The organism is Pseudogulbenkiania sp. AW2-16 (assembly GCF_056824575.1).
This window is the reverse complement of the sequence record NZ_CP157668.1, coordinates 2862178-3685000: the sequence shown is the minus strand read 5'-3', so window position 1 is coordinate 3685000 and position 822823 is coordinate 2862178. Positions and strand designations below refer to the sequence as shown.

735 protein-coding genes, 4 tRNA genes, 2 rRNA genes, 2 other RNA genes, 26 pseudogenes and 3 riboswitches (1 of these 772 cut by a window edge) are annotated in these 822823 nt (G+C 62.3%); of the genes and pseudogenes, 379 read left to right on the top strand and 390 right to left on the bottom strand.

Annotation, left to right across the window (positions count from 1 at the left end; translation table 11 throughout):
* The first annotated feature begins 251 nt into the window (after positions 1-251).
* The 3 genes from ABKF58_RS17830 to fhuF all read left to right on the top strand — a co-directional run bounded on the left by ABKF58_RS17830 (position 252) and on the right by fhuF (position 4384).
* Positions 252-3142: ribosomal RNA gene (locus tag ABKF58_RS17830) — 23S ribosomal RNA — on the top strand.
* 118 nt (positions 3143-3260) lie between these two features.
* Positions 3261-3374: ribosomal RNA gene (rrf, locus tag ABKF58_RS17825) — 5S ribosomal RNA — on the top strand.
* 212 nt (positions 3375-3586) lie between these two features.
* Positions 3587-4384 (top strand): siderophore-iron reductase FhuF, encoded by a 798-nt coding sequence (fhuF, locus tag ABKF58_RS17820; protein ID WP_482582444.1) that lies wholly within the window; start codon positions 3587-3589, stop codon positions 4382-4384.
* 159 nt (positions 4385-4543) lie between these two features.
* On the opposite strand, the gene chrA is transcribed toward fhuF, so the two are convergent.
* From chrA to xsc (ABKF58_RS17735), 17 genes are all read right to left on the bottom strand, one after another.
* Positions 4544-5905 carry a chromate efflux transporter gene (gene chrA, locus ABKF58_RS17815; protein ID WP_482582442.1) on the bottom strand — a complete coding sequence of 454 codons (1362 nt, stop codon included), beginning with the start codon at positions 5903-5905 and terminating at the stop codon, positions 4544-4546.
* 548 nt (positions 5906-6453) lie between these two features.
* Positions 6454-7431 (bottom strand): YncE family protein, encoded by a 978-nt coding sequence (locus ABKF58_RS17810; RefSeq protein WP_482582440.1) that lies wholly within the window; start codon positions 7429-7431, stop codon positions 6454-6456.
* Between the two features lie 37 nt (positions 7432-7468).
* Positions 7469-7843 carry a COG4315 family predicted lipoprotein gene (locus tag ABKF58_RS17805; RefSeq protein WP_041702887.1) on the bottom strand — a complete coding sequence of 125 codons (375 nt, stop codon included), beginning with the start codon at positions 7841-7843 and terminating at the stop codon, positions 7469-7471.
* 93 nt (positions 7844-7936) lie between these two features.
* Positions 7937-8863 carry an ABC transporter permease subunit gene (locus ABKF58_RS17800; RefSeq protein ID WP_014086795.1) on the bottom strand — a complete coding sequence of 309 codons (927 nt, stop codon included), beginning with the start codon at positions 8861-8863 and terminating at the stop codon, positions 7937-7939.
* Complete coding sequence (locus ABKF58_RS17795) at positions 8856-9668, bottom strand: taurine ABC transporter ATP-binding protein (protein ID WP_014086796.1); 813 nt, start codon at positions 9666-9668, stop codon at positions 8856-8858. The genes ABKF58_RS17800 and ABKF58_RS17795 overlap by 8 nt, the downstream gene beginning before the upstream one ends.
* Before the next feature lie 68 nt (positions 9669-9736).
* Positions 9737-10765: a taurine ABC transporter substrate-binding protein gene (gene tauA / locus ABKF58_RS17790; RefSeq protein WP_482582438.1), complete on the bottom strand. Its 1029-nt coding sequence runs from the start codon at positions 10763-10765 to the stop codon at positions 9737-9739.
* 227 nt (positions 10766-10992) lie between these two features.
* The gene (locus tag ABKF58_RS17785) at positions 10993-12033 is read right to left on the bottom strand and encodes an NAD(P)/FAD-dependent oxidoreductase (protein WP_482584399.1); all 1041 of its coding nucleotides are present in this window, start codon (positions 12031-12033) and stop codon (positions 10993-10995) included.
* A complete protein-coding gene (locus ABKF58_RS17780; protein WP_482582436.1) occupies positions 11963-12430 on the bottom strand; it encodes an FAD-dependent oxidoreductase in 468 nt (155 codons plus the stop codon). Before ABKF58_RS17780 ends, ABKF58_RS17785 begins: the two co-directional genes overlap by 71 nt.
* Positions 12431-12469: 39 nt before the next feature.
* Positions 12470-12868 carry a nuclear transport factor 2 family protein gene (locus tag ABKF58_RS17775; RefSeq protein ID WP_482582434.1) on the bottom strand — a complete coding sequence of 133 codons (399 nt, stop codon included), beginning with the start codon at positions 12866-12868 and terminating at the stop codon, positions 12470-12472.
* A 281-nt stretch (positions 12869-13149) separates the two neighbouring features.
* Positions 13150-14658, bottom strand: a complete 1509-nt coding sequence (gene pdxR, locus ABKF58_RS17770) for a MocR-like pyridoxine biosynthesis transcription factor PdxR (RefSeq protein ID WP_482582432.1) — start codon at positions 14656-14658, stop codon at positions 13150-13152.
* Between the two features lie 39 nt (positions 14659-14697).
* Entirely contained in the window at positions 14698-15489 is a 792-nt protein-coding gene (thiE, locus tag ABKF58_RS17765; protein ID WP_482582431.1) for a thiamine phosphate synthase, read from the bottom strand.
* Between the two features lie 14 nt (positions 15490-15503).
* Positions 15504-16301, bottom strand: coding sequence for a thiazole synthase (locus ABKF58_RS17760; protein ID WP_482582429.1), 798 nt, complete (start codon positions 16299-16301; stop codon positions 15504-15506).
* Positions 16302-16349: 48 nt separating this feature from the next.
* Positions 16350-16553 (bottom strand): sulfur carrier protein ThiS, encoded by a 204-nt coding sequence (gene thiS / locus ABKF58_RS17755; protein WP_008955939.1) that lies wholly within the window; start codon positions 16551-16553, stop codon positions 16350-16352.
* 87 nt (positions 16554-16640) lie between these two features.
* Positions 16641-18551 carry a phosphomethylpyrimidine synthase ThiC gene (gene thiC / locus ABKF58_RS17750; protein WP_482582427.1) on the bottom strand — a complete coding sequence of 637 codons (1911 nt, stop codon included), beginning with the start codon at positions 18549-18551 and terminating at the stop codon, positions 16641-16643.
* A gap of 27 nt (positions 18552-18578) precedes the next feature.
* Positions 18579-19616, bottom strand: coding sequence for a YeiH family protein (locus tag ABKF58_RS17745; RefSeq protein WP_014086804.1), 1038 nt, complete (start codon positions 19614-19616; stop codon positions 18579-18581).
* 288 nt (positions 19617-19904) lie between these two features.
* On the bottom strand, positions 19905-21275 hold the full coding sequence (locus ABKF58_RS17740) for an amino acid permease (RefSeq protein WP_482582425.1): 1371 nt from the start codon (positions 21273-21275) through the stop codon (positions 19905-19907).
* Between the two features lie 350 nt (positions 21276-21625).
* Positions 21626-23437: a sulfoacetaldehyde acetyltransferase gene (gene xsc, locus ABKF58_RS17735; protein WP_482582407.1), complete on the bottom strand. Its 1812-nt coding sequence runs from the start codon at positions 23435-23437 to the stop codon at positions 21626-21628.
* A 164-nt stretch (positions 23438-23601) separates the two neighbouring features.
* On the opposite strand from xsc (ABKF58_RS17735), the gene ABKF58_RS17730 reads away from it, so the two are divergent.
* The 6 genes from ABKF58_RS17730 to ABKF58_RS17705 all read left to right on the top strand — a co-directional run bounded on the left by ABKF58_RS17730 (position 23602) and on the right by ABKF58_RS17705 (position 28438).
* On the top strand, positions 23602-24423 hold the full coding sequence (locus ABKF58_RS17730) for an IclR family transcriptional regulator (RefSeq protein WP_482582423.1): 822 nt from the start codon (positions 23602-23604) through the stop codon (positions 24421-24423).
* Between the two features lie 160 nt (positions 24424-24583).
* Positions 24584-25564 carry an AAA family ATPase gene (locus ABKF58_RS17725; RefSeq protein WP_482582421.1) on the top strand — a complete coding sequence of 327 codons (981 nt, stop codon included), beginning with the start codon at positions 24584-24586 and terminating at the stop codon, positions 25562-25564.
* 234 nt (positions 25565-25798) lie between these two features.
* Positions 25799-27292, top strand: coding sequence for a cobaltochelatase CobT-related protein (locus ABKF58_RS17720; protein ID WP_482582419.1), 1494 nt, complete (start codon positions 25799-25801; stop codon positions 27290-27292).
* Between the two features lie 41 nt (positions 27293-27333).
* Positions 27334-27702 carry a cupin domain-containing protein gene (locus ABKF58_RS17715; RefSeq protein WP_482582417.1) on the top strand — a complete coding sequence of 123 codons (369 nt, stop codon included), beginning with the start codon at positions 27334-27336 and terminating at the stop codon, positions 27700-27702.
* A gap of 22 nt (positions 27703-27724) precedes the next feature.
* A complete protein-coding gene (locus ABKF58_RS17710; protein ID WP_482582416.1) occupies positions 27725-28018 on the top strand; it encodes a Lin0512 family protein in 294 nt (97 codons plus the stop codon).
* A gap of 51 nt (positions 28019-28069) precedes the next feature.
* Positions 28070-28438 (top strand): Lin0512 family protein, encoded by a 369-nt coding sequence (locus ABKF58_RS17705; protein ID WP_482582414.1) that lies wholly within the window; start codon positions 28070-28072, stop codon positions 28436-28438.
* 293 nt (positions 28439-28731) lie between these two features.
* On the opposite strand, the gene ABKF58_RS17700 is transcribed toward ABKF58_RS17705, so the two are convergent.
* The 4 genes from ABKF58_RS17700 to xsc (ABKF58_RS17685) form a co-directional block, all read right to left on the bottom strand.
* On the bottom strand, positions 28732-30609 hold the full coding sequence (locus tag ABKF58_RS17700) for a methyl-accepting chemotaxis protein (RefSeq protein ID WP_482582412.1): 1878 nt from the start codon (positions 30607-30609) through the stop codon (positions 28732-28734).
* Between the two features lie 61 nt (positions 30610-30670).
* A complete protein-coding gene (locus tag ABKF58_RS17695; protein WP_482582410.1) occupies positions 30671-31444 on the bottom strand; it encodes a TSUP family transporter in 774 nt (257 codons plus the stop codon).
* A 31-nt stretch (positions 31445-31475) separates the two neighbouring features.
* Positions 31476-32495, bottom strand: coding sequence for a phosphate acetyltransferase (gene pta / locus ABKF58_RS17690; RefSeq protein WP_482582408.1), 1020 nt, complete (start codon positions 32493-32495; stop codon positions 31476-31478).
* A gap of 180 nt (positions 32496-32675) precedes the next feature.
* Entirely contained in the window at positions 32676-34487 is a 1812-nt protein-coding gene (gene xsc, locus ABKF58_RS17685; protein ID WP_482582407.1) for a sulfoacetaldehyde acetyltransferase, read from the bottom strand.
* 164 nt (positions 34488-34651) lie between these two features.
* Between xsc (ABKF58_RS17685) and ABKF58_RS17680 the strand changes: the two genes are divergently transcribed.
* Positions 34652-35497, top strand: a complete 846-nt coding sequence (locus tag ABKF58_RS17680) for an IclR family transcriptional regulator (protein ID WP_008953886.1) — start codon at positions 34652-34654, stop codon at positions 35495-35497.
* A 15-nt stretch (positions 35498-35512) separates the two neighbouring features.
* The gene (locus ABKF58_RS17675) at positions 35513-36757 is read left to right on the top strand and encodes a D-amino acid dehydrogenase (protein ID WP_482582405.1); all 1245 of its coding nucleotides are present in this window, start codon (positions 35513-35515) and stop codon (positions 36755-36757) included.
* 36 nt (positions 36758-36793) lie between these two features.
* On the opposite strand, the gene ABKF58_RS17670 is transcribed toward ABKF58_RS17675, so the two are convergent.
* The 7 genes from ABKF58_RS17670 to ilvA all read right to left on the bottom strand — a co-directional run bounded on the left by ABKF58_RS17670 (position 36794) and on the right by ilvA (position 42708).
* Entirely contained in the window at positions 36794-37579 is a 786-nt protein-coding gene (locus ABKF58_RS17670; protein ID WP_482582403.1) for a substrate-binding periplasmic protein, read from the bottom strand.
* A 298-nt stretch (positions 37580-37877) separates the two neighbouring features.
* The gene (locus tag ABKF58_RS17665; RefSeq protein ID WP_008953889.1) at positions 37878-38087 is read right to left on the bottom strand and encodes a hypothetical protein; all 210 of its coding nucleotides are present in this window, start codon (positions 38085-38087) and stop codon (positions 37878-37880) included.
* A 247-nt stretch (positions 38088-38334) separates the two neighbouring features.
* Positions 38335-38793 carry a hypothetical protein gene (locus ABKF58_RS17660; RefSeq protein ID WP_482582401.1) on the bottom strand — a complete coding sequence of 153 codons (459 nt, stop codon included), beginning with the start codon at positions 38791-38793 and terminating at the stop codon, positions 38335-38337.
* 545 nt (positions 38794-39338) lie between these two features.
* Positions 39339-39551 carry a hypothetical protein gene (locus ABKF58_RS17655; RefSeq protein ID WP_482582400.1) on the bottom strand — a complete coding sequence of 71 codons (213 nt, stop codon included), beginning with the start codon at positions 39549-39551 and terminating at the stop codon, positions 39339-39341.
* A gap of 495 nt (positions 39552-40046) precedes the next feature.
* Positions 40047-40410: a transfer-messenger RNA gene (gene ssrA / locus ABKF58_RS17650) on the bottom strand.
* 57 nt (positions 40411-40467) lie between these two features.
* Positions 40468-41115, bottom strand: a complete 648-nt coding sequence (locus tag ABKF58_RS17645) for an HAD family hydrolase (protein WP_482582398.1) — start codon at positions 41113-41115, stop codon at positions 40468-40470.
* 63 nt (positions 41116-41178) lie between these two features.
* Positions 41179-42708, bottom strand: coding sequence for a threonine ammonia-lyase, biosynthetic (gene ilvA, locus ABKF58_RS17640; RefSeq protein ID WP_482582397.1), 1530 nt, complete (start codon positions 42706-42708; stop codon positions 41179-41181).
* Positions 42709-42939: 231 nt separating this feature from the next.
* On the opposite strand from ilvA, the gene ABKF58_RS17635 reads away from it, so the two are divergent.
* The 5 genes from ABKF58_RS17635 to ABKF58_RS17615 all read left to right on the top strand — a co-directional run bounded on the left by ABKF58_RS17635 (position 42940) and on the right by ABKF58_RS17615 (position 46649).
* Complete coding sequence (locus ABKF58_RS17635) at positions 42940-44082, top strand: D-alanyl-D-alanine carboxypeptidase family protein (RefSeq protein WP_482582395.1); 1143 nt, start codon at positions 42940-42942, stop codon at positions 44080-44082.
* A gap of 69 nt (positions 44083-44151) precedes the next feature.
* Positions 44152-44421 (top strand): HP0495 family protein, encoded by a 270-nt coding sequence (locus tag ABKF58_RS17630; RefSeq protein WP_482582393.1) that lies wholly within the window; start codon positions 44152-44154, stop codon positions 44419-44421.
* A gap of 2 nt (positions 44422-44423) precedes the next feature.
* Entirely contained in the window at positions 44424-45047 is a 624-nt protein-coding gene (lipB, locus tag ABKF58_RS17625) for a lipoyl(octanoyl) transferase LipB (protein ID WP_008953895.1), read from the top strand.
* Positions 45044-45991: a lipoyl synthase gene (gene lipA, locus ABKF58_RS17620; protein WP_008953896.1), complete on the top strand. Its 948-nt coding sequence runs from the start codon at positions 45044-45046 to the stop codon at positions 45989-45991. Before lipB ends, lipA (ABKF58_RS17620) begins: the two co-directional genes overlap by 4 nt.
* A gap of 4 nt (positions 45992-45995) precedes the next feature.
* Positions 45996-46649 carry a cytochrome b/b6 domain-containing protein gene (locus ABKF58_RS17615; RefSeq protein WP_482582392.1) on the top strand — a complete coding sequence of 218 codons (654 nt, stop codon included), beginning with the start codon at positions 45996-45998 and terminating at the stop codon, positions 46647-46649.
* Between the two features lie 65 nt (positions 46650-46714).
* Here ABKF58_RS17615 and ABKF58_RS17610 read toward each other — a convergent pair whose 3' ends face one another.
* On the bottom strand, positions 46715-47155 hold the full coding sequence (locus ABKF58_RS17610; protein ID WP_008953898.1) for a c-type cytochrome: 441 nt from the start codon (positions 47153-47155) through the stop codon (positions 46715-46717).
* A gap of 106 nt (positions 47156-47261) precedes the next feature.
* The gene (locus ABKF58_RS17605) at positions 47262-47552 is read right to left on the bottom strand and encodes a hypothetical protein (protein ID WP_482582390.1); all 291 of its coding nucleotides are present in this window, start codon (positions 47550-47552) and stop codon (positions 47262-47264) included.
* A gap of 147 nt (positions 47553-47699) precedes the next feature.
* Here ABKF58_RS17605 and ABKF58_RS17600 point away from each other — a divergent pair, with 147 nt between their 5' ends.
* From ABKF58_RS17600 to ABKF58_RS17575, 6 genes are read left to right on the top strand one after another with little or no spacing between them, the layout of a single operon-like run.
* Positions 47700-48134: a Fur family transcriptional regulator gene (locus ABKF58_RS17600; protein WP_008953900.1), complete on the top strand. Its 435-nt coding sequence runs from the start codon at positions 47700-47702 to the stop codon at positions 48132-48134.
* Positions 48122-49054 (top strand): CobW family GTP-binding protein, encoded by a 933-nt coding sequence (locus ABKF58_RS17595; protein WP_482582388.1) that lies wholly within the window; start codon positions 48122-48124, stop codon positions 49052-49054. The genes ABKF58_RS17600 and ABKF58_RS17595 overlap by 13 nt, the downstream gene beginning before the upstream one ends.
* A gap of 11 nt (positions 49055-49065) precedes the next feature.
* Complete coding sequence (locus tag ABKF58_RS17590) at positions 49066-49221, top strand: hypothetical protein (protein ID WP_158453617.1); 156 nt, start codon at positions 49066-49068, stop codon at positions 49219-49221.
* Complete coding sequence (locus tag ABKF58_RS17585; protein ID WP_482582386.1) at positions 49218-49961, top strand: metal ABC transporter ATP-binding protein; 744 nt, start codon at positions 49218-49220, stop codon at positions 49959-49961. Before ABKF58_RS17590 ends, ABKF58_RS17585 begins: the two co-directional genes overlap by 4 nt.
* On the top strand, positions 49961-50836 hold the full coding sequence (locus ABKF58_RS17580) for a metal ABC transporter permease (RefSeq protein ID WP_008953904.1): 876 nt from the start codon (positions 49961-49963) through the stop codon (positions 50834-50836). The genes ABKF58_RS17585 and ABKF58_RS17580 overlap by 1 nt, the downstream gene beginning before the upstream one ends.
* Before the next feature lie 9 nt (positions 50837-50845).
* Complete coding sequence (locus ABKF58_RS17575; RefSeq protein ID WP_482582384.1) at positions 50846-51736, top strand: metal ABC transporter substrate-binding protein; 891 nt, start codon at positions 50846-50848, stop codon at positions 51734-51736.
* On the opposite strand, the gene ABKF58_RS17570 is transcribed toward ABKF58_RS17575, so the two are convergent.
* Positions 51737-52417, bottom strand: a complete 681-nt coding sequence (locus ABKF58_RS17570) for a sulfite exporter TauE/SafE family protein (protein WP_482582382.1) — start codon at positions 52415-52417, stop codon at positions 51737-51739.
* Positions 52418-52700: 283 nt separating this feature from the next.
* On the opposite strand from ABKF58_RS17570, the gene ABKF58_RS17565 reads away from it, so the two are divergent.
* Complete coding sequence (locus ABKF58_RS17565) at positions 52701-53480, top strand: enoyl-CoA hydratase (protein ID WP_008953907.1); 780 nt, start codon at positions 52701-52703, stop codon at positions 53478-53480.
* Between the two features lie 68 nt (positions 53481-53548).
* On the opposite strand, the gene ABKF58_RS17560 is transcribed toward ABKF58_RS17565, so the two are convergent.
* From ABKF58_RS17560 to ABKF58_RS17530, 7 genes and pseudogenes are all read right to left on the bottom strand, one after another.
* Positions 53549-54325, bottom strand: a complete 777-nt coding sequence (locus tag ABKF58_RS17560) for a peptidylprolyl isomerase (protein ID WP_008953908.1) — start codon at positions 54323-54325, stop codon at positions 53549-53551.
* 29 nt (positions 54326-54354) lie between these two features.
* Positions 54355-55149 (bottom strand): peptidylprolyl isomerase, encoded by a 795-nt coding sequence (locus ABKF58_RS17555; RefSeq protein WP_482582380.1) that lies wholly within the window; start codon positions 55147-55149, stop codon positions 54355-54357.
* Between the two features lie 22 nt (positions 55150-55171).
* On the bottom strand, positions 55172-55438 hold the full coding sequence (locus ABKF58_RS17550) for a BolA family protein (RefSeq protein ID WP_482582378.1): 267 nt from the start codon (positions 55436-55438) through the stop codon (positions 55172-55174).
* The gene (locus ABKF58_RS17545) at positions 55435-55737 is read right to left on the bottom strand and encodes a YciI family protein (RefSeq protein ID WP_014086886.1); all 303 of its coding nucleotides are present in this window, start codon (positions 55735-55737) and stop codon (positions 55435-55437) included. Before ABKF58_RS17545 ends, ABKF58_RS17550 begins: the two co-directional genes overlap by 4 nt.
* Positions 55738-55741: 4 nt before the next feature.
* Positions 55742-56269: pseudogene (locus tag ABKF58_RS17540) on the bottom strand (septation protein A); the annotation flags it as partial.
* A 55-nt stretch (positions 56270-56324) separates the two neighbouring features.
* Complete coding sequence (locus tag ABKF58_RS17535; RefSeq protein WP_008953913.1) at positions 56325-57266, bottom strand: SPFH domain-containing protein; 942 nt, start codon at positions 57264-57266, stop codon at positions 56325-56327.
* Positions 57266-57697, bottom strand: a complete 432-nt coding sequence (locus ABKF58_RS17530; RefSeq protein ID WP_482582376.1) for an NfeD family protein — start codon at positions 57695-57697, stop codon at positions 57266-57268. Before ABKF58_RS17530 ends, ABKF58_RS17535 begins: the two co-directional genes overlap by 1 nt.
* Before the next feature lie 260 nt (positions 57698-57957).
* Between ABKF58_RS17530 and ABKF58_RS17525 the strand changes: the two genes are divergently transcribed.
* Complete coding sequence (locus ABKF58_RS17525; protein ID WP_482582374.1) at positions 57958-58560, top strand: IMPACT family protein; 603 nt, start codon at positions 57958-57960, stop codon at positions 58558-58560.
* Between the two features lie 51 nt (positions 58561-58611).
* On the opposite strand, the gene ABKF58_RS17520 is transcribed toward ABKF58_RS17525, so the two are convergent.
* Positions 58612-59271 (bottom strand): HAD family hydrolase, encoded by a 660-nt coding sequence (locus tag ABKF58_RS17520; RefSeq protein WP_482582372.1) that lies wholly within the window; start codon positions 59269-59271, stop codon positions 58612-58614.
* Between the two features lie 104 nt (positions 59272-59375).
* On the opposite strand from ABKF58_RS17520, the gene ABKF58_RS17515 reads away from it, so the two are divergent.
* Entirely contained in the window at positions 59376-60029 is a 654-nt protein-coding gene (locus ABKF58_RS17515; protein ID WP_482582370.1) for a nucleotide-binding protein, read from the top strand.
* A gap of 334 nt (positions 60030-60363) precedes the next feature.
* Positions 60364-61965 (top strand): methyl-accepting chemotaxis protein, encoded by a 1602-nt coding sequence (locus ABKF58_RS17510; protein ID WP_482582368.1) that lies wholly within the window; start codon positions 60364-60366, stop codon positions 61963-61965.
* Between the two features lie 131 nt (positions 61966-62096).
* Here the strand turns inward: ABKF58_RS17510 and ABKF58_RS17505 are convergent, their stop codons facing one another.
* Genes ABKF58_RS17505 through lptF form a run of 4 tightly spaced genes read right to left on the bottom strand, consistent with a single transcriptional unit; the run spans position 62097 to position 67316 of the window.
* The gene (locus tag ABKF58_RS17505; protein WP_482582366.1) at positions 62097-62549 is read right to left on the bottom strand and encodes a MaoC family dehydratase; all 453 of its coding nucleotides are present in this window, start codon (positions 62547-62549) and stop codon (positions 62097-62099) included.
* Between the two features lie 14 nt (positions 62550-62563).
* Positions 62564-65134, bottom strand: coding sequence for a [protein-PII] uridylyltransferase (locus tag ABKF58_RS17500; protein WP_482582364.1), 2571 nt, complete (start codon positions 65132-65134; stop codon positions 62564-62566).
* A 1-nt stretch (position 65135) separates the two neighbouring features.
* Entirely contained in the window at positions 65136-66212 is a 1077-nt protein-coding gene (lptG, locus tag ABKF58_RS17495; RefSeq protein WP_014086893.1) for an LPS export ABC transporter permease LptG, read from the bottom strand.
* 3 nt (positions 66213-66215) lie between these two features.
* Positions 66216-67316: an LPS export ABC transporter permease LptF gene (gene lptF / locus ABKF58_RS17490; protein ID WP_014086894.1), complete on the bottom strand. Its 1101-nt coding sequence runs from the start codon at positions 67314-67316 to the stop codon at positions 66216-66218.
* A 191-nt stretch (positions 67317-67507) separates the two neighbouring features.
* On the opposite strand from lptF, the gene ABKF58_RS17485 reads away from it, so the two are divergent.
* The 5 genes from ABKF58_RS17485 (at position 67508) to ABKF58_RS17465 (ending at position 72487) form a co-directional block, all read left to right on the top strand.
* On the top strand, positions 67508-69070 hold the full coding sequence (locus ABKF58_RS17485; RefSeq protein WP_482582363.1) for a leucyl aminopeptidase: 1563 nt from the start codon (positions 67508-67510) through the stop codon (positions 69068-69070).
* Positions 69057-69479, top strand: a complete 423-nt coding sequence (locus ABKF58_RS17480; RefSeq protein WP_482584397.1) for a DNA polymerase III subunit chi — start codon at positions 69057-69059, stop codon at positions 69477-69479. The genes ABKF58_RS17485 and ABKF58_RS17480 overlap by 14 nt, the downstream gene beginning before the upstream one ends.
* A 1-nt stretch (position 69480) precedes the next feature.
* Positions 69481-71298, top strand: a complete 1818-nt coding sequence (locus ABKF58_RS17475; RefSeq protein WP_482582361.1) for a hypothetical protein — start codon at positions 69481-69483, stop codon at positions 71296-71298.
* A complete protein-coding gene (locus tag ABKF58_RS17470; protein ID WP_482582359.1) occupies positions 71298-71858 on the top strand; it encodes a cob(I)yrinic acid a,c-diamide adenosyltransferase in 561 nt (186 codons plus the stop codon). Before ABKF58_RS17475 ends, ABKF58_RS17470 begins: the two co-directional genes overlap by 1 nt.
* A gap of 62 nt (positions 71859-71920) precedes the next feature.
* Positions 71921-72487, top strand: coding sequence for a thermonuclease family protein (locus ABKF58_RS17465; RefSeq protein WP_294863947.1), 567 nt, complete (start codon positions 71921-71923; stop codon positions 72485-72487).
* A 40-nt stretch (positions 72488-72527) separates the two neighbouring features.
* On the opposite strand, the gene ABKF58_RS17460 is transcribed toward ABKF58_RS17465, so the two are convergent.
* The 5 genes from ABKF58_RS17460 to trxB all read right to left on the bottom strand — a co-directional run bounded on the left by ABKF58_RS17460 (position 72528) and on the right by trxB (position 76909).
* Positions 72528-73340, bottom strand: a complete 813-nt coding sequence (locus ABKF58_RS17460; RefSeq protein WP_482582357.1) for an alpha/beta hydrolase — start codon at positions 73338-73340, stop codon at positions 72528-72530.
* Positions 73337-74740, bottom strand: coding sequence for a PhoH family protein (locus tag ABKF58_RS17455; protein WP_008953929.1), 1404 nt, complete (start codon positions 74738-74740; stop codon positions 73337-73339). The genes ABKF58_RS17460 and ABKF58_RS17455 overlap by 4 nt, the downstream gene beginning before the upstream one ends.
* Positions 74741-74795: 55 nt before the next feature.
* Positions 74796-75248 (bottom strand): peroxiredoxin, encoded by a 453-nt coding sequence (locus tag ABKF58_RS17450; RefSeq protein ID WP_482582355.1) that lies wholly within the window; start codon positions 75246-75248, stop codon positions 74796-74798.
* Between the two features lie 85 nt (positions 75249-75333).
* Positions 75334-75750, bottom strand: a complete 417-nt coding sequence (locus ABKF58_RS17445) for a Smr/MutS family protein (protein ID WP_482582353.1) — start codon at positions 75748-75750, stop codon at positions 75334-75336.
* Positions 75751-75955: 205 nt separating this feature from the next.
* Entirely contained in the window at positions 75956-76909 is a 954-nt protein-coding gene (gene trxB / locus ABKF58_RS17440) for a thioredoxin-disulfide reductase (RefSeq protein WP_014086904.1), read from the bottom strand.
* Between the two features lie 113 nt (positions 76910-77022).
* Here trxB and ABKF58_RS17435 point away from each other — a divergent pair, with 113 nt between their 5' ends.
* On the top strand, positions 77023-77211 hold the full coding sequence (locus ABKF58_RS17435; protein ID WP_008953933.1) for a hypothetical protein: 189 nt from the start codon (positions 77023-77025) through the stop codon (positions 77209-77211).
* 44 nt (positions 77212-77255) lie between these two features.
* Positions 77256-77888 carry a tetratricopeptide repeat protein gene (locus ABKF58_RS17430; RefSeq protein WP_482582350.1) on the top strand — a complete coding sequence of 211 codons (633 nt, stop codon included), beginning with the start codon at positions 77256-77258 and terminating at the stop codon, positions 77886-77888.
* Between the two features lie 85 nt (positions 77889-77973).
* On the opposite strand, the gene ABKF58_RS17425 is transcribed toward ABKF58_RS17430, so the two are convergent.
* The 6 genes and pseudogenes from ABKF58_RS17425 to glnE all read right to left on the bottom strand — a co-directional run bounded on the left by ABKF58_RS17425 (position 77974) and on the right by glnE (position 84223).
* Positions 77974-78438, bottom strand: coding sequence for a flagellar hook-length control protein (locus ABKF58_RS17425; protein WP_482582349.1), 465 nt, complete (start codon positions 78436-78438; stop codon positions 77974-77976).
* Between the two features lie 114 nt (positions 78439-78552).
* A complete protein-coding gene (locus tag ABKF58_RS17420) occupies positions 78553-79152 on the bottom strand; it encodes a TetR/AcrR family transcriptional regulator (RefSeq protein WP_008953936.1) in 600 nt (199 codons plus the stop codon).
* An 18-nt stretch (positions 79153-79170) separates the two neighbouring features.
* The gene (waaF, locus tag ABKF58_RS17415) at positions 79171-80211 is read right to left on the bottom strand and encodes a lipopolysaccharide heptosyltransferase II (RefSeq protein ID WP_008953937.1); all 1041 of its coding nucleotides are present in this window, start codon (positions 80209-80211) and stop codon (positions 79171-79173) included.
* Positions 80212-80271: 60 nt separating this feature from the next.
* Positions 80272-80475 carry a zinc-finger domain-containing protein gene (locus ABKF58_RS17410; protein ID WP_008953938.1) on the bottom strand — a complete coding sequence of 68 codons (204 nt, stop codon included), beginning with the start codon at positions 80473-80475 and terminating at the stop codon, positions 80272-80274.
* Between the two features lie 46 nt (positions 80476-80521).
* Entirely contained in the window at positions 80522-81448 is a 927-nt protein-coding gene (locus ABKF58_RS17405; protein WP_008953939.1) for a branched-chain amino acid transaminase, read from the bottom strand.
* A 101-nt stretch (positions 81449-81549) separates the two neighbouring features.
* Positions 81550-84223 (bottom strand): annotated as a pseudogene (glnE, locus tag ABKF58_RS17400) (bifunctional [glutamate--ammonia ligase]-adenylyl-L-tyrosine phosphorylase/[glutamate--ammonia-ligase] adenylyltransferase).
* Positions 84224-84321: 98 nt separating this feature from the next.
* Here glnE and ABKF58_RS17395 point away from each other — a divergent pair.
* The 4 genes and pseudogenes from ABKF58_RS17395 to tldD form a co-directional block, all read left to right on the top strand.
* Positions 84322-86007 (top strand): annotated as a pseudogene (locus ABKF58_RS17395) (YhdP family phospholipid transporter); the annotation flags it as partial.
* Between the two features lie 28 nt (positions 86008-86035).
* Complete coding sequence (locus tag ABKF58_RS17390) at positions 86036-88126, top strand: YhdP family protein (protein WP_482582346.1); 2091 nt, start codon at positions 86036-86038, stop codon at positions 88124-88126.
* A 2-nt stretch (positions 88127-88128) separates the two neighbouring features.
* Positions 88129-88938 (top strand): carbon-nitrogen hydrolase family protein, encoded by an 810-nt coding sequence (locus ABKF58_RS17385; RefSeq protein WP_482582344.1) that lies wholly within the window; start codon positions 88129-88131, stop codon positions 88936-88938.
* 11 nt (positions 88939-88949) lie between these two features.
* Positions 88950-90392: a metalloprotease TldD gene (gene tldD / locus ABKF58_RS17380; protein ID WP_482582342.1), complete on the top strand. Its 1443-nt coding sequence runs from the start codon at positions 88950-88952 to the stop codon at positions 90390-90392.
* A gap of 142 nt (positions 90393-90534) precedes the next feature.
* On the opposite strand, the gene ABKF58_RS17375 is transcribed toward tldD, so the two are convergent.
* Positions 90535-91446, bottom strand: a complete 912-nt coding sequence (locus ABKF58_RS17375) for a LysR family transcriptional regulator (RefSeq protein WP_482582340.1) — start codon at positions 91444-91446, stop codon at positions 90535-90537.
* A 111-nt stretch (positions 91447-91557) separates the two neighbouring features.
* On the opposite strand from ABKF58_RS17375, the gene ABKF58_RS17370 reads away from it, so the two are divergent.
* The 9 genes from ABKF58_RS17370 (at position 91558) to ABKF58_RS17330 (ending at position 100303) form a co-directional block, all read left to right on the top strand.
* Positions 91558-92667: a muconate/chloromuconate family cycloisomerase gene (locus tag ABKF58_RS17370; protein ID WP_482582338.1), complete on the top strand. Its 1110-nt coding sequence runs from the start codon at positions 91558-91560 to the stop codon at positions 92665-92667.
* 48 nt (positions 92668-92715) lie between these two features.
* Positions 92716-93006, top strand: a complete 291-nt coding sequence (gene catC, locus ABKF58_RS17365) for a muconolactone Delta-isomerase (protein WP_008955679.1) — start codon at positions 92716-92718, stop codon at positions 93004-93006.
* Between the two features lie 110 nt (positions 93007-93116).
* On the top strand, positions 93117-94037 hold the full coding sequence (gene catA, locus ABKF58_RS17360; RefSeq protein ID WP_008953947.1) for a catechol 1,2-dioxygenase: 921 nt from the start codon (positions 93117-93119) through the stop codon (positions 94035-94037).
* Positions 94038-94112: 75 nt separating this feature from the next.
* Positions 94113-95480 (top strand): benzoate 1,2-dioxygenase large subunit, encoded by a 1368-nt coding sequence (gene benA / locus ABKF58_RS17355; RefSeq protein ID WP_482582337.1) that lies wholly within the window; start codon positions 94113-94115, stop codon positions 95478-95480.
* Positions 95477-95968 (top strand): benzoate 1,2-dioxygenase small subunit, encoded by a 492-nt coding sequence (gene benB / locus ABKF58_RS17350; RefSeq protein WP_482582335.1) that lies wholly within the window; start codon positions 95477-95479, stop codon positions 95966-95968. Before benA ends, benB begins: the two co-directional genes overlap by 4 nt.
* 118 nt (positions 95969-96086) lie before the next feature.
* Positions 96087-97106: a benzoate 1,2-dioxygenase electron transfer component BenC gene (gene benC / locus ABKF58_RS17345; RefSeq protein ID WP_482582334.1), complete on the top strand. Its 1020-nt coding sequence runs from the start codon at positions 96087-96089 to the stop codon at positions 97104-97106.
* A gap of 3 nt (positions 97107-97109) precedes the next feature.
* On the top strand, positions 97110-97889 hold the full coding sequence (locus ABKF58_RS17340; protein ID WP_482582332.1) for a 1,6-dihydroxycyclohexa-2,4-diene-1-carboxylate dehydrogenase: 780 nt from the start codon (positions 97110-97112) through the stop codon (positions 97887-97889).
* Positions 97890-97976: 87 nt separating this feature from the next.
* Positions 97977-99215, top strand: coding sequence for a benzoate/H(+) symporter BenE family transporter (locus ABKF58_RS17335; protein WP_482582331.1), 1239 nt, complete (start codon positions 97977-97979; stop codon positions 99213-99215).
* 149 nt (positions 99216-99364) lie between these two features.
* Positions 99365-100303, top strand: a complete 939-nt coding sequence (locus tag ABKF58_RS17330; RefSeq protein ID WP_482582329.1) for a LysR family transcriptional regulator — start codon at positions 99365-99367, stop codon at positions 100301-100303.
* On the opposite strand, the gene ABKF58_RS17325 is transcribed toward ABKF58_RS17330, so the two are convergent.
* From ABKF58_RS17325 to ABKF58_RS17310, 4 genes are all read right to left on the bottom strand, one after another.
* The gene (locus ABKF58_RS17325) at positions 100293-100556 is read right to left on the bottom strand and encodes a helix-turn-helix domain-containing protein (RefSeq protein WP_008953954.1); all 264 of its coding nucleotides are present in this window, start codon (positions 100554-100556) and stop codon (positions 100293-100295) included. The genes ABKF58_RS17330 and ABKF58_RS17325 overlap by 11 nt on opposite strands.
* Positions 100557-100786: 230 nt before the next feature.
* Positions 100787-102169, bottom strand: coding sequence for an MFS transporter (locus tag ABKF58_RS17320; RefSeq protein ID WP_482582327.1), 1383 nt, complete (start codon positions 102167-102169; stop codon positions 100787-100789).
* A 366-nt stretch (positions 102170-102535) separates the two neighbouring features.
* Positions 102536-103282 (bottom strand): alpha/beta hydrolase, encoded by a 747-nt coding sequence (locus ABKF58_RS17315; protein WP_008953956.1) that lies wholly within the window; start codon positions 103280-103282, stop codon positions 102536-102538.
* 248 nt (positions 103283-103530) lie between these two features.
* Complete coding sequence (locus tag ABKF58_RS17310; RefSeq protein ID WP_482582326.1) at positions 103531-104130, bottom strand: MarC family protein; 600 nt, start codon at positions 104128-104130, stop codon at positions 103531-103533.
* A 225-nt stretch (positions 104131-104355) separates the two neighbouring features.
* On the opposite strand from ABKF58_RS17310, the gene ABKF58_RS17305 reads away from it, so the two are divergent.
* From ABKF58_RS17305 to ABKF58_RS17275, 7 genes are all read left to right on the top strand, one after another.
* On the top strand, positions 104356-105108 hold the full coding sequence (locus tag ABKF58_RS17305; protein WP_008953958.1) for a FadR/GntR family transcriptional regulator: 753 nt from the start codon (positions 104356-104358) through the stop codon (positions 105106-105108).
* Between the two features lie 141 nt (positions 105109-105249).
* Positions 105250-106161, top strand: a complete 912-nt coding sequence (gene kdgD, locus ABKF58_RS17300; RefSeq protein ID WP_482582324.1) for a 5-dehydro-4-deoxyglucarate dehydratase — start codon at positions 105250-105252, stop codon at positions 106159-106161.
* A gap of 126 nt (positions 106162-106287) precedes the next feature.
* Positions 106288-107631 carry an MFS transporter gene (locus tag ABKF58_RS17295; protein WP_482582322.1) on the top strand — a complete coding sequence of 448 codons (1344 nt, stop codon included), beginning with the start codon at positions 106288-106290 and terminating at the stop codon, positions 107629-107631.
* Between the two features lie 25 nt (positions 107632-107656).
* A complete protein-coding gene (gene garD, locus ABKF58_RS17290) occupies positions 107657-109204 on the top strand; it encodes a galactarate dehydratase (RefSeq protein WP_482582320.1) in 1548 nt (515 codons plus the stop codon).
* Positions 109205-109277: 73 nt separating this feature from the next.
* Positions 109278-110612: an enolase C-terminal domain-like protein gene (locus ABKF58_RS17285; protein WP_482582319.1), complete on the top strand. Its 1335-nt coding sequence runs from the start codon at positions 109278-109280 to the stop codon at positions 110610-110612.
* 18 nt (positions 110613-110630) lie between these two features.
* On the top strand, positions 110631-111968 hold the full coding sequence (gudD, locus tag ABKF58_RS17280; protein ID WP_482582318.1) for a glucarate dehydratase: 1338 nt from the start codon (positions 110631-110633) through the stop codon (positions 111966-111968).
* Positions 111969-111982: 14 nt separating this feature from the next.
* Positions 111983-113392 carry an aldehyde dehydrogenase (NADP(+)) gene (locus tag ABKF58_RS17275; RefSeq protein WP_482582316.1) on the top strand — a complete coding sequence of 470 codons (1410 nt, stop codon included), beginning with the start codon at positions 111983-111985 and terminating at the stop codon, positions 113390-113392.
* Positions 113393-113501: 109 nt separating this feature from the next.
* On the opposite strand, the gene ABKF58_RS17270 is transcribed toward ABKF58_RS17275, so the two are convergent.
* Together ABKF58_RS17270 and ABKF58_RS17265 are read right to left on the bottom strand one after the other, a co-directional pair.
* Positions 113502-114062, bottom strand: coding sequence for a frataxin-like domain containing protein (locus tag ABKF58_RS17270; RefSeq protein WP_482582315.1), 561 nt, complete (start codon positions 114060-114062; stop codon positions 113502-113504).
* Positions 114063-114153: 91 nt separating this feature from the next.
* Positions 114154-115116, bottom strand: a complete 963-nt coding sequence (locus ABKF58_RS17265) for a LysR family transcriptional regulator (RefSeq protein ID WP_482582314.1) — start codon at positions 115114-115116, stop codon at positions 114154-114156.
* Positions 115117-115282: 166 nt separating this feature from the next.
* Here ABKF58_RS17265 and ABKF58_RS17260 point away from each other — a divergent pair, with 166 nt between their 5' ends.
* The 28 genes and pseudogenes from ABKF58_RS17260 (at position 115283) to ABKF58_RS17125 (ending at position 148971) form a co-directional block, all read left to right on the top strand.
* Positions 115283-116986, top strand: coding sequence for an AMP-binding protein (locus tag ABKF58_RS17260; RefSeq protein WP_482582313.1), 1704 nt, complete (start codon positions 115283-115285; stop codon positions 116984-116986).
* A 96-nt stretch (positions 116987-117082) separates the two neighbouring features.
* A pseudogene (locus ABKF58_RS17255) lies at positions 117083-118590 on the top strand (CoA-acylating methylmalonate-semialdehyde dehydrogenase).
* A 184-nt stretch (positions 118591-118774) separates the two neighbouring features.
* Positions 118775-119941 carry an acyl-CoA dehydrogenase family protein gene (locus ABKF58_RS17250; protein WP_482582311.1) on the top strand — a complete coding sequence of 389 codons (1167 nt, stop codon included), beginning with the start codon at positions 118775-118777 and terminating at the stop codon, positions 119939-119941.
* Positions 119942-119976: 35 nt separating this feature from the next.
* The gene (locus tag ABKF58_RS17245; protein WP_482582309.1) at positions 119977-121098 is read left to right on the top strand and encodes an enoyl-CoA hydratase/isomerase family protein; all 1122 of its coding nucleotides are present in this window, start codon (positions 119977-119979) and stop codon (positions 121096-121098) included.
* Positions 121099-121121: 23 nt separating this feature from the next.
* Positions 121122-122018, top strand: coding sequence for a 3-hydroxyisobutyrate dehydrogenase (mmsB, locus tag ABKF58_RS17240; protein WP_482582307.1), 897 nt, complete (start codon positions 121122-121124; stop codon positions 122016-122018).
* Between the two features lie 615 nt (positions 122019-122633).
* Positions 122634-123626: a hypothetical protein gene (locus ABKF58_RS17235; protein WP_482582305.1), complete on the top strand. Its 993-nt coding sequence runs from the start codon at positions 122634-122636 to the stop codon at positions 123624-123626.
* Positions 123620-124579, top strand: coding sequence for a phage tail sheath subtilisin-like domain-containing protein (locus ABKF58_RS17230; protein ID WP_482582303.1), 960 nt, complete (start codon positions 123620-123622; stop codon positions 124577-124579). Before ABKF58_RS17235 ends, ABKF58_RS17230 begins: the two co-directional genes overlap by 7 nt.
* Entirely contained in the window at positions 124543-124920 is a 378-nt protein-coding gene (locus ABKF58_RS17225; RefSeq protein ID WP_482582301.1) for a phage tail sheath C-terminal domain-containing protein, read from the top strand. The genes ABKF58_RS17230 and ABKF58_RS17225 overlap by 37 nt, the downstream gene beginning before the upstream one ends.
* Before the next feature lie 64 nt (positions 124921-124984).
* Positions 124985-125508 (top strand): annotated as a pseudogene (locus ABKF58_RS17220) (phage tail protein).
* Positions 125509-125576: 68 nt separating this feature from the next.
* Positions 125577-126287, top strand: coding sequence for a T4 family baseplate hub assembly chaperone (locus tag ABKF58_RS17215; RefSeq protein WP_482582299.1), 711 nt, complete (start codon positions 125577-125579; stop codon positions 126285-126287).
* Between the two features lie 449 nt (positions 126288-126736).
* Entirely contained in the window at positions 126737-127063 is a 327-nt protein-coding gene (locus ABKF58_RS17210) for a hypothetical protein (RefSeq protein ID WP_482582298.1), read from the top strand.
* Positions 127060-128394, top strand: coding sequence for a Pvc16 family protein (locus ABKF58_RS17205; RefSeq protein ID WP_482582296.1), 1335 nt, complete (start codon positions 127060-127062; stop codon positions 128392-128394). Before ABKF58_RS17210 ends, ABKF58_RS17205 begins: the two co-directional genes overlap by 4 nt.
* Positions 128391-130283 carry an ATP-binding protein gene (locus tag ABKF58_RS17200; protein ID WP_482582294.1) on the top strand — a complete coding sequence of 631 codons (1893 nt, stop codon included), beginning with the start codon at positions 128391-128393 and terminating at the stop codon, positions 130281-130283. Before ABKF58_RS17205 ends, ABKF58_RS17200 begins: the two co-directional genes overlap by 4 nt.
* The gene (locus tag ABKF58_RS17195) at positions 130280-130549 is read left to right on the top strand and encodes a hypothetical protein (RefSeq protein WP_482582293.1); all 270 of its coding nucleotides are present in this window, start codon (positions 130280-130282) and stop codon (positions 130547-130549) included. Before ABKF58_RS17200 ends, ABKF58_RS17195 begins: the two co-directional genes overlap by 4 nt.
* A 5-nt stretch (positions 130550-130554) precedes the next feature.
* Complete coding sequence (locus ABKF58_RS17190; protein ID WP_482582292.1) at positions 130555-132576, top strand: eCIS core domain-containing protein; 2022 nt, start codon at positions 130555-130557, stop codon at positions 132574-132576.
* A gap of 405 nt (positions 132577-132981) precedes the next feature.
* Positions 132982-133974 (top strand): hypothetical protein, encoded by a 993-nt coding sequence (locus ABKF58_RS17185; RefSeq protein ID WP_482582290.1) that lies wholly within the window; start codon positions 132982-132984, stop codon positions 133972-133974.
* Between the two features lie 101 nt (positions 133975-134075).
* Positions 134076-134651 (top strand): hypothetical protein, encoded by a 576-nt coding sequence (locus ABKF58_RS17180; protein ID WP_482582288.1) that lies wholly within the window; start codon positions 134076-134078, stop codon positions 134649-134651.
* 118 nt (positions 134652-134769) lie between these two features.
* Positions 134770-135087 (top strand): hypothetical protein, encoded by a 318-nt coding sequence (locus ABKF58_RS17175; protein WP_008953981.1) that lies wholly within the window; start codon positions 134770-134772, stop codon positions 135085-135087.
* The gene (locus ABKF58_RS17170) at positions 135080-136204 is read left to right on the top strand and encodes a hypothetical protein (RefSeq protein WP_294863906.1); all 1125 of its coding nucleotides are present in this window, start codon (positions 135080-135082) and stop codon (positions 136202-136204) included. The genes ABKF58_RS17175 and ABKF58_RS17170 overlap by 8 nt, the downstream gene beginning before the upstream one ends.
* Entirely contained in the window at positions 136201-136713 is a 513-nt protein-coding gene (locus ABKF58_RS17165; protein WP_008953983.1) for a phage baseplate assembly protein V, read from the top strand. Before ABKF58_RS17170 ends, ABKF58_RS17165 begins: the two co-directional genes overlap by 4 nt.
* A gap of 143 nt (positions 136714-136856) precedes the next feature.
* Complete coding sequence (locus ABKF58_RS17160; protein WP_482582285.1) at positions 136857-137180, top strand: hypothetical protein; 324 nt, start codon at positions 136857-136859, stop codon at positions 137178-137180.
* Position 137181: 1 nt separating this feature from the next.
* Positions 137182-137541: a GPW/gp25 family protein gene (locus ABKF58_RS17155; RefSeq protein WP_014086944.1), complete on the top strand. Its 360-nt coding sequence runs from the start codon at positions 137182-137184 to the stop codon at positions 137539-137541.
* Positions 137538-139967 (top strand): putative baseplate assembly protein, encoded by a 2430-nt coding sequence (locus ABKF58_RS17150; protein WP_482582284.1) that lies wholly within the window; start codon positions 137538-137540, stop codon positions 139965-139967. The genes ABKF58_RS17155 and ABKF58_RS17150 overlap by 4 nt, the downstream gene beginning before the upstream one ends.
* Positions 139964-141910: a PA14 domain-containing protein gene (locus ABKF58_RS17145; RefSeq protein ID WP_482582282.1), complete on the top strand. Its 1947-nt coding sequence runs from the start codon at positions 139964-139966 to the stop codon at positions 141908-141910. The genes ABKF58_RS17150 and ABKF58_RS17145 overlap by 4 nt, the downstream gene beginning before the upstream one ends.
* Positions 141858-143087, top strand: coding sequence for a putative baseplate assembly protein (locus tag ABKF58_RS17140; RefSeq protein ID WP_482582280.1), 1230 nt, complete (start codon positions 141858-141860; stop codon positions 143085-143087). Before ABKF58_RS17145 ends, ABKF58_RS17140 begins: the two co-directional genes overlap by 53 nt.
* Positions 143084-145222, top strand: a complete 2139-nt coding sequence (locus ABKF58_RS17135; protein ID WP_482582279.1) for a hypothetical protein — start codon at positions 143084-143086, stop codon at positions 145220-145222. The genes ABKF58_RS17140 and ABKF58_RS17135 overlap by 4 nt, the downstream gene beginning before the upstream one ends.
* A 32-nt stretch (positions 145223-145254) precedes the next feature.
* Positions 145255-148347, top strand: a complete 3093-nt coding sequence (locus ABKF58_RS17130) for a DUF6519 domain-containing protein (RefSeq protein WP_482582277.1) — start codon at positions 145255-145257, stop codon at positions 148345-148347.
* 372 nt (positions 148348-148719) lie between these two features.
* Complete coding sequence (locus ABKF58_RS17125) at positions 148720-148971, top strand: hypothetical protein (protein ID WP_482582275.1); 252 nt, start codon at positions 148720-148722, stop codon at positions 148969-148971.
* A gap of 411 nt (positions 148972-149382) precedes the next feature.
* Here the strand turns inward: ABKF58_RS17125 and ABKF58_RS17120 are convergent.
* The 11 genes and pseudogenes from ABKF58_RS17120 to ABKF58_RS17070 form a co-directional block, all read right to left on the bottom strand.
* Positions 149383-149472: transfer RNA gene (locus ABKF58_RS17120), tRNA-Ser, on the bottom strand.
* Positions 149473-149525: 53 nt separating this feature from the next.
* Positions 149526-151187, bottom strand: a complete 1662-nt coding sequence (gene recN / locus ABKF58_RS17115) for a DNA repair protein RecN (RefSeq protein ID WP_482582273.1) — start codon at positions 151185-151187, stop codon at positions 149526-149528.
* Between the two features lie 22 nt (positions 151188-151209).
* A complete protein-coding gene (locus ABKF58_RS17110) occupies positions 151210-152085 on the bottom strand; it encodes an NAD kinase (protein WP_008953993.1) in 876 nt (291 codons plus the stop codon).
* Between the two features lie 37 nt (positions 152086-152122).
* Complete coding sequence (locus ABKF58_RS17105) at positions 152123-152776, bottom strand: response regulator transcription factor (RefSeq protein WP_008953994.1); 654 nt, start codon at positions 152774-152776, stop codon at positions 152123-152125.
* Between the two features lie 105 nt (positions 152777-152881).
* The gene (locus tag ABKF58_RS17100; RefSeq protein ID WP_482582271.1) at positions 152882-153406 is read right to left on the bottom strand and encodes a potassium channel family protein; all 525 of its coding nucleotides are present in this window, start codon (positions 153404-153406) and stop codon (positions 152882-152884) included.
* A gap of 31 nt (positions 153407-153437) precedes the next feature.
* A pseudogene (locus ABKF58_RS17095) lies at positions 153438-153776 on the bottom strand (potassium channel family protein); the annotation flags it as partial.
* 123 nt (positions 153777-153899) lie between these two features.
* Positions 153900-154445, bottom strand: coding sequence for a peptide-methionine (S)-S-oxide reductase MsrA (gene msrA, locus ABKF58_RS17090; RefSeq protein ID WP_482582269.1), 546 nt, complete (start codon positions 154443-154445; stop codon positions 153900-153902).
* Positions 154442-155380 carry a histone deacetylase family protein gene (locus ABKF58_RS17085; RefSeq protein WP_482582267.1) on the bottom strand — a complete coding sequence of 313 codons (939 nt, stop codon included), beginning with the start codon at positions 155378-155380 and terminating at the stop codon, positions 154442-154444. Before ABKF58_RS17085 ends, msrA begins: the two co-directional genes overlap by 4 nt.
* Positions 155381-155387: 7 nt before the next feature.
* Positions 155388-155603, bottom strand: a complete 216-nt coding sequence (locus ABKF58_RS17080; protein WP_294863872.1) for a DUF1653 domain-containing protein — start codon at positions 155601-155603, stop codon at positions 155388-155390.
* Entirely contained in the window at positions 155600-156664 is a 1065-nt protein-coding gene (locus ABKF58_RS17075; protein ID WP_482582265.1) for an HD-GYP domain-containing protein, read from the bottom strand. The genes ABKF58_RS17080 and ABKF58_RS17075 overlap by 4 nt, the downstream gene beginning before the upstream one ends.
* 116 nt (positions 156665-156780) lie before the next feature.
* Positions 156781-157725: a nucleoside hydrolase gene (locus tag ABKF58_RS17070; RefSeq protein ID WP_482582263.1), complete on the bottom strand. Its 945-nt coding sequence runs from the start codon at positions 157723-157725 to the stop codon at positions 156781-156783.
* Between the two features lie 231 nt (positions 157726-157956).
* On the opposite strand from ABKF58_RS17070, the gene ABKF58_RS17065 reads away from it, so the two are divergent.
* Entirely contained in the window at positions 157957-158889 is a 933-nt protein-coding gene (locus ABKF58_RS17065) for a tRNA dihydrouridine synthase (RefSeq protein ID WP_482582261.1), read from the top strand.
* Positions 158890-159165: 276 nt separating this feature from the next.
* Here ABKF58_RS17065 and ABKF58_RS17060 read toward each other — a convergent pair whose 3' ends face one another.
* Both ABKF58_RS17060 and ABKF58_RS17055 read right to left on the bottom strand, forming a co-directional pair.
* Positions 159166-159309 carry a hypothetical protein gene (locus ABKF58_RS17060; RefSeq protein WP_008954002.1) on the bottom strand — a complete coding sequence of 48 codons (144 nt, stop codon included), beginning with the start codon at positions 159307-159309 and terminating at the stop codon, positions 159166-159168.
* A 12-nt stretch (positions 159310-159321) separates the two neighbouring features.
* Positions 159322-159900: a LexA family protein gene (locus ABKF58_RS17055; RefSeq protein ID WP_008954003.1), complete on the bottom strand. Its 579-nt coding sequence runs from the start codon at positions 159898-159900 to the stop codon at positions 159322-159324.
* A gap of 331 nt (positions 159901-160231) precedes the next feature.
* On the opposite strand from ABKF58_RS17055, the gene dbpA reads away from it, so the two are divergent.
* Positions 160232-161614, top strand: coding sequence for an ATP-dependent RNA helicase DbpA (gene dbpA, locus ABKF58_RS17050; RefSeq protein ID WP_482582260.1), 1383 nt, complete (start codon positions 160232-160234; stop codon positions 161612-161614).
* Between the two features lie 75 nt (positions 161615-161689).
* On the opposite strand, the gene ABKF58_RS17045 is transcribed toward dbpA, so the two are convergent.
* Entirely contained in the window at positions 161690-161890 is a 201-nt protein-coding gene (locus ABKF58_RS17045; protein WP_008954005.1) for a hypothetical protein, read from the bottom strand.
* Between the two features lie 112 nt (positions 161891-162002).
* A complete protein-coding gene (locus ABKF58_RS17040) occupies positions 162003-162632 on the bottom strand; it encodes a transporter substrate-binding domain-containing protein (protein ID WP_041702897.1) in 630 nt (209 codons plus the stop codon).
* 224 nt (positions 162633-162856) lie between these two features.
* Between ABKF58_RS17040 and ABKF58_RS17035 the strand changes: the two genes are divergently transcribed.
* Positions 162857-163543, top strand: a complete 687-nt coding sequence (locus tag ABKF58_RS17035) for a hypothetical protein (RefSeq protein WP_482582258.1) — start codon at positions 162857-162859, stop codon at positions 163541-163543.
* A gap of 55 nt (positions 163544-163598) precedes the next feature.
* On the opposite strand, the gene ABKF58_RS17030 is transcribed toward ABKF58_RS17035, so the two are convergent.
* A complete protein-coding gene (locus tag ABKF58_RS17030) occupies positions 163599-165518 on the bottom strand; it encodes a PHA/PHB synthase family protein (RefSeq protein WP_482582256.1) in 1920 nt (639 codons plus the stop codon).
* A 234-nt stretch (positions 165519-165752) separates the two neighbouring features.
* Between ABKF58_RS17030 and ABKF58_RS17025 the strand changes: the two genes are divergently transcribed.
* Complete coding sequence (locus ABKF58_RS17025) at positions 165753-166007, top strand: hypothetical protein (RefSeq protein ID WP_008954009.1); 255 nt, start codon at positions 165753-165755, stop codon at positions 166005-166007.
* 12 nt (positions 166008-166019) lie between these two features.
* On the opposite strand, the gene ABKF58_RS17020 is transcribed toward ABKF58_RS17025, so the two are convergent.
* The gene (locus tag ABKF58_RS17020; RefSeq protein WP_008954010.1) at positions 166020-166607 is read right to left on the bottom strand and encodes a DUF1003 domain-containing protein; all 588 of its coding nucleotides are present in this window, start codon (positions 166605-166607) and stop codon (positions 166020-166022) included.
* Positions 166608-166830: 223 nt separating this feature from the next.
* Here ABKF58_RS17020 and ppnP point away from each other — a divergent pair, with 223 nt between their 5' ends.
* Both ppnP and fucP read left to right on the top strand, forming a co-directional pair.
* Positions 166831-167217, top strand: coding sequence for a pyrimidine/purine nucleoside phosphorylase (gene ppnP / locus ABKF58_RS17015; RefSeq protein WP_482582254.1), 387 nt, complete (start codon positions 166831-166833; stop codon positions 167215-167217).
* Positions 167218-167550: 333 nt separating this feature from the next.
* Positions 167551-168858, top strand: coding sequence for an L-fucose:H+ symporter permease (gene fucP / locus ABKF58_RS17010; RefSeq protein WP_482582252.1), 1308 nt, complete (start codon positions 167551-167553; stop codon positions 168856-168858).
* 233 nt (positions 168859-169091) lie between these two features.
* Here the strand turns inward: fucP and ABKF58_RS17005 are convergent, their stop codons facing one another.
* On the bottom strand, positions 169092-170171 hold the full coding sequence (locus ABKF58_RS17005) for a tartrate dehydrogenase (protein ID WP_482582250.1): 1080 nt from the start codon (positions 170169-170171) through the stop codon (positions 169092-169094).
* A 120-nt stretch (positions 170172-170291) separates the two neighbouring features.
* Between ABKF58_RS17005 and ABKF58_RS17000 the strand changes: the two genes are divergently transcribed.
* Positions 170292-171167, top strand: a complete 876-nt coding sequence (locus ABKF58_RS17000; RefSeq protein WP_482582249.1) for a LysR substrate-binding domain-containing protein — start codon at positions 170292-170294, stop codon at positions 171165-171167.
* A gap of 223 nt (positions 171168-171390) precedes the next feature.
* Here the strand turns inward: ABKF58_RS17000 and ABKF58_RS16995 are convergent, their stop codons facing one another.
* A complete protein-coding gene (locus tag ABKF58_RS16995; RefSeq protein ID WP_482582247.1) occupies positions 171391-172011 on the bottom strand; it encodes a hypothetical protein in 621 nt (206 codons plus the stop codon).
* A gap of 153 nt (positions 172012-172164) precedes the next feature.
* On the opposite strand from ABKF58_RS16995, the gene ABKF58_RS16990 reads away from it, so the two are divergent.
* The 3 genes from ABKF58_RS16990 to ABKF58_RS16980 all read left to right on the top strand — a co-directional run bounded on the left by ABKF58_RS16990 (position 172165) and on the right by ABKF58_RS16980 (position 173436).
* Positions 172165-172374 (top strand): HTH domain-containing protein, encoded by a 210-nt coding sequence (locus tag ABKF58_RS16990; RefSeq protein ID WP_482582245.1) that lies wholly within the window; start codon positions 172165-172167, stop codon positions 172372-172374.
* The gene (locus tag ABKF58_RS16985) at positions 172368-172790 is read left to right on the top strand and encodes a helix-turn-helix transcriptional regulator (protein ID WP_482582244.1); all 423 of its coding nucleotides are present in this window, start codon (positions 172368-172370) and stop codon (positions 172788-172790) included. The genes ABKF58_RS16990 and ABKF58_RS16985 overlap by 7 nt, the downstream gene beginning before the upstream one ends.
* Positions 172791-173070: 280 nt before the next feature.
* The gene (locus tag ABKF58_RS16980; protein WP_008954017.1) at positions 173071-173436 is read left to right on the top strand and encodes a PA2779 family protein; all 366 of its coding nucleotides are present in this window, start codon (positions 173071-173073) and stop codon (positions 173434-173436) included.
* Between the two features lie 42 nt (positions 173437-173478).
* On the opposite strand, the gene ABKF58_RS16975 is transcribed toward ABKF58_RS16980, so the two are convergent.
* Positions 173479-174384, bottom strand: coding sequence for a DMT family transporter (locus tag ABKF58_RS16975; protein WP_482582242.1), 906 nt, complete (start codon positions 174382-174384; stop codon positions 173479-173481).
* Positions 174385-174528: 144 nt separating this feature from the next.
* Between ABKF58_RS16975 and ABKF58_RS16970 the strand changes: the two genes are divergently transcribed.
* Both ABKF58_RS16970 and ABKF58_RS16965 read left to right on the top strand, forming a co-directional pair.
* A complete protein-coding gene (locus ABKF58_RS16970; protein WP_482582240.1) occupies positions 174529-175401 on the top strand; it encodes a helix-turn-helix domain-containing protein in 873 nt (290 codons plus the stop codon).
* A gap of 466 nt (positions 175402-175867) precedes the next feature.
* On the top strand, positions 175868-176083 hold the full coding sequence (locus ABKF58_RS16965) for a hypothetical protein (RefSeq protein ID WP_482582238.1): 216 nt from the start codon (positions 175868-175870) through the stop codon (positions 176081-176083).
* 297 nt (positions 176084-176380) lie between these two features.
* On the opposite strand, the gene ABKF58_RS16960 is transcribed toward ABKF58_RS16965, so the two are convergent.
* The 18 genes from ABKF58_RS16960 to ABKF58_RS16875 all read right to left on the bottom strand — a co-directional run bounded on the left by ABKF58_RS16960 (position 176381) and on the right by ABKF58_RS16875 (position 187688).
* Positions 176381-176899 (bottom strand): isochorismatase family protein, encoded by a 519-nt coding sequence (locus tag ABKF58_RS16960; RefSeq protein ID WP_482582236.1) that lies wholly within the window; start codon positions 176897-176899, stop codon positions 176381-176383.
* Positions 176900-177564: 665 nt separating this feature from the next.
* The gene (locus ABKF58_RS16955) at positions 177565-177870 is read right to left on the bottom strand and encodes a hypothetical protein (RefSeq protein ID WP_482582234.1); all 306 of its coding nucleotides are present in this window, start codon (positions 177868-177870) and stop codon (positions 177565-177567) included.
* A gap of 192 nt (positions 177871-178062) precedes the next feature.
* The gene (locus tag ABKF58_RS16950) at positions 178063-178242 is read right to left on the bottom strand and encodes a hypothetical protein (protein WP_482582232.1); all 180 of its coding nucleotides are present in this window, start codon (positions 178240-178242) and stop codon (positions 178063-178065) included.
* 48 nt (positions 178243-178290) lie between these two features.
* Positions 178291-178878 (bottom strand): hypothetical protein, encoded by a 588-nt coding sequence (locus tag ABKF58_RS16945; protein ID WP_482582230.1) that lies wholly within the window; start codon positions 178876-178878, stop codon positions 178291-178293.
* On the bottom strand, positions 178871-179110 hold the full coding sequence (locus tag ABKF58_RS16940) for a hypothetical protein (RefSeq protein ID WP_482582228.1): 240 nt from the start codon (positions 179108-179110) through the stop codon (positions 178871-178873). The genes ABKF58_RS16945 and ABKF58_RS16940 overlap by 8 nt, the downstream gene beginning before the upstream one ends.
* A 2-nt stretch (positions 179111-179112) precedes the next feature.
* The gene (locus tag ABKF58_RS16935) at positions 179113-179595 is read right to left on the bottom strand and encodes a hypothetical protein (RefSeq protein ID WP_482582226.1); all 483 of its coding nucleotides are present in this window, start codon (positions 179593-179595) and stop codon (positions 179113-179115) included.
* Entirely contained in the window at positions 179592-179897 is a 306-nt protein-coding gene (locus tag ABKF58_RS16930) for a hypothetical protein (RefSeq protein WP_482582225.1), read from the bottom strand. The genes ABKF58_RS16935 and ABKF58_RS16930 overlap by 4 nt, the downstream gene beginning before the upstream one ends.
* A 5-nt stretch (positions 179898-179902) precedes the next feature.
* Complete coding sequence (locus ABKF58_RS16925; protein WP_482582223.1) at positions 179903-180847, bottom strand: hypothetical protein; 945 nt, start codon at positions 180845-180847, stop codon at positions 179903-179905.
* A complete protein-coding gene (locus ABKF58_RS16920; protein ID WP_482582221.1) occupies positions 180844-181101 on the bottom strand; it encodes a hypothetical protein in 258 nt (85 codons plus the stop codon). Before ABKF58_RS16920 ends, ABKF58_RS16925 begins: the two co-directional genes overlap by 4 nt.
* Complete coding sequence (locus tag ABKF58_RS16915; protein ID WP_482582219.1) at positions 181098-181571, bottom strand: hypothetical protein; 474 nt, start codon at positions 181569-181571, stop codon at positions 181098-181100. Before ABKF58_RS16915 ends, ABKF58_RS16920 begins: the two co-directional genes overlap by 4 nt.
* A 5-nt stretch (positions 181572-181576) precedes the next feature.
* Positions 181577-182044 carry a hypothetical protein gene (locus ABKF58_RS16910; RefSeq protein WP_482582217.1) on the bottom strand — a complete coding sequence of 156 codons (468 nt, stop codon included), beginning with the start codon at positions 182042-182044 and terminating at the stop codon, positions 181577-181579.
* A gap of 46 nt (positions 182045-182090) precedes the next feature.
* Positions 182091-182534 (bottom strand): hypothetical protein, encoded by a 444-nt coding sequence (locus ABKF58_RS16905; protein ID WP_482582215.1) that lies wholly within the window; start codon positions 182532-182534, stop codon positions 182091-182093.
* Positions 182531-182875 (bottom strand): hypothetical protein, encoded by a 345-nt coding sequence (locus ABKF58_RS16900; protein WP_482582213.1) that lies wholly within the window; start codon positions 182873-182875, stop codon positions 182531-182533. Before ABKF58_RS16900 ends, ABKF58_RS16905 begins: the two co-directional genes overlap by 4 nt.
* A 205-nt stretch (positions 182876-183080) precedes the next feature.
* Positions 183081-183371 (bottom strand): hypothetical protein, encoded by a 291-nt coding sequence (locus ABKF58_RS16895; RefSeq protein ID WP_482582212.1) that lies wholly within the window; start codon positions 183369-183371, stop codon positions 183081-183083.
* A gap of 276 nt (positions 183372-183647) precedes the next feature.
* Positions 183648-185897: a DUF3987 domain-containing protein gene (locus ABKF58_RS16890; RefSeq protein WP_482582210.1), complete on the bottom strand. Its 2250-nt coding sequence runs from the start codon at positions 185895-185897 to the stop codon at positions 183648-183650.
* Positions 185898-185925: 28 nt separating this feature from the next.
* Positions 185926-186150, bottom strand: a complete 225-nt coding sequence (locus ABKF58_RS16885; RefSeq protein WP_482582209.1) for a helix-turn-helix domain-containing protein — start codon at positions 186148-186150, stop codon at positions 185926-185928.
* Between the two features lie 222 nt (positions 186151-186372).
* Complete coding sequence (locus tag ABKF58_RS16880) at positions 186373-187167, bottom strand: tyrosine-type recombinase/integrase (RefSeq protein ID WP_482582208.1); 795 nt, start codon at positions 187165-187167, stop codon at positions 186373-186375.
* Positions 187095-187688, bottom strand: a complete 594-nt coding sequence (locus ABKF58_RS16875) for an Arm DNA-binding domain-containing protein (protein ID WP_482582207.1) — start codon at positions 187686-187688, stop codon at positions 187095-187097. The genes ABKF58_RS16880 and ABKF58_RS16875 overlap by 73 nt, the downstream gene beginning before the upstream one ends.
* A gap of 137 nt (positions 187689-187825) precedes the next feature.
* On the opposite strand from ABKF58_RS16875, the gene ABKF58_RS16870 reads away from it, so the two are divergent.
* Positions 187826-188422, top strand: a complete 597-nt coding sequence (locus ABKF58_RS16870) for a cysteine hydrolase family protein (protein ID WP_482582205.1) — start codon at positions 187826-187828, stop codon at positions 188420-188422.
* 71 nt (positions 188423-188493) lie between these two features.
* On the opposite strand, the gene ABKF58_RS16865 is transcribed toward ABKF58_RS16870, so the two are convergent.
* Positions 188494-189357 carry a patatin-like phospholipase family protein gene (locus ABKF58_RS16865; RefSeq protein ID WP_482582203.1) on the bottom strand — a complete coding sequence of 288 codons (864 nt, stop codon included), beginning with the start codon at positions 189355-189357 and terminating at the stop codon, positions 188494-188496.
* 98 nt (positions 189358-189455) lie between these two features.
* Positions 189456-190178 carry a ferredoxin--NADP reductase gene (locus tag ABKF58_RS16860; RefSeq protein ID WP_482582202.1) on the bottom strand — a complete coding sequence of 241 codons (723 nt, stop codon included), beginning with the start codon at positions 190176-190178 and terminating at the stop codon, positions 189456-189458.
* Between the two features lie 153 nt (positions 190179-190331).
* Between ABKF58_RS16860 and ABKF58_RS16855 the strand changes: the two genes are divergently transcribed.
* Together ABKF58_RS16855 and ABKF58_RS16850 are read left to right on the top strand one after the other, a co-directional pair.
* Complete coding sequence (locus ABKF58_RS16855) at positions 190332-190496, top strand: MFS transporter (protein ID WP_482582200.1); 165 nt, start codon at positions 190332-190334, stop codon at positions 190494-190496.
* 217 nt (positions 190497-190713) lie between these two features.
* A complete protein-coding gene (locus tag ABKF58_RS16850) occupies positions 190714-191403 on the top strand; it encodes a ceramidase domain-containing protein (RefSeq protein WP_482582198.1) in 690 nt (229 codons plus the stop codon).
* Here ABKF58_RS16850 and ABKF58_RS16845 read toward each other — a convergent pair.
* The 3 genes from ABKF58_RS16845 to ABKF58_RS16835 form a co-directional block, all read right to left on the bottom strand.
* Positions 191400-191813, bottom strand: a complete 414-nt coding sequence (locus ABKF58_RS16845; RefSeq protein WP_482582197.1) for a PaaI family thioesterase — start codon at positions 191811-191813, stop codon at positions 191400-191402. The genes ABKF58_RS16850 and ABKF58_RS16845 overlap by 4 nt on opposite strands.
* 194 nt (positions 191814-192007) lie before the next feature.
* Positions 192008-192472, bottom strand: a complete 465-nt coding sequence (locus ABKF58_RS16840) for a hypothetical protein (RefSeq protein ID WP_482582195.1) — start codon at positions 192470-192472, stop codon at positions 192008-192010.
* A 122-nt stretch (positions 192473-192594) separates the two neighbouring features.
* Complete coding sequence (locus ABKF58_RS16835; protein WP_482582193.1) at positions 192595-193392, bottom strand: helix-turn-helix transcriptional regulator; 798 nt, start codon at positions 193390-193392, stop codon at positions 192595-192597.
* Positions 193393-193564: 172 nt separating this feature from the next.
* Between ABKF58_RS16835 and ABKF58_RS16830 the strand changes: the two genes are divergently transcribed.
* Both ABKF58_RS16830 and ABKF58_RS16825 read left to right on the top strand, forming a co-directional pair.
* On the top strand, positions 193565-194389 hold the full coding sequence (locus ABKF58_RS16830; protein WP_482582192.1) for a carbon-nitrogen hydrolase family protein: 825 nt from the start codon (positions 193565-193567) through the stop codon (positions 194387-194389).
* 58 nt (positions 194390-194447) lie between these two features.
* Positions 194448-195779, top strand: a complete 1332-nt coding sequence (locus ABKF58_RS16825; protein WP_014086983.1) for an APC family permease — start codon at positions 194448-194450, stop codon at positions 195777-195779.
* A 134-nt stretch (positions 195780-195913) separates the two neighbouring features.
* Here the strand turns inward: ABKF58_RS16825 and bluB are convergent, their stop codons facing one another.
* The 18 genes from bluB to cbiB all read right to left on the bottom strand — a co-directional run bounded on the left by bluB (position 195914) and on the right by cbiB (position 218639).
* On the bottom strand, positions 195914-196567 hold the full coding sequence (gene bluB / locus ABKF58_RS16820) for a 5,6-dimethylbenzimidazole synthase (RefSeq protein WP_482582190.1): 654 nt from the start codon (positions 196565-196567) through the stop codon (positions 195914-195916).
* A gap of 168 nt (positions 196568-196735) precedes the next feature.
* Entirely contained in the window at positions 196736-198046 is a 1311-nt protein-coding gene (locus ABKF58_RS16815) for a cobyrinic acid a,c-diamide synthase CobB (RefSeq protein WP_482582189.1), read from the bottom strand.
* 3 nt (positions 198047-198049) lie between these two features.
* Positions 198050-198652 carry a cob(I)yrinic acid a,c-diamide adenosyltransferase gene (cobO, locus tag ABKF58_RS16810; RefSeq protein WP_482582187.1) on the bottom strand — a complete coding sequence of 201 codons (603 nt, stop codon included), beginning with the start codon at positions 198650-198652 and terminating at the stop codon, positions 198050-198052.
* A 339-nt stretch (positions 198653-198991) separates the two neighbouring features.
* Positions 198992-200101, bottom strand: a complete 1110-nt coding sequence (locus tag ABKF58_RS16805) for a CobW family GTP-binding protein (RefSeq protein WP_482582185.1) — start codon at positions 200099-200101, stop codon at positions 198992-198994.
* Complete coding sequence (cobJ, locus tag ABKF58_RS16800; RefSeq protein ID WP_482582181.1) at positions 200098-201645, bottom strand: precorrin-3B C(17)-methyltransferase; 1548 nt, start codon at positions 201643-201645, stop codon at positions 200098-200100. The genes ABKF58_RS16805 and cobJ overlap by 4 nt, the downstream gene beginning before the upstream one ends.
* Positions 201646-201686: 41 nt before the next feature.
* Positions 201687-202445 (bottom strand): cobalamin biosynthesis protein, encoded by a 759-nt coding sequence (locus ABKF58_RS16795; RefSeq protein WP_482582176.1) that lies wholly within the window; start codon positions 202443-202445, stop codon positions 201687-201689.
* The gene (gene cobM, locus ABKF58_RS16790; protein WP_482582174.1) at positions 202442-203248 is read right to left on the bottom strand and encodes a precorrin-4 C(11)-methyltransferase; all 807 of its coding nucleotides are present in this window, start codon (positions 203246-203248) and stop codon (positions 202442-202444) included. Before cobM ends, ABKF58_RS16795 begins: the two co-directional genes overlap by 4 nt.
* A complete protein-coding gene (gene cobI, locus ABKF58_RS16785; protein ID WP_482582173.1) occupies positions 203245-203976 on the bottom strand; it encodes a precorrin-2 C(20)-methyltransferase in 732 nt (243 codons plus the stop codon). Before cobI ends, cobM begins: the two co-directional genes overlap by 4 nt.
* Positions 203973-205127: a cobalt-precorrin-5B (C(1))-methyltransferase CbiD gene (gene cbiD / locus ABKF58_RS16780; RefSeq protein ID WP_482582171.1), complete on the bottom strand. Its 1155-nt coding sequence runs from the start codon at positions 205125-205127 to the stop codon at positions 203973-203975. The genes cobI and cbiD overlap by 4 nt, the downstream gene beginning before the upstream one ends.
* A complete protein-coding gene (locus tag ABKF58_RS16775) occupies positions 205124-206701 on the bottom strand; it encodes a precorrin-8X methylmutase (protein WP_482582169.1) in 1578 nt (525 codons plus the stop codon). The genes cbiD and ABKF58_RS16775 overlap by 4 nt, the downstream gene beginning before the upstream one ends.
* On the bottom strand, positions 206698-207399 hold the full coding sequence (locus tag ABKF58_RS16770; RefSeq protein WP_014086994.1) for a cobalt-precorrin-7 (C(5))-methyltransferase: 702 nt from the start codon (positions 207397-207399) through the stop codon (positions 206698-206700). Before ABKF58_RS16770 ends, ABKF58_RS16775 begins: the two co-directional genes overlap by 4 nt.
* A gap of 76 nt (positions 207400-207475) precedes the next feature.
* Entirely contained in the window at positions 207476-209437 is a 1962-nt protein-coding gene (locus ABKF58_RS16765; protein ID WP_482582167.1) for a putative cobaltochelatase, read from the bottom strand.
* A complete protein-coding gene (locus ABKF58_RS16760) occupies positions 209434-213717 on the bottom strand; it encodes a cobaltochelatase subunit CobN (protein WP_482582165.1) in 4284 nt (1427 codons plus the stop codon). The genes ABKF58_RS16765 and ABKF58_RS16760 overlap by 4 nt, the downstream gene beginning before the upstream one ends.
* A complete protein-coding gene (locus ABKF58_RS16755; RefSeq protein WP_008954039.1) occupies positions 213714-214043 on the bottom strand; it encodes a (2Fe-2S) ferredoxin domain-containing protein in 330 nt (109 codons plus the stop codon). The genes ABKF58_RS16760 and ABKF58_RS16755 overlap by 4 nt, the downstream gene beginning before the upstream one ends.
* A complete protein-coding gene (locus tag ABKF58_RS16750) occupies positions 214040-215092 on the bottom strand; it encodes a HoxN/HupN/NixA family nickel/cobalt transporter (RefSeq protein ID WP_482582163.1) in 1053 nt (350 codons plus the stop codon). Before ABKF58_RS16750 ends, ABKF58_RS16755 begins: the two co-directional genes overlap by 4 nt.
* Before the next feature lie 103 nt (positions 215093-215195).
* A riboswitch (cobalamin riboswitch) is annotated at positions 215196-215359 on the bottom strand.
* A 77-nt stretch (positions 215360-215436) separates the two neighbouring features.
* Positions 215437-216702, bottom strand: a complete 1266-nt coding sequence (locus tag ABKF58_RS16745) for an MFS transporter (RefSeq protein WP_482582161.1) — start codon at positions 216700-216702, stop codon at positions 215437-215439.
* Positions 216680-217708: a threonine-phosphate decarboxylase CobD gene (gene cobD / locus ABKF58_RS16740; protein ID WP_482582159.1), complete on the bottom strand. Its 1029-nt coding sequence runs from the start codon at positions 217706-217708 to the stop codon at positions 216680-216682. Before cobD ends, ABKF58_RS16745 begins: the two co-directional genes overlap by 23 nt.
* Positions 217701-218639 (bottom strand): adenosylcobinamide-phosphate synthase CbiB, encoded by a 939-nt coding sequence (gene cbiB / locus ABKF58_RS16735; RefSeq protein ID WP_008954043.1) that lies wholly within the window; start codon positions 218637-218639, stop codon positions 217701-217703. The genes cobD and cbiB overlap by 8 nt, the downstream gene beginning before the upstream one ends.
* Positions 218640-218773: 134 nt before the next feature.
* Between cbiB and ABKF58_RS16730 the strand changes: the two genes are divergently transcribed.
* Entirely contained in the window at positions 218774-220243 is a 1470-nt protein-coding gene (locus tag ABKF58_RS16730) for a cobyric acid synthase (RefSeq protein WP_482582157.1), read from the top strand.
* A gap of 92 nt (positions 220244-220335) precedes the next feature.
* Here the strand turns inward: ABKF58_RS16730 and ABKF58_RS16725 are convergent, their stop codons facing one another.
* The gene (locus tag ABKF58_RS16725) at positions 220336-220860 is read right to left on the bottom strand and encodes a hypothetical protein (RefSeq protein ID WP_294863829.1); all 525 of its coding nucleotides are present in this window, start codon (positions 220858-220860) and stop codon (positions 220336-220338) included.
* 244 nt (positions 220861-221104) lie between these two features.
* Between ABKF58_RS16725 and ABKF58_RS16720 the strand changes: the two genes are divergently transcribed.
* Positions 221105-221317, top strand: coding sequence for a DUF3460 family protein (locus ABKF58_RS16720; protein ID WP_008954046.1), 213 nt, complete (start codon positions 221105-221107; stop codon positions 221315-221317).
* Positions 221318-221445: 128 nt separating this feature from the next.
* Here the strand turns inward: ABKF58_RS16720 and ABKF58_RS16715 are convergent, their stop codons facing one another.
* Positions 221446-222177 (bottom strand): SDR family NAD(P)-dependent oxidoreductase, encoded by a 732-nt coding sequence (locus ABKF58_RS16715; protein ID WP_482582155.1) that lies wholly within the window; start codon positions 222175-222177, stop codon positions 221446-221448.
* Between the two features lie 400 nt (positions 222178-222577).
* Between ABKF58_RS16715 and ABKF58_RS16710 the strand changes: the two genes are divergently transcribed.
* Positions 222578-224236, top strand: coding sequence for a thiamine pyrophosphate-binding protein (locus tag ABKF58_RS16710; RefSeq protein ID WP_482582153.1), 1659 nt, complete (start codon positions 222578-222580; stop codon positions 224234-224236).
* Positions 224237-224454: 218 nt separating this feature from the next.
* Here the strand turns inward: ABKF58_RS16710 and ABKF58_RS16705 are convergent, their stop codons facing one another.
* The 4 genes and pseudogenes from ABKF58_RS16705 to ABKF58_RS16690 form a co-directional block, all read right to left on the bottom strand.
* Entirely contained in the window at positions 224455-224574 is a 120-nt protein-coding gene (locus tag ABKF58_RS16705) for a 3-alpha domain-containing protein (protein WP_482584396.1), read from the bottom strand.
* A 138-nt stretch (positions 224575-224712) separates the two neighbouring features.
* Positions 224713-224936, bottom strand: a pseudogene (locus tag ABKF58_RS16700) (MOSC domain-containing protein); the annotation flags it as partial.
* Positions 224937-225127: 191 nt separating this feature from the next.
* On the bottom strand, positions 225128-225835 hold the full coding sequence (locus ABKF58_RS16695; RefSeq protein ID WP_482582151.1) for a glutamine amidotransferase: 708 nt from the start codon (positions 225833-225835) through the stop codon (positions 225128-225130).
* A gap of 378 nt (positions 225836-226213) precedes the next feature.
* Positions 226214-226298 (bottom strand) — tRNA-Tyr (locus ABKF58_RS16690).
* A 473-nt stretch (positions 226299-226771) separates the two neighbouring features.
* On the opposite strand from ABKF58_RS16690, the gene ABKF58_RS16685 reads away from it, so the two are divergent.
* The 5 genes from ABKF58_RS16685 (at position 226772) to ABKF58_RS16665 (ending at position 231243) form a co-directional block, all read left to right on the top strand.
* The gene (locus ABKF58_RS16685; RefSeq protein ID WP_008954051.1) at positions 226772-227365 is read left to right on the top strand and encodes a BPSL1445 family SYLF domain-containing lipoprotein; all 594 of its coding nucleotides are present in this window, start codon (positions 226772-226774) and stop codon (positions 227363-227365) included.
* A 275-nt stretch (positions 227366-227640) separates the two neighbouring features.
* Entirely contained in the window at positions 227641-228273 is a 633-nt protein-coding gene (locus ABKF58_RS16680) for a LemA family protein (protein WP_482582149.1), read from the top strand.
* Positions 228273-229142 carry a TPM domain-containing protein gene (locus ABKF58_RS16675; protein ID WP_482582148.1) on the top strand — a complete coding sequence of 290 codons (870 nt, stop codon included), beginning with the start codon at positions 228273-228275 and terminating at the stop codon, positions 229140-229142. The genes ABKF58_RS16680 and ABKF58_RS16675 overlap by 1 nt, the downstream gene beginning before the upstream one ends.
* A gap of 2 nt (positions 229143-229144) precedes the next feature.
* Positions 229145-229642 (top strand): TPM domain-containing protein, encoded by a 498-nt coding sequence (locus ABKF58_RS16670; RefSeq protein ID WP_482582146.1) that lies wholly within the window; start codon positions 229145-229147, stop codon positions 229640-229642.
* Between the two features lie 212 nt (positions 229643-229854).
* Positions 229855-231243, top strand: coding sequence for a sodium-dependent transporter (locus tag ABKF58_RS16665; RefSeq protein WP_482582144.1), 1389 nt, complete (start codon positions 229855-229857; stop codon positions 231241-231243).
* 110 nt (positions 231244-231353) lie between these two features.
* On the opposite strand, the gene ABKF58_RS16660 is transcribed toward ABKF58_RS16665, so the two are convergent.
* Positions 231354-232400 (bottom strand): L,D-transpeptidase family protein, encoded by a 1047-nt coding sequence (locus ABKF58_RS16660; RefSeq protein ID WP_482582142.1) that lies wholly within the window; start codon positions 232398-232400, stop codon positions 231354-231356.
* Here ABKF58_RS16660 and ABKF58_RS16655 point away from each other — a divergent pair, their 5' ends adjacent.
* Positions 232401-232952, top strand: coding sequence for a L,D-transpeptidase family protein (locus ABKF58_RS16655; protein WP_482582140.1), 552 nt, complete (start codon positions 232401-232403; stop codon positions 232950-232952).
* A 28-nt stretch (positions 232953-232980) separates the two neighbouring features.
* Here the strand turns inward: ABKF58_RS16655 and ABKF58_RS16650 are convergent, their stop codons facing one another.
* Complete coding sequence (locus tag ABKF58_RS16650) at positions 232981-233298, bottom strand: Lpp/OprI family alanine-zipper lipoprotein (RefSeq protein WP_482582138.1); 318 nt, start codon at positions 233296-233298, stop codon at positions 232981-232983.
* Between the two features lie 421 nt (positions 233299-233719).
* Complete coding sequence (locus ABKF58_RS16645; RefSeq protein WP_482582136.1) at positions 233720-235387, bottom strand: alkaline phosphatase D family protein; 1668 nt, start codon at positions 235385-235387, stop codon at positions 233720-233722.
* A gap of 463 nt (positions 235388-235850) precedes the next feature.
* Between ABKF58_RS16645 and ABKF58_RS16640 the strand changes: the two genes are divergently transcribed.
* On the top strand, positions 235851-237602 hold the full coding sequence (locus ABKF58_RS16640; protein ID WP_482582134.1) for a methyl-accepting chemotaxis protein: 1752 nt from the start codon (positions 235851-235853) through the stop codon (positions 237600-237602).
* 25 nt (positions 237603-237627) lie between these two features.
* Here ABKF58_RS16640 and polX read toward each other — a convergent pair whose 3' ends face one another.
* The 7 genes from polX to ABKF58_RS16605 all read right to left on the bottom strand — a co-directional run bounded on the left by polX (position 237628) and on the right by ABKF58_RS16605 (position 243999).
* Complete coding sequence (gene polX / locus ABKF58_RS16635; protein ID WP_482582132.1) at positions 237628-239349, bottom strand: DNA polymerase/3'-5' exonuclease PolX; 1722 nt, start codon at positions 239347-239349, stop codon at positions 237628-237630.
* A 14-nt stretch (positions 239350-239363) separates the two neighbouring features.
* On the bottom strand, positions 239364-239909 hold the full coding sequence (locus ABKF58_RS16630) for an HPF/RaiA family ribosome-associated protein (RefSeq protein WP_482582130.1): 546 nt from the start codon (positions 239907-239909) through the stop codon (positions 239364-239366).
* A 46-nt stretch (positions 239910-239955) separates the two neighbouring features.
* Positions 239956-240495, bottom strand: a complete 540-nt coding sequence (locus ABKF58_RS16625) for a hypothetical protein (protein ID WP_482582128.1) — start codon at positions 240493-240495, stop codon at positions 239956-239958.
* A 190-nt stretch (positions 240496-240685) separates the two neighbouring features.
* On the bottom strand, positions 240686-241846 hold the full coding sequence (locus ABKF58_RS16620) for a sensor histidine kinase (RefSeq protein WP_482582126.1): 1161 nt from the start codon (positions 241844-241846) through the stop codon (positions 240686-240688).
* Positions 241836-243122, bottom strand: a complete 1287-nt coding sequence (nosP, locus tag ABKF58_RS16615) for a nitric oxide-sensing protein NosP (protein WP_482582125.1) — start codon at positions 243120-243122, stop codon at positions 241836-241838. The genes ABKF58_RS16620 and nosP overlap by 11 nt, the downstream gene beginning before the upstream one ends.
* The gene (locus ABKF58_RS16610) at positions 243119-243364 is read right to left on the bottom strand and encodes a hypothetical protein (protein ID WP_482582123.1); all 246 of its coding nucleotides are present in this window, start codon (positions 243362-243364) and stop codon (positions 243119-243121) included. Before ABKF58_RS16610 ends, nosP begins: the two co-directional genes overlap by 4 nt.
* On the bottom strand, positions 243361-243999 hold the full coding sequence (locus ABKF58_RS16605) for a substrate-binding periplasmic protein (RefSeq protein WP_482582121.1): 639 nt from the start codon (positions 243997-243999) through the stop codon (positions 243361-243363). The genes ABKF58_RS16610 and ABKF58_RS16605 overlap by 4 nt, the downstream gene beginning before the upstream one ends.
* Positions 244000-244188: 189 nt before the next feature.
* Here ABKF58_RS16605 and ABKF58_RS16600 point away from each other — a divergent pair, with 189 nt between their 5' ends.
* Positions 244189-244962 carry a DUF5602 domain-containing protein gene (locus tag ABKF58_RS16600; protein ID WP_482582112.1) on the top strand — a complete coding sequence of 258 codons (774 nt, stop codon included), beginning with the start codon at positions 244189-244191 and terminating at the stop codon, positions 244960-244962.
* Between the two features lie 97 nt (positions 244963-245059).
* Here the strand turns inward: ABKF58_RS16600 and ABKF58_RS16595 are convergent, their stop codons facing one another.
* Together ABKF58_RS16595 and ABKF58_RS16590 are read right to left on the bottom strand one after the other, a co-directional pair.
* Entirely contained in the window at positions 245060-245611 is a 552-nt protein-coding gene (locus tag ABKF58_RS16595; RefSeq protein WP_482582110.1) for a cytochrome b, read from the bottom strand.
* Positions 245612-245659: 48 nt separating this feature from the next.
* A complete protein-coding gene (locus tag ABKF58_RS16590) occupies positions 245660-246046 on the bottom strand; it encodes a cytochrome b562 (RefSeq protein ID WP_482582108.1) in 387 nt (128 codons plus the stop codon).
* A gap of 222 nt (positions 246047-246268) precedes the next feature.
* Between ABKF58_RS16590 and sbcD (ABKF58_RS16585) the strand changes: the two genes are divergently transcribed.
* Together sbcD (ABKF58_RS16585) and ABKF58_RS16580 are read left to right on the top strand one after the other, a co-directional pair.
* A complete protein-coding gene (sbcD, locus tag ABKF58_RS16585; RefSeq protein ID WP_482582106.1) occupies positions 246269-247489 on the top strand; it encodes an exonuclease subunit SbcD in 1221 nt (406 codons plus the stop codon).
* Entirely contained in the window at positions 247486-250908 is a 3423-nt protein-coding gene (locus ABKF58_RS16580) for an AAA family ATPase (RefSeq protein WP_482582104.1), read from the top strand. Before sbcD (ABKF58_RS16585) ends, ABKF58_RS16580 begins: the two co-directional genes overlap by 4 nt.
* Before the next feature lie 108 nt (positions 250909-251016).
* On the opposite strand, the gene ABKF58_RS16575 is transcribed toward ABKF58_RS16580, so the two are convergent.
* The gene (locus ABKF58_RS16575; RefSeq protein WP_482582102.1) at positions 251017-252081 is read right to left on the bottom strand and encodes an RNA methyltransferase; all 1065 of its coding nucleotides are present in this window, start codon (positions 252079-252081) and stop codon (positions 251017-251019) included.
* 23 nt (positions 252082-252104) lie between these two features.
* Positions 252105-252440, bottom strand: a complete 336-nt coding sequence (locus ABKF58_RS16570; RefSeq protein ID WP_294863804.1) for a hypothetical protein — start codon at positions 252438-252440, stop codon at positions 252105-252107.
* Between the two features lie 294 nt (positions 252441-252734).
* Here ABKF58_RS16570 and ABKF58_RS16565 point away from each other — a divergent pair, with 294 nt between their 5' ends.
* On the top strand, positions 252735-253175 hold the full coding sequence (locus ABKF58_RS16565; RefSeq protein WP_008954074.1) for a DUF2846 domain-containing protein: 441 nt from the start codon (positions 252735-252737) through the stop codon (positions 253173-253175).
* A 295-nt stretch (positions 253176-253470) separates the two neighbouring features.
* Here ABKF58_RS16565 and ABKF58_RS16560 read toward each other — a convergent pair whose 3' ends face one another.
* The 4 genes from ABKF58_RS16560 to ABKF58_RS16545 all read right to left on the bottom strand — a co-directional run bounded on the left by ABKF58_RS16560 (position 253471) and on the right by ABKF58_RS16545 (position 256920).
* On the bottom strand, positions 253471-253989 hold the full coding sequence (locus ABKF58_RS16560) for a hypothetical protein (protein ID WP_482582100.1): 519 nt from the start codon (positions 253987-253989) through the stop codon (positions 253471-253473).
* Between the two features lie 47 nt (positions 253990-254036).
* Entirely contained in the window at positions 254037-254867 is an 831-nt protein-coding gene (locus tag ABKF58_RS16555; protein ID WP_482582098.1) for a DUF7946 domain-containing protein, read from the bottom strand.
* 394 nt (positions 254868-255261) lie between these two features.
* The gene (locus ABKF58_RS16550; RefSeq protein ID WP_482582096.1) at positions 255262-255669 is read right to left on the bottom strand and encodes a hypothetical protein; all 408 of its coding nucleotides are present in this window, start codon (positions 255667-255669) and stop codon (positions 255262-255264) included.
* Between the two features lie 126 nt (positions 255670-255795).
* Positions 255796-256920: a hypothetical protein gene (locus tag ABKF58_RS16545; RefSeq protein ID WP_482582094.1), complete on the bottom strand. Its 1125-nt coding sequence runs from the start codon at positions 256918-256920 to the stop codon at positions 255796-255798.
* Here ABKF58_RS16545 and ABKF58_RS16540 point away from each other — a divergent pair.
* Positions 256919-257158, top strand: a complete 240-nt coding sequence (locus ABKF58_RS16540) for a helix-turn-helix domain-containing protein (protein WP_482582092.1) — start codon at positions 256919-256921, stop codon at positions 257156-257158. The genes ABKF58_RS16545 and ABKF58_RS16540 overlap by 2 nt on opposite strands.
* Before the next feature lies 1 nt (position 257159).
* On the opposite strand, the gene ABKF58_RS16535 is transcribed toward ABKF58_RS16540, so the two are convergent.
* The 5 genes from ABKF58_RS16535 to ABKF58_RS16515 all read right to left on the bottom strand — a co-directional run bounded on the left by ABKF58_RS16535 (position 257160) and on the right by ABKF58_RS16515 (position 263548).
* On the bottom strand, positions 257160-257681 hold the full coding sequence (locus ABKF58_RS16535) for a hypothetical protein (protein WP_482582090.1): 522 nt from the start codon (positions 257679-257681) through the stop codon (positions 257160-257162).
* 72 nt (positions 257682-257753) lie between these two features.
* On the bottom strand, positions 257754-259934 hold the full coding sequence (locus tag ABKF58_RS16530) for a TniQ family protein (protein WP_482582088.1): 2181 nt from the start codon (positions 259932-259934) through the stop codon (positions 257754-257756).
* Between the two features lie 67 nt (positions 259935-260001).
* On the bottom strand, positions 260002-260937 hold the full coding sequence (locus ABKF58_RS16525) for a TniB family NTP-binding protein (protein WP_482582086.1): 936 nt from the start codon (positions 260935-260937) through the stop codon (positions 260002-260004).
* Positions 260934-262901 (bottom strand): Mu transposase C-terminal domain-containing protein, encoded by a 1968-nt coding sequence (locus ABKF58_RS16520; protein ID WP_482582084.1) that lies wholly within the window; start codon positions 262899-262901, stop codon positions 260934-260936. The genes ABKF58_RS16525 and ABKF58_RS16520 overlap by 4 nt, the downstream gene beginning before the upstream one ends.
* Complete coding sequence (locus ABKF58_RS16515) at positions 262898-263548, bottom strand: TnsA endonuclease N-terminal domain-containing protein (protein WP_482582083.1); 651 nt, start codon at positions 263546-263548, stop codon at positions 262898-262900. The genes ABKF58_RS16520 and ABKF58_RS16515 overlap by 4 nt, the downstream gene beginning before the upstream one ends.
* A 684-nt stretch (positions 263549-264232) precedes the next feature.
* On the opposite strand from ABKF58_RS16515, the gene ABKF58_RS16510 reads away from it, so the two are divergent.
* The 3 genes from ABKF58_RS16510 (at position 264233) to ABKF58_RS16500 (ending at position 269141) form a co-directional block, all read left to right on the top strand.
* Complete coding sequence (locus ABKF58_RS16510) at positions 264233-265927, top strand: RNA-directed DNA polymerase (protein ID WP_347372099.1); 1695 nt, start codon at positions 264233-264235, stop codon at positions 265925-265927.
* A gap of 157 nt (positions 265928-266084) precedes the next feature.
* Entirely contained in the window at positions 266085-266642 is a 558-nt protein-coding gene (locus ABKF58_RS16505) for a hypothetical protein (RefSeq protein WP_347372100.1), read from the top strand.
* A 420-nt stretch (positions 266643-267062) separates the two neighbouring features.
* A complete protein-coding gene (locus tag ABKF58_RS16500) occupies positions 267063-269141 on the top strand; it encodes a nuclease-related domain-containing protein (RefSeq protein ID WP_482582080.1) in 2079 nt (692 codons plus the stop codon).
* A gap of 252 nt (positions 269142-269393) precedes the next feature.
* Here ABKF58_RS16500 and ABKF58_RS16495 read toward each other — a convergent pair whose 3' ends face one another.
* From ABKF58_RS16495 to ABKF58_RS16480, 4 genes are all read right to left on the bottom strand, one after another.
* The gene (locus ABKF58_RS16495; protein WP_482582078.1) at positions 269394-270860 is read right to left on the bottom strand and encodes a hypothetical protein; all 1467 of its coding nucleotides are present in this window, start codon (positions 270858-270860) and stop codon (positions 269394-269396) included.
* On the bottom strand, positions 270857-275572 hold the full coding sequence (locus tag ABKF58_RS16490; protein WP_482582077.1) for an NACHT domain-containing protein: 4716 nt from the start codon (positions 275570-275572) through the stop codon (positions 270857-270859). The genes ABKF58_RS16495 and ABKF58_RS16490 overlap by 4 nt, the downstream gene beginning before the upstream one ends.
* A 321-nt stretch (positions 275573-275893) precedes the next feature.
* Entirely contained in the window at positions 275894-277153 is a 1260-nt protein-coding gene (locus ABKF58_RS16485) for an IS4 family transposase (RefSeq protein ID WP_482582076.1), read from the bottom strand.
* 269 nt (positions 277154-277422) lie between these two features.
* Entirely contained in the window at positions 277423-277602 is a 180-nt protein-coding gene (locus ABKF58_RS16480) for a helix-turn-helix domain-containing protein (protein WP_482584395.1), read from the bottom strand.
* Between ABKF58_RS16480 and ABKF58_RS16475 the strand changes: the two genes are divergently transcribed.
* Together ABKF58_RS16475 and ABKF58_RS16470 are read left to right on the top strand one after the other, a co-directional pair.
* A complete protein-coding gene (locus tag ABKF58_RS16475; protein WP_347372106.1) occupies positions 277523-277699 on the top strand; it encodes a hypothetical protein in 177 nt (58 codons plus the stop codon). The two genes, ABKF58_RS16480 and ABKF58_RS16475, sit on opposite strands and share 80 nt — an antisense overlap.
* 3 nt (positions 277700-277702) lie before the next feature.
* Complete coding sequence (locus ABKF58_RS16470) at positions 277703-278677, top strand: hypothetical protein (RefSeq protein WP_482582075.1); 975 nt, start codon at positions 277703-277705, stop codon at positions 278675-278677.
* A gap of 440 nt (positions 278678-279117) precedes the next feature.
* On the opposite strand, the gene ABKF58_RS16465 is transcribed toward ABKF58_RS16470, so the two are convergent.
* Complete coding sequence (locus tag ABKF58_RS16465) at positions 279118-279372, bottom strand: DNA-binding protein (protein ID WP_482582074.1); 255 nt, start codon at positions 279370-279372, stop codon at positions 279118-279120.
* 233 nt (positions 279373-279605) lie between these two features.
* Entirely contained in the window at positions 279606-280481 is an 876-nt protein-coding gene (locus ABKF58_RS16460; protein WP_482582073.1) for a hypothetical protein, read from the bottom strand.
* Positions 280482-280576: 95 nt separating this feature from the next.
* On the opposite strand from ABKF58_RS16460, the gene ABKF58_RS16455 reads away from it, so the two are divergent.
* The 8 genes from ABKF58_RS16455 (at position 280577) to ABKF58_RS16420 (ending at position 300879) form a co-directional block, all read left to right on the top strand.
* Positions 280577-281608: a hypothetical protein gene (locus tag ABKF58_RS16455; protein ID WP_482582071.1), complete on the top strand. Its 1032-nt coding sequence runs from the start codon at positions 280577-280579 to the stop codon at positions 281606-281608.
* A gap of 356 nt (positions 281609-281964) precedes the next feature.
* Positions 281965-288528, top strand: a complete 6564-nt coding sequence (locus tag ABKF58_RS16450) for a hypothetical protein (RefSeq protein ID WP_482582069.1) — start codon at positions 281965-281967, stop codon at positions 288526-288528.
* Between the two features lie 5 nt (positions 288529-288533).
* Positions 288534-291320 carry a DISARM anti-phage system protein DrmE domain-containing protein gene (locus ABKF58_RS16445; protein WP_482582067.1) on the top strand — a complete coding sequence of 929 codons (2787 nt, stop codon included), beginning with the start codon at positions 288534-288536 and terminating at the stop codon, positions 291318-291320.
* A 14-nt stretch (positions 291321-291334) separates the two neighbouring features.
* The gene (locus tag ABKF58_RS16440; RefSeq protein WP_482582065.1) at positions 291335-294865 is read left to right on the top strand and encodes a C-terminal helicase domain-containing protein; all 3531 of its coding nucleotides are present in this window, start codon (positions 291335-291337) and stop codon (positions 294863-294865) included.
* An 11-nt stretch (positions 294866-294876) separates the two neighbouring features.
* Entirely contained in the window at positions 294877-296892 is a 2016-nt protein-coding gene (locus tag ABKF58_RS16435) for a hypothetical protein (RefSeq protein WP_482582063.1), read from the top strand.
* 363 nt (positions 296893-297255) lie between these two features.
* Positions 297256-298443, top strand: coding sequence for an ABC-three component system protein (locus ABKF58_RS16430; RefSeq protein ID WP_482582062.1), 1188 nt, complete (start codon positions 297256-297258; stop codon positions 298441-298443).
* Positions 298440-298991, top strand: a complete 552-nt coding sequence (locus ABKF58_RS16425) for a hypothetical protein (protein ID WP_482582060.1) — start codon at positions 298440-298442, stop codon at positions 298989-298991. Before ABKF58_RS16430 ends, ABKF58_RS16425 begins: the two co-directional genes overlap by 4 nt.
* On the top strand, positions 298927-300879 hold the full coding sequence (locus ABKF58_RS16420) for an AAA family ATPase (protein ID WP_482582058.1): 1953 nt from the start codon (positions 298927-298929) through the stop codon (positions 300877-300879). The genes ABKF58_RS16425 and ABKF58_RS16420 overlap by 65 nt, the downstream gene beginning before the upstream one ends.
* A 294-nt stretch (positions 300880-301173) precedes the next feature.
* Here ABKF58_RS16420 and ABKF58_RS16415 read toward each other — a convergent pair whose 3' ends face one another.
* From ABKF58_RS16415 to ABKF58_RS16395, 5 genes are read right to left on the bottom strand one after another with little or no spacing between them, the layout of a single operon-like run.
* Positions 301174-302385 (bottom strand): Wadjet anti-phage system protein JetD domain-containing protein, encoded by a 1212-nt coding sequence (locus ABKF58_RS16415; RefSeq protein WP_482582056.1) that lies wholly within the window; start codon positions 302383-302385, stop codon positions 301174-301176.
* Positions 302382-305813, bottom strand: a complete 3432-nt coding sequence (locus ABKF58_RS16410; RefSeq protein ID WP_482582054.1) for an SbcC/MukB-like Walker B domain-containing protein — start codon at positions 305811-305813, stop codon at positions 302382-302384. The genes ABKF58_RS16415 and ABKF58_RS16410 overlap by 4 nt, the downstream gene beginning before the upstream one ends.
* The gene (locus tag ABKF58_RS16405) at positions 305800-306024 is read right to left on the bottom strand and encodes a hypothetical protein (protein ID WP_482582052.1); all 225 of its coding nucleotides are present in this window, start codon (positions 306022-306024) and stop codon (positions 305800-305802) included. Before ABKF58_RS16405 ends, ABKF58_RS16410 begins: the two co-directional genes overlap by 14 nt.
* Positions 306021-306464 carry a DUF4194 domain-containing protein gene (locus ABKF58_RS16400; RefSeq protein WP_482582050.1) on the bottom strand — a complete coding sequence of 148 codons (444 nt, stop codon included), beginning with the start codon at positions 306462-306464 and terminating at the stop codon, positions 306021-306023. Before ABKF58_RS16400 ends, ABKF58_RS16405 begins: the two co-directional genes overlap by 4 nt.
* Positions 306454-307896, bottom strand: coding sequence for a Wadjet anti-phage system protein JetA family protein (locus ABKF58_RS16395; RefSeq protein WP_482582049.1), 1443 nt, complete (start codon positions 307894-307896; stop codon positions 306454-306456). The genes ABKF58_RS16400 and ABKF58_RS16395 overlap by 11 nt, the downstream gene beginning before the upstream one ends.
* 294 nt (positions 307897-308190) lie before the next feature.
* On the opposite strand from ABKF58_RS16395, the gene ABKF58_RS16390 reads away from it, so the two are divergent.
* From ABKF58_RS16390 to ABKF58_RS16370, 5 genes are all read left to right on the top strand, one after another.
* Positions 308191-308814, top strand: a complete 624-nt coding sequence (locus ABKF58_RS16390; protein WP_482582047.1) for a WYL domain-containing protein — start codon at positions 308191-308193, stop codon at positions 308812-308814.
* Entirely contained in the window at positions 308718-309008 is a 291-nt protein-coding gene (locus ABKF58_RS16385) for a BrxR family transcriptional regulator (RefSeq protein WP_482582045.1), read from the top strand. Before ABKF58_RS16390 ends, ABKF58_RS16385 begins: the two co-directional genes overlap by 97 nt.
* Positions 309009-309057: 49 nt before the next feature.
* Positions 309058-309825 (top strand): hypothetical protein, encoded by a 768-nt coding sequence (locus ABKF58_RS16380; RefSeq protein ID WP_482582043.1) that lies wholly within the window; start codon positions 309058-309060, stop codon positions 309823-309825.
* Positions 309801-310097 carry a hypothetical protein gene (locus tag ABKF58_RS16375; RefSeq protein WP_482582041.1) on the top strand — a complete coding sequence of 99 codons (297 nt, stop codon included), beginning with the start codon at positions 309801-309803 and terminating at the stop codon, positions 310095-310097. Before ABKF58_RS16380 ends, ABKF58_RS16375 begins: the two co-directional genes overlap by 25 nt.
* 123 nt (positions 310098-310220) lie before the next feature.
* Positions 310221-310715 (top strand): hypothetical protein, encoded by a 495-nt coding sequence (locus tag ABKF58_RS16370; RefSeq protein ID WP_482582040.1) that lies wholly within the window; start codon positions 310221-310223, stop codon positions 310713-310715.
* A gap of 293 nt (positions 310716-311008) precedes the next feature.
* Here ABKF58_RS16370 and ABKF58_RS16365 read toward each other — a convergent pair whose 3' ends face one another.
* The 7 genes from ABKF58_RS16365 to ABKF58_RS16335 form a co-directional block, all read right to left on the bottom strand.
* On the bottom strand, positions 311009-311260 hold the full coding sequence (locus ABKF58_RS16365) for a helix-turn-helix domain-containing protein (protein ID WP_482582038.1): 252 nt from the start codon (positions 311258-311260) through the stop codon (positions 311009-311011).
* Positions 311261-311265: 5 nt separating this feature from the next.
* Complete coding sequence (locus ABKF58_RS16360; protein ID WP_482582036.1) at positions 311266-313194, bottom strand: TniQ family protein; 1929 nt, start codon at positions 313192-313194, stop codon at positions 311266-311268.
* Positions 313191-314120, bottom strand: a complete 930-nt coding sequence (locus ABKF58_RS16355; RefSeq protein ID WP_482582034.1) for a TniB family NTP-binding protein — start codon at positions 314118-314120, stop codon at positions 313191-313193. Before ABKF58_RS16355 ends, ABKF58_RS16360 begins: the two co-directional genes overlap by 4 nt.
* Entirely contained in the window at positions 314117-316078 is a 1962-nt protein-coding gene (locus ABKF58_RS16350) for a Mu transposase C-terminal domain-containing protein (RefSeq protein ID WP_482582033.1), read from the bottom strand. The genes ABKF58_RS16355 and ABKF58_RS16350 overlap by 4 nt, the downstream gene beginning before the upstream one ends.
* Positions 316078-316725: a TnsA endonuclease N-terminal domain-containing protein gene (locus ABKF58_RS16345; RefSeq protein ID WP_482582032.1), complete on the bottom strand. Its 648-nt coding sequence runs from the start codon at positions 316723-316725 to the stop codon at positions 316078-316080. Before ABKF58_RS16345 ends, ABKF58_RS16350 begins: the two co-directional genes overlap by 1 nt.
* 606 nt (positions 316726-317331) lie before the next feature.
* A complete protein-coding gene (locus ABKF58_RS16340; RefSeq protein ID WP_482582030.1) occupies positions 317332-317601 on the bottom strand; it encodes a DNA-binding protein in 270 nt (89 codons plus the stop codon).
* A gap of 328 nt (positions 317602-317929) precedes the next feature.
* Positions 317930-318505, bottom strand: coding sequence for a tyrosine-type recombinase/integrase (locus ABKF58_RS16335; RefSeq protein ID WP_482582028.1), 576 nt, complete (start codon positions 318503-318505; stop codon positions 317930-317932).
* Between the two features lie 528 nt (positions 318506-319033).
* Between ABKF58_RS16335 and ABKF58_RS16330 the strand changes: the two genes are divergently transcribed.
* From ABKF58_RS16330 to ABKF58_RS16305, 6 genes are all read left to right on the top strand, one after another.
* On the top strand, positions 319034-320200 hold the full coding sequence (locus ABKF58_RS16330) for a nucleoid-associated protein (RefSeq protein WP_482582027.1): 1167 nt from the start codon (positions 319034-319036) through the stop codon (positions 320198-320200).
* Positions 320201-320222: 22 nt separating this feature from the next.
* Positions 320223-321506: a hypothetical protein gene (locus tag ABKF58_RS16325; RefSeq protein WP_482582026.1), complete on the top strand. Its 1284-nt coding sequence runs from the start codon at positions 320223-320225 to the stop codon at positions 321504-321506.
* Positions 321507-321621: 115 nt separating this feature from the next.
* A complete protein-coding gene (locus tag ABKF58_RS16320) occupies positions 321622-322257 on the top strand; it encodes a DUF2971 domain-containing protein (RefSeq protein WP_482582024.1) in 636 nt (211 codons plus the stop codon).
* Between the two features lie 307 nt (positions 322258-322564).
* On the top strand, positions 322565-323050 hold the full coding sequence (locus tag ABKF58_RS16315) for a hypothetical protein (RefSeq protein ID WP_482582022.1): 486 nt from the start codon (positions 322565-322567) through the stop codon (positions 323048-323050).
* Positions 323051-323115: 65 nt separating this feature from the next.
* On the top strand, positions 323116-324984 hold the full coding sequence (locus ABKF58_RS16310) for an AAA family ATPase (protein ID WP_482582021.1): 1869 nt from the start codon (positions 323116-323118) through the stop codon (positions 324982-324984).
* A 1815-nt stretch (positions 324985-326799) separates the two neighbouring features.
* A complete protein-coding gene (locus ABKF58_RS16305; RefSeq protein ID WP_482582019.1) occupies positions 326800-329361 on the top strand; it encodes an AAA family ATPase in 2562 nt (853 codons plus the stop codon).
* 402 nt (positions 329362-329763) lie between these two features.
* On the opposite strand, the gene ABKF58_RS16300 is transcribed toward ABKF58_RS16305, so the two are convergent.
* From ABKF58_RS16300 to ABKF58_RS16270, 7 genes are all read right to left on the bottom strand, one after another.
* The gene (locus ABKF58_RS16300) at positions 329764-330816 is read right to left on the bottom strand and encodes a competence protein CoiA family protein (protein ID WP_482582017.1); all 1053 of its coding nucleotides are present in this window, start codon (positions 330814-330816) and stop codon (positions 329764-329766) included.
* Positions 330817-331174: 358 nt separating this feature from the next.
* Positions 331175-332167, bottom strand: a complete 993-nt coding sequence (locus ABKF58_RS16295; protein WP_482582015.1) for a hypothetical protein — start codon at positions 332165-332167, stop codon at positions 331175-331177.
* Positions 332168-332222: 55 nt separating this feature from the next.
* Entirely contained in the window at positions 332223-334325 is a 2103-nt protein-coding gene (locus ABKF58_RS16290) for a TniQ family protein (protein ID WP_482582014.1), read from the bottom strand.
* The gene (locus ABKF58_RS16285; RefSeq protein WP_482582013.1) at positions 334325-335299 is read right to left on the bottom strand and encodes a TniB family NTP-binding protein; all 975 of its coding nucleotides are present in this window, start codon (positions 335297-335299) and stop codon (positions 334325-334327) included. Before ABKF58_RS16285 ends, ABKF58_RS16290 begins: the two co-directional genes overlap by 1 nt.
* Positions 335296-337275, bottom strand: coding sequence for a Mu transposase C-terminal domain-containing protein (locus ABKF58_RS16280; protein WP_482582011.1), 1980 nt, complete (start codon positions 337273-337275; stop codon positions 335296-335298). Before ABKF58_RS16280 ends, ABKF58_RS16285 begins: the two co-directional genes overlap by 4 nt.
* Positions 337272-337988 carry a hypothetical protein gene (locus tag ABKF58_RS16275; protein WP_482582009.1) on the bottom strand — a complete coding sequence of 239 codons (717 nt, stop codon included), beginning with the start codon at positions 337986-337988 and terminating at the stop codon, positions 337272-337274. The genes ABKF58_RS16280 and ABKF58_RS16275 overlap by 4 nt, the downstream gene beginning before the upstream one ends.
* A gap of 245 nt (positions 337989-338233) precedes the next feature.
* A complete protein-coding gene (locus ABKF58_RS16270; RefSeq protein WP_482582008.1) occupies positions 338234-338659 on the bottom strand; it encodes a helix-turn-helix domain-containing protein in 426 nt (141 codons plus the stop codon).
* Between the two features lie 319 nt (positions 338660-338978).
* Between ABKF58_RS16270 and sbcD (ABKF58_RS16265) the strand changes: the two genes are divergently transcribed.
* The 3 genes from sbcD (ABKF58_RS16265) to ABKF58_RS16255 all read left to right on the top strand — a co-directional run bounded on the left by sbcD (ABKF58_RS16265) (position 338979) and on the right by ABKF58_RS16255 (position 345492).
* Positions 338979-340199, top strand: coding sequence for an exonuclease subunit SbcD (gene sbcD / locus ABKF58_RS16265; protein WP_482582006.1), 1221 nt, complete (start codon positions 338979-338981; stop codon positions 340197-340199).
* On the top strand, positions 340196-343618 hold the full coding sequence (locus ABKF58_RS16260) for an AAA family ATPase (RefSeq protein ID WP_482582004.1): 3423 nt from the start codon (positions 340196-340198) through the stop codon (positions 343616-343618). Before sbcD (ABKF58_RS16265) ends, ABKF58_RS16260 begins: the two co-directional genes overlap by 4 nt.
* A gap of 62 nt (positions 343619-343680) precedes the next feature.
* The gene (locus ABKF58_RS16255; RefSeq protein WP_482582002.1) at positions 343681-345492 is read left to right on the top strand and encodes an AAA family ATPase; all 1812 of its coding nucleotides are present in this window, start codon (positions 343681-343683) and stop codon (positions 345490-345492) included.
* 116 nt (positions 345493-345608) lie between these two features.
* Here ABKF58_RS16255 and ABKF58_RS16250 read toward each other — a convergent pair whose 3' ends face one another.
* From ABKF58_RS16250 to rluD, 6 genes and pseudogenes are all read right to left on the bottom strand, one after another.
* Complete coding sequence (locus ABKF58_RS16250; protein WP_482582000.1) at positions 345609-345824, bottom strand: KTSC domain-containing protein; 216 nt, start codon at positions 345822-345824, stop codon at positions 345609-345611.
* 202 nt (positions 345825-346026) lie between these two features.
* Positions 346027-347109 carry a ribonucleotide-diphosphate reductase subunit beta gene (locus tag ABKF58_RS16245; RefSeq protein ID WP_008954077.1) on the bottom strand — a complete coding sequence of 361 codons (1083 nt, stop codon included), beginning with the start codon at positions 347107-347109 and terminating at the stop codon, positions 346027-346029.
* A 217-nt stretch (positions 347110-347326) separates the two neighbouring features.
* Entirely contained in the window at positions 347327-347902 is a 576-nt protein-coding gene (locus ABKF58_RS16240; protein WP_482581999.1) for a hypothetical protein, read from the bottom strand.
* A gap of 323 nt (positions 347903-348225) precedes the next feature.
* Positions 348226-351075, bottom strand: a complete 2850-nt coding sequence (locus tag ABKF58_RS16235) for a ribonucleoside-diphosphate reductase subunit alpha (protein WP_482581998.1) — start codon at positions 351073-351075, stop codon at positions 348226-348228.
* A gap of 400 nt (positions 351076-351475) precedes the next feature.
* Positions 351476-352219, bottom strand: coding sequence for a peptidoglycan editing factor PgeF (gene pgeF, locus ABKF58_RS16230; protein ID WP_482581996.1), 744 nt, complete (start codon positions 352217-352219; stop codon positions 351476-351478).
* Positions 352206-353295 (bottom strand): annotated as a pseudogene (rluD, locus tag ABKF58_RS16225) (23S rRNA pseudouridine(1911/1915/1917) synthase RluD). Before rluD ends, pgeF begins: the two are co-directional and overlap by 14 nt.
* Between rluD and ABKF58_RS16220 the strand changes: the two are divergent.
* A complete protein-coding gene (locus ABKF58_RS16220; RefSeq protein WP_294863765.1) occupies positions 353294-354085 on the top strand; it encodes an outer membrane protein assembly factor BamD in 792 nt (263 codons plus the stop codon). The pseudogene rluD and the gene ABKF58_RS16220 overlap by 2 nt on opposite strands.
* Positions 354086-354329: 244 nt before the next feature.
* Here ABKF58_RS16220 and pgaD read toward each other — a convergent pair whose 3' ends face one another.
* The 4 genes from pgaD to ABKF58_RS16200 all read right to left on the bottom strand — a co-directional run bounded on the left by pgaD (position 354330) and on the right by ABKF58_RS16200 (position 358665).
* Complete coding sequence (gene pgaD, locus ABKF58_RS16215; protein ID WP_482581994.1) at positions 354330-354701, bottom strand: poly-beta-1,6-N-acetyl-D-glucosamine biosynthesis protein PgaD; 372 nt, start codon at positions 354699-354701, stop codon at positions 354330-354332.
* A gap of 87 nt (positions 354702-354788) precedes the next feature.
* Positions 354789-356009: a poly-beta-1,6-N-acetyl-D-glucosamine synthase gene (gene pgaC / locus ABKF58_RS16210; protein WP_482581992.1), complete on the bottom strand. Its 1221-nt coding sequence runs from the start codon at positions 356007-356009 to the stop codon at positions 354789-354791.
* Positions 356010-356065: 56 nt separating this feature from the next.
* Positions 356066-358033, bottom strand: a complete 1968-nt coding sequence (gene pgaB / locus ABKF58_RS16205; protein WP_482581990.1) for a poly-beta-1,6-N-acetyl-D-glucosamine N-deacetylase PgaB — start codon at positions 358031-358033, stop codon at positions 356066-356068.
* 293 nt (positions 358034-358326) lie between these two features.
* Entirely contained in the window at positions 358327-358665 is a 339-nt protein-coding gene (locus ABKF58_RS16200) for a P-II family nitrogen regulator (RefSeq protein WP_008954086.1), read from the bottom strand.
* A gap of 143 nt (positions 358666-358808) precedes the next feature.
* Between ABKF58_RS16200 and purL the strand changes: the two are divergent.
* Positions 358809-362766: pseudogene (gene purL / locus ABKF58_RS16195) on the top strand (phosphoribosylformylglycinamidine synthase).
* A 111-nt stretch (positions 362767-362877) separates the two neighbouring features.
* Here purL and ABKF58_RS16190 read toward each other — a convergent pair.
* Complete coding sequence (locus tag ABKF58_RS16190; RefSeq protein WP_482581987.1) at positions 362878-363789, bottom strand: LysR family transcriptional regulator ArgP; 912 nt, start codon at positions 363787-363789, stop codon at positions 362878-362880.
* Positions 363790-363961: 172 nt separating this feature from the next.
* Between ABKF58_RS16190 and ABKF58_RS16185 the strand changes: the two genes are divergently transcribed.
* Both ABKF58_RS16185 and ABKF58_RS16180 read left to right on the top strand, forming a co-directional pair.
* Positions 363962-366340 carry an EAL domain-containing protein gene (locus tag ABKF58_RS16185; protein WP_482581985.1) on the top strand — a complete coding sequence of 793 codons (2379 nt, stop codon included), beginning with the start codon at positions 363962-363964 and terminating at the stop codon, positions 366338-366340.
* Positions 366341-366410: 70 nt separating this feature from the next.
* Complete coding sequence (locus tag ABKF58_RS16180) at positions 366411-367037, top strand: LysE/ArgO family amino acid transporter (protein ID WP_008954090.1); 627 nt, start codon at positions 366411-366413, stop codon at positions 367035-367037.
* Between the two features lie 159 nt (positions 367038-367196).
* Here ABKF58_RS16180 and prmB read toward each other — a convergent pair whose 3' ends face one another.
* From prmB to ABKF58_RS16160, 4 genes are all read right to left on the bottom strand, one after another.
* Entirely contained in the window at positions 367197-368099 is a 903-nt protein-coding gene (prmB, locus tag ABKF58_RS16175; RefSeq protein WP_482581982.1) for a 50S ribosomal protein L3 N(5)-glutamine methyltransferase, read from the bottom strand.
* Positions 368100-368176: 77 nt separating this feature from the next.
* Positions 368177-369553, bottom strand: a complete 1377-nt coding sequence (locus ABKF58_RS16170; RefSeq protein WP_482581980.1) for a phosphomannomutase/phosphoglucomutase — start codon at positions 369551-369553, stop codon at positions 368177-368179.
* 65 nt (positions 369554-369618) lie between these two features.
* The gene (trpD, locus tag ABKF58_RS16165; RefSeq protein ID WP_482581978.1) at positions 369619-370647 is read right to left on the bottom strand and encodes an anthranilate phosphoribosyltransferase; all 1029 of its coding nucleotides are present in this window, start codon (positions 370645-370647) and stop codon (positions 369619-369621) included.
* Positions 370647-371216: an aminodeoxychorismate/anthranilate synthase component II gene (locus tag ABKF58_RS16160; RefSeq protein ID WP_294865350.1), complete on the bottom strand. Its 570-nt coding sequence runs from the start codon at positions 371214-371216 to the stop codon at positions 370647-370649. The genes trpD and ABKF58_RS16160 overlap by 1 nt, the downstream gene beginning before the upstream one ends.
* A 1817-nt stretch (positions 371217-373033) precedes the next feature.
* Here ABKF58_RS16160 and ABKF58_RS16155 point away from each other — a divergent pair.
* The 3 genes and pseudogenes from ABKF58_RS16155 to ABKF58_RS16145 all read left to right on the top strand — a co-directional run.
* Positions 373034-373213, top strand: a pseudogene (locus ABKF58_RS16155) (hypothetical protein); the annotation flags it as partial.
* 94 nt (positions 373214-373307) lie between these two features.
* Positions 373308-374912 (top strand): DEAD/DEAH box helicase, encoded by a 1605-nt coding sequence (locus tag ABKF58_RS16150; RefSeq protein ID WP_482581975.1) that lies wholly within the window; start codon positions 373308-373310, stop codon positions 374910-374912.
* Complete coding sequence (locus ABKF58_RS16145) at positions 374824-375192, top strand: tyrosine-type recombinase/integrase (RefSeq protein ID WP_482581973.1); 369 nt, start codon at positions 374824-374826, stop codon at positions 375190-375192. Before ABKF58_RS16150 ends, ABKF58_RS16145 begins: the two co-directional genes overlap by 89 nt.
* A gap of 386 nt (positions 375193-375578) precedes the next feature.
* Here the strand turns inward: ABKF58_RS16145 and ABKF58_RS16140 are convergent, their stop codons facing one another.
* Complete coding sequence (locus tag ABKF58_RS16140; RefSeq protein WP_482581311.1) at positions 375579-376619, bottom strand: IS110 family RNA-guided transposase; 1041 nt, start codon at positions 376617-376619, stop codon at positions 375579-375581.
* 177 nt (positions 376620-376796) lie between these two features.
* Positions 376797-377282: a winged helix-turn-helix transcriptional regulator gene (locus ABKF58_RS16135; protein WP_482581971.1), complete on the bottom strand. Its 486-nt coding sequence runs from the start codon at positions 377280-377282 to the stop codon at positions 376797-376799.
* A 259-nt stretch (positions 377283-377541) separates the two neighbouring features.
* Here ABKF58_RS16135 and ABKF58_RS16130 point away from each other — a divergent pair, with 259 nt between their 5' ends.
* The 5 genes from ABKF58_RS16130 to ABKF58_RS16110 all read left to right on the top strand — a co-directional run bounded on the left by ABKF58_RS16130 (position 377542) and on the right by ABKF58_RS16110 (position 381218).
* Complete coding sequence (locus ABKF58_RS16130) at positions 377542-378525, top strand: MBL fold metallo-hydrolase (RefSeq protein ID WP_482581969.1); 984 nt, start codon at positions 377542-377544, stop codon at positions 378523-378525.
* Between the two features lie 8 nt (positions 378526-378533).
* Positions 378534-379427, top strand: coding sequence for an alpha/beta hydrolase (locus tag ABKF58_RS16125; protein WP_482581967.1), 894 nt, complete (start codon positions 378534-378536; stop codon positions 379425-379427).
* 61 nt (positions 379428-379488) lie between these two features.
* Complete coding sequence (locus ABKF58_RS16120) at positions 379489-379899, top strand: hypothetical protein (RefSeq protein WP_482581965.1); 411 nt, start codon at positions 379489-379491, stop codon at positions 379897-379899.
* A 54-nt stretch (positions 379900-379953) separates the two neighbouring features.
* Positions 379954-380367 carry a tautomerase family protein gene (locus ABKF58_RS16115; protein ID WP_482581963.1) on the top strand — a complete coding sequence of 138 codons (414 nt, stop codon included), beginning with the start codon at positions 379954-379956 and terminating at the stop codon, positions 380365-380367.
* A gap of 230 nt (positions 380368-380597) precedes the next feature.
* Positions 380598-381218, top strand: coding sequence for a flavin reductase family protein (locus ABKF58_RS16110; RefSeq protein WP_482581961.1), 621 nt, complete (start codon positions 380598-380600; stop codon positions 381216-381218).
* A gap of 489 nt (positions 381219-381707) precedes the next feature.
* Here ABKF58_RS16110 and ABKF58_RS16105 read toward each other — a convergent pair whose 3' ends face one another.
* Entirely contained in the window at positions 381708-382001 is a 294-nt protein-coding gene (locus ABKF58_RS16105) for a hypothetical protein (protein ID WP_482581960.1), read from the bottom strand.
* Between the two features lie 660 nt (positions 382002-382661).
* Here ABKF58_RS16105 and ABKF58_RS16100 point away from each other — a divergent pair.
* The 3 genes from ABKF58_RS16100 (at position 382662) to ABKF58_RS16090 (ending at position 389975) form a co-directional block, all read left to right on the top strand.
* Positions 382662-387794: a RecQ family ATP-dependent DNA helicase gene (locus ABKF58_RS16100; protein ID WP_482581958.1), complete on the top strand. Its 5133-nt coding sequence runs from the start codon at positions 382662-382664 to the stop codon at positions 387792-387794.
* A 1132-nt stretch (positions 387795-388926) separates the two neighbouring features.
* Entirely contained in the window at positions 388927-389352 is a 426-nt protein-coding gene (locus ABKF58_RS16095) for a phage integrase N-terminal domain-containing protein (RefSeq protein WP_482581956.1), read from the top strand.
* Positions 389292-389975: an integrase domain-containing protein gene (locus tag ABKF58_RS16090; protein ID WP_482581954.1), complete on the top strand. Its 684-nt coding sequence runs from the start codon at positions 389292-389294 to the stop codon at positions 389973-389975. Before ABKF58_RS16095 ends, ABKF58_RS16090 begins: the two co-directional genes overlap by 61 nt.
* A gap of 674 nt (positions 389976-390649) precedes the next feature.
* Here ABKF58_RS16090 and ABKF58_RS16085 read toward each other — a convergent pair.
* Positions 390650-391009 carry an isocitrate/isopropylmalate family dehydrogenase gene (locus ABKF58_RS16085; protein ID WP_482581953.1) on the bottom strand — a complete coding sequence of 120 codons (360 nt, stop codon included), beginning with the start codon at positions 391007-391009 and terminating at the stop codon, positions 390650-390652.
* A 450-nt stretch (positions 391010-391459) separates the two neighbouring features.
* Between ABKF58_RS16085 and ABKF58_RS16080 the strand changes: the two genes are divergently transcribed.
* The gene (locus tag ABKF58_RS16080) at positions 391460-392065 is read left to right on the top strand and encodes a LysR substrate-binding domain-containing protein (RefSeq protein WP_482581951.1); all 606 of its coding nucleotides are present in this window, start codon (positions 391460-391462) and stop codon (positions 392063-392065) included.
* Positions 392066-392166: 101 nt separating this feature from the next.
* Here ABKF58_RS16080 and ABKF58_RS16075 read toward each other — a convergent pair whose 3' ends face one another.
* Positions 392167-392925, bottom strand: a complete 759-nt coding sequence (locus tag ABKF58_RS16075; RefSeq protein ID WP_482581949.1) for a YiiX/YebB-like N1pC/P60 family cysteine hydrolase — start codon at positions 392923-392925, stop codon at positions 392167-392169.
* A gap of 706 nt (positions 392926-393631) precedes the next feature.
* On the opposite strand from ABKF58_RS16075, the gene ABKF58_RS16070 reads away from it, so the two are divergent.
* A complete protein-coding gene (locus tag ABKF58_RS16070) occupies positions 393632-395224 on the top strand; it encodes a phospholipase D family protein (protein ID WP_482581947.1) in 1593 nt (530 codons plus the stop codon).
* Positions 395225-395391: 167 nt separating this feature from the next.
* The gene (locus ABKF58_RS16065) at positions 395392-395592 is read left to right on the top strand and encodes a DUF5329 family protein (protein WP_482581945.1); all 201 of its coding nucleotides are present in this window, start codon (positions 395392-395394) and stop codon (positions 395590-395592) included.
* Positions 395593-395622: 30 nt separating this feature from the next.
* Here ABKF58_RS16065 and ABKF58_RS16060 read toward each other — a convergent pair whose 3' ends face one another.
* The 3 genes from ABKF58_RS16060 to ABKF58_RS16050 form a co-directional block, all read right to left on the bottom strand.
* Complete coding sequence (locus tag ABKF58_RS16060; protein WP_482581943.1) at positions 395623-395805, bottom strand: hypothetical protein; 183 nt, start codon at positions 395803-395805, stop codon at positions 395623-395625.
* A gap of 263 nt (positions 395806-396068) precedes the next feature.
* Entirely contained in the window at positions 396069-396656 is a 588-nt protein-coding gene (locus ABKF58_RS16055; protein WP_482581941.1) for a DUF4360 domain-containing protein, read from the bottom strand.
* A 58-nt stretch (positions 396657-396714) separates the two neighbouring features.
* The gene (locus tag ABKF58_RS16050; RefSeq protein ID WP_482581939.1) at positions 396715-397305 is read right to left on the bottom strand and encodes a DUF4360 domain-containing protein; all 591 of its coding nucleotides are present in this window, start codon (positions 397303-397305) and stop codon (positions 396715-396717) included.
* 314 nt (positions 397306-397619) lie between these two features.
* On the opposite strand from ABKF58_RS16050, the pseudogene ABKF58_RS16045 reads away from it, so the two are divergent.
* Together ABKF58_RS16045 and ABKF58_RS16040 are read left to right on the top strand one after the other, a co-directional pair.
* Positions 397620-398613: pseudogene (locus ABKF58_RS16045) on the top strand (IS30 family transposase).
* 1014 nt (positions 398614-399627) lie between these two features.
* A complete protein-coding gene (locus tag ABKF58_RS16040) occupies positions 399628-400086 on the top strand; it encodes a hypothetical protein (protein WP_482581937.1) in 459 nt (152 codons plus the stop codon).
* A gap of 274 nt (positions 400087-400360) precedes the next feature.
* Here the strand turns inward: ABKF58_RS16040 and ABKF58_RS16035 are convergent, their stop codons facing one another.
* Complete coding sequence (locus ABKF58_RS16035) at positions 400361-401557, bottom strand: DUF2252 family protein (protein ID WP_482581935.1); 1197 nt, start codon at positions 401555-401557, stop codon at positions 400361-400363.
* A gap of 440 nt (positions 401558-401997) precedes the next feature.
* Between ABKF58_RS16035 and ABKF58_RS16030 the strand changes: the two genes are divergently transcribed.
* Positions 401998-402153, top strand: a complete 156-nt coding sequence (locus ABKF58_RS16030) for a DUF3096 domain-containing protein (RefSeq protein ID WP_482581934.1) — start codon at positions 401998-402000, stop codon at positions 402151-402153.
* Between the two features lie 123 nt (positions 402154-402276).
* Here ABKF58_RS16030 and ABKF58_RS16025 read toward each other — a convergent pair whose 3' ends face one another.
* The 6 genes from ABKF58_RS16025 to ABKF58_RS16000 form a co-directional block, all read right to left on the bottom strand.
* Complete coding sequence (locus ABKF58_RS16025) at positions 402277-402615, bottom strand: DUF1840 domain-containing protein (RefSeq protein WP_482581932.1); 339 nt, start codon at positions 402613-402615, stop codon at positions 402277-402279.
* A gap of 135 nt (positions 402616-402750) precedes the next feature.
* Entirely contained in the window at positions 402751-403038 is a 288-nt protein-coding gene (locus ABKF58_RS16020) for a sll1863 family stress response protein (protein ID WP_482581930.1), read from the bottom strand.
* 176 nt (positions 403039-403214) lie between these two features.
* Positions 403215-403811 carry a BPSL1445 family SYLF domain-containing lipoprotein gene (locus ABKF58_RS16015; protein ID WP_482581928.1) on the bottom strand — a complete coding sequence of 199 codons (597 nt, stop codon included), beginning with the start codon at positions 403809-403811 and terminating at the stop codon, positions 403215-403217.
* A 231-nt stretch (positions 403812-404042) separates the two neighbouring features.
* Positions 404043-404201, bottom strand: coding sequence for a DUF3309 family protein (locus ABKF58_RS16010; RefSeq protein WP_008952645.1), 159 nt, complete (start codon positions 404199-404201; stop codon positions 404043-404045).
* Positions 404198-404440: a DesA/ISL3 alpha bundle tail domain-containing protein gene (locus ABKF58_RS16005; protein WP_482581926.1), complete on the bottom strand. Its 243-nt coding sequence runs from the start codon at positions 404438-404440 to the stop codon at positions 404198-404200. Before ABKF58_RS16005 ends, ABKF58_RS16010 begins: the two co-directional genes overlap by 4 nt.
* A gap of 5 nt (positions 404441-404445) precedes the next feature.
* Positions 404446-405390: a DesA family fatty acid desaturase gene (locus tag ABKF58_RS16000; protein ID WP_482581924.1), complete on the bottom strand. Its 945-nt coding sequence runs from the start codon at positions 405388-405390 to the stop codon at positions 404446-404448.
* Between the two features lie 1198 nt (positions 405391-406588).
* Here ABKF58_RS16000 and ABKF58_RS15995 point away from each other — a divergent pair.
* Positions 406589-406813 carry a CsbD family protein gene (locus tag ABKF58_RS15995; RefSeq protein ID WP_482581922.1) on the top strand — a complete coding sequence of 75 codons (225 nt, stop codon included), beginning with the start codon at positions 406589-406591 and terminating at the stop codon, positions 406811-406813.
* A 1317-nt stretch (positions 406814-408130) separates the two neighbouring features.
* On the opposite strand, the gene ABKF58_RS15990 is transcribed toward ABKF58_RS15995, so the two are convergent.
* A complete protein-coding gene (locus ABKF58_RS15990) occupies positions 408131-408766 on the bottom strand; it encodes a hypothetical protein (protein WP_482581920.1) in 636 nt (211 codons plus the stop codon).
* Between the two features lie 229 nt (positions 408767-408995).
* On the opposite strand from ABKF58_RS15990, the gene ABKF58_RS15985 reads away from it, so the two are divergent.
* Positions 408996-409139: a lmo0937 family membrane protein gene (locus tag ABKF58_RS15985; RefSeq protein WP_008952650.1), complete on the top strand. Its 144-nt coding sequence runs from the start codon at positions 408996-408998 to the stop codon at positions 409137-409139.
* Positions 409140-409325: 186 nt separating this feature from the next.
* Entirely contained in the window at positions 409326-410378 is a 1053-nt protein-coding gene (locus ABKF58_RS15980; protein WP_482581918.1) for an AI-2E family transporter, read from the top strand.
* A 182-nt stretch (positions 410379-410560) separates the two neighbouring features.
* On the opposite strand, the gene ABKF58_RS15975 is transcribed toward ABKF58_RS15980, so the two are convergent.
* The 4 genes and pseudogenes from ABKF58_RS15975 to ABKF58_RS15960 form a co-directional block, all read right to left on the bottom strand.
* On the bottom strand, positions 410561-410917 hold the full coding sequence (locus tag ABKF58_RS15975; RefSeq protein WP_482581916.1) for a DUF2141 domain-containing protein: 357 nt from the start codon (positions 410915-410917) through the stop codon (positions 410561-410563).
* Between the two features lie 158 nt (positions 410918-411075).
* A complete protein-coding gene (locus ABKF58_RS15970) occupies positions 411076-411825 on the bottom strand; it encodes a Crp/Fnr family transcriptional regulator (RefSeq protein WP_482581914.1) in 750 nt (249 codons plus the stop codon).
* A 674-nt stretch (positions 411826-412499) separates the two neighbouring features.
* Positions 412500-413549, bottom strand: a complete 1050-nt coding sequence (locus tag ABKF58_RS15965) for a DMT family transporter (RefSeq protein ID WP_482581913.1) — start codon at positions 413547-413549, stop codon at positions 412500-412502.
* A gap of 64 nt (positions 413550-413613) precedes the next feature.
* Positions 413614-413804 (bottom strand): annotated as a pseudogene (locus ABKF58_RS15960) (metal-sensing transcriptional repressor).
* Positions 413805-414076: 272 nt separating this feature from the next.
* Between ABKF58_RS15960 and ABKF58_RS15955 the strand changes: the two are divergent.
* The 5 genes from ABKF58_RS15955 to ABKF58_RS15935 all read left to right on the top strand — a co-directional run bounded on the left by ABKF58_RS15955 (position 414077) and on the right by ABKF58_RS15935 (position 417652).
* Positions 414077-415030, top strand: a complete 954-nt coding sequence (locus ABKF58_RS15955; protein WP_482581912.1) for a chromate resistance protein ChrB domain-containing protein — start codon at positions 414077-414079, stop codon at positions 415028-415030.
* Positions 415031-415066: 36 nt separating this feature from the next.
* Positions 415067-416257, top strand: coding sequence for a chromate transporter (locus ABKF58_RS15950; RefSeq protein WP_482581910.1), 1191 nt, complete (start codon positions 415067-415069; stop codon positions 416255-416257).
* A 125-nt stretch (positions 416258-416382) separates the two neighbouring features.
* Positions 416383-416880 carry a superoxide dismutase gene (locus tag ABKF58_RS15945; RefSeq protein ID WP_482581909.1) on the top strand — a complete coding sequence of 166 codons (498 nt, stop codon included), beginning with the start codon at positions 416383-416385 and terminating at the stop codon, positions 416878-416880.
* A gap of 29 nt (positions 416881-416909) precedes the next feature.
* A complete protein-coding gene (locus ABKF58_RS15940) occupies positions 416910-417251 on the top strand; it encodes a hypothetical protein (RefSeq protein ID WP_482581907.1) in 342 nt (113 codons plus the stop codon).
* Between the two features lie 5 nt (positions 417252-417256).
* Positions 417257-417652: a chromate resistance protein ChrB domain-containing protein gene (locus tag ABKF58_RS15935; protein WP_482581905.1), complete on the top strand. Its 396-nt coding sequence runs from the start codon at positions 417257-417259 to the stop codon at positions 417650-417652.
* Positions 417653-418054: 402 nt separating this feature from the next.
* Here ABKF58_RS15935 and ABKF58_RS15930 read toward each other — a convergent pair whose 3' ends face one another.
* Entirely contained in the window at positions 418055-419095 is a 1041-nt protein-coding gene (locus ABKF58_RS15930; RefSeq protein ID WP_482581311.1) for an IS110 family RNA-guided transposase, read from the bottom strand.
* 469 nt (positions 419096-419564) lie between these two features.
* Between ABKF58_RS15930 and ABKF58_RS15925 the strand changes: the two genes are divergently transcribed.
* Entirely contained in the window at positions 419565-419771 is a 207-nt protein-coding gene (locus tag ABKF58_RS15925) for a helix-turn-helix transcriptional regulator (protein WP_482581903.1), read from the top strand.
* A 143-nt stretch (positions 419772-419914) separates the two neighbouring features.
* Here the strand turns inward: ABKF58_RS15925 and ABKF58_RS15920 are convergent, their stop codons facing one another.
* The 8 genes from ABKF58_RS15920 to ABKF58_RS15885 all read right to left on the bottom strand — a co-directional run bounded on the left by ABKF58_RS15920 (position 419915) and on the right by ABKF58_RS15885 (position 428978).
* A complete protein-coding gene (locus ABKF58_RS15920; protein WP_482581901.1) occupies positions 419915-421105 on the bottom strand; it encodes a tyrosine-type recombinase/integrase in 1191 nt (396 codons plus the stop codon).
* Positions 421106-421641: 536 nt separating this feature from the next.
* Positions 421642-422622: a sugar phosphate isomerase/epimerase family protein gene (locus ABKF58_RS15915; RefSeq protein ID WP_482581900.1), complete on the bottom strand. Its 981-nt coding sequence runs from the start codon at positions 422620-422622 to the stop codon at positions 421642-421644.
* A 28-nt stretch (positions 422623-422650) separates the two neighbouring features.
* Positions 422651-424276, bottom strand: a complete 1626-nt coding sequence (locus tag ABKF58_RS15910; protein ID WP_482581898.1) for a Na/Pi cotransporter family protein — start codon at positions 424274-424276, stop codon at positions 422651-422653.
* Positions 424277-424334: 58 nt separating this feature from the next.
* The gene (locus ABKF58_RS15905) at positions 424335-425003 is read right to left on the bottom strand and encodes an HAD family hydrolase (protein ID WP_482581896.1); all 669 of its coding nucleotides are present in this window, start codon (positions 425001-425003) and stop codon (positions 424335-424337) included.
* A 1-nt stretch (position 425004) separates the two neighbouring features.
* The gene (locus ABKF58_RS15900; protein ID WP_482581894.1) at positions 425005-426021 is read right to left on the bottom strand and encodes an ABC transporter ATP-binding protein; all 1017 of its coding nucleotides are present in this window, start codon (positions 426019-426021) and stop codon (positions 425005-425007) included.
* Between the two features lie 11 nt (positions 426022-426032).
* Entirely contained in the window at positions 426033-426803 is a 771-nt protein-coding gene (locus tag ABKF58_RS15895; RefSeq protein WP_482581893.1) for an ABC transporter permease, read from the bottom strand.
* Complete coding sequence (locus ABKF58_RS15890) at positions 426793-427683, bottom strand: ABC transporter permease (protein WP_482581891.1); 891 nt, start codon at positions 427681-427683, stop codon at positions 426793-426795. Before ABKF58_RS15890 ends, ABKF58_RS15895 begins: the two co-directional genes overlap by 11 nt.
* Positions 427684-427928: 245 nt before the next feature.
* Complete coding sequence (locus ABKF58_RS15885; RefSeq protein WP_482581889.1) at positions 427929-428978, bottom strand: ABC transporter substrate-binding protein; 1050 nt, start codon at positions 428976-428978, stop codon at positions 427929-427931.
* Between the two features lie 285 nt (positions 428979-429263).
* Here ABKF58_RS15885 and ABKF58_RS15880 point away from each other — a divergent pair, with 285 nt between their 5' ends.
* Positions 429264-430016, top strand: a complete 753-nt coding sequence (locus ABKF58_RS15880; RefSeq protein ID WP_008954147.1) for a UTRA domain-containing protein — start codon at positions 429264-429266, stop codon at positions 430014-430016.
* Positions 430017-430184: 168 nt separating this feature from the next.
* Here ABKF58_RS15880 and ABKF58_RS15875 read toward each other — a convergent pair whose 3' ends face one another.
* From ABKF58_RS15875 to ABKF58_RS15830, 10 genes and pseudogenes are all read right to left on the bottom strand, one after another.
* Positions 430185-432167 carry an acetoacetate--CoA ligase gene (locus ABKF58_RS15875; protein ID WP_482581887.1) on the bottom strand — a complete coding sequence of 661 codons (1983 nt, stop codon included), beginning with the start codon at positions 432165-432167 and terminating at the stop codon, positions 430185-430187.
* Positions 432168-432248: 81 nt separating this feature from the next.
* The gene (locus ABKF58_RS15870; protein ID WP_482581885.1) at positions 432249-432917 is read right to left on the bottom strand and encodes a DsbA family oxidoreductase; all 669 of its coding nucleotides are present in this window, start codon (positions 432915-432917) and stop codon (positions 432249-432251) included.
* 60 nt (positions 432918-432977) lie between these two features.
* Positions 432978-433571: an RBBP9/YdeN family alpha/beta hydrolase gene (locus tag ABKF58_RS15865; RefSeq protein ID WP_482581883.1), complete on the bottom strand. Its 594-nt coding sequence runs from the start codon at positions 433569-433571 to the stop codon at positions 432978-432980.
* A 27-nt stretch (positions 433572-433598) separates the two neighbouring features.
* On the bottom strand, positions 433599-434012 hold the full coding sequence (locus tag ABKF58_RS15860; protein ID WP_482581881.1) for a hypothetical protein: 414 nt from the start codon (positions 434010-434012) through the stop codon (positions 433599-433601).
* A gap of 46 nt (positions 434013-434058) precedes the next feature.
* Positions 434059-434787: pseudogene (locus tag ABKF58_RS15855) on the bottom strand (MFS transporter); the annotation flags it as partial.
* A gap of 245 nt (positions 434788-435032) precedes the next feature.
* Positions 435033-436091: a beta-keto acid cleavage family enzyme gene (locus tag ABKF58_RS15850; protein ID WP_482581879.1), complete on the bottom strand. Its 1059-nt coding sequence runs from the start codon at positions 436089-436091 to the stop codon at positions 435033-435035.
* A gap of 53 nt (positions 436092-436144) precedes the next feature.
* A complete protein-coding gene (locus ABKF58_RS15845) occupies positions 436145-437002 on the bottom strand; it encodes a TauD/TfdA dioxygenase family protein (RefSeq protein ID WP_014087147.1) in 858 nt (285 codons plus the stop codon).
* Between the two features lie 14 nt (positions 437003-437016).
* Positions 437017-437997 (bottom strand): quinone oxidoreductase family protein, encoded by a 981-nt coding sequence (locus ABKF58_RS15840; RefSeq protein ID WP_482581876.1) that lies wholly within the window; start codon positions 437995-437997, stop codon positions 437017-437019.
* Positions 437998-438035: 38 nt separating this feature from the next.
* Positions 438036-439082: a universal stress protein gene (locus ABKF58_RS15835; RefSeq protein ID WP_482581874.1), complete on the bottom strand. Its 1047-nt coding sequence runs from the start codon at positions 439080-439082 to the stop codon at positions 438036-438038.
* Between the two features lie 36 nt (positions 439083-439118).
* Entirely contained in the window at positions 439119-439427 is a 309-nt protein-coding gene (locus ABKF58_RS15830) for a Rieske (2Fe-2S) protein (RefSeq protein ID WP_294865133.1), read from the bottom strand.
* Positions 439428-439758: 331 nt separating this feature from the next.
* Between ABKF58_RS15830 and ABKF58_RS15825 the strand changes: the two genes are divergently transcribed.
* The 12 genes from ABKF58_RS15825 to ABKF58_RS15770 all read left to right on the top strand — a co-directional run bounded on the left by ABKF58_RS15825 (position 439759) and on the right by ABKF58_RS15770 (position 459248).
* The gene (locus ABKF58_RS15825) at positions 439759-441381 is read left to right on the top strand and encodes a winged helix-turn-helix domain-containing protein (RefSeq protein ID WP_482581872.1); all 1623 of its coding nucleotides are present in this window, start codon (positions 439759-439761) and stop codon (positions 441379-441381) included.
* Between the two features lies 1 nt (position 441382).
* The gene (locus ABKF58_RS15820) at positions 441383-442384 is read left to right on the top strand and encodes a LuxR C-terminal-related transcriptional regulator (RefSeq protein WP_482581870.1); all 1002 of its coding nucleotides are present in this window, start codon (positions 441383-441385) and stop codon (positions 442382-442384) included.
* 800 nt (positions 442385-443184) lie between these two features.
* A complete protein-coding gene (locus ABKF58_RS15815; protein WP_482581868.1) occupies positions 443185-444345 on the top strand; it encodes a Re/Si-specific NAD(P)(+) transhydrogenase subunit alpha in 1161 nt (386 codons plus the stop codon).
* 17 nt (positions 444346-444362) lie between these two features.
* Positions 444363-444659: a proton-translocating transhydrogenase family protein gene (locus tag ABKF58_RS15810; protein WP_014087153.1), complete on the top strand. Its 297-nt coding sequence runs from the start codon at positions 444363-444365 to the stop codon at positions 444657-444659.
* A gap of 9 nt (positions 444660-444668) precedes the next feature.
* Positions 444669-446039, top strand: coding sequence for an NAD(P)(+) transhydrogenase (Re/Si-specific) subunit beta (locus tag ABKF58_RS15805; protein ID WP_482581865.1), 1371 nt, complete (start codon positions 444669-444671; stop codon positions 446037-446039).
* Between the two features lie 421 nt (positions 446040-446460).
* A complete protein-coding gene (locus ABKF58_RS15800; protein ID WP_482581864.1) occupies positions 446461-447645 on the top strand; it encodes an acetyl-CoA C-acyltransferase family protein in 1185 nt (394 codons plus the stop codon).
* Between the two features lie 97 nt (positions 447646-447742).
* Positions 447743-449386: a fatty acid--CoA ligase gene (locus tag ABKF58_RS15795; protein ID WP_482581862.1), complete on the top strand. Its 1644-nt coding sequence runs from the start codon at positions 447743-447745 to the stop codon at positions 449384-449386.
* A 194-nt stretch (positions 449387-449580) separates the two neighbouring features.
* On the top strand, positions 449581-451365 hold the full coding sequence (locus tag ABKF58_RS15790) for an acyl-CoA dehydrogenase (protein ID WP_482581860.1): 1785 nt from the start codon (positions 449581-449583) through the stop codon (positions 451363-451365).
* A gap of 138 nt (positions 451366-451503) precedes the next feature.
* On the top strand, positions 451504-453888 hold the full coding sequence (locus tag ABKF58_RS15785; protein WP_482581859.1) for a 3-hydroxyacyl-CoA dehydrogenase/enoyl-CoA hydratase family protein: 2385 nt from the start codon (positions 451504-451506) through the stop codon (positions 453886-453888).
* Between the two features lie 257 nt (positions 453889-454145).
* A complete protein-coding gene (locus ABKF58_RS15780) occupies positions 454146-455726 on the top strand; it encodes a methyl-accepting chemotaxis protein (protein ID WP_482581857.1) in 1581 nt (526 codons plus the stop codon).
* 191 nt (positions 455727-455917) lie between these two features.
* Positions 455918-457588 (top strand): DUF1302 domain-containing protein, encoded by a 1671-nt coding sequence (locus tag ABKF58_RS15775; RefSeq protein WP_482581855.1) that lies wholly within the window; start codon positions 455918-455920, stop codon positions 457586-457588.
* 22 nt (positions 457589-457610) lie between these two features.
* Positions 457611-459248, top strand: a complete 1638-nt coding sequence (locus ABKF58_RS15770) for an electron transfer flavoprotein-ubiquinone oxidoreductase (RefSeq protein ID WP_482581854.1) — start codon at positions 457611-457613, stop codon at positions 459246-459248.
* A gap of 132 nt (positions 459249-459380) precedes the next feature.
* On the opposite strand, the gene ABKF58_RS15765 is transcribed toward ABKF58_RS15770, so the two are convergent.
* The gene (locus ABKF58_RS15765) at positions 459381-459785 is read right to left on the bottom strand and encodes a hypothetical protein (RefSeq protein ID WP_482581852.1); all 405 of its coding nucleotides are present in this window, start codon (positions 459783-459785) and stop codon (positions 459381-459383) included.
* A gap of 645 nt (positions 459786-460430) precedes the next feature.
* Here ABKF58_RS15765 and ABKF58_RS15760 point away from each other — a divergent pair.
* Complete coding sequence (locus ABKF58_RS15760; RefSeq protein ID WP_482581850.1) at positions 460431-460946, top strand: lipocalin-like domain-containing protein; 516 nt, start codon at positions 460431-460433, stop codon at positions 460944-460946.
* Between the two features lie 117 nt (positions 460947-461063).
* Here ABKF58_RS15760 and ABKF58_RS15755 read toward each other — a convergent pair whose 3' ends face one another.
* Positions 461064-461408 (bottom strand): cupin domain-containing protein, encoded by a 345-nt coding sequence (locus tag ABKF58_RS15755; protein ID WP_008954152.1) that lies wholly within the window; start codon positions 461406-461408, stop codon positions 461064-461066.
* Between the two features lie 280 nt (positions 461409-461688).
* Positions 461689-462228, bottom strand: coding sequence for a hypothetical protein (locus ABKF58_RS15750; protein WP_482581849.1), 540 nt, complete (start codon positions 462226-462228; stop codon positions 461689-461691).
* Between the two features lie 164 nt (positions 462229-462392).
* Positions 462393-462505, top strand: a riboswitch (yybP-ykoY riboswitch).
* Between the two features lie 93 nt (positions 462506-462598).
* Here ABKF58_RS15750 and ABKF58_RS15745 point away from each other — a divergent pair.
* Positions 462599-463603, top strand: a complete 1005-nt coding sequence (locus ABKF58_RS15745; protein WP_482581847.1) for a sodium:calcium antiporter — start codon at positions 462599-462601, stop codon at positions 463601-463603.
* A gap of 55 nt (positions 463604-463658) precedes the next feature.
* Here ABKF58_RS15745 and ABKF58_RS15740 read toward each other — a convergent pair whose 3' ends face one another.
* Positions 463659-463931 (bottom strand): metal/formaldehyde-sensitive transcriptional repressor, encoded by a 273-nt coding sequence (locus ABKF58_RS15740; protein WP_294865845.1) that lies wholly within the window; start codon positions 463929-463931, stop codon positions 463659-463661.
* Positions 463932-464033: 102 nt separating this feature from the next.
* On the opposite strand from ABKF58_RS15740, the gene ABKF58_RS15735 reads away from it, so the two are divergent.
* Entirely contained in the window at positions 464034-465134 is a 1101-nt protein-coding gene (locus tag ABKF58_RS15735) for a nickel/cobalt efflux protein RcnA (protein ID WP_482581845.1), read from the top strand.
* 78 nt (positions 465135-465212) lie between these two features.
* Here ABKF58_RS15735 and ABKF58_RS15730 read toward each other — a convergent pair whose 3' ends face one another.
* The 13 genes from ABKF58_RS15730 to ehuR form a co-directional block, all read right to left on the bottom strand.
* On the bottom strand, positions 465213-466706 hold the full coding sequence (locus tag ABKF58_RS15730) for a DUF3300 domain-containing protein (RefSeq protein ID WP_482581843.1): 1494 nt from the start codon (positions 466704-466706) through the stop codon (positions 465213-465215).
* A gap of 91 nt (positions 466707-466797) precedes the next feature.
* A complete protein-coding gene (locus ABKF58_RS15725; protein ID WP_014087169.1) occupies positions 466798-467289 on the bottom strand; it encodes an SRPBCC family protein in 492 nt (163 codons plus the stop codon).
* A gap of 29 nt (positions 467290-467318) precedes the next feature.
* Entirely contained in the window at positions 467319-467597 is a 279-nt protein-coding gene (locus ABKF58_RS15720) for a hypothetical protein (RefSeq protein WP_482581841.1), read from the bottom strand.
* 352 nt (positions 467598-467949) lie between these two features.
* The gene (locus tag ABKF58_RS15715) at positions 467950-468369 is read right to left on the bottom strand and encodes a quinol oxidase (RefSeq protein WP_008954161.1); all 420 of its coding nucleotides are present in this window, start codon (positions 468367-468369) and stop codon (positions 467950-467952) included.
* A 64-nt stretch (positions 468370-468433) separates the two neighbouring features.
* Positions 468434-468589 carry a hypothetical protein gene (locus tag ABKF58_RS15710; protein ID WP_014087172.1) on the bottom strand — a complete coding sequence of 52 codons (156 nt, stop codon included), beginning with the start codon at positions 468587-468589 and terminating at the stop codon, positions 468434-468436.
* 45 nt (positions 468590-468634) lie between these two features.
* Entirely contained in the window at positions 468635-469420 is a 786-nt protein-coding gene (locus ABKF58_RS15705) for an anti-sigma factor family protein (RefSeq protein ID WP_482581839.1), read from the bottom strand.
* Positions 469417-469944, bottom strand: a complete 528-nt coding sequence (locus ABKF58_RS15700; RefSeq protein WP_482581837.1) for a sigma-70 family RNA polymerase sigma factor — start codon at positions 469942-469944, stop codon at positions 469417-469419. The genes ABKF58_RS15705 and ABKF58_RS15700 overlap by 4 nt, the downstream gene beginning before the upstream one ends.
* A gap of 12 nt (positions 469945-469956) precedes the next feature.
* On the bottom strand, positions 469957-470316 hold the full coding sequence (locus tag ABKF58_RS15695; RefSeq protein ID WP_482581835.1) for a COG4315 family predicted lipoprotein: 360 nt from the start codon (positions 470314-470316) through the stop codon (positions 469957-469959).
* Between the two features lie 454 nt (positions 470317-470770).
* Positions 470771-471766, bottom strand: coding sequence for a N(2)-acetyl-L-2,4-diaminobutanoate deacetylase DoeB (gene doeB, locus ABKF58_RS15690; protein ID WP_482581833.1), 996 nt, complete (start codon positions 471764-471766; stop codon positions 470771-470773).
* A gap of 3 nt (positions 471767-471769) precedes the next feature.
* The gene (doeA, locus tag ABKF58_RS15685; protein WP_482581832.1) at positions 471770-472957 is read right to left on the bottom strand and encodes an ectoine hydrolase DoeA; all 1188 of its coding nucleotides are present in this window, start codon (positions 472955-472957) and stop codon (positions 471770-471772) included.
* A gap of 19 nt (positions 472958-472976) precedes the next feature.
* The gene (locus tag ABKF58_RS15680; RefSeq protein ID WP_482581830.1) at positions 472977-473966 is read right to left on the bottom strand and encodes a cyclodeaminase; all 990 of its coding nucleotides are present in this window, start codon (positions 473964-473966) and stop codon (positions 472977-472979) included.
* 19 nt (positions 473967-473985) lie between these two features.
* Positions 473986-474960 (bottom strand): hydroxyectoine utilization dehydratase EutB, encoded by a 975-nt coding sequence (eutB, locus tag ABKF58_RS15675; RefSeq protein ID WP_482581828.1) that lies wholly within the window; start codon positions 474958-474960, stop codon positions 473986-473988.
* 292 nt (positions 474961-475252) lie between these two features.
* Positions 475253-476644 carry a MocR-like ectoine utilization transcription factor EhuR gene (ehuR, locus tag ABKF58_RS15670; protein ID WP_482581826.1) on the bottom strand — a complete coding sequence of 464 codons (1392 nt, stop codon included), beginning with the start codon at positions 476642-476644 and terminating at the stop codon, positions 475253-475255.
* Between the two features lie 414 nt (positions 476645-477058).
* On the opposite strand from ehuR, the gene ehuB reads away from it, so the two are divergent.
* The 4 genes from ehuB to ehuA all read left to right on the top strand — a co-directional run bounded on the left by ehuB (position 477059) and on the right by ehuA (position 480146).
* Positions 477059-477922 carry an ectoine/hydroxyectoine ABC transporter substrate-binding protein EhuB gene (gene ehuB / locus ABKF58_RS15665; protein WP_482581824.1) on the top strand — a complete coding sequence of 288 codons (864 nt, stop codon included), beginning with the start codon at positions 477059-477061 and terminating at the stop codon, positions 477920-477922.
* A gap of 71 nt (positions 477923-477993) precedes the next feature.
* Positions 477994-478653, top strand: a complete 660-nt coding sequence (gene ehuC, locus ABKF58_RS15660) for an ectoine/hydroxyectoine ABC transporter permease subunit EhuC (RefSeq protein WP_482581822.1) — start codon at positions 477994-477996, stop codon at positions 478651-478653.
* Positions 478654-478770: 117 nt separating this feature from the next.
* Positions 478771-479310, top strand: a complete 540-nt coding sequence (gene ehuD, locus ABKF58_RS15655) for an ectoine/hydroxyectoine ABC transporter permease subunit EhuD (RefSeq protein ID WP_482581820.1) — start codon at positions 478771-478773, stop codon at positions 479308-479310.
* A gap of 71 nt (positions 479311-479381) precedes the next feature.
* On the top strand, positions 479382-480146 hold the full coding sequence (ehuA, locus tag ABKF58_RS15650) for an ectoine/hydroxyectoine ABC transporter ATP-binding protein EhuA (protein ID WP_482584394.1): 765 nt from the start codon (positions 479382-479384) through the stop codon (positions 480144-480146).
* A gap of 66 nt (positions 480147-480212) precedes the next feature.
* On the opposite strand, the gene ABKF58_RS15645 is transcribed toward ehuA, so the two are convergent.
* Entirely contained in the window at positions 480213-480686 is a 474-nt protein-coding gene (locus ABKF58_RS15645) for an Lrp/AsnC family transcriptional regulator (protein ID WP_482581818.1), read from the bottom strand.
* A 138-nt stretch (positions 480687-480824) separates the two neighbouring features.
* Between ABKF58_RS15645 and ABKF58_RS15640 the strand changes: the two genes are divergently transcribed.
* Positions 480825-482297, top strand: coding sequence for an NAD-dependent succinate-semialdehyde dehydrogenase (locus tag ABKF58_RS15640; RefSeq protein WP_482581817.1), 1473 nt, complete (start codon positions 480825-480827; stop codon positions 482295-482297).
* Between the two features lie 26 nt (positions 482298-482323).
* Complete coding sequence (locus ABKF58_RS15635; protein WP_482581815.1) at positions 482324-483727, top strand: aminotransferase; 1404 nt, start codon at positions 482324-482326, stop codon at positions 483725-483727.
* A gap of 122 nt (positions 483728-483849) precedes the next feature.
* On the opposite strand, the gene ABKF58_RS15630 is transcribed toward ABKF58_RS15635, so the two are convergent.
* On the bottom strand, positions 483850-485235 hold the full coding sequence (locus tag ABKF58_RS15630; protein WP_482581813.1) for an MASE4 domain-containing protein: 1386 nt from the start codon (positions 485233-485235) through the stop codon (positions 483850-483852).
* A gap of 328 nt (positions 485236-485563) precedes the next feature.
* Between ABKF58_RS15630 and ABKF58_RS15625 the strand changes: the two genes are divergently transcribed.
* The 11 genes from ABKF58_RS15625 to ABKF58_RS15575 all read left to right on the top strand — a co-directional run bounded on the left by ABKF58_RS15625 (position 485564) and on the right by ABKF58_RS15575 (position 493952).
* Complete coding sequence (locus ABKF58_RS15625; protein WP_482581811.1) at positions 485564-486424, top strand: urease accessory protein UreD; 861 nt, start codon at positions 485564-485566, stop codon at positions 486422-486424.
* Positions 486425-486445: 21 nt separating this feature from the next.
* Complete coding sequence (gene ureA / locus ABKF58_RS15620; RefSeq protein ID WP_008954169.1) at positions 486446-486748, top strand: urease subunit gamma; 303 nt, start codon at positions 486446-486448, stop codon at positions 486746-486748.
* Positions 486749-486903: 155 nt separating this feature from the next.
* Positions 486904-487209 carry an urease subunit beta gene (locus ABKF58_RS15615; RefSeq protein ID WP_008954170.1) on the top strand — a complete coding sequence of 102 codons (306 nt, stop codon included), beginning with the start codon at positions 486904-486906 and terminating at the stop codon, positions 487207-487209.
* Positions 487206-488906 carry an urease subunit alpha gene (ureC, locus tag ABKF58_RS15610; RefSeq protein WP_482581809.1) on the top strand — a complete coding sequence of 567 codons (1701 nt, stop codon included), beginning with the start codon at positions 487206-487208 and terminating at the stop codon, positions 488904-488906. Before ABKF58_RS15615 ends, ureC begins: the two co-directional genes overlap by 4 nt.
* An 80-nt stretch (positions 488907-488986) precedes the next feature.
* Positions 488987-489484 (top strand): urease accessory protein UreE, encoded by a 498-nt coding sequence (gene ureE, locus ABKF58_RS15605; protein WP_482581808.1) that lies wholly within the window; start codon positions 488987-488989, stop codon positions 489482-489484.
* Positions 489481-490164, top strand: coding sequence for an urease accessory protein UreF (locus ABKF58_RS15600; protein WP_482581807.1), 684 nt, complete (start codon positions 489481-489483; stop codon positions 490162-490164). The genes ureE and ABKF58_RS15600 overlap by 4 nt, the downstream gene beginning before the upstream one ends.
* An 18-nt stretch (positions 490165-490182) precedes the next feature.
* Positions 490183-490818, top strand: a complete 636-nt coding sequence (gene ureG / locus ABKF58_RS15595) for an urease accessory protein UreG (RefSeq protein ID WP_482581805.1) — start codon at positions 490183-490185, stop codon at positions 490816-490818.
* Positions 490811-491371 (top strand): HupE/UreJ family protein, encoded by a 561-nt coding sequence (locus ABKF58_RS15590; RefSeq protein WP_482581803.1) that lies wholly within the window; start codon positions 490811-490813, stop codon positions 491369-491371. The genes ureG and ABKF58_RS15590 overlap by 8 nt, the downstream gene beginning before the upstream one ends.
* A gap of 264 nt (positions 491372-491635) precedes the next feature.
* Entirely contained in the window at positions 491636-491926 is a 291-nt protein-coding gene (locus ABKF58_RS15585; RefSeq protein ID WP_008954176.1) for a helix-turn-helix domain-containing protein, read from the top strand.
* Complete coding sequence (locus ABKF58_RS15580) at positions 491923-493227, top strand: type II toxin-antitoxin system HipA family toxin (protein ID WP_482581800.1); 1305 nt, start codon at positions 491923-491925, stop codon at positions 493225-493227. The genes ABKF58_RS15585 and ABKF58_RS15580 overlap by 4 nt, the downstream gene beginning before the upstream one ends.
* Before the next feature lie 206 nt (positions 493228-493433).
* Positions 493434-493952: a GFA family protein gene (locus ABKF58_RS15575; RefSeq protein WP_482581798.1), complete on the top strand. Its 519-nt coding sequence runs from the start codon at positions 493434-493436 to the stop codon at positions 493950-493952.
* Between the two features lie 182 nt (positions 493953-494134).
* Here the strand turns inward: ABKF58_RS15575 and ABKF58_RS15570 are convergent, their stop codons facing one another.
* The 5 genes from ABKF58_RS15570 to ABKF58_RS15550 all read right to left on the bottom strand — a co-directional run bounded on the left by ABKF58_RS15570 (position 494135) and on the right by ABKF58_RS15550 (position 499266).
* Positions 494135-495490 (bottom strand): MFS transporter, encoded by a 1356-nt coding sequence (locus ABKF58_RS15570; protein ID WP_482581796.1) that lies wholly within the window; start codon positions 495488-495490, stop codon positions 494135-494137.
* Positions 495491-495574: 84 nt separating this feature from the next.
* Entirely contained in the window at positions 495575-496279 is a 705-nt protein-coding gene (locus ABKF58_RS15565) for a fumarylacetoacetate hydrolase family protein (protein WP_482581794.1), read from the bottom strand.
* Between the two features lie 39 nt (positions 496280-496318).
* Positions 496319-496975 (bottom strand): maleylacetoacetate isomerase, encoded by a 657-nt coding sequence (maiA, locus tag ABKF58_RS15560; protein ID WP_482581792.1) that lies wholly within the window; start codon positions 496973-496975, stop codon positions 496319-496321.
* 10 nt (positions 496976-496985) lie between these two features.
* Positions 496986-498179, bottom strand: coding sequence for a 3-hydroxybenzoate 6-monooxygenase (locus ABKF58_RS15555; protein ID WP_008954183.1), 1194 nt, complete (start codon positions 498177-498179; stop codon positions 496986-496988).
* Positions 498180-498222: 43 nt separating this feature from the next.
* Positions 498223-499266, bottom strand: coding sequence for a cupin domain-containing protein (locus tag ABKF58_RS15550; RefSeq protein ID WP_482581790.1), 1044 nt, complete (start codon positions 499264-499266; stop codon positions 498223-498225).
* 174 nt (positions 499267-499440) lie between these two features.
* On the opposite strand from ABKF58_RS15550, the gene ABKF58_RS15545 reads away from it, so the two are divergent.
* Complete coding sequence (locus tag ABKF58_RS15545; RefSeq protein ID WP_294865919.1) at positions 499441-500352, top strand: LysR family transcriptional regulator; 912 nt, start codon at positions 499441-499443, stop codon at positions 500350-500352.
* Here the strand turns inward: ABKF58_RS15545 and ABKF58_RS15540 are convergent.
* On the bottom strand, positions 500349-501251 hold the full coding sequence (locus ABKF58_RS15540) for a LysR family transcriptional regulator (protein ID WP_482581789.1): 903 nt from the start codon (positions 501249-501251) through the stop codon (positions 500349-500351). The two genes, ABKF58_RS15545 and ABKF58_RS15540, sit on opposite strands and share 4 nt — an antisense overlap.
* Before the next feature lie 107 nt (positions 501252-501358).
* Between ABKF58_RS15540 and ABKF58_RS15535 the strand changes: the two genes are divergently transcribed.
* Positions 501359-502054 carry a DsbA family protein gene (locus ABKF58_RS15535; RefSeq protein ID WP_482581787.1) on the top strand — a complete coding sequence of 232 codons (696 nt, stop codon included), beginning with the start codon at positions 501359-501361 and terminating at the stop codon, positions 502052-502054.
* Positions 502055-502200: 146 nt separating this feature from the next.
* Positions 502201-502812 (top strand): NAD(P)-dependent oxidoreductase, encoded by a 612-nt coding sequence (locus ABKF58_RS15530; RefSeq protein WP_482581785.1) that lies wholly within the window; start codon positions 502201-502203, stop codon positions 502810-502812.
* A 137-nt stretch (positions 502813-502949) separates the two neighbouring features.
* On the opposite strand, the gene ABKF58_RS15525 is transcribed toward ABKF58_RS15530, so the two are convergent.
* On the bottom strand, positions 502950-504800 hold the full coding sequence (locus ABKF58_RS15525) for a ClcB-like voltage-gated chloride channel protein (RefSeq protein WP_482581784.1): 1851 nt from the start codon (positions 504798-504800) through the stop codon (positions 502950-502952).
* Between the two features lie 28 nt (positions 504801-504828).
* Here ABKF58_RS15525 and ABKF58_RS15520 point away from each other — a divergent pair, with 28 nt between their 5' ends.
* Positions 504829-505362 carry an aspartate carbamoyltransferase gene (locus ABKF58_RS15520; protein WP_482581782.1) on the top strand — a complete coding sequence of 178 codons (534 nt, stop codon included), beginning with the start codon at positions 504829-504831 and terminating at the stop codon, positions 505360-505362.
* 103 nt (positions 505363-505465) lie between these two features.
* Here the strand turns inward: ABKF58_RS15520 and cadR are convergent, their stop codons facing one another.
* Complete coding sequence (gene cadR / locus ABKF58_RS15515; protein ID WP_482581781.1) at positions 505466-505960, bottom strand: Cd(II)/Pb(II)-responsive transcriptional regulator; 495 nt, start codon at positions 505958-505960, stop codon at positions 505466-505468.
* Between the two features lie 185 nt (positions 505961-506145).
* Here cadR and ABKF58_RS15510 point away from each other — a divergent pair, with 185 nt between their 5' ends.
* Positions 506146-508350 (top strand): heavy metal translocating P-type ATPase, encoded by a 2205-nt coding sequence (locus ABKF58_RS15510; RefSeq protein ID WP_482581779.1) that lies wholly within the window; start codon positions 506146-506148, stop codon positions 508348-508350.
* Positions 508351-508366: 16 nt separating this feature from the next.
* On the opposite strand, the gene ABKF58_RS15505 is transcribed toward ABKF58_RS15510, so the two are convergent.
* Complete coding sequence (locus ABKF58_RS15505) at positions 508367-508885, bottom strand: Lrp/AsnC family transcriptional regulator (RefSeq protein WP_482581778.1); 519 nt, start codon at positions 508883-508885, stop codon at positions 508367-508369.
* A 125-nt stretch (positions 508886-509010) separates the two neighbouring features.
* Between ABKF58_RS15505 and ABKF58_RS15500 the strand changes: the two genes are divergently transcribed.
* The 4 genes from ABKF58_RS15500 to ABKF58_RS15485 all read left to right on the top strand — a co-directional run bounded on the left by ABKF58_RS15500 (position 509011) and on the right by ABKF58_RS15485 (position 513322).
* Complete coding sequence (locus tag ABKF58_RS15500) at positions 509011-510042, top strand: histone deacetylase family protein (RefSeq protein ID WP_482581776.1); 1032 nt, start codon at positions 509011-509013, stop codon at positions 510040-510042.
* Between the two features lie 69 nt (positions 510043-510111).
* Positions 510112-511161 carry an ornithine cyclodeaminase gene (locus ABKF58_RS15495; protein ID WP_482581774.1) on the top strand — a complete coding sequence of 350 codons (1050 nt, stop codon included), beginning with the start codon at positions 510112-510114 and terminating at the stop codon, positions 511159-511161.
* Between the two features lie 251 nt (positions 511162-511412).
* Complete coding sequence (locus ABKF58_RS15490) at positions 511413-512600, top strand: branched-chain amino acid ABC transporter substrate-binding protein (RefSeq protein ID WP_482581772.1); 1188 nt, start codon at positions 511413-511415, stop codon at positions 512598-512600.
* Between the two features lie 239 nt (positions 512601-512839).
* Positions 512840-513322 (top strand): GNAT family N-acetyltransferase, encoded by a 483-nt coding sequence (locus ABKF58_RS15485; protein ID WP_482581771.1) that lies wholly within the window; start codon positions 512840-512842, stop codon positions 513320-513322.
* Positions 513323-513503: 181 nt separating this feature from the next.
* Here the strand turns inward: ABKF58_RS15485 and ABKF58_RS15480 are convergent, their stop codons facing one another.
* Entirely contained in the window at positions 513504-515177 is a 1674-nt protein-coding gene (locus ABKF58_RS15480; protein WP_482581769.1) for a methyl-accepting chemotaxis protein, read from the bottom strand.
* A 132-nt stretch (positions 515178-515309) separates the two neighbouring features.
* Positions 515310-516440, bottom strand: coding sequence for a patatin-like phospholipase family protein (locus tag ABKF58_RS15475; RefSeq protein WP_482581767.1), 1131 nt, complete (start codon positions 516438-516440; stop codon positions 515310-515312).
* A 366-nt stretch (positions 516441-516806) separates the two neighbouring features.
* Here ABKF58_RS15475 and ABKF58_RS15470 point away from each other — a divergent pair, with 366 nt between their 5' ends.
* Together ABKF58_RS15470 and murI are read left to right on the top strand one after the other, a co-directional pair.
* Positions 516807-517841, top strand: a complete 1035-nt coding sequence (locus tag ABKF58_RS15470; RefSeq protein ID WP_482581765.1) for a Glu/Leu/Phe/Val family dehydrogenase — start codon at positions 516807-516809, stop codon at positions 517839-517841.
* A gap of 177 nt (positions 517842-518018) precedes the next feature.
* Positions 518019-518576, top strand: coding sequence for a glutamate racemase (murI, locus tag ABKF58_RS15465; protein WP_482581764.1), 558 nt, complete (start codon positions 518019-518021; stop codon positions 518574-518576).
* A gap of 239 nt (positions 518577-518815) precedes the next feature.
* Here murI and ABKF58_RS15460 read toward each other — a convergent pair whose 3' ends face one another.
* From ABKF58_RS15460 to betC, 3 genes are read right to left on the bottom strand one after another with little or no spacing between them, the layout of a single operon-like run.
* A complete protein-coding gene (locus tag ABKF58_RS15460) occupies positions 518816-520480 on the bottom strand; it encodes a ClcB-like voltage-gated chloride channel protein (RefSeq protein WP_482581763.1) in 1665 nt (554 codons plus the stop codon).
* A 7-nt stretch (positions 520481-520487) separates the two neighbouring features.
* On the bottom strand, positions 520488-521438 hold the full coding sequence (gene choX, locus ABKF58_RS15455; RefSeq protein WP_482581761.1) for a choline ABC transporter substrate-binding protein: 951 nt from the start codon (positions 521436-521438) through the stop codon (positions 520488-520490).
* A gap of 31 nt (positions 521439-521469) precedes the next feature.
* A complete protein-coding gene (gene betC, locus ABKF58_RS15450) occupies positions 521470-522999 on the bottom strand; it encodes a choline-sulfatase (protein WP_482581760.1) in 1530 nt (509 codons plus the stop codon).
* Positions 523000-523104: 105 nt separating this feature from the next.
* Between betC and ABKF58_RS15445 the strand changes: the two genes are divergently transcribed.
* On the top strand, positions 523105-524049 hold the full coding sequence (locus tag ABKF58_RS15445; RefSeq protein ID WP_482581758.1) for a choline sulfate utilization transcriptional regulator: 945 nt from the start codon (positions 523105-523107) through the stop codon (positions 524047-524049).
* Between the two features lie 138 nt (positions 524050-524187).
* Here ABKF58_RS15445 and ABKF58_RS15440 read toward each other — a convergent pair whose 3' ends face one another.
* The 5 genes from ABKF58_RS15440 to ABKF58_RS15420 are packed head-to-tail and all read right to left on the bottom strand — an operon-like array spanning position 524188 to position 530153.
* Positions 524188-524412, bottom strand: coding sequence for a formate dehydrogenase subunit delta (locus ABKF58_RS15440; protein ID WP_008954204.1), 225 nt, complete (start codon positions 524410-524412; stop codon positions 524188-524190).
* 15 nt (positions 524413-524427) lie between these two features.
* The gene (fdhD, locus tag ABKF58_RS15435; protein WP_482581755.1) at positions 524428-525273 is read right to left on the bottom strand and encodes a formate dehydrogenase accessory sulfurtransferase FdhD; all 846 of its coding nucleotides are present in this window, start codon (positions 525271-525273) and stop codon (positions 524428-524430) included.
* Positions 525270-528122 (bottom strand): formate dehydrogenase subunit alpha, encoded by a 2853-nt coding sequence (gene fdhF / locus ABKF58_RS15430; RefSeq protein WP_482581753.1) that lies wholly within the window; start codon positions 528120-528122, stop codon positions 525270-525272. The genes fdhD and fdhF overlap by 4 nt, the downstream gene beginning before the upstream one ends.
* 10 nt (positions 528123-528132) lie before the next feature.
* Entirely contained in the window at positions 528133-529677 is a 1545-nt protein-coding gene (locus tag ABKF58_RS15425; protein WP_482581750.1) for a formate dehydrogenase beta subunit, read from the bottom strand.
* Entirely contained in the window at positions 529674-530153 is a 480-nt protein-coding gene (locus ABKF58_RS15420) for a formate dehydrogenase subunit gamma (RefSeq protein WP_482581748.1), read from the bottom strand. The genes ABKF58_RS15425 and ABKF58_RS15420 overlap by 4 nt, the downstream gene beginning before the upstream one ends.
* A gap of 310 nt (positions 530154-530463) precedes the next feature.
* Here ABKF58_RS15420 and ABKF58_RS15415 point away from each other — a divergent pair, with 310 nt between their 5' ends.
* Positions 530464-531570 (top strand): substrate-binding domain-containing protein, encoded by a 1107-nt coding sequence (locus ABKF58_RS15415; RefSeq protein ID WP_482581746.1) that lies wholly within the window; start codon positions 530464-530466, stop codon positions 531568-531570.
* 58 nt (positions 531571-531628) lie between these two features.
* Here ABKF58_RS15415 and ABKF58_RS15410 read toward each other — a convergent pair whose 3' ends face one another.
* The 7 genes from ABKF58_RS15410 to ABKF58_RS15380 form a co-directional block, all read right to left on the bottom strand.
* Positions 531629-532351, bottom strand: coding sequence for an aquaporin (locus ABKF58_RS15410; protein WP_482581745.1), 723 nt, complete (start codon positions 532349-532351; stop codon positions 531629-531631).
* Between the two features lie 87 nt (positions 532352-532438).
* Positions 532439-534193, bottom strand: a complete 1755-nt coding sequence (gene arsA / locus ABKF58_RS15405) for an arsenical pump-driving ATPase (RefSeq protein ID WP_482581744.1) — start codon at positions 534191-534193, stop codon at positions 532439-532441.
* Between the two features lie 20 nt (positions 534194-534213).
* Positions 534214-534576: an arsenite efflux transporter metallochaperone ArsD gene (arsD, locus tag ABKF58_RS15400; protein WP_482581742.1), complete on the bottom strand. Its 363-nt coding sequence runs from the start codon at positions 534574-534576 to the stop codon at positions 534214-534216.
* Positions 534577-534589: 13 nt separating this feature from the next.
* Entirely contained in the window at positions 534590-534907 is a 318-nt protein-coding gene (locus ABKF58_RS15395) for a low molecular weight phosphatase family protein (protein WP_482584392.1), read from the bottom strand.
* Positions 534870-535070 (bottom strand): arsenate reductase/protein-tyrosine-phosphatase family protein, encoded by a 201-nt coding sequence (locus ABKF58_RS15390; protein ID WP_482581741.1) that lies wholly within the window; start codon positions 535068-535070, stop codon positions 534870-534872. Before ABKF58_RS15390 ends, ABKF58_RS15395 begins: the two co-directional genes overlap by 38 nt.
* Before the next feature lie 5 nt (positions 535071-535075).
* Positions 535076-535447 carry an ArsR/SmtB family transcription factor gene (locus tag ABKF58_RS15385; RefSeq protein WP_482581739.1) on the bottom strand — a complete coding sequence of 124 codons (372 nt, stop codon included), beginning with the start codon at positions 535445-535447 and terminating at the stop codon, positions 535076-535078.
* A 210-nt stretch (positions 535448-535657) separates the two neighbouring features.
* The gene (locus tag ABKF58_RS15380) at positions 535658-536911 is read right to left on the bottom strand and encodes an Hsp70 family protein (protein WP_482581737.1); all 1254 of its coding nucleotides are present in this window, start codon (positions 536909-536911) and stop codon (positions 535658-535660) included.
* A 434-nt stretch (positions 536912-537345) separates the two neighbouring features.
* Between ABKF58_RS15380 and ABKF58_RS15375 the strand changes: the two genes are divergently transcribed.
* The 10 genes from ABKF58_RS15375 to ABKF58_RS15330 all read left to right on the top strand — a co-directional run bounded on the left by ABKF58_RS15375 (position 537346) and on the right by ABKF58_RS15330 (position 547294).
* Positions 537346-538116 carry an ABC transporter substrate-binding protein gene (locus ABKF58_RS15375; protein ID WP_482581736.1) on the top strand — a complete coding sequence of 257 codons (771 nt, stop codon included), beginning with the start codon at positions 537346-537348 and terminating at the stop codon, positions 538114-538116.
* Positions 538117-538294: 178 nt separating this feature from the next.
* The gene (locus tag ABKF58_RS15370; protein WP_482581734.1) at positions 538295-538984 is read left to right on the top strand and encodes an ABC transporter permease; all 690 of its coding nucleotides are present in this window, start codon (positions 538295-538297) and stop codon (positions 538982-538984) included.
* Positions 538981-539694 (top strand): ABC transporter permease, encoded by a 714-nt coding sequence (locus ABKF58_RS15365; protein ID WP_008955450.1) that lies wholly within the window; start codon positions 538981-538983, stop codon positions 539692-539694. The genes ABKF58_RS15370 and ABKF58_RS15365 overlap by 4 nt, the downstream gene beginning before the upstream one ends.
* A gap of 24 nt (positions 539695-539718) precedes the next feature.
* A complete protein-coding gene (locus tag ABKF58_RS15360; RefSeq protein ID WP_482581732.1) occupies positions 539719-540486 on the top strand; it encodes an ABC transporter ATP-binding protein in 768 nt (255 codons plus the stop codon).
* A 31-nt stretch (positions 540487-540517) separates the two neighbouring features.
* Positions 540518-541489 carry a GlxA family transcriptional regulator gene (locus tag ABKF58_RS15355; protein ID WP_014087231.1) on the top strand — a complete coding sequence of 324 codons (972 nt, stop codon included), beginning with the start codon at positions 540518-540520 and terminating at the stop codon, positions 541487-541489.
* Between the two features lie 123 nt (positions 541490-541612).
* Positions 541613-542854, top strand: coding sequence for an aspartate aminotransferase family protein (locus tag ABKF58_RS15350; protein WP_482581730.1), 1242 nt, complete (start codon positions 541613-541615; stop codon positions 542852-542854).
* Positions 542855-542970: 116 nt separating this feature from the next.
* Positions 542971-544014, top strand: coding sequence for an arginine N-succinyltransferase (locus ABKF58_RS15345; RefSeq protein WP_482581728.1), 1044 nt, complete (start codon positions 542971-542973; stop codon positions 544012-544014).
* Entirely contained in the window at positions 544011-545051 is a 1041-nt protein-coding gene (gene astA, locus ABKF58_RS15340) for an arginine N-succinyltransferase (RefSeq protein ID WP_482581727.1), read from the top strand. Before ABKF58_RS15345 ends, astA begins: the two co-directional genes overlap by 4 nt.
* Before the next feature lie 57 nt (positions 545052-545108).
* On the top strand, positions 545109-546572 hold the full coding sequence (astD, locus tag ABKF58_RS15335) for a succinylglutamate-semialdehyde dehydrogenase (protein ID WP_482581725.1): 1464 nt from the start codon (positions 545109-545111) through the stop codon (positions 546570-546572).
* A 374-nt stretch (positions 546573-546946) separates the two neighbouring features.
* Positions 546947-547294 carry a hypothetical protein gene (locus ABKF58_RS15330; RefSeq protein ID WP_482581723.1) on the top strand — a complete coding sequence of 116 codons (348 nt, stop codon included), beginning with the start codon at positions 546947-546949 and terminating at the stop codon, positions 547292-547294.
* Between the two features lie 383 nt (positions 547295-547677).
* Here ABKF58_RS15330 and ABKF58_RS15325 read toward each other — a convergent pair whose 3' ends face one another.
* From ABKF58_RS15325 to ABKF58_RS15310, 4 genes and pseudogenes are all read right to left on the bottom strand, one after another.
* On the bottom strand, positions 547678-548232 hold the full coding sequence (locus ABKF58_RS15325; protein ID WP_482581722.1) for a PaaI family thioesterase: 555 nt from the start codon (positions 548230-548232) through the stop codon (positions 547678-547680).
* 17 nt (positions 548233-548249) lie between these two features.
* The gene (locus ABKF58_RS15320) at positions 548250-548564 is read right to left on the bottom strand and encodes a hypothetical protein (RefSeq protein ID WP_482581720.1); all 315 of its coding nucleotides are present in this window, start codon (positions 548562-548564) and stop codon (positions 548250-548252) included.
* Positions 548565-548815: 251 nt separating this feature from the next.
* Complete coding sequence (locus tag ABKF58_RS15315) at positions 548816-549229, bottom strand: TolC family protein (protein ID WP_482584391.1); 414 nt, start codon at positions 549227-549229, stop codon at positions 548816-548818.
* A gap of 97 nt (positions 549230-549326) precedes the next feature.
* A pseudogene (locus ABKF58_RS15310) lies at positions 549327-550307 on the bottom strand (efflux transporter outer membrane subunit); the annotation flags it as partial.
* A gap of 93 nt (positions 550308-550400) precedes the next feature.
* Here ABKF58_RS15310 and ABKF58_RS15305 point away from each other — a divergent pair.
* The 3 genes from ABKF58_RS15305 to ABKF58_RS15295 are packed head-to-tail and all read left to right on the top strand — an operon-like array spanning position 550401 to position 555320.
* The gene (locus ABKF58_RS15305) at positions 550401-551018 is read left to right on the top strand and encodes a TetR/AcrR family transcriptional regulator (RefSeq protein WP_294867946.1); all 618 of its coding nucleotides are present in this window, start codon (positions 550401-550403) and stop codon (positions 551016-551018) included.
* A gap of 52 nt (positions 551019-551070) precedes the next feature.
* Positions 551071-552222 carry an efflux RND transporter periplasmic adaptor subunit gene (locus ABKF58_RS15300; RefSeq protein ID WP_482581718.1) on the top strand — a complete coding sequence of 384 codons (1152 nt, stop codon included), beginning with the start codon at positions 551071-551073 and terminating at the stop codon, positions 552220-552222.
* Positions 552219-555320: an efflux RND transporter permease subunit gene (locus ABKF58_RS15295; protein ID WP_482581716.1), complete on the top strand. Its 3102-nt coding sequence runs from the start codon at positions 552219-552221 to the stop codon at positions 555318-555320. Before ABKF58_RS15300 ends, ABKF58_RS15295 begins: the two co-directional genes overlap by 4 nt.
* Positions 555321-555472: 152 nt before the next feature.
* On the opposite strand, the gene ABKF58_RS15290 is transcribed toward ABKF58_RS15295, so the two are convergent.
* Positions 555473-556042: a LysR substrate-binding domain-containing protein gene (locus tag ABKF58_RS15290; RefSeq protein ID WP_482581714.1), complete on the bottom strand. Its 570-nt coding sequence runs from the start codon at positions 556040-556042 to the stop codon at positions 555473-555475.
* A gap of 61 nt (positions 556043-556103) precedes the next feature.
* Positions 556104-556412: pseudogene (locus tag ABKF58_RS15285) on the bottom strand (LysR family transcriptional regulator); the annotation flags it as partial.
* Positions 556413-556587: 175 nt separating this feature from the next.
* Between ABKF58_RS15285 and ABKF58_RS15280 the strand changes: the two are divergent.
* On the top strand, positions 556588-557640 hold the full coding sequence (locus tag ABKF58_RS15280; RefSeq protein WP_482581712.1) for a 2-oxoadipate dioxygenase/decarboxylase family protein: 1053 nt from the start codon (positions 556588-556590) through the stop codon (positions 557638-557640).
* Between the two features lie 557 nt (positions 557641-558197).
* Here ABKF58_RS15280 and ABKF58_RS15275 read toward each other — a convergent pair.
* The 3 genes from ABKF58_RS15275 to htpX all read right to left on the bottom strand — a co-directional run bounded on the left by ABKF58_RS15275 (position 558198) and on the right by htpX (position 560542).
* On the bottom strand, positions 558198-558512 hold the full coding sequence (locus tag ABKF58_RS15275) for a hypothetical protein (protein ID WP_008954236.1): 315 nt from the start codon (positions 558510-558512) through the stop codon (positions 558198-558200).
* A 136-nt stretch (positions 558513-558648) separates the two neighbouring features.
* Positions 558649-559638, bottom strand: coding sequence for a TerC family protein (locus ABKF58_RS15270; RefSeq protein ID WP_482581710.1), 990 nt, complete (start codon positions 559636-559638; stop codon positions 558649-558651).
* Positions 559639-559654: 16 nt separating this feature from the next.
* A complete protein-coding gene (gene htpX, locus ABKF58_RS15265; RefSeq protein ID WP_482581708.1) occupies positions 559655-560542 on the bottom strand; it encodes a protease HtpX in 888 nt (295 codons plus the stop codon).
* Between the two features lie 105 nt (positions 560543-560647).
* Between htpX and nhaR the strand changes: the two genes are divergently transcribed.
* Positions 560648-561550, top strand: a complete 903-nt coding sequence (gene nhaR, locus ABKF58_RS15260; protein ID WP_008954239.1) for a transcriptional activator NhaR — start codon at positions 560648-560650, stop codon at positions 561548-561550.
* Positions 561551-561602: 52 nt separating this feature from the next.
* Here nhaR and ABKF58_RS15255 read toward each other — a convergent pair whose 3' ends face one another.
* The 5 genes from ABKF58_RS15255 to ABKF58_RS15235 form a co-directional block, all read right to left on the bottom strand.
* Complete coding sequence (locus ABKF58_RS15255) at positions 561603-564224, bottom strand: DUF2339 domain-containing protein (protein WP_482581706.1); 2622 nt, start codon at positions 564222-564224, stop codon at positions 561603-561605.
* A gap of 9 nt (positions 564225-564233) precedes the next feature.
* On the bottom strand, positions 564234-566114 hold the full coding sequence (locus ABKF58_RS15250; RefSeq protein ID WP_482581705.1) for an MFS transporter: 1881 nt from the start codon (positions 566112-566114) through the stop codon (positions 564234-564236).
* Entirely contained in the window at positions 566114-566380 is a 267-nt protein-coding gene (locus ABKF58_RS15245; RefSeq protein ID WP_232503446.1) for an ArsR/SmtB family transcription factor, read from the bottom strand. Before ABKF58_RS15245 ends, ABKF58_RS15250 begins: the two co-directional genes overlap by 1 nt.
* Before the next feature lie 190 nt (positions 566381-566570).
* Positions 566571-567320: a response regulator transcription factor gene (locus ABKF58_RS15240; protein WP_482581703.1), complete on the bottom strand. Its 750-nt coding sequence runs from the start codon at positions 567318-567320 to the stop codon at positions 566571-566573.
* A complete protein-coding gene (locus ABKF58_RS15235) occupies positions 567317-569365 on the bottom strand; it encodes a PAS-domain containing protein (protein ID WP_482581701.1) in 2049 nt (682 codons plus the stop codon). Before ABKF58_RS15235 ends, ABKF58_RS15240 begins: the two co-directional genes overlap by 4 nt.
* A 275-nt stretch (positions 569366-569640) precedes the next feature.
* Here ABKF58_RS15235 and ABKF58_RS15230 point away from each other — a divergent pair, with 275 nt between their 5' ends.
* The 9 genes and pseudogenes from ABKF58_RS15230 to ABKF58_RS15190 all read left to right on the top strand — a co-directional run bounded on the left by ABKF58_RS15230 (position 569641) and on the right by ABKF58_RS15190 (position 579090).
* Positions 569641-571281 (top strand): acyl-CoA synthetase, encoded by a 1641-nt coding sequence (locus tag ABKF58_RS15230; RefSeq protein ID WP_482581700.1) that lies wholly within the window; start codon positions 569641-569643, stop codon positions 571279-571281.
* 24 nt (positions 571282-571305) lie between these two features.
* Positions 571306-572055, top strand: a complete 750-nt coding sequence (locus ABKF58_RS15225) for an electron transfer flavoprotein subunit beta/FixA family protein (RefSeq protein WP_014087254.1) — start codon at positions 571306-571308, stop codon at positions 572053-572055.
* Entirely contained in the window at positions 572056-572988 is a 933-nt protein-coding gene (locus tag ABKF58_RS15220) for an electron transfer flavoprotein subunit alpha/FixB family protein (RefSeq protein ID WP_482581698.1), read from the top strand.
* A gap of 96 nt (positions 572989-573084) precedes the next feature.
* Complete coding sequence (locus ABKF58_RS15215; protein WP_482581696.1) at positions 573085-574869, top strand: acyl-CoA dehydrogenase; 1785 nt, start codon at positions 573085-573087, stop codon at positions 574867-574869.
* Positions 574870-574878: 9 nt separating this feature from the next.
* On the top strand, positions 574879-576516 hold the full coding sequence (locus ABKF58_RS15210; RefSeq protein ID WP_482581694.1) for an electron transfer flavoprotein-ubiquinone oxidoreductase: 1638 nt from the start codon (positions 574879-574881) through the stop codon (positions 576514-576516).
* A 101-nt stretch (positions 576517-576617) separates the two neighbouring features.
* A pseudogene (locus tag ABKF58_RS15205) lies at positions 576618-577058 on the top strand (3-hydroxyacyl-CoA dehydrogenase NAD-binding domain-containing protein); the annotation flags it as partial.
* A 94-nt stretch (positions 577059-577152) separates the two neighbouring features.
* The gene (locus tag ABKF58_RS15200) at positions 577153-577479 is read left to right on the top strand and encodes a 3-hydroxyacyl-CoA dehydrogenase family protein (protein WP_482581692.1); all 327 of its coding nucleotides are present in this window, start codon (positions 577153-577155) and stop codon (positions 577477-577479) included.
* Positions 577480-577557: 78 nt separating this feature from the next.
* A complete protein-coding gene (locus tag ABKF58_RS15195; RefSeq protein WP_482581691.1) occupies positions 577558-578346 on the top strand; it encodes an enoyl-CoA hydratase-related protein in 789 nt (262 codons plus the stop codon).
* A gap of 111 nt (positions 578347-578457) precedes the next feature.
* Entirely contained in the window at positions 578458-579090 is a 633-nt protein-coding gene (locus ABKF58_RS15190; RefSeq protein ID WP_014087260.1) for an acetate uptake transporter, read from the top strand.
* Positions 579091-579232: 142 nt separating this feature from the next.
* Here the strand turns inward: ABKF58_RS15190 and ABKF58_RS15185 are convergent, their stop codons facing one another.
* The 13 genes and pseudogenes from ABKF58_RS15185 to ABKF58_RS15125 all read right to left on the bottom strand — a co-directional run bounded on the left by ABKF58_RS15185 (position 579233) and on the right by ABKF58_RS15125 (position 589021).
* A complete protein-coding gene (locus ABKF58_RS15185) occupies positions 579233-579949 on the bottom strand; it encodes an ABC transporter ATP-binding protein (protein ID WP_482581689.1) in 717 nt (238 codons plus the stop codon).
* Positions 579946-581037 (bottom strand): ABC transporter permease, encoded by a 1092-nt coding sequence (locus ABKF58_RS15180; protein WP_482581687.1) that lies wholly within the window; start codon positions 581035-581037, stop codon positions 579946-579948. The genes ABKF58_RS15185 and ABKF58_RS15180 overlap by 4 nt, the downstream gene beginning before the upstream one ends.
* On the bottom strand, positions 580973-581191 hold the full coding sequence (locus ABKF58_RS15175) for a hypothetical protein (RefSeq protein ID WP_482581685.1): 219 nt from the start codon (positions 581189-581191) through the stop codon (positions 580973-580975). The genes ABKF58_RS15180 and ABKF58_RS15175 overlap by 65 nt, the downstream gene beginning before the upstream one ends.
* A complete protein-coding gene (locus ABKF58_RS15170; RefSeq protein WP_482581683.1) occupies positions 581188-582255 on the bottom strand; it encodes an efflux RND transporter periplasmic adaptor subunit in 1068 nt (355 codons plus the stop codon). The genes ABKF58_RS15175 and ABKF58_RS15170 overlap by 4 nt, the downstream gene beginning before the upstream one ends.
* Before the next feature lie 338 nt (positions 582256-582593).
* Complete coding sequence (locus ABKF58_RS15165) at positions 582594-582914, bottom strand: non-heme iron oxygenase ferredoxin subunit (protein ID WP_482581681.1); 321 nt, start codon at positions 582912-582914, stop codon at positions 582594-582596.
* The gene (locus ABKF58_RS15160) at positions 582914-583273 is read right to left on the bottom strand and encodes an SUF system Fe-S cluster assembly protein (protein ID WP_008952585.1); all 360 of its coding nucleotides are present in this window, start codon (positions 583271-583273) and stop codon (positions 582914-582916) included. Before ABKF58_RS15160 ends, ABKF58_RS15165 begins: the two co-directional genes overlap by 1 nt.
* 5 nt (positions 583274-583278) lie before the next feature.
* A complete protein-coding gene (gene sufU, locus ABKF58_RS15155) occupies positions 583279-583728 on the bottom strand; it encodes a Fe-S cluster assembly sulfur transfer protein SufU (RefSeq protein ID WP_482581678.1) in 450 nt (149 codons plus the stop codon).
* Positions 583728-584990, bottom strand: coding sequence for a SufS family cysteine desulfurase (locus ABKF58_RS15150; RefSeq protein ID WP_482584390.1), 1263 nt, complete (start codon positions 584988-584990; stop codon positions 583728-583730). Before ABKF58_RS15150 ends, sufU begins: the two co-directional genes overlap by 1 nt.
* Entirely contained in the window at positions 584987-585574 is a 588-nt protein-coding gene (locus ABKF58_RS15145; RefSeq protein ID WP_482584389.1) for a SufB/SufD family protein, read from the bottom strand. The genes ABKF58_RS15150 and ABKF58_RS15145 overlap by 4 nt, the downstream gene beginning before the upstream one ends.
* Positions 585575-585584: 10 nt before the next feature.
* Positions 585585-586112: pseudogene (locus tag ABKF58_RS15140) on the bottom strand (SufD family Fe-S cluster assembly protein); the annotation flags it as partial.
* 188 nt (positions 586113-586300) lie between these two features.
* Complete coding sequence (sufC, locus tag ABKF58_RS15135; protein WP_482581677.1) at positions 586301-587065, bottom strand: Fe-S cluster assembly ATPase SufC; 765 nt, start codon at positions 587063-587065, stop codon at positions 586301-586303.
* Positions 586999-588528: a Fe-S cluster assembly protein SufB gene (sufB, locus tag ABKF58_RS15130; protein WP_482581676.1), complete on the bottom strand. Its 1530-nt coding sequence runs from the start codon at positions 588526-588528 to the stop codon at positions 586999-587001. The genes sufC and sufB overlap by 67 nt, the downstream gene beginning before the upstream one ends.
* Before the next feature lie 22 nt (positions 588529-588550).
* Positions 588551-589021 carry an SUF system Fe-S cluster assembly regulator gene (locus ABKF58_RS15125; RefSeq protein WP_482581675.1) on the bottom strand — a complete coding sequence of 157 codons (471 nt, stop codon included), beginning with the start codon at positions 589019-589021 and terminating at the stop codon, positions 588551-588553.
* Positions 589022-589158: 137 nt separating this feature from the next.
* On the opposite strand from ABKF58_RS15125, the gene ABKF58_RS15120 reads away from it, so the two are divergent.
* Entirely contained in the window at positions 589159-589479 is a 321-nt protein-coding gene (locus ABKF58_RS15120) for an antibiotic biosynthesis monooxygenase family protein (RefSeq protein ID WP_482581674.1), read from the top strand.
* 107 nt (positions 589480-589586) lie between these two features.
* Here ABKF58_RS15120 and ABKF58_RS15115 read toward each other — a convergent pair whose 3' ends face one another.
* Positions 589587-590528 carry a LysR family transcriptional regulator gene (locus ABKF58_RS15115; protein ID WP_482581672.1) on the bottom strand — a complete coding sequence of 314 codons (942 nt, stop codon included), beginning with the start codon at positions 590526-590528 and terminating at the stop codon, positions 589587-589589.
* Between the two features lie 165 nt (positions 590529-590693).
* On the opposite strand from ABKF58_RS15115, the gene ABKF58_RS15110 reads away from it, so the two are divergent.
* The 9 genes from ABKF58_RS15110 to qhpG all read left to right on the top strand — a co-directional run bounded on the left by ABKF58_RS15110 (position 590694) and on the right by qhpG (position 601846).
* Positions 590694-591167 (top strand): VCBS domain-containing protein, encoded by a 474-nt coding sequence (locus ABKF58_RS15110; protein ID WP_482581671.1) that lies wholly within the window; start codon positions 590694-590696, stop codon positions 591165-591167.
* A gap of 209 nt (positions 591168-591376) precedes the next feature.
* The gene (locus ABKF58_RS15105) at positions 591377-593437 is read left to right on the top strand and encodes an FUSC family protein (protein ID WP_482581669.1); all 2061 of its coding nucleotides are present in this window, start codon (positions 591377-591379) and stop codon (positions 593435-593437) included.
* Positions 593434-593643 (top strand): DUF1656 domain-containing protein, encoded by a 210-nt coding sequence (locus tag ABKF58_RS15100; RefSeq protein ID WP_008952596.1) that lies wholly within the window; start codon positions 593434-593436, stop codon positions 593641-593643. The genes ABKF58_RS15105 and ABKF58_RS15100 overlap by 4 nt, the downstream gene beginning before the upstream one ends.
* Positions 593640-594551 carry an efflux RND transporter periplasmic adaptor subunit gene (locus tag ABKF58_RS15095; RefSeq protein WP_482581667.1) on the top strand — a complete coding sequence of 304 codons (912 nt, stop codon included), beginning with the start codon at positions 593640-593642 and terminating at the stop codon, positions 594549-594551. Before ABKF58_RS15100 ends, ABKF58_RS15095 begins: the two co-directional genes overlap by 4 nt.
* Positions 594548-595978: an efflux transporter outer membrane subunit gene (locus ABKF58_RS15090; RefSeq protein ID WP_482581665.1), complete on the top strand. Its 1431-nt coding sequence runs from the start codon at positions 594548-594550 to the stop codon at positions 595976-595978. The genes ABKF58_RS15095 and ABKF58_RS15090 overlap by 4 nt, the downstream gene beginning before the upstream one ends.
* Before the next feature lie 185 nt (positions 595979-596163).
* Entirely contained in the window at positions 596164-598071 is a 1908-nt protein-coding gene (locus tag ABKF58_RS15085) for a sigma-54-dependent Fis family transcriptional regulator (protein ID WP_482581663.1), read from the top strand.
* A gap of 64 nt (positions 598072-598135) precedes the next feature.
* Complete coding sequence (locus ABKF58_RS15080) at positions 598136-599869, top strand: ABC transporter ATP-binding protein (protein ID WP_482581661.1); 1734 nt, start codon at positions 598136-598138, stop codon at positions 599867-599869.
* A complete protein-coding gene (gene qhpE, locus ABKF58_RS15075) occupies positions 599859-600539 on the top strand; it encodes a subtilisin-like serine protease QhpE (protein ID WP_482581660.1) in 681 nt (226 codons plus the stop codon). Before ABKF58_RS15080 ends, qhpE begins: the two co-directional genes overlap by 11 nt.
* A complete protein-coding gene (qhpG, locus tag ABKF58_RS15070) occupies positions 600536-601846 on the top strand; it encodes a flavin-dependent monooxygenase QhpG (protein ID WP_482581658.1) in 1311 nt (436 codons plus the stop codon). The genes qhpE and qhpG overlap by 4 nt, the downstream gene beginning before the upstream one ends.
* A gap of 36 nt (positions 601847-601882) precedes the next feature.
* Here the strand turns inward: qhpG and ABKF58_RS15065 are convergent, their stop codons facing one another.
* Entirely contained in the window at positions 601883-603376 is a 1494-nt protein-coding gene (locus tag ABKF58_RS15065) for an aldehyde dehydrogenase family protein (protein ID WP_482581657.1), read from the bottom strand.
* A gap of 419 nt (positions 603377-603795) precedes the next feature.
* On the opposite strand from ABKF58_RS15065, the gene peaA reads away from it, so the two are divergent.
* The 5 genes from peaA to ABKF58_RS15040 all read left to right on the top strand — a co-directional run bounded on the left by peaA (position 603796) and on the right by ABKF58_RS15040 (position 610278).
* Positions 603796-605379 (top strand): quinohemoprotein amine dehydrogenase subunit alpha, encoded by a 1584-nt coding sequence (gene peaA / locus ABKF58_RS15060; protein WP_482581655.1) that lies wholly within the window; start codon positions 603796-603798, stop codon positions 605377-605379.
* Positions 605380-605451: 72 nt separating this feature from the next.
* Positions 605452-606882, top strand: a complete 1431-nt coding sequence (peaB, locus tag ABKF58_RS15055) for a quinohemoprotein amine dehydrogenase maturation protein (RefSeq protein ID WP_482581654.1) — start codon at positions 605452-605454, stop codon at positions 606880-606882.
* A 1-nt stretch (position 606883) separates the two neighbouring features.
* The gene (gene qhpC / locus ABKF58_RS15050) at positions 606884-607207 is read left to right on the top strand and encodes a quinohemoprotein amine dehydrogenase subunit gamma (protein ID WP_014087284.1); all 324 of its coding nucleotides are present in this window, start codon (positions 606884-606886) and stop codon (positions 607205-607207) included.
* Positions 607208-607275: 68 nt separating this feature from the next.
* Entirely contained in the window at positions 607276-608358 is a 1083-nt protein-coding gene (gene peaD / locus ABKF58_RS15045; protein ID WP_482581652.1) for a quinohemoprotein amine dehydrogenase subunit beta, read from the top strand.
* Between the two features lie 264 nt (positions 608359-608622).
* Positions 608623-610278: an AMP-binding protein gene (locus ABKF58_RS15040; RefSeq protein WP_482581651.1), complete on the top strand. Its 1656-nt coding sequence runs from the start codon at positions 608623-608625 to the stop codon at positions 610276-610278.
* A gap of 69 nt (positions 610279-610347) precedes the next feature.
* Here ABKF58_RS15040 and ABKF58_RS15035 read toward each other — a convergent pair whose 3' ends face one another.
* Positions 610348-611253 (bottom strand): LysR family transcriptional regulator, encoded by a 906-nt coding sequence (locus ABKF58_RS15035; RefSeq protein WP_482581650.1) that lies wholly within the window; start codon positions 611251-611253, stop codon positions 610348-610350.
* A 153-nt stretch (positions 611254-611406) separates the two neighbouring features.
* Between ABKF58_RS15035 and speB the strand changes: the two genes are divergently transcribed.
* The 4 genes from speB (at position 611407) to betA (ending at position 617350) form a co-directional block, all read left to right on the top strand.
* Positions 611407-612381, top strand: coding sequence for an agmatinase (gene speB, locus ABKF58_RS15030; RefSeq protein WP_482581648.1), 975 nt, complete (start codon positions 611407-611409; stop codon positions 612379-612381).
* 68 nt (positions 612382-612449) lie between these two features.
* Positions 612450-613958, top strand: a complete 1509-nt coding sequence (locus ABKF58_RS15025) for an aldehyde dehydrogenase family protein (RefSeq protein WP_482581646.1) — start codon at positions 612450-612452, stop codon at positions 613956-613958.
* Between the two features lie 163 nt (positions 613959-614121).
* Positions 614122-615627 carry a purine-cytosine permease family protein gene (locus tag ABKF58_RS15020; RefSeq protein WP_482581644.1) on the top strand — a complete coding sequence of 502 codons (1506 nt, stop codon included), beginning with the start codon at positions 614122-614124 and terminating at the stop codon, positions 615625-615627.
* Positions 615628-615664: 37 nt separating this feature from the next.
* Positions 615665-617350 carry a choline dehydrogenase gene (gene betA / locus ABKF58_RS15015; RefSeq protein ID WP_482581642.1) on the top strand — a complete coding sequence of 562 codons (1686 nt, stop codon included), beginning with the start codon at positions 615665-615667 and terminating at the stop codon, positions 617348-617350.
* Between the two features lie 303 nt (positions 617351-617653).
* Here betA and ABKF58_RS15010 read toward each other — a convergent pair.
* From ABKF58_RS15010 to fdnG, 8 genes and pseudogenes are all read right to left on the bottom strand, one after another.
* Positions 617654-617745 (bottom strand) — tRNA-Sec (locus ABKF58_RS15010).
* Positions 617746-617839: 94 nt separating this feature from the next.
* Positions 617840-619735 carry a selenocysteine-specific translation elongation factor gene (gene selB, locus ABKF58_RS15005; RefSeq protein ID WP_482581640.1) on the bottom strand — a complete coding sequence of 632 codons (1896 nt, stop codon included), beginning with the start codon at positions 619733-619735 and terminating at the stop codon, positions 617840-617842.
* A complete protein-coding gene (gene selA / locus ABKF58_RS15000; RefSeq protein WP_482581638.1) occupies positions 619732-621066 on the bottom strand; it encodes an L-seryl-tRNA(Sec) selenium transferase in 1335 nt (444 codons plus the stop codon). The genes selB and selA overlap by 4 nt, the downstream gene beginning before the upstream one ends.
* A gap of 13 nt (positions 621067-621079) precedes the next feature.
* A pseudogene (locus tag ABKF58_RS14995) lies at positions 621080-621157 on the bottom strand (hypothetical protein); the annotation flags it as partial.
* A 94-nt stretch (positions 621158-621251) separates the two neighbouring features.
* Complete coding sequence (gene fdhE / locus ABKF58_RS14990) at positions 621252-622175, bottom strand: formate dehydrogenase accessory protein FdhE (protein ID WP_482581636.1); 924 nt, start codon at positions 622173-622175, stop codon at positions 621252-621254.
* A complete protein-coding gene (locus ABKF58_RS14985; RefSeq protein ID WP_482581635.1) occupies positions 622172-622810 on the bottom strand; it encodes a formate dehydrogenase subunit gamma in 639 nt (212 codons plus the stop codon). Before ABKF58_RS14985 ends, fdhE begins: the two co-directional genes overlap by 4 nt.
* The gene (gene fdxH / locus ABKF58_RS14980; RefSeq protein WP_482581634.1) at positions 622807-623682 is read right to left on the bottom strand and encodes a formate dehydrogenase subunit beta; all 876 of its coding nucleotides are present in this window, start codon (positions 623680-623682) and stop codon (positions 622807-622809) included. The genes ABKF58_RS14985 and fdxH overlap by 4 nt, the downstream gene beginning before the upstream one ends.
* 9 nt (positions 623683-623691) lie before the next feature.
* On the bottom strand, positions 623692-626745 hold the full coding sequence (fdnG, locus tag ABKF58_RS14975; RefSeq protein WP_482581632.1) for a formate dehydrogenase-N subunit alpha: 3054 nt from the start codon (positions 626743-626745) through the stop codon (positions 623692-623694).
* 360 nt (positions 626746-627105) lie between these two features.
* On the opposite strand from fdnG, the gene ABKF58_RS14970 reads away from it, so the two are divergent.
* Complete coding sequence (locus ABKF58_RS14970; protein ID WP_482581631.1) at positions 627106-627600, top strand: NUDIX hydrolase; 495 nt, start codon at positions 627106-627108, stop codon at positions 627598-627600.
* Between the two features lie 11 nt (positions 627601-627611).
* Here the strand turns inward: ABKF58_RS14970 and ABKF58_RS14965 are convergent, their stop codons facing one another.
* From ABKF58_RS14965 to ABKF58_RS14950, 4 genes are all read right to left on the bottom strand, one after another.
* On the bottom strand, positions 627612-629165 hold the full coding sequence (locus ABKF58_RS14965) for a DHA2 family efflux MFS transporter permease subunit (RefSeq protein ID WP_482581629.1): 1554 nt from the start codon (positions 629163-629165) through the stop codon (positions 627612-627614).
* Between the two features lie 247 nt (positions 629166-629412).
* Complete coding sequence (locus tag ABKF58_RS14960; protein ID WP_008952624.1) at positions 629413-629907, bottom strand: MarR family transcriptional regulator; 495 nt, start codon at positions 629905-629907, stop codon at positions 629413-629415.
* 309 nt (positions 629908-630216) lie between these two features.
* The gene (locus ABKF58_RS14955; RefSeq protein WP_482581627.1) at positions 630217-630987 is read right to left on the bottom strand and encodes an ABC transporter substrate-binding protein; all 771 of its coding nucleotides are present in this window, start codon (positions 630985-630987) and stop codon (positions 630217-630219) included.
* 104 nt (positions 630988-631091) lie between these two features.
* Positions 631092-632300 (bottom strand): M20 aminoacylase family protein, encoded by a 1209-nt coding sequence (locus ABKF58_RS14950; RefSeq protein WP_482581625.1) that lies wholly within the window; start codon positions 632298-632300, stop codon positions 631092-631094.
* 163 nt (positions 632301-632463) lie between these two features.
* On the opposite strand from ABKF58_RS14950, the gene ABKF58_RS14945 reads away from it, so the two are divergent.
* The gene (locus ABKF58_RS14945) at positions 632464-633360 is read left to right on the top strand and encodes a LysR family transcriptional regulator (RefSeq protein WP_482581623.1); all 897 of its coding nucleotides are present in this window, start codon (positions 632464-632466) and stop codon (positions 633358-633360) included.
* Positions 633361-633571: 211 nt separating this feature from the next.
* Here the strand turns inward: ABKF58_RS14945 and ABKF58_RS14940 are convergent, their stop codons facing one another.
* The 7 genes and pseudogenes from ABKF58_RS14940 to gcvH all read right to left on the bottom strand — a co-directional run bounded on the left by ABKF58_RS14940 (position 633572) and on the right by gcvH (position 644882).
* Positions 633572-637009, bottom strand: a complete 3438-nt coding sequence (locus ABKF58_RS14940) for a pyruvate carboxylase (protein WP_482581622.1) — start codon at positions 637007-637009, stop codon at positions 633572-633574.
* A gap of 81 nt (positions 637010-637090) precedes the next feature.
* Positions 637091-637954 carry a methylenetetrahydrofolate reductase gene (locus ABKF58_RS14935; RefSeq protein ID WP_482581620.1) on the bottom strand — a complete coding sequence of 288 codons (864 nt, stop codon included), beginning with the start codon at positions 637952-637954 and terminating at the stop codon, positions 637091-637093.
* Positions 637955-638054: 100 nt separating this feature from the next.
* Positions 638055-639029: a lipoyl synthase gene (lipA, locus tag ABKF58_RS14930; protein WP_482581618.1), complete on the bottom strand. Its 975-nt coding sequence runs from the start codon at positions 639027-639029 to the stop codon at positions 638055-638057.
* Positions 639030-639032: 3 nt separating this feature from the next.
* Positions 639033-640157, bottom strand: a complete 1125-nt coding sequence (gene gcvT / locus ABKF58_RS14925) for a glycine cleavage system aminomethyltransferase GcvT (protein ID WP_482581616.1) — start codon at positions 640155-640157, stop codon at positions 639033-639035.
* Positions 640158-640317: 160 nt separating this feature from the next.
* Positions 640318-641574 (bottom strand): serine hydroxymethyltransferase, encoded by a 1257-nt coding sequence (gene glyA, locus ABKF58_RS14920; RefSeq protein WP_482581611.1) that lies wholly within the window; start codon positions 641572-641574, stop codon positions 640318-640320.
* Positions 641575-641630: 56 nt separating this feature from the next.
* Positions 641631-644496, bottom strand: a pseudogene (gcvP, locus tag ABKF58_RS14915) (aminomethyl-transferring glycine dehydrogenase).
* A gap of 11 nt (positions 644497-644507) precedes the next feature.
* Positions 644508-644882, bottom strand: coding sequence for a glycine cleavage system protein GcvH (gene gcvH / locus ABKF58_RS14910; RefSeq protein ID WP_294863260.1), 375 nt, complete (start codon positions 644880-644882; stop codon positions 644508-644510).
* 226 nt (positions 644883-645108) lie between these two features.
* Positions 645109-645195, bottom strand: a riboswitch (glycine riboswitch).
* Between the two features lie 476 nt (positions 645196-645671).
* On the opposite strand from gcvH, the gene ABKF58_RS14905 reads away from it, so the two are divergent.
* Positions 645672-645830 carry a DUF7230 family protein gene (locus ABKF58_RS14905; RefSeq protein WP_482581609.1) on the top strand — a complete coding sequence of 53 codons (159 nt, stop codon included), beginning with the start codon at positions 645672-645674 and terminating at the stop codon, positions 645828-645830.
* 163 nt (positions 645831-645993) lie between these two features.
* Here the strand turns inward: ABKF58_RS14905 and ABKF58_RS14900 are convergent, their stop codons facing one another.
* The 6 genes from ABKF58_RS14900 to ABKF58_RS14875 all read right to left on the bottom strand — a co-directional run bounded on the left by ABKF58_RS14900 (position 645994) and on the right by ABKF58_RS14875 (position 651929).
* Positions 645994-646293 (bottom strand): helix-turn-helix domain-containing protein, encoded by a 300-nt coding sequence (locus ABKF58_RS14900; protein WP_294863262.1) that lies wholly within the window; start codon positions 646291-646293, stop codon positions 645994-645996.
* Positions 646294-646706: 413 nt separating this feature from the next.
* Complete coding sequence (locus ABKF58_RS14895; RefSeq protein ID WP_482581607.1) at positions 646707-649784, bottom strand: EAL domain-containing protein; 3078 nt, start codon at positions 649782-649784, stop codon at positions 646707-646709.
* Positions 649781-650083 (bottom strand): hypothetical protein, encoded by a 303-nt coding sequence (locus ABKF58_RS14890; protein ID WP_482581605.1) that lies wholly within the window; start codon positions 650081-650083, stop codon positions 649781-649783. Before ABKF58_RS14890 ends, ABKF58_RS14895 begins: the two co-directional genes overlap by 4 nt.
* Before the next feature lie 351 nt (positions 650084-650434).
* On the bottom strand, positions 650435-651106 hold the full coding sequence (locus tag ABKF58_RS14885; RefSeq protein WP_482581603.1) for an SOS response-associated peptidase: 672 nt from the start codon (positions 651104-651106) through the stop codon (positions 650435-650437).
* 169 nt (positions 651107-651275) lie between these two features.
* Positions 651276-651351 (bottom strand) — tRNA-Thr (locus tag ABKF58_RS14880).
* 53 nt (positions 651352-651404) lie between these two features.
* Positions 651405-651929, bottom strand: coding sequence for a hypothetical protein (locus ABKF58_RS14875; protein ID WP_482581601.1), 525 nt, complete (start codon positions 651927-651929; stop codon positions 651405-651407).
* A 134-nt stretch (positions 651930-652063) separates the two neighbouring features.
* Here ABKF58_RS14875 and ABKF58_RS14870 point away from each other — a divergent pair, with 134 nt between their 5' ends.
* The 13 genes and pseudogenes from ABKF58_RS14870 (at position 652064) to ABKF58_RS14810 (ending at position 664471) form a co-directional block, all read left to right on the top strand.
* Complete coding sequence (locus ABKF58_RS14870; RefSeq protein WP_482581599.1) at positions 652064-652882, top strand: basic amino acid ABC transporter substrate-binding protein; 819 nt, start codon at positions 652064-652066, stop codon at positions 652880-652882.
* Positions 652883-652943: 61 nt separating this feature from the next.
* Positions 652944-653687: an amino acid ABC transporter permease gene (locus ABKF58_RS14865; RefSeq protein WP_008952716.1), complete on the top strand. Its 744-nt coding sequence runs from the start codon at positions 652944-652946 to the stop codon at positions 653685-653687.
* Between the two features lie 141 nt (positions 653688-653828).
* Positions 653829-656414, top strand: coding sequence for a DNA gyrase subunit A (gyrA, locus tag ABKF58_RS14860; RefSeq protein ID WP_482581597.1), 2586 nt, complete (start codon positions 653829-653831; stop codon positions 656412-656414).
* Positions 656411-656878: a PaaI family thioesterase gene (locus ABKF58_RS14855; RefSeq protein ID WP_014087314.1), complete on the top strand. Its 468-nt coding sequence runs from the start codon at positions 656411-656413 to the stop codon at positions 656876-656878. The genes gyrA and ABKF58_RS14855 overlap by 4 nt, the downstream gene beginning before the upstream one ends.
* A complete protein-coding gene (locus tag ABKF58_RS14850; protein ID WP_014087315.1) occupies positions 656875-657321 on the top strand; it encodes a PaaI family thioesterase in 447 nt (148 codons plus the stop codon). Before ABKF58_RS14855 ends, ABKF58_RS14850 begins: the two co-directional genes overlap by 4 nt.
* A gap of 23 nt (positions 657322-657344) precedes the next feature.
* Positions 657345-658431, top strand: a pseudogene (serC, locus tag ABKF58_RS14845) (3-phosphoserine/phosphohydroxythreonine transaminase).
* A gap of 112 nt (positions 658432-658543) precedes the next feature.
* Positions 658544-659752, top strand: coding sequence for an MFS transporter (locus tag ABKF58_RS14840; protein WP_482581594.1), 1209 nt, complete (start codon positions 658544-658546; stop codon positions 659750-659752).
* A 146-nt stretch (positions 659753-659898) separates the two neighbouring features.
* Complete coding sequence (locus tag ABKF58_RS14835; protein WP_482581592.1) at positions 659899-660471, top strand: O-methyltransferase; 573 nt, start codon at positions 659899-659901, stop codon at positions 660469-660471.
* Between the two features lie 2 nt (positions 660472-660473).
* Positions 660474-661547, top strand: a complete 1074-nt coding sequence (gene pheA, locus ABKF58_RS14830) for a prephenate dehydratase (RefSeq protein WP_014087318.1) — start codon at positions 660474-660476, stop codon at positions 661545-661547.
* A gap of 43 nt (positions 661548-661590) precedes the next feature.
* A complete protein-coding gene (locus ABKF58_RS14825; RefSeq protein WP_482581590.1) occupies positions 661591-662178 on the top strand; it encodes an LOG family protein in 588 nt (195 codons plus the stop codon).
* 88 nt (positions 662179-662266) lie between these two features.
* A complete protein-coding gene (gene elbB, locus ABKF58_RS14820; protein WP_482581588.1) occupies positions 662267-662947 on the top strand; it encodes an isoprenoid biosynthesis glyoxalase ElbB in 681 nt (226 codons plus the stop codon).
* A 38-nt stretch (positions 662948-662985) separates the two neighbouring features.
* Entirely contained in the window at positions 662986-664002 is a 1017-nt protein-coding gene (gene aroF / locus ABKF58_RS14815; RefSeq protein ID WP_482581586.1) for a 3-deoxy-7-phosphoheptulonate synthase, read from the top strand.
* 22 nt (positions 664003-664024) lie between these two features.
* Entirely contained in the window at positions 664025-664471 is a 447-nt protein-coding gene (locus ABKF58_RS14810) for an OsmC family protein (RefSeq protein ID WP_482581585.1), read from the top strand.
* A 52-nt stretch (positions 664472-664523) separates the two neighbouring features.
* Here ABKF58_RS14810 and ABKF58_RS14805 read toward each other — a convergent pair whose 3' ends face one another.
* Genes ABKF58_RS14805 through dapF form a run of 3 tightly spaced genes read right to left on the bottom strand, consistent with a single transcriptional unit; the run spans position 664524 to position 666600 of the window.
* On the bottom strand, positions 664524-665096 hold the full coding sequence (locus ABKF58_RS14805) for a hypothetical protein (RefSeq protein ID WP_482581584.1): 573 nt from the start codon (positions 665094-665096) through the stop codon (positions 664524-664526).
* Positions 665093-665737: a DUF484 family protein gene (locus ABKF58_RS14800; RefSeq protein ID WP_482581582.1), complete on the bottom strand. Its 645-nt coding sequence runs from the start codon at positions 665735-665737 to the stop codon at positions 665093-665095. Before ABKF58_RS14800 ends, ABKF58_RS14805 begins: the two co-directional genes overlap by 4 nt.
* Positions 665738-665769: 32 nt before the next feature.
* The gene (dapF, locus tag ABKF58_RS14795; RefSeq protein WP_482581581.1) at positions 665770-666600 is read right to left on the bottom strand and encodes a diaminopimelate epimerase; all 831 of its coding nucleotides are present in this window, start codon (positions 666598-666600) and stop codon (positions 665770-665772) included.
* A 114-nt stretch (positions 666601-666714) separates the two neighbouring features.
* Here dapF and ABKF58_RS14790 point away from each other — a divergent pair, with 114 nt between their 5' ends.
* From ABKF58_RS14790 to ABKF58_RS14780, 3 genes are read left to right on the top strand one after another with little or no spacing between them, the layout of a single operon-like run.
* Positions 666715-667299 carry a TetR/AcrR family transcriptional regulator gene (locus ABKF58_RS14790; protein WP_482581579.1) on the top strand — a complete coding sequence of 195 codons (585 nt, stop codon included), beginning with the start codon at positions 666715-666717 and terminating at the stop codon, positions 667297-667299.
* 54 nt (positions 667300-667353) lie between these two features.
* Entirely contained in the window at positions 667354-667830 is a 477-nt protein-coding gene (locus tag ABKF58_RS14785) for a DUF4442 domain-containing protein (RefSeq protein ID WP_232503447.1), read from the top strand.
* Positions 667831-667841: 11 nt separating this feature from the next.
* Positions 667842-668654, top strand: coding sequence for a crotonase/enoyl-CoA hydratase family protein (locus ABKF58_RS14780; RefSeq protein WP_482581577.1), 813 nt, complete (start codon positions 667842-667844; stop codon positions 668652-668654).
* Positions 668655-668724: 70 nt separating this feature from the next.
* Here the strand turns inward: ABKF58_RS14780 and ABKF58_RS14775 are convergent, their stop codons facing one another.
* The 5 genes and pseudogenes from ABKF58_RS14775 to ABKF58_RS14755 all read right to left on the bottom strand — a co-directional run bounded on the left by ABKF58_RS14775 (position 668725) and on the right by ABKF58_RS14755 (position 676170).
* The gene (locus ABKF58_RS14775) at positions 668725-669957 is read right to left on the bottom strand and encodes a branched-chain amino acid ABC transporter substrate-binding protein (protein ID WP_014087329.1); all 1233 of its coding nucleotides are present in this window, start codon (positions 669955-669957) and stop codon (positions 668725-668727) included.
* A 169-nt stretch (positions 669958-670126) separates the two neighbouring features.
* Positions 670127-671215, bottom strand: a complete 1089-nt coding sequence (hemH, locus tag ABKF58_RS14770; RefSeq protein ID WP_482581576.1) for a ferrochelatase — start codon at positions 671213-671215, stop codon at positions 670127-670129.
* A 90-nt stretch (positions 671216-671305) separates the two neighbouring features.
* The gene (locus tag ABKF58_RS14765; RefSeq protein ID WP_482581574.1) at positions 671306-673606 is read right to left on the bottom strand and encodes a DNA translocase FtsK; all 2301 of its coding nucleotides are present in this window, start codon (positions 673604-673606) and stop codon (positions 671306-671308) included.
* Positions 673607-673859: 253 nt separating this feature from the next.
* Positions 673860-674956: pseudogene (locus ABKF58_RS14760) on the bottom strand (anhydro-N-acetylmuramic acid kinase).
* Complete coding sequence (locus tag ABKF58_RS14755) at positions 674956-676170, bottom strand: peptidoglycan DD-metalloendopeptidase family protein (protein WP_482581573.1); 1215 nt, start codon at positions 676168-676170, stop codon at positions 674956-674958. Before ABKF58_RS14755 ends, ABKF58_RS14760 begins: the two are co-directional and overlap by 1 nt.
* Positions 676171-676537: 367 nt before the next feature.
* On the opposite strand from ABKF58_RS14755, the gene tyrS reads away from it, so the two are divergent.
* The 4 genes from tyrS to ABKF58_RS14735 all read left to right on the top strand — a co-directional run bounded on the left by tyrS (position 676538) and on the right by ABKF58_RS14735 (position 682480).
* Entirely contained in the window at positions 676538-677758 is a 1221-nt protein-coding gene (tyrS, locus tag ABKF58_RS14750) for a tyrosine--tRNA ligase (RefSeq protein WP_482581571.1), read from the top strand.
* A gap of 100 nt (positions 677759-677858) precedes the next feature.
* The gene (locus ABKF58_RS14745; RefSeq protein ID WP_482581569.1) at positions 677859-678881 is read left to right on the top strand and encodes a hypothetical protein; all 1023 of its coding nucleotides are present in this window, start codon (positions 677859-677861) and stop codon (positions 678879-678881) included.
* Positions 678878-680593, top strand: coding sequence for a single-stranded-DNA-specific exonuclease RecJ (gene recJ / locus ABKF58_RS14740; protein ID WP_482581567.1), 1716 nt, complete (start codon positions 678878-678880; stop codon positions 680591-680593). Before ABKF58_RS14745 ends, recJ begins: the two co-directional genes overlap by 4 nt.
* A gap of 291 nt (positions 680594-680884) precedes the next feature.
* On the top strand, positions 680885-682480 hold the full coding sequence (locus ABKF58_RS14735) for a DNA recombination protein RmuC (protein WP_482581565.1): 1596 nt from the start codon (positions 680885-680887) through the stop codon (positions 682478-682480).
* Positions 682481-682487: 7 nt separating this feature from the next.
* Here the strand turns inward: ABKF58_RS14735 and ABKF58_RS14730 are convergent, their stop codons facing one another.
* Entirely contained in the window at positions 682488-683231 is a 744-nt protein-coding gene (locus ABKF58_RS14730) for an EAL domain-containing protein (protein WP_482581563.1), read from the bottom strand.
* Between the two features lie 241 nt (positions 683232-683472).
* On the opposite strand from ABKF58_RS14730, the gene ABKF58_RS14725 reads away from it, so the two are divergent.
* From ABKF58_RS14725 to ABKF58_RS14685, 9 genes are read left to right on the top strand one after another with little or no spacing between them, the layout of a single operon-like run.
* Positions 683473-684852, top strand: coding sequence for an NfeD family protein (locus tag ABKF58_RS14725; protein ID WP_482581562.1), 1380 nt, complete (start codon positions 683473-683475; stop codon positions 684850-684852).
* A gap of 2 nt (positions 684853-684854) precedes the next feature.
* A complete protein-coding gene (locus ABKF58_RS14720) occupies positions 684855-685628 on the top strand; it encodes a slipin family protein (protein ID WP_482581560.1) in 774 nt (257 codons plus the stop codon).
* A 12-nt stretch (positions 685629-685640) separates the two neighbouring features.
* Entirely contained in the window at positions 685641-687419 is a 1779-nt protein-coding gene (gene acsA, locus ABKF58_RS14715; protein ID WP_482581558.1) for an acetate--CoA ligase, read from the top strand.
* Positions 687416-688618: a pyruvate dehydrogenase (acetyl-transferring) E1 component subunit alpha gene (pdhA, locus tag ABKF58_RS14710; protein ID WP_482581556.1), complete on the top strand. Its 1203-nt coding sequence runs from the start codon at positions 687416-687418 to the stop codon at positions 688616-688618. Before acsA ends, pdhA begins: the two co-directional genes overlap by 4 nt.
* Positions 688506-689429, top strand: coding sequence for an alpha-ketoacid dehydrogenase subunit beta (locus ABKF58_RS14705; protein WP_482584388.1), 924 nt, complete (start codon positions 688506-688508; stop codon positions 689427-689429). The genes pdhA and ABKF58_RS14705 overlap by 113 nt, the downstream gene beginning before the upstream one ends.
* 13 nt (positions 689430-689442) lie before the next feature.
* Positions 689443-689895, top strand: a complete 453-nt coding sequence (locus ABKF58_RS14700) for a pyridoxamine 5'-phosphate oxidase family protein (RefSeq protein ID WP_482581554.1) — start codon at positions 689443-689445, stop codon at positions 689893-689895.
* 49 nt (positions 689896-689944) lie between these two features.
* Positions 689945-691036: a dihydrolipoamide acetyltransferase family protein gene (locus tag ABKF58_RS14695; protein WP_482581553.1), complete on the top strand. Its 1092-nt coding sequence runs from the start codon at positions 689945-689947 to the stop codon at positions 691034-691036.
* 27 nt (positions 691037-691063) lie between these two features.
* Positions 691064-691348: an acyl carrier protein gene (locus tag ABKF58_RS14690; protein ID WP_482581550.1), complete on the top strand. Its 285-nt coding sequence runs from the start codon at positions 691064-691066 to the stop codon at positions 691346-691348.
* The gene (locus tag ABKF58_RS14685) at positions 691332-694136 is read left to right on the top strand and encodes an AMP-binding protein (RefSeq protein ID WP_482581548.1); all 2805 of its coding nucleotides are present in this window, start codon (positions 691332-691334) and stop codon (positions 694134-694136) included. The genes ABKF58_RS14690 and ABKF58_RS14685 overlap by 17 nt, the downstream gene beginning before the upstream one ends.
* 56 nt (positions 694137-694192) lie before the next feature.
* Here ABKF58_RS14685 and ABKF58_RS14680 read toward each other — a convergent pair whose 3' ends face one another.
* A complete protein-coding gene (locus tag ABKF58_RS14680; RefSeq protein ID WP_482581547.1) occupies positions 694193-695056 on the bottom strand; it encodes a LysR family transcriptional regulator in 864 nt (287 codons plus the stop codon).
* Positions 695057-695202: 146 nt separating this feature from the next.
* On the opposite strand from ABKF58_RS14680, the gene ABKF58_RS14675 reads away from it, so the two are divergent.
* From ABKF58_RS14675 to ABKF58_RS14660, 4 genes are all read left to right on the top strand, one after another.
* Positions 695203-696297: an MFS transporter gene (locus ABKF58_RS14675; RefSeq protein WP_482581545.1), complete on the top strand. Its 1095-nt coding sequence runs from the start codon at positions 695203-695205 to the stop codon at positions 696295-696297.
* Positions 696281-696415 carry a hypothetical protein gene (locus ABKF58_RS14670; RefSeq protein WP_482581543.1) on the top strand — a complete coding sequence of 45 codons (135 nt, stop codon included), beginning with the start codon at positions 696281-696283 and terminating at the stop codon, positions 696413-696415. Before ABKF58_RS14675 ends, ABKF58_RS14670 begins: the two co-directional genes overlap by 17 nt.
* A gap of 128 nt (positions 696416-696543) precedes the next feature.
* Entirely contained in the window at positions 696544-697311 is a 768-nt protein-coding gene (locus ABKF58_RS14665; RefSeq protein WP_008952758.1) for an ABC transporter substrate-binding protein, read from the top strand.
* A 108-nt stretch (positions 697312-697419) separates the two neighbouring features.
* Positions 697420-698619 (top strand): amidohydrolase family protein, encoded by a 1200-nt coding sequence (locus tag ABKF58_RS14660; RefSeq protein WP_482581542.1) that lies wholly within the window; start codon positions 697420-697422, stop codon positions 698617-698619.
* 25 nt (positions 698620-698644) lie between these two features.
* On the opposite strand, the gene ABKF58_RS14655 is transcribed toward ABKF58_RS14660, so the two are convergent.
* Positions 698645-698980, bottom strand: coding sequence for a c-type cytochrome (locus ABKF58_RS14655; protein ID WP_040652348.1), 336 nt, complete (start codon positions 698978-698980; stop codon positions 698645-698647).
* A gap of 215 nt (positions 698981-699195) precedes the next feature.
* Positions 699196-699648, bottom strand: a complete 453-nt coding sequence (locus ABKF58_RS14650; RefSeq protein WP_482581540.1) for a helix-turn-helix domain-containing protein — start codon at positions 699646-699648, stop codon at positions 699196-699198.
* A 122-nt stretch (positions 699649-699770) separates the two neighbouring features.
* Between ABKF58_RS14650 and ABKF58_RS14645 the strand changes: the two genes are divergently transcribed.
* From ABKF58_RS14645 to ABKF58_RS14550, 20 genes are all read left to right on the top strand, one after another.
* Positions 699771-700160: a hypothetical protein gene (locus ABKF58_RS14645; protein WP_482581538.1), complete on the top strand. Its 390-nt coding sequence runs from the start codon at positions 699771-699773 to the stop codon at positions 700158-700160.
* 20 nt (positions 700161-700180) lie between these two features.
* Positions 700181-700378, top strand: coding sequence for a hypothetical protein (locus tag ABKF58_RS14640; protein WP_482581536.1), 198 nt, complete (start codon positions 700181-700183; stop codon positions 700376-700378).
* Positions 700379-702670, top strand: coding sequence for a replication endonuclease (locus tag ABKF58_RS14635; RefSeq protein WP_482581535.1), 2292 nt, complete (start codon positions 700379-700381; stop codon positions 702668-702670).
* Positions 702652-702918: a hypothetical protein gene (locus tag ABKF58_RS14630; protein WP_482581533.1), complete on the top strand. Its 267-nt coding sequence runs from the start codon at positions 702652-702654 to the stop codon at positions 702916-702918. Before ABKF58_RS14635 ends, ABKF58_RS14630 begins: the two co-directional genes overlap by 19 nt.
* Entirely contained in the window at positions 702915-703451 is a 537-nt protein-coding gene (locus tag ABKF58_RS14625) for a hypothetical protein (protein WP_482581531.1), read from the top strand. Before ABKF58_RS14630 ends, ABKF58_RS14625 begins: the two co-directional genes overlap by 4 nt.
* Positions 703432-704064 (top strand): hypothetical protein, encoded by a 633-nt coding sequence (locus tag ABKF58_RS14620; protein WP_482581530.1) that lies wholly within the window; start codon positions 703432-703434, stop codon positions 704062-704064. The genes ABKF58_RS14625 and ABKF58_RS14620 overlap by 20 nt, the downstream gene beginning before the upstream one ends.
* A 274-nt stretch (positions 704065-704338) precedes the next feature.
* A complete protein-coding gene (locus ABKF58_RS14615) occupies positions 704339-705169 on the top strand; it encodes a major capsid protein P2 (protein ID WP_482581528.1) in 831 nt (276 codons plus the stop codon).
* A 9-nt stretch (positions 705170-705178) separates the two neighbouring features.
* On the top strand, positions 705179-705493 hold the full coding sequence (locus tag ABKF58_RS14610) for a hypothetical protein (RefSeq protein ID WP_482581527.1): 315 nt from the start codon (positions 705179-705181) through the stop codon (positions 705491-705493).
* 21 nt (positions 705494-705514) lie between these two features.
* Positions 705515-705724, top strand: a complete 210-nt coding sequence (locus ABKF58_RS14605) for a hypothetical protein (RefSeq protein WP_482581525.1) — start codon at positions 705515-705517, stop codon at positions 705722-705724.
* A gap of 133 nt (positions 705725-705857) precedes the next feature.
* Positions 705858-706100: a hypothetical protein gene (locus ABKF58_RS14600; protein WP_482581523.1), complete on the top strand. Its 243-nt coding sequence runs from the start codon at positions 705858-705860 to the stop codon at positions 706098-706100.
* On the top strand, positions 706093-706512 hold the full coding sequence (locus ABKF58_RS14595) for a hypothetical protein (RefSeq protein ID WP_482581521.1): 420 nt from the start codon (positions 706093-706095) through the stop codon (positions 706510-706512). Before ABKF58_RS14600 ends, ABKF58_RS14595 begins: the two co-directional genes overlap by 8 nt.
* The gene (locus ABKF58_RS14590) at positions 706512-707078 is read left to right on the top strand and encodes a hypothetical protein (RefSeq protein ID WP_482581519.1); all 567 of its coding nucleotides are present in this window, start codon (positions 706512-706514) and stop codon (positions 707076-707078) included. Before ABKF58_RS14595 ends, ABKF58_RS14590 begins: the two co-directional genes overlap by 1 nt.
* Positions 707075-707566 carry a phage tail protein gene (locus tag ABKF58_RS14585; protein ID WP_482581517.1) on the top strand — a complete coding sequence of 164 codons (492 nt, stop codon included), beginning with the start codon at positions 707075-707077 and terminating at the stop codon, positions 707564-707566. The genes ABKF58_RS14590 and ABKF58_RS14585 overlap by 4 nt, the downstream gene beginning before the upstream one ends.
* A 21-nt stretch (positions 707567-707587) precedes the next feature.
* A complete protein-coding gene (locus ABKF58_RS14580; protein ID WP_482581515.1) occupies positions 707588-707830 on the top strand; it encodes a hypothetical protein in 243 nt (80 codons plus the stop codon).
* A complete protein-coding gene (locus ABKF58_RS14575) occupies positions 707831-708394 on the top strand; it encodes a lytic transglycosylase domain-containing protein (protein WP_482581513.1) in 564 nt (187 codons plus the stop codon). It begins immediately after the preceding gene.
* 29 nt (positions 708395-708423) lie between these two features.
* Complete coding sequence (locus tag ABKF58_RS14570) at positions 708424-708783, top strand: hypothetical protein (RefSeq protein ID WP_482581511.1); 360 nt, start codon at positions 708424-708426, stop codon at positions 708781-708783.
* Positions 708780-708941, top strand: a complete 162-nt coding sequence (locus ABKF58_RS14565) for a hypothetical protein (protein ID WP_482581509.1) — start codon at positions 708780-708782, stop codon at positions 708939-708941. Before ABKF58_RS14570 ends, ABKF58_RS14565 begins: the two co-directional genes overlap by 4 nt.
* Positions 708938-709414 (top strand): hypothetical protein, encoded by a 477-nt coding sequence (locus ABKF58_RS14560; RefSeq protein WP_482581507.1) that lies wholly within the window; start codon positions 708938-708940, stop codon positions 709412-709414. The genes ABKF58_RS14565 and ABKF58_RS14560 overlap by 4 nt, the downstream gene beginning before the upstream one ends.
* Complete coding sequence (locus ABKF58_RS14555) at positions 709411-709587, top strand: hypothetical protein (protein WP_482581505.1); 177 nt, start codon at positions 709411-709413, stop codon at positions 709585-709587. Before ABKF58_RS14560 ends, ABKF58_RS14555 begins: the two co-directional genes overlap by 4 nt.
* A gap of 13 nt (positions 709588-709600) precedes the next feature.
* Positions 709601-709771: a hypothetical protein gene (locus ABKF58_RS14550; protein WP_482581503.1), complete on the top strand. Its 171-nt coding sequence runs from the start codon at positions 709601-709603 to the stop codon at positions 709769-709771.
* Between the two features lie 424 nt (positions 709772-710195).
* Here ABKF58_RS14550 and ABKF58_RS14545 read toward each other — a convergent pair whose 3' ends face one another.
* Both ABKF58_RS14545 and ABKF58_RS14540 read right to left on the bottom strand, forming a co-directional pair.
* Positions 710196-710774 carry a hypothetical protein gene (locus ABKF58_RS14545; RefSeq protein ID WP_482581501.1) on the bottom strand — a complete coding sequence of 193 codons (579 nt, stop codon included), beginning with the start codon at positions 710772-710774 and terminating at the stop codon, positions 710196-710198.
* Positions 710775-711079: 305 nt separating this feature from the next.
* Positions 711080-711646 carry a hypothetical protein gene (locus ABKF58_RS14540; protein ID WP_482581499.1) on the bottom strand — a complete coding sequence of 189 codons (567 nt, stop codon included), beginning with the start codon at positions 711644-711646 and terminating at the stop codon, positions 711080-711082.
* 143 nt (positions 711647-711789) lie between these two features.
* On the opposite strand from ABKF58_RS14540, the gene ABKF58_RS14535 reads away from it, so the two are divergent.
* On the top strand, positions 711790-712251 hold the full coding sequence (locus ABKF58_RS14535; protein ID WP_482581497.1) for a translation initiation factor Sui1: 462 nt from the start codon (positions 711790-711792) through the stop codon (positions 712249-712251).
* A gap of 82 nt (positions 712252-712333) precedes the next feature.
* Here ABKF58_RS14535 and typA read toward each other — a convergent pair whose 3' ends face one another.
* On the bottom strand, positions 712334-714142 hold the full coding sequence (gene typA / locus ABKF58_RS14530) for a translational GTPase TypA (protein WP_008952763.1): 1809 nt from the start codon (positions 714140-714142) through the stop codon (positions 712334-712336).
* 127 nt (positions 714143-714269) lie between these two features.
* Between typA and ABKF58_RS14525 the strand changes: the two genes are divergently transcribed.
* Complete coding sequence (locus ABKF58_RS14525; protein ID WP_482581495.1) at positions 714270-715154, top strand: hypothetical protein; 885 nt, start codon at positions 714270-714272, stop codon at positions 715152-715154.
* 97 nt (positions 715155-715251) lie between these two features.
* On the opposite strand, the gene ABKF58_RS14520 is transcribed toward ABKF58_RS14525, so the two are convergent.
* Entirely contained in the window at positions 715252-716247 is a 996-nt protein-coding gene (locus ABKF58_RS14520; RefSeq protein WP_482581493.1) for an NAD(P)H-quinone oxidoreductase, read from the bottom strand.
* A 70-nt stretch (positions 716248-716317) separates the two neighbouring features.
* Here ABKF58_RS14520 and ABKF58_RS14515 point away from each other — a divergent pair, with 70 nt between their 5' ends.
* The 5 genes and pseudogenes from ABKF58_RS14515 (at position 716318) to ABKF58_RS14495 (ending at position 723293) form a co-directional block, all read left to right on the top strand.
* The gene (locus ABKF58_RS14515) at positions 716318-718816 is read left to right on the top strand and encodes a heavy metal translocating P-type ATPase (RefSeq protein ID WP_482581491.1); all 2499 of its coding nucleotides are present in this window, start codon (positions 716318-716320) and stop codon (positions 718814-718816) included.
* Positions 718817-718843: 27 nt separating this feature from the next.
* A complete protein-coding gene (gene ccoS, locus ABKF58_RS14510; RefSeq protein WP_008952767.1) occupies positions 718844-719035 on the top strand; it encodes a cbb3-type cytochrome oxidase assembly protein CcoS in 192 nt (63 codons plus the stop codon).
* Between the two features lie 212 nt (positions 719036-719247).
* Positions 719248-720750: pseudogene (locus ABKF58_RS14505) on the top strand (cation-translocating P-type ATPase); the annotation flags it as partial.
* A gap of 2 nt (positions 720751-720752) precedes the next feature.
* Positions 720753-721952: an HAD-IC family P-type ATPase gene (locus ABKF58_RS14500; protein ID WP_482584387.1), complete on the top strand. Its 1200-nt coding sequence runs from the start codon at positions 720753-720755 to the stop codon at positions 721950-721952.
* A 33-nt stretch (positions 721953-721985) separates the two neighbouring features.
* Positions 721986-723293 (top strand): MFS transporter, encoded by a 1308-nt coding sequence (locus tag ABKF58_RS14495; RefSeq protein WP_482581490.1) that lies wholly within the window; start codon positions 721986-721988, stop codon positions 723291-723293.
* A gap of 27 nt (positions 723294-723320) precedes the next feature.
* Here ABKF58_RS14495 and ABKF58_RS14490 read toward each other — a convergent pair whose 3' ends face one another.
* Entirely contained in the window at positions 723321-725045 is a 1725-nt protein-coding gene (locus tag ABKF58_RS14490) for a HAMP domain-containing protein (protein WP_482581488.1), read from the bottom strand.
* A 2-nt stretch (positions 725046-725047) separates the two neighbouring features.
* The gene (locus ABKF58_RS14485) at positions 725048-726082 is read right to left on the bottom strand and encodes an extracellular solute-binding protein (protein ID WP_482581486.1); all 1035 of its coding nucleotides are present in this window, start codon (positions 726080-726082) and stop codon (positions 725048-725050) included.
* A gap of 514 nt (positions 726083-726596) precedes the next feature.
* Here ABKF58_RS14485 and ABKF58_RS14480 point away from each other — a divergent pair.
* On the top strand, positions 726597-726911 hold the full coding sequence (locus tag ABKF58_RS14480; protein WP_482581484.1) for a hypothetical protein: 315 nt from the start codon (positions 726597-726599) through the stop codon (positions 726909-726911).
* Positions 726908-728182, top strand: coding sequence for a GGDEF domain-containing protein (locus ABKF58_RS14475; protein WP_482581482.1), 1275 nt, complete (start codon positions 726908-726910; stop codon positions 728180-728182). The genes ABKF58_RS14480 and ABKF58_RS14475 overlap by 4 nt, the downstream gene beginning before the upstream one ends.
* A gap of 65 nt (positions 728183-728247) precedes the next feature.
* On the opposite strand, the gene ABKF58_RS14470 is transcribed toward ABKF58_RS14475, so the two are convergent.
* Both ABKF58_RS14470 and ABKF58_RS14465 read right to left on the bottom strand, forming a co-directional pair.
* Complete coding sequence (locus ABKF58_RS14470; protein ID WP_482581481.1) at positions 728248-729639, bottom strand: dihydrolipoyl dehydrogenase; 1392 nt, start codon at positions 729637-729639, stop codon at positions 728248-728250.
* A 179-nt stretch (positions 729640-729818) separates the two neighbouring features.
* Positions 729819-730550 carry a glutathione peroxidase gene (locus ABKF58_RS14465; RefSeq protein ID WP_482581479.1) on the bottom strand — a complete coding sequence of 244 codons (732 nt, stop codon included), beginning with the start codon at positions 730548-730550 and terminating at the stop codon, positions 729819-729821.
* 241 nt (positions 730551-730791) lie between these two features.
* Between ABKF58_RS14465 and gloA2 the strand changes: the two genes are divergently transcribed.
* From gloA2 to ABKF58_RS14435, 6 genes and pseudogenes are all read left to right on the top strand, one after another.
* The gene (gene gloA2, locus ABKF58_RS14460; RefSeq protein WP_482581478.1) at positions 730792-731184 is read left to right on the top strand and encodes an SMU1112c/YaeR family gloxylase I-like metalloprotein; all 393 of its coding nucleotides are present in this window, start codon (positions 730792-730794) and stop codon (positions 731182-731184) included.
* Positions 731185-731344: 160 nt separating this feature from the next.
* A complete protein-coding gene (locus ABKF58_RS14455; RefSeq protein WP_482581477.1) occupies positions 731345-731818 on the top strand; it encodes a hypothetical protein in 474 nt (157 codons plus the stop codon).
* Positions 731800-733221, top strand: a complete 1422-nt coding sequence (locus ABKF58_RS14450; protein ID WP_482581475.1) for a lytic transglycosylase domain-containing protein — start codon at positions 731800-731802, stop codon at positions 733219-733221. The genes ABKF58_RS14455 and ABKF58_RS14450 overlap by 19 nt, the downstream gene beginning before the upstream one ends.
* Positions 733222-733263: 42 nt before the next feature.
* A complete protein-coding gene (locus tag ABKF58_RS14445) occupies positions 733264-734211 on the top strand; it encodes a complex I NDUFA9 subunit family protein (protein ID WP_482581473.1) in 948 nt (315 codons plus the stop codon).
* 1 nt (position 734212) lies between these two features.
* Positions 734213-735438, top strand: a pseudogene (locus ABKF58_RS14440) (multifunctional CCA addition/repair protein).
* Positions 735435-736551: pseudogene (locus ABKF58_RS14435) on the top strand (PrpF domain-containing protein). The pseudogenes ABKF58_RS14440 and ABKF58_RS14435 overlap by 4 nt, the downstream one beginning before the upstream one ends.
* A gap of 68 nt (positions 736552-736619) precedes the next feature.
* Here ABKF58_RS14435 and ABKF58_RS14430 read toward each other — a convergent pair.
* Complete coding sequence (locus ABKF58_RS14430; RefSeq protein WP_482581472.1) at positions 736620-737597, bottom strand: SGNH/GDSL hydrolase family protein; 978 nt, start codon at positions 737595-737597, stop codon at positions 736620-736622.
* A gap of 389 nt (positions 737598-737986) precedes the next feature.
* Between ABKF58_RS14430 and ftsH the strand changes: the two genes are divergently transcribed.
* Positions 737987-739903 (top strand): ATP-dependent zinc metalloprotease FtsH, encoded by a 1917-nt coding sequence (gene ftsH, locus ABKF58_RS14425; protein WP_482581471.1) that lies wholly within the window; start codon positions 737987-737989, stop codon positions 739901-739903.
* A 45-nt stretch (positions 739904-739948) separates the two neighbouring features.
* On the opposite strand, the gene ABKF58_RS14420 is transcribed toward ftsH, so the two are convergent.
* From ABKF58_RS14420 to ABKF58_RS14390, 7 genes are all read right to left on the bottom strand, one after another.
* Positions 739949-740743: a TrmH family RNA methyltransferase gene (locus ABKF58_RS14420; RefSeq protein ID WP_482581469.1), complete on the bottom strand. Its 795-nt coding sequence runs from the start codon at positions 740741-740743 to the stop codon at positions 739949-739951.
* 16 nt (positions 740744-740759) lie between these two features.
* On the bottom strand, positions 740760-742088 hold the full coding sequence (locus tag ABKF58_RS14415; protein WP_482581467.1) for an HDOD domain-containing protein: 1329 nt from the start codon (positions 742086-742088) through the stop codon (positions 740760-740762).
* Positions 742075-742833: an SAM-dependent methyltransferase gene (locus ABKF58_RS14410; RefSeq protein ID WP_482581465.1), complete on the bottom strand. Its 759-nt coding sequence runs from the start codon at positions 742831-742833 to the stop codon at positions 742075-742077. The genes ABKF58_RS14415 and ABKF58_RS14410 overlap by 14 nt, the downstream gene beginning before the upstream one ends.
* A complete protein-coding gene (gene motB / locus ABKF58_RS14405; protein ID WP_482581463.1) occupies positions 742830-743729 on the bottom strand; it encodes a flagellar motor protein MotB in 900 nt (299 codons plus the stop codon). Before motB ends, ABKF58_RS14410 begins: the two co-directional genes overlap by 4 nt.
* A gap of 20 nt (positions 743730-743749) precedes the next feature.
* Complete coding sequence (motA, locus tag ABKF58_RS14400; protein WP_008952786.1) at positions 743750-744610, bottom strand: flagellar motor stator protein MotA; 861 nt, start codon at positions 744608-744610, stop codon at positions 743750-743752.
* 620 nt (positions 744611-745230) lie between these two features.
* Complete coding sequence (locus ABKF58_RS14395) at positions 745231-745494, bottom strand: hypothetical protein (RefSeq protein ID WP_482581461.1); 264 nt, start codon at positions 745492-745494, stop codon at positions 745231-745233.
* 30 nt (positions 745495-745524) lie between these two features.
* Complete coding sequence (locus ABKF58_RS14390; RefSeq protein ID WP_482581459.1) at positions 745525-745875, bottom strand: hypothetical protein; 351 nt, start codon at positions 745873-745875, stop codon at positions 745525-745527.
* 78 nt (positions 745876-745953) lie between these two features.
* Between ABKF58_RS14390 and ABKF58_RS14385 the strand changes: the two are divergent.
* Positions 745954-746262 (top strand): annotated as a pseudogene (locus tag ABKF58_RS14385) (HDOD domain-containing protein); the annotation flags it as partial.
* Between the two features lie 471 nt (positions 746263-746733).
* Here the strand turns inward: ABKF58_RS14385 and ABKF58_RS14380 are convergent.
* The 4 genes from ABKF58_RS14380 to ald all read right to left on the bottom strand — a co-directional run bounded on the left by ABKF58_RS14380 (position 746734) and on the right by ald (position 751497).
* A complete protein-coding gene (locus ABKF58_RS14380; RefSeq protein WP_482581458.1) occupies positions 746734-748113 on the bottom strand; it encodes an aspartate aminotransferase family protein in 1380 nt (459 codons plus the stop codon).
* 81 nt (positions 748114-748194) lie between these two features.
* The gene (locus ABKF58_RS14375; protein WP_008952789.1) at positions 748195-749529 is read right to left on the bottom strand and encodes a glutamine synthetase family protein; all 1335 of its coding nucleotides are present in this window, start codon (positions 749527-749529) and stop codon (positions 748195-748197) included.
* Between the two features lie 69 nt (positions 749530-749598).
* Positions 749599-750357 carry a gamma-glutamyl-gamma-aminobutyrate hydrolase family protein gene (locus ABKF58_RS14370; protein WP_014087390.1) on the bottom strand — a complete coding sequence of 253 codons (759 nt, stop codon included), beginning with the start codon at positions 750355-750357 and terminating at the stop codon, positions 749599-749601.
* Positions 750358-750372: 15 nt separating this feature from the next.
* Positions 750373-751497 carry an alanine dehydrogenase gene (gene ald, locus ABKF58_RS14365; RefSeq protein WP_008952791.1) on the bottom strand — a complete coding sequence of 375 codons (1125 nt, stop codon included), beginning with the start codon at positions 751495-751497 and terminating at the stop codon, positions 750373-750375.
* Between the two features lie 217 nt (positions 751498-751714).
* Here ald and ABKF58_RS14360 point away from each other — a divergent pair, with 217 nt between their 5' ends.
* Both ABKF58_RS14360 and ABKF58_RS14355 read left to right on the top strand, forming a co-directional pair.
* Positions 751715-752257: a cupin domain-containing protein gene (locus ABKF58_RS14360; RefSeq protein ID WP_014087391.1), complete on the top strand. Its 543-nt coding sequence runs from the start codon at positions 751715-751717 to the stop codon at positions 752255-752257.
* Between the two features lie 55 nt (positions 752258-752312).
* Complete coding sequence (locus ABKF58_RS14355; protein WP_482581455.1) at positions 752313-753803, top strand: aldehyde dehydrogenase; 1491 nt, start codon at positions 752313-752315, stop codon at positions 753801-753803.
* A gap of 63 nt (positions 753804-753866) precedes the next feature.
* Here the strand turns inward: ABKF58_RS14355 and ABKF58_RS14350 are convergent, their stop codons facing one another.
* A complete protein-coding gene (locus tag ABKF58_RS14350; RefSeq protein ID WP_008952794.1) occupies positions 753867-754352 on the bottom strand; it encodes a YajQ family cyclic di-GMP-binding protein in 486 nt (161 codons plus the stop codon).
* 152 nt (positions 754353-754504) lie between these two features.
* Here ABKF58_RS14350 and ABKF58_RS14345 point away from each other — a divergent pair, with 152 nt between their 5' ends.
* The 7 genes from ABKF58_RS14345 to ABKF58_RS14315 all read left to right on the top strand — a co-directional run bounded on the left by ABKF58_RS14345 (position 754505) and on the right by ABKF58_RS14315 (position 762904).
* Entirely contained in the window at positions 754505-755146 is a 642-nt protein-coding gene (locus ABKF58_RS14345) for a LysE family translocator (RefSeq protein WP_482581453.1), read from the top strand.
* Between the two features lie 93 nt (positions 755147-755239).
* Complete coding sequence (locus ABKF58_RS14340) at positions 755240-755467, top strand: hypothetical protein (protein WP_482581451.1); 228 nt, start codon at positions 755240-755242, stop codon at positions 755465-755467.
* 204 nt (positions 755468-755671) lie between these two features.
* Positions 755672-760222, top strand: coding sequence for an AAA domain-containing protein (locus ABKF58_RS14335; protein WP_482581450.1), 4551 nt, complete (start codon positions 755672-755674; stop codon positions 760220-760222).
* A 179-nt stretch (positions 760223-760401) separates the two neighbouring features.
* Positions 760402-761010 carry an HD domain-containing protein gene (locus ABKF58_RS14330; protein WP_482581448.1) on the top strand — a complete coding sequence of 203 codons (609 nt, stop codon included), beginning with the start codon at positions 760402-760404 and terminating at the stop codon, positions 761008-761010.
* A gap of 99 nt (positions 761011-761109) precedes the next feature.
* Entirely contained in the window at positions 761110-761424 is a 315-nt protein-coding gene (locus ABKF58_RS14325) for a metal-sulfur cluster assembly factor (protein WP_008952800.1), read from the top strand.
* A gap of 2 nt (positions 761425-761426) precedes the next feature.
* Positions 761427-762512, top strand: coding sequence for a hypothetical protein (locus ABKF58_RS14320; RefSeq protein WP_482584386.1), 1086 nt, complete (start codon positions 761427-761429; stop codon positions 762510-762512).
* Positions 762509-762904: a hemerythrin domain-containing protein gene (locus tag ABKF58_RS14315; RefSeq protein ID WP_482581446.1), complete on the top strand. Its 396-nt coding sequence runs from the start codon at positions 762509-762511 to the stop codon at positions 762902-762904. The genes ABKF58_RS14320 and ABKF58_RS14315 overlap by 4 nt, the downstream gene beginning before the upstream one ends.
* Here ABKF58_RS14315 and bamE read toward each other — a convergent pair.
* On the bottom strand, positions 762901-763188 hold the full coding sequence (gene bamE / locus ABKF58_RS14310; RefSeq protein ID WP_008952803.1) for an outer membrane protein assembly factor BamE domain-containing protein: 288 nt from the start codon (positions 763186-763188) through the stop codon (positions 762901-762903). The two genes, ABKF58_RS14315 and bamE, sit on opposite strands and share 4 nt — an antisense overlap.
* Before the next feature lie 286 nt (positions 763189-763474).
* Here bamE and ABKF58_RS14305 point away from each other — a divergent pair, with 286 nt between their 5' ends.
* From ABKF58_RS14305 to ABKF58_RS14295, 3 genes are all read left to right on the top strand, one after another.
* On the top strand, positions 763475-763678 hold the full coding sequence (locus tag ABKF58_RS14305; RefSeq protein ID WP_008952804.1) for a cold-shock protein: 204 nt from the start codon (positions 763475-763477) through the stop codon (positions 763676-763678).
* Positions 763679-763787: 109 nt separating this feature from the next.
* Complete coding sequence (locus ABKF58_RS14300; protein ID WP_482581445.1) at positions 763788-764360, top strand: DUF1415 domain-containing protein; 573 nt, start codon at positions 763788-763790, stop codon at positions 764358-764360.
* A gap of 95 nt (positions 764361-764455) precedes the next feature.
* Positions 764456-765220 (top strand): hypothetical protein, encoded by a 765-nt coding sequence (locus ABKF58_RS14295; protein ID WP_482581443.1) that lies wholly within the window; start codon positions 764456-764458, stop codon positions 765218-765220.
* A gap of 76 nt (positions 765221-765296) precedes the next feature.
* On the opposite strand, the gene ABKF58_RS14290 is transcribed toward ABKF58_RS14295, so the two are convergent.
* Complete coding sequence (locus tag ABKF58_RS14290) at positions 765297-765566, bottom strand: hypothetical protein (protein WP_008952807.1); 270 nt, start codon at positions 765564-765566, stop codon at positions 765297-765299.
* Positions 765567-765782: 216 nt separating this feature from the next.
* Between ABKF58_RS14290 and ABKF58_RS14285 the strand changes: the two genes are divergently transcribed.
* The 3 genes from ABKF58_RS14285 (at position 765783) to ABKF58_RS14275 (ending at position 767419) form a co-directional block, all read left to right on the top strand.
* Positions 765783-766646 carry a dienelactone hydrolase family protein gene (locus ABKF58_RS14285; RefSeq protein WP_482581441.1) on the top strand — a complete coding sequence of 288 codons (864 nt, stop codon included), beginning with the start codon at positions 765783-765785 and terminating at the stop codon, positions 766644-766646.
* Positions 766647-766747: 101 nt separating this feature from the next.
* Positions 766748-766846, top strand: an RNA gene (gene ffs, locus ABKF58_RS14280) — signal recognition particle sRNA small type.
* 243 nt (positions 766847-767089) lie between these two features.
* Positions 767090-767419 carry a helix-turn-helix domain-containing protein gene (locus ABKF58_RS14275; protein WP_008952809.1) on the top strand — a complete coding sequence of 110 codons (330 nt, stop codon included), beginning with the start codon at positions 767090-767092 and terminating at the stop codon, positions 767417-767419.
* 84 nt (positions 767420-767503) lie between these two features.
* Here ABKF58_RS14275 and ABKF58_RS14270 read toward each other — a convergent pair whose 3' ends face one another.
* Together ABKF58_RS14270 and ABKF58_RS14265 are read right to left on the bottom strand one after the other, a co-directional pair.
* Positions 767504-767818 (bottom strand): universal stress protein, encoded by a 315-nt coding sequence (locus ABKF58_RS14270; protein WP_482581439.1) that lies wholly within the window; start codon positions 767816-767818, stop codon positions 767504-767506.
* A 32-nt stretch (positions 767819-767850) separates the two neighbouring features.
* Positions 767851-767952: pseudogene (locus tag ABKF58_RS14265) on the bottom strand (universal stress protein); the annotation flags it as partial.
* Positions 767953-768070: 118 nt separating this feature from the next.
* Between ABKF58_RS14265 and ABKF58_RS14260 the strand changes: the two are divergent.
* From ABKF58_RS14260 to xerC, 3 genes are all read left to right on the top strand, one after another.
* The gene (locus ABKF58_RS14260; protein WP_482581437.1) at positions 768071-768517 is read left to right on the top strand and encodes a thioesterase family protein; all 447 of its coding nucleotides are present in this window, start codon (positions 768071-768073) and stop codon (positions 768515-768517) included.
* A gap of 49 nt (positions 768518-768566) precedes the next feature.
* Positions 768567-768935, top strand: a complete 369-nt coding sequence (locus ABKF58_RS14255) for a hypothetical protein (RefSeq protein ID WP_482581435.1) — start codon at positions 768567-768569, stop codon at positions 768933-768935.
* 84 nt (positions 768936-769019) lie between these two features.
* Complete coding sequence (gene xerC / locus ABKF58_RS14250; protein ID WP_482581433.1) at positions 769020-769994, top strand: tyrosine recombinase XerC; 975 nt, start codon at positions 769020-769022, stop codon at positions 769992-769994.
* Positions 769995-770037: 43 nt separating this feature from the next.
* Here the strand turns inward: xerC and ABKF58_RS14245 are convergent, their stop codons facing one another.
* The 3 genes from ABKF58_RS14245 to orn form a co-directional block, all read right to left on the bottom strand.
* Positions 770038-770538 carry a CinA family protein gene (locus ABKF58_RS14245; protein WP_482581431.1) on the bottom strand — a complete coding sequence of 167 codons (501 nt, stop codon included), beginning with the start codon at positions 770536-770538 and terminating at the stop codon, positions 770038-770040.
* Positions 770528-772177 (bottom strand): glucose-6-phosphate isomerase, encoded by a 1650-nt coding sequence (gene pgi, locus ABKF58_RS14240; protein WP_482581429.1) that lies wholly within the window; start codon positions 772175-772177, stop codon positions 770528-770530. Before pgi ends, ABKF58_RS14245 begins: the two co-directional genes overlap by 11 nt.
* 194 nt (positions 772178-772371) lie before the next feature.
* A complete protein-coding gene (orn, locus tag ABKF58_RS14235) occupies positions 772372-772917 on the bottom strand; it encodes an oligoribonuclease (RefSeq protein ID WP_008952816.1) in 546 nt (181 codons plus the stop codon).
* Between the two features lie 74 nt (positions 772918-772991).
* Here orn and ABKF58_RS14230 point away from each other — a divergent pair, with 74 nt between their 5' ends.
* The 5 genes from ABKF58_RS14230 to ABKF58_RS14210 all read left to right on the top strand — a co-directional run bounded on the left by ABKF58_RS14230 (position 772992) and on the right by ABKF58_RS14210 (position 776920).
* Positions 772992-774239, top strand: a complete 1248-nt coding sequence (locus tag ABKF58_RS14230; RefSeq protein ID WP_482581427.1) for a M48 family metallopeptidase — start codon at positions 772992-772994, stop codon at positions 774237-774239.
* Positions 774236-774565, top strand: coding sequence for a 4a-hydroxytetrahydrobiopterin dehydratase (locus ABKF58_RS14225; protein ID WP_482581426.1), 330 nt, complete (start codon positions 774236-774238; stop codon positions 774563-774565). Before ABKF58_RS14230 ends, ABKF58_RS14225 begins: the two co-directional genes overlap by 4 nt.
* A complete protein-coding gene (rsgA, locus tag ABKF58_RS14220; protein ID WP_014087409.1) occupies positions 774562-775434 on the top strand; it encodes a ribosome small subunit-dependent GTPase A in 873 nt (290 codons plus the stop codon). The genes ABKF58_RS14225 and rsgA overlap by 4 nt, the downstream gene beginning before the upstream one ends.
* A gap of 112 nt (positions 775435-775546) precedes the next feature.
* The gene (phbB, locus tag ABKF58_RS14215; protein WP_294863432.1) at positions 775547-776284 is read left to right on the top strand and encodes a beta-ketoacyl-ACP reductase; all 738 of its coding nucleotides are present in this window, start codon (positions 775547-775549) and stop codon (positions 776282-776284) included.
* A gap of 126 nt (positions 776285-776410) precedes the next feature.
* Positions 776411-776920: a GAF domain-containing protein gene (locus tag ABKF58_RS14210; RefSeq protein WP_482581424.1), complete on the top strand. Its 510-nt coding sequence runs from the start codon at positions 776411-776413 to the stop codon at positions 776918-776920.
* Here the strand turns inward: ABKF58_RS14210 and ABKF58_RS14205 are convergent.
* The 5 genes from ABKF58_RS14205 to ABKF58_RS14185 form a co-directional block, all read right to left on the bottom strand.
* A complete protein-coding gene (locus ABKF58_RS14205; protein ID WP_482581422.1) occupies positions 776904-777959 on the bottom strand; it encodes a DNA-binding protein in 1056 nt (351 codons plus the stop codon). The genes ABKF58_RS14210 and ABKF58_RS14205 overlap by 17 nt on opposite strands.
* 96 nt (positions 777960-778055) lie before the next feature.
* Positions 778056-779237 (bottom strand): tyrosine-type recombinase/integrase, encoded by a 1182-nt coding sequence (locus ABKF58_RS14200; protein WP_482581420.1) that lies wholly within the window; start codon positions 779235-779237, stop codon positions 778056-778058.
* 444 nt (positions 779238-779681) lie between these two features.
* Positions 779682-781127, bottom strand: a complete 1446-nt coding sequence (locus tag ABKF58_RS14195) for a DHA2 family efflux MFS transporter permease subunit (RefSeq protein ID WP_482581418.1) — start codon at positions 781125-781127, stop codon at positions 779682-779684.
* Between the two features lie 105 nt (positions 781128-781232).
* Positions 781233-782372 carry an EmrA/EmrK family multidrug efflux transporter periplasmic adaptor subunit gene (locus ABKF58_RS14190; protein WP_482581417.1) on the bottom strand — a complete coding sequence of 380 codons (1140 nt, stop codon included), beginning with the start codon at positions 782370-782372 and terminating at the stop codon, positions 781233-781235.
* A 36-nt stretch (positions 782373-782408) separates the two neighbouring features.
* Positions 782409-783800 (bottom strand): efflux transporter outer membrane subunit, encoded by a 1392-nt coding sequence (locus ABKF58_RS14185; RefSeq protein ID WP_482581416.1) that lies wholly within the window; start codon positions 783798-783800, stop codon positions 782409-782411.
* Between ABKF58_RS14185 and ABKF58_RS14180 the strand changes: the two genes are divergently transcribed.
* Positions 783784-784551, top strand: coding sequence for a TetR/AcrR family transcriptional regulator (locus tag ABKF58_RS14180; protein ID WP_482581414.1), 768 nt, complete (start codon positions 783784-783786; stop codon positions 784549-784551). The genes ABKF58_RS14185 and ABKF58_RS14180 overlap by 17 nt on opposite strands.
* Positions 784552-784597: 46 nt before the next feature.
* Here ABKF58_RS14180 and ABKF58_RS14175 read toward each other — a convergent pair whose 3' ends face one another.
* On the bottom strand, positions 784598-785236 hold the full coding sequence (locus tag ABKF58_RS14175; RefSeq protein WP_482581412.1) for a TetR family transcriptional regulator: 639 nt from the start codon (positions 785234-785236) through the stop codon (positions 784598-784600).
* A gap of 373 nt (positions 785237-785609) precedes the next feature.
* Here ABKF58_RS14175 and ABKF58_RS14170 point away from each other — a divergent pair, with 373 nt between their 5' ends.
* The 3 genes from ABKF58_RS14170 to adeC are packed head-to-tail and all read left to right on the top strand — an operon-like array spanning position 785610 to position 791478.
* The gene (locus ABKF58_RS14170; protein WP_482581410.1) at positions 785610-786794 is read left to right on the top strand and encodes an efflux RND transporter periplasmic adaptor subunit; all 1185 of its coding nucleotides are present in this window, start codon (positions 785610-785612) and stop codon (positions 786792-786794) included.
* Between the two features lie 15 nt (positions 786795-786809).
* The gene (locus tag ABKF58_RS14165; protein ID WP_482581409.1) at positions 786810-790019 is read left to right on the top strand and encodes an efflux RND transporter permease subunit; all 3210 of its coding nucleotides are present in this window, start codon (positions 786810-786812) and stop codon (positions 790017-790019) included.
* Positions 790012-791478, top strand: a complete 1467-nt coding sequence (gene adeC / locus ABKF58_RS14160; protein WP_482581407.1) for an AdeC/AdeK/OprM family multidrug efflux complex outer membrane factor — start codon at positions 790012-790014, stop codon at positions 791476-791478. Before ABKF58_RS14165 ends, adeC begins: the two co-directional genes overlap by 8 nt.
* A 121-nt stretch (positions 791479-791599) precedes the next feature.
* Here the strand turns inward: adeC and ABKF58_RS14155 are convergent, their stop codons facing one another.
* From ABKF58_RS14155 to ABKF58_RS14125, 7 genes are all read right to left on the bottom strand, one after another.
* Positions 791600-792043: a methyltransferase family protein gene (locus ABKF58_RS14155; RefSeq protein WP_482581405.1), complete on the bottom strand. Its 444-nt coding sequence runs from the start codon at positions 792041-792043 to the stop codon at positions 791600-791602.
* Entirely contained in the window at positions 791995-792219 is a 225-nt protein-coding gene (locus tag ABKF58_RS14150; protein WP_482581403.1) for a hypothetical protein, read from the bottom strand. The genes ABKF58_RS14155 and ABKF58_RS14150 overlap by 49 nt, the downstream gene beginning before the upstream one ends.
* A gap of 111 nt (positions 792220-792330) precedes the next feature.
* Positions 792331-794205, bottom strand: a complete 1875-nt coding sequence (gene asnB, locus ABKF58_RS14145; RefSeq protein WP_482581402.1) for an asparagine synthase (glutamine-hydrolyzing) — start codon at positions 794203-794205, stop codon at positions 792331-792333.
* A 4-nt stretch (positions 794206-794209) separates the two neighbouring features.
* Positions 794210-795169, bottom strand: a complete 960-nt coding sequence (locus ABKF58_RS14140; RefSeq protein ID WP_008952834.1) for a glycosyltransferase family 2 protein — start codon at positions 795167-795169, stop codon at positions 794210-794212.
* A gap of 50 nt (positions 795170-795219) precedes the next feature.
* Positions 795220-795558, bottom strand: a complete 339-nt coding sequence (locus tag ABKF58_RS14135) for an EamA family transporter (RefSeq protein ID WP_008952835.1) — start codon at positions 795556-795558, stop codon at positions 795220-795222.
* Positions 795555-796499, bottom strand: coding sequence for a class I SAM-dependent methyltransferase (locus tag ABKF58_RS14130; protein ID WP_482581400.1), 945 nt, complete (start codon positions 796497-796499; stop codon positions 795555-795557). Before ABKF58_RS14130 ends, ABKF58_RS14135 begins: the two co-directional genes overlap by 4 nt.
* Positions 796500-796544: 45 nt before the next feature.
* Positions 796545-798128, bottom strand: a complete 1584-nt coding sequence (locus ABKF58_RS14125; RefSeq protein ID WP_482581399.1) for a hypothetical protein — start codon at positions 798126-798128, stop codon at positions 796545-796547.
* Between the two features lie 247 nt (positions 798129-798375).
* Here ABKF58_RS14125 and ABKF58_RS14120 point away from each other — a divergent pair, with 247 nt between their 5' ends.
* The 16 genes from ABKF58_RS14120 (at position 798376) to ABKF58_RS14045 (ending at position 813794) form a co-directional block, all read left to right on the top strand.
* Entirely contained in the window at positions 798376-798585 is a 210-nt protein-coding gene (locus ABKF58_RS14120; RefSeq protein WP_482581398.1) for a Flp family type IVb pilin, read from the top strand.
* Between the two features lie 498 nt (positions 798586-799083).
* Positions 799084-799266: a Flp family type IVb pilin gene (locus ABKF58_RS14115; RefSeq protein WP_482581396.1), complete on the top strand. Its 183-nt coding sequence runs from the start codon at positions 799084-799086 to the stop codon at positions 799264-799266.
* 51 nt (positions 799267-799317) lie between these two features.
* Positions 799318-799869 (top strand): A24 family peptidase, encoded by a 552-nt coding sequence (locus ABKF58_RS14110; protein ID WP_482581395.1) that lies wholly within the window; start codon positions 799318-799320, stop codon positions 799867-799869.
* A gap of 204 nt (positions 799870-800073) precedes the next feature.
* Entirely contained in the window at positions 800074-801384 is a 1311-nt protein-coding gene (locus ABKF58_RS14105) for an ATP-binding protein (protein WP_482581393.1), read from the top strand.
* A 76-nt stretch (positions 801385-801460) separates the two neighbouring features.
* On the top strand, positions 801461-802096 hold the full coding sequence (gene cpaB, locus ABKF58_RS14100) for a Flp pilus assembly protein CpaB (RefSeq protein WP_482581392.1): 636 nt from the start codon (positions 801461-801463) through the stop codon (positions 802094-802096).
* A gap of 260 nt (positions 802097-802356) precedes the next feature.
* A complete protein-coding gene (locus tag ABKF58_RS14095) occupies positions 802357-803919 on the top strand; it encodes a type II and III secretion system protein family protein (RefSeq protein WP_482581390.1) in 1563 nt (520 codons plus the stop codon).
* 12 nt (positions 803920-803931) lie between these two features.
* Entirely contained in the window at positions 803932-804246 is a 315-nt protein-coding gene (locus ABKF58_RS14090) for a hypothetical protein (RefSeq protein ID WP_482581389.1), read from the top strand.
* Positions 804247-804268: 22 nt separating this feature from the next.
* Complete coding sequence (locus ABKF58_RS14085; RefSeq protein WP_482581388.1) at positions 804269-805555, top strand: TadE/TadG family type IV pilus assembly protein; 1287 nt, start codon at positions 804269-804271, stop codon at positions 805553-805555.
* A gap of 9 nt (positions 805556-805564) precedes the next feature.
* Positions 805565-806035, top strand: coding sequence for a TadE/TadG family type IV pilus assembly protein (locus ABKF58_RS14080; RefSeq protein ID WP_008952846.1), 471 nt, complete (start codon positions 805565-805567; stop codon positions 806033-806035).
* Positions 806032-806505 (top strand): TadE/TadG family type IV pilus assembly protein, encoded by a 474-nt coding sequence (locus tag ABKF58_RS14075; RefSeq protein WP_482581386.1) that lies wholly within the window; start codon positions 806032-806034, stop codon positions 806503-806505. Before ABKF58_RS14080 ends, ABKF58_RS14075 begins: the two co-directional genes overlap by 4 nt.
* A gap of 47 nt (positions 806506-806552) precedes the next feature.
* Positions 806553-807791, top strand: coding sequence for a CpaE/TadZ family protein (locus tag ABKF58_RS14070; RefSeq protein WP_482581384.1), 1239 nt, complete (start codon positions 806553-806555; stop codon positions 807789-807791).
* Positions 807792-807913: 122 nt separating this feature from the next.
* The gene (locus ABKF58_RS14065; protein WP_482581383.1) at positions 807914-809272 is read left to right on the top strand and encodes a TadA family conjugal transfer-associated ATPase; all 1359 of its coding nucleotides are present in this window, start codon (positions 807914-807916) and stop codon (positions 809270-809272) included.
* An 8-nt stretch (positions 809273-809280) separates the two neighbouring features.
* Positions 809281-810255 (top strand): type II secretion system F family protein, encoded by a 975-nt coding sequence (locus tag ABKF58_RS14060; protein ID WP_482581381.1) that lies wholly within the window; start codon positions 809281-809283, stop codon positions 810253-810255.
* Positions 810256-810290: 35 nt separating this feature from the next.
* Positions 810291-811235, top strand: coding sequence for a type II secretion system F family protein (locus tag ABKF58_RS14055; RefSeq protein WP_482581379.1), 945 nt, complete (start codon positions 810291-810293; stop codon positions 811233-811235).
* A 31-nt stretch (positions 811236-811266) separates the two neighbouring features.
* On the top strand, positions 811267-812418 hold the full coding sequence (locus ABKF58_RS14050) for a LytR C-terminal domain-containing protein (RefSeq protein WP_482581377.1): 1152 nt from the start codon (positions 811267-811269) through the stop codon (positions 812416-812418).
* Positions 812419-812747: 329 nt separating this feature from the next.
* On the top strand, positions 812748-813794 hold the full coding sequence (locus ABKF58_RS14045) for a calcium:cation antiporter (protein WP_482581376.1): 1047 nt from the start codon (positions 812748-812750) through the stop codon (positions 813792-813794).
* Between the two features lie 206 nt (positions 813795-814000).
* Here the strand turns inward: ABKF58_RS14045 and ABKF58_RS14040 are convergent, their stop codons facing one another.
* From ABKF58_RS14040 to ABKF58_RS14010, 7 genes are all read right to left on the bottom strand, one after another.
* Positions 814001-814354, bottom strand: a complete 354-nt coding sequence (locus ABKF58_RS14040; protein WP_008952853.1) for a hypothetical protein — start codon at positions 814352-814354, stop codon at positions 814001-814003.
* A 115-nt stretch (positions 814355-814469) separates the two neighbouring features.
* Positions 814470-814967: a phosphatidylglycerophosphatase A family protein gene (locus ABKF58_RS14035; protein ID WP_482581373.1), complete on the bottom strand. Its 498-nt coding sequence runs from the start codon at positions 814965-814967 to the stop codon at positions 814470-814472.
* Positions 814951-815901, bottom strand: a complete 951-nt coding sequence (gene thiL / locus ABKF58_RS14030) for a thiamine-phosphate kinase (RefSeq protein WP_482581371.1) — start codon at positions 815899-815901, stop codon at positions 814951-814953. The genes ABKF58_RS14035 and thiL overlap by 17 nt, the downstream gene beginning before the upstream one ends.
* Positions 815902-815961: 60 nt before the next feature.
* Positions 815962-816408 (bottom strand): transcription antitermination factor NusB, encoded by a 447-nt coding sequence (gene nusB, locus ABKF58_RS14025; RefSeq protein ID WP_008952856.1) that lies wholly within the window; start codon positions 816406-816408, stop codon positions 815962-815964.
* 65 nt (positions 816409-816473) lie between these two features.
* Complete coding sequence (gene ribH / locus ABKF58_RS14020; protein WP_294863485.1) at positions 816474-816941, bottom strand: 6,7-dimethyl-8-ribityllumazine synthase; 468 nt, start codon at positions 816939-816941, stop codon at positions 816474-816476.
* Between the two features lie 41 nt (positions 816942-816982).
* Positions 816983-818089 (bottom strand): bifunctional 3,4-dihydroxy-2-butanone-4-phosphate synthase/GTP cyclohydrolase II, encoded by a 1107-nt coding sequence (ribBA, locus tag ABKF58_RS14015; RefSeq protein WP_482581369.1) that lies wholly within the window; start codon positions 818087-818089, stop codon positions 816983-816985.
* A gap of 99 nt (positions 818090-818188) precedes the next feature.
* Positions 818189-818800 carry a riboflavin synthase subunit alpha gene (locus ABKF58_RS14010; protein WP_482581368.1) on the bottom strand — a complete coding sequence of 204 codons (612 nt, stop codon included), beginning with the start codon at positions 818798-818800 and terminating at the stop codon, positions 818189-818191.
* 170 nt (positions 818801-818970) lie between these two features.
* On the opposite strand from ABKF58_RS14010, the gene ABKF58_RS14005 reads away from it, so the two are divergent.
* From ABKF58_RS14005 to ABKF58_RS13990, 4 genes are all read left to right on the top strand, one after another.
* A complete protein-coding gene (locus tag ABKF58_RS14005) occupies positions 818971-820581 on the top strand; it encodes a peptide chain release factor 3 (RefSeq protein ID WP_482581366.1) in 1611 nt (536 codons plus the stop codon).
* Between the two features lie 6 nt (positions 820582-820587).
* On the top strand, positions 820588-821439 hold the full coding sequence (locus ABKF58_RS14000) for a mechanosensitive ion channel domain-containing protein (RefSeq protein WP_008952861.1): 852 nt from the start codon (positions 820588-820590) through the stop codon (positions 821437-821439).
* A 49-nt stretch (positions 821440-821488) separates the two neighbouring features.
* Entirely contained in the window at positions 821489-822133 is a 645-nt protein-coding gene (locus tag ABKF58_RS13995; RefSeq protein WP_008952862.1) for a TetR/AcrR family transcriptional regulator, read from the top strand.
* Positions 822134-822262: 129 nt separating this feature from the next.
* Positions 822263-822823, top strand: the start of a protein-coding gene (locus tag ABKF58_RS13990; protein ID WP_482581363.1) for a PqiA/YebS family transporter subunit. Its footprint extends 711 nt past the window's final position; 561 of the gene's 1272 nt are visible here — the first part of the coding sequence; the start codon lies at positions 822263-822265; its stop codon lies off the right edge, out of view.

Sequence of the window (822823 nt, the reverse complement as noted above, 5' to 3'; positions counted from 1 at the left end):
TCGCGTGCCGCGCAAGCGGCTCAGCAAAAACGCCCGATCTTTAACAAACTGAAGAAGCCGAATTAACAAGACGGCGAGAAGAAAGAAGCAGTTAAGTCTGCTTTGGACGGATCGTCGACTTTGGGTAATTTGATTGTATCTGTGCCATGTCGCCATATCAAAAGGGGCGGTGTGGTACGTCGCACAAACATTCACTGTCGTGGACGTGCTTGAGAGACCCGCAAGGGACTCCCAGGTCACTGAAATGATAGGGTCAAGCGACTAAGTGCATCTGGTGGATGCCTTGGCGATCACAGGCGATGAAGGACGTGTAAGCCTGCGAAAAGCTTCGGGGAGCTGGCAATAGAGCGATGATCCGGAGATATCCGAATGGGGAAACCCACCTAGCAATAGGTACTCCTTGCTGAACACATAGGCAAGGTAGAGCGAACGCGGAGAACTGAAACATCTAAGTACCCGCAGGAATAGAAATCAACCGAGATTCCGTCAGTAGTGGCGAGCGAACGCGGAACAGCCTGTACGTGTTATGGATTGTGTTAGTGGAAGGCCCTGGAAATGGCCGCCATAGTGGGTGATAGCCCCGTACACGAAAACGCATTCCAAGGACTAGGCGTACGAGAAGTAGGGCGGGACACGCGAAATCCTGTCTGAAGATGGGGGGACCATCCTCCAAGGCTAAATACTCGTGATCGACCGATAGTGAACCAGTACCGTGAGGGAAAGGCGAAAAGAACCCCGGGAGGGGAGTGAAATAGAACCTGAAACCGGATGCATACAAACAGTGGGAGCCTCGCAAGGGGTGACTGCGTACCTTTTGTATAATGGGTCAGCGACTTACGTTCAGTAGCGAGCTTAACCGAATAGGGGAGGCGTAGGGAAACCGAGTCCGAATAGGGCGCTTTAGTTGCTGGGCGTAGACCCGAAACCGAGTGATCTATCCATGGCCAGGATGAAGGTGCGGTAACACGCACTGGAGGTCCGAACCCACTAGTGTTGCAAAACTAGGGGATGAGCTGTGGATAGGGGTGAAAGGCTAAACAAACTCGGAGATAGCTGGTTCTCCCCGAAAACTATTTAGGTAGTGCCTCATGTATCACTTCCGGGGGTAAAGCACTGTTATGGCTAGGGGGTCATTGCGATTTACCAAACCATGGCAAACTCTGAATACCGGAAAGTGCGAGCATGGGAGACAGACGGTGGGTGCTAACGTCCATCGTCAAGAGGGAAACAACCCAGACCGCCGGCTAAGGTCCCAAATGATCAGTTAAGTGGTAAACGAAGTGGGAAGGCCTAGACAGCCAGGATGTTGGCTTAGAAGCAGCCATCATTTAAAGAAAGCGTAATAGCTCACTGGTCGAGTCGTCCTGCGCGGAAGATGTAACGGGGCTCAAACTGATAACCGAAGCCGCGGATTTGCACGTAGGTGCAGATGGTAGGGGAGCGTTCTGTAGGTCTGTGAAGGTGTGTCGTAAGGCATGCTGGAGATATCAGAAGTGCGAATGCTGACATGAGTAGCGATAAAGCGGGTGAAAAGCCCGCTCGCCGAAAGCCCAAGGTTTCCTACGCAACGTTCATCGGCGTAGGGTGAGTCGGCCCCTAAGGCGAGGCTGAAAAGCGTAGTCGATGGGAAACGGGTCAATATTCCCGTACTTTCGTATAGTGCGATGTGGGGACGGAGAAGGTTAGGTCAGCCAGGTGTTGGATGCCCTGGTTCAAGCCGGTAGGTGGAAGGAGTAGGCAAATCCGCTCCTTTGTTAACACCGAGACGTGATAACGAGGTTCTACGGAACCGAAGTGACTGATACCACGCTTCCAGGAAAAGCCACTAAGCTTCAGCTATACGAGAACCGTACCGCAAACCGACACAGGTGGGCAGGATGAAAATTCTAAGGCGCTTGAGAGAACTCAGGAGAAGGAACTCGGCAAATTGATACCGTAACTTCGGGAGAAGGTATGCCTCTTAAGGTGTAGGACCTCGCGTTCGAAGCCTCGAGAGGTCGCAGAGAATCGGTGGCTGCGACTGTTTATCAAAAACACAGCACTGTGCCAACACGAAAGTGGACGTATACGGTGTGACGCCTGCCCGGTGCCGGAAGGTTAAGTGATGGGGTGCAAGCTCTTGATCGAAGCCCCGGTAAACGGCGGCCGTAACTATAACGGTCCTAAGGTAGCGAAATTCCTTGTCGGGTAAGTTCCGACCCGCACGAATGGCGTAACGATGGCCACACTGTCTCCTCCTGAGACTCAGCGAAGTTGAAATGTTTGTGAAGATGCAATCTCCCCGCTGCTAGACGGAAAGACCCCGTGAACCTTTACTGTAGCTTTGCATTGGACTTTGAACAGACTTGTGTAGGATAGGTGGGAGGCTATGAAACCAGGACGCTAGTTCTGGTGGAGCCGTCCTTGAAATACCACCCTGGTGTGTTTGAGGTTCTAACCTTGGTCCGTGATCCGGATCGGGGACAGTGCATGGTAGGCAGTTTGACTGGGGCGGTCTCCTCCCAAAGTGTAACGGAGGAGTTCGAAGGTCACCTAGGTACGGTCGGAAATCGTGCTGATAGTGCAATGGCATAAGGTGGCTTAACTGCGAGACCGACAAGTCGAGCAGGTGCGAAAGCAGGACATAGTGATCCGGTGGTTCTGAATGGAAGGGCCATCGCTCAACGGATAAAAGGTACTCCGGGGATAACAGGCTGATTCCGCCCAAGAGTTCACATCGACGGCGGAGTTTGGCACCTCGATGTCGGCTCATCACATCCTGGGGCTGTAGCCGGTCCCAAGGGTATGGCTGTTCGCCATTTAAAGTGGTACGTGAGCTGGGTTCAAAACGTCGTGAGACAGTTTGGTCCCTATCTGCAGTGGGCGTTGGAAGTTTGACGGGGGCTGCTCCTAGTACGAGAGGACCGGAGTGGACGAACCTCTGGTGTACCGGTTGTCACGCCAGTGGCATTGCCGGGTAGCTAAGTTCGGAAGAGATAACCGCTGAAAGCATCTAAGCGGGAAACTCGCCTGAAGATGAGACTTCCCTGAGGGCTTGACCCTCCTGAAGAGTCGTTCGAGACCAGGACGTTGATAGGTCGGGTGTGGAAGCGCTGTGAGGCGTGAAGCTAACCGATACTAATTGCTCGTGAGGCTTGATCCTATCATTTGAGTGGCTTGGGCCACGCGGTGAATAGAGTGTGCGACGTACAATCGATTACCCAATTCGAAATGGAAGCTGAGAGGCTTCCAGGCTTCTTCCAGTTTGTTGACAGTTTATGTCTGGCGGCCTTAGCGAGGTGGTCCCACCCCTTCCCATCCCGAACAGGACCGTGAAACGCCTTAGCGCCGATGATAGTGCGGCATTGCCGTGTGAAAGTAGGACACCGCCAGACTCCCCTCAAGAAAGCCCAGCTCATCCGAGCTGGGCTTTTTGTATTGGGGCGAGCAAATCATGCTGGGGTGCCGTACCTTTGCGGTGTCCTAAATGGGGGCTGGATTGTCCTGCCGAACCAATGCTGGAGTGGCACTGAGGGTAAGCGCGCTGCGCCCCAAGCGGACTGTGGTGCGGTCATGATTCTGTTGGGGCGGTGGCTGGGGAGAGTGGATGAATAGCACAGAGAAACCGTTATCTTGCTGCTTTGCCGAGTTGGTGCCGCCTGCGTATGCGCTGTATTGCCGGCATCTGCACCTGGGGTTGCCTGAGGACGTGGGCGGGATCGCTGTTCGGGCGTCAAGGTTGGCCGAACACCGAGATGTGTTGCTGAACGCGCTGCGCCGGCACCACGGTGGGGGGAGCGACCAGGCCTTGTTGTCGCAGTGGTGCGGGCGCTATCTAAACCTGTTGTTGCCCCCGGCGCTGGTCGCCGCGCGGGTGTTGCGCCGACCTCTCCGGATGGCGCTGGCCGATTGCACCCTGCAGATGCATCAAGGCCTGCCCCAGGCCCTGTGGCTGCCTTGCGAGGCGTTGGGGGCCGAGACCGATGCTCCGGCGGAGCGTTATCGCTCCTTGTGCGTCGATCATCTGCTGCCATTCATCGACATGATGGCGGCCTCAGTCAGTCTGTCGCCGCGTGTGCTGTGGAGCACGGTAGGCAATAGTCTCGAATATGCACTTTCGACCGGGTTTGCGGGCGAGGAGGCACGGGCCGACGTCGACTACCTGTTCGGTCAACGGTCGTTTTTCGATACCGGTTTGGCCAACCCGCTGTATCGCACGGTGCACTACCTCGCGTCTCCTCCTGCACCCTTGTCTTCGCCATTGCGGGTTCGCCGTCTCTGCTGCCTGCGTGACGGCCTGCCGGGGGAGCGCGTGCTGTGCTCGAGCTGCCCCAAGCTGCTGCAACTTGATGAAGGCGCACTGGTGGAACAGCTGTTGCTGAGGAAGACCGCCTTCGAGGCGTAGCTTGCTCCCGCCCTGGGGTGCGGCATTGTCTCAAGGGAGAATCGGGGGGCTGTTGCCGCTTCGTTTTTGCGTGGCGGGCAGGCCTGGCCGAGCCAGCACCTACGTCAAATCATTCGGCGGCCCCATCGCGCGGCGCTGCCGGCGTGGGATGGGGGCAAGTTAGAGGAATAGGGTCTTTGCCAGCAGGCCGACCACTGCACAGGCGGCGATGACCTGGATGACATTGCGCTTGAAGCGGAACAGGGCGATGCTCGCCGCCAGGGCGATCAAGGCGGATGGCCAGTCGAAATGACCGGAAAAACCTGTCGGCCACAGGACGTGATAGCCGAAGAACAGCGCCAGGTTGAAGATGACGCCGACCACCGCGGCGGTGATGGCGGTCAGCGGTGCGGTGAACTTGATGTCGCCGTGCGTCGATTCGATCAGTGGGCCGCCGGCGAGAATGAACACGAACGACGGCAGGAAGGTGAACCAGGTCACCAAGGTCGCGGCGAAGGCGCCGGCGAGGAACGGCAACTCGGGCCCGGTTAGCGCCTTGAGGTAGGCTCCGACGAAACCGACGAAAGTCACCACCATGATCAACGGGCCGGGGGTGGTTTCGCCAAGCGCCAGACCGTCGATCATCTGCGTTGCGGTGAGCCAGCCGTAATGGTCGACCGCGCCCTGGTAGACGTAGGGCAGTACAGCATAGGCACCGCCGAAGGTCAGCAGCGCGGCCTTCGAGAAAAACCAGCCCATCTGGGTGAACACGCCCTGCCAACCGAATGTCACCGTGAGTAGGGCGAGCGGAACCAGCCACAGTGCCAAGCCGATCGCGCCGATGCGCGTCAACTGCGACCAGCGGAAGCGGGCGTGTGCGGGCGTCGGGGTGTCGTCGTCGATCAAGGCCGGACCGTAGCCGTCCTTGATCTTGCCATGCCCCCCGCCGACCTTGAAGGTGGCCGGTGCCACGCGTCCACCGACATAGCCAAGCAGGGCTGCCCCCAGGACAATCAGCGGAAACGGCGCGTTGAGCGCGAAGATGGCGATGAACGAAGCGGCGGCAATCGCCCACAGAACGTTGTTCTTGAGTGCGCGCGAGCCGATACGATGCGCCGCCTGCACCACGATGGCGGTGACGGCGGGCTTGATGTCGTAGAACAGTCCGGCCACCAGCGGAACGTTGCCGAAGGCCACATACAGCCAGGACAGCCCAATCAGCACGAACAGCGAGGGCAGCACGAACAGCGCGCCGGCGACGATACCGCCCCAACTGCGGTGCATCAGCCAGCCGATATAGGTTGCCAACTGTTGCGCCTCCGGGCCGGGCAGCACCATGCAGTAATTGAGGGCGTGCAGAAAACGTTTTTCGCTGATCCAGCGGCGGCGTTCGACCAGTTCGCTGTGCATGATCGCAATCTGGCCGGCCGGGCCGCCGAAGCTGATGAAGCCGAGTTTGAGCCAGAAGCGGAAGGCTTCCCAGAAGCCGACGGGCGGTGGCGCCAAGGTGGGGGACGGCGTGTCAGGGGGGCGGCGGGTCATGGTGTTCTTTCTGTAGGGCGGCCGAGCTGCCGGCGAGATTCCCGCTCGCGAAGGCCACGCTCGGGGCCCGCATGAGGGGCTGGTGGCGGCGCGGTGTTTGGGGGCGGCGGCCATCGACATGGATGCTAACGCGCTTGGCTTGTTCTGGCCAGAAAGCATCGCGCCGCCTTCGCCTTACTTGCCGGGGGTGTTTCGGGGTGGGCGGTAGTGTTCTTCGGCCAACCTTTTCAAACCCGGGCGGGCTGACTGAGGGGGAACCGTGCGCCGTCGTCCCCGGCGCGGCGATGTTCCGGGTCCGGGTGTGCCAGCGGTATGTCGACCGTAACAAGAAGATCGTGGCCGGGAGCCGGGCGGATGAGGGCGGCAGTGTCACCGAGCGCAAGCGTGCTGGATCGGTGTGAATGCATGCCTCCGATGCCGGAACCGCCCCCGGGGGAGTGCGGGTGGGGGTGGAGCGGGCGCGGCCAGCGGGTGTCGGCTACGCTATCGCCCCACCCTGGTAGGGCGGAGGCAAGCGGGGCCTGCACTCGCAGTGCCCCGCTTGCCGCTCAGCTGCCGGGGGTCAATGTACGGGTGATCCGCCGCGCAGTCAGATCGACTTCGGCAATGCTGACATCCTCGTTGAGCACCCAGGCCTTGCGGCTGTCGTGGCTGAACGTGATCGCCTGACGGGGACCGTGCAGCCCGCCGATTTCCCCGGTGACCTTGAAGTCCGGCAGGGAAACGATCGTCATGGAGTTGCCCTTGAGGTTGCCGCTATACAGAAAACGTCCATCCGGCCTCAAGGCGGCACCGTAAGGGTCGCTGCCGACCTTGACGCTGCGCCGCACGTAGCGTCCCTCGACATCCACCTCGGCCAGCGTGTCGCTGCCGCTGTTGGCGGCATACAGCGTCTTGCCGTCGTGGGAGATGGCGATGGCGCGGATCTTGTTGAATCCGCCGATCTCGGCCAGGGGCTTGAAGCCGCTGGGGTCGACCACGGTGATCTTGTCGCCCAGGAAGTTGGTGACGAACAGCGCCTTGTCGTCCGCCGAGAGCTTGATGCCCTGCCGGGGCTGGGCAAAGCCCGTCATCACGGCGAGCGGTTGCAGCGTGGCGGGATCGAAGGCGGTGACCGTGCTCGTGGCCTGGTTGTTGACGAACAGCCGCGAGCCGTCGCGGCTCAGCGTGGTGCCGAAGGCGCCGGGGCCGACGGCCATGGAGGCGGAACGCGTCAGCGAGGCGCTGTCCCATTTTTCGATGGTGCCCTTGGTGCTGTCCGAGATGTAGAAGGACTGGCCATCCGGCGAGAACAGGATGTTGCGGGGCGAGATGAAGCCTTCCAGCGCCTGCCGCATTTCGCCGGAGCGCAGGTCGTAGACGTAGACCTTGTCGCTGTCGCTCTTGGCGGCCAGGGCGAGGGTTTCGGCCGGGTTGACGGCCAGGGTGTTGTTGCGGATCTGGCCGTCGAAAGCCGGCGCGGCGTGCGCCAGCCCGGTCAGCAAAAGGGCGGCCACTACGGCGTAAGGTTTTTTTTCTTGGAGCATGAGGATCGTCTCTTCGCGGGTGGGGGGCTGGAGCGGATTATTCCCGGATCAGGTGCCAGACGTTCTTGACCTTGTCTCCCAGGGTGTCGCCCGCCGCCTGGTCTTTCGCGAAGTAATACAGGGGCTTGCCCTTGTACGCCCATTGCTTGCTGCCGTCGTCGCGGGTGATGACGGACAACTCGCCTGCCGGAGTGGCGCCGCTGTCAGCGTGCAATGGAGGCCAGATGGCGGGGCATTCGCCGTTGCAGGCGCTCTTGCCGCTGCCGGCCACGTCCTTGTCGAAGGTGTAGAGCGTCATGCCGCGCGTGTCGGTTAGCACGCCCTGGGTCTTGGCGACCGGAGCGTCGCCGGCCCAGGCCATGCCTGTGATCAGAAAAACCAGACTGCTTGCTGCCAGATTCCAACGTTTCATCGTGTTCCCGTGGGGTTGAGGGTGGTTGGGGAAGGAGCGTGGCCGCCCGGGGAGGATGGCCACGCCTGGTTGTGCACTATAGCGGGTTTCCCGTCAGACCTTGCCTTTCCAGGGCACCAGCACGCGTTCCAGGTAGCGCATCAGCAGGTCGAAGGTGAAGGCGAACAGACCGATCACGATCACGCCCATGATCACCACGTCGCTGGCGAGAAACTCGGCGGCGTTGAGCACCATGAAGCCGAGGCCGCGGGTCGAGGCCACCATTTCGCCGGCGACCAGCGTGGTCCAGCCCACCCCGATGCCGATGCGCATGCCGGTGAAGATCTCCGGCAGCGCCGACTTGAGGATGACGTGGCGGATCACCTGCATGCGCGTCGCGCCCATCGAGTAGGCGGCGTGGATCTGCTCGATCGAGACCGAGCGTACGCCCGAACGCGCCGAGATGGCCATCGGGGCGAAGATGGCGAGGAAGATCAGGTAGACCTTGGAGAACTCGCCGATGCCGAACCAGATGATCACCATCGGCAGGTAGGCGAGCGGCGGCAGCGGGCGGTAGAACTCGATCGGCGGATCGAACACCCCGCGTGCCACGCGGCTCACCCCCATCAGCACGCCGATCGGGATGGCGGTGACGCAGGCCAGGGCAAAGGCGCCGAACACGCGGTACAGGCTGGTCTCGGTATGCTCGAGCAGGGTGGCGTTGGCGAAGCCCTCGGTCGATACCAGGATGAACTTGTCGTACACCGCCTGCGGCGATGGCAGGAACAGCGGCGACACCCAGCCGGTGGCGGTCACCAGCACCCACAGCGAAAACAGCAGGGCGACGGTGACGAAGCTGATGAGACCGCTGCTGCCCTGACCGGGCGCGCCGAATTGTTCGCCGGGGCGAACCGATTTCTTGCTGAACAGTTGCGATAGCATGCCTGGGCCGCCGTGGGGTTTGGCCGGGTGACTGCTCAGCGAGATCGAACCGCGCTGGCGGCCGAGAGAGACTTCCGGGTCGTGTTTCAGGTTAGACATGGGACACCTCTTTCGCTTCGGCGGCGCGCTCGTCGCCATAAATGATGCCAAGCACGGTTTCACGCATCTTGATGAAGTCGGGGCTGGACTTGATCGTCCTGGCGTCGCGGCATTCCAGGAAGCGGCGGTTGAAGTCGAGCTCGTAGGTGTGGGTGATGCGGCCCGGGCGCGGCGACATGACGATCAGCCGGCTGGCGAGGAACAGGGCTTCTTCGACGCTGTGCGTGATGAAGAAGAACATCTTCTGCGTTTCCTGCCAGACGTCGAGCAGCAACTCCTGGATGGTTTCGCGGGTGAGGGCGTCGAGCGCCGCCATCGGTTCGTCCATCAGCAGCATGGCCGGGTTGCAGGTGAGTGCCCGGGCGATGCCCACGCGCTGCTGCATGCCGCCGGAGAGCTGGTAGATCATGTGGCTGTGAAAGTCCTGCAGGCCGACCAGTGCCAGGTTCTTGGCGGCCAGCGCGCGCCGTTTTTCCTTGCTCACGCCTTGCAGCTTGAGGCCGAATTCGGTGTTTTCCATGACGTTGAGCCAGGGCAGCAGGGCGTGTTTCTGGAACACGACGCCGCGGTCGGAGCCCGGGCCCATGACCTTGTTGCCGCCCAGCGTGATGTTGCCTTCGGTGGGGGAGATGAAGCCCGCCATCAGGCTCAGCAAGGTAGTCTTGCCGCAACCGGACGCGCCCAGTGCCACTACGAAGTCGCCGCTCTTGATGGAGAGGTTGATGTTGTCGAGCGCATGGACCTGCTCGCCCGGGCGCCGGCCCGGGTAGCGCACGCTGACATTGCTGACGTTAAGCTCTTGCATGAGAGTTCTCCTCAGATCTGGTTCGGTCCTTTGGGACGCCCGGCGGGGCGTCCCATGCCGGGCGCTTATTATTTTTGCTTGAGTGCAGCTTCGGCGTACTTCGACGTGACGAAGGCGCTGTAGTCCGGGGCCAGCGCGTCGATGCGCTTCTGCTCCTTGAGGAATTCAGCCGTCGCCTTGAGCGCCTTGGCGGCACCGCCGGTCTTGCCGCCACCCAGCCAGGCGGGGGAGATTTGTTGTTGGAGCGTCGGATAGGCGTAGAGCTTGACCGCGTCGGCGGCATCCTTTGACGTGCCGCCCAGCATCTTGGCCATGGTCTTGGCCTGGGCGGAGTCGGCGCCCCAGGCTTGCGGATTGGCGCGGAAGGCGGCGTCGGCGTTGGCGATGGCCTTGGTGAAGCTCGCCATGAAGGCGGGGTTGGCGTCGGCCCAGGTGCGGTTCACCGCCACGCCGTCGAAGGTGGCCTTGCCTTTTTTGGACAGCTCACCCGAGGTGATCAGCACCTTGCCGTTCTGTTTGATGCGCGCCAGTGCCGGGTCCCAGACGTAGGCCGCGTCGATGTCGCCGCGCTCCCACGCCGCGGCGATCTGGTTGGGCTGCATGTTGAGGATTTCCAGTTCGCTCGGTTTGATGCCCCAGAGGTTGAGCGCGAACATGGTGTGGAAGTGGGTGGTGGAGACAAAGGGAACGCCGAGTTTCTTGCCCTTGAGGTCGGCCGGCTTGTTGATGCCGGAACCGTTGCGCACCACCATGGCTTCGGCTTCGTTGATGTCGTCGAGAATCCAGAACAGTTGCAGCGGCAGGCCACGGCTGACGGCAGCGGCGAGCGGGCTGGAGCCAATCACGCCGATCTGCACGTCACCCGAAGCCATGGCGGTACCGACCTTGGCACCCGATTCGAACTGGCGCCAGTTGATCTTGTAGCCGGTGGCCTTTTCGGCTGAGCCATCGGCGATCACGGTCAGCAACGGACCGGCGATCTGCTGATAGGCGATGGTGACTTCCTTCTGCTCGGCGTGTGCCATGCCGCCGGCGCCGAGCGCCAGCAGGGTTGCCGACAACGTGAGAACCTTCTTGAAACTGCGTGCTCCGTACATGTCTTTCTCCATCGTAATAAGAATTTATTATATTTACCGGCATTTATATGCCATATGGATTGCAGCAGGGCGATTCAGTAAGGCCGATCTGACAGTGTTTATCGGGCATCGATACGGCTCGATGCCGCCATGGGGCGTGCTCCTTTCTTGGTGGGCGGCACGTCTCGCGTGAGACATGCGCGGCGGTCAGGCGCCCGGCCGGGAGCCGGGCGATCGGCGAATGGCGCCTAGATGACTTCGTCCTTGAGGTGATACCAGCGGTACAGCCACCACTGGCCGAAGCGGCGGAAGGGGGCGAACAGCTCCGATTCCACCACCTCGCGCACGTTCGGGAACGGCAGCTTGGAGCGGAAGATCGGCAGGTCCGGGGTGCCCTTGCCGGCGATGCTGGCGGCCAGGCGGCGACCGGCCTGTGCCGAGTACATGACGCCGTTGCCGCCGTAGCCGAGGGCGTAGTAGATCGTCTGCTTCGGGTCCGGCTGGTAGATGCGCGGCATCATGTCGTGGCTGACGTCGACCCAGCCCCACCAGGAGTAATCGATCTGGATGCCTTCCAGCGCGGGAAACTTGCGGTGCAGGTCACGGATCAGGAACTGCTTGTACTTGTCCTCGGGCGCATCGTGGCCGGTGATGGCGCTGCGGCTGCCGATCTGTACCCGGCCATCCGGCATCAGGCGATAGTAGTGGCGCAGGATGCGGGTGTCGGTGATGACCTGCGTGGTGCGGAAGTTGCAGGCATCGATCTCGGCTTGCGTCAGCGGACGGGTGACGATCGAGTTCGACAGGATCGGCAGCAGGCGGTTTTTCAACTGCGAGTGCAGCCCCTGCGAGGTGTAGCCGCCGGTGGCGATGCCGACAGCGCGGGCCCGCACGATACCGCCCGGCGTCTTGAGGTAGTGCACGCCGTTGCGGGTCTCCCAGCCCATGACCGGGCTCGAGGGGTGAACCTTGGCGCCGAGCGCACGTGCCTTCTTCAGGTAGCCGAAGGCGAGCTTGCCGGCGTGGATGCCGATCCCTTCCGGCTCGTGCATGGCGCCGGCAGCTTCCTTGTCGTCGACGTAGTCGCGCTTGACGGTGTCGGCGTCGAGGATGCGGGCGTCGTAGTTGAACACCTCGCGCAGGACCTTGGCTTCCTTCTCCAGCGCCGGCATGGCCTTGGGCCGGTGGGCAATGTAGAGGTGGCCGCCCGGCTGCGGGTCACAGTCGATGTCCTTGATCAGGTTCTTGAAGGTTTCCATGCCGGCGCAGACTTCTTCGTGCATGCGCAGCGCGGTGTCGAGACCGTAGCGGGCGATCCATTGCGAGCGCTTCAGGCGCCCCGAGGCGCACTGGGCCTCGGCCGCCGTTGCGGGTGCTGCAGCCCCAGCTGACGCGGTTGGCCTCGAGCACGGTGGCCTTGATGCCGTATTCCTGGGCGAGGAAGATCGCGGTGGTGAGCCCGGTGAAGCCGGAGCCGATGATCGCGACGTCGACGTCGATGTCGTGGGTGATCGGGCCGTCATCGGGCGGCGGGTCGCCGGCGGTGCCGATCCAGTAGGTCGGAGCGTAATCGCGGCCCTGGCCCGGGGAGCTGGCGACCAGCGGGTCGTAGGCCGGGTCGTAGGGGGTGGACGGGCCGGTGGCACGGCCCGTGTTCACCGCGCGCTTTTGGGTAAGGGTATCCATGCTCGGACTCCTCGATGTTGAAGCGATGTGAGTCCGGACTCAGTTGCCGGCGTGGGCGACCGGCGGGCGGTCTTTGCGGTAGGCGTTTTTCACCGCAATCTTGCCGTCACGGAAGGTGAAGACGTCGACCATGCGTGCCTCGATGCGCGTGCCGTCGGCCTTGGTGCCGCTGAAGGTGGATTCGCTGACGCCGCGATCGCCGTGAACGAAGTGATCGCCGTCGAGCCAGGCGGCGTCGGGGAAGGTCTGCCAGGCGAGCTGGAAGCCTTCGCGCACCGCTTCGCGACCGTGGAACGTCCGGCCGAGCAGGTCGGGGCCGGCAACGGCGTGGAATTCGCAATCGTCGGCCATGAAGCCCATCAGGGCGTCGATATCGTGGCGGTTCCAGGCGTCGCTGAAGGCCTGCAGAAATTCGGCGGTCACTGGGGTATTGGACATCGTGTTCTCCTAAGCAGTTCTGATGTTGTGGGTGGTCCGTGTTGTGGCGGCGGCGGGCGCCGTGCGGGAGGACCACTGCATTTGACGACTTCAGATTAGTGAGCTGGAGGGCGATGCAGTAGGGCCAGTTCGGTTAAATCGTTTGGGCCAGTTTGGGCCAGAAGGAGCGGGGTGGAGGGCGGGCGGGAAGGCGGCGCTGTCAGGAGGGAATAGGGTATGCCTTAGCCCCGGCGGCGACGGGGGCGCAGCTGGGGCGGAGAGAGTGGGGCGGGGCGCCCGGTTCAGCGCGGGCGGGTCGGTTTCAGGTGGCGCAGGACCTCGGCCAGGGCGCGGACGCCGGGTTCGATCTTCTCGATCGGGATCGACGAGAAGCCCAAGCGGAAGCAGTTGCGCGGCATGGCGGTCTTCATGAAAAAGACGTTGCCGGGCTCGATCAGCACGCCGTTTTCTTCGGCGCGTTGGGCCAGTTCCTCGGCGTCGAGCCAGTCCGGTCCGACGATCCAGCACGAGGCCCCGCCCGAGATCGGCACCGGGTGGACTTCGGGCAGATGGCGCGCCAGTGCGTCCGAGAGCACCTGGGCCCGTTCCCGGTACGCCGCGGACAGCCGACGGTGGTGCGAATCGTAATGTCCGAGCGAGAGGAACAGGGCGAAGGCGCGCTGGATGTAGGCCGAGGGGTGGCGCAGCATCAGCCGGCGGATGCCGCGCAATTCGGCGATCAGCTCGGCGGGGCCGACGATGTAGCCGATGCGCAGTCCCGGCGCGAGGTTCTTGGACAGGCTGCCGACGTAGATGACGCGGTTGTTGCGGTCGAGGCTTTTCAGCGTCGGGGTGAGGTCGCCCTGGAAGCGGCTCTCACTTTCGTAATCGTCCTCGATCAGCACGAAGTCCGCTTCTTCGGCCATCTGCAGCAAGGCCTGGCGCCGGGCCAGCGGCATGGTCACCGTGGTCGGGCACTGGTGGCCGGGGGTGACGTAGACGTAGTCGCAGTTGTGCAGCGCCCCGCTGACCATGAGGCCTTCTTCGTCGATCGGCAGCGGCAGCAGGTGGCCGGTGCGACTGCCGAAGATGTTGCGCGCGTCCGGGTAGCCCGGGTCTTCCACGCCGACCGGGGTGTCGGTGCTCATCAGCAGGTCGGCGAGCAGGTAGAGCGCCTGTTGCGCGCCGACGGTGATGACGATCTCGTCGGCCGAGGCCCACACCCCGCGCCGTGGCAGCACCCGGGTGCGGATCTGCTGCACCAGCAAATCGTCATCGCGCAGGATCATGTCCTGCGCCCATTCGTGGATGTCGAGCACGCTGAGCGCCTTCAGGCTGCACTCGCGCCAGTCGGCGGTGGGGAACAGGATGGGGTCGTACTGGCCGTAGATGAACGGGTAGGGGTAGTCCTGCCAGTTGGCGCGCTTGACGATGTTGCGCTGTTGGGTGGGGCGGAACACGAAGCGCCGCCCCCAGTCGGGACCGTCGGCCGGAGGGCGGTCGTGTGGGGTGGTCTGGGCGGGGAGGCGTCCGGCGAGGATGTCGGCGTTGACAAAATAGCCGCTGCGCTCGCGCGACACCAGGTAGCCTTCGTCGACCAGCTGCTGATAGGCCAGCACCACGGTATTGCGCGCCACGCCGAGCTGGGCCGACAACTCGCGGCCGGACGGCAGGGGAATGCCGACCGGCAGCTGGCCGTCGAGGATGGCCGAGACCAGCATCTGGCGAATATTGCCTTGCAGGCTCATGCCGCTCTTCGCGTGTTGCTGGAAGAGCTGGTTCCACATGGTGCCGGTCAACTTGGTGCTCATCGTTCCTTCTCTGTGACGGTGCCGTTTCAACATAACACGCTACTTGTAGACTAAGTGATTGTCTGTCGTTTGGCGATGGCCGCCCCGCGGGGCCGGAAGGGCGCCTGTTGCTGGTGAGAATGTGCGGCTGTCGTGGCGCCGCCGTCGCAGGTCGGGCAAGGGTATGTGGCGGCTCCTAGCATGACCCGTCAGCGCGCGGCGAGGATGGCGCGGGCCGCTTCGTCCGGCGCCGGGGCATCGAACAGTCCACCGATGACGGCCAGCATGTCGACCCCGGTTTGCCAGTGCGAGCGCGGCGTTGGCCGGGGTGATGCCGCCGATCGCCACGCACGGTACCTCCAGCGGTGGCAGCGCGGCAAACAGCGTGAGCGGGGCGGAGACCGTCTCCGGCTTGCTGCGCGAGGGAAACAGCGCGCCGAAGGCGACGTAGCTGGCGCCGTTGCCGACCGCCTGCACCGCCAGCGCCGGCTGGTCGTGGCAGGTGGCGCCGATGATGGCGTGCGGCCCGAGGCGCTGGCGTGCCGCGCAGAGGCTGGTGTCGCCCCGCCCGAGGTGGACGCCGTCGGCACCGAGTTCTTCGGCCAACCCCACGTCGTCGTTGACGATGAACCAGGCGCCATGCTGCCGGCACAGCGCCTGGATGGCCAAGGCCTGCACCCGGCGCAACGCGGTATCGCGGGATTTGTTGCGGTACTGCACCAGGCTGGCGCCGCCCGCCAGTACGGCGGCGACGCGCGGTAGCAGCCAGGCGCTGTCGCTGGTGTCGGGGGTGACGGCGTAGAGCCCGTCCAGCCAGACCGGGCGGGTGGGCCGTTGCGTGACGTTATTCACCGTGGCGTTCTCCCTTATCCGCCGCGCGCCGGGGCGATCATGCCGCTGGTGGGCGAGCTGGGTTCGGCGCTGTAGAGCTTGCGCGGCATGCGCCCGGCCAGGTAGGCCTCGCGCCCGGCCAGCACGGCGCGCTTCATCGCGCTTGCCATCAGCACCGGCTGACGGGCGTGGGCAATCGCCGAGTTCATCAGCACCGCGTCGCAGCCCAGCTCCATGGCGATGGCGGCGTCCGAGGCGGTGCCGACCCCGGCGTCGACCAGCACCGGCACCTTGGCGTTGTCGATGATGAGGCGCAGGTTCCACGGGTTGAGGAGGCCCATGCCGGAGCCGATGATCGAGGCCAAGGGCATCACCGCGACGCAGCCGATCTCCTCCAGGCGCTTGGCCTGGATCGGGTCGTCCGAGCAGTAGACCATGACGTCGAAGCCTTCCTTCACCAGCGTCTCCGCCGCCTTGAGGGTCTCCGGCATATTGGGGTAGAGGTTGCTCGGGTCGCCCAGCACTTCGAGCTTAACCAGCGTGTGGCCGTCGAGCAGCTCGCGCGCCAGGCGCAGCGTGCGCACCGCGTCCTCGGCGGTGTAGCAGCCGGCGGTGTTGGGCAGCAGGGTGTACTGCGACGGCGGCAGCGCGTCGAGCAGGCTTTCCTCGCCGGGGTGCTGGCCGATGTTGGTGCGGCGGATCGCCACGGTGACGATCTCGGCGCCGGCTGCGTCCACCGCCTCGCGGGTTTCGGCGAAATCCTTGTACTTGCCGGTGCCGACCAGGAGGCGCGAGGAATAGGTCTTGCCGGCGATGATGAGCGGGTCGTTCATGTCGAGTTCCTTCGGTAACGGACGGACGTCAGGCAGTGTGTGGCGGGATCAGCCGCCCCCCACCGCGATGATGATTTCGAAACGGTCGCCCTCGGCGAGGCGGGTGTCGTCGTAGCGGCTGCGCGGCAGGATGTCGCCGTTGCGCTCGATGGCGACGCGCCGCCCTTGCAGCTCAAGCCGTTCGAGCAGCTGGCGCACCGTGAGCGGGGTGGCGAGCTCGGTGGGCTCGCCGTTCACCAGGACGGTAGGCATGTCGGGTATCTCCTGTGAGGTGGGGATGGGGCGTGGGCGTGCCGGTTGGCGAAGCCGGGCTTCGGCCAACCTTGGCGGCGTCCGCGCTCAGATCTTGTCGTACAGCTTGGCGCCGCCCTTGACGAACTCGATCGACTTCACCTCCATGCCCTTGGCCAGCGCCTCCTCTTCGGCCAACCCTTGCTGCGCGGCGAAGTCGCGCACGTCCTGGGTGATCTTCATCGAGCAGAAGTGCGGGCCGCACATCGAGCAGAAGTGCGCCACCTTGGCGGAATCCTTCGGCAGCGTCTCGTCGTGGAAGCTGCGCGCGCGGTCCGGGTCGAGCCCGAGGTTGAACTGGTCTTCCCAGCGGAACTCGAAGCGCGCCTTACTGAGCGCGTTGTCGCGGATCTGCGCACCCGGGTGGCCCTTGGCCAGGTCGGCGGCGTGCGCGGCCAGCTTGTAGGTGATGATGCCTTCCTTGACGTCGTCCTTGTTCGGCAGGCCGAGGTGCTCCTTCGGCGTGACGTAGCACAGCATCGCGGTGCCGTACCAGCCGATCTGCGCCGCGCCGATGGCCGAGGTGATGTGGTCGTAGCCGGGGGCGATGTCGGTGGTCAAGGGGCCGAGGGTATAGAACGGCGCTTCGTGGCACCACTCCAGTTCCTTGTCCATGTTCTCCTTGATCAGCTGCATCGGCACGTGGCCCGGGCCTTCGATCATCACCTGCACGTCGTGCTGCCAGGCGATCTGGGTCAGTTCGCCCAGGGTCTTCAGTTCGCCCAGCTGCGCGTCGTCGTTGGCGTCCCACACCGAACCCGGACGCAGGCCGTCGCCGAGGCTGAAGGCCACGTCGTAGGCCTTCATGATGTCGCAGATTTCTTCGAAGTGCGTGTAGAGGAAGTTTTCCTTGTGATGCGCCAGGCACCACTTGGCCATGATCGAACCGCCGCGGCTGACGATGCCGGTCATGCGGTTGGCGGTCATCGGCACGTAGCGCAGCAGCACGCCGGCGTGGATGGTGAAGTAGTCCACCCCCTGCTCGGCCTGCTCGATCAGCGTGTCCTTGAAGATGTCCCAGGTCAGGTCTTCGGCCTTGCCGTTGACCTTTTCCAGCGCCTGGTAGATCGGGACCGTGCCAATGGGAACCGGGCTGTTGCGCAGGATCCACTCGCGCGTCTCGTGGATGTTCTTGCCGGTGGACAGGTCCATGATGGTGTCGGCGCCCCAGCGGATACCCCAGGTCATCTTGTCGACTTCCTCGCTGATCGACGAGGTGACGGCGGAGTTGCCGATGTTGCCGTTGATCTTCACCAGGAAATTGCGGCCGATGATCATCGGCTCGGATTCCGGGTGGTTGATGTTGTTCGGGATGATGGCGCGGCCGGCGGCCACTTCCTGGCGCACGAATTCCGGGGTGATGGTGTCGACCATGCCGGCACCATAGTTCTGGCCCGGGTGCTGGCGCGTCATCAGCTCGACGAGGCGCGCGTCCTTGCCGCCGGCTGTCTTGAGCGACTCGATGTAGGCGGCGCGGTTCTGGTTCTCGCGGATGGCGATGTATTCCATCTCCGGCGTGATGATGCCCTGGCGCGCGTAGTGCATCTGGGTGACGTTCTTGCCCGGCAGCGCGCGGCGCGGCTGGCGCGTCAGGTTGAAGCGCAGCTCGTCGAGCTTGGCGTCGGCCTCGCGGGCGCGGCCGTACTCGGAGGACAGACCGGCCAGCTGCTCGGTGTCGCCGCGCTCCTCGATCCAGGCGGCGCGGATCGGCGCCAGGCCGGAACGGATGTCGATCTGGGCGGCCGGGTCGGTGTAGGGGCCGGAACAGTCGTAGACGTAGATCGGCGGGTTCTGCTCGCCGCCGAACTGGGTCGGGGTGTCGGCCTGGCTGATCTCGCGCATCGGCACGCGGATGTCGGGGCGGGAGCCTTCGACGTAGATCTTGCGGGAGTTGGGCAGCGGCTGGATGGCGGCTTGGTCCACCACCATTTCGGTATTCAGGTTGGTCGGCGCGTTCATGGTCATCCTCGTTTATTCATCTCGTCATCAGGCGCCGAAGACGCGGCCCAGGTACACCACCAGCAGCATGTAGCCGGCAATGAAAATGGCCTCGCTGCTCATCAGCACGATCGGCTTCCAGCCCAGTTCCGCCAGCTTTTCCAGCGAGGTCTTGACGCCGAGGGCGGCGATCGAGGTCACAAGGCACCAGCGCGATACGGTCGAGCTCGCTTCCACCACTTGATGCGACAGCAGCCCCAGGCTGTTGAGCGCGGCTAGCCCGGCAAACACCACCAGGAACATCGGCAGGATCGGGGTCTTGCTGCCGGCCGTGGCGGTTTTCTTGCGCTCAGCGTGGAAGGTCAGCGCCAGGATCACCACCACCGGCATCAGCATGGCGACGCGGAACATCTTGGCCAGCGTGGCGGCGTCGCCCACTTCCGGCGAGATGATCAGGCCGGCGCCCACCACCTGCGCCACGTCGTGGATCGAACCGCCCAGGAACAGGCCGGCTTCCGCGGTGGAGAGCCCGGCATGCTTGACGATCAGCGGGTACAGCACCATGGCCAGCGTGGAGAAGATGGCGATGCCGATGGCGGTGAGCAGGGTGTAGCGCTCGTTCTCCCGCGTCGCAGGCAGGGTGGAAGAGATCGCCAGCGTGGCGGAAATGCCGCAAATGCCGGTGCCGCCGCCGGAGAGCAGACCCAGCATCGAGGGCAGGCCGAGCAGGCGCGCCATCAGGATGCCGAAGCCGATGGTCAGGCCCACCGCGCCGATCAGCGCGCCGACCCCGGTCAGGCCCAGGTCGCTGACGTCGCTGGCGACGATGCGGGCGCCGAGCAGGGCGACGCCGAAGCGCACCAGCTTCTTGGCCGAGAGTTCGATGCCGGGCTGGCATTTCTCCGAATCGGCCAGGAAGTGGAAGGCAATGCCCATCAGCAAGGCATAGAGAAACTGCGGGCCGCCGTAATGCTCGGACACGAAGGTCGCGGCGATGGCGATGACGCCGCAGAGCATGATGCCGGGAAGAAGCGCCCGGGTCTGCGCGAACATCACGGGTTGGGCGAGACTGCTGGGAGGGATCATCGTGTGGGTCTCCGGTGATGGACATCGTTCCCGCCCCGCCTCGAGCCCCGACGAGACGGGGGGAGGGGGCGGATTGGGGCTGGGCCGGTGTGGCCAGTACTCAAACAAATAACAAAAAACGGTACAAATAATTCCGTTAATTTGTTTTTTGAAAACTATAAGTCGGGCACCAGGGGAATGCAATAGTGAATTTCAAATATCGATACAAAACGTACTGATATTTTGTTTTTTAGAAAAAGACAGCGGGCCGCCGAGGAGGTGTCGGCGGCCCGCTGGAAGGGGAAGGGTTTACAGCTTGGTGTAGTCGGTGGAAGGCTCAGCCAAGGCGGCGGCCGGTGCACCCTTGCGGAAAACCCGGCGTACCCCGTAGCCCAGCAGCAGGATGCCCAGGCTGGCCACGCCCAGCAGCAGCGGCGAGCGCTGGTCCGGGATGAACGCCATGGCCACCACGATGCCGATCATGCCGGCGATGGCGAGGTAGGTCAGGTAGGGGTAGGCCCACATCTTGACGCGCAGCCGTTCCGGCGCCTCGCGCTCCAGGCGGGCACGCAGGCGCAGCTGCGAGATGGCGATCAGGATGTAGACGAAAATCGCCACCGTGCCGTAGGAATCGACCAGGAAGGCGAACACCTTGTCCGGCGAAATGTAGGACATCACCACCGCCGCGTAGCCGAACAGCGTGGCAAACAGGATGGCGCGCACCGGCACGCCGTTGCGGGTCAGCTTGGCCAGCGATTTGGGCGCGTCACCGCGCTTGGTCAGGGCGAACAGCATGCGCGACGACGCGTACAGGCCGGAGTTGAGGGCCGACAGCACGGCGGTCAGCACCACGGCGTTCATGATCTGCGCCGCAGCCGGGATGCCCATCGCGTTGAGCGCGCTGACGTACGGGGTGGCGATGCCGGGCGAACTCCACGGCACCAGGCAGACCACCAGCAGCACCGAGCCGACGTAGAAAACCAGCACCCGGGTGATCACCGAGTTGGTGGCCTTGGCGATGGCTTTTTGCGGTTCGGCGGTTTCTGCGGCGGCGATGGTGACGATCTCGGCACCGAAATAGAAACCGGTCGCCGCCACCGCCCCGGTCAGCACCGGCACCCAGCCATGCGGGGCAAAGCCGCCGTGCGCGGTCAGGTTGCTGACGTTGAGGCTCGCTCCCGGCCACATGCCGAGCACGTACAGGCTCGCCAGGAACAGGAACACGACGATGGCGCCGACCTTGATCGAGGAGAACCAGAACTCGAACTCACCGAACGACTTCACCGAGATCAGATTGGTCAGTGTGAGCGTCACCAGCAAGGTCAGGCTGATGATCCAGGTGGGCATGTCGGGTAGCCAGTAACGCACCAGGTTGGCCCCGGCGACCGCTTCGAGCGCCACCACGATGACCCAGAAGTACCAGTACATCCAGCCGGTGAGGAAACCGGCCAGTTCGCCCACGGCCGGGCGGTCGTGCCAGGCTTCGCGGGCGTATTCGTAGAAAGAGCCGCCGGTGGGCAGGGCGACGGCCATTTCCCCCAGCATGCGCATGACCAAGACCACGAGCAGGCCGGTGATGAGGAAGGAGAGAATGGCGGCGGGGCCGGTGGCCTTGATCACCACGCCGCTGCCGACAAACAGACCCGCGCCAATCACACCACCGAGTGCAATCATGGTCATGTGGCGCTGCTTCAGGCTGTGCTGGAGCCCGTTTGAATGCTGCTGGTTGCCTATCACTTTGATATATCTCCGTATTTCTCTATTGTAGGACGCCACGGTTTGTTGAGTTGTAGGGGAATGGCAACGCGTGTGCGCTGCCCTCCGGTCCGTGGTCGTTCAGGGTCGTGTGACTGTCCGTGCTGCCGGTTAGTGGAGGTATCCGGGCAGCCAGGATGGGTTATCTCAGTTTCGGTTCACCTTTCAGATACGATGAGGTCGCCGTGGCGGTGAGGCGGAGCGGACCGTGAGGCGTACACTGCCTGCGACACGGCCCGCTTGTCTTCACTTTTTCGCGTCAGCGCGGTGGTTGATCAAACGTAATCCTTGTACTTGTCGAGGAATCGGACCGGCTTGGACAGGGCATCGCGGCGGAAGGGGTCGCCCAGCTCGCGGGTGCACATGATCTCGATGATGCAGGTCTTGCCATGGTTCATCTGCAGGTCGATGGCCTTCTTCAGGGCCGGGCCGACGTCCTCGAGACGGTCCACGGTGATGCCTTCGGCACCCATGGCGCGGGCGATCTCGGCGAAGCTCTGGTTGTCCAGTTCGCCGGCGACGAAGCGGCGGTTGTAGAAATCGACCTGGTTCTTCTTCTCCGCGCCCCACTGGCGGTTGTGGAACACCACCGCGGTCACCGGGATGTTGTGACGCACGCAGGTCATGGTCTCCATCAGGCTCATGCCCCAGGCGCCGTCACCGGCGTAGGACACCGCCGGGCGATGCGGCGCCGCCACCTTGGCACCGATGATGGTCGGGAAGGCGTAGCCGCAATTGCCGAAACTCATCGCGGCGAAGAAACTGCGCGGCTTCTCGAAGCGCAGGTAACTGTTGGCCACCGAATTGATGTTGCCGATATCGGTCGATACCATCACATCCTCCGGCATCGCCTTCTCCAGCTCGCGCAACACCTGGCGCGGATGCAGATAGTGGCCGCCGTTGAAGGTGCGCTCCCCGGCGTTCTGCTCGATCATGTCGAGGCTGAAGGCATCGCGCTCGTGCGTCCACTCGTCCAGCTCCTTCTCCCAGGCCGCCTTCTCGGTCGCGATCTTGTCGCCGCGCTCGGCGCGGGTCGCATCGCAGGCCAGGGTCCGGTTCGCCAGGCGCTGGGTCAGCGCCACCGCTGCTGCCTTGGCATCGCCGCAAATGCCCACCGAAATCTTCTTCACCAGACCCAGCATCTTGTTGTCGGCGTCGATCTGGATGATCTTCGCGTTCTTCGGCCAGTAATCCATGCCATGCTGCGGCAGCGTGCCGAACGGCCCCAGGCGCGACCCCAGCGCCACCACCACGTCGGCCTGCGCCATCAGCTTCATCGCCGCCTTCGAGCCCTGATAGCCCAGCGGACCGCACCACAGCGGATGGCTGGCCGGGAACGAATCGTTGTGCAGGTAGCTGTTCACCACCGGCGCCCCCAAGCGCTCCGCCAAGGCCTTACACTCCTCGACGGCATCGCCCATCACCACGCCGCCGCCGGAAATGATCACCGGGAACTTCGCCTGCGCCAGCAACTCCGCCGCCTCGTTCAGGCTCTGCTCGCCACCGGCACCGCGATCCAGACGCGCCGGCTTCGGAATCTCGGCGGTGATCTCGCCGTAGAAATAATCGCGCGGGATATTGAGCTGGGTCGGGCCCATCTCGCTCATGGCGCGGTCGAAGCAACGGCCGGTGTACTCCGCCATGCGGGCCGGGTGCGTGACATGTCCCTGGTACTTGGTGAATTCCTGGAACATCGGCAACTGGTTACACTCCTGGAATCCGCCCAGACCCATGGTCATGGTGCCGGTCTCCGGGGTCACGATCACCACCGGACTGTGCGCCCAGTACGCGGCGGCGATGGCGGTGACGCAGTTGCTGATGCCCGGGCCGTTCTGGCCGATCACCACGCCGTGGCGGCCGGACACGCGGGAAAAGCCATCCGCCATGTGGGCGGCGCCCTGCTCGTGGACCACCGGGATCAAACGGATGCCGGCGGGGGCGAAGATATCCATGGCATCCATGAAGGCCGACCCCATGATGCCGAACATATCGGTCACGCCATTGGCCACCATGGTTTCGACGAAGGCTTCGGAAGGGGTCATCTTGGTGGGGCCGACGGGCACCGTACGGTTGGCTTGCTCGCTCATGCTGACTAGTCTCCTGTGGGTATTATCTCAAAACCGGTACGAAAGATTCCGATATGTGAGACACGACTCAACTCTAGGAGGGCTTATGCGGCAAGTCAACAAGAAATTACGTAAAACGATACTTGTTGTATCAAAAACAGAAACTGAACTATGATGGAAACGCCATGAACGACACAGCACAGACCCCGAAGAGCGAACCGGGCCGGCTCGACGGCGACACGCCGACGCTGCGGCTGTTCGCGCTGTTGGAAGTGATCGCCGAAAAGGACCAGTTCTTCAGCCTGCAAGGACTGGTGGAAGAAACCGGGCTGCCCAAGCCGACGCTGCACCGCATGCTGCAGCAACTGGAAAGCGCCGGGATGTTGCAACGCGACGGCGACGGGCGGCACTACAGCACCGGGGTGCGGCTGCGGCGCATGGCCGAGAACCTGCTGCTCAACAACACCGTGCACGGCGCACGCCACGCGGTGCTGCGCCAGCTGGTGGAAGAAGTGGGGGAAAGCTGCAACATCACCGCGCTGTCGGGCAGCGAAGTGCTGTACCTGGACCGGGTGGAAACCCCGGCGCCGCTGCGCTTCTACCTGCACCCCGGCTCGCGGGTGCCGGCGCACTGCTCGGCCAGCGGCAAGCTGTTCCTGGCGCAGATGAGCCCGAGCCAGCGGCGTCGGCTGTTGGAGCACGTGCCGCTGGAGCGCTACACCGCGAAAACGCTGACCGACCTGGCGGCGCTGGAGCGGGAGATCGAGCGAGTGAAGCGTGACGGCTACGCCTGCGACGACGAGGAATTCCTGCCGGGGCTGTTCTGCCCGGCGGTGCTGGTGCCGACGCCGGGGGGCAAGTCCAACACCGGGATTGCGATTCAGGCGCCGGTGCTGCGGGTGACGCCGGACAAGGCGCTGCAGTTGCTGCCGGCGTTGCAGCGTGCGGCGGCGGCCCTGGCCAAGATCGAGGCCGAGGCCATGCCCGAGGCGCGGGAGGACGAATGATGCTGCGTCCTCCTGCCGGCCGGGGGTATCCCGGCGCGAATGCTCTGGCCCCGCCGCAGGGCGAGACCGGCTGACGCCGGGCCTGCAAGGGGGCGCCAGAGGTTGACGACTATTTGACCCACGCCGCGCAGCATGCCGCGGCAACCACTGGAGAGCTCCCGTGACAGACATCAGCCAGATTCAGCCCGACCGCATGGTCTCGGTGCGCGAGGTGTTCGGCATCGATTCCGACCTGAAAGTGCCCGCCTTCAGCGAGCGCGACGACCACGTGCCCGAGGTCGACGAGGCCTATCGCTTCAACCCGGACGTGACGCTGGCGATCCTCGCCGGCTTTACCCGCGACCGCCGCGTGATGGTGCAGGGGCTGCACGGCACCGGCAAGTCCACCCATATCGAGCAGGTCGCCGCGCGCCTCAACTGGCCGTGCGTACGCGTCAACCTGGACGGCCACATCAGCCGCCTCGATCTGGTTGGCCGCGACACCATCGTGTTGCGCGACGGCCTGCAGGTCACCGAATTCCAGGAGGGTATCGTGCCCTGGGCTCTGCAGCGTCCGGTGGCGCTGATCTTCGACGAGTACGATGCCGGCCGCCCCGACGTGATGTTCGTGATCCAGCGCATCCTCGAGCGCGACGGCAAGTTCACCCTGCTCGACCAGAGCCGGGTGATCCGGCCGCACCCGTATTTCCGCCTGTTCGCCACCTCCAACACGGTGGGGCTCGGCAACCTGTCCGGCCTGTACCATGGCACCCAGGTGCTGAACCATGCCCAGATTGACCGCTGGAACATCGTCGCCACGCTCAACTACCTGTCGCGCGACGAGGAGATGGCGATCGTGCTGGCGCGCGTGCCCGCCAAGGACCACGAGCAGGGGCGCCAGCTGGTGGCGTCGATGGTGGCGGTGGCGGAATTGACGCGCAAGGGCTTTGCCGCCGGCGACCTGTCGACGCTGATGTCGCCGCGCACCATCATCAGCTGGGCGGAAAACTGCGAGATCTTCCGCAACCCGGCGCTGGCCTTCCGCCTGTCCTTCCTCAACAAGTGCGACGAGGCAGAGCGTCCCATCGTCGCCGAGTACTACCAGCGCTGCTTCGGCGTCGAACTGGACGAATCCTGGATGCTCACGGCGGGGGCGCAGTAATGGCCAGCCCGCAGCAGAATGCCCAGCGGCAGCAGCAGGTCGAGGAGCTGTGCGCGGCGGCGCTCCGCGCGCTGACCGGCGATGCGGCGCTGCACTACCGCGGCGGCCGGCTGCATCGCGCGACGCGGGCGCTGCCGGTGCACGCGCCCCACCTGCGCGTCGACCCCGGCGCCGACGACTTCGTGGCCTGCCGGGCAGCGGCCGACGGCATGGCGCTGCGCCTACAGTATTCCGATGCCGCGCTGCACCGCAGCCTGTGCCCGGAGGAGCCGGTCGATCGCCTCGGTTTTCGAGCTGCTGGAACAGCTGCGCGTCGAGACCCTGGTGCCGGCCGACATGCCGGGCATGGCTGGCAACCTGCGTCAGCGCTTCGAGGACTGGTCGCGCGCGTTCTACCGCTCCGGGCTGACCGAGGGCGAGGTCGGCATCCTGCTCTACACCGTGGCGCAGATGTGTTGGTCGCGCCTCAACGCGCTGCCGGTATTGCACGAGACCGAGGATTACATCGAGAGCACCCGCTGGTCCCTGGTGTCGGCGCTGGGCAGTGCGCTGGCCGGTATCCGCCGCCAGCGCCACGACCAGGCCGCGTTTGCCCCGCACGCGCTGGAGATCGCCCGCATCGTCGGCGACAAGGTGCGCGCCAAGCGCGCCCAGCCGGGGGAGGACGAGGCCGGTGAGGCGGCCGAGGGCGACGCCCGTGCCGCTTTCGCGCTGCTGCTCGACTTTGACCAGGACGAGGGGGGCGACGGCATCGCCGCCGCCGTCAGTGGCGCCAGCAAGGTGTTTGTCGAGGCGGAGCAGGCCTACCGCGTCTACACCACCCGCTACGATGTCGAGCTGGCCGCCGGCATGCAGGTGCGCAAGGCGCTGCTGGAGGAGTACCGCGAGCGGCTCGACCGGCGCATCGCCGCCCAGGGCGTCAATGTTCCGCGCCTGGCGCGCCTGCTCGGCGCCGTGCTCGCCGAGCCGCGCCGCGACGGCTGGCGCTTCGGCGAGGAGGAAGGGCAGGTGGATGGCCGCCGCCTGTCCCAGCTGATCACCTCGCCGGCCGAGCGCCGCCTGTTCCGCCGCGAACAGTTCAAGCCGACGGCGGACTGCCAGGTGAGCGTGCTGGTGGATTGCTCGGGCTCGATGAAGACGCACGTCGAATCGGTGGCGACCCTGGTGGACATCCTGTTGCGCGCGCTCGAGATGGCCGGCGTCAGCACCGAGCTGCTCGGTTTCACCACCGCCGCCTGGAACGGCGGCCGTCCCTACCGCGAGTGGATGAGCCGCGGGCGGCCACGCCATCCGGGGCGGCTCAACGAAGTTTGCCACCTGGTATTCAAGGACGCTGAGCGCAGCTGGCGGCGCGCGCGCCGTGACATCGCGGCGTTGCTCAAGGCCGACCTGTTCCGCGAGGGAATCGACGGCGAGGCGGTCGACTGGGCCTGCAACCGACTGCTGGCGCGCAGCGCGGAACGGCGCATCCTGATCGTGATTTCCGACGGCAGTCCCGCCGACAGCGCCACCGGGCTTGCCAACGATGCCTTCTATCTCGACAACCATCTCAAGGACGTCGTCGCCCGGCGCGAACAGCAGGGGCAGGTGGAGATACTCGGCCTTGGCGTTGGCCTAGACCTGAGCCCGTTCTACCGCCGCTGCCTCGCCACCGACATGAGCCAGGCGCTCGACAACGCGCTGTTCTTCGAGATCGTGCAGCTCATCGGCGGGCGGCACCGGCGCTGAGTGGCGTTTCCCCGATTCTTCAACCTGACCAGACACTAACCATGACTATCAAGGTAATCGATTTTGACAAGGACGGCGGCCAGCGCTCCGAGCAGCGCCTGGCGGATCTTCCCGACCGCGTGGTCGAGGGCGACCCGCATCATCAGACCGTGTTGCAGTTCGAGAGCGTGGACGGCGAGGTGATTGCCGGCACCTGGCGCAGCACGCCCGGCAAATGGCACGCGTTCACCGACCGCGACGAGTTCTGCTACATCGTGTCCGGGCACGTGCGCCTGATCGCGGCGGACGGCAGCGCCCAGACGTTCAAGACCGGCGACGCGTTCCTGATCCCGAACGGCTTTCGCGGCTACTGGGAAGTGCTCGAGCCGACCACCAAACACTTCATGATCCGCCGTTACGCGGCGCAGTGAGCAGAAACGGAACAGGTGAACCATGGCAAAAACCAGAATGGTGGTGGAGTTCGGCATGGGGACGTCGATCCGCAGCCGCAACTACACCGAGGCCGCGGCGCGCGCGATCCGCGATGCGCTGTGGCGCAATTCGCTGAACGTGGCCGAGTTTTTCGGCTTTCCCAAAACGGCGATGCTCATCGATGTCGAGATCGGCATCCAGCGGCCGGAGGAGGTCGACTGCGAGGCGCTGGTCGGGCTGTTCCCCTACGGCACGCCGTCGATCACCGTGGTGAAGGGGGGCTGGACGTGCCCAAGCACGGCAGCGATGGCCTGAGCGTGATCGCTCACGCCGCGATCATCGTGTCCTTTGATATGGAGCCGGCACATGGCTGAGAAGCGCATCATCCTGGAAATGGGGTCGGGCAACGACCTCTACGGTGGCGACTACACCAAGGCCGCCTGCCGCGCGGTACAGGACGCGCTGCATCATTCGTCGATCATCCTGTTCCGCTCGCTGGGCTACGACCACCGCACCATGCGGGTGCAGGTCACCATCGGCGTGCAGGAGCCGGACAAGGTCGACACCGCCGCTGTCGCCGCCACCTTGCCGCGCGGGCGGGCCGAGGTCACGGCGGTGTTCGGCGGCCTCAACGTGCATGACCCGGAGCAGGGTACCACCCATATCATCGCCACCGCTGCGGTAGAGGCGTTCTTGCCCGCCGACAGCGACTGGCGTCTGAGCGAGCCGGTCTGAGCGGTTGCCCGGCTGCCGACGGCGACCGGGCGCGTTTCCCCCTTAGAGCCTGTTTACGATCTGCTGCGCGTCGGCGATACCGCGTTAAAAACGTCTTCGGAATGCTCATTTACCACGTGTAAACTCCGCTTCCTCAGCCGTTTTTGCCTTGCCTCGCTCTAGCTCGCGAGAGCGTAAACAGGCTCTTATTCCTGTCAGGCGGGCGGGCCGGGTCACCAGCCTGATGTCAGACGGCACCCGGCCCCTCGGCCTGTTCGCGGCAACGCCCGCCGCCCGCTGCCGGTCGCGGGAAATCAGACCTTGAAGCGTTCCAGCAACGCGTCCTGCTGCCCCACCTGCTCCACCATCACCTGGCAGTGATCCAGCTGCGTCGCCGCCCCCTGCGCCACGGCGTGGCTGATGTCGCGGATGCCGTCGGTGCGCCGGCTCAGTTCGCGCGTCGCCACGCTTTGCTCCTTGGCGGCTTTGGCGATGTGCAGGTTCATGTCGTTGATGCGCGTGATGGCGTCACGGATGCGGCCCAGGATGTCGTTGGCGCTGGCGGCGTCGTCGACGGTCTGCTTGGCGGTGTGGCTGCATTGCAGCATGCTGTTCTCGGCGCGTTTCACGCCGTTTTGCAGCTGCTCGATGATGTCGCGGATCTCGGCGGTCGAGCTCTGGGTCAGCGACGCCAGTGTACGCACCTCGTCGGCGACCACGGCGAAGCCGCGCCCGGCCTCGCCCGCCCGCGCCGCCTCGATGGCGGCGTTGAGCGCCAGCAGATTGGTCTGGTCGGCGATGCCGGCGATCTTGCTCAGGATCGACTCGATGTGGCGGCTGAGCAGCACCAGCTCGTTGATGGAGAGCCCGGTCTCGCCCAGTTTGTCGGCCAGCAGCTGGATCGTGCTGGTGGTGCGCGACACCACCGCCACGCCGTGCTCGGTCTCCACGTTGGCGGTTTCGACGGCGCGCGCCGCCACCTCGGCGTGTTCCGCTACGGCCTCGGCGGTGCCGTTCATGTCGTTCATGGTGTGGGCCAGTTGATCGAGCTCCTGCAGTTGCCGGTACAGCCGCTCGGAGGCGGATTGCGCCTGGCTGGAGGTGGCCGTGCTGGTCTGGCGCACCTGCGCGGCGCTGTTCATGACGTTGCCGATCAGGGTTTGCAGGTGCTGCACGAAGCCGTTGAATTCGGCCGAAAGCAGCGCGACTTCGTCCTTGCCAGTGGCCGGCAGGCGGCGTGTCAGGTCGCCTTCGCCACGGTTGATGTCCTGTAGGGTGTGGTGCAGCCGCTGCAAGGGTGACAGCAGCCGCCCCATCAGGACACCGAGCACCAGCAGGCTGAGCGCCACGCCAATGACCGCGCCCACCAGCGCGCGCTGGCTGGCGGCATCGGCCTCGCGCATCAGCGCGGCTTCGTCGAGCACCACGCCCAAGTACCAGTGCACGCCGTGCAGGCCGCTGAGCGGCACGAAGGAGACCAGTTGCCGCCGCGCGCCGTTGACCGCGGTCAGTGCCGGCGTCAGTGCAGGGCGTTGTCCGTCGAACAGCTGAGTGTAGGACTGGCCGTTCAGTTTGGCGTCGGGGTGCGAGATGATCTTGCCGTTCCCCGCCAGCAGGAAGGCGTAGCCGGCGCCGTTGAAGTCGAGCGCGTTGACCGCGGCGGCGATGTTCTGCAGGCTCAGGTCGCCGCCGAACGCGCCCATGAAGCGGCCGTGATCGCTGAGTTTCGCCACCGCGGAGATCAGGATCTCGCCGGTGGCGGCGTCGGCGTAGGGCTCGGTGAGCACCGCGCGCGGCGCCTGGCGTGCCACCGAATACCAAGGCCGCTGGCGCGCGTCCCAGCCGGGCGGGTTCCATTTCGGGTCGTTGGTGAGGCGCTTGCCGTCGCTGTCCAGGCCGCCGAAGACCAGCAGGAACTGTTCTTTCAGCAAAGGTTGGCCGAAGACCTGCTGAATCCGCTCGGGGCGGAAGTCGGCGTCGATGCTCTGCGCCATCAGGTCGATCAGCTGCAGCTTGGCGTTGAGACCGTTTTCGATCTGGCGCGCCAACGCATTGCCGGACTGGGCGATGCTGGATTCGGCCTGCGAGCGCAGGCTGCTGCGCAGCTGGTTCACCTGCACCAGCGACAGCAGGCTGACGGTGAGAAACAGCACGGCGGCGCCGGCGAGGCCGGCCTTGTGTGAGATCTTCATGTCGAGAGCTTCTTGTTGGTTTGGTTGGGGAATGAGGTCACGGCCGGCGGGGGTGGACGGTTCAGGCGCCTCCTCGGCCAAGCAGCGCGGGCAGGACGCTCAACATCAGGCTCACGCCGATCAGCAGCAGGATGCAGAAGGCGATGCGGCGCATCGTCGCCGGGGCGACCGGCGGCGGGTGGCGGCGTCCGAACAGGGTGACGAAGGTGGCCAGCAGCATCGACAACCCGGTCAGCAGCCAGACCGATGGCGACAGCTCGCCCTGGCTCGCCACGAACAGGGTGCGCGTGCCCGAGGTGAAGGCGAACACCAGGAGCAGCATGCTGCGCACCGCGGCCAACTCCATTGGCTGGCGATAGAAGTGAAAGATCACCGGCGGCCCGGCCATGCCGAACAAGCCGCCGAACAGCCCGGAAAACAGCCCGCTGACGAAGAAACTGCGGTCGGGCGAACGCTCGGCCAGCTGCGCCGGACGCAGCGCGAACACGATGCCGCTGTAGGTGATGGCGCCGCCCAGCAGGAACTCCAGCAGCAGCGAGGCCGTGCTGCTCAGGTAGTTGAGCAGCACCACGCCGGCGATGATCGACGGCAGCACCCCCAGCAGCACGGCGCGCGCCGCACGCCAGTCGATCAGGTGCCACTTGCCGCGCAGCGCCACCGCGCTGTTGACCAGCGTCACCATGCTGACCACGGCCGCCGCGACCGGCACCGGAGCCAAGGCGAAGCCGCTGGTGGCCCCCATCACGATCATGCCCAGCCCGAAGCCGGTGACGGTCTGGAAATAGGTGCCGACGGCGATGGTGGCGAGCAGGGCGAGGAGGGTGTCGAGGCTCATGGGCGTGTCCTGGCGGCGGGGCGGAGGGCGCTTAGCCCGCGGTGGCGGTCTCGCGGGCGGCGTGCGCCTGCACCACCGTCACCGCGATGACGTGGAACACGTCGTCGGCACTGCAGCCGCGCGACAGGTCGTTGGCCGGTTTGGCCAGCCCCTGCAGCAGCGGCCCGATGGCCACCGCGCCGCCCACTCTTTCGGCCAACTTGTAGCCGATGTTGCCCGCTTCCAGGTTGGGGAAGATCAGCACGTTGGCCTTGCCCTTGACCTGCGAATCCGGCAGCTTGCGGTTGGCGATCTCCGCCACGATCGCGGCGTCGAGCTGCACGTCACCGTCGATGGCGAGCTCCGGGCGCTGCGCCTTGACCTGGGCGGCGGCCTGCGCCACCTTGTCCACCGCCGCGTGCTTGGCGCTGCCGTTGGTGGAGAACGACAGCATGGCCACGCGCGGCTCCTCCATCAGCAGCTGGCGCGCGCTGTCGGCCGCGGCCAGGGCGATGTCGGCCAGTTCGCTGGCGTTCGGGTCCACCACCAGGCCGCAATCGGAAAAAATCAGCCCGCCCTTGAGCGAGTGGAACGGCTCGCACAGCATCATCAGGAAAAAGCTGGAAACCAGCTTGAAGGATGGCTGCACGCCGATGACCTGGATCGCGGTGCGCACCACGTCGGCGGTGGTGCGTACCGCGCCGGAGACCGTGCCGTCGGCGCGCCCGGTCTTCACCAGCAGGTTGGCGCTGACCAGCGGGTCGCGCGCGGCGCTGGCGGCCTGTTCTTGCGTCATGCCCTTGTGCCGGCGCAGTTCGAACAGCGCTTCGGCCAGCTCCGCCTGCAACGGGGCGTCGGCGGGGTCGTGAAAATCGATGCCGCTCAGGTCGAGGCCGCGTTGCCGCGCCTGTGCCTCGATAGCGGCGCGGTCGCCGACCAGCACGATGTGCGCGATGCCCTCGCGCGTGGCCCGGACTGCGGCGTCGAGCACGCGTGGGTCCTCTCCCTCGGAAAGGGCGATGCGGGCGGGGGCGTGGCGGGCCTGCTCGATGATGCGGGTGAGTGCTCTCATGGTGGGACTCCTGGTAAAACCATTTCCGACAAGGAAAAAAAGGGCCGGAACCCGGTGCGAGGGATGCCCGGGCCCCGGCTAACACTCAACATGGATTGAGTAGGAGGATGAAAGGGTCGAAGTCATTGCCTCGGGATGTACCCCTGCTGATCAGGTCGGGGTGCGTCCCGTCTTACTTGCTCACACGTAATCCTTGTACTTGTCGAGGAATCGGACCGGCTTGGACAGGGCATCGCGGCGGAAGGGGTCGCCCAGCTCGCGGGTGCACATGATCTCGATGATGCAGGTCTTGCCATGGTTCATCTGCAGGTCGATGGCCTTCTTCAGGGCCGGGCCGACGTCCTCGAGACGGTCCACGGTGATGCCTTCGGCACCCATGGCGCGGGCGATCTCGGCGAAGCTCTGGTTGTCCAGTTCGCCGGCGACGAAGCGGCGGTTGTAGAAATCGACCTGGTTCTTCTTCTCCGCGCCCCACTGGCGGTTGTGGAACACCACCGCGGTCACCGGGATGTTGTGACGCACGCAGGTCATGGTCTCCATCAGGCTCATGCCCCAGGCGCCGTCACCGGCGTAGGACACCGCCGGGCGATGCGGCGCCGCCACCTTGGCACCGATGATGGTCGGGAAGGCGTAGCCGCAATTGCCGAAACTCATCGCGGCGAAGAAACTGCGCGGCTTCTCGAAGCGCAGGTAACTGTTGGCCACCGAATTGATGTTGCCGATATCGGTCGATACCATCACATCCTCCGGCATCGCCTTCTCCAGCTCGCGCAACACCTGGCGCGGATGCAGATAGTGGCCGCCGTTGAAGGTGCGCTCCCCGGCGTTCTGCTCGATCATGTCGAGGCTGAAGGCATCGCGCTCGTGCGTCCACTCGTCCAGCTCCTTCTCCCAGGCCGCCTTCTCGGTCGCGATCTTGTCGCCGCGCTCGGCGCGGGTCGCATCGCAGGCCAGGGTCCGGTTCGCCAGGCGCTGGGTCAGCGCCACCGCTGCTGCCTTGGCATCGCCGCAAATGCCCACCGAAATCTTCTTCACCAGACCCAGCATCTTGTTGTCGGCGTCGATCTGGATGATCTTCGCGTTCTTCGGCCAGTAATCCATGCCATGCTGCGGCAGCGTGCCGAACGGCCCCAGGCGCGACCCCAGCGCCACCACCACGTCGGCCTGCGCCATCAGCTTCATCGCCGCCTTCGAGCCCTGATAGCCCAGCGGACCGCACCACAGCGGATGGCTGGCCGGGAACGAATCGTTGTGCAGGTAGCTGTTCACCACCGGCGCCCCCAAGCGCTCCGCCAAGGCCTTACACTCCTCGACGGCATCGCCCATCACCACGCCGCCGCCGGAAATGATCACCGGGAACTTCGCCTGCGCCAGCAACTCCGCCGCCTCGTTCAGGCTCTGCTCGCCACCGGCACCGCGATCCAGACGCGCCGGCTTCGGAATCTCGGCGGTGATCTCGCCGTAGAAATAATCGCGCGGGATATTGAGCTGGGTCGGGCCCATCTCGCTCATGGCGCGGTCGAAGCAACGGCCGGTGTACTCCGCCATGCGGGCCGGGTGCGTGACATGTCCCTGGTACTTGGTGAATTCCTGGAACATCGGCAACTGGTTACACTCCTGGAATCCGCCCAGACCCATGGTCATGGTGCCGGTCTCCGGGGTCACGATCACCACCGGACTGTGCGCCCAGTACGCGGCGGCGATGGCGGTGACGCAGTTGCTGATGCCCGGGCCGTTCTGGCCGATCACCACGCCGTGGCGGCCGGACACGCGGGAAAAGCCATCCGCCATGTGGGCGGCGCCCTGCTCGTGGACCACCGGGATCAAACGGATGCCGGCGGGGGCGAAGATATCCATGGCATCCATGAAGGCCGACCCCATGATGCCGAACATATCGGTCACGCCATTGGCCACCATGGTTTCGACGAAGGCTTCGGAAGGGGTCATCTTGGTGGGGCCGACGGGCACCGTACGGTTGGCTTGCTCGCTCATGCTGACTAGTCTCCTGTGGGTATTATCTCAAAACCGGTACGAAAGATTCCGATATGTGAGACACGACTCAACTCTAGGAGGGCTTATGCGGCAAGTCAACAAGAAATTACGTAAAACGATACTTGTTGTATCAAAAACAGAAACTGAACTATGATGGAAACGCCATGAACGACACAGCACAGACCCCGAAGAGCGAACCGGGCCGGCTCGACGGCGACACGCCGACGCTGCGGCTGTTCGCGCTGTTGGAAGTGATCGCCGAAAAGGACCAGTTCTTCAGCCTGCAAGGACTGGTGGAAGAAACCGGGCTGCCCAAGCCGACGCTGCACCGCATGCTGCAGCAACTGGAAAGCGCCGGGATGTTGCAACGCGACGGCGACGGGCGGCACTACAGCACCGGGGTGCGGCTGCGGCGCATGGCCGAGAACCTGCTGCTCAACAACACCGTGCACGGCGCACGCCACGCGGTGCTGCGCCAGCTGGTGGAAGAAGTGGGGGAAAGCTGCAACATCACCGCGCTGTCGGGCAGCGAAGTGCTGTACCTGGACCGGGTGGAAACCCCGGCGCCGCTGCGCTTCTACCTGCACCCCGGCTCGCGGGTGCCGGCGCACTGCTCGGCCAGCGGCAAGCTGTTCCTGGCGCAGATGAGCCCGAGCCAGCGGCGTCGGCTGTTGGAGCACGTGCCGCTGGAGCGCTACACCGCGAAAACGCTGACCGACCTGGCGGCGCTGGAGCGGGAGATCGAGCGAGTGAAGCGTGACGGCTACGCCTGCGACGACGAGGAATTCCTGCCGGGGCTGTTCTGCCTGGCGGTGCTGGTGCCGACGCCGGGGGGCAAGTCCAACACCGGGATTGCGATTCAGGCGCCGGTGCTGCGGGTGACGCCGGACAAGGCGCTGCAGTTGCTGCCGGCGTTGCAGCGTGCGGCGGCGGCCCTGGCCAAGATCGAGGCCGAGGCTCAGGCCGGGGTCGGACGCGCGGAGGGGCCGGCACTGTCGGACCCGGATTGATATAAGGAGCGGGTCATGAAAATTATCGTCCTGGGGGCCGGCGTCGTCGGGGTCACGTCGGCCTGGTACCTGTCCCGGCAGGGCCATGACGTCACCGTGATCGAGCGCCAGCCCGAGCCGGCGTTGGAAACCAGCTTTGCCAACGGCGGCCAGATATCGGTCTCGCACGCCGAGCCATGGGCCAATCCCCATGCCCCGCTGAAAGCGCTGCGCTGGCTGGGAAAAGAGGATGCGCCGCTGTTGTTCCGCTTGCGCGCCGACCCGGCCTTGCTGGGCTGGACGCTGCGTTTCCTGCGCGAGTGCCGTGCCGACCGCTACAAGCAGAATATGCGGCACGTCGTCGCGCTGGCGCTCTACAGCCGGCAATGCCTGAAACAGCTGGGCAGCGAGCTGACCGGACTCCAGTACGACCGGCTGGAGCGGGGCATCCTGCACGTCTACACCGACCACGCCGAATACGCCAAAGGGATCCAGGCCGCCGTGCTGCTCGGCGAATTCGGCTGCGAACGCCGCCCGGTCTCCGCCGCGCAATGCCTCGAGCTCGAACCGGCGCTGGCCCCCCTTGGCGATCGGCTGGTGGGAGGCGATTTCGCCGCCGACGACGAGTCGGGCGACGCCCGCCAGTTTACCCGGCAGCTCGCGGAGCACTGCCGGCGCGCCGGGGTGCAGTTTGCCTTCGGCCAACCTCTTGCCCGCCTCGAAACGGAGCAAGGGAGGATCGCGGCGGTGGTGACCGCCGACGGGCAGCGCCACGTCGCCGACGCCTACGTCGTGGCGCTGGGGAGCTACGGCCCGGCGCTGCTGCGCCCGCTGGGCATTTCCCTGCCGGTTTACCCGGTCAAGGGCTACTCGGCCACCTTTGCCCTGTCGGAATCGAGTGTTGCCCCCACGGTCAGCCTGATCGACGATGAATACAAGATCGTCTTCTCCCGGCTGGGAAACCGCTTGAGGGTGGCGGGCACCGCCGAGATCGCCGGTTTCAATCACGACCCGAACCCCATCCGTTGCGACCTGCTGGTGCGCCGCACCCGGGAGCTGTTCCCGAAACTCAACGATCAAGGTAATCCCGAATTCTGGAGCGGCCTGCGCCCTGTCACGCCGTCCGCGGTCCCCTTCATCGGCCGCTTGCGCTATCCCAACCTCTGGGTCAACACCGGTCACGGCACCCTGGGCTGGACCATGGCGTGCGGCTCGGCCGCCGCGCTCAGCAGCCTCATGGGCGGGCGGCAGCCGCCAGTCGATTTTCCGTTTCTGGGGTGAGCGGGTGGTTCAGTGGGGGGCAAGGCCGTTATCGGGCTAAAACCCGTAGCGGGCGAGAATCCGGTCGACTTCGCCTTGCTGCTGCAACCCCTGCAAGGTGGCGTCGAGCCGCTTGATGAAATCGGCCTTGAACGGCGGGGAGGCGCGGCGGCTGAAGCCCACGTAGGCTTCTTCCCCCGACAGTTCCGCCACCTCATGCAGCGTGAGTGCATCCAGCTCCGGAAAGTGGGGGGTATCGTTCTTCATGCGCCTCAGCGTGTAACGGATCGACAGGCTGTCGTTGGCGTAGCAGCCGATGCGGTTCAGGGCGAGCTTGCGCAGGTTCACCGCGTTGCCGTTCGCCTCGTCGATCCGCACGGTGTGGTTCTGGCGGGCGGCCACCAGCACCCCGGAGAGGGCGAAGCCGGCGTTGACGCCGATGGTGACGTCGCCGAAATCGCGCGGGAAGCGCTGGCGAGGCTTGCTCATGGTCCTGTCGTTGCACACCACCACCACGCGCTCGCGGTAGAGCGGGATCGAGTAGACGTCGATAAACGTCCGCTCCGCGCGACGATATGGCGGAAACAGCGCGAACGCCTCACCGCTCTCCAGCATCGACAGCCCCCGCCGCCACGGCGTCGGCACCAGTTCCAGCTGGTAGCGCTCCGCCATCCTGCTGGCGGCCGCCTGCAGCAGCTCGACATAGACGCCTTTGAACTGGCCATCCTCAAGGTAGGCATACGGAGGGTAGGAGTCGTCCCCGTACAGCACCACCTTCTCGCCGGCATCGCAGGACAGCGTCACCAGCAGGGCCGCCAAGGCGGGGCAGGCGCAAGACTTCACGATGGGCCTCCCTGAACCGATTCGCTGACGCGTTGAGTATAGGTGTGGCGGTCCGTCACGGCCGGACAAGAGCAAGCCGGCAACCTGGCGGAAATCCGTCCCGGCGCCTCTGCCCGTAATGGCGGTGGCCGGTCACGGGGTATGCCAGTAGAAATGGCCGTCAATGGGGGGGTTTCTTCGGGCGGATGCGCGCAGGGCAGACCCGCCTGTCATTTCATGGGCATCGAAAACCGGATTGATGGCGGGAGTCCATCGTGGATAACGGGACGGTGGCGTCAGCGGTCATCCATTGCCCACCTTATAGCCGGGCCTTCGGAATCTTGAATACCCTCTCGACGGGGTATCCGGGGCGGTCGTAATGGATCACCGCCATTTTGTGATGTTCGCACTCGGTGGGGTCGTGCAGGTAGATGAACGCTTTTAACCCCCCATGTTTACCGCGCTGGACGGCCCAGGCGCGAATGAAATCATCACTGTCAAATACGGTCGGCAGGTTGTTTGCAGGCATGGTGGCATATCCACGGTCTTGTTGATTGTTTTTTAACTATAGGTAACAGCGATTGATACCGAATCGGCCGGGCTTGATGTAACTCAAACTCGCGACAATTAGGTGGATTGCCGCTCGGCGGCCACCGCCCGGACAAGGGCGGTGTCGGCCGGCATACGTGATGTGGCAGGCGTACTGGCACAGGGCCATAGCGATGGGATGGGCCGGGATGAACTGGGCGGGCGGGGTCGGGCGGGCTGCGGCACTGTTAAACGTTGAGCGATAAGCCACAACCGGCCTGTTCCAGCATCACCAGATTGATTCTCTGGGTTTGTGAATCATCCGCTTCGGTAGGCAGGATCAGCCGTCCTTCCGGTGAGCCTTTCAAGGGTTTGGCGGTCACGGCGAAGGGATGGAAGCCCACGTACCAGCCCAAACTATTTTTGGCATTGACCCAGCCGCATAGCGAATCGCCATACTGCTCATGGTCAATGGACCATTGCAAATCCCTGAACTGGGCGGAGTCGGGGTCTTTTAGCGAGTCTCGTACAACCTGCAAGTAGGCGGCCTGCTTTTGCTCTCTCTTTTTGTCTTGTTCAGCCTTCTGCCGGGCCAGTTCGGCAACTTTCCGTTCTTGGAGTTGTGAGGACGCATCGGGTGGAGAGTCGCCACAGGCGGCAAGCGAGATCAAGGTCAGGATAACGAGAAATGACGGTGGGGTCTTCACGTCGAATTCCTTATTACATGCGGTGGGCAAAAGCGGCACCGCCTGGACTTGTTCAGGCCGGTCATGACCGCCTGAGCTCTGCTGTATAACCTCACGATAGCTAAAAAAATCCTGCTCTCAAGCAGGCAAATGACAGAACCTGGCCCATCTTCCCCGTCAACTCGGGCAGGAGGCTGCTACACGATGATGTCATGGCCATGGGCCATTTCAGAACGACCTCCGGGTCACGTCCGAACTGTCAGGTGCAGTCTCGCTGTCCGGCGGGGACTGCTTGCCAATCCGTCGCGGTTGGCCACCTTTTATCCAGTGAGCAATAACGTCACCCACTACAACACCACGGTCACGGGTATTGCCAGCGCCGCCATCACGGCGACAGCAAGGAGTGGACCAGAGTCCAAGGTGGGACCTGCGCAACCGAGCTTATGGTGGTCGTGATGGCAGCGGCCGGAACTTCGTCCACGCTGGATGACTGATTTATGCCGTCTCTTCCAGAAACAACAACGGCCCACTGTGTAGTGGACCGTTTGTTCACATTCGAAAATGTCTTAGTGGATAACCGACAGGAGGTGCTTCGGCAGCCAGTCGGCACCACCGCGCGGCCAGGCAACCAGCACGCCGCGGGCATGGTCACATGCGACGACCGTGCCATCACACTTCTCAACATGGCCATACGGCGCATAATTCACACGCAAACCAGGCTGTGGTTGAACATCGTTACTTTGGAAAAGGGACAGAAGGCTAGAGATGATGTGTTTCATATTCGAGATTGGACTTGCTGTGGTTTCTAGATTACTAAGTAAATTATAGGTGCTAATTGTGCGATGCAACATAAGAATTGCGACAAATATATTCGTAATTGAGTTGTGTTGTGTAACATTTCGAACATGTTGCGTTTGTGGAGAGGTTGGTTGGATAGTGGCCGTGGGGTGGTTGTGGTGTGGCGGGAGAGCCTCCCGATTGCAGCCGGCGGTCAGCATGGGGGGCATCACAACGACGGTTCCCATCCTGGGGCTGCAGGCTCGGAGGATGGCGCCATTTGGTAAGGAGGCTCACGCGGCCGGTGAGTGACCTCGCAGAACGTGTGTCGGGAGTGCCATTTAGCGCGCTAATTGGCACAAACCAGCGAGACGACGCTGTGACAAAAGCAGCGCAAAAGAGTGCCAAAACTCGCGCAACGTTACAGTGACAGTAGGCAAGAAAAAAGCCAGCAAGTCGGCGGAAACCCGCGTCGTTACTGGCTTTTGTCCGGATGATGGTGGAGGCGGCGGGAATCGAACCCGCGTCCGGAAATCCTCTACAGTGAGTTCTACATACTTAGCCGTGTCATTTGGATTTAACTCCGGGTCACGCCGACGGGCAGGCTGGACTGGAGCGAGTCACCTATTGTTTCGCGCTGAATCAAGTGACCCGGTACAGCGCTAGCTGATGTAGAGTGACACTGCAGCGGTTTGACCCACCCGACCCATCAGCGAATCGTTGCAGTGTCTAGCGCGATTAAGCGGCTAGAGCGTAAGTTTCGTCGTTTGCGACTAAATAAATTCAGTGTTTTACGGGGTGACTGAAATCCCGGTATGCCCTCATCTGCTTCGCAACCCCCGTCGAAACCAGGTCGCCCCCAGATAAAGTGTTGTGATTGTACAGACAAAGTGGGGTGTCTGCTAGTTCCGCGGTCGATTAAAGATAATTCAACAATTGGAGCGGGTGGTCGATGGCGAGGTCGGCACCCCAGGCGTGCGGGGTGTCGAGATCCGAGATGTAACCCCAATTGGCCAGCACCGTTTTCATGCCTACGGCGTGGCCGGCCTGGATGTCGCGCTCGGCGTCACCGACATAGATGCAGCAGCTTGGGTCGGCACCGATCAGTTCGGCTGCATGCAGCATCGGCTTGGGGTCGGGCTTGGCAACGCCGACGGTGTCGCCGCTGACGACCACTGCAGGGGGCGTGGCGAAAGGGAGGGCGGGCACCAGGCGGTCGGTGAAGCGCATCGGCTTGTTGGTGACGATGCCCCAGCGCAGATCGCGTGCGGCAAGCTGCAGGATCAGCTCGTTGATGCCGTCGAACAGGCAGGTCTGGTCGGCGAAACTGGCCTCGTAATGATCGAGGAAGCGGGCGCGCAGCGTATTGAAGTCGGGATGGCCCAGGTCGATGCCGAACCCCAGGCGGATCAGGCCGCGGGCGCCGTGTGAGGCGATGGGGCGGATGGCGTCAAAGGGCTGCGCTGGCAGGCCTTCTTCCGCCAGTAGCCGGTTCAGCGCGGCGCCGAGGTCGCGTGCGGTATCGGCCAGGGTTCCGTCAAGGTCGAACAGTACGGCTTTGATCATGGTGTGTGATGCGGGTCAGGCTTCGGCCAACCTTTTGCACGGGCGCAAGGTTGGCCGTAGGGGTTACAGGGCGGTCTTGCCCAGGAATAGCTTGTACGCCGGGTTGTCGGTCTCTTCGACGTAAGGGTAGCCCAGGCTGTCGAGGAAGCTCTGGAAAGCCTCGTTGTCGTAGCCGGGCACCTGGATGCCGACCAGCACCCGGCCGTAGTCGGCGCCGTGGTTGCGGTAGTGGAACAGGCTGATGTTCCAGTCGGTACGCATGGCGTCGAGGAAGCGCATCAGTGCGCCCGGACGTTCCGGGAACTCGAAGCGCAAGATGCGTTCGTCGCGCAGTGCCGGGGCGTGGCCGCCGACCAGGTGGCGAATGTGCAGCTTGGCCAGCTCGTTGTCGGTCAGGTCGAGGCCGTCCAGCTCGTTGCTCTTGAGGTCGTCGATGATGCGGGTGACGTCGTCCTTGCTGCGGATCTGCACCCCGACGAAGACGTGGGCGGTCTTGTCGTCGGCGTAGCGGTAGTTGAATTCGGTGATGTTGCGGTTGCCGACCACGCTGCAGAACTTCTTGAAGCTGCCCGGTTTTTCCGGAATGGTGACCGCGATCACCGCCTCGCGCCGCTCGCCCAGCTCGGAGCGCTCCGACACGTGGCGCAGTCGGTCGAAGTTCATGTTGGCGCCACAGTTGATGGCAACGAAGGTCTTGCCCTGACAGCCTTCCCGTTCGACATAGGCCTTGACCGCGGCCACTGCCAGTGCGCCGGCCGGCTCGGTGATCGAGCGGGTGTCTTCAAAGATGTCCTTGATGGCTGCGCAGATGGCGTCGGTATCGACCAGGATGATCTCATCAAGCAACTCCCGGCAGATCCGGAAGGTCTCTTCGCCCACCAGTTTCACCGCCACGCCATCGGCGAACAAGCCCACGTCCTTCAGCTCGACACGCTCGCCCTTGTCGATGGACTGCTTCATGGCGTCGGAATCGACCGGCTGCACGCCGATGATCTTGATTTCCGGCTTCAGGCGCTTGATGTAGGAAGCCACCCCCGCCGCCAAGCCGCCGCCGCCGATGGCGACGAACACGGCGTCGATCGGTCCAGGATGCTGGCGCAGGATTTCCATGCCGATGGTGCCCTGGCCGGCGATGACGTCAGGGTCGTCAAACGGCGGGATGTAGGTCTTGCCGGTTTCCGCCACCAGTTTCATGGCGTGCAGGTAGGCATCGCTGAACGACTCGCCGGACAGCACGACCTTGCCGCCGCGACGGGTGACGCCGTCGATCTTGACCTGAGGGGTGGTGACTGGCATCACGATGATCGCTTCACAGCCGATTTTCTGGGCAGACAGCGCCACGCCCTGGGCATGGTTGCCGGCGGAGGCGGTAATCACGCCTTTTTCCAGCTGCTCGGCGGTGAGCTTGGCCATCTTGTTGTAGGCGCCGCGCAGCTTGAAGGAAAAGACCGGCTGCAGGTCTTCGCGCTTCAGCAAAATGGTGTTGTTGAAACGGCGGGACAGGTTGGGGGCCGGTTCTAGCGGCGTCTCGATTGCCACGTCATAAACGCGCGAGGTCAGAATACGTTCCAGATAATCTTGTGGGTGGTGCATGGTGATGCCGATTGTCCTGATGTTTTCTTTGTGAACTGTCAGAGTATCAGGAACTCCAAGCTCTCGGGAAGCCGGCAGCTCCTGCATCGGGCGCCACGATGGATCGCCAGGGTAATTTTTGGCGGAAGAGGGCGGATTCGGGTGTGTTTTTGGCCGCATCGGTCCGAAGCAGGGGTATAATTGCTGGCCATATCGTTCACACCCATCATCGTGAAGTGCCGTTCCACGCTAATGAAAAAACTGACTAGCCTGCTTGTGGCAGCCGCTGTTGCTCTGCCGTCCGTTTCCTTCGCCAATGCCCCGTTCGTTCCTCCCGTTCCGGAAATCGCCGGCAAGGCTTATTACCTGGTCGATTTCTATAGTGGCCGGGTCGTTGCCTCGAACGATCCGGACAAGCGGATCGCCCCGGCTTCGCTGACCAAACTGATGACCGGTTACCTGACCTACAAGGCCATCAAGGAAAAGCGCCTGACCCTCGATCAGAAACTGACCGTGTCCCATAAGGGCTGGACCACGGGCGGTTCGCGCATGTTCCTCGATCCCAAGATTCCGGTCAGTGTCGACGACCTGATCAAGGGCATGGACGTGCAGTCGGGTAACGACGCCTGCGTGACCTTGGCAGAAGCCATCGCCGGCAGCGAAGAGGCGTTCGGCCAGATGATGACGGCCGAAGCGCGCCGGCTGGGGATGAATAACACCCAGTTCCGCAACGCCACCGGTCTGCCGAACCCGGAACACTACACCACGGTACACGATCTCGGCATCCTGGCCAGCGCGATCATTCGCGAGTACCCCGAGTTCTACAAGACCTACTCGCTCAAGTCGTTTACCTATAACGGCATCTCCCAGCCCAACCGCAACCTGCTGCTGTACCGCGACCCCAACGTTGACGGTATGAAGACCGGCTTCACTGACGATGCCGGCTACAACATGGTGGCGTCCAGCCGCCGCGATGGCCGTCGGGTGATTTCCGTGGTGGTGGGTACCGCCAGTCCGGAAGCCCGCGCGGTGGAAAGTTCCAAGCTGCTGAACTATGGCTTGCAATTCTTCGATACGCCCAAACTCTATGCGGCGAGCAAGCCGGTTTCGGAAATTCCGGTGTACAAGGGCGATGCCAGGAAACTGCCGATCGGTTTCGCTAGCGATGTCTACACCACGGTGCTGAAGGGGCAGTCTGCCCAGCTCAAAGCCGACCTGACCACCAGTCAGCCGGTCATCGCGCCGATCAAGGCGGGCCAGGTTGTGGGCAAGCTGGTCGTCAGCCTGGATGGCAAGAAGGTGTTGGAACGCCCCGTGGTGGCGCTGAAGGCGATCGAACAGGGTAATTTCTTCAGCCGCTTGTGGGACAGCATCAAGCTGATGCTGGGCTGGTAAGCGCATGCGGTTGGCCGGCTGCCCACGAGGGCTTCGGCCAACCTTTGTCTGTTTTCAGGATGTGGTGTCATGAGTAACGATCTCAAGGATTTGCTGGATTTCCCCTGCCGCTTCCCCATCAAGGTGATGGGCGAGCACCATCCGGAATTCCACACCATCATTTACGAGGTGGTGCGGGTGCACGCGCCGGATCTCGAGATGGTGGACATCGTGGCGCGTGACAGTTCCAGCGGCAAGTACATCTCGCTGACGGTCAACGTCATGGCCGTGTCGCGCGAGCAGCTGGACAGCATTTACATGGCGCTGACCGCCCACGCCATGGTCAAGGTGGCGCTGTAACCATGGGTCGTATCGTCAAGCATCTCGGGCTGGTCGACTACTCGCCCACCTGGCGGGCCATGCAGGCCTTTACCGATAATCGTACCGCCGATACGCCGGACGAGCTGTGGTGCCTGGAGCATCCGCCGGTGTACACGCTGGGTCTGGCCGGCAAGCCAGAGCACCTGATCATGCCGAGCCAGATCGAGGTCGTGAAGTGCGACCGTGGCGGCCAGGTGACCTACCACGGCCCCGGTCAGCTGGTGGTGTACTTGCTGATCGACTTCAAGCGCATGGGCATCGGCGTGCGCGAACTGGTGCGGCGCATCGAACAATCGGTCATCGATCTCTTGGCCGAACTGGGTATCGAAGCCAACGGCGACGTCAATGCGCCGGGGGTATACGTGCGGGGCGAGAAGATCGCCTCGCTGGGACTGCGCATCAAGAACGGCGCGGTGTATCACGGTCTGAGCCTGAACGTGGACATGGACCTGACACCGTTCAGCTGGATCAACCCTTGCGGCTACGCCGGCCTCAAGGTCACGCAGATCAAAGACCAAGGCGCTTCGCTGACGGTAGCTGAAACGGCTGAACGCCTGCTGCCGCACCTGGAGCGACACCTGACGGTGAAGAAGGAGACCGCATGAAACTGGACAACCAGACTGGCGTGAAGCACAAGGGCGCCGAAAAGACCGCACGCATCCCGATCAAGATCGTGCCGCTCGACGAAAAACTGAAGAAGCCCGAGTGGATTCGCGCCAAGCTGCCCAACGGCCAGCGTTTCAACGAGATCAAGCAGATCCTGCGCGAGCAGAAGCTGCATACCGTCTGTGAAGAAGCCACTTGCCCGAACATCGGCGAGTGTTTCAGCAACGGCACCGCCACCTTCATGATCATGGGCGACATTTGCACCCGGCGCTGCCCGTTCTGCGACGTCGGCCATGGTCGTCCCAACCCGCTCGATCCGAACGAGCCCAAGCACCTGGCCGAAACCGTGGCCGCGCTCCGGCTCAAGTACGTGGTGATCACCTCGGTCGACCGCGACGACCTGCGTGACGGCGGCGCCCAGCACTTTGCCGACTGCATCAGCGAAATCCGCAAGTTGTCGCCGAGCACCCAGATCGAAGTGCTGGTGCCGGACTTCCGCGGTCGTCTCGACATTGCGCTGGACATCCTGACGCAAACGCCTCCGGACGTAATGAACCACAACCTGGAGACCGCGCCGCGTCTCTACAAGCAGGCTCGTCCGGGTGCCGATTACCAGCACTCGCTCACCCTGCTCAAGGAATTCAAGGCGCGCAACCCGAACGTGTCGACCAAGTCCGGCATCATGGTCGGCCTCGGCGAGACCGACGAGGAAGTGTACGAAGTGATGGCCGACATGCGCGCCCACGACATCGACATGATCACCATCGGCCAGTATCTGCAGCCGACCGACGGCCACCTGCCGGTGCTGCGCTACGTCCATCCGACCGTGTTCAAGCAATTCGAGGACAAGGCTTACGAAGCCGGCTTCAAGCATGCGGCGGTTGGCGCCATGGTGCGTTCCAGCTACCACGCCGACCAGCAGGCGCATGGCGCCGGGGTGTAATAGCGTGAAGCGGCGGGTGCTGGTGTGGGATCTGCCGCTTCGCCTGTTTCACTGGGGTATGGCCGGGCTGTTTGGCGCCATGTGGTTTACCGGCAAACAGGGCGGCGACTGGCTGCATTACCATCAGTTGGCGGGTTTTACGCTGGCCACGCTCTTGCAGTTTCGCTTGGTATGGGGCGTGTTCGGCAGCGAGACGGCGCGCTTTGGCCGTTTCGTGGCCGGGCCGCGCACGGTGGTACGCTACCTGCGCGGCGAATTGAGCGAGGTAGAGCAGCCGGGGCATAACCCGCTGGGGGGCTGGATGGTGCTGGCCCTGCTTTGCACCTTGTCGCTGCAGGTGCTCTCCGGGCTGTTTGCCGCCGACGTCGACAGCTATCTGTACGATGGCCCGCTGGCGGTCCGTGTCGCCGGCGAAGTGGCCGAGCGCATTACGGCCTGGCACAAGGCCTCGTTCGATGCGTTGCTGGTGTTGGTGTCGCTGCACCTGCTGGCCATTCTGGTGTATCGCGTGGTCAAGCGCAAAAACCTGGTGCTGCCGATGATTACCGGTTACAAGGCGATCGATGGGCAGGTCCGCTCGCTGCATTTTGCTCCGGCGGGCTTGGCACTGCTCGCGCTGGGCGGTTCGGCGGGGGTGTTCTACGCGCTATTGCACTAGCCTCCAGATACACAGCCATAAAAAAAGCTGGCCTATGCCAGCTTTTTTTATGGCTGTCGTGCGGCTCACTTTTCCGGGCCGCGGAAACTGTCGTGACAGGATTTGCAGCTTTGTGCCACCACGCCATAACTGCGCTTGATGTTGGCGATGTCGCCCGTTTTGGCCGCGGCATCGAGGTCGTTCACCGCCGTCAGAAACTTCTGCTGTGCGGCCTTGAATTTTTCCGGCTGGCTCCAGATTTCGGGCTTGGCTCGGCTTTTCGCGTCGATGCTGTTCGGCGTGAACAAGGTGAAGGGGGTCGCGGCGATCTGCTTCAGTGTATCCGCCTGCTTGATGAATTCATCCTTGCGGTACGGTGCGCGATCGCGTGCCACCAGCCCCATCGGCTCGAACGTTCGCAGGATTTTCTTGAAGGACTGCTGGCGCTCTTCCCCGGACGAGGCCAAGACCGGGAGCGACAGAACTAACAGGGCGAGGGCGGGGGCAAGGTTTTTCGGGAGTGTCATTGGCGTCGAACTCGGGTTGAACAAGCCGGTAAGAGTGAGCGCTTCAGCTTAAGTTAAGCTGAAGCGCTCGGGTAAAACGCGAGGGAGCGGTGACGGACGGTTGGTCTCAACTCAGCTCGCCGGCCTGCTTCGAGCGACGTGCCGTGTAATGACTGGCTTTACCAGCCTGGCTAGGGGTGTCGAGTTGCAGGGTTTGCTCGGCGAGCATGTCCAGATGAGCGGCCAGTTTGGCCTGTTCGTCGCGCGTCAGATTGTTTTTGCCCGGCGCTGATTGCGCGGTCCGCTGCGCCGCTTGCTGGCACTGCGCGAAGGCGTCGGAACGAGGGGTGATCAGGCCTGCGGCAAGCGCGCTGGTTACCAAGAGGCAGCCAGCCAGACACGATAGCATCCGCTTCATATGTTCTTCTCCGGTCGTTGATTGGCGTGAAGCCAGTCTAACACCATGAGAAATCCATCATACATGCCAAGAGTGTTAATAGTTGTGAAGGGAAGTGTTATATAATAACATAATGACTTCACTCCAAAATCGTTGACCTTTCCCGTGATGAACAAGCAAAGCTATTTGGCCGCTGCCGAGCAGCATTGCCTGCACCGAGGCTGCAAGCTCACTGCCTTGCGCCGGCATATCCTCGAGCTGGTGCTCGAATATGATGGCGTGGTCAAGGCTTACCAGGTGTTGGCCGATCTGCAGCGCGAGCGCGGTGTGGCCGCGCCGCCAACCGTCTACCGGGCACTCGACTTTCTGGTCGAGCAGGGGTTATTGCATAAGGTGGATGCCTTGAACGGCTTCGTCGTATGCAGTCATTTCGAATGCAATCACCATGGTTTGATCCTGGTGTGCGAGCAGTGCGGGCGGGTCGAGGAAATCGATGCCAGCCAGTTTTTGGGGGCGCTGAAGGAAGTGACCGAGGCGGTGGGTTTTGAAAGTCGTGAGCAGAACTTGCTGCTCACCGGGTTATGCAAGGCATGTCACGCATGAAGAAAACGATTGTCAATCTGTTCACCGGGTTTCTCGGGGTGGGCAAAACCACAGCTTTGCGCCATCTGATCGCCAACCGGCCGGCACATGAGCGCTGGGCTGTTATCGTCAATGAATTTGGCGAGGTGGGTATCGACGGCGCGGCTCTGAGCAGCGACGAACTACCGGTGGCTGAAATCGCCGGTGGCTGCATGTGCTGCGTGGCCGGTCCGCAAATGACGGTCACCGTGGCCAACCTGCTGCGCCGAGAGCGGCCTGACCGGCTTCTGATCGAAGCCAGCGGACTGGCCCATGCCGCGGGCGTGATCGACGAATTGCGCGAACCGCCGCTGGGCGATGCGCTGACGCTGGGAGCGGTACTGACCGTGGTTGACCCACGCCAGTTCACCAATCCCGATTACTTCCGCCAGCCGCTTTATCGCGACCAGGTCTCACTGGCCGACGTGTTGGTCGCCAACAAGGTCGACCTGGCCGACGTCGACATGCTGGACGCCTTCCGGCGCCAGGCGGCCAGTCTGTTTCCGCCAAAATCGCTGGTGTCTGAGGTGCGGCAGGGGGCGCTGGATCCGGCCTGGCTCGACCTCGCGGTGGTGCCCAAATCGCGTTATCGCCCGGCAGTGCCGCCTCAGGCCGCCATGGACTGGCGCTCGCAGGGCTGGCTCTTCTCCCCGGATACGGACTTCAACGGCGAGGCGCTGACGGATTTCTTCGACACCCTGCCGCAACGTGTGCCGGGGCTGGTGCGTGCCAAGGGGGTATTCCGGGTGCTGGGTTCGTGGGTCTGGCTCAACTGGGCGGAAGGGCAGTGGGGGGCGAGCCAGGTTGCCTGGCGTCGTGACAGCCGCTTCGAATTGATCGCGCCCGAGTTGGATGCGGAAGAGATCGAGGCCGCCTTGCGCGCCTGTATCGAACAACAGTGAATGGCATCATCATGAATAATGATCATCATCACCATCATCAGGAACCCACTCCGCAGCTTGGCGTCAGCCTGATGGGAATGTCGGTGGCCGAGCGGCTGGGCGGCGTGCTGGTCCTGCTGGCCCTGTTGTGGAGCATCGTCGGCTGGGCAATGGGGGGCGGGGAATGAGTGTTCGCGTCGAGAACCTGACGGTCTCCTACCTGCGTCACCCGGCGGTGCATCACGTCAGCGGATCGTTTGCCGAAGCCGAGGCGACCGCCATCTTCGGGCCCAACGGCGCCGGCAAGAGCACGCTGCTCAAGACCATGATCGGCGCACTGAAGCCGGACTCCGGTCATGTCAACCTGGGGCCGTTTCAGCGCAAGGACATTGCCTATCTGCCGCAACAGTCGGAGATAGACCGTACCCTGCCGGTTTCGGTCCACGACCCGGTGGCCACGGGGCTGTGGCACCAGACCGGGGTGTTCGGCAAGGTTGGCCGAAAGCAGCGGGGGAAGATCCAGGAGGCGCTGCAGGCAGTGGGGCTGGTCGACTTCGCCGAGCGTCCGATCTCGGCCCTGTCGACCGGGCAGTTCCAGCGCGTCTTGTTTGCCCGCATCCTGCTGCAGGATGCGCCGCTGATCCTGCTGGACGAGCCGTTCAACGCCGTCGATGCCAAGACCACTTACGATCTGCTCGAGCTGGTGCGCCGCTGGCGCGATGAAGGACGCACGGTGATCGCGGTGCTGCACGATTATGAACAGGTACGGGCCTACTTCCCGTACACGTTGCTGCTGGCGCGCGAAGTCGTGGCCTGGGGCAAGACTGAACTGGTGTTGACCGACCTCAACCTGCGCCGGGCGGCGGAAACGGCAGCGCACTGGCACGAACGTGCTCCGGTTTGCCGTGTGGACGAGGAGGCGGTGTAATGACGCACTTGTACGACCTGCTCATCTCGCCCTTCGTCGAGTTCGCCTTCATGCGCCGTGCCTTGGCGGGCTGCCTGGCGCTGGCGCTGGGTAGCGGCCCCGTCGGCCTGTTCCTGGTGATGCGACGCATGAGCCTGATGGGCGATGCGATGAGCCACGCCGTACTGCCCGGGGCGGCGGTCGGTTTCATGGTGGCCGGATTGAGCTTGCCGGCAATGAGCCTGGGAGGCTTTGTCGCCGGGGTGCTGGTGGCGTTGCTGGCTGGCCTCGCCACCCGTTTCACCACCGTCAAGGAAGACGCCAGCTTCGCTGCCTTCTACCTGCTGTCGCTGGCCGTAGGGGTATTGCTGGTGTCGCGCAATGGCAGCAACGTCGACCTGATCCACATCCTGTTCGGTTCGGTGCTGGCGGTGGACGATGCCGCCTTGCTGCTGGTGTCCGGCGTAGCGTCGTTCAGCCTAGTGGTGCTGGCGATCATCTATCGCCCGCTGGTACTGGAGAGCCTCGACCCCGTGTTCCTGCGTGCGGTCGGCGGCAAAGGCGGTATCTGGCATCTGGCATTCCTGATGCTGGTCGTGCTGAATCTGGTGGCCGGCTTCCAGGCGCTGGGCACGCTGATGGCGGTGGGTTTGATGATGCTGCCTGCCATCACGGCCCGGCTGTGGGTGCCGAGCATCGGCCGCATGCTGGCCTTCTCGGTCGGGTTGGCGTTTGTCTGCGGCATCGGCGGGCTGCTGCTGTCCTATCATTTTGAACTTCCATCCGGGCCGGCGATCATCCTGCTGGCCGGGCTGTTCTATCTGCTGTCCCTGTTCGTGGCGCCGCTGGGTGGGGCCTTGCCCCGTTATATCCGTGCCCGCCATTTCGAGTCGTAAGGTAAAGAAATGAAGAAAACTTTGTTGGGTGTTGCCCTCTTGAGCCTGCCTTTGTGGGCGTGGGCCAAGCTGCCGGTTATAGCCAGTTTCAGTATCGTGGCGGACATGACCCGTGAAATCGGCGGCGACCGCGTCGAAGTGGTGTCGCTGGTCGGTCCTAACCAAGATGCCCACGTGTTTCAGCCGGCGCCGGCGGACGTGAAACGCCTGGCCGCGGCCAAGGTGTTCGTCGTCAACGGCCTGGGCTTCGAGGGGTGGATGGGGCGTCTTACCCGTTCCGCCGGGTTCAAGGGAACGCTGATCGAAGCCAGCAAGGGTATCCAGCCGTTGATGGTGGAGGAGCATGGGGTGGAAGAGCACGGCCACCAGCATGGTGGTGTCGACCCGCACGCCTGGCAAGACCCCGAGCGGGTGCAGACTTACATCAAGAACATTGCGGAAGGGTTGAGCAAGGCGGATCCAGAGGGACAAGCCGTCTACCGGCAGCGCGCGGCCGACTACGGACGCAGGGTGAGCGAGATGGATCAATGGGCGGCCAAGGCCTTTGCCGCCGTGCCGGCCGTGCAGCGCAAGGTACTGACCTCGCACGACGCTTTTGCTTACCTGGGTAAGCGCTATGGCATCCAGTTGCTGTCGCCGCAGGGGGTGAGCACCGATACCGAGGCGTCAGCCAAGGCCGTGGCGATGCTGGTACGGCAGGTAAAAAAGGAAAAGGTCAAGGCCATCTTCTTTGAGAACATGAGCGACAAGCGCCTGCTCGAGCAATTGGCAAGGGAGGCCAATGTGAAGGCTGGCGCGGCACTGTACGCCGATGCCCTGTCGGCGCCCAACGGCCCGGCCAATAGTTACCTGGCGCTGTTCCGTTACAACGTGGACACCATTCTCAAATCGTTCCGTTGATCAAAAGTGGGGGTGTTGCGGCAGCAGATGGCTGAGTAATTGATACACACCCATTCCCACCACGGCCAGTCCGGCAATCAGCCGCACTGGCCGTTTTTGCAGCCAGCGTTTCAAGGTGTTGGCGAACAAACCCATGGCGAGCAGATTGGGCAGCGTTCCCAGAGCAAACGCCAGCATGACCAGCGCGCCACGAGCGGCCGACCCCGAGGCCAGGGCGGTGAGGCTGGCACTATAGACCAATCCGCACGGCAACCATCCCCACAGCGCGCCTGCCAGCAGCGCCTGACCTGGATGGCGTATCGGCAGCAGAGGAGCCAACAGTGGCTGCAAGCGCCGCCACACGGGCTTCCCGATCACTTCGATGCGGGTGATGGCGGGCGATAACCCTGCCAGGTATAACCCCACGCCGATGATCATCACGTTGGCCAGCAGGTAGAGGCCAATTTGCAGCGGGCGTACTTGCAGCAAGGAGAGCCCTGCCTGCGCCAGACCGCCGAGTAAGGCGCCAATCAGTACGTAGCTGGCCATGCGCCCGATATTGTAGGAAAGCAGGATGAAACCGCGTCGTTGCTCGGGCAGATTGAGGGACAGCGCGGTAACTATGCCGCCACACATGCCGATACAGTGCCCACCGCCGAGGAGCCCGGCCAGGAACAAAACAAGAAAACTGGTTTCAATCATCAACGGCACCACTACGGAAAGCCTGATTTTACCAAAGAGGCAGTGGCTCTACCTGCATGTCGCTTTTCTTGCCTTTGGAATAATTGAAAAGGCACCGATTTTATTTTGGCATTCACCAAGCAAAGAGCTAAAAATCAATAAGTAAGAAACAGTTGTTGTACTGGTAAATATCTGTGTCAACAATGGCTGGGCGCACCCTGCGCTGCCCTGAGAGGCTGCTGTGAGGTGCCTGCCGCCATGAACGTTCACAACCATAACAAACGAGAGCGTAGTGAGGAGCATCATGGCGAACAGTGTGACTGTCGAGAAACTCGGGCAATCGGCCATTCTGACCATCAACAACCCTCCGGCCAACCTGTGGACGTTGGCGAGTCTGCGTGAATTGGGGGCGGTGATGGAGGAAATCGAACAAGACGATTTGATCCGTTCCGTGGTGCTAACTGGAGAAGGCGATGCCTTCTTCTCGGCCGGTGCCGACCTTAATCAGTTTGCCGGCGGAGACCGGCAGTTGGCTGCCGAGGTCATCGATGCCTTTGCGCTGGCATTCGGTGCGATCCGCGGTTTTCATGGAGTAACTGTGGCCGCGATTAATGGCTATGCCTTGGGGGGAGGGCTGGAGTGCGCCCTGGCTTGCGATTACATGGTGGCAGAAGTCGGCGCGCAGCTTGGTCTCCCGGAGACCAAGGTAGGGCTGCTGCCTTGCGCTGGTGGCACCAAGGCGTTGACTGACAAGGTCGGTGTGTCCTGGGCGAAGCGGATCATTCTTGGCGGTGAGATTCTCACGGCGGCCAAGGCCTTGTCCATTGGCCTGGTGGAAGAGGTGGTTGACCCCGGCCTGTCCAAGATTGTTGCCGTCAGTCTGGCGAATAAAGTCGCGCGCCAGGCTCCGCGAGCCATCCAGGAGGTACGCAAGCTGATCGTGGGCAGTGCATACCATGACATGGAGGAACATCTGGCTTTGGAGAAGCAAGCCATGCTGCGGCTGGTCGGGGGGGAAGAGCAGCTGGAGGGGGTGGCCGCCTTCATGGGCAAGCGAACCCCGAAGTGGTGCGACGACGAGTGAGTGCGGGTGTGGCAATGAAAAAAAACGGGGCGGTTATCCGCCCCGTTTTTTCATGACTAGCATCCCGATTACTGGATACTGGCCTTGGCCTTCAGATCACTGATGAACTTCTCGATGCGGCCGGACATGATGCGCTGTTCCAGCTGCGGGCGGATCTGTTCCACCGGCGGGGCCGCTTCGGTGCGCACGTCGTCAAGCTTGATCACGTGCCAGCCAAATTCGGTCTTGACCGGTTCCGAGGTGACCTGGCCCTTGGCCAGCTTGGTCATGGCTTCGGAGAACGGGGCTACAAAGTTGCTGGCTTCGCTCCAGCCGAGATCACCGCCGTTGTTCTTGCTGCCCGGATCGATCGACTTTTCCTTGGCCAGCTGGTCAAACGCCTTGCCCTTCCGCAACGCATCGATCACGGCCTTGGCTTCCGCTTCGGTCGGAACCAGGATGTGGCGAGCATGATAGCTCTTCTTCTCCGGGAACTGCGACTTGATCTTGTCGTATTCGGCGCGCAGCTGTGCATCGCTCACCGGGTTGCTGCGCTGGAAGTCCTTGATCAGACGGCTGGCCAGTGCCATGGTCTGCATGTTCTCCAGCTCGGCGCGGTATTCGGGCGACTTGTCGAGACCTTTCTTCACCGCTGCCTGACGCAGGATTTCGGCGGTAATCAGTTGGTCACGCGCCGCGGCCTGCAGGTCCGGCGACGACTGCTGGCCTTGGGCTTCCATCATGCGGACGACGGCGTCGATACGGGACTGGGAAATGGCGGTCCCGTTGACGACCGGAGGCGCCGCCAAGACGGCGGTCGACAGCACGGCGGCGGTCAGGGTGCTAAGCAGCAGAGTTTTGCGCATGTTGGATAATATCCTTTGTCGTTCTTGATTTACTGGATTTTGGCCTTGGAGCGAAGTTCACCGACGGCCTTGGCTACGTCTTCTTGCTGAATCTGGCGAGCGATCTGGGCTTTCACTTCGTTCAGCGGCGGCAACTTGGCGTCGCGGATGTCTTCAATCTTGAATACGTGCCAGCCCAGCCCGGATTTGAACGGCTGGCTGCTGCTCTGGCCCTTGCCCAGACCTTTCAGTGCTTCAGCCAGCTTGGGCTCCATCTGGCTCAGGTTGCCCCAGCCCATGTCGCCGCCAGATTGTTTGGCGGCCGGGTCTTTGGAAAGCGTCTTGGCCAGGTCTTCGAATTTCTTGCCCTTCTTCAGGTCGGCGATCACCTTGGTGGCTTCCGCCTCGCTGGCCACCATGATCTGGCGGGCGTGCACTTCCTTGCTACCGGCCTGCTGGGAGGCGAGCTGGTCATAGCGGGCCTTGATCTTGGCGTCGGTAACCGGGCTCTGTTTCACGATCTCGGCAAACAGCGCATCGCGCAGCATCTCTTCACGAACGTTCTGCAGGCGCTCGACGAAATCCGGCTGTTTTTCCAGGCCACGGCGCGTGGCTTCCTGCAGGATCAGCTGCTTGTTGATCAGGTTTTCCTTGATCTGCTCGCGCAGTGCCGGGCTGTCCTGGACTTTGCCATTGCTATTCTTGCTCAGCATGGTGACGGCTTCGTCGACGTCTTTTTTGTCGATGGCGACACCGTTGACGGTGGCAACGGCTTGCGCAGCAGCGAGGCCGGGGATGCCGATGGCGGCAACGAACAGCAGGGCGGCGAGACGGGAATGTCGCATGGGGGAATCCTTATTGGTGATATCAGATTTCGTTCGGGGCGAAAGCCTTGATGGCCAGGGCATGGATGCCGGTTTTCATGAGATCGCCCAGCGCCTCGTATACCATTTGGTGGCGCTTGACACGACTCAGACCCGCGAAGCAGGGGCTGACAATGGTCAGGTTATAGTGTCCACCACCCGATCGGGCGCCGGCATGGCCGGCATGGGCGGCGCTATCGTCCTCGATGTCGAGGTGTTCGGGTTGCAGGCTGAACAGGCGTTCTTGCATCCGTTGCAGGATGTCGCTCATGCCGGAAAAACCTTGCGGAACGGTTTGATTTCGACCTGCGCGTAAACGCCGGCAGCGACGTAGGGGTCGGCATCGGCCCAGTCGCGCGCCTCGTCGAGTGAAGCGAATTCGGCCACGATCAGGCTGCCGCTGAATCCGGCAGGACCCGGATCAGGCGAGTCGATGGCCGGAAACGGCCCGGCGACGAGCAAGCGGCCCTGCTCTTGCAAAGCCTGCAAGCGCGCCAGGTGAGCCGGGCGGGCGGCCAGACGGTTTTCCAGAGAGCCTGGCTGGTCCTGGCCGATAATGGCGTACAGCATTACTTTTTTCCTCTAGATACTTGGAGAGAAACAGGCTTTGGGCGATGACGAAGGCGAACATCAGGCCCAATCCACCAAACAGCTTGAAATTGACCCAGATGTCTTCACTGAAGCGGTAGGCAACGAACAGGTTAAGCGCACCCATTAGGGCAAAGAATGCCACCCATGCGTAATTGAGCTTGCGCCATACGGCTGCGGGGAGCTCCATTTGCTGTCCAACCAAGGCTCTGATGCCGTTCTTGCCGGCAAGTTCCCCGATCAGCAGCCCAGCGCCCATGATCCAGTACAGTACGGTCGGCTTCCACATGATGAAATGCTTGTCATGCAGCAGCAAGGTGGCACCGCCCAGCACCACGATCAGCCCGAGGCTGACCCATTGCATGGTTTCGACCTTGCGGTGGCGCAGCCAAGCACTGGCCACTTGCAATGTGGTGGCGGCAATGGCGACGGCGGTGGCGATAAACATGTCTCTGCTGAACCAGTAGGCACCGAAGAACAGCAGGACGGGAAAGAGGTCGGACAGGAATTTCATGCAAACGATTATGGGGGCAGGCCGGCCGCAATACAAGCTGCGGCCGTAGGCTGTCTTAACGTTGAACCTGCTTGACGATGCTCATGGCGCTGGCAACCAGGCCGCCGATATCGGCGACGTTGCCGGGCAGGATCAGGGTATTGTTCTCTTTGGCGAGCTTGCCGAACGCGTCGACATATTGCTCGGCCACCCTGAGGTTCACCGCTTCGATGCCGCCCTCAGTCTTGATCGCCCCGGCCACGCGCTGGATGGCTTCGGCCGTGGCGGTGGCAACCAGGCGCAGGGCTTCCGCTTCGCCAAGGGCCTTGTTGATGGCAGCCTGCTTTGCCCCTTCCGACTGGTTGATGGTGGCCTGCATTTCACCCTGTGACTGCTGGATGGCTGCTTCACGCGTGCCGGAGGCGATGTTGATCTGTTCCATCTTGCGGCCTTCCGACGAGGCGATCAGGGCGCGCTTTTCCCTCTCGGCCGTGATCTGTGCCTGCATGGCGTGCAGGATGTCCTGCGGAGGCACCAGGTCCTTGATCTCATAGCGCAGCACCTTGACCCCCCAGGAGAAGGCGGCTTCGTCGAGTGCCGCCACGACCGCGCGATTGATCTCGTCACGCTCCTCGAAGGTCTTGTCGAGTTCCATCTTGCCGATAACCGAACGCAGCGTGGTCTGGGCCAGTTGGGTGATGGCCAGTATGTAGTCGCTGGAGCCATAGGAGGCGCGCTGCGGGTCGGTGACCTGAAAGTACAGGATACCGTCGACCTTGAGCTGGGTGTTGTCGCGCGTGATACAAATCTGGCTGGGAACGTCGAGCGGAATCTCCTTGAGGATGTGCTTGTAGGCGACGCGATCGACGAAAGGTACGACGATGCTGAGTCCGGGCTGCAGCGTGCCGTGGTAGCGTCCGAGCCGCTCGATCACGTAGGCATGCTGTTGCGGTACGACTTTGATCGACTTGAGGACGAAGATCACTACGGCCAGAAAGAGGATGAGCGCCAGTTCCATTAGTGTTGTCCTGGTGGTGTTGAGGAAATCTTGAGCCGGCCGCCATCGCTGCCGGTGATGTAACCGGTCTGGCCGCGAGAGAGGGTGGGGTCGAGCAGCTCGGCGTCCCATTCGGTGCCACGGTAATGGACGCGGGCCTGACCATTGCCGCCAATGCTGACGATGCGTACGGGTTGGCCGAAGTCAGGTTCGCGGCGAGGCTGGCGCGGGTTGGCGTGGCGCTGCTTCCAGCGGGTGACGAGCCACAGTCCGATCACGCCGGTCAGGCTGGCAGCGGTCAGCTCGGCGGCGGTTCCCAAGCCGCTTAGTGCCGCCAGCCCACCCCCGGCCAGGGCTAGCGCTACCACCAAAAGGTAGAAGGTGCCGGTGACGAACTCGGCGATTAGGGCAACCACGGCGCAGGCGAACCATAGGGTAGGGGTGATCGGCATTGTTACCTTTCCGGCCATGATGAATGGGTTATTGTCCGTCCCGGCTGGGTTGGTGACAAGCATGAGAGACGTGTTGGCCTGGCCGGGCTCATCGGCAATTGCTTTGCTTCATCTCAGTCTAGGTGGGGCTTCGGGTAAGATGGGGGCTTTGCGTGTGCTAACAAAACTCGGGTAGCAGGGTGTGCTGCCGCGCGCCCGCGAATCGATCCAGGTAGGCACAGTGTGATTTATTCATGGCTTCAGTTTGAGGGAAGGCAGCAATGTTGCAACTGGCGGCACCGGTAACGGCCGAGATCGAGATCAAGAAAAGCCGCTTTATCGCCGTACTCTATCCGGTGACCAGCCGGGCCGAGGCCATGGACCGCTTGGCCGAGGTGTGTCAGCGCTGGAAGGATGCCCGGCATTACTGCTCGGTCCTGCTGACGGAAGGGGATTCGGGACTCGACGACGATGGTGAGCCTTCCGGCACGGCGGCCAAGCCGATGTATGCGGTGCTGACGCACAAGGACGTGGGCAACGTGCTGGCGGTAGTGGTGCGCTATTTCGGGGGGATCAAACTGGGAGCAGGCGGCTTGGTGCGAGCCTATGCCCAGGCAGTGAGTACCGCGTTGCAGCAGGCCCAGCTACTGCCGACCGTCAAGCTGGCTCGCTACAGGGTCAGTACCGGCTTTGCCGAGGAGTCGCGATTGCGGCGCTTTTGTTCGGATCATGGGGTGGTCGTACTGGAGGCCGCTTACGGCGATCGGGTGCAGCTGACTCTGGAAGCGCCGGCGGAGCAGGGCGGGCAGTTGCTGGCCCAGCTGACCGATTATCTGTACGGGGCGTTGACGGTTCTTGAAGACCAGTGCCAAGGCGCCAACTGACGGAAAGGCCCGGGGATAGGTTAGCCGAGGTGTTCGGCCAACCTGTCGATGTCACAGTGACTTGAGGAGGTTCAGGGCGTCGTGCAGGGTGTCGCACGTGGCGAGGGCCTTGGCGTTGTCTTCCGGGCTCGGCTTGATCAGGTCTGGCACCAGGATGACACGCATGCCTGCGGTGTGTCCCGCCAGGAGCCCGTACGGAGAGTCCTCAAGCACAATGCAGCGCTCAGGTGCGATGTCGAGCCCGGCGGCGGCGGCCAGGTAAACATCGGGGGCCGGTTTGGTATGCGGGACCTCGTCACCGGCAACGCTGATGTCGAAATAACGCGCCAAACCGGTGCGTTGCAGTTTGAGGTCGCACATCAGCCGCTGTGTCGACGTCGCCACGGCGCGCGGAATGTCCTGTTCGCTCAGCCAATCCAGCACTGCTTCGATACCACTCTTGAGGGGAATGTCATCCTCGGCGAGCTGGCGCCGGTAGTGATGACGGCAGGCTTCGCTCAAGGCTTGGCCGAGGGTGCGGTCGCCGTAGTGCTCGATGACCCTCTCCAGGCTCCGGCTGACCGACAGGCCGACCATGCTGTGAATCAGCTCCTCGGGGATCTGGATGTCGAGCGATTCGCCCGCCAGGCGCCAGCTCGAAGCGCTCACCGATTCGGTATCTATCATCAGGCCGTCCATATCGAACAAGACGGCGTCAAAGCTGCGTATCATGGTTGTTTCCCTGTATCCAGCGGCAAGCTGAACAGAATTTCCGAAAACAGGCAAGGGCGATGGCTTTGGTAGAGTCATCGCGCCGTGATGCAATGGAGACGAGCATGGTGCTTTCGGTGCTGGTTGCCAACCCCAAGGGTGGGAGTGGCAAATCGACCCTGGCGACAAATCTGGCCGGATATTTTGCCAACAGCGGTGACAAGGTCATGCTCGGCGATGTCGATCGGCAGCAGTCTTCCCTTCGCTGGCTGGCACAACGCCCGCCGGCACTGCCGAGCATTCACGGCTGGCAGGTCGAGCCCGGCGAGCCGGCAAAGCCGCCGAAGGGCACCAGCGTCGTGGTGCTGGATAGCCCTGCCGGGCTGCATGGCAAGCGACTCAACAGCCTGATCTCCCGGGTCGACCGTATCTTGATCCCGATTCAGCCTTCCCCGTTCGACATGTGGGCGAGCGAGGAATTCTTCCATCGGCTGCTGGAAGAAAAGGCGATCAGGAAAAACAAGGTATTCATGGCGGTGGTCGGCATGCGTGTCGACCCGCGCACCCGCTCGGCGCGCGAGCTGGAGTCCTTTCTGCAGCGCCACGACGTGGCAGTGCTGAGCTGGCTGCGGGATACCCAGTTGTATGTGCAGGCCGCGGCGCAAGGCCTGACCTTGTTCGATCTGCCTGCCAGCAAGGTGGCTAGGGATCGTGCCGCGTGGCAGACCATTGTCGAGTGGTTGCGTCCTCCGGCCAGGGAGGGCTGGTGCGATAAGTAGAATAGAGCGGGGATGCGAGCCCTGCCGTGGTGGCCGGGATACGCGATTTGCCCGCAGAACCCCGCTTTCCACGCTCTTTGCCTCCCCTTGGCCAGATTCAACAACGTCACCTGAACCCGGTTAGCACTAGCGACCACCATGGGTGGTTTCCCGGTCAACCGCCTGCCCCATCCTTCCGCCGATCCCCGCCATGGACCACCCGACCATCTCGCGCCGGTTTTGATCGGCTTGATGTCGCTCAAGGCAAAGTGAGCGACGATTGCTTTGCTTTGTTCCGGGCAATTATTTATTATAAATAATAATTATAAAATATCGTTATTTCTGAGATCGTTTCGTGAAAATCAACCTGCCGGTTACCGACCAGGAACATCTGGTCGACCCATCCAACCCTATCGTCAGCAAGACCGATGCCAAGGGCAGCATCACCTATGTGAACCGTGCCTTTGTCGATATCAGCGGCTTCAGCGAAGCGGAATTGGTCGGCCGCAATCACAACATCGTGCGCCATCCGGATATGCCGCCCGAGGCCTTTGCCGACCTGTGGGAGACCATCAAGACGGGGCGGCCGTGGCGGGGCTTGGTCAAAAATCGCTGCAAGAATGGTGATTTTTACTGGGTGGAGGCGTATGTCACGCCGATTACCGAGCATGGCAAGATTACCGGTTACATGTCGGTGCGATCGGCGCCTCGGCGCGAGGAAATTGCGGCGGCCACTGTGTTGTACCAGGCTGTCCGCAACAAGCAGGCGGTGGTGCCGTCCACCCTCAAGGCCTTGCGGCGTTGCATCGACGTGCTGCGCTGGGCCCCTTTGCTGGCGGGGAGCGGGGTCGTGTTGTTGTTGGCCGGCAGTCTAGTGCCGCCAGGAGCGGGCGGGGCAGCGCTTGCCACGGCCGGCGCTGTGCTGGCGGTGAGTGGCGGGGCTTGGGGATGGTGGCGGGTCAACAAGGTGTTGGGCCTGTTGCGGCAGGGATTCGGTGATCTCGCGGAGGGGCGGCTCGGCCGCAACCTCCAGGTCCGTGATGGCGGGCTGCTGGGCGAGGTGATCGGCGGTCTGGAGTCGTTGCGCATCCATTATCGCGCCGTGGTGGCGGATGTGATCGGTGCGGGTTCGCGGACCTCCGGCCAGGCTGACCAGTTGCGCGACGAGATGCATTCGCTGGCGGCGCGCTCGGTGCAGCAGGGCGAAGGCCTGATGCAGATCAGTCGCAACATGGAAACCATGAGCGCGGCGATCAAAGATGTGGCGGAACTGGCGGAGCAGAATCTGAACGGGGCCGAATCGACGAAATCGGTTGCCGAAGCCGGCAAGGACACGATGCAGGCGGCGACGCGGGCTGCCGAGCGCACGGTGTCGGTGGTTGGAACCTCACGCGCAGCGATCTCCGAAATGGATCACTCGATGCAGCGTATCCGCACCATGACCGACATGATCCACGAGATCGCCGAGCAGACTAACCTGCTGGCACTCAACGCAGCCATCGAGGCGGCGCGCGCCGGCGAGGCGGGACGCGGCTTTTCCGTGGTGGCCGACGAGGTGCGCAAACTTGCGGAACGGACCAGTTCGGCAACCGGCTCGATTACCGAAGTGGTTCAGCAAATTGGCGAGATCACGCGCCAGGCCGTCTCCAGCATGGATGCCACGGTCGAAGAGGTGGAAGAGGTCAGCGGGCATATCCGCCAATCTTCGGCCAACCTCGAGAGCCTGATGCAGGTGGCCGAGCAGGCGCGGCGTCAAGCCAACGATCTCGCCATGGGCATGGAGGAGAACTCGCAGTCGGTGCACGAGGTGGCGGCCTCGCTGGAGCAGCTCAACGCCATCGCCGAGCAGAATCTGCATACCACGCGTGCCATCGAGCAGAGCTCGAACCATCTGGCCGAAACGGCCGGCGACCTCTCCAAGCTGACAGCCGATTTCCACAAGTGGAATACCCGCTGAAGACCTGCTCAGTGGGGCAGCCGTGCTGGTGCCCAGAGTCTGCTTTTTTCTGTTCGGGGTATGCCGCTGCTGTTGTGGCACGCCCTGCTTAACCCTCAAACGATCATGTCGGGCGGGCCGGCTCTATCGGCTCAGTCCGCTTCACCGCGCGCCTGGACCCAGATGCGGTTTTCCAGTTGCATGGCGATTTCCTGCCGTTGATTGGTGGTGGTCCAGCGTACGGTGACGATGCCGAAGCCGGGCTGGCTGTTGGAGCGACGGTTTTCCAGCACCTCGACACACACGGTGAGGATGTCCCCGGCGCGGGTGGGGCGTGGCCATCGCATCGAAATGATGTCCATGCCGACCAGCCCGTTCGCCACCGTGCCCAGCTCGGACAGGGCGACCAGGCGCATGCTGAGGCTGCTGGTGTGCCAGCCGCTGGCGGCAAGGCCATCGAACACGCTGTTCTTGGCCGCTTCGTGGTCGGTATGGAAAAACTGCGGGTCGAACTGGTGCGCGAAGGCCAGCAACTCTTCCTCGGTGAGGGTATGGCTACCGGTCTCGAAGCGTCGGCCGGGGGTCAGGTCTTCTAGGAACAGCATGCTTTTCTCCTTCGTTACAGGCGCAGCGTTTCGAGCAGTTCTCCCTCCAGCGCCAGCACGCTCTTGCCGTCTTTCAACGCCGAGCCGGTGACCAGGAAGGAGTCCTCGACGCGGCTGCCCAGCGTCATGATCTTGGCCGAGTGGACGTTGAGCCGGTAGCCGGTCAGCACCTTGGCGATCCGCGCCAGAAGGCCGGGCCGGTCGCCCGCAACGATCGTCAGCACGAAGAAGTTGTCGCGGTCGTCGGGGCGGATCATGACCTGGGGGCTGACCGGGAAGTGCTTGAGATGGCGGCTGATACGGCCCGCGGGAGGCAGAGCGATCGGTGCCGCTTTTTTCAGGCAGTCCGCCAGTTCGAATTCGATGAAGTTGATCATATCCCGGTAGTCGCCATCATGGTGCTCCGGGATAAAGACGTGGAACGTGTCCAGCGCGTAGCCGTGCCGCGTGGTATGAATCTTGGCGTCGGCAATGCTGTAATTGCTGCGACCGAAGAAGGCGCAGATGCGGGCGAACAGCTCCGGCTGGTCCGGGGTATAGACCAGAACCTGGATGCCTTCGCGGTCGTCCGACAGTCGCGTCTTGACCATCGGTTCGGTGACGTGGGTGAAACGGTTCAGCACCCGGGTGTGCCAGGCGATCTCGCGTGCTTCGTGGCGCAGGAAATAGACCGTGTCCAGCTCATCCCAGAAACGCTGAATGGCGTCGTCGGGTACTGCGAACAGGCGTAATTGGGTGAGGGCCTCCTGCTTGCGGTCATTCAGCTCGGAGGCCACGTCCAGTGCACCGCCGCTCATCAGTACCTTGAGTGTGGCGTGATAGAGGTCTTCCAGCAGCTTGGCTTTCCAGGCGTTCCACACCTTGGGACTGGTGCCGCGAATGTCGGCCACGGTGAGCATGTACAGTGCAGCGAGGCGGCGCGGGGTTTGCACCATGTCGGCGAAGCGCAGCACGGTATCCGGATCGTAGATGTCCTGCTTTTGGGCGACGCTCGACATCGTCAGGTGTTCGCCGACCAGCCACACCACCAGCTCGGTATCTTCGGCCGACAGGCCGTGGCTTTCGCAGAACTGGCGCGCGTCGTCCTTACCGAGCTCCGAGTGGTCGCCGCCCCGGCCCTTGGCGATGTCGTGGAACAGCCCGGCCGCGTACAGCGCTTCCGGCCGGACAAAATCGTTCATCAGCCTAGAGAGCAGTGGGTATTCGTGGCTGAAAGCACTGATGGCGAAGCGGCGCAGGTTGCGCACCACCATCAAAATGTGTTCGTCCACAGTGTAAACGTGGAACAGATCGTGTTGCATCTGACCGACGATGCGGCCGAAGTTGGCCAGGTACTTGCCCAGTACGCCGTACAGATTCATGCGTCGCAGCGTTCGGGTCAGACCGGGTTCGCGCAGAATCTGCATGAATAGCGCCCGATTGGTCGGGTCGCGGCGGAATTTCTCGTTGATGCGGCTGCGCGCGTGCCATAGGGCGCGCAGCATGCGCGGCGCAAAGCCGGTCAATTCCGGGTTTCTCTGCAGGATCAGGAAGGCCTCCAGAATCGCCGACGGTTCTTTCTCAAACACGTCCGGGCGACGAATCCCCAGCATGCCGTTGACGCTATAGAAGCGGGCGTTGAGATTCTGTGTGACGCGCGGCACCTGCGAATAAATCCGTGCCCGCAGGTTGGGGAGCAGAATGCCGTTCAGCTGGCCGACCGTCTTGGCGGCACGGTAATACAACTGCATTACCTGTTCACTGGCGCGCTTGGCCGGGGTGTCCTTGAGCCCCCAAGCCAGGCCCATTTGCTGTTGCAGGTCGAAGATCAGACGATCTTCGCGCCGGCGCGCCAGCAGGTGCAGGTCGATGCGCAGTTTCTGCAGCTGGCTCTCGCTATGCTTGATCAGGCGGGCTTCGGCCAAGGTCAGGATGCCGCGCCGCACCAGCGCATCCCAGTTGTCGCCCAGATCGATGGCCTTGCTGATCCACAGGATGGTTTGCAGGTCTCGCAAGCCGCCCAGGCTTTCCTTGACGTTCGGCTCGAGGTTGTTGGTGACACCGAAGTAGCGGTTATGACGCTGCTGCTGTTCGAGAATCTTGCCTTCGAAAAAGGCCAATGGGTCGCGCTGCTGGGCGAGCGCGGTACAGACTTCCTGGTGTAGCTGGGCGTCTCCGGCAAGGAAACGATTTTCCAGCAGCGTGGTCTCGATCGTAATGTCGTTGGCGGCTTCTTCCAGGCACTCCGCGAGGGTGCGCACGCTGTGGCCGACCTCCAGTCCGCTATCCCACATCAGGCCGATCAGGCGGGTGATCGCATCGTTCAGCTCGGTTTCGGTGGCCGATGGCAGCAGGAACAGCAGGTCGATGTCGGAGTGCGGGAACAATTGCCCGCGCCCGTAGCCGCCGACCGCGACCAGCGCCGCCTGCTGGCCGAGCTCCAGTGCTCCCCACATGTCCTGCAGGATGCCATCGACAACCTGGCTGTATTGCTTGAGGAAGCGCTCCGGATCACGCTTCTTCAAGTAGGCCTCAGCCAGCCGCTGACGACCGTCGTTGAGTGTCCGGCGCCAGGCTTTGCAGCGTTCGAGCATCGGATCGGTCATGTCAGCGCCTTTCTTGTCGCACGGTGATGGTAATGCCCGCCAGCAGGAACAACAGGGTGGGGAGCGTGGCCGCAAACATGGCATTCCAGTCGTAGAGCAGGCCCAGGTGCGCAAACAGCCGGTTGACGAAGTGGAAGGCGACCCCCAGGCAGATGCCGACGAACAGCCTTATCCCCAGTTGGGCATGACGGCGTTGGCGCGGCGTGAAGGCGAGAGCCACCAGGGCCATGGAGATGCAGGCCAGCGGATAGAAAAATTTGCTCCACAAGGCAATTTCGTAGCGTTGGGTTTTCTGCTCATTGCTGCGCAAGTGTTCGATGTAGGTCGTCAGGTCCATGGCCGACATCTGCTCGGGGACCACCAGCAGCACGTCGAGGATCGACGGTTCGATCACCGAATGCCAATCCAGGGTGTTGAGTTGGCGTGTTGTAGTCGCCTTGTCGCCCAGCGTGGTTTCCTTGACCTTTTCGAGTCGCCACACGTGCTGTGGCCGCTGATAGGTACCGCGCTCGGCAAAACGGGTTTGCACCAGGCGGTAGTCCTTGTCGTAGGTGTAGATACGAACCCCGAGCAGGGTGTTGTCCGGCAGCATTTCGCCCACGTTGATGAAATTCTGGTCATCCTTGACCCAGATGCCCGAGTGGAACTCCTGAGTGACCATCGACTTGGTCGCCGATAGTTTCATGCGCTCCGCCTGCTTTTCAGAGAACGGGGCGCCGAATTCGCCCAGCAGGCCGGTGATCACGGCAAAGCCGATGCCGAAACGCAACAGCACGCCCGCGACCTGGGCGAGGGTGACGCCACTGGTGCGGATGATGGTGTATTCGCTGCTGGTGGCGAGCTGGGTCATGGCGACCATGCCGCCGATCAGCACCACGAGGGGCATCAGCTCGTAGGCGTGCCCCGGCATCAAGAGCGCAATGTAGAGCAGCATCTGCGGCACGCCATAGCTGCCGTGTCCCAAGTCGGGGACTTCTTTGATGACGTCGAAGAAGGCGTACAGTGCGAGCAGGGCTGCCAGTGCATACAGCGTGGCCACGGTCAGCTGGGTGGTGATGTAGCGGTAAATCAGTTTCATGGATCAGGATTTCCGGATGAGCTGGCCCAGGAAGCGACCCGGTGAACTGGCCGGGCGGTTGCGGTACGTCAGCATGCCGAGTGCTACCAGCAACATCAGCATATGGGGGGCCAGCATCGCATAGGCGCTCAGGCGATCTTGCAGCACCCAGTTACGGCATAGGGTTAGGGCATTTTGGTAAACGAAGTAAGCCAGCAGGGCCAGCAGAAGGTTGTAGGTGTGGCCGCTGCGCGGATTGAAATAAGACAAGGGAATGGCGAGTAGCGCCAGGACGACCGTGCTGATGGGCATGGACAGCCGCCAGCCGAGTTCGGCCTTGTCGCCGGCCTTGTCGCTCAGGGCCAGCGCGGCGGAGGTCATGGTCTGGCGCGAGTTGCCTGAGGGAATAAACTGGGGTTGGTCATTGATGACCACGCTGTAGCGGGCAAATTCGGCGACTTCATAGTCCGCCTCGCCCGGATTGCCGACATAGCGCCGGCCGTTTTCCAGCACCAGAAGCCGCTCGCCCTGCTCGTTGGTCACGATTCGGCCGGATTTGGCGAAAATACTGGCCACCTTACCCTTGCTCATGTCCTGCATGAAGATGTTGGCGGCCGAGCCGTTCTTTCCGGAGAAATTCTCGACGAAATAGACGCGACGGGAGGAGTGGGACTCCTTGAAAATGCCGGGGGATATGGCCGAAACATCTTCGTGTTGTTTGAGGATTTCGGCGTATTCGTGGCTGCGCTGCTCAGCCCAGGGTCCAATCAGTAGCGATGAGATGCCGACCAGAATGGCCAAGGGAACGGCAAAACGCAGCACCGGCTTGACCCAGTCCTTGAGCGACACACCCGAGGCCAGCCAGACGGCCATTTCATGATCCCGCCAGAGTCGGGTCAACACCACCAGGACACTGATGAATACGGTGAGAATCAACAGCAGGGGAAACAAGCCGAGTGTCCAGAACCCGATCAGGGCCGCTACCGCCTCGTTGGCGATGCGCCCCTCGGCGGCACGGCCGAGCAGATTGATGGTCTGGGTAGTGACCAGAATGGCCAACAGGACCACGAACACGCTGACCGCAGTAAAAGTCAATTCACGGGTCAGGCTTTTTTGAAAAACCATTGAGCAGGGCCTTTTTGACTTTTTATGTTAAGCGTAGAGATAATTTGAATGAATTTTCAGAGGTGCCTGTTTGGCAGATTCTGGAGTGGGAGACTATCTGTTTGCGGTCAATGCCTCTATTCTTGGGCGTAACCGGCTGACACACGGTTGGAACAGGCATAATTGACGCACATAATCCATGAGAGTTCACGATGGAATTTAACATAAAAAGCGGTAGCCCGGAAAAACAGCGCGTCGCCTGCGTTATCGTCGGCGTGTTCGAGTCGCGCAAGCTGACCTTCGCTGCGGACCTGCTCGATCGCATTTCCAACGGTTTCATCAGCGATGTGATCCGCCGCGGAGACATGGAGGGGAAGTTGGGCTCCACCCTCATCCTGCATGCGGTGCCGCATACCCTGTGCGACCGGGTGATGCTGGTCGGCTTGGGCAAGGAGCGTGATTTCCGCGCCAAGGAGTATCGCGAGGCGATCCGCAGCTCGGTTCGGGCCCTGACGCAGACGTCGGCCAATGAGGCTGTGAGCTATCTGACCGAACTGACGGTCAAGAAGCATGATGCGGAGTGGATGATCGAACAGGCGACCGTAGTAACGCTCGACGCCCTGTATCGTTTCGACCGCTTCAAGACCAAGTCCGAAGACGGTCCGCGCGAGCCGCGCAAGCTCACCCTCGCGGTGCCGCGTCGCAGCGACCTGGCCGACGGCGAAAAAGGTCTGCAGCGCGGCCTGGCCATCGGCAACGGGATGAATTTCGCCAAGGACCTGGGCAACCTGCCGGGTAACGTATGCACGCCGGATTATCTCGCCCGGCAGGCGGAGGACATGGCCCGCCAGTTCTCGGTCAAGGCCGATATCTACGCTCCCGACGCCATCGAGGCGCTAGGCCTGACCTCCTTCCTGTCGGTGGCCAAGGGCAGCGAAGAAGAGGCTCGTCTGATCGTACTGTCCTACCAGGGCGGCAAGACGGACGATAAGCCGATTGTGCTGGTCGGCAAGGGCATTACATTCGATTCCGGCGGCATTTCGCTCAAGCAAAGCGAAGGCATGGACGAGATGAAGTACGACATGTGCGGCGCGGCGACCGTGCTGGGCGCATTCCGCTCCGCTGTCGAAATGCAGCTGCCGCTGAACCTGATCGCCATCGTTCCCACCTGCGAAAACATGCCGTCGGGCAAGGCCAACAAACCGGGTGACATCGTGACGACCATGTCCGGTCAGACCGTCGAGATTCTCAATACCGACGCCGAAGGCCGACTGATCCTGTGCGATGCCCTGACTTTTGCCGAACGCTTCAATCCGGCATTGGTCATCGACGTCGCCACGCTGACCGGCGCCTGCATCATCGCCTTGGGCAACGTCGCCAGTGGCCTCTACAGCAACCAGGATTCCCTGGCGCGCGAACTGCTGGCGGCGGGCGAAGAAGTCGGCGATCGTGCCTGGCACTTGCCGCTGTGGGACGAGTATCAGGAGGCGATCAAGAGCCCGTTCGCCGACATGGTCAATACCGGTGGGCGCCCGGCCGGCAGCATTACCGCGGCATGTTTCCTGTCTCGTTTTGCCAAGTCCTTCGATTGGGCCCACATGGATATTGCCGGAACCGCATGGAAGAGCGGCAAGGACAAGGGGGCTACCGGCCGTCCCGTGCCGCTGTTGGTTCAGTTCCTGCAGGACCGAGCCGATATCGCCGTCGGTAACGTGGTGCGTCGCGGCCGGCCACGGCGCGAATCTCACGATTTGGTTGACGATGCCGCGGATTGACTTTTACACCAACGTCGCCGACCCCCAGGCTTTTGCTTGCCGGCTTGCCCAAACGGTATTCCGCAAGGGCGAGCGTTTGCTGGTGTGGTTGGCCGACGAAGGGCAATTGGCCGGTTTCACCGCCCGCTTGTGGAGCATCGCGGATACCCAGTTCGTGCCGCATTGTGAGCTGGAGGCTGGCGAAGCGCCGGAAACGCCGATCTGGCTCACGACGCGCTTGCCACCCGAGTTGGAGCACCCGGTTCTGTTGAATCTGGGGCCGGAGTTGCCGGCACACCCCGAGCACTTTGCCCGTATTCTGGAAATTGTCGGTTGCGACGAGGCGTCGTTGGCGACAGCGCGCGAGCGCTTTCGGTTCTACCGCGCGGCAGCCTACGAGATCGAACATCACGATATGAGTCACCTCTGAGATGAATCCCTCGCAAAACGCATCGCTTCCTGCTGGTCTGGAACTCCCGGTGTTGACCGACGTAGTCGAAGAAGCTGCGCCGCCCGTCCTGGCGGAAGAGCCTCCCTTCGAGCTGCCAGACTTCGACTTCTCCGGCGAACTGGATGCGATGGTGACGGCCATGCCGGATGCCGCCGCCATCGAGCTGGAGATTCCTGAGTTACCCCTCGACGATGTGCTGGATGTGGGTCCGATGCCCGCGAGTAACGAGCCGGTAGTGGATTTTTCGAACCTGCCGTCGCTGGATCTCGACGTGGCTGCCTTGGACGAGCTGGCGCTGGGCGAGGTCCTGCCCGAGTTGCAGAAGGCTGTGCCGGTGCCGCCGGAGAATGAAGCAGCCCCGGCGGGCGATCTGGGTGCGGGCGTCTTTGATTTTGTGCTGACACCGGCGACGACGTCGGCCGAGCCTGCACCATTACCGGACAGTGCGTTGGATATCCCCGAGCTGACCATGGAATGGTCGGAGCCGGTGGCAGCTCCGGAGGTGCAATCCGAGAGCGCTACCGTGGCCTCCGTGCCGGATTCGGTCGGTTTGGCGCGCCCGGTTTCGATTCCGTGGCCGACAGAAGACGCCCCGGAAGCCGCTGTCGCCATCGTGCCAACGGCAGATCAAGACCAGGGCAGGGTGCCAGATGGCGTGTCTGGTGACGGGCAAGTTGAACCGGACGTTGCCGCCGCCGAGCCGGTGGTGGATCGGTTCGCGTCCTGGGCTGAAAATGTCGAGGTGGATCCGACCCCTCTCATGGATGTGGCTACCGAGCCGGTTTTGGCTCAGCAGCGTATCGATATCGACAGCTTGCCGTCTGGCGTGCTGGGTGGTGGGGTCGGTCCCGAGCCATCTTCTTCGTGGGCTGTGACGTACGCTCCGTCCGGGGAGAGAGACGAATTGGCCGGCGTTCCGGCCTTGCCCGAGCTGGATGTCTCGTTCGTGGAAACCACCGAGGTGCACAACCTCCCGGCAGAAGAGCCTCCCTCGCCGTCGGCCGGCGTTGCCGAGTCGCCTACGGAAGTTGATGGCAATGCGTGGCTCGAGCAATTCGTCAACGGCGAATTGACCGAGCTTTCGGCGGCGGCAAACGAGACCGAGGAAGCTCAGCCTTCGGTTCACAGGGAAGCCGCGCTGGATCTGCCGCATGGGATTGCCTTGGAGGAAGCGGTGGCCGGGCTGGACGGTGCGGCTGTTGATTTGCCTGTGTTGGGAGAGGAAGAACCGCCAATCCTTGCGTCGGAGCTTGACGAGCTGCTGCCGGGAGCGAGCGGTTCGTCTGAGCTGGGGACATCCGCCATGTCGCCCGACCGGGCCACCATGTCGGATCATGTTGTTCCTGCCGCTGAGGGCTTGAAGGACGTTGCTGCCGGCGTTAGGACGGTTGAGGTTGAAGCCTCCTTCATGCCTGAGAGCAGCGCGGTAGCTGTGTCGTCACCCGTGCCGCAGCCGGGTCCGGAGGCGATGCCCGACGCGGTGGCGCCGTTGCTGGAGCGGCCCGAACCGGTTGTTGGTGCGGATACAGTGATGGCGAAGGCCCCTGAACCATCCTGCGCCGTGGTGGATGAGCAGGCCTTGATCGATTCACTGACGCAGAAGATTCTGCCGCGGATGAAAGTCGAGTTGTCGCTGTGGTTGCAGGACGCATTGGAAATGCAGGCGCGGCAGATGCTGGCCGGCGTCATGCACCAGTTGAAAGAGGACTACGAGATGCTGTTCAACGAAACGCTGCGTGAGAGCCTGCGTCAGGCCATTAGCGAAATTGGCCGTGACGAACGGGACGGTAAGTCGTGATGGGGCATCGGCTGTCACGTATCGTCACCCGCACCGGTGACGATGGAACCACCGGTCTGGGTGACGGTAGCCGGGTTGACAAGGATGCTACTCGCATTGCCGCCATGGGCGATGTCGACGAGTTGAACAGTGTGATCGGCGTACTGTTGGCCGAAGCGCTGCCATCTGAGGTGGTGCTCTGGCTAAGCGAGGTGCAGCACGTACTGTTCGACCTCGGCTCGGAATTGGCCGTGCCCGGCTACAAGGCGCTGCAGCCGGCCCAGGTGCTGGCGCTGGAGGGCAAGGTGACAGAGATGAACGCCGAGTTGCCGATGCTCAAGGAGTTCATCCTTCCTGGCGGTTCGCGTTCTGCCGCGCTGGCTCACCAGGCCCGCTCAGTCTGCCGTCGCGCGGAACGGACGGTGGTGGCGCTGGCTCGTGAGGAGGAGGTCTCGAAAACGGCCCGGCAGTATCTCAATCGCTTGTCTGACGCCCTGTTCGTGCTGGCGCGGCATCTCAACCGTGTGGAGGGCCGTGCTGACGTGTTGTGGCAGCCACGCCGGCATGAGAGCGATCGTTGATTGTCGATATGGAGTGGAACGGCCGCAAGGCCGTTTTTGTTTTGTGAAGGGTGCATGTGCAGATGAAAGTGAATCAGCGGCAACTCGGTGCCGTCATGACGCTGTTCTCCGGGGCCTCCACGGCTAAAAAGCTGATCGCAGGCGTCACGCTGCTCTTGGCTGTTGGTGCCTATTTCGCCCAGGCGGATAACGGGGAAATCAGCGGAGTTGTCGTTGGGGTGGCCGATGGTGACACCATCACCGTGCTGGATGCGGCGCAACAGCAGCATAAGATCCGGTTTGCCTTCATCGATGCACCCGAGAAGGCTCAGCCGTATGGGCAGCGTGCCAAGCAGATACTGGCTGCCCGCGTTTATCGCCAGGTGGTGAAGGTGGACGTGGTGGAAAAAGACCGTTATGGCCGGATCGTGGGGCGTGTCTGGCAAGGGGCAACCGACGTCAATCTGGCCCAGCTCAAAGAGGGTTACGCCTGGCATTATCGCTTTTATGCCAGCAAGAACCAGTCTGCCGAGGATTTCTCCCGCTACGAGGCGGCTGAACGGCAGGCGCGCGGCCAACGCCTGGGGCTGTGGGAAGGGAGCGCCCCACAAGCGCCATGGGAGTTCCGGCGCAGTAAACGTGGCAACTGAGGCCGCTTCGGCCAACCTTGTTGTCAATTGGGGGGCAGGTTTAGGCTTTAGGTTGTGGCCAGTGCTGGTCGAGCCATTCCAGTATGCGATTGGCAACCTGGGGCCAGTGGGCGTCCAGCATCATCATGTGGCCGATGCTTGGCAGAATCTCGGCGGTGCAGTTGAGCCGGGAGGCGGTGGCGACCACGTCGGCAGCCGAGATCAGCCTGTCGTCGGCGGTGCCCAGCACCAGCGTCGGCACCGGCGGCAACGGGCGAATGAACAGCGGGCTGACCAGAGCCATGTCCATGATGGCGCGTTGGCTTTCCTGCTGGGCTTGCCTGGCCATCAGGGCGATGACCTCGTTGCTGGCGGCAGGAGAAAACAACATGTCCCGCAACTCGCGCCAGTCCGGTTGGTTCATGCCGTTCTGATACAGATTCAACGCAAGGAACTGCGATGGCGCTTGGCTCAGCAAACGGAGGCTGGAGCCGGCGAGCCCGTGTGGAGGAACCGACGCCAGGAAGACGGCGCCAGGCAGGGCGTGCAGGGCAAGGTATTGCTGCAGTACGAAGCCCCCCATCGAGTGGCCGATAACGATCGGGGTGTGGCCGATCTGGCGAATCACCGCCGACAGATTGCGCACATAGTCGTCGATGCTGATGCCGGACAGGTAGTTGCGTCCGCTGCTGCCGCCGTGTCCCTCCAGGCTGGGTGCCCAGCAATCGTAGCCTTGCTCGGCGAACCATGGCAGGAAATGCTCCTGCCAGCACCAGGCGGCGGAAAAGGCGCCATGCAGGAACAAAAGGGGCGGCGCGTTTCGCGCCACCCCTTTTGCCGCCTCGTGCATGACTTCGAGACGGGGGTGCGTCATAGCACTTCGGCAGCGAAATCGGCCAGTCTCGAACGCTCGCCACGCTGCAGCGTGATATGGCCCGAGTGTACCCACCCCTTGAAGCGGTCGACGACGTAGGTCAGCCCGGAACTGCCTTCGGTCAGGTAGGGTGTATCGATCTGCGAGATATTGCCGAGGCAGACCACCTTGGTGCCGGGGCCGGCGCGGGTGATCAGCGTTTTCATCTGCTTGGGCGTGAGGTTCTGCGCCTCGTCGATGATCAGGTACTTGTTGAGGAAGGTGCGACCGCGCATGAAATTGAGGCTCTTCACCTTGATGCGCGAGCGGATCAGGTCGCGAGTGGCGGCACGGCCCCAGTCTCCGCCGTCGTCGTCGCTCTTGTTGAGGACGTCGAGGTTGTCTTCCAGCGCCCCCATCCACGGTGTCATCTTTTCTTCCTCAGTGCCGGGCAGGAAGCCGATGTCCTCGCCAACCGGCACCGTCACCCGGGTCATGATGATTTCCGAGTAGAGTTTCTGTTCCAGCGTCATGGCAAGTCCCGCCGCCAGCGTCAAAAGGGTCTTGCCGGTGCCCGCCTGGCCCAGCAGGGTGATGAAGTCGATATCCGGGTTCATCAGCAGGTTGAGGGCGAAGTTCTGCTCACGGTTACGCGCCACGATGCCCCAGACGTTGTTCTTCTGATGACTGAAGTCCTTGAGCGTCTCGAGGAAGGCGGTCTTGCCCTCGATCTTGGTGACCATGGCCAGTAACGGCTGCTCGCCGGATTGCCAGAGCAACTGGTTGACGTGCATGTCGGGCACGTCCGGCCCCTTGATCTGGTAGTAGCGTCGGTCATGCTCCTGCCACGAGCGCAGGTCTTCGCTGTTGCGATCCCAGAAACTGGCATCGATCTCGCGCGATCCGGTGTACAGCAGGTCGGTGTCTTCCAGCACCTTGTCATTGAAGTAGTCTTCCGCGTCCAGTGCCAGCGCACGTGCCTTGATGCGCATGTTGATGTCTTTAGACACCAGGATGACGGGGCGTTCAGGATGCAGTTCCTTGAGCGCCATGACGATGCCGAGGATCTGGTTGTCGGCTTTGCCGACCGGCAGCGAGGTGGGCAACACGCTGTAAATGGCCTGGGTCTGCAGGATCAGCTTGCCGGAGGCGGCATCCTTGCTGGGCCCGGCCAGCGAGATACCGGCGTCGATGCGGGCGTCGGTGCTGCTGACGATCTCGTTCAGGAAGCGGCTGGCCTGGCGGGCGTTGCGCGCCACTTCGGACATGCCGGTCTTGTGATTGTCGAGCTCTTCGAGGGTGATGATGGGGATGAAAATATCATGCTCTTCGAAGCGGAAGAGGCAGGTCGGGTCGTGCAGCAGTACATTCGTGTCCAGCACAAACAGCTTGGCGATTCTGCTTTTCCTGTGGCTTGTCATGATGAGTCCCCTTGTCTGCGCAGTGCCCGGCCGGGGATGCCGGGCAGGGCTGCGCTCAAAGCGTCTTGACGAACGCCAGCACTTCTTCGGCGTGGCCTGGCACCTTCACGCCACGCCATTCCCGCGCCACGTTACCCTGCGCGTCGACGACGAAAGTGCTGCGCTCGATCCCCCTTACTTGTTTGCCATACATGTTCTTCATCTTGATGACAGCGAAACGGTTGCAGACGACTTCTTCCTGGTCGGTCAGCAATTCGAAGGGTAGTTCGAGTTTGGTCTTGAAGTTTTCGTGGGACTTGAGGCTGTCACGCGAGATGCCGACCACCTCGGCACCGGCTGCGCTGAATTCCGTGTAGAGGTCGCGGAAGGCCATCGATTCGTTGGTGCAGCCAGGGGTGTTGTCCTTGGGGTAGAAGTAGATGACCAGCGGTTTGCCGGCTTCGGCCAACGTGAACGTTTTGCCGGAAGTGGCCGGCAGGGTGAAGTCGGGGCAGCGTTCGCCTTGCATGCGTAGCTCCTGGGTAGGGTGGTAATGACATGGGCCCGCCCTTTTCTTGAAGACTAGCGGAAACCCATGACGCTGGGAAGAGGGGTTATTTGTTCGGTGAGGAAGGGCGGCGCAACAGCACCATCAAGGCGCCGCTGCCACCCTGGCGTTCGTCCGCCTCGCAGAAGGCCAGTACCTCGGGGTGGTGTTTGAGCCAGTTGCGTACCATGCGCTTGAGCACCGGTTCGCCTTGCGAGCCGAAGCCCTTGCCGTGGATGATGCGCACGCATTGCCCGCGTGAGCCGGCGCGGTGCAGGAACAGCGTCAGGGTGTCCTGGGCCTGGTAGCGGTCGAGTCCGTGCAGGTCGAGTTCGGCGACAACGGGCCAGTGTCCCGCGCGCAGGCGTTTGAGCGTGGCCGCGGGCATGCCGTTCTGGGCGAAGTTGCGCTCGAGTTCGGCCGGCTCGAACCAGCCGACGGCATGCGCCAGCAGCGCCGCTTCCAACTCCGGGGAGCTGGCCATATCGATCCGGCTGACGCGGGCGCGGGCTGGGTTTGGGGCTGTACGGCGGGACACGGTTACCGTCCTTCACCGGGTGGACGTCACTGAACAGCGAGCGAAAGTCCGGCTCCGGCTCGGGAGGCTTGACCGGAGTCAAAACAGGCAAGGCGGCTTGCCTTGCCTGTTTGCGAAACCCCTTCAGCTGTTCCTTGAAGGGCTTCAAGGCTTACTTGCCGTCCAGGAAGCGCTCGGCATCGAGGGCCGCCTGGCACCCCGAGGCAGCGCTGGTGACGGCCTGGCGGTAGATGTGGTCCTGCACGTCGCCTGCGGCGAATACGCCCGGCACGCTGGTGGCGGTGGCATTGCCTTCACGGCCGCCCTTGGTGATGATGTAGCCGGTGCTGTCCATTTCCAGCTGGCCCTTGAAGATATCGGTATTCGGCTTGTGGCCGATAGCGATAAAGACCCCGGTCAGGGCGATGTCACGGGTCGAGCCATCGGTGGTGCTCTTCAGGCGTGCGCCGGTCACGCCGGAGTCGTCGCCCAGCACCTCGTCCAGTGTCTGGTTCAGGGCCAGCGTGATCTTGCCTTCCTCGACTTTGTGCATGAGGTGGTCAACCAGGATTTTCTCGGCACGGAAGCTGTCGCGACGGTGCACCAGGGTCACGTGCTTGGCGATATTGGCGAGGTACAGGGCCTCTTCCACGGCGGTGTTGCCGCCACCGATCACCGCCACATCCTGATTGCGGTAGAAGAAACCGTCGCAGGTGGCGCAAGCCGACACACCTTTGCCCATGAAGGCCTCTTCCGAGGCCAGGCCCAGGTACTGGGCGGACGCGCCGGTGGCGATGATCAGGGCGTCGCACGTATATTCGCCGGCGTCACCGACCAGGCGGATCGGCTTTTCCTGCAGGTGGGTGGTGTGGATATGGTCGAAGATCATCTCGGTGCCGAAACGCTCCGCGTGCTGCTGGAAGCGCACCATCAGCTCGGGGCCCTGCACGCCGTCGGCATCCGCCGGCCAGTTGTCCACGTCGGTGGTGGTCATCAGCTGGCCGCCCTGTGCCAGGCCGGTAATCATCACCGGCTTGAGGTTGGCGCGCGCGGCATAGACTGCAGCGGTGTAGCCGGCCGGGCCAGAACCAAGGATGAGAAGAGGGCTGTGGCGAGTCGTGCTCATGGAGATGTTCCTGTTCTTGGGGTGTAGATCAGTATTTTAACAAGTTATGACTGACAGAACCGCTGCTGGAGGTTACAGTCAAAATAGTAGCAAGCAATGTGGGAGATGTGGGCATGGACCCGATTAGTCAAGCTGGTTCGGTGGACGTTGCTACGACGCTGCAAGTGTACTCCTTGAACAAGGCCAGAGAGGTGGTGTCGGATACCGTGCTCTCCTTGGTCGAGGGCGCGGTGACCGCTTCCGAGCAGGTGGCATCGGTCAATCCTCCTCATCTGGGTCAGAATGTCGATGTCACCGCCTGAGCGGCCAGCGGCGGCTGTAACTTCTTCCGATGAAGGAGGATGCCGTGCGTTACCTGATGCTGACGTGTTTGTTCGGCCTGAGTCTCTTCGCGCTGGCAGAAGAAAAGCCGGCGATACCGGGTTGGTCCTCCTATCAGGGAGGGGATTATTCTACCGCTCGGAAGCTGTTCGAGGAGGGGGCTCGCGCAGGTGAGCCGGTGGCTGAGTTCAATCTCGCCATGATGTACTGGCACGGGCAGGGGGTTTCGGCCAACCGTGACAAGTCGCTTGAGCTGCTGCGTAAATCTGCCGGCCATGGTTTGTCGCGAGCGCAGTACGCGATGGGGCTGTTGTACGAGAACGGCGATGGTGTGCCGCGCTCCCAGCCGGAAGCAACCCGCTGGTTCGACCTGGCGGCGCGACAAGGCTACCGTGATGCCCAGGTCAGCCTGGGCACCCAGTATTACCTGGGGCGCGGCGTGACGCAGGATTACCTGCAGGCGGCCAAGTGGTACAAGGCGGCCGCCGAGCAAGGCGATGTCGGCGCGCAGTATCTGCTGGCCAGCCTGTACGAGCACGGCGACGGAGTGGCGCAGAACTTGCGCGAGGCGATTCGCTGGTATGTGGCGGCGGCGCGGCAAGGGGATGTGGCCGCTTCGCTCAAGGCGCGTGAACTGGCGCGGCGCTTGGCAGAGTGAATGGCGCGGCGAGGGAATGAATACGACGAAGGCCCGGCACGGAGGATGTGCCGGGCCTTCGCCTTTTTGTGGCGCTGCCGCGCGGTCAGGCGGAAAGGGAAATCCGGCGCGGGCTGGAATCATTGCCCGTGTCGAGCAGCGCCTGGTGCGCCTGATACTGGGTGACGGCTAGTTGAGCCGTGGCGTTCAATTGTCCGGCGGTGTCCGTCTGGGTTGGCCGGGAAGGTGGTGCCGACTCGGGGTTGTCGGCGTAGGCTGTTGCTGCGGCCGATGCCTTTCTGGTACTCGTCGCCGTGGCGTCGGGCGCGGCGCTGTCGGCCTCGGTGCCGGTGGCCTGGCTCACCGTCAGCTGGCGGCTGAGTTCGCTCTCGACCTGGGCGATGCTCTCGCTGCGGCGCGGCACGGTGATGCCGGCCGCCGACGCGAGGGGGCTGGAATCGACCGAGGTGTCGGGTGTCGACTCGGGAAGCGGGTCGCGATCAGTGCGGTAAACCGCGCTTGGCGCAACGGCGGTGTAGCCAATGCTGGCTGTGCTGCCTGTGATATTCATGTGCGGACCTGCTGCCGAAAGGCGCGATGCTGATATTCTAGCCCAGCTTGCGAATCATGCTGCAGTAATGATCGCCTGCCTGGGTGGAAAAACGACATGGCCCGTGTAATCCGGTTATTTCGATTGTTCGATCAAGACCAGATCCAGCATACGGTCAGCAAGCTTGTCCACGGACAGTTCGCCATCCTTGCGGTACCACTGGACGGACCAGTGCAGGCTGCCTAGCAGGGTGCGGCGCAGCAGGCGCGTATCCGGCTTGATCAGTCCTGCCGCCGCTGCCTCGTCCAGCACGGCTTGCCACAACGCCTCGTAACGGTCGCGCAGCAGGATCAACCCCGGCTTGGCGGCCTCGGAGACGCTGCGCCACTCGTACAGCATGACTTCCAGCGCCGCCTGATTGTCGCCGAGCAGCGAGTTCAGGTGAACGTGGAACAGAGCGGACAATTTCTCGCGCGTCGATCCGGCCTTGGCGATGGCCCGCTCCAGTTGCTCGGTGGTGCTGCTGATGCCCAGTGCCATTACGGCAACCAGGATTTCTTCCTTGGTGCGAAAGTGGTAGAACAAGCTGCCCGATTGCAAGCCAACCGCGTTGCCGAGGTCGCGCACCGTGGTGCGCTCGTAACCCTGGTCGCGGAACAATTTGGCGGCGGCCCGTACCAGTTCCATCCGGCGGCTGTTTTCTTCCAGTGGCGTATTCTTTTCCAGCGTGGTCATGTCTTGGTCAGTGTCCGGTTACGTTTCATCGGCCTTGTCCGTCAGCGGCGGCACAAACTGGACAACGGCTTTCCAGGGAATGTCGGGGACGAGTTTCTCGAGGCAGTCGGTATGCCCGTAGGGGCATTGGCGCTCGAAACAGGGGCTGCATTCCAGATTCAGCGTGGCGATGGCCGAGCGTGATGTCAACGGCGGTGTGAAATCCGGGCTGGAGGAGCCATACAGGGCGACCAGCGGTACGTCCAGCGCGGCCGCAACGTGCATCAGGCCGGAGTCGTTGCAGACGGCGACACTGGCCAGGCTGAGCAGGTCGATCGCCTCGTCGAGGCCCGTCTTGCCGCAGAGGTTGATGGCCGTATGTCCCGACAGGGCGGCAATCTCGTCGCCGATCTCCTTGTCCTTGGGGGAGCCGAACAGCCACACCTGGTAGCCGGCCCGGGTGAAGCGCTGGGCCAGTTCGGCAAAGTGCCGGCTCGGCCAGCGCTTGGCCGGGCCATATTCCGCCCCGGGGCAGAAGGCGGCAACCGGTTTTTGGGTGTCGAGTTGCAGGCGGGCGAGGGCGGTTTGTCTGCCGGTTGCGCTGCTGGCGAGCCGGGGGTGCGGGATCGGGCGCACCACCGGTTGGTCTTTGTCTTCGGCCAGGGCGCAAAAGCGCTCGACCATCATCGGCAGCGCCGTTTCGTCCAGCTCGCGCGCGTCGTTGAGCAGCCAGTAGCGCGACTCGCCGAGGAAGCCGGTGCGGCGCGGGATGCCGGCAAACATCGGCACCAGCGCCGATTTGATCGAGTTGGGCAGGACGATGGCCTGGTCGAAACGCTCGCGGGCGAGCATGCGGCCCACTTGCCAGCGGTCGCGCAGGCGCAGCTGGCCATGGCCGAACGGATTGAGGTGGGCCTTGTGGACCTCGGGCATGCGCGCCAGCAAGGGGAGCGTCCAGCTGGGGGCGAAGACGTGCAGTTCCAGGTCCGGATGGCGTTCGTGCAGGCGCCGGTACAGTGGCTGGGCCATGACGCCGTCGCCCACCCAGGACGGGGCGATCACCAGGATTTTTTTCATCATCGATACAAAGCAAAAAGGTGCGGCAGCGAGCCGCACCTTCTGTCGTGTCCTCGCGGCGGATTAGTGGTGGTGCCCGCTCACCGGGCCAACCAGCTTGTAGCGGGTGCCGCAATACGGGCACAGCGCTTCACCGGTCTTGTGCACCGGCAGGAAGACACGCGGGTGGGCATTCCACTTCACCATGTCCGGCATCGGGCAGTGCAGCGGCAGGTCCTTCTCGGTGACTTCGATCACGCGTTGGGTATTTTCTTTCAGTGCGGTCATGCTTGCTTCCTTGCAGGCCGGCCACGGCAAAGGCCGGCCGGGACGTTCATTGTTCGATGTAGGTCAGCCATTCTTCGTGCGCCGGGTCGAGGCCCTTGACGCAGTCGAAGTAGCGCTTCTGGATTTCCGTGGTGATCGGGCCGCGCGTGCCGCTGCCGATGGCGCGGTTGTCCAGCTCGCGGATCGGCGTCACTTCGGCGGCGGTACCGGTAAAGAAGGCTTCGTCGGCGCTGTAGACTTCGTCGCGGGTGATGCGCTTCTCGACCAGCTCCAGGCCCATCTCGCCGGCGATCTGCACCACGGTGTCGCGGGTGATGCCTTCCAGCGCCGAGGTCAGGTCCGGAGTGTACAGCTTGCCCTTGCGCACGATGAAGATGTTTTCACCGGAGCCCTCGGCCACGTAGCCTTCGACGTCGAGCAGCAGCGCCTCGTCGTAACCGTCGCGGGTGGCTTCGGTGTTGGCGAGGATGGAGTTCATGTAGTTGCCGTTGGCCTTGGCCTTGCACATCGTGATGTTGACGTGGTGGCGGGTGAAGGACGAGGTCTTGACGCGAATGCCGCGCTCCAGGCCTTCTTCGCCGAGGTAGGCGCCCCACGGCCAGGCGGCCACGATCACGTGCACGTCGCCTACCGGCGGCGCCACGCCCAGCTTGCCGGAGCCGTAGAAGGCCATCGGGCGGAAGTAGCAGGATTTGAGGCGGTTGGCGCGCACCACTTCAACGTGGGCGGCGTTGATCTCTTCCTTGGTGAACGGCAGCTTGATGTCGAGGATGTGGGCCGAGCGGAACAGACGGTCGGTGTGGTCCTGCAGACGGAAGATGGCCGGGCCTTTCGGGGTTTCATAGGCACGCACGCCTTCGAACACGCCCATGCCGTAGTGCAGGGTGTGAGTCAGTACGTGGGTGGTGGCATCACGCCAGTCGACCAGTTTGCCGTCGTACCAGATGAAGCCGTCGCGGTCAGCCATGGACATCGTGTTTCTCCGTCTGAAAAGTATTGTGCGGCAGATTATACCGTCGTCGCCCCGCTTGTGAACCGGCCGGGACGAAAAACAGCCCCGGGCCGGTTTCCGGGCTAGCCGCCCAGCACGGCTTGCCACAAGGCTTGGGCCTGGTGGTAGAAATGCCGCAACTTGTCGTTTACCTCGATCCTGTTGCCGTCGTTGAGGCGGGCGGCGTGCTGCAGGCGACGATAGTGGCGGTAGGCTTCGCGCGCGGCGGCGGCCAGTCCTGCATCGATCAAGCCGGCATCGGCCGCCACGCCCAGGAGCGCGATGTTGCCGGCGTTGCGGGTCAGGGTCGGCAGTTCGTGGGCATGGGCCAGGATCAGGTATTGCACCAGGAACTCGATGTCGATGATGCCGCCGCGGGCGTGCTTGACGTCGTCTTCCCGCGCCGGGTGCGATTCGAGCATGCGCTGGCGCATGGCCAGCACGTCCTCGCGCAGCACGGCAGGATCGCGGTGCAGGGTGAGGACGTCGTGACGGATGACCTCGAAGCGTTCGCCGATGGCGGCATCGCCGGCGACGAAGCGGGCCCGGGTCATGGCACTGGTGCTCCCACACCCAGGCGTCGTGGTGCTGGTATTTCTCGAAGGCTTCCAGCGAGCTGACCAAGAGGCCGCTGGAGCCGTTCGGGCGCAGGCGCAGGTCGATGTCGTACAGGATGCCGGCCGAGGTGACGCTGGTGAGCGAGGTCGACATCTTGCGCGTCAGGCGCGAGTAGAGGTCGGCGGCGTCGGGGTGGGGGTCGTCGTGCAGGAAGATGATGTCGAGGTCCGAGGCATAGCCCAGCTCTTTGCCGCCCAGTTTGCCGTAGCCGATGATGGCAAAGCGCGGGACGTCGCGGTGTCGTGTCGGCATTTCCAGCCAGGCGTGGCGCAGGGTCGCCTCGAGTACGGTATCGGCCAGCCGGGAGAGCTCGTCGGACAGGGCCTCGACCGTCCACATGCCGGCCAGATCCTGTGCCACCAGGCGGAAGGTCTGGGTGTGCTTGAAGTGGCGCAGCGCGTCCATCTTGCCCTCGGTGTCGCCAGGGTTGGCCGAAAGCTGCTCTTCCAGCTGCGCGGCCAGTTGCGGCCAGTCCGGGGTGGCGTAGAGCACGCGGGCGTCCAGTAGTTCATCGAGCAGGATGGGATGGCGGGTCAGGTAGTTCGACACCCAGGAGCTGCTGGCGTAGAGCGAGGCCAGGCGCTGCAGCGTCTGCGGGTATTCGGTCAGGAGCGCCAGATAGGAGGCACGGCGGCTGATTGTTTCCAGCAGGGTGATGATGCGGGCGAGCGTGACGTCGGGGTGCGGCAGTGCTGCCGCGACCTCGATCAGCGGCGGGATCAGCGCGTCGAATTTCTTGCGGTTGGCGAGCGGCATCTGCTGGTAGCGTTGGCTCGCTGCCGGGCTCTTCAGCTGCTGGGCGACGCTGTTGCCGTCCTGGTACCCCAGGCGGGCGAGTTGTTCCGGGATGCTGTCGTCGTCGCCGATGTCGCACCACAGCGGCGTCAGCGGGTGGGCGACGGCGTTTTCGGTCGGCAGGAAGAAGACCTGTTCGAAGTGGCGGGTGATGTGGCGGCGATGGATGTTGAGGGCGTCCATGAACGCCTGCCAGTCGGCAAAGCCCATGCTGCCGGCGATCTTGGCGCGATTTTCCGCCGAGGAGGGCAGCGTCTGGGTTTGCTGGTCGTCCAGGTATTGCAGGCGGTGTTCGAGGTTGCGCAGGAACACGTAGCCTTCCATGATCTCGTGCACCGCGTCGGGCTCGAGCAGGCGCATCTCGGCCAGGCGGGCGAGGGTTTCACGGGTGCTCTTGAGCTGCAGGCCCTTCTCCCGGCCGCCGCGGATCAGTTGGAACACCTGGGCGATGAACTCGGCTTCGCGGATGCCGCCCGGCCCGAGCTTGATGTTGTCGGCCATGTCGCGCCGTGCCACTTCTCGGCGGATCTGCACGTGCAGTTCGCGCATCGCGCCGTAGGCGTTGTAGTCGAGGTACTTGCGGTAGACGAAGGGGCGCACCAGTTCGGCCAGACCGTCGGTATCACCGGTGAGCGCCTTGGCCTTGATCCACGCGTAGCGTTCCCATTCGCGCCCTTGCGACAGCAGGTAGTTTTCCAGGGCGGCAAAGCTCATCGCCAGCGGGCCGGAGTCGCCGTAGGGACGCAGGCGCATGTCGACGCGGAACACCTGGCCATCGGGGGTCTGATCGTTGATGAAGCGGATGATCTGTTTGCCGAGCTGGGTGAAGTACTCGATGTTGCTGATGCGGCGCCCGCCGTTGGTCTCGCCGTTTTCCGGATAGATGAAGATCAGGTCGATGTCCGAGGAGACATTGAGCTCCCCGCCGCCCAGCTTGCCCATGCCGATGACGATCAGCTCCTGGACCTGGCCGCTTTCCTCGCCGATCGGTTGGCCATAATGGGAGAGCGCGGCGTGGGCGACGACCAGCGAGCGCTGCACGGCGAATTCGGCCAGCTCGCTGATGGTGCCGACCACTTCGTCGAGCCCGGCCAGCCCGCCCAGGTCGCGGCTGATCAGGCGCGCCATGACGGCCTGGCGCAGCTGCCGCAACCGTGACATGAAGAGCTCGGGAGCCAGGGATGTGGCCCAGTCGGTAAACTCCTCCATTTCCTGCCGGTCAAACGGCATATGCAGCCGGGCGGTGAGGCGCTCGCGCTGCTCGGGGTGCGCATCGAGCAGGCGACGCAGGTAAAGCGAAAAGTTGCAGCTGCTGTCGATGGTAGGGACGGGGTTTGCTGGCATAATGGCTCCGCTTCTGATCGTTCGGTCCGGTCATTTTTCTCATTGTGTAATGGTTCTCTTTCTTGGAAAAGCGTCGATTGTCTTTTCGCCGGCTGCCGGTGGTCGCGTCCCTCAAATTTGTGCTGCGCTGGGGCGGGGTGCTGCTGGCCGGCGGTAGCGTAGTGCTGGCGGCAGCCTTCGCCGCGTTCACTTTCTGGTTTTTGCCTAACCTCGAGCAATATCGCGCCGAACTGGCGTCGCTGCTGTCCCGCCAGACCGGGCGGGTGGTGACGATCCGGCAACTGCAAGGGCAGTGGGCCGGCGTGGCCCCGCAGCTCGACCTCTACGGCGTCACCATGGCCAATCCGCGCGATGGTGCGGCGCTCAGCTTCGAACGCGTCAGCCTGACGCCGGCATGGCGTAGCCTGCTGGTGTGGTCTCCCCGCTTTGCGCATATCGTGGTCGACGGACCGGTGGTCGACCTGTCGCGTGGGCGTGACGGCGTGATCTACCTGAACGGTTTCGATATCTCTTCCGGTGGCGCGGGGCGGGCCGGCGACGGCAGCGCCGCCAACTGGTGGCTCAACCAGCCTTCGCTGGTGATCAACAACGCGCGGTTGTCGTGGCAGGACGACCTGCTTGGCCTGCCGCGCTTCCGGCTCGACAAGGGGCAGGCCGAATTCAGCAGCGGCTTGTTCGGCCACGGCTTGAAAATCACCGGCCAGCCTTCGGCCGCGCTCGGGCGAGCCATCGCGCTGTCGGCACAGTGGCGCGGTGACGACGTGCGCACATGGAAGGAATGGCAGGGCGAGCTGAGGGTCGACTGGCAGGGGGTCAAGGTGAGCCCCTGGTCGCGCTACCTGAAGCAGTGGGGCGGGGTGCGTTCCGGCGAGGGCGACGGCGTGTTCCAGGTGGCGTTCAGCCAGGGCCGCATCGACCGGCTCAAGGCCAATGTCGCCCTCAAGAACGCGGCCTACGCGCCGACCGATGCCGGCGAGCTCAACGTTCCCAAGCTGGGCGGCCAGCTGGAGGTGGTGCGGGATGGCGGCAAGTACCAGATCGAGGCACGTGATCTGACCCTGGCCAGCGCGACGGGGCTGGCTTTCGATCACTCGCGCGTCTCGGGGTTCTGGGCCGAGGATGGCGGCGACTTGAAACTGGACAACGCGTCGCTGACGCATCTGACGCCGCTGATCCACGCCGTGGGTGCGGACAAATCGCCCTTGTTTGGCAAATTCACGCCCTCCGGCCAGTTGCACGATGTCAGCGTCAGTTGGCAGGGCCGACTCGAGGCGCCGGTCAAGTACAGCGTGGCGAGCGGATTCCAGCAGCTGGCCTGGGCCGAGACCGGGCCCGTTCCCGGGGTGGCCGGGGTGACCGGCCAGATTCGCTTTGATCAGGCCGGCGGCCGCCTGCAACTGGATGCCGGGGCGTCGTCACTGCAGCTGTCGCGGGTGTTTCCGCAGCCGATCGGTTTCGAGCATCTGAAAGCCGATGTGGAATGGGCACGGGTGGCCGGCGGTGTCGACGTCACCTTCCGGCAGCTGAATTTCGGCAACCGCGACCTGCAAGGTTGGCTGTCCGGGCTGTACCGCTATACCGGCCACGGGGCGGGGCAGATCGATCTCAAGGCCGGTATCGACCGGGTGCGGGCCGTACGTGTGCCCGACTACCTGCCGTATGCCGCCGGGGCCGACACCATCCGCTGGCTGCGTGCCGCGCTCAAGGACGGCGAGGCGCGCAAGGTGACGCTGCAGCTCAAGGGCAATCTGGACGATTTCCCCTTCAAGGGCGGGCGCAACGGCGAGTTCCTGGTGGAAGCCCAGGTCGAGCATGGCCAGCTCGAGTACCAGCCGAGGTTGGCCGAAGCTCGACGACATCGAGGCCTTGCTGCGCTTCCACAACGAAAAGATGGAGATCGTGTCGCCGCGCGCCACGACGCTGGGCGTGCCGCTGCGCGACGTGACGGTCGGCATCGCCGATCTCGGCGCCGTCGCACCGCTGCTCGACATCAAGGGCCGGGCGCAGGGCGAGCTCGCCAAGCTGCTGGCGTTCACCACGCACAGCCCGGTCGACGGCTGGCTGGGTGGTTTTACCGGGCAGATCCAGGCGGCCGGGCCGGCACGGCTCGACCTCACCATTGCGGTGCCCCTGTCTGCCGCGCAGACGAGCCGGGTGACCGGGGACCTGTCGTTCGTCGACAACCGGCTGGCCTTCACGCACTGGCCGATTCCCGTCGCCGACGGTGTGCGCGGCGTGCTGCGCTTTACCGAGAAGGGCGTGTCGAGTAACGGCCTCAGGATGACCGCGCTGGGCGGCCCGTTCACCCTGCGGGCGGCGACCGATCCCGGTGGCCGGATGACGTTCCGCATGGATGGGGAGGCCGACTCGGGGCAGGTGTTGCAGGGGTACGTGCCGTTCCTGGCACCGTACGCCGCCGGCCGTTCCCGCTACAGCGTCAATTTCCAGGTGGGCAAGGGGCTGGAAGGCCTGAACGTGCGCTCGGACCTGGCCGGCACCGCCATCACTGCGCCGGCCCCGGCCAGCAAGGCGGCGGGCGAGGCGTGGCCGCTGGCGGTGGAGGTGCTGCCTGCCAAGGCGCCGGCGAGCGGCTGGCAGGTTGGGTTCAGCGTTGACAGCAAACGCGCTGGCGGTCGGCTGCGCCTGACCGAGGACGGTGCCCTCAGTGCGGCCTTGGTGGCGGTGGGGCGTCCGGTGGCCGACCCGCCGGCCCCAGGCCTGACGCTGCGTGTGGCGCAGCCGGTGATCGCGCTGAAACCATGGCAAACCCTGCTCAAGAGCCGGGGTGTCGGCTCGGGTGGCGGGGCGGTCGACTGGCCGTGGCGGATCGAGCTCGATACCGGGCGGCTCGAGGTGGGGGCACGTCAGTTCTCCGGGGTCTCGGCGCGCCTCGCGCGCCAGCAGGGGCAGGCCTTCTGGCACATGAATTTCGGCTCGGACCAGTTGGTTACCGAGGCCGATTATTACCCGCAGGGGCAGGGCCGGCTCAAGGCCAGGATCGCCCGTCTGGCCTTGCCGCTGCCGGCCAGCGCCTCGCAGGTGCTGGCGCCGGCGGCTCAGGGCGAAGACGAGAGCTTGCCCGAGCTGGACGTCGAGGTGGGCAATCTGCTCTATAGTGGCAGAAGCGTCGGCAAGCTCGAGCTGCATGCGGTGCAGTCCGGCAAGGATTGGCTCCTCGACCGCTTCGTGCTGCGTTCCGACAGCGGTCTGCTGCAGGGGGCGGCGCGTGCCAGCGACGGTGCCACGCCGCGGGTGGACGTCGACTTCAAGCTGGAATCCGCCAACCTGGGCGAATTGCTGGGGCGCTTCGGTTACGGCGACACCTTCCGCAAGGGCGAGGGGACGCTGGGCGGCAAGCTGCATTGGCCTGGCGGGCTGACCGATTACGAATTGCCGCGTGTGTCCGGCGAGATGACGGTCGACTTCCGCAACGGGCGCTTTGCCAAGGTGAATCCGGGGGCGGCGCGCCTGCTCGGCGTGATCAGTCTGCAATCGTTGCCGCGCCGCATCCGCCTCGACTTCACCGACATGTTCAGCGACGGCTTTGCCTTTGATTCGCTGACCGGGCGGGCCGCCATCAGCAACGGCGTGTTCACGTCCGACAACGTGGCGATGAGCGGCCCGTCCGCCGCCGTCGGCATCAAGGGGCGTGTCGACCTGAACAACGAAACCCAGGATATCCGGGTGCGGGTCGAGCCGCGCTTGTCGGAGAGCGTGGCGCTGGCGACCGGCGCGGCCTTGCTGAACCCGCTGGCCGGGGTGGCGGCGCTGGCGGCGCAAAAACTGCTGCAGGACCCCGTGGGCAAGATTTTCTCGGTAGACTACGAGGTAAAGGGGTCGCTCGCCGACCCGGTGGTCAACAAGGTCGGTACGGTAAGGGCCGATCAGGAAAAGACAAAATAGCCATGAAGCAAAAATTTACCGCCGCCGCCGTGCAGATGGTGTCGGGGACCGATGTTTCGGCCAACCTGGAGGCGGCGGCGCGTCTGGTTGCCGAGGCGGTCGGGCAGGGAGCCCGGCTGGTGGTGCTGCCCGAGTACTTCTGCCTGATGGGCGAGCAGGACAGCGACAAGGTGGCGCAGCGCGAAGCGTTCGGCGCCGGCCCGATCCAGGCTGCGCTCGCCGCTATGGCGCGCCGTCACGGCATCTGGCTGGTGGGCGGTACCGTGCCGCTGGAGTGCCCGGAGCCTGACCGGGTGTTCAACAGCACCCTGACCTACAACCCGCAGGGCGAGGTGGTGGCGCGTTATGACAAGATCCACCTGTTCGGATTTACCGGTACCGGTGAGAGCTACTGCGAATCCAACACCATTCGTCCCGGCGCCGAGCCGGTCAAGGTGGCCACGCCGCTGGCCGACATCGCCTACAGTATCTGCTACGACCTGCGCTTCCCCGAGCTTTACCGCGGCCTGTCGCCGGTCGACGTGATCGTGCTGCCGGCCGCCTTCACCGCCACCACCGGCGAGGCGCACTGGGAGCCCCTGATCCGCTCGCGCGCCATCGAGAACCAGTGCTACCTGATCGCCTCGGCGCAGGGCGGCACCCACCAGAACGGCCGCAAGACGCACGGCCAGTCGATGATCGTCGACCCCTGGGGCCGCATTCTGGCCCAGCAAGACAAGGGCGAGGGTGTGGTGCTCGCCGAGATCGACCCTTCCGTTATCCAGTCGGTACGCAGCCGCCTTCCGGCGCTGGCGCACCGCGTACTGCCGTGAAAGATTCCATCATGCAAGACGTCTCCTCTATCGCCCGAGAACTGCTGTTGGCCCCTTCCGGCCTTGATGAGCGTGATCTCGAGCGCACCCTGGCGCGCATGACCGAGCACCAGGTCGACTATGCCGATCTCTATTTCCAGTACACCCGCCACGAGGGTTGGAGTCTGGAGGAGGGCATCGTCAAGTCGGGCAGCTTCAATATCGACCAAGGTGTCGGGGTGCGCGCCGTGGCGGGAGAAAAGACCGCCTTCGCCTATTCCGACGAGATCAACACCGAAGCGCTGATGCGTGCCGCCGACGCGGTGCGCGAGATCGGTCGCAGCGGTGGCAGCGGTTCGGTGGGTTCGGTTTCTCCGCGCAGCAGTCGAGCGCTGTACCCGGCGCTCGATCCCTGCGCCAGCCTGGAGGCGGCGGCCAAGGTGGCGCTGCTGGAAAAGGTCGAGAAGCTGGCGCGCGCCATGGACCCGAGCATCATCCAGGTGATGGCGGGCCTGGCCTCCGAGTACGACGTGATCTACCTGGCGCGCCACGACGGCGTGCGCGCGGCCGATGTGCGCCCGCTGGTGCGCATGTCGGTGTACGTGATCGCCGAGCAGGACGGCCGGCGCGAGTCCGGCAGCAGCGGTGGCGGCGGCCGGGTCGATCTGTCGCATTTCACCGATGAAGTGGTCGAGCGCTACGTGCGCCAGGCGGTCGAGCAGGCCAAAGTGAACCTGCAGGCGCGTCCGGCGCCGGCCGGGCAGATGACCGTGGTGCTCGGCCCGGGCTGGCCGGGGGTGTTGCTGCACGAGGCGATCGGCCACGGACTGGAGGGGGACTTCAACCGCAAGGGCACCTCGGCGTTCAGCGGCCGCATCGGCCAGCGCGTGGCGTCGCCCGGCGTCACCGTGGTGGACGACGGCACCCTGGCGTCGCGGCGCGGCTCGCTTGCCATCGACGACGAGGGCAACCAGACCGAGTGCACCATGCTGATCGAGGACGGCATTCTCAAGGGCTATATGCAGGACGAGATGAATGCCCGACTGATGGGGGTGGCACCGACCGGCAACGGCCGGCGTGAGTCTTACGCCCACATTCCGATGCCGCGCATGACCAATACCTACATGTTGGCCGGCCAGCACGATCCGCAGGAGATTATCGCCTCGGTGAAGGACGGCCTGTACGCGGTGAATTTCGGCGGCGGTCAGGTGGACATCACCAGCGGCAAGTTCGTGTTCTCGGCGTCGGAGGCGTGGCGCATCGAGGACGGCAAGCTGAGCTACCCGGTCAAGGGTGCCACGCTGATCGGCAATGGTCCCGACGTGCTGCACTACGTGTCGATGATCGGCAACGATCTGCAACTCGACGCCGGGGTCGGCGTGTGCGGCAAGGAAGGGCAAAGCGTGCCGGTGGGCGTGGGTCAGCCGACGCTGCGCATCGACGGCGGACTCACGGTGGGCGGTACCGGCGGCTGAAGCGTTGAATCGCCGGAGTGAACGAGAAGGGGGCATCGTGCGATGTCCCCTTTTTTCATTAGGGCGGGGTGGCCGGTGGGGCGCTCAAGCCGGAGCACCGCGGTTGCTTCTTCACTGGTGCCGGCAAGGCCGGGTGCTCCGGCTAATTGCCCGGGTAGAACTCGATATTCTGTTCCCGGTACAGATCGTAAATCATCTCCAGCAATGCCTTGATGTCGTCCGATTCATCCAGCAGGCGAGTGCTCAGGATGATCGGCGACACCAATTGCGGGTCGTCCAGCTCAATGTAGCTGACATCTTCCCGCTTCAACCCCTTCACGCTGCTGGGCACGATGGATACGCCCTCGCCGGCCGCGACCAATCCCAGGGCGATCTGCAGTTCGCGCACCTCGTAAATCGATTTCGGTTCAATCGCCCTGTCGTGAAAGGCCGCCAGCACCTGGTCGGCGAAGCTCGGACGCGGGCTCTTGGGGAAAATGATCACCGTTTCCATCGCCACATCCTTCAGCGATAACACCGGTTTGGCCAACAGCAGGGGATGCCCTGACGGCAGCGCCACCATCAGGCGCTCATCGCGCAGCAGGATGCGGCGCACGTTGGGGTCCTCGTGGCGGATGCGGCCGAACCCGACGTCGATGCGTCCCTCCTTGAGCGCCTGGATCTGCTCCATGGTGGTCATGTCGTGCAGGCTCAGTTCGATCTCGGGAAACCGCGTTCTGAAGCGCCGGATCACCTTGGGCAGCATGCCGTACAGCGTCGATGCGACGAAGCCGATCGACATCTTCCGCTCGATTTTTCCCACGCGCTGGGTCATGGCCGCGAGCTCGGCGGTTTGCGCCAGCAGCTGCTGGGCGTGCGCATAGAAGAAGCGCCCCGCCTCGGTGAGCTTCAGCGGCCGGGCATTCCGCTCGAATAACTGCACCCCCAGATCCTCCTCCAGCTGCTGGATTTGCCGGCTTAGCGGCGGCTGGGCGATGTGCAGGCGTTCGGCGGCCCGGGTGAAGTTCAGTTCCTCCGCCACGGCGATGAAATAGCGTAAATGGCGCAGCTCCAAAACCATACCTCCCAGGTATAAAAGTGATACTAAATCAGTGTTGGACGGTGTGAAATCAACTACTTATGCTTCGTACCAGGTCAAACAGATTTACTTCCATATCCTAAAGACATGATCAGATCAATCGAAACCATTCTAGTCGATGTGCCCACCATCCGCCCGCACAAGTTGTCGGTGGCCACCATGAACACCCAGACCCTGGTGCTGGTGCGCGTGCAGTGCGAAGACGGGATCAAGGGCTGGGGTGAGGCGACCACCATCGGCGGCCTGAACTACGGCGACGAGAGTCCCGAGAGCGTCAAGGTCAACATCGACACGCACATCGCCCCGCTGCTGATCGGTCAGGAGGCGCGCAACGTCGCCGCGACGATGGCGCGGGTGCGCAAGGTCATCCAGGGCAACCGCTTCGCCAAGTGCGCGCTGGAAACCGCGCTGCTGGACGCCCAGGCGCGCCGCCTCGGCATCCCGCTCTCCGAACTCTTGGGCGGCCGCCTGCGCGACGCGCTGCCGGTGGCCTGGACCCTGGCCAGCGGCGACACCGCCCGCGACATCGCCGAAGCCGAGAGCATGCTCGAGCAGCGCCGCCACCGCATCTTCAAGCTCAAGATCGGCCTGCGCCCGGTGGCCGACGACGTCAAGCACGTGCTCGCCATCAAGAAGGCGCTCGGCGACGCGGTGAGCGTACGCGTCGACGTCAACCAGGCCTGGAGCGAGCTCGACGCCGTCAACGGCATCGCCGCGCTGCAGGACGGCGGCGTCGACCTGATCGAACAGCCGGTGCGCGCCGAGAACCGCGCCGGGCTGGCCCGCCTGGCGCGCCAGTTCGCCGTGCCGGTGATGGCCGACGAGGCGCTGCACGGCCCGCTCAGCGCCTTCGAGTTCGCCAAGGACGCCGACGCCGACGTGTTCGCGGTCAAGATCGCCCAGTCTGGCGGCCTGATCCCGGCCAAGCAGGTGGCCGATATCGCCCAGCTCGCCGGCATCGGCCTGTACGGCGGCACCATGCTGGAAGGCGCGGTCGGCACCGCCGCCTCGGCCCACGTCTTCGCCACCTTCGGCGAGCTCGCCTTCGGCACCGAACTGTTCGGCCCGCTGCTCTTGACCGAGGAAATCCTCGTCGAGCCGCTGCAGTACCGGGATTTCATGCTGCAGGTGCCGACCGGACCGGGCCTGGGCATCCAGATCGACCGGGACAAGCTGGCCTTCTTGCGCCGGAAATAAATGACCCGCCGGGTTTCACCAAAAGATCAACTGGAAAGGATGGACGAGATGCTGTTCCACGTACGCATGGAAGTGAATCTGCCGCCCGCGATGCCGGCCGCCGAGGCCGCCGCGCTGAAGCAAGTCGAGAAGGAACAGGCGCAGGCGCTGCAGCGCGCCGGCAAGTGGCGCCACCTGTGGCGCGTCGCCGGGCAGTACGCCAACGTCAGCCTGTTCGACGTCGAGAGCGTCGACGAACTGCACCAGCTGGTGTCGACCCTGCCGCTGTTCCCGTACATGACGATCGAGGTCACGCCGCTGTGCCGCCACCCCTCGTCGATCCGGGACGACGACCGCTAAGCCCCGAACCCCCACCCATTCAGCCCGAGACAAGGCCGTGAAATGCGTTCGGCCGGTTGAACGGAATGCCACAACGCATTGGCACGACGATATAAATGAGGAGTAGAGACATGACACACGCAGAAATCGACGCCCTGGTAAAAAGCTTCCTGGTCGACACCGCCACCGGCGAAGTCAACCCGCGCGTGCAGCAGATCGCGGTGCGCCTGACCAGCGACCTGTTCAAGGCCATCGAAGACCTCGACCTCAGCCCGAGCGAAGTCTGGAAAGGCCTGGAGTACTTCGCCGAAGCCGGCGCCACCCACGAACTGGGGCTGCTGGCCGCCGGCCTGGGTCTGGAACGCTTCGTCGACATCCGCATGGACGAAGCCGAAGCGAAAGCCGGTCTCACCGGCGGCACCCCGCGCACCATCGAAGGCCCGCTCTACGTCGCCGGCGCGCCGAAGTCGGAAGGCTTCGCCCGCATGGACGACGGCAGCGAGGTGGAGCAGGGCGAAGTGCTGTTCATGCAGGGCACCGTGTACGACGCCGACGGCAAGCCGCTGCCGGGCGCCCAGGTCGAAGCGTGGCATGCCAACCTGATGGGCAACTACTCGTTCTTCGACAAGAGCCAGTCGGACTTCAACCTGCGCCGCACCATCGTCACCGACGCCAACGGCCGCTACCAGTTCCGCAGCATCATGCCGATGGGCTACGGCTGTCCGCCGCAAGGCACCACCCAGCGCCTGTTGAACCTGCTCGGCCGCCACGGCCGCCGTCCGGCGCACATCCACTTCTTCGTGACCGCCGCCGGCCACCGCAAGCTGACCACGCAGATCAACATCGACGGTGACGACTACCTGTGGGACGACTTCGCCTTCGCCAGCCGCGAGGGTCTGGTGCCGGCGGTGAACCGCATCACCGACGCGGCCGAGATCGACAGGAAGGGCCTGCAGAAGCCGTTCGCCTCGATCGACTTCGACTTCCGCCTCAACGGCGAAACCGCGGCCGCGCCGACCACCGAAGTCGAACGCAAACGCGCCAGCGCCTGATCGATACCGAGCATAGAGCAACAGGGACGGGCCCTGCCCGGCAGGGTCCACTTGTCCCGATAGAGGAGAACGGCAATGATCCCCATCCATCCCGATGCCACCCCGAAGCTGAAGAAGCTGGACGATTACCTGATCGAGAACCCGCAGACCGGCGACTACCGCGTGCACCGCAGTGTTTTCACCGACGAAGCGCTGTTCGAACTCGAAATGAAGTACATCTTCGAGGGCAACTGGATCTACCTCGCGCACGAGAGCCAGATCCCGAACGTCAACGATTACTACACCACCACCATGGGCCGGCAGCCGGTATTCATCGCCCGCAATCGCCAGGGTGAGCTGAACGCCTTCATCAACGCGTGTACCCACCGTGGCGCCACGCTGTGCCGTCACAAGCGCGGCAACAAGGCGACCTACACCTGCCCGTTCCACGGCTGGACCTTCAACAACAGCGGCAAACTGTTGAAGGTGAAGGACCCGGAAGACGCCGGTTACCCGGATTGCTTCAACAAGGAAGGCTCGCACGACCTGAAGAAGGTGGCACGCTTCGAGAACTACCGCGGTTTCCTGTTCGGCAGCCTGAACGAAAACGTCAAGCCGCTGACCGAATTCCTCGGTGAAGCGGCCAAGATCATCGACATGATCGTCGACCAGTCGGCCGAAGGGCTGGAAGTGCTGCGTGGCTCGTCGACCTACACCTTCGACGGCAACTGGAAGCTGACCGCCGAAAATGGCGCCGACGGCTACCACGTCTCCGCCGTGCACTGGAACTACGCCGCCACCACCAGCCACCGCAAGGAACAGAGCGAGCGCGTCGATACCACCCGCGCCATGGACGCCGGCAAGTGGGGCAAGCAGGGCGGGGGCTTCTACGCCTTCGAGCACGGCCACATGCTGCTGTGGACGCAATGGGCCAACCCGGAAGACCGCCCCAACTTCGCACGCCGCGACGAGTACGCCGAAAAGCTCGGCCCCGAGATGGCGGACTGGATGGTGCGCAACTCCCGCAACCTGTGCCTGTACCCGAACGTGTACCTGATGGACCAATTCGGCTCGCAGATTCGCGTGGTGCGCCCGCTGTCGGTGAACAAGTCCGAAGTCACCATCTACTGCATCGCGCCCAAGGGCGAGTCGGACGAGGCGCGCGCGCGCCGCATCCGCCAGTACGAGGACTTCTTCAACGCCAGCGGCATGGCCACGCCGGACGATCTGGAAGAATTCCGCGCCTGCCAGCAGGGTTACTCCGGCATCGCGCTGGAATGGAACGACATGTGCCGCGGTTCCACACACTGGATCGAAGGCGCCGACGAGGCGGCGAAGAAGATCGGCCTCAAGCCGGTACTGAGCGGGGTCAAGACCGAGGACGAGGGCCTGTACACGGTGCAGCACCGCTACTGGCTGGACGTGATGAAGCACGCCGTGCGCGAGGAAGGAGAACAGGCATGAGCAACGTCAACATGGAGCAGATCCGCAGCTTTCTCTACCGCGAAAGCCGCCTGCTGGACGACGAGCAGTGGGACGAGTGGCTCGAGTGCTACCACCCGGACGCCGAGTTCTGGATGCCGTCGTGGGACGATGACGACAAGCTCGTCACCGACCCGCAGCGCGAAATCTCGCTGATCTACTACGCCAACCGCCAGGGCCTGGAAGATCGCGTGTTCCGCATCAAGACCGAGCGCTCCAGCGCCACCATGCCGGACACCCGCACCAGCCACAACATCAGCAACGTGGAGCTGGAAAAGCAGGAGGGCGACCTGGTCACGGTGCGCTTCAACTGGCACACGCTGAGCCACCGTTACAAGACCAACTACAGCCATTTCGGCATGGCGCGTTACGTGATCGACTTTTCCGGCGCGAGCCCGAAGATCCGCAACAAGTATGTGGTGCTGAAGAACGATTACATCCACCAGGTAATCGACGTCTACCACATTTAAGCAAGCATCGAGAGCCGCCGGCCCTCCCGGCGCAGCGCGCCCGCCGTCTTGTATTGGACAGGACGGCGCGGCGACGCGGGACGGGGAGGCGCGGCTCGGTACGGCAGGAGTAGGAATCATGAGCTACAACATCGCACTTCAATTCGAGGACGGCGTCACCCGTTTCATCAGCTGCAACGAAAACGAAAAGCTGTCCGACGCGGCGTATCGCCAGAAGGTCAATCTTCCGCTGGATTGCCGCGACGGCGCCTGCGGTACCTGCCGCTGCTTGTGCGAGTCGGGCGAGTACGACCTGCCGGAATCGAGCTACATCGAAGACGCCCTGGCCCCGGATGATGCCGAGCAGGGCTACATCCTGACGTGCCAGACCCGCCCCAAGTCGGACTGCGTGATCAAGATCCCGGCTTCGTCGGTGGCGTGCAAGACCGGCGTGTCGAGCTTCGGCGGCACCATCGCGGCGGTGCGGCCGCTGTCCGACTCCACCATCGGCTTCTCGATCAAGCTCGATGATCCGGCGAGTCTTTCCTTCCTGCCGGGCCAGTACGTCAACGTCGGCATTCCCGGCACTGAACTGACCCGCGCGTATTCGTTCAGCTCGGCACCCGGCGCCAGCGAGGCCGCGTTCGTGGTGCGCAACGTGCCGAACGGTCGCATGAGCCACTTCCTGAGCCATGACGCCAAAGTGGGCGAGCGCATGACGTTTGCCGGCCCGTACGGCAGCTTCTACCTGCGCGAAGTGGCGCGGCCGGTGCTGTTCCTGGCCGGCGGTACCGGCATCGCGCCGTTCCTGTCGATGCTCGACGTGTTGGCCGAAAGCGGCAGCACGCAGCCGATCCGCATGGTGTTTGGCGTGACCAACGACGTCGACCTGGTGGCGCTGGAGCAATTGGATACCATCAAGGCCCGGCTGCCGCAGTTCGACTACCGTACCTGTGTGGTGGCGGCCGAGAGCGCCCATCCGCGCAAGGGTTACGTCACGCAGCACATCGAGCCGGAATGGCTCAACGCCGGCGACGTGGACGTCTATCTGTGCGGCCCGGTGGCGATGGTGGAGGCGGTGCGCGGCTGGCTGCAGCAGTCGGGCGTGACCCCGGCGAGCTTCCTGTATGAAAAATTCTCCGCCAGCAGCGAGGCCTGAACCATGAGCACACGTTTCAAGGACAAGGTGGTCATCGTCACTGGCGCGGCCCAGGGTATCGGGCGCGGCGTCGCTCTGAGTGTGGCGGAAGAGGGCGGGCTAGTTGTGCTGGCCGACCGTTCCGAGCTGGTGCACGAGGTGGCTGGCGAGATCAAGGCCGGGGGTGGCCAGGCCACGGTGGTGACGGCGGACCTGGAAACCTACAACGGCGCCCAGCTCGTGGTGGAAGCCGCCGAGGAGGCCTACGGCCGCGTCGACGTGCTGATCAACAACGTCGGCGGCACCATCTGGGCCAAGCCCTATCAGGAATACGAGGAGGCGCAGATCGAGGCCGAAATCCGCCGCTCGCTGTTCCCCACGCTGTGGTGCTGCCGCGCCGTGCTGCCGGGCATGGTCGAGCGCCAGCAGGGGGTGATCGTCAACGTGTCGTCGATCGCCACGCGTGGTATCTACCGTATTCCGTATTCCGCCGCCAAGGGCGGGGTGAACGCGCTCACCGCGAGCCTCGCCTTCGAGCACGCCGAGGACGGCATCCGTGTCAACGCCGTGGCCACCGGCGGCACCGAGGCGCCGCCGCGCAAGGTGCCGCGCAATAGCGCGCCTATGAGCGAACAGGAAAAAGTCTGGTACCAGGGCATCGTCGACCAGACCCTTTCCAGCAGCCTGATGCACCGTTACGGCACCATCGACGAGCAGGTGCGCGCGATCCTGTTCCTGGCGTCGGACGAGGCGTCCTATATTACCGGCACGGTGTTACCGGTCGGCGGCGGCGATCTGGGCTAGGCGCCACCCACGAGTCCCTCTTGCATCATCGCGTTCGGACCTCTCATCCTGATGGGTGAGAGGTCATTTTTTGATGAGGCATACTCAATGAACAATTCATCCCAAGACCGTTCTTTGGCGTCCCCGGCACCCGATGCGAGCGGTTCGCTGCGCCAGGACTGGTCGCTCTCCGCCATCACCGCCGGCTTCCTCGCGGTGCTGATTTCCTATTCTGGTCCGCTGGTGATCTTTTTCCAGGCCGCCAAGGTGGCCAACATGCCCAACGAGATGATCTCGTCCTGGGTCTGGGCCATCTCGATGGGCGCGGCGGTGTCCGGCATCGTGCTGAGCTGGCGCCTCAAGGTGCCGGTGGTGACCGCCTGGTCCGCGCCCGGCACCGCCTTGCTGGTGACGCTGTTTCCCGGCGTCACGCTGAACCAGGCGGTGGGAGCCTATCTCACCGCCGCCGTGGTGCTGTTGCTGATCGGCGCGTCGGGCTCGTTCGACCGCCTCATGCGCCACATTCCCAAGGGTATCGCCGCCGGGATGATGGCGGGCATCCTGTTCCAGTTCGGCGCCAGCGCCTTCAAGTCGGTCGGCTCGATGCCGGTGCTGGCGTTCGGCATGGTCGGCGCCTACCTGCTGTTCAAGCGGCTGTTGCCGCGTTACTGCATCGTGCTGGTGCTGCTCTGCGGCGCCGCGCTGGCCGTGCTGCTGGGGCAGACCCACCTGGGCGATGTGCGGCTCAGTCTGGCCACGCCGCAGTTCATCCGCCCGGAGTGGACGCTGGGCACCACGCTGAGCCTGGCGCTGCCGTTGGTGATGGTGAGCCTGACCGGACAGCATCTGCCCGGCATGGCGGTGCTGCGCGTGTCGGGTTACGACACCCCGGCCAAGCCGATCATCACCGTCACCAGCCTGGCCTCGCTGGTGGTGGCGTTCTTCGGCGGCATCACCATCGTCATCGCTGCCATCACCGCCGCGCTGTGCACCGGCAAGGACGCGCACGACGACCCGTCGCGGCGTTACGTCGCGGGCATCGCCAACGGGGCGTTCTACCTGATCGGCGGGATGTTCGGCAGCACCATCGTGCTGCTGTTCACCGCCTTGCCCAAGGAATTCGTCGCCGTGCTGGCGGGGCTGGCGCTGATCGGGGCGATTTCGGCCAACGTGCTGGGCGCGGTGGAGGAAGCCGATCACCGCGAGGCGTCGATGATCACCTTTCTCGCCACCGCCTCCGGCATGAGTTTTCTCGGCCTGGGTTCGGCCTTCTGGGGCGTGGTGATCGGCTGCATCGCCTACCTGGTGCTGAACAAGCCGCACCAGCGGCAGGCCAAGGGTACTTAGCGGGGCCACGTCCCCGCGGCGTCCGTCCCTCATCCGGCGCCGACCCGGCCGCCTGCTGCGGGCGCCTATCGACACTCTTTCTGATACGACACTCCCGCCGCGTGGCTTTCGGCCAACGGTGCGGGGTCGTGATGCCCTGGAGGTTTGCTATGGAACTGCGCCACCTGCGTTACTTCGTTGCCGTCGCCGAAGAAGGCAACATCACGCGCGCGGCCGAGCGGCTGCATATCGCCCAGCCGCCATTGAGTCGCCAGATTCAACAATTGGAAGACGATCTCGGGGTGGTGCTGATCGAGCGCGGCTCGCGCCCGCTCAAGCTGACTGAGGCCGGGCAGTTCTTCTATGGCCATGCCTTACAGTTGCTGTCGCAGACGCGCGAGCTCAGGGCGATGACCCAGCGCATCGGGATCATCGACAGCAAGATGTCGATCGGTTTTGTCGGCTCGACGCTGTACGGCATGTTGCCCAAGATCATTCGGCGCTTCCGCGACGCGCACAAGACCATCGAACTGAGCCTGCACGAAATGACCACGATGGAACAGATCGGCGCGCTCAAGGAGGGCCGCATCGACGTCGGGTTCGGCCGCATCCGTCACGAAGATCCCAATGTGCGCCGCATCGTGTTGCGCGAGGAGCGCCTGATGGCGGCCTTGCCCAGCGAGCACCCGCTGGCGACCAAGCCCGCACTGTCGCTGCAGGATATCGCCATGGAGACGCTGATCGTGTTCCCGAAATCGCCGCGCCCGAGTTTTGCCGATCAGGTGCTGGCGGCGTTTCATGACCGGGCGCTGGAGCCAAGAAGCATCTACGAGGCGCGCGAGCTGCAGATCGCGATAGGGTTGGTGGCGGCCGGGGTCGGCATCGCGATCGTTCCCTCCAGCGTGCAGGGTCTGAAGCGCGAGGATGTCAGCTATCGGGAGCTGGATGTGCCCAATATGGTGTCGCCGATCATTCTCAGCACCCGCCTACTCGACGAATCCAACGATGTCAAACTGCTCATCAAGATGATCATCGACATTTACGAGGCGGAATCGATGGCGCATGCCGTTTCCGCACACGACTTGAACGGCGTGCTGCTCAAAACCTGATCGGTGCTGGCCGATCCAGGGCCTTGCGGTATGCCTGGCTCAGGGCCAGCACTTTTGCCGTCACGCTGAAATAGCCTTTTGCCTCGCGCTGGACGAAGCCCATTTTGTTCAGCGTGTACAGGCAGCGATAAACCGCCGCATAGGGAATGCCGGTTTGCGCACTCACCTCGGTCACGGAAAGGGTCGGGTTGTCGGCGGAGAAAGCCTGCAGTACGGCGAGGCCGCGTTCAAACGGGGTGTGGGAGGCATTCATCGTCAATCCCTCGGGAAAATAAGCGGCTGACTCAGGGTGAATCAGCAGGGGTAAAGACGGGGAAATAAACAGTTTGGCGACGGCTGGAAAATAATCGGCACGACATTTGAGGTAACGCGGCCGGGCAGTAATCGGGCGTATCGCGCCATCCGCTCCGGATCGAGCCGGGCTGATATCCAGCCCGGCTCTGCTACGCGGTTTTTGTTTTCCCGCCCGTCAATTCGCCGGGTTTATTCCGCCGGTTTCAGCGAGGGCAGGGCGCCAGCCGCTGCCGTATCACGCCCGGTCTTCACCGACAGGGTCCAGAGGGCCAGCATGGCGATGCCGGCGGGGAGGGTGAGCAGGGTCAGGGTCTGGCTGAACGGCAGTTGCATCCCCTGCAAGACCCCGCCCAGCAGGGCACCGGCGATGCCACCGAAGCGACCGATGCCGAGCATCCAGGCGATGCCCGTGGCACGCCCCTGGGTCGGGTAGATCGGCGCGGCCAGCGCCGGCAGGGAGGCCTGGGCGCCCGTTACCATGACCCCGGCGAGGAAGATCAGCACGGCGAACAGCGAAACGTTGTCCATGCTCTGGCCCACCGCGACCAGGAACAGCGCGGCCAGCACGTAGACCAGGCTCAGCACGCGGCCGGGGTTGTACTTGTCCATCAACAGCCCGCTCACCAGGGTGCCGATGCCGCCGCCCAGCGGGAACAGCGCGGTCAGCAGGGCCGCCTTTTGCGTGCTGAAGCCGGCGTCTTTCATCATCAGCGGCATCCAGTTGGTCAGCAGATAGAAAATCAGCAGGCCCATGAAGTAAGTGACCCACAGCATCAGCGTCGGTACCAGGAGCGGCCTGGACAGAATCAGGCTCAGGGCCGATTTCTCCGCCTTGCCCTTGCCTGCCGCTTCACCGATGACGCATTGCTTGACGTGGCTAAGGTCCTGACGGCAAATCCGCTCCAGCACCGCTTTGATTTTCTCGATCGGGTACTGTTTGGCGGCCATGTAGGACACCGACTCGGGCAGGTGGCGGATCATGAACGGCAGCAGGGCCAGCGGCAGGATGCCGCCCAGGATGAAGACGCCTTGCCAGCCATAGTGCGGAATCAGCCCGGCCGAGACGAACCCGCCCGCGGCGGCGCCCAGCGGAAAGCCGACGTAGACGGCATTGACCACGAAGGAGCGACGTTTGGCCGGGGCGAGTTCGGCGATCAGGGTGACCGCGTTGGGCATCGCCGCTCCCAGGCCGAGGCCGGTCAGGAAGCGCAGCGCCGACAGGCTCGGGACGCTGCTGGCGTAGGCCGTCAAACCGCTGAAGACGGCAAACACGATGGTCGAGGCGATCAGCACGTTCTTCCGGCCAAAGCGGTCGGCACTGGGGCCCGCCGCCATGGCGCCAAAGGCCAGACCGAACAAGGCGGCGCTCAAGACCGGCGCCAGCGAGGGGCGGCTGATGCCCCATTCGGTGACAAGGGCGGGTGCGACGTAGCCGATGGCCGCGGTGTCAAACCCGTCCAGCGCCAGAATGGAAAAGCAGAAAAACAAGACCAGCCAGTGATATTTCGTAAAATCCTGCTCGTTGATTAATGCCGTCACATCGACGACTTCCTTGCTATATTCTCGACTCATTTTTCCTCCGTAAACTGATCGACTTGCCTGCTGGCGCCGGGTTTTTAGGGCGGCGCTGCATGGTTTTATTTTGTTTGAATGGGAGTGCCGAAATGAAAGCGCCGTTTTAATGAACGGCCCATTCAAGGCAGTCGTATCCTGGGGATAAAGAAATCGACCGTCTAATACTGTTTCAGTATCCGACGATACTCGGCCAGTATTGAGCAGGGCGGAGGCCCATTCCCGCTGGAACGCGGGCTGGTAAAAAGCGCGGGGAGCCGGAAAAAAAGCCCGCCTCTCGATGAAAGGCGGGCTTGGGGGCTGGTATGGTCTGATGTGCCTGAGCGACGCCTGGAGGGGCGCGGCGGCGGCCGGAGGCTTTACTCGTTATGCCAGGCAGCGTGCCGTCAGCCAGGCGACAAAGTCGTGGGCCATCTCGGAGGTCAACTGATGGCCCACCGGGTAGAGGTGCAACTGGTGGGGTACGCCCAATTCACGGAGCCAGTTGCCGGCTTTTTCCGCCCAGCTCAATGGCAGCTTGTCGTCGAATTCACCGTGCGAGACGAAGCCCTCCAGCCGTGCCAGCGCGTCGGGCGCACCGAGATGCGGGGCGATTTCCGGCAGGATGCGCCCCGACAGCAGGCCGAAACCGCCCACCTGCTGCGGTTCGGTCAGAGCCAGGCCGGCGCTCATGATGCCGCCCTGGCTGAAGCCCGCCACGACGGTGTGCGCGGGATCGATGCCGCTGGCCGATTGCAGACTGGCGACCAGCTGCTGCAACTGCTGCCGGCTGCGTTCGGCTTGGTCCGGATTGATTGACGGGCCTTGCGGACCGAAGCTCACCTGGAACCAGCCGAACTGTCCCGGTCCGAACTCCAGCGGACCGCGCACCAGCGCCACCTTGATGCGGGCGTCGAGCAGCGGTGCGAGTCCGGCCAACTGCATCTCGTTGCCGCCCACGCCGTGCAGCAGCAACAGCAGGGCCTGCGGGCGGGGCGCCGACGCCGCGGCTGGCAGGACCAGCGTGCGGTAGGTCAGCCCCGAAGCGGCGTCGTACTGCGGGGGCGAAAGCTGTGCGCTGGACAGGGTGAGCGGCTGCGGCGAGGTCGGGTCACGGTCTTGCGGCGGGGTCATCGGGTATCCTTAGCAGGAAATGCGGCAACAGGGGTGAGCATGGCGTCCATTCTGAGGCGTCCCCAGGAACCGATAAACCCGGGTTCAGGAAAATGACTGTCTCCCGACAGGAAACAATCATCCGGTGCTCCCGTGCTCATGCTCCGTCGCCCAGCACGCCCGGGTCCAGGGTGTGCGAGCAGCCGATTCGCAATGTGCAATCGCGGTGGTCGCGCAGGAGGTATTCCAAACGTGCGGGGAGACACGTCCTAGCCCAGCTTCTTGAGGTAGGCCGCCACCCCGCCCATCAGCATCTCGATCGAAATCGCGGTCAGCACCAGCCCCATCAGCCGTTCCAGCGCCGCGATCACCGGCTCCCCGAGCAGCTTTTGCAGCCGCCCGGAGGCCAGGAACACAGTGGTGCTGACCAGCATGGTGATTGTCAGCGCGCCGGTCCACTCCAGCATGCGTGCCGGTTCGCGCGTCGACAGCAGCAGCACGGTGGCCATGGCCGAGGGCCCGGCGATGAGCGGAATCGCAATCGGCACGATGAAGGGTTCGCCCTGGGATTTGCCGGAAAAGGCGCTTTCCTCGCCGGGAAAGATCATCTTGAGTGCGATCAGGAACAGGATGACGCCGCCCGCGACGCGCAGCGACTCGTCCGAGAGCTGCATCAGTTCCAGGAAATGGCGCCCGAAGAACAGGAAGATGAGCAGCACCGCGAACGCGATCAGGCACTCGCGCAGCACCACGCGCCGTCGTCGCTCGGGCTTGACCTGCTTGAGCGCGGTGATGAAGAGCGGAATATTGCCCAGCGGATCGGTGATCAGGATCAAGAGCACGGTGGCCGACCAGAACGACGTTTCCATGTTTCCCCCGGAGTCAGCGCGGCATCAGGCCGCTGGCGGCGACAAAAAGGCGTCCGCCCGTTTTACCCAGTATGTCGCAGCGGTCATCCGTGTGCTGTCGTTGACGTCATGCCCCGGATTGTTGGCCCTGCCGCTGCCCGTGAGGTTGTACGATATCGTGATCACGTTTGCTGAATCAGCCCGTTGGAATCATAATAGATTCCATGAATATGAATGCAGGAAGTCATGAGTACTATTGATGTGCAAGTCCCTGGCGGGCGCTCGCGCCGACGTTCGCGCAGCCTAAGCCAGGAGGTGGTCGACGAACTGTCGCGTCGTATCGGCGATGGCCTGCTCAAGCCGGGCGACAAGTTGCCGACCGAGGCCGCGATCATGCGCGAGCTGGATGTGAGCCGCACCGTGGTGCGCGAGGCGATTTCGCGTCTGCAGGCTGCCGGCCTGGTGGAAACGCGCCATGGCATCGGCACGTTCGTGCTCGAGCCGTCGGGCGAGGGCGCATTCCGCATCGATCCCGCCACGGTGACCACGATTCAGGACGTGCTGGCCTTGCTCGAACTGCGCATCAGCCTGGAAACCGAAGCGGCCGGCCTGGCGGCGGCGCGCCGCAGCGACGAGCAGTTGCAGCTGATGCGCCAGGCGCTCGACGCCTTCCTTGCCGCGCTGGAGCAGGGGCGCGAGACGATCGAGGCCGACTTCCAGTTCCACTTGAACATCGCCGGCGCCACCGGCAACCGCTATTTCGTCGATTTCATGAGCTACCTCGGCATGACGGTGATCCCGCGCGCGCGTCTCAACACCGCGCAGTTGTCGCGCGATCGCCAGGCCGACTACCTGCAGCGCGTGCACCGCGAGCATGAGGACATTCTCAGCGCCATCGCGCTGCGGGACGCGGATGCCGCGCGTGCTGCGATGCGCACCCATCTGACCAACAGCCGTGAGCGCTTGCGCCGCGCCCACGAAGCGATCGAAGCCCGATAAGCCCTGATTCCGGCAAGCTCTGAAAAAAGCTTGTCGCTTTTTTATTTTATGTTGTACGATGACTGACATCGTAACAGACTGATGTTGTCACCAGTCTGTTGCCGCACGACGAAACCGTCCGTTTACATTGGAGACGCACCCATGCACGCACAAGAACTCAAGCACGCCATCTCGTCCGGTCTGTTGTCCTTCCCGGTTACCGACTTCGACGCCGAAGGCAACTTCCGCCCCGATACCTACGCCGAGCGCCTGGAATGGCTGGCGCCGTACGGTGCCAGCGCGCTGTTCGCAGCCGGCGGCACGGGCGAGTTCTTTTCGCTGACCCCGCAGGAATACGGCCCGATCATCCATACCGCGGTGGAGACCTGCCGCGGCAAGGTGCCGATCATCGCCGGCGCCGGCGGCGCCACCCGCAGCGCCATTGCCTACGCGCAGGAAGCCGAACGGCTGGGGGCGCAGGGTGTGCTGCTGCTGCCGCACTACCTGACCGAAGCCAGCCAGGAAGGGCTGGCCGCCCACATCGAGGCGGTGTGCCGCTCGGTATCGTTCGGGGTGATCGTCTACAACCGCGGGGTGTGCCGCCTCAACGCCGAAACGCTGCTGAAACTGGCCGACCGTTGCCCGAACCTGATCGGCTTCAAGGATGGCATCGGCGACATCGACCTGATGACCACCATCCGCCGCAAGCTGGGCGACCGCTTCAGCTACCTGGGCGGGCTGCCCACCGCCGAGTTGTTCGCCGCGCCGTACAAGGCGATGGGGGTGCCGGTGTACTCGTCGGCGGTGTTCAACTTCATTCCGAAAACCGCGATGGAGTTCTATCGCGCCGTGGCGGCTGACGACCAGGCCACCATCGGCCGTCTGCTCGACGACTTCTTCCTGCCGTATCTGGAAATCCGCAATCGCAAGCAGGGCTACGCGGTCAGCATCATCAAGGCCGGGGCGCGCCTGGTGGGGCACGATGCCGGCCCGGTGCGCGCTCCGCTGAGCGAACTCACGGAAGAGGAGTGCGCGAAGCTGGATCAGCTGATCAAGAAGATGGGAGCTCAATAATCGATCCGGCCGTCTCTTGACCGGGTTTCGGGGCGTCGTGGGGATCGCGACGTCACGGCCGGGGAGAGGGCGGCCAACACAGAGTTGGCAGCAGGCATCATTATTATTAAAGAGGAGAACTTCACGATGCAGAGCTACAGCACCGCCGTGGTACAGGCGCAAAGCAGCCGTGCCCGCTATTTCATTGTCGCCATGCTGTTTCTGGTGACGGCACTCAATTACGGCGACCGCGCCACCTTGTCGATGGTCGGTTCCCCCATGTCCAAGCAACTGGGGCTCGACATGGTGGACATGGGCTACGTGTTTTCGGCCTTTTCCTGGGCCTACGTGATCGGTCAGATTCCGGGCGGCTGGCTGCTCGACCGCTTCGGTTCCAAACGGGTCTATTTCTGGAGCATCCTCACCTGGTCGAGCTTTACCCTGTTGCAAGGGTTTGTCGGCCTGCTCAGTGATACGGCCACCATCATCATCATGCTGTTCGTATTGCGATTCCTGGTGGGCCTGGCCGAATCGCCGTCCTTTCCCGGCAACAGCCGCATCGTGGCGGCGTGGTTCCCGGCCCAGGAGCGCGGCACCGCTTCCGCCATCTTCAACTCGGCACAGTATTTCGCCACCGTGATCTTTGCGCCGCTGATGGGCTGGCTGATTCATGTTTTCAGCTGGCAGTCGGTGTTCTTCTTCATGGGCGGGCTCGGCATCCTGATGGCCCTGGTCTGGCAGAAGACCATCTATAGCCCGAAAGATCACCCTTCGATCAACCCGGCCGAACTCGACTACATCGAGCAGGGCGGGGCGCTGGTGAACATGGATCAGCCGCAATCGGCCAAATCCGAGGAAAAGAACCCACGGCTCGGCTGGCCCGCCGTGAAGCAGCTGCTGGCCTCGCGCATGATGATGGGGGTGTACCTCGGCCAGTACTGCATCAACGCGCTGACCTACTTCTTCATTACCTGGTTCCCGGTCTATCTGGTGCAGGAACGTCATATGTCGATTCTCAAGGCGGGTGTCGTCGCCTCGATCCCGGCGGTCTGCGGTTTCCTCGGCGGCGTGCTGGGCGGGGTGCTGTCCGACCGTCTGCTCAAGCAAAGCGGCTCGCTGACCTTGGCACGCAAGACGCCGATCGTGCTGGGCATGCTGATGTCGATGGTCATGGTGGGCTGCAACTACGTGCAGGCCGAATGGCTGGTGATCGGCTTCATGTCGCTGGCCTTCCTCGGCAAGGGGATCGGCGCGCTGGGCTGGGCGGTGATGTCTGACACTGCGCCCAAGGAGATCAGCGGTCTTTCCGGCGGCCTGTTCAATATGTTCGGCAACCTGTCCGGCATCGTGACCCCGATCGCCATCGGCTACATCCTCAAGAGCTCGGGATCGTTCAACGGTGCCCTGGTGTTCGTCGGCGCGCATGCTTTGCTCGCGGTGATCAGCTACCTGGTGATCGTGGGCCCGATCAAGCGCTTCGAGCTGCGTTGAGTCTGACAGGAAAGGTTGATTCGTGATGAGTAATTCCATGGCACCGCTGACCATCAAGGTGCATCCGAACGATAACGTCGCCATTGTCGCCAACGACGGCGGGCTGCCGGCCGGGACCACGTTTCCCGACGGGCTGGTGCTGCGCGAGCGGGTGCCGCAGGGCCACAAGGTGGCGCTGCTGGACCTGGCCGAAGGCGCCCCGATCATCCGTTACGACGTGGTGATCGGCTACGCCGCCCGCGCCATCTCCCGGGGCAGCTGGATCGAAGAGTCGCTGGTGCGCATGCCGTCGGCGCCGCGGCTGGATGATCTGCCGGTCGCCACGCGCCAAGCGCCAGCCTTGATCCCGCTCGAAGGGTATACCTTCGAGGGCTACCGCAACCCGGACGGCTCGGTCGGCACGCGCAACATCCTGGCCATCAGCACCACGGTGCAGTGCGTGACCGGCGTGGTCGAGCATGCTCTCCAGCGCATCAAGGCCGAGCTGCTGCCCAGGTATCCGCACGTGGACGACGTGGTGGCGATCGAGCACGCCTACGGGTGCGGCGTGGCGATCGACGCCCCGGATGCCATCGTGCCGATCCGCACCCTGCGCAACATCGCGCTCAGCCCCAATTTCGGCGGCCAGGTGCTGCTGGTGAGCCTGGGCTGCGAGAAGCTGCAGCCCGAGCGCCTGCTACCGGAGGGGACGATTCCGGTGCAGAACGCCGTGCCGGCGCAGGTGTGCCTGCAGGACGAGCAGCACGTCGGTTTCGGTGCCATGATCGCTGCGATCATGGCCATGGCCGACGAGCGGCTGGCGGAGCTGAACCAGCGCCGGCGCGAGACCTGCCCGGCCTCGGAGCTGGTGGTGGGCGTGCAGTGCGGCGGCAGCGACGCGTTCTCCGGCGTCACCGCCAACCCGGCGGTCGGCTTCGCCGTCGACCTGCTGGTGCGAGCCGGCGCCACCGCCATGTTCTCCGAGGTGACCGAGGTGCGTGACGGCATCGACCAGCTCACGGCGCGCGCCGCCAGCCCGGACGTGGCGGCGGCGATGATCCGCGAGATGGCGTGGTACGACGCCTACCTCAAGCGCGGCGGCGCCGATCGCAGCGCCAACACCACGCCCGGCAACAAGAAGGGTGGGCTCGCCAATATCGTCGAGAAGGCGATGGGGTCGATCGTGAAATCCGGCTCCAGCCCGATCGTCGGGGTGCTGTCCCCGGGCGAGAAGGCGCGGCAGAAGGGCCTGCTCTACGCCGCCACGCCGGCCAGCGATTTCATCTGCGGCACCTTGCAGCTGGCATCCGGCATGAACCTGCACGTGTTCACCACCGGCCGCGGTACGCCGTACGGCCTGGCGGCGGTGCCGGTGATCAAGGTGGCCACGCGCACTGCGCTGGCCGAGCGCTGGCACGATTTGATGGACATCAACGCCGGGCGCATCGCCACCGGCGACGCCACCATCGAGGAGGTGGGCTGGGAGCTGTTCCACTTCATGCTCGACGTCGCCAGCGGCCGCAAACAGACCTGGGCCGAGCACTGGAAACTGCACAACGCCCTGGTACTGTTCAACCCGGCTCCGGCTACCTGAAATCCCAACCCGATGCGCACCGACTCGTTTCCCCCGCGCGGGGGAGGGACGGTGCGCGGCCAGAGGAATGCCAATGTCAAAGCAAAGCACGCCCATCATCACCGAGATGCGGGTGATCCCGGTGGCGGGGCACGACAGCATGCTGCTCAATATCGGCGGCGCCCACGGCGCCTACTTCACACGCAACCTGGTGGTGCTCAAGGACAGCGCCGGCCATACCGGAGTAGGCGAGGCGCCCGGCGGCGAAGTGATCCGTCAAACGTTGGCCGAAGCCATCCCCCTGGTGGTCGGCCAGTCGGTTGGCGCCCTCAACCGCATCGTGCATTGCCTGCATGCCGGCCAGCAGTCGTCCGACTTCGACAGTTTCGGCAAGGGTGCCTGGACCTTCGAGCTGCGCGTCAACGCCGTGGCGGCGCTGGAGGCGGCGCTGCTCGACCTCATGGGCCAGTTGCTCGGCGTGCCGGTGGCCGACCTGCTCGGGCCGGGCAAGCAGCGTGACGAGGTCACGGTACTGGGCTACCTGTTCTTCCTCGGCGACCGCGAGCGCACCGACCTGCCTTACCTCGCCGGTGAAACCGGCGGCCACGACTGGTACCGCCTGCGCCACCAGGAAGCGCTCACCACCGAGGCCGTGCTGCGGCTGGCGGAGGCCGCGCAGGATCGCTACGGCTTCCAGGATTTCAAGCTCAAGGGCGGGGTGTTGCCGGGCGAGGACGAGATCGAAACCGTCACCGCGCTGGCTCGCCGCTTCCCCGATGCGCGCATCACGCTCGACCCCAACGGTGCCTGGTCGCTCAAGGAGGCAATCGCCCTGTGCAAGGGCATGCAGGACGTGCTGGCTTACGCCGAGGACCCGTGCGGCGCCGAACAGGGCCTCTCCGGACGCGAGGTGATGGCCGAATTCAAGCGTGCCACCGGGCTGCCGGTGGCCACCAACATGATCGCCACCAACTGGCGTGAGATGAATCACGCGGTGATGCTGCAATCGGTCGACATTCCGCTCGCCGACCCGCATTTCTGGACGCTGTCCGGCGCCGTGCGCGTGGCGCAACTGTGCAACGACTGGGGGCTGACCTGGGGTTGCCATTCCAATAACCACTTCGACGTCTCGCTGGCGATGTTCACCCACGTCGGCGCTGCCGTACCGGGCAAGCCGACCGCCATCGACACGCACTGGATCTGGCAGGAAGGCCAGCGGTTGACCCGCGAGCCGCTCGAGATCAAGGGCGGCAAGATCGCCGTGCCGGACAAGCCCGGCCTCGGCATCGAGCTCGACTGGGGCGAGGTCGAGCGTGCCCACAAGCTGCATCAAAGCCTGCCGTGGAGCGGGCGCAACGATGCCGCCGCGATGCAATACCTGATTCCAGGCTGGACCTTCGATCGCAAGCGTCCCTGCCTGGTCCGTTGATACTGAAAGAGCCGAATCATGAGCCAATTCCCAACTCCCATCGTGACCGAACTGCGCGTGGTGCCGGTAGCCGGCCACGACAGCATGCTGATGAACCTGAGCGGTGCGCACGGCCCGTACTTCACGCGCAACATCGTGATCCTCAAGGACAGTGCCGGTAACACCGGCGTCGGTGAAGTGCCGGGCGGCGAGAAGATTCGCCAGACGCTGGAAGACTCCGCCGTGCTGGTGGTGGGCCAGCCGATCGGCCACTACAAGCAGATTCTCAAGACGGTGCAGACGTCGTTTGCGGATAGAGATGCCGGTGGCCGCGGCCTGCAGACCTTCGACCTGCGCACCACTATCCACACCGTGACCGCGCTGGAGGCGGCGCTGCTCGACCTCTTGGGCCAGTTCCTCGGCGTGCCGGTAGCGGCCTTGCTTGGCGACGGCCAGCAGCGCGAGCGCGTCGAAATGCTGGGCTACCTGTTCTACGTCGGCGACCGCAGCAAGACCGACCTGCCGTATCTGGCTGAGCCGGAGGCCGACAGCGCCTGGCACCGTCTGCGCCGTGACGTGGCGCTGACGCCGGAGGCGGTGGTGCGCCTGGCCGAAGCGGCCTACGAGCGCTACGGCTTCAACGACTTCAAGCTCAAGGGCGGCGTGCTGCGCGGTGACGAGGAGATCGAAGCAGTTACCGCGCTGGCCGAGCGCTTCCCGAATGCGCGCGTCACGCTCGACCCGAACGGCGCCTGGTCGCTCAAGGAGGCGATCCGCCTGTGCCGCGACCAGCATCACGTGCTGGCCTATGCCGAAGACCCGTGCGGTGCCGAGCAGGGTTTTTCCGGGCGCGAGGTGATGGCCGAGTTCCGCCGCGCCACTGGCCTGCCCACCGCCACCAACATGATCGCCACCGACTGGCGCCAGATGGCGCACTCGATCCAGCTGCAGTCGGTCGACATTCCGCTGGCTGACCCGCACTTCTGGACCATGGAAGGCTCGGTGCGTGTGGCGCAGCTGTGCGAGATGTTTGGCCTGACCTGGGGCTCGCACTCCAACAACCACTTCGACATCTCGCTGGCGATGTTCACCCACGTCGGTGCCGCTGCGCCGGGCAAGGTCACCGCCATCGACACCCACTGGATCTGGCAGGAGGGCACCGACCGCCTCACCAAGGAACCGCTCAAGATCGAAGGCGGTTTCGTCGAGGTGCCGCAGAAGCCGGGCCTGGGCGTGGAGCTCGACTGGGACGCGCTGGAACGGGCGCACCAGCTCTACCTGCAGAAGGGCCTCGGCGCGCGCGACGACGCCGCGGCGATGCAATACCTGATTCCGGGCTGGAGCTTCGACAACAAGAAGCCCTGCCTGGTGCGTTAACAAGGAAGCCAACCATGACTGCAAGCAATCCCGATTTCGCCGTGATCGACCGTGCCGTGACGGCGGCCAAGGCCGCGGCCCCCACGTTGGCCGAAGCCACGCCGTCCCGGCGCGCACGCCTGCTGCGCGGCCTCGCCGAGGCGCTGGAATCACAGCAGGCCGAACTGGTGGCCATCGCCGACCAGGAAACCGGCCTGGGTCCCGCTCGCCTCAACGGCGAGGTGGCGCGCACCGCCTTCCAGTTGCGCGGTTTCGCCGACGAAGTGGAGCAGGGCGTGCCGTACCGCCGAGTGGACGATGGCGCGGTGGCCGGGGCCCCGCCGGCCGCCCGCCCGCACCTGACGCGCGTGCAGGTGCCGTTGGGCCCGGTGGCGATGTTCTCCGCCAGCAACTTCCCGTTCGCGTTCTCGGTACTCGGCGGCGACACCGCCTCGGCGCTCGCCGCCGGCTGCCCGGTGGTGGTGAAGACGCACTCGGGCCATCCGCAGCTGTCGCGCGCCGTGTACGAACTGGCGCGTGGCGTACTGGCCGAGCAGGGCTGGCCGGCCGGCGTGCTGGGCCTGGTGGAAAGCCGTTCGCGGGCCGGCGGCAGCTATCTCGTCCAGCACCCGGACATCGCCGCGGTGGCGTTCACCGGCTCCTACCAGGGCGGCGTCGCCTTGTGGAAGGCCGTCAACGAACGCGCCCGGCCGATCCCGTTCTACGGCGAACTGGGCTCGATCAATCCGCTGGTCGTGCTGCCGCAGGTACTGGAGCGTGACGGCGAGGCTTTGACGCAAACGCTGGCGGGCTCGATCACGCTGGGTTGCGGCCAGTTCTGCACCAGTCCCGGCGTGATCGTGCTGTTCGACCACCCGGCGAGCGAGCGCTTCGTCGCCGCGCTGGGCGATGCCCTCCGCCCGATCCCCACGCACCGCATGCTGACCGACAACATGCGCCGCGGCTTCGACGACGGCGTGGCGCGCATCGCCGGCCATCCCGACGTGCGCAGCCTGTTCGAGCCAGCAGCCGACGGTGCCGGCCCTGCGCCGCGCCTGTTCGAAACCAGCGCCACCGCGTTCATCGCCGACGCGCATCTGCGCGAGGAGATGTTCGGTCCGGCTGCCGTGGTGGTGAAGGTGAAATCCACCGCCGAAGCGGTCGAGGTGCTCGAGGCCATCGGCGGCACGCTTACCGCGACCCTGTGGGGCGTGGAGGACGACACGGCCGACAACCGCGCCCTGGTGCGCGCGGCAGAGCACATCGCCGGGCGCGTGCTGTTTGGCGGCGTGCCGACCGGCGTGGCGGTGTGCCATGCCCAGCAGCACGGCGGGCCGTGGCCGTCGTCGACCCAGCCGCAGAGCACCTCGGTGGGCTTTGCCGCGCTGGAGCGCTTCCTGCGTCCGGTGGCACTGCAGGACGCCCCGGCCTGGCGGCTGGCCTAGTCCGACAGCACGCCATCGTTTTCGAGACAAGTACCCCAGTCTGTCTCTTCCTTTTGGCGCCTCCGGGCGCCTTTTTTCATCCTGTCAGGGCATTGCGTCCGGCCTGCATCTAGAAGCAGCTGAATCCGGTCACGAGGGCGAGACGGTCCACGCGAGAGATCGGTCCGAAGATCTGCTCGAGCTCCTTCACCGTCATGGGGAAACCGACGGGGTGAGTGCCCTGCGCCGTCCTGAAGATCTCCTTGAAGGCCGAGCCGCACGCGCCCAGGGTCAGGGAGTCCACCTTGCCGTCTTGCGTTATGTCGAAGGAAAAGTATTGATGTCGGCCCACCACCGATGCCCACAGCGGCAAATCGGGGTGCCAGATGGCCTGGGTGAGCGTGCCGTCCTGATCGATGTGGATGCCGTGTTCGCTCAGGGTCTGCCGGGTGATCTGCCGGGAGTCGACCCACGCGCCATCGGGAAAACGAAACTGGAAGGGGGCCGCCTTGTCCAGCTTGATCCAGAGATCGTCGATCGGATTCTGCTCGTTGCCGGCGTAGCGGAAACCACGCACCACCGGGCTGCCCCGCAGCTCGATGAAATAGTTCTCGCCGTACTGCGGCCGGGCGCAGCCGGAACAGGTCAGCAGCGCCAGCAGCATTACCCCGACCAGCCAATGGGTCTTCATGAACGTACTTCCGGGCGTTGCTTCGCCGCCCTGGCCGAGTCGGGAGCGGCAGGCGATGCCGCCGTGGCGATAGTTTCGCCAGAGCCTCGTTTCATGCCGCTTCCTCCGCTTCCAGGTAGCTCATCCGGGGCGCCTCGCCGAGCAGGAAATCCTGATTGAGCTGGGCGCAGGTACGCAGGTAGTCCGCCGCCAGCGTGATGCGCTTGAGCTTGCGCAGGTCTTCACTGTAGTACATCCAGAATTGCCGTGTGACGGCCACCTGCTCCGGCAGCACCCGGGCCAGCCGCGGGTCGTCGCCGACCAGAAAGCAGGGCAGGATCGCCAGGGCGCGGCCTTGCAGCGCGGCCTGGTACTGGGCGATCACGCTGGTGCTGCGCAGCGGGCTTCTGGCGCCGGGCAGCACGTCGTCCATGTACAGCAGCTTGGGGCTGAAGGCCAGGTCATCGACGTAGGTGATGAAGCGGTGTCCGGCCAAGTCTTCCCGCTGCCGGATCGGCGGGTGGCGTGCCAGGTAGTCCGGGGTGGCGTACAAGAGCAGGCGATAGTCGCACAGCTTGGAGCACACGTAGGGACCGCGCTCGGGGCGCTCCAGCGTGATCGCGATGTCCGCCTCGCGCCGCGACAGATTGATGAAGTGCGGCACCGGCAGGATATCGACGGTGATGTCGGGGTAGCGGTCCTGAAAGCGGCTGATCTGCGGGGTGACGAAGCCGGAGCCGAAACCCTCGGTGCACCCGATGCGCACGTGGCCGGACAAGGCGAAGCCGGTCCCCGATACCTCTTCACAGGCGGCCTGCAAGGCGCTTTCCATCGTCTCGGCATAACGCAGCAACTGTTGCCCGTCCACGGTAAGGACGAAACCGGCCGAGCGTGACTTCTCGAACAGCAAGGCGCCCAGCGCCTGCTCCAGCGCGCGGATGCGGCGCGACACCGTGGTGTAGTCGACGCCGAGGCGCTTTGCCGCGCTGCTGGCGGTGTGGGTGCGGGCGACCTCGAGAAAGAACTTGATGTCGTCCCAGTTCAGCCGGTCGACGGGTATGGGGCTTTTTTGCATATCGCTCCGGTGTTTTTGTCTATTCCTGGTGGAATTTCTCCTATCTATACTCGTTTTCAACCACCCAGACCAGCGGCTTCGGCGGGTTGAAGCACAACAAAAAAACGAACCGGGCCGGCACAGGGCGAGACGTGCCGGAGGTGTTCCATCCAGGAGAGAGACGTCAATGAATGCACGTTGCCAGGCCTTCGTGGCCGCGCGGGATTTTCTGCTGACTCACCGCACCGACTACGCCACGGCGTATCGAGACTTCCGCTGGCCTCAGCTCACCGAATTCAACTGGGCGCTGGACTACTTCGACGAACTGGCGCGCGGCAACCAGGCACCGGCGCTGTGGATCGTCAACGAGGACGGCAGCGAGGAGCGTTACAGCTTCGACGAACTGGCGCGGCGTTCCAACCGCGTCGCCAACCATCTGCGTGCCCAGGGGGTGAAGCGCGGCGAGTGCATCCTGCTGATGCTGGGCAACGAAGTGGCGTTGTGGGAAACCATGCTGGCGGCGATCAAGCTGGGGGCAGTGGTGATTCCCGCCACCGCCTTGCTCACCCCGGAAGACCTGTGCGACCGCCTCGACCGCGGCCGCGTCAGCCACGTGGTGGTGGGTCATGCCCATCTCGACAAGTTCGCCGCCGTCGCCGGCGGCTACACCCGCATCGCGGTCGGTCCGGCCACGGCGGGCTGGATCGAACACGCCGGCGCCGCAAGCTACCCGGACCGTTTCGAGCCGGACGGCACGACGCTGGCGACCGACCCCTTGCTGCTCTATTTCACTTCCGGCACTACCTCCAAGCCCAAGATGGTGTTGCACAGCCATCAGAGCTACCCGGTCGGCCATCTCTCCACGCTGTACTGGATCGGCCTGCAGCCGGGCGACGTGCACTTGAACATCTCGTCGCCGGGCTGGGCCAAGCACGCCTGGAGCTCGTTCTTCGCGCCGTGGAACGCCGGTGCCTGCGTGTTCATCCATAACGTGGCGCGTTTCAGCGCCCCGGCCTTGCTCGGCGTGCTGGAGCGCTGCCGCATCACCAGCCTGTGCGCGCCGGCCACGGTGTGGCGCATGCTGATCCAGGAAAATCTGGCGGCCTACCGCGGGCGGCTCAAGCTGCGCGAGCTGGTGGGCGCCGGCGAGCCGCTCAACCCGGAAATCATCGAGCAGATCCAGGCGGCCTGGGGCCTGACGCTGCGCGACGGCTACGGCCAGTCCGAGACCACCGCGCAGATCGGCAATACCCCCGGGCAGCCGCTCAAGGCGGGGTCGATGGGGCGGCCATTGCCGGGCTACCGCGTGGCGCTGATGGGGCCCGACGGCGAACTGGCGAGCGAAGGCGAAGTGGTACTGCCGTTCGAACCGCGCCCGCTCGGGCTGATGCTGGGCTACGCCGACAGCCCGGAGAAAACCGCCGAAGCGATGGCCGACGGCTACTACCGTACCGGCGACACCGCGATGATCGACGACGAGGGCTACATCACCTTCGTCGGCCGCGCCGACGACGTGTTCAAGGCGTCGGACTATCGCATCAGCCCGTTCGAGCTGGAGAGCGCGCTGATCGAGCATCCGGCGGTGATGGAGGTGGCGGTGGTGCCAAGCCCCGACCCGGTGCGCCCGGCGGTGCCCAAGGCCTTCATCATCCTGGCTCCCGAGCAGGTGGCGGATCGCGAGTTGGCCGAAACCATCTTCCGCTTTGCGCGCGAACGGCTGGCGGCCTACAAGCGCGTGCGTCGCATCGAGTTCGTCAGCGAGATGCCCAAGACCCTGTCGAGCAAGATCCGCCGCGTCGAATTGCGCAAGCTGGAGGCGCAGCGCCGCGAGGAGAACGCGCGCGGACCACAGGAATACTTCGAAGACGATTTCCCGGCGCTCAAGGGCTGACCGGCCCATACCGCTCTCATTTCCCCGTTAACGACACATCCCCTCGGCCCTGGCGCCGAGGGGGCTGGCCCACTTCGTCCATAAGGCAGGCTCATCATGACTCTTTCCACCACCGTTCCCACCGTCAAGCTCCTGATCAACGGCGAGTTCGTCGAATCGCAGACCAGCGTCTGGCGCGACGTCGTCAACCCGGCCACGCAGGAGGTGCTGGCGCGCGTGCCGATGGCCACCCCGGCCGAGGTCGACGCCGCCGTGGCCGCCGCCAAGACGGCCTTCAAGAGCTGGAAGAAAACCTCGATCGGCAGCCGCGCGCGCATCTTCCTCAAGTACCAGCAGCTGATCCGCGAACACATGAAGGATCTGGCGGCCATCCTCACCGCCGAGCAGGGCAAGACCCTGGCCGACGCCGAGGGCGACGTGTTTCGCGGCCTGGAAGTGGTCGAGCACGCCGCCAGCATCGGCAACCTGCAACTGGGCGAGTACGCCGAAAACGTGGCCAGCGGCGTCGATACCTACTCGGTGCTGCAGCCGCTCGGCGTGTGCGCCGGCATCACCCCGTTCAACTTCCCGGCGATGATCCCGCTGTGGATGTTCCCGATGGCGATCGCCACCGGCAACACCTTTGTGCTCAAGCCGTCCGAGCAGGACCCGATGGTGACCATGCGCCTGGTCGAGCTGGCGCTGCAGGCGGGTATTCCGGCCGGCGTGCTCAACGTGGTGCACGGCGGTCCGGACGTGGTCAACGCCATCTGCGACCACGCCGACATCAAGGCGATCTCGTTCGTCGGATCGAGCAAGGTCGGCACCCACGTCTACAACCGGGCGAGCCTTGCCGGCAAGCGCGTGCAGTGCATGATGGGCGCCAAGAACCACGCCATCGTGCTGCCCGACGCCAACAAGGAGCAGGCGCTCAACCAGCTCACCGGCGCGGCCTTCGGTGCGGCCGGCCAGCGCTGCATGGCGCTGTCCGTGGCGGTGCTGGTGGGCGAGGCGAAAAACTGGATTCCGGAACTGGTGGCCAAGGCCAAGGCGCTGCGTGTCGGCCCCGGCAAGGACAACCCGGACGTGGGGCCGCTGGTGTCGTGCACCGCGCGCGACCGCGTCGAATCGCTGATCGCCCGGGGGTGGAGCAGGGCGCCCGGCTGGAGCTGGACGGGCGCGGTATCAAGGTGCCCGGCTTTGACCAGGGCAATTTCGTCGGCCCGACCATCTTCAGCGGCGTGAAGCCCGGCATGGCGATCTACGACCAGGAAATCTTCGGGCCGGTGCTGTGCCTCTCGGCGGCCGACACCCTGGATCAGGCCATCGAACTCATCAACGCCAACCCCAACGGCAACGGCACCGCCATCTTCACCCAGAGCGGCGCGGCGGCACGCAAGTTCCAGGAGGAGATCGACGTCGGCCAGGTCGGCATCAACGTGCCGATCCCGGTGCCGGTGCCGCTGTTCTCGTTCACCGGTTCGCGCGCCTCCAAGCTCGGCGACCTGGGGCCGTACGGCAAGCAGGTGGTCCTGTTCTACACCCAGACCAAGACCGTCACCAGCCGCTGGTTCGACGATGCGGCCAGCAGCGGCAAGGTGAATACCACCATCTCGCTGAACTGATCGCCCGTCCCATTAGGCGGCTGCGCCTGCGCATCGCGAAGTCGGGCGGAGCTCTGCGCGTGCGAATTTCTAATTCGCTCAGCCATGATCCTCATGGACCACATGTCCACTGCGGTTCCTGCGCTCCGTCCTTCCTCAACCTGCTTGGGTTCGCTCGCCTACTGGAACAAGCTTGAGAAAAGGTATGACTATGGATTTCGCACTCAACGAAGAGCAGATCGCGTTCCAGGACAGCGCGCGCGAGTTCGCCCGCCACGAGCTGGCGCCCTACGCCGCGCACTGGGACGAGGAGGAAGTCTTTCCCAAGGACACCCTGCGCCGTGCCGGCGAGATGGGCTTCTGCGGGCTGTACACGCCGCAGCAGTACGGCGGGCTGGGGCTGACGCGGCTCGACGCCGCCATCGTGTTCGAGGAACTGGCCGCCGGCTGCACCTCCGCCGCCGCCTACCTCACCATCCACAACATGGTGAGCTGGATGATCGGCAGCTTTGCCCGACCGGAAGTGGCCGAGCAGTGGGGGCCGGCGCTGGCGAGCGGCGCCAAGCTGGGCAGCTATTGCCTCACCGAGCCCGGCGCCGGTTCGGACGCCGCCAACCTGCGTACCCGCGCCGAGCGCGACGGCGACGTCTACCGCCTCAACGGCAGCAAGGCCTTCATTTCCGGCGCCGGCAGCACCGACGTACTGGTGGTGATGGCGCGCACCGGCGGCCCCGGTGCCAAGGGCATCTCTGCCTTCGTGGTGCCGGCCGATCTGCCCGGCATCAGCTACGGCAAGAAGGAAAGGAAGATGGGCTGGAATTCACAGCCCACCCGCACCATCACCTTCGACAACGTGGCCGTGCCTTCGGCCAACCTGTTGGGCGAGGAGGGCCAGGGCTTCACCTTCGCCATGAAGGGGCTGGACGGCGGGCGCATCAACATCGCCACCTGCTCGGTGGGGACCGCCCAGGCCGCGCTGGAAGCCGCCACCCGCTACGTGCAGGAACGCCAGCAGTTCGGCCAGGCGCTGGCCGAGTTCCAGACCGTGCAGTTCCGCCTCGCCGACATGGCCACGGAACTGGTCGCGGCGCGCCAGATGGTGCGCCTCGCTGCCTGGAAGCTCGACAGCGGCAGCCCGGACGCCACGGCCTATTGCGCCATGGCCAAGCGCTTCGTCACCGATGCCGGCTTCAAGGTGGTGAACGAGGCGCTGCAGCTGTTCGGCGGCTACGGCTACATCAAGGAATACCCGCTCGAGCGTCACCTGCGCGACAGCCGCGTGCACCAGATCCTGGAAGGCACCAACGAGATCATGCGCGTCATCGTCGCGCGCCGGCTGCTGCAGGACGGCGCGCTGGAGACGCTGCGCTGATCGCCACGCACAACAGGCTATTGAGGGACTCCGCAATGCAAGACATCGTCCTGTTCGAAGAACGCGCCACCGCCAGCGGCCATCGCCTCGGCATCGCCACGTTGAACGTGGGAAAAACGCTCAACGCGCTGACGCTGGACATGATCCGTCTGCTCCAGCAGCGGCTGAGCGCCTGGGAAGCCGACCCTGGCCTGGTTGCCGTGGTGTTGCGCGGCGCCGGCGACAAGGCCTTCTGTGCCGGCGGCGACGTGCGCTCGCTGCGCCGGGCGCTGCTGGACGACAGCCGCACCCCCAACCCCGACGCCGTGGCGTTCTTCAGCGAGGAATACCGGCTCGATTACCACCTCCACCGCTACCGCAAGCCCTTGATCGTGTGGGGCGGCGGCATCGTCATGGGCGGCGGGCTCGGGCTGATGGCCGGGGCCAGTCACCGCGTGGCCACGCCCTCCACCCGCATCGCCATGCCGGAAATCACCATCGGCCTCTACCCGGACGTGGCCGGCAGCTGGTTCCTGCAACGCATGCCGGCCGTGCTCGGCCTGTTCCTCGGCCTCACCGGCGCGCCGCTCAACGCCCACGATGCCGTGCTGTGCAACCTGGCCGACCACATGTTGGCCGAAGACGGCCAAGAGGCCCTGCTGCGGGAGCTGGAACGGGCCGACTGGTCCCGGCCGGCGGTGCGGCACCACGGCATGGTGAGCGCACTGTTGAGTGCGCTGGCAGCGTCGCATCATGAGTCGATGCCGGACGCGAACTGCGCGCGCAACCTGCTCACGGTGCAGCGCCTGATGAGCCTGGGCAGCCTCGACGCCGTGGCGGCGGCGCTCGCCGGCACCGCGTTCGAAGACCCCTGGCTTGCCGCGGCGGCCAGGAGCTTTGCCCAGGGCTGCCCGAGCTCGGCTGCCGTCACCTGGGAAATCTTCCGGCGCGCCCGCCACCTGTCGCTGGCCGAAGCGCTGCGCATGGAGCTGACGTTGTCGGTCAACTTCTGCGCCCGGCCGGATTTTCGCGAAGGGGTGCGCGCCTTGCTGGTCGACAAGGACCGCGCGCCGCACTGGCACTACCCGACCCTGGCCGCCATCCCGGACGGCTGGGTGGAAAGCCACTTCATCAGCCCATGGCCGGCCACGGAGCATCCGCTGGCCGACCTCAAATAACACGCCATCAGAGGAGAAACACCATGCAACACGTCGCTTTCATCGGGCTGGGCAATATGGGCGGCCCCATGGCCCTCAATCTGCAGAACAAGGGCTTCGCCGTGAGCGCCTTCGATCTCTCGGCCGAGGCGCTCGCCGTGCTGCAGGCCGCCGGCGCCCGTGCCGCCAGCAGCGCGGCCGATGCCGTGGCAGGGGCCGAGGTGGTGATCTCGATGCTGCCCGCCGGCAAGCACGTCGAAGGACTGTACCTGGGTGAGGACGGCCTGTTCGCCCGCCTGCCCAAAGGCACGCTGGTGATCGACTGCAGCACCATCGCCGCCGCCAGCGCGCGCAAGGTGGCCGAGGCGGCCCGGGTCGCCGGTCTCTGCATGCTCGATGCCCCGGTCTCCGGCGGTACCGCCGGCGCCACCGCCGGCACGCTCACCTTCATCGTCGGCGGCGAATCAGCCGATCTGGAACGCGCCCGTCCGCTGCTGGAAGCCATGGGCAAGAACATCTTCCACGCCGGCGCCAGCGGCGCGGGCCAGACCGCCAAGATCTGCAACAACATGCTGCTCGGCATCCTGATGACCGGCACCGCCGAGGCGCTGGCGCTGGGCGTCAGGAACGGCCTCGACCCCAAGGTGCTGTCCGACATCATCGCCAAGAGTTCGGGGCGCAACTGGGCGCTGGAGGTCTACAACCCCTGGCCCGGGGTCATGGAGAATGCCCCGGCGAGCCGCGGCTACAAGGGCGGCTTCGGCACCGATCTCATGCTCAAGGACCTGGGCCTCGCCAACGAAGCCGCGCGCGAAATCGAGTTGCCGCTGGCGCTGGGCGCGCTGGCTGAGCAGTGCTACCGGCGTTTCAGCGCGGACGGTCACGGCGGGCTCGATTTCTCCGCCATCATCCAGAGCTACGTTGCCGAGTTGTCGGCCTGAGCCACGCCCCAGACCTTGCCAGGGCGGCAGGTTGGGGGGGAGGCACGCATGACAGTGATGCGCCTCCCGCCCCACGTCGTTGTGTGGGCGGCGCAAAGCACTCCCGTGCCTCCCGCCGCCATCGCTCGGCTCTCCTCTTGCCCGGTCGTCATTGCCGCCGCGGCGGTGGCCGGGCGGCGGTTTTTGGCCCCGCTTGCCACCGGGTATGGTTGTGGTGGAGCAGGGCGAGGCCCTTGTTTCCCGCACTGTCATGCTCAAACCCAGCAGGTCTCCGCTGGCCCGAGCTAAGGCTGCTCGGTGCCTTGCGCTCGATCCCGCTGCGGCCGTGTGAAAGCGTTCTAAATAGGGCGCTTTCAAGTCTGTAAATCATTATGTTGATGTCACAAAAAATCTATTTGTAGTGCGCAAAAAGGGTATCTATAGATAACTCACTGCCAAATAGTTTCGCGCACGGAAGAGGCAAAAACGGACCCGCTCGAGGTGCCTTATTGTCCCATCCGGATTGGGGGTGGTCGTGGTTGGGCTACGCGTGAGGCGAGCGGCAATGGCATTTTCTCAAGAAGAATCATGACATTGTTCGGCTGCACTTCGCTTTCACGTTAAGGAGTCGCCCCCATGACTGCTCAACTCAGCTACCCCGGCGTTTATCTCGAAGAACTGCCGAGTGGCGTGCGCACCATTACCGGGGTCGCCACGTCAGTGGCCGCCTTTGCCGGTTCCGCCCCGCGCGGTCCCATCAACAAGGCCGTGCACCTGTTCAGCTTTGCCGATTACGAGCGCCGCTTCGGTGGCCTGGCGCTGGATTCGGAGATGGGCTACGCCGTGCGCCAGTTCTTCCAGAACGGCGGCACCGAGGCGTACGCGGTACGCATCGTCAAGGATGCCAGCGCCGCGGAAAAAATCCTGCTCAACGCCAGCGCCGCCAATGTGCTGAAGGCCACCGCGCTCGATGCCGGTTCTTCCGGCAACGGCATCGAGGTGCGCGTCGATTACCTCACCAGCAATCCGGGCAGCACCTTCAACCTCACCTTCGTCCGCGCCTCGGACGGCCGTGTCGAACGCTACGAAAACCTCTCGATGAACTCCGCAGATGCCCGCTACGCTCTCGATCAGGTCAATGGTGTCTCGCAACTGGTGAAGCTGACCCGGCTCGTCAACCAGGCGACGCTGGACGGGCTGGCCGCCGGTACCTCCAGCAGCGCCACCCTCGCCGACGTGGCGACGCTGCTCGATGCCAATCACAATGAATTCCGCGTCAGCGTCAACGGCCTGCCGCCGGTCAAGGTGGTGATTGCGCTGCCGGCCGACATCGGCGGCGGTACGCCGACCCAGCGGCTCGACGCGCTGTGCGCCGCCATCCAGGCCAAGGTCCAGGCCCAGGCCAACAGCCAGCTGGCTTACCAGAGCTTTGCCTGTGCCCGTCCCGCCGGTACCCAGACCATCCAGATGAAGTCCGGCGTCGGCGGCGAATTCTCCAGCGTGCGCGTGCTGCCGGGGCAGAAGAACAATGCCAGTGCGGTGCTCGGCCTGGGCAGCGAGGCGGGGGGACAGAAATCGATGCGGTGGCGGCCATCCGCCCGGTTCCGGTGCCCGATCCGGCCATGCTGAAGAGCGATACCTTCGGCGCCACGGATCTGGATGCCTTGCCGGATGCAACGCATACCAGCTTCCGCCTGAGCCTGGACGGCAACGGCCCGGATGTCGTCAACATCGGCGATACGGCCGCCGCAGGCGCCAACCTGGCGGCCAAACTGGCCGACGTGGCGACACGCATCCAGTCCGCCGTCCGGGCACTCAAGCCGAGCAACCCGGCGTACAAGTACTTCACCTGCAGCGTGGATGGCGGCACCAAGCTGGTACTGGCCACCGGCACCCAAGGGGCCGGCGCGAGCATTGCCGTGACGGCAGCGCCACTCAACGGCATTGCCGACCAACTTCACCTGCTGGCCGGTTCGACGACCGTGCTGCCCGTGAACGTCACCCTGCAGGGCGGTAACGAAACGCCCTATGGCGCGGCCGACGTCTACCCGGCCTTCATCGCCGATCGTGCCGCCCGCAAGGGAATCTACGCGCTGGAAGAGGTGGACCTGTTCAACATCCTCTGTCTGCCCGGGGTCACCGATACCGGCGTGTTGATGGACGCGGCGGCCTACTGCGAGGAGCGCCGAGCCTTCTTCGTCATCGACGCGCCCCCGTCCGCGGCCGCGCCCGAGGACATGGTGGCGGCCGTGTCCGGAACCGCCTTGCCCAAGTCCGATCACGCCGCGGTCTACTACCCGTGGGTGTACATTGCCGACCCGCTCAAGAACGGCAAGCTGCGGCTGACCCCGCCGTCCGGCACCATCGCCGGACTCTACGCCCGCACCGACGGCGACCGTGGGGTGTGGAAGGCCCCGGCCGGCACCGATGCCACCCTGGTTGGCGTTCAGGCCGTCAACTACCCACTGACCGATCGCGAAAACGGCAGCCTCAACCCGCTCGGCGTGAACTGCCTGCGCACCTTTCCGGTATACGGTGCGGTGTCGTGGGGGCGCGCACCCTGCGCGGCGCCGATCAGATGACATCGGAGTACAAGTACATACCGGTGCGCCGGCTCGCCTTGTTCCTCGAAGAAAGTCTCTATCGCGGCACGCAGTGGGTGGTGTTCGAACCCAACGACGAGCCCTTGTGGGCGCAGATACGCCTCAACCTCGGCGCCTTCATGAACAGCCTGTTCCGCCAGGGAGCTTTCCAGGGCAAGACCGCCCGCGAGGCCTATCTGGTCAAATGCGACCGCGAGACCACCACCCAGGACGACATCAACCGAGGGGTGGTGAACATCCTGGTGGCTTTCGCTCCGCTCAAGCCGGCGGAATTCGTGGTGATCAAGATCCAGCAGTTGGCTGGCCAGATCCAAGTCTGACCGAGGGGAGTGCGCGCTCACTCCGGGCGCGTGACTCCGTTCCGGTTCATCAGGGAGAACACCCATGGCCCAATTCACCGTCAACGCGCAGCGCTTCGATCCGTACAAAAACTTCAAATTCCGCGTCAAGTGGGATGGACGCTACGTGGCCGGCATCAGCAAGGTCTCCGCGCTCAAGCGCACCACCGAAGTGGTGAAACACCGTGAGGAGGGGACCCCAGCAGCAGCCGCAAGTCCCCCGGCCGCACCGAGTTCGAGGCCATTACCCTCGAGCGCGGCGTCACCCACGACCCGGAGTTCGAAAAATGGGCCAACAAGGTGTGGAACTTCGGTTCCGGCCTGGGTGCGGAAGTGTCCCTCAAGGATTTTCGCAAGGACCTCATCATCGAGCTGTACAACGAGGCCGGCCAGTTGGCGGTGGCCTACAAGGTGTACCGCTGCTGGGTCAGCGAGTTCCAGTCATTACCTGATCTGGATGCCAACGCCAACGCCGTGGCCATCGCCCGCCTCAAGCTCGAGAACGAGGGTTGGGAGCGTGATTACGAAGTGGCCGAGCCCAGCGAGCCCAGCTTCACCGAACCGAGCTGACAACGACGTACTGACGCGTGGCGCGGGCTGAACGCGGTACTCGCCACGGCTACGGATGGAGGTCAACCTTGCGCGCACTCACTGCCGATGATTGGCTGCGGGCCTGGGAACACAGCCAGACCCTGCCGCCGCCCCTGCGCCCCTGTGCCTTGCTCGCGCCCATCATGGAGGACGGCCAGGCGGCCGCTGAACGACTGCCGCTAGGCCGGCGCGACAGTCAGTTGCTGGCACTGCACGGTGCCCTGTTCGGCTCCCGCCTCGACGCCACCACCCACTGCCCATCCTGCGGCGAACGCCTGGAACTGAGCCTGGATTGTCACGCCCTGCGGCTGGACGCCCCGGCGCTGGACGAGTCGGCGCTGAGCGTGGAGTGGCGAGGCCGGTCGTTTCGCTACCGCTTGCCGGACAGCCGCGATCTGACCGCACTGATGCAGGCCGGCGATGTCGAGCAGGCGCGCACCTTGCTGCTGCGCCGCTGTGTCGACGATGAGATGCCCGAGGCACTGCCGGCGGAACTGCATGCCCTGTTGGCCCAGGCCATGGCCGAGGCCGATCCCCAGGCCGCGACCGAGCTGAGCCTCGATTGCCCCGCCTGCACCCGGCAATGGGACGAACTGTTCGATATCGGCGTCTACCTCGACGAAGTGCTCGGACACTGGGCGGAGCGTCTGCTGGATCAGGTTCATCTGCTGGCGCAGGCCTATGGCTGGAGCGAGGCGCACATCCTCGCCCTGAGCCCGGCGCGACGCGCCCGCTACTTGGCACGGGTGCTGGCATGAGCGATCACCTGTCCACGCTGGCCCGCCGCGCCTTGCAAGCCCCGCGCATTCATCCCCGCGCACCGTCGCGCTTCGAAGGGGAGTCGGCCGCGGTCACTTTTTCCGAAACGGTGGCCGATGTGCCCAGCGCTCCGGTCGACACCCCGCCCCCTCGTAGCGTGCCGCCTTTACGGCCCGAAGCTTCCGCCCCGCTGAGGCCCGAGACGGAACCGGTTCTGGATATGGAAACGCCGTCACCAGGCGAGCCCCGCGAAGGGCGGAACCCTCTGCCTCCTGCGGTGCCACGGTGGCCGATCGAGACAGTCTCTGCGCGAGTCGAGGAGGCACCACCGCTCACGCAGCCAGTAGCGCTCCCATCCGAGCCGGCGCTGCCTGGCGTTGTGGTGGCGCCACGACTGGAACCTCTGGCGAGCGAGCCGGTGGAGCACCGGGTGCATGAGCGACTCGACGTGCACCACGAGAGAATCGAGCACCGGGACACGGTGGAACACACGCTCGAACAGCGGGTGGAGCGCCTGACTTTGGTAGAGCCGCACGGCTACCCGCCGGTGGCGCCATCGGCCGCTCCGTCGCGGTCTGAGCATGCTGCCGTGCCCGCGCCGCAGCTGGGGGCACCTCGAGTGGAAATCAACATTGGCCGTATCGAGGTGCTGCCGGCGGAGCCAGCCGCTGTACCGCGTCATGACAATGCGCCGCGGCAGCCGGTGGTGCAGTCCCTCGAGGCGTATCTGCAGGAGCGCAACAACGCCGGGCGTGGCCGGGGAGGGCGAGAATGAGCAACGCGCTCGGGGTCGCCGCCACTGCCGCCGTATTGCAGCAGGTGCTGCAGAGCGGTTTCGCTGCGCTCAAGCTGGACGATGTTCTGGGGGCCAATGCCGTCCCCGTCACCTGCATCCCGCCCGAACGCATCGCGTCGGACAGCGGCTCCAGCCAGCTCAACATTTTCTTGTACAACCAGACGCGCAATCCCGGCTGGGCCAACCTCGATCTGCCAAGCCGCGACGGACGCGGCGAACGCATCGCCAACCCGGCCCTGGCACTCGACCTGCACTTTCTGCTCTCGGCTTACGGGGTGGCCGACTTCCACGCCGAAATCATGCTGGGGGCCGCCATGCAAATCCTGCACGATACCCCCGCCCTGGGCCGCGCGGCGATCCGCGATGCGCTCAAGCCGGCGGCCAGCAAGCCCAACCTGCCGCAGGAGCTGGAACTGGCCGGGCTGGCCGACCAGCTGGAACAGCTGCGCATCACGCCACTGAATCACACCACGGATGAGATTTCGCGCATCTGGGCGGCCTTGCAGACGCCGGCACGGCCGAGTGCCGCCTACCTCGTCAGCGTGGTGCTGATGCAGTCGCCGCAGAGCGTGCGTCGCCCGCTGCCGGTTCTGGCCCGCAACCTCTACGTGGTGCCGTTGCGGGCGCCTCGTCTCGATCGGGTCGAATCCAGCGCCGGAGCCTCTATGCCTATCGTGCCCAGCGGCATGGTGCGGATCGGCGGCGTCAACCTTGCCGTGCCGTCGCTCAGCCTGCTGCTCAATGGTCAGGAATTTGCCGGGGGCGTGCAGAGCCTGGGAGCGGATGAACTGGCGTTTGGCTTTCTGTTGCCCGATCCGCCCAACCCTCCCGCCATTCCGGATATGCTGCGCGCCGGGGTCTGCACCGTGCAACTGATCCACCCGCAGTGGATGGGGCAGCCGCCACAGGTGCACGGCGGGCAGGAATCCAATCTGGCCGCCTTCGTCCTCAATCCCGAGGCGAGCTTCGCCGTCCAGCCCGGTGCTACCAGCACGGTCGTGGACGGCGTCACCTACCGCAGCGGCACGATCAAGATCGGCTGTGTGCCGCGTATCGGCAGCCGTCAGCGCGTCCGCCTGCTGCTCAACGAGAAGAGCCCGCCGCTCAACCGGCCGGCACGCGCCTACAGCTTTGCCGCGCGCGAGGGAAACGGCATCGTTGCGCCCGCCGAGAGCACGGCCGAGGTCACTGTCGATTACCGCAACGTGGCCCAGGGCAGTTACCTTGCCCGGGTCCAGGTGGATGCGGGAACCAGCCCGCTGGTGCTGGGGCCGGACGGGCGCTTCAGCGGGCCGGAGGTGCTGCCATGAGCTCGCGTCGTGATCTGGCAACTAATCGGCGCCGGCTCGCCTCCGCGCTGGACGCCTTTGCCGACTACCTGGCGCGTGCGCTTTCCGGTCAGCCCACCCCGTACGGCACCTACCTCGAAACGCCGCCGGCGCTGGCCAGTTTGTCCCAGCGCCTGGAACTGAACCGTTTCGAGCAGGACGTCCTGCTGCTGGCTGTGGCTACCGAGCTCGATGTGCGCTTTCGCACCCTGCTGGCCCAGGCGCAGGGCGACGAGAACAAACCCTGGCTGAGTTTCGAGCTGGCGCTGGCTCTGCTGCCCAAACCGGATTGGGCGGCCGCCACGCCGGTCGGTCGTCTGCGGCGCTGGCGCCTGCTGGAACTGGCCGGCAGTGGCGGGCCGTTGCAGGCAAGACTGGTGGTGGACGAGTCGATCCTGCATCAGGTGGTGGGGCTGAGCTACCCGGACCCACGGCTGGAGCCCTGGTTCCGGCCTGTTGAGGCGAGCGCGGACACCCGCTTCGACCCCGAGATCGCCCGGCTTGCCGAACACTGGCAGGGCGCCCCGAGTCTGGCGACGACTGTGGTCGCCCGTTTCGAAGAGTGTGACGGAGAGACTTTCGCCAAGTCACTGGCGGCGCAACTCAAGCTGCGGCTGTACCGTCTGCAGGCGCGCGAGTTGCCTGCCGCGCAACAGGAGCGCGAGCTGCTGGCGCGCCTCTGGGAGCGCGAAGCCTTGCTGCACAACGCCTTGCTCTGGGTCGAACTGGAGCGGCCCGAGCCTGCTCAGGCGCAGCGGCTGGGGGACTTCATCGAGGGACTGCAGGGGCTGATCCTGGTCAGCGGCGACGGCAACCTGACGTTGCGCCGCCCTCAATGGCGCGTCGACTGGCACGGCGGTGATACGGCCAGCCGCCTCGCGGTCTGGCAGCAGGCGCTGGGGGAGAGAGGCGAGGGGCTGAACGGTCGTCTCGGCCACATCGCCGAGCAGTTCCATCTTTCGGCCAACGTCATCGTGCGTATCGCCTCAAATTGGGAGGGCGCGCCAGAGCTGGGGGGCGAGCAGCTGTGGGATGCCTGTCGCAGAGAGGCACGTCACGACCTTGAGCAGCTGGCGACACGCGTCGAGTCGCAGGCGGGGTGGGACGATCTGGTGCTGCCGGAGTCGGCCATCACCATGTTGCGCACCCTCGCCGCTCAGGTGCGCCAGCGCACCCGCGTGTACCGCGAGTGGGGCTTCGCCGAGTGCAGCACGCGCGGGCTTGGCATCAGCGCATTGTTTGTCGGCGGCAGCGGTACCGGCAAGACCCTGGCCGCCGAAGTGCTCGCCAACGAATTGCGGCTCGATCTGTTCCGCATCGACCTGGCGGCGCTGGTCAGCAAGTACATCGGCGAGACGGAGAAGAACCTGGCGCGGGTGTTTTCCGTCGCCGAGCGCAGCGGCGCCATCCTGCTCTTCGACGAAGCCGATGCGCTGTTCGGCAAGCGCAGCGAAGTCCGCGACAGCCATGACCGCTACGCCAACCTGGAAGTGAGCTACCTGCTGCAACGCATCGAGACCTACCACGGCCTGGCGATTCTCACCAGCAACCTCAAGCAAGCCATCGACACCGCGTTCCAGCGGCGCATGCGGTTCATCGTGCCATTTCCGTTCCCGGACGCCGCTGCCCGCAGCGCCATCTGGGCGCGGGTGTTTCCGTCGAACACGCCGGTGGCCGACCTCGATCTGGGCAAACTGGCACGGCTGTCCCTGTCCGGAGGGCATATCCGCAACCTGGCGTTGAATGCGGCCTTCCTTGCCGCCGACGAGGACACCGCCATCGCCATGCGTCACTTGCGTACCGCTGCCGAAAGCGAATTCGCCAAGCTCGAGAAACCGCTGTCGGCTGCCGAGGTGGGGGATTGGCTATGAAAGGCGCAACGAAGCCAGTCGCGCCGGCGATCAACCTGCACATCGGCAGCCTGGCCTTGCCGGGGTATTCCTTGCGCGATGGCACCCGGCTGGCCGAGGCCCTCAAGCGCGAACTGGGCCGCCTGCTGGCGGCGCAACCGCTGGCGGCGCAGGGGTTCCAGGCCGATCGGCTGCAGATTGCGCGTTTTCGTCGCCACGCTGGCGAGCGACCGGAACTCACCGGGCGGCGGCTGGCACGGCTGATAGCCCAGCAGTTGGGAGACTGACCGCCATGGCCGAACACGTACTGACGCCGCAAGCCGAGCGCGAGCCGCCCGCCAGCAAGGCGCCGGCGCGTGGCCTGCTGCAGCGCAAGTGCGCCTGCGGTGCCAATGCCGGCGGCAGTGGCGAATGCGAAACCTGCGCGGCCCAGCATCAGCTGCAGCGCCATGCCAGTCGCCCGGTGACGCCGCAGACGGGGCTGCCGGCTTCGGTCGGGACCACCCTGGAGCGCACGGGGCGGCCGCTGGATGCCGATACCCGGCACTTCATGGAAGACCGTTTCGGCAGCGACTTTGGCTCTGTGCGTATCCACGACGACAGCGCCGCCGCCGCTTCCGCGCGCGATGTCGACGCCCACGCCTACACCGTGGGGCAAAACATCGTCTTCGCCGATGGGCAGTACCAGCCCCACAGCGAGAGCGGCCGCCATCTGCTGGCTCACGAGCTGGCGCACACCGTGCAGCAGCAGGGCCTGCAGCGCGCCGGCATCAGCAACCTGGCCGACCAGGGACCTGATTACCAACGCCTGGAACGCGAGGCCGATTTTGCGGCCGACCGGGTGATGAGCGGGCAGCCGCTGCCCAATGGCGTACTCAGCCAGGGTGGTCCGCGCCTGTCGCGCAAGCCGGCCACGCCGACTGTCACGCCGACTGTCACGCCGACTGTCACGCCGCCGGCGCCGGCCGCCACGCCGGCAGGGGCCACTCCCGCCGCCGAAGAAAAGGACCCGGCACCGGGCTTCACCGCCGAGTACGAAACCTCCACCTACAACCGCAGCTTCAGCCTCACCAGCAGCGAGGTGCCGGTACAGGTGTCGGGCTCGGTGAGCAAGACCCAGGCCGACTACGAGGTCGAGAAGCTGGTGCTGCCGGCGCAGAAGGGCCCGTACGCGCTGGCCTTATGCAACAAGCCGTACCGGCCGTTGACGGCGGTGTTCGAGTGGGCCGGCGGCGTCCCCAAACCGTACAAGAATATCCCGCGCGACCCCACGGATACCCTGCAGCGCACCTGGTTGTCGAAGTATGGCTACAAGCTGGGCAAGGAGGCCCACAAGCGCTGGAAGGAGGTCGGGGGCGAGTCGACGTTCCCCAAAATCCCCAATGGTCCGACCTGCGAAATCGACCACATCCAGGAACTGCAGGTCGGCGGAGACAACAACGCTGACAACCTGCAGGTGCTGGACAAGGTGGACAACGGCTCCAGCGGCAACCTGATACAACAGCAATTGCGCTACCTGGCCAGCGCCGCTTTCGATGACGCCAAGACTGCGCTGGGCAACAAGCGGCCCAAGCGGGTGTCGCTGTCCTTCAAGGGCGCGGTGATGCAGGGCAGCCCGAAGTGCTCGCTGTGCTGCCAATTGGGACAACGCTTCAACGACCCCTCGATCACGGCGGCCAGTGGTGCCGTGGTGGTGGACTACGACCTGATCATCCTGGGCAACCCGGTGAAGCTCAAGTTGCCGGCGGACAAGAGCAAGTCGATCCCGCTGGCGGGCTCGCCCTATGCCGAAAACAAGTCGGCCGCCGGCAGCATCAAGGGTCTGACCCTGGTCAGTTTCGAGCGCGATGGCAAGGGCAAGGGGCGGGACAAGATCCGCGCCAGCATCGATGGCGAAATCATGCATCTCAAGCCCAATACCAAGGGCGGGGACCTGCTGCTCGGCATCGGTCCGGACGGCGCGCTGTTGCTGCCGAAGGGCAAGCCGAGCGCGCCGATCAAGTTCGAATACACCAAGTTGAGCCCCGGCCAGTTCACCAGCCTGACCGTCGATTCCACCGGCATCAGCGCCGAGGGCACCATCAAGCCGAGCATCCCGCTCTTGCCGACGCTCAACGTGGCGATGGACGCCAACAGTTTCCGTGTCACCAAGGGCATCGACAAGGACAAGATCAAGCCGCCGTTCCCTGGCGTGAAGGTTACCGAGGCGAGCATCGCCCTTGAATTGGCGCCGGTGTTCAAGCCGGTGGGCACGCTGGCGCTGGAGTTCGGCGCGGGAAAAACTGGCCGATCTCAAGCTCACCGCCTCGGCTGACGACGCCGGCCTGGTGCTCAAGGGCGATTTGCTGGTCTACCTGCCCGGAATCGATCGGGCCAAGGGCGAGGTCAAGTACCAGGGGGGCGAGTGGAGCGGCGGGGCGCACATCGAATCCGGCCAAATGGCCGGCAAGATACCCTACGTGAAGAGCGGCTCGGTCGACGTCTGGTTCAAGGCCGGCAAGATCGACGCCAGCGGCAAGGTCAACCTGGAACTCCCGGGCAACAACGAGGCCACCCTGGAGCTGAACTACACCGCGAGCAAATGGGTGTTCCAGGGGCGGGGCCGGATCAAGGTCAAGAATCCCTACCTGAAACCGATCCAGGCCAGCCTCTGGTACGACGGGGAGCTGTTCATCGCCAAGGGCCGGCCGGCTTCGCCTTCTCCGGCCTCGACGGCACGGTGGATGCCACCTACGAGAACAAGGGTGGCAAGGAAAAGGTGTACGGCAAGGGCGACATCAAGATCGACAAGGGCAAGGCCAAGGGCAATATCGTCGTCGAGCTGCACCCCAACGAGAAGATCAGCGGCAAGGGCCGGCTCTCCTACGAGATCAAGAAGGATCTGGTGGCGACCGCCGGCATCACCATCGACGAGCACCAGAAGATCACCTTCGATGGTGAACTGAGTTTTCCGGACATCAAGCTCTTTGGACGTTTCCCCGAGAAGCAGGAAGACCACACTATCTTCCAGGCCTCCGGCAGCATCCCCATTCCCGGCGCCTCGATCGGCAACATCGGCCTCAAGGTCAAGCTCTGGGGCAGCCTCGGGTACTACTACTACGTCGGCCCCGGTGTCCTTACCGGGGTCAAGGCAACGGTCAAGTTCAGCCCGTTCGAGGACAACCCCGACTTCAGCTTCACTCTACAGGCCAAGGCCAGCATCCCGGCGGGCGGTGGTATCACCGGCAGGATCGGTGCCGACGTGGTCATCGACGCCTATATCGCGGAAGTCGGCGGCGGCCTCAACGTCTCCGCCAAGGCCGGTCTGGAGGGAAAGGCGGAGCTGTCGAGCGAGATTGCCTACAGCAAGGACAAGTTCAGCGTCGATGCCAGCGCCTATATCGGTGGCAACGTGGTCTTGGCGGCCGCGCTTTGCGCCCGGGTATATGCCGAGGCCGGCGTATGGCGCTTCAAGGTGCGTACCGAAAAGAGCTGGGAGTTGTTGGGCGGCAAGTTTGACACCGGCCTGGGGCTCGGGGTGCGCCTGCCTCTGCATTACGACAGCGTCGAAGGCTTCCGGATGCCGCGCCTCTCCGACATCAAGCCGGAGCCGTCGGAACTGAAGCTTGATCCATCCAGGATGTTGTCCAGCCTGTTTGGCGACGCCAACAAGAGCGACGAGCGCGAGGCCGGTTCGAAAGAAACCGGCTTGTGCTCGGTCAAGGGCGATTAGGCGCGCGATGAGGACCACGCCATGACCGGATTAACGAATTCACCGAAGTTGCTCAAGGGGGGCTGATCCTGATCGACCCGTCCAGCGGCACGGTGCAGCGGGTGATCGCGCTGCAGTACAACCCCGACCTGCTGACCCGCAGCCTGCAGCCGCAGAGCACGGGCGGCAGCGCGGCACACAGCGAGCCGCTGCGGCTCAAAGGACCGCCGGTGGAAACCATCAAGCTGGACGCCGAGATCGATGCCACCGACCAACTGGAGTTTCCCGACCAGCATCGCACCGTGGTCGAGGTGGGCATCCACCCGCAACTGGCAGCGCTGGAAACCATCGTCTACCCGGAGAGCGGTGCCCTGATCCGCAACAACCAGATGGCCAACGCGGGCACGCTGGAAATCATCCCGGTGCAGGCACCGCTGCCGCTGTTCGTGTGGAGCAAGGAGCGCGTGGTGCCCGTGCGCATCACCGACTTTGCCATCGTCGAAGAGGCGTTCGACACCCAGCTCAACCCGATCCGCGCCCGCATCACGCTCGGCATGCGTGTGCTCAATGTCAACGACCTCGGTTTCGGTGACAAGGGCGGGCACTTGTACATGGTCTACCACCAGAGCCGGGAGCGGCTGGCGGCCAAGGCATCCAGCTCAACGCTGGCGAGCCTGGGCCTGAACAGCCTGTTCTGAGGCGGGCAGGGCATGCAGGTGATACGGCGATGCAGACAGATTAGAGGCGCGAGCCGCTCCCCACAAGGGGCGGACGGCGCAGCACAGCGTGCAGGACTTGGCATGGAGGTGTTCGCGAATGAGTGACCGGTTCCCACCCAACAGCCGTTATTACGGCTGCGATACCGCCGAACTGTACGACGCCGACGGCCGCAAGCGGGTCTACCTGCGGCGGCGCTTCGTGCCCGATCCGGCGCGCTTTGTGACGCTGCAGGAGTACCGCGTGGTCGAGGGTGACCGTATCGACCTCATGGCGGCGACCGTGCTCGGCGATCCCGAGCAGTTCTGGCGCCTGCCAGACGCCAACGGCAGCCTGCATCCGCGCGAGCTGGAGGAATTGGGGCGGCGCATACGCCTGACCCTGCCGGAAGGCATGCCGGGGATGAACGATGCTTAAGGGCATCCATCTCTCCCTGCTGGCGGGCCCGGCGGTTCCGCTACCGGTGCCGAAACCGGTGATGGACGCCCTGGCGAGCGTCCAGGTGACGTCGGCGGCCGGCTCGCGCAGCGGTTTCCAGATCAGTTTCGTGCTGGAGAACAACTCGCCGCTGCATACCCTGCTGGTGCTGACCGGGGGCCGGGTGCCCTGGTTGCGGGTCCTCATCGTGGCCACCCTGAACAGCCTGCCGCTGGTGATGATGGACGGGCTGATCACCAAGCAGGAGGTCAGCGGCTCCAACGAGCCGGGGCAGAGCACCCTGACCGTTACCGGGGAGGACCTTTCGGTGGCGATGGATCAGCAGGAGTTCAACGGCATTCCCTACCCGGCCATGCCGGCCGAGGCACGGGTGGCGCTGGTGGTCGCCAAGTATGCGATGTTCGGCATGGTGCCGCTGGTCATCCCGCAGATCTTCAGCGACGTGCCCATCCCTGTGGACAAGATTCCCACCCACGAAGGCACCGACCTGGCCTATGTGCAGAAGCTGGCCAAGGATGCCGGCTACGTGTTCTATGTCGACCCCGGGCCGTTGCCGGGCATGAACACCGCCTACTGGGGGCCGGAGATCAAGCTGGGCGTGCCGCAACCGGCGCTCAATCTGGGCATGGACGCCCACAGCAACGTCGAATCGCTGTCCTTCGCCGTGGACAACACCAAGGCCTCGTTGCCGATCGTGTTCATCCAGAACGCCTTGACCAAGTTTCCCATTCCGCTGCCGATTCCCGACATCAGCCTGGCCAACCCGCCGCTGGGGCTGCTGCCGCCGCTGCCGAAGTCGATCAACCTGATGAAGGAAACCGCCAAGCTGTCGCCCATGGCGGCCTTGTCCAAGGGGCTGGCGGCAGCGGCCGGCTCCGCCGACGTGGTCACCGCCACCGGCACCCTCGACGTCCTGCGCTACGGCAACGTGCTCAAGGCACGCCAACTCGTCGGGGTGCGGGGCGCCGGCCCGGCATTCGACGGTTTGTACTACGTGAAGAACGTCAGCAGCACCTTCAAGGCGGGCGAGTTCAAGCAGAGCTTCACGCTGACCCGCAACGGCCTGATTTCCACACTTCCGAGGGTTCCGGTATGAGCGAAGGCAAGTTCTACGGCAAGTATCGCGGCGTGGTGCTGAACAACATCGACCCCATGCAGATGGGCCGTGTCCAGGTGCAGGTGCCCGATGTGCTGGGTGTCGGCCTGTCGAGCTGGGCGATGCCCTGCGTGCCCTTTGCCGGCAAGCAAAGCGGGGTGTTCGTGTTGCCGCAGATCGGCGCCGGGGTGTGGGTGGAGTTCGAACAGGGCGACCAGGACTACCCGATCTGGGTTGGCGGCTTCTGGGGCAGTGCGGCCGAGGTGCCGGCACTGGCGCTGGCGGGCCTGCCGGTGTCGCCGAGCCTCGTCTTGCAAAGCGGCAATCAGAACACGCTGATGCTGTCCGATCTGCCCGGCCCGACGGGCGGCATTCTGCTGAAGAGCACCACGGGAGCGCTGATTTCCATCAACGAGGTTGGCATCACCATCAGCAACGGCCAGGGGGCGACCATCATGCTCAATGGCCCGACGGTGAACATCAACCAGGGTGCCCTGACGGTGATCTGAAATGCGCCGTTTGAGCACGCGCCAGCGTCCTGGCCGGAGCCCTCCGGGGACGGCACCGACGTATCCGCGCCGCATCGTGCCGGGCGAGGGCTGGCCGGCTCGTGCCGATCGACTGGGTTTGCCACGTCAGGGGGGAGGCAGTGATGCCGGGTTTTCTCTTGCACCTTGGGGCCACGGTGATGTGCGCCCACGGCGGGCAGGCGACGCCGACCGCGCCGTTTCCGCGCGTGCTGGTGTCCGGTCAGCCGGTCACCACGCTCACCGCGCCCTACATCGTCGCCGGCTGCAGCATGCCGCCGCCCAGCGCCGGCAACGGCCCCTGCATTACCGGGCAATGGCTGGTGGGGGCTACCCGGGTGTTCGCCGGCGGGCAGCCGGTATTGCTGCAGTCGAGCACCTCGATCTGCACGCCGACCGGTACGCCGATGATGGTCACGGTGACGCAGCTCAGGGTTTCGGGGGTGTGACATGGCACTGGCTTTTCCATTCGGCATCGATTCTCGCGGGCGCAGCCGCGAGGTGTATGACGATGCCCATATCCGCGACATGATCGAACAGGTGCTGTTCACGGTGCCGGGCGAGAGGGTCAACCGCCCGGACTTCGGTTGCGGCCTGCTGCAGCTCGCCTTCGCCCCCAACAACGACGCCCTGGCCGCCGCCGTGCAGATGACGGTGCAGGGTTCGCTGCAGCAGTGGCTGGGCGAGTTGATCGAAGTGGAGGCGGTGCAGGTCGAGAGCCTGGACGCGCGTCTGAGCGTGACGGTGCAGTACATTGTGCGCCGTGATCGCGAGCGGCAGCTGGCCCGGTTCAGCAGGGGGCTGGCATGAAACGGCAATTCCGCACCGACAACCCGCGCCGCCTGCAGTTGCTGCGCGATCTCGATCCGCCGACCCTGAACGGCATCGACTACCTGGAAATCGCCAGCAAGAATCAGCTGACGCTGCAGGTGGTGTTTGTGCACCCGCTGGCGGGCCTGACCCTGGCCAACTGCCGGATCGAAGGCGGGGTGCGGGTACGCGACGTGCGCATCGTCGGGCTGAATGTGAACGGCAACGTGCTCGAGCTGAAGGTCGACCAGCCGGGAGATTTCTCCTGGTACCTGTTCAGCCTGGTGAATCCGGCCTCGCCGGACGACGTGCCGTCCGGGTTCGACCCGGTGCTGTCGAGCATCCGCTTCACTTTCAAGGCCCAATGCCCCTCGGAATTCGATTGTGCCGACGGGCATGTCTGTTCCCCACCGCTGCCGCCGGAGCCGCTGCTGGACTACCTGGCCAAGGACTACGCCAGCTTCCGCAGGCTGATGCTCGACCGCATGGGACAACTGATTCCCGGTTTCCATGAGCGCAACCCGGCCGATTTTTCGGTGGCGCTGGTGGAAATGCTCGCCCATGTCGGCGACCAGCTCAGCTACTACCAGGATGCCGTGGCGACCGAAGCCTATTTGGGAACCGCGCGTCGGCGCGTGTCGCTGCGGCGCCATGCCCGCCTGCTGGATTACCCCATCCATGACGGTTGCAACAGCCGCGTCTACCTGGCCCTGAGCGTCAAGACCGGGGCCGATGGCCAGGAGCTGCCAGCGCGTAGCCCCATGCTCACCCGTGGCCAGGACCCCGCGCCGGTGGTGCCGTCGTCGATTCTCGACACCCTGCCTGACGGCGACACCCAGGTGTTCGAAACCCTGCATGCGCTGCGGCTGCAGGCCGCGCACAGCGAGATGGCCATCCACAACTGGGGTGACCCGAATTTCTGTCTCACCAAAGGGAGTACCGAGGCGGCGCTGGTCGACCAGCCCAAGCTGGCGTTGCAAAAGGGGATGGTGCTGATTCTGGAAGAGGTGCTGAGCCCCACCACCGGACGGACTGCCGATGCCGATACCGGCCATCGTCATGCCGTACGCCTGGTGGCCGTGGAGCCCGGGCAAGATCCGCTGACCAACACCGCGCTGCAACTGGTGCGCTGGCACGAGGAGGACGCCTTGCCATTTGCGCTGTGCGTCAGCGCCGAGATCATCCAGGGTGGGGCCAGCGAGGTGCATCCGGTCGCCGTGGCACGTGGCAACGTGGTGTTGGCCGACCATGGCCTGACGCGAGGCTGGGAACCCTTGCTGCCGGAGCGGGTGCCGGGGCAGGGGCGCTACCGGCCGCGTCTGCGCGAACCCGGCCTGGCGTATGCCGAACCGTATGCCCACGACGAGGTACTCAAGGCCGGCTGGTCCGCGCAGCGCGCACTGCGTCAGGAGCCGCGCCAGGCCCTGCCTGCCGACATGGAACTGCGTGCCGACGATAACGCCCTGTATGGCACCCAGCCGCTGCCCGACGCCACCCCGTGGCGACCGCAGCGCGACCTGCTGGGCAGCGACCGCTTTGCCCAGGAGTTCGTGGTGGAGAACGAGGCAGACGGCACCGCCAGCCTGCGCTTCGGCGACGGCCGCTACGGCCAGCGCCCGGAAGCCGGCATGCGTCTGCTGGCCCGCTATCGTCAGGGCGGCGGGGTGTACGGCAATGTCGGGGCGGAAAGCGTCACCCGCCTGGTGTGCGACGACGTCGCCATCGCGCCGTTCGTCGAGCGCGTGCGCAACCCATTGCCGGCCGAGGGCGGGGCCGAGCCGGAAAGCGGCGATGCGATCAAGCTGTACGCCCCCGAGGCGTTCCGCACCCAGGAACGCGCGGTCACCGAGAGCGACTATGCCCGCGCCGCCGAACGCCATCCCCAGGTCCAGCGCGCCGCCGCTCGCCTGCGTTGGACCGGCAGCTGGTACACCATGTTCGTCAGTGTCGACCGCAAGGACGGGCTGCCGCTGGACGAGGCGTTCCGGAACGACATGTTGCAGCACCTGGATCGCTTCCGTCTGGCTGGTTATGACCTCGACCTCAGCGAGCCGGTGTACGTGCCGCTGGATATCGAGCTGACGGTCTGCGTGCTGCCCGGCTACTTCGCCGCGGCGGTCAAGCTGGCGTTGCTCAAGCGTCTTGGCCGCGGCCAGGACGAGCAGGGCCGGCAAGGTTTCTTCCATCCCGATTTCTTCAGCTTCGGCGAGGGGCTGGCGCTGTCCCGGCTGATCGAAGCGGTGCAGGGGGTGGCCGGCGTGGCGTCGGTCGACGTGCCGCGCTTCCAGCGTTGGGGCAAGGCCGCCGGCAATGAGCGCGAGGAGGGCCTGATCGCGCTTGCACCGTTGGAGGTGCTGCGACTCGACAACGACCCCAACTTCCCCGAAAACGGGCGGCTGCGCTTGAACATGCGAGGTGGGCTATGAGCGACGGCGAACGGTGTGGCTGCTGCAGCGGGCTTGAAGCGCAGACCCCGGTGGACGAACTCAATCCCCCCGGGCAGCCGGAATTGCGCTATCGGGTCGGTACCCACGGCCGATTTCGTGCCAGCCAATTGACCCGGCTGAGCGCCCATCCCGTGCTGCAGGAACTGGGCACGCGTGCGGCCGATGATCCTGCCCTGGCGTTGCTGGACGCCTGGTCCGCGGTGCTGGACGTGCTCAGCTTCTATCAGGAGCGCATCGTCAACGAGGGCTTCCTGCGCACCGCCACCGAACGGCGCTCGGTGCTGGAGCTGGGGCGGGCCATCGGCTACGAGTTGCGGCCAGGCGTCGCCGCCTCCACCTTCCTCGCCTTTACCCTGGAAACCGCGCCCGGCGCCCCGGCCGAAGCGCGCATCGATGCCGGCTGCAAGACGCAGAGCGTGCCCGAGCAGGATCAGCAGGCGCAGGTGTTCGAAACGCTCGAGCCGCTGCAGGCGCGGGCGGCGTGGAATGCGCTGGAGGTGCTGAACCAAGAGGCAGTGCTGCCGTACTGGGGCGGACGGACGCTCTATCTGAAAGGGCAGAATACCGGCCTGCAGCCGGGCGACGCCGTGCTGGTGGTGGGGGACGAGCGGCAGAACGATCCCGGTAACGAGAACTGGGATTTCCGCCATGTTGCGCGCCTGCAGGTGGTGCCGCCCAGTGAGCCCAGCGCCGACGCCCTGGCGGGCTATACCGTGGTCACCCTCGACAAGCCGTTCGGCTCGGTCGTTCCGCATGTGGAGCCGGCCAAGACGAATCCGCGCTGCTACGCGCTGCGCACCAAGGCCGCGTTGTTCGGCCGGGCGGCCCCGGACTGGAAGGCCATGCCGCGCAGTCTGCGGGCCAGTTACCGGGGGTCGGATTCGCCGGAGTCGACCTCGATCGACCAGCATCCGCAATGGCCGGGGTTCACCCTGGCGGACATCTCCGACCCGCCCGACGGTCTCGCCAGCGGCACTGGCCTGTACGGCGAGTATTTCGAGGGCAAGGGGTTTGCCAGCCGCAAGCTGAGCCGTACCGATGCCTCCATCGATTTCAACTGGGGAACGGGCAGTCCCGACCCGGCCATCACCAGCGATACCTTTTCGGCGCGCTGGACCGGCTGGCTGCAGATTCCCGCCAGCGGCAGCTACACCTTTTACGTCACCGCCGATGACGGCGTCAGGCTCTGGGTGGATGGCCACCTGCTGGTGGACCAGTGGAACGACCATGCTGCCACCGAGTACAGCGCCACGCTCGGCGACCTTGAGGGCGGGCGCAAGGTCGACATCCGCCTGGAATTTTACGAGAACACCGGCGCGGCCGTGGTCGCCCTGCGCTGGTCCGGCCCTGGCATTGCCAAGCAGATCGTTCCGCAGACCAGCCTCTATCCGCGCGACGTGCATACGGTGCATCTGGACGCCAGCTACCCCAGGCTGGTGAGCGGCAGCTGGCTGGTGCTGGCGATTCCCGAGTATCAGGAGCTCTATCAGGTGCTGGACAACCGCGAGGATGCCCGTAACGCCTTCACCCTGAGTGGCAAGAGCACTCGTCTGAGTCTGCGCGGCGAACGCCTGCGCGAGCTGTTCAACGAACGCCTGCGCGATACCAGCGTGTTCGGCGAAGCGGTGGCGTTGCCCTGGGCGACGCGGCCCATCTCCGGCTTCATCGAGGGCCATCTGGTCACCCTGGCTACTCTCCAGCCCGAGCTCGAAGCCGGGCGCTGGCTGGCCTTTGCCGGCCACACTCTGAGCGACTGGAACGGCAATGCCCGTGCGCGCCAGCGCCTGCTGGACGGTGCCGCGTTGGCGGCGCTGGAACTGGCGCAGGATGGGGTCAGCGCCACGCTCAGCTTTGCCGACGGAGAACGCTGTGCCGTGCGCACTGGTCGCGGTGTCGGAAGTGCGGTGCCTGCGCCGCAATGACACGATCGCCGGCCGCTCGCGGCTTGAGCTGGAGGCCGACCTGCAGCATGGCTATCTACCGCTGACCCTGCGCATCAATGCCAATGTCGTTCCGGCCAGCCATGGCGATAGCAAGCAGATGGCGATCCAGCCCGAGATCCTCGGCAGCGGCGATGGCAGCAGCGCCTTCCAGCGCTTCACCTTGCGCCAGAAGCCGCTGACCTACATCAGCGCGCCGACCCCGAGCGGTATCGCCAGCAGCCTGGAGGTGCGGGTGGACGGCGTGCGCTGGCGCGAGGCGCCGCGCATCGGTGAGCTGCTGCGCGACGATCGCGCCTATCTGGTGCGGCACGGCGACGACGGCAGCGTGACCCTGCAGTTTGGCGATGGCGCTCACGGCAGCCGTCTGCCCAGCGGCCAGATGAACGTGGCGGCGCGTTACCGTGTCGGCATCGGCGTCGCCGGCAATCTCAAGGCAGGGCAGATCAGCCTGCTGCTCAACCGTCCGCCGGGCGTCAAGGCCGTGATCAACCCGGCGCCCGCCAGCGGCGGCACCGATCCGGAGAGCGGCGAGCGCGCCCGGCGCAACGCGCCGCTGACGGTGCTGACGCTCGAGCGCATCGTGTCGCTGCGCGACTTCGAGGACTTTGCCGCCGCCTTCGCCGGCATCGGCAAGGCCCAGGCCGTCTGGCTCTGGAATGGCGAGCAGCGGCTGGTGCATCTGACGGTGATCGGCAGCGACGGCGCGGACATCGCTCCGGATTCGGCGCTGTATCGCCATCTGGCCGATGCGATTGACGCCGTGCGCCCGGCCTACCAGCCGCTGCGTCTGGAGCCGGGAGTGATGCTGAGCTTCGGCCTCAGTGCCAAGCTGCGCCTCGCTGCGGACCAGGACAGCGCGCGCGTGCTGGCGGCGGTGCGGACGGCGCTGGGCGATGCCTTCGGTTTCGCCGCCCGCGGTTACGGCCAGTCGCTCAGCGGCAGCGAAGTCATCGCGACGATGCAGCGGGTGACAGGGGTGGAGCGGGTCGATCTGGACAGTCTGCGGCGGCACGACGGCAGCGGCAGCGTGAGCGTGGCCGGCCCGGACGGCCGCCTGGAGGCGCGTGGCGCACGCTGGCAGGACGGGCAGATACGGCCGGCGCAACTGCTGTTGGTCGATCTGGACGACGTCATTCTCACGGAGCTGAGCGCATGAGCATCGATGCCGAATTTCTCCTGTCGCGCCTGCCGGCCTTTTATCGCGAACGTGACGCCGAGCAGGGCGGACCGTTGCGCGCCTTGCTGGACATCATCGCGGAGCAGGGCAACCTGCTCGAGCAGGACATCGCGACCCTGTACGACAACTGGTTCATCGAGACCTGCGACGACTGGCTGATCCCCTACATCGGCGACCTGCTCGGCGTGCGGGGGCTGTACGCGGTGGGGGGGACCCAGTCCTTCGGCCAACGTGGCTTGGTGGCCAACACCCTGCGCCTGCGCCGGCGCAAGGGAACCGTGCCGGTGCTGGAGCAACTGGCCTTCGACTGCACCGGCTGGCGCGCGCGCGCGGTGGAGTTCTTCGAGCTGCTGGGCACGACCCAGTATCTCAACCATCGCCGCCTGCACAATCAGCGCACACCGGACATCCGCGATGCCATCGCCATGGAGCGTGTAGACGGGCCGTTCGACCGCAGTGCCCACAGTGCCGAGGTCAGGCCGCTATCGGCCGGCCGCTACAACATTCCCAACGTCGGCCTTTACCTCTGGCGCCTGCAGGCCTACGCCTTGCAGCGGACCACCGCGCGCGCGGCCGGCGGCGAGGCCGGGCGTTACTACTTCGATGCCCTGGGCCGCAGCGTAGCGGACGATGCCGGCACCGCCGACGGCGTGCTCTACAACCGGCCCCGCACCGAAAGCGAGATCACCCAGCTGGCGCAGCCGATCCACGTGCCGGAACCGCTGTCACGCCGCGTGCTGCACGCCGAGCTGACCGCACTGCGCCAGGCCATCGCCGACGGTGAAACGCCGTCGCCGCGCTACTTTGCCGAGGACGAGGGTGGCCCGGTACTGCGGATCTGGCTGAACGGCAGCGAAGTGCCGCCCGAGCATCTGGTGGTGTGCAACCTGGCCTTGCTGGCCAAGGTCAATCCCGGCGACCCGGACGACTGGCGCCGCCCGCCTGCGCAACTGGCCGTGCTGCCCCGTGGCGGCGGCCCCGCGCGCACGTTCCCCGATGCGCCGGGGCGTTACCTGGTCGGTTTCGACCCGGTGCTCGGACGCATCGCGCTGCCCGCCGGCAAGACGGTCGGCACGGTCGAGGTGGCCTACGCCTACGGTTTTCCGGGAGATGTCGGCGGCGGCCCCTACGACCGGCGGCCGCTGCGCCGCGAGGACGATGAAAGCGAGGGCCTGCTGGACCCGGCCGAGTTCGAGGTGATCTGGCGCGTGCCGGGCGATCATCCCAGCCTGGCCGCGGCGCTCGCCGCGCTCGCGCCCGGCAGCCGCACGCTGATCCGTCTGCTGGGAGACGCCAGTGAAAGCCTGACGCCGGTGCTGAACCTGCCGGATACTCACCTCGCCATCGAGGCGGAGAACCGGCATCGTCCGGTGCTGCGGGGCGACTGGAGCCTGCAAGGCAACGCCAGCACCCGCCTGACCTTGTCAGGCCTGTTGCTCGACGGCGCCTTGACGCTGTCCGGTCCGCTCGCCGTCGTGACGCTGCGTCATTGCAGCCTGAGTCCCGACAAGGGGGGCATGCGTCATGCCGGTAGCGGCAGCGGCCTGCTCATCCGGCTGAGCCATTGCCTGTGCGGCGCGCTGCAGGTCAGCCAGGCCATTGCCGGCGTCAGCGCGCGTTATAGCGTGTTCGACAACGGCGACGCGCTGGTTTTCGACCTCCCCGATACCCTGCTCGAGCTGGAACGGTGCACCGTGCTGGGCAGCACCAAGGCGGGGGGGCTGACCGCGAGCAACAGCCTGTTCAGCCAACCTCTGGCCATCGTGCGCAAGCAACAAGGCTGCGTGCGCTTCTGCTACGTCCCCCCGGGGTCGCAGACGCCGCGGCGCTACCGCTGCCAGCCGGACCTGGTGATCCAGGGGCTGAGCCCGGCGCTGGCGCAGCAGGAAAGCGTGCGCGTCACGCCGGCTTTCACCTCGACCCGCTTCGGTCACCCGGCCTACGTCCAGTTGCGTCTGAGCACCGCCCCGGAAATCCGCAAGGGCGCGGAAGACGGCGCCGAGATGGGCGTGTGGAACCTGCTCCAGCAGCCGCAGCGCGAGGCCAATCTGCACCAGGCGCTGGACGAGTACCTGCGCTTTGGGCTGGAGGCCGGGATTATTTATGTCAATTGAGTCGCACCCTCTAACCAACCAGGACGACGACCATGAAAGCCGATCTCACTCGCTCGACCGACCGACCGGATAAGCATTACCGCAGCGTCCGCATGCAGCAGGGGCGGGTGCAGCTGGATGCCGACTGGAACGAACAGCAGGACATCCTGAACCGGCGCATCGAACTGGAAACCGTGGACGTCATCGGCCACACCGGCGCGCCCCTTGCCGCTCCCGGTTTCAAGCTCTCAGGCAACGGCCAGAACATCGACATCAGCGCCGGTCACTTCTATGTGGAAGGCCTGCTGTGTGACAACCCGGCGCCCGCCTCGCTGATCGCACAGCCGTCGCTGAAGAACACGGTCTCGCCGATCCTGCCGGCCGGTTTCACGCAGTTGCCGCTGCCGCCGGCGAATGCGGCTCCGCTTGCCGGGATCATGCTGTACGACGGCAGCGGCAACGCGGTAACGCCGCCGGACGGCATCTACCTGGGCTACCTGGAGGCCTGGCTGCGCCATGTCACCGCGCTGGAAGACCCGCTGATCCGCGAGGTGGCGCTGGGCGGGCCCGACAGCGCCACGCGCGACCAGCTGATCTGGCAGGTGAAACTGATGCGGGTGGCCGACCCCGGCACCGATATCGCGTGCACCAGCGCCTTCACCGCCTGGGATGCCCTGGTCGACGCCCCGGACGGTAAGATGGGCGCCCGTGCCGAGCCGAGCAAACAGCCGAAAGACCCCTGCCTACTTGCCCCGGAAGCGGGCTTCCGCCGCCTCGAGAATCTGCTCTACCGCGTGGAAATCCATGAGGATGGCAGCGCCGGCGGCAAGCTGCGCTACAAGTGGTCGCGCGACAACGGCAGTATCGTCAGCCGGGTGGTGCGCTGGCTTAACGACCCGGCGGCCGATGAGTTCGAGGTGGCCAGCATTGGCCGGGATGCCTATCTCTCGATCACGGCGGGCTGCTGGCTGGAATTCTTCGACGACACCCATGAGCTGCTCGGCCGCGCCGGTACGCTGGTGAAGGTGCTGAAGACCGAGGGCAACGTGGTCACCCTCGACCTGTCCAGCGCCACCGGGACACTCGACAAGGCCCTGTTTGGCGACAATCCGCGCGTGCGCCGCTGGGACGGCTGGGACGACATGGCGCCGCTCGCCGCCAACAGCCCCTATGACACCGGCTGGGTCGAGCTGGAGGATGGCGTCGAGATCAAGTTTCTCACCGGCAACTACCGTGTCGGTGACTACTGGACCATGCCCGCGCGCACCGCCACCGCCGACATCGAATGGCCGCAGGCGAGCGGCAAGGCGCAGTTCCGCGCGCCCGAGGGCACGCTGCGCGCCTTTGCCCGGCTTGCCCTGCTGAGCAGCCAGAGCGGCAACTGGACCACCTTGTCGGACTGCCGCCCGCTGTTCCCCGCGCTTACCGAGCTGACCAACCTCTACTACGTCGGAGGCGATGGCCAGGAGGCCAAGCCCAATCCGATCGCCCCGCAGAACGTCAAGCTGGATCATCCGCTGGAAGTTGCGGTGTTCAACGGCGAGTTCCCGGTGGCCGGGGTGCCGGTGCGTTTTACCGCCGGCAGCGGCTCGCTGAACGGGACCGGCCTGTCGGTCACGGTGAATACACAGAGTAACGGCGTCGCGGCGGTCGAGTGGAGCCTGGCGCCTACCGGCGTCAGCCAGAGCTGCAAGGCGGAACTGCTGGAAGCCGGCCAGCCGGCCGTGGGCAAGTACAACCAGATCGATTTTGGCGCCCGCCTGTCGCTGGCCACCCAAGTGGCCTACGACCCGAGCCAATGCCCGGATCTCCAGGCCCAGGGCATCAGCGACGTCCAGGGCGCCATCGACGCGCTGTGCCACAGGAGCCACAGTGGAGGCTGCTGCATCGGCGTCGGCAAGGGAGGGGAATTCTCCACCCTGGACGAGGCCCTCAAGAAGCTGATCGGCAGCGACCAAAAGGATATCTGCCTGTGCCTGCTGGCGGGCGAGCATCAGTTGGAGGGCGACATCGAGCTGGGCGGCAAGGGGGTGAATCTCTTCATCCACGGCGCCGGTCCGGCCAGCCGCCTGATCCTGCGCGACCAAGCGCTGCAACTGTTCGACTTCGCCTCGCTCACCCTGCAGGATTTCGACCTCATCGCCTTGGCAGCCAACCCCTCGCTATCCTTCGACGGTTGCGAGGAGCTGCGCATCCAGCGCATGCACCTGTCGGGTCTGACCGAGCCCGGCAACAGCCTGGTGCGTGTCGAGGGGGCGCAGCGTATCGATCTGGGCGGATGCGTCATCAATGCCTACCAGCCCGCCTCCGTGCAGCGAGCCCGCGCGCTGATCGACCACCTGGTCGCGCTCGCCCCCATGGCCGCCGCGCTGGAAACGGGCAAGGGCGAGCTGTTTGCGTCGGTGCCGCTGACGTTGGCCGAAGCTTTCGCCAACTGGAGCGGGGCGGAGCGTGAAGCGTTCGGCCAACAGGTGGATACGCTGCTGCGCTCCACCGCGCTGCCGCTCGCCGACGGCGAATCTGAGGCGCTGCTGGCTCTGCGAGCCGATATCGTCGCGGGTGCCGGTGCACGCCGGCTGGTGTCGGGGCTGAACCGTCTGCGCGGCGAATGGTTGCTCAACCCCGGCTGCGCCCTGACGCTGGCCGACGCCGAGGCGGACACCCTGCTGGCCGACAATCATATCAACGGCCGCGTAACCTTGTATGGCGACGCCACCAAGGAAGAGCGGCTGAACCAGGACATCATGGAAAAACTCGGCCAGGGCTTTAGTCAGGGGAAAATTCGGTGGCTACGCGGTCGGGGCAAATTGCGCCTGCGCAACAACCGCCTGCGCGAGCTGCGCCTGGGTGACGCCATGCTGCAGCGTCTGCAGGAACTGGCACTGGATGGTGGCACGCTCGCGGACGTCTATCGCAGCCTGATTGCCGACGCCAATGTCCTGGCCGGGCTGGAAAGCGAATTATTGGGGTTCGACCTGGCGCTGGGCCAGAACGTGCTCGATCCGAGCGGCTCGGACGTCGGTATCGCCATTGCCAGCCAGGGCAAGTATCTGGGGAACTTTGCGCACAACGATTTCCGTCTCTTCACACTGGGACATGTCCCCGAAAAATTTGGCAATGGCGGGCTGAATATCGTCCAGATCTAGGCGGGCGGCATCGCGCCGCCAGTCTGGCCTGTGCCGGGTCGCGATGAAGCCGCGGGCCGCGCCAGGCGAGGGTGGTCGCCGTAGGCACGGGTGCGGCCAAAGGTTGGCCGAAGACCGCCTTCCCGCGTGTGGCTTGCATGCATCTTGATCCTGCCCGCGCCTTTCCCCTTGGCTGCCCCGATACCCCTACCTCCTTGCCTGCATGTCACTTGGGGTGGCGAAGGTCTATCGTGATGAGTACCGGTGGTGCAATAAAGCCCACGGGTCTTGGCCGCTGGATGGGGTGCCGACGAATGCGTCATTCGGCATGGCCGTCCCAGGGTGGCCGGTACCAACGGTGCGGATAGGCTATGCCACAAACGGAGGGCGGGTATGGGTAGGGAAAAACGCCAGGTGCAGGCGCTGCGCCCCGAGCAAGAGGTCATGACGCGCCAGCGTTTGCCGTATTTCGTCGGCATTTCGGGGCAAACCGTCGGGGCGGAAGGGCTCTCCATGCATCTGGTGGTCATCCCGCCGGGCGCCCGCGCCGAGCCGCACGTCCACATCGGCTACGAAACAGGCATTTACGTTCTCGAAGGACGCGTCCTTACCCGCTGGGGGAGCGGCTTGAACACGAAGTGGTGAGCGAGGCAGGAGAGTTCCTGTTCATCCCGCCCGGTGTTCCGCACGAGGCCGTCAATCTCAGCACGACTGACGCTGCCCGGGCCGTCGTCGCCCGGAACGACCCGGCGGAACAAGACAAGGTGCAGCCCTATCACGTTCCGCCAAGCGAAAAGCCGGCCGTCTAGGTTGGCCGCCCCTGCCTGGAGCGTCCGATTCCGCTTCCATGCCTTCTGGCCAGGGTGGCGTCTTGTCTGAAACGGCAATCGCACATTTTCGGGTTGGCGGGAGGTGCGGGGAGTCGGCTCGCCTGGGGCAACGAGGGGCAGGCTGGACAAACTTCGCCGCGAGCGACAGGAAAAGCAAAACCCGCCTGTAACCCGTGCCAGTTCTTCAGCCCAGGACTGGTTGGCTCGGATCAAGACGGGTTGAATCTGGCGGAAGCGGTGAGATTCGAACTCACGGAAGGCTCACACCTTCGGCGGTTTTCAAGACCGCTGCCTTAAACCACTCGGCCACGCTTCCGTATCGGAATGAGCACGGGATATTACCGTCAGTTTGCGTTTTTGGCTAGGGCCTCAGGTGTGGAGCGCGAGCATTTCTGCCGCATGGCGACGGGTGGTGTCGGTGATGTCGACGCCACCCAGCATGCGGGCGATTTCCATGATGCGTTCTTCGGCATCGAGCGGGCGGATCTGGCTGAGGACCTTGCCCTGGCGCTCCGCCTTGCTGACCTGCCAGTGCGTGGCGGCGCACGACGCGACTTGGGGCAGGTGGGTGATGCACAGCACCTGGTAGCGTTCGCCCAGCTGGCGCAGCAGCTTGCCGATGACCTCGGCGACGCGGCCGCCGATGCCGACGTCCACTTCGTCGAAGATCAGCGTCGGCACGCTGGCGACCTGGCTGATCACCACCTGCATGGCCAGACTGATGCGTGACAGCTCGCCGCCGGAGGCGACCTTGGCCAGCGAGCGCAGGCTGGTGCCGGCGTTGGCGGCGACTAGGTATTCGACCGATTCCAAGCCGTAGGCGGTGGGGTCGCCCAGTGGCGCAAGTTCGATGGCGAAACGGGCGCCGCCCATCGCCAGATTCTGCATTTCGCCCGAAATGCGCTCGGACAGTTCCGCCGCGGCCTGTCGGCGTTTGCCGGACAGCGCTTCGGCCAAGGTGCGGTAGCGTGCCGGGCAGCTCGATTCGGCGACGGCGAGCGCCTCGATATCGGTCGACGCCTCCAGTTCGGCCAACTGGCGCTGCCAGTCGGCCAGCTTTTCCGGCAGATCCTGCGGTTGCACCCGGTACTTGCGGGCGGCGCTCATCAGGGTATCGATGCGGCGCTCCATGTCGGCGAGCTGGGCCGGGTCTTCGTCGATGCTGGAGGCGTAATCGCGCAGGCCATAGACCACCTCGCGCAACTCCGCGTCGACCGAGTCGAGCAGCGACAGGCTGTCGGTGAGGCGAGGGTCGAGATGGGACAGCTTGCTCAGCCGGCTCTGCACCTGTGCCAGCACGGACAGGCAGTTGCCGTCCATCTCGGAGAGCGCGTCCACCGCCAGCTGGGCGCTTTGCGCCAGTTCGGCCGCGTTGGCGGAGCGCGAGTGGGCCTGGTTCAGACCGGTCCACTCGTCGGGCTGGAGCTGGAGTTCACTCAGCTCGTTGATCTGCCAGGACAGGCGCTCGCGTTCGACTTCGAATTCGCGCGACTTCTTTTCGGCCTCTTCACGGGCGCGACGCGCCTTGTGCAGTCCCTGCCAGGCTTCTTCCACGTCGCGCGCCAGCGCCAGCGAGCCGGCGTAGGCGTCGAGCAGGTGGCGTTGGGTTTCGGGCCGGGTCAGCGACTGGTGTGCGTGCTGGCCGTGGATGTCGACCAGAAAGTCTCCGACCTGTTTGAGCTGGGCCAGCGTTGCCGGCTGGCCGTTGATGAAGCCCTTGGAGCGGCCGCTGCGGTCGACCAGGCGGCGCAGCAGCAGCTCGTCCTCGTCCGAGTCCAGCGCGTTGTCGTGCAGCCAGGCGCGCAGCTCGGGCAGATAGGTCAGTGCGAACTGGGCGGAGATTTCGGCCCGGTCGGTGCCTTCCCGTACCATGGTGCCGTCGGCCCGGTCGCCCAGCAGCAGGCCGAGCGCGTCGAGAATGATGGATTTGCCGGCGCCGGTTTCCCCGGTCAGTACGGTGAAGCCGTCGGAAAAGTCCAGCGCCAGTTGGTCGACGATGACGAAATCTTTGACGTTGAGCGTGAGCAGCATAGATAGGCGAGTTTGGTCAGGGTCAGAGCAGGCGTTCGCCCCAGTGCAGCTTGTGCCGGAGCATGTCGTAGTAGTTGTAGCCGAGCGGGTGCAGGATGCGCAGGTGGTTGCGGTGGCGGCGGATCAGCACGCGGTCCATTTCCATCAGGTCGCAGTGCGACTGGCCATCGAAGTGCACGCGCGCATCCAGCCCGCGCGTCAGCATGAATTCGACCTCGCACGAGTCGTTGACCGCGATCGGCCGGTTGCTCAGCGACTGCGGGCAGATCGGCACCAGTGCGATGGCCTGCAGCGTCGGGTGCAGGATCGGGCCGCCGGAGGCCAGCGAATAGGCGGTGGAGCCGGTCGGCGTCGAGACGATCAGGCCGTCCGAGCGTTGGCTGTAGACGAACTGGTTGTCGACGAATATCTCGAACTCGATCATCGAGCCCACCGCGCCGCGGCTGAAGACCACGTCGTTGAAGGCCAGCGCGTTCATCACCTCGGCGTCTTCGCGCATTACCGTGGCCTGCAGCAGGATGCGGTCTTCCGGAACGAACTGGCCGGCGAGAATGGCGTCCACCGAACTCAGCATCTCGTGCAGCGGGATGTCGGTCATGAAGCCCAGCCGGCCCTGGTTGATGCCGACCATCGGCACGCGGTAGGGGGCGAGCAGGCGGGCGATGGACAACATGGTGCCGTCGCCGCCCAATACGATGACGATGTCGGCGAGCTTGCCCAGATCGAGCCGGTCGATCAGGGTGTAGGGCCCCGCTTCTGCGGGCGTGACGCTGTCACGGTCGATCAGCACCGACACGCCCGAGGCCGCCAGATGGTCGGCCAGTTGCCGCAGCGAGGCGACAATGGAGGATTTGCTGTGGCGGGCCACCAGGCCCACGTTCTTGAAGAGACGATCCATGGCGTTATTTTACCGGGCTATGGCCGGTCGTTCTCGTTTATTCGTGGCTGGAGCGCTTCATGCCGGTGGTTTCCAGCGCCTTGAGATAAAAGCGTATCAGATCGGCCAGCGAATCGACGCCCAGTTTGCTGAACAGGTTGGCGCGATGGGCTTCGACGGTGCGCGGCGAGAGCTCCATGGCGCGGGCGATTTCCTTGCTGGACAGGCCGTCGGCCACCATCTCCAGCACCTCGCGTTCGCGTCCGCTGATGCGTGACAGCCGCTGCATCACTTCCAGCGTCTCGGTTTCGTGCTTGTGCTGCTGAATGCTGAGGCGAATGCCGCGGCGCAGGCTGTCGATCAGACGGCTGGTGTCGATCGGCTTGGTCAGGAAATCGATGGCGCCGGCGCGGAAGGCGCGGCTGCATTGCTCGATATCGCCATGGCCGGTGATGAAGACGATGGGGATGGTGATCTCGCGCTGGATCAGCAGTTCTTGCAGCGCCATGCCGCTCATCTGCGGCATGCGGATGTCGAGGATCATGCAGCCGATATCGCCTTCGCGATAGTCGCGTACAAATTCCTGCGCGTTGGCAAAAGTGACCGCGCGCATCCCCTGCGCCATGATCAGCATGGCCAGCGACTCCCTGACGGCGGGATCATCGTCCACGATGAACACGCTGGGGGTCATGGTGTTGGTGCTACTGTCCATTCCGGGCTGTTTCCGATTGTTGTTGTGCCTTGGCTTGGTGTTTTACCACGAATCGGGGGGATTCGGTTGATTTGCGGTCGGGCCGACGGCGGGCAACCCGTAGGGTCAGGCAGGATGGTGGTAGTTGATGATGGCCATGACCGAGCTGCCGGACTTGAGCGTGGTTTCGGGCGAGGGGTTGAATTCCACTTCGCCACCGGGGTGCTCCAGGGCGATCACCATCACGTTCTGGGGCTGGGTCGGCTCGAATTCCCCCAGCCGCCGGCCGTCGCTTTCCGGGCCGACGCTGAACAGCCGGGCATGAAAGGCCTTGGGAAAGCGCTGCTGCAATTGCTCGAACAGGTGCAGCGTTTCCGGCCGGGCCACCATGTTGGCCATGTTGACGCCTCCCAGGTGCGACGGGATCACCACCCGGTCCGCGCCGACGGTGAGCAGTTTGCGGCGCGAGGTTTCGGTTTCGGCCTTGGATACCGCCTTGATGGAGGGGTTGAGGTTTTTCGCCGTCACCACGACAAAGGCGTTTTCGGCGTCGGACGTCAGGCAGGTGACCAGCGCGCGTGCCTTGGCCAGCGCCTGCGGCGACCAGGTGTTCGTCCGCCGTGGCGTCGCCGACGATATAGGGCACGTCACGGCTGTCGAGTTGCTGAGCCAGCGCTTCGTTCTTTTCGATGACGACCACGTCGTGGCCGGCGCTGATCAACTCTTCCAGCGTGTAGAGGCCGGTGCGGCTGAGGCCGCAAATGATGATGTGCTGATCGAGGCGTGCGATGCGTTTTTCCATTTTCCGGCGCTTGAGCAAGAGGGGCAGGTCACCCTGGAACAGCATCAGGGTGAGCGACGAGATGCCGTAGCCCAGCACCCCGGTGCCGAACACGATCAGGCTGATGGTGAACAACCGGCCGCCGTCGGTGAGCGGGTGGGTTTCGCCATAGCCGATGGTGGCCAGCGTGATGACGGTCATGTAAATGCTGTCGAAGAGCGACCAACCTTCGATCAGCATGTAGCCGGCTGTCCCGGTGCACACGGTCGCCAGGATCAGGCCGGATAAAAACAGCAGTTTACGGGTGAAGCTGGATTCCATGACTACCTGTTGAGGACGGAGCGGGTGGGCTGGCGGCCCGGATTATACGTCGGGAGTGTGGCGTCGCAGTAGGGCCGAAAACAGGTGCTGCAACTTGGCCAGCTTGGGGGCGATGACCGCCTGACAATACGGCGCTTCCCGGTTCTGGTCGTAATATTCCTGGTGGTAGGCCTCGGCCGGATAAAACGTGCCCGCGGCGACCAGCTCGGTGACGATCGGCGCATCGAACACGCGCTGACGTTCCAGCTCGGCGATGAAAGCGGTGGCTTCCTGTCGCTGAGTGTCGTCATGGTAGAAGATGGCCGAGCGGTATTGCGTGCCGACATCGTACCCCTGGCGGTTTGGCGTAGTGGGGTCGTGGATGGTGAAAAACACGGCCAGCAGGTCGCGGTAGGAGAGGGTGGCCGGGTCGTAGGTGATTTCGACGGCTTCGGCGTGCCCCGTGGTGCCATCGCATACCGCCCGATAGCTGGGGTCGGGAGCATGGCCGCCGGTATAGCCGGACACCACTGCGTGGACGCCGTCGAGGCGTCTGAAGGCCGATTCGGTGCACCAGAAACAGCCGCCGGCCAAGGTTGCCTTGTTCATTGCATGTACTCCTGTGTTTCGTCTATCGGCGGGCGCGGGCCGGTCCGGTCGAACCGCCGTACCGTTTCCCTCACCGTGGCGGTCTGGATGGCCACGGTGTCGGCGATGGGGACGGCATAGCCGCCGGCCATGGCGATGGCGACGCCGACCTCGTGCCGCTGGCACGCATCCAGCACCATCCGGTCGCGCCGCAGCAGACCGTCTGCCGTCAGCTTGAGCTTGCCCAGCCGGTCGCCTTCATACGGATCGGCACCGGCCAGGTAAAACACCAGATCGGGCCGGGCCAGCCGGAACAGTTCCTCCAGGTTGGCCGAAAGCAGGGCCAGGTAAGTCTCGTCCGACGTGCCGTCCGGCAACTCGACGTCGCGGTCGCCGGCCACCTTGCGGAACGGGAAGTTGTTCTGGCCGTGCATCGAGAAGGTGAACACCCGTGCTTCATCGCGGAACAGGGCGGCGGTGCCGTTGCCCTGATGCACGTCGAGATCGATCACCAGGGCTCGCCGGATATGGCCTTCGTCCAGCAGCAGGCGCGCCGCCACCGCCACGTCGTTGAACACGCAAAAGCCGCTGCCCTTGTCGGCCTGGGCGTGGTGGGTGCCGCCGGCCAGATTGACACCGCAGCCCTGCAGCAGCGCGACGCGTGCGGCGGCAATGGTGGCGCCAACCGAATGGCAGGCGCGCGCCACCAGCTGTGGCGACCACGGCAGGCCGATCTCCCGCTGTGCGCGTTCCGGCAGGCTGCCCTCGAGGAGGGCGTGGACGTAGGCGGCATCGTGCACGCGGCACAGTTCGGCCGGCGTCACCGCCGGTGCCGGCTCCAGCAGGTGGGGGGCGAAGCCCGCCACTGCCTCGGCCAGGAGGCGGTATTTCTCGGCCGGGAAACGATGGCCGGGCGGCAAGGGCAGGGCCAGGTGATCGGTACGGAAAATGCGCATGGGGCGCTCAGAACGCCTTGACCAGGGCAAAGCGTGGCTGGGGCACGCCGTCGTGGGTGACACTCTCCTCGAACATGGCCACCGGGCGCACCCACAGGCCGTACTCGCCATAGAGTGCGCGGTAGACGACCAGCGGTTCTTCGGTTTCCGAGTGCTGCGCGCAGCCGATGACTTCGTACAACGGTCCCTTGTAGTGGCGGTAGATGCCGGGGGGGATGCTCATGTCGGACTCCAGAGACGGTAGAACAGCGGCAGATAGCGCTCTTCCACCTGGATATTCAGCGATTTGACGATGCGGAAGCACTCCTGCGCCGTGTCGATGCGTTCGGCCGGGTGCGATTGGGGGGCGACGCGCGGGGTCGCGGCATTGGCGGTGATGTTGACCACAATCGCCCGGTTGCCGTCGGCCAGTTCGACGAAGCTGCCTGGCGGGTAGATGCCGATGATCTTTACCAGGTGGGATACCAGCTCCGGGTCGATTTCTCCCATCTTGCCGGCATAGAGCTCGCCCAGGGCCTGCTTGGGCTTCATGCGCGCGCGGTAGGTGCGCGGCATCATCTTGGCGGTCACCAGGTCCAGTGCGTGCAGCAAATGGGCCAATGGCTCAACGTCTTCACCGGCCAGGCTGAACGGATAGCCGCGGCCGTTCTTCTTTTCATGGTGCAACAGCACGATGGTGTGCCATAGCACATCGTCGACCCCGGCTTCGCGCAGCAGGGCGGAGCTTAACAGCGGGTGAGCATGCAGAGTCTGGCGCTGGGCGGTGGAGGGCTCGGCCTGCTGCGAGGCCATGCTGTCCTGCAGGCTGGCCGAGGAGACGTTCATCGTCAGGGCCGCGCACACCAGTTGCTCGGCATCGGCCGACGGCAGCCCGTAGCTCTGCCCGACCCGGGCAGCCAAGAGGGCGCAGTTGATGGCGTGATGGGCTGCATAGTGGCGAAACGGGCACAGCATGATGGCAGCGATGACGCCGTCGGGCTGGCTGCCGGCCATCTCGATCAGCAGATCGGCTAGCTCCATCAGGCGTTCGCGGTAGTCGCTGAAAACCAGCACGCGCTGGTTCAGGGCGCGCAGATAATCGGCCAGGTTGGGCACCGCCTGCACCGGGCTAATGCTGGTCGGGGGCAGGGCGGGGATCGGTCCGGTGGGGGAGTCTTCAATCAGCGATTGCTTGAATTTGTCCGTCAGCCGGAAGTGCTGCTCGGGTTCCTGCGCGCCATGCCTGACGTTGACCTCAACCAGGCGGTTATGGATATAAAGTGAATCTGGCAGGCTAAAACGCAATTTGTATGCTCCATGGCGATTCTTGTACGTTTGGTACAAGTATACCGCGCCGAAGGGAATTGCGGCGTGGCTCCCCCTGCAACGGGCATCCTCGGATTTCAGATCTGACCGCGGTTTCAGGGAAGCCTGGCCAGGCAGTCTGTCAGCAGCGCATACACGCCGTCGGCGTCGGCCTCGGTGAGATATAGGACATTCGCCGGTCGGCCGCTCACGCCCCACCAGTCCACCACCGTGGCACCCAGCGTCAGCGGGCTTGCCGTTTCCACCTCGACATTGACCCGGCGTCCCTTGAACAGGTCCGGCTGCAGCAGATAGGCCACCACGCAAGGGTCGTGCAAGGGTGCGCCGTTGGCGCCGAAGCGCTGCACATCGTGGCGCTCATGGCTGATCAGGATATCGGCCGCGAGGGGGCCGCAGCGATTGACCAGGGCGTGCAGGCGGGCGATGCGTGCTGAGCTGGCGCCCACCTGGTGGGTCACGTCCAGCGGCAGCATCACGATCGGCACGCCCGAGCGCAGCACGATGGCGGCCGCTTCCGGATCGACGAAAACATTGAACTCGGCGGCCGGCGAGATGTTGCCACCGGCAAAATAGCTGCCGCCCATCAAGACGATTTCCTTGATGCGTGGCGCGATGTCCGGTGCTTTGGCCAGGGCGAGGGCGATGTTGGTCAGCGGTCCGACGGGGCAGAGTGTGATGGTGCCGGCCGGTGCCTCGCGCAAGGTGTCGACGATAAAGTCGACGGCATGCTTGTCTTGCAGCGGCATCTCCGGTTGGTGAAGGGGGGCGCCGTCGAGCCCGCTCCTGCCATGGACATGTTCGGAGGTGACCAGCGGGCGCAACAGCGGGCGTTCACAGCCTGCGTAAACCGGGATATCGGGGCGTTGTGCCCATTCGCAAACGATGCGGGCGTTGCGCGAGGTCAGGTCCACGCCCACATTGCCGGCCACCGTGGTCAGCGCGAGCAGGTCGATCTGTTCGCCAGCTCCCAACAAGGCGAGGATGGCCACGGCATCGTCCAGGCCAGGGTCGGTATCGAAAATGATGGTGGGACGCGTCATGTTGGGCGCCTATGGAGAGGTGGGGGCGGCGTCACGCCGGTAAGGTATCTCGTGGGTATCGGGAAGACGGGTTCTCCCATACCCCATTTTAAACATACGTTCTGTTTTCCCGTCCTGCCAATACACGAGTGTTGCCCAGCCCGGAAAGCTGATGGGCGATGCAGGTTGGCCGAAAGACAGGGCAGGCGGACTTGGCTAGAATACCGCCTCCTGAATCCGAGGTATTCCCGAATGAAGCTGGTACTCGCCCCGATGGAGGGCTTGGTCGACGACATCATGCGCGATGTGCTGACCCGCATCGGCGGCATCGATTGGTGCGTGACCGAGTTCGTGCGCGTTACCAGCACACTGCTGCCACCCAAGATGTTCTACCGGCTGGCACCCGAATTGCACCGGGCCGCACGTACGCGAGCGGGTACCAGCGTGCGTGTGCAATTGCTGGGATCGGATCCGGTGTGCCTGGCGGATAATGCGGTACGCGCGGTCGAGCTGGGCGCTCCGGCGGTCGACCTCAACTTCGGTTGCCCGGCCCCCACCGTCAACCGCCATCGCGGCGGGGCGGTATTGCTCACCGAGCCGGAGCTCTTGTTCCAGATCGTCGCGGCCGTGCGTGCCAGCGTCCCCAAAGAAGTGCCGGTCACGGCCAAGATGCGGTTGGGTTATGAGGACAAGAGCCTGGCGCTGGAATGCGCGCAGGCGATTGAGCGGGCGGGAGCGGATGAATTGGTGGTGCATGGCCGCACCAAGGTCGAGGGCTATCGGCCGCCCGCCCACTGGGACTGGATTGCCCGCATCCGCGAGAGTGTCAATCTGCCGGTCATCGCCAACGGCGAGGTGTGGACGGTGGAGGATTACCACGCCATTCGCCGCGAGAGCGGTTGCGACACCGTGATGATCGGGCGTGGGCTGATCGCCGCACCGGATCTGGCGCGACGCATCAAGGCCGGGCCGGGGGTCGAACCGATGCCGTGGGACGAGATGATGATCTGGCTGCGCGATTTCTTCGAGCAGTGCCGTGAGCGGGCGGAAGAATCGGCCTACCCGGCATCACGGCTGAAGCAGTGGCTGGGGCAGCTCAAGCGTAGCTACCCCGAGGCGGGCGAATTGTTCGAACAGGTGCGACGTGAGAAGCAGTCGGCAGTGATTGCCCAGATACTTGCTTGACATACGTAATTGTACGGATAGTACGAAGTTATCATGTCGCCTACAGTTCAAGGGCAGCCGGTTGTTTGCTTCGTTGCCGGCAGCGGTAGCATCGGTGCCTCTCAGTTCCGGTTGTTACATTCCCCCCAAGCAAATTGATACGCCCTTCATGCGAAGGGCGTCTTCTTTGGCGCTGCCGGTTCACAGGCGATGCCGCCAGGGAGGTTGATCCTCGGTGTGGGCGTGGGTTTCGTATAAGTCCAGCGGGCAATGCGCAGCCCGGTTCTGGGGTGGGGGTCAGACGAACTCGACCGGCACGAAGTAGCTGCGGCCGGTGCGCGAGACCAGAACCTGCGGCTGACCTTGTACGACCGAGCGGAAGGCGCGCGGCAGACGGCGCCAGTCGAGGAACTTCATCTTGATTTGTTGGTTGTTGCTCATGGTGCATCCTCCTCAATCGACCTTGTGAATCACGTTGGTGACCACGCCCCAGATGAAGAACGAGGCCTCTTCCGGCACCTCTATAGGGGCAAAATCCGGATTTTCCGGTAGCAGGCGCAGGCCCGTCGCCGTTTTCTCCAGCCGTTTTACCGTCAGCTCGCCATTGATCACCGCTACCACCACTTTGCCGTGACGAGCCTCCAGCGATTTGTCTACTACCAGCATGTCCCCATCGTGGATGCCGGCATTGATCATCGAGTCGCCCTTGACCGTGACCAGGAAACTGGAGGCGGGGCGTCTGACCAGGTGGGTGTTCAGGTCGACGTCGGCTTCTTTCAGGTCGTCGGCGGCGACGGGTGCGCCGGCAGGAACGCGGCTGGCGAACAGGGGTAACGATACGTCGGACAATTCGCTGGTGAGCGAGCGGAATTCGTCCACGTGCAGTTCACGTACCGCCCGTATGGCGCGATACTCTTGCAGCCAGGCTTCCAGTACCGGCTTGAGTGGTTCCGGTACACGCATGGCGACCGTCTTGTCACCGCCAAAAGCGGACTTCCTGCCGGCGCCTTGGCGCTTGCCTCCCTGGGTCATGCTGCTTTGCTCTGTGTCCTGACGATGATTTGATTCTGTACAAAATCAAATAGACTGGCAACCTGAATTTGCGGTCGAGCGTGGAAGCGATGGCGACAATACAACAGGGCGGGTGAGTCCGTGCCCGGTTCAGGCGGCGGACTGCATGAGAGGAGCGGTGCCGGGGATGCGCCTCTCGCCAAGGTTGGCCGAAGCGGCCTTTCCCGGTTTGTCAGCCCGCCGTGCCCGTGTACTCATGTGGCTTGCGTGGCGGCATCGATACCGCATGGCGCTGGTCGGCGACGGCGTAGCCTGATAGACTGTGCGCCTTTTGCCAACGCGCCAAGTCATTGTGAACAAAACGGATTTTTCCTCGCTTCCCCTCTCGCCCGCCCTGGTCGACAACCTGGCCAACCTTGGCTATACCCGCATGACCCCGATCCAGGCGCAGAGCCTCCCGGTCATCCTCAACCGCCAGGACCTGATCGCCCAGGCCAAGACCGGTAGCGGCAAGACGGCTGCCTTCGGCCTGGGATTGCTCGACAAGATCAATCCGCGCTGGTTTGCCGTGCAGGCGCTGGTGTTGTGCCCGACGCGCGAGCTGGCCGATCAGGTGGCCAAGGAAATCCGCCGGCTGGCGCGTAGTGTCGACAACATCAAGGTGGTGACGCTGTGCGGTGGCACACCGATGGGGCCGCAGATCGGCTCGCTGGAGCACGGCGCGCACGTGGTGGTGGGCACGCCGGGCCGGTTGCACGATCACCTGAGCCGCAACACGCTGGACCTGTCCACCGTCGAAACCCTGGTGCTGGACGAGGCCGACCGCATGGTGGACATGGGCTTCTACGAGGAGATCGTTGGCATCGTCGCCGCCTGTCCGCGCAAGCGTCAGACGCTGCTGTTCTCCGCCACTTATCCGGACACTATCCGCAAGCAGAGCGCACGCTTTCTGAAGAACCCGGTCGAGGTCAAAGTGGAGTCGCTGCATGATGCGGGCCACATCGAGCAGCACTTTTACAAGATTCAGCCGGAACGGCGCGTGGCGACGGTGGCGGCGTTGCTCGGCCATTTCCGTCCGGTCTCGACCATCGCCTTCTGCAATACCAAGCAGCAGGTGCGCGAATTGGCGAATGAGCTGCAACAGCAGGGCTTCTCGGCGCTGGCGTTGTACGGCGAGCTGGAGCAGCGCGAGCGCGACGAAATCCTGGTGCAGTTTGCCAACCGCAGCTGTTCGGTGCTCGTGGCCACCGACGTGGCGGCGCGCGGCCTCGACATCAGCACGCTGGAAGCGGTGATCAACGTCGACCTGTCGCACGATCCGGAAATTCACATCCACCGTATCGGCCGTACCGGGCGTGGTGGCGAGAAGGGGCTGGCGCTGAGCCTGGTCGGCCCGAACGACAGTAAGCGACTGGCGCTGATCGAGGATTACCAGCAGGCCAAGCCGAACTGGGTGGATCCGGCCGAGCTGACGAGCAGTGGTAGCCCGCTGGTGCCGCCAATGGTGACGCTGTGCATTGCGGCTGGCCGCAAGGACAAGGTGCGCCCGGGCGACATCCTGGGCGCGCTCACCGGTGAGGCGGGCATTGCCGGTCAGCAGGTAGGCAAGATATCGGTGTTCGAATTTTCCAGCTACGTGGCGCTGGATCGCCATATCGCCCAGCAGGCCTTCAGCCGCCTGGCCGAGGGGCGGATCAAGGGGCGCAGCTTCAAGATGCGCTTCGTCGGTGCTTAAGCCCGGACCAACCCTGGCGCATGAAAACCAAAGCGGCCCTCGACGGGCCGCTTTTTTGCGTCATCAGTGATGCCCTCAGTGGGCATGGGTATGATCGTGGCGGTGTTTCCAGTTGTCGAACAACCAGGATATCCCCTGGATCACCCCCACCACGGCGAGCGCCGCCAAGAGGGCCAACGGAATCCATGGTGCGGAAACGAACAGCACAACGACCATGATGATGCTGATCATCAATAGGCCGGTGTACCAACCGCCCTGTTTGCCTTGCGATTTCATCTCGGTACTCCCCACCTCCAACCAGCACGTGCCTATCACATTCAGTCTAGTTCATGGCGTCGGTGATGGCAGGGGATGGTGAGTTGTCGAGGTGCGGCAGGGTTTGGCAGGGTCAGGGATCGGGCTGCCAGTTGGCGTAGCGTTGTTCGATCTTGGCGGTGGTGCCGTCGTTGACCATGCTGGCCAAGGCCTGGCGCAAGCTGGTGATGGTGGCATCCGGCGTTGCCAGGCTGCAGGCCAGGCCGCCGGTAACGCGGAAGAAGGTGTGTACCGGCACCACTTGCTTGGTCAGGCCGGCTTTGCGCAGAAGATCGGCGGCGACCAGGCGGTTGGCGGCCCACAGGTCGATACGCTGGGCGACCAGCTTGCGCGGATTGGCACTTTCCTCGATGGCGGTGTCGACGATAAAGCCGCGTTCTTTCAGATAGCTGTCACGGATGTCGCCGTTGTAGGTGCCGATGACGTAGCGTCGGGCGTCTTCGAGGTTGTCGATGTCGAATTTCCGGCTGGCCAGGCCAAACAGCGTCCAGTCGGCGTAGGTTGTCGGCTCGACCCACTTGAACAACTTGTCACGGTCCGGCGTGTGAGCCGTATTGAACACGCAGTAATTGGCCTGGGTCTGCGCCAACGAGTAGGCCCGAAGCCAAGGCAGCACCACGATGCGATAGTCGATATGGGTGCGGGCCATCATTTCGCGCACCTTGTCGGTAACGACTCCGGCGAGCTGCCCGTTGATCATCATCTGATTTGGCGGATACGACTCGGTGGTCAGCGTCAGGGGCGGTAGCGCTTCAGCCCTCAGCATGGGCGATAAAAGAAGTGAAGCCGCCAGCGCGATGGCTGCTCCCCAGCGCCCGACAGGGCCGGCAGGGCCAATCCATTTGCCTATTGTCAGCCGTTGAGTCATGTTTTCGTCATTGTGGTTGTGTGCTTCGGTCCGCAAAGGGTAAACAGGCTTGTCTCCGCGTGCAACCCGATTCCTGCTTTTCCACGCTTGATAAAGAGGGTCTTTGGGGTGCGTCGCCAGCACGGCTTCAGTACTGGTATCAACCTTCCCGGTGCGTGCTGGTCCGTTTCATGAATTGTCTTCAGGGTGTACTCCGGGCGGCTTGGTTGATGGCCGGGCCGCGGGATGGCCGGTCGGCGGTGGCGGCGTTGAGGGCATCGAGTAGGCTGCCTTTGGGAGAGGTTTTGCGGCTGTCATTTTTTGATGAGGAAAACTATCATCAAATCAACATGATGCCGGGCACGCCAAGGGTGCCCGTATTACAGAATTCGCCGCTTGGCAGAAAGCATATGAACGCCATGAACAGCCGTCCTTTTGCCTTCGTGCGCACGCCGCTCCCACCCGAGCAGCTCAAATTGCAGGTCGAGGCCATGCGCTGGCTGCTGGATTTGCCTGCCCCGGTACGTCCATTGAAGCTGTCGCGGCAGTATGCCCGTATCGTCAATCGACTGGCCCAGCTGTGGCCCGAGGAGAGCTCATGCCGCCGCTATCTCGATAGCCTGATGCTGGATGAGCGCGGCGGACGACAGGGGTTTCAACTGGAAATCGTCATGGAGCTGGGCAACCTGCTCAATTATTACGACGAACTGCATCCGGTGAGGTCGGCTCCCGTCTGGGAGTGGGGCGGCAATACGCTCGGCCATTGAGGCTTTTACCTTTGGCCGCATGCCATGGTGTTGCCAGCGACTGGCAGACGGCGGCTCAGCGTTGCAGCACGTAGCTACCGGGGGCGTGGCCAAGCGGCGGGTAGCCTTGCTCGGCGGCGCCCATTGGCGGCGGCTCCCGGAGGCCGTCGGAGTGGCTTCGCAGCCAGTCCGACCAGGCCGGCCACCATGAGCCTTCGTGAGGGGTGGTGGAGGCAAACCAGGTTTCCGGGTCGATGTAGGGGTGGTCGCTGGGGCGGTGCGAGAGCCGGTAGTGTCTGCCGTCGTGGCCCGGTTCGCTGACAATGCCGGCGTTGTGGCCGCCGCTGGTGAGCAGGAAGCTGATGTCGGCATCGGCGGCAAGGTGGATTTTATACACCGATCGCCAGGGCGCGACATGGTCGGTTTCCGTGGCCACGACGAACATCGGCACGCGGATGTCGCTCAGCACCACGGGGCGGCCGCCGATGCGGTAGCGGCCTTCGGCCAGGTCGTTGTTGAGGAAGAAACGGCGCAGGTACTCGCTATGCATGCGGTAGGGCATGCGCGTGGCGTCGGCATTCCAGGCCATCATGTCGTTCAACGGCTCGCGCCGTCCCATCAGGTATTCGTGCACCAGGCGCGACCAGATCAGGTCGTTGGAACGAAGTAGCTGAAAGGCGCCTGCCATCTGCTTGGTGTCGAGGTAACCCTGGTCCCACATGATGTCTTCGAGGTAGCTCAACTGGCTGTGGTCGATGAACAGCATCAGCTCGCCGGCTTCGGTAAAGTCGGTCTGCGCCGCCAACAGGGTGACCGAGGCCAGGATCGGATCGGTTTCGCGTGCCAGATAGGCCGCCGCGATCGACAGCAAGGTGCCGCCCAGGCAATAGCCGACGCTGTGGACCGGGGCGTCGGGGACGATGGTGCGGATGGCATCGAGCGCATCCAGGACGCCCAGCCGCAGGTAGTCTTCCAGGCCGATGTCGCGGTCGTCGCTGTGCGGGTTGTGCCAGGAGATCATGAACACGGTGTGGCCCTGTCCGACCAGGTAGTTGACCAGCGAGTTACCGGGGGAGAGGTCGAGAATGTAGTACTTCATGATCCAGGCCGGCACGATCAGGACCGGTTCGGCATGAACCTGCCCGGTTTGCGGTGTGTACTGGATCAGTTCGATCAGCCGGTTTCGGTAGACCACCTGGCCGGGCGTGATGGCGACTTCATGTCCCGGACGGTAGGCTTCGGCCCCCAGCGGCGGCTTGCCGCCGATGGCGCGCTCCCAGTCGGCCTGGAAGTGGCGTAGGCCGCGTATCAGGTTCTGCCCCTGTTCCTGGAGGGTGGTTTGCAGTACCTCGGGGTTGGTGGCGACGAAATTGATCGGCGACATCATGTCGAGCAATTGGCGTGCGGTGAAGGACACGACCTGCTCATGGTGACGCGAGACGCCGCTAATGCCGGTGGTGGCGTTGTGCCACCATTGCTGGTTGAGCAGGAAGGCCTGCGAAATCAGATTGAACGGCCAGTTCTGCCAGGCGGGACTGCTGAAGCGGCGGTCCTGCGGCAGCGGTTGGATGCAGGCCGGGCAGCCCGCATTGGCGGGCGCCCTGACGGCGTAATTGCCGAGCCGGACCGACTTGCGTACGCCCTTTTCCACTAGCTGCTGCCATTTGCCCGGGGAGACGGCGAGATGCACCGCCCAGTCGAAATAAGCCAGGGCCAGGCTGGCCGGCGATATGCCGAGAGTGGCTCGGCCCAGATTGGCGCGCAGCAGCCGGTCGAGGCTGGTGGGGCCGTCGTCGGCGTCGCTGGAGCCGGGCTCGGACACGGACGGGGGTGTGGGTGGTTCGCCATCGAACAGGCCGGAGAGTCGAGCCCAGTGGCCGCTCCACTGGCGGAGCCCCTCGTACCAGCCGAGCACCGGCCAGGTGTTCTGCGGTACGGTCGGGAGAATGGGGGCGGTGGAGCGTGTCTGCGGGTCGGTTGCCTTGTTCACTGTCATCACCTTTGCCGTTTCTTGTCATGATAACGGTTTGTGCCAGGCGTAGCAGGGAAGACGGAACGGCTACCCTTGGCGGTATGGGTTTCACTGTGTCATGCGGGGCGACCCCGGACCTTGATGAAGGTTAAATCCGGATGTGTGATGTGGTCTTTTCCCGGCGGTGCGCGAACGGGGCGGTCATTGTGCAAATCGCCGCGATGCCCTAGTCTCGCTGCCATTTGGGAGAAACGGCGTATGTTGATGCTGCTGGCGGCGAGAATCGACCGCAACAATCAGATTCTGATCAATGCCCGGCTGGATGGTTACCCGGCGCATTTTCACGTGGAGCCGGAGGCGGTCGATGCCTGGCTCCAGCTGCCGCCATTGGGTACGGAGAATTCGCTGACCCTGCTGCAGGGCAACTGGAGCCGCTTTGCGGCGCCGCTGGAAAGGCTGGTGCGGCGCCACGGTAACGATTTTGTGGTGACGGCGGAGATGCTCAAGCCGTGAGCGAGGGCTGAATTACACCGTCCCGTCCGGATTTTTTCGGGTTCCCGGCGGCGGGGTGTCGTCCGGGTGGGGCGGGAGGGTCCGCTGCAGGCGCTTGAGCTGGTCGAGGTCCGACAGGATCTGCCAAGTCAGATGGTCGATGCGCTTGTGCAGGCCATCGATCGACGCTTCGGACTTGAGGTTGACCTCGAAGTCGCGAATCATCGTCATGCGGTCGCGTGCGGCCTGGCGGTTCTGCGACATCATGATGATCGGCGCCTGGATCGCTGCCAACATCGACAGGATCAGGTTGAGGAACACGTAGGGGTAGGGATCGAAGGCCCGGGTGCCCAGGATGCCGGTGTTGATAATGGTCCAGCTGATGAGCACGGCGGTGAAAATGCCGATGAACGTCCAGGAGCCACCGAATTCGGCGACTCGGTCGGCCAGCCGCTCGCCGAGGGTGACGCCGTCGTCAGGCAGGCTGGTGTCGGTACGTGTGGCCTGCAGCCGTTTGGAGATGCGCATCAGGGCGTGGCGCTCGCGTTCGCCGAGGCCGCCTACGCCGGTGTGCAGCAAGTGTTCTGCCAGGTAGCGGATGTCGCGGTTGTCCTGTTGCATGATGGAGTCCCCCGAGTTGATGGTGGGTGGGTTGGGACCACGTGCGGTCGCACCCCTTCTATTGTGACGGCGCGATTGTGCCACAAGCTGACGGTGGAGCGTGTAAGCATTCGTAACGGGGCTTCGGCCAACCTTTGAGGCCGGCCGGCCTTGCGGGGAGTGTTCTCCGGCGATCGTGCGGGTTACACTTTTGCCCTTTCACCAGAACAAATAAGGACAGAGCATGGAACAGTTCGATAACGTCAGCGTGGTCAAAAAGGCCAATGTTTACTTCGACGGTAAATGCGTCAGCCACAACATCATCCTGGCCGATGGCACCAAGAAATCGGTGGGCGTCATTCTGCCGGCCAAACTGACGTTCAACACGGGCGCACCGGAAATCATGGAAGTGCTGGCCGGCGAGTGCCGCGTCACCCTGAGTGGCGAGAGCGAGTCGCGGACCTACAGGGGGGCGAGTCGTTCAAGGTGCCCGGCAACAGCGCGTTCGATATCGAAGTGGTCGATACCCTGCACTACGTTTGCCATTTCGGCTGATTTCGACAGCGGTACCCCAGATAAAAGGCGACTTCGGTCGCCTTTTTTGTTTTTGGGCCGGAGGAGGGGTTGCTGATTTACAAGCGATACGGTTGGCGCGTAGTATTGCTACGTTTTTTCGCGACCAGAGTCCATCACAGGGTCAGGAAACGGCCTGACGTGGACGTCGAAATACGGCGGGCAAACAGGGTTAATGCTTGTTTTGTATTGATATATTGAATGGCGTTGCCTTTTATTGCCGGTCGGTATGTGACGACCTGTCCTAGATGGATGGCGTGCTCTATAACAAAATATCTGTAGCAATGCTACATATCTGGCGCAACAAACCGCCGGCTTGCCATGCGGACGCTCACTGCATCGGGCCGGCTGACCGTAAACAGCAGAAAATAGTATGGATGGAACGACAGACATGTCCTCTCAGCTTGGCAAGACCAATTACTCGCGCGCCCTGACGGTGCTCACCTCCCTGTTTTTCATGTGGGGGTTGATCACGTCGCTCAACGACATCCTCATCCCGCACCTGAAGGCGATCTTCACCCTGAGTTACCTGCAGGCGGCACTGATCCAGTTCAGTTTCTTCACCGCTTACTTCGTGATGTCGTTTCCGTCGGGCTACCTGGTGGAAAAGCTCGGCTACAAGCGCGGCATCATGATCGGCCTGGCAACGGCGGGTCTCGGCTGTCTGCTGTTCTACCCGGCGGCCGGCGCCAAGTCCTACCCGTTCTTCCTCGGCGCGCTGTTCATTCTGGCCTCCGGCATCACCCTGCTGCAGGTGGCGGCCAACCCCTACGTCACCTTGCTGGGGAAGCCCGAGACCGCGTCCAGCCGCCTCAACCTGACCCAGGCGTTCAACTCGCTGGGGACGGCCATCGGGCCGTTGGTGGGGTCGGTGCTGATTTTGGCGGTGGCGGTGAAACCGGCGCAGGAGCTGAGCGGCCTGTCGCCGGAACAGCTGGCGGCCTACAGCGCCGCCGAGGCCGGTTCGGTGCAGACGCCGTACCTGATTCTGGCCGCGCTGCTGTTTGCCCTGGCCGTGATCATCGGCCTGTTCAAGCTGCCGAAGGTGACGGAGGGCGATACCCCGGCCGATGCGCCGAAAGGCAACGCCGAGTACCATGCGCATGACAGCGTCTGGGGCTACCGCCACCTGGTGCTGGGCGCGGTGGGCATCTTCACCTATGTGGGGGCCGAAGTGTCGATCGGCAGTTTCCTGGTGAGCCTGATGGGGCAGCCGCAGATTGCCGGTCTGTCCGAGGCGGTGGCCGGCAAGTATCTGGCCCTGTACTGGACCGGTGCCATGGTGGGTCGTTTCATCGGTGGCGTGGTGATGCGCAAGATCAAACCGGGCCACGTGCTGGCCTTCAACGCGTTGGTCAACGCGCTGCTGATCGCGGTAGCGATGAGCGCCGGCGGCAAGGCGGCGATGTGGGGCCTGATCGCGATCGGCCTGTTCAACTCGATCATGTTCCCGACCATCTTCTCGCTGGCCATCGAAGGGCTGGGCAAGTTCACCGGGGAAGGCTCGGGCGTGCTGTGCATGGCGATTGTCGGCGGTGCCGTCGTGCCGCTGATCCAGGCGTTCTTCGCCGACCGCATTGGCATCCTGTATTCCTTCGTGGTGCCGCTGGTGTGCTACGCCTACATCGTGTTCTATGGCTTGAAGGGGCACTATGCCGACTTCACCGCGACACGCAAGGTGGCGGCGGTAAAGCGCTGAGAACCTGTTCACGATCAGTCGCGAGCAGTCCTCAGTGGGGTGAAGAGCAGCGCAGGAACCGGAATGTACTGGAGTACATGAGGATTCCGAGCAGCACATGAGTCCCGATCAGGGATGCGCAGCAAGATCGTGAACTGGTTCTGAGTGTTATGGCCCCCAGGGGCTGACAGCATGAGCAACGCCCGTTCCCGCATAAGCGCGAGGCCGGGCGTTGTCGTGTCAGGGGGCGCTGATCACAAGGCCTCCACCACCGCCGCGCCGACCTCGCTGGTATCGGCCATCCCCCCCATGTCCGGCGTACGCGGCCCCTCGACCAGCACGGTTTCGATCGCCCGCATGATCCCGTCGTGCGCGTGTCGGTAGCGCGGATCGCCGTCGCCGAGGAAATCGAGCATCATCGCGCCGGACCAGATCATCGCGATCGGGTTGGCGATGTTCTGGTCGTAGATGTCGGGGGCGGAGCCATGCACCGGCTCGAACAGCGAGGGGAAGGTCCGTTCCGGGTTGAGGTTGGCCGAAGGCGCGATGCCGATGGTGCCGGAGCAGGCCGGCCCGAGGTCGGACAGGATGTCGCCGAACAGATTCGAGGCGACGACCACGTCGAAACGATCCGGCTGCAGCACGAAGCGGGCGGAGAGGATGTCGATATGCTGCTTGTCCCAGGCGACCTCGGGGTAGGCCTGCGCCATCGCCGCCACGCGCTCGTCCCAGTACGGCATGCTGACCGCGATGCCGTTGGATTTGGTGGCGGCGGTCAGCTTCTTGCGCGGCCGGCGCTGGGCGAGTTCGAAGCCATATTTGAGGATGCGATCCACGCCGTGGCGGGTGAACACCGCCTCCTGCAGCACCAGCTCACGCTCGGTACCCTCGAACATCTTGCCGCCGACCGACGAGTATTCGCCCTCGGTGTTCTCGCGCACCACATAAAAATCGATGTCGCCCGGCTTACGGTGGGCGAGCGGGCAGGGCACGCCATCAAACAGGCGCACCGGACGCAGGTTGACGTATTGGTCGAACTCGCGGCGGAACTTGATCAGCGAGCCCCACAGCGAGATGTGGTCGGGCACCTTGTCCGGCCAGCCAACCGCGCCGAAGTAGATGGCGTCGAAACGCTGCAATGTCTCGAACCAGTCGTCCGGCATCATCTTGCCGTGCTGGAGGTAATAGTCGCAGTTGGCCCAATCGAAGTGAACGAATTCGAGGGTGAGGTCGAACTTGGCCGCGGCGGCTTCCAGCACGCGGATGCCTTGAGGCAGCACCTCTTTGCCGATGCCGTCACCGGCAATCGCGGCAATTCTGAATGTCTTGTTCATGCAATGTCTTCCTGTTGTCCGGCCGTCAGTCGTGGCGCGTCAGTTGATCCGATATCCCTAGCATGCCGCAAAACATTCATTTAATAATTGCCTCATTTGTGCATTCATAAAACACGAATCATGAATAATGAACCGCAACTGGAAGACCTGCGTGTGTTCTGCCTGGTTGCCCGCAAATCGGGCTTCGCCAGCGCTGCCGAGGAGCTGGGGGCGTCCCCGGCTTACGTCAGTAAGCGGATACGGCTGCTGGAAGAGAGCTTGGGCGTGAAGTTGCTGTATCGCAGCACACGGCGGGTCGCGGTGACCGAGGACGGCGAACGGGTCTATCGCTGGGCACAGAAGATTCTCGATGACGTCGATCACATGGTGGACGAGGTGTCGGCGACCGGGCTGGCTCCGCGTGGCCTGATCCGTATCAGCAGCAGCCTGGGGTTCGGCCGTGTCCACGTCGCGCCGGCGCTGGCGGCCTTGGCCGAGCGTTATCCCCAGCTCGAAATCCGCTTCGATGTGACGGACCGGCTGGTCGATCTGGAGAGCGAAGGGATCGATCTCGACCTCCGGGTCGGCAACGAGATCGCGCCGCAGCTGATCGCCAAGAAGCTGGTTGCCAACCAGCGCATCCTGTGCGCTTCGCCGTCCTACCTCGAGCGGCATGGAATGCCGAAGAGCCTCGGCGAGCTGAGTGGCCACGATTGCCTGGCGATCAAGGAGCGCGGCCACCCATTCGGGGTCTGGCGGCTCGCCGGCCCCGGCGGCGAGACGGTGATACGCATCACCGGCCCCTTGTCAGCCAACCACGGCGAGATCGTGCATCAGTGGGCGCTGGCGGGGCGCGGCATCATGCTGCGGTCCCTGTGGGACGTGCGCGCTGCACTTGCCGCCGGGCGTCTGGTGCGGGTGTTGCCCGACTACAGCCAGCCGGCTGACATCTGGGCGGTTTCTCCCATGCGGTTGTCGAGCTCGGCCAAGCTCAAGGTGTGTGTCGATTTCATCTAACAGTACTTCCGGACGCAGGGTGCCGGATGATGACCCCTGGCAAGGGGCTTTAGCCGGGCAAGCCGGTCTGCCGGCGCCTACGGTCTGGGCCCTGAACCAGCTCGCCCATTGAGTTGTCCCAGCAACGGAGCGGGCGGTCTGACTTGGCCTGCCAGGCACCGCCCGGGTTTGCCGGCCGGTGCCGGTCCTGTGCGAGACAGAACCGGCAGACCGGCTGATGCGCTCAGAAGCGCTCGGGGAACTGCTTGGCCAGGGCGCCACCCAGTGCATCGGCGATCACGTTCATGTGCTGTTTCATGGCGTCCCAGGTGTGGGCCTCCTGGCGGTAGTCCTTGTCCTTGAGCTCCTGAATCTGCTGGACGTGATGGCCGCCATGGGCCAGCAGCAGGCCTTGCAGCGTTTCTTTCGGCAGGTAGGGGTTGGCGCTGGACAGGAAGGCGGCGATCTCGTCCACGTTGGCGGCCATGGCTTTGTTGGCGCTGTCCTGCCCGCTCTTGCTGCCTTTCTCCGTGGCGATCAGATACTGCTTGACCGCGCCGTAATGGCCGGCGAGCAGGGTGAACAACTTGTCCGAGGCGGCCTGCCCGTAGAAGGGCTGGATCGACGCGGCAATCTGTTTGGCGTTGGCGACCACCTCTTGCTCCGCGGCGGCCGCGCCGGACTTGTCGTGCGCCAGCGTTTCCAGTGCGACGTTACGCACCCAGAAAATGTGGCCGCTCCAGAGATCGCGCAGTGCCACTTGCGTTTGTGAAATCTTGGGGCTGTTGCTCAGCTCGGCATGGGCGAGCGGGGACAAGAAGGCCGCGATAAGCGACGCCGCCAGGGTTTTTTGCCAGGTTTTCATGAGAAATCTCCTTCGTGCTCAAGCTTCTTTGGGAGCTGTATTGTAGCCTATTTTGTCACTTAAACAATATAAATGTGTTTTAACTTATCAAAGTGATTTTTGCGCCATGAAGGATATAATCAAACTGAACGGGCAAATTGAAGGTGTAGCGACATGTTGGAAGCAATGGGTGAGCGTCAGCAGCAACTGTTACGACTGCTGCAACGGCAGTCTGCCGGGCTGACGGTGGAGCAACTGGCACAGGAGTTGGCCGTTACCCGTACCGCGGTCAGGCAACATCTGACGGTGCTGGAACGGGATGGTCTGGTGGAACGCGGGATGACGCAGCCGACGGGGGGCGGCCTGAGCAGCTTTTCGTGCTGACCCCGAAGGGGCAGGAGGTGTTTCCCCGCCGCTATTCCTGGTTTGCCGAGCTGCTGCTGAAGATGCTGGAAGCCAAGCTTGGTCAGGACGAGCTTGCCAAACAATTGGCCGAGATCGGCACCAGTCTGGCCGCTACCTTGCCGCCGGCGCGGGCGAACGATCCGGAAGCGCGCATCCGGGCGCTGGCCGACATCATGCTGGAACTCGGCTACGATGCCCGGCCGCAAGATGCCGGCCCCGGCCTGCCGGGCATCGTGGCCACCAATTGCATCTTTCATCATCTGGCGGCACGTTTCCCGGAAGTGTGCCAACTGGACCTAGCGCTGATGTCGAGCTATGTGGGAGAGCCCGTGACACACGAAGAATGCATGGTGCGGGGTGGGACTTGCTGCCGCTTCCGGTTCGCCAAGCCGTGAGCCGTGTCTGTGCCGGGCTGAGGCGCTCCGTCATGCCACGCACTGCAAGAGGGTATTCATCCCCGTCAGGGGCTGGTGCGACATCTCCACTAGCCAGGAAAGCGTGGGCTGGGCCGGCCACCGTGCCTGGTTGAAGGGAAGGTTGGCCGAAGATCCAGAGGACATGCCTTGGGCATTTAAAAGGAATTGGCGGATTGTCATTGCGCTGCCATGTGCCACACTGAAACAAGCGGAAAGGGGGCTCGCTGACGGGTTTCAACTCTTGTTCAGGAGGTGTGAAATGTCTGTTTCCATTGCCAAATACCTTGGTACCGCGCTGTTGGCGTCATGCTTGGCCGTGCAGGCCCCGCTGGCCCGTGCCGGTATGGTTTCGACCGAGCAGGCGGCTGCCGCGCAGCAGGCCCAGCAAGCCCAGGCCGATCGGGAAAAAGTGAGGACCTTTCTTGATCGGGCAGAAGTCCGTGACAAGCTGCAGGCCCTTGGCGTGCAGGCCGCCTTCGCCAAGGATCGCGTCGATTCAATGACCGATGAAGAAGTCACCACGCTGGCTCAACGCATCGATACGCTCTCGGCCGGTGGCCGGCTCAGCAATTACGACCTGATCGTGATTTTGCTGATCGTGCTGATCATCGCCGTCATCGTGTAGTTTTTCCCGGTTTCGTTTGGGGTAACGCCAGCATGGGGCGGCTCAGGCTGCCCGGCTGGTGACGGGGGCCGCTGTGCGCCGGGTAGGCTGACGGAATACCAGCACGTTGCCGGCCAGCACCAGGATCAGCCCCGCCAGCGCGAGCGGCGTCCAGTGATAGCCCTCCAGCCACACCGACACGTTCAGCGCCACCACCGGGAACAGGACGGTGCAGTAGGCCGCGCGCTCCGGGCCGAGCCGGCCGACCAGCATCAGGTAGGCGGTGAAGCCGATCACTGAGCCGGGAATGGCGAGGTAGAAGAGGGCGCCCAGGTAGTGCGGCGAGGTGTCGAGGGTGAGCGGCAGGCCGGCGGCGAGACTGCCCGCGAGCAGGATCAGTGCACCGGTCAGCATGGCCCAGGCATTGGTCTGCAACGGCGTGTGGCCGAGCGCCTGCAGCCGTGCCGACAGCAGGTTGCCGGCGGAGAAGCACAGGGTGCCCAGGACCGATAGCCCCAACCCGAGCAGGGTGCCGCCGTCGGTGCTGTGGCCGGCCAATTGCGGCCAGAACAGGGTGGCGATCCCGGCCAGCCCCAGCGCGCCGCCCGCCATCACCTGCGGGGCAATGCGGCGCTTGAGGATCAGGCGCGCATTCAGTGCGTTCCACAGCGTGGCGGTGGAGAACACCACGGCCACCAAACCGCTCGGCAGATAGTGGCTGGCGTAGTAAAAGCACAGGAAATTGAAGCAGAACAGCGTCAGCCCCTGCGCGGCGATCAGGCCGAGGGCTGTGCCGTGCGGGCGACGCAGCTGGCCACGCCAGGCCAGGATGGCGAACAGCGCCGCGGCGGCGAGGAAAAAGCGGTAGGCGATCGAGAGCGGAATCGGAACCGGCCCCAACTGCACCTTGATGGCGATCCAGGTGGTGCCCCAGATCAGCACGGTGGAGAGGTAAAGCAGGGCGTTCATGGCGATGGCTCCGGGGGAGGGACAATGGCGCTAGTTTCACCGAACCCGGCGGAACGGGATTGCACATTCCTGCGCTTTTTTGGCGCCGAGCGATGCCGTATAGGCCGTCAGGCCGTACACTAACGGCATCGAGAAAGCCACATCATGCCCCGCGCCACCCTACCCGTTTACGACACCCTGACCCAGACCCGCGCCGAACTGGAGCGCAGCAGCATGCTCGGCGACGGCCTGTCGGCCGCGCTGTGGCAGCGCAACCAGCTCGAAGACACCGTCTACAGCCGTCCCGGCCACCATACCTTGTCGCTCTACCTCGAAGGCGGTTTCGACATTCGGCGCCGCGACCAGCCCGGCCGGCGTGGGGCGCCGGACAAGCTGTGCATCCTGCCCGCCGAACACGAATCGGATTGGCGCGTCAGCGGCCCGATCCGCTTTCTGCACCTGTACTTTGCCCCAGATCGCTTCGACGCCCTGGCCCTGACCCTGCTCGATCGCGAGGCGCGCGACCAGCAGCTCTACGACCGCACCTACATGGACGACCCGTGGCTTGCCGCGGTGTGCCGTCGACTGGCCGGACTCGATTGGGACGATCCGCATGGCCGGCTGGCCGGCAACGCGCTCGGCCATGAGGTGCTGGCGCACCTGATGCTGACGCAGACCGGCCGGTGCCGGACGGTGACGGTGAGAGGAGGGCTCGCCCCGGCGCAGCGCCGCCGCGTGCAGGAGCTGATCGAAGCCCGGCTCGACAGCGTGTTGACGGTGGGCGAACTGGCGGCCGAGCTGGCGCTGTCGGAGTACCACTTCGCGCGCATGTTCCGCGCCTCGTTCGGCCAACCTCCACATGCCTGGATCTTGCAGCGTCGCCTGCTGCGCGCCCGGGAGGCGCTGGCGGGAGGGGATCAGGCGCTGGTCGATATCGCCGCGAGCTGCGGCTTCGCCAGTGCCAGCCACCTGGCCAACCGTTTCCGTGCCGCGCTCGGCGTGACGCCCGGCGAGTACCGGCGCTGGGCGGGGAGATAGGCTCTCGCCCGGCCTGTTGATCGCCCTGTAGCGCGCTTGGCGATACACACGAGGTGTCGCCTCTGATCGCCCTGGCTCCATTGCGTGGTGTCGGGGCTTCCGTCTGCACGGCAAGAATGATCGCCATGGCCGCGACATCGCCTGTCCGGCCTGTCTTTGTTGACCAGGAGAGAGACATGACCGCTTCCATGAAACGCGCGTTGATCGTCATCGATGTGCAAAACGAATACGTCACGGGCCACTTGAGGATCGAATACCCATGGGTCAGAAAAGGATAGGTAGCCTGAACGCCTTATCTAGCAAGGCGTTCAGACTTATTTGATGGGAGAGTCTGGCGAGTTTGGTTACGCCGGTATTACAAGATAAGGTGGCGGGTGCCGACCGTGGGGAATTTACTACACTGAAGTACCAGCGCCGATTTGCTCTTTGCGGGCGCTTAACAAGTTCATGCTAAGGAACCCAAGCCATGGATACCGTCATTCCTGAACAGCTAGACCTGTTCGTCCCCATGCAGCTCGACCTGTTCAACGATGAAAAAAGCCCAGCTGATCAGCTGGGCTTGTCTAGCCTAGACCATCCCGTTGCCGTGACCGTAGCCGTCGCGCTTGCGGCTCCCCGGCCACGCCAGCAGATCCGCCCAAGCGAAAGCCCCGAGCGGCGGAGGCTGGCCGAACGGGGCTGAGGGGTCAGGGTACAGCAATTTACAGTGTAGGTTGCCGCCGACAAATTGAAAGCTTCCAGTGCGACGAGCAGATAGCAAAGAGCTACCTAACAGGCAGGGGCATGGGGCCGAGGAGGAGTGGCAACAAAAAGGGTTCCATGCCACGGCAAGGAACCCTCTGAAAAGGAGTATTCACTATGTTTCAATCATAGACACGGCTCCGGGGAATTGACAGCCCCAAAGGTATCCTCCGAGCGCTGGGTTCCATTCGCTCCTCTGCTGCCCGCATGACTTCAGATCGACCCGCCGACTTCTATGTCAATGAAGTTCGAGCAGATATTGCAGCGATGTGATCGGGTGAACACCTTGCTGACGCAGACGTTTCAATGCCAGTTGATGCGCTTCTTCGGAGGTGTCTCCACAGGCATCGGCGATGACGTACACCAAAATGCCCCGATCCAGCGCCGACAATGCCGAGTCGGCGATTGAAACCGAGGTTCGCAGGCCAGCCAAGACGACTATTGGCGTCTCGGCTGACGTGACCCACTGGACAATCCATTCGTTCAGCTGAGGTTTCGAGTTCGAGCGGTCGCTCACCGTATGGTCGGGCCACCTTGATGGTTGGACGACGCATTCCTTGTCTGGCTGGTCGGCTATCGCTGTCACGAGGATCGGCACATGACATGCCTTGGCCGCCTTGGTCACCATAAAGACATTGTTGCGGAGCGGGTCCGCATAGGCAGGTTGCGCAGCTACGCCTATTCTCGGCTGGTGGTCGATCAGGATGACCGAGTGGTTCTCATGATCAAGCAAAGTTTGGTCTTTAGCGACAAGCATGTTCATCCCCCTGATGAAGTGCCGATCAAAAAGAGGGGCCTGCCTGGGGCAGAGTCAGGCAAGCCCGTTCCACCTTTTACCAACAGAGACAGTTCAAACGTAGTCAGGGTGACTGGCGAGGGCAAGGAGATATTTTCAATTGGCATTCAGGTCAGCAAAAGGCTACGCCATCAACAAGTTGGGGGGACATGTGTCCAAGGTGAGGCTGCTGTGGTTGCACATCCCCCCGTAAGGACATGGAGAAGCGAGCCGCCGCAGACGATCAAGCTCTAGCGGAAGGTGATATTTCTTGCCTATGATTATTGGATATTTGGTGCTGAATTGAACTGTTAGCGGAAGGAGTCACATGATGGAAAAGTTCATGTTCAAATGTGATGTATGCGGGCAACCCTATCAGCATGGGCCTCATCGATATGAGGGGCATATACTTGAACTGTATGGCGATATTTTCGTCTGTGATCCATGTTGGAACGGCAATCATGATGGCTGGGCTCCCCGCTACGAGCCAGTTCTTCTTGAACATCTGAAAAGACGTGGCCTATCGGTTCCCCCGAGAAATAGCAAGGGATGGCTTCCTCGCAGTTAATGGCCTGAGATGGAAACCCTTGCTGCTAATTCCGTTGGCGGTGCCGCCCTGTTAGCGGAAAATTAGAAGCTGTGGGGAGCTACGGATATGTAAGTTTCCTCTGCATTTCATCAGAAAAACATACAGCATCGTGAAATGGCAATTCGAATCGGCTGATCGCACCCCATGGCCCAACCTCAACGATCAAAAGATCGCCCTCCTCATCATTTTTTACTCGCCAGCAGGTTGCAATCTTCTGAATCGAATCGTCCTCGACGGTGGTTACATGAATCTTGCGCTTTTCGTTCGGATCAACTTTCCGTGCCCTTTTGAGTTGCGCAATGGCGGTGCGGGTGTGAGGAGAGGCGTATTTCAGGATGTAAGTCAGCTCAGCGGGAGTTTTCATGAAGGTCACCTGTGCTTTTGTGTAATTTCAGGCTACTGCCTTCAGAATCAGGGATCAACAAGAAAGTCTTGGCCAATAGAGTTTCACCTATCTTTTTAGATAAAACACTATATACGCCCCTGTTGTTTATTTGGTCTTTTCCACCATAGGGGACAGTTTTTCCTATATCAAATTGCGCCGCTTCGAGATTGCCTAGCCGCCGAACCGTTCCTTTTCGACGCCAAGAAGCGTCTTGAACCGGGGCATGGCGGGCGCCGCCATGTTCCACGCATCCGTTAAGGGCGGCTGGGGCGTTGGCACGGCGGAATGAATCGCGGCGGCGGCGAGGACGACGGCGGGCATGTTGGTCGAAGCGGTGGTGAGGGGAGTCATTTGATTCTCACGGATAGTTGACCCCGGCCTATATTGGCCAGGGTTTTTCTATAACAGGTCACGACGTTTACCGCCTTGCTCACGGCTTGATCCGGCGTAAGTGTCGATGGTCTGTTCGATGGTGTTCGCCACCAACTCACGCGCCGCTGCCTGTCGGGCCTGTTCTTCCAAGCTGTCCGTGGATACGTCGATAGGCGCGGCGGCTTCGGGGCTGTAGGGCTTGGCCGGTTCAGGCACCGGCTTGGCCGGCTGGTGGTCGATGGTCCGCGCTGGCAACGGGCTGTCCTGCGCCTGCACCGCTGAATTCAGCAAGAACGCCACGAGCTTGGCCTGTTCGAGCATGGGAAGGCTGTGGACGTTGACATTCACCGAAGGCGCAAGGCTTTCTTCCGGCTTGGCGAACGCTGGCGCAATGCGCGGCAGAATCTGGCTCACGAAGATGGCGGGGTTGTCCTTGCAGAATTGGAAGAGCCAGTCTTGACCACCCAGCCGCTGATACACCGCGAGACAATCCAGCCGGACGGCTTCCCGCATCTCCGCCGTTGCCATCGGCTTGACGTTCTTGGTGCCAGCCTTCTTCCCGCTGTTTGGATGCTTGGGCGCGACTCCGCGAGGACGACCAACGGGATTAGCCATTTTCTTTCTCCCCGCACGAAATTGCCACCCCGTCCGGTCGCCATTCGAAGCGCACGATGAATATTTTATCGGCGATGGTTTGTTCGACTTCAGTGGTGCCGACTTCACAGGGGGTAGCCAATGTTTCGGCGATGGCGGGCTTCTTCAACAAATAAGACCAAACCGCCGCTTCGGCCAATAGCTGCTGTAACTTGGCCAGTTCGTCAAATGATCCAGAAAACAGTCGGTCCATGATCATGTCCTTGTCGGCGGCGTCATCACCAAACCGGCGACATGGCCGAACGCATCGCGCCTAGTGATTCGGACACCACAGCCATCTTCATTGCTCGCCATCAGAATCCGACCGTTTGCATCGCGCGTGATCTGAAACTCATGACTGCCCAAGCTGAACGACACCACCCGGCCTAGATCGTTTTGCCGCATGGTGATCGGGATTTCCCGGCTGGGAATCGGCCAGACTGGCGGGCGCGGTGCGACGGCGGCGAGTTCCTTGTGAGCCGTTGCTGCTGGCACAGGCGTGGGGCTGGGAAGGCGTTCGGTGCCCGGTGCAGGGGAATGTATCTGGCGCAGCAAAGCCTGCACACGCGGACTGCGCGGGGCTGCTGGTGGCGCTTCGGGTGCTGTTGGCGCGTGGCCGGCGACAGCGGCGGCGATCCGTTTGATGTCGTCGTCGGACAGCGCAGACTTGCGGCTGAGGCGGGACAGGGCGGACATCATGAACTCCCTGCACCCACGGTCGCGTGGATCGCGGAATGCCAGCCGGTACTCGCCGAGATCGACGTGACCCGGTGCCACGTCACGGCGTTCGACACCGTGTTCACGTTCATCACGATGTCCTTTGGCGACATCCCGATGCTCGCTGTCGATTGTGACCCGTACCCGCAACCGGCGAAGAAGTTGGCAGCCGTGATGTCGGTGGAAGCATGCGAACTTTCATAAAGAAACATGTTTCCGCCCGATGTTGAACAGAATCCGACATCCAGAATTTTACGGGCCGGGTTGGTTGAACTGTAAGCCATGATATTTAGCCTCCGTCTCTAAATTCGTAAAGCTGGCGCAGTCTGGCCTGTAACCGCTCGTCGGCCAGATAAGCCTTGCGGTTGGTCCGCATCAGATTCTCGATCTGCGCTATCTCGGCGGCAATAGCCGGACCATTTTGCGGAAAACTATTTACACCGATAGCGGATTTATACAAGGCCAGCACCATTTCCGGCGTGTTGCCCGAGAGAACGCCACCCTTGCAAACCGTTTGCGTCAGCTTGTCACGTTGTTCGATTGGCAACGTCGCCAAATAGTTTTTTACCAACCGAAGATTGGCTGCGAATTGGTTGTTGCCCCAATGATTTCTGAGGACGGCTTCGCAAGCCGCCTGATCGGCAGGGGCGCGTTTTTCAATGTAGGCGAATTCGGCGTCTGACAATTGATCGGCGGTGACGCCCATTAGCCCGGATGCGGATTGCTGTTGTGGCTGTTGAGATTGTTCAGCCGCCTTGGACAGCCAATAGCTAACCGCCATGATGAAACGCTGTGGAGCCGCCCGCTGGTCCATATAATTCAAAAAGCTTACCCACGCATTCCGGTCTTGCTTTGGCACCGTCACCCCCGGCAAATTGTATCGGTGCGTCGCTTGGATTTGGTAAGTCGGTTGCGGCAAAAACGCATTCGACTTGTACCAATGAATCGCGGCATCCACCAGCGCCGAATCCTGTTTTAGATGCCTGACCATATCGTTTCTGAAAACTTCGGCTGCCTGATCCACTACCTGATGGGCTTGCGGCATTGACGTACCGGGCGGCAATGGGGTGCCGAAGATTTCGGGCGGCGCAGCGGTGTAAGGCTGGGAGTAATCCACCAGTTCATCAGGAACCGGGGCCGACCATTCGAAATCGGTCGACACCAAAGGCGTGTCGGGTTGGTACTGCTGCAATTCGCCGAAGCCGTCATTCGGCACCAAATCAAAATCGCTCATTTAGTCACCCCATTTTGAAATAGGCTAAACCGGATTTCGCCACCACTCGCATGGAAATCGACGCCACGTCGTTTCAGGATGTTGGCCGTCTCAAGCGTCTGTAATTCATCTTTGAGCCACTGGCGGTAACTAGCTGAGATTTTGGTTTTGCCGACAATTAAATCCATCAAAGCGTCCACAGTACCGGTCCATGGGCCTTTCTCAGCGGTTTGCTTGATCAGGTCGAGTGCGGACCAAAAAGACAAGTTTTTCATGTGGTGTCCTCCCGTTCAGCGAGTGCACGCATGGCCAACCAAGGGCGTTGACAAGCCTTGTGCAAATAGCGGGAGGGCACCGGCTCTCGCTTTAAATCCAATTCAGGCACTAGTTCCAAGTTGGCGCGACCGCCTTCATCGACATGGCAAAAAGAGCACTGATTTGTTGATTGTGGAAACCTTGATAAACGTCGCTTGGCAATTTCCGGGTCAAGGGGGTGCGCGAGACAAACTAGCCGGAACGTTTTGTCGGTCGCGCGCCAGAGTGCTGTTTCGTATCGGCCTTCCAACGTGCGTTGGGTCGATTCCTTTCGGAGAAAGTTATCGATCAAGTATGGCTCTGGCGCTTTGTCCCCCATGGAGTACGCGACAAAAACAATCAGGCTTTCAAGGCTGCCGCGCCAAGCGATGAATTGCCGCGCCACTGCCTGCACGTGCGCGTAGATAAGCAGTTCGGTTTCGGGCGACATGGCTATCACCGAAGCGTGGCGTGCTCAGTTAAAAAGAGCAGCGCTTCTTCACGGCTGGTGAAGCCTTTGCCCAAGATAATGCCGTCACTGCACCGCCGTACCGCATACAGGTCGTCAGGCCCAAGGTGCACGATTTCGTGATTCGGCGGCAGGCCGGCTTGTGTCACTACCAACGGAGCGAGGGCATGAAATTCGAGTTCTTCCAGCTGGGCATAACCTCTGCCGGCGTTGACCACCAGCAGCCGGGCATAAAAGGCGCGACCTTCATCGATGACTGCGATCTCGTCGAAGGGCTGGAACATATCGGCCACTACCGACCAGAAATCAGAGTCCAGCAAGCGCTCGCGGGGTGTTCCTCGCGGCGCGATGGCGCGGAAAGTCTGGTTGCAGAACTCGCGTAGCTTGAGGTTGTTTCGCGGCAAGGCCGGGGTCTTGGCGTGCGTGGTGGTAGCGGTGGCGGGGACGCTGCTCATAGTCGTAGCTCCAAGGGGTTATGGAGCTTCGACCATGCGTGTTTAACTATTTGCGCGATGCCGGTTCTGGCGTCGCCGGTTTCTCTAAAATTTCGTCTATCACCGAACCGATGGTTTCCTTGTCCGGTATGGACTCAAGGCCGAAATGGCTGGGGCCAAATCTCATGAAGACGTTTCGTACAGCAGCGACACGTTTGTGCTTTGGTACATCGTGCAGGCTTACCAGCGACACCGCCATGGCCACCTTGTCGCGGAAGGCGCGGGACTCTTTCTTGTTGCGCTCGGCTGTTCTCTTGCTCTTTCTGGCCTTGGCTCGGCGTGCTTTCCACTGTGCATCCAAGCCGGCTAGGGCTTCGGCGCGAAGCCCGGCTGGTGCATTGGCAAGTTCCTGTTCAAGCGCTGTCCGCTCGGCCCATTCCACCACGGCGAGCAGGGCGGCTTGGTCGCCTTGCCGGGCCTGCTCGATCAGGCGGTGCAGGTCAGCAGTCATGATGTCCTCCGGTGTTCCATACCTCTGTTTGCCTCAGAATCGCCCGCTGGCGCGATCTGCCGTGAGGTACGTGTGGTGGCCTCACCCACAGGGCGGCGGGGGCGTGGTGGGGCTAGCTTAGGCTCTGGCGACAGCAGGATGGGCGCGACCCCGAGTAAGGCTGTGGCTTCGGCCAGAACAGCGCCGAGCTTGAGCCTGTAGTCGGCTTGTTCGGCAAAGGTCAGGCGCGGGCCGGGCGGTTGCCAGACCAAGGTCATGGTGGCCAGCGCCGGATTGATGGTGCGGGACGGGATGGTGGCGGTGCAGCGGTAATTGCCGACATCAAACGCAATTGATTTCATGGTCGAAAACCCCCTTGCTTGTAGCACTGGCGTAGCCAAACAGCCCATACCACCCGCCAAGCCCAATGAATTCAAGGCTTCCAGCTGTTTACCACCGGATACACCATCCGGCGCGAGTGGTGGCCTGACTGCTGTTCCGCTGTGCGGGCCGTTCTAGTTTCGCTGTGCGGAATATGAAACCTGTATGCCTGATACAAGATTGTCATCACAATAGGTGCAGTATCTTGACCATTCTGGCAAACAGTTCGGCATTGGTTTCACCCGGCAGCTTCAGTGCCATCAATGCCGCGAACGTGTCAGCCGGCAGGTAAGCGGTCACACGTTTCTGGCCGGCTTCTTTCCGCTTCCGCCGCACCTTGCGTTGTTTCAGCGCACCTGTGCTTACGGCCTGCGTGTCAGTCCACACGCGCCAGCCGGCAGCCAGCAGCCGCTCGGCCTCCTGCGTGGTCATCACCGTCCGGAAGTGCGACGGGTGCGCCAGCTTGATTTCTTTCATTCCGCACCTCTCATTCCACCCCACCCGGGGTGACTGTCAGTTGTCAGTGCCTACACACCAATACACACATAAAAAAAACCAAAAAACTATTTTTCACCCGGGAAAATCAGTTTTTTAATCAATATTCTCTCTCTCTCTCTGACAGACTGACAAATGCCTTCTAGCCCTTATCCAGCAAGGGCGTCAGCTGTCAGTAAATTTTTTACTGACAGTCAGTTGACGTAGCCCGGGTGAAAGGGACCAGCGTCCGTTTCATTAACTGTCAGTAAACCGGTTTTACTGACACCTGACTGACTGGCTAATCTCGTCCGCGAGGATGATCCATTCGTTGTCTTTCTCGTCTTTCCGTATCGTGATCAGTTCGGCTCGCAGCATTGTCTCGATCATGCTGTCCATGTCGCGCCGGCTGATGGTCAGAAACCGGTAGGCTTCCCGCATCCGCATCTCGCCCCTGCATTCCTTGCTTTTCAGTTTCTTCAACAGGCGGTTGATCCGCTTTTCGAACTCGCTGCTCGCGACTACGCCACCGCACTTGCGATAGGTATTCTCCAAACACCACGCCATGAAGCGCTTGGCCTGATCGAAGTGTTCCATGGTCACGACGTATTTCCCGTCACCCACGGCAAGGATGGCGGCGATCTTCAGTGTGTTCTCGGTGTAGCGGGTGAAAAGACCGGCGAATTTCTTGTCATGGCACTGCTTTTCCCATGCGGCCTGATTCAGTGCGTCGAGTTCCGCCTGTACTTCCGGCGTATAGTCGATCTTGCGCCCGGTGCCGGGAGGCACATAGCCCAGCAGGTCATAGCGCTTGCCCTCGCGGAAAAACGCATTCAGGCGGTCTTGCAGCACCTTGGGTACGGCGGTATCGGGTTTGGGTTGGTGGCGATAAGGTGGATCGTCGGGCAGACAGACAAAGATGAAACGGTTCATGGTGCCGTCGTCCATTTGTTCCGACGACAGCACATCCCACACCTTGGCGGTGGTGCCGCCGATGATCTGCACAAAGGGATTCTCTACGGCAGGAAGATTTTTATGCGCGTCGGAGTAATTCTTTGGCGGCATACGTGCGCCGTTATAGGCATCGAGCATTGCGCGATACAGGCCGGCTCCATTGCTGTTGGTGTTGCCGTTCATCGCTCTCAGTTTATTGGCCAGTTCATCGACCCGGATCAGGACATTCGGCATGGCAATCAATTGCCGGCGCAAGGCGGCTTCCGATGCCGGGAAGTCGCTAATGCAGTCCCTAGCGTCGGTGTGGGCCAGCAATTTGGCCATGTTGTCGAATGCTTGGTTCTTGCCGCTGCCGGTTTCTCCTTCCAGAACCAGATAAAGATTTAGTTTGCCGTCACCGGGCAAGGTGCAATACGGGCCAGCCAGACAGGCGACCATGACCAAGGCGCAGGCGTAAGCAAACTCTTCACGCGGCGAGTAAGACGCACCCATGACCCAGCGGGCGATTTCACCCACAAGGCCCGGCGCATTGTCGTAAATGTCCATCGGGAAAACCAGTTCTTCATCGACCACACGCGGTTCGATCTTGTCGGTTTTACCGGACACCCACCCATCGTTGAACACGGCCAGCCGCTCGCGCAGTCCGGGCTTGCTCTTGCGATAGCCTTTCTCGATTTCTGATCGGGCAAAGTCCATCGCCCGCTGTTCATCGTTATGGCGATGCGACATGAAATAGTCGCGGGTGGAATGGCAGTGCAGCAGTGTGGCGAAGATATCCTCGCGGCTTGCGCCTTCATCCAATAGCTTGATGATCAGGCCGTGAATGACGGCAGATCGATCATGCTTGCCTTGGCCAATGACGACTTCTTTCTGTTCGGGAGTCAGGGAATAGCGGTCCAAGTCCAGAACCTTGCCCGGTGCTTCCGCCATCATGGAAAGGGGCCGCGCTGGCGTTTCCGCTGGCTTCAGGCGGCTTGCCAGCGGCAATAGGTCATCGCCCTCTAGATAGGGAATAGGGGCCGTCTTGATGGCTTGGAACGTCAGCGTCAGGAAACGCGGGCTAGTACCTAAATAGATTTCGACATGACTGCAATCTGGATAAAGTGCGTCAGGCGTATCTCTGTAGGCCATTGCCCACGCCTCGGGCACCCACGCAAACGAGCGCACGCCGGTTCCGCTCGGCGAAGTCTCGGCATACCCTGCAAACGGAAGCTGGAAGTGTTCGAAATCCACTTCATCAAAATCTATACCGCACAATTGCCAGCCGGCGACCTTGATTGCACCGGTCAGCACAAGGCCAACACCAAGGTTGTTTTCCTGTGCGATGGCAGCGGCTTCCAGTAGTGGTTTCCAGTGGGTTGGTTCATCGGTGGAAAGTTTGCATCTGCCATTCCACGGCACTTTGTCGAATTTGCCGGGCTTATCCGGCTTCGGCACCATCGCGTATGTTACCCAATTCGGCAGCGCCCCCAATTCCTGAAAGATATCGGTGGTGCTATAATTCGCGTCAGGGATAAGTCCATTTGCCTCTTGCTCCGCGCCACCGGACAAGGGGCTTTCCTTTTGGTCGTCCATAATCAGTCCCCCTTCATTGACTTCCCTTTCAACCCGCCACCCGGCAGCTTGCCAAGAAAGCATCCAAATCACTTTTGAGGTAAAACACACGTCCACCGATTTTCAGATAGGGGATGACGACTTTCCCCGTACTGCGCCAATTGTCGAGGGTGCTGGTCGATAGATTGGTGTAGGCCGATGCTTCCGGCGTGGACAGTTTGGGGTCGCTGGGCAGAACGGCAGGATTTTCAATGGTTTTGATTTTGCGCGGCATGATCTTTCTCCTCGAAGCAATCGCTGAAATGCGATTTAGTGGAACCACACTATGCCTGCGGTAGAACTATGGGAAGAGCGGTTTCCCGAAGTAGTCTTAAATGGATTTCTAATCGGGGAAATAAATAAGCCCGCCTTGTTTGGCGGGCCTTTGAGGGGGTGTCGGGTGAACAGCTAGAAATACAGGGGCGGCTCAATCTGTGCGAGCCGAAGCCTTTGCACCCTATGCGGATTCAGGTTCAGGTAGTCGGACGACGTTTCCAGCCTTGGCGATGGCGGCTTGGGTTTCGATGAAGTCGGCCACGGCCTGCCACGCTTGGCGCATCTGGCCGAGATTCTTGCGAATATACCGAAGGTTGGTGATGTCAGACATGGTGTGATTCATCATCCGCTTCAGCATGGACGCGCTGACCAATTCATCGGCCAGACTGGCAAAACTGGCGCGCAAGACTTTGGCGCTGAAGTAAATGCCGGTTTTCCGTTTGATGTCGATGATCGTTTGCTTGGCCTCGAAGAAATCGAATAGACGATCATCGGGTTTCTTGCCTTTGATCTGTTTTTCGACGATTTCTTCTGCTTGGGTGGACAGCACCAGATAATGCGGTCGGCGATTCTTGGTGTCGTGCAGCGTGACCATTTTTAGTTCCGGGTCGAAGTCTTTCACCAGAATGCCCAAGGGTTCGGATGGCCGGCAGCCAGTCAAAATCAAAAACTTCAAGTAGTTGATGTATCTGGTTTGCTCCATGTCGTTGACCACGTTCCACCATAGGCCGACGCGATCTTTGTCGATCACGGTGTCCGACGTGCCGGACGGCGAGATGCGGAGCTTGTCTTTCCGGGCGATATCGTGGCCGAACGGGTCGCCCGGTACGGCGATGCCGTACCACTTCAGCACCGTCCGCAGTGTGGACAGCGCGTAGCTGGCGCGCCGCTGGCTGTGGGCTTTCAGTTGGGTGTGTAGCCCGCGTAGGTCGTCGGCGCTGATGCGGTCGATAGGCTTGCCGGCCAACGGGAACAACTCGCCGGGCCGGGTGTTGCCTTTGCCTTTTTCTTCGGCCGTGACGCCTCGACCATCTTGCGGCAGTCCCGCACTGTGTTGGGCTTCAAATGGACTTCGATGTCCTTGCCGTACTCGTCCTTGATGGTGCGGACGGCTTTGGTCGCGTAGGTTTCAACTGCTTCGGCCAACGTCACCGCCGTGGATGCCTTCACCCGCGCCGCTCGCTTCTCGGCCATCGGGCTGATGCCTTGGGCCAGATCATTGGTGGCGGCAAGTGCCATCTTGCGGGCTTGGTCAATGGTGATGTCAGGCCAGACGCCCAGCTTCACCCGCTCGGGCGTGCCGGTGGTGTCGTTGCGCCGGAACACATAGAACGTCTTGTGGCCCTTTGGCGTGACCCGCACGGTCAGGCCATGGGCGTCCTTGTGGCTGTCGAGATAGGTATCGGTGGCCCCGGGTGCGGCGGGTGGCAGGCCGTCCAAGTATTTCTTGGTGAATGTTTCGCGCTGACTCTGCCGCCGTGGCTGTCGGGTGTCCATGATGCCGCCTCCTCAAATTTTGCTACGCCAATGCTACCGGCTGCATGTAACCAACCGTAACCACAGTGTGATTCCATGTAACCTTGATTTGAAGATTAGGCGTGAAAGCCGCGCCGATCAAGACGTTAAGTGACCCTATGTATCCGCAGATAACCCGTTACCCAAGGATCGAATACCCGGCGGTGGAGTTGTCGCTGAGCCATATCGGCCAGGCCATGGACGCCGCACGTGCGGCGGGCATCCCCATCGTGGTGGTGCAGAACAGCGCGCCGCCCGGTTCGCCGATCTTTGCCCGCGGCTCCGACGGCTGGGCGCTGCATCCGGTGGTGGCCGGCCGTCCCGCCGAGCATTACGTGGAGAAGACCCTGCCCAGTGCGTTTGCCGGCACCGATCTGGAAAGCTGGCTGCGCGAGCAGGGCATCGGCACGCTGACGGTGGTCGGCTACATGACCCACAACTGCGTCGATTCGACGGTGAAGCAGGCGCTGCACACCGGGTTTGCCGTCGAGGTGCTGGACGACGCCACCGGCTCGGTCCCGTATTCCAATCGGGCTGGCCTCGTCAGTGCGGAGATGATCCATCGCACCTTCATGGTGGTGTTGCAGTCGCGTTTTGCCAATGTGATGGATACGGCCACCTGGCTTGCCGCGCTGGCAGGGCAGCCGTTGCCGGAGCGCGAGTCGATCTACGCTTCCAACCAACATGCGCTGCAAATGAGAGCGCGCATGGCTTGATGCCGGGTATCGGGCGCTGTTAAGCGCACATCGGTTGCCATGCCGAGGCTGTGTCGGCATGGCAGCCGAAATCAGTCGACATGCGGCCGTAGTGCGCCGGGAATTCTTTGTCGCGTCATTCCTCCGCTATCCAGCCAGCGGCGCGTGTTCTCTGCCGCGCGCTCGATCAATTCACGAGCGCGCGAGAAATCGTAGGGCGATACCGACAGGGGACACAACGGCGGCACCGTGATCACCTCAACCTGGCCGGTGAGCTGCTCCAGATCACGAACGAGTTGATGCGCGATCAGCAAGTTAAGGGCATGCAGGGCGTTGGCAATGACCGTTGCGGGCGGCGCTTCGAGGGCGCAGGCAAAGCCGGTGGGTAGCACGACCAGCCGGCTGGCCCCCAGTTCGACGGCTGTCATGATGGGCGTGTTGCTGGCGATGGCGCCGTCAATCAGATACGTTTCCCCGACTCGAACCGGCGCAAAGGCCGCCGGTATCGCGCAACTGGCAAGGATCGCCTCGATGGCCGGACCGGAGGACAGCCGCACTGAGGCACCACTCAACAGCTCGGTGGCCGTAATATGTATGGGGATGGCGGCGTTCTCCAGGTTCCGGTAGGGAAGGTGGCGCTCAACGAGATGACGTAACCCTCCCGAATCGACCAGAGACGGCGACTCGAAAAACAGGCCGACGAGGTGACGCAAGGTCAGCGGAAATATCTCCTGGCGTTGCAGACCGCACCAGATGCTTTCCAGGCTGGCCACTCCAGCCGCTGTCGGATTCCCCGCAAAATAGGCACCGTTCAGGGCTCCCACCGATGAGCCCACCACCAGTTCAGGCTGGATGCCGTTCCTCACCAGCTCCCGCAGCATCCCCACCTGGATGGCACCGAAGCTGCCGCCGCCAGCCAGCACGAAAGCGGTTTTTCCCGAGGGGCTGTTTGTCATTCAGGGTTCCCTCCGCTGTGATTTGGGGGGACCCCATCCCGAGCGACGGCGAGAGCGCCAGGGGTGAGGCGGGTATTCGGAATGCGTGTTGGCGACTCTCAGTACCCGTAGAACTCTTCGGTGCGGATATCATCATCATCGACGCCGGCAAGATTCAATACCCGGTGCATGTCCTCGACCATCGCAGGCGGTCCGGCAAGGTAGCAGATCGGCGCCGGAAGCTCGCCGATGACCCGTTTCAACAGCGTCTCGTCAATCTTGCCCACGTCTCCCGTCCATGGCCGGCTGGATTGCTCCATCTGTGTCATCGTCGCCACCAGACGGAAGCGATGGTTCCGTTGTTCAAGCGTTTGCAGTTCGGCGAGAAAGGCGGCGTCCTCCGGCCGGCGATTGGAATAGATCAATACCAGGCGCTGTGCTAACCCATCCTGTGCCGCTTGCCGCAAGATGCTCATGAACGGCGTAATGCCAATCCCTCCCGCAATAAAGACGGCCGGCCGCGCACGATTGTTGTGCAGGGTCAGCGATCCGAACGGCCCTTCGATCCGGATAGGCGACCCGATTGCCAGCGACTTCAAGGCACGTTTGAACGCACTGTCGCGCATGCGCGTGGTAATGCTCAGATGCTCTTCGAACGGCGCGCTGACGATAGAGAAGGCATGGCGGGCGCTTTGTGGATCGGTAGCCGGTGGATCGACGAGGACGACATCCATCGCCTGACCGGGCTTGAAACTGAAGCCTGGCGGTTTTTCAAAATGAAACGCCATGGTGCCCTCCACGATCATTTCGTGGCCTTCGATTCTTGTGTCGTAAGCACTCATTTTGTGGCTCCCATTGGTCGACGAATCTTGCCGTTTGCCCTGGTGTGCGGTTATTTCAGATTTGGCCACCAAAGCTGGTTTGTCAATCAATATATGATTTAATATTTTGATGTGACTCGAGCACGCTGACGGTTGGTGGAGCCGCTTCTAGTCATGCACTGCTCGCCCAAGTACGGCCGCAAGCCGCTGTTCATGATCGACATGGCCCTGTGCGTGATCTCGTCTGTCATGCAGTTGTTCGTCGGCACCATGCAACTCGCCATCGATTCCTCACAGCAAATGTCCGTGGTGCGCCTGTTGATGGGCATCCCTGGATAAGCCGCATGTGCAGGAATTCATCGATCTCATCCGGAAACGGGGACTCGGCATGCTCTGTGAGCCGGCTTGACCCGTGCGAAAGGGGTTGGCCCGAGTTCAGCCGTGAAGGCCCGCCAGGGGTAAATGGGCGGAATCGATGGTGGAAAGCGCGCGGTCACGGTGCTTTCATCAAGTCCGTCTAGAGTGGGGGTCTTTCCATCGTCAGGCGGGGGCGCCCGTGGCTTATGTCGATTTGTACTGCGAGCGGATCGCACCGGGTTTGCTCGGCGAGCCGATCAATACACTGAGCAATCTGGCATTTTTTGCCGCTGCCTGGTGGGTGTGGCGTCACGCTGCGAGGGCGGGTGCGGGCTCAGGCCGGGCGCGCTGGCTGGCGGGGTTGCTGGCGTTGATCGGCGCCGGCAGCTTCACCTTCCACGCTTTCGCCACCGGTTGGGCCGAGTGGCTCGATGTGCTGCCCATCCTGTTGTTCCAGCTGGTGTTTCTCTGGCGCTATTTCCGCGATATCGCCGGGTGGCGGCGCATCACGGCGGGAATGTTCCTGGCGGGTTTCGCCGCCGCCGGGGTCGAGGCCGGGAATTATCCGCAATGGCTGAACGGTTCGCTGTCCTACCTGCCGGCGCTGCTGGTGTTGCTGGGCATCGCCGTCTGGCATGGCCGGACCGGCCGCGCGGGCTGGAAGCCGCTGGCGGCGGCGGGTGGCGCTTTCGTGGTGTCGCTGTTTTTCCGCTCCGTCGACAATGCCGTCTGCCCCGCCTTCGCCATCGGCACGCATTTCCTGTGGCACTTTCTCAATGCCGTGGTGCTGGCGATGGCGGTGCGAGGGTGGATGCTGGGGGTGTCGGGGGCAGCGCTGTCCGGTCGCCTCGGCGGCGTCGCGGGACGCCGTGTAGGCGAGCCGTTCTAGTCGCTGGTGATCTGTCCGGCCGCACGCGGCGCCAGCAGCTTGAAGGTGCCCATCGCCTTGGCGACGAGTCCGCCTGCCGCATCGCGGGTTTCCCCTTCGCAGAATACCAGTGAGGAGCCGGCGCGCAGCACCCGGCCTTCGCATTCCAGCACGCCGTTGGCGGGCTCCAGGAAGCTGACGTTCAGGTCCACCGTGGCGACGCCGGTCGAATTCGGGCGCGTGCCGCGGGCGGCGGCGGCCAGCGTGACGTCGAACAGCGTCATCAACAGCCCGCCGTGGCCGTTGCCGGCGGCGTTCAACAGGGGCGGGGTCAGTTCGACGCGTGCCCGTGCAAGGCCGGGTTCGCGTTCTACGGCGACGATGCCGCAATGCTCGATGAAGGGGCTGTGGATGCCGAAGAAATCGCTCATGGGTGGTTCCTGTCGTACTGATCCGGAAGGTGGGAGAGATCGGCTGAGCGGCGAGAGCCTGTTTACGATCTCGCGAGCTAGAGCGAGACAAGGCAAAAACGGCTAAGGAAGCGGCGTTTACACGGGGTAAATGAGCATTCCGAAGACATTTTTAACGCCGTATCGCCGACCCGCAGCAGATCGTAAACCGGTTCTCAGGGCTTGGCGCCGCCCGTCTTGAGCAGTTGGTAGTCGCCCAAAACGCCGTCCGCCTGTTGCAGGAGGTCGCGCAGGGTGTCGGCCGGGGTGAAACTGTCGAAGTTCAACGCCGGGTCGAGCGCCAAGAGGGCGCGGCGCGCGCTGGTGCAGACGTCGACCGCGGCGTTGAAGTCGGCCGGGCCCAGCACCTTGCCGTTGCGGATCTTGCGGTAGTGCACCCGGCACATTTGTAGATATTGGCGGGCGGTGTCGTGGGCGTCGAGCGCGCCGGTGTTCTCCAGCTCGGTGAACGCCGCCAACAGCGCCTGGCAGGCTTGCTCGGCGCGTGCCAGGCGTTTTTCCTGCCCCAGCCTGGCGTCGCGGCCGAGGTTTGGCCGTGGTGGATTTCTTGGGTTTGGCGGCCATGCGCGGACCTCCTGTAGGGTGGGGCTCTCGCCGCCGTGTAGGGTGGAGGGGCGCATTGTACCGCGCCTTGCCGGGCTAGACACCCACGGCGCGACGTCGAACCGACTCGCCGTAGTGGGGCTCAAAGGCCCATCTTTTGATGGCTAACCTTCGGCACGGTCAAGCGGATTCGTCGGTCTCAGCGCTGCTGGGCCTGCAGAAAGATGGAAAACAGCTCGGATTGCGAATTGATGCCCAGCTTTGCGTACAGGTGTTTTTTGTGTGCACGCACGGTCTCGACCGAGATCGCCAGCTTCTGCGCGATGCCCTTGCTGGAGTAGCCGCCCAGCATCAAGCGGCTGACTTCCAGTTCACGAGCCGTCAACGCGGCGTTTTTCCACTCGGCCATCGACTGTTCCAACTCTTGCTGTCGGTTGCCCGACATCATGGGTGAAGGGGTCGACAGCGTCGTCAGTTCGAAGTGGTAGCGCTGGCGCAGCAGACTGATCACCCATGGCTGGATCAGGCTCAGGGTGGCGATCTCGGCCGGGATAAAGCGCCGCGACGACCCCAGCGACAGACAAAGGGTTTGTCCATGTCCGAGGGGGCAGTTGAACTGAATTTCGTCCTCGACCACGTTCAGCCGGAAATAGCGCTGGTAGTACTCGGTGAAGCGGAACCGGTCCGGTGCCACCTCGTCCAGCCGTACCAGGCCGGCCACCGCCTGTTCGCGGCTGGCCACGTAGAATGGGTCGAGCAGGTACAGGCCTGCAAGATAGTCTTGGAACAACTGGTCCACGCCGCCATCGGCCTCCGGATTCTCGGCAAAGACCTGCGGCGCCTGGTCGGCCTGAAACAGTAGCGCCACCCAACTGTCGAAACGCACGTAGTCCCCCAGTGTTTGCACCAGTGCTGCCCAGAAATTCGGCCGGTCCAGCCGATCGATGAGGCTGCCCAGCGCCCGGTGCCAAGAGATATCATCAAGATTCAATCCCACCCGTATCCCCCTATCTGGTTACCCCAACCGCGGAATATCCAACCGCGTGCGCCGGGCTGATACTGATATCAAGGTATCTTCGCGGCGCGCCCTCACCCAAGGCTGCTGTCCAGCCGGGCTGGCCGTGTGTATACCCGATCGTGAACTATTTTGCACCTCCAGGAGTTACTTCATGCGTATCGAGTTAGCCCAGCTTCCTTGCCAGGATGGCGACGTCGCGGCCAATCTGTCCCAGGCGCTGACGGCCATTGCCGACTGTGCACCAGAGACCGAGCTGATTGTGTTTCCGGAAACCTTTTTGATGGGGTTTCCGGACGAGGATAACGTTGCGTTGCTGGCGCAGCCGCTGGATGGGCCGGCGCTTTCGGCGATCCGTCAGGCGGCGCGCGACAAGGGCGTGTCGGTCGCCATCGGGTTCGCCGAGGCGGCCGAAGGCCGCTTCTACAACACTTCCGTCTTGATCACCCCCGAGCGCATCGCGCTCGCCTATCGCAAAACCCAGCTCTGGCCGTCCGACCGCGGTGTGTTCTCCCCAGGCAATGAACTGGTCTGCTGCGAATGGAACGGGGTTCGGGTCGGCTTCCTGATCTGCTACGACATCGAATTTCCGGAGACGGCGCGCGCCCTGGCTACGCTCGGAGTGGAACTGTTGATCGTCACCAACGGCAACATGGACCCGTACGGCCCGGTGCACCGCCGCGCGATCATGGCGCGCGCCCAGGAAAACCAGGTGTTCGCGGTGATGGTGAACCGTTGTGGCGCCGGTGACGGACTGACCTTTTCCGGCGAGAGTGCCGTGATTGACCCGTTCGGCAACGTCGTCGCCGAATGTCGTCAGCAGCCCGAGCAACTCGGCGTTGAACTGGATCTGAACCGGCTGGCCGCCAGCCGCGAACACTACGACTACCTGGCCGACCGGCGCATCGCACTGGCCGGGCAGGTGGTGGAAGAAGCCCGCCGGCGTGCGCGCATTCGTGATTCCGGCCTGAGCGAGTAGCGCATCAACGCAAACCCGCCTCAGAAGCCGGGTTGCCCAAGAAATAGAGGATGTAATCATGAAGCAAACGCATTTGACCCGAACCCTCACGCTCAGCTCGGTGGTGCTGTTCGGGCTTGCCTACATGACGCCGATCATCGTGCTCGGCACCTTCGGCATTCTGGCGCAGCAGACCGGTGGTATGGTGCCGGCCGCCTACGTGGTGGCGCTGATCGCCATGCTGTTTACCGCTTACAGCTACGGTCGGATGGCCGCCGCCTATCCGACCGCCGGCTCCGCCTACACCTACACCCGCAAGTCGATCAGTTCCAAGCTCGGCTTTCTGGTCGGCTGGGCGGTATTGCTCGATTATCTGTTCCTGCCGATGGTGATCTGGCTGATCGGTGCCTCCTACCTGGCATCGGCGTTTCCGGCGGTGCCGATGCCCGTGTGGATCGTCGCCTTCATCGGCGTGACCACGCTGATCAATATCGTAGGGATCAAACTGGCCAATACCATCAATTACCTGATGATGCTGGTGCAGTTTCTGGTGCTGCTGGCGTTTGTGGCCTTGTGCATCCATTACGTCGGCGGCGATGCGAGCAAGCCGTTCTGGAGCCTGGAGCCGTTCTACCGGCCGGACCTGCAACAGCCGATGATAATGGCCGGCGCGGCGATCGCGTGCTATTCGTTCCTGGGCTTCGACGCCGTCACCACGCTAACCGAAGAAACCCGCGACCCGCGCCGCACCATTCCGCGCGCCATCCTGCTGATCACGCTGCTCGGCGGAGGTATCTTCATCGTGGCGGCCTACTTCGTGCAGATAGCCCATCCGGGTACGCAGTTCGCCAACGTCGACGCGGCGGCATTCGAGATCGCCAAGAACATCGGCGGCGACGTGTTCGTGTCGATCTTCCTGATCGGGCTGATCATCGGCCAATTCGCCTCCGGCCTGTCGGCTCAGGCCAGCGCCTCACGACTGCTGTACGCAATGGGGCGCGATGAGGTGCTGCCGAAGCTGTTCGGGCAACTGAGCGAGCGCTTCCAGACGCCGATCAACAATATGTTGGTGTGCGGCGCGGTGGCGCTGTTGGCGCTCAAGATGGACGTCACGACCTCGACCTCGTTTATCAACTTCGGCGCGTTTCTGGCATTCACCTTCGTCAATCTGTCGGTGATCTTTCACTACTACCTCGGCCAAGGGCGCCGTTCCCCGCGTGATTTCGTGCTGTATTTCGCCTTTCCGCTGTGCGGGGTGCTGGCCGACCTGTGGTTGCTCTCGAACCTCGATCGCCGCGCGATCATTCTGGGGCTGGTGTGGCTGTGTAGTGGAATCGGTTATCTGGCCTACCTGACCGGCATGTTCCAGCGCGACCCGCCGGAGATGGACTTTGTCGAGCAGGAAGGGTAGGCGCGCAAGTCGAGCAACAGACCTGGATTTCGGTTCGGGTCTTTTTGCGTGGGATGACTTTGGCCTGCGCGTTAGGGGTGACCCCACGGCAGGCCTGGACCACTTGGGGATGTAGGGAAAAGGCGGCGTCGGATTTATGTGCTCACGGCCTTGTGGTCCCAGCCATTCTCGAACACCAGTTCTTCCAGCGGCCGGCGGCTGGCCCAGTGTTCCTGTTCCAGCATCGGTTTTTCGTAGAAGGCGTCGACGTGGCCCAGGCAGAGAATGGCCACGGCCTTGGCTCCCGGCGGCAGTTGCAGCAGTTCGCCCAGCGCGGTCGGGTCGAACAGCGAGACCCAGCCCAGGCCGAGGCCTTCGGCACGGGCGGCGAGCCACAGGTTCTGGATGGCGCAGGCGACCGAGGCGAGGTCCATCTCCGGCAGCGTGCGCCGGCCGAACACGTGGCGTTCGCGCCCGTCCATCAGCGCCGCCACCAGCACTTCGCCGCAATCGAGGATGCCTTCCACCTTGAGGCGCATGAATTCGTCCTGGCGCTCGCCGAGCGCTTCGGCGGTGCGCACCCGTTCGGCTTCGACCAGGGCATGCATGTCGCGGCGCAGTTGCGCGTCACTGATGCGGATGAAGCGCCACGGCTGCATGAAGCCGACGCTCGGCGCGAGATGCGCGGCTTGCAGCAGGCGGGCGAGGACTTCGGGGTCGACCGGGTCGGGGCGGAAGTGGCGCATGTCGCGCCGTTCGCGGATGGCGCGGTAGACGGCGGCGATTTCGGTGTCACTGTATCGATTCATGGTATAGGGGGCCTTGAAAACCGTCGCGAGCGAGCCGAGTGCAAGGCGCACGGCGCGCAGCGACCGAGATAGTACAGGTTGTACAGCAATGGAGCCTGTGGCTGGGCGAGTTGCTGAGCAACTCGCACGCCAACCGTGCAACGCAGCAATCGGAGCGCGCAGCAGGTTTTAGGGACCCCCTCTGAACAATCGGGCGGTGGCGATGGGGTTGGACGGGAAATAGGTGTGCAGATAGCTCGCCACGATGCTGCCGTGGCGATACACCGCTTCGCCCGGTGCCGTGCCGCTGGCGCGTCGGGCATGGGTGAGCGGGGCGAGCGGCGTGGTCAGGCTAGAGTAGTGGAAGGTGTGGCCGCGCAGGGTTTCGCCCTCCAGCTCGACCGACTGCAAGCCGAGCCCGGCGAGGCGCCGGCCCAGCGTGGCGTGGCCGGGCAGAAGGCCGAGCAGGTTGCCGGTCTGGCCCTGTTTGTCGGTGAGAGCGTCGAGCAGGTAGAGCATGCCGCCGCACTCGGCGTAGAGCGGTTTGCCGGCGGCGACGTGGTCTCGCAAACCGGTTGCGGTCCGAAGGTTGGCCGAAAGCATGGCGAGGTGCAGTTCCGGGTAGCCGCCCGGCAGGTAGACGGCGTCGGCCTCCGGCAGAGCGTCGTCGGCCAGCGGCGAGAAGAACGCGAGCTCGGCGCCGAGCGTTTCGAGCAGTTCCAGATTGGCCGGGTAGATGAAGGAGAAGGCCTGGTCGCGCGCGATGGCGATGGTGGCGCCCGCCAGCAGCTTGGGGACGGCTTCGGCCAACGTTGGCCGAAAGGTGACCGGCGGCGGCAGCGCGGTCAGGTCGGTGGCCGCGGTCTGCGCGGCGGCGCTTTGCAGGCGCGCTTCCAGGTCGTCGATCTCCTGTGCTTGCACCAGGCCGAGGTGGCGCTCCGGCAGGCTCATGGCGTCTTCGCGCATCACCGTGCCGAAACAGCGCAGGCCGGGCGGCAGCGTCTGCAGCAGCATCTCGGCGTGGCGCGCGCTGGCGACGCGGTTGGCCAGCACGCCGTAAAACGGCAGGCCGGGACGGAAGCTGGCAAGGCCGTGCGCGACGGCGGCGAAGGTCTGCGCCATGCCGGTGGCGTCGATCACCGCCAGCACCGGCACGCCGAAGGTTTGCGCCAGATCGGCGCTCGACGGCGTGCCGTCGAACAGCCCCATGCTGCCTTCGATCAGGATCAGGTCGGCATCACTCGCCGCATCGTACAGGCGCCGGCGGCAGTCGGCCTCGCCGGTCATCCATAGGTCGAGCGAATGCACCGGATGGCCCGAGGCGCGCTCGAGGATGTAGGGGTCGAGAAAATCCGGCCCGGTCTTGAACACGCGAACCTTACGACCCTGGTCGCGGTGGTAGCGCGCGAGGCCGGCGGTGAGCGTGGTCTTGCCCTGGTGCGAGGCCGGGGCGGTGAGGAACAGCGCCGGGCAGGAGCGGGCTTTCGGCTTGTGGGGCATGGTTTAAAACTCGACGCCCTGCTGCGCCTTGATGCCCTGTTCGCGGTAGGGGTGCTTGACCAGCTTCATCTCGGTGACCAAATCCGCCGCCTCGATCAGCGCTTCGGGCGCGTGGCGGCCGGTGACCACCACGTGCAGGTCGGGCGAGCGCGCGGCGAACACCGCCAGCACTTCGTCGAGCGGCAGGTACTCGTACTTCAGCACCACGTTGAGCTCGTCGAGGATCACCATGTCGTATTCGCCGCTCTCGATCATGTGCCGCGCCTCGTCCCAGCCCTTGCGGGCGGTGGCGATGTCGGCGTCGCGGTTCTGGGTGTTCCAGGTGTAGCCCTCGCCCATGGTGAGGAAGTCGCAGTTGTCGAAGCTGCCAAGCAGGTCACGCTCGGCGGTGTGCAGCGCGCCTTTGATGAACTGCACCACCCCGAGACGCATGCCGTGGCCGACCACGCGCAGACCCATGCCGAAGGCGGCGCTACTCTTGCCCTTGCCTGTGCCGGTGTGGACGATCAACAGCCCCTTTTCCTTGGTGGCGGCGGCCTTCTTCTTTTCGAAGCCGGCCTTGCGCCGCTCGGTCATGCGCTGGTGGGAGGTCGGGTCGGTTTTCATGAGGGATTCTTCCTTAGCTGTTATACGCTGCTTGCATAGCCGACGTTGTGTGGCGCCCATCTCCCGTTGGGCCGCGCCGGTAAAAAAGCTTTGGGCGAGGTTTTAAGCCGCCGCCTGTTTGAGCCATTTGACGCTAGCAAATGGCGAGTTCGGCGGTGCCTCGCACGAAGCTTTTTTGTCGGGATTTCGCGGCGCGTCGGGTCGCCTTTTCTTTCGTCTATTTCTTTTGGCGAAGCAAAAGAAATAGACCCGTTTGCCGGGCGGAACCGGCCCTAAAACAACGCCCGCCGTGCGGGTACAACGCCTGTTTTGGTGTTTTCTCTGTTTGCTGGCAGTACCTCAACGCCACACTGTACCCGTCAGCTCGCATAACAGCTCCACGATGCGCGGCCGGCTCGGGTGGTAGCCGATGAACACCAGTTGCGCCTGTTTCGCCGGCGTCGCGTCCGGCTCGTGGCTGAGTTCGATGCGGCTGCGCACGCCCTGCACCAGCAGCCGGCCGGCGCCGTCTTGCGGCGGGGCAAAGCCCTTGATGCGCAACAGCGGCTCGCTGCGGGCGATGGCGGCGACGGCTTCGCGCAGCGTCGCGGCGTCCTGCGCTTCCTTGCTGCGGATCATGAACGACTGCCAGCCCGGGTCCTGCTCGTGGAAGTGCTTGTGCGTGGTCAGGCCGTGGCTGTGCGCGCCGAGCCCGCTGTGGCTGTGGCCGTCGAGCAGGCCCTGGTTGGCCAGCGGGCGCATGGCGAGCCCCGGCATGGTCGCCACCGGGCCGTAATGGCGGTGCGCGGTGTTGGCCGGTTCGTGCAGGTGCAGGCCCAGCGTCAGCCGCGTGTCGAGCTTGGCGTCGTAGGCGAGCTCGATGAAGCGGATCGACGGCGCCAGGGCGCGCACGCGGGTTTCCGCCGCCAGTAGCGCCTCGTCATCGAGCGCGTCGATCTTGTTCAACACCACGATGTCGGCGTTGGCGAGCTGCATCTCGAACAGCTCGGCGACCGAGGCGTCCGCGGCCTGTTCGGTGTCCGAAGGTTGGCCGAAGCCGCCGTCCAGCAGCAGCGGGGTGTCGACCACCGCCAGCGTGGCGTCGAGCACGAAATAGGGCGCCAACGCCTCGCCCTGCAAACGTTCCATGACGGCGGAAGGCAGGGCCAGGCCCGAGGTCTCGATCAGCACGTGGTCGATGACGCTGCGGCGCTGCCACAGCGCCAGCATGGTGGGCAGGAAGTCCTCGTCGTCATCATAGGCGACCAGGCCGTTCGACAGGTCGTGGATTTCCACTTTGCCGTCTTCGCCGCGCAGCAGCGCGCCGTCGATCGACACCTCGCCGAACTCGTTGACCAGGATGGCGAGGCGCCGCTGTTTGCTGTCACGAATCAGATTCGACAGCAGCGTGGTTTTGCCGGCGCCGAGAAAGCCGGTGACGACGGTAACGGGAATGCGGGGCCCGCTCATGCCGGCAGCTCCTGCAGGGCGGCGAGCACGGCGGCGAAGTCGGACGCCAACGCCGGGTAGTCGACACGGGGACGGTCAACCACGATCAGCGGAATATTCAGTGCAGCGGCAGCGTCCGCCTTGGCCCGGTAGCCGCCGGCGTCGCCCGAATCCTTGGTCACCACGCAGTCGATGCCCCAGTCGCGCCACAGCGCTTCGTTGGCAGCCTGCGAGAACGGGCCTTGCATGGCGACCAGATGGGCACGCGGGATACCGGCGTCGATGGCGCGTTGCAGGTGCTGCGGGTCCGGCGCCAGGCGCACGAACCATTGGCGCTCCACCGCGCCCTCTGCCTTGACGAAGCGCACCAGGTCCTTGCTGCCGGTGGCGAGGAAGATGCGCTGGCCGAGTTGCATCGCCAGTCGCGCGGCGTCGTCCATGGTGGCGGCGCGGTGTGCCGTCGTGTCATGGGCGATGGCAGCACCCGGGCGCTCGTAGCGCAGATAGGGCAGCGCCAGCTCGGCGGCGAGCGCGATCAGTTGCTGCGACATGTCGCTGGCGAACGGGTGCGTGGCATCGACGATGGCGCGGGCGCCGGTTTCGCGCAGCAGCTCGCGGCGGCGCTCAACGCCGAGGCGGCCGGCGACTGCGGTGAGGCCGGGGCAGTTCTGCGCCACCAGCTCGGCGCCGTAGTCGGTGGCGCTCGACACGACGACTTCTTGGCCGGTCGCGGCGATCTCGCGCGCCAGGGCGTTGCCGTCGCTGGTGCCGGAGAACACCCACACCGCGCCCTCGGGCAGCGCGTCGGCCTTCACCGTGTCCGGGGTGTCGTCCCAGTTGCCGTAGCCGCGCGGCGAGAAGATCCAGTTGCGCTTGCGCTTGGTGAAGCGGTTGCCGATGACGATCGAGGTCAGCATGTTGAAGCGGCGCGTGCGCAGCTCGGCCAGGGTCACCACCTCGACCGTCTGGCCCTCGCGATAGGCGTTGTGCACGATACCGCACAGCGTCTCGGGGCGCTTGTGTTCGAGCATGATGTCGAGGATGCGGTAGACGCCTTCCTGGCGCTGTTTGCTCTGCACGTTGTAGAACACCGCGGCGAGGTCGGCCTCGGCGATGTGGCGCGCGCGCTTCTCGATCCACTCCCACGGGCACAGCAGGTCCGACAGGCTCAGCGTGGCGAAGTCGTGCGACAGCGGCGCGCCCAAGAGCGACGCGCAGGCGTTGGCCGAGGTGATGCCGGGGATCAGCTGCACGTCGAAGCTGTCGGTTTCCAGCATGTCCTCGTAGGCCAGCGTCGCCATGGCGTAGATGCCGATGTCGCCGCTGGAAATCAGCGCCACGGTCTTGCCGGCGCGTGCCTGTTCCAGCGCCAGGCGGGCGCGTTCGCGCTCCTGGGTCAGCGGCAGGGTGCGGATGTCCTTGCCGGCAATCCACGGCTGAATCCAGGTGAGGTAGAGGTCGTAGGACACGATCACCTCGCTCGCGGCGAGGGCGTCCTTCACCATCGGCGGGATCAGCTCGGCGGTGCCGGGGCCGACGGAGACCAGATAGAGTTTGCCGTTCATTAATGCTTTCCGTATGTCTGTTCGGTCATGACGCCGTGGCGTCATGCGGGTAATTCGGTAGGGCGGTCTTCGACCACGGCGACGGTGACACCGTCCAGTGCGGTCTTGGGCACGATCAGCCGTCCGCGCGGGCTCGCGATCAGCGCGCAGGGTTCGCACACGCCGGCCACGCCGACGTTCTGCTGCACCCAGTCGGACGGCTGGCCCACCCAGGCGCGCGCGGCGACGTCGGGCTGGGCGATCACGCGCAGCGGCAGCGCGTGGCGGGTACAAAATTCCAGCAGCCCGGCCTCGTCGGCCTTGATGTCGATGGTGGCGACCTCGCGCACTTCGGCCAAGGTGCGCCCGCCCAGCGCGGCCAACACCGCGCGTTCGATCTCGTCCGCCGACTTGCCGCGCCGGCAGCCGATGCCGAGCGTCAGCGGCTTCAGCGCCTCGGTGGCGGTGGTGACGGCCGGAATCGCTCCCGTCAGTCGTGCCACCTCGTAGGCGAGCGCGTTGGCGCCGCCCTCGTGGCCGGACAACAGCGGGATGGCGAAGCGCGCCGCCTCGTCCAGCACCACCAGCGCCGGGTCGGTGTACTTGCTCGCGGGCAGGCCGTCGAGATAGCGCACCGCGATGCCGCTCGCCATCACCGCCACCCAGCGCCGGTGCTGGTGGAAGGCGCGGCGGAACTGCTCGCGCGGGCTGTCGTCGGGGGCCAGCCACGGCCGGTACAGCGTCGCGCCCAGCGTATCGGCCAACCTTTGGCCCAAGGGCAGTGCGTCCGCGCGCACCAGCCAGATGGCGGTCTCGCTCACACCGCGTCCTTCGCCTTGCGCTTGCTCGGGCGCGGCGTCTTGCGGTCGGTGCCGTCGCGGAAGATGTGCGTGAAGCCGGCCGCGTACAGGCTGGATTCGACCCCGCCTTCCCGCGACAGTGCCGCGCCGACCAGCAGCAGCGTGGTCAGCAGCCAGTCCTTCTGCTTGACCTCGGACATCAGCTTGGCGAGCGTGCTGCGGTGGATGGCCTGGTCGGGCCAGCTGGCGCGTCGTACCAGCGCCACCGGGGTGTCGGCTGGGTAGTGCAGCAAGAGGTCGGCGATGGTGTGCTTCAGCCGTTGGCCGGACAGGAAGATGCACATGGTCGCCTGGTGTTCGGCGAAGCGGGCGATTGACTCCAGCTCCGGCACCGCCGAGGCGCGGCCGGAGACGCGGGTCAGAATGATCGACTGCGACACGGCCGGGCGCGTCAGCTCGCTGCCGAGCGCGGCGGCGGCGGCGGTGAACGACGACACGCCGGGCACGATCTCGTATGCGATGCCGAGCGCTTCCAGCCGGCGCATCTGTTCGGCGGTGGCGCCGTAGATGGCCGGGTCGCCGGAGTGCAGCCGCACCACGTCCTTGTCCTCGGCCAGGGCGCGGCGGTACAGCGCCTCCTGCTGGTCGAGCGAGAGTTCGGCGGTGTCGAAGATTTCGGCGTCGGCGCGGCAGTGCTGCAGCATCTCGGCCGGCACCAGGGAGCCGGCATACAGCACCATGGACACGGCGCCCAACAGGCGGCTGCCCCGCAGCGTGATCAGGTCGGCGGCGCCGGGGCCGGCGCCGATGAAATAGACTTTCATGGGTGGCGTTTCTCGCGGGCGGTTTTGCGGATCAGCATGGTGGCGAGGTAGCCGCTCGCGTCCGCGGTCAGGGTGGAAACGTCGTCGCACAGCACTTCGCCGGGCAGGCCGATGCGGCGCGCGAAGGCGCAGTGGCGGGCGATGTCCATCTCGTTCAACAGACTCAGCACGTCCGGCAGTCGCGCGCCGATCTTCATCAGCACCACGATGTCGTGGCTGTCGATGTCGGCGCGCAGTTCGGCCATGTCGTCCGGGCAGGGCAGGATCAGAATCCGCTCCTTGCCTTCGCCCAGCGGCCAGGACAGCGCCGAGGCGGTGGCGGCGAAGCTGGTGACACCGGGGAAGGTGGTGTGCGTGAGCCCGGGCAGCTTGTCACGCAAGGCCGCCAGCAAATAGCCGTAGGTGGAGTAGGTCATCGAGTCGCCGATGGTGAGGTAGGCAACGTGGCGCCCGGCGGAGAGTTCCTCGGCCACTGCTTCGGCCAACTCGCCGTAGTGGCTGGAGAGCACGCTGCGGTCCGGGTCCATCTGGAACTCGATCTCGCGGAATTTCTCGTCCGGAATCGCCAGACCCGCCAGGCACTGGCGCGCGACGGAAACCTCGCTGCCGCGCGCGCGCGGCAGGTAGATCAGGTCGGCCTGCTTGAGGGCTTCCAGCGCCGCCACCGGGATCAGCCCGGCCGGTCCCGGCCCGACGCCGACGCCGGTGAAGTGTCCGAGCGCGCTCATGCCGCTTCTCCCGAGGCGTCACAGGCGGCTGCGCCGAGCGGCGTGCCGTCCATGCTGAACAGGCGCACCGCCACGCGCTCGACGCTGGGCACCTTGGGCGCCATCAGCGCGGCCACGCGGCGCTCGATTTCCATCCAGTAGCCGCGCGCGTCGGCGTGTTCTTTTACTAGTTGCACTACGTTTTCCACGGTATTGGCTTTCTCAATCTGAGCGACGAGGTTGGCCGAAAAGCCCATCTCGGCGGCCACGGCGGCGACCGAACCCATCGCCATGCCGCTCTTGCTGGAATGGGTGTCCCACACGCCGTCGAGCAGCTTGGCGATCTTGCCGGGGTGGCCCAGCACCCACAGCGTGCCAAGCCGCGCCTGTTGTTCTTCCAGCGTTTGCTGGGCGTAGTCGAGCGAGACGCCGACGAAGTTGGCGATCTGCACCACTTCCTTCTTTTCCAGCCCCAGCGTGTCGGCGGCGTAGCCGCGTCCGATCTTGCCCGGGGTGAAGGCGATGGCGTCGGGGCCATGGCCCAGCGCCACGCGGATGTAGACCTCGATCGAGGCCATCCACGCCGCCAGCGACATCGGCTCGACGATGCCGCTGGTGCCGAGGATGGAGATGCCGCCGAGGATGCCGAGCATCGGGTTGAAGGTGCGCTTGGCGATCTTGTCGCCGTCGACACAGCCGATGGCGAGGTCGAAGCCGGGGTTGGCCGCACCCGCCAGCACCTCGTCCACCGCCCACTGCATCATCTGGCGCGGTACCGGGTTGATCGCCGGCTCGCCGGGCGGGATGCGCAGCCCCGGCTGGGTGACGGTGCCGACGCCGGGCGCGGCGATGAAGCGCAGCGTGCCGGTGTCGTTCACCGACACCTCGGCGAAAATGGTCGCGCCATCGGTGTTGTCCGGGTCGTCGCCGCCGTACTTCAGCACCTCGGCGCGCACCGCGCCGCTCGTCAGCCGTTCCACCTTTTCCACCGGCACCACCGGGTAGTAGTCCGGGTCCGGCAGGCTCACCTCGACTTCGCGCACCGCCTCGCCGCGCAGCAACAGCGTCAGCGCCGCCTTCGCCGCGGCGGTGGCGCAGCTGCCGGTGGTGCGGCCGCGGCGCAGGCCGTTGGGGGCGGGGGTGGCGAGGTCGTAGGGGCGGCGGGTGCTCATTGCTGTGCTTGCTGTTCCTGGTTCTGGCGCCCGACGTGCTCGATGGCCGAGATCATCAGCGCGTTGACCACGGTGGCCGCCCACGGCGAGCCGCCGCGCGTGCCGCGGTTGGTGATGCGCGGCACCTGCAGCAGGCGGGCCAGTTCTTCCTTGCACTCGCGCGTGCCAACGAAGCCCACCGGCAGGCCGACCACCAGTTGCGGGCGCCAGCCGTGCTCGCGCACCAGCCGCACCACTTCCATGATCGCGGTCGGTGCATCGCCGATGGCGACGATCACGTCGTTGCCAAACTTCTGCCAGGCGCGGCGGATGCCGGCGGCGGAGCGGGTGATGCCGTGGGTCTTGGCGAGCAGGTGAGTCTCTTCGTCGTGCACGCCGCACCAGGTCTCGACGCCGAGCTGATCCAGCACCGCGCGCTTGAGGCCGGTCTGCACCATGGTGACGTCGGTCACCACGCGGCGGCAGCGCAGCAGGGCGCGCAGGCCGATCTCGGTGGAGCCGGGCGAGAAAACCATGTCGTCCACGCTGCTGAAATCGCCGGAGGTGTGCACCAGGCGCTGCAGCACGGTGTGCAGTTCGGCCGGGATGGTCGACCAGTCGTAGCCGGCCTGGATGATGCGCATGCTCTCGGCTTCGATCGGGTGCGGCACGTAGGGCGGCCAGTTGTCGATCGGCGCTGGCGCGGCGTCGGTACGGCCGAGCAGCCCGCGCACCAGACCGTGGTGGCCCTGCTGCGGCGTGCCGACCTGTTCTTCGAAGCCGACGATCTGCACGCGGTACTTGCACAGCGCGCAGTTCATGGTGGCGCGGCCCTCGACGCCTTCCTGGGCGCGCTCGAGGAACACGTCGGCCACGTGCGGGTGCACGCCGAGGTAATCGGCCTTGAGCACCTCCAGCTCGGGGTGGCGCTCCGCCAGGTCGTCCGCGGCGGCGTAGATGCGCTTGACCAGCACGCCGTCGAACAGGAAGTAGGGCAGCACCACGATGCGCTTGTAACCCAGCAGGGCCGCGGCGCGCAGGCCGTCGGCCACCAGCGGCTTGGCAGTGCCGGAATAGCAGACGAAGGAAGTGCCGAAGCCCAGGCCTTCTTCCAGCATGCGCGTGAGCTTGGAAATCTCGGAGTTGGCGTCCGGGTCCGTGGTGCCGCGCCCGACCACGACCAGACAGGTGTCGGCGCGCGACACGGTCTGCGTGGATTGACCTTCGGCCTCGATGATGCGCTCGCGGCACAGTTGCAGCAGCTTCGGATGCAGGTCCATCGCCGCGCCGAAGTGGAACTCGGTGTCGGGATGGGCGCGCTGCAAGGCCAAGAGCTCGCTCGGCATGTCGTTCTTGGCGTGGGTGGCGGCGAGCAGCACGCCCGGCACCATCACCACTTTCTTGGCGCCGGCTTCGATCACCGAGGCTACGGCTTCATCGATGGTCGGCGTGGCGAATTCCAGGAAGCCATGCTCGACGGTGCGGCCGCCAGCGCGCTCGCGCAGCAGTTCGACCAGCGCCATGAACTCGTTGATCCCGTCCGGGTCGCGGCTGCCGTGGCCCGCCAGCACGATGGCGTAATCGTGGGTGCTCATTTGTGGCTCGGCTCGATCTGGCTGTCCATCGGGGCAAGGGTGCGGATCAGCATGATGCTCATGTCGGAGAAGCGCTGGTCGACGCACTCGGCCAGGGTGCCGTGCCATTCGGCGTCGCCGCGGGTGAGGTTTTCCCACACTTCCACCGGGTGCTCGGGCGGAATGCCGTTTTCCAGCAGGTAGGCGGCGATGTGCCAGGGCATGAAGGAGCGCGCCTCGTCCCACGGGCAGGGGATGACGATGGCGTTGCGCTGGTCCTGCAGCGCGTGCACCAGATGGCGCTTGAACGGGGTCAGGTCGCCGCGGCGGTGGAAGGTGATGAAGCTGGTTTCGTCGAAGCACACCTTGGCGCGCGAGGCCAGGATCTGTGCCGACGAGATGCCGGGGATGGTTTCGATCGGGTGGCCGCAGGCGCGCTCGACGCGCTCCAGGTACTGGAAGCCGCTGAAGTGGATGTCACCCATGAACACCACCACGCACTTCTTGCCGGCGTGGTGACGCTCAGCGACGATGTCGAGCTGCGCGACCTGGTCGCGGTAGCCCATCTGGATCACCTCGGCGGTGTCCGGGATCAGCGGGCGCACCACGTCGACCACGGCGTTGAAGCCGGCGACCACGTCGGCCTCGCGGATCAGTTGCGCCGAGCGTTGCGGCAGGTAGCCGATGTCGCCGGGTCCGGCGCCGATGCAGATAATCATGTCGGTCTTTCCTTGGTATTCCGTGGCGGGCGGGCCGGGTCGGCGCCCCCGCCGTTGTGATTCGTCGTTGTGGCCTTCAGCCCAGCCGCTGCCGTATCGTCAACGTCAGGCTTTCCGCCGACAGCGTGTCCAGCGGCAGGTATTCGCCCTGCAGTGCCGTGGCGAGTTCGCGCGCACGGCCCAGGCGCACATAGCCTTCCTCGGTGTCGAGCACCAGCGCCGGCGTGCCCTGGGCGGCCAGCGCTTCGGCCAACCCCAGCGCCTCGCGCCACGGGTCCTGGCGCGTGTCGAGCGCGATGTTGGCGCGGCCGTCGGAGAGTACCACCAACAGCGGCGTCAGATTGTCCGCGCGGGCGTGCCGCGCCAGCGTCTCGGCGGTGAGCTGCAAGGCGTGCGCCAACGGCGTGCGCCCGCCGGTGGGCAGCTCGGACAGGGCGCGTTCGGCCTGGTCGATCTGGCGCGTCGGCGGCAGCACCAGCTCGGCGGCGTTGCCACGAAAGGCGATCACCGCCACTTGGTCGCGGCGCTGGTAGGCGTCTTGCAGCAGGCCCAGCACGCAGCCCTTGACCGCTTCCATGCGGCGCTTGGCCGCCATCGAGCCGGAGGCATCGACCACCAGCAGGATCAGGTTGGCCTGCTTGCCGACGCGCACCTTGTCGTGCAGGTCGGCGCGGGTGACGCTGAAATCGTTCGGGTTGCGCAGCAGCGCGCTCTTGAGGGTGGCGTCCAGCGCGAGCTGGCTCGGCGCCTCGCTCGGCACGGCGCGCAGGGTGTGGCCGTGGCGCGTGCCTTCGCTGCTGCTGCGCCGTCCGCTGGCCTCGGATGCGTGCAAGGCGGCTACCTCGATGCGGCCGACGCCGGCGGGGGCGGCGGCGGCGAACAGCTGCTCGGCGGCGCTGCCCGGCTGGGTATTGTCGTCGGTGTCGTTGCTCGACGGTTCGGCATTGTCCGGTTCGGACTCGCCGCCGCGATTATCCGCGCTGTCCTGGCCCGAGGGCGGCTGCGATGCCGGCGGCGGGGGCGGCGGTTCGGACGCCTGCCGCGTCAGCTCGTCGAGCTTGTCGCGGTCCAGGCCGGATTGCTCGAACGGTTTCTTGCGGCGGCGGTGCGGCAGCACCAGCTCGGCGGCGTCGCGCACGTCTTCCGCCGTCACCTCGCGCCGGCCGTCGAGCGCGGCCAGCGCCCGTGCCGCCTTGTGCATCACGATGTCGGCGCGCAGGCTGGCGACCTCGAACTCGCAGCACAGCTGGCTGATGAAGTCGAACAGCGAATCGGGCATGACCACGTCGGCAAGCCCGGCCTGCGCGGCGTGCAGGGTCTGGCACAGCGCGGCGGTGTCGTCGGCCCAGCGCCGGGCGAAGCCCGCCGGATCGGCCTCGAACGCCAGGCGGCGGCGTACCACCTCGGCGCGGGTGGCGGCGTCGCGCGGCGCGCTCACGTCCACCATCATGCCGAAGCGGTCGAGTAACTGCGGACGCAGCTCGCCTTCCTCCTGGTTCATCGTGCCCAACAGCGTGATGCGCGCCGGGTGGCTCACCGACAGGCCTTCGCGCTGCACGGTGTTGACGCCCATGGCGGCGACGTCGAGCAGCACGTCGACCAGGTGGTCGGCGAGCAGGTTGATTTCGTCGATGTAGAGCAGGCCGCGATGCGCCGCCGCCAGCAGGCCCGGCTTGAACGCCTGCTGGCCGTGCTTGAGCGCCTTCTCGAAGTCCAGGCTGCCCAGCACGCGGTCTTCGGTGGCGCCCAGCGGCAGGTTGATGAAGGGCACCGGGGCGGCTTCCGCCGACGTGTCCGGGTCCTGGCAGGTCGGGCACTCGGCCAGCGGCGCGTCCGGCGCGCAGTTGAAGCCGCAGCCGGCGGTGCGCGCGATCGGCGGCAGCACCTCGGCCAGGCCGCGCGCGGCGGTGCTCTTGGCGGTGCCCTTGTCGCCGCGGATCAGCACGCCGCCCATGCTGGGGTCGACCGCGCACAGCAACAGCGCGCGCTTGAGCTGCTCCTGGCCGACGATGGCGACGAAGGGGTAGTGGTGTTTCATCGTTTCGGGTTCTCCCCGCGTTCTTCCAGCATCGCCTCGCTTTGCAGGTGCAGGTCGCGCAGCGCGGCGAGCGTGTCCGGGTTCGGCTCTTCCCACAGCCGGCGCTGGGCCGCTTCCAAGAGGCGTTCGGTGATGGCGTTGAGCGCCCACGGGTTGCTCTCGGCGAAGAAGTCCTGCATCTGCTGATCCAGCGCGTAGGTTTCGGCCAACTGCTCGTACACCCAATCGTCCACCACGTGCGCGGTGGCGTCGTAGCCGAACAGGTAATCGACCGTGGCGGTCAGCTCCAGCCCGCCTTTATAACCGTGTTTCTGGATGCTGGCGATCCATTTCGGGTTGGCTACGCGCGAGCGGAACACGCGCAGCACCTCCTCCTTCAGCCCTCGCACTGCCGGGTTGTCCGGGTTGTGGCTGTCGCCGAAGTAGTGGCGCGGCTGGCGGCCGGTGAGGCTGCGGATGGTGGCGATCATGCCGCCGTGGTACTGCAGGTAGTCGTCGCTGTCGAAGATGTCGTGTTCGCGGTTGTCCTGGTTGTGCAGCGCGACTTCGACGCCGGACAGCCGATGGCGGAAATCGGCGCGCGCGTCGGTGCCGTTGTCGCGCTGGCCGTAGGCGTAGCCGCCCCAGTTGATGTAGGCGGTGGCGAAATCGGCGTCGGTTTCCCAGTTCTGCTCGTTGATCAGCGGCAGGATGCCAGCGCCGTAGGTGCCGGGCTTGGAGCCGAACACGCGGTAGAGCGCGCGTTGGCTCGCGGCCTCGGTCGGCAGCCCTTGGAACAGATCGTGGCCCAGGTCGGCGAGGTAGTGCTTGCGCACGAAGTTCTGCTCGACCGGTTCATCCAGCCGCGCCACGGTGTGCACCGCCTCGTCGACGAGGTGGATCAGGTGCGGGAAGGCGTCGCGGAAGAAGCCGCTGATGCGCACGGTGACGTCGATGCGCGGGCGGCCCAGTTCGGCCAGCGGGATCACCTCGATGCCGGTGATGCGGCGGCTCTCGGCCTGCCAGCGCGGACGCACGCCCAAGAGTGCCAGGATTTCGGCGATGTCGTCGCCGTGGGTACGCATCGCGCTGGTGCCCCACACGCTGATGCTGACTGTCTCCGGCAGGTGGCCGGTTTCCTTGCGGTGGCGCGCCAGCACTTCGTTCGCCAGCTCGGTGCCGATGCGCCAGGCGGCTTGCGAGGGCAGGCTGCGCGGGTCGACCGAGTAGAAGTTGCGGCCGGTGGGCAGCACGTGCGCCATGCCACGGGTCGGCGCGCCGCTGGGGCCCGCCGGCACGTAGCCGCCGGCGAGGCCGTGCAGCAAGTTGGCGATCTCTTCCGTGGTGCGTGCCGGGTTGGGCACCAGCTCGCGGCAGACGAAGGCGAGGGTGGTCTTGATCGCGCCGGTGTCGGCGCTGCCGGGCAGCGCTTCGGCCAACGTTGCGTCGATCACGCTCGCGTCGAAGCCGTGTTCGGCCAACGTGGCCACCGGGCGGCGGCCCAGCGCATTGACCGCGTCGAGTGCGTCGGCACGCGTCACCAGCGGCGTGCCGGCCAGCGCCTGCAGCCGCGGCGGGACATTTTCCAGCCGCTTGCCCTTGTCGTCCTGCAGCCCATTCCAGTTCATGCCCAGCGCCGCGGCGACGCTCGCCGGCAGGCTGGGGATGGCGAGGTTGGGCAGGCGCACCAGCGCGCACACCATGTCCACCAGCGCCTCGCCCTGCGGCACCTTGCCGAGGATGTGCAGGCCGTCGCGAATCTGCGCCGCGCCCAGTTCGCACAAGTAGCCGTCGATGTCCTCGATCAGGTGGGCAACGTCCACGCCTTCCATCTTGGCCAGGGTCAGCGGCACGCCGTCCTCGTTCAGCGTGGCGTCCCACTCGTGGTGGTGGTCATGGTCGTGATGATCGTGATCATGATGGCTATGGTGATGATGGTCATGGCCATGACCGTGGTGGTGGTCGTGTCCGTGGCTGTGCGGCTTGGCGGTCGTCGGACGGTACTTGCCGCCGACGCTGGCCGCCGCGCTTGTCTGCTTCAGGGCGGGCTTGGCCGGCTGCATCCGGTACTTGCTGGCTGGTGTCGCTGCTGCGTGCGGGTGAGTATGCTCATGCTGGTCATGATCATGTTCGTGATGACCGTGCTCGTGACCGTGATGGTGGTGATCATGATGCTCGTGGTCATGCCCGTGATCGTGGTCGTGGCCCAGCATCGCCGCCAGATCGCTATCGAGCTTGGCTTCCTTGATCAGGTCCCAGATCTGCTGCTGCAGCAACGGCAGCTTGGCCGGGTCGAGCATCTCCACCTGGTAGTACTCGTCCACCAGTTGCGTGAGCTGCGCCAAAGGCCCATAGGTGTCGGCGGTGGTCATCGGTGGCGTGAGGTGGTCGATGATCACCGAGTGGGCGCGGCGCTTGGCCTGCGAACCCTCGCCCGGGTCGTTCAGGATGAACGGGTAGAACATCGGCAGATCGCCCAAGAGCGCGTCCGGGAAGCAGTGTTCCGACACGCCCACGCCCTTGCCCGGCAGCCATTCCAGCGTGCCGTGCTTGCCGACGTGGACGATGGCGTCGGCTTTCCAGTCGTCGCGCAGCCAGCAATACAGCGCGTAATAGTGGTGGGTCGGCGGCAGGTCCGGAGTGTGGTAGATCGCGTCCGGGTCCATGCCGTAGCCGCGCGGCGGCTGCAGAGCGACGAAGGCGTTGCCGAACTCCAGCCCGGCGAACACCAGTTTGCCCTCGTGCACGTAGGCGCTGCCGGGCGCCTCGCCCCAGCGTTCCAGCATCTTCTGCTGCAGCAGGTCGGGCAACTGACCGAACCACTCGGCGTAGCGCGCTGCCGGCACGCTGGCGATGGCTTTGCTTAATTGATCCGCCGTCAGGTAGTCCTCGTCGTAGGCGCCGCGGTCGATCAGCTCGTGGATCAGCGCGTCGCTCGATTCCGGCAGGCCGGGCAGATGGTAGCCCTGCTCGCGCATGGCGTGCAGCAGGGTGAACAGCGAGGCCGGCGAATCGAGGCCGACGGCGTTGCCGATCTGCGAAGCCTTGCTGTTGGAATTGGTGAAGATGAAGGCGATGCGCTTCTGTTCAGCCGGAATGCGGCGCAGCGCCACCTGACGCGCGGCGATGCCGGCGACGCGGCGCACCCGGTCCGCCAGCGGTGCGTAGTGGGTCTCGTCCTCGTCGTGCTTGAACGACATCGGTACGCTGACGATGCGGCCGTCGAACTCCGGCAGCGCCACGTTCATCGCGGTGTCGAGCGGGTTGAGCCCCCGCTCGGAGGCGTCCCACTGCTGTTGGGTCATGCTGCTGGTGATGGCCTGGATCACCGGGATGTCGAGCCGCTCGAACGCCGCCACCGACCAGCCGGCGGCGGTCGGGCCGTCGGCGTTGACGTCGCCCATGGCGAACGACGTGGTGTTGATCAGCACATCGATCGCGGGAACCCCGGCCATCCTGCTGCGCGAGTCGATTGCTGCGTTGCGCGGTGCTCGCTCCCTCGCTGTACCGTTTGTACTATCTCGGTCGCTGTGCTCCGGGCGCCTTGCACTCGACTCGCTCGCGACGGATGGACGAGGTTCCCAAAAAAACTGCAGCGCCGCCGGCATGCCGGTCTCGTCGAGCGTGCGCAGCGAGGCGGTATAGACCGGCAGGGCGTTGAGCCGGCGTTCGGCCAACATGTCGACCAGCAGGTCGATGAAGCGGGTGTTGCCGCTCATCCAGTGCGCGCGGTAGAAGGTGATGCCGACCGTCGGCCAGTCCGGCTGGCGGATCGCCGCCCAGTCGTCCAGCGTGGCGAGCCCCGACAGCTCCGGGTGGTAGATGCCGTGCTCGGGCAGCGGGGTGGGCGGCTGGTAGCCGAAGCCGCTCATCAGGAGGCGGTCGGACAGGCAGCGCAGCAACTGCGCCATGTTGCCGCTGCCGCCCGCCTGCAGGTAGGCGGTGACCTCGTGCTGCAGCGCCGGCGGCACCGAGGACAGGGCGGCGAGTTCGGGGTCCGGCTCGCCGGTGCCGCTCACCACGATCAGCGCGCGCTCGTGGGCTTTCGCGTCCTTCAGCAGTTCTTCGAAGCCGGGGATGGTCTGGGCGCGGCCCAGCACCCGCACCACCAGGATGCGGGTATCGGCAATGGTGCCCGCCAGCAGCGCGGCCATGCGCTCGGCGCTGTCGACGGTTTGCAGGTTGACACCGGCCACCGGCACGAAGCCCTCGGGCAGCTCGGTCTCGGCGCGGTGCAGCGCGGTGAGGTCGGTGCCGGCGTGGGTCAGCAGCACGATGCCGCCGCGGTTGGGGGCGCTCATGGCTGCTCTCCTTGTTCGATGTCGCCGATGCCCAGGCGGTGGAACACCAGTTCCTCGACCGGGCAGCCGCCCGCCAGGTGCTCGTGCACGATGCGCTGGACCGCCGCCGCGTCGACTTTGCGGTACCACACGCCGTCCGGATACACGGCGACGATCGGGCCTTCCTTGCACACCGCGAAGCAATGGGTGCGGGTACGTTTGACGCGCAAGCCCTCGCAGGCGTCGATGGTCTGGCCCAGCGCCTTGAACATGGCCTCGGCCTCGACGCCGTTCTCGGTGCAGCGCGGACCGGTGCACATCAGCACGTGTTTGTAATGGGTTCTCATAGACTGTCCTGTGCCTTGCCGTAGCGCACTTCGTAGCCGCGCCACCGGTAGATGCCGGCCGAAACGGCCCAGCTGGCGATGAAGATGCCGATCACCAGGTAGCCGAAATGGGCCAGGCTCTCGTTCAGCAGGGCGACGCCGTCCCAGAACGCGCCGGTCAGTTGCAGCTGGCTGGCCAGGAGGCCCAGCGCCTCGATGCCGCCGATGCCGAAGGCGACCAGCACCGAGATCGTGGTGATGGTGAGGTTGTACCAGAGCTTGCGCAGCGGATTGACGAAGGCCCAGCCGTAAGCGCCCACCATCAGCATGCTGTCCAGGGTGTCCACCAGCGCCATGCCGGCGGTGAACAGCACCGGGAACACCATGACGTTCCACAGCGACGTCCCCGCCGAGGCATGGGAGGCGGAAACGGAAAACAGGCCGATCTCAGTGGCGGTGTCGAAGCCCAGGCCGAACAGAAAGCCGATCGGGAACATGTGCCAGCTCTTCGTCACCAGCCGGAACAGCGGCCGGAACAGCCGGGCGAGCAGGCCCTGTCCCGACAGCAGCAGGTTCATCTCTTCGGCGCTGACGTCCTCGCCGCGCTTCACGCGCTGGAAGTTGCGCCAGACGCCCTTGAGGATCATCAGGTTGGTGAGGGCGATGGCCAGCAGGAAGAAGGCCGAAATGCTGGTCGAGACGAGGCCGCCGAGGGTCTTGAAGGCGGCGAAGCGGCTTTGCAAGGCTTCCGTGGTGGTGACGATGATGGCGACCGCCAGCACGATCAGCGCGGAATGGCCGATCGAGAAGAAAAACCCCGCCGCGTAGGGCTGCTTGCCTTCCTGCATCAGCTTGCGCACCACGTTGTCGATGGCAGCGATATGGTCGGGATCGACAGCGTGGCGCAGGCCGAACAGGTAGGCCAGGAGCGCGGTGCCGAGCAGTGCCGGCTGCGCCGAGAAGGCGGAAAACGCCCACGCCCAGGCGAGCAGGTTGGCGATGAAGAGGAACGCCAGTATGCCGACGAGGCGGCTACGGCCGCCTGGCCGGCTGGGATGATGCGACGTCATGTTGTTGATTGCCCTCGAGCTGGTTACGTCGCCACAGGCGAGGGCACGAACTGCCCAAGGCGGTTCCTGCATTCCCCCGGTGCACCCCGCCCGGCTTCTGCCTGTGTCGACATCGGTGACGGCCGGTCTCCTGGCTCGCGCTTCACCGCCTGACGCCGCCTTCCCGGATTGCTCCAGTGGCATCGTGGCGCCGGCTCATCGCTTACAGTTGCGGGGGCAGCCGTGGCATCGCACCACGTTCCCGTCACCGTCACTTAGGGGCAGGATGATACGTGAGGGCGGCGGGCTTGTGAACAAACGCGGCGATGCCGTCCGGCTGTGCCGCGCGATGAGGGGCGCTCGTGTCAGCGGGGAGTCGTATGCGTTTCCTGCAGGCGTAGCGCGGCAATCGCCCCGGAAAGGAATGTCAGCCCGGCTACCAGCCAGATCGCGCTGGCCATGCCGAACAGGTCGGCCACCACCCCGGACAACAGGGCGCCGATGGCGTAGCCGAGGTCGCGCCACAGGCGGTACACCCCCACCGCCGAGGCCCGCCAGCCCGGATGCGCCACGTCACCGATGGCCGCCAGCAGGGTGGGGTAGACCATCGCCGTGCCGATGCCCAGCAGCACCGCGCCGGCGAGAAAGCCGGAGAAGCGCAGGCTGCCGGCGGTGACGACGATGCCGGCCGCCTGCAGCCACATGCCGGCCACGATCAGCCCCTTGCGGCCGATGCGGTCGGACATGGCCCCGGTCACGAGCTGGCAGCCGCCCCACACCGTCGGGTAGACGGCGGCCAGCCAGCCAATCTGCGTCAGGCTCATGCCGGCGGCGGCGAAGGCCAGCGGAAACAGGCCCCAGGCCATGCCGTCGTTGAGATTGTTGACCAAACCCGCCTGGCAGATGGACGACAGGTTGCGGTCCTGCCAGCTGGTGCGCCAGAAGATCGTCCCGGGCGAGGGCAGGCCGGGGTGGGCGTCCGGCCGCTGCAGCGCTTCGTGCCGGGCATGGGCGTGCGTCTCGCGCACCGCCAGCAGCGACAGCAGCAGGCCCGCCAGCACGAAGGCCACGCCCAGGTAGAACGGCTGCGGCCGCAGCCCGTAGCGGGCGGCAAGCCAGCCGGTGGCGAGCGCTGCCGCGCCGACCGCGACATAACCGGCGAACTCGTTGATGCCCATCGCCAGCCCCCTGTTGAGCGGGCCGGCCAGGTCGATCTTCATGATGACCGTGATGGACCAAGTCAGGCCCTGGCTCACGCCCAGCAGCACGTTGGCCAGCAGCACCCAGTTCCAGGACGGCGCCCACATCAGCAGGAACGGTACCGGCGTGGCGATCAGCCAGCCGGTGACGAGGATGGTCTTGCGGCCGTGCACGTCGGCGAAACGGCCGGCGACGTAATTGGTCAGCGCCTTGGAGACGCCGAACACCACGATGAAGGCGAGGATGGCGGTGTGCGCCGCCAGATGGAACTCCCGCTCGGCGATGGCGGGGAGGATGGAGCGCTCCATGCCGACCATGGCGCCGACGAAGGCGTTGACCAGCACCAGCAGGCTGAACTGGGCCAGGTTCGCCCGCAGACCGAGCCGGATGGCGCGGGGCGGGCCGCCGTTAGCGTTGCGTGTTGTGTTCAAGGTCGGTGCATGCCTCCTCTTGAGGTATACACCAACCCTCCAGCGCGGCCTCCAGCCGCGACCAGGCGGCCTCGCTCGCCGGCAGGCCGAAGCGGACGCTGCCGGTTTCGGCAAAGAGGCGGATCAGGATGCCGCGGCGGGCCAGGAAGTCGTGCAGCGCGGCGGCGGCGGGGTGCGCCAGCCACTGGAACAGCGTACTGCCGCCATCGGGGGCGAGGCCGTGCGCGGCCAGCAGCCGGGCGAGCCGGGCGCTGTCGGCGACCAGCCGCTCGCGCGTGCGCGCCTGCCAGTCCGTGTCCTGCAAGGCCAGCCGCACCGCCACGCGGGCCGGCCCGCTCAGCGTCCACGGCCCGAGTTCTTCCTGCAGCCGGGCGAGCAACTCGCGCCCGGCGAACACGAAGCCGGCTCGAGCGCCGGCCAGGCCGAAGAACTTGCCGATCGAGCGCAGCACGATCAGCCCCGGCACGCCGATGCGCGGCAGCATGCTGTGCTCCGGCGTGCAATCCATGAAGGCCTCGTCCACCACCAGCCAGCCGCCGCGCACTGCCAGCCGGGTGCGCCAGGCGTCCAACTGTTCCGGCGTGGCGGACCAACCGGTCGGGTTGTTGGGGTTGCAGACCAAGAGCACGTCGAGCGTATCGAGCGCCGCGTCGATGCGCTCCGGCGTCAGGCGCACCACCTCGTGGCCGTGCCGTGCCCAGGCGTGCGGGTGTTCGGCGTAGGTGGCGGCCAGCAGGCCGACCCGGCCGGGCGGACGCAGCCGCGGCAGCGCCTGGATCGCCGGTTGCGAGCCGGCTACCGGCAACAGGGAGTCACAGCCGTAATACCCGGCGGCGGCGGCCTCCAGCCCGTCCGCCGTTTCCGGCAGGCGCTGCCGGGCGAATGCCGGAATCGGCGGCACCGGCCAGCCGTGCGGGTTGAGCCCGGTGGAGAGGTCGAGCCAGTCCTCCACCGGGATGTTGAAACGGCGCGCCGCCGCCAAGATGCCGCCGCCGTGGTCAAGCATTGAGGCCTCCCGTCACCAGCGCCAGCAGCAGGCCGATGCCGACCCACAGCCACAGACCGCGCTGCACCAGGCGCACGGCGCGGCGGATGTCGCCGCAATCCGGGGCGCGTTCCAGCCCCAGTGCCGGACGCGCCTTGAGCTGGCCGTGGTAGCTGGCCGCACCGCCCAGCGCCACGCCCAGCGCGCCGGCACCGGCCGCCATCACCGGGCCGGCGTTGGGGCTGTACCAGGTCGGCGCCTGCGCGCGCCAGCACGCCCAGCCGGCGCGGCGGTCGCCCAGCGCGATATAGGTCAGCGCGGTGAGCCGCGCCGGAATGAAGTTCAGCACGTCGTCGAAGCGTGCCGCGGCCCAGCCGAAATGCAGGTAGCGCTCGTTCTTGTAGCCCCACATCGCGTCCAGCGTGTTGGCGAGCCGGTACAGCACCGCGCCGGGCGCGCCCAAGAGCAGGAACCAGAACAGCGCGGCGAAGATGGCGTCGCTGCCGTTTTCCAGCACCGATTCGATGGTGGCGCGCGCCACGTCCTGCTCGGAAAGCTGCGAGGTGTCGCGGCTGACGATCATGCCGACGCGCTGGCGCGCCAGAGGCAGGTCGTGCCGCTCCAGCGCCTCGATTACCGCCTCGGCGTGCTGGGTCAGGCTCTTGGCGCCGATGGCGAGGTAGAGCAGCACCACGCTGTAGAACACGCCGATGAAGGGCAGCCAGGCCAGCAGCGCCGCCAGCAGGGTGAACGGAATCAGGAGCAGGGCGATGCCGATCGCGCCGCGCAAGCGCATGCACTGCTCGGTTTCCTGCGCCGGGGCGGCGGGGTAGAGCCGGCGTTCCAGCCAGCGCACCAGCTTGCCGAAGCCCACCAGGGGATGCCAGCGCGGCGGCTCGCCGAAGAGTTTGTCGAGGAGAACAGCCAACAGCAGAAAAACGGGGGAAGTCACGAAGTGCGCCTATATAATTCCGGTTTTGCCGGTCGATGACGTTGCGCTGAAGCACGCCGCGCATCGATCACCATCAATACGAAAGGCGTCATTCTAGGATGATCGTCAGGAAAAAGCGCGCCCGGAGTCAAACCATGCCAGCCAAAACCATCATGATCCAGGGTACAACCTCGGACGCCGGCAAGAGCACGCTGGCCACCGGGCTGTGCCGCCTGTTGGCGCGTCGCGGCATCCGTACCGCCCCGTTCAAGCCGCAGAACATGGCGCTCAACAGCGCCGTGACCGTCGACGGCGGCGAGATCGGCCGCTCGCAGGCGGTGCAGGCGCAGGCCTGCGGCGTCGAGCCGCACACCGACATGAATCCGATCCTGCTCAAGCCCAACAGCAACGTCGGCTCCCAGGTCATCGTGCAGGGCAAGGCCATCGGCAATATGGAAGCTTCGGTTTATCACCGCTACAAGCCCGAGGCGATGAAGGCGGTGCTGCAATCGCACCAAAGGTTGGCCGAACACTACGACTGCATCGTGGTGGAAGGAGCGGGCAGCCCGGCCGAGATCAACCTGCGCGAGGGCGACATCGCCAATATGGGTTTTGCCGAGGCGGTGGACTGCCCGGTGATCCTGGTGGCCGACATCGACCGCGGCGGCGTGTTCGCGCACCTGGTCGGCACGCTGGCGCTGTTGTCAGAATCGGAACAGCGCCGCGTGGTCGGCTTCGTCATCAACCGCTTCCGCGGCGACCTCGCGCTGCTGCAGCCGGGGCTCGACTGGCTCGAACAGTACACCGGCAAGCCGGTGCTGGGCGTGCTGCCGTATCTCATGGGGCTGCACATCGAGGCCGAGGACAGCCTCACGCGGCAGAACGCGCCGGGCGGCGCGCGCAGCACCGAGCGCCTGCGCGTGGTGGCGCCGGTGCTCCCGCGCCTGAGCAACCACACCGATTTCGACCCGCTGCGCCTGCACCCGCAGGTCGAATTGACCCTGGTCGGGGCGGGGCAGGCGATTCCGCCGGCCGACCTGATCGTGCTGCCCGGCAGCAAGAACACCCGCAACGATCTGGCCTGGCTGCGCGCTAACGGCTGGGAGCCGGCGATCCGCCGCCACCTGCGCCTGGGCGGCAAACTGATCGGGATCTGCGGCGGCTTCCAGATGCTGGGGCGCGAGCTGCACGACCCGCTCGGGCTGGAGAGCGAGGCCGGCAGCACGCCGGGGCTCAATCTTTTCGACATGGCAACCACCCTCACCGAGCACAAGCGGCTGGAGCGGGTGGAAGGGCGGCTCACGGTGGCGGATGCCGCGGTGAGCGGCTACGAAATCCACATGGGGGTGTCGAGCGGCCCGGCGCTGGCCCGCCCGGCGGTGAGCTTGGCCGGCGGCGGCGAAGGTGCCGTGTCGGACGACGGCCAGATCCTCGGCACCTATCTGCACGGCCTGTTCGACCACGCCGAGGCCTGCCGTGCACTGCTCGCCTGGGCCGGGCTGCAAGAACCGCTGCCGCTCGACTACCGCGCCCTGCGCGAGCAGCACATCGACCGCCTGGCCGATTCGCTGGAACAGCACCTTCGGCTCGAGCGCCTGGCCGGGCTGCTGCCGCTGTCGCGCTGATCCGCCGCTGAACATGCTTCTTCGGCCAACGTTGGCCGAAGCCGGCAGGCATGGAAAAGCCCGGGGATGCCCCGGGCTGGGTGTTTGCTCGGTCAGCGAGCCATTTCCGACATGTCTCTGTCGGGTTCTTTACGTTCCAGTTTCAGGTAGGCATCTGCCGCCACAATACCGAATACCAGGTGGGCGATCAGCGTCGTCCAGCTGCGGGCTTCCGCGAACCACGGGAAGAACTGGGTCATGCCGTAGAAATTGACCACGTAGATCACGAAACCGAACACCACCCCTACCGCCGAGGCCATGCCCCAGCTCGAGTCGAAGTGGAACGGTGCCATGATCAGACCCAGGATCAATCCCATGCCGATAGCCAGCGCAAAGTGCACGATCAGGGCAACCACCGTGATGCCGATATTGAACATCGCCGGCGACCCCAGTGCCGAATTGCCCATGACGATGGCGGCGATCATGTGAGTAGGAGCCCATGGGCTGCCACCCGCCATAACCATGGCCAGCATGTCCAGCAGCAGGAAAACCACACCTGCCAGAACCCCAGCCAGCGACGCCGCCCGCCAGTCGGGCAGCCGATGTGTCAGCTGATGCGAATGCATGTGAAGATCCATAGCAAACTCCTTTCAGCACTCAATCGAACGGGGCGCACTCTGCGCCTCTTCTTAGACTGGCCAAAAAGGCAAAAGTGCACGGTGCAACAACTGTTAATCAAAAATAGTTCCTTTGTTTTCAGTGGATTGGGATTGTAACGCATGTCACTATATGCGGATGGAACGGGAACCACCCCGACTGGAAAAATCTCTAACCTAGTGGCGGTTTTTCCCGCCATGGAAGTTGTAACGGGAGGGTGAGACGATGATTGCCCCGAGGGAACCGTACCGGGTGGGTCATTCCGGCTACGTATCGCCGTTCACCGAGTTCATGGACGGCTTTCTTGCCGAACATCCGGAAGTCGTCGAGGACCAGCATCACGGCTGGTATCTCTTCTGGGATCACAAGGCCGATTTCGAGGAATGGAAAGAAGCCAGGACGGATAGCGTGCCGGTAAAAGGGTACGACTATTTCTGATGCGCATCCCCCGTTTGAATGGCCATGCCAGGATTGCACGCACAGCGGCATGGTCAAGCGGGGGGTGCGTTTTTTTGCCTCTGCCGGCACGCGTCCCGTTGGCTTGCGGTGACCGGTCTGGACCGGCCTCAGAAGCGCTCCGTCCAGGGGCGCAGGTCCAGTTCGTGCGTCCAGGCGCTGCGCGGCTGACGGTAGAGCTGGTAGTAGGCCTCGGCGATCGCCGCCGGGTCCAGCATGTCGTCGGGGTTCGGCGCGGTGCCGAGTTCTCCTGGTGACTGCGGTCGGATGTGGCCGTCGAGAACCACGTGAGCGACGTGGATGCCCTTGGGCTGCAACTCGCGCGCCATGCTCTGCGCCAGCGCGCGCAGGCCGAACTTGCCCACCGCCAGGTTGTGGAAGCCGGCGCTGCCGCGTAGGCTGGCCGTCGCCCCGGTGAACAGGATGGTGCCACCGGCACCACCGTTCTCGATGCGCGCCACCATGCCGCGCGCCGCGGCGCGCCCGACCAGAAAGCCCCCCAGACAACCCACCCGCCAGCAGCGCTCGAACTCCTCGCGGCTGGTGTCGAGCAGACCCGCCGGGGCAAAACGCCCGGCGTTGTACACCACCAGGTCCGGCTCTCCTAGGTCGCTACGGATATTCTGGAACAGCGCCTCGACCGCCGCCTCGTCGGTAGCATCGCAGCCGTAAGCCCGGCCGGCGTGATGCACGCCGGTGCAGTCGGCCGCCAGCCCTTCCAGCTTGTTCACGTCGCGCGCCACCAGTGCCACGTGCATCTCGGCGCGGGCGAAACGCTGTGCCAGGGCGCAGCCCAGACCCGGGCCGACGCCGACGATCACCGCAACCTTGCCTGTATCCATGGTTCACTCCTGCCTGTCGCTGCTTTCATCTTAGAACCCGTTCGCCAACTTGCTGCGGCACCTTCGCACGGCGTGTTCCTGCATGAGTGCAGGAGGGGTGGAGGTGCTATTCCTTTGCCGCGCTATTCTTGCCTCGCCCCGTCAACGCCGGGAGCCACCGATGCCGGGTTCCGCTACGCCTGACTCCTCCGACGCTCCTGCGCGGCAGAGTGAATCCATGGCCGAGTTGATGAGTTTCCGGAATGAGCTAAGCAAAATGCATCGCTTGAGCACGCCACGGGGAAGGCAGAGACTGAGCACCGGTTTCGCACGATCACACCCCACCCGGCGAACGAGAGCAGGTCGCGGCGCACCACGCCGCGTCAGGATTGCGGTTCATGGAAGATTAGAGAGGATTGCCATGCAGGACATCGAGGCACCGCGTAACGGCGGGCGGATTCTGGTCGAATCACTGGTCAAGAACGGGGTGGAGGCAGTGTACTGCGTGCCCGGCGAGAGCTACCTGCCGGTGCTCGATGCCTTGCGCGACGAACAGGGCGTGCGCACCGTCGTCACCCGCCACGAAGGGGCGGCTTCGTACATGGCCGATGCCTACGGCAAGCTCACCGGGCGCCCCGGCATCTGCTTCGTCACGCGCGGGCCGGGCGCCACCCATGCCAGCAACGGCGTGCACACCGCGATGCAGGATTCCACCCCGATGATCCTGTTCATCGGCCAGGTCGAGCGCGGCTTTCTCGGCCGCGAGGCGTTCCAGGAGGTCGACTACGTCAGGATGTTCGGCGGCCTGGCCAAGTGGGCGACGCAGATCGAGAGCATCGAGCGCATCCCCGAAGTGGTGGCGCGTGCCTTCAGCGTGGCGATGTCGGGCCGGCCAGGGCCGGTGGTGGTGGCGCTGCCGGACGATATCCTGTTCAGCCAGGGCGTGGCGGGGCCGGCGGTAGCGGCACAAGCGGTGCAGGCCGCGCCGTCTCAAGCCGACATGAGCGAATTGCACCGGCTCCTGAGTGCTGCCCAGCGCCCCTTGCTGGTAGTCGGCGGCAGTGGCTGGAGCACGCCAGCCTGCCGGGCCTTGCATCGCTTCGTCGCGGCCAACGCGCTGCCGGTGGCCACCGCCTTCCGCCGCCAGGACCTGTTCGATAACGACGACCCGCACTACGTCGGCCATCTCGGTTTCGGGCTGTCGCCACAGTTGGCCGAACGGGTGCGCGGCGCCGACCTCATCCTCGCCATCGGCACCCGGCTGGGGGAAGTCACCAGCAACGGCTACACCCTGATCGCCAGCCCGCAGCCGGCGCAGACCCTGATCCACGTTCACGCCGACCCGGAAGAATTGGGCCGGGTCTACCGCGCCCGCCTGCCGATCAATGCCGGGATGCAGTCCTTCGCCGGAGCGCTTGGCGAACTGCCGCCGCTCGATGGCGATGCCTGGCGGCAGTGGACGCAAGATGCCCGTGCCGAGTACCTGGCCTTCAGCACCCCGCCCGCGACCTCGCCCGAACACCGCGGCGTCGACATGGGCAAGGTGATGACGCACTTGCGCGAAGTGTTGCCGGCCGACGCCATCGTCAGCAACGGCGCCGGCAACTACGCCGTCTGGGTGCACCGTTTCTACCGCTACCGCCGGCCCGCCACCGAGCTCGCGCCGACCAACGGGGCCATGGGCTACGGCCTGCCGGCGGCGATTGCCGCCAAGCTGCAGCACCCCGAGCGGCAGGTGGTGTGCTTCGCCGGTGACGGCTGCTTCATGATGTACCCGCAGGAACTCGCTACGGCGCGGCAATTCGGCGCGGCGGTGGTGGTGATCGTGGTCAACAACGGCATGTACGGCACCATCCGCATGCACCAGGAGCGCGAATACCCTTCACGCCCCTTTGCCACGGATTTGCAAAACCCGGATTTCGTCGCGCTGGCGCAGGCATTGGGTGCGCACGCCGAAGTGGTGGGACGCAGCGAGGACTTCCCGGCCGCGTTCGCCCGCGCCACCGAGGCCGGCGGTCCTGCGCTGATCGAGCTGAAGGTCGACCCGCGCCAGATCACGCCGCAGGCGCGGCTGCCCTGAGAACCCGTTTACGATCTGCTGCGCGTCGGCGAGACGGCGTTAAAGCCGTCTTCGGAATGCGCATTTACCACGTGTAAACGCCGCTTCCTCAGCCGTTTTTGCCTTGTCTCGCTCTAGCCCGCGAGATCGTAAACAGGTTCTGAGCGCGGTTAGCCCCGTCGCGCCCGTGCCGGAGGCGGGGTTGGCCGAAGCCGGGAAGATCGGCTCCGGCCACGCCTTCAGCCTTCCAGCCGTCTCGACCAGTCTTCCACGGCGCCGCTCTCGAGGCGGCGCCGGAAGGTGCGTTTCCAGTTCTCGGCCAGTGGCGCCAGCTCGGCGGCGGCGGCCCACTCGCGCATTTGCTCGGGCTCTCGCCCGAACAGCGCGTGGATCACCCTCAGCAAGGGCCAGGCTGGTTCAGGACGCTCGGCGAGCACGAGCACATCCCCCGGGCGCACCCAGCCGGTTTGCAGCACACGGTAATACCAGCCGGTCCGGCCCATGTCCTGCATCAACCTGGCCGCTCCTTTGTGCCCCAGGCGGGCATTGAGCTTCCAGCACGGCTGGCGTCCCTGCGACACCTGCACCACCGCCTGGCCCAACTCGAAAACATCCCCCACACAGATAGATTCTTCGGTGAGGCCGCGAGTTGAGAGGTTTTCGCCGAAGGCACCGGCGCCAGCAGCAGCGGCTGTGCGCCCAACTGCTCGATCCAGGCGGGGTAGTGATCGCGCGGGTAATGATGAACGGCCTTTTCCGGACCGCCGTGCACCCGTCGGTCCGCCTGCTCGTCACCGTCGAAGCCCTGTTCCGATAGCCAGAGCGGCGTCGCAACCAGGCTCTTGTGGATTCCGCTCTGGTGAGAAGTGCCTGCCAGCGGTGCGGAACGGCCGACCAGCAGCGCATCCACCGCTATTCGCATCGCGTCGTACCCAGTTGCCGCAGCCAGGCGCCCAGCATCGCCGCGCCGGCCCGGGCCGCGTGGTCGGCGAAGCGGTGGCTGGCGGCACGCAGCTCGGGAACCGACAGGCCGGCATGCTGCAACTCGCCGCTGTGCCCGATCAGCCACGCCTCGATCAGATGGCCGTCGACTTCGGGGTGGAACTGTAGCGCCAGCGCGTTGTTGCCCCAGGCAAAAGCCTGGTGCGGGGTCAGCTCGGTGGACGCGAGCAGCTGCGCGCCGGCCGGCAGGTCGAACGTGTCGCCATGCCAGTGCAGCAGCGGCACCTCTTGCAAACAAGACAGGCTGGAGCGATTGCCGGCCGCCGAGAGCGAGACCGCGCCCCAGCCGATTTCCTTCGCCCGGCCGGGGTAGACCCGGGCCCCGAGCGCAGCGGCCATGATCTGTGCGCCCAGGCAGATGCCGAGCGTCGGCAGACCCTGAGTCAGGCGTCGGGCCACGCCATCGATCTCGCCCCCCAACCAAGGGTAATCAGCCTGTTCGTAGACGCCGATGGGGCCCCCCAGTACCACCAGCAGGTCGGGGCTGAGCCAGTCGTCAGCCTCCATCCGGTCGATGCCGGCCTGGCGGTACTCGACGTCATAGCCGAACTGTTTCAATACGGTGTCGAAGACGCCCAAGTCTTCAAAGGCTACATGCCGTAATGCCAGGCATTTCATAACGTTATCTCCTTGTGGGAACGCGTGCTGACCACCGGATCGGTGGGCATGGCTGACGGGGGTGGGGTAGAGCATCATGGTATGCCCTATGGGTGAATGGTTCCAGCCTTGGCAACCCATTACCGTCTGGCGTTCCGGGACATCGGCGGTCAGGCAGGCCCGGCGACGGGTGTCGGCCACGCTACATGACGCCACGGCCGCATTGTGCATCGGGTTGCAAGAGGGAGCGCTTAGAGAGCTTCTGGAAGTGAAAGCAGGGCGACGATGACGCCATGCCGACGGTGAACGTCGACGCTCGGCAATCGGCTGTCATTAGCTGGGTGCCGGACAGGAAAAACAAAAAGCCCGGAACAAATGTCCGGGCTTTCTATCGAATACTGGTGGAGGGAGAAGGATTCGAACCTTCGAAGGCAGAGCCGTCAGATTTACAGTCTGATCCCTTTGACCGCTCGGGAATCCCTCCTGAAGAGCGGCGAATAATATCGATTCCCGCTCGTGGCGTCAATGCATTGCAACGTTTTTTTGCCGGCAAAATTATCCGCCCCGATACAGAGGGTTTTCTTCACTGGCCGGGAAAGCCGATGCTGGCCTGCCACCCGGCCGCCTGTGTCATCTGTCAGGGTGCTATAACGGAGGGCAAGGCTCGTAGTTCCCCTGTCGTGGCATGCCGAGAAGTCGTGTTGTTTCAGTCCATGGTCATGGTATCTGGCTGTGGTCGGTTCTCGGCCGGCTGACGTTGTATACGCTTGGCAACTTGCTTCATCTCATCTTTCCATCACCATCGTTGCCGTACTGCTTCAGGTCATCCGTGGGGGCTGTGCCGTTCACGGTCGCGGCAGGCGGTGCGGGGCCGATTCCATCCCACGCACTTCAACTGCCTTCCACCGGGGGCAATCGTGTTCCCCGGTACTACCTCGAGACCATCAGGAGGACGATATGCAAACCAGAAAGTTATGCATTGGATTAGTGGCAGCATTATCGGTGTTGGCCAGCGGCTGCACGACCACCACCGGCAAGATGAGCGAATCGCCTTCGACTCGCTCGATGAATGCAGCGAGCGAGGCGCGTGAAATCGACGCCGGGTACGACGCCACGTTGGCACGCCTGTACCGTAACGCGCCGAGCTCTCGCGCCTTGGTGGCCAAAGCCCAGGGTGTGCTGATCTTCCCGTCGGTCATCGCGGCCGGGCTGGTTGTCGGCGGCGAGTACGGCAAGGGGGCGCTGCGGGTTGACGGCAAGCCTTCCGGCTACTACCAGACGGCGAGTGCCTCGTTCGGCTGGCAGATCGGCGCCCAGTCCAAGGCCATCATCTTCCTTTTCATGACCAAGGACGCGCTCGACAAATTCCGCTCTGGCTCGGGCTGGACGGTAGGGGCGGACGCCTCGGTGGCGTTGCTGAAAATGGGTGCCAATGGCGATATCGACCTGAATACGGCGCAACAGCCGGTGGTGGGTTTTGCCCTGACCAACAACGGCTTGATGGCGAACCTGACGTTTGAAGGCACCAAGGTTTCCAAGCTGAACCTGTAGCCGGTGGGCGGGGAGTGATCGCCCATCATTCTTCTTGCTGTAGCGCTTTCTGCAATGGCGGCAGTCGTCGTGGTCACGACGACTGCCGCTGTGGTGTGCGCCGGCCTGTCTCTGCCATGAAGTCCGGGCATCTCCGTTTCCCCTGTCTCTCACCTTGATGTCATTTTGTTTTTTGTTACCGGTTAAGCTGTAATGAAATGATTCAGGGCAGCCCGGTGCAGAGCCGAACGATGCCTGCTCTGAGTGCCTTGCTGCCATATCCAAAGGGGAATCGAATGCGCCAGCTATGGATCGCCTTGCTTGCCGTCATGCTGCTGAGTTTGTCCGGCTGCGGCTACAACACCTTGCAATCCAATGATGAACAGCTCAAGGCCAGCTGGTCGGAGGTGCTGAACCAGTATCAGCGCCGTGCCGACCTGGTGCCGAATCTGGTCAACACCGTCAAAGGCTACGCCTCGCATGAGAAGGAGGTGCTGACGCAGGTCACCGAGGCCCGCTCACGGGTGGGTAGCCTCCAGATCACGCCGGAGCTGGCCAACGATCCGGAGGCGCTGGCCAAATTCCAGTCGGCCCAAGCCCAACTCAGCGGCGCCCTGTCGCGGTTGCTGGTGGTTTCAGAAAACTACCCGCAGCTCAAGGCCGATGCCAATTTCCGCGACCTGCAAGCCCAGCTCGAAGGCACGGAAAACCGCATCACCGTCGCCCGCAACCGCTACATCAAGGCGGTTGAGCAGTACAACGTTACCGTGCGTAGCTTCCCCTCCAACCTGACCGCCATGGCGTTTGGTTTCAAGGTGAAGCCCAACTTCACAGTGGAAAACGAACAGGCGCTCTCCACCGCGCCGCGTGTCGATTTCGGCAGTACGCCCACGCCGTCGACACCGCCCAAAGCCGCCGGGGGTTCCTGATGCGGTCCTGGCGCGTGCTGTTGCTGTGGAGCCTGTTGCTGACCTTGGCCCTGGGCTGGAGCCTGGGGGCGGTCGCCCAGACGGTGGCGGTGCCTCCGCTGAGCGCCCACATCGTCGACCAGACCGCCACCTTGAGCCCGGACCAGACGGAGGCGCTGGAGCAGACGCTGCGCGCCTTCGAGGCGAGCAAGGGCAGCCAGCTGGCGGTTTTGATCGTGCCGACTACGGGGGAGGAGGCCATCGAGCAATACGCGCTGCGCGTGGTTGAGCAGTGGAAGCTCGGCCGCAAAAACGTAGACGACGGCGCGCTGCTGCTGGTGGCCAAGAATGACCGCAACCTGCGTATCGAGGTCGGTTACGGCCTAGAAGGGGCGCTGAACGACGCCACCTGCAAGCGCATCATCAGCGAGATCATCGTGCCGCGTTTTCAGCAGGGCGATTTCTACGGCGGCATCACGGCCGGGGTGGCGCGCATCATCGGGGTCGTCAACGGCGAGCCCCTGCCGCCGCCGTCAAGACCCGCGGCGCAGCGCCAGGTCAGCGTGTCCTCGCTGGCGCCGTTGGTCGTGGTGGTGGCGTTCGTCGTGGGCGGATTCCTGCGCCTGCTGTTGGGCCGGTTGCCGGCGGCGATCGTGACCGGCAGTGCGGTCGCGGTGCTGGCGTGGATGGTGCTGGGAGCGATCACGCTGGCGCTCACGGCGGGGTTGATGGCCTTTTTCTTTACCTTGCTGGGCGGCATGGGGGGGCGCGGCGGATGGCATAGCGGCGGCGGCTGGTCCGGCGGCCGAGGGGGCGGTGGATTTGGTGGCGGCGGGTTCAGCGGCGGCGGTGGCGGTTTTGGAGGCGGCGGCGCCTCGGGCAGGTGGTGAGCATGAATATCAAACGTATCGTTCGGCATCTGACCGTGACGCCCTGGCAAGTCCGGCGCTGTTTCACGGCCAGTACCCTGAACGCAATCGAAGTGGCCATCAAGGACGGCGAGCGACTTCATGCCGGACAAGTGCGCTTTGCCGTCGAGGGTGCCTTGCATACATCGGCGTTGCTCCGTGGCCATACGGCCTGGGCGCAGGCCCTCGACGTATTTTCCCTGCTGCGGGTATGGGATACCGAGTACAACAACGGTGTTCTGATCTACCTGCTGCTGGCGGATCACGATGTCGAGATCGTCGCCGACCGAGGCATCCATGCCAAGGTCGACGCTCATGAGTGGCAGCGCATTTGCCGGATCATGGAAACCTCCTTCAGCCATGGCCACTACGAAGAAGGGGCCGTGGAAGGCATCCTCGCGGTCACCCATCTGTTGGCGAAGCATTTCCCGGCGGAGGGGCATCGCGTCAACGAACTGTCCGATCGGCCGGTGGTGCTGTGACGGGCAGGGCGGCATGGTTCGCCCGCGCTCTCGTGTCCCGCATGCCGGTTTGCTGCCACCCAGCGCCGGACGCCGACGCTTCCTGTTCTGACTTTGGAAGTAGGCCGACCAGGCAATAGCCGGCCAGATCAAAACTTCGTACACTCTCGCCCGAGCGCCCGTCCCCGCCACAAGCGGGACGGGCTTGTCATTTGTTTCAGGCAGAGTTTTCGATGAAAAATCACACTCCACACGCGGCCACGGCGGCAACGGGCAAAACCCGCGATGCGTTTTCTTCCAGTTTCGGCGTGCTGGCCGCCACGCTCGGCTCGGCGGTTGGGCTGGGCAACATCTGGAAATTCCCTTACGTGACCGGTGCCAACGGCGGCGCCGGGTTTTTGGTGATCTACCTGCTGGCCACGCTGCTGGTCGGCTTGCCGGTGATGATTTCCGAGATCATGCTGGGCCGCAAGGCGAAGTCCGATGCGGTGACCACGCTGCGTACCTTGGCTCCGGCGGGACAGCCGTGGTGGCTGATCGGCGCCTTTGGCGTGATTGCGGCGTTTCTGATCATGGCGTTTTACACCGAGGTGGCGGCCTGGGTGTTTGCCTATGTGTTCAAGGCGCTGCGTGGTGACATCCTCTCCAGCAACCCGGCGGTCACTTCGGCGGCCTTCAAGGGGCTGATTTCCGATCCGGTGCAGTCGCTGCTGTGGCAGTGGGGGGTCTTGCTGCTGATCGGCGGAATCCTGCTGTTTGGCGTGGCCAAGGGCATCGAGGCCGTGACCAAGAAGCTGATGCCGCTGCTGTTCGTGTTGCTGCTGGTGATTGGCGCACGCAGCCTGACCTTGCCGGGCGCGGCGCAGGGCCTGTCCTTCCTGTTCACCCCGGACTGGTCGAAGATCAGCGGCGAAGTGGTGCTTGTCGCCATGGGGCTGGCGTTCTTCAAGCTCTCCATCGGCATGGGCACCATGATCACGTACGGCAGCTACTTCCGCGACGACCAGAACATCCCAACCACCACGCTGCGCGTGATGAGCGCCGATCTGTTCGTGTCGATGCTGGCGGGTATCGCCATCTTCCCGGCGGTATTCAGTTTCGGCTTCCAGCCCGGCGCTGGGCCGGCGCTGCTGTTCATCACCATCCCGGCGGTCTTCGCCAGCATGCCGTTCGGCCACGTGTTCATGGTGCTGTTCTTCGTGCTGGCGGCCGTGGCGGCTACCGGTGCCATGCTGTCGCTGCTGGAGGTGCCGGTATCGGTGATGGTGGGCCGCTTCGGTATCAGCCGCCCCCGCGCCACCTTGCTGAACCTGCTGTTGCTGGGCCTGATCGGCTCCAGCTGCGCCTTGTCCAACAACGTGCTGGCCGACGTCAAACTGTTCGGCATGACCTTCTTCGATCTGTTCGACTACCTGACCTCCAACATCCTGCTGCCGTTGGGCGGCATCTTCATCTGCCTGTTCGTGGCCTGGGTCTGGGGCAAGCAGAAAATGCTGGAGGCGCTGAGCAATCAGGGGGTATTGGACAATGGCCGGATCGTGAAGGGCCTGCACGGGCTGCTGAAGCTGGTCACGCCGCTGCTGATCCTGCTGGTGATGTTCAAGGGGCTCGGGTTGATCTGAACCCTGTAGCACGAAGAGCCGCAATGCGGCTCTTTTGCATGGTGCGCCCGGAGCGTTGACGAACGCACGGTGCCGAACTCACGCTTCTTCGGCCAACCTTTGGCGCATGGTTACGGCAATTCGATTTCCTCGCTGGCGGGGAGGCGAGGCAGCAGGGCATTGTTGGCATCGATGCCGTAGGGCTCGAAGTTGTACGGCTCGACGGGCAACTCGCTGAGCCAGTCGTCCAGGCCCGGCTCTGAGGCCGACAGCGCGACCGGCACCGGTTGCGGGGTGGTGGCCAGTTGCATTACCCGCTCCTGGTCGATTTCATCGGGCGGCAGGGGCACGGTCGAGAGCGTTTGCGCGACCCGCTGCTCCAGCGGAACCTTGTCCGGGTACTCGTCCACCGGTTCGAAGGTGGCCATCACCCAGCGGCCGCCATCGTTGCCGACCAGCACGGGCTCGTCGATCACCCTGACCGGCGTCCCCACCTTCATCTGCGGGAAAATCTGCGCGGCATCCTCGGGATACAGATGCAGGCAACCGTGACTGGTGCGCAGGCCCACCCCCCACGGCCGGTTGGTGGCGTGGATGAAGATGCCGGGGAAGCCGGTCTGCATCGCCAGCATGCCCATCGGGTTGTCGGGGCCCGGGGGGAAGTACTCCGGCAGCTCGACGCCATCCTCGCGCAAATGCTCGTCGCGGATGCTCTTCGGAACGAACCAGGCCGGGTCCTTGAATTTAGCCTTGATGCGGGTGGCCCCGAGCGGGGTCGACCAGCCCTCGCGCGCTATACTGATGGGATAGGTGATGACCTGTTGCGGTGGCTGTCCCTTGGTGGTTGCCGGAAAGTAGTACAGCCGCCGCTGCGGGATGTTCAGCACCACGCCCTGCCACGGCTTGGGCGGCAGGATGAACTGGCGCGGCACCACCACGGCGCCGTGCGGCGTCCAGACCGACTGCTCGGGGTTGGCGCGAGCGATCTCCTCGTAGCCGATATCGTAATGGCGGGCAATGTCGGGCAGCGTGTTGTTGCCGGTCGGTTCGACCACCAGTACCTGGCCCACTACGGTCGAGCCGTCGGTCGGCAGCGCAAAGGTAGCGGCCGCCGCGGGGGCCAAGCCGATGACGGCCAGCGTTATGGGCAGGACAAGGCGGGCAAGGGAGCGAGACACATGGCGAGGCTGATCCGGTATGCACTGACCCTGATGTGGCTGGCGCTGAGCATGCCCGCCCAAGCTGGTACCGAGCGCTGGATCGAGGTGGATACCGCCGCCCGCACCCTTACCGTGTACCAGGGCAGCCGCCCGCTGCAGCGCTTCGACAACATTTCGGTGGGGCGGGGCGGCGTCGCGCCGCTCCACTACCACGGCGATGGCAGCACGCCGTTGGGCAGCTTCCACATCATGCGCATTCGCACCCCGCACGTATTCGGCAGTTTCTACCAACTCGATTACCCCCGCCCGGAACACGCCGAGCAAGCTTTTCACGACGGCCGCATCGATGCGGGCACCCGTGACGATATTCTGTTGGCGGCCAGCGCCGGACGGCTGCCGCCGCAATTCACTGCGCTGGGGGGCGCCATCGGCATTCATGGCGTCGGGCGCGGAAGCTATCGTATTCATCGCGACTTCAACTGGACTAATGGCTGCGTCGCGCTCAGCAATGCGCAACTGCACCAATTCGCGCGCTGGGCGCGGCTTGGCATGCGAGTGGTCATCCGCTGAACGCGGAGGCCCACCCGCTCGCTTTCGTCTACTTCATCATGGTTTTCTTGAACATCCGATCCAGCCGCTGATTGGCATCGGTGGCCGTCTGGTTGGCCTGGTTGGCGGTCTGATTGGCCTGGTTCGCCACCGTCATCGCCTGGTCGGCTTTTTTGCCGGCGTTGTCGGCCGAGGCCTGGGCCGAGGCTGCCGCTTTCATCGCCTGATCGGCGGTCTGCTGGGCACGGTCGATATCGGCGCGCAGCTTGTCGACATCGCCTGAGCTGGCACAGCCGCCCAGCAACAGCAGGGATGCCCCTAGTAACGAAGTCAGTACGGAAGTGCGAACGGAACGTGATCGGAACATGGCTTTCCTCCTTCAACTTCAGACAGGATAAAGCGAGTGCTCCGTTCGCCGAAAAAACAACCGATACTGGGCGTCAAGGCACCCGCCGGGGCGGACCCGCCCCACTAGCTGGCCGGTTCGATGGGAGCATCATCCGGTTGCGCGGCGCAGGCTGCCGTACCGTTACGGCCAACGCATGCCGATATATAACCGGAAAACTAGCTGAACCGGCCCTACTTCACTAAGAGGGTGGCAATTCATGTTAGTTCAGGTCGACAGCACGCGTATCACGATGAAATACGGGGGTGTCGCCGCACCGCAAAAAGGAGGTGATGACGGCAGGATGGCCGCCTGCCGGAAAGAGGGCCATGGCACGAGGACGTGACCGGCAATGGCCCTGACCCGCGTGGAACAGAAGGCGGGCGACCCGCGCTGGCTTGCCTTAATCGAGCACGATGCGGCGTTTGGTGATTTCGCCTTCGTCGCCGCCCGCCCAGTTCAATTCGATGATGATTTCCGGATTGGGTCCGGGGCGCGCCCGCACCATCAGGAAGTTGTTGGACCCCGTCAGGGCGTACAGTCGTTCGGTAAAGACATTGTCGTTATTCTCCATGGCGCCGCCTGAACTGATGCCGATCAGGCTCAGTTTGGGCGCCGGCTTGCGGGAGATGGCGCTCGAGGTGGCATGGTAGACCTTGGCGGCGGGGAATTTACGGTGGCGAATCCTGAAGATCGAGGCACAGTGCACGTCCCCGCTGAGGAACACCACTTTCTTGCCGGTCTGATCGATGCTCTTGAACAGGGTCTCCAGGAGCTGATTGCGCTCCCATTGGTTGGTTTCATGACCCCACTCGTCCTTGAAATCATCCTTGGCTTCACCGAGGTCGGCGTAGTTGACCAGGCGATCGACCCAATGGACCACCGGAACCGGCGAGACGATGAACAGCGCATTGGCTTGTTTCACATCCTCGCTCCCCAGCCACTGGCGGAAACGGTCGAACTGGGCCTGACCCAGCAAGATGTTCTTGTCGGGTATTTTCTTGCCCTTGTTCTTTTCGACATCGTGATGACCGCGCATGTCCAGCACGTAGAAGGCCGCGCCGCCATGGCGGAAAGCGTAGTCCCATTGGCATTGGTCGGGGTCCGCGGCGTTGTAGGACGTAGCGGGGTTGTGACTGTGCTCGTATTCGTAATAAGCCTGGCAGGCGGCTTTCCACATCAATTGCAACAGCATCAGGTTGGGCTTGCTGTCTTCTTCCTCCCAGAACGAGCAGATTTGCGCCGCGCGTTCCTTCCAGGTCAATGAGCCCCAGCCGTCCATGATCTCGTGGTCGTCCCAGATCATGTACTGCGGAACTTGTTCGAAGACCGAGCGCAGCTCGGGCACGCTCCAGTAGACCCGGTAATACCAGCGGTAGATGTCGAGCAGGTATTGCTGGATGCCCGCCTCATCGTACTTGCCTTTGCCAAGGGCAAACTTGTCGAGCAGCGCTTTCTTGTTGTCCTTCAGCCAGGACCAGATATCCAGGAAACGATTCTTGCCGTTGGTGTCGACGTAGACCTGATCGCCGCCGCCGATCGAGAAATGGGCCCGGGTGTCTCCCAGCTGTTCGAGATAGTGTGGCCAGGCCCCGGCGCTACCGTTGTTGCTGATATGGTCGTGGCAGCTGTAGAAGCCGAAGACGATCTCGGACGGGGACTCCGGCATGGTGCGGAAATGGCGCGGCGCATCGCCGCCGATTTCGGTGCGGCGCGCCACCTTGCCCGCATCCAGTTCGCTGGCGATGACCGCGTAGTAGTACCGGGTATCCGGGTTGAGGCCGGCGATGTCGAAGACGTGGGTCAGGCTGTTGTCATGCGTGAAATCGTGCTCGCCCAGATAGGCCGCCGCGATCCCGTTGCCGGCCAGAAATGCGGGAACCGTCTTTTCTTCCAGCCGTACCAGGTCGCCGCTCAGCGGGCTCGCCGTGACGACCAGACTCCACTTGCCAGGTTGGTAGATGCGGACCCAGAGCCGCGTGCTGTTGGCGGTGGTGGCCCCAACAATAACGCCACTGGTGAGTTTGCTGTACTTCTGTTCGTTGGATGTCGGATCAAGCAGGGTGGCCATGGTGTCCTCGTAATCGATCAGCTGGCGCCGTACGGCGTTACAAATGCCGATGGCAACGTCAATTGCATATCATTGTTTTATGGACAAAACCGGCACTCCGCAAGGCAGCGCGGTCGCCGACGAGCGGGTGTCAACCCACGCGGACCCGGGGCGGGGCGCACTATCCATCACGGCGTTTACCCGGGCAAAAGCATCTTGAGTCCACCCCTGACAAGTCGACGCCAGGTCATCTTGTGCCGCCTGGCGACAGTTACGCGATTCCCAGGAGCGGGCACGTCGACACGCCAGTAACAGCATGACCATGCTATACAAGTAAAACGGCAAGTGTGCTGCATGGGCGGGGTCTTTACCGGCGGATAGGGGGAGGGTGATGGTGCAAGACGTGGCCGAGGAGAGCCGGGCATATTTATCCACGTTGCTGCCGACGCCGCGTGAGTGGCGTCTTGTCAAAACGGTGGTGCTGGTGTCCCTCGTGATATTTCTGGCCTTGGTGCCGTTTGCCAAGCTCCCGCTCCCGCGCGTTTGGGCCTTTATTCCCGTCTACGAGTCGGCGCTGGTCATCAACGACCTGATCACGGCGGTGCTGCTGTTCGGGCAGTTCCGCATCTTGCGCACCCCCGGATTACTGGTGCTGGCGTGCGGCTATCTCTTTACCGCCTGCATGGCCACGGTGCATGCGCTCACTTTTCCCGATCTTTTTGCGCCGGGGGGATGGCTGGGGGCCGGCCCCCAAAGCACGGCCTGGCTGTATATGTTCTGGCACGCCGGGTTTCCGCTGTTCGTGATCGCCTACGCCTGGCTGAAGGATCAACCGCGTAGCCTCAGTCGCCTGACACGGTTTACGCCCCTGGCGGTGGCCGGCGTGTTCGGCTTGGTGGGTGCGTTCACCGTGGCCGCCACGGTCGGGCAGGACGCGCTCCCGAAAATCATGCGCGGCAACCATTACACCCCGGCCATGGTCTACGTCATCGTCTCGGTCTGGGTCTTCAGCCTGTTCGCCTTGGTCCGGCTGTGGCGCTGCCGGGTGCGTTCGGTGCTTGACCTGTGGGTGATGGTGGTGGTCTGTGCATGGCTGTTCGATATCGCCCTGTCCGCCATGCTCAACGCCGGACGCTTCGATCTGGGCTTCTATGCCGGGCGCATCTATGGCTTGCTGGCCGCCAGTTTCGTGCTGCTGATGTTGTTGCTCGAGAACGGAATGCTCTACGCGCGCCTCGCCCAGATGCATCAGAGCGAACTGCAAAAGAATGCCACGCTGATGGCGCTGGCCCAGCGCATTGCAGAGGGCGATCTGACCGTACGTGTCGACCCGCAGTCCTATATGGGTAGTGTGGGGCAGGCGTTGGAAGAGATGGTGGATAGCCTGCGCGAGATGAATCATGAAATAAGCGGCGGCGTGGCGGTGTTGGCGAGTTCGGCTACCACCATTCTGAGCGGCGCCAGTCAGGTCGCCTCCGGTGCCGCCGATAGCGCCAGCGCGGTGACCCAGGCCGTCATCACCATGGCCGAGACCAAGCAGACCGCGCTGATCGCCAGCGAAAAGGCTCAGCACGTGTCCGAAGCCGCTCAGCGCGCCGCCCAGGTATCGCAGCTGGGCCAGGAGTCGGTGGATGATGCCGTCGCCCGGATGTTGCATATCCGCGAGCACATGGGGCAGATTGCCGCCAGCACGATCAAGCTGACGGAGCATGCGATGATGATCGGCGAAATCATCGCCACCGTGAACGACCTGGCCGATCAATCCAATTTGCTGGCGGTCAACGCGTCGATCGAAGCGGCCAAGGCCGGCGAACAGGGGCTGGGTTTCGGGGTCGTGGCGCAAGAGGTGAGGAGCCTGGCCCAGCAGTCCAAGCAAGCCACGGTACAGGTACGGTCCATCCTCAACGATATCGGGAAGGCGATCAGCGGCGCCGTACAGACGGCGGAGCAGGGGGCGCAGGCGGTGGAATCGGGGGTGAAACAATCCAAAGCGGCCGGCGAGTCGATCCGGCAGTTGGCGGAGAGCATTGCCGAGAGCGCGCAGGCAGCGGCCCAGATTGCCGTCTCGGCGCAGCAGCAGCTGGCCGGCATCGACCAGCTTGCGCAGGCCATGGACGATATCAGCGCCTCGGCCACCCGTAACGCCGAGAGCACGCGCGAGACCGAGGCCGCGGCACAATCGCTGCATGAGCTGGGGCAGACACTGGAAAGAGTGATGCGGCGCTACAAGACGTGAGCAGGGCGGTTCTCCATGCCACCGCTCAGCGCCGCTTGAGGAAGGCCTGCAGTTGCGCCAACGGGCGGGTATTGAGCACGTCCTGTCGTTCCAGCCAGCCGCGTCGCGCCTGCTCCACGCCGTAGCGCAGGTTGCGCAACTCCGCCGTGCTGTGGGCGTCGGAGTTGATGCTGATCAGCACCCCGGCCTCCTTGGCTTCGCGGCAGTGCAGATCGTCCAGGTCCAGCCGCAGCGGCTGGGCATCGAGCTCCAGCACACAGCCGACCTCTCGGGCGCGGTGCAGCACCAGGGCAAAATCGACTGCGATCGGCGCCCGTCGCCCTATCAGCCGTCCGGTGGGGTGGCCCAGGATGTGCACGCGTTGGTCGAGCGCGCGCAACAGCCGGCTGGTCTGCTTGGCGCGTGAGAGACTGAAGTGGTCGTGCATCGCGGCGACCACGATGTCGAGTCTGTCCAGCAGCGCGGCGGAAAGATCGAGCCGGCCATCTTCCAGAATGTCGACCTCCATCCCTTTGAGCAAGGTAACGCCCAGGCCGCCGGCGCTTTGCAGCCGGTCGATCTCGTCCAGCTGCGCCAGCAAGCGCTCCTCGTTCAGTCCGCGGGCAAGGCGTTGCTGCGGCGAATGATCGGTAATGGCCAGATATTCCAGTCCCAGCGCGTGCGCGGCGAGCGCCATGTCCTTGATGCTGTTCTGCCCGTCGCTGGCGACGCTGTGGGTGTGCAGATCGCCGCGCAGGTCCTGCCAGCTCAGCAATGTGGGCAGGCTGCCGTGGCGTGCCGCCTCGATCTCGCCGCGCGCTTCTCGCAGCTCAGGGGGGATCACGGGCAGATGCAGTATGGCGTAGACCGAGGCCTCGCTGTCGCCGGCGATGCGTTGCCCGTCACGGTATACCCCGTATTCGTTGATCTTGAGGCCGCGCTCGCGCGCCATCAGCCGGAGGGCGATGTTGTGCGCCTTGCTGCCGGTGAAATAGAGCAGCGCCGCACCGAAACTCTCCGGGCGCACCACGCGCAAATCCACCTGCAGGCCATTCTGCAGGCGCACGCTGGCCTTGGTTGTGCCCTGCGCCAGCACCTCGTCGACGTCTTCATGGGCGGTAAAGGCAAACGGCACGTCGTAGCCCGGCGCGGCGGCCACCAGGATGTCGATGTCGCCGACCGTGTCGCGGCGGCGCCGGTAGCTGCCGGCCACCTCGACCTGCCGTACCCCCGGCACGCGGCTCAGGTAGTCGAGCAGCTTCTCCACGGTCGGGCGCACGCTGGCGCGCGCCAGCCGGGCATGGGTGTCGAGGTGCTTGGCCAGCGCCTGTAACAGCTGCTGCTCCAGCTTGGGGCCAAAGCCCGGCAGTTGACGCACCAGGCCCTGTTCCGCCGCGTGCTGGAGGTGGGACGGCGAGGTGATCGCCAGCTCGTGATACAGGGTGCGGACCCGCTTGGGACCCAGGCCGGGTATCGACAGCAAATAGGCCACCGCCGGCGGCACCTCGCCGCGCAGCCGATCGAGAAGCGCGCAGGTGCCGGTATGGGCGATCTCGACGATCTTGGCGCCCAGATCCGCGCCGATGCCGGGCAGCTTGGGCAAAGGCAGCCCTTGTGCCACCAACGCGGCCAGCTCCTGGTGGTATTCGCTCAGGGTTCGGGCCGCATTGCGGTAGGCGCGGATACGGAACGGGTTCGCTTCTTCAATGTCGAGAAGATCGGCAATTTCCCCGAATACCTGGCTGATCCTGACGTTGTGCAAGGGCATGGCGGGATAATCGGTCAGTCAGGGTGGTTGCGTTGCTTGCCGGCGCTGACACGCTTGGCTTGCCAGCCCTCTTGCGCCGCCTCGGGAAGAAACTTCACCGCCATGCCTTCGCTGAGCTTGTCGAATGCTTGGTCGACCAGGTTCTCGGCCGAGAAATAGTAGTCGTTTCCATCCTCGCCCTCGATGAAACCGAAGCCATCGAGCAGGCGTGCCACGGTGCCGTGAGTGGGCTCCATATGCTGCTTGGTCTCGCCGCGCAGTATACGAACATGGTCTTCCAGCATGCGCCGTGCGGCGTCGAAGGCGTCGCGCAAGGCCACATAGACATCTTCATGGTTCTGCCGGTTGCTGACGACTTCGGTGCCAGGCGCTGTCATGTCGATCTGCACGAAGTAGTGCTCGCCCTGGTTGGAGTGGCGGTGCGGTAAGCCGACGGTGACGTTGCAGCCGATGAGGCGTGGGAAAAACTGTTCCAGCTTTTCCAGCTTCTGCTGGATATGGGTTGAAAGGGCTTCGGATTCGGGAAGGTTTTCGTAGTTGATTTGCAGCAGACAGGCCATGCTTGCTCTCCTCTGTGTTGTCGCGTGTAGCGCAGGGCAAAAGGGCTCAGGGCAGCCGGTAATCCAGCGGCCAGTATTCCTGGATGTAGTCGAGGATGTTCATGTCGGTATTGGGGGAAATGTGCTCCCAGGGATGGCCGCCGTGATCCAGCCGCGCCAGGCGCTTGTGGCGGATGTTGACTTCGTGCAGCGGCAGTCCTTCGGCCCGGTAGCGGGCAAGGTCTTCCTCGTAGCCGGGCGTGTCGAGGTAGAACAGCCATTCGGTGGCGAAATCGGCTTGCAAGGCTTCCAGCGTGCGGCCGATGTCGTCGTCGACGGGAATCGGCTCCTGCAGCCTGGGGTGGGCATGGCTGTAGTCGTACACCCAGCCGCCGTAGAGGTCGCCATCCTTGGTGGCAAGAAAACGCTGGGGTTCGTCGGTGAAGAAATCTTCCAGCAGGAAGAAGGCACGGTGGAAATGCGCGCCCTTGGCCCCGGTGAACCAGCCCATGACGTGGCGCTCGGTGGTGGTGTAGAGCATGGCGCACAGCAGGCCGCGCTCCTCAGGGGAAAAGGCGAGATACGTTTCAGCTTCGTGGCGTTTCATCCCGTGTGGCCTTTCACCGTCGCCGTGTCGAGGTTGTCCCGACGCCCCACCCGCCGGCGCTGTATTTTCTTGTGAGCCTTGACTGTATTTTTAGTTTAGCTTTCAGGCGGCCGGTGTGCGCCAGATTGGGTATATGACAAGAGGCGCCTGCCGTCGGGCCCATCCGCGTAGAAGCGGATGCCTCTCCGAATCAGGAGTCAGCCCGTTGGACTTCAGCGCTCGCTCGGGGAGGGCGCCACGGGCGCGGTGAGTGGCAGCACCAGTTCAAAGCGCGCTCCCTGTCCCGGCGCGCTCGACACGCTGATGCTGCCGCCCAGCACGGCGGTCGCCAGGTTGTAGACGATGTACAAGCCGAGCCCGCTGCCGCCCATGCCCAGCTTGGTGGTGAAAAAGGGTCAAAAGCATGCTTGGCCGTGGCCTCGTTCATCCCGATGCCGTCGTCCGAATAAGCGAGGGTGACCTGATCCTGATCGGGCTTGGCCTCGATCCGGATCGTTCCCGAGTCGATGCCTTCGAAGCCGTGCAGCAGGGTGTTGGTGACGAGGTTGGAAATGATCTGTTCGATCGGCCCCGGGTAGCTGTCGAGCGTGATGCCGGTGGCGACGGTGACGTCCAGCCGGTGCGCGGTGTGTTTCAACTTGGGCCGCAGCGTCATCAGCACTTCGTCGATGGCCTGGCGCAGGTCGAAACGACGCCGCCGCATGCTGGTTTGGTCGACCGCCACCTCCTTGAAGGTGCCGATCAGGTTGGTGGCGCGCTGCAGGTTGTTTTCCAGCAATGCCACCGCTTCGCCGCTGCGGGCGAGAAAATCGAGCAGAGCCTGCTTGCGCAGCGTGCCGGCAGCGACTTGCGCCAAGAGGGGGTCGAGCATCGCCTTAAGCGATGACGCGACGGTCACCCCGATGCCCAGCGGTGTATTCAGTTCATGGGCCACGCCGGCCACCAAGCTGCCGAGCGAGGCCAGCTTCTCGGCCTGAACCAGTTGATTCATCGCCTGTTTCACTTGGGCGATGAGCAACTTCTGCTCTTCTTTTTCACGCTCCAGCGCTTCGTTGGCCTCCTTGCGTTGTTCGATCTCGCGCTCCATCTGCTCTTGGGCGCGATGCAGGGCGCGGTTGATTTTTTCATTCTCGTGCAGGGCCGCTTCCAACTCCTTGGTGCGCTCGTGCACCTGGTCTTCCAGCATCACCGCGGTCTGGAACAGGCCAAAATCGGAGCCCTGGGTGCTCATCCCCCGTTCGGCGCGGTTCATCAGGGCCGTGACGACCTTGTTGAGACGGGTGATTTCAGCCCGGAGCGCGTCTTCGCCGCGGATGTCGCGGTCATCCCGGGGCGTTTTGTCAGGGGGCATGGCCTTCTCGCGGGTAACCCAGAGCAATGCCGGTCAGCGTCTGGTTGACGTGCACGCCGTGGTATTGCTCGCCGTAGGTGCTGAAGCCGACGACATGGTTTTTGCGCAGCAGCTCCGCCACGGCGTCTTTCGCCCCGCTTTGGGTCATCTCCAGGTTGCGCAGGATGCAATCGCAGGCCAGGACCAGCTGGAACGGGCCGATTTCGGCGCGGATCGTGCCGAAGGTGCGCTTGATATTGCCCAGCAGATCGACGCCGCGCACGACGCGCAACACCAGGCCTTCGTCGATGGCGCAGAAAAAGGTCAGGCTGCCATCCGGGTTGACGCGCTGGATCGAACGGACGTAGTCGGTGCCGTCGATGGTCACCACCACCGGCGAGGCGGCAAAGCGCATCGGGTTGAGATCCCCCACGGCAACGCCGATGACCCGGGCGTATTCCTCGGCGGCGGGCAGGCCATTGATTTCCCGGACGATGCGCTGGCTGGCATCGGCTTCGGTCACGACCAACCGTTCTTCCTCGCTGACGAAGTGCTGGGTCTTGAAGATTTTGAAGGGCAGGCGGGTGCTGACCAGCAGCAGGACGGCGCTGTCGGGGTGAAAGGCCCCGTTGTGGAATACCCAGGTGCGGGTCAGCTTGAGGTTGTCACCGGCCGACCCTCCGAAAAGCGTTATCGCGCCGAGCGCATCCTGCAGGGCGCGCGCCACCGGTTCTTCCCGGCGCGACAAGCCGTCGATGAGCAGGAACGAAAAACAGTTCTCCGGGCCGACTGCCGGTGCGGTGGCCTCCAGTTGCTGCAGCAGGGGCTGCACGAAGGCGGCGCCTTCGCCGATCTGGAAGTGCTGCAAGTCACCGATGCGGCCTGACACCGCGGCGCATGACGCCGCGGGAAAGCTGGCACCGGTCAGCCCTAGATCGTGGTAGCCGACGGGCCCGATCTCTCCGGCGGCGGTACAGCCAACCACCGTGACACCTTGAAACAGCTTCGTCATTTCGTCCGCCAGCGCGTCGAGGTCGTAATCGCTGGAACAGAAAAACACGACCAGTGCCATCCCGGGCTGGCAGACCCCGGCGTAGAACTCCCGCACGGCCGCCCGAGCATCGCCGGCGCGCGATTGTGCGGTACGGATGGTGTTTGGAATGCTCACGATGACTTGCCCTTTGTAAGTCGCGTTGGCTCCCGTTCGTTCCGAGATGCCAGAAGCCGCGGAGAGGCAGCGCTGTGTGATCGGGGGCGTCCAATCCGCCGTTGAGCGTGAGCTGAGCGATCGCCTCACCTGCGGGCGCGCTCCCGACGGAGGCGTCTCTCTTCTTTATACGTGCAACGTGCACCGCGTGTGCCGTGTTTGTGACATGCGTGGTTAAACGTGCGGGGCTTGGGCGATGGGTCGAGATGGTACTTTTCCCGCAGGTGGTCGAGCTGGCCCGATGCCCTGATCTTGCCCATTCCATCATCGATGGCGCGAATCAGTTGCCGCGCTCTCGGGTTGTTTTTGCCAATGCCGATCACCAGCTTCAATCGCCCCTCCAGGCAGCCGGCGTTACGAACCCGGTCGGGGGTATCTTTTGACGCAGGACGAGATGGCGCATCACGGCTTCATGCTCAACCGCCACCGGGTATCGCCCGGTCAGCAGCTTGTTGAGATTGGTCTCGCCGGCATTCTGGCCTCTATTGAAATCAAGCAGTGAAGCAGCGGCGTGCCGGCGCGCCTGGAGGTAGGCGTCAAACGCGCCGCCATCATAACCGTAGTCGGCAATGGCCCCGAGCGGCACCGCCCGCAGCGAGGCCTGCCCGGTGTAGCGCCATGTGCTGTGCTGCAGGGTATAGAAGCAGGCGCGCGAAAAGGCCAGAGGCCGGCTCAGGACCAGCCGGTCATCGATGGGGGCGGCGTAAACACCGTCGATATCCCGTTCTTCGGCCAACGTCATCGCCCGATTCAAGGGCATCAGCAACGACTCCAGCCGATAACCGGCCGCGGACACGATCTGCCCGGTCAGCTCCACCATGAAGCCGCCGGTAATCGTACTGTCCTGGGCGCAGATGTAAGGGCACCAATTGTCCGAAGCGAGCCGGATACTCGGCGCCGACACGGCCGCCAGCGGCAGGGCGGGCAAGCACAACAAAGCCATCAAGGCACGGAGCAGGGTGTTCATATGGGTCTGACGAATCAGGGCAGGAGGGCGACGGCGGTTGCGGGTACTTCAGCTTAGCTCACGGTGCGAGTATCGCTTTCGCACTGAAAAAGGCGGCATGCTTCACTAAGATGCAAGCACACCAGTTGTTGGCCGCCGTGCGGACGGCAATCCGTTTATCCACTTCAGGGAGTGAGAAGAATGATGGGAATGCATGCACTCAGCAAGTCACCGCCCTTGACCCTTGCGATGGTCGCCATCATGGCAATGGCCGCCGGATGGGCGCAGGCCAAGGAGGCCGTATACGAAGGGAAACCGGTGCGCATCGGGCAGGGCCAGGCCCATACCGTGGTACGCACGGACGCCAGCGGCAAGCCGATCTCGATCGGCCTGGTCTTCACCGAGACCGCGCTGCAAGGGCTGCCTGCTGCAGCGGCGGGCGGGCATGGCGATTTCCCCTATCAGCTCGGCATGCCAAGGAAAGGTCCCAGGACGGTGGTCGACCACGTGGTGATCGACTGGGAATCTACCGGCCATCCGCCACCCAAGGTGTACGACGTGCCGCATTTCGACTTCCATTTCTACCTGGTCAAACCTTCCGAACGGATGAAGGTGACGTTCAAGAACGAGGGCGAATCGGGCGATCCGTCCCAGCAGCCGCCGGCTGAAGGACTGCCCGCGGGTTATATCGTGCCCCCCGGCACCGCCGTGCCCGGGATGGGCGTGCACGCGGTCAACCCGCACTCGCCGGAGTTTCAGGGGCAGCCGTTCACGGCCACCTTCATTTACGGCTACCACGACAAGAAGCTGACCTTCCTCGAACCCATGGCCGCACTCTCGTTCCTGGAGTCGCAACCCAATTTCTCGGCACCCATCCCGAGGCCGGCAAGCTACAGCAAGCAAGGCCTCTATCCTTCCAGTTACAGCGTCAAATACGACCAGGCCAGCAAGAGCTACGAAGTGACGCTGGCAGACTTGCAATAGAGGTTTGTGCCAAGGGGGCGTGCCAGGCGCGTCCCTGCCGTCCCTCGCATCAAGAGATCAGAACCATCAGCCCGCCAAGAGGCGGGCTTGATGCTTTTTAGCGACGAGTTTCTTTGGCCAAAGAAGACGGCAGGATGCGGCTCAGTACGTTTTCGGATGTGAGCACCGCGTGCATCAGTGCCCCGGATACATGCAGGCCGAGCAATACGGCGAAGCCCGCTGCGGCGGCAGAATGCATATCCCCAAACAGAGGTGACAGGGCCCGGTTCTTTTCCAGCAAGGTGGGCAGGTCGAACAGACCAAACACGCTAACCGCATGACCTGCTGCATTCGTTTTGAGCCAGCCCAATACCGGAATACCCAGCATGCTGAGGTACAACAGGCCATGTACCGCCTTTTCGGCTAGGTACTGTTTTGATCCCTTGGTATTGATCGACGGGGGCAGGGCGCGGCGGTGAATCCGCTTATTCAGTACTCGCAGCACGGCCAGGATCAAAACGCTGGCGCCTATCGATTTATGCAAGGACATCAAGTCCATGTTGTCGTCGAGCATCCAGCCAATGGCCAGGTTTCCTATGATGGCAATGGCTACCAGCCAATGAAGAAGGCTAACAGATAGCGGGTATTTCTTGGTCGACAAGGCCGACATAGACGTGACTCCTGAGTTTGATGTTTTGCTGATGGGCTCAATCAAGGCTTAGGTCAGCAAGTCGTGATAATGCTTTTTGCTGGTATTGATTTTTTGCAAGGCGGCTTTTGCTGCCTTCAAATCATTGGCGTGAACGGCCTGGTTGACGACGTTAAGCTCTTGTTGCAGCTCCTGCATCCCCTTGCGGTAGGTTTCAGCGTCGCTTTTGTATTGAAGCTTGCTGGCCTTGGTCGCATCGACCTGCAGCCGATTGGCATATTGAGAAAATTCCGGAATGGTGGTGCTGTTCATGGCACCTTTCATGGCGACTTTCATGTCCTTCATGACATTCTTTACTTCACCCGCCTGAACCGGCGAACAGAATGCGAATGCGGAGACCATCAATGCAATGGTCACGAAGCCAGCTTTGCGGTTGAACTGACGAGAGGTATTCATGTGGGTCTCAGTTGCCGTGGAAGATATGCCCGACACCATAAGTCCGTGTTATTAAACCTAACTTAAGGACGATCTGAGGACGAAGGTGGAGATTCCTTCTCCGCCGGACCGGCATACGGCGCCTACCACTTCTGATTGCCTGGGTGGACTGGCCGGCCTCGGCACACATGCGGCCCACCCGGCTTGCTACAATCCACCGCATTGCAACGTCTTCGCTTCCCAATGCGCATCCTCCATACCTCTGACTGGCATCTGGGCCAGCACTTCATGGGCAAGACCCGTCAGGCAGAGCACCAAGCCTTCATCGACTGGCTGATCCGGCAAGTTCGCGACCACGCCGTCGACGCCGTCATCATCGCCGGGGACATCTTCGATACCGGCGCCCCACCCAGCTACGCGCGCGAGCTGTACAACCGGCTGGTGGTTGACCTGCACGACGGTGGCACCGCGCTGGTGTTGCTGGGTGGCAACCACGATTCGGTGGCCACGCTGGGAGAAAGCCGGCCCTTGCTGGCCTACCTCAGCACCACGGTCATTCCCGCCGTCGAAGAAAACCTCGATCACCAAGTGCTGGTGCTGAATAAACGTGACGGCACGCCCGGCGCCATCGTCTGCGCCATTCCGTTCATCCGTCCGCGCGACGTGCTGCAGAGCCAGGCCGGGCAGAGCGCGGAGGAGAAACAGCTCTCGCTGCAGGAAGCCATCCATCGGCACTATCAGGCCGTGTACCAGCTCGCCTGCGCCAAACGCGAGGCGCTGCGCACGCCCTTGCCGATTATCGCCACCGGCCATCTCACCACCGTCGGCGCCAGCGCCAGCGAATCGGTGCGGGAGATCTACGTCGGTGCGCTGGAAGCCTTCCCGACCACCGCTTTCCCCCCGGCCGATTACATCGCGTTGGGTCATATCCATCGCCCACAGAAGGTGGGCGGGCTGGAACACGTCCGCTACAGCGGTTCGCCCATCCCCTTGAGCTTTGACGAAGCCAGCCAGCAAAAGGAAGTGCTGCTGGTGGACGTGGACGATATCGGCCTGATGGGTGTGACGGCGCTACCCGTGCCACGCTTCCAGCAACTGGTTTCGCTCAAGGGTGATTTGAAGACACTGGAAAGCCAGATTCAGGAGGCAGTCCAACTGGGCAGTGCCGCGCAGCCGGTGTGGCTGGAAGTGCTGGTGAAGGGAGATGACTACCTGTCGGATCTGCAAACCCGCATCCAGAGCATGACCGAAGGCCTGCCGGTGGAAGTGCTGCGCCTGCGCCGGGATCGGGGCAATGCCGTCGCCGCCCTGCAAGCGGCTGCCAAAGAAACGCTGGACGAACTGACGCCGTTCGACGTGTTCGGCAAACGGCTGGAGCAGGAAACGCTGGACGAGGGGCTACGGGCACAGCTGGAGGCACGCTACCGCCGTATTGTGACCAGCCTGCAGGAGGGCGCGGCATGAAGATCCTGACCCTGCGCCTCAAAAACCTCAACTCGCTCAAGGGCGAGTGGAAAATCGACTTCACCCAGCCGCCGTTCAAGAACAATGGCCTGTTCGCCATCACCGGCCCCACCGGCGCCGGCAAGTCCACGCTGCTCGATGCCATCTGCCTGGCGCTGTACCACGAAACCCCGCGCCTCAAGACCATCTCGGCCTCGTCCAACGAGATCATGACGCGCCACACGGCGGATTGCCTGGCCGAGGTGGAGTTCGAGGTGAAGGGTCAGGTGTACCGCGCGTTCTGGAGCCAGCGCCGTGCGCGCGACAAGAACGATGGCGCTTTGCAGGCGCCCAAGGTGGAGCTGGCCGATGGCGCCGGCAACATATTGACCTCCCAGATCAACGACAAGCTCAAGCGCATCGAGGCGATTACCGGGCTGGACTTCGCCCGTTTCACCAAGTCGATGATGCTGGCGCAAGGCGGTTTTGCCGCCTTCCTCAACGCCAGCGCCAACGAGCGCGCCGAACTGCTGGAAGAGCTGACCGGCACCGACATCTACGGCCAGATTTCGCAGCGCGTGTTCGAGCAGGCACGCGATGCCAGGCAGGCGTTGGATCAGCTCAAGGCCAAGGCCGACGGGGTCGAGCTGTTGCCCGAAGAGCGCCGGCAAGCGATGCAACAGCAAATCGGCGAACTCACGCATCAGTTGACGGCACTGCACGCCGAGCAGGAGCAAACCCGGACCCTGCGCCAGTGGCGTTATGAAGTGGGTCAGGCCGAGTTGGCCGAACAGCAAGCGCAGGCCGCCGAACAAGCCGCCCAGTACGCACTCCGTCAGGCCGAGCCGGAACTGCAACGTCTGCAACGGAGCGATCCGGCTGAGGCGATCCGCCCCGTCTATCTGACGTGGCAGGACGCGATGGCCCGGCAAGGCCAGACCCGGAGCGCCCTGGAGGGGGTTCTGGAGCAGCTCGCCGCCAGCCGACAGCAGTCGGTGTCGGCCCACTGGCAGGCCACAACTATTGCCGAAGGCTTGGCGGCACGCGAGCAGCAACGCGGGCAGGCCGTGCAGAACGAACTCCAGGCCAGCCAGGCGTGGCTGGCTCAGCACGCCCACTTTGCCGGGCTGGGCGAGAAACTGAGCGGCTGGCAGAGCGAGTACGGCCAGATTCAGCAGGCGCAACAAGCGGTGCAGCAACTGCAAACCCAGCAGCAGGCGCAGCAGGCTGAACTGGCCGACATCGAAGCTCGCCTGGCCCGACAAGAACAGGCCTTGCAGCAAGCCATTGCCAGTCACGAACAATGCCTGCAAGCCACGCAAGAGACTGAGCGCCAGGCGGCCGCGCTGCTGCAAGGCCAGACGCTGGCGGGCCTGCGCGACAGCTGGCAGCGCATGCAGGAACAGCTGCAGGCATGGCGGCAAGTGGCCCAGCAAGCAACGCAACTGCGCCAACTCGCCGCCCAGCGCGTGCAACAGGAAACCAGCCTTACCGACACCCAGCAACAGTTGGCCGAACAGCAAACCGGGCTGGACGCCCTGCGCCGCGACTATCGGCAGCTGAAAGAGCAGGTGGACGACAAGCGCAAGCTGCTGCTGCAAGAGCAGCGCATCCAGAGCCTGGAAGCGCACCGGGCCGCGTTGCAGCCGGGCGAGGCCTGCCCCTTGTGCGGCTCGCACGAGCACCCCGGCATCCAGTCCTATCAGCAGCTGGACAGCTCCGCGACCGAGCGCGCCCTGCAGGAAAAGGAAGCCGCGCTGCAGCGGCTCGAAGAAACCGGCAACGCCGCCAAGAGCCAGCTCGCCAGTCTGACTGGCCGGCAGGAACAGCAGCAACAGTCGCTCGTAGTGCTGGCGCAATCGCTCCAGCACGCCCAGGCCGAGTGGAACGCCAAGGCCGCTCAGCTCGGCCTGAGCGATAACGAGTGGCAGCACGAACCCTCCTTGCAGCAAGGGCTGACCACGGCGGAGCAGCAGGAAGCCGCCCTCAAGACCACGCTGCAGCAGGCCGAAACGGCACAGCAAAGGTTGGCCGAAGCCCAGCAGCAAGAGGGGCAATGCGCCTCACATCGGCAGGAGGCCGGCCAGCAGCACGAACTGCTGCAGCAAAGCCAAGCCCATGCGGCCAAGCGCCTGGCCGAGCTGCAACAACAGCGGGACGTCGCCTTGCGTGCCGCACAGCAAGCCAGCGAGCGCCTGGTTGCCGCCATCGCCGCCGCCGGATTCACGATAGACGGCGAGATGGCCCACTGGCTGGCCGGGCGCCAGCAAGACTGGCAGACATGGCAAGCCAAACAGCGGGAGCAGCAACAGCAAGAAGCCGAGCGGCTCAAGCAGCAGGCGCGCAGCGAACAGGCGGCCAGGCTGGCTCAGGCCTGGCAGGCACGGTGGAACAAGCTGGGCGTCGAGGCGCCCGGCCCCCGGGCCGACGGGGTAACCGACGAGGCGGCGCTCGCTCTCTGCGCCGAGCGGGTAGAAGCGCTGTCCGCACAGATCGCCAGCCTGCAAGGCCAGCGCGCCCAACTGGAGACAGACCTGCACGCGCAGCAACGGCAGGGCGTCGACGCCGAATCCGCCTGGCTGGCGGCGCTGGCGGCCAGCCCGTTTGCCGATGGAGACGCCTTCCGGCAAGCCCTGCTGCCGGCCGAAGAACGCCAGCGGCTGCAAACCCTGCGCCACCAGCTTCAGCAAGCGGTGGAACAGCGCCAGGCCGTGCTCCACACCGCCACCGCGACCTTGTTCGCCCTGCAACAGCAGGCCCGCACCCCGCTCGCCCTGGCGGAACTGGACGCCGCCCTCGCCACGCTCGACGCGCAGCGGCAGGCCCTCTCCAGCCAGCAAGGCGCCCTGCAGGCGCTGCTCAACGACGACGCCCTGCGCCGGCAAGGCCAGCAGGCGCTGTTTCAGCAGATCGAGCAGCAGGCGGCCGACGTGGACATCTGGCAGCGGCTCAACAGCCTCATCGGCTCGAAAGAGGGCGACAAATTCCGCAAATTTGCCCAAGGGCTGACGCTGGACCACCTGATGCACCTGGCCAACCGCCATCTCGAACGGCTGCACGGCCGCTATCTGCTGCAGCGCAAGCCGACCGGTGAACTGGAGCTGGAAATCGTCGATACCTGGCAGGCCGACGTCACGCGCGACACCCGTACGCTGTCGGGCGGCGAGAGTTTCCTGGTCAGCCTGGCGCTCGCCCTGGCGCTGTCCGACCTGGTCAGCCACAAGACCTCGATCGACTCGCTGTTCCTCGACGAAGGCTTCGGCACGTTGGACGGTGAAACGCTGGAAGTGGCGCTGGACGCGCTGGACGCCATCAACTCCAGCGGCAAGTCCATCGGGGTGATCAGCCACGTGGCCGGCATGCAGGAGCGCATCGCGGTGCAAATCGTCATCCGCAAGGCCAGCGGCCTGGGGGCGTCCCGCATCGAGATCGCTGCCTGACGGCCGCCTGTGCGGCTTGTCACGGAAGGGGGCATCAGGCAAACAAAAAGCCCGGTCATCAAACCGGGCTTTTTGAACGCCTCGCGGCAAGGGCGCGAGCGGTAATGCTCACGCTTGCGGGGTTGCCTTCGTCGCGTTCGTCCGCCGCAACAAACGGCTGTGGTCGATCAGCTCCGCGGCCCGCGCGCGTAGTTGCCCGCAGCCGCCGTCGATATCCTGCCCGGCGGAATCGCGCACCTTGGTCAGCACGCCGTGATCGTGCAGGTAGCGCTTCATCAGGTGGATGCGCTCGGCGGACGGGCGCTGATAGTGGTCGCCCTCCACGCTGTTGTACGGAATGATGTTCAGCACGCCGTACTTGCCCTTCAGCAGCCGCACCGCGGCGTCCATTTCTTCCTGCGTGTCGTTGATGCCGGCCAGCAGCGTCCACTGGTACTGGATCGGGTAGCCCACGCGGCGGGCGTAGTCTTCGCCCAGCGCCACCAGCTCGGCCGGGTCGTAGCGCGGCGCGCGCGGCAGCAACCGGGCGCGCAGCTCGGCGCGGGTGGTGTGCAGCGACAAGGCCAGCGCCGGCTTGACGTGCTGCTGCGGCAGCCGCTCGAACACGCGCGGGTCGCCCACCGTGGACAGCACCAGGTTCTTGTGGCCGATATGACCGTCGCTGCCCAACAGCTCGATGGCGTCGAGCACGTTGTCCAGGTTGTGCGCCGGCTCGCCCATGCCCATGAACACCACCTTCTTCACCGGCCGAATGCGCCGCGCCAGCGCCACCTGCGCCGCAATCTCGGCGCTGCCGAGCTGACGCAGCAGGCCGCTCTTGCCGGTCATGCAGAAGGTACAGCCCACCGCGCAGCCCACCTGGCTCGACACGCACAGCCCGTCACGCGGCAACAGCACGCTCTCCACCATCTGGCCGTCGTTAAGCTGAACCAGCAGCCGCAACGACCCGTCCGCCGCCGGGTGCTGCGACTGGATGCGCGCCAGACCGTCGATCTGCGCCGCGATCGGCGGCAAGCCGTTGCGCACCGACAGCGGAAAATAATCCTCGCTCTTCTGGCGACGGGTGCCGGCATCCAGCGGCTGCCCCTTGAGCCAGGCGCGTTGGATGCGCCCGATGTGGCAGGGAAGGGCGCCGATCGCGGCGAGAGAGTGCTGGAAATCCTGAATACGCATGGAAAGCTTCTGAATCGTGGTGCTTACGGCGCGGCCTTGCCGCCATCGCTCTGGCAGGCCAACCCCTTGCCGGCAAAGCCGCCGTACAGCATCAACTGCCCGGCCACCTTGCGCGATAGCGCAAACGTATCCGGCAGGCTGCGGTCGCCCTCGTTCTTCGGCCACACCATCTGCCGCTTCTCGTCCATGAAACCCTGGTAGCGGGCGCCGGCCCGGCTCAGCTCCACCGTCTGCGTCTGGCGGTTGTAGCTGAACTGCGTTTGATCCGGGCAATGAAAACGGCCGTGCAGCGGCTCCTGCTGGCAGGCGCACAGCAAGGCCGGCAGCAGCCAGCAGGCCAGGCGGGGGAGAGCGTTCATCGGGCAAATCGTGGGTGACAGGGGTGGGGCGACACTATAGCACGACACGGACCAGCCCGGTTTTGCAGCCCGGCCGAATCGACAGCCCCGCAGGGGCTCGCATCGGGGTGAAATCAAGAGGCAGGGAAACCGGGGCGGCGCTCGCACTGTTCGCCAGCAGAAAATGCCATTGGAGTTATATCCATTTCGGGCGTATTCCCATACAATTTCGTCGCCACCCATCATGACAATGGCAATGCCTCATGCCAGCCCAGCCGTAGCTGGGGAAAACTGGTCCTACACAAGAGAAACCTCATGAAGAAAAGCTTGCTTGCCGGCCTGCTGGCCGCTTCCGTATTGTTTACCGGCTGCGCCTCGGTACCGATGGGTGACCCGAAAGCCGATGCCCAGCTCAAGACCTTTGCGGCACCGCCCGCCGACAAGTCGGGTATCTACATCTACCGCAACAGCTTTGTTGGCCAGGCACTGAAGAAAGACCTGCACCTCAACGGCGAACGCCTCGGCGAAACCGCCAACAAAGTCTATTTCTACCGCCAGGTTGCTCCGGGCAAACAAACCGTCAGCACCGAATCCGAATTCAGCGACAACAGCCTCGACCTGATTACCAATGGCGGTCAGAACTACTTCATCGAGCAATACATCCGCATGGGTGTGTTCGTGGGCGGCGCCAACCTGAAGCTGGTGAGCGACGAGGAAGGCAAGAAGAACGTGCTGGAAACCAAGCTGGCTAAATAAGGCAGGTTATAGGAATGAGAAGGCCCGGCAATGCCGGGCCTTTTTTTATGAAATGCTTATACGCAAGGTAGGCTGGGCTCAACCTGCGAAGCCCCGCACTAACCGCGTGTGTAATACGTGCATTCACCTGAGTTGCGATGAAGGTTGAGCTTTGTTTCATTCGGCCCAACCGACCGTGTTGCCTTGCCAGTAGCTTGGCCGGGACACAAGCCGAGTCGGGGCCGTGGAACATGTGTTGTGGTCGTGGAGTCAGTCATATCCTGAAAAGGAAAAGCTCGGATTCACCGGCTGCTTACTAAAGAATGAATCTGTTACTTTTTTCATCAGGAAATTTATCGAAAAAAGCATCGGCCTTTTTGGTGAATCTATATAAAAGCGTCCAGTTTTTCTCGGACATGTCAATTCCGTCAGAAAAATTATCCCCATGCACTACGCATATTGCGTAGTGCCCAAACATATATAAGGCAACCCTTTCGTTTATTTGCTTTGAATCAACTAATAGTGCAATTTCTTCAAGAAAGGCTAGGAATTTTCTCTTCTTATCGGCCATGCCTCGGTCAGTGAGAGTTTTCTCGTCTCCATCAATATAGCAAAGCACTTGATACAAATCAGGGTCGTCAAATAGACGCCTGTGTTGGTTTAAAAAGAATTCAGTTCTTTTTAAAAAAGCCTTTGCCTCGTCGTCAGCTGATTCTTTTTTTCGTTGCTCATTTATCCTCTGGAGTTCTACATATATTTTTTGCAGGCCGGCCAAGCCGAATATTATTGTGGAAGCAATGCCAGTGTTTTGCCAAAATGCCGACCAGTCTGCCATTGATCTGCAGGTTTCGGTAAACAAAATACAGTAGAGGTCAGGCGCGCTCACAGTGGCTTACCGTCATCATGAATGTCGTGAACTATATACTTCTTAATATTGCCCCTTGCATTTACAATTTTAGACACTCTAATAGTTAGCTTGCCATCACTCCCATCCACCATCTCTTTCATAGACCTAATTACAAGCTGGCGAACCCTCTTGTTGTTCTTCTCGGCAATTTCGAAGGGAACCACTTTCTCTTCCTCATCTGAGTACAATCTTCCAAAATCACTTAAATTGTTGAATCTAGTAATGTTTCCCTTTATGTCCTGTAGGTCTTGGCTGGTCTCAGTTGTTGTAACATAGTCAAGAGTATTTCTGTTTAGCGAAATAACATCACTGGAGCGATGTCTGGCAATGAAAATACTTACATCATTATTGCTAGATATTGGTCTGTGAACACTCTGTAATGGTGACTCTAATGCGTCAGCAATTTCATACAGGAACAATTCATTGTCATCGATAATTTTTTTTACGTAAGGTGATGTCGGTTTAAATTTTTCACCAATTGCAGCTGAAAGAGAACAGGTTAGGTAATCCCAGAAATGATTGACTACAACGCTTGGGCCAATTTTTTTTATCAACTTATCTGAGAAATAAATATCTACACGCTCTTCAAAACACCCTTTCAGAGAAGAGTGGACAAAAGCCTTCATCCCTACTGCTCTGTGCGCACGGGTTCTTACTTCTTCCCCATTGGCATATGCATGTCCAATTATATTGACAGTTCTGGCAAGCCCGGAAATAGCATCGGCAGCATCGTAAATATCAAGTATTCCCTCATCTGCATCGCCCCCTTCTACCCGAAAAACCAAACTTGCCATTTTTTCAGACATCAATAATCTCCGGTTCAAAGCATATAAAAAGGCACACTTGAAAGTGTGCCTTTTGCATATCTATACATCAATGATTTATGTCATGTTGCAGTACCCAAAAGACGAAAAGCAAGATTCTTTTTTATCAATGACTTAAGCTTTTCCGTGCCGGTTATGGATGACTTTGGTTGTATGCAAAGCTTGATATTTTACATCAATACATTCAAAGCTTGGAGTGTGGATTTATTCAAGAATAGAGTCAGCAACTGATAGGGCTGGCCAAGTGAGTTGCTAGGCAATATCGATGGCGGATACACAGGGAGGAAAAATGGAAAGTAACTTTTGAAACCACCGGTCTGTGCGGCTTTTTACACCGATCCGGTAGATGGTGGAGTGCTATTGTGATTTATTCAAATCATTTTGTTTTTGCCACGTAGTCAATAAGTCTAAAGACAAACCATGAAAAACCGCATGAAAATATAAAATATAGGATTCCAGAAGTTCTGGTTAGCATAAGTGAAATGAATTCACGAATATGACCAACTTCATCAGGTATTGGCTTGTTCTTTTTTTGTGGCAATGCCTTTTCGATGGGGATGATAATGTGATTAATAGAATAGATAGAATTTATGGTAATAAGCGCTATGAGAACAAAGAATGAAGAAATGGCAAATGGTATGTCGTGAGCTATTGCTGCTTTCGCACAGTATTTCAGAATTGCTGCACAAGCGAAAAACGCTGAAAGATTTTTAAATATGGCTTCTGTTACGTCCTTTTGGGAAATTGCCAAGATGATCTGCTCGAATTTACCTTTTTCTTTCATTTTGAGCCCCTGTGTTGCTACCATGTATGGGTTGAAGTGATGCTGCAAGAAGATTTAATGCAACGTTGAATTGTGCGTCGCAGCCCACACAAGGGAGGCCTCTAGAATATAACGTTCAGGTCAGCGCTAGTGGTTGTGCAAATTTTCTGCGCAAGGGATAGCTCGAGTTATTTTTTGATCCTGAAAGGTTAGACATCTGTTCTTTGGACCGATGTCAGGTGTAATCCCGATAGGGCAAATCACAGTTATACTCCCGCCAAATTGGTATGCAACCGTTCCATATAGGTAAGAAAATTTATCCGCTTGACTGCATTCTCTTTTTGTTTTCCATGCAAGAAGGGAGGTGCGATGTGGCAACAATAGTTCTTTCTCTATTGCAAACCATGCGGGAGTGTCATCGTAAATGCCTGCTGCTCTAGCAGCCCCTTTCAGCAACCATACTGGTGCTATGGCTAATGACGCCAGCATTGTGACGACTGCCAAAATAAGCCAAAAACGTTTGACTTGGGTGGTTAGGCCCTTTTTGCCATTACTGATCACATGGCTGTGAACTGCCGAAATTCCAACAAATGCACTGTATGCAAACCAAGCAATCCCGACATACCAATTAAGTGATGCAAGGTGCTCAAAAGAGCCAGCAATTCTATATATAAATGTTAATGGTATTGTTAATGCAAATTGTGTAATGGTGATTGCAAAGGCACTTAGTGGACGCTCAACTGTTTCAGCTATACTTGTGCGCCTTGCACTGAATAGGGTTGCAATAATGATAAAATTTATCAGATATAAAGCGAGTATAAAAATGCCTGGGCCAAATGGCTCTGGGATAATGGTAGCATACGACGCAGGAAAAATGGTGAACGCATACAGGCTCCACATGAATGATTTTAACCAGCGATTATGGTTTTTAGGAGTCAATTGCAGAGTGAAGAAGTCGTGAGTGTTGGAAACCATCCACGGTGCGGCAAGTAAAACTCCAGCTATTGCGATCATTAATAAGCTTAGGCTTATGAAGAGTGCAACCAGGCCACCAATGTTGCTAAGGGAAGGTTGTAATAAATACCTGAGGTTCATCTGGTCAAGGTAAGCAAAGAGCAGGCATCCCGAAATTATGACGGTTGGAACTGACGCTTTTGACAGCACTTCTAAGAGGTTCGATAATGCTTCGGAAACTATATTTACTTTGATCTCCTTTTGTTTGAGATTGGCTATTGATTTTATAGGTTTATTTCGAAAGGTTGTCTTGTACATGTTCAATGTGTTGTTTGGTGATTTACTAAGGCGACTACGGATGAAGGTAGGCCTAACGCAGGAGGTTCTCGCGTTTGAGGCTGGCCTGGATAGGACTTATATATCACTGCTGGAACTTGGAAGAAGAACACCATCCCTGAGTACAATTTACTTGCTGAGCATCGGTTTGAAAATCCCAATCGATGAGTTTATGGGAATAATTGGCAAGGAAATTGCAATGGAAAGTAGGAAGTGTTGATTTAGTGATGGTCAAGATAATAGGTTGGCAGCTCTTTCGGGCTCGACTTCGTATTGTCCATCCATGCTAGCCAGCCTATTCGATGCGCTCGGGCATCATATAGCGCATGATGCCAAGGTTTGCTTGGTGTGTGATATTTCTCTACTGCATCATGAAAATATCCAGAATCAATCATTGGCCTTAGGTCAATTCGTCCTTTCATGTTTCTAGGGTATTGCCCGCGCAGGCTCGCTATCAGAATATCCCAATCATAAATCGAGTCACAGCCAATCATGACAGTTCTTGGTAGTGTTTCGAACCATGCCAATAGTGTTTGTGGGAGAGATGCATATGTGGCGATCTGTGCTTGATGTTGATTAAAATGTGGCAAAACATTTTCATTGACAAATTTGTTGCATTTATCTCTGGGGAAATCGCTAATTTCAATGTAAATCTCATGCTTTCCATCTTCGCTGACCATTGCCATGCTGATCAGGTCGCGATTATCGAAATTAGTATATTCAGTGTCGAGAAAAATTAGCATAGCGAGTGCACCCTATACGATGCAATATCAGTGTTCTTGTGATGCTTGCTGACATTGGGAATTTTCAGCCAATCATACATGATGATTGTCTTGGTTCTTCCTGCGTACTCGTAAAGCTTCTGTTGTTCGCAGAATGTCGACCGCTTTCAATGGAAAAAGAAAGCGCTTTGTGCCAAATCCTGTGTGAATAGATATGTCAGCGAGGCAGCCATATTTTGCTTCCCATCGTATTCTTAACCGACTAACGCCGGTGATTTCGGATAGCTTCCTAGCGTCTAAAGTTGATTGCAGGAACTCTATCGCTTTATCAAGTTCATCCCGTCGGTAAAGAACTTCAAATCCATTAAATACCGAAACAACGAGGCCAAGAGCACGGACATCAAACCGAAATCGAAAACCCTTGTCCTGTACTATTTTCTGCGCCTCTTGCAGGGAGATCAGATTCGGATTTTGAAGATAGTGCCTCTGGTAGGCTTCCACGTCTGCAATCTGGTAGAGAGTTTGCTTGGACCCGATTTCCAAATGGCATGCTGAGAGTAGGCCCGAATGGCATATTTTGTCTAGTTGGGAGGGTTTGACTCCGAGCAGCTTGCAAGCAGCCTGATGAGTCATGAGATCTACTTCGGTGATGACCGAGAGGCGTTTGTGGCCGCGACCACAGCGGCTTTGATAGGCGATGTTGGGACCAATAGTGCTTAGATCCAGCGCTTCCAGCTCGCTTCGACGAAATACGTACACCAGGCCACCATCGACTGCAGGACCATGTACTGGCCTCAGCCCTGCTGATATGAGCTTGTCGGCGAGATTGGTCGCATTGCAGCCAAGTTGTTGTGCCAGCTCCCGTACGAAGAAATACTCTTTCTGAAAAGCCTGCAGGTCTTCGATCGCGATGAGCAACTGCCGCCTCAGATAGGGTTCGTAGCGTAGCAAGCCTGCTTTTGCAACTCGATAGACTGCATCGGGATAAATTCCCAAGGCTCTTGCCGCCATATCGACATTCAGGCGGCTTGGATCACTTAACTGAGTCTTCGGGAAGTGCAATTCGAGACTGGGGAGTCCCATGCAGGGATCGTAGGTTCGAACAGCGATTTTGCCTGTGAGGATGTCCTTAAAAAGGTTAAGTCGGGTGGCGAAATCAATGCCGAAATGATCAAATCGAACAATCCGATCCTGGCCATCGATGCTTGTCTTATGCGAAAGCGCAGCGAGGAGACGGGCCAAACTTTCTCCACATACCAGGTGCGACCGTCGCCGGCGTTTATCTGTGCACTCTGTATCGGCCAAGCCAATTAATGCCTCCTTCTTAATCAAGCTGCGTACAACATGGGGCGAGACGTTTAGTGTGATTGCGACAGCCCCAATCGGCAGTGCTGTTTGCGATGTGGCTGAGTGAGGGGCATGTGCTGTTGCATCCAGGGGCAAGGCTTGCATCCAGTTATCCGCGATGGTGCCGAGCTCTTCATCGAATACGGCATCGATTTGCAGTCCACCCAATAGCGGCGTGGCCGCGTAGCGCGGCCCCCAAGCGGGTTGTTGGACGAGACGATTGTCGAGTTGTTTGCACACGGCCTCTTCGAATTGAGTCGAGTCAAGAACCTGTTCGTTCTTGATCGCGGCCAGCGTGAGGTGGAATGGTGCGATATCCGCTTTGGCCAGTAGTGATACGTCCAGCTGACTAGAAAAAGGCGCATACGTCAGCAGTGCAAGGGTCATGAAACGCAGCAGCTCCGTGGACGATAGGGATTCGATGTCTAGGGGAAAATGCCCAGGAACGGCAGGGAGAGCTGTTGCTTCATACAATGGGAAGCCGCATGAACAGTAGCGCAGTTGAGAATAGCGCCATTTCACCCGCTGCTGGCACGCAGGACAACGATCGACGAGCAGTGCCTGATGCCTGTGGCACGAAGTGGTGAAATGCCAATCCCAAGCGGAGAGGTGTAGCGCCTTTTCTCGCAGGCACGCGGGACACCAAGCTCGATATTGATCGCGCAGAAGATGCACTGGCCATTTGAAACCGCGGTGAAGGAATTTGCGGTACTTGTTGTTCAGTGTCTCCATAGGCTTGCACCACCTGATTAACTCTTCCGCGGATAGCCCGATTTGCAGGTGGAGTGGGTCCAGTGAGTACACACCGAGTTGAGGAATGAGCGAAGCCTGATAGAGTCTTTCCCGCTTTTGCTGCAGAAATTCCAGAAGCTCATGCGCGTGATGCATGTAGTTCGTATCGGCCAGACGTAGCAGGTACCCGGCCAAGCTTTCTGCTTGATCCGGCCGAGGTCGTAACAGAAGTTGAGGAGGTCTGCCTGGGCAGATTGAGTGGCTAACAGTCATGTCCAGTCCCTCGAAGTTGTTCGACCCAGCGCTCTATAGCCGTATCGTGCTCTTGGAATGGATTGGCTCGAAGTCGGCGGTTTGCAGCCAGTAGCTTGTCGTAGCTGCGGATTAGCTGCTCCCGCTCAATCCGGACACCTCCGTTCATCAAGACCGTGCGCGACGCATCGTGGATCAGCGTCGTAAACGACCGGAAGTTGCCGCCAGTTGCCAGGTAGAAACGAGCGGGCAGGGTGTCGTCACAGAAGCCACTTGGTTTTTCAAAGGGAAGTGCCTGTTCGAAGCAGGCCAGCAGGCGTTCGAAATCGGATGGTCGTTCGAGCCAGTTAAAGGATGGAAGCTTGGGGCGTAGCGGGAAACGCCCTGCGAGTTGGGGGCTGTACTCCAACACAGAGTGTGCTGCTGGCATTCCTACCAGGATGAAGGGGATGCCAGACTGGTTGATCAGGCTCTTGGTGGCATCGGCCACTGCTTCGATGCTTTGCCGCTTCCCTCTTTCCACCAGGTGCTGGAATTCATCGAGGATCACTAGCCGTGTACGGCATCGCTTCAGGAGTTCGATCAGGCGCCGGCGCTTGAATTCGATGTTTCCGCGATCCGGGAACGGAGCGCCCATGGCATACAGCACGGAACTGAACAGCCCCCCGATGGTGGCTGGAAGCGGTACTGAAGCTACCAGAACGGGGGTTTCTGTCCCATCATCGGTGTTCTGTGAAGGGTGCATATCGTGAAAAGTGCCGATCAGGGTGCTCTTGCCCACACCAGTATCACCCGTGATGAGCATGCAGAGCGGCTCCCGCAGATCCGGCGACTCGGTCAGACAGCGGTCCATGTCGGCGAGGATGGCAATGAACAATGGGTATCGGATGCGGATGGAGGCGATCTTTTTTAGCAGCTCATGAACGCGCTTTGGATCATGTTTCATGGTGTTGCCCCCGGAGCCGGTGGAAGGTCAATAAACCAGTCGTCCCCTAGGCTGTCAGCTGGGTACAGGCTGGTTGATCCCGTGCCGCGAGGTGGTTCATTGTGGGAGGCCGGCTGGTCACGCTTTTTCGTCTTTGCCCGCTTGCGAGAACGTTGTGTCAGGTCGCGCTCGGCATCTTGGTGGAGTTGGTGAACCTCACGCCGTAACTTGGCCTTTTCCTGCCGTACTGTTTCCGCATCCGGCGTGCCACCTTCGACGGTATCGGATTGAGTGGTCTGGGCTTTGCGCTCACGTTGAAAATCAAGCCAGCTCGTGCCGGGTTTGAGGTCTTGGGTCAGACATTCGAGCCGGATAAGGCCTTTGTTGATGGGGTCGTAGATATACGCTTGTGTGACATCCGCGGGGTCGATTCGCAGCATGACTTTCTGTTTGGCGGCCAAGCGTTCCTGCAGGTGTATAAGATAGGGGTGATGGTAGACCAGCCCTTTGGTGCCGATGCGCCCATTGCTGATTGCGCGTTCGAAGGTGAGCCCGGTTTCGACCTCGAGGGTGAGGCTGCTGGGCAAGGGCGGAATGGGGTGCTCTTCTACCAAGCGGGTCCAGCACTGTAACGGTGTCTCGCCGAGTTCGCTGTGACGGGTGTTGTGATACTCCATCACCACCCAGCGATAGACCAGTTGGCGCAGCTCATGGAGAGTCAGATGGGCGAGCTTTTCTGAGGGATAGTCCCCACGTTCCCTAGCGTTCGACCAGGTTGTTCCGGGGAGCTTGTGAATCAACCGTCGATTCTGGGTGCCAAGATACCGCTCGCCAGGTGCCCGGTACCACGGCATGCCTGGTGGGCAATACTGCATGTCAGCGTGCATGTCCGCACAAAACTGCTTGTGAGCGTGGCCATGAAATTCCGGACCATTGTCCATGCAGATCAGACGGAACTGTCCCTCTACCGGCCAGGTAAAACTGCTGCCATTCGGCAAGCTATCCAGGATGGCTTGCTTACTGCTAACGGCCTGACGCAAGCACATCAGCACCGCGATACTTGAGGGCGGCTCCAGATCAATGTAAATCCCGCACACCATCCGGGTTCTCCGATCGAGTGCAACGGTGCAGGTCGGTCTTTTCAGAGGCTGCCTTGTGATGGGGTGGACAACGATGATGTCCAGCCGGGTATGGTCGATTTCCACCCGCTCCAATGGAAACATGGCGATCGGCCCGTTACGACGCGTTCTGAAGTAGCGACGCGCGTATTTTTCACCGTAGCGTCTTGCCTTCAAAATGAAGGGGTCCAGCAGACGGTTGATGAGCTTGCAAAACCCTCCATAGCTGACCGCCCGTAATTTGGCGTCTGCCGGACGTGCCGCATTTGCCTCCGTGACGCGGTCCACCAGTTCAGCGTGTGCGTCACGTTTACTGATCCGCGCGCGGGTCAGATAAAAGGTATCAACTGTCTCATAGAACAACTCCAGCACTTCGGCATCCACCTGGCCGTAACGGCGACCGCAGTTGGCTGTAAGGGGCACAAGCGCCATCACGTCTTCGCCGCTGTCGACGAACGAACGGCACCACCGGTAGATGGATGTGAGGCCTGGCGGCTTGGTGTCACCGATCATGCTGGCAATCTTTGAGGCAATCGGCAGCACTTCCCTTGACCGTGAAAACGATTGGGTGTTGTCGAGTACCGCATGCACATACTGCAGCCGGCGCCGGAGTGTGCGTTGATGGTGTTCAGGAAGGGCGGATGGGATCGGCGGTAGCCCATCGTCCCGGAACAGTACCTCCTGGTCCTCGACAATCTTCAATACACCTTGCTGACAGTACAAATCTATATCGTCGCGGCTTACCTGCTTGACGTTGGAAGTCCGCTCATTCAGGAGGGCAACGCTGCGGTCTGGTTGAATAGTGAGAACGCGAAATGGCTGACCATAAAGGGTGAGTGAGAACCCAGCGCGCAAAGAAAGTGTCATGTCAGTGCTCCTTCAGCCAGGTGCACCGTGAGCAGCGAGTTCACTTTTTCGCGCTTGTCGTAATCCAGCCATCCTTCCCAAAGCAGCCGGTACAGCCCTGCCAAGGCGAGGTCTTTGTTGCCAAGGCGGATGGCCAGCCATGCCAACCGACAGGTTGTGGCCTGGGACAGGTAGTCCGTGATGCGCTGCCGATCCCGTTGGGTAACAAACACATCGATATAGTGTTTCAGGAAGTTCAGATTGGCGAGCTGGTTACCAGAGCGGATGAGCTTGCTGTCTACAACGGTGTACTCATAGCCCAGCGTAGCAAGACGAAGCCCAATGGCATTAGCCTTCGATTTGAAAGTAGTGTCAGCAGCTACTTCATCGGATTTGACTTCATAAATTGTCACCAGCCGGCTTTTGTCCTTCCAGTGCACTTCAAAGTCTGGGGTGTACCAATGCCACTCACCATCGAGGCAATAGTCAAACTTCCTCGGTTGCCCATATATTTCACGAATGGCTGGGTTGGCTTCTAGGTGAAGCAGCCAGTCTCTTTCCAGCGTACTTTCCCATGGGATTTGGCCATTCATTTTGTGGCTGTAGGACAGACCGATAACTTTGCTGCTGTTATGGTTGTGAATTTTTCGCACAAAGGGGATCAACATGATTGTTCACCTCCCCATACCTTGTGCAGTCCCTGACTTGTGGGACCGATCACAATGGACGTGTGAACAATGAGCCTGCAGGTGCTGTCGACCACGACAAAGAGGCTGGGGCGTGTGATCTCCTGCGTAACGGGGTCAAGTACCTGGAGGTCAAGAGGCACGGAGGCAGTATGTGTTGGGAGTGTGGCTGCCAACGGGAAATCCGGCCGCAGAAGTGTGGCAGCTCGAGGATGCCAATGCTGACGGCCGTGGCACATGTCGAGCTGAATGCTCGGCAGCTCTGGAAGGGGGCGGTCCGCAGGCAATCCACCCAAGCTAACAAAATTGCAGCAAGGACTCGCTGGTACTCTCCTTTCGATTAAGGATCAGAAACTAGGGTGGCGGGCCTAATCGCTTCCAACTCGACCAAAACGGTCTGCTGCCTCATCGACCTTGAGCGTCAGCTCAGGGCTGCATACCGACTATTTCTCTGGCACAGATACCGAACATCTACTTCCAATAGCGGGAATGCTCCCGCCTTTTTGCTGGATTTCAGTCCAGCTCAGTTAAATGCCAACGCTGCAGTGAAGCGGCTCCTGTGCAAGCCAGTAAAAATCTGCAATGATTCCAAAATCATGCCATTTGAGAGCAGACAAAAATATCGTTTCAACGCACGAAGGTGCAACTGCTGCGAGGAAAGTCTTCTTGCTCAAACCCGAATTACATCACTTCGCACGTGCGGCACGTGAAGTTGCTAAGCACGGTGACAACGATACGCTGCCATTTGACATTGACGTTCGATTCTGTGGTGACGAGGCCGAGGCGCTTGCCTCCATCGCCTATGGTTTTTACTCAGAGCTTCGAGACAGTCAAGCCGCCAAAGACAACCACGAGCGTATTGCTGAGCTTCACATCCAAAGCGAGCGGCTCCTGGCCCCTTCCGGACCGGCCGGATTCCGTGTGGTGACGAAGATTCACCTGTTTTGGAACATCTACCTCAATGGACTGGCTATCGCCATCGCAGAGGCGCTCGAACCACATCGCTTTCCCAGCGCCCAGTCCTATCGCTTTTTACCGACAGGTGGCGAGCAGCTCTTCGACGAGAGCAGGTCATGGCGGGCTTTCAAGGAGGCCACAGTTGCTCAGGCAAACATCGCCGGCGATGAGGCGGTCGTCGTTCAAACTGATATCTCAAGCTTCTACGAGCACATCTCTCACCACTACATTGAAAACCTCATCAACGGTCTCGATGGTGATGCCGGGGCAGTCTCGAAGCAGGTCAACGCTCTTCTCAGCAAACTGTTTGCAGGACGCTCGTTCGGGCTGCCGGTCGGCGGCCAGGGGGCTCGCGTTCTTGCAGAACTCTTCCTAAATCAAGTTGACGCCGCACTTACAGCTCGTGGGGTGCAGTGGAATCGCTATGTCGACGACTATATATTGATTGCGAAGAATACGGCGGAAGCGTACCGAGCGCTTGGCATCCTCGCGCAAGGGTTGATGGACTATGGCTTGAGCTTGAACAAGTCAAAGACCGTATTCTTATCCTCGAAGCACTATAGAGACTACGTCGCCTCGCAACTTGGCGGCGACGACATTGAGGCTGCCAAACTACGAAGCATTGACCTCAAGTTCGACCCATACTCCGATAACCCCGAGGAGGACTACGAGTCGCTTGTGGAGACCGTCGAGACACTTGAGGTACGCCAGCTCTTGAATCGTGAATTGGAAAAAGCACTACCAGATTCTTTCTTGGTGACCCAGATTGGTCGAACCATGCGGCTTCAGGAGCCAACCATCGCACTTGAAATCGCGGCGACTTTGTTGAAGCAGCAGAATCTTCACGCCTTCCGTTCTTCGTTCTCCACAATCATGCGGGGCATCGCGAACCTACGGGGTGATGGGCGGTTCTCTAGTATTCACGGAAAGCTCGACAATTTGCTCGACTCCATCCCCACCCACTCCGAACATCTGCTGAAGGCCGATACAAGTTTGCTCCACTATCTGCGTTGCTTGCGCTTTCAAAGTACGCCGGCGCGATTGCAACTCGTGCGCCAACTCTTCGAAACGACGCAGTTGGATACGGTACGTCGCGCTTGCATCGATTGTTGGCGAGGTTGGCGCGACGGTGTCGCGTTCAACTATCTACGCAACCGCTGGCAGCAAATGACTCCAGAATGCCAGCGGCTCTACTGGCTTATGTCCTTCGAATTCGCCGACGAAGGGGGCAAGGCTCGACTGCAGGCGAGACGCGCAGCAAGCCAATCCTGGGCGCTTGGGGTTGAACTCCCCTTCGACGAAGAGAAAGACAAGATGAAGCTCAGCAAACTGCCTCGCGGCACAGAGCCACGGTTTGCGACCGTGTTCATGAGATGGGCCAAAGGGGTGAACAATGCAGTTTGACCCACGCACAGTGGCTCGCGAAATCCCAGGTATATTCGATGAGGTGTTCCCGCAACTGACACCAGGTATAGTCGCGCACCTGAACAATTCGGCGCGCCCCATACCAGTCCAGCCACTTCGACAGGAACTCCTGCTTCGGTCGACAATGCAGCGAGCCATGCTCTTTGAACTCGGCTACACCGTGGGTGAGCGCATCCTTGAGGGAGATGTAAACATCAACTGGCCAAGCTGCTTCGCTGAGACGCTTAGGCGGCAACGTGCGTATTTCGACGCTAAACTGCCTGAGCAGTTGGCTGAATGGGACCAGTGTTTGGCCGAGACTGTAGGCAGAAACCTTGCCAACGCAATGACAGAGATGAGCCGCGCGAGCGAGTGCCCCATCGTCATCCGACCGCGAATTCCTGGCCTAGAGTGGATTGCTAGCGGTCACGGAGACTTCGCCCTCGGGAGCACGTTAGTTGAGGTAAAGTGCACTGCCAAGCGCTTTTCTTCGGCGGATTACCGCCAAGTGGCCATCTATTGGCTGTTAAGCTACGCTGCGTCCATCGAGGGGCATGGCACTGAGTGGCAGGACTTCGTGCTACTCAACCCGAGAAGTGGGGAGAAGGTGTCGATGAAGTTCGACGCATTTTTGTCCATTATTAGTAGCGGTCGCACAAAGGTAGATATCCTTCAGTTGTTCCTATCCCTCGTTGGTTCACGTCTCATGCGTTGAAGGATGACGCTCATGCGTTACCCGGCGTCCAGCATTGACACATTTCGGACAAAACCAGACTACCGGTCGTAGCGACTGTTTTTGCCGAGTATTAGTCACCTTGCGCGCAACTACTCTCCCGCCAGAGCCGCTGATCATGCTGATGTGTTAGCATGGCAGCTATCGGGGGCAGATAGTCATGTTGTCGCGCCGCATGCGGGCATTTGTAGTAGGACTCAGGGGGCAACAGCAATCCCCTATCACCCCTGGGCAAAGCCCATGGAGCGTTTCTTCTGGTCCCTTCGCCGACTACTGGTAACAAGGATGTTGGAAAACAAGACTCCTTGGCATGTTGGACTAGCAATAAGTCAAGTCAGGCCTCTTTAACTTGTCTCTGTTCCCGCGTTCTGCGCGCGACACCTGTTCAAAAAATCACATCGAATGACTGTCAAACTTAGCGAAACCCTCGTCAACAAAGCCCTTGAGAAGCTGTCATGGGAACAGTTGTCAGTCCACCTAGCTGAAACTGCCCTGACACCAGAAGACGTTAACAAGTTGATTGGGCTTGTCAAACGCAGTGAGTCACTCGTTTTGAAAAGGCAGAGCGCTGGTCAAGAGAAAAAACGTGACCAGCTTCTCAAACAGCTCGCAGATCTTCTGGATACCAAGCACTACTCAGCTGAGGCCGAGCTTGTACGCAATTACGACATGCGGGTCAGGGAAATTGACGGCGTGTATCAAGCTATCCTCGGACTTCTCGGCAAGTCCGACGCCGCGGCGCTGTCCCCCGAGCTCCGCATCTCAGCACTCCTTGACCGTAGCAACCGCGAATACATGGACCTGAGATCGCGAATGTTGCAAGCAATGAGCAACGAGAAGATGTTTAATCTCGGAAAGGTCACAGTGAAAAATGATGGCGAAGAAGACATCAGTCCTGATGCTGTGCACGAACTCCTGATTGCGACATTTGAGAGCACCTTGGGTATGGAGGCGCACATCAACGGATGGTTCGACGCGAGTGGTGTATTAACGCTGCCTTCGCTTCCACCATCCACCGCTGAAAATCGATTCGCCGTGGGATCTTTCCAATTGCTGGCTGCGGCCTGGAGAAGCTGGCAGTTCGCGGAGCGCCGCCATCGTTTCCTGGACGGTGTCTTGGAGAAACACACAGAACTTCCTCCAAGCTGGGCCGAACAGGGCGTTAAGAGCGTGTGGCAATCTCTGCCGTCTGACGACGGGCGCGAGTTCTACAGCAACGTTGCAAACAACCGATTAGTCGAGCGACTGACACAGCATTGGGCCACGGTTATAACCACCCCACAGTACTGTAAGATTGCTGGAGGTATAGATAGACGGGTTGAACTACTGCCTAAGCAGACCATCTCCCTCGAAGAGATCCATGGCGCTACAGCCCTCAGCCAACTACTGTCGGGTGAAATCACAAAGGACAGCACACCGTACGCAGGACTGACGCTCGCGGAGTGGGTTCGTGGATATTCTGCGCTACAGAGCGTTTGCGAAACTGCCTTGAAAACGAACGATCCGGATCGACTCACCATACGGTTCAGTCGACCAGAACTGGTGGCTCTCTTAGAGCAGCTTGGATTGCGCAGTGGCAAGGCCGAGATCTTCATCGAACACGCGACATATAGAAAGAAAAGTCGAGACTTGTTCGACCAGCCTCTGATCAAACTGCAAGATGGAAGCCTTATTCTGCTGGCGCTCTGCAGTGCAGCTTCGTCTATCCCCAATGTTATCTTGTCTACGCTCGGGATGCTCGAGGTTAACCTGGACGGCCGAGGAAAGAGGTTTGAGCGGTCAGTCATTGAGTTCCTAGGCAGGCAAGGAATCAAGGCCAAGAATATTTTGTGCGATCGAGGCGGAGAGACATACGACTACGACGTCGCCTTCGTGTGGGGCGACTACTTGTTTTTGCTTGAGTGCAAGAGTCGCGGCCTATCTGGCGGTGATCCAACTCGAGCCTATTACTTCTCTCTCGGCATTAGCGATGTGGTGAAGCAGGTTAAGCGCTTGGCCAACGGCCTGAAGCACTATCCGGATATTCTCACCAGTCACTTCCCCGAGGCTGTTGGTAAGCAGGTAGTGCACTGCGTAATCAACTCGCTGCCGTACGCGATGATTGATGGAGTTGACGACATCTATTTCACTGACGAGGGGTCGTTCACTCGATTCTTCCAACAGTCGGAGATTGGGCCACGGAGTATCGGCCTCGACAAGGGCTTGGGTGAAATCGATCCAGACACCGCCGTTGCTTTCTTGTGGGATGGGCAGCGTCCGACGCCAGAAGACCTCCTGCGGCAATTGCGGAACCCGATCCAGCTTGTAATAGCCACATCGCACACAACGGGTTCGACACGTTGGATTCCCGTTGGAGAGCATACCATGCTCCAATTGGTGGAGTTTGGCCGCACAGATTCGACACCGAGCACCCACAGACAAGCTGCGCGAGAAGCAGGTTATAGAACCGGAGCTGATTCAGCCGAGTGCGGCGCTCCATAGCAGCATGATTCTGCGGTGACTTGCCGTCCTGGGAAAGGACAGCCGGGCCGCCCCTATGGTGCGGAATTCGACCAGAGAGCTGATACCAACTCACTGGCCTTGTTCTTCCTTCGAATCCGCATCCGCATTTGCGATAGCCTGGCTGAGGCGCGTAAGAACAATCTCCCCCGGTTTCAGCATGCCTTGTGGCTCAAATGCTTATGCGGCTTGTGAGATGACTTCCTCTGTTTGGACAATCCCTCACAGTGTCATTTAGCCGATAAGAGTTTTCACGTCGACGTCCTGCTGTTGTTTGCTACATGGAAGACTTGGTGCACCATCTGGCCAGCATCTTGCCTGCAAGGCACAGGCTCGGCAGCAGAGGAAGCTGTCCATACCCTGTATTGCGCACTTCTTTGCACGAAGCGCATGGACTCCACCATGAGCGCAATGCCGAGCAGAGCCGCTGGGAAAGTAGGCCGGCGGTTCAGTTGACGGCCTCAGGATGGGAGCTGCGCTTGCAGCCACACCTTCTTTGAAAGCAGCACCGTACGAATGGTAGGGGCAGCCCGCAAATGCCCCAGGATCTACGAATGGATGCGTATTTTCCCCGAGATACATCACGAACCGGTTGTCAGCAACTCGCCTGAGTAACCGGGTAGACGGAAACCTCGGGATTTTGGGAATCGAGCTTTCAAGCGCGGCAGCGTCCACCAAGTGGAGGTCGCGATGGGTCCGCAAATTGGCGATGAGAACCTCGGCCTGCTCGTGAATTGTGCGCATATCGTTTGCAAGCTCTGCCTCACTGCGCAACACTTGCTGTTCGATAGCCGGATTCATGAACCTCAGCCAGCCACCGCTTGGGACTTGCACTGCGATAGCTGGTAGAACCCCCATCACAGGCCGCTTTCCAAGCTCGGCAGTCGAGATATCAACTGCAAATGCTGCAGGCAACGGATCACCATCGGACTCAACGAAGCGGCAGAGGTCGACTATGTTCTGCTCCTGCAGGTCTTCAGTGAGCGATGCAAATGACAACTGGGCGAACAGCGCCACTGCAGTCTCAGCAGCTTCATAGAGATTCGAGACGACAAGGAGATCATTCGCGGAGATCTCCTTACGTACCAAGGTCTTCACGGGATCAGTAAAGACGATAAGCCACTCGCCGTTAGTCAACAGCACTTTACGTGGTGCGCCGTGCTCGCCCGAAGCTAGGCGTTCCACGTAGTCAAAGAGTGTGGTGAGAACTTCCAACCATTCGACAGAGAGAGGACCACGTTGTCCCCTCACTCTTGTCGCGCTATTGGCCTTCTGTGCGTCTTTTAGAGCCTCTGCCATCACCTGCTTGAGGTCCATCCCCTCGTCATGTGTCGGCAGCTCATGGCTAAGACGCTTTGCTTCAACGAGGAGCGATGCTTGGCATTCGTCGATTTTCCCGGCACCAAAATAGTCCAGAAAGCGTCGGTGGCTTGAGTCGTCCAATGGCTCGACGCCGGCTTCAACAATCATGGCCGCAGGGTCATCCAGCTTCCATCCAAGCGCCTCTAGCATTGGGTCGATGATGTACTTTCTGACCTGCGCTTCGTTGATCAGTCGCCGTCCCTGGCCTTCATAGCTGGCGGCCGCAGCGGGCCTCATATCTGCGAATATTCGTTCAATGCGTAGCAGTAAGTTCCTCTCTGTCTCAAGACGAATTTCTGTGAGACGGCGAAAGAAGGAATGTTCGTCGACTCTGCTCACCGAAGCATCTCCGGTAGCTGGTAGACGAGCTTTCGCGGTTCAGGCCAACCAGTGTTAGCAAAGAGATTGAGCACGTCTACCAGTCCTGACCTGTACTCGGCCTTGCTGGTCAAAAGGCTCGAATAGTCGGCTAAGAAGCGCTGTGCGATCTTGACGACAAGGTCCGCGCCCAGACTCTCAAACTGGTAACCACCTGATTGGCCGCCTCCATGAATCGCTTCGAAAAGCAGCTGCAGCATCTCTTCGGGGCCGTCTGCCACAAACGCTTCTATTATCTGAAGAATAGGGTGTGTGACAGAGGGATAAGGAACCTGCGCAAGTAGTCGCAAGGTAGGTAGGTACTCACGGATGAAACGGCGGCGCTCTAAGTGGCCGACATGCTGATCCGAACTATCCTCCCCATGTGTTAGCGCATAGGCTCCAGACCCAAAGTACAGGTGATCGGCAGCAGAATCGAGAAGCTGAGTGGTGTCGCTCAGTTCTTGACTGACATCTTCGCCAGCCACTGCTCTCTCAAATAACGCTCGATGTGTCGAAGTAAGACGCTCAACGAGCTCTGCAAAGAGATGGCGGCCCATCTCTCGAATTCGGTCATCACGTGGGTTGGCAGCTTCCACCTCGCCAAACGCTACCAATTGACGAAGTTGTATCAAGAGTTCATGGACTCTTTGGCGATGCACAAGTGGAGCTGCCACCCAAGTCTCTAGTCGATTTCCAGCGATCTCGACATTCCAGACGATCCAGAGTCGCAGTATCAACTGCGCTAGGGCTGAGCGTAGGCCGAGCCTATGCCCGTTGTCTTCGTCAGAAACTCTAGAGTCCAGCGCCAGGATCAGTTCGGGCGCCCAGTTTAGGTGCTGGCTCACATAATTGTTAAACGCATTGAAAAAGAAGCTCAGCACACCCTCGTTCGTTTCCTGGGTGAGTGCGATCTCTGCAAGCTGCCTCGATAGTTCTGGCACTGATTCACAAAGCAAGTTTGCACGAGCCAGGACGGTGTGGCGGATCTCCACTGCAGGATCCCTGGCGAGTTTGAGCACCAGGTCGAAATCAGTCGTGGATGCATGACCTATAGCGCGAAGATATAACATCATTGCTTCAGCAGCAGCGATCCGAGGAGCGGGTCGGCCCCAACTGGTATGCTTAGCGAAGTCTGCCTCTCGTTTCGCATCCGCAACAGGGAGAGGCTTCAGATCGTCTGCGAGGCATTTGTCAATGATGTCCCGAATCCCGTTAAAGGCTGCCAAATCCGCTTCAGTGTCGGCACGCTCGCAGATTTTGCCGACCAGATCTGCAAGCGTGTCTAGAAATTGGTTCTGAACTAAGGCATGCACCTGATTACTTGAGTCAAGAGTAGCTACCGCACTGAGTGCAATCCGCCACTGGGATGCCAAGGTTACAAGCGCTACGCTACTGTCCTCAGGCAGATCCTTTACCTTAATTTGCTCAGTTGCTTCCAGCAGAGCCTTATTGGCTGGAGCGTCCGTATCTACACCGCCATCTCTGAGCCACCAATTCCCGTCTGAATCACCCCATCCAGAGGTAACGCTGAAATGAGGCTGGTTCGTAGCTGGGGCCAGATCAGTTGCCGTTCTAGATTGGCGAAGGGCTTCATTGAGCAACGGCTCGTCTACCGGCAAGGTTCCAAGCAGGATCTGCTTGCGATGCTCATCGTCGATAGATGCAATCACATCTTGAAAGCAGACCTTCTGCTCGGAGGAAAGGAGCATGTAATGAACCTTAGCCAGCTCCGCTGCGTCGTAAGACGTGTCTAACATTTGAAGTACGTCACGGCTAAGCAGAAGCTGAAGGATTGCACCTGGATTTTCACGGGTGGTAGCTGCGCGAAGGAATACCACCACCAGTACAGCAGGTACGCATCCGTCGAGGATCACTTCCTGGAGCGTGGTGAAATCTGCGTTCGACGCTTTTTGAAGTTGGGTACAAAGTGAGTCTACAAGCTCGGCATTGACGTCGTGGTGTCTGGCATGAGGGCTCCACCAAACACAGCTGTGGTCCATACGGAATTTCAGCAACCGGTCCGAAATTGTGGCTTCACCAACGATAGAGACACCCTCTGTAACACGCTCGGAGTCAATCCTGGCTGAAATGATGGTACGTAGTGCTTGTCCAGCGACTACCGTATCGCGCCCGAGGAACCAGGCCAAGTGTCGCTGCAGCTGATACAGTATTCCTTCGAAGTCCTGCCGTTTGGTAGAGGTCAGACTGAGTATTCGACTGTTGCCGAGGGCGGTTTTTTCGTCCCGAGAAGGAAGTGGGCTGCAGAACGCAGTAATCAAGAAGTCTGCTGCAAGCAGTGGGTTAGAGCACACAAGCGTCTTGAACCCATGCGCGAGCCAAAACAGCTCGGTATGCCCATGGCGTGCAACACGCTCCTCCACAAGGAGGGTACGGATCAGCTTCTCGGACTCCTGTGGCGCTGTAGCGTACGTTTTAAGGACAGCCTTGATCGCCGCAGAGACATTCCCTTCTCTGTATGCGGCCTCATGGGTCAACTGATGAGTCAGAAGAAGACGCCCGGCGGTGCCTAGCGATGCCTGCTGGTCGTCGGTTAGCTCGGCATCGGCCCATGATCCCAGTGCTGCATTGAGGGGCCACTGCAGTAAATCGAGCGCAGCTTGGGCCATCAATTCGACGATTTTGCACCATGGATCGTTAGGGTGGCCGAGGTGCGGAACATCTTGAATGACACCTGCCAGCACAACACTCAGCAAATGCTGAGCCAAAAAGACTGCAGGCTTGCTCTGCTCTTGAACCGTGCGGACGAGATGCAAAACGTCCGCCGGTACTATTGTCAGTTCTGCGGCAACTCGTGCTGGCAACGAGTGGATGAAGGATCCAAGACGATTGTCTCCGGCAAGTGACAAAGACACACTCCAGAACTTGTTTCTTGAGGCGTCGCGCTCCCAGACCATCCTGAGTGCAAGAATGATAGCAGGTGCAACAAGCAATACATCCTGGGTCGTTTCAAGTAGCACATCGTCGATGTGCGTCGCGTCATCATGCAAAAACAGTAAGGTTGCAAGGGCGTAATCAAACAGCACATGGTGAGCGAAGCTCAGAATCCGAGTACCACTTGGTTGATAGAGAACTCCGTCGCTTAGAAGTCGTTCGAGCGCGGACAGTTGATTTGAAGCGACGTCACCATTCGACGCAGTCAAACGCCTGCTTTGCAACATCTTGCGGAGCAGTACATCCATTACCTGTGTCGACTCTTCTGCTGCGACAAATGCACCTCTCTCAACACGCTGGCTCCAGAACTGCCCCAGGAGATCCAGCTGCGTCTTGGCTAGGTTCGCCACAGATGCATCTTCTTTGAGGATGCGCCCCAACAGGAAGAGGTTAAATGGGCTGCTCAGTAGGGAGTTGAACTGCGACCCGCTGGCCTGTGCGATGCGATCTAAAGACGGCCACTTTGTTCTAACTTCGAGAATCTCATCCGGTCCCAGTTGAGGAACGTTGATATGGCAAACCCGCAGAAACTCAGGATCCTGAAACCGATCATCGACGGGCCGCCCTTCGAACAGACGGTGATATTGACTGCCGTAGCGCAGGTCAAATTTGCGAATAGACGCAATGACAGCCCACTGAGGCGCTCTCTTGCGAACCTCGCTGATCAAGGTTCGGACGGCTGATTCCGAACCTGTACCACGGGATGCGTCAAGCGCATCGATCATTAGGATAGGGCTCTCGCTCGGCCGCCACTCGGTCAGAATGTCGATCAATGGCTGGGACAGCGAGAACTCACGCTGCAAATCTGCCAGCGTGGTGCCCACAAGCTGATCGACTTGGATCAGGAGTACGACTCTGCCCTGGTCGAGTAACTCTTGGGCGGCGATTTGGAGCGCGCCAGACTTTCCAGCCCCCGGGTCGCCGATGACAAGACAAGATTCTCCTCGCTTTGCCGTGTCCAGCAGTACATCGCAGCAGGTGCGCCGAAGCTGAATGGACGTGCCAGAGGCATCAACATGAATCGACGCGTAGCGAGACATATCGTCAAGCGCATGCCCCGTCATTTCCTGCAAGCGATTGAAATCCTTCAGATAGGTTGATTGCAGCAGAAGACGAACCCTCTCACTACGGAGCAGTGCCCTCAATGCCTCTCTATCACCGCCAGAACGACAGCGCGAAAACTCTAGACAGCCATGGACAAGAGCGGGTATTGCGTCGCTTAAATCGTCCGAGGCAACAACGCTGGAAAGCATCGTGTTGATTGCAGCGGCAGTGGGGCCGGCTATCTCGAACTCGATAAGTCGGATACAAGAGATCAGCTCGTTAAGTGCCTGTCTACTCGGTACTTCGCCCGTGTGTCGTTCCCAGTGAAACCTCAGCAATGCGTCCAAGGCATCGAAGGCAACAGCTTCTCCATCTGAGTAGGTTGGCGGCGCAGTTTCGTGAGCTACGGCTCCGTCAGCGATTCGCTTGATGACTGGGCTAGCACCTTTGATCAGAGATTTACTGCTGGAGTACTTGGTGACCAGTACCAGCCGGTCTCTAAGGGGGTCGAAACGCCGAAACGCAGTCCCATCGCAGACACCTTCAAGCCACTGCCGGACAAACTGATCGATGACGCTCGATAGTGGCGACTGAGACTGAGTCGAGATGCTGACGGCGACCTTGACGTTGATGAACCAGACGCCTCCATCGCTAGCCTGAACCACGATATCATCGACGGGTGATATCGCTTCCATCTGAAGTGAGCTAGGGATTGAGTTACCAAATTCTTTAACGGGCTGAGAAGTCAGTATGTGTGCAGCAAGCCAGGCACCCACCTCACACTGAAATTCGATACCCGAAGCTGTTGCATGCCCACCTGACATTGACGTCACCTGCTCTAACCTACATCGTTTATACAGTGGCCAGCGAACATGACTCTCGTGCCGCTCGATCCTCGGGGTAAAGAATGATTCTTTGTCAGGTCGAGGGCAGCCGCTTACCAGCCTAATGCCGTTATGCTAACACAGGGATATGCCCGACAGTTTGGGTGGATGCCTTACCAGCTTTCCTTAGCTTCAGCATGCCTTATGACTCAAGTGCTTATGCGGTTTGTGAGACGACTTCCTTTGTTTGGACAAACCTTCGCGATGGCAATAGGTATGTCTGACAATAAGTGAACATGCTTCCTTGAGCAGAGAAATTGCCTTTGAAACCAGTAAGATAGCTGGGAGAACACGCTTTAAAACTGTATGGGCGTATGCATGATTAATCCTACGCCCCTCTGGTAGGGGATCCTCCTCCGTCGCAACGAGACATGCCAAGGCTTGCAAGTTGTCGCATAATACTTTGGCAGCAAAGTCCTGCATCACTGCCAGTTGAGACAACCCAGACACGTGCTCCAAATTCAAACGATGCTTGAGTCGCTTGAAAGCCTCTTCAATGCGCCATCGCTGGTGGTAGAGAGCACCGAAATCGGCAGCTGGAAATGTGTGCACATCGAGTAAGTTGGTCATCAATACACGAATGGCTCCATCAGGTGTAACACTGCGAACGAGGCGAACTTCTTGAGGCGTGGCTGGGCAACCATAATCAGCGACATCTCTCAGATCAGGTGCATTCAGCTTGACTACGGCCTCTGTCTTCCCTGAGCGCATAAAGTTACGTACGCACTCAAAACCACCTTTGTCGGGACGATCTACACGCATGCAAAAACGAATCCCGGCTTGATTCAGGGCAGCCACCAGCCATCGAGCTTGATAGCCTCGGTCCAGCAAGAGAACGTCATCAATCCTCAGTTTGTCCAAGTGTTCAAACAGCATTTGACGCTCTCCCACGCTAATGCTGTAAAGCGTTGCAGCCAGCGTCATTTCAACACCTGGCAGGAAGAGCGCGAACGCATTCTGTTCAGTAACTGCAGCACGTGGTACGTGGCTAGCCCGTAAACCGAATCGCAGGTTTGATGCATCTGCTGCAACCAACCGCAAGCCATGCCATCTGGGGATCAGCCCTGCCGCATCTATTTGCTGGATGAACCAGTCATTAAGCGCGGGGATTGCTGCACCAGACAATTTAGCTCGTGCTTGGGCGAAGGCTTGCTCAGAAACGTGATGAACCAGTTGGGCCTGCTGCCGGAGATGGGCAAAGAATTGATCCAGCTCAGCACGGACACTCATGCGCATGCCGCAAATCATTACAGCGACCAAGCTGGGTACAGGTAGTTTCCCGCCTCGGCGGGTGAATGCCGTGGGGTACTCAGGATGACGGGCAGTTTCCCGAAATTCATCGGATTGCAAGAATTCCGAGAAGCCTCGGAACAGCTCGATATGGCTAGACATGTAGTCTCTCTGGCCGGGATTTCTCCCGCTCTACACGGTTCAATAGGGCGAGAGAGGGCGCAAGCGCAGAACGCGCTTGACAGCCCAGCCAAGAAAAGCCAAGATACCTGTGACAGTCCCGCAAGAATTGTCAGCAGACCCCCGAATCGTTCAGCGCCAACTGACCGATAACTCGGGGGTTTGTCTTTTCTACTCTCGAAAATTGCAGTGATCGTTCTACGCGTTCGTTTTCTAGTTACATCTACGTCTCCGGCGTTGATTCAAACTGTTTAATTTGTAGGCTGGATAAGATTTGCTCGTTCGGCAAGCCAGCGCTCCACTACCGAACGCAGAAACAACCGCCTCCGACCGACACGGAAAGAGGGCGGCATGGGCAAGCCCAAACTTAGCCGGTTGCGTGCCGTATGTTCCGATATCCGCAAGATCTGGCTAACTTCGGCGACTGTCATCGTTTCCACGGTTTCACCCTTGACACCCCTCAATATCACGACTGCTCATGCTATTGATGCGCCATGGCTCATGCTACTGCCCAAAATGGACATTTGATTTATGCCGCTCTATGTCGACGATGAGGTGATTCGTGCTCGGTTTACGAACATGGACGTCGTGTATGGTCTGCGATTCATCAAGGTTGTTGCTTCAGCGGGCGCAGTTACCCCTGCAATAGCTCAGAAACTAATCCGCTGCTACTTGCGACCGCTAGCGTCCACGGAAGGGCGTGCCGTATTTGACAAGGAGAAGAAGGCGAGTTGGGACAGCATCTACTTCTTGTACGGTGCCCTTGGCTTCTGTGCTGAACACGATAAAAAACTTCAGCAGATTGCATCTGCTGTCAAGCTCGTGCACTCCCATACGAAGCAACCACCAAGGGACCTGGAGTTCGCACCAATTGAAGTGAATATCTTCATTCAGCACTGCGGCTATCTGCATCTCTCGGTGGAGGACATTCGATACCCTCAAGACCATCGACACATAGACCCATTGCGCTTCTGTGAGTTGTGCTGGCGCCAACCCTTACCCGGTCGAAAACTATGCGGATATCATGCGCCAAGTGATCCCATGCTGTCTGGGAGCGACACGCGCAAAGCAGCTGCGCGTTACAAAGAAGGGATAAGGCAAAAAGAGCTATTAGAGAATGTCATCAATCGTATTCTGACTCGCGAAGTGACTAAGTTTCACGACAGCCTGTTCCAAGACCAGATGCTATTTCCTGAGCAAGATATTGCATCATGGCTCGCGGAACGACGCCCTGCTGTTTGGCGTGAGCTTGGGCATGCTCAGCACACACTAACGGATGAAAATGCCGTTCAAGTAATTTTGAGTGTTTTGCACGACCCGGAAGGCTTGTCATATAAGGCTACGTCGCTGTACCGGGCCGTTAATGCGCAGATCCAGTCTCATCCAGCCTTGATCTGGCCGATGCTTCTCAGAGCAGAGGGCTGGTACCAGAGTCGTGAACTCATGGGAAATAATCGCGGCGGCAAGCGACCAGGAGCTGGCAGGCCTAAGCAAGCAAAGAAGTGACTTCACAGAATTGTGCAAGTACTACCGTGTGTCGTGGCTCATCAGCAAAGAGTTCTGAAATCACTGGAATACATACCTTCAGACACCCACTTTTCAGCATATTTACCTATAAAACCTTAGCTTGGGTGGATTGGGTCCGCAGGGGGCCGCCATTCTGGATGGGGTTTCATGGCTTTTCCTTTCGGTTGCCAACCCACGGCAAGCGTGGACCGGCTTGGCAGGGATGAGCAGGGACAGTCCCGGGCAAATCGCCCTTGACTGTCCCTTTCGGAAAAGCCAGAATGAAATCGACTGGGTCTATATCTAGTCAGTTTCATAAAGCCCTCAGGTTTTCGCAGAACTTGGGGGCTTTGCCTTTTCCGTGCTCAATGGATGTCAACATCGTGCACAGGTTCTACATTTTCTCCTCCTCTTAAGTTTTAACTACGTAAAGCTAGTGCTTAGCTAGTTGCCGTTTCCGGTTTCCGGACAGTAGTGGCAGCTAATGTAGTAGAGAGCTCTTCTGTATCACTGAGCATACCGGCCTTCAAACCAAGTTTGACGGCGATTTCATGGCTCATGCCAATACGGCAAGGCTTGTTTCCCCTTAGCACCTGATATACCAGTGCAGCTGGATAACCGTTAGCCTTTGCCCAAGAGCTGATAGAAACCCCTCGTAGATCGAATTCGGCTCGAACTTGCTCAGGCGTCTTCATGGTGCAATCCGTTCAAAAAAGTTTCATGAAATTCATGTCCTCATATCCGAAAAGGTAGTTCTCACTAGCTGCAAAGTCAAAATCTAATTTTTTACGAAAACCAATAGTAAAATTAAATCAGTAAATCACATTTCTGACGTTGGAAATAAGTTTTCAAGGTTTGCCGCAAAAAAGCTAGAAGTACGTCGCTTCTGGCTTTTCTGTATCAGAGTAATTAAATTTACTTCGTCGCATCATTGGTCAAGAGGCTCTGTTCGACTGATAAGCTCGGATAACACGACGTCTTTGAATCGATCAAAAACAATCCAGTTTTTGTAACGTGGTTCCCAGCGTCCACGGCCTCGGCAAATGGATTCCACAATGCGCCGGGTTGGCTCATCAAAGCGGTGGAAAACCGAGTAATTGCCATAGGGCAACCGTCTGAACCAGACCCAAACATTACCGACGGCAAAGCGTTGCGTATCCGGCCACTGATCCATCAGGTTGGAGATGGGCGTCAGAGCATCCAGCTCACTCGCGAATGATGAAGGATCGGGCGCCACTTCAATCCACTTCCTTCTTTCAAGATCAAACAGAACGACATCTTCAAGCTCGTTCCAGCTCCACGGCAGGGTAACCATGTCACTGAGGTCAATCTCCAGGGTCGGTAGAGACAGCTCCTGCAGTTTGTCGGCTTTCACCTCATCGACCTTGTGATGGACGGCAATCTCAATAGCAAAAGCGCCATGTGCTGACTGGGCATAGCAATCGACGACCACATCACCACTGGCAGCTTGCAGTCGATGCTCAAGCAGCACATTCGTCAGATGTAGCTCGGCATCTTGTTGCAGAGAGAGTTGTCCAGCGGGTGCTTTGATGCGGTGAAACTCCAACACCACTTGCTTGGCGGCTTGGTGCAGGGCCGTCTCTGCACATCCTTGCGCATCGGTTCCCGCTTCGTGGGCGAAGTGGTGGGTTTTCTCGCGACCAGCATTCTTTGCAATCAGTCGCTTATGACAACCAGGGCAGGTGCACTCGCAGTTCATGCCGGTTGGTACATCATCTACGTGGACCATTCGCCCATCGTCAGCGAGGGCGAAGGTCATCATTGGTTGGGTAGGGCTGGTCATGGCGTTTACTCCTGGCGTTGAACACAGAAGTCACGCTAGAGCCCGTTATGCGGCTAGAATAGTCTCAAATTGTCATAAAACTGTTTTGGACAGTTATGGAAGCGATTGAAAAGAAAGAAAAAATGGTGGTCGACGAGGGTGGGGCGAGTCCGCAAGACTATCTGTCTGGGTTGCAATGCCTGCAGGGCTTCCTTCTGCATGTACGAAAGATGACGAAGCCGTATCGTGTACTGCAGGTGTGGCTGGACTATGAAATCCAGCGTATTGGGGAGGGGCATGGTTGCACGCCATATGAAGCCGAGAACCTCCGGGCCTGCTTTGGCGAGGCTAGTGACAAGTCTGCATCGGGGTGGCTGGCCCCGATCTGGAAGGTTCTGCAAGACCTTGATGAGGCTCATGGTGAAGGATTAAGAAGCTGGGCTGTCCAGCACAGCCATTCGGGCTTCTGCTTGCCGGCCAAGCAAGCCAGCCAAGGTGGGTCAGGCAACACCTCCAAGTATTTTTTCTGCTACTTCGCTGTTACCCAAAAGCAAACTGTTCCCCGTCAGTCAGGTACACCCACAGCAGGTATCACGGTTCAGTACATCATGGACACCCAGATTCAACCGGCCTGGTGGATTGGCTGGTTTCTTAAATCAGGGTACAAACTGTACGGCTGGAGAAAATGGCTTTTTCTTGCGTACTGTTTGATCACCTTCATAGCCGTCGGTTGCTACCTCCTTCTGTCTTTTCTCTCGATAGTTTATGACCAACATAGCTTTTCTGATTTTATTAAGTTAGTTGGCTCCTCTATCGGTGTCGGCATCATGGGCTTCCTTTGCCTAGGGCCTTATGTTCAGCTAGTCAACTGGCGCATTACGATGGCCCCACTGTTATTCACGGCATTCAACGAGGTAGACCACGCACAACTAGAGTTGGTGACTCTTTCAGATGACCCCTCTGGTGCGAAAAGAGAGATGCGTTTGGTTCGCTACAGTGCTCAGTGCCCAATCTGTTCAGCTCGGGTTCTACTGAGAAGAGGAGGGCGTCAGTTTCCAAATAGACTGGTCGGGCGTTGTGAGGAGTCACCGGCTGAGCATGTTTTTAGTTTTGACAGAGTGTTTATGTCTGGATGCAGGCTGGATTGATAAATAATCGAAAATAAAAATACCTGACATTTCCGTTTTCGATTTGTGATGTTAATCACATTTTAGTGATGGCTCTAAAAAATGAGAATTGGAATGGTATTTGTGATTTTTGAAGTGGTGGGTTCTATTGCTTATAGGAAGTTAAGTTTCCCCACTTGCATTGAAAAATTTGGCGAATTGCCTATCTCGGGATGTCCTTGTCCTGCTGGTAGGACTGAGCCACAGGTATACGTCTGGAGTCGATAGGGGAGAGCGTAATATCTCTATCGAGAATATGTGATTGTTAGCGGGTGCGTTTGGGGTGAGGCTGAAAGAGCTTCTGGATACTGACGGTCAAAAATAAGAAGGGTTTGAAAATGGACATGGTTGCCCGACTCAATGAATTTGCTAAAGATTTATCTTGGATGAACAGGAGCCTTACTGGGCTTCCCGATTCTTGGGTGACTCGGGCTGGGGAGAATGCCTCGGAACCAGAGTATGTGCTTGAGCAGCTCCATATGAACCGGTCAATGCGACGTCAGGCAAAGCTGCATAAAATCCATTTAGCCCTGCTGAATCGTGGGGCGCGGAGTTATGTTTTCCGAGATGCATGTTCTCGCTACTTGGATAATGGTCAAAATGTCCTCTTGGAAGGTGAAAATGCACCAAGTTGGGAGGCTGTAGTTTTTGAAAAATTCAAACCAGGGTGGTTGTTAGATCAGCTGGATCCAAGTGCTGAAGGTGCGGTAAATAAATTTTCAAGCGGGCTTGAAGGTAAAGATGTTCCAGAGAGCTTTCCGGCAGGAATCCATTTTTCGGAGTGGTGGGAAGCCGATAACCAGGATTTTTTAAATAAACAATCTAAGCCCATTTCGAGTAGTAAATCTTTGCCTCGGCTAGCAAAAAGAGGTGAATCATTTGCGCGCTTGTTCTGTTTAGTCGTCAAGGTGTACATGACGGCTCTGGATAAATTTGTACAGTGGGACTCACTGATCGAGGAGGAACAAGCGCAACTGGCGGATGTGTTTTACGGTATGTTCACCCTACTTGGCGTTGAGGCAATCAAACCCGTTTTAGAAGCCCAGCCAGGAATTCTCCTCAATTATTTCAAAGCCATACTCAAGGCCAATGCAGGCCTGTCCTTCTTGGATGACCCCGGCTCCAAGGTTGAGGCAGGGAACGACGACTGCGAGACGCCCCCCATTCTCCAGGTGGGCAACCTTGAATCGAGCCAGGCCGATCAACCAACGACCCTACAAGATTTCTACGCCAGCCTGCTGCAACTGGCCGAGGCTGGGGCACGGACCCCGCACGACATGGCCCATGCCGATCTGGTGATGGCATTTGTCGTCGATAACTTGCCGCGCCTGCGTAGCGCGCTCCAGATCGATCAGGCGACGCTTGCTGAAAAACTTCAGATGTTCGCCCTTCAAGTCGTGACTCTTGGCAAACTGCTGGGTATTACCTTGTTTGAAGACCCGATGTTCATTGTTGCCTTCACCAAGGCGTGGGTTCAATCGCTGTACCAGGCCGTGCAAGTGCCGGTCAGCCCTGATTACCTTCGTGACCGCCTGCTCGAGATCGAGGCGGCGGCCATGGTCCACGAGCGACTGCTCCAAACTTGTCGTATTGCCCAGGGTGATGCCGACGCCGGATTGAAGGCAGCGGAAGCAGCCAAGGCGCGAGCGAATTTTACGACTCGACGCGAGACAGCGGCCACGGTAACGCAGGCAGAGAGCGCCTTGCGTGAGGCCGAGCAGAATCTGATCGATGTCGAAGAAATCGCGACGTCTGTCTTGCTGCCGGACGACATTACCTTGGACGACCTGTCCGATTATATGGAAGAGGGCAAAGACACTCCGCTCGAGCCGGCCAAGGTCCATCCCGAGTCCGTGCCGGCATTGCTGTCGTTTGACGGCACGTCCGCCTCAGCGACAACCGAGATAGTGGCCGAAGCCCCAGAGACAGAGGAGGTGGTAGCAGTAACGTTGATGCCGGAGGTCGAGCCGATGCAGTATCTCGAGACTCCGCTCGATGAAAACGGCCCCGCGGAGGCGATTGCTCCAATTGAAGTCGTGACGACACAGGCCGAGCCGGCACCAGCCACCGCCGTAGTGGAAGAGGCGGAGGCCGCCCCAGAAGAGGTAGAGGGAGTTGCCGTGGTGGTGGTGGAGGTTCCCAGTCCGGCACCGGGGCGCCCGACCGAGGAGGACGTGGCGTCGCCACAAGAAACCGAAGACATACTTGCCGGGCTAGGAGAACCTGCGCTGCATCCAGCCTCATCGCAAATCGTGGAAGACACGGATGACTTGGTCACCCATGTACAGGACATTACTGCCAAGCACGGGGTGTTGCCCGCCATCCTAGTCGATAGCGCCATCGTACACTGGCTGGCGAAAAGTGAACTGCCCAACGCTTTGGCGACGTGGGACCTGGCCAACCAACAGGATGTCACACTGCAGGGGGCGGTCATTGAACGCGATGTATTGCAGAGCGCGTACACCGGGCTGCATGTCTGGCCAAACCAGGATGCGTCGCTCGGTAAGATCCGATCTCTGTTGAACTTCATCCCACCGCAGCGCATCGACGAAATGCTGCTGCGTCGGCAGACCAAGGCGATCGTGCCGGGTCTGCTGTTCTCCGCGTCGTTCCAGGCCGCTATTTTCGCCGGTAACAGCACGGCTGCGCCGCGCATTCTGGCTGCTTGCGAAGACATGGTGGACCCGCAATTGCAGCGGCTGATTCGCGAAGTTGTCGCCTCCAGCAATCGCAACATCCACTTCGATATCGATGCGCTGCGCATGGTGACACCGGCTGAGGCTGAGGAGGTGCGTATTCGTGAGCTGCAATCGCAGCTGGACGATGTAGTCGACCGCGTACGCTCCAAGCAGGTGGGTTGGGCGCCCGCGCGTAAGGCTTTATCTGCCTGTTTTGACCTGCCGGACTTCAAAGAGGCCATTGGAGCCGTACGTGACGCCGACTGGGGCAAACTCTATGCGGTCGAGCATTTCCTCGATACCTATGAATCTGAAGAAGCGCGGCGCGATCTGTTTACCCAGCAAATCCGCATGATGGACATTGCGAGTAATAGCGTCATTGGCAAAACACCAATGAACCAGTTCCACACGACCATTCAGGCCCTGCGCGACATTTTCCTATGCTGGCTCAGTTTGCGGAACAACACATCGGGACGCCAAGCCGACATTGGTGAAGCGGCCAAACGGCTGATTAGTTCGATGCGGAATGCAGCATCTTATGTGGCAGAGAAGAGGGCCCACGTCGTGGGGGTGGCACAAAAAGCCAACTACGGCCTGTTTCACGCTGTGCTTACACAAGTGCTGGCAGTGGTGGACGGCCAAAGCGGAACGGTAGCGGAGCCGGTGGTAATTAAGGCGGTGCAAGAGCTGCCTTATGCGATTCTTCTGCTGACAAAGCCCGCGACCGAATCGCTCTCCAATCTGAGTAGCATCACAACTTGGCTTTCCCATCCGCTGAACAAAAACACGCTGTTTGACCTGGCGATGGCGGCGCAAGACAGCGTCACGGCGCAAGTGTTGCTCCGGACGTTCCCGCATCTTGCCGGCCGGGATATACGCCGCACTGCAGTACAAGCGCTGGAAGCCCAGACGCGCAAAGACCTTGTGAAGAAGTTGCAGCTTGCCGAAATCCTGCTTGATAACGCGTTGCTGGCAGAGATCTTTGATGACGAGGAGGAACCCACTACCAAGCAGCAGCTGCTGGATGCGTTGAAGGAAGAGATCGAAGTTCGCACTGTTTACGAACGGTTGTCTGATATCCGTGCGGAAGTGGAAGCCATCGAGCGCGAGATCGAGGCCAAACTTGGTCGTCGTGTGGAAGACGACGAGGTCAAGCTGCACTCACTGATCGACAAGGCGGTCGACCTGTTGGGCGAGGAAGCCGTCCCAGCCGATTGGCGTCAAAGGGCAGAGCAGGCCCTGCAATCGCGCATGTTGCCGCTGGTCACGGAAATGATCAGCCAACTCGAGCATTCGATCGACAAGCGCGAAAAACTCCCGGACATCGCGATGGTAAGGAACATGGACCTGGAAGGATTTGTGGCGGCACAGGGAACCATCTACCCGGCCTTGCGCGCCCATCCCAACCCGCGGGAGACCTGGCGCAGCCTGGTAAATCTACAGTCGAAGGGTTTGGATTTTTCCCGTTCACGGGTCAAGACCAAGGAGGTTATCGAAACGCTGAGCAGCTGGTACCTCGATCGCAAACTCAACCTCGACAACCCTGCGATTGCCAATGTGCGCGAGATACTGGGTTTCCTCGGCATGCAGGTCGTGCCTCGTATCCCTCCGTCGGGAATTCGCAATGAGGGGCCGTTCCGCGCGCTGACGATCAAGGTGTTCCGTGGGAATACCGGTCGCGGTTTTCCCTATTTTGATGGGGAGGCCGGTAACGGGACGGAACACAACGATGTGCGGGTCTTCATTGCCGTCGGGGACTGGCTCACTAAGGACCTGATCGAGTGCGTGGAGCGCGAGGCCTACGGCAAGCGAGATATCCTAATTTCTCCCAAGGTCATGGATGCCGCCATGCGCGAAGAGTTGGCCGTGCTGACCAAGCAGCGCAATCTTGCCATCTACCATATCGACCCAGTGATGGCCGCATATCTCGGCATGAACAATGTAGCCGAAGACAAGGTATTGAAGACCTGGCTGCAGATGACGGCGCCGTGGACCGGGTTCAACCCGTACCACAAGGGCGACACCCTCATGCCTGCCAAGCCGGAGATGCGCTATGGCCGGCTGAAGCAATCCTATGAGTTGACCAGACCGCATAGCAATGCCGTGGTTTACGGCGGCCGCCAGCTGGGTAAAACAACGATCCTGCATGAAGCCGTAAGACTGGTGCAGAAGAACTGTGATGTTGCCGCCTATACACGCGTGGATCAGACCATGGTCGGTCCGGTCGACGAGGCTTGGGAGAATTGCCGTTCCTGGCTGTTCAACGAGATTCATCAACTGCTGTACAAGGCGGGATTCCTGCCGTCCTCGGAGACGCTGCCTAATGCCGACGATGAGGAAATCACGATCCGCCAAGCCTTGAACAACCCGGGTAATAGCAAGCGAGTGCTACTGTGTCTCGATGAAGTCGACCCGCTGCTGGAACTCGACTCTAAGAAGGATTTCAAGCTGTTCCGTGCCATCGTCAACTTCGTGCAAACGCCGAACAGTCCGTTGAAGGTGGTGATCGCTGGCTTGCAAAATGTGAAGCGTTTCGAGCAGGTGCCGAACGTGCCACTCAACCAGCTCGGCGACTCCATGCAAGTCTCGATTCTGGAAACGCAGGATGCGATCGACCTGGTGCAGGAGCCACTGGCCATTGCCGGCTATTACTTCGCCGATCCGATGCTGATCAACCAGGTGCTGGTTGTGACCAACCGTCATCCGGGACTGATCCAGGTCTATTGCGCCAAATTGCTTGAGCATTTGCACAAGGACAGCCGCCTCAAAATCGGAGACGCGAAAATCACCTCAAGCCACCTCGAATGGGTGAGCCAAGACGAGGATGTACAGGATCGGATTCAGTCACGCTTTGAATATACCCTGAACGTCGACCGTCGTTATGGCGTGATCGTGTATGGACTGATTGCTGAGGGGGTGCTCAATGGCGAGCGTAGCGTTACGGCCAGCCGCGTGCTAGGCGTGGCCCGCAAGTGGGCGCCGCAATGGTTCAGCACCACCAGCGAGGGTAATATCGAGGCCTTCCTCGATGAAATGATTGGCCTAGGCATCCTGAAGAGCCTCGACGGTCGCAAATATTCGCTGCGCAATCCGAGCATCCTGCGGCTAATCGGAGACCGCAACAAGGCGACCGACAAATTACTGCGTCTCGTGGATGCGCCAGCGGAGGACCCGCTGTCGGCGCACCGGAAGTGCGAGGATAAAGGCTACCCATCGCCGCTCACGCGCCGCGACGAGCAGCTGCTTTTGAAACACCTCGATCCGAAAGGGCGTGAGAAGACATTCTCGGTCACCGCCATCGTCGGTTCGCCGGCCTTGGGTCTGACCAGCCAGTTCATGCGTCCAGCGCTGGAAACATTGGGCATGTCTGATCGCTCGACTACCCGATTGGATGTCCATGTCTACAAGGACAGCGCCTTGAAAAACGTTGGCACACTCAAGGAGAAGCTGCTCGAATCGCTGGCTAAGCGCCAATCGCGGCCATCCATTTTCATGATCGAAATCTCCGGGCAGATGGGTTTGAGCCACACTCTGGCGTTGATCGATGCGGCACACTTGGCGCGCGTCGAGGCCCCGCGCGTGAACCACAGTGTAATGGTAGCGTTCCTGCTGGGGCCGGAGGCGCTCTGGCAGTGGAGGATGAACCCTGCCATCACTTCGGGACTGGGTGGTCAAATTAACTGGATTGAGTTGGGCCAGTGGTCTTATACCGCGCTGGTGCATGAGCTCGAGCGTATCGGCCTTGCGAACACGGATAAGGCGGTAGAGCACCTGCAGGCGCTCAGCGATGGCTGGTATTCCTCCATAGTCAGCCTGATCGACGCCAAGAACAAAACCGGCAACGTCGATGCAGCGGTAATCCAGGACATCAGGGGTTACCAAGGCATCACTCGGATGACGCAGGCCAAAGTGCTTAATGAGTTTCTGAGCAATGCGGGCGTCAACATCGTCGATGCTCCGTGGATCAAGCCAATGTTGCAGTCCCTTGGACAGGCCGAATTCGATATCGAAGATGCCGGCTGCTTCATGCTGGACCATGCCGAAGGCTTTGAAGATGAGGTTATACAGCGTGCGGTGATCGAGTGGATGGTTAGCCTTGGTCTGGTTCAGTCGTCCGTCTCGACCCAGCAAGGCTCGGAAGGGGCTCCCGCGCGTGTCTTGGTCCGTTATCGGGTCTCGCCGGCGACCGCCAATGCGCTGCACTATACCGCTCAGAAGGTATAGTGGGTATGGACAGCGGATCTGTAACATGGGTCGAACAGGTCGCCTGTGCCTGGGGTGGTCTGCCGGTAGGCAAGCTGCTGGCGGAGGATTTAGGCGAACTCGCTGACCAGCTAGGTGGGGCGATGGCGGTACAGGCGGTGAAATACGGCCAGTCGGTGGCAATCGCCATGCCGCACCGCGGTGCCGAATCGTTCAGCGCTTTGCTGCAGACTTTGCATATCGCACGCTTGATGACGGTGCGTGGCGGGGTCGCATCCAGCTGGATGAATCAGGGAAATATGGCCGCAAGGCCGTATCTCGTGGTGTGGACCCGCTCGCTGAAGCGCTTCCGCCAACTCAACCGGCTGGAGGGCTTTGAGGACCTACGCGCACGGCGCATCCGCCGTGACGGGGATCTCGAAGTATTGTCGCCCAGCGGGTTGGCGACGCTGCTGATCGATGCCGGCGACAACCTGCTGAAAGACTTGGAGTGGCTGCAGCAGAGCAACAAGGTGTTTGCGTTTGTTGTCGACGGGCAGGTAGACGGACTGCCGGCCCAGGCTGCCGCGCTCAACGAAGCGCTGGCGGCCTGGGTGCCGGAGATCCCGTGCGTGACGGTCACCACCACTGGCCATGCACAAGGGGTGGGCGTCCTGGCGCAGGACGCGAGCGGGCCGGTATGGAGTGTTCGCCCCGGCGACGCCCGCGTGTTGTATGCGACCACCCACCCTACGAAGCCCATCCCAGCGCAGGTCCGTGAGCTGTGCGTGGTGGAGGACCTCACGGCCAATCGGCATCTGGAGGCGCTGTCCAAGCAAGCCTACCAGCTGGAGGGGTTGGCCAAACAAGGGGAGGGCGCCAACAAAGACCGCTTGCTCAAACCCGTGCGTGCTTTGCTGCGCGGACTGCGCGCGCTCTCGGTCCCTCTGCCCGTTTACGAGGAGGTGCTGACGCGGCATGCGCGCGGCGGGCTGTATCCAGTGCTGCCGCTTGCGACCTGGCTGGAGGCGGGACGTGACGCGAAGTGGGCGCATGGCGACGCGCAGGCGGCCAGTCGCCTATGCCTGGAATTGGCCAAGACCTGCCTGTCGTTGTTCAAGGATGCCGAAACCGGCCGCATGCAACTCATCCACCACAAGGTCGGGGAGGCCATCCGGCTCCAGCAGCGCCTGCTCGTCCTGGCCGGGACGGCGCTCGAAGCGGAAGCGCTGTTTGAGTGGCTAGAACAGTCCTACGAGATACTCGAGCACCCCGAAATCCATATCGCGGCGATGGACGGCGACTACGGGCACACGCCGACCTGGCCGGGGTATGACGAGGTGGTCGTGATGGGCGTCCTGTGGGCGACACGGATGCACTGGCTGGCTATTCCCTGTCAGCGCTTGTCAGTGGTGTGCCTCCCCTTCGAGCAAGCCATGTATGAGCGGCAACTGCAGGGCTGGTGGGGACAGCATGGCGCCGCCAGTCCCGGCACGGGCGACAAGCTGACATTGTGGACCTTGGGTTTTCAGCATGTGCCACGTCTCCGTGACACGCTGCCCGGCAGCGCAGAGGTCTACTTTACCGCGAAGCCTTCCATTTTCAGTGGACGCTATGTCACTTCGCCTAGGGTAAAGGAAATCGAGCACAAGTCGCTAGTGGACGACTGGCTCGACAAGCTGACCGAGGAAGCCGCCGAGCGTCCGGGACGAGCGGCAGCAGAGGACATCGAAATCTATATGGGAGGTCATGCGCTCGTATTCCTGGAGGGCTGGCCTCATCCGGTAAGTTGGCCCTTGAACAAGGGTCTCATGGTTTTGCGCGGTGACACCTTGGAGGGGGTCACCCCGGATGGGATCATACCTGGCGATGAGGTGCTTTTCCTGCACGAGGGAGGCGAGCGATTGGCAACGCAGCGCAGCTTACTTGAGTTGTTTGCCAGAGCCTCGTTCGATTACCAGCAGTGCGATCTGCTCGCCTCACGGTGGAAGCGCGATATCCGCAAACTCAACGCTGATCTGGGCAAGCAGCGCTTGTTCACCAAGCTCAAGGCGCAAGGTTTGAGCGTCGGACCGCAGGCTGTCGACAACTGGATACGCTCTCAAGTGATCATCGGTCCGCAAAACGCCATGGATCTGCGTGTGATCGCTCAGGTCTTCGGGCGAGCCAATCCGGACCAGTACGTGCAACACACCCAACGTGCCATAGAAACGATTCGCCAGGAGCACCGCCAGATCGGACGGGAACTACGCCAAGCCATCCTCGCCCGGGCGGCTGGGGAGCAGGTGGTAAAGATTGGCCCGCACATTTTGGGTAATTCGGAACTCGATGCCTTGTTCGAGATTGCCTGTGTTGAGCGGGTCGAAATGAAAAAAGCCGCTACTCCCAACCGTAGTAAACCCATGCTGATCATGCTCGGCGAGATCGAGCGGGCCTATCCTACCCAACTCAAGGTGACCTCGGCGGCATGGCGCAGCCTGGACGAAAGCCCCTATGAGGACCTCCCAAAGCTGCGGCGGGCGCTCGAGTTCATGGCGGTCGTCCTGTACGGGATGCTGGCTGGACAAGGGGTAAAACCCGAGGACGTAGTTCAGCAGGCTTCAGGTCTGCAAATCATCTATGCGCCGAATTCAGCGACGCAAACCATGGGACGTTACAAAGACCAGTATGTGAGGACCTACCATGGCGAGCAGGTGAAAATCGGCGCGCACATCGGACTGGGGAACGCACGCGACCCTACCAAGACTTTGCGCATTCATTACCACTTCGATGACGTTGAGAAAAAACTCGTTCTTCATCACATCGGCAAACATCTTCCCACGTTGTCCAGCTAATTCCGAGGTTACCAATGGTTTTGACCTACCAACAAGAAATGAACATGACACGGGTTATGCTGGACGAGCTAGGTGAGCGGCTGGCCGATCGCGCTGGGGTGGGGTCGGTATATGCTGACATCTCCCCTGACCAACAATGCCTGCTAGGGGTCCTGGGCCCACAGCCAGATCCGGATTACCACGGGCCGCAGCCGTCGAACGCACTCGGGGTCGTCATCGGTGTGCTGCCCGCGGCCAACGGCAAAGTCACCATCCGGTTAGCTGGCGGGTTTGATATCAGCTACCGACAAGTTCCTGAGTTGGACCACATGCTGGCGCATCTGGCCTACGAGAACGATGGTCATGAATTGCGTGCCAAGCAACCGATCGCCCCATCTTTCCAGCGGCACCGGGTCGAATTTGCCGATGTCCAGCTGACACTGGATGTAGATGACGCAGGGTTGTGGGTCGACGCTCACGACACCCTCGACGTCCTGCTCAAGCAAAAGGCGCAGCAAGTACGCGACGATGAGCAGGTTTTTGGCCGGTTGCGCGCCAACGACTCCGGCAAGCCCGACTACCTGCTGCAATGGGCTGATTGTGCCAGCCAGGCGGACCTCAATGCGCTGGCGCAACGCCAGCTGTTCGAACACCGTGACGCGGTGTTGCCCTACGCGGCTCTGGTGCGGGCCCGGATTCGGCCGGCACCTGTGGTGTTTGGCCAAGAGGGACTCTGGCTGCTCGAGGTATATCTGGTCAATCAGACCAACAACACCGACAGCCGCTGGTTTGGGGTGGAGCAGGCCTGTCTGCTTGATGCGCGTTTCATCGTGACGGTCACTGAGGGTATGCGGATCAACGTGCCCCATCGACTGCAGCCGGAGGATTATCGGTACCGTCCGGAGGACAACGTACCCGGCTATGGGGTGGGTTGCGTGGTGCAGGAGGTGGATGGTGCCACGGTCACAACCGACACCTTCCCAATCATGCCGATGCAACGCACCGAAGCACCAAGCCCTGAGGCGGTCGACATGTCGCAGCGGCCGACTTACCTTGGCCTGGCCAGCGATCCGTTGCCGATTTTGCATGACTTCGTTACGGCCTTGGCGCGCTACCAGGACGACTGGCTAGTCACGATCGGAAGTCTCGCCGACACCGAAGAAATCGCAGTGGCACGGCGCGATGCTGAGCGTTTTGACGAAGAACTGGCGCGGGTGCGGGAGGGAGTGGCACTGCTGACGGCCCAGCCGTCTCTGCTACGCGCGTTCCGGCTCATGAACGAAGCGATGGCCAGTGCCATCCAGTTGCAGGGCAAATCCTTTGACAGCTGGCACCTGTTCCAGCTGGGCTTCATCCTGAGCCAGGTGCGGAGCCTGCACGAACGACATCACCTGCCGGCGGCCGGCGGCGAGGCGGCCGTGGCGGACGTGCTGTGGTTCGCCACCGGGGGCGGCAAGACCGAGGCCTATTTGGGCATCATCGTGATGGGGCTGATTCACGCCCGGTTACATGGTCGCTTTAGCGGGTGTACCGCCTGGATGCGATTCCCGTTGCGGATGTTGTCCGTGCAGCAATTCCAGCGCTTGAGCTACGTGATCGCGCAGGCGGAGATGATCCGGGTGCGCGAAGGGATCGCCGGGCACCCGTTTACCCTCGGTTACTTCACTGGACAGGGCACACCGAACCGGATCACCCAGCCGGATGCAGAGCGCGGCCAGCGCGATTTTTTGCCGCTGATCAGCGACAGCCAGTTGGAGAAGTATCGGCTCATCAGCGACTGCCCGTATTGCGGCACCAAAAACGGCATCCGCATCGTCAAGGACCTCGGCAAGGTGCGTATTCGTCATGAATGCGCCAACGCCGACTGCTGGTCAAACACGGAGGCCGGTTTCGGCCAGTACGGCGAAGGCATCCGCAACGAGGTCGGGATCTACGTCAGTGATGAGGAGTGTTACCGCTACCTGCCCAGTGTGATGGTCGGCACCGTCGACAAGCTGGCCGTCATCGGGCACAACGCGCGCTTCCGCCTGTTCTTTGGCGGGGCCAAAGGCTTCTGTCCGGTGCATGGGTTCACGCGCGAATCCAAGTGCGAGCATTTCAACGTGAAGCGCGGACCGGATGGCTGGGACAAGGAGCCGTGCAAGATCCACTCGCGGTCGGCGCCGGACCGGGTCAGGGAGGTGCCGGCGCTGGCCGATCCCGGGTTTTCCTTGCTGATCCAGGATGAACTGCATCTGATGCAGGAGTCGATGGGCAACTTCGACTCCCATTATGAAACGCTGTTGAACGCGCTGCAGGTGGCCGCTGGTGGCCAGGCGCCGAAAATCCTTGCGGCAACCGCCACGATCAAGGAGTACGAGAACCACGTCCACCACCTCTACCTGCGCGAAGGTCGACGCTTCCCGGCGGCCGGCGCCACCAACGGGGAGAGTTTCTACGCCCGGCGCCGCTACGATCCGGAGACCGGTAAACCACTGATTCGGCGCTTGTTCGCCGGGGTGATGCCGGTGACGGGGCCGACGGCCGCTGCGGCGTCACGCTCTACCGCCAAAATCGCCACCCGTCTACTGGATCTGGTGGATGAGTGGCGGGGTGCCCTCAAGGCGGGCGAGGCCGGCTTGCTGGGACGGCTGGGGCTGGACACGACGGCGGCGCCGGCGGCACTGGCCCACCTCGAGCGCCACCTGAATACCCAGCTCATCTACGCCAACAGCAAGCGCAGTATTGATGAGGTTCTGCGCTTCCTGGAGGAGAGCGCTGGCGCGAACGCCGCCCGCCGACCCTGCCAACGGATCGATGGCGAGACGCCACTCGACGAAATCCTACAGGCGATTCGCCTGATCGAGACGAAGACCGCCGACAACCCGCGCCGTCAGTTTATCGCTACCTCGGTTGTGTCGCACGGGGTGGATATCGCCGAGCTCAACATGATGATCATCAATGGCTGGCCCAAATCGACCGCCGAGTACATCCAGTCGTCAGCGCGCAGTGGCCGCGTTCATCCGGGGATGGTGATCAGTGTGCTGTCGTGGCAGAAGTTGTTCGAACACAACGTGTTTCTGAACTTCAATGACTACCACTTCTTTATCGAGCGCTTGGTGGAGTCGGTGCCGATCAACCGGTTCGCGCCGAACCTGCTGGCCAAAACCATGCCCGCGGTCGTGGCCGGCGTCATCTATAACTGGGCCGCCGCGCAGAAACCGTGGGGTACCGGGATTGCCTATAGCGCCCTGCAGGTGGCGGATGCTTTGACCAAGGGCGGCGAAGAGGCGCAGGCCGCGCTCGCGGCGCAGATTGGCAAGGCTTTGGCGATCCCGGCCTCGATGATGCACTGTTTCGACGCCCGGTTGGTGGAAGGCTACAACGCCACCCTGATGGCCGAAGCCGGGCGGGCCGTGCGGCGCTTGCTGAGCTGGCCGGGGAGTAAAGCGAATGCGACGGTACCGGATGCCATGGAAGAGATTTTCGGCAACCGACCCATGATGTCGCTGCGCGATATCGAAAGCCAAGTGCTTATCAAAACCCAGAACTCGCTCGATGACCAAGTCATCGATGCCATCGTCTAAGGAAGGCCGCCATGAGTGAAACCATCCCGAAAAGCCGCCTATATCGTGAATCATTCCTACCAGGTGCGGTCAATCGACTGCGCAATCGGGTCATCGTCAAGGTCATCGGCGTCCGCAATGACGACCACGCCCTAGACCAGATCGACCGCGGCCAACTGATCGAGGTCGCCAGCGCCTTCATGCGCTCTTGGGCGCACGCCGGGGGACTGGTCGATGCGGGTCTGCAGGATGCCGTGGCCAGGCAGCATCAGCTGGTGGTGCAATCCCCGTCAGAAATCTACGTCAGCCCTTATCCGCTGATGCTGCAATGCAGCCTCTGCAAGGTACTGGAGTTCAGCGGCGAAGCGGACGACGAGCGCCTGAAGCAGCGCATCAAGCGGCGCATTCGGTTTGACGGTGGGCATAGTCGTATTCCCTGCAATCGGCCGGGCTGCGTCGGGTCGCTGCGGCAGGTACCGTATGTGGTGGTACACCGGTGCGGCAGTCTGCAATCGATGGGGAACGGGCAGCGCTTCCCGACCGCCCAGCAGATTGGCTTCGAAGACGCCGGCGGCAGCTTCTTCCACAACTACTATTTCGATGTCGACACTGGCAAGCGCATCTCCAGCACCGCACTGCAGGAGAATTGCCCCAGTTGCAAGAAGCAATACCCGGAGCGCTCAAAACTGAACAAGCGGGCCACGCCGGTACCGAGCGGGGAGTCGTTTTACTCGCAGACCGTGCAGTACATCGCCCTATCTCGACAAACCGGAGAGTTGGTATCGCAGTTGCACGCCAAGATCCTCGCCGGATGGCCGGACCTCAGCGGTCCGGCCGCCGATATCGCCGAGGGCATTGCGTCGGTGCTGCTGGGTCTCGAGAGTAGTGTCGCCGTCAGCGACAGCCTAGCTTCAATGTTCAAGGAGCAGGCAGTTACCGTCGATGCGGAGAACATCCAGGCCCAGATCAACAAACTTAACTCGAACATTGAGCGGCTGACCCTGCTCGGCGACATGGAGGATCTGGTGGCGGATGCCTTACAACGCCGGCGAAAGTTGGAAGCGCAACTCGGGCAAAATTCCGGCCAGTTTGCGGCGGTCCGCGACATTCTCGATCACCCCGAAACGCTGGCTTCCATAGTGCATGAACGACGCGCGCTCGAGGCGGCCTTCCTGCGCCACGACGTCAAGCAGCGCAGCTTCGACGATTACGTGTTGTGCGCCTCCGAGGAGCATCAATTCAAACTCGATGCCGACTGGAAGGCGCTCAAGAAGCGCTATGGCGTCCAGAGGATTTCCCATATCACTAACCTGAAAGTCGTGCTGGCGGCGGTTGGCTACTCGCGGGAACGGCGCGCGCCGGATGAGCAAGAGGATGCGCCGCCGGTGGCGCTCAACGGGTTTGAGGATCTGAGCGATCCGGCGATGCGGGGGCGGCGGGCCATGTATGCGATGGCAGCCGAGACCGAGGCGATCTGGATTCGGCTCGATCCGTGCAAAGTACTGGAATGGTGCGTACGCGCGCTCGGCTGGGAGCGCCCTTCCTCCCTGGTGATGGGCGACCCGGCCCAGGCGCATGCTTGGCTGCTGACCCACTCACCGGCACTGACGATGAGCCCCGCGACGGTTCCGCGTGAGACCAAGGGGCTGCCCGTCGGCGAAGCAGCGCCGTTCCATCTGCTGCATAGCATTGCGCACGGTTTGTTGGCGACAATTCGTCAGCACAGCGGGTACGACGAGAAAAGCGTGATGGAGTATCTGCTGCCCGCCGACCTGTCCTTCGTCCTCTACGTGACGTCGGTGCAAAATTTCACGGCTGGAGGGCTGGTAACTCTATTCGAGAATTATCTGCTGAACTGGTTTGATGACGCTGCCAAGTACACCTTCAACTGCGCCTTCGATCCGTTCTGCAGCGAGCAAACCGGCGCGTGCAGCGGCTGCATCCAGCGCGAACTGACTTGTGAAACCATGAACCATGGGCTGTCACGCAGTTATATCCATGGGGGAGTTATCGATGGCACGGTCGTGCGATACCCTTTCTGGGCGTGAGTGTTAGAGAAATATCTGTTGCAAGCTCTTAACCGAGCGGGACGGGGCTTGGAAGTCAATTGCCAGTGGTGCAGATACTAATACTGGTTACGAGCTACTTCTCGAAAAGCTGCCCAATCTGCCCAATCTGAGCAAATGAAAGGATTATTCAACTTTGAATGACATAGATAAATTCCTTATGCCACTGGGGCAAGCGCTGAAGAGTGTGAATTCGGGTAGAGATGATTTTTTTTGAGCTAATCGGAATAATTAAGTGATACTAACTAGGTAGGTGCTAATCTTGGCTTAGTAAGCCATGCTCCATAATAATGGGCTCATATCCGATGCCAGCTATAGCATCACGCAAAAATTAAGGAGGTGTAGTTGAAAAAAATTGGTGTGATTTTTATACATGGATTGACTGGCGGTGAAGATACTTGGAAAAACAGTAAGGGCCAAACATTTGGCGACCTACTACTGAAATCTTCTGTCGGTCAAAAGATCGAAGTCCATCACTTCGACTACTACACAAAAATTCTATCGATATTTGACTCGGCAATTGCCAAGCGAATTGTCGGAAAAATTCCACTTCTCCGAAATATTTCTCTCTTACAGGGGAGAATCCAAAGAAACCAACCAATCGAACAGTTGGCTGAGCAGCTAAGCACCTGGATCAGACTTCATCTGAGCCATCTCGACCAGCTGGTGCTTGTTGCGCACAGTATGGGTGGGCTAGTCGCAAAAGACTACATTCTCAACCACTCTGATGATTCAATACCTACTGTTGCAGGGTACTTATCGATTGCTGTCCCTCACAAAGGGGCCCTTTCAGCCCAACTTCTCCAGCTGATTAACAGGAATGCAGAAGAATTAGTTCCATTAAATACATATACATCTAGACTCAATGACTCTTGGGTGGGCAGAAAGTCTAGCGCGCAGGAGAATTGGTATGTTATCGCTTTAAATGACGAGTGTGTGGACAAAGAAAGTGCAGTTCCTGGATCCGTATCGAACAAGCAGAAGTTCACCGTGGATCATGATCATTTATCAGTTTGTAAGCCGGAGGACGCTTCCGATTCTGTCCTGAAATGCGCAGTCCTTCTTATTCAGCAGCTCATAACTGAGAATGAACGCGCCGAGCTATTAGCCGACCAGCTAAACAACAGTCAGCCCAGCTATGAAAAAGAAATATTTGTCATAAAGCTAATTCTTGGCGACATCGGAAAAGCAGGCATTGAAAATGCCAAAGAGTCGTTCTTTCAAGCCGAAATCATCGAGAAGCATTCAAGTGTGAAGGATCGGAAGCAACTGGCAAACCTTCAGCGCCTAGTAGTGAATCTATATAGGAATCTCTACAATAGCCACGGAAAGAATCCAGATCGGAATGCACTATTTAGCGAGGTTCATAAGCACATTATAACTGAGGACGGAGGTGCACTTAAGTGTGCTGTCGAATGTGTGACCTATCTTCATAAACAAGGACTGCTTCACAAGTCTGCAAATCAGCTCACCGATGAGGTTATTTGGACTAATGAGCCTCGGCTTGCTGAAATTGAAAGTCGTGCAAAGTGAATTCCAATCTAGACTTTGAGCCGCATGAGCTTATGCCGGTTTCAGTAATGCGATGTCTCGCAATTGTTGAATATCTTGGCAAGTCGACCTCAGCAAAATCAGCATTAACAATTCAAAAAGCTGCCGTATTTGACGCATCGCTTAAGAATCCAAATGTTGCAAGACGATTGCTATTAGAATTGGCGCCAGACAAGGTCATGTCTGTTGACTTATCACATGTGCTATACCCCAATGATGCAGAACATGGATTGACGACGAACACGCTCAGTATTATTAAAGTCGCCACACTACTCAGCCATGCAGGACTAATATCTCTTGAACAGAGTGGTGGCGTGTTGATACTGAAGCCTGGAAGCCAACAAACACTGATCGATTTGGAGCGCTTGCCGGAGCATTGGATGAGCACGCTCAAGGCTTTGAAGTCACTATTATCCAAGTCAACAAGCACACTACAGCAAGCTGTGATCAAGGAATCAAAAAATCATGCTGAGCCACACGTATTTATTGCTAGAACAGTTGATCCTCAAAGGTGTAGCGAAAAACTATGAAGCCACTTTTTCTGAGGGGTTAAATGTTGTCTGGGGCGATATGGACAGCGGAAAGTCCAGTATTCTTAACTTGGTAGACTACTGTTTTGGTGGCTCCAATGAAATGCTGCGCTATGCAGAGATTTCAGCGAATGCTCGCGTGGTCTACCTGCAGGTTGATCTGAATGGAACGCGTGTAACTATAGAACGTGACCTTTTAGACCCTGCGGGGGCTGTACGAGTCTATTCCGGGAGTTATGCTGAAATCGGTGAACTCTTTCCCCGGCTAATGAGCGCGTCGCCTTCCTCGCCGATGCCTGATGGTTGGCTTTCTGATTTCGTGCTTGAGTGCCTTGAAATACCGCGTGTCAAGATTAAGAAGTCGAAGCGTGACGATGCCGATTCGGATCGCCTTAGCATCCGAGATCTTTTCAAGCTTATGTATCTCAAGCAGACAAGAGTTGGCTCAGATAACCTCCTAGATTATGCGAATCCTCCACTCTTCATCAAGAACGTAGAGATTCAGAAATTCGTATACAATGTTCATAATGAGGCCCTGACAGCCCTAAGAGGTGATTTGGCAGAGGTTACAAACGAGCGTAAGTCCCTCCTTGCTGAGAGAGATGCGATCCAGCGTTTTCTTGCTAGCGTCAAAATCACAACTGGAGGCGCTAGCGAAGAGCTTGAAGAGCAGCTGTCCTTGAAAGACGAAGAGTTGCAGTTCCTGAACCACACTATTCAGGAACTCAAGAACGACTTCAAGTTGTCTTCGTCGGTTGCAACTGAACTTAAGGCCCGCCTTTCCGAACTTCGACTTCAATACGATCGAGTTCTTAGCGAAATTCAAGAAACCGAAATCAAGAAGTCCAATTTTGTTCAACTGCGAAACACCTACAGTTTTGATCTAGCGAATTTGGCTGTTGCAAAACAGGGTAAGGCCGTGCTAGGGCAACTAAGCCACAACCTGCAAGCCATAGCCTGCCCGTTGTGCGAGACCCCGCTAGCGCTTTCGCCTGAAGACATCAGCGATGAAGTGTTGGCAGTCAGCACTAGGTCATTTAAGAACCGCATTGCCGGTGTCGATGAAGCAATCGAACAACTGCTCGAAAAGCAATTTAGAATGCAAGCAGTAGCCGAGGAAATTGGAAGCGCACTGAAAGAGCAGACAGCTACTTACGACCGAGATAACTTTGCCGAAGTTTCCGGATTACTTAAGTCGATTGAAGCACTTGAAACCGCCAGAAGCGAGCTACAAATTGAGGTGGCAACATTAAAGAACGGAGTATCCATTCAACGCAGATTCCGCGATATTGATCAAAGTCTTGAGAATAAGAGCGGAATAATCGAAACCATCAAGCGGTCCATAAAAGAGCTCGAGGATGGTACTACTAATATTGATGACGTTGTTCTTGGTCTTGGTGAGAGCCTCACGCGCCACATGATCTCTAGCGGGCTTCGCAATGTATACGATGTCTATTTCGACTCCAAGTTTGTTCCGCATTTCAGAGGGCTCTCCTACTACAAAGCCACCTCTGGTGGAGTTCGGACCGTGCTGTCAATTGCCTCTTTCCTCGTTAGAATGGAATACCTAATTTTAAAGGGAGGAAATCTACCGCCGTTTTTAATGATCGACACCCCCGGTCAAAATATTGGTCGAAATCATCGTGCGGACGAAGGTGATGTAGATGAGGAAGCTTCAGATCCTATGATTTACGAAAAAGTATATGAAGGAATCCTAGAAATTCTTAAGGTCGCTAGGGAGCAAGGTCGGCGATGCCAGATCATTGTTGTCGACAACGATCTGCCAAAGAATCTAGAGCAAAACGCAGCATTTCATCTGGTGAAGCGCTTTAGCAAAAGTAGCAAGAGCTTTCCGCCTGGATTAATTGACGACGCCCAATCTACTTGAGCCGCGATATCCCCAGTACATGGCAAAGGCCCTGCAGTGGCAGGGCCTTTTCTTTGCACAAAGCAAGATTTCATGCTTTGGCTATCGGAAATTGCAAATTTTGACTATCAAATTTCAACCTTTCCGATTTCTGACATGTCAAATGTCAGTGCACTCAAATCTTGAAATTGAAAATCTTTTATTTTCAGTGGCTTGCGCAGCGTGTCTGTTGGAATAAATGAAACAAATTAGATGCAAAGTTTGAAATTATACAGAGATTCAGCCAAAGAATGAAAAGACTATGGCTTTGAATTCTCAAGGACTAGGAAGGGAAGGAGGTAAGACCTCTTGCTCGATGGCGCGAAGGTCAGATGCGATGGCAGAAGCAATGGGCAGCCAACCAAATTTTTCACTGACTCGCTTGATTTCCCGGACTTCATCGTCTGTTAAGCGTTTCCGCGCAGGATAACCGAGATATTCGGATGGATTCATGTTCCAGAGCAGAAGGGGAGCCTCACAGGTTCTGGCAATGCTTGCTGCGATCCTAATCCCTCCAAGGTCAATGTCTCCCCAATGGAATCGCGTTACGCCCGGTCTTGCCAGGATGTCCTTGATGGACCGTGAATACACACCCAGCATTGCTGGTGAAGGCATTCCCCCCGTATAGACGATCAGGCCATTGGGTTTCCCTGCTTTGCCGAGGGCAAGCTCATGAAAAGTGGTCAGGTTCTCTACTGTCAGGATGAAGGTAGCGTTCTCACCAAGCACTAGCCGCTCGATACTTGCCGGGGACAAACCGATGTAGGGGGCTGGAATTCTAAGCGCCGTTCCATCATCAAGATCAATCGCGCCATTACCAGCAATTAGGATGGGTTGAGGTAGCTTGACGAGGCCGAGCTCGCTCAAGACATCCTCGACGTCGCGCCAAGGCGGTTCGAGTGTCTCTGCCGTCACCATATCAAGTGCAGTACCAATGGCTTCGATACGTTTGCTGTCCGCAAAAAGTTGGCCACTCAAGCGCCGAATCGGTACATCGTCAGTTTTGGTACTCTCCCGGCATGCCTCGACGACCTTGCAGGCATCAATCACGTCCAGAACGTTTAAAGGAGTAAGGTTGCGTACGGTTTTGCCGGCCCGCCAACGCACCAGGATGTCCGCGACGTTCCCCAAATGCATCCAAGGGCCAAGGGTATTAAGTGCTTGGTCATATGCCTGCCATGCACTGGTCCTACCAAGAATCGCGGCAACACGATTTGGATCAAGCAGACGCGTGCGAACGATCTGCCCATCCGCTCCGGCACGGCGATCCCATTCGAGAGAAATCGCACCATCTCGCTCAGCTTCGCGTAGCTCTGCATGGGCGATATCCTTATCTTGTCGAAGTGGCAGCCTGAAATACTCAGGGAGTGATGCCTCCGAAAATAGCAATGTATGCGCTCGTTCGGCCTGCTGCGCCCAAGCCCGTTCAGCCTTTTGCAAGAGCTTTTCCAACACAGTCCGAGCGAGTGAGTTGCCTTTGGTGCTCATGCAGTACCTGCCTCTAGACTCGCGATCATGTTGGTGAGTAGATCGGGGTGTTCTGATGGCATGTCGGACATGAGCAGTGTCTTAGCCGGTTCCTTAATCTTCGTCTGTTCGACAAAGACGTCCATATCAAACCGAGTAATTTCAAAGATAGTGTCGAGCGTAGGTGCAAGCTTGCTGTGATCGGCTTCTGGGGCAGCCATGATCATCTGCAGACCGATGGTATCGAGGAAGCGTGCTGCAGAAAGCGCGTTTTGCTGATCCATACCGTGGAAAGCTTCATCCAGGAGCATGAGGCCTGCACCAGTACTGTGTTTCCCTGCATCGATTCGGTACGCTGCGGCCATTGCAGCACCTGCGATGACGTAAAATGGCGTGCGATGCTCACCATTTGAGCCGACACCAATACGGCGGGAAAGAGGGATAGACTTTTTGCCTTCTCGATCAATCATCAGATCGAAGGTGAACAGAGTTCGGTAGTCATCTAGTGGGTTAAAGCCTGTTTTCCCATCCTGACCGGTATCGTCGAGCAGCTGCATTATCACCTCATGGCCTGTCTCGCCGGGCGAGAACATGTCCTGCTCATTGCCCTTACCAACGTTGATAATGTAGTCGTGCATTGCACGGTGTGCATCCGCCGGGCGCACTACAAATCGATACCGTTCCCCATTCGAGAATGGTGGGCAGGCGTTGAGCGTCTTGTTGATATCGGAGATGGTGGCGTGCATCTGCTCGATGCTTTCACGGATCCGGACTGCTACGTCATTCCTAAATGCCTCTTCAGCTGCCTCACGTGCTAACCGAACCTCTTCTTTTCGCTCAACAAGTTCGGTTTCGATGAGTCGCTGAGCCTCAGTGGTAACCCAGTTATGGGCCTGTTTCCAATCCTTAAGTTCGTCGCCAAGTGAAATACCATAGCGGTCTAGATAGTTTTGGAACAAAAGCAGGGCATTTGTGAAAGCTTCATTTGCCTCTCGGTCTGCGATATTGATCCGACGTGCGCAGGAATCCATTCGATCTGCATGGCTTATCGCACCAAGAGCAGCTTCTATTTCCCCCCTGACGCGTTCAATAACAGATTCATCGACACCCTCAAGAGTACTGGCGTGTTTGTATAAAGCCTGTTTCTGATTTCTATCATTTCTAGCAACCCATAGCTGTGGGATAAGGTTGCGCAAACTGGTCTCGACCGCTGTGAGAAGCCCAAGGTTATCCAACTCTGCTTTATGAGCATTGTCCATAGCCTTCCGAATTGCATCGACTCGATCATGAAGAGGTTGGTGCTCTCTTGTGTCTATCGAGTCAATTTTCCTTTGGACATCAGAGATTTCCTTCTGTTCATCTATGGCCTGTCTAACATCGCCAAGGAACCGTTCAAGCATTGCATGAAGGTCGCCGAGATCGCTTACTCGGTCGAGTATGGCCTTAATTGCATTTACTTTATTCTTGGCCGCTTGCTCAATATTGACTTGTGCCATAAATTCATTATGGAGAATCTCTTTATCTGCTTGACTCATCCGTTTGCCTAGCTGCAGTTGTTCAACAGGTACGAGGCGTAAACGGCTGGTCGTAAAGTTCGCGCTCAACATTCCGTCAATGGTCAGTGCCCGTGGGTGAAATTCCAGTTCTTCTTCGGTTTCAACGCACCGCATGGGCCCCATCAGAGCGCGAAGATAGGTGAGGGCAATAGTGTTGTGTGCGACCAATAGGTTGCCGGCGAGTTTTTTGTCATTTTCATCCCAGCGTAGCTCCCGTAAGTGCTGGGGTTGTATCACCTTGGCAGAATAGGGATTGTTTCGTGCTGACATGCTCCGAATTAAGCGCACCGCATCCCGCGCTCCACCACTAGTGACAACAAGTGATTCACGATTTGATTTGAGCAATGCTTCAATAGCAGGCTGCCAGCGTGTGTCAGTTACCTGGACCAAGTTGCAGACTGGTTCCGTTTCAATTCCGTTGTCACGGAGAAATTCAATCACGGCAGCAACGTCATGACTGATGTGGGCACCATCGCGTGAGGCATTGGCAGAAAGTCCCCGTAATGTACGTAATCGCTCAGTTGCTGATGCCAGCGCTTCAAGTGACAACTGGTGAGCAGTGCTTAATGCAGGCACGGCATTGTTTAAAAAATCGACTGCTCTTTGAATTGCACCCTCAATTCCATCAATTTTATTTTGACTCAATAGGTCGTTATAGCTGGTGAGTTCTTTATCAATTTCCTCCGCATGCTGTTGCTGCTCTGGGACATGGTCAGTTGTGGCAATGGTATTGACCACGCCCGCGACCGGACTCATTATCTTCCAGATGCGTAAAAGACTCGCACCAAATGTTTTCTTATATGATTTCAGCTGCTGATCAAAGACGGCAACGTCACTTGCGCCTTTCGCACTAAGCAGGTCTTGACTGGCCTTTTCCCAAGCCTTCTTAGCCTCGTCAGTACTTGCTGCGAGATTTTGTGCGGACTTTCGATAGTTGCGTCGGTTGAGAAAGGCTTTGAGTATTGAGTCTTCAAGGCTTTTTGTACTATTCAGGCTGTTCTTGTGCTCATATTCGGCGGCAAGTGCTCGTATACTTGCCTCGCGGATACGATAATGAGCAACCTTTTCATAAGCGCCCTGGATGATTCCAAGGTTATTAATTTGGTCCTCGACCTGCTGGAGTAGCTGGTTGAGTTGCTTGAACATATCTATTTGTTGCCGAGCCCGGCGTCTGTCAATTGTCTGTGGTTCGACCACGTAGTCGCGGACAAAACTGTCTACGCTCTCAATATTTCGTAGTAGAACCGATTTGTTGAATACCTTAAGGTATTCTCGTACATCGATTGATTTGGCCTTCGGTTGGAGGGCATGGATCATTTCATGGATGTACTTTGTTGGTTGGTTCGTGATGAAGGGGGTTCGGCCAACTGCATCACAGCGCTTCCTGACCCTGGTAGTAAAGTCGTTGAATAGTAGAGGCAACTCACCTTCATCTGTCATCTCCAGATGATCCGCACTTGAAAGACTAATGCCATTGAAAACGTATAATCCGAGAAGTTCATGGTCGGCGTCTGTAGCTGTCGCCCGGATACATGCGCCTACTGTTACTGGCTCATGGGTCTGATCGTCTTCAAAGACTAAAGTGATGTATGTTATCGATTCGTCACGCTTGCGATCTGTCGTGCCACCAGTTCCAGTATCGTCGACGACACCTAGGCAATATTCTCGAATAGAGCGAGGATTACGCTTGCCCCCAGCAGTTGCAGACACGGATTGGGTATTGAACGCGAGGTAGCTGCCATGCGCGCCCAGCATCGCAATCTGGATGGCATCTAGAATTGAGGTTTTGCCAGACCCGTTCAGCCCGAGAAAAGCAACGTGCCCCGAAAGATCGAGTTCGATCGCTTCGTACAGGAAGTATTGAATAAGGACCACACGTTTAAGCTTCTTCATGGTGACCTTTCTCAATAGCTAGATCGATAGTTGGTTCATTCTCCGCCGTATTATCAATGGAGACTCGACGCGACCTACCTGCATATTCAGTGAGGCGGCTCAGAGTCGCCTCGCTGACAATCGCTTCGATGCCCGGCAGGATTTCCACGTCGAACGGTTGATCTGAACCCGGTTCAGTCGCAGGCATTTTCACTACCCCAAAGGCTTTCATCCGCCCGAGAAGCTCTTTAAGTGCGCTGGCTTCTGGGGGAGTTCACGTCCGGTTTCTGCTCTATAGCTTTCAAGAAACTCATCGATGGGTAGTACCGCTGATCCACTATCAAGGCTGCCCTGGAGGGCCTTGATGTGGTAAAGCTTGCGCAACACAAGTAGAAGCAGGGCATCTGCCGTCGACATGTTTTTCTGCTTTTCCAGGTACGGAATCACAGCGACGTAGCGGTAGGTTGAGTCAAACTTGAGTGACATGCCCAGAAGGTCAAAAGTCTCTCGAAAAGCATTTCGGTACCGATCAATCAAACGGTAGGCAAAAGACTGCTGATTATTCGACTCGTAGAGGATCTGGTTGCTAACGAGCTGGTATGCAGCCAGCTTGAAGTCTTCAGGCTGGTAGATCGCACCCTGACCAATCACTTCGGCCCATTCACGAGGCATAGTTGACTCCTGCAGTTCGACGTGTGACCTGAAACTTCGGGACGCACAGGTATTCGCTATCGGTGACCTCTCCCTCGATGAAGTCAAATCGGTAGTCCTTGAGGGCATGCAGCATGGGGTGAGTCTTCCTTCCTAGGCCGGTATGTTTCCTCGAAAGGAGTGCAAGGCGCATGACCTGGACGAAGACGCAGAAATCGTGAATGCCCTCGATTTGCATGTCGTCTGAGGACACCTTGAAGTTTGGGCCGAAACATTTTTCCAGATAGGCCGCAACATTGGCAGGTGTGACCTCGCGATGAAGCTTCATCAATTTTTTGAGACGCACTTGGGCGAGCTGCTCAATAGTCATGCGGGGTCTGGAGATCGCACTGCGTGATATCGGCCCCGATCGCTTCTGGATGGGAGGGAACCGGCTTTCAGCGAGAAGGTATCCGGTGAGAATACCCATCGAGGTGCCTTCGTCACCCGCGGCGTCTTTGAGACGGTCAATTGATGTCGAGAGGAGACGATCAAGTTTGTCCTGTGTCCGAACCTTGTAATGCAGGTAGGCCATTGCCCGTGATGTTGCTTGATCCACACTTGCGTTCAGTCTATCCAGATGTCGATCAATGTCTTTGAACATCAGGAAGCGCCCAACGTCACGCTCAAAACGTTCCTCAGCTTCTTCTATGCTGGCGCAGCGAAAGGCGTTCCTGTAGTAGCTGACCATCGTTTCGCGTATGGCTATGTCATCACGAAGGATGAGGGCAATAGTGATGATCCGGCCACGATTGCGCAGCGGGTGATTCTCCGTTCTGAGTTCGTGGTAGTCGCGGATATACAGCTGGCCGATGTAGTTGTCGAAGAAAGTACGCACAAAGGCGGCGGTCGTCTCCTGGGCACTAAGTAAGTCAATAGCTTCTCGCACCCGCATGTTGGTTGCGCTCAGGGTGTTGATCAGCTGTCTTGCTTGAATCGCGGCCTCATGGAAACCGCTTGCCTGCCGGGCCGGATCTGCCAGTACCTGTTCGAGCTGGTTGTGGATCAGTTGGACCTTTCCCGCGATGATTTGAGGGCCTTCCTCTGCGAACTGTCTGAGGATCTCCAGAAATTTCTGGACGGTTGTTGGCATGGAAACATAGTTCTTCACACCGATCCGATCTTCACGCAACCAGCCGGAGCTCACGAGACGACGATAAACGATGTTTGCACGAACATTGAGCAGCGTGTTCTGCTCTTCTTCACCTTCCTGGGCCCAATCAGTATCGATGATGAACCGTTCTATCTCGAGCGTGACAGAACGCTGAAGAAACCCATCCCCTTCAGGAGGCATGGCATCCGGCCCAAAAAATAGGTCGTGCATGCGTAGCAATAGCTCCCAATACACCGACTTGTTGGGGGAGGACAGCGGGGCAAAAAGCCCTTCGGGGAGTCGTTCAAACAGACCAGTCATGGCTAGTTACCACGATTGCATTTATCTTTTAAGATAACTTATCATAGTGTATAAATGACATAAGGGCAATGACATCCAGATGAGGTCGCGAATTGCAACATTGAGAGACGGCCCGGTGGCAGCATGGCAAGGCGCTGCCAAGAAGGGGTTGCCAGACCGCAGGGGAGACGGCGCGGCGAGCTCTGCGAGAAGATGGAGACACAGAAGGCCTACGACCCATATGGAAACTGTGTGGATGCAACGTTTGCCTTGGGGGCTGTGCAAGATCGGTCACTGCTCGGCGGAAAGTAATGGATGACTGAAGCTAACTCTGTAAAGCAGCAGCGGATGCGTGCCATGCAAGGTGTTCTTGCATGGGAAGGCTCAATTGGGAATGCACGTGTACGTGAACTATTCGGCTTACAAATGATTCAAGCCAGTCGCCTTCTGGCCGAGTTTCGGGAGCTTATGGGTGATCAAGTCATAATCTCGGGACGAGCTAAGGCTCTCATCCCTACAAACCCAGCCAAGCTGAAAACCGATGTTTCACTCGACGAATATGCTCGGCTAACTAAGGGGTCAAGTGAGAACAAAGACTTTCTCTTTGATGCGCGGGTTGATCTGACAGAAATTGACCCACATGTATTTGTGCAACTACGTCAGGCAGCCCTAACTCAGAGTGGGGTGGAAATTGTCTATGCTTCGATGTCGAGCCCTGTTCCGTCTGAGCGGCGAGTTTTTCCCCATGCCATTGTTGAGGTGGGCCGTCGGTGGCATTTACGTGCCTGGTGTGAGAGTAGGGGGAGTTCAGAGATTTCAACCTGGGTAGAATTCACCGCGTCATGGCCCTATCTGTCGCCAAAGCTCCATTTACACAGAAAGACGATATGGGTTGGTGTACGCGAGTTACCCTGCAACTGGCAGCTCATCGTGCATTGAGCCAAGAACAACAACTAGTCGTCAGGAATGAACTATTTGCTGGAACTATGGGAAGACGTCTTTCAGTGCGTGCCTGTCTTGCCCAATACGTGATTCAGGATATTCGTGCCGCAGTTAGGCCGGACATACAAATTCCTCCTGATTTTCAGATTGAGGTGTCAAATACTAAAGACCTTGCCTCGTTACTATTTTGATAAAATTCAATAATCTTTAAGGAAGAATAATTAAGAGAAGGGGTGGGAATTGGAGCAGATAAAAGATACTGAAATCAGTCCGCAGAATCTAACTAATTCAGAAGTGTCACCTGAATTGGAGAAGACGGCCACTGCGCTTTGCGATTTGAAGGTGGGTCTGGACAGACTGGCGAGGCAACGAGTGGGGCAGCCTTTTTTGGATGACTGGATGGATAATCCGCGAGGGGGCACGTGCGCATATACTGGGCATGAGTTTTTAAGGCTGATCTTGCCCTTCTTGGATTGGGAGTCGGATGATCCTACTCAGCCCTATCGTGCTTATGTCGATCCCCAGCATGTGTTAGGTGCAAGTATCAAGGGGTTGCCAGAGCATATAGCAGATGAGGAAGTTGCGAAACGTATTACCTCTTATAGTAGCCAGTTCGGTTCTAAAGATCATGTTTCCTACATCCGTTATCGTGCGCTTGGATTGTTCTGGGCTCATGAAGGAAAGCACCGCGTCGCGTTCATGCGGGCCCATAAACAAAACGTAATTGCCGCTTGGGTTAGAGAAGCCAATTATCCGCGACCTGAGAGACTTGTGGTGCTTGCTCCAAGCGATGAACGTGACGAGTGGCTGGCACTGTTAGACGGGCAGTTTCTGCAAGTATTGAGGCGGCCGAGAGTGTCTTTGCGTTTTCTCACCGCATATGGGGTAAAAACAGCAAGGTGGGTAGAAATTCCGGGGCTGCCAAATGAAAGACTGGTTAGAGAAGCAATCTATGCCCGCCGGCTTCACCGAGCCCAAAAACCTTGGCGGAGCGTGAGCGCACCCTGAATCTTGAAGACATCCATAAACAAGAACAGGCTGCAGCTATCATTGTTGACAGGAGAGTTCACGAGCTTGTGCCGCTGAATTTGGTTTGGCGGCCTTATTTTTTCGTTGTGGTGTTTTGTTTGTTGGGTGGATTCCTCTCTTTTGAGCTTAATGTTGATTTATTGAAACCCATTGGCTGGGGCCTTTCTGGTGTTGCAATTGGATTGATGGCCGCCTTATCTTTGATGCGTTTTCGGGGGGCGAAAAAAATTGTACTGGGGAGCAACTGGTAAGAAATTGCAGAGGCTTTTGATTGGTAGGTGACTGCGGTTAGGAAATATAGGTGTTTTCTATCCAGGCAATGAACTGTGGGCTGCCCTGCGCGCGCCTGACATACACAAATGGAGGATGCAAATTTGGACTCTAAAGATTGGCTCAGTGCTCAGAACATTTTAATGGCGATCTTGATAATCGTAACAATATATTTTGGCTATGAAAACCAGACAACTCAAGAAGAGAATATGAGGCTGCAAAAGAGTATTTATCAGCCAAAACTAGTTCCGCTTGACATGTCTCAGCCTTTAGAGATAAAGGACAGGGCTCATATCCAAATCGGCATCAGTAATGGAGGTTATACAACTGGTGTGTATTCAATATTTATTCATTCCAACAGCTTCTCTTTCTATAGTGAAAAATTTGGATCAGGCAGAGATATTAAAATAGCAAATTACGCCCTGCAAAACGGCAAAGAAGATGCGTACGAACTCACGATATTGCCCTCCATGGATCCGAAGCCCATAAATGCTTCCTTCAGCGTTTTATATCGAGGTGAAAATGGCTTTGAAACCACTCGGGTATATTGCTATCAACTGAGCGCGGCCTCAGCATACGTAAAGGTAGGGTGCGCCTAGCCATTGAAAATCTCGTACGACAATTTTAGCCTTGAACCCCCGAGGCCTGAAAAAACCCATGGTTTTTTAAAAATCCTAACAGAGAATGCTGGCGGAGAATTCTATTCTGGTTTAGTGTGCAATGGTATGTGCTTGCATGAATGTGCATGTGATAATGGGTGTGCGGCGATGGTGTATTTGGAAGTGCTGTTGAATACTATTTCGCAAATGTAAGAAAATTAATTTATAGAGTGCTGTACTTTTAACAAACAAGAAAGTCATTAAAAATGATCGAAAGATTAATCTGAGAGCTATCAAGGTGCTGGGCGCTCCTGATCGGGCTCCCGGATTTTCTCAGCAATGAGAATAAGAAAATCACTTAGATCCATTTTTAGGCCGACACTGATTTTCAACAAGCTGTCAAATGTTGGTGATCTCTGGCCCAGCTCTAGCAAGGAAATATGTGTCCTGCTTATTTCCGATTCAAAGCCCAGCTCTTCCTGAGTCAGCCGCATCTCTCTTCTGAGTTGTCTGAGTGCTTTTCCAAATATTTGATTATGATTCATTTTCCTTATCTTTCTTTAATTGACCAGTTCTTGCTTTCTGAGAGCAGTCTTAGTATGCCAATGGCGCGAGTATGAAACAGAAAATTTCCTCCGTCTGATTCGGTGTTTGCAACTGCATCCGACAGGCACCCATATTTTGCTTCGTGCCTTATCCTTATCGTGCTAATTCCTGTTATTGTTGAAAGTTCTTTCGTTGTCAGCATTTCTTGATTAATGCTGCTGAGGTGATCTTCAGTTTTCTGTGCTCGTTTCCTTCCTCTGCCTGCCCGACTTTGGTAAGTCTCGGCAAGATTTATTTTTTGCAATACATCATCTGTAATGTCTTTTCTCCTGAATGCATAAGTTAACCCGCCATCAATGGCCGGCCCGTGTACAGGTAGAATGCCAATCGATATGATTCGATCTACCAGGTTGGTTGGATTGCACATTAATTTCTGAGCAATTTCATGTGTAAATACATATGTTTCGCGAAATTCAGCAAGATCTTTGATCTCAATACAAGCTTGCCGCTTGGCAAGCGCTTTTGCTGTCAGGAGCTTTGCCTTGATTAAGCGGTAGACAGCATCCGGATAGATCTCCAAAAATTCTGCCGCCTTACGGACGGACAACAAGTTGTCATTCTCGCCAACAGTCGTGAGGGTTTTACAGAGCGCGAGACTTGGCAGGCCATCTGCAGGATTGAAGGAGATGACCCGGGTGTGCTGTTCGTCAATGTCCAGCAAAAGATCTAACCTTTTGGCATGGTCGATTCCATAGTGGTCAAATCGAACGACTTTGCCATTTAGCACGGGTTCGCTCAGATGTGATAACCGGTGCAAAAGCCTTGCCAAACTCTTTCCATCAATGACTTCTTGCTTATCAATTCGCTTTCGTTGGGCTAAGCAATTGCTGGCGGCATAAGTCAGGACTTCTTTTCTGAGCAGCGTCTTGATGATGTGTGATGACACGTTCAATGTGATGGCTACCGTCGCCATGGGCAGAGCAGGGACTTCATCTTCTGGCGAGTAGCTGTTCACTCCCAGTGTGGGACGCTTTGTGTGCAGCCAATGGCTTGCAATCGACGCCCGCTCGGCATCGAAATTGGTATCCAGCCCTAGGCCAAGCAGTAAGCTGGCAGCAGCATGCCTTGGTCCGAGAGTGGGGTATGCCATATACCGCTTTTCAACCTGGTTGATAACGGCGTGCTGAAACGATGGGGCCGACCGGAGCTGAGTGTCTGTTACACCCAGTGTCGCTCGATGCATCTGCTCATGGCCGACCGCCGCCAGGCGTGTGAGATCCGGTAGTTCCCCTTCAAGTGCCAGTAGCACGAGTGTGAGGTACCGCATCAATTGATGTGGCGGCAAATCGTTTACTGGAATGGGCTGCCAGGCAGGGTCTGCAGGCAGGGTTGGTGCGTCTGCAAGCGGATAGCCACATACACACTGCCGCAGTGATGAGTAACGCCAGCTGACATGTCGTTGGCAGGATGGACAATGTTCAACAAGAAGAACACGGTGCCTGGCGCAGGCGGTTTGTAAGCGCCAGTCCCAGCTTGCCTGTTGAATGTGAGCTTCTTTCAAACACAGGGGGCACCAAGCGCGATGTTTGTCCCGAAGCATCTCAAGAGGCCACAGCTTTCCCTGGTGGCGGAATTTGCGGAATTTTCCGACTCGAACATCGAGTGGCTGCACGAGGGTGTCCAAGCGGCTGGTAGGGATATTGAGCTCCTTGCCAAGAAGCGCTAGGTCATAAATTCCAAACTGTGGAATGAGCGAAGGTTGCGAAGGGTAGGTGGCATAGGCACCAAGAAATTCGCGCAATTCTTGCACGTGGCGCAAGCAGTTGAGTTCTGCAACCCTCAGAAGATAGCCTGCCAGGCTTTCCCGGATATCTGGGGCAGGGCGTATCAGCAAGCGAAAGCAATCAGCGGGATCCGTAGATAAGGTGTTCATGCTCGAACCTCCTTGAGCTGGGTAACCCACTGCTCGATTGCCTCCGTACTTTCACTGAATGGGTTGGCGCGAAGCTTACGGTTTTGTGCCAGATAACGGTCAAAGCAAAGTACAAGATGCGTTTTTTCAATCCGTGGGCAGCCTTGCATCAATGCTGTGCGTACAGCCTTCTGAAGCAACGTGGCAAGGGCGCGGAAATTACCACCTGTTGCCAAGTACAACCTGGCCGGCATGTCTTCATCGCACAGTCCACTTGCTTTCTCCATGGGGAGACCTTGTTCGTAGCAGCTGAGTAGCCGTTCAAAGTCAGTAGGCTTTTCTATCCAGTTAAAGGCGGAAATTGTCATACGTAGCGGGAATCGACCCGCTAACTGCGGGCTGTACTCCAGAACCGCTGCTGCACTTGGCATTCCGACTAAAATAAATGGCAATCCAGTTTGATTAATCAGGCTCTTGATTGCATCTGCGACGACTTCAATACGTCTCATTGTGCCGCGTTCTACCAAGTGTTGGAATTCATCCAGGATGATCATCCTGGTATTGCTGCGTGATAATAATTGAATCAGCCGGGTGTGCTTGTACTCGATGTTTCCACGATCAGGGTAGGGGGCTTTGAGGCACGCCAATATGGCTGTAAAAAATCCTGATATTGTCGCGGGCAGTGGTAGGGATGCTAAAAGCACAGGTGTTTCTGTATGGTCACCGTTGATAAAGCGGGGGTGTTGTGAGTAGAAGGTATCGAGTAGTCTTGATTTGCCCACCCCTGTATCACCGGTGACCAGCATGCACTGCGGTTCCGAACAATCATCCGACTCCTCAAGACAATTTTCCATTTCTACTAAAATGGTATTGAAGTGTGGGTGCCGAATAAGGATGCGTTTCATTTCTAGACATTTTTGGCGGATGTCAGAATAGGGGGCGTTCATTTGCTGCCTCCTTCTAAAGGAAGGCGTTCCAAAGACCATCCAGCCGGGGATGAAGCTTCCTCCCATGCATGGTTTTCAGGCGATACTGGAGCGCTGACTTGAACATCCCCTTTGGTTGAGCGTCGCGATGCTTGTTTTTTCTTGCGTTGGGTCTGCTTCAGCCGTTTTTCTGCCTGTAGATGCGTCTGATGGACATCTCGGCGTAACTTGGCTTTTTCTTGCCGAACCAGCTCTGCATCAGCTCCAATTGGGTCCGTAGTGTCTTGTTTGTGAGCTTTGCGTGCTCGCTGGAAATCCAGCCATGACGTGCCGGGCTCAACATTGACCGTCAGACACTCTAGTTTGATGAGCGCCTTGTTCAGCGGGTCATAGATGTATGCTTGGGTGACATCCTCCGGGTCGATGCGCAGCATGACCTTGCTCTTGGCTGGAAGCTTCTGTTGCAGGTGGATTAGGTACGGATGGTGATAGATCAAGCCTGGAACGCCGATTCGACCATCACAGATGGTCCGCTCAAAGGCCAGTCCGGTCTCGACTTCGAGACTGAGACTTTGTGGTAACGGGGGGACAGGATGTTCGTCGACCAAGCGCGCCCAGCACTGCAGCGGGGTTTCGCCCAGTTCGTGATGACGGGTGTTGTGGTAGTCGACCACGACCCAGCGAAAAACCATCTGCCGCAGTTCGTGTAGAGTCAGGCTGGCGAGCTTCTCCGACGGGTAGTCGCCGCGTTCAACTGGGTTCGACCAGGTGGTGCCCGGTAGCTTGTGTATCAGGCGCCGGTTCAACGTGCCGATAAAACGCTCAACCGCACCTTTGTACCAAGGCTTACCTGGTGGGCAGTACTGCATATCCGCGTGGAGGTCGGCACAAAACTGCTTGTGAACATTGCTGTGAAATTCTGGACCATTGTCCATGCAGATAAGACGGAATTGGCCTTCGACCGGCCAAGTGAAGCCTTGGCATTCAGGAATATCGTCGAGGATGGCCTGCTTGCTGGTGACGGCTTGTCGCAAGCACATCAAGACGGCAATCGATGATGGCGGTTCCAGGTCGATATAAATGCCAACTACCATCCGCGAGCGGCGGTCGATGGCGACTGTTACTGTGGGCCTACCAAGTAGTTCCCGGGTAATCGGGTGGACTACGATGATGTCGAGCCGGGTGTGGTCGATCTCGACACGTTCCAGGGCAAACAGTGCGACAGGTCCTCGATCCCGGGTGCGGAAGTAGCGTCGGGCGTGTTTTTCACCCATGCGTCTCGCCATGACGATAAATGGATCGAGGAGTCGCTTGATCAGCTTACAAAAACCACTGTAGCTGACTGCCCGTAGCCACTCTTCTTTGGGGCGTTGATGATTAGCTTCGATTACCCGGTCACACAACTCGGCATGCGCATCTATCCGGCTATTGCGTGCACGGCTTAGGTAATAGGTATCGATGGTTTCGTAGAAAAGTTCGATCACCTCAACGTCAATCTGTCCTTTACGACGCCCACAGTTAGCGGTCCTGGGCGCAAGGGCAAGTGGATCTGCGTTGTTATCAAGAAAGCTTCGGCACCAACGGTAGATTGTGATGCTGCTGGGGGGCTTGGCATCGCGAAGTTGCTTTGCCACCTCGGCAATAACAGGCAAAGTCTCCTGCTCTCGTGAGTAGTGCTCAGTTTGCGCAAGGACTGCGCGAACATAGGCCAAGCTCCTTTGAAGTCTCGGGCGATGGTTGGCTGGCAAGGCGGAAGGTATTGGCGGTAGGCCATCCTCGCGGAACAGAACATCTTGGTCAGTAATGACCTTGAGCTGGCCCTGCTGAGAATAGACGTCAACTTCATCCATCGTGAGATACGTGATGGATGAAGTGCGCTCGTTGAGTAATGAAACTTGCCGCTCCGCCTGGATGTGCAGGACTCGGTAGTGTGTGCTGTGGAGGGCTACCGAAAACCCTTCTCTGAGATCAAGAGCCATCACCACGCTCCTTTCGCCGGCCAGACTACTAGGGACCGGCTAACCACGCGGTGTTCATCGTAGACGAGCCAACCTCGCCACATCAGGTGATACAGCTTTGCGAGATCAGTCTTATGCCAGCCAAACTGTTCCAATAACCACTGCAGGCAGAATGTCTTGCCGTCGTCGAAAGCGTAATGGATTCGATCTCGATCCTGCCGCGAGACGAACATGTCTGCGTAATGCTTCAGGAAATTGAGATTGTTCAAGACAGGCTGCCGGCGAATTTCGTACTCGTCTTTGACTACATACTCGTATCCGTACATTGCCAAGGCTTGTCGGATGCAATCGCTTTGTTGTCGAAACAAGTCTGAACTAGCCACATCATGAGGCTTGACCTCGTAGAGAGTGGGCAAGCGGTGGGGGTCATGCCAGCACGCTTTGAAATCCGGTGTGTAACGGTGCCACTTGCCTTGAAAACAGTAATCGAAGGTTTCTGGCTGGCCGTAGATCTCGCGTATGGCCAGGTTTGACTCAAGATGCAAAAGCCAGTCTCGTTCCAACGTACTTTCCCACGGTATCAGCCCTGCCATTTTGAAGCTGTAGGACAGGCCAATGACCTTGGAGCTGTTGATGTTGTGAATCTTGCGTATGGAGGGGATCAGCATGATGGGTCACTCCCTTGAGCCGATGAGGGAGGTGCTGGCCGAAAGTGAGGGGCCATTAGCCTGGCTAACAGTAGTTGTGTTTCCAGCCAGGCTTCCAAGTGGCATGCAGCCATAAACGAACGGAATGACATCCGCAGTGGTTGGCGTCTGGGGGCGAGATTGAGGTCAAGACCGACTCTCTTGATGAGCGACAGTACCAGGTGTGGCCGGGGGCGGAAGATTGGTGGATGTAGCCGACCCAACAACTTCGCCAAGTCGTGCTTGCGTGCTCGTGGGCAACAAGGCTTGGGTACAGAAGGGCGGCGACCGGGGGCGAGTAAGTTCACCGCGCATAATGGCAGATGGTATTTCATGGCTTTTCCTTTGCAATTTCGCACCGGATGGGTATCCAGTTTTGCCAGGGCGAGCGGGGACAGCCTCGGGCGAAATTGCCCTTGACTGTCCCTATCGGAAAAGCCAGAATGAAAGTGACTGGCCCACAAACCTAGTCACTCCACAAAGCCCTCTGGTTCGGGAAAACCATGAGGGCTTTACTTTTCCGTGCTCGCGAAGTTAATCAACGTGCACAAATTTGCATATTCGCCTCCTCTCAAGTCGATAGAGTAGTTAATCGCCGACGCTTGCTAGATCAGCAGTTTTTTGGTCAACCATAAGCCTCCGCGTCAGTGCCTCGGAATCGTCGCCAAGGCGGCCTTCTTTCAGTCCCAGCTTAACGGCAATCTCATGGCTTATGCCCCGGCAGCACTGCTTGTCACCCTTCAATACCTGGTATACCGAGGCGACAGGGTATCCATAGGCTTTGGCCCAAGCGGTAATGGATAGACCGCTTGCTTTGAACTCGGCTCGAACTTGATCAGGGGTCTTGCAGTCGCTCATAGTGATCATCTCCACTCGAGGTCCATTGCTCGGTAAATTATATAAAAGCTCATGAACACTGATAGATCAAGGGTCCTGGCTGAAAAAATCAAAAATCTCACATCTGCTCAGACTGCCCTACATTTAATGCAAAGAAGGGTAAATGCAACAAACTAGGTAAATCAGTAGCCTTGCATACCCCGCTGAGAGGGGTTGTGCGAAAATTTAGCTGGCTAAACAGTTTGGATTGCTATTTGCTGGGCGTGTGGTTTTGCTTGGCATTGCGTGGGTGTTTTGCAATGGTTATCGGAGTGAGCCATCTAATTCGAGAATTTTGGAGAAAATTTCTCTAAATTGATTTATCCGATTTTTTAATGACAAATACATTGCTACGCGAGAGCATGCGCATGTATGGCGGTCCCGCTACGATGTGTTTGCCCTGTTCGATGCGCAAGGTCATGCGCTGGCTATCGACATCGCCCACCTTTAGCGCCACCACCTCGCTGGCGCGCAGGCCCGCGCCATAGGCGACCGCAAGCGCCGTCTGGTGCTTCAGGTTGCCGGCGGCGGCCAGCAGCCGGGCGACTTCCTCACGGCTGAGCACCACCGGCAGGGTGCGAGGAACCCGCACCGGTTGCATCTTCGCCATGAGTTCGCCATGGCCGAGTGTCACGTCAAAAAAGAATTTCAACCCGGTGATGGCCGCGTTGAGCGAGACCGACGAGATGCCATGATCGACCAAGTACAGTTGATAGCACCGTAGATCCTCGGTGGTGGCCGTGTCGGGCGAGCGGCCCAGGAAGGCGGTGAACTGCCGCACGGCACGAATGTAATGAGTCTGGGTCTTGTCTGAGAGCTTGCGCATCCGCATGTCGTCGATCATGCGCTGCCGTAATGGGCTGATGGTTTGTGTCGGGAGTGACATGGCTCTGCTCCTATCGAAGAACGAGGCGGCTTACCTCGTTCCTCAACATAGGAAACAGTGCTTCTGGTTGAGTTACCCACTCCGCTTGCCCGGAGGGTTACCGCGTGAGCGGTTTAGTCCCATGCTCGGGAAGCTGCTATCTAGTAAGCGCTGTGCGAATCTGTCCCTTGCTTAGTAAAGCGCCCACGTGGCGCTTTTTGCATGTGTCGCACTTCATGCCGTCGTGTTAGGCTATGCCGTCATCTTTATGTAAGTCCTTTTGCCACCGTACTTTCCTGTTGACTGCCAGCGCGGCCTTTGCCGCCCCCTGGAATGAAGCTGCCATCGACAAGGCAGTGGGACAGAAGGTTGTGCCCAAGTATCAGTCGAACAGGGTGGACAATGATGTACTACAGGCAAACCAAGGTGTTGTGTTGAAACGCCATCCGGTTTCGTCCGGCTTTGCGGTTAACGGCTCGTGTGTTCTACCTACCTACCTTGCCTGCTTACCTACAAATAGTGTTGAAATTAATCGGATTTGGTGGCCATATGATTTTTACTCTTAAGAATGCTGTAATTCATAATATTGAAAAAGACCAGCACGCTACGGTTATCAAAAACAAAGAAAAGAAAAACACTGTCCTGGATGTTAAAAAACAGGCTGTTATTGCGCTGGTTAAAAGCCTTGTTAGTGTAATTGGTAAGTCTAGTAACAGTGTTATTCACGGAACATTCCGTCAGGATGGACAAGCGGGTAAATTCCCTCCCGCATTTGATTCAGCACTGCTTGTAGATGTTGATGATTCGAATGTTTTTCTCGATTTGACACATACTGCGCTGGATGAAATCGCCGATCGAGCTAAGGATGAACCTTTTGCCACTGGTGGGTATCTGCTTTTTGCAGTGTATGATTTAGATGGAGAGAGTTTCTTCATCTCTGCGATGATTAAGCATAAGGATGGAATTCGGCTTAATAAAAATCTTGAGCCAGAAGAGGTGGAGCAGCTTGATTTAAGTAAAATATATCATGCCGTTCGAATCAGTATCGATAAGTACCAGGAAGTGCGTGATGCCGATCCTAATACAGACGAAGCCGATATTTGTTATATCGGATTTATCGGCAAGAGCGACGATGGCCAGGCGTCAGTTTATTTTGTTGAGGCATTTGGTTGTGTGCGAGGGTTGTCTAGCTCCAAGGCAACCAGTCGGGTTTTTTCTGTAGTAGAAAAATATTTTGAAAGCAACTCTGACCTTGCTAAGTATAGTAGTAAAGCGCAAGAGAAGCTGCTCGAATACTTGGTGACGCAAAAAGAGAGTAGTGGTGTTGCTACTTTGGCTGGTATTAAGGCCGCTGTTGTTTCATGCTTGCCAACAGAGCTTGTTGATAGCCTTGAACCATTCGAAGAGTATCTCAATGGTGAGGAAGGTAATATTCCCTCTGAGTTTCCTGTTAGCAAAAGGGAAGTAGATAAGCGTCTTAAGATAAGGTATTCTGCAGAGAACAAAAGGTGGTCGCTTCAGTTTGATAAAAACATGCTGGGCGACGATGAGGACTCCACCTTTTATTATAATCGGGAGAAAGGTTATCTAACATTGACTGAGCTTCCTCCTGAACTGATTGTGGAAATTGAGAGAGTGCTGCAATTGAATAGGGATGTTGGTGATATCCAAGAGCTAGTCGTAGATGATGACCAAGAAGTAATGGAATTGGCATAAAAATGCCTCTGGGGTATGAGGTATGTCTTTTAAAAAGCTTATAGAGCTTTTCCGCGAAAGTGGTCAACAACTTGGAGATGGAGGCTTCTCTTACGATGGGGTTGCCTCCACTCCAATATTTAATTTGTTAAATCACTTTCATGATTCTGATAATCATATATTCGTTGTCAATGTAAGCGAAAAGCCCTGCCAGGTTGGTGCTCGGTGTAGCTTTGATTGCCCAGTTCCAAAAACTGGCAAAGGGGCATTTTACAAAGATTTTGATCAGTTTCTCAAAGGCAAGAAATCCATTTATAAGGGGGAGGCCCCTAAAAATTATTACATAGCAGATGCCTCTTTTGATTATTCCGATCAGGATATAGATAAAGATAAGCCTTCTCTAATTCTCAATTTGGAGAAGTGCGTTGGTTTTATCGCTGAGTTAAAGCAATTTTCTGATAAATACTTTGAGTCAAGCGATAGCCACGGCCTTGATCTTGTTTTTGTTTCTCCAGCTACAATTGACAAGCCTGCCAAGACAATTGTTGTAAATACGACTTTTGTAAGGAATGATCTTGAGTCGATAAATGTTGATGGGGCGGTACTAAAAGAGCTTTCCGAAAAAAGGGATTCTGATGCCTTGCATCTGGAAGAACGTCGCTCACTGATGCGTCTGGCCATTGCGGATGTACTGGATTCTAAGCCGGAAGATAGTCCAGCATTCTCTTATCTTCTCAAAAATTGGCAGAATGTATTAGAAAAATATCGTCATAATTTGGATGTTTATGTTAATGGATTTTCTTTTGAGAAAACAAGAAAGGATATATCGAAGGCGGAGCTGGATTTTGCAAGTAGTTTAAATTCTGTAATTAGTGACATGACAGGAAAGCTACTTGCTATCCCCCTATCCTTTGCCGGCGTTGCTGTATTTTCTGCCGAACCTGAATTCACATTTAAATACTGGGTTTTGTATGCCGGTATTTTAATCGTATGCGTAGTGATGTTGTTGGTTTTGTATAACCAAATCGGTATTCGAAAAAGAATTCAAAATAGTTTTTTCATAATATTTGATCAATTTAAAAACAAGCTTGAAAATTATCCTGATAATATAAAACTACCGCTCGAGGCAGCTCGCGATGGAGTCGATAAACAGGGCGTTGTGTTGAAAAAGACAATATGTGTATTTATGTTTTTGTCTATATTACCTTTTGCTGTCGCAACAGCAAATTTGTTTTTTGCGTTAAGTGCTAGTTTTGTTGTTGCAGGCTTTATGCTTCTCTTGGTTATGATTGTGTTTTCAATTTTATTCCAAAGGTTGATTAAGTAATTGCACACAAAGAGCCTCCAGGCCGGAGGCTCTTTGTGTCTTTATAATTGACCAGTCTGCTCAATTTGCCTTTCTAGCCTTACCCCACTTTGTGTTGGATTGGGAAGGGAGTTTCATGATTAGCGGTAGTCAGCTACGAAGATATACAAACATTAGTGCACTATTGCATATTCTGCGTACGAGACAAATAACTCTTCTGGATCCGAATAGCTGGGATGATAGCAACGATTCATATGGCTTATCTGTTTTTAAGGAGAAAAAGAGGTTAAAGACTGTTCTTGGTCTTTGCTTCACGGAAACAGTGGAGACGTACCACCACTGGCATGTCTTTGCCAATGATGTAAGCGGTGTATGCATTACTTTCAATAAAGAAAAATTACTGAGTCATATAGACAAGTCAAAGGGGTTTGATTATGGTCCTGTCAATTACAAACTCCTAAGAGAATTGCGAGAAACGATCCCTCGAATAGACGATCTCCCTTTTATTAAACGATCAGGCTATGCTGATGAATGTGAATTTCGTTTAATCTTCAAAAGCTCAACTCGTGAGCTTCGCTCAAAGAATGCTCGCATTTCTATTGATTGCATAGAAAAAATTACTCTAAGCCCATGGGTTCCGAGAGCGTTGGTTCAGAGTCTTAGAGAAACCATATCCTCTATTCCTGACTGTGAACGTCTAAATAAGTACGTTTTTCGTTCTACGCTAACGGGAAATAATGAATGGAAAGATTTGGTCGCCGCAGCGATCTAACAGCTCTCGCCTCAGCATCGGCATTATAGTGGCCCCTCACGTCAAACTGTAATGTCAGTTTTGGGTCGAGCGCGCGATTTGCCGCGGAGGCAAGCAGCCATTCAGACAGAATTTATTGCTGCCGGCAGCTGGCGGACTGATTGCTGAGGTTGCGAAAAGTAAACCCCAGTGGCTGCTTTGGCCGAGAATCCAACCAAAAAGAAGGCTGTCGTCAGCAATTTTGCACTAGCCGACGTAGCCGGTTGATCGCGCGGCAGCGCGACCTTAGTCAGCGCAAAGACTCACCACTATTCAACGAGGACAGCCAATGCTTTCGGAAGGCGCGCTGCGCGCAGAGCGGATTTTTCGGGAAATAGCCAAATATTCAAAGGTTAGAGGAGTTCCTGAGTATGAGCTTGAGGATGTAACCTATCTATTACTCGGGGCATTGATACTTAGGGATGAATCCCTGACAAGAAAACACCTGCCAGCCAATCATGCCTTTGAACTGGATGGTTTGGTCTCTAATATCCTGGAGGTTGGTGATCCTGAAAATATCGAGAAGCAGTTTGGAGATGTTAGATATCTCCTTTCACGGGCAATGAATGCTGCGGAGGTTAGCCCTCCGCGGGGCAGCGGAATACTAGCCTTGGCTATCCGTCACATTGCCGGAATGCTCATGTATGAATTGAAAGATATATATCGGTTGGAACGATTGTATGTCTTGGATGCTTTTTTTATAAACTGTTTGCGCGTCTCGCACCCTCTCAGCAGCGACATCATGCGCTCATCGCGCAATATGCCCTTCCTTTGATTGACCTCTATGCCGGAGTCTCAGAGGCTCAACCAGGTCCTGGTGAGGTCTTGGTTATCTCGCACATGCGTGACAAAGCGGGTGTCAATTTCGAACTTTGGCCTAATCTACCTCCTGACCTCAGCAATCGCCTACGTTTTCTTCGTAACTTGCGGCTTGCTGCCTATGGCACTGAATATGAGTATGCTGATAGAGGAGAGCGTGGTTTATGGCTAATTGACAAGAGCTTCGATTTCAGTAGAAGTTCTTATGGCGACACTACTATCATTTTTGATGGAAAGAGCATTATTGAAGGAATCGTAGAGCTCCGTCAAAGTATGGACATTAATGAACCAATGCTAGTTGTCGTCGGAAGTAAAGACCGACGTCCACTTCAGCGCTCTATACGCGAACGGCGCAGTCTCGTGAAAGATTACGGCTTACGCGCTGTCATTGATTTCACGAGCTTCACCGCAAAAGGGCTAGCAACTTTTAGCTTATGGTATTTTGGCCCATCCTTTCCCGGTGAGGGTGAGTTAATTGTTCAGATGGATGCACGGCAACTGCGACCAAATCTTAAGACAGATGAGGTGCTCACTTGCGCATCGCTAGTTGGGGCACTCTTACGAGCCTGGTCAGACGGACGCACAATATCGAAGTTGGAGTTAGAGGAAACTGGTGCTCCACGACGCATCATCGCATTTATTGAAGAGGCTCTTAGCGGCGGAAACACTGTCATCCCTGGCTTCGTCCGCTTCGTAAATAAGTATCAAATGGAAGAGCTCGATTACTCGCTCCGAGCAGAGGACTATGTGGGACAGAGCGTTGATCAGTCATGGCGGCCAGAGGTAGAGATCGATCCAATTCTGTCAAACCTTCGTAGAGATAATCAAGGTACAGCGGTATACCTGATAGGCAATAACGGAGCGGGAAAGAGCTTAGCTATGCGTGACGTTGCGATGGCTCTCGCGCTAACGGGGCAACGGAGCTTCGGCGTCTCGTTCGGCACTACCGATCGGTTCGACAGATCGCCGCAGTCCGAACCACTGAAATCGCATTTTACGTACGGTGGTGCTCGCACCTTCCGAAGTGGGCCAAATGCACGACGTTCATTCTGTGAGCTTGGGGACATGGTTAAAGATATTTACCGCAACCCGAACCGTCTGGTTTGCTTCGAAGCAGCATTGAACACGCTGGGGTTCCAGCCGAAACAGTTTTTGGTACCCTCTAATATGGGGACCACGTCAGACCATTGGGAGCGACTGCTCGCTGATGTTCATCCATTGTCCGCGCTCTCAGGCACCCAGAGAGAGCAAGAGGAACTCCAAAAATGGCAGGCCCTCCCGGATGGCTCCTACAAGCTTGCTGTCATGCGCCGTGATTCACCTGAAATCGTTGTCTTCGACTCCCTAAGCTCAGGAGAGCAGCAGATTCTCACGATGGTGATTAAGATCGTCGCCAAAGTCCAGCCAAATACTACGGTCCTCCTAGATGAACCCGAGATCAGCCTTCACGTAGCGTGGCAGCGCCAGCTTCCACACGTTTTACACGAGTTTTCTCGAGAGCTTAGCTGCTCGTTTGTCGTGGCCACACATTCACCCATTGTCATAGCATCGGCAGACGGTGCGAATGACTGCTGCTTTGTAATGCTAGAGCGCCGTCTTTATGAGTTGACGCCAGTTCAACGACGATCCGTTGAGGCCAGCTTGTTTGAAGGCTTTCAGACCTACACGCCGCGGACCCACCACGTTCAGGAGCGCTGTGCGGAGATTGTCTCGCGCATCATCGGAGAAACAGATGAGAACGGCCTCATCTCCAGTAATGATATCACCCCTCTAAACGAACTAAGGTCACTCAAACACAGATTGGGCAAAGTGGAGGAGCAAGGGGCCACTCATGATCTGGCTCTCGTAGACAAGGCCATTGCTGCAGTACAAGAGATTCTTGCCCCATGACAACGTCCGGAGAATGTGATGGTATTCGCAAGCGTTTGCGCAAAGAACTGGCAGAGTACCTAGCTCGCCCTCATCGGACGCACAAGTACCGCAGCGAAGCGCGAGCGGTGGTACGCAAACTCTTCCAGCAGGTCAGAAAGGGAGGCAATGACGGATGGGTGCTTCTTGGTTCCCTAGACAAGACAAAGGGTGACCTCGTGACGGGGGCCGAGCTCAAGGCAGCGCTGAGGGATCAGCTCGTAAAGCTTCAATCGAACCGCTGTTGCTACTGCAGACGGTGGCTTGTTAACAGCGCATATGCGCGGCCAATTGAGCACATACTGCCTCAAGTCCACTTCCGACAGTTCTCGCTACTTTATTGGAACCTGGCAGTTGCATGCACCGATTGCAATGCTTTGAAGAGCGACACTGTATGGGGAAGTGTTGACCCAAAGCGACGCCGATATCCCCTGCCAAATAGTATCGATAAATGGTACCACCCACGATTCCATGACTACGATCAACACATTCGCTTTGTACGTCTTGAGTCGAACGGAACAGCGGTTGTCGTGTTCCTTGGAATCACAGATCAAGGACGAGCCCTGTGTAGATCGTTACTGCGTCACATCGCAGCCAAGGAAATGTTGATTGCCAACAATCCTGCGCTAAATTCCTTCACCACGACTCTCAATGAGTATGGAGATCGTTTCGATACAACGAAGTCACAAAAACTTCACGACTTTCAAAACGAGCTAAGCTCTTCGATTGTTCGCCTGATCGAATCTTAGACTGCCCCACTTGATCAGGTTAAAGTAGATTTAATGCCAAAAAGATAGTGTGACTACTAGGAGACGACGTTCTAGGCTAGTGCTCAAAATTCACCGTAGACCACTGCTCTTTGGTTTTTTGCGGACTTAAGTAAGTCGAGCAGCACATCAAGCATTTCGGGAAAGAGACTTGCTTGACTGCGAGACTGGCTACGTTGGTAGTGCATGGAAAAACCGCCTGCACAAAAGTGACAGGCGGTTTGAACAGGTCCCGGCTAATGAGTACTGTTAATTACACAGTCTCAACTGCAGGGCCTTTTCTCTAATGCAAAGCGGAATTTCATGCTTTGGCTATCGGAAATTGCAAACTTTGGCTACAAAATTTCAACCTTTCCGATTTCTGCGGCGAGCGACACATAAGCATTCATTGACATTACGTGTAAATCAGGAACTTATGAGCTGTTGCGACAAGTGAGACATCAAATCTGCGACACATAATCTTGCATTTTTCTCTCTGAGCGACAGATAAGCTTGCACTATTTGTTATTAACCAGATTTCCTTCTCACGATGCTCATGGAAGGTTGGGGCGCCTCCTCCTAGCACGCGTAGCATGAACTAGGCCTGGTGGTGGACATCGAAGAGGGGTGTGAAAGTTCTATCTGAGCCAATATGTCACTCAAGTAGGTTGTTCACGGGCAAGACGTCGGCCATTGTGGCGGTTGGTGGTGGTAGTCGAGTACGACAGTAATGCAGTGGCAGGCAGTCGAACGGCGGCCTTCTTGGCTGGCGACCGAGTGCTTCCGACCCATAGGCGCCTTCCATCTAAGACCTTGTACAGTAGCGTACAAGGTGGTGAGGTCAGGGAAGACGGCTCAGAGAGGCAACGACCATCCCCGGTGTGCCAGCCGCGCTTGAGCAAAGCGCGCAGGTGCAGATCGAGGAATTCGGATCGTAGGCGTCAGGGGTAAACGCCCATTAGGGGCGAGACACCGCAGGTCGCTCGATGCGAAGTACGTTACGCGATCCGGCCAAGCCGGTTGACTGGGTGGTATCTCGCCAGCTGATCAGATGCTCGACTATCATTCTCAACCAAACCGCAAGGATGATGGGAGAGGAAGATCCATGGCGCGCATGATTCCGGCCACCGGACCGCAAGACACGAATAGTCGTGGTGAGAAGAAAATTTATGACCTGTTAAAGCAAGGCTTGTCGGACGATTTCACGGTAATTCATAGTCTTCCGTGGCTGGCACGCGGTATCAAAGAAATCGATCCGGACTACGCGCCAACGGGCGAGATTGATTTCCTCATTATTCACGAATCACTGGGCCTTTTAGCGCTTGAGGTCAAGGGCGGGGAACAGCGAGTCGAGGACGGGCTTTTCATCTATGTGAAAACCGGAAACACAGGGAATCATGTTCTCCAAACTCGCAAGAACCTTCATGGCCTAGCCCGGTGGCTGGGCAGTGATCCCCATCTGCGCTGGCGCATTGGCTACGGATTGGTTTTTCCACATAGTGTGTTTGGCGAGAACATAATTAGTCCCGGGCTCGTTGACATCACCGTCACGCCACCGCAATCACTGTTTATTGATCGCATGAATATGGGTGCTTCCGAGCTGGTGGCCCGAATTCGCGAGCTGATGGAGTACTGGAAGCAAGCCCTCGGCAACCCGGCACTTGGCGCCAGCCGCGCGGCCCGTCTTGTTGATGTGTTATGCCCGACATTTGACGGCAGCCCATCGTGGGGTGATCGAGTGGAGTATGACAATAGAATTTGGCTTCGTCTGACCCAGGAGCAAGCTTCAGTCGTGCACACGATCATGGGTCAGGCCCGAATGGTAGTAACTGGCTGGCCAGGCACAGGCAAAACGTTAATCGCAGTTGAGATCGCCCGACGCATGATCGCGCAGGGCAAGCGAGTGTTGATGTTGACGTTCAATGCCTTGCTTGTCGGGCATCTGCGCAGAGAGATTGATTCTGCAACGATGGCGAAAGTAGCGACCTGGCATGGGTTCTGTTCGGATTACGCCAGAAGACTGCCTGGGCAAATCGAATCCAATTCGAGCTGGCCGGAGCATGGATGCTTGGAGGATCTGCAGAATGCCCAAGCGAACGGGCTTGTCCCGGATTTCGATGTACTCATTCTCGACGAGGCACAAACCCTCCGTCGGGAGTGGTGCATCTGGCTCGCCGCGCAATTTATGGGAAAGCCGACCATCGCCTTCTGTGATGAAACCCAGCGGTTCTCCTTTGAGAAAGAGCGGATTTCCACCGAAGATCTCTGCAAGGTATTCGGGATTGAGAGCCCATTTTCTCTTACGATCCCATTGCGATCTCCCCGCAGCGTATTCGATCGTTTGCTGCGTGTTCGACTGCCTTCGTGCCAGATGATCAACCCGCGGGATCTGGAAGAAGATACATTGCAAGAGTACGTAGTCGGAGACGTGGACACTACGATTGATGAGGTGATTGAGGGGTTAACGGCCAAAGGGCTTGATCGAGCCGACATTGTCGTGTTGTCTCGGTTCGGGTGGTCACGCAATCGTGCCAGCGCCGAGCGCTATGAAACAGTGGCCCGCTTTCGTGGCATGGAGGCACCTGTCATCATCATTGCGGGAGCCGATAATATGGACGATATCGAACTGTTTTGTGCTTACTCCCGCGCCACGACGGTTTGTATCGCGCTGTACGAAGCGGAGCCCTTGGGTTGTAAGTCATCGCGCGGCAAGTTTCAAGAGCTGGTCTTGGAACATCCAGACAATGCAAACATCGCGAATACAGCCAGAGAAGAGGGCTTGACCAGATTCATCTTGGCTCGACACGTCGAGTCTGCTTCTGTTGGACTCTCCTCTGTGGAGCTGTCTTGGTGTGAGGCCTGGAAATGCTGGTTCGTTGACAGGCAAGACGATGCAGAGGCCGCGGACCTTTGGATAGACTACTTGCTGGCGTACCACGATTGGCCTGTATATTCTTGGACCTCGACCAGCCGGCGTGAGATCAAATGTGAAGATCCTGCGGCCAATAACGCTCAGGGTGATCCCCGCACGGAAATCTATGAACTCCGTAGGTGTGAAGCGTGCACAGATCTCACGCCACACGTGCGTCGATTACGTGAAGGGCCCGTATGCCAATACTGTACGGGTGCACTGGGGGAACGAGTGACGCCATCACAAGATGTCTTGGCAATGCTGCGAGAATTTGATGCCATTATCACCTCGCCGAATCCAGGGGCGATTGCACAAGAAGTGAAAGATCTACTCCCCTTGCCTCTGGCCGCGTTAGGTGCGCGGATATATGCCAGCGCCAGGCCACAAGGCGTGCCGGCCGAGCTGAATCAACTTCCCAATTCCAGCGTCCTCCACCGATTGGCAACGGCATTCATCTATTCTCGGATCAGCGTGAAGCCAGTGGGCACCAAGATTGTGCGTGACACGCTCGCGATAGACACCGGCCGCTATGTTCTTCCCGAAGGTCTCACGCTGGAAGCATGGCGTCAGGCGATCGCACGTAGCCTTGGGCAGAGCGCCAAAGCCGGTCTTCTGAAAAAGCACAAAGATGGCGTGTTTGAAACCATCCTAATCGACAAGGCATCCTCGCTTGGGGAGCCAAGACAAACAAAATCAAGTTGAGCGAGAACCCATTGTAAAAGCGGGCTCAGGCGCATTCCGGGGAAATCCAGGAGCAAAGAACAGAGAAGGAAACTGTCCCAAACCTGCAATATCTGCTCAATGTCGGTCGTATAGGCCGGCGTCTTGCGCTTCTAATTCGGTTCCAACGAACGTCAGCCTTTGTCACTGTTGATGTGCCCTGTCCGAAGTTGGTCGAGAGAAGCCAATATAGTTTATACGCATAAACAGCCACTTTGGCCGACCATCTGCCCCAATTCCCGGGGGGAAGGCTGCAGGTCGGCCTTTGCTGTCAGTAGGTTTGACATCAAGCGAAGTCAGCAATGCTACTGATTGCAGACGCTTCACCGTAAGTCGAGATACATACCCAAGCCCAACCAGACAACTACTGGGGGCTCTTTCCTTTTAGGAGATTGCTTCAAATACCCAACGCCCAGCACCCTTCACTATCCGGTTGATGGGAACCAAATCCAAACTGGACTGCTTGTTCGAGTCGTAATAGACCTTGCGCAGCTTTTCTCCGACGTGGTGGTTGTTTTGCGGCGCGCCGCAGCAGAGGCAGCGATTGCAGTATGGCCAGTTCGTGGACTTCCCTCGTATGTGGCTAACCTTCATTACCGTGTTGAGCCCTACAGCCTTCAGCTCGTCGTTGCTGACCAGCTCTTGCACCTCTTCCAGAGCCTTTGATAGCTGAGCTACGGTGAAGTACCGCTCATGCCACTCATCGGGTGGCTCCTCGCCAATTTGCATACCCTCAATGTGGCCGAAGACGTTCCGCACGATCGTATTGCAGGCCCAGCAGACATCTGCCATCACCTCCACATGTACCGGTTCGTTCCGTTCAGGAATCGTCCAACGGAGTCGCTTCATCAACATGCCCGCGACAAACTCTGGCAACGGTACGTCAAAGCCCAAGACATAGGGTACCTTGCCAACCTCGACCTGCGATAGCACGAAGGCAGGCAGCTCCTTGTCGTCCGAGAACGGCATATCGCGCAACCGAGCCGAGTAAAACCAAGCAGCCCTGACACCGGATGCCTTGTATCTGGCCTGCCTGTAGTGTAGTTCCTCATCGGTCTGTGGGGACACCTGGACTTCAAACGCGACCCGGGCCGCACCTTGTAGACAGTGAACATCCGCAATCCAGTCTTCACCACTTGGAGTCTGGCCACGGAGCTCCGTTGTTACGTGCCAACCAATCCCCTGAGCCGTGGTGGCGATTAACTGCTTGCACCAAAGATGTTCTTCACTCTCCGGCGCTGAAGTGCACTCTCCCCGGTGTGCATGTGCAAAAAACTGCGTTCCCCTAGAGCTCGTCTTCGGAATTGCGTCAGCATCGCAGCACGGCATGCTCAAGCCCTGATCCCGGTATTCCACCTTGAGCTTAGCCCAGTGCGCCTCATCGTAGTCGAATGCATGCAGGCTGGTGCCGGTAGTGTTGATTGCTCGAACTGGCATAGGGCTAGTTGCATCCCATGTGTCATAGAGGTCGCGTTTGGCCCGCTACCCGGTTAGAAAGATGAACATTCATCAAAGTTGATGGCACAAACAGCTAAGTATCTCAGCTGTCATACATTATGGTCAGATAGAACTGGACACACTATTGGCCAAGCTGTGGACAAAAATCCTAACAATTATGTCATTTATATTAAATTGCGAGCAAAATAATACTAAATAATGCTATGGTCTGCATGTCTATGAAGGAAGAAGCTCGATGGTAGCAGAGGCACACCTGATAAGTAATATTCCCATTATTCCGTTTAATGGGAATATCTGCTTCAACATCCTGAGGCAGCGATTAATAGCAGATGAAAAATCAGAGCGAGTGATATGCAAACAGCCGAGTTAATATATCGCGTCTATCCGTTCCTGTGGATGAAGCAAGCCATTCAAAACTCATTAAGTCAAGCTCTTGCTGCGAAGGATCACGCCCAAGCTCCCTTAGCAGTTCTCGGACCTTTTGGGGATTTACTAAACTCCAAATCGCAAGTAGAGACCATCGTTTGTTTGGGCTCAATTCTGATATTCTAGGCGCCGCATCCCAATGGGGAGACAGTTCATGGATGGTTTTTGCACCCTCGATTCCAGATTGAGGTATTATGAAATAATCTGAGAAATATCTGACGGCATCTTTCCATGCGGCCAGAAACATTGGTTGATGAATTTCTTTTGTTACTATCTCGTTGGCTAGTCTTACGGCATTCTCTGGGGTGTTTGCGTAAACAATAATGTCTTTCTCGGTGAAAGCACTGGGGACAAACCAATTGAGTCCATCAACACACACTGCGTCAGAAGGAGAGAAATATTTCTCAAGGGATATTACTTGCGGCCAAACATTTTGTATTGATTTCGGGAAGAATCGCTTTGCAACTCTGAACCCTGGAAGACCACTCAGGAGAAGCGTTTCAATGTCTTCTGAGTTGTATAGTTCAAAATCGATATTTTTTTCACGCTTCAGTCTTTCAAGTTTTTGCTCCAACCCTGTAGAAGCAATAGTTGAATAAAGCCCGACGAATACCTTACAGTCGAAACCCTCAAGTCGGTCGCGAATGTCAACTTCATCATTCACTCCGACAGATTCTTTAGAATGGGCGTAATGCTTACAGCTAACCAGTTTTTTAACTATGTTGCCATTTTCTTGCGTTTCGAGGCAAAGATCAATTCCTCCGTCAGCGCCCCTTGAAGGGCCTTTGATAATTTTTCCGCCAACTACACTCTCTAAGAATATCTTGGAAAATTTTTCAAACTGGTCCAAATCATTGGATTTGCCGCTTGCAGGTTCAATTTCAGTAAAATTTAGCCTAGCCATTGTGGATTGCCTTTTGTCAAATTCTTGGTTTTAAATTTTTCTTTAAAAGTGTGGCTTAGGTATTCTTTGGGTTTCTCTTTATTAATAGATTCAATACATCTTCCCTATTGTAGAACTTAACTTTTCTCTTGATGCCCCCGTGGTAAGATTTAATGAGACCAGTTTTTTCCAGATTTGGAAGAAAGCTACGGTGCATTCCTAATATTTTTCCAGCTTCACGAGCTGTGATGCTGTGTTGCATTGTGACTTTTACTATCAAAAAATCTTTGATGTGAATCAATTTCCACAGCTTAAGGTCTAAAATTTTCACAATTCCGGTTTCGATGTAATGAATGCGGAAATCATCAAAATCACTTCCAAGTCTATCCGCAGCTTCTTGAATATGTAAATACTCAGAAGAAGACAGCAATTCTAACAGATCGGAAAATGAATCTTCTGTCACCCTCACTTCTCGATTGTTGTCTTTTATCTTGTCGAGCACTCCATTTCGAATCAATACAATGACTTTCTGGGCGGATATCTCAAGTATCCTGCTGGCATCTTTGATGTAAACCCCTGGCAATGGATGGTGATTTAGATTTCCAGGTAGTCGCCCTGTCCTTGTGATATAGCCGCTGATCTCATTAAGAGATAGAAGATCAACCCCAACAATGTCCTTGCGGCGAAACAGGTAAACCAAAGTCCCATCTATACGAGGCCCAGCAATGGGACGCACTCCAATACTTTCAAGTTTCTCTGCAAAATTTGTCACGTTGTGTCGTATGGTTCGTGCCAGCGCACCGGCAGTAACATACTCAGCATTGAAACGTGCAATCTCCTCTGGGTGAATGACAAGTTTTTTGTGCTTGTCAATAACCTGGCTACTACCACTTAGCCATCCCTTCTTTACTAAACTCCGCAATATTTCTGGATGAACATCCAACTCTCGGGAAGCCTCTGACGCACCTAGTAGGTCATGCATTGATATCTTGTGAATAGCATTATTCTTTATTTTTAAATAATTTATTCCTTTATCAAGATCATATCCAAGGGGGATGACTTTCCCATTTTGAATGTCGATGATTAAATCTGCTAGGCTCTGATTTGGAGGCCGCCAAGAGAAATCAGAAGGTGCTGTTGATTTTGATTGTAGTAAGGATAGTAATTGCTCCACTTCATTTATCGATACACGGGCGTTGCTCAGGCCGGTAATTGTTTTACTCGTTAATATGCCTTTTTTAATAAATTCTTGAACTTGAGGGTTGCTTATCCCCAGTGCAAATGTTGCATCCTGCAGTGTAACAAGAAAATCTTGTTGGTGGCCTGTGTTGCTAATTATATGCAGGCTATTAATTTTTGATAGTATTCCTCGTGCCATGCTTCCTAGAGTTCCCTTTCTTTTAATAAATGGGAGGAGCTGTACACGTGGGTTTCGATGTTCGGCACGAGCTATAACCATCTGGCTGATCGTATCAATACTAGAAGATTTTCCGGCTCCCCAGGCACGCATCATGCAGAGGCGCCAATATTCATCAACTATATTTTCTCCAAGCCCATCAAATTCAGTAAGTGCCTGCCAGAATGAGAGGCACTCATCAAGTAATTTCTGAGATGGTGCCGTAAGCTGATCGTGTAGCCATACTGATGGTTCTCTATCTTCAGTGGGAGCAATCGTCAGTGTTAAGTCAGTTCCACATTCGCAAACACTCAGTCGCCCCCTGTTTAGTGCAAGAGTTTGGCTGCAATTTGGACATCGATCTAAAAGTAGCACACCATGTGTGTGGCAAACCGAATAGGGGCGAAGAGACCAAAGACAGCGCCAATATGGGTTGTTGGTCAGACAAAGAGGGCAAAAAACTGATGCGTCCATGCGGAAAATTTTTTCAGGTATCGCCGCATGCATAAAAATGCGAGGTGAGCCCCGGGTTGGCTTGCTTCGTAGAAATGCAGAACTGGCATAGTCTACGTTGAGCCCTAAGGCATTCATTAACTCTGCATAGCGTGTCTGGTCGGTTACAACTGCTTTTAAAGTACTAGCACCGCCATGCTTAAAACCACATGCGGACATTAGCTGCAAAACATTTTCAAAGCCATTTCCTTCTGCTGTGCGTATTAATAGGCTGGCGGCTGATTCATCCTGTTGCAAGATTGGGCGGTAGGGGAGTTTATACCTGTTCATCACTTCCCCCTGAACTGGGCCGCCAGCTCTCCTGTGTTCAGTCGGAAAGGGTTGCGCTTGGCAATCGATGCCTCTCCCATGACTCCCGAATCCCAGACTTCTGCAAATTCTTCTAGTGAAACGGATTGCCCCGATTTCCTCCAGGACATCAAAATTGCTTCCTTGATTAGTGTCATGACATACTCAAGGTTGCCATGTGTTGCAGCGAAGACTCTTAGTGTGTCTGAGTAGCTACCGATTAGTGGCATGTGTTGTAAAGAGAAGCGGCCGCGCGCATGAATACACATTTGGGTTAAGAAATGGTAGAGCGCCCCGGGTTTATCTTCAGTGCCTGGCACCAATGGTTCTAGTGAAAATCTGTGTTTGAAGCGTCGAGTCAACTGATAGCTTTGGTCAGAATCGATAAGTGCCACACTGTCTGGCGTGCCAGAAAGGCAAGCACAAACACCGCTGCTGTTCACCAAAGATTTTAGCCAGCGCAGCGCAACCATGTTTGCGGCGGCAGACCTATCATTTGTATTCAGTAGGTTATGACACTCATCCAAGAATATGATCTGAGTTCCACATTTTTGAAGAAGGGCTGCAATTCTTTTAGTTTTTGCTGGTATTGTACCTATATCCGGATTTAGGTCGTGCAATCCAGCCAGAATATTACTCGCCAAGTAATTCACAGAGACCGTGGCTGGCACCTCAGCCCTAAATGCGGGGACAAGCGTAACTTCAGCATCAATGGTCTGAATAATGCTCTCCTGTAGTCCTGCTTGAATAATTTTGCAGACACTACTTTTTCCCATGCCACCTTCAGCTAAGAGCATGCAGCCAACGGGTTCCTTGTATTGAAGCGATTGAATAATGCAGCGATGTATCCCTCTGATGGCCTTGTCCATTTCAGGGTGCCTAATCAGAACTTCATCTAGTTTTGAAATGCGCTCGATATTTAATGCTTCTTGATCTGATATTCCAAATTTAATCATTTATCCAACTCCGTAAAAATAATATCGTACCCATCTCCATTTTTATCGGCATTATCAGATTGATGATTTGTCGGTGTGGTATGGTTTGCGGGGATTTTCAGGGTTGAATATTCTTCTGCAGGCTGGGTGGCGTAAATGTTGGGTGCATCAGAGGGTGTTTCATCCTGGTTGCTTTGAAATTTTAACCGTCCTTTGCCATTGGTTATTTTGGCTATTTGGCGTTTGGCGAGCGTGGAGTCCTTTTGGATTTTTTCGAGAAGCTTCCACCATGCCAATAAGTAGGAGTATTTTCCGAGTCGTTTGAGGTCTGATTTACTCATGGAGTCTCTGACCTTCTTGGCTTCCTGATGGGCGTACCAAGTTAGTCCCATCGTATAATCCGGATTAGTTGACTCGGCCAGAATAAGGGTGCCGCGTTCCAATGGATGTTCAACGTAAACGGAATGAAGATCCAATTCGTCAACCAATACGGTGACGCGGGTCTCACCCATTTCTTCGAGTGTCGCCAATGCATGGGAGAAATACTCGATACCATCAATTCGTACACGTCCGTTATGGAGGCTGCGCTGCCATGGCCAGCGAGCGATTGCGTTGATTTCCTCTACAGAGAAGCTCTGTGCTGGCCAACCATTCATCGCGTCCTGCCAAGCGAGGATGGGCGCTCTACCGGTACGGGTATGGATGTTCTTGTGATAAACCTCGTTGATCCACTCAAGGATGAGCTCTTGCAGGCGCTCAAGCATAAATGCGGCTCTGCGACGAGAGTCATACTCACCACGGTCAATTGGGCATGAAAACGTAGTACCGCCACATTTTTGGACCAGTACATATGTAAGCGTCCGGAAAAATGATTCGATGTGCGGTTTGTCGTCTGGATCGCGCACTTCTGCCGGGACGATAATGATGCCGAGCAGCCCACAAAGACGGACAAAGGCCGAATTTTTGAAATCGACACCGTTATCAGGGATGATCCGGACCGGTATGCCCCCTGGCATGCCCAATCCCTGACGAGTCAGCATGTCCTTGACGGCAGCTAACGTTGTTGTTGCTGAAGGCGGAAACATGCTGATGTACACCCCGACAACAGCGCGTGTATATACGTCGATGATGCAGACTAAATAGGGTCTACCAATGATTTCCCCTGTATCTGGGTCTTTCAATTCGATATCTATATAGTGCGTGTCAATTTCCACCAAGAACATTGCCTGCGGGCTAAGAATTTGCCGTCCTGCAGCACGAGCGATGCGGTCTGCTGCAACTTTGCCTTTCTTGGCCACCGCGACCACATAGGGATCCAATGCTTGGATACGACGCTCAATGGTCCGTTTTGACGGTAGTTTGATTTCAGACCTATGAGCGTTTAGAAGACCCCGCTCTGCAAGCTTGCCAACCACATAGGCCAGCACGTCTTTGGCATGGCGGCGTTCGGGTCGGAGATAGACCTGTTGTATTCCTTCGGTGATGAGTATTTCGACTTCTGGAGAAAATCTGAGCGTTTTGTTACCGCGCAAATGAGTACGTGGTGCGAAGGCTGTGGCCGACTTCCCGTTTAGGAAGTAGCGCTGTACCCATTTAGCCACTGTTCGCGCAGCAGGAGGGCTGGGATCGTCAATCTCTTTGGCTAGAATTGGGATCAAATTTTCGAGTTGTTTTCGCGACTGTGGGTGCCTCAGTTGCGTTACCGCAGCACAAACGTAACGAGTTTGCCGAATTGTCAGCCGTGTTTCTGCGGGGCTAAGTTCGGAAAGTTTGCGATTCGCTTTGTCGGAGGACATTCGCTCAAGTTCGCCATCCATGAGCAAGAGCGTCCCCGATGCTTGCATTTCCATGAAACGTTCATAAGGCACACGGTATGGTTTGCCGCCGGCAGTGGCGGCATAGCGCACCATGCCAGCAGCAACATAAGTCACTTCGAACTCACTGCCGTGGATTACGAAGCGTAATCCCACTCTGGGTTCATAGGCATTGTTCGTCATTTTGGCACCCCCACTTGCAGGTCAAGCTGAAGTGGGCGATCCAGGTTCGCCTCAAGGCGACCATGAAACAGCAAATAGTCAATGATCAGTGGCGACAGTCCTGCCCCAGCCAGACGGTCGTACAACGCTTGGAGTGGTTGTGGCCCGGGCAGTTGGCCAATTTGCGCCATTGCCAGGTTACATTCCTGGACCGACCAAGATCTTGCAATTGCGCGGTTATACAGTTGGTAGAGGTTTTCGATCTGTATGGGGCCAGGCAGATCAGTCGTGTCGATCACGGAGAAGTCAAAACCGCATCGTGATAGTAGTTTCTCCGCCAAGTCGTGACGCGCCTGCTCCTCGTCAGTCAGGTGGCCTCGATTGGGCTTGATCTCCCGGACCTGCCAGCGATCATCCCAAGTTCGTATCAGGAAATCGGGGAAATAACGCTGGCCTTGGCTAAGCTCGATTTCAAGCGCTTGGCAGCGGTAACCGGCGACATTGGGATCGCGCTCAAGGAGTAGGCAGTAAAAAGCCTCTAGTTGGCTCTCCGGCACCATCGTTGCATTGTTGATGCGACTTGGGAAATAAGCTGGACGTTTTCCTCGTGAGCCTGGGTGGACGCGCCGGCGGCCGTGCAGAACATTGGCCAAGTCGGGTTTTGTGGAAAAAGCTTCTTCTGCCTGCTGCAGCAAGATACTGCGCAGGGCTTGATGGATGGGGGCAAGGTACATCACCACTCCCTACAGCACCGAACCGCAGACAAAGCGTTGCCCGTTCGGTGCAGTACACAGAATTGGATATGCCTGGATTTGGGTGTAAAGAAACCCGCCACTGGTCATAACCAGCGGAATCTCAGGTGCTCTAGGGGGTAAGGGGGCTTGACGCTGGAGGGCGTGATGACGATACTGAGTTTGGGAACTGTATTTGCCATCAGGCACTTACACCAACGGGGCATGCCGCCAGGTCTGTCCCGTTTTTACATTTGTCTTTCCTCCTTGCGTTGTTTGCGTCGAAGTCGTCTTGCTGGCTCTGAAGCACAATGCTTCAGCGCGTTCTGTATCCCCAAAATTTCCCTAATCAATCTAATCTGCACCGGACGCAACTCTCCGATGTGTTCGCGGAAGTCGTGCATAAGCCAATAGGTTTCTTCTGGGACATCGGCTGGAATGATCAGCTTGCGATGGGATGCGTCTGCAGCAAGGCGCAACTCTTCCTGCTCATTGGGTGGAAGATCCAATGAGTGAATCAGCCGCTTGATAAATTCGTCGGTGGGTGGCCCCTTGCTTCCCACTTCCAACGCAGAGATGTAGCTCTGCTCATAGCCGATCAGATCGGCTAGTTCGGACTGGCGGATGCCATGCTCCAGTCTGAGTTGATGCAGGTATCGGGAAAATGGGTTCACGGTAAATTTCTTGTGATCCTTTGAACTACCGTCAGAGTAGATATTTCGCCATCAAGTGTCAAACGTAAGTCATTGATTATAAATGCAATATTTGTTGCAAACTCTAGGTGAATTTAGCTGGCTAAAAGAGTGGTGCTGGACCGGGCCGGCTCCTTACCTCAAATAAAATCATAAGCTTACGACCTTGCTTGGCTGGGTAAACGTTCTGGTGAAGCAGATCACCTGATGCAAATCATGATTTTTCCGTGGTTTGACGTTTATGCTTTTGGCACGTCCGACTTGCTACAATCAAAAGCATTGCAAACGTCGTAGCCAACCCATGCGCATCCTTCATACCTCTGATTGGCATCTCGGCCAGCACTTCATGGGTAAGACCCGCCAGGCTGAGCACCAAGCCTTTATCGACTGGCTGATCCAGCAGGTTCGAGACCATGCCGCCGACGCCGTGATCATCGCCGGAGACATTTTCGATACCGGCGCACCGCCTAGTTATGCGCGTGAGCTCTACAACTTGTTAGTTGTCGAGCTGCACAACACTGGCACCTCCTTGCTTATGCTTGGGGGCAATCACGATTCTGTTGCCACCTTGGGCGAAAGCCGGCCCTTGCTGTCCTACCTCAGTACCACCGTCATCCCCGCAATCGAAGAAGACCTTGATAGCCAGGTGCTGGTGCTGAACAAACGTAATGGCAGTCCTGGGGCCATCGTCTGTGCGATTCCATTCATTCGCCCGCGAGATGTGCTGCAGAGCCAAGCCGGGCAGAGCGCGGAAGAAAAGCAGCTTTCCCTGCAGGAAGCTATCCATCAGCACTACCAGGCCGTGTACAAGCGGGCCTGCGCCAAGCGCGACGCGCTACGCCTGCCATTGCCCATCATCGCTACCGGGCACCTGACGACTGTGGGGGCTAGCGCCACCGAGTCGGTGCGCGAGATCTATGTCGGTGCCCTGGAAGCGTTTCCGACCACTGCCTTCCCAACCGCCGATTACATCGCACTGGGCCATATCCACCGCCCGCAGAAGGTGGGTGGGCTGGAACACATCCGCTACAGCGGTTCGCCCATCCCCTTGAGTTTTGACGAAGCTGCTCAGCAAAAGGAAGTGCTGTTGGTGGACGTGGACGATATTGGCCTGATGGGGGTGACGGCGCTGCCGGTTCCACGCTTCCAGCAATTGGTCTCGATCAAGGGTGACCTTAAAGAACTGGAGGCTTCGATCCAGGAGGCAGCCAAGCTGGGCAGTGCCGAGCAGCCGGTGTGGCTGGAAGTGATGGTGAAAGGGGACGACTATCTGTCGGATCTGCAAACCCGCATCCAGGTCATGACCGAAGGCTTGCCGGTGGAAGTGCTGCGCCTGCGCCGGGATCGGGGCAATGCCGTAGCCGCCCTGCAAGCCGCAGCCAAAGAAACGCTGGATGAGCTGACACCGTTCGATGTGTTCAACAAGCGGATGGAACAGGAAGAGCTGGATGAGGCGCTGAGGGCACAGTTGGACGCACGCTATCGCAGCATTGTGACCAGCCTGCAGGAGGGCACAGCATGAAGATCCTGACCCTGCGCCTGAAGAACCTCAACTCGCTCAAGGGCGAGTGGAAAATCGACTTTACTCAGCCACCGTTCAAGGACAATGGGCTGTTTGCCATTACCGGGCCTACCGGGGCCGGCAAGTCCACGTTGCTGGATGCCATCTGTCTGGCGCTTTATCACGAAACGCCCCGTCTCAAGACCATCTCCGCTTCATCTAACGAGATCATGACCCGCCACACCGCCGACTGTCTGGCCGAGGTGGAGTTCGAGGTAAAGGGGCAGGTATACCGTGCCTTCTGGAGTCAGCGCCGAGCCCGCGACAAGGCCGACGGTGCTTTGCAGGCACCCAAGGTCGAACTAGCCGATGGTGCCGGCAACATCCTGACCAGCCAGATCAACGACAAACTCAAGCGTATCGAGGCAATTACCGGCCTGGATTTCGCTCGTTTCACCAAGTCCATGATGCTCGCGCAAGGCGGCTTTGCTGCCTTCCTCAATGCCAGCGCCAATGAACGTGCTGAATTGCTGGAAGAGCTGACCGGCACCGATATCTACGGTCAGATCTCACAACGGGTATTCGAGCAGGCCCGTGACGCCAAACAGGCGCTGGACCAGTTGAAGGCCCGTGCGGATGGGGTGGAACTGCTGCCTGAAGAACGGCGGCAGGAAATGCAGCAGCAAATCGACACGCTGACTCAGCAGCTGGCTGAGTTGCAAACCCAGCAAATGCTGACGCAAGCCTTGCGTCAGTGGCGTCATGAGCTGACCCAGGCCGAGCAGGCAGCCGTGCAGGCACGAGAGGGCGAGCAAGTCGCCCGGAATGCACTGGATGAAGCCGAACCCGAACTGCAACGCCTGCAACAGAGCGAGCCAGCCGAGGGGATGCGCCCCGTCTATCAGGCTTGGCAAGACGCGCAGGCAAGATGGGATCAGGCCCGAAGTGCGCTGGACAAAGTACAGGTCACACTGGCGGATAGCCAGCAACAGACCGTTATCGCCCACTGGCAGGCCAATACCATTGCAACAGGGCTGGCTGAGCACGCCAGGCTGCAGTACACAGCGGCGCATGACGAACTGCAGGTCTTGCAAGCCTGGCTGGCAGAACATGGCCATTTTGCTGTTCTGGGCGAGCAGCTCAGCGGCTGGCAGAGCCAGTTCAGCCAGATCCAGCAGGTGCAGCATGCCTTGCAACAGCTGCACGAGCAGTTGCAGGAACAGCAGGGCAAACTGGAAGCAGCCGAACGCAGCCAAGAAGAACAAAAAGCACAGCTGGATTTAGCCCAAAAGGAGCATGAGCAAAAGCAGCATGCCGTCCAAGCTGCAGAACAGGCTGTGGCCAACATTTGCCACGGCCAAACACTTGCCGAACTGCGCGCTAGCTGGATGGGCGCACAGCAACAGCTGCAGTCCTGGCGGCAACTGTCGCAGTTGGCTGCACAGCAGCGCCAACACGCCAGTCAGCAAGTACTGCAGCACACCGCAATCACTGATACCCGGCAGCAAATGACTGCTCAGCAAGCGTTGCTCGACACTCTGCGCCGGGACTACCGCCAGTTGAAGGAACAGGTAGACGACAAACGCCGGCTGCTGGCGCAGGAGCAACGCATCCAGAGCCTGGAAGCACACCGCGCTGCGCTGCAGCCTGGTGAGGCCTGCCCCTTGTGTGGCTCGCACGAACACCCTGGCATCCAGACCTACCAGCAGCTGAGCGTGTCTGATACCGAGCGTGCCCTTCAGGAAAAAGAGGCTGCGCTCGCGCAGCTGGAAGAGCAAGGCAATGCGGCCAAGGGCGAGCAGGCCAAGCTGGAAGGTCGTTTGCAACAGCAGCAGGAAGTACTGCAGGTGCTGGAGCAGGCACAGTGGCAGGCCGCTACGGCCTGGCGCGACCAGGCTACGCCGCTGGGGCTAGGCGACAACGACTGGCAGCAGGAAGACAAACTGCAGCAAGAGCTGGCTAAGGCAGAACAGCATGACGCCGAATTGAAAGCCCAGTTGGCGCAAGCGGAGCAGGCAGAACAGGACCTGGCAGTGGCCCAGCAGCTGGCTCACCGCAGCACCCAAGCGTTGCAGGAAGCAGGGAAGCAATACGAGCTGCTACAGCAGGCCTGTCAGCATGCCATGCAAGGCGTAAAGTCGCTTACCACACAGCAAGAACAGGCACGCAATTCGGCGCAACAGGCCCGCAAGCAACTGCAAGCTGCCATTGCTGACAGTGGCTTTGTCGTGGCAGATGACATGGCGCAATGGCTGGTCGATCGACAGCAGGACTGGCAGGTATGGCAAACGAGGCAGCGTGCACAGCAATTGCAGCAGGCTGAGCTGCTCAAGCTGCAAAATCATCTTGAGCAGACAGCCACCCTTGCCGAAGGCTGGCAGCTCCGTTGGAGCAAACTGGATGTCGAAGCTCCAACCGACCAGGCCAAACCGGAGATCGACGAGCCATCCTTTGCCCGCTACACCGACCTGGTAGAGGTGCTGACTGCACAGATCGCTAATCTGCAGGGCCAGCAAACTCAGTTGAGCACTGACCTGACCTTACTGCATCAGCAGTGCAGCGAGGCTGAGGCCGCTTGGGCGGCTGCACTGCAAACCAGCCCCTTCGACGATGCCGATACCTTCATGCTGGCACTGCTACCAACTGAGGAGCGCCAACGCCTGCGTAACTGGCAGCAACAGCTGACGCAAGCGCTGGAACGCAGCACTGCAGTACGCCAAAGTGCAGAGGCCACCCTGCATGCACTGCAGCAGCAGAATCGCACACCGCTCGGCCTGATCGAGTTGGATGAAGCGCAGGCAGCGCAAGACGGGCAGCGACAAATCCTGTCCGGCGAACAGGGCGCTCTGAATGCCTTGCTGAGAGACGACGCGCAGCGCCGCGAAAACCAGCAAACGCTATTCCATCAAATCGAACAACAGGCCGCCGACGTCGATATCTGGCAACGACTCAACAGCCTGATTGGTTCGAAAGAGGGCGACAAATACCGCAAGTTTGCCCAAGGGCTGACACTGGACCACCTGATGCATCTTGCCAACCGTCATCTGGAGCGGCTGCACGGCCGCTACCTTTTGCAGCGTAAGAGCAGCGGCGAGCTGGAGCTAGAAATCGTGGATACCTGGCAGGCCGACGTCACTCGTGATACCCGTACTTTGTCCGGAGGTGAAAGCTTTCTGGTGAGCCTGTCGTTGGCTTTGGCGCTGTCTGACTTGGTGAGTCATAAGACGTCAATAGATTCGCTGTTCCTGGATGAAGGTTTTGGAACGCTGGATGGTGATCTACTGGAAATTGCGCTAGATGCGCTGGATACCCTCAACGCTAGTGGTAAGTCGATTGGTGTGATCAGCCATGTAGAGAGCATGAAAGAGCGCATTGCTGTGCAGATCCGCTTGCGTAAAACGGGAGGGGTGGGAGTATCTGCGCTGGAAATCATTGGTTGATGAAGTCGCTGTGTTTTTTAGGTAGTGTGAATTTCTATTTTCATATTTTCAAAGGTGGCTATATGAAGTTACATTCAATAAAAATAACCGGATTTCGCAAGGCGAAGCACATTGAAATGCCTTTTGGAGATGCTACTTTCTTAATTGGATCAAATAATGCAGGAAAGAGCACAATTCTAAAGGCGATTGAGCTACTGTTGTCGTCCAGGAAGACAGTTCCAAGTAGTGAATATTTTTCTGTTGTCGATGAGGATACTCAAGAAACCAAGCCCGCCACAGACAAAATAGTGCTGGAAGCTGAATTTAGGAACCTCCCATTGGAGTCTTTGGAGTGGAGAGGGTTCAAAGGAAGGATTTTTAACTACCCGGTAGTGGATGAAAATGACTCTGGCCTATCTGTTACATATCGAAAGACTTATAAATTAGGCGAAGATGTTGTTATTGAGTTTAAATCAAAAAACAAAGAGATTGACGAGAGGTTTAATAAATGCAAGACAGGGCAAGACTATATAGACAACGGGGTTGATGAAGCTGTAATAAAAGAGCTGTTTTCTGAATTAAATGCAAATATTGGAAAGAGTCAAGCTGCAATTCAGAAACTTGATCAGCTTGATGAGATATGGAAGGTGACAGAAGGTGAGTCATGGTTTAAAAACCCCGGCGGCATTCCGGGTAACGTTCTAAAAATGCTGCCGCGATATTTGCTGATACCTGCTGATACATCAGTTGATGAACTGGGAGGGACGTCCTCTGGTGTTTTAGGAAAAACTCTTAATGAATTGTTTGAAGATGTACGATCAGAGTCGGAAAATTACTCACAAGCTCAGGCTTATTTGGATAAATTAGCAAAAGAGTTGGACCCTAACGATTGCGACTCTGAATTTGGTAAGATGCTAATAGAACTCAATTCAATTTTGGCAAATGTATTTCCTGACTCAAAAATACATGCAACAACAAGTCTTAGTGACCCAAAAACAGCACTCAAGCCTGCCTTTAATATTGAGATGTCTAGCAATGTAAGAACACCTGTCTCTCATCAAGGTTCTGGTATGATCAGGGCAGCTGCGTTTGGCATGTTGAGATTTAGGCAAAAGTGGCTTTCAAAAAAGGAAGATCAGCATAAGAGGGCTCTAATAATATGCTTTGAAGAGCCGGAAATATATCTTCACCCCAGTGCTGCAAATCAAATGCGAGACTCCATTTACGAGCTAAGCGGAGATGAGTCACAAATTATTGCAACAACGCACTCTCCTTTTATTATTGATCTTTCTAGGAAGCCTAGACAGATACTGAATAGTCTCCGATCAACGGATGATGGAATCGGGGTGATGCCGTTTAATGTGTCCGACGCGTACAAGAAACTTGAAAGCTCGGATAAAGACCATGTAAAAATGCTGCTAAGAGTAGATGAGCATGTCGCAAGAATGTTCTTTACAAAAAATGTGGTGATTGTCGAGGGGGATACGGAGGAAATACTGATCAAAGAAACCCTTAAAAGGCTTAACAAGGCTGATTATTTAAATATCGTATCTAATTTTGAAATTATAAAGGCTCGGGGCAAGGCATCAATTATTGGCTTGGTGAAATACTTGGTTAGTATGGGTATCGCCCCTTGTGTTGTTCACGATAGGGATAAGGGGGAGCCAGGTGCCGAGGTATTCAATGCACCAATCGCCACTGCATTAGATGGACGCGGGAAGGTTGTACAAATGCACGAATGTGTTGAGAATGAAATTGGTTATCCAGCCCCGAGCTCTGAAAAACCATTTAAAGCATACGAACAGACAAAGTCCTGGGGGGATGTTTGGGAGGAAATACCAGAAGGATGGCAAAAGAAAATGAAAGAAGTTTTCGGTGATTATATTACGACCTAATAGGAATTCCGTTGCTTCTATATGGGGCGCAGCATAGGAGCCCTTATGGGGGCTCTATGCTGAATTCTCAATGAAACTTATAAAGTTTCAGAAATGCCGAGCAATCAGGTAATAGATTATCTTAATCTTTTAAATGGATACCCAGCCTTCTTGATGTATGCGTCGAAATATGATCCATGTGAAGATGCAGACATAAGACCGTCGTAGACTGCAGTGGGTACTCCTGAATAGCTATAGAGTCCCCCATTGAGAAATTCTACCTCTAGTGTCAGTATGTTCGAATCGTACCCTACCGACTTAAGATTGCTTGATACCACTGGAGTTCTATCCATGATGTCCCTTTCATTAAATCAATCTGGCGGATGCCAATTGCATTGTATGGCTTGAACGCGCAAATTATATTGATTTAGGTGAAGGAACTAATGAAGAAAGCCCGCTTGCGCGGGCTTTCTTCTGCAGCTTTATATGTCGTCGAGTGCAAGCTTATCTGTCGTTTTGGCAGGCTTATGTGTCGCTCGACGTTCTGACATCAAATCAATCCCAGCTCAACGCCCCGCCAGTCTGATATTCCGTAACTCTCGTCTCGAAGAAGTTCTTCTCCTTCTTCAGATCGATCATCTCGGACATCCACGGGAACGGGTTGGTCACGCCCGGGAACATCGGCTCCAGGCCGATCTGCTGCATGCGGCGGTTGGCGATGAAGCGCAGGTATTCCTTGAACATGGCGGCGTTGAGGCCCAGCACGCCGCGCGGCATGGTGTCTTCGGCGTAGGCGTATTCCAGTTCCACTGCGTGCTTGAACAGGCCGGTGATCTCGGCCTTGAATTCTTCGGTCCAGAGCTGCGGGTTTTCCTGCTTCACGGTGTTGATCAGGTCGATGCCGAAGTTGCAGTGCATGGACTCGTCGCGCAGGATGTACTGGTACTGTTCGGCGGCGCCGGTCATCTTGTTCTGGCGGCCCAGCGCCAGGATCTGCACGAAGCCGACGTAGAAGAACAGGCCTTCCATGATGCAGGCGAACACGATCAGCGACTTGAGCAGTTGCTGGTCGGTTTCAGTGGTGCCGGTCTTGAATTCCGGGTTGCACAGGGTATCGATGAACGGGATCAGGAACTCGTCCTTGTCACGGATGGATTTGATCTCGTGGTAGGCGTTGAACACTTCGCCTTCGTCGAGGCCGAGCGATTCGACGATGTACTGGTAGGCGTGGGTGTGGATGGCTTCGTCGAAGGCCTGGCGCAGCAGGAACTGGCGGCATTCCGGCGCGGTGATCTGGCGGTAGGTGCCGAGCACGATATTGTTGGCGGCGAGGCTGTCGGCGGTGACGAAGAAGCCGAGGTTGCGCTTGACGAGGCGCATTTCGTCTTCGGAAAGCTGGCCGGTTTTCCACTGTTCGATGTCGCGCTGCATGTTCACTTCTTGCGGCATCCAGTGGTTGGCGCACTGCGCCAGGTATTTTTCCCAAGCCCACTTGTACTTGAACGGGACGAGCTGGTTGACGTCGGTCTGGCCGTTGATGACGCGCTTGTCGCTGGCGTTGACGCGGCCGGTGCCGTGGGCGTCCATCGAGTTGTTGGCGGCGGTAACGGGGGTGATCGGGTCTTCAAAGCTCAGCATGCGGATACTCCTGGTTATTCTTTCTAAAGTGTTTCGATGGGCTTCGGCCAACCTTCAAAGGCTGGCCGAAGCCCGATGTTTCAATGCCATTCCGAAACCGGCTCGGCGGAGCCGGCTTGAGAATGGGGCAGGGTGCTGGCCTGCCGGTTGCCGCCCGATCGACGGATGACGCGGTGCTTCTTCCGTCTTGCGGCCGCGGGTTGCCTGCCGATCTACTTCAGTAGCCGCCGTTCACCCGGCCGGTGAGCGGGCGGATCGCGATCGACGACAAGTCGTTCACCTTCCACACCCGGCGCATGTGGCCGAAGTCGCGGCGTTGCGCGTCGCGCAGTTCCACTTCCGGCCGGTAGTTGAGGTCGAACCATACTTCGCCGAGGTAGACCGTTTCACCCTCGCGGATGTCGAACGGCTTGTTCAGCGCGAAGTGCGTGACGCGGTGGTAAGAAGACCACCACAGATCGTCGTCGCTCCACTGGCCCCAGGCGTCCTGCAGTTCGTAGCGCCCCGGCGGCAGCGCTACCAGTTGCAGCTTGCCTTCCGCCGGGCTCATGCCTTCTTCGCCGAACACGGTGTCGGTGTTGAAGCTGGCCCAGACCGTGCCGTGCCGGCTGTTGTCCAGACCGCGCCAGTTGAGGTTGGCGCTGGCGCTGTCCGGCGTGAAGGTGCGCACCGTCATCGAAAAGATCGCGTAACCCTGTCCCGGCGGCGGCTTCAGCGAGCCGTGCAATTGGTCGGCCATGGTGGTGCAGCCGGCGAGCAGGGCGATGACACACAGCAGCAGTAAACGGCGCATGACAATCTCCTCGGCGACGTGAGGTCGCATGGGGTTTTGACTGGCCGGACGGCTACCGGGTTCGGCTCATCCTGAAGCCGGCTCGGGGAACCGGCTTGGGGATGAGGGGTTGGCCGAAGCGGGCTTCGCTTCGGCCAACCTTGGCGGGGAACGCCCCATTCCTTCGCAACGCTACGCTTGCCTTGCTCAGTCAGGGGCTTCCGCTCCACTTCTACATTATTGGCAAACCTCGCATGCCTTGCGGGCCCGGCGATTCACCGCGCAAGGCGGCGAATCGCATCCGGGTTGTTGCTTCGCATCAACCGCCGATTGTTCCGCTTGCCTTATTGGCAAGCCTCGCAGTCGGGGTTGTCGATCGAGCAGAACTTGGCGTCGGTGGCCGGGGTGTTGTCCACTTCCGGCGCGGCGCTCACGGCCGGGGTGGTGGCCGATACCGCGTTCAGCTCGCCGCCGCGACCGGTCGACTTCTCGGCGCTGGTGGCCGCCAGGGTGCGCAGGTAGTAGGTGGTCTTCAGGCCGCGTACCCAGGCGTACTTGTACAGCTCGTCCAGCTTCTTGCCCGAGGCGCCGGCCATGTACAGGTTCAGCGACTGCGCCTGGTCGATCCACTTCTGGCGGCGGCTGGCGGCGTCCACCAGCCATTTCGGGTCCATCTCGAAGGCGGTGGCGTAGATCGCCTTCAGTTCGGCCGGGATGCGGTCGATGCGGCCCAGGCTGCCGTCGAAGTATTTCAGGTCCGAGACCATCACTTCGTCCCACAGGCCGAGCTTCTTCAGGTCGCGCACCAGGTGTTCGTTGGTGACGGTGAATTCGCCCGACAGGTTGGATTTCACGAACAGGTTCTGGTAGGTCGGCTCGATCGAGGCGGACACGCCGATGATGTTGGCGATGGTCGCGGTCGGGGCGATGGCCAGGCAGTTCGAGTTGCGCATGCCGTGTTCCTTGATGCGCTCGCGCAGCTTGTTCCAGTCCAGGCGCTCGGTGCGGTCCACGTCGAGGTAGCCGCCGCGTTCGGCCGCCAGCAGGTTGATGCTGTCGTGCGGCAGCACGCCGCGATCCCACAGGCTGCCCTTGTACGACGGGTAACGGCCGCGTTCCTGGGCTAGTTCGCTCGACGCCCAGTAGGCGTGGTAGGCCACCAGTTCCATCGATTCATCGGCGAACTCGACCGCTTCCTGCGAGGCGTACGGGATGCGCTTCATGTGCAGGCAGTCCTGGAAGCCCATGATGCCCATGCCGACCGGACGGTGCTTCAGGTTGGAGTTGCGCGCCTTCTTCACCGGGTAGAAGTTGATGTCGATGACGTTGTCCAGCATGCGCATGGCGATGCGGATGGTGCGCTGCAGCTTGGCACCGTCGAGCGTGCCGTCGGCCTGCATGTGGCGGGCCAGGTTGACCGAGCCCAGGTTGCACACGGCGATTTCATCGTCGTTGGTGTTCAGCGTGATCTCGGTGCACAGGTTGGAGCTGTGAACCACGCCCATGTGGCCTTGCGGACTGCGGATGTTGCACGGGTCCTTGAAGGTGATCCACGGGTGGCCGGTTTCAAACAGCATGGTCAGCATCTTGCGCCACAGGCTCAGGGCCGGGATGCGCTTGGACACCTTGATCTCGCCGCGGGCGGCCATGGCTTCGTATTCCTGGTAGCGCTTCTCGAAGGCAGCGCCGACCAGATCGTGCAGGTCCGGGCACTCGGACGGCGACAGCAGCGTCCACTCGGCGCCGTCCATCACGCGCTTCATGAACAGGTCCGGAATCCAGTTGGCGGTGTTCATGTCGTGGGTGCGGCGGCGGTCGTCACCGGTGTTCTTGCGCAGTTCGACGAACTCTTCGATATCGAGGTGCCAGGTTTCCAGGTAGGCGCACACCGCGCCCTTGCGCTTGCCGCCCTGGTTCACCGCCACGGCGGTGTCGTTGACCACCTTCAGGAACGGCACCACGCCTTGCGACTTGCCGTTGGTGCCCTTGATGTGCGAGCCCATGGCGCGCACCGGGGTCCAGTCATTGCCCAGGCCGCCGGCAAACTTGGAGAGCAGGGCGTTTTCCTTGATGCCTTCGTAGATGCCGTCGAGGTCGTCCGCAATGGTGGTCAGGTAGCAGCTGGAGAGCTGGCTGCGGCGCGTGCCGGAGTTGAACAGCGTCGGGGTAGACGACATGAAGTCGAAGCTCGACAGCACGTTGTAGAACTCGATGGCGCGCGCTTCGCGCTCCACCTCGTTCAGCGCCAGACCCATGGCGACGCGCATGTAGAACGCCTGCGGCATCTCGATGCGGGTGCCGTTCACGTGCAGGAAGTAGCGGTCGTACAGGGTCTGCAGGCCAAGGTAGCCGAATTGCAGGTCGCGGCTGGCGTCGAGCGCGGCGCCCAGCTTTTTCAGGTCGTACTCGCCCAGGCGCTCGTCCAGGAGTTCGGCGGCGATGCCCTTCTTGATGGCCTGCGGGAAGTAGTCGACGTAGCACTGGCCCATTTCTTCCTGGCTCACGGCTTCGCCGAGGATTTCCAGGCGGATGTTGTTGAGCAGCAGGCGGGCGGTGACGTAGTCGTAGGCCGGGTCCTGCTCGATCATGGCGCGCGCGGCCAGGATGGAGGACTTGTTCACCTCTTCTTCGCTGACGCCGTCGTAGATGTTCTTCAGCGTTTCGGTGAGGATGGCGTCGACGTCGGTTTCGGCCAGGCCCACGCAGGCCGATTCGATGGTGGCGCGCAGCTTGGCGATATCGAGCGGCAGCTTGGCGCCGTTCTTGCGCACCACGTTGATGGTGATCTGGGTCAGGGCTTCGCCACGGGCGGCGCGCTCGCGCGAGCGCTCTTCACGGTACAGCACGTAGGCGCGGGCCACGTCGTGCTCGCCGGCGCGCATCAGCGACAGCTCCACCTGGTCCTGGATGTCTTCGATGTGGATGGCGCCGCCTTCCGGCTTGCGGCGCATCAGCGCACTCACCACCATCTCGGTCAGTTGGGCGACCTTGTCGCGGATGCTGGCGGAAGTCGCGCCCTGGTGCCCCATGATCGCCAGGAAGGCCTTGGTCATGGCGATGGAAATCTTGACCGGCTCGAACGGTACGACGGCGCCATTGCGACGGATGGTCTTGTACTGGCTGAAGTCGGCTTGCGGTGCGGCGGCTCGGCCGAGCTCGGCGGCAGTTTGCCCTTCAAAGGTGGTCAGTTGCATGGGGCCCTCTTGCTTTGGGTGGTGGATTGTCAGCGGGATGAAACCGCTGTGGACAAGTCTGTTGAAAAGCTGTGTGTTAGCTGTGGGCAAACACTATATGTATTGTTTTACTGCGGAACAGGCCCAAATTCTAGTGGTGAGTGAGCGGCAGAACAAGTCTTGACAGCGCGCTGGAAAACGGAAATCCGCGTGGTTATTGGCTTTGCGGCCCACTTCCCGTTTTCGGTGCTTGCCGTGCTGTTGCGGTGCGGCAGGCTACAAGCCCCGTATTACAAGGAATGGTCCGCTGGCAACAAAACAACACCAGATGGTGTGGGCATGGCGTGTGGCGGCGATGCTACGCCGCAGGCATGAAAAAACCGCCACGGTGGGCGGTTCGTGTCGGTGCCAAACCCGCTGCTCAGGGTTCGATCCAGATCAGGCTCGCCATGCGCCCGGTGGTGCGGTCGCGGCGGTAGGAGAAGAAGCGCTCGCGATCGATCACGGTGCAGAAGTCGCCGCCGTAAACCTCGCTGATGCCGAGTGCCGCCAGCCGCTGTCGTGCCAGCGTGTAGATGTCGGCCAGGAACTTGCCCTCGCCGATGTCGGTGAACACCTGGGCGGCGGCGGGGTCGTGCGCCATGAAGGCAGCACGCACCTCGGCGCCGACTTCGAAGGCATCCGGCCCGATGGCCGGGCCGAGCCAGGCCATGAGGTTGGCCGCCGGTTCGTTCATTGCGCTCACCGTGGCTTCGATCACGCCGTCGCACAGCCCGCGCCAGCCGGCATGGGCGGCACCGACCACGCTGCCGTCACGGCTGGTAAGCAGTACCGGCAGGCAGTCCGCGGTCATGATCACGCATACCGCATCCGGGGTGCGGCTCACGCTGGCATCGGCCTCGGGCGGGGTTTCGGTGACGTCGGCGGCGTTCACCACGCGCGTGCCGTGCACCTGGTTGAGCCAGGCCGGCTCCTCCGGCACGAAGCGGCGCAGCGTCTCGCGGTTGAGGGAAACATGCTCGGGCAGGTCGCCGACGTGGGCGCCGAGGTTGAAGCTGTCGTAGGGCGCTTCGCTGACGCCGCCCTTGCGGGTGGTGATCAGGGTCTTGACCTTGGCCGGTGCCGGCCAGTCGGCCGTCAGCCAGTCGGGGTTAGTCGCGAACATACAGCACCTCGACATCGTAGTCTCCGTCGTCCCAGTCCTCGTCATCCTCGTCGAGGTTGTCGTGCTCGGCCATTTCCTGGGGCTGGCCTTCGTCGCCCAGTACCGCGAGCAGATGCTTCATGTCGTCCGGCAGCTTGGCCTTCCAGGTCATTTCCTGGCCCGTGGCCGGGTGGGTCAGGGTCAGGCTGTAGGCGTGCAGCGCCTCGGCGGCCCAGCGCCTTGACGGCCTCTTCGATCTCGTCCGGCATGGTGTGGCGCGGGTTGCCGTAGAGCGGGTCGCCGGCCAGCGGGTGGCGTGCTTCGCGCATGTGCACGCGAATCTGGTGCGTGCGGCCGGTTTCCAGACGGCACTCGATATACGAGTGACTGGGGAAGGTGGCCAGCACGCGCACGTGGGTGATGGCCTGCTTGCCGCCGAATTTCACCACGGCCATGCGCATGCGGTTGTGCGGATCGCGCCCGATCAGGGTTTCGATCTTGCCGTCGAACGGTACCACGCCGTCCGCGATAGCCCGGTAGATGCGTTTGACGCTGCGCGCCTGCATCTGGCGCACCAGCTCGGTCTGCGCCGGGATGGTCTTGGCCACCACCATCAGGCCACTGGTTTCCTTGTCGAGCCGGTGCACGATGCCGGCGCGCGGCACGTGGGTCAGGGCAGGGCAGTGATGCAGCAGACCGTTGAGCAGCGTACCGGTCCAGTTGCCGGCCGCCGGGTGCACCACCAGGCCGGCAGGCTTGTTGATGATGATGATGTGGTCGTCTTCGTAGACGATGGGCAGTTCCATCGCTTCCGGATGGTAGGCGAGCTGTTCTTCGGTTTGCTGGACGGCAACCTCGATGTGTTCGCCGCCCAGCAGTTTGGTTTTGGGGGCGGCAGGCTTGCCGTCCAGCAAGACGTGGCCATCCTTGACCCACTGGGTCAGGCGGCTACGCGAGTAATCCGGGAGGAGTTTAGCCAGCGCCGCGTCGAGCCGCTCGCCTGCCAAAGACAGGGGAACATCGAACTGTTGCGTCGCGGATACCTCGTTTTCAGAGATATCGCTATAATCCTCGGAGTCAAAGTAAGGATCGGTCATGAAAAGATACGTTGCAGCAATGTTGGTGGCGCTTAGCCTCGCCGGGTGTGCTTCCAATGAGCCGTATGATGAAACACGCAGTTGGACCGTTGAAAAACTCTACGCCGAGGCAAGGGACGAGTTGAACAGCGGTAATTATACCCGTGCTGTCAAACTCTACGAAGCGCTAGAGGCCCGTTTCCCTTACGGACGTTATGCCCAGCAGTCGGAAATGGACCTGGCGTACACCCATTACAAGGACAATGAGCCGGAACTGGCCATTGCCGCGGCCGACCGTTTCATCAAGCTGCACCCGACACACCCTAACCTCGACTATGTGCTCTACCTGAAGGGCCTGGTGTATTACAACGATGATTCCGGTCTGCTGGCCAAGTGGGCCGGCCAGGACATGAGCGAGCGCGATCCGCGCGCGACGCGCGAAGCGTTTCTGGCGTTCCGCGAGCTGACCAGCCGCTTCCCCAACAGCCAGTACTCGGCCGACGCTACCGAGAAGATGAACAAGCTGATCAAGGCGCTGGGTGGGCACGAAATGCACGTGGCTCGCTATTACATGAAGCGTGGCGCTTACCTCGCCGCCGCCGGCCGTGCGCAGAACGTGGTGAAGGAATACGCCAACACCGGTTATCTGGAAGAGGCCCTGGCGCTGACCGTAACGGCCTACGACAAATTGGGCATGCCGCAACTGCGTGACGATGCCCGGCGCGTGCTGGAACTCAACTATCCCAAGAGCCAGTACCTTGCCAAAGGCTGGCAGACGGAAGAAATGCCGTGGTGGAAGTTCTGGAAATAATCTGGTTCGGCCGTTTCGGTTGAAGAAGACGGGTCGCAACAGCGGCCCGTTTTCTTTGTGCTATGGCGCGACGGGCGTAGCCGGTGGGGTAGGTGGTGCTGCCTTGTTTTGAGAAGAGGGCGCTACGGGTGGGGCTGCCTGAAAGGAGGAGCCAGGTGCAGGCTTGGTCGGTGGCGGGCAACGAGTTGGGTTGGACAAAAAAATGGGTCGCATCAGCGACCCATTTCATTTTTAGCCGTCTGGCTCAGGCTTTCGGCTCGATGCCGATGATCTTGCCATGACTATCGTGGTGTACCACGCAGACCGAGGCGGCACGACCGGCCAGAATCTGCTGCTCGCCCATGCCAAAGTGGTTGGCGTAGCTTTCCAGCGTTTCCTGCTGATGGGCAGTGGCTTTCGGCTTGCGGGATGGTAGCTGCGACCACAGCAGCAGGGTGCCGGAGGTGCCCAGCAATGCCACGACCGAATTCTCCAGCGAACCCGACGACCCGGTGCTCAGCGTCTTGGCCAGCAGTTGCTGGTAGCTGGCACCCCAGCTGGTGAGCCAGTTGGCGCCATTGACGATGGGGCGCCACAGGTACAGCCAGCCTCGCCCATGCCACCGCGGTGGAAGCATTGGACAGCAAGCGCTGATGCCAGCGCAGGTGATGACGGGCGTTGATGATTAGGTTGTCATGCATGGAGAATCCTCTTTTCGATTCGATCAGGCGCGAATGCCGCGGTCCGGGCTTACCCACCGGGCACGTTTACCTTCACCACGCAGCAGTACCTTGGGGAAGGCAACAATGGTTGAACCAATGTTAATGATCCAGAACACCAAAGGATACCAGATCATCCAGTAGTAGTTGCGTCCCAACCCTCTGTCGTAGTGGCTATCAAGCCACTTACTGACGGCAAATTGCAACAGACAGGTGGCCCCCAGGATCACACCGCTCCATTGAGGAATCAGCGGTGATCCAACATGGGGTAGCCAGCCGGTCGGCAGCAACAAACCAGCGGCCCAGATGATCACCAGAAGCAGCATCACGTAGGACCAGAACAGGCTCAGGCATAGTTCGAGCATCAATGGCCACAAATAGTTCTGGCTCGGGTGGCGAATGACATCGAGGTTCTTCAGCAGGACCTGGGCGCCGCCCATGGCCCAGCGCAGGCGCTGTTTCCAGAGGCCCTTCAGTGTTTCCGGCATCAGGATCCACACCAGGGCATTGGGCTCGAAGCGCACGTCCCAGCCGTCGCGCTGCAGCTTCCAGGTAATGTCGATGTCCTCGGTCAGCATGTCCGCGCTCCAGTAGCCCACCTGGTGCACGGCCGACTTGCGGAAGGCCGTGATCACGCCGGACACGGTGAACAGACGGCCGAAACTGCGTTGGGCGCGCTTGATCATGCCGACGATGGAGGAGAACTCGCCAACCTGTACTCGTCCCAGTAGCGTGGAACGATTGCGAATGCGAGGGTTGCCGGTAACGGCAGCGACTTCCGGGTCCTGCACGAAATGGCGCACCATCCAGTGCGCAGCATTGCGGTCGAGGAGGGCGTCGCCGTCGATGCAGATCAGGATTTCATTCTTGGCGAGCAGGCTGCCCGCCTGCAGTGCCATGGCCTTGCCCTGGTTCTGCGCCAGGTGCACCACGCGCAGGTGGTCGTATTTGGCGGCCAGGCGGTCCAGTACTTCAGCGGTGTTGTCCTTGCTGCCATCGTTGATGGCGATCACCTCGAAGTCGGGATAGTCGGTCGCCAGGGCGTGGCTGATGGTTTCCTCTGCGTTATCCCCCTCATTGAAACAGGGGATAAGGATGCTGACCGGCGGCGTGTCCGGCAAGGGGGTGGGCTGGGTGTACGGACCGTCCTTGCGTTCATGGCGCCAGTAAAACAGTGCGGCGCCGATCATCCACAAATAGGACATGAACAGCGGGTAGTAGAACACGAAACCCAGCAGTCCCTGCCATAGTGTTTTCAGTAATGCAATAACCATCAGTCTGCCTAGTGGATGTCCGGTGCGTTCGGCTTGCTGTCCAGAACCGGCTTGAGCACGGCTGGATCCGGATGATCGCGATGCAGGTTGTCAGGGTAGTAACCGACATGGCGTACACCCCAACCATACAGGGTTCGGATGGTGTCCGCCATTTCCTGGCTCGGCACCGGTTTGTTGCTACGCCAGTCGATGGCCTGCAGTTCGAATACCACCTTGTCCATGGCATCCGGATGCTCCTTCACTTTATCGACTATTTCGTGCAGGAAAGCCATCGGGTCGGCAGCGTTTTCCATGTACGGCATAGCCATGATGGCGGTGAAGTCGTAGTTGGCGAGCGAGTTGTCGAGCGATTGCGAGTACCACACTTCGGAGCGCGGATTGAGCGCTACGGTGGCGTAGAGATTGCGGGCCGTCTTCAGTCCCGGCTGTTCCTGGCGCACGACGTCGGCCAGTTCCATGGCGAAATTGTCGAGGGTGTTGATCTTGAGGATGGTCCAGCGCCCCAGCAGATCGTCGTTGGCACGGATGTCTTCCAGCGAGGTCGGCAGGCCCCATTCCTTGTAGGTCTTCAGTGCCATCGGGCTGGCGTCTTCATAATCGGACAGCGTGACATCGTCGTGGAACAGCAAGCCCTCGAACGGCGTGGAGCGGGCGAGGTCTTGGTAGATATCCCGGATGACCTGGCGCGCACGCGGCGAGAACGGCGACAGGCGCGGATACCCCATGACGAGGTGGTTGGCCTTGTTGGGAAGGGTGACGACCTTGTCGTTCGCTGCCGGCTCGGTTTTCGGCAGTTCGAAAGCCAGCATCGGCATCCAGGCGTACAGGCGTTTCACCTTTGTGCGAGTACGAATCTGCCAGGCGACGCGGTTGAACAGATCGGCGCGCATCGGCAGGTGGCGGTTCGGGAAGTACACCGCGTCGGCGGCGCCGTTGCCGTCCGGGTCGGCGTAGGCTTGCAGGTAGACGGTATTTACGCCCATGGCGACGATGCGGTCGAGCAAGCGGCCCAGGTTGTGCTCCTGCTGCGCCGGATCAGGGTCGTAGATGTAGTCCAGATCGACGTGCATGATCTTGCCTGGACGATCGTTGTCGGAGATGTTGGCTTCGCGGATGGCGAGTTCCTTGCGGAATGCGTCGAGCGTGATATTGCCCTCGATCAGGACGCGACGCAGTGCGTGCAGCGGCGTTTGTTCGTTGTTGGCACCGTCGTCCAGCGTCATGCCGATCGGCATGCCGAGCTGGCGGGCCACGTCGCTGGACGTGCTGTTGTAGCGGCCGTACGGCCAGATCATGATGCGCGGCGTCTTGCCGGTCTGCTTGCGCAGCAGGTCGCTATTGCGCTTCAGGTCGGCGTAGATGCGTTTGCGGTAGCTGGTTTCGTCTTCGTAGCGCTTGAGCTCGGGCAGGTAGCGGCGTGCCGTGGCAGCCGGCTGCATATTGCCTTGTGGGTTGGCCAGAATGCCCTCGTGCATGTTGTAGGTGTGATTGGCGATTTCCACCAGGCCGCTTTGCGTCATGGCGCGCACGTCGTCCCACATCAGCATGACGTTGCGCGGAACGGGCTTGCCTTCGAATCGCACGGTGCCGTTGGTGTCGAGCCAGTTGCCGATGAGCGCGACCACGGCCGGTGCCTTGAACATCTTCAGAACCGGGAAGGCATTGGCGTACATCGAGCGGTAGCCGTCGTCGAAGGTCAGCAACACGGCTTTTTCCGGCAGCGGCTTCTTGCCGCTGCGGTCGGCCAGCACGTCGTCCATGCTGACGAAGTGGTAGCCATTATTCTTCAGCCAGTCCATCTGGCGCACGAAATTGGTCGGCGAGACGGCAAAGGCTGGCTCGAGAGCGTCTTTTTTGTCGGCGATTTCGTGATAGGTAAGGATGGTCAGCTTGTTGTCCGGCGTGGCGGCCAGGCCAACGCTACTGAGCAGGCACAGCAAGAATCCCCACAGCAAGGGCATCAGTCGAGTGGTCATCAGTCGTTTTTATATGTCGGTTTAAGTCGGGTCAGCGTAAACGGTGCCGCTAAACTCTGTGCCAGAGGCGACAGGGGCCCGGAGGGAGTCCCGGGAGGCGCGTCATTCTATCAGGAGTGGGCGCGATTGCGAGCGGGAAAATGAGTTTATGTGCAGTGCAAAAGAGGCGCTGTGGTGGAAAGGGGACGAGCTGGTTTCGTTAAGCTTGCCGTAATCTGCCTGTGCGACGGGCTGGTTGGCAAGCAATTGAATTAAAAGGAATAAAGCGGGAGTTTTCCCCGCTTTCGCTGAGCTTAGACGGCGTCTTCGTTGGTTTCGCCAGTGCGGATGCGGATGACCTGTTCGACCGGGGAGACGAAGATTTTGCCATCTCCTATCTTGCCGGTGCGGGCGGCATTGATGATGACCTCGATGGCGCGGTCGACCAGATCGTCGGCGATGACGACCTCGAGTTTGACCTTGGGCAGGAAGTCCACCACGTATTCGGCGCCGCGGTAGAGCTCGGTGTGCCCTTTCTGGCGCCCGAAGCCTTTGACCTCGGTGACGGTCAATCCGGTGACGCCGATTTCCGACAGAGCTTCACGCACTTCGTCCAGCTTGAACGGTTTGATAATGGCCTCGACCTTTTTCATTTTGGGGTGCTCCTTGACGGCACGTGGGTTTGTTATGGGTGGGTAAATGGAAATTTTGCCAGGCATAACGGCTGCCGGCCTTAAGTTCCAAGGGTTTTTCCTGTATTATTACGCGCTTTCCTGATACTTGTCGCGGGTGTCGAATGTCGCACATTCTCAAGCTGCGGGGCGGTGTTGCCCTGTCCCAGTTCCGTTTGGACAAACTCCTGACCGCTGCGCGCGAGGCTGGTTTGCCTCCGCTCACGCTCAATGCCGAGTTCTGGCATTTTGTCGAAAGCGATCGGGCGCTCTCTGAAGAAGAGCAAGCGGTTCTGGCCAAGCTGATGACCTATGGCGAGCCGCCGCTCGCCACTGCCCCCACGGGCGAACTGTTCCTTGTCACCCCGCGCCTGGGAACGCTGTCACCGTGGGCTTCCAAGGCTACCGATATTGCCCAGCATTGCGGCTTGGAGGGCATTCACCGCATCGAGCGCGGCACGGCCTTCCATGTCCTGCCTTCCGCGCCGCTTTCCGACGATCAGCGTCGCGTGCTGGTCGGTTTGCTGCACGACCGCATGACCGAAACGGTGCTGACCTCGCTTGACGAGGCCAATCGCCTGTTCACCCACGTGGAGCCGCAGCCGCTGACCACGGTGGACATCCTTGGCGGTGGCCGCGATGCGCTGGTGGCCGCCAACGGCGACCTCGGCCTGGCGCTGTCGCCGGATGAGATCGACTACCTGGTCGAGAACTTCACTCGCATGGGGCGTAATCCGACCGATGTCGAGCTGATGATGTTCGCCCAGGCCAACTCGGAACATTGTCGTCACAAAATCTTCAACGCCCAGTTCATTATCGACGGTGAAGAGAAACAGAAGTCGCTGTTCCGCATGATCCGCGATACCCATGAGGCGCACCCGCAGGGCACCCTGGTGGCGTACAACGACAACGCCTCGGTGATCGAGGGTGCCGAGATCGAGCGCCTTTATCCGCAGCCGGACGGCCATCAGTACGCGTTCCACACGGAACAGACGCATATCCTGATGAAGGTGGAAACGCACAACCACCCGACCGCCATCTCGCCGTTCCCCGGCGCCTCGACCGGCAACGGCGGCGAGATCCGCGACGAAGGCGCGACCGGTCGCGGCTCGCGCCCGAAGGCGGGTCTGACCGGCTTTACCGTTTCCAACCTGAATATCCCCGGCTACAAACAGCCGTGGGAGGTATATGGCGAGGAGCAGGCCGAGTATGGCCGTCCGGGTCGCATCGCCTCGGCGCTGCAGATCATGCTGGACGGGCCGATCGGCGGCGCTGCCTTCAACAACGAATTCGGCCGCCCGAACCTGACTGGCTACTTCCGTACCTTCGAAGAACTGTTCGAAGGCGAGATGCGCGGTTATCACAAGCCGATCATGATCGCCGGCGGCCTGGGCAATATCCAGCATCAGCAGATCCGCAAGAACATCATCCCGGAAGGCGCTCTGCTGATCCAACTGGGTGGCCCTAGCCTGCTGATCGGCCTGGGCGGCGGGGCCGCTTCCTCGATGGATACCGGTGCCAACAGTGAAGATCTGGATTTCGATTCGGTGCAGCGCGGCAACCCGGAAATCGAGCGTCGCTGCCAGGAAGTCATCGACCGCTGCTGGCAGCGCGGCGACAAGAACCCGATCGTGTCGATCCACGACGTCGGTGCCGGTGGCCTGTCCAACGCCTTCCCGGAGCTGGTGAACGACGCCGGCCGGGGTGCCATTTTCGAGCTGCGCAAGGTGCACCTCGAAGAGAAGGGCATGACGCCGATGCAGATCTGGTCGAACGAGTCGCAAGAGCGCTACGTGCTGGCCATCCTGCCGCAGGACCTCGATACCTTTACCGCCATTTGCGAGCGCGAACGCTGCCCGTTCGCGGTGCTGGGCGTGGCCACCGACGATGGCCACCTGCAGGTGCGCGACGACGTCTTCGACAACAACCCGGTGGACATGCCGCTCAACGTGCTCTTGGGCAAGCCGCCGCGCATGACGCGCGACGTGAAGAGCGTGGACGTGCCGCAACGCCAGTTCAACGCCTCGGCGTTTGATCTGCGCGAATCCGCCTATCGCGTGCTGCGCCTGCCGTCGGTAGCCGACAAGTCGTTCCTGATCACCATCGGCGACCGCACCGTGGGCGGCATGACCGCACGCGACCAGATGGTCGGCCGCTGGCAGGTGCCGGTGGCGGACGTGGCCGTCACCACCATGGGATTCAACACCTATCGCGGCGAAGCCATGGCGATGGGCGAGCGCACGCCGCTGGCGCTGTTCTCGGCGCCGGCCTCCGGCCGCATGGCGGTGGGCGAGGCGCTGACCAACCCGGCTTCGGCCAACGTTGGCGACCTCGGCAACGTCAAACTGTCTCGCCAACTGGATGGCCGCTGCCGGCCACCCGGGCGAAGACGCCAAGCTCTACCAGACCGTGGAAGCGCTATCCGGTCTGTGCCAGGACATCGGCGTGAGCGTGCCGGTAGGCAAAGACTCGCTGTCGATGAAGACGGTGTGGGAAGAAGCCGGCGAGAAGAAAGCCGTGACGGCGCCGCTGTCGCTGATCGTCTCGGCGTTCTCCCCGGTGGAGGACGTGCGCAAGACGGTAACGCCGGAACTGAAGAACGACGCTGCGACCGACCTGATCCTGATCGACCTGGGTCACGGCCGCTGCCGTCTGGGTGGTTCGGCACTGGCGCAGGTGTGGAAGTCGATGGATGGCAAGGCGCCGGACGTGGAGAGCCCGGCCGAGCTGCAGGGCTTCTTCAGCACCATGCAGTCGCTGCTGGCCGACCAGCTGGTGCTGGCCTATCACGACCGAGCCGACGGCGGCCTGTTCGCCACGCTGGCCGAGATGATGTTTGCCGGCCGCGTCGGTGTTACTGTCGACCTGCAGGAACTGCTGATCGAGCGCAAGAACACCCAGGCCTATCTGGACGACTTCGTGCCGCCTTCGGCGGAAGCCGCGACGCACGGTCGCGTGATGCGCGTGCTGTTCAACGAGGAGCTGGGCGCCGTGATCCAGGTGGCCAAGGCTCACACCGCCGAGGTGATCGCCCGCTTCGTCAAGGCCGGTCTGGAACGCGCCCTGTTCGTGCTGGGTTCGGTGAACGGTGACGAGCGACTGGTGATCCAGCGTCAGAACGACGTGCTGCTCGACGAAAGCCGCCTCGATCTGCAGCGCGCCTGGTCAGAAACCAGCTACCGCCTGCAGCGCCTGCGTGACAACCCGGCTTGCGCCGACAGCGAGTACGCCCAGCTCGACGACACCGCTTCGGGCGGCCTGTTCGCCAAGCTGTCGTTCGACGTCGACGCCAACCCGGCGGCGCCCTTCATTGCCACCGGCGCGCGTCCGCGCATCGCCGTGCTGCGCGAGCAGGGCGTGAATGGTCAGATCGAAATGGCGGCGGCGTTCACCCGCGCCGGTTTCGACGCGGTCGACGTGCACATGAGCGACATCATCGGCGGGCGCGTGTCGCTGGCCGATTTCAAGGGCCTGGCGGCCTGCGGCGGCTTCAGCTACGGCGACGTGCTGGGCGCCGGCGAAGGCTGGGCCAAGAGCATCCTGTTCAATGCCCGTGCACGCGACGAGTTTGAAGGTTTCTTCCTGCGCGCCGACACCTTCGCGCTGGGCGTGTGCAACGGCTGCCAGATGATGTCGAACCTGTCCGGCATCATCCCGGGGGCGCAGCACTGGCCGAAGTTCCACCGCAATGCTTCCGAGCAGTTCGAGGCGCGCTTCGCCATGGTGGAAGTCACCGCGTCGCCGTCGATCTTCCTCGCCAACATGGCCGGCAGCCAGCTGCCGGTGGTGGTCAGCCACGGTGAAGGCCGCGCGGTGTTCACGGAAGGCCATCAGCCGCAGGTCATCACCGCGCTGCGCTACATCGACTTCGCCGGCCAGCCGACCGAGACCTATCCGCTGAACCCGAACGGTTCGCCGGAAGGGATCACCGGTGTCACCACCGCCGATGGTCGCTTCACTATCATGATGCCGCACCCGGAGCGCGTGTTCCGCACCGTGCAGAACTCGTGGCATCCGGCCGAGTGGACCGAGGACGGCGCCTGGTTCCGCATGTTCGCCTCGGCACGCAAGTGGGTGGGCTAAGCCCCCGGCAATCAGACAAAACGGACGCTGCGGCGTCCGTTTTTTTATGCGCGGGTTGAACCGCTGGGCGGCAAGCGGCGGAACGCCGCGATGTAGCAAGGGTTTCGGTCTTTACGCGAGGCGGCTGTCCGGGCACTGGCGCAGCACGCGCCGGCCCTGTTCGATGATGGTGGCGGTCAACTGCCGCGCCAGCGCGACCTCCATTTGCCAGTGGTGCCAATAGAGCGGCACGTCGAGATGCTTGCCGGGCGCTAGGTCGACCAGCCGGCCATCGCCCAGCCCCGCTTCCGCCATGCCTTCCGGGATCAGGCCGTAGGCGATGCCGGCCAGCGTGTAATCGAGAAAGCCTTGCACCGAAGGTAGGGTGAGCGCCGGGAAATCGAGCGTAAACGCCAGTTGCTGCTGCAGGAATGCCTGGTGCAAGCTGTCCTTGCGGTCGAACAGCAGCGCCGGTGCAGTGCTCAACGTGGCGTGGCAGACGCCATCGGCAAAATAACGCTGGACGAAGTGTGGCGCGGCCAGGCAGAGGTAGCGCATCGAGCCCAGGTAATGGCTTTCACCGCCCTGGATGGTCTGGCAGCGGCTGCTGACGCAGCCGCTGACGTGGCCGCCGCGCAGCAGCTCGTGGGTGTGTTCCTGATCGTCGACGCGGATGTCGAGCAGCAGGCGCGTCGCTTCCAGCGCCGGTCGTGCCGCGTCGAGAAACCAAGTGGTGAGGCTGTCGGCATTCACCGCCACCGCCAGCGTCGAGAAGCCGGCGTGGCCGTCGCCGGCCTGCAGTGTTTCCATCAGCTCCGCCTCCATCAGCGTGAGTTGGCGGAAGTGCTGGATCAGGTGGCGGCCGTGCGGCGTGGCATCGACCGGGGTGGTGCGCGTGACCACCGGCTGCCCCAGGCGTTCTTCCAGTTGCTTGATGCGCTGGGAGACAGCCGACTGGGTCAGGAACAGCGCCTTGGCGGCCTTGTCGAAGCCGCCGTTTTCGACGACGGCGGCGAGAGCCTGCAACAGCTTGGGGTCGAGCATGTATCGGGTGTCCGGTGGCCTGGCGGGTGCCGGGCAAAGTGATGTTAATGGTAGGGTCTTGGCAAATCTGCTAGGCTCTAGCCCACACGGCAAAGACCGTGACGAACTCATGAAAAAAGCATAATAAGATATACGACCTGCTTCGGCCAAGGTTGGGGAGACAGGGGAGACTATGCAGACAAGCCATGGCGACGAGCCATTGCATTCACTCAGCCGACTGCTTGGCTTTCGAGAGGAAGACGGCGAGACCTTACGACGTCATCAAGACAAGCTGTTGCTGGGCCGCGAGGTACTGGGCAAGGAGTTTTACTGGTACCTGCTGAAGAATCCGGAAACGTCGGCCTTGCTGCCGGCCATGAGCGGTGAGGGACTGGACCGTCTGATCAGCCAGCAGATGGATTACTTCGAGGGCGTGGTGTCGCAGCCGCTGAGCGGATCGCAGGCGGAAAAGGTCATCGCGCTGGGCCAGATGCACCACCGTATCGGCGTCAGCATGGTGTGGGTGGCAGGGGCGTACGAACGTTATCTGTCCCACATGCTGAGCCGGCTCAACGACGCGCACTACCCGGACGAGGTGCGGCGGCCACTGACCCGGGCCATCCGCAAGCGCATCCTGCTCGACATGCTGCTGCAGTTGCAGGGCTTTCAGCAGTCGATTTCTGCCGAAACCCAGCTGCAGCACCGCCACATGCTCGACATGTCACGCATGTACGCCACCTTGAGCGGGGTGAGCCTGGCCTTGATTCACTCGCGCAGCCGCGACGAACTGTTTCACGCCATTTGCTCCACCTGCGTGGAAAAGGGCGGGGCGACCTACGCCGGCATCAGCTGGATCGATACCGCCACCAACCACCTTGAATACAAGGTCTTCGCCGGACCGGAATCCACCGATTTCATCCATCAGTTGTCACGGGCGTTATCGCTCGACCCATCCAACCCCTACAGTCGGGGTCCGACCGGTCAGGCGGTGCTCACCATGACGCCGCAGGTGGTCAATTGCTGCGAGGCCGAGCCGATGATGGCGCCCTGGCGCGCCTTGTTCGAGCGTGAAGGCATCAAGAGCCTGCTGGCGGTGCCGCTGTTCATGGAAGGCAAGGTGGTCGGGACGCTGACGCTGCACTCGCGGCTGGCGGATTTTTTCGATCTCGACAAGGTGGCGCTGGTGCAGACCATGGCGAGCGAGATCGGCCACGCGCTGGAGCGGCTGGATGCGCTCGATCGCAGCTCGCGCGCCGAGGCGCGAATTCGCTATCTGTCGGACCACGACCCGCTGACCGGGCTGCCCAACCGCCAGAACATGCAGGCGCTGATACAGGGGCGCATCGAGCAAGGGGCGGGCGCCGAAGCGGTGGTGGTGATCGCCCTCGCCATCGACAGCTTCCACCAGATCAACGCCCGCCTGGGGCATGAAGGCGGCGACCTGGTGCTGTGCGAGGCGGCCCGGCGCATCGAGCAGTGCCTGGGCGATACCGGGCGCGTCGGTCGCGTCGGTGCCGCGCGTTTTGTCATCACCAGCGGCTACAACGACCGGCTGGAGAACCTGCTGGATCGCCTGCTGCAGGTGATGCGCGAGCCGGCAGAGTGCCTTGGTCAGTGGGTCGACGTACGTTCCAGTTGCGGGGTGGTGGTGAGCCATGCGGACAGCGACGCGGCGACGCTGTTGCGGCGTGCCGAAGTCGCGCTGGCCCGCGCCAAGGAGTCGGGGGGCAACCAGTACCGCCACTACGACCAGCGCATGGACGAGGAAATCCATCGCATCCACAGCTTGCGCGCCGCGTTTGCCGAGGCCCTGGCGAACAATGCGCTGGAGCTGTTTTACCAGCCCAAGATCGATCTGCGCAGCGAGGTTTTGCAAGGCGTGGAGGCGTTGGTGCGCTGGAAGCGGCAGGATCAGTTCGTGTCGCCCGGCGAGTTCTTCCCGGCGATCGAGCACACCGATCTCATGCGCGAGCTGGATTGGTGGGTGCTGCGTCAGAGCCTGAAGCAGATTACCGACTGGAAGGCGCGGGGCCACGTTATCAAAGTCAGCGTCAACCTGTCCGCGATGACGCTGAAGCAGGAGGGCTTCCTGCCCGGCATCGAGTTGCTGCTGGCGAGCTACCCTGACGCAGCCGGCCTGCTCGAGCTGGAAGTGCTGGAGAGCGTGTCGCAAAAGGAAGCGGAGCAGGTGGTGCACAAGCTGGAGCGCTGCCGCCGGCTCGGCATCTCGATTGCGCTGGATGACTTCGGCACCGGAGCGTCATCGTTGGTGCACCTGCAGCAGTTGCCGTTTGACACCATCAAGATGGATCAGAGCTTTGTGCGGGTGCTGCTGGAGGCGCCGGGCAACGAGGCGATCATCCACAGCATGGTGGCCTTTGCCCGCTACACGGGGCGCAAACTGGTGGTGGAGGGGGTTGAGAGCAAGGCCATTTGGCTCCGGCTGCTTGAACTGGGCTGTACTGTGGGGCAGGGCTACGCGATTTCTCGGCCGGTGCCGGCCGAGGTGCTGATCGAATGGGCCTTGCAACAGCAGGCCGGTGCGAATATTAATATTTCTTATACAGCATAATATTTAGTAGTTTTATTTATTTTTGGCGCGGGGCTAAGCTGTCGGCAACTTTCGAATTCCGGAGCTTGCCATGTTCAACACACAGGTTGCCCTCGCCGCCTTCTCCCTGTCGCTCAGCCAGATCGTCGGCATCGGCCCGCAGAACGCCTTCGTCATTCGCCAGGGCATTGGCCATAGCCATGTCTTGCCGATCGTCCTGATCTGCATCGTCTGCGACCTGTTGTTGATCGCGGCCGGGGTGTTCGGCATGGGCAGCATGGTGCTGTCGATTCCCGGTTTCCTGCCTCTGGTGACCTGGACCGGAGCGGCGTTCATCCTGTGGCTCGGCATCAAGGCGTTCCGCTCGGCCTGCAAACCCGCCACCTTGCGCACGGAAGGGGGCAGCGTGCGCAACCGCGACGAGGTGATCCGTACGCTGCTGGCGGTGACGCTGCTCAACCCCTATGTCTGGCTCGACACCGTGATCCTGATCGGCAGCTTGTCGGCGGCGTACGGCACGGAAGCGCGGCTGTCGTTCCTGGCGGGCAGTTCCACGGCGTCGGTACTGTGGTTCGTGGCCATCGGCGTGTTCAGCATGAAACTGGCGCCGCTGTTCCGGCAGGAACGCAGCTGGCGTGTGCTGGATGTGATGGTGGGGGTCTTGATGGTGATGACGGCGGCCTCGCTGATCCAGCAGCACGGCTTGCAATATTTGTAATGCGAGTTGGGATGGCGTGGCGACTTTGACGTGGTGCGTTACCCGTGGAGGGGTTTTGTCTGCCGGGTCGGTGCCATGAGCCCGCCGGAGGTGCCGCGATCCCGTCATGAAAATGCTTCGGCCAACCTGTAGAGGTTGGCCGAAGCATTTTGGCGTGGGTCAGATCGGGTTGTTGACCAGATCGTCGTGCGTCAGCAGGAAGACGAAACCGTCACCGCCGCTGGTTTCCATCCACATGAACGGCAGCTGCGGGAAGGCCGCCTCCAGCACGTCGCGATTGTGGCCGATTTCCACCAGCAGCACGCCGTGTTCGGTGAGGAATTCCGGTGCGCGGCGCAGGATCTCGCGCGTGGCGTCCAGTCCGTCACGACCCGAGCCCAGCGCCAGTTCCGGCTCGTGCAGGTATTCGGCCGGCAAGTCGTCGACCGACTCCTCGTCCACGTAGGGCGGATTGGAGATGATGAGGTCGTATTTCTCTTCCAGACCCTGGAACAGGTCGGTGTGGACCAGCTGGATGCGGTCTTCCAGGCCGTAGCGCTGCACGTTGATCGAGGCCACTTCCAGCGCATCGAGCGAGATGTCGACGGCGTCGATCTCGGCATCGGGGTAATGATGCGCCATCTGGATCGCCAGACAGCCCGACCCGGTGCAGAGGTCGAGGGCGCGGTGCACCAGTTCCGGATGCTCGATCCACGGCGCAAGCGGTTCGCCCAGGAGTTCGAAGATGAACGAGCGCGGCACGATCACGCGTTCGTCGACGTAGAAGCTGAACTCGCCCTGCCAGGCCTCGTGGGTGAGGTAGGCGGCCGGGATGCGCTCTTCGGCGCGGCGCTCGATGATGTCGATCACGTCCTGGATTTCGGTCGGCAGCAGCTTGGCGTCGAGGAACGGCTCCAGGCGATCGAGCGGCAACTTGAGCGTGGCCAGCACCAGGTAGGCCGCCTCGTCGTAAGCGTTGTCGGTGCCGTGGCCGTAGCTCAGTCCGGCGTCGGTGAAACGGGAAACGGCGAAGCGCAGCAGGTCACGCACCGTGGTCATGACGGTAGCAGCTTGGGCGTACATTGCGGGTCCTTTCAATGGGAAGGGGACAGGCAGCGGCGGCCACCTGTCCCCAGAATGGGAATGTCCGTTACGGCGACTCAGAACGGCAGCGGGGCCGACGTCGCCTGGCTCAGTATCTGGCGGAAGTCGTGCTGGATACGTTCCAGCGCCGCCTCGTTATCGGCCTCGAAGCGCAGCACAATCACCGGCGTGGTGTTGGAGGCGCGCATCAGGCCAAAACCGTCGGCGTATTCCACGCGCAGGCCGTCGATGGTGATGACCGATTCGGCGTTGTCGAAGCGCGCGGTCTGCTGCAGCTTTTCGATCAGCGCGTGGTTCTCGCCCTCGCGCTCCATCTTCAGGTTGAGTTCCGGCGTGGACACGGCATTCGGCAGCGCGTTGAGCAGCGCGTTGGGGTCCTCGACGCGCGACAGTACTTCCAGCAGGCGGGCTCCGGTATACATGCCGTCGTCGAAACCGTACCAGCGTTCCTTGAAGAACACGTGGCCGCTCATCTCGCCCGCCAGCAGCGCGCCGGTTTCCTTGATCTTGGCCTTGATGAAACTGTGGCCGGTGCGTGCCATGACCGGTTCACCGCCGTTGTCGCGAATCCACGGCCCGAGCAGCCGGGTGGACTTGACGTCGTAGATGACCTTGGCGCCCGGGTTGCGCTCCAGCACGTCGGCGGCGTACAGCATCAGCTGGCGGTCGGGCCAGATGATATTGCCTTCCTTGGTGACCACGCCCAGGCGGTCGCCGTCACCGTCGAAGGCGAGGCCGATTTCGGCATCGGTCTTGGCCAGCGCGTCGATCACGTCCTGCAGGTTCTCCGGCTTGGCCGGATCGGGGTGATGATTGGGGAAGGTGCCGTCGACGTCGCAGAACAGCTGACGCACGCGGCAGCCCAGGCGGCGGTACAGTACCGGGGCGAAGGCGCCCGGGACGCCGTTGCCGCAATCGACCACGATGCTCAGCGGGCGCTCCAGCTTGATGTCGCTGGTGATGCGGTCGAGATAGGCATCGACGATGTCGTGCGTGCGGTACTGGCCGTCACCTTCGGTGAAATCCTTGTCCAGAATGCGCTGGTACAGCGCCTGGATGTCCGGTCCAGAGAGGGTGTCGCCGGCCAGCATCATCTTGAAGCCGTTGTAATCCGGCGGGTTATGGCTGCCGGTGACCATGACGGCGGACAGCGTGCCCAGCTCGTAGGCGGCAAAATACACCATCGGGGTGGCGACGCGGCCGACGTCGATGACGTCGATGCCGGCGGTGACGATGCCTTCGGCCAACGCCTCGCACAGTTCCGGCCCGGACAGGCGGCCGTCACGGCCGACCACGATGGCCTTGACGTTGCGGGCGCGGGCTTCGGAGCCGATGGCGCGGCCGATCTGGTAGGCAGTCTTGTCGGTCAGGGTCTGGCCGACGATGCCGCGGATGTCGTAAGCCTTGAAAATGTCTTTGGACAGTGCGCTCATGAGCTTGTCTTGTTCCCGGGGATGCAAAAAATGATGAGGCGACCGGTAGACCGGTCGCCTGGGGTTCAGGCTGTGAACGACTGGCTGAGTTGCACCAGTTGCTCGAGCTTGGTGCGGGCGGCGCCGCTGTCGATCATTTCACGCGCCTTGGCAATGCCGGCGGCCAGCGTGTCGGTGACGTTGGCGGTGTAGATGGCGGCGCCGGCGTTGAGCAGCACGATGTCTCGGGCCGGGCCGGATTGGCCGGTGAGCACCGCCAGCAGGATGTTTTTGGACGCCTCCGCCGATTCGGCGCGCAGTTGGTTGAGCTCGCACAGCTCCAGGCCGAAATCGCGCGGGTCGAGCCGGTATTCGCTGATTTCGCCATCTTTCAGTTCCGCCACCATGCTGGGGCCGGATAGGGTGAGTTCGTCCAGCCCGTCGCAGCCGTGCACGATCATGACGTGGCGGCTGCCGAGCTGTTTCAGCACGCGCGCCTGAATGCCGACCAGGTCGGGGTGGAACACGCCCATCAGCTGGTTGTCGGCACCCGCCGGGTTGGTCAGCGGACCGAGGATATTGAAGATGGTGCGCACCCCCAGCTCCTTGCGCACCGGTGCTACGTATTTCATCGCGCTGTGGTGGTTGGGGGCGAACATGAAGCCGACGCCGATCTCGTCGATGCAACGGCCTACCTGCTCGGCAGAGAGCGCCAGGTTCACGCCCAGCGCTTCCAGCACGTCGGCACTGCCGGAGCTCGACGACACCGAGCGGCCGCCGTGCTTGGCCACGCGCGCGCCTGCGGCAGCGGCGACGAAAGCCGACGTGGTGGAGATGTTGAAGGTGTGCGATTTGTCGCCGCCGGTGCCGCAGGTGTCGACCAGGTGCTCGCGCTGGGTGACCGGGACGTGGGTGGCGAATTCGCGCATCACGGTGGCGGCGGCGGCGATTTCCAGCACGCTTTCCACCTTGACGCGCAGGCCGACCAGAATGGCCGCCAGCTGCGCCGGCGACACTTCGCCGCGCATGATCTGGCGCATCAGATCGAGCATCTCATCGTAGAACAGTTCGTTGCCGTCGATCAGACGGTTCAGCGCGGCCTGCGGCGTAATCATCACGCAAACTCCTTGAGGAAGTTGTCGAGCATCTGATGGCCATGCTGGGTCAGGATCGATTCCGGGTGGAACTGCACGCCCTCGATCGGCAGTGTCTTGTGGCGTACGCCCATGATTTCGCCATCGTCGGTCCAGGCCGTGATCTCCAGGCACTCCGGTAAGGTTTCGCGCTCGATCACCAGCGAGTGGTAGCGGGTGCAGGTGACCGGGTTGGGCAGGTCGCGGAACATGCCGATGTCGTGATGCGAAACCGGCGACACCTTGCCGTGCATCAGCTGCTTGGCGTGAATGATCTTGCCGCCGAAGGCCTGGCCGATGCTCTGGTGCCCTAGGCAGACGCCGAGAATCGGCAGCTTGCCGGCAAAATGCTTGATGGCGGGAACCGAGATGCCGGCTTCGTTCGGCGTGCAGGGGCCAGGGGAAACCACCAGATACTTGGGTGCCAGGGCCTCGATCTGCTCGAGCGTGATTTCGTCGTTGCGAAACACCCGCACGTCCTGTTTCAGCTCACCAAAGTACTGCACCAGGTTGTAGGTGAAGCTGTCATAGTTGTCGATCATCAGTAGCATATAATGCCTCAAAGCCTTTTGTTTGCTGAGTGGCATTGCTTGACTGCCACTTCGTTACTCACATTCTTACTCACACTGCGAATCGGTGGACTTTGGTTATGCCGCACGTTGCTTGTCATTGTCTTTCCATTCGGCCCCACTGGCAACAGCGCCGATAACCGCCTGGATGTGTGAAGCCAGCCAGCGGGTGGACTTTCCGAGGGAGGGGTGATGAGAGGGACAGGGGAATTTCTCCACCTTAGATTAAGCTGTAGATTTTGGTCTTGCCCATGGATACGCGCTCTTTGACCGCGTAGCTATTCAGCAGCTGGTCTTGCATGGTCGTCTCCCAATAGAAATGGCGGCTTTATGCCAGCCGCGGTTCTCTCACAGTACCCCCGGAATAGCCGGGTAGCGGCCACGCATCCCTTGATCGATACCTGGCAAGTGAGCTGCTCCGCCTCCGGTCGAGTGGCGATCGTACGGTTTCGATCGTCTCATCCGGGTAGTGCGCCGCCAGCTGCACGACTCGGGTATACGCCAACAGGTTCAAACCGTGGCAGAGGAAGTCGCCGTAGAGGCTTGGGAGGCCAACGTAGACTCGCGGATTGGGTTGGCACTCCTCGCAGAAGTACCGGCTGAGCAGACGGGCCAGCGCCTGGAAGGCCTCCGCGGAGGGTTGGAGAGTAATACTGGCCGCGGGGCAGTCCGTTCTCAGTACTCCGGCCATCAGCAGGCCGGCTGTCTGCCTCAGGCGGCCATCTCCACCCGCGGGATAGTACAACTCGTCAGGGTAGGGGCCGTCGTCCCCCAAGAGCTGATAGAAAGCGATCTGTGCCGCGAGACCATAGTGGGCACTGGGAGGTAATCCAGGAGTCGGGGTAGATCGAGCAGGTCCGGTACCACAAAGGTGTTGGGCTGGCCGGTCAAAGCCATCTGGTGTTTGTCCAGGACGTCGACCGGAAGCGATTCCGGAGAGAGGGGATAGCGCGAGAGCCGCACGACCGGCATGTACACCGGGGGCGCCAGTGGGCTGGCTGGGTCTGCGGACTGAGGTTGACCGTGGTCAGGGCCTCTGAGGCAGTCGGCGCCGCCTCGTGGATGGCTGCTTGGCCTACATACCTGTCGGACAGCCTACGCGAGCAACTCGACCTTATGTGGAGCTCCACATAAGGCCGATTATGTAGATCTCGCTATTATGTTGAGCTTCTGAACCATCCCGTTTCGGAAGCATGTTCACGAGGGGCCTGCGGGCAACAGGGGACGACGTACGCTCAACATAATTTTCGATGCCGCGCTACCACCAGTCGCTGCAACCTCAGCCTCAAGATGTCGATCCGGGCGAGCACCAGGCCCATCTGGCGCTGGAAACGCATGGTGAATGTACCCATGTCCGATTTGGCGGCATCGTGACGGACGGTGGATTATGTGGACCGTCATCGCGGCGCTTTCCCTGCCAAGCAAGGCATCTGATGGTTGCCACGCCTGTAACTCCACATAATCGTGGGGTCTACATAATCGGCCAAAGCGGACGATCGTTCTCCCTACTGTTGACGTCTGCTTCTGTCCATAAGAAGCCATACGCTTTCCTAGGAATGATTGTTCGACGTTCTAGGTAGCAGGCACCGACGCGCGTCGCGCAGAGAACCCAACAAGGCAGCCGTGAGGCTTCTAGTTGACAAAAACCTAGGTTAGGTCGCCTCAACCACCTCAGGTTTCGATACTGAATTCGATGGAGTCTCTGTCGTGACGCTAGCGCATCACAGTTTAGCCCCGTCCTGCAACAGGTCTGGATTGGGTGCTGGGCACACTGACAGTGTTGTCGCGGGATCAAAGCAGCCTCGATCCGGCAACACCATGAGAGTCAGCCCATACCCTGCATGCTGTACGTGGAAAGACCTGGGGCCGTGAAAATTCTTGAAAACGTGCACATCGTTCGCCGCGATCCAGAAGGTGATCAGCTCTGGATTGGCTTCAGCGAGTTGGTGACTGATATCGACATTGCCGTCAGATTTCCGAGCACAACACCATTCTGAAAAACATGGTGAGAAAATCAGGTCTGTTTCCGTACCTAAAAAGGAGTTCGCCGACCTGACACCGGACGAGCTCAGGGTGCTTGATCTGTACCGGACCCCGTTCTCGGACAGCTTCGTTTTCCATTCGATGCAGTTCCAAATATTCGATCTGCTCAAGGCAGGTCAAAATGTGGTTCTGAGTGCGCCCACGAGCATGGGCAAAAGCGCAATCGTTGACTCGCTGCTCGGCTTGGGCACTTTGAAGCGGCTCGTCTTGGTTGTGCCGACCGTGGCCCTTGCCGACGAAACTCGTCGCCGGTTGCAAGTACGGTTCGGTGCCCGATACCAGATCATTCACCACAGCTCCCAAGGGTGCCATTCCGAGCAAGCGGTCTACGTGCTAACGCAGGAGCGGGTGAACGAGCGAGACGACATCGTCGATATTGACCTTTTCGTCATTGACGAGTTTTACAAGCTGGCATTTCGGGAGCTCAAAAACGGCTCCGTGGATTACCAGGACGAGCGAGTTGTCGAGCTCAACATCGCGCTGAGCAAGCTGCTGAAGGTCTCCAAACAGTTCTACCTGACCGGGCCGTTTGTCAACAGCATTCGTGGTCTCGAAAGACTCGGGTACTCACATACCTTCGTTTCCACCGACTTCAACACGGTTGCGCTTGATGTCCAAACTTTCGGCATCAAGGCGAATGACGACAAAGCCAAGCTCAACGCGCTGGCTGAGATCGCGTGCGCATGCGTCGGCGCAACCATCATCTACTGTAAGTCGCCAACTGTTGCCGGCATGGTAGCTCGCGAGCTGATCAAGCTCGGGCATGGCACTCCGACGGTGAGTTCTCATATCGATTGGGTTAGTGAAGAATTTGATGCCAATTGGGATTACACCGTTGCACTCAAAAACGGAATCGGCCTGCATTTTGGTGCGCTGCCGAGGGCGCTGCAGCAATACACAGCCGACCAGTTCAATGCTGGGAAACTGCGCTTCCTTCTCTGCACTTCCACGATTATTGAAGGCGTCAACACCGTTGCCAAGAACGTCGTGATCTACGACAACCGCGATGGCCCTCGCAGTATCGACAAATTCACACATGGGAATATCAAAGGGCGTGCTGGACGCATGGGCGTTCACTTCGTGGGAAAAATTTTTTGCTTGGAGGAAATCCCTGAAGACAACCTCAACCAGGAGGTAGAGATTCCGCTCGGTATTCAAGATATCGATACCCCGATCAACCTCCTGGCAAGCGTTCAGCCAGACCACTTGTCCGAGTTTTCACAGGATCGCTTTGATGAGATCTTCACGAGCGATCGCGTTTCCATCGACCTCGTGAAGAAGCATTCGTACTTCCGTGTAGAGCAGTTCGAGGTGCTGCAAAGCATGGTTGAGATGATGAATGAAGCCGAATTTGCCTCGCTGGTGTTTCACTGGGCCCCCGCGACAAACTTCCTCAAGACCTTTGCAGAAATTATCGCCAGAGTGGTACCCCATACATTCAATCGCAACGGGGTCACGGTTAAACCCACAGACGTCATGGTCGCCAAGCTTGCCGGCTACCTCAACGCTTCGAGCTATTCGGAATACCTGAAAAGCCAGATTGCCTATGCAAGGCAGTGGACCCCCGAAGGGGATAACAGAGCCGACCAGGTTGGCCGTTGCCGCTTGGCTAGAGAAAGCACATTTGCGCAGTGATCAGTATCTCTTCCCTAGTCGGTTGGAGGACTCTCCACATTTATCGACTCGCCAATATGCACGGATAGTGCACATGTGGGTCGAAACTGCCGGGCTGGACTCATCCATCTACGGTACTCACTCCTTACGGCGCACCAAAGCAACATTGATCTACAAGAAGACAAAGAACCTGCGAGCGGTGCAAATTTTGCTTGGTCATACCAAGTTAGAAAGCACGGTGCGGTATCTCGGGATCGAAGTTGATGATGCTTTGGAAATTTCAGTGCAGATCGAAATTTAGGTAGTCGTTACGACCGCACTTTTCCACCAAGGTGGCGGCTATCCTGTACCGCCACCAAGCTTTTCGACCTAAGCTGACGGCTATCATCCCGTAGAAAATGGCCGTATATGGACTCCTCCCGGTTTGCACACATTTCACAGCTCTGGAGTTCGGATCGACTGCTTACGTATATCCGGCCTCTGAGTTGGGCTTAATTGCCCGGGCCATAATGGGCTATCCGCGCGCCAGATCCCTATTGCTTTGTCGTGCTGTTCGCACTTGGCCAGTTTTCGGGTTCTTCCGACGCCGGTTCGACCTGTTCGCCATCACTGCTTCATGCTGCGCAATCGTGAAGATGGGTTAAGCGTTGATCATCTCGTTGCCGAGGCCCTGTCCAACCCGAATGCTCAGGACACTGTGTCTCCTGCCTGCCCATAATCTGGGTCGTAATCCGCTTCCCGCGTCATCAGCGCCCAGGCTAGGCGTACCGTCTTGTTGGCCAAGGCGACCGCGGCAATATTATTGTTGCGACGGGCGCACAGGCTTTGAATCCAGCAACTGAGGCGATCTGTTTGTGTCGCAGCGGCGCGAACGACCGCTCGCGCCCCGTGAATGACCAAAGTGCGCAGATAGGTATTACCTCGCTTGCTGATCCCCAGTAACCGGTCTTTGCCGCCACTGCTGTGCTGAGCAGGGACCAGTCCCAGCCACGCAGCAAGATCCCGCCCCCGCTTGAAGTCCTTGGCGTTGCCAATGGCGGCCACCAGTGCAGTGGCGGTAATGGGGCCAATACCGCGTAGTTGCTGCAGCTTTCTGGCCATCGCATTTTCATTGGCTTGGCGTACCATGTCCTGATCTACGATGGCAATTTGTTCGTCCAGATACACCAGATCTTCGCGCAGACCATCCAGCAGATGACGGAAGCACGCCGAGAGGCCGTTTTCTGCATCCTCCAGGATGAGTGGTAACGCCTGACGCAATTGCTTCACGGTCACCGCGATCACGATTCCATACTCAGTCAGCAAGCCGCGAATCTGATTGACCTTGGCGGTCCGCTGGTGAATCAGTTCGGTCCGAATGCGGTGCAATGCCTGCAGATCCTGCTGCTCAATCGTTTTGATCGGTACAAAACGCATTCCCGGTCTGCTGACCGCTTCGCAAATCGCTTCTGCATCGTTGGCATCATTCTTGTTGCCCTTCAGATAAGCCTTCACAAATTGCGGGGCAATCAACTTGACCGTGTGTCCCATTGCCTGGAGCTGACGTGCCCAATGATGCGCACCGGCACAGGCTTCCATGCCGATCAGGCAGGGTTCGAGTTTCTGGAAGAACTCCAGGAGTTGATGACGACGCAGTTGCCGGCGACACACAGGGTGCTCATGAGCATCCACCCCATGAATCTGGAAAACGTTTTTGGCCAAATCGATGCCGATGCGCATAATCTTCATGGTGGACTCCTCGTTCCGTTTTGACTGGTTTGTTGACGCCTCCAGTCTGGCACGTTGATGCCGTATCAGGAGGGAGGAGTCCATCCCATTGCTTTCCGGTTGGAAGCGGCCATAAATGTATCTAGCAAACGAGGGGCGATTCACTACATGACATATGTCATGACGCATAGATTCCTACTAATTAGCGATTGCCTTCTCGCCGTCGGTCCGGAGCTCGCTCAATACTGAGCGCGCCGGACGCGGTGCACCGAGATGCAGGTAACGTAGTTCATCCATAAAAGCACTCCAAAGTGAAGGGCCGCCCTTTTCCAGCAGCTCCGCGCGCAAAGACGCTTCCTTGCTCGGATGCGTATGCCGAAGGCCCCAGGCAGCCATATGTGCGAGCAGAGGTACAAGCTGTATGGCCGCTTCCGTGAGGCTGTAGATTCCTTTCTGCTGATGATTCGGATCCGGAGATCGTGTCAGCAGGCCAGACGCGGTCAAGTGCTTCAACCGGCTTGCGAGGATGTTCGAGGCGATGCCTTCCTCGTTTTGCTCCAGCAGGGCGCCATAGCTGCGCCTGTTCCCGAACATGACATCGCGGATAACGATCAGGCTCCAGCGGTCGCCGATCTGCTCAAGCGTCAGGTTGATCGGGCAGCCCGATCGTCTTGTTTGTTGCACAGCCATTCTCCTTAAATCACCACTTGCATTATGCAAGTAGTTGAAATACTATTCAACAACTTGCACTTTGCAAGTACTTTAGAGGTCCTGGCGGATCAACAGAGGAATCGAACATGCGTGCGGCTTTCATCACGGGTTACGGAGGCAATTCCGCAGTGCGAGTGGCCAGAAAGGTGGCAACAACGACATGGCACGATGAGCTGGCATTCCGCTAACGATCATTACATATCCCCACTACACACAATGGTTAGGAAACACTATGAAGTTCTCCACTATCATTTCGCGTACCGTGCTCGCGGTATCGTTAGCATTCACTGGCGCCTTCGTTGTTGTAGCACCGGCCCAAGCTGCAGCGCCGATGCAGCACAAGCAGGTTGCAGGCTTCTATCGCACGATGATTGGCGACTATGAAGTCACCGCTCTCCATGACGGCGGCGGCAGCATTGACTCCAACCTCCTGCATGGCGATCCGGCGCTCATCCAGTCCCTCCTGGCGCGCTCCTTCCAAAACGATCCCAAAAATGTCTCGGCCACCGTCCAAGGCTTCCTCGTCAATACCGGCTCCAAGCTCGTTCTCATCGACACTGGTTCGGGCGGTCACTGGGGCCCTCCCACGCTGGGTAAGCTCGTGCAGAACCTGAAGGCCTCCGGCTACAAGCCGGAGCAGGTTGACCTGGTGCTGCTGACCCATCTTCACGGTGACCATGCTGGCGGAATCTACAAAGACGGCAAACGCGTCTTTCCGAACGCGACCGTGATGATGAAGAAGGCCGACGCCGACTTCTGGCTGTCGAAGGAAATCATGGCCAAAGCCCCGGAAGAAGCAAAGATCTTCTTCAAAATCGCACAAGATGGCGCCGCGCCTTACATGGCTGCAGGCAAATGGAAGCCGTACGAAGGCATGGACGAAATCGTCCCCGGCATCGCACCGTATGCCATTCCCGGCCACACCCCCGGTCACACTGGCTACATGATTTCCTCGAAGGGTCAGTCGCTGCTGGTCTGGGGCGACGTAGCTCATGTTGGGGCCGTCCAGATGCCACACCCGGAAATCAGCATTGTGTTCGACTCGGACAGCGAATCGGCAGTCAAAACACGTGAAGCTCTTTTGGTGAAGCTCGCTGCGGACAAGACCATGATTGCTGCAGCTCACATGCCGTTCCCTGGTCTTGGGCGTCTTCGCAAAGCTGACAACGGTGTCGGCTACGACTGGGTACCGACGACCTTCCTCAACCTGAAGTGAGGTGAGCCATGGCCTACGATTCATCTTCCGCCCGCAAGCTCCTCGAGGCGATGTTCGCCTTCAACATTGCGCATCCCGTACGCACCATCGAGACGCTCCGCGTCGGCATGGAGGCAATTTCACAAGCAAACCCGCTGGCGGCTGACCTAACCGTCGAGCCGACCGAGCTCGGTGGCGTCGCCGCGGTGGCGATTACGGCTCCCGGCGCGTCCAAAGACCGAGTCATCTACCATTTACACGGTGGTGGCTGGGTGGCTGGCTCTCCTGCCACGCATCTGGGCATGCTCGGAGAGCTGTCTAGAGCGGCAAAGTCCCAGGTCATCGTCCTGGACCACTCCTTGGCACCCGAGCACCCATTTCCGGCGTCCTACGACGAATCCATCCGCGGCTACGAAGCAGTGCGTGCGCTTGGCAAGCCGTTCGCCGTGACCGGAGACTCCAGTGGCGGTGGCATGGTTCTCAACGTTCTTGCCTACGCGTCCTCGAAGGGCCACAAGGACGCGCGAGCAGCGCTACTCATTAGCCCATGGGCAGACTTAACGTTAACGCTGCCCTCGTTAACGCAGTTGGCCGACCGCGACCCAATGGTCAACGCGAGCGCGATGCGGGAGATGGTCGAAGCTTACGCGGGCAACCACGATTTGAAGGATCCGCGCATCTCTCCCCTGTTCGCCGACATGCACGGTTTTCCTCCACTGCTCATCCATGTAGGAAGCGACGAAGTACTTCTCGACGATGCGCTTGAAATTGACCGAAAGGTGCGCGCAGCTGGCGGCGAGTCGCGCCTTGAGGTTTGGCCGGAGATGCTGCACGTCTGGCACATTCAGACAGCCTCATTGCCTCAGGCCCACGACGCGCTGCAGAGAGCCGGCGAGTTTCTCATCGAGCACCTTGAGAAATAGAAGTCGCAGACATGCGATGGGAATTCTGTAGCGACTACTGACACCAACCTAGGAGATTGCAATGACTACTGACACCAACACCCCGGGAACGGCATGGATGCAAATCGTCAAGAAGAAAGGAACGAGCGAATTCGCGAAGTCATTCACCGCTGACGCCAACCTTCAGACCTCAGCCCTTAGCAAAGCCGTGGTCGGCCCGACACTCATCGGGGCGTTCTTTACCGCGACGAGCACGATGTACGAAAACTTCGTTTTCACCGCGGAGACGGTTGACGGTGCGAAGACTTACCTTGAGTGGGATGCCATCCACGGTGGCAAGCCGGTCGCCGGCACCACCATACTCACTCGGAATGAGTCTGGCCTCATCAACAACATCAAGCTCTTCCAAAGCCCGTATCCCGTCGTTCGTGAATTCTCATCTGGCCTCAAGGAGCGACTCGAAGGAACACTCGGTCAGGACTTCTTTAGCTAAGCCGGGACAACAACCAACTTCATCGCCTCATTTAACACAACCGAGGAAACAACCATGCCAATGTTTCACGCCCACATTCCGGCTCAAAAATTCTCTAGCGAAGAGAAGCGGGCTCTGGCGGATGCCTTAAATCTCGCTCTTCATGAAGCCATGGATACGCCTATGGATGACCGTTTCGTCATCATCAGTGAGCACAAGGACGATGAGTTCTTCATCCATCCGACTTTTCCTGACTTGAAGAGATCCGACAAGCGCATGATCGTAACGGTGACGTCCGGTACCAGCAGGACAGTGGAGCAGAAACGCAAGCTCGCGGAATTGGTCACCCGATACGCCGTAGAAAAGGTTGGCGTCAGCCAGGACGATGTCACCCTGATGATGTATGCCATTCCCTTGGAGAGCATGAGCTTCGGTGGTGGAAAGCTGGTCTCTGACATCGACCTTTCTATGCCTTGGGTAAACAAGTAAGAAAGACGACGCTGCCCTGCTCTTGTAAACGGGGCATCGAAATTGACCTTGAATCGGATGTCTCGCTCGTTTCTCAGGCGTGGGGCTAATGTGGCTCCGATCCGACACCATTCTCTGGACAAGTATCGGGATGAATACAGTCACTACCCCGGCTCTGGCGCTGCGGACGTGCACCGAGCCGGAGGCGTTGGAGGCTGCACCCCTTGCGCTCCTCCCAAAAGGGTAAAGCTATGACCGACTGGCATTTCTACGAACCGACGCAGGGGCATTCCCTGCGTCACGATCCGCTCAACGCCATCGTTGCTCCGCGACCGATCGGCTGGATCAGCACAGTCGCTAACGACGGCGTGCGCAACCTTGCGCCCTACAGCTTCTTCAACCTGTTCAGCTACAAGCCGCCGATCATCGGTTTTTGCTCGCTTGGTGCAAAGGATTCGCTGGCCAACGCGCGTGACACCGGCGAGTTCGTATGGAATCTGGCGACGCGAGAGCTCGCCGAGGCGATGAACGCCACCGCGGCGATGGCGCCAGCGCACATCGATGAGTTCGAGTTGGCCAAGCTGGAGACGCTGCCCTCTACCAAGGTGCGGCCATCGCGCGTTGCGACTAGCCCGGTGCAATTCGAGTGCGTGGTCACCCAGATCGTGCAGCTTGAGGCGCAGGGCGGCGCGGCGCTCCCGGCGTGGCTGGTGTTGGGCCAAGCAGTAGCGATCCACATTGACCGGCAGCTGATCAAGGACGGCGTGTACCAGACTGCGCAGGCACGCCCGATCCTGCGTGGAGGTGGGCCGGCCGACTACTTCGAAATCGGCGCGGGGCAGCTCTTCACGCTTGAGCGACCGGGTAATTGACTTGGCGTCGAGCGACCGGAGCAAAAGGGTGGAAGGCACGAGCTGTCGCTACGCATGGGGGGGCCTTATGGGGCTTCCTCTATGCATACGACACAGGCTACGCCTGAATCGCCCCTGATTTACTAGTCGCCTAGGTGGCTGCTTTCGTATCGGAAAGCAGCCACTCGTTATAGAAGCAGCGAACGTCTGCTACGGCCGACAAGCCGAAGATCACGAGAGTTGGGGTGCGGCAGCTCCACCTCAGATAGCTGTCGTCGCCGTTGAGGGTGACGGGAGAGTTGGCCTGCAGATGGCGCAGGGTTTCTTGCGCCACCGTCCGTAGTGCCTGCGCGTCATGGTGGCGCTCAGGGCGGGCAGTTGCGCCTTGGACGGGACGAGCGGCGCGGTATTGCGATACAGGGCATAACCCCGTTCGGCCTTGCTTTGCGGATCGGGTATCAATGGAAGGGGACCGGTCGGCTTCAACGCCAAGTCGAACAGGACCTGCACCTAGCCCTGTTTCAGCTCGATCTCGACCTCGTTAACCTTCACGATCTGCTCACGTCCCTCAATCGTGCCTTGCTCGTCCAGAACCGTCCAGCGGCTGCGCTTGATGGTGATGTTGAACAGTGGCGCCAGCGCCGGCGCGATGGTGTCCTTGGTCAGGAAGTGGCGGACTTTGCGGTCCGTGATTTGGGGGCGCTCCAGCCTCTGACGGCCACCTCCAGCTCCGGGCGCTGATACATGAGTATTCGCATGAATACAGACACACGTTCGCATCTCAATGCCGACATTCAGTTGCATTCCAAAACCGACAGGCGTCCTGCAGATTCCGAGGGCGCAGCATGTGTTGGAAGCTGCTGGCGAGATGCCCTACAGACGTCCTGTAGGCGTCCCACAGGCGTCCTGCAGATTTTGAGGGTGCAGCATGTGTTGGAAGCTGCTGGCGAGATGTCCTACAGACGTCCTGTAGGCGTCCTACAGGCGTCCTGCAAATTCTGAGGGTGTAGCATGTGTGGGAAGCTGCTGGCGAAATGTCCTACAGACGTCCTGCGGTTTCCGAGGCGCGTGGCATGCGTGGGGGGACGAGATGTCTTGTGGGCGTTCTGGTGCCCCATCGGGTGTCCACCGATCCTGTCGGCCCTTAGAGCCGCGGGGAGTAGTGGTGACTGGGATGTCCTGCGTATCTGGGGTCCCAGAGCGGGTGCCTTGAAATGCCATCGTAAGGAGAGGAATACTGTAATGCCCTGCCGGCGTGGGTTTGCGGGGGTGTCTGCAGTGGATTGGCAGGGGTAAACTTAAATTCCGACCAACGATAGTGTGAGGTTTAGCGGTTGTGGGCACAAGAGGCAAATCCACAGAATGAGAGACCTTCCGCCGCGGGCTCCGGCTGCTCAATTTATGACAACTGCGATACCATGGTGGGATGATCCTTTGTGCTTCGTGCAGGCTATTAGCTAAACCATGCTGTCCACTGCCCCTTCTTCGTTTCGCCCCAAAGCGCTTTGCATCGACTTGGAAACGGCCCGAAACGATGCTCTTCAGCTATACAAACTGGCAGCTTGGCGTGCCGATACCGATCAAAAGGTGGTCAGCGACAAGAAGGTCGATTTCACCGCCTTGCGGGCACCCCTCGACCAGTTGGCAGAGGGAGCGGCCTTTGTATTGGGGCATAACGTCCGGCGGCATGATCTGCCGGTACTGAAGGTGTTGTGTCCGGACCTGAAGCTGCACGCACTACGGCTGGTTGATACGCTAGAGTTGTCGCCGATCGCGTTTCCGGCAAACCCTTATCACCGGCTGGTCAAGGACTACAAGCTGCAGCGTGACAGCCGGAATGATCCATTGAAGGACGCCAAGCTGGCGCTGACCCTATGGTCAGATCAGTATCAGGTGATGCAGGGGCTGCAGACATCCCAACCTGATCTGCTTGCGGCTTATCATTTTCTGCTGGGAGAGGAGGGGCTGGATGCTTTCTTCACTACCGTGCGGCGGGCCTTTGCTCCCTCGGCCGAATGGTTCATCACGAGTATCGGTTCTCTGGTGCAAGGCAAGGTCTGTCCGCAGCAACTAAACGAACTGTTGCCGTTGTTGCTGCATAACGACGTCGAGCGCCGGGTGTTTGCTTACACCTTAGCTTGGCTCGGCGTGTCTGGCGGGAATTCGGTGCTGCCACCGTGGGTGCGGCTGACCTATCCGCAAGTGGGCCGGCAAATACGCCGTCTGCGTGACACCCCTTGCGATCGTCCCGAGTGTCCGTTCTGTTCCGAGTACCTCGATGTTCGGCGCGAACTGAAGCGCTATTTCAATTTTGATGGATTTCGCCCGTTGCCTACCACGTCGGAGGGCGGCTCCTTGCAGGAGGCCATTATCAGGGCCGGCTATGCCGGTCAGTCCATTCTGGCGATCCTGCCAACGGGGGGCGGCAAATCGATCTGCTATCAGCTGCCGGCCCTGTCACGATACTGGCGCAACGGCGGTCTCACGGTAGTGATCTCGCCACTACAGTCACTGATGAAAGACCAGGTAGATAACCTGATCAAGGTGGGGGTGCTCAGCGCCGCCACGTTGAACGGGATGCTATCGATGCCGGAGCGCAAAGAAGTGCTGGAGAAGGTCCGGTTGGGCGATGTCAGTATTCTCATGGTGTCGCCCGAGCAGTTCCGCAACCGAGCCTTCATCGACGCTATACGCCAGCGCGAGATCGCCGGCTGGGTGTTCGACGAAGCCCACTGCCTGTCGCGCTGGGGGCATGACTTCCGCACCGACTACCTGTACGTGACACGTTTCATCCGCGAGCACTATATGGAGAACCTGGCTCCGGTCTGCGCCTTCACTGCCACCGCCAAGCAAGACGTGATCGATGACCTGCAGGGCCACTTCCATACTGCCTTGGGATTGGAGCTGAAGGTGCTGGATGGCGGGGTGGCGCGGCATAACCTGCACTACGACGTGATCGAGGTCGAGGCGGCGGCCAAATGGGTAGAGATCCAGAGCCTGCTACGCCATGAGCTGGCCGATGGCGGCGGGGCGGTGGTATTTGTTTCGAGGCGCAAGAGTGCCGAAGAGATCGCTGATTTTCTGCAGAATCAGGGATGGGCGTGTGAAGCCTTTCACGCGGGACTCGATCCCAATGCCAAAAAGGAAATCCAGCACGACTTCATCGCCGGGCAGATTCAGGTCATCGTCGCCACCAATGCCTTCGGGATGGGGGTGGATAAGCCCGACGTGCGGCTGGTGGTGCACGCCGAGATTCCGGGTTCGCTGGAAAACTACCTGCAAGAAGCTGGACGGGCAGGGCGCGATCAAGGGGCGGCGCGCTGTGTCTTGCTGTTCTGCAAGGACGACGTGGAAACCCAGTTCGGCCTGGCGGTGCGTTCCCGGCTGACCCGCCAGGACATCGCTGGCATCTTGCGCCTGCTCAAACGGCATGCCGGTAATACCGGTGGGGACATGGTGCTGACCAGCCGCGAGATCCTGCGTTTGGACCCAGAGACTGATCTGGCCATCGACGATGAGGCGCCCGATGCCGACACCAAGGTCCGCACCGCGTTGCACTGGTTGGAACAGGCGCAATTGCTGGAACGGAACGAAAACCAGACCCAGGTGTTTCCTGGCAGCCTGAAGATCAATTCACTCGAGCAGGCGAAGGTGGCCCTGGACCGGGCCCAGTTACCTCAAGCGCGCTACGATATGTACCAGCAGGTGCTGGAGTACCTGATCAACAGCGACGAGGACAAAGGCGTCAGCACTGACGACCTGACCCAACACTTGGGGGTCGGGCTGGAGGAGTGCATCCAGAGCCTGCGTGGACTGGAAAAACTTGGCCTCCTCAGCAACGACATGACGATCACCTGTCAGCTGCGCAAGGGCATCGCCGATGCCTCGACGGATCGCCTGGAGCGGCTAGGGCAACGGGAACAGGCCCTGATCGATCTGATGCGTGAGCACGCCCCGGATGCACAGGGTGAATGGCTGGAAATGAGCCTGCGCGCGGTATGCCAGCATCTGCGTGACAGCTGTGGTGTCGACGTTCTGAGCGAGCAGGTGATGCAACTGCTGCGCTCGCTGGCCCGCCCCTTGCCGGAGCGCGATGTCCAGAACCGCCGCGAATTTCTCCAGATCAGGCTGCTGCGGCGGGAAGTGCTACGTATCAAGCTGCTCAAGCCGTGGGAGTCGTTGGAAATGCTGGCCCAACGGCGACGCACCGTCGCCCAGTTGCTGTTGCAGGAGATGTTGAAACGCGTGCCGGACAGTGTACGCGGCGCCAATGTGCCGGTCTCGGTGCGCATGGGTGAACTGGCTGACGCCCTGCTGCAGGATCTGACGCTGGCTGCCGAGTGGAAGGGAGATGTCGATCGTGAATTGGCGGCGGTCAACGCCGGCCTGCTGTTTCTGCACGACAACAACGTGCTGGTGCTGGACAAAGGCAAGGCCATCTTCCGGGCGGCGATGACCATCCACCTGAACACCGACAGCAGGGGCAGGGGCTTTCGCGACAACGACTACGCCCCGCTGCGCGCCCACTACCAGGACCGTACGCTGCAAATCCATGTCATGCATGAGTACGCCCGGTTGGGACTCGCCAAAATGGCCGACGCGCTGGCCTTTGTCCTGGCCTATTTCAGCCTGCCCCGACTGGACTTCATCCGCCGCTACTTCGCCAACCGCAAGGAAGAATTGGAGCGGGCCACGACCCAAGAGTCCTACCAGGCCATCGTCAGTGACCTAGGGAATCCGGAGCAGGCTGCCATGGTGTGTGCGCCGGACAACCGAAATCTGCTGATCCTCGCGGGGCCGGGGTCGGGCAAGACCCGTGTGATCGTACACCGGGTCGCCTACCTGGTGCGGATCAAGGGCGAGTTGCCCGAGCGCATCCTGGTGCTGGCGTACAACCGCGCCGCGGCTGAAGAAATCCGCGGGCGGCTGGCCGGCTTGCTGGGCCGGCAGGCGTGGGGCGTCACGGTGCTGACCTACCACGCGTTGGCCCTGCGCCTGACCGGTCGCAGCTTGGTCGGACTGGCCGACAAGACGGGAGAAGACCTGTTCAAGGGCGTGCTAGACGACGCCATTGCGCTGCTGACTGGCCGCCACCAGCCGCCTGGCCTGGATGACGGGGACAGTCTGAGGGAACAGCTGCTGGGTGGCTACCGCTATATCCTGGTCGACGAGTACCAGGATATCGACCAACAGCAATACGAGCTGATCAGTGCCTTGGCCGGACGCACCCTGGAAGCCGAGGCCCAGCTGACCCTGATGGCTGTCGGCGATGATGATCAGAACATCTATGCCTTCCGCGCGACCAGCAATGAATTCATCCAGCGCTTCACTCAGGATTACAACGCTCACGTGGCGTACCTGATCCACAATTATCGCTCCACCCACCACATCATCGATGTGGCCAATGCACTAATCTCCCCCAATCCGGAACGGATGAAAACGGCCCACCCGGTACAGATTGATCGGGCCCGGAAAAAGCATCCCGCTGGTGGTAGATGGCAGCCCTTGGACCCGCTCACCCAAGGACGGGTCCAACTCCTGCTGGTCGGCGCGTCGACACTCGGGCAGGGACAAGCCGTGGTCGCCGAAATCCGCCGCCGGCGAGAGTTGGATGCCACGCTCGATTGGGGCGACTTTGCCATTCTGGCGCATACCCACGTCCAGTTAGAACCGTTCCTGGCTTGGTGCGAAACGGAGGGCATTTCGTATCAAAAAAGAGGCCAGGCCACTAACGGCCAACCCTCACTGCATCAGGTGCGGGAAGGCAAAGCGCTGATCGACCGGCTGCAAGCCGCCTCTGGACCGATTGCGTTGGCCGGGCTGGCTGCCGAGATCAGTCAGTGCAGTGACGCCCACCCGGACAACGATTGGCTGGCGCTGTGCGCCCAGTTCTGCCGCGAGCAGCATCAGCTGTGGGGTGACGAGTCTTTGCCGTCGATCACCTTGCTGGATGCGTTCTACGAATTCAGCCGCGAGGCGCGGCGAGACAAGAGCGGGGCCTTGACCCTGTCGACGGTCCATCAGGCCAAGGGCGGGCAGTGGTCGCAGGTGTTTGTGCTGGATGGGGGCGACTGGAACCGGGCGACACCCGATGAGCGCCGCTTGTACTACGTGGCGATGACCCGCGCTGCCGCAGGGCTCACGCTGTGCTGGAGCCAACCGGGGCGACATGCCTTCCTCGATTCGTTGCGCCATCACTCGGCCACGGTCCTGCTGGACGCCACGTGGCAACCCGATGCCCCCGAAGCCTGGCGCCGACGCTTCGTCACGATCGGGCTTGATGGGGTTTATCTTTCATTTGCGGGTAGGAAATCTTCATCTCACTCAGTCCATGCGGCATTGGCCCGTCTACCGCACGGGGCGCCCCTCCAACTGCAACAGGTCGATGGGCGCTGGCAGTTGCGTGATGAGCACGGGGTATTGTTGATCACCCTGGCAAAACAGTTCGTAATGCCAGCGGGCGACATTCTTGAGGCTCGTCTGGACAGTATGGTGTGGAGGCCACGAGAGCAGGGCGACGAGGGCTTTCAGTCGCAGATCGTCTGCGAGGGCTGGTGGGTGCCGTTGCCGCGGGTGGTGCTACAGCCACCGGCATAACGAGCCGATCAGACTATCTATATATAAGGTGTCCCGTTCTACAGGAGGCGGGGAAAGGTTTCCCTCTCCGTGACACGGTCTCACGGCGACACGATCCGGAGCATGGGGGCACCGTCCAGGCTAGCTGGCCATTGCGAACCGTTTCCTGAGATGGACAAGATGCCCGTTATCACCGGGTTTTCAGGTGGCGTGTGATCGATAAAAAACGGGCTGGTGCTATCCAGCGGTCTCCTGAAATGGCTGAGAAAAAATAGGACATCTGCGGAAGATAAATTTTTAATTATTTTTCGAAAACACTCGATGGTGTTTTTTAAATATTGATGAGGGGGCTGCACGTATTTATTGTGCGCCCGGTAGTGAGTCAGTTTGGCGACCGTGTTTGAGCTCTATATCAGGAGAGAGTATCGCTCCACCGGGAAGATGTTTTTATGGTGGTGCTGTTGCCTGAATGACACACGCCAAAACAAATTGGCACGATGAGAAACAGGGGGTTGACAGTGCCGGCGACTGTCGGCAGAATTGAACCGTACCCCAGTCGAGCTGCCGACTAAATCGCAGCCTTTCAACCCTCGCCAGCAATGGCAAATCTAGTCAGCTGATTTTTTGGCCGGACTAGAGTAGCAAACCTAAGCTTATTGTCTTCGCATGCTGACAGATATAGCTTTTCATCTGTGGCGTGCATTCAACCTGCGTTCAACGCGCCAGCTTCAGGCCTGATTCGCGCATTTCATAATGCGCGAAAAATATTGGCCTACACTCCCGCTGATTCCAACCTAAACACTGACCCACTCGATGGGATTACTCATCGATCTACCACGCATCGGTAATCGGAATACCCGACCTCCCAGGCCCATACCGCCATGTTTTTCATGGCCCGCCGTGGGCGTCTGCCATTCGCGGGCACCAGGAGTGAACCGTAAGCGCTCTCGTGGCGCAACGTGCGTGAAACCCACACCGGCCTCCCCTGTGACGGTCGCGGCCCGTACCGGCCGAAATTCGGTACCCATCCCAGCGCGAGCTGGCCCGCAAGGGGGTCCGACGAGGATCGATCATTCGTTTTGAAGAAACACGTCGCCCGGCCGCTGGGCCGGGCATCCAGATTTTTTCAAATAAATGCTGTGTGAGGGTTGAAATGATAAAATCCAATGTGGTCAAACATAAAAATGTTGGCCCGAATCAGGTTGATACGCAGAGTAATACTCGCCTTGGTGATCTTAAGCGGCAGCTGGCAGAAATTCTGAGGGAGAAGGGCCGAACTCATGCCATTAAGGCCAAAAAAATCAGTAACGCCACGTTGAAAAAGCGTAGGGATGTCCTCTACATGCTTTTTAATCAGTTGAGGGAAATGGGTTATAAACTGCAAAACATCATAAATATTAGGCCGAAACATATTCAGGCGCTGTTCAAACGCTGGGATGAGCAGAAGCTGAGCCCGTCGACGCTGCAGATTCGGCATTCTATTTTGAAAACTTTTTTGAAATGGATTGAAAAAAAGGAATGTTGCCACCGCTGGCAACGCTGGTTTCGGAGCAATCCAGGGTGCGTCGCAGTTATATAGCCATGGAGGATAAGAGCTGGTCTGCTAAAAATATCGATGTGTATGAAATTATTCGGGAGATTGCTCAGTTTTCCCCTCGCATTTCAATTCAGCTTGAACTAATTATTCTCTTTGGTTTGCGGGTGAGAGAGGCGGTCATGTTCCAACCGAATTGCTGCGTGACGCTCGATGGGAATGAGGTCCGGCTCGTAAAAGGAACGAAAGGTGGGAGACCACGCAGTATTCCTGTAGTCACGGATCAACAGAGGCGTGTGTTGGCGAGAGCACAGGCCTTGGTCGGCCAGGGCGAGGGTCACCTCGGAGACCCGACCAAAACGCTCGCACAAAACATTCGGTCGTTCCGTTACGCCTTGGAGCGGCTTGACATCTGCAAGAAGGACTTGGGCGTCACGCCGCACGGGCTTCGGCACCAATATGCTAACGATCGCTTTGAGTCGTTGACGTATGGTAAAAAAACCCCGGTACGAGGAGGCGTACGAGGGGAGCTCCCTCCCGATGAGGAAGCGGCCGTTCGACGCAAGGTCTCCGAGGAGTTGGGACACTCGAGGATTCAAATTACCACAGCATACTGTGGTTCTCACCCCCGCTGCTCCAAGTCGGGATCGGGTTCTGACTCCGAGTAACCCCTAACCGATAGGCGCCCCAGGCCAGTATCTGAGGGGCGCCTATCGTAATGTTCAAGTTTTTGTATGTGCAAAGGCGGGGGGAGCTTGCCTTTTGATCGCATTTCAATGCAAAAATGACGATTATATTGATCGGCATGCTTTTTACTTTGGCGAGAGTAGCGGCCTGAACGTCTGCGCACCCAAAGCCCGACATTCGCTTAGCTGACACACCCCAAAAGCGCCATTGAGTTTCCATCTGTCGGCTACGGGGAACTGACATGGAAATCCCTCTCTGGGCCAAGAGCAGACATCCTCGGGACAGTCAGAGCCGCCATTCGGATGACTGCTTGGGTCAGACACCTGCCGGACAGCCTACGCGTGCAATTCGGCCTAAGCTGACATACGTTCTATGCAGCAACAGCGGCTGCTTTCAATCAGAATGCAGCCCCGCCGTTATTACCACTTGTAACTCCAAGCCCTCAGTTGTTAGCCAAATTAATTACCGACGCCACCGCTTTGCCCACATCCACGGTGGTGCCTTGCCCCCATATCCGGAGTGTGCGGGACAACACCGTGGCGCTGTGCATCTCGGCCGACGCCTTGCCCCATATCCGGAGTGTGCGGCCCTTCCGCCAGTACCGTTTCAATTGCACTCATGACGGCGGTGGCAGCTATCCGGATAGCCCAGATGTTCAAGCATCATCGAACCGGCCCAGATCTGGCCGATCGGGTTGGCGATGCCCTTGCCGGCAGGCTGCCATTGCGGCAAACCACTCATCCCAGTACGGCATTGAAATCGAGATACCGTTCGACTTGGTGACTGAGGTCACGTGCTTCTTCGGCCGCTGCTGCGCCAGCTCAAAAGCGAACTTCATGATGCGGTCGGTACACTGACGGGTGAACACGCTCTCCTGTATCACGAACTCGCGCTCGGTGCCGGAGAACATCTTGCCACCCAAGCTGGAATACTCGCCTTCGGTGTTTTCGCGCACCACGTAGAAATCGATATCGCCAACCTGACAGTTGACTAACGGTGGCGGGATGCCAGGCATTAGCCGCACCGGGTGCAAGCTCACATATTGGTCGAACTCTCGCCGGAACTTCACCAAAACGAACCCCACAGCGAGATGTGGTCAGGTACCTGTGCTGGCCAGCCAACCGTACCGAAGTAGATTGCGTCGTGCATGCCAATCAGTACCTTCCAGTCTTCTGGCATCATCACGCCATGCTTGAGATAGTAGTCGCAGCTCCAGTCGAATTCGTCCCATTGGAACGCGATGCCAGAACTTGCTGGCCACCACGTCGAGCACGTGCAACCCTTCCGGTATTACTTCTTTACCAATGCCTTCGCCAGGGGTGACGGCAATTCTCCTTGATATTTGTCTCTGGGCAAGCGCTGCCAAGCAGCGCTTGGAGGGGCTTATTGGTCGGTGTACATCTCGGCACTTCGGACGGAGTTTCGCAGCGTCCCAATTCCTTCGACATACACCTCAACAGTACGGGTGAATGCTACGCTCGGTTTCGGCCGTACTACGATCGCGCCGCTGGCGTCCGAATTTGCCAAGCTGCATCCCATGGTAGAGATGCAGCTCGAGGTGACCGACAAGCCCATCGATCTTGTCGAAAGCGGCGTCGATATGGCGATTCGCTTTGGCGCGCTGCCCGACCAGAGGCTCAACGCCAGATGCCTCATGTCGAACCGGAGGTTCCTGTGCGCGTCGCCGCTTTATCTGGAACGGCACGGCACGCCGGGGACCCTTGCCGATCTCACAAACCATCGCTGCATCATCCATCGCCAAAACGACGATGCGTATGGCATCTGGCGCTTCATGCGCGATAAACACAGCGAGGTCATGAAGGTACATGGGGCAATGTCGAGCAACGATGGCGATATCGTCCTCGGCTGGGCACTCGATGGCCACGGGATTTTGATTCGATCAGAATGGGGTCTTGCGAAGTATTTGGAAAGTGGCAGGCTGAGAGTTGTGCTACCGGACTTCACTCTCCCTTCAGCGGACCTGTTCGTCTACTACTCAAACCGACGCAACCAGACCGCTCGCGCAAGAGCATTCATTGATTTTTTGATTGAGCATTTTCGCAAGCCCTAGCAACGACGGTAAAGCGACTTGATTTGCTTGTGTTAACTGGCAAAGCCCTTGGGGTCGTGCCAGATCAGGTTGCAGTCTGCAGGTAAACTGGCATCGATCGCTCACTTATCCCAATGCAGGGAACGATAGTCAAAATCGGCCGGCCGTTCGGGTTTGATAATCTGAAAGTACGGTGAGATGTCGAAGTCGCGCGGGGTATAAAGGCTGTAGTTTCGAATATGCAGAATGTCTTCGTAGTACGAAGCCCGTCCCGGATGGTCGACTGGTACGTGGCGCACTTCCGGCAGGATAGGGTAGCGAATACTTTCAAACAATTGCGCAATTAAGGTTGAGCAAATTGCTTTCGTAGGGTCTCCGGCACCTAGCGCGATCATCCTGCGCCGCCACCGGGTCGGGACAGGAGGAGCGGGCAACAAGTAGCGTGCTAAATCGAAAACGTTCTTGAGGTCGTAGCTTTGTCCCACTCGCGCCAACGCGCTTGCGATCATGTGATCAAGATCGCCCCTCATGAGCTTCTCCGGCCGGCAGACACGCGTGTGTAAATGGGCGTAGGCAGAAAGCGGCACTAACCGGACACCTGTCTGTACATCCACCTCGATCAGCATCGGTGTATCGGTACCGGTAACTTGGCTGGCGCAGGTACCGACATAGAACGCCGCGTGCGACCAAGTGGACTGGGTCAGGTATTTGATAGCCATGCTCAATCGAGAGTGTCCCTCCACCAGCAAAACATCCCCTGGCTGAAGTATCGCCACCAATTTCTCGGGTGGAATCGTGGCGACAGGCGCGTATGACTTCAGGGGTTTGCTGAGATAGCGTGCAAGTGCACGTCCAATTGTGCGGAGTATGTAGTCAATCATCGGCAATCCTGGCCAATCCATGTCTCAGTCCTCAACATCTTTGTGCATAAAGCGCAGGAATATGCATATCTGGTCTTATTGTGACCGTTAATCTTCACCTCGTTAAGGGGCAGAAAATCACCTCGACTTCAGTAGACACTTCTGGCCAAGGTCTTGCTGGTGCCTCATCCATCGGGACACATTCCGACCGCTATCGATCGGTGAAGTGCCAAAAGCTTCCCTTCACGTGTCTGGCGTCAATCACTGGTGTATAAGCCCAGTACCTCCTTGGCCTGGCCCTTGAGCTTGTGTGTCGGCTTAGGAAACGTCAAACCTTTGTCGAAAAGCGCTAATCCATTATCCAGGCATAGGCCGCTTTGTTGGCCTCGTAATATCCGCTGGAAGCGGCTTCCAGATTGCCGTGGTTACAAATCGTGATATCCCCATGGCACAGCTGATCAGTTTGCGATTTTGCAGCAAAGTGGCGGCTTTATCTTCGGCCACATGAGCGCTCAAGGTGATCATCGAAGCTTAAATGATATCAACTGGCTCCCGCACGACTACTATTGGAAGAGAACGAACCCATGAACTACTAAAGCGTCAACTGGCACCGCTGTCTGCGCGTCGCCACAGTCTGGTTTTTAAAGTGGTCCGTGGTGGTACCACTTGCAAAATAAAGGTTTGAACGATGGGACAACCTCGCTGGAGTGCTGCCTGGAGTGTTGTGATGATCGTCCGGAGCCACCTTTTTCTTGTCGTACTGATGGCAGTGGTCCTCAGTGGCTGCGTCTCACTTCCGCCAGGGTCAAATTTTGCAAAAATGGCTTCCTTAGCATTGGCTCATCCTGAGGCGACCCGGCTTGGCCGACAGTTTGAACGTGTAACGCGCGAGCATAATGGCAACTCCGGATTTCGCATCATTCCGGTTGGCGCCGACGGGTTCCTGGCCCGAATGCAAATGATTAATGCTGCAGAACGAACACTCGACCTTCAATATTTCATTTTTCGCGGGGATGAAACGGGTCGGCTGCTTACCGGGGCGGTGCTGCATGCGGCCGATCGCGGGGTACATGTGCGTGTGCTGATCGACGATGGTGAAACTGAGGCAGGGGACGAGCAGATTACAGCGCTTGAAACGCATCCCTCTGTTGAAATCCGAATCTTCAACCCATTCGTGTATCGCGGCCATTCTATGCTGTTTCGATCTATCGAATTCATGTTCAATGCCTCTCGGCTCGACTACAGAATGCACAATAAATTGCTCGTCGTGGATAATGTAATTGCGCTGATTGGCGGGCGAAATATCGGTGATCAATACTTTCAGATCAACCCTGAGTCCCAATTCGCTGATGACGACGTATTTGCCGCTGGCCCGATCGCCCAACAGCTCTCGGCAACCTTCGATATATACTGGAACAGCGCCTTGTCGATTCCGGTTCAGGCTCTTTCAGGTGGAAAGTCGTCAGATACCTTAAACAAGCATCGCGAGGTATTGAATGAACAGCACCAGCAGTTGAAGGAGGGTGGTGTTGACTATGTGAAGCGGGTTGCGACCGGTGAGCCATTTGACGGGATGCTCTCCGGCGGCCTGCCGCTGACTTGGGCGCCCGCGCAACTAGTCTACGACAGCCCAGACAAAAAGAAAGTAGAAAAAGGCGCGATGGTGGGCCGGCTGATGCAGCGGACGGTGGCCAATGCCACTCTCGCAGTGCAATCCGAGCTGCTGATGGTTACGCCTTACCTGATACCCGGAAAGGAAGGCATGCAGTTGTTTAAAGACCTGCGCCAACGCAACGTACGTGTCCGCATCCTGACCAGTTCACTCGAATCATCTACGGTGTTGCTGGCGCATTCCGGCTATATGCATTATCGGGTACCCCTACTTGAGAATGGCGTGGAGCTCTATGAGGTCCGTTCACTTCTGGGGAGCTCCAAGGGCAGCGGTCAAACGGCGGCACTATCGCGTTATGGAAATTATTCACTGCACGCGAAACTGTTTGTATTTGACCGCCAGAAATTGTACATCGGATCAATGAACTTCGATCAACGCTCGATGCATCTTAATACCGAGATTGGCTTGATTATCGACAGCCCAGCGCTTGCCCAGCAGATTGCTATGCGTTTCGAAGCCATGACGCAGCCTGTTAATTCCTACATGCTGGCATTGCGGCCAAACGAAACGGGGAGGGCGCCAAGTTTGGTGTGGTTCACTCAGGAAAACGGCAAAGCCGTTGAGTACAACAGGGAACCGGCCCGGAGTGGCTGGCAAAGAATCAAGGTCAATATGCTATCGTTGCTGTCACTGGATAAGGAGCTATGAAAATACGATGCACAATGGGTTTGATACTGATGCTGGAACTCTTGCTGATCTCTGTTGCGCGTGCGGAGCCCCCGACAAAGGGGCAAATAGAAGTCAATTTTCTGCTCGGCTAAATCGAGGGGTCCGGATGTGAGTTTTATCGCAACGGCACGTGGTATGATTCGAGAATGGCACAAGTGCATTTACGCGACAAGTACAAATACCTGGTGGCAAGAAATCTGATCAATACCACCGAAGACTTTATTGAAAGGGCTGCCACGGAAAGCAGTTTAAGCGGTAAACCGTATGCGGTAAGATGTAATGGCGGCGCTACGGTGACGAGTAAGCAATGGCTGCGCGACGAACTAGCGCGGTTTCGGACATATTAATGACAGGGTACCCTTGTGCTATGCCCAAGCTCAAACAGCTGGATGGTTGGCCGGACGCTCCGTTGCCTCAGGGGCAACTCCGGTGAAGCCAAGCTCGCGCAGATTGATCTGATCGACAAAGGCATCAACAATCCGCACCGGATTGCCTTCGCTGACATAGTCATCAAGCTGCGCAGGCAAAAGAGTGGCCCGCGACTTGTTGTCCCCCTGCACAAACCGTACTATTGTTCAACCCTCGCCATGCCATTACGGACATCATAGTCTTGGTGGCGGTTTCACACAGTCTCCGGCCGCAGCGATCATCTTTGAGCTAGATACGGCCAAATTCTCGCCACGTTTTGACATGCTCTGGGCCAATTCCGGTCATTCTGGCATGCAGAACCGGCCGACTGCTTCCAGAACATAACAGAGCGGACGCTCCCCCTATTGACCCCGCGGAACATCAACGATAATTGGTCCCGATTCCAATCCTCGCTTCAAGGGCATTTCTTTAGACTCAGATGGAAGACTAGGGCTCCGCCCGGGGCGGCATCCGTAGTGTCCAAAGACGCCATTGCCTCGCCGGCCCGTAGGTCGCCATCGAGGCTTAATGTGATGCTAACATTAAGCATGGCTGCCGTGCCACACCCTATCCGTTTCATTTGTCCAGCACCAATGTTTTCCGTAAACAAATAATCACTTTCATGCGGACCTTTTATTTTTCGTTTGAAAATGCGGCCGTGTTCGTTGTCGTGTGGTCCCAAAAAATATTGAACGTCGAGTTCGGTTTCTTGTTTCGCTACGAGTTGTGCAAAGCCCCGGTAATCGACCTTGTAAACACCGATGGAATAATTCGTCGGTAAATTTAGCGGGGACGAAATGTGGCAAATTTTTCTTTGCATTCCGCCAATTGAATTACCTCTGCTTTCGACGGTGAACTGGTCAAATAAAATGCTCAAAGTTGTGCCATCGGGGGACGTGATGACGGAGTAGCTTCCATCTGGACAACCGTTGGTTTCTTGGGCCAATGTTGGTAGGCCGACAAGCCATGTGCACGCGAAAATACTTCGCATAATCCATTTCATAGAATTTACCACTCAAAAGAGTGGCGGCGCTTGGCTCCAAGCGCCGCCCGATATTTGCTCAGTTGCACTTGCGCCATTGCAGGTGGTAAATGATGGCCGCATTGACGTCTTCGGAGTCGATCGAGGCCATGGCTTCTCTGTTCGAAACCGTGTTCACTCTCATGCTCGAGTTCGTGCGCAGGTTAACGTCCGCGCCACACCCCGACCAAATGATCGACTCAGCAGTAAGCTGGTTGCTGATCAAATAATCTTCATCGATGGGCCCGCGAAATTTTCTTTGGAATGCCGGGCCTCTAGTGCCTGCGAAGAAGTATTCGACGTTGAACTGCGAGGTCGCCGATTGCGGCAGGTGATTAAAGCCACGAAAATCGATTTTCAGGATCGATACGCTCAGTCCTTGAGGCACGTGTACGGGGATGGCGATGTTGCAGCTCTTGCGGTCAAAGCTTTTGCTGGTCACACCACCGACGCTCACTTGGTATTGGTCGAATAGCAAACTCAAAGATTTTGCATCCGGACTCAATGTGACAGATACTGTGCCGTCCGGACATCCTGTCCCACCGTATCCGGGCTCACCCAGGGAAATGTCATCGGCGTATACCGTTGCACTGAGTACCAGTGTGGCCATTAATAGGATGATTTTTTTCATATTGAATCTCCTAGTGTTCATAGTCCTGTTTGCGTCAAATTGCATTGACCCGTAGAAGTTCAGGTCTGAACTCTCCAGTTCAATTCTGATTGCCGTACTAGGCCTTATCGCCCTTTGCCGCATTTCTCCATCACGCATTGCCATGGTCAGATTTTTCGTATTAGTGCATGTCGGCTCGGCTGATTGAAGCTTATGGAGAACAGCCTTTGTCATCTGTCTGCTGGCGCACATAATCAACCAAATGCAATCGCAGGAAGAAAGACAGGGCGGTTTCTAGAAACAAGTGCAACACCATGGCCTGATATGGTATTGCGATGAGAAACCGCTACGAACACCCCTCGGCCGAAGAACGGGCCTGGCTCCTGCAAATGCGTGATCAAGGCCAAAGCCTACGGTGGATTGCACTTCTACTATAGTGCTCACCCAGCACGATCTCCCGTGAGGTGCGGTGTCTGCCAGCGGGCTACGATGCTACCTTGGCAGGCCATCAGGCCCGCCAGCTTCGGCAACGGCCCCGCCGCCAGCGCACGTTGGCCGAACACACCGCCTTGTTCAAAACCGTCACCACCTTCCTCAAGCAAGGCTGGTCGCCCGAGCAGATAGCAGGCACACTCAAACGCATGTGGCCCAATGATCCTTCACAGCAGGTTTCTCACGAGACCATCTATAACGCGCTGTATGTCCTACCGCGCGGCGAACTACGGCGTGAACTGATTGCCGAACTTCGCCAAGGGCACAGTAGCCGTAAACCCCGTTCGCAAGGCGTCGATCGCCGAGACTCCCTGCCTGACATGCTGAGCATTCATCTGCGGCCACCCGAAGTGAACGACCGTCTGGTGCCGGAACACTGGGAGGGCGACTTGATCAAAGGGGCCGCCAATCGTTCTTCGGTCGGCACCCTGGTCGAGCGCTCAAGCCGGTTAGTCCTGTTGGCCAAGATGGATAATGCAACGGCCGAAGCGGCGTTGTAGGGATTCTCCACCGCGTCCGATACCGTCTCACATGCGCCAAAGTCTGATCTACGATCAAGGCAAAGAGATGACCCGCCCCGCGGAACTAGAGATGACCGTTTACTTTGCTGACCCACACAGCCCCTGGCAACGGGGTAGCAATGAGAACACCAATGGCCTACTGCGCCAGTATTTGCCGAAAGGCACCGACCTTTCGGTTTACAGTCAGGAACAGCTGGAGGCCATCGCCTACAGCCTGAACACGCGCCCGAGGAAGTCCTTGGGATTCAGAACGCCGTTGGAAGTGTTTGCCGAATTGCTGAGCAAGACGCATCCGGATGCACCGGGGATTCATTAACCGTTGCTCTTGGTCTTTGAAACCGCTAGGTCTTTCCAATAAATCATGAAATTGGACTCCATGGGAGCCTATTTGTAGAAAGAATATCTGAAATAAATACGCTAAGTTCGATGAGAGAAAATCGTGTCCGTATCGACTGCGCAGTCGAAATGAATTCCCGCTAAGTCTGCGCTAGTAATCGAATGCCGGCTATGTGCGTTAGCAGACGGATGGGGAAGGAGAAAAGCCATAATCTATAACTGTTGTAGCCAACATATGTGCAATACCTTCACTTTGATTGTGGCTGCTTGAAACCAGCATGGTCTTGATGAAGAGAAATGTGTGTCTGGCAATCTCTGTCCTTTCTCCATTCCAAACTTCACTACATGAAGGGACAAGAACAGGGTCGAGCTACGGTGCGACTTGGCAAGACGTAAGTCTCCTGGAGCAGGCTTGATGTACTCAAAACGTAATGTGTTAGAAAGAGGTAGTCCCATGAAAACGATACAGCGATTCGCACTCAGTACAGTTGCCGCAGCAATGCTGATCAGCCTAGGTGGTTGTTCAGGCATGTCGCGGCAGGGTCAGAACACCGCTATCGGCGCTGGCGTTGGTGCCGTTGGAGGGTCCGTTCTTACGGGGGCAGTGCGGCCGGAACCATAGGCGGGGCGGCCGTTGGCGGTATCATTGGCCACGAAATCAAGCAATGATGAACTATGTGCGTCGTGCCAAACCAGCCAGTACGTCGAGAACGTTCTGAGTCCTGATCTCTCAGCCGTCCCCTACCACCTTCTAGACTGACTAACACAGTCATGCGTGATGAAGCTCAGCGAGGCTGTACAACTTCATTGGACTCTTAGATATCTGTGGATTTGTAGCTGGCTACCGCATGGGGAAACTAGAGAAGAAGAATGAATAGAAATTCGTTACCGGTGTTACTAAATTGGCCTATGCCCAATTTTGAGGGCAGGCCGAGTGGTGCCAACGATTTATAGCATCGGATCTATTAAGTTTCATGTGAATCAAGGAGTGTTCATGATGAAGGCCATTCATTCTTTAATGCTTTCAGGAGCCGTCTTTGGCGTCCTGTTGGGGATGACTCCAGGGGTGCTGCAGGCAGCCAGTGAAGTGCCGATTGATATGTCTGCCGTACAGTTGGAGCCGCAGCAGCAAAACGGCATTGTCTATCTATCAGGAGGCATCGGCTTGGATGAGTCACTGGCCATCAAGCAGGCAAAGGGCTACAACCTGCATATGACTTTTTCCCAAGGTCCTGGCAATGAATATCTGGCTGGTATTGATGTTGATATCAAAACGCAGGGAGGTCGTTCCGTGCTGTCACTGAAGCAGGTAGGTCCTTTTGTCTACGTAAAATTACCGGTGGGTAAATATCTTATTGCCGTCGGACGTGATGATAATAACCAAAGCCGGACTGTCATAATTGGAGGGAAGTCGACTCGTGATGTGAATTTCCATTGGAGTGGCGAGCACTAAGGTTTAGCAGCCATTTTAAAATTTCTGAAATTTATGAAAACAAAACGGCCGTTATCAAGGGTTTGCCCATGCCATTAGTGATGTGGGGTTTGGTCTCTTGCCTAGTAAGCCAAGTACAAGGAGGTCCGGAATAGAGTGATATTGATTATTGCCGGCCGCTATTATCCGAGTAGCAAGCTATGCCCGGGGCCCGGACGATTGAGTGTGAAGCAAGCTGGCACTGATACTGACGCATTGGTCAGTTGAGTTGTGTGAAACACAACAGTTCGAAAGGCTAGGCATCATCCTGATGCAATGCATATCTCCGGCAATGCTGTAGGTAGCCGGCCTCATGTTCCGCAATTAGTTGTACTACGCTTTCCCAAAGCCAGTTCGGGGCGGCAACGGTCTTGGCGTAATCAAGGCTGAGGTCGGCACGCCAACGGTCCCGGGCTGTGTCGTCCATCTGGCGGGCGTGAGCGTGGCCCACCACGTATGCCAAGTAACGCGCTACAGATGTTGCGTCTTCCAAGGCTAGCTGATCAATCTCCAGTTTCAGATCCTGTGGCAACAACTCCCGCACGAATACTCCATGGTCCATAAACCGTTGGGCCAACATACGTTCGCCTAGTGCTGGACACAATTGTCGGGCACCCTCGACCACACGGTATGCGTTGTCGCGCGGCAGGCTAACATGGTTGTATCGCGGAGCGGCGCCCTTAACCGCCTCCTTGATGTCTATCAGGCAGTATTCGCGGTTATTCTTGCCTCCCACGCCCAGAAGTACCGCATAACGTAGCAGCCCCAGGGAACTGCAACCTTTGACCCAGTATGCAGCGTCCAGTACTTCAACTCGGTCATCGTCGCTACGTGACTTGAGTGTTGTTACCAGTTTCAGCACATCTGGATTGGCAAACAATTCGGCAATGCCTCTTTTCTCGTCAAGGGACAAGGGCCAGAATTTTTTCCCCAGCGGTATGGTTGGCCGCATATCGACAATGCGTTCTTTTGCCAGCTGTTCCCACGACCGGTCAACCGCCTTGCGCATCACCCATCGGACGACGTTTGGTCGGAGTACGTGTTCCTTGTCTGGGCCGGTGACAAAGGCCTGTTGGTAGCCCTGCATCATGTGTTCCAGCATGTGGGCCGTCACCACGCCCGGCAGGCTTGAACCCCGCGCAGCCGTGGCAAGCGACAACGCAAGCCGAACCAGATCATGTGCAGGGTTGCCGATAATGGTCTGGTCAAAGTCGCGAATTTCGAGCGCTACATTGCCATCGACATCACCGAGCGGACCGATATTTCCAACGTGACAATCTCCGCATATCCACACTGCCGGCCCCTTAGGGAGCGCATGCCCTCGCTGGCTGTGCAGCCATTCGTAGAATTGCACTGTATTACCGCGGACGTAGGCGTGCGGTGAGCGGGCCATTTTCTTGTTGCGGAGAGTGCGCAACAGCTCATGGCGTGCGTCGTGTGTGGGTAGATTCATTGGGGGCGCTCAGATCAATATCGATGTTCAAGGCGAAGAGTTGAAGTTGCCACCCACAATGCGGCCGTTTTGTTCGGGTAGACGCGCATTTTGCTTCTGCCTGATGCTGATCTAGCAATGGAGCGGGTGCAGGGTCGATACCGGGGCATGCAAGTCAAGCGTCTTGTTCCCCTGAGAGGTCACTTTCTCTGCCTGGTCATGTTCTTGGCAAGCCAGATCAGCAGCGGGCCTGCACATTTTGAGCGCGGCTTATCGGGACGGGTAAAGAGCACTTGCTGGCTGATTTCTGCATCAGAGCCCATTTGTACTATAAAGCATGCAACAAGGCAGAAAAGCTCGCTATAACATTGCTTCAGATGTCAGAGTTAGGTGCTGAAACCGGCTAATTTGAAATGGATAATTTCAATTGAATTTCCTTGGCGTGTTGATTGGTAATCATCATGAATATTACATTGAGTATCGGCCCTTTGCTTTCATTGTTTGCAGGTGTTCTGATTTTAGTCATGCCGCGTCTGCTCAATTACATTGTTGCGATATATCTTATTGTCATTGGCTTACTTGGGCTATTAGGTGCGGGCAATCTGCACCTAAAGTGATGGTCAACGAGCGTATTCCTGGGGGATTTGTTGCTAAAATTAATGCCCCCTTCGACCGCGACCAGCTTAGCAGTGGGCATCCATTTTAGTGACAAAGGCGTTATTAGGTTAATCCATAACGGTTTATGTTCCCCATGTGATTGGCTTGTTTCCCTTGAGCGAAGTTTGCATAAACTCTAGAAAAGGTTGGGCATGCTGAGCGAATGATACCGGCTGTACTACTTGGGCTTCTTTGTCATCGGCATTACTATCGGTATCTTTTTGAGGCGGCGCTGTATTGGTGCTGTTGTTACCCAGCCTGATGGTACGCTGCAAATTTTCAATAGCAGCCGGCATCTGCTCAACCGTCAATATCCCTTTTGCTTGTGAAATATCCTTGCCCAGAAGGGTCAAAATGTTTTCTGCATCGCTTTGGAACATCATGATATTTCCGGCAGCTGTAGAATGGAAAGTAATCAGCATGATATTTTTCCTTCATGATGGAAAGCCAAACTGGGTGGATCTCATCCTTACATCTGGACTGGAAAATCCTTCGGCCTCCTGGGGTGGCTGCAGATATCAGGCATCTCCGGTGAGGGGCGCGCGATCACCTTCTGTTTATTTGAAACGAGCCGCCACTTTCTCTATTGCTTTACTCATGTCGTCCCAGACTTTTTCCACCCCGTCCTTCATATCCTCCCAAGCGTTTTCGCCGCACTCACCCATCTCCTCGAGCATCTTGTATGCTGCTGCCCGCTTGCTTTTCAGGCTTTCCAGCTCATTCTCGTAGTTGATCCGAGCATCTGCTGTTGCCTTTTGGGCTTTCGCACTCAACACACCAAGCTTCGCATCCCATTCCTTGAGCTGCGCCTCCAGTTTTTTCCGATAAGCCTCTTTTGTCGCCATGACGACTCCTTTGCGATTTCTTCCACTGCGGTTTATATAACAGCTCCTCAGAGTGACCCGTTGCCATGAAAAAATGGACCATGATTGCAACTCTCAAGGATGCACCACCTGCTTGAATATGCGAAAGATGGTCTCTGTTCAACACGGTGGTCAGGGCAAGGAGCTGTTTTTACAGTTTACATATTTAACTTGGATATTTTGGTGCCCTCCAGCGTGAGATTCGCCATCAATCCGTTGTTGGTCAGGGCGAAGCCAATGACCGGTTGTTGCGCCGTATTGAGGTCGATATCGCCGTTGGCCCCCATTTTCAGCAGCGCGACAGAGGCATCAGCCCCCACTGTCCACCCCGACCCGGAGAGAAACTTGTTGAGTGCATCTTGGGTCATGAATAGGAAAATGATGGCTTTGGATTGTGCGCCAATCTGCCAGCCGAACGAGGCGCTCGCCGTCTGGTAGTAGCCTGCTGTTTTACCTCCGACTCGCAGAGCCCCCTTGCCATACTCCCCGCCCACCATCAGGCCCGCCGCGATCACCGAAGGGAAAATCAGCACCCCATGGGCTTTTGCCACCAGGGCTCGGGAGCTGGGAGCGTTGCTGTATAAGCGCGTTAGCGTCGAATCGTAACCGGCATCGATCTCCCGCATTTCACCAGCGGCATTCGTTGATCCGGTGGATTTTGCGCCGCCCATCATATGGCCGTCGGTGGTCGTGCAGCCGCTGGCCAGCAGTGACAGCGCGGCTACTAACCCAATACCTAACTTTCTTGCTTGCATATTGTCCTCCTGTTTGTATCAGGGTAAGACCAGCGAGGGTATTCCAAACGCTGGGGTATTGAAGCGCACCACGCCCTGGCAGAGCGGGAATGGCTCGCTTTGTTATAGCAACCTGGCACTGCTATTGATATCGACGCTGAAAGCGTAGGGTATCCAGGCTAAGTGCATCTGTTATCGATTTGCTCGGTGTCTACGACTGGGTGTCTGTTGAAAGGCAATCAGAGCAATGCGCTATATCCTGCCCAACAACCACAGGATGAGCAGGATCACCAATATCAACCCAAGACCACCGCTGGGACCGTAACCCCATCCTCGGCTGTGGGGCCAAGTGGGAATAGCGCCGATCAGCAGTAGAACCACGATGATCAGCAGAATGGTTCCTAATGTCATTCCATGTCTCCTAACTGTGAGTCGTAGCAGCGCAGCGTCCGAGAAAATTCTCGCAGCGCATCAATGCCGCTTTCCTCGGCACGCCGGCACCAGTCTTCCAACTGTTTCACCAGTTGCTCCTTCGACGTGGTGGACCGGCTCCACAGGGCAGTAAGATCCTGCCGCATCGCGTAAATGGTGCTCAACACGGTGCTGGAATGCAGGGCCTGTTCAAGGGCGGTGCGTTCCTGCTCCGGCAATGTCCTTACCCTCTTTGCAGCCAGAGGCTGACCAGTACCTTGGAGTCTTTCCATTCGGGGGGCGTACTGGTCCGCAGGCTGCGAATTTCTTCTACGGCGGTTCGGTGCAGGGATTTGGCGAACTTGGCCAGTACGTCGTAACGGTGAGTGATGACCGCCTGCAGGGTGTCCACGTCGCAGCAGGTCTTGGATGTGTTGTAGCGGACTTGGGACGCAACCTTGCATACCTTCGCCAGGTGAAGCCTCTCCAGGATTCGGATGTACATCCAGCCGATGTCGAATTCCCACCACTTGCTGGACAGCTTGGCGGAGGAGGCATAGGCGTGGTGGTTGTTGTGCAGTTCTTCGCCACCGATCAGGATGCCCCACGGTACGACATTCCTTGAGGCATCGTTCGGTGCGAAATTGCGGTAGCCCCAATAGTGGCCAATACCATTGACGACGCCCGCTGCGAAGAACGGAATCCAAATCATCTGTACTGCCCACATGCTGAGTCCGATCGGACCAAACAGGATGATATCGATCCCCAGCATGAGGCCAATACCAAGCTGGGTGTGCCTCGCGTACAGGTTGCGTTCGATCCAGTCGTCGGGGGTGCCATGGCCGTATTTCTCCAGTGTTGCAGGGATACTGGACTCCAGGCGATAGAGTTCGGCGCCCTCGAATAGCACTTTCCGGATGCCATAGATCTGCGGGCTGTGGGGGTCTTCCGAGGTTTCGCAGTGGGCGTGGTGCTTGCGGTGGATGGCGGCCCATTCCTTGGTGACCATCCCTGTCGTCAGCCACAGCCAGAAACGGAAGAAGTGGCTGGCAATGGGGTGCAACGTGAGCGTGCGGTGTGCTTGGTGCCGGTGGAGAAAGATCGTTACCGACGCTATGGTGACGTGGGTCAGGCCCAGCGTCACCAGCACATAACCCCACCACGGTAGATCGAGCAGGCTCAGTCGCATCACCAGCTCCTTCACAAAACGACATGATGACCACCCTTGCTATTGGGAGTCACTTGCTTATCTCTGTTTTTAATATTAGTTAAACAAAGAAAGTTATCTGTACGCTATCGCACCCAGAGCCACAATTTCTGGTGGTAGACAAAAAAGCTCGTCCTCCAATGCCAGCGCGGCAGTTCGGCTCTACGACGGCACAGGTGGCCAGGGTGGGGCGTAGCTCTGAATCTCCGTTACCTGTGGGCTGGTTGGTGATGCCCTCGATTGACTATCCCGTGACAAGTTAATGTGCGGTTTGTACGCCAGCGAACGGAAACGCTTGTTGATACGGCGTACTTTTGAACGACAACCCCAGATGGTCGCAAATCAGTCCACTCGAGCTGTTTTCGTCAAACAGTCAAAGGAATTGTCATGAAATACTCGATCCTGTTTTCAGCCGTACTGATTGCCTTGGCGTTAAGTGCGTGCGATAGACCAACTCCAGTTGTCGTGACTTCTCCACCGGCGGCTACCGTTCCCGTTCCCGGGCCTGCTGGCCCGACCGGTGCCGCAGGGGCGAGCGGAACAACGGGATCACCTGGTTACAGCGGTGCCACTGGGGCCACCGGGAGTACAGGAGCCACCGGGAGTACAGGAGCCACTGGAGCCTCCGGCTCTATTGGGGAGACCGGCGCAACTGGGGCTACTGGTGAGCGTGGCAAAACCGGCGGTGATGTCGTGGTGGTCGTTCCAGCTCCGTCTCCCGAGAAATGAGTTCCTCCTCGCACCGTATCGGAGACGCACAGCGGAGGTGCAGTCATCGCCCTTGTCGCTATGGATGGGCTGCTGTTTCTAGATGCAGATGGAGAAGGGGGGCTTTAAAGTAAGCTTGACACGGTGCCAGCATTTTTCTGCTCGCCGTTGCCACCGATGTCACCATGGAGTGGCACTACTAGGCTTGTAGCGAGCTTACAGAAGTATTGCCGATGTCACCGTCCACCGCCACGTGAGGTCTATGTGCGCCATCGTACCGACTGCGCTTGATCATGCGACTAGTCTTTCATTGGTATCGGGCCTTCCCATGAAGTTAGCTTAGGCGTGTTGCCACATGATTCCTGAAACATCCTGTCGTTGAGCGAAGAGCACACGCAATACGAGGCCAGCTGCGATGAAGGATGCTCGATTGGCCATTTTACCGTCGAGTTCCAAACGGAAGGAGTTTGATATGAACTGGGATATCGTTGAAGGTAACTGGAAACAATTCAAGGGCAAGGTGAAAGCAGAGTGGGGCAATCTCCCCGACGATTACCTCGACATGATTGCCGGCAAGCGAGTCGTGTTGGTGGACAAGCTCCAGGATGCCTATGGAATTACAAAAAACGAAGCCGAGCAGCTGATCAAGCGCTTTGAAAAACACAACAATGATTACCATCCGAAACGCTCCTCCTAATCGGGCACACGCTGTGTACAGCGTTGTGCGGCGAACAGCATCAGGGTCGCCGAGTCAGGTTCTTTCTTGAAAGGATTTCATGTCATGACGCGCTATAGACACTTTATCCCGCCATCGCTGCCGATTGGGGGTGGTGCGATAGCCTTCAATTTTGTCTCACTTGTGGTTGATCGCCGGCGCAGTCAAGAAAAAGGGCGGCCGAGGACGGAACTTGATGACTGGGAGGGAGAAGGAGGGCGCGTAGCAGCATCCCACGCTGTAGTGCCTTGATTGCGGATGCCTGCGATTTGTTGCGTTCACTAAGCTTCATAACAACCTAAAATGTGATTATTAAGCGCGTTGGCAATTAGTACGTAACCCGAGTGGCCCCTGGATGCATCACTCCCTCGACAGAGCTCATTTCATTCAGTACCTCACTGGGTTCATCATGGCTTGGCAACATTAAGGTAACGGCGCTTGCCATGAGTGTGAAGGTGGCGGTTTCACACCAAGACCACCAAGAAAGACGGTGAATTCATTAGGATCCAAGGATGTTCACCCATGCCATCGGGTACGCATCTTCATCTGCCGAGACGTGATACGGATAATCCCCCGGCTTGCAGTGGTTGTCTTATCGGCAGGATTCCCTGCATACCGGGGGGCACAAACCTGAGGGCATCGGGTGCGTGTCGCCGAGTTCGTTGCTGCCTTCAGCGGGTTGCTCTCACCATTGTGCGTCTCCTGAGCCATCCGTGCCAACGACCTCTCCTTATAACGGTACCAATGATGACCATCACCATGATGGCCGTTTATCCTATTGGAGAACCGAAAATGCGCTATCTCCTTCTTGCGTTGTCTTTGCTGCTTTACCCGGCAACCTCAACCTACTCCCAGATCAGTATCGGTATTGGCATCGCCCTTCCGGGCATCAGCATTGGCATCAACCTACCCGCGTATCCATCTCTCGTCAGGGTGCCAGGCTATCCTGTCTACTACGCTCCTCAAGCGGATGTGAACATCTTCTTTTACGACGGCTTGTACTGGGTGTATGAGGAAGATCGCTGGTATGCGAGCAGTTGGTACAACGGACCGTGGGATGAGGTGGAACCCGAGTATGTGCCGCTGTTTGTGCTACGGGTTCCGGTGCGCTACTACCGCCGGCCTCCGGCGTATTTCCGCTATTGGCGGGCCGACCGGCCGCCCCGTTGGGGTGAACACTGGGGGCCCGATTGGGAAAGGCGTCATGGCGGATGGGACCGATGGGACAACCGCTCCGCTCCGCCTCCCGCACCGTTGCCGATCTACCAGCAGCAGTATTCGGGGGATCGCTACCCTCGCTCAGTAGAGCAGCAGCATACGATTCGTTCCCAGAATTACCGCTATCAGCCGCGTGAGCCCATAACGCAGCAGCATTTCCAGCAGCGGAATCAGCAACAGCAAGAGCAGCAACAGCAGAATCAGGAACGGCAGCAGCAAGACCAGCAACGGCAACAGCAGAATCAGGAGCGGCATCAGCAAGAGCAGCAACGACAACAGCAGCAGAATCAGGAGCGGCAGAAGCAAGAGCAGCAACGACAACAACAACAGCAGAATCAGCAACGGCAGCAGCAAGACCAGCAACGGCAGCAGCAGAATCAGGAGCGGCAACAGCAAGACCAGCAACGGCAACTGCAACAGCAGAATCAGGAGCGGCAGAAGCAAGAGCAGCAACGACAACAACAGCAGAATCAGCAACGGCAGCAGCAAGACCAGCAACGGCAACAGCAACAGCAGAATCAGCAGCGGCAACAGCAGAATCAGCAGCGGCAACAGCAAGACCAGCAACGGCAGCAGCAACAGCAGAATCAGGAGCGGCAGAAGCAAGAGCAGCAACGACAACAACAACAGCAGAATCAGCAACGGCAGCAGCAAGACCAGCAACGGCAGCGGCCACAGCAGGACAACCCGGACAGGTCGCGCGCCGGACAGCGTCAACAGGCGCCTGACGTTCAGCAGTCACCGACTCAACAACGACCAAAAGAGCAACTCAAGAAACGCCCCCCGGATATGCAACCTCCCGAAACAGAGCAGCAAGACAGGGGAAGGGGAAACAAGAGCGAATAGTGAAGTGATGATTGCAGGGGTTTAGAACAGGGTGGTCGATTCAATCTATTGAGAAGGTTCCGGCCGCCCTATTTGAGGTCCAGCTGTAGAGGTGACAGACATGCTTATGACGATTGCGGTCATCCTGGTCGTCTTGTGGTTACTGGGTTTGGTTTCCTCGTACACTCTTGGCGGGTTCATTCATATCCTGCTGGTTGTTGCGATTGTGGTGATACTGTTCCAGCTGATCGCAGGCCGCCGTTAGACAGGCGCTCGACATGGTTCTCGCCTTGGATTGGCAATCTGGCAGGTTGGCAAGCAAAGGAGCGCAGATTGGGCGCAGGTATGAACTGGACCCATAGACTGGTTTGCTCTGTGCAGAGTGCGCCAATGCCTGTTTGGCTTGTTAAATTCCGCTATTAATTGGCTTGGCAATTGGCAAGGAGTGAACTTGGACCACTACCGCAGGTACTTCGTGATCGTTGTAGCGGCCCTCGTTGCCCTCGCCCTGTACTGGATGCTCGTGCCCTTTTGGGGGGCGCTTGCTTGGGGTATCTGTCTCGCTTTCTTGTTGGCTCCAGTGCATGGGTGGCTGATGCGCGTGCTGAAGGGACGCGCCGGTCTGTCAGCGGGAATTATCACGGTGCTGGTTCCGGTTGTGCTTGCGGGTCCGGTGTTTAGCCTTGGCGTGGCATTCGCGAATCAGTTCGCGGATCTGGTCACGCATCTGCAAAAACAGCCGCTGCGTTTCGATGCCAATCTGCTCACGCAATTGGAACGGTACCCCCTCGTCGGCAGTCTTGCCGAGTGGCTACGTCAGAAGCTCACTGCCACGAACGAGCAGCTGCAGGGCTGGCTGGTCAGCAGCGCACAGATACTGCTGCAGTCGCTGGCGTCGACGGGGGGTAGCTTCGTGCTCAGCGCTTTGGGCACGATCGTCCACTTCTTCATGATGCTATTCCTGCTGTTCTTCCTACTGCGCGACGGCCGTCAGCTGCTTAACCGTGCCGTGCGCCTGGTGCCGATGCAACCTCAGCGTAGGAGCAAGTTGCTCAAGCTGGTTGGTAACACGACACGCGCAGTGGTCTACGGCACCGGTCTGACCGCTATCGCTCAAGGGGCATTGGTAGGTATCGGCTTCGCTATCGCGGGGTTGCCCTCCGCCGTGGTGTTTGGCGTGCTGGCGGCTATTCTGGCGCTGTTGCCGATCGGCGGCACGGCTCTCGTTTGGGTGCCAGCGGTTGGTACTTTGGTCGCCACTTCGCAATGGGGTTGGGCGATCTTCATGTTGATCTGGGGAGCCGGCGTGACGGTCTCCGACAACCTGCTGCGACCGTTGCTGATTTCGAGCCAGGAGCCAGTGTCGATACTGGTCGTATTCGTCGGCGTCATCGGTGGTCTTTCGGCCTTTGGCATGATCGGTGTGATCATCGGACCGGTGTTGCTGACGGTCATTGCCGCGTTACTGCGTTTCGTCGAGGAGCTGCTGTCCAGCCAGGCCTGATACCGATGGTTCCACGGGGTAAGGCCCGAAGAAGTACCTTTGTGGAGGAAGTTGTAGGGTCAATGAACAAGCTTGGCTGCGCGTTTCTAAGTGGTTTGGGATGTCTTGTCAGGCGTGATAACCCGGAATAGGTTGGGCTGAAGTACGAAAGCAGGAATATTCGGCAGGGATACAGTCGGTACTCAATAATGCAAGCCTATTGTCATGTCCAGGTTTCGGCCGTCGTACGTGAAGCGGACGGCAGAGAACGAAGGCGTACCAAGTAAAGCTTTTGCGTCGTTTGAAAAACCGTAGCCTTCCGTTGGAATGCCGAGCAAGTTAGTGTCAATTTTTCCGTTCATATTTTCATCATGAACCACGGCCAGCGCGTATGTTCCCGGTGCAATGTCTTGAAAGTCGCAACTCGCTTGTTTACCTCGAATCTTTATTGACATGAGATTGGTGGCAGAGCGCAGATAGTCTGCCGGGAAGCCCACGGACGACTCGAAAAGTGCGCAAGCTATGGTTCCCGTGCTGTTTTTAATGTTCAGAATTTTCACATGAATTCCTGGGCAGGGTGCTGTAGCAAAGGCGGCTCCATAAGGGTTTGTAAACACCAGTACGGCACACAATGCTAGCCATCTCACTCCCGTGAGAACGCGGATTTCGGGGGGCTTGTCTGGCAGAACCATCGCAGGCTGCCAAGTCGATGACTGATTCATGTCCCCGTTTTCCCCTTTATTTGAGCGGGCGCAGCGGGGACATAGGGTAGCAGGCGATCTGTTTCTTTCTTGACTACGGCGTAACACTCGCAACACAGCTGTTCCAGTTTGGGTCGATCCAGCACGGTGATATGCCCGCGGCTGTATTCGATCACGCCAAGCTTCTGCAACTTGCCCGCGGCATCGGTGACCCCTTCGCGGCGTACGCCAAGCATGTTGGCGATCAGCTCTTGGGTCATTGTCAATTGGTTGCTCGGTAGGCGATCGAGTGAAAGTAGCAGCCAACGGCACAGCTGTTGGTCAATCGAGTGGTGGCGGTTGCAGACCGCTGTTTGGGCCATTTGTGTAATCAGGGCCTGGGTGTAGCGCAGCATCAGTTGCAGCAACTCGGTGTGGCGGTTTACCTCGTCCTTGAAGCGTGGCCCCGCTAGCCGGAAGGCGTGACCGGCGCTTTGCACGATCGCCCGACTCGGCGTGCTTTCCCCTCCCATGAAGACAGCAATGCCAACGAGCCCCTCGTTGCCGACTACCGAGATTTCCGCCGATGCACCACTTTCCATCACGTAGAGCAGCGAGACGATGGCGTCGGTCGGGAAAAAGACATGGCGCAAGGCGTCTCCAGACTCATATAAGACCTTGCCGAGCGGCAGTTCTTCCAATTCGAGGTAAGGGATCAGTCGGTTTAGCACTTCGGCTGGCAAGGCGGCCAGGAGATGGTTTTGTTGCGGTGTGGGTGTCTCGGGCATGGCAGGCACCTAACGATAAATGGCTCCATACGACGCAGTATAGTTCATGGGTATGGGCGGTTTGGCAGCTGGACTGGTCAAGAAAGTAGATCGACTGGGCGGCCCTGGCGTTAAATACCCGCACCGTGCGCGAATACCTGCAGGTGCGCCTAAGATGAGGCGAAATCGGATTGATTGACAATAATCCGCATCCCCGATTACAGACCTGAAAGGAAGGGGCTATTTCGAAATCTCTCCTTGGTAGGGGCCGAATGCAGTTGAAACAGTCAGTTTTTCAACACAATCGCCCCTCAACTGCCGTTCGAGCGGTCCGAGTTTCAATGGCAGGTATTAGAGTGAGGCAGGCAGATCACCTGGGTAGATTGATAGTCAGGAAAGGCCTACGATCTGCCGCTGAGCCCTCCTGGGTAGCTGCAGGTCGGCCATTGCGGCCGTTGGCGGTTGCAGTCCGGTGCGGCAGCAATGCAGCGGTTAGCTGACGTTGCCGTGATCAGACAGTCGAACGGCGGCTTTCTTGGCTGGCGAACGTGTGCTCTCGACCCATTGCTGTCGGTCTCGCTTTGGCAAGCAGACGTTCACGAGCATCACTGAACGATCAGGGTGATCACTCGGAGCAAGGGTGTCGAAATACAAAGCTGTTTCTGAGCCAGTAAAAGCTCCCATCCTGTATCGTTTCAGTGCTTGTGCCTGTGGTGTGAGTCAGGGAAATGCGGGTGGGTATGCGTCAGCACGTCGTGCCGATGCTGATGACGGTGCTTGGTGCCTGGTGCGATCGGATAGTCATGGTCGTGCTGGTGATGCTCATCATGCACATGCTCGTGCTCATGTTCCAACGCTTCGTGCGTGTGCACGTGCTCGTGGCGTTCGGTGAGGTGCAGCCAGATGCCGATGGCCATCAATCCACCGGCAAGCAACAACGGTAGCGTGATCGGCTCCCCCATAGTCAATGCCAGCAGGGCACCGAAGAACGGTGCGACAGAGAAGTAGGCACCAGTGCGGGCAGTGCCGAGGTGGCGCAGCGCTACCACGAACAGCGCCAAGCTCACACCATAGGCAAGGAAGCCAACGATCATGGCCCCGCCGAGGTTGGGCGGCGGCGGCAGAGAAGCTCCCAACATTAAAGCCAGGGCCAGGTTGACCGAGCCGGCCGCCAATCCTTTGACCGAGGCGATCCAGGTTGCATCCGTCAGGGAGACTTTGCGCGTCAGGTTGTTGTCGATACCCCAGGCGAAGCAAGCGCCAACGACCGCCAGTGCCGGCCACATGCCAGCGAAGCGCGCCTCTCCCGGCCAGCTCAGGATCAGTGCCCCTGCAACAATGGCCACCATCCCCAATGCAATGCGGTGGTCGAAGTTTTCCTTGAAGGCGAACCAGGCCAGCAGCGCCGTGAACACACCCTCGGCATTGAGCAGCAGCGACGCCCCGGAGGCCGGCATCCCAGTCAGGCCCAGCATCAGTAACACCGGCCCGACGATACCGCCCGACACGATGGCCCCTATAAACCATGGGGCTTCATGACGCGGCAAGCGGACGGCAGGTGCCCGCGTCAGACGACGGTACAGTGTCAGGCCAACGCCAGAGCCAAGGTAGAGCAGCCCGGCCAGCAGCCATGGGTTGACGTTATGCAGCAGCAGTTTGGCAAACGGCGTTCCTGCGCCAAATAACAGCGCTGCGCCCAGCGCCGCCGGCACGCCAGTCTGGCGTAGTCCTTCTTTCCAATTCATGGCGATCTCTCACTTGCCAGGTAGTTGCCCTGTTGTGGTGGTAGTCCCGCCGGACATATGCCCGCTACAAGTATTTGGTGATCTCTTTGAACTCGCGCAGGGTATCGTCCGCGCTTTGCTGGCCCTCGCGCACCGCATGTTCCAGGCAGTGCTCGATATGGTCATGCACCAGAATTTTCTTGGCGTTGGTGACAGCGCTTTCGACGGCCTGAAGCTGCTGGGCAATGTCCAGGCAGCTGCGCCCTCTTCGAGCATGGCAATGATGCTCTTGAGGTGGCCATCGGCTCGCTTGAGCCGCTTGATGATGTCGGGGTGGGAGGTGTGTGTACTCATGGCTTCGTATCCTATCCAGGAGGATAGGAAAAGACAAGAAAGCCGAGGGCTGACCGCTAGGCTTTCCTGAAGCTTGGGATGTCCAGGCTCGTGTCGGCTCCCAGTCCGATCACGAGCAAATGTAATGAGCTTTGCGCTAAACGTAATATTACATACATTACAAATAGTGTAATCTTCATTTCAAAGGAGGCGAAATGAATCAGATCAACTGGCTCGCTTTGGTCACCAGCGTGAGCGGACAAAACGGCACCCTGCGTGTGCGGCTATGGCGGCAAATGAAAGCGATCGGTGCTGCCGCGCTACGCGATGGCGTCTACCTGTTGCCGGCCCGGCCTGAACTGCGCCAAGCGCTGGCGAACTTGCGCGATGAGCTGTTGGCCGCAGATGGCATGGCCCACGTACTGCAGGTGGTGGAAGACTCCCCCGCAACCCAGGCGGAATGGCAGGCGCTGTTCGACCGGAGCGAGGCCTACCAGCAATGGAGCGAGGAGCTGGCGGCGCTGCTGGCACAGCTACCGGAGTCGGAGAGCGAAGCCCGGCGCAGTCTGCGCCAGCTGCGCAAGGAGCTGGAAACGATCGCCACCATCGACTTTTTTGCCGGTGAGTCGCTGGAGTCAGCTCGTCGGCAATGCAACGACGCGGAGAAGCGGCTGACCCGCCACTACTCGCCAGATGAGCCATTGGCGGTTGGTGGAGACATCCCCCGTCTCAACCCGGCCGGCTACCAAAAGCGGCTATGGGCTACGCGAGCCCGCCCGTGGGTCGATCGTGTCGCCTCGGCCTGGCTGATCCGTCGCTTCATTGACCCCGCCGCCCGTTTCATTTGGCTGACCGACGTTCACGCTTGCCCGTTGGAGGCGCTGGGTTTCGATTTCGACGGGGCGACGTTTTCCCATATCGGAGAGCGGGTGACGTTCGAGGTGCTACTGGCGAGTTTCGGCTTCGAGCACGACCAGGCCTTGGCCCGACTCGGTGAGCTGGTGCACGCACTCGATGTCGGCGGCAGCGTGGTGCCCGAGGGTGTCGGCTTCGAGGCTGTACTGGGTGGCGCACGCAGCCGGATCGTAGACGATGACCTGCTGCTGGCCGACATCAGCAACGTCCTGGACTCGCTCTATACCCACTTCCAGGGCGCGGCCAGACCGTAAGGCCCTCTAGCAACACTTCTGTAGCAGGAGATCACCTTGAGCAATACCAGCAATACCGTCCCCATCAGTACGCATCCAGCCTACACCTTGTGGCAGCTGGTGCTGTACTTCCTGCGCCTTGGCAGCTTCGGCTTCGGTGGCCCGGTGGCTCTGGTCGGCTACATGCACCGCGACCTGGTTGAGCGCCATGGCTGGATTACGGAGGCCGACTATAAGGAGGGGTTAGCGCTGGCCCAGCTCGCCCCCGGGCCGCTGGCCGCGCAAACCGCCATTTATCTCGGCTATGTGCATTACCGCACTCTGGGCGCCACGCTGGTCGGGCTGGCTTTCGTGCTGCCCTCGTTCCTGATGGTGGTGGCACTGGGCTGGGCCTACCAGCAGTTTGGCGGGCTGCACTGGATGCAGGCCGTGTTCTACGGGGTCGGCGCCGCCGTGATCGGCATCATTGCGATCAGCGCCCACAAGCTGACGACCAAGAGCGTCGGCAAGGACAAACTGTTGTGGGCCATCTACCTGACCCTCCTCGCCGTGACGGTCATCACCGAGTCGGAAATCGCCTGGCTGTTCGTGGCGGCCGGGGTGCTTGGCTGGTTCTTGCGCGCACCGCCCAAATGGCTGGGCAAAGGCAGTCTGAATGCGGTCACTGCCGCCCAGGTGCCAGCTGCCAGCAACCTGCTGGCCGGCTTGGATCTGTCGCTGCTGAGCCAGATCGGCCTCTTCTTCACCAAGGCCGGCGCATTTGTCTTCGGCTCAGGGCTGGCGATCGTCCCGTTCCTCTACGGAGGCGTCGTGACCGAGCACCACTGGCTCAACGACAAGCAATTCGTCGATGCCGTGGCCGTGGCGATGATTACGCCGGGGCCGGTGGTCATCACGGTGGGCTTCATCGGCTACCTGGTCGCGGGTTTTCCCGGTGCGTGCGTGGCGGCGCTGGGCACCTTCCTGCCGTGCTACCTGTTCACCGTGCTGCCCGCACCGTATTTCAAGAAGTACGGCAAGTTGCCGGGGGTGGTGGCGTTCGTGAACGGCATCACTGCGGCGGCCGTGGGCGCGATCACCGGCTCGGTCATCGTGATCGCAAAACGCTCGCTGGTCGATGTACCAACCGTATTGCTGGCGATCGTCACCATCCTGTTGCTGTGGCGCTTCAAAAAGCTGCAAGAACCGGTGATCGTCGTTGGCGCTGCTGCGATCGGCCTGCTGCTGTATCCGCTGTTGCACCACTGAAATCAACCGAGAGGAGAGTGTCCATGACTTACCAGATCCAGCCCTTGGCCTGCGGCCCCGCCAGCCTCAACGGACTGTAGGACCAGCTCATCCGCAGCCATCACGAGAACAACTACAGCGGCGCGGTGAAACGCCTGAACGCCATCAGCACACGCTTGCAGGGCCTGGACTTCACCAGCGCTGCAGTGTTCGAACTCAATGGTCTGAAGCGCGAAGAATTGATCGCCGCCAATTCGATGATCCTGCACGAGCTGTATTTCGACAGCCTGGGCGGAGCTGGCAGTGCACCACTCAGCCACCTCGCCGATGCCCTGGCTCGCGACTTCGGCAGCGTTGAACGCTGGGCAGCCGAATTCAGCGCCATGGGCAAGGCACTGGGCGGCGGTTCGGGCTGGGTATTGCTGACCTGGTCACCACGCGACCGCAAACTGATCAACCAATGGGCATCCGACCATGCCCATACCTTGGTCGGTGCCACGCCGATCCTGGCGCTGGATATGTACGAGCACGCCTACCACATGGACTACGGCGCAAAGGCAGGTGCTTACGTCGATGCCTTCATGCAGAGCATCAACTGGCCGGCCGTGCAGCAGCGGTTCAGTGCCGTGGCCGGCAATGCGTAAGGGTTTGGATGGTAGCGGCCGGCTTCGCCATGGCCTCAAGTGTCGCCATGGCTGCGCAACCACTGAGTCGGCATACCTTGTCAGGCGCAGAAATTAACAAGACCTTCGTTGGCAAGGTAGCCACGGATGGCCATCACTGGACCTATCACCTGAAGCCTGACGGGAGCATCGATGGCGTCGAAATGGGGCGACCCCGCAAGGGGCGCTGGTCGATTCACGACAACCGGCTATGTCTGAGCGTGCCACTGGGTGCGCCTGAGCAGTGCGTAGCAATCGTGCGGGAAGGCAAGGGGCTGATTTTTCGGGATAACGGCATGGACATCACCGATGTGCAGGTGGAGCCGTACCGTTCCAGGCAGCAGCTGCAATAGGAGGCATGATGAAGTGGATCACTCGCGAGCGGTCGAAGATCGACCGCATAGCCTGCCCTTGGCTCATTACACGCTTTATCGACAAGTCACCCGAGTTTCTGTTCGTACCGCCGGCCGATGTGCTGAAGGTGGCGGCAGAGACGGGAGCGATCCCGTACGACATTCCTGGTGTCGAGCTTTCGCATGAGGGCGAACTGTGCAGCTTCGATGCCTTCCTGAAACAGTACGGACTTACCGACGATCCGGCGCTGCAGCAGCTTGCCGTCATCGTGCGCGGAGCCGACACCTCGCGGCTCGATCTGACCCCGCAATCCGCAGGGCTATACGCCCTCTCTCTCGGGCTGTCCCAGGTCTATGCCGACGATCACGAGATGCTGCAGCACGGGCTGGTGATGTATTAGGCACTGTACACTTGGTGCAAGGACTGCCAGGCGGAGACGCATAATTGGCCGCCAAAAATGTGACAAAGCGACTCTACCTGAGTAGCCGATTTCACCGTTGACATCATTATTGATTGGCCGTATATGGACTCCTCCCGGTTTGCACACATTTCACAGCTCTGGAGTTCGGATCGACTGCTTACGTATATCCGGCCTCTGAGTTGGGCTTAATTGCCCGGGCCATAATGGGCTATCCGCGCGCCAGATCCCTATTGCTTTGTCGTGCTGTTCGCACTTGGCCAGTTTTCGGGTTCTTCCGACGCCGGTTCGACCTGTTCGCCATCACTGCTTCATGCTGCGCAATCGTGAAGATGGGTTAAGCGTTGATCATCTCGTTGCCGAGGCCCTGTCCAACCCGAATGCTCAGGACACTGTGTCTCCTGCCTGCCCATAATCTGGGTCGTAATCCGCTTCCCGCGTCATCAGCGCCCAGGCTAGGCGTACCGTCTTGTTGGCCAAGGCGACCGCGGCAATATTATTGTTGCGACGGGCGCACAGGCTTTGAATCCAGCAACTGAGGCGATCTGTTTGTGTCGCAGCGGCGCGAACGACCGCTCGCGCCCCGTGAATGACCAAAGTGCGCAGATAGGTATTACCTCGCTTGCTGATCCCCAGTAACCGGTCTTTGCCGCCACTGCTGTGCTGAGCAGGGACCAGTCCCAGCCACGCAGCAAGATCCCGCCCCCGCTTGAAGTCCTTGGCGTTGCCAATGGCGGCCACCAGTGCAGTGGCGGTAATGGGGCCAATACCGCGTAGTTGCTGCAGCTTTCTGGCCATCGCATTTTCATTGGCTTGGCGTACCATGTCCTGATCTACGATGGCAATTTGTTCGTCCAGATACACCAGATCTTCGCGCAGACCATCCAGCAGATGACGGAAGCACGCCGAGAGGCCGTTTTCTGCATCCTCCAGGATGAGTGGTAACGCCTGACGCAATTGCTTCACGGTCACCGCGATCACGATTCCATACTCAGTCAGCAAGCCGCGAATCTGATTGACCTTGGCGGTCCGCTGGTGAATCAGTTCGGTCCGAATGCGGTGCAATGCCTGCAGATCCTGCTGCTCAATCGTTTTGATCGGTACAAAACGCATTCCCGGTCTGCTGACCGCTTCGCAAATCGCTTCTGCATCGTTGGCATCATTCTTGTTGCCCTTCAGATAAGCCTTCACAAATTGCGGGGCAATCAACTTGACCGTGTGTCCCATTGCCTGGAGCTGACGTGCCCAATGATGCGCACCGGCACAGGCTTCCATGCCGATCAGGCAGGGTTCGAGTTTCTGGAAGAACTCCAGGAGTTGATGACGACGCAGTTGCCGGCGACACACAGGGTGCTCATGAGCATCCACCCCATGAATCTGGAAAACGTTTTTGGCCAAATCGATGCCGATGCGCATAATCTTCATGGTGGACTCCTCGTTCCGTTTTGACTGGTTTGTTGACGCCTCCAGTCTGGCGCGTTGATGCCGTATCAGGAGGGAGGAGTCCATCCCATTGCTTTGGGTCGGAAGCGCGCATTCGCTAGATTGAGAGCTGTCGTTCAGCGCGGTTCGCCCCTGAAAGGCAGGTAGCGCCCCATCGCTGGTGCCAGGAACAGGATGACCGGCCGATCCCACGCGCGCAGTAACCAACAGCACGTTGGTTATGCAGATTTGGATTTCGTATCTAGTGCGCGCGCTGGTCATGGATCGGTGGACTGGTCCACTTGTGTCGTCCTCCGCGAGGAGCATCTCGGCTGTGGGCTCAAGAACGAGGGTCTAATGGGCTGAAATGGCAACCTAGGTGCTGTTCGTAACGAAAAAGGGGCAAAACCCCCTGTTTTTCGAAGCGGTTTTTTTATTGGAACAGTGTTGAATATAACCATCGAAACCGAAATTGAGCGATGGTGCGGAAATGCGAAAAATTTTGCGACTGCCCCAGGTGAAGGCCAAAATGGGCCTTGGGAAAACAACGATCTACGCACGTATGAAATCAGGGGACTTCCCGAGGCCGGTGAAAATCGGACGAGTTTCAGGGTGGGACGAGATGGATCTGGATGCCTGGATCGAAGAACAGAAGCTGGCTAGCCGATCGGTTATTTGATCTGCACGGTTACATTGACGCCGGGTTTACGGTCACAGGTGAAGGTAGGCGGCCCTTGGGGCACGCGACAATCTCGAACGAGCCGTCCCAGAGCGGTAGTGGCAACTGGTGGGATACAGGAAACCGTCCGAATTCGGACGGTTTCAGATGGATGACACTTCCCGTTTTGCCTTCGCTTTGTCGAGGTAGTCTGACCAGTCCTGCATCATCGCGCGGCGTTCAGCCAAGAACTGGGCGTGGTTGTACGCGGCTTTGACCTTGTTGCGCTCCAAGTGGGCCAACTGGCGCTCAATCACCAGCTCGGGATAGCCCAGTTCGTGCAGCATAGTTGAGGCTGTCGAGCGGAATCCATGGCCAGACACCACGCCCTTGAATCCAATGTATTCAATCACACGGTTTATCGTGGTCGCCGTAATGGATTCATCGGGACGGCGTGTGTTTGGGAACACGAACCGCCGATGGCCAGTGAATTTGTGCAGTTCTCGCAACAATGCTACTGCCTGTGTTGACAGCGGAACGATATGTTCCGTCTTCATCTTCATCAATTCCTCTGGAATGCGCCAAGTGCAGCTTTCAAGATCGAACTGAGACCACTCAGCCCGGCGAATCTCGATGGTCCGGACGAAAGTCATCAGCATGAACTGTGCCGCCGGCTTGGCGATGCCATATCCCTTGTAGGCTTCCAGCGACTGAAGAAACTTTGGCAGGGTTTCAAGTTTCAGCGGCTGGTGGTGTTTGATTTTGCCACGCTTGACCACGCCGCTTAGGGGCTGCGTCGGATCAAGCTCACACCGCAATGTCGTGATGCCATGACGGAAGGCTGCTCCGATCCACTGCCGCAGATTCCTGGCGACGATGGGTGCATTCCGTTTCAGCACCACATTGATGATCTCAAGCACTTGGGCCGAAGAAATGTCACGAATTGGTAAGTCGCCAATTTTTGGTATGGCATCCGCATCCAGAGTGCGGCGCACCTGCCGTCGGTAACTCTCGGACCAGTGCGTATTGGCAGAAATCCAGTCCTCCGCTACGAGTCGGAAGGTGTTCTTGTTCTCTTCAATCCGGTTACTCACAGCGGTGCGCTTAGCCGTGTTGGGGTTGATGCCTTGGGCGACAAGCGCACGAGCTTCTTCTAGTTTCTGGCGTGCCTCGGCCAAACTGATGGTAGGGTAATCACCAAGGGTGAACATGTTGGCCTTGCCGGCCAACCTAAAGCGATAGCGCCAAATTTTCTGGCCAGTCGGACGAACCTCTAGTGCCAAGCCTTTCGCATCGGACAGGCGATAGACCTTCTCCTGTGGTTTGGCTTGGCGGATTTTGGTATCAGAGATCATGTGAGTAACCAGAAACGGAAAAGTGAGTAAAAACCGTTACTCACAATCTTACTCACAATTTGCGCGGATGGCTCTGGTCAGCAGCGAACTGTCATGAACGAGACGAGGAGGTGCCGGCACGGTTGGCAGGCATGTGGCGAACTTAAGCGAACCGGGAGAAACTGCTGTGCCCGCTATCGATCATAAGCAGCATTTAGACTTTATCCTTTTGAATTGCAAGGGAATTTATAGAATCCCAGTCGTTTTATACCCGCTTGTATACCCGCTATTTATTTTGCTGGGGTACTGAGCCAAAGCTGAGACACCTCAGATCATTCCCGATTCGCTTGTTGGAGAGGGGGCCAGCTGCAGATTAGGCGCTCCGATCGGCCTTCCCAAGTTGTCGCGCCATCGGTATCGGCCCGATCACCGCCAGCCAACTGTCGGCCGCCGCCGGCAATGCCAAGGGCTAAGGTTCGGCCCTGACTTTGCGGCCTCGCTGGGACGGGTGCCGCACTGGCGCTCAACCGGGGGCAAGTCCAAGCTCTTGGGCGTTTTCAGCCCTCACCAAGGAAGCCCATTGCCTCTGCGCGAATGAGTGCCAGTGTCTGGCGCACAAAGGCCAGTTGCGCGGCGGCATCATCGATTTCCTGCTGCAATCTCGCGGGCAGATCGTGCTCCGGTAGTGGGGTCTCGCTCATTTCGCGCCAGGGGATCCACGGGTTCGGACCTTCGTTATCGTGGCGAAATGGCGGGGCGTAGTAATCCACTTCTTCTTCCAGACCATAGGCACGGACTTGCGGCTGCTTGTCGCCGAGGCAGAGCAGACGGGTGAGCAGGGCGCGAAACGGTAGCTCCCCCTGGCCGGAGCGACAGGCGAGGTGGCCATTGCCGGTGGCCTCGGCCACGATGCGCGCGTCTTTGATGTGCACTTCGGTAACGTGGGCGGCCATGGCGTCCAGCGCCGCCAGCGGGGCTTCATTGGCGTTGATCATGTTGGCGAAGTCGAACAGGATCGACAGTTGCGGCCAATCGCTGCCAGCCACCAGCGCGACCAGCTCGTGGCTGGTCAGGTCCTCGTGCTGTTCAATGGTGAAGCGCAAGTCGCTGTCGCTGTAGCGTGCCTTCATGGACCGGATGTCTGCTGCCACCTGGCCTAATACATCGTGCAGATGGCCTTCGTAACGCGGATAAAAGCGCACTGAACGGGCGCCTGTATGACGGGCGATGCGCACGGCCTCGTCAATGGCCACGGCGTCGGAGGCGCTGGTTTCGATATGCAGTTCCAGCCCCAGCGCCGCGGCCCGGGCGCCAAATCCCTGCAATTCTTCCGGGCCGGCATGGCACAAGGCGGCGGCTTCGCCATCCAGCACGTGGATCTTCACGCCGGCCAACTGCTGCGGGTGCGCGATATCCAGCAGATCGGCAGGCAGGATTCTGCCGCAGCGCATGTTGAGGTGATAGGCGTAGGCATGAAGGAATAGCGGGATAGTGTCGATGCGTTGTACCACCTTGGCGGCGTTGGCCGTGGTTAACATGCGGTGTTCTCCGTGAAAGGGTGTCGGTTCATGACTGGGGTGCCTGCTGTTCCAGAATCGGATAGGCCGTGGCGCAGATGTGCGAATGGATGCGTTTCAGATCGCGCAGTACATCCAGGTGCAGCGAGCTGGACAGAATGCTTTCCGGGCGGCCATCGCGCAGGCGCAGCAAATGGTTGTCGGCGCCTTCGCGCTCCAGGTCGCGCACAATGACCTTGTCGTCCAGGATGCGCTCGGCGGTTTTCACGCAGCTGGAGACAAACGCCGCCTGGGCGCGCTGGAAACTTTCCAGTACCTGCTCGTGCAGTGCCTGTAGTTCGGTGGCGCCTTCGGCAGAAAAGCACAGCTTGCCCTTGATCTTCTTGCTGGCCAGCTCCATCAGGTTTTTGTCCACGATGTCGCCGATATGCTCCATATTGATGACGAAAGACATGATCGACATGGCGCGGCGCGCATCGGCCGGCTCCAGCCCTTCTCGTGTGACTGCGGTAACGTACAGCTTGATCGCCTCGTGCAGACTGTCCACCGCATCGTCTCGGCGCATTACTTCGCCGACCAGGCGACGATCGCCTTGCAGCAGGGCCGGCAGGCTGCGGCGTAGCATGTCGCCCACGACATCGCCCATGTGCAGGGCTTCGCGTGTGGCACAGGCCAGCGCCAGCGATGGCGAGGCGATGGCTGACGGGTCCAGATAGCGTGGGGCATCGGGGCTTTCTGCTTCGCGGTTGTCTGGCAGCAGTCGTTCCAAGGCGGTGGCCAACGGGTCCAACAGGCCGATGAACAGCAGGGCAATCGCCAGGTTCAGCAGCGTGTGCACGTGGGCGATCAGCTGGGCACTATCGGTGCTGCTCGCGTGCAGCAGCGATGCCAGCACGGAGACAAACGGCAACAGCAGCAGGCAGACGCCGCCGCGCAGCAGCAGATTGCCGGTGGGCAGGCGCTTGCGCAGGTTGTCCTCGCTCTTGGCTCCCTCGATATACGGGTTCAGCGCGCTGCCGATATTGGCGCCCAGCACCATCGACAAGGCGGTGTCCAGCGCCATGGCATGGCTGCCGGACAGCGACATCACCAGCAGCACTACCGGTGTGCTGGAGTGCGCCGCCCAGGTCAGCACGGCAGCGATGGCGGCGGTGAGCAGGGGTTGGCCGGATAGCACCGCCAGAATGCTGCGCACTGCCGGGGCGCTTTCGGCTTGTCGCATGGTGCCGACCAGCAGCGCCAGCGCCAGCAGCATCAGGCCAAGGCCGATCAGGGCGCGGCCAATGTTGCCGTGTTGCGAGCCCTTGCCGCGTTCGAACAGGGCCATGCCGATGACCAGACAGGCGGGCGACAGCCAGCTCAGGTCCAGCGAGAACGCCTGCACGATCAGCGTGGAGCCGACATTGGCGCCCAGCATGATGGCCAGTCCGGTGACGGGCGTCATCAGCTTACGGCCGGCAAAGGCCGAGGCGATCAGGCCGGTGGCGGTGCTGCTTTGCAGTACCGCGGTCACACCCATGCCGGCAAAAAACGCCTTGAAACGGTTGCCGAGGCTGCCGGCCATCACGTGGCGCAGCCCGGCGCCCCAGGCGCGCATGATGCCCGATTCCACCATGTGCAGGCCCCAGGTCAGCAGGGCGACACCGCCGGCAAGATGCAATAACACTGTAAACATGCTTACCTCGCTTGCGCCTTGCCGGCGCTGCGATGATCCCGCCGCAGCGGGACCGGGTTCAGGCCTGTTGCGCCGCGTGCTGCCAGCACAGGACTTGCCAGCCGCGCTCGCCGGCAATACGGCGCAGGGTGGCGTCGGGGTTGATGGCATGGCGATGGGTGACGGCTTCCAGCAGCGGCACGTCATTCAGCGAGTCACTGTAGCCGTAGCTGTCGTGCAGCGATTCGCCCTCGTCGTGCAGCCATTGATGCAAGCGGGTTACCTTGCCTTCGCGATAGCTCAGCACGCCGTGGGTATCGCCGCTGTAACAGCCATCACGAGTTGCCAGCTGGATACCGATCGAATCCGCCACGCCCAGCTGGCGCGCGATGGCGTTGACCAGGTGCTCACCGGTGGCGGAGATCACCAGTAGCCGGTCCTGGCGGGCGCGGTGCCACTCCAGCTGGCGTAGCGCCTGCGGGAAAATGCGCGGCAGGATGATGTGCTCGACGAAGGGCGCCAGCCAGCCCTGCACGGTGTCCAGGCCGAGGCCGCGCAGCGGGATCAGCGCAAAGCGCATGTATTCGTGCATGTCCACCCGGCCATCGCGGTAGGCCTGCAGCAGCTCGGCTTCGCGCGGCAGCATCTCGGCAGGCGCCAGACCGCGCTCCACCAGGTAGTGCAGCCAGAGATTGGCGCTGTCGCCATCCACCAGGGTGTCGTCCATGTCGAAAATTCCCAGTGCCATCTCAGTGCACCTCCCGCATTTGTTGTTGATCGATCATCAGGTTTACCTCGGTGCCGGCGGGCAGCAGGTCTTCGGCGCGGCGGTTCAACTGGTCTACCTGCAGGGTGATGCCGTGGGCCTGCACCTGATAGCGGATGACGTTGCCCAGCAGCTGGTGCTGGCGGATGGTGGCTGGTAGTGGCGCGCTCAGGTGCGCCGGGTAGGCCTGCCCCGGGGTGAAGATCTGGATGGCTTCCGGGCGGATCGCCAGATGGCCGCGGGTTTCCAACTGCAGCAGGCGGCTGGCTTCGGTGGGTGTCAGCAGGTTGTAGCTGCCCATGAAGCGGGCCACGAACTCGGTGGCCGGGCGGGTGTAGATCATTTCGGCCGAGCCTTCCTGCACGATGCGCCCCTGATCCATGACAAAGATGCGGTCGGACATGGTCAGGGCTTCTTCCTGATCGTGGGTGACAAAGACCGTGGTCAGGCCCAGTCGTTGCTGGATGTCGCGGATTTGCTCCCGCAGCGATTTGCGGATGCGGGCGTCCAGCGCCGACAGGGGTTCATCCAGCAGCAGGATGCGCGGCTCCACCACCAGTGCGCGCGCCAGTGCCACGCGCTGACGCTGACCGCCGGACAGTTCGTGCGGATAGTGCTGTTCCTTGCCGCCCAGTGCCACCAGGCGGATCACGTCGGCTACCTTGCGCGCAATCTCGCTGCCCGGCTGCTTTTGCAGCTTCAGGCCGAAGGCAATGTTCTGTTCCACGCTCATGTTGGGGAACAGCGCATAGCTCTGGAACACCATGCCGATGCCGCGTTTTTGCGGCGCGGCGCGGGTGATGTCCTCGCCGTCGACGCGGATACAGCCCGCGTCGATGTCGGTCAGTCCGGCCAGGCTGCGCAGCAGCGTGGATTTGCCGCAGCCGCTGGGGCCCAGCAGGGTGACGAATTCCCCTTTCCGTAGCGAGAAATGGATGTCCTGGAAAATGGTGGCGTTGCCATATTTCTTGGCCAGGCCGCTAGCTTCAACGTAACTCATGGCATGTCATCCTATTTGCTGAAACGGGCGGTCAGCCACGTCAGGAACAGTGTGAACAGGAAGTAACTCATGACGATGGCACTGGTGAAGTGGCCGCTCGTCTGACGCATGTTGTAGAGGTAGACCTGCAGGGTTTCGTAGTGGGAACCGGCCAGCAGGTTGGCAAACACGAAGTCGCCCAGCAGGAAGGAAAACGCCAGGAACAGCGAGGCCATCAGCCCTTTGCGCAGGTTGGGCAGGATCACCCGCAAAAAGGCCACCGGGGTGCTGGCACCCAGCAAATGGGCGGCATCCATCAGGTCGCGCACATTGATGCTGGCGAGACTGTTGACCAGCGAGCGGTACATGAAGGGCAGGGCGATGGTGAAATAGCAGCCCACCAGAATCCACGGCGTGCCGGTGATGTTCAGCGGACCATCGGCGTAGATGTTCAGCAAGCCCACCGAGGTCACCACCGGCGGCACCGCGAACGGAATCAGGATCAGCGCGTTCATCAGCTTGTCCAGGCCGGGAAAGCGGTAGAACACCACGAACACCGCCGGCACGATGATCAGCGTGGAGAGCAGCAGGGTGCCCAGGCACACCGCCAGCGAGCGCCCGAAGGCGGCGAGGAAGGCGCTGTCCTGCCACAGCTGCAGATACCAGCTCAGCGACAGGTCGTCCGGCAGGATGGTGGCACCCCAGTGTTCGGACAGCGAATACAGCAGGGTGGCCAGCACCGGTACGGTCAGCAGCAGGATCAGCACGGCGACCACGCTGCGGTGATAGAGCTCAGCGCGCATGACGGGCTCCTTTCTTCAGCAACCACTGGTTGACGGCGGTGACCAGCAGCAACATCAGCATCAGCAATACCGACAGGGCGGCGGCCATGTTCGGCTCCAGGAAGATGTCGCCGGACACCAGGCTGGCAATGCGAACCGTGATCAGGTTGAAGTTGCCTTGCGTCAGGGCATAGGCACTGGCATAGGCGCCGATGGCATTGGCAAACAGCAGGATGAAGGTGCCAAGGATGGCGGGGGCCAGCACCGGCAGACCCACGTAACGCCAGTATTGCCACAGCCGGGCGCCCAACAGCGAGGCCGCGGCCTGCCAGTCGTCATCCAGCGAATCGAAGGCCGGATACAGCAGCAGCACGCCCAGCGGGATCTGGAAATAGGTGTAGATCAGGATGACGCCGTTGCTGGAGTACAGACGGAAGTCCTCGATCAGCCCCCACTGGCGCAGAAGCACGGTCAGCGCGCCATTGGTGCCCACCAGAATGATGAAGGCGAAGGCGAGCGGGACGCCGGTGAGGTTGCTGGTCATATTGGTGATCGACACCACGAGCCGGCGCAGCCGGCCGGAAACCCGGCGCAAGGAGGCTGCCCCCAGCAGCGAAATCACCAACCCGATCACGCTGGACCACAAGGAAATGCGCAGGCTGTTGTCGAAGGCCTGGCGGTAAAACGGCGAGGACAGGATGTCGCCGTAGTTGGCCAGCGACAGGCCCTGTTCGGTGTGCACGCTGTTGACCAGCACCCACACCATCGGCGCCAGGCTGAACAGTATCAGCATGGCGAAAAAGGGCAGCAGCAACAGCGCCGCCGGCCAGTGCCGCAGCCGTGAGCGCGGCCGCACCGGCACGGCAGGCTTGCCGGCAAGGGGGAGCGAAGTGGTTTTCATGACAAAAGTAACTCCGGGTTACGCGGTTTGGTGTGGCGCAGGCCGGCGGCGAGGCGGCACGGCTCGGTCGGTTGCACACGGCTATACGGCCGCTTGCTGAAACGTTGGCCGAACACGGACCGTGGCACCCGCCGCAGGCCGGGCCGGCGTCGTTGCGCTCGATGCCGCTATGCGCCGGCGCCGCCCCGTCGGGAATGCCTTCGTACCCATACCAGGCTGGCCTGGCTGGACGTGGCAGGCGCCCCTTACTGCATGTTCACCATGACCATTTCCTGCCACTGGCGCGGCAGCTTCTTGGTCGAGTCCTCCCAGGCGGCGAAGTCGCGGATCGGCTTGGCAACCTTGTACTGGCTGGCGGGCAGCAGCTTGGCCTGCACATCGGCCGGAATCGACACATTGCTGCGGATCGGTCGGGCATAGCCGCGCGCCAGGTTGACCTGGCCCGCATCGCTCAGCACGTATTCGCGCACCAGCTTGGCGGCGTTCGGGTGCTTGGCGTACTTGTTGATGATGGTGGTGTAACCGGTGGTGACCGAGCCGTCGGTGGGAATGCTCACCGTGAAGCGCTTGCTGTCGATGCGGTCGCGGTAGCTCAGCGAGGTGAAATCCCACAGGATGCCGACTTCAATCTCCCCCTTTTCCAGGTTGGCCAGGCTCGGGTCGATCAGCGACAGGCGCCCCTGCTTGGCTAGTTGGCCGAAGAACTCCAGCGCCGGCTTCAGGTTCTTCTCGTCGCCGCCACGGGCCAGCGCGGCGGCCAGCACGGCACTGTTGGCACGGGCGGAAACCCCTACCGCACCCAGCGTGACCTTGTATTTGCCTTTCAGCAGGTCGGCCCAGGATTTGGGCGGCTCTTTCACCAACTGGTTGTTGGTGATGAAGGAAATGGTGCCGGTATAGGCCAGTACCCAATGGCCGTCCTTGTCCTTGGCCCAGGCGGGAATGTCGTTCCAGGTGCTGGGCTTGTACGGCTGGGTCAGCCCCTTTTGCAGCGCAACCGGGCCAAACGTATGCCCAACGTCGCCGATATCTGCCGTCGCGTTGGTCTTTTCGGCCTCGAACTTGGCCAGTTCTTCAGCCGAGCTCAGATCGGTATCGCGGTGACTCAGGCCATATTTCTGGGTAACCTGTGCCCAGGTGTCTTTCCAGTTGGCCCAGTCGTCGGGCATACCCACGCTGTAAACGGCGCCTTCTTTCTTGGCGGCCTGGGCCAGGACGGTGAGGCTCTCGGCATTGGCCTGTGCCAGGCAGAGGCAAAGCCCGCCGAATACGACGCTAACCAGCAAGTTGTTCATGTTTGCTCCTTTGGTCTAGTCCAGATTTGAACTGCAGGCAAACCTTAGTCCAGTGGCTTTCCGGCTGTCAATCGTGCTGCATGTTGCCGGGCAGCAAAAACGCGACGTCGCAAGGATTTTGTTTTGCCAATTATTTGAATTTTAACGATATAAATAAAAATTCGCCGTGTGGTTTTCTTTGCAGACCTACCGGGCGGGCAACACTGTCATTCCCTTGACATGTCTTTGAGAAATAATGATTTCGTGATAGATTTGCCATTAATTTGAAATACTGGAGTAGTCCAATTGGCGACAATTGAGCGCAATACCACTCTGGCCGCCCAGATCAGGCAGTCGCTGGAGATGCAGATCGATAGCAAATTGCTGCAGCCGGGGGTCAAGCTGCCATCCGAGCGCGAGCTTTCCGAGTTGTTCGATACCACGCGCACGACGGTGAAGGAGGCCCTGCTGGCGATGGAGGCCGAAGGGCGCGTCTATTGCGAAGACCGCCGTGGCTGGTTCGTCGCCCCGCCCAGGCTGATCTACAACCCGCTGTACCGCTCTCCCTTTCACCAGATCGTTACCGAACAGAAGCGGCAACTGGAAACCCTGGTGCTGTCGTCGCGCACCATCGTGGCAACGCCGACTCTGTGCCAGGAGCTGGCGTTGCCCACCCTGTCGCGGGTGAACGAGGTCACACGGCTGCGCAAGCTGGATGGTCGCGTGGTACTGCTGGCGCGGCATTACCTGAAACCGGAGCGCTTTCCCGGCATTCTGGAACATGACCTGAGCCAGTCGCTGACCACGCTTTACGAGCAGCAGTACGGGGTGCGCTACGGGCGCTCTCGTTTCGAGATCAACCCCACGGCCGCCTGGGGCGAGGTGGCGCAGGCACTGATGCTGACCGAGGGCAGCCCGATCTTGCTGATCTCCTGCGTCAACTACGACCAGCATGGCGAAATCATCGATTGCGACCATGAATACTGGCGCCACGACGCGGTACGCATTCTGGTGGATAGCCAGGAGCTGGAGCGGATGAAGGCAAACACCTTGCTGTGAGGCATGACCGATTCAGCCCCTGCCGCCGATGGGCGTCGCTCCCGGCGGTTACGTTTGGGGCATCCGGGGTGTTCCCACCGAGACGACTGAAAAACGTCGGGTCCGGTTGGAAACTGCCGCCAGCGCCTTGCTGGTGAAGACGTGGCGGCAAGGGGGGCCGGGCGGCGGTTACGCTGCCGTCGCGTTACCTGCCGCATGGCGACGGGCAAACGCCTCGAACCACGGCAAGCTCTCCGGGTTGGCCATGGTGTCCGGGTTGGCCACTTTCTCGAGTGCTTGGCCGAGCAGCAGTTTCTTGATCGGCAGCTCCATCTTCTTGCCCGACAAGGTGCGAGGGATCGCATCGACCTGGAAGATGTCGTTGGGCACGTGCCGCGCGGACAGGGCGACCTTGATCCGGTCACGAATCAGGCCGGTCAATTCGGGCGTCAGCTCGATATCGGGGCGCAGCACCACGAACAGCGGCATGTAGGATTCGCGGCCCAGGTATTCCAGGTCCACCACCATGCTGTCCAGCACTTCCGGTAGGTCTTCCACGGCGCGATACAGCTCGCTGGTACCCATGCGGATGCCATGGCGGTTGATGGTGGCATCGGAGCGCCCGTAGATCACCGCGCCGCCGCGCGGGGTGATGCGCACCCAGTCGCCATGGCGCCAGATCCCGGGGTAGACGTCGAAATAGCTGTCGCGGTAGCGGACGTTGTCCTTGTCGTTCCAGAAGCAGAGCGGCATCGACGGCATCGGCGCGGTACAGACCAGTTCCCCTACCTCGTCCAGCAGCGGCCGGCCGGCGTCGTCGAAGGCCGCCACGCTGGCCCCGAGACAACGGCACTGGATTTCGCCGAGGTACACCGGCAGGGTCGGGGTGCCGGCGACGAAACAGCTGGCGAAGTCGGTGCCGCCCGACAGGCTGTTGATCCAGACCGGGCCGACGTTGTCCAGCAGCCACTGGTAGCCTTCCGGCGGCAGCGGCGAGCCGGTGGAACCGATGCCGCGCAGTTGGCCGAGATCGGCCAGTTGCTTGGGAACCACCCCGGTCTTGAGGCAGGAGAGGTAGAAGGCGGCGCCGGCACCGAAGAAGGTGACGCCGGCATCGCTGGCGAAGCGCCACAGCGCGCCCAGGTCCGGTGTGCCGGGGTTGCCGTCGAACAGGCAGAGGGTGCTGCCGACCAGCAGGCCGCCCACCTGGATGTTCCACATGATCCAGCCGGTGCTGGAGTACCAGTGGAAGCGGTCGCCCGGCGCCAGGTCGAGGTGGAAGGCGCCGAACTTGAGGTGCTCGATCAGCACGCCACCCTGCGAATGCACGATGGGCTTGGGCATACCGGTGGTGCCGGACGAGTACACCACCCACAGCGGGTGGTCGAATGGCACGTATTCCGGCTGCAGCGGCACGTTGCCGGCGGTGGCATCCTGCCAGCTCACGGCATTGGGCAGGCCGGCAAGGTTGGCCGCATGGCCCAGATTGGGCAGCAGCACCACGTGCTGGATGCTCGGCAGTTCGGCCACGATGGCCTGCAGCAGCGCGCTGCGGTCGTGCGCCTTGCCGCCGTAGCGGTAGCCGTCCACGGCGATGATGGCCTTGGGCTCGATCTGGCGGAAACGGTCGAGCACCGCGAGCTGGCCCATGTCCGGCGCACAGGCCGACCAGATGGCGCCGATGCTGGCCACCGCCAGCAGGGCGACCACGGTTTCCGCAATATTCGGCATATAAGCCACCACGCGGTCCCCCTTGGCGATGCCCATGCCGCGCAGGGTGGCGGCCAGGGCGGCGACCTGACGTTGCAGCTCGGCCCAGGACAGCTCGCGATCTTCGCCGCTTTCGTTGCGGCTGATGATGGCGGGGCGGGTGTCGGTGGCGTGGCGGAACACCTGCTCGACGTAGTTGAGTTCGACGCCGGGAAACCACTCGGCGCCCGGCATCTTCGCCGCGGCGAGCGCCTTGCCGCGCGGTTGGCGCGAGGGTACGGCAAAGTAGTCCCACACCGCGCCCCAGAACGTGTCTAGATCAGATACCGACCATTGCCACAGGGCTTCGTAGTCATCGAACACGAGTCCGTGTTCGCGTTCCAGCCAGTTGCTGAAGGCAGTTAGCTGGGCGTCGCGGCGGGTCTGCGCCGAGGGCTTCCAGGCCATGATGGGGGCTTCCATGCTTGTTCTCCCGTAGAGTGGGCAGCCGTGCCGACTGGCAGGGCGCGGCTGCGCGAATTCGTTGCTGTCGTTGGCTTCCCGTCAGCCGTTCACGGCCTGTCGCATGGCGCTCAGCAGGACATCGGCAGGGACGGCCCCGGAGAGCGGGAAGCGCTGGTTGAAGGCAAAGCCGGGTACGCCGGCGATGCCATAGACCTGGGCCGCCTGCCGGCTCTGCTGCAGGAACACGCCGCTGTCGTGCTCGGCCGGCGACTGCAGATAATCGGCCGCTGCGGCAGGGGGCAGGCCGAAGCGGGCGGCGAGGCGGGTCAGATAGGCGACGTCGCCGATGTTCTTGCCCTGCATGAAATAGCCGTCGAATAGCTCTTCGATCAGCGCCTGTTGGCTTTCTTGGCCGCATTGCCGGCCGAGGTAGTGCACCAGACGGTGTGCCGCCAGGGTGTTCGGCAGCACGCTAATGGCGTCGAAGTTGAACGAGAGCCCCACGCGGTCGCCGGCTTGCTGTACTTGGGCGCGCCGCCGAGCCGCCGCCTCCGGGCTGCCCAGGCGCTGCCGGTAGAACGTCTGGTATGGCAGCCCCGTGTCTGGGGTGTCCGGCAGCAGGATGAAGGGGTGCCAGCGCATGTCGACCGCTACCGCGGGGTGGCTGGCAGCGAACAGGCCAAGTGCGGTGTCCAGATGGCGCTTGCCGATCAGACACCAGGGGCAGATGAGGTCGAACATCACCTCGATGGTCAGCGTGGTGCTCATGGATTCCATGTCGTTCAGGGTGGGGTGGCATCGGCTTTTCCGCTGCCGAGGCCACCGGGCCTAGTGGCCGTGTCGCGCGAGGCGGTTCAGAGCAACGCTTCGATCAACACTTCCGCTTGCGGCCATTCGCCATAGCCGGCGGCGGGGTTGAGGTGGCCTGCCGCGCCGACGTTCACCGAGGCGGCTTCCCCAGGCATCGGCCAGTGCGCTGATGCGCTCCAGCGTGCCCAAGGGATCGTTGGTGCTGGCCGCGACAATGCTCGGGAATGGCAGCGGCTGGCGCGGAATCGGCAGCCAGCCGTTGGCTGCGATGGTGTCCGGCGACGGGTAGCCCTCGGGCATCGGCGATTCCAGGTCGGCCGGAGCCGCCAGCACGGCGCCGTGGATGGCGCGCGGGTGCCGCTGCGCCCACTGCGCCACGATCATGCAGCCGGCACTGTGGGCCACCAGGATGACCGGGCCGTCGATACGCGACAGCGCGTCTTCCAGTGCGGCGACGCGGGCGGAGCAGCTGAGCTTGTCGTGTTCCAGCGGCGGCACCGAAGCGATCGGGCGGCCTGCTTTCCGCCACTTTTCTTCCAGCAGGGTTTGCCAGTGTTCCGGCACATGGTCCCGCAGGCCGGGGACGATCAGGATGGTCGGTGTGTTTGACATGGCAAGGTAAGGGATCGGGGTTGAAAATCAGCCCTGTCGCGCCGTGAGGCGCTCCAGGTCGCGGGTGTAGTGGCGCTTGCCGATGGCGAAGGCGGCGGCGGCGGCGAAGGAAACCAGCGGCACCAGATGCAGCGCGTTCATCAGGCCGATATGGTCGGCCAGCACGCCGGTGACGAAGGGGCCGGGAGCCAGGCCAAGCAGGTTGTTGGCCAGCGTCAGGGTGGCGAAGGCGGTGGCATGGATGGTCGGATGGGTGAGGTTGGCCACCATGGCGCCGGCCGGACCGGTGGTGCCGGCCACCATCAGCATGGCGCAAGCGATCAGCACCAGCTGGGCCTTGCCCGGAGCCAGTTGCAAGGCCACCAGAAAGAGCAGGGCGGAGCCGATGGAGTACCCCATCGCCACGCTCCACTTGCGCTCGGCCTCGGCTCCGGCTGACACGGTCGGTGATGATGCCGCACAACACCATGCCGGCCGCGCCGATCAGGATGAAGGCCGCTGCGCCGATGCCGGCCTTGTCGGTGGGCAGGTTGTAATAGCGGTTGAGGAAACTCGGCAGCCACGCCAGCACGGAGGCCATGATGAAGAGCTGCAGCCCGCTGCCGATGTAGGCGGCGCGCACCGAGACCGAGGAAAACAGGTCAGAGAACAGACTGGAAAGACCGGGGCGGGCGCCGGCCGCCGTGTTGGCGGCAACCTTGTTCATGGTTGGCCGAAGCCTGCTCTCGCGCACCACTAGAGCATAGGTGATGACCAGGGCGAAGCCGAGAATCGCCATCACGCCGAACGACCAGCGCCAGCCGAACCGCTGGGCCACGACGCCGCCCAGAGCCATGCCCACGACCGAACCGACCGGGCCGCCCGCCATGAAGGCGCTGCTCAGGGTGGAGCGCAAATTGGACGGGAAAATGCTCAGGATCAGGGCGATGCCCACGCTGCCGTAGGCGGCCTCACCCACGCCCACGAGAAAGCGGGCTGTGAGCATCTGGCCGTAGCTGGCCGACAGCGCGCAGCCCAGCGTGGCCAGACTCCACAATCCGGCCATCAACACGATGCTTCTGACGCGGCCCCAGCGGTCGGCGACAATGGAAAACGGGAATGTCAGCAAGCCCACCAGCAAGGCGACGATGCTGCTGAGCGAGCCTAGCCGGGTGTCGGAGAGCATCCACTCGGCCTTGAGGACGGGAAACACGGCGTTGAGCACCTGGCGCGACATGTAGTCGGACAGCAGCAAGCCGAACGTCAGGGCGAAGACGATCCAGGCATAGTGGCGCGGAACGGTCGGTACGTCGATAGTGGCTTCGGAAGCCACACCTGCAATGTAAACAGCCAATTTATGTCTCCTTTGTAGTGATGACCGCTCCAGCGATGTTGCTCCATGTGCCAGTCGGCTTCTTATAGAGGGGGAGGGAGCGCGCGGGCCCCTCCGGTACGGCTTGGCTACGACGTTTTCCTGCGGCCTCAGCCCGCGTGCTGGGTGAACCCTTTCTGACCCAGCTTGCGGTTCGGTGCGAAACCGTTGGCCGCCAGGGTTTCATCCGCACTGTTGTAGAAGGTGCCGATCTTGTAGATCTCGCGGGCCTCCTTGCCGTTGGCCACCGGGCGGCCGAATTCCCTGGCGATGCGCACCAGCTGCTCGATCTGCTCCACGGTGCTCATCTTGCGCGAGCGGTCCTGGGTCCAGATGTTGTCCTCGATGCCGCAGCGCACGTGCAGGCCCATGGCGATGGCCATCATGTTCAGCGGCAGCACGTTGAGCATGGAGGACTCCAGCGTCAGCACCGAGCCGTCCGGGCAGGCGCGGATGAAGTTGGACAGGTTGTAGATGTTCGGCTGGTCGAAGCCGCCGCCGATGGCGACCCAGGTCAGGATCAGCGGCACGTTGCACACGCCACGGCGCATCATGCGTTCCACGGTTTCCAGCTGGGTGATGTTGGCGAGCTGGAAATGGGTCTGGATGCCCTTTTCGGAGAGACGGCGGATGTGCTCTTCCACCCATTCCGGGCCGGCCGGAATGGTCATCTCGCGGTAGGCGTGGTACATCGCCGGCTCGGCCAGCGAGGTGCCGCCGATGTCGGCTTCGCACATCTGTTCCACCACGTTCATCTGGTTGGTGTTGATGGCGATGGTGACCTGGTCCGGGGTCGGGGTCAGTTCGGCCAACATGTGGCGGGTGTCGTCGGACAGCCACTTGGCCACGTCGCCGTCGTTTTCGGGGGCGAAGGAAATGGAGCCACCCACCTGGATGATCATGTCAGGCACGCGTTCGCGCACGCCGGCGATCAGTTCGTTGAACTTGGACAGGCGCTTTGAGCCTTTGCCGTCCAGTTCGCGCACGTGCAGGTGCAGCACGGTGGCGCCGGCGTTGTAGCAATCGACGGCTTTCTGGATCTGCTCTTCCATGGTGACCGGGATGTCTTCCGGAAAGTCGGACGGCATCCATTCCGGGCCGTACGGGGCGCAGGTAATCACGAGTTTTTGCTGGTTTTCCGGGAACAGGGAACCATCGAGAAAGTTCATGTCTTGCCTCCAGGCAAAGAGTAAAGGGGAGTTTTCCGGCCAAGGCTGGCCGTTCAGAACGGCTTGTCGCCCACGATGCCCGCGCGCTCCATCTTGCGGTGGCAGGGCGGGTAATCCATCACGGCGTAATGCTGGGTGGAGCGGTTATCCCAGATCGCCATGCTGTAGGGCTGCCAGCGCCAGCGCACCTGGTACTCGGGGACGTAGGCCTGGCTGATCAGGTACTGCAGCAGGTCGCCGCCGGCCTGGTTGTAATCCTGGCCGTAACGCACGCGCTGTTTGTTGTGGTAGTTCACGAAATGCGTGGCGAAGGCGTTGACGAACAGGACCTTCTCGCCGGTTTCCGGGTGGGTGCGCACCACCGGATGCTCGGCATCCGGGTATTGCGCCTTCATCGCCAGGCGTTTCTCTTGCGGCATGGCGGCGGCAAACGAGGCGTTGAAGCTGTGGTTGGCGATCAGCCCCTCGATTTCGCTTTTCACGTGGCTGGGCAGCTTGTCGTAGGCCAGCACCATGTTGGCCCAGATGGTGTCGCCGCCCACCGGCGGGCATTCGATGCAGCGCAGCACGCAGCCCATGGCCGGGTTTTCGCGCCAAGTGCCGTCGGTGTGCCAGGCGTTTTCGTAGCGGTCGATCGGGCTGTCCGGGTTCTTGTAGATCTGGACCAGACCGGGGGCTTCCGGGTGGCTCGGGGCCATCGGGTGGGTTTCCAGTTCGCCCAGACGCCGGGCGAAGGCCATGTGATCCTGGCGCGACAGCTTGTCCAGGGTCTGGTCGCGCAGGAACAGCACCTTGTGCTGCAGCAAGGCGGCGTAGATTTCCTGGAACAGCCCGTCGTCACGCACCGCGTCGCCCAGGTTGACGTCGTGCAGTTGTGCGCCGATGGCGCAGGTCAGTTGCTCGATTCTCATGAGTCCAGCGCTCCTCAGATGACAAAAATGGACGACCCCGTGGTCTTGCGCGATTCCAGGTCGCGGTGCGCCTGCGCGGCATCCTGCAGCGCGTAGCGCTGGTTGATCTCGATCTTGATGCGGCCGGAGGCCACGTGACCGAACAGCTCGGCGGCGAGCTCGTTCTTCTCGGCAGGATCGGCGATGTAATCGGCCAGCGCCGGGCGGGTGAGGTAGAGCGAGCCTTTCATCGCCAGCAGCTGCGGGTTGAACGGTGGGATCGGGCCCGAAGCGGTGCCCACGCACACCATCAGGCCGCGGCGCTTGAGCGAATCGAGCGAGGCCTCGAAGGTGTCCTTGCCGACGCTGTCGAACACCACGTTCACGCCCACGCCGTCGGTCAGCTCGCGCACGCGCTTGGCCACGTCTTCCCGGCTGTAGTCGATGGTGTGGTCGCAGCCATGGGCGCGGGCGATGTCGGCCTTGGCCTCGCTGGACACGGTGCCGATCACGGTCAGGCCGAGAATCTTGGCCCACTGCGACACGATCAGGCCCACGCCGCCGGCGGCGGCGTGCAGCAGGATGGTGTCGCCGGCCTTGAAGTCCCAGATGCGGCGCATCAGGTAGGCGGACGTCAGGCCGCGCATGGTCATGGCGGCGGCGGTGTCGCAGCCGATGCCGGCGGGCAACTTGATCAGCGGCGCGGCCGGAATCAGGCGGGCGGTCGAATAAGCCCCCAGGGTGTTGACGAAGCCGGTGTAGGTGACGCGGTCGCCCACGGCGACATGGCTCACGCCTTCGCCCACAGCTTCCACCACCCCGGCAGCCTCCACCCCCATCCCGGCCGGCAGCGGCACCGGATAGAGCCCGGAGCGGAAATAGGTATCGGCAAAGTTGAGGCCGACCGCTTCGTGACGCAGGCGCACCTGGCCAGGCCCCGGCTCGCCGACCGCCACTTCCTCGTACTGCAGCACTTCGGGGCCGCCGGGTTGGTAAAAGCGTACTGCGTGAGCCATGCTATCTCTCCTGTTGTCGAGGGTATGACACCCCCTCGTTATCGTTTCTGTGCGAGGGTCCGGCCCGGTTCTTTCGAATTGGCCAGATCCACGATACGGCTGAACAACTGTTTGAATTCGCTGTCGGACGCGCCACCGAAGCGCGGGTCGTCGTTGCCGGCGAAGGCCGCGTTGATGTCGTGCCAGTCGGTTTCGGTCAGATAACGCTGCGCGGCGGGAAGAATCACGCCTTCCTCGCGCCCCAGGTGGTCCCAGATGAATTTCGCGTACTGGTCGACATGCTGTTTCAGCTGGGCCAGCGACGCGCTGCCGGCCGCCAGCTGTTCCAGCATGACGGCAAGCTCGGCCACCAGTTGGCGGTCGCGACCATGCTGGCGCTCGAGTTCGTCCAGCTCGGCGTTGATCGCAGAGGTGCGCTGGCGCAGCCTGCTGAACAGGTAGTCGTCTTCCTTGGGATGATGCAGGGCGACCGGAAAGCGCTGGATGTAGCGCAGTATCGCCTGCATCAGGTCGAGATCGATGGCCTGGCCGTGCTCTTCGGCCTGCTGGATCAGGTACTGCCAGGCATGCAGCACGGCGGCGATGGAGCGGTGTTCGTCACGAATCACGGCCATGGCCTGGGCCGCCATGGACGGGCTGCTGTTGGCGGCGACCAGCACCGGGATGTCGCTGTGCATGAGCAACTTCAGCGTTTGCGAGCCCAGCATCATGCCGGTATCGCCGCGCTTGCCCTGAGAGCCGATGAAGATCAGGTCGCAGCCGGTTTGGCGCGCGGCGGCCAGGATCGCCTGGTGCGGGGTGTCGCTGACGCGGCTGGCCGAATCGCACGTGACGCCTTGCGCCCGAGCCGCGGATTCCGCCTTGGCCAGGAGCTCGTGGGTGCGGGCTTCGCACACGTAGGTGAATTCCGCCGGCGCCACCAGCCGGATCACCTCGGTGGAGCCGAACAGCGACGAGGCGTGGTCCGGCTGGGCATGGAAAAACGTGATACGCGCCCCCAGGGCATGGGCGAAGGCCACACCCTGGCCCACGGTCTCGGTGGAGCGGTCGGTGTCGTCGATCGGAACAAGAAGATGTCGGTACATGGTGGCTTTACACTGGTCTGGTATCAGGGAGTCGGGTCATGCGTCGAGCGCGACCTGCACGAGATCGTCTGTCACCCTGACCCGGAATGTGGCGACGGCCAGCTGCGGTATGCTGACATGGGCGCCGGTGGCGACGTTGAAGCGCAGGCCGTGGGCGGGGCAGCGCACGACATGGCCGGACAGACAACCGCCGGCGAGCGCACTGCCATGGTGCGGGCAGGTATTCTCGAGAGCGAACACTTCGCCGTCGACATTGAACAGCGCCACGTCTTTGCCTTCGAGTCGCAAAGCGAGCGACTTGCCCGGTGCGATCTGCGACAACGCACATGCCTCGACAAATTTCATCCCGGTGCTTCCTGATTTAATGTGATCTCTGAATGTATCGTAGGGGGCGGAGGCACTCGTGCCCTCCTCCGAACAGGGGGTGGGGGGGTTGACCGTGCAGGGCGGTTGGCACGATGCTAATGGGCGTCCATACCACGGGCGACCGCACGGCCGGGTCGCCATCCCAGATGCCTTGAGCGGTGCGGCCAGCGCCGTGCTCGTTTGTTGCCGCTGCGGCGGCAACCCGATCAAGCCCGAACAGACCTAAACTATGACTTCTGCGGTTGGTGGCGCAACAGGCGCCGTAATCGAATTCGTTCTCAAGGCAACCCCACCCAAGGCGCCACGCCACATGCTGGTGCGGCCGCTGCTGAGCTCCAACGACGAGCACTTCCTCGAGCATCGCCTGATCGTGGTGCAGGCATCGGCCGGCTTCGGCAAGACCACGCTGCTGTCGCAATGGCGCCGCGAATACCTGTCGCAAGGGGCCGCCGTGGCGTGGCTGTCGATCGACGACCGGGATGATCCGCAGCGCTTTCTGCATGGCCTGGTCCATGCCGTCAGGGTCGGCGCCGCGCGACCCGCCTTCGGGCGCGGGCTGATCGAAAGCCCCACCGCGGCAGTGGGGGAGCTCGAGGGCATCACCGCCTGGCTCGCCGAAGTGGCGGTGAGCGCTCTGGACATGGTGCTGATGATCGACGAGGCCGAGCGCCTGCCGGAAGCCAGCCGCATGCTGCTGGCCTACCTGCTGCACAACGCGCCGCGCAACCTGCGCATCGTGGTGGCCGCGCGCAGCGGGCTCGACGACATCGTGTCCGAGCTCGGGGCCTACGGGCAATGCGTGCTGGTGGAGGCGGAGGTGCTGCGTTTTCGTCTGAGCGAAACCATCGGCCTGGTGCGCGGCCGGCTCGGCAACCAGGTGGAGGCCGATACCTGCGCCCAGGTGCACGAGCTGACGGAGGGCTGGCCGCTCGGCCTGCAACTGACGCTGGCGGCGATGGAGCGCGGCAGCACCCCCAGAGCGGTGTTCAGCTCGCTCTCGCCCAGTGCCGGCGATCTGTGCTCTTATTTCATGGATGAACTCATCTCGCGTTTGCCGGCGGAGGATGTGGAGTTCCTGACCCATATCGCCATCGTCGACAAACTGCACCCCGACCTTTGCGTAGCCCTGACCGGGAGCGACAAGGCCGCCCATCAGCTCTCCAACCTGGTGCGCAACACCCCCATCTTCGTTGCTGACGAGGTCGGGCAGTGGTGCCGCCTGCATATGCTGGCTCGCGATGCCCTGCGCCTGCGCTTTGCCAAACTGCCGGCCGAGGAGCGCGCGCAGTGGCACCTCAACGCCATGCGCTGGCTCTCGGAGCACGGCATGGTGGAGGAGGCGGCGCGCCACGCCTACGCTGCCGGGCAGCATAGCGTGGCCTACGATCTGGCCGAGCGCTGTCTCTACGATGCGGTGCGCCAGGGGCAGCAGATATCGGTGCTGGAGTGGCTCGAGCGGCTTCCGGAGGAAGAGCTGGACCTCCGTCCGCGTCTGCGCCCGGCGGTGGCCTGGGTGCTAGCGCGCAGCGAGCGCCATGCCGAGGCCGAGGCCCAGGTGGCGCGTATCCTGGCGCATCCCGGCATCGACGACGCGCTGCGCTACGAGTGCGCCTTGATCCTGAGCGCGGCGGAATACTTTGCCGATCGCCCCTACCGCTTCGTCGAGCTGTTCGAGCCGTGGGTGAAATCGCCACCCAGCAACGATCCCTGGCTGCAGCAGATCCATGCCAACCGCCTGTCCGCCCGCGCCATATTGAACGGCGACTATGCCCAGGCGCGGCGTCATCAGCAGCAAGTGCCGGCGCTGGGGATGGACAAGCCGGTGGGCTACGTCACCCGTTGGGGCGGCTTCATGGTCGGGCTGAGCTATCTGCTGGAGGGGCAGTTCCGCTTGGCGGAGGGCGTGCTGCACCAGTGCCTTGCAAGGCGCTGAAATGGAGCTGGGCCGGCGCAACCCCCTGTCGTGCATGCTGGCCGCCTTGCTGGCCACGGCGGTGTACGAGCGCGATCAGCTCGACGACGCGGCGGCGCTGCTGGCCAACCGGCTGGACGTGCTGGAACGGGCCGGCGTGCCGGAGACCGTGGTGTACGCCTACCGCACGGCGGCGCGCATCGCCGCGGCGCAGGGGCTGGAGCATCGCGCCCTCGACCTGCTCGAAGCCATGTATGCCACCGGCGAGGCGCGGGGGCTGCCGCGCCTGTGTGTCGCCAGCCTGGCCGAGCAAATCCGTATCCATGCCGGGCGTTTCCGCAGCGAGACCTGCCGGGCGCTGGTGCAGCGTATCGACGCTATCCTGGCGCAGCAGGTGCTCACCGGGCCGGTGCGGCAAAAGATGGGCCCCTTCCTGCAGCAGCTGTCTCACGCCAACGTCGCCATCGCCGCCCAGGACTGGGCCAAGGCGCATGCCGAACTGACTCGGGCCGGGCAGCTCGCCGACGAGATGAAGCTCGGGCGTTATCGCATCGAGACCATGGCGTTGCGCGCCTTCGCACTCGAGCGCCAGGGCGAGGACGGTCTGCCTCTGCTGCGCGAGGCGGTAAACCTGGCCCAGACGTACGGCCCGGCGCGTACCCTGGTGGATGCCCACCCGGCGCTGGCGGACTGGGTGCGCCGGGCGACCGAGGAGGGTGAAGCCGGCGGGGTGTCCGAAGCGGGGCCGGCGGTGCGGATTCCTCGCACCATGCGCCCCCCAGTGGAGCGCAAATCCTCGGCGCTGCGCGCCGTGCCCAGCATGGTGCTCACGCCGCGCGAGCGCGACCTGCTCGAACAGCTCGCGCGCAATCTTTCCAACAAGGAAATCGCCATGGCCATGGCGGTGAGCGAAGAGACGGTGAAATGGCACCTGAAGAACCTGTTCGGCAAGCTCGATGCAGGCTCGCGCAAGCAAGTGGTGCGCCGCGCCCAGCTCCTGGGCTTGCTGGAAGGGGGCGAGTAAGCGCCGCCGGGTGAGGCCGACCGGGCCACGAAGATCGGCCGTTCATTTGCAGGACCCATGCCCCGGCTGGGGCATGGGCGTATTTCCCTCGGTTGAAGCCGGCGACAGGCCGTCGCGGCGGCGCCCGAACCGCATCGCGGTCGTCGACGCATCCCCCCATTCCCCCTTTTTTCTGCGGCCCCTCCCCAACGCAGGGGAGGACGCGTGTCCGCGGCGGCGTTACCTTGCAGCTCAAGAACGACGCCGCATGGCCTGTCCGCAGGACGGGTGCGATCCGGACGCGCTGCACCCGGGTATGGACAACGACCCAAGGCAACGCAGGTGCAGCCCAGAAGGAGATGCTGGCGATCCGTTCGAGGTCCCCGTGGATCGGGGCGGGACGGGAGCATGGTGGCAACAGGCTGTGCGGCTGTCCTGTATTGATCGTGCGGGCAAGGGCAGTGGTGCCCGCGACGGTGGCGCCGATCATTGACGGGGAGAAGGGCAAAGGCCTTTTTGCCTCTCTGGTGGTGGCCATTTCGTGGCCATGGGAGTTTGTCGTTTTGTCTGTGCATTGTCCTGCTGATCGGTGTGCTGTTTGTCTAGCTGATGGAGGACATTTGGCGAACGCTCTGGCGTTCGCCTTTTTTTTGCCCAATCCCCGAGGTTTTGCACGGCATGCGGAGAGGCGCCACCCCGAGGGATGGGCCGCCCCCCGGCGCGGGGCGGTAGCGAGACAAAGCTGGCGCAGGCAATGCCCCGGATGAAAGGCTTGTTGTTCGTCGAATGTCGTTGGTTTGTTGTTTTTTGAAGGAATAACCATGCAGATCGCAATTCCAGCCGAACGTCTGGCTGGCGAGGCGCGCGTGGCCGCTACACCGGAAACGGTGAAAAAACTCGTCGCCATGGGTCACACCGTGGTCGTCGAGTCGGGGGCCGGACGCCTGTCCGCCGTCCCCGATGCGGCCTACGCCGACGCCGGCGCCAGCCTGGCGGAGAACCGCGCCAGCGCGCTCGCCAACGCCGACATCGTGCTCCAGGTGCGTCCGCCCGAGGCCGACCAGATCGCCGAGTTCAAGACCGGCGCCACCGTCGTCTCGCTGATGAACCCCTACGCCAACCCGCACCTGGCGGCGATGGCGGCCAAGAAGCTGTCGGCCTTCGCCATGGAGCTCTTGCCGCGCACCACGCGCGCGCAGAGCATGGACGTGCTCTCCAGCCAGAACAACATCGCCGGCTACCGCGCGGTGCTGTTGGCCACGCACTACTACCCGCGCTTCATGCCGATGCTGATGACCGCCGCCGGCACCGTGAAGCCGGCGCGCGTGCTGATCATGGGCGTGGGCGTGGCGGGCTTGCAGGCCATCGCCACCGCCAAGCGCCTGGGCGCGGTGGTGGAGGCGACCGACGTGCGTCCGTCCACCAAGGAGCAGGTGGAGTCGCTCGGCGCCAAGTTCATCGAGGTGCCGATGACCGACGAGGAGAAGGCGGCCAGCGACGGCGTCTACGCCAAGGAGATGTCGGACGACTACAAGCGCCGCCAGGCCGAGCTGGTGACCAAGCACGCCATGGCCGCGGACATCATCATCACCACCGCGCTGATCCCGGGCAAGAAGGCGCCGCAGCTGATCAGCGCCGAGGTGGTGCGGGCGATGAAGCCGGGCTCGGTGATCATCGACATCGCGGCGGAAGCCGGCGGCAACTGCGCGCTGACGGTACCGGGCGAGGTGAGCGTGACCGACAACGGCGTGACCGTGGTCGGCACCACCAACCTGCCGGCGCTGGTGGCGGCGGACGCCTCCAGCCTGTACGCGCGCAATCTGTTGACCTTCCTGTCGCTGATGCTGAGCAAGGACGGTTTCACCCTCAACCTGGAAGACGACCTGCTGGCCGCCACGCTGATCACCCACGACGGCGCGGTGCGCTTCGGCCAACCTTCCTCCCCGTCCGCCGCCGCCCAGCCGGCCGCGACGCGGGCCTGACCTTCCAGGAGAGCATCATGATCGATCCTTTCATCACCAGTCTGACCGTGTTCGTGCTGGCCGTGTTCGTCGGCTACCACGTGGTGTGGAACGTCACCCCGGCGCTGCACACCCCGCTGATGGCGGTGACCAACGCCATTTCGGGCATCATCGTGGTCGGGGCGCTGCTGCAGGTGGTGGACATCAACGGTGAGGCCATCACCCTGACGTCCGTGCTCGGCGCCATCGGCATCTTCCTGGCCAGCATCAACATCTTCGGCGGCTTCCTGGTGACCCAGCGCATGCTCGATATGTTCAAGAAGAAGAAAAAGTAAGGAGCCGCCATGGAAAATATCTCTGCAATTCTCTACCTGATCGCGGCGGTGCTGTTCATCCTCGCGCTGAAGGGGCTGTCGAGTCCGGTGTCCGCCCTGCGCGGCAACCTGTACGGCATGGTGGGCATGCTGATCGCCGTGGTCACCACCTTCCTGATCATGGACAAGCCGGTGCTGGCGCTGATCGGCGCGGCCATCGCCGGCGGCGCGGTGATCGGGGCGTGGCGTGCCAAGACCGTCGAGATGACCGGCATGCCGGAGCTGGTGGCGGCGATGCACTCGCTGGTCGGCCTCTCGGCGGTGCTGATCGCGGTGGCGGCGATCTTCCACAGCGGGGTGGAGCATACCCCGGTGCAGAAGGTCGAGCTGTTCATCGGCGCCTTCATCGGCGCGATCACCTTCACCGCCTCGGTGGTGGCGTTCGGCAAGCTGTCGGGCAAGTTCGGCTCCAAGGCGGTGTCGTTTAGCGGCCAGCACCTGCTGAACCTGCTGCTGGCGATCGCCATGGTGGGCTTCGGCATCGTCTACTTCGTCAGCGACAGCCACGCCGCCTTCCTGGCGATGGTGGCGGTGGCGCTGGTGCTGGGCGTGACGCTGATCATCCCGATCGGCGGCGCCGACATGCCGGTGGTGGTGTCGATGCTGAACTCGTACTCGGGCTGGGCGGCGGCCGGCATCGGCTTCACGCTGAACAACCCGGTGCTGATCATCGCCGGCGCCTGCGTCGGTTCGTCCGGCGCCATCCTGTCGTACATCATGTGCCGGGCGATGAACCGCTCCATCGTCAGCGTGCTGTTGGGCGGCTTCGGCGCCGAAGCGGCCGTCGGCGGCGCCGCGGCCTCGGGTCCGAAGAACTACAAGTCGGGCTCGGCCGAGGACGCCGGCTTCCTGATGAGCAACGCCGACAGCGTGATCATCGTGCCGGGCTACGGCCCGGCGGTGTCGCGCGCGCAGCACGCCTTGCAGGAGTTCGCCGAGCTGCTGCACGAGGCCGGGGTGAAGGTGCGCTACGCCATCCACCCGGTGGCGGGCCGCATGCCGGGGCACATGAACGTGCTGTTGGCCGAAGCCGAGGTGCCGTACGAGCAGGTGCAGGAGATGGAGGAGATCAACTCCGACTTCTCCAACACCGACGTGGTGCTGGTGATCGGCGCCAACGACGTGGTGAACCCGGCGGCGCAGAAGGACAAGGCGAGCCCGATCTACGGCATGCCGATCTTGGAGGCGCACAAGGCGCGCACGGTGATCGTGGTGAAGCGCTCGATGAACGCCGGCTACGCCGGTCTGGACAACGAGCTGTTCTACATGGACAAGACCATGATGGTGTTCGGCGACGCCAAGAAGGTGGTGGAGGACCTGGTGAAGAGCGTGGCGCATTAAGTGCCCATTTCATTAGCCGGCTACGCCTGCGCATCTTGAGCGCCGGCAGTGCGCGGAATCCTCATGTACTCCGTGTACATTCCGGTTCCTGTGCGCTGGCGGCACTCAATCTGCCTTGGCTCGCTCGCCTACTGAAACAGGCACAACCTGTTCGACCCCTGACAAACCGCCCGGCCGGCAACGGCCGGGCGGTTTTTTGTCGCCTGCGCAAAGCTTCGAACGAGGCCCCTGGCGGTGCTAAGGACAGGGGGCTTCGACGTGGCACCGGGGGGGACGGATGGGCCCGGCCCAGCGCGGCGCCCCCTCCCGCCCCCCTGTGTCAAGGGGGGGCATTTTGCGCGTCAGTCACTAGTATCCGTGATGTCGGATAACCCATGAGGCAGGGCAGTCGTGCTGCCTCTGCCAGGCAAGAGGAGCCCCCATGAGCCAGAAACAGATCTATGTAGTAGGCGCTGCCCGTACCGCGATCGGCACGTTCGGCGGTGCGCTGAAAGACGTCGCCCCCACCCAGCTGGGTACCCTGGTGGTCAAGGCCGCGCTGGAACGCGCCAAGGTCGATCCGGCCGCTGTCGGCCAGGTGGTGATGGGCAACGTGATCCCCACCGACTGCAAGGACGCCTACCTGTCGCGCGTGGTCGCCATGGACGCCGGCATCCCCAAGGAAACCCCGGCTTTCAACGTGAACCGCCTGTGCGGCTCCGGCCTGCAGGCCATCGTGCTGGCCGCGCAGTCCATTCTGCTGGGGGATGCCGACGTCGCGGTGGGCGGCGGCGCCGAGTCGATGAGCCGCGGCCCTTACCTTGCCCCCGGCGCACGCTGGGGTGCGCGCATGGGCGATGTGCAGATGATCGACTACATGCTGGGCATCCTGCACGACCCGTGGCAGAAGATTCACATGGGCGTGACCGCCGAAAACGTGGCGGCGCGCTACGGCATCAGCCGCGCCATGCAGGACGAGCTGGCGCTGCAAAGCCAGCAGCGTGCCGCCCGCGCCATCGCCGAAGGCCGTTTCAAGGAGCAGATCGTTCCGGTGGAGATCGCCGGCCGCAAGGGCACCGTGGTGTTCGATACCGACGAGCACGTGCGTGCCGACGCCACCATGGAGCAGCTGGCCAAGATGAAGCCGGTGTTCCAGAAAGACGGCTCGGTGACGCCGGGCAACGCCTCGGGCCTCAACGACGGCGCCGGCGCCGTGGTGCTGGCCAGTGGCGAGAAGGTCGAAGCGCTGGGCTTGAAGCCGCTGGCGCGCCTGGTGTCCTGGGGCCATTCCGGGGTCGAGCCGGAGTACATGGGCATCGGTCCGGTGGAAGCGTCGCGTCAGGCGCTCGAGCGTGCCGGCCTCGGCGTGGCGGACATCGATGTCATCGAATCGAATGAAGCCTTCGCCGCCCAGGCCTGTGCCGTCGCCAAGGAATTGGGATTCGACCCGGAAAAGGTCAACCCGAACGGTTCCGGCATCTCGTTGGGCCACCCGGTGGGCGCCACCGGCGCCATCATCACCACCAAGGCGATCTACGAGCTGCAGCGCAGCGGCGGCCGCTACGCGCTGGTGACCATGTGCATCGGCGGCGGGCAAGGCATCGCTGCGGTATTCGAACGCGTGTAATCCGCACTAAGGTGTATAGAGGAGGGGACACGGCGGCCAGCTGGCTGGCCGCAACCCGCCTCTTTCGCGACCGCCAACGACAGAAGAAGTGGCACGTATGCAAACCGAGAAAATCACCGTCACGCCCTCCGCCTACACCTACCCGCTGCTGATCAAGCAGCTGCTGCACACGCCGCTGGCCGTGGCGCCGGAGCAGGAGATCGTCTACGCCGACAAGCGCCGCTACACCTACCGCGAGTTGTCGCGCCGCATCGGCCGCCTGGGCCATGCGCTGACCCGGCTCGGCGTGCGGGGCGGCAGCACGGTGGCGGTGATGGACTGGGACAGCCACCGTTATCTGGAGTGTTTCTTCGGCGTGCCGATGCTGGGCGCCGTGCTGCAGATGGTGAACGTGCGCCTGTCGCCGGACCAGATTCTCTACACCCTGAACCACGCCGGCGCGGAAGTGGTGCTGGTGAACCAGGACTTCCTGCCGGTGCTGGAGGAACTGCGTCCCCAGCTCGACACCGCCAAGACCTTCGTGCTGCTGAGCGATGACGACACAGCGCTGCCGGGCGGTTTCGCCGGCGAATACGAAAGCCTGCTGGCCGACTGCCCGGACCAGTACGACTTCCCGGACTTCGACGAAAACACCCGTGCCACCACGTTCTACACCACCGGCACCACCGGCCAGCCCAAGGGGGTGTATTTCAGCCATCGCCAGTTGGTGCTGCATACCCTGGCGGTGTGCAATACCCTGTCGCTGTCGCCCGAGCAGGGCGGTTTTCATCGCGACGATGTCTACATGCCGCTGACGCCGATGTTCCACGTGCATGCCTGGGGTCTGCCGTACATCGCCACCTTGGCCGGGGTGAAGCAGGTGTATCCGGGGCGCTATCACCCGTCATCCATCCTCAGGCTGATTCGTGACGAGGGCGTCACCTTCACCCACAGCGTGCCCACCATTCTCACCATGCTGTTGGTGGACCCCCTCAGCCGCGACGTCGACCTGTCGCGCCTGAAGGTGGTCATCGGCGGCTCGGCGCTGACCTCGGCGCTGGCGCACCAGGCGCTGGAGCGCGGCATCGACATTTTTGCCGGCTACGGCATGTCCGAGACCTGCCCGGTGGTGGCGCTGGCCCAGCTCGATCTCGCCGAACTGGCCGCGGCGGACGAAGAACACCAAGTAGCCACCCGTGTTTGCACCGGCCGGCCGGTGAGCCTGGTGGATCTGCGTACCGTCGACGCCCGGATGGAGAGCTGCCCGAAAGACGGCAAGACCGCCGGCGAAGTGGTGCTGCGCGCGCCCTGGGCCAGCATGGGCTACTACAACAATCCGCAAGCGTCCGAACAGCTGTGGAGCGGCGGCTGGTTGCATACCCAGGACATCGGCCACATCGATTCGCGTGGCTACCTGCAGGTGACCGACCGCATCAAGGACGTGGTCAAGACCGGTGGCGAGTGGGTGTCCTCGCTGGAGCTGGAAGAAATGCTCAGCCGTCACCCCGGCGTGCGCGAGGCGGCCGTGATCGGCGTGCCGGACGAGAAGTGGGGCGAGCGCCCGCTCGCCCTGGTGGTGCCGAACCCGGACTACGCCGGGGTACTGACGGTCGAGGAACTGCAGGCCCACGTGATGACATTCGTCGAGCAAGGGCTGATTTCCAAGTACGCGGTGCCGGAACGCGTGCTGTTCGTCGAACAGCTCGCCAAGACCAGCGTCGGCAAACTCAACAAGCTGGCGCTGCGCTCACAGTATCACTGAGCGCCACCCAACCCCGGCCGGACGCAGCCATCCCCGACAAGCTATCCCGTAGCCAGGCCCGGCGCGTGAATGACGCCCCGGCCGGCAGGGGACGGTGCGCGCGTCAGGCCCCTCCGAACCCACAACCCGGCCGCTCGCATCACGGGGCGAACGGACCGATTGCCACCATCACCACCCCACATCAGGAGAGAGAAATGAGTGACTACGTCGCTCCCGTACAGGACATGCTGTTTACCATGCAGGAACTGGCAGGCCTTGCCGACGTGGGCAAGCTGCCGGGTTGGGAAGAAGTCGGTGCCGATCTCGCCGAAGCCGTGCTGGACGAAGCCGGCCGCTTCGCCGGCGAGGTGCTCTCGCCGCTCAACGTGGTTGGCGACCGCGAGGGCAGCCGTCTCGTCGACGGCAAGGTGGCGCTGCCCACCGGCTTTGCCGAGGCTTACCGCCAGTTCGTGGATGCCGGCTGGAGCGGTATCGCCGCGCCCGCCGAGTTCGGCGGCCAGGAGCTGCCCCAGGTGCTGGCCAAGCCGGTGACCGAGATGTGGAGTTCGGCCAACCTGTCGTTCTCGCTGTGCCCGATGCTGACCCAGGGGGCGCTGAAGGCGCTGCTGCACCATGGCTCGGTCGACCAGCAGAACGCCTATCTCGCCAAGCTGGTGAGCGGGGAGTGGACCGGCACCATGAACCTGACCGAACCGCAGGCCGGCTCGGATCTCGCCGCGGTGCGTAGCCGTGCCGTTCCCGAGGGCGATCACTACCGCCTGTTCGGCAGCAAGATCTTCATCACCTGGGGCGATCACGAGCTGACCGACAACATCGTGCACCTAGTGCTGGCGCGCCTGCCGGACGCACCGGCCGGGGTGAAGGGCATCTCGCTGTTCGTGGCGCCGAAATACCTGCTGAATGCCGACGGCTCCCCAGGCGCGTGTAACGATATTCAGTGCGTGTCGCTGGAACACAAGCTCGGCATCCACGCCAGTCCGACCGCGGTGCTGGCGTTCGGCGAGGAGGAGGGCGCCATCGGTTATCTCGTGGGCGAACCCAATTGTGGCCTCGAGTACATGTTCACCATGATGAACCACGCCCGCCTGGGCGTCGGCCTGGAAGGCGTGGCCATCGCCGAGCGCGCCTACCAGCAAGCGCGCGACTATGCCCGCGAGCGCGTGCAGGGCCGCGCCGCCGGCCACGATAGCGCCGGCCCCATCATCCGCCATGCCGACGTGCGCCGCATGCTGCTGACCATGCGTGCCCAGACCGAGGCGGCGCGCGCCATCGCCTACGTCACCGCGTCCTACATGGACCTGGCCGAGCGTCACCCGGAGGAGGCCGAGCGGCAACGCTACCAGGCAGTGGTGGAACTGATGACCCCGGTGGTGAAGGGCTGGTGCACCGAGATGTCGCAGGAAGTGACCTCGCTCGGCGTGCAGGTGCACGGCGGCATGGGCTTCATCGAAGAAACCGGCGCCGCCCAGCATATGCGTGACGCCCGCATCATCACCATCTACGAAGGCACCACCGGCATCCAGGCCAACGATCTGCTGGGCCGCAAGACGCTGCGCGAGCAGGGCAAGACCCTGCGCCTGGTGATCGACGAAATGCGCGCCGACTGCGCCCGGGCCCGCGCCGTGGGCGGCGAACACAGCCGGCAGCTGGTATCCACGCTGGAAGCGGCGATCCAGTCGCTGGAAACCGCCACCGCCTACCTGTTGCAGGTTGGCGGGGAGGCGCCGCTCCACGTGCTGGCCGGCGCCGTGCCCTACCTGATGCTGGTGGGCACCGTGTTCGGCGGCTGGCAGATGCTGCGTGGGGCCAGCGCGGCCCAGGCCCGCATCTCCGCCGGCGAAGGCACGCCGTTTCACCGAGCCAAGATCGATACCGCGTTGTTCTACGCCACCCACATCCTGCCGCGGGCGGCGATGAATGCCGAAGTGGTATGCCATGGCGCCGCGGCCACGCTGGCGTTCGAAGAGAGCGAGTTCTGATCCAGCTCGTCCGCTGGCCGCCGCCCCTCATCGGGCGCGGCCTTTTTCATGCTTGCCCGCTATGCGGGTGTCGAACCGTGCGCATGCCGCCAGGTTGGCCGAAGGCCGTGGGCGGAGCGCTGGCAACAAGGAAGTGATATGCAACAAGGTCGATTGATGGTCCGCCGCGCCGCGGTGCTGGGCGCCGGTGTCATGGGAGCGCAGATCGCCGCCCACCTCGCCAATGCCGACGTGCCGGTGCTGCTGTTCGATCTGCCCGCGCGCGAGGGCGACAAGAACGGCACCGTCCAGTGCGCGCTGGAAAACCTGGCCAAACTGGAACCGGCGCCGGCAGCCACCCTGGAGCGCCTGCAGTATGTCGATGCGGCCAACTACGACGAGCACCTGACGCTATTGCGTGGTTGCGACCTGATCATCGAGGCCATCGCCGAAAAGATCGAATGGAAGGACGAGCTATATCGCAAGATCGCCCCCTTCGTATCGGAAGGGGCGGTGCTGGCATCCAACACCTCCGGCCTGTCCATCAACCGCCTGGCCGAGGCGCTGCCGGATGCGCTGCAACCGCGCTTCTGCGGCGTGCACTTCTTTAACCCGCCGCGTTACATGGCGCTGGTGGAACTGATCCCGACGCGCCAGAGCGATGCCACCATGCTCGACGCACTGGAAACCTGGCTCACCTCGCGCCTGGGCAAGAGCGTGGTGCGCACCAAGGACACCCCCAACTTCATCGCCAACCGCGTCGGTGTGTTCTCCATGTTGGCGGTGATGCACCACACCACGCGGCTGGGGCTGGGTTTCGACGAAGTCGACGCGCTCACCGGCCCGAAAATCGGCCGTCCGCGCAGCGCCACCTACCGTACCGCCGACGTGGTGGGGCTGGATACCCTGCTCAACGTCATCGACACCATGCGTACCCAGCTCCCGGACGACCCGTGGCATGCCCACTACCGGGGCCCGGAGTGGATGCTGAGGCTGGTGGAGAAGGGCGCGCTGGGGCAGAAGGCCGGCGGCGGCATCTTCAAGAAAGCAGGCAAGGACATCCTGGTGCTGGACCCGGTCAGCGGTGACTACCGCCCGGCCAGCAGCAAAGCGGTACCGGAAGTGGAAGACATCCTCGCCAGCAAGAGCCCGGCCGAGCGCTTCGCCCGTCTGCGCGCCAGCACGCATCCGCAGGCCGAGCTGCTGTGGAGCATCTTCCGCGACGTGTTCCATTACTGCGCCGTGCATCTGGGTGAGATTGCCGGCAACGCGCGCGACGTGGACATGGCCCTGCGCGGCGGCTTCGGCTGGGCCCAGGGGCCGTTCGAAATCTGGCAGTCGGCCGGCTGGCAAGCGATTGTCGGCGCCTTGCGCGACGACATCACCGCCAGCAAGACCATGAGCCAGGCACCGTTGCCGAAATGGGTGTTCGCCCTGCCGGCGGCGCATACCGCCGAAGGCTCCTGGTCGGCCGTCACCCGGCGTTACGAAGGCCGCTCCGACCTGGCGGTCTACCAACGCCAGCTCTACCCCGAGAGCCTGCTGGGCGAGGCGTCGCCGGAAGCGGGCGAAACGCTGTGGGAGAACGACGGCGTGCGGCTGTGGCAGCACCCGCTGGATACCGGCATCGCCATCCTGTCGTTCAAATCGAAGATGCATGCCATCGGCGAAGAAGTGCTGGACGGCGTGCTCTCGGCCGTGGCACGGGCCGAACAAAGCCACGACGGGCTGGTGCTGTGGCACGAGGGGCCGTTCTCGGTCGGCGCCAACCTCAAGCAGTTTGCCACCGCGTGCGCCGCCGGCGACTGGGCATGGCTGGATGCCACCCTGGCGCGTTTCCAACAGGCGGCAATGAGCCTGAAGTATGCGCAGATTCCCACCGTGGCGGCGGTACAGGGCATGGCGCTGGGTGGCGGCGCCGAGTTCATGCTGCAGGCCATGCACCGCGTGGTGGCGCTGGAGAGCCGCATCGGGCTGGTGGAAAGCGCCGTGGGCCTGATTCCGGCCGGCGGCGGCTGCAAGGAGCTGGCGCTGCACGCCGCCACGTTGGCCGAAAAGCAGGAAGATGGCGATCCGTTCGCCCACATCCAGACGATGTTCCGCCATCTGCTCACGGCCACCGTGGCGGGCAACGCGTTGCAGGCGCGCGAGCTGGGCTTCTTGCGGGAGGCGGACGATGTGATCCTGAACCCGCACGAGCTGCTCTACGTGGCGCTGCGCCGCGCCCGTGCCATGGCCGAAGCCGGCTGGCATCCCGCGCTGCGCCCACGCCGGGTGCGCGTCGCCGGCACCGCCGGCATCGCCGCGCTGGAGCGGCAGCTGCAGGCACTGCAGGAACAAGGGAAGCTCTCGGCACACGACCGCCGGGTCGGCCGCGCCGCAGCGGTGGCGCTGTGCGGCGGCGAGCTGGCCGCCGGCAGCGAGGTGGACGAAGCCTGGCTGTTGCAGATGGAGCGCGAACAGTTCCTGGCGCTGCTGCACACTAGCGAAACACAGCACCGCATCGTGCACATGCTGGAAACCGGCAAGCCGCTGCGCAACTGACCCCGCCCGCCTTGCGCCGTCAGACCACGTCACGCCCCTCCCGCAGGGGCGTTTTCATTGGCGCGGCGCGCAGCAGCGCATGCCGATGCACGGTCGCCATGCCCCCCCCATGACGGGGGGCTTGCCCCGTCTCGGCGCTCTGCAGAATGTAGCGGCCGGCTTGGGGCGAGGACGGCAGACGGCCTTCCCGCGATCGATGCATGGTCGTGCGCCCCTTCCGTCGCAACGCCGAAAAACCACAAGACTAGGACAACGACGTGAAGCGCAATCTACCCGTAACGGAGACGGAGCACCTGCTCGACCCCCTCAAGCCGGTGGTGAGCAAGACCGATCTGAAGGGCATCATCACCTATGCCAATCCTTCCTTCCTCGAGATCAGCGGCTTCGACAAGGAGGAATTGGTCGGCACGTCACACAACATCGTGCGCCACCCCGACATGCCGCCCGCCGCGTTTGCCGATCTGTGGCGCACCATCCAGGCCGACCGACCCTGGCGCGGGCTGGTGAAAAACCGGCGCAAGGACGGCGGCTACTACTGGGTGGATGCCTACGTCAGCCCGATCACCGAAAACGGCCGGAAGGTCGGCTACATGTCGGTACGCAGCACGCCCTCGCGAGAAGACGTGGCCCGCGCCGAGCAGCTCTATCGCGCGGTGAATGCCGGTCAGGCCCGCTTCCCCGCCAGCAAACACCGCTACACTCTGAGTATCAACACCGCGATCATGCTGTTCGTCGGGTCCATTTTCTGCCTCGGCCTGATCCGCACCTTGCTGCAGGGGCCAGCCTACATGGCGGTGGCGGTCTTGCAGATCCTGATCATGTTCGTCGGCGGCTTCTGGCTGTCGCGCCGTATCAGCACGCCGCTGCAGCAGGCGGAGCGGGTATTCCAGCGCATGGTGGAGGGCGATTTCCGCGCCGAACTGGATACCCGCGCGCCACGCGAAGTGGGTGTATTGCTCAGCCGCATGCAGACGCTGCAGATCAATCTGCGCGCCCTGATCTGCGATATCGTGCTGGCCGCCAGGGTGGTCGAAGGAGAGTCCGAGCGCATGCGTGCCGAGTCGCGGCAACTGGAATCACGCGTGGCGGCGCAGGCCGACGGCATCGCCACCATGGCCGCCACGCTGGAACAATTCACCGCCGCGGTGTCGGAAATCAGCGAATCCACCCGGCGCGGCACCGACTTCGCCGAGGAAGCCCGGCAGCGGGTGACGAGCGGCCAGGCCGAGATGGCGCAGTCGCGCCAGGCGTCCGATGTCGTCATGGCCACCGTCGCGCAGGCTGGCACGCTGCTCGACGGCCTGCAGGGTGCCGTGGCCGAGATCGACTGCATCACCCGGACCATCCGCGAGGTCGCCGATCAGACCAATCTGCTCGCGCTCAACGCCGCCATCGAAGCTGCGCGCGCAGGCGAGCAGGGACGCGGCTTCGCCGTCGTGGCCGACGAGGTGCGCAAGTTGGCCGAACGCACCGGCTGCAGCACCGAGGACATTTCCTCCACCATCGTGCGCGTGCAGGACAGTACCCGCAGGGTGCTGGAGGTCATGCAAGAGACGGCCGCCGCCGTCACCAACAGCGCTACCCGGCTGGAAGCGACCCAGCAAGCGTTTCGCGAAATCCATTCCGCCAGCAGCGGCGTGGCACGCAGTTCGCACGACATTTCCACCTCCCTGGCACAACAGAGCGAAGCCGCGCACAACATCGCCAGCAGCATGGAGCAGATAAACGTCCTTGCCAGCGAAAACCAGGCCACGGTGCGCCGCTTCAAGCTGGCGGCCGACACCCTGCACCGCGCCGCCGACGAGCAGCACGCCTTGCTGGCTCATTTCGACAAATAGCGGCCGGGCAACGGCAGTCCCCACCCCAGGATACGGCGGTGGGGGCTGCGCGCCTTGCCTACCCCCTGTTTTTCCTGCGATCCCCCCTGTTCAGGGGGCGGCCTCACGGCGAACCAAGCTCTATTGTTGGTGTAGACGGGTGGCTCGAACGAGCGACCTGATCGCCAAATACATAAAAAGCAGGAGGAGAAATGGTGGAGAACAACCGGAGGCAGACCATCAGACTGCCACTACTGGCCGCCGCAACCGCATCGGCGCTGATGGCGATGTCGGCCCAGGCATTCGAAATCGATACGGGCAACAGTGATCTGACGGCTCGCTGGGACAACACCGTCAAGCTCAACCTCGCCAACCGGCTGGGGGCGCAGGACTCGCACATCACGCAAAGCCCGAACTTCAACGACGGCGACCTCAACTTCAGTAAAGGATCGATGACGTCCGAGCGCATCGATCTGTTCAGCGAATTCGAGCTCAACTACCGCCGCCAGATGGGGCTGCGCCTCAGCGCCGCCGCCTGGTACGACGCGGCCTACGATAATCTGGACAACGCCAACTCCACGCCGAACCATCTGGTCGATGGCAAGCCCGCAACCGGCTTGAGCCCGTACACCAACCGCTATGCGCATGGACCTTCCGGCGAACTGCTGGAAGCCTTCGTGTTCCGCAACTTCGATTTCGGCCAGCAGAAGCTCAATGTCACGCTGGGCAAGAGCACGCAGTTGTGGGGCAACAACGTGCAGACGCTGCTGCACGGCATCAACTACGGCCAGGCGCCGCTGGAGCTGGAAAAGATCTTCGGCGTACCGCGTAACGAGCTGAAGGAAGTCTTCCTGCCGCGCAACCAGCTCACCGCGGATTACCAGCTTTCGCCGCAATGGTCGTTCGGCGCGCAGTATTTCCTGGATTGGCAGCACTCGCGCTTCCCCGAGGCCGGTTCCTACCTGGGCATGTACGACCTGGCGCTGGACGGCGGCGAGTCGGCCTATCTGCCGGGCAAGGTCGTGCCCCACGGCAACGACATCACCCCGAGCAAGCAAGGCGATTTCGGCATCAACGCCAAGTGGAGCCCGCAATGGCTGGGCGGCACTCTCGGCCTGTTCTACCGCCGCACCTCGGACTCCTTGCCCGACACCGTGGTCTATAACCCGGCGACCAACTCGTATTCGGTCGCCTATGCCGGCGATATCGATATCTACGGCATCAGCCTGACCAAGAACATCGCCGACACCAAGGTGGGGGTGGACCTGAGCTACCGCCAGAACATGCCGCTGGCGAGCCAGCAGTTCCTCACCGTGCTGCCGGCCAAGGCAGGCACTCCGGGCTTTATCGGCTCGCTGCCGCAAAGCGGCGAAACCGGCGGCGCCGTGGGCGACACCTTGCACCTCGTGCTCAATGCGTCCCACGCCTTCGGCAAGACCCCCTTGTTCGATCGGGCATCGCTGATGGGCGAACTGACCTGGAACCGGATGCTGTCGGTGACCAGTGGCTATGCGCAATATCGCGGCAACCCGGCCTACACCGGCATCGACAAGTCCACCCGCGACTTCGTCGGCATGGGAGTGAACTTCGTGCCGACCTGGAACCAGGTCTTCCCCGGCGTGGATCTGTCCCTGCCGATCAGCTACACCGTGGGGCTCAAGGGCGAGTCGTCGGTGCCGCTGGGCGGCAACAAGGGCACCGGCAACTATTCGGTGGGCCTCGGCGCACTGGTGAAATCCAAATACCAGTTCGACCTCAAGTACACCTCCTTCTTCGGACCGTACGAAACCGCCCCCAATGGCACGGTGAAGTCGTATGCCGGGCTGATGAGCCTGCTGAAAGACCGGGCGACCTTGTCGCTGACGTTCAAGACCAAGTTCTGATCCTTTGGGGAAATAAACCGGCATGAGTACACGCGAAAGCATGGAATACGACGTGGTGATCGTCGGCGGCGGCCCTTCGGGGCTCTCCGCGGCGATCCGCCTCAAGCAGCTGGCGGCCGACAAGGGCCAGGATATCAGCGTCTGTCTGCTGGAGAAGGGCTCCGAGATCGGCGCTCACATCCTCTCCGGCGCGGTGCTCGAACCGCGCACGCTGAACGAACTGATCCCCGACTGGAAAGACAAGGGCGCGCCGCTCAACACCCCGGCCCAGAAGGACCAGTTCCTGCTGCTCACCGAGACCGAGTCGATCCAGCTGCCCACCCCGCCGCAGATGCACAACGAGGGCAACTACATCATCAGCCTGGGCAACTTCTGCCGCTGGCTCGGCCAGCAGGCCGAAGAACTCGGTGTGGAAATCTACCCCGGCTTCGCCGCCGCCGAAGTGCTCTACCACCCGGACGGCTCGGTCAAGGGCGTGGCCACCGGCAACGTCGGCACCGGCAAGAACGGCGACCAGGACGGCGAGCCCGGCATCGAGCTGTGGGCCCGGCAGACCGTGTTCGCCGAAGGCTGTCGCGGCTCGCTCACCAAGACCCTGTTCGAGCGTTTCAAGCTGCGCAACGGCGCCGACCCGCAAACCTACGGCATCGGCATCAAGGAACTGTGGGAGGTGAAACCCGAGCTGCACCAGCCGGGCAAGATCACCCACACCGCCGGCTGGCCGATGGACACCGCCACCTACGGCGGCTCCTTCCTCTACCACCTGGAAAACAATCAGGTGGTGGTCGGCTTCGTGGTGGGGCTGGACTACCAGAACCCCTACCTGTCGCCGTACGAGGAATTCCAGCGCTTCAAGACCCACCCGGCGATCAAGGACGTGTTCGAAGGCGGGCGGCGCCTGTCCTACGGCGCGCGCGCCATCTCCGAAGGCGGGCTGCAGAGCATTCCCAAGCTCACCTTCCCGGGCGGGGTGCTGATCGGCGACACCGCCGGCTTCCTCAACGTGCCCAAGATCAAGGGCACCCACACCGCGATGAAATCCGCCATGCTGGCCGCCGAGGCGATCGTCGAGGCGCTGGCCACGGCCCAGGAAGGCCAGCCGCTCGAGGCCACTGCGTACACCGCCAAGTTCAAGCAGAGCTGGCTCTACGACGAACTCTGCCGCGTGCGCAACATCCGCCCGGCGTTCCGCTGGGGGCTGTGGCCGGCGATGCTCTACTCGGCGCTGGACACCTACCTGTTCCGCGGCAAGGCACCGTGGACGCTGCACCATAAGCACGCCGACCACGAATGCCTCAAGCCCAAGGACGAGTGCACGCCGATCGCCTACCCCAAGCCGGACGGCGTGCTGACCTTCGACCGGCTGTCGTCGGTGTTCATCTCCAACACCAACCACAGCGAAGACCAGCCGGCGCACCTCAAGCTGAAAGACCCGAGCGTCCCGATCAAGATCAATCTGGCGCAGTACGACGCGCCCGAGACGCGCTACTGCCCGGCCGGGGTGTACGAGATCGTCGGCCGCGAGGAGGGGGCGCCGCGTCTGCAGATCAACGCGCAGAACTGCGTGCACTGCAAGACCTGCGACATCAAGGACCCGACCCAGAACATCAACTGGGTGACGCCGGAAGGCGGCGGCGGGCCGAATTATCCCAATATGTGATACGGATTGCCCGAGGCAAATCTCCGGAAGGTGTTCTTGCTCAGCCGAGGCCCTTTTCTGCCGGTTTGACGACGCCATATAGAAAACGCCCTCGTGTGAGGGCGTTGGCTGGGGTGGGTGAAACCGGTTGGTTTAGTTGGTGTACGACTTGAGGTCTGACATGACGTCCATGACCGTGTCGATGGCGAGAGACGAGGCCAAGGCGTAGCCTTTGCCAATCACGAAATCACCATCCTCGAATTTGTAGGCACTGAATCGGTTCGAAGGGAAAATGTTCGAGCCACGTTTACGCAAACCGACCGAGACGTGCGCCAAGGCTCTCTGAGAATTCACGTACGTATCCGTCATGACGACGATTTCGTATTTGGCGTTGTACTGTTTGCAGTACTCATCGGACACGGCGGAGCCGATTTTGGCCTTGATGAGATCGTTAACCTGATCCGGGCCATAGTGGTGCCAGGTGAACGTACAGCCAAAGGATGGAGCACTGAGCCCCAAAAGGGTAACGCACATTGCCGTGAATTTTTTGTAATTCATGAGTGATCTCAATCGGTTAAGAGCTGGCCTTGGAGATGACAGGCGCTCATCCGATACCCCCTTGTGCCGGCGGCGCCTGAGCCAATAGCAATGGATCAGCCGCCCAGTTGGCATGACCGCCGGGGAGCACTGGTTTGCTGCCGCAAGGCAACAAAGCCGATCACTCGAACATCATATCACTGGAAAATTCTCTATGCCTATCAGGCCAATGGGGTAGTGTGGGGCCGGCCGGCGTACTGAGCCTATCGGTCAGGATCAGTGTCGGCGACACCATCACATCGGGGTGTCGATCACGGTTCGTAACCCACAACCCTTTATTAGGGCGTACTCGAAGTCCTGTGCCGCGCACCATCTGCAGCCTGTGCAGAATCGACCCTGAGCAACCGTGTCGACCGGGCTGTCGCCACACCCATGCCGCGCATGCCCCTTGTCCTGCTCCATCGTATTGCCGGACCTCACCGGCGACCATTCTTCCGGCCGCTCCGGGCCTGTCGGCGCCGAAGTGTTTTGGCTATGGTTAACGTACCTATCGCCAGCGATCCAGTCAGGGTAGGCTCACCGCCACGTGCCGCTGTCGATGTCGCTCCATCCAAGAAAAAAGTGTCATCCGGACAAGGTGGGTTGGGCCTTAGTGGGAGAAGTATCATGCACAGATTCAGCGCCCGCATGCGGGCCGCCATGGCGTTGCTCGTTCTTGGCATGGCATTGCCCTGGAGCGCGGCCATGGCACAACCTGCCCTGAAGGACCAAATCGTCGGAACCTGGTCTTATGTTTCCGTTGACCTTATCCGCTCCGATGGGACGCGAATACCTCTTTTCGGTCCGAATCCACAGGGCCAGGCGAACTTTGATAGCAATGGCCGCTATATCTTGATGACGGTGCGGGCAGGACAGGCCAAATTCGCATCCACCAGCCGGATGGAGGGCACCCCTGAGGAAAACAAGGCCGTTGTGCTAGGGTCGATCGCTCACTTCGGCAGATACACCGTTGACGAGGCGAACAAGACCATCACGTTCCACATAGAAACCAGTACGTTTCCGAACTGGAACGGAACCGAGCAGAAACGACCGTTCACGGTGACTGGGGACGAGCTTACGTGGCAAACCCCCGCATCGACAGGCGACGGCATTGCCGAGGTTGTGTTGAAGCGGGCGAAATAGCGTCCGGCATGGCATGGCGGTCGTGGTCGGTCATGAGGTTGCAGAACACGATGCCCCTCCATCGAGGGGAGGCCGTTGGGCTGTGCTCGGCTCAGCCCAACGTGCCGACCTGAAGGCTCAGGCAAAGACGAAATACTTGCGCACGGTTTCCACTACTTCCCAGGTGCCCTTCATGCCCGGTTCGATCACGAACACATCGCCGGCCTTCAGATGCACCGGCTGCTCGCCTTCCGGCGTGATGATGCAGTAGCCGTCGAGGAAGTGGCAGTACTCCCATTTTTCGTAGTTCACCTCGAACTTGCCCGGGGTGCAGATCCAGGTGCCCATGATCTTGCTGCCGTCCTTCGAGAGGTAGGCGTTGAGGTTGACGGTGTGCGGGTCGCCGCCGATGCGCTTCCACTTGGTAGCGTCAACCACCGGGGTGGGGCAGGTTTCGCGCAGGACGGTGATGAAATCGGACATGTCGGCTCCAAACGATCTGATGAAAGGTTTGTCATCATAGGTTCAATGCCATGCCGGCAACTGTCTGTTTTCGACATGGAATTGCCTGTAAACGCGACGTCAGCAAGACCGTAACCCGCAACAGCCTGACATGGTCGGTGCGTGGCGCTCGTCGATCTTGCGGGCGGCGGCCGCGCCGAGGCGTCCTCGTTACTCAAGGGGGCGAAGAGGGCGCTGTGGCCATGAAAACGCCAGCTCCAGGGCTGGCGTCGATAAAAAATTGAGAGGAGGCAAGCAGGACTCAAGGCATGCCGGCGATGGCGGGGAAGCCATCAGGGTGAGGCCATTCCGCCTCGACGGGGCGGAGGGGGTGTCTGTCGGACCCCTCGCTGGTGGTCGCCTCCCAGGGCGCGGATGGCTGCATGGCACGCACGCTGCTCGCGCAGCGGATGGCAGCGGCGCTGTAGAATTCTTCGGCCAACGTGTCGCACTGCCGGGCCGCCATTTCCTGGGCCGCTTTGAAGCCGGCCAGCCAGACGGTGTCATGCGCGCGTTCCAGTTCCTCGATTCGGCCGATCAGGTCCAGCAGCATGGCGGGGTTAGTCGGGACTGGAGTGCCTTCGTCGGCGGATGTCGTCGCCGCCTCCTTGATTTCGGCCAGCGTGTAGCCGGCGTAGCGTGTGCTCATGCAGTCGTCCTTTCCTTGAAACAGTGCTGCCGCGGAGCCGCCGTTGGCCGAAAGCCACCACTCCGGCCAGCGATCCGCACGGTGAAGATCATCGATCGATATGACGTTCATGGTGGCGGACGAGCGCGTGGCCATCCGTCCTAAAACCGACATCGTGATGCCTCCAGGCGGCACGGTGCCACCTCGGCTGTCAGATAAGTGGTTGTCACGGATTTACTGCTCCATGGCAGTCCATTTTCTTCGGTCAGGGCCACGATGTCGAATGCATAAAAGGTGGGAGTCATGGAGACAGGCGGGGGGAGGACTGTTAAAATGGTAACGTTGTCATTGGGGAGTAGCCATCCTTGGCCCCTTGCTAAGGAGTTCACGTCAACAAACTTGAGGCCATAGCCTCATGGCGTGAACAGCCTCTGCACCAGCAGAGAGAGCCAGGCGAGACCTTTGGCCGCGATGCGCTTACCCAGGCCGGGCGAGGCGTGTCGTCGCGCCATTGGATTCTTGCTCGCCCGGCCGGATTACTCTCATGCTTCTCGCTTTCACCCTGTTTTTCCTTTCCGCCGGGGCCATTTACTGGTCCTGTGAATTCTTCGTCAATGGCGTGGAATGGCTTGGTCGTCGTCTGAACCTGGGGGCGACGGCCGTCGGTTCGGTGCTGGCCGCCTTCGGTACCGCCCTCCCGGAAAGTGCCGTCACTTTTACTGCCGTGGTTTTCGGCAATACCCCCGCGCAGAAAGATCTCGGAGTCGGCGCCGCGATGGGTGGCCCGCTCGTTCTGGCAACCTTGGCCTACGCCGTGGTCGGCTTTGCCTTGATGCTGAACCGTCGACGTCTGGCGCGTGAAACGCACGAAGTGCGCGTGGATCATGTCCGTCTGAGCCGGGACCAGGCCGCTTTTCTTGCCGTGTTTGCGGTGAAGGTAACGCTGGGGCTGGTGGCCTTTGCCATCAAGCCGTGGCTGGGTGTGCTGTTCCTGATGGCGTATGGCGTCTACGTTTGGCGGGAAATCCGTGACAGCGATACCGCCCCGGAGGAAGAAGAGCTGGAGCCGCTGAAAATCCGCCCCAACATGGCTGAGCCCTCGCTGGGGTGGGCGGGTTTGCAGGTCGTGCTGGCGCTGGTGGCGATCGGCGTGGCGTCGCATGTCTTTGTCGGCCAGCTTGAGGCGATCGGCACCGGTTTGCATTGGTCGCCGCACCTAGTGGCGCTGCTGCTGAGCCCGGTGGCGACCGAACTGCCGGAAACGATGAATGCCCTGATCTGGGTGCGGCAGGGCAAGGAACGCCTGGCGCTGGCGAACATCTCCGGTGCCATGATGATCCAGGCCACCATTCCCAGCGCGCTGGGCATCTTTTTCACGCCCTGGCAGTTCGATGGCACGCTGCTGGCGTCCGGCATTATCACCGCCCTGGCGATTCTCTTTCTATGGCGGATTTTCCGCCGCGGCGCGGTCGATGGCCGGGTGCTGCTCGGCGTGAGCTCGCTGTACGGCATCTTTGCCTTGCTGGTGGCGGCCTATTTTCCGCACTGAATGAGCGCGTGGCCGAGGCATCCTGGCCTGTTTGGCCCGCTGCGCCGCGGCGGGCCTATTTCAGGTACGACTTGATGATCTGGAGCACGGCATCCAGATCGCGCTGCCGTTGCGCCTGCTCGGCTTCCTTGACCACATGGTCGGTCAGATGGCCTTCGATCACGGCGGCCATCAGCCCGTTCACCGCGCCGCGGATGGCGGCGATCTGCTGGAGCACGGCGGTGCAGTCCGTTTCACTGTCCAGCAATCTTTCCAGCCCGGCCGTCTGCCCCTGTATCCGCCTGACTCGGGCCAGCAGTTTGGCCTTGTCTCTCACGGTGTGTGCCATGTCCGCTTTACCTCATGCCTAAAAAGTTGACGGAAGGGTAACATGCATATACTGGGGGGTAGTATAATGCGCCAATCTGATCACACGTTGTGAAAGTGCGCCATGCCCGAGTTTTCGATCCTGTTGCAGCAAGGCAATGCCTGGCTGTTCGTCCCGAGCGCCATCCTGCTGGGGGCGCTGCACGGCCTGGAGCCGGGGCATTCCAAGACCATGATGGCGGCGTTCATCGTTGCCATTCGCGGCACCCTGACGCAGGCGGTGTTGCTGGGCCTGTCGGCGACCGTGTCGCACACGGCGGTGGTGTGGGCGGTGGCGATGGCCGGGTTGTATTTCGGCCGCAACTGGAGTGCGGAGGCGACGGAACCCTATTTCCAGGTGGCCTCCGCGGTGCTCATCATCGGTGTAGCGGCGTGGATGATCTGGCGCACCTGGCGCAATCAGCAACTGGCGCACGATCATGACCATCACCATGACGAGGCCAAGCTTATCGATACCGGCCACGGTGTCGTACGGCTGGAGGTGTTCGAACAGGGCGTGCCGCCGCGTTTCCGTCTGCACTACGCGAGCAAACACGGCCACCGCTGGCCGGCCGATCAGGTGCGGATCGAGACGGAGCGGGCCGACGGCAGCCGCCAGGGTTTCACCTTCGTGCAGCGCGATGGCTTTGTGGAGTCGGTGGAAACCATTCCGGAGCCGCACGAGTTCGTTGCCCGGCTCAGTCTGGGGCACGATCAGCACCACCACGACTACGACGTGGAGTTTGTCGAGCCGGACCATCATCACTCGATCAAGGATTACGACGGGCTGGATTTGTCCGCTCCGGGGTACCAGGATCCACACGAGCTGGCCCACGCCAACGATATCCGCCGCCGCTTTGCCAACCGGGAGGTGACCACCGGCCAGATCATCCTGTTCGGCCTGACCGGCGGGCTGATTCCGTGCCCGGCGTCGATCACGGTGCTGCTGTTGTGTCTGCAGCTGAAAAAGATCGCCCTCGGCGCCACGCTGGTGCTGTGTTTCAGCATTGGTCTGGCACTGACGATGGTGGCATCGGGCGCGCTGGCCGCGCTGAGCGTGAAGCACGTCTCGCGCAGTTGGAGCGGGTTTGGCGAGTTCGCCCGCAAGGCGCCGTACTTTTCCGGCGCACTGATCGTGCTGGTCGGGTTGTATGTCGGCTACCAGGGGTTGAGCGTCTTGCTCTGACGCCGAGGGTGGCGTTTCAGGCCAGACCATCCGCACAGCCCGGGCGCGCTATGTCATGGCGCGCCCGGGCTGTTGTTCTTAATGGTCCTGCCCGCCGTCCGGGTTGCCTTGGTTGATGATCTGGCGGGGAGGAACCTGGCCGCCGCGGCGCGGTTCCTCGGGGCGAGGAGCGAACGAGGGCCGGGCGGAAGGGGCGGTGTTGGGGCGCTCGATCTGCCGCCGCTCGATTTGAGGGGGTGCTCTGTGTCGTTCTGGGACGCCGACGTCCGGCTGACGGGGCCGGGCTGGCTCCGGCCGGATAATGGTGGGCATCCCCGTTGAACGGGGCACGCGCGGCGCCTCGGCTCCGGGTTGGCGCTGCTCGAAACGGCGGTTGTCGTTTCGGCGTTCGTTGCTGCCGGGCTCCGGTGGGCGTGGCCGGCTCGACTCGGGGCGGATGATCTGGGGCGACTCCGCCGGCGGCCGCGGTGAGCGAGGCACGTCGATGAGCCGGTGATCCTGACCGGGCGGTGTGATGCGGCGGTCGCGTCGTTCCCCTTCGCCACGTGGAATTTCGGGGCGCTGATCGAAACGGCGACGCGTCTCGGGTGCCCGGGGCGGATTGATGATGACGGGCATGTCGCGCCTCAGGTCCGGTTTGGGCTGCAACGCGGGCGAGGTCGGTTGAGTCTGCTGGCGCGGGAACTGGCGCGGTTCGCCCGACGGGGCCACGCGTTCGGACGGCCGCGGGGTGAAACCGTGGTACGGGACATTGCCGCGTCGTGACGGGTCATGCTCCCAACGGAACGGCCCCTTGCGGTCGAGCCACTCGCGGTGCGTGACGTGCGGGCGGAAGTAGTAGTTGTTGACGTTGACGATGGTGACGTGGCGGCGCGGCCAGTCGAAGTTGCCGAAGAAGAAGCCGACACCAACCGTGATGCCGGTGCCCCAGTAGATGCCCACGGTCGGCCCGACGTAGTAACCGGGCCAGATCCAGTAGTAAGGCGGATAACCCGGCCACCACCATGCTCCGTAGACCACCAGCGGGTCGTAATACGGGACGTAGACGATTTCCGGGTCCGCCGGCTCGATCACGATGACCGTGTGTTCCCGGGCGACCCGGAGGTAGCGGTTGGAGCGCAGGTAGCCTTGGTCCCAGGCTTTATCCCGCAAGCGCTGCACGGTATCCATGACCTGGTCTTCCTGGGCCAGGAAGGCGTCGCCGAGCTGCTCGGTCCAGTCCAGGTGCTCGTCCATCATCTGCAGCACCTGCGGGAAGGCGAGCAGGGACAGCACGCTCGGGTCCCAGTCGTTGCGGTTGGCTTCGCGCACGGCCTGGTCGCCCTTGAGTCCGGGGTGATCGCGCGACCAGCGCGCAGCTTCGACCACCTCGAGCGGGTAGGTCGATGCCATCAGCACCTGCGTCAGCAGCGAATCGGGGTAGAGGGCGATGGGCGCGAGCATCTGGTCGAGCTCTGCCTGGGTGTACACGGCGTCCTGGGCGACGGCGGGCGGGGCGGTCGCCAGGCCCATTGCAGCGGCAAAAATCAGGACCAGGCACTGTGTCATAAAACGTCGGATGCGTTGGGGCATGGCGGGCCTCCAGGGCATGCAAGGCGAGTCGGGCGTCAGCCGGGTGACTCGGGGTTGCGGGCAATGTCGTGGTCGCCCGCTCAAGCCATCGTTACCTTGCCGGGTGTCGATGGGTCATGGCTATCAGCCGGGTATCGAGCAGACGGGCCAAGCCCTGTCCGCCGGCAGTCATCACGGCGTCGTGATTCCACTGGAAGAGCGGTTGGGCTACCGGGGCCAGCAGGTTCATCCAGCGCTTGGTGGTGCGCACCTGCCAGTCGTAGCAGACGACGGTGATCACACCTTCTTTTCTGAAACTCCAGCGGCCATGGCCTTCGAGTTCGCCGCTCGCCGTGCCTTCCAGGCAAACCAGCGGTTCGATGCGGGTGACGCGCATGTCGAAGGTCAACCGGTACGGCAGCACGCTCTTCCAGGTATAGCGCTGTACCGCACCGAGGCCATTGTCGTCGCCGGCTTCCAGGTCCAGCACCTGTTCCAGGCCGCGCCACCAGCTGGGCCAGCGGCGCGAGTGGTAGATGGCGTCCCATACCGCCTCCACGGGAGCCTCCAGGTACCACAGGGTGGAGAAGCGATATTCCGCCATGACTGTACGGTTTTCCTGTGTTTGACGGTTTAGGGTTGGAAAAAATCCGCAGCGAGCGGGACGTCGATTTCCACGTCGTCCATCAGCACGGTTTCCTGCTGCTCGCCGTCAAGACCGAAACTGACCACCTTGACCGGGAACAAGGTGCCTTGCGTCAGCCAGAGCTGGAAGCGATGCACGCCGGCCACCGTGTTGCCGGGGGCACCGGTGATGCTCCATCCCTGGACGGGCCAGTGGCCGATGGTGCCCTTGCCGAGTGGCGTCGTGTCGCCACCGGCCTGCAGGATGTGCACCGCTTGCAACAGCATTCCGACATGGGAGCGGTCGATGCGGTGCCCGTGCGGGCCGCGGATCAACGGGTTGTCGGGCGCCAGCGTCAGCGTGAAGCCGAGGTTGGCCGAAGGGCCAGACCCGGACCTTGTTGCTGTGCGGGCTGTAGATCATCAGTGCCCCGGGATGCGGCGTGACGAACTCCATGCGTACGAAACCCGGTTTGCGGTAGGCGTAACGGACGACTTGCTGACGGGTGTGCGGTGCGCTCGAGCGGACGGTGACCCGGTAGCTGTCGAGCTGTTCGAACTGCTGCTGCGCGGCGGCGATCGGGTCCGTCAGGCCGGCCGGGACGATCAGGGCGGTGGCAAGCAAGGGCCAGAGCATGGCTTACTCCACGACCTCCAGCACGCCGGCCATGCCTTTTTCTTCGTGGCTCTTGAAGAACAGCAGCTTGTTGGGGCAATGGAAGGGGTAGCGCCCCGCCACGGTCGGAGTGAAGCGGAAAGAGCGGGGCTCCTCACCCAGGCGGCTGTCGATGTCGACCTGGTCGGGCGGCAGCTTGAGGACGAAGCGGTGCGGGATGAGCCCTGCTTCGACCTTGACCGATAGTTCGACCGGGGTGCCGGCCTTGACCACGATGTGGGCGGGCCTGAAAAAATAGCTGCCGCCGACGATGGCGACGTGCTGTACGCCGTCGCTGGCCACCGGCACCCGATAGGGTTCGTCGGCAGCACGAGCCGTGCCGGCAATCAGCGGGAAGGCGAGTGCCAATGCCAACCCGGCGAGGGTGAGTCTGGTCCTGTGCATGGTGACTCCTGTGTCTCGTCCGGGCGCGCCCGGGAGCGGCGCCCGGCTTGTGGTGATGCCGGGGTCAGTAGCCGCCCCCGCCGCGGCCGTGGTCGCCCATGTCGCTGTCGTGCGTCGGTGTCGCCCCTGGGTCGCCCATCGAGTGGCAGCCGCCGAGAGGCAATGCCAAGGCCAGAGCCAGTAACAGCAGCCAGCCGGTCAGCCGGTGCTTCCTGTCCATGTCGATCTCCTTCATCTATCGGGTTGGGAAAGGGGCCGGCCCGGCTTAACCGGACCAGGCGCCCGCGTCGCCCCCCAGCGCCGTGCAGGCGTCGGCAGCGATCGCCCGCAAGCGGGGCTCGTTGTCGGTGCCGGACAGGGCGTAGCCCATGCCGTGGTTGGCCCAGTAGGCGGTACGGCTCGCGCCGTTGTGCAACAGTCGCAAGCTGATTTCGCGGGAGGGGTAGGGAGAGATGTACAGCGTGAGGCGTTTGCCTGTGCTGTTCTGGTACATGAACTGCGCGGCGGGGCCGGATTCGCCCGGCAGCAGCCGGCCGCCCACCAGCGCGTAGCCATACTCGCCGAGCGACGGCGCCGTTACCGCGCGCTTCAGCCGGGCCGACAGCCAACTGAGCAAGTGGGCTTCTTCGCGGACGGTGACTTCCACCGGGTGACGGCGTTCCGGGGCGTACACGGCATAGGCCAGATCGGCGCGCTGGGCAAAGGCAGGTTGGCCGAAGCCGCCGGGCAGCAGCTGTGCCGGCAGCGTGATGGCGAGCATCAGGCCGAGAGCCAGCCCCCCGGCGATGGCCGCGCCCAGTTGCCACCATGGCGTGCGGCGCTGCACGAACAGGCTCGCGGTTTCGCCGGCGAGCGGGAACAGCCGCCGCAGCGCCGCGTTCTGGCTGCGGTAATGCGCCACGCGCGCGGCGGCGGCCGGGTCATGGCCGAGCCGCTCCAGCAAGGCGCTACGCTCGGCGTCGGACAGTTCCCCATCCACCAGCGCCGACAGCGGACGCAGCTCGTCGGCGCTGTCAGGGGTATTGGCGGTGGTGTCGCGTGGCTCGTTCATGGTGAGTGCTTCACTACTTTCAATGGGGGTCGGCCGGGTGTCGCATCGGCCGCGGGCTCGGTCAGCAAGATACGCATGCGTTCCCTTGCCCGCGACAGGCGCGACATCACGGTGCCCACCGGTACCTTCAGGACCTTGGCGGCTTCCTGGTAGCTGAGCTCTTCCAGCGCGATCAGCAGCAGCACTTCGCGCTGTTCCAGGGGCAAGCGGTAGAGGGCACGCTCCACGTCGCGCAACAGCAGTCCGTCAACCTCGCCGGTGGCGGCCGGCTGTTGCTGCCAGGGGGCTTCCTCATCGTCGAATGTCACCTCGCGCCGGGAGCGCAACTGGTCGATGAAGCGGTGGCGCAACAAGGTCAGCAGCCAGGCGCGCAGATTGCCGCCGCGCCCCCAGCGCCATTTGCTCAACGCCCGCTCCAGCGTGTCCTGCACCAGGTCGTCGGCCCAGGCCGGATCACGCGTGAGTGCCCGGGCGTAGCGGCGCAGATGCGGCAGCCAGACCAGCAGGTCGGATTCGAAACTCATGGCCCGCCGGGCTCAGGGCTTGACGGTGTGCCACATGCCCTTGAAGCCTTCGCCGTTGGTGTCGCCCGGCTTCTTGTCCATCGACCAGCGATAGAGCGGGTGCCCTTTGTGGGTCCACTGCTTCTTGCCGTCGCTGCGCGTGATCGTGCCCCAGTCACCCGATGCCTTGTCGTACGAATCGGCCACGGCCGGAGGCCAGTTGTCGGCGCAAGGGCCGGCGCAGGTGCTCGTGTCCTTGCCGTCTTTATCGAAGGTGTAGAGGGTCATGCCGTGCTCGTCGACCGCCATGCCGTGCATCATCTTGGGCGACTCGGCCAATGCCGGCAGAGCCAGGGTGCTGCCCAGTGCCAGCAGGATCAGGGGGTGTTTCATGGTTATGCTCCTTGTGAGTAGGAAAATCGGGAATCTCAGGGGTATTTTTTGCCGGCGCCGAATCGGTGCGCAGCCGACGTATCGTGTCTACACACACTAAACGTTTCAGCGGCCCGGTTTATTCCCACCGGTAACGCGGGAGGCGCAAAAAAATCCATCGCCATGGGCTAAGCCTAGTCGATGGCAGCGGGATGGGGCGGTGAGATGGCCCGATGGCTAAGGAGTCGGCGGGGCCAAGGTCGGCAGCGGCGGCCGCTTGACGCCGACGAGATGGCCGGGTGGGTTGTGAGTGGGGTTACGGCCTGCCGGTGCGGGCACGCTGCTTGGGTTTTCCTGAGCAGGGCCAGGTCAGGAATCCCCGCGAAGCGCGCCGCAACTGTCCCGCTCCGCTGATGTACCGCTGCCGCGGCACTGTTTGGTGAACAGGGCACGCGGCGGACGAAGGGGGAGGGTTTCAGTCTTTCACGACTTCGGCGACCACGGCGAGGGTGTCGCCGCGCTGCACCAGGCCGGGGAAGTGGCGCGACGCCAGGATGCCGGCACGCTTGGCGCGATATTCGACTGGCGCCACGCCGGTGCGGGTGGTGTCGTAGACGCGTGCGATCACCTCGCCTGCTGCGACTTCCCGGCCCAGGTCGATGCACATCTCCAGCAGTCCATCGTGCAGGCTGGTGACGAAGCAATCGTCGTTCGGCATGTCGAGCATGATGCTCGGCTGCGGAGCGACTTCCCCCTTAAGCACGTCGGCGTGGATCAGGAAGTTGCGCACCCCACGTTCGGCGATGGCCACGCTGGCCGCGCTGGACGAGCCGCCGCCGCCCAGTTCCGTGGTCACGAATACCTTGCCGGCGTCTTCCACGGTGGTATCCAGCATGCCGACACTGTCGATCTCCAGCATTCTCATACTGTAGGGGGCGCCGAAGGCGCGCATCGCCGCCTCGCAGCATTCCTGCTGGCCCTTGTCGGGCAGGATGTGCACCGCGGCGAACGGCACGAAATCGAGCGTCTTGCCACCGGCGTGGATGTCGAGCACGCAGTCGGCCAGTGGCACCAGGTGGCGTGCGACGTAATCGGCGATCTTCTCGGTCACCGTGCCGTCCGGCCGGCCGGGGAAGGTGCGGTTCAGGTTGCCCTTGTCGATCGGCGAGGTGCGGCTCGCGCCGCGGAACGCCGGGTAGTTGAGGAAGGGCACGATGATCACGCGGCCGCGCACGTCCTCGGCACGCAGGGTATGGGCGAGCTTGGCCAGCGCCACCGGCCCCTCGTACTCGTCGCCGTGGTTGGCGCCGGTCAACAGCGCGGTGGGGCCGTGGCCGTTCTTCACCACGGTGGCCGGAATCATGATGGCGCCCCAGGCCGAGTCGTCACGCGAGTAGGGCAGGCGCAGAAAGCCGTGCTGCACCCCGTCGCGTTCGAAATCGACGGTAGGCTTGATCGGAGACGGTCTCATCGCTCAATCCTTCACGAACAGTTGGCGCGGCGTGTTGCAGAACGTCTCGACACCGGTTTCGGTGATCAGGATGCTCTCGGTGATCTCGAGCCCCCAGTCGTCCAGCCACAGCCCCGGCATGAAGTGGAAGGTCATGCCCGGCTGCAAGACGGTCTTGTCGCCCGGACGCAGGCTCATGGTGCGCTCGCCCCAGTCCGGCGGGTAGCTCACGCCGATCGGGTAGCCGCAGCGGCTGTCCTTGTGGATGCCGAACTTCTTGAGCACCGCGAAGAAGGCGTTGGCGATGTCTTCGCAGGTGTTGCCCGGCTTGGCCGCTTCCAGGCCGGCGGCGATGCCTTCCACCACGGCCTTCTCGCCATCGAGGAAATGCTGGGGCGGGGTACCCAGGAACACCGTGCGCGACTGCGGGCAGTGGTAGCGCTTGTAGCAACCGGCGATTTCGAAGAAGGTACCCGCGCCCTTCTGGAACGGGGTGTCGTCCCAGGTCAGGTGCGGCGCGGCGGCGTCGGCGCCGGTGGGCAGCAGCGGCACGATGGCGGGGTAGTCGCCGCCGTGGCCTTCCACACCGAGGATGCCGGTGGCGTAGATCTCGGCCACCAGCTCGTTTTTCTTCATGCCGGGTTCGATCTTTTCCACGATCTGGGCGTGCATGCGCTCGACGATGCGCGCGGCGGTGCGCATGTAGGCGATTTCCTGCGGCGACTTGATGGCGCGCTGCCAGTTTACCAAGGCGGTGGCATCGACGAAGCGGGCGTCCGGCAGGTGCTTCTGCAGCGAGGCGAACGCGGCGGCGCTGAAGTAGTAGTTGTCCATCTCCACGCCGATGCGTTTGCCTTGCCACCCGCGCGCGGCGATGACTTCCAGCGACAGGTAGTCCATCGGGTGGCGCAACGGGGTCTGCACGTAGTGGTCGGGGTAGCCGACGATGTCGTCGTTGTCCATAAACACGGTGCGCTTGGCGCCGTTGGCGTCCTGGCCGCGGCCGAACCAGACCGGGTCGCCGTCGTGGGCGAGCAGCACGCACTGGTGCACGTAGAACGACCAGCCGTCGTAGCCGGTGAGCCAGGCCATGTTGGACGGGTCGGTGACGATCAAGAGTTCGATGCCGCGCTCGGCCATGGCCTTACGGGTCTTGGCGATGCGCTCGGCGTACTCCTGGCGCGAGAAGGGGAGTCGGGTATCGGCTGGCATGATGATCCTCTGCGGGTAATCAGGATTGGAACGGAAAACCGCGGCCGGCTTGGCGTGCGCGGGCGAAGGCGAGGGTGGCGATGGCGGTGTCCTGGGCGCCGGTGCCGGTCAGATCGCACAGCGTGATCTGGTCGCGTCCGGTGCGCCCCGGTTGCAGCCCGGCGATGACTTGTCCGAGCTCGGGGAAGACGGCGTCGGCAGCGACGCGGCCGGCAGCGATGGCGTGATGCAGCTCGCCCAGCACCCGGACCTGGCTCAGGCGGTCGCACACGTAGCTCGCCGCCGACAGCACCTCCGGCGCGATCTCGTTCTTGTGCTCGGCGTCCGAACCCATGGCGGTGATGTGCAGGCCGGGGTGCAGGTGGCGGGCCTCGATCAGCGGGGTGCGGCTGGGCGTGGTGGTGACGGCGATGTCGGCATCGGTCAGCGCGGCACTGACGGTTTCGCACGGGGTGATTGGCAGCTCGAGCTCGCGCCCGGCTTCTTCGGCAAACTGCATGGCCTTGGCCGGGTCGCGCGCCCATACGGTGACCGACTCGATGGCGCGAACCTGTTTCAGGGCCTTGAGCTGCAGGCGGGCCTGCAGTCCGGCGCCGATCACGGCGACGTGGCGCGCATCGGGACGGGACAGCCAGCGCGCCGCCACGGCGCCGGCGGCGGCGGTGCGCACGTCGGTCAGGTAGCCGTTGTCCAGCAGCAGCGCTTCGAGCAGGCCGGTGCGGGCGGACAACAGCATCATCATGCCGTTGAGGCTCGGCAGGCCCAGCTTGGGGTTGTCAAAGAAACCCGGGCTGACCTTGATCGCGAAACTGTCCAGACCGGGCAGGTAGGCGGTCTTGACGTCGACCTCGCCGTTGTTCTGTTCGATGTCGAGGCGCAGGATCGGCGGCATGGCCACCTTTTCGGTGGCGAGCAGGCGGAAGGCGTGCTCCACGGCGTTGATGGCCTCCAGATCGAGCGGCACCACGGCGCGCAGATCGGCTTCGTTGAGCAGGGTGACGGTTGGCATGGTGTTGTCTCCTTGTGTCTTATTGGGGGCGGGCGTCGCCGACGATGCGGTGATGCGCCGCCAGATCGATGTTGCGGCCACTGAGCACCACCACGACCGGGCCTTGCGGCCGGACCCGGCCCGTCAGCAGCGCGGCGATGCCCACCGCCGCGGCGCCTTCCAGCACCTGGCCTTCGCGCCAGTAGGCGTGGCCGATGGCGTCGGCGATGTCGTCTTCCGCGACCAGCAGCGTGCTGTCGGCGAGTTCCTGGGCCATGGCGAAGGTGTAGCGGTTGTCGAGTCCGATGCCGCCGCCCAGCGAATCGGCCAGGGTCGGCAGCTCTTCCACCTGTACCGGGTGGCCGGCGGCGAGGCTCGCGTGCATGGCCGCGCCCCGTTCCATGGCCACGCCGATCATGGCGATGTCGGGGTTGGCTGACTTGATGCCGCGCGCGATGCCGGCGAACAGGCCGCCGCCGGACAACGGCACGAGCACGGTGTCCACCTCGGGCAGGTCTTCGAGGATTTCCAGCGCGATGGTGCCCTGACCGGCGATGACCGCCGCGTTGTCGAACGGCGGAATCATGGCGAGACCTTCTTCCTGACTCAGGCGCTCGGCTTCGAGCTGGGCGTCGTCCTGGCTTCGGCCAACGATGCGTATCTCGGCGCCGAGGGCGCGGATGGCCTCCACCTTGTTGGCGGGCACCAGCTCCGACATGCAGATGACCGCGCGTACACCATCGGCGGCGGCAGCGTGGGCCAGCGCCCGGCCGTGGTTGCCGGTGGAGGCCGCCACCACGCCGCGCGCCTTGTCGGCGGCGGAGAGCCGGGCGATGGCGTTGGTGGCGCCGCGCAGCTTGAAGCTGCCGGTCAGCTGCTGCGATTCGAGCTTGAGATACACCGCTTGGCCGCAGTGCGCGCTCAAGGTGGGAGAGAGAACCAGCGGCGTGCGCAGCACCTTGCCTTGCAGGGTACGGCGGGCCCGGAAAATGTCGTCCAGCAAAACGGCGCTCATGGTGATCTTGCTCGCTTGTCGAAGGTGAAAATCCATGCGAGGCAGTGTAATGCGCTGATTTGCGGCGCTTAATGTCCTAGTGCATTGACAAGACACTTGCCGGAATTTGAAGCGGGATGGACGGCGCAATGTCGCGCACGCGGGGCATCTTGGGCGCAGGGCACAGACAAGAAGCGGGGGTGGAGCAGGGCGCGGGCGGTGCGTCGATGTCGTCAACGCACGCCGCTCTGCATCCGGAGAAGAGAAGGAACGCCGTGGCAACCGTGGCGCTACCTCGGTCGGCTGGTGAAGGTCAGAAGTCGTGCACGGTAGGGAATTGCTCGAACACTTCGCGCACCACTTTCAGTGCGTCGTACACCGCCGCGTCGTCCAGTTCGGCGCCGACGCACAGCCGCACCGCGTTGGGCCGGGCGGCGCCGCGCACCAGGAACGGGTCAGGGGCGGTGACCATGACGAGACGCCGGCGCAGTTCGCGCAGCAGGCTGTCCAGCGGCCAGTGTTCGGGAATGCCAAGCCAGGCGCTGAGCGCGGTCGGGTGATGGCCTTGCAGATAATCGCCGAGGACGTCGCGCACCATGCCCTGCCTCGTGGCAAGCCGGGCGCGCTGGATCGCGGCCAGTTGGTCCGCGGTGCCGTCGTGAATCCAGCGCGTGGCGATTTCGGCCAACAGCGGCGCCGCCATCCAGGTGGTGACGCGCAGGATGCTCTCGGCGCGCAGCGCCAGACGGCGCGGCATGGTGAGGTAGCCGATGCGCAGGCCGGTCAGTACCGACTTGGTGAAGCTGGTGCAATAAAAACCCAGATCGGGGATCAGGCTGCTGATCGGCGGCGGGCGCTTCTCCAGCAGCGGCCCGTGCACATCGTCCTCGATCACGTAGACACCGTACTGCGCGGCGATCTTGGCGATGGCGCGGCGGCGCGATTCCGGCATCAGCGCGACCGTCGGGTTGTTCAGGTTGGGCGTGCACACCAGGGCCTTGACCCGCTCGTTGGCGCACATGTCCTCGAAATGGTCGGGGTGGATGCCGAACTCGTCGATCTCCAGTCCCTTGAGGGTGAAGCCCAGCACATTGGAGGAGCCGATCACGCCGTGATCGGTCAGGCTCTCGGTCAATACCACGTCGCCCGGCCCGGCCAGCGACGCCAGGGCCAGGAAGATGCCGTGGGCGGCACCATTGGTGATCAGCAAGGTATCGAGCTCCGGCATCATACCGAGCCGCGCCAGCCATTCCGCGCCGGCCTCGCGATGGCTTTCGAAACCGGCGATCGGCCGGAAACTGCGGATCCACGGCTGTTCTTCCTGCGTGGCCAGGGCCGCGCACGCCTGCCGCCAGGCATGGTCGTGCTCGGGGGTGTGGATGATGCGCGAGATGGAAAAATCCACCAGCGAGCGCTCCGGGCGATCCAGCATGTAGCTGGCCATGCGTTCGGTCATGCGCCGCGAGACGAAGCTGCCGCGCCCGACCTCGCAGCGGATCAGGCCTTGCCGCTCGAGCTCCTTGTAGGCATTGGTGACGGTCTGCACGCTGATGCCGAGCTCCGAGGCGACGTCGCGCTGGGGCGGCAGCCGCGTGCCATCTTTCAACACGTCGCCCTCGATGTCGGTGGCGATGGCCTGCACCAACACCTTGTATTTCGACTCGGAGCCCTGAACCGTTTCCAATGCTTGGCGCCACTGTTTCATTCTCTGTACCTGCTTTCCGCTACTGAATAAAGCGGTGCGACTTGTCACGCTGGGTAAACAGGAGCGCACCGGCACCGGGAGTTTGACTGCATCAGGACAATACCTTGCCGGGAAAATCATGCGCAAGCTGCTGATTTATAATGACATGGCAAGGATTTTTGCCGGTAGTCGACGCTCGCCGCGTCGCCTGTCCATGTTGAATGCGCACCCTCCGGTTAGACAAAGCTTACTCATCTGAGCACATTACAGATTATTGTCCTAGTTCAATCCAAACCACGAAAAGCACTTTTATTCTGTGTTCGACGCAGTGACCTGGCACGAAAGCCAAGGATGCCACCCTGACTAGAGCATTCTGCCTTTCTACCCAGCAATGCGGCCCTGCTCGAATTAGCAGCCCTACAAAGGAGAAATTAGATGAAGCTTGTATCGACCAAACAGCGTCTCTCGGTATCCATGCTCACCGCAGGCTTCGTGGCGATGGCGGCCATGACCTCTTTGCCGGCCAAGGCGGAGAACACACTGGAACGCATCCAGCGCACCGGCGTGGTCCGCATCGGCTACGCCAACGAAGCGCCGTTCGCCTTCACCACGCCGGACGGAAAGGTCACTGGGGAGTCGCCCGAGGTGGTCAAGGCCATCTTCGCCAAGATGGGGGTGAAGAAGATCGAGCCCGTGCTGACGGAGTGGGGCGCGTTGATTCCGGGCTTGCGTGCTGGCCGCTTCGACGTCATCGCCGCCGGTATGTACATCACCCCGGAGCGCTGCAAGCAGGTGGCATTCACCGACCCGCATTACCAGCTTGGCGATACCCTGCTGGTGAGCAAGGGCAATCCGAAGAGGCTGGGCAGCTACGCCGACGTGGCCAAGGATGCGAACATCAAGCTGGCCGTGATGTCGGGCACCGTCGAGCTGAAGTACGCCCGCGACGCCGGGCTCAAGGATGACCAAATCCTGCAGGTGCCGGACACCACCGCCCAACTGCAGGCGGTGCGCACCAAGCGCGCCGACGCCGCGATCGGCACGCAACTCACCATGAAGGGCCCGGCCGCCAAGGGCGGGGTCGACGTGGAGGCCACCACCCACTTCAGCGACGACCCGAAGCACATGGGCTACGGTGCGCTGGCGTTCCGTCCGGACGATCAGGCCCTGCGCGACGCCGTGAACAAGCAGTTGCACGGCTGGCTGGGCGGCGCGGACCACCTAAAGACGGTGTCGCCGTTCGGCTTTGACCACTCCAACGTCACCAAGAAGACCGCCGCCGAACTCTGCAAGGGTTGATGCGCCCCCGGAGCGCCGTCGCCCGCCCGGGTGGCGGCGCTACCCGATTTACCGAAATTTAGGAGGAACCCATGGGCGAATTACTCCCCCTGCTGCTCCAGGGCGCGGCCGTCACGGTCCAGATCACGCTGCTGGCGTCGTTGCTGGCGGTGGTGCTGGCCCTGGCCGCCGCGCTGGGGAAAATGTCGACGTGGCGCCCGCTCAAGTGGCTTGCCGCCACCTACGTCGAGATTTTTCGCGGCACCTCGCTGCTGGTGCAATTGTTCTGGCTGTTCTTCGTGCTGCCGCTGCCACCGTTCAACCTCGAGCTGAGTCCCTACACCGTGGCGGTGATCGGGCTCGGGCTGCACATCGGGGCTTACGGCGCCGAGGTGATGCGCGGCGCGATCAAGTCGGTGCCGAAGGGCCAGTACGAGGCGGCCACCGCGCTCAACATGTCGGCGATGCTGCGCTTTCGCCGCATCATCCTGCCGCAGGCCCTGATCAGCGCGATCCCGCCCGGCACCAATCTGTTGATCGAGTTGTTGAAGGGCACGTCGCTGGTGTCGCTGATCACCTTGTCGGACCTGACCTTCCGCGCGCGCCAGCTTGACCAGGCCACCTTCCGTACCCTGGCGATCTTCTCACTCACGCTGTTGATGTATTTCGTGCTGGCCCAGGTCATCGCGCTGTCGATGCGCCTGCTGGAGCGGCACTTCCATCGCGGGTTGTTGCGCGGGAGCCTGAAATGAAAACCTTCTTCGACTGGCAGTTTGCCTGGAACATCCTGCCCACCCTGCTGCAGGCGGCGCTCTACACCATCGGCATCACCCTGATCGGCTTCGCCATCGCAGTGGTGCTGGGCACTGGTGCTGGCCATTCTGCGGCGCAGCGACCTGCGCTGGGTATCCTGGCCGACGGGATTGTTCATCGAGTTCGTGCGCAGCACGCCGCTCCTGATCCAGGTGTATTTCCTGTTCTACGTGCTGCCGTCCTACGGCTTGACGATGACCGCGCTCACCGCCGGCACCATCGGCATCGCGGTGCATTACGCCTGCTACACCGCCGAGGTGTATCGCGCCGGCCTGAATTCGGTACCGCGCGGGCAGTGGGAGGCGGTCACCGCCTTGAGCCTGAGCCGCTGGGACGCCTACCGCGACATCATCCTGCCGCAGGCCATCCGCCCGATCCTGCCGTCGCTCGGCAACTACCTGGTGGCCATGTTCAAGGATACCCCGGTGCTGTCGGCGATTACGGTGGTGGAAATCATGCAGAAGGCCAAGGACCTGGGCTCGGAATACTTCCAGTACCTGGAACCGATCACCATGGTCGGGGTGTTTTTCCTTGTGCTGAGTTTGGTCGCGGCTGTACTGGTGAAAAAAATCGAAGCCAGGTTTGCCCTGCGCTAATGTGAAATGAACGGTCGGGGCGGGAATGACATGCCCCGGTGCTGTCGAGGAGAATTGACATGACGACGCCCATGGTGAGTTTCAAAGGCGTGACCAAAAGCTACGGCTCGCATACCGTGCTCGATCACTTGGATCTGGACGTCGCCCGCAACGAGAAGGTGGCGATCATCGGTCCGAGCGGCTCCGGCAAGTCCACTCTGCTGCGCGTGCTGATGACGCTGGAACCGATCGACCAGGGTCAGATTCTGGTCGAGGGCGAGTCGCTCACGCACATGGAACGCAACGGCGTGCTGGTGCCGGCCAACGAGCGCCACATCCGGCAGGTGCGCAGCAAGATCGGCATGGTGTTCCAGAGCTTCAACCTGTTCCCGCACATGACGGCGCTGGAGAACGTGATTGAGGCGCCGATCCGCGTACTCGGGCTGAGCAAGAAGGAGGCAATCGAACGCGCAGCGGAACTGCTCGAGATGGTGGGCCTCGGCAACAAGAAGGACCACTATCCGTCGCAGCTGTCCGGCGGCCAGCAGCAGCGCGTCGCCATGGCACGTGCGCTGGCGATGCGCCCGAAGGTGATGCTGTTCGACGAGGTGACCTCGGCGCTCGACCCGGAACTGTGCGGCGAGGTGCTCAACGTGATCCGCCGTCTCGGCGACGAGCACAGCCTGACCATGCTGATGGTGACGCACCAGATGGGCTTTGCACGTGAGTTTGCCGACCGCGTGTGTTTCTTCTACCAGGGCCGCATCGCCGAGCAGGGCACGCCGGACGTGATGTTCAGCAAGCCCAGCAACGAGCGCACCCAGGCCTTCCTGAGCGCGGTGATGGATGCCGCCTGACCCCTGATGTGGCAGTAGGTACCCGAAACGGGCGGAGGCGACTCCGCCCGTTTTCGTTTGCCGCATTCACTCGGCCGTCGCCTCGATGGGAATCACGAACCCGGCCTTGACCCGGTCCATCACCACCAGCGTCTTGAAGCTCTTGATGTCGCGGTTCTCGTAAAAGAAGCGGCGCGTGAACTGCTCGTAGTCCTCCATGTTCTTGGCGGTGATCACCAGCACGAAGTCGGCGTCGCCGGTGACGTAAAAGCCGTTCATCACCTCCGGCGTGGTACGGATCGCTTGCTTGAAGCGGTCGATGATGTCAGCGCGCTCGCGCTCCAGCGAGACCAGCACCAGCATGAACACGTGCCGTCCCACCGCCTTGGGCGAGACGATGGAGACATCGCCCTCGATCACGCCGGCGCTGCGCAGGGTCTTCAGGCGGCGCTGGCAGGCGGTGGGTGACAGCCCGACCTGGGTGCCGATTTCCTCCGAAGTGAGACGGTTATTGCGTTGCACGGCATTGAGAATGCCCACGTCGATGCGATCCAGTTCCATGGTGCAGTTTTCCTGCGTAGAAAAAGTAAAAAATGCAGTAATACGGCGTATCTCTGCATGTTAACGCCGATTCCCATAACACACTCACACATAAACTGTGTCCATCAACCTGTCAACCAGACGTTGGAGGCACACCTCATGAAACAACTAGCCAAAGCCGCGCTGGCCAAGCTGCGGCGCCCCGATCTGTGTGAAACCCGGGCCTATGTCGACGGCCAGTGGGTCGACGGCGAAGGGTGTCTCGCGGTGGACGATCCGGCCACCGGCGAAACCATCGCCCGGGTCGCGCATTGCGCGCCGGAATGGATCGACCGCGCCGTCGACGCCGCCGCCCGCGCCTTTCCCGCCTGGCGCGATCTACTGCCGATGCAGCGCGGCGCCATTCTGCGCCGCTGGGGCGCGCTCACCCGTGAACATGCCCATGACCTCGCCGTGATCATGACAGCCGAGCAGGGCAAGCCGATGCAGGAGGCGCTGGGCGAGATCGCCTACGGCGCGGCCTTCCTCGACTGGTTCGCCGCCGAAGGTGAGCGCTGCTACGGCGAGAGCATCCCGAGCCATCTGGCGGGTAGCCAGCTCGTCACGCGCATGCAGCCCATCGGGGTGACAGCGGCGGTGACGCCGTGGAACTTCCCCAGCGCCATGATCACGCGCAAGGCCGGTGCCGCGCTGGCCGCCGGCTGCACCATGGTGGTCAAGCCGGCCCCGGAAACGCCGCTGTCGGCCCTGGCCTTGGCCGGGTTGGCCGAAGAAGCCGGCGTGCCGGCGGGTGTGCTCCAGGTGGTAACCGGCGATGCGGCGCGGATGTCGGAACGGCTGCTGCAACGCAGTGAGGTGCGGGCCTTCAGCTTCACCGGCTCCACCGAGGTGGGCCGGCTGCTCCTCAAGCAATCCGCCGAGACGGTGAAAAAGGTGTCGCTGGAACTGGGCGGGCACGCGCCGTTCATCGTGTTCGACGACGCCGCGCTGGACGAAGCGGTGGCCGGCTGTATCGGCGCCAAGTTCGCCACCTCCGGCCAGGACTGCCTCGCTGCCAACCGCATCTACGTGCAACGCCCCATCTATGACGCCTTCGTGACCCGGTTCGCCGAGGCCACTGCCCGCCTCAAGGTAGGCCACGGTCTGGAGGAGGGCGTCGACATCGGCCCGATGACGCGCGCCTCGGTGGCGGCCAAGAGCCGCGACCACATCGGCAACGCCGTCTCCTGCGGCGGCCGCATCGTCACCGGAGGTATGGGCTGCGCGCTGGGTGGAAACTTCGTCACGCCGACTGTGTTGGCCGACGTGACCGACGACATGGACATCGCCCGCGAGGAAACCTTCGGCCCGGTGGCGGCGATCCTGCCGTTCGACAGCGAAGACGAGGTGCTGCGCCGCGCCAACGCCTCGGAATACGGCCTTGCCGCCTACGTCTACACCAACGACCTGCGCCGCGCCATGCGTCTTTCTGATCGCCTCGAATACGGCATGGTGGCGCTCAACACTCCGAAATTCACCGGCGCGCCGATTCCCTTCGGCGGCTGGAAACAATCCGGCCTCGGCCGGGAGGGCGCCAAGCACGGCATCGCCGAGTATATGGAGCTCAAGTACGTCTGCTTCGGCAACCTGTAACGACACGAATACCCAAGGAGAACACCATGGACAAGCAAACCCACGACCGTATCGCCAACCAGGACCGCGCCTCGGTGCTGCACCCGTTTACCCAGCTCAAGGACTTCGCCACTGGCAAGGCCGGCGACCCGACCATTGTCGAGACCGGCAAGGGCATCCGCATCACCGATTCGACCGGCCGCGAATACATCGACGGCTTCGCCGGGCTCTATTGCATGAACGTGGGCTACGGCCGCACCGAAGTGGCCGAGGCCATCGCCCGCCAGGCTTACAAGCTGGCCTACTACCACAGCTATGCCGCGCACACCACCGAGGAACTGGCGCGCCTGTCCGACCGTCTGGTGAAGATGGCGCCGGGCAAGATGAGCAAGGTGTTCTACGGCCTGTCCGGCTCGGACGCCAACGAAACCCAGGCCAAGCTGGTGTGGTACTACAACAACCTGCGCGGCCTGCCGAAGAAGAAAAAGATCATCGCGCGCGATCGCGGCTACCACGGCTGCTCGGTGGTCTCCGGCTCGATGACCGGCATGAGCTTCTACCACGATTACATGGACCTGCCGGTGTCCGGCATCCTGCGCACCGGTGCGCCGCATCACTACTGGGGCGCCGAGCCGGGCGAGACCGAAGAACAGTTCTCGGCGCGCCGCGCGCGCGAGCTGGAGGAGCTGATCCTGCGCGAGGATCCGGACACCATCGGCGCCTTCATCGCCGAGCCGGTGCTGGGCACGGGCGGCATCACCCCGCCGCCGGCCGGCTACTGGGCCGCGATCCAGCCGGTGCTGAAGAAGTACGACATCCTGTTGATCGCCGACGAGGTGATCACCGGCTTTGGCCGCACCGGCGCCATGTTCGGTTGCGAGAAGTACGGTATCGAACCCGACCTGATCACTGTGGCGAAGGGCCTGACCTCGGCCTATGCGCCGCTGTCGGCGTCCATCGTCGGCGAGAAGGTGTACCAGGTGCTGGAAGAGGGCGCGGATCGCGTCGGCGCGTTCTCGCACGGCTACACCTACTCGGGCCACCCCATCGGCGTGGCGGCGGCCAACGCGGTGTTGGACATCGTCGAGCGCGACGACATCCCGGGCCATGCCGACCGCGTCGGGGCCTACTTTCAGAAGAGCCTGCAGGAAACCTTCGCCGGGCTGCCGATCATCGGCGAAGTCCGCGGCGTGGGCCTGATGGCGGCGCTGGAGTTCGTCGCTGATCCGGCTACCAAGCAGCGCTTCGACCCGGCGCTCAAGGTTGGCGCCCGCGTCTCCAAGGCCGCGCGCGACCGCAACCTGATCGCCCGCGCCATGCCGCACGGCGACATCCTCGGTTTCGCGCCGCCGCTGGTGACCACCGAGAAGGAAGTCGACGAGATCGTCGCCATTGCGCACAAGGCGGTGCTGAGCGTGATCGACCAGCTCAAGGCCGAAGGCGCGATCTGAGCCGTTTTCTCCATTGACCCAAGCGATTGTCCACCCTTGCCAGCCCTTGCGGGCTGGCTTTTTTCATTTCAATGACACTGTTAACGCTGCATCGCCAAAACGCAGCAGATCGTAGACAGGTACTAAGCCGCCGAGGGGGACGTTTCGGACGAGCCGATGCGGTTGCGGCCGGCGTGTTTGGCGGCATAGAGCGAGCGGTCGGCCTGTTCCAACAGCCAACCCGCCGTCGCCGGGCTGTTGGCCGGATGGCAATACAGCCCGACGCTGACCGTCACCACCGGTCGCAGGCTGCCGGGCGGGGTGGGGAGGGCGAGGCTCTCCACTGCGGCGCGGAAGCGTTCGGCGGCTTGCCGTGCCTGCACCAGGTCACAATACTGCAGTATGGCGACGAATTCTTCCCCGCCGTAGCGCGCCACGGTGTCGCCGCCGCGCAGTTGTTCGGCCATGCACGCGGCGATCCGCTGGATGCACCGGTCGCCTTCTACGTGCCCGAAATGGTCGTTGTACTGCTTGAAGAAATCGATGTCGGCCATCAGCAGGGTCAGCGGCGCTTGGTGTCGCGCTTGTTGTTGCAGCGCCATTTTCAGCACGGCATCGAAATGGCGGCGCGAGGAGAGCCCGGTCAGGCTGTCGTGGATCGACGCTTCATAGGCCTGGCGGTAGGAGTGCTGCAGCCGCGTCTGCAGCTTCAGCACCTCGAACAGCAAGGCGCCCAGCATGATGCCCGCGGCCGCCAGCTCGAAAAAGCGCGAGGCATGCCAGCCGACGGTATAGCGGATCGATGAAGAACACACGGTGATCAGGTACAGCAGATAGGAATAGCAGCTGAGCGCGAGCCAGCAGTGGAACGCGCTACGTAGGCGCGTCACCAGCAGGACGCTCAGCAAAGCCACGAACCAGCTCGCGAGCAGGTAGGCGCCAATGCCGCTGTGGGTCAGCGCGCTGTAATCGCTGTTGTCCTTGATCAAGAGGTCAAGGTCTGGCACCAGCCGCGACAGCACGGCCACTGCGAACCAGGCCAGGCCGAGCGGGGCAAGTACGCAGAGGGACAGCGCCTGACAACGAACGCGCTTCGACAGCGGGCGATCCTGCTGCCGCTGCAGCACCAGCATGGCCAGCAGGATCAGAAAAGCGGTGCCGCCAAGACGTGCCAACCAGAGCCAGATCGCCATGCGTGAGCCGGGCGGGAACCCTCCGCTGGTGGAAAACACCCCAGGCAGGTTGATCAGCAAATAGCCGGACATCAGGGCCGAGTAGCCAAAGGCGACACTGAGCAGGCCGTTGCTGAGTTTGTGGTCGGCATAGAACTGCAGCAGCACCAGGTAGGCGATGATGCTGTTGGTGACGGTCAGGGCGGTGATCTGCACCGGCCGCAGATTGCCGCCGAGTGCCGTCGGGACGTCGATGTCGGGCAGGATCATGAGCACAGCGGCCGTCATCGCGGTGGCGATGAGGCCGGCCAGGAGCAGGCTGCGGCGGGAGGGGGCGGTCGAGAAGCTGTCTTCCATGGGGCACCGTTCTAGGCGGTTTTTTTGTCAATGCGGGCGGTCGTTGGACTCGGTGATGGTGTTCTGCCTGCCTTGGTGCAGGGGCAGTCATGAGACGGACGGACTAAGCGGAGAGGAAGGGGGAGCTCTCAGCGGGTGTGAATAATACCAATAGGATTATGCAATTGTCACTCCGCCTTTGGCTGGCCAGCTCGACGTCATGCGGTGGTGAGGCCGCCGCAGGCGGTACGGCGCGAGTGGTAACCCGTGCGATCGGGGTTTTCCCAACCCGGTATGAAATTTGCTGTGGTGTTCAGACCGGTCTGAACACGGCTTGATTGAAACGACTATGGAACGAGCGCCTGCCACCTTGTCATCGCGACTACCCGCCAGCCTGTCGGCCGGCTGGCATGCGGCACTGGAACTGGGCTATGCCCGTCGGCTTGACGGCACGATTCCGGTGCGGCGCCGCCATGTCGGCCCGTTACGGGTGCAAAAGCATTTCATCGATGCGGCTGGAGTGTGCCAGCACATCATCGTGCACCCACCCGGCGGCATTGCCGGCGGCGACCGGCTGAGCATTGACGTCTCGCTGGAAGAGGGCGCCGATGTGCTGATCACCAGCCCAGGTGCCGCCAAGTGGTACGACGGTTTCGGACGTCCGGCCAGCCAGTCCGTCACGCTCGCGCTGGCCGACGGCGCCCGGCTGGAATGGCTGCCGCAGGAAACCATCCTCTACGCCGGCGCAGACGTGCGACTGGAAAGCCGCATCCGGCTCGCGGGCGATGCCGGGTTGCTGTACGGCGATGTGACCTGCCTCGGCCGTCCCGCCTGTGGCGAGCGCTTCGACCACGGGCAGTGGCGCCAATGCGTCGAGATCGAGCGCGACGGCCGGCTGATCTGGTGCGAGCACGCCGTGCTGCCCGGCGCCAGTCCGCTGCTCGCCTCGCCGGTGGGGCTGGCCGGCCACAGCGTGGTCGCCACCCTGGTCTGGGCCGGCCCGACCTTGCCGGATGAACTGCATCAGGCGGCGCTAAAGGTGGAAACCGTGGGCCGCGCCGCCGCCACGCAACTGCCCGAGGTCTGGCTGGCGCGCTTCATCGGCGACTCGGCCGAGGACGCGCACCGTTGGCTGAGCCAGTTGCGCGCCTTGATCCACCCCTTCACCCACGGCCGCCCGGCGTCATCGCCGCGCATCTGGGCGACCTGAACCAACACAACGGAAAACAACATGGAACTGACCCCCCGCGAGAAGGACAAGCTGTTGATCTTCACCGCCGGCCTGCTGGCCGAGCGGCGCCGCGCACGCGGCCTCAAGCTCAACTACCCCGAGGCGGTGGCCTTCATTAGCGCCGCCATCATGGAGGGCGCGCGCGACGGCAAGACCGTGGCCGAACTGATGCACTACGGCACCACCTTGCTGACGCGCGACGAGGTGATGGAGGGCGTGCCGGAGATGATCGGCGAGATTCAGGTCGAGGCGACCTTTCCCGACGGCACCAAGCTCGTGACCGTCCATCAACCCATCGTTTAGGAAAGGGCCATGCCCCTGCGGCGCAGGCGCGATCACGGCTTGGGCACTGCTCGGAATCCTCATGTGCACCACGTACATACCGGTTCCCGCGCGCTGGCCGCACCGTGCTGACACCGGCGCGCGACAGGTCCTGACCCTTTCCAGGAGAAGACCGCATGATTCCCGGACAAATCCTCGCCGCGCCCGGCGAGATCGAACTCAACGTTGGCCGAAGCACGCTCACGCTGACCGTGGCCAACACCGGCGACCGCCCGATCCAGGTCGGCTCGCACTACCACTTCGCGGAAACCAACGACGCGCTCGCCTTCGACCGCGAGGCCGCGCGCGGCTTTCGCCTCAACATCCCGGCCGGCACCGCGGTGCGCTTCGAACCGGGCCAGACGCGCACCGTCGAGCTGGTCGAACTGGCCGGCGCACGCGTGGTGTACGGCTTCCAGGGCAAGGTGATGGGGGCGCTATGAAAATCAGCAGGCAAGCCTACGCCGAGATGTTCGGCCCCACCGTCGGCGACAAGGTGCGCCTCGCCGACACCGAGCTGTTTCTTGAAGTCGAGCGTGACTACACCCTCTACGGCGAAGAAGTGAAGTTCGGCGGCGGCAAGGTCATTCGCGACGGCATGGGTCAGGGCCAAAGGTTGGCCGAAGAAGTGGCCGACACCGTCATCACCAACGCCCTGATCCTCGACCACTGGGGCATCGTCAAGGCCGACCTCGCGCTCAAGAACGGCCGCATCGCCGCCATCGGCAAGGCCGGCAACCCGGACATCCAGCCCGGCGTCGACATCGTCATCGGCGCCGCCACCGAAATCATTGCCGGCGAAGGCATGATCGTCACCGCCGGCGGTATCGACACTCACATCCACTTCATCTGCCCGCAGCAGATCGACGAAGCGCTGATGTCCGGCATCACCACCATGATCGGCGGCGGCACCGGTCCGGCCACCGGCACCAACGCCACCACCTGCACGCCGGGGCCGTGGCACATGGCGCAGATGCTCAAGGCGGCCGAAGCCTTCCCGATGAACCTCGGCTTCACCGGCAAGGGCAACGCCAGCCTGCCGGAACCGCTCAGGGAACAGGTACGCGCCGGCGCCATCGGCCTCAAGCTGCACGAAGACTGGGGCACCACCCCGGCGGCCATCGACAACTGCCTGTCGGTGGCGGACGAAATGGACGTGCAAGTGGCGATCCACACCGACACGCTCAACGAATCCGGCTTCGTCGAGGCTACGCTGGCGGCGTTCAAGGGCCGCACCATCCACACCTACCACACCGAAGGCGCCGGCGGCGGCCACGCCCCGGACATCATCAAGGCCTGCGGCGAACTCAACGTGCTGCCGAGTTCGACCAACCCGACGCGGCCCTTCACCGTCAACACCATCGACGAACACCTCGACATGCTGATGGTGTGCCACCACCTCGACCCCGCCATCGCCGAGGACGTGGCCTTCGCCGAAAGCCGCATCCGCCGCGAGACCATCGCCGCCGAGGACATCCTGCATGACCTGGGCGCCTTCGCCATGATGTCGTCCGACAGCCAGGCCATGGGCCGCGTCGGCGAAACCATCCTGCGTTGCTGGCAGACCGCCGACAAGATGAAGCGCCAGCGCGGCCCGCTGGAGGGCGACGCCTCCGGCAACGACAACACCCGCATCAAGCGCTACCTCGCCAAGTACACCATCAACCCGGCCATCACCCACGGCATCGCGCACGAAGTCGGCAGCATCGAAGTCGGCAAGCTGGCCGACCTGGTGCTGTGGAAGCCGATGTTCTTCGGCGTCAAGCCGAGCCTGATCCTCAAGGGCGGCATCATCGCCGCGGCGGCGATGGGCGACGCCAACGCCAGCATTCCGACCCCGCAACCGGTGCACTCGCGGCCAATGTTCGGCAGCTACGGTGGCGCCATCGCCGCGGGCAGCGTCACCTTCGTGTCGCAGGCGGCGCTTTCGGCCAACGTGGGCGAGGCTTTGGGGCTCAAAAAGCGGCTGGTGGCGGTCAAGGGCTGCCGCAGCCTCAAGAAAACCGACCTGATCCACAACGACTACCTGCCGAAGATCGAGGTCGACCCGCAGAACTACCAGGTCAAGGCCGACGGCCAACTGCTGTGGTGCGAGCCGGCCGATGTGCTGCCGATGGCGCAGCGCTACTTCCTGTTCTGACGGGGATGGGATGAGTCTTGCGGGCGGGCACAACGCCGTGTGTCCGCCTTGCCACCTGGATGCTACGTGAAGGAGACACCATGCTGGTGATTACTAAGCGCGCCGACGACCCCAGCCTCTGGGACGCCGAGCTCGTCATGAGCTTCGAGCTGCGCAGCAAGAGCCGGCTGCGCACCACCGCCAGCAGCGGCGAGGACGTTGGCCTGTTCCTGGAGGCCGGCCAGCCGCTGCGCCACGGCGAGGTGCTGCAGGCCGAAGACGGCCGCCGTGTGCGCGTCGTCGCTGCGCCCGAAGCGCTGCTGCACGTAACCTGCGCCAACCCGCGCGAACTGTGCCGTGCCGCCTACCACCTGGGCAACCGCCACGTTCACCTCGAAGTGGGCGAGGGCTGGCTGCGCCTGCTGGACGACGAGGTGCTGGCGCAGATGCTGCTGCAACTGGGCGCCCGGGTCGAACGCCTGTCGGCGCCGTTCAACCCCGAGCACGGCGCCTACGGCGGCGGCCACCATCACTCGCACGGCAAGGAGGCGGCGTTCCAGTACGCCCCCAAACTGCATCAATACGGGCCCGGCGCATGAACGGCGGACTCGCGGTGCTGCAATTGTTGCGCCTGGCCAGCCCAGGGCTGCCGATCGGCGCCTACAGCTATTCGCAGGGACTGGAGAGCGCGCTCGACCTCGGCCTGGTGCACGATGCCGAGAGTGCCCGGCACTGGCTGCACGACGTGCTGCATGGGCCATTGAGCCGCTTCGAGGCGGTGCTGCTGGCTCAGGCCTGCCGCGCGCTGGCCGCCGGAGACGAGGCCGGGCTCGACGCCATCAACCAGCGCCTGTTGGCGAGCCGCGACAGCCGTGAACTGCGGCAGGAAACCGAGCAGATGGGCTACTCGCTGCGCCAGCTGCTCGCCGCGCTGCCCGAGAGCCAAAGCCAGCCCTGGCCGTCCACCCTGGCCGACGCCCCGGTGGCGGTGCCGGTCGCCTGGGCGGTGGCGGCACGCACGCTGGGGTTGGCCGAAGACGCCGCGGTAATGGGCTACCTGTGGGGCTGGCTGGAAAACCAGGTGATGGTGCTGCTCAAGGCCATGCCGATGGGGCAGACCGCCGGCCAGCGGCTGCTGTCGGCGCTGCTGCCGGAACTGGCCGCTGCCGTACAAACGGCACGCACGCTGCCCGAAGACGAACTCAGCAACTTCGCCCCCGGCCTCGCCTGGGTGGCGATGAAACATGAAACGCAGTACAGCCGGCTGTTCCGGTCTTGAGAACCCAAGGAGAACATCATGCAAAAAACCCCGCTGCGCGTCGGTATCGGCGGCCCGGTCGGTTCCGGCAAGACCCATCTCACCTGGGCGCTGTGCAAGGCGCTACGCGATATCTATAATGTCGCCGCCGTTACCAATGACATCTACACTCAGGAAGACGCGCAATTCCTGGTGAAGAACGAAGCCCTGTCGCCCGACCGCATCATCGGCGTGGAAACCGGCGGCTGCCCGCACACCGCGATCCGCGAAGACGCCTCGATCAACCTCGAAGCCGTGGCCGGGCTCAACGCCCGCCACCCCGGCCTCGACGTGATCTTCATCGAAAGCGGCGGCGACAACCTGGCCGCCACCTTCAGCCCGGAACTGTCCGACCTGACGATCTACGTCATCGACGTCTCGGCCGGCGACAAGATTCCGCGCAAGGGCGGGCCGGGCATCTGCAAGTCCGATCTCCTGGTGATCAACAAGATCGATCTCGCGCCGCTGGTCGGCGCCTCGCTGGAGGTGATGGAGCGCGACGCCAAAAAGATGCGCGGCGAGCGGCCGTTCGTGTTTTCCAATCTCAAGAGCGGGCAGGGGCTGCAGGACATCATTCGCTTCATCGAAGACAAAGGCATGCTGACACTTAACAAGGAAGGAACCACCCATGCGTAAACACACCCTGATCCCGGCAGCACTGCTGCTGGCCCTGAGCGCCGCCGCCCAGGCCCACCCCGGCCACGGCGTCAGCGGCCTGGAAAGCGGTCTCGCCCACCCGTTCTCGGGCCTGGACCACCTGCTGACGATGCTGGCCGTCGGCCTGTGGTCGTGGCAGGTCGGCGGCTCCGCGCGCTGGCAAGGCCCGCTGACCTTCATGCTGATGCTGGCCGTGGGCGGCGCGCTGGGCTGGGCCGGCTTGGCCGTGCCCGGGCTGGAAACCGGCATCGCCGCCTCGGTGGTGGCCACCGGCATGCTGGTCGCCTTCGCCGCGCAGCCGGGCCGTACCGCCGCGCTCGCCGTGATCGGCGTCTTCGCCGTGCTGCACGGCATGGCGCATGGCCTGGAAATGCCGGGCAGCGCCTCCGGCCTGGCGTATGCCGCCGGTTTCGTGCTGGCCTCCGGCCTGCTGCACGCCGCCGGTTTGCTCTTGGGCGCCGGCCGGCACGCGTACGCGCCAGCCGCCTGCTGGTGCGCGGCGCCGGCGTGGCGATCTCGGCCAGCGGCGTAGCCCTCTTGGACGGCTGGATCTGAACCCACCCCGTCCAACACCACAGAACGCCCCGTCATGGGGCGTTTTTTTATGCCCATTCGCCAGAATAAGAACAACCTATTAGTCCAAAAGTCGCGATTTGGGACAATAGAGTGATACAAGCATCGCCGGGCAGCGCACCGCGCCCCATAGCGCACGACGTGGAGCCGTCACACCACAGGACATGGAAAAGACCAACCTATTAGTCCATAATCAGCCAATTGGACCAATAGGTTGAACTCCATGCCGAAACGCAACCTGCTCAAGCTGAGCCCGCTCCCGATAGAGGCCCGGTTCGCCCTGGAGGCCTTGGGCGAGCGCATTACCCAGGCCAGAAAGGAGCGCCGCCTCTCGCAACGCGAAGTCGCCGAGATGCTCGGCATCTCCAAGACCACCTACGTCTCCATCGAACACGGCCGCGACTCGGCGCAGATCGGACACTACGCCCGGGCAGTCTGGCTGCTCGACGTGCCGGGCACCTTCCTACCGGTGCCGGAAGATGACGTTCTGGCGCTGGAGAAAGGAAAACCATGAGCGAGGCACCGGTCCATGTCTGGCTGCCCGGTCAGGCCGTCTCGTCGCTGGCGGGGGCGTTCACGCTCGATGCCAGGGTCTCCCGGTTCCACTACGACGACGGCTACCGCGAACAAGGCGGCCCCGCGCTGGCACCGGACATGCCCGTCAGCAAGGCCACCCACAAGATCGCCGGCCGGGACCCGATTTTCCCGATCATGCTCGACAGCGGGCCCGACGACTGGGGCCACATGCTGCTCGAGCGCCGCCTGGAACGAGAAGTATCGCGTCTCGACGCCCTGACCCTGGGGCCTGCCGATGGCGCCGGCAACATCGTGCTCGGCCATCTGACGCCGGACCGCTTCGAGACGATGTCGCTCGCGGCGTTCCAGGCCGTGCTGGCCGACCTGCTGGACGCACAGGACCCGGCGAGCCAGCGGCACCGGGAGCGCGTCATGCAGTCGGTGTTCCAGGGCACCAGCCTGGGCGGCGCCAAGCCGAAACTGACCCTCGAGCGAGACGGCGTGCAATACATCGCCAAGTTTCCCGAGCGCGGCGACGACCCTTTCCTGGCGCAACTGGAACTGGCCATGCTGCGCCTGGCGCGGGACTGCGGCATCGACGCCTGCGAGGCGGAAGTGATCGAACCGGCGCCGCATCGCTACGCGCTGCTGGTCAAACGCTTCGACCGTCACGCGCAGGGCACGGGATTCGCCCGCACCGGCTACGTCAGCGCCTGGTCCGTCGCCCGTTTGGATCAACATCAGGAGAAGAGGGAAGACCAGGCCTTATTGGCCACCCGGGGCTTTACCCCGGCCATGTACGCGCGCAGCTACGTGGCGCTGGCCGGCCACATGATGCGTTGGTGCGGGGGCGGCGAGCGCTACCGCGCCAACCTCCGTGAACTGTGGCGGCGGATCGTTTTCAACTCCCTGATCCGCAACACCGACGACCACCCGCGTAACCACGGCCTGCTGTGCGGCAGCATGGACCCGCACCAATGGGGACTGTCGCCGGCCTTCGACATGGTGGCGCAACGCTCCGCCGGCATCGTGCCGAGCCACGCCATGGCCTACCTGTTCGACGAGCCCACGCGCGGCAGGAAGCACGCGCAGCGCCGGCTCGTGAGCGCCTCCAGCCGTGCCGACCTGCTTCTCGCCGCCACGCTGCACTACGGCTACGAACGGCACGAGGCGGAAAGCGTTCTTGATGAAATGCGGGGGCTGGTGCGGGGCAAGTGGCGGGAGTATCTGATTAGCGCGGGGATGCCGGCCGAGGAAACCGACCGTTATGCAAAAACATTGGGGCTGGATTTCGATTGAGCGTCACGCTTGCTTGAGTCCCGGGAGCCCGGCCGGGCTTTTCCTGGCTTGGAGCCCATTGTCGTGGTCATGCAGGTGCCACAACCGGCAACGCCTTACTCATCAAGGTATTGCATGAGCACAATGCCGGCATGAATATCACGTGCTAATGCGGACCCGGCCGGTCCGCTTACTCGCGGTCAGCTTCATAGGGAGGGATAAGGAAAGTGGCAAATACCGAGCATTTCCCCGCCGAAGGCGGTTGTGACTGTCGACACCTTCGCTATCGCATCGAAACCGCGCCACTGGTCGTGCACTGCTGCCACTGTCGCTGGTGCCAGAGAGAAAGCGGGGCCTCCTTCGCCCTCAATGCCATGATTGAAGCCGACCGAGTCACGCTCTTGTCTGGCGAGCCCGAGGTTGTCGACACCCCGTCGGCAAGCGGCCAGGGGCAAAAGATTGCTCGATGCCCCAGGTGCCACGTGGCGGTGTGGAGCAGCTATGCCGGTTCGGGGCCGATACTGCGCTTTGTGCGTGTCGGCACATTGGACAATCCCGACGTGCTCCCGCCGGACATCCATATCTACACCTCAACGAAGCAGCCCTGGGTCATCATTCCGGATACCGTGCCGTCCTTTACCGAGTACTACGATCGCGCGCAGTACTGGTCAGCGGCGAGCCTGGAGCGGCGCCTGGCGATACTCCCACAGATTCAGGCTTATCAAGCCGGGCGTCAGCGGGCCTAATTGGCGGGCCATCTCGACTTCGTGGCATTCCCAGTTCGCCGCGTCGCGTACCGCGTCGCCGTCTTGGTCAATGGCGCAACATGGAGCTGGAGCCACATGTTCTTGCAGACTTTGGGCTTGGCTGAAGCGCCGCGGGCAGGTGAGGGCGGAGGCTTCCGCGTGGGAAGACTCCGCCCCGCCGATTACGAGGCCAGCGAGCCGGCGGCGTTCACCTTGACCGCCTCATGCGCCTCGACCCGGCTCTTGACCCGCCCCAGCGAGCCGATCGCCACCGCCGCGATCAGCGCTGGCACCGCCAACAGGCTCAGGATCACGCCCATGTCGAGCTGCATCGCCATCAGCCAGCCGCCGGACAGCGACCCCACCACCGAACCGCAACGACCCACGGCGTTGGCGTAGCTCACCCCGGTAGCGCGGTTACTGGTCGGGTAGAAGGCGGCGGCCAGGGCGTTAGCCCCCACTTGCGAACCGCTGACGCAGAACCCCACCCCGAACACCGCCAGCACCAAGAGCCAGAGCTGGCCGGCGCTCGCGCCGCACAGGGTCACGAAGACGGCGCCGATCACGTAGGTGACCGCCAGAGTACGGCAGGCGCCGAAACGGTCCATCAGTCGCCCCAGCAGAATGGCGCCGAGGGTGCCGCCGATCTGGAAGGTGGCAGTCACCCACGAGGCGCGGCTCAGGCTGGCGCCGGTATTGTGCAGCAGGGTCGGCAGCCAGCTCGAGATCAGGTAGATGATCAACAGGCTCATGAAGAAGCTCACCCACAGCAGCACGGTGCCGACGGCGAACGGAGCGCGGAACAGCTCGCGGACCGGCGTCTGGTCGCTGGCTTCGTGCGCGGTCAGCTCCGGGTGGGACGACTGGGCCGGCGCCAGACGCGCCACGACGGCGTCGATCGCGGCCTGCGGACGGCGCTTCAGCACCAGGAAACGCAGCGATTCCGGCAGGCTGCGGAGCAGCACCGGCACCAGCAGCAAGGGCAGCACGCCGCCCAAGAACAGCACGCCGCGCCAGCCGAAGCTGGCCAGGATCTGCGCCGAAGCCAGGCCGCCCAGCGCCGAGCCCACGGTGAAGCCGCAGAACATCAGCGTGACCAGGCTGGAGCGGCGCGCGCCCGGGCAATACTCGGAGGTCAGCGTGATGGCGTTGGGCATGGCGCCGCCCAGGCCCAGGCCGGTGAGAAAGCGCAGCACGATGAGCCAGGTGAGGTCCGGCGCCGCGGTCGAGGCCAGGCTGGCCAGACCGAAGAAGGCCACGGACAGCACCAGGATGGTCTTGCGCCCGACCCGGTCGGCGAGCGGGCCGAACAGCAGGGCGCCCGCCATCAGGCCGAACAGGCCGGCGCCGAACAGCGGGGCGAGCGCCGCCGCCGTCAAATGCCATTCCTCGCGGATGGCCGGGGCGATGAAGCCGATGGCGGCGGTGTCGAAGCCGTCGACCGCCACCACCAGAAAGCAGAGCCAGAGAATGCCGCGTTGCAGCCGTGAAAACGGCAGGGCATCGATGAAGTGCTGGACGTCCAGAGAGGCGCGCATGGGTTATCTCCTGAGTAGTGTGTGGGCGGCGCGTCGTGCACGCCGCTTCCGTTTTTGTTGTCGTGCGAATGCGGGATTAAGGAATCAGGCCACCTTGACCGTGATCGGGGCCAAGCCGTCGACGCGGGCCACCATGGTCTGGCCGCGCTCGACCGCGCCCACGCCTTCCGGCGTGCCGGTGAAGATCAGGTCGCCCGGCTGCAGCTCGAACAGGGTGGACAGGTTGGAGATGGTCTCGCTCACCGACCAGATCAGGTGGGTCAGGTCGCTCTTCTGGCGGGTTTCGCCGTCCACGGTGAGCACGATCTCGCCGTTGGTGATTTCGCCGACACGGTCGCGCGCGCTGAGGACGCCGATCGGTGCGGAGTAGTCGAAGGCCTTGCCGATTTCCCACGGGCGGCCCATCTCGCGCATCTTCATCTGCAGGTCGCGGCGGGTCATGTCGAGGCCGACGGCGTAACCGAAGATGTGATTGGCGGCGTCTTCCACGGCGATGTTCTTGCCGCCCTTGCCGATCGCCACCACCAGCTCGATCTCGTAGTGATAGTTGCTGGTCTGGGTCGGGTAGGGGATGGTCACGGTTTCACCGGCGGCCACCGGCACGACCGATTCCGGATCGTTCGGCTTGCAGAAGAAGAACGGCGGTTCGCGGTCCGGGTCGAAGCCCATTTCGCGGGCATGGGCAGCGTAGTTGCGGCCGACGCAGTAGACGCGGCGCACCGGAAACAGCTCGGACGAACCGTCGACGGGCAGGCCGACGGTGGCAACGGGGGTGAACAGGTAACTCATGGTGGTCTCTTCCTGGTTTGATGTGGGTCAGGGTCGGGTTCAAACGGTGGCCGGCTGCGGCGCGTCGGGCTGCCGTGCCGGCTCGGCGCGGCGGAACGCGTCGAGCTCGGCGCAGGCGCGGTCCACGGCGACGATGTTCGGGTAGGGCGACAGATCCACGCCGAAACGGCGCGCACTTTCCACCTGCGGCACTAGGTACACGTCGGCCAGCGTCGGCGTGTTGCCGAAGCAGAAATCGCCCCGCTTGGGGTCGGCCGCGAGCAGCGCTTCCAGCGCGCCGAAACCGGCCTCGATCCAGGTGGCGCACCACGCCAGCACGGCGGTTTCGTCACAGCCGAGCGTCTTGCGCAGGTACTCCAGCACGCGGCGGTTGTTGAGCGGGTGGATGTCGCAGCCCACCAGCGCCGCCAGCGCACGGACGCGGGCCCGGCCGTCCGGGTCTGCCGGCAGCAACGGCGTGGTCGGGTAACGCTCTTCCAGCCACTCGATGATGGCGGGCGACTGGATCAGCGTAAGCTCGCCATCGACCAGCGCCGGCACCAGCCCTTGCGGGTTGAGCGCCTTGAACGCCGCGCCCAGGTGCTCCTCGCTACGCAGGTCGACCGGCAGGTACTGGTAGTCCAGCCCCTTCAGGTTCAGCACGATGCGCAGGCGGTGCGAGGTGCCGCTGCGGAAGAAATTGTAGAGCTTCAGCACGTCGTTCCCCTCAGCCGCGCGCCAGGCAGTTGTCGGCGTTCCAGCCGTACAGCCATTCCATGGCGTCGTAGAAACGCTCGGCGCTGCGGCCTTTCCACAGCTCGTTGCGCACCAGCCGCTCCACGCCCTTGGCATGGAAGATACGGCCCATCTCGCGGGCGGAGAGCACGATGCGCGCGGTGCGGGCGACGCGAGAGCGTTGGTAGAGCTCGAAGGCCTTAATGAAGTCGTTGCCGTTGACGCGCAGCGCTTCGCCCAGCGTCACGGCGTCTTCCAGCGCCATGCAGGCGCCCTGGGCCAGGTATTGCAGCGTCGGGTGGGCGGCGTCGCCCAGCAGCGTGACGCGGCCGAACGACCAGGTGTCGATCGGTTCGCGGTCGGCGGTGGCCCAGCGTTTCCAGCTCTTGGGCAGCTCGATCAACTGGCGTGCCTTGGGGCAGATGCCCTGGAAGTAGCTCTGCACCTCTTCCGGGCTGCCTTCGGTGACGCCCCATTCTTCCTTGTCGCGGCTGTGGAAGGTCACCACCACGTTGTACTGCTCGCCGCCGCGCAGCGGGTAGTGCACCAGGTGGCAGTTGGGGCCGACCCAGATGCTGGCGGCGTTCCACTGCAGGTTTTCCGGGAAATCCTTCTTGTCGATCACGGCGCGGTACACCACGTGGCCGGAGACGCGCGGCGGATCGTTGACGAACTGCTTGCGCACCACCGACTTGACGCCGTCGGCGCCGATCAGGGCGATGCCGCGATAGGCGTTGCCGTGCTGGTCGTAGACGGTGACGCTGTCGGCATCCTGCTCCACGCGCTCGACGTGGGTGCCGGTCAGGAACTCGACGCGGCCGGTTTCCTTGGCGCCTTCCAGCAGCGACAGGTGCACGTCGACGCGATGGATCACGGCGTAGGGGTTGCCGAAGCGTTTACGGAACGCCTCGCCGGTGGGAATGCGGCCGACCAGGGTTTCGTCGAGCGCGTCGTGCATCACCATTTCGTCGGTGTAGACGGCGCGGCCGCGCGCCTTGTCGCCCACGCCCAGGGCGTCGAAGGCGTGGAAGGCGTTGGGGCCCAGCTGGATGCCGGCGCCGATCTCGCCGATCTGCGGCGCCTGCTCCAGCACTTTGACGGAAAAGCCTTGGCGTACCAGGGCCAGGGCGGCGGCGAGGCCGCCGATGCCGCCACCGGCGACGATCACGGGAAGGGTCTGAGTCATGTCTGTCTCCTCGATTTACAGGGGTTGGCTGTGCTGGCTGGCATCAGCCACGGTGGCGGACTTCGTAGAGGCCCAGCTTCTTGTGCAGGGGGGCTTCGTCGGCGATGAAGACGAAGGCCGGGGTGTCGGCGGAACCGTTCTTCAGCGTCACCAGGGCGAAGCCCGGGGCGCAGCAGGTGTCGGCTTCGGCCAACGTGAAGGTCTTGCCGTCGATCTCGGCGGCCACGCTTCCCTCGATCAGGTGGAACACCGCGGCGGGCGAGCGCGCCGGCAGCGCGAGCGTTTCGCCCGGGCGCAGCATCAGCGCCGAGTAGCCGAGGATGTTCTGACAATCGCCGCCGGTTTCCGGGTTGACGTAGGCCACTTGCACCGCTTCGCCGGCCGGCTGGCGTGCCGCCAGGGCAAGCAGGGCGGCGCGCACCTCGGCCCAGGGGTAGCGCAGCATCGGGTAGCGCGGGGCGTTACGGCTGAAGATCGGGGAGGGCACCACGCCGCCGCGCAGGTAGGCGCGTTCGCTGCCTTCGCCGCTGATGGTCTGCGGCTGGCCTTCCTCGACGTAGGAGGCTTCCATGTAATAGACCAGCGGCAGGTCGAGCACGTCGAGCCATACCACCGGGGCGTCGCCGTCGTGGCCGTGTTCGTGCCACAGTCCGGTCGGGGTCAGGATCAGGTCGCCGCGCTGCATCGGGCATTTCTCGCCGTCCACCGTGGTGTAGGCGCCTTCGCCTTCGACGATCATGCGCACCGCGTTCGGGGTGTGGCGGTGCGACGGCGCGATCTCGCCCGGTAGCAAGAGCTGCATGCCGAGGTAGATGGCGGAGCTGGCCTGCATTTTTTCCAGTCCGTGGCCGGGGTTGGCCAGCACCAGCACGCGGCGCTCGGCCTTTTCGATCGGGGTGAGCTCGCCGGCCTGCATCAGCAGCGGGCGCAGCGCCTCGTAATGCCAGCAGGTGGCCTGGGTGCGCGGGCGCGGTTGTCCCGGGGGCAGCACGGCGCGCAGGCTGGGCCACAGCGGCACCAGGTTCTGGGCGCCGAGGGCGGCGCGGTAAGCGGCGGGCAGATCGTCCAGTCGACCGAGTTCCAACATGAGCTGTCTCCATACGTGTGGGCCTGGCACCAAGCCGGATTCGAAACTCCTGATCCAACTCAAGGCGTTCAAGTCCTTGTTGTGATGGCTCCCAATGTAGTGAGCGGTCGACATTCGGTCCATGCAATGGTATCAATGGACGTCATTCGAAAAATGAATAGTACCGGAGGGGAAATGCAGACAGCGGACGTGCGCCTGTTGCAGGTGTTCGACGAGATCTACAAGACGCGCAGCGTCACGCGCGCCGCGGACAACCTGGGGTTGGGGCAGCCGGCCGTCAGCATCGCGCTGGCCAAGCTGCGCGAGCATTTCGACGACCCGCTGTTCGTGCGCATCGCCAACGGCATGGAGCCGACGCCGATGGCGCGCGAGCTGGAGCACGCGGTGCGTCAGGCGCTGGATGCACTGGACCTGGTGTTCGGCCACCGCATCGATTTCGACCCGGCCAGTTCCGAGCGCACCTTCTGCATCAGCATGACCGACATCAGCCAGCTGGTGCTGTTGCCCAAGCTGTGGGCGCAGCTGCGCAAGACCTCGCCGGGCGTGCACATCGACATCGTGCCGCTGTCGACCGAGACACCGCGCATGCTGGAAACGGGCGAGGCGGATCTGGCGCTGGGCTTCATGCCGCAGCTGGAAGCCGGCTTCTACCAGCAGTCGCTGTTCCGCCAGCGCTATGTGTGCGTGGCCAGCACCGACCACCCACGCATCCACGACGAACTGACCCTGGCGCAGTTCGAAACCGAGGAGCACGCCGTGGTCACCTCGTCAGGCACCGGGCACCTGATCCTGGATCGGGAAATCGCCCGCCAGGGCATCACCCGCCACATCGCGCTGCGCGTGCCCAATTACCTGGGCATCGCATTCGTGGTCGAGCAGACCGACATGCTGGTGACGATTCCGGAACGACTGGCGCAGGTGCTGGAAGGGCGCGGCCGTTTCAAGGTGTTTCCGGTGCCGTTCGAGCTACCCGACTACGCCGTCAAGCAGCACTGGCACGAGCGCTACCATCACGACCCGGGCAACCGCTGGCTCAGGCGGGTGATTTCCGACCTGCTGTCCGCGCCCGCCGCCGGAGCGGCTTAGGCCTCCCGCCACATCGCGTCGCCGGCAAACGACCCTGCCAGGAAATCCAGCATGGTGCGCAGCGTCGCCGGCATGTGCCGGCGCGAGGCATAGACCGCGTAGATGCCCAGGTCGCGCGGCCGGTAGTCGTCGAGCACGGCCACCAGCTCGCCCGTGTTGAGCCAGGGCGCGGCCGCCTGCAGCGGCTGCATGGTGATGCCGACGCCCTGGCGCGCCGCTTCCAGCAGGGCGGCGGTTTCGTTGGCGCTGACGTTGCCGCCCACCGGCACCGAGACCGGCTGCCCGTCGCGCGAAAACGCCCACAGGCTCTTGCCGAAGTAGGAATAGGTCAGGCAGTTGTGCAGCGCCAGCTGCTCGGCGCGCTGCGGCGTGCCGTGTTCGCGTAGATAGGCGGGGGCGGCGCACACCACCGAGCGGCACAGCCCAAGCTTGCGTGCGATCAGGTTGGGGTCGAGGTCGTTGGTGATGCGGATGGCCAGGTCGATGCCTTCCTCCACCAGGTTCACCGAGCGGTTCAGCAACTGCATGTCGACGGCGGTGGCCGGGTAGCGCTTGACGTAATCCGCCACCGCCCGCGCCAGGTAAGACTGTCCCAGCCATACGCTGCAGGTCAGGCGCAGGATGCCGCGCGGCGCGGCCTCGGGGGCGGTGACGGCGGCCTGCATCTCGTCCTCCAGCGCCAGCATCTGGCGGCAGCGCGGCAGCATCTCGCTGCCGGCCGAGGTCAGGCTCAGCTTGCGCGTGGTCCGGTGCAGCAAGCGGGCGCCGGCCCACTCCTCCAATTCCGCCAGGTAGCGCGACACCATGGCGCGCGACATGTCCAGGCTGTCGGCGGCGTGGGACAGGCTGCCGCGTTCCGCCACTTCGACGAATACGCGCATGGCTTTCAATCGATCCATGATTTGCTCGATTCATGCAACAAACTGATCGCCATTATGCGGTTTTTTGCATCGCTCCGAACCATTACCATGCAGCCCATATCGTTATTCGTCGCAAGGACACCATCATGAGCACAACCGTACTGCATTCCCTCTACGACCCGCTGTGTGGCTGGTGCTACGGCGCCGCGCCGCTGGTCGAAGCCGCCCGCGCCATTCCGGGGCTGCGCGTGGCGCTACACGGTGGCGGCATGATGAGTGGCGCCAACCGCCAACCGGTGAGCGCGGCGCTGCGCAACTACGTAATGCCGCACGACCACCGCATCGCCGCGCTGACCGGGCAGGTATTTGGTTCCGACTACTTCGACGGCCTGTTGCGTGACACGGGCGCGGTATTCGACTCCACGCCGCCGACCACCGCCATCCTCGCCGCCGAAGCGCTCGGCGAACGTGGCGCCGACCTGCTCAAGCGCATCCAGATCGCCCACTACGTCGAAGGCCGCCGCATCGCCGACACCGACGTGCTGAGCCAGCTGGCGGCCGATATCGGCCTCGACCCGACAGCTTTCGCCGCCGAGTTTGCCCGTCAGGACGGCGCGGCCACCCAGGCCCACATCGCCGCCAGCCGTCACTTGCTGGGCCGAGGTCGGCGGACGGGGCTTCCCGACCTTCGCGCTGCAGCAAGGGGACGTGCTGACGCTGCTCGATGCCGGCCGCTTCTTCGGCCAACCTGCCTCCTGGCGCCACTTCCTCGAACGGCAAGGACGGGCAACGTTGGCCGAAGCCCCCGCGGCGACAGCCCAGCCAGGCTGTGCCAGCGGTAGCTGTACCATCTGACCGATCCGAGCACGCCGCAGCATGGGTGAAGCGCAGCGCAACCCATCGAGTCGGCGAGCCGCAACATTCTCGATATCCATCCCGCTTTCCGCCGTGTCCGACGTGGCACGGCACCTCATCCAAGGAGAACACCATGAACGTCGTCATCATCGGCATCAGCGGCCGCGTCGGCTCGCGCCTCGCCACCGAACTGCTGCAACGCGGCCACCAGGTCACCGGCATCGCCCGCGATATCGGCAAGGTGGCGCCATGCGCCGGCGTAACGCTGAAACAGGGCGACGCCACCGACCCGGCGGCGCTGGCGCCGCTCTTGGCCGGCCACGACGCCGTGATCAGCGCCGCGATGTTCCTGTCGAGCAACGCCGACAGCCTGATTTCGGCAGTCAAGCAAGCCGGTGTGCCGCGCCTCTTGGTAGTCGGCGGCGCCGGCAGCCTGGAAGTCGCCCCGGGTGTGCAGCTGATCGACACCCCGGAATTCCCCGCGATCTACAAGGCCGAGGCGAGCGCCGGCCGCGACTTCCTGAATGCCCTGCGCGGCGAGGCGGCGCTGGACTGGACCTTCCTGTCGCCGTCCGCGCTGTTCGAACCCGGCGAACGCACCGGCCGGTTCCGCATCGGTGCCGATGAACTCCTGATCGACGCCCAGGGCAAGAGCTGGATTTCGATGGAAGACTACGCCATCGCGCTGGCCGACGAGTTGGAAGCGCCAATGCACGCGCGCCGCCGCTTCACCGTCGGGTACTGAGCCGTCAACGGCGGCGTTCCGCCATAAAGCGACAGCCTTGGGCAAAACCCAAGGCTGTTGTCTATCGGCGACGCTGCACCGACGTGTTCGCGTCACGGCCGGAATGCCACCCCGGGCGGTCTCGCTTTGCCGAAAGGCTAGCGCCGCGCCAGGATCTGCAGCCGGCCAAGCACCTGGCGCTTGCTGACCACGCCGAGAAAGCGCCGGTCGTTCAGGTTGTCCACCACCGGTATCCGCTCCAGCGGACTGGTGGCAAACAGGGTCCAGGCTTCCTTGAGGCTCGCCTGGGCCGGCAAGAGGTCGAAGGCCGTCTCGATGAGGTCTTCGATCGCGTCGTCCTGCCGTTCGGGATGGTCGCACAGCAAGGCGGCCAGCCGGTGGATCGAGACCACGCCGACAAAGCGGCCGGCGCTGTCGATGACGTAGAGGTAACGCGTTCGCGTCTGCTGGAAACAGGCGTTGGCCTGAGCCACCGTCGTCGACGGCGTCAGGTGGGTGGAGACGGTTTCCAGGAGCGACATCAGCTCGGTATCGTGGAGCTCATCGACCCGCGCCAGGTACGCGTGGCGCCGATTCAGCACGTCGTAGAGCGAGTTCGTCCGAATCTTGCGCGAAACGGCATACGCCAGAATGCTCCCGGCCATGAGCGGCAGCAGCAGGCCCGCGTTCATGGTCATCTCGAACACCATCAGCACCGCCATCAGCGGGGCGTGGCTCACCGCCGCCATGAACGCCCCCATGCCGATCAGGGCGATCAGGGTGCCATCGCCCTGGGGCAACGCCGGGTACATCGCCACGGCAGCGGCGACAATCGCCCCCAGCGCCGCGCCAATGAACAGCGACGGGGTAAAGATGCCGCCCACCGCGCCCGACCCCACGATCAATGCCGTGGCGGCGATCTTCGCCAGCAGCGCCCACGGCACCGGCTCGGACAGCGGCCGCCCCTGCAGAATATCGATGATCGGCGCGTAGCCGTTGCCGCAGACCTCGGGAATGAACACGGCGATGGCTCCCATCAGGAGCCCGCCCAAGGCCATTTTCCACGGCATCGAGAGGGTAAGCTGCCGGAAAGCCTGCTTGCTGTTGTCGAGCACCAGCAGGAACAGCGGCGCCAGCAAGCCGGCCAGCAGACCGATCGGCAAGATCAGCAAGTAGACACCCAGGCTCGGCACGGCAACCCCCGAGGCAAGGGCGAACGGCGCGTCATGATGGCCGAAGGCGAGAATCGTCAGTGAGGCGGTGACCGCCGAGGCAAACAACGGCACCAGCAAATCCACGGTGAGGGCGCCCAACACGATTTCGGCAACGAACATCGCGCCCGCCAACGGCGTGTGATAGACGGAAGTCAGGCCCGCCGCCGCACCGCAGGCGGTCATCAAGCGCAACTGGCGCTCATTGGCCCATCGCCGTCCGGCCAGCGATCCCGTCACCGCCGCGAGCTGCACCATGGCGCCTTCGCGGCCGATGGAACCGGCGGAAACGATGGAGGCCAGCGAAGACAGGCTGCGAAGCAGGGAGGGCCAGAGGGGAAGACGACCGTTTCCATCCGATACCGCATCCATATACTCGCCATGCGACGCACCATGCTTGCGTTGCGCGTACAACAGGATCAAACCGGCGAGGCCCCCGCCCAGGGCCGGAACAAACAAGCGCCAGCGCCAGTCGAGCTGCGCCATGATCACGGTGATATCCTGCGCCGAGCCGAACAGCACGCGGTCGCCGACATCGATGGCGTGCCGGAACAGGCTGGTCACGCCCGCCGCGAGCATGCCGATCGGCACCGCCAGCAGCAGATTCACGGCGTTAATGTCGAGTCGTCCTAGTGTGCGGGAGCGGGCAGCATGCATATGACCGGGTATCTTGAGGGAGAGGTTGACTTGCTGATTGCCCGGCATTATAGCGAAGTTGCCGAGCGGCTCGGGTTCGCGGGCGGCCGCAATCAAACGTCCTTGCCCTATTTGTTTCAGATTCAGAACGGCGTGGGGCAAGCACCTCACGTCAAGCCGGAGAACGACGATGCGAAAACCCCTTGCCATGATACTTGCCGCGTCGCTGGCAACAACCGTGGCGCAGGCTCAAACCATGGACGCACCGGACATGGCGCACATGGACCATGCGGCACACATGGCGGCCATCGCCCGGCAGCAGGCGGAAGTGGCGCAACGAGGCAAAGAAGTGATGCCGTTCGATCTGGGCGCAACCCAGCACATTTTCACCAAAACGCCGGAGGGCGGCATTCAGCGGGTCGTGGCACGACGCGCCGAAGATGCCGAGCAGGTGCGGCAGATCAGGCTGCACCTAGAAGACATCCGGAAACAGTTCTCGCAAGGCGATTTTTCCGGACCGCGCCATATCCACGGCGAACAGATGCCGGGGCTAGCGGCGCTTCAGGCGGCCAAACCCGGTCAAATCGCCGTCACGTACCGCGCCATTCCCGAGGGTGCGGAGCTGATCTACTCGACGGCCGACCCGCGGCTTGTCACCGCGCTGCATGACTGGTTCGACGCGCAAGTGTCCGACCACGGCAAGGATGCCGTAGCGGGCCACTGACACGGATGTCTCGCCGATAACATCGAGCCCTCCCGGTGAGGCCGCCACGCAGGGCGGTCGCCTTGTCGCTACCAGCACAGCATCCATGGTGCGCAGGAATGCCTTATGCGTGCTTGTGCGGCAGAAGGGGGCTGTCCTCATGGCCGCAGCGACTGCCGCCGAGGTGGCTCGCCGGCGTCGCCGGGCCTCGCCACGTCACGCCGCCAGGTTGATCCAGCTCGCGCAGGATGCCGCAATCGCGCGTGGCCCGGGCCGCCCGGCACTGGCCGCGCAGATCGATCAATTGCCTTTCCAGGGCCTGCAGCTCGGCCATCCTGGCCTGCACATGCTGCAGGTGGGCATCGATCAGTTCGTTGATCGACTCGCAGCTGGCATCCGGCTCGACGCGAGCCTGGAGCAGCGCCCGAATCTCGCCATGCGTCATGTCCAGCGCCCGGCAGCGGCGGATGAACGTCAGTCGCTCCACGTGGCTGTGGTCGTACCTGCGGTAGTTGTTGGCCTGATCGCGCACCGCCGCCGGCAGCAGACCCTCGCGTTCGTAGTAGCGCACGGTTTCCACCGGGCAGCCCGCCTGTTTTGCCAATTCACCGATTTTCATCTGCCGCCCTTCGTTGCTTGACCCTGCAGTAACTACAGGGTGTTCAATGCACAGCATACGATGAAAAACGGAGCCTCACCATGGCCGGCTGCTGCGACCACGACCCCAATAACAAACCCGTCCCCTTGAAGCGGCATGCGGTCCCGGCTCGACGCCATGCGGGCCCGAAGTATCGTGTGGCTCCGATGACAGCGCAAAGCCATCGGCACGACCACGCTCACGACCATGCCGATGGCCAGTGCTGCGCTCCCGCCGCGATCGCCTTTGGCGCGCTCGCCGCGCCGGAAACGGTCGCAAACGGCATGCGAACCGCCATGCGCATCATGCAGATGGACTGCCCCACAGAAGAGGCGCTGATTCGCCGGAAACTGGGCACGATGGCGTCCGTCAAGAGCCTGGAGTTCAACCTGATGCAGCGGGTGCTGACGGTGGTGCATGCCCCCGATGCGCTGGCCCCGATCCTGGAGGCGGTGCGCTCTCTCGGTTTCGAGCCCGAAGTCCCGGATGCCCAAGGCCAGCTTGCAAAACCTGTGGTGCAGAAGAAACCGTGGTGGCCTTTGGCTCTTGCCGGCACGGCGGCCATCGCCTCGGAGGCGGCGGGGTGGGGCGGTTTGCCGGGCAGCCTGTCCGCAGCACTGGCCATTCTCGCGGTCGCTTCATGTGGACTGACCACCTACAAGAAGGGATGGGTGGCGATTCGCCACCGCAACCTGAACATCAACGCCCTCATGAGCATCGCCGTGACCGGCGCACTGTTGTTGGAACAGTGGCCCGAGGCGGCCATGGTGATGGTGCTGTTCACGCTCGCCGAACTGATCGAGGCCAAGTCGCTCGACCGGGCCCGCCATGCGATCAAGGGGCTGATGGAGCTGGCCCCGGAGGTGGCGACCCGTTTGCAAGCCGACGGGACGTGGCAGGAGGTCGAGGTCAGGACGGTGACGGTGGGCAGCCTGGTCCGGGTCCGGCCCGGCGAGCGTATCGGGCTCGATGGCGAGATCGTGCGCGGCCGCTCCAGCATCAACCAGGCACCGATCACGGGTGAGAGCCTGCCGGTCGACAAGGGCGAGGGCGATGCCGTGTTTGCCGGCACCATCAACCAGTCGGGCTCCTTCGAGTACCGTGTCACGTCTGTAGCGGCCGATACCACGCTGGCGCGCATCATCCATGCCGTCGAACAAGCACAAGGTTCAAAAGCACCGACGCAGCGCTTTGTCGATCAGTTCGCCCGCGTCTATACCCCGGTTGTGTTCGCCATTGCCCTGGCCGTGGCCGTGCTGCCGCCCTGGCTGCTGGGCGGCAACTGGCACGACTGGATCTACAAGGCGCTGGTCTTGCTGGTGATCGCCTGTCCGTGCGCGCTGGTGATTTCCACCCCGGTCACCATCGTCAGCGGCCTGGCCGCCGCGGCGCGTCATGGCATTCTGATCAAGGGCGGCATCTATCTGGAGCAAGGCCGCCTGCTGAAATGGCTGGCGCTCGACAAGACCGGCACCATTACCCATGGCCAACCGCAACAAACCGACTTCGAGCTACACGCTGACGTCGCAGCGGAACACTGCCGCCGCCTGGCGGCCAGCCTGGCCGGCCGTTCTGACCACCCTGTATCGCAAGCCATCGCTAACAGGGCCGAACAGGACGGTGTCAAACGGGACAATGTCGCCGCTCTCGAGGCGCTACCGGGGCGCGGCGTACGCGGCATGATCGCCGGCAAGCGCTACTTTCTCGGCAATCATCGCCTGGTGCATGAACTCGATCGGTGCGCTCCTTCGCTGGAGGCGCGCCTCGATGAGCTGGAACGCGAGGGCAAAAGCGTCGTCATGCTCATCGACGAACACCAGGTCCTGGCCTTGTTCGCCGTGGCCGACACGGTCAAGAGCTCCAGTCGCGACGCCATCGCCGAACTGCACGCATTAGGAGTCAAGACGGTCATGCTGACCGGCGACAACCCACATACGGCAGAAGCGATAGCGAAGCAAGTGGGCATCGACCAGGTTCGCGGTAACCAGATGCCCGAAGACAAGCTGAAAGCCGTCGAATCCTTCGAAAAAGCAGGTCCGGTGGGGATGGTGGGGGATGGCATCAACGACGCCCCGGCACTGGCTCGTGCCCGCATTGGCTTTGCCATGGGCGCGATGGGCACCGACACGGCGATCGAAGCCGCTGACGTTGCCTTGATGGATGACGATTTGCGCAAGATTCCGACCTTTATCCGCCTGTCGCGTGCCACTCGCGCCGTGCTGCTCCAGAACATTACCCTGGCGCTGGGGATCAAGGGGCTATTCCTGGCGCTGACCTTGGGCGGCCTGGGGACGATGTGGATGGCGGTGTTCGCCGACGTGGGCGCGAGCCTGCTGGTCGTCGGCAATGGCTTGAGGCTGCTGCGAAAGTAGGCATCGTTTACAGCCCTCATTCCGAGCAGCCAAACGGCATCGGCCGCTTCAATCCGGCACCGGCAGGCGGCTGGACGATTTGATTTCCCGCAGCGCGAGGCTCGACTGGATCGAGTGGATGCCAGTGCATCTTGCGCAGCACGTTCTCGACGAAATCGCTGTAACCATCCAGGTTCTCCGCCACCACCTGCAGCAAGTAGTCGGCCGCCCCCGTGATCTTGTGACAGGACAAGACTTCCGGGCGGTCTCGTATCACCTCCTCGAAGCGGTTGGGGGCCTCGTCGGCATGCACGGCGAAGCTCACGCTGACGAAGGCCAGCACGTCGTAGCCCAGTTTGCGGCGATCGAGGTTGGCCTGGTAGTCCTTGATATATCCCTCATCTTCCAGCCGCTTGAGCCGGCGCCAGCACGGCGTCACGCTCAGCGAGAGCTGTTCGGCCAACTTGGGGTTGGACAGGGCGCCATCCTGCTGCAACAGGCGCAAGATGGTCCGATCCGTCGCATCCAGCTCATGCCTTGGTTTGTTTCCGCTCATTTTCGCTGCTTTGTGAGTTTATCTTTCTCAAAGAATAGCTATTTTTGAGTTCAAAAAGCAAAACACATCCCGCCGGCAGACTACATACTTGTTCCCGTCATCTTCTTCACCGGATTGTCCACACCATGCTGACCGTCTACAGCCCAGCCCACCGGCTGCACCATGCCACCGAACTGAAAGACGGCCTGATCAAGCCGTGCTTCGAAATGCCCAGCCGGGCCGATACCATCCTCGCCCGAGTGCAGGCCGTCGGCCTGGGCGAGGTGATCGCCCCGCGCGACTACGACACCTCCCGCTATGCCCGCGTGCACAGCGAGCGCTATGTGCGCTTTCTCGAAAACGCCTGGGCCGAGTGGAGCGCACTGGGCCGCACGCACGATGCCTTGCCGCTGATCTGGCCGGTGCGCGATCTGCGCAGCGACATCGAGCCCGAGCACATCGACGGCAAGCTGGGCCTCTACGCCATGGACGCCGGCGTGGCGATCACCGCCGGCACCTGGGAAGCGGTGCGCACCAGCGCCAACCTGGCCCTGACCGGCATGGTCAAGCTGGAAGAGGGCGAGTACAGCGCCTTCGCGCTGTGCCGTCCGCCCGGTCACCACGCCGCCGCCGAATACATGGGCGGCTACTGCTACCTGAACAACGCTGCCATCGCCGCCCAGGCCTGCCTCGACGGCGGTGCCAAGCGCGTGGCGGTACTCGACGTCGATTACCACCACGGTAACGGCACCCAGAGCATCTTCTATCAGCGCGCCGACGCGATGTTCGTGTCCCTGCACGGCGACCCGAAACAGTCCTACCCCTATTTCCTGGGGCACCGGGACGAGCAGGGCGCCGGCGCCGGGCTGGGTTTCAATCACAACTACCCGCTGCCGCACGGCACCGATTGGGGTGGTTACGGCGAGGCGCTCGCCCACGCCTGCCGCACCATCGCCGCCTACACGCCGGACGCGGTGGTGGTGTCGCTGGGGGTGGATACCTTCAAGGACGACCCGATCAGCCAATTCCGGCTCGATAGCGAGGATTTCCTGCGCATCGGCGAAACCATCGCCGGCATCGGCCGACCCACCCTGTTCGTGATGGAAGGGGGCTACATGGTCGACGACATCGGCGTCAACGCGGTGAACGTGCTGCGGGGTTTCGAGGCGGCACGCTGAACATGCCGGAGCTTCCAGAGGCAGGAAAGCCACATTCACAACACACACACCACCTAAGAGAACGTAAAAATGACTCGCTACATCGACGTAAAAGACATCAAACGATTGGTAACCTCGGTAGGGCCAGAGGCCTTCATGCTGGGCCTGGTCGACTATATCGAGGCCGACTATCTGCGCTGGGACGAATTCCAGAAATGTGCGCGGGTGGCCAACCATTCGGAAGATGGCGTCATTGAATTGATGCCGACGTCCGATCGTGAGCTGTACGGTTTCAAATACGTCAACGGACACCCGAAAAATACCGCGCAAAACATGCTGACAGTGATGGCCTTTGGCGTGCTGGCGGAGGTGGACACCGGGTACCCGTTGCTCTTCAGTGAATTCACCATTACCACCGCACTGCGCACGGCGGCCACTTCGGCGCTGGTCGCCCGCGCCCTGACGCGAAAAGATGCCAAAACCCTGGCCATTATCGGCAATGGCGCGCAAAGCGAATTCCAGATTCTGGCGTTCAAAGCGCTCATCGGCATCGAGGAAGTCCGCGTCTACGACATCGATCCTGAGGCGACACAGAAACTGATCCGCAACCTCGCCGGTGTTCCGGGCCTGACCCTCACCCCGATGCCGTCGGCCCGCGAAGCCGTGAAAGGGGCGGACATCGTTACCACGGTCACCGCCGACAAGAACTACGCCACGATCCTCACCCCCGACATGATCGAACCGGGCATGCATATCAATGCGGTGGGTGGCGACTGCCCGGGAAAAACGGAACTACATGCGGACATCCTGAAGATGGCGCGAGTGGTCGTCGAGTTCGAGCCACAAACCCGGATAGAAGGCGATATTCAGCAAATGCCGGCCGATTTCCCGGTCACCGAGTTGTGGGAGGTTCTTTCCGGCAAAAAAGCCGGGCGCGAAAGCGCGGACCAGGTCACCGTATTCGACTCGGTCGGCTTCGCCCTGGAAGACTTCTCCGCCTTGCGTTACCTGAACGATTTGGCGAAGGCCAAAGGCATCGGCTCGCATATCGATCTGATTCCGGCGACGCCCGACCCCAAGAACCTCTACGGCCTGGTTTCGGCCGCTAGCGTGGCAGCGTGCGAAGTCGTCGCACTGTAATGCGGATTTAGCCATCGGCCTGCTCAAAAAAGATAAACAAAAGGCCGGATAAGGTATGGGTCGAACGGCACTCGCATGATGTTGGCAATTGAGTTGGCCAGCTTCATGGCCGGGAAATTACCCCCGCTCAATTTGATGGGTGAGCCGTTATGTTTTTGTGTCGACCAAAAACAGCCAATGCCAGAACCGTGGGTTGTTAATGCCCACAGCTGGATGGACTGTCCTATCCATCGAGATACCAGGAGAAATACATGAGAACAATAGCAAAACTGAGTCTTTTAACGGCGGCCGCCTTGTCCTTGGCTGCCTGTGGCAAACATGAGCAATCCAGCGCCATGGCAGAATCACCCGCTCAGACTGCCGACAACGACACCACCGTCGTCAAGATCGGCCAGATATCACCGCTGACCGGGCCGATCTCACATTTAGGCAAGGATATTGAATATGGAGCCAAGCTGGCCATCGATGATATCAACGCAGCAGGTGTCCAAATCGGAGGCAAGAAGGTCAAATTCGAACTGGTATCTGAAGACGACCAGGGAGACCCGAAAATTGGTACCCAGGGCGCTCAGCGACTGGTCGACAAGGGGGTCGTGGGTGTCGTGGGTCATATCAATTCTGGGGTTGCTATTCCGGCCTCCAAGATCTACTCCGATGCTGGCATCCCGCAGATTACCCCAGCGGCTACCAACCCGGATTACACCAAGCAGGGGTTCAAAACCACCTTTCGCATGATTGCCAACGACATCCAGCAAGGTAGCGCCCTGGGTCAGTTTGCAGTTGACAGTCTGAAAGCCAAGACGGTGGCGATCATCGATGACCGTACTGCTTATGGCCAGGGTCTGGCCGACGAATTCGAGAAAGCAGTCAAGGCTAAAGGTGGCAGTGTCGTTAAACGCGAGTTCACCACCAACAACTCCACCGACTTCAACGCCATTCTGACCTCCATCAAGGCAGTTCAGCCCGACGTGGTGTTCTACGGTGGCATGGACGCCCAGGCAGGGCCGATGTCCAAGCAGATGAAGCGTCTCGGCATCAAGGCCAAATTACTGGGCGGTGATGGCGTTTACACGCCGGAATTCATCAAATTGGCCGGCGATGCCACCGAGGGTGTTTATGCCTCCACGTGCGGGGTGCCGCGTAACAAGATGCCAGGTTTTGCCGATTTCAATAGCCGCTTCAAGGCGAAATTCAGCACGGATGTCCAGGTCTATGCTCCGTACCAATATGACGCCGTTCGTGTGCTGGCCGATGCCATGAAGCGGGCAGATTCGACCGATCCGAAGAAATTCCTGCCTGAAGTCGCTCGAACCGATTACACCGGCGTGACCGGCAAGGTCGCCTTCGACGACAAGGGTGACATTAAGAACGGTGCAGTGACGATCTACCAGATTAAGAACGGCAAATGGGAAGTGGTTTCCACAGTGGGGGGCGAGTAGTTTGCCGACATCCTGTGACGCGTTCCTGAACAGAATTTCCTCTGTGTAAGTACTTGAGCCAGCAAAATGCTGGCTTCTTTTTTGTATTCGACGATGCATAGATGATGCATAAATGTCATCACCCAATGACATAAACGCGCTTTGTGATATCCCTGAATGCCCATAGTATTGCTTGCTTAGCGACAGGCCCCGGACAAACACCCATACAACCTAGGCCATTAACGAGCATGAGAGTCCCCATGAACATCACCATTCGCCCTGCCCATAGAGAAGATGCCGCACTGATTCTGCGTTTCATCACCGAGCTGGCCATTTACGAGAAAGCTGGGGACCAGGTGGCCGCCACCGTGGTGTCCATCGAAGCCAGCCTGTTCGGCGAGGATTCGCCGGCTCGCGCGCTGATCTGCGAGGTAAATGGCGAGGCGGCGGGCTATGCCGTCTACTTCTTCAATTACTCCACCTGGCAGGCGAAAAAGGGGTTGTATCTCGAGGATTTGTATATTTCGCCAGCCATGCGCGGTGATGGCGCCGGCAAACGCATGCTGCAGCATCTGGCGGCCATTGCGGTGGAAAATGGCTGCGGCCGTTTCGAGTGGAGCGTGCTGGACTGGAACCAGCCCGCCATCGATTTCTACCGGTCGATCGGCGCCGAGCCGCAAGACGAGTGGGTGCGCTACCGCATGTCGGGGTCCCCGCTGCGGGACTTTGCCGCCAGCGCCTGAGACGGTCGCAGGTCCACCGGAAATGCCGCGCGCCAACGATGAGAACCTGGCTCGCTTATCACGAAGACGGAGCCTTTGGAGCCGGTGAGGGCGAGGGGGTGTCAACCAAAGCAAAGAGGGTGCCCAAGGCACCCTCTTTGTTTGATTTAAAACGGAGCACGGTCAAGCGGCAAGCCGTTTCTCAGCCTTGCAACAGCGCCTCGTGCTGCAGTCCGAACATCAGGCCGCCCCAGTGCCTGCCCTGGTGGTAGATCGGCACCGAGACCAGCGCGAAGATGTCGCCGACGTCGCGCACGTAGGCCTGGAACAGGAACTCGCTCTTGTCGGTGCTGGTTCGATGCAGCATCGGGTTGCCCTTGTGGAAGCGCTTGTCGCGGCTTACCAGCGTGTTGCGTGCCACATCGTCGGTCTGCGGTTGGCAGTATTTGCTGACGTGGGTGGGAGGATAGGCCTCGTCGCCGACGCAGATCACCGCCGGGTCGCAGCCCGGCATGTCGGCGGCCAGCCGGTCGAAGTAGGGGCGGAAGAGCTGCTCGTAGGCCTTGTCGTAACTGGTGTGGTACTGCTGCGGGTTGGTGCCGGGAATCGGCTTGAAGGCCTTGTCGAACAGATCGAGCCCCTGGCCGGCGAGCTGCTCGAGCATCGCTTCGCACTCCACCTTGCTCTGGCGCAACCGGGCGGTGATGCGGTCGAACGCGGCGTCTGCCACCTGGAACAGGCCGAGTTTGGCCATGACCTGCTCGGCCGAGCCGATCAGCTCCCGAGAGGGGCCGATGCTGCCCTCCATCAACGTGGACATCTGTTCCGACAACTGATGCATGCGCCCGACGCTGCCGTGGATGTCGCGGTTGTTCTCGCTCAGGGTGCTCATGGCGCCCTGGATGGCACCGATCTCGCGATTGACCTGCTGGCTGCCCTGGACGAACTGGTTGAGCTGGCTCGTGGCGTCATCCAGCACGTCGCTCGCCTTGAGGATGCTCTCGGCGATCGACTGTGCCGCCCCTGCCGTCTGCCGCGATTGTTCGTGGATTTCCTGTACCTTGCCGCCGACGCTCGAAGCGAGGGTGTTGGTGCGTTCGGCGAGCTGGCGCACTTCGTCCGCCACCACCGCGAAACCGCGCCCAGCCTCGCCGGCGCGGGCCGCTTCGATGGCAGCGTTGAGCGCCAGCAGGTTGGTCTGATCGGAAATGCCGCGGATCTGCGCCACGCTGGAGATGATCGCCTCGGAGTCCTCCAGCAGCTTGTCGATGCTCCGGGTGAAGCCGGTCATGATCTGGGCAGCCTCCCGCGCATTCTGGTTGGCCACCGCCATCTCCTGGCTGGTGCTTTCGGCCCCCTGGGTCAGTTCGCTGGCCACGCCGGAGATCACGCTGACGCTGGCACTGACGTTTTCCATTTCGGCGCTACTGCGTTCGGTGCGAGCGAAGATGCCTTCGGCCAAGGTTTCCTGTTCGCGCGCCTTGTTGTCGGCATCCTTGATCTGCTTGCCGATCTGCGCCGCCTTGATCGACAGCACGATGTTGTTGTGGCGTACGCCCACCATGGTCTCGCACACCGTGCCCCGGTACTTGTTGGCCGATTCCACCGAAGTGCGCAGCGCACCGCCCACCGCCGGGTATTGGTAGGTCAGGTTGCGCGCATGCTTTTGCTGCACATGGTGGATCGCCCCTTCGAAGCGGCTGAGCGGCCTGAAAACCTGGTTCACCAACCAGACGGTGCTGGCCGCCAGCAGCACGATGGCCGCGCTGGCGAACCCAGCGGCCGCCATTCCTGCGCCCAGATTGAGCAGCAGCAGGCTGCCCAGCACCGTCACGGCAAGTTGACTCAGCACGACCCCAATGAAAATGCGCTTCATGTATTTGTTCCTTTTTTGTCGTTCTTTTTCTGCAACGCCGATGGCGCCCTGCCGCCATGCCTTGCGCGGGTGCGCGGCGCGGCGGCACGGGCGTTGTCGACGTTGCTGGTCCCCAATGAGGAGGCGGCGCTGTCAGACGAGTTCGGTGGCGTCCTCCGTGGCAGCGGCCCTGTCCCGATGCCGGCCCGGCGGCCCGGCGAGATCCAGCGCGGCGGCGTGGTCGCGGCAGAAAGCTTGCCCGGCACGGTAGCCGACGTCGAACAGCAATTCGAGGTTGGAACTGGTCCAATCCATCACCTGCGGCCAGTGCTCGTCAGGAATGCCGCCCATCAGGTCAACTTTAAGCAGCTGACGTTTAGGCTGGCCGGTAGCGGGGTCGATGTTGTGCTTGTATTCGAACAGGCGGATGTCGTCCTTGGCGATTTCCACCAGCGGCGTGATGATCGAGTGCACCCAGGCGTCGTAGAGCCCGCGCGGTTTGCGGATCAGCTTGTCGGCACCGAGGATGTCGAACACCACCAGCGTGTCGATGTCGCAGTGCTTGCCGGGTGAAGCCGGGTCATCGTTCACCAGGGCCTTGAAGTTGAGCGTATCGATGGCGGCGCCTTCAATGTAATCCTCGCCATCCAGCGTGTAGGGCGGGTAGATCAGCGGGAAGGAGAAGGCCGCCTTGAGGTGCTCCGGTGTGATCTCGTCCTTGCCCCAGATGACCATCTTCTCGCGGTTCATGTTATAGGCATTGATGTAGAACTCGGGCGCTACGGCGGCAATGGCATCGAAGTCGACGACCTGCTCGGCAAATGGCAGGTGAGCGCATAGGCCCAGGCTCGATGGCGACAGGTTGCTGGGCGACATCGTGGCGAGACCGAGCTTGACCCAGTCTGAAAACAGCCCGCTGCCAAACGGCGAGCTGGGATCGAAGAACGGGGCGGTGAAAGGGTTGCGGGCGAGCCAGTCGCGATACGCGGCGGCTTCGGCTCCCGGTTTCATGAAGACCTTGTAATTGACCGGCAGCATGCCGTAGATCGGGTCCGAGACGCCAATTTGCGCCCACTGCCGCAATGCCTCGATGGGATCGCCGGCCTTGGGGGCGGCATAGAGCAAGCCCATCAGCGCGCCGGCCCCTGAGGTGGAAATCACGTCGAACTCCACCCCATGCTCCAGGAAGGCAACCAAAGCTCCCGCCATCAGCGTGGAATTGGGGGCGCCACCGCCTATCAGCAGGGCTTTCTTGTGCTTCTTTGTCACTGCCTTTTCTGCCATGGTCATTCTCCAGACGAACATCGCCATATCATAATGAAAACCAAATGTAATTGCCGATCGAATTTTTACCGATTGTCGGGTTACGAATGCAAGGCAATATCTCGTGGAGTTTGCACGATCATTATGAAAATTGATTGATCTCGACGCGTGCCGGAAACCTTCCGACAACGACACCTGACGGGCGGGCACAACACCTTGCGAGGCGCCGCCTCCCACAGAATCTTCCTCGGCCGATGCCGTGGTACACAGGCGCGCCGCGATTGGGTATGCTGTTACCGTCCGGTGACAAAATTGCCGGGCTGGCGGGCCGCACCTACCGCAACACAACAAGGGTGCCCAATAACCACACGTTATGGAGCAGATACCGTGAGCATTTTTGAATTGCCCGATTTCGACGGGCATGAGCAGGTCGTTTTCGCCTCCGATTCCCAATCCGGTCTCAAAGCCATCATCGCCATCCACAACACGCACCGTGGCCCGGCCATGGGTGGCTGTCGCATGTGGGCCTACCCCGACAGCACCGCCGCCGCGACCGATGCGTTGCGCCTGGCGCGTGGCATGACCTACAAGAACGCCATGGCTGGCCTACCCATCGGCGGTGGCAAGGCGGTGATCATCGGCGACGCCCGCACCAGCAAATCGCCCGAACTGTTCCGTGCCCTGGGCCGCGCCATCGACCAGTTGGGCGGTCGCTACATCACGGCAGAGGACGTGGGCACCAGCCCGGCCGACATGACCTTCGTGCGCGAGCAGACCCACTACGTGGCCGGCCTGTCGGGGGATCTGGGCGGTACCGGCGATCCGTCGCCGGCAACGGCGCTGGGCGTGTTCGTGGGTATCGAAGCGGCGGTGCGCCATCGCCTCGGCGTCGATTCGGTCGCTGGCCTGACGGTGGCTGTGCAAGGGCTTGGGCATGTCGGGTATGATCTTGCCCGTCGCCTGCACGAGGCAGGAGCCCGGCTGATCGTGGCCGACATCGACCGTGCCAACGGCGAGCGTGCTGCCGCCGAATTCGGCGCCCGCATCGTGGCTCCTGACGAGATCGTCGACGCCCAGGCCGACGTGTTCGCCCCCTGCGCCCTGGGCGCGGTGTTGAACCGGCAGACCCTGCCACGGCTCAAATGCTCCGTCGTCGCCGGCGCGGCCAACAATCAGCTCGCCACCGACGACATCGGCGAAATGCTGCGTGATGCCGGCGTACTGTACGCACCGGACTACGTCATCAACGCCGGCGGCATCATCAAGGTCTGCGCCGAGTACCTGCAAGAGCCGGTGGACAGCGTGGAAGGTCGTGTGCGCGCCATCTCCGGGACGCTGGATGAAGTGTTCCAGATGGCCGAGCGCGACGGCATCGCCACCAGCCGCGCCGCGGACACGCTGGCTCGGGCGCGCTTCGCCTGAAGGCACTGCGTCTTGCACGGAGCGGCTACGCCGCTCCGTGTCGGTAAATACGCCGCCTTCCTCGAGGGGGGCGGCGTTTTCGATCGCTTCGGCGACAACCAAACAACAACGAAATGATACCCGTCGGGCGACGACGGCCATGATGACGCAACAAAGGGTAGGGCAACGATGATAGGCATGTTCGATTCCGGCCTGGGCGGACTCTCGGTGTGGCGCGAGCTGACCCGGCTGCTGCCACAGGAGCCGGTGATCTACCTCGCCGACCGCGCCTATTGCCCTTATGGCGGGCGCAGCCACGAGGACATCCTGGCCCGATCGGAAAAAATCACCCGTTACCTGGTCGGCCAGGGAGCCGGGCTGATCGTCATCGCCTGCAATACGGCCACCAGCGCCGCCGCGCGTGAATTGCGCCGACGCCACCCCGAGCTGCCCATCGTCGGCATGGAGCCGGCGGTCAAACCGGCTGCCCTGCACTCGCGCAGCGGGCAAATCGCCGTGCTGGCGACCCGCGCCACCTTGAAGGGTGACAAGTTCCTGGAGCTGAAGGCGCAGTACGACGACAGTGTCGACATACTGCCACTACCGGGCGATGGCTTCGTCGAACTGGTGGAGAATGGCGACCTCGCCAGCGAACAGGCACAACGCGTGGTGGAGCGTCAGTTGCAGCCCCTGCGGGCGCACACCGTCGACCAGGTGGTGCTGGGCTGCACTCATTACCCGTTTCTCTCCCCCTGATCGAGCGTGCGCTACCGGCTGGCGTCAAGCTGATCGATCCGGCTCGGGCGGTCAGCCTGCAGGCCGAACGTCTGTTGCAGCGGCACGGCCTCTCCAGCCCCCCGGGCACCGTGCCAGCCTATCGTTTTGTCACCACCGGTGAAGCACCCGGCATGCGCCATTTTCTGCGTCAGGTCCTGGGGTATCATGCCGAGGTGGATACGGTGGACCTCGATCGCATCCCCGCCCATTGAGGCGGCTTATAAAAACGGCCAGCGCGTCCCCAGCAGTTTCAGCAGGTCGTTTTTTCTCAAGTGCCCCAGCAGCTCGCCCTTAGCTCCGATCACCGGCAGCCGCTCGCCGTGGTGGGCGGTCATCAATTCCAGGCTTTCGGCCAGGCTCATGTCGGCGCTGACGCGGGGAAAATCCAGACGTATCAACGCGTCGGGAATTCGGCGGTCCGGATCGCTTTCCTGTCGTTGAATAGCATGAAACTCGTGGATCGGCACCGCACCCATGAAGCCCCGCCGGGGATCGGTGATGTAGACATGCTGCCAGCGCCAGTGGGCAAAGGCATCCGCCAGTTGCCGCAGGCTGGCGGGGTAGGGAAGATGCGGAGTGTTCTTCTGCATGATGTCGAGCACGGCATGTCGGTCCTTTTCGCTCTTGGGCAGGGCATGGGCGTAAATCGAGCGGCAACCGAGCAGGCGGACGGTCAGATGCGCGGTGGCTACCGCCAGCATCAGCGGTACGGCAGCGCCGGGCGTGCGGGTCATCTCAAGAAGCATGATGATGGCCATGAGTGGGGCCTGGGTGGCGGCGACCAGGAAGGCCCCCATGCCGGCCACCACCCACAAGGGACCGGCCGGCTGGCCGGTCAGTCCGGTTATCGCATGGCCGCACACGGCGCCCAGAACGGCACCGACGAACAGGGTCGGCGTGAAGATGCCCCCCACCGCCCCCGAGCCGGTGGCGGCCGCGGTGGCCAGCAGCTTGCAGGTCAGCACGCCCAGCAGCAAACCGAGCGGCCAGGAGGTGTGCAGCAGCTGGCCGACGGTGCTGTAGCCGTTGCCCCATACGTGGGGTGTGAGCAGCGACAAGCCACCGACGCATGCCCCGCCTAGTCCCAGCTTGAACCATAGCGGCAGTGGCAGTTGGCCGAAGATGGCCTTGCTCCGATGCAACAAGCGCTGAAAACCTGGCGTGAGCAGACCGGCGACGATGCCCAGCAGCGCAAACCCTAACCCGCTGTTGTCTCCCTGTGTGGTCAGCGGGGGCAGTTGATAGATAGCGGTGTCGGCAAACAGGCAGCCGCTGGTCAGCTGCGCGCCGGCGGCCGCCAGCAGCAAGGGGCCCAGTGTTTCAATGGTGACCGAGCGCAGGATGATTTCACCGACGAACAACGCGCCGGCAACAGGTGTGTTGTAGGCCGCACTGACGCCGGCGGCGGCACCGCAGGCGAGCAGCAGGCGGCGGTGGGCGGTGCCGAACCGGCCCAGCGCAGCCGGCAGGTTGCCGGCCAGGGCAGCCAGCTGGATCATCGAACCTTCCCGTCCGATCGAGCTGCCCGAGACAATGGACATGGCCGACGAGGCGGCGCGCAGCAGGGTGGCACGCAGTGAGAGCCGGCCATCGCCCAAAGCAATGCTTTCCATGTAGTCGGAAGCATGCTGCCGAATCTGCGGGAGCTGTTGCAGGATCCACCCCGCCGCGATGCCTCCGATGACGGGCGTCAGCACGCGCAGCCCGGGAGAGAGCGCGCCGGCCACCTGCACCGGACCGCCATCGTCGCCGAATAGCCAGCGGCTCGCGCCATCGAGCAGCAGGCGGAAACCGTGAGTCGCCAGGGCGCCCAGGCAACCGGTGAGGGCTGCCGCCGCCAGTAGCAGCGACAGCCCGAACGGGGAGGAGCGATGCGGAGTCATGCCCGGCTTACTTGAGCTGCAGCGCCTTCTTGACGGCCGCCGGGCCGTCTCCACCCTGGGTGGTCTGCACGCCGGCCAGCCAACTCGCCAGAAGCTCCGGCGATTGCTTCAACGCCGCCCTGGCCGCGACCTTGGCATCCTGCTTCTTGTCGAGGATGTCGCTGATGATGCGGTTTTCCAGATCGACGTTGAACTTCATCTGGGCGAACAGCTTGCCGGCATTGGGGCACTGGCTGGCAAAGCCCTTGCGCGTGACGGTATGCACGCTGGCGCTGCCGTAGTTGGGGCCGAAGTAAGCGTCGCCACCGGCCAGGTAGTTCAGCTTGAACTTGGTGTTCATGGCGTGCGGTTCCCAGGCGAGGAACACCACGAAATCCTTGGCGGCGACCTTGCGGGTGACCTGGCTCAGCATGCCGGCCTCGCTGGATTCCACCAGCTGCCAGTCACCCAGGTTGAAGTCCTTGGCCTTGATCATGTTCTGGATGTTGCGGTTGGCCGGGGCTCCCGCTTCGATGCCATAGATCTTGTGCCCGAATCGATCGGCGTGTTTCTGCAGATCGGCAAAGCTCTTCACCCCCGCGGCGGCGACGTAGGAGGGCACGGCCAGGGTGAATTTCGCCTGATCGAGGTTGCTTTGCAGCGATACGATCGAGCCATCCTGGAGAGGTCCTTCCACCATCGGTTTCTGGGCCGGCATCCAGTTGCCGAGAAACACGTCGGCCTGGCCCATCTGAAGACCGCGATAGATGATCGGAACCGACAGCGTGTCGGCTTTCTGGTGATAACCCAGCGCCTCCAGCACGATGCCGGCAATGGCGTTGGTGGCCGAGATATCCGCCCAGCCCGGTTCGGGCATGCGGATGGTGGTGCAGGACTCGGGATCGGCAGCCCAGGCGGCGTGGCCGGCGCTCAGTGCCAACAGCGCGCATGACAGGGTAAACGTGTGTGTGTAACGCATGGTACCTGCTCCTTCGTTTGGGCGATGGGATTCAACCACCGTGTCCGTGAACTTTGGGGAAGCGCGCCATTGCTTCGAGCGTGTCGAGCTCGATGTGGTTGCGCATGTATTTCTGGCTGGCATCCTGGAAGGGTTGGAAGTCCCACGCCTTGCGTTGCCCCATCGTTTGCGCCTCGTAGTGGAAGCGCCGGCGTTGCTGGCTGGCCAGAACCTCCTGATGCAGCGCGGGCAGGTCCCAGCGTTCGGCCACCTCCCGGCGCAGGGCGTGCATGCGGTCGGCCTGGCTCGGGTCGTCCGCCAGATTGTTTCGTTCCAGCGGATCCACGCGCAGATCGTACAACTGATCCGGATCGACAGGGCTGTGGATGTACTTGAAACCGCCGCGCCGGATCATCACGAGCGGGGCGATGGCGCCTTCGCCGAGGTATTCGCCGATGACTTCATCGTGCCCGCCTTGCCCGGCGAGATGAGGCCACAGGCTGCGCCCGTCGAGGGGTTCTGGGTGGGCGGGGCTGTCGCCGTCATGCGCGAGGTCCACCAGCGTGGGCAGTATGTCGGCCAGCGAGACCGAGGCGCCGACACGGCCGGCAGGGAAGCGTGCCGGTGCACTGACGATCAGCGGCACGCGGGCAGCGCCCTCGAAGAAATTCATCTTGTACCAGAGTCCGCGCTCTCCCAGCATGTCACCATGATCCGCCAGCAGGATGATGATGGTGTCGTCGGCCTGGCCGGTCTGCTGCAGGGCGTCCAGCACCGCGCCGATCTGGTCGTCCACAAAGGAGACCGCGCCGTAATAGGCATGCCGGGCATTGCGAATCTGCTCGTCGCTGAGCGGGGTGCTGTCCATATCGCTGACATGGCGCAGCCGCAGGCTGTGCGGGTCGGCCTCCACGTCAGCCGCCGTGACCTTGGGCATGTCGATCTCGTCGTGCCGGTAGCGGTCCCAGTAGCGCTGCGGGATGGCGTACGGGTCGTGCGGGTGGGTCAGCGAGACCACCATGCAGAACGGACGCGGGTCGTTGCCGCGGGCGAGGTCGAACAGCTTCTGCCGCGCGGCGAACACCACCTCCTCATCGAAATCGAGCTGGTTGGTCCGCACGCAGACGCCGGCATCGATCACCGAGCCCATATTGTGATACCAGGTTGGACGCACTTCGGGCTGCGTCCAGTCCGGCGTCCAGCCGAAGTCGGCAGGGTAGATGTCGGTGGTCAGGCGTTCTTCAAAACCGTGCAGCTGGTCGGCGCCACAGAAATGCATTTTCCCGGAGAGGATGGTGTGGTAGCCGGCATGGCGCAGGTAGTGGCCGAAGGTCAGGACTTCCGACGGCAATTCCGATGCATTGTCGTAGCCGTGGATGCGCGAGGGAAGCTTGCCAGACATGAACACGTAGCGGGCGGGTGCGCACAGTGGGCTGTTGGTATAGGCCGAATCGAACACCACCCCGGAGTGGGCCAGTTTGTCGATGTTGGGGGTTTGGCAGACGGTATTGCCGTAGGCGGCCAAAGCGCCCGGCGTCAATTGGTCGGCCATCATAATCAGGATGTTGGGTTTCTTGCTCACGACGCGCTCCCTTGTCATTGGCTTGGCTTATGCTTGGAAACAATGTAGCGTCTGATAACAACCGTGTGAACGCTATAAAATGATATGAAGGCATAAGAGAACCATATGGCAAAACCATCCCGGCTTCCGGCCTTGCACACCTTGCTCTATTTCGAAGCGGCCGCGCGCCACCTCAATTTCACGGCGGCGGCGGCCGAGCTTGGCAGCACGCAGCCGGCGGTCAGCTTGCGCGTGGGGCAATTGGAAAGCGAACTCGGCGTCCCCTTGTTCACGCGGCGCCATCGCGGAGTGAGCCTGACGGCGGACGGAGCGCGTCTCTTCGAAGCGGTGCGTCAGGGGCTGGACCTGATCGGGGAAGTGACCGGGGAGATACTGGCGCGCCGGCGCCAGCCCTTGCTCACCCTGGCAACCGACTTCGGTTTTGCCGCCTATTGGTTGATGCCGCGCTTGCCTGCGCTAAGAGAGGAGATGCCGGAGCTGGAAGTCAGGATCATCACCTCGCAGCAGGCGATCGACCTCCGCGATGAGGTGATCGATGTCGCCATTGCCTTCGGCGAAGGGCACTGGCCGGGCTGCGTGGCCGAGAAGCTGCTGCCGGAAAGTGTCGTGCCCGTGTGCAGCCCGTCCTTCCTCGCGGCGTCGGGCTGGCGGCGCGAGACGATTCCCTGGGCCGAGGTGCCCTTGCTTCACCTGGAGCGTCCCACCCCGGCACGGTGGATGGACTGGCCCGACTGGTTCCAGCGGCATCGGCTGCCCGATCATCATCCCGGGCACGACCTGACCTTCAACAATTATCCCTTGGTGCTTCAGGCCGCCATGAGCGGACAGGGCGTGGCCTTGGGCTGGCTGCCGCTGGTGCAGGATCTGCTGGCAGGTGGACAACTGGTCAGTCTGGTCGATGCGCCGATCACTACGCCGCGCGGCTATTTTTTGGTGCTGCGGGAGTCGACCCGATTGACGGGCGTAATTGGGCGTTTCCGACGCTGGGCGCGTGAGGTGTGCGCGAATGGGGCTCAGGAACAGGCTGGGCCGGACGGTACATCCGCATAGGGTGACGACAAGAGGGTAGGCAGGCGGAGAGCTGGCTCGCGAAACCGGGCGAAGCCGTTGGCCTGGTCGACACGCCGCATGAAAAAGGCCCGGCAGCCGCCTTCGGGTGCCGGGCGTTGGGGCTATCCGCTCGGGCGATCAGACCTTCCAGTCGTCATCGGCCTGCAGTGCTTCGAGTACGATCCCGCTCAATTCGGCACCGTCGCCTTGCTGCAGGTACTGCTGCAGTTCGCGGCGCATGCGCGGTTCCCAGAAGCGTTTGATGTGTTGCGAAATGCCCGCGAGGGCTTCCTGGCGATCCGGCATGGCCTCGAAGAAGCTGCCGATCTGGTTGGCCATGCGGGTCAGGTGATGTGTATCCATGGTGCGTTCTCGGTTTCAATCGGAGGAGCGTGGGAGCGGGGCGGCGATACGTTCGGCATGGCTGTAGGCGACCCAGCGCTCGGGGCGGGCAAAGCCGATCAGGCACAGGCCGGCCTGTTGGGCAAGGTCCACCGCGAGCCGGGTCGGGGCCGAAATCGCCACCAGGGTGGAGAAGCCGGCGGTCACGGTTTTTTGCACCATTTCCATGCTGGCGCGACTGGTGACCACCATGAAGCCATCGCGCTCGGCGGGGTGCGAGGCCAAGGCCGCACCGATCAGTTTGTCGAGGGCGTTGTGGCGGCCGACGTCTTCACGCAGCAAACGCAATTCGCCGCTGTCGTCGCACCAGGCGGCGGCGTGCGTCGCCCCGGTAACTTGCTGCAGCGCCTGATGCCGGCGCAACCCGGTCAGGGCACGCCGCACCGCCTCGGCATTCAGCGTTCGCGGCTGCGCCAGAGGCCGCAAGGGACGAATGGCGCGCGCCAGGCTTTCGGTCCCGCATAGCCCGCAGCCGGTACGGCCGGTGAGGTTGCGGCGCATTTCCTTGAGCCGGGCGAAGCAGCCGGCGGCAATCTCGAGCTTGACCGTGATGCCGTCGCAGCCCGTCTCCACCTGGATGTCGAACACTTCTTTCGGCGTGTCGACGATGCCCTCGCTGATGGCAAAACCCAGCGCGAAGTCTTCCAGGTCGAGCGGAGTCGCCAGCATCACCGCGTGCGAGATGCCGTTGAACTCCAGCGCCACCGGAATTTCTTCGGCCAAGGTGTCGAGGCTGTCGGCCACCACCCCGTTTTGCCAGGTTTGCACCTGACGGGTGGTGGCGCCGCTGGGGCTAGGTGAGGACTCGGGCGCCCCCATCATGCCTTGCCTTCTCCAGCCTGCTCGAGCAGTTCGAGCTGGGTCTGGTTGAAGCGCTGGTAGCTTTGCTGCCACTCGGACGGCTGCGTTACCGGCAGCACCTGCACCGCAGTCACCTTGTATTCCGGACAGTTGGTGGCCCAGTCCGAATTGTCGGTGGTAATCACATTGGCGCCGGATTCCGGGAAGTGGAAGGTGGTGTACACCACGCCCGGCTGCATGCGCTCGCTGACCTTGGCGTGCAGCACCGTCTCGCCGGCACGGCTGGTCACCGCCACGCTGTCGCCATCCTTGATGCCGCGCTCCTCTGCATCGTGCGGATGAATCTCCAGCACGTCTTCCGGATGCCACATGCTGTTGGCGGTGCGGCGGGTCTGGGCACCCACGTTGTACTGCGACAGGATGCGGCCGGTGGTGAGGATCAGCGGGAAGCGCCGGTTCACCTTTTCATCGGTGGCGATGTACTGGGTGACGAAGAACTTGCCCTTGCCGCGCACGAAACCGTCGATGTGCATGGTCGGGGTGCCATCCGGCGCGTCGTCGTTGCACGGCCACTGCACGCTGCCGTGCTTGTCGATCTTCTCGTAGCTGACACCGGCAAAGCTCGGTGTCAGACGGGCGATCTCGGCCATGATCTGCGACGGATGGGTGTAGTCCATCTTCATGCCCAGAGCGTTGGCCAAGAGCTGGGTGACTTCCCAGTCGGCGTACTTGGCCAAGGGTTTCATCACCTGGCGCACGCGCGAGATGCGGCGCTCGGCGTTGGTGAAGGTGCCGTCCTTCTCCAGGAACGAGGAGCCGGGCAGGAACACGTGGGCGTACTTGGCGGTTTCGTTAAGGAAGATGTCCTGCACCACGATGCATTCCATCGCCGACAGCGCGGCGGTGACGTGCTGGGTGTTGGGATCGGACTGCACGATGTCCTCGCCTTCACAGTACAGGCCCATGAAGCTGCCCGAGAGCGCGGCGTCGAACATATTGGGGATGCGCAGGCCCGGCTCCGGGTCCAGCGTCACGCCCCAGGCGTCTTCGAACAGGTGGCGCGTGGCGTCGTCGGAAATGTGGCGGTAGCCCGGCAACTCGTGCGGGAAGGAACCCATGTCGCACGAGCCCTGCACGTTGTTCTGGCCGCGCAGCGGGTTGACGCCGACGCCTTCACGGCCGATGTTGCCGGTGGCCATCGCCAGGTTGGCGATGCCGATCACCATGGTGGAACCCTGGCTGTGCTCGGTGACGCCCAGGCCGTAGTAGATCGCCGCGTTGCCGCCGGTGGCGTACAGCCGCGCGGCGCCGCGTACCAGCTCGGCCGGCACGCCGGTGATCTCGGCGGTGGCTTCCGGCGAGTTTTCCGGCTTGGCGACGAAGTCTTTCCAGTCGTGGAAGGATTTCTCCTCGCAGCGCTCGGCGATGAAGTCGTCGGCCAACAGCCCTTCGGTGACGATGACGTGCGCCAGCGCGGTGATCATCGCCACGTTGGTGCCGGGTTTCAGCGGCAGGTGGTAGTCGGCCTGGATGTGCGGGCTGTTGATCAGATCGATCTGGCGCGGGTCGATCACGATCAATTTTGCGCCCTCGCGCAGGCGCTTTTTCATGCGCGAACCGAACACCGGGTGGGCATCGGTGGGGTTGGCGCCGATCACCAGGACCACGTCGGTCTGTTCGATCGACTTGAAGGTCTGGGTGCCGGCCGAGGTGCCGTAGGTCTGGCCCAGGCCGTAGCCGGTGGGAGAGTGGCAGACGCGGGCGCAGGTGTCGACGTTGTTGTTGCCGAAGCCGGCGCGGATCAACTTCTGCACCAGGTAGGTTTCTTCGTTGGTGCAGCGGCTGGAGGTGATGCCGCCGATGGAATCCTTGCCGTACTTGGCCTGCAGGCGCTTGAACTCGCCGGCGGCGTAGGCGATGGCCTCTTCCCAGCTCACTTCGCGCCACGGGTCGGTGATCTTGCTGCGGATCATCGGCTTGGTGATCCGGTCCGGGTGGGTGGCATAGCCCCAGGCAAAACGGCCCTTGACGCAGGCATGGCCCTCGTTGGCCTTGCCGTCCTTCCACGGCGTCATGCGCACTACCTGGTTGCCCTTCATCTCGGCCTTGAAGCCGCAGCCGACGCCGCAGTAGGCGCAGGTGGTGATCTTGCTGTGCTCGGGCTGGCCGAACTGGATGACCGATTTTTCCTGCAGCGTGGCGGTCGGGCAGGCGTCAACGCAGGCACCGCACGACACGCACTCGGACTCCATGAAGGCCTCGCTCTGGCCCGGCGACACGCGGGAATCGAACCCGCGGCCGGAGATGGTCAGCGCGAAGGTACCCTGAGTTTCCTCGCAGGCACGCACGCAGCGGTTGCAGACGATGCACTTGGCCGGGTCGTAGCTGAAGTAAGGGTTGGATTCGTCCTTCGGGCTGTCCAGGTGGTTTTCGCCGGCCAGGCCGTAGCGGACCTCACGCAGGCCGGTGACACCGGCCATGTCCTGCAGTTCGCAGTTGCCGTTGGCCGAACAGGTCAGGCAGTCGAGCGGGTGGTCGGAAATGTACAGCTCCATCACCCCCTTGCGCAGGCTTTGCAGTTTGTCGCTCTGGGTGCGGACTACCATGCCGGCCTCGGCCGGGGTGGTACAGGAGGCGGGAAAGCCACGCCGGCCTTCGATCTCGACCAGGCACAGGCGGCAGGAGCCGAACGGTTCCAGGCTGTCGGTGGCGCACAGTTTGGGCACCATGGTGCCGGCTTCGGCGGCGGCACGCATCAGCGAGGTGCCTTCCGGTACGGTGACCTGCTGGCCGTCGATTTCCAGGGTGACCAGCTTGTCGGAAACGCGGGCCGGGGTGCCGAAGTCGGTGTCGTGAATCTGGGTGTTCATCGTCTGTTCCTTACTCTGCCGCGTCGTTGGCACCGAAGTCTTCGGGGAAATGGTTGAGTGCCGACAGTACCGGGTAGGGTGTCATGCCGCCCATCGCGCATAGCGAGCCGTGCAGCATGGTGTCGCACAGGTCGCGCAGCAGGGCGATCTGCTGCGGACGTTTTTCATCTTTCTGGATGCGCTGGATCACCTCGACCCCGCGCGTCGAGCCGATGCGACAGGGGGTGCACTTGCCGCAGGATTCGATGGCGCAGAATTCCATGGCGTAGCGCGCCTGCTCGGCCATGTCGACGGTGTCGTCGAAGGCCACGATACCGCCGTGGCCGACCACGGCGCCGAGCGCGGCGAAGGCTTCGTAATCGAGCGGGGTGTCGAACTGCGACTCCGGCAGGTAGGCGCCGAGCGGACCGCCCACCTGCACCGCACGGATCGGCCGGCCGGAGGCGCTGCCGCCGCCGAAATCGTGCAGCAGTTCACGCAAGGTCAGGCCGAAGGCTTTTTCCACCAGCCCGCCGTATTTCAGGTTGCCGGCGAGCTGGAACGGCAGCGTGCCCTTGGAGCGGCCCATGCCGTACTCGGCGTAGAACGCGGCACCCCGCGCCAGGATCACCGGCACGCTGGCCAGCGAGATGACGTTGTTGATCACGGTAGGTTGGCCGAACAAACCGGAGAGCGCCGGCAGCGGCGGCTTGGCGCGTACCACGCCGCGCTTGCCCTCGAGGCTCTCCAGCATCGCGGTTTCTTCGCCGCAGACGTAGGCGCCAGCGGCCTTGCGCACGTCGAGCTTGAAGCGCTTGCCGGAGGCGAGGATGTTCTCGCCGAGGAAGCCGGCGTCTTCGGCCAACCTGATCGCCTGGTTCAGTACGTCGAAAGAATGCGGGTACTCGGAGCGCACGTAGATGTAGCCCTGGGTCGCGCCCACGGCGAGGCCGGCGATCGTCATGCCCTCGATCAGCATGAACGGGTCGTCTTCCATCACCATCCGATCGGAGTAGGTGCCGGAGTCGCCCTCGTCGGCGTTGCACACCACGTATTTCTGGGCGGCTTCGGCCAGCGCCACGGTGCGCCACTTGATGCCGGTCGGGAACGCCGCGCCACCACGGCCGCGCAGACCGGAGTCGAGCACTTCCTGCACGATCGCCGCGCCATCCATGCTCAGCGCGCGCTTGAGACCGGCAAAGCCTTCATGCGCCTGATAGTCGGCCAGCGACAGCGGGTCGGTGATGCCGACGCGGGCGAAGGTCAGGCGTTCCTGGTTCTTCAGATAAGGGATGTCCTCGGTCAGGCCGTGGCCGAGCGGGTGTTCCGAACCCTGGATCAGCGCGTCGAACAGCGCCGCCACGTCGTCGGCCTCGACCGGGCCGTAGGCGACGCGGCCTTGCGCGGTCTCTACCTCGACCAGGGGTTCGAGCCAGAACAGGCCGCGCGAGCCGTTGCGTACCAGCTCGATGTCGACACTGCGGCGCGCTGCTTCGGCGGCGAGGGCGGCGGCGGTGTCGTCGGCGCCCAGGGCGAGGGCGGCGGAATCTCTCGGGACAAACAGGCGGATGCTCATTGTGCCTCCTTCACGTTGGCCAGGAGGCGGTCGAGCTTGGCGGCGTCGACGCGCGAGACCATCTTGTCGTTCAACTGGATGTTCGGGCCGGTGGAGCACAGGCCCAGGCAGTACACCGGTTCGAGCCCGATGCTTTGATCGGCGCTACGGCCGTGCAGGCTACAGCCCAACACCTGTTCCGCGTGCGCGGTCAGCTCGCGGCTGCCGCGCGCCTGACAGGCCTCGGCCTGGCAGATCTGCAGCGTGTGCTGCGCTGGCGGTGTGGTGCGGAAATGGTGATAGAACGTGATGACGCCGTGCACTTCGGCACGCGACTGGCTGAGCGCCTTGGCGATGTCGGCCACCGCCCAGTCCGGGATAAAGCCCAGCGTATCCTGCACGTCGTGCAGAATCGGCAGCAAGGCGCCGGGCTGGTTCTGGTGCGTCTGGAGGATGGCCTGGAGCGACGCGTGCGCCAGGTCTTGTTCGGTCGTCATTGGATATCCCCTGTTGAAAACCTGCTTCCGATCTTGCTGCCGGCCCCGGTCGGGGCACAGGCGTGGCTCTTCACCCCGTCCGGGGCGCTCGCGACAGATCGTGAACAGATTTTGAGAGCCTGCTCTCAATCATTCTCGGACATCCTTGATTGTCCCGCTGAAAAGCGCGGCCGATCTGTCTGAATCCGACCCCGAATGGTTGGGAACACGCCATTCCATATGCTTCCAAAAACATAATGAAAGCCGTGATGAGCCGCAGTGTGCTAGGTTATAGGGTGCTTTTCAATATGAACCAGATTGCCGGACGATTATGCAATCAAAACATAATATGGCGCAGCGCCTGCGGGTGCAAAGCCAGCTGGTATGGGAACTGGCCGCCGACAGCGGCGACCAAATCCCGTTCCGCGTGATCGAGTTGCTGACGGCGGTGCAGACGCACGGCAGCCTGCTGACCGCCGCCAAGGCCTGCGACACCTCGTACCGGCACGCCTGGGGGCTGGTGCAGCAGGCGCAGGACGCGCTCGGGGTGCCGCTATTGGACATGGCGCGCGGCAAGGGCGCGCGGCTGACGCCGCTGGGGGAAAAACTGGTGTGGGCCAACCGCCGCATCAAGGCGCGCATCGGGCCCTTGCTGGAAACGCTTGCATCGGAAATCGAGACCGAACTGCGCCACGCCCTGCAGGCGGTAGGTGCGCCGCTGCGGCTGCACGCCAGCCATGGCTTTGCCGTGGAAATGCTGGTGCGCACCCTGAGCGCCGCGGGCATGGCCATCGACCTCAAGTACCGCAGCAGCCAGGACGCCGTGGCGGCGCTGCATGCGGGGGAGTGCGACCTGGCCGGCTTCCACGTGCCGCTGGGCGAATTCCAGAGGACGATCGCCGCCAGTTACGCCGAGCACTTCGATCGCCACGAGCAGCGCGTCATCCATATCGTGACACGGCGCCAGGGCCTGATGGTGGTGCGCGGCAACCCGCGCAAGATCTACGAAATCGCCGACCTGGGACGGCCGGAGGTGCGCTTCGTCAACCGTCAGCCGGGCTCGGGTACCCGGCTGTTGCTCGACAAGCTGCTGCAGAAAGCCGGCGTATCGCCGCTTCAGGTGCACGGCTATGAACAGGCGGAACTGACCCACGCGGCGGTGGCGGCGTTCATCGCCAGCGGCATGGCCGACGTCGGGCTCGGCATCGAGACCGCCGCGCGGCGTTTCGACCTGGACTTCCTGCCGCTGCAGACCGAGCGCTATTTCTTCCTGGTGCGCCGCGCGACGCTGGAGCATCCCGCGCTGCAGACCATGATTGCCGCCTTGCAAAGCGCCGAATTCCGGCGCGACATCGGCCAGCTGCCCGGCTACGATGGCGCCCAGTCCGGCGCCATCCTCAGCGTCGACGAGGCGTTTCCGGAGCTGGCGGCACCGTAACTGAGCCCGCCGGCCAGGGACGCGTCGGGCAACCATCGCCCGTCCCGGCAGGAAGGGATCAATCGTGCAGCGGCCTGGCCGCGCGATCCTCGGCGGCGTTGGCCATCAGGTCCAGCGCCAGCGGCGACTTGTCGCGCAGCAGCCAGCCGAAGAACACGGTGGCGGCCAGCGCGCCGGCCAGTTGCGCCACGATGAAGCCCGGCGTGTCGACAGGGCGGATGCCGGAGAAGGTGTTGGTGGCGGCACGCGCCAGCGTCACGGCCGGGTTGGCGAACGAGGTGGACGCGGTGAACCAGTAGGCGCCGACGATGTACGATGCCACGGCATAGGGCACCGCATCCGGCCGGCTGCGCGAACAGCCGAAGATCACCGCCAGCAGGCCGAAGGTGGCGACGAACTCGCTCCACCATTGCGACGGGCCGGTGCGGACATGTTGCGAGACGAACAACAGCGGTTCGCCGAACATGCCGTGCGCGGCCGCCACGCCGCAAAAGGCGCCGATGAGTTGGGCGAGCGTATAGAGCAGGGCTTCACGGCCGGACAGCTCGCGGCGCAGCGCCGCCGCCAGCGAGACGACCGGGTTGAAGTGGGCGCCCGAGGTGCCGCCGAAGGTCAGGATCAGCGCCACCAGGCCGCCGCCGGTGGCGATGGCGTTAGCCAGCAGCGCCACGCCGACATTCCCGCCCGACAGGCGCTCGGCCATGATGCCGGAGCCCACCACCGTGGCCAGCAGCAAGGCCGTCCCCAGCCACTCGGCCACTAAACGACGCGGTAAATCCATTGATTACTTCTCCCCCGGCTGGCGCAGTCCACGCTGCCCGGTGTTGCAGGTTTTATTGGTCATGATGGTGTTGTCTCTCAGCGCCGCTCAATGACGCGTCAGCCCTTGCAGCCGCTCGACACCGACCGGTTCCTCGGCCTGCAGCGGCACCACCGCCCAGCGCTGGGCATGGCGGGTGGCCACGGCATCGATCTGCGCCAGCTCATTGGCGGCACGTCGTCGCAACAGCGGCGACGTCGGATTGGCCAAGGCCAGGCTGTTGTTGATGATCCAGGCCCAGGGCTCGATACCGGCGCGGCGCAGATCGGACTGCAGGTTGGCGGCCTCGAGCACCGGCGTGGTTTCGGCCAAGGTCACGATCAGCACCTTGGTCTGGGCCGGGTCCTGCAACTGCATCATCGGGGTGGTGAAGTGGATGCCGCTGGCGCCCATCTGGCGCGCCACCTCGCGGTGATAGGCGCCGGTGGCGTCGAGCAGCAGCAGGGTGTGTCCGGTGGGGGCGGTATCCATCACCACGAACTTGCGTCCCGCCTCGCGGATCACGCGCGAGAACGCCTGGAATACGGCGATTTCTTCGGTGCACGGGGAGCGCAGGTCTTCTTCCAGCATGGCGCGGCCCTGCTCGTCCAGCCCCTTGCCCTTGGTGGCCAGCACCTGTTGGCGATAGCGCTCGGTTTCGGTGTGCGGGTCGATGCGGCTGACGCTCAGGTTGGCGAGCGAGCCCTCGAGCGTTTCCGTCAGATGGGCGGCCGGGTCCGAAGTGGTCAGATGGACCGGGTGGCCACGGCGGGCCAGCTCGACGGCGACGGCGGCCGCCAGCGTGGTTTTGCCGACACCGCCTTTGCCCATCAGCATGATCAGGCCGTGCCCGTCGCCCGCCAGTCCGTCGACCAGCGTGGCCAGATCGGGCGCGTCGGGAAGGACAATGGCCTCGACGGCGTCGCCCGCGCAGTCTTCCTGCGACGCCAGCATCCGGCGCAGCGCCGGCAACCCCACCAGGTTGTACGGCATCAGCGGCACGTGGTCGGTGGGGAGATCGCGCAGCACGGGCGGCAGCTCGGCCAGTGCGGCCTGTTCGCGCTGCCAGACGGCGGCCGCCAGCGCGTCACCCGACGTTTCCGATTGCGGCAGGATGCCGTTGACCACCAGGTAGTGCTGGGTCAGCCCGATGGCCGCCAGTTCTTCATGGGTGCGCGCCACCTCGCGCAGGGTCGAGCGTTGCGCGCGGGCGACCAGGATCAGGCGGGTGCGACGGGGGTCCGACAAGGCCTCCACAGCCCCCTGGTATTGGCTGCGCTGCTTTTCCAGTCCGGCCAGCGGGCCGAGGCAGGAGGCATCGCCTTTGCCTTCTTCCAGGAAACCGCTCCAGGCGCCCGGCAGTTGCAGCAGGCGGATGGTATGTCCGGTCGGCGCGGTGTCGAACACGATGTGGTCGTAGCCGGCCTGCAGGGCCGTGTCGGTCAGTAGCGCGGTGAACTCGTCAAACGCGGCGATTTCGGTAGTGCAGGCGCCGGACAACTGCTCCTCGATGCCCTTGACCACCGTCTCCGGCAAGACGCCGCGCACCGGGCCGACGATGCGGTCGCGGTAGGCCTGGGCAGCGGCCTGCGGATCGATTTCCAGTGCATTCAAACCCGGCACCGCGTCGATCGGCGTGACCACGTTGCCGATGGTGATGCCGAAGACCTGACCGACGTTGGAGGCCGGATCGGTGCTGACCAGCAGCACCCGTTTGCCTTGGTCGGCCAGCCGGATGGCGGTGGCGCATGCCAGCGAAGTCTTGCCGACACCGCCCTTGCCGGTGAAGAACAAAAACGGCGGAAGATGATCGAGGAACAGCATGGGCATCCTTTCTTGGAGGCTCAGCAGCAACCGCTGCCGGAACAACAACCCGAAGCCGGTTTCAGCTCTACCGCAAGCTGGCTGATGCCGGCCCAGCGCGCCAGCTCGGCGCGGCGCGGGTAGCGGCCGGCCAGCGCCAGTTCACCGTCCACCAGGATCAGCGGCAGGCCTTCCTGGCCCGAGCGCTCCAGGAACGCTTTGACGGCGGCGTTCTCGGCGAAGGCGAGCGGTTGCTGCGCCAAGTTGAAGCGGTCGATCTGGCCACCGTTCTGCTTCAGCCAGTCCACGTCGCTGGCAAACGTCACCAGCGCCTGGTCGACGTCCACGCCACAGACGCCGGAGCTGCAGCACAGTGCGGGGTCGAATACCTGAATGGTTGCCATGGGTGAATCTCCTTTACGCGGTCAGGGTGGCGATCTTGTCCATCTCGGCCTTCAGCGCGGCCTTGTCCTGCTGCAGCGTCGCCAGCGGCAGCGCCAGGAAGGCCTCGATACGGGCACGCAGAATGCGGTAGGCGGTCATGAAGGCCGCGTCGATTTCCTCGTCGGTACCGGTTGCGTGAGCAGGATCTTCCACGCCCCAGTGGGTACGCAGCACCGGACCGAGGTAGGCCGGGCAGGTTTCGCCGGCGGCGCTGGCGCAGACGGTGATCACGATGTCCGGGGTAGCCGGCAGGTTATCCCACGACTTGCTGTAATAGCCCTCGGTCGAGATGCCTTCGCGCGCCAGCAGGGCGAGCGAACGGGGGTGGACCTCGGCCGGTCGGCCGGCTGCCGGCGCTCATCGCGCGCCAGCCTTCCGGCGCCAAGTGGTTGAAGGTGGCCTCGCCCAGGATCGAGCGGCAGGAGTTACCGGTACACAGGAACAGGACATTCATTCGGTTCAACTTTCAGACGACGAGGTGGGAGTAGAGGAGCGCGCCGCCTCCGGGCAGCATGATTCGGCGGGCGGGACGAGGCAGTTCTCCGGGTGGCCGGCGCAACACTCTTCCGTCAGGTAAGCGATCAATTCGAGCATCTGGGGCAGGTTGGCCCGGTAACGCTGGAAGCGGCCTTCCTGCTCTACCGTGACCAGCCCGGCATGGTTCATGCCTTTCAGGTGGAAAGACACGTTGTTGGGCGGCAGATCGAGTGTGGCCGCGATCTGGCCGGCAACCATGCCGTCCCGACCGCACTTGACCAGCAGGCGGTAGATGTCGAGCCGGATCCCGGAGGAGAGCGATTCGAAGAGCTTGGTGGCGGTGTGCTTTTCCATAAATCAATACTACAAGAATTATTGAAATATAGTCCAGCCGGATTTCCCGCGCCGTTCCCACGCCGGATTGCCAAGGGAAGAGGGCGGCGCGAAGGTCGGAATCGGCACGCCGCCTTGAAACTGATAGAGAGATGATAGTTGGCGGGCCAGCCCGGCCGCGCATCGGCCCGCGAAGACCGCGCCGCGACGGGAACGGCGCTCCGGCGTCACTCAGGCAAAGCGCCGTGCCGCGTCCAGGGCCAGGCCGCAGCCGATGCTGCCGTAAAGATCGCCTTCCACCGCGCGTGCCGTCGGCAGCACGGCGGCGATGCGTTGGCGCAGCAGCGGCACGCCGCTGGCGCCACCGGTGAAGAACACGGTATCGACGTCACCAGCCTTGACGTTGGCGTCCACCAGCAGGCGGCGCACGGTGTTCTCGATGGTGTCGATCTGCAGGGCGATGGACTGGTCGAACTGGGCGCGCGTGATGTCGTGCTGCAGGCCGGCTTCGATTTCGCCGAGCGGCAGCGTGACCAGGTCGGCCGAAGACAGCCCGATCTTGGCCGCTTCCACCTGGATCGCCAGCCAGTGCCCGGCGCGCTTGTTGACCAGCGCGAACAGCCGGTCGAGCTTGTCGCTTTCCAGCGCCTCGTTGTACACGTCCTTCAGGCTAGCCAGGGCCTGACGGGTGTAGGCGAAGTTGATGGTGTGCCAGGTGGCGAGGTTGAAGTAGTAGCTGGATGGCATTTCGGCGCCGCTTTTGAGCCGGCTCTTGAGGCCCAACAGCGGCATCACCGCATGCAGGCTGAGCTGCTTGTCGAAATCGGTGCCGCCGATGTGCACGCCGCAGTTGGCGAGGATGTCGTCGCGCCGGTCGAGCTTGCCGGCGCGCTCCGGCGAGACGCGGATCAGCGTGAAGTCGGAGGTACCGCCGCCGATGTCGACCACCAGCACCAGTTCCTCGCGCTCGACGCGGCTCTCGTAGTCGAAGGCGGCCGCGATCGGTTCGAACTGAAATTCGATATCGCTGAAGCCGGCGCGGCGCGCGATCTCGCCCAGCGTGTCTTCGGCCAACTTGTCGGCCTTGGGGTCGTCGTCGACGAAGAACACCGGACGGCCGAACACCGCCTGGCGGAAGTGGCGCCCGGCCCGGCGCTCGGCTCGGATCTTGAGACCGTCGATGAACATCGCCAGCAAATCGAGGAAGCGCAGCACGCGCCCCTGCACCTCGGTCTGGCCGTTCATCAGGCCCGTGCCGAGGATGCTCTTGAGCGAGCGCATCAGCCGCCCCTCGTACCCTTCGAGGTACTCGCCGAGCGCGGCGCGGCCCACGGCCACCGAGTCTTCGTCGGCGTTGAAGAACACCACCGACGGCAAGGTCGCTTTGCCGTCTTCCAGTGCCAGTAGGCTGGGTTGGCCGGGGCGGTGCCACCCGACGGTCGAATTGGACGTGCCAAAATCCACGCCGCAGGCGTTGGTCGTCATGCTGCTCTTACTCCGCTTTGCTTCTGGAAGGCGCGCGAGTATAGCGGAAACTGGGCCATCCCGCTTGTCCACATTCTGTTGCCGGACCGATTTCGTAATCGCGACAGTCACGTACAGATGCGGGAAGTGGCGCGCCGGCCTTCGCCCCTGGTCGTCGTCATATAACAATGGCTCATGTTGTTGTTTCCAAACGATATATTGCCTATTTCACCTGGTTTTGTGCGGCGCAGCGACGGGCGCAACAGCGCCGTGAGGGCGATTGCTGGCGCGCCGATTTACTGAAATGATCGTCGCGCGGTCGAGGTTCGGGGCAGGCGAGAGGCGATGCCACCCCGAACCTCGACCGCGAAACCCACCTTTACCCCACATGCTTGCGGCGTGCCCACCACCACGGTTGCCGCGAAATAAGAGCCAAGATTGGCCGAGGAGAAAACATGAAGAAACTGGCTGCATGCCTGATGCTGTCGCTGGCGTCCGTCGGCGCTTTTGCCAAAGACTGGAAAGTCATCCGCTTCGGCGTTGATGCCAGCTACGCCCCGTTCGAATCGAAAGCTGCCGACGGCAAGCTGGTCGGTTTCGACGTCGATCTGGGCAATGCCATCTGCGAGAAACTGAAAGCCAAATGCGTGTGGGTCGAGAACGACTTCGACGGCATGATCCCGGCGCTCAAGGCCAAGAAATTCGACGGCATCCTGTCGTCGCTGTCGGTCACCGAGAAGCGCGCCGAGCAGATCGCCTTCTCCGACAAGCTGTTCAACGCCCCGGTGCGCATGGTCGCCAAGAAGGGCAGCAACCTGCTGCCCACCGCCGAATCGTTGAAGAGCAAGCGCATCGGCGTCGAGCAGGGCACCACCCAGGAAACCTACGCCAAGGCCTACTGGGAGCCCAAGGGTGTGAACGTGGTGCCGTACCAGAACCAGAGCCTGGTGCTGGCTGACCTGGGCTCGGGCCGCCTCGATGCCGCCCTCCAGGACGCGGTGCAGGCCGACATCGGCTTCCTCAAGACCCCGCAGGGCCGTGACTTCGCCTTTGCCGGCCCCGAGCTGAAAGACCCGAAAACGCTGGGCACCGGCACCGCGGTCGGCCTGCGCAAGGACGACGCCGACCTGCGCCAGCAGATCAACCAGGCACTCGCCGCCATTCACAAGGACGGTACCTTCGACCGCCTCGCCAAGAAGTACTTCTCCTTCGACATCTACAACTGATCGGTACTGATTCAGTCCTGCCCACGACGGGCGGGACTGGGACGTGCATGCTCCGGAGACACCCGTGGTTACGGTGTCTCCGGCGTGCGTCTTTGTGATTGTGAAGCCGAGGCGGGGCCGCCGCCGCGGGGTACACCCGCTTGCCGATGCGCCGCCGGTGCTTCCGAAGGAGAATGCCATGTTTCTGCAAGGCTTTGGCCCGCTGATTTTTGAGGGAACGCTGCAGACCATCAAGCTGGCACTGGTGTCGATGCTGCTCTCCGTCCTGATCGGGCTGGTGGGCGCCTCGGCCAAGCTGTCCAGCCATCGGCCGTTGCGATACCTCGCCACCGCCTACACCACGCTGATCCGCAGTGTGCCCGACCTGGTGATCATGCTGCTGCTGTTCTACAGCCTGCAAATCCTGCTCAACCAGCTCACCGACTGGGCCGGCATCGAGCAGATCGACATCGACCCCTTCCTCGCCGGGGCGGTGACGCTGGGCTTCATCTACGGCGCCTATTTCACCGAAACCTTCCGCGGCGCCTTCCAGGCCGTGCCGCGCGGCCAGCTCGAGGCCGCCACCGCCTACGGCATGAAGCCGTGGCTGGTATTCCGCCGCGTGCTGTTTCCGCAGATGATGCGCTTCGCGCTGCCGGGCATCGGCAACAACTGGCAGGTGATGATCAAGGCCACCGCCCTGGTGTCCATCATCGGCCTGGCCGACATCGTCAAGGCGACCCAGGACGCGGGCAAGAGTTCGATGCAGCTGTTTTTCTTCAGCATCGTGGGCGGGCTGATCTACCTCGCCATCACCACGCTGTCGAACGGGGTGTTGTTGTGGTTGGAGCGCCGTTATTCGGTCGGCGTCAGAAAGGCTGAGCTATGAACGAGATTCTGCAGCAATACTGGCAGGCCTATTTGTGGAGCGACGGCTACCACCTGTCCGGTGTCGCCATGACCCTGTGGCTGCTGGTGGCGTCGATCGGTATCGGCTTCGTGCTGGCGGTGCCGCTGGCGGTGGCGCGCGTGTCGCCCAATCCGCTGATCCGCGGCCCGGTGTGGTTCTACACCTACGTGTTCCGCGGCACGCCGCTCTACATCCAGCTCCTGGTGTTCTACACCGGCATCTACAGCATCGAGTCGGTGCGCGCCCAGCCCTTGCTCGACGCCTTCTTCCGCGAGGGCATCAACTGCACGCTGCTGGCGTTCGCGCTCAACACCTGCGCCTACACCGTGGAAATCTTCGCCGGCGCGATCCGCGCCACGCCGTACGGCGAGATCGAGGCGGCGCGCGCCTACGGCATGTCGAGCTTCACGCTGTACCGCCGCGTCATCCTGCCCTCGGCGCTGCGCCGCGCGCTGCCGTACTACAGCAATGAGGTGATCCTGATGCTGCATTCCACCACGCTGGCGTTCACCGCCACGGTGCCGGACATCCTCAAGGTGGCGCGCGACGTCAACTCCGCCACCTACGCCTCGTTCGAGGCCTTCGGCATCGCCGGCGCGCTGTACGCCGTGATCGTGTTCGCGCTGGTCTGGCTGTTCCGCCGCGGCGAGCAGCGCTGGCTCGCCTTCCTCAAGCCGCAGGCGCATTGATTCGCCGTATTGGGAGAGATTGAAATGTACAAACTGACCGTGGACGACCTGCACAAGAAGTACGGCAACCACGAAGTGCTCAAGGGTGTGTCGCTCAAGGCCAAGGCCGGCGACGTGATCAGCATCATCGGCTCTTCGGGCTCGGGCAAGAGCACCTTCCTGCGCTGCATCAACTTCCTCGAGCAGCCCTGCGCCGGCGCCATCACGCTCAACGGCGAGGCGATCCGCACCGCGCCGGACAAGACCGGGGCGCTGCGCGTGAGCGACGCCGTGCAGCTGCAGCAGATGCGCACCCGGCTCGCCATGGTGTTCCAGCACTTCAACCTGTGGGGCCACATGACGGTGCTGGAGAACATCATCGAGGCGCCGATGCACGTGCTCGGGGTGAGCCGCGCCGAGGCCGAGGCGCGCGCGCGCAAGTACCTGGCCAAGGTCGGGCTGCCGGAGAGCGTAGAGGGCAAGTACCCGTCGCACATGTCGGGCGGGCAGCAGCAGCGCGTGGCGATCGCGCGCGCGCTGGCGATGGAGCCGGAGGTGATGCTGTTCGACGAGCCGACCTCGGCGCTCGACCCCGAGCTGGTGGGCGAGGTGCTGAAGGTGATGCAGACGTTGGCCGAAGAAGGCCGCACCATGCTGGTGGTGACGCACGAGATGGGCTTCGCGCGCGAGGTGTCCAACCACGTGATCTTCCTGCACCAGGGCCGGGTGGAGGAGGAAGGGCACCCGCGCGAGGTGCTCAACCAGCCCAAGAGCGAGCGCCTCCAGCAGTTCCTCGCTGGCAGCCTGAAATGACCGCGGCGTCCCTGTTGCGGCAGGACGGCTGATGGATACGCCACGCCAGTTGGCGGTGCTGCTGCTGCCGCCCTGTTCGATGTTCGGCATCGGCTGCCTGAACGAGCCGTTTGCCCAGGCCAACCGCCTGTCCGGCAAGAAGCTCTACCAGCTCAGTTTTTACACCTGGGACGGCGAGCCGTTGCCGCTCTCCGGCGGCATGGCGTTCCCGGTGGCGGGCGCGCTGCGCGAGGCGGCGCCGTTCGAGCAGCTGTTCGTGCTGAGCGAGGGCGTCGCCTCGTTCGCCGACTCGGGCCTCTTCACCAGCGAACTGGCGCGCCTGGCGCCGCGCCTGGCGCTGTTGGGCGGCGTGCACGCCGGCGCCTGGTGGCTGGCCAGCGCCGGCGTGCTGGACGGTTACCGCGCCACCATCCACTGGCAGGACTACCCGCGCTTCGCCGACCGCTTTCCCAAGGTGGTGGCGAGCCAGCGCGTGTTCGAACTCGATCGCGACCGCTTCAGCTGCGGCGGCGCGCTGGCCGTGCTGGATGGCGCCCTGGCGCTGATCGGGCGCGATCATGGCGCCGAGCTGGTGGAATCCGTCGCTGCGGCGCTGTGCGCCGAACGCGTACGCGGCAGCGAGGAGAAGCAGCGCGTGCCGCTGCTGGCGCGTGTCGGCGAGCGCCAGCCCAAGCTCACCGAGGCGGTGATGCTGATGGAAGCCAATATCGAAGAGCCGCTCACCACCGACGAGATCGCCCAGTTCACCGGGCAATCGCGCCGCCAGCTCGAGCGGATGTTCAAGCAGCACCTCGACGTGCCGCCGTCGCGCTACTACCTGCAACTGCGCCTGGAGCGGGCGCGCGCCATGCTGCGCAACACCGGCAAGTCGGTGGTACAGATCGGCCTGTTGTGCGGCTTCTCGTCCGGGCCGCACTTTTCCACCGTGTATCGTTCCCATTTCGGCATCGCCCCGCGCGAAGAACGCTTCGCCAACGAGTCGAAACCGGCCGATGCCGAATGAGCCGCCCGGACATGGGGTCCCGGGCTGGTGGAAACCGGAATGGACCTGTCGTTTTTCTGGAAGGTAAATAAAAAAAGCGTCATTAGAATGAATCCCATCTCAACGCCTGCCAAGGAGGACAGAATGACCGCTCAAGTCAACCGCCACACCTTCGATGAAGTCATGGTTCCCAACTACGCCCCGGCCGCCTTCATCCCGGTATCCGGCAAGGGCTCGCGCCTGTGGGACCAGGGCGGTAACGAATACATCGACTTCGCCAGCGGCATCGCGGTGACCAGCCTCGGCCACCTGCACCCGGAACTCACCGCCGTGCTGCACGAGCAGGTCGACCGCCTGTGGCACCTCTCCAATACCTTCACCAACGAGCCGGCGCTGCGCCTGGCGCGCCGCCTGACCGAAACCACCTTCGCCGAGAAGGTGTTCTTCAGCAACTCCGGCGCCGAGGCCAACGAAGCCGCGCTGAAGCTGGCGCGCCGTTACTCATTCGACCACTTCGGCGGCGACAAGACCGGTATCGTGTCGTGCAAGCAGGCCTTCCACGGCCGCACCCTGTTCACCGTGTCGGTCGGCGGCCAGCCCAAGTACACCGAAGGCTTCGCCCCGCTGCCGGGCAACCTGAACCACATCGAATTCAACAACCTGGCCGCCGCTGAAGCCGCGATCAATGACGGCACCTGCGCCGTGATCGTCGAGCCGGTGCAAGGCGAGGGCGGCGTGCTGCCGGCCACCCCGGAATACCTGAAGAAGCTGCGCGAGCTGTGCGACAAGCACAACGCACTGCTGATTTTCGACGAAGTGCAGATCGGCGTCGGCCGCTCCGGCTCGCTGTTCGCCTACATGGAATACGGCGTGACCCCGGACATCCTGACCAGCGCCAAGGCACTGGGTAACGGCATGCCGATCGGCGCCATGTTGACCACCAGCAAGATTGCCGCCTCGTTCGTGGTCGGCACCCACGGCTCCACCTACGGCGGCAACCCGCTGGCCTGCACCGTGGCCGACAAGGTGATCGAGATCATCAACACCCCGGAGGTGCTGGACGGCGTCAAGCGCCGCCATCAGCTGCTGGTGGACGGCCTCAAGCGCATCGGCGCCAAGCATCATGCCTTCAAGGATGTACGCGGCATGGGTCTGCTGGTCGGCGCCGAACTGGTCGACGAACTCGCCGGTAAGGCCAAGGACTTCCTCACCGCAGCGGCACGCCACGGCCTGGTACTCTTGGTAGCCGGCCCCAACATCGTGCGCATCGCACCGTCGCTGGTGATCCCGGAGGCCGATCTGGAAGAAGGCTTGAAGCGTCTGGAAGCCGTGACTGCCGAGATCATGGAGAAGGCGAAGGCAGCCAAAGAGGCCCAGCCGGCTTAAGCGCCACAACTCGTAGGATGGGTGAAGGCAAATATGCCGGAACCCATCAGCATCGACCGATGGGTTCCGCGTTGCTCCACCCATCCTACGAACAGAAACCATTGGAAGGGACTGACATGCTGTTTGTTCGACCGAGCAAGCTTTCCGATCTGGACCAGATCGAGCGCATGGCGCGATCGGGCGGGCCGGTGCTGCACTCGCTGCCGCCCGACCGCCAGCGCCTGCAACAGCGCGTGAACGACTCGCTCAATTCGCTGCGCAGCGAGGTCGAGTGCCCCGGCGAAGAGAGCTACCTGTTCGTGCTGGAAGACTCCGACAGCGGCCGGCTCTACGGCACCGCCGGCATCATGGCGATGGCCGGCTTTTCCGAGCCGTTCTACGCCTTCCGTAACGAAGTACTGGTGCACGCCTCGCGCGAGCTCAAGGTGAACCACCGCGTGCACGCGCTGATGATGTCGCACGAGCTGACCGGCCGCACCCGGCTCACCGGCTTCTACTTCGACGAAGCCGCTCTCGGCAACGCGCTGCTGGCGCCGCAGCTGTTGTCACGCTCGCGCATGCTGTTCATCGCCGAGCACCGCGAACGTTTCAGCAACGAGATCTTCTCGGTGCTACCCGGCGTGGCCGACGAAGAGGGCCGCTCGCCGTTCTGGGACGGCGTCGGCTACAAGTTCTTCCGCCGCGACTTCACCCAGATGGAACTGGCCTCCGGCGGGCGCAGCCGCACCTTCATCGCCGAAATGATGCAGGTCGACCCGCTCTACGTACCGCTGCTGTCGGAAGAGGCGCAGCGCGTGATGGGCGAGCCACACGTCGGCGCGCGCCTCAACTACCGCTGCCACCTGGCCGAAGGCCTGGAGCCGGACAAGTTTGTCGACCTGTTCGACGCCGGCCCGGTGCTGACCGCGCCGCTGGAAGTGTGCCAGTCGGTGCGCCACAGCCGGGTGCACAGCGCGCTGCGCGGCGAGGCGAGTGGCCCGACCGTGCCTTACCTGGTGAGCAATACCCAAACCGGCGATTTCCGCTGCACCGTCGCCGAGCTGCCGGCGCGGCTGGAGAGCGAGATCGTCCTGCCGCAAGAAGTGGCCGACGTGCTGGAGATCGCCGACGGCGACGAAGTGCGTTGCGCGCCGCTGCACGTTGAAGGAGCCCGCCCATGATCGTGATGAGACTGTGCCGACCGGACGATGTCGACGCCCTGGTGGAACTTGCGCACAAGGCCGGCCCCGGCATGACCACGCTGAAGCCCGACCACGCCGTGCAGGCGTCGCGCCTCGACCGCGTGCAGAGCACCGTCGACGGCACCGCGCCGCTGGCGGAGCAGGGTTATCTGTTCGTGCTGGAAGACAGCGATAGCGGCCAGGTGGTGGGCGTGTGCGGCCTCGAGGTCGCGGTCGGCCTCGACCAGCCGTTCTACACCTACCGCATGGACAGTTTCGTGCACGCCAGCCGCGAACTGGGGCTGTGGACCAAGATGGACAAGCTGCACATGTCGCACGGCCTGACGGGCTACTCCGAGCTGTGCACGCTGTTCCTCGACCCGGATTTCCGCGTCAACGGCAACGGCGCGCTGCTGTCCAAGGCGCGCTTCATGTTCCTGGCGCAGTTCCCGGAACGCTTCGCCGAACACATCTGCGCCGAAATGCGCGGCCACTTCGACGAGAACGGCGAATCGCCGTTCTGGAAGGCCCTCGGCACGCACTTCTACCGCATCGACTTCCACGAAGCCGACCACCTGGTGGCGCTGGGCAAGAAGTCCTTCCTCGCCGAGCTGATGCCGCGCTACCCGGTGTACATCGACTTCCTGCCGCCCGAGGCGCAGGCCTGCATCGGCAAGGTGCACAAGGACACCGAGCCGGCGCGCCGCCTGCTGGAGGCCGAAGGCCTGCGTCTGGAGCACCACGTCGACATCTTCGAAGGTGGCCCGGTGCTGGAAGCCCGCGTTGACAGCCTGCGCGTGATGCGCGACAGCCAGCTGTACCGCGTCGAGATCGTGGCCGAACGCGCCGCCGCCGGCGAGCAGCGCTACCTGGTGGCCAACGGCGAACTGGCCGATTTCCGCGTGATCCTGGCTTCGGCCAACCCTGCGGACAGTGTGATCGCCCTGAGTGCCGAGCACGCCCAGGCCCTGCACGTGAAGAGCGGCGACACCGTACGCGCCATGACGCTCTATCCCGCTGCCAAGGCAGCTAGCTGATAACCGATTGCCGCCGGCAGCGCGCCGCTGCCGGCCCACCACATGGAAAGACATGACATGAGCCAACTGTTCATCGACGGCAACTGGACCGCCGGCCACGGCCCGGTCTTCGTTTCGCTCAACCCGGCTACCGGTCTGCCGGTCTGGGAAGGCCGCGCCGCCGCGGCCGAGGACATCGACGCCGCCTTCATCGCCGTGCGTCGCGCCTTCGCCGGCTGGCGCCACACCGCGCTGGGCGAACGCCTGGCCTTGGTACGCCGCTTCGCCGAGGTGCTGGGCGAGCACAAGGAAGAGCTGGCCCGCACCATTGGCCTGGAAACCGGCAAGCCGCTGTGGGAATCGCGCCAGGAAGTGGCGGCGATGATCGGCAAAATCGAGATCTCGATCCGTTCCTACAACGAGCGTACCGGCGAACACCGCGCCGACCTCGCTGGCGACAGCTCCGTGTTGCGCCATCGCCCGCATGGTGTGGTGGCGGTGTACGGTCCGTATAACTTCCCCGGCCACCTGCCGAACGGCCACATCGTGCCGGCGCTGATCGCCGGCAACACCGTGCTGTTCAAGCCGTCCGAGCTGACCCCGCTGGTGGCCGAGCTGACCGTCAAATTATGGGAAAAAGCCGGCGTGCCGGCCGGCGTGATCAACCTGCTGCAGGGCGAGCGCGACACCGGCATTGCGCTGGCCCAGCACGCCGACCTCGACGGCCTGTTGTTCACCGGCAGCTCCGCCACCGGCGTGGCGCTGCACCGCCAGTTCGCCGGCCGTCCCGGCTTCATGCTGGCGCTGGAGATGGGCGGCAACAACCCGCTGCTGGTGGCCGAGTGCGCCGACCTCGACGCCGCCGTGCACCACGCCATCCAGTCCGCCTTCCTCTCCGCCGGCCAGCGCTGCACCTGCGCGCGCCGCATGCTGGTGCCGGTGGGCGAATTCGGCGACCGCTTCGTGGCCCGCCTGGCCGAGGTGGCCGGCAAGCTCACCATCGGCGCCTTCGACGCCGAGCCGCAGCCGTTCATGGGGGCGATGGTGTCGCTCAAGGCCGCGCAGGGCATGCTCGCCGCGCAGCAACGCCTGATCGCGCTGGGCGCCAAGCCAATCCTGGAAATGTGTCAGCTGGAAGAGGGCAAGGCCTTCGTCACCCCGGCCATTCTCGACGTCACCGCCGTGACCGAGCTGCCGGACGAGGAATACTTCGGCCCGCTCACGCAGATCATCCGCTACCGCGACCTCGATCTGGCGCTGGAGATCGCCAACGACACCGAATACGGCCTGTCGGCGGCGCTGCTGGCCGACGATGCCGCGCTGTGGGAACGCTTCAGCCAGGACATCCGCGCCGGCGTGGTGAACTGGAACAAGCCGACCAACGGCGCCTCGTCCGCCGCGCCGTTCGGCGGTGTCGGCAACTCCGGCAACCATCGCCCGGGGGCCTACTACGCCGCCGATTACTGCGCCTACCCGATGGCCTCGGTGGAAGCGCCGGCGCTGGCGCTGCCGAGCCAGCTCGCGCCGGGGATGTCGTTGTAAGCCTCTCGATAAGGCGGCTGCGCCTTGGCATCTTGAGTACTCGCAGGCTGAGCAAAGGCACACCTGCCTGAACCCATCAATAGCGGATGAGGGGTTCCGCATTGCTCCACCCATCCTGCGCCTGCGAGGCGGCTCGGCCTGCCATGGCCCGCTCGCTTTCCGGAGGAACTCCCGATTTTGTCTGTGGAAGTCGTCAGTGTTGGCAGTCCGGTGCAAACCGGGCTGCTTTTTTTGGGGGCCGTGCCATCCTGCGTACGGGTCGCCCCATGGCGTCCGCTGGCAGTGTCTATAGTGGATGAGGGCGGCCGCAGGGACATGCAGGCCGGGGTTCAAGGCGGCGTGCCGCTGTTTTTTGACAAGGGGGAGGGACTGTCATGCCCAACACGACGGAACCCGGATTACTCCACCTGCTGTATCTCTATTTCATTCCCTACTGGCTGTTCCGTGACGTCTCGCAGGGCGACCACATGCTGCGCGAGCAGAACTATCGCTTCAACCGCCAGCAACGCAAATACCTGCCGGGCTATCTGATCAAGTGGGCGATCCTGTGCGCGCTGCTGTTGGCCAGCCATCACCTGGCCAAGACCCTGGCGGAGGTGGTGCCGGACTGGTACGAGGTCTTCCGCGCCTGGGCGCTGTTTTCCGGCATCAGCTTTTCGGTCGGCTTTGCCCTGATGGCCAACATCGTGGTGCTGTGGGGTTATCTGACCTTTATGCACTGATGGTCTCATGCCGTAGTCGGCGGGGGCGGTGCTGCGGAATGGCACGCACTGGCGGGCCAGGCTGCAGCAACACCGATCAATTCGGTGCATCCAATGGCTCACTTGATTGCCACCGATGCAAATCGACCCTCAAGAGACATTCATGCTTCCGGCTGACGGCCGGCCCCTTCCTGTTGTAGAGATGACATCCACATTGCCCGATGCGCCAAGCCGGGAACCCTGACTACGGCATGAGACCATCAGTGCATAAAGGTCAGATAACCCCACAGCACCACGATGTTGGCCATCAGGGCAAAGCCGACCGAAAAGCTGATGCCGGAAAACAGCGCCTGCACCGCGATGAGCGAGGTACGAGCCGGACCGAAGCCTTTCGTGCCGATCTTCTATGAAGCCTGGTCAAAGACCAGGCAAGTAGTGCTCGCGTGGGCGTAGAGCTTGCCGTCCGGTCCGACCAGCCGGCCTTCCGCGGTCGCCACCTGGCGGCCGCCGTGGACCAACCGGCCTTCCGCGCGTACCAGCGGCACCGCGTCGGTGAGTGCGCGGACGAGGTTGAGCTTCAGTTCCAGGGTGGTGTAGGCCTTGCCCGCCGGCAGCGTGGAATGCACGGCGCATCCCATGGCGGTGTCGAGCATGGTTGCGAACCAGCCGCCGTGCACGGTGCCCATCGGGTTGTAGTAGCTGAAGCTGGGCTCTCCCTGGAATACCGCAAATCCGGGCTCGATGCGAAGCAGGATGAAATCGAGCGTCGCAGCCATCGGCGGGGGCGGAATCTCCCCGGCGAGGAGCGCCTGGAATATCTGCAATCCGCTGCGCCCGGCGAGCTGGGCAGGGGAGCCCACGCCGGGAGTCGCCTGGAGGCGGGCGCGCACGGCCGCCTCCTCGGCCCGCCAGCGGGCAAGCGTTTCTTCGGGATTCATCGCGTCGGTTGGCGCTGTCATGGGGTCGACTCCTCTCCCTAGCTTCCTAGAATCGAGCGGCGCGCGCGCTCGTGCGGGTCGATTTTCGGCGGCGACCCCACCTCGAGTGCGGGTCGAGACGCGACGCTGGTCACGGGCGACGGGACGATTCGCTGACGCGCGAGCTCATGCGGATCCGTCGGCGCCAGCGCCCCGGTTCCCGTCGTGGCGCGGACGGCTGCCGAATGCTGTGTCACGTTCAGTATCGACTGCCGCGCCTGCTCGTGAGGATCCAGCGGGCGGCCGGGATCAGCCAGCGCGGTGTGGGCGGAAATGACGAGGGCGATGCCGGACAATGCCAAAAGCGATTTCATGATGAGTCTCCTGTTCGGGTGAGGCAGTAGACGGGCGGTACCGTTGGCACCTGGCACCGCTCGGCCGGAAATGCGTGTGTATCCACATAAAGCGAGAAAAACACCACTAACCGTTTGCCATAGAACATCTCCTGTTAAACAGTCGTCCGAAATTGTCCGGACCCAGCGCCAGCCCGGTCCCCAAACCAATGCGCCACGGCTCGATGCACCCATGATGAGCACCTATGAATTATCTGTTATGGTCATCTTGCTTACCTGCGGTCGTTGGTGGAAAGGTTGCTGGAGAGGCGGTTGCTGCTTGCATGCTGCGCATCCCATCCGCCCCCCAAAGCCCGGAAGGAGGCAATAGCGGCGCGCGCCGCCTCCGTTTCTGCCTGTGCCTTCGCGTCGCGCGCCTCCAGCAGCTTGCCATCGGCATCGAGCACCTCGATCAGGCTGACGACGCCGCCCTTGTAGGCGGCAAGCGAGTTCTCGCGCGCACGGGCGAGCGAGGATTCGCCCCGCGTCAGGATGCCGACCTGAGCCTCGCGTTTGACGAGGGCTTCGATGGCGTTCTCGACATCCTCGGTTGCCCGCAACACGGCCAGCCGGTAGGCCGCCAGGGCTTCGGCCTCCTGGCCACGCGCGGCGGCGATCTGCGCGTCGACGCGGCCGAAGTCGAACAGGCGCCAGCGCAGTCCGAGAACGCCCTGGGCACTGGCTGGCGGCCCCGGTGAAGAGGTTGCCGCTCGCTATCGCGGTGGCGCTGCCCAGCAGGGCGGCAAGCGAGAACTTGGGGTAGTACTCCGAGACCGCCACGCCGATGCGCGCATTGGCCGCAGCCAGGCGCCGCTCGGCGGCGATGAGGTCAGGCCTGCGCCGAATCAACTCGGCCGGGGTGCCGGTCTCGGCCAGACCCGGAACGACCGGGACCGGCGCCACTGGGGCCAGTTCTGTACGATAGGTTCCCGGCTGAGCTCCGAGCAGCACGTCCAGTGCGTTCATCGCCGAATCGAGGCCGGCTTCCAGGACGGGAATCTGCGCCTCGGCCTGGGTGAGCGAACCCTCGGCCTGGTTCATCTGGAGCTCGGCGGCGACCCCCTTTCCGTACTGGAGCCTGACCATGGCGAATAACTGACGGCGGGTTTCCACTTGCTGCCTGGCGATCGCGATGCGCGCCTGCAAGCCCCGGATCGTGACGTACACATCCGCCGTCTGCGCGGCCACGGCCAGCCGTGTCGCCACCGCGCCGGCTTCGGATGCCTCGTACGCCGCGTGTGCCGCCTCCCGCCCTCGCCGCAGACCGCCGAACATGTCGATCTCCCAACTCGCACCGAGGTTGGCCTCGTAGGAGCTGCCGCTGCGATCGAAGCCGGGCGTGGCGTTGAGCACCTGCCCCAGCGGGGTCTCGACCGACTGGTAGCCTCGCGCTGCGGTTATACTCACGTTGGCCGCCGGAAGCAGCGCCGCATCGGCGTAGCGCAATGTCGCACGCGACTGGGCGACACGTGCCGCCGCTTGCGCGATGTCCAGGTTCTGGTCGAGGGCCAGCGCGACGAAGTGCGTCAGCAGCGGATCGTCGAAGGCGGCCCACCAGATCGTGAGGTCTGCCTTGTGCTGAACCTGCCGGTGATCGACGCCTTCCTGTCCGATGAAGGTGGGCGACAGGGCGATCTCGGGCCGTCTGTAGTCGGGGCCGACGGCGCAGCCCGTCAAGACGCCGACGCTCAGAAGAAGGGCGAGAGAACGGGGATGGGCGAGCATGGGAGTCCTTCGGGGAGTTGAACTGTTTGTGTGACTATAGTCTAAATTGGTCACAAGTTGTCAAGATTTAGCATACGAGGTATTGTTTTCCCCATGAATGAAATCGAGTCTTCCGCCCCGCAGACGCGTGGCCCCGCCGACCATAGCGTTCGAGAACAGATCGTGGAGGCGGCCGGAGAACACTTCAGCCACTACGGCTACGAGAAGACCACGGTCTCCGACCTGGCCAAGGCGATCGGCTTTTCCAAGGCCTATATATACAAGTTCTTCGACTCCAAGCAGGCCATCGGCGAGGCCATCTGTTCCAAGACCTTGAGTGCCATCGTCGTGGCGGTCGAAGAAGCCGTGGCGGGCGCATCCACGCCGACGGAAAAATTCCGCAGAATGTTCAAGGTCTTGGTGGCTACCGGTGTGAGCCTGTTCTTCAACGACCGCAAGTTGTACGACATCGCCGCATACTCCGCCGGCGAGGGGTGGCCGTCTGCCCGCGCCTACTGCGAGCGCATCCGGCAGATCCTGACGGAGATCGTCCGCGAAGGGCGGGAGAGCGGCGAGTTCGAACGCAAGACACCGCTGGACGAGACGGTGCATGCGATCTATCTCGTCATGCTGCCCTTCGCGAATCCGCTCCTGCTCCAGCACAACCTCGACCTCGTCGAGGACGCGCCTACACGGCTTTCGAACCTGGTGCTGCGTAGCCTGGCGCCTTAGGCGCTCCATGAGCATAAAGTGACTATTGACAAAAATGGTCACAAGTTAGAGTATGAAGACCTTCGTGTTCCCGGAGGTCGTCATGCTTCAGTGCCGTACTATTCCCTTCCTCGCCGTCGTCGGTCTGTTGCCCTTTGCTCTGGCAGCGTGCAGCGACGCCACTTCTGCAAATGATCCGCGGACCCGGATTCCCGTCGTACGGGTGGGGGCGGTAGAGGCCGCCGTCCAGGCCGAGCGCTCATTCACCGGCATTGTTGCGGCGCGGGTGCAGAGTGACCTGGGTTTCCGCGTTCCCGGCAAGGTCCTGGAGCGCCTGGTCGATACCGGGCAGGCCGTCAAGCGTGGCCAGCCGCTGATGCGCATCGACCCCACCGACTTGAAGCTCGCCACGCGCGCCCACGACGAGGCGGTTGCCGCCGCCACGGCGCGCGCGCGCCAGACCGCGGAGGACGAGGCGAGGTACCGCGACCTCGTCTCGGCGGGTGCGGTGTCGGCCTCTGCCTACGACAAGATCAAGACCGCCGCCCAGTCGGCAAGGGCGGAGCTCAATGCGGCCCAGGCCCAGGCCGACGTGGCGCGCAACGAAACCAGCTACACGGTCCTGCTTGCCGACGCGGACGGCGTGGTGGTGGAGACCCTGGCGGAGCCGGGCCAGGTCGTCAGTGCCGGGCAGGTTGTCGTTCGTGTGGCGCATGCCGGGCGCCGCGAAGCAGTCATCGAGCTCCCCGAAGCCCTGCGTCCGGCGGTCGGATCCGTGGCGCGCGCGGCCTTGTATGGCAGCGGGCTCACGGGCGCGGCGAAACTGCGCCAGTTGTCGGATGCCGCCAACCGTGAAACGCGCACCTTCGAGGCGCGCTACGTGCTGGAGGACCGCTTGGCGGACGCGCCACTGGGCTCGACCGTCTCCATCCACATCCCGCACGACCGCTCCGCGCTGGCACTGCGGGTACCCATCGGCGCGATCGTCGATCCGGGCAAAGGCCCCGGTGTATGGCTGGTCGAAGGGAAGGCGCCTCGGGTCACCTGGCGCGCCGTGCAGGTAACCGGCCTCAGTGACGAAGCCACCGCGGTCGTCGGTGGCCTCGCGTCAGGCGATCGCGTCGTCGTGCTCGGAGCCCATCTGCTGCACGAAGGCGAGCAGGTACGGCTGGCTGACGGCAAAGCCGCGCAAAGCGTGGCGGCGGCCAGCGGGGAGGGGAAATGAGCGCCTTCAACCTCTCCGCCCTCGCGGTACGCGAGCGCTCGGTCACCCTGTTCCTGATGCTGGCCATCTTCATCGCCGGCGTCGTCGCTTTCCTGACCCTGGGCCGGGCGGAGGACCCCGCCTTTACCGTCAAGCAGATGACCGTGGTCACCGCCTGGCCCGGCGCCACGGCAAAGGAGATGGAAGAACTGGTCGCCGAGCCCCTGGAAAAGCGCATGCAGGAACTGCGCTGGTATGACCGGACCGAGACCTTTACGCGACCGGGCTTGGCCTTCACCACGGTGTTCCTGCTCGACAGCACGCCGCCCGCCGAGGTCCCCGAGCAGTTCTATCAGGCCCGCAAGAAACTCGGCGACGAGGCCGGCAAGCTGCCGCGTGGCGCCGTCGGCCCGATGGTGAACGACGAGTACGCCGACGTGACCTTTGCACTCTATGCCTTGAAAGCGAAGGGTGAGGCCCATCGGCACCTGGTGCGCGACGCGGAGACCCTGCGCCAGCGCCTGCTTCACGTGGCGGGCGTCAAGAAGGTGAACATCATCGGCGAACAGGCCGAACGGATCTTCGTCGAGTTCTCCCATGACCGCCTCGCGACCCTGGGCGTCTCCCCACGCGACATCTTCGCAGCGCTGAACGGGCGCAACGTCATGACGCCCGCCGGCTCGATCGAAGCCAAGGGCCCACAGGTCTTCATCCGGCTGGACGGCGCCATCGACGATCTGGAGGCGATCCGGAATACGCCCGTCGCGGCGCGGGGCCGTACGCTGAAGCTCGGCGACATCGCCGAGGTGAAGCGGGGCTACGAGGATCCGGCCACCTTCCTCATCCGCAACAACGGCGAACCGGCCTTGCTGCTCGGCGTGGTCATGCGCGAGGGTTGGAACGGCCTCGATCTCGGCCGCGCACTGGAGACGGAAGCGGCGGCGATCAACGCCGAGATGCCGCTCGGCATGAGCCTCACCAAGGTCACGGACCAGTCGGTCAATATCCACTCGGCCGTCGACGAGTTCATGCTCAAGTTCTTCGTCGCCCTCGGCGTGGTGATGCTGGTGGGTTTCCTCAGCATGGGATGGCGCGCCGGCATCGTGGTCTCGGCAGCAGTTCCCCTGACCCTGGCCGCGGTCTTCGTCATCATGGCGGCCACCGGCAAGAACTTCGACCGGATCACGCTGGGCTCCCTGATCCTCGCCCTGGGGCTCCTGGTCGACGACGCGATCATCGCCATCGAGATGATGGTGGTGAAGATGGAGGAGGGCTACGACCGCATCCGCGCGGCGGCCTATGCGTGGAGCCATACCGCCGCGCCCATGCTTTCCGGAACCCTGGTGACGGCGATCGGCTTCATGCCGAACGGCTTCGCCAAGTCGACCGCCGGCGAGTACGCCGGCAACATGTTCTGGATCGTCGGCATTGCGCTGATCACGTCGTGGATCGTCGCCGTCGTGTTCACGCCCTACCTGGGGGTGAAGCTGCTCCCGAACTTCAAGCAGCACGAGGGCGGGAACGGGGCGATCTACGCTACCCCGCACTACGAGCGCTTCCGCCGCCTTCTTGGATCGGTGATCCGGCGCAAATGGCTGGTTGCGGCGGGCGTGGTCAGCACCTTGTTCGTCGCGGTCCTGGGCATGGGCGTGGTCAACAAGCAATTCTTTCCGACTTCCGATCGGCCCGAGGTGCTGGTCGAAGTCCAGATGCCGTATGGCACCTCGATCCAGCAGACGAGTGCGGTGACCGCCAAGGTCGAGGCCTGGCTGGCCGGGCAGCCGGAAGCGAAGATCGTGACGGCCTACGTCGGACAGGGGGCGCCGCGCTTCTACCTCGCCATGGCGCCGGAGTTGCCCGATCCTTCGTTCGCGAAGATCGTCGTCCTGACGGACAACCAGGCGGCGCGTGAGGCGCTCAAGCTCAGGCTGCGGCAGGCGGTGGCCGACGGTCTGGCACCGGAGGCGCGCGTGCGGGTGGCCCAGTTGGTGTTCGGCCCGTACTCTCCCTTCCCCGTGGCCTTCCGCGTGATGGGGCCCGATCCCGACAAGCTGCGTGACATCGCGGCGCAGGTGCGTGCCGTGATGCAGGCCTCTTCCCAGATGCGTACGGTCAATACCGACTGGGGCGAGCGCGTGCCCACGCTGCGTTTCTCGCTCGATCAGGACCGGCTCCAGAGCCTTGGCCTGAGCTCCAGCGACGTGGCCCAGCAGCTTCAGTTCCTGTTGAGCGGCATCCCGATTACTGAGGTGCGCGAGGACATCCGTTCGGTACAGGTCGTGGCCCGTTCAGCCGGCAACACGCGGCTCAATCCGGGCAAGATCGCCGATTTCACCCTGGTCGGAGCGGCCGGCCAGCGGATTCCGCTGTCGCAGATCGGAACGGTGGGCGTCCACATGGAAGACCCGATACTGCGCCGCCGCGACCGCACGCCGACGATCACCGTGCGCGGAGACATTGCCGAGGGCTTGCAGCCGCCGGACGTGTCCACCGCCGTATGGAAGGATCTTCAGCCCGTCATCGCCAAGCTCCCGGCCGGCTACCGGATCGAGCAGGGCGGTTCCATCGAGGAATCCGGCAAGGCGAACCGCGCCATGGCGCCGATCTTCCCCATCATGATCGCCCTGACGCTGATCACGATCATCTTCCAGGTCCGGTCGATCTCTGCGATGACGATGGTGTTCGCCACCGCGCCGCTGGGCCTCATCGGGGTCGTGCCCACCCTGCTGTTGTTCCGGCAGCCGTTCGGCATCAACGCGCTGGTCGGTCTGATTGCGCTGTCCGGAATCCTGATGCGCAACACGCTGATATTGATAGGACAGATTCGTGAAAACGAACAGGCCGGACTCGATCCATTCCGTGCGGTTATCGAAGCCACCGTGCAGCGCGCCCGCCCGGTCATCCTGACCGCACTCGCCGCCATCCTGGCGTTCATCCCGCTGACCCATTCGGTGTTCTGGGGGACGCTCGCCTACACCTTGATCGGCGGCACCTTCGCCGGGACGGTTCTGACCCTGGTGTTCTTGCCGGCCTTGTACTCGATCTGGTTCAAGATCAGGCCGGCGGCAGCGGAGGGGCAAGCCGTTCCTGCGATGCGAACGGAACCTGCCGCAGACTAGCAGAAGGAATCGGCGCGCCGGCCCCGCAGCGGTTGCCGGCGTGCCACCACTACATTTCACTTCATAAGCTCAGGCGGAAGCCAGCTACGCGAGATCAATCGCCTCATCGGCTTCTGGGGTTATCCGGTCTGTTGTCGATCGGATATTTTCACTCAAATCGACCAGCACGCCGGCACCGCGCCCGATTGGCTAGCCGCTGGTTCCATACCCTCCCGCCCGGCCTGCTCCAGCAGCCACTCGCGAAACACGCGCACCTTGTAGAGATCGGCCTTGGTCGCCGGATGCACCAAGTAATAGGCATGCTGGCTGCGGACGGGCTTGTCGAGCGCCAGCACCAGCCGTCCGCTCTGCAGCTCTTCCTCCACCAGGAAGTGCGGCAGCACCGCAATGCCGAGCCCCGCTACGGCGGCCTGGATCACCATGAAGAAGTGCTCGAAGCGCGGTCCGCTCAACAACCCCGCTTCATTTCCCGTCAAGCCTTCGATGCCGGCCGCGTGCAGCCAGTCGTTCCAGGCCTGCGGCCGCGTGGTGTGCTGCAGCAGCGTGTAGTCGAGGATCTCGCGCACGTCGTCGAGGTGCGGTCGCCCGCCCAGCAGGGCCGGCGCGCACACCGGCACGATGTCTTCGCCCATCAACCGGTGGCAGATCGCGCCCGGCCACAGCGCCGGGCCGAAGTGGATCGCCACGTCGGCCTCCACCTTGTCGAAATCGAACGGCCGCACCTGGGTCACCGAGGTTGAGCTGGATGTCCGGGTAGCGCGCCGCGAAGTCGCCCAGCCGCGGCACCAGCCAGCGCGAGCCGAAGGTGGGCAACATGGCGATGGTAAGCATGCCGCCTTCGCCGCTATAGGCCATCAGTTGCAGCGTGGCGGCCTCGGCGCGGTCCAGCACGTCCTGCACCGCGGCGGCGTAGGCTTCGCCGGCCACGGTCAGCACCAGGCGCTGCTTGACGCGCTCGAACAGCGGCCGGCCGATGAAGTCTTCCAGCGCGCGGATCTGGCGGCTCACGGCGCTTTGCGTCAGGTTCAGCTCTTCGGCGGCGCGGGTAAAGCTCAGGTGACGGACGGCGGCCTCGAAACATTGCAGGGCCATCAGCGAGGGCAGGGTTCGACGCATGGTAGTTGATGAGTTTTCAGAATGAAGTCAGCAGAATACATCGCTTGAGCCAAGCCGTAAAAAAATCGAGACTTTGCTTATCGTGCGGCAGCGACAGCGGGGTGGGCCCGCTGCCTCGAACTGCCCGAAACAGAATAAGAGGCATTCCGTAATGGCACACGTCAACGCGAACGTAGAAACCAGCCAACTGTGGCAGCTGCTCGAAGCCGTCGCCGGCCAGGCCAGCACGCGCGGCCTGTTCAATATGATCGAGGTCGACGACACCCTGCTCACGGCCGCGGTGCGCCCCGCCACCGTGCCGCGCGTGGTGCTGGCCCAGGCCATGAACATGCTGCTGTTCGCCAAGAACCTGGAAGCCGTGCCGGAAGGCAAGACCTACGTCACCGCCAAGTTGGCCGAAGGCGGCAAGGTGGTGTTCGACCACGGCGCACTGCGCACCGTCACCGCCGCCGACACCGGCGCTCTGCCGATGGGCGAGCAGGCGTTCAAGCGCTTTCTCGAGCCGCTGGGCTTCGCCGTGGCCGGCGTCTACCCGCTGCCGCGCCTGAAGATGACCGGTCGCGCCTACTGCCACCAGGACGCGCCGGAAGTGGTGGCCCAGTTCTTCGTCTCCGAACTGCACGCCGACCAGTTCTCGCCGGCCTTCCAGGCGGCGGCGAACGAAGTACTGGGCAGTTCGCGCGACCCGCTCTCCGAGCGCGCCAAGGAACTGCTGACGAAGCTCGCCGTCACCTGCGCGCTGCCGTTTGCCGAGGCGGTCGAACTGCTGCCGGAGCTGGTGGGCTGTTTCGACGTGCAGCACGCCACCCCGCGCCTCGCCGCCTACCAGACACTGCTGGAAGAATCGGCCGAGATGGCGTGGATCGCCACCGAGGGCAATGCCTTCAATCACGCCACCGACCATGTCGAAGACGTGTTCGCCGTGGCTGACGCGCTGCGCGCACAGGGCCTGCCGATCAAGGACAAGGTCGAGGTTTCCGCCGCCGGTTCGGTGCGCCAGACCGCGTTCAAGGCCACCCGCGTCGAGCGCGAATTCATCGCCGCCGACGGCACGCGCGTGACGCGCGTGGTGCCGGGCTCGTTCTACGAATTCATCACGCGCGACCGCATCGTCGACCCGGCCAGCGGCGAGAGCAAGCTCGACCTGCGCTTCGACAGCTCCAACGCGCAGGGCATTTTCAAAATGACGGCCGCCGCCTGCTGAAAACCTGCTGCATCAGGCGGCGACGCCTTGGCATCTTGGGCACGTGCAGTGCTGGCGCCAGCTGTCCTGCACGCGCAAGGTGCCGCGAAGAACTTCCCTGGACCGGAAGTCCGTACGGCCCGCGCTTCGGCGCGGGTCCTTTTTTCGGGCTGATGAAAGAAATCGTCGCAAGAGGTCCTCAGCGGGGTAAAGAGCAGCGCAGGAACTGGAATGTACACAAAGCACAGAGGATTCCTGATCGTTGAGCGAATCTCCGCATGCCCATCTTTGATCGGCTCGGCGATAGATCCACACGCAGTACACATGAACCCCAATCAGGGGCGCGCAGCCGATTTATTCACACGCTCTCAGACGACCACCCACACCCAGAGCTACGCCATGCCCCCGTCTGACCGCCAGCACGTCCAGCACATCGCTGGCCACATCGGCGAATTCCGCGCGCTGCCGAACACCCTGGACTCGGCCCCCTGATCTCGTAACATGCTTGCCAAAGCAAAACGGAGGGAGCCTGATGGCGACCCTCCGTTATCGATTCAGAAAAACTGCGGAGACAGGCGTCAGCGCTGGGTAGCCGACTCCGTTTCGGTTTCGGTTTCCGTCTCGGTCTTGAGGTTGGTCTTCTCATTCTCCTGGCCATTGACGCTCATGCGTTGCTGAGCACGAACCAAGCCACGGGTGGACGTCGACATGAACTGGGCGTTGGAATTGCTCACGGCACTGTCACTCATGTGATCAGCGGAGACGCCGCCAGCATTATTGCCCGAGTGATCCCCGGAATGGCCGCCGGAGTGGCCATTTGCCGCCAAGGCTGCTTGGGCAGTCGAGAGCGTCAACGCTACGCACAGCGACATCAGAGTAGTCTTGGTATTCATACAAACCTCCTTATTCGGAATGGCTGGCATTGTGTTGCCAGGGTCTTTTGTGACCCGGGCATGTCTTCAAGGTTCCCCTGCGCTGCCACCCCCTTGACGGCTGACGGCCCCTTGCGAAGCCGTCAGCGGCACCAGCTTAGACGCTCGGGGTCGCGTCGTTGCGGGTTTTGTAGAGCGAGAACAGCACCCCGGAGAGCAACAGCCCGAACGTCACCAGCAGCGACAAGCCGGTCGGAATCTTCACGCTGGTCAGCCCGATATCGTGCAGATAGACCAGCCCCACCTTGCTGCCGATGAAGACCAGCACCAGCGACAGCGCGTACTTCAGGTAGTGGAAGCGATGCACCATCGCCGCCAGCGCGAAGTACAGGGCACGCAGACCCAGCACCGCGAAGATGTTCGAGGTATAGACGATGAACGGGTCCTGGGTGATGGCGAAGATCGCCGGGATGCTGTCCACCGCAAACACCACGTCGGCCGATTCCACCATGATCAACGCCAGCAGCAACGGCGTCGCCCACCAGCCGCGCGCCAGGCCGTGACGTTCGCCACGCACCCAGAAATGCTGTTCGTGCAACGTCGGGGTCAGGCGCATGTGGCCCTTCAGCCAGCGATACATGCGGTTCTTTTCCAAGGACGGATGCTCGTCATCGGCGAACAGCATCTTGACCCCGGTCGCCACCAGGAACAGGCCGAACAGCACCAGCATCCACTGGAACTCGGCCACCAGCGCCGCCCCCAGGCCAATCATCACCGCGCGCAGCACGATCACGCCCAGGATGCCCCAGAACAACACGCGGTGCTGGTAGATGCGCGGCACGGCAAGGCTGGTGAAGATCAGCGACATCACGAAGATGTTGTCCATCGACAGCGATTTCTCGATCACATAGCCGGTGAAGTACTGCATGCCGGCGTCCGCGCCCTTGTACCACCAGATCCAGCCGCCGAAGGCCAGCCCCATGGCGATGTAGAAGGCCGACAGCTTCAGGCTCTCCTTCACGCCGATCTCGTGCTGGTCCTTGTGCAGTACGCCCAGGTCGAAGACCAGCAGCACCACCACCAGCGTCATGAACATCAGCCATACCCACAGCGGGTAGCCGATGACGGAGATGAAAATCCAATCCATGAACATTCCTTGGTTGTTACGAACGGGCCTGCAGCGCGCTCACGCGTTCTTCGATGCTGGGGTGACTGGCGAACAGTGCCATCAGCCCACCCTTGCCGCCGGCGATACCCGACGCCGCCATGCCTTGCGGTAGGCCGCCGGCATCCATGCCCCCCAGGCGATACAAGGCCGCGATCATCGGCTGGCGCGAGCCCATCAGCTGGGCCGCACCGGCGTCGGCGCGGAATTCGCGCTGGCGCGAGAAGTACATGACGATGGCCGAGGCCAGGATACCGAACACGATCTCGCAGGCGATCACGGTCACCATGTAGCCGATGCCGGGGCCGGACGACGCCTCCTCCTCGTCGTTGCGGCGCAGGAAGCTGTCGACCAAGTAGCCCACCACGCGGGCCAGGAAGAACACGAAGGTGTTCACCACGCCCTGGATCAGCGTCAGGGTGACCATGTCACCGTTCTTGATGTGGGCGATTTCGTGCGCCAACACCGCCTCGACCTCCTCCTCCCTCATCGAGGCGAGCAGGCCAGTCGAAACCGCCACCAGCGAATTCGATTTGCTGGCGCCGGTGGCGAAGGCATTGGGCTCGCCTTCATACACTGCCACTTCCGGCATCGGCAGGCCGGCGCGCGTGGCCAGTTTCTGCACGGTATCCACCAGCCAGCGCTCGGTGGGGTGGGACGGGTTGTCGATGACGCGGGCGCCGGTGCTCCACTTGGCGATGGTCTTCGACATCAGGAGCGAAATGAAGGAGCCGCCAAAGCCCATCAGCGCGGAGAACGCCAGCAGCATGCCGAGGTTCAGGCCGTTGGCGGTAAGAAAGCGGTTAACGCCCAGAAGCTGTGCCGCGACGCTGAGCACCAGCATCACGGCAAGGTTGGTCACAATGAGCAGCAGAACTCGTTTCATGATGGTTATCCGGGGGTTGTTGAATTGTGCTGACAGCATAGCCCCTGACATTCAAAGATAAAATCGAATAAAATCACATAAACACTACGGTTTATTCGAACAATTATGAAAGAAATCCTCAACTACAAGCACCTGCATTACTTCTGGGCCGTGGCGCGCGAGGGCGGAGTGAACCGGGCGGCGGAACGGCTCGGCATGAGCGCGCAAACCGTCAGCGGCCAGGTTTCGAAGCTGGAGCACGCCCTCGGCAAGGCTCTGTTCACCCAGCAGGGGCGCAACCTGGTGCTGACCGAGGCGGGGCGCGTGGCTCTGCAATTCGCCGATCAGATCTTCATGCTGGGAGAGTCGCTGCAAGAAACGCTGGAGGACGACACTTTGGGGTCGACGGTACGGCTCGCGGCCGGCATCACCGACGTGCTGCCCAAAACCGTGTCCTACCGCCTGCTGGAACCGGTGCTGGGCGGCGAGCAGCGGGTACGGCTGGTCTGTACCGAAGGGGCGTTCGACGAATTGCTCGCCGAACTGGCACTGCATCGGCTGGACGTGGTGCTGGCCGATCGACCGGTGCCCGCCGGTGGCCAGCAGCCCTTCGTGTCCACCCTGATGGCGCGCTGCCCGGTGATGATCTTCGGCACCGCCAAGCTGTGTAGCCAGTACCGCGAGGACTTCCCGCACAGCCTGTCACGCGCGCCGATGCTGCTGCCGACGCGCGACAACGTGCTGCGCAGCCAGCTCGAACAATGGTTCGAAGAGCAAAACATCAAGGTCGACATCGTCGGCGAATTCGAGGACGGCGCCTTGCTCAAGACCTTTGGCCGGCAGGGCGTCGGGCTGTTTCCTGCGCCGTCGTTCCAGGTCGACGACATCACGCGCCAGTTCGAGGTTGAGGTGGTGGGGGAGGTGACGGGTGTGTACGAGCATTACTACGCCATCGCCAATCGCCGCAAGCTGCAGCACAGCGCCGTCGAGACCCTGATGCGCTCGGCGACGGAACCACACGAACGCTAATCGCCGCCGACCGGTACACCGGCCAGTCCGCCATGTGCGCGGTAGGCGCTGCTCATCCTTCTTTCGGCGGGGGAACCGGGGCGAAGTAGCTGGCCGCCAAGACCAGCAGGGCCACGCCGATCAACGACCCGGTCCACAGCAAGGTGCCGGCGCCCGCCAGATCGACGAACAGGAGTTTGGCCCCCACGACCGCCAGTAACGCAAATCCCGCCTGCCACAGGCGCCGCACGCCGATGCCGGCGGCGCGGATCATGGCGGCGATGGCGGTCAGCGTCCACAGCAGGGTCAACATCGCCTGCAACAAGGTGGAATGCCACAGGGCATCGACCCGGAAGGGGATGCCACCCCAGTGATGGGCAATGCGCGCGGCCAGGCAGCTGATCCAGGCAAACGCCAGGATGCCGACCCGGTTGGCATGCGGCAACGGTGTGTCTGGCCAGGGGGCTTCTTCGAAGCCGCGCAGCCAACGGTAAAGCGTCGCCAGCACGGCTAGTTGCACCAGGTCGAAGGGGTTGAGGAGCGGCACGTAGGGCAGGCCGGAACCGCCGCCGTCATGCGCCAATCCCGACCACAGCAGCCACGCGCCCAGCCATGCCGCTGGCAGTAGGGCGCCGGGGCCGCGATAGGTGAGTGGTGCGGCCGAGACCGGCGGCAAAGCACGGCGGGAACCCTCCACCGCCAGCCACAGCCCGCCCAGCGGCCCGACCGCCAGGGCCAGCACCGGCCAGAGGGTGACCCCAGGTGCCAGACGGAAGCCCAGCCAGGCCAGTTCGCCGGATATCAGCAGCATGCCCAGCCAGAAGCCGCCCACGTGGCGCACGGCCGGCCACATCACCACCCCGTCCGCCTGCTGCCTCGCCAGCAGCCAGTAATACCCGACCAGCGACAGCGGCAAGGCCAGCACCATCAGGCCCGCCAGCATGTGCTGACCGTGCAACCAGGCCGACCCCGCCGCGAGCCACAGCACCGGCAGCAACAGCAACGAGAGATGGCGGAGCGCGCTCCAGGCCAAGCGCCGCCCCAGAACTTCCAGCGCGATCAGTGACAAGGCGATATAGGTCAGGGTTGCCGGAATGCTTTGCAGCAGTGGCAAGTGGCGCTCGCTCTCGCTCCAGCCGGCGAGACCCCACCAGGCAAAGGCCCAGAGCAGCGCCGGTATCGCTACGCGCTCGTCGACGCGCCGCAGCAGGCGGGCACTGGCAAAACCGGTGCCGGCCAGCAGGACCATGCCGAGGAAGATATCGTTGATCACCGGCAGGCCCGTCAGCATCTGCGGCAACCCATACAGGAAATACGCAGCAGCGGCCACTTGCAGCCCGGCGCCACAGGCCATCGCCAGCTTTCGCCGCTGCACGACGCCGAACCACAATACCGCCACGCCTTCCACCGCCCAGAAGGCGGCCGTCACTTGGGCGCCAAAGGCCAGCGGCGCCACCAGGGTGCCGAAGGCGACGCCCAACCCCAGCTGGCAGCGTTCCAAGAGGCGAAGAGCCTCGTCGCGGCGGCGAAAGAGCAGCACCCACAACGCCAGGTAATAGAGCGCGGCCACCAGCGCGGCCCAGGCCAGCTCGTAGCGGTCAGCAGCCAGCTGCGACTGCAGCGCGAAGCCGACCAGCGGCGTGCCGAAGACCAGCGTGCTGTCGCTCCATCCGGCCCAGCCCGGGGCGCGAAACAGCGCCATCAGCACGGGCGTCGCCGAGTAGAGCCCCCAGAAGAACAGCAGGAACGCCTGGCTCACGCCATGATAGTCGGCGCGGTAATGCTCGACGGCCCAGGCCATGCCGACGCCGATCGTCATCAAAAAGCCGGTGATATTGAGTAGCCGCCAGTTCTTGAACCAGGAGACGCCGACGATGAAGGTGTTGAGCAAAACGAAATAGGCAAACAGCGGGGCCGGATCGCTGCTGCCGGTCGCGGCCAGGACCGGGGCGGCAAAGGCACCGGCCAGCCCGAACGCCGCCAGCACCACCCCATCCTGGGCCACCGCCAGCAACACGCAGACGACCCCCAGCAAGGCGAACAGCAGGAAGGCGGGCGAGGCGCCGAACAGGGCGTAGCGCACGTGCATGAAATAGACGATCAGGTAAAGGATGGCAAAACCGCCGCCCTGCAAGGCGATGCCGAAGTGGGTGCGCACGCCCTGGTGCACGCGGTTCCAGCCAAAGGCGACCATCGCGCCACCGGCGACGGTGCCCAGCAAGAGGCGCAACGGCACCGGTAGCAGCCCGTAATCGGCGGCTAGGCGCAAGGCCGAGGCGACGCCAAAAAACAGCAGCACGACGCCGATCTTGGCGAGCAGGTTGCCGGCCAGCAGGCGCTGCCAGAGCGGCACGGTCGTTTTCGCCGTCGCCTCGGTTTCGGCGGGCACGGCGGCTGGCGTGGCCGCGGCGGGTTCGACCACTGGCTCTGGAGGCGTCGCCGCTTCTTCATCATCGAGCGCTGGCGCGGTTTCTTCTGCCGTCTCTAGCAGCGGGGTGGATGCCCGGGGTGGCTCGGCGTCGACGTCCTGGCCTTTCAGTGCCGCCAGCTCCTGCCGCATCTGCTCGGCCTCGCGCTGCAGCCAGAGCACCTGCTCTTCGAGCGATCGCAGGCGTTGCTCGACCCCGCTACGCCTGCCGAGTCGGGACAAGAAGACGAGTGCAGCAAGAAACAGCAGAAGCCCGAGCCATCCCATGGTCGCCTCCTAGCGGCGCTCGCCGCGCAATTTGCCCACCAAGGTTTGCAGGCGATCCGGCGCGGCGTCTTGCGGCGCAACCGGCGGCGCCCCCACCAAGGCGATCTTCGAGAAGAAGCCCCGGCGGAACGGCGTCTTCATCGCCTGGCCGTCGATGCGGGAGAAGAAGCTTCCCCACAAGCCCTGCAGGGCCAGCGGAACCACCGGCACCGGGTTGGCCTCCAGAATACGGGTAACGCCCGGGCGGAAGGAGTAAAGATCGCCGGTATCGGTAATGCGGCCTTCCGGGAAGATGCCCACCAGATCCCCGGCTTCCAGCGCCTTGGCGACCTCGGCAAAGGCCCGCTCCATCATGGCCGGATCTTCCTTGGCCGGTGCGATGGGGATAGCGCGCGAATGCCGGAAGATGTAGTTGAGCAGCGGTGTCTTGAAGATGCGGTGGTCCATGACGAAGCGGATCGGCCGCGGCGAGGCCCCCATGATGATGACCGGATCGATGAAGCTGACATGGTTGCAGACCAGCAGCGCGGGACCCTCGGCGGGGATGTGCTCCAGCCCCTTTTTCTCGAGCCGGTAGGCGGCATGAATCAGCAGCCACGCCAGGAAGCGCAGCATGAACTCCGGCACCAGCCCGTAGATATAGATCGCCACCGCCGCATTACAGAGTGCGGCGATGCCAAACAGGGCAGGGATGGGCAGCCCGGCGCCCAGCATGCCAGCGGCGGCCAGGGCGCCCGCCACCATGAACAGGGCATTGAGGATGTTGTTGGCGGCGATGATGCGTGCGCGGTGCTCTGGCGCGCTGCGCATTTGCACCAGGGCGTAGAGCGGCACGATGAAAAAGCCGCCGAACATCCCCAGCATCACGAGATCGAACAGCACCCGCCACGCCCACGGCTGGCTCAGCAGCGCCCCGATGCCGAGCGGTGCCGCGCCGGCGAGCGCCGCAGGCGAAGCGAAGGCGAGATCGACCCCGAACAGGGTCAGGCCGACCGAGCCGAAAGGTACCAGGCCAATCTCGATGCGTTTGCCGGACAGGCGTTCGCACAGCAGGGAACCCGCGCCGATGCCAATGGTGAAGGTGGCCAAGAGCAACGTGACCACCGACTCGTTGCCACCGAGCACATTCTTGGCGTAGGCCGGAAACTGCGCGAGGTAGAGCGCGCCGTACAGCCAGAACCACGAAATACCCAGGATGGACAGAAACACGGTGCGGCTCTGCCGGGCAAAGCCGATATTGCGCCAGGTTTCGGTCAAGGGGTTGGGGTTGACCTTCAGCTCGGGGCAGGGCGCCGGTGCCGTCGGGATCCGCCAACTGGTGAGAAATCCCAGTAGCGCCACCAGCCATCCGCCGACGGCAATCCAGGCCGGATGCGCGACGGACCCGACCAGCAAGCCGCCGGCCAGGGTGCCGATCAGGATGGCGACAAAGGTGCCGGCCTCGACCAGCGCGTTGCCGCCGACCAGTTCGGTCTCGCCGAGATGTTGCGGCAGGATGGCGTATTTCACTGGGCCGAACAGCGTCGAGTGCAGGCCAAGGAGAAACAGCGCCGACAGCAACACCGCCAGGCTGTGCAGCCAGAACCCGGTGGCGGCCACCGCCATGATGACCATCTCCAGCACCTTGACCCACCGCGCCAGCCGCGCCTTGTCGTACTTGTCGGCCAGCTGTCCTGCAGTTGCCGAAAACAGGAAGAAGGGCAGAATGAAAATGCCAGCCGCCAGATTGGCCAGCACCTCGGCTTTGAGCGTGGACCACTGGCTGGTCTGGAAGGTCAGCAGCACGACCAGGGCGTTCTTGAACAGGTTGTCGTTGAAGGCCCCGAGAAACTGCGTGGCGAAGAAGGGCGCAAAACGACGCGCTTTGAGCAGACCGAACTGTGACGACATCAAGTGGCCTCGCGCAGGTAGGTGAGGACGGCAGACAGGCTCTCCTCGAGGAAAGCCTTGTTGATCCAGCAATACACTTCCTTGCCCTGCTTTTCGGACTGGAGCACGCCCGCTTCGCGCAGGATCTTGAGGTGGTGGGACACGGTCGGCCGCGACAAGGTGGACGCGTCGGCGATCTGACCGACGGTCAAACGGTCACCCGGTTCGAACAGCAACAGGATGCGTTGCCGGTGCTCATCGCCCAAGGCGACAAACACCTTGGACATGGCGCACCACTGGGGAGGGATTGCCTGGCTATAGTTTGACTTCATGTCGATAGATTTAGACATATCAACGGAAAGAGTCAAGAACGCAAACGCAGGTCACAGCGGCACGGCCGGGCCTGCCGTCTGCGGCGACGCATCCCGAGCCGGCGCCAGGCGCCGCTTGCTGGCCGTCAACCCAGCCGGCGGCGGGCTACTCCCAAGCGACGTTGGCCGAAAACAGGTAGCCCGCGCCGTAGATGGTCTTGATTAGGGCGGGGCTCGCCGGGGTTTGCTCCAGTTTCTGGCGCAGCCGCGACACCCTCACGTCGATGCTGCGGTCGAGCGGGTCGAGATCGGAGCGGCCGGCGAGCTGTTCTCGCGTCAGGATGCGGTTGGGCCGTTGCAGCAGCGCCGTCAGCAGCCGGGCTTCGGAAACACTCAGCTCGACCGATTGCCCGGCCGGCGAGGTGAGCTGGTTGCAGTCCAGATCGAAGCACCAGCCGACAAACCGCGCCCGGCGCTGCGCCGCGACCGGCTCCGCCTCGGCCTGCCGGGCGTAGCGGCGCAGGATGACGCGGATGCGGGCGATCAGCTCGCGCGGCTCGAACGGTTTCACGATGTAGTCGTCGGCGCCGGTCTCCAGCCCCACCACGCGGTCGGCCACGTGGCTGCGCCCGGTCAGGATCAGCACCGGACAGTCGTGGGTTTTCCAGAGACGGCTGACCAGCTCCATGCCGTCGATGTCCGGCAGGCCCAGGTCGACCAGGCACAGGCTCGGCCGGATGGACCTGAGGGCGCCGAGCAGGTCCTGCCCGGTGGCAAAGTGGCGGGCGTCGAAGCCGTAGTCCTGCAGGGTGCGGCAGATCAGCCGGGAAATCTCCGGCTCGTCCTCGACGACATAAATGAGTTCGTGGCGGGCCTCCGCCATCGCTTCGTTCGGCGTATTGACTGGGTTCATCATGGGCCTGGATGGATCGCCAAAGCGAGTTGTTCTTTGGAAAACGGCTTGTACAAGGGGTCGATGCCGAGCTCGGCGGCCAGCCCGGCCGCGCTGTCCTGGGCATTACCGCTGATCAGCACCACGTGCAGTCCGGGGCGCAGGCGGCGCGCCCGTTCGGCGAGCTGCCAGCCGCTGACGCCGCCCGGCATCACCACGTCGGAGACCACGCAGGCGATCTCCTCCACCTGTTCGATCATGGCGAGCGCTTCGACGCCGTTGTCGGCTTCCAGCACGGCATAGCCCAGGTCGACCAGTTGCATGCGGATGATCTTGCGCACCTCCGCCTCATCCTCCACCAGCAGCACCAGTTCGCCGCTGGCGCTGCAGATCGCGGGGCAGGCCGGCGAGCGCTCGCCTGCCGGCGCAGGGCTTCCCGCCGGCAGATAGAGAATCACCGCGGTGCCGGCGCCAATGGTGCTTTCGATGTGCACCATGCCGTGCGACTGCTCGACGAAACCATACACCATGCTGAGCCCCAGGCCACTGCCGCCATCGAAGCGCTTGGTGGTGAAAAACGGCTCGAAGGCCCGCGCCAGGGTGGCGCCGTCCATGCCGCAGCCGTTGTCGCGCACCGTGATCCGCACGTAGTCACCCGGCGCCAGCGGGCGCTCGCCAACGCCGATGGCCAGAATCGATTCCGGGGCGATCTCGATACGCAGCCGCCCGCCCTCAGGCATGGCGTCGCGCGCGTTGAGGGCGAGGTTGAGCAGGGCGTTTTCCAGCTGATGCGGGTCGGCAAACGCAAAGAGCGGTTCTTCCGGCAGCTGGGTGGTGATGCTGATGGTGGAAGGCAGCGAGCTGCGCAGCAACCGGGTCAGGTTGAGCACCAGCCGGCCCACTTCGATGCTCTGCGGCTCCAGCGGCTGCTGGCGCGAGAAGGTCAGCAGCTGGCGGATCACCTCGACCCCGCGCCGTGCCGCCTGGATCGCCGGGTCGACGTACTCCATCAGCGCGGTGGCGTGCGCATGTTTTTCCTGCAGCGCCGCCAGGTTGCCCAGCACCACGGTGAGCAGGTTGTTGAAATCATGCGCCAGCCCGCCCGCCAGCTCGCCCACCGCTTCCATCTTCTGCGCCCGCAACAGGGCGTTCTGCGCCTGCACCTGCTCGGTGATGTCGAGCGACAGGGAGAAGAAGCCCATCACCTGGCCATCGGCGCCGATCTCGGGCACCAGGGTGCTGCGGGCGTAGACGGTGCGGCCGTCGGCTCGCACCCGCGAGTATTCGTAACCGACCTGCTGTCCAGCCTGTGCCTTGCGCAGATGGGGCTGCAAGGTCTGGAACAGCTCGGCCCCCATGACGGTTTCCACGGTCTGGCCGATCACGGTTTCCTTGGTGCGCCCGGTCCAGTCGGCGTAGCCCTTGTTGGCGAAGCGGTACACCAGATGGCGGTCGATGTAGGCGATGAAGGCCGGCACGGTGTCGGTGATCAGGCGCAGCCGCGCCTCGCTCAGGCGCAGGTCGGCGGCGACCAAGTCGAGGTTGGCCTTGGCCTTGCGCAAGCCGGCGTTGGCGCCTTCGAGTTCGGCGGTGCGTTCGCGCACGCGGCGGTCGAGCTCGGCGTTCTCGTTCTCGATCAGGCGCTCGTAATTGCGCTGGGTGGTGATGTCGGTGTAGATCGTGATGAAGCCCTTGCCGGGCAGCGGCACGCCGTGGACCTTCAGGACCTGTCCGTCCGGCCGCACCCGTTCCATGGTGTGCGGCAGGAACTGGCGCGCCACCTCGACCCGCTCGGCGACCTGCTGCTCGATATCGCCCGGGCCGTATTCGCCGCGTTCGGCGTTATGGCGGATGAAGGCCTCGAACGGGGTGCCGAGGCGGGCGAGATCGTCCGGGAACTCGAGCAGGTCGAGAAAGGCCTGGTTCCACGCCACCAGGCGCAGATTGGCATCGAACACGGTCAGGCCCTGGTCGATCAGGTCGAGCCCGGCGTACAGCAGCTCGTGCCGCTCGAGCGCGGCGCTGAATCCTTCTTCGTCCGAGACAGGTGTCGGCTTCCCCGAATCCATGGCGATTCCATCCCATTCCAACAACGGCAGTAGGCCTATTGTGCCATGACCCGGAGCAGGACAGACCCGTCACCGGCCCTCGTTACAATTCAGTACATTTCACGAAAAGTTCATTAAACCTTCTCTTGCACCATAGGGATAACGCCTGCCGCAACAAGGCGAACGGCAGTTCCGCCCGCCAAAACCTGCTCATGATCTGTCACGAATCCTGAACAGGTTCCAAGGGCCCGCTGCCGCGGCACCTTACAACATGTGCATTAGAGGAGGAGGTTGCAGTGAACTCTACCAATCCGTACGGCATTGGCCTCGACAAGGGTCCGGCCAATTATGTCCCGCTGTCCCCGCTGACCTTCCTGGAGCGCAGCGCCACGGTCTACCCCGAACGCATCGCCTCGATTCACGGCGACTGGCGCATGACCTGGCGCGAGGTCTACCAGCGCTGCCGCCGTCTGGCCTCGGCGCTGCAGCGTCGCGGCGTCGGTGCCGGCGATACCGTGGCGGTGATGCTGCCCAACATCCCGGCGATGTTCGAATGCCATTTCGGGGTGCCGATGTGCGGCGCCGTGCTCAACACGCTCAACACCCGTCTCGACGCCGAATCGATCGCTTTCATGCTGCGCCACGGCGAAGCCAAGGTGCTGATCACCGACCGCGAATTCTGCGAGCCGGTCGCCAAGGCGCTGGCGTTGCTGGACACCAAGCCGCTGGTGATCGACGTGGACGATCATCTCTTCAGCGGCGGCGACCTGCTGGGCGAGACCGACTATGAGGCCTTGCTCCGCGAGGGCGACCCGGAATTCGCTTGGTCGCTGCCCGGCGACGAGTGGGACGCCATCAGCCTCAACTACACCTCGGGCACCACCGGCAACCCCAAGGGCGTGGTCTATCACCACCGCGGCGCCTACCTCAACGCCGTGTGCAACCTGTTCGAATGGGGCGTGCCGCGCCACGCGGTGTACCTGTGGACCTTGCCGATGTTCCACTGCAACGGCTGGTGCTTCCCCTGGGCGATGGCCGCCAACGCCGGCACCAACGTGTTCCTGCGCCGCGTCGACCCGCGCCAGATCTTCGCCCAGATCAAGCAGCACCGCGTGACGCATTACTGCGCAGCGCCGATCGTGCACAACATGATGATCAACGTGGCCGACGAGTGCGGCAAAGACATCGAGCACGAGGTGAGCTGCCTCGTCGCCGGCGCGGCGCCGCCGGCCGCGGTGATCGAAGGCATGCAACGCCTGGGCTTCAACATCACCCACGTCTACGGCCTCACCGAAACCTACGGCCCGGCCGGGGTCTGCGCCAAGCAGCCGGAATGGGAGGGTATGACGCTGGCGGAGCGCACCGAGCGCAACGGTCGCCAGGGGGTGCGCTACTCGATGCAGGAAGGCATGACGGTGATGAACCCGGAAACCATGCAGCCGGTACCGGCCGACGGCGAAACCATGGGCGAGATCATGTTCCGCGGCAACCTGGTGATGAAGGGCTACCTGAAAAACCCGGACGCCAGCGCCGAAGCCTTTGCCGGCGGCTGGTTCCACACCGGTGACCTGGCCGTGCTGCAGCCGGACGGCTACGTCAAGATCAAGGACCGCTCCAAGGACATCATCATCTCGGGTGGCGAGAACATTTCCTCGCTCGAGGTGGAAGACGTGCTGTACCGCCACCCGGCGGTGATGAGCGCCGCCGTGGTAGCCAAGCCGGACACCAAGTGGGGCGAGGTGACCTGCGCCTTTGTCGAGCTGAAGGACGGTGCCACTGTCACCGAGCGCGAAATCATCGACTACTGCCGCGCCCATCTGGCGCACTTCAAGGCCCCCAAGCAGGTGGTGTTCGGGCCGATTCCGAAAACGTCCACCGGCAAGATCCAGAAATTCCTGCTGCGCCAGGAAATGAAATCGTCCTCGGCCATCGAATGACGGCCCACGCTGCGGAGTGAGGAAATGAAGATAGTGGTACCCGTGAAGCGGGTCATCGACGCCAACGTCAAGGTCCGCCTCAAGGCCGACGGCAGCGCCGTTGACAGCGACAACGCGAAGATGTCGATGAACCCGTTCGACGAGATCGCGGTGGAGGAGGCGATCCGTCTGAAAGAGGCCGGCGCGGCCAGTGAGATCGTCGCGGTCTCGATCGGTTCGGACGCCTGCCAGGACGTGCTGCGCGCGGCGCTGGCGATGGGTGCCGACCGTGCCCTGCTGATCCGCACCGAGGCGGTGCTGGAGCCGCTGGCGGTGGCCAAGCTGCTGCGCGAGGTGGTGGCGCGCGAACAGCCGCGGCTGGTGATCTGCGGCAAGCAGTCGACCGACGGCGACGCCAACCAGGCCGGGCAGATGCTGGCGGGCCTGTTGGGCTGGCCGCAGGCGACCTTCGCCTCCCGGCTCGACCTCGGCGCCGACGGCGCCACCGTGACGCGGGAAATCGACGGCGGCCTGGAAATCATCGCCGTCACGCTGCCGGCGGTGGTCACCACCGACCTGCGCCTCAACAGCCCGCGCTACACCACGCTGCCCAACATCATGAAAGCCAAGAAGAAGCCGCTCGACGTCGTCGCGCTGGACGAGTTCGGCGTCGACACCCGGCCGCGCCTGACCACGCTGGGCCTGGCCGAGCCGGCCGCGCGCAGCGCCGGGGTGAGGGTGGCCGACGTGGCCGAGCTGTTGGCGAAATTGAAGAACGAGGCAAAGGTGATCTGAATGACGGCCCTGATTATCGCTGAACACGACAACGGCTCGCTCAAGAGCGCGACCGCCAACACCATTGCCGCGGCGCGCCAGCTCGGCGTCGAGATCCACGTGCTGGTGGCCGGCAGCGCCTGTTCCGCCGCCGCCGAACAGGCCGCCCGTCTGCGCGGCGTCGGCAAGGTACTGATGGCGGATGCGCGGCATTACGAGGGAGGGTTGGCCGAAAACCTGGCGGCGCTGATCGTCTCGCTTGCCCCGTCCTACAGCCACGTGCTGGCGCCGGCGACCACCTTCGGCAAGAACGTGCTGCCGCGCGTGGCGGCGCAGCTCGACGTCGGCCAGGTGTCGGACATCGTCGAGGTGCTGGCGCCGGACACCTTCGTGCGGCCGATTTATGCCGGCAATGTACTCGCCAAGGTGCGCTGCGACGACCCGATCAAGGTGATCACGGTACGCGCCACCGCGTTCGAGGCCACCAGCCAGGGCGGCACCGCGCCGATCGAAACCATCGCCCCCGGCCCCGACCTGGGCATGTCGCGCCTGCTGGCACGCGAGCTGACCCATTCCTCCCGCCCGGAACTCACCGAAGCCAAGATCGTGGTGTCCGGCGGGCGCGGCCTGCAAAGCGGCGAGAACTTCAAGCTGCTGGAAGCGCTGGCCGACCGGCTCGGCGCCGCGATCGGCGCATCGCGTGCGGCGGTCGACTCGGGCTTCGTGCCCAACGACTACCAAGTGGGACAGACCGGCAAGATCGTCGCCCCGCAGCTCTACATCGCGGTCGGCATTTCCGGTGCCATCCAGCATCTGGCCGGCATGAAGGGCTCCAAGGTGATCGTGGCGATCAACAAGGACCCGGAGGCGCCGATTTTCCAGGTCGCCGATTACGGCCTGACCGCCGACCTTTTCCAGGCCGTGCCGGAGTTGATCTCCGCGCTTGGCCAGTGACCGTTCACCACCCGACCCCGCACGCAGGCCAGCGGCACGGCCTTGTCCGACGCCTTCGGCCAACGTGCGGGCCCGGGTTCGCAAGAGGATAGAGAAATGAGTCAGTACGTTGCCCCGGTGCGGGACATGTTGTTCGTGATGCAGGAACTGGCCGGCTTGGCCGACGTGGGCGCGTTGCCGGGCTGGGAGGAGGTGGGCGGCGAGCTCGCCGAGGCGGTGCTGGAAGAAGCCGGCCGCTTCGCCGGCGAGGTGATCGCGCCGCTCAACGTGGTGGGCGACCGCGAAGGCAGCCGTCTCGTCGACGGCAAGGTGGTGGTGCCCACCGGCTTTGCCGAGGCCTACCGCCAGTTCGTCGAGGCGGGCTGGAGCGGCATCTCGTCGCCAGAAGAGTTCGGTGGGCAGGGCTTGCCGCAGCTCTTGGCCAAGCCGGTGACCGAGATGTGGAAATCCGCCTGCCTGGCGTTTTCGCTGTGCCCGATGCTGACGCAGGGCGCGCTCGAGGCGCTGCTCCATCATGGCACCCCGGAACAGCAGAACGCCTACCTCGCCAAACTGGTGTCGGGCGAATGGACCGGCACCATGAACCTGACCGAGCCGCAGGCCGGTTCCGACCTCTCGGCGGTGCGCAGCCGCGCCATGCCGGAAGACGATCATTACCGTATCTTCGGCAGCAAGATCTTCATCACCTGGGGCGAGCACGATGTCACCGACAACATCGTGCACCTGGTGCTGGCGCGTCTGCCGGACGCCCCGGCCGGGGTGAAGGGCATCTCGCTGTTCGTGGTGCCGAAGTACCTGTTGAATGCCGACGGCTCGCTCGGCGAGCGCAACGACGTGCAGTGCGTGTCGCTGGAGCACAAGCTTGGCATCCATGGCAGCCCGACCGCGGTGCTGGCGTTCGGCGAGAGCGCCGGCGCGATCGGCTACCTGGTGGGCGAGCCCAACCGCGGCCTGGAATACATGTTCACCATGATGAACCACGCGCGGCTGGCGGTGGGCCTGGAAGGCGTGGCGATTTCCGAACGCGCCTACCAGCAGGCACGCGACTACGCCCGCGAGCGGGTGCAGGGCAGGGCGCTGGGCCACGAGTCGGCTGGCGCCATCATCCGCCACCCCGACGTGCGCCGCATGCTGCTGACCATGAAATCGCAGACCGAAGCGATGCGGTCGCTGGCCTACGTCACTGCGGCCTACATGGACCAGGCGGCGCGCCACCCCGACCCGGCCGAGCGCGCACGCTACCAGTCGCGCGTCGAACTGCTCACTCCGGTGGTGAAGGGCTGGTGCACCGAAACCGCCCAGGAAGTCACCTCGCTCGGCGTGCAGGTCCATGGCGGCATGGGCTTCATCGAAGAAACCGGCGCCGCCCAGCACCTGCGCGACGCCCGCATCACCACCATCTACGAAGGCACCACCGGCATCCAGGCCAACGACCTGCTCGGCCGCAAGACCTTGCGCGAACAAGGCAAGACGCTGCTGGCGCTGGTCGAGGAGATGCGCGCCGACACCGTGCGCGTCGGCGCCCTGGACGGCGAGGCTTTCCGCCAGTTGGCTGCGGCGCAGCATGTGGCGATCAAGGAACTGGAAGGCGCCACGCGCCACCTGATCGATGCGGCCGCCGTCGACCCACGGCTGGCCTTCGCCGGCGCCGTCCCTTACCTGATGCTGCTGGGCACGGTGTGCGGCGGCTGGCAGATGACGCGGGCAGCAGGAGTCGCCCAGGCCCGCATCGCCGCCGGCGAACCGGTGGCCTTCTACCGCGCCAAGATCGACACCGCGCTGTTCTACGCCGAGCACATCCTGCCGCGCGCCATGACGCACGCCTACGTGGTCCAGCACGGCGCCCGTTCCACGCTGGCGCTCGACGAGTCCGCGTTCTGAGGAGGGAGGATGAACGCGCGCGAAAGCATGGAATACGACGTGGTGATCGTCGGCGGCGGCCCTTCGGGGCTCTCCGCGGCGATCCGCCTCAAGCAGCTGGCGGCCGACAAGGGCCAGGATATCAGCGTCTGTCTGCTGGAGAAGGGCTCCGAGATCGGCGCTCACATCCTCTCCGGCGCGGTGCTCGAACCGCGCACGCTGAACGAACTGATCCCCGACTGGAAAGACAAGGGCGCGCCGCTCAACACCCCGGCCCAGAAGGACCAGTTCCTGCTGCTCACCGAGACCGAGTCGATCCAGCTGCCCACCCCGCCGCAGATGCACAACGAGGGCAACTACATCATCAGCCTGGGCAACTTCTGCCGCTGGCTCGGCCAGCAGGCCGAAGAACTCGGTGTGGAAATCTACCCCGGCTTCGCCGCCGCCGAAGTGCTCTACCACCCGGACGGCTCGGTCAAGGGCGTGGCCACCGGCAACGTCGGCACCGGCAAGAACGGCGACCAGGACGGCGAGCCCGGCATCGAGCTGTGGGCCCGGCAGACCGTGTTCGCCGAAGGCTGTCGCGGCTCGCTCACCAAGACCCTGTTCGAGCGTTTCAAGCTGCGCAACGGCGCCGACCCGCAAACCTACGGCATCGGCATCAAGGAACTGTGGGAGGTGAAACCCGAGCTGCACCAGCCGGGCAAGATCACCCACACCGCCGGCTGGCCGATGGACACCGCCACCTACGGCGGCTCCTTCCTCTACCACCTGGAAAACAATCAGGTGGTGGTCGGCTTCGTGGTGGGGCTGGACTACCAGAACCCCTACCTGTCGCCGTACGAGGAATTCCAGCGCTTCAAGACCCACCCGGCGATCAAGGACGTGTTCGAAGGCGGGCGGCGCCTGTCCTACGGCGCGCGCGCCATCTCCGAAGGCGGGCTGCAGAGCATTCCCAAGCTCACCTTCCCGGGCGGGGTGCTGATCGGCGACACCGCCGGCTTCCTCAACGTGCCCAAGATCAAGGGCACCCACACCGCGATGAAATCCGCCATGCTGGCCGCCGAGGCGATCGTCGAGGCGCTGGCCACGGCCCAGGAAGGCCAGCCGCTCGAGGCCACTGCGTACACCGCCAAGTTCAAGCAGAGCTGGCTCTACGACGAACTCTGCCGCGTGCGCAACATCCGCCCGGCGTTCCGCTGGGGGCTGTGGCCGGCGATGCTCTACTCGGCGCTGGACACCTACCTGTTCCGCGGCAAGGCACCGTGGACGCTGCACCATAAGCACGCCGACCACGAATGCCTCAAGCCCAAGGACGAGTGCACGCCGATCGCCTACCCCAAGCCGGACGGCGTGCTGACCTTCGACCGGCTGTCGTCGGTGTTCATCTCCAACACCAACCACAGCGAAGACCAGCCGGCGCACCTCAAGCTGAAAGACCCGAGCGTCCCGATCAAGATCAATCTGGCGCAGTACGACGCGCCCGAGACGCGCTACTGCCCGGCCGGGGTGTACGAGATCGTCGGCCGCGAGGAGGGGGCGCCGCGTCTGCAGATCAACGCGCAGAACTGCGTGCACTGCAAGACCTGCGACATCAAGGACCCGACCCAGAACATCAACTGGGTGACGCCGGAAGGCGGCGGCGGGCCGAATTACCCGAACATGTAAACGGCCGTGCAGCCAGGTCTTGCCCGGAGCGCTTCGCCCTCCGGCAAGCGCCGGTCTGCGCCTGATAACAAGCACACCTTCACACAAGAGAGAGAACCGAGATGACAGACAATAATTTGACCATCGGCGTGGTTGGAGCAGGGCAAATGGGGCGCGGCATCGCCCAGGTCTGCGCCATGGCCGGCATGACGGTGCTACTCAACGACGTTTCCGAGCAGGCCGTCGCGCGCGGCATCGACACCATCGCCGGACAGCTCGACCGGCTGGTGACCAAGGACAAGCTGAGCGCCGGCGCCCGCGACGAGGCGCTGCGCCACCTGAAGCCTGCCGCCAGCCTGGAGCAACTGGCCCAGTGCGATTGCGTGATCGAGGCCGCCACCGAGAATGAAGCGCTCAAGCTCGACATCTTCCGCCGCCTCGACGCCATCGTTCAGCCCAACGCCGTGCTCGCCAGCAACACCTCTTCGATCTCGATCACCCGCATCGCGGCGGCGACCCAGCGCCCCGACAAGGTTATCGGCATGCACTTCATGAACCCGGTGCCGGTGATGCCGCTGATCGAGGTCATCCGCGGCCTGCATACCTCGGACGCGGTGTGCCGAGGCGGTCACGCTGCTGGCCAAGCAGATCGGCAAGGTGCCGGTGGAGGTGAAGGACGGCTTCGGCTTCGTTGCCAACCGCCTGCTGATTCCGATGATCAACGAGGCGATCTTCTGCGTGCACGAAGGGCTGGCCAGTGCGGGGGACATCGACACCGTGATGAAGCTCGGCGCCAACCACCCCATCGGCCCCTTGGCGCTGGCCGACCTGATCGGGCTCGACACCTGCCTCGCCATCATGGCGGTGCTGCACGAGGGGTTCGACGATTCGAAATACCGCCCATGCCCCTTGCTCAAGCAGATGGTCGATGCCGGCCTGCTCGGGCGCAAGACCGGCCAGGGCTTTTTCCGCTACAACACATAAGCCAAACCCGATGGCCGTCACGGAGCTGGCGCGCGGCGCCAGCTTCACCGATCACCCTGACAACAGGAGGCATCCGCCATGTCCAGCGAACCCAATGTGCTGCTCGAGATCGTCGAGCCTTCCATCTACCGTCTGACCATCCATCGCCCCAAGGCCCTGAATGCCCTGAACCGCGCCACCATCGCCGAGCTGGGCGCGGCGCTCTCGACCGTCGCCGCCGATCGCTACGCGCGCGCGCTGCTGGTGACCGGCGCCGGGGACAAGGCGTTCGTAGCCGGCGCCGACATCCGTGCCATGCAGGACATGAGCCCGATCGAGGGGCAGAGCTTCGCCCGTGAAACGATGGCGGTGTTCCGCCAGCTGGAAACCCTGGCGATCCCGGTGATCGCCGTGGTCAACGGCTACGCGCTGGGCGGCGGCTGTGAGCTGGCGATGAGCTGCGACTGGATTCTGGCGGGTGAGAACGCCGTCTTCGGCCAACCCGAGGTCAACCTGGGGCTCACGCCCGGCTTCGGCGGCACGCAGCGCCTGACGCGGCTGGTGGGGCGCGCGCGCGCGCTGGAACTGATCACCACCGGGCGCCAGATCAAGGCGGACGAGGCGCTGCGCTGGGGGCTGGTGAACCACGTATTCCCGGCGGCACAACTGATGGACGAAGCGCTCACCATGGCGCGGCAGATTGCCAGCAAGGCGCCGATCGCGGTGAGACTCAGCAAGGAGGCGGTGCAGCGCGGCCAGGACCTCGACCTCGACAACGCCTGCCAGTTCGAGGCCCAGGTGTTCGGCCTGGCGTTCTCCACCGAGGACAAGCGCGAGGGCGTGGCAGCCTTCCTCGACAAGCGCACTCCCACCTTCAGCAACCGCTAGCCCCCGTTTTACCGGAGAGAGGGCGCGCTCGCGCCGCCTCTCCGGCGTTGTACCCCCGCAGCACTGAACCACCCACCATAACAATCAAAACTTCCAAGGAGGAAAACTATCATGACTGCACCTCAGCAGGGTCTTCAGATCGTCGAAACCCGCACCACCATCGCCGACCCCACCGCCCTGGGCGTGTTCGGCCTGTCGCTGGTCACGTTCGTGGCGGCCTCGGCCAAGATGCACTGGACCGAGGGGGTGGGCTATCTGATCCCGTGGACGATGTTCCTGGGGTCGATCGCGCAGATCTGGGCCTCGTCGCTCGACTTCAAGAAAAACAACTACTTCGGCGCCATCGTGCTGGGGGTGTACGGCCTGTTCTGGATGGCGGTGTCGATGCACTGGGCGATCAGCCTGGGCTGGTTCGGTGCCATCAACCCAGCCCAGTTTGACCCCAAGCAGATTGCCTTCGCCTTCTTCGGCTACGGTATCTTCTCGCTGTTCATCATGGTGGTGGCGTTCGAGACCAACAAGGTGTTCGCCACCATCGTGGTGCTGATCAACGTCCTGCTGTTTTCGCTGGGTTTTGCCGCGCTGGGCGTGGCCAAGGCCCAGTTCAGCACCGCCGCGGCCTGGTCGGAACTGTTGATCTCGCTGCTGGGCTTCTACGCCTGCGGCGCGATCTTCTTCCGGAATTTCTTCGGCCGGGAAATCCTGCCCCTGGGCGCCCCGCTGGGTCTGATCAAACGTAGCTGATGCCCATCCCCGGGCGTGCCTGCGGGCGCGCCCGTTTCATTACTTCCGCCCACGAGTCTGGTCGAATCGACCGTTTTCCTGCCGGGGCGATGGAGTATCCCCCGCATAAAGAACCACAGTCGATCTGCCACTCCACACGCCGCTAGCGCCGCACGCTCACTTCGAACAGCGCGGCGGCACGCTCGGGCGGCTGCAGTTGCCCATCCACCAGAAAGATGCGGCGGTCGGCGGCCTGGGCGAAGGTGGGGTCGTGCGTGACGGCGACCACGGCGCGGTTCTGGTTGCGCGCCAGGTCGTGCAGGATATCGCGCACGTTGGCACTGGCATGGGTGTCGAGCGAACCACTCGGCTCGTCCGCCAGGATCAGCTGCGGGTCGTTCGCCAGTGCGCGCGCCACGGCCACGCGCTGGCGCTGCCCGCCGGACATCTGGCTCGGTCGCTTGTGCATCTGTTCGGCCAGATCGAAGGTGCGCAATAGCTCGCTCGCCTTGTCGCGCGCCTCGTCCTCTTCCAGTCGCGCCAGTTTGCGCATCGGCAGCATCACGTTGTCGAGCGCCGAGAATTCTTCCAGCAGAAAGTGGAACTGGAACACGAAACCGATATGTTCCAGCCGGATATGGGCGAGGTGGTCTTCGCTCAGGCCGGTGGTCAGGGTATCGTCCAGCCACACCTGGCCAACGGTGGGCATGTCGAGCAGGCCCAAGAGATAGAGCAGCGACGACTTGCCCGAGCCGGACGGCCCCATGATGGCGACGAACTCGCCGCGCGCGATCTCCAGATCGATGTTCTCCACCAGCGTGGTGGGCACGTCGCCCGGCAGCACGCGCGTGAGCGATTCCGTGCGCAGTACCGTGCTCATGCGGCGCCCCGCAGGATGTCCACCGGGCGCACGCGTCCGCCCTTGCGCGCCGGCAGGTAGGCCGCCACCAGCGCCGAACCCATGGCGAACGCGGCGGCCAGCGCCATCTGGTCCCAGCCCCAGTAGATCGGCAGAAAGGCTTGCGTGGTGATGAACGGGCTTTTCACTTCCACCCGCGCGAGGCCGGCCATCAGCGCCAGTCCGAGGCCGGTGCCGAGCACGCTGCCGACGAGGCCGAGCAGGGCGCCTTCGATCAGGAAAATCCGGCGGATGTCGCGCGCGTGAAAGCCGATCGACTTGAGGATGGCGATGTCGCGGGTTTTTTCCAGCACCACGGTGGATATCACGTTGTAGATGCCGAAGGCGGCCACGATCAGGGTGGCGGCCACCACGCTATACATGATGATGTTGCGGATCTTCACCAGATTCATGATGTCTTCGCTGGCTTCCTGCCACGATTGCGTCTTGTAGCCGAGCGCACGTTCGATCTGGCCGGCGACGACCGGCGCACGCGCCGGATCGTCCAGCTTGAGGATGAAGCGGTTGGCAACGTTGGGGCGGCCCAGCAACGTCTGCGCGCGCTTGAGGATGATGAAGGTCTGTCCCTCGTCGTAGGCAGCGGTGCCGGTACGGAACAGGGCGACGATCTTCATCACGCGCACCAGGCCGGTGGGGGAGGTGACCGAAATCTTGTCGCCAAGCTTGGCGCGGAATTTGTCGGCGAGACCGGTGCCGATGATGATGCCATCCGGGTCGGAATGCAGCGAGGCGAGCGAGCCGGATATGAAATACTGGTCGATGGTGCTGACGTTCTTCATCAGGTCCGGCTCGATGCCGTTGATGGCGGCGCCCAGGTCCTTGCCGGCGAAGGTGAAGATAGCCTGCCCGAGCAGCACCGGCGCCACGCGCAGGCCCGGCAGACGGCTGACGAAATCCAGCTTCTGCTTGTACTGGCGGATGCCGCGCACCTCGGTTTCCGGTTTGACGCCGCGGATTTCCACCGCGCCATGCGCGGCCCCCAGCTCAGCCGCCTGCGGCTTGGCCTGGCGGAATTCGTCGTACACGGTGATGTGGGCCGAGTTGTCCACCAGCGCGGCGCATGAAATCTTGCTCCGAACCACGCATCAGGGCCGACACGGCGAGAAAGAACGCCACGCCAAGACCGATGCCGGCGAGCGAAACCAGTGTCTGGCGCCGGCGCGACAGCAGGTGGCTGAGCGCGATCGAGGCCGCCAGCTTCATCGCGAGGTTCCTGCCGGCGCCGCGGCGGGCGCGATGCGCACCTTCTGACCGTCTTTCAGTTCGGCCGGCGGTTCGGTGATGAAGGTGTCGCCATCGGTCAGTCCGGCCCGCACCTCGCTGCGGTCCGCTCCCTTGGCGCCGAGCGTGAGGCGCTGCTTGTGGGCCCGGCCGTCGCGCACCAGCCAGATCGTGCTGCCGTTGAGCGCCGTGCTCGGCACCAGCAGCGCGTGTTCACGCCGGGCCAGGATGATGTTGACCTCGGTGGTCATGCCGATCATCAACGGGGTGCCGGGAAGCAGGGCGATGCGCACGCGGTAGTTGCGTGCCAGCGGGTCGCCCTTGGCGGTGATCTCGGCCACCTTGCCTTGGAACACCCGCCCGGGGAAACCGTCGGCGGTGATCTGAGCCGGCTGCCCTACCTTGACGCCGGCGATGTCTTCCTCGTCGACCACGGTGGTGATACGCGGCGGTGCGCCGGACTGGGCCAGGTAGAACACCGGCTGGTTGACCGGGATGAAATCGCCCACCTCGCCGTCGCGGCGGATGATGTGCCCGGCGCCGGGCGCGCGCAGCGTCATGAATTTGATCTGCTCTTCGATGCGGCGCGTGGTGGCGCGGGCGGAATCGAACGTGGAGCGGGCCTGATCGAGCTGATCGATGGTGGCGAAGCCGGAGCTGAACAGCGCCTGTACGCGTTGCCAGCGCTGCTCGGCGTAACGCAGCCGGGCCTGTTCGTCGCCCAGGCTGGCACGCAGGTCGCTGTCGTCGAGCCGGCCCAGGATTTGCCCCGGCGTCACCTGGGCGCCTTCGTCCGCGCGCAATTCGACCAGCCGCCCGCCGACCTGCGGAGCGATGGTGACCGTCACGCTGGCCTCGACGTTGCCGGTGGCGTACACCGCCTGGATGGCCGGCCCGCGGGTGGGGTGGCCCACCTTGACCATGGGGGGCGCAAGCCAGTGCCAGAGCAGGACGGACAGCCCGGCGGCGAGCAGCAGGAAGAAGGCCCCTTTGCCTGCCCGATAGAGGGCGGTTTTTCGGTGGGAACGGCTATCGTTCGATGCCATATCGTGTCATTGGTCGCTTCATAAACAGGCGCTGCGGCCAGCGGAATACGATTCCACCTGCGTGAGGTGGCGCTGCGCGAGCCCTTCATCTGCCTTGCTATCGATGGTTCGGCCAACCCCGCCAAGCCGTCGAGCACGTTGCAAGGAACTATGTTGACGATAGATCGCGCCGCTGGCGAGTGCCATGCGTGGGGTCAAGATTTATACAGAATGGATGGGGCGGGGCCGGAACAGACGGATATCTACCCGTGCTGGCAAATGACAGGCTGCAACACGGTGGCGAGCCATGTCTACCGGCGAGAACGGTACGCTAGGCACGGTGCAGTGCGGGGACGGGTTCAATCGAAGCGGTCGTCGCGCACCTGCACCATGCCCTGTTCGACGCGCACCGGGAAGGTGGCCACCGGTTCGTAGGCGGGCGGGCCGAGCGCCGCGCCGGTGCGCAGCGAGAACTGCGCGCCGTGGCGTGGGCAGACGATGCAGTCACCCTGCACCTCTCCGTCGGACAGGGTCTCGGCTTCGTGACTACACAGGTCCTCGATGGCGTAATAGCAGCCCTCGATGTTGAATACGGCAATCGCCACGCCGTCGGCGTCCACGGTACGGAAGGTTCCGGGCGGGAAGGCGTCGGCCGGGGCCACGTCGAGCCAGTCGCTCATCACAGCAAGCCCAGTTCCAGGCGTGCCGCCTCGCTCATCATGTCCTGCGACCAGGGCGGTTCCCACACCAGTTCGACCTCGGCCTCGTGCACGCCGTCGACGCGTTCCACCGCCTCGGCCACCAGGGCGGGAAAGGTCTGCGCCACCGGGCAGCCCGGCGCGGTCAGCGTCAGGTCGATACGGACCTTGCCCTCGGCGTCATCCACGTCGAGCGCGTAGACGAGGCCCAGGTCGTAGATGTTGACCGGAATTTCCGGGTCGTACACGGTGCGAAGCGCCTCGATCACGCGCTGCTGCAATTCGGAAACCGGGGGCGGGGTGGCGTCGTCGTTGCGGTGATGCCAGTGGAACAGGTCCATCGTCTTCACTCCGTCGATACCGGCTGGTCGCTCTGGTGCAGCGCCGCCAGCAGGGTATGCCAGGCCAGGGTGGCGCACTTCACCCGGGTCGGAAACTCGCGCACCCCGGCCAGAACGGCAAGCTTGCCGAGCGGCGCTTCGGCGGGAGTGGCGTCCTCGGCCGTCACCAGCGCGTGGAAGACGGCGAACAGCGCTTCGGCCTCGGCCTCGGTCTTACCCTTGAGCGCATCGGTCATCAACGAGGCCGAGGCGGTGGAAATGGCGCAGCCGGCGCCTTCGAAACAGGCGTCCTCGATCACGCCGTCCACCACCTTGAGCGACAGCGAAAGATGGTCGCCGCACAGCGGGTTGAAACCCTCGGCGTGGCGGTTCGCCCCCGCCAGCGGGCCGAAATTGTGCGGCCGGCGGTAGTGGTCGACGATGAGTTCCTGGTAGAGATCGCGCAAGTCGGACATCAGCCAAACACCTCCCGGGCCTTGCGGATGGCGTGCATCAGCACGTCCACCTCCTCGGCCGTGTTGTAGAGGGCGAACGAGGCGCGCACCGTGGCGGGCAGGCCGAAATGCGCCATCACCGGCATCGCGCAATGGTGTCCGGCACGCACCGCCACCCCTTCCAGGTCCAGGATCGTGCCGATGTCGTGCGGATGCACGCCCTCCAGGGTGAACGCCAGGATGCTCGCCTTGTCGCGCGCCGTGCCGATCAGGCGCAGGCCGGGTATCTGCATGGCTTGGGCGGTGGCTTCAGCGAGCAGGGCCTGCTCGTGGGCGGCCACAGCGGGCAAGCCCAGCGTGTTCAGGTAGTCGATGGCCGCCCCCAGGCCGATGGCGCCGGCGATATTCGGGGTGCCGGCCTCGAACTTGTAGGGCAGGTCGTTGTAGGTGGTGCCGGCGAAACTGACCTGGCGGATCATGTCGCCGCCGCCCTGGTAGGGCGGCATCGACTCCAGCAGCGCCGCCTTGCCGTAGAGCACGCCGATACCGGTGGGGCCATAGAGCTTGTGGCCGGAAAAGGCGTAGAAATCGCAGTCGAGCGCCTGCACGTCGACCGGCCGGTGAGCGACGGCCTGGGCGCCGTCGACCAGCACCACCGCCCCGGCGGCGTGGGCCAGCTCGATCAACTGACGCACCGGGTTGACGGTGCCCAGCGCGTTGGACAGCTGCGTCACCGCCACGAGGCGGGTCGCCGGGCCCAACAGGCGGGCGAATTCGTCGAGCTTCAGCTCGCCCGCCTCGTCGATGGGGGCGACGCGCAGCAGCGCGCCGCTGCGCTCGCACAGCAGCTGCCACGGCACGATGTTGGAGTGGTGCTCCATCTCGGTGATCAGGATCTCGTCGCCGAGCCGCAAACGTTGGCCGAAGCTCGCCGCCACCAGGTTGATCGCCTCGGTGGTGCCGCGCACGAACACGATTTCCTCGCGCCGGGCCGCGTTGATGAAGCGCCGCACCGTGTCGCGCGCCGCCTCGAAGGCTTCGGTGGCACGCTGGCTCAGGGTGTGCACGCCACGGTGCACGTTGGCGTTGATCTCGCCGTAGTAACACGTTTCGGTCTCGATCACGCTCTGCGGCTTCTGGCTGGTGGCGGCGTTGTCGAGGTAGACCAGCGGCTTGCCGTGCACGGTCTGGCTCAGGATGGGGAAATCCTGCCGCCAGCGCGCCACGTCGAACCCGGGCAACTCATCACGGCGGACGGCCTCTTGCTTCACCACGGCATTCATACCAGCTCCTTGACCCGCTCGGGCAAGCGCCCCAGCAGCAGTTTTTCCAGCCGCGCCCGCAACGGCGCCATGTCGATCCGGCCGACCATCTCCGCCGCAAAGGCGAAGGTGAGCAGGGCGCGCGCGTCGGCCTCGTCCACCCCGCGCGAGCGCAGGTAGAACACCTGCTCCGGGTCGAGCTGGCCGACGGTGGCGCCGTGGCTGCACTTCACGTCGTCGGCGTAGATTTCCAGTTGCGGCTTGGTGTCGATTTCGGCGTTGTCCGACAGCAGCAGGTTGCGGTTGGCCTGATAAGCGTCGCTGTGCTGGGCGTCGGCCTGCACGACGACCCGGCCGTTGAACACCGCGCGCGACGCGCCGGCCAGCACCCCCTTGTAGAACTCGCGGCTGGTGCCGTAGGGCCGGGCATGGTCGATGCGGGTGTGGTGGTCGCTGTGCTGCCGGCCGTCGGTCATGTAGAGCCCGTCGAGCGTGCAGGCGGCGTGCTCGGCGTTGAGCCCGACGCGGATGTCGACGCGCGCCAGTGCCGCCGCCCAGCGCGAACGAGCGCGAAACGAAACGGCTGCCTTGCTGTTGGTCGACATCCAGCGCGGCCACGTGGAAGGCCTTGAGGGACTCCTGCTGCAGCTTGAGGTGTTCGACCTCGGCATCTTGCCCGACCACGAGGTCGGTGGCGGTGTTGCTCAGGTAGGCGCCGTCGCCCAGCGCCACATGGTGTTCGATCAGGCAGGCGCGGCTGCCGGCCTCGGCACGCACCACGTTGCGCGTGTGCAGCGCCAGCCCCGCTTCGGTGGTGACGAACAGCAGGTGGACCGGCGTCTCGAGCGCCACCCCGGCGGCCAGTTGCAGGTAGGCGCCGTCGCTGAAGAAGGCCTGGTTGAGCGCGGCGAAGCCCGACGGGTAGCCAGCGGGCAACACGCCCAGCACGCCCTCCAGCCGCTGCGGATCGCGTTCCAGCACCTCGGCGAGGCTCGCCAGCGTGACCCCGGCCGGCAACGGGCCGATGTTCGACCAGCGCGGCTGGTAACGGCCATTCACGAACACCAGGCGCTGCGTTCCCGCCAGCCCCCAGGCGTCGATCAGCCCAGGAGCGACGCCGTTCGCCGTCGGAGGGGGCGGCATGAAGCGGCTTTTCTCGATGGCGGCGACACTGGTGTACTTCCAGTCCTCCTGGCGCAGCGTCGGGAAACCGGCCTCGGCGAAGAATGCCAGGCCCGCCTCGCGCCCGCGCCGCAGCCACGGCAGCTCGCTACCCGGCAAGGTCGTGGCGACGCGGGCGAAGGCGTCGCGGTAGAAGTCGGCGGCAGGATTCATGTGCCGCCTCCCGCCTGTCCCGCCGCCTCGACCCAGCCGTAGCCACGGTTTTCCAGCTCCAGCGCCAGCTCGCGCCCGCCGGACAAGGCGATGCGGCCCTGTGCCAGCACGTGCACCTGGTCCGGCACGATGTAGTTGAGCAAGCGCTGGTAGTGCGTCACCAGCACCATGGCGCGTTCCGGGCTGCGCATGGCGTTGACTCCGCCGGCGACGATCTTGAGCGCGTCGATGTCCAGGCCCGAGTCGGTTTCGTCGAGCAGCGCGAGGCGGGGCTCGAGCACCGCCATCTGCAAAATCTCGTTGCGCTTCTTCTCGCCGCCGGAAAAACCTTCGTTCACCGAGCGGTACAGCAGGCCGGTGTCCATGCCCATCAGCCTGAGCTTGTCCTTCACCAGCGTGAGAAAGTCCACCGCGTCCAGCTCCGGCTCGCCACGGTGCAGGCGCAGCGCGTTCACCGCCGCCTTCAGGAGGTAGATGTTGGCGACGCCGGGAATCTCCACCGGATACTGGAACGCCAGGAAAATCCCCTCGCGTGCCCGCAGTTCGGGGGACAGCTCCAGCAGATTGCGCCCCAGGTAGCGCACTTCGCCGGCCGTCACCGTATAGCCCTCGCGCCCGGCCAGTACGTGGGCCAGCGTGCTCTTGCCCGAGCCGTTGGGGCCCATGATGGCGTGCACCTCGCCGGCGCGCACCGTCAGGTCGAGGCCGCGCAGGATCGGCTTGTCGTTGATCGAGACGTGCAGGTTGCGGATTTCGAGCATGGTCTGTTCCTTGTTAGCCGATGCTGCCCTCCAGGCTTACCCCCAGCAGCTTCTGGGCCTCCACCGCGAACTCCATCGGCAGTTCCTTGAATACTTCCTTGCAAAAGCCGCTGACGATCATCGACACCGCGTCTTCCGGCGCGATGCCGCGGCTCTGGCAGTAGAACAACTGGTCCTCGCCGATGCGCGAGGTCGAGGCCTCGTGCTCGACGCGGGCGGTCGGGTTCTTCACCTCGATGTAGGGGAAGGTGTGGGCGGCGCAGCGGTCGCCCAGCAGCAGCGAGTCGCATTGCGTGTAGTTGCGCGCGCCGACCGCGCTCTTCGCCACTTTCACCAGTGCCGCGATAGGCGTTGCTGCCGTGCCCGGCCGAGATGCCCTTGGAGAGGATGGTGCTGCGCGTGTTCTTGCCCAGGTGGATCATCTTGGTGCCGGTATCCGCCTGCTGGTAGTGGTTGGTCAGCGCCACCGAGTAAAACTCGCCGACGGCGTTGTCGCCCTGCAGGATCACGCTGGGGTACTTCCAGGTGATGGCCGAACCGGTCTCCACCTGGGTCCAGGAAATCTTCGAATTATTCCCACGGCAATCGCCGCGCTTGGTGACGAAGTTGTAGATGCCGCCGTGGCCCTCCTTGTCGCCGGGGTACCAGTTCTGCACCGTGGCGTACTTGATCTGGGCGTCTTCCAGCGCGATCAACTCGACCACGGCGGCGTGCAGCTGGTTCTCGTCGCGCATCGGCGCGGTGCAGCCTTCCAGGTAGCTGACGTAGGCGCCCTTGTCTGCGATGATCAGCGTGCGTTCGAACTGGCCGGTGTTGCGGGCGTTGATGCGGAAGTAGGTCGACAACTCCATCGGGCAGCGCACGCCGGGCGGGATGTAGCAGAACGAGCCGTCGCTGAACACCGCCGAGTTGAGCGAGGCGAAGAAATTGTCGGTGTAGGGCACCACCGAGCCCAGGTACTGCCGCACCAGCTCCGGGTGCTCGCGCACCGCCTCGGAGAACGAGCAGAAAATGATGCCGAGCCCGGCCAGCTTGTCCTTGAAGGTAGTCGCCACCGACACGCTGTCGAACACCGCGTCCACCGCCACGCCGGCGAGCAGGGCACGCTCTTCCAGCGGCACACCCAGTTTCTCATAGGTGCGCAGCAACTCCGGGTCGACCTCGTCCAGGCTTTGCGGCCCGTCCTGGCGCGACTTCGGCGCGGAGTAATAAGCGATGTCCTGGTAATCGATGGGAGGGTGATGCACGGTGGACCAGTGCGGCTCGGCCATGGTGAGCCAGTGCCGGTACGCGCGCAGGCGCCATTCCAGCAGGAAGTCCGGCTCGCCCTTCTTGGCCGAAATCAGCCGGATCAGGTCTTCCGACAAGCCGCGCGGCACGGTGTCGGTCTCGACGCTGGTGAAAAAGCCGTGCCGGTATTCCTGGCTGATCAGCTCGTCGAGCTTGACTGTCGAACTGGCCATCTGCCTCTCCTGTCGATTTCGCTCAGCCATGACCGCCAGAACGGTGCCGCCGGTCATGCTGCGCCCGCCGCCGCTCCGGCATACCCGCCGGCACCGGTTGCGTCATGTCCTCCAGCGTCAGGCCATCGAGGGTCTGGCGCAGCGCCCGGTCGATGCGCTGCCAGTGGCGGCGCAAGGCGCACGCGTTCTCCTGCGGGCACAGACCGGCCGCCACGCTGCATTCCGTGACGCCGAACGGGCCCTCCAGCGCGTCGATGACCTGGGCGATCGAAATCTCCCGCGGTGGCCGCGCCAGCAGGTAGCCGCCGTGAGCGCCCCGCAACGAGTGCAGCAAGGCCTTGCGCGCCAGGGTCTTGAGGATTTTGCTCGCGGTGGGCAGGGCGACCCCCACCGCGCCGGCGAGCTCGGCGGCGCTGTAGACATGGCCCGGTTCACGCGCCATGTGGGCCATGATCACGGTGCCGTAATCGGTCAGCCTGCTCAGCCGCAACATCTCCAAGTCCCTGTTCTTTATATAGAATCAATTTAGTCCTATATGTTCCACAGGGCCAGGTCGACGAGCCTCTGGCAGAGAAAAAGAGGCGTCGGGCACCTGGCCCGGCTCACCCCGACAGGGAAGGAGACAACGGCATGAAATTCATTTTCGAAGTTCGCATGCGGCCCGGCTACACGGTGGAGGAATACGCCGAGGCCTGGATTCGCGCCAGCGAGATCATCCAGCGCACGCCCGGTGCCCGTGGCACCTACCTGCATCGCAAGATCGGCGCCCCCGACACCTTGCTCGCCATCGCCACCTGGGAGTCGAAGGCGCACCGAGACGCCAAGGACGACCGGCGCGACGAAACGGTCCGCGCCATTCTCGAAAAGCATGCGGCCAATTGCGACATCACCGTGATCGGCGAATTTGACGAACCCGAATGGTCCGTGCTGCCGCAAGGCGCAGGGCTATGAGCGGTACACCGCCCAGGGGAAAGGGACGGAGCCGCGCCGTGTCGCTCGCCCCACGGCCGCGCCTTGACTTGGCCTGACTCGCCGTCAAGTCAAAGCGGCGAGGGACCTTATCGGCCGCCCAGCGGGGCGCGGTTGGCCACGTATTCGGGCGAGCGGGATAGCTGCCCCAGTTGCTCGGACAGGAAGTCGATCAGCGTGCGCACCTTTTGCGGCAGGAAGCGGCGCGCCGGGTAGAGCGCATACAGCGCCGTGCTTGGCTTCTCCCAATCTGGCAGCAATTCAACCAGCCGCCCCGAGGCCAGGTCTTCGCTGACCAGTACGCTGGGCTGCAGCGCGATGCCGAGCCCGGCGCGGGCCGCATCGATCAGCACCGCGCCGTCGTTGGTGCTGAGCGAGCCGGACACACGCACGGTCACGGGCGACTGGGGCGGGCCGAAGCTCCAGGTGTTTGACTCCAGCGGGCGGCTGTAGCGCAGGCAGTTGTGATGGACAAGGTCGGCCGGTGTCTGCGGCGTGCCGTGCTTCTCCAGATAGCTCGGCGCCGCCAGCAGCGTGCTGTAGATCGGGCCCAGCAGCAGCCGGGCGATGAGGTTTTCCTCGCTGGCGTGCAACGAGGTGCGCAGCGCGAGGTCGTAGCCTTCTTCGACCAGGTCGATGTGGCGGTTGGTGAGCATCAGGTCGACGCTGATCTCCGGATAACGACGGTGAAACTCGGTCAGCAGCGTGCCCAGTCGACGTTGGCCGAAGGCGACGCTGGCGGTGATGCGCAGCGTACCCGCCGGGGTCTGGCTCTGGCGGCTGGCCACCGCCGCGGCTTCATCCACCTGCGCCAGGATGGACGCCACGCGCTGGATGTAATCGGCACCGACTTCAGTCAGGGACAGGCGCCGGGTCGAGCGATGCAACAAGCGCACACCCAACTGCTGTTCGAGTGCCGCCACGTATTTGGTGACCATGGCGCGGGACAGGTCCATGCGCTCGGCGGCGCCGGCAAAACTGCCGGCTTCGGTCACGGTCTGGAAGACGCGCATGGCAGTCAAGGTATCCATAATTTCTTTTTAGTTAATTACCCATTTCATTTTCGCCGGTTTATTCCCAACGAAGCAACTGTTGAAATACCTCCATGACGCCCCGCACGACAACGCGGCGCCGCTTTTCCGGTAACCGAGGTCGTTTCGGCCCCGTGGACACCGCCCAACATGGAGATTTGCAGCATGAAAAAAATCAGCTTCGCCGCCGCCTTGCCCTGTACCGCCTTGATCGCCCTCGCATTTGCCGGTTCGGCTTACGCCGGCAACGACAACTATTACGTCGACAACCTGGGTGGCGCCACCGTCAAGACCGCCGCCACGGCACCGCAAGCGTCCTTCGGCACCCGCACCGCGGTGATCGATGCCGACACCCATCTGCGCCTGACGGTGGCGCAAGACGGCAGCGTGCAGCCTGGCTCGGTCGGCGTGCCGCGCGACGACAGCATGGCCTTTCACGTCGCCAACACCAGCGCCCAACCGGTGAACGTGGTGATCGAAGGCGAAGGAGCGGCCCCGGTCACCATCGGTCAGGTCGGCGCGCACAAGGAAGCCAACTTCGCCTGGCGCTTCGACAACTTCAAAGCCGTGCCGCGCGCACTCAAGGTCGGCCAGTCCGCCGTAAAACTGTACGTGCTCAACCCGCGCAGCACCAACTGATTGCCACGCCACCCTGTCCGTCCGAGCCCCGGAACCCCGGGGCTTTTTAGACTTCCGGCCCGGCCGCTTTGCTATAACCAAAGCCAAGACCCAGGCATGGCCGGGAGCCCTCGCAGGTTTGAAACCCCATGCGTGCTGAGGGGTATGCGTCATTTTTCCTCCCACAACCCATCGCCTGCGTCGGATGGGGCGGCTAACAACGACACCACATGATGACTCTCCCCAGCTGGCGCGATTGGCTGTTTTCGGCCAAGACCTTTCTCGCCGCGATACTGGCCCTGTACATCGGCATGGCCCTTGGGCTGCCACGCCCTTACTGGGCGATGTCCACGGTGTACATCGTGTCGCATCCGCTGATTGGCGCCACCCGCTCGAAAGGGCTTTACCGGGTCATCGGCACCCTGATCGGCGGTGCCGCTGCCATTCTCTTCGTGCCCCGCTTCGTCAATGAGCCGATCATGCTGAGCCTGGTCATTTCGCTCTGGACCGGCACGCTGCTGTGCCTGTCGCTGCGCGACCGCACACCGCGCAACTACCTATTCATGCTCTCGGCGTACACCTTGCCGATGATCGCGCTGCCCGCCGTGTCCCAGCCCGAGGCGGTGTTCGACATTGCCCTGGCGCGCAGCGAGGAAATCGTGCTCGGTATCGTCTGTGCCAGCGTGGTCGCCTCCATCGTGTTTCCCAGCAAGGTGGCGCCGGTGCTCGAAGCCCGCATCGGCGCCTGGTTCAAGGACGCCGGCGCCTGGGCGGCGGAAGCCCTGTCGCCGGCCTTCGCCAGCAGCCACCCGGCGACCCGCCACCGCCCGGCCGCCGACATCCTGTCCCTGGACCAGTACATCACCCACCTGGCCTACGATGCCGCCAACGCGGACATGGTGCACACCACGCGCGAACTGCAAAGCCGCATGAGCATGCTGCTGCCCATCCTGTCCTCGCTCACGGCGACGCTCGACGCCGCACGCAAGCTGGAGCAGGACGTTCCCGCCCCGTTGACCGGCCTGATGGAAGCCATCGCCCGCTGGATACTCTCGTCGCCCGGGGCCAGGGGCCGCGACGAGGCGGCACGTTTTCAGCGCCAGCTTGCCGATGCGCGCCGTAGCGGCCCGGACGCGGAATGGAACGATCTCTTGATCGCGCACGCCGTCACGCGCCTGCAATCGCTGATCCGGCTGTGGCAGGACTGCCTCGACCTGCGCGACATGATCGCCCGGGGCGAGGCCGATACCGCGTGGAAACCGGCGTACCGGCGCTGGGAACTCGGCGGCAAGGCGCGCCATTACGACCATGGCATGATCCTGTTCGCGGCGGCATCGGCCTCGCTGGCGATCTTCCTCTCCTGCCTGCTGTGGATCGGCATGGGCTGGAACGACGGCGCCAGCGCGGTGATCCTGGGCGCCGTCTCGAGCTGCTTCTTCGCCGCACAGGACGAGCCGGCGCCGCTGATCCGCACCTTCTTCACCTGGGCCGCGGTCAGTATCCCGCTCACCGCCGTGCTGCTATTCCTGATCATCCCGGCCGCGCACGAGTTCGAAACCCTGGCGCTGATGCTGGCCATCCCGTTCCTCGCCATCGGCACCCTGGCATCGCACCCGCGCTTCACCATGGCCGCCATGCTGCTGACGGTCAACACCGCTTCGTTCCTCGGCCTGCAAGGTGCCTACGATGCGGACTTCACCGCCTTCTTCAACAGCAGCGTGGCCGGGGTGTGCGGGGTGCTGTTCGCCTTGTGCTGGACCCTGCTCACGCGGCCGTTTGGCGCCGAGCTGGCGATGCGCCGCCTGCTGCGCGCCAGCTGGAAAGACCTGGCCGAGACCGCTGCAGGCAGCCACCGCGGCGATTACGCCAACCTCACGTCGCACATGCTGGACCGCCTGGGCCTGCTGGTGCCGCGCCCGGCCGCCAGCGACGATGACCACGGCGATACCGGCTTCGGCGAGTTGCGGGTAGGGTTCAGCACCCTGGACCTGCAACGCGATGAACACCGCCTGCCAGAGACAGCGCACGTGGCGATCGACCGCGTGCTCCAGTCCGTCGCCGGGCACTACCGGGAATGCGTCGGCCACCATGGCCAGCGTCAGCCTCCCGCTTCGCTGCGCGAGGACATCGACCGGGCCTTGAGCCTCACCAAGGCGGAGCTGGGCAGGGCGGCGCGGGAAGCCCAGAACGCCCTGGTGGAATTGCGCATCACGCTGTTTCCCGATGCCGCCCGCTTTGTCGCGCTGACCGGAGCCCCCGCCACGGCCCCCTCCGCAGGAGAAACCCCATGATTGGCGAAATCGATCTCTACGGCGTGTTCATCCCCAGCCTGCTGGTGCTGATGCTCGGCGCCCTGGCCGTCACCGGCTGCCTGCGCTTTGTTCTGATGCGGCTGGGCGTCTACAAGCTCGTCTGGCACCGCTCGCTGTTCAATTTTGCCCTTTACGTGATCGTGCTCGGCGGCACGGTTGCCTTGACTCGCGGATTGCACCCATGAAAAAAAACATTCGAAACGCAGGGTCGGTGATCCTGACCCTGACTGTCGTCGTCATCGCCGCCGTGGTCGGCTGGCACCTGTGGGATTACTACAGCAACGCGCCGTGGACCCGGGATGGCCATATCCGCGCCGACGTGGTCCAGATCGCCCCGGACGTCTCCGGGCTGATCACCACCGTATCGGTGCGCGATAACCAGCTGGTGAAGCGCGGCCAAGTGCTGTTCGTGATCGACCGCGCCCGCTACGAGCTGGCGCTGAAGCAGGCCATGGCGGCGGTGGCGGCGCAACGTGCCACGCTGGCGCAAGCCCGTCGCGAGACCGTCCGCAGCCGCGCCCTGGCCGACCTGGTGGCCAAGGAAAACCTGGAGGAAAGCGAGGCCAAGGTGCAGCAGGGCGAAGCCACCCTGGCCGCCGCCGAAGCCGCGCTCGACGTCGCCCGCATCAACCTGGAACGCACCGAGGTGAAAAGCCCGGTGGACGGCTACCTGAACGACCGCACGCCGCGCCTGGGCGATTACGTCACCACCGGACGCCCGGTGCTCTCCATCGTCGATGCCCATTCCTTCCACGTCGACGGCTACTTCGAGGAAACCAAGCTCAACAACGTGCACATCGGCCAGCCGGTCGACATCCAGATCATGGGCGATGCGCACACCCTGCGCGGCCACGTGCAAAGCATCGCCGCCGGCATCGAGGACCGCGACCGCAGCAATGGCGCCACCTTGCTGCCCAACGTGAACCCCACCTTCAACTGGGTGCGTCTGGCACAGCGGGTGCCGGTGCGCATCGCGCTGGACGAGGTGCCCGACGACTTCCGCCTGATTGCCGGACGCACCGCCACGGTATCGGTACAGACGGTCACCACGCTGGCCAAACCCGCCGCCAAGCACGGGGAGGCCCGCTCGTGAAACGCCTCTCCGTTCTCGTGTCGCTCGCCCTGCTGGGCGGGCTGACGGCCTGCACCACGGTCGGCCCGGATTATCGCGTGCCGGATAACGCCATGGTGCGCGCGCCCTCGGCCAACGGTGCCTTCATCGGCGGCAACGGCGCCGGGGTATCGCTCGACCCGGTCCCCGCCGGCTGGTGGCGGCTCTACCGCGACCCGGCGCTGGACCAGCTGGTGAGCGAGGCGCTCGAAGCCAATACCAGCATCCGCATCGCTTCGGCCAACCTGCGCCGGGCGATGGCGGTGGTGACCGAGGTCGACGCCGAGCGCGGCCCGCACGCCGGCGTGACGCTGGCCGCCAAGCGCGCACGGGAGGCTGGCGAAGCCTTCCTGGTCGAGGAAAAGCTGCCGGTGTTGAACGAGGGCGACGCGGGCATCCAGATCGCCTACCAGATCGACCTGTTCGGCAAGCTGGCGCGCGCCGAAGAGTCCGCCCACGCCAGCGCCGAGGCCAGCGAAGCGGCGCTCGACCTGGTGCGCGTCTCGGTGGCGGCGGAAACCGTGCGTTCCTATGTGCAGATGTGCTCGGCGGGGCACGAACTGGCGGTCGCACAGCATGTGCTGGACCTGCAGAACCGCAGCGTCGACGTCGCCCGCCGCCTCGCCGACGCCGGGCGTGGCCGCATCACCGACGTGCTGCGCGCACGCTCCCAGGCCGATACGCTGCGCGCCACGCTGCCGCGCTTCCAGGCCGAGAAAGACGCCGCCCGCTACCGGCTGGCGGTGATGGTCGGCAAAACTCCGCAACAGCTGCAAGACGCCCGGATCGACTGCCAGACCGAGCCGCGCATCGAGCAACGCATCCCGGTCGGCGACGGCGCCGCGCTGCTCAAGCGCCGCCCCGACGTGCGCGAGGCCGAGCGCCAGCTCGCCGCCGCCACCGCCCGCATCGGGGTAGCCACCGCCGCGCTCTACCCCAGCATCATCATCGGCGCCTCGGCAGGGTATAGCGGCATCCTCGAACACCTCGGGGAAGGGCGCACCGAACGCTTCGGCCTCGGCCCGCTGATCAGCTGGACGATACCCGACAGCGGCGCCCGCGCCCGGGTCAAGATCGCCAAGACCGACGCCGAAGCCGCGCTGGCGCGCTTCGATGGCGTCGTGCTCAACGCCCTGCGCGAGACCGAAACCGCGCTGAGCTTCTACTCGCGCAACCTGCAGCGCCAGGCCGACCTGCAGACGGCACGCGACGAAGCCCGCGAAGCCGCCGAGCAGAACCGCCGCCTCTACCAGGCCGGGCGCGTACCCTACCTGTCGAGCCTCGACGCCGAGCGCACCCTCGCCAACACCGAAGCCTCGCTGGCCAGCGCGGAGAGCCAGCTTGCCGTCGACCAGGTCAACCTGTTCCTGGCACTGGGCGGCGGCTGGGAGAGCGAGGCGACGAAGTAAAGGCAAGGCTCCCCGGAAAGCCGGCGCGCCAGGGCAGGGGGCAGGCTTCGGCCAACCCTGCGCTGCGCCGAACCCCGCCTGCTAATGTGTGGATTTTTGGTCGATAATGTGACAAGTTACTGACTTCCAGCTTGGGCCGAGCGCTGTCTCGACCGCGGCGGCGCCAAGTCTCTGCCGGGAGGTCTATGAGCCACTTCTTTCCTTTGACACCAGCCACTCCGGATCCCTTGCAGGCCGCCCACCTGCTCAGGGAGAAGCTGCGTGTGGAGGGACAACTTCCCCAAGGCCTGTTGCGCCAGGAAATCGAAGCCTCCTGGCGCCGCAGCTTCAGCCACGGACTGGATTGCATCGACAGCAAACTGGTCAGCCTGCAGGTCGTCAACGATCTGGACATGCTGCTGGCGGCCAACCGCATGCTGCTCGACGCCGCCACCCCGGAAATGGAGTTCCTGGCCGAACGTTACGGCAACGAAGGCCTGGTCATCCTGGGCGATGCCAACGCCAACATGCTCGCGGTGGAAGGGCGCACCGATTACCTCCGTACCCTCGGCATCCAGGACATCACCCCCGGGGCATGTTGGAGCGAATCGCTGCGCGGCACCAATGCCCTCGGCACGGCGCTGATCGAGAGCCGGCCGATCCTGATCAATAGCGGCGAGCATTACCTCGAATGCCTGAGCCGTTTCTCCTGTTCCTCGGTACCGATCAAGAACCCGCACGGCGACGCCATCGGCGTGCTCGACCTGACGCGCGAGGGCACCCTGGCCCAGCCGCAGGACAGCCTCGGCATGCTGATGATCGCCGCCAGCCAGATCGAAAGCCGCCTGTTCGGCGCCTTTTTCCCGGAGCATCTGGTGCTGGTATTTCATCCGCGCCAGCAATATCTCGGCTCGGCCTGGCACGGCGTGCTGGCGGTGAGCGTGGAAGGCGACATCCTGGCCGCCAACCAGCAAGCCTGCGACCTGCTGCAGCTGCCGCGCGACAAGATGGTCGGCCAGCGTTGCGAAGAGGCGCTGGGCGTGCGCGGCAACACGCTGATCTCGCGCATCGTGCATGACGGCACCGCCAAAGTCCCGCTGGCGCATGGCGAGTTCTACTTCAAGGCCTTGCAACTGCCGCACCCGCCGACCATCGTGTCGGCGACCACGACGGCCAAACCACAGCCCAGACCCTGCACCCTGGACGAGTTGGCGGATGGCCAGAGCCGTTTCGGGCGAGCCCTGAGAATGGCGCGGCAAGGTTTGAACAACGATCTCCCCGTGCTGTTGCTCGGCGAAACCGGCACCGGCAAGGAGGTCGTCGCCCGCGCCCTGCACGAAGCCAGCGCTCGCGCCGGCAAACCGTTCATCGCGGTGAATTGCGCCTCCATTCCCGAAGGACTGATCGAATCGGAGCTGTTCGGCTACCGCGACGGCGCCTTTACCGGCGCACGCAAGGGCGGCGTGGTCGGGCGCCTGATGCAGGCCAACGGCGGCACGCTGTTCCTCGACGAAATCGGCGACATGCCGCTCCACCTGCAGGCGCGCCTGTTGCGCGTGCTGCAAGAGCGCAAGGTGGCGCCGCTGGGGGCCGGCGAAGAGCAGAACATCGACGTCGCGGTAATCTGTGCCACCCACCGCGACCTCAAGGCCATGGTGCGCGACAAGATGTTTCGCGAAGACCTCTACTACCGCATCAACGGGGTGAGCGTCGGCCTGCCGTCGCTGCGCGAGCGCGAGGATCTCGGCCAACTGATTGACACTCTGCTCGACAAGCTGGGGGCAGGGCATGTCACGGTCAGCCACGAACTGGCCGAGCTCTTTGCCCATTACCCCTGGCCGGGCAATATCCGCCAGCTGGAAATGGTGCTGCGCGCGGCGCTGGCGATGCGCGAAGGCGACGAAACCGAGTTGAACCCCGAACACCTGAGCGACCATTTCCTCGAGGAGTTGCACGCCAGTACGCGGCCTTCCGGCGGGCTGATCCGCGACCAGGAACTGGAGCTGATCCGCAGCACCCTCGACAGCCATCAGGGCAACGTTTCGGCTGCGGCCCAGGCGCTGGGCATCAGCCGTGCCACCCTCTACCGCAAGCTGAAGCAGCTGCAGTGGTAACGTCCCCCGTGTTCCCTGCCACGCAGAGCACATCTTGACCCGGCAGCCGCCGCGCGGAACCCCTATGTTCAGGTTTTTCCTCAAGCTCGCCAAAACAAACAACCCGGCCCTGTTCGAACAGTCGATGGACTGGCTGTACGGCTTTGTGCGTCCGCATCGTCTAGCCATCGGCGGACTGCTCGGACTGTCGCTGGGAGCCTCCTTGCTGGTGCTGGCCCAGCCCTGGCTCACCAAGATGCTGATCGACAGGGGGCTGCTCGGCAAAGACTACCCGCTATTGCTCACCATCGCGCTCGCCATGATCGTGGTCGGCATTGCCAGCACCCTGCTCAGCGGCGTCAACCGCTACCTGCACACCCGTCTGTCCGGGCGCATCCTGTTTTCCCTGCGTGGCGCCCTGTACGGTCATCTGCAGCAACTCTCCCCAGCCTTCTACGGTCGGCGGCGCATCGGCGACCTGCTTTCCAGGCTCGATGGCGACGTGGCCGAAATTCAGCGCTTTGCGCTGGACTCGCTGTTTTCCGCCGTCTCCAGCGTGATCGGCCTGATCGGCGCCATCGCCTTGCTGCTGGCGCTGTCGTGGAAACTGTCGCTGCTGGTGGTGGTGCTGATCCCGCTCGAAGTGCTGTGGCTGCGCTGGATGCGCCAGAAAGTAGAGCGCGATGCGCGCCAGCTGCGCGAAAGCTCGGCCGACATGTCTTCCTTTCTGGTCGAAACGCTACCCGCGATGAAGTTCATCCAGTCCGCCGGACAGCAAACCGCCGAACTGCATCGCCTCGATCACCTCGGCGAGGGCTATATGCAGCGCCTGCTCAAGCTGCAGGTGACCGAATTCTTCACCCAGGCCGTCCCCGGCACGCTGACCTCGCTGTCGCGTGCCTGCGCCTTCCTCATCGGTGGTTACTGGGTCGTCAACGGCAGCTGGCAACTGGGTTCGCTGATCGCCTTTTCCACCTACCTTGGCATGGCGGTCGGGCCGGTGCAAAGCCTGCTGGGGCTCTACGTCGCACTGCAACGCATGACCGTGAGCCTGGGCCGGGTCATGGAGTTGCAGAACGAGCCGGTCAGCATCCATCAGCCAGAACATCCGCGAGAGCCGTCGAGCAGCGGCGGCGAACTGGTACTAGATAACGTCTGGTTCGCTCATGGCGAGCGCCAGCAGGGGGTGCTGCGTGGCGTGTCGGCGCAGATACCGGCAGGGCGCAAGGTGGCCATCAGCGGTGCATCCGGGGTCGGAAAATCGACCCTGATCGACCTGTTGCAACGCTTCTACGACCCCCAGCAAGGGAGCATCCGCTTCGAAGGGGTCGATCTGCGCGAACTGGACCTGTTTACCCTGCGTCGCCGCATCGCCGTCGTGAGCCAGGACATCGTGCTGTTTCGTGGCAGCCTGGCCGACAACATCCGCTACAGCGCACCGCACGCCAGCCGCGAACAGATCGAAACCGTGGCACGGCAGGCTCGTCTCGACGGCCTGATCCAGTCCATGCCGAACGGTCTCGACAGCCACGTCGGCGAACGCGGGCAACAGCTCTCAGGCGGCCAGAAGCAGCGCATCGCCATTGCCCGCGCCTTGCTGCAGGACCCGTTGATCCTGGTGCTCGACGAAGCCACCTCGGCGGTGGACGAGGCCACCGAGCGCGAAGTCATCGCCGAGATCGACGAGCTGTTCAGCCAGCGCACCCGCATCCTGATCAGCCACCGCGCGTCGACGCTGGCGCAGGCCGATCTGCGCTTCGAGCTGATCGACGGACAACTGTTGCTACGCCAGGAGGCGTACGTGAGCGATGGGCACTGAACTGCGCATCGGCATCGTCGACAGCGGCTGCCGCCACGAGCAGGCGAGCCGGGTGCTGGCGGCGCGCGGTTTTTGGCTCGAGCAAGAAGACCTGCGGCACGGGGAAGCCCAGCCCGACCGGCTGGGGCACGGCGGCGCGGTGCTCGACATGGCGGCACGACAGGCCCCGGCGGCGCAGTTCTGCGTGGCCCAGGTCTTCCACGAGCGCTGGACCACCACCCCGCTGCAGATCGCGGCAGCCCTGCATTGGCTGATCGAGCAAGAGGTCAAGGTGCTCAACCTCAGCCTGGGCATCCGGCAGGACCGCCCCCTGCTGCGTGCCGCCTGCGAGCAGGCCCTCGCGGCCGGTATCGTGCTGTGTGCCTCAAGCCCGGCCCAAGGCGAACCGGTCTACCCGGCGAGCTACCCGGGCGTGTTGCGCATCACCGGCGATGCCCGCTGCCGTGCCGGGCAATGGTCCTGGCTCGCCAGTCCGCAGGCTGACTTCGGCACCGTGGTCGCAAGCGGCGAGGGTGGGATGGCCGGGGCCAGCATCGCCACGGCGGCGATGAGCGGGCTGATCGCCGCCTATTTCTTGCTTCATCCCGATGCCACACGCCAACAACTGCTTGACCATTTGCAGCGCGAGGCCAGTTTCATCGGCATTGAACAACGCAGGCATCCATCATGACTTCAGCACATATTCTGGTACTTGGCACCGGTCCAGCCGGTGCCGCCGTCGCCCTCGGGCTCAACCGGCTCGGTTATCGCGTCAGCGTGGTCAGCGACTGGCGCCGCTTCGATGCGGTGGAGGGGGTGTCCCAGCGGGTGCTGGACGGCCTGCACCATGCCGGCCTGCGACGGGCGGCCGACAGCGCGGCGGCGCCGTCGGCGCGCGAGGTGTACTGGAACGGCACCCGGCAAACCCTCAACACCGAATTCCTGCTCGACCGCCGCGCATTCGACCACGCCCTGAGGCTAGACCTGCAGGCAGCAGGCATCGCGGTGATCGAGGCCAAAGTGCGTACGCTGGTCTCTAACGCACAAGGCCATCAAGTTCAATTGGACGGCCCCGACGGGGCCAGCGTAATCGCCGCCAATTTTCTGGTGGAAGCGCGTGGCCGGCTGGCACCGCTGTCCGGCAAAGGTCTGCGCGGTCCTGAAACCCTGGGTTTGCTCAACACCTGGCAAGGCGCCCCCGGGCCGCATGGCTCGGCGGTGGAAAGCATGGAGGATGGCTGGGTCTGGATGGCTAGGCTGGCGGACGGTCGCTGCTACTGGCAGCTGATGCTGGACGTGGCCAGTACCGCTCTGCCGGGGAAAGACCAGCTGGCCGGGTTCTGTGCCGCCCGGCGTGCCTCGGCGCTGGTCCTCGACTTCTTCGGGGAGCCGGCGCGGCAGGAGGCCGCCGTGCATGCCCGTACCAGCACGGCGACCCTGTGTCTGGAAACCTCCGGGGGCAACTGGCTGCGGGTCGGCGATGCCGCCATGGCGGTAGATCCTCTCTCCGGCAACGGCATCTTCCAGTCGCTGTCTTCCGCCTTGCAAGCGCCGGCGGTGATCCATACCCTGCTGACCCGGCCGGATCGCACCCAACTGGCACAACGCTTCCATCAACGCCGCATCGAGCATCTATTCCACCGCTTCGCCAGGATCGGCCGCGACTTCTACGCCATGGAACAGCGCTGGGCCGAGCGGCCGTTCTGGCAGGCACGCCGTGCCTGGCCCGACCAGCAGCCAATCCATGTGGCGTCAGGCTTCGAACAATTGCGGGTAGAAAAGGCGCCGGTGATCAACGGTGATGTGATCGATGAAGCCGACGTGGTGGTCAGCCCCGACCAGCCGCTCGGCATCTGGCATCTGCAAGGGGTGGAGTTGGCGCCGATCGTGCAGGCGCTGCAGCAGGGCCCCGGCACCGACGTATTGACTGCCCTGGCGCCGGAGCAGCGCCACATGCTGCGCGGCTGGCTGTTGGCGCAGGGCTACAGGCCGGCCTGAAAAAACTGGCGCCCTCGGGCGCCAGTATCGACTCACTTAGATATTCATCACCACCGACTTCACCTCGGTGTAGTGCTCGATGGCGGCGGTCCCCATCTCACGCCCGACTCCGGACAGCTTGTAACCGCCAAACGGCATGGCCGGATCGAGCGCGCTGTGGCAGTTCACCCAGACCGAACCCGACTTGATGCGCGGAATCATGCGGTGCGCCGCCGACAGGTTGTTGGTCCAGATGCTGGCGCCCAGGCCATAGCGGCTGTCGTTGGCGAGGCGGACGACCTCGTCGATATCGTCGAACGGCATCGCCACCAGCACCGGGCCGAAGATTTCCTCCTGCACCAGTGGGCCTTTCTGCGCCACGTCCACCAGCACCGTCGGTTTGACGAAATAGCCCGGACCGAATTGTTCGCCACCGCAGGCGATATGGGCACCGAGTTCGCGGCCGCGCTCGATGTAGCCGAATACGCGCTGCTGCTGCTTGGCCGAGATCAACGGCCCCATCTGCACGCTCGGGTCCAGACCATTGCCGAGCTTCATGCCGTTGGCGATGGAGGCAATTTCCCCGACCACATTATCGAAATGCTTGCGGTGCACGTAGAGGCGCGAACCAGCGCAGCACACCTGGCCGTGGTTGAAGAAGATCGCCGTGGCCGCGCCCGCTGCCGCCACATGCGGATCGGCGTCGTCCAGCACGATGGTCGGCGACTTGCCGCCCAGTTCGAGCGTGACGCGCGTCATCGACTCCATGGCCGCCTTGCCGATCAGCTTGCCGACCTCGGTCGAGCCGGTGAAGGTGAGCTTGTCCACCTCCGGGTGGTGCGACAGCGCCGCACCGGCGGTCACACCGGTACCGGTAACAACGTTGAACACACCCGCCGGGTAGCCCGCTTCCAGTACCAGCTCACCCAGCTTGAGTGCGGACAGCGGCGTTTCGTCAGCCGGCTTGAGCACCACGCTGCAGCCTGTGGCCAGTGCGGGACCCAGCTTCCAGCAGGCCAGCAGCAAGGGGAAGTTCCACGCCACGATGGCGCCGACCACGCCGACCGCCTCGCGCCGTACAAAGCTGTGGAAATGGCTGTCCGGCATCAGCGGAATCGAGACGTCGACCGTCGAGCCTTCGATCTTGGTCGCCCAGCCCGCCATATAGCGCAGAAAATCGATGCTCAGTTGGACGTCCATGATGCGGGCCACTTGCGCGCTCTTGCCATTATTCACGCATTCCAGTTCTGCCAGCATGTCGGCATCGCGTTCGAGCAAGTCGGCGAGGCGCCACAGCAGGTTCTGGCGCTCGCGCGGACGCATCCGGCTCCAGGCCGAATCGTCGAAGGCACGGCGCGCGGCGCTGACGGCCAGATCGACGTCAGGCTCGGCCGCCATGGGCACATCACACAGCACCTCTCCGTTGGCCGGGTTGCGTACCGGCATGGTGGCGCCGCTGGCGGCATCCAGCCAGTGATCGCCAATCAGCATCTTGGGCTTGCGCGCAAGAAACGTAACGGTTTGCGGCAGTAACGATAGTGAAGCTTGCATTGTTGGCATCCTCAGTTGTGGCGTGACGGGTGAGGGCGTCAAAGCAGTTTCCATACCAGAGCGATTTAAATAAGCTGAGCCGCAGTTTTTATTGGAGTTGAACCTGTCAATGAAGTGCAATGAATAGCAAGAGTGTCTCGATTTGAGAAAGGGCGAGACATAAAATGAAAACGTTCCAGAAGCGGGAAACAAATGTTGCGCAGCAACAAATCTCAATTTGAAACAGTGTCGATCGCAAAACAAGACACTACGCCCGCCTTATCGAATCCAAAAGCCGATTTTAACTGCAGAGAAACGGGAGCCGACCGGGCATTTAATGTTTGGCACGGAATGTGCTAAATCGCATTCCAGGCATGACGTATTCGTTCATCGAATGGCGTGTGCGATTACAAAATCAAATACTACAAAGGAGTCCGACCTTGTTAACCCACTTGTTCCGACGTTATAAGCCTTGGCACATCCTGGGTGTCGCCGCACCGTTGGCGCTTTGCGCCGCCCCGGCGGATGCTCGCGACGCCCAGACCATCATCGGCCAGAGCTGTGCCGCCTGCCATGCCGCCGAAGGAAAGAATTCCTGGAGCCGTATCAGTCATCAGCGCAAGACCCCAGAAGGCTGGCTGATGACCATCGCCCGCATGCAGACCATGCACGGTCTGGTCATCAGCGATGAAGACCGCCGAACCGTGGTCAAGTATCTGGCCGACAAGCAGGGGCTGGCGCCGAGTGAGACGGAAACCGCCCGCTACGCGCTGGAACGCAGCCTCAACACGGTCGAACACATCGGCTCCGAGCAGTACAACCAGATGTGCGCGCGCTGCCACTCCGCCGCACGTCCGGCGCTGCAGCGTCGCCCGGCGAAGGAATGGGAACACCTGGTCCATTTCCACCTGGGCCAATGGCCGTCGCTCGAGTACCAGGCGCAGGCACGCGACCGCGACTGGCTGCAGGTCGCACTCAAGGAGATGGTGCCGCTTTTGGCCAAGGAGTACCCGCTGGACAGCAAGGCCTGGTCCGACTGGCAACGGCACAAGCCGCAGCCGGCGGCCCTGGCGGGGCGCTGGAGCTTCAGCGGCCACATGCCCAGCAAGGGTGACGTGCTCGGCGTCATGACGGTCAGCCCGGCCGGCAAGGACACCTTCAAGGTGGCGGTGCAAGGCCGCTATGCCAACGGCCAGCCCTTCAGCGGCAACGGCTCTGCGCTGCTTTACAACGGCTACGAGTGGCGTGCCAGCGTCAAGGTCGGCGGCGTCGCCATGCGCCAGGTGCTGATGGCCAAGGACGGCGAGATGCAGGGACGCATGTTCGAAGAGGCCCATGACGAGCGCGGCCTCGACTTCCGTGCTGCCAAATCCGGCAGCGGCAAACTGCTCGCGGTCCAGCCCGATTTCGTCAAAGCCGGCAGCGAGACGGAGCTCACCCTGGTCGGCGCCGGCCTTCAGGGCAAGGCCGATTTCGGCCCCGGCATCCAGGTCGTCTCCGTGCTGTCGCAGACCCCCGAGCAGGTGCGCGTCAAGGTCAAGGCCAGCGCCGATGCCGCCGTGGGCGTGCGCAGCATCGGCCTCGGCAGGCTGAAGGGCGGCAGCCTGGCGGTCTACCAGCAGGTCAAGGAAGTCAAGGTGCTGCCGGCCTTCTCGGTATCCCGTATCGGCGGCAACGGCGGATCAACGCCGAAGGTGGAAGGGCGCTTCGACGCCGAGGCCTGGAGTCAGGACGCTTCCGGCAAGCCCTTCCGGGTCGGCGTGATGCCGGCCAGGTGGTCGGTGGCCCCGTTCGACGAGCGCGCCGAGGAAGATCAGGACGTGAAATACGCCGGCAAGATGCACGCCGACAGCGGCATCTTCACCCCGGGTGACGCCGGCCCCAACCCGGCTCGCAAGATGTCGACCAACAACGCCGGCAACCTCAAGGTGATTGCCACCGTGGACGACAGCGGGCGCGCCCTGAAGGGCGAAGGCCACATGATCGTCGGGGTGCAGCGTTGGAACAACCCGCCCATCCCTTGAGCCATGCCAGGCGAAGCCAGCATGGGGCTGGCTTCGGAATCGATACATTCGGATTGGATTGAGGAGGATGCCATGGGCACCCTATTGAACCTGGTCGAACGCAACGTGCATGAAGTGCAGGTCGATGCCGAGCGGCTGCTGTTCCACATCCCGAGCAGCTCGCTGTTCGCCGCGGACCAGCTGACCGCCAGCATCGTCGATGCCTTGCGCGTTAGTAGTTGTACCACCGAAGAGCTACTGCAGCGCCTGTCCGGTCGCTTTGCCAGCGAGGAGGTGAGCGAGACGCTGCGGGAATTGCTGGCACTCGAGGTGGTGAGCGACGGCTCGCCGCTGACGCCGGAGATCGCCCTGCAGCGGGTCGAGCGCACCGCCTTGAATACAGTGGTGTTGAACGTCAATACCGGCTGCAACCTGAGTTGTTCCTACTGCTACAAGGAAGATCTCGACACGCCGTCGGCGGGCCGCCGCATGGACGTGGAAACCGCCAAGGCCTCGGTGGAGATGCTGTTGCAGGAATCGCCGGACGAGCCGCGCTATACCGTGGTGTTTTTCGGCGGCGAGCCGCTGAGCAACCGCAAGCTGATCGAAACCATGGTGGATTACTGTGAAACCCGCTTCGCCGAGTTGGGCAAGCAGGTGGAGTTCGTCATGACCACCAACGCCACCTTGCTCACCGAAGAGATCGTCGACTACCTCAACGCGCACCGCTTCGGTCTGTCGGTCAGCATCGACGGGCCGAAGAAAATTCATGATCGCAACCGTCTCACCGTGGGCGGAACCGGTACCTACGACGTGGTACGGCGCAAGGCGGAAATGCTGCTGTCGCGCTACACCAGCCGGCCGGTCGGCGCGCGCGTGACCCTCACCAGCGGCGTGACCGACGTCGAAGGCATCTGGGACCACCTGTTCAACGAACTCGGCTTTGCCGAAGTGGGTTTCGCGCCGGTGACGTCCGGCGCCATCAACACCTTCAACCTGAACCCCGACGAGTTGGCCGAAGTATTCGCCAACATGAAGGCGCTCGGTCGGCGCTACCTGGAGGCCGCACTCGAGCACCGCAATATCGGCTTTTCCAACCTGCACCAGCTGATTACCGACATTCATGAGGGGCACAAGAAGGCTTTGCCGTGCGGCGCCGGGCTCAAGATGCTGGCAGTGGATCACAAGGGCGAATTGAACCTGTGCCACCGCTTCACCGGATCGACCCTGCCCACCTTCGGCAACGTGCATACCGGGGTGGACCAGCCGCGCCTCAACGACTTTCTGTCGCAGCGACTGGACCGCAGCAACACCGGCTGCGAGAGCTGTCGCATCCGCAACCTGTGTTCCGGCGGTTGCTACCACGAGAGCTACGCCCGCTACGGCGACCCGACCCATCCGACCTACCACTACTGCGAACTGATGCGCGACTGGGTGGATTTCGGCATCGAAATCTACAGCCGCATCATGGCCGGCAATCCGGCCTTCATCAGCAGCTACATCACACCGCGGAAGGCACACTGAGATGAAACATTTGAAGCCGATCAATCACAAGGCACAACAACTGGAACAGGCTGCGGCGGAAGACCGCCTGGAAGAGGTGGTGGCGATGAGTTCGATCGCCGGCTGTACCGCCACCACCGACCCGGGCTGGGAAGTGGACGTGTTTGGCGGGGTGTCGTCGCTGTGCCAGCCGATGGAGTCCGACCTGTACGGCTGCTCCGATCCCTGCTGGTGGCCGGCACAAGTGCCGGACATGATGAGCACCTATCCCGACTGGAACAAGGCGGCAAACAATTCCAGCGAAGATTGGCGCCATCTGGGCACCGTATTCCCCAAAGACAAGTAACCGGCCACGTTGAACAAGAGGGATTTGCTATGTCCGTTAAAACGATTTTCAAGCTGGCCGGCTTGGCCATGGCGTTCGGCACCTGTGCGCAGCCAACCCTGGCCGCCAGCGACTTGGCGCTGCAAAAAGGCCACGAGTATCTCGCCGTCACCAATTACCCGAACAACCTGCACATCATCGATGCGGAAAACGACCGCCTGTATAAAAGCTGCCGCCTGCCGGATGCCTTTGGTCCGGGAACCATCCAGATCAGTCCCGACAAAACCCGCGCCTACGTGCTGAATAATCACTACGGCGATATCTACGGGGTGGAACTCGACAACTGCAACGTGGTGTTCCACGCCACCCTGTCACAGCAGCCGGCGGAGCGCGCCCGGGCGATCTTTTCCATCGGACTGAGCCCGGATGGCAAAGAACTCTACAGCATCGTCAACCCGACCCGGATGAATCGCGACAACTACGTGGTGGAGACGCCACGCCTGCAGGTGTATTCGACCTCGGCTGGCCTGAACGCCAAGCCGGAGCGCAGCTTCCCGGCGCCGCGCCAGACCACCATGCTGCAGGCGGCCGACGACGGCTCGCTGTTCGTGGTGGGGGCCGACGTCTACAAGATGGACCCGCACAACGGCAAGACCGAAGTGAACATCCCGCTGCGTAACTGGACCCGTCCGCTGTATAGCCCGCCGGATGTGCTGTACGTCTGGCCGCAACAACGCCCTCAGCATACGTTCAATCTGCTGTATACGGCGGCGCGATTCAAGGACGAGAAAATGAATCCAGAGACGGCTGATAATGTTTACGGCTTTATCGACATCAATCTTGCCAATGGCAAATCCGAGCTGGTGGATTTCGCCCCGATTACCGAGGTGTATTTCACCGGGGCGCGCTCACCCAAGGATTCCAACCTGATGTACGGCGTGCTCAATCGCCTGGCGAAATATGACATCAAGGAAAAGAAGCTGCTGCAAAGCGCCTCACTCGATCATTCCTATTATTGCTTGACGATCAACAAGGCCGGCAACAAGCTTTATTTATCCGGGACCTTCAACGATGTCGCCATTTTCGATGCGGATTCGCTGAAGAAAATCGGCAACGTTAAACTGCCGGGCGGCGATATGGCGATCACCACGGCGCAGATATTTACCCGTTAATTTCCACAAGGCGAGAGCAGGGTGGCGTGCCATCCCTCTCGCCCCGGAAAGAGATCGGGAGGGCCGCCACGGGCCCGGATAAAAAAGAGGAGACCGTAATGTTCTATCCGCCACGCCATTCTTCCGCATGATTCCCGGCTGATCAGCCGCCACTTTGGGTCGAGCCGTCCGGCTCGACCTATCTCCCCGCCATCGTCGTTGCCCAAGCTGCGATCACGTTCTCGACGTGAGCGTAGGGCACGCTTTTTTGCAAGGACACGGATCATGCAGGACTACTCTGCCGCAGTCAGTCAGTTTGACTATCAGGAAACCGTTCGACAGGTGTTGGCGGGCGATCTCGAGGCCATCAACGCCTGCATCGAGTGTTGTGACCGGCATGCCGGGACCGGGCGCATCGCTCTGTACTACGAAGGCAGCGACGGCAGCAGCGCCAGCTACACCTTTTCCCAGCTCAAGGAATACTCGGCCCGCTTTGCCAACTGGCTACAGGCACAGGGCGTGCGGCCCGGCGATACCGTCGCCGGCCTGTTGCCGCGCACGGTGGAACTGCTGATCACCGTCCTCGGGAGCTGGCGGCTGGGCGCCGTCTACCAACCGCTGTTTACCGCCTTCGGCCCGAAAGCCATCGAGCACCGCGTCGGCACCTCCGGCGCCCGCGTGGTGGTGACCAATGGCGCCAACCGCACCAAGCTCGATACGCTGGAGGGCGGTCTCCTGGTGTTGACGGTCGGCGCGGGTGAGCAAGGCGATAACGACTTCTGGAATGCATTGCTCAATCAATTGCCGGAGTTTGAACCGGTGCTGCGACGTGGCGACGACCCCTTTCTGCTGATGTTCACCTCCGGCACCACCGGTCTGGCCAAGCCGATCGAGGTGCCGCTCAAGGCCATCGTGGCTTTCGTGACCTACATGCGTGACGCCATCGGGCTGACGGGGCAGGACCGCTTCTGGAACTTGGCCGACCCGGGCTGGGCTTACGGGCTTTACTACGCCGTGACCGGTCCGCTGGCCATGGGCTTGCCGACCACGTTTTACGACGGCCCTTTCTCGGTCGAGAGCACTTGCCGCATTATCCGCAAACGGGGCATCACCAACCTGGCGGGATCGCCGACGGCTTACCGTCTGCTGATTGCAGGCGGAGAGGCCGCGGCCCGGCCATTGCGCGGCATCTTGCGGGTGGTGAGCAGCGCCGGGGAGCCGCTCAACCCGGAGGTGATCCGCTGGTTTGACGAGACACTGGGTGTACCGATTCACGACCATTACGGCCAGACTGAACTCGGCATGGTGGTGGGCAACCACCATGCCTTGAACCATCAGGTGCACCCGGGATCGGCAGGGTTCGCCATGCACGGCTACCGCGTGGTGGTGCTGGACCAGGAGCAGCGCGAGCTGCCGGCGGGCCAGCCCGGCATCCTGGCGATCGATCGCGCGCAGTCGCCGCTGTACTGGTTTGGCGGTTATCGGGACATGCCAACATCGGCCTTCGTCGGCAACTACTACCTGAGCGGTGACACCGTCGAAGCCAACCCGGATGGCAGCATCAGTTTCGTCGGCCGGGCCGACGACGTGATCACCACCTCGGGCTACCGCGTCGGGCCTTTCGACGTGGAAAGCGCCCTGATCGAGCACCCGGCCGTGATCGAAGCGGCGGTGATCGGCAAGCCCGATGCCGAGCGCACCGAGTTGATCAAGGCGTTTGTGGTGCTGGGCGGCACCTGCGCGGCCACGCCCGAGCTTGCCACCGAATTGCAACTGCACGTTCGGCAACGGCTGGCCGCCCACGCCTACCCACGGGAAATCGAGTTCGTCGCCGAACTGCCGAAAACACCCAGCGGCAAGCTGCAGCGTTTCATCCTGCGCAATCAGGAAGTGGCCAAGGGCAACGCCGACAAGTCGCCGCAAAGCACCCGCGCAAGCTGAGCCGACGGCGCCGTCAGTGCAGGGCGGGACGGGAGGAGCGGGGAGGCATTGCGGCTTCCCCCGTTCGGCCTAGCTCTTGCCGACGACGGCCGTCAGTTCGTCGATGAACACCCGCAGCACCGCCGGCTGCGAGGCACCGCGCCGCGTGATGGCGGTAAAGGGCCACTGCGAGCTGAAGCGGACTGGGTCGATCTGGCGCATCGCGCCACTCTCGACCCAGCGAGCCGCGTAGTGGACCGGCAGAAACCCGACGTAGGCGCCGGACAGGATCAGGATGGCCTGGGCCTCGACGTTGTCGACGGTGGCGGTGGCCTTGCTGACCCGGAGCAGTTGCAGGTCGCGTTGCTGCAGATAGCCTCGGGCCACGATGTGGCTGTCCGCGATGCGCCGGAACAGCTCGTCCTCGCTGGGCGGCTGCTCGTAGAGCGGGCTGTAACGGCCGCAATACAGGCCATCGGGCTCATCGTAGAGCGGTGTGTAGGAGAGGCCGGGAACCCGCAGCGGAAAATGTCCGATGGCGATGTGCAGGCGCCCGTCGAGCACGCGCTCCTCCAGCTCGGCCGGGGTGCCGATGTAGACGTCGAGTTGTACGTCGTGACCGCGCGACACGAACTGCCGCAAGGTCTTGGGCAGGGGCGACTCGGCGTCGGAGATGGTGTTGTCGATGATGCCCAGGTAGAGCCGCCCGGAGATGCGCTGCTGCAGCGCATTGGTGTCCATGCAGAACGACTCCACCGCCAACAGCAGCCGCTGCGCGGCCTCGTAGGTGGCGACGCCGTGCTCCGTCAGGCGAAAGCCGCCGCGGCCACGTTCGCACAGCGTGACCCCAAGGCGGGTTTCGAGGCTGTTCATCTGTTCGCTGATGGTCGACTGGCTGCTGTTCAAGGCCGCCTGCGCGGCCGAAAAGCCGCCGCACTTGACGATTGTCATGAACACCCTGAGCAGTTTCAGGTCAACGTCCTGGAGCTGGTTCACCGCTTTTCTCCCCCGAGAATTACTTCGTAAATTCCGATTTGAAGATCTGATCTTCCTTATTTTTTCGGCCCGTTTCTTTCTCCATAGTCACTCAAAAGGCAGGGCGTACTCAAGTCCGGCCTTCACTGTCACAGACCATGTGGAGAAGTTGAAATGCAGAATAACGGGTATGAAACGGGCCGCCTGAACTTGCCGTTCGTGGGCCATTGCACCTTCGCCAAATCGGCGGTTTGTCTCGACTGGGAGCGTATCGACGCCGACGTGGCGATCCTTGGCGCGCCCAACGACATGGGCACGCAGTGGCGCTCGGGCGCCCGCTTCGGTCCTCGCGGCATCCGCGAAGCGTCGACGCTGTTTTCGTTCGGCCACGCCGGCGCCTACGACCACGAAGACGACGTGATGTACCTCACCCGCGAGGACGTGCGCATGGTGGACGTGGGCGATGCCGACATCGTCCACACCGACATGGCCAGCAGCAACGCCAACATCGAGTTCGCGGTGCGCAAGATCCTCGAATCCGGCGCGATGCCGGTGGTGCTGGGCGGCGACCACTCGATCCACGCCCCGGTGATCAAGGCCTACGAAGGCCGCGGCCCGATCCACATCATCCATTTCGACGCCCACCTCGACTTCGTCGACGAGCGCCACGGGGTGCGCTACGGCCACGGCAACCCGCTGCGCCGCGCCTCCGAGATGGATCACATCGCCGGCATGACCCAGCTGGGCATCCGCAACGTGTCGTCGTCGAATCGCGCCGACTACGACGCGGCACGCGACGCCGGCTCCCATATCCTGTCGGTACGCGACGTGCGTCGCCTCGGCACCGAGGGCGTGCTGGCGCAGATTCCGGAAGCGGCCCACTACTACATCACCATCGACATCGACGGCTTCGACCCGTCCATCGCGCCGGGCACCGGCACCCCCAGCCACGGCGGCTTCCAGTACTACGAGGTGCTGGAAATCATCCAGGCGCTCGCCAAGCGCAGCCATGGCGGCATCGTCGGCATGGACCTGGTCGAGGTGGCGCCAGCCTACGACCCGGCCGGGCTGACCTCGATCCTGGCGGCGCAACTGCTGCTGAACAGCATCGGCTTCATCTTCCACGAACGCGCCCAGGCCAAGCGCTAAGCCTCCACATACCCATTCAGACCAAGCCCGACACCACGATGCGGGCGGAGAAACACAGGAGAAACCTCATGGATAGCAGTGTTGCGCAGTACCTGGAACGATACGGCGTGTCGGAGGCGACGCGTCGCTTCCTCGCCAAACCGCAGAAGATGTTCATCGCCGGGCAGTGGGTGGACAGCAGCGACGGCCAGACCTTCGCCGTGACCGAGCCCTCGACCGAAGGCCTGATCACGCGCGTGCCGTCCGGCACCAGCGCCGACCTCGACCGCGCGGTGGCGGCGGCACGCCGCCAGTTCGACGGTGGCGAATGGCGCCGACTCAAGCCGCTCGAACGCGAACGGCTGCTGCATCGCCTGGCCGACCTGATCGAGACCAATGCCACCGAACTTGCCGAGCTGGAAGCGATCGATATGGGCAAGTCGGTGTCGCAGGCGCGCGACGTCGACATCCAGGGCACCATCGACACCTTCCGCTACTTCGCCGGCTGGGCCTCCAAGCTGCATGGCCGCACCGTCGAACCGTCCTTGCCCGGCAACTACCTGGCCTACACCCGCAAGGAGCCGATCGGGGTGGTCGGCGCCATCGTGCCGTGGAACTTCCCGCTGCAAACCATGGCGTGGAAGCTCGCCGCGGCGCTCGCCGTCGGCTGCACCACCGTGGTCAAGCCGGCCGAGCTGACCTCGCTCTCCACCCTGCGTTTCGCCGAGCTGGTGCAGGAAGCCGGCATTCCGGACGGCGTGGTGAATATCGTGACCGGACGCGGCAGCGTGGTCGGCGCGGCGATGGCGACGCACCCCGGCATCAACAAGCTGACCTTCACCGGCTCCACCCCGGTGGGTCGCAACGTTGGCCGAAGCGCGGTCGATCAGCTCAAGCGCGTCACGCTCGAGCTGGGCGGCAAGTCGCCGGTGCTGGTGCTGGACGACGCCGACCTCGCGGCCGCGGCGCGCGCCGTGGCCAACGGCGTGTTCTTCAACTCCGGCCGGGTGTGCGATGCCGGCACCCGCGCCTACGTGCACTCGAGCGTCTACGAGCGCTTCCTGGAAGAACTGGTCGCCTACACCCGCACCCTGAAAATCGCCCCCGGCCTCGACCCGGACTGTTTCATCAGCCCGCTGGTATCGGCGCAGCAGAAGGATACGGTGATGTCCTACATCGCGGCCGGGCAGCGCGAAGGCGCCCGGCTGGTGCACGGCGGCAAGGCCCTGGAAGGGCCGGGTTATTTCGTCGAGCCGACCATCTTCGCGCACTGTCGCAGTGATATGAGCATCGTGCGCGAGGAAATCTTCGGCCCAGTGCTGGTCACCACGCCGTTCGACGACATCGAGGATGCCCTGGCGCAGGCGAACGACTCGCCGTTCGGGCTGGCGGCCGCGATCTACTCCAACGACCTGGGGCGCGTGCACAGCCTGATCCCGCGCCTGGCCGCCGGTTCGGTGTACGTCAACGCGCACAGCACCATCGACCCGGCGATGCCGTTCGGCGGCTTCAAGGAGTCCGGCTTCGGCAAGGACCTCGGCCCGGAACAGCTGGATTACCTGATGGAGACCAAAGCCGTCTGGATCACGCTGCCCTGAGCACGATTTGATTTCAACAAGAGCGGCGCAATGACGCCGCCGGGAGAAGTGGATTTTCAGCGCTGATGCTGGCCGGGTTTATCCGGTCAGCCAGACCATCGCCGACGGCTTGCCTCGTTGCAATCCGTAGCGGCGAGGATCATAAGAGAGATGAGGAGATACCATGAAATCAGATGCGCAAAAGACGCCCGCGTCTCAAGGGCAAAACGGGCTGGAAATCGAAGGGCATTCGATTGACTTCATTCCGGACCACGAACGCACCGACAAACTGTCCACCCAGGGGCCGTTCTGGTTTGTCGGCAACTTCACCTTCTTCACCATGACCATCGGCTTTGTCGGGCCGAGCGTCGGCCTGAGCTCGCTGTGGACCACCATCGCCGGCACGCTGGGCATCATGTTCGGCACCCTGTTCATGGCCTTCCACGGCTCGCAGGGTCCGCACCTGGGCCTGCCGCAGATGATCCAGTCGCGCGCCCAGTTCGGTTACCGCGGGGTGGTGCTGGTGCTCTTGGCCACGCTGTTCGTGTTCGCGGGCTTCAACATCGTCAACCTAGTGCTGATGATGCAGGGCCTGAAGACGCTGTTCGCGTGGGGGCCGATGCAAGTCGCGCTGGCGGTGACGGTGCCGGCCACCATCCTCGCCATCCTCGGCCACGACTGGATGCACAAGACCTTCAAATGGTCGTTGTTCCTATCGCTGCCGCTGTACGGCATCGTCACGCTCGCGGTGCTGATGGGCTGGATCCACGATGCGCCACCGCTGGCCAACGCGCCCGTCGCGGCACCGCTGGGCTTCACCTGGATCGGCTTCATCGCCCAGTTTGCCGCCGGCGCCAGCTACAACATCGCCTATGCCCCGTACGTGTCGGATTATTCGCGCTACCTGCCGAAGAACACGCCCAGCGGCAAGCTGATCGCGGCGGTGTTCCTGGGGGCGTCGCTGTCCGGTGCCTGGATGATTGCCGTGGGCGGCTGGCTGGGAGAACACCTGCACGCCACCGATATCCTGGTCGCGCTCAACAGCGTCGGCGCCAGCGTGGCCCCGCAGTTGGGCACTGTGGTCGTGGCCATCACCATTCTGGCCTTCCTGCCGGTGATCGCGATGAACATCTACAGCGCCAAGCTGACGGCCATCACCGGGGTGGATTCCTTCAAGAAGGTCAACCCGACACCCACGGTGCGCATCTGGGCCATCCTGGGTGTGGTGTTCCTGCAGGTGGGCGTGGCCCTGGGCATCTATACCTCCGGCTCCGGCCTGTCGGTGCTGAACATCTACCTGGTGGTGATGCTGTACTTCCTGGTGCCGTGGACGGCGGTCAACCTGACCGACTACTTCTTCGTGCGCAAGGGCCGCTATGCCATCCCGCACTTTTTCCTGCCGCACGACAACATCTACGGCCACTGGGGCAGCCGCGGCCTGATCGCCTACCTGATCGGCTTCGTCGCCATGGTCCCGTTCTTCACCATCTTCAACGGCACGGAAGAGGTGTACGTCGGCCCGCTCGCCAAGATGATCGGCAGCGTCGACATGGCCTGGCTGGTCGGCCTGATCGTCTCCGGCGTGTCGTACTACCTCTTGTGCCTGACGCTCGATCTGGAGAAAGAAGAAAAAGTCATTCGCCACATCGAAAAGACCTCGCCCCATTTCACCGCAGGCAAAGGCTGGTAAGCCGTTCGGCGCATGCGAACTTACTGTGAGAAGCATCATGGCAAACGAATTTGACTACATCATCATCGGCGCCGGCTCGGCCGGCTGCGTGCTGGCCAGCCGCCTGACCGAAGACGCCAACGTCTCCGTACTGGTGCTCGAATACGGCGGCAGCGACAAGAGCGTCATCATCCAGATGCCGAGCGCGTTCTCCCTGCCGATGAACACCAAGAAGTACAACTGGCACTACGAAACCGCTGCCGAACCCCACCTCGACGGCCGCCGCCTGCATTGCCCGCGCGGCAAGGTTCTGGGCGGCTCCTCGTCGATCAACGGCCTGGTCTACATTCGCGGCCATGCCTACGACTTCGACCAATGGGAAGAGTTGGGGGCCAAGGGCTGGGGCTACCGCAATTGCCTGCCTTACTTCAAGCGCGCGGAGAGCTTCAAGTTCGGCGGCGACGACTACCGCGGCGACAGCGGCCCCTTGGCCACCAACAACGGCAACAACATGCAGAACCCGCTGTACGGCGCCTGGGTGGAGGCCGGCGCCCAGGCCGGCTACATCAAGACCGAGGACTGCAACGGCTACATGCAGGAAGGCTTCGGCGCGATGCACATGACGGTGAAGAACGGCGTGCGCTGGTCCACCGCCAACGCCTACCTGCGCCCGTCGATGCAGCGCCCGAACCTGACCGTCATCACCCACGCCATGACGCGGCAGATCATCCTGGAAGGCAAGCGTGCCGTCGGCGTCACCTATGACCAGAACGGCGTCACCCACACCGTGCGCTGCCGCCGCGAGGTGCTGGTATCGTCCGGGCCGATCGGCTCGCCGCATCTGCTGCAGCGTTCCGGCATCGGTCCGGCCAAGGTGCTGAAGAGGGCGGGTATCGAGGTCAAGCACGATCTGCCGGGGGTAGGGGAAAACCTGCAGGACCACTCGGAAATCTACATCCAGTTCGCCTGCAAAGAGCCGGTCACACTCAACGGCAAGATGGGGCTGTTCGGCAAGGCGCTGATCGGCCTACGCTGGCTGCTGTTCAAGGACGGCCTGGGCGCCAGCAACCACTTCGAGGCGGGCGGCTTCATCCGCTCCGAAGCCGGTCTGCGCTGGCCCGACATCCAGTTCCACTTCCTGCCGGCGGCGATGCGCTACGACGGCGACAAGCCGTTCAAGGGGCACGGCTTCATGGTGCTGACCGGGCCCAACAAGCCCAAGAGCCGCGGCCACGTGCACGTGGTGTCGCCCGACCCCTACGTGCATCCGGAAATCCGCTTCAACTACCTGGAGAGCGAAGAGGACCGGGAAGGCTTCCGCCGCTGCGTGCGCCTGACGCGCGAGATCATCGGCCAGCCGGCCATGGACCGCTACCGCGGGGTCGAACTGGCGCCGGGGCCGGAGGTGCAGACCGACGACGAGATCGACGCCTTCGTGCGTGCCAACATGGAAAGCACCATGCACCCGTGCGGCTCCTGCCGCATGGGCGAGGACGACATGGCGGTGGTCGATTCCGAGCTGCGCGTACGCGGCATCGAAGGCCTGCGCGTGATCGACTCCTCGGTGTTCCCGACCGAGCCCAACGGCAACCTCAACGCGCCGACCATCATGTTGGCCGAACGCGCCGCCGACCTGGTGCGTGGCCGCCAGCCCCTGCCGCCGGCCGAGGTACCGGTGGGCCTCGCCGAGGGCTGGGAATCCCGCCAGCGCACCAAGGCCCCGATGCGCAAGGTCGCGGTTTGACCTGAGCTCCCCGCAGCGGCCCGGCACGGTTTTCCTTGTCGGGCCGCTGTCCTTTCAGGGCTGGCGAGCACAGCCACCTGGCACGCCATGGCCCAAGCGGCACCAGCGTTGCGTTTATCGATCCGGAGCGGTGGAGGCCACTTGGCAGCCGTTTACCGCGCCGGGAGCAAGCAGCCCACGCGGCACCACGAATGCACAGGGGGCGAGCGAGTCGGACTGACGGCCGGCGAGCAGGGGAGGTGGGGTATCGGGAAGGGGGGCACCCAGGCGGTCAGCCGGTGCTGTCGGCGGCAGGGCGCTGGGCGGAAGAGTAAGGGAGTCGAACCCTCCCGGGACCGCTGGCGGCCCCATCTGAATTTGAAGTCCAGCCGCCCCACCGGGAGCGAGACTCTTCCAATACCGTGACAAACAGGTACAGCAGCAATGCACTGCTACCGGACGTCATTATAAGCACCCGCAATCGGCCGATAAAGCACCATATAGCCAGGCTCATTCCTCGAACAGGGTCGCGTCGCGCAGCCAATGGCGGTTGCCTAGCCGTCGGGTGAAGCCGCTACGGTCGAAAAACTCGAGAATCTGGATGGCGAGCTTGCGCCCCAGCCCCAGCGCGTCGCGCAGGCTGGATGCCTCGACGAAGCCGTGCTCCCCGGCCAGCCGCCGTACCGTGGCCGCGATCTGGCGCAGGCGATCCTGCACGTAATAGCGGTCGCTGACGACCGCGACCGCCAGCCCCTGGCGCGCGGCTTTCTTCAGCAAGGCACGCACCACGCTCTCATCTTCGTCCAGCTCCCGAGCCACGTCACGCACCCAGCCACCCTCGTCCCGCTGCAGCAACGCGGCCGCGCGCGACCACAGTGCCTCCTCCTCGGCGTCGAAGCTGACGCAGTGCTCCGGCAGGTGCAGCCAGCCGCGCGTGCTGAGAACGCGGCCGCTGTCGATCAACTCGCCAATCGCCAAGTCGGCGGCAGCGGCCGGCTCTTTCGGCAGCGCGATGCGGCGCAGGGCGCTGCGCGCCACGCCGATCTCGTCAGGGTGGCTGGCGTGGCGTTCGGCCAACGTGGCCAGCAGGGTGGCCTGCATGCCGTCCCAGCGCTGGGGGGTATAGAGCCAACTCTCGTTGCCGCCGACCCGCTTCAGGGGATTCGCCTCGAGCAGTTCGTCCACTTGGCCATCTTCCAGCTGGCGCGCCCAGGCGAAGGCCGGCAGAGAGACCGGCTGCCAACGGCTGACGGCGCCGAGCACCACCCGGTCGTCATCAGCAACACGGGCCAGCTCGGCGAGATAAGCGAGCCGTGCCGCCATGCGTTTGGCACGCGCCGGCGGAGTGATCTCCAGCACGCGCGCCGAGGCGAGGGTGGTCTGCGCCGAGGCATCGCGCACGATCAGCCGGTCGTTGTCGGCCAGGTACAAGGCGCCATCGAACACCAGTTCGGCCAGGCCGTATTGGCCGGCATCCAGCCGTTGCGGCTCGAGCAGCGCCAGGCGACCGGTGATGTGGCTGGCGGCATGGTGCAGGTGCACCGCCTGCCAGTGAGCGAGGGGGCGCGTCAGCGCCAGATCGGCCTGCAGTTGCACCGTGACGCGCGAACTCGGTTCGGGCGGTGCGTGCGCCAGCAGCCAGTCGCCGCGCGCAACGTCATCAAGGGCGAGGTCGCCGCTCAGGTTGAGCGCCAGGCGCTGATGCGCCTCGCCATATTCGGCCGCCTGGTTCTGGGCGTGGATTCCGCGTACGCGCACGGGCTTGCCGACCCCGGTCAGCCAGAGCGTGTCGCCCACCCGAACCTGACCGGCCAACGCCGTGCCGGTCACCACCAGACCCGCCCCCCGCACCGAGAAACGGCGGTCGATAGCGAGACGGAAGCGCCCGGCGCGCGCCCCGGAGCGGGGTGCGGCCAGTTGCCCCAAGTGGCTGGCGAGCGCGTCCAGCCCGGCCCCGCTCTTGCTGGAAACCGCCAGCACCGGGCTGCCGGCAAAACGGGTCGGCGCCAGCAGGGCGGCGATGTCGCCGGCCAAGGCCTCGATGCGCTCCGGCGCCACCAGGTCGCACTTGGTCAGGACAATACTGACCGCCGGGATGTCCAGCAGATGCAGGATGGCCAGATGCTCGACGGTTTGCGGCATGATACCGTCGTCGGCGGCGATCACCAGCAGCGCGTGATCGATGCCGCCCACGCCGGCCAGCATGTTGGAGAGGAAGTGTTCGTGACCGGGAACGTCGATGAAACCGAGCCTCCGCCCGTCCGGCAACGCCAGGTAGGCGTAGCCGAGGTCGATGGTCATGCCGCGCCGCTTTTCTTCCGGCAGCCGGTCGGCGTTGGTGCTGGTCAGGCGGGCGATCAGCGAGGTCTTGCCGTGGTCGACGTGGCCGGCGGTGCCGATGATCATGGGCGCGTCTCCGCCCCGGCAAACGGCAGCTGGCCGAGGTTGGCCAACAGACCGGCTTCATCCTCCAGGCAACGCAGATCGAGCCACAGCCGGCCATCCTGCACCCGGCCGATCACCGGCCGCGGCAGTGCGCGCAGGGCACGGCACAGACTGTCGAGGGTGCTGCCGCGGCCATCGTGCGGGCTCAGCGTGATCGCCCAGCTCGGCAACCGGTCCACCGGCAGCGAACCGCTGCCGATCTGAGACAGGCAGGGCTCACTGCTCACCACGAAGGCCTCGTCGAAAAGCGGGCGCAGCGCGGGACAGAGCCGTTCGGCCTGCTGCTGCATCGCCTGCTGCGGCCGCGTCAGCAGGCGCAGCGTCGGCAGCACCTGGTTGAGGTTGTCCGGCTCGAGGTAGAGCCGCAAGGTGGCCTCGAGCGCGGCCAGCGTCATCTTGTCACAGCGCAACGCCCGCTTGAGCGGGTGCTCCTGGATACGGGCGACCCACGCCGCATCGCCGATGATCAGTCCGGCCTGCGGACCGCCGAGCAGCTTGTCACCGGAAAAACTGACCAGATTCACGCCGGCGGCGATCATCTGCTGCGGCATCGGCTCGGCCGGCAAGCCCAACCGCGCCATGTCGGCCAGCGCGCCGCTGCCAAGATCGGTGGCCAGGGGCACGCCGCGCTCGGCAGCGAGCCGGGCCAGCTCCGCCTCGCTCACGCTGTGGGTAAAGCCCTCGATGGCGTAGTTGCTGGTATGGACCTTCATCAAGAGCGCGGTATCGGGGCCGATGGCCTCGGCGTAGTCGCGCAGGTGGGTGCGGTTGGTGGCGCCGACTTCCACCAGGCGGCATCCCGCCTGGCGCATTACGTCCGGCATGCGAAACGCGCCGCCGATTTCCACCAGCTCGCCCCGCGACACGATCACCTCGCGCCCGGCCGCCATGGTGCTCAGCATGATCAGCACCGCGGCCGCGTTGTTGTTGACGACACAGGCCGCCTCGGCGCCGGTCAGCTCGCGCAAGAGTTCGCTGACGACCTGGTCGCGATGCCCGCGGCCGGCCCCGTCCAGATCGTATTCGAGCGCCACCGGCGCGCGCATCGCCTGCATGACCGCCGCCACGGCGGCCTCGGCCAGCTGCGCACGCCCCAGGTTGGTGTGCAACACGGTGCCGGTGAGGTTGAAGACCGGGCGCATCTGCATTTGCTGCCGTTCGGCCAACTCTTGGCGCACTACGTTGAGCAGCGGGGTCTCTGCGCTGGCCCAGTCGGGCAGGCGGCCATGCTCGCGGATGTGGCGGCGCGCCGAGGTCGAGCCGCTGGCGCAGTGCGCGCAGCACGGCTTCACGGCCGTGGCGCTGCAGCGCGTCGGCCAGATCGGGACGCAGGAGCAGTTTGTCGATGGAGGGGAGTCGGCTGTACAGGGTCTGGCTGTCCATGATGTTCGTCGCAGCGTTTCCGGCCAGGGAGAGGGATAGTTGATGATGACATAAAAAGGGCGGCCGGGGACAAGCCCGCCGCCCCTCGAGACGCTCACTGCACGAACAGGAAGGGGTTCTGCCCGGAACTGGCAAAACCCTGCTCTTCGACGTGCCAGTCCAGCGCCAGGCTGGCCAGGTCATCGGCCACCGGCTCGACGGCAACATCCTTGTCCTGGTACAGCACCTTCAGGTAGCTGTGGCAGTCGCCGCAGCTTTCCGCCTTCACCGCCGCCTCGACGCTGTCGAGCGACCAGTAGCCGAGATCACGGCTGGACGAGCAGCAGCTGCACTGCGCCCGGACCACGTGCCATTCGCTCTCGCACAGGCTGCAATGCAGATAGCGGTGGCCGGGTTCGGCGCCAAGACGGACGACGCTCGCCACCGGCGGCGCGGCGCAGACCGGACACACGCTGCGGTCGGCGCCGGGGTCGGCCTGCAGCCGGCCATCGATCGCCGCGGCAAGCTGGCTCCAGTTGAGCGACAGTGCCGCCCACAGGAAGGGCGCAACGGCCACACCGCCCGCCGCGCTGTCGCCTGACAGCAGCGCGCTCGCCCAGCCCTCGCGCTCGCTGCGACTGGCCTGGGCGAGCCGGTTCACGGCCGCCTGCAAGGCCTCCGCCAAGGGCTTGCTGGCGATGGTGGCCAGCAGCGCGTCGAGGTCGTCCTGCCACGGCAGGCGGCCCCGCCACCCGGTCGGGGCCAGTGGCGGCATGCCGTGCTCGGCGCAGTGCTGCACCAGCCCGGCCAGTTCCTCGGGCGGCGTCAGCGGCCGCTCGGCCAGCCGCCGCGCCTGGGCCGCCACCAGATCGGCCACGAAGCCCAGGTAGTCGGCCATCGGGTGGTTGGCCGACAACGCCCGCAGCCTGGCCGCCCTGGCCGCGTACAGCGTGGCCGGGTGGGGCTGCAGCCAGCTTGGTGCCGGGTTGGGCTCGACACCGGCTTCCAGCCTGTCGATCGGTACGATACGAATATTCACCTAGGCTCCTTTGCGCCCGATTGGCCGGTCATTTCGCGGAACCAGCGCGGATGATGTTTCTTCGCCCAGCCGTAGGTCACCACCCCCTCGACCATGGCCCGGATCGTGCCCTTCACCCAGATCGCCGCGTAGATGTGGACGATGATGCCGGCGATAAGCAGCACCGCGGCCACCGCATGCGTCAACAGCGCCACCCGGATCAGCGGGATGGAGAACGACGGCGAGAAGTACGGCCGCCAGATCACGATGCCCGACGCCAGCAGGGCCAGCAGGCACACGCACATCAGCCAGAACAGGCCTTTTTGCCCGCCGTTGTACTTGCCAATGTCGCCCACCTCGTGACCCCGTAGCACGCTGCCCACCGATTTCATCCATTTGATGTCCTCGGCGTTGATCAGGTTATGGTGCCAGTAACGGAAAAACTGCCTCAAAAACCCCACAAACATCAGCACCCCGACGAACGGGTGGATGATGCGCGCCAGTTGCGGCGTGCCGAAGATGCCGGTGAGCCAGAAGAAGGCGGGGTAGAACAAGGCCAGTCCCGACAACGCCAGCAGCACGAAGCACAGCGCCACAAGCCAGTGGTTGATCCGCTCCGCGGCGTTGTAGCGCACGATCAGCTTTTCGCGACTCATGCTTGATCCTCCCCATCGTCGTCATCCGGCCGGTTCGGCCCGACCCCGATGTAGTGCAGGAACCCGAACAGGCCGGCGGCGGCGAAACCGATTGTGGCCAGCGGCTTGAGCAGGCCTTTCCACAGCTTGACCACGGGGCTGATGGTGGGGTTCTTGCGCAGACCGGAGTAGAGGCCGGGCCTGTCGGCATGGTGCAGCACGTACATCACGTGCGTACCGCCCACGCCGGGCGGGTCGTACAGGCCGGCGTTCGGGAAGCCGCGCGTCTTCAGGTCTTCGACGCGCTCGCCCGCGAAGGCGGTCATGTCTTCCTTGCTGCCGAAGCGGATCGCGCCGGTCGGGCACGTTTTCACGCAGGCGGGCTCCTGGCCCACCATGACGCGGTCGGAGCACAAGGTGCACTTGTAGACCTTGTTGTCTTTCTGGCTGAGGCGCGGCACGTCGAACGGGCAGCCGGAGATGCAATAGCCGCAGCCGATGCAGTGCTCCGACTGGAAGTCGACGATGCCGTTGGCGTACTGGATGATCGCACCCGGAGACGGGCACGCCTTCAGGCAGCCCGGATCGGCGCAGTGCATGCAGCCGTCCTTGCGGATCAGCCATTCGAGCTTGCCGTTTTCCTCCACCTCGTTGTAGCGCATCACGGTCCAGGTCTGCGCCGACAGATCGGCCGGGTTGTCGTAGACGCCGACGTTGCTGCCGATCTCGTCGCGCAGGTCGTTCCATTCCGCGCACGCCACCTGACAGGCCTTGCAGCCGATGCAGGTGGTGACGTCGATCAGCTTGGCGACCTCGATCTTGTGCTCCCTGGCCACCGGGGGCTGGGTAGGGGAAGCCGACCGGCGCAGGATATCTTGCGATTGCAGTGCCATGTCTGCTCCTTAAAGCTTTTCCACGTTGACGAGGAAGGACTTGAACTCCGGCGTCTGGGTATTGGCGTCCCCGACGAACGGCGTGAGGGTATTGGCGATGAAGCCTTTCTTCGCCACGCCCTCGTAGCCCCAGTGGATCGGGATTCCCACGTGGTGCACCGTCTTGCCGTCCACCGTGAGCGGCTTGATGCGCTTGGTCACCACCGCCTTGGCCTTGATGTAGCCGCGCTTGGACGACACTTTGACCATGTCGCCGTGGTTGATGCCTTTCTCCTTGGCCAGCGCCTCACCGATTTCCACGAACTGTTCCGGCTGCAAGATGGCATTGAGCCGCACGTTCTTGGTCCAGTAGTGGAAGTGTTCGGTCAGCCGGTAGGTGGTGGCGGCGTAGGGGAAGGCATCGGCCTTGCCCATATCGGCCAGATCGCCCTTGAACACGCGCGCCGCCGGATTCGACACTACCTTCGGGTGCAGCGGGTTGGTGCCGATCGGGCTCTCGAACGGTTCGTAGTGCTCGGGGAACGGCCCTTCCGCCATCTTGTCGAGCGCAAACAGCCGCCCCAGACCTTCGGCCTGCATGATGAACGGCGCCATGGCACTGCCCGGCGGCTCGTCGAGCTTATAGTCCGGCACGTCGATGCCGACCCATTTCTCGCCGTTCCACTTGATGAGCTGCCGCGCGGGGTCCCACGGCGTGCCGTCCGGCCGGGCCGAGGCGCGGTTGTACAGGATGCGGCGGTTGGCCGGCCACGCCCAGGCCCAGGCTGGGGTATTACCAAAGCCGGTATCGGTGTTGTCGCGCCGCGCCATCTGGTTGCCGGCCTGGGTCCAGCTGCCGGTGAAAATCCAGCAGCCGCTCGAGGTGGAGCCGTCCGCCTGCAGCAGGGCGAAGCCGGGCAGCAGCTCGCCCTTCCTGGCCAGGAACTTGCCCGGTTCCTTCGGGTCGGGGAGGTCGGCCAGTGCCTTGCCGTTCATTTCCTTGGCCAGCTCTTCCGGCTTGGGTACCATCGGATTGGCGTAGGCCCACGCCAGCTTCATGATCGGCTCGGGGTAGGCACCGCCTTCCTTCGCGTACAGGGCTTTGAGCTTGGCGAAGATGCCGGCCAGAATCTCGACGTCGGCGATCGCCTCGCCGGGCGCATCGGCCCCTTTCCAGTGCCATTGCAGCCAGCGCCCGGAGTTGATGATGGCGCCGTCCTCTTCGGCGAAACAGGTGGTGGGCAGGCGGAACACTTCGGTCTGAATCTGTTCCGTCTTCACGTCGTTCTGCTCGCCGTGGTTCTTCCAGAAGGTGGAGGTGTCGGTCACCAGAGGGTCGATGATCACCAGGAACTTGAGCCGCGACAGCGAGGCCACGATCTTGTTCTTGTTGGGGAACGAGGCCACCGGGTTGAAGCCCTGGCAGATGTAGCCGTTGACCTTGCCCTGGTTCATCATCTCGAAGTACTGCAGCACGTCGTAACCCTTGTCCCACTTGGGCAGCCAGTCGTAGCCCCAGTTGTTGCCGCTGCTGGCGTTGTCGCCCCAGAACGACTTCATCAAGCTAACGAAGAACTTGGGGTAGTTCTGCCAGTAGTTCATCTGCCCGTCGGCCAGCGGCTTGCTGGTGTACTTAGCCAGATGCCCCGCCAGGTCCGTCTCTTTTTCCGAAGGCAGCGTCAGGTAGCCGGGGAGGCTGGTTGAGAGTAGGCCGATATCGGTCAGGCCCTGGATATTGGAGTGACCACGCAGTGCATTGACGCCGCCACCGGCCATGCCCATGTTGCCGAGCAGCAGCTGCACCATCGCCATGGTGCGGATGTTCTGCGAGCCGATCGAATGCTGGGTCCAGCCCAGGGCGTAGAGGAACGACGTGGTGCGATCCGGCGCGGCGGTGCCGGCCAGGTGCTCGCACACCATCAGGAAGGTTTCCTTGGGCGTGCCGCAGATGCGCTCGACCATCTCCGGCGTGTAGCGCGCCACGTGCGCCTTCAGCAGGTTCAGCACGCAGCGCGGGTCCTGCAGCGTGGCGTCGCGCCGGGCGAAGCCCTTCTCGTCGAGCTGATAGCTCCAGGTCGCCTTGTCGTACTTGCGCGTGGCCTCGTCGTAGCCGCTGAACAATCCCTCAGAGAACTGGAAGTCCGGGTTCACCAGCAGCGCGGCATTGGTGTAGGCGAGGGTGTACTCCTTGTTGTACTTGCCGGTTTCCAGCAGGTAGCGGATCACGCCGGAGAGGAAGGTGATGTCCGTTCCGGTGCGGATCGGCGCGTAGTGGTCGGCCACCGATGCCGTGCGGGTGAAGCGCGGATCGATGACGATCAGCTTCGCCTTGTTGCGGGTCTTGGCTTCGATCACCCAGCGGAAGCCGACCGGGTGGGCCTCGGCGGAATTGCCGCCCATCACTACGATGATATTGGCGTTCTTGATGTCGACCCAGTGATTGGTCATGGCACCGCGACCGAATGTTGGGGCAAGACTTGCCACCGTCGGTCCGTGTCAGACACGCGCCTGGTTGTCGACTGCCAGCATCCCCAGGCTGCGCACGAATTTCTGCGAGAGCCAGCCGGTTTCGTTACTCGAGGCCGAGGCACACAGCATGCCGGTGGTCAGCCAGCGGTTGACCGTGACGCCGTCGGCATTCTTCTCGACGAAGTGGGCATCGCGGTCCTGCTTCATATGGCGCGCGATGCGCTCGAACGCTTCTTCCCACGAAATCCGTTTCCATTCCTTGGCGCCAGGCTCGCGCACTTCCGGGTGCTTGAGGCGGTTTTCGCTATGCACGAAGTCGACCAGGCCCGCCCCCTTCGGGCAGAGCGCGCCGCGGTTGACCGGGTGGTCCGGGTCGCCTTCGATATGGAAGATGGTGGATTTGGCGTTCTTGGCGCCGTCGCCTAGGCTGTACATCAGGATGCCGCAGCCAACCGAGCAGTACGGACAGGTATTGCGGGTTTCCGTGGCACGTAGCAGCTTGTAACTTCGGACATCCGCCAGCGCGTTCTGCGGCAACATGCCGAGCATCGCGAGGGTCGAGGTGGCCAATCCTCCCGCGCTCAGCTTGAAGAATTGCCTTCTGGTGACTTGCATCAAAGTCTCCCTTAGTGCGTGTACGACAAGGTGGAATGGATGGCTGCCGTTGTCTTGGTCATGCGATGCAACCTAGCGGCCGACGAATCGTCTTTGCCATCGGGTCATACCAAAATGAAGCGTGAGACCAAGCGGATTCGGTCTGTCATTTGACTCTTTTTAGTACAAAATGGCCGATCTTGCCCTTGTCAATCCAGGCTTCGGCCAACCTTTCATCGACATGACCACGTAGAGCCTCCGCAGGCCCCATCGTTCACTACCGTGTGCTGCTTATGCTCTTTGTAGTATGCAGAGACCATAAAGCCAGCCCCGCATGGCGCCAGTGAGGGGGAAGCGCCGTCGCCACGGAGAGCGAGACCCATGCCCAAGACCAGCGCCGGCATCCTGCCTTACCGCCAACGCGACCAGCACTACGAGGTGCTGCTGGTGCACCCCGGCGGCCCGTTCTGGGCCCACAAGGACCTCGGCAGTTGGTCCATCGCCAAGGGAGAGTACGAGAAAGGGGAAGACCCGCTGCAGGCGGCGCTGCGCGAGTGCGCCGAGGAAACCGGCTATCGGCCGACTGGCGCGCTGCTGCCGTTGACGCCACGCCGGCAGCCCAGCGGCAAGGTGATCGACGTCTGGGCCACGGAGGGCGATTGGGATGAGACAACGCTGGTGTCCAACACTTGCCGGCTGGAATGGCCGAGAGGGTCGGGCCGCTGGCTGGAGGTGCCGGAGGTCGACCGCGCGGCATGGTTCGGCTTCGACGAGGCGCTACAACGCATTTTGCCGGGGCAGTGCGGTTTCATCGAGGAACTGTTCGCCCTGCTGGCCGGGCAGGCGTCGGCTCGGCAGGGCAGCGATCCGGTCTGATCAAGTGGCGGTTATTCCAGCACCTGGGCGTCGATCTCGGCAGGGGGCGCATTACCGTTCTTGCGCATCAACAGCAGGAAGGGCAGGGCCAGCAAGGTGGCCACCATCATGATGTGGAAGTCGGTGAGATAGGCCAGGAAGCTGGCCTGGCGGGTCACTTCGTTGTTGAGCGCGGCAAGACCGGCCGGGCTGGCCGGGTCGAGCAGGGCAGGCAGACCGGCGCGGATCGCCGGGCTGGCGCTGGTGACGAGTTCGGCCAACCTGGCATGGTAGATGGCGCTATTGCGCGTGAGCAGGGTCTGCATCAGCGAAATGCCGATACTGCTACCGATATTGCGGAACAGGCTGAAGATCGACGTGCCGTCCGAGCGATAGCGGCGCTCCAGGGTGGAGAACGTCACCGTGGTCAACGGCACCGACACGAAACCCACCCCCATGCCCTGGATGAAGCCGGGCCAGACGATCCCGCCTTCGCTCATGTCGAGGGTGTAGCCCGACATCTGCCACAACGACAGGGCGGTCAGGCTGAAGCCCAGCGCGATCAGCGCGCGCGGATCGACCTTGCTGGTCAGCCGGCCGGCCAACAGCATCGCCAGCATGGTGCCGATGCCGCTCGGTCCGGTCACAAGGCCGGTGGTGACCACCGGATAGCCCATCAAGGTCTGCAGCAAGGGCGGCAGCAAGGCGCGGGTAGCGTACAACAGCAGCCCAACCAGGAAGTAAAACCCCAGCCCGGTCACGAAGTTGCGGTCTTTCAGCAGGTTGACGTTGAAGAACGACGCCCCCTGCGCGGTCGCCGTGAGCACCACGAAAAAGGTCAGGCTGACCAAGGCGCCCACCGCTTCCAGCACGATTTCGGTGGAGCTGAACCAGTCGAGCTGTTCGCCGCGGTCGAGCAGCATCTGGAACAGGCCGATGGCCAGGCTCAGCGTCAGGAAGCCGTAAAAATCGAAGCCGAGCTGGCGGTCGGTCTCGGTTTCGCGGATATAGGCCTTGATGCCGTAGAACGAGAGCATTCCGACCGGCAGGTTGATGAAAAACACCCAGCGCCACGTCAGGTTGTCGGTCAGCCAGCCCCCGAGCGTCGGCCCCAGGATCGGCCCGATCATCACCCCCATGCCCCACACCGCCATCGCCTGGGCATGTTTTTCCGGTGGGTTGGAATCCAGCATCACCGCCTGCGACAGCGGCACCAGCGCCGCGCCGAACAAGCCTTGCAGCAGACGCGCCAGAACGATCTGCACCAGAGATTCAGACAGCCCGCACAACATCGACGCGACCGTGAAACCCACCACCGCGACCAGAAACACTCGCTTGCGGCCAAAGCGCCCGGTCAGCCAGCCGGTCAGCGGGGTGGCGATGGCGGCGGCGACGATATACGAGGTCAGCACCCAGGAGATCTGGTCCTGCGAGGCCGACAGGTTGCCCGCCATATGCGGCAGGGCCACGTTGGCGATGGTGCTGTCGAGCGTCTGCATGATGGTCGCCAGCATGATGGCGAGGGTGATGAAACCACGATGCGCCCCGGGATCGGACGCGGCGGAGTGGGGGCTGGCCTGAGACATGGGTGATTCCGGACTAACGGGCGGTCGGGGACGGATCGCCTTGAATAACTTTAGTGATAATAACCTACGTCATTATAAGACCAAAACAGGGCCGGGAATAGTGCCGAGACGAACGAAGGCCCCCGTGCGAGGGCCCCACACCAGGCACCCGAATCCATGTGAAGCATGGCTCCAAGCCCATCGCTCCACCCGTCCATACGGCATGCCGCGCACACTGACGCCGGAGCATTCAGCCCCGTCGGATAGCTCAGCTTTTCAGCAGCACCAGCATCTTGCGCAGCAACGCGTCCAGCTGGTTTTGTTCTTCCGGAGAAAACGACGACCACAGCTGCCGGTACTGTTCGCGCCGTTGCGGCTGCAGCTGTTCGACGAAGGCGACGCCGGCAGCGGTCAGCTGCAAGTAGGTCTGGCGCCGGTCGGCCTCGCTCGCCACGCGCTCGACCCAGCCCTTGTCGACCAGTTCGTCGGCAATGCGCGTGCAATGGGTGCGCGAGGTGTTGATGAACACGCTCAGCTCCGACGGCAGCAAGCGGTGCTGCGGGCTGCTGTAGAGCACCACCAGCGAGGTCCAGGTGGTGTAGTTGAGCCCGTACTCCTTGAGCCGGGCGTCGAAGAAGTCGCTCAATTCACCACTGACATGCAAGAACAGCCGGGTCAGGATCGCCTCGCGCAGGGGCGCGCCCGGAATCTGGCTGGCAATGGCGGTAATGGCCGACTCGTACGGTTTGAAGCTATCGCTCATGACGCTGGAAAGAGTAGGTAAGTCAAACCGGGGATGATACCCGCGCCCGGCGCCGCACGCAGCCTTGGCTCGGGTGTGACGAGTGAAAATAAGGTCTGACATACCAAGAGAGCGCAGCAAGCGCCAGGGCGGTGCCGCTACGTGCCGGATGCGGGGCGGGCACAGCCTCTCCAGCGCCCGGCTGGCGAAGTGCGGTGAGCGCAGAGATGGAACGGCAAGCGGCCACTTGTCGTCCCCTTAGAGCCTGCTCAAGGTATTTTTCGACTCTTCTGACCGGGCCAAAGACCTTGAACAGGCTTTTGCAGCAGCTCAGTTGTTGTAGACGTCGAATGTGAAGTACTTCCGCTGGATCTTCTGGTACGTGCCATCCTGGCGAATATCGGTGATCGCCTGGTTGATCCGCTGGCGCAGTTCCTGATCTTCCTTGCGCAAGCCGATCGCCGCCCCCACGCCCAGCGTTTTGGCATCGTGCAGCACCGGGCCGACAAAGGCGTAATCGCGCCCCCGCGGTGTTTTGAGCAAGCTCATGTCGGCTTGCACCGAATCCTGCAAGGCGGCATCGAGTCGGCCCGAAAGCAGGTCCTGATACACCAGATCCTGGTTCTGATACGGCACCACCGTCACCCCGTTCGGCTCCCAGTATTGCTTGGCGTAGGCTTCTTGCGTGGAGCCTTGCTCCACGCCGATGCGCTTGCCCTTGAGCGATTCGACACTGGTCAGGGCGGCATTCTTCCTGGCGACCAGCCGCGACGGCGTGTGGTAGACCTTGTCGGAGAAGGCGATCTGCTGCTGGCGCTTCTCGGTCACGCTCATCGACGACAGGATGGCGTCGAACTTCTTGGCCTTCAGGGCAGGAATAATGCCATCCCAGGCATTTTCCACCCACTCGCAGCGCACCCTCAGCTTGTCGCAAATGGCATTGCCGATATCGATGTCGAAACCGACCAGCTTGCCATCGGGAGCTTTGGATTCGAATGGGGCATACGACGGGTCCAGGCCAAAACGGATCACGGTCAATTCCTTGGCGTTGACGCTGCCAAGCGCCAGGCCAAGCGTCACGGCCAATACAAGCTTGTTCATGATTGTCTCCTGAGTGTACTGCTTGTTATCGAGGTGCGAAGTGGCCAGCCTGCCTTGTGGAGTGGCAGTCAAGTGCTGGCCAGGGGAAAGCAAGCACAGGGTGCTCAACAAGGAATCGGGGAGGGGAGCGCCAGGAAACGCTCCACCAGGCGCGCCCAATACGCGGCGCCAATCGGCAGGTTCCTGTCGTTGAAGTCATAGCCGGGGTTATGCACCATGCAGCCATCCTCGCCTTCGCCGTTGCCGATACGCAGGAAACAGCCAGGGCGGGCCTGCAGCATGTACGCAAAATCTTCGCTTCCCATCAGCTGCGCGGTGTGGGGAACAACGTTATCGGCACCCACCAGCTCCTGGGCCACCTGGATGGCAAACTCGGTTTCTCGGTCGGAGTTGATCACCACCGGGTAACCCATCAGGTATTCGATTTCCGCCGTGGCACCATAGCTGGCCGCCTGTTGCTGGACGAGAGTCGTGATGCGTTCCTTGAGCAGGGCGCGCACCTCCGGACAGAACGAGCGCACGCTCAGTTCGAGCCGCGCCTGATCCGGTATCACGTTGTTGGCGGAACCGGCCTGCAACACGCCAACCGTCACCACCGCCGGCTGCGCCGGCTCGACATTGCGCGACACCACCGTCTGCAAACCCATCACAATGCTGGACGCCACTACCACCGGGTCCACCGTCAGATGCGGCCGCGCGGCATGCCCACCCTTGCCATGGATCGTGATAAAGATATTGTCGCCCGCCGCCAGGAACGGCCCCTTGCGGAACAGGAACGTTCCGGCCGGCGCGCCCGGATGGTTGTGCACGCCAAATACCGCATCGCAGGGAAAGCGTTCGAAAAGGCCGTCCTTGATCATGCACTGCGCGCCGCTATCGATGCCCCGCTCTTCGGCCGGCTGGAAATAGAGGTGGACGGTGCCGGAGAAATGTCGTGTTTCCGCCAGGTATTTTGCGGCCCCCAGCAACATGCTGGTATGACCATCATGGCCGCAGGCATGCATTTTCCCATGGCGCTGGCTGGCGTAAGGCAAGCCGGTTTGCTCGAGGATGGGCAGCGCATCCATGTCGGCGCGGATGCCGATGCGGCGTTGGCCGTCACCCACCGTCAACGAACCCACCACTCCCGTCCGGCCGACGCCCGTCGTCACCTCATAGCCCCATTGCTGCAGCTTGTGCGCGACGAGCGCCGCCGTTTCCAACTCTTCATAGGCCAATTCGGGGTGCTGGTGCAGATGGTGGCGAATCGCACGCAGTTCCTCCGCCATTCCGGCGAAATCACCGACTTCACAGTAGCGCTTGGCAATATCCATGGTGTTGCACTTTCCAGAGAGGCTGTCCCCCGGGAGGGGAAGCAGGTGGGTCAAGATGCCGCCAACCGTGGCAGCGGGTTGACGCCACATTACGGTTTGCTTTGCGCTCTGAAAAGATGTAATTTTTTTTAAAGTGATCAGATTTTCTTATCATAGGAAGCGCATGAAACTGCAACAGCTAGAGGTGTTTATCGCCGTCGCCGAGGAAAAAAGCCTGCGCGCCGCGGCACGGCGCCTGGATCTGACTCAACCCGCGGTCACCCGGACCGTGCAGGAACTGGAAAGCGACCTGGGAGTGGTGTTGATGACGCGGAGTGTGCAGGGTATTGAGCTCACGCCCTTTGGCGCCGCCCTGAGGATACGCGCCCAGCAATTGCTAGAAGATGCGCGCCGCGCACGCGAAGAGATGGACCAGCTCAAGGGAGATATGCGCGGCAAGGTCACCGTCAGTGCCACATCGACGATTGCGCTGACGCTATTGCCCCAGGCCATTGATCGTTTTCAGCAAGCGGCGCCGGAAGCCGAACTCACCTTTCTGGAGGTGAAGTTTCCACAAGCGACCCAGCACTTGCGGGATGGATCGATCGATTTTCTCGTGTCGCACGTGCTGCCCGACATGCTTGATGACGACCTGACCTGTATTCCGCTGTTTACGGTCGATTTCGTCGTGATGGCGCGGGAGCAGCACCCGCTCAGGAACGCCCGTCGCCTGGCCGAACTGGCGGAGGCGCAATGGTCCACCACGGTGACCTCAGGCGGAACTCAGCACAGCGTGATGGAGGCCCTGTTCCAACAAGAGGGGCTACCGCTACCGCGCCGCCTGATCCAGTGCTCGTCCTTTGCCATTGCACTCGGCCTCGTCTCTGGCACCGATACGCTGGTGTTGTTTTCACGCTTGCTGGCGCAACGCATCGCAGACCTTGGTCTACGGCAAATCCCACTAGAGCAGCCGCTGCCCGCCCTGGAGATGAGCATCGTGATGCGTAAGGACATCCTGCTCACGCCGGCCGCCCAGCATTTCGTCACCTGCCTGCGCGCCGCGGCAGAAGCGCTTGGCTAAGCCTTTTGAGCAGCAAGAACAGCTCGATGCATACTCCTTGCCACGCCGCTGCATGCAGCGAACAGCCGACGTGGATCACACGACGACCGATCACAAAATTGGCCAATGACTAGCCTAGGTGAAAAGCAGGCTATTTCCGTGCCTCCCGAGAAAAAAACCCCGCCTCTCCGAAGAGAAGCGGGGTAAAGGGGCACACACTCCCACTTGGTCACTACGCAAACACAGCTAACAAATCCTTGTTGTCGATCCGCTTGCCCGAACTCACCAGCACCTCGCGGATCACCCCGTCGCGCTCGGCCTTCACCGCCACTTCCATCTTCATCGCTTCGAGCGTGAGCAGCGTGTCGCCCTTGGCCACCGCCTGACCCGGCTTGACCGCCACCGTGCTCACCATGCCCGGCATCGGCGCGCCGACGTGGTGCGGATTGTCCGGGTCGGCCTGCGGGTGGCTGTGCGCCGCCTGCACGCCTTCCTGCGCCACCTTGATCAGGCGCGGCTGGCCGTTGAGCTCGAAGAACAGCTTGCTGTGGCCGTCGCCGGTGTCGGCGCGGCCCAAGAGCTGGATCACCAGCGTCTTGCCACGTTCCAGTTCGATGCTGACTTCCTCGCCCTCCCGCAGACCGTAGAAGAACGCGGTGCTGGGCACGGCGGAGACGTCGCCGTAGCGCGCCTGATGCTCGGCGAAGTCGCGGAACACCTTGGGGTACATCAGGTGCGAGGCCAGTTCCGGCTGGCTTAGCGCGCGGCCCACCTGCTGCTCGACCCGGGCCTGCTCGGCGGCGAGGTCCACCGGCGCCATGGTCTCGCCGGGACGGCCAGCCAGCGGCGACTGCCCCTTGAGCACCTTGCGCTGCAACGCCTCGGGGAAGCCGTGCGCCGGGGTGCCGAGCTCGCCCTTGAACAGGGACACCACCGACTCGGGGAAGTCGATCTCGCGCGCCGGGTCGAGCACGTCTTGCGGGGCGAGGCCGTTCGATACCATGAACAGTGCCATGTCGCCGACCACCTTGGAGGTCGGCGTCACCTTGACGATGTCGCCGAAGAGTCGATTCACTTGCGCATAGGCCTCCGCCACCTCCGGCCAGCGTGCCTCGATACCGAGCGAGCGCGCTTGCTCGCGCAGGTTGGTGACCTGGCCGCCGGGCATTTCGTGACGGTACACCGCCGAGGTGCCGGCGCGCATGTCGGCCTCGAACGGGGCGTAGAACTGGCGCACACCTTCCCAGTAGGTGGAGAGCTGCTGCAGCTGGGCCCGGTCCAGCCCCGGGTCGCGCTCGCTGCCTGCCAAGGCCGCGACGATGGAGCCGAGGTTGGGCTGCGAGGTGAGGCCGCTCATGGCGTCCATCGCTGCGTCCACGGCATCGACGCCGGCTTCCACCGCGGCCAGCACGCTGGCGGCGGCGATGCCCGAGGTGTCGTGGGTGTGGAAGTGGAGCGGCAGGCCGGTTTCTTCCTTCAAGGCTTTCACCAGCGCGGTGACGGCGCGCGGCGTGCAGATGCCTGCCATGTCCTTGATCGCCAGGATGTGGGCGCCGGCTTTTTCCAGTTCCTTGGCCATCGCCACGTAGTACTTGAGGTCGTAGCGCCGGCTCGCGTCGTAGATATCCCCGGTGTAGCAGATCGCCGCCTCGCACAGCATCCCGGTGTCGCGCACCGCGTCGATCGCCACGCGCATGTTGTCCACGGCGTTGAGCGAGTCGAACACGCGGAACAGGTCAATGCCGCCCTCGGCCGCCTGGGCGATGAAGTGGCGCACCACGTTGTCCGGGTAGTTGGTGTAGCCGACCGCGTTCGAGGCGCGCAGCAGCATCTGGAACAGCACGTTCGGGATGGCGGACCTCAGCTCGGCCAGACGCTGCCACGGGTCTTCCTTGAGGAAGCGCATCGACACGTCGAAGGTGGCGCCGCCCCAGCATTCCAGCGAGAACAAGCCGGAGGCGAGGCGCGCGTAGTGCGGCGCCACCGCCAGCATGTCGGTGGTCCTCATGCGCGTGGCGAACAGCGACTGGTGCGCGTCACGCATCGTGGTGTCGGTGATCAGCACCTGCTTCTGCTCGCGCATCCACTGCGCAAAGCGCTCGGCGCCGAGGTCGTTCAGCCGGTCCCGTGTGCCCTTCGGTGGCGCCTCGCCCAGGTGGCAGTCCGGCAAGCGTGCCGGCCCCGGCATCGGGTTCGGCGCGGCGCGCCCCTTCATCTCCGCGTTACCGTTGACGGTGACGTCGCCGAGGAACTCCAGCAGCTTGGTGGCACGGTCGCGGCGCGGGGTGAACTGGAACAGCTCGGGGGTGCTGTCGATGAAGCGCGTGGTGCACTTCCCCGAGGTGAACAGCGGGTGGGCGATGACGTTCTCGAGGAACGCCAGGTTGCTCGACACCCCACGGATGCGGAACTCGCGCAGGGCGCGGTCCATGCGCGCGTTGGCCTCGCTGGGGGTATGGCCCCAGGCGGTGACCTTGACCAGCAGCGAATCGTAATAGGGTGTGATCACCGCGCCGGTGTAGGCGGTGCCGCCGTCCAGACGCACGCCGAAGCCGGCGGCGCTGCGGTAGGCGGTGATGCGGCCGTAGTCCGGGGTGAAATTGTTCTCCGGGTCCTCGGTGGTAACGCGGCACTGCAGCGCGTGGCCGAGCAGGCGGATATCCGGCTGCGCCGGCACGAAGCTGTCCTCCTCGCCGATGCGGGCGCCTTCGGTAATGCGGATCTGCGCCTTGACGATGTCGACGCCGGTAATCGCCTCGGTGACGGTGTGCTCGACCTGGATGCGCGGGTTGACCTCGATGAAGTAGAACGCCCCGGTGTCGGCGTCCATCAGGAACTCGACCGTGCCGGCGTGGGTGTAGCCGACCGCGCGCGCCAGCTTCAAGGCCGCCGCGCACAAGTCGGCGCGTTGGGATTCGTTCAGATACGGCGCCGGTGCCCGTTCAACGACTTTTTGATTACGTCGCTGCACCGAGCAGTCGCGCTCGAACAGGTGCACGAGGTTGCCGTGCGTATCGCCGAGGATCTGCACCTCGACGTGGTGGGCTCGCCGCACCAGCTTCTCGAGGTACACCTCGTCGTTGCCGAACGCCGACTTGGCCTCGCGCCGCGCCACCTCCATCGCCCCGGCCAGCTCGCCCTCATTCTCCACCACGCGCATGCCGCGCCCGCCGCCACCCCAGCTCGCCTTGAGCATCAGCGGGTAGCCGACCGCCGCGGCCATGCGCTGGGCTTCGGCCAACTCGTACGGCAACGTCCCGGTCGCCGGTACCACCGGCACCCCGGCTTGCTCAGCCAGTGCCCGCGCCGACACCTTGTTGCCGAGCTGGCGCATCACCTCGGGCTGCGGCCCGATGAAAGCAATGCCGGCCGCGGCGCAGGCCTCGGCGAACTCGGGGTTCTCGGACAAAAAACCGTAGCCGGGGTGGATGGCATCGACGCCGGCTTCCTTGGCGATGCGGATGATGTCGGGGATGTCGAGGTAGGCGGCGATGGGCTTCTGGCCGGCGCCGACGCGGTAGGCCTCGTCGGCCTTGAAGCGGTGCAGGGCGAGCTTGTCCTCGTCGGCGTAGATGGCGACGGTGCGGATGTTCATCTCGCTGGCGGCGCGCATGACGCGGATGGCGATCTCGCTGCGGTTGGCGATCAGGAGGCTACGGATGGGCTTCATGGTTCACACGGGTCCAAACAAGGCAGTCAATTGAAAGGGCCGGACAGCAAGGTATTGCGCACGCGCCGGCAGTTAAGGAATTCAATTCGGCGGCGCGGCGGTCGTCCCGGCCGAGCCGGCCAGACCCAGCCGGGCATGCAGGGCCTCGATGGCGTCGATCTGGTTGAGGCTGAAGAAGTGCAGGGCGGGCACACCCTCGGCGATCAGCCGCTCGCATTGCCGGGCGGTGACATCGAGCCCGAAGGCACGCACGGCGGCGGTGTCGTCGGCCAGGCTCTCCATCTTGCGGTAGATCCAGCGCGGCATCTCGATGCCGCGCGCCTCGGCCCGTTGCGCGGTGCTGCGAAAACGGGTCAGCGGCAGCACGCCGGGCACCAGCGGCAGGGTGATGCCGGCGGCGTGGCAGCTGTCGCGCAGATACAGGAAGGCATCGGTATTGAAAAAATACTGGGTGACCGCCGCGTTGGCGCCGGCCTCTTGCTTGACCCTGAGTGCGGCCAGGTCTGCGGCCGGACTCTTGGCTTGCGGATGGACCTCGGGATAGGCCGCCACCTCGATACGGAAGTCGTCCCCGCTGTGTTCGCGGATGAAGCGCACCAGGTCGCTGGCGTAGGCGAAGTCGCCACGGCTGCCCATGCCGGACGGAGTATCGCCGCGCAGGGCGAACAGGCGCCGCACGCCGAGACGGCGGTAATGCGCGCACAGCGCCGCCACTTCGGCACGCTCTGCCCCCACGCCCGACAGGTGCGGCGCCACGGTGTGGCCGGCCTCGTGCAGCTGCCCGACCAGGTCCAGCGTCCGTTCACGCGTGCAGCCGCCGGCCCCGTAGGTGACCGAGAAATACTCGGGGCCGAGCGCCGCCAGACGAGGCAGCGCCCGCTCCAGTTGCCGCGCGCTCTGCGGCGAGGTGGGCGGGTAGAGCTCGAGACTGAAGGGTATGGACATGCAACGCTCCTTATCAAAATACGGGGTGTCGTGACGGTGTGGGTCGCCACGGCCGGCGAGGCGACGGCACCCGGCCCAGGCCGGGCGCCGTTTGACACAATCAAGCCACGATATCGCCCCTGGCCTGCAGATCGGCATGGTAGGAAGAACGCACCATCGGCCCGGAAGCCACCTGGCCGAAGCCCAGCGCCAGCCCCAGCTCGCGCAGCTCGGCGAATTCGGCCGGCGTAACGAAGCGCTTGACCGGCAGATGGTGACGCGTCGGCTGCAGGTACTGGCCCAGCGTCAGCATCTCGACGTCGTGCGCGCGCAGATCGCGCATCACCTGTTCCACTTCCTCCCGCGTCTCGCCCAGCCCCAGCATCAGCCCGGACTTGGTCGGCACGTCGGGAACCGCGTAGTGGAACTCCTGCAGCAGCTTGAGCGAATGCAGGTAGTCGGCGCCGGGGCGCGCCTCGCGGTAGAGCCGGGGCACCGTTTCCAGGTTGTGGTTGAACACGTCGGGCGGCGTCGCCTCCAGGGCGTCCAGCGCGATGCCCAGGCGGCCGCGGAAGTCCGGCACCAGGGTCTCGATCTTGAGCGCGGGGTTGAGCCGGCGCGCCTCGCGGATACAGGCGGCGAAGTGCGCGGCGCCGCCGTCGCGCAGGTCGTCGCGGTCGACCGAGGTGATCACCACGTACTTGAGCCGCATCGCCGCGATGGTTTCGGCCAACCTTTGCGGTTCGGCGGCATCGAGCGGGTTGGGGCGGCCGTGGCCCACGTCGCAAAACGGGCAGCGGCGGGTACAGATGTCCCCCATGATCATGAAGGTGGCGGTGCCGTGGCTGAAGCATTCGCCGAGGTTGGGGCAGCTCGCTTCCTCGCACACGGTGTGCAGTTTCTGCTCGCGCAGCACCTTCTTCAGTTCGACCACCTCGCGCGAGCCGGGAAAGGCGGCGCGAATCCACGCCGGCTTGCGCTGCATCTGGCCCGGCTCGGTCGCCACGACCTTGACCGGAATGCGCGCCATTTTCTCCGCGGCGGAGAGTTTGGTCCCCGCCGCCAGCGGGGCCTTGTTCGGGACGAGGGCGTTCACGGCTCAGCTCCGGTAGTAGCGTTGCGGCACGAACGGCGTCTTCGCCACTTCCACCGCCACCGGCTTGCCACGCACCATGGCGAACAGGGGCGTGCCCAGTGCGGCGTGCGCGCTAGCCACGTAACCCATCGCCAGCGGGGCGCCCAGGGTCGGGCCGAAGCCGCCGCTGGTGACCTTGCCGATGGTGTGGCCGTCGGCGTCGACGAGCTCGGCGCCTTCGCGCACCGGCACCTTGTCCTTCACCAGCAGGCCGACGCGCTTGCGCTGGGTGCCCTCGGCGATGTGCCGCGCCACCACGGCGGCGCCGGGATACCCGCCGGCGCGTTCGCCGTCGGGACGGCGCGCCTTCGAGATCGCCCACAGCAGGCTACCCTCGATCGGCGTGGTGCTCGTGTCGATGTCGTGGCCGTACAGGCACAGGCCCGCCTCCAGCCGCAGCGAGTCGCGCGCGCCCAGGCCGATCGCCTGTACTTCCGGCTCGGCCAGCAGCAGGCGCGCCAGCGCTTCGGCGTGGTCGGCCGGCACCGAGATCTCGTAGCCGTCTTCGCCGGTGTAACCCGAACGGCTCACGTAGCATTCCACGCCGGCCAGTTCGACCCGGGTGCAGTGCATGAAGGTAAGCTCCGCCACCGCCGGCGCGTGGCGCGCCAGCACGGTGGCCGCGGCCGGGCCCTGCAGCGCCAGCAGGGCGCGGTCGTTCAATTCCACCACCTCGCAGCGGTGGCCGATCTTGCTCTTCAGGTGGGCGATGTCCTGCGCCTTGCAGGCGGCGTTGACCACGACGTAGAGCACACCGCCGCCGAAGTTGGCCACCATCAGGTCGTCGAGAATCCCGCCGTCGTCGTTCGTGAACAGGGCGTAGCGCTGCAGGCCGACCGGCAGGTCGATCACGTCGATCGGCACCAGCGTTTCCAGCGCGGCGGCGGCCTCGGCGCCGATCAGCTTGACCTGGCCCATGTGCGAGACGTCGAACAGCCCGGCGGCGGCACGGGTGTGCTGATGTTCCTTCAGGATGCCGAGCGGATACTGCACCGGCATCTCGTAGCCGGCGAACGGCACCATCTTGGCGCCCAGCTCGACGTGCAACGCGTAGAGCGGGGTGCGGGAAAGCGTTTCAGTGTGGCTCATGCTGAGCTCCTTGATTCTCAAACACGCGGCGACCTCGCCACCGCATGCGGATTTCTTCGTTGGGGCACCGGATGCCGCCTGCCTCGCCGGACGGCATGCTCAGCCAGCGGCGCACGGCGCCGACGTTGGCCGAAGCAGGGTCTCCGGACCCTCCGTTCCGTTACCGGCGGTACACCGGAAAGGCGGCGCACAACTGCGCCACCTGGGCGCGCACCGCGGCGATCACCTCCTCGTCGCCGAGGTGGTCGAGCACGTCGCAGATCAGCGTCGCGGTGCGTGCCGATTCGCGCTCGGTGAAGCCGCGCGTGGTGATCGCCGGCGAGCCGATGCGGATGCCGCTGGTGACGAACGGGCTTTGCGGGTCGTTCGGCACGGCGTTCTTGTTCACCGTGATGTGCGCCCGGCCCAGCGCCGCGTCGGCATCCTTGCCGGTGATGCCCTTGTTGATCAGCGACAGCAGGAACAGATGATCGTCAGTGCCGCCGGACACCACTTCGTAGCCGCGCTCCTGGAATACCGTGACCATGGCGCGGGCGTTGGCGATGACCCGTCGCTGATAGTCTGCGAATTCCGGCAGCAGCGCCTCTCTAAAAGCGACAGCTTTTGCCGCAATTACGTGCATCAGCGGGCCGCCCTGGATGCCGGGGAACACCAGCGAGCTAAACTTCTTCTCCAGCTCCGGGTTGCTCTTGGCCAGGATCAGGCCGCCGCGCGGGCCGCGCAGGGTCTTGTGGGTGGTGGTGGTGACGACGTCGGCAAACGGCAGCGGGTTCGGATAGAGCCCGGCGGCGACCAGGCCGGCCACGTGCGCCATGTCGACGAACAGGTACGCTCCCACCGAGTCGGCGATTTCACGGAAGCGGGCGAAGTCGAGCACGCGGGCGTAGGCGGAAAACCCGGCCACGATCATCTTCGGGCGGTGTTCTTCGGCCAACCTTTGCACTTCGTCGTAGTCGATCAGCCCGGTGTCCGGGTTGAGGCCGTACTGCACGGCGTTGTAGAGCTTGCCGGAGAAGTTGACCTTGGCGCCGTGGGTGAGGTGGCCGCCGTGCGCCAGGCTCATGCCGAGCACGGTGTCGTGCGGCTGCAGCAGCGCCATGTAGACCGCGGCGTTGGCCTGGCTGCCGGAGTGCGGCTGCACGTTGGCGTAGTCGGCGCCGAACAGCTGCTTGGCGCGGTCGATGGCGAGTTGCTCGACCACGTCGACGTGCTCGCAGCCGCCGTAGTAGCGCTTGCCAGGGTAGCCTTCGGCGTACTTGTTGGTGAGCACCGAGCCCTGCGCCTGCATCACGCGCGGACTGGTGTAGTTTTCGGAGGCGATGAGTTCGATGTGGTCTTCCTGGCGCTGGCGTTCCGCCTCCAGCGCGGCCCACAGTTCGTCGTCGAAGCCTTCGATGTGCATGTCTTGGGTATACATCTGCATTCTCCTCTGGCGCGGTTGCCGCCGGAGCGGCAACCGTCGGCCGGGCAGGGTCAGTTCGGGTAGTCCGACAGCGGCGGGCAGGAGCACACCAGGTTGCGGTCACCATGGACGTTGTCGACACGGCTCACCGGCGGCCAGTACTTGTTCGGCGCCGAGCGCGCCACGCCGTGCGGATACACCGCCTGCTCGCGCGAATAGGCGTGTCCCCATTCGCCCACCAGCTCGGCCGCCGTGTGCGGCGCGTGCTTGAGCGGGTTGTCGTGCGCATCCAGCGTGCCGGCCTCCACCGCGGCGATCTCGCCACGAATCGCGATCATCGCGTCGATGAAGCGATCCAGCTCGGCCTTCGACTCCGACTCGGTCGGCTCGATCATCAGCGTGCCGGCCACCGGGAAGCTCATGGTCGGGGCGTGGAAGCCGAAATCGATCAGACGCTTGGCCACGTCGTCCACGCTGATGCCGCTGGCGTCCTTCAGGGGGCGCAGGTCGACGATGCACTCGTGCGCCACGCGCCCGTTCGGCCCGGTGTAGAGGATCGGGTAATGCGGCGCGAGGCGGCTGGCGATGTAGTTGGCGTTGAGGATCGCCAGCTCGGTGGCGCGCTGCAGCCCTGCCGCCCCCATCAGCGTGATGTAGGTCCAGGTGATCGGCAGGATGCTGGCGCTGCCGAACGGCGCCGCCGACACCGCGCCGCCGCCGGCGAGCCCGCCCTGGCGATGGCCGGGCAGGAACGGCGCCAGATGCGCCTTGACGCCGATCGGACCGACACCCGGACCGCCACCACCGTGCGGAATGCAGAAGGTCTTGTGCAGGTTGAGGTGCGACACGTCGCCGCCGAAGCTGCCCGGCTGCGCCAGGCCCACCAGCGCGTTCATGTTGGCGCCGTCGATGTAGACCTGGCCGCCGTGCGCGTGCACCACGTCGCAAATCTCGCGCACGCGCTCTTCGAACACGCCGTGGGTGGACGGGTAGGTGATCATGATCGCGGCGAGATCATGGCTGTGCTGCGCCGCCTTCGCCTTCAGATCATCGACGTCGACGTTGCCGGCGTCGTCGCACTTGACCACCACCACCTGCATGCCGACCATCTGCGCCGAGGCCGGGTTGGTGCCGTGCGCCGAGGAGGGGATCAGGCACACGGTGCGCTGCCCCTCGCCACGGCTGGCGTGATAGGCGCGAATCGCCAACAGGCCCGCGTATTCGCCCTGCGAGCCGGCGTTCGGCTGCAGCGACACCGCGTCGTAGCCGGTCACCGCGCACAGCATCGCCTCCAGCTCCTGCGTCAGCGCACGGTAGCCCTCGGCCTGCTCGGCCGGCGCGAACGGGTGCAGCCCGGCGAACTCGGGCCAGGTGATCGGCAGCATCTCGCTGGTGGCGTTGAGCTTCATGGTGCAACTGCCCAGCGGGATCATGGTGCGATCCAGCGCCAGGTCCTTGTCGACCAGCGCGCGCAGGTAGCGCAGCATCTGCGTTTCCGAGTGATGGCTGTTGAACACCGGGTGGGTGAGGAAGGCGCTGCCGCGCTTGAGTTGCCCCGGCAGCGCATCCGGCGTGGCCGCCTCCAGCGCGGCAAAATCCGGCACCGGCTTGCCCTGGGCAAAGATCGCCCACAGCGTCGTCACGTCCTCGGCCGTGGTGGTCTCGTCCAGCGCGATACCGAGGCGCTGCGCGTCGATGACACGCAGGTTGATCGAGTAGGAGCGGGCGCCGGCATGCAGCGCAGCGGTCTGCGCGCCACTGTCGACGGTCAGCGTGTCGAAGCAGTACTCGGTCGGCACGCTGTAGCCGAGCTGGCGCAGGCCGGCCGCCAGGGTCACGGTCAGCCGGTGCACGCGCCGGGCGATGGTGCTCAGCCCCTGCGGGCCATGGTAAGCCGCGTACAGTCCGGCGATGTTGGCCAGCAGCACCTGCGCGGTGCAGATGTTGCTGGTCGCCTTCTCGCGGCGGATATGCTGTTCGCGCGTCTGCATCGCCAGCCGCAGGGCAGGGCGGCCGTGCGCGTCGATCGACACCCCGACCAGACGGCCCGGCATGCTGCGCTTGAAGGCGTCGCGGGTCGCCAGGTAGCCGGCGTGCGGGCCACCGAAGCCGAGCGGCACGCCAAAACGCTGCGTGGTGCCGATCGCCACGTCGGCGCCAAATTCGCCCGGCGGGGTCAGTAGCGTCAGCGCCAGCAAGTCGGCGGCCACCACCGCCAGAGCGCCCTTGGCATGCGTCGCGTCGATCACGCCCTGGTAATCGTGGATGTCGCCGAACGTGCCCGGGTACTGCAGCAGCACGCCAAAGCAGTTGACACCGGCCAGATCTCGGCGCGGGTCGCCCACCACCACCTCGATGCCGATCGGCTCAGCGCGGGTGCGGAGGATCTCGATCGTCTGCGGATGGCAGTCGGCCGCCACGAAAAACACCGGGCTCTTCGATTTGGCCAGACGCTGGCAGAAGGTCATCGCCTCGGCCGCCGCCGTGCCTTCATCCAGCATCGAGGCGTTGGCGATCTCCATGCCGGTGAGGTCGGCGACCATGGTCTGGAAGTTGAGCAGCGCCTCCAGGCGGCCCTGCGAAATCTCCGGCTGGTACGGGGTGTAGGCGGTGTACCAGTGCCGGGTTCTCCAGCACGTTGCGCTGGATCACCGGCGGGGTATGGGTGTCGTGGTAGCCCATGCCGATGAACGACTTGAACACCTTGTTGCGGCTGGCGATATCGGCCAGCTTTTGCACCGCCTCGGCTTCGGTGCAGCCCGCACCGAGGGCCAGCGGCTCGTGACGGCGAATCGCCGCCGGCACCACTTGCCGGATGAACTCGTCCAGCGAGCCGACATTCAGTTCAGCCAACATCTCGGCCTGTTCACCGGCATCCGGGCCGATGTGGCGGCGCACGAACAGCTCGCGCTGCGTGAGGGAATCAAACGTAGCCATGACCAATCCCCCTATGCGCCGATGTAGGCGTGGTAGCCGGCGGCATCCATCAGCCCGGCCAGTTGCTCCGGGTTGTCGATACGCATGCGGAAGAACCAGCCCGCGCTCTCCGCCGCCTCGTTCACCAGGCTCGGCTCGTCGGCCAGCGCGTCGTTGACGGACACGACGGTGCCATCCACCGGAATCTTGATCTCGCCGGCGGCCTTGACCGATTCGATGGTGGCGGCTTCCTCGCCCTGGGCGAAACGGTCGCCCTCCCGGGGCAGCGCCACGTAAACCAGGTCGCCCAGCAAGTTCTGGGCGTAGTCGGTGACGCCAACGGTGGCGCAGCCGTCCGCCTCCAGGCGCAGCCATTCGTGGGATTCGGTGTATTTGATGTCGCTCATTGCTCTCTCCTGACAGGGTTGCGTGAAGTGAAACGGGCCAACGCAAGCCTGGAGTACAACGGCGAAAGCAGGGGACGATCGGGGGATCGGCATCCGGACTTTAGCGGGGCATTCCAGGCGGCGTGAGCCTGATGCCCCCTCTGTCCATTTGCCTGAGAGATTACGGACCCGGACGGGAACGCTTTTCCTTCGGCGAGGCCTCGTGGGCCTACTCTCCAGAGAGCTAGTCGATGCGGCAGTCCTTTTGCCTGAGAGTTTCTGGGGCGATTCCCCTTCGGCGCCGCCACATGGCGGTCTCTCCTGTCACATCCCGATAGCTTGATGCCCAATCTAGAGGAGGGGTTCCGGGACTGTCAACAGCAAAACACCCGCGCCACCGAGGCCCGATACGCGGCACCCGTCGCGCACCGCCGCCGATAGCTGGCGCAAACCCAGACCAGACGGGCCTCTCGGCATCAAAGGCCCGGCCCGATACTTCAGCATTTGGCGAAGTACATATCTGAACATTGCTATTCAACACTCGCCCCGCAACAGCGGACATGGAGACGCGCGACCGTTCTCGAGGGGGGGCGACACTCACCGTCTGCCCAGGTAAAGACCATCGTGAAGACGAGCCGGGCATGAGGTTTCAGCGGCCCATGCATCACGTCAGGTGCGGACAATCCCGAACACCGGGACGGCCTCGTCGCCGTTCGAAAAATTGACACACTCGGGGAACGGAAAACCGGTGGTGCAGTCTACTCATTCGTCTGTCGAGAGAGCACCCTCGACTCAACTGGAAGGAACCCGATGGCCAAACCACCACGCACCAACCCGGTAGCCAAATTCGCACAACGTCTGCAGCGCTGTGCCACCTTTACAGACCGGAAGAAGCGAGCCAGGCAAGGCTATGCCAAGCATAAGAAACAGGCGGGAAGTTTTACTCTCCCGCCTTTTTTATTGACCTGAAATCTGGCGTCAGCCACGAGTCCAAAGTCCGACTCCACACGACTCCTGCCCGGCTTGTAATGCCTTGCCTTGCCAACATGGGCAAGGGGGATCTGCCATATCCGGACTTCAGATGTCAGCTATCAGGCCAGGCTGTAGCGCGCCTGAAAACCAACGCGACAAATCACTGCTCTTCACGTGATGTCGCCGATACCGCCTTCTTCAAACTTTCGTACAAATCTGGAAATTGTGTCTTGAGAAGACCGATGACCTCCATGTCCTCACGGTTGATGACGGCAAGGTCAACTTGCTCGATATGCACCAGGCGGAACAGTTCCCGCACCGGGCGCGGCATGTTTCGGCCCGACTCGTAGCGCGACCCTCCAGATTGAGTGACGCCGATCAGGCTCCAGAATTGCACCTGGTTCAGCCCTCGCTTCAGACGAACTTCGCGAGGATGAGGTAGGGCTTTGTGCGATGTCATCAGTGGGCTCCTGTTTATGGGTGCCGCAATGATAAATGGGGAGTGAGCAGTCTCACCTCAGGCAAATTGCAAATATTTGTTAACAAATATGCCATTTATTTAATAACACTCGCCGCAAACACCGTTTCTCGATCGTCCACGCGATACCAAATAAACCGGCCGCAGCGACCCCGAGCAAGCTCGCTGGGTGTAACAACGCGGTCTCAACGGCAGACCATCCTGGCAACAGGATGAATCAACAAGCGACAAGGCGACGTGTACGGCATGGCGGCGGCAAATAGGCACAGTCGCCAGGGAAAATACCGGGAGAACCGCTATCAGACGGCTCCGCCCGATACGGAGAGGGCACGGCTCCTGCCGGGTTTGGCGTGAGGGGCCAAACCCTTGGATGCCCCCCCCTGAGGCCGGGCCGTTCAATGAGCGGACTCAGTCGCTGGCACGGGTGGGATGAAATTCTCAACCCACTCCTGGAAGGCTTCGGCCGGCATCGGCTTGGCGATGAAGTAGCCCTGAGCGTAGTCGCATCCCAGTCGGGACAGTTGCTCCCAGTGCTCCTGGGTTTCAATGCCTTCGGCCACGGTTTTGCGGCCCAGATCACGTACGAGATCGATGGTGGAGCGCACGATCATCGCCGAGTCTTTGCTGCGGGTCATGTTCGCCACGAATGACTGGTCGATCTTGATATAGTCCACCGGCAACTTCTGCAGATAGTTCAATGAAGAATAGCCAGTGCCAAAATCGTCGATATAGAGCGGAATGCCCCCAGCGTGCAGGCTATGTAGAATACCAAGCGCCAATTCGGGATCTTCCATGACGGAACTCTCGGTGATTTCCACCTCCAGCCAGCCAGGTCCAATCCCACGGGCAGCCTGCCACAGGCGGATCTTGTCCAACAGACTCTCATCATGCAGACTGCGTGCCGACAGGTTGACGGCAATGGGAACGGCGCAGCCTCGGGCATGCCAGCTTTGCAACAAATCAAGCGTGGCACCAATGACCCACTCCGTCAGTGGGCGAATCAGGCCGGTATGCTCAGCCAAACCAATGAACATGGCGGGTGCCAGCAGGCCAAGCCGCGAATGGTGCCAACGCACCAGCGCTTCAGCGCCACTCACCCGGCCCGTGGCAAACTCGACCTTGGGCTGCAGGTATACGCGCAGTTCTCCTCCTTCGATAGCCCGCCGCAACTCGCCCACCATGACCAGACGGTCAGCCTGAGCATGGGCCTCTCCAGGGTCGAATACCACGTGGCTCAGACCACGCTTCTTGGCCTGATTGACGGCCTTGTCCATGCGACGCAGCAGATCGTGTGTCGTTGTGCCATGTTCTGGAAACAGGGCAATGCCGGTCTTCGCGCTAACGTCCAAAGCGATGTCGGCCACAGGAAAAGCGCGCGCCAACTCAAGTTCCACGGCTTCGACGGCAGTCAATGCCGCCTGGGCGTCACTGCAGGGCAGGAGCACCGCGAATTCGTCGCCACGTATCCGTGCCACGAGGGCAGTGGCAGGCACGCATCCCTGTAGTCGAAAACCGAAATCACACAGGATCTGGTCGCCGTAGACAAAGCCCAATGCATCATTGATCTCGCTGAGTCGCTCAATATTGAGTTGCAGCGTGGCAAGCGGTTGCGCCTCTTGCATGCTGGTTCTGAGGGCGGCTGAAAGCGCCTCCTCGAACTGCAGCGCATTGGGCAGCCCGGTCAGCGGATCGTGCCGCATCAAGTGATGCATGGCCGCCTGGGTGCGCTTCTGCTCGACATGGTTCCGCAAAGTGGCAATGCCAAACGCCAGATCTTCGCTCGACTCGGTGAGCAGCGCGATTTCGTCAGCACCAAAGGTGTCTGCCTCGGCATCGTAGATGGTCAAGGCGCCGATCACCCGGTTTCCCACGCGCAGAGGGCAGGCCAGTCCTGCCGTCGTGCCGTTTAATAGATCGCCCGGCCACCGGCTATGTGGATCGCTCCCCATATCGCGCACCAATTGCACTTTACCTGTGCGCATCGCCATAGGAGACACGCTCTGGCCACGTTCATCGCCAGCTCCGCCGAGACGCAATTGCGCCAGTGCCGCGAGGCCGCCGGGGTAACCCGCTTCGGCCATCGGCCGCAACCGCGTGTGGTCCTCCTTGTCGCCATACCAGACCACTGCCATGTCATAGCCACCATCGACGACAATGGCGCGGCACATGGAATCGAGCAAGGCCTGTTCCTCATCGGCCCGCAGCATGGCATGATTGCCCGCGCTGAGCGTCCGGAGGGCTCGCGTGACATGCTCAAGCTCGTGCACCCGATGTTCCAACTCGACATTCAGCGTCCGAATTCTTTCTTCGGCCAACTTGCGCTCCGTGATGTCCGTTCCTAGCACGTAATAGCCGACAATCTGGCCGCCTGCATCGTACTTGGGCAGGTAGCGGATGGTCTGCCACACCCCGGGGAAAGGCTGCCAGTCGTAGCCCTGTGCCTCACCCTGGAGAACCTTGCCGATGAGGGGCTCAGCGATGGCATAACGCGCTTCCCCGAGAATCGCTTTAACTTCACATCCGGTGATATCAGTCATACCGGGAGCAAAGCGCTCCCGGTATTGGTCGTTGACATAGACATACCGCTGCTGTGCATCCACATAGGCGATCAGGGCAGGTACCGAGCTGATGACATTGCGCAAATGGTCCTGGCTGTCATGCCACTGAGCGGTACGTTCCCGCACATGCGACTCCAGCAGGGCATTTTGCGCTCGGATAATCTGCTCGGCATGGCGCTCGGCCGAGACGTCCCGGAAGACCAGAACAACGCCATGCAATGCCCCCTCCGCATTCCGGATAGGTGCCGCACTGTCGGCAATCGGACACTCGCTGCCATCTCGTGCGATCAGCGAGGTGTGCTTGGCCAGCGCCTGGGTTTTCCCCGTTGCCAGTACTGCGGCAACCGGATCCGCGGCTGGCTCACGGGTCTCTTCGTTGATGATGCGAAACACATCCTCCACCGGTCTGCCCACGGCGAGCGAGGCCGGCCAACCGGTTAGCTGCTCGGCCACCAGGTTCATCCGGCTAATGCGACCATCGATATCCGTGGCCAGGACGGCATCGCCGATCGAATCCAGCGTCGTCCTCAGGCTCTCCTCGCTGTCAGCCAGGGCACGCTGGCTCGTTGCCGTCGCATGCCATTGCCGGCGTATCAACACATAGGTGGAAGCCAGCAGGAAAACGAGCAACGCCCCAACCAGCGAACTGGCCACCACCAGCGTTTGGCGCGCATGGGCATAAGCGGACTCTCGCTGCCTCAGCAATTGCCGCTCTTCCCGGTCCATGTCGTCAAGCAGGCGGTAGGTGAGCACCCGGGTTTGCCGTAACGGCGCCTTGGCGACGAAGGCGTCGGCGGCGGCCTTGCCTTGCGTCTTGAGCAAAAGCTCAACCTGCCTCGCAATGGCCAGCCGTTGATTGAGCACTTTCCGCAAGGCTACCCAGCGCTGCCTCTGACGCGGGTTGTCGGTGGTCAACCCCGGATTTGCCCGAGCGCGTTTTCTCGGGCTGCGATGGCGTCGTCACGTTCGGCGAGATTCGCGACATCGCCATAGAGACGGAACGACTGCGTGGTTAATTCGATCTGCAGCGAATAACCCCGAGTGAGGGCAAGCTGCTTGAGCAACTCATGGGTGTGGGTGACCCATTGAACCGAGCGGGTGGCATCATCGGCGACCTTCCAAATAGTCAGAGACAGTGCGATCACGACCAATACGGCAGTGGAGAGTGCCGCGAGCAGCTTGGATTCAAAGCTGGACCGCAGAGATAGCGTCACGGAGCACCTCCTTTCTATGTGGAGTTTTCAACGCTGCTTGCGCCAGATGCCAATCCAATTCCAATTGGCACGCCATTACAGTGCAGTATGGTCGCCCACACGACGTGCACCCAAACGATTTGTCATGAACGATTCACTCGCCATGAGAGCATTCAATAAAAACATGGCACCACAATACTTTATCTCTGGCCTACCCAGACAGAAAACGGCGGCGAGCTCAGTTCATGCCATCAGCAAGCAAAAACCGATTGACTGTTTCCATTGTTACCGGCCTTGTCTTAACGCGTCGGCATACGGAACGTGTTCATTAGAACAACTTGGGTGAAAAGAAAGCAATAAAGAGAAGGAGGGTTATGCACCTGGCACAGGCTCGACCAGATCCGGGCCGTCGTGACGCGGGTTGCCGACGCGGGTCGAGACCGGCCACATGCGCAAGCGCTCGCTGGGACAGGGCGTGAGGAGGGTGTGAAGAAATGGTGTCGGCGCTTCGGGGTTCAGCCAGTCGCGGTAATGCTCGGTCGGCAGGATGCAGGCGAGACGGTCGTGGATGGGCTGAACCAGGTCATTGGCCGGCCCAACGATGATGGTGCAGCTCTCGAGTGTCTCGCCAGAGGCCGGGTCGGCCCAGCGCTCCCACAGCCCCGCAAACCCCAACCCATCGCCCTCGGCGTCGGCAATGAACCAGGGCTGTTTCTGTTTGCCGCCGACGTCCTGCCACTCGTACAGGCCGCTGGCCGGGATGATGCAGCGCCGATGCTTGAAAGCGGCCCTGAACGCCGGCTTCTCCGCCACGGTCTCGACCCGGGCATTGATGGTGCCGTACCCGATCTTGCGATCCTTGGCCCAGAAGGGGACCAGCCCCCAGTGCGCCTCGGCCACCTCAAAGCCGCCATCCGCCGCCAGCCGCACGATCGGTATGTTCTGCGTGGGGGCGATGTTGTAGCGGGGAGGGAAATTGAAGTCCAGCCCGAGCTGCTGCCCGAGCCGGCGAAACGGGGTGTAGATAGCGAAGCGGCCACACATTGCGCTGCCCTCTGGATGGGGGTCACACGCTAAAGCTAGGTCAGTATGGCCGCCTCGGACAAGTTTGAGTTATCTCAAATTGGGCGTCGTTTTCTTTATGGCGTGTAAAACTCGTGTAAAAACCCACCAAAGCAAACGGGCCTCGCATCGCTGCAAGGCCCGTGGATATTGGTGCCGGAGAGAGGAGTCGAACCCCCGACCTTCTGATTACAAGTCAGCTGCTCTACCAACTGAGCTACACCGGCGAGCTGTGAATTTTGATGAAAATCGTCACTTTTGGCAAGCCCACCCCAACGTTTTATTTTCTACGTTTATGGGTAAGCGGCTTTTTCTTTACTGTTTTCAATGGCTTCTTGTGAATTGTCCGGGCTTTACTGTTTGACTTTGCCTTGCCATGCAAAGTGGCAGGGGCCTTCTTCACATGCTTCGTGCGCACGGGTTTGCGCGCAACCAGACGCGCCTTCTTGCCTTCCTTCACATGGTGCTTTCCGGCCTGGCGGTAAGTCGTCGTATGGCGCTTGAGCACGTCCGTCTTATGCCGCCTCTTGAGCGACGCTCTTGGCTTGTGCAACGGCTTGCGATGGCGAGTGGCCTGTTTTTTGCTGAGAGCCTCTGCGTGCGCTACAGCCGGCGCAGCACTGCTCCGAGGCTTCTCCTGACGTGGCGATGGTGCAACCGGGGCCGGCGCCCTCGATTGTTTGGCCGGCTGGGCGGGTTGGAAATCCCCCGGCAACGGGGCATCCTCTAGCTCAGCCTGTGCGGGCAGGGAGGTCAGCAAAAAACTGCTTGCCAAAAACAGCAAAGCAAGATGTTTATATTTCATGCGCTCATTACTTTTATGCCGAATGCAAGTCCGCCACACACCCACCGCGCGGATTGTGCAGTAAATAATAAATTTTTATATTACCATGCGGCTGCTTGTACAACGAGTGGCTTACACAAAAGGGAGCTATATCAATGAAACAAACCAGAAGAACCTTGCTGGCCGGCCTGCTTTTGTCGGCTTTTGCCCTGACCGCTTGTGGCAAGAAAGCCGAAGCCCCTGCTGAGCAAGCCGCCAGCAGTGCGCCGGCGCAAGCCACTGCGGCAGCAAAAGAGTACCTTGTCGGTAGCGATGCCAGCTACGCCCCGTTCGAATTCCTGAATGACAAGAAAGAAGTCCAAGGCTTCGACGTCGAGGTACTGACCGCGGCGGCAGAAAAGGGCGGCTTCAAGATCAAATTCGTCAACACCCCGTGGGAGGGGATGTTCGCCACCCTCGATCAGGGTGATCGCGACCTGCTGGCTTCGGCCATCACCATCACTGACGAACGCAAGAAGAACATGGACTTCTCCGATCCGTACTTCGAAGCGCGTCAGCTGATCGCCGTCGGCAAGAATGTCACCGACGTCAAAACCTTCCAGGATCTGAAGAACAAGAAGGTGGCGGTGCAGACTGGCACCACCGGCGACGAAGTCGTGCAAAAACTGCTGGGCAAGACCAACCCCAACATCAAACGCTTCGAGAGCATGCCACTGGCCCTGAAAGAGCTGGAGAATGGTGGCGTGGACGCCGCCGTGGGCGATAACGGCGTAGTCAGCAACTACGTGATCAACAACCCGCAAAACGGTCTCGCCACCGTCGAAGACACCAAGAGCTTTGCTCCGGAGTACTACGGCTTCGCCGCCAAGAAAGGCAATGCCGAGGTACTGGCCAAGGTTAACGCCGGCCTGAAAGCCATCAAGGCCGACGGCACCTACGATGCGATCTACAAAAAATATTTCGCCAAGAAATAACTAAGTTGGTGCAGCAATCCTGGCCGGCATCGCCGGCCAGGCGTTTTATAGGGGCATAAATATGAATTTCCGCTGGGAAATGATCACCGAATATCTTCCGCTATTTATCGACGGCGCGAAGATGACCTTGCTGATCACAATCGTGGCCGTGATTTTCGGCACGCTGATTGGCTTGTTCATGGGCGTGGCCCGCCTAGCCGAAGGCAAGCACGGCATCAGCAAGATTGTCTTGCGTTACCTGGTCCGCCTGCCGGCGACCGCCTATGTGACATTCTTCCGTGGCACACCGCTGTTCGTACAGATTCTGCTGGTGCACTTTGCCCTGATGCCGATGCTGATCCATCCGGTGGACGGCATCATCCTGAGCGGTGATATCGCGCGCGAAATTCGTCAGAACTATGGTGCGTTCATTTCCGGCCTGCTGGCCCTCACCCTGAACGCCGGCGCTTACATCACCGAAATTTTCCGCGCGGGCATCCAGTCCATAGACAAAGGGCAGATGGAAGCCGCACGCTCGCTGGGTCTCAGTTATGGGCAGGCGATGAAAGCCGTCATTGTACCGCAGGCCTTCCGCCGCATGCTCCCTCCGCTGGGCAACGAGGCCATCATGCTGCTCAAGGATAGCTCGCTGGTTTCGGCCATCGGCCTGGCCGAGCTGGCGTTTGCCGCCCGCACAGTGGCTGGCGTCTACTCCCGCTACTGGGAGCCTTACCTGACCATCTCCTTCCTCTACCTTGCACTGACCATGCTGATGGCCTGGGGTATCGGCCGACTGGAAAAACGCTTCCAGATCGCCAGCCGTTGAGGCGCAAGACATAGGACGAGCAATGGCCGGAATTTCCGGCCATTTTTGCATCTGGCGGCCTGCTCTCGGCGCCATGCGCCGAAGCCGCCCTCGTGGTAGAATCTGGAGCATTTGCCATCAGAAGAAGATAAGCATTTACCCATGACAGATCAGTTTTTCGCCAAGGAAACGATTCCGATCAGCCTTGAAGAGGAGATGCGCCGTTCCTATCTCGATTACGCGATGAGCGTCATCGTGGGACGGGCCCTTCCTGATGTGCGTGATGGTCTGAAGCCAGTACACCGCCGCGTGCTGTTCGCCATGCACGAGCTATCCAACGACTGGAACCGGGCCTACAAGAAATCGGCCCGTATCGTCGGCGACGTCATCGGTAAGTATCACCCCCACGGCGACTCGGCCGTGTACGACACCATCGTTCGCATGGCGCAGGATTTCAGCCTGCGCTACCCCCTGATCGACGGCCAGGGCAACTTCGGTTCGGTGGACGGCGACAACGCCGCTGCCATGCGATACACGGAAATTCGCATGGCGCGCATCGCGCACGAACTGCTGGCCGACATCGAGAAAGAAACCGTTGACTTTGGGCCGAACTACGACGGCTCCGAGCAAGAACCGCTGATCCTGCCGGCCAAGATCCCCAACCTGCTGATCAACGGCAGTTCGGGCATTGCCGTGGGCATGGCCACCAACATCCCGCCGCACAACCTCAACGAGGTGATCGACGGCTGCCTCGCGGTACTGGCCAGCAGCGACATCACCATCGACGAGCTGATCGATATCATTCCCGCGCCGGATTTCCCGACCGCCGGCATCATCTACGGCACCGCCGGGGTGAAGGAAGGCTACCGCACCGGCCGCGGCCGCGTGATCATGCGCGCGCGCACCCACTTCGAGGATATCGGCAAAGGCGACCGCCAGGCCATCATCGTCGACGAGCTGCCGTACCAGGTAAACAAGGCCCGCCTGCTGGAGCGCATCGGAGAACTGGTGCGCGACAAGCAGATCGAGGGCATTTCCGACCTGCGCGACGAGTCGGACAAGTCCGGCATGCGCGTGGTGATCGAGCTCAAGCGCGGCGAAATGCCAGAAGTGGTGCTCAACCACCTCTACAAGCTCACCCAGCTGCAGGACAGCTTCGGCATCAACATGGTGGCCCTGGTGGACGGCCAGCCACGCCTGTTGAACCTCAAGCAGATCCTCGAAGAATTCCTGCGCCACCGCCGCGAAGTGGTGACCCGCCGCACCATCTTCGAACTGCGCAAAGCGCGCGAGCGTGGCCACATCCTCGAAGGTCTGGCCGTCGCGCTGTCCAACGTCGACGAAATCATCGCGCTGATCAAGGCGTCGGAAACCCCGCCGGTCGCCAAAATCGCCCTGATGGAGCGCGAATGGCGCTCGCCGCTGGTCGAGGAGATGCTGGCGCGCGTCGATCAGGACAAGGCACGTCCGGATGGGCTGCTGCCGGAGCTCGGCCTGAAGGAGCAGGGCTACAAGCTGTCGGAAGTCCAGGCCCAGGCCATTCTCGAACTACGCCTGCAGCGCCTGACCGGGCTGGAGCAGGACAAGATCGTCGGCGAGTACCGCGAGATCATGGAAGTCATCCTCGACCTGATCGACATCCTGGCTCGCCCGGAACGCATCAACCAGATCATTTCCGACGAACTGAACGCGATCAAGACCCAGTTCGGCGACGCCCGCCGTTCCGAGATCGAGCCGTTCGGCGGCGACATCAACATCGAGGACCTGATCACGCCGCAGGACATGGTGGTCACCGTTTCGCACAGCGGCTACATCAAGACCCAGCCGGTCGATGACTACCGTTCGCAGCGCCGCGGTGGGCGCGGCAAGCAGGCCGCCGCCACCAAGGACGACGATTTCATCGAAACGCTGTTCGTCGCCAACACCCACGATTACGTGCTGTGCTTCTCGTCGTTTGGCCGCTGTTACTGGATCAAGGTCTACGATCTGCCGCAAGGCGGTCGCAACAGCCGCGGCAAGCCGATCGTCAACGTGCTGCCGTTGGCCGAAGGCGAAAAAATCAACGCCATGCTGCCGGTGAAGGAGTTCCGCGACGACCAATTCGTCTTCATGTGCACCGCCAACGGCACCGTGAAGAAGACCCCGCTGGTCGACTTCTCCCGTCCGCGCACGGCCGGCATCATCGCCGTCAACCTGGACGAGGGCGACAACCTGATCGGTGTGGCGCTGACCCACGGCGATGACCAAGTGATGCTGTTCTCGGATGCCGGCAAGGCGGTGCGCTTCAGCGAGACCGACGTGCGCGCCATGGGTCGCAACGCCACTGGCGTGCGCGGCATGATGCTGGGCGAAGGGCAGCAGGTGATCTCACTGCTGGTGACCTGCTCCGAAGACCAGATGGTGCTGACCGCCAGCGATGGCGGCTACGGCAAGCGCACCCGCGCCGGCGAGTTCCGCCATACCAGCCGCGGCACCCAGGGCGTCATCGCCATGGACCTGACCGACAAGACTGGCCTCAAGCTGGTGGCGGCGAGCCTGGTGGAAGAAACCGACGACGTGATGCTGATCACCACCGGCGGCGTTCTGATCCGCACCAAGGTGTCCGAAGTGCGCGAAACCGGCCGCTCCGCCCAGGGCGTTCGCCTGATCAACCTGGACGAAGGCGAGAAGCTGATCAGCCTGGTCAAGGTCGCCGAAGGCGAGGACGACGAGGTGGAAGAAGCCGCAGAAGAGGGCGGCGAGGCATGATAGCGACCCCGGTCAACCCCAAGGTATTCGAACCGATGGGGCAGCTGTTCGTATCGCTGCCGCATTGCGCGGCGCTCGGTTTCCAATACCTGGGAGCGGACGGGCGCAAGCCGGTGCTGAAGGTCGACTGGCGCGAAGAGCTGGTCGGCAACCCGGCCACAGGGGTAATACATGGCGGGATCATCACCTCGCTGGTGGATACCACCAGCGCGGTGGCGGTCACCGCCCACCTGGAACGCGTGGAAACCATCGCCACGCTCGACCTGCGCATCGACTACCTGAAGGCCGCCACACCGGGCAAGGCCATCTACTGCCGTGCCGAATGCTACCGGCTCGCCAGTCAGGTCGCCTTCACCCGGGCGGTGTGCTATCACGACAATCCGGACGATCCGATCGCCCACGGTGTCGCCACCTTCATGCGCGAATCGAGCCCGTTGCCGATGCTGCAGGAGCCCCAGGCATGAGCAATTTCATGGAGCAGTTCGCCGCACTACGCGACCAGAAGCGTTTTCAGGACGTTGTCAACGCCATTCCCTACGCCCGCCTGATGGGCGTGGAACTAGGCGAGGACGAATCCGGCGATCTGCTGTTCAGCCTGCCGTTCCACGAGCGCAACGTCGGCAACACCGTGTTGCCAGCCCTGCACGGCGGACTGATCGGCGGCTTCCTCGAAAACGCCGCGATGATCCACCTGATCTGGAACCGTGAATCGCTGGACACCCCCAAAATCGTCGACTTTTCGCTCGACTACCTGCGAAGCGGTCGCCCCAAGACGCTGTATGCGCGCTGCGAGATCACCAAGCAGGGCAAACGCGTCGCGCACGTATTGATCGAAGCCTGGCAGGAAGACCGCAGCAAACCGGTTGCCGTCGCCCGGGCGCACTTCCTGCTGGCCACCACCAGCTGACTGAACCGATATCAAGGACAGACATGGCCAAGGTATACAACTTTTCCGCCGGACCCGCCGTTTTGCCTCACGCCGTATTGGCCGAAGCCCAGAGCGAGATGCTCGACTGGCACGGCTCCGGCATGTGCGTGATGGAAATGAGTCATCGTGGCAAGGAGTTCATGGAAATCATCCATGACGCCGAGCACGACCTGCGCGAACTGATGCAGATTCCGAAGAACTACAAGGTATTGTTCCTGCAGGGGGGCATCACTGCAGTTCGCCATGCTGCCGCTCAACCTGTTGGGCGACAAGAAGTCGATCGACGTGGTCAACACCGGCCACTGGTCGAAGCTGGCCATCAAGGAAGCGAAGCGTTACGCCAACGTGAACGTCGTCGCCTCAAGCGAAGACCGCAACTTCACCTACGTGCCGGCGGAAGAAACCTGGCAGCGCGACCCGGATGCGGCTTATCTGCATTACACCTCGAACGAAACCATCGGCGGCTTGCAGTTCCCCTTCATCCCGTCTTCGGCCAACGGTGTGCCCCTGGTGTGCGACATGTCGTCCGACTTCCTCTCGCGCGAAGTGGACGTCAGCCAGTTCGGCCTGATCTATGCCGGCGCCCAGAAGAACATCGGCCCGTCCGGGCTGACCGTAGTCATCGTGCGCGAAGACCTGCTGGGCAAGGCCCTGCCCAGCACACCGACGATGCTGAACTACCGGGTTCATGCCGATGCCGACTCGATGTACAACACCCCGGCCACCTATCCGGTCTACATCGCCGGCCTGGTATTCAAGTGGCTGAAGGAACTGGGCGGCATCAAGGGCATGGCCGCACGCAACGACGAGAAGGCCGGCCTGCTGTACCACGCCATCGAATCCAGCAATGGCTTCTACTACAGCACGGTGGACGCGCCGTTCCGCTCGAAGATGAACGTGGTATTCCGCCTCAAGGACGAGTCGCTGGAAGACACCTTCCTCAGCGAAGCAAAGAAGAACGGCTTGGTGCAGCTCAAGGGCCACCGCGCCGTCGGCGGCATGCGTGCGTCGATCTACAACGCCATGCCGATCGAGGGCGTCAAGGCGCTGGTCAGCTTCATGATGGACTTCGCCCGCCAGCACAGCTGATTGTTCTCCATTTTGTAACGATGAGTTCTGGACCCGCGCCGCTGGCGCGGGTTTTTTGTTGCCGGCCGGCGCTATATGATGGCAGGCCATCCACCTTGCACTGTGACCCGTCATGAACCCAGCCATTCGCCGACTCCTGATCGCAGGGGGCGTCATCGTTTCCCTCAGCATGGGCATACGCCACGGTTTCGGCTTCTTCATGCCGCCGATGACCACCGCCTTTGGCTGGACCCGTGAGGCCTTCGCCTTGGCGCTCGGCCTGCAGAACCTGGTCTGGGGCGCATCGCAGCCCTTTGCCGGTGCCCTGGCCGATCGTTACGGGCCGGGCCGGGTACTGTTCGGCGGCACCTTGCTCTATGTAGCCGGGTTGCTGCTGATGACCGTATCGTCCTCACCGGGGCTGTTCTCGCTGTCCGCCGGGGTTCTCATCGGGCTGGCCTTGTCCGGCACCACCTATAGCGTGATCTTCGGCGTGCTGGGGCGCTGTGTGCCGGCCCACCTGCGCTCGCGCGCGATGGCCATTGCCGCCGCCGCGGGGTCGTTCGGACAGTTCGCCATGGTGCCGATCGAACGTGGCCTGATCGATGGCCTGGGGTGGATTCCGGCCCTGCTGATCCTGTCCGTCTCGGCCTTGCTGATGCTGCCGGCCTCGCGCCTGCTGGTGCAGCACGATCAACATGCTTCCGGTACTGTTCGCCACGGCCTGCTGCTCAACATGTGGCGAACCTTCCGCGGCGCCTGGCAAGAGAGGGGGTTCCGGCTGCTCATGGCGGGGTATTTCGTATGCGGCTTCCAGGTTGTGTTCATCGGCGTGCATCTGCCGGCCTACCTGCGTGACCACGGGCTCGGGGGCGGGGTCGCCAGCATGGCACTGGCGCTGATCGGCCTGTTCAACATCTTCGGCACCATGCTGTCGGGCGAGCTGGGCTCACGTTGGCCGAAACCCTATCTGCTGGCCGGCATCTATCTGTCACGCAGCGTGATCATTGCCTTGTTCCTGTGGGCGCCACTCAGCCCCGTGTCAGTCGGCGTGTTCGCCGCCGCGATCGGCTTCCTGTGGCTGTCGACGGTCCCCCTGACCAACGGCATCATCGCCAGCCAGTTCGGCGTAGCGCATCTGGGCATGCTGTCGGGCGCTGTATTCTTCTCGCACCAGGTGGGCAGCTTTGCCGGGGTGTGGCTGGGTGGAGCCATCTACGACGCCACCGGCAATTACAACCTGGTGTGGGCGCTCGCCATCGCCCTGGGCATCGCGGCCACCTTGGTCAACCTGCCGATCCGCGAGACAGCCTCCAAGGCACTGGCATTGCAGGGGTCCTGACCATGTGGGCCTGGCTGTCCGGCATCGCGCTTGGCATCGCCTTGCTGCTGACCACGCTGGCTTACCTCGAGCCGGGCTTCATGCTAGGTTTATCCAACTTGATTGTCATATGTTTTTAAGGGGGCAACATGTTGGAGGCAGAAACCATGCGCAAGCTCCAGGCTCTGTGGGAAGAGGGCGAGCGCCACGATGCGCACTGTACCGAACGGCGCGAAAAATGCCTGAACATCACCATGGATACCGGCCGCTTCCTGTATCAGCTGGCCCGTTTTTCCAGCAGCCGCCACATCCTGGAGATCGGCACCTCTAACGGTTTCTCGACCATTTGGCTGGCGCTGGCGGCGAGGGCCAACGGGGGACGGGTGATCAGTCTCGACGTGCTCCCCGCCAAACAGCAGCGGGCACGTGAAAATCTCGCCGCCTTCGGCGTGGAATCCCGGGTGGAACTCGTGCTAGCCGACGCTGCAGACTGGCTGGCCGTGGCACCGCCATCCAGCATCGACCTGCTGTTTCTCGACGCTGAGCGCCGCCTTTATCCCGGCTACTGGCCGGATATCCAGCGCGTGCTGCGGCCCGGCGGCCTGCTGGTAATGGACAATGCACAGTCCCATCCGGACGAATGCCGCGATTTTGTCGGGCAAGTGCTTGCGACGGACGGCTATCTCGCGGAAACTTACACGATTGGAAAAGGCCAGTTTGTCATACTGAAAGACGGATAATCGTGTCTGAAGAACTTCTCAAGCAACATCGCGACGCCATCGACGCCATCGACGAAACCATTCTCAAACTGATCAACGAGCGCGCCAGCCATGCGCGCGAGATCGGAGAAATCAAAGGTGGCGGCGTGATCTACCGCCCCGAACGCGAAGCCCAGGTGCTGCGCCGCGTCAAAGACCACAACCCGGGCCCGCTGCCTGGGGAGTCGGTAGCACGTCTGTTCCGCGAAATCATGTCGGAATGCCTGGCCCTGGAAAAACCGCTGTCCGTCGCCTACCTCGGCCCGGAGGGCACGTTCACCCAACTGGCCGCCATCAAGCACTTCGGACACGCTGCCCATACCGTGGCCTGCAGCTCCATCGACGAGGCCTTCCGTCTGGTCGAATCCCGCGCCCTCGATTACGTTGTGGCACCGGTGGAAAACTCCACCGAAGGGGCCATCGGACGCACGCTCGACCTGATGATTTCGTCCCCACTGAAAATTTGCGGCGAAGTGGTCCTGCGTATCCATCACCACCTGCTGCGCGGGGCGGAAGGGACCGACGGCATCCGCCGCGTCTACGCCCACGCCCAGGCGCTGGCGCAATGCCACGAATGGCTCAACAAGAACCTGCCGGCCGACGTCGAACGCGTATCCGTCGCCAGCAACGCCGAAGCGGCACGTCTGGCAAGCGAGGATGCCAGTGCGGCTGCTATCGCCGGGCAAGCCGCCGCCGAGCGCTACAGCCTGAACAAAATCGCCGAGAACATCGAGGACGAACCCAACAACACCACGCGCTTCCTGGTGCTCGGGCATCAGGACGTGACGCCGTCGGGTAAAGATAAGACCTCAATCATCGTCGCAGCACCCAACCGTCCGGGTGCCGTGCATTCGCTGCTGGCGCCGGTCGCCGACAATGGCGTATCGATGACCAAGTTCGAGTCGCGCCCGTCGCGCGCAGGGCTGTGGGACTACGTGTTCTTCATCGACATGGAAGGACACCGCAGCGAGGAACACGTCGCCAAGGCCCTCGAAGGGTTGGCCGAACGCACCTCCTTCGTCAAGGTCCTCGGCTCCTACCCGGTTGCCGTCATCTGAACACGTTGGCCGAAGCGTCGGCCAACCTCCTGGCTATCCTGTCATGAAATTGGAATCACTTTGTCTGTTTTGCGGCTCGAACCGCGGCGGCCGGCCTGAATACGCCGATGCCGCGCGTCAGCTGGGCACCACCCTGGCCGAGCAGGGCCTGACCCTGGTCTACGGCGCCGGCAAGATCGGCCTGATGGGCGTCGCTGCGGATGCGGCCCTGGCCGCTGGCGGCCGCGTCGTCGGCTTCATCCCTGAGTTCCTCCAGGCCAAGGAAGTGGCGCATCTGGGCCTCGACGAGATCCACATCACCGACACCATGCACCAGCGCAAGGCGCTGATGGCGGAACGTGCCGATGGCTTCATCGCCCTGCCGGGTGGGCTCGGCACCTTCGACGAGTTGTTCGAAATCCTGACCTGGGGCCAGCTGTCGGTACACAGCAAACCGGTGGGACTGCTGAACGTGGCGGGCTTTTTCGACCCGCTGCTGGCCATGGTGCGCCACGCCGTACAAGAAGGCTTCATGCGCGAGGAAAACCTGTCGCTGTTCGTGGTCGCCGACAACATCGACGATCTGCTGGCCGGCATGCGCGCCTATCAGCCGCGCGAAGCGGACAAATGGCTGGAACTGTCTCGTACCTGAGCGCTCCGCCGGGCCATCCCTGATCAGAGGGGGATAACGAAGAATACATCGGGCTGGACGTGCTCCGGCCCCGACCGAGGTAAATACCATGAATCAGACTGTTGCTATCGTATTGTCCGGCTGCGGCGTCTACGACGGGAGCGAAATCACCGAAGCCGTCGGCGTCGTGATTGCGCTGTCGCAAGCCGGCTTGCCCTATGACTTTTACGCCCCGGACCGGGCTCAGATGCATGTCGTGGACCATGCCCGCGGCCAGGAGAGCGGCGAAGCCCGCAATATTCTCAGCGAAGCGGCGCGCATTGCCCGCGGCCAAATCCGGCCCTTGGCCGAGCTCGATGCCGCCCAGCATAGCGCCATCGTATTCCCCGGCGGTTTCGGCGCCGCCAAGAATCTGACGACCTTCATCAAGGACGGCCGTGACGCCGTGCTCTACGATGATGTCGCTGCAGCGGTGCGGCCTTTCGTGCAGCAACACAAGCCGGTTGTCGCGCTGTGCGCTGCTCCGCTGGTACAGGGACTGATCGCCCGTGACGAAGGTCTGGCCGGGGTTGAAATCACCTTCGGCAGCTACACGGAAGGCCAGGCCATGGCCGACGCCTTGACGAGCTGGGGTCAAACCCACGTCGAGACGCCCGTCGACCAGGCCTGCGTCGACCTCGCGCACCGTTTCATTTCCGCGCCGGCCTACATGTACGGCGAGGCGACTCCCGCCGAGGTGTTCGCTTCGTGCCAAGCGGCGATCACCGCACTCAAATCGCTGCTGAGCTGATCATCGGCCGGCCATTTTCTAGATAAGCAGGAAGTTTCATGATCATCGTCATGGCCAGTAAGGCCTCGCCAGAACAGGTCGCCGCCGTCACCGCCAAGATTCGCGCCGCAGGGTTGGCCGAACACGTCTCCTGCGGCACCGAACGAACCATCATCGGCGCCATCGGCGACGAGAGGGCTCTGACACCCGACATGTTCGAGCTGATGCCCGGGGTGGAACGGGCGATGCGGGTCATGAAGGAATACCGTATCGTCTCGCGCGAAGCCCAGCCGACCGATACCGTCGTCAGAGTGCGCGGGGTGCCGATCGGCGGCGAAACCGTGCAGATCATCGCTGGACCTTGCTCGGTGGAAACGCCGGAACAAATGGCGCTGTCGGCGGCGGCCGTGGTCGATGCCGGCTGCCGGCTGATGCGAGGAGGCGCCTTCAAACCACGCAGCAGCCCCTACAGCTTCCAGGGCCTCGGCGTGGAAGGGCTGGATTATCTGCAGCAGGCGGCACGCCAATATGGCCTGCCGGTGGCCACCGAGCTGATGGACGTGCGCATGCTCGACACCTTTCTGGAGCATGACGTCGACGTCATCCAGATCGGCGCGCGCAACATGCAGAATTTCGACCTACTCAAGGAAGTCGGCCGCATCAACAAGCCGGTCATCCTCAAGCGCGGGCTCGCCGCCACCATCAGCGAATGGCTGATGGCGGCCGAGTACATCGCCGCCGGAGGCAATCACAACATCATCTTCTGTGAGCGCGGCGTACGCAGCTTTGAAACCGCCTACCGCAACATGCTGGATGTGACGGCGATTCCAGTTTTGAAAAAGGAAAGCCACCTGCCCGTCATCGTCGATCCCAGCCATGCCGGGGGCAAGGCCTGGCTGGTTCCGGCGCTGGCCAAGGCCGCCCTGGCGGCTGGCGCCGACGGTCTGATGGTGGAAATGCACCCCAACCCCTGCGAAGCCTGGTGCGATGCAGACCAGGCGCTGACCCCGGCAGAACTGAAGACGTTGGTCGGCGAGCTGCGCCCCCTGGCGCAGGCCTTGGGACGAAATTTGTAACGCACTGAAAACGAGGCACACCATGAGCGGCGACGTCATTTCGATCAGTCTGGTACAGCAACAAGACTTCCAGTTCCGTAACGATTTCGGCGCCTCGGTGCCGCCATTGGTGACCGACGAGCCGGCACCTCTTGGCCAGGGCGAAGGTCCGGCGCCCCAGCAATTGCTGCTCGCGGCCGTGGCCAATTGCCTGAGCGCCAGCCTGCTGTTTGCCTTGCGTAAGTTCAAACAGCAGGGCGAGCCGCTGCAGACGGCCGCGTCCTGCCTGATCGACCGCAACGAAACCGGGCGACTGCGGGTGATGTCGATCGACGTCACGTTGCGACTGGGGCAGCCCGCCAGCGGCATCGACCATCTCGACCGCATCCTGGGGGGATTTCAGGAGTACTGCACGGTGTCACAAAGCGTCGGCCGCGGCATCCCCATCCGGGTGCAGGTACAGGATGCCGACGGTTCATTTCTGATGTGATCTCGCGCACTTCCGCCCTTGGCGGAAAAGCGTGTCACTGCCAAGGGCGATTTCAGATCAGAGTCAGGAGCAGTGGAGTCCACCGCACCGCAACCGCCAGAACCGCCAGAGGCACCAGCCAAGCCAGTATGGCGGCGCCTCGGCGCATGACATCATCCGCGCCCAGCTGCTGGGTATCTCGCCACAGACGCATCCGGTACCAGAAGTAGCCGATGCCGACCATCAGCGGCGGGAAAAACAGGTACAGCCACCACGACTGCCAGGGCAACGCCACGGACAGCAGCGCGACAGCGAGGTTAAGCGCGAGCTGGGAGTAAAAATAGGCTGTCAGTTCGGATAGGTCTTCCACATGGGGTGCCGGCACGACACCCGGCGTCATGGCGCAGGCGAACCAGAGCAGCGCAGACACCGCTATCCACGCATAGGGATACAGTAACGGCAGCCACAAGGCGACACCGGCCAGCGAGGGCAGGGCGGCCTTGCTCAACCATGCGGTGACCAGGTAACCAGCGACCAGCACGGCCCACGCGATACCGCTGCCACTGCGCATCACCCGCCACACGGCGTGCAGAATGTAACTACCCAGCGCAAGCAGCAGGACATCCTGCAGCAGACCATCCGTCATGCCGCAGCCAGCAGGCGCTCGAGCGAGACGGTGATCAATTCGCCGATCTGGGACAGATAGTGTGTCTGCATATCGGCGGTAAAGCGCTGGGGGTCGTTGCTGGCCAGGACAACCAGCCCGAAAGCCTCGCCAGCCGTGTTTTTCAGCGGAATCATGGCGAAGGATTCGAGCGTGGGCTCAGGCGGAAACCAGCTCAGCACCTGGTCGTTGGCATACGGTCCACAGCTCGGGCCGGACAGGTTCCCCGCCAACACCTTGATTGCCTGACGGCCGTTGTAGATGTGCGGCAGCACCACGGCAGACGGGTGCCACAAGCGCAATGCGCAACGATCCAGCCCGAACTCCTGCTCGAAACATTGCAGCAGGGCACCCACCAGACTCTCCAGATCGCGCGAGCGGAACAGCGCCAAGGCCAGCTGATGGGTACGATTGACGATCAGATCATTGCTTTCGGCGTTCTGTACCAACTGGCTAAGACGGCTTTCCATCTGGCGATTGCGCTCGCGCAGCTCGAGCACCTGGCGCTCGGCGAACGGCACTATGGTAGTCGTCTGGATCGGTTGCAGGCCGAAACGGCTGGCGTGTTGCAACAGGAAATCCGGGTTGTCATCGAGAAAGCTCAGCACCTGGTCCGTCAGCATCGATACATCCTTAACAAGGCGGGGGTCGGGAGTTACAGAGAAATCTCGCCGGTAAATACGGTGACGGCAGGGCCGGTCATCAGCACCGGCAGGCCCACTCCATCCCAGCGGATACTCAAGTCGCCACCCCGGGTATGCACCTTGACGGTATGATCGAGCAGGCCACGGCGTATACCTGCCACCACGGCAGCGCACGCTCCGGTACCGCAGGCGAGGGTTTCCCCGGCGCCACGCTCGTACACCCGCAGACGGATTTCCTCGCGCGACACGATCTGCATGAAGCCCGCATTGACCCGCTCCGGGAAGCGCGGGTGCAATTCGATCGCCGGGCCGAGCTCCGCCACCGGGAAGGTATCGACATCGGCAACGACCTGAACGGCATGCGGGTTGCCCATCGAGACCACGGAAATATCGCATTGCCGGCCAGCCGCATCCAGCGGGTAGGTCAGCGCCTCCTCAGCGGCGACAAAGGGTATCTCCGCCGGCTTGAAGCGGGGCACTCCCATGTCGACCGTTACCGTCCCGTCGGCCAGCAACTGCGGGACGATCACCCCCTTGGCGGTCTCGACGCGGATGGCCTCTTTGGCACTCAACCCTTGCTCAGCGACGAAGCGGGCGAAACAGCGCGCCCCGTTGCCACATTGTTCCACTTCACTGCCGTCACTATTGAAAATGCGGTAACGGAAATCGTTTTCGCTGGAACCCGACGGCTCCACCAGCAGCAGTTGGTCGAAACCGATGCCGAACTGGCGATGCCCCAGTTCCTTGATCTTCTCCGGGGTAAGGTCGACGTGCTGTCGCACCCCATCGATCACCATGAAATCATTGCCCAAGCCGTGCATCTTGCTGAATTTCAGTTTCATCGTTCCTGGTCCGGTGAGCCGGGTTTTGTACCAAATAAAAAGCATCATACCGTATCCCCGAGCATGTCGGCATGTCGCATTGACACCTTACTAACCAGTAAGTAAAGTGATTTCATGAAACCTGTATCCAATGCATCAAATGACACCCAGAAACGCATTCTGGACATCGCCGAGCAGCTACTGCTGACGCGCGGATTCAACGCCTTCAGCTACCAGCACATCAGCAGCGCCCTGGGGGTGCGTAACGCCGCCGTCCACTATCACTTCCCGCGCAAGACCGACCTCGGTGTCGCGCTGGTCCAACGCTATCGGCGCCGCTTTGCCCGTTTCATAGAAGCCCACGCCAGCCTCGGCCCGCTACAACAGTTGGAAGGCTATTTCGAGCTCACCGACGCCTACTTCCATCAGGACGAGCAAATCTGCCCGAGCGGCATCCTCACCACCGAATATCACACCCTGCCGGAAGAGATTCAGCTTGAAGCCGGCGCCTTCATTACCGAGATGCGTGACTGGGCGAAAACCATCGCCCGGCGCGGCCGGGACGAGGGGGTCATGACCTACCCGGGGTCTCCGGAGGCCATGGGCGAGGTGATGTTTGCCGCGCTGCAGGGCGGACTGCAACTGGCGCGGATCGATGCAGGCATCCTCGACACCATCAAACAACAAATTCGCGATCTGCTGAAGATCGAGAAACCATAAAGGCAGATAGCTGCCGCCAACACGAGGAAGACGATGGAGTACAAGAAAAACAGCATGAGCCGGATCGCCGACAAGGCAGCCCGGCTACCCGAGGGGCTGCGCAGCTTCGTTTTGACCCGCCTATTTGGCCGGCTGGTTCCGTTTCTGGGAACCGCCGGCCTGTGTTTCGTGGAGGTCGGGCACGATCGGCTGACCGTCTCGCTGCAAAACCGGCGCAAGGTGCAGAACCACATCAAGGGCGTACACGCCGCCGCCATGGCCCTGTTGGCCGAAACCGCCAGCGGCTTCGTGGTCGGCATGAACGTACCGGACAGCAAACTGATGCTGCTCAAATCCATGCATGTGGATTACCTCAAGCGCTCGCAGGGCAGCATGAAGGCGACAGCCGTCCTCACGCCCGACCAGATTCGCCGCATGCACGAGGAAGAGAAAGGGGATGCCGCGGTTGAAGTCGTGGTAACCGACGAGTCCGGCGAGTCGCCGATCCGTTGTGAAATGATCTGGGCCTGGGTGCCCAAGAAACGGGCGTGAGGAGCATGAGCATGGATTTTGACACCCTGATCCTGAGCGTCGACGGCCATGTCGCGCAGGTCAGCTTCAACCGCCCCAACAAGGCCAACGCGCTGAACGAAACCATGTGGCAGGAACTCGGCTCCGCCATGGCGTGGTGCGATACCGAGCCGGACGTTCGCGCCATCGTTCTTGCCGGCGAAGGGACGCATTTCTGTTCGGGCATCGATCTGGCCATGTTGCTTGGCGTGCAGCAGACGATACAGGACCCTTGCGAAGGAAGAAAGCGCGAGAAACTCCGCACCCTCATCCTGCGCCTGCAAGACGCGGTCACGAGTCTGGAACGCTGCCGCAAACCGGTTATCGCCGCGATTCATGGAGCGTGCCTCGGCGGCGGTTTGGACATCGCACTGGCTGCCGATATTCGTCTGGCGGCCGCTGACGCCGTATTTGGCGTCAGGGAAGTCGATATCGGCATGGTGGCTGACGTCGGCACCTTGCAGCGACTGCCCGCCATCGTGGGTGAAGGTGTGGCACGGGAAATGGCCCTGACCGGGCGCGAGGTGAAGGCCGAAGAAGCCCAAGCCATTCGCCTGGTCAACCGGGTGCTGCCTGATCGGACCAGCCTGCAAACCGAGGCACTCTCGATGGCACGGCTGATTGCAGCGAAGTCGCCGCTCAGTATTCGCGGCAGCAAGGAAGTCATGAACTACAGCCGCGACCATTCAGTAGCCGATGGCCTGAACTATGTTGCCACCTGGAATGCAGCCATGCTGCTATCCGACGACATTCAACGCGCAGCCATCGCTGCCATGCACGGCCAGCCAGCCGTATTCGACAACTGAGTACGGGGTCTTGATCGGGAAGGCACAAAAAAACGGCGCCGAAGGCGCCGTTTTAACTTGCGGGGATCGATTACTGGGCGGCGCTGGCAGCCGGAGCAGCAGCGGCGGCAACCGGTTCGCCACCCACGGTGGAGACCACTTCCCACTTGCCATTCTTGACCTGGTAAACAGTCACCGCGCCGTTCTTGATGTCGCCCTTATCGTCGAACGAGATCTTGCCGGTTACACCGGTGTAGCTGGTCTTGCCCACTTCAGGCAGGTATTTCTTCGGATCGGTCGAGCCGGCACGCTTCATGGAGTCGACCAGAACGCGAACGGCATCGTACTCGTACGGAGCGTAGATCTGCACTTCGGTGTTGAACTTGGCCTTGAATTTCTTATCGAATTCGGCAAAGCCCGGCATCTTGTCACGCGGCACGCCGCAGCTGGAAGCCAGTTGGCCTTCGGAAGCATCGCCGGCCAGCTTGATGAATTCCGGAGTCTGCCAGCCATCGCCACCCATCAGTTTGGCCTTGATGCCCAAGCGCTTCATCTGCTTGGCCAGCGGGCCAGCCTGGGCGTCCATGCCGCCGTAGAATACCACGTCAGGCTGAGTGGCCTTGATCGAGGTGAGGATGGCGTTGAAGTCGGTAGCGGTGTTGGTGGTGAATTCGCGCTTCACCACGTTGACGCCCTTACCCTTGACGGCTTTCTCGAATTCGTCGGCCAGACCCTGACCGTACGCGGTACGGTCATCGATGATGGCGACTTTCTTGGCTTTCAGACCATCGGCGGCAAACTGGCCGAGAGCGGTGCCTTGCTGCACATCGTTGGCGATAACGCGGAAGGTGGTCTTGAAGCCTTGCTTGGTGTAGTCGGGGTTGGTGGCAGACGGGGAAATCTGCGGGATGCCGGCATCGGAGTAGATTTTGGAGGCCGGGATGGTGGTGCCGGAGTTCAGGTGACCAACAACGCCTACCACACCGGCGTCGACCAGGCGCTGAGCAACCTGGGTGCCGATTTTCGGATCGCCTTGATCGTCTTCGGAAACCAGTTCGAACTTGACTTTCTTGCCACCGATTTCGACGCCTTCGGCGTTCAGATCTTCGATAGCCAGTTGTGCGCCGAATTCGTTGTCTTTGCCCAGATGGGAGATCGGGCCGGTCATCGGAGAAACTTGACCGATTTTGACAACGGCTTGACCGCTAGCTTCCGCTTGCGGGGCAGAAGCGCCGCCTTCAGCGGCTTTTTGTTCTTGCTTGCCGCAAGCAACCAACGTGACGGCAGCAGCAGCGATGAGGCTCAGACGAGCGTATTTGTTCATGTTCGATTTCCCCTGATCTTATCTATGTAGATTTAGCGATCTATATGTTTACCGGCAGGTCTATTCTTTTGGAATAGCTTCCAGCTGCGAATGATTATGCGCAGGCACTTTCACCCTGTCAACGAACTGAATGACACAAATCCGACAAAAATAAACAGGCAGGACTCGGCTACTTGGTGGCGCCAATACCCCTGGCGCGCAGCAGCCGTTGCTCGGCCGGCTCGGCAGTGCGTGGCTCCCACCCGGCAAGGTTCTTCTCGACCAGGCCCGCCAATGCCGCAATCCATTGCGGGCTGTCGTTAAGACAGGGGACATAGCGGTATTCGCCGCCACCATGGGTCAGAAAGGTTTCCTTGCCTTCCATCGCCATTTCCTCGAGGGTTTCCAGGCAATCGGAGACGAAGCCGGGGCAGATCACATCGACCCGAGCAGTATGGTTTTTCCCCAACTGGGCCAGCACTTCCGAGGTGTAGGGCTTCAGCCATTCAGCCCGGCCGAAACGGCTCTGGAAACAGACGACGTACTGATCCTTGCCCAGCCCCAGCGCCTCCGCCAGCAAACGCCCGGTCTTTTGACACTCGCAGTGATAAGGATCGCCCTTGTCCAGGGTAAAGCGCGGCACACCATGAAAACTCATGACCAGCTTGTCGGCACGACCATGTCGCTGCCAGTGCGCCCGAACCTGCTCCGCCAGGGCGCGGATATAGCCGGGATCATCATGAAAATGTCGCACCGTGCGCAACTCGGGCATGTTGCGCAACTTCATCAGGGTGCGGAACACGTCATCGAGCGCGGTGGCACTGGAAGAGGCGGCGTACTGGGGGTAGAGCGGCACAACCAGGAGACGCTCCACCCCTTGGCCGCGCATGCCGGAGATGACCTGTTCCACGGAAGGGGAGCCGTAGCGCATGGCGAAGTCGACCACCAGGTTGCGATAGCCGTGCTCACCCAAATAGCCGCGCAACAACTTGGTTTGGCGCTGCGTGTGAGTGAGCAGGGGAGAGCCGTCCTTGCCCCATATCGCCGCGTATTTTTCAGCTGACTTGCGCGGGCGGGTATTGAGGATGACGCCGTTGAGAATCAGCCACCAGAGGGCACGGGGAAGCTCGACCACTCGCGGATCGGACAGGAACTGCTTGAGATAGGGACGCAAGGCCTTGCCTGTGGGCGCATCCGGCGTGCCCAGGTTGAGCAGCAGCACACCGGTTTTGGGGGTGTAGTCGTGCTGAAAGGCGGGTTCTTTGTTGTAGCGGGACATGGCGTGTCCTTAAGGGGTAACAGTAGGCGCAAAAGGCAGTGGACCGAAAAACGGCAGCCGGGTAAAGCGGCTGCCGTCAGGCCGGGGGCATCAGTCGTCCCGCGCGGGGACCAGCACGGAGCGGTTGCCGTTGGTTTCCATCGGCGAGACCAAGCCGGCGCTCTCCATCTGTTCGATCAGGCGGGCAGCGCGGTTGTAACCGATACGCAGGTGACGCTGCACCGACGAAATCGACGCCTTGCGGGTTTTCAGCACGATAGCCACGGCCTCGTCGTAGAGGGCATCGGCTTCGCCCCCTTCGCCGCCGCCAGCGGCATCGAATCCACTGCCGTCGTCGCTTTCGGCCTGACCGGAGAGGATGCCTTCGACGTAGTCGGGCTCGCCGGTGGTCTTGAGATACTCCACTACCTGATGCACTTCGTCATCGGCAACGAAGGCGCCGTGTACCCGCAGCGGGTAACCGGTGCCCGGCGGCAGATAGAGCATGTCACCCTGACCCAGTAGCGCTTCGGCGCCCATCTGGTCGAGGATGGTGCGCGAGTCGATCTTGCTCGACACCTGGAACGCGATGCGGGTCGGGATATTGGCCTTGATCAGGCCGGTGATCACGTCCACCGACGGGCGCTGGGTGGCCAGGATGAGGTGAACGCCGGCGGCGCGGGCCTTCTGCGCCAGGCGGGCGATCAGCTCTTCGATTTTCTTGCCGGCGACCATCATCAGGTCGGCCAGTTCGTCGATGACCACGACGATGAGCGGCAGCGTCTCCAGCGGCTCGGGCGTTTCGGGCGTCAGCGAGAACGGGTTCGGGATCTTCTGTCCGGCCTTGTCGGCGTCCTTGATCTTCTGGTTGTAGCCGGCGAGGTTACGCACGCCGAGCTTGGACATCAGCTTGTAGCGCTTTTCCATCTCGGCCACGCACCAGTTGAGCGCGTTGGCGGCCTGCTTCATGTCGGTGACCACGGGCGCCAGCAGATGAGGAATGCCTTCGTAGATGGACAGTTCGAGCATTTTCGGATCGACCATGATCAGGCGCACCTCACGCGGGGTGGCCTTGTACAGCAGCGACAGGATCATGGCGTTGATGGCGACCGATTTACCCGACCCCGTGGTGCCCGCCACCAGCACGTGCGGCATCTTGGCCAGATCTGCCGAGATCGGCTGGCCGGCGATGTCCTTGCCCAGCGCCATGGTCAGGCGCGAGGTGAGGTTCTGGTAGGTTTCCGACCCGATGATCTCCGACAGGCGCACGATCTGACGTTTCGGATTAGGCAATTCCAGACCCATGTAGGTCTTGCCGGGGATGGTTTCCACCACGCGGATGGAAACCAGCGACAGGGCACGCGCCAGGTCCTTCATCAGGTTGACGATCTGGGCCCCCTTGACGCCCACAGCCGGTTCGATTTCGTAGCGCGTGATCACCGGCCCGGGGTAGGCGGCGATGACCTTTACTTCGACGCCGAAGTCGGCCAGCTTGCGTTCGATCAGACGCGAGGTGTACTCGACCGTTTCCTGCGATACCGGTTCGGCCTGTTCTTTGGGCGGCTCCAGCAGCGCCAGTCCCGGCAGTTCGCCATCACCCGGCGCAGAGAACAACGATTGTTGCACCGGTTTCTGCACCTTGGGTGAGACGGGGATATCAAGCACCGGCGGCTCGATGCGCACCGGCGGCTTTTCTTCGGCTTTTTTCTTTTCGGTGGTGACCTTGTTTTCGCGTTGTTGCGCCACTTCGCGTCCGATTTCGCGGTCCTTGCGTGCCTGCCAGGCGTACCACGCCTTGAGGGCGTTCTCTTCGATGGCGGTACCGATCCGCTCCATCAGGTCGAGCCAGGACAGGCCGGTAAACAGGGACAGGCCGATGGCTCCTGACACCGATAGGAGCAACGTGGCGCCTGGGAGGCCAAAGGCGCGTGAAGCCGCATTGCCGAGGAAGTGTCCCAGCATGCCGCCGGCAGCAAGCGGCAGCCGGAGTGCCTTGCCGGCCAGGAACAGGCCTTCCAGCCCGGCGCTGGCCAAAAGCAGCATGAAGAAGCCGGCGATGGCGGCAACGGTCATCGGATTGAGGCGCAGCCCTAGCGTTTCTATTCGCTTGTAGCCCCAGCTGATGGCCACCAGACAGAACACCACCACCCACCAGGCGGACAGCCCAAACAGGTAGAGCATCAGGTCTGAGACCCAGGCGCCGAAGGCGCCGCCGTAGTTGCGTACCGAAGGATCGGGAGAGCTATGCGACCAGGATGGGTCGTGCGGCGAGTAGCTGGCAAGGATGAGGACGAGGTATACCGCGGCCACAGCCATCAACAGCCACCAGGCCTCGCGCAACAGGCTGACGAGACGGGGAGGGAGCGGGGTCGAATTATTCTTGACGACGGCCTTTCGCTTGAAAAGTCGCATTTTTTCTCTGGGAAGGCGATAACAGTGGGAGATTATAGCCCGAGCCGGCGTGGATTCGTATTGCGGCGTTGAGCCTGCGGCGAGCAGGTCAATGCCTCCGAGCCCAAGCAGCACGGACAGTCATGACATTTGAAACGACGCAGCGGGCACATTGAAGCATGATGCCCGGGCCACCGCCACCCCGTTGTTTGATGGAGGAGCGGCGGCGTGCAGACTGCCTATCTAATGATGTGACAGACAGCAGGGCTCGAGACTAGCGCGGATAGATCGCACCCAGCACGCGCGGGCCGCGCGCGCCCGTTACGGCCGCCAGATTGCCCGGTTCGCGATGGATCAGCTGGCGCGCCAGCCAGGCGAAGGCAGCGGCCTCGACCTGGTGCACCGGCAAGCCTAGCACGGCAGTGGTGGAGAGTTGGCGTCCCGGCAAGGCTTCGGCCAACCTTGCCATCAGGCGATCGTTCATGGCGCCGCCGCCGCAGACATAGACAGAGGAAGCGGTAGGCGCCCAGCGCTCGACGGCGTCGGCAATGCTGACCGCGGTCAGTTCCAGCAGGGTAGCCTGGACGTCGGCCGGAGCCAATTCGGACCCTGCGAGATGGGCATCCAGCCAGGTCAGATCGAACAGGTCTCGGCCGGTGCTCTTGGGCGGTTCCGCGGCGAAGAACGGTTCGGCCAGCAGGCTTTCCAACAGCGTGGCGTCGACCTGGCCGGACGCCGCCCAGCCGCCGCTCTGGTCGAAACGGGCGCCGGTATGGCGATGACACCAGGCGTCCATCAGGATATTCCCTGGACCGCAGTCGAAGCCGATGACCGGCTGCTCGGGGTCGAGCCGGGTGAGGTTGCTGATGCCGCCGATGTTGACGATGGCGTGGGCCTGCTCCGGATGCGCAAACAGCGCCTCGTGGAAGGCGGGCACCAGAGGTGCGCCGTGTCCGCCGGCAGCAATGTCGCGGCTGCGGAAATCGCCACAGACGTCGATGCCGGTGGCTTCGGCCAGACCGGCGAGGTTGCCGATCTGCAGCGTGTAACCGGCGTGTGGGGCATGGCGGATGGTCTGGCCGTGACAACCGATGGCGGTGATGTCGGCGGCACTCAGCCCCCCGTATCCAGCACGCCTCGCACAGCTTCGGCGTACAAGCCGGCCAGGGTGTTACCCAGACGCGCCGCCCGGTCCAGCTCGTTGCCGTCGGCCGGTTGCAAGGCCAGCACGGCGTCGCGCACCAGCGCGGGGTAGGGCACGAAGAAATCGACAGTCACGTTGCAGCTGCCGTCATCGTCGAAGGTGGCCAGCACCGCGTCGACACCGTCGAGGCTGGTGCCCGACATCAGTCCGATATAGCGTTCAGTCATCAGTCCAGTTGGGCTACCGTTACCGGCAGCTCTCGCAGTAGCTTGAGGTTGGCAGAAAGCTTAACGCTGCTTTGGCGGAAGGCCAAGCGTTGCTGGGCGGACAGGCCCGGTGTCGGCAGCGCGGCGGTGGACGGATCGACCGCCTCGTTGTTGATGCGCACCTCGAAATGCAGGTGCGGACCGGTGGAACGGCCGGTGGAACCGACATAACCGATCAGATCACCCGCCTTGACGCTTTTGCCGGCATGCATGCCCGGCGCAAAGCGGCTCATGTGGCCGTATAGCGTCGACATCTTGGCACTGTGACGAATGACGACGACGTTGCCGTAGCCGTTCTCGGTCTCGGCGGTGGCGACGATGCCGTCGGCCGGGGCGACGATCGGCGTACCGGTGACGGCGGCGTAGTCCACCCCCTTGTGCATGCGCAGCGAGTGCAACACCGGGTGGTAGCGCATACCGTAACCGGAACTGATGCGCGCACCGCGCACCGGCTGTTCGTTGAAGCCTTTCTTGATCGGATTGCCGTTTTCGTCGTAGTAGGCGCCGGATTCGCTGTCGTGGGCGAAATAGTAGGCACGGTAACTCTGCCCGCCATGCTCGACCTCGGCTGCCAGCAGGTTGCCGTTGGCGATCGGCGAGCCGTTGAACAGCAGGCTTTCGAATACCAGGTTGATGCGATCACCCTGTTTCAGACTGGCGAGTTCGAAGCGGTCGGTAAAGATTTCGTTGAGCTGGGCGCGAATCTCTGGCGGCACCCCAGCGCGGGACAGGGCCGCACCGACGCCTCCGGACTCGATGTCGATCGAACGCATCGACTGGATGGTCTGGGTTTCCAGCGGATCGGCACTGGCGCGCCATTGGCCATTGGCCTTTTCAATGGCGACCATGACTTGCTCGCCGTTTTCATCGTCGTTCAGGAAACGCAGGCCAAACAGTTCGCCGGCGTCGTTGGTCTGCACCGAGAGGGTCTGGCCATCCTTGAGCTTGAGCAGGTTCTTCGACAGCGGGCTGGAATTGAGGAAGCGCTGGGCTTCGCCGTCGCCGACACCGAGGCGGTTGAGCAGCCGCCCGAGGGTGTCGCCGCGCTGGACCTGTTCGTCACGCCAGTAAGGCGTGGTGCTGATGCTGGAGGTGTAGACGGGCAAGGTCAGGCGCTGGGTGACGGTTTCGACATCGATGTGCGGCGGTTCGGGCTGATCACCGTTGCCGGCCACGGCAAACGCCGTCACCACGCCGAACAGGGGCAGGGAAGCGGCCAGTGCCGAGCCAGCTCAGGCGGTGATTCATCAGGCGATGCACACAACTTTGCGGTAACTTGAGCAGTTTGCGATAATCCATTGTTCTCTAGAGTCTGGGCAGGGAGCGTTTCCTGCCTTGCGTAAATTCAGTATGCCAACGAGAAGGGCCGTTCCGGCCAACCTCGCCTTGGTCCCCCTGCGAACGCGATGAGTTCCGGGGCAAAGCGCGCATACTAACAGATGCCCCCCGCCGGGTGAACCCTAATCTCCAGATAAAACAGGGACATATCGCAACTTCCTGATGGAGAAACCGGCGGAAATTACAGGTAACAAGGATCACCGAATGACCACCGTTGCACGTCCGGACATTTCCATCGACGACGCTCTCGCCGTCATCAAGCGCGGCGCCGAAGAGGTGCTGATCGAAGCGGAACTGATCGCGAAACTGAAGGAAAACCGCCCGCTGCGCGTCAAGGCCGGCTTCGACCCGACCGCTCCCGACCTGCATCTGGGCCACACCGTGGTGCTGACCAAGATGCGTCAGCTGCAGGATCTGGGCCACCGGATCATGTTCCTGATCGGCGATTTCACCGGCATGATCGGCGATCCGTCCGGCAAGAACAGCACCCGTCCGCCGCTGACGCCGGAACAAATCCAGATCAACGCCAAGACCTACGCCGAACAGGTCTACAAGATCCTCGACCCGGCCAAGACCGAGATCTGCTTCAACTCCAAGTGGCTGGGCGAGCTGGGCGCCGCCGGCATGCTGCGCCTGGCGGCCGGTTCGACCGTGGCCCGCATGCTGGAACGCGACGACTTCCACAAGCGCTTCCACGGCAACCAGCCGATCGCCATCCACGAATTCATGTACCCGCTGATGCAGGGTTACGATTCGGTGGCGATGCAGGCCGACATCGAACTGGGCGGTACCGACCAAAAGTTCAACCTGCTGATGGGCCGCACCCTGCAGCAGCAGCACGGGCAGAAGCCGCAGTGCGTGATCATGATGCCGCTCTTGGAAGGCCTGGACGGCGTCAACAAAATGTCCAAGTCGCTCGGCAACTACATCGGCATCGCCGAGCCGGCCAGCGAGATTTTCGGCAAGGTGATGTCGATCTCCGACACGCTGATGTGGCGCTACTACGAGCTGGTCTCGTTCCGCCCGCTGAATGAGATCGCCCAGTTCAAGCAGGAAGTGGCCGAGGGCCGCAACCCGCGCGACATCAAGGTGCTGCTGGCGCAGGAACTGGTGGCGCGCTTCCACAACGAGCAGGCGGCAATCGACGCGCTGGCCGACTTCGAGGCGCGCTTCCAGAAGAACGCCATCCCCGACGACCTGCCGGAAGTGACCGTGACCCTCGACGGCGCGGCGATGGCGATTGGCAACGTGCTGAAAGAGGCGCAACTGGTCGCATCGACCTCGGAAGCGCTGCGCATGATCCAGCAGGGCGGCGTCAAGGTCGACGGCGAGAAGGTGGAAGACAAGGGCCTGCAACTGGACCGCGGGGTGACTGTGGTACTGCAGGTGGGCAAACGGAAGTTCGCCCGCGTAACGCTGGCCTAAACCACGCGATGGCCACTGGTTGGTAGAAGATTTCGGCCAACCTTTCGCTCCGACGCCGCGCCCCTGCGCGGCGTCGTCATTCCCACCTGGATTCCACTCGATGAAACTGACCCTGATCGTCCCTGGCTTGAGTTGGCTCGACGCCCACGACGGCGCCGAGGTGCTCAAGGGACTGGCGCTGCCGGCGCTGGCGACCTTGCTCGGCCGCGCCCGGATCGACGCCGCGCCCGGCCCCCTGTCGGCGCTGACCGCCCAAAGCTTCGGCCTCTCGCGCCTCGCCCCGGCACGCCAAGACGCCCTCGCTGCCGGTCTGGATGCCGCCACCGGCCACTGGCTGATCGCCGATCCGGTGCACGTGCGTATCGACCGCGACCGTGCGCTGCTGGCCGACGTCGGGGTGATGAACCTGGCGCAGCACGAGGCCGACGCCCTGGTCGGGAGCCTGAACCGGCACTTCGCCGAGGACGGCATGACCTTCTACGCGCCGCAACCCGGGCGCTGGTACGTTCGGCTGGCCGCTGCCAGCGGCGCCCGCTTCACCCCGCTGATGGATGCGGTGGGGGAGAACATCAACGAGCACCTGCCGGGCGGCAGCAATGGGCTAACGTGGAGCCGCTGGCTCAACGAGATGCAGATGCTGCTCTACACCCACCCCACCAACGATCAGCGCGAGGCGCAGGGCGAAGTGAGCGTCAACAGCGTCTGGCTGTGGGGCGAGGACGAAGCGGGGACCCAGCCGATGACACCGGAGGCACGGCTATTCAGCGACGACCCCACCTGGCAGGGGTTGGCGCGACAGGCCGGGCAGCGCGCCGACAGCGTTCCGTTTGCCTTTGACGCGCTGGCCGAGACCCTGCATGGCGAAGCCTCCGCGCTGGTGCATCTCGACCGCCTGCTCGCACCGGCGCAGTACCGCGACGCCTGGGGCTGGCGTGACACGCTGATGCAGCTGGAGACTGACTGGTTCGCGCCGCTGGCGGCCGCTCTCAAGTCCGGCCGAATCGGCCAGCTCACCCTGACGACGCACGGCCCGGCCGGTTTTTCGGCCAACGTGACCCGTTCCGACCTGTGGAAATTCTGGCGCCGCGCGCGTCCGCTCACTTCGCTCTATCCCGCCGAATGACTCGCATCCAGACCCGCTCCGTCCCGCCCGACCACCACGCCACGCTGCAGGCGCAAGGCATCAGCCCGCTGATGGCACGCCTGTTCGCCGCGCGCGGCATCACCAGCCCCGCCGAGCTCGACTGCAGCCTGAAGGCGCTGCTGCCATTCCAGCAGCTCAAGAATATCGATGCCATGGCGCGCCGGCTGGCCGACGCCATCGCCCGGCGCGAGCGACTGCTGATCGTGGCCGATTACGATGCCGATGGCGCCACTGCCTGCAGCGTGGCGATGAAGGGATTGGCGGCGCACGGCGCCATCGTCGACTTCATCGTGCCCAACCGCTTCGAGTACGGCTACGGTCTGACGCCGGAGATCGTCGAGTTGGCGGCACAGCACCAGCCCGACATCATCGTCACCGTCGACAACGGCATCGCCAGCGTGGCCGGGGTGGAAGCCGCCAAGGCGCGCGGCATCGAAGTGCTGGTCACCGACCACCACCTGCCGGGAGACACCCTGCCGGACGCGCTGATCGTCAACCCCAACCAGCCGGGCTGCCCGTTTCCGTCGAAGAACCTCGCCGGCGTCGGCGTGATGTTCTACGTGCTGATGGCGTTGCGCGCCGAGATGCGCGCGCGCGGGGCGTTCGGTGACAAGCCGGAACCCAACCTCGGTGAGCTGCTTGACTACGTCGCGCTCGGCACCGTGGCCGACGTGGTGCGGCTCGACCAGAACAACCGCATCCTGGTGGAGAACGGCCTGCGCCGCATGCGCGCCGGTCGCATGACGCCGGGCATCGCCGCGCTGTTCCGCGTCGCCGGGCGCATGGCGCACAAGGCCAACACCTTCGACCTCGGTTTCACGCTCGGTCCGCGCCTGAACGCCGCCGGCCGGCTCGACGACATGAGCCTGGGCATCGCCTGCCTGCTGGCGGCCACCGAAAGCCAGGCCATGCAGCTGGCGCAGGAGTTGGACGCGCTGAACCGTGAACGGCGCCAGATCGAGCATGGCATGCAGGACGAGGCGCTGGCGGTGCTCGCCAGCATCGATCCGGCCGAACGCTACACGCTGGCCCTATACCGCGACGACTGGCACCAGGGCGTGGTCGGCATCGTCGCCTCGCGCCTGAAGGAACGCTTCCACCGACCGTCCATCGTGTTCGCGCCGGGTGACGAGGGCGAAATCAAGGGCTCCGGACGCTCGATTCCCGGCTTCCACCTGCGTGACGCGCTCGACCCGGTGTCCAAGCGCCATCCCGGGCTGCTGCGCAAGTTCGGCGGCCATGCCATGGCCGCCGGCCTGACCATCGCCGAAGTCGATTTCCCCGCCTTCTGCCAGGCCTTCGAAACCGTGGCGCGCGAATGGATGAGCGAGCAGCAGCTGACACGCACGCTGGAGACCGATGGCAGCCTCGGGCCGCGCGAATTGCACCTGGGTTTTGCCGAGGAACTGGCGGCGCAGGTGTGGGGGCAGGGTTTTCCGCCGCCGACCTTCTGCGACCGTTTCCACGTGATGCAGCAGCGCATCGTCGGCGACAAGCACCTCAAGCTGCGGCTGTTCAAGGATGGCCAGGAATTCGACGCCATGCGTTTCAACCAAGTGGACTGGCTGCCGGACGAGATCGAGGCGGTGTACCAGGTGGTGGCCAACGAATGGCAGAACCGCAAGGAGCTGCAGATTTACCTCGACCACTGGCAGCTGCCGGCCGGGCAGGGCGACCGACAGTCAGTCTGAAGAAAATCATGCAAGCCGATGAAATACCACAACAATAATTAAGCTCAATCTGACGCATCAAAGCTCGAATCGGATCGAATATTCCGTCGCAAGGCATTGCCGTTAAAGAAGAATCGTGGATCGAATGACGTGATGGATTGTCCGGCGTTGGAGGGGAGTTCGATCCATCCTCATAATCTGGCTTGATGAATCAACCCAGACCACTGATTCCATATCGTTTTTCATCAGACAAACGCCGCCTCACAAGCTCCGCATCTATCTGAACTTATTTCGACAAGGCACTGATAAACAATGGAAATTATCATCGGACTGCTGGTTGGCCTGATCGTGGGCGGCGCCGCATTGTGGTCGGTACAAAAATCGCGCGCCCAGGCCGAGTATCAGCGCGGCCGTGGCGAAGCTTTGTCCGAAAATGCGGCACTCGCCGCGCAGCTGAAGGCCTGCCAGATGCAGGTCGACGAACTGAAAGGGCGCGAGCGCGACCTGGCCGCGACGTTGGCCGAAGCCCGCCAGCAGCTGGGCGACAACCAGCAGCGCATCGCCAGCTATGCCACCCGTGCCCAGCGCGTGCCGGAGCTGGAGCAGGTGCTGGGCGAGCGCGAGCGCACCATCGAGCAGCTGACGCGCGAACTGCGCGACACCGCGAGCCAGCTGGCGGCGCGCGCCGAGCAGGGGCGTCAGCTGGAAGCCTCGCAGCTTCAGGTGATCAAGGAACGCGAACTGGCCACGAGGTTGGCCGAAGACATCACTCGACTGACTGCACGCGAGCAAGAGCTGGTCACCACGCTCGACAAGGAGCGCCAGCAGACGCGCGAGAAGCTGGCCTTACTCGACGACGCCAAGGAAGCGCTGTCCAACCAGTTCAAAACATTGGCGAGCGAGATCCTCGAGGAAAAATCGCGCCGCTTCACCGAGCAGAACAAGGAAAACCTGGGCTCGCTGCTGACGCCGCTGCACGAGCGCATCCAGAACTTCGGCAAGCTGGTGCAGGACACCTACGACAAGGATTCGAAAGAGCGCCTGACGCTGGAGCAGGAGCTGCGCCGGCTGCAGGAACTCAACACCCGCCTCAACCACGACGCCGTGGCGCTGACCAACGCGCTTACCGGCGCCAACAGCAAGGCACAGGGCACCTGGGGCGAGATGGTGCTGGAGAAGGTGCTGGAAACCTCGGGCCTGCACAAGGACCGCGAGTACCGCGTGCAGGTGTCCGACACCGTCGAGACCGAGGACGGCAGCAGCCGCCGCTACCAGCCGGACGTGGTGATCGACCTGCCGGAAGGCAAGCAGCTGGTGGTCGATTCCAAGGTGTCGCTCAACGCCTACGTGCGCTACACCGCCGCCAGCGACGACGTGCTGCGCGAAGCGGAGCTGAAGGCGCACATTGCCGCCATCCGCGCCCACATCCGCACCCTGTCGGAAAAGCGCTATCAGGATCTGTACAAGCTCAATACGCTGGATTTCGTGTTCATGTTCGTGCCGGTCGAACCGGCCTACCTGCTGGCGGTACAGCACGACATGAGCCTGTTCAACGAGGCGTTCGAGCGCCGCATCATGATCGTCGGCCCGAGCACGCTCTTGGCCACGCTGCGCACCGTCGCCAGCATCTGGCGCTACGAGTACCAGAACCAGAACGCCCAGGAAATCGCCCGCCAGAGCGGGGCGATGTACGACAAGTTCGTCGGCTTCGTCGACAGCATGGAAAAGCTCGGCAAGCAGCTCGACACCACCCGTGACACCTTCGGCGACGCGATGAAGAAGCTGCAGATCGGCCGCGGCAACCTCATCACCAGCGCCGAGAAACTGCGCAAGCTTGGCATCAAGTCGAACAAGCAGCTCGCCTCGCACCTGGCGCTGGAGTCTGGCGACGAAGCCGACGAGGAGTAAGCCGGCGTCAGGCCCGCACCAGCCGGAACCGCTCCCGGAATAGAAACCCCTGCACCAGATCGACCTCGAGCTCGCGCGCCAGCTCGAGGTCCTGCTCCGTTTCCACCCCCTCCAGCACGCACTGCTTGCCCAGCTCGCGCGCGTAGCCCAAGAGCGCCTTGAGCAGTCGCATCCCGGCCGGGTCGCCGCGCCGCGCCAGCCAGGAACGGTCGAATTTGAAATAGTCGACCCCGCCCAACAGCGTCAGCGACAGCATCGACTCCGGGCTGCCGATATCGTCCAGCGCCAGACGCACGCCGTGCGCCTTCAGGATCTCGGCCAAGCGTTGGCTCAGATGCGCCTCTTGCACGCTGGAATTCTCGATGATTTCCACCACCAGCCGTTGCGGCGACTCGAACAGCGCCAGCATCGGATGGCGGCGCTCGTCGCTGACCGGCTGCATGAAGGCATCCGGATCGACGTTCAGAAACAGCAGCCCCTCCGGCGGCGCAGCGGCAATCTGGAAGCGCTTGGCCAACAGCTCGACCTGGAACAGGGTGAAAGGAGAGTGGTGCAAGGCGTCGAACACCAGCTGTGGCGGCAGGGCCGTCCCGTCGCGTCGGTAGAAGCGGGCCAGCGCTTCGTGACCCACCGTTGCCAGCGAAACCGTATCGACCAGAACCTGATATTCGGTACCGATGCGCTGGTGCTCTATCGTGTCCAGCAGGACGTCGACGGAGAGATCGGCAGGATGAGAAAGTAGCAAAGTCATAGTGAGAATAATTATTGGTTTTATTTATCGAGATTCTATCCCGTTTCATGATAAAAAGCTCAACAATCCTTGCCGCCAACCGGCCATGGCGAGGGGCTTCCCGCTGCAGCGCAGCGTGTTGACGACCCCGGCGATGCGCCCTGCCAGAACGGCGGCGGCGCAGGCTGAGCGGCAATTCGCCGTGCCCACCGGATTCATGGTCTAGATTTAGACTGTCGCGTGATCGATTGGACCGCCTGCGATGATGAAGCTGTGGCACATCATCATGATCTGGCTCGGACTGTTACTGGGTGGGGCGACTGCGGCCACACCACAACCACCCGTCATGCTAATACCGCTCACCGGCGCCATCGGCCCGGTCGGCGCCGATCACGTCACGCGCAGCCTGGCCCGCGCCGAGAAAGAAGGGGCGCAACTGGTGGTGCTGCAGATGGACACCCCGGGCGGGCTCGACACCTCGATGCGGCAGATCATCAAGGCCATCCTGGCGTCACCGGTGCCGGTGGCAAGTTTCGTCGCCCCCAGCGGCGCGCGCGCCGCCAGCGCCGGCACCTACATCCTCTACGCCAGCCACATCGCCGCCATGGCCCCCGGCACCAACGTGGGCGCTGCCACGCCGATTCAGATCGGCATCACCGGCGCGCAGCCGGAACAGCCATCCGCCAGGAGCGGCAAATCCGGCAGCAGCGAAGCGGCTCAGGAGCAGGGCGGCAGCACCCAGGACACGCTGACCCACAAGCAGATCAACGACGCCGCCGCCTACATCCGCGGCCTGGCGCAACTGCGCGGCCGCGATGTCGCCTGGGGCGAGCAGGCGGTACGCGAGGCGGTCAGCCTGTCGGCCGACGAGGCGCTGGCCCGGAACGTGATCGACCTGACGGCACGCGATGTCCCTGATCTGTTGGTAAAGCTGCAAGGCCGCAAGGTCAAGATCGGGCCGGATGAGCGGGTGCTGCACACCGCCGGTGCCGCCGTGATCACGCTGCAGCCCGACTGGCGCAGCCGTTTTCTCGGCGTCATCGCCGACCCCAGCGTCGCCATGATCCTGATGGTGATCGGCATCTACGGTCTGCTGTTCGAATTTTCCAACCCCGGTTTCGTCGTGCCCGGTCTCGTCGGCGCCACCTGCCTGCTGCTCGGGCTGTACGCCCTGCAGATGCTGCCGGTGAACTACGCCGGATTGGCGCTGATGCTGCTTGGCCTGGGGTGCATGGTGGCGGAGGCCTTTCTGCCCAGTTTCGGCGCACTGGGCATCGGCGGCATCGTCATGTTCGTCATCGGCGGGGTGATGCTGATCGATACCGACCTGCCCGGCTTCGGGGTGCCGATCGGGCTGATCGTGGCACTCGCGGCGGGCTCCGGCCTGTTCATCTTCTTCATCTCGGGCATGGCGCTGAAGGCGCGCCGGCGCCCGGTGGTGAGCGGAGAGGTGCGGCTGATCGGGAGTACCGGCGAAATCATCGACGACCTGCAAAGCGAGGGCTGGGCCACCATCCACGGTGAACAATGGCGCGTGCAGAGCCCGGTACCGCTCAGGCGCGGTCAGCGGGTGCGGGTGATCGCCCGGCAGGGACTGGTGATGAGCGTGGAGCCGTGCGGCGAAACCACGAAAGGAGCGTAGTCATGGCATTCGGACTGGGGAGCGGCGGTGTCGTACTGCTGGTCGTGTTGCTGATAGCGTCGTCGTTTCGCATCCTGCGCGAATACGAACGCGGCGTGGTGTTCACGCTGGGCCGCTTCTGGAAGGTCAAGGGCCCTGGCCTGATCCTGATCATCCCGGGCGTGCAGCAGATGGTGCGGGTGGATTTGCGAACGGTGGTGATGGACGTGCCGCCACAGGACGTCATCACCCGCGACAACGTGTCGGTGAAGGTGAACGCGGTCGTTTATTTCCGGGTCGTCGATGCGGAGCGGGCGATCATTCAGGTCGTCAATTTTCACGAAGCTACCAGCCAGCTGGCGCAGACCACACTACGCGCGGTACTGGGCAAGCATGAACTCGACGAGCTGTTAGCCGAACGCGAAAGGCTCAACCTGGACATCCAGAAAGTCCTTGATGCCCAGACCGACAGTTGGGGCATCAAGGTCTCCAACGTCGAGATCAAGCACGTCGACCTGAACGAAACCATGGTCCGGGCGATTGCGCGGCAAGCCGAGGCCGAGCGCGAGCGGCGTGCCAAAGTCATTCACGCCGAAGGCGAGCTGCAGGCCTCGGTCAAGCTATTGGAAGCAGCCCAGATGCTGGCGCGCCAACCGCAGGCGATGCAGTTGCGCTACATGCAAACGCTCACGCAAATTGCCGGCGACAAGAGCTCGACCATCGTGTTCCCCATGCCAATCGACCTGCTGTCCAGCCTCGGGATCACACTTCCCAAGCAGGGCGACGGGCAGCACTGACGAGGAGCCGCCGTGCGACCGACTCTGATAGACAAGAACGTCGCTGCACTACCGGTGTTACCCAACCTGGGCGATCGCGATGCGGTATGCCACACATTTTCCTGGGACGACGAGCGGCGCGAGCTGGCAGGGCTTCCCGGAGGCGGGCTCAACATCGCGTTCGAAGCGGTGGACCGCCACGCCTTGAGCGAGCGGGCCGGGCACACCGCGCTGCGCCTGCTCTCGGCCGACGGCAGCCGCCGCGACATCCATTACGACGAGTTGCACCTCCTTAGCAACCGCTTCGCCAACGTCCTGACCGGTCTCGGCATCGGCCGCGGCGACCGGGTGTTCGTGCTGTGCGGACGACGCCTGGAGCTCTATCTCGCGGTATTGGGTAGCTTCAAGACCGGCGCGGTGGTGTCGCCGCTGTTCTCCGCCTTCGGCCCGGAGCCGATCGCCACCCGGGTGCGGCTCGGGCAGGGGGCGCTGCTGGTGACCACCGCGTCGCTGTACCGCCGCAAGGTGGCGGCGATGCGGGCGCAGATGCCGTCGCTGCGTCAGGTGCTGCTGATCGACGACGAGGGGGCTTCGGCCAACCTTTCCACGCCCGATGAGCCCGGTACGCTCGATCTCGGCCGGCTGATGGCGGAGGCCGCCGACGAGTTCGCCATCGCTCCCACCCGGCCCGACGACCCGGCGCTGCTGCACTTCACCAGCGGCACCACCGGCACCCCGAAAGGCGCGCTGCATGTACACGGCGCGGCGCTCACCCATTACGTCACCGGTAAGTACGCGCTCGACCTGCATCCGCAGGACATCTACTGGTGCACCGCCGACCCCGGCTGGGTCACCGGCACCTCCTACGGCATCATCGCCCCGCTGCTGCACGGCGTGACCAGCATCATCGACGAGTCCGAGTTCGACGCCGAACACTGGTACCGCGTCCTGCAGGAGGAGCGGGTGAGCGTGTGGTACACCGCGCCCACGGCGATCCGCATGCTGATGAAGGCCGGGCCGGAGCTGGCGCACCAGTTCCACTTTCCCGCGCTGCGCTTCATCGCCAGTGTCGGCGAGCCGCTCAACCCGGAAGCGGTGTGGTGGGGCGCGGACGTGCTGGGCCTGCCGATCCACGACAACTGGTGGCAGACCGAAACCGGCGGAATCATGATCGCCAACACCGTGGCGATGCCGGTCAAGCCGGGCTCGATGGGCAAGCCGCTGCCCGGTGTCGAGGCCTGCATCGTGCGGCACCAGCCCGACCGGCCCATCGAGGTGCTGAGCGACGCGGATGCCGTCGGCGAGCTCGCCCTCAAGGCCGGCTGGCCGTCGATGTTCCGCGGCTACCTGGGACAGGACGAGCGCTATCGCAAGTGTTTTTCCGGCGAGCTTTACCTCACCGGCGACTTGGCGCGGCGCGATGCCGACGGCTATTACTGGTTCGTCGGCCGCGCCGACGACGTGATCAAGTCGTCCGGTCACCTGATCGGGCCGTTCGAGGTGGAAAGCGCGCTGATGGAGCACCCGGCGGTGGCCGAGGCCGCGGTGATCGGCAAGCCCGACGAGATGGTGGGCGAGGTGGTGAAGGCCTTCGTCTCGCTCAAGCGGGGCGTCGAGGCCAGCGAAGCGCTACGCGCCGAGCTGCTCGGCCATGCCCGCAAGCGCCTGGGGGCCGCGGTGGCGCCGAAGGAGATCGCCTTCCTGCCGACGCTGCCGCGCACCCGCAGCGGCAAGATCATGCGCCGCCTGCTCAAGGCGCGCGAGCTGGGGCTGCCGGAAGGCGATCTGTCGACACTGGAGGAGGGCGCATGAGCCAGCCCAACTCAGCAGGCGCCGAGCTGATGCTGCCGCCGGGCCCGGTCCCCACCGCCCCCGTACCGTTCGCACCGGAGCTGGCACTAGGCCTGTTGCGCGACATGCTGCGCATCCGCCGGCTGGAGGAAAAGGCCGCCGAGCTGTACGGCGCCGGCCAGATCCGCGGCTTTCTGCACCTCTACATCGGCGAGGAAGCGGTGGCGGCGGGCGCGATGCGCGCGCTGGCGCCGGAGGACACCGTGGTCGCCACCTACCGCGAGCATGGCCAGGCGCTGCTGCGCGGGGTGTCGATGCGCGCCATCATGGCCGAGATGTTCGGCAAGCAGGAAGGCTGTTCGCGCGGGCGCGGGGGCTCGATGCACCTGTTCGACGCCAAGGCACGCTTCTTCGGCGGCAACGCCATCGTCGCCGGCGGCCTGCCGCTGGCGGTCGGACTGGCGCTGGCCGACCGCATGCAGGGCATCCGCCGCGTCACCGCCTGCTTCTTCGGCGACGGCGCCGTCGCCGAGGGCGCCTTCCACGAATCGATGAACCTGGCCGCGCTGTGGCAGTTGCCGGTGCTGTTCTGCTGCGAGAACAACCTCTACGCCATGGGCACCGCGCTGCCGCGCGCCCAGGCGCAGACCGACCTGTGCCGCAAGGCCGCCAGCTATGGCATCGCGGCCCGCGCCGTCGACGGCATGGACGTGGTGGCAACCTACCAGGCCGCGCTCGAGGCCGCCGACACGGTGCGCGCCGCGCAGCAGCCGTTTTTCATCGAGTTCCAGACCTACCGCTTCCGCGCGCACTCGATGTTCGACCCCGACCTGTATCGTGACAAGGCGGAAATCGAGCACTGGAAGGAACACGGGCCGATCCACACCTACACCGCGCGGCTGAAAACCCAGGGCAGGTTGGCCGAAGAGCAGTTCCTGGCGCTCGACGCCGAGGTCGGGCGCGAGGTGGACGACGCCGTGGCGTTTGCCGACGCCGGCCACTGGGAGCCGGTCGCCGACCTGCTGCGCGACGTCCATACCCCCGCCGGGGGGCATCATGAGCCACACCAGCTACCGCGAAGCCCTGCGCGAAGCGATGCGGGATGCGCTGCGGCGCGACCCGCGCGTGTTCCTGATGGGCGAGGACGTCGGCCGCTACGGCGGCACCTATGCCGTGTCCAAGGGCTTGCTGGCGGAGTTCGGCCCCGAGCGCATCCGTGACACGCCGCTCTCCGAGCTCGCCTTCGTCGGCGCCGGCATCGGCGCGGCGCTGGGCGGGCTGCGCCCGATCGTCGAGGTGATGACGGTCAACTTCAGCCTGCTGGCGCTGGACCAGATCGTCAACACCGCCGCCACCTTGCGCCACATGTCGGGCGGTCAGTGCTCGGTGCCGCTGGTGATCCGCATGACCACCGGCGCCGGGCGCCAGCTCGCCGCGCAGCATTCGCACAGTCTGGAAGGCTGGTACGCCCACATCCCCGGCATCCGCGTGCTGGCGCCGGCCACGCTGGAAGACGCGCGCGGCATGCTGTGGCCGGCGCTGCAGGACCCCGATCCGGTGATCCTGTTCGAGCACGGCCAGCTCTACAACGTGGAAGGCGAGTTGGCCGAAGACGTCGAGGTCGATATCCATTCCGCCAGGGTGCGGCGTAGCGGCAACGACGTCACTCTGATCGCCTACGGCGGGCTGCTCGGCAAGGCGCTGGACGCAGCGGAGCAACTGGCGCAAGAGGGCATCGAGGTGGAGGTGATCGACTTGCGCGTGCTGCGCCCGCTCGACGACGCCACGCTGCTGGCATCGCTGCAAAAGACGCACCGCGCGGTGGTCGTCGACGAGGGCTGGAAGAGCGGCAGCCTCGCCGCCGAGGTGGTGGCCCGCCTTGCCGAGCAGGCGTTCTACGAACTCGACGCCCCGCCCGTGCGGGTATGCAGCGCCGAAGTCCCCATTCCCTACGCCCGCCATCTGGAAGAGGCCGCGCTGCCCCATGTGGCCAGCATCGCCGCGGCGGTACGCACCGTCTGCGGAACCTAACCGGAGAGTCGCCATGGATCACGTCGCACGCCAGCGGGTGCTGGAAGTGATGAATACCCACAATCTCTGCACCATCGCCACCGTCCGCGAGGACGGCTACCCCCAGGCGACCACCGTCGCCTACGTCAACGACGGCCTGACGATTTACCTGTGCTGTGACGTGCACGCCCAAAAGCTGCGCAACATCCGGCTCAACAACAAGGTCTCGCTCGCCATCGACCACGACTACACCGACTGGCACGAGATCCGGGGGCTGTCGCTGGGCGGTACCGCCGAAGAAGTGCAAGACCCGGACGAGATCGAGCAGGCCCTCGACCTGATGCAGACCAAATTCCCGCAAATCACCGACATGGGCCCGGTGGAAACCATGGCCAGCGAGCTGGCGGTGATCAAGGTCACACCGCAGGTCATCTCGCTGCTCGATTACCGCCAGGGCTTCGGCTACACCGAGTATCTGGAAGTGTGATGCCACTCCAACCCCGCGACCACACCCGGCGCCAACGGAAAGGCCGTCCATGATCGAATTCACACTGCCCTCGCTCGGCGCCGACATGGACGAAGGCAAGCTGCTGGAGTGGAAAATCCACCCCGGCGACACGGTCAAGCGCGGCGACATCGTCGCCATCGTCGATACCGCCAAGGCCGCCGTCGACGTGGAAAGCTGGGTCGACGGCACCGTGTGGCAACTGCTGATCGACATCGGCGACAAGGTACCCGTCGGCACCCCGATCGCGCTGTTGCTGGCCCCGGGCGAAACGGCAGAGAACGCCGTGCTGCCCGCCAGGGGCGCCGAGCGCCGCCGCATCTCGCCGGCCGCGCGCAAGCGTGCCGGCGAGCTTGGCGTCGACCTCGCCAGCCTCAGCGGCTCGGGAGCGGAGGGGGCGATTACCCTGCAGGATGTCGAGGCCAAGGCGGCGGCCAGTGCCGCCCCGGCGCCCGATCGCAGCGCCGAGATGCGTCGCGCCATCGCGGCGGCGATGAGCCGCTCCAAACGCGAGATTCCGCACTACTACCTGGCCGACACCATCCCGCTGCGGTCGGCCCTCGCCTGGCTGGAGCGGCGCAACGCCGAACTGCCCGTCACCGAGCGCCTGCTGCCCGCCGTGCTGCTGCTCAAGGCGGTGGCGCTGGCCACGCGCCGCTACCCCGAGATGAACGGCCACTGGATCGACGGCGCCTTCCGCGCCGCCCCCGCCGCCCACCTCGGCGTGGCGATCTCGCTGCGCCAGGGCGGCCTGATCGCCCCGGCCCTGCACGACGTCGCCGCCAAACCGCTCGAGGTGCTGATGCACGAACTCGCCGACCTGGTGCAGCGGGCCCGCGCCGGATCGCTGCGCAGCTCCGAGATGGCCGACCCGACCCTGACCGTGACCAATCTGGGCGAGCAGGGCAGCGAGTCGGTGTTCGGCGTGATCTACCCGCCGCAAGTCGCCTTGGTCGGCTTCGGCAAGGTGATGGAACGGCCATGGGTGGAGCAGGGCCAATGCGTCGCCATGCCCAGCGTCATCGCCAGCCTGTCCGGCGACCACCGTGCCAGCGACGGCCATCGCGGCGCGCTGTTCCTGGCCGAAATCCGCCAGCTGCTGCAACAGCCGGACGCCCTCTAACCGCTGCAACGCCGACCGGAGCCCGCCATGGACCGCGCCCGCCTTCGCACCCTCGTGATCGACTCGCTGCGCAAGATTGCCCCGGAAGTGGAGGAGGGCACGCTGCGCGACGACCGCCCCTTGCGCGACGAGGTCGACCTCGACTCGATGGATTGGCTCAACTTCATCATCGGCCTGCACGAGCGCCTTCAGGTCGACATCCCCGAGGCCGACTATCGCCAGCTGGTCTCGTTCGATGCCGTGCTCGACTACCTCACGGCCCGGTTGCGCGATGCCCCGACCGCCTCACCGCCCCGTGACAGCGAGCCCTGATCCCGGCCCCGACGCCACGCCAGCGCAACGCGCCGAGCGCCTGCTGCAGGTGATCCGGGCACTGGAGCGGGAGGTGCATCCGGCCCACCCAGCGGGCGTGACGCTGGACAGCACCCTGGAAGGCGAGCTGGGCTTCGACAGCCTCACCCGGGTCGAACTGGTGCAACGGCTGAACCAGGCGTTCGCGGTTCAACTGCCGGACGAAGCGCTGTCGCACACCGAAACCGTGCGCGACCTGCTGCCCTACCTGGCGCAGCCGGATAGGGCCGAGGCGCCGCCGGCTCTCATGCCGCTGCGGCAGGGCTCCGCCATCGATCCGCCGCGGCACGCGGACACCCTGGTCGAGGCCTTGCTCTGGCACGTCGAGCGCCAGCCGGAACGCATCCACGTCCTGTTATACGGCGAGCAGCAAACGCTCCATCCCATCCGTTACCGCGAGTTGTACGAGGCGGGCAGGGCGATTGCCGGTGGACTGGCGGCACGGGGCATCACGCCGGGCGAAACCGTCGCACTGATGTTGCCGACCGGCCTTGGCTATCTGGCGAGCTTCATCGGCGTCATGCTGGCGGGCGGCGTCCCGGTGCCCATCTACCCACCCACCCGCCTGAGCCAGCTCGACGAGCATCTGCGCCGCCATGCCCGCATTCTCAACAACGCCGCCGTGGTGCTGATGGTTACCACGCAGCAGGCAAAGCCCGTCGCCACGCTGCTGCGCGCCAACGTCGCCAGCCTCGCCGGAGCCGTCACCACGGAAGAACTGGCCGGCGAGACCGATCGCCGGCCGTTCCAGGGCACATCCTCGGAGCTAGCCTTCCTGCAATACACCTCGGGCAGCACCGGCGATCCAAAGGGGGTCATGCTCAGCCACGCCAACCTGCTCGCCAATATCCGCGCCATGGGGCAGGTCATCGGCATCACCGCGGAAGATGTCGGCGTCTCCTGGCTGCCGCTCTACCATGACATGGGTCTGATCGGGGCCTGGCTGGGCTCGCTCTACCACGGCTGCCCTCTGGTGCTGCTGCCCACACTGAGCTTCCTGGCCCAACCGGCACGCTGGCTGCAGGCCGTGTCCCGGCACCACGCGACCCTGTCGGGCGCCCCCAACTTCGCGTACGAACTGTGCGCGCGCAAGACCGCCGACAGCGAACTGCAAGGCCTCGACCTATCCCACTGGCGCTTTGCCTTCAACGGTGCCGAACCGGTGAGCCCCGCCACGCTGGAACGCTTCGCCGCCCGCTTTGCCCCCTGTGGCTTCCAGCGCACCGCCTTGACGCCGGTATACGGGCTGGCCGAATCCACCGTGGCTCTGGCGTTCCCACCGCTCGGCCGAGGCCCGCGCATCGACCTGATCGCACCAGAACCGTTCGCCACCTCGGGGCAAGCCCTCCCGGCCCAGGACGACCGCGCGGCCCTCCGCATTCCCTCCTGTGGCCGCCCCTTGCCCAACCATGAAATCCGCATCGTGGGCGAGGATGGATCGGAACTATCGGAGCGCCAGGTGGGGCGGCTCGAATTCCGCGGCCCATCCGCGACGCAGGGTTACTACCACAACCCCACGGCGAGCACGGGGCTGTTCCACGACGGCTGGCTAGATTCCGGCGACAACGCCTACATGGCCGACGGGGAGGTCTACCTGACGGGGCGGATCAAGGACCTGATCATCCGTGCCGGCCGCAACTTCTATCCCTATGACCTGGAAGAAGCCATCGGCAACCTGCCGGGCATCCGCAAAGGCTGCGTCGCGGTATTTGCCAGTGCCGACCCGCGTCAGGGCTCGGAACGATTGGTCGTGTTGGCCGAAACCCGGGAGCAGGGCAGCACCGCAGGGGAGCAACTGCGCCAACGCATCCGCCAGACCGCCGCCGACGTGGTCGGCGTGCCGCTCGACGATATCGTGCTGGCGCTTCCGCACACGGTCCTGAAGACCTCCAGCGGCAAAATCCGCCGTCAGGCCTGCCGCACGGCTTATGAGCAGGGCAAGGTAAATCACCCGCCAACCATCTCACCATGGCGGCAGTCGCTGCGGCTATGGCGGGAGAGCGGGTTCGCCTGGGGAGTCATCGCGTTTCGACAGTTCGCCGCCTGGTGCTATGGCGTTTATGCCTGGGCGGTACTCCTCACCCTGGCACTGCCGGCCGGAGCACTGACCATCCTGCTGCGCAGGCCCGCCATGGGCCGGCGCCTTGTCCATGCCGCCGCCAGGCTCGGTCTAGGACTGAGCGGGCTGAAGGTGAGGGTGCAGGGACTGGAACGCCTACCAAGCCAGCCCCACGTGCTGCTGCTCAACCACGCCAGCTATCTGGATGTGCTGTTGCTCACGGCCTTACTGCCGGCGGCGCCGGGTTACACCTTCACCGCCAAACGCGAACTCAGCACCAATCCGCTGCTAAGAGCCCTCTTGAGCGGTCTGGGGGTATGTTTCATCGAGCGCGCCGATATCCGGCAGAGCCAGCATGATATCGACGCCATGGTCTCCGCACTGCAAGCGGGCGAAAACCTGCTGGTTTTCCCTGAAGGGACCTTTACCCGCGCCGCCGGGCTGCGGCCATTCCATCTGGGTGGTTTTCTCGCCGCCGGGCAAGCCCGTGTGCCGGTGGTCGTGGCCGGACTGCGCGGCACCCGCATCGTGCTGCGGGACGGCACATGGCTGCCGCGCAGGGCGCCGATCGAATTCGAAGTCGGCCCCAGCAAACTGCCGAGCGGCCCCGACTGGGCGGCCGCGGCCGCACTGAGCCAGAGCGTGCGGCCGGTCCTGGTGGCGCTGAGCGGCGAACACGATGCCCCGTAACGCGAGTCGGCGCCAGGCCGAGCCGCACCCCGGCCGACAGCACCGGGCCTGGTCGCTTACCCCATCACCTCGTCGCACGCGGCTTGCAGGCGCTCGGCCAGCTCCAGCACCCGCTGCGGCACGTCGGGGCGGCGGTGCAACACCAGTTCCAGGGGCGGCAGCGGCGGAAAACCCTCCAGCTCGCCCAGGCGACGGTGACCCGACAACGCCAGCCGGGCGGGGAGGAGGCTGACCCCCAGCCCGCTCGCCACTGCCGAGCGGATGCTGGCGAGGCTGGCGCTGCAATAGCTGATTCGCCAGCGCCGCCCGCCGCTCTCCAGGGCATGAATCATCTCGTCGCGGTACAAACCACCCACCGGGAACACCACCAGCGGCAGCGGATCGCGCTGCCAGCTGGGCGTATCGAGGCTGTCGAACCAGGCCAGCGGCTCCGGCCACGCGGCCGTGCCGAGAGTATGCCCCTGCCTTTGCTTGACCAGCACCAGATCGTAGCTGCCGGCGCAGAACTGTTGCCAAAGGGTATTGCTCAAGCCGCTGGTCACTTCCAGTCTGATCGCCGGATACTCACGGGCAAAGGCCCCCAGCAGCGGCGTCAGCAGGTCGGCGGCAAAGTCTTCCGGCACGCCGATGTGGATCTCGCCCTGCACCTGCCCCTCGCGTAGCTCCTCCACCGCGTCTTCCATCAGGGCCAGCAGGCGGCGGGCGTAGCCCAGCAAGCGGGCGCCGCTTTCGGTGGTCACCACGTAGCGGCCGCTGCGGTCTAGCAGCTCACTGCCCAGTTGTTCTTCCAGCCGCCGCAAATGCTGGCTGACGGTGGACTGGCTGAGGTGCACCCGCTCACCAGCACGGGTAAAGCTGCCGCTTTCCACCACCGCCACAAAGCTCTTCAACAGCACCGGGTCCAGCATCGGATTTGTCATTACGATTCCCACTGATAATCAGTTGAACATTTAATTTATCAATTCTATCGCCGCTTCTTAGACTGCTCCACAACCCCCTCACGGAACAGATCGATGACGCTACAGCGCTTTCTTCTTGTAACCGCCTGCCAGCAGAGTAGCTGACCATGACCGATACCCACACCGCCGTGGCGTCACGCCACCGGGAACTGCCGCTGGCCGCCTTGCTGTTGCTCGCCGCCATCGCACTCAACCTGCGCCCCTTCCTCACCTCGGTCGGGCCGGTGCTGGACCTGCTGCGTGCAGACACGCGGCTGAGCTTACGCGCCGCAGCGGCCATGACCGCATTGCCGTTCGTCCTGATGGGGCTGCTGGCGTTTGGCGGCGCGGCGCTGGCACGACAGATCGGGGAGCGGCGCACGGTGGCGCTGGCCTTGCTGCTGTTGGCCAGCGGTTGCGCCACCCGGGCCTGGGCCAGTGGCAGCGTCGGGCTGATCGCCAGTGCCGCCATTGCCGGCGCCGGCGTGGCTACCATCCAGGCAGTGATGCCCGGCGTAGCCAAGCGGCTGTTCCCGCAGCGCATCGGGCTGGCGATGGGAGTCTATTCCGCGGCGCTGGTCGGCGGCGGCGCCCTGGGGGCAATAGCCAGCCCCTGGCTCGCGCAGCACGGCGGCTGGCGCCTGGGCTTGGCGGCGTGGAGTGTGCCGGCACTGGGGGGAATGGCGCTCTGGCTGCAACAGACCGCCACCACCGTCCCCACCACGACGCACGGCACCGGTGTGGCATCGCTGCGCCGCTTTGCCACACAGCGCCGCGCCTGGCTGCTGGTGCTGTATTTCGGCCTCACCAACAGCGGCTATTCCACCCTGGTCGCCTGGTTGCCGTCGTTCTACCGCGAGCAAGGCATGGCGGCGCAGCCGGCAGCCAACCTGCTGGCGTGGATGGCCGTGCTGCAGGCCACCTCCGCCTTGCTGCTGCCACTACTCTCACGCCAGCACGGCGATCGCCGCCCGACGCTATGGCTGGCGCTGGCGTGTCAGGCCACTGGCTTTGCCGGCCTGGCATGGCAGCCGCAGCTGGCGCCGTGGTGCTGGGCGGGCTTGGCCGGTGTCGGGCTGGGCGGGTTTTTCTCGCTGAGCCTGATCGTGGTGCTGGAACATCTCGCCGATGCGCGCCAGTGCAGGCTCGCTGGCCGCTTTCGTGCAGGGCGGGGGGTTCTTGCTGGCGGCCGCCGGGCCGTGGCTGATGGGCTGGCTCCGTGAAGACGGGGGTAGCTTCGCCACCGGCTGGTGCTGGCACCTCGGAATCGTGCTGGCGATGGCCCTGCTGACCGGACGGCTGTCGCCCGCCGGCTATCAGCGTAGCATGCGCCGCCCGTGATCCGCGTTTTCCCGGCGCAGGGCCACGATCACGTGGCTGCCCGCCGGTTCATGGCCAGTCAATACAACAGTGATAGGAGGCTGGCCGCTTGGTGCTGTACCCGTTGCGACAACAGGAGATAGAGAGACATGAGAAAACTTGCACTGGCCATCATGCTGGCCTGCGCCGCCAGCGGTGCGATGGCGAAGGACTGGAAAGTCATCCGCTTTGGTGTCAACCCCAGCTATGCCCCGTTCGAATCCAAGGCAACCGACGGCAAGTTGGTCGGTTTCGACATCGATCTGGGCAACGCCATCTGCGACAAGCTGAAGGCCCGGTGTGTCTGGGTGGAAAACGCCTGGGACGGCATCATCCCGGCGCTCAAGGCCAAGAAGTTCGACGCCATCTTGTCGTCGATGGCGGTGACCGAAAAGCGTCTGGAGCAGGTCGCGTTCACCGACAAGATCTACAACGTCCCGCCGCGTCTGGTCGCGCGCAAGGATGCCGGCTTCCAACCGACCGCCGAGGCGTTGAAAGGCAAGCGCATCGGCGTGGAGCAGGGCTCCACCGCAGAAACCTACGCCAAGACGTACTGGGAGCCCAAGGGAGTCGCGGTGATGTCCTACCAGAATCAGGACCTGGTGTACCAGGATCTGACGGCCGGCCGTCTCGACGCCGCGTTCCAGTCGTCAGTGCAGGCCGAACTCGGTTTTCTCAAGAGTAGTGCAGGGCACGGCTTCGCCTTTGCCGGCGCCGGGGTGACAGATTCCAAAACACTGGGCGTCGGGGCCGCCATCGGCCTACGCAAGGAAGATACCGATCTGGCCAAGCTGATCAACACGGCACTGGCCGACATGCACAAGGATGGCACCTACCAGCGCCTCGCCAAGAAGTACTTCTCCTTCGACATCTATTGATCGCGCGAAACAGGGCAGGGCCGGTGCCGGGGAGGCAGAACTCACCCGGCCCGGCGCCTGTCCGGCAGCCTCAGCCTGCACCAACCTGTCGATATTAAAGAGGAATCCATGAACAAGACATTCTGGCTACGCAACGTCCGCCCCTACGGCGCGGCGGCGGAAGACATCGAGATCGTCCACGGCCGTATCGGCCAGCGCCGGCCGGCACAGCCCGGACCCGTTGCGGAACCGGACATCGACGGCGAAGGCCAACTACTGACCCTGCCACTGGTGGAAAGCCACATCCACCTCGACAAGACGCTGTGGGGCCTGCCGTGGCGGCCGCACAGTGCCGGCCCCAACCTGAAGGCACGCATCCACAACGAGCGCCAGGTACTGCGGGAACTGACAGTGCCGATCGCCGCGCGAGCCGGTGCGCTCCTCGAACGGTGCATCGCCCAGGGCACGCTGCTGATGCGTTGCCATGTCGATGCCGACCCGGAACTGGGATTGCGCCATATCGAGGACATGCTGACCTTGCGCCAGCGCTACGCGGATCTGATCGACCTAGAGTTTGTCACCTTCCCGCAAGCAGGGCTGCTGACCCGCCCCGGTGCCGCCGCACTGATGCGCGAAGCCCTGGCCATGGGCGTCGAAGTCGTGGGCGGGCTCGATCCCTGCGGCATCGACCACGACCCGATTGCCCACCTGACACAGGTATTCGAGCTGGCCGCCGAGTTCGACTGCGGCGTCGATATCCACCTGCACGACGGCGGCGAGCTTGGCCTGTGGCAGATCGAACGCATCATCGATTTCACCCAACGTTATCAACGCGAGGGCAGGGTGATGATCAGCCATGCCTTCTGCCTGGGCATGACAAGTTGGCCGAAGGCACAACCCATCGCCGAACGACTGGCGGCCAACGGCATATCCTTGCTGACCACGGCACCCGCCGACATCGAAGTCCCGCCGTTTGCGGCACTGCACGCCGCCGGCGTCAACGTCTGTCTCGGCTCGGACGGCATCCGCGACGCCTGGTCGCCCATGGGTAATGGCGATATGCTGGAACGGGTGATGCTGCAGGCGTTCCGCTTCGGGGTCCGCACCGACGAAGGACTGCATGCTGCGTTCGAAGCAGGCACCATCCATGGGGCCCGGGCGCTCGGGCGCTCCGACTACGGTCTAGCTACCGGCATGGCGGCCAACTTCCTGCTGTTGCCCAGCGCCACGCTGGGCGAAGCCATCGTGATGCGCCCGCCGCGGCGCGTCGTGATCCGCCAGGGCCAGGTGATCGCCCGCGATGGCGCCTTGCTCAGGAGCAGGCTGTAGAAATGCCTCTCGGACGGCAAGCCAGCTATTTGATCTGCTTGAGGTAGCGCTGGATGGCTTTGATCTCAACTTGGGTAGGGGCTGCGCCATGGTCGGATTTCAGGCTGGCATTTTGCCAATGCGGCATGGCGGCCTTTAAAGGCCTGCCATGATCATCGATGCCGGAGAGGACGGCACGCTGGAACAAGCGAGCCGGCCACTGACTGGCATCGCCAACCAGCCGAGGGCCATTTCCACCTTGGCCTTTGGCGCCATGGCAACTGGCACAATTGTCCTGATACAGCGCCTTGCCACCCGGAGCCGCAGCGAAAGCAAATGTACACGAAAGCAGGAGCGAGGCTGAAACGATCACAGTCTTCATAGCAACTCCAAAGTAAAAATCGCAATGATGCGACTAGGCAGTCGTGCGTACAGACACAAGTTTCAGCATAGTGTCTGTATGGTTGTTTTGTAGCGATTGAGCCGCCAAAGCCGACAAGTCCACGCGAGAAGTAGATTTGTAGGCCCCAGAGGGGGCCGAGCCGGATAAAAGGGGTATATTTCACGGACACAGAAGTTCGCATAATCTATAAAACGTTAAGCGGAAATTCGCACCATTTTCACCGCCGGCTGCATCACCCTTTCGTTCAATTTTTTCCTAATATTTTCCTCGACTTGAGGGCCGTTTATGGCATTCCAAATGGACAGCCAAACGGCCTTTTCTTCATCACGTTTCGCCCGCTCATAATGAGTGGAAACGTACACATATTGGGCAGGAATTCTTAGAGAATCGGCCACCAAATCGGCGACATATTGGTCGAGTTGGCTTTTATTTGAACGGTAATTTGAAATAGTTTGCTTGGAAACGCCCAAGAGTTTGGCGACGCCATAGTCGGATTGAATACAAGCCTCGGATTTCAAAGCCGAAACCCATTCGATTGAAGTTAGCATTTTTGACATTCCCACGAATTCCCCAAGCCGTGTATAGACCAAACACCATTGCCCGACAACTGGCAAACGCCGTTTGAAGGTCAAAGGGCGCTTGAACAAAAATGGCCTCGCGTTCCCGAGCCATGCCCACGAATTCCCCCAACACATTCTGACCCCATGGCCGGGACGCTTCACTCCGCAAGTTGTTAACGACTGTTACCGACCGTCATACGGGGGAGCGCATGAGCGCACGCGAAGACTTCAAGGCCGCACTGGCCACACTCACGGAAAAAATGATCATGAGCCAACCCGCCGCCGTGCCGGCGCCGCGTGTCCATGGACCGGTGCCGGTCGAAGACTTGCAGGCCAAGTGCCTGACCGTCCAGCAGCTGGATGCCATCGCGCAGATTCAAGACGCCGTGCGCGTGCTGGCGCAGATGCAGGGCCAGATCAACCAGCTGATTGCCTTGCACCAGCTGCCGACCACGGCGCTGACGTTGGCCGAAGTGGGCCAGATGTGGCACCAGTTCGAGGGCGCGCTGTTCGACCACAACGTGGCCGCCGCCAAGCTGCGCAACGGTGGCCAGCCGGTCTACCGCGCCGACCCGGTGCAACAGACGCTCGCCGCCTGATCGGCAAGGGGGAAACCGAAATGAGCCTTGGCTATTGGGAAGTCATTGAAAACGAGGCGGGCGATAAATTCGCCTGCCAGCGCGCAACGCTGATGGGTGATGAGGAGTTTGAGACTACGGGATGGTATGACTCCTATGTTGAGGCAGAGGTGGCGTGCGACTGGCTCAATGCGGAGGTCGTGTCCGAGTTGGACGAACTTCCGGAGCACCTGCGGTAGATGCACCACGAGCTGGACACATGGGCGCGGGGCATCGTCGCCCGCTTTCCGTCGAATCTGGTCGGCGCGCTCGCCCGCGAGTACGGCAAGCGCCGTAACCGTCCGTTACGGGAAAAGGGCCGCGTCGGCGTGCTGGACGATGGCCGCGAAGCCGAGGCGAACAACTGGCTTCGCGCCATGGCCGACATGCTGCCGGCCAACGCGCTGGACCTGTCGGCGGGCGAGGATGAGCTGATCGCGTTCGCCAAAGAGAGGGCGGGCGAGGGTGGGCGGTTGGAACTGGACGGCGCCACCGGCCCGATGCTCGCCGCCTTCTGCCGCCGCTACGGCATGCCGCTGCCGACCGGCAAGGAACTGCGGTTCAAGCTGAAGCGCGCCGCTTGCGACCTGTGGTGGCGCCGCAACCTGCGCCGCGAGAACGGGCGCACTACCGAAACGCTGGCCATCATGCTGGGCCAGGTGCACCGCTACGCCGGGCTGTACGTGTCCGACGACGCCGTGACGCGCCGCCAGTCACAGAAACGCCGCAACCGCGCCTTGCTGGAAGCGCTGACCGCCATTAACGAATTGGGGCAGGAATTCAGCCTGGTCGAGCTGGCCGACAAGGGCATGGCGAATTGCGCCATCAAGCGCGCCGAGCTGATGACGCGCATTGCCGGATTCGAATACATCGCCGTGGGCATGGGCCATGCCGGCGAGTTCATCACCATCACGGCGCCGAGCCGCTTCCATGCGCGCCACGCCGCCAGCGGCCAGCCGAATGACAAGTTCGGCGGCTTCACTCCCCGCGAGACGCAAGATTACCTGTGTGGCGTCTGGTCGCGCCTGATGGCCGACCTAGACCGCCACGAAATCCGCATTTACGGCTTCCGCGTCGCCGAGCCGCACCACGACGGCACGCCGCATATGCACGGACTGTTCTTCATGGAGCCGGGCCAGGTGGACGCCTTTCGCCGCATCGTCGCCAAGCACGCCGTGCGCAGCGACCGCGAGGAGCTGGGGCTGTCGTACTACGCCACGAAAGAAGAAACCAAGGACGCAGCCAGGGCGCTGAAAGCCGCCGGGGTGACAGGCAACTTGAAGGCCATTGCCGGCGGGATGATGACGGAAAGCCGCTATTGGGCCGCGCCGCCTGCTCGTGTGTGGAAGGCCATCGAGGCGCGGGCCAAGCTGGTGGCCATCGATTGGGAGCAGGGCACCGCCGCCGGCTACATCGCCAAGTACATCGCCAAGAACATCGACGGCGCCAAGCAGGACGGCAGCAGCGTCGGCGGCGACTACGAGGCCGCCGAGCCGACCCCGACGCATGAAACCGCCGTGCGCGTCGATGCCTGGGCGGCCACGTGGGGAATTCGCCAGTTCCAGCAGGTGGGCGGGCCGCCGGTGGGCGTGTGGCGCGAGCTGCGCCGCTGGGACTACGAGCACGCCGAGGACGTGCTGGCGCAAGCCGCCATCGCCGCCGATACCGGCAACTGGTCGCGCTTTGTCGAGGTGATGGGCGGTCACGAGAAGCGCCGCCGCGACATGCCGCTGACGCTGGCCAAGGACATGGCCGCGCCGAACCGCTACGGCGAACAGCAGTGCGTGCCGACCAAGGTCTTTGGCGTGGCCGAGGTGGAGTCGGGCCAACTGGCCAGAACGCGGGTTCACGAGTGGAAGGTTTTGAACAGACGCGAAGCGGCTGCTTGGACTCGTGTCAATAACTCTACGATTTTGACCGAGCGCCCGGCGCGGCCCGCCACCACCGAAGAAAAATGGCGCGTGGCGCACGCCGATACCACCGACGTGCGCCCGTTGAGCCAGGACGAATGGCGCCAGGCGCTGGCCGCCAGCGGCCACGACCTACCGCCGGACGAGGCGACGCGCCGCTACACCGGCTTTTTCATGGACCGGGCCGAGCAGGACGCCGACCCGGAGACCTTCGCCCAGCGCGTGCACCGCCTGGTGCATGAGCGCATGGCCGAAGCCGAGCAGGAGCGCGCCGACACCGCCGCCATCGTGGCCGGGCGCGACCTGATGAAGATTTTCCGCCAGACACATTCCCAAGGGCTGGCGGTGCTTACTGGAAGGAAACCGCATGGAAATGGAAATTCGATTGAAGGCGCTGCGCGCCACGGTGGCGAAACTGCAAAAGGCCAACCCGCTCAACGCGGCGGGACTGGCGAAACAGGCGGGCAACGAGACGCAAGCCGTGCTGGAAGCGATTTGCGCCGAGCTTCAGGAGCAGCGGGAATTGCTGACCAGCTTGCGGCAAGCCTCGCAAGGGCGCAGTCATGGCTAAGGGCGATCTGATCGGGCACAAAACCTGCCCGGCCTGCGACGAACAAGCCGAGGTGCGCGAGGACAAGAACGGCAACCCGTACTTGTTCTGCAAGCACTGCACCACGCAGGTATTCACCCACGGCGGCGTCAAGGGCGCCGCCATGCTGCGCACCACGCGCCGCGTCGGCCAGGACACGCCGCCGGCTGCCGCACAGGCCACGCCGCCCGCTGCTGACAAGCCGGGCTTTTGGGAATCAGTCACAGGGGTAAAAGCATGAGCGAAGAAGAGAACAAAACGGGCGTGTCGGAAGCACTGGCCAGCGCCGAACTCGACCGCCTCGCCGCCGAACACGACGCCGGCATGGCCGCCGCCGCGTTCCAGCCGGGGCAGGACGGCACCGCCGCGTCGCCGGCTGCCGGTGACATGGGCAACGCGCAATGCGTCGCCATGGGGCTGGAAATGGCCGTGGCGATGGGTAAAGCGTATTTCCCGTCACTGGAGCGCACCGCCCCGCCGGAGAAGTGCCAGCAGGTGGCCGACAGCGTCGGCGCCGTGCTCGACAAGTACGGCGTCGCGGCGGGCGGCTGGCTGACGCAGTACGGCGCCGAGCTGGCCGCGCTGGTGGCGTGCAGCACGTTCGGCATGGGCGTCTACGCCGGCATCAAGGCCGACATCGCCGCCCGCGAGGCCGCCGAGCGCCGCCCGGCGGAACCGGCGACGCCGCCCGTACCCGTTACCGGGAGTACGCCGCCGGAAGCCGGCGCCGACCTGCCGAAGTGGAGCCAGGTGAATGAAGCTGCGCGAGGGTAAGGCACCGCCGAAGGGCTGCGACAACGAAGCGCACATCGAGGCGGTGATGGGCGCGTCCGGATCGGGCAAATCACACTACGTGAAAGGCCGGCTCAAGGCGCTGAAACCCGACCGGCTGATCATTTGGGACGCCCGTGAGGAGTACGGCGAACTGGCGACGCCGTGCACCTCGCTCGCCGACGTGCTGAAGGGGCTGCGCAGCGGAAAGCGGCTGAAACTGGCGTTCCGACCAAAGACCATGGACGAGAAGGTGCTGCGCGAGAAGTTTGCCGCGCTGTGCACCATGGTCTTTGCGGCGGGCGACTGCTGCTTCATCGCGGAGGAGCTGTCCGACGTCACGTCGCCGAGCTGGGCGCCGGGGCCGTGGCGCCAGGTCAGCACGCAAGGGCGGCACCGGGGGCTGACCGTGTTCGGCACCAGCCAGCGCCCGGCCAGCATCGACAAGCACTTCCTCGGAAACGCCACCCAAGTGCGCACGCACCGGCTCAACTACGAGCCAGACCGCAAGGCGCTGGCGTCGTTCCTCGACGTGCCGCTCGAAGCGGTCGCCAGTCTGGCCGGCTACGAGTGGCTGCAACGCGACATGAAAACCCGCGCCGTGACACGCGGATAGTGTCGCCAAAGCGCGACAGAAACCGGCCTCGCGCCGGTTTTTTTGAGCCGATTTCCCGTAACGGTAACGGGAAACGGGGGATTGAGGCCGAAAAGCCCGCCCGGTACGGTGGGAGCCGTCAATCCGACCAACACCCAACAGAGGGAAACCATCATGCCGAAAGTAACCCAAATCGCCGCTCTGGCGCTGCCGGTGGCCGCCATCGTCGCCGTCATCTTCCGCGTTGGCGCCGTCCGCAAAATCGTCATTGGTCAGTAACCAGTAAGGGGCAGACATGGCCAAGTATCTCCAACAGTGCAACCCGTTCAGCAACGTGACCGCGAACGGCGTCGCCACGGTCAGTCTGCTGACCGGGCCGACCTACAAGCGCATCGTGCTGAAGCTGGCCGGCACCGCCTTCACCAAGGCGATGATTGCCGACCTCAAGGTCAAGATTCAGGGCAAGGTGATCATGCAGGCCACCGGTTCCGACCTGGACAAGATCAACAAGTACCGCGGCATTTACGATAATGCCGGCTTCCTGACCATCGACTTTTCCGAGATTCGCGCCCGCACCATCAACGGCGAAATGCTCGGCGCGCTCGATACCAGCCGCATCAGCTCGTTCACGCTGGAAGTGAAGATTGCCGGCGCCACCGCGCCGACGCTGGAAGCCTGGGCCGAGCTGGACGATCCGCAGGCCGGCAGCGCCGACCGTGGCGTCGAGTACATCACCCACAAGCTGATTCAGTACCCGGTATCCGCCGCCGCCTCGGGCCTGTTCGTGCTCGACTCGCTGCCCAAGGGCGACACCGGCACGCTGGTGAAGCGTATCCACATCCTCGGACCGGGCGGCGCCAACATCGTGGACAAGTCCACGCTGAAGGTGAACGGCCCGGTGGTGCACGAGACCCCGGACGATCTCAACCGCTTCCGCCAGCAGGAATACAAGCGCGTGCCGCAAACCGACCTGCACACCGTCGACTTCGTGCTCGACGGCAACCAGTCGAACATGCTCGACACGCGGGGCAACACCGTGCGCAACCTGCAATTGCTGCTCAACCTCAACGCCGCCGGCCAGATGTACGTGTACGTCGAGGCAATCGACGCCATCGGCAACCTGTAAGGGGGCGACATGGACGACTACGCGGACGGATACGGCGACATCCTCGGCGCGGACGCCGCCAGCAACAGCGGCGGCGGCTGGTCCGATTGGGGCGGCATGCTGCGCGATACGGTGGGCTTCGCCGCCCGCTCGTACATCGACGCCGAAGTCAACGCACCGACCCGGCTCGCCGAGCGCAAGCTCGCCATGCGCAGCGAGGACGGCAGCCTGTTCGGGGCCGGCGACGTCCAGAGCGCCGCCAACGCCATCGGCGGCAATCGCTGGCTGCCGTGGCTGCTGATCGGCGGCGCCGCGCTGGCCGTTGCCATGATCGTGAGGAGCTGACGCATGTGGTGGATGGCGGCAATGGCCGCGCTAAGCGCCTCCAAGGCACCACCCGCCGCGCCCGGCGTCGCCACCTCGGCGAACACCGGGCCGGCCTTCAACTCGTCCGGCTGGACGGTCAATTTTGGCAACGGCAACAAAACCGGCGACCAGCTGCCGCAAAGCCCGCTGGTCTACGCCGGTCTGGCGCTGGGGGTCGTGCTGCTGTGGAAACTGGCCAAATCGAAGTAATCCCACTGGAGCCCGGCGCGGCGGCCTTCGCCGCGCTGGCGCCAGCGCTGGCCGACGAACCGCTGTTCGCGGGCGACATGGCGTGGGCGCTGGACGGCTGTCAGTTGTACGGCGTCGCGCAGGGCGGGCGCCGGTGGGCGCCTTCGCGCTGCGCTATCAGGGATGGCCGGGCGGGTCAGAGGCCGTGGTCGTGGCCGGCGCCGGGCGCTGGCGCGGCGGCTCGCTGCTCGCCACCGTGCTGCCGCACATCGAGGCCACGGCGGGCGCCGATTTTGTACGAATTCACACCGGCAGGCCGGGACTGATCAAGAAGCTCATACAGCAGGGCTACGAGGTGGACGAGGTCGTGCTGAGAAAGAGAGTGAACCATGGGTAAATCGAGTTCCAGCCAGCAGGCGAACACGACCTACACCACCAACAACATCGACAAGCGCATAACGGCGCAAGGGCCGGCGCTGAGCGCCGACAATTCCACCGTCACCATGCAGGTGCTCGACGGCGGCGCCGTGGCCGGCGCCATCGATCTGGCCAAGGCCGGGCGCATTCAGGACAGCGCCGACTTCGCCAGCATCATCGGCGCCGGGCAATCGCTGCTCGATAAAGCCTACGCCGAAGTGGATGCCAGCCGCGCCGCGATGAAAGAAACGCTGTCCAGCGTCGGCCAGGTCTACCAGCAGGCGCGGGAAACCGAGCTCACCAAGGACAGCGCCAACACCAAATCGATTTTGACCGTCGCCGGCTTCGCCGTCGTCGGCCTGGTCGCGCTGCAGGCGGCGAGGAAGGGCTAATGCAAACCACCACCCAAATCATTTCCGCTGGAACCACTTGGGCGCTGTCAGAAGTCGGCGCCTATTTCCAGATTTTCGAGAGCTACGCCCCGCTGACCATCCGGCTGCTGCGACACGGCAAGGTGCTGGCCACCGCAGAGGACATGGACGCCGGATACTACGCCACGCCGGACGGCGGCTTCGACCGCATCGAGATCACCAGCGCCACCGAGCAGCGCGTCAAGGTGGGCATCTCAGACGGCAGCGGCGGCACCAACCGCATGACCGGTGACGTCAACGCCACGGTCAAGGGCGCGTCGTCGATCCTCAACAAGCCGCAGATCAGCGCCATCGGCACCACCGAAAAGACCGTCGCCACCGTCAACGCCTCGCGTTTCGGCCTGCGCGTGCTCAACTCGGGCACCACCAACATCGCGCTTGGCGCGCCGGGGCTGGCCTACGCCGATGCCGTCATCGTGCTGACGCCGGGTGACATGTGGATTGAAGAACTGGCCGCCTCGGCGGCGTGGGTCGCCGTCAGCGACGCCGCCGGGGGCGTGCTCAAAGTGCAAGAGCTGATCGCATGAGAGGGCGCAGCTACAAATACCGCCGCAAAGGGGGAACCCTCGGCCTGACCAACGATTACGGGGAAGACATGCAACCGGGCGACATCGTACACAGTGCGCGCACCAGCGCGCCGACCGGCTATCTCATCGCCAACGGCGCGGCGGTGAGCCGCACCACCTACGCCAACCTGTACGCCGCCATCGGCACCACCTACGGCGCGGGTGACGGCGTGAACACCTTCAACCTGCCGGACCTGCGCGGCGAGTTCGTGCGCGGCGCCGATCAAGGGCGCGGCGTCGATGCCGGGCGCAATACCGGCACGTGGCAGGCCGACGACTACAAATCGCATAACCACGTCAGCAATACCGGCAACCAGTTTTTGCAGGGACCGGGGGGACGGGCATTACGACGGGTGGGTATTGGGCCGGCGCCAACACCTTCAACCCGAACACCGGCAGCTCGGGCGGCACCGAAACCCGCCCGCGCAACGTCGCCTTGCTGCCGCTGATTAAGTACTGAGGACCCCGCCATGATCACGATTTACCACTACGACGAACGCGGCGCGCTGCTGGGCACCAGCACCGCCGACGAGAGCCCGCGCGAGCCGGGCGTGTATCACATCCCGGCCAACGCCACCACCGACGCGCCGCCGGCCTTCGACGCCGCGAGCCAGGTCGCCGTGTACCAGCCGACCTACTGGCCGACCGGCATCGCCAAGGAAGAGGGCGGCGCCTGGACCCTTCAACCGATCAACCAAGGGGAGGGCGCGTAAATGGGCATCAACTTCAACAACGCTGCAAACGTAAACCAGAACACCGCCACCCGCGACCGTCCAGGCGCCGATCTGCCGGTGCTGGGCAGCGGCCCGGAGCGCATCCCGGTGGGGCCGTTCAACGCGCTGATCGCCAAGTTCGCCAACGCCAACGGCGTGCCGGTGGGGCTGGCGATCCGCCAGGCGGCGCAGGAATCGGCGAACTTCGACATGGCCGTCGTGACTGGCAAGAAGAAAAGCCCGGCGGGCGCCTCGGGGCTGTTCCAGTTCATGGACGCCACCGCCGCCAGCATCGGGCGGATGCTCGGCCTCAACCCGGTGGCGATCAAGACGGACCCGACCGCCGCCGCGCAGGCCGGCACTTGGTACATGGGCCAGCTCTACAAGAAGTTCGGCGACTGGAAAACCGCCGCGTGGGCCTACAACTGGGGCGAGGGCAACGTCGCCAAGTACCTGCGCGGCGAGAAGAAGGTGTTGCCGGAAGAAACCCGGCTGTACGGCCTGATCGTGGCGGACGGCTTGACTCCGGCGCAAGCCAAGGCGCTGCCGCGCACGGTACTATAAGCGCCTGTCATCACTGAGAGGAAAGCACCATGCAAAAAGCCGAGAAGCTGCTGTTGATCGCCGGGGTCACCGTGGGGGTGTTCCTGCTGGCGCAGGCCGCCTACCGCAGCGGCACCAACCCGATCGATATCTCCAGCATGTTCGACCATATGCACATGGAGAACGGCGACAAGCAGGCCGAAGTCATGATGCGCAAGTTTGCCGAGCAGGCGGGCATGGACTGGCAGGGCTTCAACGATGCCTTTGCTGAAGACATTCCAATCTTCCAGGAAGGCATACGCAACGGCGGCAACGATGAAACGCCGGGGGTGTCGGCCAACCTCGGCGGCCTGAGCGGGCGCCCCTACGTCATGATCGACGGTGAGTTCTATTTTCAGGGGGGCCGATGAAAATCCACACAATGACAGTGCTGGCGGGCGTTGGCGTCGTGCTGGCCGTGGCCGTCTGGCTCAATGCCAGGAACGGGCGCCGCCCGGTGAGCATGCCGGGGTGGACACTTAGGCCGGATTTGCGCGCCAAGCTGGCAAGCGGGGAGTTGCTACAGTGAGCGTCGCCCGTGTCACGCAATCGCTGGCCCGCGTGCCGCTGCCGGTGTGGTACGTGCTGGCCGGCGGCGTCGGGCTGTATCTGGCCTACCGCGCCGTCAAGGGCACCGCCGGGCTGGTGGGGCAGGGCGTCAAGAGCGCGGCCAACGCCGTGGGCGAGTCGCTGAATAGCGGCCTGATCAACCCGGCCTCGCCGGGCAACGCGCTCTATCGCGGCGTCAATCAGGACCTGAAGTGGTTCGGCATCCTCGACAAAGACCAGACCCTCGGCACCGCCATTTATGACTGGCTGCACCCGAACCAGATCGACCCGACCGCGCCGGTCGCGGCGCAGATCGGCTACGTCAAGAGCGGGTCCGTCTGGTACGGCTACGACCGCGCCGCCGCCGCCGAAGCCGCCCGCCAGGCGGCCAACTCGCAAATCGCCAAGGACGTCGCCACCTACGGCGGCGGCTATGGGAGCCTGACCAAATGAACCTGAGCAACGAACAATGGCTGTTGTTGGCCATCCTCGGCGCCACGCTGCTGCTGACGCGCCAGGTGGCCACCAGCACCACCACCACGACCACCACCAGCGCCGACCCGTCGCCCGCGCCCAACGGCGAGAGCCTGCCGGGCTGGGGCAGCGTGGCCGGCTTCAAACCGTAAAGGAGTAGGGAAGATGCGTTTTCTGTTGAATCGATTGGCCGAACCCTCCAGCGCCGCCGGCCTCGGCGCGATCATTTCCGGCGTGGCCGGCGCACTGGTGGGCACCACCAGTTGGCCGACCGCCGTTCCGGCCATCATGGGCGGCGTCATGGCCTTCCTGATGCGCGAGAAAGGGGCGGCGTGATGGCGGCGAGCGAATTGGCGGTGATCTTCGCCAGCTATCTGCCGGTGCTGGGCTACATGATCACACTCGAACGGCGCCTGGCCAAAATCGAAACCCTGCTGGAAGTCAGCAAGCCATGAACGCCACCACCAAGGCGCTATTGATCGCCACGGCGGCGACCGTGATCGGCGGGCTGATCGTGCATTACTTGACGCGCAGCGTGTGGGTGGGCGAGTAGGGCAGGGAGTTCTGCGGAAGGGACGGACTCACCAGGGCGTGACGGCCTCACGAAGCTGGTGACAACCGGATGCAGAAAAAGAAATGGCCCGCATTACGAGTGCGGGCCGTTACATCAATTTCATTCATGCAAACGGAACTTGCCATGAACAAAACCGATATGTCGGAATCTATCCGCGACAGAATCATTTGTCAATTCAAGGGGTGGCTAATGGACATCGATGTGACTCAAGGGAACACACGGTACGTCGTAAGTCGGCTGGTTGGCGGCGTGCTGGGGATCACCTTGCTGGCGAATGCAGCGCCAATTTTGGACAGCATTACCCGCATGCTGGTCGCGCTCCGCTGATCCGACATTGCCCGACGCTGACGGACTCAACGAGCGGGCGATTATTCGGCGGTAGGCATACCAGTTACGCACATCGGCGGCGCGGATGCCGTCCTTCCAGTGGGCACCGGGAGGGACGAGCACCGCGCCGTCGTGGCCATTCATGATCAGGAAATCGGCGAAGTCACGGAAGGCCACCGGCAGTTTCATGCCGAGCGACTGCCGGACCAGCTCCAGCGCCATCCAGGGCACGCGGGAGTCGCCACGGCGCCAGCGGCCCACGGTGGCGAGCGACACGCGCAGCAGGTCAGATAGCTGATTGTCGGACAGGTGGCGGGTACAAGCGCGCCACTCGTCGTGGTCGACATGGGAGCGCCAGTGGCGGCGGTAGCGATCTACATCTTGTTTGTGTCGCGCATTGGCGACAGATTTCTTGTGCTTCTTAGGCTTGTTTTTCATATGTCTACGCAATGTAAGAACGGGGAGAAATAAGGCTTGGAGCATGCCAAACGGGGATAATTGTAAAATTCCGTTAAGTTAGAAAATCCCGTTCGCGTAGGATAATTTGATAAACCGCAGATTCGCATAATCTATATTATGTCAAATACGATGCCAGATTTTATTTAAGTGCCTATGTTTCAGCCCCCTTTTCCAGCAGATTTACTGTGCCTCCGAGCGGCTCTATTGAAACACTCCACGCAAGCCCGCGCAGAGTCTTTCCGAGTTAGCTGGCCGAATCACTGCACGTGACGGGATGCGGGCATTCAGTCACCAAATGCCCGGCATCCCTCTCTTGCGATCGCATCCTGGGCGTCCCGCAGCCGCTGCAAATCGTCCTGATAGGCTTTGTTGCTGTTCAACCGCGCCTGCACCTTGTCGCGCTGCTGGCGTAGCGTGTGACAGTCGGCAATGGCTTGCTTAATCAGTTTCCGCCGAACGGGAGGCGTAACGGCTTTTCGTGGGTGTAACTTTTCTGCGTCTGAGCGCCAGGTCGCGGCAAACTGATGGCGCGCTTCCTCGATCGTGGCGTTGGAGAACGTTGCAACCCCGCTCGAGCCAAAGGGACAGTCGCCGTCCACAAAATAGCGGAAGCTGTCAAAGCGGGAGTCCATGCGGCAAACCGTGACCACGCCACGCTCGCCGCCGCTTCCGTTGCCGACAAAGCCACCCTGCTCCGGGCGTTTCACCGCCGAGGTTCCGGCGGGACAGGCGCCGCTGGTATAAGAGACGGCCTTGGTTCTCTCGTGCTCACAGCGCAGGATGCCCGGCACTTCCGTGGCGGCCGTCGATTCAACAATCAAGCACAAAGCAGCGAGCAGAATGGTTCTCATGGGTATCCTCCGGGTTCGACAGGCCATCACTATATTTCTTTGTCATATTCAAGTCGAACCATCGCATCCGCCCCCTTGTCCTGCCCCTGCCCGACCCGCCGGGATCGGGCCCGGCGCAAAGAGCCCGGAAACGCCATGATCGAATGACGTCGATCCTGGGGATGAGCGCCCTCTTCAGCCCGACTATAATGTCGCCTGATCGCGCCACCCTGTTCCCTGCAAACCCACGCTTCGATGAGAACCCTATGAAAAACAAAGGCACTGGCGGCCTGGTCTATTCGACCGAACACGGGCGGATGTGCCCTGTCTGCCGACAACCCGTGGACCGCTGCACATGCAGTTCTGCCGAAACGGCGCCACCGTCCGATGGCGTGGTGCGTATCCGGCGTGAAACCAAGGGGCGCAACGGCAAGGGGGTGACGGTGGTGAGCGGCGTGCCGCTGGAGCCGGTGGCATTGGCCAGCTTTGCCAAGCAGTTGAGGCAAGCGTGCAGCTCGGGAGGCACGTTGAAGGATGGCGTGATCGAGATACAAGGCGATCACGTCGAACTGGTGAGCAAAGCCCTTGAGGCACGAGGCTGGCGGGTCAAACGCAGCGGAGGCTGAGCCGTCTCTCCCCTCCCCGCCAGCAAGCAAGCAATAAAAAAAGCACCTCGCAGGGTGCTTTTTTGATGCGGGCGCGAAGCGCTTACGCCTTGGACATGCGACGGCGCTCGTGCTCTTGCAGGTAGCGCTTGCGCAGGCGGATGGTCTGCGGGGTGATTTCGACGATTTCGTCGTCGTCGATGAATTCCACGGCAGATTCCAGCGTCAGCTTGATCGGGGTGGTCAGGCGGACCGCTTCGTCGGTGCCTGAGGCGCGCACGTTGGTCAGCTTCTTGCCCTTGAGCGGGTTCACCACCAGGTCGTTGTCGCGGCTATGGATACCAATGATCATGCCTTCGTACAGCTTGTCACCCGGGCTGACGAACATGCGGCCGCGATCTTCCAGGTTCCACAGCGCGTAGGCCACGGCTTCGCCGTTGTCTTGCGAGATCAGCACACCGTTGTGACGGCCCGGCATGTCCGGCTTGACCGGGGCGTAATCGTCGAACACGTGCGACATCAGGCCGGTACCGCGGGTCATGGTCAGGAAGTCGCCCTGGAAGCCGATCAGGCCACGCGCCGGAATGTGGTATTCCAGACGGGTGCGGCCTTGGCCATCCGATTCCATATTGGTCAGTTCGCCACGGCGGCGGCCCAGTTCTTCCATCACGGCGCCCTGGTGGCCATCTTCCAGGTCGATGGTCAGGTTCTCGTACGGCTCGCACTTCTCGCCATTGATTTCCTTGAATACCACGCGCGGCTTGCCGACGGCCATTTCGAAGCCCTCGCGGCGCATGTTTTCGAGCAGGATGGTCAGGTGCAGTTCACCACGACCGGAGACGCGGAAGATGTCGGCGTCTTCGGTGTCTTCCACACGCAGCGCGACGTTGGTCAGCAGTTCTTTGGTCAGACGATCGCGAATCTGGCGCGAAGTCACGAACTTGCCTTCGGTGCCGGCCAGCGGCGAGGTGTTGACCATGAAGTCCATGGTCAGGGTCGGTTCGTCCACGCCCAGGACCGGCAGGCCAACCGGGGCGTCGCGATCGCAGATGGTTACGCCGATACCGATGTCTTCCAGACCGGAAATGATGACGATGTCGCCCGCTTCGGCTTCCGGCACTTCGACACGTTCCAGACCCTTGAAGCCCAGCACCTGATTGATGCGACCTTGAGCGGTCTGCTCTTCGTGGTTCATCACCACGACCACCTGACCCGGCTTGATGCGGCCGTTCAGCACGCGACCCAGGCCGAGGCGACCGGTGTAGGTCGAGTAATCCAGCGCCGAGATCTGCAGTTGCAGCGGGGCATCCGGATCGCCGGCGGGGACCGGCACGTGCTTCAGTACGGTCTCGAACAGCGGGCGCATGTTGTCGGACTCTTCTTCCAGCTCGTACTTGGCGAAGCCGGACAGGCCCGAGGCGTATATGATCGGGAAGTCGAGCTGCTCGTCGGTGGCACCCAGCTTGTCGAACAGGTCGAAGGTCTGGTCCACCACCCAGTCCGGACGGGCGCCCGGACGGTCGATCTTGTTGATGACCACGATCGGACGCAGGCCCAGCGCCAGCGCTTTCTTGGTCACGAAGCGGGTCTGCGGCATCGGGCCTTCGACGGCGTCAACCAACAGTACTACACCGTCCACCATGCCCAGTACGCGTTCGACTTCACCGCCGAAATCGGCGTGTCCCGGGGTGTCGACGATGTTGATGTGGACGCCTTCGTAGTTGATCGCGGTGTTCTTGGCCAGAATGGTGATGCCGCGTTCTTTTTCGAGGTCGTTGCTATCCATCACGCGCTCGACCACCTGCTGGTTTTCGCGGAAGGTACCGGCTTGACGCAGGAGTTGGTCGACCAGCGTGGTTTTGCCGTGGTCAACGTGAGCAATAATGGCGATGTTGCGAATCTGTCGGGTCATGTCTTTGGACGGGAACGGAAAAATCACAAGATTCTAGCACGATATCGACCTGTTCTCACAGGGCCAGGCACGACTTTCGGCATGGTTTTGGCTACACTCCAGAGCAAAATGAACAAGGAGCAGGAAAATGTACGACTGGGATGCTTTGTGGCACGAGCATGCGGGCTATCGCACCGGCTATACCGGGGACAAGAATGACCTCAACGAGTTGGCCGAAGAGCTGTCTGGCACGCTGGTGCACCCGGCCAAGGACGACGCCGGCGTGGCCGTCTACGACAGCGGCGACAGTTTCGTGCTGGTCGGCCGCGGCAACGGCATGCAGATTCTGGATGTCCCGAAGCACGCCCTGTTCGACATCACCCTGCGTTTCGTGACGGAAGACGAAGGCGTGGACACGCCCCTTCCCTACGTGGAAATCCTGGTCGACAACCTGGCCACGGGCGACGAGGCGGCGTGGCGCGGCGAGGTCACGCAAGGCGACGACGGCGCCCCGCTGGTGGCCGGCTGCCCGCTACGCAGCACCACACCGCCCGACATGCCGTTCGCCGAGTTGTCGTTCAGCCGCGGGGAGCGTTTCCGCACGGCACTGCAGCAGCTGTGGCAGGAGGACATCCCGCAACTCAAGCCGCTGATGGATGCCTGGTTCAAAGGCGAGAAAGCAGTGGTGATGGATGCCGACAGCCAGCAGCTGCCGGACGACGCCCGCACCCGGGAGATGCTGGAGCGCTACGCCGAGATCATCCACCGTGAACAGGCGGTGCTGTCGCGAAAGTTTTCCGACAACGAGTTGCACCTGATTGCCGAAGTGCTGCGCGACATCCACTTCGAATCTGCCGCCTCGTGCCGCGGCGTGTGGCTGGCCGTGGAGGCGCGCCTGGTTCATGACGAACTCGACCGCAAGCTGGAGGTCGATGCGCAATCGTTGCTGGAACGCATGAAAGCCCTCAGCTTTGCCCAGGAGGTCGCCCTGATCGAGGCCCTGTCGCCACTGCGCGAAATGCAAGAGGGATAAAAAAAGGGCGGCTCAGCAGCCGCCCGCAATCCCAATCCGTACGAAAGAAGTGCTCGTGGCTTTCATGGCCCGACGCGAGAGGCAGTCTACAAGACGATTATGACGCGGCAGTGACAGGGAACAGCGTCAGCACGATCTTGCCGAGGTTGCGGTTGTCTTCCATCGCCTCGTGCGCCTCGGCCACGGCGGCGAGCGGATAGGTGGAATCCAGCGTCAGCCGTACCATGCCCTGGCGCAACGCGGGCAGGATTTCGGTTTCCAGCGCCCGCGCCAGCCGCACCTTGACCGCCTTGGGCTGGCTGCGCAGGGTCGAGCCGATCAGGGACTGGCGCTTGACCAACAGCCGCCCCAGGTTGATCTCCGAGCGCCCGCCCCCCATGACCCCGATCAGCACCAGTCGTCCGTCCAGGTTGAGGCAGCTCAGATTCTGCTCCAGGTAGGCGCCGCCAACCGGATCGAGGATCACATCCGCCCCGCCCCAGGCCTTGACCTTGCCGCCGAAGTCAGCCTCCTGGCGGGCGTTGAAGGCTTCGTCGGCACCGAGGTTATAGCAATACTCCAGCTTCTCCTCGCTTCCTGCCGTCGCCCACACCCGGGCCCCCAGCAGCCGCGCGAGCTGGATCGCCGCCGCGCCCACACCACTCGCCCCGGCGTGCACCAGCAACGCCTGGCCTTCGGCCAACCTGCCGACCTCGACCAGGTTGAGCCAGGCGGTCATCCAGGCCTCTGGCAGGCTGGCCGCCTCCACCCACGACATGCTGTCCGGCTTGGGAATGGCCAATTCGCTGTCCAGCACCGCGTATTCGGCATAGCCGCCCCCCTCCACCAGCCCGAATACCGCGTCTCCCGGCTGGAAACGGGACGGCCCGGATACTGCCTCCACCACCCCGGCCACTTCCAACCCAAGGATGGGGGATGCCCCCGGCGGCGGCGGATACTGTCCCTCGCGCTGCACCACATCGGCCCGGTTTACCCCGGCCGCCATCACCCTGACCAGGAGCTGTCCGTCGCCAAGCACTGGCTTCTCGACGATTCCCAGCTCCAGAGTTTCCCGGCCACCTGGCCGGCTTTGCATCACTACTTGCATAGACATGATCGTTTACCTCGTCGGACTTTGCGCTCGCTCAAGCGCGGCAATCCTCATTTGATTACAATAGCACGCCATGAGTGACGATTGTTTCCACTGCGGCCTTCCGGTTCCGGAGGGCGCTTCCTTTCCGGTGCGCTATCGGGAACGAACCGAATCCACCTGCTGCGCCGGCTGCCGGGCCGTGGCGCAGACCATCATCGATTCCGGTCTCGACGGCTATTACACCCACCGCACCCAGGGGGCGGGGCAGGCCGAGGCGCTACCGCTGGAACTGCTCGAGCGCATCCGCCTGTACGATTCCGACGAACTGCAGCAGAGCTTCGTCCATATCGCGGCGGACAATGTGCGCGAAGCCGCGCTGATCCTGGAGGGCATCACCTGCGCCGCCTGCGTCTGGCTCAATGAACAGCATCTGATGCGCCTGCCCGGCGTGATCTCGGTCGACATCAACTACAGCAGCCACCGCGCCCGGGTCCGCTGGGACAATACCCGCCTGAAACTGTCGCAAATTCTCGAGGCCATTGCCGCCATCGGCTACCGGGCCCACCCCTACGACGCCGCGCGCCAGGAGGCTCTGCATCAAAAAGAACGCAAGCAGGCATTGACCCGGCTGTGGGTGGCCGGTCTGTCGATGATGCAGGTGATGATGTACGCGGTGCCGGTCTACCTGGCGCCGCACGGCGAGATCGATCCCGACTTCCTGTGGATGCTGCACTGGGCCAACCTGCTGCTGACGCTGCCGGTGATCGTCTATTCGGCGCTGCCGTTCTACCGCGCCACCTGGCGCGACATCACCACGCGCCGCGTCGGCATGGACACGCCGGTCACCATCGGCATCCTGACCGCCTTCGGCGCCAGCACCTGGGCGCTCATCAACAAGGTGGAGCACGGTATTTACTTCGACTCGGTATCGATGTTCGTGTTCCTGCTGCTGGGCGGACGGTATCTCGAAGGCCTGGCGCGGCGCAAGGCCGGGGAAGCGGCGGAAAGCCTGGTGAAACTGGTCCCGGCCTTTGCCCATCGCCTCGCCAGCTGGCCGGACGAAACGGTGGCGCACGAGGTGCCGGTGAGCCAGCTGGTTGCCGGCGACGTGCTGCTGGTCAAGCCGGGCGAGACCATCCCCGCCGATGGCGTTGTGCTGGCCGGCCGCAGCGCGACCAATGAATCGCTGCTCACCGGCGAGAGCCGGCCCGTCGGCAAAACGGTGGATTCGACCGTGATCGCCGGCAGCGTCAACCTGGAGAGCCCGTTGACCGTGCGCATCAGCCAGGCCGGGCAAGGCACCCGGCTGGCCGGTATCGTGCGCCTGCTGGATCAGGCGCTGGCGGAAAAGCCGCGGCTGGCACAACTGGCCGACCGTTTCGCCAGCGGCTTCGTCGCCGCGCTGCTGCTGGCGGCACTGGCCACCTACCTTGGCTGGCACTTTATCGACCCGGAACGGGCGCTGTGGATTACCGTGGCGGTGCTGGTGATTTCCTGCCCCTGCGCCCTGTCGCTGGCCACCCCGGCGGCGCTCACCGCCGCCAGCGGCCACCTGGCCGGACTAGGGGTGCTGACCACGCGCGGCCATGCGCTGGAAACGCTGGCCAAGGTCAGCGACGTGGTGTTCGACAAGACCGGCACGCTGACCCACGGCGACATGCGCCTGGTGGAAACCCATCGTTGTGGCGAGCGCGAGGATGTGCTCGCCCTGGCCGCGGCACTCGAAGCGGGTTCGGAGCACCCGATCGCCCGCGCCCTGCTGGCGGCGGCGCCCGCCGCGCACCCCGCGGCTCAAGAGCTACACAACATCCCCGGTAGCGGCATTGAAGGCACGATCGGCGGCGAGACCTGGCGCCTGGGGCGCAGCGACTTCGTTGCCGAACTCGCCGGGCCGCTGCCCTCCGGCCTCGCCGACTGGCAGCGCGGCCACACCCGGATTGCGCTGGGGTCGCGCCAGGGCTGGGCGGCCCTGTTCGCCATCGGCGACACCCGCCGCGACGACAGCGCCGCCGCCGTCGCGGCGCTGACCCGACAGGGACTCGCCGTCCATCTCTTGAGCGGCGACGAGCACGAGGCGGTGCAAAGGTTGGCCGAAGACGCCGGCATCAGCCAGTTCCGCGCCCGCGCCACCCCGGAAGACAAGCTGGCCTACGTCAGCGCACTGCAGCAGCGCGGCGCCCGGGTACTGATGGTCGGCGACGGCATCAACGACGCCCCGGTGCTGGCGCGCGCCGACGTGTCGATGGCCATGGGTAGCGGCACCGACGTCGCCCGCGCCAGCGGCGACATGGTGCTGATCAACGACAGCCTGGCACTGGTCCCCGCGGCCGTCACGCTCTCCAGGAAAACCCTCGCCATCATCCGGCAGAACCTGGTCTGGGCGGTGTTGTACAATATCGTCGCGCTGCCGCTGGCCATGGCCGGCCACGTCACGCCATGGCTGGCCAGCCTCGGCATGGCCAGCAGCTCGCTGCTGGTCGTGGGCAACGCGCTGCGCCTGGTCGGCATGAAACGCACCACTGCGGCGACGGCAGAAGCACGCCCGACCGGAATTTCCCGCCCCGGCCCCACTCAAGTGCAGCAGCCATGATGGCCGACGATTGAAACGGACGAACTGATGGAAAGTCTCTATCTACTGATCCCGCTGAGCCTGGTCCTGGCCTTCGTGATCGGTTTCATTTTCTGGATGGCCACCCGCACCGGGCAATTCGACGACCTGGAAGGCCCGGGGCACCGCATCCTGATGGATGACGATCGCCCCACCCCCAGCGACAAGGACGATCTCAACGCGGACCCGCCCCCGCGCTGACCGGGCCGCCACGCCCTCCTCCGGCCGCGGTGAGGACATCTCCTGCCCGCCTCGCCGACATGGCCCGCCTTTGACGGCCGACATTCCACGCCCCACGGCCAATCCGCTATAAACACACCATGACGCGCAGACGCTGACGGCGTGTACCGATCCGGTCGCAGCCAGCCACCTGCCGCGCCCCAACCCCTTCTTTCGAGCCGACCAGGAGTGCCATGCCCGGTAGCCATCGCTCGCCCGCCGCCCATCGCGCCCATCTCGATGCCCTCAACATCAGCCGCCTGACACCGGAGCAGGCGCTGGGCAGCCTGCACACTGGGCCGGGCGGCCTGGCCGAAGCGGAAGCGGCACGGCGCCTCACCGAATACGGCAGCAACACCGTCGAGGAGATGGCCGGCAAGCCCGGCTGGCAACGGCTACTGGAACAGTTCGGGCATTTCTTCGCCATCATCCTGTGGATTGCCGCCGGACTCGCCCTGCTGGCCTACGTCCTGCAAGGCGACCCGGCGATGGCGACGCTGGGCTGGGCCATCATCGGCGTCATCGTCATCAACGGGGTGTTCTCGTTCTGGCAGGAGTACAAGACGGAGCAGGCGCTGGCCGCCCTGCGCCAGCTGCTGCCGCTGGAGGTCAAGGTCCGCCGGGGCGGCGTGGTCTATCCCCTGCCGGCCAGCCAACTGGTGCCGGGCGACATCGTCTACCTCGAAGGCGGGGATGCGGTACCCGCCGACTGCCGCGTGCTCTCGGCGTTCGGCCTGCGCGTCAACAACGCGATCCTGACCGGGGAGTCGGCCCCCCAGTCGCGTCACGCCGAGGCCAGCCACAACGCCGACCCGGTACTCGGCGGCAACTGCCTGTTTGCCGGCACCTCGGTGGTCGCCGGCTCGGCCGAGGTGGTCGTCTACGCCACCGGGATGCGCACGCGCTTCGGGCACGTCGCCCATCTAACGCAGAGCACGGCGGACACCGTCTCGCCGCTCACGCGCGAACTGGCGCGGCTGTCGCGCTGGGTGGCGCTCTTCGCCACGGCACTGGGGCTGGTCTTCCTGGCCATCGGCCACGCCATCGGCCTGCCCTGGAGCGACAATCTGCTGTTTGCCATCGGCATCATCGTCGCCAACGTGCCGGAGGGGCTGCTGCCGACCGTCACCCTGTCGCTCGCCCTGGCCACCCAGCGCATGGCCAAACGCCGGGCACTGGTGCGCCACCTACCGGCGGTGGAGACCCTGAGCGCGGCCACGGTGATCGTCTCGGACAAGACCGGCACGCTGACCGAAAACCGCATGCGCGTGCTGGACGTGTACACCCTGGGGCACGCCCACCCCGCCGACGCCCCGGGACTGCCGGCGGTGCTGAAGCAGATCGCCGGCCAGTGCCACAACCTGCTGGCCAGCGGCAACGGCTGGATCGGCGACCCGATGGAACAGGCCCTGGCGGAGTTTGCCGGGGCGCTGCCGCAGCCGCCGTCATTGCGTCGCGGCGAATTGCCGTTCGACAGCGAACGCAAGCGCATGGCGGTGCTGCAACAGCAGCCGGACGGCCTGCACCTGTACGTCAAGGGGGCCGCCGAAAGCGTGCTGCCGCTGTGCAGCATGCTGCTGATGCCGGGCGGCGAACAGCCGCTCGATGCGGCCGGACGCGACCGCCTGCTGGCCGAGGTGGACCGTTTCGCCGAGCGAGGCCTGCGCGTACTGGCGCTGGCCTACCGCCAGCCGGCCGCATTGCCGCTGGACGAATCCAACCTGGTGTTTGCCGGCCTCGCCGGCATCGAAGACCCCCGCGTCCCGAGGTCGCCGGCGCCATCGCCACCTGCCGCCAGGCCGGCATCCGGGTGGTGCTGTGCACCGGCGACCACGCCGTTACCGCGAGCGCCATCGCGCGGCAGATCGGCCTCCTGCAAGGGGACGGGACGGTGCTGACGGGCGACGAACTGGAGCGTCTCTCCGACACCCAGCTGCAACTGCGGCTGGACCAGCCCGACCTGCTGTTTGCCCGCGTCACGCCGGAACAAAAGCAGCGCATCGTGACGGTGTTGCAGCAAAAGGGCGAGGTCGTCGCCGTCACCGGGGACGGTGTCAACGACGCCCCGGCGCTGAAGAGCGCCGACATCGGCATCGCCATGGGACAGCGCGGCTCGGACGTCGCCAAGGCCGCCGCCGACATCGTGCTGCTGGACGACAACTTCGCCACCATCGTCGACGCCATCGAGGAAGGCCGGGCGGTCTACGCCAATATCCGCAAGTTCCTGACCTACATCCTGACTTCCAACATTCCCGAGCTGGTACCCTACCCGGCCTTCGTGCTGCTGCGCGTCCCGCTGCCGCTCACCATCATCCAGATTTTGGCGGTCGACCTCGGCACCGACATACTGCCAGCACTGGCGCTGGGCGCCGAGCCACCCGCCCCGGCGGTGATGAACACCCCGCCCCGGTCGCGCCTGGAGCGCCTGCTGACGCCCGGCTTGCTGCTGCGCGCCTACGGTTTTCTCGGGCTTTTCGAAGCGGCCGCCGCGTTATTCGCCTTTTTCACCGTGATGTACGCCGCCGGCTGGCACTACGGCGGCACAGTACCGGCCAGCACCCCCTTCTACCTGGCGGCCACCACGGCCTGCCTCGTTGCCATCGTGCTGGGGCAGATCGTCAACCTGTTCCTGTGCCGCGACAGCACGGTATCCGCCTTCCGTCTGCCGCTGCGCAACCGCTGGCTACTGGGTGGGCTCGCCTTCGAAGCGGCCCTCATCCTGTCGATCGTCTACACCTCTTTCGGCCAACGTGTGTTCGGCACTGCGCCGCTGGCGGCGGCCGACTGGCTGATCGCCTTGCCGGTGCTGCTGGCGATGCTGCTGGCGGACGAGTTGCGCAAGGCCTGGCGGCGGCGCCATCCCGGCGCGGCTGCTGACACCCGCCGGGGAATGGGCTAGCATGCGCTACCCATCTTTCCCGTACCGCCCATCGTGATCGCCAGCTTCCCCTTCATTACCAGCCGCCGCTTCCTGCCGCTGTTCGGCACCCAATTTCTCGGTGCCTTCAACGACAACCTGCTGAAAACCGCCATCGTGGTGCTGATCAGCTACCACGGCCTGAGTATCGGCGGCATGTCGCCGGCGATGCTGGTCAACCTGGCGGCGGGGCTGTTCATCCTGCCGTTCTTCCTGTTCTCCGCCACCGCCGGCAAGCTGTCGGAGAAGCTCGACAAGGCGCGCATCGCACGAACGGTGAAGCTGGTGGAAATCGCCATCATGCTGTTGGCCGGGGTCGGCTTCTTCGCCCACGCTGCCGGGCTGCTGCTGGCGGCGCTGTTCCTGATGGGGGTGCACTCCGCCTTTTTCGGCCCGCTGAAGTACTCGATCCTGCCGCAGTACCTGCACGAGCGCGAGCTGGTGGGCGGCAACGGCCTGATCGAGATGGGCACCTTTCTCGCCATCCTGATCGGCCAGATCGGCGGCAGCCTGATGACGCAAGGGGGGCCGTGGCTGATCGTGGCGATGATCTGCGCCACCGCGCTGGCCGGTTACGCCTGCAGCCGGCAGATGCCGCCGGCCCCGCCCTCCGCGCCGGAACTGGCCCTTTCGGCCAACGTGCTGAAGGATTCGGTCGAGCTGGTCGGCAAGGCCTGGCGCATCGCCGACGTGAAGAGCGCCATCCTCGGCATTTCCTGGTTCTGGCTGATGGGGGCGATCTACACCACCCAGCTGCCGACCTTCACCAAGCAGCACCTGGGCGGCGACGCCAACGTCTACACGCTGATGCTGGCGTTGTTCTCGATCGGTATCGGCGCGGGCTCGGTGGTTTGCGCCAAGCTGTCGCAGGGGCGGCTGCAGCTGGGACTGGTACTGGTCGGCAGCGCCGGCATGACGCTGTTCGGCGGCGACGTGGCACTGTCTTCGCTGGCCTTGCACCAAGGCGAACTGGTCGGCCTCGGCGCCTACCTCGTCACCCCCGCCAACTGGCGCCATATCGCCGACATCGCCCTGCTAGGGTTCTTCGGTGGCTTCTTCACCGTGCCGCTCTATACCTGGCTGCAGATCGCCAGCCCGGCCGCCTTCCGCTCACAGGCCATCGCGGCCAACAACATCACCAACGGCTTCTACATGGTGTTCTCGGCCATCGCCAGCGCCGTGGTCCTGAAGCTGTTCGACAGCGTCGCGGTGCTGCTCCTGGTCACCGCTTCGGCCAACGTGCTGGCCACCTGGCACCTGGTACGGCGCGCCCCGAGCATCTGGCATAGCCGCTTCAGCTGGCTCAGACCGGTCAAATCCTGAGCCCCCCGCCATAAGGGGGCGGCGCGCTTATTCCGCCGCCTGATAGCGGGCGAAGGTATAGCGCCCGCTGACTTTGGCCTTGTACATGGCGCTGTCCGCACGCAGCACCAACTCCTCCGCCGTCACGCCATCATCCGGGAACAGGCTGATGCCGATGCTGGCGCACACCTGCAGGCGACGGCCATGGGTCATGATGTCTTCATTGAGTGTGCTCAAGATCTTCGCGGCAATGGCGGGTACATCCGTGGCAATAGCGGGCCCCTTGATCAGCACGATGAACTCGTCGCCACCGAGCCGCGCCACCACATCCTCGCCACGCAAGGCGCTGCGCAGGCGCTGCGCCACGACAATCAGCACCTGGTCGCCAACCGCGTGGCCCATCTGATCATTGATCTGCTTGAAGTGGTCGAGATCGATGAACAGGACGGCCAACTGCTGGCCACTCTCCGCCACCGCGTCAATGGCGCGCTCGATCTGGTGGAAGAACTGCATCCTGTTCGGCAGCCCGGTGAGGGAGTCGTGGTGGGCCAGATGCCTCAGCTCTTGCTGATTCTGGCTCATCTTTTCCATGTGCGACTTCAGCTCCTTGCGCATCTGGTCGAAGCAGCGCGCCAGCACGCCGATTTCATCGGTGCGCGTCACCGGCAGCGCTTCGAGCGCATGCCGGGTTTGAAAGCTCGTCGCGGCATGGGTGAGCATCTGCAAGGGACGGGTCAATGCCCGCGAAAACACCACTGCCAGCACGATGGACAGCACACTGAATGCCAGCACCATCTGGATGGTGCTTTCCCCAAGCGACTTCCCGCCCCGCAGCACATCCTCCAAGGGGCGGGCCAGGCCAAGCACGACAAATTGATGGTTTTCCGGCAGGCCGAACGGTTTGCGCACAAAAGCCAGAATCTGCCCCTTTGCCCGCTGCGGATCGTCCAGCCCGTTCACCAGCACGCTGGATTGGGTCTTGTCGAACAACGGCCGGGTCTGCTCGTAGCTGTCTTGAACCAGCAAACGCCGGCCCTTATCGAAACCGAAGGTCATGGCAGGGTTGGGGTGTGCCAGAAAATCGCCCCACTCGTTGGTGAGGTACAGCTGGTGCCCGGCCGGCAAGTCCGACTGGACGGAGTCGAGCAAACTTTTCAACCGCACATTGATGACGACCACGCCGACGACGGCGCCGGCCGGCGTCACGACCGGCGAGGCCAGGCGCAGCGTCGGCGCGCCTTCCGCCGAATGAGCGCCCTGTTCATGGTTGACCGTGATCGGCGAGACGTAGACGCGCCCTGGCGCGAGCGCCAGGGTTTCGAAAACATACGGGAAATGCCCTTTCTCCTGCAGCAGAGACCCAGTCACCCTCACCAGGTGGCTGCCATCCCGATCGAAACGGATTCGTTCGAGGCCAAACTGCTGGCGGGAGATCAAGCGCACCTGGGCGTATTGAGGATGCAGGCGCATGATGGTGCCGAACACCTGCGCCAAACGTTCCTTGGCCACGTCATCCCCGGCAACTTCTTCGAAGCCGGCGACTTTTGCCGATGAGGGCATGTTGGCCAGCGTCAGGGCGTCGGCCGCAATATCGTTCAGGACAGTGGATAAGCGCTGACTCAGCAATTCGGTGGAGGTGAGCAAATTCCGCTCGGCCTCGTTCACCAGCAGGCTTTGATTGGTGGAATAGGCATAGTAGCCCGTCACCCCAGAGGCCAGAATGCCGATGCAGGCGAGCAGTATCGAGAGTTTGACGGTCAGACCCGGACGCATGGCTAAAGCCTCTCCGGAAGATTGCCGGATACGATCTTGCCCCACAGCGCCTCGCGCTGCTTCACATCCTCCACCGGCTGGAGCCAGATGATGCGCGATTTATCGCTCAATTCCGGTGGCGAGGTCAGGGTATTCGCCAGCCCCTGGCGCTCGGGCAGCAACCGGCTGACGGCCGGCTCCAGCATGTAGTCGATCCAGGCCAGGGCCAAAGAACGGTCGCGCGCCGCCCGCGTCATCGCCCAGCAATCCAGCCACGCAAGCGCCCCCTCTTCCGGAATGACATAGCCCACGTCCGCCCCGGCCTTACGTAGCTGCGTCAGCTGCTGCGTGCCATAGTTGGCAAAAAGCAGGGCCGATTTATGTTGAATAAATAATTTGGTTGCTTCTTCGGGAAGGCTGTAATAACTCAGCAAATTACGCCGCAACGCAACCAATTGCCTCGCGACGCGCCGCATTTGATTCGCATCGAGCAGAAAAGGGTTGTCCACCCCCAAAGCCAGCGCCGTAAAGGAAAAATTATGTTGTGCACTATTGAAGGCCAGCACCTTTCCGCGATAGCGCGGATTCCACAATTCGGACATCGACCGTGGGGGAACGGACACCTGCTTGCGGTCATAAATCAAGCCCATGGCGGAATAGGTAAAGGGAATGGCATAAACCTTGCCTCCCTGGGTCAGGCCGCCGATGGACGAGAGCGCGCGAAAGCGCGGGAGCTGGAACCGGGTGTTAGGCAGACGTGCTAGGTCGAGCGGTTGCAGCAACCCTTCACGGGTATAGCGGTGAATTTCAACAGTATTGGCGGCCACCACGTCGAACGTGTTGTCGTGACCGGCATGCATTTTGTCCCACAACGATTCATCGGAGTCGACAAACGTCACTTCCACCTTGCTGTGAAAACGGGCCTCGAACGCCTTCACCACGTCGGGATCGGCATATCCAGGCCAGGCCAAGACGCGTAATGTCTTCTCGGCGGCGAAGACAGGCGGCGCCAACGCAAGTAAAATAGTCAAAATGGTTATTTGAAAATATTTGTGCATTTATTTGTCATTTTATTTTGATCGACGGCCACTCCTACTCCATTCGTCAACTAATCGCGCCAATACAGCGCCACAAAAAAACTGCTTGATCAATTTCCGAATGTTTACCAAAGTGGCATTAATAAAATAATGTACATAAATTCCGTAACAGTTCAATCTACTTCTTGAAAAATAGTTTGTTTAAATTAACACTTGACCAACCAAACGTCATTGCCACACCCAGTTTGAAGAGCGCCGGCTAAGCAGCGCTTCACTCGCCTCCCCCTGTTTCCTGCCTCCGACACGGCAGGAGCAGCGGGCGCAGGCGATGCAGCCGCACATGCCGCCCCGGTCTGTCGCGATAAAGATGGGATGAACGGCCACCAGCCTGCGGAGAGACCCGCACCGCGCCGCTCAGGGCATTGGCGGGGAAATATGATGGTAAACGGACAACGGCGCCATTCCACCGGGAGTGGCGCTTCTGAAGACGGGACGGCCTCCTGCCCATGATGGAGGTCCGCTCTGACGAGACCACATGGAAAACACCCAATCGCCAGACACCTTCACCATGAAGCGTGGCGACACCGGGCAGCCCATCCGCGATGGCGTAACCGCAGACCCGCCGGCGGAGGCCTCGCCACGCCCCCGCCCCGACTACCACACCCTTTCCGCTCAGCAGCTCTGGCACGCGGGTTCCCGTTCTGAACAAGGGCTGATCCTGGGCGGCTGGCTGCTGTCGGTTCTGGCCTGCATGGCCAGCGGCATCGCCGCCGTCGCCAACAGCTGGTCCGGCCTGTCACTGGCATTCGCCGGGGTGGAAGTCTATGTGTCGATCTATCCCCCCTCATGATCTGCCTATGGTGGACCCTGTTCTTCGGCTGGACCTGGGGGGCGATTCCGGCCTATCTGGCCACCTTGTCGCTGGCGCTGTACGCCCACATGCCGCTGCCCTGGGCGCTGCTGTTCGCTTGTGCCAACCCTCTGGGCTTCGCCGTGCTGGTGCTGGGCTACCGCACCATCGCCATGCCGCTACACCTGCGCTCGGCCAACGCCGTGCTCTATTACACGCTGATGTCGTTTGTCGCCAGCGTCTTCAGCTCGGCCGGGGCGCTGATCTGGTGTTACACCAATCTGGTCGACCCGACCGGCCTGCTGCCGATCTGGCAAGGCTGGTGGTTGGGCGGCTTCCTGCAATGCCTGTTGCTGGGAGGTCCGTTGTTGCTGCTCAGCCAGCCGGTCTTGGAGCGCTGGCGCGACCGGCACCCACGGCTGTGGCGCACCGCGGCAGCGGAATCGCGCCGTCTCAGCCTGCAGCTGGTGATCGCCATCGTCGCCGGCGTGCTGATTTACGGCTGGCTGACACTGTGGCTCGGCAGCAATACGGTGCGCCACGCCCTGCGTGCCAGCGAACTGGCGATCTTGCCCGGCGCCGTCACCACCATGCTGGCGACCACCTGGACCTTCTATTGGGTATTTGCCCTGATTGCCGCCTTCGTCGGCTTCTTTGGCTACCGCATGTTCACCTACTGGCTGGATTCGACCACCCGGCTGGTGAACGAACTGGCCGAGGCCAATAGCAAGCTCGCCCATCTGGCGCGCACCGACACGCTGACCGGTCTGCCCAACCGGCGCGCACTGGAAGAAGCACTCGAGCAACAGCTACAGCGCTCCCGGCGCAACGGCGAGCGGGCCAGCCTGGTCCTTCTCGATATTGATCATTTCAAGGTGGTCAACGACCGCTACGGTCACGATGCCGGCGACGCCGTGATCCGCGCCCTGGGCAAGGCCATGAGCGAGACCATCCGCAGCATGGATGTGGCCGGACGCTGGGGCGGAGAGGAATTCCTGGTGGTACTGGCCAACGTTGACGAGGAAGGCGCGGCCGCCTTCGCCGAGCGTTTGCGCACGCGGGTCGAATCGACCACGGTCGCGCATGGCGAGTTGCACGTGAGTTACACCATCAGCCTCGGCGTCGCCCCGCTCTCCACACCGCATCGTGAGGCCTGGCTGAAGCGGGCCGACGAAGCGCTGTATCGCGCCAAACTGGACGGCCGCAACCGCACCGCCATCGCGCAGGCACGCGGCGAGGCCGAGGGCGTGTCGCTGCACAGTCCTTGCTGAGCACGCCTGCTACAAAAAATAACGCCACCCCTGATGGGGTGGCGTCTTGGCGAGGTCGCGCCGACTCAGCCGGCCAGCTTGGCCGCCGCGTCACGCAAGGCGGTGCGCAGCCCCTCCTCCACCACGGGGTGGTAGAACGGCATGTCGAGCATCTGCGCCACGGTCAGCCCTTGTTGCACGCTCCACGCCAGAAGATGGGCGATATGCTCGGCACGCGGGCCGACCATCTCGGCACCGAGGAAGCGGCCGCTCTCCTTGTCGGCGTAGACATGCAGCAAACCCTTGTTCTTCAGCATCACGCGACTGCGCCCCTGGTCCTCGAAGCTGACCTCGCCGGTGACGACGCGCTCTTCGGCCAACGTGGCGAAGCTGGCACCGACCATCATCATCTGCGGGTCGCTGAACACCACGCCGATCGGCGCACGGCGCAGGCCGGGACGCACATCGGGATAGCGCGCAGCGTTCTCGCCGGCGGTCTTGCCCTCGTCGGCCGCCTCGTGCAGCAGCGTCAGCATATTGTTGGCGTCGCCGGCCAGGAAGATCGGGGCGTTGCCGCACTGCAGCGTTTGCGGGTCGAACAGCGGCACGCCGCGGCCATCGCGCTGCAACGAGGTGTTCTCCAGACCCAGCCGCTGCACGTTGGGCGTGCGGCCGGTGGACACCAGCACATAGTCGAAACGCTCTTCCCGCTCGCCGCCGTCGAGATGCACGTAGCGGATCACCGCCTCGTCACCGTCACGGCGCATCTCCACCACCTTGGCCTTCGGATCGAGGTAGAACTCCTCCCCCAATGCACGGCGGGCATAGTCGCGGATCACCGGGTCGGTGAGCGGACCCAGTGAGCCGCTGGCACCGAACATCCTCACCTCGACGCCGAGGCGCGACAAGGCCTGACCCAGTTCCACCCCGATCACCCCAGGGCCGAAGACGGCGACGCGGCGCGGCAGCGTGTCCCAGTCGAACACATCATCGTTCACCACCAGCAGGTCGCCGAACACCTGGAAGGGCGCCGGAATCGCCGGCGAGGAACCGGTGGCGATCACGACACGGCCGGCCTTGAGCTGGGTGTGCTCGTCGACCTGCAACAAGGTGTTGTCGATGAAGCGGGCGTATCCCTGCAGGCGGTCCTGTTCCGGAATGCCTTCCACGCTGTTGACCACGAAGCCGACGAAACGGTCGCGCTCGCGCTTGACGCGTGCCATCACCTCGCGCCCATCGATGCGGATCACGCCATCGACGTGCACCCCGAACGGCGCGGTGTGGCGCGCTTCGTGTGCGGCTTCGGCGGCGGCAATCAGCAGCTTGGACGGCATACAGCCGACGCGGGCGCAGGTGGTGCCGTAGGGGCCGCCCTCGATCAGGACGGCGGTCTTGCCGTTGGCCTTGGCGGCACGGTAGGCGGCGAGGCCGGCGGTGCCGGCGCCGATGATGGCTACGTCGACGGAGAGGTTCTGCATAATCGTTATCCTTATGGGTGATCAGATGCGCCGGGATACGTCACGCCACTGCGCTGGCGTCGCGTATCCGGGCGGGAAAAGGGGCCGGGCCAAACTGCCTTGGGCCGGCCCGAAAGCTCCCACCGGTGTCAGGGCATGAAACCGGCGGAAACAACAGTCGCTCAAGAACGGCCTGGTGCTCAGCGGGCGAAGCGGGTTTCCAGGTCGTCGGCCGAACCGATCAGTTCGCCATTGATGAACACCTGCGGCGCAGTCATCTTGCCCGACACGGCACCCAGCACCTTGCCGCGGATCGTGTTATCGAGCGGAACCTCGACGAAGTTGTAGCCACGGTCGGTGAGCAAGGCCTTGGCCCGGGCGCAGTGCGGGCAGCCAACCTTGGTGAACACCACCACCTGATCCGGCTTCTTGGCCTTCGGGTTGAGGTAGTCGAGCATGGTGTCGGCGTCGGACACCTTGAACGGGTCGCCCGGCTCCTGCGGTTCGACAAACATCTTCTCGACCACGCCGTCGCGCACCAGCATCGAGTAGCGCCAGCTGCGCTTGCCGAAGCCCAGCTCGCTCTTGTCCACCAGCATGTTCATCCCGGCGGTGAATTCACCGTTGCCATCGGGTACCATCACGATGTTCTGGGCCTCCTGATCCTGCGCCCATTCGTTCATGACGAAGGTATCGTTGACCGACACGCACAGGATGGCGTCGATGCCGTTCTCGAAGAACGCCGGCGCCAGCTCGTTGTAGCGCGGCAGGTGGGTGGACGAGCAGGTCGGGGTAAAAGCGCCCGGCAGCGAGAACACCACCACGTTCTTGCCCTGGAACAGTTGCTCGGTGGTGACGTCCTTCCACTCGTTGTTTTCGCGGATGTGGAAAGTAACGTTCGGAACGCGTTGGCCTTCGTGATTGCTCAGCATGGTGAATCTCCTGGTTTGAGAGTGGCGTCGTTGATCTATCGATGGCTGCATTCTGATAGCCAACAACAAATTCGTCTAATTGATTGTTAAAAGCATATTGATATTGAAAATCTATGAGCAGTAATCGCCTCCGGCTTTGCCACATCGCCATCCCGCCGGCCTCCCATGCTGCACACCAGCCGGCACAGCGACCGACGACGCCCCGACCCGTGCCACACCAGCCCGTCCCCCAGGTGCGCTGATGCAACTCGTCGGACTTCACCACATCGCCATCATCGGCTCGGACTACGCCCGCTCGCGGGACTTCTATCACCGCATCCTGGGCCTGCCGATCGTCAGCGAGACCTGGCGTGAAGAGCGCCAGTCGTGGAAGCTCAACCTCGCCCTGCCCGACGGCAGCCAGATCGAATTGTTCAGCTTCCCAGCCACACCGCCCCGGCCCAGCCGGCCGGAAGCCTGCGGCCTGCGTCACCTTGCACTCGCGGTCGGCAACCTGGAGCACGCCCGCGACGCCTTGTTGGCCGAAGGGATCGAACTGGAGGCGATCCGCCTCGACGACATCACCGGCCAGCGCTTCTGCTTCTTTGCCGACCCCGACGGGCTTCCCATCGAACTGTACGAATGCAGGCGCTGAACCGTATCGGTACCGGCGCCGCCGTACCGCACCCTTACTGCCAAAAAGCAGGGGCGCAACGCGAACCAAGCAAGCCCGGCGGCTTTCAAAGCAGGAAACGACCGCCCGGGCGCATGACGAGATAGCCGGCGTGACGCCGAAAATAATGGATAATTGACTGATGAAACGTTTGAACACTGTCCTGAGCGTGCTGGCCCTGAGCACGGCTCTGCCCGCCCTCGCCGCGGTCGAGAACGACCTGATCGCCGCCCGCGAAGCCTACCGCAGCAACAACGTGGCCGAACTGGCGCGCTACGCCAGCATCACCTCGAGCCACCCGCTGGCAAACTACCCGGCCTACTGGCTAGCCTGGAAAGCCCTGGAAAAGGACGACGACGCCCAAGTCATCACCTTTCTCAACAGCGTCAAGGAAGGCGTGATGCCGGAACGCATCCGCAACGAGTGGCTGAAACACCTGGGCAAGCGCGAAGAATGGGCACGCTTTGCCCAGGAATGGCAGAACCTGCCGCCGGAAGGCAGCGACGAAGAAACACGCTGCTATGCCAATTTGCTGAGACTGCGCCAAGGCAGCCGTGACATCGACTTTGCGGGCTTCCTGCAAGGGCGCGACACCCCTTGGGCTGTGAAACCCTGATCGAGACCGCCGCCGCCAAGGGCCTGCTCGGGCCCGACTGGGTATGGCGCCGCATCCGGCTGCAGCTTGCCGGCAACTACCTCTCCTCCGCCCGCAAGCTGGCCACCGCCACCGGGCTGACACTGGATGCCAGCACGCTGGCCCGGCCGGCCAGCGCCGACGCCTCGACCCCGGGCGGGCAGGAAATCCTGATCTACGACATCGTGCGCAACAAGGGCCGCGCCAACCTGGACGCCGCCGCCGACGCCCTGCGCGCCCTCGAACCGTCGCTGAGCCGGGAACGCGCCGGTTTCGCCTGGGGTCAGCTGGCGCTGCTGTCCGCCAAGCGCCAGCAGATGGCCCAGGCCCTGTCGTGGTTCGCCCAGGCCGATGCCACCCAGCTCACCGACGAGCAATGGGAATGGTGGGCCCGCTCCACGCTGCGTATTGCGCAATGGGGCGTGCTGGAGCAGGTCACCCGCTCCATGCCGGCCAATCTGGCCGCCAAACCGGTGTGGCAGTACTGGCGTGCCCGGGCGCTGCAGGCCCTAGGCCGCGGCAGCGAGGCCACGTCACTGCTGGTGCAAGCCAGCGATGGCCACCAATACTACGCCACGCTGGCGCGCGAGGAGCTCGGCACCTCGCTGAGTGCCTCTCCCTCGGCCAAACCGCCGAGCGAGGAGGATATCGGCACCCTCAACGCCCAGCCTGCGGTGCGCCGCGCCCTGGCGCTGTTCCATCTGGCCGAAGACTACCGCAAGCCGGAATTCCGCAACGACGCCCGAAACGAGTGGCGCTGGAGCATGCGCAACCTTCCCGACAGCCAGCTCCTGGCAGCGGCTGAACTGGCGCGTCGCCACAGCTTCTACGACATGGCGATCTACAGCGCCGAACGCACCCGCACCGAACACGACTTCTCGCTGCGCTACTTGACGCCGTATCGTGACATCACCCGCCGCTACGCCAAGCAACTGGACATCGACGAGGCCTGGGTATACGGGCTGATTCGCCAGGAAAGCCGTTTCGTCACCGTGGCCCGCTCCGGCGTCGGCGCCTCCGGCCTGATGCAGCTGATGCCCGCCACCGCCAAGTGGGTCGCGGGGAAAATGGGACTCAACGGCTTTGCCGTGGACGACATCGACACCAATATCCAGCTGGGCACCTGGTACCTGCGCTACGTGCTCAATTCACTGTCCAACAACGCCGTGATGGCCACCGCAGCCTATAATGCGGGCCCGGGCCGCGCGCGCAGCTGGCAGGACAGCAAGCCGCTGGAAGGCGCCATTTACGCCGAAACCATTCCCTTCGACGAAACCCGCGACTATGTTCAGAAGGTCATGGGCAACGCCGCGTATTATGCGAGTGGCTTCGAGCACACACCGCTCTCGCTGAAGAGCCGCCTGGGCACCATTCCGGCCCGCTGATCGGCCGGTCGTCGAACACGTCTTGCGGAGAGTAATCGAAGAATGAAATACCAACGGATCTGCGTTATCGGCGGCAGTGGCTTCATCGGTGGCTACCTGGGCGAAAGGTTGGCCGAAGCCGGGGTCGAGATCACCTTCGCCACCCGGAACTACGAACAGCACAAGGAAAAGCTGATCGTGCTGCCGAAAACCGAGCTGGTCGAAGCCAACGTGCACGACCAGGCCAGTCTCAACGCCCTGCTGCACGGCCACGACGCCGTCGTCAGCATGGTCGGCATCCTGCACGGCAGCCGCCAGGCGTTCGAACGCGCGCACGTTGCGCTCCCGGAAAAGATCATCCAGGCCTGCCGCTATAACGGTATCCGCCGCCTGATCCATATTAGCGCGCTCGGCGCCGACCCCAACGGCCCCAGCCACTACCAGCAGACCAAGGGCATTGCCGAACAACGCATCGAGGCCAGCGGGCTCGACTGGACCATCCTGCGCCCGTCGGTGGTGTTTGGCCGTGGCGACAGTTTCCTGACCTTGTTCGCCCACCTCGCCCGCACCCTGCCGCTACTGCCGCTGGCCGGTGCCGACACCCGCTTCCAGCCGGTGTGGGCCGACGACGTGGCGCGCGCCATGGTGGCGTGCCTGGCCAACGACGCCACCGTCCATCACAAAATCGAACTCGCCGGCACCAAGGTCTACGCCCTGCGCGAACTGGTGCGCTACGTCGCCGGCCTGAGCGGCCAACAGCCGCTCATCATCGGGCTACCGGCAGGGCTGGCCATGCTGCAGGCCGGACTGATGGAATTGCTGCCGGGACAACCGCTGATGAGCCGCGACAACGTACGCTCGCTCTCGGTCGACAACGTCGGCACCGGCCCCTTCCCGCGCGAGCTGCTCGGTTTCTCGCCCACGGCACTGGAAGCCATCGCGCCGCTCTACCTGGGCAAGGCCGAGCCGAACGAAGTGCGCTCGCACTTCCGCACCGAGGCTGGACGTTGACATGAAGATCTACCAAGTCGGCGGAGCGGTGCGTGACCGCCTGCTGGGACTGCCGGTGACCGACCACGACTGGGTCGTGGTCGGCGCCACCCCGCAAGACATGACCGCCCGTGGCTTCCGCCCGGTCGGCAAGGACTTCCCGGTGTTCCTGCACCCGGAAACGCACGAGGAATACGCACTGGCGCGCACCGAGCGCAAGGTCGGCCGCGGCTACCACGGTTTCACCTTCCACGCCGATCGCGATGTCACCCTGGAAGAAGACCTGGCCCGGCGCGACCTCACCATCAACGCCATGGCCAGCGACGAAACCGGGCAGATCATCGACCCCTACCACGGCCAGGACGACCTGAAAAACCGCATCTTGCGCCACGTCAGCCCGGCCTTCGCCGAAGACCCGGTGCGAGTACTGCGCCTGGCCCGCTTCGCCGCCCGCTTCGGCTTCTCCATCGCGCCGGAAACGCTGCAATTGATGCGCACCATGGTCGCCAACGGCGAGGTCGACGCCCTGGTCGCCGAGCGCGTCTGGCAGGAAATGGCGCGCGGGCTGATGGAAAACCAGCCTTCGCGCTTTTTCTGGTCCTACGCGAGTGCGGCGCACTGGCGCGCATCCTGCCCGAGGTGGACGCCCTGTTCGGCGTCCCGCAGCGTGCCGACTACCACCCGGAAATCGACACCGGCGACCACGTGATGCGCGTCATCGACTACGCCGCGGCCCAGCAACTGCCGCTGCCAGTGCGCTTTGCCGCGCTCACCCACGACCTGGGCAAGGCACTCACTCCGGCCGAGCTGCTGCCGCGCCACCTAGGCCACGAGGCACGCGGCGAAAAACCGCTGCTGGCACTGAGCGAACGCCTACGCGTGCCGGCCGACTGCCGTGACCTGGCCCGCATCACCTGTCTGCATCACACCAAGGTGCATGTGGCCGGCGACATGCGCCCGGACACCGTGCTGAAGATGTTCCGCGAGACCGATGCCCTGCGCCGGCCCGAACGTTTCCGTCTCATGCTCGACGCCTGCCTCGCCGACGCCCGTGGCCGTCTCGGTTTCGAACAGTGCGACTACCCGCAAGTCGACTGGCTGGCACGCATGCTGGACGCCGCGCTGGCGGTGGATGCCGGCGCCATCGCCCAGGGTTGCTCAGACAAACAACAAATTCCGCAAGCGGTCGATGCGGCTCGCAGCGCCGCCATCGCCGCCTGCAAACTGACCCTGGAACCCGCCGCATGACCACCCTGCATTCCATCAAGGCCACCCTGATGCGCGGCGGCACCAGCAAGGGCCTGTTTTTTCGCGCCGACAGCCTGCCCGCCGACACAGAAACGCGCGACCGGCTGTTGCTGCGCGCCCTCGGCAGCCCCGACCCGCACGGCCTGCAAATCGACGGCCTGGGTACCGGGATTTCCAGCACCAGCAAGATCGTCATCCTCTCCCCGTCGCAACGGCCCGACTGCGATGTCGATTACCTGTTCGGTCACGTGGCGATCGGCGAACCGCTGATCGACTGGTCCGGCAACTGCGGCAACCTGACGGCCGCGGTGCCGCTGTTTGCCGTGGCCTCCGGGCTGGTCGCCCCCGACAAGGACGGCCCTTTCACCGTGCATATCTGGCAGGCCAACATCGGGAAACGCATCCACGCCGAGATCGACATCGAGCGCGGTCAAGCGGTCTGGCATGGCGACTACCGCATCGACGGCGTCGCCTTTCCTGGCGCGCCGATCCGCCTGCATTTTCTCGACCCGGCGGGAGGCGGCGCGGGAACCCTGTTCCCCACGGGAAACCCCTGCGACACCCTTCATCTGCCGGACGGCACAACGCTTGCCGCCACACTGATCGATGCCGGCAACCCGACGGTTTTCGTACGTGCCGCCGATCTCGGCCTCTCGGGTTATGAGACCGCCGCCCACCTCGATGCCAAACTGCACCAGACCCTCGAATGGGGCCGTGCCGCCGGGGCGGTGGCGATGGGCTTGGCGCCGGACATCACCCGCGCCAGCCGCGAGCGCCCGGCCACCCCCAAAATCAGCTTTCTCAGTCCGGCACGCGCCACCGGCTACGATCTGAACGGCCGCATCCTGTCGATGGGGCGGCTGCATCACGCCTTCACCGGCACCGGCGCCATCGCCCTCGCCGCCGCCTGCGCCATCGACGGCACGTTGGCAAGCGAAATGGCCGGCGGCGTGATACGCGGGCGGGAACTGAACTTCTCCCACGCCAGCGGAGGACAGGCGCTGGAAGCCAGGGTCAGCCGGAACGGCGATGCACTGGCAGGTCGACGAAGTCGTGATGACACGCACCGCACGCCCGCTGATGAGCGGCGAGGTGTGGGTGCCGCTGGACTGACTCCAACCCGGCATCCCACCGTCCGCGCCGTAGCCCCATGCCGGACGATGGGGGCGCTCACCGCGCCGTCATTCGGATAGCGCCTGGGCGGCTTTTTGTGAAAAGATGGCGTGGACCGTCCTGGTGGGATGAATGCCGTCCCAGAACAGGTAGTCCCCCGGATTGCGGCAGGTAAACGGTGCCACATTGGGCGTGACACACGGCGTCGAAACGTCCCGCAGGCCAAACGTCGACGGGCTTTGCGTCATGTCATTCACCGTCTGGAACACGTTCAAGAGGACAAACTGGCTATCCGGATAGGCCGCCCGCAACCCGGTCAGCAGGTCGGCAAGCCCGATGTTGAAGTTGAGCGACAGCGAGCTGAGGGCCAGCTTGGCACCCGGAGACGCCTGGTCCAGACGTTGCACCGCGGGTGTCAGACCGAGATCCGGCACATTGGCGACCAGATACTTACGGGCGCCTTTGGCATGCAGCAGCGCGATGGTGTCCTGAATCGCTGTCAATGCGGCGGAAATCACCCCGCCGCCGTCACCCCCCATGGCCAGCGCGACAAAGGCATCGCGCACGTCGTTGGAGCCCGCCTCCACGACGTACAATCCGCCCGCAGGCGCGGTACCACCGAAATCCGTCAGAAAACGGCTGACCTGCGCGGACAGGCTCAGCTCTCCGGCGTTGCGCGCCCGTGCGCCGCCGACCGCGTAGTTGCTCGCATGGTCGTTCGAGGCCCGAAAGGCGGGACGGGTGTTGGCGGCAAGCGCGTGAGACTCGGCGAACTGTTCGATCCAGGTCGCGCCGTCGCTAAAGTGGTGTCCCCCTCGGGCGTAGGGTGCCGAGGGAATGAGAAAAGGGTCCGAGGGATCCAGCTTGTTATACGGCGGGGTGTTTTCCTGACCCGTCAGGGCGAACACATTGCCCGGGTCCGACAGGCTGGTGCCGAATACCACGATCCGATCGAACGTCACCTGCGCTGCCACCCATCCCGGCGCCAGCAGAAGCAACACCAGCCACCCGACAACCCGCCATTTCCCTGCGAATTCCTTCTTCATTCTCTTCGCTCCCGATGCGATACGTCGAAACGGGCACCCCCATCTCCTCCGCTGGCCCCATCCTGTGGTGGGGTTGATCACGGAAAACAGGGTGGCACCCTGGCCCACCTCATCATTATTGGCACAGCATCCGAAGCTCACCACCAGGAAGATGCGCGCCACCCTGCCAAAGGCAGGCACTTCCTGCACCACGCGCTCACCCGGCGTTTGCGCAAGGTGTCGACCGGGCCGGGCACCCATTGCATTCGGCCGCCATCTCCGGCATCGTCTGGAGCGGTACGGGTCGGCTCAAGAAATGACGGGCCTGCACCCATTTTCCGGGATGAAGGCCTCGCCGATGAGCCAGAATGAGAATGAACAGGGACGTGCCCAAGGCTTAAGGTGAAGGCATGGAGCAGAAACAGCAATTTTCCGTCTGGTATTTCATCATCGCATTTTGGGTGCTGCTGCTGGTCCAGAACTTCTTTCTCCAGGAGCGCGTAACCACCCTGTCCTATAGCGAATTCAAGACGCTGCTGACGGCAGGCAAGGTGAAAGACCTCACCGTCAACGAGCAAGCCATCTCCGGCACCTTGGCCAGCAACGGTCTGGAAGGACTGGTCGCCAAGGAAACCGTCGACAAGATCAAGCAACTCGGCACTGGCGACCAGCCCTTTACCACCTTGCGCGTGAGCGACCCGACGCTGGTGCAGGAGCTCGAGAAAGCCAAAGTCCGCTTCACCGGGCAGGCCGACAACAAGTGGCTCGCGTCCATCCTGTCCTGGGTATTGCCGGCGCTGATCTTTGTGTCGATCTGGCTGTTTGCCATGAAGCGCATGGGAGGTACCGGCGGCCTCATGGCGGTTGGCAAAAGCAAGGCCAAGGTCTACATGGCGAGGGAAACCGGCGTCACCTTCGACGATGTGGCAGGTATCGACGAGGCGAAGGACGAACTCATGCAGGTGGTGGAATTCCTCAAGGCACCAGAGCGCTACCGCAGGCTGGGCGGAAAGATACCTAAAGGAGTATTGATAGTCGGGGCGCCGGGCACGGGCAAAACGCTGCTGGCCAAAGCGGTTGCCGGCGAAGCCGGTGTTCCGTTCTTCTCCATCAGCGGATCCGAGTTCGTGGAGATGTTCGTCGGCGTCGGCGCCGCCAGAGTGCGCGACCTGTTCGAGCAAGCCGAGGAAAAGGCGCCCTGCATCATTTTTATCGACGAACTTGACGCGCTAGGTAAAGCACGGGGGATCAGTGGCATCAGCGGCAACGACGAGCGGGAGCAGACGCTCAATCAGCTGTTGGTGCAAATGGACGGCTTCGACACCAACAAGGGCGTCATCATCCTGGCGGCCACCAACCGGCCGGAAATTCTCGATCCGGCACTGCTGCGCCCCGGGCGCTTCGATCGCCACGTGGCGATCGACCGTCCCGACTTGACGGGCCGCGAAAAAATCCTCCAGGTCCATTGCAAAGAAGTCAGGCTTGCCCCGGACGTCGAACTCGCCACCATCGCCGCCCGCACCCCCGGCTTCGCCGGCGCCGACCTGGCGAACCTGGTGAATGAAGCGGCATTGCACGCGGCCCGCGAGGAAAAGGACGCCGTCGACATGGCCGACTTCGACAAGGCGATCGACCGGATAGTGGGAGGACTGGAGAAGAAGAACCGGATCATGAACCCCAAGGAGAAAGAGACCGTGGCCTACCACGAAGCCGGGCATGCACTGGTGGCGGAAATGCGACCGAATGCCGACAGAGTCGGCAAGATTTCCATCATTCCGCGCGGCATCGCCGCCTTGGGCTACACCCAGCAGATTCCAACGGAAGACCGGTATCTGCTCAAAAAGAGCGAACTGCTGGATCGCATCGACGTGCTGCTGGGAGGGCGAGTGGCGGAGGAGCTCGTCTTCGGTGACGTCTCCACCGGAGCACAGAATGACTTGCAGCGCGCGACCGACATGGCCCGGCACATGATCACGCAGTACGGCATGAGTGAGTCGCTCGGCCTCGCCACCTTCGATGAATCCCACCCCGGTGCCTATCTCGACCTACCTACGTCACAGCCTCATCTGCCCTATAGCGAACGTACCGCCCAGGCGATCGACGACGAAATGAGAAAGCTGCTGGCAGAGGCCCATGCGCGTGTCGAGCGCACGCTACACACCAACCGCGCCAGCCTGGAAGCCTTGGCAACGCTGCTGTTGGAAAAGGAAGTGGTGGACCGTGCCACCCTGAGCGACCTGCTGTCGTCCCAGGGTGTGCCGAGCAGGAACGGAAGCGCAGAAGCCAATCCCCCGGAGGAAGGGCAAGGCCAAAAAGATTTGAAATAACAGGTCGAGGCGCCCTTTCGGTCGCCGACGAACCACCCCGGCCACTCAGGCAGCGCTGACGTCGAGTTGCCGCACCCGTTCGAACAGACAGATGGTGGCCGCCATCGCCACATTCAGTGACTCGGCATGGCCCGGCATCGGAATCCGTACACGACAGTCTGCCAGTTGCAGCAGCCCCGCAGACACGCCCGCGCCCTCGTTGCCGAACACGAACGCCACGTCGCCGCGCAGATCCTGCGCATACAACGACTGGCTGCCTTCCAGATGAGTGACCAGCTTGCGCCCGGCAAACCCGCCCAGCACCTCCGCCAGGTCCGCCGCCTCGTGCAGATTGAGCACGAAATGCGCCCCCATGCCGGCGCGAAGCACCTTGGGAGAAAACACGTCGGCACAGCCTTTGGAGAGGAACACCTCCATCACCCCGGAGGCCGCCGCCGAACGCAGAATCGTCCCCATATTGCCCGGGTCCTGAATGTCTTCCAGCAACAGGCAGCTGCCGCTACGGCGTGGCGGGTGCGGCCGCGGGCAGACGGCGATCAGCTCGGGAGCACTCGACAGCGAGGTCAGTTTGCCCAGCAAGGCCTCCGGCACCACCAGCGGCGACAGCGTCTGCGGCAGGCGGGCGAGCAGCGCCGAGACCTCGGCACGCCCCAGCGCGGCCTCGTTGATGAAGCACTGTGCCGGGACAATGCCCTGCTCCAGCGCTGCCTCGAGCAGATGGATGCCCTCGAGCACGATCACGTCGTCCTTGCGCCGGTCGCGGGCAAACTGGACCAGTCGTGCCAGGTGTTTGAGGGTGTCGTTGTGAGGCGAAGTGAGGGTACGGTATGGGTGCGGCATGGAAAATGGAAAATGGTCAGAGGTGATGCGTGAAGCGGGTCACCAGATCCTTGAAACGAAGATAAGTATCGGGGTCGATGGTTCGCCCGCTGTTGCCGTTGTCGACGTAAAACACGCCGCTCAGGGTGTGGCCGGCATAGAGCGTCATCACGGCGAATTCGCCGTCGCCGATATGCTCGAAGAACGGGTCCTGATATTTCGCCCCTAACTGGGCGCTCACGTGCGCCGGCGCATGGAAGCTTTGCGGCTTGCTGGTGAGCAAGGCGAAGAAGGAGCCCGGCTCCAGGCCCACCGCCAGTTGCCGCAGTGGTGACGTCTCTGCCAGTCCCACCTGGTAACGCAGCCGCAGAGCATGCTCGGACGGCTCGTAGCGCAGGAACAGGATGCGTTCGAAGCGCAGGTCGTTGGCCAGATGGCGGATCGATTCGCGCATCAGTTGCTCGAGCTGCGCGGCATCGCTCAACACGGTAGTGGCGGTCAGATGCGCCCGTGGCGGGTAGTCGCCCGGCAGCATCAGCAGCTCGCGCATCGGGTAGGTATAGGCCGGTGCCCGCGGCTTTCTCGCCACGTTCGCGGCGGCGCTGAGCACGCAGCGATAGGCATCGTCATAGCTGACCCGCATCTGCCGGGCCGCCACTTCGATCCCGGTCGTCCACGGCGAGCGCCACCAGCCCGATTCGATCGCGTTGGCGGTCGCCACGGCCAGCTTCAGCAGTTGTTTGCGCGGCGAGGGCGCACTGCCGCTGCCCAACAGCGTCACCAGTCCCGGCGGCAGGCCGGTAGCCTCGACGAAACGTTCCAGCAACTTGGGATAGTCCATCCCGAAGTACCCCGACACCGCCTGCAACAGCGGCTGGTCAGGGAGCTGATTGCGATAGAGCAGAAAGAAACAGGCCGGCAGGTTGTACAGCAAGGCGGCGACAAAGCAATCCTCGACCTTGTGCTCCCCGCTCAGCGACAACCAGTCCTTGATCAGGTAGGCCGCCACCCGGCTGCGCCCCAGCCAGTCGGCCACGACCTCGATCACCTCGTCGTCGAGCTTGCCTTCCTGCGCTCGCAGCGCCGTCGCCTGGGACAAGCGGCGCGTTACACGCTCCAGCCCCATCAGCATCATCGCCTGCTCCACGGTCGGGGCGGCTTCGTTTTCACGTAGCACCGAAGCGGATCCGACCGCGCGTAGCACGTCGAACAACAGCAAGGGGTCGGAGAGGCAAATATTGGACAGGTCTGAAAGATTGATCAGCTCGGCGTGGCGGGCGCAGGCCAGCTGCACTTCGTCCAGCGTACCGGGCAGGATGGGCCAGCGCCGGTCGGCGATAGACTGTAGCCAGTTAGCGAGTTCCATGTGGGTGGCGCCAGATCAAGAGTTGTTTTTGCAACGGGCCGCCCAAGGCGAGGGAGCGTTCTGGCTCCACGCCGGGCACGGTAAAGGTATTGCTCAGCAGCAGGGAGCCCGGCTGTCCTTCCGTCACGAATTTACGCCACAGCCTGGGCATCGGTTGCGGCGAGAGAAAGGCATAGACGGCATCGTATTCGGACAGGGGCTCGAGCCAGAGGCTGCGACAGGCAATACGCACATTAGCAGGACGCCCCGCCAGACACCAGCGCAGCCACGCCAGTGCCCAGGCCGCCCAGGCGGTTTCCAGCGCCGCGATCTGTAGATCGGGACGACGCGCCGCCAGCCGCAAGGCCAGCCCGGCGTCGCCGCAGCCGGCTTCGAGCAAACGGGCCTGCTCCGGCAAGGCTTCGGCCAACCTCTCCACCACCCGCGGCGAGGAGCGGTAGAACGGTACACGCTCCAGCCAGGCATTTCGCCCGATGGCGAAGGTCAACAGCAAGGCCAGCAGATAGGCCCACGCCGGCAGCGCCAGCTGGTAACAGTACACGACGGCGGGGGCAAACAGGCCATGTGCCAGCCAACTGCCACGACGCAAGCGCAGCAAGGCCGCCAGTGCCGCCGCCAGGAGCCCTTGCAACACCGACCAGGCCAGCGGCTGCAGTGCCGGAGCGATCAGGAACCAAGCGCCGAGCGCGGCGGCCAGTTGCAGCAAGCCATGCCGCAACAAAGCGACGAATACGGCTCGACTCAATGGCCTGCCCCAGCCGCGGCGGGCTGTGCCGGCGGAGCCGCGGGTGTCGGAGCTGCTTCGGCGTCCGGCTTCAAGCCGTCGCCAAGGATCGAGGCTTCCGCTTCCTTGTTGAGCACCACGATGGCGATGCGGCGGTTCTCAGGGCTGAACACGTTGCTGCGGATGAGCGGGTTGGCCGCGGCAAGGCCAACCACGCGCAGGATTTTGTCCTGCATCAGGCCGCCGGCCAGCAGTTCACGGCGCGCGGCATTGGCGCGGTCGGCCGACAGCTCCCAGTTGCTGTAACCGTGCTGGGCACCGCCAAACGGCTTGGCGTCGGTATGGCCGGAAATGCTGAGCCGGTTGGCGACGCCGTTGAGTTCCTTGCCCAGTTCCTGCAGGATGGTTCGGGTATGCGGTAGCAGGTTGGCGCTGCCGGAGTCGAACATCGGACGGTTCTGCTCGTCGACGATCTGAATGCGCAGCCCTTCCGGCGTCATTTCCAGCTGCAGCTGATTCTTGTAAGCCTTGAGCACCGCGCTCTGCTCGATGTTGCTCTCGATCTTCTTCTGCAGTTTCGCCAGCCGGGTCTTTTCCTGCTGGGTTTCTTCCTCTTTCGCCCGCTTGACCTGCCCAGCCTGACGCGTGAGGTCGGTACCGCCGCCCTTGATCATCGAGGTGGCGTCGCCTGAGCCCTGCCCTCCTGCCAGCGCCACCTTGAGCGGGGTGCGGAAGTATTCGGCGATGCCCTGCAGCGTGCCCTGCGACACCGAGCCCAACAGCCACATCAACAGGAAGAACGCCATCATGGCGGTCACGAAGTCGGCGTAGGCGATCTTCCATGCCCCCCCGTGGTGGCCATGGCCACCCTTCTTGATGCGTTTGACGATGATGGGGCGTTGCGATTCGTCAGCCATGCGTGGTCACTCCAGGTGGCTTACTTGTTCTTGGCTTGCTTGACGTGGTCTTCGAGTTCCTTGAACGACGGACGGTCGTGCGAGGCCAGGACCTTGCGGCCGAATTCCACCGACACCTGCGGCGCGTAGCCGTTGAGGCTGGCGAGCAGGGTCACCTTGATGGTCTGGAAGACGCGGGTGCCGTCGGCCAGCTTGTGCTCCAGGATGGTGGCCAGCGGGCCGACGAAGCCATAGGCCAGCAGGATACCGAGGAAGGTACCGACCAGAGCGTGGGCGATCAGCATGCCCAGCTCGGAGGGCGGGATGCCGACCGATTCCATGGTGTGCACCACCCCCATCACCGCGGCCACAATACCGAATGCCGGCATGCCGTCAGCCAGACCTTTCATGGCATTGACCGGAACTTCCCCCTCGTGGTGGTGGGTTTCGATTTCTACGTCCATCAGGTTTTCGATTTCGAAGGCGTTGAGGTTGCCGCCCACCATCAATCGCAGGTAGTCGCAGATGAATTCGACCACATGGTGGTCGTGCAGAACAGCCGGGTACTTGGAAAACACCGGGCTGGATTCCGGATTGTCGACATCGGCTTCGACCGACATCAGCCCTTCCTTGCGTACCTTGGCGAGGATTTCAAAGAGCAGCGCGAACAGCTCCATGTAGAAGGCCTTGGTGTACGAGGACCCCTTGAACAGGGTCGGCAAGGCAGCCAGCGTAGCCTTGAGCGGGGTGCCGCCGTTGGCCACCACGAAGGCGCCGATGGCCGCGCCACCAATCATCAGGACTTCCAGCGGCTGCAGCAAGGCGGCCAGATGCCCCCCGGCCATGACAAAGCCCCCGAGCACCGAGAGAAGGATAACGACATACCCGATTCCGACAAACATGCGTCACGTCCTGTGATGATGAAGATGAAACCCGGCTTTCTTGGGCACGGCTTTGCTTCATTGTTTACGTCTGGCGGGTGTCGTATCAGCACCCATGATAAGAAACTGGACACCCTTCCGGTCGGCAATTATCCGGGCATTGGACTCGCCGAGGCAAGACAAAGGCGTGAAGAAATTCGGGCAGATATCGCCAACGGGAATACTGCGCAGCGCGCACCCCGGCGCCGCGACGCACGACCTTACCGGGCGGTCGCCCCGCGGTGGCGTGCCAGATCGCGCACCGGGGTTGCGCCGTCCGCACGGGGCAGGCATCACGCCAACGGGAGTGCCATTCCCCGCCCTCGTTGCATGCAAAGGCGACGAGGCGCGGCCCGCATTCGACACGGCCACCGCCACCCGAAACGGGTTCGTCAGCCCCACCCGCCTAAAGCCCCGATCAGAAAAGTTGACGATTGTTTCGTATTTTCAACCGAAATACTTGATACAGCGATGACATTATTGTAAAAGTCGGTAATAAATGACGCATTGGAGAATGCCAAATGCTGAAGCAACTGTTTGGCGGCCTGCTTGGCAAGGATAAGCAATCAGCCCCTGGCATCGAACCAGGGCCGGCAAGCACATCACCCACTGCGCCTCCCGCCCGTATTCTGGATGGGGCCCACGCCCCGGCCCCGCTCCATCACGTGCAAACGCTGGGTTTCGTCTCGCACCATCCGGTGCAGGACAAGGACCAGCGCGTTGTCGCCTATGAATTCATCGTCAAGGGCAGCCAGGACAGCACCAAAACCGCGGCTCACAAGCGCGCCTTCGACCGGCTGCTGCTCACCACCCTCCGCAACATGAACGTGTTCCGGCTGCTGGCCTACCGGCGCGCGTTCATTCATTTGTCGCTGGCCTCGCTGGACGACCTGCCGTCACCGGACCTGCCCGCAGACAGCTGCATTTTCATTCTGGGCATGCAGCAAGGCGATGCCCTGGACGAGGCGCTGATGTCCAGACTGGACGCCCTGCGCCAGGCCGGCCTGCGTTTTGCCGTGGAACCGGCCGGTGTCGGCAGCCAGCCCGCGGCCTTGGCCCTTTACCAGCGCATGGACTACCTGGTGCTGGACTTTGCCGCGCCCAACGCGCGCATGCTTTTCCCCCTGCTGGAAAAGTTGCCGCAGCGGTTTCCTCACGTTCGATGGCTGGGGCGCAACATCAACTCTGCCGAAGAGCTGGACCTTTGCCTCCATTCTCCCGGCAGCCAGCACTTCGTGCTTTTCCATGGTTCCTACTTGAACGTGGCCCAGCCCAGAAACACCAGCAAAAACGAAGGCGCCAACCAAGGGCGCGTGCTGGAAGTCATGCGTTTGCTGCGCGCCAACGCGCCGATCGAGGAGATCGAAGCACAGTTCAAGCTGGATTCGTTGTTGCTGTTCAAATTGATGCGCTACATCAATTCCCCGGTAAACGGCCTGAACCGCAAGGTGCAGACCATCGAGGAAGGCATCATGCTGCTGGGCCGGGGCAACTTGTTCAAGTGGCTGTCACTGATGCTGTTCACGGCGGAAAGCGACAGCGGCGCGGCACTGACGCTGATGGAAAAGTCGCTGATCCGCGCCCGCTTCATGGAAGAGCTGGGGTTGGCACACGGCAACAAGCTGGAGGCCGAGCACTTGTTCCTGACGGGCATGTTCTCGCTGCTCGGCACCTTGTTGAACACCACGCTGGCCGAGGCGCTGGCGCCGCTCGATCTGCCGATGATGATTGCGGATGCCCTGCTGAGAGGGAAAGGCCTGTTTGCCGAGCCCTTGCAGCTGGTGCTGGCCTGCGAACAGGATGACAACGAGGCCATCGCCCGCCTCGGCGAATCGCAGCGCGTCAGCCTGGAGCAAGTCACCGGCATCTACCTGGATGCCGTGGTCTGGGCGCAGGAGGTGCTCAAGGAAAGCGACGCACAGAACAACGTGGAGGGGTTTAGCCCGACGGCAGCTCCTCCGATGTGTCAGTCAAAAAAGGGAAAGCACCGATGTGCTTTCCCTTTTTTCGTAGCCGCCTCACCTTCCCTGCCGGAGACGCTGCACTCCCCCTTCATGCGCGGCAATATCCCGTGGCGGCATGCCCTCCTCATCCCAACACCTTGGTCAGACCAGCCCGCGCTGGCGCAGCACCGCCTCGCACTCGGTAACACACTGCACCGCCGTGTCGATCAGCTGATCGATCTCGGTCTTGCTGATCACCAGCGGCGGTGCCGCCACCATGTGGTCGCCGCAGGCGCGCATGATCAGGTTGTGGCGGAAGAAGATGTCGCGGCAGATCGTGCCCACCTCGCCCCAGTTGGGAAACAGCTCGTGGGTGGCCTTGTCCTTCACCAGCGTGAAGGCCTGGATCAGGCCGACGCCACGCACGTCGTCGACGTGGGCGAAGCCGCCGAACGCCTCGCGCCAGCGCTGCTGCATATAGGGACCGGTGTCGTGTTTGACGCGGTCGATGATGCCCTCGTCGCGCAACGCCTTGACGTTGGCGTGCGCCACCGCCGCCGCGACCGGATGACCCGAATAGGTGAAACCATGGTTGAAATCGCCGCCTTCGGCCAACCCTTGCGCCACCTTGTCGCCGACGAATACCGCGCCGATCGGCAGGTAGCCGGACGACAAGCCCTTGGCGGCGGTGAACAGGTCCGGCTTAAAGCCAAACAACTGGTGGCCGAACCACTCCCCGGTGCGGCCGAAACCGCAGATCACCTCGTCGGCCACCAGCAGCACGTCGTACCGGCGGCAAATGCGCTCGACTTCCGGCCAATAAGTCGACGGCGGAATGATCACCCCGCCGGCCCCCTGGATCGGTTCGCCGACGAAGGCCGCCACCTTGTCCGGCCCAAGCTCGAGAATTTTTTCTTCCACCCAGCGCGCCGCCACCACGCCGAACGCCTCCGGCGTCATGCCCTGGCCGTACCGGTACCACCACGGCTGCTCCACGTGCTCGATACCGGGAATCGGCAGATCGCCCTGTTGGTGCATGTAACTCATGCCCCCCAGGCTGGCACCGCCAATGGTGGAGCCGTGGTAGCCGTTCCAGCGCCCGATCAGCGTCTTCTTCCCGGGCTTGCCCTTGACGTCCCAGTAGCGGCGCACCATGCGGATCATGGTGTCGACCGACTCGGAGCCGGAGTTGGTGTAGAAGATGCGGCTGAATCCTTCAGGCGCGACCTGTGACAGCAAGTGCGACAGCTCCACCACGGCCGGGTGAGTGGTCTTGAAGAAGGTGTTGTAGTAGGCCAGCTCGTCCATCTGGCGCACGGCCACCTCGGACAAATCCTTGCGCCCGTAGCCGATGTTGACGCACCACAGGCCGGCCATGCCGTCGAGGATCTTGTTGCCGTCCGAATCCCACAGGAACACGCCGTCGGCTTTGGTGATCACGCGCGCGCCCTGCTGGTTCAGCGACTCGGTGTCGGTGAACGGGTGCAGGTGATGCGCGGCATCCAGCGCACGCCATTGTTCGGTGGTACGTTCGCTCTGCATAGGATTCCTCCCAATGCGGTGGGGCCGGCCGTTCACGCCGGCCCAACGTTGGCCGAAGACTTGGCCAACCCGTTGTGCTCGCTACACGTGCAGCAGCAGGAACTTGCGCTCCCAAGGGCTGATCACGCGGAAGTACTCGGCATACTCCTTCTCCTTCATCGCCAGGTACATCTTGACGAAGCGATGCCCCAGCACCTCGGCGATTTCGTGACAGTTGCGCAACGCCACCAGCGACTCCTCCGAAGAATGCGGGAACTGGTACGGCAGCTCGTAAGCGTCGGTCTGGCGCGGCTCCATTGGCTGGATCTTGTTGACAATGCCGAGGTAGCCGCAGGCCAATGTGGCCGCCATGGCGATGTAGGGGTTGGCATCGACGCCGGGCACGCGGTTTTCCACGCGGCGCGCCTTGGGCGAGGAATGCGGCACGCGCAGGCCAACGGTACGGTTGTCGTAGCCCCACTCGACGTTGGTCGGTGCCGCGGTGTAGCGCGACAGGCGGCGGAACGAGTTCACGTAGGGCGCGAACAGCGGCATCACCTGTGGCACGTACTTCTGCAGCCCGCCGATGAAGTGGAAGAATAGCTCCGACGGCGTACCGTCCTCGTTAGAAAACACGTTCTGCCCGGTCTTCTTGTCCTTCAGGCTCTGATGGATGTGCATGGCGCTGCCCGGCTCGTTCTCCATCGGTTTGGCCATGAAGGTGGCGTACATATTGTGACGGAACGCCGCCTCGCGCACGGTGCGCTTGAACAGGAACACCTGATCGGCCAGCTCCAGCGGGTTGCCATGCAGGAAGTTGATTTCCATCTGCGCCGTGCCAACCTCGTGGATCAGCGTGTCCACCTCGAGTTCCTGCGCATGACAGTAGTCGTAGATATCCTCGAACAGCGGATCGAACTCGTTGACCGCGTCGATGGCGTATGAGCGGCGGCCGAACTCGGCACGGCCGGTGCGGCCGATGGGCGGAGCCAGCGGGATGTCAGGGTCAGGGTTGGGCGACAGCAGGTAGAACTCCATCTCCGGCGCCACCACCGGCTCCAGTCCCAGTTCGTCGAACAGATCGAGAACGTGCTTCAGGACGTTGCGCGGCGCCACGTCCACCGGCGTGCCGTCGGAACGGTAGGCGTCGTAGATCAGCTGCGCGGTCGGATCGACCGCCCACGGCACGTGGCGCAGGGTATTCTCATCGGGCCTCAGCACCATGTCCGGGTCGGTCAGGTCCATCATGCTGTCGTCCGGGTAATCACCGGTGACAGTCTGGATCAGCACCGCCTCCGGCAGACGCATTTCCGGCTCCACGGCGAACTTGTCTTTCGGCACGATCTTGCCGCGTGCGACCCCGGTAAAGTCGGGGACAATGCATTCCATCTCGGTGATGCGATGCTCGCGCAACCACTCAAAAATCTGGTTTTCCATTTTACTACCCCTACCTCTATAGATCCTTGGCCATCGATGGCTCTGTCTCACAACGGGTCCGAAGCCCGTTCACGCCTTGGCGCGTGCAGCTACCCGCTCCCGGCAAGCGGCGCCGAAAGCGTTGAAAATCGCGATCGAAATCGCATTGTCATGATATTTCCATTCGGGATGCCATTGCACGGCGTAAGAGAAAGTGCGCGCGTCACGCACGCGGTAGGCCTCGATCAGACCGTCGTCGGCCACCGCCTCGGCCTCGAGCCGCTGGGCCAAACGCTTGATGCCCTGCTGGTGCAGCGAGTTCACTTCAATAGAATCGCAACCCAGCCACTGCCGCAATAGGCTACCTTCGGTGAAGTGCACGACATGGGCTGGCACGTACATCTCGTCCAGATCGTCGGTCTCGGGCTCACGATGATCGGCGAAGCCCGGCTCCTCCTGCACGTGCTGGAACAGTTCGCCGCCCAAAGCCACGTTGATTTCCTGGAAGCCGCGGCAGATGCCCAGGAGTGGAATCCCCTCCTGTAGCAGCAAGTCGATCAGCGGCAGCGTGGTGGCATCGCGCTGCGGATCGTGCGGCGACCCAGGCCGGCTCGGCGCCCCTCCATAATGATGGGGCTCGATATTGGACAGCGAGCCCGTCAGCAGAATGCCATCGAACGTGTCCAGGATTTCTCGAACGTGGCTGCGGCTACCCAGTGCCGGAATCAGCAGCGGCACGCCACCGGCGCCACCAGAGACTGCCTCGGCATATTTCTCAGCCACAGCATGGAACGGTAACAAGCCGATCCGTTTGACATCGCAAGGGATGCCGATGATCGGTCGCCGCATGACTCACCTCATCTTTCAGGACGCCGCCTTGATCGCCTCGAACGGGTCCACGTATTCATACCCCAGCCCGGCCGCCACGGCGCGGTGCGTCACCTTGCCGCGGCACACGTTGAGGCCGTTGCGCAGATGCGGATTGTCCAGCAGCGCCTGCACCCAGCCCTTGTTGGCCAGCTCCAGCATGAACGGCAGCGTGGCATTGGTCAGCGCCTGGGTGGACGTCCGCGCCACCCCGCCCGGCATGTTCGCCACGCAGTAATGCACAATGCCGTCCACTTCGTAAGTCGGGCTCTGATGCGTGGTGGGGCGGCTGGTTTCGAAACAGCCCCCTTGGTCGATGGCCACATCCACCAGCACCGCGCCCGCCTTCATGATCTTCAACATGCGCCGCGTCACCAGTTTGGGCGCCGCGGCGCCCGGAACCAACACCGCCCCCACCACCAGATCGGCTTCCTTGATCATCTCTTCGATGGTGGCGGTATCGGACATCAAGGTCTTGATCTTGCCACCAAACACCATGTCGATCTCTTTCAGGCGGTTGAGCGACTTGTCGAGCAGCGTGACATCGGCCCCCAGTCCCATCGCCATGCGGGCAGCGTTGAGCCCCACCACCCCGCCCCCCAACACCACCACCTTGGCCGGCGCCACCCCGGGCACGCCACCCAGCAACATGCCGCGCCCGCCCTGCGCCTTCTCCAGCGCGTGAGCTCCAGCCTGGATCGCCATGCGGCCGGCCACTTCCGACATCGGCGCCAGCAGAGGCAGCCCGCCGCGCTCGTCGGTGACCGTCTCGTAGGCGATGGCCACCACGTCTGACTCCAGCAGCAACTTGGTTTGCTCCGGGTCCGGCGCTAGGTGCAGGTAGGTGAACAGCACCTGGCCGGAGCGCAGCAGTCGGCATTCGACCGGTTGCGGTTCCTTGACCTTGACGATCATGTCGGCGGTTTCGAACACGCCCTCGGCGTTCGACGCGATCGAGGCGCCGGATTGGATGTACTGCTCGTCGGTGTAGCCCACCCCCAGACCGGCGCGGGACTGCACCAGCACCTTGTGCCCGTGCGCCACCAACTCGCGCACCCCGGAGGGTGTCAGACCAACACGGTACTCATGATTTTTGATCTCTTTCGGAACGCCGATTAACATATCAACCTCCATAGTGCCCGGGTGTGGCTTTCAGGCGTCAAAAGCGTTTAAGAAAATCCACATTCGACTTGCTATATATATTTGATTCTGACTATAAACTCTCATTCCCGCAAAGAAAACCGGTTTTGCGGCGCAGCAGGCGCCGCGTGTGCGGTCAAAATTCTTATCACGAATCGTCTAAAATTATTAACGTATTTATTGGGATGCGACAGGAACGATGGACATAGGCGCCCGCCTGAGAATGGTACGAGCCCGCTTCGGACTCTCACAACGTGAGCTGGCCAAGCGCGCCGGCGTAACCAACGGAACGATTTCCCTCATCGAACAGAACCGTGTCAGCCCTTCCGTCAGCTCGCTGAAAAAGGTACTGGAAGGTTTGCCGATGACGTTGTCGGACTTCTTCACCTTCGACGCCGAGCCCGAGTACAAGGTGTTCTACAACGCCGACGAATTGCCCAACCTCGGCAACGAAAAGGTGCAGCTGTTCCTGGTCGGCGCCTCGCACGAGCGCCGCGACCTGCAAATTCTGCGCGAATTCTACGAGCCGGGCGCCGATACCGGCCCGGACATGCTGATCCACGAAGGCCAGGAAGGCGGCGTCATCATCAGCGGCTCGATCGAATTGACGGTGAACGGCGTCAGTCGCATCCTCAACCCCGGCGACGCCTATTACTTCGATAGCCAGCAACCCCACCGATTCCGCAATGTCGCCGCCGAGCCGTGCGAGATCGTCAGCGCGAGTTCGCCGTCCACCTTCTGAGCGCGCGGCCCGCCCGAGCGCGACGGCGACGCCATCCCTCACCACGGAGAAGCCCATGTCTCGCACCCACGCCGAATGGCAGCAGCTGGCCGCGACGCTCGCCATCGAAGGCCGGCTCTTCATCGATGGCGAGTACGCCCACGCCCACGACAGCCGCACCTTTGATTGCGTCAACCCGGCCACCGGCGACAAGCTCGCCGAGGTGGCGTGGTCTGCCGCCGCCGATGTCGACACCGCCGTCGCGGCGGCCCGCCGGGCCTTCGAATCCGGTGCCTGGTCTGGGTTGCCGCCGCGGAAGCGCGGCAAGATACTCAAGCGTTTCGCCGCCCTGATCCGCCAGCACCGCGACGAGCTGGCGCTGCTGGAAACCCTCGACATGGGCAAGCCGATCGGCGATTCCACCACCGTGGATGTGCCGGGTGCGGCGTATTGCGTGGAGTGGTTTGCCGAAGCCATCGACAAGGTGGGCGGCGAAGTGGCGCCGGTCGACCCCAAGTTGGTCGGCCTGGTCACGCGCGAACCGGTCGGCGTGGTGGCCGCGGTGGTGCCGTGGAATTTCCCGATCCTGATGGCGAGCTGGAAGTTCGCCCCGGCGCTGGCCGCCGGCAACGCGGTGATCGTCAAACCGTCCGAGAAATCGCCATTAACGGCAATCCGGCTGGCCGGACTGGCCAAGCAGGCGGGCATTCCCGACGGCATCTTCCAGGTCCTGCCGGGCCCCGGCGACGTGGGCAAGCTGTTGGCGCTGCACATGGGGGTGGACTGCATCGCCTTCACCGGCTCGACCGCCGTCGGCAAGCTGATCGCCGGCTACGCCGCGCAGTCCAACCTCAAGCGCGTCTGGCTGGAGCTGGGCGGCAAGTCGCCCAACATCATCCTGGAAGACTGCCCCGACCTCGCCCGCGCCGCGCGCACCGCCGCCGGCGCCATCTACTACAACATGGGCGAGATGTGCACCGCCGGCTCGCGCGTGCTGGTCCAGCGCAGCATCAAGGAGCGCTTTCTGGAAGAGTTCAGGAAGGCGGCCCAGGGCTACTATCCGACAGACCCGCTCGATCCGGCCGCCGGCATGGGGGCGATCGTCGACCGGACCCAGTTCGACAAGGTGCTGTCCTACATCGATCAGGGTCAGGGCGAAGGCGCCACCCTGATCTGCGGCGGCCAGGCGACACAGGTAGCGGGCAAGGGCTATTTCATCGAGCCGACCGCGTTCGACTGCCCGCGCCCCGACCTGGCCATCTGCCGCGAGGAAATTTTCGGGCCGGTGCTGTCGGTGATCACCTTCGACTCGATCGACGAGGCGGTGCGCATCGCCAACGATACCGAATACGGCCTAGCGGCCGCGGTGTGGACCGCCAACGTCAGTACGGCGCACCAGGTATCGCGCCGGCTGCGTGCCGGTACGGTGTGGGTCAACTGCTATGACGAGGGAGGCGACATGAACCTGCCGTTCGGCGGCTTCAAACAGTCCGGCAACGGCCGCGACAAGAGCCTGCACGCGCTGGAGAAGTACACCGAACTCAAGAGCACGCTGATCAAACTGTAAAGGTTGGCCGAAGACGCAAAAAAGGCACCTCGCGGTGCCTTTTTCGTTGCGGTTCGTTCTGGCTCAGTCGCGGAAGTTGTTGAACTGCAGCGGGAAATCGGTGACCTCCTTGCGCATCAACGCGATCACTTCCTGCAGAATATCCCGCTTGGCGCCGCTGACGCGCACCGCGTCGCCCTGGATGCTGGCCTGCACCTTGAGCTTGGAGTCCTTGATCAGCCTGACGATCTTCTTCGCCAAGTCACCCTCGATACCTTCCTTGACGGTGATCGCCTGCTTGATCTTGTTGCCGCTGACCTTCTCGATCTTGCCGTGATCGAGACAGCGCACATCCACCCCGCGCTTGGCCAGCTTGCCCAGCAGGATGTCCTTGACCTGGTCCAGCTGGAATTCGGCGTCGGCGAACAGGGTCAGCACCTTGTCGGCGGATTCGATGCGGGCGTCGCTGCCCTTGAAGTCGTAACGGGTGGAGACCTCCTTGTTGGACTGATCCACGGCGTTGCGCACTTCCACCACATTCACTTCGGAGACGATATCAAAAGACGGCATAGACGGTTTTACCTCGTACATTCGAGGCCAAAATTCTAGTGCCTGCGCCACGAAAAGTCACCCTTGTGACCGGGCGGTCGCCTCCGCTTGCCAGCTTCCGGCTGGCAACCGATGATGGTAACGGTTCATCGCTCCGATCAAAGGACTCCGACATGCTGCTCACGCCCGAACAACTGGCCGGCTTCACCATGGCCGCGATTCTCATCACGCTTTCCCCCGGCCCGGACAATCTGATGGTGCTGAGCCTCGGCATTGCACGTGGCAAGAAACAGGGCATTGCCTTCGGCCTGGGCTGCGCGCTGGGCTGCATCAGCCACACCCTGCTCGCCGCCGTGGGTATCAGTGCGCTGATCGCCGCCTCGCCGCTCGCCTTCACCGCCCTCAAGGTCGGCGGCGGAGCGTATCTGGTCTACCTCGGCGTGCAGGCGCTGCGCAGCCCCGGCGCCAGTTTCCGACCCGGCGCGCCGGGCCAAGGCTCGGCCAACCCGGCGCGCACGATGTTTGCCAAGGGTCTGCTGGCCAACGCCATCAACCCCAAGGTGGTGCTGTTCTTCCTCGCCTTCCTGCCTCAGTTCGTCGATACCGGCCGCGGCATGGCGGGTTGGCAGACGCTGGTGCTGGGGCTGATCTTCACGCTGCAGGCGGCGGTCTTGTTCGGGCTGCTGGGTTATTTTTCCGGCCACGTCGGCCAGTGGCTGCAGCGCAAGCCCAGCATGAGCAAGTGGCTCGACCGGCTGGCCGGCAGTATCTTCGTCGCCCTCGGCCTGCGCCTGATCCTGGCACGCAGCCACTGAGTCGCACCCGCCGGGGAGGCTCAGGCCGACCCAGTCCGCTCCGACCGCCCTCCTTTATCGACTACCATTCAGACTATAAAGGAGGGCGCGATCATGAAATGCTGGAGCTTCGACACCCAATACGGCCCCTTCGACATCGTTCCACTCGACGGGCGCTACCACATCATGCACGACGGCGAGGCGCTCGGCGCCTACCCCACGCCGGAAGACGCCGCGCGGGCGCTGGCCGAGGGCAGTTCGTCCTGGCCGCCGTTCGGCGATCCGCGCGACCTGGGCATCCCGGCCGACCTGGCCCAGTGGCGCAGCCGGCCGCTGACCTGACATTTCCCGCCAAACCGACCATACAACGGATTTTTCCACCCCGCCGCTGTCACTGCCTGTGGCCGCGCGCCTGCCTTGATGCCCTCGCCTGCCTGGGAGCGATGACCTGCGTATAAAAGGTCGGGGGCTTCGCGCTACAATGCGGCATAGATTGTTTTTATACCAATAACCAAACCCATTGCATAAATACGCCGCACCCACCCTATGACCGTCCTGCAACGCCTTGCCGCCCTGATCCAGTTTGTCCAGCACACCGCCCGCCTGCACGCAGCTCCGGTCACCGATCTTGCCAAACACGGCGACTTTCTCGCCCTGGAAGCCGAACTGCACCAACTGCCGGGCATCTCGCTGAACCGCGAGGATGACGAGGGCGAGGAAGTCTGGCTTGCCGTCGAACGCCTGCAGCCGCTGCCCATGCCCCAGCCGGAAGCCCCCTTGCTGCAATGCTGGCTGGAGCCGTCGGCCACACCCCACAAGGGAGCGATCAAACCACCGGCCCTGGCCCCGGCGATCCCTTTCGCGGCGCTGGAAGCATTGGGTTACGTCCGCGGCGAACTGGCCGAGCCGGCCCTCAACGTGACATTGCCCGACTTTTCCGACCGCGCGCGCGTCGAAGCCTTGTTCGAGGCCTACCGCAGCGGCCCGTGGCAGGCCTGGGCCGACGCAGAACAGCGCCGCCAGAAGACCATGGCGCTCTATAACCAGCTGTTCCGCCTGAAACAGACGCTGGACGGCATGATCGCCGACAACCAGCTGGAGATCGTCTGGGGCAGCGGCGTGGCCATCTGGCTGAAGGACGGGGCGCGCCTGTGCTACCCGCTGCTGACCCGGCCGGTCGAACTGGCGCTGAACTCCGGCACCATGGCGCTGGAACTGCGCCCGCGCGACCTGCCCGCCACCCTCGAAGCGGATGCGCTGAACGCGCTCGACGTGGCCGGCCTGGCCGATTTCGAACGCCAGGCGCGCCTGTGGCTGGAAAACGCCACGCACGAGTATTCGCCGTTCGACAGCGCCAGCTACCAGCCCCTGCTGCAAGCCGCCGCCGCCCACCTCGACCCCGACGCCCGACTACTGCCGCGCATCCCGGACACCGCTCCCGCCTCCCTCCCCAGCCCGGACGGCCAACTGCAGCTGGTCGACAGCTGGGCCGTGTTCGCCGGGCCGCGCACCGCCAACCTGCTGGTGCAGGACCTGCAACGCTTCAGCGACACGCTGCCGCCAACGCCCGAGCCCCTTCCTCCGGCGCTGGCCCAACTTCTGAGCGAGCCCTCGAACCAGCATCTCGATCGCCCGCTGCCGGCCTTCCGCGGGCTGTCCGCGGTGAGCGGCAGCACGGGCGACGGCGCGGCGCGCGACCTGTTCTTCCCCAAGCCGTTCAACGACGAGCAGGTGCGCATCGTGCAGATGCTGGAACTGCACGATGGCGTGGTGGTGCAAGGCCCGCCGGGCACCGGCAAGACCCACACCATCGCCAACATCATCTGTCACTACCTGGCCCAGGGCCAGCGCGTGCTGGTGACCTCGATGAAGGAGCCGGCGCTCAAGGTGCTGGAGGAGAAGCTGCCCGACGCCATCCGCCCGCTGGCGATCAGCCTGCTGGCGGGCGAGCGCGACGAAGCCAAGCGCTTCGAGTATTCGGTCAACAAGATCGCCAGCGAAATCCAGTCGCTCGACCGCACCGCGCTGGCGCGCTCGATTGCCGCCCTGGAAGACACCATCGACCGCCTGCACGGCAACCTGCAGCGCGTCGACCGCGAGATCGACCAGTGCGCCGCGCGCAACCTGCAGCCGCTGACGCTGGACGACGAGCAAATCGACCCGCTGCGCGCCGCCGAGCAGATCGGCGCCCTGTCCGAGCGGCTGGCGACGCTGCCGGACGAACTCACCGCCGAGGAACGCCACCGCTCGCAGTTCGACGACGACGCCATCACCCGGCTGCGCGCGGCACGCCGCGAGCTTGGCGCAGCACTCGCCTACCTGCCGCACACCCTGCCCGACCCGGCCGAACTCCCTGCCATGGAAACGCTGCACAAGGCGCATCAGGACTTGCTGCAGGCGGTGCGCTTGCGGCAGGCGATCACCAACGGCGACGTGCCGGCGCTGGCCGACGGCGCACTACACCAAGCCGCAGGGTTGGCCGAAGCCCTGCGCGACTTGTCCGCCCGGCAGGTCGAGATCGCCAGCGCCGCGGCGCCGTGGGCGCGCTCCTGTCTCGACCTGCTGCGCCTGCCGGCCTGCGCGGCGATGTTGCGCCTGCTGGAGGAGTGGGACAGCGCCGCCGAGGCGGAACTGGCGCGCCGCCCACAGTTGCTGCAGCGCCCGGTGACGCTGCCGGACGGGCTGGAGCAGGACGCCGAGCTGGTCGAGGCCATCGGCCAGCTCGGCGCCGGCCGCAGCGCCTTCGGCCTGGCCGGCTGGTTCGGCAAGGGAGAAGCCAAGAAGAGGCTGGCGCAGGTCGAGGTATTGGGCCAGCCGGCGCAGACGAGCGCCGACTGGGGCCGGGTCGCGGCCCATCTGCAGCATCGCCAGGCGCTGCGCCGCCTGCTGCTGCGCTGGAACGCCATCGCGACCGAGTTCGGCGCCGAAACCCTGGCCAGCACCGACCCGCTGCTGGTGGAGCGGGCCCGCGAGCGCTGCCGGCTGATCCGGCGCATGGCCGAGGCGGTGCAACTGGAAGCCGAGGTGCTGCCGCGCCTGCGCCACAGCCTGCCCGACGCGGCCTGGCCGGAGACCCTGCTGGAGCAGCCGGCACGCCTGCTCGAGGCCCAGCGCATCCTGCTGCACCACCTCAGCTGCCAGCGCCTCGAAGGCGCCGCCACGCTGCGCGAACAGTTACTGGCGCTGAGCCGCCACAGCGGCGGGCCGTGGGCGGAACAACTGGCCGCCCTGGCCGATCAGCTCGGCACGCCCGAACTCGACGCCGGCACGCTGGCTGAAACATGGCAAGACCTCTGCCGGCAACTGGCCGCGCTGCACGCCCTGCGCCCCGCGCTCGACACCGTCCGCACCGAGGTGCGGCGCATCGCCCAGTCCGGCGCCCCGCTCTGGGCGCGCCAGCTCTGTCAGCAGCCCGCCGGCGCCGAGTCCGACCCGCTGCTGCCGCAGGACTGGGCGGCGCTGTGGCAGGCCAAGCGCCTGCGCCACGCGCTGCAGCAACTGGACACCCGCGCCCGCCTCAAGACGTTGGCCGAAGAACGCCGCCAACTGGAAAAACAGCTGGCGCACAGCTACCAGGAATTGGTCGCCCAGCGCACCTGGCTCAAACTCGCCGACAACGCCACACCCGAGGTGCGCAGCGCGCTGGGCCTCTATTCCGCCGCCATCCGGCTGATCGGCAAGGGCACCGGCAAGCGCGCGGTACGCTACCGCCGCGACGCCCGCGCCGCCGCCGCCAAGGCCACCCCGGCGATTCCGTGCTGGATCATGCCGCACTACCGCATCGCCGAATCGCTGCCGGCCGAGCTGGGCTGCTTCGACCTGGTGATCATCGACGAGGCCTCGCAATCCGACCTCAGCGCCCTGCCCGCGCTGTTGCGCGCCAGGAAAGTGCTGGTGGTGGGCGACGACAAGCAGGTCTCGCCGGAGGGCGTCGGGCTGGAAGAAGACAAGGTGCTGACGCTGATGCAGCGTTTCCTCGGCGATCAAGTCGCGCTGTACCGGCCGCTGATGACGCCGGAGCGCTCGATCTACGACCTCTTCAAGGTCGCCTTCGCCGCCAGCGCGGTAATGCTGAAGGAGCACTTCCGCTCGGTCGGCCCGATCATCGAGTACGCCAAGCGCGAGTTCTACCACCACGAGCTCAAGCCGCTGCGTCTGCCCACCGCGAACGAGCGGCTTGACCCGCCGCTGATCGACGTGCTGGTGGAAGACGGCCACTGCGGCAACGACAACAGCAACCGCGCCGAAGCCGCCTTCATCGTCGAGGAAATCCGCCGCCTCGCCGCCGACCCGGTCACCGCCGGGCGCTCCATCGGCGTGGTGTCGCTGCTGGGCGACAAGCAGGCGATCAAGGTATGGGAGCTGATCCGCGAGGAGCTGGGCGAGGCGCTGATGGCGCGCCACGACATCGCCTGCGGCGACGCCCGCACCTTCCAGGGCAAGGAGCGCGACATCATGTTCCTCAGCATGGTGGTGTCCGGCAAGCCGCACGCGGTAACGCGCGACAGCTTCGCGCAGCGCTTCAACGTCGCCGCCTCGCGCGCCCGCGACCGCATGTACCTGGTGCGCAGCGTCGAAATCAGCCAGCTGAGCCCGGCCGACGAGCTGCGCCGCAAGCTGATCGAGCACTTCCACACCCCCTATCTGCTCGACCAGCAACAGGTAACCGACCTGCGGACGCTGTGCGAATCGCCGTTCGAGACCGAGGTCTACGACGAACTGACCGGGCGCGGCTACAAGATCACGCCGCAGGTCAAGGTCGGCGGCTTCCGCCTCGACCTGGTGGTGGAGGGCGACAACGACGCCCGCCTCGCCATCGAGTGCGACGGCGACCGCTACCACGGCGCCGCGCAATGGCCCGACGACATGCGCCGCCAGCGCATCCTGGAGCGCGCCGGCTGGCAGTTCTGGCGCTGCTTCGCCTCCACCTTCGTGCTGAACCGCGAGGCGGTGCTGCAAGACCTGCTCGCCACCCTGGCTGCGCGCGGCATCGCCCCGCTGACCCAGGCGCGACGGGTGGCCAGTCCGCACGTCGAACGGCGCACCTTCCGCGCCAGCCCCAGGTCCAGCCAAGCGGAAGACGCCGTCCCGGCCTGACGACAAGGTTGGCCGAAGCCCGACAGACGGGGCTTCGGCGGCTGCCGCCAAAGCATGTCGCCGCATTGAAATCGGCCACCCTGTTCATGGCCAGGGATAACACCCCAGCAAGGCAACGGTTCAGCCCGCTCCGGAAGCCCTGTATCATCACACCATCCCGACACACCCAAGTACCCGCCATGACCCCGGACTACACCCAGCTGGAACGCCAGATCGCCTTCATCCTGGAAATCGACAAGCTCAAGGGCGTGCTGCGCAAGAACAAGCCGATCACGCTGGAGCGCCACGAAAACTCCGCCGAACACAGCTGGCAGGTCGCGCTCTTGGCCATGGCGCTGCAGCCGCACGCCGATGAGCCGCTCGACATCGACAAGGTCGTCCGCCTTTTGCTGGTGCACGACATCGGCGAAGTCGACACCGGCGACACCATCGTCTACGCCGAAGGCGGCGAGGCCGAGCGCAAGGCCGCCGAACTGACCGCCGCGAAGCGCATCTTCGGCCTGCTGCCGCCGGACCAGGCCGTCGAGATGCTGGCACTGTGGCAGGAATTCGAAGCCAACCAGACCGCCGAAGCGCGTTTCGCCAATGCCATGGACCGGCTGATGCCGATGCTGCTCAACCTCAACCGCGAAGGGCAAAGCTGGCGCGAAAACGGCATCCGCAAAGAGCAGGTCATGGCCAAGGCCGTCAGCAAGGTGCAGGCCGGTTGCCGGCTGGCCGGCGACTGGGTGGCAGCTCAGGTCGATGCCGCCGCCGAGAAAGGCTACTTCGACCCGACACGGAACTGACCCACTCCGGCAGGACGGAAAAACTTGAGCGCGCTCATGGAAGACTCGCGGCACCAGGGACTACGCTCCATAGCATGAACCACCCCACTGGAGAGCATCATGTCCCTGCCTGACGACACCGCCGTGCTGAACGCACTGAGCGAGGTGATCGACCCCGAGATGGGGGTCAACATCGTCGACCTCGGGCTGATCTACGGCATCGAACGCACCGAGCGCGGCCTGACGGTACGCATGACCATGACCTCGCCGGCCTGCCCGATGGGCGCCATCATCGAAGAAGACGTCCTGGCCGAACTGCACCACCTCGTACCGGGCGCCGAGCTTGCCGTGGAACTCGTGTGGGAACCCGCCTGGACGCCAGAGCGGATGAGTGACAAGGCGCGCTACATCCTCGGCTGGGAGGGCACCGCGTGAGCATGGCAGCCAGTCCGCGCCCGGTCTGGCTATTGTTGCTGGTGCCGGTACTGCTGGCCGCGGCCCTGCTGGGAGGGCTGGCGCGCGTGGGCATGATGCTGCCCGCCCTGCCGGCGGAAGCCCCCCTGTTTCACGGCCCCCTGATGGTCTCCGGGGTATTCGGCGCCCTGATTTCACTGGAACGCGCGGTCGCCCTGCGCCGACGCTGGGCCCTGCTCGCCCCGCTCTGCGCCTTCTGCTCCGGCGGCCTCTTGCTGCTGGGTGGGCCGTGGTGGCTTGCCGCGGCCGGCTTCGCACTCGCCAGCGCCGGGCTGTTGGCGGCCTCGTGCGTTATCTGGCGTATCCAGCCGGCCGACTTCACCCGCCTCCTGGCCATCGCCGCCCTCCTCTGGCTGGTGGGCAATCTGGCCTGGCTGGCCGGACAGCCGGTATGGAACGTCGTCGGCTGGTGGCAGGGCTTCCTGCTGTTGACCATCGTCGCCGAACGCCTGGAACTATCGCGCCTGCTGCGCCGCCCTCCCCACGCCGCCCCGTTGCTGAACGGACTGCTGCTCCTGTGGCTGCTGGGCATGCTGGCCAACGCGCTGACGCCACGCCTTCCCGGCTTGCCGCTGGTCGGGCTGAGTCTGGTCGGCATGGCCGCCTGGCTGGCCCGCTACGATCTGGCGCGGCGCACCGTGCGCCAGCAGGGCCTGCCGCGCTACATCGCCGCCAGCCTGCTGGCGGGCTACGTCTGGCTCGCTGTCAGCGGACTACTCCTGCTGGGCGGCCAGGTACTGCAACCCGGCCCCGGCTACGACGCCGTGCTTCACGCCCTGTTCGTCGGCTTCGTGTTTTCCATGGTGTTCGGCCATGCCCCGGTCATCCTGCCGGCGCTGACCGGCTGGCGCGTGCCCTATCGCCCCCTGCTGTACCTGCCGTTGGCATTGCTGCACGGTTCGCTGCTGCTGCGCCTCGCCGGCGACCTGCTGGGCCGCTTCGAGTGGCGCCAGGCAGGCAGCCTGCTCAACGGCATCACCCTGCTGCTATTCCTGGCCCTGATGATCGCCCTGGTCCGTCTCGGCAAAACCCCAAAGAGGCCTGCATGAAACGCCACCCCGCGCTGGTCCCGCTCTCGCACGAGCATCACCACAACCTGTCCTTTGCCCAGCGCCTGCGCCGGGCTTGTTCCGACGCCGATGCAGCCGGATGCGAGGCGCTGCTCGAAAACTTCCGCCAGCATTACGCTGCACCGCTGGAACAGCATTTCCAGCTCGAAGAAACCTGGCTGCAACCCCACCTGGATGAAGCAACAAGCGCACGCCTGCTGGCCGAGCACCAGGAGTTGCGCGCGCTGGCCGCGGCGCCTGCGACCAACCCTGCCAGGCTGGCCGAAGCACTGATCTCACACGTGCGCTTCGAAGAACGCGAGCTGTTTCCGTGGCTGGAACAGCACCTGCCTCCCCAACTGCTGGCCGAGCTGCAAGAGAAACTGGGCTAGTACGCCGACGTCGTGGCCGCCGTATCGATTTGTTTGCTGACAACCTTGTCGTTGACGAAGCGCACCGTAATCACGGTCTTGCCGTGACGCCAGGTCGCCGTCCCGCCAGAGAACCCCAATAGGCTGGCACTGCTGACGTCGGCAGGCTCTCCCAGTAGCTCGACCACCTGCTGCCGGGTCATATCCTCCTGAATTTTCTCGAAATTGGCCGGCGTTACCTTGCTGCAGGCAACCAGGAACAAAGCAAGAAGCGTTACAGCAAACAGCTTCCACAGGGCTTTCATAAATCATCCTCGAGGGCTGGACGGAAGGGCCACAGCATAACAAAAGGCAGCCGCGCCGCCAGCCCAGTGCGGGCACAGCCGGATGGCCGTGTACAGCAACTATTTTCCGATAGCACACAGAAATCGCTTGCCTTGCGCGACAACTCGGTGCACTATCCTCCACGCAAGATTTTCAAGTCGTAGATGTGTAGTTGTCGTCGTGGCCTAAGTCCGTACCTCAGTTCGCCATTTCCCTTGATTTTCATGCACTTAGTTCATATTGTTATTTTTATAGATGGGAAATACCATGGCAACTGGTACCGTTAAGTGGTTCAATGACTCCAAAGGCTTCGGCTTCATCACCCCGGACGAAGGCGGCGACGATATCTTCGCTCACTTCTCCCAGATCAAAGCCAATGGCTTCAAAACCCTGGCCGAAAACCAGCGTGTAAGCTTCGACGTGACCATGGGTCCGAAGGGCAAGCAAGCCTCGAACATTCAGCCGCTGTAATTCTTACTGCGACTAAGCGTTCCAGAAAAAACCCGGACTGGTTCCGGGTTTTTTCATGCCCGTCTACAATGAAATCCCACCAACGACACCACCCTCACCGGACCGCGACATGACTACTCCCAGCGACAGCGACAACGACATCATCACCGCCACCCGTCAATGGGTGGAAAAAGCCGTCATCGACCTCAACCTGTGTCCGTTTGCCAAGTCCGTATACGTCAAGAACCAGGTACGCTTCGTGGTGAGCCATGCCCCCCACATCGACGCCCTGCTGGAAGAACTCGAGCGTGAACTGCAACTACTGGACGAAACCGCCCCGGAAGAGATCGACACCACCCTGCTGATCCACCCCGACACGCTCACCGACTTCCTGGATTACAACGACTTTCTCGATCTCGCCGACAACGTCGTCGAAGAACTGGGTTACGCCGGCACCCTGCAGGTGGCCAGCTTTCACCCGGACTACCAGTTCGAAGGCACCGACAAGGACGACATCGAGAACTTCACCAACCGCTCCCCCTACCCCACGCTGCACCTGCTGCGCGAGAGCAGCATCGATCGTGCCGTCGAGGCGTTCCCCGAGGCCGACGCCATCTACGAAAAAAACATCGCGACGATGAAGGAACTCGGGCACGAAGGCTGGGCCGCCCTGGGTCTCCACCCCCGCGCCAAACAACACTAAACCTCGGGACAGGGAAATGACGCCGCCGCGCTCGCTTGCCGCGGCTCGCGGCGGCATGCTACATACGGCAACACCGTTACAGCCGCAGATTCCCCATGCCTCATCTCCCGCAGCCCCTCTCCCGCCTGCTCCCGCTGTGCCTCTGCAGCCTGCTGCTGGCCTGCTCCTCGCCGCCCGGGAAGAAGCCGGTTGGCAGCGATGGCTTCAGCGTGGAGCAACTCGGGCAAAGCGATGGTAACCGCGTCGCCAACCTCACCATGCGTGACAACCTCGACAGCCTGAGTCTGCTGCTCGACAAACTATACAAGCGCAATCCATCCAGTTGGCGCGCTGGCGGCGCGGACAGTCGCGACGAAGCTCATCGGCAAATCATGGAAGCCATTCGCCGCAACCAGCCCCTCCCAGCTCTGGGCAAGGTGCGCTCGGTGGCCGCCCTCACCACGGCATTCGATCCACACTTCAAGGGCGACCGCGCCGGCACTCTGATCTACGGACTGGGAAGCATGCTGCTCGACTGTTACGACGGCAAGACCGAGCACTACCTGCTGGACGGTCTCGACGCCGGCAAGCTCGCCAATGCCTCCTACAATGTCGAAGTGGCGGCCTGGCTGTTATCCAACCGCAAAGGTGACGACGGCAAAGCCATGCTGCGAGCCAACGAACTCAGCGATAGCGAACAGAACCTCAGCTTCGAACGTGAATTCGGCAAGATCGTCGGCCGGCTGGACCTGCTGGCCGCCTTCTCCGATGAAAAGTATCGCCGCGCCGCCATCAACTACAGCCAGGCCTTGCTCGGCGCCCCCTTGCTACAGTTCCTACCACTCGATGCAGCCGCCGCCACGGCGGCCACACGCCCCTGACTGCCATTGCCACGGCCACACCAAAAGCAAAACGGCACATTAATGTGCCGTTTTGCTTGCCATCGTCCGCTCCAACTCAGGCGGACAAGCCCTTCTTCAACAGTTCTACGGCCAGATCGCTCATGGCAAGCTGGCGCTCTTGAGCCAACGCCTGCAACTCCTTGACCAGATCTCCCGGCAGCTTCACCGCGAAAGGCACCAGGCCCTGAGCCTGATCGAGCTTGCGACGTTCCTTCTTATCCAGCACTTCGCCCGCCTGCTGGCTGTAGCGGGCAGGCACGCCGGCCTGAGCCATCTTGCCGTTGATCTTCAGCCCCTTGTTCTTTTCCAGATCCGTTCTTTTCATGTGCACTCTGCCTTGTCATCATCTTTCAGTAATGCGTGCCATTCTACACCCCGCCCCGACACTCGGCCCCACCTTTGTCAGCCAGCATCGAACGGCACTACATCACGATGCGGCCGAGCTTTCCCTGGTCAGCACGCCGCCGGAGCAAGCCCCGCCACCCCAGCTAGTTTGCAAAGCTGGATTGATCTAGCATGGATTACCCCCTGGAGAGTTACCATGCCCCCACCGTCAAACCTCCCGCCCCACCCTGATGACGAGCGCCGACACTTCTTGCAACTGGCCCTGGGCGCCGGTTTCGCACTGGCCGTCAGCCCGGCCTCGGCCACCGTCATCACTACCGACAGCCAGAACCTGAGCACAGGCTCGGTCGGCGTGCCGGTCAAGGATGAAATCCTCCCCGCCTACATGGCCCGCCCCGCCAACGCAAAAGGAACGCTACCCGTCGTCCTGGTGGTACAGGAGATTTTCGGCGTTCACGAACACATTCAAGACCTCTGCCGGCGACTGGCCAAAGCCGGTTACCTCGCCATCGCCCCTGAACTCTATTTCCGCCAGGGTAATCCTCGGGAATACCCCTCGACCGAAGAACTCCTGGCCAAACTGGTCGGCAAGGTCTCCGACCAGCAGGTGCTGCAGGATCTGGACGCCACGCTCGCCTGGACGCACAACCATGGCGGGGATAGCGAGCGCACAGCCATCACCGGCTTCTGCTGGGGCGGCCGTATCGTCTGGCTGTACGCCGCCCATACCGACGCCATCAAGGCTGCAGCGGCCTGGTACGGAAAACTGACTGCCAGCAGCAGCGCCATGACCCCCAGGCACCCACTGGATCTGGCGGATCAATTGAAGGCGCCTGTTCTGGGACTCTATGGCGGACTCGACAGCGGCATCCCCCTCGACACCGTCAAGGCAATGCAGGACAAGCTGGCCAAAGCAGGCAGCCCCTCCCGCCTGATCGTCTACCCCGACGCCGGCCACGGCTTCAATGCCGATTACCGACCAAGCTACAATGCAGCCGCCGCACACGACGGCTGGGCCAAAATGCTGGCCTGGTTTGCCGACCACGGCGTCAAACCATGAAACCCGCCGTGCAATTTGCTGGGAAAGCAAAAATACCCTGAAAGCCCGCAATAATCGCTTGGCAAACTCATGTTAAAGGGATATAATTTTTAACTCTCAATGGCGGGCCTCCCCGCATTGCACAATAGCGAACCTGGTCAGGTCCGGAAGGAAGCAGCCACAGTTATTCAGTGCAAGTGCCGGGGGTCGGGCTCGCCACCCCTCCCTTCTTTTGTTGTGCACAGCCCAGCCCGTCAGCGCCGGACGATTCCCTGCACCCATCGATCCAGCAACCTGTCCTGCGGCTTGAAACATAAGAAATATGGAATATTCCATGAGCGATGACGGGAACTATTTTTTTTGTACGCTCTAATATTCCTAATGGATTTTTTCTGCTATTTTTTATATAGCAGTACCCAATAAAAACACTTATCAAGACCGGTTACCAATTTACGAGGCTTACCATGAAACTGTTTGAGAAGATCACCAACCCCCGCGAGATCCGGCGAAAGCTCGGCCTGAACCAGCAGGAATTCTGGAGCCGTATCGGCGTCACCCAATCCGGCGGCTCCCGCTATGAAAGCGGCCGCAATATGCCCAAACCGGTACGCGAACTGCTTCGCCTGGTTCATGTTGAGCAAGTCGATCTGGCCCGGGTACGCCGTGAGGATTTCGAGATCGTCGAATACCTCAAAGAGACCCACCCGGACCTCTACAAGAGCCTGCGCAAAGCCGTGCGTGCCAAACTGGACGCCACGGAAGGCTCCTCGTCGTCGGAATCGGTTGCTAGCTGATCATCGTCAGCACCATCCCATGACATCTCCCCGGTGAACCCCACCGGGGAGATGGTGATGCGCAACACCGACCTCAGCCCCGGTTCAGTCGCCGACGTTACGCACCAGCAAGACCGGGACTTCGACCTGCTTTAGCACGCCCTCTGCCACACTCCCCATCAGCAGATGCATCAGGCCGCTCCAGCCGTGCGTCCCCATGACCACCAAGTCCGCCTGCCAGTTCTGCAAGTCTTCAATCAATACCGACGCAATCTTGTCGCCCCAGCTCTCGAGAATCTTGCCCTCGACCTGAACACCCATGGCCTGCGCCTTGGCTTCAGCCTGAGACAGCACCTTCTCGCCGGCCTGCTTGATCGAAGCCTGTAGTTCGGAAGCATCGAGAAACTCCGTCCCCCCCATCCAAACTGCGCCAGGTCGACAACATGCGCGAGGCACACCTTGGCACCGACTTCTTTTGCGAGCTTGCAAGCCTCAGCCAAGGCCAGGTTGGAAGTTTCGCTATCATCCACCGGTACGTAAATTCGCTGATACATGACATGCTCCTTATCTGATAACCCCTGACTACCACACCGTACCAAATCCGCCACGTTTCATTGTTGATGCAGGTTAAGGACGTGAGTAGACTCTGCCGTATTTGAAGCAGAATCGATCATGGCCCGTATCCAGATTCCCCTGCCGGAGACATTCGTCTTCGAAACAGCCCTCGATATCAGGATAGGTGATATCAACTACGGGGGACATCTCGCCAACGACGCCATACTGCGGCTGGCCCACGAAGCGCGGCTGCGGTTCTTCAAGGCCTACGGTTATACCGAGCTCGATGTAGAGGGGCATGGCATCATCATGACGGATGCCGCTATCGTCTACAAGGCAGAGGTCTTTCATGGCGAAAACCTGATCTTTCGTCTGGGACTGACCGACCCCAACAAATACGGTTTCGATCTGGTTTATCAGGCAAGCCATGACAAGACCGGGCAAGAAGTGGCAAGATTGAAGACCGGAATCGTCTTCTTCGATTACGGCAAGCGGAAAATCGTGCCCATGCCCGACATGTTTATGACGCGCTTTCCGCGAGAACAACAAGGAGGAATGGCATGATGAGACCCTACCCCCTAACAGTGCCGAAGCCATTGCCCGCTTGCTGGCCATGTTCCTGGTCACTGACGGCGAGATGGATCACCACGAAATCGAAGCACTGGAGGAGTTGAACGCCTACGAGGTGCTTGGCCTTGGCCGCAAGCAATTCATGGACGTGCTGATCAGCTACTGCGACGACATCTCGGACGAAGCCGATGAACAGGATGGCACGATCCATCTCATCGACAAGCAGCGCATCGACAATCTGCTGACCGATGTCACCGACCGCAGCCGGCGCATTCTTGCCTGCGCCCTGGCCATCGACGTCACCAAGTCCGACGGACAGATCAGCGATCCGGAGATGGCCCTGCTGCGCTACATGATGGACTCGTGGGAAATCACGCTCGAGGATATCGAGAACGAATTCGTCAGGCAGTAAGGTTCGCCGAGCCCCACCCCAGAGCCGCCCCTTATCTCGCCGGGCGGCTTTTTACTTTGTCCTGACTTCAGAGAACGTTGCATCATGAGCACAGGCCCGCAGGACACGCCCGACCCAAGCCCCGACCACAGCGCTCCCTCGTCCACGAGCTGGGAGCAGCGGATCGCCGGCTATGACCAGTCGCTGCAGCTTGCTGGCAAGAGCCCGCACACGCGCAGCGCCTACCGCCGCGACCTGCAGGCGTTGGCCGCACTGCAAGGGGCGCAGGATCCTGCCACCCTCACCGCACAACAAATCCGCCTCGCCGTGGCACGGCTCCACGCCAAGGGGCACATTGGCCGCAGCCTGGCGCGCATGCTGTCCGCCTGGCGCGGATTCTTCGACTGGCTGATCGAACAGGAAAAACTCCCAGCCACCAATCCCTGCCAAGGAATTCGCCCCCCCAAAAGCCCGAAGACGCTTCCCAAGGCCCTGCCCGTCGACGCCACCAGCGCCCTGCTCGACGCCCCGATCGACCCTGAGGATGACCTAACCCTCCGCGATCAGGCCATGCTCGAGCTGCTCTACTCATGCGGCTTGCGCCTGTCGGAGCTGACCGGGCTCGACCTTGCCGATCTCGATCTGGGCGAGGGCCTGCTCACCGCCCACGGCAAGGGCAACAAGACACGCATCCTGCCGATCGGCCGCCAAGCCCGGCAGGCGCTGGAACAATGGCTGGCAATCCGCCCCTCCCAGCCAGGCGAAGGCGCGGTATTCACCGGCAAGAGCGGGCGGCGGTTGTCCGGACGGCAGGTGGAGAAACGGCTGGAACAGTGGGCGCAGCGCCACGGCAGCGACCGCCATGTCCATCCCCACATGCTGCGCCATTCTTTTGCCAGCCATCTACTGCAGTCTTCAGGCGATCTGCGCGCGGTCCAGGAGCTGCTGGGCCACGCCAACCTGTCCACCACGCAGATCTACACCAGCCTCGATTTCCAGCACCTGGCCAAGGTCTACGATGCCACCCACCCACGCGCCAAGCTAGACGAGAGCCCCCCTCACTCCGACGACAAGGCATAAAAAACGCCGGACGAACCGGCGTTGTGACCTCTCGAAGCGATCGTCAGGCGGACAGCGGCTGACGATCGATCAGCTGTATCAGGCGAGACAGCGCCGTTTCCACCGTCTGCCGGCGAACCTCGAGCCGATCGCCGGCAAAATGGCAGACGAAGGCCTCGGCTGCACCCTGACGGCCAGCCAGGGCGAACCATACCGTCCCCACCGGCTTCGCCACCGAGCCGCCTGCCGGACCGGCGATACCCGACACAGCCACCGCCCAGTCGGCCCCGGAGTGCAGCAGCGCCCCGGCCGCCATTTCCCGCACGGTCCGCTCACTGACCGCGCCGTCTTCGGCCAACGTTTCAGCGCGCACGCCGAGCATCTGCTGTTTGGCCTCGTTGCTATAGGTGACAAAGCCATAACCGAACCAGGCCGAGCTGCCTGCGATATCGGTCACGGCCCCGGCAATCCGGCCGGCCGTGCAAGACTCGGCCAGCGTCAGGCACTCCCCTCGATCCAACAGCAGTTCGCCCAGTTGGCGAGCCAATTCCATCTCAGCACTCATGACGACTCCGGAAATGGGCAATCAGCCCGTTGGTGGAACTGTCGTGCGCCAGCGCGCCTTCGGACGAGAGCTCCGGCAGGATGCGCTGCGCCAGTTGCTTGCCGTACTCGACACCCCATTGGTCGAAGGAATTGATTCCCCAGATCACACCCTGCACGAACACCTTGTGCTCGTACAAGGCCATCAGCATGCCGAGCGCGTGCGGCGTCAGCTTATCGAGAGCGAGCGTGTTGGAGGGCTGATTGCCGGGAAACAGTTTCTGCGGCAGCAGCATGTCGAGCCGGTCACCCGGCAGGTCGGACAGCTCCGACATCACTTCGGCCTCGGCCTTACCGCGCATCAGCGCCTCGGTCTGCGCCAGGCAGTTGGCCACCAGCACGGCATGCTGGTGGTCGACCCGATAGTGGCTGTTCATCGGGATGATGAAATCACACGGCACCAGGCGGGTGCCCTGATGCAGCAACTGGAAGAAAGCATGCTGGCTGTTCACGCCCTCCTCACCCCAGATCACCGGCCCGGTCTTGAAGTCGAGCCGCTCCCCGAAGCGCCCGACACGCTTGCCATTGGACTCCATGTCCAGTTGCTGGATGTGAGCAGGCAGGCGGCGTAGACCATGGTCGTACGGCATGATGGCGTGGGTATGGGCACCGTAGAAGGTGTTGTACCAGACACCGATCAGCGCCAGGATCACCGGCATGTTGCGCTCGAACGGAGCGCTGAAGAAATGCTGGTCCATGGCATGACCGCCAGCCAAAAACTCGCTGAAGCACTCGAATCCGACTGCCAGCATCACCGGCAGGCCGATGGCGGACCACACCGAGTAGCGTCCCCCCACCCAATCCCAGAATCCGAACATGTTTTCCGGGTCGATGCCGAACGCCTTGACGGCGCCGGCGTTGGTCGACACCGCGACGAAATGACGCGCGATATCCGCCTCCGTTGCCGCCTGCAGGAACCACTGCCGCGCCGCCTGGGCATTGAGCAAGGTTTCCGGCGTGGTGAACGACTTGGACGCCACGATGAACAGGGTGGTACGCGGGTCGAGCTTCTCCAGGGTGCGGGCGATATGCTGACCGTCCACGTTGGAGACGAAATGCACCGCCAGCCCCGGATGCGCATACGGACCCAGCGCTTCGGCCACCACCAGCGGCCCGAGATCGGAACCGCCAATCCCCAGATTGACCACGTCGGTCACCGGTAGGCCGGTATAGCCGCGCCATTCGCCGGCGCGCACCCGTTCGCTGAACGCGCGCAGACGTTGCAACACGGCGTGCACCTGCGGCACCAGGTCGACACCGTCCACTTCCAGCGCCGCATCAGCCGGAAGGCGCAGCGCGGTATGCAGCACCGCGCGATCCTCGCTCACATTGATACGCTCGCCATGGCGCATCGACTCCATCCAGCCCCGCAGATTCACCGTTTCGGCCAACTCGAACAGCAGTTCGAAAGTCCGTTCGGTCATGCGGTTCTTGGAGTAATCCAGCAATAGGCCGTCGACTTCCAGTGAAAAGCGGCCGAATCGCTGCGGATCCAGCTGAAACAGTTCGCGCATGTGCATGTGGCGCGTGGCGCGCTGGTGCTGATGCAGCTTGGCCCAGACCGGTGAACCGTTGATGTCGTGACGACGGTAGTCCAGCATCGAAAAATCCAGTTGATGACGGGAAGACAGCCCGCCGGGAAAAGCGGGCCGGAAAACCAGCCGGCAAAAGAAATCATCGGGGATTCCCTGCGGCCATCGCCGCACCCTCAGGCCGGGCCAGGCAGCACAGCCGTACCCGTGGCACGGTGGGCAGCACTAGGCCGGCTGAGGGCAGCCGATTTATTCACAAGCCATCAGAGTTTGATGAAGTGCTCGCGGTAGTACTTCAATTCCTCGATCGATTCGAGGATGTCGGCCAAGGCCTGATGACGGCCTTTCTTCACCACGCCGCGCGCCACCTCGGGCTTCCAGCGCTTGCACAGCTCCTTCAGCGTCGACACGTCGAGGTTACGGTAATGGAAGAAGGCTTCGAGCCGTGGCATGCCGCGCGCCATGAAACGGCGATCCTGGCAAATCGAGTTGCCGCACATCGGCGAGGTCTTGGCCGGCACGTACTCCTGCAGGAACGCCAGCATCTGCTCCTCGGCATCGGTTTCGCTCAGGGTCGAGGCCTTGACCCGTTCGATCAGCCCCGAGCGGGCGTGGGTGGACTTGTTCCACTCGTCCATGCCATCCAGCACGCTGTCGGGCTGGTGAATCGCCAGCACCGGCGACTCGGCCAGCACGTTGAGCTGGCCATCGGTCACCACCACGGCAATTTCGATGATGCGGTCGCTATCGGGATTCAGGCCCGTCATTTCCATGTCGAGCCAGATGAGGTTGTTTTGATCTTGTGCCATACTGATCCATCTTTCTAAACGGTCGTATTTTCCGCCATTGCCGCACATCCGGCAAACGTCGCGCATTCTTTCCCATGACAAACGCCTTTACCTACGCCTTCCTGCTCGCCTTGGGGGGCTCCTTGCTGCTCCGGCTGTGGCTGGCCCGTCGCCACACCCGCCACATCCTGCGCCACCGCCAGCAGTTGCCGGTGGGCTTTGCCGACAGCATTCCACTGGAAGCCCACCAGCGCGCCGCCGATTACACCGTCGCCAAGACCCGGCTCGGCATGCTCAACGCCGTCGTTGATACCCTGCTGATCCTGGCCCTGACGCTGGGAGGCGGACTGCAGGGGTTGTGGCAGCTTTCGGCCAACCTTGCCGGATCGGACCTGCTGCGCGGACTGATCCTGATTGGCGCGGTCAGCCTGGTTTCCGGCGCGGTCTCCTTGCCCTTCAGCCTGGCCCGCACCTTCGGCGTCGAGGCCCGCTTCGGCTTCAACTCGACAACGCCCAAACTGTTCTTCCTCGACCTGGTCAAGAGCACCACACTGGGCATAATGATCGGCGCGCCATTACTGCTACTGGTCTTGTGGCTGATGTCGATCATGGGCAGCCTGTGGTGGCTGTGGGTGTGGCTGCTGTGGAGCGCCTTCAGTGTGCTCTTGGTGGCGGTCTACCCGACCCTGATCGCCCCCCTCTTCAACAAATTCCAACCGCTGCAGGATGCCACGCTGAGCCAGCGCATCGACGCCCTGCTCCAGCGTTGCGGCTTCAAGAGCCAAGGCATCTTCGTCATGGACGGTTCCACCCGCTCCAGCCATGGCAACGCCTACTTCACCGGCTTTGGTGCGAGCAAGCGCATCGTGTTCTTCGACACCCTGCTCAAACGCCTCGAACACGACGAGATCGAAGCGGTGCTCGCCCACGAACTGGGGCACTTCCACAAGCGCCACGTCATCAAGCGCATCGGGCTCACCTTCGCGCTCTCCCTGGGCTTGCTGTTCATCCTGGGTCGGTTGATCGATGCCTCCTGGTTCTATCAGGGACTGGGGCTGACCAGCCAGGGCAACGCCTTGGCGTTGGTGCTGTTCTTCATGGTGATCCCTGCCTTCACCTTCCCGCTGACACCGCTCTCCAGCCTGCTGTCACGCCGCCACGAATATGAAGCCGACGATTTTGCCGCCGCGCAGGTTTCCGCCGAGGCGCTGGCGTCGGCCTTGGTCAAGCTGTATCGGGACAATGCCTCGACGCTCACCCCCGACCCGCTGCATTCGGCCTTTTACGACTCCCACCCGCCGGCGACACTGCGTATCGCCCATCTGAAAGGAGAGCACGCATGAACCTCACGGCAATGCATTGCCAGGCCCAGCATGGCAAGAGCCCGCTGGACGCCACCCGTCAGCAGCAACATCTCGCCGCCCTGCCCGGTTGGGAAATCCAAGGCATCAAGCTGGTCAAGACCTTCCGCTTCGGCAATTACTACGAAACCATGGCGTTCGTGAACGCCCTGGCCTGGATTGCCCATCAAGAAGACCATCACCCAGACCTGTCGGTCCACTACAACCGCGCCGTGGTGCACTTCAGCACCCACGACGCCAACGGTCTCACCCTCAACGACTTCATCTGCGCGGCAAAAACGGAAGCCCTGCTGAATAGGCCTGCATGAAACAAACCGGACAGATCATCCGCAGCTACGGCCGCCGCTTCATTGTCGAAACCGACGGCCGCTCCTACGATTGCACCACTCGCGGCAAACGCGTCAACTACGCCTGCGGTGACTTCGTCGACATCCTGATCCAGAATGACGAACAGGCCGTTATCGAAAACGCCCACGAAAGGCGCAGCCTTCTCTACCGCCAGGACGACTGGAAAACCAAGATGATTGCGGCCAACGTCACCCGCATTCTGTTCGTGACGGCCGCCGTTCCCACCCCAAGCGAAGAGTTCCTCAACCGGGGCCTGATCGCCGCCGAGGCCGCCGATATCGAGCCCATCATCCTGGTCAACAAGTCAGACCTGCCGGAAACCGCCGCCTGGCTGAAAAAACTGGAGCTGTATCAGGCGCTGGGCTATCACGTCCTCAGTCTATCGGCCAAACAGAGCGTGGAAGAACTTCGCCCCCTGCTGGCCGGCCACACTTCGGTTTTTGTTGGACAGTCGGGCATGGGCAAGTCCACCCTGACCAACGCTTTGCTGCCGGACGCCCGTGCACGAATCGGTGATATTTCCACTGCTCTCGACTCCGGCCGGCACACCACGACGCATGCCGCGCTCTATCATCTCGACTCAAACAGCCACTTGATCGACTCACCGGGATTGCAGGAATTCGGCCTAAAACATCTGCAAGCCACTGATCTCGTACATTATTTCCCCGAGATGCGCCCCCTCATCGGGCAGTGCCGCTTCCATAATTGTGCCCACCTGGCCGAACCGGACTGCGCCATCAAGGAAGCCGCCAAGAGCGGGAAAATAAGCCAGTATCGCATGGAATTGTTACAAAGACTGACAAGCGAGCTGAACAAGATAACAGCATAAGTTATGCAATCCCGCTGATGATTTACAAAGCCAGACAATGCCCCTATTCTGTCGTGCAAAGAACCTCAAAACAGCGCACTTACAGCGCTTCTCACAGACAGGAGACGAGATAATGGCAAAGAGAATCGCTTTGGTTTCGGGCGGCATGGGCGGTATCGGGACCTCGATTTGCAAGGCTCTCGCCGCTGCCGGCCACACCGTGGTCACCACCTACAGCAAACCGGGCAAGGAACAAGCCTGGCTGGCTGACATGAAAGAAGCCGGCTACCAGGCCTACGCCTATCAGTGCGACGTCACCGACACCGCCGCTTGCCAGGCCATGGTCGAGAAGATCACTCAGGACATCGGCCCGGTCGACATCCTGGTCAACAACGCCGGCATCACCCGCGATGCGACCTTCAAGCGCCTGACCAAGGACGACTGGAGCGCGGTCATCAGCACCAACCTGGACTCGGTCTTCAACATGGCCAAACCGGTGGTCGACGGCATGGTGGAGCGCGGCTGGGGCCGAATCATCAACATTTCGTCCATCAACGGCCAGAAGGGCCAGTTCGGCCAGACCAACTACTCTGCCGCCAAGGCCGGCATGCATGGCTTCACCATGGCGCTGGCCCAGGAAGTGGCCAAGAAGGGCGTGACCGTCAACACCATCTCCCCGGGCTACATCGCCACGGATATGGTCATGGCCGTGCCGGAAGACGTGCGCAACAAGATCATCGCCCAAATCCCGGTTGGCCGCCTTGGCAAGCCGGAAGAAATCGCCGGCCTGGTCAACTACCTGGCCTCCGACGTGTCCGGCTTCATGACCGGCGCCAACCTGGCGATCAACGGCGGCCAGCACACCATGTAACCATCGCCAGCATGGCGATGACGCCCGACCCGACCGCTTGTCACCCTACGAGACAGGCAGCCCGGTCGGGCTTTTTCATGGCACTATATCTGCCCGCAATTGCACCACCCGAAACGAAGATTCCAGATGGCCGAACAACTGATTATCGAAAGCGGCAGCAAAACCGAGAAATACCAGACGCTGCTACCGCAAACCCGTGCCCTGCTTGACCACGAAACCGACCAAATCGCGGCCCTGGCGAACCTGTGCGCCGCGCTCAAGATGACTTTCGACTGGCTGTGGGTCGGCTTCTACGTTGTCAAGAATAATGAACTGGTCCTGGCGCCGTTCCAGGGGCCGATCGCTTGTACACGCATCCCGCACGGCAAGGGCGTCTGCGGTGCGGCATGGAAGGAAAACCGCACGCTGGTTGTACCCGACGTCGACGCCTTCCCGGGTCACATCGCCTGCTCTTCCAGTTCCCGCTCCGAGATCGTCGTCCCGGTGCGCCTGCCGGACGGCCAGGTCGCCGCCGTACTGGACGTCGACTCGGAACAGCTCAACCAGTTTGACGATGTCGACGCCCACTTCCTCGAGAGTATCGTCGCCCCGCTTGGCCGGCTCTTTACCGCCGCACCGGCTAACGCGGCACCCTGATCTCGAGCCACTGCCGCAAGGATACTGCATCCATGTGCACGATCTCGGCCGACGCCGCGCCGAGGTCCTGCACCAACTGCTCCAGATACCCCTGCACCATCGATCGACGTTCGGCATCGGCACGCGTCACCACCGCTGACATTTCCAGCAACTGTTCATTGAGCCGGTTGCGGCTTTGCGATTCGCTGTCGAGCATGCGCTGGAGTTGCTCGCGCTGCTCCTCGATCGTCTCGAGCCTTGCCGACAAGCGTCCGCATTCTCGTTCTCGCTCGGCCAGTCGCTCCTGCCACAGCGTCGTGGACCGGCCAAGCTCCTTGCGCATAGCGAGCAACTCGCCCTCCAGGCGCTCCTCAGTGGCTTTCATCTGCTGGCGCTCTTCTTCGATCTGCTCGTAGAGCCGCACGCGCAAGCCTTCCAAGCGCTCATACGCCAAGGCCTCGCGCCGGGCGCTTTCTTCCTTCTCCTGTTGTACCTGGCGCTCGGCCTTCTCCCGGAACTCGGAGAATCGTCCCTCGCTCTCTTGCTGAATTTTCTCTACCTGAACCAGCGCCTTTTCTAACGCCTGGCCACGCTCTTGCAAGGCCCGCTCGAGCGACTCGCAGCGCGCTTGCTCCGACTTCAGCTGCCCCGCCAGCGCGGCTAGCTTGGCCGACTCCATGTCGAGCTCATGCCGGGCCGCCACCAAAGCCAGCTCCGCACTCTCCAGCGCCTGACGCAACTCGCCGCTGGCCTCTTTTTCGGTCGCCAGCTCCGCCTGCCACTCCTGGCGCACCGACTCCAGCCGACTGTCAGACTCGTCACAAGCGCGTTGCCAGATTTGTTCGAAGGCTTCGGCCAACCCTGCCGGCCAGTCTGGCCGGCGCGCGGATACGGCCACGCGCGACAGGAACTCCTGGCGCCATTCCTTCAGCGTATTGTTGATCGTGGTGTTTGAGCCGGTGCCCAGGCGCGCCCGAACCTCAATCACCGTGGGCCAGACCCCCTCGCCGACCAACTCAAACGCCACCTGGCGAATGCGGGAATAAATATCCGCCCCCATCTAAACCCTCTCTTCTTATCGTACCGGCCAGCATCACCGCGCCGCCGAATGTCAACACATGATTATAAGATCAATTCATTTTCATCCTGCGCTACGTCATTCATCCCCATCGCGTCGCAGCAAATCGCGATCGAACGCCTCGACCTGCTCTTTCAAGCTGGAATGAATGTAGTAACGCTGGGTCGTGGCATGCGACTTGTGCCGCAAACGCTCCGCCGTCAAGTGGATCGGCACGCCGGCCCGTGCCGCATGCGACGCCAGCGAATGACGAATCCAGTGTGTCGAAGCTGCCCTCAGGGCTTCACCCCACTGCACATCGAGCGCGCGCGCCGCAGGCTCGGCCATTCGAAAGAACCACTTCAAGGCGCTATAGATCTGCAGCCCCTGGATCGCCCCGACGCCGTCCAATGCGGACACCAGCGGCACGCCTCCCTCTCCCCGCTGCGGGTAATCAGGTAAGCCGCGGAACCGCCGATACCGCACCAGAGCGTCGATCGCCTGGCGGTCCAGCGGCACATCGACCACCCGCCCCCCTTTACCCATCACCCGCCACAGCCATAACCCCTGCGTTCGATGGATATGTCCCATGCGCGCGCCGGCCAGCTCGCTCCGTCGTGCCGCAGTCCGGTACAGCCACTCCAAAAGGAAGCGCAAGCGTTCAACCCGAGCCCGACGGGTCGTCGTCGATACCGGCAAGGCATCGAGAAAATCAACCAGCCACCCCCACAAACCCGGCTCGATCCAGCGATTGATCGCTACCTGCCCCTCTTCGTCGAAACCTGCCGGCGCCACGGTCTCGCGGCCGCGCTGGTTTTTACCGAGCAAGCGGAAAGGGTTGGCCGCCAGATAGGAGGCATTGACCAGGTAGTCGAATAACGACTGCAGAATGATTTTGGCTTGCCGGCGGCTCGATTCCTTCAGCGGTCCATTGATCAAGCGCCAATGTGCCGGCCATTCCGGATGGCGCTCCGGCCCGGCCAGCCAATCGAAGTAACGATGCAAGTCTTCCACCCGCAAACCTGAAACCGGTTTTTGCTGAAAACTGATCGACCACAAGGCTAGGCGATACGCCTCTTTCCTGTAAGCACGATGCGTATTGGGGTTATCTATTGTCGCGAGCCAGCATTCAATCGCCTCAAGGTCATTGGCCGCGTTGATCTGGCATGCCTGATCAAGTTGCAGCGAACGACTCCCCAACACGAAAGCAAGCCCCTCCTGCTGGAGTAGCGCCGCCACCTCACATGAGGTCGGCAACCCCTTCAATTCCCGCCCGCCCATCCCGCCCCCCGATTTTGTTACCCAACATTATATAGCAACGATTATGTAAATAATCATTGCATATTTTTATATTGTCGTATTTATTACATGTTATACGTAATATACATTAAATTTCAAGATAACCATGCCAAACAGCCCAGTGCACCGGTGCAAGCAGGTAAATCAATGCAGGAATTTGTCGTGCTAAGGATGAGAACAGCCAGGTCGAATGGCCGAGCCAAAATGACGCACAGGCCACTGTCGAGCACGCAATCGGAAGAGGAAATAGTGAGAAGCGATGGCGCAGGACACACCAGAAACGGCAGGGCTTGTACGGCAGGACGGGCGTCCCACCAGCGTCGTTTAGAATCTATCAATGCGAGAGCAAGAAAGGTCTTTTGCCTTGGGCACGCTCAAGACCTTTCTTGAACACGGACGGCCTCAGCCGCCCGCCAGACAACGTTACTAATGAACGTTGCTGGTATCCGCCACCTTGGTCGGACGCGGTGCCAGCCAGATCGCGCACGCCGCAATCACGAACGACAGCCCGCTCAGCCAGAAAATCTGGTTGGTCGAGAGCATGATGCTTTGCGACTGCACCAACTGGTCGATCATGCCCCGGGCGGTTTCGACACTCATGCCGTTCTGCGTCAGACTCTGCAAAGTCTGCCCGGTCGCATCGACAAAGCCAGATAGTTCCGCCCGATTGTAGGAGGCCTTATCCTCCCAGGAGGTCGTCACCAACGACGTCGCAAAAGCGCCGGATAGCGTCCGCAGGAAGCTCATCAACCCCGCGGCGGAAGCCATCTCCTCGGTCTCCACACTCGCCATGGCCAGCCCGGTGAGCGGGACGAAGAAGAAAGGCATGCCGAGCCCCTGGAACAGCAAGGGCAAGGCCACCTGCCAGAAACCCATATCGGAGGTGCCGAAGCTACGGAACAGCGTCACACCGCCAAGCCACATCACGCCGAAGAACACCAGCGGCCGCGGGTCCATCTTGGTCGACATTTGTGCCGCGATCGGCGCGGCGATCACCGCCAGGATGCCGCTCATGGCCGTGGCATAACCGGCCTGTGTGGCGGTGTAGCCCATATAGCTCTGCAGCCATTGCGGCGTCAGGACCGTGGCACCAAAAAACGAGCCGAAGGCCAGCGAAATGGTCAGCACGCTGGCCCAATAACCACGATGGCGGAATACGCGCAGATTGACGATGGGGTTGCTGGCCGTCATTTCCCAGATCATGAAAGCGGCAAACCCGATGACGGCGATGATCGCCAGGGCCACGATCTCGGGAGACGAGAACCAGTCGAGATTCTTCCCCTCGTCCAGCATCAGCTGCAAGGCCGCCACCCAGGCAATGAGCAAGGCCAACCCGACGGCGTCGACGGGCAGCTTGATCAGCTTGCCCTCAAAACGCTTGAGCATCTGCCAGCCAAAGTAACTGCACGCAATCGCGAGCGGCGCATTGATGAAAAAGATCCACGACCAGCCCACCTGGTCACAGAGATAGCCTCCCAGAATCGGCCCCATGATGGGTGCCACCAGCGTGGTCATGCTCCACAGACCAATGGCGGCACCGGCTTTCTCTTTCGGGAAAATCTGCTGCAGCAAGGTCTGGGACATCGGCATCAACGGACCACCGGCCAAGCCCTGCAATACGCGGAACAACACCAGCAGCTCGATCGAGTTGGCAAAGCCGCACAGCACCGAAAACAGCCCGAACAGCAGCATCGAGACGACGAACAGGCGCACCGTGCCGAAGCGGGCGGCCAGCCAGCCCGTCAAAGGAACGATGATGGCCTCCGCCACGGCGTACGAGGTAATGACATAGGTACCCTGACTGGCTGACACGGCCAATCCGCCAGCAATATTGGGCACCGACACATTGGCGATAGTGGTGTCGAGCACCACCAGAAAGTTGGCGGCTGCCAGCATCAATGCAGCCAGCCACAGCGCTCCGCCTTCGAGCGGCTTGGTCTGTGCAGCAGCGACGTGAGCACTCATGGCAAGACCCCTTTAGAGATTGCTGGCCGTATCGACGGTGGCAGTCATGGACAGACCGACCTGCAACGGGTGAACCTTCAGCTCGGCCGGATCGAGCTCAATGCGCAGCGGCAGGCGCTGCACCACCTTGATCCAGTTGCCGGTGGCATTCTGGGCCGGAATCAGCGAAAACGCCGAGCCCGAACCGCCGGAGAACCCCACCACCTTGCCGTGGTACACCACGTCGGAGCCGTAGATGTCGGAATGCAACGTGACCGGTTGGCCGACCCGTACCTTCTCCAACTGCACCTCTTTGAAGTTGGCATCCACGTGCACCTGCTGCAGCGGAACCACCAACATCAACTGCGCACCGGACTGGATGCGCTGCCCCACCTGCACCTGGCGCTTGGCCACCACGCCGTCGATCGGGGCACGAATGACGGTGCGCTCCAGATCCACGCGTGCCTGATTACGCTTGGCACGAGCCAGGGCGACCTCCGGATTGGTATCGACGGTGGCGTTCGCGGTCAACGTCTGATTGGCCTTGAGCGAGCCCTGGGCCGCCAGCTTGTTGGCCTCCGCCTGAGCCAGCGCCGCCTTGGCGGCCTCCAGGGCAGATTTGGCGGTGTCGTAAGCCGTCTTGGCATGCGTCAGCTCTTCACCCGATACCGAGCCGGATTTCGCCAGCGCCTGACGACGCTCCAGGTCGATCTTGGCCCGCTCCAGATCACTTTGCGCGGAGCTCAACTGCGCCCTGGCGCGCAGCAGCTCGGCATCGCGAGCGCTGACCTGGGCCTGCAGGCCGTCGTCGCTGGCCAAATAGCCTTTGACCTTACGCTCGGCGCGCGCCAGTTCGGCCTCGGCCTGCTCCAGGGCGAGACGGGCATCGGTGTCGTCCAGCTCGACCAGGACATCGCCCCGTTTTACCGCCTGGGTGTCCACCACCTTGACGGCGCGGACGTTGGCGCCGATGGACGGCGTCACCTGGGCGATTTCGGCGGCGACATAGGCGTTGTCGGTTGTGACGTGGTGCGAGGCGACCAGCGTCCAGTAGGCACCATAGGCCGCAGCGGACAGCGCTACCGCACCGCCCAGAGCGAGGAACAGTTTCTTGCGCTTGGCCGCATTGTCGATTTGAGGAAGCGGCGCGGTGGCAGTCAACGTTTCAGACATGATGAATTCCTTGGATTATTGAATTGGTGTCGGTTGTCATGCCGCGCGATAACCGCCACCAAGGGCGCGGATCAGAGCGACATCGAGACTCAAGCGGCGGGTCTGCAGATCGCTCAGCGAGCGGCGGCTGGCAACCACGCTGTCTTCGGCAGTCAATACGTCCAGATAGGTAGCCAGGCCACCCTGGTAGCGGTTGCGAGCGATGCGCAAGGCATCCTCGGCTGCCGCCAGCGACTCTTGCTGCGCCGACAGCCGGCCATCGAGTGCCGCCTGGCTGCTCAAAGCATCGGCAACATCCTGCAATGCGTGATTGAGGGTCTGGTCGTAATTGGCGACGGCTTCGTCGTACTGGGCCCGGGCGATGCGGTACTGGCCTTGCAGCTGACCGCCACGAAAGATCGGCAGGCTGATGGCCGGGCCGAAACCGGCAATACCGGAGCCGGCCTTGGTCAACATATCCAGCCCCAAGGATTGCGCCCCGACGTAAGCCGACAGATTGATATTCGGGTAGAACTCGGCCCGCGATTGATCAATCCGCTTGGCCGCAGCCTCGGCACGCAGCCGCGCGGCAGCGAGGTCCGGGCGGCGCCCGAGCAGATCGGCGTGGAGTTGCGCGGGAACAGTGATGTTCTGTGCCAGGTTGATTGCCGGCCTCTGGATGCGATCACCCCGCTCCGGCTCGGCCCCCATCAGGGCGGCCAGTTGATGCCCCTGCAAGGCGATGGATTCTTCGATGGCCAGCAGCTCAGCCTTGGCCGAGGCGGAGCGGGAGTCTGCCTGACGCACCGTCCCCAGCGTTTCCAGCCCTTGCTGTTGCCGCTCCTTGATCAGCTGCGCGCTTTGGCTGCGGATTTCGAGGGCCTGCTGTGCCGCATCCCGCTGGGCGTACAAGTGCGCCAGTTCGGCATACGCGGAGGCAATGGCGGTCGACAAGGTCAGGCGCGCCTGGGCCGCATCGGCTTCCGCCGCCGCCTGCTCGTTGGTGGCCGCAGCCAAGGCCGAGCGGTTTTTGCCCCAGAAGTCGATTTCGTAGCTCAGGTCGAGCGTGGCCCGGACAGAGTTGTTGAGCCCCTGTGGCACGGACGCGGCCGGAACACCGTTGTTGTAGCTCTGCTTCATGCGACTCAGCGAAGCATTCACCCCCACCGACGGCAGCGTGGCGGCACCAGCCTGCTGCGCTGCGCCGATGGCCTTGCGCACCCGCGCATCAGCAGCAGCCAGGTCGGGCGCGTTGCGCAAGGCCTCGTCTATCAGCTGATTCAACTGGGCATCACCGTAGTACTGCCACCAACTGGTATCGAGTTGGACCTGCCCCGCATTTGGGCTAGTGCCCAGGGATTTGGGTTGTGGCAACGGGCCAAGATCCGGCACGCTGGCGCAGGCGGCCAAGGCGAGCACGATGGCCAGGGGAATGGCACGTCGCAGCAAAGCCGTAGGTGATGAAGCGCTCATGTCGGTGGTTTCCTTGTTAACTGAACTGTACGGTTCAGTTTATAGCTTGACAGATCTCCTCTCGTCAAGCAAAACTGAACTCACTGGTTCAATTTTGAGGCACCATGTTGTGAGAGTGAAAAGCGAGGCAAAGCGGCAAGGCATCATCGATGCGGCCGCCGAGATATTCATGGAGCAGGGCTTCTCCGCCACCTCCATGTCGGAAATCGCCAATCGGGCGGGCGGCTCCAAGGCCACCCTGTACAGCTACTTTCCGTCCAAGGAAGTGCTGTTTTGCGAGGTCATGCGGGACTTGTGTGCCGCGCGGGTACAGCCGGTCTTTACCGTGCTGGAGACTGGGGAACAGTTGGCCGAGACGCTGGAGACGTTCGCGATCGGCTTTCTGCGGGAGATTCTTAGCCCCGACCTGCTGGCGATTCGCCGCATGATGCTGACAGAGGCCGGGCGATCCAATATCGGGCAACTGTTTTACAACGAGGGACCCAAGGTTGGCCGAACCAGAATCGCCCATTACCTGGAGCAACAGATGCAATTGGGGCTCCTGAAGCAGGCCGACCCATGGCGTGCCGCCCTGCATTTGCTGGCTCTGCTGACATCCGAGCTGGCCGATGAATGTCTGTGGGGCGTCAGGGAAAAACCGACCGACCAGGAAATCGCCGAGCATGTGCGTTCGGCGCTGACGGTATTTTTTGCCGCTTACGGCACTCAACCCACCTCTCGGGAGTGACGCCACCGGAGCCTGATGCCAGGTTCAGGCGCGCCAGGTCGTTACTTCAGGGGCGGCGCATCGCAGGACAGGATTTGAGCATTTCACAGTAGCCATCCAGCAGGTTTGCGGCCTCGCCTTCCAGGTCGAAGCTCCCGGGGCTGAACAGCCAGTTGCCCATCAAACCGCTGACCAAGGCATGCAGCATGATGTCGGCGCGAGCGATGTTGAGCCCGGCCGGCAACTGGCCCAGCTCAACCGCCCGCTGCAGGATACGGCGGATACGGTCGGTACACTCTACAAGGCACTCTTGTTGGCGCTGCAGCACCGGCCCCATGTCGTTGGTGAGTTCGCACTTATGGTAGAGCACATCGAACACGCGCCGACGCTGTTCGTTGCGCACCAAGCTTTGCAGAATACTCAGGCAAGCAGCACGCAATTCACCAAAGGGATCAGGATGTTGCGGATTGTCCACCACGTCAGCGAACAGGGTTTCGATCGGCAGGCTCACCCGGTCGACCATCGCCGTGAACACGTCCACCTTGTTTTTGAAGTGCCAATAGATCGCACCGCGTGTCAGCCCGGCGGCGGTGGCGATATCTGCCAGAGAGGTACATGCCACCCCCTGCTCGGCGAAGACCCTCTCGGCCGTGTCGAGAATCAGGCTGCGTGTTTCCAGCGACTCTTCTTTAGTTTTGCGGGCCATCAAGCCTCTCCCGAACTGGCAAGGCGTTCATAGCGCCCCACACGTCATAGACATACATTCATGAATGTATATATACTATCAGCCAGCTTGGTAATTTCCCAGCACCCCGTGTAATCCATTTTATTAGTGTGGTTTTAATAGCCTGGTGATGTGTTTTATGGCTGCTGCCATCGCCCTACGGCAGAGCGGCCTCCCCGCCGCTGCACCCGCATGGTTGACGCGCCGTCCAGATGTAAGGATCACCAGAAAATCGCATAATTAGGATATTTGCATTTCCAGACGAGAAGCAGGCCGGCTGTCTCCCATAGCCCGTCTCTCTCGGGTCTTCGACTTAGCCATACCCAATCACCCACTTGAGTATCGGGAGCGTTCCATGCGCATCAATAAAAACTCCTCATTGCGTCTGGTCACAGCCGCAACCCTTGCGGCGGTAGCCGTCCTGACCGGCTGCGGCGAGAAGCAGCAGACGCCGCCCCCGGCGCGGGTCAACCACAGGAAGTCGGCGTCGTCACCGTCAAGCAGGAAAGCCTCGGCTCTGTCGACCGAGCTTCCGGGCCGACTGAATCCTTATCGAGTATCCGAAGTACGCGCACGTGCAGCCGGCATTGTGCTGAAACAGGTTTTCCACGAAGGCAGCGACGTCAAGCAGGGTGAATTGCTGTTCCGTATCGACCCGGCCCCCCTCCAGGCAAGCCTGCTGAGCGCCGAGGCGTCGCTGGCCAAGTCGGAAGCGACGCTGGCCCAGGCCAAATTGCAAGAGGGCCGCTACAAGGAGCTGGTGGCGGTCAATGCAGTCAGCAAGCAGGATTACGACAACGCGGTCGCGGCCGTGAAACAGGGGCTGGCCGACGTGGCCGCCGGCAAGGCGGCGGTGCAGACCGCCAAGCTCAATCTGGGTTATACCTCTGTGACGTCGCCGATCCCCGGCCGCATCGGCAAGGCCCAGGTGACGGAAGGCGCACTGGTAGGCCAGAACGAGCCCACCCTGCTCGCCACCGTGCAGCAACTCGATCCGATCTACCTCGACTTCACCCAGTCGAGTTCCGACATGCTGCGCCTGCGCCGCGCTTTTGACAGCGGCAAGCTGGAGAGCGTGGCACCGGGCCAGGCCAAAGTCCGCCTGGTCCTGGACGACGGTACAGAATACCCCCTGACCGGCAAGTTGCTGTTCTCGGATGTCACGGTGGATCAGAGTACCGGCATGGTCACGCTACGCGCCGAATTCCCGAACCCGAAGCATGAGCTGTTGCCTGGGATGTACGCCCGCGCGCGCCTGGCACAGGCGGTCGACAAGGCGGCATTGACCATTCCGCAACAAGCGCTGCAGCGCGGCCAGGGCGGCAGCGCCTCGGTGATGCTGGTCGGTGCCGACAACAAGGTGCTGGCGCAACCCGTGAAAGCCGAAACGGCGGTCGGCGACAAGTGGGTGGTCACCGAAGGCCTGAAGGCCGGCGACAAGGTCATCGTGCAGGGCCTGCAGAAAATCCGCCCCGGCGCCCCGGTGAAACCGGTTGCGGCGACCTCTTCCGCCCCCGCCTCGACCGTCCAAGGTCAATAACGGAGACCGCTCAACATGCCTAAGTTCTTTATCGATCGCCCGGTCTTCGCCTGGGTGATCGCCCTATTGATCTTGCTGATCGGGGGGCTGTCGGTGGTCAAGCTGCCGGTGGCACAGTACCCCAGCATCGCGCCGCCATCGGTATCGGTGAGTGCCACCTACGCCGGTGCCTCGGCGGAAACGCTGCAAAACTCCGTCACGACGGTGATCGAACAGCAGATGAACGGCATTGACGGCCTGCTGTACATGTCGTCCAACAGCCAGTCGTCCGGCCAAGCCACCATCACGCTTTACTTCCAGCCCGGCACCAACCCGGACATCGCCCAGGTCCAGGTGCAGAACAAGCTGCAACTGGCGATGCCGCGCCTGCCGACAGAGGTACAGCAGCAGGGGGTGAAGGTTGCCAAGGCGACCCGCAATTACCTGATGTTCGTCACGCTGTCGTCGACGGATGGCAGCGTCGATGCCGTGGGACTCGGCAACTACATCTCGTCCAGCCTGCTCGACCAGCTGAGCCGAGTGACCGGCGTCGGCGAGGCCAATCTGTTCGGCTCGGAGTACGCGATGCGCGTGTGGGTGAGCCCGGACAAGCTCAACAGCTTCAAGATGACCACCTCCGACATCATCGCCGCCATCAAGGCACAGAACGTGCAGGTGTCGGCCGGTGAGCTGGGCGGTCTGCCTGCCATCAAGGGCCAGCAGCTGAACGCCACGATTCGGGCGCAAAGCCGTTTGTCGACCCCCGAGCAGTTCGGCAACATCCTGCTGCGCGTCAACAAGGATGGCTCGCGTGTGCTGCTGCGCGATGTCGCTCGCATCGAGCTCGGTGCGCAGACCTTCACCACCAAGGCCTACGTCGACGGCAAGCCAGCGGCGGCAGTCGGCATCAAGCTCGCGCCTTCGGCCAACGCACTGGCCACGGCACAAGCAGTACGTGACAAGGTCAAGGCATTGACCCCGTACTTCCCTGCGGGGGTAAAGGCCGACGTGCCGTACGACACCTCGAAATTCGTCAAGATTTCGATCGAAGAGGTGGTGAAGACGCTGATCGAAGCCGTGGCGCTGGTCTTCCTGGTGATGTACCTGTTCCTGCAGAACTTCCGTGCCACGCTGATTCCGACCATCGTGGTGCCGGTGGCGCTGGCCGGTACGCTGGGCGCCATGGCCGCATTTGGCTTCTCGATCAACGTGCTGACCATGTTCGGCATGGTGCTGGCGATCGGCATGCTGGTGGATGACGCCATCGTCGTGGTGGAAAACGTCGAGCGCATCATGAGCGAGGAAGGCCTGCCGCCGCGCAAGGCAACGCGCAAGGCGATGGAGCAGATCACCAACGCGCTGATCGGCATCTCGCTGGTACTGACCGCGGTGTTCATCCCGATGGCGTTCTTCGGCGGTTCGGTGGGGGCCATTTACCGGCAGTTCTCGCTGTCGCTGGTGGCGTCGATGGTGTTCTCGGTGCTGTTGGCACTGACCCTGACCCCGGCCCTGTGCGCGACCCTGCTGAAACCGGTCGACGCCGGCCATCACCAAGCCAAGAGCGGCTTCTTCGGCTGGTTCAACCGCAGCTTTGCGGCCAGCACCAACAAGTACCAGGGGGCGGTCGCCAAGATCATCCACAAGACCGGCCGCTACATGCTGCTCTACTTCGTGATCATCGGCGTGGTGGCGCTGCTGTTCGCGCGTCTGCCGTCGTCGTTCCTGCCGGAAGAAGACCAGGGCTACTCGATCACCATGGTTCAGTTGCCGACCGGAGCTACCGCGGAGAACACCCGCGGCATCCTGGAGAAGGTAGAGCAGTATTACCTGAAGCAACCGGAAACCGCGCACTCCATCGCGGTGGCCGGCTTCGGCTTCAACGGCAACGGCCAGAACCTCGGCCTGGTGTTCACCCCTCTCAAGGACTGGGACGAGCGTAAGGCCAGCGAGCACCACGTGCAGGGCGTGATCGGACGGGCCTTCGGCTTCTTCTCGCAGATCAAGGACTCGATCATCTACCCGCTCAACCCGCCGCCGATTCCGGAACTGGGCAACGCCACCGGTTTCGACTTCATGCTGCAGGACCGTAACGGCCAGGGCCACGACAAGCTGATGGAAGCGCGCAACATGGTGCTCGGCATGGCGGCCAAGGACCCGCGCCTGGCGGGCGTGCGTCCGCAGGGCATGGAAGATGCGCCGCAGTTCCAGGTCACCATCGATCAGGAAAAGGCCAGCTCGCTGGGCCTGTCGCTGGCGGACATCAACAACACCCTGAGCACCAACTTCGGTTCGTCCTACGTCAACGATTTCACCAACGGCACCCGTGTGCAGCAGGTGATCGTGCAGGCCGATGCACCGTACCGGATGCAGCCGCAGGACATCGAGAAGCTGTTCGTGCGTAACGCTTCCGGGACCATGGTGCCGTTCTCGGCCTTTGCCAGCGCCAAGTGGAGCTACGGCTCGCCGCGCCTGGAGCGCTACAACGGCGTGCCCTCGATGGAAATCGTCGGCACCGCAGCGCCGGGCAAGAGCTCCGGTGAGGCGATGCAGGCGGTCGAGGAAATCGTCGCCAAGCTGCCCGCGGGCTTCGGCATCGAATGGACCGGCCAGTCTTATGAAGAGCGCTTGTCCGGTTCGCAAGCGCCGGCCCTGTTCGCGATCTCGCTGGTGGTGGTGTTCTTGTGCCTTGCCGCGCTGTACGAAAGCTGGTCGATCCCGTTCTCGGTCATGCTGGTGGTACCGCTTGGCGTGTTTGGCGCGCTGCTGGCAGCACACCTACGCGGCCTGCCCAACGACGTCTTCTTCAAGGTGGGCTTGCTGACCACGATCGGCCTGTCGACCAAGAACGCGATTCTGATCATCGAATTCGCCAAGGACCTGCAGGCACAGGGCAAGAGCGTGATCGAAGCGACGCTGGAAGCGGTTCACCTACGGCTGCGCCCGATCCTGATGACCTCGATGGCCTTCGTGCTGGGCGTGCTGCCGCTGGCGATCAGCAATGGCGCGGGCTCGGCGAGCCAGCACGCCATCGGTACCGGCGTGATCGGCGGCATGCTGTCGGCCACGTTCCTCGCCATCTTCTTCGTGCCGGTGTTCTTCGTGGTCGTACGCAGCCGCTTCAAGGGCAGCGAGCGTCAGCGCAAGTTCTACACGCACCATATGGAAGACGAGGACGCGGCGGTTGCGACGGTGCCGGTGACGGTTGAAACGCGTAACGCGGACCAGGAAGGAAAACACCATGACTAAATACACCTTGCCTGCCCTGCTCGCCGCCACGCTGCTCGCTGGCTGCTCTTTGGCCCCGACCTACCAGCGTCCGGCGGCGCCGGTGGCCGGGCAATGGCCGAGCGGACCGGCCTACGGCGGCGATACCGCCACCCAGGCGACCAAGGGCAATGCCGCGGACATCGGCTGGCGCGAGTTCTTCGCCGATGCGCGACTGCAAAAGTTGATCGAGCTGGCCCTCGCCAACAACCGCGACCTGCGGGTGGCGATGCTGAATGTCGAAAAGACGCGCGCGCAGTACCAGATTCAGCGCGCCGACCTGTTCCCGGCGATCGACGCCACCGGCAGCGGCACGCGCCAGCGTCTGCCGGCCGACCTGTCGAGCAGCGGACGCGCCGGCGTGAGCGGCAAGTACAGCGCCTCCGTCGGCTTCACCGCGTACGAGCTCGATCTGTTCGGGCGCGTGCAGAGCCTGAAGAACGAGGCGCTGGAACAGTACTTCGCCAGCGGCGAGGCGCAGAAATCGGCGCAAATCTCGCTGGTATCGGAAGTGGCGAGCCAGTACCTGACGCTGCGTGCGCTGGACGAGCAGCAGAAGGTGGTCACCGACACCCTTACCGCCCAGCAGAGCTCGTATGACCTGACCAAGAAGCGCTTCGACGTCGGCACCGTCACCGCCCTCGACCTGAGCACCGCCGACAGCCAGGTGCAAACCGCCAAGAGCAATCTGGCGAGCCTGATGCAGCAACGCGCCCAGGCCGAGAATGCGCTGGTGCTGCTGGTGGGCCAGCCGTTGCCGGCCGATCTGCCGCAAGGCAATGCGTTCGATGCCCAGGGCCTGCTGGCGGATCTGCCGGCCGGTCTGCCGTCCGACTTGCTGGAACGGCGCCCGGACATCGCCCAGGCCGAGCACCAGCTGAAGGCGGCGAATGCCGATATCGGCGCGGCGCGCGCGGCATTCTTCCCGAGCATCTCGCTCACCGGCAGCTACGGCACCGCGAGCAGCGAGCTCAGCAATCTGTTCAAGGGGGGACAGCTCGCCTGGAGCTTCATTCCGCAGATCAACCTGCCCATCTTCGACTGGGGGAAGAACGCGGCCGGGCTGGACGTCTCCACCACCAGCAAGAAGATCGCGGTGGCGCAGTACGAAAAGTCGGTGCAATCGGCGTTCCGCGAAGTGTCCGACGCGCTGACCGCGCGGGCCATGCTGGAGCAGCAGATCGCGGCGCAAGAGGCGTTGGTGAAGTCGGAAACCCAACGCTACCAGCTGGCCGAGCTGCGCTACCGCAATGGTGTGGACAGCGCACTGACACTGCTCGATGCCCAGCGCTCGCTCTACAGCGCACAGCAAGGCCTGATCCAGGCCCGGCTCGCGCGGCTGACCAACCAGGTGACCCTGTACAAGGCGCTGGGCGGCGGCTGGCTCGAACACTCGGCCGCCACGGGAGAAGCACCGCCCAAGGCGGACGCCGCCTCCTAGTGAGGTGTATCCCACCCGCCGACAGGCGGTTCAAGCAAAACGCCATGAGCCTCTCTCATGGCGTTTTTTTGTCGGCTCGCACACGATCACAGAACGTACAACGTTGGCCGAAGCCTATCTTCTAGTACACGAAGGGGATCAGGCGGTAGCGTACCGTCTGCATATAGTCCCGATATGCCGGGTCGAGCGCCAGATGGCGCTCCTCACGGACGATGCGGGTAAACAGCAACACCAGCAACAGGGCATAGATCAGCACATTGGTCAGCGACGTGTTTTGCAGCACATAGCCGGCAAAAACCAGAAAGTAGCTGGCATAGATCGGATGACGCACGATTCGGTACATCCAGGCCGTCTTGAGCTCCCGTTTTGCCGCGACGATGGCAAAGCTACGGTTCAACGACAGCAAGCCGACGACCTGCAATACCGTCCCGGCCAACACCAGCACGCTCGCCGCTGGCATGACACCCCACGGCGCGGGCCGAAACAGCATCGGCAGAAAACTGCCGGCCACGCCGATCAGCCAGTCAGCCGGGGCGAGGGAGATGGTCTTGGGGCTGCTGCGCACGAAAAAAGCACCGCCGTCAGCGTTTCTGACAAGACCAACACCATCAGAGCAACGTCATGGGCCTGCTGAAACCGGGTCAGATGGGCGTAAGAAAATAGCCACCAGACCAGTGAAAAAGCCGCCCCGACATACAGATTGAAGCGCTTTGAATACAGCAGGCCCGTCAACGTGTCCATGACCAACCCCTTCCGTTCGTCAAACAAGCTCTGGCGGGAGAACCGTATCCCCCCTGCCGCCCCTCTTCGGGGCGTGACTCGCCACGCCAGAGAGATTCATGCACACCCGCACTACATCAACGCCCCGTCGGCACGCGGCGGCACCACCATGCCCAACACCCACTGGCTCCAAAGAAAGGAATGATGGTTTTTTCGATAGCACGCGTGATCGGCAAAGGCCGCATCGATAAAGTCGTTGTTGAGACAGGACAGGCCGGATTTTTCGGAGAACAGACTCCTGCCTCTCAGCCACTGGGCGACCGGTGCCGCGAAGCCCTGTTTCGGCCGACGCAGGGTGTCCCTCGGCAAGAAAGGCTCCATCGCTTTCTTCAGGATGTACTTGGTTTCGCCGTGCCGGATCTTGTACTCGGACGGAATGGTCCGTGCCAGGTTGACGACGTCGATATCCAGAAACGGCGAGCGCAGCTCCAGCGAGTTCATCATGCTGGCGCGATCGGTTTTCGCCAGGATGTCGTCCTGCAGATAGATATCGGTGAAAAACTGCAGGGTCCGATCGACCGGATCGGTTTGCGAGCAGCGTTCCCAGGCGTCGATCGCCTCGGAGAACACCTCGTCAAGGTCGACCGGCTGCTGGAACAGCTCGGCGAACTCCTGCTCGTCGAGCGGGCACATCCATACCGGATTCCACAGCCGGGAGGGATAGCCTACTCCACGGATGGCCCGCTTCAGCTTGAAGTCGAGGCTCATGTAGCCATCCAGCACCGGCAGGTGGCTTGTCAGTAATTGGATCACCTGATGTACCGGCTTCGGCACGGCCTTCTGGTAATACCCCGCCCACTTCAGGGCCCGAAACGGCGCGTAGCCCCCGAACAACTCATCGGCACCATCCCCGCCCAACGCCACCGTCACGCGCTCGCGGGCAAAGCGGCACAATAAATAAGTCGGCAGCAGAGAACTGTCGCCCGTCGGCTCATCCAGCCGCCTCACCACCTCGGGCAACAACGCCCTGGCGGCCTCGCACCGCAAGATCTGCTCATGATGCTGCGCCTCGATGTGTTCCGCCATCTGGCGCGCATAGCCCGACTCGTCAAAACCCTTCTCGTCGAACCCGATACTGAACGTCTGCAACTGGCCCGGCTCGAGACGGCGGGCCGCCAGCGCGGCCACCGCCGACGAGTCGACCCCGCCGCTGAGAAACACGCCCACCGGCACATCGGCCACCAGGCGCCGGGCAACGGCCTGGTCCAGTAATGCGGTCAGCTCTTCTTGGCACTGGCGTTCAAATCCGGCAGGGCGCGTTTCGGTAGGCTCGAGAACGAAGGTCCAATAGCGCTCCACTTTGACCACCCGCTCCTGCAGCGCAAAGGAGAGCGAGCTCCCCGCCGGCAGCTTGAAAATGCCTTCGTAGGGTGTGTGCGGAGCCGGAATGTAGCCATAGCCGATGTATTTCTGGATGGCTCGGGTCGACACCGTGGCGGTGACATGCGGATGCGTCAGCAGGGCGGTCAGCTCGGACGCAAAGACCAGGGTGCCCTGCTGAAACGTATAGTAGAACGGCTTCTTGCCGAAACGGTCACGGCTGCAAAACAGCCGCTGCCGGGCCTGATCGTAAAGGACAAACGCCCACATGCCGTTGAGCTTGTGCGTCAGCGCCTCTCCCCACTCGCGGTAGCCGTGCAGCAGCACCTCGGTATCGGAATGGTCGGTGGTGAAGACGTGCCCTGCCCGCTCCAGTTCGGCACGCAATTCGCAGTGATTGTAGATTTCACCGTTGAACACCACCCCCAGGCAGCCGTCCTCGGTCCACATCGGTTGACGGCCATCGGCGAGATCGACAATGGCAAGCCGCGTATGGCCGAGATACACCCCCCGCCCCCGGTCACACCACGCTCCTGCCCCATCCGGCCCGCGATGACTCAACAGTCGGAGCATCCGCGACAGATCCTCGGATGCGCCCTTGCCCACGAACCCGGCGATGCCACACATCGGCTTACCCCTGAAGACCGTGCGGCTTGATATTGCAGGTCTTGCCAATCAGATAGACGGTCTTGCCCTGCGCCTCGTAATAAGTGCGGATCAACACTTCGGCCAACAGCCCCATCAGAATGCACATGAAGCCCGAGATACCTGCCATCACACCCAGCAGCGGAAGGGGCGTCGAAATCAGGGAGACGCCTTCGACAAACTTGAGGTACAGCGCCCAGGTCACCACCAGCAGGCTCACGGCGAGAATCACGACGCCGACCGAACCGAACAAATACATGGGTTTGCCGGAATACTTTGCCAGGAACTTCACCACCAGCAGGTCGAGCAGGACCTTCACCACCCGGCTGATGCCATACTTGGACACCCCGTTCTGACGGGGATGGTGCTGGACCGGAATCTCCGCGATCCTCGCCCCGAGGCAGCTCGCATAGATCGGGATGAAACGGTGCATTTCGCCGTACAGGCGGATGCCTTTGATGATGTCCTTGCGGTACGCCTTCAGCGAGCAACCGTAGTCATGCAGGTGCACCCCGGATACGTACGAAATGATCCCGTTGGCGACCCGGCTCGGAAGCGTACGGTTGAAGGGGTTGTCTTTTCGATCCTGGCGCCACCCGGAAACAACATCGAAGCCTTGTTCCAGTTTCTCCAAGAGGCGCGGGATGTCCTGCGGATCGTTCTGCAGGTCGCCGTCCATGGGAATGATGACGTGGCCTTCGGCATAATCGACCCCCGCCATCATCGCCGCGGTCTGGCCGAAATTGCGGCAGAACTTGATCACCTTGACCGACGCATTTCGTGCCGCCAGCTCTTCGAGCTTGTCTTGGCTGCCATCGGTGCTGCCATCGTTGATGAAGATCAGCTCCCAAGGCTGCCCCAATCTCTCGAGCACTGAAACTGCCTGCTCGTATAGCGCGGTGAGATTGTCCGCCTCGTTATATACAGGCACGATAACCGAGATCATAAGCACCTCTCGCTCAAGGTAAGCACGGCGCAACGTTGATGACGTCAAACTCAGGTGATGGTCCGCCCGACCAGCACGATTCCGGAAAAGATCAACCCGATCCCCAGCAGCCTGGTGGCACCAATCGGCTCACCCAGTACCAGATGCGCAGCAATGATCACCGCGACGAACTGCATTGCCGCCAACGATTGCGCCACGTTCAGCGGCAGCACCCGCAACACGACGATGTACAACAGCGCCGCCAGCCCGAAACATACAAAGCCCAGGACGATCTTGATGTTGAGTAGGCCCAGCAGCCCGCCCTCCGCACGCATCGCCCCGGATTTAAAGAAAAGGTTGGCCGAAACCGTGAGCAAGACCATCGCCAGATAACAGGCAAGAATCTTCATGACTGTGCCCTCTTCGGCTTTTCCGCCATGCCGATCACGATCAGCCCGGCATGCCGGAGCCCGGGAATCCTGACCGTCCAACCATCCAGTTTCGCCATCAGTCGCGTCAGCGCTCGAATACCCGGCAGGTAGCGAAACAGGCGATTGAAGACCAGCACGTCGCTGTTCATCAGCAGGCAATAACCCAAGAACCCATGGGTTTCCCAATGCTTCAGTTCCAGGCCAGCCTGGGTTAGTACTGGAGCCGTTTCCTCATAAAGCAGAGGCCGTTCGGTCTTTTCATCGAGTGCGGGTGACAGCCAGTAGATCAGCGCGCGCAGCCAGCGCCACAGGAAGAAATCACTCACCGGCTCGCGCCAGTAGAAGCGCCCGCCTGGTTTCAACACCCTGCAGATCTCACCGAACAGACGCTCCCGGTCGTTGACGTGGTGAATACCGCCGATGATGAATACGCTATCGAAGGTGGCATCGTTCAGCGGCAGGTTGGTGGCGTCGCCCTGGATGAAGCAGTAGCGCTCGTCGTCCAGATACCGTCGCGCCACCGCCAGCATCGAGGCGGAGATATCGACGCCGACCCCGCTGCCGACCCGCCGACCCAAAAGGCGAAACGCCTCGCCACTGCCGCAACAGATTTCTGCCGTCACCGCCAGTTCGGCATCCGAGACCACCCGATGAAAGGCATCGTCCAGATGGGCCATATACTCCTGTGTATGGGGATAGCCGAGATTTTCGAGATACTGCGCATGAACCTTCTCGAAATGCGCCTGCTGCCGCTTGGCATCCTCGGTGCACAGGGTTTCGGCAAACAGGGGAATTCCGGAGGCATTGACCCGGTAGCAATTGGCGCCATCACAACTCGACAGGCCCTGCCCGTCGAATACCAGCGCACTCCCGGAACTGGGGCAGCGCATCATCCGGACAAACTGCGAGTTGAGATTCATCGCTCCCTCCCCCAAACCTGACTGGACCCTTTTGCGGCATCCGCCTCAGCCCTGACCACTGTTTTGGCCATATCGGGCAATGAGCGTCTGATACTTGCTAACGTTTCTGAGCAAGACGGAATGCTTGCCATCATCAAAAACGGACTTGAAGCTTCCGTCCGCCAGAATGAGCTGCCGGATCGGCGCCGAGCTGTCGCACACGACATAATCGATGCCGTAGCTGGCAAAGTGCTTTTTCCAATCCTTGTCACCCCGATAGGTTGCCAGGTAGCGATCCACGAAGCCCTTGGGGTAGATGTCTGTTCTGCCGTAGATAAACACACGCTGCTGCGGGTACAACCGGTAAATCAGGTAGCCGCCGTAGTGGTAGGTATTGAACATGCGCCCTTCGATGTGGTTGGCCAGGATGAAATCCACGGCTTTCACCGGCATCAGCTCAGTCAGAGATTCTTCCGCAAGGTTTTTCCGCGAAGGGTAGATCAGGGCAATCGCCAGCAGGGCAAATATCAGGAGCAACAGGTTCATCACTCCTTCCGCCCCACCAACCTGCCTGTTTCCCGCAGCCCAGGCCTTTCCGGCCCTAGCGGCCAAGGGATGTGGAGCAACGCTTGCCCGTTGGATCGGGAATCGAAGTTTGTGCAAACCCTCAGATACCGGTAGATCCCGGTAGAACAGCGCAAAATGCGGGGCCATAGCGAGTGCAGCTAAAGGCAAGTTCCTCACCGAGATGAACGCGCCCGCGATGTAAATCAACGACACACCGGCTTCGGTCAGGTCGGGCTTCCTGCGCGAATAGACCATGGTCAGGAAGAAAATGAACACCATGGTCAAAAAGTACTGGAACAGCCATTGGTGAAAGCTGGGCGACTGCCATTCGGTAATGAATTGCATATCGCCCGAGGCCACAATGGCATTGTAAGGATAAAGCCAGTAGCTGAACCCTTGCGGGTTGATTGCCGTCGCAAGCAGCCCCAGCAGCACAACCAGGGAGAGTCGTGTCAGCCGTGAAACGGCAATACAGCCTGCCGCATCGCGCCAGCAATACTTGGCCCATTCCGCCGCCGTGAACGCTGCCATCAACACCAGACCGAGGAAGAAGCCGCCGTGCAGGTTGGCCCACAGCAGCATGATGAGGGGTATCCACCCCAGCCCCCGGTCAGAGGCGCAATACTTGAAGCGGAACAGTACCCTGAGCAACAGGGCGAACAATAAAAAAGTAAAGATATGGGGCCGCGGGGCCAGCAATCCCATGAACACACAGAACAGCAGAATCGCCAGGGCCGCCTTGCCCTCATCCTTCAGGACGTCAAGACAGGTCTTGTAGCTGACGACCCAGCACGACACGTAAACGGAAGTGGTAAACAACCACACCGCTTTCAAGCCGCCCAGCCGGAACAACTGGTACAACAGCCATTGAGACAACCACTCGGAATTGACCCAGGAATGCCCAAAATTGGTATAAGTGAACACATCATGCCAGGGCAATTGCGAAGAGCTAGCAATAAGCTCGCCCGTTTTGAGATGCCAGTAAAAATCTGGGTCCTCAAATCTGGGGAAAAACCCGACCACCATAAACATGACGATGAAAATAACGATCGGCAGCGTCAAAAACCCTTTCAAGTAAGCCATCTCTTTAAATCCCCCCGTTATTTTTATAATTGATTTGTCAATCGCACCCGTTTCACCCTTGAGATGCACTATAGTGCATGACAAAACATTATCAAGAGCTTGACACCCATTTGAGAACAGCCTAAACCATAGTGCATGTCATACCCGAATACATGGCCACACAACATTCAAGCAACCCGCCAGTAATTCAATAAGAATTATTAACAAATGTAATTTATACCAAACACATAAACAGGCGCTTTCAACAATGAGCCAAGCCTCCATGTCAAAACTAAAAAGCATTCTGACGTCACTCTTCAATGATAAAGAAGGTGTCACCAGCATCGAATATGCATTATTGGGGTCCTTGATCGCCGTGGTGATCCTGTCGTCTGTACTGGGGCTTGGAACCAACTTGGCAGCATTGTTTGCGAATGTGGCGACACAGATTGCGGATGCCATCGGCGGCGCCCTATAGCCAGACCGCCTCCCGGCCAAAGCTTAATTCATAAAGGCACCGGACAATCTATCAAATCGTGATAGATGGGACCGGGGTTTTGTGGAAAGTCAAAAGAAATGCAAATGGAGAATAAAAATTTGCGATTCATCTTGCATCGCAAACAAGTTGTACTAAATTGGGTTTAACGGAGGGCTCTTTTACGCAATTAGCAAGCCAAGCAATGCCGCCAAAAAGCAACTTATGCAAATAGACTATTTTTAACGGCGAAAATAATACCATCCGGGTTGAGCAGCAGCTGTAAGACACGGTTTTTTTATGCCCTCATTTAAAACAAATGCAACGAAGTATGCTTAGCAGAAACTTCACAATATTGACTGCCGGAAGGCGGCCCAAGGGAAACCTGGCAATCCAATGCTTCAGCCTGGAATGCCACGAAGCAAGGCGTCATGACGTATGGCGCAATGACAATGGCAGCACCTTGCTGCTTTGGGATCACTCATGATGGAGAGTATGGCCATGAAAAAGCTGACGTATGCATTGAAACAATTCACCCAGGACGAAGAGGGGGTGACCGCCATTGAATATGGTTTGATTGCCGCACTCATTGCGGTAGTGATCATTGCTTCGGTTAAAGCCGTCGGCAACCAACTGAGCCTTGTGTTTAACAACATCGCAACGGCACTAAACGCTGCACTTTAATATCAAATAAGTTAAAAAAACGCATGCCACAGTAACAACACACGGCTCATCATGCCATCAACCATAACGATAAGCATCTTGCTTGGGGCGAGGCTGGGCCTGCTTGCAGGCTTCCTCCTCGCCGCCGTTATCACTGATACGGCCGCCAGGAAGATTCCCAACAAACTGGTGCTAGGGGGATTAGCAGTGGCGTTTCTCTGCCAAGGGCTTTTTTTCGGTGGAGGGGGTTTGCTGGATGCGGCAAAAGGGATGGGGCTGGGGTTCGTGCTGTTTCTGCCCCTCTACCTTTTACGCGCCATGGGGGCGGGCGATGTAAAGTTGATGGCCATGGTGGGTGCGTTTACCGGCATGCAGGATATCGTCGGCATCGTGTTATTCACGCTTGTGGCTGGCGGGGTATTGTCCCTGGCATTTGCCTTGAAGCTGAAATCGCTTCACCAGCTGATCGACAACGTGAAATACCTGACTCTGGCTGGAATGAGCAAAGTTGCCGCAGGGAAAATGCCGGTCAATGATTTTCCTGTCAATTCGATAGGAACACTGCCCTACGCTTGGGCTATAACGCTAGGGACAGCAAGTTATTTTGTTTGGCACTCACTGTAAAATCCAGCGCAGCATTAAAGCTCGAACAACAATAAAACAATAACTCATCCGACTGACCAAGGGGCTTGCGGCGCAAAGCGGCTTTTTTTGGGCCAAGTCACATGCATTTCGGGTTATCTATGAAGCTGAAGTTTTGATTTGGCAAGATCCACGTTCTCAACATGAGGTTATGGATTGTGCCAAATAATCGGGGAAGGAACGACGATGTTCAATCCGGATGGTCTGGAGTCGCACAATAGCGGCTCATCCCAAGAGTTATTGCCCAAAGCGCCGCAATCCGTCAAAGAAACCGAACTGGATTTTCTCTTCCTGGTGGAACTGCTCTGCAAGACCCTGTTCTTCCACGGGCAGATGCGACTGGTCGAACTGGTTAACCACACCAAGCTGTCCATTTCCGTGCTCGAACCGCTGCTTGCCTTCATGCGCACCGAGCAGCTTTGCGAAGTGTCCGGGCGCAGCGACACCGAAGCCACCATCGCCTTCAACTTGACCGACGTTGGCCGAAGCCGGGCGCAAACCTTCCTCCAGAAAAGCCATTACGCCGGCCCGGCCCCGGTGAGCCTGGTTTCGTACATCGACATGGTGCACAAGCAGTCTGTCAGCGGCATGAAGATCACCAAGGAGTTGGTCGCCGAAGGGTTCGAAGGATTCGTACTGCGGCAGAGCACACTGGACCAGTTCGGCGCCGCCATGAATTCGGGCCGGGCCATCTTCGTCTACGGCCCGGCCGGCAGCGGCAAAACCTACGTCTCCGAGCACCTGGCCACGCTGCTTACCGGCTACACGGCCATCCCGCATGCGGTGGAGATCAACGGAGAAGTCGTCCAGATCTTCGACCCGCTGGTGCACAAGCCGGTGAGCAATACCGGCACCGCGGGCTCGCTCGACCGGGGCGTGCGGCACGACCCGCGCTGGGTGCTCTGCCAGCGACCGGTGGTGATTACCGGCGGCGAGCTGACCCTGTCGATGCTGGATCTGGAATTCGACCAGAACACGCGCTTCTATCAGGCACCGCCCCAGGTCAAGGCCAACAATGGCCTGCTGATCATCGATGACCTGGGACGCCAGTTGGTCTCGCCTCAAACCCTGATGAACCGCTGGATTGTCCCGCTGGACCGCAAGGTCGACTACCTCGCGCTGCATACCGGTACCAAGTTCATGGTGCCGTTCGACGTCATCGTGATCTTCTCCAGCAACATTCCGCCCAGCCAGTTGGCCGACGAAGCCTTCCTGCGGCGCCTCGGCTACAAGATTTATATCGGGGAACTCCATGAAAACGAATATCGCTCCATCTTCGAGCAAAACTGCAACCGGATGAATATTCCGTTCAGCGAAACGGGGCTGCGCTTCGTCATCGATCAGTTGCATGCCAAGCACGACAAACCCCTCCTCGCCTGCATCCCGCGCGATCTGCTCGAGCAGGTGCGCGACTTTGCCTTCTATCAGGGCGTGGAACCGGAACTGTCGGAAAAGATGTTGTCATGGGCATGGGAAAACTACTACACCCGAGGCTAGGTTGGTTGACTGACCCGGATTCGAGCCTCACATCACGCACGGGGAGATGCCAGTGAAAAACCCAAGAGCAATCGGAATGATCGTGGTGTCCGTCATCATCGGCCTGGTGGCCGTGGTGATGGCATCCCAGTGGATCAACAAGCAGACCAACGTGGCGGCGCAAAAAGTCGTCGTCGCCTCGATGGACATCGACCTCGGCTCCAAACTGTCCCCCGAGATGCTGCGCTCCGTCGACTGGCCAAGCGGCAGCATTCCGGAAGGGGCGATTCTCGACCCGAAAGCACTGGACGGCCGGGTGTTGAAAACCAGCGTGAATCGTGGCGAGGCCATCCTCGAATCGAAGCTGGCTCCGGTCGGCACCAAGGGCGGGCTTTCCGCCGTCGTCATGGAAGGCAAGCGCGCCATGACGGTCAGGGTCAACGACGTTGTCGGCGTCGCCGGCTTCGCCCTACCCGGCAACTACGTCGACATCCTGGTCAACACCACCGACGACGCTAAAAAAGCCCAGAACAGCGATGCCAGCATCTCCAAGATCGTGCTGGAGCACATCCTCGTTCTCGCCGTGGCCCAGGAAGCGAGCCGGGACGACACCAAACCCAAAGTGGTCAATGCGGTAACCCTCGAGGTAACGCCAGAGCAAGCCGAAAAGCTCGACCTCGGCCCGCAGTGTGGGCACCCTCTCGCTGGTACTGCGCAATCAGGTCGATCCTAAGCCGGTACAGACAGCGGGCATCACCAAGCAGGTCTTGCTGCGCGGCCATGACGAACCGCTACCGCCCAAGGCCACTGCCGAAGCCAAACCCGTCAAGAAGCACGCCAAAGTAGCCAAGAAAGCGACCAAGCCAGCCCACACGGCCCCCACCGTCGCCGCGGCCCAGACCTGTGTGGAAATTGTACGTGGCACATCACGCCACCGTGAGTGTTTCTAGCCTGATCGCCAGATAAAACCGCTCATTACGTGAGGGAACCATAATGAACAAGAATCCTGTTGGTGCGCTGCCTGGACTCAATGCCTGTGCTTACGCCCTCGCCACCTGCGGCATGCTTCTTCTGGCTTCCTACAGCCAGGCCGCAACAACCACGCCGAAACGGCTGGCAGCCACGCCTTCTACCGTGGCGCCTTGCAATGCGATCGAATCGGCGCCGCTGGTCAATGTCACCGTCGGCAAATCGTTCAGGCTGAAAACCCCGGTGCCCATCAGTCGCATCCTGCTGGGGAACCCGGAAGGGTCACAAGCGGCTCAGCCCAAGGAAAGCACCGACGCCAACGCAGACAAGGGAAAGTCCTCGGCAGGAGGAAGTGCCAAATCCGGTGTGGCCGACGTGGATGTGATTCTGCTGAGCCCCAGCGAAATCTACCTCTTGGGCAAGAGCGTCGGTTCTACCAACATCATCCTGCTCGGGCGTAACGGCCAATGCACCCTGGTCGACGTAGCCGTCGGCGCGGACACTGCCTCACTGCAAGCATCGCTCAACCAATTGCTCTCTCCCGGCGCCAATAACGTCAAGGTCAGCGCAGCGTCGGATTCGTTGGTACTGACGGGCACGGTGGCCGATACCGCCAAGCTCGACAGAGCCATGACGTTGGCCGAAGCCTACGCCGGCAAATCCAAAGTCATCAACATGCTATCGGTCGATGCCCCACAGCAAGTGCTGTTGGAAGTCAAAATTGCCGAGATTTCCAAGAAATTGCTCGACAAGCTCGGCGTCAATATCGCAGGCATCCTGAACCATGGGGGCTGGACCTACTCCTGGAATAGCCTTTTTGCCAATGATCCGCTGGGCAAAGCCTTGCTAAGCGGCATCAATGATAGTGCGACACGAGCATTTCAAATCGATGCCCAGCATGATGACGGCCTGCTGAAGGTTCTGGCAGAACCGAACCTCATGGCGATCAGCGGCCAGGAGGGAAGCTTCCTCGCCGGTGGTAAGATCTTCATACCGGTGGCACAGAACAATACAAACAATGGCGGGTCGACCATCACTCTGGAAGAAAAGGAATTCGGGGTCGCACTGCGCTTCACACCGACCGTGCTCGACGGTGGCCGCATCAATCTCAAAGTCGCCCCTGAAGTATCGGAGCTGAACCCGGAGGGCGTCGGCATCTCCGCCATCGGTGTAGCAGGAAAATCTATCCTGCCATCCTTCACTACTCGGCGCGCCGCCACCACCGTACAACTGCATGATGGCCAGAGTTTTGCCATCGGCGGCCTGCTCAAAAACAATGTCACCACCAACATCAGTGCCTTCCCGTTCCTGGGCGAAATTCCGATTCTGGGCGCACTGTTCCGCAGCACCAGCTTCCAGACCGACAAGTCGGAACTGGTTTTTGTCGTCACCCCGCGGCTGGTGAAACCGTTGCCGCCTGATTACAAGCTGCCAACAGATAACTATATCCCGCCGAACCGGGCAGAACTTTTCCTGGGTGGCCGCATGGAAGGCAGACAACCCGAACCCTCTGCAAGCAAGGCCAGCGAGGCCTCGCCCCAGCCCGAAGCATCAACACAAGCCACCAGCGGCTTCGAAGTGAAATAAGGAGGCCACGCCATGCAAGCTTACAAACTGATGATCACCATGAGTGGGACTGTGTTGGCTGTGCTGCTGACCGGTTGTTCCTCCACCCCGTATCTGGACAGTCATTTCGGCGAGTCGGTGGACATGATCAAGGCCCAACAGACCATCAATCCTCAGGCATCGCAAAACATGGATCCGGTAGCCGGAATTGACGGTAAAGCGGGGCAAGAGGCTATGGGTCGCTATTACGACTCGTTCAAAACTCCCCCTCTACCAAGGACATACTCACTATTGATGTCCTGGGCGGAAGCAGTGGTGGTAGTAAATAGCACGCTATTTATTAGATAGACAAAACGCGCGAGGTGGTTTCATGAAGCGCTTTGCCCAGCTGCCGACCCGACAACATCAAAAGGGTGTGGCCGCCATCATCGTCGGGTTATGCATTGTTGTGCTGATTGGTTTTCTGGGCCTAGTGGCTGATCTTGGCCGGTTATTCATCACCAAGACCGAACTCAGCGATGCCTCCGATGCCTGCTCCCTCGCTGCGGCGGCTGAACTCAAAGGGGATGCTGAGTCGCTGAACAGGGCCGAGAGTGCGGGCATAACAGTAGGCCAACGCAACAAGGTCGATTTTCAAGCCAATAACGTCACGATAGTGCCGAATCTGGATGTCACGTTCAGCGACCACTTGAACGGCACGTACTACACCAAGAACGCAGTTGCACCAATCAATATTGCCAACATGAAGTACGCCAAGTGCACCCTGCCGCGCACCGGCATCATGCCCTGGTTCATGCAGGTTATGGGCATCGGCGCCCAGAGTGTCAATGCCCAAGCGGTCGCAGCCCTCTCTCCCTCCCAAACCAACTGTGCAATCCCAGTAGGTCTTTGCAGTCAGCCAAGCCCTGGAACTGCTTGTACGGATATCAATGGTAATCCGCTTGGCTTTAATTCAGATGAATACGGCTTCTGTATTGGAAAGTGGTATGGGAGTCGATTTAGTGCAGGAGGTGGTTTTACCGGTAGCTTCAACCTCATTGACTACAGCCCTCCCTCAGGCGGGGCCAGCGAACTGTCTGGCCAGTTAACAGGTGCCGGCCAGTGCAATCTGAATGTTACAAATCCTGTTGGGCAGACCGGGATGCAGCAATCCATTGCCAACGCATGGAATACCCGCTTCGGGCTGTATCAGGGGAGTTACAACGTAAGCAATGCGCCTCCCGACTTCACTGGCTATGCCTACACAGCCATTTCCTGGCCAAGTCAGTACAACGCTTATGACGGTACTGATGGCACTCGCCCAAATTTTCAAGACTCTCGCACAGCCCATACCGTTTACCAAGGCGACGCTGCCGCCGGTCTGAGTCTGACTGGCAGTGGGAGCAGTGCCACATCCACCCAGTTGAGGGATAACGGAGCAGACCGACGTATGGTCCTGATGCCTATCGTCAATTGTGGAGGGTGGACGGGGTCTCAGACAGTTCCCATCCAGAAATTCGCCTGTGCGCTGCTGCTGCAACCGATGCAGGCCCCCGGATCGGATACCTATATCGAATACCGTGGCCAAGCTGATGTACCGGGAAATCCGTGCGCCACCCTGGGCTTGCCTGGTGCGGGGGGCGGTATCGGCCCCAAAGTCCCAGCGCTCGTACGGTAGGAGGCGGAGATGCGACGCTACTCCAGACAAGCAGGTGTTGCCGCGGTGGAAATGGCGTTCTTGTTGATGCCATTGATCTTTATCGTATTCGGCATTACCGAATTTGGCCGTGCTTTCTACCAATACAACACCGTGGTCAAGGCGACACGGGATGCGGCCCGCTATCTATCCGCGCAGCAACCGGGGACAAAGGACGCCGAGGCTACATGTCTCGTCAAGTACGGTAATTACAGTGCCTGCCTTGCCGACCCTAGCTATACCGGCCCACTTTTGGCTCCCGGCTTGGCAACAGCAACCATCACGATCTGCGACTGGCCACGGTGTGCCAACCATAATGCACAAGGCAGCGATCCAGTCGTGAATCTGGTTTCAGTCACGGTCAGCAACTATCAATTTACTTCCTTGGTACCTTTTGTCACATCGGGTTTATCGACGATCACCTTTGGGGACATTCATACCACGATGAAGGCAAACCTATGAAAACGGCCAAATCATGGTTGTGTGCATCAACCAAAAAGCATCAAAGCGGAGTTGCAGCAGTGGAGTTTGCATTGATCGCCATGATTCTTTTCGCCCTGCTATTGGGAATCATGGAATTTGGCCGCCTACTGTTCACTTGGAATTCCGCCGTGGAAGCCACTCGCCGGGGAGCCCGGCTTGCCGTGGTGTGCGACATGAATGCCACAGGAGTCAAAAATGCCATGCGGAAAATTCTTCCCATTGTCGCGACAGGGGATATCAGTGTCAGCTATTCACCCAGCACCTGCACTGGATCGGCAGACTGTGAAAGCGTGACAGTTTCCATATCTCCCAACGCGCCGGCCTTTCATTACAACTTCCTTTATATCGGTACTTCATGGCGGATTCCGGCATTCAGTACCACTCTGACAAGGGAAAGCCTGAGCAACGGTACTGGTGCCGATCAAAATCCCGATTGCTCGATTACATAACGCAGCAAGCCGGACGTCACGATAGCAATAACTAGATGGGGGTTACCATGAAAATATCGATTGTCTCCCTGAATACCAAGCATCTCGATGAAATGCGCCGTTTTACCGAGGTAGACATCAACCGTGACGTCAAGGTATTTCCTGGTGGAATGGAAATGCTGGCGCCGGTTGCCGATCAGTTCCATCCCGACATTTTGATCTTCGAATGCGATGAGCAAGATTTGACGGACTTTTCGGCTTTGTCACGCTTGAACCTGCGCCACCCCGACATTACCGTCATTCTGCTATCCAACATCCAGGCATCCGAAACTCTGCTGAGCGCGATGCGGGCTGGCGTTCGGGAAGTACTCCCCTCCCCCGCAAACCGTGAAGCCTTGAACCTCGCCATATCACGTGTCGAGGAAAAACGTATGCTCCAAAACTCGGCACGCCCCAAAGGCAAGGTATTCGCCTTCATCCCGTGCAAAGGCGGCAGCGGTTCCACGTTTCTTTCGACCAATCTGGCTTACAACCTGGCAACACAAGAAGACAAGAATGTCATCCTGATCGATCTCAACCTGCAGTTTGGCGATGCCGCGCTTTTCGTCACCGACCACAAGCCTTCCGTAAACTTGGCCGAAGTGGCTCGTCAAATACACCGCATGGATGCCTCGTTTCTGGCATCGAGCCTGATAACGGTGTTGCCCAATCTGGGTATTCTGGCCGCACCTGACGACCCGGTGCAGGCCATGGAAGTGACTCCGGCCCATATCGACACCTTGGTCAACCTGGCACGAAACCACTACGACGTGATCATTCTCGATATCGGTCGAGCGTTGGACCCGGTCAGTATCAAGGCACTGGATCACGCCGACATCGTCTTCCCCGTCCTGCAAATCACCCTGCCCTTCGTGCGCGATGCGCGTCGCCTGCTCGACGTACTGCGCTCTCTGGGGTACTCGCGCGACAAGATCAAGTTACTGGTCAATCGCTACGAAAAAGGGGGAGAGATCAATCTCGAGGATGTTGAAAAAACGCTGGGTCTGCCGGTATTCAAAACCATACCCAATAGTTTTCGGGCAGTTGCCGCCTCGGTTAACCAGGGCATTCCCATCGCGAAACTATCTCCCAACAACCCGGTAACACGAACCATTCAGGAGCTCAGCAAATCGCTGGTCTCCGAAGCAAGCTCCGGAGAATCGTGGTGGGGCAATTTATTGAATCACTTCAAGGGTGGCGAAGCCTCACAAAAGGTAATAGCCGACCCTAGTATGACCACCAGGCCCATTTCATCCACCCGGGAATGATAGGCCCGGCACGGGCCGATATCTGCTAACGAGCATGGCATTTTCACTGCAACCACCGCATCAGCTGACTGGATTTATGCTTTTCTCCCTGTCGCCTGATCACATGTAGAGGGGTAATCATCATGTCCTTGCGAGACCGGCTCGAATCGCTGCACACCCCACCAGAAGCGCTGCAAAACATCGTCAAATCGGCATCAGCCCTGGGCTATGAGACCTACCATGACCTGAAGGCGCGCATCCACCAAAAGCTGCTGGACCGGGTGGACCTGACCGTCATGGAAAGCCTGACCCCTGACCGTTTGAAGGACGAACTCAAAATCCTGGTAGAGCGTTTGTTGAGTGAAGAAAACACCGCACTCAACGAGACGGAGCGGCGCAATCTGGTCCGGGACATCCAGCATGAAATGCTCGGCCTGGGCCCCCTGGAACCCTTGCTCGCCGACCCCACCATTTCCGATATTCTGGTCAACACCTACCAGCAAATCTATATCGAACGGCGCGGCAAGCTGGAGCTGACCGACATCCGCTTCAATGACGACGCCCACCTCATGAAGATCATCGACAAGATCGTGTCGCGCATCGGCCGACGTGTCGACGAATCCAGCCCGATGGTCGACGCTCGCCTCCCGGATGGCTCGCGGGTCAACGCCATCATCCCGCCTCTGGCCATCGATGGCCCGATCATGTCGATCCGCCGCTTTGCCGCCGTGCCCCTTCGCATGGACGACATCATTGAATACAAGAGTTTGACCCCGGACATGGCCACGGTGCTGAAGGGGTTGGCCAAGGCCAAGATGAACATGCTGATTTCGGGCGGGACGGGCAGCGGCAAGACCACCATGCTCAATATTCTTTCCGGCTTCATTCCAGAAGTTGAGCGCATCATCACGATTGAAGACGCCGCAGAACTTCAACTGCAGCAGCCGCACATAATCCGACTGGAAACTCGCCCACCCAATATCGAAGGGCGAGGCGAAGTACCCCAGCGTGCCCTGGTACGCAACAGCCTGCGCATGCGGCCGGACCGCATCATCCTTGGCGAGGTGCGCGGGGCGGAAGCACTGGATATGCTCCAGGCCATGAATACCGGGCACGAAGGTTCCATGGCGACTATTCACGCCAACACGCCTCGCGATGCCATTACCCGCCTGGAGAACATGGTCGGCATGTCCGGGATGAATCTGCCGCCCAAGGTCATCCGCCAACAGATCAGCTCCGCCATCAGCGTCATCATCCAGATCGCCCGCCTGACGGACGGTAAACGCAAAGTGATCAGCATTCAGGAAATCACCGGCACCGAGGGCGACGTCATCACCATGCAGGAGCTGTTCCATTATGTTCAGACCGGCATCGGCATGGATGGCGCAGTGCAAGGGTACTTCTGCGCAACAGGCGTTCGACCCAAATTCATCGACCGCCTCAAAACGCACGGTGTAGACATCTCCGACGCGCTGTTCGACCCCAATAAACGCTTCGAATAGGTGCAGACATGGACACCACCTTCGCGATACTCATCGTCCTGATTTTCATCGCCGTGGTCTTCCTGCTGGAAGGCGCTTATCTCACTTGGAACACCTACAAAGGACCGGAAGCGACGCGCATCGAGCGACGCCTGCAGGCCATGTCCGCTGGAGCTCACCATAGCGAGTCGATGAGCCTGATGAAAGAACGGCTGCTCAGCGACACCAAGGTCGTTCAGCGATTTCTGCTGGGCATCCCGCGCGCGCACCAACTGGATCGGATACTCTTGCAATCTGGCCTCAAGCTGAAGGTGGGGAGTTTCCTTGGGCTGACACTGGCATGTGGCCTGGCTACCTTTTTCCTGTTGCAGTTCTTGCCACTTCCCCTTCTCGTTCCGGTTCTCGTCGGTTTGGCTGGTGCCACCATCCCCTGGATGGTGGTAATGCGTTTCCGCCATAAGCGCCTGGTAAAGTTCGAAGAGCAGTTACCCGATGCCATCGACCTGATGTGCCGCGCCCTGCGTGCCGGTCATGCCCTTCCGCAATCGCTGAAAATGATAGGCGACGAAATGTCCGACCCGATCGCCGGCGAGTTTCGCACCACGTTCGATGAAGTGAATTATGGTTTCTCACTACAAGAGGCCATGATGAACCTGGCTACCCGCATCCCGAGTACAGATCTTCGCTACATGGTGATCGCCGTGCTGATTCAGCGCGAAACCGGCGGCAACCTGGCTGAGCTGCTGGGCAACATCAGCGCGCTGATTCGTGCACGGCTCAAGCTCTACGGCACGATCAGGGTTCTCTCCGCCGAAGGCAAGCTTTCGGCCTGGATCCTGACCATCCTGCCCTTTGCTGTCGCGCTCATCATCCACCTGCTCAACCCAGACTTCATGAAGGTGCTCTGGGAAGACCAAACGGGATTGATGATGGTGGTAGGTATCGGCGGCATGATGCTGGCCGGCATTGTCTGGATGCGCAAGATCATCAAGATTCAGGTTTGATCGTCGGCCACACAACGCATTGAGAGGGGAACGACATGAACACCTCGCAGTGGATTTATCTGGGCATCATTTTTGTGGCGGTTTTTGGCGTTGTCCTGACCATTTCGCTACAGATTGCACCCAACCGCGTCAAAGCGCGCCTGGACAAGATTTCCGAAACGGAAACCCCCATCGATTCGGATAACTCGTCAGCCTGGGTTGCCAAAGCCGTCAAAATCGCGACCCCACTCGCCAAGCTCTCGGTTCCCGCAGAAGGTTGGGAAACCTCCCCCATTCGTATTCGCTTCATGAACGCAGGTTACCGCGGCCAGTCCGCCGTTCCACTGTTCTTCGGCGCAAAGACCTTTCTCGCGCTGCTGCTTCCCACCATCCTGTTTCTCTACCTGGGGCTGACCGGAGGACATCAGGACGGCACCAACTTCCTGCTGTTCATGCTCCTTGCCGCCGGGATCGGTTACTACCTGCCCAATATCCTTCTCTCCCGTCGTATCGAAAACCGTCAGCGCGAGATTTTCAACAACTTCCCGGATGCCATCGATCTTCTGCTGGTCTGTGTCGAGGCGGGCCTGGGACTCGATGCCGCTTTACTCAAGGTTGGGGAAGAAATGCGCATCAAGAGCCCTATTCTTGCTGACGAGCTTCACTTGGTGAACCTCGAATTGCGCGCCGGCAGCACCAAGGAAAGAGCCCTGCGCAATCTGGCCATCCGTACCGGGGTACAGGAAGTGGACACTCTGGTTGCCATGCTGATTCAATCAGACCGCTTTGGTACCAGCATCGGCGAATCGCTGCGCGTGCATGCCGACGACCTTCGTACCAAGCGCCGCCTACGCGCCGAAGAAGCCGCGGCAAAGATTCCACTGAAACTGCTTTTCCCTCTGATTTTCTGCATCTTCCCGGCCCTGCTTCTGGTCTTGCTCGGACCGGCCTTTATCCAGATTTACCGTGTGCTGCTTCCCACAATGGGTGGCGGGCAATAAGTCATATCACATAACTTGATAGACAGTCGCTATGAAAGGCCTGATCATGAAAACAAAGTATATGGCGTTGCCGTTGTTATGCCTTGCACCTTTTCTGCAAAGTTGCGAATCCACTCCGCCAAAACAAGCATGGGAAATGCAACCGTTGATGCGGGTAAGCAACTCCAATGATAGTCCGGCTGCGTACTACCAACTCGGCCGCTACTACCAGGGGCAGAATCGAGCTGACAAGGCTATCCCAGCTTTTCAGAAAGCTCTCGCTCTGGATAGCCAGTATGCCGAGGCCCACAATGCGCTGGGGGCGTTATATGCGGCACAAGGCCGTTACGACATGGCCATCGCCGAATTTCAAAAAGCACTGACCACGTCCCCAGGCAGCCCTCATTTCCTCAACAATCTTGGCTACACCCTCTATCTGCAAGGCCACTATGCCGAAGCCGCCGCCATCTACGAGAAAGCGGTGGCACTAAGCCCCTCCGACCTCAAAATCGTCAATAACCGCAACCTCACCTTGGGCAAATTGGGAGGACGAGAGCAAGCTAAACCGGCGCCGCTGCTGGCCGGCATGCCCCAAGCCGCTCCCTACCCCACCGCCCTGGCCTCGACTCGCGATCCCACGAAGGCAGCAGTCGATCAGAGACGGCAGGACACCACAGTCGCAGTGGCAACACCTCTGGCAAGTGCTCCTCCGCCGACATCATCGCCCGTACCTTACACTGCGGAGGAAGGGCATCCCGTGCAAAAAACTGCCATTGAACCTCCGAGCACTGACCGCCATGAGCCGCAACAGGAAAAGAATGCTCCAGCAGCCATGTTGACCTGGAAAGAAACAACGAAGGCCGCAATGACTCACCCCGCTCCGCGTGTTGAGGTGTCGAATGGAAATGGTGTCACTGGAATGGCGAAGCGGGTCGGCTATGCGCTTGCCAATCAAGGTTTCGCAAAAGCTCGCCTCACCAACCAGAAACCCTTCCAGCAATCGGTAACGCTGGTGGAATACCGACAAGGCTTTGCTCCCGAAGCGGAAAGACTCAGCGCCCGCCTGCCGGTCAAGCCAATGATCAAGGAAAAGAACGATCTGAGAACCAGCACGGACATACGCTTAGTGCTAGGAAAGGACGTGAAGCGCAACATTGCTCTTGTAACGCCGAAACAGCAACCCATCCGCTTCGCGCTCAAATGACAAGCTGGATGCACGGGAACTACAGCAGCAATACCAAACCATCCAGCCACTTGAATTTTGCACTGTCTCTCTGTTTTACCTGAGACCGGTCGGGTTTCGTTCTCGGAGAAAATACCCACGACCTCAAGCAACGACCACTTCTCTGACAAAGGCAGACCCAGTTCCATCCTACGGCCCCTTTGCCATCAGGAACTTGGCGTTCCCGATCGAGGGCCAAAACAGTTGCTGGTTTAGCGCCGCGTCACACGTCAGCTCAGTGTTTGTTATGATATTCCGGATCAATACAACTGCGGATTTTTGATGAAGGCCATACTCTCCGAAAAAACCTTTTGATCGCCACTTTTGTGGCGATTGTTCTTTTTGCCCTTGAGCACAGCCTGCTCCAGATGAGCAAACCGGTAGTTTTTGTTGTCATCGCCATTCTGCTCGCCACCATCATGGGCGCCGCCCTGCGCGTGGCTCACCATGCCGAGATGCTGGCGGTGAAGCTGGGCGAGCCCTACGGGACGATGATCCTGACGCTATCGGCGGTATTGGTGGAGGTGGTGATTCTGGCGATCATGATGCTTTCAGGCGGCGGTCCCACCCTGGCGCGCGACACGGTCTATTCGGCGCTGATGCTGGACATCAACGGCATACTCGGCTTTGCCGCCATCATCGGCGGACTGAAGCACGGGGAGCAGCCGTATAACCTCGATTCGGGCAACAGCTACGTATCGATGATACTAGTGGCGGTAGGCGTGTCTATGTTCGTGCCCGAATTTGTGCCACAAGAAAAGTGGCAGGCCTACTCAGCCTTTACCATCGTGGCGATGGCGCTGCTTTATGGCCTGTTCTTGCGCCTGCAGACCGGCAAGCACAGCTATTTCTTCGATTACGCCTACGAGCACCAGGAAGAGCACGAACACGGGGCCGAGAGCATTTCGACCGGAAAGCACGCTGGCCTGCTGGTGCTGAGCATCGGGTTGATCGGGGTGTTGTCGGAATTGATGGCGGCTTTCCTGCACGCAGGTCTGGAAGGCAGCGGGCTGCCCGCGATCGTTCCGGCCATCCTGGTGGCCTTGATTTCGGCGAGCCCGGAGATTCTGACCGCGATGCGGGCCGCCGTTGCCAATCGCATGCAATCGGTGCTGAACATTGCGCTGGGAGCATCGCTGGCAACCGTGGTTCTGACCATCCCAGTGATAGAGGGGATTGCCTTGTTTACCGGCCAACCAATCCAGATGGCGATGACTCCCGCGCAGACCGCCATGGTGCTGCTGACCCTGCTGGTGGCGACCATCAACTTGCACGATGGGGAGACCAACGCCATCGAGGGCTACACGCATGTGGCACTGTTTGCCACGTTCCTGTTTTTGGCCGGGATCGGGCTGTAGAGGCTTGGCGGGAACCTCAAAGAGGGGCAGATGGCCCGTCCTGCGCGGGATGGGTGAGACGTTGAGGAACCCATCTGCACCTCCTGCGCGTTGCTGATGGGTTGCGACGCCAGCGCCTTCACCCATCCTACCGACGGAAAGAAACGTGGCTGGAGTAGAGGCCGTCGTTTCCGGCGGGTATAGGCTTAATGGACGCCCAGCCCGGCTTACTTGCGACGCTTCGGCTTTTGCCCGCTATCGGGCTGCAAAAACAGCGGGTCGGCATCGAACAGCATGCCGGTACGACCAGTCTGGGACTGACAGGCGATCAGCAACGCCCGGTTGATCGCCTCTTTCTTGCTGACCCCCCACCATTCGATCATCTTGTCGAGCGACTTCTGCGCCTCGCGATTGAGTTCCACGGTGATCGACAACTCCTGCAGGCGGTTGCGGCGCAGTTCGCGGCTGCGCCGCTTGCGCTCGGCCACGCTCATGGCGCGCTCACCCAACGGCTTGCGGCCGGGCTTTTTGCGCACCCCGCCAATCAGGTCGAGGGTGTAGTGATCACAGGGGTCTATCATGCAATGGTGACGGGTCACGTTGGAGGGGCGCAAGAATACCACGAAGCGGCTTGCAGCGGGAGACCCTCGCTGTCTCAAGGGCCGATTCAGACCGGTCTTCCGGCCCCGATCGACCTCATACCAGACCAGCCCCGGAGGCCAGCCATAGCACGGCCATGGCAAGCAACGCGGCGATCAGATCGTCCAGCATCACCCCGAAACCACCGTGGACGTGGCGGTCGAACCAGCGGATCGGCCACGGCTTGACGATGTCGAACAGGCGGAACAACCCGAATGCCAAGCCCCAGCCGGTCACGGTGAACGGTGTTATCGACAGCACCAGCAGCATCGCGACGATCTCGTCCCAGACGATGCCGCCGTAGTCGTGCACCCCCAGCGCATCCCCGGTCACCTGGCACACCCAAACGCCAAAGGCGAACAGGGGCAGGCTCAGCGCTGCCAGCAACGCTCCGTCGACCCCGACCCGATGCAGCAGCCAGGCCAGCGGCAAGGCGGCCAGCGTGCCCCAGGTGCCCGGCGCGCGCGCCGCCAGGCCCGAGCCGAAACCGAACGCCAGGAAGTGGGCCGGACGGCGCAGGACGAAGGCCCAGTCAGGTTTACGCAAAGTGGTCAAACCCGCCCCTTTGCAGAGTCACCGGCTGTCCGGCGGCATCCAGCAGGCGGCTTCCCTGCCCCGCCACGATACGGCCGATACGCGTCAGCGTGCAGTCCAGTTCTTCGGCCAACCCTTGCAACTCGGCACGGGCCGAGGACGGGGCGGTGAAGCACAACTCGTAATCATCGCCCCCGGCCGCGATGGAGTCGGCCAGCCGGCCGCGGTTTTCCGCCATCCAGGGCAAGGTCGGCAAGGATTCCAGCCACACCTCGGCGGCGACGCCAGAGCGCTCCAGGATGTGGCCGAGATCGGCCATCAGGCCGTCGGACACGTCGATCGCGGCGTGCGCCACGTCCAGCAAGCGCTGGCCGAGCGCGACGCGCGGCGTGGGGTAGTCGAGCTTGCGGCGACAGACGGCGAGCACCTCCGGTGGAAGCGCGACATCGCCACGCAGCCGCTGGCCCACCGCCAACGCGGCCAGGCCCAGTTCGCCGCTGACCCAGACGTCGTCCCCCACTTGGGCGGCATCGCGCCGCAACGCCTGGCCTGCAGGGGCTTCGCCGAAGATGGTGACGGAGAGCGTGAGCGGGCCACGCGTGGTGTCACCGCCGATCACGCTCACGCCATGAGCTTCGGCCAGGCCGAAGAAACCGGCAGCGAACTCGCTGGCCCAGTGCTCTTCGACTTGGGGCAAGGCCAGTGACAGCACGGCCCAGCGCGGCGTGGCTCCCATCGCAGCGATGTCGGAGAGGTTTACCGCCAGCGTCTTGTGACCCAGCGCCCTCGGTTCGACATCGGCAAAGAAGTGCCTTCCCTCCACCAGCATGTCGACCGAAACATGCAGATCGTGGCCGGGAGTCGGCCTGACGATGGCCGCGTCATCCCCGACCCCGAGCACGGCATTGGCCGCCGGCCGGGTGAAGTGGCGCTGGATCAGTTCAAATTCATTCATGGGCACACACGTAAAAACACCCGCCGGCAGCGGGTGTTGCTGTGAAAATAGGCGCTTTATTTAGTGAGCGCGACGGGAGCGCTGCGAGGCGACCTCGTCCGGGCGCACGTCGGCGGCCAGTTTGTCGAGCACACCGTTGACGAACTTGTGACCATCGGTGCCGCCGAAGGTTTTGGTGATCTCGATGGCTTCGTTGATGATCACCGGGTACGGCGTTTCCGGATGCTGGGTCAGTTCCAATGCCGCCATCAGCAAGACCGCGCGCTCGACCGGGCTGACTTCGTCGGCCGGACGCTCGTAGTAACGGTCGATCTTGGGCGACAATTCAGCCGCATCTTTCAGTACGCCGAACAGCAGCGTACGGAACAATGCTTCATCGGCCTTGACGAAATAGTCGTTCTCGCGCAGGTGTTTCTCGATCAGCGAAGCCGGACGGTCCGGGTTCAGCTCCCACTCGTAGATGCCCTGAACGGCAAATTCGCGCGCGCGACGGCGAGACGTTTTCATGTAATGCAAATCCTTGTCTTTAAAGAACAATGGCGGCGCGACGCGGCGCCGGCAGAGGGAACGGCTTAGCCGCGCAACGCCTTGCGCAGGTTGACCATTTCGATCGCGACACGGGCAGCCTCGCGGCCCTTCTCGATCATGCGGGCCTCGGCCTGCTCGTCGGTTTCGGTGGTCAGGATGGCGTTGGCGACCGGGATGTCGAAATCGAGGCCGACACGGGTCACCCCGGCGCCAGATTCGTTCGACACCAGCTCGAAATGGTAGGTTTCGCCACGAATCACCGCCCCCAGCGCCACCAATGCATCGAAACGGCCGGACTTGGCCATGGTTTGCAACACCAGCGGCACTTCCAGCGCGCCCGGCACGGTGGCCAGGGTGATGTTGGCGGGGTCGACACCCAGCGCGCGCAGCTCGCCAAGGCAGGCATCGCGCAGTCCATGGCACACGTTCTCGTTGAAGCGGGCCATGACCACGCCCACCTTCAGGCCTTGGCCGTTGAAATCGGAATCGATGCGCTGGATAGCTTCAAGCATGGTGACCTCGCGGCAAATCGGTAACAAAACGGTGCATTCTACTAGATTTCGATGTGGACGTGTTCGGGCTGGCAGAATCCGGTGACCTCAAGCTCGAAGCCGGTCATCGACGGCAGGTTGAGCGGAGTCGACATCAGCTTCATCTTGCCTACCCCCAGCGATTTCAGCATTTGGGCGCCGATACCGAAGGTTTTGCCATCCCATTTTGCCTTGGGCGCTTCTTGCTGTGGCAAGGCACGGGTCAACAGATCCAGCCCGGTTTCGTTGCGATGCAGCAGGATCATCACGCCCTTGCCGGTTTCCTCGATGATTTCCAGGGCATTGGGCACGGTCCAGGAGTGGGGGCTGCCGAGCGGATCGATCAGGTCCATCACCGACAGCGGCTCGTGCACGCGCACCAGGGTTTCCTGATCGGCACGGATATCCCCCTTGGCCAGCGCCAGGTGGGTGGCCTGCGTCATGGTGTCGCGGAATACGTGCATATCGAACGAGCCGAACGGAGTGTCAATCGGGCGCTGGCCGACGTGCTCGACCAGGTTCTCGGTCTCGCTACGGTAGTTGATCAGGCTGGCGATGGTGCCGATCTTCAAGCCGTGGGCGGCAGCAAACTCCATCAGTTCGGGCAGGCGCGCCATGGTGCCGTCGTCGTTCATGATTTCGCAAATCACCGAGGCCGGCTCCAGCCCGGCCAGACGCGACAGGTCGCACCCTGCCTCGGTATGGCCGGCACGCACCAGCACGCCGCCCTTTTGCGCCTTCAAAGGGAAAACGTGACCCGGCTGCACGATATCGGTCGGCTTCGCCTCGCGCGCCACCGCCACCAGGGTGGTATGGGCGCGGTCGGCGGCGGAGATGCCGGTGGTAACGCCCTCGGCGGCTTCGATCGACACCGTGAAATTGGTGCCGAAACTGGTGCCGTTGTTGGTCGCCATCATCGGCAGGTTCAGTTGCTTGCAGCGCTCTTCGGTCAACGTCAGGCAGATCAGGCCGCGGCCGTGCTTGGCCATGAAATTGATCGCTTCCGGCGTGACGTGCTCGGCTGCCATTACCAGATCGCCTTCGTTCTCGCGGTCCTCGGCGTCCACCAACACCACCATCTTGCCGGCCTTGATGTCGGCGATGATGTCCTGAATCGGGGAGATGGTCATTTCGGTTTTCCTTGTGCTTTCATGCGGCCGTGCCGGTCGCGTGGGATGTTCGTGGCGGCGGTCATGGGATAGGCTCTTCGGCCAACCCTCTGCCGGATTTCAGTCCTTGCGCTGAGCCAGCACGCGTTCGACGGTGTCGACGATCGCCTGCGTCTGCGGATCGATCTCGATGTTGATGGCGTCGCCGGGCTGGCGGCTGCCGATGATGGTGCGCTCCAGCGTCTCGGGGATCAGGTGGACGCAGAAGCGGTTGCCGTCGACCACGCCGATGGTGAGGCTGATGCCGTCAATACCGATATAGCCCTTGGTGAGGACATATTTGGCGTGCTCCGCCGGCAATTCGAACCAGATGGTGCGGTTGTTCGGGCTTTCGACAACCTCGACGACACGGGCGAGGCACAAAATATGACCGGACATGGCGTGGCCGCCGATCTCGTCGCCAAAGCGCGCCGCGCGTTCGATGTTGACGCGATCACCTACCTTCAGCTCGCCGAGGTTGGTGATGCGTAGCGTTTCCTGCATCAGGTCGAAATAGACCAGATCGCCCTCGACACGAGTGACGGTCAGGCAGCAGCCGTTGTGCGCCACCGAGGCCCCCAGTTCGAGTCCCTGCAGCAGGTGGACGGGCAGGCGCACGACGTGGGTGCGGAAGCGTTCTTTTTCTTCGATGCGGACGACCTCGGCGGCCGCCTGGACTATGCCGGTAAACATGGTAAGGGTCTTTTCTGCCGGAGCACTGCGGCCGGTGAACGTGAAACGGCCATGATAACGAAATCCGCGCCCGGTGCCGACGCCCGCACCGGAAAAAGAATCCGGCGCGATGTGCCTGCGACGGGCGTTATCGGGTAAAATTTGGGGTTTTGAATCCAATCTCAAGCCCCATGTCCGCCGAATTGACCCGCATTGCCGAAGAAGTGGCGCGCCGCCGCACCTTCGCCATCATCTCCCACCCTGACGCCGGTAAGACCACGCTGACCGAGAAGCTGCTGTTGTTCTCGGGCGCAATCCAGATGGCCGGCACGGTCAAGGGCAAGAAAACCGGCAAGTTCGCCACTTCGGACTGGATGGAGATCGAGAAGCAGCGCGGCATCTCGGTCGCCTCCTCGGTGATGCAGTTCGACTACCGCGACCATACCGTCAACCTCCTCGACACCCCAGGCCACCAGGACTTCTCCGAAGACACCTACCGTGTACTGACGGCGGTGGACTCGGCGCTGATGGTGATCGACGCCGCCAAGGGTGTGGAAGAGCAGACCATCAAGCTACTGAACGTGTGCCGCCTTCGCTCGACGCCGATCGTCACCTTCATGAACAAATACGACCGTGAAGTGCGCGACTCGCTCGAACTGCTGGACGAGGTGGAAAGCGTGCTGAAGATCCGCTGCGCCCCGGTCACCTGGCCGATCGGCATGGGCAAGAACTTCCGCGGCGTGTATCACATGCTGCGCGACGAAGTGCTGTTATTCGAGGCTGGCACCGAAAAGATCACGCTCGATCTGGAAGTGATCCAGGGCATCGACAATCCGCGCCTGGACGAGCTGTTCCCGCTCGAGATGGAACAGCTGCGCATGGAGATCGAACTGGTCAAGGGCGCCTCGAACGAATTCAATCTGGACGAATTCCTGGCTGGCGAACTGACCCCGGTGTTCTTCGGCTCGGCCATCAACAACTTCGGCGTGCGCGAGATCCTCAACGCGCTGATCGACTGGGCGCCGATGCCGGCCACCCGCGACGCCACGCTGCGCGAGGTGGCCCCGACCGAAGAGCCGTTCTCCGGCTTCGTGTTCAAAATTCAGGCCAACATGGACCCGAAGCACCGCGACCGCATCGCCTTCCTGCGCGTGTGCTCGGGTAGATTCGAACGCGGCATGAAGATGAAGCACCTGCGCCTGAACCGCGACATTGCCGCCTCCAGCGTGGTGACCTTCATGTCGCACGACCGCGAGATCGTGGAAGAGGCCTTTGCCGGCGACATCATAGGCATCCCGAACCACGGCAACATACAGATCGGCGACAGCTTCTCGGAGGGCGAACAACTGGCCTTCACCGGCATCCCGTTCTTTGCCCCGGAACTGTTCCGCTCGGTGCGCATCCGCAACCCGCTGAAGATCAAGCAACTGCAGAAAGGTCTGCAGCAGCTGGGCGAAGAAGGCGCAGTGCAGGTGTTCAAGCCGCACAACGGCGGCGATCTGATCCTGGGTGCCGTCGGCGTGCTGCAGTTCGAGGTGGTGGCGTCGCGCCTGGCCGCCGAATACGGCGTGGACGCGGTGTTCGAATCGGCCAGCATCTGGTCGGCACGCTGGGTATCGTGCGAGGACCGCAAGAAGCTGGAGGAGTTCGAGAAGGGCAACCTGAACAACCTGTCCACCGACGCCGGCGGCAACCTGGCCTACCTGGCCCCCAACCGCGTCAACCTGCAACTGACGCAGGAACGCTGGCCCGCCATCACCTTCCACGAGACCCGTGAACACGCGGTCAAGCTGAACGACTAAGCCGGAATGGAGCGCCTGTTCGACTGGCTGGCCAGCCTCAGCCACCTCTATGTGATCGACATCATCCGCTCGGTTGCGCTGGTGCTGTTGCTGGTGGTGGTGCGCAGCACCGTGATGCGCGCCATTTCGGCCAACCCCAACGTGCCCCTGGAGGTTCGGCGGCGCTGGTCGATCAGCCTGCGCAACGGCCTGGTGATCCTGGGCTTGATCGGCATGGTGACCATCTGGGCCAAGCAGCTGGAGACCATCGCCTTGTCGATGGTCGCCTTCGCGGCGGCCCTGGTGGTGGCCACCAAGGAGCTCTTCATGTGCGTGGGCGGGTCGCTGATCCGCACCACCAGCAACAGCTTCGACCTGGGCGACCATATCGAAATCGCCAACCTGCGCGGACGGGTGGTGGACATCAACCTGTTTTCCACCACCATCATGGAGATAGGCCCGCGTCACGACGCCCACCAGCTCACCGGCCGCGCGGTGTCCTTCCCCAACAGCCTGCTTCTGAGCCACCCGGTGGTGCGCGAGAACTACATGGGCGACTACGTGGTTCACGTCACCACCGTGGCGGTGCCCTACAGCGTCCCGCCGGCCCAGGCCGAACGCCTGCTGAAAGCCGCCGCCGAGGAGGCGTGCGCTCCGCACGTGCAGGCTGCGCGCCAGCACATGGAACGCATCGCCGCCCGCCACCTGGTCGACACCCCGTCGGTAGAGCCGCGCATTGCCATCTTCCCGATCGACGACAAGCGCTACAACCTGATCCTGCGCATCTCCATCCCCGCCAAGGACAGGCATCGGGTCGAACAGGCGATTCTGCACCAGTTCATGTGCCGCTGTTTTCCGGAAAAGACCGTAGAGCAATAGCTCTAGCCATGGCATACTCACGGCCTTCACCCTGCTGCCACCCTGCCCCATGACCCGAAAACGCATCAAGACGTACGATCGTATCGTCGAGGAAAGCCTGACGCTGTTCAACGAACAGGGCGAACGCAGCATCAGCACCAACCACATCGCGGCCCACCTGGGGATCAGCCCGGGCAACCTGTACTACCACTTCCGCAACAAGGAAGAGATCGTCCTTCAGATCTTCCTGCAATACCGCCGCTTCATCACCGAGCGGCTTGCCGTTCCACCCGAACGCGAGCTGCAGGTGGAAGACCTGGTGAACTACCTCGACACCGCCTTCCTCGCGATGTGGCGCTTCCGCTTCATGTTCTACGACCTGCCCGGCCTGCTGGCGCGCAACCCGCAGCTGCAGAACGAGTACCACCAGTTCGTCAACAGCGAACTGAAAGACATTCTCGGCCATCACTTTCGCGCCTTCATCCAGCTCGGGCTGCTGGAAATGGACGACGACGATATCGAGTCGATCTCGGTCAATATCTGGCTGGTGGTGAAGTTCTGGTTCGCCTTCGAGCAAACCGCCCACCCCAAGGCCGTCATCACAGAAGCGTCGGGCCGGCGTGGCGTCAAGCAGGTGCTCACCCTGCTCAAGCCCTATGTGCAACCGCCCTTCCTGGCCGCCTTCACCGAACTGCGCCGCCGCTACGACAGCTAGACCCGGTCAAACGGCCCCGCCAACTGCCGACACCCCTCGGGCTCGGTGCCCCTCCCTGCCGGCCAATACCTCCCTCCGGCGCGGTTTCGACGTAGACTGTCGGTTATATCGCTATCGATCCAGCACAAGATGCCCTCCACCCTGGCCACCCCGTTCGCCCCGGCCGAGCCGATGACCCTGCCCGCGCACGTCATGGCCTGCCCGCAGTGCGGTCTGCACGTCACCCTGCCCGCTCTGCGGGTAGGCGAAGAGGCGTTTTGCCCGCGCTGTGACGAGCACCTGGTCAGCATCCCGCGCTCACCCGTCGACGCCCCCCTGGCCTTCGCCTGGACCTCGCTGATACTGCTCTTGCTGGCGTGCAGCTTTCCGCTGCTCGCCATCGACGTGCAAGGCAACCAGACCCAGATCTCGCTGCTGCAAAACGCCGAGGCAATCTACCGGCGCGACTTCGCCCTGCTGGCCAACGTGCTGTTGCTGTGCGTGCTGCTGCTGCCCGGGCTGTTCCTGCTGACCGTGATCTACCTGTTTTCCGGGATAAAGACCGGGCGCCGGCTGCCCGGCCTGCGGCCGCTGGCCACACTGGTCGGGCGGATTCAACCATGGATGATGGTCGATGTGTTCCTGCTCGGCGCCATCGTCAGCATGATCAAGATGGCCTCCTTGGCCCAGGTGGGTTTCGGCTTGTCGTTC

Coding starts and splice junctions, on each gene's coding strand:
- ABKF58_RS15740 (WP_294865845.1), bottom strand. CDS start 463,931: ATGGCACACACCGTGAGAGACAAGGCCAAACTGCTGGCCCGAGTCAGG.
- ABKF58_RS17530 (WP_482582376.1), bottom strand. CDS start 57,697: ATGCCGATCACCCCTACCCTATGGTTCGCCTGCGCCGTGGTTGCCCTA.
- ABKF58_RS16290 (WP_482582014.1), bottom strand. CDS start 334,325: ATGAACAGGTATAAACTCCCCTACCGCCCAATCTTGCAACAGGATGAA.
- ABKF58_RS16955 (WP_482582234.1), bottom strand. CDS start 177,870: ATGAAAACTCCCGCTGAGCTGACTTACATCCTGAAATACGCCTCTCCT.
- ABKF58_RS14395 (WP_482581461.1), bottom strand. CDS start 745,494: ATGAATGAACGCGCGCCGGTAGGCCAGCAGCCGGAACACGTTCATGTT.
- ABKF58_RS15150 (WP_482584390.1), bottom strand. CDS start 584,990: ATGAATGCCGTGGTGAAGCAAGAGGCCGTCCGCCGTGATGAGTTGCCC.
- ABKF58_RS15345 (WP_482581728.1), top strand. CDS start 542,971: ATGCTGTTTGTTCGACCGAGCAAGCTTTCCGATCTGGACCAGATCGAG.
- ABKF58_RS17250 (WP_482582311.1), top strand. CDS start 118,775: ATGACTATGGATTTCGCACTCAACGAAGAGCAGATCGCGTTCCAGGAC.
- ABKF58_RS15840 (WP_482581876.1), bottom strand. CDS start 437,997: ATGGCTCACGCAGTACGCTTTTACCAACCCGGCGGCCCCGAAGTGCTG.
- ABKF58_RS16715 (WP_482582155.1), bottom strand. CDS start 222,177: ATGGATACAGGCAAGGTTGCGGTGATCGTCGGCGTCGGCCCGGGTCTG.
- ABKF58_RS16255 (WP_482582002.1), top strand. CDS start 343,681: ATGAAGTTACATTCAATAAAAATAACCGGATTTCGCAAGGCGAAGCAC.
- ABKF58_RS14200 (WP_482581420.1), bottom strand. CDS start 779,237: ATGGGCGGGCGGGAATTGAAGGGGTTGCCGACCTCATGTGAGGTGGCG.
- ABKF58_RS17515 (WP_482582370.1), top strand. CDS start 59,376: ATGGTGCTTTCGGTGCTGGTTGCCAACCCCAAGGGTGGGAGTGGCAAA.
- ABKF58_RS16545 (WP_482582094.1), bottom strand. CDS start 256,920: ATGTACAAGACAACCTTTCGAAATAAACCTATAAAATCAATAGCCAAT.
- ABKF58_RS16515 (WP_482582083.1), bottom strand. CDS start 263,548: ATGTTGATCCCCTTTGTGCGAAAAATTCACAACCATAACAGCAGCAAA.
- ABKF58_RS16330 (WP_482582027.1), top strand. CDS start 319,034: ATGATTTTTACTCTTAAGAATGCTGTAATTCATAATATTGAAAAAGAC.
- ABKF58_RS14295 (WP_482581443.1), top strand. CDS start 764,456: ATGCCTCATCTCCCGCAGCCCCTCTCCCGCCTGCTCCCGCTGTGCCTC.
- ABKF58_RS16130 (WP_482581969.1), top strand. CDS start 377,542: ATGAAGTTCTCCACTATCATTTCGCGTACCGTGCTCGCGGTATCGTTA.
- ABKF58_RS14075 (WP_482581386.1), top strand. CDS start 806,032: ATGAAAACGGCCAAATCATGGTTGTGTGCATCAACCAAAAAGCATCAA.
- bamE (WP_008952803.1), bottom strand. CDS start 763,188: ATGAAAGCCCTGTGGAAGCTGTTTGCTGTAACGCTTCTTGCTTTGTTC.
- ehuC (WP_482581822.1), top strand. CDS start 477,994: ATGGGCGAATTACTCCCCCTGCTGCTCCAGGGCGCGGCCGTCACGGTC.
- cobM (WP_482582174.1), bottom strand. CDS start 203,248: ATGAAAGTCTATTTCATCGGCGCCGGCCCCGGCGCCGCCGACCTGATC.
- ABKF58_RS15530 (WP_482581785.1), top strand. CDS start 502,201: ATGAACGTCGTCATCATCGGCATCAGCGGCCGCGTCGGCTCGCGCCTC.
- ABKF58_RS15325 (WP_482581722.1), bottom strand. CDS start 548,232: ATGACAGCGCCAACCGACGCGATGAATCCCGAAGAAACGCTTGCCCGC.
- ABKF58_RS15085 (WP_482581663.1), top strand. CDS start 596,164: ATGAGCCACTTCTTTCCTTTGACACCAGCCACTCCGGATCCCTTGCAG.
- sufU (WP_482581678.1), bottom strand. CDS start 583,728: ATGTCCGACTTGCGCGATCTCTACCAGGAACTCATCGTCGACCACTAC.
- cpaB (WP_482581392.1), top strand. CDS start 801,461: ATGATCGTGGTGTCCGTCATCATCGGCCTGGTGGCCGTGGTGATGGCA.
- ABKF58_RS15805 (WP_482581865.1), top strand. CDS start 444,669: ATGGAAAATATCTCTGCAATTCTCTACCTGATCGCGGCGGTGCTGTTC.
- ABKF58_RS17805 (WP_041702887.1), bottom strand. CDS start 7,843: ATGAAACGTTGGAATCTGGCAGCAAGCAGTCTGGTTTTTCTGATCACA.
- ABKF58_RS16875 (WP_482582207.1), bottom strand. CDS start 187,688: ATGGACACCCGACAGCCACGGCGGCAGAGTCAGCGCGAAACATTCACC.
- ABKF58_RS16400 (WP_482582050.1), bottom strand. CDS start 306,464: ATGCCTCGTGAATGGGCCGAAGTGATTGGTCAGGGTGCGATCTACCAG.
- ABKF58_RS15460 (WP_482581763.1), bottom strand. CDS start 520,480: ATGACTCCGCATCGCTCCTCCCCGTTCGGGCTGTCGCTGCTACTGGCG.
- ABKF58_RS15695 (WP_482581835.1), bottom strand. CDS start 470,316: ATGAAACACCCCCTGATCCTGCTGGCACTGGGCAGCACCCTGGCTCTG.
- ABKF58_RS14730 (WP_482581563.1), bottom strand. CDS start 683,231: ATGACTTTGCTACTTTCTCATCCTGCCGATCTCTCCGTCGACGTCCTG.
- ABKF58_RS17705 (WP_482582414.1), top strand. CDS start 28,070: ATGGCTGAGAAGCGCATCATCCTGGAAATGGGGTCGGGCAACGACCTC.
- ABKF58_RS14725 (WP_482581562.1), top strand. CDS start 683,473: ATGATGAAGCTGTGGCACATCATCATGATCTGGCTCGGACTGTTACTG.
- ABKF58_RS15220 (WP_482581698.1), top strand. CDS start 572,056: ATGACGGCCCTGATTATCGCTGAACACGACAACGGCTCGCTCAAGAGC.
- ABKF58_RS16110 (WP_482581961.1), top strand. CDS start 380,598: ATGACCGACTGGCATTTCTACGAACCGACGCAGGGGCATTCCCTGCGT.
- ABKF58_RS16940 (WP_482582228.1), bottom strand. CDS start 179,110: ATGGACCGACTGTTTTCTGGATCATTTGACGAACTGGCCAAGTTACAG.
- ABKF58_RS15500 (WP_482581776.1), top strand. CDS start 509,011: ATGCTGACCGTCTACAGCCCAGCCCACCGGCTGCACCATGCCACCGAA.
- ABKF58_RS17475 (WP_482582361.1), top strand. CDS start 69,481: ATGAATCCCTCGCAAAACGCATCGCTTCCTGCTGGTCTGGAACTCCCG.
- ABKF58_RS16465 (WP_482582074.1), bottom strand. CDS start 279,372: ATGAAGACGCCTGAGCAAGTTCGAGCCGAATTCGATCTACGAGGGGTT.
- ABKF58_RS16775 (WP_482582169.1), bottom strand. CDS start 206,701: ATGAGCACCCACGATTACGCCATCGTGCTGGCGGGCCACGGCAGCCGC.
- ABKF58_RS17570 (WP_482582382.1), bottom strand. CDS start 52,417: ATGATTGAAACCAGTTTTCTTGTTTTGTTCCTGGCCGGGCTCCTCGGC.
- pdhA (WP_482581556.1), top strand. CDS start 687,416: ATGAGCCAGCCCAACTCAGCAGGCGCCGAGCTGATGCTGCCGCCGGGC.
- ABKF58_RS14695 (WP_482581553.1), top strand. CDS start 689,945: ATGATCGAATTCACACTGCCCTCGCTCGGCGCCGACATGGACGAAGGC.
- mmsB (WP_482582307.1), top strand. CDS start 121,122: ATGCAACACGTCGCTTTCATCGGGCTGGGCAATATGGGCGGCCCCATG.
- ABKF58_RS14355 (WP_482581455.1), top strand. CDS start 752,313: ATGTCTCGCACCCACGCCGAATGGCAGCAGCTGGCCGCGACGCTCGCC.
- ABKF58_RS14960 (WP_008952624.1), bottom strand. CDS start 629,907: ATGAGCGATAGCTTCAAACCGTACGAGTCGGCCATTACCGCCATTGCC.
- ABKF58_RS17580 (WP_008953904.1), top strand. CDS start 49,961: ATGACGCACTTGTACGACCTGCTCATCTCGCCCTTCGTCGAGTTCGCC.
- ABKF58_RS14140 (WP_008952834.1), bottom strand. CDS start 795,169: ATGATCTCGGTTATCGTGCCTGTATATAACGAGGCGGACAATCTCACC.
- ABKF58_RS14315 (WP_482581446.1), top strand. CDS start 762,509: ATGAAACGCCACCCCGCGCTGGTCCCGCTCTCGCACGAGCATCACCAC.
- ABKF58_RS14060 (WP_482581381.1), top strand. CDS start 809,281: ATGGACACCACCTTCGCGATACTCATCGTCCTGATTTTCATCGCCGTG.
- ABKF58_RS15810 (WP_014087153.1), top strand. CDS start 444,363: ATGATCGATCCTTTCATCACCAGTCTGACCGTGTTCGTGCTGGCCGTG.
- ABKF58_RS16360 (WP_482582036.1), bottom strand. CDS start 313,194: ATGAACACCTTATCTACGGATCCCGCTGATTGCTTTCGCTTGCTGATA.
- ABKF58_RS14370 (WP_014087390.1), bottom strand. CDS start 750,357: ATGCGGCGACCGATCATCGGCATCCCTTGCGATGTCAAACGGATCGGC.
- ABKF58_RS14965 (WP_482581629.1), bottom strand. CDS start 629,165: ATGTCTCAGGCCAGCCCCCACTCCGCCGCGTCCGATCCCGGGGCGCAT.
- ABKF58_RS15830 (WP_294865133.1), bottom strand. CDS start 439,427: ATGAAATTTGTCGAGGCATGTGCGTTGTCGCAGATCGCACCGGGCAAG.
- ABKF58_RS16000 (WP_482581924.1), bottom strand. CDS start 405,390: ATGCGACTGAGCCTGCTCGATCTACCGTGGTGGGGTTATGTGCTGGTG.
- ABKF58_RS14855 (WP_014087314.1), top strand. CDS start 656,411: ATGATAGCGACCCCGGTCAACCCCAAGGTATTCGAACCGATGGGGCAG.
- ABKF58_RS16645 (WP_482582136.1), bottom strand. CDS start 235,387: ATGGCCACCCTGCTTGATCCGACATCCAACGAACAGAAGTACAGCAAA.
- ABKF58_RS14205 (WP_482581422.1), bottom strand. CDS start 777,959: ATGGGGGCGGATATTTATTCCCGCATTCGCCAGGTGGCGTTTGAGTTG.
- typA (WP_008952763.1), bottom strand. CDS start 714,142: ATGACCCGACAGATTCGCAACATCGCCATTATTGCTCACGTTGACCAC.
- ABKF58_RS16140 (WP_482581311.1), bottom strand. CDS start 376,619: ATGAAGATTATGCGCATCGGCATCGATTTGGCCAAAAACGTTTTCCAG.
- ABKF58_RS14985 (WP_482581635.1), bottom strand. CDS start 622,810: ATGAGTCGCGAAAAGCTGATCGTGCGCTACAACGCCGCGGAGCGGATC.
- lptF (WP_014086894.1), bottom strand. CDS start 67,316: ATGGTTTTTCAAAAAAGCCTGACCCGTGAATTGACTTTTACTGCGGTC.
- ABKF58_RS17465 (WP_294863947.1), top strand. CDS start 71,921: ATGAAAGTGAATCAGCGGCAACTCGGTGCCGTCATGACGCTGTTCTCC.
- ABKF58_RS14090 (WP_482581389.1), top strand. CDS start 803,932: ATGCAAGCTTACAAACTGATGATCACCATGAGTGGGACTGTGTTGGCT.
- ABKF58_RS16930 (WP_482582225.1), bottom strand. CDS start 179,897: ATGGCTTACAGTTCAACCAACCCGGCCCGTAAAATTCTGGATGTCGGA.
- ribH (WP_294863485.1), bottom strand. CDS start 816,941: ATGCTTGAAGCTATCCAGCGCATCGATTCCGATTTCAACGGCCAAGGC.
- ABKF58_RS17410 (WP_008953938.1), bottom strand. CDS start 80,475: ATGACCGCACTGAAAGAAAATACCCAACGCGTGATCGAAGTCACCGAG.
- ABKF58_RS17085 (WP_482582267.1), bottom strand. CDS start 155,380: ATGCGCATTTTCCGTACCGATCACCTGGCCCTGCCCTTGCCGCCCGGC.
- ABKF58_RS14660 (WP_482581542.1), top strand. CDS start 697,420: ATGAACAAGACATTCTGGCTACGCAACGTCCGCCCCTACGGCGCGGCG.
- ABKF58_RS16460 (WP_482582073.1), bottom strand. CDS start 280,481: ATGACCAGCCCTACCCAACCAATGATGACCTTCGCCCTCGCTGACGAT.
- ABKF58_RS16895 (WP_482582212.1), bottom strand. CDS start 183,371: ATGAAAGAAATCAAGCTGGCGCACCCGTCGCACTTCCGGACGGTGATG.
- ABKF58_RS14325 (WP_008952800.1), top strand. CDS start 761,110: ATGTCCCTGCCTGACGACACCGCCGTGCTGAACGCACTGAGCGAGGTG.
- ABKF58_RS17000 (WP_482582249.1), top strand. CDS start 170,292: ATGAATAATGAACCGCAACTGGAAGACCTGCGTGTGTTCTGCCTGGTT.
- ABKF58_RS15305 (WP_294867946.1), top strand. CDS start 550,401: ATGAATGAAATCGAGTCTTCCGCCCCGCAGACGCGTGGCCCCGCCGAC.
- ABKF58_RS17275 (WP_482582316.1), top strand. CDS start 111,983: ATGACTGCAAGCAATCCCGATTTCGCCGTGATCGACCGTGCCGTGACG.
- ABKF58_RS17775 (WP_482582434.1), bottom strand. CDS start 12,868: ATGTCCAATACCCCAGTGACCGCCGAATTTCTGCAGGCCTTCAGCGAC.
- ABKF58_RS15590 (WP_482581803.1), top strand. CDS start 490,811: ATGCGTAAACACACCCTGATCCCGGCAGCACTGCTGCTGGCCCTGAGC.
- ABKF58_RS16890 (WP_482582210.1), bottom strand. CDS start 185,897: ATGGACGACCAAAAGGAAAGCCCCTTGTCCGGTGGCGCGGAGCAAGAG.
- ABKF58_RS17485 (WP_482582363.1), top strand. CDS start 67,508: ATGGAATTTAACATAAAAAGCGGTAGCCCGGAAAAACAGCGCGTCGCC.
- benC (WP_482582334.1), top strand. CDS start 96,087: ATGAGCTACAACATCGCACTTCAATTCGAGGACGGCGTCACCCGTTTC.
- choX (WP_482581761.1), bottom strand. CDS start 521,438: ATGCGTTACACACACACGTTTACCCTGTCATGCGCGCTGTTGGCACTG.
- ABKF58_RS16490 (WP_482582077.1), bottom strand. CDS start 275,572: ATGGAAGCGATATCACCCGTCGATGATATCGTGGTTCAGGCTAGCGAT.
- ABKF58_RS16260 (WP_482582004.1), top strand. CDS start 340,196: ATGAAGATCCTGACCCTGCGCCTGAAGAACCTCAACTCGCTCAAGGGC.
- ABKF58_RS15355 (WP_014087231.1), top strand. CDS start 540,518: ATGGATACGCCACGCCAGTTGGCGGTGCTGCTGCTGCCGCCCTGTTCG.
- ABKF58_RS14640 (WP_482581536.1), top strand. CDS start 700,181: ATGAGCCTTGGCTATTGGGAAGTCATTGAAAACGAGGCGGGCGATAAA.
- ABKF58_RS15815 (WP_482581868.1), top strand. CDS start 443,185: ATGCAGATCGCAATTCCAGCCGAACGTCTGGCTGGCGAGGCGCGCGTG.
- ureE (WP_482581808.1), top strand. CDS start 488,987: ATGCTGGTGATTACTAAGCGCGCCGACGACCCCAGCCTCTGGGACGCC.
- ABKF58_RS16500 (WP_482582080.1), top strand. CDS start 267,063: ATGACTGTCAAACTTAGCGAAACCCTCGTCAACAAAGCCCTTGAGAAG.
- fdhD (WP_482581755.1), bottom strand. CDS start 525,273: ATGATGGGGGCGCCCGAGTCCTCACCTAGCCCCAGCGGCGCCACCACC.
- ABKF58_RS15985 (WP_008952650.1), top strand. CDS start 408,996: ATGCTTATGACGATTGCGGTCATCCTGGTCGTCTTGTGGTTACTGGGT.
- ABKF58_RS15480 (WP_482581769.1), bottom strand. CDS start 515,177: ATGAAGCGCATTTTCATTGGGGTCGTGCTGAGTCAACTTGCCGTGACG.
- ABKF58_RS16695 (WP_482582151.1), bottom strand. CDS start 225,835: ATGAAATGCCTGGCATTACGGCATGTAGCCTTTGAAGACTTGGGCGTC.
- ABKF58_RS15490 (WP_482581772.1), top strand. CDS start 511,413: ATGAGAACAATAGCAAAACTGAGTCTTTTAACGGCGGCCGCCTTGTCC.
- ABKF58_RS16920 (WP_482582221.1), bottom strand. CDS start 181,101: ATGAAAAACTTGTCTTTTTGGTCCGCACTCGACCTGATCAAGCAAACC.
- ABKF58_RS14130 (WP_482581400.1), bottom strand. CDS start 796,499: ATGAATCTCAACTCGCAGTTTGTCCGGATGATGCGCTGCCCCAGTTCC.
- ABKF58_RS15915 (WP_482581900.1), bottom strand. CDS start 422,622: ATGTTAACCACGGCCAACGCCGCCAAGGTGGTACAACGCATCGACACT.
- ABKF58_RS16475 (WP_347372106.1), top strand. CDS start 277,523: ATGGGCAAGCCCAAACTTAGCCGGTTGCGTGCCGTATGTTCCGATATC.
- ABKF58_RS16190 (WP_482581987.1), bottom strand. CDS start 363,789: ATGCTCGACCCCAAGCTGTTGCAGGCTCTCGCCGCCGTCGTCGAAAAC.
- ureG (WP_482581805.1), top strand. CDS start 490,183: ATGCAAAAAACCCCGCTGCGCGTCGGTATCGGCGGCCCGGTCGGTTCC.
- ABKF58_RS17160 (WP_482582285.1), top strand. CDS start 136,857: ATGCCGGGTTTTCTCTTGCACCTTGGGGCCACGGTGATGTGCGCCCAC.
- ABKF58_RS15885 (WP_482581889.1), bottom strand. CDS start 428,978: ATGAACAACTTGCTGGTTAGCGTCGTATTCGGCGGGCTTTGCCTCTGC.
- ABKF58_RS14000 (WP_008952861.1), top strand. CDS start 820,588: ATGGAGCGCCTGTTCGACTGGCTGGCCAGCCTCAGCCACCTCTATGTG.
- ABKF58_RS17230 (WP_482582303.1), top strand. CDS start 123,620: ATGCTGAAGAGCGATACCTTCGGCGCCACGGATCTGGATGCCTTGCCG.
- ABKF58_RS17195 (WP_482582293.1), top strand. CDS start 130,280: ATGAAAGGCGCAACGAAGCCAGTCGCGCCGGCGATCAACCTGCACATC.
- ABKF58_RS16830 (WP_482582192.1), top strand. CDS start 193,565: ATGCGTATCGAGTTAGCCCAGCTTCCTTGCCAGGATGGCGACGTCGCG.
- nhaR (WP_008954239.1), top strand. CDS start 560,648: ATGAAAGAAATCCTCAACTACAAGCACCTGCATTACTTCTGGGCCGTG.
- ABKF58_RS15420 (WP_482581748.1), bottom strand. CDS start 530,153: ATGACGACCGAACAAGACCTGGCGCACGCGTCGCTCCAGGCCATCCTC.
- ABKF58_RS16415 (WP_482582056.1), bottom strand. CDS start 302,385: ATGAGCACCAAAGGCAACTCACTCGCTCGGACTGTGTTGGAAAAGCTC.
- ABKF58_RS17070 (WP_482582263.1), bottom strand. CDS start 157,725: ATGACGCGTCCCACCATCATTTTCGATACCGACCCTGGCCTGGACGAT.
- ABKF58_RS14935 (WP_482581620.1), bottom strand. CDS start 637,954: ATGTCCATACCCTTCAGTCTCGAGCTCTACCCGCCCACCTCGCCGCAG.
- ABKF58_RS14850 (WP_014087315.1), top strand. CDS start 656,875: ATGAGCAATTTCATGGAGCAGTTCGCCGCACTACGCGACCAGAAGCGT.
- ABKF58_RS15725 (WP_014087169.1), bottom strand. CDS start 467,289: ATGGCGGAATATCGCTTCTCCACCCTGTGGTACCTGGAGGCTCCCGTG.
- ABKF58_RS15065 (WP_482581657.1), bottom strand. CDS start 603,376: ATGCAAGCTTCACTATCGTTACTGCCGCAAACCGTTACGTTTCTTGCG.
- cadR (WP_482581781.1), bottom strand. CDS start 505,960: ATGAAAATCGGTGAATTGGCAAAACAGGCGGGCTGCCCGGTGGAAACC.
- ABKF58_RS17005 (WP_482582250.1), bottom strand. CDS start 170,171: ATGAACAAGACATTCAGAATTGCCGCGATTGCCGGTGACGGCATCGGC.
- xsc (WP_482582407.1), bottom strand. CDS start 34,487: ATGAGCGAGCAAGCCAACCGTACGGTGCCCGTCGGCCCCACCAAGATG.
- ABKF58_RS16720 (WP_008954046.1), top strand. CDS start 221,105: ATGATTGCCCCGAGGGAACCGTACCGGGTGGGTCATTCCGGCTACGTA.
- ABKF58_RS14300 (WP_482581445.1), top strand. CDS start 763,788: ATGACTACTCCCAGCGACAGCGACAACGACATCATCACCGCCACCCGT.
- gcvH (WP_294863260.1), bottom strand. CDS start 644,882: ATGAGCGACATCAAATACACCGAATCCCACGAATGGCTGCGCCTGGAG.
- ABKF58_RS16685 (WP_008954051.1), top strand. CDS start 226,772: ATGCAAACCAGAAAGTTATGCATTGGATTAGTGGCAGCATTATCGGTG.
- kdgD (WP_482582324.1), top strand. CDS start 105,250: ATGCACGCACAAGAACTCAAGCACGCCATCTCGTCCGGTCTGTTGTCC.
- ABKF58_RS16980 (WP_008954017.1), top strand. CDS start 173,071: ATGTCTGTTTCCATTGCCAAATACCTTGGTACCGCGCTGTTGGCGTCA.
- ABKF58_RS15225 (WP_014087254.1), top strand. CDS start 571,306: ATGAAGATAGTGGTACCCGTGAAGCGGGTCATCGACGCCAACGTCAAG.
- ABKF58_RS14320 (WP_482584386.1), top strand. CDS start 761,427: ATGGCAGCCAGTCCGCGCCCGGTCTGGCTATTGTTGCTGGTGCCGGTA.
- ABKF58_RS15350 (WP_482581730.1), top strand. CDS start 541,613: ATGACCGCTCAAGTCAACCGCCACACCTTCGATGAAGTCATGGTTCCC.
- thiC (WP_482582427.1), bottom strand. CDS start 18,551: ATGAACGCGCCGACCAACCTGAATACCGAAATGGTGGTGGACCAAGCC.
- ABKF58_RS14360 (WP_014087391.1), top strand. CDS start 751,715: ATGGACATAGGCGCCCGCCTGAGAATGGTACGAGCCCGCTTCGGACTC.
- ABKF58_RS16865 (WP_482582203.1), bottom strand. CDS start 189,357: ATGACAAACAGCCCCTCGGGAAAAACCGCTTTCGTGCTGGCTGGCGGC.
- ABKF58_RS15825 (WP_482581872.1), top strand. CDS start 439,759: ATGCTGGTGCGGCCGCTGCTGAGCTCCAACGACGAGCACTTCCTCGAG.
- fhuF (WP_482582444.1), top strand. CDS start 3,587: ATGAATAGCACAGAGAAACCGTTATCTTGCTGCTTTGCCGAGTTGGTG.
- ABKF58_RS14055 (WP_482581379.1), top strand. CDS start 810,291: ATGAACACCTCGCAGTGGATTTATCTGGGCATCATTTTTGTGGCGGTT.
- ABKF58_RS14085 (WP_482581388.1), top strand. CDS start 804,269: ATGAAGCGCTTTGCCCAGCTGCCGACCCGACAACATCAAAAGGGTGTG.
- ABKF58_RS15280 (WP_482581712.1), top strand. CDS start 556,588: ATGGCACACGTCAACGCGAACGTAGAAACCAGCCAACTGTGGCAGCTG.
- ABKF58_RS16055 (WP_482581941.1), bottom strand. CDS start 396,656: ATGAAATGGATTATGCGAAGTATTTTCGCGTGCACATGGCTTGTCGGC.
- ABKF58_RS15105 (WP_482581669.1), top strand. CDS start 591,377: ATGATGACTCTCCCCAGCTGGCGCGATTGGCTGTTTTCGGCCAAGACC.
- ABKF58_RS14095 (WP_482581390.1), top strand. CDS start 802,357: ATGAACAAGAATCCTGTTGGTGCGCTGCCTGGACTCAATGCCTGTGCT.
- ABKF58_RS15940 (WP_482581907.1), top strand. CDS start 416,910: ATGGCCTCAAGTGTCGCCATGGCTGCGCAACCACTGAGTCGGCATACC.
- ABKF58_RS17635 (WP_482582395.1), top strand. CDS start 42,940: ATGAAAAAACTGACTAGCCTGCTTGTGGCAGCCGCTGTTGCTCTGCCG.
- ABKF58_RS14620 (WP_482581530.1), top strand. CDS start 703,432: ATGAAGCTGCGCGAGGGTAAGGCACCGCCGAAGGGCTGCGACAACGAA.
- ABKF58_RS16995 (WP_482582247.1), bottom strand. CDS start 172,011: ATGAAAACCTGGCAAAAAACCCTGGCGGCGTCGCTTATCGCGGCCTTC.
- ABKF58_RS15425 (WP_482581750.1), bottom strand. CDS start 529,677: ATGAGCATCCGCCTGTTTGTCCCGAGAGATTCCGCCGCCCTCGCCCTG.
- ABKF58_RS16505 (WP_347372100.1), top strand. CDS start 266,085: ATGCTCTTTGAACTCGGCTACACCGTGGGTGAGCGCATCCTTGAGGGA.
- ABKF58_RS15360 (WP_482581732.1), top strand. CDS start 539,719: ATGTACAAACTGACCGTGGACGACCTGCACAAGAAGTACGGCAACCAC.
- ABKF58_RS16035 (WP_482581935.1), bottom strand. CDS start 401,557: ATGAATCTACCCACACACGACGCACGCCATGAGCTGTTGCGCACTCTC.
- ABKF58_RS16950 (WP_482582232.1), bottom strand. CDS start 178,242: ATGACTCCCCTCACCACCGCTTCGACCAACATGCCCGCCGTCGTCCTC.
- ABKF58_RS16350 (WP_482582033.1), bottom strand. CDS start 316,078: ATGGCTCTTGATCTCAGAGAAGGGTTTTCGGTAGCCCTCCACAGCACA.
- ABKF58_RS14345 (WP_482581453.1), top strand. CDS start 754,505: ATGCTGCTCACGCCCGAACAACTGGCCGGCTTCACCATGGCCGCGATT.
- cobD (WP_482582159.1), bottom strand. CDS start 217,708: ATGCTTGACCACGGCGGCGGCATCTTGGCGGCGGCGCGCCGTTTCAAC.
- ureC (WP_482581809.1), top strand. CDS start 487,206: ATGAAAATCAGCAGGCAAGCCTACGCCGAGATGTTCGGCCCCACCGTC.
- ABKF58_RS14120 (WP_482581398.1), top strand. CDS start 798,376: ATGAGCCAAGCCTCCATGTCAAAACTAAAAAGCATTCTGACGTCACTC.
- ABKF58_RS16325 (WP_482582026.1), top strand. CDS start 320,223: ATGTCTTTTAAAAAGCTTATAGAGCTTTTCCGCGAAAGTGGTCAACAA.
- garD (WP_482582320.1), top strand. CDS start 107,657: ATGAGTAATTCCATGGCACCGCTGACCATCAAGGTGCATCCGAACGAT.
- ABKF58_RS15300 (WP_482581718.1), top strand. CDS start 551,071: ATGAAGACCTTCGTGTTCCCGGAGGTCGTCATGCTTCAGTGCCGTACT.
- ABKF58_RS16170 (WP_482581980.1), bottom strand. CDS start 369,553: ATGAGCGCACTGTCCAAAGACATTTTCAAGGCTTACGACATCCGCGGC.
- ABKF58_RS15715 (WP_008954161.1), bottom strand. CDS start 468,369: ATGCACAGGACCAGACTCACCCTCGCCGGGTTGGCATTGGCACTCGCC.
- ABKF58_RS16020 (WP_482581930.1), bottom strand. CDS start 403,038: ATGGCGACAAAAGAGGCTTATCGGAAAAAACTGGAGGCGCAGCTCAAG.
- ABKF58_RS15905 (WP_482581896.1), bottom strand. CDS start 425,003: ATGGCACTGGGAATTTTCGACATGGACGACACCCTGGTGGATGGCGAC.
- ABKF58_RS15020 (WP_482581644.1), top strand. CDS start 614,122: ATGAAATCAGATGCGCAAAAGACGCCCGCGTCTCAAGGGCAAAACGGG.
- ABKF58_RS16435 (WP_482582063.1), top strand. CDS start 294,877: ATGAGTGAAACCATCCCGAAAAGCCGCCTATATCGTGAATCATTCCTA.
- ABKF58_RS16675 (WP_482582148.1), top strand. CDS start 228,273: ATGCGGTCCTGGCGCGTGCTGTTGCTGTGGAGCCTGTTGCTGACCTTG.
- ABKF58_RS14900 (WP_294863262.1), bottom strand. CDS start 646,293: ATGACATCGCACAAAGCCCTACCTCATCCTCGCGAAGTTCGTCTGAAG.
- ABKF58_RS16385 (WP_482582045.1), top strand. CDS start 308,718: ATGGCCCTATCTGTCGCCAAAGCTCCATTTACACAGAAAGACGATATG.
- ABKF58_RS14275 (WP_008952809.1), top strand. CDS start 767,090: ATGAAACTGTTTGAGAAGATCACCAACCCCCGCGAGATCCGGCGAAAG.
- ABKF58_RS15175 (WP_482581685.1), bottom strand. CDS start 581,191: ATGAAGCTGGCGGCCTCGATCGCGCTCAGCCACCTGCTGTCGCGCCGG.
- ABKF58_RS16320 (WP_482582024.1), top strand. CDS start 321,622: ATGATTAGCGGTAGTCAGCTACGAAGATATACAAACATTAGTGCACTA.
- ABKF58_RS17695 (WP_482582410.1), bottom strand. CDS start 31,444: ATGAGCCTCGACACCCTCCTCGCCCTGCTCGCCACCATCGCCGTCGGC.
- cobI (WP_482582173.1), bottom strand. CDS start 203,976: ATGAGCGCGCTCGGACACTTCACCGGCGTCGGCGTCGGGCCGGGACCG.
- ABKF58_RS17310 (WP_482582326.1), bottom strand. CDS start 104,130: ATGGAAACGTCGTTCTGGTCGGCCACCGTGCTCTTGATCCTGATCACC.
- ABKF58_RS16540 (WP_482582092.1), top strand. CDS start 256,919: ATGTTCAATGTGTTGTTTGGTGATTTACTAAGGCGACTACGGATGAAG.
- ABKF58_RS14555 (WP_482581505.1), top strand. CDS start 709,411: ATGAACCTGAGCAACGAACAATGGCTGTTGTTGGCCATCCTCGGCGCC.
- ABKF58_RS14670 (WP_482581543.1), top strand. CDS start 696,281: ATGGGCTGGCTCCGTGAAGACGGGGGTAGCTTCGCCACCGGCTGGTGC.
- ABKF58_RS17235 (WP_482582305.1), top strand. CDS start 122,634: ATGACTGCTCAACTCAGCTACCCCGGCGTTTATCTCGAAGAACTGCCG.
- recJ (WP_482581567.1), top strand. CDS start 678,878: ATGACTCGCATCCAGACCCGCTCCGTCCCGCCCGACCACCACGCCACG.
- ABKF58_RS15270 (WP_482581710.1), bottom strand. CDS start 559,638: ATGGATTGGATTTTCATCTCCGTCATCGGCTACCCGCTGTGGGTATGG.
- ABKF58_RS17320 (WP_482582327.1), bottom strand. CDS start 102,169: ATGAGTCGAGAATATAGCAAGGAAGTCGTCGATGTGACGGCATTAATC.
- ABKF58_RS15495 (WP_482581774.1), top strand. CDS start 510,112: ATGACTCGCTACATCGACGTAAAAGACATCAAACGATTGGTAACCTCG.
- ABKF58_RS16535 (WP_482582090.1), bottom strand. CDS start 257,681: ATGCTAATTTTTCTCGACACTGAATATACTAATTTCGATAATCGCGAC.
- ABKF58_RS17760 (WP_482582429.1), bottom strand. CDS start 16,301: ATGAACGACCCGCTCATCATCGCCGGCAAGACCTATTCCTCGCGCCTC.
- ABKF58_RS17055 (WP_008954003.1), bottom strand. CDS start 159,900: ATGACCCAGGGAGGCAAGCGCCAAGGCGCCGGCAGGAAGTCCGCTTTT.
- chrA (WP_482582442.1), bottom strand. CDS start 5,905: ATGACCCGCCGCCCCCCTGACACGCCGTCCCCCACCTTGGCGCCACCG.
- ABKF58_RS14630 (WP_482581533.1), top strand. CDS start 702,652: ATGGCTAAGGGCGATCTGATCGGGCACAAAACCTGCCCGGCCTGCGAC.
- cobJ (WP_482582181.1), bottom strand. CDS start 201,645: ATGAACGGCAAACTCTATCTGGTCTCCGTCGGCCCCGGCACCGCCGAG.
- ABKF58_RS15850 (WP_482581879.1), bottom strand. CDS start 436,091: ATGAACTTTCTCGATGGTTCCCTGTTCCCGGAAAACCAGCAAAAACTC.
- murI (WP_482581764.1), top strand. CDS start 518,019: ATGTTCGATTCCGGCCTGGGCGGACTCTCGGTGTGGCGCGAGCTGACC.
- peaD (WP_482581652.1), top strand. CDS start 607,276: ATGGCGTTCGGCACCTGTGCGCAGCCAACCCTGGCCGCCAGCGACTTG.
- ABKF58_RS16100 (WP_482581958.1), top strand. CDS start 382,662: ATGCTGTCCACTGCCCCTTCTTCGTTTCGCCCCAAAGCGCTTTGCATC.
- ABKF58_RS16550 (WP_482582096.1), bottom strand. CDS start 255,669: ATGAAAGAAAAAGGTAAATTCGAGCAGATCATCTTGGCAATTTCCCAA.
- ABKF58_RS15735 (WP_482581845.1), top strand. CDS start 464,034: ATGCCCGAGTTTTCGATCCTGTTGCAGCAAGGCAATGCCTGGCTGTTC.
- ABKF58_RS16525 (WP_482582086.1), bottom strand. CDS start 260,937: ATGAAACATGATCCAAAGCGCGTTCATGAGCTGCTAAAAAAGATCGCC.
- thiL (WP_482581371.1), bottom strand. CDS start 815,901: ATGAATGAATTTGAACTGATCCAGCGCCACTTCACCCGGCCGGCGGCC.
- eutB (WP_482581828.1), bottom strand. CDS start 474,960: ATGAGCGCCGTTTTGCTGGACGACATTTTCCGGGCCCGCCGTACCCTG.
- ABKF58_RS16825 (WP_014086983.1), top strand. CDS start 194,448: ATGAAGCAAACGCATTTGACCCGAACCCTCACGCTCAGCTCGGTGGTG.
- ABKF58_RS17585 (WP_482582386.1), top strand. CDS start 49,218: ATGAGTGTTCGCGTCGAGAACCTGACGGTCTCCTACCTGCGTCACCCG.
- ABKF58_RS14940 (WP_482581622.1), bottom strand. CDS start 637,009: ATGAAGCCCATCCGTAGCCTCCTGATCGCCAACCGCAGCGAGATCGCC.
- ABKF58_RS14065 (WP_482581383.1), top strand. CDS start 807,914: ATGTCCTTGCGAGACCGGCTCGAATCGCTGCACACCCCACCAGAAGCG.
- ABKF58_RS16620 (WP_482582126.1), bottom strand. CDS start 241,846: ATGCCCCCTGACAAAACGCCCCGGGATGACCGCGACATCCGCGGCGAA.
- ehuA (WP_482584394.1), top strand. CDS start 479,382: ATGGTGAGTTTCAAAGGCGTGACCAAAAGCTACGGCTCGCATACCGTG.
- ABKF58_RS15775 (WP_482581855.1), top strand. CDS start 455,918: ATGGTGGAGAACAACCGGAGGCAGACCATCAGACTGCCACTACTGGCC.
- ABKF58_RS16305 (WP_482582019.1), top strand. CDS start 326,800: ATGCTCGACTATCATTCTCAACCAAACCGCAAGGATGATGGGAGAGGA.
- ABKF58_RS14785 (WP_232503447.1), top strand. CDS start 667,354: ATGAGCCGGATCGCCGACAAGGCAGCCCGGCTACCCGAGGGGCTGCGC.
- arsD (WP_482581742.1), bottom strand. CDS start 534,576: ATGGCAACCATTCAGGTATTCGACCCCGCACTGTGCTGCAGCTCCGGC.
- ald (WP_008952791.1), bottom strand. CDS start 751,497: ATGTTAATCGGCGTTCCGAAAGAGATCAAAAATCATGAGTACCGTGTT.
- ABKF58_RS15100 (WP_008952596.1), top strand. CDS start 593,434: ATGATTGGCGAAATCGATCTCTACGGCGTGTTCATCCCCAGCCTGCTG.
- ABKF58_RS14745 (WP_482581569.1), top strand. CDS start 677,859: ATGAAACTGACCCTGATCGTCCCTGGCTTGAGTTGGCTCGACGCCCAC.
- xsc (WP_482582407.1), bottom strand. CDS start 23,437: ATGAGCGAGCAAGCCAACCGTACGGTGCCCGTCGGCCCCACCAAGATG.
- ABKF58_RS14135 (WP_008952835.1), bottom strand. CDS start 795,558: ATGAAGATTCTTGCCTGTTATCTGGCGATGGTCTTGCTCACGGTTTCG.
- ABKF58_RS17730 (WP_482582423.1), top strand. CDS start 23,602: ATGAACGACACAGCACAGACCCCGAAGAGCGAACCGGGCCGGCTCGAC.
- ABKF58_RS15820 (WP_482581870.1), top strand. CDS start 441,383: ATGGAGCTGGGCCGGCGCAACCCCCTGTCGTGCATGCTGGCCGCCTTG.
- ppnP (WP_482582254.1), top strand. CDS start 166,831: ATGGAACAGTTCGATAACGTCAGCGTGGTCAAAAAGGCCAATGTTTAC.
- ABKF58_RS17545 (WP_014086886.1), bottom strand. CDS start 55,737: ATGCTGTACGCCATTATCGGCCAGGACCAGCCAGGCTCTCTGGAAAAC.
- ABKF58_RS16095 (WP_482581956.1), top strand. CDS start 388,927: ATGATAAAATCCAATGTGGTCAAACATAAAAATGTTGGCCCGAATCAG.
- ABKF58_RS16855 (WP_482582200.1), top strand. CDS start 190,332: ATGCACTGCTCGCCCAAGTACGGCCGCAAGCCGCTGTTCATGATCGAC.
- ABKF58_RS16340 (WP_482582030.1), bottom strand. CDS start 317,601: ATGAGCGACTGCAAGACCCCTGATCAAGTTCGAGCCGAGTTCAAAGCA.
- ABKF58_RS14415 (WP_482581467.1), bottom strand. CDS start 742,088: ATGGAACTCGCTAACTGGCTACAGTCTATCGCCGACCGGCGCTGGCCC.
- ABKF58_RS14330 (WP_482581448.1), top strand. CDS start 760,402: ATGACCCCGGACTACACCCAGCTGGAACGCCAGATCGCCTTCATCCTG.
- ABKF58_RS16455 (WP_482582071.1), top strand. CDS start 280,577: ATGGAAGCGATTGAAAAGAAAGAAAAAATGGTGGTCGACGAGGGTGGG.
- ABKF58_RS17555 (WP_482582380.1), bottom strand. CDS start 55,149: ATGCGACATTCCCGTCTCGCCGCCCTGCTGTTCGTTGCCGCCATCGGC.
- ABKF58_RS17450 (WP_482582355.1), bottom strand. CDS start 75,248: ATGCAAGGCGAACGCTGCCCCGACTTCACCCTGCCGGCCACTTCCGGC.
- ABKF58_RS17110 (WP_008953993.1), bottom strand. CDS start 152,085: ATGGATCGTCTCTTCAAGAACGTGGGCCTGGTGGCCCGCCACAGCAAA.
- adeC (WP_482581407.1), top strand. CDS start 790,012: ATGACTAAATACACCTTGCCTGCCCTGCTCGCCGCCACGCTGCTCGCT.
- gyrA (WP_482581597.1), top strand. CDS start 653,829: ATGACAGATCAGTTTTTCGCCAAGGAAACGATTCCGATCAGCCTTGAA.
- ABKF58_RS15795 (WP_482581862.1), top strand. CDS start 447,743: ATGCAAACCGAGAAAATCACCGTCACGCCCTCCGCCTACACCTACCCG.
- ABKF58_RS15755 (WP_008954152.1), bottom strand. CDS start 461,408: ATGTCCGATTTCATCACCGTCCTGCGCGAAACCTGCCCCACCCCGGTG.
- doeB (WP_482581833.1), bottom strand. CDS start 471,766: ATGAGACCGTCTCCGATCAAGCCTACCGTCGATTTCGAACGCGACGGG.
- ABKF58_RS17155 (WP_014086944.1), top strand. CDS start 137,182: ATGGCACTGGCTTTTCCATTCGGCATCGATTCTCGCGGGCGCAGCCGC.
- ABKF58_RS17205 (WP_482582296.1), top strand. CDS start 127,060: ATGAGCAACGCGCTCGGGGTCGCCGCCACTGCCGCCGTATTGCAGCAG.
- ABKF58_RS16220 (WP_294863765.1), top strand. CDS start 353,294: ATGAAAAGATACGTTGCAGCAATGTTGGTGGCGCTTAGCCTCGCCGGG.
- ABKF58_RS17605 (WP_482582390.1), bottom strand. CDS start 47,552: ATGAAGCGGATGCTATCGTGTCTGGCTGGCTGCCTCTTGGTAACCAGC.
- ABKF58_RS17680 (WP_008953886.1), top strand. CDS start 34,652: ATGAACGACACAGCACAGACCCCGAAGAGCGAACCGGGCCGGCTCGAC.
- ABKF58_RS17560 (WP_008953908.1), bottom strand. CDS start 54,325: ATGCGCAAAACTCTGCTGCTTAGCACCCTGACCGCCGCCGTGCTGTCG.
- hemH (WP_482581576.1), bottom strand. CDS start 671,215: ATGTCCCGCTACAACAAAGAACCCGCCTTTCAGCACGACTACACCCCC.
- dapF (WP_482581581.1), bottom strand. CDS start 666,600: ATGAAACTGAAATTCAGCAAGATGCACGGCTTGGGCAATGATTTCATG.
- ABKF58_RS17420 (WP_008953936.1), bottom strand. CDS start 79,152: ATGACCACGCTGGAAAAGAATACGCCACTGGAAGAAAACAGCCGCCGG.
- ABKF58_RS16440 (WP_482582065.1), top strand. CDS start 291,335: ATGGTTTTGACCTACCAACAAGAAATGAACATGACACGGGTTATGCTG.
- ABKF58_RS17105 (WP_008953994.1), bottom strand. CDS start 152,776: ATGGACAGTAGCACCAACACCATGACCCCCAGCGTGTTCATCGTGGAC.
- ehuB (WP_482581824.1), top strand. CDS start 477,059: ATGAAGCTTGTATCGACCAAACAGCGTCTCTCGGTATCCATGCTCACC.
- ABKF58_RS14420 (WP_482581469.1), bottom strand. CDS start 740,743: ATGCCGCACCCATACCGTACCCTCACTTCGCCTCACAACGACACCCTC.
- pgaD (WP_482581994.1), bottom strand. CDS start 354,701: ATGCTTCCACCGCGGTGGCATGGGCGAGGCTGGCTGTACCTGTGGCGC.
- ABKF58_RS15895 (WP_482581893.1), bottom strand. CDS start 426,803: ATGCGCGCTGAGCTCTATCACCGCAGCGTGGTCGCCGTGCTGATCCTG.
- ABKF58_RS14775 (WP_014087329.1), bottom strand. CDS start 669,957: ATGAACAAATACGCTCGTCTGAGCCTCATCGCTGCTGCTGCCGTCACG.
- ABKF58_RS15580 (WP_482581800.1), top strand. CDS start 491,923: ATGAGCGAGGCACCGGTCCATGTCTGGCTGCCCGGTCAGGCCGTCTCG.
- ABKF58_RS16280 (WP_482582011.1), bottom strand. CDS start 337,275: ATGACGAACAATGCCTATGAACCCAGAGTGGGATTACGCTTCGTAATC.
- ABKF58_RS14010 (WP_482581368.1), bottom strand. CDS start 818,800: ATGTTTACCGGCATAGTCCAGGCGGCCGCCGAGGTCGTCCGCATCGAA.
- pgeF (WP_482581996.1), bottom strand. CDS start 352,219: ATGTTCGCGACTAACCCCGACTGGCTGACGGCCGACTGGCCGGCACCG.
- ABKF58_RS14445 (WP_482581473.1), top strand. CDS start 733,264: ATGAAATACCAACGGATCTGCGTTATCGGCGGCAGTGGCTTCATCGGT.
- cobO (WP_482582187.1), bottom strand. CDS start 198,652: ATGAAAACCGACCCGACCTCCCACCAGCGCATGACCGAGCGGCGCAAG.
- ABKF58_RS14805 (WP_482581584.1), bottom strand. CDS start 665,096: ATGACGGATGGTCTGCTGCAGGATGTCCTGCTGCTTGCGCTGGGTAGT.
- ABKF58_RS16935 (WP_482582226.1), bottom strand. CDS start 179,595: ATGATGTCCGCCCTGTCCCGCCTCAGCCGCAAGTCTGCGCTGTCCGAC.
- ABKF58_RS17590 (WP_158453617.1), top strand. CDS start 49,066: ATGAATAATGATCATCATCACCATCATCAGGAACCCACTCCGCAGCTT.
- ABKF58_RS14790 (WP_482581579.1), top strand. CDS start 666,715: ATGAAACCTGTATCCAATGCATCAAATGACACCCAGAAACGCATTCTG.
- msrA (WP_482582269.1), bottom strand. CDS start 154,445: ATGAACAAGGCAACCTTGGCCGGCGGCTGTTTCTGGTGCACCGAATCG.
- ABKF58_RS17020 (WP_008954010.1), bottom strand. CDS start 166,607: ATGCAACAGGACAACCGCGACATCCGCTACCTGGCAGAACACTTGCTG.
- ccoS (WP_008952767.1), top strand. CDS start 718,844: ATGGAAAGTCTCTATCTACTGATCCCGCTGAGCCTGGTCCTGGCCTTC.
- ABKF58_RS14700 (WP_482581554.1), top strand. CDS start 689,443: ATGGATCACGTCGCACGCCAGCGGGTGCTGGAAGTGATGAATACCCAC.
- ABKF58_RS14655 (WP_040652348.1), bottom strand. CDS start 698,980: ATGAAGACTGTGATCGTTTCAGCCTCGCTCCTGCTTTCGTGTACATTT.
- peaB (WP_482581654.1), top strand. CDS start 605,452: ATGGGCACCCTATTGAACCTGGTCGAACGCAACGTGCATGAAGTGCAG.
- ABKF58_RS16120 (WP_482581965.1), top strand. CDS start 379,489: ATGACTACTGACACCAACACCCCGGGAACGGCATGGATGCAAATCGTC.
- ABKF58_RS14825 (WP_482581590.1), top strand. CDS start 661,591: ATGAAATTGGAATCACTTTGTCTGTTTTGCGGCTCGAACCGCGGCGGC.
- ehuR (WP_482581826.1), bottom strand. CDS start 476,644: ATGAAACAGTGGCGCCAAGCATTGGAAACGGTTCAGGGCTCCGAGTCG.
- ABKF58_RS14970 (WP_482581631.1), top strand. CDS start 627,106: ATGCCCAAGACCAGCGCCGGCATCCTGCCTTACCGCCAACGCGACCAG.
- ABKF58_RS15570 (WP_482581796.1), bottom strand. CDS start 495,490: ATGCGCGCCTCTCTGGACGTCCAGCACTTCATCGATGCCCTGCCGTTT.
- ABKF58_RS17645 (WP_482582398.1), bottom strand. CDS start 41,115: ATGATCAAAGCCGTACTGTTCGACCTTGACGGAACCCTGGCCGATACC.
- ABKF58_RS16655 (WP_482582140.1), top strand. CDS start 232,401: ATGGCGAGGCTGATCCGGTATGCACTGACCCTGATGTGGCTGGCGCTG.
- sbcD (WP_482582006.1), top strand. CDS start 338,979: ATGCGCATCCTTCATACCTCTGATTGGCATCTCGGCCAGCACTTCATG.
- ABKF58_RS17480 (WP_482584397.1), top strand. CDS start 69,057: ATGCCGCGGATTGACTTTTACACCAACGTCGCCGACCCCCAGGCTTTT.
- ABKF58_RS14115 (WP_482581396.1), top strand. CDS start 799,084: ATGAAAAAGCTGACGTATGCATTGAAACAATTCACCCAGGACGAAGAG.
- ABKF58_RS16145 (WP_482581973.1), top strand. CDS start 374,824: ATGCAAGGCAGTGGACCCCCGAAGGGGATAACAGAGCCGACCAGGTTG.
- selB (WP_482581640.1), bottom strand. CDS start 619,735: ATGATCATCGGCACCGCCGGCCACGTCGACCACGGCAAGACCTCGCTG.
- ABKF58_RS17455 (WP_008953929.1), bottom strand. CDS start 74,740: ATGACAAGCCACAGGAAAAGCAGAATCGCCAAGCTGTTTGTGCTGGAC.
- lptG (WP_014086893.1), bottom strand. CDS start 66,212: ATGAAACTGATTTACCGCTACATCACCACCCAGCTGACCGTGGCCACG.
- ABKF58_RS14585 (WP_482581517.1), top strand. CDS start 707,075: ATGAGAGGGCGCAGCTACAAATACCGCCGCAAAGGGGGAACCCTCGGC.
- ABKF58_RS15550 (WP_482581790.1), bottom strand. CDS start 499,266: ATGTTGGAACTCGGTCGACTGGACGATCTGCCCGCCGCTTACCGCGCC.
- ABKF58_RS15630 (WP_482581813.1), bottom strand. CDS start 485,235: ATGGAAGACAGCTTCTCGACCGCCCCCTCCCGCCGCAGCCTGCTCCTG.
- ABKF58_RS16345 (WP_482582032.1), bottom strand. CDS start 316,725: ATGCTGATCCCCTCCATACGCAAGATTCACAACATCAACAGCTCCAAG.
- benB (WP_482582335.1), top strand. CDS start 95,477: ATGAGCAACGTCAACATGGAGCAGATCCGCAGCTTTCTCTACCGCGAA.
- ABKF58_RS17295 (WP_482582322.1), top strand. CDS start 106,288: ATGCAGAGCTACAGCACCGCCGTGGTACAGGCGCAAAGCAGCCGTGCC.
- ABKF58_RS15730 (WP_482581843.1), bottom strand. CDS start 466,706: ATGCCCCAACGCATCCGACGTTTTATGACACAGTGCCTGGTCCTGATT.
- ABKF58_RS15330 (WP_482581723.1), top strand. CDS start 546,947: ATGCCCAACACGACGGAACCCGGATTACTCCACCTGCTGTATCTCTAT.
- ABKF58_RS17445 (WP_482582353.1), bottom strand. CDS start 75,750: ATGGCCAGCTCCCCGGAGTTGGAAGCGGCGCTGCTGGCGCATGCCGTC.
- ABKF58_RS16390 (WP_482582047.1), top strand. CDS start 308,191: ATGACTGAAGCTAACTCTGTAAAGCAGCAGCGGATGCGTGCCATGCAA.
- ABKF58_RS16355 (WP_482582034.1), bottom strand. CDS start 314,120: ATGAACGCCCCCTATTCTGACATCCGCCAAAAATGTCTAGAAATGAAA.
- ABKF58_RS15640 (WP_482581817.1), top strand. CDS start 480,825: ATGAAACAACTAGCCAAAGCCGCGCTGGCCAAGCTGCGGCGCCCCGAT.
- ABKF58_RS14490 (WP_482581488.1), bottom strand. CDS start 725,045: ATGCGTCCGGGTCTGACCGTCAAACTCTCGATACTGCTCGCCTGCATC.
- ABKF58_RS14390 (WP_482581459.1), bottom strand. CDS start 745,875: ATGGAAAAGCACGAAGTGCTGGCTGCCGGGAGAATGGAGGCAAAGGTC.
- ABKF58_RS17720 (WP_482582419.1), top strand. CDS start 25,799: ATGCCGCGCTGCACCGCAGCCTGTGCCCGGAGGAGCCGGTCGATCGCC.
- ABKF58_RS16680 (WP_482582149.1), top strand. CDS start 227,641: ATGCGCCAGCTATGGATCGCCTTGCTTGCCGTCATGCTGCTGAGTTTG.
- ABKF58_RS16630 (WP_482582130.1), bottom strand. CDS start 239,909: ATGGCCTGTCTGCTGCAAATCAACTACGAAAACCTTCCCGAATCCGAA.
- ABKF58_RS14255 (WP_482581435.1), top strand. CDS start 768,567: ATGTTCCTGGTCACTGACGGCGAGATGGATCACCACGAAATCGAAGCA.
- ABKF58_RS17700 (WP_482582412.1), bottom strand. CDS start 30,609: ATGAAGATCTCACACAAGGCCGGCCTCGCCGGCGCCGCCGTGCTGTTT.
- ABKF58_RS14610 (WP_482581527.1), top strand. CDS start 705,179: ATGGACGACTACGCGGACGGATACGGCGACATCCTCGGCGCGGACGCC.
- ABKF58_RS17200 (WP_482582294.1), top strand. CDS start 128,391: ATGAGCTCGCGTCGTGATCTGGCAACTAATCGGCGCCGGCTCGCCTCC.
- asnB (WP_482581402.1), bottom strand. CDS start 794,205: ATGTGTGGCATCGCCGGGTTCGTGGGCAAGGGCGCATCCGAGGATCTG.
- ABKF58_RS14590 (WP_482581519.1), top strand. CDS start 706,512: ATGCAAACCACCACCCAAATCATTTCCGCTGGAACCACTTGGGCGCTG.
- nusB (WP_008952856.1), bottom strand. CDS start 816,408: ATGAAAACGTCTCGCCGTCGCGCGCGCGAATTTGCCGTTCAGGGCATC.
- ABKF58_RS15935 (WP_482581905.1), top strand. CDS start 417,257: ATGATGAAGTGGATCACTCGCGAGCGGTCGAAGATCGACCGCATAGCC.
- ABKF58_RS15745 (WP_482581847.1), top strand. CDS start 462,599: ATGCTTCTCGCTTTCACCCTGTTTTTCCTTTCCGCCGGGGCCATTTAC.
- ABKF58_RS17340 (WP_482582332.1), top strand. CDS start 97,110: ATGAGCACACGTTTCAAGGACAAGGTGGTCATCGTCACTGGCGCGGCC.
- ABKF58_RS14690 (WP_482581550.1), top strand. CDS start 691,064: ATGGACCGCGCCCGCCTTCGCACCCTCGTGATCGACTCGCTGCGCAAG.
- ABKF58_RS17265 (WP_482582314.1), bottom strand. CDS start 115,116: ATGCAAAAAAGCCCCATACCCGTCGACCGGCTGAACTGGGACGACATC.
- ABKF58_RS14625 (WP_482581531.1), top strand. CDS start 702,915: ATGAGCGAAGAAGAGAACAAAACGGGCGTGTCGGAAGCACTGGCCAGC.
- catA (WP_008953947.1), top strand. CDS start 93,117: ATGACACACGCAGAAATCGACGCCCTGGTAAAAAGCTTCCTGGTCGAC.
- waaF (WP_008953937.1), bottom strand. CDS start 80,211: ATGATGAAAAAAATCCTGGTGATCGCCCCGTCCTGGGTGGGCGACGGC.
- ABKF58_RS16115 (WP_482581963.1), top strand. CDS start 379,954: ATGCCAATGTTTCACGCCCACATTCCGGCTCAAAAATTCTCTAGCGAA.
- ABKF58_RS17385 (WP_482582344.1), top strand. CDS start 88,129: ATGAAGCAAAAATTTACCGCCGCCGCCGTGCAGATGGTGTCGGGGACC.
- ABKF58_RS14810 (WP_482581585.1), top strand. CDS start 664,025: ATGAGCGGCGACGTCATTTCGATCAGTCTGGTACAGCAACAAGACTTC.
- ABKF58_RS14680 (WP_482581547.1), bottom strand. CDS start 695,056: ATGACAAATCCGATGCTGGACCCGGTGCTGTTGAAGAGCTTTGTGGCG.
- ABKF58_RS14635 (WP_482581535.1), top strand. CDS start 700,379: ATGCACCACGAGCTGGACACATGGGCGCGGGGCATCGTCGCCCGCTTT.
- ABKF58_RS15770 (WP_482581854.1), top strand. CDS start 457,611: ATGAGTACACGCGAAAGCATGGAATACGACGTGGTGATCGTCGGCGGC.
- orn (WP_008952816.1), bottom strand. CDS start 772,917: ATGGCACAAGATCAAAACAACCTCATCTGGCTCGACATGGAAATGACG.
- ABKF58_RS14305 (WP_008952804.1), top strand. CDS start 763,475: ATGGCAACTGGTACCGTTAAGTGGTTCAATGACTCCAAAGGCTTCGGC.
- ABKF58_RS15080 (WP_482581661.1), top strand. CDS start 598,136: ATGTTCAGGTTTTTCCTCAAGCTCGCCAAAACAAACAACCCGGCCCTG.
- ABKF58_RS15365 (WP_008955450.1), top strand. CDS start 538,981: ATGAACGAGATTCTGCAGCAATACTGGCAGGCCTATTTGTGGAGCGAC.
- ABKF58_RS14875 (WP_482581601.1), bottom strand. CDS start 651,929: ATGAAATATAAACATCTTGCTTTGCTGTTTTTGGCAAGCAGTTTTTTG.
- ABKF58_RS15625 (WP_482581811.1), top strand. CDS start 485,564: ATGGAACGAGCGCCTGCCACCTTGTCATCGCGACTACCCGCCAGCCTG.
- ABKF58_RS15185 (WP_482581689.1), bottom strand. CDS start 579,949: ATGAGCACGGTACTGCGCACGGAATCGCTCACGCGCGTGCTGCCGGGC.
- ABKF58_RS16905 (WP_482582215.1), bottom strand. CDS start 182,534: ATGACTGCTGACCTGCACCGCCTGATCGAGCAGGCCCGGCAAGGCGAC.
- sufB (WP_482581676.1), bottom strand. CDS start 588,528: ATGGCCAGTTCGACAGTCAAGCTCGACGAGCTGATCAGCCAGGAATAC.
- ABKF58_RS17245 (WP_482582309.1), top strand. CDS start 119,977: ATGCAAGACATCGTCCTGTTCGAAGAACGCGCCACCGCCAGCGGCCAT.
- ABKF58_RS15995 (WP_482581922.1), top strand. CDS start 406,589: ATGAACTGGGATATCGTTGAAGGTAACTGGAAACAATTCAAGGGCAAG.
- fdhF (WP_482581753.1), bottom strand. CDS start 528,122: ATGAACACCCAGATTCACGACACCGACTTCGGCACCCCGGCCCGCGTT.
- ABKF58_RS16180 (WP_008954090.1), top strand. CDS start 366,411: ATGTTCAACACACAGGTTGCCCTCGCCGCCTTCTCCCTGTCGCTCAGC.
- ABKF58_RS14735 (WP_482581565.1), top strand. CDS start 680,885: ATGGAAATTATCATCGGACTGCTGGTTGGCCTGATCGTGGGCGGCGCC.
- ilvA (WP_482582397.1), bottom strand. CDS start 42,708: ATGCACCACCCACAAGATTATCTGGAACGTATTCTGACCTCGCGCGTT.
- ABKF58_RS16600 (WP_482582112.1), top strand. CDS start 244,189: ATGCATGCACTCAGCAAGTCACCGCCCTTGACCCTTGCGATGGTCGCC.
- ABKF58_RS16090 (WP_482581954.1), top strand. CDS start 389,292: ATGTTGCCACCGCTGGCAACGCTGGTTTCGGAGCAATCCAGGGTGCGT.
- ABKF58_RS15555 (WP_008954183.1), bottom strand. CDS start 498,179: ATGACTCAGACCCTTCCCGTGATCGTCGCCGGTGGCGGCATCGGCGGC.
- ABKF58_RS14865 (WP_008952716.1), top strand. CDS start 652,944: ATGAATTTCCGCTGGGAAATGATCACCGAATATCTTCCGCTATTTATC.
- ABKF58_RS17135 (WP_482582279.1), top strand. CDS start 143,084: ATGAGCATCGATGCCGAATTTCTCCTGTCGCGCCTGCCGGCCTTTTAT.
- ABKF58_RS16420 (WP_482582058.1), top strand. CDS start 298,927: ATGCTGAGCCACACGTATTTATTGCTAGAACAGTTGATCCTCAAAGGT.
- ABKF58_RS15095 (WP_482581667.1), top strand. CDS start 593,640: ATGAAAAAAAACATTCGAAACGCAGGGTCGGTGATCCTGACCCTGACT.
- ABKF58_RS15700 (WP_482581837.1), bottom strand. CDS start 469,944: ATGAGTTTCGAATCCGACCTGCTGGTCTGGCTGCCGCATCTGCGCCGC.
- ABKF58_RS15920 (WP_482581901.1), bottom strand. CDS start 421,105: ATGATCTCTGATACCAAAATCCGCCAAGCCAAACCACAGGAGAAGGTC.
- ABKF58_RS15250 (WP_482581705.1), bottom strand. CDS start 566,114: ATGTCGTCACAGTTCGGTCTGCTCAAAGCGCGTCGTTTTGCGCCCTTC.
- ABKF58_RS16240 (WP_482581999.1), bottom strand. CDS start 347,902: ATGCGCCGTTTACTGCTGCTGTGTGTCATCGCCCTGCTCGCCGGCTGC.
- ABKF58_RS16300 (WP_482582017.1), bottom strand. CDS start 330,816: ATGCCAGTTCGAGCAATCAACACTACCGGCACCAGCCTGCATGCATTC.
- ABKF58_RS14175 (WP_482581412.1), bottom strand. CDS start 785,236: ATGGCCCGCAAAACTAAAGAAGAGTCGCTGGAAACACGCAGCCTGATT.
- ABKF58_RS15110 (WP_482581671.1), top strand. CDS start 590,694: ATGAAAAAAATCAGCTTCGCCGCCGCCTTGCCCTGTACCGCCTTGATC.
- astD (WP_482581725.1), top strand. CDS start 545,109: ATGAGCCAACTGTTCATCGACGGCAACTGGACCGCCGGCCACGGCCCG.
- ABKF58_RS16625 (WP_482582128.1), bottom strand. CDS start 240,495: ATGAAACGCCACGAAGCTGAAACGTATCTCGCCTTTTCCCCTGAGGAG.
- ABKF58_RS16010 (WP_008952645.1), bottom strand. CDS start 404,201: ATGACATTAGGAACCATTCTGCTGATCATCGTGGTTCTACTGCTGATC.
- ABKF58_RS15125 (WP_482581675.1), bottom strand. CDS start 589,021: ATGTTGCGGCTGAGCAGGCTGACCGATTACGGCACCGTGATCATGGCC.
- tyrS (WP_482581571.1), top strand. CDS start 676,538: ATGACCACCGTTGCACGTCCGGACATTTCCATCGACGACGCTCTCGCC.
- ABKF58_RS14535 (WP_482581497.1), top strand. CDS start 711,790: ATGACGTCGATCCTGGGGATGAGCGCCCTCTTCAGCCCGACTATAATG.
- ABKF58_RS14480 (WP_482581484.1), top strand. CDS start 726,597: ATGGAAAACACCCAATCGCCAGACACCTTCACCATGAAGCGTGGCGAC.
- ABKF58_RS17600 (WP_008953900.1), top strand. CDS start 47,700: ATGAACAAGCAAAGCTATTTGGCCGCTGCCGAGCAGCATTGCCTGCAC.
- ABKF58_RS16485 (WP_482582076.1), bottom strand. CDS start 277,153: ATGTCTAGCCATATCGAGCTGTTCCGAGGCTTCTCGGAATTCTTGCAA.
- ABKF58_RS17125 (WP_482582275.1), top strand. CDS start 148,720: ATGGGTAGGGAAAAACGCCAGGTGCAGGCGCTGCGCCCCGAGCAAGAG.
- ABKF58_RS14340 (WP_482581451.1), top strand. CDS start 755,240: ATGAAATGCTGGAGCTTCGACACCCAATACGGCCCCTTCGACATCGTT.
- ABKF58_RS15875 (WP_482581887.1), bottom strand. CDS start 432,167: ATGGAAGCCCCCATCATGGCCTGGAAGCCCTCGGCGCAGACCCGCCGC.
- ABKF58_RS15510 (WP_482581779.1), top strand. CDS start 506,146: ATGACAGCGCAAAGCCATCGGCACGACCACGCTCACGACCATGCCGAT.
- ABKF58_RS15040 (WP_482581651.1), top strand. CDS start 608,623: ATGCAGGACTACTCTGCCGCAGTCAGTCAGTTTGACTATCAGGAAACC.
- recN (WP_482582273.1), bottom strand. CDS start 151,187: ATGCTGCTCACGCTCAACGTCAAAGATTTCGTCATCGTCGACCAACTG.
- ABKF58_RS17460 (WP_482582357.1), bottom strand. CDS start 73,340: ATGACGCACCCCCGTCTCGAAGTCATGCACGAGGCGGCAAAAGGGGTG.
- ABKF58_RS15545 (WP_294865919.1), top strand. CDS start 499,441: ATGCAGACAGCGGACGTGCGCCTGTTGCAGGTGTTCGACGAGATCTAC.
- pdxR (WP_482582432.1), bottom strand. CDS start 14,658: ATGAGCACCAAGTTGACCGGCACCATGTGGAACCAGCTCTTCCAGCAA.
- ABKF58_RS15245 (WP_232503446.1), bottom strand. CDS start 566,380: ATGTCCAAGGTGTTTGTCGCCTTGGGCGATGAGCACCGGCAACGCATC.
- fucP (WP_482582252.1), top strand. CDS start 167,551: ATGTCCTCTCAGCTTGGCAAGACCAATTACTCGCGCGCCCTGACGGTG.
- ABKF58_RS17595 (WP_482582388.1), top strand. CDS start 48,122: ATGTCACGCATGAAGAAAACGATTGTCAATCTGTTCACCGGGTTTCTC.
- pgaB (WP_482581990.1), bottom strand. CDS start 358,033: ATGACCACTCGACTGATGCCCTTGCTGTGGGGATTCTTGCTGTGCCTG.
- lipB (WP_008953895.1), top strand. CDS start 44,424: ATGGGTCGTATCGTCAAGCATCTCGGGCTGGTCGACTACTCGCCCACC.
- ABKF58_RS14720 (WP_482581560.1), top strand. CDS start 684,855: ATGGCATTCGGACTGGGGAGCGGCGGTGTCGTACTGCTGGTCGTGTTG.
- ABKF58_RS15390 (WP_482581741.1), bottom strand. CDS start 535,070: ATGAATGTCCTGTTCCTGTGTACCGGTAACTCCTGCCGCTCGATCCTG.
- ABKF58_RS16335 (WP_482582028.1), bottom strand. CDS start 318,505: ATGTCACTCCCGACACAAACCATCAGCCCATTACGGCAGCGCATGATC.
- ABKF58_RS16185 (WP_482581985.1), top strand. CDS start 363,962: ATGCAGACAAGCCATGGCGACGAGCCATTGCATTCACTCAGCCGACTG.
- ABKF58_RS16960 (WP_482582236.1), bottom strand. CDS start 176,899: ATGCTTGTCGCTAAAGACCAAACTTTGCTTGATCATGAGAACCACTCG.
- ABKF58_RS17145 (WP_482582282.1), top strand. CDS start 139,964: ATGAGCGACGGCGAACGGTGTGGCTGCTGCAGCGGGCTTGAAGCGCAG.
- ABKF58_RS15195 (WP_482581691.1), top strand. CDS start 577,558: ATGTCCAGCGAACCCAATGTGCTGCTCGAGATCGTCGAGCCTTCCATC.
- ABKF58_RS15835 (WP_482581874.1), bottom strand. CDS start 439,082: ATGTACCGACATCTTCTTGTTCCGATCGACGACACCGACCGCTCCACC.
- ABKF58_RS16975 (WP_482582242.1), bottom strand. CDS start 174,384: ATGAACGCCCTGCTTTACCTCTCCACCGTGCTGATCTGGGGCACCACC.
- qhpC (WP_014087284.1), top strand. CDS start 606,884: ATGAAACATTTGAAGCCGATCAATCACAAGGCACAACAACTGGAACAG.
- pta (WP_482582408.1), bottom strand. CDS start 32,495: ATGAGAGCACTCACCCGCATCATCGAGCAGGCCCGCCACGCCCCCGCC.
- ABKF58_RS15505 (WP_482581778.1), bottom strand. CDS start 508,885: ATGAGCGGAAACAAACCAAGGCATGAGCTGGATGCGACGGATCGGACC.
- ABKF58_RS16030 (WP_482581934.1), top strand. CDS start 401,998: ATGAATATTACATTGAGTATCGGCCCTTTGCTTTCATTGTTTGCAGGT.
- ABKF58_RS16105 (WP_482581960.1), bottom strand. CDS start 382,001: ATGCAACTGAATGTCGGCATTGAGATGCGAACGTGTGTCTGTATTCAT.
- ABKF58_RS15475 (WP_482581767.1), bottom strand. CDS start 516,440: ATGGCAGAAAAGGCAGTGACAAAGAAGCACAAGAAAGCCCTGCTGATA.
- ABKF58_RS15765 (WP_482581852.1), bottom strand. CDS start 459,785: ATGAATTACAAAAAATTCACGGCAATGTGCGTTACCCTTTTGGGGCTC.
- ABKF58_RS17795 (WP_014086796.1), bottom strand. CDS start 9,668: ATGCAAGAGCTTAACGTCAGCAATGTCAGCGTGCGCTACCCGGGCCGG.
- ABKF58_RS17025 (WP_008954009.1), top strand. CDS start 165,753: ATGTTGATGCTGCTGGCGGCGAGAATCGACCGCAACAATCAGATTCTG.
- ABKF58_RS14575 (WP_482581513.1), top strand. CDS start 707,831: ATGGGCATCAACTTCAACAACGCTGCAAACGTAAACCAGAACACCGCC.
- ABKF58_RS15120 (WP_482581674.1), top strand. CDS start 589,159: ATGAAATTCATTTTCGAAGTTCGCATGCGGCCCGGCTACACGGTGGAG.
- ABKF58_RS17435 (WP_008953933.1), top strand. CDS start 77,023: ATGGACCCGATTAGTCAAGCTGGTTCGGTGGACGTTGCTACGACGCTG.
- ABKF58_RS15415 (WP_482581746.1), top strand. CDS start 530,464: ATGCAATCAAAACATAATATGGCGCAGCGCCTGCGGGTGCAAAGCCAG.
- ABKF58_RS15600 (WP_482581807.1), top strand. CDS start 489,481: ATGAACGGCGGACTCGCGGTGCTGCAATTGTTGCGCCTGGCCAGCCCA.
- ABKF58_RS16565 (WP_008954074.1), top strand. CDS start 252,735: ATGAAGAAAAGCTTGCTTGCCGGCCTGCTGGCCGCTTCCGTATTGTTT.
- ABKF58_RS14905 (WP_482581609.1), top strand. CDS start 645,672: ATGGCCAAACCACCACGCACCAACCCGGTAGCCAAATTCGCACAACGT.
- pgi (WP_482581429.1), bottom strand. CDS start 772,177: ATGCTGGACTACCGTCGTCACGACATCAACGGTTCACCGGTCTGGGCC.
- ABKF58_RS17535 (WP_008953913.1), bottom strand. CDS start 57,266: ATGGAACTGGCGCTCATCCTCTTTCTGGCCGTAGTGATCTTCGTCCTC.
- ABKF58_RS14350 (WP_008952794.1), bottom strand. CDS start 754,352: ATGCCGTCTTTTGATATCGTCTCCGAAGTGAATGTGGTGGAAGTGCGC.
- ABKF58_RS16160 (WP_294865350.1), bottom strand. CDS start 371,216: ATGCTACTGATGATCGACAACTATGACAGCTTCACCTACAACCTGGTG.
- ABKF58_RS15845 (WP_014087147.1), bottom strand. CDS start 437,002: ATGAGAATCGAGCAACTGACCTGCGCCATCGGCGCACAACTGCACGAC.
- ABKF58_RS16870 (WP_482582205.1), top strand. CDS start 187,826: ATGTATCCGCAGATAACCCGTTACCCAAGGATCGAATACCCGGCGGTG.
- ABKF58_RS16200 (WP_008954086.1), bottom strand. CDS start 358,665: ATGAAAAAGGTCGAGGCCATTATCAAACCGTTCAAGCTGGACGAAGTG.
- ABKF58_RS17610 (WP_008953898.1), bottom strand. CDS start 47,155: ATGACACTCCCGAAAAACCTTGCCCCCGCCCTCGCCCTGTTAGTTCTG.
- ABKF58_RS17285 (WP_482582319.1), top strand. CDS start 109,278: ATGTCAAAGCAAAGCACGCCCATCATCACCGAGATGCGGGTGATCCCG.
- ABKF58_RS16705 (WP_482584396.1), bottom strand. CDS start 224,574: ATGCGCGAGTGGGCCGCCGCCGCCGAGCTGGCGCCACTGGCCGAGAAC.
- ABKF58_RS17675 (WP_482582405.1), top strand. CDS start 35,513: ATGAAAATTATCGTCCTGGGGGCCGGCGTCGTCGGGGTCACGTCGGCC.
- ABKF58_RS17190 (WP_482582292.1), top strand. CDS start 130,555: ATGGCCGAACACGTACTGACGCCGCAAGCCGAGCGCGAGCCGCCCGCC.
- ABKF58_RS15445 (WP_482581758.1), top strand. CDS start 523,105: ATGGCAAAACCATCCCGGCTTCCGGCCTTGCACACCTTGCTCTATTTC.
- ABKF58_RS15965 (WP_482581913.1), bottom strand. CDS start 413,549: ATGAATTGGAAAGAAGGACTACGCCAGACTGGCGTGCCGGCGGCGCTG.
- ABKF58_RS14475 (WP_482581482.1), top strand. CDS start 726,908: ATGATCTGCCTATGGTGGACCCTGTTCTTCGGCTGGACCTGGGGGGCG.
- doeA (WP_482581832.1), bottom strand. CDS start 472,957: ATGCCAGCCGATACCCGACTCCCCTTCTCGCGCCAGGAGTACGCCGAG.
- ABKF58_RS16410 (WP_482582054.1), bottom strand. CDS start 305,813: ATGAAGAAGCTTAAACGTGTGGTCCTTATTCAATACTTCCTGTACGAA.
- ABKF58_RS15720 (WP_482581841.1), bottom strand. CDS start 467,597: ATGCTGTTGCAAGCGGTGCACATCCTGCAGGCCGGTGGCGACACGACG.
- ABKF58_RS14580 (WP_482581515.1), top strand. CDS start 707,588: ATGATCACGATTTACCACTACGACGAACGCGGCGCGCTGCTGGGCACC.
- ABKF58_RS17390 (WP_482582346.1), top strand. CDS start 86,036: ATGGCCAGCTCGAGTACCAGCCGAGGTTGGCCGAAGCTCGACGACATC.
- ftsH (WP_482581471.1), top strand. CDS start 737,987: ATGGAGCAGAAACAGCAATTTTCCGTCTGGTATTTCATCATCGCATTT.
- ABKF58_RS16750 (WP_482582163.1), bottom strand. CDS start 215,092: ATGACGTCGCATCATCCCAGCCGGCCAGGCGGCCGTAGCCGCCTCGTC.
- ABKF58_RS16235 (WP_482581998.1), bottom strand. CDS start 351,075: ATGCAACTGACCACCTTTGAAGGGCAAACTGCCGCCGAGCTCGGCCGA.
- ABKF58_RS16065 (WP_482581945.1), top strand. CDS start 395,392: ATGGCACAAGTGCATTTACGCGACAAGTACAAATACCTGGTGGCAAGA.
- ABKF58_RS17270 (WP_482582315.1), bottom strand. CDS start 114,062: ATGAAGACCCATTGGCTGGTCGGGGTAATGCTGCTGGCGCTGCTGACC.
- ABKF58_RS16605 (WP_482582121.1), bottom strand. CDS start 243,999: ATGAACACCCTGCTCCGTGCCTTGATGGCTTTGTTGTGCTTGCCCGCC.
- ABKF58_RS17425 (WP_482582349.1), bottom strand. CDS start 78,438: ATGAATATCACAGGCAGCACAGCCAGCATTGGCTACACCGCCGTTGCG.
- ABKF58_RS17305 (WP_008953958.1), top strand. CDS start 104,356: ATGAGTACTATTGATGTGCAAGTCCCTGGCGGGCGCTCGCGCCGACGT.
- ABKF58_RS17800 (WP_014086795.1), bottom strand. CDS start 8,863: ATGTCTAACCTGAAACACGACCCGGAAGTCTCTCTCGGCCGCCAGCGC.
- ABKF58_RS17780 (WP_482582436.1), bottom strand. CDS start 12,430: ATGGATACCCTTACCCAAAAGCGCGCGGTGAACACGGGCCGTGCCACC.
- ABKF58_RS14570 (WP_482581511.1), top strand. CDS start 708,424: ATGCAAAAAGCCGAGAAGCTGCTGTTGATCGCCGGGGTCACCGTGGGG.
- ABKF58_RS17405 (WP_008953939.1), bottom strand. CDS start 81,448: ATGTCCATGGCTGACCGCGACGGCTTCATCTGGTACGACGGCAAACTG.
- ABKF58_RS15145 (WP_482584389.1), bottom strand. CDS start 585,574: ATGTCGACCAACAGCAAGGCAGCCGTTTCGTTTCGCGCTCGTTCGCGC.
- ABKF58_RS17040 (WP_041702897.1), bottom strand. CDS start 162,632: ATGATGATCAACGGGCAGCTCGCCGGAGTCGTTACCGACAAGGTGCGC.
- ABKF58_RS15645 (WP_482581818.1), bottom strand. CDS start 480,686: ATGGAACTGGATCGCATCGACGTGGGCATTCTCAATGCCGTGCAACGC.
- ABKF58_RS16480 (WP_482584395.1), bottom strand. CDS start 277,602: ATGACAGTCGCCGAAGTTAGCCAGATCTTGCGGATATCGGAACATACG.
- ABKF58_RS14645 (WP_482581538.1), top strand. CDS start 699,771: ATGAGCGCACGCGAAGACTTCAAGGCCGCACTGGCCACACTCACGGAA.
- ABKF58_RS17745 (WP_014086804.1), bottom strand. CDS start 19,616: ATGATCCCTCCCAGCAGTCTCGCCCAACCCGTGATGTTCGCGCAGACC.
- ABKF58_RS17500 (WP_482582364.1), bottom strand. CDS start 65,134: ATGACCGATCCGATGCTCGAACGCTGCAAAGCCTGGCGCCGGACACTC.
- ABKF58_RS17325 (WP_008953954.1), bottom strand. CDS start 100,556: ATGAATGCCTCCCACACCCCGTTTGAACGCGGCCTCGCCGTACTGCAG.
- ABKF58_RS14260 (WP_482581437.1), top strand. CDS start 768,071: ATGGCCCGTATCCAGATTCCCCTGCCGGAGACATTCGTCTTCGAAACA.
- ABKF58_RS14290 (WP_008952807.1), bottom strand. CDS start 765,566: ATGAAAAGAACGGATCTGGAAAAGAACAAGGGGCTGAAGATCAACGGC.
- ABKF58_RS14230 (WP_482581427.1), top strand. CDS start 772,992: ATGACAAACGCCTTTACCTACGCCTTCCTGCTCGCCTTGGGGGGCTCC.
- ABKF58_RS16245 (WP_008954077.1), bottom strand. CDS start 347,109: ATGCTGAGCTTTGAAGACCCGATCACCCCCGTTACCGCCGCCAACAAC.
- ABKF58_RS15635 (WP_482581815.1), top strand. CDS start 482,324: ATGGACAAGCAAACCCACGACCGTATCGCCAACCAGGACCGCGCCTCG.
- ABKF58_RS16560 (WP_482582100.1), bottom strand. CDS start 253,989: ATGGCAGACTGGTCGGCATTTTGGCAAAACACTGGCATTGCTTCCACA.
- ABKF58_RS14955 (WP_482581627.1), bottom strand. CDS start 630,987: ATGAACAAGCTTGTATTGGCCGTGACGCTTGGCCTGGCGCTTGGCAGC.
- ABKF58_RS15930 (WP_482581311.1), bottom strand. CDS start 419,095: ATGAAGATTATGCGCATCGGCATCGATTTGGCCAAAAACGTTTTCCAG.
- ABKF58_RS14335 (WP_482581450.1), top strand. CDS start 755,672: ATGACCGTCCTGCAACGCCTTGCCGCCCTGATCCAGTTTGTCCAGCAC.
- ABKF58_RS17740 (WP_482582425.1), bottom strand. CDS start 21,275: ATGACCATGATTGCACTCGGTGGTGTGATTGGCGCGGGTCTGTTTGTC.
- glyA (WP_482581611.1), bottom strand. CDS start 641,574: ATGTATACCCAAGACATGCACATCGAAGGCTTCGACGACGAACTGTGG.
- ABKF58_RS15585 (WP_008954176.1), top strand. CDS start 491,636: ATGCCGAAACGCAACCTGCTCAAGCTGAGCCCGCTCCCGATAGAGGCC.
- ABKF58_RS16885 (WP_482582209.1), bottom strand. CDS start 186,150: ATGCCGCGCAAAATCAAAACCATTGAAAATCCTGCCGTTCTGCCCAGC.
- ABKF58_RS17550 (WP_482582378.1), bottom strand. CDS start 55,438: ATGAGCGACATCCTGCAACGGATGCAAGAACGCCTGTTCAGCCTGCAA.
- ABKF58_RS14545 (WP_482581501.1), bottom strand. CDS start 710,774: ATGAAAAACAAGCCTAAGAAGCACAAGAAATCTGTCGCCAATGCGCGA.
- ABKF58_RS17520 (WP_482582372.1), bottom strand. CDS start 59,271: ATGATACGCAGCTTTGACGCCGTCTTGTTCGATATGGACGGCCTGATG.
- ABKF58_RS15680 (WP_482581830.1), bottom strand. CDS start 473,966: ATGCCAACCGTCACCCTGCTCAACGAAGCCGATCTGCGCGCCGTGGTG.
- ABKF58_RS17315 (WP_008953956.1), bottom strand. CDS start 103,282: ATGACCCCGCCGCAAGACCGTGACCCGACCTCGCCGCAGCCGCTCACC.
- ABKF58_RS16285 (WP_482582013.1), bottom strand. CDS start 335,299: ATGATTAAATTTGGAATATCAGATCAAGAAGCATTAAATATCGAGCGC.
- ABKF58_RS15890 (WP_482581891.1), bottom strand. CDS start 427,683: ATGAAAACCACTTCGCTCCCCCTTGCCGGCAAGCCTGCCGTGCCGGTG.
- gudD (WP_482582318.1), top strand. CDS start 110,631: ATGAGCCAATTCCCAACTCCCATCGTGACCGAACTGCGCGTGGTGCCG.
- ABKF58_RS16015 (WP_482581928.1), bottom strand. CDS start 403,811: ATGCAAGCAAGAAAGTTAGGTATTGGGTTAGTAGCCGCGCTGTCACTG.
- ABKF58_RS15190 (WP_014087260.1), top strand. CDS start 578,458: ATGACTGCACCTCAGCAGGGTCTTCAGATCGTCGAAACCCGCACCACC.
- ABKF58_RS13995 (WP_008952862.1), top strand. CDS start 821,489: ATGACCCGAAAACGCATCAAGACGTACGATCGTATCGTCGAGGAAAGC.
- ABKF58_RS14565 (WP_482581509.1), top strand. CDS start 708,780: ATGAAAATCCACACAATGACAGTGCTGGCGGGCGTTGGCGTCGTGCTG.
- ABKF58_RS14525 (WP_482581495.1), top strand. CDS start 714,270: ATGTACGACTGGGATGCTTTGTGGCACGAGCATGCGGGCTATCGCACC.
- ABKF58_RS16860 (WP_482582202.1), bottom strand. CDS start 190,178: ATGAGTGCTTACGACACAAGAATCGAAGGCCACGAAATGATCGTGGAG.
- ABKF58_RS16050 (WP_482581939.1), bottom strand. CDS start 397,305: ATGAAAAAAATCATCCTATTAATGGCCACACTGGTACTCAGTGCAACG.
- gloA2 (WP_482581478.1), top strand. CDS start 730,792: ATGCAACTCGTCGGACTTCACCACATCGCCATCATCGGCTCGGACTAC.
- ABKF58_RS16990 (WP_482582245.1), top strand. CDS start 172,165: ATGTTGGAAGCAATGGGTGAGCGTCAGCAGCAACTGTTACGACTGCTG.
- ABKF58_RS16760 (WP_482582165.1), bottom strand. CDS start 213,717: ATGAGCGCCCCCAACCGCGGCGGCATCGTGCTGCTGACCCACGCCGGC.
- ABKF58_RS14190 (WP_482581417.1), bottom strand. CDS start 782,372: ATGTCTGAAACGTTGACTGCCACCGCGCCGCTTCCTCAAATCGACAAT.
- ABKF58_RS17170 (WP_294863906.1), top strand. CDS start 135,080: ATGCTTAAGGGCATCCATCTCTCCCTGCTGGCGGGCCCGGCGGTTCCG.
- ABKF58_RS14050 (WP_482581377.1), top strand. CDS start 811,267: ATGAAAGGCCTGATCATGAAAACAAAGTATATGGCGTTGCCGTTGTTA.
- motA (WP_008952786.1), bottom strand. CDS start 744,610: ATGTTTGTCGGAATCGGGTATGTCGTTATCCTTCTCTCGGTGCTCGGG.
- ABKF58_RS15240 (WP_482581703.1), bottom strand. CDS start 567,320: ATGATGAACCCAGTCAATACGCCGAACGAAGCGATGGCGGAGGCCCGC.
- cbiD (WP_482582171.1), bottom strand. CDS start 205,127: ATGAGCACCCGCCGCCCCTACGACCTCGCCACCCCCGCCCCCAACGGC.
- ABKF58_RS15485 (WP_482581771.1), top strand. CDS start 512,840: ATGAACATCACCATTCGCCCTGCCCATAGAGAAGATGCCGCACTGATT.
- motB (WP_482581463.1), bottom strand. CDS start 743,729: ATGGCTGACGAATCGCAACGCCCCATCATCGTCAAACGCATCAAGAAG.
- ABKF58_RS14840 (WP_482581594.1), top strand. CDS start 658,544: ATGAACCCAGCCATTCGCCGACTCCTGATCGCAGGGGGCGTCATCGTT.
- ABKF58_RS15790 (WP_482581860.1), top strand. CDS start 449,581: ATGAGTGACTACGTCGCTCCCGTACAGGACATGCTGTTTACCATGCAG.
- ABKF58_RS16840 (WP_482582195.1), bottom strand. CDS start 192,472: ATGCGCCCCTCCACCCTACACGGCGGCGAGAGCCCCACCCTACAGGAG.
- ABKF58_RS16910 (WP_482582217.1), bottom strand. CDS start 182,044: ATGAGCAGCGTCCCCGCCACCGCTACCACCACGCACGCCAAGACCCCG.
- ABKF58_RS16650 (WP_482582138.1), bottom strand. CDS start 233,298: ATGTTCCGATCACGTTCCGTTCGCACTTCCGTACTGACTTCGTTACTA.
- ABKF58_RS17525 (WP_482582374.1), top strand. CDS start 57,958: ATGTTGCAACTGGCGGCACCGGTAACGGCCGAGATCGAGATCAAGAAA.
- astA (WP_482581727.1), top strand. CDS start 544,011: ATGATCGTGATGAGACTGTGCCGACCGGACGATGTCGACGCCCTGGTG.
- ABKF58_RS17370 (WP_482582338.1), top strand. CDS start 91,558: ATGATCAGATCAATCGAAACCATTCTAGTCGATGTGCCCACCATCCGC.
- ABKF58_RS15410 (WP_482581745.1), bottom strand. CDS start 532,351: ATGGATTTACCGCGTCGTTTAGTGGCCGAGTGGCTGGGGACGGCCTTG.
- sbcD (WP_482582106.1), top strand. CDS start 246,269: ATGCGCATCCTCCATACCTCTGACTGGCATCTGGGCCAGCACTTCATG.
- arsA (WP_482581744.1), bottom strand. CDS start 534,193: ATGCTGTTCCTCGATCATCTTCCGCCGTTTTTGTTCTTCACCGGCAAG.
- ABKF58_RS14870 (WP_482581599.1), top strand. CDS start 652,064: ATGAAACAAACCAGAAGAACCTTGCTGGCCGGCCTGCTTTTGTCGGCT.
- ABKF58_RS14380 (WP_482581458.1), bottom strand. CDS start 748,113: ATGCAGAGCGAACGTACCACCGAACAATGGCGTGCGCTGGATGCCGCG.
- ABKF58_RS15760 (WP_482581850.1), top strand. CDS start 460,431: ATGCACAGATTCAGCGCCCGCATGCGGGCCGCCATGGCGTTGCTCGTT.
- ABKF58_RS15320 (WP_482581720.1), bottom strand. CDS start 548,564: ATGAAATCGCTTTTGGCATTGTCCGGCATCGCCCTCGTCATTTCCGCC.
- ABKF58_RS14005 (WP_482581366.1), top strand. CDS start 818,971: ATGTCCGCCGAATTGACCCGCATTGCCGAAGAAGTGGCGCGCCGCCGC.
- ABKF58_RS17330 (WP_482582329.1), top strand. CDS start 99,365: ATGGAACTGCGCCACCTGCGTTACTTCGTTGCCGTCGCCGAAGAAGGC.
- ABKF58_RS14835 (WP_482581592.1), top strand. CDS start 659,899: ATGCGCAAGCTCCAGGCTCTGTGGGAAGAGGGCGAGCGCCACGATGCG.
- ABKF58_RS14615 (WP_482581528.1), top strand. CDS start 704,339: ATGGCCAAGTATCTCCAACAGTGCAACCCGTTCAGCAACGTGACCGCG.
- ABKF58_RS14605 (WP_482581525.1), top strand. CDS start 705,515: ATGGCCGCGCTAAGCGCCTCCAAGGCACCACCCGCCGCGCCCGGCGTC.
- ABKF58_RS15750 (WP_482581849.1), bottom strand. CDS start 462,228: ATGTCGGTTTTAGGACGGATGGCCACGCGCTCGTCCGCCACCATGAAC.
- ABKF58_RS15115 (WP_482581672.1), bottom strand. CDS start 590,528: ATGGATACCTTGACTGCCATGCGCGTCTTCCAGACCGTGACCGAAGCC.
- bluB (WP_482582190.1), bottom strand. CDS start 196,567: ATGAATCGATACAGTGACACCGAAATCGCCGCCGTCTACCGCGCCATC.
- ABKF58_RS14950 (WP_482581625.1), bottom strand. CDS start 632,300: ATGGATATTGCCAAGCGCTACTGTGAAGTCGGTGATTTCGCCGGAATG.
- ABKF58_RS17470 (WP_482582359.1), top strand. CDS start 71,298: ATGGGGCATCGGCTGTCACGTATCGTCACCCGCACCGGTGACGATGGA.
- ABKF58_RS16590 (WP_482582108.1), bottom strand. CDS start 246,046: ATGAATACCTCTCGTCAGTTCAACCGCAAAGCTGGCTTCGTGACCATT.
- ABKF58_RS17710 (WP_482582416.1), top strand. CDS start 27,725: ATGGCAAAAACCAGAATGGTGGTGGAGTTCGGCATGGGGACGTCGATC.
- ABKF58_RS16915 (WP_482582219.1), bottom strand. CDS start 181,571: ATGTCGCCCGAAACCGAACTGCTTATCTACGCGCACGTGCAGGCAGTG.
- sufC (WP_482581677.1), bottom strand. CDS start 587,065: ATGCTCGAAATCCGCAACCTGCACGTCTCGATCAACGACAAGCCGATC.
- ABKF58_RS14180 (WP_482581414.1), top strand. CDS start 783,784: ATGGCACGTCGCAGCAAAGCCGTAGGTGATGAAGCGCTCATGTCGGTG.
- ABKF58_RS15440 (WP_008954204.1), bottom strand. CDS start 524,412: ATGGATACACATCACCTGACCCGCATGGCCAACCAGATCGGCAGCTTC.
- ABKF58_RS17060 (WP_008954002.1), bottom strand. CDS start 159,309: ATGAGCAACAACCAACAAATCAAGATGAAGTTCCTCGACTGGCGCCGT.
- ABKF58_RS14125 (WP_482581399.1), bottom strand. CDS start 798,128: ATGGCTTACTTGAAAGGGTTTTTGACGCTGCCGATCGTTATTTTCATC.
- ABKF58_RS15375 (WP_482581736.1), top strand. CDS start 537,346: ATGAAGAAACTGGCTGCATGCCTGATGCTGTCGCTGGCGTCCGTCGGC.
- ABKF58_RS14520 (WP_482581493.1), bottom strand. CDS start 716,247: ATGTCTATGCAAGTAGTGATGCAAAGCCGGCCAGGTGGCCGGGAAACT.
- lipA (WP_008953896.1), top strand. CDS start 45,044: ATGAAACTGGACAACCAGACTGGCGTGAAGCACAAGGGCGCCGAAAAG.
- tauA (WP_482582438.1), bottom strand. CDS start 10,765: ATGTACGGAGCACGCAGTTTCAAGAAGGTTCTCACGTTGTCGGCAACC.
- ureA (WP_008954169.1), top strand. CDS start 486,446: ATGGAACTGACCCCCCGCGAGAAGGACAAGCTGTTGATCTTCACCGCC.
- ABKF58_RS17665 (WP_008953889.1), bottom strand. CDS start 38,087: ATGCCTGCAAACAACCTGCCGACCGTATTTGACAGTGATGATTTCATT.
- ABKF58_RS16970 (WP_482582240.1), top strand. CDS start 174,529: ATGCCCCGCGCCACCCTACCCGTTTACGACACCCTGACCCAGACCCGC.
- ABKF58_RS16900 (WP_482582213.1), bottom strand. CDS start 182,875: ATGAAATCAATTGCGTTTGATGTCGGCAATTACCGCTGCACCGCCACC.
- ABKF58_RS17505 (WP_482582366.1), bottom strand. CDS start 62,549: ATGCTGTTCCTAGAAGACCTGACCCCCGGCCGACGCTTCGAGACCGGT.
- ABKF58_RS14285 (WP_482581441.1), top strand. CDS start 765,783: ATGCCCCCACCGTCAAACCTCCCGCCCCACCCTGATGACGAGCGCCGA.
- ABKF58_RS16070 (WP_482581947.1), top strand. CDS start 393,632: ATGATCGTCCGGAGCCACCTTTTTCTTGTCGTACTGATGGCAGTGGTC.
- ABKF58_RS16315 (WP_482582022.1), top strand. CDS start 322,565: ATGCTTTCGGAAGGCGCGCTGCGCGCAGAGCGGATTTTTCGGGAAATA.
- ABKF58_RS17130 (WP_482582277.1), top strand. CDS start 145,255: ATGAAAGCCGATCTCACTCGCTCGACCGACCGACCGGATAAGCATTAC.
- ribBA (WP_482581369.1), bottom strand. CDS start 818,089: ATGACCATCTCCCCGATTCAGGACATCATCGCCGACATCAAGGCCGGC.
- ABKF58_RS14780 (WP_482581577.1), top strand. CDS start 667,842: ATGGATTTTGACACCCTGATCCTGAGCGTCGACGGCCATGTCGCGCAG.
- benA (WP_482582337.1), top strand. CDS start 94,113: ATGATCCCCATCCATCCCGATGCCACCCCGAAGCTGAAGAAGCTGGAC.
- ABKF58_RS14170 (WP_482581410.1), top strand. CDS start 785,610: ATGCGCATCAATAAAAACTCCTCATTGCGTCTGGTCACAGCCGCAACC.
- ABKF58_RS16040 (WP_482581937.1), top strand. CDS start 399,628: ATGATGAAGGCCATTCATTCTTTAATGCTTTCAGGAGCCGTCTTTGGC.
- ABKF58_RS15535 (WP_482581787.1), top strand. CDS start 501,359: ATGAGCACAACCGTACTGCATTCCCTCTACGACCCGCTGTGTGGCTGG.
- ABKF58_RS16805 (WP_482582185.1), bottom strand. CDS start 200,101: ATGAGCGGGCCCCGCATTCCCGTTACCGTCGTCACCGGCTTTCTCGGC.
- ABKF58_RS16670 (WP_482582146.1), top strand. CDS start 229,145: ATGAATATCAAACGTATCGTTCGGCATCTGACCGTGACGCCCTGGCAA.
- ABKF58_RS17335 (WP_482582331.1), top strand. CDS start 97,977: ATGAACAATTCATCCCAAGACCGTTCTTTGGCGTCCCCGGCACCCGAT.
- xerC (WP_482581433.1), top strand. CDS start 769,020: ATGAGCACAGGCCCGCAGGACACGCCCGACCCAAGCCCCGACCACAGC.
- ABKF58_RS16470 (WP_482582075.1), top strand. CDS start 277,703: ATGCCGCTCTATGTCGACGATGAGGTGATTCGTGCTCGGTTTACGAAC.
- ABKF58_RS16275 (WP_482582009.1), bottom strand. CDS start 337,988: ATGTACCTTGCCCCCATCCATCAAGCCCTGCGCAGTATCTTGCTGCAG.
- ABKF58_RS14515 (WP_482581491.1), top strand. CDS start 716,318: ATGAGTGACGATTGTTTCCACTGCGGCCTTCCGGTTCCGGAGGGCGCT.
- ABKF58_RS15800 (WP_482581864.1), top strand. CDS start 446,461: ATGAGCCAGAAACAGATCTATGTAGTAGGCGCTGCCCGTACCGCGATC.
- ABKF58_RS15870 (WP_482581885.1), bottom strand. CDS start 432,917: ATGAGCACCACGCTGACCATCGAGGTGATGTTCGACCTCATCTGCCCC.
- ABKF58_RS17150 (WP_482582284.1), top strand. CDS start 137,538: ATGAAACGGCAATTCCGCACCGACAACCCGCGCCGCCTGCAGTTGCTG.
- ABKF58_RS16025 (WP_482581932.1), bottom strand. CDS start 402,615: ATGCTGATTACTTTCCATTCTACAGCTGCCGGAAATATCATGATGTTC.
- ABKF58_RS17175 (WP_008953981.1), top strand. CDS start 134,770: ATGAGTGACCGGTTCCCACCCAACAGCCGTTATTACGGCTGCGATACC.
- ABKF58_RS16765 (WP_482582167.1), bottom strand. CDS start 209,437: ATGAAACACCACTACCCCTTCGTCGCCATCGTCGGCCAGGAGCAGCTC.
- ABKF58_RS17575 (WP_482582384.1), top strand. CDS start 50,846: ATGAAGAAAACTTTGTTGGGTGTTGCCCTCTTGAGCCTGCCTTTGTGG.
- ABKF58_RS16725 (WP_294863829.1), bottom strand. CDS start 220,860: ATGGATCTTCACATGCATTCGCATCAGCTGACACATCGGCTGCCCGAC.
- gcvT (WP_482581616.1), bottom strand. CDS start 640,157: ATGAGCCACACTGAAACGCTTTCCCGCACCCCGCTCTACGCGTTGCAC.
- ABKF58_RS15865 (WP_482581883.1), bottom strand. CDS start 433,571: ATGTCAAACACACCGACCATCCTGATCGTCCCCGGCCTGCGGGACCAT.
- ABKF58_RS15295 (WP_482581716.1), top strand. CDS start 552,219: ATGAGCGCCTTCAACCTCTCCGCCCTCGCGGTACGCGAGCGCTCGGTC.
- ABKF58_RS15565 (WP_482581794.1), bottom strand. CDS start 496,279: ATGAGTTACCTGTTCACCCCCGTTGCCACCGTCGGCCTGCCCGTCGAC.
- ABKF58_RS16365 (WP_482582038.1), bottom strand. CDS start 311,260: ATGAATCATAATCAAATATTTGGAAAAGCACTCAGACAACTCAGAAGA.
- ABKF58_RS14245 (WP_482581431.1), bottom strand. CDS start 770,538: ATGAGTGCTGAGATGGAATTGGCTCGCCAACTGGGCGAACTGCTGTTG.
- ABKF58_RS14455 (WP_482581477.1), top strand. CDS start 731,345: ATGAAACGTTTGAACACTGTCCTGAGCGTGCTGGCCCTGAGCACGGCT.
- ABKF58_RS14465 (WP_482581479.1), bottom strand. CDS start 730,550: ATGCTGAGCAATCACGAAGGCCAACGCGTTCCGAACGTTACTTTCCAC.
- ABKF58_RS15970 (WP_482581914.1), bottom strand. CDS start 411,825: ATGCCCGAGACACCCACACCGCAACAAAACCATCTCCTGGCCGCCTTG.
- ABKF58_RS15385 (WP_482581739.1), bottom strand. CDS start 535,447: ATGGAAAAGCACACCGCCACCAAGCTCTTCGAATCGCTCTCCTCCGGG.
- ABKF58_RS15170 (WP_482581683.1), bottom strand. CDS start 582,255: ATGGCATCGAACGATAGCCGTTCCCACCGAAAAACCGCCCTCTATCGG.
- ABKF58_RS16945 (WP_482582230.1), bottom strand. CDS start 178,878: ATGGCTAATCCCGTTGGTCGTCCTCGCGGAGTCGCGCCCAAGCATCCA.
- speB (WP_482581648.1), top strand. CDS start 611,407: ATGCAGAATAACGGGTATGAAACGGGCCGCCTGAACTTGCCGTTCGTG.
- ABKF58_RS15160 (WP_008952585.1), bottom strand. CDS start 583,273: ATGGACCTGTTCCACTGGCATCACCGCAACGACGACGCCACCCCGCCC.
- ABKF58_RS17260 (WP_482582313.1), top strand. CDS start 115,283: ATGAATGCACGTTGCCAGGCCTTCGTGGCCGCGCGGGATTTTCTGCTG.
- ABKF58_RS15370 (WP_482581734.1), top strand. CDS start 538,295: ATGTTTCTGCAAGGCTTTGGCCCGCTGATTTTTGAGGGAACGCTGCAG.
- ABKF58_RS16520 (WP_482582084.1), bottom strand. CDS start 262,901: ATGACACTTTCTTTGCGCGCTGGGTTCTCACTCACCCTTTATGGTCAG.
- ABKF58_RS15255 (WP_482581706.1), bottom strand. CDS start 564,224: ATGGGATGGCTCGGGCTTCTGCTGTTTCTTGCTGCACTCGTCTTCTTG.
- ABKF58_RS15955 (WP_482581912.1), top strand. CDS start 414,077: ATGAATCAGATCAACTGGCTCGCTTTGGTCACCAGCGTGAGCGGACAA.
- ABKF58_RS14885 (WP_482581603.1), bottom strand. CDS start 651,106: ATGTGTGGCCGCTTCGCTATCTACACCCCGTTTCGCCGGCTCGGGCAG.
- trpD (WP_482581978.1), bottom strand. CDS start 370,647: ATGATTACGCCGCAGGCCGCGCTGAACCGTCTGATCGACGGCAACGAA.
- ABKF58_RS15705 (WP_482581839.1), bottom strand. CDS start 469,420: ATGAACGAGCCACGCGACACCACCGCCAATACCCCTGACAGCGCCGAC.
- qhpG (WP_482581658.1), top strand. CDS start 600,536: ATGACTTCAGCACATATTCTGGTACTTGGCACCGGTCCAGCCGGTGCC.
- fdxH (WP_482581634.1), bottom strand. CDS start 623,682: ATGGCACTGCAATCGCAAGATATCCTGCGCCGGTCGGCTTCCCCTACC.
- ABKF58_RS14945 (WP_482581623.1), top strand. CDS start 632,464: ATGAAACTGCAACAGCTAGAGGTGTTTATCGCCGTCGCCGAGGAAAAA.
- ABKF58_RS16770 (WP_014086994.1), bottom strand. CDS start 207,399: ATGATTATCTGCATCGGCGCCGGACCCGGCGACATCGGCTACCTGCCG.
- ABKF58_RS14165 (WP_482581409.1), top strand. CDS start 786,810: ATGCCTAAGTTCTTTATCGATCGCCCGGTCTTCGCCTGGGTGATCGCC.
- ABKF58_RS14225 (WP_482581426.1), top strand. CDS start 774,236: ATGAACCTCACGGCAATGCATTGCCAGGCCCAGCATGGCAAGAGCCCG.
- ABKF58_RS15785 (WP_482581859.1), top strand. CDS start 451,504: ATGCAACAAGGTCGATTGATGGTCCGCCGCGCCGCGGTGCTGGGCGCC.
- ABKF58_RS16665 (WP_482582144.1), top strand. CDS start 229,855: ATGAAAAATCACACTCCACACGCGGCCACGGCGGCAACGGGCAAAACC.
- ABKF58_RS14110 (WP_482581395.1), top strand. CDS start 799,318: ATGCCATCAACCATAACGATAAGCATCTTGCTTGGGGCGAGGCTGGGC.
- ABKF58_RS16445 (WP_482582067.1), top strand. CDS start 288,534: ATGGACAGCGGATCTGTAACATGGGTCGAACAGGTCGCCTGTGCCTGG.
- ABKF58_RS16395 (WP_482582049.1), bottom strand. CDS start 307,896: ATGACTGGTCTGTTTGAACGACTCCCCGAAGGGCTTTTTGCCCCGCTG.
- ABKF58_RS14105 (WP_482581393.1), top strand. CDS start 800,074: ATGTTCAATCCGGATGGTCTGGAGTCGCACAATAGCGGCTCATCCCAA.
- ABKF58_RS17045 (WP_008954005.1), bottom strand. CDS start 161,890: ATGAAATCGCAAGGCAAACAGGGCGGTTGGTACACCGGCCTATTGATG.
- ABKF58_RS16075 (WP_482581949.1), bottom strand. CDS start 392,925: ATGATTGACTACATACTCCGCACAATTGGACGTGCACTTGCACGCTAT.
- ABKF58_RS16125 (WP_482581967.1), top strand. CDS start 378,534: ATGGCCTACGATTCATCTTCCGCCCGCAAGCTCCTCGAGGCGATGTTC.
- ABKF58_RS16815 (WP_482582189.1), bottom strand. CDS start 198,046: ATGCCCCACAAGCCGAAAGCCCGCTCCTGCCCGGCGCTGTTCCTCACC.
- ABKF58_RS14070 (WP_482581384.1), top strand. CDS start 806,553: ATGAAAATATCGATTGTCTCCCTGAATACCAAGCATCTCGATGAAATG.
- ABKF58_RS16555 (WP_482582098.1), bottom strand. CDS start 254,867: ATGTCTGAAAAAATGGCAAGTTTGGTTTTTCGGGTAGAAGGGGGCGAT.
- ABKF58_RS17065 (WP_482582261.1), top strand. CDS start 157,957: ATGAAGCTGGTACTCGCCCCGATGGAGGGCTTGGTCGACGACATCATG.
- ABKF58_RS14485 (WP_482581486.1), bottom strand. CDS start 726,082: ATGCACAAATATTTTCAAATAACCATTTTGACTATTTTACTTGCGTTG.
- ABKF58_RS15275 (WP_008954236.1), bottom strand. CDS start 558,512: ATGAATACCAAGACTACTCTGATGTCGCTGTGCGTAGCGTTGACGCTC.
- ABKF58_RS17030 (WP_482582256.1), bottom strand. CDS start 165,518: ATGACAGTGAACAAGGCAACCGACCCGCAGACACGCTCCACCGCCCCC.
- aroF (WP_482581586.1), top strand. CDS start 662,986: ATGATCATCGTCATGGCCAGTAAGGCCTCGCCAGAACAGGTCGCCGCC.
- ABKF58_RS15710 (WP_014087172.1), bottom strand. CDS start 468,589: ATGGACAGGAAGCACCGGCTGACCGGCTGGCTGCTGTTACTGGCTCTG.
- ABKF58_RS17630 (WP_482582393.1), top strand. CDS start 44,152: ATGAGTAACGATCTCAAGGATTTGCTGGATTTCCCCTGCCGCTTCCCC.
- ABKF58_RS17165 (WP_008953983.1), top strand. CDS start 136,201: ATGAGCGAAGGCAAGTTCTACGGCAAGTATCGCGGCGTGGTGCTGAAC.
- ABKF58_RS16405 (WP_482582052.1), bottom strand. CDS start 306,024: ATGAAAGCCTTTGGGGTAGTGAAAATGCCTGCGACTGAACCGGGTTCA.
- ABKF58_RS14675 (WP_482581545.1), top strand. CDS start 695,203: ATGACCGATACCCACACCGCCGTGGCGTCACGCCACCGGGAACTGCCG.
- ABKF58_RS16965 (WP_482582238.1), top strand. CDS start 175,868: ATGGATACCGTCATTCCTGAACAGCTAGACCTGTTCGTCCCCATGCAG.
- ABKF58_RS17655 (WP_482582400.1), bottom strand. CDS start 39,551: ATGAAACACATCATCTCTAGCCTTCTGTCCCTTTTCCAAAGTAACGAT.
- ABKF58_RS15025 (WP_482581646.1), top strand. CDS start 612,450: ATGGATAGCAGTGTTGCGCAGTACCTGGAACGATACGGCGTGTCGGAG.
- ABKF58_RS16755 (WP_008954039.1), bottom strand. CDS start 214,043: ATGAGAACCCATTACAAACACGTGCTGATGTGCACCGGTCCGCGCTGC.
- ABKF58_RS17565 (WP_008953907.1), top strand. CDS start 52,701: ATGGCGAACAGTGTGACTGTCGAGAAACTCGGGCAATCGGCCATTCTG.
- ABKF58_RS15210 (WP_482581694.1), top strand. CDS start 574,879: ATGAACGCGCGCGAAAGCATGGAATACGACGTGGTGATCGTCGGCGGC.
- ABKF58_RS16295 (WP_482582015.1), bottom strand. CDS start 332,167: ATGGCTAGGCTAAATTTTACTGAAATTGAACCTGCAAGCGGCAAATCC.
- htpX (WP_482581708.1), bottom strand. CDS start 560,542: ATGAAACGAGTTCTGCTGCTCATTGTGACCAACCTTGCCGTGATGCTG.
- ABKF58_RS14150 (WP_482581403.1), bottom strand. CDS start 792,219: ATGGACACGTTGACGGGCCTGCTGTATTCAAAGCGCTTCAATCTGTAT.
- ABKF58_RS16575 (WP_482582102.1), bottom strand. CDS start 252,081: ATGCGTATTCAGGATTTCCAGCACTCTCTCGCCGCGATCGGCGCCCTT.
- ABKF58_RS16595 (WP_482582110.1), bottom strand. CDS start 245,611: ATGTCGGCCTTGTCGACCAAGAAATACCCGCTATCTGTTAGCCTTCTT.
- ABKF58_RS16450 (WP_482582069.1), top strand. CDS start 281,965: ATGGACATGGTTGCCCGACTCAATGAATTTGCTAAAGATTTATCTTGG.
- ABKF58_RS15380 (WP_482581737.1), bottom strand. CDS start 536,911: ATGACGACCAACGCCTGCGGCGTGGATTTTGGCACGTCCAATTCGACC.
- ABKF58_RS14375 (WP_008952789.1), bottom strand. CDS start 749,529: ATGGAAAACCAGATTTTTGAGTGGTTGCGCGAGCATCGCATCACCGAG.
- ABKF58_RS16925 (WP_482582223.1), bottom strand. CDS start 180,847: ATGAGCGATTTTGATTTGGTGCCGAATGACGGCTTCGGCGAATTGCAG.
- rsgA (WP_014087409.1), top strand. CDS start 774,562: ATGAAACAAACCGGACAGATCATCCGCAGCTACGGCCGCCGCTTCATT.
- qhpE (WP_482581660.1), top strand. CDS start 599,859: ATGGGCACTGAACTGCGCATCGGCATCGTCGACAGCGGCTGCCGCCAC.
- ABKF58_RS14765 (WP_482581574.1), bottom strand. CDS start 673,606: ATGCGACTTTTCAAGCGAAAGGCCGTCGTCAAGAATAATTCGACCCCG.
- prmB (WP_482581982.1), bottom strand. CDS start 368,099: ATGTACGCCCAAGCTGCTACCGTCATGACCACGGTGCGTGACCTGCTG.
- betA (WP_482581642.1), top strand. CDS start 615,665: ATGGCAAACGAATTTGACTACATCATCATCGGCGCCGGCTCGGCCGGC.
- ABKF58_RS16250 (WP_482582000.1), bottom strand. CDS start 345,824: ATGGATAGAACTCCAGTGGTATCAAGCAATCTTAAGTCGGTAGGGTAC.
- thiS (WP_008955939.1), bottom strand. CDS start 16,553: ATGCCTACCGTCCTGGTGAACGGCGAGCCCACCGAGCTCGCCACCCCG.
- ABKF58_RS17715 (WP_482582417.1), top strand. CDS start 27,334: ATGACTATCAAGGTAATCGATTTTGACAAGGACGGCGGCCAGCGCTCC.
- ABKF58_RS14470 (WP_482581481.1), bottom strand. CDS start 729,639: ATGCAGAACCTCTCCGTCGACGTAGCCATCATCGGCGCCGGCACCGCC.
- ABKF58_RS14040 (WP_008952853.1), bottom strand. CDS start 814,354: ATGATAGACCCCTGTGATCACTACACCCTCGACCTGATTGGCGGGGTG.
- ABKF58_RS17810 (WP_482582440.1), bottom strand. CDS start 7,431: ATGCTCCAAGAAAAAAAACCTTACGCCGTAGTGGCCGCCCTTTTGCTG.
- ABKF58_RS15235 (WP_482581701.1), bottom strand. CDS start 569,365: ATGGATTCGGGGAAGCCGACACCTGTCTCGGACGAAGAAGGATTCAGC.
- ABKF58_RS17080 (WP_294863872.1), bottom strand. CDS start 155,603: ATGAGCATCCCCCCCGGCATCTACCGCCACTACAAGGGACCGTTGTAC.
- polX (WP_482582132.1), bottom strand. CDS start 239,349: ATGCCCTTGCACAACGTCAGGATCAGCCAGGTATTCGGGGAAATTGCC.
- ABKF58_RS16310 (WP_482582021.1), top strand. CDS start 323,116: ATGCGTGACAAAGCGGGTGTCAATTTCGAACTTTGGCCTAATCTACCT.
- elbB (WP_482581588.1), top strand. CDS start 662,267: ATGAATCAGACTGTTGCTATCGTATTGTCCGGCTGCGGCGTCTACGAC.
- phbB (WP_294863432.1), top strand. CDS start 775,547: ATGGCAAAGAGAATCGCTTTGGTTTCGGGCGGCATGGGCGGTATCGGG.
- ABKF58_RS15615 (WP_008954170.1), top strand. CDS start 486,904: ATGATTCCCGGACAAATCCTCGCCGCGCCCGGCGAGATCGAACTCAAC.
- ABKF58_RS15540 (WP_482581789.1), bottom strand. CDS start 501,251: ATGGATCGATTGAAAGCCATGCGCGTATTCGTCGAAGTGGCGGAACGC.
- ABKF58_RS15900 (WP_482581894.1), bottom strand. CDS start 426,021: ATGAGTTACGTTGAAGCTAGCGGCCTGGCCAAGAAATATGGCAACGCC.
- ABKF58_RS14080 (WP_008952846.1), top strand. CDS start 805,565: ATGCGACGCTACTCCAGACAAGCAGGTGTTGCCGCGGTGGAAATGGCG.
- ABKF58_RS15215 (WP_482581696.1), top strand. CDS start 573,085: ATGAGTCAGTACGTTGCCCCGGTGCGGGACATGTTGTTCGTGATGCAG.
- ABKF58_RS14800 (WP_482581582.1), bottom strand. CDS start 665,737: ATGCTGACGGACCAGGTGCTGAGCTTTCTCGATGACAACCCGGATTTC.
- ABKF58_RS14540 (WP_482581499.1), bottom strand. CDS start 711,646: ATGAGAACCATTCTGCTCGCTGCTTTGTGCTTGATTGTTGAATCGACG.
- ABKF58_RS16845 (WP_482582197.1), bottom strand. CDS start 191,813: ATGAGCGATTTCTTCGGCATCCACAGCCCCTTCATCGAGCATTGCGGC.
- ABKF58_RS14665 (WP_008952758.1), top strand. CDS start 696,544: ATGAGAAAACTTGCACTGGCCATCATGCTGGCCTGCGCCGCCAGCGGT.
- ABKF58_RS14550 (WP_482581503.1), top strand. CDS start 709,601: ATGCGTTTTCTGTTGAATCGATTGGCCGAACCCTCCAGCGCCGCCGGC.
- ABKF58_RS14430 (WP_482581472.1), bottom strand. CDS start 737,597: ATGAAGAAGGAATTCGCAGGGAAATGGCGGGTTGTCGGGTGGCTGGTG.
- ABKF58_RS15520 (WP_482581782.1), top strand. CDS start 504,829: ATGCGAAAACCCCTTGCCATGATACTTGCCGCGTCGCTGGCAACAACC.
- ABKF58_RS14210 (WP_482581424.1), top strand. CDS start 776,411: ATGGCCGAACAACTGATTATCGAAAGCGGCAGCAAAACCGAGAAATAC.
- ABKF58_RS14270 (WP_482581439.1), bottom strand. CDS start 767,818: ATGGGGGGGACGGAGTTTCTCGATGCTTCCGAACTACAGGCTTCGATC.
- catC (WP_008955679.1), top strand. CDS start 92,716: ATGCTGTTCCACGTACGCATGGAAGTGAATCTGCCGCCCGCGATGCCG.
- ABKF58_RS16710 (WP_482582153.1), top strand. CDS start 222,578: ATGCAGGACATCGAGGCACCGCGTAACGGCGGGCGGATTCTGGTCGAA.
- ABKF58_RS16570 (WP_294863804.1), bottom strand. CDS start 252,440: ATGAACGCTCTCCCCCGCCTGGCCTGCTGGCTGCTGCCGGCCTTGCTG.
- ABKF58_RS16580 (WP_482582104.1), top strand. CDS start 247,486: ATGAAGATCCTGACCCTGCGCCTCAAAAACCTCAACTCGCTCAAGGGC.
- ABKF58_RS16085 (WP_482581953.1), bottom strand. CDS start 391,009: ATGCCTGGCATCCCGCCACCGTTAGTCAACTGTCAGGTTGGCGATATC.
- tldD (WP_482582342.1), top strand. CDS start 88,950: ATGCAAGACGTCTCCTCTATCGCCCGAGAACTGCTGTTGGCCCCTTCC.
- ABKF58_RS16730 (WP_482582157.1), top strand. CDS start 218,774: ATGCCAGCCAAAACCATCATGATCCAGGGTACAACCTCGGACGCCGGC.
- trxB (WP_014086904.1), bottom strand. CDS start 76,909: ATGAGCACGACTCGCCACAGCCCTCTTCTCATCCTTGGTTCTGGCCCG.
- ABKF58_RS14595 (WP_482581521.1), top strand. CDS start 706,093: ATGGGTAAATCGAGTTCCAGCCAGCAGGCGAACACGACCTACACCACC.
- ABKF58_RS15165 (WP_482581681.1), bottom strand. CDS start 582,914: ATGAGCGACTGGCTCGACGTGGCCCCGGCCGACGCCTTCCCGCCCGGA.
- ABKF58_RS15910 (WP_482581898.1), bottom strand. CDS start 424,276: ATGTTTACAGTGTTATTGCATCTTGCCGGCGGTGTCGCCCTGCTGACC.